Genomic DNA, 919,440 nt, shown 5'->3' with positions numbered 1-919,440 from the left:
GACCGTGACCTGCATCTGTGACGCGGCTTCGTACATGCGCCCGGAGGGAATGTTGATCTCCGCCCAGAGCTTGCCCAGGTCGCCCCAAACCTTCGAGGGCTGGCCGAGGCCATCCTTGCCTTCGATGTAACCGCGCCGCATACAGAGGTGGCGCATTGGGCCGGCTCTCATATATTCACCCAGTGATGAGGCTTCCAAAGCGCGTTGGTCGCCATAGGCAGCTCAGCAGTGATCGCTCCAATCACCACAGTCTCGCGACTGCTGTACCAATGACCGATCAGCAGCAGCGCTCCCTGCTGGATAGACTTGCTCATCCGTAGCGCATTGCCGACCGGATCTGGCAGGGCCGTATCTGGGCTGACAAGCGTGCGATTGGTCCAGGTCTCAAACGCGCTGAGGGCTGCATCCCTGTAGCCCTCAATCAGCGCATCCTCGTCGTCATGGTCGACCCGTAAGTGAGCCTTGACGATGGGAAGATCAATCAACCTTTGGCACCAGCGCCTGAAGTGCCTCTTTGTTGGCGGTGGGATCGAACTCAATCCCTTTGCCGGTGAGCCAGGCCTTCAGATCGGGAACCTTCATCTTCAGCGGATCGGTTTCTTTCTGAGCCTCGATCGCTGCGTCGATTTCTTCCTGAGAGCTGCGCGATGCGTAACCCTCGGGCGGGTAATTCACTGCCAGGTAGCCGGCTGCTAAAAACTCAGCAATGGTGGGGCCATCCAGTTTCAGACCATTGGCGTCCAGTTGGTTGAGGTAGGACGCCACGCCCAAGTGCTCAACCGCCACCAGTGCGCAGCGGTCAGAAACATCCTGCTCGCCTACAGGAACCTCGATCACATGGTTGCCATCCACTGCGAAAGGGAACGGTTTTTTCACTAAAATAATCGGCATAAATACTCCAGAAGGCTGGGCACCCGAAGGCGCCCGCCCAGTCAGGCAGCAGCGCTGAGGGTGAGGATCTTCACGGCCTGGGAGTCAACCAGCATGCCGCCGACGCGCTTGGTGGTGTAGAAGCCAACGAATGGCTTGTTGGTGTAGGGGTCGCGCAGCACGCGGGTGCCGATACGATCGACAACGGTGTAAGCACGCTTGAAGTCGCCAAATGCAATGGCATTGGCACCGGCGGCGACATCTGGCATGTCTTCGTTTTCGGTGATGCCGTAGCCCAGAAGGACCGACGGAGCGCCCGCTTCCAGGCCTGGGCGCCACAAGTAGTTACCTTCGCTGTCCTTCAGCTTGCGGACATAAGCAACGGTCAGGTTGCCCATCATCCAGGTGCCATTGGCGCGGTAGCCTGCCTTGAGGGCGTGAATCAGGTTGATCAGGCTGTCGCCAGTGATCGCGCCAGCGGTGCCGCTCAAGAGCTTTTGCAGCACGCCGAATGCGCGAGCTTCGTCGTCTTTCACGTCCAGGCCGTAAGCCAGCAGACCTTTCGGTTTGTTGACGCCATCACCCTTCAGGAAAGCATTGCCTTCCTTCTCGGCGAAGTCGCGGGCAATCTCACCATTCAACCAACCCTCGGCATCGAAGAAGATGTCGTCAAGGCTGGTCTGAGTGGCTTGCGGGTTGGCGTACAGCTCACCCATAAACGCAGAGATGTTGCCGAGCTTTGGAGTGTTGGTCGCTGGGCGTGGATCGGTCTCACCCACCCAGCCAGCACCGTTGCCACCGAGGTTCACCAGACGCTTGTAGTCTGGGCTGCCCACGGTGATCTGGTTGCAGACCTGGCGCATCGGCGAGGTGTCACGCAACAGCTCGATGATACTGCGGTCCAGCTCCTCGGGAACCGCGAAGCCGCCGTCTGCATCAACACCGACCTGCAAGGCCTTCGCCTGCAGCTCGCCCAGGCCGGTCTCGATACCCTTGCGCACGAACTGCATGAACGCGGTTTTGTGCTCGCTGGCTGCCTTGGTGCCGGTACCGTCGGGGCGCTTCAGGGCGAGCAGCTCTTTTTCAAGATCGCCCTTCAGCGCATCCAGCTCGCTCAGCTTTTCGTTGAGCGTGTCGACCTGGCCGGACAATTTGCCTTTTTCTTCTTCCAAGCCATCAATGCGCTTGTCATTGGTCTTTTTGAATTCGTCGAACTTCTTGCCCAGGGCTTCGGCGACATCTTCGATATCTTTCTTTTCAACAGCCATGAGAGGCTCCTTAAATGCGGGTCAACAGTGATTTGAGTGATTGCATTGCTTCGTCGGCATCCGCCTCTCGCGGTGAAACTGCGCCGTAGCCCTTGGCCATAAAGGCCTTGGCCTGGGAGCCAGAAAACCCAACCTCTCGAAGGGCTCGCTCCACTTTGCTGGGCGGCGGTGATTCGCCGCGGGCCAGCAGAGATTTCACGTCAGTGATCCGGGCCTCATCGTTGGCCGGGAAGGTGACCGGGGAAACTTCCCAGAGGTCGATAGCCTTCAGCAGCCAAATGCCCTTTTCCTTGTCGTATTCGTAACCGCCGTCCTCGAGCATGTAGCCGATGGATAGCCCGGTAAGGCTTCCGGCTTTCATGTGCCCGTGCGCGCGCTTGGCCAGCGGATCAGCTTCAACCAGAAGCCGGCCTTTGACGTACAGGCCCACGTCGTCCTCGCGCATCTCGGTGTAGATGCCGATCGGCTCGCTCATTTGGTGTTGCCAGAGCATCGCCGGCAGGCGGCCTTTCTCTTTCCATCTGGCCAGGCTTGCGGTGAATGCGCCGCGCACAACAACATCGCTGTAGCTATCCTCGACACCAAACACGGAGCCATAGCCTTCGAACTCGCCGCTGTCACTGACCTGTTTAATGGTCAGCGGCACGTCAAGACGCTGTTTTGTCTGCATCGTCAGCAGCCTCTGGTTTGGTAGTCATATTCATTGGGGTGAGGTAAATGTCACCACCCTCGCGGGGGTTTTCGTCTTCAAGTTCACGGCAGTCGTTGGGACTCAAAATCCCCCACTGGATGCCCTTGCCGTAGGATTCGTACCGGCCTTTAAGGTCGCCGCGCATCAACGCACCGGCGTTGAACTTGGCGTAGTGGGTCAGACGGTCTTTCTCGTTGAGCAAGCCGACTTGGATGCGGTGCTCGATGCGAGTCATGATCGGAACCAGCGAGTAGTTCACGAAGCTCATGCCCATGTGCTCGATGTTGTTGAGCGTCATCTTTTCCATGCTGGCCACCAGGTGTGGCGGCACGCGGAACAAGCCGCAGATCTGTGCCTCAGTCAGCTTCTTGGATTCGATGAACTGGGTGTCCTGAGCGCTAAGGCTGATTGGTTTCCAATCCAGCCCCATCTCCAAGATCATTGGTTTATAGGCGTTGGTCACACCCATGTGCTCGCCCTGAAACTCCGTCTTTAGCCGATCAAATGCCTCGGGAGACAGCTTCTGATCGGTGCGCAGGACGCCACTTGTAACGGCGCCATTGGTAAACAGCTTGGCAGCATGGGCGTCCATAGCCTGACCTAGACCAAGCGCCTGGCGGGCATAGGCAATAGGGTTAAGCCCATTCAGGCCATCCAGCGTGAACAGCCGAACATGCCAAATTTCATCCTGCGTCAGAACCTTGGTGCCTGACTTGAAGTTGACGGTGTACTCAGCCGTCCAGTCGTCCTTGAGCTTCGGTGTGACGATGTCTGGGTTTAGTGGTAGCAGCTCGCCCACATTCCCCAGCGCCGATACCTTGTAGGCATAGAAGTTACCGCGCAGACACAGGCAGGCCACCAGCAGCTCCCAGAACTCCTGAGCGGTCATGTAGCTGTTGGGAGCCATGGTAATTAGCGGATAAAGCCGGTGGCCGGTAGCTGGCAACCGGACTCGGTCGGTCTTTTTGAGAAGCTGACAAGGAAGCATCCCCATCGACTCTGCCAAGACTCGGACGCAGTTGAATACGACTAACTGTTGCATGGCGCTATTCGTGGTGACGCGCTGTCCTGAGTTGCTTTCGTATCCTGTGCCAAGGGCTTGCGCGAGCTTCTCCGACGTATCGATGGCCTGCGTGGCGCTCTTTCTTCCAAGGAGTGATCGCAGCATTACCGGTCACCCCGCACTATCGAGACAACAGACAAGGTGATCAGGAGCGCTCCGCAAACAGTAAGGGCCAGAGGTTCGCCCATCCATGCCCACAAGCCCCGGGTCAGCAGGCCAAGGCCAAGTATCCCGATAACGTCAGGCAAGGCTTCCTTCAGCGCAGCAAGCTTTGGCGCCTTAATTTCATCGGTCATAGGGTTCTTAGTCCGTGTTTCATGATGTGGTCAGAAAGGGTGCCTTCCACTTTCGGGTTCGTTGCCATTATCGAAACCGCACAGAACAGAGCCATGAGTGGGTCGATCTTTGCCGAGCCGCTGGCCTGTTTTGTAATCAAAATTGAGTTGCCCTTGGGCTCGACCCTTGCGTTACCGCAGCACCAATTCATCAAGGGCTGGTCGGCATGAATAAGCCCGCCCTCGGCAAGCTTTCGCTCAGTTGTTTTGATCGCGCCACCAAGTCGCCAACCCTGACTGACACCGACCACCTTCTCCTGGCTGACGCCGCGAGCGGTGATCGCTTCGAGAATTGCCCCGATGCCAGCCGGATCTAGCCCCACCTGATGCAGGAGACCGGAGGCGTCAACCTGATCCACAATGTCCGCCACTTCATCCACGTCATCGCCAATGTGCTTAACCAGTACCAGATCACCGCTTCGGGCGTAGTCGTGGAGATTTGCAGCGATATCCTTCCGCCTCTCAAGTACCGATGGATGCGCCCAGGCCCGACACCAGGCCAACCACTCTCGGGTTTCCCGATCACGACCAAGCACGGCCAGGCCAAGCAAGTCGTCAAGACCGCCCCCATCAACGCCAATCGTCACCACCTCGCTGCGTTCGAGGATGTAGTCCAGCGTGACGCACTTGCGGATCTGAGACTCCCAGAACTCCGCGCCGGCCCAGCGACTCGACATCAACGCCAGGCCGATCTCAACGTTGAGGAATTTTGAGAGGAAGCCGCGCAGCGACTCCTCTCCAGACTCTTCGGCCTTCGCCAATTCGCGCTCAAGGTATTCGCGATCTACCGAGTACCCGAGGTTCGGGTTTACGACATGAAAGTTCTCTGGCTTGCGATGCTCGCCGGCCTCGATCATCGAGCGAGGGAACTCGTAGATCACCGCCAAGAAGCGGTGATCCTTAATCTTTCCGTCCCGGACGCCTCGGGCGTACTGCAGCTTTTGCAAGAAAACCCCAGCCGGAGGCTTGTCCGACTGGGTTGTCAGATAAATGATGCAGCCCTCAGGCCGCGAGGCTAGACCGCCGGTTGCCTCGCGCAGCATGTTCTCGGCATTGTGATTGCTGCCGAACAGGTGAATCTCGTCCACCAGGATGAAACTGGCCTTCTTGCCGCCGACCGTGTTCGAGTCAGCCGCTACAACCTTCAGCGTTGCGCCCGTCTCTCTATGGGTGATAGTCCTGATGTGCTCTTGAACATGGAGCAGATCGGCCAACTCCTCATCGTGCTTGACCATGTCTCTGGCCGGGGCAAAGGCGTTTTGCGCTACTTCAATGGTTGGCGCCAGAATGATCAGCTCCGCCGATTGCCGCCAGTTGCGGATCAGCAATGTCAACATGATCGCTGCAGCGATAGTGGACTTGGAGTTCTTCTTCGGGATGACCAGGGCGAACTCTTTGATCTCGCGCCGGCCTGTGTCTGGGTTGTAGGAGCCGAATACAGAGCCGGCGAAGTCTGACACCCAAGGCGCGCATGCTTCGCCAATGGTTGGACTACCAGGAGCGTCCACGATGCGCAGTTGCTGCATGACCTCAAGGCCGGCTGCTGCCTCCTCCGGGAATAGCGGCTTGATAGGCACCAATGACTGACCGGCAACGATCCTTGCTTCCCAGTCAAGGCAAGCAGTTGACCACTCCATTCAAATCACCGTGTGTTATCGACCGCTAGTCTTGGTGGCGCACCCTGGCCGAATCGGCCTGCCGAGGCTTTCTTGGCCGCACTGGCCTTCTGATCTTTCTTGCCTTGCTCCGCTACCTTCCCGTGGGTGTAGGGCAGCAACGCTTTTGCAGCATCGATCCGAAGCTTGGGGTCTGCTACCAAGTCCTTCATGACCCCTTTTAGAAAGTCGATAGGGTCATCCGCTGCCGCTGGAATGTAGGGATCTGGATCAGCTGCAGGCTGATCAGATTTTTTGGCCGAGTTAACAGCCACCGCCCGCCCCATTGCAGCCTGAACCTCAGGATCTTTTTCGAGCCGCGATGCCGCCTGCGATGCAGTCTTTTCGGGGCACCCAGCAGATATTGCCGCCTGCTTTTTGCCTTCACCGGACAGCCGCGCTTCGGCGTACCGGCGCTTTTGTTCGGTTAACGCCATAGTTAACGGATCCTGTTAACGGGGAAAAAATCTACGAATGGGAGAGGGTGAGGTTTCCGAGCAAAAGAGGTCTGAGGTTTTACCCCCTCCCCTCCCCTTGTGGCACGCCAAAGCCCGAATCCGGCACCATTTCGGTGCGTCGAGACCTGGCAAGCTTAGGGCGCTTCAGTCGATGTCTTGGATGCGTGGCAGCCCTTCTTGATGCGCTGGCCCTCGATCATCTCGAAGCGCACACAGAGCACCTGACAGTTCGCTTCGATATCCTCACCACCCATGAACAGTGGAACCTTGTGGTCCAGTTCGAAACCGTCTGGGAAGTTGACCACTCGACCGCAAGCGGCGCAGGTTGGGTCTTGTCGCCACACGGTCAAGCGTCGAGCCTGCAGCCGGCGGCCAGTAATTCGCCTGTCCGCCACAACCTGAACCCTTAGGGTTTGGATCGCAGCCATCTTCAGGGGCGACTTGTGCATCTTTAGCTTGGCCATCACCAACCTCCCGCCATCTTGGCGCCTACCGCTGCACCAGCCACGAACACCAGTACGATCATCAGTGAGCCGAAGCTCGGAGCGCATGAAGCCTCGGGGCGGCGCATACGTGGCGGCTCAACCGTGGGTGGAGGGATCAATGATCTGCGGCAGGCTGCACACATCAGGCCGCTACCAAAGTAAGGAACAGCCTCGGTCTTGATCCGCTTGCAATTAGCGCACTCAAAGGTGTGACCCATGATCACGCCTCCAGCGAAAGCTTGATCGAACCCAGGATCACACCGAGCGCGGCAGCCTGGGAAGACTTGGCCAGTTCAACTACCAGCGCCTCAACGCGTGCAACCTCGGCCTGCTCATCCGCTGGCATGTCACTGACCATCCCTTTGATCTGGTAGTACTCGGCGCTTACTGTGCTCATGGTTTGGTCCTTGTTGCGCGCCACGATCTGGCGCATTCGAAAACGTGGCGCGGATTACTTGCTCTGGCTGCGGACGATCTGAGCGTCCACCTGGTCAGCGCAGGTATCCAGCAACTTGATAGCCTTGTCCTTCAGCTCCCACACATCGCCGTTGAAGCGCAGGTCGGTGTCATCCTGATCGACTCGCTCACAGGGGATCAGCTCAGGGGCTTCAATTCTTACGGCCTGGGTCTTTGTCACCACCACCGGCTTTGCCGCGCAGGCCGTCAGGAAGAGGCTGAGCAGCCCAGTCACGAACAGGCTTGCTGTTGCGCTTGAGTTCTTCAAAGTCTTTCCTCGCCTTCTCGGCTTTCTTTTCGCTGGCCTTGATGCGGTTGGCCAGATCGGCGGTGTAGTCGGCGTTGCGCTTGGCTTCGGCACGCAGCGTGGTGATGGTGGCCTGGCTCTCGGTGTTGGCCTTAATGGCTTCGTCCTTGGCCTGGGCCTCCACGCGCTTCTCTTCGCGCAGATCCTCGACCCGCAATTGCTGGATACCAACCAGCAACAGGCCTACCAGCGCGATGATGATTCCTGCTGCGATCGCCTTCATGCTGAGTCCGCCTTTCTGCCCAGGAACCTGATGATCAGGTCACGGATCGCCGTCACGCCGATGAAGCCAATGGCACCGCCGGCGGCAACGGACAAACTCGGCGGCCAGGCCATCCACTCGATAACGCTGCTGGCCGACAGGCTCAGGGCACCGCAGAGCAACGCCTCGAACAAGGTGCGCCAGTAGTTCGGCTCTTTGGCGTCGTACAGCACGCGCAACAGCGTGATCGTGAAGGCCATGATTGCGCCCTGCCACAGTGGGTTCGAGAGGACCAGCCAGACCTGGGCCCAGAAGTCGGGGTTTTTCTCAGGCATCGGGTTCATCTCGGTATCCTCCCGGTGAGGGAGTGAAGGAATGGATTAGCGGGAGCGGTGAAGAAGGCCGCCCGGCATGAGCTCCTTGCGGATCAAAGCCTTGACCTGGTCGGCGAGATTCGAGACCGGTAGGTCAATCCGCTCTTTCAGGTCCTGGCCAAGCGAGGTCTCGCCGATTTTGCCGGCGATGTCCCGAAGAATGTCAGATGCATCGCGGTCATTGATGGCGAAGCGATCGGCCGACACGAGGATCTGTGATGGCAAGCCGATGCCCGCGACGCAGTACTTGCCATTCTCGCCGAGCTGCATCCGCACGCCCCATGCAGCCAACAATGGCGACTTGATGATGCTGTCCTGAATCGTGGCCTCGCTGAGATAGACCTGATCTCCATCAACCCCGAAAGGATTTGGCTTCTCTGGCTCCGGCTGCTCGAGGTTGCCGAGCTTGATCCGCACAACGCCGTCATGCGTGACGGTCATCAAGCCGTTTTTGATGCTGACCCGCGTGCCGGCCACCTTCGCTTTCTCCAGTCTCTGAGCCAGCTCTTCCTCGGTTTCGAGGCGGGAGTAGCTCAGGAACAGACGTGAATTGAACGGCTCATCACCGTAGCTCGCGTCGAACTCTTCGAGCTCGGCGGCGTGGCGATACTGCTCCGGCACCCGCTCAAGCTCTGCCTGCATGAACTGGAGCAGGTTGGCGGCATTCTTGGGCAAATCGTACTTGCTCCAGCTGGCCACCTCGACTGACACCATCTGGCGCTCCGGCGCATTTGCTGCGCTGCCGAGGGTGCAAGAGTTGAGCTCGAACTCTCCCGTCTTCAGGTCGATCCTCAAGCCGGACATGCCCGGCACGTAGTCATGGGATTGAAACGAACCGGACATTTGCTGTGCTCCAGAAACAGAAAAGGCCCGCCGGATTGGCGAGCCTTGAAATAGGTGCAGGTGGCTGGTGCAACTCTCCAGCTCTGGTGGGGCAGTTCGCCGGGTCACGTACCCTGCCCTCTCATCGCGTAGCCGCCCATTGTCCGCACGGGATTAGACGACGCCTCTACCGACTTAGCCCAGCTGCCTGGGCAATAACCTGCATGATGTGCGTGTCTCTCCACGCCTGTCCGCTTGAACCGGCCCAAATAGCACTATGGTCCGCCCAAGCTGCCGGTGTTCTTCCGTAACGCGTGACTACCGGCTATACCGCGTCCAGGCCCGCCCGAAGGCCCACCCTGGCTATGGCTCCACGCAACAAACTGGTGTTTCGCCAGCGATGACATGGCCCCGTGCTATCGTTCAATTTCCACACCGAACAATCCATGGAGCATCAGCGATGAAGGTAAGCGTTAAGTGCAAGAAGTGCGGCAGTGACAAGTTCGAGATTCCGGCCAGGCCGACAAACTCCTCGAAGATCACCTGCGGCAAGTGCGGTGCCGTCGAAACTTACGGCAACGTCATGAAGGCTGTTGGCGACAAGGTCACGGAAGACCTGAAGCGGCAGCTCGGGAAAATGTTCAAGTGACTGCATAGCTTCAACCAGTGGGCGTACCAGGTCTTCAACACCCTCTACGCTCACTTCCATCTCAAGCTTTGCCATGCAGCCTCCAGAAACGAAAAAGCCCCGCACGGTGGCGGGGCTCTGAATTTTGGTCATAAAAAAGCCCGGCGCGTGGGCTGGGCTTGATCTGCATTCCTGCTTCGACGCCTCATTGGCGGATCGGCTGGCCGAAGTTGAAATGCAGGATTACACAATGGCAAAAAAGAGTGGAATTCGCAACAAAAAGCCCAGCGGGTTAGGCTGGGCTTTTTGTCTGGTGTCGCGCTTGAAAAGCTGAACACGGTGCCATGAAAACAGGTGTTTATCCGCCCGGAAAGAACTTTTTACGCGGCTTCACGTAAATGCTCTAAGGCAGAGTCAACCCAGGCAACGCCCTGCTTGATGATCTCGAATGCCTTGCGCTCAGACATTTTGTTCTTCTCGCCGATCCGTACCGATGTCCATTTGGCTCCGTAGTACAGCCAAACAAAATCCCCCATCTGCTGATTGCGCGTCGTCAACCTGGCCACGGCGCCGTCGATCACCAGGGCCATGTCGTCAGTGAGCGTGTATTCCGCGCCGCCACCGGTTGCGGCTGTGCCGATCGAAGGTGACACGTACCGAGGCACGCCCATCCCATCCATCCGCCAGGAGCCCCACTGCTCCAGCAGCCACTCGGTGTCGCCCAGAGGCTTATTGGTGTAGGTGCGCTTCTTCATGCCACTTTCCTCGGGGTTGGCTCATCCATACCGAACAGCTCACGAAGAAGCTTGTTGGCGATCTTGTTCTTGGCGCCGCCCTGGGCGATCCAGAGTCGGGCGTATTCCTGGAATGGAAGCGTGGCCCTGGACGCACCCCAGTCAGCCACGATATCCATCAGGGCAGCAGACCCAATCCGCCCATCTTTTTTGTCCAGCAGCAGGCGGTTTCCCTGCTTCAGGAACTGAGACTCTCCTGCGGTCAAGCTTTTGCGCGGCAATGCCGCCGTGACGTTACTCATTTTGCCCCCAAGATGCGGCGGTGGACTTCGCTGATATTCACGCCTGGCTCGCCGCTACGGCCCACAGGTCGATCCTTTATAAGCAACTCGGTACCGCTGCGCATGGTCACCAGTAACCGATGCGGTGACACGGTGTTGTCCCGACGCATCCAACTGATATCGGCACTGTTCACGGCGAGGCCGGTGAGTTCATCGAGTAAAATCATCATTTTCAAACCTCGCACTTAACAAATTGTGGTTCTGACCCCCGGCCCATGCAGACCGTGGTTTTCAGGCAATTATGCGAATCTTCATATCTAACACCTGTCTGCTCGGCATCACCACTGCGGGCAATCCTGTCTAACGTTCCACAGCGCGTCATTGCTTGGCACTCCACACGGTCAACACTACGTTCTTGGGGATTTTCTCTCGGTACTGGGCGGATACAGCGGCAAGCCAGGATTGGTAGGCTTCATCGGCGGTATGCCCAAAGCCCCGCCATGGATGTTCCAGCGACTCGCAGAAGTAACGCTCGCGGAAATAGCGGATTCGTGGCTTCACTGGACGCCCGGTAAACCCGATCTTGCGATGCCCAAGCCAATCAGCCACCGCGGGCCAGATAATTGCCTGTTCAGGTTTCGTGAAGTCCGTCTTCCCGTTATTCGGGTGAACCTCGGCCAGGCCATAGTCCTCATTGGCAACCCACATCCTGAACCCGCTGGGGATGTGGATCAGGTCGTAACTCTTGCGTGCCCATGCCCAGTCTTCGGGGAAATCACGGATCGACGCAGCGATTCGTTCGGCTTCGGGATATTTGGGTGCGTCAACGACAACCGATCCCAGTGGCAGAACAACTGGCTTGCCGGCCTCCATAGTGGCTTGCAAAGCGCCCAGTGATTCACCTGCAACGAAAGGGGCGGCGCTACGCCAGCGAAGGATCTTCGCCAATTCTGAAATTTTCATTTGCCCTTCCTCCCCTTGTACTGATCGGCGAAGGGGCGGCCGATCTCCACCTCTTCCTGCGTGGGCTCGCGGCCCGCGAAATTGACGAACCGGGCGAACTTGCCCTGCTGCTGGACGATGCAGGAGCCCACCGGTGCGTGCCTGCACTTGGGCATGAGCAACTCGGTAGCGCCGTTCTGCCCCTCCTCGCTGTCCATATCGCGGTGGACCAGGATGATGCAGTGGGCATCTGCCTCGATCTGTCCGGAGTCGCGCAGGTCGGAAGCGATCGGTTTCTTGCCCGGCCGCTTGGTCGAGTCACGGTTGAGCTGGGCCAGCAGGATCACCGGCACCTCCAGCTCCTTGGCAATGTTGACGATCCCGGTCGATATCTTGCCCAACTCGGCGGTGCGGTTGAACGCCTTGCCATCAGAACCGATCAGGCCGATGTAATCGATCACCACCACGTCGAGACCATGCTTGCGCTTGACCTGTCGGCAAATGCTGCGGATGCGCGGCACGGTCAAGCCCGACTTGTCACTGACGTACAGCGGCTTGCCTGCGATCTTGTTGACGGCGGCGGTAAGGCGCGGCCAGTCATCGTCTTCAAGCTTCCCGCTGTCCAGCACCTGCAGGTCAACAGAACCCAGCGAAGCCAATGCCCTATTCGCCAGTTCTTCCTCGGGCATTTCCAACGAGAACACCATCCCTACGCCGTGACCGCCGCATGCAATGTGCTGGGCAATTTGCAGGCCGAGGGTTGTTTTACCGCTACCCGGCAAGCCGGCGACGATGGTTACCGTTTTCTTGCGCAGACCTCGGATCATCTCGTCCAGCTTGGTGAGTCCAGTCGAAAGGCCGGTCGGCACGTCCCCGTTGTACTTCGAGTCGATAATGTCGATGTTTCGCGTTACCACCTCGTCCATGCGCTTGTAATCCGGCTCCCCGGTATCCAGGTCTCGCAAGTCGGCCATTGCCTGCTGTGCGCTGGCGATGATCTCGGCCACTGGCCGGTTCTCATTGGCCGAATCACGCACAGCGTCGGCAGCTTCGACCAGACGCCGAAGCACTGCCCTCTCTGCCACCGTTCGGGCGTATGCCTTCCAGTTGGCGGTGCTTGGCGTGTTCCTCGCTAGCTCACCGGCATACGCAATGGTTGTGCCGCCACTCGGGAGGACCGGCTTGAAGTCGTGAAGGGTGACAGGATCAACCGGAGCACCAGTGGCATGCAGTTCCAGCATCACCTGGAACAGCGCCGCGTTTTCCGGATCGTGGAAGTCAGCGGTGGTAACCGCGGCGGTGATCGAGTCGAACAACTCGCCATCCAGCATCAGTGACCCGAGCAGCGCGTGTTCCGCTTCGTCGCTGTACAACTCGCGATAGTCGTTCATACGCGCCCCCGTGCCGATTCCCAGGTGAAACCGACCAGAAGCGCCTTGTTCTCGCGCAGCCGGTCAAGTGCACGCTCGCCGATATACTGGCCCAGTCCCTTGGCGTTGAGATTGGACACCACCACCGTCGGGCGGATCAGGTTGTACCGGCGGTCAAGCACCTCATGCAGGGCCGACAGCTCGTAGTGAGTGCCAGCCTGGGCGCCAACCTCATCGATCACCAACAGGTCGAAACTCGCCAGTTCGTCGATCACGTCTCCCTCGGTGTACCCGGCATTGCGATCCATCGAGCGCTTGAAGACGCGGATGATTTCGGAGGCGGTGGTGATCACCGCCACAGCCCGGTGGTGGCGAATGACGTGCTGGACGATGCCACTGGCCAGGTGCGTCTTACCGTTGCCGACGTTGCCGCACAGCAGCAGGTTGCGGCCTGCCTGAAAGTGCTCTCCGAAGTTTTCGGCGTAGGCCTGGCAAGTTTCCAGCGCCAGCTTCATCCCCGGAGTTGTGGGACGGTAGGTTGCGAATGTGCTGTCGGCAAACCGTGGCGTGATGCCAGAGCCTACAAGCGCACTGTTGACGCTTTCGGCTTGCAGGTTGGTCAGCGCCTGCGAATGCTCCTCGCTGCCCTGTGACGCTACACGTAGGCCGTGGTACTGGCATTGCTTGCATGGGCGGACAGCCATGGAGCCGTCGAACTGCTCTACCTCAGAGCGATCCACCGCACCGTGGACCGGGCACTCGCCGGCGAAGGTACGCTGCTCAGGCTGGCGTCGGAAATTAGAACGCTGGACCATTGCCGCCTCCTTGGTACATATCCGGGGTGTGGTTGGGCAGGTTGTTGAACGCCGAAGGTTTGCTGGTGGTCGCGCCAGCAAGTGGTCCAACCTCATCAGTCCACTTCTCGCCATTGAGCCAAGACGAAGCCAGCGGCACGTATTGACCCCCATCCTTGACCCAGTCGTGCTGGAGACGCTGCTTCCCAAGAGCGGCGATTAGGGTCTGGCGTAGTTCTGGATTCGGCTTCAGCTTCGCCCAGGCTTTTTTGGCGTCCTTCAGAGACTTCTTCTTCGGGTACAGTTTCCAGAACTGATCAAAGCCTTCCAGCGGATTGACCAAAGAAGTCTCTGCAGTAGTCTTTGTTGTAATCTCTGTATGAAGAACAGGGCAATCTGACCCGCCCGATGAGGTCAGATTGACCTGATCTGATTGGGTCAAATTGACCTGATCGAATAGAGCATCCGATTGGTAGTTGATGGCATAGTGATTCGTATGGTCATGCTGGGCTTTGGCCAACTTTTCCACCAGCACAAGGCCCTGCTTTTGCAACGATGAAAGCGCCCGCTTCACCGTCTCCTGTGACCAGAACGGGAACTGCTTTTGCCACTGCTCAACGGTGTTGTAGACCCAGCGACGACCTTCATGGTCGACGCCAGACTCTGTCTCGTTGAGCCAGTACTTGAGCTGCTGCAGGACGATCGCCTCATTCAGGCCGATACGCTCGGCAAGCTGGGGGTTGATGACCAGGGGGCGGAACTTGAAAAGTAGGCTCATAGGTTCAACTCCCGCGTTACCCGGGCAACGAAGTCGTAATAAGCCTCAGACATGACGAACCCCTGCGCTTCCAGAGCTTCGCGATAGGCCTTTGCCGATCCGTACAGCACCCAGCGCTCGCGCTCTGGCAGATCCTTGAAGTGGGCATAGGTTGGCCAGGGCCCGACGATTATCGGCGCTGTACGGGCGTCCTGGGGGGGGGCGTGAGGGTTGATGATGGTCATTGCAGAGTCTCCCCTGCCGGACGCACGAACAATTCCTCATCAGGCTCGCCCGGCATCCTGCCTCCGGACAATCGCATGATCAGCACAGTGAGGGCGTTGCACGCGTTGATCATTGAGGCGTGCGCGTTCCAGACGGTGTCGTCGTCCGGATCGGTACAGGCGAGCGACTCATGAGCAAAGTTCGTCCCGTTGCTCGCCATGCAAGCCAGCGTCAAATCATCGAACTGCTCAAAGTGCGGCTCATTGAGAAGCGAAAGGCGCTCAACGGGTTCTGGAGGCAGATTGCCCGGGAACGATAGCGGCACATTGGAGGAGGTTATCCCCTGGACCAATGTTTCTCGCGGGATGCCCTTGGCTTGCAGGACCGTGCTCAGGGAGAGGAAGCAGGCGAGCGCCACCATCTCGGTGGGATGCCCTTCTGACTTAGCGTGACCTACCACCAGCGGCAGCAGGTCACCAAGCACAAACACCTCATGGGTAGCCATATCATTGGAGGCGCCTTTCTGGATTGGCTTTTTCATAGCGAACGCTCCAGGCGCTGGATCAGTGTGCGGAGCTTGCGCTTCGTCTTGTTGGTCAGGTCACGAGCATCAAGCCAGCGCTTGTATGCCGACCTGGTGAAGTGCAGAACACCAGCGTAGGCGTCATCCTCCGGGTCGATACGCTTGCGTGGCTCGCTGGGATATGGTCGCCCGAAGGCCGCAAAGTAAGTCCGGTACAGGGCGTTGAGCTCGTAACGCAGAGACTTGCGGTCGGCCTCAGCCTGATAGTTATCCACCGCTGCCTGGGCGATCTGCGCCATGAGTTGCTCGCGTGTAAGTTTTGTAGTCATGGTCGATCCTCCAGCAGATCTTCGTCGCGTTTTGCCCAAAGCTCCTGGATTTTGGCGAAGCCTTTTCCAGTAACGCGGCAGGTGAATTTGGTCTTGCGCTCGCCCGTCTCTTCGTCCTTGTAGGAGTGAGCAGAGGCTACGAGATATCCGGCCTCGATCTTTGCTTGGTATGGCTGGTTGTACCGGTCAACCCAGCGCTTCTGCTTGAGGAACTCGAACAGGCGGTTCTGACCAGTGCCGATGGACTGGGCCACTTCGCGCACGTAGTGGACGCCGTGAGAGACGACGACCTGATCATGGAACTCAACCTTTGGCGCGTCGGCGGTGACCTTTTGTTCGAGCAGCAGGTTCTCGCTAGACAGTTCCTTGTTGTCAGCCGTGAGCGCCACCACCTTGCCGACGTTCTCCAGCAGCAGACCTTGCAGCACGGCCGGATCATTGAGAGCCGCCATGACGCTGGCCTGTGGGTTGGCCAGCTTCTGCTCCAGTTCGGTCATGTAGTCGAAGACCGCCGCTTGAAGGTCGTAGCTGTAGGACATGGCCATCAGGCACGATTCACGCTTGGGGAAGCGGTAGCAGGGGTAGGTCTGCCCATTTTGAGGATGGACATAGGTGTCGGAAAAATTCCCGACACCCCCTCCAAGTACTTCAGGCACTTTTTTCAGGAGGTCGGCGTGCTCAAGCTTGGCGAAACCTTTCGACGGGAATGGTTCGCCAGCCTGTTCGGCCTGATGTTTGCGGTGCTGGTTGATGAAGTCGACCAGCTCGAGACTGGTCATGGTGACGGCATCGCCGCCTTGGAATTTGGCGATGGTCATGGATTCACCTTTGAGTTGATGGCGGCATGGAAGGCTTCGTCCGTACGCTCCAGGCTTTCATTTGCCTGCAGGACAAGCGAGCGCTCAGGGATGGCGTCGAAACAAGACCCGAGCCGTTCAGCTGCCGATTCCAGCCAGTAAGCGATCTCGCCGATGAAGCCGGCACGCTGACCATCGAGAGACAGCTTTTCCTCATCAGTGGTAGTCACTTTGGCGTCCATGGAAGCGAGCACGCTTCGCAGGCTGCTGCTGCCGAGCCTTGTAGGGTTCTCGCGCTCGTCACGCAGGTATTTCAGGAACATGCGTCCAGCGATGCGCCCGACCTCGATTCCACCGAAGAAGCCACCAGTGAGTGGAACATCCCAATTCGAAGAACTCTTGCTGTGATCCTTTCCAACAAATGGCAGGCGATCCCATGCGCACTTACCATCCGGCTTCGAGCGAAGGCCTACCTGCTTGCGCTTAGGTAATGGACGCTTGGATTTAGGGATGGATGCCTTCACTGGACACCCCCTACATGCACAGCATCATGCGCCGCGCCGGCATGACGGCTCTTCCAGAAGAAGTTGCCGGTTGCGAAAGTGATCGACTCCAGACGGCTTTCGATCTCAGTGGCAATAGGATTGCTCCAGCCGCCGTCGAGCGATGGGACGATCTGAGCCAAAAGGATCGTTCGCAATTCGTTGAAGGTGGCGCGGGCGGCATTCATCCGAGCCATTTGCTCGGCGGTGACAACGGCGTCATCCAACAATTCGCCATATATTTCCAATACGGCCGGAAGGTTATTCATGCTGATCTCCGACTTCCCGCGCCACGTTTTCGGTATCCGCGTTTTGTGGCGCGAGTTCGTCAAGCTGGCGGCTAATGGTTTCGTAGCTGCACGACGCGTTATTGGCGGCATCCGCCACAAGGTTCCAGGCGATCTCGATCAGATTGCTTACGTGCGATGGATGTGCCGAGCCAGTGGTCATGGAAAACAGCAGGCTCTCCAACTGGTTAAGTGCTGTCTTGGCGGTTTCGAGATCGAGTAAAGCGCCGTGGGCGACGACAAGGGCGGTCTGGTGGAGGGCGGTCATTGGGCACCACCTTGGGCAAAAGCCCCGTTGCGGCGGAGAAGATCGCGGCAAGCCTCGCCATTGTCAGATAGCTTGCTGCCAATGATTGAAAGACCTGCCGCGAGACCGTCGGTCACGGATGCTGGCAGTAGCTCTTGCTCGACTTCATGGGCGTAAATGCCGCGAAGCAAGGCCCCCAGCGCCCAAACAAAAGCGCCGGCCTCCTGCATATCCTGCGAGCAATTCGCGAGCTGGCTTTCGTAGTCCGGACGCGGCAGTGCTTGCGCCTTTGGTGGTTTGTTGCTATTTTTTGGGTGTGACATATCGTCTTCTCCGACGAAGATTCAAAAAAGTCCATTGGCGTGGACTGGTTAAGAAGGCTCGCGAATGCGGGCCTTTTTGTTGCCTGCGATTTAGCCGGACAACAAAAACTGGGATGGGCAGACCTTCATGGCAAGGCCTGCAAGCGTGGTTGGTCTGGACGATTCAGTTCGAGCGCCATCTGGATCGAATTGATCTTTCGTCCGATCTCAAGGCTGAGGTTGGGCTCGTCACGCTGCCACTCCCACAGGCCGCGACCGCAAGCACTAGCAAGCGCCTTGCGATCATTGAAGTTTTTGCAGGTGCGATTTAGGTCTTCAAGGGCAGATGGCACGCGGTGCAAAATTTCCTCGATGCGCGTGTCACACCACACCGAAAACTTAGCGCTGAGCCAGCGGGCAAAGTGAATGGCGAGTTTCGGATGCAGCCATGTACCGCCACCCCGATCAGCCCGAGCCTTACTGGTTTTTACATACCCGGAATTCCGGGTATCTAGAATTTTCGACTCGGCGCCGGTCAGATGCTCATCAAGCGCCTGGATGTACTCAAGGGTGTCTGCGTTATCCAGCCAGTGGTCGATACGCTTGCCGAAACGGTCAGCCAGCTTCGTGGCATGAAGCCAACCATCTGCGCTGAAGCGGACCGGCTTGCCCTGATATTCGAAAGGGATGACGTTGTTCATCACGCCACCTCCGCAGTACTGGACAAAACACCAGCACCGTCAGTGGACTGACCATGGATCGGGTTTGGGCGTACATTTGCGTTCAAGGTCGGGCCACAGCCTGACCTGCATTTGCGTTCAATGCGAGCGGGGAAGGCGCGGCGCTCTTCGGCAGAGAACGTGCCATCCAACTCTTGGGTGACGACAATATTTCGGCCGATGCGAATTGCTTTACTGAGCGCGCCCTGAGTAACACCTAACAGCAGCGCGGCTTCAGGTTGCCCTCGCTCTTTTGCAAAATCTTTCAAATGAAGGTTGCTCACGGTTCTTCTCCGAGGAGTCTTGCTCGGATAATACCTATGGCATTATTCAAAGTAAATACTTTTGGCATTTGTCAAGATATTACCAAAAGGAATATTCTCAGCGAATGAGCAAACGACACCTACCCGATGACAGACAAGCTGAGTGCCTTCGATTGAAGAGAATCTTCAACGCGAAGAAGCGTGACCTCGGCCTGACCCAAGAGAAGCTCGCTGAATATCTGGGGATAAATCAGAGTTCGGTTAGCCACTACCTGAATGCTGTAAATCCTCTTAACGCAACCGTTGCAGTTGCATTCGCTAGAATATTGGAGGTCCAGGTCTCAGACTTCAGCCCCCGTCTGGCAACCGAAATTGAGCTTCTGACATCGCCCTCTGTTGAAGCAAATCGAGAATTTATCTCCAACCGAGTAGGGGCCCACAAAGCCAAGGGGGTCGTCCCGCACGAGGAGTACGTACTGATCCCCCAATACATGCCTGAGGACCGCTTCGTCAAAGGAGTTAACGACGAGCACGTGGGCCTGACTGAAGGCCTAGTTTTCAGGCGCGGGTGGCTGCGAAGGATGGGGGCATGGCCTGACAACTTGTTCGTTGTTTATGCAGATGGAAATGATATGGCGCCGCACATATGCGCCATGGACGTGATTCTGTTCGACACCTCAAAAAGGAATCCAGAGGATAGGCAGATATACGTAGTGAAGCGAAGAGATGGCGGGATTACCGTGAAACGCATGATTCAGCAGCTGTCCGGATCGTGGATTATCCGAAGCGAGAACGCCGATAAAAATCTTTTCCCAGACGAAATAGTGCCAGAATCGGAAGCTTCTTCGTTACCAATCATTGGAAAGGTAATCTGGAGAGGTGGTAACGCAAGCTAATTTCTCAATACCAAAAATCCGCCCGTGAGGCGGTTTTTTTTCGCCGACAGAAAATAATAGTGCCAAAGGTATTTACTTATAATATTGCCATAGGTAATGTTTAGCCATCGCAACCCGCCATGGAATCACCCACATGAACGCAGCAACCTCAATAACCAACGGCAACTGGACAGGCCATCTTGGCATGGGCCTGGCCCTGCGTGAGTTGCAGTGCGTGCTGGGGATTGCCATGGGTCAGACCAGCAAAGAGCTGGCACGGGACCTGGGCGTTCAACCTGAAAGCATCAAGAAGCGCGTTCTCGCGGCCAGCACAAAGCTGGGCGTCACCCGCCGTGCACAGCTGGTGGCTGAAGCGATGCGCTTAGGCGTAATCAGCCCGATGGTGATCCTGCTCTGCATGATCCTGACAGCCCAACAAGCCAGCACCGAACAGTTCGGTCGCATCCGCCGCCCAGGCGAGCGCCGCATCGAAACTCGCGTGGCGGTCCGCCGCATCGAGGCCGCTCAAACCGCTTAACCCAACCTGAATTTTGCGAAAGCCAACAACGCGGCGGGCCTTTGCTCGCCCTGGAGAAAGTGAATGAGCGCCACAGATTACGATTCACGCACCGCCGACAAGTTTGTGGTGCGCCTTCCCGACAACCTGCGCGCCGAGATCGAAGCCGCAGCGAACGCGGGTGACCGCAGCATGAACAGCGTGTTTGTCCAGGCGGTGCGCCAGTACCTGGATGGGCAGAACCGCCAGCAGATCCTACTGGATGCGTTGGCCAACACCGTCACCACCCCGGTTAAATCCCGCTCCATGCACATCGACGACCGCGTGAAGATGGTGGGTAGCGAGCCGGCATTCCTGACCGTGGTCTTCGAGTTGCCCAGCCTGAACGACGCCCATCCCCTGATTGCCCAACTCCCTTACGGCCGGAAAGCGCTGGGCACGGAAGCGGCGGTGTTCGGGTTGACCACCGGCAACCTAATGGAGGATGCGCCATGCGCCGACTGATCCTCACCGCCCTGTTACTGATCGCTGGCCAAGCAACCGCCGGCGAGCAGTTTGTCGACGTTCAACACGACACCGCCCGCGGCGTCACCTGCTGGATCTTGAACAACACCGGGATCAGCTGCTTGCCGGATAGCTCGTTCCAGCACCAGCAGCAGGCCACCCCATCAAGCGAGGCGGGACGAGCCTCCCCGGCCAGTTCATCGGCCGAAATCTCCCCATTGCAGGCCGCCCCCGCACCAGGTGACGAGAGGTTCCAGCTATGAGCCGCCGCAACGGGCCGGTGGGCCAGCGCCTGATCGAGCTGTTCAATGCCCTGCAGCGCCGGGAAACCACGTTCGGGCAGATCTACGCAATGTCGGCATCGTGCGGTATCGACGCGCGCCGAGTTCTGGCTGACCACTTTCAGCGAGGAGCAGGCCATGAGTGAAGATATGAGCAGGGCCGTCATAGCAATGCCCTTTGAACTGGCAATGGGCAGCGAGATATCCCGCCGACAGTTCTACGCCAGAGCCCAAACGCTACTCGCTGATCTCGACGAGGCGCGGAATGGCTTGAAGCATTCGTGTGCTATCCGCCTGAAGAAGCGAATCGAAAAACTCGAAACTGAGCGCGCTCAGCTCAACGCTTTCGCTGTTGAGATGATCAACGCCAGCTTCGAGGGTGGCAGTTTTGACGGTGGCGACATCCAGGACATCGCAGTGAAGCACCGCTTGTTGCAGATCGAGCAGCGCGAGGACGAGTGCGGCGAGGCCTGCGCCTGCCGTGAGTATGGATTTCCGGCTGAGTGCTATCGCAAGATGCCGATCCTTGGCACCGTGACTGATGAGGTCTCGACACAATCCACGGATACAGAAAACGTGTCGCGACACCAGGGTGGGCAGACATGAGCGCAGCTAGAGTAATAGAGTTCGAGGAGTTGCAGCGGATCACCGGCTATACGCGGCGTGCTGACGTAGAGAAGGCGTTGCGCGGGGAAGGAATACGGATATTCCTCGGGAGAAAGGGGCCTTGGACAACCGTCGACCTGGTCAACCAGGCGGGCGGCCTCAAGCCAATCGATCAAGAAAAGTATGACGCGGACATTGTATGAAGCGAGGAAGGAAGCGCCAGCACAACCCGAACATCCCTGGCCATATTGACCAGGCTGCCCTGCCACGCTCGGTGTATTTTGACCACCGCGGGGCGGGGTGCTGGTACATCCTGTATTTCAACGAAGCCGGCCGGCGCCAGCGGCAGAACCTGTGCGCGGGCAATGTGACGCTTTCGGAGCTTCACCGACTGATCGAGGAGCGCAACGGCGTAGACCGAGACAGCTTGCAGTACCTCTGTGATGAATTCCACAAGAGCGACCAGTACAAGGTCCTCAGCGAGAAAACCCACGACGACTATGTCTATTCCCGCGACGTCCTTTTGGCGTTCCCCACAAAGCTCGGAAAGCCGCTGGGCGAGTTGGCAGTGCTGAAATTCACCCCAGCGCTAATCCAGCGGATCATCGACAAGATAGCCCAGGATGGTAAACCCTCGAAAGCAGCGCATGCCCTTCGCTATCTGCGCCGCGTGATGCAGTGGGGCCGAAACCGTGGATTCGTGAAGGACAACCCGGCCAAAGGCATCGAGTCTCCGAAAGAGCGTAAGCAGCGTCGGCTACCCGACGACACGGTCATGGTTAACCTGATCAGGTTCGCGCAGCAGCAAGGCCAGCTCAAGAGCGGACAGCCCGGGGCGTGCTCACCTTACCTATGGTATGTGATGGAGATCGGGTACCTCTGCCGCCTGCGCGGTATCGAGACGATCACCCTCACCGACGAGAACGAGCTCGCCGAGGGCGTGCTGACCAACCGCCGCAAGGGAAGTCGGGACAATATCGTTCGGTGGACACCTCGGCTGCGTGCCGCCTGGGATGCCGCCAAAGCCGTCAGGTCTGAGACCTGGGAGCGAAAGCGTGTGCCGGTACCGATCCGCGCGGACCAGCGCTTCTTGATCATCGCCGCCACCGGCAGACAGTTGTCGAAGTCTGGTCTTGATACAGCCTTCCAGCGGCTCATAGTGCAGGCGATCGATAAAGGCGTCCTCACTGAGGAGCAACGCTTCGGCATGCACGACTTCAAGCGAAAGGGCATCACCGACACGGTGGGCACCCGGGCAGACAAGCAACAGGCGTCCGGTCATAAGGACGAATCAATGATGGATGTTTATGACTTGAGCGTGCCGACCGTGAACCCTTCGGCTGATTGAGCAACTGATTAAACCGAAAGCTGCTCACAACTTTATCCACAGTCAAGTGGTAGAGAATGCTGGACAGAACCCCAGTCTTTTTCGCGTACAACAACCACGTCCTTACCTGCAAAATAAGGTCGAAACGCATATAGCTAGCGTACAAAAGAATCGCTGCACGCTATACCGATCCTGACTAAGGTGTCTGACTTGTAATCAGTAGGTCCCGGGTTCGACTCCTGGTGCCGGCACCATACGCAACATCAAAGAAGGCTCACCGCAAGGTGGGCCTTTTTTGTTTCCCCATTCCCATCATTTCGCTCACACCAGCATCCAAGTGCTGCGTGCCGCTCAAACTCCAGCCCTTAGCCGTTCATAGGCGCTCACGAACCGCTAATGGGTGATTTCAAATGGTATGTAAAAGTACCGAGTCCGAGCAAGGCGCTAGGAATGCAGCGCACCAGTGTTCGTCGTTCGGTGCCGCAAGACCAAGACCGCGAACATGTGAAGAGGGTCGTAGAGGTGCTTTGCGCACACCAGCAGCCGCGTGCCGCGGCCATCGCTCAATTAGCGCGAGCCACCGGCATGCGCTTACGTGAGGCCATTTTGGCCGACCTTCCGCGCTTAAAACGTGAGGCCGAACAATACGGCAGGATCAACATCCAGGATGGCACCAAGGGGGGCCGCTCAGGTGCCTCGGCACCTCGCTGGATCAGGGCGGATGATCATATTCGCGAGGCGCTGAGATCCGCCGAACAGGTCTCACCCGACGGTAGCCGCAACCTACTTGCACCGAACGAAACCTACCTCGATTTCCAACGGGGAATCGTCCGTCCTGCACGGGACATCCTCCATCAGTACAACCTCAAAGGCTTCCACGAATTGCGGGCAACCTATGCGTGCGAACGCTATGAGCAAATTACCCACCATCCCGCCCCCATCAATGGTGGCCATTGCTACCAACTCGACCGACGCCTCGATCAGGAGGCCCGAGTGCAAATCAGCTATGAACTCGGACACGGCCGTATCGATGTGGTGTCGGCTTACATTGGGGGTCGAGCTTGAACAAGCCATTCGATATGGAGATTTTTCTGGCGGGCGTTCTTACCGGGTCGCATGCCACTCGCGAACGTCACCTACGCCAAGCAAAGGCCATTCAAGCGGCGATCTCTGATCGCTGGCACCGAGAGAACCCATGGGCCTGGCAGAGAAAGCATCTCGCTTGGTTTCTAAAAAACCACCTCAATCAACACGCCGAATCAACGCGCTATTACTATCTACTGACCATGCAGTTGATCACTGCTCGTCTAGGGAAGCCTTGGCAATTCACAGTGATAGGTGCAGTTCCACCATCCATAAAGGACGTAAAGACCGACCATCGCAAAAAAATAGGAGTCGGCAGAAACGACCCAATAGCGGCCATTCGTCTCGGCAGGCGACGTACATCAGCACTGGGTCAGTTTTAGACTCACAGAATATGACTGTACATATCTCAGAGCTAGAACTCAGGGATGACCTGCCTACCCTTGTTTTTTTTGGGAATGCGGCTTAGGATCTCTTCATGTCAGTGACTAGGAGCATCTCCAGTCTCAAGCTGACCTCTAAAGGCCTGTATCCGAGTTACTTTTGTGTGACTTCCCCAATCTGCTGATTGAGGGAAGCCGCACGAACAGTAAAATTTGCGTTACCCGTAACCCCCTTCCTCCGGCACCTAAAGATCACTTTCAATTGTTCAATTAGCTGTGCACTTATGGTGCATTCTGGCTTAATACCTGCTTATGCGCCTTTTTTTTGTTACAGTGACCCCAGCCTGAATCCATAGTCTGCTGTACATATATAGACTGAGGCAAACACCACAACAGTATTAGTTTTGCTGTCACGAATAAAAAATTCGCATAACACATAGTGAGTCGAAGGTTTGAGGGGCTGTTATGGCAAAGAAAGAATTAAGCTCGATATTTGACGCCATGTATCATGGAAAACATGATTTCCAGGATTTTTTGGCGGGAGATATAACAACACGCTATAAAGTAACCACCCTCAAAGGCATGGAACTATACAAGACAGACGAAAAACTGAAGGCCTACCATAAATTTCTAAATTTATTTGTCTTTGAATTTTTAAAAGCAAATGAAAATGTTGTTTATTCCTACAGAAAAGGAGTGAACGTCGCAAGTGCAGTACAAAAACATGCCGGCAGCCGTCATTTTTTTCAAACAGACCTTAAAAGCTTTTTTAACAGTATTGATAGCGCCTTAGTAAGAGAAACAGTAAAAAGCAATTTCGACTCTATACCTGTCTCCGACATAGACAGATATTTAGATAGAATTATAGAAATGTCAACCGTAAATGACATGCTACCCATTGGGTTTTCAACATCCCCTATCATTAGCAATGCGTGTCTTCAAAAATTTGACAGCAAACTTGAAGATTACTGCATCGCTCAAAATCTAATTTACACTAGATATTCTGACGACATTATCTTGTCTAGCAGTGGGGACACCCGACTATATGGGATCGATACTACAGTTGGAGAAATGCTGAAAGAGTGTTTCGGCGAGAAGCTAAACCTAAACTTCAGCAAAACTAAATTTTCGTCTGTAGGAAATAAAATAAAAATTTTGGGGATGGTTATTTTGCCCAATGGGACCGTCACCATTGATTCAAAACTAAAAAATACAATTGAGGTTCTACTTCATTTCTACGCGAGCGATAAAACCAAATTCAATGATAGACTAGAATCAGAAAGTTCAAAACTAAAAGGAGACAACAGTGTTGGCCTTTTACAGATATCGGGTTATTTAAACTACGTAAACACTACCGACCCACACTACTTAAATAAACTACGGAAAAAATATGGGACTTCCGTTGTTGACGCGTTTATTCGCGGCACGGTGAAGTAGCCATGAAATTGAGAATCCAGATCTCCAACATTCAACACATTCGAAACATGCTTGTAGATTTAGACCTGAGTTCGTGCAAGTTAACCTGTATCGTAGGAAGAAACGGCGCAGGTAAAACCACGTTAGTCAAGGCTATTCAAAACCTCCAGTTTGCTGACACATTTGCACGGACATCCCCGGCTAGTATCTTCAATACAGACAGCGCCGTAACTTATACTGCAGAAGGTGATAAATATAGCTTTTATTATGATCCGGAGATCAGGACACTCAACTCAAAAGATATAATACCAGACGAAATTAAGGCAAGCATTGATGCCGAATTGCCTATGCCTTATGGCCAGAGGTTTAACTTTTTTCAAAATATCATCTCAGCTGACCTAGATATTCGACGATCTATCGTATTGGATAATCATGAGCGTCCGTTAGAGCTTATAAAAATGCTGAATGAGATTTACTCTACTTCAAGATTTGATACCTTAGTAGAGATAAAAATCAAAAAAACAAACTATTATTGCGTTTTGTTAGACGATAGCAAATATATCCGAGAAGACTACTTGAGCTCTGGAGAGTTTTTTCTCATCAGCCTTTATCGAAAAATAAAGGCCGGGGCAAAACTCATTGCTATTGACGAAATAGATATTTCACTGGATGCTGCCGCACAAACAAAACTAGCTGAAAAGCTACGAGAGTTCTGTGAAAAGTATAAGGTTAATATTTTTTTCACCACGCACTCCCTCCCGCTAATGAAGACACTGCTGTACGGCGAGCTATTTCATTTGGAGGAGGTAGACGGAATTGTAAGCCCACTTCCAGTCTCTTACAACTTCATCAAAAGTTTATTATTTGGATTCGAGGGATGGGACAAATACATCTTAACTGAAGACAAAGTACTGCAGCGCTTTTTAGAATTCATTATTAATAAATTTTGCGCAGAAACTTTTTATCGATTCAAAATTATTTACATTGGCGGAGCGCCTAATGTAGTTAATTTAATGCAAAGAAATGCTGACGAAAAATTTCTGTCGACAAAAGATAACGTAATTTCGATACTGGATGGAGACCAAGCAGACCAAAAGCACACTCTTAACTTTAAGAATGTTCATTGCATCCCTCTTAGCAGCGTGGAGAAGAAAATTTACGAGGATTATCTGTCAGGTGCAGAAGAACTAGTACGAGTGTCCGCCGGTCTTACGTTTCATGACGACAAAGACATGTTCAGCAAGTTAACTGGTAGACGGCTAATGTCAGAAGCTCAAATCTTTGAGTACTTGTGCCGTATCTACATTGACGAAATAACGAAATTCTCGGAAATACTAAAATCCTTTTTATACGACCCTGTAGACCCAAAGGTCTGAAACGAACTCTATAACTGATAGGGGACTGCTCGTTCTGGTCCGGAATATCGCCAACAGATAGCCCCATCAAAAAAGGATACATTTAGAGATAGAATAAAAAACACATATAGCAAATATGTTTTTTTACAATGGGTTGTAGCGCTGTTCGACTCCTGGTGGCACCATATCTCAAAGCTTCGCCATTCTGCGCTTTGTGGTGAAATTCAAAACCTTGGCACGCTGTTTTGTGCCGAAATGCCTAAAAAGTGTCCACACTTGAAAATCGTATATCGAAGAAATTAGTGCCCCTCCCTTCCAATTCGCTTGGCTTCCGCGATGAAATAGACGATGTAAAACTGTTCACGTTCGTATTAAAACCCCACATCAAAACTCTCGCCGTCTAATTCATCGAATTTAACATCGCCGATTGCCCTTCCCCTTCCCCCACGCTACCCTCCCACGCATCGCTGCCAATTCAGCGATCGGGCCTGAGAACCCGGCAAGATGCAGGCGCCACAGCGCCCCCAAAACCCGATTTGCAGGCGTTTTTTTTCGCCCACCATTTCGTGCAATGGCGGCTGTGCGTGGGAGACCTTCGGGTCTGCCGGGTTCCTGTATCTCCGGTTTCTCAGCCTGCGCACAGCTGCCACCCTTCGCCTGAGAACGAACGTGGTAGCTCTCACTCGATATGGGAGTTTCACCTATGACCGCCACAAATCCGTCCCCCCTAACCACCCTCGGCGTCACCCCGTTTTCCTTTCACTCCGACCAACCCCTATTCCGCGTAAACAGCGGCGTACCCCTGCACGACGCCTTGCGCCACGTTTCCGACTTGCTCCATGTCGCCAAGCTGCTTGCGGAAGATGCGGCGATGACGAAGGAGACGGACCGGTATGCGTGGGCGTCGCATTATTTGCAGGAGATGAGCAAGGCGGTGATTGATGATGTGGTGAGGGTGTTGGTGTCGCCCTGTCATGCTGGGCAATAAGGAATAGAGGGAGGGGGCCGCTGCGCGGACCAGCGGGAGCAAGCTCCCTCGCCACAGGTGCAGTGCTGGCTCCCCTACAAAAGAACGCCCCGGCCTGGGAAGGCCGGGGCTTTTTTGTGTTCATGTTTCAGGCAAACCGCCCGCCTTTCCTGCGCAGGTAAATCATCTGCGCGGTTAACCCGACGACGAGCGCCACGGCGATGCTGCCCTTTGCGCCGAGCAGGATGGGTGATTGCAGGTCTGTCACGAACGGATGCCCATCCGGCACGCGGCGCAATGTCTCGGACACGGTGGGCACCATCAGAAAGAATGCGGTCAGGCTCAGGAAAATGGTTTCCAGGTAAGCCCGCGCTCGTCCGAGCCAGGCCACGTGCCCCACGCCGTACCCCGCCAATAACAGGGCGAGGGTGATGACGCCAATGGCATTGCTGACCGGTTGCTTCGCCACCAGAAACACGCTGAGCGCGCCGATCAGCATGGAGGCGAGGTAGAACCGGCCCGGTGTTGAGCGCGGGACGATGCGGCCGTGGCGGATGAACATGTAAGCCGCCAGGGGTATCGCGGGCAGGCTGCCGAGGGTGTGGACCCAGCCAAGGGCGGAGATGCCGAACATGTGGGGTGCTCCAGGTGATTGGATGATGCGCATACACGCTCACGTCCCGAGCGGGTTCGTGATGCGTGCTTCAGCGCGTTATGATCCGGGCCCAAGCTTAGTGAACACGCGGGCGGCCCGACATGACGAATCCCCTTGAACATTTGATCATTCATCCGGAAATGAAGCTGGAAGGGCTGGCCAAGGGCGATTTGCTGTCTCAGGTGCTGGCGCAGATTCGCCTGACCGGCGACCGCGTTTACTCAACCACCCTGAACAGCAACCAACCCCTGGACCTCGACCAGCAGAGCGCGCACATCTGCGTGGTCCAGCAGGGCCAGCTGCATCTGGAAGGTGTCGATCAGCCGGCGGTGACGCTGGCGCAGGGCGACATCCTGTTGCTGCCTCACGACCCCACCGGTATCAGCCTCACTGCCGGCGAGGGGCCTGCGGCGGTGGTGATCTGCCGGTTCTGGTTCGACGGCAGCAGTTTTCAGGCGATGCTGTTTGCGCTGCCCCGGTTGATCCATATCCGCAAAGCCGAGGCGGCGGATTGGGCTGAGGGCATCCTGCATTTCATGTTGCTGGAGGCCAACGATTCGCAGCCGGGCGGCGCGCTGATGATCTCGCGGCTGATCGACCTTACGGTGATTCGTATCCTGCGCACCTGGGTGCACTTGAACGCGGCTTCCGGGTGGCTGGGCGGGTTGTCAGACGCGCGGATCGCAAGGGCGTTGAAGGCCATTCACGCAGCGCCGGGGCAGCAGCGCAGCATTGCGGCGCTGGCGGCATTGGCCGGCATGTCGCGCTCCCATTTCTGCGACCGTTTCAGCGCGCTGGTCGGGCGCTCGCCGCTGCGTTACCAGAATGAATGGCGCCTACGGTTGGCGAAAACCATGCTGGCCAGGCAGGACAGCCGCATCGGAGAGGTCGGCTTCGCGATTGGCTATGAGTCCGAGGCGGCCTTCAGTCGAGCGTACAAAGCCTTTTTCGGGCGCTCGCCCCGAGAGGATCACGGCTAACACACAGTCATCGGCATGGCACTTAGCCACTTTTCTGATTGACACCCCCTGCCCGCTCCGTTAAAACCCTGCCTCGCTTGTGCTTATTGTCGAGACATGGACGTTGTCGAAATTCCCTCTTTTCACCCTCCGCCGTTATGGGCTGGCGGTTTTCATTGTGTTGCTGGCGATCCTCGACCCTTTCGGCCTGGCCAGTTCCAGCGATAAGGCGTCGGCGCAGTGGCTCAACCGCATGTTCGCCAGCCATTACGCCAACGACGGTCAGCGGCAGGTCGCCGTGGTGTTGATCGACGACGACTACCTGATGCGCAACGACACGTCGTGGCCGATGCCTTATGGCGAGCAGAGCAAGCTGTTCAAGCGCTTGCTGGCCTACAAACCCAAAGCGGTGTTTGTGGACTTGCTGTACAGCCACGACCACTCCCTGGGCGACCCCGCGCGGGGCAGCCAATTGCTGGCGAATGTGTTTGAGCGTTATCAGCGCCAGGGCATTCCCTTGTGGCTGGCCAACACCGGCCTGGCGCGCGGTGAAGCCGGCCAGGCCAACACGCTGGCGCCGTTTGCCGAAGTCGGCCGCCCGGCGCTGGTAGCCTGGGACGGGGTGGAAGACCAGTACCCGCTCGCGGTGAATACGCCGGTGGGTTTGATGGAAACCCCTGCCCTGGCGATGTACCGCGTGTACTGCGCCACGCAGCCCTGCAAACCGCCACCGGTAGACGCCAAAACCGCCGCCCAGCGACAGCCGATCACCGTGCAATGGGGCCTGAAGCTGGCCCCGGAGCAAGCACAAATCGCCCAGTTGCCGGACGCCGTGCCACCCCGGCATTTTTTGCTGGATGCCGTGATGCAGTTTTTCCAGGCGGTGTTCTGGAAGCTCGATGACTCGGCGTTGTCACCCTACCCCTACACGCTGACGTTGACCCCCACAGACCTTGAGGTCACCGACCCGGCCGCTCAAGCCCTGGTTGCCGAGTTGCTGCGTGACCGCCTGGTGTTGGTCGGCGCGCGTATTGCGTCCACGGGGGACAGCGTGGAGTCGCCCGTCCACGGCCAACTGCCCGGCGTCTACCTGCATGCCATGGCGCTGGACAACCTGATTAACGCGGGCATGGATTACGACCATGAACCCGCCAACTTTCCCCGCATGCCGTTCAATTGGCTGGACCTGCTGGAGCTCGGCTTGCTGGCGTTGATCGCCGTGTTTAAGGCCTTGCACGCGCGGCGCCTGGCGAACCAGCCCGCGTGGAGCCGCTGGCCGCAGTTGGAAGCCAAATTGTTCAGGTCGCCCTACCCGTCGTGGCTGATGGTGATGGTCGTGCTCATCGCCATCAGCGCAGCGTTGAGCCTGGCCCACATCACCCCGGTCAACGTGCTGGGCATTGTGTTGTTGTCGTTGGTGCTGTTCAGCGAACGGATCGAAGCGTTTTTCGACCGGGGCCGCTGAGTGTGCCGCTTAGTCATTTGATTCGAGGAAAACCAAGGATGAACAGAAGTCTGATCGTGTTGCTCGCCGCCCTTTTCACCCCGCTGGCCTGGGCGGAAACCCACAGCATCAAGGCGTTCCTGGCCGACCCGGTCGCCGTGCTGGACGAGCAAGGCAAACAACAGCGCGAGCTGCTGAAAAAGGACGCGCCCCTGCAGCCCGTGCCGGTGTTGCAATACAACAAGGCGCTGGACCTGGTGCAGGTGGAACTGGGTGGCCAGAAAGTCTGGCTGGACACCATGGACCTGCGCATCGAGCCGCCGCTGAATGTGGTGGAGCTGCCGTGCCAGGGCCTGACCAAAAGCCAGGCGAAAGACAGCCGCAATAACTCCACCATCGGTTTTGGTGCGGGCTGCAATCAATAATTAAAGGAGCGTGGCGGTGAAGGGATCTCTATTGGCAACCGGCCTGCTGGCCAGCACGCTGCTCAGTGGCTGCGCGACGTTGAAAGGCGCCGACCAGGCGTTCCTCAACCTGGTGGGGCCTTCGACTCAATCGCGGGTCCAGGGCCACTACGTGGACAACACCGACGTGCGCCAGTATTACAAGCTCGACCCGCAGCGCCAGAGCCGGCAGCGCCTGAGCTACGACGGGCACGCGGTGCCGGCAGCCGAAGCGCGCCAGCAGAACCTGGTGGATATCCCGGTGGTGCAGGTGTACCTGCAGACCATTGTCACGCGCTTGTCCAAAGGCTGGCCGGGCGAGCTGCCGACCTTGCAGGTCAAGATCACCGACAGCTACAGCTTCGGGCCTTCGGCTGACCCGTACGGCAACCTGTTCGTGCCGCTCGGCATGCTGGATAACGTGGGCAGCGAAGACGAAATCGCCGCGATGCTCGGCCATGAAATGAGCCACGTGTTGCTGCATCACCATGACCGCATGGCCGCCTTCCAGCAGCAAAAAGAGATGTTCACCACCGTAGCCTCCACCGTCGCCCTGGCCACCATGGCCGCCGACACCGGTGTGGACCGCAGCTCCGGCACGATGAAGCTGTTCAGCAAAGACCCGGCCGGCACCCAGAAAACCATCGGCAATACCGTGATGTACACCACGTTGGCCAACACGTTTTCCGACCACGTGTGGAGCACAGCCTGGGGCCGTACCCAGGAAGATCAGGCCGACCTGCTGGGCACTGACTTGATGATCCGCGCCGGCTACGCGCCTCGCGCCGCCAGCCATAGCCTGGAACGTCTGAACGACTTCCAGGGCAAGCAAAAGCCTTTGCTCACCGGCTTTCTGACTGCACGCAAAGACGCGATGCAAGACTCGTTGCAGCAGTTCAACCTCAACCGCTTCACCAAGGAGCTGGACGTGTTGGTCAAGGATGGCCTGACCACCAGCCTCACCGCCACCAAAGACTACTTCAACCGCTCGCACATGTCGGCCACCGACCGCGACACCGAGCTGCGCCTATACCTGCAGCGTGAATATCGCCAGGAACGCCGGGCCCGTATCAACACCGCGGGCTGGGAAACCGTGAAGAACACGCCGCAGGTGGCCAAAGCGCTGCAGGGCTATAAGGATGCCTACTTCGCCATCGATGCCCTGGAAAAAAACAAGGTGTCCGACGCGGACGGCTTTATCCGCAAGGCGCTGGCTTCACCGGTCAAGGACCAGCCGGGCATTCGTCGCACCGCGTATACCCTGCGCCTGGCCCAGGGCAACAGCACCCAGGCCCTGAAAGAATTGCAGGCCATCCAGGACTGGAGCCTGGCGGGCCCTTCGACCTACGACCTGATGATCAGCTACCACCTCAAGCGCGGCGACGGGCAATCGGCGCTGGCGATGATCGACAAGGCCGAGCGTAACCTGGGCTCCGAAGAGCTGTTTATCACCGAGAAGTTGCTGGCCAACCAGCAAATGAAAAATGCGCAGCAGGTGCAAACCGTGCTGCGCAAGTGCGAGCAATACCCGGCGCGCAAGGAAAACTGCAAGAAGCTCGCGCCGGTCAAAGCCTGACCTTCAGTGCCCGGCGCTTTGCCCGCCGTCTACGTGGAGAATCTCGCCGGTCACAAACCCGGCGTTCTCCAGGTAGATGATCGCCTGGGCGATATCGCTTACCTCCCCCATGTGCCCGACCGGGTGCAATTGCCCCAGCGCCGCGTGGGTTTCTTCGCCGTGCATGGGCGTCTTGATGATGCCGGGGCTCACGGCGTTCACCCGAATACCGCGCTTGGCGTATTCGATGGCCAGGGATTTGGTCGCCGAGTTGAGCCCGCCTTTGGTGAGGTTGGCGAGCACCGAGGGCACGCCGTCGATGGCGTGGTCAGCAAGGCTGGTGGTGACGTTGACGATGTGGCCTGCCCGGTTCTTTTCCATCTCGGCCAAGGCCAGTTGGGTGATGTAGAAGAAGCCGTTGAGGTTGACCGCCAGCACATTGGCGTAGTCGTCCGGGGTGTAAGCGGTGAAGGGTTTGGCAATGAAGATACCGGCGTTGTTGATCAGGCTGTCGATGCGCCCAAAGGTGGCCAAGGCTTCGCGGACTACACGCTGGGCGGTGGCAGCGTCGGATATGTCGCCGGCCACGGTGTGAATGTTCGGATCGGTGGACGGCTGGATCGAACGCGAGGTGGCGACCACCCGGTAATCCAGCGCGCGATAGGCCTGAACCACGGCGGCACCGATGCCTTGGGACGCGCCGGTGATGATGACGACTTTGCTCATGATGCTTCTCCGGCAGGGGCTTGGGACTTGCGGTATTCGGTGGTGGTGAGGCCGGCGTAGCCCCAGTTATCGGTGTCGACTTCTTCGATCACGATATGGGTCAGGTCCGGGCGTTTGTTGAGTACGCGCTCGAGGGTGTCGGTGAACTCGGCAATGACCCGGGCTTTTTGCTCCGGGGTCACGCCGTCACGGGTGATACGCAGGCTGACAAAGGGCATGGCGATAACTCCAGCGGTCGGCCCTCGGGATGATGGGCCGGCAGTGGGGCCAATTTAGGCGTGCGCCGGGGCGGGATAAATGGGGTTTTGAGTACTTCATTAGTGATGCGGTGTAACAAGTGTTCACGGCACTTCCACAAGATTTCACACCCTGCGGCAGTACTGGCTAAGTAACATCCCCTCGTGTTCCCCACCCCCTTTCAACGCGCATCTTCGTGATGCAAGGAGCTCCTATGTCGTGCGTTCCTCCTTCCTGCGGCGGCGGCAGCCCGCCACCGGCAACCAGCGGTTCCGGCAGCACCAACAATGCCGATTCGGCGATCGCCAAGATGGAAGCCACGTTCAACATGGCGATTGAGAAGTCGGCAAAAATCACCGAAATCAGCACGGCGAAAAAGGCCGAGCTGGACGCCACCAAACAGCGTCCGCAGAACTGAACTGAGAACCCCAGGCATAAAAAACCCCGACCAGGTCGGGGTTTTTTATGACCGGATCAATTAGAAAACGTTGATCGGGTAGTCGGCGAACAGACGGATTTCGTTGCCGCCTACGTTGTAGTTGCTGGCGTTGTTGGAAACGCGCAACCACGACGCACGAGCACGCAGGCTCAGGTCTTTGGCCGGACCGCTCTGGACCACGTACTTGAACTGGTTCCAGATCTCACGCTCGGTGCCATCGCCACGGCCGCTGCCGTCGTCGATGTTGGTACCGCGCACGTAGGCAATGTTGTAGGTCAGGCCCGGTACGCCAAAGGTGGCGAAGTCGATGCCGTAACCCGCTTGCCAGGAGCGCTCGTCCTTGCCGTTGAAGTCGGACCAGTAGGAGTTGGCCAGCAGGATGGTATTGCCGCCGTCACCGATACCGCCAGCGTTGCGATAGCCGCCGTACAGGTAGCCGGTGTCGCCGGTGCTGCGCTGGTGAGCGAGGGTGAAGCTGTGCGCGCCAACAGCCCAGGTCGCGGCCAGGCTCCAGATTTTGTTGTCGCGGGCGTCGGCGTCACCCTGGTTTTCCAGGGCGAAGCTCTTGTCCAGCTTGGTTTTGTAGCCGTTGAAGTCAAAGGTCAACGACTGCTTCTCTGGCAGCGCCAGCACGTAGTTGACGTTGACGTATTGCTTCTTCAGCACGTCCTGCATGTCGGAGGCATACAGCGCGGCCGACAGGCTTTCGGTGAATTTGTAGCTACCGCCAATGTAGTCGATGCTCTTCAGGCGGCCGCTGTCGCTGCCTTCAGCGCTCTTGCGCGCTTCCTTGGTGAAGTGACCGGCGTCCAGTTGCAGGCCGGCGATCTCTTTGGAAACGATCGAGGTGCCCTCGTAGGTTTCCGACAACAGGCGGGAGTTGTCGTACTGCAGCACCGGCACGGCCGGCATCTGCTGACCGTACTTGATCACGGTGTTGGAGATACGCGCCTTGACGGCTGCGCCGCCCTTGGCCAGGTCGCTGGCGGCTTCACCGCTGTCGCCTTGTTTGAAGAAGTCGATACCGCCTGCGCCGCTGCGGCCTTTACCACCGTCCAGGCGAATGGCGTACTGGCCGATCACGTCCACACCCACACCGACGGTGCCTTGGGTGAAGCCGGACTCGAACTTGCCGATGAAGCCCTGGCCCCATTCGGCTTTATCTTGCTTGCCGTTTTTGTAATCGCGGCTGATGTAAGCGTTACGTGCGGCGATGTTCAGGTGGCTGTCGTCAACGAAACCCTTGGATTGCTCCTGGTCGTTGGCCATGACTGTCGATGCGCTCAAAATCCCCAGAGCGATCAGACTCATCCGTTGTTTCAACATTTTTTTATATTCCTTATTACTGGTTGAGTACGCGCTGTGACACCAAGCTCCGTGTCGCTTTTTTGGTGTCGACTTTTTCCGGAAAAAAGAAGGCCCGCGGACGACTGAACTGCCGCGGGCCTTTTTTTATTGGATGAGTCATGGCGGTTAGCCACAGGCGTTGGGCGCAATCCTATGCGCGCGTTGAACTATGTGTCAATTTCGTGAATCGTCTGTATTTAGGCGAAAAACGTCTAAGCCACCGTCTCTGACGCCCGCGTTAAAGCCTGCGAACCCCTCCGAAATCCGCCGTAAACACATTAAGTAACATTTTACTTGAAGGCATGTTTGGGAATAGATAACGCGCGTAAATGCAAAGCATTACCATTCGCGCGCAATTTCCATCCCAACCTTTTTGGATACGCTCCTCCATGACTGCCTCTCGCCTGACGCCCATCACCCTTGGGCTTTCTTTTCTGCTGTCTGCCGGTTTCGCCTGCGCTGCCACGGTCCTGCCCGAAACCTCGGTGAGCGCCGAAGCCGATGAAGATGACCCACGCGTCAGGGACACCAACACCGCCACCCGCACCGCGACTTCAGTGCGATATGTGCCCCAGGCCATCGACGCGGTAAAGACCGAAAGCCTGCGCGCCTACGGCACCAATGACCTGGGCAAGGCGTTGAGCGGCATTCCCAACGTCAGCAGCGGTGCCGACACGCGCTTCGACAGCCTGCGCATCCGCGGTTTCGACGCGAGCAACGACTTCTACCTCGACGGCATCCGCGACGACAGCCAATACGTGCGCGACCTGCACAACATCGAGCGCATCGAGGTGCTCAAAGGCCCGGCCGCCGTGCTTTACGGGCGGGGCGGCCAGGGTGGCATCGTCAACCGCGTCAGCAAACTGCCCCAGGCCGGGCGCAAATCCAGCATTGAGGCACAGGGCGGCAGCGAGGATTTGCGCAGCCTGTACGCCGACCTCAGCACCGACCCGACCGACGACATCAGCCTGCGCCTGAACATGGGTAACCAGGACAACAACAGCTTCCGTGACGGCGTGAGCGGCAACCGCAAGCTGTTCGCGCCGTCCATGAGCTGGCAGCTCAGCCCCGACCTGAACTGGCTGGTGCAGTACGAATACAGCCGCTACGACCGCACGCCCGATCGCGGCATTCCGGGAGTCAACGGGCGCCCGGCCGATGTGAGCCGCGGCACCACCTACTTCGACAACCGCGACTACATCGACGATAAAACCCAGTCCCTGCGCTCCAAACTGGCGTATGAACTCAACGCCAACTGGCAACTGCGCCACACCCTCGGCGTGTTCAAGCTCGACAGCGACTTCGACAACACTTACCAGACCGGCGTTGACACAAAAACCAACAAGGTCACGCGCCAGCGCTGGCAGCAGGACCTGACCACCCGCAATGTTTTCAACAACCTCGAGCTGGAAGGCGGTTTCGACACCTTCGGCCTGGAACACCGCCTGCTCACCGGCCTTGAGCTGGGCAGCCAGCGCCGCGATCCGAAGTTGTACACCGCCACCGCCGTGAACCGTGGCGGCCAGGCCGTGCCGAGCGTGGACCTCAATAATCCTGATCGCCACTTGAGCCACACCGGGCGCATGAGCGCCTCGAGCAACAACCACACCGAAGTCGAGAGCCGCGCGCTGTATGTGCAGGACCAACTGCGCCTCAACGATCAATGGCAACTGCTGGCAGGCCTGCGCTACGACCACTTTGAAGTGGACACCACCAACAAACTGCTCAACACCCGCCAAGCCGTCGAAAGCCACAGCACGAGCCCGCGCGTCGGCCTGGTGTGGACGCCGCTGGAACACCATTCGTTTTATGCGTCGTGGAGCAAAACCTTCTCGCCGGCCGGCGGTGGCTTGATCGGCATCACCCCGAACGCCGCCGGCAGCGTGAATGACCTGAGCCCGGAGCTGACCCGGCAAAAGGAAATCGGCGTGAAAAGCGATTGGCTCGACGAGCGCCTGAGCACCACCCTCGCCGTGTACGAACTGGAACTCTACAACCGCCGCACCAGCGACCCGCTGGACCGCACCGTCACCCTGCTCACCGGCATGCAACGCTCACGCGGCGTGGAGCTGACCGCCACCGGCAAAGTCGTTGGCAACTGGTACGTACGCGGCGGCATCGGCCTGCAGGATGCCAAGGTCGAGAAGGACAATAACGGCTTTGAGGGCAAGCGCGTCAGCGACGTGGCCAAGCGCAATGGCAGCCTGTTCATCACCTGGAAACCGGAAATGGGCTGGTACGCGGAAACCGGTTTGACCCTGGTGGGCGACCGTTATGCCGACAACCTCAACACCGTGATGCTGCCGGGTTATGGCCGTTGGGATGCGTTGGCCGGGTTCCGCCACAAGGAATGGGACGTGCGCGCAGCGCTGAACAATATCGCCGACAAGCACTACTACGAATCGGCCACCAGTGCGGCACAGATCCAGCCGGGCGAACCACGTAACCTGGTCGTCACCGGCACCTACAGTTTCTAAACAAAACACCGACAATGTGGGAGCTGGCTTGCCTGCGATAGCGGAGTGTCAGCCAATGATTTCCAGCTGATACTCCGCTATCGCAGGCAAGCCAGCTCCCACATTTTTGATCCCGTTGTTTTTCAGCTGTGCATCAACTCACACAGCGCTTTCACTTCATCCTCCGTGAACAACCCCGCCGGGTAACGCTCACTCATCACGCTGCGCAGGTCAGCGCTGCGCACCTGTCGCGAGCCGTTTGCCTTCAACCACTGCGCCAGTGCCTGGATCGCATCACCGTTGACCCGCATCGGGTGGAACGTGCGCGTGTAGATCAGGTTGATATCGGCATTCATTTCAGCGCTCTCTCCTGCTGCGTGAGCGGCTAACTTACTCAAGGTTTGTGACAGAACTGCGCGGTTCTTACCGTGAGTCACTGTTGCATCAACGATACAAGAGCTATGCCAAAGTCCCGTGTTTACGGGCATTGGCGCACAAAAAAGCCCGCGACCTTGCTGGGCCGCGGGCTTGCTGTGAGCGCCCGACAAAAGGTGGCTTTACGCCATTACGCAGGCAGCTGTTACAACTGCACTCAGTTTTTGTGCGGGGCGGGTTGCTGTTGTGTCAGGCAATGAATATTGCCGCCACCCAGTAACAGTTCGCGGCCCGGCACCATCACCACTTCGTGCTGCGGGAACAGGTTCTGCAGGATCTTTTTGGCCTCGCCATCCAGTGGGTCGTCGAAGCTCGGCGCGATGATGCCGCCGTTGACGATCAGAAAGTTGACGTAGGAACCGGCCAACCGCACGGTCGGATTACGCTCCTGGGAGCCGTCGACCGGGTCAACGCCTGCGCACTCTTCTTCGGTGGCGTACAGCGGGCCTGGAATCGGCATTTTGTGCACCGTGAACGGGCGGCCTTTGGCGTCAGTGCTGCTTTGCAGCACGTCCAGGGCGGCGTGGCAGCGTGCGTAGTTCGGGTCTTGCGCGTCGTCGGTCCAGGCCAACAACACTTCGCCGGGGCGCACGTAGCAGCAGAAGTTATCCACATGGCCGTCGGTTTCGTCGTTGAACAGGCCGTCCGGCAGCCAGATGACTTTGTCCACCGCCAGGTGGTCGCCGAGGATGGCTTCGATGGCCGCGCGGTCCAGGTGCGGGTTGCGGTTGCGGTTCAGCAGGCATTCTTCAGTGGTGATCACCGTGCCTTCGCCGTCAACGTGGATCGAACCGCCCTCAAGCACAAAGCCTTCGGTGCGGTAACGCGGCGCGCGTTCGATCTCCAAAATCTTGCCGCCCACCTGCGAGTCGCGGTTCCACGGCGCGTACAGGCCGCCGTCAAAGCCGCCCCAGGCGTTGAAGTCCCAATTCACGCCGCGCACTTCGCCGCTGTCATTGATCACGAACGTCGGGCCAGTGTCACGCACCCAAGCGTCGTCGTTGGACATTTCCACCACGCGGATATTCGGCACGTCCAAACGCGCACGGGCGTTTTCGTACTGGCCGGCGGAAACCGCGACCGTCACCGGCTCAAAACGCGCAATGGCCTTGGCCACCGCCACGTGCGCAGCCTGTGCCGGCTTGCCGCCCAGGCGCCAGTTGTCGGGGCGCTCGGGCCAGATCATCCAGGTTTGGGTTTGCGGCGCCCATTCGGCGGGCATGTAAAAGCCATCGGCGCGGGGTGTGCTGTGCAGGGTGGTCATGGCAATCGGGGCTCCGAATGGGGTGAAAGCCGACTTTATAACGGATAAAAATCGGCTTTAAAAGCGAGAAAAGATCATGAATGACGAATGTTACAGACTTTAGTCGATAACAATCGATTAATCATAATTGCTCATCCAGCACCTTCGACAGCATGTCGACAAAGAAATCCACACTGCGTTTAGAGGTGACCATCGGCGGCTTGATCTTGAGGATGTTCAGATAATCACCGGTCGGCTGCATGAAAATACCCAGTTCGCGCAGCCGCTCGCACAGCAGCATGGTTTCTGCAGTGGCCGGTTCCAGAGTGTGCCGGTCGCGCACCAGCTCCAGGCCCAGATAAAAACCGGAGCCGTGAACAGCACCGACCAGCGGGTGGCGGTCAATCAGTGCCTCCAGCCGCGCCTTGAAATGCCCGCCCACGACCTGGGCGTTTTCCCACAGTTTTTCTTCCGCCATGACATCCAGCACGGCCATGCCGATCCGGCAACTGACCGGGCTGCCGCCGGACGACGAGAAGAAATACCCCTCAGCCTCCAGCGCTTCGGCGATTTCGCGCCGGGTAATCACCGCGCCGAGCGGCTGCCCGTTGCCCATGCCCTTGGCCATGGTGATGATGTCCGGAACCACGCCCTGCTCTTCAAACCCCCAGAAGAAATGCCCCATGCGGCCATAGCCCACCTGCACTTCATCGGCGATGCACACGCCGCCCCGAGCGCGCACCAACCCGTACACCTGCTGCAAATAACCCGGCGGCAGGGAAATACCGCCCGCGTTGCCATACACCGGCTCACAAATGAAACCGGCCAATTGGCGCCCGCTGGTGGCGATTTTCGCCAGGTTGTGCTCCACGCTTCTCACGTAATCCGGGGCGCTGTCCTGCCCACGAAATTCACCGCGATAGGTGTTCGGCGCCGTCACCGGGTGCACCCAATCCGGGCGACTGCTCAGCGCTTGCGGGTTGTCGGCAATCGAGGTGGACACCGCGTCCGCCGCCACCGACCAGCCGTGATAAGCCTCCAGCACGCTGAGCATGTCGCGCCCGCCGCTGTAGGCCCAGGCCAGGCGGATCGCCAGGTCATTGGCTTCGGTGCCGCTGTTGACCAGGAACACCCGGTCCATGCCCTCGGGCGCCAACGCCAGCAGGCGCTCGGAAAACTCCGCAATGGCCGCGTAGTGAAAGCGCGAGTTGGTATTGAGCAACGACCATTGCCGCGCCGCTACGGCCGCCATGCGCGGGTGGCCGTGGCCCAGCACCGCCACGTTGTTGAGCATGTCGAGGTAGGAACGGCCTTGCATGTCGATCAGGTGGTTGCGCCAGCCGCGCTCAATGCGCGGCGGGTCGGCGTAATAGTGCTTCTGTGAGCGGGCGAAACTGGCATCACGCCGCGCCAGCAAGGCTTCGGGGTCCAGCTCCGGCTCAGCATCACACGCCAGCCCCAGCAACTGCGCGGGCGACGGGCACAGCGCCTGCCAGGCGAGCGCGCTGGATGGCGTGCAGAACAGCGGCGGCTCAAGGTCGGCGCGGCAAAGCTGCACAGTCAGCGGCGCATGCACGTCGCCCACAACTTGCCCTTTCACCAGCACCGCGTCGGGTTTCAACGTGGTGTTTACGCCCCACAGCCGCACGCTCAAATCCGCGCCCTGCAACCACAAATGGCCATCGGCGCCGTAACGCAAGGTCCCGGCAAACGGGGCTTCCAGCACCGTGCCGTGGGGCAAATGCAATTCTACGTGGAGAGCAAAGGTCTCAGGTTCCACGGCACTGTCAGGGCGGGTGCGCGACAGGCGATATTGGCCGTACCGGCTGGCCGCCAGCCCGTGCACCGTCGCCGCTTCATCCAGCAGGCGCCGGTCGATACCCGGGTGCTCCCAATTGCCGGCGTCGAAATGCGGGCTGAGCACACCCAAATCGATCAGCGCAAACTCACGCCCCACCAGGCCAGGCAACAAAGGGGCGAAGTCCTGATCGGCCACCGGCGCCAGCGTTTCACCGACGCAGCGCAGAATCGCCGCGTCCATCAACTCAAACGGCACCGATGTCGCCACATGGAAAATTTCCCACTCGTGCTCGGCGTTTTTCAACAGGTAGGCGTTGCCCGGGTCCAGGCGTTGCTGCTGTTCACTGCTCAACACCAACACTGCCGCGCGGGCGACGATCAGCGGCCAGAGCGCCTGCAGCTCCTCGCGCAGCAATGGCGTGACCGCATGGCACGCCTGAATCGCCGGCAGGATGGCAAATGGGTCGCCTTCGGCATGGTGCAACAGCGCCGCGCAGGTCACCGAGAGATCAGCAATGCGCCAAGTGTGCACCAGGTCGCCGAAATCAATCACACCCTGCAGTTGCCAGCGGCGCTCGGCATCGCGTTGCCAAACCACGTTGTCGTCGGTGATGTCCATGTGCACCGCCTGCCACGGCAAGTGCTGCGCCAACGGCTGAATGCGCGCCTCGACCTGCCCGGCCACCTGTTCCAGCGCGGCGCGATGGGGCAGGTTTTCCAGGTTGGTCAGCAAGTGCTTGATCAGCGCTTGGGCGTGGCGCGGGTCCCATTGCAGGGTGCGGTCGAGGCCCGGGTGCCGGAAATTCGCCAGCGCACCGCTCATCCGCCCGCAAAGCTCGCCAAAACCTGCGATCACATCGCGGCCCAGATGCGGCACGTGGGTCAGGGGCTGGCCGTCGATATAGTCCAGCAGCCGCAGGTGCAGGGTTTGCCCGTCCACCGTCACGGTCAGCAGTTCTTCACCCGTTTGAGCGGGGATGACCTTGGGCACGCGCACCTTGTCGCGCAGGTCATGCAGCGCGGCGTGCTGAGCCTGCAGTTCAACGGCGGCGTAATCACCCCGGCAGATTTTCAGCACAAACCGGCCATGTTCGGTGTCGATGCGGTAATTGAGGTCCTGCTGGCTGCCCAGCGACTGCAAACTTCCGGTAAGCCCGTAATGTTGCTGCAGCAATTGAGCCGCCTGATCAGGGCCCACTTGCGGGCAAGGCAGACTGGCACGATGGATCAGCGTGGCGAGCAACATTGTGGCGACCTCGGTGTTTTTTTCAGGGGTGTATCTCGCCATTGTTCCGGGCCGTTAATCAACCCCCCACGCTTGCGGCACTTGCACCCGTCCGGTTCACAACTCAAGCTATGCCCCTTTCGCTCAATGTCCGTCTAAGGAAAAGGCTCTCGACATGCGCATTCTCATCACCGGCGGTGCCGGTTTCATCGGCTCCGCCCTGGTTCGCCACCTGATTCAACACACCGAGCACGAGGTGCTCAACCTCGACAAACTCACCTACGCCGGCAACCTGGAATCGCTGACCAGCATCGCATCCAACAGCCGCTACGAGTTCGTCCAGGCCGATATCATCGACCAGGCCACCGTCAGCGCCGTGCTGGCACGCTTTGAGCCTGATGCGATCATGCACCTGGCAGCCGAGTCCCATGTCGACCGCTCCATCGACGGCCCGTCGGATTTTATCCAGACCAACATCGTCGGCACCTACAGCCTGCTGGAAGCCACCCGCGCTTACTGGCAAACGCTGGCGGAACCGGCCAAAAGCGCGTTCCGTTTCCATCACATCTCCACGGATGAGGTGTACGGCGACTTGCACGGCGTGGACGACCTGTTCACCGAAACCACGCCCTACGCGCCAAGCTCGCCATATTCGGCCAGTAAAGCGGCCTCCGACCACTTGGTTCGCGCCTGGCAGCGCACTTACGGCCTGCCGGTGCTGCTGACCAACTGCTCGAACAACTACGGGCCGTTCCACTTCCCGGAAAAACTGATCCCGCTGGTTATCCTCAATGCGCTCGCGGGCAAGCCACTGCCGGTCTACGGTGACGGTTTGCAGGTACGTGACTGGCTGTTCGTCGAAGATCACGCCCGCGCCCTGTTCAAGGTCGTGACCGAAGGCGAGGTCGGCGAGACCTACAACATCGGCGGCCACAACGAACAGAAGAACATCGACGTGGTGCGCGGGATTTGCGCCCTGCTCGAAGAACTGGCGCCGCAACGCCCGGCCGGCGTGGAAAAATTCACCGACCTGATCACCTTCGTCAAAGACCGCCCGGGCCACGACCAGCGCTATGCAATCGATGCCGGCAAAATCGAACGCGAACTGGGCTGGGTGCCGGAAGAAACCTTCGAAACCGGCCTGCGCAAGACCGTGCAGTGGTACCTCGACAACCTGGAGTGGTGCCGCCGCGTGCAGGACGGCAGTTATCAGGGCGAACGCCTGGGCAACACCGAACCCAAAGACCTGCTCGCATAACCAAGGCAACCCGCCCCGCAGCTAGGCATAATGCGCCTGTACCCACAGGCGCATGACTCCCATGACTCCATCCCTCCCGCGCAGACCCCGCTGGCGCAGCCTCGCCCTCCTGGCATTGTGCCTGGCCCCGCTGCTGTGGCCGCTGGAGCATCTGGCCGAGCGCTATTACCGCAGCGAACTGGCCGGGCAGAACCGCCAGACCCTCGACCTGTACGTGGCCAACCTGCTGGGCACCCTGCACCGCTATGAAGTGCTGCCCCAGATCCTCGGCGACCTGCCCGCCCTGCGCACGGCGCTGGACGCGCCGCACGTGAGCACCAACCTGACCAACGCCAACCTGCTGCTCAAGGATGTCGCCGCCCAGGCCGGGGTGGAAGTGATGTACCTGATGGACACCACCGGCAAGACCCTCGCCGCGTCGAACTGGGACAAGCAAGACAGTTTTGTGGACCGCAACTTCTCGTTCCGCCCCTATTTCAGCGAAGCCATGGCCGGGCGCCTCGGGCGGTTTTTCGGCCTGGGGACCACCTCGGCCAAACGCGGCTACTTTTTTGCTGCCGCCGTGCGCGAAGGCAAGAAAATCATTGGTGTGCTGGTGGTCAAGGTCGACCTGGATCACACCGAAAGCCTGTGGGGCAACACCCCCGAGCAACTGCTGGTGACCGATCACAACGGCGTGGTGATCCTGACTTCACGCCCGCAATGGCGCTTCCGCGCGACCCGGCCGCTGACCGCTGAAGAGCGCCAGGCCATCATCGCAATCCAGCCCTACCCAACCCGCGACCCGCAACCGCTGGCCCTGAGTTCCACCGCCTGGTTGCGCCAATCCACCGCCATTGCCGAAACCGGCTGGACGGTGGAGATTCTGGCGCCGCGTTCGCTGATCAGCCGCCCGGTGCGCACGGTGGTCGCCGTCGGCGGCGCCACCTTGCTGGTGTTGATGCTGTTGCTGGGCTTGATGATGCAGCGCCGTCGCCACTACCTGGAACGCATCGCCTTCGAAGCCAAGGCGCGCCGCGAGCTGGAGGCCCGCGTAGTCGAACGGACCAGCGACCTGGAAGGCCTCAACCGGCGCCTGAAACAGGAAGTGCTGGAGCGCGAACACGCCCAGCAGGAACTGGTGCGCGCTCAGGATGACCTGGTGCAGGCGGGCAAGCTGTCGGCGCTGGGCACCATGTCGGCGAGCATCAGCCACGAACTCAACCAGCCGCTGGCGGCGATTCGCAGCTACGCGGAAAACGCCGAAATCCTCCTCGACCACGAGCGCACCAATGATGCACGCGGCAACCTCAAGCTGATCAGCGAGTTGACCGGGCGCATGGCCTCGATCATCGCCCACCTGCGCGCCTTTGCCCGCCGTGACCGCCACGCGCCGGAGAGCGTGGCGCTGCAACCGGCGCTGGACGATGCGCTGGCACTGCTGGCCAAGCGGCGGCGCTCGATGGAAGTCGAGCTGATCCGCGACTTGCCGGAAGCCACACTGTGGGTGCAAGCCGGCGAAACCCGCCTGCGCCAGGTCCTCGGCAACCTGCTGGCCAACGCCCTCGACGCCCTCACCGAAAAAGGCCCGCCGCGCAAACTCTGGCTGAGTGCCCAAACCACCGAACAGGGCGTCAACCTGTACATTCGCGACAACGGCCCGGGCTTTTGCATGGAAGCCCTGGGCCGCGCCAGCGAGCCGTTCTACACCACCAAGACGCGTACTCAGGGGTTGGGGCTGGGCCTGGCCATCTGCGACACGCTCATGCGCGCGTTCGGCGGCGAACTGCTGTTTGCCAACCACAAGGAAGGCGGCGCGCTGTTAACCTTGAAACTGCGTGCCGGCTCGCCGGGCGTCAGTCTGCAACCGTCCGAGGACCGCAGTGTATGAGTATCGATAACGGGATTCAGGTGGTGTTGATCGACGACGATCCACACCTGCGTCAGGCGCTGTGCCAGACCCTGGACCTGGCCGGGCTGAAAGTCCTGACCCTGGGCGAAGCCACCGGCCTCACCGCGCGCCTGTCACGGGACTGGCCGGGCGTGGTGGTCAGCGACATCCGCATGCCCGGCATGGACGGCCTGGAACTGCTCGCCGAACTGCATGGCCAGGACCCGGAACTGCCGGTGCTGCTGATCACCGGCCACGGCGACGTGCCATTGGCCGTGCAGGCCATGCGCGCCGGCGCCTATGACTTCCTCGAAAAACCCTTCGCCAGCGACGCCTTGCTCGACAGCGTGCGCCGCGCCCTGGCCCTGCGCCGCCTGGTGCTGGACAACCGCAGCCTGCGCCTGGCCCTCAGCGACCGTCAGCAATTGAGCACGCGCCTGGTGGGCCATTCGCCGCAAATGCTGCGCCTGCGCGAGCAGATCGGCGCGCTGGCCGCGACCAAGGCTGACGTGCTAATCCTGGGCGAAACCGGCGCCGGTAAAGAAGTGGTTGCCCGCGCGCTGCACGATTTGTCGAGCCGGCGCAGCGGGCCGTTTGTGGCGATCAACGCCGGTGCCCTGGCCGAATCGGTGGTGGAAAGCGAACTGTTCGGCCACGAACCCGGCGCGTTTACCGGCGCGCAGAAACGCCGCATCGGCAAGTTCGAATTCGCCAACGGCGGCACGCTGTTTCTGGATGAAATCGAAAGCATGAGCCTGGACGTGCAGGTGAAATTGCTGCGCCTGTTGCAGGAGCGGGTGGTGGAGCGTCTGGGCGGTAATCAGCTGATCCCGCTGGATATCCGCATCATTGCGGCCACCAAGGAAGACTTGCGCCAGTCCGCCGACCAGGGCCGCTTCCGGGCCGACTTGTACTACCGCCTCAACGTCGCGCCACTGCGCATTCCGCCGCTGCGCGAGCGCGGTGAAGATGCGTTGATGCTGTTCCAGCACTTTGCCGACGAAGCCAGCAGCCGCCACGGCCTGCCGCTGCATGAACTGCAACCGGGCCAGCGCGCACTGTTGCTGCGCCATAGCTGGCCGGGCAACGTGCGTGAGCTGCAAAACGCCGCCGAACGTTTCGCCCTCGGGCTGGAACTGGCACTGGACAACTCGCCGGACAACCCGGCTGCGGGCGTACTGACGTCCACTTCCGGGGGGTTGAGTGATCAGGTCGAGCAGTTCGAAAAAAGCCTGATCGCCGCCGAGCTGACCCGCCCCCACAGCTCGGTGCGCAGCCTTGCCGAAGCCTTGGGCATACCGCGCAAAACCCTGCACGACAAACTGCGCAAGCACGGCCTGAACTTTGCCGACAGCGCCAGCCACAGTGCCGACGACGAATGACCCCGCCCACCCGCCAAGAGGCCCCCATGAACCGCGACAGCCGTTACCTGGAATCCATCCTCCACCACGACATTCCCCTTACCCGGGAAATGGGTCTCAGCGTGCTCGACTGGCAACACGCGCAATTGCAACTGCACCTGCCCCTTCAGGCCAATATCAACCACAAAAGCACCATGTTTGGCGGCAGCCTCTATTGCGGCGCGGTGCTGGCCGGCTGGGGCTGGTTGCATTTGCAGTTACGCGAGGAAGGCATCGAAGACGGTCATATCGTGATTCAGGAGGGGCAGATCAGTTATCCGCTGCCGGTCACCCGGGATGCGACCGCGATCTGCGCGGCCCCGGAAGACAAGGTGTGGAAGCGGTTTGTGGCAACCTACAAGCGCTATGGCCGGGCACGGTTGACGCTGGAAACCTGGGTTGTGAACAAAGACAGTGAAGACCGCGCGGTGACTTTCACCGGCCAATACGTCCTGCACCGCTAAACGCCACACCCCCGAAACAACTGTGGGAGCTGGCTTGCCTGCGATATCGCTAGTGAATTCACCACCGCTACGCAGGCAAGCCAGCTCCCACATTGATCTACGCTCGGCTTATGACCGGGCTAGCGTCAACAACCGCTCACGCCATGCCGCCTTCGCCGGCAGCGCCAAAAAGAACGGGTTCAACAACGAGGCGCGCGCCGGGTAGCTGAACCGCTCGCCGCTCAATTCCAGCACCTCGCCACCGGCGCCTTCCAGCACGCCCTGGGCTGCCGCGGTGTCCCACTGCGACGTCGGTGCCAGGCGCGGGTAGCAATCAGCACTGCCTTCGGCCAGCAGGCAGAATTTCAGCGAGCTGCCGATGTTCGCGAGTTTCAACTCACCCAGGCCTTCACTCAAACCATCGAGCAAACGCTCCTGCTCAGGGCTGGAATGCCGGCGGCTGGCAACCACGGTAAACGCCTCACCCGCGGCCGGCCTCTGGCGCACCTGAATCTGCTTGGGCGCTGACTTCACGTCCGAACGCCACGCGCCCAGGCCTGCGCCGCCAAAGTAGCAACGCCCGCTGGTCGGCATCGACACCACGCCAAACACCACGCGCCCGTTTTCAATCAGGGCAATGTTGACGGTGAACTCCTCACTGCCGGAAATGAATTCCTTGGTGCCATCCAGCGGGTCAACCAGCCACCAGCGCTGCCAGCCGGCGCGTACGCTCTGGTCGATATTGGCGTCTTCTTCGGACAGCACGGGAATGCTCGGGTCGAGTGCAGTGAGCCCGGCCAGGATCAAATGGTGCGCGGCCAGGTCGGCGGCGGTAACAGGTGAATCATCGGATTTGGATGTGACGGCCACATCGGCCCGCCAGTACGGCAGGATCACTTCGCCAGCCTGGCGCGCCAGTTCGATTACGGGGGCAATGAAAGGGTGGCCTAAAAACAATTCGCTCATGCGACAAACGCTCCACGCTGGATCAACAGGTCTCGTACCAGGTACAGCGCGGCCAATGCACGGCCCTCGCTGAACTGCTCATTTTGCGCCAGTTGCGACAGCTCGCGCAGGTTCACCCTGTCTACACGCATCGGCTCGGGTTCATCGCCTTCAAGGCGTTCTTCATACAGATCGGTGGCCAACACCACCTGGATTTTCTGGCTCATATAACCGGGCGACAACGAAAGCTCGGTGATGTGCTCCAGTTGGTGCGCACCATAGCCGGCTTCCTCCTTGAGTTCACGGTCTGCCGCCGCCAGCACATCCTCACCGGGCTCGATCAGCCCCTTGGGTAAGGAAAGCTCATATTCGTCAGTCCCGCCACAGTACTCTTCGACCAGCAATGCGTGGTCGGCGTCGATCATCGCCACGATCATCACCGCACCATAACCGGCACCGCGGCCCACCAGGCGTTCGTAGGTTCGCTCAACGCCGTTGGAAAAGCGCAATTGCACTTCCTCCACGCGGAACAAACGGCTACTGGCGACTATTTCGCGGGCGAGGACGGTGGGTTTCTGGCGCATAAGCGGCTCCTTGGCGTGATCGGGTTACTATACCGTGGCTTTTCCGATTGTCTGTGTCGGATATCTTTACTTACATGAGAACGCCCCATGCCCTCTCTGCCCTGGCACGCCATCGACACCGTCCTGCTGGACATGGACGGCACCCTGCTTGACCTGCACTTCGACAACCACTTCTGGATGGAGCACCTGCCGCAGCGTTATGCCGAACTGCACGGCGTCAGCCGCGCCATGGCCGAGATGGAGTTGCAGCCTCTGTTCGAGCGTAACGCCGGACAGTTGCAATGGTATTGCCTGGATTTCTGGAGCACCGAGTTGAAGATTCCGGTGCGCGAACTCAAGCTGGAAACCGCCCACCTGATCGCCTTGCGCCCGGACGCCGATACCTTTCTCGCGGCAATCAAAAAGGCCGGCAAGCGCGTGATCATGATCACCAACGCTCATCGTGACGCGCTGTCCTTAAAGCTGGAACGCATCGAGCTGGCTCCGTATTTCGAGCGGTTGATCAGTTCCCACGATTACGGTTTCCCCAAGGAAAGCCCGCACTTTTGGGACGCCCTGCAAGCGGACCTGCACTTCGACCCGGCGTGCAGTTTGTTTATCGACGACACCTTGCCGATTCTGCGCAGCGCGAGGGAATTTGGTGTGGGGCATTTGTTGGCAGTGAAGGAACCGGACAGCAAGAAAGGGCCAAAGGACACGGGCGAGTTTGCGGCAGTGGATGACTACCGCGAGCTTATTCTCGGACTCTAAACCGATGTGAACACAAGCCAATGTGGGAGTCGGGCTTGCCCGCGATGCAGGCACCTCGATTCATCAAATAAAACGAGGTGATGCTATCGCAGGCAAGCCAGCTCCCACACAAGCCAACTCACACCTGCTTAAAGGTGAATTACTCGGGAATACGCAACGTCTGCCCTGGGTAAATCTTGTCGGGATGCGACAACAGCGGCTTGTTGGCCTCAAAAATCTTGTTGTACTGGTTGGCGTTGCCATACACCGCCAGGGAAATTGCACTGAGGGTGTCGCCCTTTTTCACCACGACGAATCGGGCAGCGGTCACAGCAGGCCCGGATACGGTGATCTTGTCTTCCACACTGCCGACACCTGCAATGTTACCGGCCGCCAAAATGACTTTTTCCTTCTCTTCCTGAGTCGCCACTTCACCGGTCAGGATAACTTTGTCGCCCTCCACGGTTGCCTGCACATTGGGGTTACCCAGACCGACCTTGGAGATGTGGTCCTTCAACTGCTCACCCGCGTTCGCATTGCCCGGCGTCAGCAAATCGATCAGCTTTTCGCCAGCTTCCTTCACAAAACTAAATAGACTCATAGTGCGCTCTCCTTGGGGTTTGGTTTCCAGATACCCAAGACTAGACCAGTCCTGCCGAACCGGGTTCCAGCCCGACCAAAGACTCAAACGCGCTAGAATCCTGCGCCATTGGAATAAGCCCGGAGCGAAGATGGACATCAAACAGCTGAAATTCCTCATCGCCCTCGACGAAACCCGTCACTTCGGCCAGGCGGCGGCGCGTTGCCACATCACCCAGCCCACGCTGTCGATGCGCCTGCGCAACCTTGAAGAGGAGCTGGATTTGCCGCTGGTCAATCGAGGTCAGCGCTTCGAAGGATTTACCGCGCCGGGCGAACGGGTGTTGGCCTGGGCGCGCACCGTGCTCGCGGCCTATGACGGCTTGCAGGCCGAAGCGGCGGCCTGTCGCGGCAATTTGGTCGGCACCTTGCGACTTGGCGTGGTGCCGCTGTCGAGCTTCGACCCGCTGGCCTTGATGCAGCAACTGCATAAAGAGCACCCAAGCCTGCGCTTTGAGCTGTCGGCACTCAGCTCGGAGCAAATCCTCGAACAACTGGCGAGCAACCGTCTGGATCTGGGTGTGTCCTACCTGGAGCGGCTGGACAACGAAAGGTTTGACTCGCTGGCCCTCGGCGAAACCCGCATGGGCCTGCTGTACGACCAGCGGTATTTCAGCTTCGGTGACAAACCGTTGAGCTGGGAAGCGCTGATCGAACTGCCGCTGGGCATGCTCACCAGCGGCATGCACTTTCGCCAATCCATCGACCACAACTTCCACAGCCGCGGGCTCAACCCGCAACCGTTGCTGCAAACCGACGCGGTGCATCAATTGTTACAAGCCGTGCATGGCGGCCTGTGCTGCGCGGTAATGCCGCTGGACGGCGGCCTGGATGCACTGACCGAGCATTTGCGCCTGCAACCGATCGAAGAAGCCCACACGCTCGCGCGCCTGGGGCTGATCATGCGTCGCAGCGCGCCGCGCTCGGCACTGGCGGAAGCCTGTTTTGCGCTGTTTCAAAAATCGCAGCAAGACGCTTGATCGACGCCATCTATCGGTAGATCAGTACTGGCAATTAGACGCGACCCTTTGTCGCGCCTAGTCTAAACACTGATCAATCCGTCGGTGGTACTGCCCCATGAACGCCAAGCGCCCTGCCTGCGCGGCGCCCGCCCCTGAAGTGCCCGCGCCAGCCGCCAGCCAGACCTATCAGTATTGCAACCTCGAACACACCGAAGTCGCCAGCACAGCCTTGGCGGAAGAAGTGGCGTTGGCGATCGCTTACAACGATATCAGCCAGGCCGTGATGCTGGTCACGCCGACGGATCTTGAAGACTTTATTGTGGGTTTCAGTATCGGCAGCGGCATTATCGCCGACGTTAGCGACATCTATGACCTGAAACTCAGCGGCTCCGGCTCGGCCCAATACGCACAGGTGCAGATATCCAGCCGCGCCTTTTGGAACCTCAAGCAGCAGCGTCGCCAACTGGCCGGCACCAGCGGCTGCGGCTTGTGCGGGGTCGAAGCCGTCGAGCAAGCCTTGCCCGACCTCCAGGTATTGCCCGGCGCGCCATTGCCGCCCGCCGAATGGCTCGATGGCCTGCGCCAGCGGATCAGCGCATTTCAGCCCCTTGGCCAGTACAGCGGCGCCGTGCATGCGGCGGTGTTCATGAACGGGCAGGGCGAATTGCTGCTGGGCCGCGAAGACATCGGACGGCACAACGCGCTGGATAAATTGATTGGCGCCCTGATCCGCCAAGAGATTCCGACCGACGGCGGCCTGGCGATTGTTACCAGCCGCTGCAGCCTCGAACTGATCCAAAAAGTGTTGCGCGCCGGCATCCAGACCCTGGTCAGCCTGTCGTCGCCCACCGGCCTCGCCCTGCAATGGGCCCGCCGGCACAACCTCAATCTCATCCACCTGCCGCAGAAAAATGCGCCGCGGGTTTACAGCCCTGCGATGGAGAACCAGCCATGAGCCAACATCACCAAGCCGACCAAACCCCAACCCCGCGCTACAAGCCTTACAAAGGCCCGGCCGGCGGCTGGGGCGCACTGATCAGCGTGGCGCAGGCCTGGCTGACCAGCGACAACGCGCTGAAAAACCTGCGCATGATGCTCAAGACCAACCAGAACGGCGGCTTCGACTGCCCCGGCTGCGCCTGGGGTGACTCGCCGGAAAGCGGCATGGTCAAGTTCTGCGAAAACGGCGCCAAGGCGGTGAACTGGGAAGCCACCAAGCGCCGTGTGGACGCGGCCTTCTTCGCCAAGCACAGCGTGACTGCCTTGCTGGAACAAAGCGACTATTGGCTGGAATACCAGGGCCGCCTGACCGAGCCGATGCGCTACGACGCCGAAACCGACCGCTACACACCCATCAGCTGGGAAGCGGCGTTCGACCTGGTGGGCAAGCACCTCAACGCGTTGCCCAACCCGGACATGGCCGAGTTCTACACCTCGGGCCGCGCCAGCAACGAGGCGGCGTATCTGTATCAGTTGTTCGTGCGCGCTTACGGCACCAACAACTTCCCGGACTGCTCGAACATGTGTCACGAAGCCAGCGGCGTGGCCCTGGCTCAAAGCGTAGGCGTCGGCAAAGGCACCGTAACCTTTGACGATTTCGAACATGCCGACGCGATTTTCGTCTGGGGCCAAAACCCCGGCACCAACCACCCGCGTATGCTCGAACCGCTGCGCGAGGCGGTGAAACGCGGCGCTCAGGTGGTGTGCATCAACCCGCTGAAAGAGCGCGGCCTGGAACGCTTCCAGCATCCGCAACACCCGCTGGAGATGCTCACCAACGGCGACAAACCGACCAATACGGCCTACTTCCGCCCGGCGCTGGGTGGCGACATGGCCATCTTGCGCGGCATGGCCAAGTTCCTGCTGCTGTGGGAGCGCCAGGCCCAGGCCGAAGGCAAGGAGGCCGTGTTCGACCACGATTTCCTCAACGAGCACACGGCCAACGTGCTGGATTACCTGGGCAAGATCGACGACACCTCGTGGGATGAAATTGTCGAGCAGTCGGGCCTGACGCTGGTCGAGATCGAGCAAGCGGCGCGCATGTACGCCAAAGGCAAGAACGTGATCATGTGCTGGGCGATGGGCATCACCCAGCACCGCCACTCGGTGCCGACCATCCAGGAAATCGCCAACCTGATGCTGCTGCGCGGCAACATCGGCCGCCCGGGCGCGGGCCTGTGCCCAGTGCGTGGCCACAGCAACGTGCAGGGCGACCGCACCATGGGCATCAACGAACGCCCGCCGGTGGCATTCCTGGATGCGCTGGAGCGTCGCTTCCAGTTCCAGGTACCGCGCGACAACGGCCACAACGTGGTCGAAGCGATCCACGCCATGCTCGAAGGCCGCTCCAAAGTATTTATCGGCCTGGGCGGCAACTTCGCCCAAGCCACGCCGGACAGCCCGCGCACCTTCGAGGCACTGCGCAATTGCGACCTGACCGTGCAGATCAGCACCAAGCTCAACCGCAGCCACCTTATGCACGGTAAAGATGCGTTGATCCTGCCGTGCCTGGGCCGTACCGACATCGATATTCAGGCCGATGGCCCGCAAGCGGTGACGGTGGAAGACTCGTTCAGCATGGTGCACGCCTCCAATGGCCAACTGCAGCCGCTGTCGAAATTCATGAAATCCGAGCCTGCGATTCTCGCCGGTATCGCTGCCGCAACCCTGGGCAGCAAGCCGGTGGACTGGAACTGGCTGGTGGCCGACTACGGGCGCATCCGCGACCTGATTGCCGACACGATTCCAGGGTTCAAGGACTTCAACGAGAAGATCAAGAATCCGGGTGGCTTCTACCTGGGCAACGCGGCCGGTGCACGCCGCTGGAACACCCCGTCGGGTCGCGCCAACTTCCGCCCGAACATCCTGCCCAAAGACCTGATCCACGAACGCACCCACGCCACCGGCAAGGTGCCGGACCTGATCATGCAATCGATGCGTTCCCACGATCAGTACAACACCACCATTTATGGCCTCGACGACCGTTACCGCGGCGTGAAAGGCCAGCGAGACGTGCTGTTCGTCAACGAAGCCGACATCATCCGCCTGGGCTTCAAACCGGGGCAGAAGGCCGACATCGTGTCGCTGTGGGAAGACGGCCGCGAGCGCCGTGTGAAGGGCTTTACGCTGTTGGCGTTTGATATTCCGGCGGGTCAGGCTGCCGCTTACTACCCGGAAGTGAACCCACTGGTGCCGCTGGAAAGCACGGGCGATGGCAGCCATACACCGACGTCGAAGTTCGTGGCGATTCGCCTGGAAGCGGCAAGTGACAATGGCTTGATCATGGCGCGCTCAGCCTGAGCAGAACCCATTGTGGCGAGGGAGCTTGCTCCCTCGCCACAAGGTTACGGTGCCCGCACTTTTACTCGGGCACAAAAAAAGCCGCTTTTGCATAAAAGCGGCCGTTCCGAAGTAGTAAGAGACTCACAAAAACCACTTAAGTTCCCCATACAAAACAGCAACTTAGCAAATTGTATACAACTGCTGCCACCGGTCGGATTTCGATTGTCAGCGTCTCGATACAACCTCAGGATCGCGCCGTCATCCTCTTGAGGTCTCTCTATGAAGTTCTCCTCGATTCTCTTGTTGTCCCTTGGCCTGGTCAGTGGCGCAGCCATGGCCGGTGGCACCACCGAAGCCGGTGTGGGCGGCGCATTGGGCGGGGTTCTGGGTTCGGTTGTCGGCCAGCAAATTGGCGGCAACACCGGTTCGGCCATCGGCGCAGCCCTGGGCGGCGCGGGCGGCAGCGCAGTCGGCGCTGACAAACGCAGCCGTGGCGAAGCCGCCATTGGTGGCGCACTGGGCGCAGCCGGCGGCAACGTAGTGGGCCGCAGTGTCGGCGGCAGCACCGGCAGCCTGATTGGCGCAGCTGCCGGCGGCGGCGCAGGTGGCGCGCTGGGCAACTATATGGGCAACAAGAGTGATGACGACGACCGTCGCTATCGCGGGCGTGATAACCGCCGTTATGACCGTGATGACCACCGTGGCCGCGGGCATGCCTATGGGCATCGCAAGAACAAGCATCACCGTCATCACCGGTAAGCCAGCGGTCTAAAGCACAGCACAAATCCCTGTGGGAGCTGGCTTGCCTGCGATGGCAGTGGGTCAGGTTTACAAATGTCGCCTGACACTGCGCAATCGCAGGCAAGCCAGCTCCCACATTTGATCTTAATGGTTCACGAGATCGGGGTCAGACCATCAACCGCTCCAACGCCTCGCGCAACAGCCCCGGAATCATCACTGGCTGGTTCGACGCCCGATCCACAAACACATGCACAAAACGCCCCGCCGCGCAGGCGTCTTGCTCGCCGGCCTTGAACACCGCCAGCTCATACTGCACCGAGCTGTTGCCCAGCTTGCCCACCCGCAAGCCGATTTCGATGCGATCCGGAAAGGCGATCGACGCGAAATAATCACACGCCGAACTCACCACAAACCCCACCACCTCGCCGTCATGAATATCCAGCCCGCCTTCTTCAATCAGGTAGGTATTCACCGCCGTGTCGAAGAAGCTGTAGTAGGTCACGTTATTCACATGGCCATACACATCATTGTCGTGCCAGCGCGTGATGATCGGCTGGAAGTGGAGGTAATCCCCGCGTTGAGGCATTGAATCAGGCATGGGCAGGTCTCGCGAATTCAGGTTCAGAGGTCATTCAAATGGGCGTCGGCCCAGTCGCGCACGTCAGCGTACGGGTAGTCTTCCAGCGCAGCAAAACCCGGAATGCCCCGCGCTTTCAGCCGGGTGAACAGCGGCACGCTGATACCGCCCAGGAACCGCGTCAGGCGCTCCGCACCGGGCAAATCCCCAGTGGTTTCATGATGCCTGTGGATAAAATCACCGCACAGCCCCATGAAGTTTTTATCCACAAGCGGTGGCAAACCCGGCGGCGGTGGAAGGTGAGCGACCTGGCCGTGGCACACCGAGCAATGTCCACAACGCTGCGGGGCATTTTCATCACCAAAGTACTGCGCCAAACGCCGGCCCAGACAATGTTCGGTGGCAAAAAGATCAAGCATCGCATGAATACGCGCCACCTCGCCCACCTCGTGCTGCTTGAAGCCTGTGTATAACTCGGCGCTCAGCGCCTGTGGATCAAAGTTGGTATCGAGCAAGCTATAGACCTCGGTCATCTGCTTGCTTTCCAGCTCGATCAAACCTTGTTCCTGAAAGTAATCCAACGCTTTGACCACGCGGCTGCGTTCGGCATTGTGCTGCTGATACAGCGCGTCAAAATCAACGGTCGCCCAGGTTCTGGCGCGTTTACAAACCTGGATGATGGCTGCGACGAACTGCTGCCGCTCACCGGAAAAACGAGCCAGCAACGCCTCGGGCTCGATCAGGTATTTAAAGCGGTATTCGGCATAAAACGCGTAGCGCGGCGCGATCACGCCCTTGAGTTCCAGTTGCACCAGCAGCGTCTTCAACGGCAGCTCGCGGATGTTGCTGTGATCGGACAGCGACTTGAGCAGGAACTCCCACTGCCCTTCATTTTTCGACGCCTGCAATTCCTCCAGCACACGGAGAATGCCCTCTTGCTCCGGCGTATCGCCATACACGAAGTTTTCCAGCACATTCAGGCTGTCGCGGTTGGCCAACACCAGGCAGTCGGAGGGCTGACCATCACGCCCGGCGCGGCCGATTTCCTGGCTGTAGTTCTCGATGGATTTGGGCAGGTCAAAGTGCACCACATTGCGAATGTCGCTTTTGTCGATCCCCATGCCAAACGCAATGGTGGCCACGATGCAGTTAGACCGCCCACCCATAAACCGCTGCTGAATACCCTCGCGTTTGTCGTGTGGCAAACCGGCGTGGTAGGCCTCGGCCTGAATGCCATTGCGGTTCAGGTGCTCGGCAATCTGCTCGGCGGTTTTTTGCAGGGTGACATAGACGATGCTCGGCTGATTGACGCGCTCGCGCATCCATTCGATCAGACGCCGACGCTTGTCCACGCCGGCCACCGGCTCAACCAGCAGGTTGAGATTGGCGCGGTAGAAGCCCGTGGTGATCACATCGCCCGGCGCAATGGCGAACTTGGCCTGCATGTCGGCGATTACCTTGGGCGTCGCTGTAGCCGTCAACAGCAGCGCTTGTGGGATATTGAACTGACGCTGGTAGTCCGGCAGCTTCAAATAATCGGGCCGGAAGTTGTGGCCCCACTCGGAAATGCAATGTGCTTCATCCACCACCAGCAGCGAGATCTGCACACTTTGCAGGAAGTTACGGAAGCGCTCGTTCTTCAAACGCTCCACGGAAATCATCAGGATTTTCAGCTCACCCGACCGTGCGCGGACCATCACCTCATTGGCGTCTTCACGACTCTGCGCCGAATCGATACTGCCCGCCGAAACGCCGTGGCGCTGCAAGAAACCCAACTGGTCCTGCATCAGCGCCAGCAAGGGCGAGACCACCAGCGTCAGGTGCGGCAGCAACACCGCCGACAGCTGATAACACAGGGACTTGCCCGACCCGGTAGGGAAAATGGCGGCCGCCGAACGACCGGCCAGTACTGCGCTGACCGCCTCTTCCTGGCCCAAACGAAACTGTGGATAACCAAAGACCTGTTGGAGGGTGTTGTGCATAAGCTGTCACTCCATTGACCGCTGAGTTGGCTCAAAAACATAGCCCGGAACACTCAGCGAATCGAGAAAGGTCGTGAGGAAAAAAAGAGACAGGATGATACACAGGCTGAAGGATGGCCCAGGGCCGATGTGGGATTCTTCAGGCAATTTCGTGAGATGAATACAATTCAATTGTGGGAGCTGGCTTGCCTGCGATGACGTCCTTTCCGGCTGTGTTTCTGTACCTGAACGACTGCCATCGCGGGCAAGCCCGCTCTTAATTTTTTTGGTTCTGCGTCACGGCTAAACTACTGGCTCTGCGTTCGATCTTTATCTCGCCTGCAAGCTGAAGCATTACGCTACAATCAAGCCTTGCGACCCAGGAGTACGCTGCAATGAGCGAACCGACGTTTGAGCAAAAGAAAGATCATTACCGCAAGATCCGCCGTTCCAATTACCTGGCCAGCCTGCGCCTGGAAGGGTTCGATACCCAACCGGCTGACGTCGACAAACCGTTGCCGACTCGCGAAGCCGTCCTTGCCAAGTACCGCAAAACCCAACACTGATGCTCGACAAATACGGGGTGGGCCAGGATCCGTACTGCTATCCCGGTAGCGCCGTCCTGCGCAACCGACTCGATTTGCGCGAAGCCAGAAAGGCGACACCCTGTTTTGCACCCCGGAACGCATTCCGCCTGAAGCGCTGAAGATTATTAGGCAAATGGAGCAAGCCCACTGGTTTGTCGGTGCGACCCAGGATGCGCTGGTAGTGCAGATTGCCGAAGCCTACGGCGACCTCAACGTCATCCACCCCTTCCGCGAAGGTAACGGCCGGGCACAGCGGATTTTGTTTGAGCAGATCATCGTAAATGCTGGATTTTCGGTGGACTGGTGGCTGGTGAAAGATGCCGCGTGGATCCCGGCAAATATTGACGCGGTGGCATGTGATTATCGTGGATTGGAGGCGATTTTTGAGCGCTGTATCAGTAAACCAGCGAGCGCTTGATAGCACCGCCACTCGGTAAACCACCTGTTTATCGCTCCCGATTACGCTCACTCCCAAGGTTTGGCCTCGTCGCTGCCCACTCAGCGAACGTGCTAGGCCTTCTACGCCCCCACTTCAACGACACCCACCCTCTCGTCATCGACACCGAAGCCACCGCCGAAGACATCCAGTGCGCCGCACACCAGCCACATAGCTAAAACTGTGGGAGCGGGCTTGCCCGCGATGGCAGTCGTTCAAGTATAGAAACACAGCCTGAAAGAACGCCATCGCAGGCAAACCGGCTCCCACATTTGCCCGGTTTTCTCCAAAAAATCGCGGCCGACCCTGAATTGCGGGAGCACCCTGTAAGAAACCGTCCAAAGCAGCGTCATACCCTTCCCAAACTGCTTAAAACACCTGCTCTACCCACTACATATTTCACCTTCGCCTGGCTGAAACTAGTGTTCTCTCAATGCATGTCTACACGGACGAGACTTAGTCATATGGCCCTGTATCTTCAATCCGCCTTTTTTCTCCTGACGTATTTGATGCTGCATTATCAAATCAAAGCCCCCCTGTTCAGACAACGCATCGCAATCACCTGTCTCGCCACAGGGTTGACGATGACTTGCCTTCTGCCCGACGTGGCAATCATCCTCAGAATGCCTTTGTTGCCTGCCTTCATATTCTTGATAGGCTTGGCACTCTTGATCACCCGCAACACATACCGCCGACAACGCAACCCTCGCCCACTTCTGCGTGCCCCGACCATGAACCTGGCCCCCAATTTCCCCGAAGACCCCGCGATGCAGCAGCTTCTGCAATTACTGCACGAAGAAATCGGCCTGCCGAAACACAAGACCATTCGCCTCGACACGTCGCTCAACTTCGACCTCGGCTGCGACGGCGCCGAGGCCAAGTCGTTTATGGATGCACTGGAGCAGGACTTTGCGCTCGACTTGGGCGATTACGATGCTTATCGCTACTTCAAGCCGCCGGTATTTGATGTGTTTCTCAAGCGTCGCGCCAAAGGCCGTGGCGATAAAGTCCCGCTCACCATCGGCATGTTGTACCTGGCGATTAAAACCCACAGCTGGGATACGCAAACATTGGAAAACCTCAGCTAACCCCAAGGCACACTGAGATCCAAATGTGGGAGCTGGCTTGCCTGCGATAGCATCACCCCAGTTTGGCCTGCCCCACCGAGGCGCCCGCATCGCGGGCAAGCCCGGCTCCCACATTGAAGGCGGGGAGCCGAGCCGTGTTGGTGCAGTTGTTTTGCATATTCCCCACTCACTTTCGCGCACAAAAAAGCCGCCCCTGAGGGCGGCTGTTTTTTACGACAACCGAACCTTACAACTTAGGCCCGGCAGCCTTGATCGCATCGCTCACTTCAAACTTCTTGAAGTTCTCGATGAACAGACCCGCCAGCGCCTTCGCCGCTTCATCGTAAGCAGCCTTGTCAGCCCAGGTGTTGCGTGGGTTCAACAGACCAGTTTCTACGCCCGGCACAGCCAATGGCACGTCGAGGTTGATGGTGTCCAGGTGCTCGGTTTCAGCACCGACCAACGCGCCGCTCTGGATCGCAGCGATAACACCGCGAGTGGTCGGGATGTTGAATCGTTTGCCGACGCCGTAGCCGCCGCCGGTCCAGCCGGTGTTGACCAGGTAAACCTTGGAGCCGAAGCCGCGGATGCGCTTGATCAGCAGCTCAGCGTATTCGCCAGCCGGGCGCGGGAAGAACGGTGCGCCGAAGCAGGTGGAGAAGGTCGACTTGATGCCGCCGCCGGAACCCATTTCGGTCGAGCCCACCAGCGCGGTGTAGCCGGACAGGAAGTGGTAAGCCGCTTGCTCTTCGCTGAGGATCGACACTGGCGGCAATACGCCGGTCAGGTCGCAGGTCAGGAAGATCACAGCGTTTGGCTCGCCGCCCAGGTTCTTCTCGGAACGCTTGGCCACGTGCTCCAGCGGGTAGGCCGCGCGACTGTTCTGGGTCAGGCTGACGTTGGTGTAGTCGGCGTGCTTGGCGTCGTCGATCACCACGTTTTCCAGCACGGCGCCGTGCTTGATGGCTTTCCAGATGACCGGCTCGTTCTTCTCGGACAGGTCGATGCACTTGGCATAGCAACCGCCTTCAATGTTGAACACCACGCCTTCGCCCCAGCCGTGTTCGTCGTCACCGATCAGGTAACGGCTCTCGTCGGCCGACAGGGTGGTTTTACCAGTGCCCGACAGACCGAAGAACAGGGTCACGTCGCCTGCTTCGCCGATGTTGGCGGCGCAGTGCATCGGCAGCACGTCGGACGCCGGCAGCAGGAAGTTCTGCACCGAGAACATGGCTTTTTTCATTTCACCGGCGTAACGCATGCCGGCGATCAGCACTTTTTTCTGTGCGAAGTTGAGGATCACGCAACCGTCGGAGTTGGTGCCGTCACGCTCTGGCACGCACTCGAAGTTGGCCACGTTGAGCACTTGCCATTCTTCACGACCGGCCGGGTTGTACTGGGCCGGGTTGATGAACAGGCAACGACCGAACAGGTTCTGCCAGGCAGTCTGGGTGGTCATTTTCACGGCCAGGTAGTGGTCTTCTGCAGCCCCTACGTGGACATGGGAAACGAAATGCTCTTGCGCGTTGTTGAATGCCTCGACGCGAGCCCACAGGGCGTCGAACTTGTCGGCCGGGAACTTGCGGTTGATCGGGCCCCAGGCGATGGAAGCCTGGGTGGAAGGCTCTTCAACGATGAAACGGTCGACCGGCGAACGGCCAGTACGGTGACCGGTTTCGACGACCAGCGCGCCAGTATCGGCGAGCACGCCTTCACCACGCTGCAGGGCTTCTTTAACCAGATCGTCGACACTCAGATCGGTGTATACGGCGTTGTTGGCTTGCGTCATGAGGTTCCCCGTCGGCCTAAGGCCGAGTGCTCCAAACGTTTTGTAGTAGAAAGTTGCGCACTACTACCGCGAAAAAAGTGGGCCGGATTATGCCAGAAAAGCCCAAAAAGAGTAGGGCCCTCCCGTCAGAACTGCGCTAATCCGGCGTTTGTCAGGTGATTTACCTGTGCTTAAACGTTTTAGTGGCGGGTGTCGGAAGGGGTGTCGATGCCGGCGCCGGCAAATAATTGGGCTACATCGGCTGCATCGAACAGGTAACGCTGGTTGCAGAACTGGCAATCGATCTCGATATGGCCACCATGTTCCACCACCAGGTTCTGTGCATCTTCAAGCCCAAGGCTCACCAGCGCATTGCCGGAACGCTCACGCGAGCAGCTGCAGTGGAAATGCAAACCTTGTGCGTCAAACAGGCGCACAGCCTCTTCGTGGTAAAGGCGGTGCAGGATGGTTTCGTTGTCCAGCCCCAGCAGCTCTTCAGCTTTGACCGTATTGGCCAAGGCGATAATGTGCTGCCAGCTTTCGGCGCGCTCATCGTCGTCCTTGATGCGGTCGGCTGGCAGTTGCTGCACCAGCAGGCCCCGGGCGCGCTTGCCGTCGGCGTTGAGCCAGAACTTGGTACCCACTTGCTGGGACATCACGAAATAGTTGGTGAAGCAGTCCGACAGAGTCTCGCCGTCGAGGTCGACGATGCCCTGATAACGCTGGCCTTCGGTCGGGTCGACAGTCAATGCCAACACGCCGTTGGGCATGAGGTCCGACAGGGTGGCGTCCGGCGCGATCTGGTCGGCCTCGTAACGGGCCAGACCACGGATTTCGCGCTCGCTGGAGCACTCGATCATCAGCAGCGGAATCGGGCCTTCGGAACGGGCCTGCAGAATCAGCAAACCATCGAACTTCATGGTGCCCACCAGCAGCGCCGCCGCCGCCATCAGCTCACCGAGCAGTTGCGCGACCGGCTCCGGATAGGGGTGCTTGGCGAGGACTTCGGCATAGCTGCGCTCCAGCGAGACCAGTTCGCCGCGGGCGTCGCTCTCGTCGAAGATGAAGCGTTGGGTGAAGTCGGTATCCGGTAGATCAGTCATAGGTCTGGGTATCTGAATTGATGACAAATTGATTACAAGGTTTATAGAATTGAACGCTTTAGCACCAATTTGGTGCGGTTTTCTAAAGTCGTGGGGGACAGTTTATGAACAATCCGGGTTTGTTCCAAGCCAAGTGGAACCTCGGGCGATGGGCCTTTTGCAATCTACTCGCAATCGGGCTGCTGTGTTTTTGGCTGTGGCCCACGGGCCAGATGCTGTGTGTGATTTTCGACGAATGGCTGTTTCATCTGCTCAATGACCCGCTGGCGAGTAATTCCACCTGGCTGCATGTGTGGGCTGTGGCCAGCTTGCGGCCTTTTGATGCCGTGGTCGGTGTGATTCTGCTGGCGTTGCTGATTCGCGGCGACTGGGTCTTCAAAGCGGTGCAGGTGCGCCAGGCGTTTTTCGGATTCTTCGGCATTCTGTTGCTGCTGCTGTTTATCCGCATGCTGTTTTCCAAACTCGCGGCACAGATGGGCTGGCAACACAGCAGCCCGTCGATGGTGATCAGCGGGGCGATTCATATGAGTGAGTATTTCCCTCGCCTGGAGAAAACCTGGGAGTTGAAGGACCGTTCCAGCCAGAGTTTCCCGGGTGATCATGCCTCCGTCCTGCTGATCTGGGGGATGTTCATGTCCGTATTTGCCAAGCGCTTCACTCAGGTTTTGGTGATCTGGGGGCTTGCGCTGTTGTTCATGATGCCGCGCCTGGTGGCGGGAGCACATTGGGGGCAGGACGACTATATCGGTGGCGTACTGCTGGCGTTGCTCGCGCTGGGGTGGGGCTATTACACGCCGTTTGCGGCGAAGGTGTCGGGTGGGTTGTTGCGGGTGACGGCGCCAGTCTTCGCGCTGCTCGGCAAGCTGCCAGTCATCGGGCGTTTAAGCGTGATGCGCACAACGGCGTAACACCTCGGTCTTAATGTGGGAGCTGGCTTGCCTGCGATAGCGTCACCTCGGTATTACAACTACACCGAGCCGCCTGCATCGCGGGCAAGCCCGGCTCCCACACAAGCCCGCAAACATTTTGATCTCCTTTTGGGAGAAGATTTGCCTCATTAATCATCATTGCCGCTGCCGCGAAACTTGAACAGGTCGCGGCGTTGCTTCTTGCTCGGTTTGCCGTCAGTGGTCAGGCCCGTAGCACCGGCTTTGCGCATCGCCGCCGCATTTTCGCGTTTGGCGATGCTGGCTTCGGTCTCGGCGTACAGCGTTTGCGCTTCAGGCGCGCCGCGGCGCACGATGGAAAGCGCTTGTACCACGACAGTTTTTTCGTCAAACCCTGTACGAATCTGAAACTCATCGCCGACACGCGGTTCCTTGCCAGGCTTGCAGCGCTCGCCGCGATGGTGCACTTTGCCGCTTTCGATGGCGGCCTTGGCCAGAGCACGGGTTTTATAAAAACGCGCTGCCCACAACCACTTGTCCAAACGGACCTTTTCTTCCTCTTCCTGCTTTTGAGCCACTTGAATTCCTCGCTCTGAAAAATGTCGCAACTTTACCGTTGAAACCCTTCGACGCATAAACCTCAAGGCTCACCTAAGATACGCCAGACACCCCGGATTTTGCGTGATTTTCCATCGCGCTCACTGTTTGACGAAACCCGAGAGATATCTGTCGCCATTTGCCGAATATTCTGCGTGAATACCGCGAAATCGGCGCCGAACCTTCGATGAAGGTTTGGGGATTGTCACAATCCATGCGCAGTTGGACGTTACTGTCCTCGACGACTACGACACATTTCTGAATGGCCGGTTACCCATATTGAAGACATTTGACCATTTGACCGTTGTGGGTCTGCGTGAGTGGGTGGCACTCCCCGATTTGGGAGTGGCAGGCCTGCGCGCAAAGATCGACACCGGCGCCAGCACCTCTAGCCTGCACGCCACCGATATCGAGCCGTTCGAGCGCGACGGTGAGAAGTGGGTGCGCTTTACCGCGCACCTGGGCAGCGTGGTGCAATTGCGTCACCGCCGCTGCGAAGCGCCGCTGGTGACGATGAAAACCATCAAGAGCTCCAACGGCCATGCGCAGGTGCGCTACGTGATCAGCACCACTCTGGCGCTGGGTGATCGGGTGTGGCGCGTTGAGTTCACCCTCGCCTGCCGCAAGGCCATGCGTTACCGCCTGCTGCTGGGCTCCAAGGCGCTGATTGACGGCCAGTTGGTGGTCAATCCGGGCGTCAAGTACGTTCAAGACAAGCCGGTGTTCCCGGTCTCCACTATTTCTGCCCCAGGTGCTGCATGAAGATTGCTGTGCTGTCGCGAAACCCGCGTCTGTATTCCACCCGCCGCCTGGTCGAGGCCGGCACCGAGCGTGGCCATGAAATGGTGGTGATCGACACGTTGCGTGCCTATATGAACATTGCCAGCCACAAGCCGCAGATCCATTACCGGGGCAAACCACTGGAAGGCTTCGATGCGGTGATTCCACGTATCGGCGCTTCAGTAACGTTTTATGGCTGCGCCGTGTTGCGCCAATTCGAAATGATGGGCGTATTTCCCCTGAATGAATCCGTTGCCATTGCACGCTCGCGGGACAAGCTGCGCTCGCTGCAACTGCTGTCACGCCGGGGCATCGGCCTGCCGGTCACCGGGTTTGCTCACTCACCGGATGACATCCCCGACCTGATCGAAATGGTCAATGGCGCGCCGCTGGTCATCAAGGTGCTGGAGGGCACTCAAGGCATTGGTGTGGTGCTGTGTGAAACGGCCACCGCAGCAGAGTCGGTGATTGAAGCCTTTATGGGCCTCAAGCAGAACATCATGGTGCAGGAATACATCAAGGAAGCCGGCGGCGCGGATATCCGCTGCTTCGTGGTAGGCGACAAGGTGATCGCGGCGATGAAGCGCCAGGCCAAGCCGGGTGAGTTCCGCTCCAACCTGCACCGGGGCGGCAGCGCCAGCCTGATCAAGATCACCCCGGAAGAACGCATGACCGCCCTGAGAGCTGCCAAGGTAATGGGGCTGAGCGTGGCCGGTGTGGATATCTTGCGCTCCAATCACGGCCCGCTGGTGATGGAGGTGAACTCGTCGCCGGGCCTGGAGGGTATTGAAACCACCACCGGCAAGGATGTGGCGGGGATCATCATTCAGCACCTGGAGAAGAATGGCGGGCCGAATATGACGCGGACCAAGGGCAAGGGCTGATACACAGCAGCCTTCGGAACAACGCAAAACCCATGTGGGAGCTGGCTTGTCGGGTCGCCGCACCGCTGCGATGGCATTACCTGGGTATCACGGATACACCGAGGTGTCCTCATCGCAGGCAAGCCAGCTCACACAAAAGCCAGCTCCCCAATTTGGTTTTGGGTGCTTGTCAGACCGCATCTCGGGGCAGCATCAGGCCAAGCGGCAGCCGCACCCGTGCTTCCAAACCACCTTCTTCCCGGTTGCGCAGTTCCACATTGCCGCCGTGCATCGAAGCAATCCGCCGCACAATTGCCAGGCCCAGCCCGGTGCCCTTGCCGCCACGGGCACGGTCTCCACGGGTGAAGGGGTTAAAGATGCCCTCAAGCTCCTCAGGGTCGATCCCCGTGCCACGGTCCATCACGCTCAATACCACGTAAGGCGCAGTGCTGTCTCCAGACACATAGGCGGCCACTTCCACATCCGAACCCGCGTGATGCAAGGCGTTGCCGATCAGATTGTTCAGCAGGCGCTTCATCGATACCCGACGCAACGCAAACGGCTGGATAGGCTCCAGGCGCATACGCACCTGCTCGCCATTCTGGTTGTAGGGGGCTACTACCTCGCGCACCAGATCAGTGAGGTCGACCTCTTCCACCACCTCATCGCGGCCATCACGGATAAACGCCAGGAACTGGTCGAGAATCGCGTCCATGTCTTCGATGTCGCGCACCATGTCATCCGTCAGGTCGTTATGGTTGCCCATCAACTCCAGAGACAGCCGCAAGCGCGTCAGGGGCGTGCGCAAATCATGGGAAACCCCCGCCAACATGAGCTCGCGCTCGCGCCCGGCCTGTTCGACGTCTTCCGCCATCTGGTTGAAGGCACCATACACCTCGGTCATTTCACTCGGCGTATCACTGACCGGCAAACGCACACTGCGCCCCTGCCCCAGTTGGCGGGCCGCGAATACCAGCCGTTTAAGCGGTTGATTGAGCTGGCGGACGAAAATCCACGCGGAGGCGGTGGAAAGCAAACCAATGGCCAGGAACCAGCCCAAGACGTTCCAGATTTTCTGGCCCCGCAGCGGATGCGGGTACAGCGGAACCTTCAGCCAGTCCTGCCCCAGGCTCGGTGCGCGCACCCACAAGGCAGGCGATACATGCATCCGCAGCCGCACCTCGGTGTCTTCACCCAGTTCTGCCTGCATCTGACGTTGGTAAATTTCGCTGTAGGGCCAATGTTGCTCGCCCTCCGGCACGCCAGCGCCCGCCACACGAACCAGGGTGGCGGCTTTGGCGATCTTTTCGCGGTTCTCGGGGTCGGCTGCCCAATAGGCACGCAGCGTGAGGGCTACGCCGTGGCTGTATTGCCGGTCCACCAGCACGTCTTCGTTCATCAACAGATAAACCAGCGTGAGTGCCTTTGAGAACAGAACGACGATCAGCACCAGCCAAAGGGTGCGGGAGAAAAAGCTTTGCGGGAACCACAGCGGGGTTTTCATAGGAGACAGCTGGACACCTTGCAGAAACGAGCGGCGCTCGCAGAATTGCAGAAGGCGGGCATCACGTCGACTCGCGTGGAATCAAACGTCAGGATGCCCGCCCCTGCAAATCATCGATCACTTGGTAGCGGTGCCGTCCGGCACAAATACATACCCCACGCCCCATACCGTCTGGATGTACCGTGGCTTGGACGGGTCCGGCTCGATCATCCGGCGCAGACGGGAAATCTGCACGTCGATGGAGCGCTCCAGTGCATCCCACTCACGGCCACGGGCCAGGTTCATCAGTTTGTCGCGGGTCAGCGGCTGACGGGCGTTCATCACCAGCGCCTTGAGCACCGCGAACTCGCCGGTGGTCAGCATGTGCACTTCTTCGCCGCGTTTTAGTTCGCGGGTCGCCAGCGACAATTCGTAGTCGCCAAACGTGACGCTTTCGTCTTCGCTGCCTGGCGCGCCGGGAACTGCCGGTGCCTGGCGACGCAAGACGGCCTTGACCCGAGCCATCAACTCGTCAGGGTTGAACGGCTTGGCGAGATAGTCATCAGCGCCCAGTTCAAGGCCCTTGATGCGGCTCAGCTCATCGCCCTTGGCGGTGAGCATGATGATTGGAATCTGGTTGTTCGCGCCGCGCAGGCGTTTGCAGGCGGTGAGGCCGTCTTCGCCGGGCAGCATCAGGTCGAGCACGACCAGGTTGAATACTTCGCGTCCCAGCAGGCGGTCCATCTGCTCGGTGTTCGGCACCGCGCGGGCACGGTAGCCCTTGGAATTGAAGAAACGCTCCAACAGGCTACTCAGCCCCGGATCGTCATCAACGATGAGAATTTTTTCGCCTTCAGCAGTTTGTGCAGTGCTGCTCATTAGATGCTCCTCTTATCTCGGCGCGCATTATGGCGTAGCTGCCGTTATACGCACCGTGTGCATTGTTAGCAGATTTTTCCTCCAGCGCCACCGAACCCGCGCCCTACAACCACCGGCAAGGTGCCCCCAACCGCAGAACGCTGGTTATAATGCGGCGCCTTTGTGCAGGGCGGCATCAGATATTTCCCGTTCACTGCACGGCTTTTTTTCAATCGTTCTCCGTGACTTTTTCGATTTCGAGGGTCAATAGGCTGCCTCTTGACCCAGGCAGCGGCGCCAGTCGGGCCGCTCAACCAGCCTTGCAAGGCCTTGTTTTCCGGGCCTGTGAGCTGCTTTCAGAATTTCAGGTGGTTTTATGGACAGCATCAACAGCCGCATCGCCGAGGAACTCGGTGTACGCCCGCAACAGGTCGAAGCGGCCGTCGCTCTACTGGATGAAGGCTCCACGGTGCCTTTCATCGCCCGTTACCGTAAAGAAGTGACCGGCAGCCTCGACGACACCCAACTGCGTCACCTGGAAGAGCGCCTGCGCTACCTGCGAGAACTCGACGAACGGCGCATCAGCATCCTCGCCAGCATCGAGGAACAGGGCAAGCTGACCCCGCAACTGGAACGCGACATCAAGCTCGCCGACACCAAAACCCGCCTTGAAGACTTGTACCTGCCGTACAAGCAAAAGCGCCGCACCAAGGGCCAAGTCGCCCTGGAAGCCGGCTTGGGCGAGTTGGCCGACGGCCTGTTCAACGACCCGTCGCTGACCCCGGACGCCGAAGCCGCACGCTTCATCGACGCCGATAAAGGCGTGGCCGACGTCAAGGCCGCTCTCGAAGGCGCCAAATACATCCTCATGGAGCGCTTCGCCGAAGACGCCAGCCTGCTGGAAAAACTGCGCACCTACCTCAAGCAGGAAGCCACCCTCAGCGCCCGCGTCATCGCCGGCAAAGAGGAAGAAGGCGCCAAATTCCGCGACTACTTCGAACACGACGAACCGCTGAAAAGCATGCCGTCCCACCGCGCACTCGCCATTTTCCGTGGCCGCAATGAAGGCATTCTCAGCTCCGCGCTGAAAGTCGGTGACGAGCTGCCGGGCACCATGCACCCGTGCGAAGGCATGATCGGGCAACAATTCGGCATCCAGAATCAGAACCGTCCTGCGGACAAGTGGTTGGGTGAGGTCGTGCGCTGGACCTGGAAGGTCAAGCTCTACACCCACCTGGAAACCGACCTGCTCGGTGAGCTGCGCGACGGCGCCGAAACCGAGGCGATCAACGTATTTGCCCACAACCTGCACGACCTGCTGCTGGCCGCCCCGGCCGGCCCGCGCGCCACACTGGGCCTCGACCCGGGCCTGCGCACCGGCTGCAAGGTGGCGGTGGTCGATTCCACCGGCAAGCTGCTGGACCACACCACCGTGTACCCGCACGTGCCGCACAACAAATGGGACCAGACCCTGGCGATACTGGCCGCCCTGTGCGCCAAGCACGCGGTGGACCTGATCGCCATCGGCAACGGCACCGCCAGCCGTGAAACCGACAAGCTGGCCGCCGAACTGATCAAAAAATACCCGGCCATGAAGATGACCAAGGTCATGGTTTCCGAGGCCGGCGCTTCGGTGTATTCGGCGTCGGAACTTGCCTCCAAGGAATTCCCGGACCTCGACGTGTCGATCCGTGGCGCGGTGTCCATTGCCCGCCGTCTGCAGGACCCGCTCGCCGAACTGGTGAAAATCGACCCGAAATCCATCGGGGTGGGCCAGTACCAGCACGATGTGTCGCAGCTGAAACTGGCGCGCGGCCTGGATGCGGTGGTGGAAGACTGCGTGAACAAGGTCGGCGTGGACGTGAACACTGCCTCGGTCGCGCTACTGGCGCGTATTTCCGGCCTCAACTCAACGTTGGCGCAGAACATCGTCACCCACCGTGACGAGCACGGCGCCTTCAAAACCCGCGCCGCGCTGAAAAAAGTCGCACGCCTGGGCGAAAAAACCTTCGAACAAGCCGCGGGCTTCCTGCGCGTGATGAACGGCGACAACCCGCTGGACGCATCTGCCGTTCACCCGGAAGCCTACCCGCTGGTGCAACGCATTGCCGCCGAGACCGACCGCGACATCCGCTCGCTGATCGGCGACGCCGCATTCCTCAAACGCCTGGACCCGAAGAAGTACACCGATGAAACCTTCGGCGTGCCGACCATCACCGACATCCTGCAAGAGCTGGAAAAGCCGGGCCGCGACCCGCGTCCGGAGTTCAAGACCGCCGAGTTCCAGGACGGCATCGAAGACCTCAAGGACCTGCAACCGGGCATGATCCTTGAAGGCGTGGTCACCAACGTGACCAACTTCGGCGCGTTTGTGGACATCGGCGTGCATCAGGACGGTTTGGTGCATATCTCCGCGCTTTCGGAGAAGTTCATCAAGGATCCGCGCGAAGCGGTCAAGGCCGGCGATGTGGTCAAGGTCAAGGTCATGGAAGTCGACATTCCGCGCAAACGCGTGGGCCTGTCGATGCGCATGAGCGACACCCCCGGCGAGAAAATCGACGGTGCCCGTGGCGCACGCCCGGGTTCGGCGCCGCGTCAGTCGCAAAATCGCTCGGAAGCACCGCGCAAGGAAACCGCCACGGCAGCCCCGAGCAACAACGCCATGGCCTCGCTGTTCGCCAATGCCAAACAGTTGAAGAAACGCTGATGGACATTCCGGCCGGTTTGACCCAGAGCGCCTTCAGCGAACTGATCGGCTGCCGCCTGCAACGCCTTGAAGAAGGCGTTGCCGAGGTGGCCCTGACCCTGGAGCCGCACCTGCGCAACCGCGCGGGCAAGCTCCACGGCGGGGCGATTTTCAGCCTGGTGGACATCACGATGGGGCTGGCGTGTTCCAGCGCCCATGGTTTCGACCAGCAGAGCGCGACCATCGAGTGCAAAATCAACTACATCCGCGCCGTGCAAGACGGTGATGTGCTGTGCACCAGCCGCGTGATTCATGCCGCCCGGCGCACGCTGGTGGTTGAAGCGGATGTGTTCCAGGACGAAAAACTGGTCGCAAAAGCACAAGGCACCTTCGCTGTCCTATAGCTCCCCACCCTCGATTTGAGTTAATTTCGGCGCTGCGAAAGCGGCGTCGGAAGTTTCTTCCTGCGCGATAGCCAGATTCAGGGACTGAAGTCGGCACTTTCAGGGCCAGTTAATTCGGCTCGAAAACCAGGCGATAACGCCAGTTTCAACTTCACCCTTGTAGACCGTCCTGCCCACCCCCATATTGGGGCGACTGACGCGTGAAGGAATCCAACTTGAGCGAACTTCTCAACCGCCGCCTGGCTCTGCTCGGCAAGCGCGAACACCTCTCCCTGCTAGAGCAGTGCTTGCACGGCATCGAGCGCGAATGCCTGCGTGTCACCGGTGAGGGTCGCCTGGCACAAACGCCGCACCCTGAAGCCCTGGGCGCCGCGTTGACCAACGAGCTGATCACCACCGACTACTCGGAATCGTTGCTGGAGTTCATCACTCCTGCCCTGCCAGACCCGGCCGATACCCTGAGCAGCCTGGACAAGATCCATCGTTTTGCCTACACCAAGCTCGGCAGCGAATACCTGTGGAGCCCCTCGATGCCGTGCCCGTTGCCGGCCGAGGAAGACATCCCGATTGCCTACTACGGCACGTCCAATATCGGGCAGCTCAAGTACGTGTATCGCAAAGGCCTGGCCCTGCGTTACGGCAAGACCATGCAGTGCATCGCCGGCATTCACTACAACTTCTCGTTGCCGGAAGCACTGTGGCCATTGCTTAAAGAAGCTGAAGGGTTTGTCGGTACTGACCGCGACTATCAGTCCACCGCCTACATCGCGCTGATCCGCAACTTCCGCCGCTACAGCTGGCTGCTGATGTACCTGTTCGGCGCGTCGCCGGCGCTGGACGCCGGCTTCCTGCGCGGTCGGTCGCACCAGCTCGAAGTGCTGGACGCCGACACCCTGTACCTCCCCTACGCCACCAGCCTGCGCATGAGCGACCTGGGTTACCAGAGCAACGCCCAGGCCGGCCTGACGCCGTGCTACAACGACTTGAACAGCTACACCGACAGCCTGCGTGAAGCGGTGGCAACGCCTTATGCGCCGTACGTCGAAGTCGGCACCCACAAGGACGGTGAGTGGGTTCAGCTCAACACCAACATCCTGCAGATCGAAAACGAGTACTACTCCAACATTCGCCCCAAGCGCGTGACCTACACCGGCGAGCGGCCGATCCAGGCGCTGATGGCCCGTGGCATCCAGTACATCGAAGTGCGCTGCCTGGACATCAACCCGTTCCTGCCGATGGGCATCGACCTGCCGGAGTCGCGCTTCCTCGACGCCTTCCTGCTGTACTGCGCGCTGAACGACAGCCCGCTGTTCGCCGACAACGAGTGTGGCAACGCCACGTCCAACTTCCTCAGCGTGGTCAAGGAAGGCCGCCGTCCGGGCCTGCAATTGCAGCGTCAGGGCCAGGCGGTGGACATGAAGGAATGGGCCACCGAGTTGCTGGAGAATATCGCTCCGCTGGCCGCCCTGCTGGATGAGAGCCAAGGCATCACCGAACACAGCCAGGCGCTGGACGCCCAACTGGCGAAGATCAAGGACTCGTCCCTGACCCCGTCGGCCCAGGTGCTGGCGGCGATGGCCGAGCGCAAGGAGAGTTTTGCGCAGTTCTCGCTGCACCAGAGCCAGCTACACGCCGAGCACTTCCGCAAGGAGCCGCTGGCCGCCGAAGAGCAGGCACGCTTTGAAGAACTGGCGCGCACGTCGCTGGCGCAACAGGCGGAGCTGGAGCAGAACGAAGTGGGCGACTTTGATGTGTTTGTGGGCTCGTATCAGGCGAGCATTCTCGCCATCAGCAACTGAGAGCCTTGCGCCCTCTGTGGGGCTCGGCTTGTGGGAGCTGGCTTGCCTGCGATGCAAGCAACTCGGTGTATCAGTGATACCCAAGTGATGCTATCGCAGGCAAGCCAGCTCCCACATTTTCGCTCTTCGGTCTGAAGATCGGTTTTCACTTTTCTCCTCATAAGCTAATTCGAAAATGTTATTTATTTTCGAATTCTTAGATCATTTAGTCTCCTCACACGCCGACCCTCGGCCGCCTGATTGAGGAGCTTCCCCTTGAAACTGTTAACCCCTCTGCGCCTCTTGGCTGCATTGTCCCTGGCCGGTGCCAGCCTGTTTGCCCAGGCGGCGGATGTGACCATCGCTTACCAGACCACCGTAGACCCGGCCAAAGTCGCCCAGGCCGACGGCGCTTATGAAAAAGCCACCCACGCCAGGATCGACTGGCGCAAATTCGACAATGGCGCCGACATCATCGCCGCCATCGCCTCCGGCGACGTACAGATCGGCTACCTCGGCTCCAGCCCGCTCACCGCTGCGGTGACCCGCAAAGTCCCGGTAGAAACCTTCCTCGTGGCCACCCAGATCGGCGGCGCCGAAGCCCTGGTAGCGCGCAACGGGTCGGGCATCAACAGCCCGCAAGACCTGGTCGGCAAGAAAGTTGCCGTGCCCTTCGTGTCCACCGGCCACTACAGCCTGCTGGCCGCGCTGAAGCACTGGAACATCGACCCCTCGAAAGTCACCATCCTCAACCTCGCGCCACCGGCCATCATTGCGGCCTGGAAGCGTGGCGATATCGACGCCACCTACGTGTGGGACCCGGCCCTGGGCGTCGCCAAAGAGAACGGCAAGGTGCTGATCACCTCCGGCGAATTGGCCAAGTTCGGCGCGCCGACCTTTGATGCCTGGATCGTGCGTAAGGATTTCGCCGAGAAGCATCCGGAAATCGTCACCGCTTTCGCCAAAGTCACCCTGGATGCATACGCCGCCTACCGAAAAGACCCACAAGCCTGGCTCGCCGACCAAGGCAACGTCGACAAACTGGTGAAACTCTCCGGCGCCAAGGCCAGCGACATCCCGTTGCTGCTGCAAGGCAACGTGTACCCGCTGGCGGCTGACCAGGTGACCCTGCTGGGCGCACCGACCACCAAGGCTGTGACCGACACCGCCGCGTTCCTCAAGGAACAAGGCAAGGTCGACGCCGTGCTGCCGGACTACGCCCCTTACGTCAGCGCCAAATTCATTACCAACTGATCGGGAGTCCATTGCGATGGCCTTGCTACAACTGGAGCGCATCAGCGCACAGTACCCAGGCGCCACAGAACCGGTACTGTCAGACATTTCAATCGACCTGGGGCCCCAGCAATTGCTGGTGGCCCTCGGCCCGTCCGGCAGTGGCAAGACTTCGCTGTTGAACCTGATTGCCGGCTTTGTCGAACCGTCCGCCGGGCGCATCACCCTCGACGGCGTGCCGGTCAAGGGCCCCAGCGCCGAACGCGGCGTGGTGTTCCAGGACGACGCCCTGCTGCCCTGGCAGGACGTGTTGGCCAACGTGGGCTTCGGCCTGGAACTGGCTGGCGTGCCCAAGGCGCAACGTGAAGTGCGCGCCCGGGAAATGCTCGCGCTGGTGGACCTCGCCGGTTTCGACAGCCGCCTCATCTGGCAGCTCTCGGGCGGCCAGAAGCAACGTGTCGGCCTGGCGCGCGCGCTGGCGGCTGACCCGCGCGTGTTGCTGATGGACGAACCCTTCGGCGCCCTCGACGCCTTTACCCGCGAACAGATGCAAGAGCTGCTGCTGCAAGTCTGGCGGCGCACGGCCAAGCCGGTGTTCCTGATTACCCACGACATCGAAGAAGCGGTGTTCCTCGCCACCGACTTGATCCTGCTGGCGCCCAACCCAGGGCAAATCGTCGAACGCCTGAGCCTGGACTTCGGCCAGCGCTACGCCGCCGGTGAATCGGCGCGGGCGATCAAATCCGACCCGCGCTTTATCGAAACCCGCGAACACGTGCTGGGCAAAGTGTTCTCGCAACGGCAGGTGTCCGCATGAGCAGCTTTGAGCTTCCCGCCACCGCCGCCAAGCCAGTGACGCACGCGGTGATCCCGGTACGCCGCAGCCTGAGCACACGCTGGATCAGCGTACTGACCTTGATCGCGCTCTTGGTCATCTGGTGGGCCGTGACCGCCACCGGCTTGATTGAACCGCTATTCCTGCCGCCACCGTCCGCCGTGCTGCAAAAAGGCTGGCTGCTGGCGACGACCGGCTACATGGATTCCACGTTATGGCAACACCTGGGCGCGAGCCTCAGCCGCATCGGCCTGGGCCTGGGTTTTGCGGTGCTGACCGCCGTGCCGGTGGGCATCGCCATCGGCGCCAATCGTATCGCGCGCGGCATTCTCGACCCGCTGATCGAGTTTTACCGGCCGATCCCGCCGCTGGCCTACCTGCCGCTGATTGTGATCTGGTGCGGCATCGGCGAGCTGTCCAAGGTACTGCTGATTTACCTGGCGATTTTTGCGCCGATTGCCATCGCCACCGCGACCGGCGTGCGCACCGTCGACCCGGCCAAATTGCGCGCGGCGCAGTCGCTGGGCGCTACCCGCGCACAACTGATCCGTCATGTGATCCTGCCAAGCGCCCTGCCCGACATCCTCACCGGTGTGCGCATCGGCCTGGGCGTAGGCTGGTCCACCCTGGTGGCCGCCGAGTTGATCGCCGCCACCAGCGGCCTGGGTTTCATGGTGCAGTCGGCGGCGCAGTTCCTGGTTACCGACGTGGTGGTGCTGGGAATTCTGGTGATTGCCCTGATCGCCTTCGCCATGGAAATGGGCCTGCGCGCCCTGCAGCGTAAACTGGTGCCCTGGCATGGCCAGGCACACTGAGTGAGAACAACATGAGCAGCCTGACCGTTACGCCAATCAGCACCGCCCTGGGCGCCCTGATCAGTGGCGTCGATATCACCCGACCGTTGCACACCGAAGAACGCGACGCCATTGAACAGGCGTTGCTCAAGCACTCGGTGCTGTTTTTCCGTGACCAGCCGATCAACCCGCAGCAACAAGCTCGGTTCGCGGCGAACTTCGGTGACCTGCACATCCACCCGATCTACCCCAACGTGCCGGAACAGCCTGAAGTGTTGATCCTCGACACCGCCGTGACCGACGTGCGCGACAACGCCGTGTGGCACACCGACGTGACCTTCCTGCCGACGCCCGCGCTTGGAGCGGTGCTGAGTGCCAAGCTGCTGCCGGCGTTTGGCGGCGACACGCTGTGGGCCAGCGGGATTGCCGCGTATGAGGCGCTGTCCGAGCCGCTCAAGCGGTTGCTCGACGGTTTGACCGCCACCCACGACTTCACCAAATCCTTCCCGCTGGAGCGCTTTGGCAACACCGCCGAAGACTTGGCGCGCTGGGAGGAGACTCGCAGGAAGAACCCACCGCTGTCCCACCCGGTGGTGCGCACGCACCCGGTGAGCGGGCGCAAATCGCTGTTTGTCAGCGATGGGTTTACCACCAAAATCAACGAGCTGGAGCCAGCGGAAAGCGAGGCGATCCTGAAACTGTTGTTCGCCCACACGACCCGGCCGGAATTCACCATTCGCTGGCGCTGGCAGGAAAACGACGTGGCGTTCTGGGACAACCGCGTGACCCAGCACTACGCGGTGGATGATTACCGGCCGCAGCGGCGGGTGATGCACCGGGCGACCATCCTGGGTGACGTGCCCTTCTAAGCCACACAGAAATCAACGGCAGGAGCCGGCTTGTGTGGGAGCTGGCTTGCCTGCGATTACGGTGAGTCAGCCACAGACTCATTGACTGATACACCGCTATCGCGGGCAAGCCCGCTCCCACACTTTGAACCAGTGGCTTCAGTTATTCAGCGGAAGATGGCTTTTCCCACAGGTTAATCCCGCCTTCCTGGGCAAACCGGTCGATCTCTGCCAGTTCTTCCGCGCTGAAGCTCAGGTTCTTCAGTGCACCGACGTTTTCGATAATCTGCTCCGGCCGGCTCGCGCCGATGAGAGCACTGGTCACCCGCGGGTCACGCAGGGTCCAGGCCAGGGCCAGTTGCGCCAGGCTTTGGCCGCGACGCTTGGCGATCTCATTGAGCGCACGCGCGTGGGCGATGTTGGTTTCAGACAAGTGCTTGGCCTGCAGCGAGCCACCACCGGGGCGGTTGACCCGTGAGTCGGCCGGCACGCCATTGAGGTATTTGTCGGTCAACACGCCCTGAGCCAGCGGTGTGAACGCTATCACGCCGGTACCGAGTTCTTCGGTGGTGTCCAGCAGGTCTTTTTCCACCCAGCGGTTAAGCAGGTTGTAGGCCGGTTGGTGGATCAGCAGCGGCACTTTCCACTCTTGCAGCAAGGCCGCAATCTCACGGGTTTTCACCCCCGAATAGGACGAGATACCGATGTACAGCGCCTTGCCCTGCTGCACGGCGGTGGCCAGAGCGCCGGCGGTTTCTTCCAGGGGCGTGTCAGGGTCAAAACGGTGGGAATAAAAAATATCCACATAGTCCAGGCCCATGCGCTGCAGGCTCTGATCCAGGCTGGCCAGCACGTATTTACGCGAACCGCCGCCCTGGCCGTAAGGGCCTGGCCACATGTCCCAGCCGGCTTTGCTGGAGATGATCAGTTCGTCGCGGTAGTGCTTGAAGTCTTCGCGCAGCAAGCGACCGAAGTTGGTTTCGGCGCTGCCGTAGGGCGGGCCGTAGTTGTTGGCCAGGTCGAAATGGTTGATCCCCAGGTCGAACGCGGTGCGCAGCAGGGCGCGCTGGGTGTCGATGGGGGTGCTGTCGCCAAAGTTGTGCCACAGGCCCAGGGACAGTGCCGGCAGCACCAGCCCGCTGCGGCCTACGCGGCGGTACGGGATAGATTCATAGCGGTTTTCGGCAGCAATGTAAGTCATCGAATCCTCTCTTGAACTTGGGGCAAATAAGGCCCGGGAATAACGCTATTCCCAGGCCTTTCAAGCAGCTGAATCGCTTAAGTCTGCCGTTCCGTTCTACAGCAATTTCCTACCAGAGGGGAACGACATAGCTGACATAGAAGCGGTTTTCATCCTGCACGGTGGCACCGGTGATATCCGGGCTGGCGTGGGCATTTTTCCAGGTCACGCCCAGGCCTTTGAGGGTGCCGGTCGGTACCTGGTACGCCACGGCAATGTTGCGTTCCCACTCACTGGTGGTGCCTTGCACGGTACGGATGTCATCACCGTGGGCATAGGCCGCCGAGAACGACAGGCCCGTGAGGCCCAGCTTACCGAAGTCATACTTGTACTGTGCAAGCCATGTGCGCTCACCGGCGTGTTGAAATTTATTCAACTGCATGTTGGTCAACGCCGGGGTATCGGCGCCCGAGCCCGGCCCCTGGCGGTTGTCGCCACTGTTCAGGCCAGAGTCCAGGTACGGGAAATCACTGTCGCCGCTGTTTTTCTGGATGCCCAGGCCGACCGTGTGGCCGTCCAGGCTGTAGCTTTCAAGCAGGCTGGCGGTGGTTTGGTTGATTCGGCCCTTGGAGCTGCCGTCGCCGTAGAGGCCGGCACCGGCAAAGTCCTTGTCGCCGTCGGCGTTTTCGCCCACACCCAGGCTGCGGAACACGCGGATGTCGGTGTCGATTGCACCGACCGACAACGCGTCATGGCGCTTGGCACCGAGGAAGAACTGCTGATAGTAGTCCTCAAGGTTCGAATACCACAGGCTGACTGTGGTGTTCTGGATACCGGTGTAATCCGCGCCGCCGAACAGGAAGCGATCGCTTTCTTTGGTGCCGCCGGCGGTGATCATGCCCTGGTCGCCGGTCTCGTTGCGAATTTTGGTCTTGAAGATGTCGCCGCCGGTGAAGGTGAAGTCGGTGAGGTCCTTGGACACCAGTTGCACACCGGTGTTGGTCTGCTGGTACAGGCGCCCGTCGGTGTTGGCCAGTATGGGGTTATTGCCGAACAGCGTACCCACGCGCAGTTCATCCTTGGCAAAACGCATCTTGAATGTCGGGCTCAGCACGCCGAACTGGTCGGCGGATTTGCCGTTGTCCAGCGGGAACATGCTGCCGGGGTAGCGGCCCTGGTGGTCCTTGTCGTTGAGGTCGCCGCCGGAGTCCAGCTTCAGGCCATAAAACGCCTGCAGATCCAGACCGAAACCCACCGGCCCTTCGGTGTAACCGGACTTGAAGTTGAACTCGAAACCCTGGCCCCAATCACGCACGCTGTGAGCCTTGGAATTGCTGTTCACCACATCACGCCCCTGCTGGTTGAGGTAGCGGTTGAGCAGGGTCACATCGGCATGGCTGTCATCAATAAAATCGGCGTGGGCGGACAGCATAAAGCTCGCCATGGCGGCACCCACCATAGGGCTTATCAACGTCTTCATTGTTACCGGTCTCCGTCACTGTTCTGAAATGAAAGCGTCAAACGCTTCACACAATTACGCAGTGGCCAGATGACAGTTCGGAGTCAAAACCGTTAGTTCACGAATGAAATTAAATTTATGCAAGCCTTTAACTACGCGGGTTAGCGGGCATTTTCGAAGATTTCTGCCAGCCAATCGACGAACACACGCACCCTTGGCGACATGTGTCGGTTGTGGGGGTACAGCACCGAAACCGGCATCAACGGCGGCGGCGTTTCGGTGAGAATTTCACGCATCACACCCTGCCCGATCAGCTCGGCCATGCGGTAATGCGGGCACTGGATAATGCCCAAACCCGCCACTGCGCTGGCGGAGTAAATTTCCGCGCCGAACACCGAAAGCGCACCCTCGATTTGCACTTCTTCCAGCTCGCCATCAACCATGAATTCGAATGGGAACAGCTTGGCGGTGGTGCGTGAAACGTAGTTCACCGCGCGGTGCTCTCTCAGGTCCGCCAGGCTCTTCGGCTCACCGTATTTACGCAGGTAGGCGGGGCTCGCGCAGGTCACCTGGCGCAGGTTGGCAACACGTCGGCCAATCAGCGCAGAGTCGCCCAAAGTGCCTGCCCGCAGCACGCAATCCACGCCTTCGGCGATCAGGTCGACAAAACGGTCCGCTTCGCTGATGGACAGCTCGATTTCCGGGTAACGGGCCATGAACTGCGGCAAGGCCGGGATCACAAAATACTTGGCCAGGGTGCCGTGCAAATCCACGCGCAAACGGCCCTTGGGCGCCACGCTGCGAAACGCCAGTTCGGCCTCTTCCAGCTCGGCCAGCAGTTGCACGCAACGTTGGTAATACGCCTCGCCGTCAAGAGTCGGGCGCACGCGGCGGGTGCTGCGTTCCAGCAGGCGCGTGCCGAGCCAGGCTTCGAATTGATTGAGGGTATGGGTGAGCGTGGCGCGCGGCAGGTTCAAGTCCTCGGCGGCCAGCGTGAAGCTCGAGCGCTCGTAAATGCGTACAAAAACCTTCATGGCTTTGACTTGATCCACGCGGCACTCCCCTGAGTTGATTGTTGGCGATTATTGAACAGTCAAGGCAACTCTGGCGCATTTATCGCCCCCGGTAAACATGTGAATCTGCGCTCACACCCACTTCAAGGCATGCACACCATGACGACTCAAGTAGCAATCATCACCGGCGCTTCCCGTGGTATCGGCTCCGTGATCGCCAAACAACTCGCCGCCGACGGTTACGCCGTGGCCATCAACTACGCCAGCAGCGCCACTGAAGCGTCCAAGCTGGTGGTGGAACTGCGTCAGGCCGGCCACCAAGCCATAGCGATTCAAGGCGACGTGTCCAAACCCGCCGACATCAAGCGCCTGTTCGACGAGACCGAAACCCAGCTGGGCAAAGTCGACGTGCTGATCAACAACGCCGGCATTCTCAAGCCGCTGCCCCTGGCCCAGCACAGCGACGAGCTCTACAACCAGAACTTCGAGATTCACACCCGTGGCACCTTCAACGCACTGCGTGAAGCCGCCACCCGCCTGAATGACGGCGGGCGCATCGTCAACTTTTCCAGCAGCACCGTGGGCCTCAACTTCCCCGGCTACGCGGTGTACATCGCCAGCAAGGCGGCGGTGGAATCCCTGACTCAGGTGTTCGCCCGGGAAATGCGCGGCCGCCGCATCACGGTCAATGCCGTGGCCCCGGGCCCGGTGGCCACGGAGCTGTTCCTGCACGGCAAAAGTGAAGAACAGATCCAGACCATGGCCAAGATGCCGCCGCTCGAGCGCCTGGGCCAACCCGAAGATATCGCCCGTGTGGTGTCGTTTCTGGTGAGCCCGGCCGGTGGCTGGATCAACGGGCAAATCCTGCGCGCCAATGGTGGCCTGGTCTGACTTCACTTGAGGAGAACGGCATGAAATCGATCATTCTGATTACCGGCGCCTCCAGCGGTTTTGGCGCCCTCACCGCCCGCGCGCTGGCCGATGCCGGCCACACCGTGTACGCCAGCATGCGTGAAACCCTGGGGCGCAATGCGCCGCAGGTGGCCGAGGTACAGCGTTATGCCAGCGAACACCAGGTGGACTTGCGCAGCGTGGAGCTGGACGTGGCGTCCAGCGATTCCGTGGAGGCCGGCATCGCCAACATCATCGCCGACTGCGGGCGCCTGGATGTGATCATCCACAACGCGGGGCACATGTCGTTCGGCCCCGCCGAAGCCTTCACACCGGAGCAGTTCGCCCAGCTGTACGACATCAACGTGCTGAGCACCCAGCGGGTCAATCGCGCAGCGCTGCCGTACTTGCGCAAGCAGGGCCAGGGCCTGGTGGTGTGGGTGTCGTCCAGCAGTGCACGGGGCGGTACCCCACCGTTTCTGGCGCCGTATTTTGCGGCGAAGGCGGCGATGGATTCCCTGGCCGTGTCTTACGCCAGCGAGCTGACGCGTTGGGGCATTGAAACCTCGATCATCGTGCCGGGCGCGTTTACCAAAGGCACCAATCACTTTGCACACTCGGGCAAACCGGCGGATCAGGCGCGTGTCGCGCTGTACAACGAGGGCCCCTACGCCGGTGTGGCGGATGCCGCGTTGCAAGGCCTGGCGGCGCTGGAGCCTGCGGACGCAGACGTCGGCGAGGTGGCCAAGGCGATTGTCGAGATCGTGGGTCTGCCGTTCGGCACACGCCCGTTCCGTCGGCATATCGACCCGTCGGAGGATGGCTGTGAAATCGTCAACGGCGTGGCGGATCGAGTGCGGGCCGAGCTGTTTTGGAAGGTCGGTTTGCAAGATTTGCTCACGCCGACTATCACTCTCAAATCCGAATGAGGTCCCCTTGTGGGAGCGGGCTTGCCCGCGATGGCGGCGGGTCAGCCAGCAAACCTCTGACTGAAAGACCGCTATCGCGGGCAAGCCCGCTCCCACAGGAGATCACCGTAATGCACACCTTCATCGTCATCAGCGGTGGCCTCACCCTCCTTGTGCTGATGCTGCTCATCGGTCAAAAACTCGGCATCAGCACCGCGGTGCTGGCCTACAGTTTTGTCGGCATCTGGCTGGTGGTGTCAGTGGTCAACGGCGCAATCGGCGTACTAACCGCCGGCCAGCCCCTGGTGTCGGAGCTGGTGATCGGCAGTGTCGTGTTCGGCGCGCCGTTGGTGGCACTGGCCCTGTACCTCAGGGCCTGAGCCTCAGCGCACCAGGTGCAGGAACTGCAGGTGACGCTCGTACTGGTCGAGGATGTCGTTGATGATTTGCTCTTTGGTGTAGCCGACCAAATCGTAGTCCTGGCTGCCCTCGCTCAAATGCACTTCCGCCCGGTAATAGCGACGGTTGTTGAGCTCCTTGGAACCCATCCCACCCCGCGCGAAAGACGGCGTGAAGTAGCCGCGCATCTGCACCTGATACACAAACGGATGTTCCTCGCCGTGGCCGATTTCCAGGCTGACGCTGTCGTTGGCCGGGTCGGGCTGGGTGACAACATTCAGGCCCTTCTCGACAAACACCGCGGTCACTTCTTCGATTGCCGGGCGCACCGTGGTATCCAGGAAACGGTACACCTCGTCCCGCGACGGAAAATGTACGGCCTGGCTCAAGCGTTGTCGCCAACCGCCCCGGCCTTTGCGCGCCGTGGAGATCGGCGCCAGCGAATGCAGTTGGGCGATCTGCTTCTGGGACTCAAGGTAAAACGCCTTGTGCAGCCCCCACATCATCAGCAGCAGGATCATCGAGAACGGCAACGAGGTCAGCACCACCGCTGATTTCAGCGAGTCGATACTGCCGGCGAACAACAGGGCGCTGGTGACCAGCGCGGTCATTGCCCCCCAGAACACCCGCAGCCATTTCGGGCCGTCTTCGTCGGCGTTACCGCCTTTGGACGACAGCGTCGAGAGCACCACAGTGCCGGAGTCGGCCGAGGTCACGAAGAACACGAAGCTGATAAACACCGTGACCGCAATCACGGTTTTGCTCCACGGGTAGGTTTCCAGCAGCAGGTAGAGGCTCATCGACGGGTCATCGATGGCCGACTGGCCGAGGGCGGTCAAACCGTGGTTGAGCACCTGGTCGATGGCGCTGTTGCCGAAGATCGACATCCACGCCAGGGTGAACCCCAGCGGAATCAGCAGCACGCCGAACACGAATTCGCGGATGGTGCGGCCGCGGGAAATCCGCGCGATGAACAGGCCCACGAAGGGCGACCATGCGATCCACCAGGCCCAGTAGAACACGGTCCAGCCGCCCAGCCAGTCGCTCGGCTTGTCGTAGGCGTAAACGTCAAAACTCTTGGTCGGCAACGCGCCCAGGTAGTCGCCGATGTTCTGGATGAGGGTGTTGAGCAAGTGCTGGGTAGGCCCCGCGAACAACACAAACAGCAGCAGCGCACAGGCCAGCAGCATGTTGATGTCGGACATCACCCGCACGCCCTTGTCCACGCCGGAGACCGCCACAACAATCGCAGCGCCCATCATCAGGGTGATCAAACCGACCTGAATCCACTGGGTGTGGGCGATGCCGAACAGGTAATCCAGCCCGGAGTTGAGGTGCAACACGCCAAAGCCCATGTCGGCGCCGAGGCCGAACACCGTGGCGATGATGCCGAAGCCGTCCACCGCGTATCCGATGGGGCCGTTGATGCGCTTGCCGATCAGCGGATACAGCGCGGAGCGCAGCGCCAGCGGCAGGTTATGCCGGTAGGCGAAGTACGCCAGGGCCATGCCCACAAAGGCGAACACGCCCCAGCCATGCAGGCCCCAATGCAGAAACAGGATCTGCATGGCCTGGCGCGCGGCGTCGGCGTTCATCGGCGCGCCCTGGGGCGGTTGCACCAAATGCGTCAGCGGCTCGGACACACAGAAGAAGAACAGCGTGATGCTGATCCCGGCGGCGAACAGCATGCCCGCCCAGGACAGGTAACTGAATTCGGGCTCGTCGTGGTCGGCACCGAGTTTTATCTTGCCGTAGCCCGATAGCGCGGTGACCACCACGAAGACCAGATACAGCGTCATCGCGAGCATGTAGTACCAGCCGACCGTGTTGGCCGCCCAGTTTTGCGCGGCCAGCAGCCAGGCACCGGCCTGTTGCGGAATCGCGATGACAGTAACGCCGAACAGCAGGATGAAGGTGGCGGCGAAGTAGAAAACCGGCGCATTCATGCGCACCAGGCCGCTGGATGGGGTGGACGATGCACTCATGAACGATGCACCCCGAGGGTAGAGGGTATGGCTGTAAATAACGGACTCAGCAAAGGTAAGCCTCCTGTTGTGAGCGGGCAGCGAACCACCGGGTTTAACTTGAACGAGCATTCAAGTTAAACATGGATAGGCGGTCTGGGACTAATTGCAGGGCTGAGTGGTAGGTAATTCCTACACTAGCTCAAGGAAAGGTATGACGGGCGGGGATGACAAATCGTTCAGCGACTTGAAGGTGAAATACAGACAAATGTGGGAGCTGGCTTGCCTGCTCCCACAGGGACAGGGGTGTGGCTTATTTTTGCGCACCATCCTCATGCTGCAAATTCGCCTGGGTGATATTCGCCCCCGCCGGCACGCTGCGGGTCAGCCACACATTGCCGCCGATGGTCGAGCCTTTGCCAATGGTGATGCGCCCCAAAATAGTGGCCCCGGCGTAGATCACCACATCGTCCTCCACGATCGGGTGGCGCGGGTGGCCTTTCTGCAATTGCCCGTCCTCATCCGCCGGGAAGCGTTTGGCGCCCAGGGTCACCGCCTGGTAGATGCGCACGCGCTCGCCGATGATCGCGGTTTCGCCGATGACCACGCCGGTCCCGTGGTCGATAAAGAAACTCGGGCCGATTTGCGCGCCGGGGTGAATGTCGATGCCGGTGGCCGAGTGGGCAATCTCGGCACTGATCCGCGCCAGCAATGGCAAGCCCGCGCGGTACAGGTGGTGGGCCAGCCGATGGTGAATCACCGCCAGGATGCCGGGGTAGCACAACAGCACTTCGTCCACGCTGCGGGCGGCCGGGTCGCCGTGGTAGGCGGCCAGCACGTCGGTGTCGAGCAAACTGCGCAAAGATGGCAAGGCCAGGGCGAAATCCTGGATCAGGCGAATGGCGTGGGCGTCCACCTCGCCGTCATCCTTGCCGCCCTGGCGCGCGGCGTAACGCAGCTCCAGGCGCGCCTGGCCGAGCAGCGCGTTCAGCGCCACATCGAGGGTGTGGCCGACGTAGAAATCTTCACTTTCTTCACGCAGGTCCACAGGCCCCAGGCGCATGGGGAACAACGCGCCGCACAGCGATTCGAGAATCTGCGCCACGGCCTCACGGGACGGCAACTCACGACCGCCGTGCTCGCCGCTCAGGCGGCCATTGCGTGTGCGCCATTGGTCCCGGGCGCTGCGCAGCTGGGTGACGATGGTCTGCAATTGCCAATGACTGGAACGCTCACTCACGGTATTCACTCCTGACGAAATGCCCACCACTTTACGGTATGCACCCTGACCGCCCTTAAGAACCAATGGTGTGAACCTAAGAACTTGCAGGCATAAGCGATTGACGGTTGCCCGATGAAAAGTGCCTGCCTATAGTCGCCCCATCACTTAGCCAATGTGCGTCGTCATGATCAAAAGACAGCTCGACCGTTTTAACCGCCTGGAACTGCTGGGCGGCGCCACCGCCCTGGAAAAACTTGAGCGGCTGTCGGCCTGGCTGGACCGGGACGTCTACGTCAAACGCGACGACACCACGCCGCTGGCCATGGGTGGCAACAAGCTGCGCAAACTTGAATACCTCGCCGCCGATGCCATCGCCCAGGGCGCCGACACGCTGGTGACCGCTGGCGCCATCCAGTCCAACCACGTGCGCCAGACCGCCGCGCTGGCGGCCAAGCTCGGCCTGGGCTGCGTGGCCCTGCTGGAAAACCCTACCGGCACCGAAGACCCGAATTACCTGGGCAACGGCAACCGCCTGCTGCTGGACCTGTTCGACGCCAAAGTGGAACTGGTCGAGAACCTCGACAACGTCGACGATCAGCTCAATGCCCTCGCCGACCGCCTGCGCAGCAACGGCAAGAAGCCCTATCTGGTGCCGATTGGTGGCTCAAACGCGCTCGGCGCCCTGGGTTACGTGCGCGCCGGGTTGGAACTGGCCGGGCAGATCGAAGACAGCGGCATTGAATTTGCTGCCGTGGTATTGGCCTCCGGCAGCGCCGGCACGCACAGCGGCCTGGCGTTGGCCCTCAGTGAAGTGCTGCCGAACTTGCCGGTGATCGGCGTGACCGTGTCGCGCACCGACGAAGCCCAGCGTCCGAAAGTGCAAGGCCTGGCCGAGCGCACCGCCGAGTTGCTGGGTGTGGACATTCCCGAGGCGTTCAAGGTGATTCTGTGGGACGAATACTTCGGGCCGCGCTACGGCGAACCGAACGCCGGCACCCTTTCAGCGGTCAAGTTGCTGGCGAGTCAGGAAGGGTTGCTGCTGGACCCGGTCTACACTGGCAAGGCCATGGCCGGTTTGCTGGATGGCATCGGGCGTCAGCGGTTCGAGGACGGCCCGATCATTTTCCTGCATACCGGCGGGGCTCCGGCGTTGTTTGCCTATGACTCGGTTCTAACAGGCTGAACACCGACCGGATGTGGGAGCTGGCTTGCCTGCGAAAGCGGCGGGCCAGCAAAACATTTGTTGGCTGATACACCGCCATCGCAGGCAAGCCAACTCCCACATGTGATACGCCGTATATTCTGAAAAAGAATATCAATTCAAATTTATATTATTTTCAAGTCTTAAAAACACGCTTTATAGTCGCGCCGCAGGCGAAGACGCGCTACGCGCTTTAAGGCAGGATACGACTACCGCGTCACCTGCTTCGCACAACACAAAAAACACAGGGGCTCTCCATGACTATTTCTGTATTCCGTCGCACATTGCTGGTTGGCACATTGGGGCTGGCGCTCGGCGCAGGTTTGTTAGGCCAGGCCGTTGCCGGCGAGCAGTTGGACAACATCAAGAAAGCCGGCGAAATCAAAATCGGCCTGGAAGGCACCTACCCGCCATTCAGCTTCGTCGATGAAAGCGGCAAGCTCAGCGGTTTTGAGGTGGAGCTGTCCGAAGCTCTGGCCAAAGAGCTGGGCGTGAAGGTCAAACTGCAAGCCACTCCATGGGATGGCATTCTCGCGGCCCTGGAATCCAAGCGTCTGGACGCGGTGGTCAACCAGGTCACTATCTCCGAAGAACGCAAGAAGAAGTATGACTTCTCCACGCCTTACACCGTGTCCGGTATCCAGGCGCTGGTACTGAAGAAGAACGTCGACAGCATCAAGACCGCCAACGACCTGGCCGGCAAGAAAGTCGGTGTAGGCCTGGGTACCAACTACGAGCAGTGGCTCAAAGACAACCAGCCTAAAGCGATCATCAAGACTTACAACGACGACCCGACCAAGTTCCAGGACCTGCGCATCGGCCGTATCGACGCCATCCTGATCGACCGCCTGGCCGCGCTGGAATACGCCAAGAAAGCCCCGGACACCGCAGCTGCCGGTGATGCCTTCTCCCGTCAGGAAGCCGGTATTGCCCTGCGCAAGGGCGAGCCTGAACTGCTTGACGCGGTGAACAAGGCCCTCGACAAACTGCGCGCCGACGGCACCTTGAAGAAGCTGTCCGAGAAGTACTTCAACGCTGACGTTACTGAATAATGGAAGCAGGTTTCCAACTCGCGCTGGACTCCGCGCCCTTTCTGCTCAAGGGCGCGTATTACACGGTGATTCTTAGCCTCGGCGGGATGTTTTTCGGCTTGCTGCTGGGCTTCGGCCTGGCCTTGATGCGCCTCTCGCGCTTCAAGCTGGCGAGCTGGACCGCCCGGGTCTACGTGTCGTTCTTTCGCGGCACGCCCTTGCTGGTGCAGCTGTTTTTGATCTACTACGGCTTGCCGCAAGTGGGCATCGAGCTGGATCCGATCCCGGCGGCCCTGATCGGCTTTTCGCTGAACATGGCCGCCTACGCCTGTGAAATCCTGCGGGCCGCCATCAGCTCCATTGAGCGCGGCCAATGGGAAGCGGCAGCCAGCATCGGCATGACCCGCGCGCAGACCTTGCGCCGGGCCATCCTGCCGCAGGCCATGCGCACGGCCTTGCCGCCGTTGGGCAACAGCTTTATTTCGCTGGTCAAGGACACGGCGCTGGCCGCCACCATCCAGGTGCCCGAGCTGTTCCGCCAGGCGCAACTGGTGTCGGCGCGGACCTTCGAAATCTTCACCATGTATCTCTCCGCCGCCCTGATCTACTGGATTTTGGCGAGCATCCTGGCGCACTTTCAAAACCGCCTGGAAGACCGGGTCAACCGGCATGACCTGGAGTCTTGAAGCATGATCGTGGTTGAAAAACTGACCAAACAATTCAAGGGTCAGGTGGTACTCAACGGCATCGACCTTGAGGTCAAGGAAGGCGAAGTCGTCGCCATCATCGGCCCCAGCGGTTCCGGCAAGACCACCTTGCTGCGCTGCTTGAATTTCCTCGAAGAACCCACCAGTGGTCGCATCAAGGTGGGGGACATCGAGATCGACAGCAGCAAGCCGCTCAACCAGCAACAAAGCCTGGTGCGGCGTTTGCGCCAGCACGTGGGTTTTGTGTTTCAGAACTTCAACCTGTTCCCCCACCGCACCGCGCTGGAAAACGTCATCGAAGGCCCGATCGTGGTCAAGAAGATGCCGCGCGAAGCCGCGACCGAACTCGGCCGCAAGCTGTTGGCTAGGGTAGGCCTGGCAGGCAAGGAAGGCGCCTACCCGCGGCGTTTGTCCGGCGGCCAGCAACAGCGGGTGGCGATTGCCCGTGCGCTGGCGATGGAACCGGAGGTGATTTTGTTCGACGAACCCACCTCGGCACTGGACCCGGAGCTGGTTGGCGAAGTGCTGGCGACCATTCGCAGCCTGGCCGAAGAAAACCGCACCATGGTGATCGTCACCCACGAGATGAGTTTTGCCCGTGATGTGGCCAACCGGGTGATCTTCTTCGACAAGGGCGTGATCGTGGAACAGGGCGAAGCCAAGGCACTGTTCGCCAACCCCAGGGAAGAACGCACCAAGCAGTTCCTGAGCAAGTTTCTGGCCCACTGAAACACCCCTTGGGTCTGTGGGAAATGGCTTTAGGTGGGAGCTGGCTTGCCTGCGATGCAGACACCTCGGTGTATCAGTGGCACCCAGGCGATGCTATCGCAGGCAAGCCAGCTCCCACCTAAAGCGCGGTCCTACAGGAAGTGCTCATACCCGCCTATAAAACATCCCGCCATACCCATCTGAATATCCCCCCGCCAGTCAGCCCCTTCTGAATATCCGCGAACTCGCCGTTTAGCCTTTTGCCGCCATTGACGCTCCCCCGCCAACCCTCTTATCTAGCACCCAGAGGATTGGATCCTATCCCGGCAATTCATCGAATCGTTCCTTTCGGCACCCTGCGCACCCGCGCCACGGGCGCCGGAACGATTGCTGCTGGCTGCATCAAGGAGATTACTTATGACGCGCACGCTCACCGCCCCGACTTTGCCCCAGGCCGTTCGCAACGGCATCAATGCCCTGGCTGCCGCACACTTGCAGGTCGACATCGCTCCGTACATTGGCATGGAAGAGGGCGACCTGATCGAGCTGTTCTGGAACAACTGCTTTGCCGCCTCGCGACGGGTCACCGCCTGCAAGGTCGGCATGCCCACGCACTTGCGAATTCCCGAAAGCTTTGTGCAGGACGGCCTGGCGCGGGTTCACTATCAAGTCATGCAGATCGGCCACGGCCCTGCGCGTTCGCCGATGGCCACCGTGCGGGTCAAGACTGATTTTCCGGGCGGCCAGCCTTCGAATCTGTACACCGATGAAAATCAAAACCTGGCGCCGGTCAGCCTGCCCGACACCATCCGCCGCTACGGCATCAACAGCAGTCAGGTACGGCGTGGCATTCCGCTGACCATCGAGCCCTACCTGAACATGGCGGCCGGTGACGCCATCACCCTGCGCTGGGGTGACGTGCGGCTGGACTTGCCGACAATCAAGGCCAGGGCCGTGGGCCAGGCGGTTCAGGTGTGGGTGCCTTCAGCGGTGATCATTGAGGCGGGTGACGACTGCCGCCTTGAAGTGACCTACTGCATTCTGGATCGCGTGGGCAATAATTCGCGCTGGGCACCCGCCCGCACGCTGGCCATCGCCGCCAGCTTGCCACAGGCGCCAGCCCGCACAGCCTGGCCCGCATCGACCTATCAACCCCGTCAGCCTGGCTCGCCCTGCGAGCCGGGCTGACAGCCCTTCTATGCTTATTCCCATAAGTTAGTTTATTTAAAAATTTAACGCGCTTAGGGTATATGCACCGGACCACCGGACATCTCTGATTTTTCTGTTTTTATTTCATTGAATGCGAGGTCGGTATGGTCAGAATTACCCCGGTGCATAACGCCAGGGCATTGCGTGCAGCCAAGGAGCGGCGCTGATGTCTAACTTGGCTTTAACACCCGTCCAGAGTGATCTGGACATTGCCCCCCTGTTGTTGCCGGCCGCTGTGCTGCGAGACGACGCCGAGGCCCTGAGCGCCGCCCACGAGCTGGCCCAGGCAGCGCGCCTGCAAGCCGCCAGACGCGATCAACAACGCAAGCTGCCGTGGGCACAGATCGAGCAGTTCACCCGCAGCGGGCTGGGCAGTATTTCCATCCCCCGCGAATTCGGCGGCCCGGAGGTGTCCTTCGTGACCCTGGCCGAGGTGTTCGCGATCATCAGCGCGGCAGACCCGGCCCTCGGGCAAATTCCGCAGAACCATTTTGGCATCCTGCACCTGTTGCAGGGTGCGGCCAGCGAGCGCCAGAAAAAGCAGTTGTTCCAGAGCGTCCTCGACGGTTGGCGCATCGGCAACGGCGGCCCGGAACGTGGCACCAAAAACACCCTGGAGCTCAAGGCGCGCATCACCGCCGACGGTGACGGTTATGTGATCAGCGGCCAGAAGTTCTACTCCACCGGCGCGCTGTTTGCGCACTGGGTCGCGGTAAAAGCGCTGAACGATGATGGCAAGCAGGTCATGGCTTTCGTACGCCGTGGCACCGAGGGCCTGCGCATCGTTGATGACTGGTCGGGCTTTGGCCAACGCACCACCGCCAGCGGCACCGTGCTGCTGGATCAGGTGCCGGTGGACGCCGAGCTGGTGGTGGAAAACTGGCGCATCGGTGAAAGCCCGAATATCCAGGGCGCCGTCTCGCAATTGATCCAGGCGGCCATTGACGCCGGTATCGCTCGCGGCGCCCTCGACGACACCATTGCGTTCGTGCGCGAACGCTCGCGCCCGTGGATCGACGCCAAGGTCGAACGCGCCAGCGACGACCTGTATGTGATCGCCGACATCGGCAAGCTGAAGATCGAACTGCACGCCGCCGAAGCCCTGCTGCGCAAGGCCGGCCAGGTGCTGGATCAGGTCAACGCCGCGCCGATCACCGCGCAATCCGCCGCCCGAGCCTCGATTGCCGTGGCCGAAGCAAAAGTTCTGACCACCGAAGTGTCGCTGCTGGTCAGCGAAAAGCTCTTCGAGCTGGCCGGCAGCCGCGCCACCCTCGCCGAATTCAACCTCGACCGCCACTGGCGCAACGCCCGCGTGCACACCCTGCACGACCCGGTGCGCTGGAAGTATCACGCGGTGGGCGCTTATCGCCTGAACGGCACTTTGCCGGCTCGTCACTCCTGGATTTAACCACCCAGAACACTTTTTCCACGAGCTTCTGGAGAAATACGCATGACCCTTTCTCACCACGTCGCGGTTATAACCAGTGACGAACAAGCCCTTATTGTCGCCAGCGACCTGGCCGAAGACTTCCGCCGCGACAGCGCCCAGCGCGACCGCGAACGCCGCCTGCCGCTGCCCGAGCTGGACGTGTTTTCGCGCTCCGGCCTGTGGGGCATCAGCGTGCCGAAGGAACACGGTGGCGCGGGTGTCTCCAACGTCACCCTGGCCAAGGTGATCGCCTTGATCGCCCAGGCAGACGCTTCGCTCGGCCAAATCCCGCAAAACCATTTCTATGCCCTGGAAGTGCTGCGTGTGAACGGCAGCCTGGCCCAGCAAAAACGCCTGTACGCCGAAGTGCTCGCCGGCCGGCGTTTCGGCAATGCCCTGGCGGAACTGGGCACCAAGACCGCCCACGACCGCGTGACCTCCCTCACCCGCGACGGCGACGGTTTTCGCATCAGCGGCCGCAAGTTCTACTCCACTGGCGCGATCTATGCGCAACGCATCCCGACCTCTGTGGTGGATGAACACGGGGTGCAGCAGTTGGCGTTCGTGCCGCGCGACAGCGAAGGCCTGAGCGTGATTGACGATTGGAGCGGCTTCGGCCAGCGCACCACCGGCAGCGGTTCGGTAGTGTTCGACAACGTGTGGGTCGCCGCGCAAGACGTGATCCCGTTCCAGAGCGCCTTCGAACGCCCCACCACCGTCGGCCCGCTGGCGCAGATTCTTCACGCCGCCATCGACACCGGCATCGCCCGCGCGGCCTTTGAAGATGCGCTGCACTTCGTTCGCACCAAAACCCGCCCGTGGATTGATTCGGGCAACGACAAGGCCACCGAAGACCCGCTGACCCTGAAAAGCTTCGGCCACTTGAGCATCCGCCTGCACGCCGCCGAGGCGCTGCTGGAACGCTCGGGTGAATTCCTCGATCGCGCCCAGGCCGACAGCAATGCCGAGACCGTCGCCGCCGCCTCGATTGCCGTGGCCGAAGTGCGCGCGTTGAGTACCGAAATTTCCCTCGCCGCCGGCAGCACCTTGTTCGAACTGGCCGGCAGCCAGGCGACCCTGGCCGAACACGGCCTGGACCGCCACTGGCGCAACGCCCGCGTGCACACCCTGCACGACCCGGTGCGCTGGAAGTACCACGCTGTCGGCAATTACTACCTCAACGATGAAAACCCGCCACTGCGGGGGACTATCTGATGGCGAAGAAAAAGATCCTGCTCAATGCCTTCAACATGAACTGCATCGGGCATATCAACCACGGCCTGTGGACTCACCCGCGCGACACCTCGACCCAATACAAAACCGTCGAATACTGGACCGAACTGGCGCAAGCCCTGGAACGCGGGCTGTTCGACGGGCTGTTCATTGCCGATATCGTCGGCGTGTACGACGTGTATCAACACTCTATCGACGTGCCGCTCAAAGAGTCGATCCAGCTGCCGGTCAATGACCCGTTGCTGCTGGTTTCGGCCATGGCCGCCGTCACCAAAAACCTCGGCTTCGGCGTCACAGCCAACCTCACCTACGAGCCGCCGTATCTGTTCGCCCGGCGCATGTCCACCCTCGATCACCTGAGCCGTGGCCGCGTGGGCTGGAACATCGTCACCGGCTACCTCGACAGCGCCGCCAAGGCCATGGGCCTGACCGAGCAGGTCGAGCACGACCGGCGCTACGACCAGGCCGACGAGTACCTGGAAGTGCTCTACAAACTCTGGGAAGGCAGCTGGGCAGACGACGCGGTGCTCAACGACCCGCAGGCGCGGGTGTACGCGCAGCCGGGAAAGGTGCACAAGGTCGAGCACCACGGCGAGTTTTATCAGGTGGAGGGTTACCACCTGTGTGAGCCGTCGCCACAGCGCACGCCGGTGCTGTTCCAGGCCGGCAGTTCGGACCGCGGTTTGTTGTTCGCCGGGCGGCATGCCGAGTGCGTGTTTATCAGCGGGCAGAACAAGGCCGCGACCAAGGCCCAGGTGGACAAGGTGCGCGCCAGTGCCGTGCAAGCCGGGCGAAATCCGGATGACATCAAGGTGTTTATGGGCCTCAACGTCATCGTGGGCGCCACCGAAGAGCTGGCCTGGGCCAAGCACGCCGAGTACTTGAGCTACGCCAGCCCGGAAGCGGGTGTGGCGCATTTCTCGGCGTCCACGGCCATCGATTTTGCCCAATACGAACTGGACGAACCCATCCAGTACGTGAAAAGCAACGCGATTCAGTCGGCCACCAAGAACCTGCAGAACAACGACTGGACCCGGCGAAAATTGCTCGAACAGCACGCGCTGGGCGGCCGGTACATCACCCTGGTCGGCTCGCCCGGGCAAGTGGCGGACGAGTTGGAGTCGTGGATCAGCGAAACGGGGCTGGATGGCTTCAACCTGACACGCATTGTGACGCCGGAAAGCTATGTGGATTTTATTGATCTGGTGGTGCCGGAGTTGCAGAAGCGGGGGTCGTACAAGACCGCTTATGAGCAGGGAACGCTGCGTGAAAAAGTCTTCCACGCTGGCGCTCGCCTACCCGAACAACACACCGGTGCCACCTACCGCCACTAATGACTGATCGTTCCCACGCTCTGCGTGGGAATGCAGCCCGGGACGCTCCGCGTCCCAAGAGCGGACGCAGAGCGTCCAGAGAGGCATTCCCACGCAGAGCATGGGAACGATCTCGGTCGTGAATACCTACTTTTTATGACTGGAAACCGATTATGAAAAAGACCCTCTTCACCCACCCAGTCAAAGCACTGGCCCTGGCGTTTGGTTTATTCAGCTCGGCGGTCTTCGCCGCCGACGCACCGCTGAAAATCGGCACCACCGCTGCCTTCGCCATTCCGCTGGAGGCCGCCGTGGCCGAGGCCGACAAGCAGGGTCTCAAGGTTCAACTGGTGGAATTCACCGACTGGATCGCCCCCAACGTCAGCCTGGCCGCCGGCGATATCGACGTGAATTACTTCCAGCACATCCCGTTCCTGGAAAACGCCAAGGCCGCCGCCGGGTTTGACCTGGTGCCGTACGCGCCAGGCATCATCAACAACGTTGGCCTGTATTCGAAGAAATACAAAAGCCTCAACGACCTGCCCCAGGGCGCCAGCGTGGCCATTGCCAACGACCCGATCAACAGCGGCCGGGGCCTGCAACTGCTGGCCAAGGCCGGGCTGATCACCCTCAAACCGGGCGTGGGCTACAAGGCCACCGAGGAAGATATTGTCAGCAACCCGAAGAAGATCAAGATCCTGCAAGTCGAGGCCGTGCAACTGGTGCGCGCCTATGACGATGCTGACCTGGTGCAGGGCTACCCGGCGTACATACGCCTGTCCAAGACCTTCGATGCCGAGTCCGCATTGCTGTTTGACGGCCTTGACCACCCGGAATACGTGATTCAGTTCGTGATCCAGCCGAAAAGCAAAACCGACCCGCGCGTGATCAAGTTCGTCGACATCTACCAGCATTCGCCGGTGGTACGCGCGGCGCTGGATAAATCCCTGGGCAAGCTCTACCAGGTCGGCTGGGAAGATAAAAAATGACCGCCGCCCACGCCCAATTGCGTGACCTTGGGGTCAAGCCCAGGGAAGCCGAACAGACCGAGCTGCATCCGGATTTGAACCGGGCCCACGTGCGTTTTATCAACCTGGGCAAGACCTACGGCGGCACTGTGCATGCCTTGCAAGGCATTGACCTGGCGATCCGGCGCGGCGAGGTGTTCGGCATCATCGGCCGCAGCGGCGCAGGTAAATCCTCGCTGATCCGCACCATCAACCGCCTGGAGCAACCGAGCAGCGGCCGCGTGCTGATCGATCAGGTGGACATCGGCGACTTTGACGAAGACCGGCTGGTGGCGCTGCGTCGACGCATCGGCATGATCTTCCAGCACTTCAATCTGATGTCGGCCAAGACCGTGTGGCAGAACGTCGAATTGCCGCTCAAAGTCGCGGGCGTGCCCAAGTTGCAACGCGAGCAAAAGGTGCGCGAGCTGCTGGAACTGGTGGGTTTGCAGGACAAGCACAAGGCCTACCCGGCGCAGCTGTCAGGCGGGCAGAAACAGCGTGTGGGCATTGCCCGTTCACTGGTGCACGACCCCGAAATCCTGCTGTGCGACGAGGCCACCTCGGCCCTCGATCCGGAGACCACCCAATCGATCCTCGGCCTGCTGCGCGAGATCAACAAGCGCCTGGGCCTGACCATTGTGTTGATCACCCATGAAATGGCGGTGATCCGCGAGATCTGCGACCGCGTAGTGGTGCTGGAGCACGGGCGCATTGTCGAGCAAGGCCCGGTGTGGCAAGTGTTTGGCAACCCCCAGCACGAGGTCAGCCAAACCCTGCTGGCGCCGTTGCAACAGGGCTTACCGGAAGAGCTGCAAAGCCGTTTACAGGCGCTGCCGGCATCGGCGGAGGCTGCGACGGTACTGCGTTTGCAATTCACCGGCAGCCACACCGACGAGCCGGACCTGGCCGCGCTGTTCAGCGCCCTGGGTGGCCGCGTGCGCTTGCTGCAAGGCGGCGTGGAGCGGATTCAGGGGCATGCCCTGGGGCAACTGCTGCTGGCGGTGAATGGCTCGCCTCACGATGCCGAAGACCTGTGCAAGCGTGCCGCACGCTGGGCACACACTGTGGAGGTGCTGGGCTATGTGGTTTGATCGTTTATTGCAGGGCGCCATCGACACCTTGCTGATGGTGGGCGTGTCGTCGCTGATCGCATTGCTGGTGGGCATTCCGCTGGCGGTGTTTTTGGTCACCAGCGACAAGGGCGGCATCTACCAGGCTCCGGCGCTGAACCGTGTGCTGGGCGGGTTCGTGAATTTGTTCCGCTCGATCCCGTTCCTGATCCTGATGGTGGCGCTGATCCCGTTCACCCGGCTGATCGTCGGCACCACCTACGGTGTGTGGGCCGCCGTGGTGCCGCTGACCATCGCCGCCACGCCGTTCTTTGCGCGCATCGCCGAAGTGAGCCTGCGCGAGGTCGACCACGGCCTGATCGAAGCCGCCCAGGCCATGGGCTGCCGCCGCTGGCACATCATCTGGCACGTACTGTTGCCGGAAGCGCTGCCGGGGATTGTCGGCGGGTTCACCATCACGCTGGTGACCATGATCAATTCATCGGCCATGGCCGGAGCGATTGGCGCCGGCGGCCTGGGGGATATTGCTTACCGGTATGGGTATCAGCGCTTTGATACGCAGATCATGCTGACGGTGATTGTGCTGCTGGTGGTGCTGGTGGCGGTGATTCAGTTGGGGGGGGACCGCCTGGCGCGGGTGCTGAACAAGAGGTGAGGTATAGTCGGGCCATCGAAAAAAAACGGTAGCCCCCGTCATGCCCCTAAAACCCGACGACCTCACCCAAATCACCTCCACCACCCTCGGCCACTACAACAAAGTGGCCGAGGATTTCCGTGAAGGCACCCGCGATCACGATGTGAGCCAGAATATCGACGCCCTGCTGCGGCATATCCAGGGCCCGGCGCCCTTTACCGTGCTGGATTTTGGCTGCGGGCCGGGGCGGGATTTGCAGACGTTTACGCGCATGGGCCACATCGCGGTGGGGCTCGACGGCTCCGAGCGGTTTGCGCAGATGGCGCGCGAAGACAGTGGCTGCGAGGTATTGCAGCAGGACTTTCTGAAGCTGGATTTGCCTGCCGAACGCTTTGACGGGGTGTTTGCCAATGCGGTGCTGTTTCACATTCCCAAGCAGGAACTGCCGCGCGTGCTCAAGCAACTGCATGGCGCGTTGAAGCCGGGCGGAGTGTTGTTCAGTTCCAACCCACGGGGTGAAAACCAGGAAGGCTGGAATGGGCCGCGGTACGGGTCGTATCACGACCTGGCGGCGTGGCAGGCGTTGCTGGCCAAGGCGGGGTTTGTGGAGTTGGAGCATTATTACCGGCCGGCTGGGTTGCCGAGGGAGCAGCAGCCCTGGTTGGCGAGTGTGTGGCGCAAAACATAGAAGTGTGTTGGCTGATCTGGCCGCATCGCAGGCAAGCCAGCTCCCACAGGGGGAATGCATTCCAAGTGTGGGAGCTGGCTTGCCTGCGATTGCGGCCTGCATGGCGCTATTGATAGACCTGAAGGACCACAGGTTTTTCACCCGCCACCAACGCCGTCACACTGTGCCCCGCGTACCCCTCTTTTTCCCCGGCGGCAAAGTTCGCCACCAACCGCGTGCCGTCGGCAAACGTGGTCTCCTGCACCTGCCGATCCGTCGTCAACCAACGAAACCCGGTCATTGCCTGAGTGGCCAAGCGCTGATGCAGTGGGCGGAAGAAAGCGTCCTGGCGCTGAATCAGCGGCAGCCGCTGTTTAACCGTGGCATCACTCAAGTGATACAGCGGCGGCACGTTGTAGAGCAATTGGGTCAGCTGGTTTTCGACCTGCACATTGCTCAGTTTCAGGCTGTCGAACAGCCAGTGATGGGTGGTGATCACCGAGCCGTGGAACACCGCCTGATACAGCGGCAGGCGCATGCCAGGGTCGAAATATACCGTGCGAAGCGGCTCTTTCAGCGGCACGGGCTTGAAGAACACTGCCGGCTGCTCCGGTGGGTACCAGTTGCCGACGTAATAGGGCGACTGCTTGTCCTTCGTCATCTCTCGATCGCCCCAGCCCATCACCGGTGTCTGCATGCCGTGGGCAAACAGGATGCCTTGGGCGGTGATCGCATTGCCGTCTTCGGAACCGGCCGGCAGCTTGAGCGCGGTGTTCAGCCAGCGGGACGCCTCGATGTTGCCCTCGGCGTTTTGCGCCTGGGTCATGGGTGCGCCGTCGCGGTAGCTGTCAAAGACCATGGCGGTGGCGTAGGCATCGAGGAACCAGGCGTTGAAACCCGCCCTGCCCTGCACCGCTTTCACCCGAGCTTCCAGCAAGGGCCGCACGCAACGTGGGTCGGTGTAATGGCCGGATTGCTGGAAGCCGGTTTTCAGCTTGCCGTCCTTGAGGACGATGGCGCAGTTGCGGTAAGCATTGCTGCCCAGGTGGGCGGTGGTCCAATCCGGGTTTTCGGTGGCCGACAGCGCAGTTTCATAGGAATCGTAGGGTGCCATCAGGTAACCCGCGTCGACACCGGCGCGAATCGCTTCGGGGTGCCAGAGCCCGCCTTCCCAGCCTTCACCCAGTGTTACCAGCAAGCGTTGCAGCCCGGCGTTTTTCAAGGATGAAACGACCTTGTTGCCCCAGTTCTCAGGGGTGTCGCCCAGAGCCCCGGCAAAAGTAACGGCCAGTTCGGCGCGCAACTCACCATAACGGGCGGCCAGCCGCGTCATGTCCGGCTCGTCAACCTGCCACGCCTGCCGCGCCTTCCTGTTGATCGCCGCATTGAGGCCGCGCAGCAGCACGGTCTGTTCATAGCGATTGAGCGCTGAGGTTTGTTTGAGGACCTGTGTGGATTCCTTGTCCAGCAGCCCCTTGAGTTCATTGGCACGCAGCACCGTAACGAGCCTGGACCAGTCCCGCACATCCTCCAGCGCCAGCAAGTCATTGCCCCACACATAGACGTGGCTGGCACCCAGCAACTTTTGCGCCGCAGGCGTTTGCCCAAGCTTGTCCGCCAATGTTTCATAACGCCCCTGCTCCACCAGCCATTGGCGATAGCGCTTGGCGCCGGCCAGAGGATCCGCGCCCCCCAGATGCAAACGCAGCGTCATGGGTGCCGAAGGATCGAGACGGGTAAAGTCATGGGCCACAGACAGCGCCAGGCCTTGGCCTTCGGCCTGCCACTGCAAGCGGTTGTTGTAGGGGTTGGTCAGCAACCAGTTCAGCGTGAAGCTGCCATGATCCACGCCCCACAGCGGCAGGCTGAGGTCCTGCGTGGTGTTGAGCGTGCCCTGGTCCAGCAAAAACGCTTTCCACACACCGTTAGCAGCGGGCACGTAATGCCCCTCGGCCAAGGGCCAGATCACACCTTGGCCCATGGCCTCGGCAGGTTGACGCAACAACGGCAACTCGCCCGCCTCGCGGGCGGTGATGGTCAAGGAAAGGTCGCGCTGCTCAAGACGGGCACTCAGGCGAAAGGCGCCGTCGTCCCATTGCCAGGCGGCTTGTTCGACGCCGGCTTGCAGGTCGCTGACGGCATGCGCGGCAACGCCGCTGGAGGCCTGCACCGAAGTTTCGCCGGTGGGCGTGACGCGCAGGGCCAGCGTGGCGGGGTCGAGTTCGACGCGCCACACAGCGTTTTCCAGCACGGCGGCTGAGGTGATCGGTGAGAGCAGCAAGCCGCAGATCAGCAAAGTGTGACGCAGGAAGTTCATGGGGTTCGACCTGTGTGCAAGGGTGGTCGAGGGTAAAACACTCGATCGCTTGCCGGAGGGGCCCAAGGTATTTCGGGAAGTTTCGTACATACCCTGAAGTGTATGAAGATAAAACCTGTGGGAGCGGGCTTGCCCGCGATTGCAGTGTGTCAGGCAACCTATTCGTGACTGACAGATCGCTATCGCGGGCAAGCCCGCTCCCACAGGTTTGGATTTCAGTCAGCCGGATGCTCCTGCTTCGGCTCGCGAATCTTGTACCAGGCCACATACAGCGCGGGCAGGAACAGCAGCGTCAGCAAGGTCGCGATGATGATCCCGCCAATCATCGCGTACGCCATCGGCCCCCAGAACACTTCCCGCGCAATCGGGATCATGCCCAGGCTGGCCGCCGCTGCCGTCAGCAGGATCGGCCGGCGCCGGTGCTCGGTGGCTTCCACCACCGCGTCCCACGGCGTGTAGCCCGCCACTTCATATTCGTGGATCTGCGTGACCAGAATCACCGAGTTACGGATGATGATGCCGATCAGCGCCAGAATCCCCAGGATCGCCACAAAGCCCATGGGCGTCCCCGTGGGAATCAGCGCCAGCACCACGCCGATCAGCCCCAGCGGTGCGACACTCGCCACCAGGAACATTTTCTGCACGCTGTGCAGCTGGATCATCAGGAAGGTCGCCATCAGGAACAGCATCAGCGGTACCACCTTGGCAATCGGGCCCTGGGCCTTGCCGCTTTCTTCCACGGTACCGCCGGTGGCCACCTTGTAACCCACCGGCAAGCCAGCGCTGAATTTCTCGATGGTCGGCGCCAGTTGCTTCACCAAGTCCGTAGGCTGCATTTCATCGCGTACCGAAGCCTTGATCGTGATGGTCGGCTTGCGATCGCGGCGCCACACCAGCGGCTGTTCCAGTTCATAGCGCACCGTGGCGAAGGCCAGCAGCGGAATCGACGTGCCGTTGGGCGTGACGATCTGCAGGTTCTGCAGGGTTTCCGGGGTGCCGCGTTCGGCATCTTCGGCGCGGCCGACCACGTTGATCAGGTAGATATCGTCGTGTACCTGGGTCACGGAAGCGCCACTGACCACGCTGTTCATCAACTGCGCCACGTCTTCAGACGACAGCCCCAGTTGCCGCGCCTTGTCCTGGGCGATGTCCACGCGCAGCACTTTGCCCGGCTCGTTCCAGTCGTAGATGATCTCGCCCAGGTGGGTGTTCTGGTCCAGCAAGGTCGCCAGTTCAATGGCGTGTTTGCGCACCTGGTCGATGTCTTTGCCCGACACCCGATACTGAATCGGACGCCCCACCGGCGGGCCCATTTCCAGCGGCTGCACATAGCTGCCGATGCCCACGAAGTCGTCGCGCAAGCGTTTTTGCAGGCGCGCAATCAGGGCGCCGCGCTCTTCCAGGCCTTTGCTGACGATCACCAGCTGTGCGTAGTACGGGTTTTCCAGCTGCTGGTCGAGGGGCAGGTAGAAACGGATCGCGCCCTGGCCGATATAGGTGCTCCAGCGCGCAATGTCCGGGTCATCCTTGATGATCGCTTCGAGGCGGTCGACAGCCTTGCGCGTCTCGTTGATCGAGGCGTTTTGCGGCAGGTTCAGGTCAACCAGGATTTCCGGGCGGTCGGATGACGGGAAGAACTGGTTCTGCACGAACTGCATCGAAAACACCGACGCCACAAACAACGCCACGGTGATGCCGATGGCCCACCAGCGGTTGCGCATCGCCCACAACATGCCGCCATTGAACGCACGGCCAATGCGCCCCGGCTCGGCGTTGTGCGGTTTCACGTTGGCGCTGAGGATATGCACGCCGATCACCGGCGCAAACAATACGGCGACCACCCACGACACCAGCATGGCCACGGCAATTACCGCGAACAGGGTGAAGGTGTACTCGCCCGCCGAGCTGGCGTTGAGGCCAATCGGCACAAAACCGGCCACGGTCACCAGAGTACCGGTGAGCATCGGGAATGCCGTGGAGGTGTAGGCGTAAGTGGCCGCCTGCTCTTTGGTTTCGCCTTTTTCCAGGCGCGTGATCATCATCTCCACGGTGATCATCGCGTCGTCCACCAACAAGCCCAGGGCGATGATCAACGCGCCCAGCGACACGCGCTGCATGGTGATGCCGCTGTATTCCATGAACACGAACACCAGCGCCAGCACCAGCGGAATCGAGCACGCCACCACCAGCCCGGCGCGCATGCCGAGGCTGATAAAGCTGACCACCAGCACGATGATCACCGCTTCAAACAGCGCGCTGGTAAAGCCGCCAACGGCCTCCTCCACCACTTCCGCCTGGTCAGACACCTTGTGCACGCCCACGCCCACCGGCAGGTCGGCGGTCAGCTCGTCCATACGCGTGTGCAGGGCCTTGCCGAAGGACTGGATATTGCCGCCCTTTTGCATCGCAATCGCCAAACCGATTGCCGGCTTGCCGTTGAAACGGAACATCGGCCGCGACGGGTCGACGTAGCCACGGCTGATGTCGGCAATGTCCGCCAAGCGATAGAAACGATCGTTGAGCCGCAGGTTGACGTTAGCCAGGTCTTTTTCCGAGGCAAACTGCCCCGAGGTGCGCACCGAAATACGCTCCGGCCCGGCCTCGATCACCCCGGCAGGCGTTACCGCGTTCTGCGATTGCAGGCTCTGCACGACCTGACGTTGATCAATCCCCAGCGCTGCGAGTTTGCGCGTGGAGAAGTTCAGGTAAATCACCTCGTCCTGCTGGCCGATCATCTCGACCTTGCCCAGGCCCGGCACCGAGCGGATTTCGGCGCGCACCTGCTCCACGTAGTCGCGCAACTGGCGCATCGACAAGCCGTCGCCGGTGAAGGCGTACACCGAGCCGAACACGTCACCGAACTCATCGTTGAACGACGGCCCCTGCAACCCCTGAGGGAAGGTGCCGCGAATGTCGTCGATCTTTTTGCGCACCTGGTACCAGATTTCCGGGATGTCCTTGGCGCCGGTGGTGTCCTTGAGGAACACAAACACCGTGGACTCGCCCGGCCGGGTGTAGCTCTTCACGTAGTCGAGGGAATCCAGCTCTTCAAGCTTTTTCTCGATGCGGTCGGTGACCTGCTTGAGGGTTTCTTCCTGGGTCGCGCCTGGCCAGCGGGTCTGAATCACCATGGTTTTGATGGTGAACGAGGGGTCTTCCTCGCGGCCCAGGTTCATGTACGAGAACACGCCCATCAGCAGCGCGACGAACATCAGGTACCAGACGAAGGACTGATGCTTGAGGGCCCAGTCGGATAAGTTGAAACTCCCTTTCATCGCGGGCTGCCCTCGTCGATTTTGACTTTTTGCCCGGGTTTCAGGCTGTTCACGCCGGCGGTGACGATGCGTTCGCCGGGTTTGACACCGCCGTTGAGCAAGGCGCTGTCGGCGTCACGGCTGATCACGTTGACGTCGCGCGGTTGCACGGTCTGGCTTTGGGTGTCGAGGATCCAGATGCGGGTTTTGCCGTCGGCCTCCTGCAACGCGGTCAGCGGCAATTCGATGCGCGGCGCGATGGCGGTGCTGAGCGTCACGCTGATCGCCGTGCCGAGGCGGAATGCCGGAGGTGTTTCGGCCAGGGTCAGGCGGGCGCGACGGGTGCGTGTGGCGCTTTGGGCCTGGGGTTCGATCTCGCGCACGATGGCCGTGGTGTTGACACTCGGGTCGAGTTGCCCGGCCACCAGAAACACCACGTCCGGCGGCAGGCGCTCGGCGAGGCCGGCGGGCAGGTCGATCACCGCTTCCTTGATGTCCGGGCGCGCCAGGGTCACCACTTGCTGGCCGGCGCTGACCACCTGGCCCGCCTCGGCATTCCAGGCGGTGACGATACCGGCGTGGTCAGTGCGCAGTTCGGCATAGTTGAGCTGGTCCTTGGCCTGGTTGACTGAAGCCTTGGCCTGATCGAGGGTGGCCTGGGTGGTTTTCAGGTCGGTCTGGGCCACGTCCAACTGGGCCTGGGCGCCGACGCCACGGTTGAACAGCTCCTGTTGGCGGCGGGCATTGGCCTGGGCATTGATGAATTGCGCTTGCACGCGGGCCAGATCGCCCTGCGCCGAACGCAATTGGTTCTGTTGATCGGTGGGATCAAGGACCGCAAGCAAGGCGCCCTTTTCCACTTCCGCGCCCACATCCACGGCGCGGCGGGCGATACGGCCGGGCACGCGGAAACCCAGGTTGCTTTCATAGCGGGCCTGAATCGTTCCGGCGAAGCGGCCAAGGTTTTCCTGGTCTTCTGACTTCACTTTCATCGACAACACCGGGCGCACAGGCTCCGGCGGCGGTTCTTCCTTGGAGCAGGCGGCCAGCAGCAGGCTGGCGGCGAGTAATACCGTCAGGCGCTTCATGGCTGGGCTCCTTGCGTAGCGATCTCGACGATCATCCCCGGATGCAGCAACTGCCCACCGGCCACCACGACTTTTTCACCGCCCTTGAGGCCGTCGCCGATGATCACTTTGCCGGTGAGGTAACGCGCTACGGTGACCTTGCGCAGTTGCGCCTTGCCGTCGCCGTCCACCAGCCACACGGCGGGCTCGTTCAGGTCTTTGGTCAGTGCCGCCCACGGCAGCTCGATGCTGGCCTTGGCCGGGCCATTGGCGGTGGCGCTGACCACAGAGCCCAGTTCCATGCCTTTGGGCAGGCTTTGCAGGGCGATTTTCACCTGCACGGTGCCGGTATTCGCGGCCACGGCGGGCGTGACCTCACGAACCTTGCCCACGGCCTTGATGCTCGGGTTATCCAGCAAACTCACGGTGATCGGCGCATCCGGCGGCGGCTCCACCAGCAAGGATTCATAGACATTGAACACCGCGTCACGCTCGCCATCGCGAGCCAGGCTGAAAATCGGCACCGTGGCCTGTACCACCTGGCCAACTTCGGCCTGGCGCGCGGTGATAATCCCAGGCGCATCAGAGATCAGCGAGGTGTAGCCAAGTTGCTCGCGGGCATTGGCCAACTGGGCCTGGGCGGCGGCCAGGGCGCTCTGGCTGCTGCGCAGCGCGGCCTGGGCGGAATCGTATTCGCTGCGGCTGGTGTAGCCCTTGGGCAAGAGTTTTTCCTGACGCACAAAGGCGGCGGCGGTCTGTTTGACCCGCGCCTGTTCAGCCACGACCTGGGCCTGGGCCGAATCGACGTTGGTCTGCAGATCCTTGGGATCAAGCTTGGCCAGCACTTGCCTGGCGCTGACGCGATCGCCCACGTCGACCATGCGCTGGATGATCTTGCCGCCTACGCGAAAGGACAGATCAGTTTGCACCCGGGCCTGGATATCACCGGTCAGGGTGACCGCCGCAGCAAAATCCGCCGACTGCACGGTCTGCACGAATACCCGCGAATGCTCTTTGGGCTCGGCCTTTTTCTCGCCACAGCCGCCGAGCAGCGTCAATAGGCCAAATCCCAGGATGAGTGTGTAAGTGCGACCGCCCATGCAGGCTCCTTTTGCGTGATGCCGACTTGCCAGTGTGTATGCGACTGTGAGCTTAGATCAGGGTTCCTTATCTGCATGGAGGATCCCATACTCCAATGGTTCCCACACCGACTCATTGCCCATGCTCAAAACCCTCGCGGTGGCCAATTACCGCTCGATCAACAAATTGGTGGTGCCGCTGGACCGGTTGAACCTGATCACCGGTCCCAATGGCAGCGGCAAATCCAACCTGTACCGCGCCCTGCGCCTGCTGGCGGAAACCGCCCAGGGCGGGGTAATCAATGCGTTGGCGCGTGAAGGCGGGCTGGATTCGACGTTCTGGGCCGGGCCGGAGACCATCACCCGCCGCATGCGTGAGGGCGAGGTGCCGATACAAGCCAGCACGCGCTCTAGCGTAAAGCGACTGCGCCTGGGGTTTGCCGGCGAAGATTTCAGCTACGCCATCTCCATGGGGCTGCCTTCACCGGGCATCAGCTATTTCTCTCTGGACCCGGAGGTGAAAAAGGAATGCATCTGGGCTGGCCACCTGTACCGCCCCGCCAGCTTGCTCGTACAGCGCTCCGGCCCGATGGTACGCGCCCGGGACGGTCGTGGCTGGGATGTGCTGGCCCAGCACACACCGGCCTATCACAGCCTGTTTGACCAGGTCGGCAGCCTGCGCGGATCACCCGAGGTGCTGATGCTGCGCGAAAGCATTCGCGGCTGGCGCTTTTATGATCACTTTCGCAGTGACGTGGACGCGCCCGTGCGCCAGCCACAATTGGGCACGCGCACGCCGGTGCTGCACCACGACGGGCGAGACCTGGCGGCGGCATTACAAACCATCCGTGAAATCGGCGACCCCGAGGCGTTGCAGCGGGCGGTGAGCGATGCATTCCCCGGCGCGCGGCTGAACATCCAGCCCTTGCAGGGAGGGCGTTTCGCGATTGAGTTTTATCAGGAAGGCTTGCTGCGCCCGTTATCGGCCGCGGAATTGTCGGACGGGACTTTGCGTTACCTGCTGCTCATCGCCGCGCTGCTGACGCCAAGGCCACCGACCATGATGGTGCTGAACGAGCCGGAAACCAGTTTGCACCCGGATTTGTTGCCGGCGTTGGCGCGCTTGATTATCCAGGCGTCCCTGCATTGCCAGGTGTGGGTGGTGTCCCATGCGAGCCGGTTGATTGCGGCGTTGCAGCAGGATGAAGGGTGTAATTCGATTGTGTTGGAGAAGGTGTTGGGCGAGACCCAGATCGTCGGTCAGGGGATTCTGGATGCGCCGGCGTGGCATTGGCCGCAATAGCCAACAACTGTACCGGCCTCATCGCGGGCAAGCCCGCTCCCACATTTGGAATGCATTCTCCTGTGGGAGCTGGCTTGCCTGCGATAGCTATCTCAGCCCTGCCACTTCCCGCCTTCAACAATCACACTCTCAGGCTTGGTGTCATCGCTCAGCTCTTTACGCACATATTGGTCATACAGCTTGAGCAGGAATTTCTCCTCACCCAACTTCGCCAACTCGGCATTCACCCAGTCGCGCAGTTCGGTGTTGCCCTTCTTCACCGCCGGTGCGATTGGCGCTTCGTCACCGAGCTTCTCCTCCAGCACGCGGTAGCCCGGGTTTTGCTTGGCCCAGCTGAACAGCACCAGGTTGTCTTGCGCGTAGGCATCCCCACGACCTGCCGACAACGCTTGCAACGACTCGGAGTTTTTCTCGAACTTGAGCAGTTTCCAGTCCGGGTGGTTCTTGGTCAGCCAGATATCGGCCGTGGTGCCGGTGGTCACGATGGTGGTGCGGGTGGCCAGGTCATTCAGGCTTTTGACGGCGCTGTCGTTAGGCACCAGGGCTTGCACGGCGACTTTCAGGTTGGGGTTGGTGAAGTCCACCGCTTCCTTGCGCTCAGGCGTCACGGTCATATTGGCGAGGATGAGGTCGACCTTGTCGCTTTGCAGGAACGGAATACGGCTCGCCGGTTCAACCGCGACGAACTCGACCTTGTTTTCATCGCCCAGCAGGTCCTTGGCGAATTGACGGCCGATGTCGGTATCAAACCCCACGTAACGGCCAGCTTCGTTCACAAAACCGAACGGCGGTTTGTCGGTGAACACGCCGACAATCAGCTTGTCGCGCGCCTTGATCTTGTCGATGTAACTTGCGGCAGCGGCGACAGGCTTGGCAGGCTCTTCGGCCTTTTTATCGCAGCCGGCCAGTACGGCGACGGCCAACAGTGGCAGCAGTAACTTTTTCATAGCAACTCCAGTTCCTTGGTTTTCTTGGGCAGTGTTGACACAAAGGAGAACTTCTCCAGGAACTGCTGCGCGCGTGCGGTTTGCGGGTTCGTAAAGAATGCCTCGGGGGTGTTTTGTTCGAGGATGCGACCCGCCTCCATAAACACCACGCGGTCGGCGACGGCGCGGGCGAAAGCCATTTCATGGGTGACGATCAGCAAGGTCATGCCATCGCGGGCCAGGCCCTGGATCACTTCCAGCACCTCCTTGACCATTTCCGGATCGAGGGCGGCGGTGACCTCATCAAAGAGCATGACCTGGGGGTTCATGCACAACGAACGGACGATGGCGATGCGCTGCTGCTGGCCGCCGGAAAGCTGGCGCGGAAAGGCGTCGCGCTTGTCGGCCAGGCCTACGCGTTCCAGCAATTTTTCGGCTTGCTCACGGGCTTCGCGCGGGTCGCGCTTCTGCACTTTCAGCGGGCCGAGCAGGATGTTGTCGAGCACGCTCATGTGCGGGAACAGGTGGTAGCTCTGGAACACCATGCCGATGTCCTGGCGCACCTGGCGCCAGTCGGTGTTTTTATCCAGCAGCTCGTTGCCGGCAAAGCGCAGGCTGCCGCTGTGGGCGACTTCCAGCCCATTGAGGCAGCGCAGCAAGGTGCTTTTGCCGCAGCCGCTGGGGCCGAGGATCACCACCACTTCGCCGCTTTGCACGCTCAGGTCGATGCTCTTGAGCACCTGTGCTTCGCCGAAGAACTTGTTGAAACCCTGAAACTCGATCAATGCGCTCATGCCTGGGCCCAGCGCCGTTCCAGCACCTTGGAGGCGGCCGACAACGGGTAGCAGATAAAGAAGAAAAACAGGAACAGCACGCCGTAGATCAATACGGACTCGTAGGTGCGTTCGATGATTTGCTGGCCGACCTTGATCACGTCCACCAGGCCGATCAGCACGGCGAGCGAACTGGTCTTGATAATGCGCGTGTAGACGTTGATGGTCGGCGGCGTCATGCGTTTGAGGGCTTGCGGCAGCAGCACGTAGCCGTACAGTTGCGGATCGGACAAGCCTATCGACAACCCCGCCTCGCGCTGGCCACGGGGCAGCGAATGCAACGCGCCACGCACCACTTCGCCGACTTCGCTGGCGCCCCACAACGACAGCACCAGCACCGCGCACCAGAAACTCGGAATGCTCAGGCCAAAGAAAATCGGCAGGCCGAAAAACAGCAGGTACAGCCACACCAGCACCGGGATCGCCCGAAACAGTTCCAGGTATACCCGCAGCACCACGTTGATCAGCCGATTGTTCAGGGTCCGCAGCACGCCATACAACACGCCACCGACGGTGCTGAACGCAATGCTCAACAGCGAAATTGACAGGGTTTGCGCAGCGCCCTTGCCCAGTTGCGGCAACGACACCCACAACAACTCAAGACCCGAACTGGCCATGCTGGAGCCTCCTTTCCAGGCGGCTGAGCAACAGCGACAGCGGCAAGAACAGCAACACGCAGATCAGCGTCAGCACGGCGAGCATTTCGTAAGTCTTGTAGTAGAGGGCGATGTAGCTCTTGGTGGTGTAGAGAATCTCCGGCACCGCCACGGCGGACACCACGGTGGTTTCCTTGAGCAGAAAGATGAAGTTGGCGAACAGTGCGGGCAGGCTGAGGATGCCGGCCTGGGGCAGGATCACATGGCGCAGCAGTTGCCAGTCCGACAGGCCGATGGATTTGCCCGACTCGATCTGCGCCAGCGGCACCGCTTCCACACCGGCGCGCAGCACCTCGGTGAGGTAGGCGCCGCCGAGGAAGGTCATGGTGATGATCGCCGCCCAGAACCCGGAGATGTTGAAGCCGAGCGCCGGCAGCGCGAAGTAGACGAAAAACAGTTGGATCAGCAGTGGCGTGTTGCGCGCCAGCTCCACATACAGTGCCACCAGGCGCGACACATAAGGCGTGCGAAACACCAGCAACGCCGCGTTGATCAACGCCACCAATAAAGAGGTGGCAATGGCAATCAGGCCCACTTGCAGCGTCACCCCCACGGCTGTGAGAAACGCAGGCAAGGTGCTGAGGATAAAAGCGAAATCGAAGGTCATTTACAGTCCATGGCGCCGCATGGGTAATGCAGCGAACGCAATCCGGGCCGACGTGGGTAACGCCGGGTAGCGCGAACTTTAAAGGTATAAAAAATAAAATTTAAATACCTAAATAGCATATTGATATCACCCAAAAAGATAACCCCCGGATTCGCGGGTTCGACAGGTGGGGGCTATGGTCCTGGGGTCGAAAGATTCGAGGGAATGAACCATGAACGATGCGAAACCGATGGATCCGCAGGAGTTGGTGAAGTGGTTGGTGGCGTTGCGCCGGGCGATCGATAGCCGCGTTACCTGACAAGCCGCCGTCCAATGTGGGAGCTGGCTTGCCTGCGATAGCGGTCTGTCAGTAATAGATGTGTGGCTGATGCACCGCTATCGCAGGCAAGCCAGCTCCCACAGTATCGATCGTATTTAAAGGCCATAAAAAAACGCCGACGCTATAAAAGCCGTCGGCGTTCAAACCTTGAAGGGGGTTTGGTCTACATCAGAACGCCGGCACCACCGCGCCGTTGTACTTCTTCTCGATGAAGGCTTTGACTTCCGGGCTGGTCAGCGCCTTGGACAGTTTCTGGATAGCGTCGCTGTCCTTGTTGTCCGGGCGGGCCACCAGGAAGTTCACGTACGGCGACTTGGCATCTTCAATGATCAGTGCGTCCTTGGCCGGGTTGAGGCCGGCTTCCAGCGCGTAGTTGGTGTTGATCAGGTCCAGGTCAACCTGGTCCAGCACGCGTGGCAGCAAGGCCGATTCCAGCTCCTTGAATTTCAGGTGCTTGGGGTTGTCCTTGATGTCCTTCGGCGTAGCCAGCGCGTTGCTCGGGTCTTTCAGGGTGATCACGCCGGCCTTTTGCAGCAGCAACAGGGCGCGGCCGCTGTTGGAGCCTTCGTTCGGGATCGCCACGGTGGCGCCGTCTTTGAGCTCGGAGATGTTCTTGATCTTTTTCGAGTAGCCGCCGAAGGGTTCAACGTGCACGCCCACCACGGTTACAAGGTTGGTGCCCTTGCCCTTGTTGAAGTTTTCCAGGTACGGCAGGGTCTGGAAGTAGTTGGCGTCCAGACGCTTCTCGGCCACCTGCACGTTCGGCTGCACGTAGTCGGTGAAGACTTTGATTTCCAGGTCCACGCCTTCTTTGGCCAGGGTTGGTTTGACCAGCTCAAGGATCTCGGCGTGCGGGATCGGCGTGGCGGCAACCACCAGTTTCTCGTTGGCCTGGGCGAAGCTTGCAGTCAGGGCAGCCGCCAGTGCGGTAAACAACAGAACCTTTTTCATGCAGTGTCCTTATCGAAATTCCGGGGCGTCTCTGACGACCGTTTTTTATGGTGTGCCAGCGAAGTGCTATCGCGGCGTGGAACGGACAATACCTAGATTTTTTATTCCCGAACAATATCTTTTCTTCACGTTGATATTCCATTTTGCTCATACAGGAATTGACGCAACGTTTCCTGCTCGGCAGCCCTGGCCCGTTCGAAGATCTGCCGCACCTGCTCCAGCGGTGAGCCCACCGCCGGCAGATTCAAATGCTCGGGCAGAATCTCGTCGCCACTGCTGACCAGCAATGCAAAGTGAATGACGTTTTCCAGCTCGCGGGTATTGCCCGGCCAGCTGTGATGCTCCAGCACGCGCTGCGCCGCGTCGCTGATGAGCGGCACCGGCAGGTCCAGGCGCTGGCTGTAGATGCCGAGGAAGTATTCGGCCAGAGACAAAATATCGCCGACGCGTTCGCGCAGCGCGGGCAAATCCAGCTGGCCTTCGCTCAGGTAATGGAACAAGCGCTCGTTGAATTTGCCCGCCGCCACGGCCTGGGCCAGGTCGATGCTAGTGGCCGCGACCAGCCGCACGTCCACCGGGCTCGGCTGGTGGGCACCGACGCGGGTCACTTCATGATTTTCCAGCGCGGCCAGCAGCTTGACCTGAATCGGCAACGGCAAGTCGCCGATTTCATCCAGATAGAGCGTGCCGCCATTGGCCGAGCCAAACCACCCGGCCCGGCTGCTGGCCGCGCCGCTATGGGCGCCGGCGGCATACCCGAACAACTCGGCGTCGGCATACGTGGGGCTGATGGCGCCGCAATTGACCGACACGAACAAACCGGTGCGGTCACTGCCGCGGTGAATGTGCCGCGCCAGCAGCTCTTTGCCGCTGCCGGTCTCGCCGCGAATCAACACCGGCAACGTGCGTGGTGCGAGGCTCTCCAACTCTTCGCGCAGTTGGCGTGAACGCGGGTCGACGAACACCAGCGCCTTGGCGCGGATGCTCAGCGGGCTTTTATCGGCGTCAGGGAAGGTCAGCAACGGCTGGCCGTAGGTTTCATGCAGACTCATGGCAGGCTCCCGCCCCAGATCCACTTAAGGGACGGGGCGTTGAAAAATGTTCAGGCACTACGCCGGGCGTGATGCTCAAGGCGGTGTTGCAGGCGATAGAGGTAAGCAAAACCCTGCTCCCAGCGCTGGTGGCCGGATTTCACATTGATATGGCCGGCGCCGGACAAAATCCCGGCTTCGGCGCCCCAGTTGCGCGCCAGCTCCAGGGCCCGCGGGGCACTGACGGCGCTGTCGTTGTCGGAGCTGACCACCTGACTGGGAAACGGCAGCAAGTCGGTCGGTATGGGGGCGAAATTGCGCAAGGCGGGGGCACAGGCCGGGCGTTCCACATCGGCGGGCGCCACCAGCAACGCGCCGCGCACCTGACGCAGGAATTGCACTGGCGCCGTCGCGGCCCAGTGGGCGACGGTGATGCAACCCAGGCTGTGGGCGATCAGGATGACCGGCGTGCTGTCCGCCGCGATGGCCTCGGCCAGCGCCGCCACCCAGTCTTCGCGGCGCGGCGTGAGCCAGTCGGCCTGCTCCACGCGTGCGCTGTTGGGCAGGCTGTTCTGCCAGTGACTTTGCCAATGATCTTCTGGCGATCCTTGCCAGCCCGGCACGATCAGGTAACGAATCGACTCGCTGTGCATGGGTGTGCCCTCCTGCAGCGTTTAACGTTGCTGACCAGTATAGGGACGGGGTTTATATTCGTTAAGGAATAAGAAGCTATTTATTAATAACCAAAATATCAAAATAAATGAGAGTCAAACTGTGGGAGCTGGCTTGCCTGCGATAGCGGTGTGTCAGCCGGCCTATCTGTCTCTGGAGGACTGCTATCGCAGGCAAGCCAGCTCCCACAGGATGCAGTGTTGAACGTTGAATCGCGCGCAAAAAAAAGGCCGCACCCTGCCAAGGAGACGGCCAAAAACTTGTCGAGGCTTTTGCAATTAACGAGCGGTAATCACCGACAGCTTGGTAATGCCCGCGCGTTCGATAGACGCCATGGCTCGCGCCACTTCGCCGTAGTTCACTCCGTCGTCAGCCTGCAGTTGTACCCGCACATCGGGGTCCTTGGCCTTGGCCGACTGCAGGTTGAATTCCAGCAGGTCCGGCTGGATTTCGTCCTTGTTGATAAACAGCTTGCCCGCACCGTCGATGCTCACCACCAGCGGGTCTTTCTGCTCCACCGGGGCCACGGCCTGGGTCTTGGGCAGGTTGATCGGAATCGCATTGGTCAGCAGCGGCGCGGTAACAATAAACACCACCAGCAGCACCAGCATTACGTCCACCAGCGGCGTCACGTTGATCTCGCTCAGCACCTCATCACTGTCTTGCGTGGAGAAGGCCATCTCAGGACGCCTCCTTCACTTTTTGTGGGTTACCGGCGGCTGCTTTGGTCAGCGTCGGGTGCAGCAGCACGCGGAAGGCGTTCTTCTGCGCCAGGCTGTAGAAGTCGTGGGCAAAGTCGTCCAGGTCAGCGGCCGTCAACTTCAAGCGGCGCAGGAAATAGTTGTAAACCAGCACCGCCGGCACCGCGACCGCGATACCGACGCCAGTGGCGACCAGTGCCGCACCAATCGGACCGGCCACGGTTTCAAGGCTGGCGGAACCGGCCGCGCTGATGCCCTTCAACGCTTCCATGATCCCCCACACGGTGCCGAACAGGCCGATAAACGGCGAGGTGCTGCCGATACTGGCGACCACGGCGAGCCCGGTTTCCAGGGAGCGGCGTTCACGCACGATCTGCTGGCGCAGGGCGCGTTCCAGGCGGTCCTGGTGGTTGATGGCCTGGCTCAAATCAGCGGCGTGCGGCGCATCGCCGACCTGGATCGCGGCATAACCGGCCAGGGCCACGCGGGCCGCAGCGCCGGGCTGGGTTTGCGCCAGTTCAGCCGCTGAATCCAGACTGGACGCGGCCCAAAATTGTTTGTGGAACTTGCGGTCCTGCGCCTTCAGGCGCCCGAACTGCACGCCCTTGAGCAGGGCAAAACCCCAAGTGGCGACCGAAAAGGCCACCAGCAGCCAGATCACCGCGCTTTCGATGGATTCAAGTGGAGATGCTAATGCCATGATGTTTTCCCTCTGTGCAGGTCGCGGCGTGTGCAACACACCGCAGCCGAATAGTTAGTGAATCTTGAAATCGATCGGTACGCTGACCCAGCCGTCCTGGGCCACGTCGCCCTGTTTGGCCGGCACAAAGCTCCAACGCTTCACGGCGGCCAGCGCGGCGTCATCGAGTTGCTGGCGACCGCTGCTTTTCTGGATCTGGATCTCGCCCGGCTTGCCGCTGGCCAACACATGCACCCTGAGCAACACCGTGCCTTCCCACCCGCGGCGCTGAGCCAGTGACGGGTATTCCGGCGCCGGGTTCTTCAAGTACGCGGCGTTGGCCGAAGCCGGTGTCACGGGTGCCGGCGACGGCGGTGCGGCCGGCGCAGGTGGAGCCGGTGGCGCGGGCGTCGGTGGCGCAGGCGGCTGCTCAACCGGTTTCGGCGCGGGCTTGGGCTCGGGCTTCGGAACCGGCTTCGGCTTGGGTTTTGGAATCGGTTTTGGCGGCGCCGGTTTGGCGGCCAGTTCATCCACTACCGGCGGCGGTGGCTCAACCACGGGCGGCGGCGGGGGTGGCGGCACGGGCGGTGGCGGCTCAACCACCGGCGGCGCCGGCTGGGAAAATTCGATGGTCATCGGCGGAATTTCCGGCGGCACCACAGGCAGCACCGGCGTTGGCTTCTGGCTCACCCAATAGATCACCGCACCGTGCAGGGCCAGGACCAACAGGCCCAGCAAAAAGCCTTCGCGACGACTCGAAAAGCGTTTCGGGGCTTGCTGCAGACGCTGCTGCCCCAACGGCGCGCGGTGCGGCCGGCCAAGGTCGACCAACTCACCACCCGGTGCCTGGCGCCACTGCGCCTCTGGTGCACTGGCGGCGGTCTGGACATTGCCCATTGATTCACTCCCCTACGGTTTTGAAACAAAAAACCGACGGGCCTGCCTGGGCGGCCGTCGAGGGCTGAATCATCGGCGCTAGACGCTTATCTCTTAAAGTAATCTTTAAAGTTATACATAGACTTAAATTGAATAAGAGAAGCATCCGGAAACGTCAAAGCCACGGCCTGCGCGGGCTAGCGCGATGCGGCTTTTTTTCAATGCTTCCAAGGCATACAAAATATTCCTGAAAGGCATCGATTGTGGCGAGCGGGCTTGCCCCAAGAGCACAGGGGGCAAAAATTTATGCAGGGCTGTTTGCACACAAATCCAGCAATTGACGCTGCAATGTTTGCCCCGCCGCACCCAGGCCACTGCGGCCGTACAAGGCCAGACGCACGCCTTGCACCGAGGGCAAACCGCTGTCCTCCTCAAGAATCATGTGCCCGGCCTGCACCACGCGTCTGGGCAGCAAACTGATGCCCAGCCCCGCCGCCACGGCCGAGCACACGCTGGCCAGGCTCGCGCTGGAATAACCGATGCGCCAGCGCCAACCGCCGACTTCCAGGTGCTGCAGCATTTCATTGCGGTACAAGCCGCCCACTGGAAAAGCCACCAACGGCAGCGGGTCGCGGCCCAGGGACGGCGTGCTGCGGCTGTCGACCCAGCACAGCGGTTCCGGCCAGGAGGCCAGGCAGTCGTCGCTTTCGCCCATCTGCTTGACCAGCAGCACGTCGAACTCGCCAGCCCGGTATTGGCGTTGCAGTTCCGGACCGAGGCCGCTGGTGACCTCCAGCCGCACGCGCGGGTGGGCCACCACAAACGCCGATAACAACGGCATCAGCCGCTCGGCAGCAAAATCTTCCGGCACGCCCAGACGCAGCACGCCATCGCTTTGCTGATTGACCAGCACATCGGCGGCTTCCTCATGCAGCGCGAGGATGCGCCGCGCATAGGCCAGCAAGCGCTCGCCTTCGGCGGTCGGCACCACGCGGCGCTGCTCGCGGTCGAGCAACTGGCACGTCACGGCGTCTTCCAGGCGACGGATTTGCTGGCTCACGGTGGACTGAGTCAGGTGCAGGCGCTCGGCGGCGCGAGTGAAATTGCCGCAGTCCACCACGGCGACAAAACTGCGCAACAACACGGGATCAAACATCAACGTCACCATCACGTTTGCCACTGATTGGCATGGTTATATTTAATTTCAGAATACCCGTGCCGCTGTCCATACTCACCCACTCATTTCTGTCCAACGGGCGTTGCATGACCCTGAATAAATCCTTTGCCGGCTGGGGCCTGCTGGTGGTGCTGGGCCTTAACCTGCGGCCGATCCTCAGTTCCATCAGCCCCTTGCTCGGCGAGATCCGCCAGGCCACCGGGTTGAGCTTCCAGAGCAGCGCCTTGCTCACCAGCCTGCCGGTGGTGTGCATGGGGCTGGTCGCGTTGATCGGCGTGCGCGTGGAAGCACGCCTGGGCGAACGGCGTGGTATTGCTTTGGGCTTGATGATGATTCTGCTGGCGTGCCTGGCACGCTGGCTGATGGGCCAGGCCTCGACGCTGCTGGTGACGGCGTTGCTCGGCGGGGCGGGCGTGGCGCTGATCCAGGCGCTGGTGCCGGCGATGATCAAGCGCGAATTCCACCACCGCGTGCCGGTGGCGATGGGCGTGTACTCGGCGTCGTTGATGGCCGGTGGCGGGCTCGCGGCATTGCTCAGCCCGGTGGTGGCCACGCATTTCCAGCAATGGCAGGCGGGCCTGGGTGTGTGGCTGCTGCCGGCTTTGGCCGCGCTGCTGCTGTGGGCGTTTGTGCCGCTGGGCGCCGCCAGGAGCACCCGATTGATTCCCGCCTTCAAAGGCCTGCGCAACCGCCGCGCCTGGTTGCTGGCGCTGTATTTCGGCTTGGTGAACTGCGGCTACATGAGCATGGTGGCGTGGCTGCCGGCGTACTTTCAGCAATTGGGCTGGAGCGTGCTGCTCAGCGGTTCGTTGCTGGCATTCATGACGATCTTCCAGGTGCTCGCCGCGCTGTTGATGCCGGTGCTGGCGCAACGCGGCATCGACCGCCGCCCGCTGCTCGGCATCAGCCTGCTGGCGCAGACCGTGGGTTACCTCGGCCTGATTTTCGCGCCGCTGCAATTTCCGCATCTGTGGGTGGCGCTGTGCGGCTTTGGCCTGGGCGCGTGCTTCGCCCTGAGCCTGCTGCTGACCCTCGACCACCACCGCGACCCGCGCCAGGCCGGGCAACTGGCGGCGTTCGTGCAAGGCGTGGGCTTTTTGATCAATGCGATTTCGCCGTGGCTGACCGGCTGGCTGCGCGAGCTCACCGGTAACTTCATCAGCGCATGGTGGGTACTGACGGCCACGGCGGTGGCCATGCTGGTGGTGACACGGGTGTTCAGCCCGGCCACCTACCGCACGCCGTCAGAAGTCGTAGCGCCCGGTCACGCCTAAGGTGCGCGGAGTGCCCAACAGCCCTTCGTAGCCGCCATTCCCGCCGGTCCACAGGGTGGTGTAGTAGGTTTTGTCGAAAGCGTTTTTCAGCCACAGCGACACGTCCCACTGCCCTTGTTGATAATTGCCGCGCAGGCCGGTGGACAGGTTGACCACCGCATAGGCCGGGATCTGCCCGTAGTCGGAATCTTCCACCGTGCCCACCGCTTTGGAGCGGAACGCGTAGCTGGCGGTGACGTAAGGTTCGAAGCCGTTGTCCAGGTTCCACTTGTACTCGCCGTTGGCATTGGCGATCCATTTGGACGCGCCGACCACCTGGTGGCCGCTCAGGTCGCAGGAAGCCGGTGCACCCGGGCGCAGGCTGACCTCCGGCGGGCACGGCGCATCCTTGTACGACAGATAACTCACGTCATTAAAGGAGCCGTTGACGTTCAACGTCAGGCCCTTGATCGGCACCAGCGTGCTTTCCACTTCAACGCCGCGCGAGCGCACGGAACCGGCGTTGGTCAGGTATTGCACGCGGTTGCTGTCGTCGTAGGCGTTGGTCTGGTAGCCGTTGACCTGGGTCCAGAACAGGTTGGCATTGAGCTGCAGGCGACGGTCCCACAGCGTGCTTTTAAAGCCCAGCTCGGCGTTGTTGGCGCGTTCGGTTCCGACCAGCAGCGAGTCCGCCCCGGCGGTCGGCGCGGAGCCCACCACCAGGTTGACCCCACCGGACTTCTCGCCGTGGGACAGCGTGGCGTAGCCCAGCAGGTTATCGGTGAAGTGATAGCTGAGGTTCAGCAGGCCCGAAGGGCTGGTGCTGTACTGGCTGAGGTCGCCCGAGTCATAGGCCCCGGCACGCCCGCGCCGCGCCGTGGCGGCCGCGCCCGTGACCGCTGCGCCACCCAACGGCGCGTTGCGCGTGACCCAGGCGCTTTTTTCTTCATAGGTGCCGCGCACGCCGGCGGTGAAATCCAGGCGCTCGGTAAGGTGCCAGGTGCCTTGGGCAAACAGCGCGAAACTGTCGGTGCGAATATGCCCGTTACCCACGCTGCTCACATTGTTCAACGCACCGGTTGGCGTGCCATTCCAGATGTCCGCCTTGGGCCCGTAATAGGCAAAGGATTTGTTATCCAGCGAATTGCCGAAGTAGTACCCGCCAAGCACGTAATCGAAGACGCCATCCTTGGGCGAAGCCAGGCGAAATTCCTGGGACCACTGCTTATCCTCCACCGACACACCCGCGTTGTACGACGCCGGTACGTTGAGACCGTCATCGTTGCGCGGGGTGAAATTCCAGAAGCGATAGGAGCTGACCGACGTCAGGGTGAAGTCGCTCGGCAGGGTCCAGTTGGCCTCCAGCGACGTACCGCCCTGAAACACAGTGACGTGCTGGTCGCTGTCCAGGTTGACCTTACGGTGGGTGCCGTCCACCAGCGTGGCGCCTGCCGCATTGGCGCGCGACTGGTACAGGTTGGTGCCGTTGATGGTCGGCCCGGTGCTGTACAGCACGCGGGTGCCGGCGCTGGAGTCTTCTTCGTTGTAATCGCCGATCCAGCGCGCGTTGAAAGTCTCGCTGGGCTTGTACAGCAACTGCCCGCGAAAGCCCTGGCGTGAGCCGCCGTTGAGGTCATGGCCGTTGTATTCGTTTTTGATGTCGCCGTCGCTGCGGGTGCGATAAGCCGAAAAACGCCCGGCCAGTTCGTCGGTGAGCGGCCCGGAAATCGTGCCCTTGGTCTGGAAATAACCGTCCTCGCCGAGCGAAGTTTCGATGCTGCGCTCCGGGGTGAAGCTCGGCGCGCGAGTGCTGATGTTGATCACCCCGGCGGTGGTGTTCTTGCCGAACAGGGTACCCTGCGGCCCGCGCAAGACTTCGAGCTGCTCAATGTCCATCAGGTCGAACACGGCCATGCCCGGCCGTCCCAGGTACACGTTGTCGATATACAGCCCCACGCTGCCTTCAAGGCCGTCGCTCGCCGGGTTGTTGCCCAGGCCGCGAATCGACACGCTGGACTGGCGCGCATGCATATAGGCCACGTTGACGCTGGGCACCAATTGCTGCAAATCCTGAATCCGGTACACGCGCTGGCTCTCCAGTGCCTGGCCGCCGACCACGCTCATGGGCGTGGGCACTTCCTGGGCACTCTCGGTGCGTCGGCGCGCCGTCACGGTGACCGTCTCAAGCTGGCCGCTGGCGTTTTCGCCCTTGCTGGCAGGTGCTGGCGTTTCGGCGGCCTGGGTCGGCGACCAACTGGTGCTACCGGCCACCAACAGGGCCAGGGGCAAGGACTTCAACAGACTCATAAGCGGCTCCGGAACCCGGAAATATCCACCAACTGATATTCCCTTAGGTTATTTATTTATGTTTTTACGAACATTTACTGCATAAGAGATTGCCTTTATAAGGAGTCGACCTAATGCATAGCCAATGCATTTCCCCGATATTTTTGATGTGAAAAATGCATATCGATTTGCGCCAGTTGCGCCACTTCATTGCCCTTGCCGAACAACGCAGTTTTGTCGCGGCGGCGCTGGCCGTGAACCTGTCGCAGTCGGCGTTCAGCCGCAGCATTCAGGCGCTGGAACACAGCGCCGGTTGCCAGTTGGTCGACCGTGGCCGCAAGGACCTGGCGCCGACCAAACAAGGCCAGGTGTTGCTCGAACATGCGCGGCGGCTGGTCAGCGGCGCGCAACAACTGGCCAACGAGATCAGCCAGTTCAACGGCCTGGAGGCGGGCGAGTTGCGGTTCGGTTGCGGCCCGGCGCCCGCTGCCGGGCTGGTTCCGCGTGCCATCGGCAGTTTCATCGGGCGCTACCCCAAGGCGCGCGTGCAGTTTCAGGTGGATGACTGGCAAAGCCTGAGCAAACGCCTGCTCAGCGAAGAGTTCGAATTCTTCGTCGCCGACACCCGCCACTTCGAAGCCAACCCGGACTACCACACCCATCGCCTGCGCGCGCGGCGCTGGTACTTTTGCTGCCGCGCCGGCCACCCGCTGGCCGCGCGCGACAGCGTGAGCGCCGCCGAATTGATGAGCTACCCATTGGCCGTGACCATCCGCCCGCCGAACCTGCGAAAGGTCATCGTCGACCTCAGCGGCCGGCCGGATTACCAGCCCAATGTGGAATGCGAAAACGGCTACAGCCTGATGGGCGTGGTGCTGCGCTCGGATGCCATCGGCATTGTCAGCGCCAACAGCGACGTGCTGCACATGGCCCGGGGCGAGTTGGTGTGTTTGAAGATTGATGGCCTGGCGGAGGATTTGGAGGAGCGCTATACGCGCTACGGGATTGTCAGCCGTGCGGGGTATCGGTTGTCGCCGCTGGCGGAGGCGATGATCGAGCAGATCAAGGAGATTGATGAGCTGGATGAGGATGTGTGCACGCTGGAGAATCTCGCTGTCTGAGCGGACGTAATCGCAGGCAAGCCAGCTCCCACAGGGGAACGCATTTCAAATGTGGGAGCTGGCTTGCCTGCGATAGCGCCAGTAGCAGCACCCATGCATGCCCTGCATAAAACCCAGTCCTCAAATGCACTTGCCCGCCAACCGGTATAACGGCGAAAACAGAGGCCTGTTCCCCGTTCGGTAAAGCCCTCATGTCCCAACCCAATCCCGTACGCAACGTGCTCTACATCATGTGCGACCAACTGCGCCGCGATTACCTGTCGTGCTATGGCCACGCGCATTTGCACACGCCGAACATCGACCGCCTCGCCGCCGCCGGCGTGCGTTTCAGCCGCGCCTACACCCAGGGCACCATTTGCGGGCCGTCGCGGATGTCGGCGTACACCGGGCGCTATGTCAGCAGCCATCAGGTGGCGTGGAACGCCGTGCCGCTGCCGCTGGAAGAACTGACCATTGGCGACTACCTGCGCCCCCACGGCATCCGCACCGCGCTGGTGGGCAAGACCCACGCCACGCCGAATCTGGACGCCTTGCAGCGCCTGAATATCGACCCGGACAGCGCACAGGCCGAGCCGCTGAACGAGGTCGGTTTTGACGCGTATTTGCGCCACGACGGCATCTACCCCGACAGCCCGCTGTTCGACGATAAACGTGAGTCCGCGCCCTACACCCATTACCTGCGCGAGAAAGGCTACAGCGGCAGCAACCCCTGGCATGAATGGGCCAATTCCGCTGCCGGCGACAACGGCGAAGTGCTCAGCGGCTGGCACATGCGCAACGCCGGGCTGCCCGCGCGGGTGGCCGAAGAACATTCGGAAACCGTCTACACCACCGACCGCGCCATCGCTTTCATTGGCGAGCAGGGCGAGCGGCCGTGGTGCCTGCACCTGTCGTACATCAAGCCGCACTGGCCCTACCTCGCGCCGGCGCCGTATCACGCGCTGTACGGCGCCGAGCACATTCAGGCCCCCGTGCAGCCTGCAAACCCCAGCGATCACCCGGTGTACCAGGCCTTCCGCCGACATGAGGAAAGCCTGAATTTTTCCCGTGACGAGGTGCGGCTCACGGTGATTCCGACCTACATGGGCCTGATCAAACAGATCGACGATCAACTGGGCAGGCTGTTCGATTTCCTGCAAAGCAACGGGCGCTGGAACGACACGCTGATTGTGTTCACCAGCGACCACGGCGATTTCCTCGGTGATCATTTCCTCGGCGAAAAAGAGTTTATGCTGGAGCCTGCAGTGGGGGTTCCGTTGATCGTGCGCGACCCGCGCGCCCATGCCGATATCAGCCGTGGCTCGGTGGACGAGCGTTTGGTGGAAACCATTGATGCGCTGCCGACGTTCCTCGAAGCGCTGGGGTTGCCCGCTGCCGAGCATCGTCTGGAAGGTCGCTCACTGATCCCGTTGCTGCACGGCGAAGACATCCCTTGGCGCCGCTACGCCATCGCCGAATACGACTACGCCTTCCAGGCCCCGGCCCGTGAGCGTCTGGCGCAACCCATCGACCGTTGCCGCATGACCATGGTGCGCAGCGAACGCTGGAAATACCTGGCTTACGACGGCTTTCGCCCACAGCTGTTTGACCTGGAAAACGACCCGCAGGAAGTGCACGACCTGGGGGCCGACCCGGCGTATGCCGAGGTGCGCGAGACTCACTCGGGCTATCTGTTCGAATGGCTGCGCGGGCTGAAGCGGCGCACCACCATCAGCCATTCGGAGATCGCCCTGCGCGGGCAACGGTTTCGCTATGGTGAGCCGGAAGTGGAAAAGGTCGTGCAAATCGGCGTTTGGTAAACACCATAGATCAATGTGGTTAAGGGCTTGTGTGGGAGCGGGCTTGCTCGCTCCCACACAAGCACGTACTCACATTTAAATGTGTGTTGATTTAGAGACCCTTGGTGGTTTTGCTGGCCTGCCCTTGCACCCCCACCGGCACATCGCCCTTGAGCGTCACCCGGCGCACGATGCGTTCCTGGGTGCCGTAGTCGTCCACCGCGTAATGCTGGGTGGCGCGGTTGTCCCAGATCGCCACATCGCCGGTGCTCCAGCGCCAGCGCACGGTGTTTTCCAGGCGAGTGACGTGGCTTTGCAGCAGGTTGAACAGCTGCGTTGAGTCAGCCTGTGAGTAGCCTTTCAGGCGTTTGACGAAGTGCCCCAGCAGCAAGGTTTTTTCGCCGCTGACCGGGTGCACGCGCACTACCGGGTGCTCGGTTTCATACACCGTGGAGGTGAACACCTTGCGGTATTCCTCGAGCTTTTCCACTGACACATCGGGCTTGCGCGCGGCGTAGTCGTATTCGTTGCTGTGCACCGCCCACAGGTTATCCGCCAGCACGCGCAATTCGGCGCTGAGGTCGTTGTAGGCGCTGGCGGTGTTGGCCCACACCGTATCGCCCCCGGACTTGGGCGCCAGCACCGAACGCAGGATCGAGGCTTTTGGGTAGGCGTCGACGAAGGTCACGTCGGTGTGCCACGAATTGGCGCGCTGGCCACGGCCACCATCAAGCTCCATCAGGAAACGCGTACCGTCGCGCACCGGCACGGTCGGGTGGGCAATGGGCTCGCCGAGCAAGTGGGCGAAGGCTTCCTGGCTCTGGTCATCAAGGTGGGTTTGCTCGCGGAAGAAGATCACCTTGTACTGCACCAGCGCCTGCTGGATGGCTTCAACGGTGGTGGCATCCAGGTCGCCGGAAAGTCTGACGCCACGGATCTCGGCGCCGATGCGCCCCGCGACCGGGTGAATGTCCAGCGCCTGGGCGATGGGTTGAACAGCTAATGCGGCATTGCTCATTGTGATGACCCTCATGTGCCTGATGGTGGGGATGCTTTCCGGCAACGCTCTATTCATATGCAATTTGGATCTAGCAAATGAAAGCATGCTTCGTTGACGGAATAAGAGCTTGCATTTAAAACCTCAGCTCCCCTGGTCGCAAATGCCTTCGACCTATTTTTCAGATGCCGGGAAAGCATATGGATCTTCGCCAACTGCGCTACTTCATCGCCCTCAACGAACACCGCAGTTTCGTGCGCGCGGCAGACGCCATGGGCATCACTCAACCCGCGTTCAGCCGCAGCATCCAGGGGCTGGAACAGGAGTTCGGTTGCGTACTGGTAGACCGCGGCAACAAGGACCTGCGCCCCACACCCGAAGGCCAGGTGGTGCTGCAACATGCCCTGAGCCTGGTGCACGGCGCCGCGTTGCTGAGCAGTGAAGTCACGCGCATGACCAAGCTCGATGCCGGCGACCTGCGCTTCGGCACCGGCCCCGCGCCGGCGGTGAAACTGGTGCCCGATGCCGTCGCGCGGTTTATCAACGCCCACCCGCGAATCCGCACCAGTTTCCAGGTGGATAACTGGGAAAAACTCAGCCGTGCGTTGAGCCGAGAAGAGATCGAATTTTTCATCGCCGACATCCGCCAGTTTGAAAACGATCCAAACTTCCAGACCCGCCCGCTCACGCCCAAACGCGGTGTGTTTTTCTGCCGCCCCGGACACCCGTTGCTGGCCAAGGACAGCCTGTCGACCAACGATATGTTCGACTACCCGCTGGCCTCGCCGCTGATCTCCCAGGGCATTCGCAAACTGTTGGCGAACCTGAGCGGGCGCATGGATTTCTCGCCGAGCATTCAGACCGAGCACTTCCCGGCGCTGGTCAAGATTGTGTTGCAGTCGAACGCCATCGGCGTGGGCACTGAGGAGGCGTTTGCCGAAGACATTGCCCAGGGCACGCTGGTGCTGCTGCACTGGCGCAACCTGCCGCAGAACATGGAGACCATGAGCGCGCGGTGCGGAATTGTCAGCCGCACGGGGTCAAGGTTGTCGCCGGCGGCGAAGGCGATGATCGAGACGCTGGTGGAGGTGGACACGCAGGCGGTGAGTGTGGCGGTCTGAGCGGCCAATCGCGAGCACCGATCGCCGATCGTTCCCACGCTCTGCGTGGGAAAGCCGCCCTGGACGCTCCGCGTCCCTGTGCCTACGCATGGTTCAAGCCCTGCGGAGGTTGACGCGGAGCGTCACACGAGGCGTTCCCACGCAGAGCGTGGGAACGATCTGGTTGCCAGCCCCCTTACAACCCCGCCGCCGCCAGATTCGGCGCCACCCAATCACTCACCTGAAACGGCTTGCGAATCAGCTTCTCTTTGGACGCCAGGTCCACCGCATCCTGCAACTTGCCCAGGAATACCGGATCCAGGGTCGAGGGGAAAATCTCGCTGAGTTTCTCGTTTTTCAAATCATTGCCCAGGATCACCGGTGGGTAACTCGCCCGCCCCGACACCAGGTCGATGTAAGCCTGCTTGTTGTTGTCATTGGTGAGCCACTGCACGGCCTGTTGTTGAGCCTTGAGCAACTGGGTGATGACCTCGGGATGTTCGTCGACAAACTTGCCGCTGCCCACCAGCACCGCCTGAACACTGCCAGCGCCCCCCAGGTCCTTGGTGGTCAGCGGCAGTTCGGCCAGGCCCTTGGCTTGCAGCGCCGCCAGGTTCGCCCCGCCCCAGGTCGCGTCAATCTGCCTGGCGGCGAGTGCGGCGCCGGCCGCGTTGAAGTCAAGGTTGATGATTTTCAGGTCTTTCTCGCTCAAGCCCTGGCTGGCCAGAGCGCTGTCGAGCGACAACTGAGTGGCAGTGCCACGGAAGACCGCCACGCGCTTGCCCTTGAGGTCTTGCAAGGTCTTGATGCCGGAACCGGGCACTACGCCGAGGTACTGCTTGATGTCACGCGCGGTGGCACTGAGCAAGCGGGTGTCGAGGCCATTGGAGCGGCCGATGATCGCCGCCAGGTCGCCGAGATAAGCCAGGTCCACCTGGCCATTGGCGAAGGCTTCATTGATCACCGGGCCAGCACCCTTGAAGTAATTCCACTGAACCTTGATGCCCTGGTCGGCGAAGGCCTTTTCAAAGATTTGCTGTTCACGCAGCACGTCGGTAATGCCGCCACCGCTGTGCTGGCTGCCGGCACTGAGGTCGGGCACAGCGATGCGGATTTCCTTGAGGTCGGCGGCGTGCACCAGGCCCGCCAGCGCGGTGCCCGCGAACAGCGTGATCAGACGTTTGAAGGGCAGTTTCATAAGCGCAGCTCCTTGTGGGCGAGGGTCGCCTGGGGAGCCGAAAGTAGGCACAAACTGATCAAAACTTTAAATACTATAAATTCACAATTTAATAACTATTGGATCTATTAGCACTGAAACGCAGGCTGCAGGGGACTATGCATGAACAGCATCGAAAATATTCTCCGAATGCATTGGATGCGCGCAGGGCTGGGGCTTTAAATGATTTTTCTTATCCCTCAATCATCTTGATCAAGTCTTTGTAAGATCAAAATCACATAACGCCCTTGGCGACAACGGAGGTCCTCCATGGCCCGAACTTCATTGTTGAGCCTGCCTCTCGCGGCCCCGTCCAACGGCATCGCACCGCGCTGGCCGGCATTGAGCGAACGTGTATTGCCGTGGCTGTTACCGGTCGCGCTGTTCGGGCTGTGGTGGCTGGCCAGCCGCAATCACTGGATGAGCGAACAGATTCTGCCGCCGCCTTCCCTGGTCTGGAGTAGCGCGGTGGAATTGGCCGGTGGCGAGTTGTGGAGCCACTTGGCGATCAGCGTGCAGCGGTTGTGCTGGGGTTTGCTGGCGGGCATCGGCGCAGGGGCTGTGCTCGGCGCAGTGCTGGGTTTCAGCGCACGGGCCGAGCGCCTGATATTTCTGACGTTCAGCGCGTTGTCTCAGGTGCCGACCCTGGCCTGGATTCCGTTGTTCATGGTGTTTTTCGGCATTGGTGAAACCCTGAAGCTGGTGGTGCTGGTCAAGGCCATCGTGGTGCCCGTCACCCTGCATACGCTGGTGGGCGTGCGCGACGCCCAGCCCAACCTGCGTGAGGCCGCGCGCGTATTGCGCCTGCCCACGCACCTGTTGATCCGCCGTCTGATCCTGCCCGCTGCCCTGCCCGCCTTCATGGCCGGTGTGCGCCTGGCGCTCGCGGCCGGCTGGACCTCATTGCTGGCGGTGGAACTGCTGGCCTCCAGCGAAGGCATCGGCTACCTGATGGTGTGGGCGCGGCAGTTGTTCATGCTCGATATCGTGTTCGTGTGCATCGTGGTCATCGGCGTGCTGGGCGTGGTGATGGATCGCGGCATCGGCTGGCTGGACCGCCAGTGGGTGCACTGGCCACACCCGGCCACGGCGCAGATTCGCCGCGGGCCCCGCTATGAAGGCTGGCAGCGCCTGCAACCGTGGCTTTTGCCGCTGCTGTTACTGGCGCTGTGGCAGCTGGCGACCCATCAGGGTTGGGTGGACCCGAACATTCTCGTCAGCCCGTGGGCGGTGCTGCACACCACCGTCGCAGGCGTAGCCGATGGCAGCCTGTCCGGCGCGCTGGGCAAAAGCCTGGGACGCACGGTAGGCGGCCTGGTATTGGGCGGCAGCCTGGGGTTTGCCATGGGCTTGTGGCTGGGCCTGTCACGGCGTAGTGAACGCGTGCTGGGCCCGACACTCGCCGCGCTGCGCCAGATTGCGATCTTCGCCTGGGTGCCATTGCTCACCGCCTGGTTTGGCCTGGGTGAATTGGCCAAGTGGGTGTTCATCGCCCTGGCGGCGTTTTTTCCGCTGTTTATCGCCACCCAGCGCAGCGTGTTGAACCTGTCGCCGCAGCTGCGTGAAGCGGCGCAAGTGCTGCGCCTGAGCCTGTTCCAGCGCCTGCGTCGCCTGATCCTGCCGGGCGCCGCCGCCGGCATTTTCGCCGGCCTGCGCCTGAGCCTGATCTACGCCTGGCTCGGCACCATCGGCGCGGAATACTTCATGCCGTCCAACGGCGGCATCGGCAGCCTGATGATCGGCGCCCAACAGCTGCTGCGCATGGATTTGATCATGAGCGGCATGCTCCTGGTCGGCCTCACCGGCGCCACCCTCAACCTGATCGGCCAACGCATCGAAACCCGCGCCACCCGCTGGAGACACGCATGAACGCACCTATCGTCAGTTTCAACCATGTGGGCAAGAGCTTCGATGTCGACGGCTTCGAACTGGAAGCCATCCGCGAATTCAACCTGGAGATTGCCGAGGGTGAATTCGTCGCCATTGTCGGCTCCAGCGGGTGCGGCAAATCCACCTTGCTGCGCTTGCTGGTGGGGCTGGACACGCAGTTTCGCGGCGAGATTCAGGTGGACGGCAAGGCCGTCAGCGGCATCGGCGGCGAGCGCGGCATTGTGTTTCAGGAACACCGTTTGTTCCCTTGGCTGACCGTGGCGGAAAACATTGGCCTGGGCCTGGTCAACGAGCCACTGACACAAGCCGAACGCAGCCGGCGCATCAGCGACTTCATCGAGCTGGTGGGCCTCACCGATTTCACCCGCGCCTACCCCCATCAACTCTCCGGCGGCATGGCCCAGCGTGTGGCTATCGCCCGAGGGCTGGTGGCCAGCCCGCGCATCCTGTTACTGGATGAACCCTTCGGCGCCCTCGACGCCCTGACCCGCCAGCAAATGCAGGACGAGCTATTGGCGATTCGCACCCGCGCGAAAATCACCACCGTGCTGGTCACCCACGATGTGGAAGAGGCGATTTTCCTCGCCGACCGCGTGGTGGTGATGGAGCCAAGGCCCGGGCGGATCAAGCAGGTGGTGGACATCGCCCTGCCCCATCCGCGCCAGCGCAGCAGTTTTGAATTCCACCAACTGCGCGAAGAGCTGCTTCACGAATTGATCAGCGACGGCCACTACCAACCGCCCGCGCGCGAACAGATTCGCGACCTGCCCCTGGCGTTTATTGCCTGCTGACTGAGGAACATCTTGATGCCGCAACGTCCCAATTTCCTGGTGATTCTGGCCGATGACATGGGCTTCTCCGACCTCGGTGCGTTTGGTGGGGAAATCTCCACGCCGCACCTCGACGCCCTGGCGCTCAACGGCTTGCGCCTGACTGACTTCCACACCGCGCCCACTTGCTCGCCTACCCGTTCGATGCTGCTGACCGGCACCGACCACCATATCGCCGGTATCGGCACCATGGCTGAAGCGCTCACGCCGGAGTTGATCGGCAAACCCGGTTACGAGGGTTACCTCAACGACAGCGTCGTGGCCCTGCCGGAGTTGCTGCGCGAAGCCGGTTACCAGACCTTGATGAGCGGCAAGTGGCACCTGGGCCTGACCGCCGAGCTGGCGCCCCACGCACGGGGTTTCGAGCGTTCGTTCTCGCTGTTGCCCGGCGCGGCCAACCATTATGGTTTCGAACCAACCTACGACGACACCACGCCTGGCCTGCTCAAGTCCACGCCCGCGCTGTACATCGAAGACGACACATTCGTCGAGCAACTGCCCGAAGGTTTCTATTCCTCCGATGCCTTTGGCGACAAGCTGCTGCAGTACCTCAAGGAGCGCGATCAGGCGCGGCCTTTCTTCGCCTATCTGCCGTTTTCCGCGCCGCACTGGCCGCTGCAGGCGCCCGTCGAAATCGTCGACAAATACCGTGGCCGCTACGACGCCGGCCCCGAAGTGCTGCGCCTGGAGCGTCTGGCAAAACTCAAGGCATTGGGGCTGATCGATGCCGACGTGGAACCTCACCCGCTGATCGAGTTGAACACCCAATGGGCGGCCCTTACCGACGAACAACGCCAGGTCTCGGCGCGGGCCATGGAAGTGTATGCGGCGATGGTCGAGCGCATGGACTGGAACATTGGCCGGGTGGTGGAGTACCTGCGCCAGCAGGGGCAACTGGACAACACCTTTATCGTGTTCATGTCCGATAACGGTGCCGAAGGCGCGTTGCTGGAGGCGTTCCCCAAATTCGGCCCTGAACTGCTGACCTACCTTAACCAGCACTACGACAACCGCCTGGAGAACATCGGCCGCGCCAATTCCTACGTATGGTACGGCCCGTCGTGGGCTCAGGTGGCGACCGCGCCGTCGCGGCTGTTCAAGGCGTTTACCACCGAAGGCGGCATTCGCGTGCCGGCCCTGGTGCACTACCCGCAGCTGCCGCTCAAGGGCCGCGTCAGCCATGGGTTTGGCACGGTGATGGACATCACGCCGACCCTGCTGGACCTGGCCGGTGTGCGCCATCCCGGCAAGCAATGGCGGGGCAAGCCGGTGGCGCCGTTGCGTGGCAAGTCGTGGCTGGGCTTTCTATCCGGGGAAACCGCGCAGGTGCATGACGAACACACCGTTACCGGCTGGGAGCTGTTCGGCCGCCGCGCCATTCGCCAGGGCCAGTGGAAAGCCGTGTACATCCCCGGCCCCGTCGGCCCGGCGACCTGGCAGCTGTATGACCTGGGCCAGGACCCCGGCGAGATCCATGACCTGGCCGTGAGCCACCCGGACAAGCTCGCCACCCTGATCGGCCACTGGCAGCAATATGTGGAGGAAACCGGCGTGATCCTCAGCGCATCGCCGTTTCAGCCGGATTAAGCCCGGCGGTTGCGCGGGCCTGCGGCTCGCGGCGGTTGGCCCGCGCAAACGTCCCGAAATCATTGAAGCGAACACCCATTTCGGCCATCACCTTGTGCGCCACCCTGGCGGTCATCTGGCGGATATAGAACGGCTCTTTCACTACAAAATGATGGATGCCGTGGGTGCTGCCGAAGTTGAAGCAAAACGCCTGCAACGGCCACATCCACCACGGGTTGAGCACCTGGGTTTGCTGGATCACGTTGCCCGGTTCCACATCGCCGTAGTAATGCATGTTGGAGCTGACAAAGTGCAGGCAAAAGGTGCGCAGCACATTGGGGCCGATGATCACCACGGCGGCGATGTCGATGACCTGCATCACTTCCAAGGTGCTGGCCGACCAGGCGATGGGCGCACCCAGCAGGCTGGCGATGCCGTTCGCGGCGTGAAAGCCCAGAAACACATACCACGCGCCCCAGTGCAGTAACGCCAGGGGTGCGTACACCAACAGCGAGCGCTTGAGGATCTTGAGTTTGTGGCTCCAGGTTTTGGCGCGCAGCATGCGGATAAACGCCGACATCACGTTATCCCCCACCATCAGCAGCCGCGCAAAACCCCAGGGCTCGCCATTGGTGATGGCACGCTCTTCCATGTCGGTCTCGGTGCCGGAGACCTTGTGGTGGTTAAGGTGCAGGTGGCGGCGAATCCACGGGTTGATGGTACTGGGCCGCGCCAGCCACACCAGGCCCATCATCAGGTTATGGGGCACGCGCTGCTTGCGAAAATACATGCTGTGAATCAGGTCGTGTTCCAGCTCGTGGGTCAGCGAGGCAAAGAACGCGTTGAGCAGCAGGCACACCCACCAGGCCATGTGGCCGGTGATGTAGAGCGCGGCCGAGCCGAGCATGCCCAGCAGCGCAAACGCCAGGATGCCCGCGCCCAGCGCGTCCTGGTGCAGCAGCCAGGGGTGCCGCTGGCGCAGGCGCACGCCTTCGGCGAGTACCACTTCACGGATTTTTGCCGAACGCTGTTGTGCGTTCATCTGTTGGGGACTTGCAGAAGTACCGTCCATGCTTCCATCCTCTGACTTATCGATGCGCCCATCCTGCCCCATGCGATCGCGCAGGACGCTAGCCCCGGGCGCCAACCTGTTGACCGCAAGCGCCAATCGTCATGACCGAACCCACGTCCCTTGCCAGCTGGACCCGCGCCCTGCGCAAACAGCTCGATGCCCTGGGCCTCGACAGCACCGCGCTGTGCCTGCAAGCCGGGCTCGACCCGCAGCAGATGGACGACCCCAGCGCGCGCTACCCGCTGTCGGCGACCACGCGCCTGTGGCAACTGGCGGTGCAGGCCAGCGGCGACCCGGCCATTGGCTTGCGCGTGTCGCGGTTTGTCAGCCCCACCACCTTCCATGCGCTGGGTTACGCGCTGGTGGCCAGCGGCAGCTTGCGCGAGGTGTTCGAGCGCATCGTGCGTTACCACCGGGTGGTCAGCGACGCCCTGACCCTGGAGCTTAGCTGCGAAGGCGAGCGCTATCGGTTTCGCTTGCTGCAACCGCCTGGCAGCCCGGCCCCGGCATTCGAAGCCATCGATGCGTTTGCGGCGATCTACGTGCGCACCTGCCGCAACCGGCTGGGCCGGGAATACGCGCCGCTGGCGGTGCACCTGCGCAGACCGGAGCCGACAGATCCCAAGCCGTGGCACACGGTATTTCGCGCGCCGGTTTTTTTTGGCGCCGAAGAGGACCGCCTTGAGTTCGCCGCCCAGGATTTCGACAGCCATCTGGACGACGCCAACCCGGAGCTCGCCGAGCACAATGAAACCGTGCTCAAGCGCACCCTCGCCCAGCTGCAACCGCTGACCTGGGAGCGCAAGGTGCGCCGGGTGATCGAAGCGCAATTGCCGGATGGCGAGCCGAGCGCCGAACGGGTTGCCCAGGCGTTGCACCTGAGCCTGCGCAGCTTGCAGCGCCATCTGGCGGATGAAGGCTGCCGGTTTGATGCGCTGCTCAATGAATGCCGGGAAAACCTGGCGCTGCTGCACTTGCGGGACCCGCAATGCTCCCTGGCAGAGATCAGTCATTTATTGGGGTTTGCCGATACCAGCAGTTTCAACCGCGCGTTCAAGCGCTGGACGGGGCTGACGCCGGGGCAGTTTCGGGATGGGTTGCAGTAGGGAGATTTTTGGTGATTTTCAGGGGCTCATCGCATGCAAGCCAGCTCCCACAGTTGGAATGCGTGCCCCTGTGGGAGCGGGCTTGCCCGCGATGAGGCCCACTCAGGTGTGCGCCACCTCCCGAAGGCGCTGCACATCCAGCACTTCAATTTCGCCATAACCCAAACGCACCACGCCCTGCGCCTGCAGGTCTTTGAGCAACGCGTTGGTGGTCTGGCGCGACAGGCTGAGCATCGCCGCCAGGTCTTCCTGGGGCAGTTGCAGCACACGGCGGGCATGTTCGATGTCGCCATAGCCTTCAACGATCATCAACAAGCGGTGGGCCAGGCGCACTGGAGCGGGCATCAGGCTGAGCTGTTCCAGGCCGATAAAACTCAGGCGCAGTTTCTGGCTCATCAACAGCGCCAGGTTGCGCCAGTATTGCGGGGTTTCATCGAGAATCTTCAGCAGCGCCTGCTGCGGCACCTGCAGCAGTGTGCACGGCCCGACGGCGCAGGCGTCGTGGGTACGTGGCAAGCCGTCGAACAGGCAGATTTCGCCGAACCAGTAGGGTAATTCCACCAGGCTCAGAATGGCCTCTTTGCCCTGCTCGTTCACCGCGCTGATGCGCAGGGTACCGTCGAGCACCGCATACAAACCGCAAGGCGGGTCGCCGCGCTTGAACAGGTATTGCCCCGCCGCGAGCTGCCGCAGCCGGGCCTGGGCCAGCAGGCTATGCTGAAAAGGCTCGGGCAGGTGGCTGAACCAGTGACCGGTGGCCAGTCGCGAACGCCATTTCTCTGTGTCCATGAGCACTCCGAAGATTGTCGCCCAGCTGACAGTCAGGCAAAGGCTGACAGGGCATGATCAAACATCCTACAGGAGGAACAACAATGAAAAGCCTCGTCGACCACCTCAGCCAATACGCCGCCTACCACCGCGACCCGCGCAATATCGCCAGCCATTTTATCGGCATCCCGCTGATTGTCGTGGCTGTGGCCGTGCTGCTGTCGCGTCCCGAATGGGCAGTGGGCGGGTTGTGGATCTCTCCGGCGGTGATTGTCGCGCTGTTTGCCGCGTGGTTTTACCTGCGCCTGGAAGTGGCGCTCGGTGTGCTGATGACGGTGCTGATGGGCCTGTCGGTATGGGCCGGGCATGCCTTGGCCGCACAAAGCACACCGGTGTGGCTCGGCAGCGGGGTCGGGATGTTTGTGGTGGGCTGGGTGATTCAGTTTGTCGGGCACTACTACGAAGGCCGCAAGCCCGCCTTTGTGGATGACGTGTCGGGGCTGATCGTCGGGCCGTTGTTCGTGGTGGCGGAACTGGCGTTTCTGCTGGGGTTGCGCGGGGATTTGAAGCAGCAGATCGAGCAGCGGTCGGGGCCTGTAGAACGCCGCGACCTAAAGCCAGGCAACATCTAAATGTGGGAGCTGGCTTGCCTGCGATGCAAACACCTCGGTATGTCAGTCACACCACAGTGATGCCATCGCAGGCAAGCCAGCTCCCACACAAGCCTGGCTCACACAGAGGTATTGCGGTGTGCTCAGGCTTTTTGCCAGACCTTGGGTTTGAAGAACAAGGTTTCGCCACGGGCCAAACCGGTCAGGCTGTCGTGGTCTTTCACCACTTCGGCTTCGATCAGCTCGCTCTGCCCTTCCACTTTCAGCGTCACGCGGGTGGTCGCGCCCAAGGGGCGGATGTCGCGCACTTCAGCGGCGTGGTGGTCTTCCAGCTCGTGGCGCGACAACGACACTTCATGGGGGCGGAACAGCACGTGCTTGTCTTCACCCAAATGCAGGCGGTTGGAGTCGCCGAGGAAGTGGTACACAAAATCGCTGGCAGGGTTTTCGTAGACTTCACCCGGTGAGCCGATCTGCTCGATCACGCCCTTGTTCATCACCACGATACGGTCGGCGACTTCCATGGCCTCTTCCTGGTCGTGGGTCACGAACACGGAAGTCAGGTTGATGTCTTCGTGCAGGCGCGCCAGCCAGCGGCGCAATTCTTTACGTACCTTGGCGTCTAGGGCGCCAAACGGTTCGTCGAGCAACAGCACTTTCGGCTCCACCGCCAGGGCACGGGCCAGGGCGATACGCTGGCGCTGGCCGCCGGAGAGTTGTTCCGGGTAGCGATCCGACAGCCAGTCCAGCTGCACCATGTTCAGCAGCTCGTGCACTTTGCTGGCGATCTGGCTTTCGGTCGGGCGCTGGTTTTTCGGCTTCATGCGCAGGCCGAAGGCGACGTTATCGAACACCGTCATGTGGCGGAACAGCGCGTAGTGCTGGAACACAAACCCGACGTTGCGATCCCGCACGTCGTGGCCGGACACGTCTTCACCGTGGAACACAATGCTGCCGGCATCCGGGGTTTCAAGACCTGCGATGATGCGCAGCAAGGTGGTCTTGCCGCAGCCGGACGGGCCCAGCAACGCCACCAGCTCGCCACTCTGGATGTCCAGATTGATGCTGTTCAGGGCCTTGAAGGCGTTGAAATTCTTGCTGACATTACGGACTTCAATCGACATGACTTATTCCTCACCGGCGCTTTTGCGCAGGCGGTTGATACGGTTCTCGCTCCACTGCTTGAGCAGCAGGATGAAGAGCGCCAGGATCAGCAACAGGCTGGCCACCGCAAACGCGGCAACGTGGTTGTATTCGTTGTAGAGAATCTCGACGTGCAGCGGCAGGGTATTGGTCACGCCGCGAATGTGGCCGGACACCACCGACACCGCGCCGAACTCACCCATGGCCCGCGCGGTACACAGCACCACGCCGTAGATCAGACCCCATTTGATGTTCGGCACGGTCACATGCCAGAACATCTGCCAGCCATTGGCGCCGAGCAGGCGCGCGGCCTCTTCTTCCTGGGTGCCCTGTTCCTGCATCAGCGGGATCAGTTCACGGGCCACGAAGGGCACGGTGACGAAGATGGTCGCCAGCACGATGCCGGGCAAGGCGAACACGATCTGGATGTCATGGTCGGCAAGCCAGGGCCCGAAGAAGCCCTGGGCGCCGAACATCAGCACGTAGACCAAACCCGCGATCACTGGCGACACCGAGAACGGCAGGTCGATCAGCGTGACCAGGATGCTCTTGCCACGGAACGAGTATTTGCTCACGCACCACGCGGCGCTGACGCCGAACACCACGTTGAGGGGCACCGAAATCACCACGGCGATGACCGTGAGTTTCAGCGCCGACAGCGCGTCGGGTTCGAGGATCGCGGTGAAGAACGCGCCGAGGCCGTTCTTCAAGCCCTGGGACACCACGATAAACAGCGGCAGCAGCAGGAACAGGGCGAACACCAGCCAGCCGAGGCTGATCAGGATGCGGCGCGACACCGCGCTGCCACGGCGGGCAGCGTTGGCCGAGGACGCGGCGGAAATAGACGATTGGGACATGCTCCGCGCCTCCTTATGGGTGTTCGATGCGACGCTGCAGCAAGTTGATCAGCAGCAGCAAAACAAAGGAAACCACCAGCATCAGCACGCCGATGGACGTGGCGCCGTGGTAGTCGTATTGGTCGAGCTTGACCATGATCAGCAGCGGCAGGATCTCGGTTTTCATCGGCATGTTGCCGGCGATGAAAATCACCGAACCGTATTCACCCACACCGCGCGCGAAGGCCAGCGCGAAGCCGGTCAGCCAGGCAGGCAGCAAGGCGGGCACGAGGATGTAGCGGAACACCTGCAACGGCTTGGCGCCCAGGCAGGCGGCGGCTTCTTCGATTTCCCGCGGGATGTCGGCGAGTACCGGCTGCACCGTGCGCACCACGAACGGCAGCGTCACGAAGGTCAGCGCCAGCGTGATGCCCAGCGGGGTGTAGGCAATTTTGAAGCCCAGGTCGGTGGCAAACTGGCCCACCAGCCCGGTCGGGGTGTACAGCGCGGTGAGCGCGATACCGGCCACGGCAGTAGGCAGGGCGAACGGCAGGTCAATCATCGCATCGATGATCTTGCGGCCGGGGAAGGTGTAGCGCACCAGCACCCAGGCCAACAGTGTGCCGATCACGCCGTTGATGATGGCGGCGTACAGGGCGGTGCCGAAGCTCAGTTTCAACGCCGCCAGCACGCGAGGTGCAGAGATGATGTTCCAGAACTGATCCCAGGTAAGTTGAGCGGCGTGTACAAACATCGCCGCCAGGGGGATGAGTACGATCAGGCTGAGGTACACCACGGTGTAGCCCAGCGTCAGCCCGAAGCCGGGTATGACGGGGGAGATACGACGCGACATAAGAGTCCTTGGTTAGGGGAAAACCACTGAAGGCACACGCGCGCTGTGGGAGCCGGCCTTATGTGGGAGCTGGCTTGCCTGCGATGCAGACACCTCGGTATGTCAGTCACACCGGGGTGATGCTATCGCAGGCAAGCCAGCTCCCACACAAGCTCAGCTCCCAAAGAGAATCAGGCGCCTACAGGTATTTTGGTTTACTGCGCGGTGTAAATCTGGTCGAACACGCCGCCGTCGTTAAAGAATTTCGGTTGGGCAGTTTTCCAGCCGCCGAAGTCTTTGTCGATAGTCACCAGGTCCAGTTTCGGGAACTGCTGGGCGTATTTGGCGGCGACTTTTTCATCGCGTGGGCGGTAGAAGTTCTTCGCCGCAATCTCCTGGCCAGCCGGGCTGTACAGGTGTTTCAGGTATTCAGTGGCGATTTCGGTGTTGCCCTTTTTCTCGGCATTCTTGTCGACCACGGCAACCGGTGGCTCGGCGAGGATCGACAGGGAAGGCACGACGATGTCGAACTTGTCGGCGCCGCCGTCTTCCTTCAACGCCAGGAACGCTTCGTTTTCCCAAGCCAGCAACACGTCACCCTGACCGTTGTTGACGAAGGTGATGGTCGAACCGCGCGCGCCGGTATCCAGCACCGGTACGTGCTTGAACAGCTCTTTCACGTATTCCTGGGCCTTGGCTTCGCTGCCGCCGGCTTTCAGGCCGTAGGCCCAGGCGGCAAGGAAGTTCCAGCGCGCACCGCCGGAGGTTTTCGGGTTGGGGGTGATCACCGAAACGTCCTTCTTGATCAGGTCGCCCCAGTCCTTGATGCCTTTGGGGTTGCCCTTGCGCACCAGGAACACGATGGTCGAGGTGTACGGGGTGCTGGCGTCCGGCAGACGGGTTTGCCAGTTTTCCGGCAGGGTCTTGCCCAATTTGGCGATTTCGTCGATATCACCGGCCAGGGCCAGGGTGACCACGTCGGCGCGCAGACCGTCGATCACCGCACGGCCTTGCTTGCCCGAGCCGCCGTGGGATTGCTGGATCTTGACGTTGTCACCGGGGTGGGACTGTTTCCAGAAGTTGGTGAATTCAGCGTTGTAATCCTGGTACAGCTCACGGGTAGGGTCATACGAGACGTTGAGCAACTCGTAGTCCTTGGCAACGGCAGAACCGGCAAACACGGCACTGGCCAGTGCGGCCAGGGCGTAACGGCGAATCGACGACATAGAAGGCTCCTGAAATTCTGGGGTGTTGGCTTTTTCTTATAGTTGCGGGTCTAGCATGCGAATCGCCGTGGTTGCTTAAGCCGGTTTGTTGCCCGGGTTCTGCAAACGGAATTTTTCCTTGCGTTCAATCTGTACCACTTGGGCGTTATGCACCGTGATTTCCACCGCGCCAAACCGCAGATCGCGCAACGCGCTCTGGATCTCACGCAAAATGGCTGCTTCGTCCTGGCCGTCGACGCTACGTAGAGATGCGCTCATGGTCTCGCTCCTGAAATGAATAGTGCCTCGCAGTGGCGGCACTGCTTGCGGCGTGAGGGCGATAGTAGATAAGCGCGGATATTCTTAAAAATACTATTTAAGAATGTTTATATAACCAGAAAGAATTTTCTGACGGGGCGTGGGGTTGCGCGCGGATTTTGTGCCCGAGCACCGAAATAACGCCTTGAGAAGATCCAATTGTGGGAGCTGGCTCCCACATTTTTGGCCACATTTCAATTCTGGATTGGGGGGGCTCGGTTCCAATCGATTTCACTCGCCGGCACCGGCCGCCCAAACCAATACCCCTGCCCCATGTCGCACTCCTGCTCCAGCAGAAACCGCGCTTGCTCCATCTGCTCAATCCCCTCGGCGTGCACCTGCATGCCCATGCTTTTCGCCAGGGCGATCACCACGCGCACAATCGCCGCGTCGTCTTCATCCCATGGCAACCCGGCAACAAAGCCCTGGTCGATCTTGAGTTTCTGCACCGGCAAACGCTTAAGGCGCAGCAACGAGGAATAGCCGGTGCCGAAGTCGTCGATGGCCAGGCGCAGGCCCAGTTCGCGCAGGCGGTGCAACTGCTCAAGCGCGACCTCGGGGTCGTCCATCACGGCGCTTTCGGTGACTTCCAGCTCCAGAAACGCCGGATCCAGGCCCGTGACGTGCAACACCTGGGCAACCTGCTCGTACAGCTCACGCCGGGCAAACAGTCGGCTGGACACATTCACCGCGATAAAACTCAACGTCACACCGCCGGCCAGCCACTGGCACATCTGGCGACAGGCCTGGTCCATGACCCAGGCGTCAATCTCCGCGATCAACCCGGTGCGCTCGGCGATGGGGATAAATTCCCCCGGCGGCACCAGCCCACGCTCCGGGTGCTGCCAGCGCACCAGCGCTTCGAAGCCGATCAGGCGGCTGTCTTGCAGGTTGTGCACCGGCTGGTAATAGACGCGCAGCTCGTGCTGATCGAGGGCGCGGCGCAGCTCGCTGGCGATTTCCACGCGATGCTGGGCGTGGGCGGTCAGTTCTTCGGTGTACAGCGCGTAGCCCTCACGGCCAGCGCTTTTGGCCTTGAACAGCGCAGAATCGGCGTTGCGCAGCAATTGCTCGGCGCTCAAGGCATCACTGGGAAACAGGCTGATGCCGATGCTGGCGCTGATAAACAGCTGGTGGCCGTCAAAGATGAACGGCTGCTTCATCGCATCGAGCATGCGCTGGGCCAGGGCGGCGGCCTGCACCACCTGTGGACAACTTTCCGCCAGCACCGCGAACTCGTCGCCGCCCAGGCGCGCCAGGGTGACCCCGGGGCCGAACAGGCTTTTGAGGCGCTCGCCCACGGCCTTGAGCAACTGGTCGCCGACATTGTGGCCAAGGCTGTCGTTGATGATTTTGAAGTGGTCCAGGTCCAGTAACAGCAACGCGCAGCCGCGTTTATGCACCTGGGCCGACGCCAGCGCCTGCTCGGCACGGTCGGTAAACAGCAGGCGGTTGGGCAAATCGGTCAGCGGGTCGTGGTGGGCGAGGTGCGCCAGTTCGTGCTCGGAATCCTTGATGGCGCTGATGTCGGAAAACACCGCCACGTAATGGCTGACAGCGCCCTGGTCATCACGAATGACACGGATGGTTTGCCACTGTGGGTAAATCTCGCCGCTTTTGCGCCGGTTCCAGATTTCACCGCTCCATTCCCCGGTGCGCTCCAGGGTCTGGAACATCTGTTGATAGAAATTCGACGAATGGCGACCGGATTTGAACAGGTTCGGCCGCTCGCCCATGACGTCTTCGCGGCTGTAGCCCGTGATTGCCATGAACGCCCGGTTGACGTGCACGATCAGGCCTCGGGCGTCGGTGACCAGCACACCTTCGCGGGTGCAGTCGAACACGGCGGCAGCCTGTTGCAGGCGCTCGCGATTGGCCTTGAGGGGCTGCAGTTGCCGGTGGGTATGGGCAAAACGCAGGCAAATCAGGTAGATCGCCACGGTGCTGAGGGCGATCCACACGTAGCCGCGCACCTGCAGCCAGCGCTCTAACGCCTTCGGGTCATCGAGAAAGTTGATTAATAGAGGGTTGCTGAGCTGGAACCAGGCGATGGAAACCAGCAGGTATACCAGCCCCACACGCAGGGCACCTCGGTATGAAAACAGCATAGAGTCAGTAATCCTTACCCAAAAAACATAATCGCCCCACAAAGGCTGCGGATTATAGAATAAGAAACATCCAGTCACTCCTATCTGAAAGGGTGGCTGGTTTTATCTGTGAGCTTAGTGATAATGCGTGAGCTGTTTTTTTCTTTATCTGAGGGCCATACAGCCTATGTGGTACAACGGTTTTCTTGACCTGTCAGCCTGGCAACTGGTGGCAGTCACGCTGTTGATGACCCACGTGACCATTGTTGGTGTCACCGTCTATCTGCACCGTTATTCAGCCCATCGCTCCCTGGAGCTCAATGGTGGCTTGAAACACTTCTTCCGCTTCTGGCTGTGGCTGACCACAGCGCAGAACACTCGCGAGTGGACCGCCATCCACCGCAAACACCACGCCAAGTGCGAAACCGTCGACGACCCGCACAGCCCGGTCATCAAAGGCCTGTCTACCGTGATGCGCAAAGGCGCCGAGCTGTACCGCGCCGAGGCCGAAAACCCCGAGACCCTGCGCATCTACGGCAAAAACTGCCCGGACGACTGGATCGAACGCAAAATCTATACGCCCTACCCGCTGCTGGGCGTGGCGATCATGGCGGTCATCGACCTGCTGCTGTTCGGCACTATCGGCATCACCATCTGGGCGATCCAGATGATGTGGATTCCGTTCTGGGCCGCCGGCGTGATCAACGGTCTGGGCCATGCGGTGGGCTATCGCAACTTCGAATGCCGTGATGCGGCGACCAACCTGGTGCCGTGGGGCATCATTGTTGGCGGCGAAGAACTGCACAACAACCACCACACCTATCCCAACTCGGCCAAACTGTCGGTGAAAAAGTGGGAGTTCGACCTCGGTTGGGCGTGGATCAAGGTATTCAGCTTCCTGCGCCTGGCCAAGGTACAGCGCGTGGCGCCTATCGCGCATCGCGTGGAGGGCAAGGGCCATCTGGACATGGACACCGCCATGGCGATCCTCAACAACCGCTTCCAGATCATGGCCCAGTACCGCAAATTGGTGATCGGCCCGCTGGTCAAGCAGGAGCTGGAAAAGGTCGATCATTCGGTGCGTCACCAGTTTCACCGTGCCAAGCGCCTGCTGTCCCGTGAAACCAGCCTGCTGGATGACCGCCACCACGTGCGCATCCAGAGCATGCTGGAACACAGCCATGCCCTGACGGTGATCTACGAGAAGCGCCTGGCCTTGCAGCAGATCTGGCTAAAGACCAGCTCCAACGGCCACGACATGCTCGCCGCGATCAAGGAATGGGTCCATGAAGCCGAGGCCAGCGGCATCCAGTCACTGCGTGATTTTGCCCACCAGTTGAAGACCTACTCGCTGCGTCCTGCGGCAGTCTGACCATCCTACTGTGGCGAGCGAGCTTGCTCGCGCTGGGCTGCGAAGCGGCCCCAAATCGGGACTGCTGCGCAGTCCAGCGCGAGCAAGCTCGCTCGCCACAGTGACAGCGTTCGCCTTTAAGTGAAGAGCGTTGGGCTGAGCACCGGATTTGGCTTGCCACCGGTTTCTGACGTCATTTCTTAGTCAGCCGTATCACGGAACTTCACCGCAATTCCCCTCTCTCAATGAACACTTCGCCATCATGGTGGCCCCCTTGTAGTGATCGCGGCTCCATCCTGCGGCGCGCCCAGAGAGAGTTGTACCGATGGTTCTCGAAAACCCCTTTCCACCCGACACGCCCACGGCCGAGCCTTCCCGCCCGGCCGCAGCGGCGACCCTGCTGGCGCTGGTGCATGCCCAGGGTGAAGTCGAGCGACTGAGTGAACGCGAACAACTGTTGAGTTCCCTGCTGGTCAGCGTGAACGCCGTGCTGTGGGCCATTGATTGGGAGACGCGGCGCGTGCTGTATGTGAGCCCGGCCTATGAGCGGGTGTTCGGCCGTTCGGCGGTTTTACTGCTGGCCGACCACCGGGAATGGCGCAACAGTATTCACCCTGAAGACCTCGACTACGCCGAACACAGCCTGGCCCGCGTGCTGGAAGACGGCGCGGTGGAGGACCGCGAGTACCGCATCATCACCGCCGACGGGCAAATCCGCTGGCTGAGCGACAAGTGCTACATCAACCAGCAAGCTGAACCCGGCGAACCGTTGATCGTGGTCGGTATGGCCGAAGACATCACCGAAAAGAAGCAAATGGAGCTGGAGCTGCACCGCCTGGCCACCACCGACGTGCTGACCCAAAGCAGCAACCGACGGCATTTTTTCGAGTGCGCCAACCAGGCCTTCGACAGCGCCTGCGCCCAGGGCGCGCCGCTGGCGTTTCTGTTGCTGGACATTGATGACTTCAAGGACGTCAACGACTCCTACGGCCATCTGGAAGGCGATCAGGTGTTGCGGCGTATCGCCGAGAGCGGGCGAAGTGTATTGCGCCGTGGCGACCTGTTCGGGCGCATTGGTGGCGAAGAGTTTGCGGCGGTGCTGCCCGGCTGCGCACCGGAAATGGCGCTGCAGGTGGCCGAACGGCTGGGCAAGGAAATCCAGGCGCTGAAATTCAGCTACGAAGGCCGGGATTTTACCGTGACCGTCAGCCAGGGCCTGGCCAGTCTGCGCGAGCAGGATTCGACCCTGGACAGCCTGTTTGCACGGGCCGATGCGGCCATGTACGAGGCCAAGCGCCTGGGCAAAAACCGGGTGATCGCAGACTGAAATCAACCACCCCAACACTGCGGGAGCTGGCTTGTGTGGGAGCCAGCTCCCACAGGGTTTGAGCAGTGGCTGTCAGCTTTTGCGAACGCGCGTCAGCTCCGACAGGCCGACTTTCAGCAACCGCGCGGTCTTGCCCCTGGCCAGCGCTTCCAGCCCCTCATGTTCGGTCAGCCGCGCCATCTGCGCCGCCAGGTTCACCACCAGCGCATCCCGCGAATACACCCCGCCTTCCAGTGAATACGTCGCCGCAATCAACTGGCGCAACTCAAGCGGCAGGCGCCAGCGCGCGCGCAACGCCGAACCGTAGGCCGCGCCAAAGGTAAACAGAGACTCGCCGATGACCTCGTCATCCAGCGCACCGCCGCCCTGGCGCCAGTCTTCCAGGCAGCGCAACAGTGCTAGGTCACCCAGGCGATGCAGAATGCCGGCGCTGTAACAACGCTCGACGTCCAGGTCCAGCATGCGCGCCAGGCGACGGGCGTAGTCGGCGGTGTCCTGGGACAACTGCCAGTGGCGCTCGGCGTAGGCGATCAGCGCCGGGTCGCCCAGTACCACGTTGTGCTTGAGGGCAAGGCCGAGGATCAGGTTCATGCTCTGCCCGGCTGCCAGCTTGTGCAGCGCCGCCGGCAGGGTCTGCACCGGTGTGCCGTGATGGCCGGCGCTGTTGGCTGCGGCGATCAGCACCGCCGTGATTTGTGGGTCCATGCACACCTGTTCTTCCAGGCGTTTGAGGTCCAGCCCGTCGGGGCCGAGGCTGTGTTGCACGGCGGCCTTCACATCCACCCGCAGCGGCGCACCATCGGAGGCTTCGCGACGACGCTCCAAAAACACCGGCAACGTCATGCCCGGCGCCAGCGGCGGAATTTCGCAGTAAACGCTTTCGCCTTCGTTGAGCAGCAAGTCCTGCAGACGCTGGGTCAGGCCTTCCATGTTCAGGGGTTTGGTCAGGTAAGCCGTGGGGGCCAGCGGCAAAGCTTCGCGCACGCTGGCGCTGTCATTGCGACTGCTCAACAGAATGAACGGCAGCGAACGGCGTTTTTGCCGCACGTTGCGCAGCAGGCTCAGGCCATCGACGCCCGGCAGCTCCCAATCCGCCAGAATCAGGTCGTAGGTTTTTTCTCGTAACAGTGTGGCCGCTTGCTGACCATCGGCACACACATCCAGCCGCGCGTCGCAGCGCACATTCAACAGCACTTGCTTGAGCAGGTCCCGCGACCAAGGGTCCGCCTCGGCAATCAGCACACGGGGTACAGCGGGTAAATCAACAGCAGTCATCCAGCACGCTCCATCGGCAATGCTGCAACCTTAGACAATCGAACCCTCTACGTACAATGAACAAGGCCTGAATGTGCCGCCGCGGGCATAAAAAAACCCGCCGAAGCGGGTTTTTTCTGTCGATCAGGTCAGCCTCCGTTTACAGCTCGGAGAAACACTCTTCGATGATCGCCAAACCTTTGTCCAGTTGCTCGTCCGGCGAGGTGAGCGGGACCAGTACGCGCAACACGTTGCCGTAGGTGCCGCAGCTCAGCAGGATCAGGCCCTTGTCACGCGCCTTGGCCACCACGGAGGCAACGGCCGCCGCATTTGGCTTGTGGCTGTCGCCGTCTTCGAACAGCTCAACGGCGATCATCGCGCCCAAGGCACGCACTTCGCCGATGACCGGGTACTTGGCCTGGATGGCCTTCAAACCGGTCACCAGGCGCTCGCCCACGGCTTTGCAGCGGTCCAGCAGGTGCTCTTCTTCAAACACTTCCATCACGGCCAGGGCCGCAGCGCAGGCGATCGGGCTACCGGCGTAGGTGCCGCCCAGGCCGCCGGGTGCGATGGCATCCATGTACTCGGCCTTGCCGCACACACCGGCCAGCGGGAAGCCGCCAGCGATGGATTTGGCGAAGGTGGTCAGGTCGGCAGCAACACCCATCTGCTCCATGGCGAAGAAGGTGCCAGTACGGCCGGCACCGGTTTGCACTTCGTCGGCGATCAGCAGAATGCCGTGCTTGTCGCACAGCTCGCGCAGGCGCTTCATGAAGGCTTTTGGCGCGACGTAGAAACCGCCTTCGCCCTGCACCGGCTCGATGATGATGGCAGCAATGTCACGCGGCTCGGCATCGTTTTTGAAGATGCGTTCGATGCTGGCGATCGAGTCGTCGATGCTCACACCGTGCAGTTCGTTCGGGTACAGCGCGCGGAACACGCCGCCGGGCATCAGGCCCATGCCGGCCGAGTAAGGCACGACTTTACCGGTCAGGCCCAGGGTCATCATGGTGCGGCCGTGGTAGGCGCCGGTGAACGCGATCACGCCGGCGCGGCCAGTGGCGGCGCGGGCAATTTTCACGGCGTTCTCAACGGCTTCGGAACCGGTGGTGACCAGCAGGGTTTTCTTGGCGAAATCACCTGGCACCTTGGCGTTCACTTTTTCGCACAGTTCTACGTAAGGCTCGTAGGCCAGCACCTGGAAGCAGGTGTGAGTCAGCTTGTTCAACTGCTCGGTCACGGCCGCGATGATTTTCGGGTGCACGTGGCCGGTATTCAGCACGGCGATGCCGCCGGCGAAGTCGATGAACTCGCGACCTTCAACGTCGGTCACGGTGGCGTTCTTCGCGGATTCGGCGAAGATCGGGTGAATCTGGCCAACACCGCGTGGTACAGCGGCTTCGCGGCGTTTCATCAGGGATGCGTTGGTCTTGCTCATAAAGTCCTCATTCGCCACTCATCGGGTGGCGTGGTCCAAGGAATACGTGGCGGGGAGGCAACTACGGCAGCATGCGATGATCGACTGCCACAGCTTTCCCGGCCACTACGAATAACGTTTTGAAACACGCAAAGGGTCAGCGCTCTCGTGCCCTCTGCGTTTGCTGCAAGCTCTTGCCGGACCGTTTAGATGCCCAGGCAGAGGTATTTGATTTCCAGGTAGTCCTCAATCCCGTACTTGGAGCCTTCACGGCCCAGGCCCGAGGCCTTGATGCCGCCGAACGGCGCCACTTCGTTGGAGATCAACCCGGTGTTGACGCCAACCATGCCGTATTCCAGGGCTTCAGCCACACGGAACACACGGCCCAGGTCGCGGGCGTAGAAGTAGGACGCCAGGCCGAACTCGGTGTCGTTGGACATCGCGATCACTTCGGCTTCGTCTTTGAAGCGGAACAGCGGCGCCAGTGGGCCAAAGGTTTCTTCCTTGGCGACAGCGGCGTCTTTCGGCACGTTGGTGAGGATGGTCGGCTCGAAGAAGTTGCCCTCCATCACCTTGCCACCGGCCAGCAACGTGGCGCCTTTGTTCAGGGCGTCGGCAATGTGCTCCTGCACCTTGGCCACGGCTTTTTCGTCGATCAGCGGGCCCGTGGTGGTGCCGTCTTCCAGACCGTTGCCGATCTTGAGCTTGGCCACCGCAGCCTTGAGTTTTTCCGCGAAGGCGTCGTACACCGAGTCCTGGATGTACAGGCGGTTGGCGCAGACGCAAGTCTGGCCGTTGTTGCGGTACTTGGAGATGATCGCGCCTTCGACGGCCTTATCCAGGTCAGCGTCGTCAAACACGATGAACGGCGCATTGCCGCCCAGCTCCAGGGAAACTTTCTTGATGTCCTTGGCGCATTCGGCCATCAGCTGGCGGCCGATTTCGGTCGAGCCGGTGAAGGACAATTTACGCACGGTCGGGTTGCTGGTCAGTTCGCCGCCGATGTCGCCGGCGCTGCCGGTGACCACACTCAGCACGCCTTTCGGGATACCGGCGCGGTGCGCCAGCTCAACCAGGGCCAGGGCGGAGAACGGGGTTTGCGAAGCGGGCTTGATGACCATGGTGCAACCGGCGGCCAGGGCCGGGCCGGCTTTACGGGTGATCATCGCGGCCGGGAAGTTCCACGGGGTGATGGCGGCGGTCACGCCGATGGGCTGCTTGATCACGATCAGGCGCTTGTCGGGCTGGTGGCCGGGGATCACGTCGCCGTAGATGCGCTTGGCTTCTTCGGCGAACCACTCAATAAAGGAGGCGGCGTAGGCGATTTCACCCTTGGCTTCAGCCAGCGGCTTGCCTTGTTCGAGGGTCATCAGGCGGCCGAGGTCGTCCTGGTTTTCGATCAGCAGTTCAAACCAGCGGCGCAGCTTGTTGGCGCGCTCTTTGGCGGTCAGTGCGCGCCAGGCTGGTAGCGCCTTGTCGGCGGCTTCGATGGCGCGACGGGTTTCAGCGGCGCCCATCTTCGGCACGGTGCCGAGAATTTCGCCTGTGGCAGGGTTGTTGACCTTGATGGTCTGACCGTTGTCCGCATCGACCCAAGCGCCATCGATAAAGGCTTGCTGGCGGAACAACTGGGCATCTTTAAGCTGCATGTCGGCTTTCCTTAACAGCACCGCGCGCACGCGGAGCGAATTAGAGTTGTTGAAAGGCGCCTTGTGGGCTGCCGTCAGGGAAATCAGCCCCAGCGCGCGAAACAAGGAAATGGCACGCGGGAGACAGAGCGTTTGAAATCTCAAACGAATCCTAGGATCAATGGGGGTACAGGGCAATAGTCTGTTCGAAAAAAAGAACGAAAACGGCGCATTTGCCGAACCTTTCTGATCAGCGTGACCTGGCCGGGTTCCGACGTTTCGATCACTGGTCATCGGCGCAGAGCCTTCGAAGCGCGAATTCCTACCCACAAACGGCCAAAGACCAGCATGGACGCCCAAGGGCGACATGGGTATGATGTCGCCCGCACAAGCATCCGTAGCTCAGCTGGATAGAGTACTGCCCTCCGAAGGCAGGGGTCGTGGGTTCGAATCCCGCCGGGTGCACCAGATACCCACAAAAAAGCCCCAGGTCGAAAGACCCGGGGCTTTTTTGTGGGCGCTGATTCAGGGCTTTTGCAGTGCCTCCAGGCGCGCAGGCAAATCTTCCTGTGGAAAGCGCTTGTACAGCGCCAGCAGCTTCTCATCCGCCAGCCTGGCCTCTCCGGCGGCGCGCAGGTTCACGATTTCCTGCAGGCTCTGTTCCAGTGAAGGCAACGCCAGCGCTGATCGCTTGCTCAGCCTTGCCGTTGGCGCATCCGCCACGGCGCCTGCGATTTCAGCCTGGGCCGGGGTGCTTTCAACTTTGGGCGCCGCGGCCATGCGGGCCATCGGCGCGGGCGCGGAATAGGCTTGTGGCGCCGCAGGCGCAGCTGCTTGATCGCGCGCGGAAAAGGTCGCGGTGGAGGTTTCCGGTTGTGGCACGGGTGAGCGCAGCACCACACCGGCCAACAGCGCCACGCCCGCGACGGTGGCGAATGCCATCTGCCAGCGTGGGCGCATGCAGGCTTGCAGCCAGCGTTGCCACAGGCTCGGCGGTGGCGCCGGGGCTTCGCGGCGGGCGGCGTTGAGAATGAACGCGTCCAGCGACGCAGGCGGCTCGCCGGTGCTGTGTTGACGAAAATGTTGCAGCAACACGTCGTCAGGGTCCGGGGTGTGTCGGGAGTCGGTCATACGGGTATCTCCTCGGCCAGCAGGCGGCGCAGTTTCTGCTGGGCGTAACGCAGGCGGCTTTTCACGGTTTCCAGCGGCGTTTGGGTGAGCGTCGCGATTTGCGGCACGTCGAGGTCCCCGTGCAGGCGCAGCAGGAACACTTCGCGCTGGTCTTCGGGCAAGTCTTGCAGCGCGGCCTCGAGGCGCGCCTGGTCACGGCTCAGGCTCAGCTGCTGCTCGGGCCCGGCGCTGTCGTCGGCCCTGGCATGCAACTGTTCGTCGTAACTGTCGTGCAGGGGGTTGTGGACGCCGTGCTTGCGCCAGTGGTCGATCAGGCGGTTGCGGGCAATCTGGAACAACCATGTACGAAAACTCGCACGCCCCTGTGGCTGAGTGCTGCTGCGGATCAGGCTGAGCCAGGTTTCCTGATACACCTCTTCAGCCAGTTCGGCCTTGTTGCTCAGGGACACCAGAAACCGGTACAAGCCTTGGCGGTGCCGCGCGTATAAAACTTCGAACGCGGCGGCATCCCCGGCCCGGTAGCGGGCCAGCAGCGATTCGTCGCTGGGTGAATCATCTGGAACGGTCATGTCAGGTGGCGAACTCCTTTCAGCAAATTAAAACCGGTCAGTGTGGGAGCTGGCTTGCCTGCGATGGCATGCACTCAGATTCACTGATACACCGAGTTGTCTGCATCGCGGGCAAGCCCGGCTCCCACATCACACAGTGTTGTTCGAGAGATCAGTGCTTGAGACTCTGCGCCACGTCCACCAGTTGCACGAATTCATTGCGCAACCCGAACGGGTCATCGCCACGGGCCGAGCGCGCCAGTGCGGCGATGTCTTGCAAGCTCATGTTGCCAGTGTAGCGGCCATCGCCTTTGAGCTGTTGAGCGAAAGCCGCCACAGCCGCCGAGAAGCGCAGGTCATCGCTGGCCGGGGTTAACTGAGTGGTGATGGGCCGCTCGATCAATTGGCTCGCGCCGCCGGCAGCCGGCTTGTAGCGCACACGCAGCATGGCCAGTTCGCCGGATGGGCTTGCGGCCGCGGGTTCAGGTGCGTAGCGCAACGGCTCGAGCCAGCCTTTCTCACCCTTGGGCACAATTTCGTACAGGGCCGTCACCGTATGCCCTGCACCGATTTCGCCGGCATCGACCTTGTCGTTGTTGAAATCCTCACGCTTCAAGGCGCGGTTTTCATAGCCCAGCAGGCGATATTCGCTGACTTGGGCGGGGTTGAATTCCACTTGCAGCTTCACGTCCCGCGCCACCACCGCCAGGGTCGAGCTGAGTTGGTCGACCAACACCTTGCGGGCTTCGCGCAGGTTATCGATGTAGGCATAGTTGCCGTCGCCCGCGTCGGCCAGTTGCTCCATCAGGTGTTCGTTGTAGTTATCCACACCAAAACCCAGGGTGGTCAGGGAAACCCCGCTTTTGCGCTGCTCGGCGGCCATCTGTTTGAGGCTGTCGAAGTCGCGGATGCCCACGTTGAAGTCACCGTCGGTGGCCAGCAGGATGCGGTTGATGCCGTTGTCGATAAACCCGGCGCGGGCCATCTGGTAGGCCAGCTGAATGCCGGACGCGCCCGCCGTTGAACCACCGGCGGTGAGCTGGTCGATGGCCTGACGGATTTTGGCTTTGTCGCGCCCGGAGGTCGGTTCAAGCACTACGCGGGATTCACCGGCATAGACCACCAGCGACACGCGGTCCTTGTCACGCAACTGATCCACCAGCAATTTCAGGGTGCTTTTGACCAGCGGCAAACCTTCACGACGGTCCATGGAGCCGGACACGTCCACCAGAAACACCAGGTTGGCCGGTGCCAACTCGTCCACGGCGCGGTCGGAAGCCTTGATGCCGATGCGCAGCAATCGGGTGTGCGGGTTCCACGGCGTGGCGGCGACTTCAGTGGTCACGCCAAAGGGCGAGCCATCGGTGGGCAGCGCGTAGTGGTAGGGGAAGTAATTGACCATTTCCTCCAGTCGCACAGCGCCTTCAGGCGGCAGACTGCCCTGATTGAGGAAGCGTCTTACGTTGGCGTAGCTGCCGGTGTCGACGTCCACACTGAAGGTCGAGACGGGCGTTTCAACAACACGATGCACCGGATTTTCCGGCAGGTTTTCGTAGCGTTCCCGAGGCTCACTGCGGTAGGGCATGGCCGCCGATTCCTGCATCACCAGGCGCGCAGCCATCGGCGCCGGCATGGCCATACGCTTGCTCAATGCAGCCTGCACGGGCTCGCTGCTCAGCTCGGCAACAGGCGCGGCCGCGGTGGGTTTGGGCACATCACGGGAAGACGACAACCCACACCCGGCCAGCGTGACCAGCAGGGTAACGGCGAAGCCGTGGGCAGCAAAAAGAGGACGGGACATTGGCTTAACCTCGTGTGTGAATAATCCGCTCACAAGGTCAGACGCAAAGCTGAGTGGGTTCGGGTTAAACCCTGGTCGTCATGGAAAAATCCGCCAGATGACATCGCGCCAATCGTTGCGCGACCTCATCGTCCGTCGTGCCGGGCGAAACGGCGGAAATTAAACATTACGTGAGCCTGAACCCTCCGTTTACACGCCCTGTAAACCTCGCGCCGCAGACTCACCTGGACACACATCGCCCTTTGGAAATCCTTTTTCACGCTGGCAGTTTTGGGCGCTGCGAAAGGGAAATTGCGAACCTGGTCAAGCACGGAGAAAAGCCACTTCAACGAGCATCGCCACCTTGAGAATAGACTTCAGAACGCCCTTCTACGCCCCGCCTGCCCATTCAGCACAGCGCCCGTCTCGGCCGTCGCTTTTGGCGACTGTTTTACGACCGTTTATACAACCCTTCATCCAGCATCGTTTTGTGCGTCCGGCTCACTATCAAAACCCGCCGTCATATCGCCGCTCGGACAGCAACGTCATCCCTGCGTACTACACAACAGCGGGCAACGCTGACGCCACATTGCGCCCCGATGATCCGCATATCAAAAAGGTCAACAAGCAGTCTTTTGACAAGCAACGCGCCATCGAGCAGCTCACACGCGGGACGGGCGCGTGGCAGGACTGGAACCAGGACGGCAAGACGGATATTTCCTATCACTTCAAGGAAATCGGGGGTAACCGCTTCAGCGATACGCAGAAACAGGAAGCCCGGCGTTCCATCCAGTCCTGGGGTGACGTCGCTAACCTGACCTTCACTGAAAACGGCAGCCGCGCGGAAGGGCGATTATCCTTTCAGACATCCAGCACTGAAAAAGCCGCCAGCGGCTTTTTCCCAAGCCCGTTCGCCAACGGTGGCGACACGGTTTACAACCCGGATTTTGTAACCCGTCCCACCATCACCCACGAAATAGGCCACGCCCTCGGCCTCACTCACCCGGGTGACTACAACATCACAGCAGACGACACCAAGCGTCTGTACGCCCAGGACTCCAAAGCCCACACCGTCATGAGCTATTACCTCGCACAAGACAGTGGCAAGACGCTTGTCGACAGACCCAAAGCCCCGATGATGGATGACATCAGCGCCATCCAGCACAAATACGGTGCGAATCACCAAACCCGTCGCGAAAACAACACCTATGGCTTCAACTCAAATAGCGGGCGGGATTATTACTCATTGAGAAACCACCACGACCCGGCTGTTTTTTGCGTCTGGGACGGCGCCGGCAACGACACGCTGGACTTCTCGGGCTACGGCAACGACCAGGTCATCAACCTCAAAGCCGGTTCGTTCTCCGACGTCGGCGGCTATCAGGGCAACGTCTCAATCGCCCGCGATTGCGACATCGAAAATGCCATCGGTGGCTCAGGCCACGACGCATTAATCGGTAACGATGCCGATAACCGGCTCACCGGTGGGGGCGGCGCGGACCGCTTGCGCGGCGGTCGGGGCGCCGACACCTTTGTCTACAACCACGCCCGCGACTCCACACCTGAAGCCCCGGACGAAATCATGGATTTCACCAGCGGCCTCGACAAAATTGACGTGTCAGGTGCATTGAGAAGTGCAGGGCTGGCCTCACTCTCGTTGGTCAGCACCTGGAGCGGCAAAGGCGGCGAAGCCCGCCTGAGCCATGATGAAAAAAGTGGTGAAGGGATGTTGGCAATTGACCTGACAGGCAACGGTAAACCCGACTTGCTGATCAAAACGCACGGGCGCGTCAGGCCTGGAGATATCCTTACTGCCAACAACCGCACGCCCAAGCGCGGCCCTGTGCCCGAGAGCCTTATCCAACCGGTACGGCCAACGGTTAATGCCGTGAATGTCAGGCCACACTTCGTGTTCAAAACGGCGAGCGACTCAACATTCAGCAATGCCCGGCTGTTCACTGACTTCACCAGCGGCACAGATAAACTTGACCTGCGTGGAATCGAGAAAGAAGCGAAGACGCGCCTCACGCCTGTGAACGCGTTCAGCGGGCGCGCCGGCGAGACCATAGTGGGTTACAACCCGCAGACCTATCGCTACTTCGTCGCCATTGACCTGACCGGCAACGGCACCCCGGATTTCCTGGTGAAGAGCACTCAGGAGATCAGACCGAAAGACATCCTCGTCAACTGAATGCACAAGCGCCAGGTAGAGCCGCCCGCGATGAAACGGCGGGCAAGCCACTATCTTCAGCGACTGGTACACCGCTATCGCGGGCAAGCCCGCTCCCACAGGGTCAGGCGGTGCTGCCGAGGTTGTACTGATACACACAACCCAAAATGTGGGAGCGGGCTTGCCCGCGAAGGCGGCGGGCCAGCCATTATCTTCAGCGACTGACACTCCGCTATCGCGGGCAAGCCCGCTCCCACAGGAGTCAGGCGGTGTGGTGTTCGATAAAGGCGGCATCGGCCGGGGCATTCGACCGGCCTTCGGTAACGTCATAGCGCTGCAAGTTTGTTTATCTCCTCGGCCAGAAACCTCGGTGCGGGCGTGTCTGCGTAGCGCTGCGCGACGCTGAAAGGGTCCACGGTGGGCGCCTCCACGCCTTCAAACGCAAAGCCACTCACGACATACCGGGCAAACGCGGGTGACGCCGGGTCTTCGTCGACCAACCAATATCCGTGGTAACCCACCACCAGGCACTCGCCGATGTAGTACCCAATCCGCGTAATGAACCAGGCCCTGTTTTCTTCGCTGATGACCGCGTCCCGGAAACCGCTGTCCAGCCGGGCCAGAAATTTTTTGGGTGTATTCAACACCTCATGAGGCTCCTCGAAACCAAGGGCCTCACAAAACTCATGCAAGACCGGCAGGCGCTCGAACCTGAACCGCTCAAATTCGGCCAGCCTGCGTGCCAGCAAGGCTTGGGGTGTCTCGTCGAATGTTTCCATCTTGCGTCATCCTCTGACCGCTTCAACGGGACTCACGCGGGTGCCGGTGAAACACGATTACTTGAGTTCTTTCACCAAGTACCCGCTGGAGATCTGCGTAATACCCGTGAGCGCACGGCGCAAGGCTTCAGGGTCGGTGCGATAGGTGTCTGGCGTGTAGCCGTAGACGTTCTGACCATTGAACGGCGTGACCGTTTCGACCGTCTGCCAGAGCATCTCGCTGCCACGGTCCATGCGCGCCAGCACGGTGAGGGTCGGATAGACCACGCTGCTGAAGCCCTGGGTCAGGCGAAAGCCCCACTCCGTCACGGTCATCTGGATTTGCGCATCGGCGGGTTCATCGTCGCCCACCACCTTGAGCGACGAGGTCTTGCTCAGCGCCTCGATAAAATGCTGTTTGAGCAGCACCCCCACATCGATCTGCTCGGCGTTGACCAGCGCGACAATCGCCGTAGGCGTCGGCAACGCGGCCAACTCGCCGGCCTTCATGCCCGCCGCAAAACCCGCGCCCGACAGCGCCGCCGTGCCAACCTTCGAAGCCCCGGCCGCCATACCGACGCCCGCGCCCAGCCCGGCACCGACCGCAGCGCCCCAGGCTTGCTCGCGGCCCATGTAGACCATCTGTTGCGACTCCCACTTCACAGGCAACACCTTGACGGTTTTGACCTGCGCGCGGTGCTCGGGGGTGAGGGGCTGGCTGACGCAGCCGCCGAGGATGAGGGTGGAGAGGAGGATCAGGAGGAGGTTTTTCACATCAGTCCTTTAATGTTGGGTTTGGGTAAGCAGGGGCGGCAATTTAAGGCACGAGCCCCTGGCTGCGTTTGGTCATCGACAGTGTGTCGGCAAAGGTGGCGATGACATGAGGCGACATTATTGTGCCACTACTTTGACGCCTTGCGTGGGTTTGGGTGGGGGGCTTATAGTCCCGCCCGTCGTCCCAATGGCGAACAGGTTTGGCGACCTGACAACAGAGTGCAAAAGCAACCCGCTTCTATGCAGGTGTTTTTGCGCCCGCAAAGCTGTGCATGTTATGGCGGCTGTGCGCGGGAGACCTTCGGGTCTGCCGGTTACTCTGTTCCGGTTCGCCAACCTGCGTACAGCTGCCACCCATTCGTTTGGCGACGAATGAGTGGTGGCTTAATCCACCAACAGAGTACTGAGAATGAACCAATACATGCCCCTCACGGGCCACGACTGCACCGTCCCCGCCCTGCTCATCAACACCCAGGCGCCCCTCGACGTTCTCCACGACGCCGCCGTATTCCGCATTCGCGCCGTCACCCAACTGCTGGAAAACCTCGCCTTTCGCGAACAGCTCAGCAGCGATGCCGTAGTGCTTCAAGACTTCGCCCATTTGCTGGCCATTCCGCTGCGCGATGGGTGTGATTTGCTGGACGTCATCAGTCGCAGGCTCAATGCCGATCCATCCTGAGTAAAAACCGGGCGGCCTTGGCGCCGCCCAACTGATACGCGCAACACTAGTGGGCCTTGCTACTCAATTAAATAAATCTGTCCCCTTTCCCTCTTGTAGTCTGACACCTATTTCTCCTTAGCTCCCAACTTCATACTTAGCTTACGCAACACACTCGATCCCCAGCCAGATAATAAAGCCCCTCAAGCCTTCCACGAACCGAAGGAAGGTTAAGGAGCGGCTCTGAAACATAAGAAATCGGCAAATCGGATCTAAGTAAATTGGAGAATTCAGAACTATCCCACGTGGGTTGTACTATACCGTTCCAAAAGCTGATGATTTCCCCCGTTTGCGACAAGATAACTGGCTTTAAGTATTCAACTAAAGAATCAGAACCCCAATATAAATAACCAGAATATACAGAGCCACTTACTCCAAAAAAATTAGCTCTTACAATAATCTGAAAATCTGAGCACGTTTCTTGTTCGGCCAGAGGACGCACTGTCAACTCATCCTCCACGGTATCGTCCATCGGAAAAAACCAAACACCAAAATCAGCAAGATCATCAATGGTTAGCTCGTACACTTGTTTATCCGACATAACAAACACCCCCTATTTTATTAAATGTTGTACCGATTTAAAAAACTCAGAGCGTCCAATATCTCCGTAGGCTTTTTGCAACCCTGTACTGATTTGATCTGGAGTATAGCTAGCCGCTTTACCTCCCACCATTGGAGGCAGATATTTACTTATAGCTTTATGCATGGCATCCGGGTTCAGCTTTCCTGTATGAGAGTATTGAGTGATCAACGTCGCAGGGTGATCCATCATGTCATTTTTTGAGTAACCTAACATCTTTCCTAAGTATTGGGGAAGCGTGTGGTGAGCGTGGAATCCTTTGTTTAACCCCTGAAGCTCACGATATGTAGGGCTAATTTCGGCGGGAATCGCCGCCCCCCCTTGCTTGATGCACCATTGGCCGCCCGACCTGCAAATAAGACCATTGCAGCTGCGGTTCCAAGTTCAGTCAGTATATAAGCTTTTTCTTTGGCCTCTAACTTTCGACCTTCAGCACGATCAACCCATCTCGTGGAGTCATTCCCAAAAAAGGGGACAGATTTATTTAAATTAAACAAAGCACTTCAATTAAATAAATCTGTCCCCTTTTCCGCCCTTTTCCTAGCCCCCTTTTCCTAACAAGTGACACATAAAAGAGGAAAATGTGTCATATGACGCTTCGCGGCTCATATCTGAGGAGTCTATTTTAACTACTACCCAATCGTTGATTATGTCGAATCCAATACACGACCCCTGCATATCGTCTCCAAAGATCAAAATCCCCTTAAGAGAGTCTGCTGTATCCGCATCGAATACATCCTCAGCGCCTAAGATACCGTTGTAAAGCATAAAGCCTGCCGCTTCTAATTCCCCGCATCCTACATGCTTCAAAAACCAAATATAATCTTCGGGCAGTTTTTCCTGGCTTTTCCTTAAGGCTTGCAGAGTAAGATCATCTACAGCAGCCAAGCCACTTAACACCCCTTCCGTTTTTTTGTTTCCAATGAATACTTGGAAGTCTTGCATTATTCCTCCTATTCCTTATTTGAGGAGATATCTCTTGCTACCCCTTTTAAAAAAGGTGACAGATTTATTTAAATCAAACAAAACACTTCAATTAAATAAATCTGTCCCCTTTTCCCTGTCCCCTTTTCCCTTAGGGTGAGTCCGTAGTATCAAAAAGCGGGAGATCAGGAGGGCATGCCTCTATTTTTTACCGCGTTATCGCACCATGAGAAATAGCGGCGTGCTTTATTCCTCACATTGCACAGCTGCTTTATTTCATACCACTAAAGGGGTCCGAAATTGAATGACCCAGCTCGGAAACCGCCGATTTTATTTCGGCAATTACCTCAGGCGACAAGCTGTCATTGCTTCGTGAACAAATAAAGGAAAACAGGTCAACAAGCCCTAGATGGGCAGTGATAACAATCATAGCCTCAACCCACTTCAGATTACGCCCATCCCATATCGACATCAGAAAAGACTCTATTTTTTTCTTCTGCTCATTGCTCAATGATGTATAGGTGTGCCACTGCCGGTCACTTAGCTGTGTAAACAAATCCAACAAGGTGTCGGTGTTCAACGCCGCCACTTCATAGCCCTCGATGGCCTTGAGAAAGCCGGGATAAATTTCATCCGCCGCGATGTTGTCGGGTACGCAAGAAGAGAAAATAGCGTCATTACTTTGCATAACAACCTCTCCAAAATCAAAAAAGGAGGAAAAATTTATTTAAATAAAATACTTGAATTAAACACATCTACCTTCCTTTTCTCCATAAATTATCACCCATTTTCTCACGTTTTCCGCTTGAGATTCTCTCTCCATGGAATAAGCAAGCCCTCATGAAGAACTCGGTCGATGATTCCATTATCAATACAGCCAACGTACGTTGAGCCCAATTGAAACTCGAAAGAAATACTCTTGACTTCGGATAGTACTCTCACAGCTACAATCAATGCCTCCACATCATCCAGGCTCCTTGAATCCAAATCAACAGGAAGCGTACGCGGCCCTAATGCCGAATAAATTTCTAATACTCCGCCTACGATTTCCAAACCACCTTCGTCTATGTTTTCAATATAGTTTGGAGGCGACACACTCCAATTCCTTGCTGTGGAAAGCTCACTAACAAGCTGCTGCACATCAATCTTAATAAGCTGATCCAAATCCTGCGCAATATAAAAAATGAACGTTTGCTTCGCGCACTCTGACTGTAAGAAATGCATTACTCAGTTCCTTTTCTTGGAGGGGTGCCGGAAGGGATGGCCCAAGGCCTCCCGGACTACATCTAAACCAAAAAATGGAGACTAAAAAGGGGACAGATTTATTTAATTTAAACAAAACACCTGAATTGAATAAATCTGTCCCCTTTTCCCCTCACTACTTTTTCTCCTGGCACAAATAATCAGTTCGCTGCACGCCGTTCTATCAGAGAAATCATGTAATGCAGCCGCTCCAAGATAAAATCAGAAAAGTTTGATGCCAAAACATCAACCTCATCCAGCTCAGAACTGATCTCTACGATTTGCCAATCTTTCTTTGCGTCGAAAGCATACAGTACGTCACTCGAGTTCCCTCCGAATACGTACATATCCTCAAAACCTGCTATTTCTCTTCCACATAGAGTCGAATATTTTTCCAGACCATCATCAAGATGAAATGCTGCGTCCAGCTCACCAAAACCAAACTCTGTGAGAAACTCCATATAGTCATTGGGGGCATTCTGCCGATCCGACTCATTAACGTTACATAACGCCGCACTCACGTCAGTCACCCGGTAGCCGTAATTGCCCTCATAATCATCAGAGGACGTTATGGCATCAATCAACGACTTTAAGGCTTTCTTATTTTTCATAACTATTTACTAAGTGCTTTCTCCGCTGGCCCTTGAGCCCTGAAAAAAGGGGGCAGACCCTGAGGGATCCCCGATTTTTCAGGTGCGCCATCAGGCGCAGAGCTTGGAGTAGATTTGTGGGGATCCCTCAGGTTCTGACCCCTATTCTCTCTTTGCCCCGTCTCCGTTTTAATATTTCAACCGCTATAAAGCTTCCAGAAATTCATCCTATCCACGATCCAATATTGATCATCATCAGGGATGAGCAATCCAAAATCGCTACTACAACAAGCATTCCACTGTGTTCTTGGCAACGCCAATTCCTCATGCAATCGACCATAGTCGGTATGTCGGTAGATTCCTCGGTCAAAATTTATGTAAAAGCTTGGTAATTTCATACGCAAAAAATTCCATTTTTGCGAATCCATTTCTCCTCCACAAGACAAAAACCGCTCTACATCCTTATAAAAACTCTTAACACGCTCAAAAGTTAAACCCTTGGAAAAAAAATCTTGCATCATTGCGTAACTTATCAGTTCAGCTTCAGTGCTATCGACGTACTGATGAAAATTACCTGCGCTTAAAACGGAAATCCCACCGCGAAACAGCCCTAGCGCTTTTTCATAATCTTCCTGCTTTAGTCGGCCTGCTTCAACATACGAAGCATAATCCGGCCGGACATCGATACAGAAATTAGATTTATCATCCACAATATAATAATGCTGACCTTTCAAAACAAACAGAGCAATTGATTTATGCCCTTCAAATAACTCACGCTCTAATAGGTCAAACTTAGCGTCCGAACTCATGAAAAAATTCCTCCTGCGTCAACCCTCGTGCATTTGATGAGTGTTTCTCAAGTAAGGAATCCCATACTTTTAGGAGTTCTAGTGAAACACTTGGCTTCCCTTGGTTCGGATCAACAATTTTCGGGGAGTCAGGGTTCCTTGCCTGACCGGGCAAAGGTCGTTGATCAATAGCTTCGGACATAATTTTTTGGTGCAACGATTGATCAACCTCAAAAACGACCACGTTACCGTCAGGCCTTTTATTCGAAAGATAATACGCCGCATGGCTGGGGCCATTTGTACTGACACATAACTGACCACTGCATCCAGAATCAATTGCTACCGTCCCATCAGATTTTACAGAAATACGATTTTGACTAGTCTGAAATCCTGAACCACCTGATTCGACTCTGAAATATGTTTCGGTTTGTTTTGGTCGCGCATCGCCATTTTCTGCAACAGGCTGAGAGTTTGGCTCACTTGACGCAGTTTTGCCTTTTGCGCCTATGTCACAAAACTTTTAGCTGCTTAGCTATTTTTCTGGCCGAGTGACGTATTTTTTGAGTCTCTCCAGCTTTACTCAACGCCTCCAACTCCGCCTCTAAATTATTAGATCTCGGGACGAATAAAGCCCATTTCAATGCCAAGCCAGACCAATACTCACTCTGACTTCTAAGACCTGCCAAAACAATTTGCTCAAATGGAAATAAGTCTATGAACCCCTCGGAAAGCCCATAACCTTTAAGCCCATCGATCATCTTGCAACGAACCACTTCTGGTAGATCCTCTAATACTGGCAGAAAAAATACACACGCAGTTTCGTCGCTGACTGTCTGAACAACAGACTCTGTCGATCTACCCCAAAGCCCCTTGGAAGTAAGCCCCAAAAGAAAACGCCCCCCACACAACTTTGCTACAGGAAGCCAACTCAAATTAGCCCCTTCAGAGTTGTACTCAATTTTTTTTATCCATGGAGCATCTAGCTTACCGAGCTCCATCAATAGCTTTTTTTTCAGCTCATCTATCATCTAGATATCCCGGGAGTATGGGTAACATCCACGCCATGGCTGCTCATAAAGGACTTGAACTGCTCACGAAGCTCGGGAGTCCAGTTCATCCCGTAATGTCCGCTCCATTCATAGGTTCGAAGAACTCCATTTTCCTTCCAGATCCCGCCGCCGACGATAGCGTCAGATGAAGGGATTTTTCCAGCATCCAATATCCCATCGTGCCCAAATTGATTCCGCCCCATGATGAATCGCTGACTAGCCGGATCGTAAATAAAGTCAATAGGTTTTGAATTACTCAACCCTTGTACAGCTTTAGAGGACGAATATGCATCACTGACTTCTAAGAAGCCCTTAGCTGGCCCACTGCCATTTGCCGCAGCTTTTGCACCAATTGCAACCTCACCAGCTAATTTACCACTAAAGTATTTCCCCGCTCCGCCAAACAAAGCCGCCTGAGCGCCAGATTTTACCGTCCCCCACGCTAGATCAGACGTTGCACTCGACTCTCCCGGAAAACTTTCAGGATAAAAAGACGCCGCAACCCTATCGGGCTCGCTGGACTTGAAGTCCGCCGTAATCTGGCTGGCGGAATCCCAAGCTCCGACCATTGAGGTGGTGCCCAGGGCTCCCAACCCAAGTGGTACGGCACATGTCACGATACCAACGCATGCGGGTGACGAAACCAACATTCCCGCGTAGGCCGCAGCCCCTCCCGTAAGGCCAAGGGCGGTATCTTTACTAGCGCCAACAACTTGCACAGCCTTGCCATGCGCATTGAGCGTGTCGTCGCTCCAGTCCTGAAAACTACGCCCGCCAAATTGGCCGGTTGCTTCAAGCAAGGCGATCTCCGCACCAAAAGTGGCGCCTCGATCTTGGAGCTCCTTGAAATTCTTATAAGACGGATCGTTAGTCGGGATCGACTCTGCGCAACTAACCAAAGCGCAAGCCGCTGCGTTCAAACGATCAGCTTTTTCTGGATGGAACCGACGTTGTTCATCCAACGCATCAGCTTGAGACTTGTGAAGTTGATGATTGTATTGCGTGGCGTTCTTCGCCACCCACACGCCCTTCTCTAGCTTACTGGCATCACCGTCCGCTTGAGACGCAGCCGCGAGCAGGCCCACCAGTTGGGAGCTCATGCTTAGAAGGTTCTGATCACCTTTAACCAAATCATTCAGATGTCCCACCAGAGCTTCATTGGCCCCTGCTGCCAAAGCGCCCGTTTTGAAGTCGCCTCCAGTAATCTCGGCAAGAAGCCCACCCACCATCGCGTGAATAGCGATTTTCTGTGGTGTACCGGTGGCGTATACATCCTTCGTATAGTCACCAACTGCATTGAAACTGGCAGCTGCAAGGGTATTGAACAGCGCGTTTTTCAACGCATCTCCTGCGCTGCCGCCTTGACCCAATGCCTTATTGAGTAAGGTCGACGTGCCGCCTTGCAGGACCTGGTTTCCTGCAAACTGTCCCACACCCGACCACGTATTGAGTGCAGGGCCCGTCACTTTGCCGGTCACCGTATCGGTAGTGGTACCGGTCCATCCGTCGAAATATGAGGAAGTCAGGCCAGCTGTAACACTTGATACGGCATAGCTTTTCAGATTGTCTGAAGAGGTCACGTCCTTCAGGGTTGCACCCAGATTGCCCCCGTTGTTGATGAAGCTAACTGCGCTGTTGCTGGCAACCGAAGTCAACGCGGCAGAGGCCATCACATTGCCCCATCCCGCAGCTACGAAGGTGCCCGTCGTGGCCGAAATACCTCCGGCAGCCATGGCCGTTCCGGTACCAGCGGTTCCGGCACCTGCAAATGCGGTTCCCAACGCTCCACTCGCGGCTCCCGCAGTCAGCGCCGTAACTATTATGATGATCGCCAGCATCGCCCCTTGGCCCAGGCTCGAGTGGCTGTACTTGAACGAGTCATGCAGCTCCTGCACATGCCGCCAATCCACATCCCCACGCTTCTCGGCTTCTTTCAACCAAGCCAACTGCGGATCTGCCTTGACCATCACATCAATCGTTTGGCTAACCGTGTTCTGATCAATCTGCTTGATATCGATCTTCAGCCCATCAACAGCCTTGATCGCCAACTCGCCCTGCGCCTTCAGCTCACTCTGGCGCAACGTCTCGTCGGTATTACCCTTACCCTTGGCGCTCGTCCAAGCCAGGTCGCTCTTACTCTTCTCGTGGCTCTCTTGATGCAGGTCTTTAACCGCTTCAAACGTCACTGCGCCGCCGCTGGCTATCGTCAGGTCATTACCGCTGTCGAGTTTGGCGCGCTGATACAACTGATCGCCGCCACTGACAAGCGATATGTCCCCCCCTGTCTTGATCTCAGTGCCAACGTTGGTAACGCGAGTAACCTCATCGCGCTTGGTCTCCTTCGCGCCCCAGCCGCCCTTCTTTTTCATGTCGTAGAGGGTGTAGGTGCTGTCCTGCGCCGCCAACAAACTCAACTTATCCCCGCTATACAGATAAGCCTCATTCCCCGCACTGATCTTGCTCGCCACCAGTGTCGTGTCACGCCCGGCCTGGCTCACAAAATCCCCGCCTGCCGTCAGCACGCTCGCCACTTGGGTGGTCTGGTCATCCGAGGTTTTGATGCGTTTCTTGCCGTGTTTTTCCTTGCCCTCGACGTTGTGCACGTCGCTGACCGACGCCACGTTGAAGTCGCGCCCGGCCTCAACGGTCAGGTCTTTGCCGGCCGTGGCCGTGCTGCCGATGATGTTGACGTCCTGTCCGGCCTTCAGGTTGATATCGCCACCCGCCGTGACGCTGGCGGCAAGGTTTTTGACGTCGGTGGTGACGGTGTATTTTTCGCCGCCGTCGCGGGACTCGTGCTTGACGCGGGTGTCACTGGCGGCGATCAGGTTGAGGTCGCGGCCGGCGGTGAGGTTGGCGTCTTTGCCGGCGGTGAGTGCACCGCGGTTGGTGAGGTCGCGGCCGGCGTCCATGGCGAGGTTTTCGCGGGCGACGATGGTGCCGGCGCTGGCGTCGGTGAGGGTGCGCATGCCGGCGCCGTCACGTACCTGGATGGCGGTGTTGTCGTTGGTGATGTCGCCTTTGAGGGCGGCGAGGCTGACCTGGTTGCCGCGAATTTCGCCGGCCATGGCGTTGCGGATGCTGTCCTGGGCCAGCAGGCTCAGGTTGTTGCCGGCTTCCACCAGGCCGCCGGTGTAGATGCTGCCGCTGCTGACGGCGGAGAGGTTGTTACTGGCGCGCAGGGTGCCGACGTTGATCAGGTCGCCACCAGTGACCAGGTTGAGGTCGCGGCCCTGGATCAGGCTGTTGCCGCGCACGTTGCGTGAGTCCGCCTGGGCGAGGTACAGCACCGGCACGAGCACGGTCTGGCCGTCGACCACGCGGTTTTCCATCCACACGATGTCGTGGGTCAGCGCACTGACTTGCTGGCCGGTGAGCGCCACGCCAAGGCTCAGGCGCAGGGCGTCTTTGCTGGCGAGGCCGTTGTCCATCAGGTAGCGGAACTGGTCGGCGTCACTGTACAGGCCGCCCGCCAGGAAGCGCTGGCCGGTTTGCGCGAGCACGGCGTCGCGAATCAGGCGCGTCTCGTATTGGCCATCGCCGAGGCGGCGCCAAGCGTTGTCGCTGTTGAAGCCGAGTTTGCCGAGCATGTAATCGGAGCTGAAAAAGCCCGACGCGGTGGTGAACTCGGGGTTGGTCTCGATCAGGTAGTGGCTGGTCGGGTCCGGGTTTTTGACGAACAGGCCGTACTCACCCTTGGGCAGCTGGAAGTTGGGCGCGGTGGTCGGGTCGACGGCGGCGAACGGCGTGCCGGTGTAGTCCACGGGCACGAAGCCGCCGCCGGGGGCGACGCTGGCGACCGGCAGCACGCTGCCTGCCGCCTGGGCGCTCGGGTCGTTGGCGTGTTTGCTCAGGTTGATGTTGATGCCGCCGACGGGGATGCCGGTCTGGTCATCGCCGAGGGTGCCGGTGAGTTGCGCCAGGGTGTTTTCGTGCAACGTGCCGTTTTGCAGGGTGCGCGCGACGTTGAGGTTGACGGTGCCACCAGCTTGCAGTGTGGCGGCGTAGCCTGGGCCGCCATTGTCGGTCCAGGTGGTGACGTCGCTCAGTTGGCGGAACGGTTCGCTGTTGGGCGAGAGGCTTTTCAAGGCTTCAAAACGCGCCTTGTCGAAGTTACCGGCAGCCGTGGCGTTGTTGAACGCGGGCACGTCGATGTACTCCATGCGTTCCCACAGGTGCTTGTCGACGTGCCCCGGTGTACCGATCACCACTTGGCGCTGCCCGGTGCGGGTGCCCGCGCCCTGGTTCAGCAGGTCACCGGCGGTGATGCTCAGGTCGCCGTTGGCGGCCAGCAGGCTGTAGCGGTTCTGCACGTTGTCGCCTTGCAGCACCATGTCTTTGCCCGCCACCAGGCGCGCCGCTGCCGAGTCCTTGACCGCCGCTTCAAGGTAGGTTTCGTTTTGGGTGATCGTGCCGCGCCGCCAGCTGTCTTTCTCGCCGCAGTGCTGGCCGCACACCCAGCTCAAGCTGCCGGTGGTGAGGGTTTGGGCCAATTCGAACTGGTCTTTGGCGTTTTCGATAAAGCCCGCATTGATGCCAATGGAGCCTTCGCTTTCGACGGTGCCGGAGCGGTTGCTGAACAACACCGCCTTGCCACCGTCCACACCGGCAAAGCTCAGGTTGCCCTTGCTGTACACGTCGCCATAGGCGTTGCTGAAACCGTTGCCGCGCAGCGTCAGGTCGCCGCCGCTGAACAGCAGCGAATCCGCACCGTTGCTGATGCCGTTGACGGCGGTGAGGTTCACCGCGCCCTGGGCACCGAGGGTGCCGCGGTTGGTGATTTGTGCGGCGGCGATATCCAGTTGCTGGCGCGCGGTGAGGAAGCCGAGGCTGTCGAGGGTGCCGGCCAGTTTGACCCGGGTGTTGGTGGCCGCCAGGCGCCCGCCATTCTGGCTGAGGTTATTGGCCGCCACGGTCAGGGTTTGCAGGGCCGACATGCGGCCGCTGTTGGTGATATCGCCGGTGGTGATGCTCACGTCACCGTCGCTGAGCAACTCGCCGCCGTTGTTCAGGCTGGCCACGTCAAGGATCAAGCCCTTGCCGCTGGCCATGCGGTCGCCCGCCTTGAGGGTCAGGCCCTGGGTGCTTTTGTAGGTGAGCACTTCATTGAGTTGCACGCGGCCCAGGCCGTCGACGTTGCCGAAGGCCCAATCTGCCGTGCCCATGCCATTGATGTTGCCCTGGCTGCCGGTGAGGCTGGCGGTGTTGAGGTGGAACAGGCCTACACCGGCATGCTGCAACTGGCCGGATTGGTTATTCAGGCTGGCAGCGTCGAGGCTGAACGCGGTGGTGCCGAATTCGAGGGTGCCGTTCTGGTTGTTCACCTGGCCGCTGAGGGTGATGCGGCTGCTGGCACCGGTCAGTGCGCGCAGTTGGCCGCCCGCGCTGTTGTCGAGGTTGCCGCCGTTGAGGGTCAGGCCTTCATTGGCTTCGATCAGGCCGCCTTTGTTGGTCAGGGTGTCGCGTGAGGTCAGGGCGAGCTGTTTGCCGCTGATCTGGCCGCCCGCGCTGTTGTCGAGGGTGTTGCCGCTGACGGTCACCTGTTCTTTGCCGAACAGCTTGCCACCACGGTTGGCCAGGGCTTCGACAGTCAGTTGCAGGTTGCCGACCAGGCTGGCCATCAGGCCGCCGTCGCCGTTATCTGCCGAGTTGGCGGTGACGGTCAGGGTGTCGCCTTGCACGGTGCCGCCGGTGTTATCCAGGCGGCCGGTGTCCAGCTGGGTGTGCGCACCGCCGCTGAGGATCAAGCCTTTGCGGTTGGACAGGTCCTGGCCGCTGTAGCTCACGCCCTGGTTGCCGGCGAGCAATTGGCCGCCGTCGTTGTTCAGGTGTTGCGCGGTGATGTCCAGGCGCTTGCCGCGCAGGGTGCCGCCGCTGTTGTCGAGGGTGGTCAGGGCCTTGACCAGAATGCTGCGCTCACCGGCATCGAGGGTGCCGCCGGCGTTGGTCAGCAGGTCGCTGACGTTGAAGGTGATGTCGCCGCCATCGCTGACCAGCGCGCCTTTGTTGCTGTTGGTGAAGGACTGCGCGGTCACTTCCACCGACTGGCCAAGCAGGATGCCCGCGCTGTTATCAAAGCGCTCGCCGTGTAGCTGCAACAGGCCTTCGCTCTGAATGCGGCCTTGAGCATTGAGCAATTGGCCCGGCCCCTGAAGCAACAGGCTCACGCCTTGCGAGCCACCGGCCAGCAGGCCTGCGTCGCGGTTGTCGAGGCTTGACGCGCGCAGGTCGAGTTGGTCGCCGAGTACGCGGCCGGCGCGGTTGTCGATGTCGCCGCCGGTCACGTCCAGCAGCAGTTGTTTGCCGACGATCACGCCGCCCTGGTTGCCCAGGTTGGCGGCGTGCAACTCGATATCGCCCTGCCCGGCCTGCAGGCGGCCTTGGGTGTTGTTGAGCTGCTGGGCAGTGGCGAGGGTCAGCTTGCCGGTGCTGGCGCTCAGCACGCCGTTGGCGTTACTGCTGAGGCGGCCGGCGCTCAAGTAAAGGTCAGTGCCGGCTTGGGCGAAGCCCTGTTCGTTGTTGAAAGCATTGGCGACGGTGAGGCTCAGCGCGCCCTTGTCGGCCTGCATCAAGCCCTTGAGGCTGTTGTCCAGGTTGCTGGCGCTCACCGTAAGGGCACCTGCCACCAACACGCCGTTGCGGTTATTCAGGTCTGCTGCGTTGATCGTCAGAGCATTGCCGACGATTTGCCCGCCTTGGTTATTGAGCGCGGCGCTTGTCACGACCAGGCTGCCGCCGGCCATTTCAATGTGACCCTGGCGGTTGTCCAGGGCAGCGCTGTCGAGCGTGGCAGCCTGGCCTTCACCGAAGCGAATCAAGCCGCCAAGGTTGACGATGGCAGGCGAATTGATCACCAGGCTCCGCTCGCCAAACAGCCGCGCCGTAGCGCCCCCGTTGGTCAGTTTGGCGGTGCTGACGCCAACGGCTTTGGCCTGCAGGATGCCGCCGCTGTTGGTCAGCGCCTGCGCGGCGGTGATCGCCAGCGCCCGGCTGGCCAGCAGGTTGCCCGTGGTGTTGACGGTCTGCGCGTTCACCACCAGGTCGCCGGTGGTGTTGCGGCTGTTGTCCGGGGCCACACCGGCTTCGATGATGCCGGCGTTGTTCACACTTGCCGCGTTGAGCTCAATGCGTTGCCCGGCGGCGATGCTCTTTTGGTTGACCAACGCTTCGGCGCTGGTGACCTGCACATTGCCGGTGGCGTACACCTTGTCAGTCAGGTTGACGCTCTGCGCGTTGACCCTGACGTTACCGGTGGCGGCGGTTTGCGCCATGCTCAGGTGGCCGTTGGCATCCAGCTGGATGTCGCCGCCACTGGCGGCCAGTGTGCCGTCGAGCTTCACACCCACACCGGCTTCGGTGCCCACCAGCTTGATCGCCCCGGCGTACATGCCGCCCAGTGCCGACGAGTCAATCGCCAGTTCCGGCTTGGCGCTGCCGTCGTCGGCGCGCGCGGTGGCAGCGAGGGTTTTGGCATCCACATCGTTGCGCCCGGCGATGATCGCCAGTTCACGCGCGTTGATCTGTGCGTTGATTTTGGCCGAGCGGGTGATGATTTCAAAACGGTCGACGTTGCTGGCATTCAAGCCTTCGCCGTCGATGGTCACGGCGCCGCCATCGACCTGGTAGCGCTGCAACTGGCCGTTGGCGTCGATTACCGGTTTGCCGGTGGTGAGGGTCACGTTGGGCGTGTTGATAAAGCCGCAACCGCTGCACGTCACGCCGTAAGGGTTGGCGACGATGACCTTGGCCGACTGCCCCGCCACTTCGGTGTAGCCGCGCAACTGGCTGGGGCTGCCGCCGTTCACTTCGTTGAGGATGACGCTGGCCGCGCCGCCCTTGAGGTTGGGGTTGCCGACGATAAAACCGCCGAGCTGGGTGTTGGTCACCGCGCCCGTGGCGTTGTTGAGGATCACGCCGTTGGGGCCGACGTTGTAGTCCTTGAACTGGTTATGGGACAAGCCACTGCCATTGGGCGTGGCGATGTTCACCACCGGCACACCATTGCCGGCCTGGCCGACGCTGGTGGCCGGGTTGCTCACCACAATGCCTTCGGCCTGGGCCAGCAGCGGCTGCCAGAACAGCGCGTTGGCCAGGATCAGCACCAGGCCGCGCTTGGGCAGGCCGAAGAACGTGTCTCGCGGCTTCAGCGCAGCAGAAGGTTGGCGGGCCAGAAAGGCAAAGTGGCGAACATCCATTTTCAGGTTCTCGTTGCGGCGGGGCGTTGAATTACAGGAAGAAGTCCATGCGGAAGTAGATCGGCGCTTCGCGCTTGCTCATCACTGCCGGGCGTTCCAGAGAATGCGCAAAGGTCACGCTGCTGCTGACGTATTTGCCACGGGCGAACAGTTCCAGCGAATTGCTGGAAACCCGGCCGTGCACGTCGCCGTTGTAGCGGCCGTTGCTGATCACGCCCTGGTCGTAGCCGACGCTGGCGCCGTATTCGGCGAAGGCCGGGCGCATCCAGGCCCAGGTCACCGGGCGCGCCCAGCGCACGTCGTTGCGCCAGTAGCCGCCGCTGTCGCCGGTGAGCTGCTGGTCTTTGAAACCGCGCACCGAGGCCGAGCCGCCGAGGCTCATGCGCTGGGGGCTGAAGAGAATGTCTTCGCTGTGTTGGCCGGTGGCCAGGCTGGAGAAACTGAACGACTCGCCCCACAAGGTGAAGGGCTGCAGGTAGCTCACGGTGGCGGTGTATTTGCGATAACGCGCACTGGGTTGGCGGTTGCCATTCTTGTCGCGCTCATCGTTGGCCTGGGCATCGAAGGCGCCGATGCCGTTTTGCATGCCCAGGTCGAGGTTGACGAATGAATTGCCGATCCGCCACCCGTGGTTGACGCCCAGTTGCAACTCACTCAGGCGCTGGCTGCTGACGCCGAGGCGCTCATCGTTGATGTAGTTGTTGGTGCGCAAATGCGCGACGCCGGCGTTGATCGAGGTTTTGCTCACGTCGTCGCGGTGCACCACGCGCTCGGCGCGAAACTGGTGGTTTTGGTTGTCGCCCGACTGCTTGAACTTGAAGGTGTCGGCGTAACCCAGCGCGCGGTAATCACTCTCGCTGTAGGTGTAACTGAAGTTCCACCAGCCCCACGGCACGTTGTAATACAGCATGCTGTTTTTCGAGGTTTTCTGGTGGTCGCTGACGCCGTCGTGGCCGCCGCGCAGCATCAGTTGGTCGGCCAGGCCCAGCGGGCTGTCCCACTCAAGGCCCGCGCCCCACTGTTGTTCGCCGGTGCTTTTCTGGCCGTCGTTGTTGCGCGACAGGCTGGCGCGCCAGGGCTTTTGCGGGGTGTTTTTGACCACCACGTCGCTGCCGCCGATCTGGCTGCCGGGGGTGAGTTCCATTTGCGCCTGTTTGGACGGCAGGCGGTTCAACTGGTCCACCAGTTGCTCGACTTCGCGCAGGTTCAACACCTCGCCGACCTTGCCGGGAAAGGCCATGGCCAGCTCGCGGTCGGTCACGCTGCTGCCTTCGGCGCTTTTCAGGGCTTCGAGTTTGCCTTCCACCACCAGCACCTGCAGGTGGCCGGTGGAGAGATCCTGCTGCGGCAAGTAAGCGCGGCTGGTCACGCGGCCTTTGGCGATGTAGTAATCGGTGAGGGTTTTGAGCAGGTCATTGAGCTGTGACACGCCCAGGCATTGGCCCACATAGGGCTTGAGCAGGCGCTCGCGGTCCGGGGCCGGCAGGCTGTCGGCGCCTTGCAGTTGAATGTCTTTGATGGGAAAGCAGCGCGTGTCCGCAGGCGTGGCCGGGGCTTGAGGCTTGGCTTCTTTGCCGGGCAGGTCCTTGAGTTCTTCGAGGCGCCGCTGCTGTTCTTCGAGCAGGCGGTTCTGCCGGTCGCGGATCAGGTCTTGATCCCCTGGCGTGGGGGCGGCGACAGCACTGTTCTGGCTCAGGCAAACGAGCAGGAAAGTGCACAGCAAGTACCGAATCCGTGGCAATAACAAAGACATGTTCGATCCATCGAAAATCAAGGGGCGGCAAACTAACATCGAACTTCCATTGAGCCAAGAAACCGGACTAGTTGGACTTTCGTACTCGTTAATTCTGCAAGCCGTTGATTAATAACAATAAATAATCATCAAAAAGACAGACACCCGATAACCGAAATTAATATTCCGACAGACGGCCACTGTATTGATGGCATTTCGACTATGAGCTGATAAATGCCATTAGTTGGCCATCAAGTTCTTGTCGAGATAGGTTAGTACCGGGGATCCCGGAAAAGTTCGCGGGGGTTTTGTGAATTGGATCCCATTTGTCGGTATTCCAGACGAAGCGGGTCGGTGATCGTTCCCACGCTCCGCGTGGGAATGCAGCCACGGACGCTCCGCGTCCGGAATTTCGCGATTATCTCAAGCCATTGGAGGTGACGCGGAGCGTCACATGATGCATTCCCACGCAGAGCGTGGGAACGATCGGTCTGCTAACCGGCGCCTTTGTCCTTTTCTGCGCCCGGCACCAGCGTCAATCCCGGCCGCTCCACATCACGGGACACATGCGACTTCACATCCTCCACCCCGCCCTCTTCATCGTTGTGGATCACCAGCACACCCGGTTTGCGAAACTGCTCCAGGTGACCGTCACCCAGGTTGAAGCTCTCGCTCAGGCTCTTGTCGCTGAGCGCGTTGGCCTCGGCACGGCGCTGGGCGAACTTGCGCCCCCGGCGTTGTTGGTAACGCGCCCAGGTGATCAGGATCACCGCGTTGAACAGGGCAATCCACAGGTAGGTTTGCAATGTATTGAGCGCGGCAAAAATCGGCGCCTCCAGGCGCGGGCCACCGTGGGTTTCGAGCATGGCGCTCATGCCGCGCGCCAGCAGCCAGACCAGCCCGGCCCACGCGAGCACCGTCAGCAGCACATCGATGATCCACATCACGGTGTTCTGGCGAGTTCTGACCAGTTTCATGATCACGCCTCCTCTTCGCGGGGTTTGATGCCGCGGTCCGGGCTGACCCAGCGCGCGCGTTTTTGATGCTGGTTGAACAACACCTTGGGAAAACTCACCAGCGTGGTGAACAAGCTGACCAGCCAAAACACCATCGGGTACCACACGGTCCAGAACAGGGTTTTCCACAGGTCTTTCTCGTAGCGCCGGTCGATCAGGATGCTCACCGCAAATTGCAGCAGGCAGACCATCGCCAGCACCAGGCCGGTAAACGCCGGTGGCACCAACGAATCCACGGCAATCGCCTGTGGCAGCACCATGAATTTACCCAGGCCCCAGAAGATCACCGAGAGCAGGAAGGTGAAGGCCCAACCGGTGGACAGGCAATATTCGAACAGCAGCGGCCACAGGTAGCGGTGGCGCCATTGCCAGATGCCACGGATATTCTTGAACAGCACTTCGGCGCCGCCCTGGGCCCAGCGCAGGCGCTGTTTCCACAGGCCGCCGACGGTTTCGGGCATCAGGATCCAGCACAGCGCACGGGGCTCGTAGAAGATCGCCCAGTGATCAAGTTGCAGCTTCCAGCTCACGTCGATGTCTTCGGTGATCATGTCGGTGGACCAGTAGTCGATACGGTCCAGCGCCTTCTTGCGAAACGCCACCACCACACCCGACACCGTAAAGATCCGCCCGAACACGCGCTGGGTGCGCTTGATCAAACCGATGATCGAAGAGAACTCGCCCACTTGCACCCGGCCAATCAAGGTCGAGCGTGTGCGGATACGTGGGTTGCCGGTGACGGCGCCCAGGCGCGGGTTGTCGAGCATCGGCGCGACCATATACGCCGCCGCGTTTTTGTCGAGCAAGGCATCGCCGTCGATGCATACCAGGTATTCGCTGCGCGCCGCTACGGCGCCCATGCGCAGGGCCACGGCCTTGCCCTGGTTTTGCGCCAGGTGCAAAACGCGCAAGCGCGGGTTCTACAAGGCCAGGGCGTCGAGCACGGCGGCGGTGTTGTCTTTGGAGCCGTCGTTGACCGCGATCACTTCAACGTTCGGGTACACCTGATCCAGCGCCGCGTGAATGGTGTCGGCAACGTTATCCCCCTCGTTGTAGCAAGGGATGATGATCGAGATCAGCGGGTTGCCGGCCAGGGTCGGCGCCGGGGTGTCTTCCTGCCACGGCCAGTGGCGTTCCCAGTGCAGCCAGAAGTACAGGCCGCCGGCAATCCACAGTGCCGACATGAACAGCGGGTAGAAGAACACGAAGTCCATCAGGAACTGCCCGGTGACCAGGAAGATCAGGCCGAGCGGCACCCCCAACACCAGCGCCAACACGAATAAAGCCAGGATTCTGTCGAACATGGTCAAGGGTTCCATTGGTTGGAAAGGGCCGGACGTACCGTCTTCAGGTCCGGCGAGTTTTCCAGGAAGTTGTCCGGGTAGTAGCCAAAACTCCTGACCCCCTGGCGTTTGAGCACACCCATCCATTCGGCCATCTGCGCGCCGTCGATATTCGGCGCGTCCTTGGTGCGCCAGTCTTTGGCTTGCAGCTCAAAGACGGTGCGGTACAGCGCGTCAGGTCGCGCCTTGACGGTGGCCACCAGTTGTTCCAGCCAGGCGTTGGAGTTTTTCAGGGTCTCGCCTTCCATCAACGGCATGGCCATCGGTGCGGTCCAGTCATAGGTCTGGAGGAAATCATCGAGGTTCTGCGCAAACCAGGCTTCGCTGGCCGGGTTGAGCATCGGTTCGGCGAAGATGTTGCGCGCGGTCTGCACCTGTGGCCCACGGATGGCGCGGACCTTGCCGATCAGTTCCTGGGTGAAGTCGATCAGGTAACGGCTCTTGAAGCGAGTCCAGCGTTGCATCACGGCCGGGTCGTCGCGCAGTGCGGCGATCGTGTTCGGCAGGCCGTTGGCGGCGTAGGCCTTGAGCGCGGCGGGGCTGCCGTCTTCAAAGTCGGAGAACAGCGCGTCGTCGTGGAACAGCACGCCGTCAATCGAGGTGTTGCGCGCAAGGTCTTCGTAGATCTCGCCGATTTGCTGGCGCACCTTCGGATCAAACGGCGACAGGCGTTTGTACTGGTCGGGGTCGATACCGACCTGGCCAGTGCTCGGGTCCCAGCGCGTGACGCGTGGCAACGCCGGGTCCAGCGCAAAGCTGAGCACCGGCATCCACGCGAAAATCGCCACATGGCCACGGGTGCGCAGTTGCCAGGTCACGCGGTTGAACAGGTCCTGACGCACCGGCAGATGGCGGTTGGGGAAGTACAGCGAGTGCACCAGGCCGTCACCCTTGGGGTCGGCGAAGGCTTGCAGGAACACGGTACTGGCGCCCATGTCGACCACGCGCTGAATCAACTGGTCGAGGTTGCGCGCTTCCTGGGCCGGGTCAGGGTCGTAGACGTTATCCAGGTCCACGTGCAGCACGCGCATAGAGGTTCGCGACTGGGTGCCGACAATGGCGTTGGCGTAGTGCTCGCCGTCCGGGTCGGAAGCCACCAGGAAGCGCGGGCTGCTCTTGAGGTTGGCGAGGTCGTCGAGGCCGTCGTCGAGGGTCAGGGCCATCTGGTAGCCGTTTTCGCCCACCACCGCCAGCGAAGTGCCGTCGGCGGCACCGTACGGCCACACCCATACGCGCGGCGCCTTCCCGGTGACGGCCCGCAGTTTGTTGGTAATGGCGGTGACGTCAGCCCGCATACGCGCCTGGAATTGCGCTTCGGTTTCGTATTTGCCGGTGGCGGCGTCATAACGACGGGTCGCAGCGGCGGGCTCCAGGTTGCCCTGAGGGTTGGCCAGGATGCCGGTGTGACTGGCGTCGGTGTGGGCGGCGATTTCCACCAGGTTGGACTTGGAAATTTCGCGCACCTGCTCCCAGGTCAGAAAGTCGGAGCGGGCACGCGGCGTGCCGGCAAAATCCACTGGTTTGTTCAGTGGCGTGTCGATCCAGTAGCCCACCGGCGCAAGAATTGCCGGCCAGTTATAGGCACGCAGAATCGGCAGCACACGGGTGTAGAAGCTCGAATAGCCGTCGTCGAAGCTGAGCATCACGGCCTTTGGCGGCAGCTCACGGCCGCCGCTGCGTGCGGCCAGAATCTGGTCGACGCTGACCGGCTGGTAGCCGTTCTCGCGCAGCCACGCCAACTGCTCGATCAAACGCTCGGTGCGCACCGCCACCACGGCCTGATCGGGGTCGCGGTCTTCAACATCGTGATAGGCAATGCCCAGGAAATGGTTTTTCGGCCACGGCGCTTCGCGCGCAGGTACCGGGCGCTCGGCGGGTGGCGTGTAGGGCGCGGGCTGCTGGGCGCAAGCGCCGGCGAGCACTACACCCAGGACCAGTAAGCAACGGCTGAGAACAGTCATGGTCAGGCTCTTCTAGAAACGGTAAGTGAGGTCGACGAGCAGGCGCAGATCGCGTTCGCGGTCGCCGTCATAAGGGCGGCTGATCAGGCTCAGGTTGGCGCCGACGTCCAGCACGTCGTTCCAGCGAAAACGTTGGCCGTAACCGATCAGGCCGACGCCTCCGGTGGAATAGTCCTTCTGGCTATACGTACCCGCACCGAGCTGGAACTGCTGACTCCACTGGGTTTCGTAGCGGCGATAGAGCACATGGTTGACCGTGACGGTGGGGAGCACGCTGAGGTCGGACTTGGGGTTGAAGTACACCGTGTCGTCTTTGGTGTTGCGGCTGGCGCCGACTTCAAGGCCCAGGTCCACTTGCACATGGGGCGAGCTGTAAATGCCCTGGCGACCGGTGAGCAAGGCTTCGAGCCGGTTGTTGCCGTCGCTGAAATGTGAGGGGCTCAACGACAGCTTCCACTCACGGCTTTCATTCTGGCGCCAGCGGATGAAGCCGCTGCCGCCGTTGGCGGTGACATCGGCATTCAACGCGCGCAGTGGCGTGGTGGTCAGCAGGTAGCCCAGGCTGCCGCCGTACTGCCAGTTGTCATTGATGTCACGGGCAATCGACACCGACGCGCCCTGCTTGGAGCCGTAGCCATAGGAGTGGTTGGAGACTTCAGCCTCCAGAGTCATGTCGCGGGTGCGCCGCTCCACGCCCACACGCTGCCAGCGGTGCTGGCCGGTACCTTCGTTGAAGTCGGCGGTGGCGTAACCGGCACCGGCGAACAGGCGCCAGTCTTCGTCGATAGGCGGGGTATAGAGCACGCTTTCGATGCCCCAGTCGCGGCTGCCGGCCACCGCGCCGGCGTCGTTGTTGTTGCCGCCGCCGTAGCTTTTGCCGGTGTAGGCCTCAACGCGCAGCTCGGCCATGTCGTGGACATCACGCAGGCGGCTGAGGCGCTGCACCTGGCGGTTGTCCGGGTTGCGCGCCAGCACGTCGTCGGTCAGGGCGTCCATCTGGCGCCATTCCTGAAGGTCCATGGCGGTGTAGGCCTGGGACACTTCCAGGCCGATGTCGCGCGGGGCCTGGGCTTCGGTTTCCTTGAGCGTGCCTTCGGCGCGCCGTGGCAGGTCGCGCGCGCGGTACATATCCGCCTGGGCCAGGCGCAAGCCGATATTGCCCGGCGCCTTGGCCACCAGAGCCTCAAGACCGGCTTCGCTGCCTGGCAGGTCGCCGCCGTAGGTGCCGGCCTGGGCGGACAGCTGCTGAGCGTCCATCCAATTGTCGTTGGGGTTGCCGATCGGCAGGCCTTTGAGCTCCACCCGCGGGTTCTGGCTTTTCGCCAAGTCGTTGGCCACGGTGCGAGCCTCCTCGACTTTGTCGCTTTCGAGCAGGGCATAGAACAGCGCGGTGCTGTCATCGACGCGGTAGCTGGCGTCGGCGTCCGGGGCGCTCAATACCTGGCGGTACAGCGGCTCGGCTTGTTCCGGTTGGCGCTGGTCGAGGTAAGACGCCGCCACCCAGCGCAGCGCATAAGTGGGCAGTTGCACGCCTTCGCCGTTGAGGGTCTGGTATTCGCGGATCACCTCGGCCGTGCGCGCGCGGGCCTTGAGCGCGCCCAGGCGGTCGATGCGCCAGCGCACCACGTCGTCATGGGCGCTGGCGTCCGGGGTCCAGCGGGCGAGCAGTTTGTCGTAGTCGGCAAGGGCGCGGTCGGCAACCACGTAGCGTTCTTTCTCGGTGCGCGTGGCGAACTCGGCCATGCGCACGCGCTCGGCGGCAAGGTCTCCTTCGAGGCGGCGCTGGGTTACGGCATCCACTACCCCCGGATGCTTGGCCGACAGGCGCAGCGCCGGTTCCGGCAAACGGGCCTTTTGCAGGGCGACGATGTATTCACGCACCACTTCCGGTTTGTCGCCGGCACGGATAAACGCCTGGTCGAATTCGAAGAGCGCGTCGTAGTTCAGGCCGGCGCGGGTCAGCGCGTAGCCCAGGGCCATGCGGCGGTTCGGGTCGTTGGGGTTGGCCGCCACCAGCGCGCGCGTGCGTTGCACCGCTTCGTTGGTCTGGCCGCCGTCGGCCTGGGTCAGGGCCTGGCCCAATTGCAGGTCGACGTTATTCGGCTCGCGCAGCAGCGCCTGCCGGTAAACCGCCAGCGCCTGGGGCCACTGCTTTTGGTTGCGATAGGTGCGCGCCACCGTGGCGAGCGCCTGGGTGGTCAGGTTGCGATTTTTGCCCTGGGCCTCATACACCTTCAGCACTTCGGCGTCTTGCCCGGCCCAGCCGGCGATCACCAGGTGATCGCTGATCTGCCCCGGCGTCTGGCGTTCGACGGGCAGCTGGCGCAGTTGAGTCAGGGCAGGCGTGAAGTTGCCGTTGCGGGCCTGAATGATCAGGGCGTCATAGGCGGGGTCGGCCACGGCGAAAGCGGGCATCAGCAGTTGGCTGCACAAGGCTGCACCGATGAGCAGTCGCAACCGGCCTGAAGCACTGATTGGTAGGTTTCGCAACATATCGTGAGCTTCCTTACACACGGAAAGCTGTAACGATAAGTGGTCCTGAGCGATTGGCTTCAGGGTGCCGGCGTCTAGTGACCCGGCCTAGCTTTCCTTGTAGGAACTATCCCTTAGGAAAGTAGGGGAATGCTCAAATCGGAACAATTGTTCAGAATTGGCTGATGGGCTGGACACAAACAACTGTGGGAGCTGGCTTGCCTGCGATGGCGGTATATCAGCCAATCAAGTGCTGACTGACAGATCGCTATCGCGGGCAAGCCCGCTCCCACAGGGTTCAGCGGTTGAGCAATTAGTGCGCGCCGCTGACGGCACCGGCCTTGGCCATGATGAAGCTGAGGAACTGCTCGACGGTCATCTTCTGGCCGTTGAACGTCACTTCATTGTTGGCGTAGTGCAGTTTGGACACCACGTCGGTGCCTTCCAGGGTCGCCAGTTGTGTGCCGACCGCCATGCCGCTGACCATTTCGGCCGCCATCTGGGATTGCTGCTCGATGGCTTTAGGGTCGGTCACGCCGCCGATCTGCGCCTGCAGGCCGGCCACATCGCCGATCATCGGCTTGGACAGGGTCAGGTTGGCATCCAGCAGGGCAACCATTTGCTTGCCCAGCTCAACGGGCGGCAGCTCCATGGAGGCAGGCTTGGTGAGGTCGAGGATCAGGTTGAACTTGCTCTCGCCATGGGTGGTTTTCAGCGACAGGTTTTCCACCGCCACTTGCGGCTTGGAAGCCAGCGCCTGGTTGACGTTGGCTTCAGCCAGGGTCTGCTCGGCTTCGGTCAGTTGCACCTCAGGTACCGGCTGGCCGGCGGCAGTGGCCGCCTGGACCGGCTGCATTTTTTCCTGGTAGAGCTGGGTCAGCACCAGTGCCGACGGGATGTCGACATTTTTCATGCTGACCGCCAGGGCCGCAGAGCCCACCGGCTTACCCTGGTAACCAATTTCGTCGATTTTGTAGTCGACTCGGCCGCCCATGTTGTTGTCCTTGACCTCGCTGGTGCCTTTCTGCTCGAAGCCCTTGAACGTGAGCACCGCTTTTTCCGGGCCGAACGTGAACTTGGAGTCGGTCAGTTCAACGGTGTTCTGCCCGGTGTAGAAACCGAAGGTGGATTTTTCCAGGTTGCTGGCGATGGTCAGGCCAGCCAGTTCGGCTTCGAATGGCGCGCCGTTGGCATCGACCGCCGACACTTTGAGGCTGTTCATGAAACCTTCGGCCTTGACCTTCTGGCCTTCGGCGGTGCCGTCGAAGTCCATATTGGCGCCGCTGAAGCTCACCGAGGACTTGTCGTCCTTGAATTCAAGCGGCTCCAATTCAACATTGCCGCTCACCGAGCGGTTGTAGCCGATGTTGGCCACGCCTTTGAGCGGCGACACGTCTTTGCTGGCGGCGAACCATTTTTCAGTGGTGGCGTTCTTTTCCAGCGAGTAGTGACTGGTGGCCATGACCGGCAGCCATTTCAGCGACACCAGGCGCGAGAACGGCAGCGGGCCGTGTTCGATATGGTCGACAAACAACAGCTCGGGGTTCGGGTTGCCTTCACCGAATACATTGCCCTGCCCTTTGAGGCGATAGTGGGCGGTGCTGCTGAACAGGCCACGGTCCAGGGACACCAGTTCCAGGCTGGCGGTGCCGTCGACACCGGCCATGGAGGTCTGCAGTTCTTTGTTGGCATTCTGGATCGCGGTCTGCAGGACCGGTTCCAACTGCTTGCCGGTGTACCAGGCACCGCCCGCACTGACGGCGCCGATGGCAACAACGAAACCCAAGAAAACAACGGCTGGCTTATTCATGAAGTGACCTGATCAAATCCTGTGAGAAGTGGGCTGTCTTCCTTGAACCCCGGGGGGTTGGCTCAAGCCCGCCGAAAACGGGGGAAGATTAGCACTGGCGGCCGCAGACGGCCTAGTTTTCTCAGAGTGATCAAGCCGCACTTCGTTCAGGAGTATTCGGTTTCAATCTCATCAAGCTGATGATCAAAACTCTTCAAACGTGCCGTCCAGGTGTACACCAACACCTCAAACTCGCGGTGTATCACGGCGTTGCCCGGTGTGTCGGCTTTGGGATTGCAGAAGTCCAGCTGATAGCGTTCGCGGGCCATCTGGTTGGCCACGTCGGACAATTCCCGCGCGTTATTCAGCCAATGCCTGCCGTCGGCTACCTGCTTGTCGAGCAGCACGCACTGTTTTTTCAGGGCTTCGAGGCTTTTTTCCAGGGGCGTGCCGGTGAGTTCGCCCATGACTTCCTGAAACGTGCGCCCGGGCTGCCAGTAGCTGCCCCAGAAATAGCGGTCGAACACGGTTTCGACGCGGCGCAGTGCCACCTTGGTGTCCCAGATCGCCAGGCGCGTCTTGCCCTGTTCGAGCAGACGTTTTTTTACCCGTTGGTTTTGGTAGGACGCCCAGGCCACCACGCCGATGGACAAGGTGCCGATCACCAGGCAAGCGCTGTCGAGAAACACCATGGCCTTGTCGATTTGGTGAGCGAGCATGACGCCGTAGAAATAAGCAGCCGATAACAGCACCAGTGCGAAGAACACGCACCAGAAAGCGGGAGCATAAGGGTTTTTCATTATTGGAATCCCCATGAGCAAACGCGAGCAGTGTCAGGCAAGGCGTCACGGCGCCTCACCTGACAAAGCATAGCTATTCGCTCAGGGTTTGCTGGCTGGCAACGCTTGCGTTCGTCCGCTTTCCCAACCGCCGCCCAAGGCCAGGAACAGGTCGATCTGACTCATGGCAACCTGGGTGTTCGCCTGCGCCAGTTGCGCGCGCATGCTGGTGTGGGTGCCGGTGGCTTGCAGGTCGGCCAGGAACGAGGCGCGCCCGGCCTGATAGAAGCGATGCGTCTGGTCAGCGGCTTCTTCCGACGAGGCTTCGGCTTCGGCCAGCGCGTCGCGGCGCTGCAACAGCGCGGCGTATTGCGCCAGGCCCGTTTGGGTCTCACGGATGGCGTTGAGCACCACGCCGTCGAAATGCGCCAAGGCACCCTGGGTCGCGGCTTCGGCTTCGTGCACGCGGGCACGGGCGCCGTTGGTCGGTACCGTCCAACTGATCAGCGGGCCAAAGCCCCAACGGTTGGTTTGCGGCTCGCCCAGATGGTCGAGAATACCCACGGTGCCCACCGTGGCGCCGATGCTGATGTCCGGGTACAGCGCGCCGGTGGCCACGCCGATTCGCGCGGTGGCGGCCGCCAGCTGGCGTTCGGCCTGGCGCACGTCCGGGCGACGCTTGAGCAACGCGGCGCCATCACCCACCGGCAGCAACTGGGCGATGTGCGGCAGCTCGACGCAACTGCCGGTGCCTGCCGGCAGTTGATCCACCGGTTTGGCCAGCAACATCGACAGGCGGAACAGAGCCGCCTGGCGAGCGGCGTCATAGCGCGGCATGTCGGCGCGCAAGGATTTGAATTGGGTTTGGGAGCGCGTCACCTGGGTTTCATCACCCCGGCCGGCGTCACGCAGGCGTTGGGTCAGGCGTGTGCTTTCGGCTTGCAGGTCGAGGGAATGCTGGGCGATGGCTTTTTCTTCATTGGCCGCGCACACCTGGGTGTAGGAACGCACCACATCGGCCACCAGGGTGATGCGCGCGGTATCGGCGGCGGCCTGGGTGGCATCGGCACTGGCCTGGGCGCTTTCGATGCCGCGCTGCAAGGTGCCGAACAAATCGAACTGGTAGGACGTAGTGATGCCCGCACTGCCAATGTTGGCGACCGGCACTTTTTCCGTCAGCAGAAACGCCTCACCGGATTCCTGCAAACGTTGCACTTCTGCCTTGGCCCCGGCACTCCAGCCACCGGCAGATTCGGCTTGCTGCACTTGGTAACGCGCGCGTTGCAGGTTGGCTGCAGCCACGCGCAGGTCGGTGTTGGACGCCATGGCCTGGCGCACCAGCTCATCCAGACGCGGGTCGTTGTAGAGCTTCCACCAGTCGGCGGGCACGGGCGCGGATACGACGTTTTTACCGTCGGTCGCGATCTGCCCCTGCAAGTCGCCACGGTTGACGGCAGACTGCTCCGGCAGCTTGTAATCCGGACCTACCACTTGGCAGGCCGACAGCAACAACCCCAGCGCGGCAGTCGCCAGAAGCTGCTTCATGGCTTGTCTCCGTCTTTAACCTTATCGGCGATGATCGACACCGTTGCCGTGCGCCCGGCGATCATGCGGAAGTCCGCTGGCACTTCATCAAAGGCGATGCGCACCGGAATCCGCTGGGCCAGCCGCACCCAGCTGAACGCCGGATTGACGTTGGGCAGCAGGTTGGAACCGCTGCTGCGGTCACGGTCTTCGATACCCGCGACGATGCTCTGCACATGGCCACGCAGGCGGGCGTTGTCGCCGATCACGCGGATATCCACGCCCATGCCGACGTGAATGCCGTCGAGCTTGGTCTCTTCGAAATAGCCGTCGATGTGGAAGGAATTGCTGTCCACCACCGACAACACCGGCCGCCCGGCCGTGACGAACTCCTGGGCACGCGGCGCGCGGTCGTTGACGTAGCCGTCCACAGGGCTGCGGACCACCGAACGGTCGAGGTTGAGCTGCGCCGAATCCACGGTCACCTGCGCCTCAGCCAGGGCCGATTGGGCACGGGCCACGCGGGACTGGCTTTCTTCCAGCTGCTCGCTCGGCACCAGGTTGCCCAGGCCGCGGTTACGCTTGTATTCACGGCTGGCCTGGGCCAGGGTTTCCTGGCGGTCGGCCACGGCGGCCTGGGCCTGGCGCAGGGCCAGTTTGAAGCGGTCCTGGTCGACGGCGAACAATACCTGGCCTTTGGTCACAAGCTGGTTGTCACGCACGTCCACCTGCTGGATCAGCCCGGAGACGTCCGGGGCGATCTGCACGATGTCGGTACGGATGTGCCCGTCCCGGGTCCACGGCGCAAACATGTAATACATGACCATGCGCCACACAACGACGACCGCAAACGTCACGATCAACAGCGTCAGGACGACACGGCCAATGGTCAAAAAAGGTTTTTTCATGTCATCAGGTATCGACTGAGTGAGTCCACCGCGCCCAGCAACAGCGCGTAGAGCCCCACATTGAACAATGCCCGGTGCCAGACCAGGCGATAGAAGTGAATGCGCGTCAACAGCCCGTGCACCACCAGAAACAACACATACGTAATGCCCATCAGCACCAGCAGCGTGGGCAAAAACACCCCGCTGATATCCAGATCACCGATCATAAAGGCGCTCCATCAGGCAGCGGCGCTTCCGTCTCGGCGCCGCCAATAAACTCCACGCCGGGCAGCAACGACAGGCGCAAGCCAGCCAGTGCGTGCAGCAGATGCAGGCGTGTGTCGTCTTCGTTTTGCAGGCCCTGGCCGTTGAGGGCACGGCGCGTGCGGTCCAGGGTCATCAGCAGACCGCTCGGCGCGGGCAAGCGTTCACCCGCCTTGAGGCAGGCCTTGAAGTAACCGCCCACGCCTTCCACCACCTGGTTGAGCAACACCCGCGGCACGCCGTAGACGCGCGGCGAGTAGGCCAGCAGGTCGAGCAGGTTCAGCGCCACGCGCAAATCCCGCAGGGCGGTGCCGGTGTCCTGGTTGATCAGGGCCAGGCGCGGCAGGTGCTGCATCAGGCGGTCGAGCATTTGCACGGCCATATGCCGGTGCTCGGCCAGCGTCGCAGGCTCGGTGAGACTGACGATGTCGCGCCAGCTGAAACGAGTCAGGCGCTTGGCCGCCAGCTCGGCACCGAAGGGCCGGGCGATCAGCGTCCAGATAAACGCAAACAGCAGGCCCACGGGCCCCGCCAGGTTGACGTTGGCGAAGTTCAGGAAGTCGGCGTCGTAGGCGCCCTGGATGCTGATAAACGACGAGGTGTTCACCAGCGTCAGCAGCATGCCGAGGTAGAAGCGCGGCTGCACGGTGAGCGTGCCGATGCAGATGAAGGGCACGGCAAACGCCAGCACCAGCATCGGGAAATCATGCAGGTTGGGCAGCACCAGAAACAGATAGAGGCTGGCGAGCAGCACCGACATGGCAGTCCAGAAAAAGAACCGGTAAATCTGCGGCGCCGGGTCGTCCATCGAGGCGAAAAAACTGCAGGCCACGGCGGCCAAAATGACGGCGCTGCCACCGTCGGTCCAGCCCAGCAGAATCCACAGCACTGAAGCGACGATGATCGCGCTCACCGTGGAAATCGCCGAGTAGAACATCAGGCCACGGTCAAGAAACGGCGTGAGCCGGCCCAGACGCCAGTGGCGGTAAACGGCGCGCCAGGTGTCCTGGCTTTCGCACTGAATGGCGGCTTGCAGGCTGCGGCAGTCCTGCCACAAGTCGATCCACTCGCCGAGGCGGTACAGCGCGTTGGAGAACAGCAGCGTGTGGCGATCATCCAGCGCATCGCCCTGGGGCTGAAGAGCGTCGACTTGATCACGCAAGGCGCGCCAGCTGTCCATCGGTGCGCTGTCCCGGGTGTTTTCCAGCCACTGGGCGGTGGCCTGTAAAATCGGCTCCATTTGCCCCAGGAATTCCGGCGCGCGGTGCTCGATGGCGTACAGCGCATCGTCGAGCGCATCCACCACCGGCAGCAGGTGAATCATGCGCCCGCGCAGTTCCTTGGTGTTGCGCACCGTCTGTGGCCGCGCGCCTTCGTGGGGCAACTGGCCGATCATCAGCTCAAGGGTGTTGAAAGTCGCGACCATGCCACTGCGCAGCGTGCTGATTTCTTCAGTGTCCACGTTGCGTGTCAAAAACCGCTGACTATAAACCTGGGCGTCGGCAAACCATTTGGTCACCGAACCGTCGAACACCGGCATCAGGCGGCGCGGCCAGAACATGGCGCCCACCACCGCCGCCACGGCGATGCCGAGGAAGATTTCTTCGGTGCGCGCTTCGGCCACGTCCCACACGGCCAGCGGGTTATCCACCACCGGCAGGGCGATCAGCGGCAGGGTGTAACCGGCCAGCATCAGCGCGTAGCTGTTGGCGGTGCGCAGGTGCAGCGACAGAAACAATAACGTGCCGGTCCACAGCGCGATGATCACCACCAGCAGGTAAGGCGTCTGGATAAACATCGGCACAAAAAACACGGCGGCGGCGGCGCCCATAAAGGTACCGATGGCGCGGTACAGCGCCTTGGAACTGGTCGGGCCGACAAACGGGCTGGAGACGATATACACCGTGGCCATCGCCCAATACGGACGCGGCATTTGCATGAGCATGGCGATGTACAAGGCGATCATCGAGGCGGCGAAGGTGCGCACGCCGTAGAACCAGTCTTTTGCAGGCGGCATGCCGGTGAAGAAACCGTTCAAGGGTTCATCACCTCGGCCGCCTCAAAGGCGCGCAGCACACGCAGCGCGGCTTCCAGGTCGCTGTGGGCAATGTCGGCCAGCACCTCCTGGCGCAGGCGCACCAGTTGCACTTCCACCGCCTGCACCAGCTCACGGCCACGCTCGGTAAGGCTCAAGGCCTTGGCACGACGGTCGTGAACGTCTTCGGTGCGGCACACGTACCCGTCGTGGCACAAACGGTCGAGCAGCCGCACCAGTGACGGGCTTTCCATCCCCGACGCCTGGGCGACTTTCACCTGATGCACCCCATCGCCCAAGCGGCCGATCATCAACAACGGCACGGCGCAGGCTTCGGAGATGCCATAGCTCACCAGCGTGGTCTGGCAGATTTTGCGCCAGTTACGGGCGCCCACCACCATGCTGCTGCTGAGGTTCATCTGGAGTTGTTCAAGGGTCTGAGGCACTGGATAGTTCGCATACAGTTAGTTTGCTAACTATCAATATGGTCGATGGATCCAATGCCGTCAAGTTTTGATACAAATTTGTGATGGGCGGTGGGCGCATCTTTTCAGCATCGCAAACCAGTGTGGGAGCTGGCTTGCCTGCGATAACGTTCATTCAGTCAAGGCAGATATCGACTGACACACCGCCATCGCAGGCAAGCCAGCTCCCACATTTTGGATCAGCGTTGGCTTGATATGAAAGGTTCACCCCGCGCGCCCCCTGTGCAACAAAACATTCAACTCATCAACGACTTCAGCCCAGTCCGCATCTTCCCGAATGCCATCGCGCAAAAAAGCTTTCTGACTGGGCGTCCAGAAAAACGCATCGGCCAATTTCAACTCCGGCTTGAGCGGCGAATGCACCGCCACAAACTTCTCAATGCTCACCGGATCATCCCGCAGCCCGAGCTGCTTGAAGAGGGACGGCAAGCTGTGCACAGGCGATTCCATGGCGGGCTCCTGAGAAAGGGTATCCACCGAGTCTAGCCCAGGCGCCAGCAAAGCCGGCAAACCCGGGTTTTCAGTGCGTGCGGCAGCCGATTATTTAGGCGCGACCCGCGGTGCCGGGGCGGCAATGTTGCCCGCCGCCCACGCCGATTCACGGCTGGCGAGCGCCGTGGCAATCGATTGCACGCGGTCCGAATCCAGCTGTTCGGGCAGCGGGTCGAGCCCGGCGCTGGCGAAGATCTGGCCGTAGGCGTTGCGCAGGTCGGCGTAGGCCAGGTCGCGGCGCAGGTCGGCTTGCAGGGTGTTGAGTTCGCCCTGGATCAAGTCCAGCTCGCCCAGGCCTGCAGCCTGGTGACGGTTGCGCAGTTGGGTGAGGATTTGCCCGTCGATGTTGGCCAGTTGTTCATTGGTTTTGAACTGGCGCACGGCGTCCTGATAGTTGGCGTTGGCCACGTAGATCTGCGCCAGCACGGCGATGGACATGGCCTGGCGCCGCGCGGTGGCGACTTCTTCACCCGCCTTGGCGACATCGATGGCGGCGGGCGCGGAGATCACGTTGAACAGGTTCCAGGTGACCTTGGCACCGTAATCGGCCCACCGGTTGTCCACCAGGAACGAGTTGCTGTCGTAATGCCCACCCGCCGAGAACTCCAGCCCCGGCAGCAGGCGCAGCATGGCCTTGCGGGTTTCAGCGGCGCTGATGCGGGTCTGGTAATCCTGCTCGCGCAATTCCGGTCGGTTGGCCAGGGCTTCCTGCTCCAGGCTGGCCAGGTTGACCTTCAACTGCGGCACGCTGTAGTCGTCGGGTGTGGCCAGCTTCACGTCGGTGCCCATGGGCAGGTTGATCAGGGTCGCCAGTTCGGTCTTGGCCAGGGACAGCGCGCGGCGCTGCTCCTGCAATTGCCGGGTGGCTTCGATCAGCGAGCGCTGGTAGCCGAGGGCCTGAACCGGGTCGCCGATGCGCTGCTCGCTCATGCTTTGGCTGTTGGTCTGGGCCTGGTCGACCCGCGCCATCAGGCTGTCGATCTGGGTCAGCAAGCGTTCGGCGGCGACGGCACGCCAGTAGGCCGAGCGCACATCCTGCACGATGGTGTTGATCACCTTGCGCCGCCGTTCCTGAATGATCAGGCGTTGGTCGCCCTGCTGCTTGGCGCTGATGTAGCTCACGCCGAAGTCGAGCACGTTCCACACCATGGTCAGGTCCGCCACACGGCGGTCGCGGTCCTGTGAAGTGGAAGGCTCCAGAGACTGGTTGCCACTGAGCACGCTCTGGCTGCTGGACGCGTTGGTGTTGTTGCGCCCGGCATAACCTGCCGACAGGGCCATGCGTGGCAGCATGTCAAAGCTCGAGAGGTCCGATTGGCGTTTGGCCAGCGCCTCCTCCATCACCTTCAAACGCCCTTCGAGGTTGTATTTCACCGCGCGGGCCATGGCCTGGTGCAGCGTCAACGGGCCGCTCAGCGGCTCCTGGCCTTTGTACATGCCTTGCAGATCGCTGCGGGCTCGCTGCTCACTGACACTGCGTTCAATCGGCTCGCTGGTGACCGCACAACCACTGATCGCCAGCGCCAGCAGGCTGGCGCCGAACAACTTCTGACTTGTTTTCATCCTTGGACCGCCCCTGTACCTGCGCCTTGAGTTATGTGTATTCAGGCCTGCATTTCGCTGATGCCGACCTGTTGCAGTGCGTGCGCCAGGTCCGTGACCTGACGGTGTTCGGTGTCTTTGATCTGCTGCAATTGCTGGCCGAGCGTCGGCGCGCCAAAGACGCCGCGCAGCCCGTGGGCCGGGTCGCCCTGGCCTTTGATCGATCGGTTGTCGAACGCGTTGAGGTCGCCGTCCCCGCCGCCTGTTTCACGGTTGAACAGGCCCGACAGGGTGCTCGAACCAAACACCCCGCCATCGCCACCGCCGAAACCGAGGAAGCCCTTGCCGCTGCCGTCGCCACTGCCATCGGTGCTGAACACCTGGGCGATAAAGCTGGGGGCCGACGCACCGTTGTGAATAAAGATGCTGCCGATGGGCGGCAAATCCGCACCGACCTCACGGGGTGCAAACAACGGCGGGAAGCCGATGGGCGAGCCGAGGTTGCCCGTCGGTTGACCAAAGATGATCGGCTGTAACGGCAGGTTCGTCGAAACCTGCGGCGCCACCGGGTCGGTGACACGGAACAGTGGGTCGCCGGTCAACGAAACCGTGTTGATCGAGAAATTATTGGAGTTGGCGAAACCACTGCCCGCATTGCCCGACAGGTCAGTGACAAGGCTTGTATCGAGGGTGATGAAATTGCTCGGGTCGTTGAGGTTGGCCGCCGGCGTCAAAGTGGCCGTCCAGGTCTTGCCGCCATCCGTTGTTGCCAGGTTGGACAAGCTGCCGTTGGCCACGCTCAGGTCGTCCAGGTCAAACCCGCTGACTTTTTCACTGAAGGTGAAGGTGACCGTGGTGGTTTGGCCGACGGTCAGGTTCGGGTTGGCAATGCTGATGGTCGCCGTCGGGCGTTCGCCATCGATCGCGTAGTTGTTGGAGATCGCAATGCCGCTGCCGGCATTTCCGGCGATGTCATTGACCTGGCCGGCATCCAGCACGATCAGGTTGGTGGCGTCGGTGATGGCCGCAGTCGGGGTCAGGGTGGCGGTCCAGGTTTTGCCGCCATCGGCGCTGGCCAGATTGGACAGTACGCCGTTGGCCACGCTCAGGTCCGACAGGTCAAAACCGCTCACCGCCTCGCTGAAAGCAATGGTCACGGTGGTGGTCTGCCCGATGCCCAGGGTGCCATTGGCCACGGTAATGGTTGCAGTGGGGCGCTGGGTGTCGATGGCGTAATTGTTCGAGTCGGTGGTGCCGCTGCCCGCGTTGCCGGCGGCGTCCTGCACGCCGCTGTTGTCCAGGGTGATCAGGTTGCTGGTGTCTGTGATGTTGGCCGTCGGTGTGAGAGTCGCGGTCCAGGTCACGCCACCGTCGCTGGAGGCCAGGTTGCTCAGGCTGCCATTCGCCACGCTGAGGTCGGCGGTGGTGAAACCGCTGACCGCTTCGGAGAAAGTAATGGTGACCTGGGCGGTTTCGCCGATTTTCAAAGCACTATGATCGACGACCACCGTCGCCGTGGGCCGCAGCGTGTCGATGCTGAAATTGCCCGAGTCGATCACGCCGCTGCCGGCGTTCCCCGCGAGGTCCGTGACACCCGCATTGTTCAGCGTGATCAGGTTGGTGGTGTCGTGAATATTACTTGTCGGGGTAAAGGTCGCCGTCCAGGTCACGCCGCCGTCCGCGCTGCTCACCGCCGACAGCGTGCCGTTGGGCACACTGAGGTCGCTGTTGTCGAAACCGGACACGGCTTCACTGAACGTGATCGTCACCAGCGACGTCTGGCCGATGGCCAGGCTCGGGCTGGCGACGTTGATGGTCGCCGTCGGACGCTGGCCATCAATCGCGTAATTATTCGAGATCGCAAGGCTGCTTCCAGTGTTGCCAGCAGCATCGCTGACCCCGCTGGTGTCCAGCACGATCAGGTTGGTGGCATCGGTAATGCTCGCCGTCGGCGTCAAGGTGGCAGTCCAGGTCTTGCCACCATCCGCGCTGGCCAGGCCGGACAGTAAGCCGTTGGCCACACTCAAGTCCGACAGGTCAAACCCGCTGACGGTCTCGCTGAACGTGATGGTGACCGTGGTGGTTTGCCCGATGGCCAGAACGCTGTCAGCCACGGCAATGGTTGCCGTGGGCAGTTGGGTGTCGATGCTGTAGTTGTTGGAGTCTGTGGTGCCGACGCCAGTGTTACCCGACAGGTTTTGTACGCCGCTGTTGTCGAGGGTGATCAGGTTGGTCGTGTCGGTGATATTGCCGGTCGGCGTGAACGTGGCCGTCCAGGTGATGCCGCCGTCACTGCTGCTGACGTTGCTCAACGTACCATTGGCGACGCTCAGGTCGGCGTTGGTGAAGCCGCTCACTGCTTCGCTGAAAGTGATGGTCACAGCCGAGGTTTCACCGGCTTTCAACGCGGTATCCGCCACCACGACCGTGGCCGTCGGTCGCATCGTATCGATGGTGAAATTGCCTGAATTGGTCACGCCCGCACCGGCATTGCCGGCCAGGTCGGTAACCCCGGTGTTGTTCAGGCTGATCAGATTGGTGGTGTCGCGAACATTGACAGTCGGGGTAAATATCGCCGTCCAGGTGATGCCACCGTCCGCACTGCTCACCGTCGTGAGGGTGCCGTTGGGCACACTCAAATCGCTGTTGTCAAAACCTGAAACCGCCTCGCTGAACGTGATGGTTACCAGGGAGGTTTCACCGGCAGCCAATGTGGGGTCGGCAATCACGATAGTGGCCGCAGGGCGCTGGCTATCGACCGCGTAGTTGTTGGAGTCGGTCGTGCCACTGCCCGCGTTGCCCGCAAGATCCGCAACGCCAGTGTTGTCCAGCGTAATCAGGTTGGTGGTATCGGTGATACCTGCGGCCGGCGTGAAGGTCGCCGTCCAGGTAATCCCGCCGTCGCTGCTGCTCACCGCGCTCAACGTGCCGTTGGCAATCGTCAGGTCGGCATTGGTGAAGCCCGTGACCGCCTCGGAGAACGTCACGGTCACCAGTGATGTCTGCCCGATGGCGAGAGCCGTGTCCGCGACCACGATGCTGGCGGTCGGGCGCACGGTATCGATTGAATAATTGTTCGAGTCGGTGGTACCGCTGCCGGCGTTGCCGCTCTGGTTCTGTACGCCGCTGTTATCCAGCGTGATCAGGTTGGTCGCGTCGGTAATGCTGGTGGTCGGCGTGAAGGTCGCCGTCCAGGTAATGCCGCCGTCACTGCTGCTCACCGCGCTCAACGTGCCATTGGCAATGGTCAGGTCGGCGTTGGTGAAACCGGTGACCGCTTCACTGAAGGTGATGGTCACCAGCGAGGTTTCGCCGATCTTCAGCGCGTTGTCGGAGATGATGATGGTCGCCGTTGGCAGCACGGTGTCGATGGTGTAGTTGGCTGAACTGGTGGTACCCGTGCCAGCGTTGCCAGCCAGATCAGTAACACCCGTGTTGTTCAGCACAATCAGGTTGGTGGCATCGTTGACCCCCACATTAGGGGTGAAGGTCGCCGTCCAGGTGACACCGCCATCGCTGGAGGTGACGCTGCTCAGCGTGCCATTGGCGACGCTCAGGTCGGCATTGTTGAAACCTGTCACCGCTTCGCTGAAGGTGATCGTCACCAGCGAGGTTTCACCGGCACTGAGCTGGCTGTCGGCGAGCACGATGGTCGCCGTCGGGCGCTGGCTGTCGACGGCGTAATTGTTGGAGTCAGTGGTACCGCTTCCGGCGTTGCCCGCCAGGTCGGTGACGCCGGTGTTGTCCAGCGTGATCAGGTTGGTGGTATCGGTGATACCTGCGGCCGGCGTGAAGGTGGCCGTCCAGGTGATCCCGCCGTCGCTGCTGCTCACGGCGCTGAGTGTGCCATTGGCGATGGTCAAATCGGCATTGGTGAAACCGGTCACGGCTTCGCTGAAAGTGATGGTCACCAGGCTGGTCTGGCCGACCCCGAGCGCGGTGTCGGCGACCACGATGGTGGCGGTCGGGCGCACGGTATCGATGGCGTAGTTATTGGAGTTGGTGATGCCGATGCCGGTGTTTCCGCTGAGGTTCTGCACACCGCTGTTGTCCAGCGTGATCAGGTTGGTGGCGTCGGTGATGCTGGTGGTGGGCGTGAAGGTCGCCGTCCAGGTGATGCCGCCGTCGCTGCTGCTCACCGCACTCAACGTGCCGTTGGCAATCGTCAGGTCGGCATTGGTGAAACCGGTCACCGCCTCGCTGAAGGTGATGGTCACCAGTGAGTTTTCGCCGATTTTCAAACTGGTGTCGGCCACGATGATGGTCGCAGTCGGCACCACGGTGTCGATGGTGTAGTTGTTGGAATTGGTGGTGCCGCTGCCGGCATTGCCTGCCAGGTCGGCGATGCCGGTATTGGCCAGCGTGATCAGGTTGGTCGCGTCATTGACCCCCACGTTCGGGGTGAAGGTCGCCGTCCAGGTGATGCCACCGTCGCTGCTGCTCACCGCCGTCAGCGTACCGTTGGCAATTGTCAGGTCGGCGTTGGTGAAACCGCTGATCGCTTCGCTGAAGGTGACGGTCACCAGCGAGGTTTCGCCGGCCGTGAGGTTGCTGTCGGCAACCACGATGGTTGCGGTCGGGCGCTGGGTGTCGATCGCGTAGTTGTTGGAATTGGTGGTGCCGCTGCCGGCGTTGCCCGACAGGTCGACGATGCCGGTGTTGTCCAGGGTAATCAGGTTGATAGTATCGGTGACGCTGGCGCTCGGGGTGAACGTCGCGGTCCAGGTGATGCCGCCATCACTGCTGCTGACCGCGCTCAACGTGCCGTTGGCGACCGTCAGGTCGGCGTTGGTGAAACCGCTGACCGCTTCGCTGAAGGTGATGGTCACCAATGAGGTTTCACCGATCCGCAGGTTGTTGTCGGCCACCACGATGGTGGCGGTCGGGCGCACGGTATCGATGGCGTAGTTGTTGGAGTCGGTGGTGCCGCTGCCAGCGTTGCCGTTCAGATCCGCGATGCCGGTGTTGTTCAGCGTGATCAGGTTGGTCGCGTCGGTGATGCTGGCGGTCGGCGTGAACGTCGCTGTCCAGGTGATGCCGCCGTCGCTGCTGCTCACCGCGCTCAACGTGCCGTTGGCAATCGTCAGGTCGGCATTGGTGAAACCGGTGATCGCTTCGCTGAAGGTGATGGTCACCAGTGAGGTTTCGCCGATTTTCAGCGCGTTGTCCGCCACCACGATGGTCGCGGTCGGCCGCGCAGTGTCGATCGCGTAATTGTTGGAATTGGTGGTGCCACTGCCGGCGTTGCCGGCCAGATCGACGACCCCGGTGTTATCCAGGGTGACCAGGTTGGTGGTGTCGGTAATGTTGCTGGTCGGCGTCAGCGTGGCGGTCCAGGTAATGCCGCCGTCGCTGCTGCTCAGGCCGGTCAGGGTGCCGTTGGCCACTGTCATGTCGGCGGTGGTGAAGCCGCTGACCGCTTCGCTGAAGGTGATGGTCACCAGCGACGTTTCACCCACTGCCAGATTGGTGTCGGCCACAACAATGGTCGCCGTCGGCCGCACGGTATCGATCACGTAATTGGCCGAGTCTGTGGTGCCGCTGCCCGCGTTGCCGGCAAGGTCGGCGATGCCCGTGTTATCCAGGGTGATCAGGTTGGTGGTGTCGGTGATGCTCGCGGTCGGGGTAAACGTCCCGGTCCAGGTAATGCCGCCGTCGCTGCTGCTCACCGCCGTCAGCGTGCCGTTGGCAATGGTCACGTCGGCGTTGGTAAAACCGGTCACCGCCTCGCTGAAAGTAAAGGTCACCAACGACGTATCGCCGATCTTCAACGCCGTATCGGACATCACGATAGTCACAGTCGGCCGTGCGGTGTCGATCGCGTAATTGACCGAGCTGGTCGTGCCGACGCCCGCCACGCCGTCGCTGATGGCGGTCACCCCGGTGTTGTTGAGGGTAATCAGGTTGGTGCTGTCGGTAATGTTGTTGGTCGGCGTGAAAGTCGCAGTCCAGGTCAGGCCGCCGTCGCTGCTGCTGACCGATGTCAGCGTGCCGTTGGCGATGGTCAGGTCGGCGTTGGTAAACCCGGTGACCGCACGGCTGAAGGTGAAGGTCACCAGGGAGGTTTCACCGATTTTCAGGGCCGTGTCCGACATCACAATGGTCGCGGTCGGTGGTTCCACATAGGCGGTGTTGAGCGTGCCGCCGTTGTTGTAGATCGCCGCGAAGGCCAGCGGCACAGAGCCGGTCACGCCGCCGCCCAGTTCTGCGCCGCCGGAACCGCTGCCAGCCGCGTTGCCGCTGATGGCACTGAAATTGGACGACGTAATCAGCACCGTGCCGCCCTGGTTCCAGATTGCGCCGACACCGCGACCGCCGTCGCCACCGTTCAGGTTATTACTGCCCTGGCCGCTGCCGCCACCACCACCGCCGCCCGCGCCGAGGTTGTTGCTGATGACCGACGTGCCGATGACCTTCAGGGTGCCGGTGGAGGCGTTGTAAATGCCGCCGGCCGCATTGCCGCCGACACCGCCAACCTTGTCCCAACCGGACCCGCCACCGCCGCCGCCGATGGAAATAGTGCCGTTGTTGGCCGTGCCCCCATTACCGCCGTTGCTGTAATAGGACACACCCACACCGCCGGCCCCGCCGGTGGTGGAGCCGCCACGCCCGCCCATGTGCGTCGCGTCATAACCGCCACCATAACCGCCAACGCCACCGCTGCCGGCCTGGCCGCCCAGCGTACCGGTGCCCGGCCCGGCGGTCCCGCCGTGGCCGCCGCCCTGACCGCCCAGGCCGCCACCACCGCCACCGCCGCCGCCGTAGTTGGCGCCCGTGACACCGCCGCCACCGCCGCCGCCCGCTGCTGCGTTGCCGGTGACTGAAACGTTATTCAAGGTCAGGATACCGGCGTTGAAAATCCCGCCGCCCATGGCGCCGGTTGCCCCGTAGCCGCCATTGCCGCCGGTGCCGGAAACCAGGCCCCGAGTGATGACCAGGCCATCAAGGGTGACCGTGCTGCCGGAGGTGATTTCGATGACGCGGGTGCGGTATTGACCGTCGAGGGTCACATCCGCCACACCGTCGTTGTTCAGGTCACCGTCCACGGTGATGTTCTTGTTGACCAGCAATTCCGAGGTCAACTGCACCGTCATGCCACTGCTGAAGGTGACGATATCGCCGTTTTGCGCCGACGCAATGGCCGCACGCAGCGAACCCACCCCGGTGTTTGCGTTGTTGGTCGCAGTCCAGGTGGCGAGTCCCCACTGGTAGTCGCTCATGGCTTTGGTCGACAGCACGTTGGCGCTTTCGATGGTGCCGGTGGCGATCTCCAGGTCCCAGTCACCGCCCACGCCGGTGCGGTTGGTCGACGCCGCCACGTCACGGCCGGTCAGTTGCGCCAGGGAGTCAACGAAATTCAGCCCGCGCTCGCCTTCGGCGGTGTAGCAGCCGTAGATCAGGATGTCGCCGCCAACATTCATGTCCTTGCCGATTTGACCCAGCACCGCGCTGCGGGCGGCCACGTTATCCGCCGACAGGTACGTGGTGCCGAGCCACAGATCGCCCGCGTTGCCGTGGGCGATGATTTGCACCGAGCTGACGCCCTGATGCGTATCGAGGTAATCGGCGATTTGCTGCAGGCCGTCCTTGCTGCCGTCCAGCTGCACCACCTGGGTTCCCGGCGCGACACCTTGCAGCAGGCTGGCGGAGTCCTTGACCCGGGCGTCGACAAACACCACGGTTTGCCCCGGCACGGCCACGGGCGCAGCGGCTGGCGCGTCGGCCTGGCCATGGGTGTCTTTGCTCGCGACCGGGTGGTCGCCGGTCGGCGTTTTGGCCGCGTCTGCGGTGGGGTGGCTGTCGGGCTGCGCCACGTCGGCCACGGTGGCAGCAACAGCGCCGTCGAACAGCATGCGCGGTTCAAGAGGCATGATCATGGGCGAAACCCGCGCCCGTGCTACTTCGCTAACCCGCGACTTGCGATTGCTCCACCACATGCTGCTCACCCGGCGTCGAACGTTCTTTGAGAGAAAATGAAAACGCCGCGATCAATTGATCGCGGCGTTGGCCTTCATACGAATCACATTGGCGGCACTGGCTGAACCGTCCTGCCAAAACGACAACTCGGTGTACTGCTGGAACAGGTCCGGCGGCAAGATCGTGCGCCGCGCCTGCAGGCGTACCTTGGGCTGGACCTTGTGCAAGCCGGACACACCCAGCGCCTGGTCGAACTCGGGCGCGTCGTAGACGAGGTTGTCGAAGTCATGCTCGAACCATGGCTCGCCGATAAAGTCGTACACCAGCCGCAGTACCCGCTCCGGTGCCTGGCTGAGCAGGTCGTAATCGACGATCAGCAATGAGTCGGCGTGTTCGCCGTAATAGGCTTCCTTGAGCGCCGCCCACGAAAAGCCCACCAGCCGGTTGCGCTGCGCCAGGGTTTCACAGCGGCTGTACACCGTGTTGCGCTCGACATCATCGCCAAACAGCTTGGTGTTTTCGAAGGGGTTGGCGCGGTAGAGCCGTTCCAGGCTGTCCATGATCCAGGCGACGTTGCGCACACAGGCAATGACTTTGGATTGGGGGAACAGGTCATGCAGCGCGGGCATGCGTGCGCACCACTGGCGGTTGGTGTCGAACACCAGCGGCGTGGAGGTTTTGTCGGCGTAATAAGAGTCGAAGAGGCCGCGCAACAGGCGGCGACGGGTATGGGCATCAATCACCGCGCCAAACTCGCTGCCAGCGCTGCACTGCGCCAATACACCGTTGAACAAGGTCCCTACGGGGCTGCTCATGCCTGCGTGAAAACGCGGGTTCTGCAACAAGATGGCAGAGAGCAGGGTCGAGCCGGAACGCGGCAGACCCGAGATAAAGTGATACTGCAATCCGTTCACCACCTTGTAGGACAAAATCCATTTGTGGCCGAAGCGTAGCTGAGGATTGCAGTGTCGACTAGTGGGCATTTGCCACTATTTTGGCATTCGTTCAATGCCGTTTCGAAATTAGCGGCAGCCCTCTGGCTGCGAGGGCTCTGGCCCGCGACACAGCACAAACAACCGCGCCCGCGCCCCGCCGCCGTCCTGCTGCAAAAGTTGTTTCCAGCCGTCGGGAATCGGTGCGAAATCATCCGGCATTTCATTGCTGCTGATCAGCCAGACACGACGGGTATCGGCCGGTAATGCCGACAGACGGTCGAGATAAATACGCCCGCCATCCTGATCCACCAGCGTGCCGAAGCCATAGGCATTCGGCCGGGTCGGAGTGCCGTCGGGCCTGGGCGGCGTGTAAAGCTGCAACTGGGCGTCGGTCTGGTCGTAATACACGTAGCTGAGGTACCACATCATGTCACTGAGCACGATGCGGTCATCTTCCTGGTAATTACGGTTGACGAACTCCACCGGCGTGTTGAATTGGTCATGCACATCCACCGTTGCATTGTTCTTGAGCCCCAGCAGTTCCACGCCGACGAACAGCACGAACAACGCCGCCCCCAGCCACCCCAGGCGCGCAGGCAACCGGTCGATGGCCAGGGCCACGAGGATCGGCAACCCCAGGGCGTAGACCGTGAGGTAACGCTCGATAAACACCGGCGAAACAAACGACACCGCATACACCAACAGCAGCGGCAGCAGGAAAAACAGCGCCAAAAGGCGGGCGGGATGATGGCGCTCGCGATCCTGCCAGGCCGTGGCAACCGCCACGGCAATCAACAGCAGCGGAAACAGCCAGAACAAAGGCTGCCAGAAGCCGATGCCTTCATCCTGAAGGGTGAACTGCCAGATCATCGAGGGCACGGAGATCAGCGAAACCGGGTCTTCCCAGCCAATATCGCCGCCGACCTTGAGCTGTTCGACGTGCTGCACCAGATCAAGCAGGTTCGGCAGCCACGGCAGGTACAACGCGACAATCAGCGCATTGGCGCCCCACCACGACGGGCGCAGGATCAAACGCTGGCCGGGCGCCTGTGCCGGGCACAACAGGCCCAGGTACGCCCAATGCACCAGCACGCACAACGCGGTGAAGTAATGGGTATAGAAACCGGCCGCCATCAGCAGCACATAACCCGCCAGGTAGCGCGTGCGAGCCGGTTGGCGCACCCAGTACACCAACACCAGCGTGGCGCCGAGCAGCCACACCGCCAGCAGCGAGTACATGCGCACTTCCTGGCTGTAGCGCACCGCCGAAGGGAACAGCGCCAGCAACACGCCCGCCAGCACCGCAGCACGCCGGGTAGACAGCTGCCGCGTCAGCCACACGCCCAGGCCCACCGCCACCACGCCGGGAATGGCACTCATGCCGCGAATCGACCAGATGCCATCACCGAACACTTCGATCCAGCCGCGCAGCATGAAAAAGTACAGCGGCGGGTGCACGTCATGGGCGGCGTGGAACCACAGGTCGTCCATGGCGTATTCACTGAGCAGCAGGCTGGAACCTTCGTCGCCCCAGATCGCCGCCGCCGTCAAACCATAGAAACGCACTGCCATGGCCAGCGCCAGAATCGGCACCCACCACAGGCGGCTGAGCCATCCGGCGCCTTCCCAGGCGTCCGAAAGGCGATTGACTGCGGGAAATGCCGCCACTTTGTCGTCTTGTTCTACCACAGACCGTCGCACCTCAATTCCCCTGACCCTGCCCGTTTTGCCGGGCAAACCCTGCACACACGCCAACCGGCGCCACTGCTACAAACAAGCGCCACTCTAGGACAAAAGCCCCGGTTTCGCTCGCTGTTTCGCAACCGCCAGGCGGCGCGCAAAAGCTGCGACTACGCTCTGCGATGACACCAGATCACTTGGCGTCACACACCGTATTAGCCAACCACAAGGATGAACGATCAATGGAAGTATTCATCGGCACCATTCAACCCTTTGCATTTGATTTCGCCCCCAGGGACTGGGCTCTGTGCGCCGGTCAAACCATGCCCATCTCCCAGTACCAGGCGCTGTTTGCGCTGCTGGGCGTCAATTACGGCGGCAATGGCACGACGACGTTTCTGCTGCCCAACCTGCAAGGCCGCATGCCCATCGGCCAGGGCAGCGGCGCCGGCCTGTCCCCCCGCGTGATCGGGGAGGCCTCCGGAACGGAATCCGTGACCGCCACCCTGCTCAACCTGCCCAACCACACACATGCGATGACACCACTCACCGTCAACACCTCGGTACAACTGACGATCACGGCCAGCAACCCGGTGACAATCCCCACCGCGACCAACTCGTTTATCGGTGCTTCCGGCGGCGGGCCGGGCAGTGCTTCAATCTATTCCGACCAGCAAGGCGCCACGCCCGTGCCGCTCAAAGGGGTCAGTAACGCCGTGACCGGAGGCGCGATCACCCCCACCGGCCAAGGCCAGCCCATGGGCATCATGAACCCGTTCCTGGCGATCAACTTCAGCATTGCCCTCAACGGAATCTTTCCGTCGCGCAGCTAACCTTTGGCCGGGGCTTGCGGGCCCCGGCACTTGTGAAACGGAGCCCAACCATGCTGAACCTGGTCACCCCGGAACATTTCCGGCCTCTGCTGGATCACACCAGCGTGCTGTACCTGCCCGACGGCTCGGCACTGCCGATCCAGATCCAAAGCCTTACGGATGCGCCCAGGGCGACTGTTCCCGGCAGCTCGCGCGGTGCATTCCGTGTACTGCTGGAAAGCCTCACGCCCACGGACTTCGTTGACGGCCTGTGCCGTTTGCCACTGGCCGACGCCTGCCTCGAAGACGTGTTTGTGTCACGCGAGCCGGCCATGGGCCGTGACAGCGGGCGCGGTTACTTCTGCATCGTGTTCAACTGAGCCGGGTACCACGCCAGGCGCTGCGCAGCCTGCGTCTCTTCCTCCACCCGAAACCCCAGCGCCAGGTAATGCTGGCGCGCATGGGGGTTACTGGCCCACACCACGGTGGTCACCGAGCACAGCACCTGTGTGGCGGCCCGTTGCACGCCTTGCAGCACCGCGCGGCCAAAACCCTGACCGCGTGCGGCGGGAATAAACGCCAGGTACAGCACACGGATTTCATGGGGCCCGAAGTCGGCACTCAAGGCGCCAATCGGCGTACCCAGCTTTTCGATGACGTAATGCAAGGCACCGGGAAAATGTTCGTCCATGCCCTTTTCCTGGACCTGGAACTGCTGGGCGATCACCTCTTCCACCAACGCCTGCTCGCCGTCGATCCACTGCAAATCCGCGCGCGCCGAGCGGTAAAGGCCCTGCAAAAACGGCCCGTCGCTGCTGCGTGACGGGCGCACTTGCAGGCCCTGCGCAGAGCCTGCTTCCTTGTTCAACATCGCGTTCAACTCCTGTCAGAACCCGCTTTCCCGTACGCCCAGCGCCGCCGCACGACGCCAGGCCACCCCCAATACCGATTCGCCGCGCCCTTGCAGCACCACCACGCCACGCAACGGTTGATGGGGCGTTTCAATCGTTTGCAGGCTTTTCATGCGCGCGCCGTACTGTGCCTGCACCGGCTCCGGGCGCTGGTTTTCGTCACGGCGCACGGCAATCGGGCCGTGATGGTCGGACGTCAGCGCCTCCTGGTCCAAATAGGCCACGCCGTTGGCGTCGATGTCCGTCAGTTCCACCGGGATCGCGGCGTGCATCGGGTCATCGGCAATAAACCGCCCAGTCGCTCCCGGCGCTACGCGCCACAACTCGGCCTCGGCCAGGTAACCGCGCAGGCGCGCGCCCTCTTCCACCACTTGCGTCAGCGCGTCCTTGGGCGACAACCAGCGGCCCACGCTCAGTTGCGGCAACACGTCACGCACGGTGCCGGCGTGGGGCGCGCGCAACAGCAAGCGTTCGCGCTGGGCAGCCAGGCCACGGTATTCGGCCAGGGCCTGGGACAGGCGTTGATCATTGATGCCGGCGTCCGCCGCCGTTTCACTGCGCCCGGCCTGGCGGCGCATCTGCAGCTGCAAGATGTCGACCTCACGGCGCACGATGCCTTGGCGCGCATCCAGGTCCGGCGACTCCAGCTCGATCAACACCTGGCCCTGGGTCACCACCTGCCCGTCCACCACGCGCAACTGCTTGACCCGCGCCGCCACCGGCGCATGCAAGGCACTGGCGCGCCCGGCTTCGAGCATGGTCGGCAGCTCCACCGCGCTGCGCCACGGCACCACCAGCGCCAGCACGATCAGCACCAGCCCCAGGCTGCTCAGCAGCACCCGTGGCCCATGGGCCTGGCTGCGGCGGCTCCACCATTCGCGCCATTCCTTGAAGATCGGCAGAAAGATGAACCACACCAGTTCCACCAGCATCAGGAAGATCCCGAGCATCTTGAAGAACAGGTGATACACCGCCAGCGCAATCCCCAAAAACAACGCCGCGCGCCACAGCCACGCCAGGTAACCCCACCACAACAAGCGCCGCTGCATGCCCGGCGACCAGGGTTCCGGTGCCGGTTCGCCATAGCCGAACAGCCACTCGCGCAGGCGCCAGCGGCACAGCGCAAAAGCGCGGCCTTGCAGGTTATCCACACCCCACAAGTCACTGATCAAAAAATAACCATCAAAACGCATGAACGGGTTGAGGTTGACCGCCAAGGTGGTCAGCCACGTGGCGCTGGCCAGCATGAACGCCGCCGTGCGCGCCGGGCCGTCCGGCAGCAGCGACCACACCAGCAGGGCGACGCACGCCAGCAACAATTCGGCCATCACCCCGCCGGCGCCGATCATCAGCCGCGCGCGCCGGTCATTGACCCGCCAGGCGTCACTCACGTCGGTGTAGAACATCGGCAACAGCACCATGAACGCCACGCCCATGCTTTGCACCCGGCAGCCGGCGCGCTTGGCCATGAAGGCATGGCCGAACTCATGGCACAGCTTGGCGAAGAACAGCGCCACGCCAAACGCCAGCGCGCCGCCGAGGCTGAACAAGTGCGGGAATGTCGCCAGGAAGCGCTGCCAATCCCGCGCCACCAGAAACACACCGAGCCCCAGAATGATCGGCAAACCGTAGCGCAACAGCCCCGGCCCGAAGCGCGCCAGCCAGGGCCACGCACGGTTGAGAAACGCGTCCGGACGCCACAGCGGAATACGGAAGAACAGGTATTGATGCAACAGCACTTTGCCCAGGCTCTGTTTTTGCGCGGCGGCCTTATAGACGTAGCTGGCGCGCTGCTCCGGGTCGAGGGCGCCGATCAGGTCATGGGCGCGCAGAAAGCCCAGCAACGCTTCGACTTCACTGCCGCCCAGCGGCAAGCCGGGCTCACGGTTGGCGGCTTGCAAAACCTTTTCCGGGTCACCCAACGACCAATGGCGCAGCAGGCGAATGGCAGTGGCGCCGAGTTTGAAATAACGCCCGCGCACCGGGTCGGCGAGGGTCCAGCGTGGCGAGCCATCCAGCGCCGCACCGGCGCTGGACAACTGCAGGTCTTCGCGCAGTGGGGGCAGGTTCATCACAGGCCGACGCTCTGGCGCAGGCCTGCCAGCGGCCGACGCAACAGGTAGAGAGCCAGCGGCGCGCGGTCACCGAAAATTTTTGCGGTGCCGCGCAGGCCGATACGCGGCGGCGCCTCATCGAATTGCGCATCCAGCCGATACGCCAATTGCCCGCCCGGCGTGGGCTGCGCTTCATACGCCGCGCGTTGCAGCGTGGCGAGGTGACGTTGCAGCGGGTCGCTGTCGAGGAACAGCGCCACCTGGGCATCTGGCGCCAGGGCAATCGCATCGCCCACTGCCAGTTCGATACGCAACTCGGCCTGGCCGGGGTCGGCGATCTGCAACAGGCGCTCGCCGGTTTGCACCGGCTTGCCCGTCCAGCGCTCGGCATCGGCGAATACGGCGATGCCGTCGCGCTCGGCACGCACTTCGCTGCGTTTGAGCAACTCGCGGGCGTAGTCGCGTTCGGCGCGTTTTTGCTCGACGCGGGCAGCCAGCAGGTCGATGCGCGAGCTGGATTCGGCATCGGCAAACGCGCGTTGGGCATTGGCCTTCAATTCAGCCTCGGCCACGCCCAGCGCACGCGCCGCCACGTCGGCCTGGGCGGTCAGCGTGGTGCTTTCAAAACGCAGCAGCAGGTCGCCGGTCTTGACCGTCTGGTTGGGCTTGACCAGAAACTCGGCGATCACCCCATCCAGCGGCGCCGCCACCACTTGCCCGGCCAGCGGCACCACTTCGGCGGGCGCCAGCACCGACTGGCGCACCGGAATCAGCAGCAGCAAGAGCAACGCCACCACCACCGCCACCTGACGTTTACGGGTCAGGCGCAACCGCCACGGCTGGCGAGGTTGCAACGCGTGCCAGGCATGGCTGTAGGTGTCGCCCAGTTGCGCCAGCAATATTTGTTCGGCCGGGTTCCACGGCACTTCCCGCGCCAGCCACAAGCCACCGAATACGCGGCCTTGCGGGTCAATCAGCGGCAGCCAGAACACGTGGCCGGCCGACAAACTCTGCCAGTCGGCCTGTACCGCCTCACTCAATTGCCCGGCCGGCACCACGCGGGCGGCCTGGCCCAGCCCCTGCTTGTGCAACTGCGCCACGGCCTGCTCGACGAAGGCCACGAACGGCGCATTCGGATCGACGCTGCTCACCGCGGTCACCGCCTGCACCTTACCGGCGATCAACAGCGCCGCATGCCGATAGCCGAACAACGGCTGGCTGTCATTGACCAGGCTGTAGGCCAGTTGCTCGGTGGTACGCGCGGCGCGGGTCTGGCGCTCAAGGTCCAGGAACTGCGCGAACACCCGCTCGGTGTTGCCCGGCAGGGGCGCGTTCATTGCAGTTGCGCAAAGTGGGCCGTGCCGCTCATGCCGGCCATCAAGCCGCTGGCATTGGGCAAAGTGGCGACCAGCAACAGCGTCTGGCTGCCTTCGTCAATGCGCGCGCCAAGGCGTTTGACCGTGGCGCTGAACGCCTGGCCGGTTTCATCGGGGGTGAAATTGAAGGTCTGGCCGGGCTTGAGTTTGCCCATCCAGCGCGACGGCACCAGCAGGTGGATTTCCAGGCTGTGGTTGTCGACGATTTCCAGCAACGGCGCGCCGGCGGACACGCTTTCGTAGCGCTGCACCTTGCGCTGCACCACTTGGCCGTCAAACGGCGCCAGCACGCTGCAGCGCTTGACCTGCACCTGGTAAACCTGGGACTGGGCCTGGGTTTCGGTGAGTTTGGCTTCCGCGCGCGCCACTTCAAAACGCCCGACGGAATTGAGCGCAGCCAGTTGCTTGTTGTGCGCCAGCTCTTCACCGGCGCCACGGCTGGCGGCCTGGGCGGCATTCAATTGGGCCTGGTAGGCCGAGCAATCAAAACGCGCCAGGGTGTCGCCCTTCTTGAAGGACTCGCCTTCGCTGAACGGCAGTTCGACGATACGCCCCGACAATTCGCTGGCCAGCATCGCCTGGTCACGGGCGCGCAACACGCCGCGCGCCTCATCAGCCCCCGTGGTGGCTGCAGGCGCAGGGGCCAGCAGCGGGTCGTCCGCCACGGCCACCGAGGCCATGCCCATCAGGCAGGTAAAACTCAACGTCCATACGCGCACATGCTTCATACGATCCTCCCTGACGATGAGGGCAGTCTATGTCAGGGAGGTTAAATTGCCACTACCAAAAATCGGACAAATCAGCAATTTGTGTAGGCCTTCACCGATGCCCTTGTCGGATCAAGCTATGATTGGCCCCCTCCAAGGACTCAGGATCAAGGACACGTCATGCGTATCGGTTTTTTGTCACCTTTGGCACTGGCCCTGCTTGCCGGTATTTCCCTCCAGGCCCGGGCGAGTTCGGACGACTCGTGCTACCCCGACTGGCGTGTGTCGCGCGACACCCTGGACACTTGCAGCAACCTGCCCTTCCTGAGCCCCGGCAACGACAGCCGGGTCAACCTGCGCCTGTTGCTGGCCGACAAAAAGAACGCACCGCTGACCCCCGGTACGCTGGGCGAAGATGACCTGTCCCAGGGCTTCGGCCCGGTGCCGTTTCCGGTGTACCGCCTCGCCCCGCGCGCGGAAGGCGAAGCCGAGAGCCCTGCGGTCGATCCCAAAGCGCTCACCCTTGATGCGCTGATCGAACCCTTGGGCATCCAGCGTGCCGACAAAAAAGCCGCTGGCGATGCCTTCCTGAATGGCGAAGGCAGCCGCTGCCGCAGCAACGATGATGCCAGCGCGACTGCGTTTGTCAGCCAGGTGATCAAGGCCGACCTGCCTGCCGCCGAGCGCGACCTGTTGGTCAAGGCGCGCCTGCAAGTGCTCACCGCGTGCGAATGGACCGGGCCAGTGATAGCACCCGCGCAAGCCATCCAGTCGCCGCAAGGCCAACTGTTTGGCACCTACCTGCAAGCGGCTGCCGACTTCTATACCGGGCGCTTTGCCGAGGCCGGCACAGGTTTCGCCGCCCTGCAGAACGCATCTTCGCCGTGGCTCAAAGAGGCGGCGGTGTACATGGTTGCGCGCAATGCGCTGAACCTGGCCCAGGAGAATGTCTACGACGACGAGGGCGTGCCCCGGCTTGATCGTGTGGATAAACCTGCATTGGCGGCCGCCGAAGAGGGCTTCGGTACTTACCTGAAAACGTATCCACAGGGTGAATACAGTGCCTCCGCGCGCGGCTTGCTGCGCCGGGTGTACTGGCTGGCAAATGACAACGACAAGCTCGCCGACGCCTACGCCTGGCAATTGACTCAGGCGACGGACGCGCAGCGCAACCTGAGCCTCGACGAGTTGGTGGAAGAAACCGACCTGAAATTCCTGATGGTCAACAGCGACACCGTCAAGACGCCGATGCTGCAGTTTGTCAGCGACCTGATGGTGATGCGCGGCGGCGGCCAGCCTGCCCTCGCCCGCAGCGACCTGGAAAAACAAAAAGCCGCGTTTGGCGACGCGCCCGAACTTTATGACTACCTGCTCGCCGTGAACGCGCTGTATACCGAGCATGACCCGGACGCGGCCTTGAAGCGGTTGCCGCAGAACGTGCCGTCGAACCTGAACTACTTTGCCTTCAGCCAACAAACCCTGCGCGCCCTCGCCCTGGAAGCCAAAAACGACTGGAAAGGCGCGCAAGACCTGTGGCTGCAACTGCTGCCGCTGGCCAAGCTGGCGCTGCAACGCGACCAGCTGGAATTGGCCCTGGCGATGAACTACGAGCGCAGCGGCCAGTTGGCCAAGGTGTTCGCCGCCGACTCGCCCATCACGGCCAGGCAGGTGCGGTATATCTTGCTGCGCAACGTCGCCGGCCCTGACCTGCTGCGCCAGCAAATCACCCAGGCCAGCGACCCGGTGGAACGCCAGACCGCGCAGTTCGTGCTGCTTTATAAAGACCTGCTGCGCGGCCAGTTCGCGACCTTCGCCGACGACCTCAAACAACTGCCGGCAGCGGCGCCCGAAGACAAACTGGGCACCAGCCTGGGCTATGTCTACAGCGCGGGCCAAAGCCTGAAGTTGTTCCAGTGGAACGGCGACAAAGCCGAGTCCGGCTACGCCTGCCCGAGCATCGCGCAAACCGCCGCGACCTTGCAGAACGACGCGAAGAACCCGCAGGCCTTGAATTGCTTCGGCGAATTTATCCTGCGCAACGGCCTCGACGGCATGCCGCTTGAACAAGCGCGGGCGGCCGGCAGCCTGGGCAGCACCGCCTCGCAGTTCCCGGGGGAAACCTTCTCGCGGCTCGACGGCTACAAGCAGGTGATCGCCAACGCGAAGGCGCCGAAAACTGACAAGGCTTACGCACTGTTTCGCGCCATCAACTGCTACGCGCCGTCCGGCTATAACAGCTGCGGTGGCGCCGACGTGGAACCGAAGGTGCGCAAGGCATGGTTCCGCCAGTTGAAAAGCAGCTTTGCCGACACCGAGTGGGGCAAATCGCTGCAGTACTACTGGTGAAGCACCTGTGGCTCGGCTTGCTGTTACTGGCAAGCCCGGCCTTCGGCGCCGTTGATGCCCGCGACTACGACGCCTTTTGGTTGTGGAGCGGCGTGACACCGCAGCCGGTGCTCAAGCAGGCGAAAACCCTGTACATCCTGCAGGGCCAGATCAACTCCACCCGCCGCGCCCCCGCGCGCGGCGTGCAACTGATCGCCCAGGGCATGAGCGTGCCGCGCTTCACCCGTGGCGAAATCTGGGTGGTCTACCGCGCTCACACGTTGCATTGGCCGGAACACGTCTACCGCCAACTGCTCGGCCAGGTGCAACGCTGGCGTGATGCGGGCAACCCGGTGGTCGGCATCCAGATCGACTTCGACGCCCGCACCCAATACCTGCACGACTACGCCGACTTCCTGCGCGACCTGCGCCAGCGCCTGCCCGCCGACCTGAAACTGAGCATCACCGGCTTGATGGACTGGAGCAGCAACGCCGACCCCGCCGCCATCGCCCAGCTCAAAGGCGTGGTGGATGAAGTGGTGGTGCAAACGTATCAAGGCAGGCACAGCATCCCTGATTACGCGGCGTATCTGCCGCGCGTGAACCGGCTGGGGTTGCCGTTCAAGGTCGGGCTGATTCAAGGCGGGGTGTGGCAGGCGCCGGGGTATCTTGAGGGCAATGAATGGTTTCGGGGGTATGTGGTGTTTTTGCAGAATCGTTGACATTCGTGTCAACTCTATGCAAGAAAGTGTCCACGGTCCATGGACGATGGACACTACTCGCAGGTCGATATGAAAAGTCAGGACATCGTAATTTTATTCAAATTAATTAGCCTGGACCTTCAAGCAAGAGAGGAGCGGGCAAACCAAAGAGATACCGAGGAGGCCAATCTTAGCCAGCCCCAGGACTGGAAAGGCTGGGAAGACACTGTTGATGAAGTCCCCATCATGCACAATAGTGAAAGCTATTCCGTCCGTGCCCTTTCAGCTTCGCTGGCCTTGAGCAAAAGTGAGGTATCGAACTCATTGAATCGATGTCGAGATATCGGCCTCATTCATAACGACCGCATGAGTGGTCAACCCACTGTCAGAAGCGATGCACTTTTGGACTTCGTTCGATACGGCATTCGTTACGTCTTTCCCGCAAAGCCCGGGCCAGTCGTGCGCGGCATACCTACCGCATTTGCAGCGCCTGTCCTCGCGGGCAAAGTGATCAGTGGCGGCGATCTCATTCCGGTCTGGCCTGACGCATACGGAAAAAACAAAGGCCAGGAAATCACACCGTTGTACAAAACAGTTCCTGGCGCCGTAAAAAAAGACGAACGTCTTTACCATTTCCTGGCCCTCGTGGACGCCATCCGCATTGGCGGCCCACGCGAAGCCAAAGTCGCCGACGCGATGCTGCGGGAGTGGATTCTGTGACGTCCAACCGCGCAATGATGCTGCAAATGCTCGAAGCGGTTGCCGAGGCGTTGGGTACGGACTTGCGTGAGCAAGTCGCTTTTGTCGGCGGATGCACCACCGTTTTGCTCATCACCGACGAATACACCCTTGAGTCAATTCGCGGTACGGACGATGTGGATCTTGTCATCCATCTGACGGGTACCGCTGACTGGTATCGGCTGGAAGAAAGCCTGAAGTCCCGAGGTTTCAAGAATACCGGCCAGGATTCGGTTACTTGCCGTTTACGGCTAGGCGCCTTGAAAGTCGATTTCATGCCGACCGATGAGAAAGTATTGGGCTTTACCAATACCTGGTTTATTGGCGGGCTGAAAAATGCCATTGCCTACGTACTCCCCAACGGAATGCCGATCAAGGTATTTGCTGCACCGTGGTTTCTCGCCGCAAAGCTTCAGGCTTACCAAGGGCGTGGACAGGGTGATGTGCTGATGTCCAATGACATTGAAGACATCATTGCCCTATTGGATGGCCGGGAAGAGTTAACCGCGGAAGTGAAAGAAGCACCCGCCGATCTGCGACGCTTCGTGAGCGATCAACTCTCGGGACTGCTAAGGCTGAAGGCCTTTGGGGACGTGATTCAAAGCACTGCTCAAGATGTTGATCGAGAAACACTGATTTACGAGCGCCTCAATGCCTTGGTTGGGTTCGGAGCGCACGCTTGATCATTCGTTTAAGTCTCAGTCGCAAAGGATCCCACTCATCAGAAAATCGCGATGCCAGCGGCTCAGCACACAATGCTGATACAAGCCTTTATGTTATTGCCGACGGGTCCTGCAAGCCCGGGAGTGGTGAGTTGGCGAAGGCCATGACCCAACATGTACTTGGGTCCTTTTCCCAAGCAATCCCCGTCGAAGTAGCTTGCCCCGATACGGCATTAAAGTTGACGCTGAGTTTGCTCGATGAAGTGCATTCAAACTTGTGCCCTGACTTCCCTATCGCCTCCACCAGTTACCTTGTGTTACTGGTTGTTGGCCAAACAGCAATTTCCATTCACGCCGGAGACTGCTGCCTGGGATATATGAAAAAGCGTCAACGCCTGACCTGGCTGACGCCACCTCACTGCGGCCCAAACTGGAAAGGCGATCTGAGCCACGCGCTCATCGCGAACAACCCAACCCGTAAAAAACTGCTCAACTGCATGAGCCGTCGAAGGCACCATGAGCCGTGTGTAGAAACGTTGCTCATAGCCCCGGACACAACATGGATTTTGGCAACAGACGGATTCTGGGCTGAACTCTCGCCTGAAAGCCAACTAGCGGCCATTACCACAGGCAGCCTCGACGCCTACGCGGCGGAAGACGACGTGACCTTTATGTTGTTGCAGAGTTGAGCCCGTTCAGCCGGCGATAGGAGTAGTCAGTAGTCGCCAACAAGGAACCCTATATGGGAGATTTGAGCGCAGAGGTTATTCCAATCACCCAGAAACTAACGCCGATGGCGATCCAGATTCCATTAGCCCAAGTAATACGGCAGTTAGCTTTGCCTTGGGGATCATTTTCCAAGTGATTTACCGCGCACTGAATCTGCGCGCCCATTGAGACCTGGATAATGGCGAAGCAGAAGCCCAGCTTCAATGCGGTAAAAGGCGAAACAAACCAAATATAGGTGAAGGGTAAACACGCGCTGGTTATCCAGCCCAGTGCATAGCAACGCGGCAGCCACCGATAAGGCAACGCTTTCAAATCAAGCGCATTCTTGATTTTCATCACAAGCGCGTAAACGAACAAAAACGAGAAAAATGCCCGAACCAGCGGCAACACTCGGGCGCCGGTTGCGGCACGATAGATGCTCCAGTGTTTGTACAACCAGTAAAACCCGTAGAAGCCCTGGGACAACAACACCATCACCACAAATTTGCGCGGTGCTACGACAAAAAAAGTGGCAGGACTATCTACTGGCAGGCTTAAGTCAGCCTGCGGTGCCGTGTAAGGGTTTTCAGAAACAGTCATAGGGAAGGCTCTTGAGGATTAATCTGAAAGACTAACCCTCAAATTTCCAGCATTTTCACCTATGTCAAAATCAAGAGAGTTCCTACATCAAAACGTTTCAAATCAACGCTGAACAGTCTGCAGCGGATACACCGATTCCCAGCCGCCGCCCAGTGCCTTGTACAACCCGACCATGGCCAGCGACACGCCCGTGGAGCTTTCCACCCACTGCTCCTGCGTCGCCAGCAGGGCGCTTTGTACGGTGAGCACGTTGACAAAATCCACCACCCCTTCCACGTACTGATGTTGCGCCGTGGCCAGGGCGATCTGGTTCTGGCGCACGGCTTCAGCGAGGCTGTCGCGGCGCAGTTGGCTGGCGTTGTAGCGGGTCAGTTGGTCGTCGATTTCATGCCAGGCGCGCAGCACGGTTTGCTGATACGCCAGCGCGGCCTCCTGTTGCTGGGCTTCGCGCAAATTCACCATGCCTTGCAGGCGCCCGCCATTGAACAGCGGCAGGCTCAATTGCGGGCCGAAGGCAAACGCGCGGGAGCCCCAGGAGCCAAAATCCGACAGTTGCAGGGCCTGGGAGCCGAGGCTGCCGGACAGCGTGATACGCGGATAAAAATCCCCCTTGGCCACGCCGATACTGGCGGTCGCGGCATGCAGGCGCGCTTCGGCCTGGCGGATATCCGGGCGACGTTCGGCGAGTTCTGACGGCAGGCCAATGGCGACCTGACGTTGGCTTTGCGGCACGGCGCCGTCCCTGGACAGTTGCGCGTGCAAGGCTTGCGGCGGCTCGCCCATCAACAGGCTCAACGCGTTGATCAACTGGTCCTGGCGTTGCTGCAAATCCGGCAGGCGCGCTTCGATGGCCGCCACTTGGGCGGCGGCTTCAGCCACGTCCAGGTCAGTCGCCACACCGTCGGCCAGGCGCAGTTGCGAGAGCTTGAGGCTGTGGCGCGCGACGTCGAGGTTTTGCTCGGTCACGGCGCGGGTGTTTTGCACGCCGCGCAGTTGAATGTAGTCCTGAGCGGTTTCGGCCAGCACCGAGAGCAACACGGCGCGGCGGTCGTTTTCGGCGACTTGCAGGGTGGCATCCGCCGCTTCGGTTTCGCGCTTCACGCGGCCCCAGAAGTCCAGCTCCCAGGCGGCGGAGAAGCCCATGTCCCATTGGTTATAGGCCGACTGGCCATTGCGGCCCGACGCATCGCTCAAGCCCTTGGCGCTGGCGCGTTGGCGCAGGTAATCACCCGTGGCATTGACGTTGGGATAACGCTCGGCAGTGGTCACCTGGCGCACGGCACGGCTTTGTTGCAGGCGGCTGCTGGCCAGTTTCAGGTCGAGGTTGTCGGTGATGGCGCGGCGCGTGAGGGCCGAAAGCTGTTCATCGTGGAACACGTCCCACCAGCGCTCCTGCAACGGGTCGGTCACCGCGCGGCTGGCAGCCTGGCGGCCCTGGGGCTCGGCCCATTGTGTCACTTGCGGGCGCTCGGGCTTGTGGAAGTCCGGGCCGACGGTGCACGCGCTCAGGCTGATCAGGCTCAAGGTGAGCCAGGCGAAGTGTTTCATTGCTGCGCCACCTCGCGCTGCTGCGCGACCGATTGGGTGTCGACGCTGGCTTCCACCGACATGCCGACCCGCAGGCGCTCGGTCAGCGGCTGGTTGGGCTCCAGCACGATTTTCACCGGAATGCGCTGCACCACCTTGGTGAAGTTGCCAGTGGCGTTGTCGGGTTTGACCGAGGCAAAGGTCACGCCGGTGGCCGGCGCCAGGCTTTCCAGATGGCCCTTGAGCGACTCGCCGTCAAGGCTGTCGACGCGCACTTGCACGGCTTGGCCGGCATGCATATGCCGCAGCTGGGTTTCCTGGAAATTGGCCACCACAAACGCCTCGGTCAATGGCACCACCGCGAGGATTTTGCTGCCCGGCGTCACATAGGCGCCGACCCGCACCGCACGCTCGCCAACCATGCCGTCCACCGGCGCCACGATGCGCGTGTAGGACAGTTGATAACTGGCCAACTCCAGCGCGGCCTGGGCGCGTTTGAGCCCCCCTTCGGCAGCATCGCGCTGGGCCGTCAGAATCTCCACCTGCTTGCGCTCCGCCGCCAGCACCGCCGTGGCATTGGCCAGACGCGCAGTGGCCTGGTCGATGCGGGTTTTGGCTTGCTGGGCATTCTGCACAGTGCCTGCGCCGACACCGGCCAGATGGTTGTAGCGGTTCAGTTCATGTTCGGCGAACGCCATTTCGGCGCGGTCTGCCGCCACGGTGGCCTGGGCCTGGGCGATCACCGAGCTTTGACGCTCCAGGGTCGCGGTGGCGTTTTTCAGTTGGGCCTGGGCGACGAGGGCGTCGGCGTCAGCGGCCTGGGCGGCGGCGCGAAAATCACGGTCGTCAATCAGGGCCAGCAGCTGGCCGGCCTTGACGCGCTGGTTGTCTTCCACCAGCACCTCCTTGATGAAGCCCGCCACACGCGGCGCGACGAGGGTGAAATCGGCGGTGATGAAGGCGTCATTGGTGGTCTGGCGCTTGCTGCCCAGCACGCCCGGCGCGACCAGGTAAACCAGCACGCCGACGGCAAACACGGCGATGACGGAGACGGCAATTTTGTCTTTGCGTTTCATGGGAAGTCCCTTTGGCTAGGTCGGTGCGCGCGGTGGAAAAATCCGCGTCGGCATCCAGAAAATCAGCAGAATCAACGCCACCGCGACCGCGGCCATGACGTAATAAAGGTCCGAAGACGTCAGCACCACGGCCTGCTCGTGCAGGCGGTGAGCCAGGCCCGGCGCGCCGCCGTCGACCAGGGGCGCGTTACCCAGGCCGTCCACCAGCATCGTCGAGTGAAAATGCAGGCGCCGGGTGGTCAGCGTGTCCAGTACGGCGGTGGCGATCACGGCGGCCAGGCCCTTGATGGTGTTGAACCAGGCCGAGGCAAAAGGCCCATCCATGGGCTGGATGCTGCCGGTGGACAGCATCAGCAGCGGCAACACGGCCATGGGCTGACCGAAGATTTGCAGCAGGTACAGGCCGTAGAAATCGTCACGAATCCACTCCGACGTCAGCTGCGAACTGCCCACGCAGCACAGCACCAGCATGCTCAGGCCGATGCCCAAGACCCAGCGGCAATCCACCCAGCGCAGGTTGCACAGCGCCGCCACCAGCGGCAGCGCGATCAATTGCGGCAATGCCATCAGCAGCATCACTGGCGCGGTTTGCAGCGGACGGTAACCCTGCACCTGGGCCAGGAAACTCGACGGAATGAGGATCACCGAGGTCAGCACCATCAGCACGCCCGCCAGCACGATCAGCGCAAAGGACAGGTTGCGCAGGCCGAGCATCTGCAGCTTGAAAAACGGGATCGGTTGCGACCACTCGTTGAGCATGAACAGCACCAGCAACAGCGTGCCGCCACACAGCAGGAAGGTGATCAGGCCGGACTCGAACCAGTCCAGGCGGTTGCCCTGCAACAGGCCGATCACCAGCATGCAGATCGCCGGGAAACCCAGCAGCAGGCCGCGCCAGTTGAACTGCTTGAAGCGCTCCAGACGCAGCGGGTCCTGCGGCAGGCCGTAGGCGACGGCGGCCATGGCCAGCAGGCACGGCGCGACAATCTGCCAGAACGCCCATTGCCAGCCGACGTATTCGGTCCACAAGGCGGCAAGCGGCGTGCCGAGGCTCGGGCCGAAAGTGGCGGTGAGCGCATAACCCGCCAGGCCGTACAACTTGACGTTGGCGGGCAGGAAACGCAGGGCCACGGTCATCAGCATCGGCGGCAACGCGCCACCGGCCAGGCCCTGCACGGTGCGCAGCAGCAGCAGGCTTTCGTAGTTCGGCGCAAACGGGCACAGGATGCCCAGCACGGTGAACACGCCGATGGCCCACAACGTGAAACGGCGCAGGGAGAACGTCACCGAACACCAGGGCGCAAAAGCCATGGCCGCGACGGAAGTGGCGGTGTAGGCGGCGACCAGCCAGGTGCCCTCGTCATAGCCGATATAGAGCGCACCGCGGATATCGGCAAGGGCGACCTTGGTGACCATCTCGTTGAGACCGGACACCAGCACCGCCAGCAATACGCCAACCAGACCGATGATGATGCGCGGGCCGAACACGGGCGGAGTTACGGCAGTGGGTTTGGCTGCAGCCTGGAGGGCGGGGGCAGCGAGGGAAGTCATGAACGGGCAACTCGGAGTAATCAGTACCCGGGCAGTTTAATCAGGCACATCCATGACAAAAAGTTACTTGTCGGAAGCTTATAAGTGCGCCATACGCAATTATCAGCCCCCTGTGGGAGCTGGCTTGCCTGCGATAGCGGTCTGTCAGCCAGCCCAGTGATATCTGGCCCACCGCTATCGCAGGCAAGCCAGCTCCCACATTGACCGAATTCACTTTCAGCTGGGTTGGGCTTCGAGCCAGGTGGCATGGCAACTTTCGCGCATGGTCTCGCGCAGCCATTTGTGGGCCGGGTCTTTGTCGAAACGCGGGTGCCAGGATTGCGCCAACACCAGGGTCGGCAAGGAGATCGGCAGCGTAAAGGCGCGCAGCGGCAGTTTCAGACGGCTGGCGCTCAGCAGCGCTTCCTTGGGCACCGGCAACAGCAGGTCGGAGTCGGGCAGCATGAACATGGCGCCGTGAAAACCGGGGGCGATCATCGCCACGCGGCGCTCCAGGCCCAAGGCGTTCAACGCAGTGTCGATCGGCCCGCGATTTTTGCCGCGGCGCGAGATGCTGATATGGGAGTAACTGGCGAAGCGTTCGGCGGTGATTTCTTCGTCAAACAGAGGATGATCTTCGCGCGCCAGGCCGACAAAGCGGGTGGTGAACAGTGTCTGCACCTTCACTTCAGGGCTGGGCGGCGGGGTGTTGCTCACCCGCAGGTCCAGCCGGCCTTCACGCAGGGCGTCGTCGTCGGTGTCGGCCTCGGGCACAAAACACAGTTCGCACAGCGGGGCCATGCGCTCCATGGTGTCGAACAACCGACCGCCATACACGCCGATAAAAAAATCATTGGCCCGCACGCTGAACCGGCGACGCAAGGTTTTCAGGTCCACCTGATCGCCAGAGCGAAACAGCAATGCCGCCTGCTCCACCACGTTGCGCACCTGGCCCTGCAACTGCAGCGCCTTGGGCGTCGGCACCAGGCCACGGCCGGCGCGCACCAGAATCGGGTCGCCCACTGCCTCGCGAATGCGCGTGAGGGTTCGGCTCATCGCCGCCGGGCTCAGGTTCATCCGCCGCGCGGCGCCCACTACGCTGCCCTCGTCGAGCAACGCGTCGAGGGCGACCAGCAGGTTCATGTCCGGTAGTTGCATGCCAGGCACTCCTGATCAATGGAGAGTGAATGGGGTGCAATCCTAGCAGGGTTAGCCGCGCTGCATGCCCCAGCGCTTCACGGTGAGCCGCTCGATGGTGTCGAACACCAGGTTTTCCACCAGCAGGCCGATGAGGATCACCACGGCCAGACCGGCGAACACTTTGTCGGTGTACAGCTCGTTGCGGTTCTGGAAGATGTACCAGCCCAGCCCGCCCTTGCCGCTGGTGGCACCGAATACCAGTTCGGCGGCGATCAAGGTTCGCCATGCAAAGGCCCAGCCGATTTTCAGCCCGGCGAGTATCGACGGCAGCGCCGCCGGGATCAGGATAAACAGCACAAACCGCATGCCCTTGAGGCCGTAATTGCGACCGGCCATGCGCAAGGTTTCGGACACGCCCAGAAACCCCGAATAGGTGTTCAGCGCCAACGCCCACAACACCGAATGCACCAGCACAAAAATCAGGCTGTTCTGCCCCAGGCCAAACCACAGCAGCGCCAGCGGCAGCAGAGCAATGGCCGGCAACGGGTTGAACATCGAGGTCAGGGTGCTGAGCAGGTCGCGGCCCAATTGGGTCGAGACGGCCAGCGTGGTCAGCGCGAACGCCAGCACAATGCCGATCAGGTAGCCCTTGATCAACACCGCCAGCGAGATGTTCACCTTGCTGATCAGCTCGCCACTGAGCAGGCCGTCGAACAGTGCCTGTGAGGTCTGCAAGAAACTTGGCAGCAGCAAATCATTGTTCTGATAACGCGCGACGGCTTCCCAGAGAATCGCCAGCACGATAAGGATCAGCCCTTTGCGCAGCCAGCCCTGTTGCCATAAGCGTTGGCGCAGCGGCAACTCGCGTTCCACGGGGACGGTGAGCAGCGGTTCGAGGTTGACTTCAAATTCCTGGCGCATACGTCGGCCCCTTAGTAAGCAATGCGGATATCGGCGAAGCCCAGCTCTTGCTCGGCCTCGGGCGCTTCATCGAACAGCAGGCGATGGATCCGCCGCGCCGACGCCTGGAATTCCGCACCGCCGAGGCTGTGCAGGTCGTATTGATGGCTGTGAACTTCCGCGCGAACCCGCCCGGGGTGTGGCGACAACAACAGAATGCGATTGCCCACCACCAGCGCTTCCTCGATGGAGTGGGTGACGAACAGCAGGGTGAAGCGCACCTCTTCCCAGAGCAGCAGCAATTCTTCCTGCATCTTGCGCCGGGTCAGGGCGTCGAGGGCGGCGAAGGGCTCGTCCATCAGCAGGATTTTCGGCTGCATGGCCAGCGCGCGGGCAATCGCCACGCGGGCTTTCATGCCGCCGGACAGGGTGTGTGGGTAGGCGTCGGCGAAGGCGCTGAGGCCGACTTTTTCCAGGTAGTACAGCGCGCGCTCTTCGGCTTCGCGGCGCTTGAGGGTTTTCGACGCCAGCAATGGGAACATCACGTTTTGTTTGACGGTTTTCCACGGCGGCAGTTGGTCGAATTCCTGGAACACCACAATCCGGTCGGGACCCGGTTGCTCGACCTTTTGCCCAAGCAAACGAATCTCGCCTTCGCAGGGCTTGATGAACCCGGCGATGGACTTGAGCAAGGTGGACTTGCCGCAGCCCGACGGGCCGAGCAGCACGTAGCGGTCGGCGGGGTCGATCTCGAAGCTGACCTGGTGCGTGGCCCGCACCACGCGCTCGGGGGTGCGGTATTCAAGGCTGACGTGATCCACCGCCAGCAACGGCTCGGCGGTGATCGGTTTGCTGGCCGCGTGGCCTTGCAGGGGCGCGTTCATTTCATCTCTCTTGCCGGGGAATCAGAAAGGCGCATCGCCCTGGATGGTGGTGCGAAACAGTTTGCGGCGCAGATGGCTCGGGCAACCGGCAGCCAGGTGGATCAGCGAGCGGTTGTCCCAGAACACCATGTCGTGGGGTTGCCACTGGTGGCGGTAGATGTTTTCCGGCAGCACGCTGTGGGCGTAAAGCTGGGCCAGCACGTCGCGGCTCTCGTCTTCCGGCAGGCCGACAATACGGGTGGTGAAACCTTCGCTGACGAACAGCGCCTTGCGGCCGTTTTCCGGGTGGGTACGCACAATCGGGTGCACCACTTCGGCCACTTGGGCCAGCTGTTCGGGGGTGAGGGTCGGGCGCCAGTTACCTTCGAATTTGGTTTCGCTGTAACGCGCGGTGTAGGAATGTGCGGCGCTACGCCCTTCCACGGCTTTGCGCAGGGGCTCGGGCAGTTGGTCCCAGGCTTTGTGCATGTCGGCGAACAGCGTGTCACCGCCTTCGGACGGCAGTTCCTGGGCGTGCAGCATCGAGCCCAGGCTTGGCAGCTCTTTGTACGACAGGTCGGAGTGCCAGAACTTGCCCGCGTCACCCAGGCCGATGGATTGGCCGTTTTCGATGATGTTGGAGACGATCAGGATTTCCGGGTGGTTGGCCAGCAGGAACTGTTTGAGCACGTGGATTTGCAACACACCGAAACGGCGGCTGAAGGCGATCTGTTGCTCAGGGGTGATGCGTTGGTCGCGGAACACCACGACGTGGTGGTCCAGGTGCGCGCGGTGGATGCGCTTAAAGTCGTCGTCGCTGACCGGGCGGGACAGGTCCAGGCCGATGATCTCGGCGCCGACGCTGCCGGGGAGTGGGCGAATTTCGAAACGTTGGGGGTTTGCGGTCGCTGTTGGAACAGTAGAGGTGGCGGACATGAGGGCACTCCCGGTCGGACAGGGGAGTGACTTTATAGATATAAGAAGGGACGCTTAAATACCGTTAGTGAATATCGATATGCTTAAGGGTTGGGATCTGCGGTGGGGCTGAGGGCGCCATCGCAGGTAAGCCAGCTCCCACATTTGATGGGTGTGCACATTCAAATGTGTGAGCCGGGCTTGCCCGCGATGAGGCCCATACCGGCGCTGAAGATCAACGCTCGTGCAACGCCTCGGCCCGCGCCTTGATGATCGGCTTGAGCAGGTAGCTCAGGATGCTTTTCTTGCCGGTGATGATGTCCACCGAGGCGACCATGCCGGGAATGATCAGCAGCGGCTTCTCATCGGTGCCCAAATGGCTGCGATCGGTGCGCAAGGTGATCATGTAGTAGGTGGTTTTCTTGTCTTCATCGGTGATGGTGTCGGCACCGATGCGCTCCAGCTTGGCTTTCAGGCCACCGTAGATGGTGTAGTCATAGGCGGTGAATTTGACGATTGCCTCTTGCCCCGGGTGCAGGAAGGCGATGTCTTGCGGGCGGATCTTGGCTTCCACCAGCAGGGTGTCGTTGAGCGGCACGATTTCGACCATGTCGCTGCCCGGCTGGATCACGCCGCCGACCGTGTTGACCAGCAATTGCTTGACGATACCGCGCACCGGCGAAGTGACGAGGGTACGGCTGACGCGGTCTTCCAGCGCACGGCCGGTGGACTCGGCCTTGTTCAGCTCGGTGCGGGCTTCGTTGAGCTGAGTCAGCGCTTCGCTGCGGAATTTGCCACGGGTTTCATCGATCTTGCGCTGCACTTCCTTGATCGCCGATTCGGCGCGAGGAATCGCCAGGGTGGTGGCGTCCAACTGACCACGGGTTTCCATTTCAGCACGCTTGAGGCGCAGCACTTCCACCGGCGATACCGCGCCCTGGGCCACCAGCGGCTCGGACATGTTGATTTCCTGGCGTTGCAGCGACAGCTGGCTGCGGTACTGGCCCTGCTTGGAGGTGAACTCGCGCAGTTCCTGCTGGCGCTGAACCAGTTGCTCCTGCAGGCCGCCCACTTCGTCCTTCAATTGCTGACGGCGGCTTTCATACAGCGAGCGCTCGCTGGCGGCCTGGTTGGGCGCGGCCTTGAGCACGTCATCGGGGATGTTCAGCGGGCGATCATCCACTTGCGCACTCAGGCGCTCGACGCGCAGCTGCATGGCCAGGCGCAGGGCTTCGGTTTCACCGGCGTTGGACACGAAGCGCGTGTCGTCGAGGCGAATCAGCGGTGCGCCGGCCTCAACGATCTGGCCTTCCTTGACGTACAGCTCGGAGACGATACCGCCTTCCAGGTTCTGGATTTTTTGCAGTTTGGACGACGGAATGGCCTTGCCGTCGCCACGGGTGACTTCGTCAATGCTGGAGAAACCCGCCCACACCACCAGGAATATAAAGAACGCGATAATCGCCCAGATGGTCAGGCGGATAACCCGCGGCGCGTCTTCGATCAACGCTTTGTTGACCTCGGGCAGGGGTTGGCCCTGCAGCGAGTCGGAGCCTTTGAAGTAGCGGCCGACCGCGCTTTTGATGGAGTTAAGCAACACTGATCTGCCCCTTTTTCAACGCTTCCATAACCACGGCTTTCGGGCCGTCCGCGAGAATCTGCCCACGGTCGACCACCAGCAGGCGGTCCACCAGCGAGAGCAGTGAGGCTCGATGCGTCACCAGCACCACGGTCTTGTTTTGCACCACGGCTTGCAGGCGTTGTTTCAGGCGTTCTTCACCGGTGTTGTCCATGGCGCTGGTGGGTTCGTCCAGCAACAGGATCGGCGGGTTGAGCAACAGCGCGCGGGCCAGCGCGACGTTCTGGCGCTGGCCGCCGGACAGGTTCTGCCCGCGCTCGCCGACTTGCAGCTCATAACCTTGCGGGTGCAGGCGGGCGAATTCGTGCACGCCAGCCAGTTCGGCGGCTTGCAGGACCATTTCGTCTTCTACATAGCGCGCGCCTGAGACGAGGTTGTCGCGCAGGGTGCCGGCCAGCAGCTGAATGTCCTGGGCGACGTAACCGATGTTGTGGCGCAGTTCGCTGACGTCGATCTGGCGTACGTCCACGCCGTCCACCAGCAAGGCGCCGGAGTCGGGCTGATAGAGGCCGACGATCAGTTTGGCGAGGGAGCTTTTGCCCGAGCCGCTGCGACCGATGATGCCGATTTTTTCGCCCGGCTTGACCACCAGGTTGACGTTTTTCAACGCGGGATTCTGCTGGTTCGGATAGGTGAAGTTCAGGCCCCGGCACTCGATGGCGCCTTGCAGGGTGCGACGGCTCATGGGGCGCTCTTCGAAATTGCGCTCCTGGGGCAGCTCCATCATCTGGTCGACCGAGGTCATGGTGACCTTGGCCTGCTGGTAGCGCGTCAACAGGCCCGACAGCGAGGCCAGCGGGCTCAACGCGCGGCCACTGAGCATGTAACAGGCAATCAGGCCGCCCATGCTGAGGTTGCCGTCGATGATCTGGTACACGCCGAACACGATCATCACCACGCCGGCCAGTTGCTGGATGAGCAGGGTCATGTTCATCGACAGGCCCGACAGCAACTTCACACGCAGCTCAAGCCGGCTCAAGGTGCCGATGGTTTGTTCCCAGCCGTACTGGCGCTCGCTTTCGGCGTTGTTGACCTTGACCGCGTCCAGCCCGGCGAGGGTTTCGATCAGGCTCGACTGGCGCTCGGCCGCCAGGGCCATGGTTTTTTCCATGGTCGCCACCAGCGGTTTTTGCAGGGCGTAGCCGATGCCCAGGGCAAGCGGGAACGCCAGCACCGGAATCCACACCAGGTGCCCGCCGAGAATGGCGATGACCAGGAAGATCAGCAGGGTGAACGGCAGGTCGATCAGGCTGGTAAGGGTCAGCGACGCGAGAAAATCGCGCAGGCTCTGAAACTCATGAATGTTCTGGGCAAAGCTGCCGACCCGTGCCGGGCGGTACTTCATGGACATGCCCACAATGCGCTCGAACAGCGTGGCCGAGATGATCAGGTCGGTCTTTTTACCGGCCAGGTCCAGGCACAGGCTGCGCAGGCTTTTGAGGATCAGGTCAAACAGGTACGCGCCGCCGATACCCACGGCCAGCACCCACAAGGTGGCGGTGGCCTGGTTCGGCACCACGCGGTCGTACACGTTCATCACGAACAATGGCGCAGCCATGGCGATGATGTTGATCAAAAAGCTGGCGGCGATGGCGTCGGTATAGAGCCATCGCGAGCGCTTGAGGGTGTCGCGAAACCACGAACGCGCCCGCGGGATCAGGCTGCCGTGGTTGACGTCGAATTTGTGCTGCGGCTGGGCGAAAAAAACTTTGCCGATGTAGTCGTCCGCCAGCAGGTCGCGCTTGACCAGCACTTCACCGCCGTCGCTTTCGCCGAGCAGGATGCGGGCTTCGTCTTCGCCCTGCCAGCCCACCAGTACGGTGCTGCGCCCGTCTTTGAGCAACAGCAGCGCCGGCAGTGCAATGGTGGGAATCTGTTCGAGCTTGCGTTGCAGCAAGCGCCCTTGCAGGCCTGCACGGGCGGCTGCGCGCGGCAGCAGGTCGGCGCTCAGCCGCTGTAAAGGCAGCGGCAGGCCGGTGGTGAGCATGGCTGCACTGGCCGGCTTTTGATGCAGGGCGCAGAGTGCGAGCAACCCGTCGAGTAACGGGTCGTCGTGCAGCGTGCGTGGATCATGACTGAGATGAACTCGACTGACTTCGGATTCCACGCGGTGCACTCTCGACTAACAGATGGGGCTATGGGGGTGGCTCAATTCATCCCGGGCAGTTGGACTTTAGGCTTCACGTCGTTCTGTACGACGGAGGCCATCGGTGCGACTACACCCTGGCTTTTGAGCAATTCGCCCATGGTCGCCTTGATTCGATATTGAGTAAATAACTGAATGTTCTTGATCTCTTCCAGACGACGGGAAGCGGTGAACAATTCGTTCTCGCTGTCGAGCAAGTCGAGCAAGGTACGCTGGCCCAGGCTGAATTGTTGCTGGTACGACGTACGCACGCGGGTGCTGTGGTCAACGTACTGCTGGGCCACCGGCAACTGCGCGTTGGCGTTGTTCAAGGCGTTCCAGGCCAGGCCCAGTTCTTCATTGAGTTGGCGCAGCGCGTTGTTGCGGATGTCCAGCGCCTGGCTGGTCTGATACGACTTCGATTGCAGGTCAGCCTTGTTGCTGCCACCGGCGAACAGGTTGAAGCGCATGCGCACCATGGCTTCCCAACCATTGCTGTGACCGGCATCGCCACCGACGTTGTTGTCGGCGTTGGTGCCAAGCTCGGCATCAAAGCGCGGGTAGAAGGTCGACTTGGCCGCTTCGTACTGGCTCTCGGCAGCGGAGATGTCCGATTCGGCCGAACGCAGGATCGGGCTGTTGTCGAGCATCTGGCGGCGCGCTTCATTCAAGTCAGCCGGCAACATGGCCATGAACGGGGCCGGGCGCTCAAGCTGGTCGGGCATCTGGCCGACGGCGCTGAGGTAGTTGACCTGGGCGTCGGCCAGGTTGGTCTGCTCGGTGATCAGGTTGTTGCGGGCCTGGGCCAGACGCGCTTCGGCCTGGTCCTGGTCGGCACCGTTGCCGACGCCACGCTGGGTGCGCAGTTTGATCTGGTCGTAGATGCGTTCGTGGTTGCGCAGGTTTTCTTCGGCCAGGCGCACGAACTCGCGGCGGGTCAGCACGTCCAGGTACACCTGCGCCACGGTCAGACCTGTGCGCTCGGAAGTACCCAGCAGCGAGTAGGCCCGGGAGTTGACGTTGGCTTGCTGGCGCCCGACTTCACTGGACGTGGCGAAACCGTCAAAGATCATCTGTTGCAGGCGCAGGCTGGATTCGCCGCGGTTGTGGGTATCCCACTGGTTGCCATTGGCGCCAGCGGCGGCGCGAGTGTTGGAGTTGTCGGTGCCTTCACGGCCGTAACCGGCGTTCAGGTCAACGCGCGGCAGGTAGCCCCCTTGGGCGGCGCGCAATTGGTAGTCGGCAGCGATACGGCTGTTCACACCGGCTTGAATTTCCGGGTGCACATCCAAGGCCTGCTGCATCGCCTGGGGCAATGTTTGGGCTTGCACAAAACTGGCGGCGAGAACGAACGGTATTGCCTTGAACAGGTGCAGACGCATGTAAAAATTCCCCAGGACTTCTTGTCTCAAATCACAGCATTTAGCGTGGCTGCGTCGGAAAATGGCTACCGTAATGACCGTACGTCGGAAAGTTCAAAAAGCGGAACTGCTTCACACATGTAGGACGGTTCGCCGCATAAATATCAATGTGACATTACGGGGCCAATTGTTTAGGATGGCGACCATAAGGTCAATAGTTTGGCATAAAGTAGATAGCGAATAAATCTAGCCAATTATTTGACGTCATTAAGTTTGTAGACTACGCCCCTCCAGTCTGGCCCTCCCCCCGCGAGCGGCCACATGGAATTCATCAGATACGGATCGCCGGAGAAATCTTTAATGAGCAGTGTTGTTGCCATCGTCAAAAACATTGTTGGTCAAGTTTTCGTAATTTCTCCGGAAGGCGCACGCCGCGTCCTTGTTGAAGGCGACCGCCTGTTCGCGGGCGACCAGATTGACACCGGCATGTCCGGTGCGGTCAGCCTGGAACTGGCCGACGGCCGCACGCTGGACCTGGGCCGCGACACCCAGTGGAGCGCCGACACACCCGATTCCACCCTCGACCTGGCGGCCGCCACTGAGCAAGCCGCGCCGTCGGTTGCCGAATTGCAGCAAGCGATCGCCGCGGGCGCCGACCCGACCACCGACCTGGAAGCCACCGCCGCGGGCCCGGCCGCTGCCGGTAATGGCGCGGCAGGCGGCGGCCACAGTTTTGTGGTGCTGGACGCGACGGCGGGCCGCGTCGACCCGACGATCGGCTTCCCGACGGCCCCTATTGGTCAAGCCGGCTCGACAGCCACCCAACTCACCGGCGCCCAAGCCACCACCGGCAGCGGCAACCTGGTGTTGCAGGCCTCGACCCTGACCCTGAGCGCCACCCCGACCATCACCGAAGCCGGCGGCGTGCTGACCTACACCGCCACCGTGACGCAGGCACCGGTCAATGACCTGACCATCACCCTGTCCAACGGCGCGGTGATCACCATCACCGCGGGCCAGTTGACCGGTACCGTCAACGTACCGCTGGCGCCGAATGACAGCCCGTACATTGACCCGAGCCAGATCAACGTCAACGTGACCGGCACCACCGGCGGCACCAACCTGGTGTTGACCGTGGACCCGAAACCGGCGGTGACCCAGGTCACCGATACCATCGACACCACCACTGTCACGCTGACCGCTGGCCAGACCGTGACGGAAGGCGGGCAGATTACCTACACCGCCACGCTGACCAATCCTGCGCAGACACCGGTGACCATCACCCTGAGCAATGGCTCGGTGATTACCATCAAGGCCGGTGAGTCGACCGGCACTGTTGTTGTGGATACGCCAGCGAATGATGTCTACAACAATGGTTCGACCGTTAGCACGACGATTACAGGGGCCACTGGCGGTAACTTCGAGAACCTGGTGCCGAGCACTACGCCTGCGGTTACCACCCTTGTTGATTCGATCGATACCACGACCGTCACACTGATCGCCGGCCAGACGGTGGTTGAAGGCGGGCAGATTACTTACACCGCGACGCTGACCAACCCGGCGCAGACACCGGTGACCATCACCCTGAGCAATGGCTCGGTGATTACCATCAAGGCCGGTGAGTCGACCGGCACCGTGGTTGTGGATACGCCGGCCAACGATGTTTACAACAATGGGTCGACGGTCAGCACCACTATTACGGGGGCGACGGGCGGTAACTTTGAAAGTCTGGTGCCGAGTACAACGCCTGCTGTCACTACGATTACTGATTCGATCGATACCACTACCGTTACTTTGACTGCTGATAATTCGGTCGTTGAAGGCGGAAATATCACTTACACCGCGACGCTGACCAATCCGGCGCAGACGGCAGTGACCGTGACGTTGAGCAATGGACAGACGATTGTCATCGAAGCGGGCAAGACCTCCGGGACTGTCGTTTTCCAAACCCCAGCTAACGACGTCTACAACAACGGTTCCACCGTTAACACGACGATTACCAAGGCTGAAGGTGGCAATTTCGAGAACCTGGCGACGAATCCAGCGCCAGCGACCACCACGATCACCGACTCGATCGACACCACTACCGTCACTCTGACTGCTGATAACTCGGTCGTTGAAGGTGGAAATATCACCTACACCGCGACGCTGACTAACCCAGCGCAAACCGCTGTGACCGTGACACTTTCGAACGGCCAAACCATCACCATCGAAGCGGGCAAGACCTCCGGAACTGTTGTTTTCGAAACGCCAGCCAACGACGTCTACAACAACGGCTCGACCGTTAATACGACGATCACCAAAGCTGAAGGCGGTAATTTCGAAAACCTGGCCACCAACCCAGCGCCAGCGACTACGACGATCACTGATTCGATCGACACCACTACCGTTACCTTGACCGCCGATAACTCGGTCGTTGAAGGCGGCAATATCACCTACACCGCCACGCTGACTAACCCAGCGCAAACAGCTGTGACCGTGACGCTTTCGAACGGCCAAACCATCACCATCGAAGCGGGCAAGACCTCCGGAACTGTTGTTTTCGAAACGCCAGCCAACGACGTCTACAACAACGGTTCCACCGTTAACACGACGATTACCAAGGCTGAAGGTGGCAATTTCGAGAACCTGGCGACGAATCCAGCGCCAGCGACTACGACGATCACTGATTCGATCGATACCACTACCGTTACTTTGACTGCTGATAACTCGGTCGTTGAAGGCGGAAATATCACCTACACCGCGACGCTGACTAACCCAGCGCAAACCGCTGTGACCGTCACGCTGAGCAACGGCCAAACCATCACGATTGAAGCCGGTAAAACGGCTGGTTCGGTGGTTTTCCAAACTCCGGCTAACGACGTCTACAACAACGGCTCCACCGTTAATACGACGATCACCAAAGCTGAAGGCGGCAACTTCGAGAACCTGGCGACGAATCCAGCGCCAGCGACTACGACGATCACTGATTCGATCGATACCACTACCGTTACTTTGACTGCTGATAACTCGGTCGTTGAAGGCGGCAATATCACTTACACCGCAACGCTGACCAATCCGGCGCAAACCGCGGTGACCGTGACGCTTTCGAATGGACAGACCATCACGATTGAAGCGGGCAAGACCACTGGCACGGTAGTTTTCGAAACCCCAGCCAATGACGTCTACAACAACGGCTCGACCGTCAACACGACGATTACCAGGGCTGAAGGCGGCAATTTCGAGAACCTGGCGACGAATCCAGCGCCAGCGACTACGACGATCACTGATTCGATCGACACCACTACCGTTACCTTGACCGCCGATAACTCGGTCGTTGAAGGCGGCAATATCACCTACACCGCCACGCTGACTAACCCAGCGCAAACAGCTGTGACCGTGACGCTTTCGAACGGCCAAACCATCACCATCGAAGCGGGCAAGACCTCCGGAACTGTTGTTTTCGAAACGCCAGCCAACGACGTCTACAACAACGGTTCCACCGTTAACACGACGATTACCAAGGCTGAAGGTGGCAATTTCGAGAACCTGGCGACGAATCCAGCGCCAGCGACCACCACGATCACCGACTCGATCGACACCACTACCGTTACTTTGACTGCTGATAATTCGGTCGTTGAAGGCGGAAACATCACCTACACCGCGACGTTGACTAACCCAGCGCAAACCGCTGTGACCGTGACGTTGAGCAATGGTCAGACGATTGTTATCGAAGCGGGCAAGACCTCCGGGACTGTCGTTTTCCAAACCCCAGCCAACGACGTCTACAACAACGGCTCCACCGTTAATACGACGATCACCAAAGCTGAAGGCGGCAACTTCGAGAACCTGGCGACGAATCCAGCGCCAGCGACTACCACGATTACCGACTCGATCGACACCACTACCGTTACTCTGACTGCTGATAACTCGGTGGTTGAGGGCGGCAATATCACTTACACCGCAACGCTGACCAATCCGGCTCAGACGGCAGTGACCGTGACTCTATCGAACGGTCAGACCATCACGATTGAAGCCGGTAAAACTACTGGCTCGGTGGTTTTCCAAACTCCGGCTAACGACGTCTATAACAACAGCTCGACCGTTAATACAACGATCACCAAAGCTGAAGGCGGCAATTTCGAGAACCTGGCGACCAACCCGGCGCCAGCGACTACGACGATCACTGATTCGATCGATACCACTACTGTTACTTTGACTGCTGATAACTCGGTCGTTGAAGGCGGAAATATCACCTACACCGCCACGCTGACTAACCCAGCGCAAACTGCTGTAACCGTGACGTTGAGCAATGGTCAGACGATTGTTATCGAAGCGGGCAAGACCTCCGGGACTGTCGTTTTCCAAACCCCAGCCAACGACGTCTACAACAACGGCTCCACCGTTAATACGACGATCACCAAAGCTGAAGGCGGCAACTTCGAGAACCTGGCGACGAATCCAGCGCCAGCGACCACCACGATTACCGACTCGATCGACACCACTACCGTCACTCTGACTGCTGATAACTCGGTCGTTGAAGGTGGAAATATCACCTACACCGCGACGCTGACTAACCCAGCGCAAACCGCTGTAACAGTCACCCTGAGCAACGGCCAGACCATCACAATTGAGGCTGGTAAAACCGCTGGCTCGGTGGTTTTCCAAACTCCGGCTAACGACGTCTACAACAACGGCTCGACCGTTAATACGACGATCACCAAAGCTGAAGGCGGTAACTTCGAGAACCTGGCCACCAACCCAGCGCCAGCGACTACCACGATTACCGACTCGATCGACACCACTACCGTCACTCTGACTGCCGATAACTCGGTCGTTGAAGGCGGAAATATCACCTACACCGCCACGCTGACTAACCCAGCGCAAACTGCTGTAACCGTGACGTTGAGCAATGGTCAGACGATTGTTATCGAAGCGGGCAAGACCTCCGGGACTGTCGTTTTCCAAACCCCAGCTAACGACGTCTACAACAACGGTTCGACCGTTAACACGACGATCACCAAAGCTGAAGGCGGTAATTTCGAGAACCTGGCGACCAACCCAGCGCCAGCCACTACGACGATCACCGATTCGATCGATACCACTACCGTCACTCTGACTGCCGATAACTCGGTCGTTGAAGGTGGAAATATCACCTACACCGCGACGCTGACTAACCCAGCGCAAACTGCTGTAACCGTGACGTTAAGCAATGGTCAGACGATTGTTATCGAAGCGGGCAAGACCTCCGGGACTGTCGTTTTCCAAACCCCAGCCAACGACGTCTACAACAACGGTTCCACCGTTAATACGACGATCACCAAAGCTGAAGGCGGTAACTTCGAAAACCTGGCCACCAACCCTGCGCCAGCGACTACGACGATCACTGATTCGATCGATACCACCACCGTCACCCTGACCGCCGATAACTCGGTCGTTGAAGGCGGCAACATCACCTACACCGCCACTCTGACTAACCCAGCGCAAACCGCTGTGACCGTCACGCTGAGCAACGGCCAGACAATTGTTATCGAAGCGGGCAAGTCTTCCGGGAGTGTCGTTTTCCAAACTCCAGCGAATGACGTCTACAACAACGGTTCGACCGTTAACACGACGATCACCAAAGCTGAAGGCGGCAATTTCGAGAACCTGGCGACGAATCCAGCGCCAGCGACCACCACGATTACCGACTCGATCGACACCACTACCGTCACTCTGACTGCCGATAACTCGGTCGTTGAAGGCGGCAATATCACTTACACCGCAACGCTGACCAATCCGGCGCAAACCGCGGTGACCGTGACGCTTTCGAATGGACAGACCATCACGATTGAAGCGGGCAACACCACCGGCACGGTAGTTTTCGAAACCCCAGCTAACGACGTCTATAACAACGGTTCCACCGTTAATACGACGATTACCAAGGCTGAAGGTGGCAACTTCGAGAACCTGGTAGCGAATCCGGCGACAGCGACTACGACGATCACCGATTCGATCGATACCACTACCGTTACTTTGACTGCTGATAACTCGGTCGTTGAAGGCGGAAACATCACCTACACCGCGACGTTGACCAATCCGGCGCAAACCGCGGTGACCGTGACGCTTTCGAATGGACAGACCATCACGATTGAAGCGGGCAACACCACCGGCACGGTAGTTTTCGAAACCCCAGCTAACGACGTCTATAACAACGGTTCCACCGTTAATACGACGATTACCAAGGCTGAAGGTGGCAACTTCGAGAACCTGGTAGCGAATCCGGCGACAGCGACTACGACGATCACCGATTCGATCGATACCACTACCGTTACTTTGACTGCTGATAACTCGGTCGTTGAAGGCGGAAACATCACCTACACCGCGACGTTGACCAATCCGGCGCAAACCGCGGTGACCGTGACGCTTTCGAATGGACAGACCATCACGATTGAAGCCGGTAAAACCACCGGCTCGGTGGTTTTCCAAACTCCGGCTAACGACGTCTATAACAACGGCTCGACCGTTAATACGACGATCACCAAAGCTGAAGGTGGCAATTTCGAGAACCTGGCGACCAACCCAGCGCCAGCGACTACGACGATCACCGATTCGATCGATACCACTACCGTCACTCTGACTGCCGATAACTCGGTCGTTGAAGGTGGCAATATCACCTACACCGCGACGCTGACTAACCCGGCGCAAACTGCTGTGACCGTGACGTTGAGCAACGGCCAAACCATCAACATCGAAGCTGGCAAGTCCACTGGCAGCGTGGTTTTCCACACGCCGGCGAATGACGTCTACAACAACGGTTCCACCGTTAGTACGACGATTACCAAAGCTGAAGGTGGCAACTTCGAAAACCTGGCGACTAATCCTGCGCCAGCGACCACGACAATCACCGACTCGATCGACACCACTACCGTTACCTTGACCGCCGATAACTCGGTCGTTGAGGGCGGCAATATCACTTACACCGCCACGCTGACCAACCCAGCGCAAACTGCCGTAACCGTCACGCTGAGCAACGGCCAAACCATCACGATTGAAGCCGGTAAAACCGCTGGCTCGGTGGTTTTCCAAACTCCGGCTAACGACGTCTATAACAACGGCTCGACCGTCAACACGACGATCACCAAAGCTGAAGGCGGTAACTTCGAAAACCTGGCCACCAACCCTGCGCCAGCGACTACGACGATCACTGATTCGATCGACACCACCACCGTCACTCTGACTGCTGACAATTCGGTCGTTGAGGGCGGCAATATCACTTACACCGCAACGCTGACCAATCCGGCGCAAACCGCGGTGACCGTGACGCTTTCGAATGGCCAAACCATCACGATTGAAGCGGGCAAGACCACCGGCACGGTAGTTTTCGAAACCCCAGCTAACGACGTCTACAACAACGGCTCGACCGTTAATACAACGATCACCAAGGCTGAAGGCGGCAACTTCGAAAACCTGGCGACGAATCCAGCGCCAGCGACTACGACAATCACCGACTCGATCGACACCACTACCGTCACTCTGACTGCTGATAACTCGGTCGTTGAAGGCGGAAATATCACCTACACCGCGACGCTGACTAACCCAGCGCAAACTGCTGTGACCGTGACGTTGAGCAACGGTCAGACGATTGTTATCGAAGCGGGCAAGTCGTCCGGGACTGTCGTTTTCCAAACTCCAGCCAATGACGTCTACAACAACGGTTCGACCGTTAACACGACGATCACCAAGGCTGAAGGTGGCAACTTCGAGAACCTGGCGACGAATCCAGCGCCAGCGACCACCACGATCACCGACTCGATCGATACCACTACCGTTACTTTGACTGCCGATAACTCGGTCGTCGAAGGCGGCAACATCACCTACACCGCCACGCTGACCAACCCAGCGCAAACTGCCGTAACCGTCACGCTGAGCAACGGTCAGACGATTGTTATCGAAGCGGGCAAGACCTCCGGGACTGTCGTTTTCCAAACCCCAGCCAACGACGTCTACAACAACGGTTCGACCGTCAACACTACGATCACCAAAGCTGAAGGCGGCAATTTCGAAAACCTGGCGACGAATCCAGCGCCAGCGACTACGACGATCACTGATTCGATCGACACCACCACCGTCACCTTGACCGCCGATAACTCGGTCGTTGAGGGCGGCAACATTACTTACACCGCTACGCTGACCAACCCGGCACAAACGGCTGTGACCGTCACGCTGAGCAACGGCCAAACCATCACGATTGAGGCCGGTAAAACCGCTGGCTCGGTGGTTTTCCAAACTCCGGCCAATGACGTCTATAACAACGGTTCGACCGTTAACACGACGATCACCAAAGCTGAAGGCGGTAACTTCGAAAACCTGGCCACCAACCCGGCGCCAGCGACTACGACGATCACTGATTCGATCGATACCACCACCGTCACCTTGACCGCCGATAACTCGGTCGTCGAAGGCGGCAATATCACCTACACCGCTACGCTGACTAACCCGGCGCAGACTGCTGTGACCGTGACACTTTCGAACGGACAGACCATCACGATTGAAGCCGGCAAAACGGCTGGTTCGGTGGTTTTCCAAACCCCAGCAAACGACGTCTACAACAACGGTTCCACCGTCAGCACCACCATTACCAAAGCTGAAGGTGGCAATTTCGAAAACCTGGCCACCAACCCAGCGCCAGCGACTACGACGATCACCGATTCGATCGACACCACCACCGTTACCCTGACGGCGAACGCTTCGGTCGTGGAAGGCGGCGACATCACTTACACCGCCACACTGACCAACCCGGCGCAAACCGCCGTGACCGTCACGCTGAGCAACGGCCAAACCATCAACATCGAAGCTGGCAAGTCCACTGGCAGCGTGGTTTTCCACACTCCAGCAAACGACGTCTACAACAACGGCTCGACCGTCAATACGACGATCACCAAAGCTGAAGGCGGCAACTTCGAAAACCTGGCAGCCAACCCGGCGCCAGCGACTACGACGATTACCGACTCGATCGACACCACAACCGTCACCCTGACGGCGAACGCTTCGGTCGTGGAAGGCGGCGACATCACTTACACCGCCACACTGACCAACCCGGCGCAAACCGCTGTCACCGTCACGCTGAGCAACGGCCAAACCATCAACATCGAAGCTGGCAAGTCCACTGGCAGCGTGGTTTTCCACACTCCAGCAAACGACGTCTACAACAACGGCTCGACCGTCAATACGACGATCACCAAAGCTGAAGGCGGCAACTTCGAAAACCTGGCAGCCAACCCGGCGCCAGCGACTACGACGATTACCGACTCGATCGACACCACAACCGTCACCCTGACGGCGAACGCTTCGGTCGTGGAAGGCGGCGACATCACTTACACCGCCACACTGACCAACCCGGCGCAAACCGCTGTCACCGTCACGCTGAGCAACGGCCAAACCATCAACATCGAAGCCGGCAAGTCCACTGGCACCGTGGTTTTCCACACTCCAGCCAACGACGTTTACAACAACGGTTCGACCGTTAACACGACGATCACCAAAGCTGAAGGCGGTAACTTTGAGAACCTGGCAGCCAACCCGGCGCCAGCGACTACGACGATCACCGACTCGATCGACACCACCACCGTCACCCTGACGGCGAACGCTTCGGTCGTGGAAGGCGGCGACATCACTTACACCGCCACATTGACCAACCCGGCGCAAACCGCCGTGACCGTCACGTTGAGCAATGGCCAGACGATCAACATCGAAGCCGGCAAGTCCACTGGCACCGTGGTTTTCCACACTCCAGCCAACGACGTTTACAACAACGGCTCGACCGTTAACACGACGATCACCAAAGCTGAAGGCGGTAATTTCGAAAACCTGGTAGCGAATCCGGCGCCAGCGACTACGACGATCACTGATTCGATCGATACCACTACCGTTACTTTGACTGCTGATAACTCGGTCGTTGAAGGCGGAAACATCACCTACACCGCGACGCTGACTAACCCAGCGCAAACTGCTGTAACAGTCACCCTGAGCAACGGCCAGACAATCGTCATCGAAGCGGGCAAGTCTTCCGGGAGCGTCGTATTCCAAACTCCAGCGAATGACGTCTACAACAACGGTTCGACCGTCAACACGACGATTACCAAGGCTGAAGGTGGCAATTTCGAAAACCTGGCCACCAACCCGGCGCCAGCGACTACGACGATTACCGACTCGATCGACACCACCACCGTTACCCTGACGGCGAACGCTTCGGTCGTGGAAGGCGGCGACATCACTTACACCGCCACACTGACCAACCCGGCACAAACGGCTGTGACCGTCACGTTGAGCAATGGCCAGACGATCAACATCGAAGCCGGCAAGTCCACTGGCACCGTGGTTTTCCACACTCCAGCCAACGACGTTTACAACAACGGCTCGACCGTTAACACGACGATCACCAAAGCTGAAGGCGGTAATTTCGAAAACCTGGTAGCGAATCCGGCGCCAGCGACTACGACGATCACTGATTCGATCGATACCACTACCGTTACTTTGACTGCTGATAACTCGGTCGTTGAAGGCGGAAACATCACCTACACCGCGACGCTGACTAACCCAGCGCAAACTGCTGTAACAGTCACCCTGAGCAACGGCCAGACAATCGTCATCGAAGCGGGCAAGTCTTCCGGGAGCGTCGTATTCCAAACTCCAGCGAATGACGTCTACAACAACGGTTCGACCGTCAACACGACGATTACCAAGGCTGAAGGTGGCAATTTCGAAAACCTGGCCACCAACCCGGCGCCAGCGACTACGACGATTACCGACTCGATCGACACCACCACCGTTACCCTGACGGCGAACGCTTCGGTCGTGGAAGGCGGCGACATCACTTACACCGCCACACTGACCAACCCGGCACAAACGGCTGTGACCGTCACGCTGAGCAACGGCCAAACCATCACGATTGAGGCCGGTAAAACCGCTGGCTCGGTGGTTTTCCAAACTCCGGCCAATGACGTCTATAACAACGGTTCGACCGTTAACACGACGATCACCAAAGCTGAAGGCGGTAACTTCGAAAACCTGGCCACCAACCCGGCGCCAGCGACTACGACGATTACCGACTCGATCGACACCACCACCGTTACCCTGACGGCGAACGCTTCGGTCGTGGAAGGCGGCGACATCACTTACACCGCCACACTGACCAACCCGGCGCAAACCGCTGTCACCGTCACGCTGAGCAACGGCCAAACCATCAACATCGAAGCCGGCAAGTCCACTGGCAGCGTGGTTTTCCACACGCCAGCAAACGACGTCTACAACAACAGCTCCACCGTCAGCACGACGATCACCAACGCCACTGGCGGTAACTTCGAGAACCTGGCCAAGAACCCGGCGCCAGCGACTACGACGATTACCGACTCGATCGACACCACCACCGTTACCCTGACGGCGAACGCTTCGGTCGTGGAAGGTGGCGACATCACTTACACCGCCACACTGACCAACCCGGCACAAACCGCCGTGACCGTCACGCTGAGCAACGGCCAGACGATCAACATCGAAGCCGGCAAGTCCACTGGCAGCGTGGTTTTCCACACGCCAGCAAACGACGTCTACAACAACAGCTCCACCGTCAGCACGACGATCACCAACGCCACTGGCGGTAACTTCGAGAACCTGGCCAAGAACCCGGCGCCAGCGGTGACCACCATCACCGACTCGATCGACACCACCACTGTCACCCTGACAGCCACCCCATCGGTGGTTGAAGGCGGCACGATCACCTACACCGCCACGCTGACCAATCCGGCGCAAACCGCTGTGACCGTCACGCTGAGCAACGGCCAGACGATCAACATTGAAGCGGGCAAGTCCACCGGCAGTGTGGTGTTCCAAACGCCGCCAAACGATGTGTACAACAATGCCTCGACCGTCAGCACGACGATCACCAAGGCCACCGGCGGTAACTTCGAGAACCTGGCAGCGAACCCGGCGCCGGCGACTACCAGCATCACCGACTCGATCGACACCACCACTGTGACCCTGACCGCGCCAAGCGCGGTCAACGAAGGCGGCACGATCACCTACACCGCCACCTTGAGCAACAAGGCCGGCAGCGACATGGTGATCACCCTGGACAACGGTTCGAGTATCACCATCAAGCAAGGCGCAACCGTGGGCTCGGTGACTGTCAATGCCCCGGGCGATGACGTGTTCATCGACAAGAGCACCCAGACCGTCAAGATCACCGGTACCACCGGCGGTAATTTCGAAAACCTCGCCGTCACGCCGGGCGGCGCCACGACGGTGGTCAACGACACCATCGACACCGTGAGGGTCCTGCTGACCGCCACCGGCAGCGTCGGCGAGAAAGGCAACATCGTCTACACCGCCACCCTGGTCGACAAAGACGGCCATGTGGTGAACAACGTCGGCAAAACCGTGGTGATCGAGCTGGATAACGGCAAGACCATCAGCATTGCCGATGGCCAGAGCGCCAGCACCGTCACCGTGGTTGCACCTAACGATGTGTATGCCGGCACCCAGACTGTCACCGCCGCCATCAAGGGTGTGACCGGTGGCGAGCAGTTCGAAAACCTGGTGCCGGTCAAGGATCCGGTCAGCACCACCGTTTACGACACGCCAGCCACCACTGACCTGACCACCGTGACCCTGACCGCGCCAACCGCAGTCAACGAAGGCGGCACGATCACCTACACCGCCACCTTGAGCAACAAGGCCGGCAGCGACATGGTGGTCACGCTGGATAACGGTTCGACCATCACCATCAAGCAAGGCGCAACCGTGGGCACGGTGACCGTCAATGCGCCTGGCGATGACGTGTTCATCGACAAGAGCACCCAGACCGTCAAGATCACCGGCACCACCGGTGGCAATTTCGAGGGCGTGAGCATCACGCCGGGCGGCGCGACCACCACGATCAACGACACCATCGATGACGTGACCGTGTCGCTCAAAGCCACCGGTTCGGTCAGCGAAGGCGGCCAGATCACCTACACCGCGTCCCTGGTGGACAAGAACGGCAACGCGGTGAAGAACGTCGGTTCCGACCTGGTAGTGAAGCTGGACAATGGCTCGACCATTACCATCGGCAACGGCCAGTCCAGCAGCACCACCACCGCGACTGCACCAAACGATGCGTATGTCGGCGCCAACGATGTCACGGCCAAGATCACCAATGTGGTCAGTGGCGGCGACAAGTATGAGCACCTGATCGTCGACGGCAGCACCGTGACCACCAAGGTCACGGATGTGGTCAACAACACCACCATCAGCATCACCGGCGACGCGTCGGTGACGGAAGGCGGCGTGGCGCACTACACCCTGACCTTGAGCAACCCGGCGCAAACCGATGTGACCGTGACACTCAAGTACAGCGGCACCGCCACCGACGGCTCGGACTTCAATGGCGTGTACACCGTGAAAATCCCGGCGGGCTCCAGCAGCGTGCCGTTCACGATCGGCACGATCGACGACAAGATCACCGAGCCGACGGAAACCATCGTCATCACCATCGATAAAACCACCGGCGGCAATTTCGAGAACCTGGTGGTCGGCAACGGCAGCGTCAGCACCAACATCATCGACAACGATGCGCCACCGGTCATCGACCTGGATGCCAACAACTCCAGCGGCGCTACCGGGGCTGACTACAAAGTGACCTTCACCGAAGGCACCGCCGGCCCGGGCGTGTCGATTGCCGACACCGATATCAAGATCACCGACCCGGACAGCACGATGCTGACCGGTGCGACGATCACCCTGACCAACGCACAGGCCGGTGATGCACTGAACCTGGGCAACAGCGTGAATGGCATTACCGTCAGCACCAACAACCAGACAGGCACCATCACCCTGACGTTGTCGGGCAGCGCGACGCTGGCTGACTACATGCAGCGCATCCAGAACATCACGTTCACCAACAGCAGCCACGACCCGAGCACTACGCCGCGCACCATCACCGTGACCGTGACCGATGGCGGCAACTACTCCAACGTCGCCACCACCACCGTCAACGTGGTGGCCGTCAACGATGCACCGGTCGCCACCGGCAGCGCCGTGACCGGCACCGAAGACACGCCGCTGGCCCTGACCTGGGCCAACTTCGGTGTAACCGACGTGGATTCGCCACAAAGCAGCCTGGGTGTGAAAATCACCGACCTGCCGGTGGCCGGCAAGCTGCAATACCTGGCAGCCGATGGCACCACCTGGGCCAACGTGACCGCGGGCCAGACCTTCACCAAGGCGCAGATCGACGGCGGCCAGTTGCGCTTCATGCCGAACGCCAACGAATCCGGCGCCGACGGTTATGGCGGTACCGGCATCGGCAACAAGCAGGCGGATTACGCACAGTTCAAGTTCCAGCCTACTGACGGCAAGGACTTGGGCACCAGTGCCACGGTGAAAGTCGATATCACTCCGGTAGCCGACGCACCGACCCTGAATGTGGCCGACAACAGCGTCAACTCGGTGGGCTTGATCAAGCAAAGCTGGAACAGCCTGTCCGGTATCGGCACCAACGGTAACGGCGCGGCCCCGGCCGACCTGAAAAACGCCATTGATAACGCCGGCACGCCGAACAGCAGCGCCATCGTCACCAACGTCGAATCCACGGCCAACGTCGCAGCCGGTTCGGGGTCGAAGATCTCCGGCCTGATGTATATGGAAGCCGGCAAGACCTACACCTTCAGCGGCGTCGCCGATGACAGCCTGGTGATCAACATCGGCGGCAAGGACGTGGCCAGCGGCTTGTGGGGCACCAACAGCGGCAAGTTCAGCGGCTCGATCACCCCGACGGTGAGCGGCTACTACAGCATCGAGATCTACCACGCCAACCAGTCCGGCCCAGGCAGCTATGACGTCAACCTGTCGGTCAACGGCGCACCCGCCCAGGACCTGAGCACCAGCGGCGTGCCGCTGTACACCGGCATCACCGACCTGACCAACGCCGGCGTGACCGTGTCCGACCTGCATGGCAGCAACGGTGACGGCTATTACGTGGGCTACAAGCTCAACGAAGGCCAGGAAAACGGCACCGTCAAACTGTCCAAGGTCACCACCGCGCTGACCGACACTGACGGCTCGGAAACCCTGAGCGTGAAGATCAGCGGCATACCGGCAGGTTCGGTGCTGACCGACGCTTCCGGCCACACCTTCACCGCCACCAAAGGCGTAAGCGAAGTCAACGTGAACGGTTGGGACCTGGGCACCCTGAGCATCAAGCCGCCGACCTACTACAGCGGCCAGTTCAACCTGACCGTCACCTCGACCTCCACCGAAAGCCTCGGCGGCTCGGCCGTGACCACTGCGCAACTGCCAGTCACCGTTTACCCGGCGACCTACAACGCGGTGACTGGTACTTCGGGCAGCGACGCGATCAACGGCACCGACGGCAACGACATCGTTGTGGCCGATATTGGCGGCCTGAACGTGGTGCAGGGCAAGAACTACAACATCGCGTTCATGGTGGACAGCTCGGGCAGCATGAGCACCGCCTCGATCAACGCGGCAAAAGCCTCGTTGACCTCGGTGTTCAACGCGCTCAAAGACAGCCTGGGCAGCAATACCTCCGGCACCGTGAACATCTTCCTGGCAGACTTCGATACCCAGGTGAACAAGTCGGTAGCGATCAACCTCAACGATCCAAACGCGCTGAACGTGCTCAAGGGTGTGCTGGATTCGATGGTGTCGGGCGGCGGTACCAACTACGAAGACGTGTTCAAGACCACGGCGAACTTCTTCCAGAGCGGCCTGGCGACCAGCAACACCGGCGCCACCAACCTGACGTACTTCATCACCGACGGCCAGCCTACGTACTACCAGAGCGGCGAGCAGACCAACCCGACGCTGTACGGCAACGTGAAGTTCGATGACGTGGTGACCATGGCCAACTACACGCCAGGCACAGCCGTCGGCAAGTACCTGGACAACACCCATTACTTCAGCATCGACACCTCGGGGGCGGCGGCACTGCAGACCTACAATGGCTCCCGTTGGGTTTACACCAGCCTGGGCACCGTCCACGCTCAAGGCGACGGTACATTTGAGCTCTCCAACCTCTCGGGTACCGGCAACAGCACCGACTCGGCGACCCTGAGCAACGCCAAAAGCGCATTTGCGCTGCTGGGCGGGTTGTCGCAGGTGGAAGCGATCGGCATCAACGGTGACGTCAGCCTCAGCGACCTCAAGCCGTACGACAGCGATGGCAAGCCGCAAACCAACATCGATCCGAAGGACTTGGCCAACGCCATCCTCGGCCACACCGAGGCCACGCTGCCGGGCGCCGACACCATCAACGGTGGCGACGGCAACGACATCATCTTCGGCGACCTGGTGAGCTTCAGCGGCATTACCGGTGAGGGTTACAACGCGCTGCAGGCGTTCGTGGCACAGAAAACCGGCGTGGCGGTTTCGGCGGTAAAGCCTTCGAACGTGCACCAGTACGTCACCGAGCATTACGCTGACTTCGACGTGTCCGGCGCCAAAGACGGCAACGACACGCTGCTGGGTGGCGCAGGTGATGACATCCTGTTCGGCCAGGGCGGCAACGACTACCTGGACGGCGGCAAGGGCAATGACATCCTGCTGGGCGGCACCGGTAACGACACCTTGATCGGTGGGCCGGGCAACGACATTTTGATCGGTGGTTCGGGTGCCGACACCTTCGTCTGGAAATCGGGTGACTTCGGCAACGACGTGATCAAGGACTTCAAGGCGTCGGAAGGTGACCGCATCGACCTGCGGGATTTGTTGAAAGGCGAGACGGACAGCACCATCGACAACTACCTCAAGATCACCACGGTAGACGGCGTGTCGACCCTGCAAGTGAGCAGTGAAGGCAAGCTCAACGCCGCCGGTGGCCTGGCCAACGCCGATGTGACGATCAAGCTGGAAGGCAACGACTGGTCCCACACCAGCATCAACTCGCTGATCACTGGCGCCGACCCGACCATCAAGATTGACCACACCGCCTAAGACGCGATTGACCGGCCGCCCCCAGGGGCGGCCGATTTTTTTGGGCCACAGGTTGCTGGCCCTGGCGCAGGGTTGCATCGCATACTCGCGCCTATAAACACACCGTTGACCTATGCTGGTGACGGCGTGTGGCTTATTTTCGAGGGGTTCTTATGTTTTACGTGCAACGTGATGCACAGGGCGCATTGAGTCGCGTGGAGGCTGCGGCCTTTGCCGAGTCGACCGAGACCCTGCCGGCCGATCACCATGAGATTCAGGCCTGGTACGCCAACGAAGTGGTGGAAACCAGCCTGGCACAACTCAAGCAGAGTGACCTGGAGATGATCCGGGTGCTGGACGACTTGATTCAGGTGCTGACCCGCAAAGGCGTTATCAGCGTGACGGACCTGCCGCCGGCGGCCCAGGCCAAGCTGATGGACCGTACCCACGCACGGGAAGCGCTGGGTGGGTTGAGCCATTTGATCAATGATGAAGAGACCGGGCTGATCTGATCTCACTTTAACTGTGGGAGCGGGCTTGCCCGCGATGCAGACGCCGCGGTGTATCAGTAACACTCAGGTGATGCTATCGCAGGCAAGCCAGCTCCCACAAAAAGCCGGCTCCCACATTTTTTACTGTGTCCGTGAATTATTTCCAGGGCGCCGGCTCGCCCACCAGTTGCCCCTGCACGCCGAAAATCCCCATCTCGCGAATCACCTTCAGTTCGCCCTCGGTCTCTACGCGCTCGGCAATCAGCGGCAAGTCGATGCTGTGCGCCGCGCGCTGGATTGCCTCGATGAACAGGCGCTTGTCGCTTTCCTGGTCGATGGCCCGGATGTAACTGCCGTCTATCTTCAAGTACGCCAGGCCCAGGCGGGCCAGGTTGCCGATCATGCTGAAGCGCCCGCCGAAACGCTGCAGGCTCACGCAGGCGCTGAGTCAGTTGTTCCAGCAACGCCTGTTCCGGCAATTGCTCCTCACCGATTTCCAGGGTCAGGCGCGGGCCCAGGTTGCTGTGCTGGCGTAGCAGCTCGATGATTTTGTTCAACGCTTGAGGATCTTGCAGCGTCGCCGCCGAGAGGTTCAGCGCCAGGCTTTTAGTGTGGCCGGCCATCTGCTTGAGCACTTGCTCCAGGATCAGACGGTCCAGCCGGGCCGACCAGCCGAAGCGCTCCAGCCAGGGCAGGAAACGCCCGGCGGGAATGGTGTGGCCGTCTTCATCCTGTAAGCGCGACAGCACTTTGTAATGCAGTACCGACTGAGGGTCCTGGCTGGCGACCACCGGCTGAAAGTACAGCTGGAAGCGTTGCTGGGTCAGGGCCTGGTCGAGCAGGTTATGCCAGGCATGGTGATCGTCACCAACGCTGGCGGCGACGCTGTGGTCAAGGCACACCCAACTGCTGTCGCCCTGCCCTTCAGCCTGCGCCAGGGCCTGGTCCGCCAGGGTCAACAAGGTTTGCGGGGCGTCGCCATGGTTAAACGGCGCCAGGCCAATGTAAGCGACCGGCGTGACATCACTGGCGCCCGTGGCTTGCAGGCTTTGCAGGGTGCTTTCCAGGTTTTGCGCCAATTGCAACGCCTCTTCCCGCACCAGACCCGGCGCCAGCACAGCAAATTCACCGCCACGAATACGGGTGACGAGGTTGTGGGTTTCCGGGTACGGCTCACACTGGCGCAGCAACTGAGTGCCGACCGCTTGCAGCAATTGGTCGGTGCGCTGCCCGCCCAGGCGCTGATTGAGACCGGCCAGGTCCTTCACGCGTAGCACCAGCAAATAACCGGAGTTGGTTTCCTCGGGGTTGCTGACGCGGGCGTTGAGCTGCATTTCGAAGTAACGGCGGTTGGCCAGGCCGGTGAGGTTGTCCTGATAGGACTCGGTGCGCAATTTCTCACTGCGCTCGGCCTGTTCCTGGAACAGTGCCTTGAGTTTTTCCACCATCTGGTTCATCGCCTGCACCACGCGGCGCAGCTCCGGCGTGCGCGGCAGATCCGGCAGACTGAGGAATTCGCGGCGGGCAATGGCGTGGGACTGTTTGACCATGTAGTCCAGCGGCTTCAATTGCCGACGCAGCAACAGCGCGCCCAGCACCGCGCTCACCGCGCCGCACAGCAGCAGCCAGCCAAGGCTGCCCAACGCGCTTTGCCAGAGTTTGGCCAAGGCGAACATTGGATGGCTGACCACCTCCACGCGCGCCGCCTGCTCCCAGCCGCGGTTGACCAGAGCATCGCCACCGGCCGGCTCCAGGCCGATCAGTTTGACGAACCAGTCGGGCACGCCGTTGTTGTCGGGAATACCGTTGCGCTCGACGATGGTTTTGTCGGTTGCCAGGTCCACCACGCGGATGCTCGCGTAGTAGCCACTGTCGAAGATCGAGCTGACCAACAGCTCCACCATGGCCGGGTCGTCGATATTCGGCGTCAGCGACAGCGCCAGCGCGGTGGCCGCGTCCTGGGCATGGGAGCGCAGTTGATTGACGTACTGCGTGCGCGAGCTTTCAAGGCTGACCATGAAGCTGCCGCTGAAGGCCACGACCAGGAACAGACAGATTGCGATCAATAGTTGTTTGAACAAAGACACCGATCAATTACTCCTAGTTGGCAGGCTCGGCCGGGAAGCCTTCCGCACGCATTTTTCTCAACACATCCTGCCAGCGCGACAAGCGTTTGGTGTCGCCGACTTTCTTGTTGCCCGTGGCGCCTGGCAAGTACAACCCTTCGGCGTTGAATGAGTACACCGGAATCAGGTCGGTACGCCGAGTGGCGGGCAGAATTTCATCCATCAGGCTGTCGAGCACCAACGGAACCGCGTCAGGGGTCGAATAATACGTCAGGACCATATGAGCGCGATTCTGACGCAAGGCCTTGACGTAGGTAATGCGCAATTTGTCGCTGGAGACGCCCAGGTGACGCAAGCTGAAATACTTTGCGATGGCGTAGTCTTCACAGTCGCCGGCACCTTTCCAGAGTGCTTCGATGGGCGTCTCCCAATAGTCGACCACATGCCAGAGGTCGATGTCTTCGACGTAGGTCATTTGCTTGTTGAAAAACAGGTTCACGACCTTGAGCTGTTCCGGCTCGCTGACCTGCTTTTGGGTCGACAGCAGGCGCTGCCAATCGTCGATGCGCCGTAGGCCTTCCCCAAGCGGCCCGTACAAGGCGGTGGCCTTGCGGCTGATCTGTGAAAAATCCCAATCGGCATGCAGCCCGCCAGGCATCAGGCCGGCCAACAGAAGCGCTGAAAATAACCAGCTTAAGCATCGAGAGGGAATAAAACTTGCCGCCAAGGCGTTCAGTCCGTGAAGGGAGACGGAAATTCAAAGGATGGTGCAGCGTCGTCCAACAAAAAACAATGGCACAGTGCAATCATTCATAAATGGGGGGAAGTTTATAACGGCCCCTTGTGAGACGTATAAAGTGCGTCCTGTAAGCCCTTACAAACGGAAACTTTGGTTGTTTGACAAGCGTGTGGACCGTCTCTAGTGTGCATTGGATCCAATAAAACACACTCCACCCAAGACAGGAGGATAGCGTAACCGTGACGCAGAAGCCGAACCCATTAAGCAGCATTAAAATCAGCGGGCCTATTCCCGCCCATCTTGCGCGCGCCGTGATTGAAGAAACGTTGCGTAACGCCATTCTTGATGGCCGCTTGCCCTGTGGCACTGCGATGCGCCAGCAAGAACTTGCCAGCCTGTTTGGCGTCAGCCGCATGCCGGTGCGCGAAGCGTTGCGTCAGCTGGAAGCGCAATCCTTGCTGCAAGTAGTAACCCACAAGGGCGCCGTGGTTGCGCCGCTGATCGAAGACAACTCCGCTGAGACCTACGGCCTGCGCATGTTGCTGGAATCCGAAGCATTGCGGCTGTCGATCCCGTTTCTGACCGAGGCCGACATTGCCGAGGCAGACGCCCTTATCACTGCCCTGGAAAACGAGCGCGACTACGCCGAAATTGGCCGTCTCAACCGTCTGTTTCACATGGCCCTGTACGGCAAGGCGCCCAACCAGCGGCTGCTCAAGCTGGTCGAGCATGGCTTGAATGAGGAAGAACGCTTTCTGCGCTTCAACCTTGAGGCGATGGGGCTTGGCGAGACATCCCAGGAAGATCACCGCGAACTGCTCAACCTGGTGGCGCAGAAAAAGGTCGACGAAAGCATTCTGACGCTGCGCAATCACTTGATGCGCGGGATGGAAGTGATCACCACTTATCTGAACGGGCTGGAAACCACTGGCAAAAAAGCAGCGCACTAAGCCATCGCTCAACCCTCCTGCGGTGCGGGCCTCTTTCCTGACGGACAGGGCCCCACGTTAATGGCTTCGTTTAAAGTGACTCGGTTTAACCCGGCCTGCCTATATAAAAGAAACATCCCACTTTAATACCGATGATTCACACACAATAAAAACCGTGCGTAAAAATATCTAATACATTCATCAGCCCTCCAAAACGTTTAATCAGATTATTATCTGCCGCCCATAAAATCGATACTTCACCCGGCAACGCAAACCTTAAGCGATCACGCCGCGTGCTTGCCTTGGGCGGACGCCATCCCTCACTTACAACTACAAAACTTCCTTACTGTGTTTTGAGCAGTCGCGACAACTTATAGGCATCAACCATGCATCAACCTTTACTTGAACAACAAAAACTGAAATTGTGCAGTCATCCGTTATTTTCAGAAATAACTTCCATCAACAAGTTACAACTTTTTATGGAGCACCACGTATTTGCCGTGTGGGACTTCATGACCCTGACCAAACGCCTGCAACAGGATCTGACCTGCACGCAACTGCCTTGGCTTCCTCCCGCCGACGCGCATGCCGCACGCCTCATCAACGAAATCGTGTTGTGTGAAGAATCGGATGAACACCTGACCAGAGGCTACGGCAGCCACTTCGAGCTGTATCTGGAAGCCATGGCCGAAGTGGGCGCCGATACGAGCGTCATCAAGCATTTCATTCAATTGCAGCGCCAAGGCGTCCCGCCCGTCGAAGCGCTGCGCAGCGTCGAGGTACCGCCGGGCGTTGCGCGCTTTGTCGACAGCACCCTGCAGGTCGCCCTCAACGCGCCCACTCACCGCGTGGCGGCCGCGTTTGTGCACGGCCGCGAAAGCGTCATTGCCCCCATGTTCGAACGCATTTTGCACGGTACTGCCGGCCTCACGGGTGAAGCACCGACCCTGTGCCATTACCTTACCCGCCACATTGAGCTGGACGGCGGGGATCATGGGCCAGGCGCCGAACAAATATTGGGGCGCCTGATTGACGCAGACCCCACCCGGCAGGCCGAGGCCGACGAAACCGCCCTCGCCGTCGTCCTCGGCCGTATCACGTTCTGGGATGACGTGCGCGCCGCGCTGCAGAGGGCGCAACCATGAATGCCGCCGACTACCACGCCTTCGCCGACGATTGGGAGCGCCGCGCCACCATTCGCACACGTCCGCGGCGCGAGCTGGAAGAAGACGACAAATTGATCTTTCCAGTGTGCCGCCAACCCTTGGTGCTGAGTGCCAGCTTTCTAGAACATTGCCCGAAGCAGCGCGACTTTGTACTGACGCAAAGCTTCTACAAATTTCTGCACGACGTGGTCATCTTCGAAACCGAGATCGTCGACAAGACCGCCCGCAGCATTGCCAAAAACCGTTTCTCGCTGCCGTTTCCCCCCGCCTGCCGCTATGACGCGATGACCGTCGTGGTGGATGAGGACTATCACGCGCTGGTCGCCCTGGATTTCCTGCAACAAACGGTGGCATTGACCGGGATAAAGCCACTCGACTTGCCCCACCAAATCGAACTCAGCCGCGCGCTGCCGGCCGCCCTGGCACGGGCCCCGGCACATTTGCACGAGGCCGTAGAGCTGATCGCCGTGGCCATCGCCGAGAACACCGTCACCCATGATGTGGCCGCGTTTTCCAGGGATGACAGCGTCAAGGCATCTGTCCGCGGCCTGATGGCCGATCACCTCTTCGATGAAGGGCGCCATGCGCAATTCTGGACACAGCTGGTGCGCATTTACTGGCAGACGGCGACCCCGGCCGACCGCGATTGCATCGCTGAAGTCCTGCCGGTTTTTTTGCGACATTACCTGACCAACGAACTGCAACAAGGCTTTGATCTTCACTTGATCGACCACCTGGGCGTCAGCACGTGTGTTCGCCAGGCGCTGCAGGCTGAAGTTGCGGCGCTGGCCTTTCCCATCACTTGCCAACATCCACTGCTCGGTAACATCACAGGCTTCCTGCAACAAAGCGGCCTGTTGCAAACACCGAGCGTTGTACAGGCTTTGGACGACTATTTACCCGAACCCCGGAGGTCGGCATGAGACGGCTGGCCATCGGATGGAGTGGCACCAGCCGGGCGCTGGAGGCGATCAAAGAGGCGCTGGGACCCTACGGGCATCTGAACGCCGAAGAGGCATGCGACGTGCTGATCGAGGACGGCAGCTGCACACCATCCGCCCTACACGAACCCAGCCAAAGGTTGAGCCTGCGTCTGGGCGTTGGCCCGATGCCTGAACACGGGTTGCCAGGCCTGCAGTTGCGTTGCTATGGCCAGGACCAGCGCTTGCTGGCCGTGCACGACGTCGCCGAAGAGCCCAGCGGTAACGGCCAGCGTCTGTGCCGGCGGGCAACAAGGGAGCTGGCGGAATGGGTCGCGGTGCTGATCAGTGGTTTCTCAAGAGAGCCGAGTTTTTTCAAAACAACTGTGATCGCCAATACCTGGCCCGAACAGGATCTGCGAGGGCTGGATGCTCTGGCGTATAGGCATCATTTCAACCACACGGCGCAGCCAACACTGCTGCAAACAGCCCGTGTGCCGATGATTGAACAACTGCAGGCCAGCCTTCAGCGTTTTGCTCAACGGCCAGCGCTGAACATCGCGGGCAGCGTGCTGACGTACCGACAATTACAGGCGCGAGCCCTGTCGATTCAGCAATCCCTGTCGCCTTTGCTGGCGGGCATCGACGCGCCGGTGGTCGGCGTATGCCTGGAAAAATCCGTTGATCTGTACGCCAGCATTCTTGCAGTGCTGGGCTTCGGCGCGGTGTATTTGCCGCTCGCGCCGGATCATCCGCCCAAGCGCCAGCACGCCATGCTGGAAAGCGCCGGGGCCAGGGTGTTGCTGGGCAACGGTTACCACCCCTTGCGTGATCAGTTCATTCATCTGGACGTCGCCAACGTCGAGACGACCCCTCTCACATTGCCATTGATGCAAAAACGCCCCCGCCTCGATGCCCCCTGCATGGTGCTATTTACCTCCGGCACCACCGGGCAGCCCAAGGGGGTATTGCTCAGCCAGGGCAATCTTGCGCATTTCACGGCTTGGGCCGGGGACTGTTTGACGCTGGATGAGCAGAGCCGCGTTCTGCAGTTTTCACCCTTGAGTTTCGACTCGTCACTGATCGATATTTTCCCGTCCCTGATCGCCGGTGCCGAGCTGGTCATCCCCAGTGAAGCCCAGCGCCGCGACCCTCAGCAACTGGTCGAGCTGATGCGCCAACAACGTGTGAGCCATGGTTTTCTGCCGCCGGCCTTGTTGAGTATTTTGCCCCTGGACCAACCGTTGGGGCTGTCCCACCTGCTCACCGGTGGCGATGCCTGCGAACCGCATGTGATAGAACAATTGGCAGACCAATGCCGGTTGCACAACCTCTACGGCCCCACCGAGGCCACGGTGCTGGTCACCCACCGACGATTCCTGCGCGGCGACAGCAACCGAAACGTGGGCCGCCCCATCGCCAACAGCCAGGTGCTGATCCTCGATGACGACCTGCAGCCGGTGGATGAGCAGGTAATGGGGAATCTGTATATCGTCGGGCCCGGGGTCAGCCTGGGCTATGTGAATGCGCCGCGGCAGAACGAAAACCCGTTCATCACGCTGACGTTGCCCGACGGTCAGCTTCTCCCGGCATACCGCAGCGGCGATCTGGCGATGTGGACCAACGAAGGGATCGAGTTGGGTGGCCGGCGGGATGATCAGGTGAAGATCCGTGGCTTTCGGGTCGAACCCGGGGAGATCGAGCAATGCCTGCGCAACAGTCGCTTGTTTCGTCAGGTTGCCGTGGTGATCGACCGCGATCACAGGATCTACAGCGTTGTCGCCCAGCCCGAACCGGGCGCCACGCTGGCGAACCTGCAACAGCACGCGCGCGAGTGGTTGCCAGCCTACATGCACCCCCAAGTGTGGCGGGAATTGCCCGCAATGCCCTGCACGCACAACGGCAAGATCGATCGTCAGGCATTGGTGGCCCCGCCCGCACCGAGCGCTACTACCGCCCGCCTTGACACACTGACGCCCATGCAAGCGCACCTGTGCGGGCTATGGGGCGAGTTGCTCGGCGTGCCGGATGCGGGACTTGGCCTTGATGACAGCTTCTTCAGCCTGGGCGGCCACTCCATCCTGCTCTCAAGCTTGCTGTTGCGATTGCGTGAACGGTTTGGCCGCAGTGTCTCTTTGAGCCGTTTTTTCGAAGCACCGACCATTCGTACGCTCGCCGTGTTGATGGAAAATGGAGCACTGCCCGATACACCCTCGGGCCAGATGGAAAAGGACGCGAGTCAGCCGCTGAACATCGACATACTGCCAGCGGGGCAAGCGGGCGACCCGCGCAAGGTGATAGTCACCGGAGCCAACAGCTTTGTCGGAGTGCACATCGTCGAAGCATTGCTGGCAGCCGGCGCGCAACGGGTCACTTGCCTGGTACGAGAGCAGCCCGGTCAGTCGGCGATGGCACGGTTTACCAAAGCCTTGCGCGAGTTCCGCCTGGAGCATCTGGACCTCAGCCGCGTGCAGGTCTACGCCGCCGACATCAGCCAGCCTCGCCTCGGACTGACCGGGGAGGTATACGACCACATCGCCCGCAGCCACGGCGTATTGGTACACAGCGCGGCGCGGGTCAACCATGTGCTGGACTATGCCTCGCTTGCCAGGGAAAACGTCGAGTCAGCACTTGAATGTGTGCGCCTGTGTGAAACCCATTGCAAGAAAGTCCTCAACTTTATTTCGACGCTGTCAGCGTGCAGCCATAGGGACGCGCAGGGCAAAATTCTTGAAGCACCGGCTGTGGCCACACCGCCGCTCTACATCAGGAATGGCTACAACCTTTCCAAGTGGGTTGCCGAACGGTTGTTGGGGCGAGCGACCACGCAAGGCGCGTGGGTGAATATCCATCGCCCAGGAAACATTGCATTGAATAGCCACAGCGGCGTGTGCCAACCGCACAACAACCGGCTGATGCTGATGCTCAAGGGCTCGCTGCAGTTGGGCCTGCTGCCTCGCCTTTCGGTCAGTTTCGATCTGATGCCGGTGGACTTTTTCGCCCGTTTTATCGCCTTCCACAGCAGCCACTTTGCCGCCGGGCGCAACGTGTTCAACCTGCATAACCCGCAACCCTTGAGTTGGGATGACTACCTGGATGCATTTCATCAGGCGGGCCACCGCTTTGAACGCGTCAGCATTGCGCAGTGGCAGCAAGCGTTGCGGGCCGTCGGGCCTGACAACGCGCTGTTTGGCGTGCTGGGGTTTTACCTGGATGAACTCGCGGAAGACTTCAGCGACACCTCAATGATCTGCCACGAAAACGCACGCCAGGGTGTAGCCGCGATGGGTGAGCAATACCCGCAAAAGAGCCCGGCTCTGCTGCGCAAAGGCTGCGACCACCTCAAGGCCATCGACTTTCTCTGACCTGTTTTCAGGACCTCCACATGAAACTGTTGCAACCAGACACATTAATCCGGAACCCGCAGGGCGCACCTTTGGTGGCGTCGATTGAAGTCGACTGTGAAGCCACTTGCCTTTGGCAGTTGGTTGGCAATTTCGCCGGCTTCGATGCCTTCATTCCTGCCCTTTCGCACATCGAAATGACCGGCGCCGGCGTCGGCGCACTGCGCAAGAAGTTTTTCCGCGATGGCCATTGCGTTGTCGAGCAACTCAATAGCCGGGATGACGAGGCCATGTACATGACGTGGACCACGCTCTACAACACCCTGGGGATCGCCCGACTGTGGGCCGCAATGAGTGTGCAGGCGGTTGATGCGAACCGCTCGAGGGCGACCTGGACACTCGTTGGCGAACCCGTCGCAACGTCGCAGGCGGAATTTGAAAGGTTTGCCCAGGGTTTTATCGACGCAGCGCTGGAAAACGCTCGCCAGATGCTCGGCTGATCAGCAGGAGCGAGAGGCCTCGCTCCTGCACACGGCAGGTCAGATTTTGAAGCTGTCGACCAACTGCTTCAAACGGCTGGCTTGCTGGGACAGTGCATCACAGTCCTTGAGCGTTTCGTTGAGGTTGGCCACACCCTGCTGGTTCAGCAGGTTGATCTGGTTGATGTCCACATTGAGGGTTTCCACCACGGCCGTCTGCTCCTCGGTGGCGGCGGCGACCGACTGGTTCATGCCATCGATTTCGACAATTCGCTGCGTCACGCTGACCAGCCGCGCACCGGCCTGGTTGGCGACTTCAACGCTTTCTTCGCTGGAGGTCTGGCTGGCGTTCATGGTGGTCACAGCTTCACGGGAGCCCACTTGAAGCGAGGTGATCATCTTGTGGATCTCTTCGGCGGATTCCTGGGTGCGGTGGGCCAGGTTACGCACTTCATCGGCGACCACAGCGAACCCGCGCCCGGCTTCCCCGGCACGCGCGGCCTCGATGGCGGCGTTGAGTGCGAGCAAATTGGTTTGCTGGGAGATGCCTTTGATCACGTCCAGGATGTGACCAATGTTGTCGGTGCTTGCGTTGAGCGTTTCGATCTGCGTGCAAGACAAACTGATTTTTTGCGAAAGTTCCGACATCGCCAGAATGGTTTGCTCCACCACTTTGCGGCCGCCATCGGCCTGCTCGCTGGCACCACTGGCGTGTTGCGAAGCATCCGCCGCGTTACGCGCAATTTCCTGAGTGGCGGCCCCCAGTTCGTTGATCGCGGCAGCCACACTGTTGGTGCGCGCGCTTTGCTCGTCCGAGCCGATGATTGAGGCGTTGGAGGAGGCCATGACGCGCTGCGACAGGTCGTGAACCTGGCGAGTCGCCGAGGACACCTCAGCAATGGACGCGTGGATACGCTCAACAAACTGGTTAAAGGCGCTGCCCACTTCTCCAAACTCGTCCTTGCTGGTGACATCCAGACGACGAGTCAGATCACCTTCGCCCTGGGCAATGTCCTGCATGGCGACGCCCATGGTGGTAAGCGGGCGCAGCAGCACTTGAATCAACAGACTCAACAGCACCGCAATTGCGACCACCGCGATCAACATCGCAATCAACGCCGAGGTACGGAATTTGCCAAGTGGCGCGTAGGCTTTGTCTTTATCGACTGACAGGCCGATGTACCAATCCGCACCTGGCAAACCGCTGACCGGGGTAAACGAAAGAATACGGTCCTTACCGTTCAAGACGACTTCCTGACTGACCTTTTCGATGCGCACAGGGGTATTCGGGTAGATGTCCTTGAGGTTTTTCATCACCTGATCCTGGTCAGGGCTGACGATGACCTGGCCATCGGCGCTGACCAGAAACGCATGGCCGATACCGCCAAAATCCACCGAATTGATGATCTTCACCAGGGTTTGCAGGCTCAGGTCCCCACCGACGACACCCAACAACTCTCCGTTCTTTTTGACCGGCAGAGCGATCGTCACGATCTGCCCGCCTACGGCCGCCATGTAAGGGGGGGTCAGCATGGTTTTATCGGCGGCGACGGCTTGTTTGTACCAAGGACGCTGCCGTGGATCGTAGCCGTCCGGCATCTTGGCGTCGGGGCGTTGCGTAAACACACCGTTGGTTTGGCCGACATAGGTGAACTGGAAGTTCGAGGTGAAGGCAGGCTGGTCAACCAAACCGGGAAGGTCAGCGTTGCTGCCTTGATGGGCGACGTTCTGCGCCAGGCTTTCGAGCACCAGGATTCGACCGCTGAGCCAGTTCTGCACGCTACTGGCGGTCAGCTCACCGGACTGTTGAATGGACGACTCCAGGTTTTGCGTGATGGTGCTGCGCTGCAGGTAATCGTTATAGAGCGTGAACAACGCGAAGGCCAAAACCACGACGCCTGACGCGGCCAACAGAATTTTATGACTGAACTTAAGATTCATTTCATCGACTTCTTTTGCCAAAGGGGGATGAGCGTGCCGAGTGGAACATTCCATGTAACGGGATAGGCAGGCTCTGTAGGCCGCTCTATTTCGGTGCACGCATGGCTCATCAGGCTTTCGGCCAAGCTTCGACAAATCTTAGAAATTTGTGAGATGCATCTAGTTTTTACGTAGGAAGACGACCAGTGGTAGCAGCAGCGGTTCAGAGTTGCAAAATTTATCAGCCTTCCAGACAATGCGACTAATTATCATTTGTGGCGTTTGGCCGGGCCCGTTTGAATGTCGTCTTCCGAGTACATCCCGTGTAACCGTGTTGTGCAGACGCTTTACTGCACCCATCACAACTGGCTCGACACCTGGCTGCGCAGCCGCTTGGGCAATGCCGCCGATGCCGCAGACCTGGCGCAAGACACCTTCGTACGCCTCCTGCAGAAAACCGAACGCTTTGAACTCAAGGCCCCGCGCGCTTTCCTGCGCACCATCGCCCGAGGCCTGGTAATTGATCACTGGCGCCGCGAGGAAATCGAGCGCGCTTATCTCGAATCAATCGCCCACCTGCCGGAGGCATTGGCGCCCAGTGCCGAAGCGCGTGCGTTGGTGCTTGAGCTTCTGGAGGAAGTCTCCCGTCTGTTGGACGGGCTCAAGCCGAAGGTACGTAAGGCGTTTCTGCTGGCCCAGTGCGATGGGCTGACTTACAGACAGATCGCACAGCAGATGGGGGTGTCGTTGCGGTCGGTAGAAAGGTACGTCGCGGACGCGCTCTATCATTGTTACGTAGTGCGTTATGAGACCTGACGCGTCGGTGGTCAGGCAGGCCATCAGCTGGACCCTGCGCCTGCGAAATAACCGCGCCAACGTTCGCCTGCATGAGCAATGCGAACACTGGCGCGCGACCCACGATGAACATGAGCTGGCGTGGCAACGCGTGCAGGCGCTTCAGCAGGAACTGAGCAGCCAGCTGGCGACCATTCCAGGGGCGCAGGCGACATTGGAGAACGGCGCAAAGGGCTTGGGCCGTCGACAGGCACTGAAGATGTTGTCTGGCGCCGTACTCGTGGGGTCGGCGGCCTGGGTGAGCCGCGACCTGACTGGCTGGCAACGCTGGACGTCCGACCTGGCGACAGCGACAGGCGAGCGGCGAAGTGTGCAACTGCCCGATGGCACTCGCCTGCAACTCAACACCGACACGGCGGTGGATCTGAACTTCAATCCGCAGCAACGCCTTATCACGCTGGTTCGTGGCGAAATCCTGGTGAGCTGCGGCGCGGCTTCGTCGGCGCCGTTGCTGGTCGAAACCTCGCATGGCTTGCTCGAAGGTCTCGATGGGCGCTTTGCGGTACGCCAGGACAGTGACTGCACACGCTTGACGGTGGTCAGCGGCAATGTGGCCATTGACTCGCCCAAAGGGGCAGATGGGCTGCCGACTCACGTTCACGCAGGAGAAAGTTATCGCGTGCAGCAGAACCGGGCCATTCTTGCGCGCTCCCCCACAATGGATATGGCTGCCTGGGCCGATGGCCTGATTGTGACACGGAGCATGCGTCTCGATGATTTCCTTTCAGAAGTGGGACGGTATCGCCATGGCTACCTGGGCTGTGCTGCGGATGTCGCGCACTTGCAGTTATCCGGAGTTTTCCGTCTCGATGACACAGACAAGCTATTGGCGGTGCTTGCCCAGACACTGCCCGTTCGAGTGCGCTACCGAACACGATGGTGGGCGAGCCTGGAGCGCCTGGCCTGATAGTTTTTTGGCGGCTTTTTTCCGTGAGTCCGGCTTAGACAGTAAGCCCTTCAATCTGCCTTCACCGGCCTCAACGGACCCTGATCATGACTGTGCGTTTTTTTCACGACCCTTCCCACCCTCTTTTAGCTAAAGCCATACGAGCGGCGTTACTGTCGACCGTTGTGGGCATGGGCGCTGTGCCGATCATCGGCATGGCTGCACAAGCTGGCGCTGAGCGGGTCAACCAGCGTTACGACATTCCTGCCGGACCGCTGAGTGATGTACTCAATCAGTTTGCTCGCCAGGCGGGCATCACCCTTTCGAGCACGCCTGAGCAAACTCGGGGGCGAGAATCGGCCGGGTTGCAGGGTGAGTATTCGGCTCAGCAGGGCTTGAATCGTGTGCTTGCCGGCTCCGGGTTGCAGGCGGATTCTCAGGACGGTGTGAGCTTTATTCTGCAGACGCAGCAGGAAGGCAGCACATTGACGCTGCCCACTACCGATATCAAAGGCTTCGCATTGGGCAATGCCTTGGGGAGCATGGCGGGCTACAACGCAACACACAGCCAGATCGCCACCAAAACCAGTACGGCGCTGCTGGAAACGTCGCAAACCGTGTCTGTGGTAACACGCGAGCAAATGGACGATCAGGGCTCCCAGACTGTGGCGCAAGCCATGCGGTACACCCCTGGGGTATTGACCAACCCGTATGGTGCTACCCATCGCTATGACTACGTGGCCATGCGCGGTTTCAATGATGGCTCTGTGGATAATATTTACCTGGACGGCTTGAAGTCCATGGGTGACAGCGGCACCTACAGCACGATGCAGGTGGATCCGTATTTTCTTGAACGCGTGGACATCCTGAAAGGACCGTCTTCCGTTTTGTATGGGCGTAGCTCGCCTGGCGGCCTGGTTGCGCTGACCAGCAAGAAGCCGTTGTTCTCGCCCTATCACCAACTACAAGCGACCGTCGGCAATCATGGCCAGCAGGGCATGGGTTTTGACTTCAGCGGGCCGGTGGATGATGACAAACGCGTTGCTTATCGCCTGACGGGGTTGGCAGACAAGTCCGACACACAATTCGACCACGCCAAAGAAAAGCGCTACGCGTTGGCGCCGACGCTGAGCATCGACTTTACCGAGGACACGTCGCTGACGCTTCAGGCATATCTGCAACATGACCCCGATGGTGGCTATCACGGCGGTATGCCGGCGGATGGCGCATTGCATCAGCGCAATGGTGATCGAATTTCCAGCCATTTCTTCGAAGGCGAGCCAGGTGTTGATGGCTATAAGCGTGACCAGCAGTCGTTCGGCTATCAGTTTGAGCATCGCTTCAACGATGTATTTACCGCACGGCAAAACTTCCGCTACCTGGACTCCAAGGTCCGGCTGGATCAGGTGTATGCCTATGGCTGGACCACGTCGACCAGCAATGAGCTGAACCGTTATTACTCGGGAGGCGATGAGAAGCTGCATGCGTTCATTCTCGACAACATGCTACAGGCGGAATTTTTTACCGGGGCGACCCAACACACGGTGCTGATGGGGGCGGACTATCAACGGCGTAAAACCGTGGTGGACTGGAGCAGTGGCTCATTGCAGCCAATCAATGCCTTCAACCCCGCCTACGGCAATTCCACCATCACCTACTACAACCCGACCAGCTACCTGCGACGGCTTGAGCAGACCGGCGTTTATCTGCAAGACCTGATTGAAATGGATAAGTGGCGGTTCTCTCTGGGCTTGCGCCAGGATTGGGTGGAGACCTCTGATGAGAACCGTCTCGCTGAGGCTGGCCGCCCAGTGGGAACAGAGATCAGTGATAAACGCACCAAGCTGACAGGGCGCGCAGGAGCGTTGTACCTATTCGACAACGGGCTGGCACCCTATATCAGCTATTCCGAGTCTTTCAACCCGAACTCCTATTCCGACAGCGCTGGCAATCCTCTGGCCCCTACCAACGGCACGCAGTGGGAGGCCGGCTTGAAGTATCAACCGCCAGGGACGGACAACCTGTTTACAGCCTCCTGGTTTCGGATCGATCAGGAAAACCTGGCGACCAAACTGCCACAGGAAAACTTTTATCGGGCTGTAGGCGCGGTTCGCTCACAGGGCCTGGAGCTGGAAGCGCATATGCAGCTGACTGATAACCTGAAGTTGCTGGGCAGTTACACCTTTACCGACATCAAGTACAGCAAGTCGATGGTGAGCACATTAAGCTCCGCCGATAACTTGATAGAGAACCAGGGCAACTCCCCGACGCAGGCGCCTCGTCATATGGCGTCGGTGTGGGCGGACTACGCATTCAATAGCGGCGCGCTGGATGGTTTTCGGCTTGGGGGCGGGGTCCGGTATGTCGGATACAGTTGGGCAGATGCCGAAAATACGATGAAGGTGCCGGCCTACACGTTGTTTGATGCTTCCGTTGGGTATGACCTGGGCAGAGTGGGATTAAAAGGCGTGGATGTGCGTTTGAATGCGAACAACCTGACCAATGAAACCTACATAGCGTCCTGTGCCAGCCTTAATTTCTGCTATTTAGGTGAAGAGCGTAACGTCAGTGCGACGGTAAGCTATCAGTTCTGATTCCCTTATCGTTCAAAGCAAGCCAGCGCCCGCCTCGCAACGCTGGCTTTTTTGTGCCTGTATCGAAGGCTAGCAGCCCCTAAACGACAAAACCCCTGTCTGCGTTAGCAGACAGGGGTTTCGGAATTTAATCTTGACGATGACCTACTCTCACATGGGGAAACCCCACACTACCATCGGCGATGCATCGTTTCACTGCTGAGTTCGGGATGGGATCAGGTGGTTCCAATGCTCTATGGTCGTCAAGAAATTCTGTATACCCGCCCGTTGCCTCAGCAACGCGCCGGTGAAATTCATGGACTTCTACATAAACAAAACCCCAACTGCTTTCGCAATTGGGGTTTTGGAATTTAATCTTGACGATGACCTACTCTCACATGGGGAAACCCCACACTACCATCGGCGATGCATCGTTTCACTACTGAGTTCGGGATGGGATCAGGTGGTTCCAATGCTCTATGGTCGTCAAGAAATTCGGGTACTGAGTCGTGGCGTATGCCTCGCTTCAGCAAATTGGGTATGTGACAGCTTTCGGTGCTTTGTGAGCGTCGAACTTTCGGTTCATTTCGTCTTCACACACCGCAATCTGATGCTCCTTAGAGTAGTCAAATTGCTTGGGTGTTATATGGTCAAGCCTCACGGGCAATTAGTATTGGTTAGCTCAACGCCTCACAGCGCTTACACACCCAACCTATCAACGTCGTAGTCTTCGACGGCCCTTCAGGGAACTCAAGGTTCCAGTGAGATCTCATCTTGAGGCTAGTTTCCCGCTTAGATGCTTTCAGCGGTTATCTATTCCGAACATAGCTACCCGGCAATGCCACTGGCGTGACAACCGGAACACCAGAGGTTCGTCCACTCCGGTCCTCTCGTACTAGGAGCAGCCCCTCTCAAATCTCAAACGTCCACGGCAGATAGGGACCGAACTGTCTCACGACGTTCTAAACCCAGCTCGCGTACCACTTTAAATGGCGAACAGCCATACCCTTGGGACCGGCTTCAGCCCCAGGATGTGATGAGCCGACATCGAGGTGCCAAACACCGCCGTCGATATGAACTCTTGGGCGGTATCAGCCTGTTATCCCCGGAGTACCTTTTATCCGTTGAGCGATGGCCCTTCCATACAGAACCACCGGATCACTAAGACCTACTTTCGTACCTGCTCGACGTGTCTGTCTCGCAGTCAAGCGCGCTTTTGCCTTTATACTCTACGACCGATTTCCGACCGGTCTGAGCGCACCTTCGTACTCCTCCGTTACTCTTTAGGAGGAGACCGCCCCAGTCAAACTACCCACCATACACTGTCCTCGATCCGGATAACGGACCTGAGTTAGAACCTCAAAGTTGCCAGGGTGGTATTTCAAGGATGGCTCCACGCAGACTGGCGTCCACGCTTCAAAGCCTCCCACCTATCCTACACAAGCAAATTCAAAGTCCAGTGCAAAGCTATAGTAAAGGTTCACGGGGTCTTTCCGTCTAGCCGCGGATACACTGCATCTTCACAGCGATTTCAATTTCACTGAGTCTCGGGTGGAGACAGCGCCGCCATCGTTACGCCATTCGTGCAGGTCGGAACTTACCCGACAAGGAATTTCGCTACCTTAGGACCGTTATAGTTACGGCCGCCGTTTACCGGGGCTTCGATCAAGAGCTTCGCGTTAGCTAACCCCATCAATTAACCTTCCGGCACCGGGCAGGCGTCACACCCTATACGTCCACTTTCGTGTTTGCAGAGTGCTGTGTTTTTAATAAACAGTCGCAGCGGCCTGGTATCTTCGACCGGCATGAGCTTACGGAGCAAGTCCTTCACCCTCACCGGCGCACCTTCTCCCGAAGTTACGGTGCCATTTTGCCTAGTTCCTTCACCCGAGTTCTCTCAAGCGCCTTGGTATTCTCTACCCAACCACCTGTGTCGGTTTGGGGTACGGTTCCTGGTTACCTGAAGCTTAGAAGCTTTTCTTGGAAGCATGGCATCAACCACTTCGCTAACTAAAAGTTAGCTCGTCATCAGCTCTCGGCCTTAAGATCCCGGATTTACCTAAGATCTCAGCCTACCACCTTAAACTTGGACAACCAACGCCAAGCTGGCCTAGCCTTCTCCGTCCCTCCATCGCAATAACCAGAAGTACAGGAATATTAACCTGTTTTCCATCGACTACGCTTTTCAGCCTCGCCTTAGGGACCGACTAACCCTGCGTCGATTAACGTTGCGCAGGAAACCTTGGTCTTTCGGCGTGGGTGTTTTTCACACCCATTGTCGTTACTCATGTCAGCATTCGCACTTCTGATACCTCCAGCAAGCTTCTCAACTCACCTTCACAGGCTTACAGAACGCTCCTCTACCGCATCACTTACGTGATACCCGTAGCTTCGGTGTATGGTTTGAGCCCCGTTACATCTTCCGCGCAGGCCGACTCGACTAGTGAGCTATTACGCTTTCTTTAAAGGGTGGCTGCTTCTAAGCCAACCTCCTAGCTGTCTAAGCCTTCCCACATCGTTTCCCACTTAACCATAACTTTGGGACCTTAGCTGACGGTCTGGGTTGTTTCCCTTTTCACGACGGACGTTAGCACCCGCCGTGTGTCTCCCATGCTCGGCACTTGTAGGTATTCGGAGTTTGCATCGGTTTGGTAAGTCGGGATGACCCCCTAGCCGAAACAGTGCTCTACCCCCTACAGTGATACATGAGGCGCTACCTAAATAGCTTTCGAGGAGAACCAGCTATCTCCGAGCTTGATTAGCCTTTCACTCCGATCCACAGGTCATCCGCTAACTTTTCAACGGTAGTCGGTTCGGTCCTCCAGTTAGTGTTACCCAACCTTCAACCTGCCCATGGATAGATCGCCCGGTTTCGGGTCTATTCCCAGCGACTAGACGCCCTATTAAGACTCGCTTTCGCTACGCCTCCCCTATTCGGTTAAGCTCGCCACTGAAAATAAGTCGCTGACCCATTATACAAAAGGTACGCAGTCACAGAACAAAGTCTGCTCCCACTGCTTGTACGCATACGGTTTCAGGATCTATTTCACTCCCCTCTCCGGGGTTCTTTTCGCCTTTCCCTCACGGTACTAGTTCACTATCGGTCAGTCAGTAGTATTTAGCCTTGGAGGATGGTCCCCCCATATTCAGACAAAGTTTCTCGTGCTCCGTCCTACTCGATTTCATGACTAAGAGATTTTCGCGTACAGGGCTATCACCCACTATGGCCGCACTTTCCAGAGCGTTCCGCTAATCTCAAAGCCACTTAAGGGCTAGTCCCCGTTCGCTCGCCACTACTAAGGGAATCTCGGTTGATTTCTTTTCCTCAGGGTACTTAGATGTTTCAGTTCCCCTGGTTCGCTTCTTGCACCTATGTATTCAGTACAAGATAACCATCTTATGATGGTTGGGTTCCCCCATTCAGACATCTCCGGATCAAAGTCTGTTTGCCGACTCCCCGAAGCTTTTCGCAGGCTACCACGTCTTTCATCGCCTCTGACTGCCAAGGCATCCACCGTATGCGCTTCTTCACTTGACCATATAACCCCAAGCAATCTGGTTATACTGTGAAGACGACATTCGCCGAAAATTCGAATTTCTCAACTAAGAGAACTCACAAATTTTACCTTAGCCTGATCCGTTACCAGTGAAAGTAACGTTCAGTCTATCTTTCTATCACATACCCAAATTTTTAAAGAACGATCTAATCAAAGACTAGAAATCAACATTCACCATCACACTGATGGAATGCTCATTTCTAAGCTTTAAAACTTCAGAAGCAGTAGTGGTGGAGCCAAGCGGGATCGAACCGCTGACCTCCTGCGTGCAAGGCAGGCGCTCTCCCAGCTGAGCTATGGCCCCGTATTTCTACAGGCGTTTCCCACACAAAATTGGTGGGTCTGGGCAGATTCGAACTGCCGACCTCACCCTTATCAGGGGTGCGCTCTAACCAACTGAGCTACAGACCCAATTTCGGGCTGCTTCTTATCGTCTTCTTCAATGAATCAAGCAATTCGTGTGGGAACTTATGGAGCAGCTGATGTCGTCGATTAAGGAGGTGATCCAGCCGCAGGTTCCCCTACGGCTACCTTGTTACGACTTCACCCCAGTCATGAATCACACCGTGGTAACCGTCCTCCCGAAGGTTAGACTAGCTACTTCTGGTGCAACCCACTCCCATGGTGTGACGGGCGGTGTGTACAAGGCCCGGGAACGTATTCACCGCGACATTCTGATTCGCGATTACTAGCGATTCCGACTTCACGCAGTCGAGTTGCAGACTGCGATCCGGACTACGATCGGTTTTATGGGATTAGCTCCACCTCGCGGCTTGGCAACCCTCTGTACCGACCATTGTAGCACGTGTGTAGCCCAGGCCGTAAGGGCCATGATGACTTGACGTCATCCCCACCTTCCTCCGGTTTGTCACCGGCAGTCTCCTTAGAGTGCCCACCATAACGTGCTGGTAACTAAGGACAAGGGTTGCGCTCGTTACGGGACTTAACCCAACATCTCACGACACGAGCTGACGACAGCCATGCAGCACCTGTCTCAATGTTCCCGAAGGCACCAATCCATCTCTGGAAAGTTCATTGGATGTCAAGGCCTGGTAAGGTTCTTCGCGTTGCTTCGAATTAAACCACATGCTCCACCGCTTGTGCGGGCCCCCGTCAATTCATTTGAGTTTTAACCTTGCGGCCGTACTCCCCAGGCGGTCAACTTAATGCGTTAGCTGCGCCACTAAAAGCTCAAGGCTTCCAACGGCTAGTTGACATCGTTTACGGCGTGGACTACCAGGGTATCTAATCCTGTTTGCTCCCCACGCTTTCGCACCTCAGTGTCAGTATTAGTCCAGGTGGTCGCCTTCGCCACTGGTGTTCCTTCCTATATCTACGCATTTCACCGCTACACAGGAAATTCCACCACCCTCTACCATACTCTAGTCAGTCAGTTTTGAATGCAGTTCCCAGGTTGAGCCCGGGGATTTCACATCCAACTTAACAAACCACCTACGCGCGCTTTACGCCCAGTAATTCCGATTAACGCTTGCACCCTCTGTATTACCGCGGCTGCTGGCACAGAGTTAGCCGGTGCTTATTCTGTCGGTAACGTCAAAACAGTTACGTATTAGGCAACTGCCCTTCCTCCCAACTTAAAGTGCTTTACAATCCGAAGACCTTCTTCACACACGCGGCATGGCTGGATCAGGCTTTCGCCCATTGTCCAATATTCCCCACTGCTGCCTCCCGTAGGAGTCTGGACCGTGTCTCAGTTCCAGTGTGACTGATCATCCTCTCAGACCAGTTACGGATCGTCGCCTTGGTGAGCCATTACCTCACCAACTAGCTAATCCGACCTAGGCTCATCTGATAGCGCAAGGCCCGAAGGTCCCCTGCTTTCTCCCGTAGGACGTATGCGGTATTAGCGTCCGTTTCCGGACGTTATCCCCCACTACCAGGCAGATTCCTAGGCATTACTCACCCGTCCGCCGCTCTCAAGAGAAGCAAGCTTCTCTCTACCGCTCGACTTGCATGTGTTAGGCCTGCCGCCAGCGTTCAATCTGAGCCATGATCAAACTCTTCAGTTCAAACATCTTTGGGTTTTTAAGAAACCCTAAACTTGGCTCAGCAATCGTTGGTTACATCTTTGATTTCTCGCGGAGTAACTTGTGATGCTGATAATCTTGTTGACTATCAGTCTGACTCCACAAGCACCCACACGAATTGCTTGATTCAGTTGTTAAAGAGCGGTTGGTTAAGATCTTTCGTCTCAACCGAGGCGCGCATTCTACAGCAGCCTCATTTGCTGTCAAGTGATTATTTTCAGAAGCTTTCGAAGATTTCTTCAACAACTTCAACCACTTGCGCTTCCGATCTCTCGTTAGCGGGAGGCGAATTCTACAGCGTTACACGCTGCTGTCAACACCTCTTTTTCTCCGCTTTCGACCGAGAGGATCGAAACGTTAACAGAGCCAAACAACACCGCTCTATCAACTCCTTCTGGGCTTCGATGGACTGAAGCAACTCGCTATCGAAACCTACTTAACTCATTGAAACTCAAGGAGTTTTCCGTTTCGACTGCGCCGGAAGTGGGGCGAATTATAGACTTCCAGAATCTGCCGTCAACCCTTAATTTTGCTTTTCTATCAATTAGTTAGAGTTGATTAAAAAACAACCAGGAAGATCTCCAAAAACTTCCTCTCTATATAGAAGAGAGCGTTCAGATTACCCCCAACGCTTTCAGCTCAGCCACATTGGCAACCCCCAACCCCAATACATCCTGCAGCACTTGCGCCGTATGCTCCCCTAACAGAGGAGGCGCACTACGGTACTCAACAGGCGTTTTGGACAACCGTATGGGATTGGCCACCTGAGGCACCATACCTGCCAGCGCATGCGGCAACGCCATCGCCAACCCGCGCGCCTTCACTTGAGGATCGGCAAACACCTGCGCCAAGTCATTGATCGGCCCACACGGCACGCCCACTTGCTCAAGCAGCGATACCCACTCACCTGTCGTCTTGAACACAGTCGCCTGGCGAATCAACGGAATAAGCTCGGCGCGGTTTGCCACACGCGCCTTATTAGTAGCGAATCGCGGATCATCCGCCCACTGCGGCTGCCCGGCCACCTCGGCAAACTTGCGAAACTGCCCGTCATTACCCACGGTCAGAATAAAGTCGCCGTCAGCCGTAGGAAAATCCTGATAAGGCACAATATTCGGGTGCGCATTACCCAGCCGCTTCGGAGACACGCCCGTCGTCAGGTAATTCATCGCCTGGTTAGCCAGGCAGGCCACCTGCACATCCAGCAATGCCATGTCGATGTGCTGCCCGCCGCCATCATGATCCCGGTGAGCCAACGCTGCCAGGATTGCCACCGTAGAATAAAGCCCTGTCAGAATGTCGGTCAGCGCCACTCCGACTTTCACCGGCCCCGCACCGTTATCCCCTTCGGGCCTGCCGGTAAGACTCATCAGGCCACCAAGGCCTTGAATCATAAAGTCATAGCCCGCCCGCGCCGCATAGGGCCCGGTCTGACCAAACCCGGTGATCGAGCAGTAGATCAACTCCGGATTGAGCTCCTTCAACGATTCATAGTCCAGCCCGTACGCCGCCAGACTGCCCACCTTGAAGTTCTCGATGAGGATGTCGGACTTGGCCGCGAGGTCACGCACCAGCTTCTGCCCCTCCGGCCGCGTGAAGTCGATGGTCACTGACTCTTTGTTACGGTTGGCCGACAGGTAATACGCCGCCTCACTGGTATTCTCGCCATAAGCGTCCTTAAGGAAGGGCGGGCCCCAGGCACGCGTGTCATCGCCACTACCCGGCCTCTCGACCTTGATGACCTCCGCCCCAAGGTCCGCGAGGATCTGCCCGGACCAGGGTCCCGCCAGCACTCGCGATAAATCCAGTACCCGCAGATGTGAAAGCGCGCCCATGTCGTGCTCCTATTAATAGAAAGCCTGAAGACCGGTTTGCGCGCGCCCGAGAATCAAGGCGTGCACGTCGTGGGTCCCTTCATAGGTATTCACCACTTCCAGGTTGACCAGATGACGCGCCACGCCGAACTCGTCGGAAATACCGTTGCCACCCAACATGTCCCGCGCCATACGCGCGATATCCAGCGACTTGCCGCACGAGTTGCGCTTCATGATCGAGGTGATCTCGACCGCCGCCGTGCCTTCATCCTTCATCCGCCCCAAACGCAGGCAGCCTTGCAGGGCCAAAGTGATCTCGGTCTGCATGTCGGCCAGCTTCTTCTGGATCAACTGAGTCGCCGCCAACGGGCGACCAAACTGCTGACGATCAAGGGTGTACTGGCGAGCGGTATGCCAGCAGAACTCCGCAGCACCCAACGCGCCCCAGGAAATGCCATAACGCGCCGAGTTCAGGCAGGTGAACGGCCCCTTCAAGCCACGCACGTCAGGGAAGATATTTTCTTCCGGCACAAAGACGTTATCCATCACGATCTCACCGGTAATGGACGCACGCAGGCCGACTTTGCCGTGAATCGCCGGCGCACTCAGGCCCTTCCAGCCTTTCTCCAGGACAAACCCGCGGATGTCGCCCGCATCATCCTTGCCCCACACCACAAACACATCGGCGATCGGGCTGTTGGTGATCCACATCTTGGCGCCAGTCAGGCTGTAGCCGCCATCCACCTTGCGTGCACGCGTGATCATTGCGCCCGGATCGGAGCCGTGGTTCGGCTCGGTTAGGCCGAAACAGCCAATCCATTCGCCGGACGCCAGCTTCGGCAAGTACTTCTGCTTTTGCGCCTCGGTACCGAATTCGTTGATCGGCACCATGACCAGTGACGACTGCACACTCATCATCGAGCGATAGCCGGAGTCGACACGCTCGACCTCACGGGCGATCAGCCCATAACTGACGTAATTCAAACCACTGCCACCGTACTGCTCAGGAATCATTGCGCCCAGCAGGCCGGTTTCGCCCATCTCGCGAAAGATCGCAGGGTCAGTCTTTTCATGGCGGAAGGCTTCGAGCACACGCGGCGCCAGCTTGTCCTGGGCGAATTGCTCGGCACTGTCACGCACCATGCGCTCTTCTTCAGTGAGCTGTTGATCCAGCAGCAGTGGATCGATCCAGTTGAAGCTTGCCTTGCCAGCCATGAATAAGTCCTCTCGATGAAAATCAAAATTCGTGGCAGAAGACTAGGTCGGACAGGCCAGGAGGGCAAACGAGGTTTCTGCATAGGGTTGTGCTAATTTCTCACTTCGAAACAGCCAAAAAAGGCGGATTAGCGCTTTATAAGTGAGGACACAGTACATGCGCCGCAAGATTCCCAGCACCACCGCCCTTGTCAGTTTTGAAGCCGCAGCCCGCCACGAGAGCTTTACCAAGGCGGCGCACGAGCTTTCCATCACCCAGGGTGCGATCTGCCGACAAATTGCGAGCCTTGAGGAGTTTTTGAGTGTCGAGCTGTTTCGGCGCTCGCGGCGCGGGGTAAAACTGACCGAAGCAGGGCTGTCCTATAGCCGCCGCGTCGCTACGCAGCTGGACGCCGTGGAGCGCGATACCTTGTCCGTCATGGGGCAGCAGGGCGCCAATGTCATCGAACTGGCCGTGGTCCCGACGTTCGGCACCCAATGGCTAATCCCGCGCCTGAAGGACTTCCAGCACCAACATCCGGAGGTTACGGTCAACCTCACCAACCGGACACGCCCCTTCCTGTTTGCCGATACCGAGTTCGACGCAGCGATCTACTTCGGCAATGCCGACTGGTCGGGTACGCAGTCCCACCGACTGATGGGAGAAAACCCCGTGCCCGTGTGCAGCCCCCGATTACTGGGCGCCCGCACCCAATTCAGCCCCGATGAAATCGCAGAACTGCCACTGCTCCAGCAAACCACTCGGCCTTACGCCTGGCGCCAATGGTTCAGCGCGCGGCAGTTGGGTGTACCCCGCGACATGACAGGCCCACGCTACGAGCTATTCTCGATGTTGTCCCAAGCCGCCATGCATGACATGGGAATCGCGCTGATCCCGCCGTTTCTGATTCAGCGCGAACTGGACGAGAAGCGCCTGGTCATCGCGAACACCGAAGCCTTGACCAGCTCGAAGGCTTATTACCTGATGATTCCCGAAAGAAAGGTCGAATCGGCGTCATTGCATGCCTTCCGGGACTGGCTGATTGACCAATCGCAGCGCTACAGCCCTGTGAACTGAAGGCTCACGATGCTTTGTTGACCCTGTAGTCAATTAAATTGAAAACCTACAGATATACGTATATGTCGCATTTAAGCAGACTGTACCTGCCCGCTAAAAAACCCGTTCAAAGCCATGATTATCATGGCTTCTAGCGACTATTACCTGCCAATGCACGGCTATTCACGCCAGCAATTGAAAAAGCAGCTATAAACACCTGCAGCCCCTTAAACACCTGTATTTAAAGCGGTTATTTCGCGGCATTGCGACAATCAGTCACAGGGTGACTTGTAGTTAATTTTTCGTCACCCGTCATAATCCCTTGAAGGCCGTAAAGTTCGCCTGCAAAATGCCGCGCCCCGCTGTCATTTCAGCGGGATCGTGCTGATCGGCCGCCCCAGATGCGCCACTCACGGTGCACTGGCCTTTTTACAAAAAGATCAAAAGCAAAAAGATCATGCAGGAGATTTGACGTGCACATTGGTGTTCCTCTCGAAACCCAGACCGGTGAAACGCGGGTGGCTGCCACCCCGGAAACCATCAAGAAGCTGATCGGCCAGGGCCATAAGGTCACTGTACAAAGCGGAGCCGGCGTCAAAGCCAGCGTCGTCGACAGTGCCTATGAAACGGCAGGCGCAACCATTGGCAATGCCAGCGATGCGTTTGGCGCCGAGCTGATTCTCAAGGTGGTTGCCCCCAGCGACAGCGAACTGACGCTGATCAAAAGCGGCACCGTGTTGGTGGGCATGCTCAATCCGTTCAGCAACGAAACCATCGCCAGGCTGGCCGAACGCGGCATTACCGCTTTCGCCCTCGAAGCCGCGCCACGCACCTCACGGGCCCAAAGCCTCGACGTGCTGTCTTCCCAAGCCAACATCGCCGGTTACAAAGCCGTGTTGCTGGCCGCCCATCATTACCCGCGCTTCATGCCGATGCTGATGACGGCTGCCGGCACCGTAAAGGCTGCGCGCGTGTTGATCCTGGGTGCAGGCGTTGCTGGCTTGCAGGCCATCGCTACAGCGAAACGCCTGGGCGCCGTGATCGAAGCCTCCGATGTGCGTCCAGCCGTTAAAGAGCAGATCGAATCCCTCGGCGCCAAGTTTGTCGACGTGCCCTATGAGACCGATGAAGAGCGTGAATGCGCCGTCGGCGTCGGCGGCTATGCCCGTCCGATGCCCACCAGCTGGATGCAGCGCCAGGCCCTGGCCGTGCACGAGCGCGCCAAGCAGGCCGACATCGTCATCACCACCGCGCTGATCCCGGGCCGCAAGGCACCGACGCTGTTGAGTGCCGAAACCGTCGCGCAGATGAAGCCCGGCTCGGTAGTCATCGACCTCGCTGCAGCCCAAGGCGGTAACTGTCCGCTAACCGTCGCCGACCAAGTCGTCGTCGAAAACGGCGTGATCATCTGCGGCCCGACCAACCTGGCCGGCGCCGTTGCCGCCGACGCGTCAGCCTTGTACGCGCGCAACCTGCTGGACTTCCTGAAGCTGGTCTTCACCAAGGAAGGGCAGTTTGAAATCAACCTCGAAGACGACATCGTCGCCGCGTGCCTGATGTGCCGCGACGGCCAAGTCATCCGCAAAAACGCCTAAGCAGGGATTCAGACGATGGAAGAGCTTATCTCCCCCGGTATCTACAACCTGATCATCTTTGTGCTGGCGATTTATGTCGGTTACCACGTGGTCTGGAACGTCACGCCCGCGCTGCACACGCCGTTGATGGCGGTGACCAACGCGATTTCCGCGATCGTGATCGTCGGCGCCATGCTCGCCGCCGCCCTTACCGTGACCCCGCTGGGCAAGACCATGGGCACCCTGGCCGTGGCCCTGGCGGCGGTCAACGTGTTCGGCGGCTTCCTGGTGACCCGCAGGATGCTTGAGATGTTCAAGAAGAAAGCCCCGAAAGCAAAAGAAGAGGCGCCCAAGTAATGAGCATGAATCTGGTTACGACGCTCTACCTGATCGCGTCGATCTGCTTCATCCAGGCCCTCAAAGGCCTGTCGCACCCCACCACCTCGCGACGCGGCAACCTGTTCGGCATGCTCGGCATGGCGCTGGCGGTGCTCACCACCGTGGGCCTCATCTATAAGCTGGGCGCTGAACTCGCAACAGCGGGTATCGGTTATGTGATTGTCGGCCTGCTGATCGGCGGCACCGCCGGCTCGATCATGGCCAAGCGCGTGGAAATGACCAAGATGCCGGAGCTGGTGGCGTTCATGCACAGCATGATCGGCCTGGCGGCGGTATTCATCGCGATTGCTGCTGTGGTCGAACCGCAATCCCTGGGTATCGTCAAACATTTGGGTGACTCGATCCCTGCGGGCAACCGTCTGGAGCTGTTCCTGGGTGCAGCCATTGGTGCAATCACCTTCTCCGGCTCGGTAATCGCGTTCGGCAAACTGTCGGGCAAGTACAAGTTCCGCCTGTTCCAGGGCGCACCGGTACAGTTCGGCGGTCAGCATAAATTGAACCTGGTGCTCGGCCTGCTGACACTTGGCCTAGGCCTGGCCTTTATGTTCACCGGCAACCTCGCCGCCTTCGCCCTGATGCTGGCCCTGGCCTTCGTGCTTGGCGTGCTGATCATCATCCCGATCGGCGGCGCCGACATGCCGGTGGTCGTATCGATGCTCAACAGCTACTCCGGCTGGGCAGCGGCGGGTATCGGCTTCTCGCTGAACAACTCGATGCTGATCATCGCCGGCTCCCTGGTGGGCTCCAGCGGCGCGATCCTCTCGTACATCATGTGCAAGGCGATGAACCGTTCCTTCTTTAATGTACTGCTCGGCGGTTTCGGCAATGCACCGGATGTGGGTGCCGCTGCCGGTTCCAAAGAAGCACGCCCGGTCAAATCCGGCTCGGCCGACGACGCGACCTTCCTGCTGACCAACGCCGACACCGTGATCATCGTGCCCGGCTACGGCCTGGCAGTGGCGCGGGCACAGCACGCACTCAAGGAACTGACCGAGAAGCTGACCCACCACGGCGTTACCGTGAAATACGCGATCCACCCGGTGGCGGGCCGCATGCCGGGGCACATGAACGTCCTGCTCGCCGAGGCCGAAGTGCCTTACGATCAGGTGTTCGAGATGGAAGACATCAACTCCGATTTCGGCCAGGCCGACGTGGTGCTGGTGCTGGGCGCGAACGACGTGGTCAACCCGGCCGCCAAGAACGACCCGAACTCGCCGATTGCCGGGATGCCGATTCTCGAAGCCTTCAAGGCCAAGACCATCATCGTCAACAAACGCTCGATGGCCAGCGGCTATGCCGGCCTGGATAACGAGCTGTTCTACCTGGACAAGACCATGATGGTCTTCGGTGATGCCAAGAAGGTTATCGAAGATATGGTCAAAGCCGTCGAATAACACTGCGCCAGCGCAATACAAAAAACCCTGGCCTCCCGTAGGCTGGGGTTTTTTATTGCCGCATGAAACCCGACCAAAGGCTCTAAATCGCTGCCCGGCATTCGACCATGGTAGCGGGCCGAAATTTTTTGAAATCACTAAACTGCGCACCTTGCTTCCGTAGCCTGAGATAACAATCCATGTACCGTGATCGTATCCGCTTGCCTTCGTTGTTGAACAAGGTCATGAGCGCGGCAGATGCCGCCGCACTGATCGAGGACGGCATGACCGTCGGCATGAGCGGCTTCACCCGTGCCGGTGAAGCCAAGGCCGTCCCCCACGCCCTGGCCGAACGCGCCAAGACTTCCCCGCTGAAAATCACCCTGATGACCGGCGCCAGCCTGGGCAATGACCTGGACAAGCAACTGACCGAAGCCGGTGTGCTGTCACGCCGCATGCCATTTCAGGTCGACAGCACCTTGCGCCGCGCCATCAACGCCGGCGAAGTCATGTTCATCGACCAGCACCTGTCGGAAACCGTTGAGCAACTGCGCAACAATCAGCTCAAGTTGCCGGACATCGCAGTGATCGAAGCCGTTGCCATCACCGAGCAAGGCCATATCGTGCCAACCACCTCAGTGGGCAATTCGGCCAGCTTTGCGATCTTCGCCAAACACGTAATCGTCGAGATCAACCTCGCGCACAACTCCAACCTGGAAGGGCTGCACGACATCTATATCCCGACCTACCGGCCAACCCGCACGCCGATTCCATTGGTGAAGGTTGATGACCGCATCGGCAGCACGGCCATTCCCATTCCCCCGGAAAAGATCGTCGCCATCGTGGTCACCAACCAGGCGGACTCCGCCTCCACCGTGACACCGCCCGACAGCGACACCCAAGGCATTGCCAACCACCTGATCAACTTCCTCAAGCAGGAAGTGGACGCCGGGCGCATGACCAACAAGCTCGGCCCGCTGCAGGCCGGTATCGGCAACATCGCTAACGCGGTGATGTGCGGCCTGATTGAGTCGCCGTTCGAAGACCTGACCATGTATTCGGAAGTGTTGCAGGATTCGACATTCGACCTGATCGACGCCGGCAAGCTGAGCTTTGCTTCCGGCAGCTCGATCACCTTGTCTGAGCGCCGCAATGCCGACGTGTTCGGCAACCTGGAGCATTACAAAGACAAGCTGGTGCTGCGCCCGCAGGAAATCTCCAACCACCCGGAAGTGGTTCGGCGCCTGGGCATTATCGGGATCAACACCGCGCTGGAGTTCGACATCTACGGCAACGTCAACTCCACCCACGTTTGCGGCACGCGGATGATGAACGGCATTGGCGGTTCAGGGGATTTCGCGCGCAATGCGCACCTGGCGATCTTCGTCACCAAGTCGATTGCCAAGGGCGGCGCGATTTCCAGCGTAGTGCCGATGGTCAGCCATGTAGACCACACCGAACATGACGTGGACATCCTTGTGACCGAAGTCGGCCTGGCCGACCTGCGCGGCTTGGCGCCTCGGGAGCGCGCGCGGGTGATCATCGACAATTGTGTGCACCCGGCGTATCGCGATGCGCTGAACAGTTACTTCAATGCCGCCTGCGCCGTTGGCGGCCACACGCCGCACATCCTGCGCGAAGCACTGAGCTGGCACATTAACCTGGAAGAAACCGGGCATATGCTCAAGGCTTGATTGGTACAGATCCGGGCTGATGCAAATACAGTTTCATCAGCCCAGAGGGTTCGCCGCCCATTCTGTAAAAAACTGTACTGCTGTACCGGTGTTTTCCTACCGAAATCTCCTACACTTCTCATCGAAAATACCTATTTCGCACTGTTTCAGTGCGAACAGGTACAGTTGCCCCATTTCTGTACAGTACAGCCCCTATAAACAGTTAACTGGGCCCTCACAATACAGGTGAACTGTATCTGGAGAGTCTTGCGCCGGAAGAGGATCATTGGCATCAGTTAAACCACTACCTAATCCCGCCACAAGCGGAAGGATGTCATCATGGAACGTACACTCAGTTCCGAACTGTTCTTCGAAGAAAAAGCTGTAAACACCCAGGCTTCCCTGCCTTTGCGCGTTCTCGCCAACCTGATGTTGTGGCAGCGCCGCATTTCCAGCCGCCACCAGCTGGCTCGTCTGGATTCGCGTCTGCTGGCTGACGCCGGTATCAGCGAAGCTCAACGCTACGAAGAGCTCAGCAAGCCGTTCTGGCGCTGATTTAGCGCTCGCTGGCCCTGACCTGCCGGGTCCACTGCCAGCAACCTGATTTGTCAAAACAAAGCCCGCCCCGGGAAACCGGCGGCGGGCTTTGTTGTTTCTGGTTTTCGGCTTCAAGGTCTCAAACAGGACATTGATACCCGAACAGGTACAGTTTAAAAAACATAACAATTAAGCAGTACAATTTAAATTCGGCACATCTGTATCACTTCCCCAACGGATAAACGGCAGCATAAGATCCGCTCACCACGTGGCGAACCTTGTAGAGCGGGCGTCTGAAGCTCAGAGCAGTGGTGTCCGTCTCGACAGTGGCCGTCCTGCGCCGCTTTAATTGTTCATCTACAGGAGTCATTACCATGTCCCGTCTTCGCCTGCTGAGTGCTGCCGCCCTGTTGGCCGTGGCAGCCAACGCCCATGCGAGCAGCTTCCTTGTGACCACCGATTCGATCGTTGGCGCGCTGAAAGCCACTTCCGACGCCAGCTCCGACGCCACCTCGTCCCTGCGTGACAACAAAGTCGTACAGGCTGCCCGGGACGACGCCGCCAGTTTCGTCGCCAGCGAAGGCGCCATCCGTGGCGTGAAGCTGGAAAGCGCCCTGGCCCAGATCCGCCAACAAGCGCCACAGCTGAACAGCGCGACTGACACGCAACTGGCCCAAGCCATTCTGGCGATTTAACGCCAGATGAAATTTGGAAGCGCCAGCCGCTTCCAAATGTGTCAACGCTGGCCCTCGCCGGGGCATTAGGCTAGCCTTGGCGCTCGCTTTCAGTTGTCGAGTCTCATGGCTTTTTCACACCGCCTGTTGATTGTTCCCATATTGATTTCCGCCTGCTGGTCGCCCTTGGTTTCGGCCTTTGATATGACGACCCAGAACACCGTCATCAGTGTGTATGCCACCAGCAAGGTGACCTCCGCACCGTTTGACAGAAAGTTAGTCATGGCCGCCCAGGATGACGCTGCCGCGTTTATTGCCACAGATGGCCAATGGCGGGGCGCCCGACTGGAATCCGCGCTGGATTACCTGCGCCGCACCCAGCCAAAACTTAACGCCAGCGACCTTGAACTGGCGCAAGCAATTCTCGTCCAATAATCATCTTTGTATTCTGGAGTCATTCCATGCGTAGCCCGCTGATCGCCGCCGCTCTCGGCCTGCTGTTGTTGGCCGATGTTGCCCACGCGCAAACCTTGAAAGCCACCAGCAACATCATCGTGCGTGCATCGGCACGCACCATTGATTTCACCTCGGACACCACCACCTCGATCCGCGACTCCAAAGTCGTGCGCGAAGCCCACGATGACGCCGCCAGTTTCGTCGCCTCCAATGGCGAAATCCGTGGCGCGCAACTCGAAGCGGCTTTCGACACCCTGCGCACCCGCTTGCCGGAAGCGCGTGACGCCAGTGACCAGACTCTCGCTGAAGCTATCCTCGCTCTGTGAGGCGCCTGGCAGCCTGGCTACTGGCCGGGACTGTGCTGCTCTGTGCAGGCGCAGCCCAGGCCAGCCTGCACCTGCGGCTCAAAACCGATGGTTTGAGTCCGGCTGAACAGCAGGCCAGCCAGGCTTTGCTCGATGAAGCGATGCGCGCGTTGCCGCCGCGCTTTATCGAGCAGCTGGACCGCACCATTGATGTCGGCTGGACCGACAAGATGCCCGACAACGCCTACGGCCAGGCCTCACTGGTCTCCGAGCTGGATCTGAACCAAAACCTGCTCGCCAGCCTCACCGATGGCAGTGCCGCCACCCAAAAGACCAACCGCCCCCACGGCACCGTACGCCGCGAAATGCTCGCCACCGTGCTGCATGAACTGACCCACATCTATGACCGCGCGCGCCTGTGGACCAGGGAAGACCGCACGCTGATCAACCGCTGCAGTCGCCAGAACAAACTCACCGGTTTGATCGGCCTGCCCGATCAATGCCGTGGTCAGAATGACCGCCGCTTTACCCTCAGTGACGACCCACGCCTGCTCGACCTGGCCGGCTGGCCGCAATACGTCGGCCGCCGCGGCGAGCGTGAGCAGAACAACCACCAGGTTGCCCGCAGCCCGGACATCTACGAAACCACCAGCCCGCTGGAATTCGTGGCGGTCAACATGGAGTACTTCCTGCTCGACCCCAGCTACGCCTGCCGTCGCCCCTCGCTGTTTCGCTATTACAAGGAACACTTCGGCTGGGCGCCGCCCGAGCAAGACGCTTGCGCCAAGACCTATGCGTTCCTGAACGCGGGCAATGATTTCGCCAAGACCCCGCTGGGCCAGATCGATCCGGAGCGCGTCTACGAAATCGACTACCTTTTGGCCGAAGCCAACGAGAATCTGGTCAGCCGCTGGGGCCACAGCATGTTGCGCCTGGTGATCTGCGCGCCCGGCCGTCCGCGTGGCCCGGATTGCCGGCTGGACCTGGACCAGCACCTGGTGCTGTCCTACCGCGCCTTCGTCGGTGACGTGCAGCTGTCGAGCTGGGACGGCCTGGTCGGCAAGTACCCGTCACGCCTGTTCGTATTGCCGCTGGCCCAAGTAATCGATGAGTACACCAAGACCGAACTGCGCGGCCTCGCTTCTGTGCCGCTCAAACTGTCGCGCCAGGAGATCAACGACACCGTCGAGCATGCCGCCGAGATGCACTGGAGCTACGACGGCAATTACTTCTTCATTTCCAATAACTGTGCAGTAGAAAGCCTGAAGCTGTTGCGCAGCGGCAGCGCCAACCCGCAGCTGACCGGCCTGGACAACATCACCCCCAATGGCCTGCTGGAAGTCCTCGCCGCACGCGGCCTGGCGGATACCAGCGTGTTGAACGACAAGCGCGAAGCGCTGCGCCTGGGTTATCACTTCGACTCGTTCCGCGAGCGCTACCAGGCGATGTTCGATGTACTGCGCAAACGCTTGCCGATCAAGCAAACCCGCGTCGAAGACTGGCTGTCCCTCAGCGCCGCCGAGCGCCGCCAATGGTTCAGCCAGGCCGACCTGCGCACCAGCGCTGCGCTGTTGCTGCTGGAACAGGCCAGCTATCGCAAGCAACTGATGCTGGCCCAGGATGAAGTGAAGCAGCGTTACCTCAATGCCCGCGAGTTGAAAAACGGCGGCATGGAGAGGGCCAACAATACGCTGCAACAAATTCTCGCCAACAGCGGCTTTCTCAGCCGCCCGGCCGAGCTGCTCGGCAGTGGCGGCTACGGGCTGCCCCAGCCGTCGGAATCCAAACGCCTGGAATCGGAAAGTGCCCAGCGCCAGAAACAGCTGCAATCGCTGACCGGCGATCTGGATAAAGAGGTGAGGGCGCTGCTCGACCCTTCCCGCGCCGACGAAATTGCCGCTTGCGAGGCCAACCTCAAGCAGATGGGCGAGCATCTGCGCGCCCTGCACAAAGCCGCCGGCGGCCTCGAACTGCCCTGATCAACTGGCGGCAAACACTAATCCAATGTGGGAGCTGGCTTGCCTGCGATTGCGGTAGGCCAGATACCTCAAATGCTGAATGTGCCGACGCCATCGCAGGCAAGCCAGCTCCCACCTTTGATCTGCGTGTGCCTGAAGGTAGTGCGCACACCCTTCATCACCTGTTTTTCCAGCGAAAGCTGGCTGAAAGCTTCCCCGTCTAGGATCGCCCCCACTGCCGGCAACAGACCGGCTGTTAACAACAACAATGGTGATTCCCGATGTCCGCCCGTACCCGCCTGCTTGCCCCGACTCCACCCGTACGCCTCGTGCCTTTCGTTCTGCGCTGAGCCCCACCCGGTTCGCCATTCCCTAGCCGCGCTACGCCTGGAGTATTCCTATGCTGACTTTCCTTGGCTTTGCCATGGTCATCACGTTCATGTTCCTGATCATGACCAAGCGCCTGTCGGCGCTGATCGCTCTGATCATCGTGCCCATCCTGTTCGCGCTGTTTGGCGGTTTCGCACCGCAGATCGGCCCGATGATGCTTGCCGGCATCACCAAGCTCGCGCCGACCGGCGTGATGCTGATGTTCGCCATCCTCTACTTCGCCCTGATGATCGACTCCGGCCTGTTTGACCCGGCCGTGCGCAAGATCCTCAAAATGGTCAAGGGCGACCCGCTGAAAGTCTCGGTCGGCACTGCCGTGCTGGCGCTGGTGGTTTCCCTCGATGGCGACGGCGCCACCACTTACATGATCTGCGTGGCCGCCATGCTGCCGCTGTATCAGCGCATCGGCATGAGCCCGCGGATCATGGCCGGCCTGATCATCCTCGCCGGCGGCGTGATGAACATGACCCCCTGGGGTGGCCCGACCGCCCGTGCCGCCAGCGCGCTGCATGTAGACCCCTCGGATATTTTCGTACCGATGATTCCGGCCATGGCCGCGGGCGTGCTGGCGATCCTGGTAATTGCCTACCTGTACGGCAAACGCGAACGTGCTCGCCTGGGTGAGCTGCATTTGGCCGGCGATGAGATCGACCACAGCGAAATCAGCGTGTCGCAATTCCCGGATGCTCGCCGTCCAAAACTGATCTGGTTCAACGGCGCACTGACGTTCGCCCTGATGTGCACCCTGATCGCAGGCCTGTTGCCGCTGCCGGTGCTGTTCATGGTGGCGTTCAGTATCGCCATGATCGTCAACTACCCGTGCCTGCAAATGCAGAAAGACCGCGTCGCCGCCCACTCCGGCAGCGTATTGGCGGTGGTGGGGCTGATCTTCGCGGCCGGTATCTTCACCGGCATTCTGTCGGGCACCGGCATGGTCGATGCCATGTCCAAAAGCCTGCTCGCCGTGATCCCGGATGCGCTGGGCCCGTACCTGGCGGTGATCACCGCGCTGGTGAGCATGCCGTTTACCTTCTTCATGTCCAACGATGCGTTCTACTATGGCGTACTGCCTGTACTCGCCGAGGCCGCCAGCCACTACGGCATCACCGCAGCGGAAATGGGTCGCGCGTCCATCGTCGGGCAACCCGTGCACCTGCTGAGCCCGCTGGTACCTTCGACCTATCTGCTGGTGGCTTTGGCGGGTATCGAATTTGGCGATCACCAGCGCTTTACCCTCAAGTGGGCAGTGCTGGTATGCCTGTGCATAATGTTCGCCGCTTTGCTGATGGGGATTATTCCGCTGTTCAGCACTCTATAATCCTACACACCCAACCGCGCGGCGCTGCAGCTTGCGCGGTTTAACATTTGCTCAAAGGAATACACATGGAATGGCTGACCAATCCGGAGATCTGGATTGCCTTCTTCACCCTGACGGCCCTCGAGATCGTCCTGGGCATCGATAACATCATCATGATTTCGATCCTGGTCAGCCGCATGCCCAAGCATATGCAGGCGCGCACCCGGATCTTCGGCCTGGCGCTGGCCATGGTCACGCGAATCCTGTTGCTGCTGTCGATCACCTGGGTGATGCAACTCACCGCCGACCTGTTCGTGGTGTTTGGCCAGGGCATTTCCGGGCGCGACCTGATCCTGTTCTTCGGCGGCCTGTTCCTGCTGTGGAAAAGCTCCCAGGAGATGTACCACGCCCTGGAAGGTGAAGATGAAACCCACGACGAGCCGAAAGGCACGGGCGGCAAGTTCATCTACACCATCATTCAGATCGCCATCATCGACATCGTGTTCTCCCTGGACTCGGTGATCACCGCCGTCGGCATGGTCTCCCATGTGCCGGTCATGGTGGCGGCGATTGTCGTCGCGGTGCTGGTGATGATGCTGGCTGCCGGTACCATCAGCGAGTTCATCGACAAGCACCCGTCGCTGAAAATGCTCGCACTGTCATTCTTGCTGGTGGTGGGTACTGTGCTGATCGCAGAATCCTTCGACGTGCACGTACCAAAAGGCTACGTCTACTTCGCCATGGCGTTCTCGCTGGCGGTGGAAGCGGTGAACATCAAGATGCGCACCGCCATCGCGAAAAAGAAGAAACAGCAGGATCCAGTGAAACTGCGCAAGGACATTCCGGGTCAGTAAAAAAGACCCGCTGCTGAATCAACGCCGCTTTGCCAAGGGCGAACACTGTAACTGTGGCGAGGGAGCTTGCTCCCGCTGGGCCGCGAAGTGGCCCAAAAAAAGGGACCGCTACGCAGTCCAGCGGGAGCAAGCTCCCTCGCCACGTTTAGTTTTGTGCATGCCCATGCAGAGCGCAGGAACGATCTCTGCCAATCTTCATGACAGTTTTGTTTCAATCCCCACTTTAGCTATGCGATGCTGGCGCCGAGCCCATTCGCCAACTACAGCTTAAGTACAAGACGTAGAACGGCACGCGGCAACTTCCTTCGCTCTTTTTGGAGCACACCCACACGGGGGGCCGAGCATGCTGACCTTGCTCAATCTGCTTTCCGCCGTGACCCTGCTTATCTGGGGCACGCACATCGTCCGTACCGGCATCTTGCGGGTCTACGGTTCCAACTTGCGCCAAGTCATCGGGCAGAACATGTCCAAGCGATGGCTGGCGTTTATCGCCGGTATTCTGGTGACGGCCATGGTGCAGAGCAGTAACGCCACGGCCATGCTGGTGACGTCGTTTGTCGGCCAGGGCCTGATGGGCCTGATGCCTGCACTGGCGACCATGCTCGGTGCCGACGTCGGTACCGCGCTGATGGCGCGGGTGCTCACGTTCGACCTGTCGTGGCTGTCGCCACTGCTGATTTTTCTCGGAGTGATTTTCTTCCTGTCGCGCAAACAGACGCGGGCAGGGCAGATGGGCCGCGTGGGCATCGGCCTGGGCCTGATCATTCTGGCGCTGCAATTGATCGTCGAAGCCGCCGGGCCGATCACCCACGCCCAGGGTGTCAAAGTCATCTTCGCCTCGTTGACCGGCGACATCCTGCTTGACGCTCTGGTTGGCGCCCTGTTCGCGATGATTTCCTACTCCAGCCTGGCCGCCGTCCTGCTGACGGCCACCCTGGCCGGCGCCGGCGTGATTGGCCTGCACGTGGCCATCGGCCTGGTGATCGGCGCCAACATCGGCAGCGGTGTGCTGGCCTTTCTCAGTACCAATATGCAGAACGCCGCCGGGCGCCAAGTGGCCCTCGGCAGCCTGCTCTACAAGCTGATCGGCCTGTTGCTGATCATCCCGGTACTCGACCCTCTCGTACGCTGGATGGACGGCCTGGACTACAGCGCCCAGGGCATGGTCATCACCTTCCACGTGCTCTACAACGTCAGCCGCTGCCTGATTTTGCTGCCGACCATCGGCCCGATGGCCCGCCTGTGCGCCTGGCTGCTGCCGGAACAACCGGAGATCAACGGCAAAGCCAAGCTGCGCCACCTGGACCTGGCCTCACTCGCCACCCCAAGCCTGGCGCTGGCCAACGCCGCTCGCGAAACCCTGCGCCTGGGCGACCTGATCGACAACATGCTCACCGCGATGCTCGAAGTGCTGCGCGGCAAGCAAACCGCCATCACCCAGGAAATGCGCAGCCTCAGCGATGACGTCGAAGCGTTGTACAGCGCGATCAAGCTGTACCTCGCGCAGATGCCCCGCGAAGACCTCAGTGAACACGACAGCCGGCGCTGGGCCGAGATCATCGAGCTGTCGATCAACCTCAAACTGGCCGGCGACTTGATCGAGCGCATGCTGCGCAAGGTCCAGCAGCAGAAAACCTCGCAGCGCCGCCAGTTCTCCGAAGTCGGCCTGGAAGAACTCGCCGGCCTGCACAGCCAGCTGATTGCCAACTTGCGCCTGGGCCTGTCGGTGTTTCTCAGCGCCGACCCGGAAAGCGCGCGCCAGTTGCTGCGCGAGAAGCGTCGCTTCCGCGCCCAGGAACGTCGCCTGGCTCACGCCCATGTCAGCCGCTTGCAGCGAAAAATCGTACAGAGCCTGGAAACCAGCTCCCTGCACCTGGAGTTGATTGCCGACATGAAACGCCTAAACTCGCTGTTCTGCAGCAGCGCCTATGTGGTGCTGGAAACTTCCGACACCGGCGCACTCTCCGCTGAAGATATTGCCGACATCACCCATTCGCCCTGAACGTACGATGGCCCGTGAAGTCAGTTAAAACTGACCTCACTCGCCAGGAAGCTTGTTATGCGTCGCCTGTTATTCGCCTGCCTGCTCATGGGCTCAGCTCATTCGTTTGCCTTTGACCGCCTGCAAGTCGAGGGCTACACCTTGCCCAACGGCCTGCAGTTGCTGCTCAAACCGGGCACCGAACGCGGGCATGTGGCCATCCGCCTGGTGGTGGGTGTAGGGCTGGACGACTTCACCTGTGAGGAAAAGGAGGTGCCGCACCTGCTCGAACACTTGCTGTTCAGCGGCATCGACGGCGGCGGCGAAGGCGACCTGGAAGACCGCATGCAAGCCCTGGGCGGCGAGTGGAACGCCTACACCAGCAACGCCGACACCACCTTCGTGATCGAAGCGCCCGCGCAAAACCAGCGCAAGGTGCTCGACCTGTTGCTGGCAATCATCACCCGCACCCAACTGACCGACGCCAATATCAATGCCGCCAAGCAGGTGGTGGAGCGCGAAGACGGCGGCCATTACTCCCACCTGCAACGCCTGCTCGACCGCCAGGACCTGGGCCACACCGCCAGCAACCAATTGGCCGTAGAGTTGGGGCTCAAATGCGCCGAACGTGCCGAAGTCAGCCACATCACCCGCGACCAGTTGGAAGCGCTGCGCAAAAACTGGTACGCGCCGAACAACATGACCCTGATCATCGTCGGCGACCTCGACAAACTGCTGCCGGCCTACTTGGAACGCACCTACGGCCAGCTCGACCCGGTGGAACCGAGCGAACATTTGCCGCTACCCGAAATCCGGCACGCCGCCGCCAGCCATCGCGACCTGATCCGTGGCTGGGTCGGCGACAGCGCCAAGCTGCACTGGCTGTTCCCCGAACCGGTGCTGGACGATGCCCATGATGAAACCTACGACCTGCTCAAGGACTACCTCGACTGGGCGCTGTACCGCCAACTGCGCCTCAAGCACGGCTTGTCCTACGGCCCGTGGAGCGAACGCGAAGTGCTCGGCGGCGTCGGCTTCCTCAGCCTGAATGCCGACCTTGAGCGCGACAACCTGCCCGAGGCCGAAAACGTCCTGCAAGACCTCAAGGCGCAACTGCTCAAGGACGGCCTCGACCCGGCCACATTCGCCCGCCTGCAACACGCCGCCATCGCACGCCAGGCCTGGGCCGTGCAGGGCAACAGCGCGTTGGCCGACTATTACTGGAGCGCTTCGGGCGACTACAGCAACGGGCACTTCAGCGACCCGGTCAAACGCATCAAAGCCGTGACCCTGGAACAAACCGACCAAGCCATGCGTCAAGTGTTTAACCAGCCCGGTTACTGGCGCATCGAAAAACCGCTGCTGAGCTACGACAGCCTGAACTGGATCGGCGCCGCCGCGCTCGCGCTGATCGCCATTGTGTTGGGCAGCGTGCGGCTTTATCGCAAACGGGTCGCGTAATGAGGCCCCGAACACCGGGCTAAGACGTTATTCTGTCTGGGTTTTTTCCTACACCAAGTGTGAACCGCCTATGCCAAACCTGCCGCCCCTTATCCAGCGCATTCTCGTTCTGATCAAGCGCTACCCAGGGGTGATCGCACTCGGCGGTTTCATTTCGGGGGTGTGCAGCTTCATTCTGGTGGACCGCCAGCAGGGCATGGCCAGCTGGATCGCCATCATCATGCTGGTGAGCTGGTTGTGGCTGATGCTGGAAAACAGTTTCACCCAGCTGTTCGCCAGGGTGTTCAAGCGCGAAATTCCCGAACCGTTGCTGCGCTACGCCACGCAGATGATCCATCAGGAAAGCCTGTTCTTCGTGCTGCCGTTCTTTTTTGTCACCACGGCGTGGAACAGCGGCCAGTCGGTGTTCACCGGCTTGCTCGGTGCGGCGGCGCTGGTGTCGATCACTGACCCCTTGTATTACAAATGGCTGGCGCCAAAGCGTTCGCTGTTCCTGGCGCTGCACACCCTGACCCTGTTCGCCGCGCTGCTCACGGCGCTGCCGATTATCCTGCACCTGACCACCGCCGAAAGTTACAAACTGGCCCTCGGCGTGGCCATCGCGCTGTCGATCCCCAGCCTGGCTACCAGCCTGCCACTGCGCAGCATCAAAGGTTGGGCCATGCTGCTGGGGGTCACCGCCGCCATTGGTTGCGCCGGCTGGTTTCTGCGCAGTTGGGTGCCGCCGGCCACGTTGTGGATGACGGAAGTGGCGATCAGCACGCAGTTACAAGACCGCACGCCGGGCGATGACCTCAAGGAAGTGACCGCCGCCCAATTGCGCAGCGGCGGCCTGTACGCCTACACCGCAATCAACGCGCCGCGCGGGCTGGATGAGCGCATCTACCATGTGTGGAAATTCAACGGCCAGGAAGTCGACCGCATCGCGCTGGATATCCACGGTGGGCGCAAGGAAGGCTACCGCGCGTGGACCCACAAGCAGAACTTCCCGGCCGATGCCGTGGGCCGTTGGCAGGTACGCGTGCTGACCGAAGACGGGCAGGTGATCGGCGTGTTGCGCTTCAAAGTGACTGACACAGCACAAACGGACAACCCAAAGTAGGCTGTATCGTGCTATTACGTAGGAATTGTGGATAGCCAAACAAGCTCGGAGCTTATGACCACCAGCACGACGGCCGGCGCAGCCCACCTCGATACCTCGACCACTCCGCCGTTACTCAGGATTACGGGGGACTGGACGCTTGCCCACTACGCCAACCTGAAAAAGCTGTCGGACACCCTCGACGGCAGGTATGACGCCGGCGCGCGCATCGACCTCAATGGCCTCGGCGCCCTCGACACCGCCGGCGCCTCCTTGCTGGTGGAGCTGCTGGGCCCGACCCGCATCGAGCAATCCGCCGAACAAACCGATTGCAGCCTGTCCACCGCCGACCGCGCACTGCTCAAGACCGTCTACCGCTCCCTCAATGACTTTTGCGTGCCCGACAAAGCCCCGGAAGAAGCCGCCGGCATTCAAGTGCTGGCGCGCATCGGGCGGGCGGTGGATACGGTCTGGCAAGACAGCAAGAAACTGCTCGGTTTTATCGGCCTGATCCTCGAAACCTTTGCCCGGGGCATTTTCCGCCCCAGGCGCTGGCGCATCACGCCGATGGTTGCGCACATCGAGCAAACCGGCCTGGACGCGGCGCCCATCGTGGCCTTGCTGACTTTTCTGGTCGGCGCCGTGGTGGCGTTTCTCGGCGCCACGGTGTTGAAGAGTTTTGGCGCGACGATTTTTACCGTCGACCTGGTGGCGTTTTCCTTCCTGCGTGAATTCGGCGTGTTGCTCACCGCGATCCTGATCGCCGGCCGCACCGCCAGTGCCTTCACCGCGCAAATCGGCTCGATGAAGGCTAACGAAGAAATCGACGCGATTCGTACCCTCGGCCTCGACCCCATGGAGCTGCTGGTATTGCCGCGCGTGCTGGCGCTGTTGGTGTCGCTGCCGATGCTGACGTTTCTGGCAATGCTCTCGGGCATCGTCGGCGGCGGGGTGGTGTGCGCCGTGGCACTGGATATTTCACCGGCCATGTTTCTGTCGTTGCTTCAATCGGACATTGGCGTGCAGCATTTTCTGGTGGGCATGGTGAAGGCGCCGGTCTTCGCCTTTCTGATTGCGGCGATCGGCTGCCTGGAAGGCTTCAAGGTCAGCGGCAGTGCCGAATCGGTGGGCGCGCACACCACGTCGAGCGTGGTGCAGTCGATTTTCGTGGTGATCGTGCTGGACGCGGTCGCCGCCATGTTTTTTATGGAGATGGGCTGGTGAGCCGCCTGCACCGAGCGCCCAGCGAGGCGGTGATCGAAGTGCGCGGCCTGTGCAACCGCTTTGGCAGTCAGAGCGTTCACGAGAACCTCGACCTGGATTTGTACAAAGGCGAGATTCTCGCCGTGGTGGGCGGCTCCGGCAGCGGCAAGTCGGTGTTGCTGCGCAGCATCGTCGGCCTGCGCCGCCCGAGCGAAGGGGAAGTGCGAGTGTTCGGCAAGAACCTGCCCAACCTCTCGGAGCACGAGCGCTCGCTGGTGGAACGGCGCTTCGGCGTGCTGTTCCAGAAGGGCGCGCTGTTTTCCTCCCTGACGGTCACTGAAAACGTTGCGCTGCCCTTGATCGAACATGCCGGGCTTAGCCGTCGCGACGCCGAGCATCTGGCGGCGGTCAAGCTGGCACTGGCCGGGCTGCCGCTGTCGGCGGCGGACAAGTACCCGGCGTCGCTGTCCGGCGGCATGATCAAACGCGCCGCGTTGGCACGGGCTTTGGCGCTGGACCCGGACATCCTGTTTCTCGACGAACCCACCGCCGGCCTCGACCCGATTGGCGCGGCGCAATTCGACCAACTGATTTTGACCCTGCGCGATGCGTTGGGCCTGAGTGTGTTTCTGGTCACCCACGACCTCGACACGCTGTACACCATCACCGACCGCGTGGCGGTACTGGCGCAGAAGAAAGTGCTGGTGGCCGATGCCATCGATATCGTCTCGGAAACCGACGACGCCTGGATTCACGAATATTTCCACGGCCCCCGTGGCCGCGCGGCACTGGATGCCGCTCAATCGCTAGACGAGGTATGACATGGAAACCCGCGCCCATCATGTGATGATCGGTCTGTTCAGCGTGATCGTGGTGGTCGGCGCGATGCTGTTCGGCCTGTGGCTGGCCAAGTCCAGCGTCGACAGCGCCTTCCAGGAATATGAGGTGGTGTTCAACGAGGCGGTCAGCGGCCTGTCCCAGGGCAGTTCGGTGCAGTACAGCGGCATCAAGGTGGGCGACGTCACCAGCCTGCGCCTGGACCCGAAAGACCCGCGCCGCGTATTGGCGCGCATCCGCCTGGCCGGGCAGACGCCGATCAAGGAGGACACCCAGGCCAAGCTCGCGCTGACCGGCATTACCGGCACCTCGATCATCCAGCTCAGTGGCGGCACGCCGCAAAGCCCCGAGCTCAAGGGCAAGGACGGCAACCTGCCGGAAATCATCGCCTCGCCATCGCCCATCGCGCGCTTGCTCAACAACAGCAACGACCTGATGACCAGCATCAACCTGCTGCTGCACAACGCCAACCACATGTTCTCCCGCGAGAACGTCGAGCGCCTGAGCAACACCCTGGACAACCTGCAGCAAACCACCGGCGCCATCGCCGACCAGCGCGGCGATATCAAAGTGGCGATGCAACAGCTGCTGCAAGTCAGCAAACAGGCCGGCGCCGCACTCGAGCAAACCACCACGCTGATGCGCAGCGCCAATGGCTTGCTCAACGATCAAGGCAAGCAAGCGTTCGGCAGCGCCGAGCAGGCGATGAAATCCCTCGAACAAAGCACCGCGACCATCAACACCTTGCTGACGAACAACAAGGACTCGGTGAACAGCGGCATGCAAGGCCTCAACGAATTGGCACCCGCCGTGCGCGAACTGCGCGAAACCCTCGCTTCGCTGCGTGCGATTTCCCGCCGCCTTGAAGCCAACCCCAGCGGTTACTTGCTGGGCAGCGACAAGAACAAGGAGTTCACGCCATGAAGCGTGCTTACCAACTGATCGCCCCCGTGGCCCTGGCCCTGATCAGCGCCTGCTCGATTTTGCCCAAGGCCGACCCGTCCGACGTGTACCGCCTCGCGTCAACGCAGGCAGCCAGCCAGGGCACTCCGGTGAGCTGGTCGCTGCGCGTGAGCAAGCCGCAAACCAGCGAATTTCTCGACAGCCCGCGCATTGCCGTGGTGCCCAATGGCGACCTGATCAGCAGTTACGCGAACTCACGCTGGAGCGATCCGTCGCCGGTGCTGCTGCGCAATCGCTTTATGGACGGTTTCCAGCGCGATGGCCGGGTGACGTTGCTGAGTACTGACGAGACTAACCTGCAGGCCGACTACGAGCTGGGCGGGCAGCTGCAGGCGTTTCAGAGTGAGTACCGGGGCAGTGCGGTGGAGGTGGTGATTCGCCTTGACGCGCGGCTGGTGCGCGGGAGTGATCAGCGCATTATTGCGAGCCGGCGGTTTGAAATTCACCAGCCGGTAGCGGACACCAAGGTGCCAGCGGTGGTGGCCGGGTTTGGGGTGGCGGGGGATCAGTTGAATAAACAGGTGGTGGAGTGGGTGGTGCAGCAGGGCAACGTTGCCTCTAAACACTGAGGGTCCTATCGCAGGCAAGCCAGCTCCCACACTTGAACGGTGAACACATTCCAATGTGGGAGCTGGCTTGCCTGCGATAGCTATTTCAGCCTCAGCCAAAAAACCAGTAGCACACCGCAATCGCCGCCACGACACCGGCAAACTCGGCCAGCAACGCACACCCGACCGCATGCCTGGCGCGCTGAATGCCCACCGACCCAAAGTACACCGCCAACACGTAAAAGGTGGTCTCGGTACTGCCCTGGATCGTCGCCGCCACCAACGCCGGGAAGCTGTCCACGCCCTGGGTCTGCATGGTCTCGATCAATAACGCCCGCGCCGCGCTGCCGGAGAATGGCTTGACCATCGCAGTGGGCAACGCATCGACAAAGCGCGTGTCCAGGCCGGTCCAGGCCACCACATGGCGAATGCCTTCAAGGCCGAAATCCAGCGCGCCCGAGGCACGCAACACGCCCACCGCGCAGAGCATCGCCACCAGATACGGCAGCAGGTTCTTGGCCACGTCGAAGCCTTCTTTGGCACCTTCGACAAACGCCTCGTAGACCTTCACCTTGCGCAACGCGCCGATCACCAGAAACAACATGATCAGGCCGAACAGCGTCAGGTTGCCGAGGATCGAAGACAAGCCTGCCAACGCCGTGGCGGACAGTGTCGCCAGAAACGCCATGAAACCACCGAGCACCAGCGCGCCGGGAATCAGGTAAGCCAGCACCACCGGGTCCCACAGGCGCAAGCGCTGCATGATCGCCACCGACAGCAGGCCCACCAGGGTGGAAGCACTGGTAGCCAGCAAAATCGGCAGGAACACCAGCGTCGGGTCTGCGGCGCCTTGTTGCGCGCGGTACATAAAGATGGTCACCGGCAGCAGCGTCAGCGAGGACGCGTTGAGCACCAGGAACAGGATCTGCGCGTTGCTCGCGGTGTTGGGGAGGGGGTTGAGTTCCTGCAGCGCCTTCATGGCTTTCAGGCCGATGGGCGTGGCCGCGTTGTCGAGGCCCAGGCCATTGGCGGCGAAGTTGAGGGTGATCAAACCGATGGCAGGGTGACCGGCGGGCACTTCCGGCATCAGGCGACGGAACAGCGGGCCGAGGGCCTTGGCCAGCCAGTCGACGATCCCGGCTTTTTCAGCGATGCGCAGAAAGCCCAGCCACAAGGTCAGGGTGCCGAACAGCAGCACCATCACTTCCACCGACAATTTGGCCATGGCGAAAATGCTTTCGACCATCGCCGCGAAAATGCCGGCATTACCGCCGACCAGCCATTGCGCCAGCGCTGACACCATTGCCACGACAAAGAAGCCAAGCCACAGGCCATTGAGCATCAGTTAAATCCCCCGAAAGATGGGGCGAATGATAGCGGGGCTGGCAGAAACGACAAACCCCGGAATTTTCCGGGGTTTGTCTTTAAGCCGTCGTGCTGTCAGCCGCGAGTGGCCTGTGCGGTTGGCGCGGCTTCTTTGCTGCGCCAGTGCGGCAGCGAGTTCCAGTAGCGCTCGCCCTTGGCGTCGTCGTACATGCCTTCCCAACGGGAGATAACCAGTACGGCCAGGGCGTTGCCGATCACGTTGAGGGCGGTACGCGCCATGTCCATCACACGGTCGACACCTGCGATGAACGCCAGGCCTTCCAGCGGAATGCCCACGCTGCCCAGAGTGGCCAGCAGCACCACGAACGACACGCCCGGAACGCCGGCGATGCCTTTGGAGGTGACCATCAGGGTCAGTACCAGCATCAATTGCTGGCCGATCGACAGGTCGATGCCGTACAGCTGGGCAATAAAGATTGCCGCAATGCTTTGGTACAGGGTCGAGCCGTCAAGGTTGAACGAGTAACCGGTCGGTACCACGAAGCTGCAGATGGCTTTCGGCGCGCCGTAGGCTTCCATCTTCTCGATCACACGGGGCAACACGGTTTCGGAGCTGGCGGTGGAGTAAGCCAGTACCAGCTCATCCTTGAAGATGCGCATCAGCTTGATCACCGAGAAGCCGAACAGGCGAGCGATCAGGCCCAGCACCACAAAGGCGAAGAACAGGATGGCGACGTAAACCAGGATCACCAGCTTGGCCAGCGGCAGCAAGGAGGCGAAGCCGAAGTTGGCGACGGTCACCGCGATCAGTGCGAATACGCCGATCGGGGCGTACTTCATGATCATGTGGGTGACTTTGAACATGCTCTCGGACACGCCCTGGAACATGGTCACCAGCGGCTCGCGCAGCTCGGGCTTGAGGCTCGACAGGCCGAGACCGAACAGCACCGAGAAGAAGATGATCGGCAGCATCTCGCCACGGGCCACGGCGGCAAAGATGTTCGACGGAATCAGGTTGAGGATGGTCTCGATGAACGCATGCTCATGCTGCACTTCGGCGGCGGTGGCGGTGTACTTGGAGATGTCGACGGTACCCAGGGTACTCATGTCGATGCCCGCGCCAGGGTGGAACAGGTTGGCCAACAGCAGGCCGACCACGATGGCGATGGTGGTGACGATTTCGAAGTAAAGGATGGTTTTGACGCCGATACGCCCGAGCTTTTTCGCGTCGCCGACACCGGCAATGCCGACGATCAGCGAAGAAATCACAATCGGGATCACGATCATCTTGATCAGGCGGATAAAGATATCGCCCGCTGGCTGCAACACATTGCTGATCCACCAGGCCTTTTCAGCACTGAAATGGTTGAGCACTGCACCGATTGCGATCCCCAGCACCAAACCGATGAGGATCTGCCAGGCGAGGCTTAGCTTTGCCTTCTTCATGTCATTACCCTTACTTCAAGTGGACGTATGGCAAATGCGCCAGCTGCAACGCTCGAAAGCGAAAAAGTGTGTGCATCAGCCTCCATGGAAGGTCACCGCAGCGTGGCCGAAATGGCTTACTGGCAGGCGAAAAAAGGCGCAACTATTCCGACGCAAGGGAGCGACGTCTAATGCCGTAAACGCCTACCCTATGCCGAATCGGCATGACTTTTTTTGAAATTAACTGTCCGAACGGTCAGTTCGATTCCGCCAATCAGGCGGGTGAATATGCCGTGAACCTGCCAATACCGGCTCGCTCAGAGATATTGGACGTCCCGTAGGGATTGGCAGAAATGCCTGAGAATTCACGGGATTGGCGTCAGAATTGTCCTATGGCGCGGACAAAAAATTCTCGATAGATGGTCACTTGGACACACCAAGTAATGGTTGGTCACAAGCAAAACAGAAAATATCGTCTATGAGCCCGCATAAGGGGCTTGGAGGAGGAATGGGATCTGCGTCACAAGCCCGCCGCAAGTTCAGCAAGCTTGAGGACTTGTGAACTTGCGTCGCAGCTTTTCACCTGACCCGGCCCTTGCGCAGGCACTCCCTGTACCCGTAGGTCACGCCGATCCCATCGATCAGAGCAACCCGGCCCCCTGGTCATGCACCGCCCTTGGCGAGCGGCGCAGACAGAAAGAAGCGAGGGGCTTCTTTCTATGGACGCCGGTCCCGTTGACGAATGTCAGACGGAACCTAGTACCAATTCGGGTCTTTCTTCAGCTGCTCCATCAGCAGCTTCTGCATGCCTTCATTCGGCTTACCGAGAAAACGGTAATCGGCGTGCCGTGTGGGCGACTTGTCCGCCGGCAAACCGGCCGGGACTTGCACCAACATGGCGTAGGCATCTTTCTTGTCGTAGCTGAAGGCGACGATCAGGCGCTTGTTCAGGCAAGTGTCTGCGGTTTCGCAGAGCGGCCCGACCAAGTACTTGTCGCCATCCTCTTCCACGGCATTCATCTGTTCGGCGGTGCCCGACAGGTTCATCACCCATTCCGGCAGGCGCTCTTCTTTCTTCACCACGCCTTGCCAGGTCTGGCGAAATTGCGGGTCAGAATTGAGCAGTTCGTTGGCTCGGGTCTGGCCGTCGTTGGCGGCCATCACCAGGCCGCTGCCGCCCAGAAGCAGGACGGCAGCAATGGCTTTGAGGGACAGAGTGGTCATTTTCAGCCTCGGCCGCGACGACCAAAGAAGAACGAAGCGATGAACATCACCAGGAAAACGACAAAGAGAATCTTGGCGATACCCGTGGCGGTGCCCGCGATACCACCGAAGCCCAGGACTGCAGCCACAATGGCGATGATCAGAAATGTGATTGCCCAACTCAACATGGTGATTCTCCTTACGCTTTTATAGGGGTAACAGCGGTAGTGCCGTGCGGCCGCTCAACAAGCGACCTTGTATTGCCTAGAACACCCAACGCTCTTGAGCGGGCAGTTCGCCCAGGGTCGAATCCTGGTCAGCCACTCTCAATTGCGGGGCAGTCACATTGGCCGCAGTCGCACTGCCAACGGAACGGAAATGGGTTTGGGTCATGACGGGGCGTTCAAATTGCGGGGTTTGCTGCTGACTCTGCTGCCAATGCTGCATTTGCTGGCCGCCGATCAACGTGACCATCAAAGCCAGGCTGGCAAACAAGCCTTGCTGCAAGCGCAGTGGCGATACACGTAGTTGGCTGAGGCTTTGGCGAGTCATGCTGCTTGTCTCCCGCATTCTGATTATTCGTCTGTTGGGAGGGATATTGCAGAGTGCATGCCAGCTTTTTTACAGAATAAATCTCAATAAAATCAGTGCTTTACGAATCAACACAACATACCTTGTCCAGCATCCTGCACGATGGCCCTATCCTGGCCGTGCGAAATGCACGATGGTCAGTGGTCGGATCGAGGGATCGAAAGCGGAAATCGCGTTGCCGAAGTGGCAAGAAGGCATGAAAACGCCACTAGCTGGCGCCTTTGTAGGATTAGGCGCAGATAGCTGCGCGAAGAAGCCTTTTATCAATCAGAATAAACCATGCAACTTGCCCGATTATTCCGGGACTAATCAGCATCATTCATAGTTAAGGAGCGCGGGACAGATGGAATCAGCCAAGGAACTTCAAGGCCGCATTCTTTTAGTGGATGACGAATCCGCGATCCTCCGCACCTTCCGTTATTGCCTGGAAGATGAAGGCTACACCGTCGCCACCGCCAACAGCGCCGCCCAGGCCGATGCCTTGATGCAGCGCCAGGTGTTCGACCTGTGTTTCCTCGACCTGCGCCTGGGCGAAGACAATGGCCTGGACGTGCTGGCCCAGATGCGCGTGCAAGCGCCTTGGATGCGTGTGGTGATCGTCACCGCGCATTCGGCCGTCGACACCGCCGTCGACGCGATCCAGGCCGGTGCTGCGGATTACCTGGTCAAACCCTGCAGCCCCGACCAGTTGCGCCTGGCCACCGCCAAGCAACTGGAAGTGCGCCAGCTCTCGGCGCGCCTGGAAGCGCTCGAAGGCGAAGTGCGCCAACCCAAGGACGGCCTCGACTCCCACAGCCCGGCCATGATGGTGGTACTGGAAACGGCGCGGCAGGTGGCCGGGACTGACGCCAACATCCTGATCCTTGGCGAATCCGGCACCGGTAAAGGCGAACTGGCACGGGCGATTCACGGCTGGAGCAAGCGCTCGAAGAAGTCCTGCGTGACCATCAACTGCCCGTCGCTGACGGCGGAGCTGATGGAAAGCGAATTGTTCGGCCACAGCCGCGGCGCGTTTACCGGCGCCAGCGAGAGCACGCTGGGCCGGGTCAACCAAGCGGACGGCGGCACACTGTTTCTCGACGAGATCGGCGACTTTCCTCTCACGTTGCAACCCAAATTGCTGCGTTTCATTCAGGACAAGGAATACGAACGCGTCGGCGACCCGGTTACCCGCCGCGCCGATGTGCGCATTCTCGCGGCCACCAACCTGAACCTCGAAGACATGGTGCGCGACGGGCGCTTCCGTGAAGACTTGCTGTACCGCCTCAACGTCATCACCTTGCACCTGCCACCGCTGCGCGAACGCAGCGAAGACATCCTGACGTTGGCCGACCGCTTCCTGGCACGCTTCGTCAAGGAATACGCCCGGCCTGCGCGCGGTTTCAGCGACGAGGCGCGCGAAGCGCTGCTCAACTATCGCTGGCCGGGTAACATCCGCGAGCTGCGTAACGTGGTCGAGCGCGCCAGCATTATCTGCCCACAGGAGAAAGTTGAAATCAGCCACCTCGGCATGGCCGAACAACCGACCAACAATGCGCCGCGTATCGGTGCTGCGCTGAGCCTGGACGAACTGGAGAAAGCCCACATCGGCGCCGTGCTCGCCACCAGCGACACCCTGGACCAGGCGGCCCGCACCCTAGGTATCGACGCTTCGACCCTGTACCGCAAACGCAAACAGTACAACCTGTGAGCTGTACCTTATGAAGCTTGCGATGAAACTGCGCACTCGGTTGTTCCTGAGTATCTCGGCGCTGATCACCGTCGCTCTGCTGGGCCTGATTCTGGGCCTGGTCAGCGTGATGCAGATGGCCAAGACTCAGGAATCGCTGATACGCAGCAACTTCGTCACCCTGGACCTGGGGCTGAAACTGCGCCAGAGCCTGGGCGACCAGTTGATCATGATGCTGGAGAAGCGCCCCGACCCGGAGGCTCTGCTGGCGTCAAAACAGCGCTACTTCGACCTGCTGGACCAAGGCATCGCCCACGAACAGCGCAACGGCAACAGCCATGGCTTCAGCCAGGCCCACACCGATTACCAGAACCTGCTGGAAGCGTTCGACGAATCCCAGCAGCCATCGCCGCCGCCCGGCAGCAAGGAAAAACTCACCGAAACCTTCAATGTGCTGCGCAACGGCCTGATCGCCGAGCACAAGATGGCCCTGGAAAACATCAGTAACAGCGAGCACAAATCCCGTGAACGCGCCCTGCTGATTGCCGGCCTCCTGGGTTTGGTGGGGCTTGCAGTCTTGATCATCGGTTTTGTCACGGCGCACGGCATCGCGCGGCGCTTCGGCGGGCCCATCGAAGCACTGGCGAAAGCGGCGGACAAGATCGGTCAGGGTGATTTCGAAGTGACGCTGCCGATTTCCTCGGCGGCGGAGATGAACCAGTTGACCCGTCGCTTCGGGATTATGGCCGAGGCACTGCGCCAGCATCAGGCAACCAATGTCGACGAACTGCTGGCCGGCCAACAACGCCTGCAAGCCGTACTCGACAGCATCGACGACGGCTTGTTGATGATTGACCGCCAAGGCCGCCTTGAACACCTCAACCCCGTGGCACAGCGCCAGTTGGGTTGGGACGAAGCGCGCTTGGGCCAAGGCCTTGGTGAGGCGTTGGTACGTCCCGAACTGGATGAACAACTGCAACTGGTACTGCGCGGCGGCAACCTGGAACGGGCACCGGAAGATCTGGAAGTGGAAGTGGATGGCGAGCTGCGCCTGCTGACCTACAGCCTCACGCCGGTCAGCCACACCCAGGGGCATATCCTGGGCGCAGTGATGGTTTTGCATGATGTGACGGAACAACGTGCTTTCGAGCGCGTGCGCAGTGAGTTTGTGTTGCGGGCCTCCCACGAGCTGCGCACGCCGGTAACCGGCATGCACATGGCGTTCGGGCTATTTCGCGAGCGTGCAAAATTTCCGGCAGAGTCCCGAGAAGCGGACCTGCTGGATACGGTAAATGAAGAAATGCAGCGCCTGATGCAGTTGATCAACGACCTGCTCAACTTTTCGCGCTACCAGAACGGCCTGCAGAAACTGACCCTGGGGCCGTGCGACGTCCCTGATCTGCTGGAACACGCCCGCGCCCGCTTCGCGGAATTGGCGAATGCGCAGCACATTGAACTGCTGGTGGAGGCGCAAGCGGATTTGCCCAGGCTGTATGCCGATCAGGCGCAGCTGGAGCGCGTGCTGGACAACCTGCTCGCCAACGCCCTGCGACACACCGCCGAAGGCGGGCAGATTCGCCTGCAGGCACGCCGCCATGGCGAGCGGGTGATTATCAGCGTCGAGGATAACGGCGAGGGTATTGCCTACGGCCAGCAAGGGCGAATCTTCGAACCCTTTGTGCAGGTGGGTCGCAAGAAAGGCGGCGCAGGCCTGGGTTTGGCACTGTGCAAAGAGATTGTGCAATTGCATGGCGGCCGGATGGGTGTGTATTCGCGGCCGGGGCAGGGGACGCAGTTCTATATGGCGTTGCCGCTGTAATCTGACAGGTTGCAAAATAATGTGGGAGCGGGCTTGCCCGCGATTGCGGTGGTTCAGCCAAGAATGGATTGGCTGACACTCCGTAATCGCGGGCAAGCCCGCTCCCACATTGAATTGGGTTTATAGAGTCAAGTGCGGTTCAAGGCCCGCAGGATCGCGGCGCTTTCAGCATCCGGCGTGCCATCGAACAGCGATGGGCGGAAATGCATCTGGAACGCAGCGATAACATGACGCGTGGCCACATCCAGCTCGCCCGTCTGTGGCGTCTGGTAACCCAGGCGAGCCAACTCTTCCTGGAACCAGAGAATGCTCGGCAACTCGGTGGCGTACTGCACCTGGAACCGGGCGACCGCTTGAGCATCCGGCCAAACCCCCAAACCTTCAGCAGCCAAACGCTTCCACGGGAACAATGGGCCCGGATCCAGTTTGCGCAGCGGCGCGATGTCGCTGTGGCCAATAATGTTCTTGGGGTCGATGCCATTGCGCTTGCTGATGTCCTTGAGCAGCACGATCAGCGATTGCACCTGGGCCTCGGAGTACGGGAACCACACCCGACCCTTCGGCGTGTCCTGGTAGCCCGGGTTCACGATTTCGATGCCGATGGAGCTGGAGTTGAGCCAGGTACGACCCATCCACTCGCTTTCGCCGGCGTGCCAGGCGCGCTGGCTCTCGTCCACCAGCTTGTAGATGGTGCCCGAACCGTCGTCGCCGATCAGGTAATGGCTGCTGACCTGGCCGTGGGTCAGCAAGGCCAGTGAGCGCTCGAGGTTGGCGGAGGTGTAATGGACGACGACGAACTGCACGCGGTTGTCGTGGTTGACCGAAGGGTGGCTGGTGTTCAGACGCGGGCCACTGGCGCAGCCCGCGAGCAGAAGAAAGACAAAGGCGAAGTACAAGGATTTCATGGCGGAAGACATTACGCTGAAGACGATAATGCAACAGTGTAACGTATGGTTTGCGGCCCGACGGTCAAATTACAAAATGGAACATCTTTTACGCCGGCTGCACCTGATTACGCCCCGCCGCCTTGGCCCGGTAAAGCGCCTCATCGGCGCGCTTGAGCGCCAAATCACTGCGCTCGCCCGGCTGGAACTGCGCCACACCCATCGACACAGTGATGGTCACCGGCTCGCCCTTGAAGTGGAACGGGCACGCTTCAATCGCCGCGCGCAGCACTTCACCCACAGCCAGCCCATCCGCCAGGGATGAGTCAGGCATCAGCAACACAAACTCTTCACCGCCAAACCGCGCAATAAAATCAGTCGGACGCAGACGCTTGCGCAGCACGTTGGCGATGATCTTCAACACCTTGTCACCGGCCAGGTGGCCGTAGCTGTCGTTGATGCGTTTGAAATGGTCCAGGTCGAGCATGGCCAGCGCCAGGCTATTGCCGCGCTGATGCCAGGCGTTGACCTCATGGTCCAGGCGCTCGCTCCAGGCGGCGCGGTTGGGCAGGCCGGTCAGCGGGTCGAGCAAGGCCTTCTGCCGCTGCACTTCAAGGTGCTCGCGATAGCCCTGGGCTTCCTGCTCCATGTTCGCAACCCGCTCGGCCAGGCCTTTGAGTCGCGCCGCCACGTCCTTTTCCCTCTGATCGCGCTGCTGCTGGTGCTCGTCCATGGTGCCGAGCAGGCCTTCGAGGTGGCTTTCGAGCACCTGCTTGAGGCTGTCCAGGTCGGCCGCCTCCTGCACACTGCTTTGCAGACCGTCGACCTGCTCACGAATCTGGGTGTCCAGCTCGCGCGCTGCCGAAGTGCTGTCGGCGTGGCCTTCGCTGGCGACCTGCAGATGGCCCTGGAATGTCTCCAGCCGCTCATTGAGCTGTTTGAGATACGCCTCGAACTCATGCTGGCCACTGTCGGTGATCGCGAGCATCAATACCGCCAGATCATCCAGGATCGGCAGCAGCTCGTACCAGTTCAAGCCGTGAGCCAGCCGCTCGCGCATGGCTTCGGCCTGGGGTCGATAGCGCTCGGGCAGGGACAGGTCTTCCAGCAGGCCGAGCAGGGTATCTTCGATATGTCTGGCGACCGAACTGTAGGACGGCTCGGGCGAGTCGGGCAGGGCGTAGGTACCGTCCGGCTGCAACGCATCCGGGTCCGGCTCGACAGCTTCCAGCACGGGCGGCAACGACAGGCTGCCGATGGTGGTTTCGTCCGGCGTATCGACCTCAGCTTCAGGTACTTCAATAAAGGCGGCGAGAGCGCTCTCGGGCGGCGAGTCTTCCGGTGAAGGCTCGGCCACCTCGGGCTCGCTGACGTCGACGGTTTGAATAATGGCGGCGGGCGCGGGCACCTCGAGCATAACGGTTTCGCTGGCGACCGCTATCACGTTCTCAGGCTCGGCCGATGCGTGCTGCACGGGTGCAAACGCGCGCAGGGCCTGGGTCAGTTCTTCGGATTGCGCGGGCGCCTGAGGCTCGGGTCTGGGCGCGACGGGCTTCGGCACAACGGGCGGCACGACCTCGGCAGCCGGCGCGTCGCTCGACACCTCCTTGCTGCCAAACAGGCGCTGCAGCAGACCCGGCCCAGGTCGCGCGGCTTCACCTTCCGGCTCCAGGTTATTCAGTGCCTGCCCCTGCAAGCTGCTTAGCTCACTGAGCAACAGCGGGATTTCCCGCGCCTGACTGACGCGCCCATCCAGCTGCTTGGCAAAGGTTTTCAGTGGACGCGCCACCTCGCGGGGCAGCGGCAATTTTTGCAGTTGCGCAACAAGCGACGTCAGTGCAGTACTGATCTGATCAACCCGGGTTTCGCGGCGCTGCTCCGAATCGAGCACGGCCTTTTCCAGACGTGGCAACAAGGCGGCGAGGGCGGCGTCCATGTCGTCGGTGCGCACCACATCGCGCATCTCCTTCATGCACTGGTCGACCGCGCGGTCGGTTCCTTCGGCGGCCAGCGTGCTGCGCACAAGCCCTCGGCGCAGCAGGTCGAGGCGTGCGGCCCAGCGGCGCTCAAGTTTGTCCTGGCGCTCGATGCTTTTGAGGTATTTCTCTTTCCAGCGCTGGGCGTCGTCGCTCATGCAAGGGGTCCGCGAGGGCCTGGGCTCAACGCGGGGTATGCATCAGCCGTGAGCGAACCCGGCAGACGAATCTCTACCGCGACCGGCAGGTGATCGGAGATGGGCTGCGCCAGTACCTGCACGCTTTCGAGCGTGAGGGTCGGGCTGAGCAGGATATGGTCAAGGCAGCGCTGCGGGCGCCAGCTGGGAAACGTGGCTTCGACTTGCGGTGCCAGTAACCCGAGGTCGCGCAGCGGGGAATTCTGCAACAGGTCGCTGGCGTGGGTGTTCATGTCACCCATCAGCACCTGATGTTTGTAATTGCCGATAAGCTCGCGGATGTAGGCCAGTTGCATCATGCGGGTACGTGAACCCAGCGACAGATGCATCATGACCACCACCAGCGCTTCCGGGCCTTCGCCAAAGCGCACGAGGATCGCGCCCCGGCCCTTGGGGCCCGGCAACGGGTGATCTTCGATGGCCCACGGCTTCAGGCGGCTAAGCACGCCATTGCTGTGCTGCGCCAGGCGCCCAAGGTTGCGGTTGAGTTGTTGATACCAATAAGGGAAAGCACCCAGCTGAGCCAGATGCTCGACCTGGTTGATGTAGCCGGAGCGCATGCTGCCGCCGTCCGCCTCCTGCAGCGCGACCAGGTCGAAGTCGCTGAGCAGGTTGCCGATCTTTTGCAGGTTCCCGGCGCGCCCGTTGTGCGGCAGCAGGTGCTGCCAACCACGGGTGAGGTAATGCCGGTACTTTTCGGTACTGATGCCCACCTGAATATTGAAGCTCAACAAGCGCAGACGGCTGTCTGCCGGCAGGCCCGTGGATTCCAGATGGTGTTCGTTGACCTGCGGGTCGTGCAGGCCAACAACGCGTTCGGTACCCCAGCGGCGCATGGTGGCTCCCTTACTTGGCTGCGCGCTCTTTGGCGATCAGCTGGTCGGCAACGTTAAGGGTTTGCTCAGGGCCACCAGTGGTGCCCAGGTCAAAGCGGTATTTGCCGTTGACGATCATGGTCGGTACGCCTTGTACGCCGTACTTCTGCGCCAGCTCTTTGGCTTGTTTTATCTGGCCCTGGATCGCGAAGGAGTTGAAGGTGGCCAGGAACTTGTCTTTGTCCACACCTTGGGTGGCAACGAAATCAGCCATGTCTTCCGGCTTGGTCAGGCGCTTGCCTTGTTTCTGGATCGCGTCGAATACCGCGTTGTGGACTTTGTGCTCCACACCCATGGCTTCCAGGGTCAGGAACAGTTGGCCGTGGGCATCCCATGGGCCGCCGAACATGGCTGGAATGCGCTTGAAGTTGACGTCCGAAGGCAGTTTTTCTACCCACGGATTGATGGTCGGTTCAAAAGCGTAGCAATGCGGGCAGCCGTACCAGAACAGCTCCACCACTTCGATCTTGCCTGGCTCCGAAACCGGGACCGGGTTGGCCAATTCAACGTAGGTTTTACCGGCTTCAAGCGGCACGTCGGCAGCTTGCGCGGTCATGCCGAAGAGGCTGGCAGTGACGAGAGCGGCGCTGAGGATCAGATTACGCATGCTTTACTCCTGGACAAATAAAGTCGCCTCACGCGACCCTTGTTGTGACAGGTCTACGCGGGCTTGAGTTCGTTAGTGTAACGGCACCGGCCACAAAAAAGGGCGGCCTGAGCCACCCTTTTTATGCTTGCATCGATGGATTAATCGAGCGTTAACGTACGGTTACGATCAGTGCAGCCCCTGGATGTATTGGGAAACCGCTTCAATATCCTTGTTGCTGAGTTTGTTGGCGATGGTTTGCATGATTTTGGTATCGCCATCGTTGGTGCGATTGCCTTCACGGAAGTCCGTCAGTTGCTTGGCAATATACTGCGCGTGCTGGCCGCTCAAGTGCGGGAAGCCGGCAGCCGCGAGGCCTGCGCCGTTGGGCGAGTGGCAGCCGAGGCACGAAGGCATGCCTTTTTCCAGGTTGCCGCCGCGGAACAGTTCTTCACCGCGAGCCACGGTTTTAGGATCGGCAGCTCCCACAATGCCGTGCTGGCTGGCAAAATACGCCGCGATGTCCGCCAGGTCCTGATCGCTGAGGTTGGTGAGCAAGCCGGTCATTTCCAGCACCGTACGTTTGCCGTCCTTGATGTCGTGCATCTGCTTGATCAGGTAACGTTCACCCTGGCCAGCCAGTTTGGGGAAGTTCGGCGCCGGGCTGTTACCGTCCGGTCCATGGCAAGCACCACACACGGCGGCTTTCGCCTGACCCGCTGTAGCGTCGCCTGCAGCATGGGCAACACCGGTGATGCCCAAGGTCAACAGCAGACTCACGATCAGTTTGTTCATCAGCTAATCCAACTACGGCTAAGGGTTTAAGAGTTATCTACCGGGTTTACTCACCATCATTTCAATGATGGCCTGGTAATCCTCAGTACTGCAGTCCATGCACAAACCACGCGGCGGCATTGCCTTGAAACCCTGGGTAACGTGTTGCACCAACGTGTCCATGCCCTTGGCCAGTCTTGGCTGCCAGGCTGCCTGGTCACCCCGTTTGGGGGCGTTGGGCAGCTGGCCAGCATGGCAAGCCACGCAAACTCGGTTGTACACCGCTTCCGGATCCTGTGTAGCCTGAGCGCCATACAGCGGCATCAGGACACCCAAAGCGAGCAACCATCGGGTCATACATCGACCTTTTCAGGGTTTGAGAGCGTTTTGCGTTCTAATGCGCAATGAAGGTCTTTCGCTCCCGTGAACTTCATCCTTCGCTGGGACAAAGCACACACAAAATCTGCGGCATTATATACTGGCGCTACTGAAACGGAAACGACACCGCTTGCCGCACCCTTTCTCGGCACCGCCCACATCGGAAATCTCATGCAACTCAAGAATCCCATCCTCGGTCTGTGCCAACAGTCCACGTTCATGCTCAGCGCCGCCAAAGTTGACCAATGCCCCGATGACGAGGGCTTTGAAGTCGCCTTCGCCGGCCGTTCCAACGCCGGTAAATCCAGCGCGCTGAACACCCTGACTCACGCCAGCCTGGCGCGCACCTCGAAAACCCCGGGCCGCACGCAACTCCTCAATTTCTTCAAGCTAGACGATGATCGGCGTCTGGTCGACCTGCCGGGCTACGGTTACGCAAAAGTACCTATCCCGTTGAAGCTGCACTGGCAGCGTCACCTCGAGGCTTACCTGGGTGGCCGCGAGAGTTTGAAGGGTTTGATTTTGATGATGGACATCCGTCATCCAATGACCGACTTCGACCTGTTGATGCTTGACTGGGCCGTCGCCAGCGGCATGCCGATGCACATCCTTCTGACCAAAGCCGACAAGCTGACCTACGGTGCAGCCAAAAACACCCTGCTCAAAGTGCAGTCCGAAATCCGTAAGGTTTGGGGCGACGCAATCACCATCCAGCTGTTCTCGGCGCCCAAGCGCATGGGCCTGGAAGAGGCTTACACCGTGCTGGCCGGCTGGATGGAATTGGCGGACAAGGGCGCAGAACTGGCCGAGTAACTTTTCTGCAGGCAAAAAAAACCCCGGACTTCGTATGGGGAGGGGAAGTTCGGGGTTCAAGTTCCGGACCGCTAGGGCGGGGTCCAGATATCTGCCAACACTTAACACAACATAGGAGCATTGAAGGGCTTCACCACCCATTCAGTAACTCTGAGTGGCAGTTCACGGGTTAAGTTCCGGCAGGTTGGAAAAACAATTTGAAATAATCGACGGCGACTTCCGGACTAAAGCACTCTGCCACCACGCAAGGTGATCGCAGAGCAACGCAATCAGTGCGCTTGGTCCCAGTTATCGCCCACACCCACATCCACCACCAGCGGAACATCCAGTTGCGCAGCGGCGCTCATGTGTTCACGAATCCTTTCGCTGACCTCGGCCACCAAATCCTCACGCACTTCAACCACCAATTCATCGTGCACCTGCAGAATGACTTTGGCATCCAGCCCGGACTCGGTCAGCCAGTTGTCCACGCGCACCATGGCTTTCTTGATGATGTCGGCGGCCGTGCCCTGCATCGGCGCATTGATCGCCGTGCGCTCTGCGGCGGCGCGTTCCTGAGGTTTGTTGGAGTTGATGTCCGGCACGTACAACCGGCGGCCGAAGATGGTTTCGACAAAGCCTTGATCAGCGGCCTGGGCGCGGGTGCGCTCCATGTACTCGCGAACGCCGGGGTAGCGGGCGAAATACACATCGATATACGCCTTGGCGGTCTTGGTATCGACGCCAATATCCTTGCCAAGCTTCTGCGCGCCCATGCCGTAGATCAGGCCGAAGTTGATCGCCTTGGCACTGCGACGCTGATTCGAAGTGACTTCGGTCAGCTCTACCTTGAACACTTCTGCCGCCGTGGCCGTGTGCACGTCCAGGTCGTTGCGGAAGGCATTCATCAGCCCTTCGTCCTTGGACAGGTGCGCCATGATCCGCAGCTCGATCTGCGAGTAGTCCGCCGCCAGCAGCTTATAGCCCTTCGGCGCGACAAACGCCTGACGGATGCGACGCCCTTCGGCAGTGCGCACCGGGATGTTCTGCAGGTTCGGGTCGCTGGACGACAAACGCCCGGTCGCCGCCACCGCCTGATGATAGGAAGTGTGAATGCGCCCTGTACGCGGGTTGATCTGCTCCGGCAGGCGGTCGGTGTAGGTGCTTTTCAGCTTGCTCATGCTGCGGTATTCCATCAGCACTTTTGGCAGCAAAAAATCATCTTCGGCCAGCTTGGCCAGCACTTCTTCCGCGGTTGACGCCTGGCCCTTGCCCGTTTTCTTCAACACCGGCAGGCCGAGTTTTTCGTAAAGAATGGCACCCAGTTGCTTCGGCGAGCCCAGGTTGAACTCCTCGCCGGCGATTTCAAACGCCTGGCGCTCCAGCTCGACCATCTTGTCGCCCAGCTCAATGCTCTGCACACCCAACAACGTCGAATCCACCAGGGCGCCCTGGCGTTCAATCCGCGCCAGTACCGGAACCAACGGGATTTCGATGTCGGTCAGCACGCTGGCCAGGGTCGGAATCGCCGCCAATTGCGCGTGCAACGCCTGATGCAGGCGCAGGGTGATGTCGGCATCTTCGGCGGCGTACGGCCCGGCCTGCTCAAGCGCGATCTGATCGAACGTCAGCTGTTTGGCGCCTTTGCCGGCAATGTCCTGGAAGCTGACCGTGTCGTAATCCAGATACTTTTTGGCCAGGCTGTCCATGTCATGCCGGGTCGCGGTGGAATTCAGCACGTAGGATTCGAGCATGGTGTCGAACGCGATGCCGCGCACAGTGATGCCCTGCGCAGGATCACCGCCAATCGCGCAATTGGCGAGGATGTTCATGTCGAACTTGGCGTGTTGGCCGACCTTGAGTTTGGCCGGGTCTTCCAGCAGCGGTTTCAGGGCCAGCAGCACTGTGTCGCGGTCCAGTTGCTCCGGCGCGCCGATGTAGGAATGGGTCAGCGGGATGTAGGCTGCTTCGTGGGGCTGCACGGCGAAGGAGACCCCGACCAACTGCGCCTGTTGAGCGTCGATGCCGGTGGTTTCGGTATCAAAAGCAAACAATTTGGCGTCGTTGAGCTTCTTCAGCCACAGCTCGAAAGTCGCTTGATCGAGGATCGTGGTATAGCTCGCCTCGACCGGCACCGCCGCCACGTCCTCAACAACCACCTCGGCAGCTGGCGCCGCGCTGAGCTCCACGCGCTTGGCATCGCGCTGGATCTCGTCGATCCAGCTCTTGAATTCCAGCAACTGGTACAACTCCAGCAACTTTTCGCGGTCCGGTTCAATCAGGTGCAGGTCGTCCAGGCCCACGTCCAGCGGCACGTCGCATTTGATCGTCGCCAACTGGTAGGACAAAAACGCTGATTCCCTGTGCTCCTCCAGCTTGGCCGGCAGCGTCTTGGCGCCACGGATTGGCAGGGTCGGCACAATGTCCAACTGCTCATACAGCTCTTTGATCCCGCCATTCACGCCCATCAGCAGGCCGGAAGCGGTCTTCGGACCAATACCCGGAACGCCCGGGATGTTGTCGGACGAGTCGCCCATCAACGCCAGATAATCGATGATCTGCTCGGGAGCGACGCCGAATTTCTCCTTAACGCCCTCGATGTCCATCGAACTACCGGTCATGGTGTTGACCAAGGTAATGTGCCCGTCCACCAGCTGCGCCATGTCTTTATCGCCAGTGGAAATCACCACCGGGCGGCTGGCGGCTGCGCTGCTGCGGGCCAGGGTGCCGATTACGTCATCGGCCTCAACGCCGGCCACGCACAGCAACGGGAAGCCCAGCGCGATCACGCTCTGGTGCAGCGGCTCGATCTGCAGGCGCATGTCATCGGGCATGCTCGGGCGGTTGGCCTTGTATTCGGCGTACATGTCATCGCGAAAGGTCCCACCCTTGGCGTCGAATACGACCGCAAACGGGCTGTCGGGATACTGCTTGCGCAGGCTCTTGAGCATGTTCAACACGCCCTTGACCGCGCCGGTGGGCAGGCCTTTGGAGGTGGTCAGCGGTGGCAACGCGTGGAAGGCGCGGTACAGATAGGACGAACCGTCCACCAGGACGAGGGGTGCTTGGCTCATGAGCAGAATCAACCTTTTCGGCGGGTCAGGCGCTAGAATAGCCGGACCAATGACGACAAAGGGACAAGGTTATCATGCGTACAGCGAATCGCTTGTTGTTGACCGGCTTGATTGCATTCTTGCCGCTGGCCGCCACGGCAGCCGACAGCGCGCCCTCAGGTGACCCGGACGTCACGATCCGTACCGAAGGCGACAAGGAAATCAGGGAATACCGCCAAAACGGTTTCCTGTACGCAATCAAGGTAACGCCAAAGGGTGCTCCACCGTATTTCCTGGTACGCGCGGACGGAACCGACGCGAACTTCATCCGCTCTGACCAGCCGGATATGCTGATCCCGTCATGGAAGATCTTCGAATGGAAATGATTTCTTAACTTCAATTGGCGCCGCCGACCGCGGCGCCCGTACTGGCAGTTTTAACCATGTCTGTGTTCACCCCCCTGGCTCGGCCCGAGCTGGAAACCTTTCTCGCCCCTTACGGGCTTGGCCGCCTGCTTGATTTCCAGGGGATTGCCGCCGGTAGTGAAAACACCAATTTCTTCATCAGCCTGGAACAGGGCGAGTTCGTCCTGACCCTGGTTGAGCGCGGCCCCGTCGCCGAAATGCCCTTCTTCATCGAACTGCTCGACGTGCTCCACGACGCCGACCTGCCCGTGCCTTACGCCCTGCGCACCACCGACGGCGTGGCCCTGCGCGAGTTGAAAGGCAAACCGGCACTGCTGCAACCGCGCCTGGCCGGCAAGCACATCAAGGACGCCAACGCGCAACACTGCGCCCAGGTCGGCGACTTGCTCGGCCACCTGCACCTGGCAACCCAGGGCGAGAAAGTGCTGGAGCGCAAGACCGATCGCGGCCTTGACTGGATGCTGAGCGAAGGTGCGCAACTGATTTCGCACCTCAACGATGCGCAGCAGCGACTGCTGCAAGACGCGTTGACCGAAATCGAAGCCCACAAGGCCGACATCCTCGCCCTGCCGCGCGCCAACGTGCACGCCGACCTGTTCCGTGACAATGCGATGTTCGAAGGCACGCACCTCACAGGCCTGATCGACTTCTACAACGCCTGTTCCGGCCCGATGTTGTACGACGTGGCCATCGCCCTGAATGACTGGTGCTCGGACGCCGATGGCGTGCTTGACGGGCAACGCGCCCGCGCGCTGTTGGGGGCTTATGCAGGGCTGCGGCCGTTTACCGCCAAGGAAGCCGAGCTGTGGCCAACCATGCTGCGCGTGGCGTGTGTGCGGTTTTGGCTGTCACGCTTGATCGCGGCCGAGTCGTTTGCCGGGCAGGATGTGTTGATTCATGACCCGGCGGAGTTTGAACACCGGTTGGTCCAGCGCCAGCAGGTCAGCGTTCACCTGCCGTTCGCCCTCTAGAAGCACCACAGTCAATGTGGGAGCTGGCTTGCCTGCGATAACGATGTGTCATTCAACACCGCTATCGCAGGCAAGCCAGCTCCCACAGAGTTTTGGGGTATTTGTCAGAGTGATTCCAGGCACCCGGCCAAGTCATTCCCCAGCTTCTCCAGCACCTGCTCATAGCCTTGAGCCGTCGCCGGTGTGTAACCGCCCAATGCATCCAGCTCCGCCAGTTTCACCGGCAGGCCAGCCACCAGGGTTTCAGCCAGACGCGGACGCAACGGCGGCTCGCTGAATACACAGGTCTTGCCCACTTCCTGCAAACGCGTGCGCATCGCCGCCACGTGCTGGGCGCCGGGCTGTACTTCAGCGGCCACGCTGAACACACCAGTGTGTTTGAGCCCGTATGCGTCTTCAAAGTAATCAAACGCTTCGTGGAACACGAAGTAAGGCTTGTCGCCGACGCTCGCCAAACGCGCCTTCAAACGTGCGTCCAACGCGTCCAGTCGCTCATCAAACGCCTTCACATTGCTCTGATACCGCGCCGCATTGGTCGGGTCCGCCGCACTCAGGTCCGAGGCCATGCGCGCCGCGATCACCCGCGCGTTGACCGTCGACAGCCACAAATGCGCATCCAGGCTGCCCGGGCGGTGATCGTGATCATGTTCATCAGCATCATCGGCATGGGAGTGGCTATCTTCGGCGAAACGCCGCAGTTTCATGCCGGAAAGGTCTTGCACGGCCACTGTCGGCAGGCTACGGCCCTTCAACACGCGCGGCAGGAAGCTTTCCATGTCAGGCCCGATCCAATACAGCAGGTCTACCGACTGCACGCGCCGTACGTCGGATGGTCGCAATGCGTAGTTATGCGGCGAAGCACCCGGCGGCAACAACACCTCGGGAACCGCCACGCCGTCCTGCACAGCAGCGGCAATCAGCTGCAATGGCTTGATGCTGGTCAGCACCTTGACCTCGGCCTGAGCGGCGCCCGCGATAAACAAACTGGTGACAAATACGACAAAAACGGGAAAAAGTCGGGACACGATGACCACTCAATGGCGTAGGAACGGGTAACATAATAACGTCTCTATCAAATGTCTGTCGCCGCTCATGCCTAAAACACCGCTTGCCAGCCGTCCCCACGACCACTCTCACTGCGTGCACTCCGCGCTGTCGGAAGCCGAAGCGCTATGCCTGCGCCAGGGCTTGCGGCTGACCGCCTTGCGTCGGCGCGTGCTGGAACTGGTGTGGCAGAGCCACAAGCCGCTGGGTGCCTACGACATTCTCGGCGTGCTCAGCGAGCAGGACGGCCGCCGCGCCGCGCCACCTACCGTGTACCGCGCGCTGGATTTCCTGCTGGAAAACGGCCTGGTGCACCGTATCGCCTCGTTGAACGCCTTCGTCGGTTGCAGCCACCCGGAACACGCGCACCAGGGCCAGTTCCTGATCTGCCGCGAATGCCACGCTGCCATCGAGCTTGAACAAAAAAGCATCAGTGACGCCATTATCAAAAGCTCGACGGACGTCGGCTTCAAGGTCGAAGGGCAAACGGTCGAAGTCGTCGGCCTGTGCTCGGGCTGCCAGGGGGCTTGATGAGCAACGCGCTAATCCGCCTGGAGCAGGTCGGGGTCACGTTCGCCGGTCAAAATGTGCTGGATAACATCGCGCTGAGTGTGGAACCGGGGCAGATTGTTACGCTTATCGGCCCCAACGGCGCCGGCAAAACGACCCTGGTGCGTGCCGTGCTCGGCCTGCTCAAGCCTGACAGCGGCACCGTGTGGCGCAAGCCCAAGCTGCGCGTCGGTTACATGCCGCAGAAGCTGCATGTCGACCCGACGCTGCCTCTATCTGTACTGCGCTTTCTGCGCCTGGTGCCCGGCGTAGACCGCGCCCGTGCCATGGCTGCGCTCAAGGAAGTCGGCGCCGAACAGGTGATCGACAGCCCGGTGCAAAGCATCTCCGGTGGTGAAATGCAGCGCGTCCTGCTGGCCCGTGCCCTGCTGCGCGAACCGGAACTGCTGGTATTGGATGAGCCCGTGCAAGGCGTCGATGTCGCCGGCCAGGCCGAGCTGTACAGCCTGATCACCCGCCTGCGCGACCGCCATGGCTGCGGCGTGCTGATGGTGTCCCACGATTTACATTTGGTGATGAGCACCACCGACCAGGTTGTGTGCCTCAACCGCCATGTGTGCTGCTCCGGCCACCCGGAACAGGTCAGCGGCGACCCGGCGTTCGTCGAGCTGTTCGGCAAGAACGCGCAAAGCCTGGCGATTTACCACCACCATCACGACCACGCCCACGATTTGCACGGTGCCGTGGTCGACGACCCCGCCACACCTCACGCTCACGTTCATGGAGATAGCTGCAAGCATGGCTGATTTTCTGCTCTACGCCCTGCTGGCAGGCTTGGCTTTGGCGTTGGTAGCGGGCCCATTGGGCTCGTTTGTGGTGTGGCGGCGCATGGCCTATTTCGGCGACACGTTGTCGCACGCCGCGCTGCTGGGCGTGGCCATGGGCTTTTTGCTGGACGTCAGCCCCACCATCGCCGTAACCGTGGGCTGCCTGCTGCTGGCGGTGCTGCTGGTGACCCTGCAACAGCGCCAGCCGCTGGCTTCCGACACGTTGCTGGGGATTCTCGCGCCGAGCACCTTGTCCCTGGGCCTCGTCGTGTTGAGCTTTATGCACGAAGTGCGCATCGACCTGATGGCCTACCTGTTCGGCGACCTGCTGGCGATCAGCACCACGGACCTTGCGTGGATCCTCGGCGGCAGCGCGGCCGTGCTGGTGCTACTGGTGGCGCTGTGGCGGCCCTTGTTGGCCATCACCGTGCACGAAGAGCTGGCCACGGTGGAAGGCCTGCCCGTGCCGACCCTGCGCATGGCCCTGATGCTGTTGATCGCCGTGGTGATTGCTGTCGCGATGAAGATTGTCGGCGTATTGTTGATTACGTCGCTGCTGATCATTCCCGCCGCCGCCGCCCAGCGCCACGCCCGTTCGCCGGAGCAAATGGCGATCGGCGCCAGCCTGTTGGGGATGCTTGCAGTGTGTGGGGGCCTGGCGTTGTCGTGGTTCAAGGACACGCCAGCCGGGCCGTCGATTGTGGTTACGGCGGCTGCCCTGTTTCTGCTGAGTTTTGTTCTGCCCCGTCGAGGGGTGTAGACTTGCTCGCTTTTTGCGCAAATAGAGAGTCGCAGGAATGAAGCTGTTCACCTCCCGTTATCTGCTCCTTGCCGCATTTTCCCTGCTGCTGGGCGCCTGTCAAAGCACACAGCCCGCCGCCCCCGAGGTGCCGGACGCTCGCGCCGCGGCCATCGCGCAGCTGGAGCAAAACCTGGCCAGCAGTGAGTTGGCCACCGCCGAAGACCAGTTGGCGACTCTGCAGGCCCAGACGCCAGACGACCCGGCGCTGGAAACATACCAGCGTCAATTGGCCGAAGCCTACCTGCAGCGCAGCCAGATCGTGCTGCAAAAAGGCGACGTCAACGCAGCAGCCACCGCTCTGAGCCGCGCACGCGCGCTGATGCCCAAGGCCCCTGCGCTGACCGGCGGCGTCAACAGCGCCATCAGCCACGCCCGCAAAGCCGAGCTGGATCAGGCCGAAGCGGCATTAAAAGCGGCCGAAGCCAAACCGGTGGCCAAGGTGATCGACCCGGCTGCCGAAAGCACCACTGTGGCGCTGAACCTCACCAATATTGAAGAACTTCGCCACCAACTGGATGCGATCGCCACCGATGTGGTCAATTACAAGTGTGACGTGACCATTCAGGCACCGCGCACCGAGGATTACCCATGGCTGGCCACGTTGCTGACCAAACGGGTGAAACGAATTGATTCGGCGTATGACCTGAAGATTCACCGGCAGATCTTGAAGAAGATTCCGGCGCAGGTTGTTTTGATTCCGCGCAAGGCGGACTAAAGCCAAAAGCATCGCAGGCAAGCCAGCTCCCACACTCTGAATCGTGAATACATTCAAAATGTGGGAGCTGGCTTGCCTGCGATAGCGATCTAACCAACCACCACTGACTTAAGCCGGAATCGCCTTGGCCTTAGCCTCCCGATCCCAAACCCGATGCTGAGCAATCGCGGCAAAGAACGCCTTGAACGCCTTGGCATCCGCCCCCACGATCAACCCCGCATCCGCCTCAAGCTTCAACAGCTCCAGCAAGGGCTTGGCGTCATTGGCCACCGCAATCGCCTTCAGGTGTTTGTAAGCCTCCAGCACGTAATGCAGCGCTACACCGTCGCCACTCAGGGCTTTCACCGACTCTTTCCCGCCCGGGATAAACACCGCATCAAACGCCACCGACGGCAAGCCTTCCATCGACGCATCCACCGGCAGGCTCTTGCCATCGGCCGTGGTCACCGGCGCCGACGTCGGGCCAAGCAACTTGGCGTGCGCACCTTCAGCCTCCAACGCCTTCTTCAACGCTGCAATCGCCACGCCGTCCACGCCATTTGCCGCGAGGATCGCCACTTTGCGTGTCTTGATGTCGCCGGGAAGCAAATTCGCCTGGCTCAACGCCGGCGAGCGGGCCAACGAAGTCTCACGCTCAGGCACCGTGCCTTTTTTCGGTACGGGCAAGCCGAGGTTCTGCGCGACGCGCTTGGCCAGCTCAAGGTCGATGTTGGCCAGGATCTCATTGACCTGACGCGCACGGATGAATTCACGCTCCACCTTGCCCAGCTCAAAGCTGTACGCCGCGATGATGTGCTCTTGCTCGTGCTTGCTCATACTGCGGAAGAACAAACGCGCCTGGGAGAAGTGGTCGCCGAACGATTCACTGCGTTCACGCACCTTATGCGCGTCGATCCGCTCGTGATAGGACTCAAAACCGCCATCCTGCGCAGCAGGCGGGGTTTCTTTAGGCCAGCCGCCATCTATGGAGTTGGGCTCATACGCCGCGCGCCCTTTATCGATGGTGGTGCGGTGCATGGCGTCGCGCTGGCCGTTATGGAACGGCGCGACCGGCCGGTTGATCGGCAGCTCATGAAAGTTCGGCCCGCCCAGCCGGCTGATCTGCGTATCGGTGTAGGAAAACAGCCGACCTTGCAACAGCGGATCGTTGGAGAAGTCGATGCCGGGCACAATGTGGCCGGGGCAGAACGCAACTTGCTCCACTTCAGCAAAGAAATTGTCCGGGTTGCGGTTGAGCACCATCTTGCCCAGTGGTGTGATCGGCACCAGCTCTTCAGGGATCAGCTTGGTCGGGTCGAGGATATCGAAGTCGAATGCGTGTTCCTTATCCTCAGGAATCACTTGTACGCCCAGCTCCCACTCCGGGTAGTCGCCCATCTCGATGGCTTCCCACAGATCGCGACGATGGAAGTCGGTATCTTTACCCGCAAGCTTTTGTGCTTCGTCCCACACCAATGAGCAAGTGCCGGCGGTAGGACGCCAGTGGAATTTGACGAAGTTGGATTTACCTTCGGCGTTTATCAGGCGGAAAGTGTGCACACCAAAGCCCTGCATGCTGCGCAGGCTCTTGGGAATGGCGCGGTCCGACATCGCCCAGATGACCATGTGCGCAGACTCAGGCTGCAGCGAGACGAAATCCCAAAACGTGTCGTGGGCCGAGCCGCCCGTAGGAATTTCGTTGTGCGGCTCAGGTTTTACCGCGTGCACGAAGTCAGGAAACTTGATCGCGTCCTGAATGAAAAACACCGGCATGTTGTTGCCGACCAGGTCGAAATTGCCTTCTTCGGTGAAGAACTTCACGGCAAAGCCGCGCACGTCACGCACCGTATCGCCCGAACCACGCGGGCCTTGCACGGTGGAAAAACGCGTAAACACCGGGGTTTTATGCCCCGGGTCGCGCAGGAAACCGGCCTTGGTCAGCGCAGAATGGTTTTCATACGTCTGGAAATAGCCATGGGCTCCGGTCCCACGGGCATGCACGATGCGCTCGGGAATGCGCTCATGGTCAAAGTGCGTGATCTTTTCACGCATGATGAAGTCTTCCAGCAGCGAAGGCCCGCGGGCGCCGACTTTCAAGCTGTTCTGGTTGTCGGAAATCTTTACGCCCTGGTTAGTGCGCAGGGCCTGGCCGGTAGCGTCGGAGCGAAATTCTTCCAGGGCCTGCAACTTGGCATTGGTGTTCTTGCGGTCCAGGGTGTCGGTTCCGGCGAGTTCGCTCTTTGGCTTTTTCGTACTCATCAGTCAAAACTCCTTATCAGACCCAGGCACGGCACCCGGGAAATTGAGTGGCTTAAGTAGTGACTGATGAGGTTTTGGGCCGTTCCTTTTTTATGACCTTTGATCGCGTTATTGCCAAATCGCTGGATGAATGCGAAATAAATGCTAAGAAACGCTATACGGACAGGCTAAAATGCGCGCCCGGCTAACCGCTGATCCCTTTTCCATGCGCCCCACAAGGTTCGCTACGTGATCGAGTTTCAAAACGTCCATAAAACCTACCGCGTTGCCGGTAGGGATATCCCCGCCCTGCACCCCACCAGCCTGCGCGTCGAAAACGGCCAGGTGTTTGGCCTGATCGGCCATTCGGGTGCGGGTAAAAGCACCCTGCTGCGCCTGATCAACCGCCTCGAAGAACCGAGCGGCGGCCAGATTACGGTTGATGGTGAAGAAGTCACCGCGCTGGACGCCAACGGCCTGCGCCGGTTCCGCCAGCAGGTGGGCATGATTTTCCAGCACTTCAACCTGCTGGCGTCCAAAACCGTCGCCGACAACGTGGCGCTGCCACTGACCCTGGCCGGCGAACTGTCGCGCAAGGAAATCGAGCTGCGCGTGGCTGAACTGCTCGCCCGTGTCGGCCTGTCGGACCACGCCAAAAAGTACCCGGCGCAGTTGTCCGGCGGCCAGAAGCAGCGCGTCGGCATCGCCCGCGCCCTGGCGACCAAGCCAAAAATCCTGCTGTGTGACGAAGCCACCAGCGCCCTCGACCCGCAGACCACCGCCTCAGTGCTGAAATTGCTGGCCGAGATCAACCGTGAGCTGAAGCTGACCATCGTGCTGATCACCCATGAAATGGACGTGATCCGCCGCGTCTGCGACCAGGTGGCCGTGATGGACGCCGGCGTCATCGTCGAGCAAGGCTCGGTGGCCGACGTGTTCCTGCACCCGCAGCACCCGACCACCAAACGCTTCGTGCAAGAAGCCGAGCAGGTCGATGAAGGCGAGCAACGCGATGTGTTCGCCCATGTGCCGGGCCGCATCGTGCGTCTGACGTTCCAGGGCGAAGCGACCTACGCGCCCTTGCTCGGTACCGTCGCCCGTGAAACGGGTGTGGACTACAGCATCCTCGCCGGTCGCATCGACCACATCAAAGACACGCCCTACGGCCAACTGACCCTCGCCGTGACCGGTGGGGACATGGAAGCCGCCTTCGCCCGCTTCACTGCGGCAGACGTCCACATGGAGGTTCTGCGCTAATGGATATTTTGTTGAGTTTCTTCGCCAATATCGACTGGTCGGAAATCTGGCTCGCCACCGGCGACACCATGACCATGCTGTTCGGTTCGCTGCTGTTCACTGTGGTACTTGGTCTGCCGCTGGGCGTACTGTTGTTCCTCACCAGCCCGCGCCAGCTGTTCGAACAAAAGGGCCTGTACGCGTTTTTGTCGCTGATCGTGAACATCCTGCGCTCGCTGCCGTTCATCATTCTGTTGATCGTGATGATCCCGTTCACCGTCCTGCTCACCGGCACTTCGCTGGGCGTGGCCGGTGCGATTCCGCCGTTGGTCGTGGGCGCCACGCCATTCTTTGCGCGGTTGGTGGAAACCGCCTTGCGTGAAGTGGACCGCGGCATCATCGAAGCCACCCAGTCCATGGGTGCCACCACGCGCCAGATCATCACCAACGCCTTGCTGCCCGAAGCGCGCCCCGGCATTTTTGCAGCGATTACGGTGACGGCGATTACACTGGTTTCCTACACAGCGATGGCCGGTGTCGTCGGTGCCGGTGGCCTGGGTGACCTGGCGATCCGCTTTGGTTACCAGCGCTTCCAAACCGACGTGATGGTGGTCACCGTCGTGATGCTGTTGATCCTGGTGCAAATTCTGCAGACCGTCGGCGACAAGCTGGTGGTGCACTTTTCTCGAAAATAACGGCCATGGCCGGCCCCCGCCGGCCCATGCCCGAACAAGGAGCTTGCTGGATGAAAAAACTACTGGTTGCTTTCGCTGCCGTTGCCGCTTTTTCGGCCCACGCCGCCGAGACCATCACGGTCGCCGCGTCGCCTGTGCCGCACGCGGAAATCCTCGAATTCGTGAAACCTGCGCTGGCCAAAGAAGGCGTGGATTTGCAGGTCAAGGTCTTCACCGACTACGTGCAGCCGAACGTACAGGTGGCTGAAAAGCGCCTGGACGCCAACTTCTTCCAGCACCAGCCGTACCTCGATGAGTTCAACAAGGCCAAGGGCACGCACCTGGTGAGCGTTGGCGCTGTGCACCTGGAGCCTCTGGGCGCCTACTCCAGCAAATACAAGAAACTGGACGAGCTGCCGAGCGGTGCCAACGTCGTGATCCCGAACGACGCCACCAACGGCGGCCGTGCGCTGTTGCTGCTGGCCAAGAACGGTCTGATCACCCTGAAGGACCCGACGAACATCCTGTCGACCATCAAGGACATCACCGGCAATCCGAAAAACCTGAAATTCCGCGAACTGGAAGCCGCCACCCTGCCACGCGTGCTGACCCAGGTCGACCTGGCGCTGATCAACACCAACTACGCGCTGGAAGCCAAACTGGACCCGTCCAAGGACGCCCTGGTGATCGAAGGCAGCGACTCGCCTTACGTGAACATCCTGGTGACCCGCGAAGACAACAAGGATTCGGACGCCGTGAAGAAGCTGGTAGCCGCCCTGCACACGCCTGAAGTGAAGCAATTCATCGAAGAGAAGTACAAAGGCGCGATCAAGCCGGCGTTCTAACGCGATTCGATCTCCCACACACCGGAGATCATGATCGTTCCCACGCTCCGCGTGGGAATGCATCCTGTGACGCTCCGCGTTACGACCCTCAAGAGCGGACGCAGAGCGTCCACGGCGGCATTCCCACGCAGAGCGTGGGAACGATCGTCGAGCCCGCTCCCACATTTGTTTTGTGTTGGTCGTTATTTACGCTGTAGCAGCATCGGCAGTTGCACCACCAGCTTCTGGTTATTCAACGGCGCACGAATAAACCCGCGCTGCGTGCCGTCCGGCCCGATCACCGCCAGGTTGCCGCTGTGGTCCACGGTGTAGTTCGGCTTGCTGGTGTCGGCCGGAATGAACGGGATGCTCACGGCATTCGAGACCTTCTGTACATCGTCCACATTCGCGCCGGTCAAGCCTTCAAATTGCGGGTCGAAGTAGCCCAGGTATTGCTTGAGCTGTGCCGGGGTGTCGCGGTTCGGGTCGACGCTGACCAGAATCACCTGCAGGTTATCCACAGCCTCTTTGGGCAGCTCGCTCTTGATCTGGCGAAGTTGGGCGAGGGTGGTCGGGCAAATGTCCGGGCAGAAGGTGTAGCCAAAGAACAGCAGGCTCCACTTGCCTTTCAGCTCGTTGACCACCACCGGCTGGCCGTCTTGATTGGTCATGGTCACGGGCGGCAACTGACGGCTTTGCGGCAGCAGGATGATGCCGGCATCGATCAGCGCGGTGGGGTCGCCCTGGCCTCTGCCCGAGAGTACTTTGTTGACGGTCAGGCCCATGATCAACGCGACGATGGCCACCAGGATAAAGACGGTTTTTTGAGTTCGGGTCATAGGTTCAACAGTAAGTAGTGGTCTACGAGCAGGGCGATAAACAGCAGCAACAAGTACCAGATAGAGTACTTGAACGTGTTGATCGCCGCGTGCGGCTGGGTGCCACGGTACAGCACACAGGCCCATTGCAGAAAGCGCGCGCCCAATACGAGCGCGCAGGCGAGGTACAACAGGCCGCTCATGTGGATGACGTAGGGCATCAGGCTCACCGCCAGCAGGGCGAAGGTGTAGAGCAGGATATGCACCTTGGTGTAATGCTCGCCGTGGGTGACGGGCAGCATGGGAATGTCGGCCTTGGCGTATTCCTCCTTGCGGTGAATGGCCAGGGCCCAGAAGTGCGGCGGGGTCCAGGCGAAGATGATCAACACCAGCAGCAAGGGCTCGGCGCTGACATGACCCGTCACAGCGACCCAGCCCAACAAGGGCGGCGCGGCACCGGCGAGGCCACCGATGACGATGTTTTGCGGCGTCGCTCGCTTGAGAAAACCGGTGTAGATCACCGCATAGCCGAGCAGAGACGCCAACGTCAGCCAGGCCGCCAACGGGTTGGTAAACGCCAGCAGCAACGCCAAACCGGCAACAGCCAGAAACAATGCAAACGCCAGCGCAGCAACCGGCGATACGCGCCCTTCTGCCATCGGCCGCTTATGGGTTCGCGCCATCACCGCATCGATACGCCGGTCCACCACATGGTTGACCGCCGCCGCGCCACCGGCACACAAGGCGATCCCCAAGTTACCGAAAACAAGTACCGTCCAGGGCACTCCAGCGCGGGTGGCAAGGAACATACCGACCAAAGAGGTGATGAGCATCAACACCACCACCTTCGGCTTGGTCAGCTCCAGATAGTCACGCCAGATCGCCTGACGGTGACGGGTGCCGATCAGGGCCGCCATGGCATCTCTCCTTTAAGGGTGATGAGGCCCGACACCTGTTTGCGCGGGATAAAACGCCAGCCGAAGCGCGACGGGTTGCGCACCCGAACCAGGCTGGTGCGCGCGTGATAATTGACCAGCACCAGGCTGAGCAACAACGCGGCGCCGCCGGCGTTATGCGCCACCGCCACAGGCAGTGGCAGGTGGAAATACACATTGCTCAGCCCCAGGCAGATTTGCGTGGCCAGGGCGATCAGCAGCAAGCCCGCCAGACGGGTCATGCCAACCCCTTTGAGCTGCCACGCCAGCCCCAGCAGCACCAACGTGACAATTACCGCGCCGATGCGATGGGTCAGGTGAATGGCTGTACGCGCATCACTGTCGAGTTGCCCGCCGAGGTAATTCGGGCCGATGTGCTGGGTGAGGTGAAAACCGTTGGCAAAGTCCGCCGCCGGCCACCATTCGCCGTGGCAGGTCGGCAGATCAATGCAGGCCACCGCCGCGTAGTTGGAACTGACCCAACCGCCCAGCGCAATCTGCCCGATCACCAATACCAACCCGGCCGTAGCCCAATATTGCAGGCGTTTGGGCACGATCAGCGCGGGCAGCACGCCGGACAACCGCAGCGTCAGCAAAAACAACAGGCTCAAGGTCGCGAAACCGCCCAATAAATGGCCCGTGACCACTTGCGGCCAGAGCTTCAACGTCACCGTCCACATGCCGAAGGCCGCCTGGGCAAAGACCACCGCCAACACAAACAGTGGCAGTTTCACCGGCTGGCCCGGATCGCGCCGATGGCTCCACGAACGCGCCGCCAGCAGCACGATCAGCAAACCCAAAGTGCCGGCGAAATAGCGATGGGTCATCTCGGCCCAGCCCTTGTCGGCCTCCACGGGCGTGTCGGGAAAATGCAGCTCGGCGTGCGCCAGTTGGGCTTCGGTTTTGGGCACGCTGATAAAGCCGTAGCAGCCCGGCCAGTCCGGGCAGCCGAGCCCGGCGTGGGTCAGGCGCGTATAGGCACCGAGCAGTACGACAATCAGCGCCAGTAAGGTGGCAAACAACGCGAGGCGAAATCCAGGTTTGGCCATGACGGTGCCCTTATCCGATATTGGACAGCTTCAGCAGGTGGCGCAGGTCGTTGAGCAGGTCCTTGCCCTTGACCTTGGCGTCGTAGCGCAGCACCAGGTTGCCGTGGGGATCGACGATCCACAGTTGCGCATTGCCGGGCGCCGCGGCGTTTTTGCTGAACGTCGAGAGGTCCAGCGAACAGCGTTGCAGTTGCGGGTATTCGGCCTTCAGTTTGGTCTCGTATTCAGTGCTGACCGGTTGAGCGCTGGCCAGGGCGTGGGTGGCGCGGGAAGCATCGCGGCCCAGGCTGATCTGCAGTTGGCGCGCCAGATACACCAGTTGCTGGCACTCGGCGACGCAGGCAGCAGGCGCCGTCACCAACAGTTGCCAGCGCCCTTCATCGGCCTGCACGCCAATGTCGGCGCGGGTCTGGCCATTGCCAATCATCTCGCCGTGGTAGCTGCGGCTGTCGGGCACCCAGAACTGCAGCTTGTACATGAAGGTGGCCAGCGCCATGGGGCCGATCACCATCATCAGGATCAGGATCAGTTGCCAGCGGCCTTTGCGGCGGTCCGGCACCTCAGACATGTTGAGTGGATTCGTGGCCGCGCCCATGGTGCGTCTCCTTTTTGTTATGCAGTCCGAGGTAGAGGTAAAGCGCGAGCAGCGCCAGCGACATGGCGAACCACTGCACGGCGTACCCCACGTGTTTTTCCGGCCCCATGGCGACCACCGCCCATGCGGTGTCATACGTGCCGGGGCCGGCTTCGGCACGCAGCTCGTAGGCGAAACCGCTGCGGCCCAGCTCTGCCCACAGTGCGGCGGGGTGCAGGGCGGTGAGCAGGCGCGGCCATTGGGCGCTCGTCGGGTCGGCGTGCAGCTGGAAGGTTTCGCCGGGGGCTACGTAGACCCAGGCGTCGAGGTTCACAGGCTGATCGGGTGTGGTGAAGACCGGTGGCGTGCGCCGGTCAGGCCAGGGCAACCAGCCGCGGTTGAGCAACAGCCACTGGCCGCTGGCCTGATCGTGGAAGGGTTGCAACAGCTCTACGCCGGCTTTGCCGTCACGCATGCGGTTGTCGAGCAATACGCTGTGTTCGCCGTCGAATTGGCCGCGCAGATGAACGCGGCGAAAAGCCGGGTCCGTCATGTCGTTGAGCTGTGCACTGCTGATGGGTTGCGCTACGCGGCGCTCGGCATAGCTGTCCACCAGCCGCTGTTTCTCATGGCCGCGCGACAGTTGCCAGAAGCCCAGACCCACCATCAACGGCAGCAGCAGCATCACCACCAGTGTCGGTGCGATACCTGGGCGAAAGCGTTTCATGGCGCTGGCTATACTTGTTTTCATTGCCCGCCCATCCGAATGGAACCTGACCATGCTCAAAGCAGCCATTGCCCTGATGCTGATCGCGACTGTCGTGAGCCTGTTCAGTGGCTTGTTCTTTCTGGTCAAGGACGAGGGCAACTCCAACCGCCTCGTCACCGCCCTGACCGTGCGTGTGGTGCTGGCCGCAATCACCGTCGGGTTGATCGCCTGGGGCTTTTTCAGCGGCCAACTGGTGTCGCATGCGCCGTGGTAGAGCGCCTCACAACACGTAAACGAAAAAAAACAGACCGATCCACACCACATCCACAAAGTGCCAATACCAACTGGCCGCCTCGAAGCCGAACTGGTGCTCGGCATTGAAATGCCCTTTAAGGATGCGCATCAGCATCACAAACAGAATGATCGTGCCGATGGTCACGTGGGCGCCGTGAAACCCCGTGAGCATGAAGAACGTCGCGCCATACACGCCGGAACCAAGGGTCAGCCCCAGTTCTTTGTAGGCGTGGATGTATTCCTCGGCCTGGAAGCCCAGAAACGCCCAGCCCAGCAGCACGGTAATCGCCAGCCAGATTTTCAGCGCACCGCGATGGCCTTTGCGTAATGCGTGGTGAGCGAAGGTGATGGTCACGCTGGAGCTGACCAGCAAAATCGTGTTGATCAGCGGCAAGCCCCACGGGCTGATGGTGCCTTCCGGCGCGGGATAGAGTTTTGGGTCGGGGTTATTCAGCAACGGCCAGGTAAATTCGAAATTCGGCCACAGCATATGGGCGATGCCTTTATGGCCTTCGCCACCCAGCCACGGGCCGGACATGTGCCGCACATAAAACAGTGCACCGAAGAACGCGATGAAGAACATCACCTCGGAAAAAATGAACCAGGTCATGCCCCAGCGGAACGAGCGGTCCATCTGCGGGCTGTACAAACCCGCGCGACTTTCCTTGATCACCGCGCCGAACCAGCCGAACAGCATGTAGGCCAATAACAGACCGCCGATGAAAAAAATCCACGGCCCGTGGGATTCCGGGCGCGCCGCTTTCAGGTCGTTGAACCACACGGCCAGGCCGTACACCGTGATCAACATGCCAAACGTCGCAATTATTGGCCATTTGCTTTGCGCTGGTACGTAGTACGTATCATGAGACGACATGTATTCGCTCTCCTGATTGAGGGGGCAAACAGTAGCTAGCCCCCGGTTTGGACAGCCACCGGCGGTTGGCGCGAAGTGATATCGAACAGCGTGTACGCCAGGGTCAAATGCTTCACATCCTTGGGCATGTCACGATCGACAATGAAGCGCACGGGCATTTCGATGCGCTGACCTGGCTGCAGCACTTGCTGGGTGAAGCAAAAACACTCGGTCTTGTGGAAATACATCGCCGCTTCGGCCGGCGAAATGCTCGGCACAGCCTGGGCCGTCATGGCTTTGTCGGTGGGGTTGTAAGCCACGAACAGCATCTCGGTGACCGCGCCGGGGTTGACCACCACCTCGTCCGCCTTGGAGTGGAATTCCCAGACCATGTCGATGGCATTGGTGGACAGAAACTGCACGCGCACCTGGCGGGTCGGATCGACGATTTGCTCACCCTCGTACTGCCCGGCGGTCTTGCCGTTGATACCGAACGCTTTGCACATCACGTCGTAGATGGGCACCAGGGCGAAGCCGAAGGCGAACATGGCCACCACCAGGATCAGCAGGCGGGTAACCAGCCGCCTGATCGGCACGGATTCAGCCATGGCGATTACCCCGCTTTTGATCTTCTGTGGGAGCCGGCTTGCCTGCGATAGCGGCCTTGCAGTCGAAAACATTGTCGACTGACACATCGCCATCGCGGGCAAGCCCGCTCCCACAGGGGATTTGTGTAGGTATGGCGGACCAGGTGTTCACTTGACCTCCGGCGGCGTGGTGAACGTGTGGTACGGCGCGGGCGAAGGGATGCTCCACTCCAGGCCTTCGGCCCCATCCCACGGCTTGGCCGGCGCGGGCGGTCCGCCACGGATGCACTTGATCACAATGAACAGGAAGAAGATCTGTGTGGCGCCGAACATGAACGCGCCAATCGAAGAAACCATGTTGAAGTCGGCGAACTGCAGGTTGTAGTCCGGCACCCGGCGCGGCATACCGGCCAGCCCCACAAAATGCATCGGGAAGAACGCCATGTTCATGCCCACGAAGGACAGCCAGAAATGCAGCTTGCCCAGGGTTTCGTCGTACATGTGGCCGGTCCATTTCGGCAGCCAGTAGTAGGCCGAAGCGAAGATGCCGAAGATCGCGCCGGGCACCAGTACGTAATGGAAGTGCGCCACCACGAAGTAGGTGTCGTGGTACTGGAAGTCCGCCGGGGCAATCGCCAGCATCAGCCCGGAAAAGCCGCCGATGGTGAACAGAATCACGAAGGCCACGGCAAACAGCATCGGTGTCTCGAAGGTCAGCGAGCCTTGCCACATGGTGCTGACCCAGTTGAACACCTTCACCCCGGTGGGCACGGCGATCAGCAGCGTGGCGTACATGAAGAACAGCTCGCCCACCAGCGGAATGCCGACCACAAACATGTGGTGCGCCCACACGATGAACGACAGGAACGCGATGCTCGCCGTGGCGTAGACCATCGAGGTGTAGCCGAACAACGGCTTGCGCGAGAAGGTCGGGATGATCGAGCTGACGGCACCGAACGCCGGCAGGATCATGATGTACACCTCGGGGTGCCCGAAGAACCAGAACACGTGCTGGAACAGCACCGGGTCACCGCCGCCTGCGGCGCTGAAGAAGCTGGTGCCGAAGTGGATGTCCATCAGCATCATCGTCACGCAGCCCGCCAGCACTGGCATCACCGCGATCAACAGGAAGGCCGTGATCAGCCAGGTCCAGACGAACAGCGGCATTTTCATCAACGTCATGCCGGGTGCGCGCAGGTTGAGAATGGTGGCGACCACGTTGATCGCACCCATGATGGAGCTGATGCCCATCAGGTGGATGGCGAAGATGAAGAACGTCACGCTTTCCGGCGCGTAGGTGGTGGAGAGCGGGGCGTAGAAGGTCCAGCCGAAATTCGGCCCGCCGCCCGGCGTAAACAGGGTGGAAACCAGCAGCAGAAACGCGGCCGGCAGCAGCCAGAAGCTGAAGTTGTTCATGCGCGGCAGCGCCATGTCCGGCGCGCCGATCATCAGCGGGATCATCCAGTTGGCCAGGCCGACAAACGCCGGCATCACCGCGCCGAACACCATGATCAGGCCGTGCATGGTGGTCATCTGGTTGAAAAACGCCGGCTCAACGATCTGCAGGCCGGGCTGGAACAACTCGGCACGGATCACCATGGCAAACGAGCCGCCGAGCAGGAACATGGTGAAGGCGAACCACAGGTACATCGTGCCGATGTCTTTGTGGTTGGTGGTCAGCACCCAGCGCATCAGGCCTTTGGCGGGGCCGTGGGCATGGTCGGCGTGACCATGGTCATCGATTACAGTGCTCATGGCCGTTCTCCTGCAAGCGAGTGGGCGGGGCGGTTCAGGGCATACGCAGTGAGGGCTGTCATTTGCTTTCCGCCTGTTTCAGGGCCAGCACGTCTTTGGGCGTGACCATGTCGCCTTTGTTGTTGCCCCACGCGTTGCGCTCGTAGGTCACCACGGCGGCGATGTCGACTTCCGACAACTGCTTGCCGAACGCCGCCATGGCGGTGCCTGGCTTGCCGAAGTAAACGCGGTGCAGGTGGTCTTCCTTGGGCCCGGTGGCGATCGGCGAGCCTTTAAGCGCCGGGAACATCGGCGGCAGACCCTGGCCTTCGGCCTGGTGACAGGCCACGCAGGTGGTGTGGTAGACCTTGTCGCCGCGGGCCACCAGTTCTTCCAGCGTCCACTCTTTGGAGGTCAGCTCCTTGAGCTTGGCGGCTTCTTCCTTGCGCTCGCCGAGCCAGGTGTCGTAGTCGGCCTTGGACTTGACCTCGACCACGATGGGCATGAAGCCATGGTCCTTGCCGCACAGCTCGGCGCACTGGCCACGGTAGATGCCGGGCTTCTCGATGCGGGTCCAGGCCTCGTTGACGAAACCGGGGATGGCATCACGCTTGACCGCAAACGCGGGCACCCACCAGGAGTGGATCACGTCGGCAGCCGTCACCAGAAAGCGCACCTTGGCGCCCACCGGCAGTACCAGCGGCTGATCGACTTCCAGCAGGTAGTGCTCGCCTTTGACGGCCTGGTTATGGATCTGCTCGGCGGGCGTGGCCAGGTTGCTGAAGAACTCCACGTCCTGGCCCAGGTATTTGTAATGCCACTTCCACTGATAGCCGGTGACCTGGATATCGATATCCGATTCACTGCTGTCGTAGATGTTGATCAGGGTTTTGGTCGCCGGAATCGCCATGGCCACAAGGATCAGCAAGGGCACCACGGTCCAGAGGATTTCCACGGTCGTGCTCTCGTGGAACTTTGCCGCCACCTGGCCCGTAGACCGGCGGTGCAGGATCATCGACCAGAACATCGCGCCAAACACGACAATGCCGATCACCACACAAATCCAGAAAATGGTCATGTGCAGGTCAAACACGGCGTGACTGACTTCAGTAGCCCCTGGCGCCATATTCGTTGTCCAGGCGGCGTGCGCCTGGCCGAATACCGACCACAACAGTAGGCCCATCCAAACGTGTGGATGTCGCGTCATTGCGGGTTCCCCTTTATGTTTCTTGTTATCCCGCCGGTTTGCACCTGCGGCGAAGGGAGCGGCTTCCATACTGCTTACAACCGCCAAGCCTTGCCTGCTTCATGCAGTTGGGCGTCATCAGCTAATTGCGTACAAATCCGAGTATAGACAGCGCCTGCAACCCCGCAATGTGTAGGGGCAAATGAGTAGAAACAGACGGGCGGACCTAATAAAACCGGGGGCGGAACCGTTTATCCGACGAACGATGGCAATTCGATATAACGACGGCGCATAACCATGAAATAATTATGACAAATGCGTCTTAGGCGCTCGTATAAACGAGCTACCTTATCTTCTCCCTTTTCCTACGCCTGTTTCACTGGAGCCTTCATGAACACCGCCGCATTGCGCGAGCAGATTTCCCGTGCCCATCAACACGAAGCCACCACGGGCCAGCTTGCCCAGCAACTGGAAAACCAATTGCCGCACCTGCATTCGGCCATCTCCCTGGCTGACGGTGATCGCACTCAAGTCATGACTCGATTTGTCACAGCCTACATTGATCAAGTGCCCGACCTGTTGGACGCCGCCAACGACGTCGCCCGCGAAGCCGGGATCGAAAGCCAGATCAAGCCGGTACTGAAAATAGCCGAGCATTTCTTCCTGCAACCGCCCGCCATTCTGGCAGGCCACGAAGGGCTCAACGGCCTGCTGGACGAGGCCTACCTCGCCCATCGTCTGGTGGAAGAGGTCAACGACCTGTACATCAAGCATTTCGGCCAGCCGCTGATTCCGGCGGACACCACCGTGGCCAACCTGATCGCCCATCAACTGATCGGCGAACAATTTGCCAACCAATTGGATGAAGCGGTGCATTTGGCGGTGGATGAGATGCTGAACGAGGACAGCTTTGCGCTGGAGTCGGTCGAAGCCTACCGCGAGACGCTGAAAAGCCCGGACACGGAAGCGGCGTGGAAGCGCTGGCCGTGCCTGTCGCGGCAGTTGGGGGTTGAGTTGTCGCTGGATCAGCCTGCCTGATTTCCTGAGCCGCAAACGTTCAACTGTGGGAGCGGGCAAGCCCGGCTCCCACATTGTTTTGTGGTGTTCCGGGTCAGGCCGCCGCTGACCCCAACCCGGCCGTCGTGCGCTCACGGCCTTCCAGCCGGCGCTTCAACCCGCGGGCCTCGATCACCAGCTTCGAGCCCTTCGCCGCATTCGCCCGGCCCCATTCCTCCAACAACTCCAGGCAGGAATGGTCGATGTAACTCAGGTTATTCAAGGGCACATGCACGGTTGTCGCGGCAGGCACCGTTGACAGCACCTGAGTCAGTGCCGGCACTTTCAGAAAGGTCGCAGCGCCGATCAATCGCAACTCCATCTCGCCGTCCTGAGGCAGGTCGATCAGACTGACTTTCAATCGCGAAGCCTTGAACGCCAACGTGACGAGTGTCAGCCCGAAGCCGATCAGTACCCCGGTCAGGAGGTCGGTAAAGACGATCGCCAACGCGGTTGCCGAATAGGTAAACATCGGCATCCGCCCGTAGCGACCCAAGCCTTTAAACGCCTTGATATCCACCAGCTTGATCCCGGTGTACACCAGCACGCCCGCCAGGCTCGCCACCGGAATGCTTTGCAGCACGCTGGACAGCAACAACACAAATGCCAGCAACCACAGGCCATGGAACATTGCCGACAAGCGCGTGGTGGCACCGGCCTGCACGTTGGCCGAACTGCGCACAATCACGCCGGTCATCGGCAGGGCGCCGACCAGGCCACAGAGCATGTTGCCGACGCCTTGTGCGGACAATTCCTTGTCGAAATCCGAACGCTGACCGCTGTGCATGCGGTCCACTGCAGCAGCAGAAAGCAGCGTTTCGGCACTGGCGATAAACGCCACGGCGAAGGCCGCGATCAGCAACTGAGGGTCAGCCAGGTTCAGCAGGTCGCTGGGGCGCAGCCAGTCGATGGCATCGGCAAGGTTTTCCGGGACCTCCACCCGCTTGACCTGCAACGCCAGCACCAGGCTGGTGACCGTCGCCAGGCCCACGCCGAGCAGGGCGCCGGGCACGAAGCGCAGTGGTTGCGGGCGGAATTTATCCCACAGGTACATCACCAGCATCGTCGACAAACCAAGCAAACCCGCCTGCCAGCCCAGGCCACCGCCGAGGGTCGGAATCGCCTCGGCGAGCGCCGCCGGAAAGCCCGCCAGGTTATCCAGGCCCGAGGGTTTGGGCGTGCCGTCGAGCATCACATGAATCTGCGACAGCACAATCAGCACGCCAATCCCCGCCAACATGCCATACACCACCGCCGGGGCCGTCACCCGAAACCAGCAGCCCAGACGCAAACGCCCGGCCACCAGCTGCAGGAAACCCGCGAGCAATAGAATCGGCCCCAGCATCAGCATGCCGTGCTGGCGCACCAGTTCGAACACCAACACCGCCAGGCCTGCAGCCGGGCCGCTGACTTGCAGCGGCGAACCCGCCAGCCACCCCACCACCAGGCCACCGATGATGCCAGTGATCAGGCCCTTGGCCGGCGGCATGCCGGACGCGATCGCAATGCCCATGCACAAGGGCAGTGCGACCAGAAACACGACCACGGAAGCGAGCAGCTCCCGTGGCAGCACAGCTTTCAATTGAGCAGCACGCATAATGGCTCTCCCGAGGCATTCGCCGGGCGCGGCAAAGCCTGGCTGCATCCATGGCAGCCACCGCTTTACCCGGCAGGGAAGTGTTTTAGAAGCGCGCTTTAGGCGTCGCGCAAGGGATTGGCCCTTCGCCGCTCAGCGATCGGAACGCCGCCTGATCTGCGTCGTAGGCTCGAATTTCGCTGGTCTCGATGTTGTAGATCCAGCCATGGATAAACAATTGACCGTTGGCCATGCGCGAAGCCACCGAAGGGTGGGTGCGCAAATGTTGCAGCTGGGCGATGACGTTTTCTTCAGTCAGCACCTTCATGCTCTCGCCTTCATTGGCGCAGTCGCAGTTGTCTTCAACCATCGACCGGGCCACTTCAGCGTGACGCAACCAGGCCCGCACCGTTGGCATTTTTTCCAGGCTGGCGGGGTTGAGCACTGCACGCATGGCACCGCAATCGGAATGCCCGCACACGATGATGTGCTGCACGCCCAAGGCCAGTACCGCGTACTCGATGGCCGTGGAAACACCACCGTTCATCTGGCCGTAAGGCGGCACTACGTTGCCGACGTTACGGGTCACGAACAAATCGCCCGGGGAACTTTGGGTGATCAACTCGGGCACGATGCGCGAGTCGGCGCAGGTAATAAACATCGCCCGAGGGCTTTGGGCCGTGGCGAGTTTCTTGAACAGTTCTTCCTGCTGCGGGAAGACGTCGTGATGGAAATGCAAAAAGCCGTCAACGATATGCTTTAGCGCTGCATCGGCAGTTTCTGCCACCTGAGGGGCTGAAGCCGACGCAGCCAACGGCTGTTTATCCTTGTCACTCATGATTCATCCTCTTGATTAATGCAGGGGAGTGGTTCAGCTCAGTTCGACGCCGGGCCGGTGCAATAGTTGTAAAACTCCACACAGGCAAGGCGCCGACTCATCAGTCACTCGCTGAACAAGGTAACCGTCGAAACTTAACTCAAACTGAATGAACCGCTCTAGAACGCGGGTTTCAGTGATGTCAAAACGCGACTATTCCGACGGCGGCGTAGGACGATTCCTCAACAGTTTACAACAAAGCCATCTGCCTGCCCGGTGGGCAGAATGCCGTGCAATCGAGATTGAACCCTTCCCGCCGATCAAGCCCCAACCGTTTGATCGCCTTGCTGAAACGCTGCGCCAGCAAATCGGCAAACGGCCCCTCTCCCCGCATGCGCACACCGAACCGGCTGTCGTACACCTCACCACCGCGCACCTGCCTTACCAGACTCATCACATGAGCCGCGCGCTGCGGGTAATGCGCGGCCAGCCATTCTTCGAACAGCGGCGCCACTTCCAGTGGCAGGCGCAGCATCATGTACGCCGCGCTTTGTGCACCGGCGGCGTGGGCTTCGGTCAGCAGGCTTTCCAGCTCGCTGTCGTTGATCATGGGGATCATCGGCGAACACAGCACGCCCACCGGAATTCCTGCCTCACGCATCACCCGAATCGCCCGCAGCCGTGCCTTGGGCGCCGCCGTGCGCGGTTCCAGGATGCGCTTGAGTTCATCGTCCAGGCTGGTGAGGCTGATCATCACCGCCACCAGCCGCTGCCGGGCCAGCTCGGTCAGCAAGTCCAGGTCGCGCAGAATCAGCGAGCCCTTGGTGATGATGGTCACCGGGTGCCGGTAACGCAGCAGCACTTCGAGGGTTTGCCGGGTGATTGTGTATTCGCGCTCGATAGGCTGATACGGATCCGTATTCGAGCCCAGGTTGATCGGCGCGCACACATAGCCGGGTTTCGACAGTTGCTGTTCCAGCACATCGGCGGCGTTGGTCTTGGCGATCAGTTTGGTTTCGAAGTCCAGCCCTGGCGACATGTCCCAATAGGCATGGCTGGGCCGCGCGTAACAGTAGATGCAACCGTGTTCGCAGCCACGATAGGGGTTGATCGAACGGTCGAACGGCAAGTCCGGCGAGTTGTTGCGGGTAATGATGCTCTTGGCCGTTTCAATACGCACTTCGGTGCCCTGGGTCGGCGGTACTTCCTGGAACCAGCCGTCGTCCTCGGCCACGCTGACGGTCGGCGCAAAGCGGTTATGCAGGTTGGTGGCCGTGCCCCGGCCACGGGTCGGCAACGGAGTAGACATGAAAACGCCTCGATACTGTTTTTATATACAGTATCGAGGCGCGAGGTTTCTGACCAGTGCCGTCTGGCGGTCAGGGATGAATCAGTGCTTCTGCGTTACCTGGCCCAGGTCATCACCCGAGGTGGTGCGCAGGTCACTCTTGCGCAGGTCGGCCACATCGCTGGCCTTGATCGGCGCACCTTTGTTGCCCCAGCTACCGCGAACGAAACTGACCACATCCGCCACTTCCTGGTCCGACAACCGCCACGCAAATGCCGGCATGGTGAAGGTCGACGGCGCCGTGTGCGTGGCCGGCAACGTGCCGCCGTTCAACACGATGTTGATCAACGAGGTGGCATCCGCCGTCTGCAACACCGGGTTACCCGCCAGCGCCGGGAACACCCGCGTGTAGCCATGGCCATCGGTGCGGTGGCAGGCCGCGCAGTTGTCGATGTACACCGAAGCACCGGGCTTGCTGTCATCGCCTTTCCACAGGGCGTCGGCCACCTGCTTGTCATACGAGTGCGGTTGGTCCTTGGGATCGACCGCCGGCAGGCTCTTGAGGTAACGGGCGATAGCGGTCAGGTCGACTTCCGACATGTATTGCATGCTGTGGACTACAACGTCACTCATGCCACCAAACACCGCGCTGCGATCACTGCGACCGGTCTTGAGGAATTGCACCAGTTGCGCCTCGCTCCAGCTGCCGAGGCCATCCTTGTGGTCGCCGCGCAGGCTTTTGGCGATCCAGCCTTCCAGCGGCGCACTGCCCGACAGAAACGCGTTGCCGTCTGTGGCACTCAGGGCTTTTTCCTGCATGGTCAGGGCGCGGGGTGTATGGCAAGCGCCGCAGTGGCCGAGGCCCTCTACCAGGTACGCGCCCCGGTTAATCACCGGGTCCGCAGCCGCTTGGGCCTGATGCTCCTCGACAGCTGGCGCAAACATCCAGCGCCAGGCCGCCAACGGCCAACGCATGCTCAACGGCCAGGGAATATCGCTGTCCTTATTTTCCTGAGCGACCGGTTCAACCCCCTTCATGAAATACGCGTACAGCGCCTGCATGTCGCTGTCGCTGACACGCGCGTAGGACGGATAAGGCATCGCCGGGTAAAGCGTACTACCGTTTTTGGCGACGCCATGGCGTACGGCTTTGTCGAAGTCTTCAAAGCTGTAGTCGCCCAAGCCGGTTTTGTCCGGGGTGATGTTGGTGGAATAGATCACGCCGATCGGGGTTTCCATCGGCAGGCCGCCCGCGAACGGCTTACCGCCCTTGGCGGTGTGGCAGGCCACGCAGTCACCCGCGCGGGCGAGGTATTCGCCCTGCTTGACCAAATCGGTCTCTGCCGCGCTGACCGAGCAACTGCTGAACAGGGCAAAACTGGCGATAACGAGTGCTTTCATGGTCATCGCTCCTTATGCCTGAACCAGTGGGCCGGGGTTTTTCAGGTACTGCTCGCGGATCGCCCGCGCCGACCAATAGGTCAGCGCCGCCACCAGGCCGGTAGGGTTGTAGCCCAAACCTTGTGGGAAAGCGGACGCACCGGGAACAAACACGTTGTGTACATCCCAGCACTGCAAATAACGGTTTAACGCACTGGTTTTCGGGTCGGTGCCCATGATCGCGCCACCGTTGAGGTGGGTGGTCTGGTAAGACGCAGTATTGAAATGCTCACCGACTTTTTTGCCGAGCAAGGCAATCGCTTTGGGGTTCATCGCCTCGGCGACCTTGCTCATTTTGTCGACCATGAAGCGGTTCATCTTGATGTCGTTTTCCTGCCAGTCGAACGTCATCCGCAGCAAGGGCAGGCCGTAGGCATCGCGGTAAACCGGGTCCAGATCCAGGTAGTTGCCCCGGTAGGATTGATGCGCGCCGTGGGCGTCCATCGACACCTGGTGGGTGTAGTAATCGGCCGTGGCGCGCTTCCACGCGCTGCCCCAGGCAGGCGTGCCCGGCGGGTTGGACGTGCCGGCAATCGGTCGGCTGCCCGCCTGGTTGACCCACATCGGCGAGCCGCCCACGAAACCGTGGGGCCCGTGGTCGAAGTTGTCGGCGTTGAAGTCATCAATGGCCACGCCGTTGCCGCCGGCGCCGATGAAATTGTTGGTGTGGGTGTCTTTGTCGAAGAAGGCCTTGATGGTGGCCATGTTCTGGTAGGCAAAATTCCGGCCCACCACGCCCTCATTGGTGATTGGGTCGTAGGGTTTGCCGATGCCCGAGAGCAGCATCAAACGCACATTGTTGAACTGGAAAGAGCCGAGGATCACCAGATCCGCAGGCTGCTCGCACTCACGCCCCTGACCGTCGATGTAGGTCACGCCGGTGGCTTTGCTCTTGGTGCTGTCGAGGTTGACCTTGAGCACATGGGAATTGGCGCGCAGCTCGAAGTTCGGCACCTGACGCAGCGCCGGCAGGATGTTCACGTTCGGCGACGCCTTGGAATACATGTAGCACACGTAGCCGCTGCAGAAACCGCAGAAGTTGCACGGGCCCATCTGTGCGCCGTAAGGGTTGGTATAAGGCCCCGAAGTATTGGCTGACGGCAGGTTGTAGGGTTTGTAACCAACCTCTGCAGCCGCCTTCTGAAACAGCTGTGCGGAAACCGTATTTTTCTGCGATTCCAATGGAAACGGGTTGGAGCGATCCGGCGCGTAGGGGTTGCCGCCACGGCCTTCGCCCACCAACTGACCTTTCACCGTCCAGGCCTGGCCGGAGGTGCCGAAGACTTTTTCCGCATAGTCAAAAAACGGCTCCAGCTCTTCATAGCTGACGCCGAAGTCCTGAATGGTCATGTCCTTGGGGATGAAATGTTTGCCGTAGCGTTCTTCGTAGTGGCTGCGCATGCGCAGCTCAATCGGGTCGACGCGAAAGTGCACGCCGGACCAGTGCAAACCCGCGCCTCCCACGCCATTGCCCGGCAGGAAGGCGCCGAGCTGACGGTTGGGCAGGGCGACGTCATTCACGCTGTGGCGGATGGTCACCGTCTCTTTGGAAATGTCCTGGAAGAGCTTTTTACGCACGCTGTAGGTCAATTCGTCGATGACCTGGGGATAGTTGCCGTCCGGGTAGGTGTCCTGCATCGGGCCGCGCTCCAGCGCTACCACGTTGAGGCCTGCTTCCGTCAGCTCCTTGGCCATGATCGCGCCGGTCCAGCCGAAGCCTACGATCACCGCATCCACTTTCTTCATGATGGTCGCCACGTTTATGCCCTCTCGCCGCGGATGGAAACAGCCGGGAAGGGGTATTGCTCGTTGCGTTCAACCCAGTCCATGAAGTCGGCGCGGGCGCCGGGAAAGCCGATCATGGTCCAGCCGACCATGCCTTTGTTGCCGCCGTGGATGGGGTCGCAGAAGAACCCTTCCTTGGTGTTTTGCAGCAGCAAATTGAAAAACATCTTCGGTGGCACCGAAGCGAAATGCGCGCTCACTTCGCTGCCGCCAGCTTCCAGACGGCGCAACATATCGTCTCGGGTAGCGCTGTCTTGAGCAGCAAAAGTCTTGCCGTTGAACGCCTTCGACCAGGCATCCGTCGCGGCAATGCCCAGGCGATAGATCTCTTTGGGCACCAGCTTGCTCTGCCAGCCCATCTCCGGTGCGGCATCGGCGTTGAACGGGCCTTGCATGAACCACAGCGCACCGCTGGCGTAAGGCGTGTTCATCTGGCGGTCGATGTACTCCGGCGCGCCGGCCTCAAGGGCACCAGGGCCTTGGGCATCGGCGGGAATAAGCTGCGCGACGGCGGCATTGATAAACGCCCATTCTTCGGCAGTGAAGTAGGTGGGTTCGTAGGGCTTTTCGTTCGCCGCTGGCTTGGCAGGCGCCGCCTGGGCCGGCTCGGGCGTCGCCATCAGCATCGAGCCGCCAAGGCCGGTGCTGGCAACCGTGACCACCGGGATCAAGGTCAAGGATTTGCGTAGAAAGTCACGCCGCGGGTTGTCTTGATCTTGATCAGACATGGGTGCACCTCATCATGTGGTCACGGGTTTGTCCGCCGCTTCTGGGAGCAGCGTGAAGGCTTGCCAGGGAATGGGATCCAAAGGGATAGAACGCACCGGCAATCAATAGTTACAAATGATAGCAGCCTAAGCATCGAGAGAATCGTTTCAGCGACGAAAACACCGTATCAGTGGCCTCGATTCACGATTCTTTGACGGCACCCTCACGCCCCATTCACCCCTCGAAGACCACGCTGTGAGCCATCAACCTCACCTTATTCGGTCACGTCGCGCATGTTCACCCTTCGATTGCTGCCTGCCTTCGGTCTGGCATTCCTGGCGCTGCTTGCCCCCTTCAACGCCCAGGCAGACGAGGCGCCGTCCATCCGCTCACCCGAATGGGCGCAGCCGGTGGGCGACCAGTTCAACCTGCATCAGATGACACCGACGCTGTATCGCAGCGCGCTGCCGGACAGCAATGCACTGCCAGTGTTGCAGCAACTCAAGATCGGCACGGTGATCAACTTCCTGCCCGAATCTGATGCGCCCTGGTTGAAAACATCTGATATCAAACAGGTGCAGCTGACCTATCGCACCAACCACGTCGACGATTCCGACGTGCTGGCAGCACTGCGTGCGATCAAGGAAGCCGAAGCCAATGGCCCGGTGTTGATGCATTGCAAACACGGCTCCGACCGCACCGGCCTGATGGCAGCGATGTATCGCGTGGTGATCCAGGGTTGGAGCAAGGAAGAGGCGTTGAACGAGATGACCCTTGGCGGCTTTGGCAGCAGCAACGGTTTCAAGGACGGCGTTCGTTACATGATGAAAGCCGATGTCGACAAGTTACGTACAGCCCTGGCGAATGGCGATTGCAGCACCAGCGCGTTTGCGCTGTGCTCGATGCAGGATTGGATTACGACGACAGCCAAGGATGAGAAGGCCCTATAGCAGGCTCTCCTGTGGGAGCAGGATTCTGTGGGAGCTGGCTTGCCTGCGATAGCATCAACGCGGTGTAACAGGCACACCGCGCCGCCTGCATCGCGGGCAAGCCAGGCTCCTACAGGAAGCCAGGCTTTAGTCTTTTTTCAGCTTCGGATTAGGAAAAAACTGCACCGCCTGCACCTTTGGGTCCGCCGGTGCTTTCAACGCCGACGTATTCACCCGCGTGCCCAATTCCTTGGGCACCGACAACCCCTGGTCATTGAGCGTGTCGGTATAACCGCAGGCCACGCACTCGCGGTGCGGCACGTTGTCTTCGGTCCACATTTTCAGTTTGTCCGGCTCGCTGCACGCCGGGCAAACCGCCCCGGCGATAAATTGCTTTTTGGTGATCACAGGCCCTTCACTCATGCTGCCGCGTCCTCACTCAGGCCGCTGTGGCGCAAGAGTGCGTCAATCGACGGCGCGCGTCCGCGGAAGTCGACGAACAGCACCATGGGCTCCTGCGAGCCGCCGCGCGCCAGGATCGCTTCGCGGAATGCGCGGCCGGTTTCGGCATTGAGTACGCCGTCTTCTTCAAACTTGGAGAAGGCATCTGCCGACAGCACTTCCGCCCACTTGTAGCTGTAGTAACCCGCCGCGTAACCGCCGGCGAAGATGTGCGCGAAGCTGTTGGGGAAGCGGTTGTAGGCCGGTGGGCGCATCACCGAGACTTCATCGCGAACGCCTTCCAACACCTGGGCCACGCTGCGGCCATCGCCGTGAGTCGCATGCAATTCGAAGTCGAACAGCGAGAACTCCAGTTGGCGCACCATCATCAGGCCGGACTGGAAGTTTTTCGCCGCAAGCATTTTTTCCAGAAGGTCTTGAGGCAGCGGCTCGCCGCTCTCGTAATGACCGGAGATCAGCGCCAGGCCTTCCGGCTCCCAGCACCAGTTCTCCATGAACTGGCTCGGCAGTTCCACCGCATCCCAGGCCACGCCGTTGATGCCGGACACGCCCGCGTGTTCAACGCGGGTCAACAGGTGGTGCAGGCCGTGGCCGAATTCGTGGAACAGCGTGGTCACTTCATCGTGGGTCAGCAAGGCAGGTTTGCCGCTGTCGGCTGGCGTGAAGTTGCACACCAGGTTGGCCACCGGGCTTTGCAGCACGCCATCCACCGTGCGGCGACGGTCGCGCGCGCCGTCCATCCAGGCACCGCCGCGTTTGTTGGCGCGGGCGTACAAGTCGAAGAAGAAACGGCCGACATGCTGGCCGTTTTCCTTGATTTCAAACAGGCGAACATCCGGGTGCCAGGTATCGAAGCCTTTCTGCTCGGCGATCTCGATGCCATACAGGCGCTGCACAATTGCGAACAGGCCGCCCAGCACTTTGTCGATCGGGAAGTAGGCGCGCAGAGCTTCCTGAGACACGCTGTAACGTTGCTCGCGGAGTTTTTCACCGTAGAAACCGCTGTCCCAGCTTTGCAGGTCCGCGCAGCCCTGTTCGGCGGCGTAGGCCTTGAGCTGTTGCAGGTCCTGGGCGGCAAACGGCTTGCTGCGCTTGGCCAGGTCACGCAGGAAACTCAGCACCTGGTCGCTGGACTCGGCCATCTTGGTGGCCAGGCTCAGTTCGGCGAAGGAGGCGTAACCCAGCAATTGGGCCAGTTCCTGACGCAGGTCGAGGATCTGTTCCATCACCGGGCCGTTGTCGTTCTGACCGGCGTTCGGGCCCTGGTCCGACGCGCGGGTGCAGTAGGCTGCATAAACTTCCTCACGCAAGGCACGGTCCTGGGCGTAGGTCATGACCGCGTAGTAGCTCGGAAATTCGAGGGTGATCAGCCAGCCATCGAGGCCTTTGGCCTGGGCGGCGGCAGCCATTTGTGCCTTGGCGGAGTCGGTCAGGCCGGCAAGGGTGGCTTCGTCGGTGACGTGTTTCGTCCACGCCTGGGTGGCGTCCAGCAGCTGGTTGGAGAATTTGCTGCCCAGCTCGGAGAGTTTGCTCTGCACTTCGGCGTAACGCTTTTGCTGCTCGGGCGGCAAATCGATACCCGACAGGCGGAAGTCACGCAGCGAGTGTTCCAGAATGGTTTTTTGCGCCACGTCGAAACCGGCGGCTTCGGGGCTGTTGGCCAGGGCTTCGAAGGCCTGGAACAGCTCGCGGTTCTGGCCCATCTCGGTGGAGTAGGCACTCAGTGCCGGCAGGCAAGCCTCATAGGCTTCTCGCAGTTCGGCGCTATTGCACACGGCGTTGAGGTGGCTGACCGGGCTCCAGGCGGCGCCCAGGCGGTCGTTCAGCTCGTCCATGGCCAGCACCAGCCCGGCCCACGTAGGATTTTTACCCTGGCTTTGCAGGATGCCTTCGATGGCGACGCGGTTGTCGGCGAGGATCTGTTCGATGGCCGGCTGGACGTGCTCGGCACGGATCGCCGAGAACGGCGGCAGGTCGTAGGACTGCAGAAGAGGGTTGTTCGCGCTCACGGTGGGCACCTTGGCTGAAGAAACATGTAAGAACAAAGATGGGGCCATCTTAATTACAATCAATGCCCACCGCAGCTATCAGCAGAAGAGAGAGAGGCTATCGTGACCCTTCGCACCTATCAGAACCACACGCCAACCCTGGGCGCCGGGGCTTTTGTCGATATTTCGGCGGTGGTGATCGGCGATGTCGAAATCGGCACCGACAGCTCGGTCTGGCCGCTGACCGTGATTCGCGGCGACATGCACCGCATCCGTATCGGCGCGCGCACCAGCGTGCAGGACGGCTGCGTATTGCACATCACCCACGCCGGCCCGTTCAACCCGGACGGCTTCCCGTTGTTGATCGGCGATGACGTGACCATCGCCCACAAGGTCATGTTGCATGGCTGCACGGTGGGCAGCCGCATTCTGATCGGCATGGGCAGCATCGTGATGGACGGCGCCGTGGTGGAAGACGACGTGATCATCGGCGCCGGCAGCCTGGTGCCACCGGGCAAGAAGCTCGAAAGCGGCTACTTGTACGTGGGCAGCCCGGTTAAACAAATCCGCGAACTGACTGACAAGGAACGCGCCTTTTTCACCTACAGCGCGGCGAACTACGTGAAGCTCAAAGACCTGCACCTGGCCGAAGGATTCGCTCAATGACCCTGAAATATTCAACCGTACTGTTCGACCTGGACGGCACCCTGACCGACCCGCGCGAAGGCATCACGCGCTCGATCCAGTACGCCCTCGGCAAGCTGGGCATCGATGAACCGGACCTGACCAGGCTCGAACACTTCATCGGCCCGCCGTTGCTGCAAGCCTTCATGCAGTTCTACGGCTTCGACGAGGCCAAGGCCTGGGAAGCGGTGAATTTTTATCGTGAGCGGTTCAAGGTCACCGGCCTGTATGAAAACCGCGTGTTCGACGGCGTGATGCCGCTGCTCGAAGCCCTGAATGACCAGGGCCGCCAGCTCTACGTGGCCACCTCCAAGCCCTGGGTGTTTGCCCGCGAGATCGCCCGCCATTTCGATTTTGCCAGGCACTTCAACGTGATCTACGGCAGTGAGCTCGATGGCACGCGCACCAACAAGGTCGAGCTGATCGCGCACTTGATGCGTGAAGAAGGACTGGACCCGGCGACCACCTTGATGATTGGCGACCGCAAACACGACCTGATCGGCGCGCGCAGCAATGGGCTGGATTCGGCGGCAGTGGGGTATGGGTTTGGCAGTTTTGAGGAGTTGAATGCCGAGGCGCCGACCTGGCATTTTGAGACGTTGGCCGAGATGCATCAGATGTTTTTGCAGCGCGGCTGATGCCGCCTTCGCAGGCAAGCCAGCTCCCACATTTTGACCGTGCACACCGATCAATTGTGGGAGCTGGCTTGCCTGCGATGAGGCCCTAAAGACTTCCACCCTCCAACTGCCTCAACGCCGCCTTGCGCTGCGCCACCGGCAACCCACCCATCTTCTCCACCGCCGCAAAAAACTTCACCCAATCCCCATCGACCTGCCGAAACAACGCGGCAAACGCCGGCACCCACCGGTCATACAGCCCAAATGGCAACAACCGCGCATTGTTCATCGGTTGGTTGATCCACACGTCATAACGCTTGTCGCCGCCCCATTGGCGGTCGCGCATCTGCCGGTACTCACTGCGCAAGCGTTCAAACTCGGCCGCCTTGGCCTGGCGCATGACATCCGCCGCCAATGGCTGCGCGTACAAGGTTTCCAGACGTTTGCGGGTGTCGAGAATCAGCCGGATGAACTGGTCACGCTGCTGCAACGCCGCGTCACTCATCGGTGGCAAACCCCGCGCCGCTCGCCATTGGCGAGTGCCTTCCTGCTCGACGAAATTGGCGTAGGACTCGTTGAACTCGGTGTCGTCCTTCACATAAAACCGCTGGTGCGCCAGCTCGTGAAAAATCAGCGTGGCCAGGCGCTCATCGCCCCAGTTCATCATCGAGCTCATGATCGGGTCGTTGAACCAGCCCAGCGTGGAATAGGCCTCCACGCCGCCAATCGACACGTCCATGCCGCGTTGCTTTAACAATGCCGCCTCACCCCGGGCCGCGCCCTGGTTGTAGTAGCCGCGATAGGCGACGCAACCGGCGATGGGGAAGCAATGGGTTTCAGGGGAGAGGGAAAATTCCTGCGTGGCGAAGACATTCCAGACGACGTAGGGCCGACCAATGTCGGCGTACAAACGGTAACTCTGGTTGTCGGGCAAGTGCAGGTGTTCGCTGGCAAAGGTGCGCGCCTTCTGCGACTGCACCAAATGATCACGCAACGCCTGAGGGCGGGACGGATCGGCGATGACCTGGGCGACCGGCTCGCGGGCCCGCAGCAACTGCCACTGGCCGCTGGCCAACTGGCTGTAGTAATTGACGCTGGAACAGCCGCTGAGCAGCACCGCCAACAACCCCGGAAGAAAACGCCTGACCATGCCCCGACCACTCCTGGGTAATTTGTTCGCCAGACTAGCCTGCCTGCGCGGAATTTTTCCATGGCACAGCGTGTTTATACTGATAGGGAGTCTGCCGCCGTCGGCGCCGGGCTCAATTCTTTCCTTCCGCCTGAGTGCCTGCCATGCGCCTGCTCTTGCTACCTGTCACCGCCCTGTTTCTCAGTGCTTGTGCGTCCACGCCAATCCCGCCGGCCGACCCACAGCAAGCCTGGGTGGATTTCGCCACCCCAACGCCGGGCGCCAAACTGGTGATGGCCCAGCGCCTGGACGGCAAGAACCTCACCGACGGGCGCTTCTTCCAGGTGCCGCCCGGCAGCCATGACTTGATGGTGCGTTTCGATTTCGAAGTGAATACCGGCACCGGAATCGGCGGCCTGGATCAAACGCGTGACCGCACCTGTTTCATGTCATTGCAGTACAACAACTTCCAGGCGGGCCAGCACTATGTGCTGGAAGGGCGCTCGCTGGCGTTCACGCCCAATATTCGGCTGTATGACTCAGCGCGCAAATTGCTGGCCGAAGAACACAGCGTGAACTGCCTCTGATCAGTCGTTGTTTTTTTGATAGATGATGCGCTTGGTGCCGTTTTCACAGGAGCCTACGATCATGGCACTGTCGTGGTTTTTGGCTTCTTCGGCGGTGATGATTTCCAGGGTATAAGACGGAATCGCCTTGGCCTGAATCTTCACTTCGATTTCTTTCCTGAGCTCTTCACAATCTTTCGGAGCGGCCACGGCCGAAGTGGCCAAAACACCGCAAATGATCGCCAAGGCAAAACGTTTCATGTGTGAAGCTCCCTGAATGCACTGCGCACGGGTGTGCGGCCAAGACTGCATAGCGTATAGGACTACATCAGAGAAACACGAGTTCTGATTTAACGCAGAACAAAAATGTGGGAGCTGGCTTGCCTGCGATGGAATCGCCTCGGTCTAACTGAAAACCGAGGTGACCCCATCGCAGGCAAGCCTGCTCCCACAAAAGCTGCGCATTGGATCTTGCTGTGTCAGTTGACCAGCGTCGCATCCAGGCTGATTTTCGCATTCAGCACCTTGGACACCGGGCACCCTTCCTTGGCCTTTTTGCTCAGTTCATCGAACTGCGCCTGGCTCGCGCCGGGGATTTTGGCCTTGAGGATCAAATGCACGGCGGTAATCGCAAAGCCGCCATCCACCTGGTCCAGAGTGACTTCGGCCTGGGTGTCGATGCTGTCGGCCTTAAGGCCCGCATCGCCCAGAATCATGGAAAACGCCATGGAGAAACAGCCCGCGTGGGCCGCGCCAATCAGTTCTTCAGGGTTGGTACCCTTGCCGCCTTCGAAACGCGCCTTGAAGCCGTAGGGCGCTTCGCGCAGCACGCCGGTTTCCGTGGAAATGGAACCCAGGCCTGTCTTCAGATCACCTTCCCAATGCGCGGATGCTTTTTTAACGATACTCATAGCGGTCTCCTCGAACGGTGGTTTTGCGTCGGTAAGGTTCTGAGGATAGACGCCGGGTCAAAGTTCATCTTGTCGGAGAAACCTAGCAAATCAGTAGGAAATTTCTCGCCCAGCTATTGAATCTCGGGTATATGCCCTCATTGCATAGTCCATGCACATGAAGCGGCAGGTTTTGGTTCGTCTATAAGCCTGCGCACCCAATGGAGAAGCAGGCTTATGAAATCGCTGTCCGACGTGAAGTTCTCGACCCTCGACCTCGTGCCCGTGCGCGCCAACGGGAGCATCGCGCAGTCGTTGCGCAATTCCCTGGACCTGGCCCAACACGTGGAAAAGTTCGGCTACAACCGTTTCTGGGTGGCTGAGCACCACAATATGGACGGCATCGCCAGTTCCGCGACTTCCGTTCTGCTGGGATATCTGGCTGGCGGTACTTCGACCATTCGCGTCGGCTCCGGCGGCGTGATGCTGCCCAACCATGCGCCACTGGTGATTGCCGAGCAGTTCGGCACCCTGGAAAGCCTCTACCCGGGCCGTATCGACCTGGGCCTGGGCCGCGCGCCCGGTTCCGACCAAATGACCGCCCGCGCCCTGCGCCGTGAACGCTCCGGCAGCGCCGATGATTTTCCGGACGATGTGGCTGAACTGATGGCCTACCTCGGCCCGCGCACGCCCGACCAGCGCATCATCGCCGTACCGGGCACCGGCACCCACGTGCCCGTGTGGCTGCTGGGTTCCAGCCTGTTCAGCGCGCAACTGGCCGGCGAGCGCGGTTTGCCCTACGCCTTCGCCTCCCATTTCGCACCGCGTCTGATGCACGAGGCGATTCGCGTCTACCGGAACCACTTCAAACCTTCAGCCGTTTTGGATAAACCCTACGTGATGCTCGGCATTCCGCTGGTGGCCGCCGACACCGATGAGCAGGCCGATTACCTGGCCACCTCCGTATACCAGCGCATCCTCGCGCTGATGCGCGGCCAAAGCCTGGTGCAACGCCCGCCGGTGAAAACCATGGACGGCCTGTGGTTGCCCCATGAAAAAGACGCCGTGGGCAGCTTCCTTGGCCTGGCCATGGTCGGCAGCCCGGCGAAGATTCGCGGCAAACTGGAAGTGTTGATCGAGCAAACCGGCGCCGATGAGCTGATCTTCACCAGTGACCTGTACGAGCACGCCGACCGGATTCATTCCTACGAGCTGCTGGCGCAGGCGATGAAGGGCTAAACCCCCGGTTGAAAAAAACGACGCACCTGTGGTGAGGGAGCTTGCTCCCTCACCACAGGTGCGTCGTCTTTATGCTGTCTGCAACACGGGATCAACCGCGCTTGTAGACGATTTCCTTGGTGTCGCCGTCGCAGGTGCCGACTACCTTGCCGTCAGTCGAAGCGCCTTTATCCACGATGTCCAGGGAGTAGTGCGGTACGCCATTAGCGTCGATTTTGGCGGCGATCTCGCTTTTCAACTCACCGCAGTCTTTCGCCGCCATCGCGGTACCCGCAATGCTCAACAAACCTACCGCTAACAGGAACTTCTTCATCCGTTACTTCCTTACGCTGATCGAAAAGAACGTGCCGACGCTATTGCATCGGCACCCCACCGTTGTAGCGCAGGTTATGGCAATCGGCCAGTCAGCAAAGTTCAACGGCCGTGATCAACTGCTGGCAATTCGGAACCCCACCTTCAGCGTGACCTGAAAGTGCGCGGCCTTGCCGTCCTTGATGTGGCCACGGGTTTCGGTCACTTCAAACCATTCCAGGTGCTTGATGCTCTTGTGAGCTTCGGCGATCGCGTTGTTGATGGCGTCTTCGATGCTGGTGGTCGAGGAGCCTACGAGTTCGACTTTCTTGTACGTGTGATGATCAGACATGGCGTTTCTCCTGAGGGCTTTAGTGAGCGTAGCAGTCAATGTTCTTACTGCTTCTGGCGACCGTTCCTGCTCGAAAGTTCAGATTTACTGCACTTTCTGAAAACGCTGGAGTCGGTATCTACACATGCCACTCAATCACTTCAGGAGAGTCCCAATGGCCAACACTTCTTTACGCAAAGCGTCGCTGGAAAGCATGGAAGCCGAGATTTCGAGCCTGCTCAAATCTCTGGAAAGCCTCAAGGACGATGCATCCGACGAGTCGCGCAAAACCTTGAAGGCCCTGAAAAGCAATGCCGAGAATGCACTCAAGCACTCCCGTCACCTGATCAGCGACGCCTATGAAGAAAGCAAAGTCAAAATTCGCGAAACCGGTGCGGCAACACGGGACTACGCGCAAGAGCACCCGTGGACTACAGCCGGTGTCGCCGTAGGTGCGCTGGGCCTGCTGGCCGCTTACCTGCTGTGCAAACGCGGCGACTGATTCACCGGCTAGTTCGGTTGGCGCAACAGCTCTGCCTTGAGCCACTGCGCCAACTGCCGAGCGCGCCCATCCGCGGCGCGCTTGGGTAGCCACAACGCCAGGTGCGCCGGTGTTTCACTGAAACCCCATGGCGCCACCAGGCGACCCGCGCGCAAGTCCTCTGCCACCAGTGGTTCGGGCGCAATCGCCACGCCCAAGCCTGCTACGGCTGCCTCCAGCAAATAATACAAATGCTCAAACCCCTGGCCGTGCTTCAACGCGCCGGGCTCGATCCCGTATTGCTGTGCCCAACTGGGCCAGGCTTGCGGGCGCGAGGTGGTGTGCAATAGCGCTTCACCACACAACGCTTGAGCGGGAGCCTGGCGAAGCCGCTCATAGCCGGCAAAGCGCGGGCTCATCACCGGGCCGATGCGCTCGCTGGCCAGCTCATACACCTGCATATCGGCAGGCCACGGCGGTTCTGCGAACACCAAAAGCGCGTCGAGGCCGGGACGCCGGGGGTCGAGATCGCCGTCACCCGCCGACAGGTGCAGGCGCAAATCCGGCAGGTCCGCATTCAGGCGACCCAGGCGCGGGATCAACCATCGCGCCAGCAGACTGCCCGAGCACCCCAGCACGAAAGGGGCATCGGCGCTGCTTTGGGTGAGTTCGGTACACACATCGCGCAAACGCTCGAACGCGTCACTGCTTGCGTCCCGCAGGCGCGCACCCGCATCTGTGAGTTTCAGGCCGCGCCCATCCTTGACGAACAGGCTGACGCCCAAATGTTCTTCCAGCACTTTCAACTGACGGCTGACCGCCCCGTGGGTGACGTGCAGGTGTTCGGCAGCCTGGCTCACGCTGTTGAGCCGCGCAGTGGCTTCAAAAGCGCGCAAAGCATTGAGGGGCGGAAGGTCTCGGCTCATCTGTGAGTTTTCCTGACAGGTTGCGGCGATCTTATCGGTTTTCAGCGTAGAACGTCAGGGGTAGAGTGGCCCTCATTGTTTCCTACACCCATTCTTTCCTGGAGCGTCCCATGACTCAGTCCCAGACCGATCTACGCAATGGCCCGGATGCCAACGGCCTCTTCGGCGCGTTCGGCGGCCGTTACGTCGCTGAAACCCTGATGCCGTTGATCCTCGACCTGGCCCGCGAATACGAAGCGGCCAAGGACGATCCTGCCTTCAAGGAAGAATTGGCCTACTTTCAGCGCGACTATGTGGGACGTCCAAGCCCGCTGTATTTCGCTGAACGCCTGACCGAGTTCTGCGGCGGCGCCAAGATCTACCTCAAGCGCGAAGAGCTGAACCACACCGGCGCACACAAGATCAACAACTGCATCGGCCAGATCCTGCTGGCTCGGCGCATGGGCAAAAAACGCATCATCGCCGAGACCGGCGCCGGCATGCACGGTGTGGCCACCGCCACCGTGGCGGCACGCTTCGGCCTGCAGTGCGTGATCTACATGGGCACCACCGACATTGAGCGCCAGCAGGCCAACGTGTTCCGCATGAAGCTGTTGGGCGCGGAAGTGATCCCGGTCGTCGCCGGCACCGGCACCCTGAAAGACGCGATGAACGAAGCCCTGCGTGACTGGGTGACCAACGTCGACAGCACCTTCTACCTGATCGGCACCGTGGCCGGCCCGCATCCGTACCCGGCGATGGTGCGCGACTTCCAGGCCGTGATCGGCAAGGAAACCCGCGACCAGTTGCAAGCCCAGGAAGGCCGTCTGCCGGACAGCCTGGTGGCGTGCATCGGCGGGGGCTCCAACGCGATGGGCCTGTTCCACCCGTTCCTGGATGACAAGAGCGTGGAAATCATCGGCGTTGAAGCTGCTGGCCATGGCATTGAAACCGGCAAGCACGCCGCCAGCCTCAATGGCGGCGTACCCGGCGTACTGCACGGCAACCGCACCTTCCTGCTGCAGGACGACGATGGTCAGATCATCGACGCCCACTCGATTTCCGCAGGCCTCGACTATCCAGGCATCGGCCCCGAGCACGCGTGGTTGCATGACATCGGCCGCGTTCAATACACCTCGGTGACCGACGACGAAGCCCTGGACGCCTTCCACAAATGCTGCCGCCTGGAAGGGATTATTCCGGCTCTGGAAAGCGCCCACGCCTTGGCCGAAGTGTTCAAGCGCGCACCGAACCTGCCGAAGGATCACCTTATGGTGGTTAACCTCTCGGGCCGTGGCGACAAAGACATGCAAACCGTGATGTTCCACATGGAACACTCTCAAAAAGAGCAATCCTCGCAGGAGAACCACTGATGAGCCGCCTGCAAACCCGCTTCGCCGAGCTTAAACAGCAGAACCGCGCCGCGCTCGTAACCTTCATCACCGCCGGTGACCCGGGCTACGACACCTCGCTGGCAATCCTCAAAGGCTTGCCCGCCGCAGGTGCCGACGTGATCGAGTTGGGCATGCCCTTCACCGACCCGATGGCCGACGGCCCGGCCATTCAACTGGCCAACATCCGCGCGTTGACCGCCAAGCAAAACCTGGCGAAAACCCTGCAGATGGTTCGCGAGTTCCGCAAAGACAACAACCACACCCCGCTGGTACTGATGGGTTACTTCAACCCCATCCACAAATACGGCGTGCCGCAGTTCATCAGCGATGCCAAAGAGGCCGGTGTGGATGGGTTGATTGTGGTCGACATGCCGCCTGAGCATAACGGCGAACTGTGCGACCCGGCGCAGGCCGCGGGCATCGACTTTATCCGACTGACCACGCCGACCACCGATGACGTGCGCCTGCCGACTGTGCTCAATGGCAGCTCCGGTTTTGTGTACTACGTGTCGGTGGCCGGTGTGACCGGCGCCGGTGCCGCCACTCTGGAACACGTCGAAGAGGCCGTAACCCGTTTGCGTCGCCATACCGACCTGCCGATCAGCATCGGCTTTGGTATCCGCACGCCGGAGCAGGCCGCCGCTATCGCGCGCCTGGCAGATGGCGTCGTGGTGGGCTCGGCGTTGATCGATCACATCGCCACTGCCAAAAATGATCAGCAAGCGATGGATGGTGTGTTGAGCCTGTGCGCGGCGCTGTCGGAAGGTGTCCGCAACGCCCGTACGTAAAGGCCGTGTAGCGGTAGGTAAAGTTCCTGATACAGAGGAATCAATCCACCGCATCAGTACCTAAAGTGACAAGACCCAGGGATTTCGAACCTCGTTCGAAATCCCTTTTTTGTTCGTGCAGGACTGAGGAAACACCCCATGAAAATGCCTAAACGCTTGATCGCCGGTCTCGGCGTGCTGATGCTGGGTGCGAGCGCCCTGGCGCAGGCCGCGCCTTACGATGAACGCGGCGGCCCCGGCCCTGATCGTGGTGGCCCGCAAGGCCAATTCGAACATCGTGGGCCGCAGGATAATCGCCGGGGCCCGCCGCAGGACTTTGGCCCTGTACGGCAAATCATCCACGATAACCACGCCCAGTTCGCCCGTGGCGCGCCGCCACCGCCCAATGTACGCCTGGTGCGCGGCCAGCCCCTGCCACGCGGCTACTACGGCGAGCGCCTGGACAATCGCGCCCTGTCTCGCCTGCCGGTGTACCCGGGTTATGAATGGCGCCGTTCCGGCCCGGATGTGGTGCTGATTGCTGTGGGCACCGGCATCGTCTACGAAATCCTTGACGGCGTACTCAACTAAATCCTGTGCACTGATTGCCGGACTAGCTTTTGTGGCGAGCGGGCTCGCCACAGAGCGGGCGTCAGTCAGAGTTCAATGCGCTCGACCTTACCCACCAGCAACACGTAGGACAGCGCGCCCAGCAACGCCAGCACCGCGATATACGTGATCGCTGGCGCAAACGAATCGCCGCTGGCCAGAAAGCCAATCACGATGGGCGTGGTGATTGCCGACAAGTTACCGATGAAGTTGAACACGCCTCCCGTCAGCCCCAGCAGCCGAGCAGGCGCGAGGGTTGAGACCAGTGACCAGGTAATCGACGCCAGGCCATTGCCGAAAAACGCCACCGCCAGAAACGCGATGACCCACGCCGTCGAGTCCACATAATTGGCGCCGATGATCGCCGTGGAAATCAACAGGCCGCCAATGATCGGCAGTTTGCGCGCAAAGCCCACCGACGTTCCCCGGCGAATCAGCCAGTCGGAAAACACCCCCGAACACAGCACGCCGATGAACGCCGCCAGGAAGGGCAGTGACGCCAGCAGGCCGGACTTGATGAAGTCCATGCCGCGATATTTCACCAGGTAGGTGGGAAACCACGTCAGAAAAAACCATAGCGTGGAGTTCAGGCAGAACTGCCCGAGGTAAATGCCCCAGAGCTTGCGTTTGCTCAACACGATGCCCAAATCCACCCAACTGAACGGGGCCTTGGCGGTTTTTTCCTGGATATCGACAAGGCCGCCGCCCTCACGGATCAGCTCAATTTCCGCCGAGTTGGCGCCCTTGAAATCCTTGGGCTCGCGGTACACCGCAAACCAGATCAGCGCCCACAGAATGCCCACGCCACCGGTGGCGACAAACACCATGTGCCAGCCAAACGCGTGCTGCAGCCAAGCCAATACCGGCGTGAGAAACGCCAGGCCCACAAACTGCCCGGAGGTGTAGACGCCAATCGCCGTGGCGCGCTCACGCTCGGGAAACCAGGTGGTGACCACACGGCTGTTAATTGGGTAGGCCGGGGCTTCCAGCGCCCCCACGGCCATGCGCAGCACGAACAGCGCGATGAAGCTGGCAGCAAAGCCCAGCATTACCGTGGCGATGGACCACAACAGCAGCGCCACGGTGTAGAGAATGCGCGGCGGCACGCGGTCCACCAGCCAGCCACCGGGGATTTGCATGGCGGCGTAGGTCCAGCCGAAGGCGGAGAAGATCAGCCCGACATGCACCGGGTCGATGCCCAGCTCGCTGGTAAGTGCCGGGGCGGCAATCGACAGGTTGCTGCGGTCCAGGTAGTTGATCACCACGGTGATGAACAGCAGCACTATGATGAAGAAACGCTTTCTGCTGGGCGTGACGAGAGAAGCCTGCCCGGTGAAGGATTCAGGGTGCATGGGGTTGCCTCTTCTTATGTTTATTGAGGACTAATCTTTACTTGATCGTTCCCACGCTCCGCGTGGGAATGCAGCCCTGGACGCTCCGCGTCCGCCCTTAACTCGCGACGCGGAGCGTCACAGGAGGCATTCCCACGCGGAGCATGGGAACGATCAGTAATGCGGTGCTTACCACTCGGCAAAGCTGCCGTCGGCATGCCGCCAGACCGGGTTGCGCCAGCGGTGGCCGATGGCGGCGCGTTCGATCACGTATTCTTCGTTGATCTCGATACCCAGGCCCGGCCCATTGGGGATCTTCACAAAGCCTTGATCATAGTCGAACACGCCCGGGTCACGCACGTAGTCGAGCAGGTCATTGCTCTCGTTGTAGTGAATGCCCAGGCTTTGTTCCTGGATAAACGCGTTGTAACAGACCGCATCCAGTTGCAGACACGCCGCCAGGGCGATCGGGCCCAGCGGGCAGTGCAAGGCCAGGGCCACGTCGTAGGCTTCGGCCATGTTGGCAATCTTGCGGGTTTCGGTGATGCCGCCGGCGTGGGAAGCATCCGGCTGGATGATGTCGACATAGCCCTCGCTGAGCACACGCTTGAAGTCCCAGCGCGAGAACAGCCGCTCGCCCAGGGCAATCGGTGTGCTGGTCAGCGGCGCCAGCTCTTTGAGCGCTTCGTAGTTTTCGCTGAGCACCGGCTCTTCGATAAACATCAGTTTGTACGGGTCGAGTTCCTTCATCAGCACCTTGGCCATGGGCTTGTGTACACGGCCATGGAAGTCGACGCCGATGCCGACGTTCGGGCCCACCGCGTCACGTACGGCGGCCACGTTGGCCAGGGCCAGGTCGACTTTTTCGAAGCTGTCGACGAACTGCAACTCTTCGGTGCCGTTCATTTTCACCGCGGTAAAACCACGGGCCACGGCCTCTTTGGCGGCGCGGGCGGTGTCGGCGGGGCGGTCGCCGCCGATCCAGGAATACACGCGGATCTTGTCACGCACCTGACCGCCGAGCAGGTCGCTGACGGACACGCCGAGGGCCTTGCCCTTGATGTCCCACAAGGCCTGGTCGATGCCGGCGAGGGCGCTCATGTGCACGGCGCCGCCACGGTAGAAGCCGCCGCGATAGAGCACGGTCCAGATGTCTTCGATATTGCGTGGGTCTTTGCCGATCAGGTAGTCGGATAATTCTTCGACAGCAGCGGCAACCGTGTGGGCGCGGCCCTCGACCACGGGTTCACCCCAGCCATTGACGCCCTGATCGGTTTCGACCTTGAGGAAGCACCAGCGCGGCGGGACGATGAAGGTCGTCAGTTTGGTGATTTTCATCTGTTATCTCTCTTATAGATGCGGCGCCCGTGGGCGCGGAACTTGGAATCAGCTCAGGGCTTTCCAGGCGGCTACGTACGCCTGGGCGCGGCTCGCCACCTGATCCACGGTCATGCCCGGCTTGAACAACCCGGAACCCAGCCCGAAGCCTTTGGCGCCGGCGTCGATAAACACCTGCATGTTGTCCGGCGTGATGCCGCCCACCGGCAGCAGCAAAGTGCCCGTCGGCAACACCGCCAGCCATGCCTTGATTACCGCCGGGCCCATTTGCTCGGCCGGGAACAGCTTCAACACATCGGCACCTTCGGCCAGCGCAGCGAAGGCTTCGGTCGGCGTGGCCACCCCTGGCGACAGGAACAAGCCCGCCGCCTTGGCCGCGCGCAGCACCTTGGCATCGCTGTGGGGCATGACGATCACCTGGCCGCCCGCCGCTTTCACTTGCCCGACCTGCTCCGGCGTCAGCACCGTGCCCGCGCCGATCAGGCAATCGGCGGGCAGGCTGTCGCGCAAGGTGCGGATGCTGGCGTAAGGGTCGGGCGAATTGAGCGGTACTTCGATGACGCGAAAACCGGCCTCGTACAGCACGTGGCCGACGGCCTGGGCTTCGTCCGGCCGTACGCCGCGCAGGATCGCGATCAAACCGTTTTGCGAGAGTGCTTCTTTAAGCATGTCTGGCCTCCGTTGCAGGTTGGGTGAGCCCGGCCGCCACGGCCAATTGCCACAGGCCGCGCTCGGTGGCTTCCTGTGCCTGGCTCACGTGAGCAAAACCGCACAGGGCGAGGGCGCGTTGATAACGGGCGCACAGGGCAGCGGCGCCGACGAGCATGATGGGAGTATGCTTGGCGCCCTCAGGCAAACCCGCGAGTTCATGGCCGATGAGCAAACCGGAGAGGTAATCGGGCTGCTGCTCGGCGGTCAGCTCGCCCGTAAGGCCGAGGGTGCGTGCGCTGAACAAGGTGGACAGTACGCCGCGCTCGCCATCATTTGAGAGCGCCACCTGCACCCCCCGGTCAAACGCCTCGGCCTGGAAGTGTTCGCAAACCTGTTGGGTGCGGCCAAGGATGCTGTGCTTGCTCAGCACCGCGAAGACTTCGCCCGTCATGAACGTGTCGAAGTGGGTGATGCAGCCGTTCACCACCTCGACCCATTTGGAATGGCTGCCGGGCAGGCCGATCAACATGTCGCGACCGAGCCCTTGCAGCACACCAAGCACCTGGGTTTCTTCGCCGCGCATGACATTGGGCAGGCCAACCCGTTCGATCACGCCAGGCACGATATGCACATCCACGCCGCGCAGGCTGCGCACGCGGTGTAACGCCTTGCCCAGGCTGGCGACATCGACGGGCGTGTTGCGGTAGGCCGCTTCGCTCCAGCCCTGGGCACTGCCGACCATGCCGCAGGCAATCACCGGCAGGCCGGGTTGGGCGTCGAGCCAGTCGCCACAGGCCGCATCGAATGCCAACTCGAAACCCTCTGTGCAGTGCACGCCGCGGATAGTCCGGGGCTCGCTGGGCAAATGCATGATCCCGAACGCCAGCGCGCGCTGTTCGAGCACCACGCCCGCCGGGCCGAGTTTGTAAGCACGAAGGGAGCTGGTCCCCCAGTCGAGCGCGATCAATTGCGCCTGCATCGCTTCACCTGAAATGAGTGGGTGCTGAAAAAAGCAGATGGGCGAATATAAACCTATGGCTGGCGATATCTCAATATATAAATAACAGTCCCATATATTGGGTTTATCTATAAAAAATCCCATCGCCCTTGTTCAGAGGGGGATGGGACTGAAATCAGTACTGGTTAAAAAATAGACAGGTCCAGCTCGCGCATGGCGCCCATCCAAATCGCGTAGTCGGTGTGGTCTTTCAAGTCATCGCCGGTATCCGGGTGCAGAAACACCACCAGCCCCTCGCGATGCAGCGCCAGCCAGGGCAGCACCACGCCGATGTATTCAGGCTCGAACGCCAGTTGGCAGCTCCAGTCCGGGTGCGGGCCCACCGGCCGTTCGTGCATGCGGCCCATGCGCAGCGGAAACAGCTTGGCGGCGTCTTCACACAGCCTGCGCGCCTGGTCGAGGGTGCTGGCGTCGTAATAGATGTGGGCGTGATAGCCCTTGATACGTTGCATGGCGAAATCCGGAACCGATAGGGGCCAAATCCTAGACCGCAATGGACGGCAGGGCCAGCCCGGTCAGCGACTGCGCGCTGCTGGCTTGCTCGGCCACCAGCCAGTCGACAAAGCGCTCCACCAATTGCCCGCGGCGTTTGCGCTGGGGTTGCACCACGTAATAGCCGAAGCGTGAGATCACCGTGTCGCTGACCGGGCGGCACAGCCAGTTCTGTTCCAGCAGGTTATCCACCAGGTGGCGCCAGCCGATGGCCACGCCCTGGCCCGCAATCGCCGCCTGAATCAGCAGGGTGTAATTGTCGAACCGCAATTGGCCGGGCGTGGCGGCGGCAGTGATACCCAGCTCGCGAAACACGCCGCTCCAGTCGAACCACTGGCTGTTGTTTTCCTGGCGCAGGTGCAGCAAGGGAAAATCGTGCAAATTTTGTACAGTCAGTGGCGTGGCTTGCTCCTTGAGCCACTGCGGGCTGCACACCGGAAACACCTCCTCGTTGAACAGCCACAGGCTGTCGCCCTGCTTGAAACGGCCGTCGCCAAACAGCACCGCCACGTCGATATCACTGCGCAAAGTGGCGTGGTTGCGTTCGCTGGTCACCAGGCTCACGTCCACCTGCGGGTTGGCCGCGTGGAAGCGGTGCAGACGCGGCATCAGCCAATAAGCGGCGAAGGCGAAGTCGGTGGCCACTTGCAGCACTTCATGCTGGTCTTGCCGGGTGATGGCACTCAGGCCTTGGTTGATCGTCTGCAAGCCACCCTGCACGTGTTCGAACAGCAGCGCGCCGGCGTCGGTCAGCTCGATGCCACGGTAGATGCGGTCAAACAGGCGGATCGCCAACTGTTCTTCCAGGCGTTTGATCTGCTGGCTGATGGCCGGCTGGGTGGTACCCAGCTCCATCGCGGCGGCGGTAAAGCTGCGGTGACGCGCCGCGGCCTCGAAGGCGCGCAACAAATCGAGGGAGACATCACCGAGGGCTTCATACATAAGCTGTGCTTATCCTAGACATTGCTTTTCATGGGCTTTACCCCAAATTTCATGGGCTGCATGCTCATTCGCATAAACACCGCCTATGGAATGCCGAGAAACCATGAAGCGCAAGAACATTCTTTTCATCATGGCCGATCAAATGGCCGCCCCGTTGCTTCCGTTCTACGGTGCTTCGCCCATCAAGCTGCCCAATTTAAGCCGACTCGCCGATCAGGGCGTGGTGTTCGATGCCGCCTACTGCAACAGCCCGTTGTGCGCACCGTCGCGCTTCACGCTGGTGAGCGGCCAGTTGCCGAGCAAGATCGGCGCCTACGACAACGCCGCCGATTTCCCCGCCGATGTGCCGACCTACGCTCACTACCTGCGCCGCCTCGGCTACCGCACCGCGCTGTCGGGCAAGATGCACTTCTGCGGCCCCGACCAACTGCACGGCTATGAAGAACGCCTGACCAGCGACATCTACCCCGCCGACTACGGCTGGGCGGTGAACTGGGACGAGCCGGACGTGCGCCCCACCTGGTATCACAACATGTCGTCGGTGCTGCAAGCCGGGCCATGCGTGCGTACCAATCAGCTGGATTTCGACGAGGAAGTGGTGTTCAAGGCGCAGCAGTACCTGTTCGACCATATCCGCGAAGACGGCGACCAGCCTTTCTGCCTGACCGTATCCATGACCCATCCCCACGACCCGTACACCATTCCCAAGGCGTTCTGGGACCTGTACGACGATGGCGATATCCCTTTGCCCACCACGCCTGCGCAAGCTGATCTCGACCCGCATTCCCAGCGCCTGCTCAAAGTCTACGACCTGTGGGACAAACCACTGCCGGTGGACAAGATCCGTGACGCACGCCGCGCCTACTTTGGCGCGTGTAGCTACATCGACAGCAATGTCGGCAAGCTGCTGCAAACCCTGGAAGACACCGGCCTGGCGGACGATACGATCATCATCTTCTCCGGCGACCACGGCGACATGCTCGGTGAACGCGGCCTCTGGTACAAAATGCACTGGTTTGAAATGGCCGCCCGCGTGCCGCTGTTGGTCAGTGCACCGGGGCAATTTGCGGCAGGACGCGTGAGCCAGGCCGTGTCCACCGCCGACTTGTTGCCGACCCTCGTGGAACTGGCCGGCGGGGAGTTGGACCCGCGTCTGCCGCTGGACGGCCGCTCACTGCTCCCGCATTTGCAAGGGCAGGGCGGGCACGACGAAGTGTTTGGCGAATACATGGCCGAAGGCACCATCAGCCCGCTGATGATGATTCGCCGTGGTGCTTACAAATTCATCTACAGCGAAGACGACCCTTGTCTACTGTTCGATGTGCACAACGACCCGCACGAGCGGGAAAACCTTGCCCGGTCACCGGAACATCGGCCACTGTTCGAAGCGTTTTTGCGTGAGGCGCGGGCCAAATGGGACATCCCGGCGATCCACCAGCAGGTGCTCGCCAGCCAACGCCGCCGCCGTCTGGTGTTTGAGGCATTGACCGAAGGAAAGCTGAAGAGCTGGGACCACCAGCCCCTGGTGGACGCCAGTCAGCAATACATGCGCAACCATATCGACCTCGACGACCTGGAGCGCAAGGCACGTTATCCACAACCCTGCCAAAACCAATAAATAGACAGAGGGAAGGCCATGCGAAAGTTAACGGTAGTGCTGGGCATACTGGCGTTGAGCAGCGCCAATGTGTACGCGGACGCCAGTTGTGACACGGTGAAAATGGCCGATCCGGGCTGGAGCGATATTGCCGCCACCAACGCCATCACCGGCTTTCTGCTGACGGGCATGGGCTACAAGCCGAAAGTCGACACCCTGGCGGTGCCGATCACCTTCGGCGGGCTCAAGGACGGCCAGGTGGATGTGTTCCTGGGCAACTGGATGCCGGCGCAGCAGGGCTTCTACGACAAGTTCGTGGCCAATGGCGACGTGGTGCAACTGGCGAAAAACCTCGACGGCACCGAGTTCACCCTCGCCGTGCCCGACTATGTGTGGGACGCCGGGGTGCATGACTTTGCCGACCTGAACAAGTTTGCGGCCAAGTTCGACAAGAAGATCTACGGTATCGGCTCCGGCGCTCCGGCGAATATCTCGTTGCAGGAAATCATCAAGAAAAACGACTTTGAGCTGGGCCAGTGGAAGCTGGTGGAGTCCAGTGAACAGGCGATGCTCGCCGAAGTGTCACGGGCCGTGAAGAAGCAGAAGTTCGTCACCTTTCTCGGCTGGACGCCTCACCCGATGAACGTGCAGTTGAAAATGCACTACCTCAAAGGCGGCGAGAAATATTTTGGTGACACCGGCAGCGTGTATACCTTGACCCGCAAGGGGTACGCACAGTCCTGCCCGAACGTAGGAAAACTGCTGACCAACCTGAGCTTCACCCAGGACATGGAGAACAGCATCATGGCCGATGTGGCCAACAACAAAGTCAGCAATGCCGATGCGGCAAAGGCGTGGATCAAGGCCAACCCGGCGGTGCTGGACAAGTGGCTGGACGGCGTGAAAACCGTGGATGGCAAGGATGCGCTGGCAGCTGTAAAAGCCAGGCTCTGACACGCTGATCGTTCCCACGCTCCGCGTGGGAATGCATCCTGTGATGCTCCGCGTCACGACCTTGAGAGCGGACGCGGAGCGTCCTGGGCGGCATTCCCACGCGGAGCGTGGGAACGATCATGTGTACTGATATTCTGGCTCAAACCTTCCAACCCGAGTTAACGATGCCCCGGCCCAACCGCCACACTCTTTTTCCCTTCCTCGCCTGGCTGCCGCGCCAGACCCGCGCCAGCGTCGGGCGGGATGCGATTGTCGGCCTCAGCGGTGCCGTGCTCGCCTTGCCGCAGTCGATTGCCTACGCGCTGATCGCCGGTCTCCCACCGGAATACGGTTTGTATGCCGCCATCATTCCGGTGTTGATCGCCTGCCTGTGGGGCTCGTCCTGGCACCTGATCTGTGGCCCAACGGCGGCAATTTCCATCGTGCTCTACGCCAGCGTCAGCCCGCTGGCCGTGCCGGGGTCACAGGACTACATCACGCTGATCCTGCTGCTAACGTTCCTCGCCGGAGTTTTCCAGTGGTTGCTCGGCATGCTGCGTTTCGGCGCGCTGGTGAATTTCGTTTCCCATTCGGTGGTGCTCGGTTTCACCCTGGGTGCGGCCGTGGTGATTGCGCTCGGACAATTACCCAATCTGCTGGGGCTGGATTTGCCGAGCCAGGCCACAGCAATCAATAGCCTGCTGACATTGATCCATCACAGCGGCGAATGGGACCACGCTTCACTCATCCTCGGACTCGGCACGCTGCTGGTGGGTGCACTGCTCAAATACCTCGTACCGCGCTGGCCGACCCTGTTGATCGCCTTGGCGCTGGGTAGCCTGGTGGCGTGGTTGTGGCCGGCGATGTTCGGGCATGTGGCGCTGGTCAGTTCGTTTATCGGCAAGCTGCCGCCGTTCAGCCCGCTGGCCATGGACCTGGACATGATCCTGCGCCTGCTGCCGAGTGCCGTGGCGGTGGGCATGCTGGGGCTGGTGACCAGCCTGTCGATTGCCCGCTCACTGTCGGCGCGTTCGCAGCAATTGCTCGACGCCAACCAGGAAGTGCGGGCGCAGGGTTTATCCAACATTGTTGGCGGATTTTTCTCCGGGTATTTGTCAGCCGGTTCGTTCACACGCTCCGGCCTCAGCTACGAGGCGGGCGCCTGTTCGCCGCTGGCGGGCGTGTTTTCCGCGTTGTGGGTGGCACTGTTTGCGCTGTTTGGCGCGGCATTGATCGCCCATATTCCGATCCCGAGCATGGCCGCGAGCATCTTGCTGATCAGTTGGGGGCTGGTGGACCGTCGCGGTATTCGCGCCTTATTCCGCGTCAGTCGCGCCGAATTCGTGGTGATGAGCCTGACCTGCGTCGCCACCTTGCTGCTGGAGCTGCAAACGGCAATTTACGCCGGGGTGCTGGCGTCGCTGTTTTTCTACCTCAAGCGCACCTCGCAGCCACGGGTACAGCAATGGCGCGATGGCGATGAAGATGTGCTGCGAGTGGGCGGTTCGATCTTTTTCGGCGCCAGCCACTACCTGCAAGTGCGCCTGCAAAGCCTGCAGGGCGAGCGGGTGGTGATCGAGGCGCAGCAGATCAACTTCATCGATTATTCGGGGGTGGAAATGCTGCACCAAGAGGCGCGCAGGTTGCGTGGGTTGGGGCGTAGTTTGACGTTGCGGCGGGCAAGGCCGCAGGTGGTGGAAGAGCTGAAAAAGCTGGAAGGGGCCGACCTGTGCCCCATCCATTTCGAAGACTAAACACGGTTAAAACTGTCGGAGCTGGCTTGCCTGCGATAGCAGTCTGTCAAATACAGGTTTGTTGACTGACCCACCGCCATCGCAGGCAAGCCAGCTCCCAGGGGGTCTTCACACGGCTTGAATCAACTGGCGGCGCAACTCGGCCAGCACCGGCGCCGAATCCGGGCGCACACCACGCCACAGGAAGAAGGCTTCCGCCGCCTGTTCCACCAGCATGCCCAGGCCATCCATCGCCACCGCGGCACCGTGTTCAGAGGCCCAGCGGCAGAACGCGGTGGGCTCCTTGGCGTACATCATGTCGTAGCAAAAGGTCTTGCCCGGTTCGATCAAACTTCCGGCAATCGGCGGTACATCGCCTGACAGGCTGGCAGAGGTCGCGTTGATGATCAGATCCACCGGCTCCCGCAGCCAATCGAAGCCGCTGGCAGACACCGGGCCCAAATCATCAAACAGCTCGGCCAACAATTCAGCCTTTTCCACAGTACGGTTGGCGATGATCAGCGAAGCAGGCTGTTCGGCCAGCAACGGCTCCAGCGCCCCACGTACCGCGCCGCCTGCGCCCAGCAACAAGATGCGCTTGCCTTGCAGGCTCAGGCCGGCATTGACCGTCAGGTCTCGCACCAGTCCGGCGCCGTCGGTGTTGTCACCCAGCAGGCTGCCATCGGCGAGTTTGCTCAGGGTGTTTACCGCACCCGCGCGCTCGGCGCGTCGGGTGAGGGAGTTTGCCAACCGATACGCTTCTTCCTTGAACGGCACGGTGACGTTGGCGCCACGACCTTGCTGAAAAAACTCACGGGCACAACCGGTGAAATCCTCCAATGGCGCGAGCAAGGTGCTGTAGTCCAGATGCTCGCCGGTCTGCTCGGCAAACATGCGATGAATCAGCGGCGACTTGCTGTGGCCGATGGGGTTACCGAACACGACATAACGGTCCATCACACCACCGCCTTTGGCGCAGCCACGCCCAGCCAGTCACGGTCTTGCAGGAAGTAGTCGGTGAGACGCGCTTCTTCGCTGCCGGCCTCGGCTTTCCAGTCGTAGCTCCAGCGCACTTGGGGCGGCAGCGACATCAGGATCGACTCTGTACGCCCGCCCGATTGCAGGCCAAAGAGCGTGCCACGGTCGTAGACCAGGTTGAATTCAACGTAGCGGCCACGACGGAATTCCTGGAACTGGCGCTGTTGCTCGGTGTAGGCGGCAGCCTTGCGGCGCTGCACGATAGGCAGGTAGGCGTCGATGTAGGCATCGCCGATGGCGCGGATGAAAGCGAAGCAGGTGTCGAAACCCCACTCGTTCAAATCGTCGAAAAACAGCCCGCCGATACCACGCGGTTCGTTGCGGTGCTTGATGTGAAAGTAGGTGTCGCACCAGGCCTTGTAGCGTGCGTACACGTCCGGGCCGAACGCTGCGCAGGCCTGCTCGGCCACGCGGTGCCAGTGGATGCAGTCTTCTTCGTTGCCGTAGTAAGGCGTGAGGTCGAAGCCGCCGCCGAACCACCACACCGGCTCTTCACCTTCTTTTTCTGCGATGAAAAATCGCACATTGGCGTGGGACGTCGGTACATGGGGGTTGTGCGGGTGGATCACCAGCGACACGCCGAGGGCCTCAAAGCCGCGACCGGCCAGCTCGGGGCGGTGCGCGCTGGCGGACGGTGGGAGACCGCTGCCAAACACGTGGGAAAAGTTAACGCCGCCTTTTTCGATCACCGCACCGTTTTCGATCACACGGGTGCGACCGCCACCGCCGGCAGGCCGGGTCCAGGCGTCTTCGATAAAGCGAGTGTCCGTCTCGAAGGTTTCCAGGGCGCTGCAAATGCGGTCTTGCAGGTCAAGCAGGTAGGCCTTTACAGCCTCGGTGCGGGTAGTCATGGCATCACCTTGAATCGGGCAAAGCTACGCGAGGCCATTGGGCGTCGGCGGCAAATGGGCGCACAGGATACCACCGCACCCCGTTTCACCGCAGTTGGCGAAGATCAAGCTTAGGAGTGGGATAGTGGGCTACGCAAAATCGACCAAAGGAGAAGGCAGATGGCAAAACGCATTCAGTTCAGTACCCATGGCGGCCCCGACGTGCTTGAGTATGTGGACTACACGCCAGCGGAACCTGGCCCACAACAGGTTCGCGTGCGTAACGAGGCCATCGGCCTGAACTTCATCGACACCTACTTCCGCAGCGGCCTGTATGCGCCGCCTGCCTTGCCATCCGGGTTGGGCGCCGAAGGTGCCGGCGTGGTCGATGCGGTGGGCAGCGAGGTCACTCAATTCAAGGTTGGCGACCGCGTGGCCTACGGCAGCGGCCCGCTGGGCGCCTACAGCGAGTTACACGTGCTGCCCGCCGCCAACCTGGTGCACCTGCCGGACGGCATCAGCTTCGAACAGGCCGCTGGCGCAATGCTCAAGGGCCTGACCGTGCAGTACCTGTTGCGCCAGACCTATGAGCTAAAAGGTGGCGAAACCGTTCTGTTCCACGCAGCGGCGGGCGGCGTAGGCTCTTTGGCCTGCCAGTGGGCCAAGGCGTTGGGCGTCAAGCTGATCGGTACGGTGAGTTCGCCGGAAAAGGCAGCCTTGGCCAAATCCCTCGGTGCGTGGGAAACCATCGACTACAGCAAGGAAAACGTCGCACAGCGCGTGCTGGAATTGACCGACGGCAAGAAAGTGCCGGTGGTGTATGACGGCGTCGGCAAAGACACCTGGCTGACGTCGCTGGACAGCGTGGCACCGCGTGGGTTGGTGGTGAGTTTCGGCAACGCGTCCGGCGCAGTGGACGGCGTGAACCTGGGGATTCTGGCAGCCAAGGGCTCGCTGTACGTGACCCGGCCAACCTTGGCGACTTACGCCAACAACCCGGAAAACCTGCAGGCCATGGCCGATGACCTGTTCTCGATGATCAACAGCGGCCAGGTGCGCATTGATATCAACCAGCGGTACTCGCTGGCTGAGGCAGCTAAGGCGCAGACGGAGTTGTCGGGGCGGCGGACGACCGGGTCGACCATTTTGCTGCCGTAAGGCTATGGATTTCTGGTGCCTGTGAGGGCCTCATCGCGGGCAAGCCCGGCTCCCACAGTTGGAATGCATTTCCCTGTGGGAGCCGGGCTTGCCCGCGATGGGTGCACCTCGGTCTCAAGACGGGCGCACCACCTCACCCGTCGCCAAATCACGAATCAGGCTCGGGTTCTTGCGCCCACCCAGGGCACCGCCCAGCACCAGATCGACCTGACCACGGAAATACTGCTCCACACGAATCCGCGTACGCGCCGAAGGGCGGCCTTGCGGGTTGGCAGAGGTGGAAATCAGCGGCCCGACCAGCGAGCACAAATCCCGCACCAACGGATGATCGCTGACCCGCAGCGCCACCGTGTCGTGCACACCGGTCACCCATTCGGGCAGCAAATCCTGATGCGGCACCAGCCAGGTGTTCGGCCCCGGCCAAGTGCTGGCCATGCGTTCGATCCAGGTGTCCGGGAAGTCTTCGAACAGAAAGTCAAACTGACGGATATTGTCCGCCACCAGAATCAGGCCCTTATCCACCGACCGGTTCTTGATCGCCAGCAGCCGGTCCACCGCTTCTTCATTCCACGGGTCGCAGCCCAGGCCCCAGACCGCCTCGGTCGGATAGGCAATCACCGCGCCTGCGCGAATTTCTCGTGCGGCTTCCAGCACACGCCACCTGTTGACCATTGCTTACCCTCCGGACTAAAGCTCTGCGCAGTTTACCGATCTTCGTTACAAAACCTAGAGGCGTGCAACCCAGCGTCCGCTTTCGCAGATCACCTGGCCTTCAAGCTCCAGCTCGGTGAGCGTTGCCAACACCTGCGACAACGGACGCCCGCTGGAAATCGCCAGTGCTTCGCTGGTATGGGGCGCCGCATGCAGCAACGCCACCAAGGGGTGGACGACCGGCATCGGCGCTGGCCGTGACAAGGCCTGCCAACCCCGCAAACCTTCGAGAATGTGCTCGATGGTTTCCACCAGCGTCGCGCCATCGCGAATCAACTGGTGACAGCCCTTGGCGCCGGGGTGGTGGATGGAGCCCGGGATCGCATACACCTCACGGCCATGCTCCGCCGCCAGGCGCGCGGTGATCAGCGAACCGCTGGCCACCCCGGCCTCCACCACCAGCACACCGAGGGAAAGCCCGCTGATGATCCGGTTGCGCCTTGGAAAATTGGCGGGTTGGGGCGGGGCGTCCAGCGGAAACTCGGAAACCACGGCGCTGCCCTGGGCAATCATCGCGGTGGCCAACGCTCGGTGGCGCTGTGGATAAAAATTTTCCAGTCCGGTGCCGAGCACGCCGATTGTTTGCCCACCCACATCCAATGCCGCTTGGTGCGCTGCGCCGTCGATGCCCAGTGCGAGACCGCTGGTGATGACAAAACCGGCGCTCGCCAGGCTGCGGGAAAAGGCGGCGGCGGTGTCGATGCCGGGGCGGGAAGCGCGCCGGCTGCCGACCATGGCCACCTGCGGTTTTTCCAGAATTTTTGGGTCGCCGGCCACGAATAATAGGGGCGGTGCGTCCTCTATCTCAGAGAGCAATGCCGGGTAATCAGGGCTGTCCCACATCAGCAAATGCTGGGCCGGACACTCCAGCCACGCCAATGCAGCACTGGCGCCATCACGAATTTCAGCGCTGCGTCGGGCGTCGGCACTGACGGCCGGCAACCCCAGGGAGCGCCACGCACTGGCGGGTGCGCTGAGGGCCTTGGAGGCGCAACCGAAGGCTTCCATTAACACACGAAAACGCTTGGGACCCAGTTCCGGCAGCCTGTGCAAGCGTAGTCGAGCTTCCAGTTCAGACGGGGAAATTTCATTGCAGTTTGTCGGATACATCTGATCATCCTTGACCGGAACAAGCTGTGGATAACTCTGTTGGTAACTTATTTAGCAGGCTATTTATTGCGTCTGCCGAGCGATCTCGAAACGGTCCATGACAGCCAGGGAACGCGAGGCGCTGAGCACCAGGCCGTAACTGAGCTTTTCATAGGTACGAAACACCAGGAGGGTGCCGGCGTGTTCGTCGGGGAGTCGGGTTGAAACGCCGGTGATGGGGTCGCGCACGCTGGCGCCGGTCTTGATCACCCTCAGCAACTGGCCTTCGACCAGGCCATCGCGACGGCCTTTATTGAGGGTTACGGCGTCCAGCACGCCAATTTGGGTCACGCCCTTGGGGATATCGATGATGTGCCCCTTGATCAAGGGACCAGGCGGGGGAGGCTCAAGATTGCCCGGCTGGATGGGCGCTTCAGCACGCAATAAACGATCGCCGGGGCGTATTTCCTGGGTGATTCGCTGTACCGCCAGTGTGGTGAGGTCGCCGGCCAGGACAAAGCGCGCGGTACCGATGTCATCGGCATTGATGCCCAGTAATTCCTGGGTTTGCGGATCGGTATAAGCCTTGCCGCGCCGGAAGATGCCATAGCTGGGCTGGGCCGGGTCCAGATTGCCCCGGGCATGCAGGCGGTCGCCATTGGCACCCAGCACACGCCCGGTTTCAGCCGAGACAATGTAGGGCGCGCGGTCCAGCTCCTGCGGGTTATCCAGAATGCGGTTGTGCAGCAGAAAGCGCTGGATGGCCTGTTGTGTCGGTTGATCCAGACGCTGCGCGGGCTGCGGCAGCAGGGCCATGGCGAACGGGGCCCACAGCAGCAAGACGAGTAGCGATTTCCTCATGGGGTGAATCTCCTTTATTATGTGCGTTCGCGTGAAATGCCAGAGCCTTCGCGGCTTTTGGGCGTTTCACACCGGCGGTCTGGGTCCATCCCAACGCCGATTTGCCTCTACCTCACATGTGCAGCAATTACGCTTATGGCTATTTTGAACATCCTCGAATTTCCCGACTCGCGCCTGCGCACGATCGCCAAACCGGTGGCCGTAGTGGACGACAAGGTTCGTCAGTTGGTCGATGACATGTTTGAAACAATGTATGAAGCCCCGGGCATCGGCCTCGCCGCCACCCAGGTCAACGTGCATCAACGCGTCGTGGTCATGGACCTGTCGGAAGATCGCAGCGAGCCACGGGTTTTTATCAACCCCGAGTTCGAACCGCTGACCGAAGAGATGGGCGAATACCAGGAAGGCTGCCTGTCGGTGCCGGAGTTCTACGAGAACGTCGAACGCCCGCTGCGCGTGAAGATCAAGGCACTTGACCGTGATGGCAAACCCTACGAGCTTATCGCCGATGGCCTGCTGGCCGTGTGCATCCAGCACGAATGCGACCACCTCAACGGCAAACTGTTTGTTGATTACCTGTCCACGCTCAAACGCGACCGGATCAAGAAGAAGCTGGAAAAAAAGCATCGCCAGCAAGCTTGATGCCCTCCTTCCAAAGGCTTGCTGCGGCAAGCCTTTTTCTTTTGTGACTGTTTTTAACCGAGACTTCCCATGACCGAGCCACTGCGCATTGTTTTTGCCGGCACTCCCGAATTCGCTGCCGAACACCTCAAGGCGCTGCTCGCCAGCCCTTACGACATCGTGGCGGTGTACACCCAGCCGGATCGTCCGGCCGGTCGCGGGCAAAAACTGATGCCGAGCCCGGTCAAGCAGTTGGCGCTGGAACACAACCTCCCTGTGCTGCAACCGCCGACCCTGCGCAATGCCGACGCCCAGGCTGAATTGGCGGCGCTGAAACCCGACCTGTTGGTGGTGGTTGCGTATGGCTTGATCCTGCCGCAAGCGGTGCTGGATATCCCGCGCCTGGGTTGCATCAACAGCCACGCCTCGCTGCTGCCTCGCTGGCGCGGTGCGGCGCCGATCCAGCGCGCCGTGGAAGCGGGCGACAGCGAAAGCGGTGTGACCGTAATGCGCATGGAAGCGGGTTTGGACACCGGCCCGATGCTGCTCAAGGTCACTACCCCGATCACTGGCGCAGACACCGGCGGCAGCCTGCACGACCGCCTTGCCGAGCTGGGCCCGCCCGCCGTGGTGCAAGCCATCGCTGGCCTGGCTGCCGGAACGCTGGAAGGCGAAGTGCAGGACGACAGCCTCGCCACCTACGCCCACAAACTGAACAAAGACGAAGCGCGCATCGACTGGAGCCGCCCGGCCGTTGAACTGGAACGCCTGGTGCGTGCGTTCAACCCGTGGCCGATCTGCCACAGCACGCTCGATGGCGAAGCCTTGAAAGTGCTGGCGGCCACCCTGGCCGATGGCAAAGGCGCCCCCGGTGAAATCATCGGCGCCAGCAAGGACGGCCTGCTGGTCGCCTGTGGTGAACAGGCGCTGTGTCTGACCCGTCTGCAATTGCCCGGCGGCAAAGCGCTTAATTTCAGCGATTTGTTCAACAGCCGCCGTGAGAAATTTGCCTTGGGCACGGTTCTCGGGGCGGTTGCTCAATGAACCCGCGTCTGGCCGCCGCCAAGGCTCTCGCCGCCGTTCTAAACGGCAAGGCTTCGCTGAACAGCTCGCTCCCCACGCAGCTGGACAAGGTTGAAGACCGCGACCGTGGTTTCACCCAGGACCTGGCATTCGGCACCGCCCGCTGGCAGCCGCGTTTGTCGGCGCTGGCGGCCAAGCTGCTGCAAAAGCCGTTCAAGGCGGCCGATGCCGACGTGGAAGCGCTGCTGCTGGTCGGCCTCTATCAGTTGCTCTATACCCGCGTACCGGCCCACGCGGCCATCGGCGAAACCGTGGGTTGCGCCGACAAACTGAAAAAGCCCTGGGCCAAGGCCCTGCTCAACGCCGTGCTGCGCCGCGCCCAGCGCGAAAGCGAAGCGCTGCTGGCCGAGCTGGAACACGACCCGGTGGTGCGTACCGCCCACCCGCGCTGGTTGCAGAAATCCCTGAAAGCCTTCTGGCCCGAGCAGTGGGAAGCCATCTGCGCCGCCAACAATGCGCACCCGCCGATGATTCTGCGGGTCAACCGCCGCCATCACAGCCGTGACGCCTATCTGCAATTGCTCACCGATGCCGGTATCAATGCAACGCCGTGCGTGTACAGCGTCGACGGCATCGTGCTCGAAGCCGCCACCGACGTGCGCAGCCTGCCGGGCTTTGCCGACGGCTGGATCAGCGTGCAGGACGAGGCCGCGCAACTGGCTGCCGACCTGCTCGACCTGGCGCCCGGCCAACGCGTACTCGACGCCTGCTGCGCGCCGGGCGGTAAGACCTGTCACATTCTGGAAGTGGAAAAAGACCTGGCCGGCGTCGTCGCCGTCGACCTGGAGGCCAAGCGCCTGGTGCGTGTACGCGAAAACCTCGCGCGCCTGGGCCTGAGCGCCGACTTGATCGCTGCCGACGGTCGCGACACCGCCACCTGGTGGGACGGCAAACCGTTCCAGCGCATCCTGCTCGACGCGCCGTGTTCCGCCACCGGGGTGATCCGCCGTCATCCGGACATCAAGCTGACCCGCCAGCCGGACGACATCGCCGCCCTCGCCGTGCTGCAGGGCGAACTGCTCGATGCGCTGTGGCCGACCCTGGAAGTCGGCGGCATCCTGCTCTACGCCACCTGCTCCACGCTGCCGACCGAGAACACCGAAGTCATCGAAGCCTTCCTGGCCCGCACCAGCGGCGCACGGGAGTTGGACCTCGCCACCGGCGCCGGCATCAAGCAGCCCCACGGTCGCCAATTGCTCGCACAGGAAGGCGGCCATGACGGTTTCTATTACGCCAAGCTGATCAAGATCGCCGCCGCGCGCGGCTAATTGGTTTTAAGGGAGTGACCGGATGAAAATCATCATCCTTGGGGCAGGGCAGGTCGGCGGCACGCTGGCCGAACATTTGGCCAGCGAAGCCAATGACATCACGGTGGTCGACACCGACAGCGAGCGCCTGCGCAACCTTGGCGACCGCCTGGACATCCGCACCGTGCATGGCCGCGCGTCGTTTCCGACGGTGTTGCGCCAGGCCGGTGCCGACGATGCCGACATGCTGGTGGCGGTGACCAACAGCGACGAGACCAATATGGTCGCGTGTCAGGTCGCACACACCCTGTTCCACACCCCCACCAAAATCGCCCGGGTGCGTGAGGCGGCCTACCTGACCCGTGCAGGGCTTTTCGACAACGACGCGATTCCCGTCGATGTGCTGATCAGCCCGGAGCAAGTGGTCACTCACTACATCAAGCGCCTGATCGAAATTCCCGGCGCCTTGCAGGTCATCGACTTTGCCGAAGGCAAAGCCCAACTGGTAGCCGTGAAGGCGTATTACGGCGGTCCGTTGGTGGGCCAGCAACTGCGCCAGTTGCGTGAACACATGCCGAATGTGGAGACCCGCGTAGCGGCGATTTTCCGACGTGACCGACCGATTTTGCCGCAGGGCGATACGGTGATTGAGGCAGACGACGAAGTATTTTTCATCGCCGCCAAGGCGAATATTCGTGCAGTCATGAGCGAAATGCGCCGGCTCGATGAAACCTACAAACGCATCGTCATCGCGGGCGGCGGGCAGATCGGCGAGCGTTTGGCCGAAGCCATCGAAAGCCGTTACCAGGTGAAGATCATCGAGATGAGCCCGGCACGCTGCCGGCATTTGTCCGACACGCTCGACAGCACCGTGGTACTGCAAGGCAGTGCCTCGGACCGTGACCTGCTGCTGGAAGAAAACATCGCCGATGCGGATATCTTCCTGGCGCTGACCAACGACGACGAGGCCAACATCATGTCGTCGTTGCTGGCCAAGCGGTTGGGGGCGAAGAAGGTAATGACCATCATCAACAACCCGGCGTATGTGGATTTGATTCAGGGCGGCGATATCGACATCGCCATCAGCCCGCAACTGGCGACCATCGGCACGTTGCTGGCTCACGTGCGCCGTGGCGATATTGTCAGCGTGCACTCGCTGCGGCGCGGCGCGGCGGAAGCCATCGAGGCGATTGCCCATGGTGATTCGAAGTCGAGCAAAGTGATCGGCAAGGCCATCCGCGACATCGGCTTGCCGCCGGGCACCACCATTGGCGCCATCATTCGCGACGAAGAAGTGATCATCGCCCACGACGATACGATGATCGCCACCGGTGACCATGTGATCCTGTTTCTGGTGGATAAAAAACATATCCGCGATGTGGAGAAGCTGTTCCACGTGGGCTTGAGCTTCTTTTAATTCCAGTGTGCTGAGGGAGCTTGCTCCCTTGCCACAACAGCCTTCTTTCGCTCAAGGAGCCAATAAATGCTCGAATCCCTGGAAAAAATGCTCGCCAAGGGTGTGGATAACTCATTGCTGCGCTTTGGTTTGGGCAAGGGGTATCTGGACTTGAAGGACAATGCCAAGGCGGCGGAGCATTTGCAGAAATGCGTCGAGTTCGACCCGAAGTATTCGGCGGCGTGGAAGCTTTTAGGCAAGGCGCAGCAAGGGCTGGGCGATAAAGCCGCCGCACGGCAGGCATGGGAGAAGGGGGTTGAAGCAGCCCAGGCTCATGGCGATAAGCAGGCCGAAAAAGAAATGACGGTGTTCCTGAAAAAGCTCGACCGCCAGCCTTGAGCTGATCCCCGGTGGGAGCTGGCTTGCCTGCGATAGCATCACCTCGGTATCACTGAAAGACCGAGTTGCCTGCATCGCAGGCAAGCCAGCTCCCACAGTTGATCTCCATTGGCAGGGAGGCCAGGGGTGTATCAGTACCACCGCGCCTCACCCGGCGGGCGTTTCTTGAAGCGTTTCATGCTCCACATGTACTGGCTCGGGTAGGCGCCGACATAACGCTCCACCACCTTGCTCATCGCCGCGCAGGAGGTGGCGGTGTCGGTGCTGTACATGTCTTCCGGCGCCGCTTCCAAAATCACTTTGTAACCCGAACCGTCCGGCAGCCGCAGGGCGTGCAGGAACACGCCGACCGCCTTGTGGCCCGCGAGCATGTTCGGCACGAACTTGCTGGTCAGCGCCTGGGTGGCGAAGAACGGCACAAAAATCCCCGCCGATTCCGCCGGCTCAGGGTCAGCCGGAATGCCCACCTGGCCGCCTTTGCGCACTTCCTTGATCACGCTGAGAATGCCTTCCTTGGTCGACGCCGCCACGCGGTTGCCCAATTGCACGCGCTGTTTTTGCAGCAACTCGTCCACCGCCTTGAGCTTGGGCGGGCGGTAGAAAATGATCGGTTTGCATTGGTTGCAATAGAAGTGGTTCAACACTTCCCAGTTGCCCAGGTGGCTGGTGATGCCGACCACGCCTTTGCCCGAGGCCAGGGCTTCGTGCAGCACTTCCAGGCCTTCGACTTCACGCACCAGGTCGATGGAACGCTGGGCGGGCCAGATCCACGCACAGGCGCTTTCGGTCAGGGACTTGCCGATGTCCATCAGACTCTGGCCGACGAGACGCTCGCGCGCGGCCGGGTCCATGTCCGGAAAGCACTTGGAGAGGTTGATCCGCACCGTGTCACGGGAACGGTTGGGGGTTTTCCACATGATCCAGCCAATCGCCGTGCCCACGGCCTGGACAGCGCGCCAGGGCAGCAGGGCGAACAACCGGAGAGCGCCTACCAGCAAGGCGCCTTTAAACTTTTCCACAGGTCACTCCTGATCGTGTGTGGTGCGCAAAGCCGGCATTCTAACCGGCGTTGGCCAGGTCCGCGTAACGGTCGCAGTCCTGAGTGTGGTCCATGACCATGCCCGAGGCCTGCATGAACGCGTAGCAAATGGTCGGGCCGACGAAGGTGAAACCGGCTTTTTTCAGGGCTTTGCTCATGGCTTCAGCCTCGGGCGTGATCGCCGGGACTTCGCTGCGGTCCTTGAAGTGATTGACCTTGGGTTTGCCGCCGACGAAGGACCAGAGCAGGCCCACCGGATCTTCCAGCGCCAGCCAGGCCGCGGCATTGCGGCGGGTGGCGTTGAGTTTGAGGCGGTTGCGTACGATGCCCGGATCGAGCATCAGCGCTTCGATTTCATCGTCGGTCAACCGCGCCAGACGCTGCGCATCAAAGCCGAACAGGACCTTTCGATAATGCTCGCGTTTGCGTAAAACGGTGATCCAGGAAAGGCCCGCCTGGAACCCTTCGAGCAAAAGCAACTCGAACAAGCCCTGCGCATCGCGCAGCGGCGTTCCCCACTCCTGATCGTGATAAGCCATGTACAGCGGATCTTCAGAACACCAAAAGCAGCGTGGCATAAGGCTCCAGGGGATGGTGGCGCGGCCGAATCGGGTATACTCCCGCTCTTTAAATCGCAGCCCAAGTAACAGGTGAATTTCGTGAGCCAGCCTACGCCAGCCGTGCGTACCTTCCAAGACTTGATCCTCGCCCTCCAGCAATACTGGGCCGAGCAAGGTTGTGTGGTACTTCAGCCCTACGATATGGAAGTAGGCGCCGGCACTTTCCACACCGCAACATTCCTGCGGGCCATCGGCCCGGAAACCTGGAACGCCGCTTATGTGCAGCCCAGTCGTCGCCCGACTGACGGCCGCTACGGCGAAAACCCGAACCGCCTGCAGCACTACTACCAGTTCCAGGTGGTATTGAAGCCCAACCCGGACAACTTCCAGGAGCTGTACCTGGGCTCGCTCAAGCATGTAGGCCTGGACCCGTTGGTCCACGACATCCGTTTTGTCGAAGACAACTGGGAATCGCCGACCCTGGGCGCCTGGGGCCTGGGCTGGGAAGTCTGGCTCAATGGCATGGAAGTGACGCAATTCACTTACTTCCAGCAGGCCGGTGGCATCGAGTGCTACCCGGTGACCGGCGAAATCACCTACGGCCTCGAGCGTCTGGCCATGTACCTGCAAGGCGTGGACTCGGTCTACGACCTGGTGTGGGCTGACGGCCCGTTCGGCAAAGTCACCTACGGCGACGTGTTCCACCAGAACGAAGTGGAGCAGTCCACTTACAACTTCGAACACGCCAACGTCGACAAACTGTTCGAACTGTTCGACTTCTATGAAAGCGAAGCCAAGCGCCTGATCGAGCTCGACCAGCCGCTGCCGTTGCCGAGCTATGAAATGGTGTTGAAGGCGTCCCATACCTTCAACCTGCTGGACGCCCGCCGTGCCATCTCGGTGACTGCGCGTCAGCAATACATCCTGCGTGTGCGCACCCTGGCGCGTTCCGTCGCGCAAGCCTACCTGCTGGCGCGTGCCAAGCTGGGCTTCCCGATGGCAACCCCGGACCTGCGTGACGAAGTACTGGCCAAGCTGGAGGCTGCACAATGAGTGCTCAAGATTTCCTGGTTGAACTGGGCACCGAAGAGCTGCCACCCAAGGCACTGAACACCCTGGCCGATGCGTTCCTGGCCGGTATCGAAAAAGGCCTGCAAAGCGCCGGCCTGAAATTCGCCGCGAAAAAAGTCTACGCCGCGCCACGTCGTTTGGCCGTGTTGCTCACCGCGCTGGAAACCCAGCAGCCGGACCGCAGCATCAACCTTGACGGTCCGCCGCGCCAGGCTGCTTTCGACGCCGAAGGCAATCCGACTCAAGCTGCCCTTGGTTTTGCCAAGAAGTGCGGCGTTGAACTGAGCGAGATCGACCAGAGCGGCCCGAAACTGCGTTTCAGCCAAGTCATCACCGGCAAGCCGACCGCCAGCCTGTTGCCGACCATCGTTGAAGACTCGTTGAACGACCTGCCGATTCCCAAGCGCATGCGCTGGGGTGCGCGCAAAGAAGAATTCGTCCGTCCGACCCAGTGGTTGGTGATGCTGCTCGGTGACCAGGTCATCGACTGCACCATCCTCGCTCAAAAGGCCGGCCGTGATTCCCGTGGGCACCGCTTCCATCACCCGCAAGCGGTACGCATCACCTCGCCGGCCAACTACGCCGCCGACCTGCGTGCGGCTTACGTGCTGGCGGATGCCAACGAACGTCGCGAGCTGATCAGCAAGCGCACCGAAGAGCTGGCCCGCCTGCAGGAAGGCACCGCCATCGTGCCGCCGAACCTGCTCGATGAAGTGACCGCCCTGGTTGAATGGCCGGTGCCGCTGGTGTGCTCGTTTGAAGAACGTTTCCTCGACGTGCCGCAAGAAGCGCTGATCACCACCATGCAGGACAACCAGAAGTACTTCTGCCTGCTGGATGTGGACGGCAAGTTGCTGCCGCGCTTCATCACTGTGGCCAACATCGAGAGCAAGGACCCGCAGCAGATCATCGCCGGTAACGAGAAAGTCGTTCGCCCGCGCCTGACCGACGCCGAGTTCTTCTTCAAGCAAGACAAGAAACAAAAGCTGGAAGACTTCAACCTGCGCCTGCAAAACGTGGTGTTCCAGGAAAAACTCGGCAGCGTCTACGACAAGGCCGTGCGCGTTTCCAAGCTGGCGGCCTACATTGCGCCACGCATTGGCGGTGACGCTGCGTGGGCTGCCCGTGCAGGCCTGCTGTCCAAGTGCGACCTGGCCACCGAAATGGTCGGCGAATTCCCGGAGATGCAAGGTGTTGCCGGCTACTACTACGCCCTCAACGACGGCGAACCGGACGATGTGGCGCTGGCGCTGAACGAGCAGTACATGCCGCGCGGTGCCGGTGCTGAACTGCCAGGCACCCTGACCGGTGCTGCGGTGGCGATCGCCGACAAGCTGGACACCCTCGTGGGCATCTTCGGTATCGGCATGTTGCCAACCGGCAGCAAAGACCCGTATGCCCTGCGCCGTGCGGCCCTGGGCGTGCTGCGCATCTTGATCGACAAGAAGCTGGACCTCGACCTGACCCAGGCCGTGGTATTCGCGGTCGGCCAGTTCGGCGGCAAGGTCAAGCAAGCCGGTTTGGCCGAGCAAGTGCTGGAGTTCGTGTTCGACCGCCTGCGTGCGCGTTATGAAGACGAAGGTGTGGATGTGGCGACCTACCTGTCGGTACGTGCCCTGCAGCCGGGTTCGGCGCTGGACTTCGACCAACGCGTACAAGCTGTTCAGGCCTTCCGCAAACTGCCGGAAGCCGATGCCCTGGCCGCTGTGAACAAGCGTGTGTCGAACCTGCTGAGCAAGGCCGACAACCTCGGCAATGCCGAAGTCGACCCGGGCCTGTTTGCCGATGCCAAGGAGTTCTCGTTGAACTCGGCCATCGCCAAGGCAGAAAACGCGGTGAAGCCACTGATCGTCGAGCGCAACTACGCCGAAGCACTGGCGCGTCTGGCCAGCTTGCGTGAGCCGGTGGATGCGTTCTTCGAAGCCGTGATGATCAATGCCGAAGATGCCGGCGTGCGGAAAAACCGCTACGCCATGCTGGCGCGTCTGCGCGGTCTGTTCATCAACATCGCTGACATTTCCGTACTGGGCTGATCATGTTGAAACTGCTGATTCTCGATCGGGACGGGGTGATCAATTACGACTCCGACGCTTACATCAAGTCGGTGGCGGAATGGATTCCACTGCCTGGCTCGATCGAGGCCATCGCGCAGTTGAGCAAAGCCGGCTGGACGGTGGCCATCGCCACTAACCAGTCCGGCATCGCCCGCGGTTATTACGACATCGCCACGCTGGACGCCATGCACGCGCGTTTGCGCACGTTGGTGGCCGAGCAGGGCGGCGAGGTGGGGCTGGTGGTGTACTGCCCCCACGGGCCGGATGAGGGCTGCGATTGCCGCAAACCCAAGCCTGGCATGTTGAAAACCATTGCAGAACATTACAAGGTGCCCCTGGCTGGGCTATGGTTCGTCGGGGACAGCCTCGGTGACCTGGAGGCGGCCAAAGCCGTCGACTCTCAGCCAGTTTTGGTGAAGACCGGGAAAGGCGAAAAGACCCAGGCGAAAAACCTGCCGGTAGGCACACTGATTTTTGACGATCTGGCGGCGGTTGCCGCAGAACTTATTAACAACTAGCCACCCTCGGCTTCCTGAACAAGGATTGCTCGGGAGTGCGCTTTTAGCAGGCGGGCCGTGTCCCGCAACGGTAAATGCCGCCATGTCGATCTTGCAGGCCATCAGAACCTTTTTCTTTTACCTGCTGCTGGGCACCAGTTCATTCCTGTGGTGCACCCTGAGCTTTTTTATCGCGCCCTTCCTGCCGTTCAAGGCGCGCTATCGCTTTATCAACGTCTATTGGTGCCGCTGCGCGTTGTGGCTGACCAAGGTGTTTCTCAATATCCGTTTCGAGGTCAAGGGCGCTGAGAACGTGCCGGACCGGCCTTGCGTGATTCTGTCGAACCACCAGAGCACCTGGGAGACGTTCTTCCTGTCTGCGTACTTCTCGCCATTGAGCCAGGTGCTCAAGCGTGAACTGCTGTACGTGCCGTTTTTCGGCTGGGCCATGGCCATGCTGCGTCCGATCGCGATTGACCGCGACAACCCCAAGGCAGCACTCAAGCACGTGGCCAAGAAGGGCGATGAGCTGCTCAAGGATAACGTTTGGGTGTTGATCTTCCCGGAAGGTACTCGCGTTCCCTACGGCACCGTGGGTAAGTTCTCACGCGGTGGTACGGCGCTCGCGGTAAATGCCAATTTGCCGGTACTGCCGATTGCCCACAACGCCGGCAAGTTCTGGCCAAAGACCGGTTGGTCTAAACGTCAGGGCACCATCACCGTGGTGATCGGCGAGCCAATGTATGCAGAAGGCGAGGGACCACGTGCCATTGCCGCGTTGAATGACCGCGCTGCGGCGTGGAACGAGGCTCAGCAACGTGCCATGGGTTCGCTGCCGCCGGAGCCGGTTGTGGTGGAGACGCCCGCGATTTGAGCATCTGTGGATAACCTGTGTACGGTTTGTTGGCGAATCGCCCTTTTTGATTCATAACAAGCTGATTTACTTACATATTTCCTGATCTCATAAAATCCCGAAAAACGTGCATAAGTTTTTTCGGCATTAAAAAACCGGTCCTTGTGACCGGTTTTTTATGCACAACAGAAAAGTGCGTTTTCAGTCGTCGAGCAAGGGCAGCAGCAAAGTGAATGTCGAGCCTTTGCCCAGCTCGCTTTCACACACGATGCGTCCACCATGACGCTCGATGACGGCCTTGACCATGGTCAGCCCCAGCCCCAAGCCCTCGCTGCCTTGCGCCGAGTCGAAGCGCCGGTATTGGTTGAACAGCTCCGGAAGATCCTCCGGCGCAATGCCTGGCCCTTGATCGCTGATACGGCATTCCAGCACCCCTTGCGTACTGCCATGGCTCAAGGTAACGGTGGTGCCGGACGGTGAATACTTGATCGCGTTTTCCAGCACGTTGAACAACGCACGGGTGAGCAGCGACTGGTCGGCCGAAACCATACCCTCATCCGCCTCATCCAGATCGTGCACCAGGTGAATACCCTTGAGTTGGGCAACCACCGCGACCTGATCAAAGGCGTCCATCACCAGCATGGCAAACAGGGTGGGCTGGAAGTGGTAGCCGTCGGCTTCCGCCTTTGCCAGTTGCACGAAGGATTCGGTGAGGCTCAAGGCACGTCGCACCTGTTGCTCGATCTGGGCGAATACCAGTGACTCGCCGTTATGCACATCCAGTAACGCCAGGATCGCCGAATGGGGCGCACGCAAGTCGTGGGACAAAAAGCGCAGCATGGTTTCACGGTGCTGCTGGGCTTCACGCTCTTTGCTCAGGTCGGTCAGGCTGAGTAACCAGCCAAGGGCAACGTCCCCTTCTGCCGGCAACAGGGGTGCGAGCTCCATGCGCAGGCTGCGTTGGTGGATGTCACGAAATTCAACCAGCTCCATCGCCGACAGGGCAGGGCGAACACCATTGTGCAGCGGTGGATAACCCAGGTCGGCGAGTTGTTCGAGCAAGTTGCCATTGACCAGATCGCTGCCGAATACGTCACGCGCCACGCGGTTTGCCAGCAGGATGGTGCCCTGCGGGTCGGTAATCAGGGTCGCCACCGGCAAGCATTCCAGGCCATCGGCCATGAAGCGTCGAGTGTCGCGTGTACGGCTCACAGCCTGCTCCAGGGCGAAGATCCGGCCCTGGAGCACATCACCCTGGCGGGCAGGAGCGCGACGGCGTTCAGGCAGCACTTTGGGTTCGTTATCCAGGCGCGCCAATTCCCAGCCGAAGTAGGCGAGGATGACGCTGAGGCGGCGCCAATTCCAGATCAGGTAGCTGAGCAACAAGCCGATCAAGCACGCGGCAGGCGACCACCAATGCCCCAAACGCAATAACGCCCACGAGGCGAGCAGGGCACCGGCCATGCAACCTATCGTCATCCACAGCGCATAGCGCGGGCGGTACAGCAAAAGCCCCAGCAGCAAAGCCACCACAGACGTGGCCATCAGCGCCGAGAGCCAGCCGGGCAGGTCGACGATACTGCGCCCCAGCAGCAGGCCATTGAGAATGTTGGCCTCTATCTCTACCCCGGCGGTGGCGCCGAAGGACGATGAAAGGGGTGTGATGAAACGATCGCCCATGCCATAGGCGGTGGCGCCCACCAGGATCAGCCGACCACGCAACAGCTCTGGCGAGACATCACCGCGCAAAACGCTGACATAGGAGACGCTGGGGAAATGACTGTGCGCCGTGAACGGAACACGAATCGCATGCTCACGTTGCCAGTGCGCGTCGATCGATTCCTGGGGATGCCCGGGCATGGGCCCGGTTTCACCCATCAGGGCATACGCCAGCCACGCCAGCTGAGGGAGAGTATTGCCGGGCGGACCTTCGCGCAGGTACAGGCTGCGCACGACGCCGTCATTGTCCGCTTCGATGTTGATATGCCCCACGCCCTTGGCACACTTGAGCATTGGCATTAACGGCTCATCCGGCGGGTGGGCACTCACGGAACCCTCGGTTACCAGCGGCAAGAGTACGTTGCCGGCATCGCACACCGCATCGGCCAGTTGTCTGTCCTGGGCCGCTTCGCCCGGTTCGCTGAAGATGACGTCGAACAAAATGCCAGCAGGTTGAGCAGCACTGAGACGGTTAATCAGATCGGCGTGCAGGCTGCGGGGCCATGGCCATCGGCCCAACTGCTGCAGGCTCTGATCATCGATAGTGACCAGCAAAATACGCGGGTCGACCGGAAGGGGAGTGAGACGCCGAAGGCTGTCATACAGTGGGTTGTTGAGTGCCAGACCGGCACTCAGCGACAGGTATACGGTGAACGGTAAAAGCACCAGGCCAATCCACAACCACTCGCGCACAAGGCCGTGGAACAGCAATTGGGCCTGAGTGGGTTGGCGTTTTTCGGTCCTTCGCCACCACATCACGACATTGCCGTGGCATGTGGACAGTGGGTAGTTGATGCTGTCATGGCCCCGGCTTCTCCTTCCAGGCGATGTTGTTGAAACGTGGTGCTCTGGAACCCATTGAAGCTCATTCCTGTCTGAGGGAAAGACTTTCCTGAATGTTTCGCTCGGGAGCCTGGCGACTTCCCCTTAAGGGCGGCCTGCCACGATCCTTTTCCTCGGAAGCGGGAGTCGGTATCTTCCCTCTAGGTCTCAGGGTCTTTTAATGGGTTAAGGCGCTTTGATATCAGCGTACCCAGAGATCCGAGGGTCTTTGAATCTGACCACAATTCTTCAGATTCATGGACCGGCATCTGCGCGGTATGTGCCCGCTTTTACTTCGGCCATCGGCTGCCGTATTTTTTGTAGAAAGGACCCACCCCATGCGTGTCGCAATACTGGATGACGAGCCCGCTGAGTTGCGCCGGGTTGAACAGACACTGCGACAAATCCCCGGCACCACGGAACAACCCTGGTCTTTGCATTGCTTCGAGCGCGGTGAAGACCTGTTGCGCCAACTGCGACGGGAAACCTTCGACCTGCTCATACTCGATTGGCAGTTACCCGATATCACCGGTATCGCATTGCTGCGCTGGACCCGTGAACACATGGAGTCACCGCCCGCCGTCATCATGCTGACCAGCCGCGACGCTGAAAGCGATATCGTCACCGCATTGAACAGCGGGGCGGATGATTATGTCAGCAAACCCTTTCGGCCCAACGAACTGAAAGCCCGGGTCAGTGCAGTCTTGCGTCGCCACGGCCTGCAGAAATCAACCACCCATGAAGTCCAGAGCTTCAACGACCTGATCTTCGATGACGCAGAACTGACCGTTACCCGCGCGGGAAAACCGATCAATCTGACCGAGCGTGAATACCGCCTGGCCAGTTGCTTGTTCGCCAATCTGGCGCGACCGCTGTCTCGTGAGTATCTGTATGAGCGATTCTGGACCCATGAGGAAATGGTCTCCTCGCGGCCTTTGGACACGCACATTTATCGACTGCGCAACAAGCTGGGGCTGACTGCAGACCGCGGCTGGCAACTGCTGACTATCTACGGCTACGGCTACCGGCTGGAAAGCGTAGCGGCAGCCACTCAGGGCTAGATCCTGAATGTTCCACGTGGAGCATTTGCAAAATGCTTGTTCATCAAGCAATAAAAAAGGCCAGCGCTGAGCACTGGCCTTTTTGGTTTAGCGAGTTTGCCTGATCAGAAATCCAGGTTGGACACCGCCAAGGCGTTACTTTCGATGAAGTCACGACGTGGCTCAACCGCATCACCCATCAGGGTGTTGAAGATCTGATCCGCGCCAATGGCGTCTTCGATGGTCACGCGCAGCATACGACGCTGGCTTGGGTCCATGGTGGTTTCCCACAGTTGATCCGGGTTCATTTCGCCCAGACCTTTGTATCGCTGGATGGTGTGGCGCTTGGTACTTTCGGCCATCAGCCAGTCGAGGGCTTCCTTGAATTCCTTGACCTGCTTCTTGCGCTCACCACGCTGGATGTAAGCGCCATCGTCCAGCAGGGTGCTCAACTGCGCGCCCAGGGTGACGACGGTTTTGTAGTCGTTGCTGCCGAAGAAGTCGCGGTTGAAGGTGACGTAATTCGACAGGCCGTGAGAGATCAACTCGACCTCTGGCAACCAGACGTTACGTTCACGGTCTTCACGCAGGCTGGCTTTGTACACCAGGCCAGACTTTTCGACAGTGCGCAGGCGTACTTCGTACTGAGCCAGCCAATCCTCCATAGCTGCGTGGTCGCCCAACTGCTCGAGGCTGACGGCCGGCAGGTAGATGAAGTGCTCGGTGAGCTCCTGAGGGTACAGACGCGACAGACGCTTGAGCGTCTTCATGACCATGCGGAAGTCGTTAACCAGACGCTCCAGCGACTCACCGGAGATGCCCGGCGCTTCGTCGTTCAGGTGCAGGCTCGCATCTTCCAGGGCCGACTGCGTCATGTACTCTTCCATGGCATCGTCATCTTTGATGTATTGCTCTTGCTTGCCTTTTTTGACCTTGTACAACGGCGGCTGCGCGATGTAGATGTAGCCACGCTCGATCAGCTCCGGCAACTGACGGAAGAAGAAGGTCAGCAGCAGGGTACGGATGTGCGAACCGTCGACGTCAGCATCGGTCATGATGATGATGTTGTGATAACGCAGCTTGTCGATGTTGTATTCGTCACGGCCGATGCCGCAACCCAATGCCGTGATCAAGGTGCCGACTTCCTGAGAGGAAATCATCTTGTCAAAGCGCGCTTTCTCGACGTTGAGAATCTTGCCCTTCAACGGCAGGATGGCTTGGGTACGACGGTTACGACCCTGCTTGGCGGAACCGCCAGCAGAGTCACCTTCCACCAGGTACAGTTCGGAAAGGGCAGGGTCCTTCTCCTGGCAGTCCGCCAGTTTGCCCGGGAGGCCGGCGATGTCCAGCGCACCTTTACGGCGGGTCATCTCACGCGCCTTGCGCGCAGCTTCACGGGCACGCGCAGCGTCGATCATCTTGCCGACGACCAATTTGGCTTCGTTCGGGTTCTCCAGCAGGAAGTCGGAGAAGTACTTGCCCATCTCCTGCTCGACCGCTGTCTTCACTTCGGAAGACACCAGCTTGTCTTTGGTCTGAGAGCTGAACTTAGGATCCGGTACTTTCACCGAAATAATCGCAGTCAGGCCTTCGCGAGCATCGTCACCGGTGGTGGCGACTTTGTGCTTCTTCGCCAGGCCTTCCTGTTCGATGTAGTTGTTCAGGTTACGCGTCAGTGCGGAACGGAAACCCACCAGGTGAGTACCGCCATCGCGCTGCGGAATGTTGTTGGTGAAGCACAACAGGTTCTCGTTGAAGCTGTCGTTCCACTGCAGGGCGATTTCCACGCCGATGCCGTCTTCACGCTGAATGTTGAAATGGAACACCTGGTTGACCGCAGTCTTGTTGGTGTTCAGGTATTCAACGAATGCACGCAAGCCACCTTCGTACTTGAACAGCTCTTCCTTGCCGCTGCGCTCGTCCTTGAGGACGATACCCACACCGGAGTTGAGGAAGGACAGCTCACGGATACGTTTGGCCAGGATGTCCCAGCTGAAGTGGATATTCTTGAACGTTTCGCTGGAAGCCTTGAAGTGAATCTGGGTACCGGTAGTTTCACTGTCACCGACGATTTTCATCGGTTCTTGTGGAACACCGTGAACGTAAGTCTGTTCCCAGATCTTGCCGCTGCGGCGAACAGTCAGGATCAGCTCTTCGGAAAGGGCGTTTACCACCGATACACCTACACCGTGCAAACCGCCGGATACTTTGTAGGAGTTGTCGTCGAACTTACCGCCGGCGTGAAGCACGGTCATGATGACCTCTGCCGCCGAAACGCCTTCTTCTTTGTGCACATCTACCGGAATGCCGCGACCGTTGTCGCGCACGGTGATGGATTCATCCGGGTGGATGATGATGCTGATGTCGTCGCAGTGACCGGCCAAAGCTTCGTCGATGGAGTTGTCGACCACCTCGAACACCATGTGGTGCAGACCGCTACCATCATCGGTGTCGCCGATGTACATACCAGGACGTTTGCGTACGGCATCCAAACCTTTCAGCACTTTAATGCTGGTCGAGTCGTACGTGTTTTCTTCGCTCATGCCTTCACTCCCGATGGTCGTGGGTCTGGGTGATACGGCCCTGTTCCACGTGGAACAAAGCGACTGGCGTTTCCGTCTGCCAGCCTTCCCTCAATAATTCGTGGTCTACACAGGTGATAAACACCTGGCAGCGTAAGTCTTCCAACAAGCGGCATAACGCACGACGGTGTTGCTCGTCGAGTTCGGACGGCAAATCATCCACCAGATAAATACACTGACCGCGCCGAGCGGTGCCCACCAAATGGCCCTGAGCGATACGCAACGCACAGACCACCAACTTCTGCTGACCACGGGACAAAATATCCGCGGCATTATGAGCACCTAGTCTAAGGCGCAGGTCAGCCCGTTGAGGTCCGGCTTGGGTATGTCCAATTTGCTGATCCCGTTGCAAGGACGTGGCGAGCACTGCACTCAGTTCTCGCTCTTTATCCCAACCACGGTAGTAACTCAGCGTCAGCCCATCGAGATCCAGCAACTCACTCAGGGTCTGTTCAAAGACTGGTTTCAAGGCTTTGATATAGGCGCGGCGGTACTCATCTATTTCATCGCTGGCCAGGCACAGTTCCCGGTCCCAGGCCGCTTGCGAAGCGGCGTCAAGTGTACCATGCCGCAGCCATGAGTTCCGCTGCCGGAGGGCCTTCTGCAGGCGCTGCCAAGTGGCCATGAAACGCGGTTCCACGTGGAACACTCCCCAGTCGAGGAATTGCCTGCGAATTTTTGGAGCTCCCTCCAACAGCCGGAAGCTGTCGGGGTTGATCAATTGCAACGGCAGGATTTCCGCCAATTGGGCAGCACTGCGCGCGTTTTGCCCGTCGATGCGAATTTGAAACTCGCCGCCGCGATCACGAGATATCCCCAGGCTACTGTGGCCACCTTCCGCCAGCTCAACCTGGCCAAACACGGTGCAAGCCAACTGTTCGTATTGAATCACCGGCAATAAACGAGCACTGCGAAAGGAACGGGCAAGCCCCAGCAAGTGGATGGCTTCCAGCACGCTGGTTTTGCCACTGCCGTTGGCGCCATGGAGGATATTGATGCGGGGAGAGGGGGAGAAGGTCACCGGGTGCAGATTGCGCACCGCGGTGACCGAGACGCGACTGAGGGACATCTAGCTTCTGCTGGGCATGATTACAGGCGCATCGGCATGACAACGTAAGCCGAGTCGTCGTTGTCGGATTCCTGCACCAGCGCACTGCTGTTGGAGTCCGACAGAATCAGGCGAACTTGTTCGGTAGTCATCACACCCAGCACGTCCAGCAGGTAGCTCACGTTGAAGCCGATTTCCAGGGAGCCGCCGTTGTAGTCAACGCCCACTTCTTCTTCCGCTTCTTCCTGCTCCGGGTTGTTGGCCTGGATCTTCAACTGACCATTGGCCAGTTGCAGACGGATACCACGGTACTTTTCGTTCGACAGAATCGCGGTACGACTGAACGCTTCACGCAGCGCCTGGCGATCACCCAACACCAGCTTGTCACCGCCTTTAGGCAGCACGCGCTCGTAATCCGGGAACTTGCCATCGACCAGCTTCGAGGTGAACGTGAACTCGCCGGTGGTCGCACGAATGTGGTGTTGACCCAACACAATGCTGACATTGCCTTCCGGCTCGGTCAGCAAGCGCGCCAGTTCAAGGATACCTTTGCGCGGCACGATGACCTGGTGGCGGTCTGGCTGGCCGATGTCAGCGCGCATCGAGCACATGGCCAAACGGTGACCGTCGGTGGCCACGGCGCGAATGATGCCTTCCGACACTTCCAGCAACATACCGTTGAGGTAGTAACGCACGTCCTGCTGAGCCATGGCGAAGCTGGTGCGCTCGATCAGACGGCGCAGTTTGCTTTGCTCCAGGCTGCAGGTCAGCGAACCCGGGCCTTCTTCCACGGTAGGGAAGTCATTGGCCGGCAACGTCGACAGGGTGAAACGACTGCGACCAGCCTTGACCACGAGCTTGGCGTCATCAACCTTGATGTCGATGAGCGCATCGTTTGGCAGGCTTTTGCAGATATCCATCAGCTTGCGCGCGGGTACCGTGATTTCGCCCGGCTCGGCGGGTTCTTCCAGCTGTACGCGGCCGACCAGCTCGACTTCCAGGTCAGTACCGGTCAAGGACAATTGCTGGCCTTCGACTACCAGCAATACGTTGGAAAGCACCGGCAAGGTCTGTCGGCGCTCGACGACGCCTGCGACCAGTTGCAGGGGTTTCAACAGGGCTTCGCGTTGAATGGTGAAATGCATGGTCTAGTCCCTTGCCTTAATAAGCTGCGCTGGTGTCATCACGTTGTCAGTGTACGCAGCAGGTTCTTGTAGTCCTCGCGAATATCCGCGTCGGATTCCTTAAGTTCATTGATCTTGCGGCACGCGTGCAAGACCGTGGTGTGGTCACGACCACCAAATACATCACCGATTTCCGGCAGGCTGTGGTTGGTCAACTCTTTGGAGAGGGCCATCGCCACCTGACGTGGACGTGCCACCGAGCGCGAACGGCGCTTGGACAGCAGGTCGGAAATCTTGATCTTGTAGTACTCGGCCACGGTACGCTGGATGTTATCCACACTCACCAGCTTGTCTTGCAGTGCCAACAAATCCTTCAGGGATTCGCGAATCAACTCGATGGTGATGTCGCGCCCCATGAAGTGCGAGTGAGCGATGACACGCTTGAGCGCGCCTTCGAGCTCGCGCACGTTGGAGCGAATGCGTTGGGCAATAAAGAAAGCGGCGTCGTGAGGCAGATCGACTTTGGCCTGGTCGGCCTTTTTCATCAGGATCGCCACGCGGGTTTCCAGCTCCGGCGGCTCTACCGCTACGGTCAAACCCCAGCCGAAGCGCGACTTCAGGCGCTCTTCAAGACCTTCGATTTCCTTCGGATAACGGTCACTGGTCAGAATGACCTGCTGGCCGCCTTCGAGCAGGGCATTGAAAGTGTGGAAAAACTCTTCCTGAGAGCGCTCTTTGCGCGCAAAGAATTGAATGTCATCGATCAGCAGCGCATCCACCGAGCGGTAAAAGCGCTTGAATTCGTTGATGGCATTAAGCTGCAAGGCCTTGACCATGTCAGCCACGAAGCGCTCCGAGTGCAGGTACACGACCTTGGCATTCGGGTTCTTCTTTAATAGATGGTTACCTACAGCGTGCATCAAGTGGGTTTTACCCAAACCTACACCGCCATAAAGGAAAAGCGGGTTGTAACCATGCTTGGGGTTATCGGCAACTTGCCAGGCGGCCGCGCGGGCCAGCTGGTTGGATTTACCTTCGACGAAGTTCTCAAAGGTAAAGGTGCGATTCAGGTAGCTGGTGTGCTTGAGCGCACCTTCGACCTGCACGGTGCGCTGTTCGGCGCGGACCGGCGCTTGCTGGGAGCTGGCGCCTGCCATCGGGTCAAAGCTGTCGCGGGACGGTTCTTCGTTCTCCGGCGCGTTTTTTTGTGCCGACGACTTGGAGGGCGTCGTTGCCGCTGGCGCGGGAGCACTGGCGACCGGCGCCGCCTGGGCCTGTGACGCGGCCGCCGCCAACGGTGCATTCGGTGCGGCACGCGGTGCAGAACTGCGCTTGCTGCCTATTAATAAGGAAAGCGCAGGGGCGAGGCCGTTGCCGTGTTCATCGAGCAACTCGAGTACGCGGCTCAGGTACTTCTCGTTGACCCAGTCGAGAACAAAACGGTTGGGTGCATAGACACGCAACTCGTCGCCTTCGGCTTCGACCTGTAGCGGACGGATCCAGGTGTTGAATTGCTGGGCAGGCAGCTCATCGCGCAAAAGCTCCACGCACTGCTGCCAAAGTTCCACTGACACGGATATCCCCTAAGTTGAAAGCCGGTGAGGCAAAAACAGCCGCCATTGTAGCGGCCAGCCGTCCACTTATCCACATGTAGGTTGCTCACAGGGCACCCAACATCAATGTGTTAAGGGCTAAAAAGCCGACCAGTGGTCTGTGCATAAGCTCTGTGGATAAGCGTACCTGAGGTCGTTGTACAAGTGGGGGCGAAAGTCTGTGGGTAACCAGCCTGTGGATAACACACCCTTTCACACACAGCTTATCCGACAGCGCAGCACAGGGAGAGCACCGCTTTCCCCCGTAGTTGTCATTCTCTGTACAGTAGGTAGAATCTAGGCCCAAAGCAGTTATCCACAGATGACTGACTGCCTAGCTTTTATAAGCTTTACAGAAAAGCTTTAAATAACTTCCTTCTTTATTTTTATATCTATGCCCTGGTTCGTGAAAGGCATGCATATAGAAAAGAGCCCGCTGGGCCGTAGAGATCTAATTAAAGGAAAAGCTGGTTGGAAATTGACCTAGAGGCTTGCTTTCTCTAGAATCGCCGGTCTCTTAAAACGGGGGCCATTCCGGCCCGTTGTGGACGAACCAGGTAACAACGCCATGAAACGTACTTTCCAACCAAGCACCATCAAACGCGCCCGTACTCACGGCTTCCGTGCTCGCATGGCCACCAAGAACGGCCGTGCTGTCCTGTCGCGTCGCCGCGCCAAAGGTCGTGCGCGTCTGGCAGTTTGATAATCCGGTACTGGTGGTGAGTCAGGACTTCAGTCGGGAAAAGCGTCTGCTAACCCCCCGGCATTTCAAGGCAGTCTTTGACTCCCCCACCGGCAAGGTTCCGGGGAAAAATCTCCTGCTCCTTGCGCGTAACAACGATCTTGATCACCCCCGTCTCGGGTTGGTGATCGGCAAGAAGAGCGTAAAGCTCTCCGTTGAGCGCAATCGCCTCAAGCGTCTGATGCGCGAATCGTTTCGCCTCCACCAGGACACTCTGGTCGGATGGGATATTGTTATCGTCGCGCGCAAAGGCTTGGGGGATGTAGAAAACCCCGAATTGATTCAGCATTTCGGCAAGCTCTGGAAACGTTTGGCGCGTACCCACAAGCCGGCACCAGAAGTCAGCACCGAAACTGTAGGGGTAGACAGCCTTGATGCGTAAACTGGCTATCGTTCCGATCCAGTTTTACCGCTATGCCATTAGTCCTCTGATGGCTGACCACTGTCGTTTCTACCCCAGTTGTTCTTGCTACGCGTTAGAGGCCATAGAAAATCATGGCTTTTTGCGCGGTGGCTGGCTGGCCTTTCGTCGTTTAGGCCGCTGTCATCCGTGGAATCCCGGTGGTTATGACCCGGTTCCACCTATCCCTACCTCCCGTTCTTCTTCGATGGCCGAGTAATCATGGATATTAAACGCACGATCCTGATCGTCGCCCTGGCAATCGTGTCCTACACCATGGTTCTTAAATGGAACCAGGATTATGGACAGGCTGCCCTGCCGACTCAGAATGTTGCTACCAATCAGGCTGCGCCGGCTATTCCGGACACCCCGCTGGGTAACAATGCTTCCGCCAGTGCCGATGTACCCAGCGCGAATGCCGATACCAGCACCCCTGTAGAAACGCCGGTCATTACCAATAAAGACCTCATCCACGTAAAAACGGATGTGCTCGACCTGGCAATCGACCCACAGGGTGGTGATATCGCCCAGCTGAAGCTGCCGCTTTATCCACGTCGCCAGGACCATCCGGATGTACCGTTCCAACTGTTCGATAACGGTGGCGAACGTATTTATCTGGCGCAAAGTGGCCTGACCGGTGCCAACGGTCCGGATGCACGTGCTACCGGTCGTCCGGTTTATTCGACCGAACAGAAGACTTATCAACTGGCCGATGGCCAGAACCAGTTGAACGTCGACCTGAAATTCAGCCTCGACGGCGTCAACTACATCAAGCGGTTCAGCTTCACCCGCGGTCTGTACGACTTGAAGGTCACTTACCTGATCGACAACGAAAGCGACAAACCGTGGAGCGGCAACCTGTTTGCCCAGCTCAAGCGTGACAACAGCGCCGACCCATCCTCCAGCACTGCCACCGGCACCGCGACTTACCTAGGCGCCGCCCTGTGGACAAGTAGCGAGCCGTACAAAAAAGTGTCGATGAAAGATATCGACAAGGGCCCGCTGAAAGAAACCGTCCAGGGCGGCTGGGTTGCCTGGTTGCAACACTACTTCGTGACCGCCTGGATCCCGAACAAGGGTGAAGCCAACCTGGTTCAAACCCGCAAAGACAGCCAAGGCAACTACATCATTGGCTTTACTGGCCCGGCGTTGACCGTGGCTCCAGGCGCCAAGGCTGAAACCAGCACCACGCTGTACGCCGGCCCGAAAAGCCAGGCTGTGCTCAAAGAGTTGTCCCCAGGTCTGGAACTGACTGTGGATTACGGCATTCTGTGGTTCATTGCCCAGCCGATCTTCTGGCTGCTGCAACATATCCACAGCATCGTCGGTAACTGGGGTTTCTCGATCATCTTCCTGACCATGCTGATCAAGGGGCTTTTCTTCCCTCTGTCGGCAGCCAGCTACAAGTCGATGGCCCGCATGCGCGCCGTAGCGCCGAAACTGGCGGCTCTGAAAGAGCAACATGGCGATGACCGGCAGAAAATGTCGCAAGCCATGATGGAGCTGTACAAGAAAGAGAAGATCAACCCGCTGGGTGGATGCTTGCCGATTCTGGTGCAGATGCCGGTATTCCTGTCGCTGTACTGGGTACTCCTGGAAAGCGTGGAAATGCGTCAGGCTCCGTTCATCTTGTGGATAACTGACCTGTCGATTAAAGACCCGTTCTTCATTCTGCCGATCATCATGGGCGCGACCATGTTTATCCAGCAGCGTCTGAACCCGACTCCGCCGGATCCGATGCAGGCCAAGGTCATGAAAATGATGCCAATCATTTTCACCTTCTTCTTCCTGTGGTTCCCTGCTGGTCTGGTGCTGTACTGGGTGGTCAACAACGTGTTGTCGATCTCTCAACAGTGGTACATCACACGTAAAATCGAAGCGGCTACCAAAAAAGCTGCGGCGTAATTTACTCTGTGGATAACCACTCAAGACGCCCCCTAGTGGGGCGTTTTGCTTTCCGTCACTTTTGTTCTGGAACCTGCTGATGAGCGCTCCTCGTGAAACCATCGCTGCTGTCGCTACCGCTCAAGGTCGCGGCGGTGTCGGTATCGTTCGAATTTCCGGGCCGCTCGCCGGGGTGGCCGCCAAGGCCATCAGCGGTCGCGAGTTGAAGCCGCGTTATGCCCATTACGGCGCGTTTCTGGATGCCGACCAAAGCGTACTGGATGAAGGCTTGGCGCTGTATTTCCCTGGGCCGAATTCCTTTACGGGCGAAGATGTGCTGGAACTGCAGGGGCACGGCGGCCCAGTCGTGCTGGATATGTTGTTGCAGCGGTGCCTGCAATTGGGCTGCCGGCTGGCGCGGCCGGGAGAGTTCAGCGAGCGCGCGTTCCTCAACGACAAACTCGATCTGGCTCAGGCCGAAGCCATTGCGGATTTGATCGAGGCAAGTTCTGCACAGGCTGCGCGCAACGCCTTGCGCTCGCTGCAGGGGGCATTTTCACTGCGTGTGCATAACCTCACGGAGCAATTGATCAGTCTGCGTATCTATGTGGAAGCGGCGATTGATTTTCCGGAAGAGGAAATCGACTTTCTCGCCGATGGCCATGTTCTGGCAATGCTGGACAAGGTCCGTGATGAGTTATCCACAGTACTGCGCGAAGCCGGGCAGGGTGCTTTGCTGCGTGACGGGATGACCGTGGTGATTGCCGGCCGCCCCAACGCCGGCAAATCCAGTCTGCTCAATGCCCTGGCGGGGCGCGAAGCCGCTATCGTCACCGAAATTGCCGGCACCACGCGGGATATCTTGCGCGAACATATCCACATCGACGGTATGCCGCTGCACGTGGTGGATACCGCCGGTTTGCGCAACACCGACGACCAGGTCGAAAAGATTGGGGTGGAGCGTGCGCTCAAGGCCATCGGCGAAGCTGATCGGGTGCTGCTGGTAGTGGATGCGACCGCCCCCGAAGCTGTGGATCCTTTTGCCCTGTGGCCGGAATTCCTTGAACAACGACCAGACCCGGCCAAAGTCACCTTGATCCGCAACAAGGCCGACCTCACCGGCGAAGCGATTGCGATGCAAACCAGTGAGGATGGCCACGTCACCCTCAGCTTGAGTGCGAAGTCAGCAGGAGAGGGGCTGGAACTGCTGCGTGATCACCTCAAGGCCTGCATGGGCTACGAGCAGACATCTGAAAGCAGTTTCAGCGCACGTCGCAGGCACCTGGAGGCGTTGCGTCACGCCAGCGCGGCGCTGGAACACGGCCGAGCCCAGTTGACCCTGGCCGGGGCTGGAGAGCTGCTGGCTGAAGATTTGCGCCAGGCACAGCAGCTGTTGGGTGAGATCACCGGCGCATTCAGTTCCGACGACCTGCTGGGGCGGATCTTTTCCAGCTTCTGTATCGGTAAATAACCTCTCATTGCTCACAGACAGGCCATTCGCGCCTGTCTGTTTCGCCCGTTTCAGGGCAATTCATCTCATTTTTTGATTTACCTACCAGGCGGTGGCGGCTTTTGTGTGGCCGCTATTTGAGTGTGTGGGCCTTTTTTTGTGGATTAAGCCCTGTGAATAACCGCTCCTGTGCCCAGTTGATAACAGGGCCTGAAAGCTGAGCAAAACCACCCTTGTGGATAACAACCGCTTTAATCCACAGGCTTAACGCACTTATCCAAGGGCCTCATTGGCACATGACCACAGACTTTTGAATCTCTGTACATATTGAAAATAAAGGCTTGTAGAGATCTATCCACAGAAAGATAGCTGCATAGAAATAAACATAAAAACAAAGATCTTATAAATTTCTTCTTTTTTAATTTCTATTGTCTGTGATTCATCCACAGCTGGTTAAATTTTGTGCAAAGGGTTCTTTAGGAAGGCCTAAGTCCCTATACTTGCCGCCATAGCTCCAAAACCCTTTCAACAAACAATTCCTGATTACCTACATAAGCAGGCACGAGGTGCGTGGTGGATTTCCCTTCCCGTTTTGAAGTGATCGTTATCGGCGGCGGTCATGCCGGTACCGAGGCAGCACTGGCGTCAGCACGCATGGGTGTAAAAACCCTGTTGCTGACGCATAACGTGGAAACCCTCGGTGCCATGAGTTGCAACCCCGCCATTGGCGGGATCGGCAAAAGCCATCTGGTCAAAGAAATCGACGCCCTTGGCGGCGTGATGGCCATGGCTACCGATAAAGGCGGTATTCAATTTCGCGTACTCAACAGCCGCAAGGGCCCCGCCGTGCGTGCCACTCGGGCACAGGCCGACCGCATCCTCTACAAGGCTGCGGTACGTGAAACCCTGGAAAACCAGCCGAACCTGTGGATATTTCAACAAGCCGCCGATGACCTGATCGTCGAGCAGGACCAGGTCCGTGGTGTTGTCACGCAAATGGGCCTGCGTTTCTTCGCAGAATCCGTGGTGTTGACCACTGGTACGTTCCTCGGCGGACTTATCCACATCGGCATGCAGAACTATTCCGGCGGTCGCGCCGGTGATCCGCCGTCGATTGCTTTGGCAAAACGCCTGCGTGAATTGCCGCTGCGGGTCGGCCGTCTGAAAACCGGTACCCCGCCGCGCATCGACGGGCGTTCTGTGGATTTCTCGGTAATGACCGAGCAGGCCGGCGACACGCCGATCCCGGTGATGTCGTTCATGGGCTCCAAAGAACAACACCCGAAACAGGTCAGTTGCTGGATTACCCATACCAACGCGCGCACCCACGAAATCATTGCCGCGAACCTCGACCGTTCGCCGATGTATTCCGGTGTGATCGAAGGTATCGGCCCGCGTTATTGCCCATCGATCGAAGACAAGATCCACCGCTTTGCCGACAAGGAAAGCCACCAGGTCTTTATCGAACCCGAAGGCTTGACCACCCACGAGCTGTACCCGAACGGGATTTCCACTTCCCTGCCGTTCGACGTGCAAATTCAGATCGTGCAGTCGATTCGCGGTATGGAAAACGCGCACATCGTGCGACCGGGCTATGCCATCGAGTACGACTACTTCGACCCGCGTGACCTGAAGTACAGCCTGGAAACCAAACTGATCGGCGGTCTGTTCTTTGCCGGACAAATCAATGGCACCACCGGTTACGAAGAAGCTGGCGCCCAGGGTTTGCTGGCCGGAACCAACGCTGCGCTGCGCGCGCAGGGCAAAGACAGCTGGTGCCCGCGTCGCGACGAAGCGTATATCGGCGTATTGGTCGACGACCTGATTACCCTGGGCACCCAGGAACCGTACCGGATGTTCACCTCCCGGGCGGAATACCGTTTGATCCTGCGCGAAGACAACGCCGACCTGCGTTTGACGGAAAAAGGCCGTGAGTTGGGCCTGGTCGATGACGTGCGTTGGGCGGCTTTCTGCAAAAAACGCGAAAGTATCGTGTTGGAAGAGCAGCGCCTGAAAAGCACCTGGGTTCGCCCGGGCACCGAGCAGGGCGACGCAATTGCCGTAAAATTCGGCACGCCGCTGACCCACGAATACAACCTGCTGAACCTGCTGTCCCGTCCGGAAATCGACTACGCTGGTTTGGTCGAAGTGACCGGTCAGGGCGCAGAAGATCCACAGGTTGCCGAGCAGGTCGAAATCAAGACCAAGTACGCCGGTTACATCGACCGTCAACAGGACGAGATCGCTCGCCTGCGTGCCAGTGAAGACACCAAGCTGCCTGTGGATATCGACTACACCAGCATTTCCGGGCTGTCGAAAGAGATTCAAAGCAAGTTGGGGATAACTCGGCCGGAGACTTTGGGCCAGGCATCACGTATCCCCGGTGTTACTCCGGCAGCCATTTCGCTGTTGATGATTCATTTGAAAAAACGCGGCGCGGGCCGTCAGTTGGAGCAAAGCGCTTGAGTTCGTCTGTTACCTCGCAACATGCCGAAGAGTTATCCACAGGTGCACGCCAGTTGGGTGTTGACCTGACTGCAGCCCAGCACGAATTGCTGCTGGGCTACCTGGCCCTGTTGATCAAGTGGAACAAGGCTTACAACCTGACCGCCGTGCGTGATCCGGATGAAATGGTTTCCCGGCATTTGCTCGACAGTCTGAGCGTGATGCCGTTTATCGAAAACGGTCGCTGGCTCGATGTGGGCAGTGGCGGCGGAATGCCTGGCATTCCGTTGGCCATCCTGTTTCCCGAGTCCCAGGTCACCTGCCTGGACAGCAACGGCAAGAAAACCCGCTTCCTGACTCAGGTCAAACTCGAACTCAAACTGGATAACCTGCAAGTTATCCACAGCCGCGTCGAAGAATTCACGCCTGAACTGCCTTTCAACGGAATTGTTTCCCGGGCGTTCAGCAGCATGGAGAACTTCAGCAACTGGACCCGCCACCTGGGCGACCGCGACACCCGCTGGCTGGCAATGAAGGGCGTCCATCCAAGCGATGAGCTGTTAGCATTGCCGGCAGACTTCCACCTCGATAGCGAACACGCCTTGGCCGTACCCGGTTGCCAAGGCCAACGCCATCTGCTGATACTGCGCCGCACGGCATGATTGGGAACACAAGCAAGAATGGCTAAGGTATTCGCGATAGCGAACCAGAAAGGTGGCGTGGGCAAAACCACCACCTGCATCAACCTCGCAGCATCCCTGGTGGCTACCAAGCGCCGGGTGCTGTTGATCGATCTCGATCCACAGGGCAACGCCACCATGGGTAGCGGTGTGGATAAACACGGCCTGGAAAACTCGGTTTATGACTTGCTGATTGGCGAGTGCGACCTGGCTCAGGCCATGCACTTTTCCGAACACGGTGGTTATCAACTGCTGCCGGCCAACCGCGATCTGACCGCGGCGGAAGTGGTGCTGCTGGAAATGCAGATGAAAGAAAGCCGTCTGCGCAGCGCCTTGGCGCCGATCCGCGAGAACTACGATTACATTTTGATCGATTGCCCACCGTCTCTGTCGATGCTGACATTGAACGCGCTGGTGGCGGCCGATGGCGTGATTATTCCCATGCAGTGCGAGTACTACGCACTGGAAGGGTTGAGCGACCTTGTGGATAACATCAAGCGTATCGCCGAATTGTTGAACCCGAACCTGCAAATCGAAGGTTTGCTGCGCACCATGTTCGATCCGCGCCTGAGTTTGATGAACGATGTGTCGGCGCAGCTCAAGGAACACTTTGGTGATCAGCTCTACGACACCGTGATCCCGCGCAACATCCGTTTGGCCGAAGCCCCGAGCTACGGCATGCCGGCCCTGGCCTACGACAAACAATCCCGTGGTGCCATTGCCTACCTGGCGTTGGCCGGCGAGATGGTTCGTCGCCAGCGCCGCAATTCACGCACCGCTGCAGCCCAGCCAACTTAAGGAAACCCCATGGCCGTCAAGAAACGAGGTCTCGGACGTGGACTGGATGCACTGCTGAGTGGTCCGACCGTCACATCGCTTGAAGAACAAGCGGTGCAGGCCGACGAGCGCGAGCTGCAGCACCTGCCGCTGGACCTGATCCAGCGCGGCAAATATCAGCCACGCCGGGACATGGACCCCCAGGCGCTGGAAGAACTGGCCAACTCGATCAAGGCTCAAGGCGTGATGCAGCCGATTGTGGTCCGCCCCATCGGTGGTGGGCGCTTTGAGATCATCGCCGGCGAACGTCGCTGGCGCGCGAGCCAGCAGGCGGGCAAGGAAACCATCCCGGCGATGGTGCGCGATGTGCCGGATGAAACGGCCATTGCCATGGCGCTGATCGAAAACATCCAGCGTGAAGACCTCAACCCGATCGAAGAAGCGATTGCGTTGCAGCGTTTGCAGCAGGAATTCCAGCTCACCCAGCAACAAGTGGCCGAGGCTGTGGGTAAATCCCGCGTGACCGTGTCCAACTTGCTGCGCCTGATCGCGTTGCCGGAAGTCATCAAGACCATGTTGTCCCATGGCGACCTGGAAATGGGCCACGCCCGTGCATTGCTCGGTTTGCCGGAAAATCAACAGGTTGAGGGGGCGCGACACGTTGTCGCACGCGGCCTCACCGTTCGTCAGACCGAGGCTCTGGTTCGCCAGTGGCTCAGCGGCAAACCTGCACCGGTCGAAACAGCCAAACCTGATCCTGATATTGCGCGGCTCGAGCAGCGCCTGGCCGAGCGGCTGGGCTCTGCGGTGCAAATTCGCCACGGGAAGAAAGGCAAAGGGCAATTGGTCATCGGATATAACTCGCTCGATGAGCTTCAGGGCGTCCTTGCCCACATCCGCTGAAACATTTGCTTATGTAGCGCGCGATCGGAAAACACTACCCGACAGTTGAATAGGGGCTTAACCGCCCCTATACTCTGCGCGCATTTTGTCGGCACAAATTATGCCAAGTTATTGATTTCCGGCAGCCGACCATTGAGGAGCAAGAGTGATGGAAACCCGCACGCCAAACACGTTGCCGTTCCATCGCTTGGCCGTTTTTCCGGTTTTATTGGCTCAATTTGTCATTTTGCTGATCGCCGCATTGGCGCTTTGGTATTGGCATGGAGTCGTTGCCGGATATTCAGGACTTTGCGGAGGCCTGATAGCCTTGCTGCCCAATATGTATTTTGCTCACAGGGCCTTTCGGTTTTCCGGCGCCCGAGCAGCCCAGGCTATCGTCCGGTCATTTTATGCCGGCGAGGCGGGGAAACTGATTTTGACGGCAGTGCTGTTTGCACTGACCTTTGCAGGTGTGAAGCCATTGGCGCCGCTGGCTGTATTCGGCGTCTTCGTGTTGACCCAACTGGTCAGCTGGTTCGCTCCCCTGCTAATGAAAACAAGACTTTCGAAACCTTAGGGCGTTTGAGGCAACCATGGCAGAAACAACCGCTTCGGGCTATATCCAGCACCACTTGCAGAACCTGACCTTCGGTCAGCTTCCCAACGGCGGCTGGGGCTTCGCCCACTCCGCAGCAGAAGCAAAGGAAATGGGCTTTTGGGCTTTCCACCTGGATACTCTGGGCTGGTCGGTCGCACTGGGCCTGATCTTTGTCCTGATCTTCCGCATGGCGGCAAAGAAGGCAACTTCCGGTCAGCCAGGTGCTTTGCAGAACTTCGTTGAAGTATTGGTCGAATTCGTCGATGGCAGCGTGAAAGACAGCTTCCATGGCCGTAGCCCGGTGATTGCACCGCTGGCACTGACCATCTTCGTCTGGGTGTTCCTGATGAACGCCGTCGACCTGATCCCGGTCGACTGGATTCCTCAACTGGCCATCCTGATCTCCGGCGATCACCACATTCCATTCCGTGCGGTTTCCACCACGGACCCTAACGCCACCCTGGGCATGGCCCTGTCGGTGTTCGCGTTGATCATTTTCTACAGCATCAAGGTCAAGGGCATCGGCGGCTTCATCGGCGAACTGACCCTGCACCCGTTCGGCAGCAAGAACATCTTCGTTCAAGCCCTGCTGATTCCGGTGAACTTCCTGCTGGAGTTCGTGACCCTGGTCGCCAAGCCGATCTCCCTGGCCCTGCGACTGTTCGGCAACATGTATGCCGGCGAGCTGGTGTTCATCCTGATCGCTGTGATGTTCGGCAGCGGCCTGCTCTGGCTTAGCGGCCTGGGCGTAGTTCTGCAGTGGGCGTGGGCTGTGTTCCACATCCTGATCATCACCCTGCAGGCCTTCATCTTCATGATGCTGACCATCGTCTACCTGTCGATGGCGCACGAAGAGAACCATTAAGACCAGTCTCGACTAGTCTGATGTCCTTCCCGGTGAAACGGGAAGGTGGCCCAACAGGGCTATGAAACGATTTGTTTTACCGCTTTAAAATCTAAAAAACCTAAACCATACGACGTAAAAGTCGGGAGGAAAGATGGAAACTGTAGTTGGTCTAACCGCTATCGCTGTTGCACTGTTGATCGGCCTGGGCGCCCTGGGTACTGCCATTGGTTTCGGCCTGCTGGGCGGCAAATTCCTGGAAGGCGCAGCGCGTCAGCCAGAAATGGTTCCAATGCTGCAAGTTAAAATGTTCATCGTCGCCGGCCTGCTCGACGCCGTGACCATGATCGGCGTTGGTATCGCTCTGTTCTTCACCTTCGCGAACCCTTTCGTTGGTCAACTCGCTGGCTAATCACTCGAATTTTTCGAGTTGATTGGGGTGATGGACAACGAATGAGCGAGGTGTTGGCGTGAACATTAATGCAACCCTGATTGGCCAATCCGTTGCGTTCTTCATTTTTGTAGTGTTTTGCATGAAGTTCGTGTGGCCTCCGGTCATCGCGGCTTTGCACGAACGTCAGAAGAAGATCGCGGACGGTTTGGACGCTGCCACCCGTGCAGCTCGCGACCTGGAGTTGGCCCAAGAGAAAGCGGGTCATCAACTGCGCGAAGCTAAGGCACAGGCAGCTGAAATCATTGAGCAAGCCAAGAAACGCGGTAACCAGATCGTCGAAGAGGCTGTTGATAAAGCCCGCGTCGAAGCTGACCGTGTGAAGGCTTCGGCTCATGCCGAGATCGAACAGGAACTGAACGGCGTCAAAGACGCGCTGCGTGCCCAACTGGGTGCTCTGGCGGTCGGCGGTGCCGAGAAGATCCTCGGTGCCACAATCGATCAAAACGCGCACGCGGAGCTGGTTAACAAACTGGCTGCTGAAATTTAAGCGAGGGCGATCATGGCAGAACTGACCACGTTGGCCCGACCTTACGCCAAGGCAGCCTTCGAGCACGCCCAGGCCCACCAGCAGCTGGCCTCTTGGTCAGCCATGCTCGGCCTGGCAGCAGCGGTGTCGCAAGACGACACCATGCAGCGCGTGCTCAAGGCCCCGCGCCTGACGAGCGCAGACAAGGCCGCCACTTTTATTGAAGTGTGCGGCGACAAGTTTGATGTGAAGGCACAGAACTTCATCAATGTCGTTGCCGAAAACGACCGTCTCCCGCTGTTGCCGGAGATCGCCGCTCTGTTCGACCTGTACAAGGCCGAAGAAGAGAAGTCGGTAGACGTTGAAGTGACCAGTGCTTTTGCATTGAACCAAGAACAGCAAGACAAACTCGCCAAGGTTCTCAGTGCACGACTCAATCGGGAAGTGCGCCTGCAAGCTTCGGAGGACGCATCCCTGATTGGTGGTGTTGTTATCCGTGCCGGCGACCTGGTTATCGATGGCTCGATTCGCGGAAAAATCGCGAAACTTGCCGAAGCATTGAAATCTTGAGTTTGAAGGGGCAGCAGAGCAATGCAGCAACTCAATCCTTCCGAAATAAGTGAAATTATCAAGGGCCGCATCGACAAGCTCGATGTGACCTCCCAAGCCCGTAACGAAGGCACTGTCGTCAGCGTATCTGACGGCATCGTGCGGATTCACGGTCTGGCCGACGTCATGTACGGCGAGATGATCGAGTTTCCGGGCGGCGTCTACGGTATGGCCCTCAACCTGGAGCAAGACTCCGTAGGTGCCGTTGTATTGGGCGCGTACACCAGTCTGGCTGAAGGCATGAGCGCCAAGTGCACAGGCCGCATTCTGGAAGTTCCGGTTGGTAAGGAACTGCTGGGTCGCGTTGTCGACGCACTGGGTAACCCTGTTGACGGTAAAGGTCCACTGGGCAACACCGAGACCGACGCGGTCGAGAAAGTTGCTCCAGGCGTGATCTGGCGTAAGTCGGTAGACCAGCCTGTACAGACTGGCTACAAAGCTGTCGATGCCATGATCCCGGTCGGCCGTGGCCAGCGTGAGCTGATCATCGGTGACCGTCAGATCGGTAAAACCGCTCTGGCGATCGACGCGATCATCAACCAGAAAGACAGCGGCATTTTCTGCGTCTACGTAGCCATCGGTCAGAAGCAATCGACCATCGCCAACGTGGTTCGCAAGCTGGAAGAAAACGGCGCCCTGGCCAACACGATCATCGTGGCTGCCAGTGCTTCGGAGTCTCCTGCGCTGCAATTCCTGGCACCGTACTCCGGTTGCACCATGGGCGAATACTTCCGCGACCGCGGTGAAGATGCGCTGATCGTTTATGACGATCTGTCCAAGCAAGCAGTGGCTTACCGCCAGATTTCCCTGCTGCTGCGCCGTCCACCAGGCCGTGAAGCTTACCCGGGCGACGTGTTCTATCTCCACTCCCGTCTGCTGGAGCGCGCATCCCGCGTATCCGAAGAGTACGTAGAGAAGTTCACCAACGGCGCAGTGACCGGCAAAACCGGTTCCCTGACCGCACTGCCGATCATCGAAACCCAGGCTGGCGACGTTTCCGCGTTCGTTCCGACCAACGTGATTTCCATCACCGACGGTCAGATCTTCCTGGAATCGGCCATGTTCAACTCGGGCATCCGCCCTGCAGTGAACGCCGGTGTTTCGGTATCCCGTGTGGGTGGTGCCGCTCAGACCAAGATCATCAAGAAGCTCTCCGGTGGTATCCGTACCGCTCTGGCTCAGTACCGTGAACTGGCGGCATTCGCCCAGTTCGCTTCTGACCTGGACGAAGCCACCCGTAAGCAACTTGAGCATGGTCAGCGCGTTACCGAGCTGATGAAGCAGAAGCAATACGCCCCTATGTCGATCGCTGACATGGCGTTGTCGCTGTATGCCGCTGAGCGTGGGTTCCTGACTGACGTCGAAATCACCAAGGTCGGCAGCTTCGAACAAGCGCTGATTGCTTACTTCAACCGCGATCACGCCGACTTGTTGGCCAAGATCAACGTGAAGGGTGACTTCAATGACGAAATCGACGCTGGCATGAAAGCCGGTATCGAGAAGTTCAAGGCCACCCAAACCTGGTAAGCCGCAGCGGGAGCCGCAAGGCTCCCGCTTGCTAACCTGATAGGTGTTACATGGCAGGCGCAAAAGAGATTCGCAGTAAGATTGCGAGCATCAAAAGCACGCAAAAAATTACCAGCGCCATGGAAAAAGTGGCGGTCAGCAAAATGCGCAAGGCACAAATGCGCATGGCTGCTAGCCGTCCTTATGCGGAGCGTATCCGCCAGGTAATTGGGCATTTGGCCAACGCCAACCCGGAATACCGCCACCCGTTCATGATCGACCGCGAAGTTAAGCGTGTGGGTTATGTGGTAGTGAGCAGTGACCGTGGTTTGTGCGGTGGTTTGAATACCAACCTGTTCAAGGCCCTGGTCAAGGACATGGCGGTAAACCGCGAAAAGGGCGTCGAGATCGATCTGTGTGTTGTTGGTAGCAAGGGTGCGGCCTTTTTCCGCAACTTCGGCGGTAACGTCGTTGCAGCTATCAGCCACCTGGGTGAAGAGCCGTCGATCAATGATTTGATCGGCAGTGTGAAGGTGATGCTGGATGCGTACCTGGAAGGCCGGATTGACCGCCTCTCCGTGGTATCCAACAAGTTCATCAACACCATGACCCAGCAGCCAACCGTGGAGCAATTGATTCCACTGGTGGCGACTCCGGATCAGGAACTCAAGCACCACTGGGACTACCTCTACGAACCAGACGCCAAAGAGCTGCTTGACGGCTTGATGGTGCGCTACGTGGAGTCGCAGGTGTACCAGGCGGTGGTCGAGAACAACGCAGCTGAACAAGCGGCGCGGATGATCGCGATGAAAAACGCTACCGATAACGCCGGTGATCTGATCAGCGATTTGCAGCTGATCTACAACAAGGCGCGTCAGGCTGCGATCACCCAAGAGATCTCGGAAATCGTCGGCGGCGCTGCCGCGGTTTAACGGTTCAAATATTCAGAGGATCCAGCTATGAGTAGCGGACGTATCGTTCAAATCATCGGCGCCGTTATCGACGTGGAATTTCCACGCGACAGCGTACCGAGCATCTACAACGCGCTGAAAGTACAAGGCGCGGAAACTACTCTGGAAGTTCAGCAGCAGCTGGGCGACGGCGTAGTTCGTACCATTGCGATGGGTTCCACCGAAGGCTTGAAGCGCGGTCTGGACGTTGTCGACTCTGGCGCAGCCATCTCCGTACCGGTCGGTAAAGCGACCCTGGGCCGGATCATGGACGTACTGGGCAACCCGATCGACGAAGCTGGCCCGATTGCCACCGAAGAGCGCTGGGGTATTCACCGCGCAGCACCTTCGTTCGCCGAGCAAGCGGGCGGCAACGACCTGCTGGAAACCGGCATCAAGGTTATCGACCTGGTTTGCCCGTTTGCCAAGGGCGGTAAAGTCGGTCTGTTCGGTGGTGCCGGTGTAGGCAAGACCGTAAACATGATGGAACTGATCCGTAACATCGCCATCGAGCACAGCGGTTATTCCGTGTTCGCCGGTGTGGGCGAGCGTACCCGTGAGGGTAACGACTTCTACCACGAGATGAAGGACTCCAACGTTCTGGACAAAGTGGCACTGGTTTACGGTCAGATGAACGAGCCGCCGGGAAACCGTCTGCGCGTAGCACTGACTGGCCTGACCATGGCCGAGAAGTTCCGTGACGAAGGTAACGACGTTCTGCTGTTCGTCGACAACATCTACCGTTACACCCTGGCCGGTACTGAAGTATCTGCACTGCTGGGCCGTATGCCTTCGGCAGTAGGTTACCAGCCGACCCTGGCCGAAGAGATGGGCGTTCTGCAAGAACGTATCACTTCGACCAAAGAAGGTTCGATCACTTCGATCCAAGCGGTATACGTACCTGCGGATGACTTGACTGACCCGTCGCCTGCGACCACCTTCGCCCACTTGGACGCCACCGTCGTACTGTCCCGTGACATCGCTTCCCTGGGTATCTACCCGGCGGTCGATCCACTGGACTCGACTTCGCGCCAGCTGGACCCGAACGTGATCGGCCAGGAGCACTACGACACCGCTCGCGGCGTTCAGTACGTGCTGCAGCGTTACAAGGAACTGAAGGACATCATTGCGATCCTGGGTATGGACGAGCTGTCGGAAGCCGACAAGCAGTTGGTAAACCGTGCTCGTAAGATCCAGCGTTTCTTGTCGCAGCCGTTCTTCGTGGCTGAAGTCTTCACCGGTGCCTCGGGTAAATACGTTTCCCTGAAAGACACCATTGCTGGCTTCAAAGGCATCCTCAACGGTGACTACGACCACCTGCCAGAACAAGCGTTCTACATGGTCGGCGGCATCGAAGAAGCGATCGAGAAAGCCAAGAAACTGTAATCCAGGCGCCCGGAAACGGGCGCTCATCAGGTTGAGGCAATCAGATGGCTATGACAGTCCATTGCGATATCGTCAGCGCGGAAGGAGAAATCTTCTCCGGTCTGGTCGAGTTCGTGACAGCGCACGGTGACTTGGGTGATCTTGGTATTGCCATGGGTCACGCACCGCTGATCACCAGCTTGAAGCCAGGTCCGATCACTCTGACCAAGCAAGGCGGGGAGCGTGAGGTGTTTTACATCTCCGGTGGTTTCCTCGAGGTTCAGCCGAACATGGTCAAGGTACTTGCCGACACCGTGCAACGTGCTGGCGACCTGGATGAAGCCTCCGCTCAGGAAGCCGTCAAGGCTGCCGAGAAGGCCCTGAACGAAAAGGGTGCGGACTTCGACTACAGCGCTGCTGCTGTACGTCTGGCCGAGGCTGCAGCGCAGCTGCGCACGCTCCAGCAGATCCGCAAGAAGTAAGCGGCCATGCCGTCACGCTTCATGCGCGATTGATTAAAAAGGGTAGCCTCGGCTACCCTTTTTCTTTTTTTGCAAAACACTTCTTTGGTCTGAAGCCGGACCGCCCAGCATTGGTAGCCAGTCATGTCTCTCGAAATCGTCATTCTCGCCGCAGGTCAAGGCACTCGCATGCGTTCAGCCCTGCCCAAGGTGCTGCACCCGGTCGCGGGCAACTCCATGCTTGGTCATGTTATCCACAGCGCCCGCCAACTGGACCCGCAACGCATCCACGTAGTGATCGGCCACGGGGCCGATGCCGTTCGTGAACGACTGGCGGCTGATGACTTGAATTTCGTATTGCAGGACAAACAACTGGGCACCGGCCACGCCACCGCGCAGGCCGTGCCATTTATCAGCGCCGACACCGTGCTGATTCTCTACGGCGATGTGCCGCTGATTGAAGTGGAAACCCTGCAGCGCCTGCTCAAGCATGTGGTACCTGGCCAGATGTGCCTGCTTACCGTTGAGCTGGACGACCCCACCGGCTATGGGCGCATCGTGCGCGACGCCGATGGCAAGGTTGCAGCCATCGTCGAGCACAAGGACGCCAGTGAAGCCCAGCGCGCCATCACCGAAGGCAACACCGGTATCCTCGCCGTGCCTGCCAGCAAGCTCGCCGACTGGATGGGCCGCTTGTCCAACAACAACGCCCAGGGCGAGTACTACCTCACCGACGTCATCGAGATGGCCGTGAGTGATGGCCTGCTGGTCGCCACCGAGCAACCTCACGACCCGATGGAAGTGCAGGGCGCCAACGACCGCAAGCAACTCGCTGAACTGGAGCGTCATTACCAGCTGCGCGAAGGCCGCCGCCTGATGGCACAAGGCGTGACCCTGCGCGATCCGGCGCGTTTTGACGTGCGCGGTGAAGTCACCGTAGGCCGCGACGTGCTGATCGACATCAACGTGATCCTCGAAGGCCGCGTGATCATCGAAGACGACGTGGTGATCGGCCCGAACTGCGTGATCAAGGACAGCACCCTGCGCAAAGGCGTTGTGGTCAAGGCCAACAGCCACCTCGAAGGCGCCGTGATGGGCGAGGGCAGCGATGCGGGTCCGTTTGCACGCCTGCGCCCCGGCAGCGTGCTGGGCGCCCGCGCCCATGTGGGTAATTTCGTCGAACTGAAAAATGCAAACCTGGGTGAGGGCGCCAAGGCAGGTCACCTGACCTACCTGGGCGATGCGGTTATCGGCGCGCGCACCAACATCGGCGCCGGCACCATCACCTGCAACTACGATGGTGCCAACAAGCACGTTACCGTGCTGGGCGAGGATGTGTTCATCGGCTCCAACAACTCGTTGGTCGCTCCGGTCAAGGTTGGCGATGGCGCAACCACGGCGGCAGGTTCCACCATCAATCAGGATGTGGATAACTTGCAACTCGGCGTGGCCCGTGCCCGCCAGCGCAACATCGACGGCTGGAAACGCCCGGTGAAAATCAAAAAGAGCTGAGTTATCCACAGCTCTAGGGTCTAGTGCGGTTCCCTGTGGGAGCTGGCTTGCCTGCGAAAGCGGAGTGTCAGACGACATCAATGTTGGATGTCAGACCGCCATCGCAGGCAAGCCAGCTCCCACATTGGGTTTGTGATGCCGCAAAAAATTTGCTCACCCCGCTTGACGATCTTTCGCCAATAGGTTTTGATTGCCTTCGTTATCTTTCGAAACGAAACTTATCATCACCATGTCGAAACGAAATACCCCCCAACGGCGCCACAACATTCTGACCTTGCTCACCGAACAGGGCGAAGTCAGCGTGGACGAATTGGCCAAACGTTTCGAAACCTCGGAAGTGACGATCCGCAAGGATCTGGCTGCTTTAGAGAGTAATGGCCTGTTGCTGCGTCGTTACGGCGGTGCAATCACCATGCCCCAGGAACTGGTCGGCGATGCCGCCCAACCCATCTCGGCCTACAAGCGCGCTATTGCCCGTGCGGCCGTGATGCGTTTGCGCGAACACGCACGCATCATCATCGACAGTGGCAGCACCACCGCCGCGATGATCCCCGAGCTGGGCCACCAGCCCGGCCTGGTGGTGATGACCAACTCCCTGCACGTTGCCCGTGCCTTGAGCGAACTGGAACACGAGCCGGTGCTGTTGATGACCGGCGGCACCTGGGACCCGCATTCCGATTCATTTCAGGGCCAGGTCGCCGAGCAGGTGCTGCGTTCCTACGACTTCGACCAACTGTTTATCGGTGCCGATGGCATCGACCTGGAACGCGGTACTACCACCTTCAACGAATTGCTCGGCCTCAGCCGGGTAATGGCCGAGGTCGCCCGCGAAGTCGTGGTGATGGTCGAGTCCGACAAGATCGGCCGCAAGATTCCCAACCTGGAACTGCCCTGGAGCAGCGTCCATACCCTTATCACCGATGATCGCCTGCCGCTTGAGGCCCGCGACCAGATCCAAGCCCGCGGCATTACGCTGATATGCGCGGCAGTCATCTAGGAGAAACACCATGTGTGGAATTGTTGGCGCAGTCGCTGAACGTAACGTCACCGCCATTTTGCTCGAAGGCCTCAAACGCCTGGAATACCGTGGCTACGACAGCGCCGGTGTGGCGGTCTTCACCAACGCCGGCAAGCTGGAGCGCATGCGCCGCCCGGGCAAGGTCAGTGAGCTGGAACAAGCCCTGAACGGCGAGCCCCTGGTCGGCCGTCTGGGCATTGCCCACACCCGCTGGGCCACCCACGGCGCGCCGTGCGAGCGCAACGCCCACCCGCATTTCTCCGGCGACCTGGCCGTGGTGCACAACGGCATCATCGAAAACCACGAAGTGCTGCGCGAACAACTCAAGGGCCAAGGTTACGTGTTCACCTCGGACACCGACACCGAAGTCATCGCGCACCTGCTGAACCACAAGCTCAAGGACCTGGGCGATCTGACCGTCGCACTCAAAGCCACCGTCAAGGAATTGCACGGCGCCTACGGCCTGGCCGTGGTCAGCGCCAGCCAGCCTGACCGTGTGGTGGCTGCGCGCAGTGGCAGCCCACTCGTGATTGGCCTGGGCCTGGGCGAAAACTTCCTCGCCTCCGACCAACTGGCCCTGCGCCAGGTCACTGACCGCTTCATGTACCTGGAAGAAGGCGATATCGCCGACATCCGCCGTGAAAGCGTGCAAATCTGGGACGTCAACGGCAACACCGTAGAACGTGAAGCCGTGCAATACCGCGACGGTGCCGAAGCGGCTGACAAGGGTGAATTCCGCCACTTCATGCTCAAGGAAATCCACGAGCAGCCGTCCGTGGTGCAGCGCACCCTGGAAGGCCGCCTGAGCCAGAACCAGGTGCTGGTCAACGCCTTCGGCCCGCAAGCCGCCGAGCTGTTCGCCAACGTGCGCAACGTGCAGATCGTCGCCTGCGGCACCAGCTACCACGCCGGTATGGTTGCCCGTTACTGGCTGGAAGAACTGGCCGGCATCCCGTGCCAGGTCGAAGTCGCCAGCGAGTTCCGCTATCGCAAAGTGGTGGTGCAGCCGGACACCCTGTTCGTGACCATCTCCCAGTCGGGCGAAACCGCCGACACCCTGGCAGCCCTGCGCAATGCCAAGGAGTTGGGCTACCTCGGCAGCCTGGCCATCTGCAACGTGAGCATCAGCTCGCTGGTGCGCGAATCCGACCTGACCCTGCTGACCCAGGCCGGTCGTGAAATCGGCGTGGCTTCCACCAAAGCCTTCACTACCCAGCTCGTCAGCCTGCTGTTGCTGACCCTCTCCCTGGGCCAGGTGCGCGGCACCCTCGCCGAAGGCGTCGAAGCCACTCTGGTCGAAGAACTGCGTCGTCTGCCCACCCGTTTGGGCGAAGCCCTGGCCATGGACGGCACCGTGGAAAAAGTCGCCGAACTGTTTGCCGACAAGAACCACACCCTGTTCCTCGGCCGTGGCGCGCAATACCCGGTGGCGATGGAAGGCTCGCTCAAACTCAAGGAAATCTCCTATATCCACGCCGAAGCCTACCCGGCGGGTGAGCTGAAGCACGGCCCATTGGCGCTGGTAGATGACGACATGCCAGTGGTTACCGTGGCGCCGAACAACGAACTGCTGGAGAAGCTCAAGTCCAACCTGCAGGAAGTGCGCGCCCGTGGCGGCCAACTGATCGTGTTCGCCGACGAAAAGGCCGGCATGACCAACGGTGAAGGCACTCACGTTATCAACATGCCGCACATCCACGACACCCTGTCGCCGATCCTCTACACCATCCCGCTGCAACTGCTGTCGTACTACGTTGCCGTGCTCAAGGGCACTGACGTCGACCAGCCGCGCAACCTGGCGAAATCGGTGACGGTGGAGTAAATCGCCATGAATCGGTTGGCTACCATGGAAGCTTTGGTGCGCGTCATCGAAACCGGTTCGTTTTCCGGCGCGGCACGCCAGCTTCACGTGGGCCAGCCGGCGATTTCCAAATCCATCGCCCAGCTGGAAGAGCGGCTGGGCGTGCGCCTATTTCAAAGCGGCCGGTGAACCGCTGCTCCCCGCCGACCTCACTTCCCATCAAGCCGTGGTCTACGACCAACAGGGCGGTGGTGCGGTGTGGGCATTCCAACAGGGATCGGGAAAAACCAACGTCACCCTGCGCGGGCGGCTGCGCATCAGTGCTGCCGAAGGTATTCGCGAGGCCGTGCTGGATGACTGGCACTTGCCGTCCATCGCCCTGTGGGCCGTATTCCCCACTGGCCGCCAGGCCAGCGCCAAAGCGCGCGCGTTTGTTGCGTTCGTCGAGTCGCGGATGGCGCAGGCTCGATTAAGCCGTTGCCTGATTGATGTCATTAGCCTGATCAGGCTCGCCACAATTTTGCATAAACGAAGCTTCACGAAATAAATCGGCCCTTCCAGGTGTTCCCTTGGGACAGCGCGCAACCGCGCGGGTAGTTCTAGCCCCCTGGAAGACGATCATGCTGACCTGTTTCGAACCTGCTCAAGCCCCAGCCCCTTCGCAAACCCCGCTGCACGCGCTGTTTCAGCACGCTGCCGAACGGCCCAATGCCATCGCCCTGATTGCCGACGGTGACGTCTGGTCCTATCACCGCCTGGCCAATGAAGTGGTGCGGCTGAGCAACGGGTTCAAACACGCAGGCGTCGAGCCTGGCGATCGCATTGTCATGCTGGTGCGCACTTCGCCGCTGTACGCGGTGTTCCTGTTCGCTGCGATGATGAGCGGGGCGATCATGGTGCCGCTCAAGACCGAATTCACTGCCCGTGAACTCGACGAGTTCCTCGGCTGGCTGCGGCCGAAGCTGTTTATTCACGAAGCGGACCTGCAACCGGTCATCTCCCAAATGGACGCCGAGGTGCTTGGCCGTACCCGCACATTCTCGAGCACAAATTGGGAATCGCTGTTGGGCGAAGGCACGCGTCAAACCGGGCACGTGCCCGCCGACATCGATTCAACCTGCCTGCTGCTGGCGACGTCCGGCACCACGGGCATGCCCAAGCTGGTGGCCTATAACCAACGCGCGATTTCCCACGTGGCCGGTGCCCTTGAGGCATGGAAGCTCGACGCCGGCTCCTGCACCATCGGCAGTACGCCCGTCGCCCATGTCTCCGGCTCGTTCGTTTTGATGGCGACGATTATCAAAGGCTGCCGCGAGGTGATGTTCAGCCGGTTTGACGCCGACAAGCTCCTCGACGCCATTGAGCAAGAGGGCGGCAGCATGCTGTTTGTCGCGCCTTTCATCTGCCAGCCGTTGGTGGACGCGCAACGTAAACGCCCGCGCGACCTCAGTTCGCTGCAAGTCTGCGGCATCGGCGGCGACGCCTGCCGGCCGCCGGTGGCCGAAACCTTCCAAAGCACCTTTGACTTCGGTCTGAACAACACCTATGGCTTGACCGAGTGCCTGGGCAGCATGGCCTTCGGTTCGGCCTGGGACACCCTCACCGCCGTGCCCGGGCGCGCACGCCTGGTGGATGCCGACGGCGCCGTGGTTGCGCAAGGCCAGGTGGGCGAACTGCAGATGTGCGGCCCGAACCTTAGCCTCGGCTACTGGACCGGACCCGGCGACATCATCAGCCACAGCCGGGATGGCTGGTTTTCCTCCGGCGACCTGATGTTTCAAGAGCCCAATGGTGAGTACCGCTTTGTTGGCCGCTGCAAGGACCAGATCGTCAGCTTCACCGACAAAATTTCCCCGGTGGAAGTGGAAAACCAGCTGATCCTGCACCCGGCTGTCGCCGATGCCGCCGTCGCAGGCGCACCGGATAGCGCAGGTGGGCAGCGCGTGGTGGTGCTGGTCAAGCGAGTGCCGGATGCAACCGCGACGGCGGATGAAATTCTCGCCTGGCTACGCGAACGTCTGGCGCCGTTCAAGCTGCCGCAGCGAATCGTGCTGAGCGATGTCATCCCGCGCAACGCACTGGGAAAAGTAGACCGCAATGAGGTGGTGCGAATCGTATCGTTGAATTAACGACCTCTTGTCGAAACTGTGGGCCACTGCCGGACGCGGAGCCCGGCTTTACCCCTAGAATGCCTCCCTGTGGATAACTTCAGCCAGGGACGCCCTCACCATGAACATAGAACTGCTTATCGCCGGCATCGTCGTGCTGATCATTGTTGTCGGCCTGGTCGGCTGGATGGTCGGCGTGTACAACGGGCTGGTAATGCGGCGCAACGATGTGGATAAAGCCTTCGCCAACATTGATGTGCTGCTCAAGCAACGCGCGGATCAGATCCCCGACTTGATGCGCGTGGTGCAAACCGCCATGAACCATGAGCACGCGTTGTTCACGCGCCTGAGTGATGCGCGCACGCAATACCTCAACGCCAGCAGCCTTAACGACAAGGTCGAGGCGTCCAACCAGCTGAATGCGGCGCTCAAATCGGTAATTGCGGTGGCGGAGGGTTACCCCACGCTGATCTCCGGGCCAAACATGGTTGAGTTGCAGCAAGCCATCTCGGCTGTCGAGGAACGCATCGCCGACCGGCGGGAGTTCTTCAACGAATCGGTGAACCTCTACAACATCGCCATCGCCGTGTTCCCCGACCTGTTTTTCGCGCGGATGCTCGGTTATCAGCGCATTCCGTTGCTGGCGATGAGCGCCGAAGAAACCCGCTACGACGGTGTAAAGCTTGAGGTGCCGGGCGCATGAAAACCACCCAGGCGGGCGTTGTGGTGAAAAAGCCGAAGTGGAAGATCCTGCTGGGGCTGGTGTTTCTGGCAGGTTTTATCGGCGCGATGATCTACGCACCGATGACGGTGGTGGCGCTGTTTTTCCCGGTGTTCGTTCTTGTGTGCCTGCTGACCCGCTTCGGCCCCAGCTTCTACAAGACCGAACAACGCCTCGCCACCAGCCAGATACGCTCGCTGGCCATGGGCCTGGTGGAAGTGCGGGGCAACGTGATCGTGGACCAGCCGCTGCGCTCGCCGGTGCACGGCAAGCCTTGCGCCGGTTATGTATGGATCACCGAAGAAGGTGAGAAGGACGACGACGGGCGCTGGAGCTGGAGCCGGGTCAAGGGCGAAGCGCGCTGCAATGATTTCCGCTTGCAGGACGCCACAGGCGAAATCAGCGTGCTCGCCGAGGGCATTGACCTGTTTGGCAATAAATCACCCGACGACTATGAGCTCATTGGCAGCTCACGGCGCCACGGCGAAATTCTGCTGGTTCAGGGTCTGGACGTGATGCTGATCGGCGAAGCCTGCGAGCGCGACGGCCACACCGTGATCGCTCAAGGCAAGCACCCAAAAGCCGTGTTTGGCGTGGCACTCACCGAGGATGTGGAAAACCGCCGCGTGTTGGCGCCGCTGTGGCGCGCCGGTGGCTTTTATGGCGCGATTGTGGGGCTGCTCGGAGTCGGCGTGATGGCCATGACCCCGGCACATTTTGCGCAACTGCATTTACCGGGCCCCGACACTTATCCACAGATGGCCGAACAGGGCCCGGTGTATCAACTGCTCGCCTGGCTGTACCGCGAAGGTGGTTTTCCGATTCCGTTCATGGCGGCTTTCGGCTTCATGCTGACGATTTTCATGGTGCTGATCTGGACCCGGTTGTTGCTGCCCAAGGGGATGCGCCTGGCCGTGGGGCGGGTATTGGGCGCGTGGGCAGGGTTGGGGGCGGTCATCGGCGGGGTCGTGACCTTGCTGCTGTTTGTTGCCCATGTGGACGCGTTGAAGCAATTTTTGATCTGGATGCTGATTCTGCTCGGCACCCTGGTGTTTTCGCTGTTTGAGCAACGCAAGATGGGCGTGGCCTATCAACATTTTGCCAAGCGCGTGAGCAATAGGGCAGACACTCGGTAAGCCCGCGATAGAACAGCAAAACCCTTGTGGCGAGCGGGCTTGTCCCGCGTTGGACTGCGCAGCAGTCCCCTTGTTGGGGTCGCTGCGCAACCCAACGCGGGACAAGCCCGCTCGCCACAATGAGGGTGCTCGTCTAGGGCACAAATTCCACTTTCAACCCGCGGCTGGCGCTGCGCCCCTGATCATCGCTGACCCGCAGCCGGTATTCTCCCGACTTGCCCGGCCGCCAGTTCAGGGTGGTTTGTGGCGGGCCCTGGCCGATCAGGGTCTGGTCGGCAAACCAGTACAGCGTGGCGGCATCGCTGGCGGCGTTGGCACTCAATGGAATGCTTTCCTGAGGTTGGGACAGGCGCAGCTGATAGCTCACTTGCGTCAATGGTGAGCGGATTTGCGGTGCCTCGCTGCGGTCGCTGATGCGGTTGGGCTGGCAATTTTTCATCACGTTGGGCGGCGTGCGGCGCGGCAGGCCGGCGGCGCGGTACAGGCGCTGCACATCGCTGGGCCAGAATTCGAAGACCTCTTCACGGGTGTATTGCGCCTCAAACGGTGGGCACGCCGCCTTGCCGGTGCGGGTGTCGATCAGCACCGGGCGGTGCAGGTTGGACACGCGAATCGGCGACACGCCGGGGATGTACCAGGTTTTGCGGGTTTGCGGGCACCAGCGGTTGGGCAATTCGCCGGAGGCGGCGCACACGTCAATGCGCACCAGCCCGGCGGGCGGTTTGTCGGGCTTGAGCAGCACATTCGGCAAAGCCAGGGGCAGGGCGTCGGCAATCCGGAAAAACAGCGGCGCGGCGGTTTTGGCGCCGATAAACGCCGGGTTCGGCCGACCATCGAAATTGCCCACCCACACCACCAGCACATACGGCCCGACCAGGCCTGCACTCCACGCATCGTGGAACCCCCACGAGGTGCCGGTTTTCCACGCCGTGCGCCAGTGGCGGCCAGGCAAACCGTCGGGGCGCGGGTTGCGTCGCAGCATGTCGCGCACCATAAACGCGGCTTGCGGCGTAAGCAGTTGCGCGCCGGTGGACGGCGGCTGTTCCTGCACATAGCGCAAGGGCCGCAAATGCCCATCACCGGCCAGCATCAGGTACAGTCGCGCCAGTTCCTCCGGCGTCATCTCACCACCGCCGAGGGCCAGGGCCAGGCCGTAATGGCTTTCGTCGCGCAGGCCCTTGATGCCGGCGCGCTGCAACAGGCCATATAAAGACGGTGATTTCACCTGGCTGGCCAGCCACACCGCCGGGATATTGCGGCTACGGATCAACGCGTCCCGCGCCGTCAGCGGCCCGACAAAACTGCCGTCGAAATTTTCCGGCTGGAAGTAGCCGAAGTTACTGGGCAGATCCTTGAGGATGCTCATGGGGTGGATCACGCCTTGATCCAGCGCCAGCCCATACAAAAACGGCTTGAGGGTGGAGCCCGGCGAGCGCCGCGACAACACGCCATTGACTTGGCCGTGAAGGTTTGTGGATAAGTAATCCGCCGAGCCCACCAGTGCTTTCACGCTCTGGTCGCGGCTGTCTATCAGGATCGCCGTGGCGTTTTCCACGCCGGTGCTGCGCCGCTCGGCGATAAAACCGGTGATCAGGCGCTCCAGCAGTTGCTGCAACGGCACATTCAACGTGCTGTTGATTTCATTGCCGGGCTGAGAGGCCAACAGTTGCTCGCTCAGGTGCGGGGCCAGAAACGGAATTTGTTGGCGGTTACGCGCTTCAAGGGGCAAATCCAGCAAACTGTCGTTGCGCGGGTCTTGTGGATAAGTCTCGCGCCAGTCCGCCATCAAGCGCAGCCGCGCGTTTTGCAGCGACGGCCCGAAACGCGCGCGACGCCCCGGCTGCTGCGGAATCACCGCCAGCGCCAAAGCCTCGGACAACGACAGTTGCGCCGCCGACTTGCCGAAATAAATGCGGCTGGCCGCCTCGGCGCCTTCGATATTGCCGCCCATGGGCGCCAGGTTCAGGTAGGCCTGAAGAATGTCGTGCTTGCTGTAACGCGCCTCCAGCCACAGCGCCAACCCTATCTGCTGCAGCTTGCCCGGCACTTGGCGGGTGTTCAGGTCCCACAGGCGCCGCGCCAGTTGCATGCTCAAGGTCGAGCCACCCTGGCGCTGGCCACCGCTGTAAGTGGCCATGGCCGCGCGCAGCAACGCCGGAGGATTGATCCCCGGGTGCCAGTAGAAATTGCGGTCTTCCTTGAGCAACAAGGCTTCAACCAGTGAAGGTGAGATCCGTTCAAGCGGTAGCCAGAGGCGGTATTGGCCGTCATCCGCGAGGGTCATGCGCAGCAACGAACCGTCGTCGGCCAGTACCACCCGCGAGGAGGTCACCGCTTGCTCCAGCGGGGCATGCGGCCACAGCCGCAGCCCCGCCAGCCCTCCCACAAAGAGCCCCGCCGCAACCAGCAGCGGCGTCAGGCGTTTAAGGCTTGGTAATTTCAAGCTGGCCTACTTTGCCGCGCCCTTGCAGGGTGGTTTCGTACATGCCCTCGGCGTAGGCCGGTGGCGTGTTGAAGGTGCCTGCGTTGGTGGCGCGCACGCGGTAAACGAAAGTGCCTGCGTCGCGCAGCGCAGTGCCGTACAACACCACCCGATCATCGCGCACGTCCACGTAGTCCGGCTGCCAGTTGCTCAGCTCGGTCTCGCCGATGGGGGCCTGCCAGGCGTCGGCCTCTTCCCCGTCAGCGGTTTCCACGTACTCGGAATCCTCGCCTTCACTGTCCTCGGTGCTCGCGGCTTCCGGCTCTGGCGGCAAGTTATACACAGGCTCGACGCCGCCCGGCAGCAGGTCGACCACCGCCACTTGCTGCACTTGATCACGGTCGGTGGCGCGCAGGCGCAGACGCACCAGGAACTCATCGCCCACCGCGACTTTGCTCACAGGCTCGCCCTTGAGGTCGAGGTATTCGTGGATGATCTCCAGGCCATTGTTGATCGCCTTGAGCTTGGCGCCCTTGTCGAACCCGGCTTCGCTGAGCATGTAGAACGCGGCGGGGCCGTCGGTTTTTTCCATCACCAGCTTCTGCGTGGCGCCCGGCACGGCGGCGCGCGGCGGTTGACCGGCCATTTCGAGCAATTGCTGCTGTTTGTCACCCAGCCAGGCGGTGGCTTTGAGGGTCATGTCGCTTTGGGCGCGCTGGCCGTAGTTGTCCAGAGCGCGCAACAGCAGGGCCGCCGACAGCGAGTTGTAGCGCTGCTCGTTGAGGCGCTTGCCGAGTTTATCCAGCAGGGCGCTCGGTACGTCGTCCAGCAGCTCGGGGAAGTGCCGCGCGAGCAGGTGCAGGTGCTCGGCGTCGTGCACCAGCGGGTCGTAATACAGGCCGTCGCTGTCCCACTTATCCACAAGGGCGCGCCATGGGATTTTGCGGAACAGCGCGTCCGCCTGGCGATCCTGCTTGAGCAGCTTGTAGCTGGCCGCCAGGTACGCGGCGCCCAGGTCGTTCTGCCAGCTGTCTTTAAAGTAGCTCTCGTAGCGCTCGCGGATATCGCTCAAGGCACCGCTCACCAGAATCCCCTGACGGCTCAGCAGGTAGCTGGCGTACGCGCGGTTGCGCAATTCCGACAAACCTTCGCTCGGGCCATTGGCCAAGTCGGTCAGGTACGCGTTGGAACGCGTCAACAGGTCTTCCGGCACCGGCAGCCCGCGCTCCTTGGCTTCGATCAGGAAATCCGTGGCATACAGGCTGGCGTAAGGCGCCACATCCGGGTTGGCCGCCCACAAGCCAAAGCCACCGGCCCCGTTCTGGCGCTGGCGCAACATGCGCACGGCACTGCTGAAGGCCTGCTCGGCTTCGGGCGCGTTGCCGCCCCAGATCAACGCCGGCATGGCCTTGGACACCAACTGCTCGGTGCAGGCATAGCCGTAGTCGTCCAGGTAATGCTTGAGGCCGTTGGCCCACACCAGCGGCGAGGCCGCGACGCCCAATTGCACGTCGCGCAGTTGGCTGAACAGTTCGCGGGTTGGTTTCAGCTCTTTGCTGGCGCTGTCGAAACGGCCCAGGCTCAAGGCCACGCGGTGCTCGCTCAGTGGGCGGATCGAGGTGGTTTCGGCCACCTGAATGCGCTTGCCGTCGGGCAATACGGCGACAAACCGCAGGTCGGCCGAGCCGAGGGTGTTGCCGACCTTGACCTTGAACTCGGCCGTGCCTTCCTTGCGCGGTTGGAGCGACAAAGTGCTGCCCTTGTCGCCCTGCACGATCAGCCCGGCGCTGGTCTGCACTTCAAACTTCACGTCGGCGGCGGCGTCGAGGTTGCTGAACACCCCGGCGCTGACGCTGAACACATCCCCCGGCGCCACGAAGGCCGGCACGTTTGGCGTGATCACAATCGGCCCGCGCACTTCAGTGTTGGCTTCGCTCACGCCCACGCTGTCGGCATCCACCGCCACCGCAAACAGGTGCAGCTTGCCGTTGAAGCTGTCCGGCACCTGGTAATGCAGCACGGTTTCACCCGCGGGCAAGTCGACCAACCCGGACCACCAGGCCACCGGCGGCTGGTGTTTACGCTTGAACGGGTTGAGGTGGTTGGCCAGGGCGCCTTCCGTATCGCCACCGGGCGCCGCCCCACTGAGCAAGCGGCTGAATTCCGGCAGGATCAGGTCAAGAATCTGACTGGTGCCAACTTCCAGCGCACGCTTTTGGAAGAAGAAACCCAACGGGTCCGGCGTCTGGTAACGCGCTACTTGCAGGATGCCTTCGTCCACCGCGTACACCACGGCGCGGCCCGGGCGGTCGGCGGTGACCTTGATGTCCAGTGTCTGGCCCGGCTCGATCTTCGCCGGGCCTTCAACTTTCAACGCCATGCGCCGCGCATCGAGGTTGATGCTGAACGGCACCACGCCATAAGACAGCGGGCTCATGTATACCTCGGCCGAGCCCATATCGCGCACAAACTGCACGTTGACGTAGGCATTGCCTTCAAGCCCCGCCGGCACGCGGATGTGCTGCACGCTGTTGGTGCTGTCGGCCTTGAACCATTGCTGGGTGTAGACCTTGTCACGCTCGATGGTGATCAAACCGGCGCCGGTGTAAGGCGCGCGAATGCTGATCGCAATGTCGTCGCCCGTGGCGTAGCTGCGTTTATCCAGGCGCAATTGCAACTCGGCGTTACGTTCCAGCGAGCGCGAGGTGTTGCCACGCCCGGCCACGCTGTAGTCGATCTGGTTGAGCAGGTTGCCGTTGGCGTCTTTCAGTTGCAGGGTGAAGTCCCCCGGCGCGCCGGTGTTCAGCGCCTGTTTGGCGCCCTCTTTGGTCATGACCAGCGGCGAAGCCGGTTGGCTGATGTTTTTGATGCGCGACTCATATTTGTAGGTGCCGTTGGACTGTTTCACCAGCACCGACACATAACGATGCTCAACCACCTCCGTGGTCAGGCCGTCCACCGCCACAGGCGAAAGGTCCGGCGCGACGGCCAGCCATTGCACCTGACGCGGGGCATCCTTGGCGACGTACGACAGCGAATCCTGACTTTTCACACCGACCAGGTAAGGCGCGGACGACACCAGCAAGGCACTTTGCGCCGCCACATTGCGCCCGCCGTCGGCTTCGAACACCTGGGTCATCACCTGCAGGCGATAGGTGCTGTTGGCGAAACGTTGCAGGTTAAGGTCGAGCGTGGCCTGGCCGTTGTCATCCACAGTGGTTTCGGCCAGGTCTTCGGTGGTGGCGTCTTCCAGGGAGTCGTTGAGGCGGAAACGGTAATCCGGGTAGCGCTCGAATGCTGCGAGCGTTGGGCTCAGGGACATTTTTGCGGTCACGCGGCGGCCGGACGCCGGGGCGCCAAACAAGTGCATGGCGGTGACTTTGGCCACCACCTGGTCCGGTGGAATCCAGCCTTGAACGGGCGTGTCGTGCAGGCTGAGGCTGACTTTCATGCGGTCCGGCTCAAAGTCGCGGACCTTGAAGCTGACACTACCCAGGTCGGTACGGGTTTGTTTCTCGCCGATCAGTTGCAGCGTTGCGGTGTAGTCCCCGGCCGGGGCGACCTCGCTGCTGGGGAAATCAAAGGTTTCAAAACCGCTGGCCGACAGCTTGAGCGGTTGGCGGATCACTTCCAGGCCACGCGGGTCGGTGATTTGCAGCTCCACCGGCACGCCTTGCAGGGCGCCTTTCCAGTTGCCGCTGCGCACAATCATGCCCAGGTGCGCGGTTTCGCCGGGGCGATACAGGCCGCGGTCGGTAAACAGGTACGCGCTGAGGCGATCAATCGCGCCGTCTTCTTCCAGACCGCCTACATCAAAGCGCGAAAAATCCAGCTGTTGGGAGCGACGGGCAATCGGCAGGAACGACTGGTCATTGCCGCGTGTGACCACGTACATCAGCGGGGTTTTCTCACGGCGCAGTTCATCCAGCTTGGCGAAGTGCGCGTGGCCTTCGGCGTCGGTACGCCCGCTGCTGACCGGTAAACCATTGCGGCCAATGATGTCGACCTGGGCGTCGGCCACCGGCGAGCCGTTGCCGATGGACTGCACATACACATCATGGCTGCCATCGCTGGAACGCTTGGCGATGATGCCCAGGTCCGTCACCACGATGAAACGCAGGTCGCTGGTGCTGCTGCGGTCGTACTCGAAAGTGCGCTCGGCCGGGTCATCCTGCGGGCTGAGCTTGAGCACGAAAATGCCGCGCCGGCCGCCGTTGGCGGTGAGGTAGTGGCTCAAGTCCACGTTGTCGTAGACGGTTTTCGCCGGGTCATTGGACGACAGCGGAACATCCAGGGACTGGCGCTCGACCATGCGATCGAAATATTCATTGCCGAAGTTGGGCCGTGCGAAGCTGCCGCTGCTTTGGTCTACCAAATGTTGCAACTGGTTGGGCAGCAGGCGCGCAATTTCCACATGGGCACCGGGCACGCCACGAGCCATGAAGCCCAGACGTTTTTCGCCATTGAGGCTGAGCAACGCGCCGTCAGACAGGAACTGCAAGGTGCGCGGATACGCCGGCATGCTGATCAGCGACGCCGTAGGGTTTTTCGCCAAATAGCCGCCGATGGCTTCCAGGTTCGCCGGCACACGCACGTACAACGCGCGACCAGCCGGCGCCTTGAACTTGAAGGCGTGCTGGGTGTTCAGCGGTTCGACGCTGGGCACGTGGGTCAGGCTAACCTTGGTGCTGCGGGCGAGCAGGGCGTCGTCGATGTCGTTGCTGGTGTAAGGGCGCGTGTCATCCGGGGCTTTTTCCGGCAGCAGCCAGGCCTGCACCTTACCGGCGATGGTCTCATCGGCGACAGCGCTGGAGCTGCTGAACAACAGCACCGGCTCCGGCTCGCCGCGCTCGTTGTCGGCAAAGCTCACTTCGGCTGCGGTGAAGGTCAGGCGATAACGGCCGGGCACGGTGACTTCCGCCACCAGCGGCGCGGTGCTGGCGTTGCCGCCGTCACGGGCCTTGATGCCCTCGTCGAGTTTGGCGCTGACCGGCGTGCTTTCCAGCGGCGTGGCCAGGGCGGCGGAGCGCACGTAGGCGTTGAGCTTTTTCTCGTCGAAGGTGATTTCGGGGTGGTTTGGCAGTTGCGCATCGCGGTAAGCCAGGCCTTTGCCGAGGGTTACGGTGACGCGTTTGCGCAGGTTGTCTTCATCCACCGGGTGGGAAAAATGGAAGGTCGCCACCAGCTGTTTCAGCGTCGGGTTGGACGGGTCTTGATACAGCTCGTTTTGCGCCAGGGTGGCGCGGAACGGCTGGGTGGAAAACTGGCTGCTGTACTGGCCGAGCAATACGCCGTCGGCGAGCAGGTTTTTCTTCGCGAGGTCCAGGGTGTAATGGGCGTCGATGGGCCAGTCTTTTTCCGGCACGAACTGCAAGGTGCGGTCATCGGACCAGCGCCAAGCCCCGGCCACGCCTGGTTTGAGGGTGATGCCCTCGGTCACCGGCTTGCCAATCGCGGCCAGCGGGGCCACCGATTCGGCGAAACGTACCTGTAAGTTATCCACAACCGGCGGTTGTTGGGTGTAGTCGGTCAGGTTCGGTTTGTGCAGCGAGTAGCCCACGGTGTGGGGCTGCGGCAGGTGGGAATACCATTGCCAGCCGTAGAAGGCAGCGGCGGCCAGCAGTATCAGGCCCAGCACGCCGGCACCCGCCTGGCGCGGATAAGCGCGCGCCTTGCGCCCCGTGTTTGTGAGGCCACGGCCGATGGCGCGCAGCCAGGACGGCGGTTGCCATTGGCCGAAGACGGCCCTCACCACAGTCAATAACGCACCGACAATACGGCGGCTGATCGCCTTCAACGAATCGAACATGGTGAGCATCCCTGGCTAAGTGCGGCGTATCTTACACGCGTCTTTGATACAAAAGATGACGTGGATACGCCGACCCGATCAGGCGTGTTGCACAAAGGTGAGGCGTACCGCAAAACCGATCAAAAGGCTGCCGAACAACCACTGTTGCAGGCGCTGCGCCGAACGATTGCGCGCCAGCCACTGGCCGATGCGCGCGCCGGCCAGGGCGTAGCAGCAATCGAACATAAACCCGAACGCTACCAGCACCGCGCCCAGCAATGCGAACTGCGCTGCTACCGGCCCGGTTTGCGGGTTGATGAACTGCGGCAACAACACCGAACAGAACAGCAGTGCCTTGGGGTTGAGCAGGTTTGTGAGCAAACCACGCTGGAACGCTGCGCGCCAGGCATGGGCGGTCGTGGGGTTATTGGTCGAGTCGAGGGCGGGCAGCATGTTGGCGCGCAGGCACTGCACCCCCAGCCATAGCAAATAGGCCGCGCCGCCCAAGCGCACCACGTCAAAGGTCCACGGTGCCACTTTGAACAACGTCGCCAAGCCCATGCCCGCCAGTGCCACATGGCAGGCTCGCGCCAGCCCCAGGCCTATCGCCGTGGTCAATGCCAAGGCCTTGCCCTGACGCGCGCCGGTTTGCAGCAGCAGGATCATGTCCGGCCCCGGCAGCAGGTACACCACTGAAAGCGCCATCAGAAATAACCAGAGTTCCGCCATGTTTCACCCCCTTTAAGTGTTGGCTAATTCTAGGGTTGAAGGGCGGGGCAGGTGCTTGCGTAGTCAGCCATAAAATCGTCTAGTCTTGGTACTATCTACCAGTAACTACCATAACGGCCATTCATTTATGCCAAATCTGAAACTTGATGCGTTTGACCGGAAAATTCTTGAAGCCTTGCAACGGGATGGGCGCCTGACCAACGTGCAGTTGGCCGACGAGATCGGACTGTCTGCTTCACCTTGCCTGCGCCGCGTGCGCCTGCTCGAAGAAGCCGGGGTGATTCGCGGCTATCAAGCCACACTGGATCGCGATGAAGTGGGCCTGGGGATGATGGTGTTTGTGGGCGTGAAGGTGGAGCGGCACAACGACACTGAGGCCAACGCCTTTCGCGAGGCGGTGACGGCGTTGCCCGAGGTGATCTCGGCGTTTTTGGTGTCGGGGGAATCTGACTTTCTGTTGCAGGTGGTGGTGCCGGATTTGCGCGGGTATGAGCGGTTTGTCACCGGCAGTTTGTTGAAGTTGCCGGGTGTGCGGGACATTCGCAGCAACTTCGCGATCCAGACCGTGAAAACGCCAGGGGCCTTGCCGCTCGGGCATTTGCCGGGTTGAAGACTTTAAAACACTGCAAAACCCATGTGGGAGCAACTGTCTTAATGGCTTAGTTGATCGTTCCCACGCTCTGCGTGGGAATGCCGCCCTGGACGCTCCGCGTCCGCTCTTGAGGTCGTGACGCCGAGCGTCACGGGATGCATTCCCACGCAGAGCGTGGGAACGATCGGTAAATGTCCTGCGAAAGAAAGGTACGGAGCAGGTAGGAGCGGCAGTTTCAGACCTTGCGCACTCTCGACATTGCCCCGAATCACTGTGGGAGCTGGCTTGCCTGCGATAGCGTCAACCTAGCCAGCATTCATGTCAGCTGACACTCCGCCATCGCAGGCAAGCCAGCTCCCACATTTGATGTTCATCAGCCTTTGGATCGTTCCCACGCGGAGCGTGGGAACGATCGGCGTGAGGATTCAGGTCCACCAGTAGCGCACGAGGTGGAAGAAAATCGGTGCGGCAAAACACACCGAGTCCAGCCGGTCCAGCATGCCGCCGTGGCCTTCGATCATGTGCCCCCAATCCTTCACGCCCCGGTCGCGCTTGATCGCCGACATCACGATGCCGCCGGCAAAGCCCAGCAGGTTGATCAGCAACGCAATCAGAAACGATTGCCATGGGTTGAACGGCGTGGTCCACCACAGCGCCGCGCCGATCAGGGATGAGAGCAAAATCCCGCCGACAAAGCCTTCGACAGTTTTGGACGGCGAGAGGTTGGGCGCGATCTTGTGTTTGCCGAACAGCTTGCCGCACACGTACTGCAACACGTCGGACAGTTGCACCACGATCACCAGATAAGCGATCAGCAGCAGGTTGCGGCCTTCGTAGCCAGGAATGTCGAGGGTCAGCAGCGCGGGTACGAAGGACACGCAGAACACCGCAATCATCAGGCCCCATTGCACTTTCGACGCGCGTTCCAGGAAGTGCGTGCTGTCGCCGCCCAGCGAGGCGAGGATCGGCAGCAGCAGGAATACGTACACCGGGATGAAGATCGAGAACAGCCCATACCAGTCCGAATAAATCAGCAGGTATTGCAGCGGCAACGCCAGGTAGAACGCGGCCACCAGCGCCGGGTAGTCGCTGCGGCGGGTGGGAGTGAGGGTTAGAAATTCGCGCAGGGCGTAGAACGACACGGCGTAGAACAGCAGGATCACCGCGCCGGTGCCGAGCCAGAAGGCGATGCCGATCACCACCACCATCACCCACCAGGCGTTGATGCGCGCGTTGAGGTTGTCGATCACCGCGTTGGGCGTGCCGCGGGTGCGCCATTTGAGGATCAGGCCGATCAGCGAGGCGAGTACCAGAATCGCGCCGATGCCGCCGAACAACATCAGGGTTTGGCTATCCATGTCAGACGTGCTCCGGAGCAAGGGCGAGCAGGGCATCGCGAGTACGGGCGAGAAACGCGGCTTTGTCTTCGCCTTCTTCCAATTGCAACGGCGCGCCGAAGCTGGTGGTGCACAGTAACGGCAGCGGCAGCACGCGGCCTTTGGGCATGACGCGATTCAGGTTGGCGATCCACACTGGGATCAGTTCGGCCTGTGGGTAACTTTTTGCCAGGTGGTACAGGCCGCTTTTGAACGGCAGCAGGCCGTCTTCCAGGTTGCGCGTGCCTTCGGGGAAAATGATCAGCGAGTCGCCGCTTTCCAGCGCGGCAAGCATGGGCTGCAAGGGGTTATCCATAGGGTCTTTGCGCTCACGGTCGATCAACACGCCATTGAACACGCGGTTGATGATGTAGCGGCGCAGCGCACTGGTGTTCCAGTAATCGCTGCCGGCCACCGGGCGCGTGAATTTGCGCAGGTTTTGTGGCAATGAGGCCCACACCAGCACGAAGTCGCCATGACTGCTGTGGTTGGCGAAGTAGATGCGCTGCACAGGTACGGGCGCGCAACCGAGCCACAGGCTGCGGGCGCCGGTGACCGTGCGGGCCATCGAAGTGATAAGCGTGGCGACCACGGGTTCGAACATGGGAATTCCTTATCCGGCGAAAGGCAGCCAAGGGCTGGCGAGGATCACGGCCAGGGTCAGCACTGCTTGCGCGCCCAGCAGCCAGGCCTGTTTGCGCAGTAGTTTGAGAGCACCGCGACGCCGTTCGGTCCACGGGCGGCCAACGCGCTTGGCCGATTGCAGGCCGAGGGTTTGCAGGGCCTGGTCGAGGTCCGGCGTGCGCCCGGTGTCGCGGGCCAGCAGGGCGAACAGGTCGGCGTCGAAGGCTACGCGCAACGCCCAATACTTTTGCAGCAGCCCGAGAATGATCATCCACAGGGCGAGCAGCAGGCAGATGGTTGAAATGCTGGCCATCAACAGTTGCGCCAGACCGAACAAAAACCCGAGCAGAGTCAGGCCTGTGGATAACTGATCCAGCGAGCGGCCACGACGCAGGAGGCTGGCGACGACCTGCAGTTCCATATCAGCGGGCATGGGGCAAACCCTCCAGAGCTTCACGGTGAGCGGGGTGCAGGACCACACGGGCCCGCGCTGTACGAATAATAGCCAGTGCCTCGTCGACCGTTGCCGCACGCCCGCTGTGCAGCAGCCAGGCGGCAACCGCGGTGGCGCTGCGTGAGTAACCAAGAGCGCAGCACACCAGCAGCGGGCCGTTGGCGCGCAGGCATTCGATTGCTTGGGCGGCTCGCAGGCATTCGTCCGGCGTTGGGGCGATCAGATCCAGCACGGGAATGGATTGATAAGCGCGGCCCTGTGGATTAATCGGCAGTTCGGCGCAGAGATCGACGATGGCCTTGAAAGGGGCTTGCTCAGAAGTTGCAGGAACCCGCCCGAGCCAAACGTTATCCACAATCAGGTCGGGTTGTGGATGGCCGCGTGTCCACAGCCGCGAATTTATCCACGCACCCGCCAGATAGGGGGCGTACAACCAACGGGCGGCGGGTGTCAGTCGGCCATCGGCGCGCTTCTGGAAGCCGCTGGCGCCGAGCACGAAATAATTGGCCTTGATCAACGCCAGGGACACGGCAGGCCATAGCAGCCACAACCACCCGCCGCGCAGTACGAAAGCCAGAACCACCAAGGCCACTGCGCCCAGCCCGTAACGCACACCCAATCGCCAGCGTTGGGGATCGCGCGTCAGCCGTATATTCAGCAAGGGGCTTGGATGCTCCACCGGCCATAACCATACGCAAAGCCAGCCGGCGAGGGCGCCTGTGGGTAAGTCAATAAAGTGATGTTGATAAGTGGTCAACACTGAAATGCCGATCAATGCGAACCAGCCGTGCACCAGCAGACGCCAGAAGCCCTGGGTGTGGCGCTGGTACATCACCCACAGGATCACCAGCAGCGCGATATGCAGCGAAGGCGCCTGATTGAACGGTTTGTCGAACCCGGCCAGCACGGCGAACAGCCAGCCGAACACGCCATCCAGTTCAGGCCGCTCGAAGGTGAAGCGCAGCGGCCAGATCAGGAAGCAGCTCACCGCAATCACTTGCGCACTCAGCAGGCGCATTGCGTGCTGCTTCAACTCATGCCGAGTGTTGGGCAGCAGCAGGGAAAACCCGTAGAGCAGGTCGATGGACCAGTACGGCACGATGGTCCACGCCAGAAAGGGCATATGGGTTTCCCAACCGAATACCAGCGTGCCGACGTCGCTGCGCTGGCTGGTGACCCAGGTGGCAAAGCCGTAGGTGCTGAAAAACAGCGGCGCCAACAGCAGCAGCCAGAGGACTGCCGGTTTCAAGAGGCCGGGTTCGCGCATGTTCAGATCTTCTGTGCCAGGGACACCGTGAAAATGCCCCACTCGTCCACACGCTGGGTGATCTTGCGAAAGCCCGCCGCCTCCACCAGTTGATCCATTTCCGCCTGGCTGCGACGGCGCATCACCCAGGCCTGGCCCTGGCGGTGGCTGGTCAACGCACGGGCGATCAACTCCAGTTGCGGGTGCCACGGTTGGCCGGTGTAGACCAGATAGCCGCCAGGTTCTACGGCTTTGGCAAGGCCTGCCAGCGAACCGCCGACCATGGCGTTATCGGCAAACAACTCATACAAACCGGACACCACCGCCAGCGTAGGCTTGGGGTCCAGTGCCGCCAGATCCAAACGATCAAACGCATCGCCTTTGACGAACTGCGCGATATCCCCCAGGCCCTTTTCGCGAATCAGCGCGCCACCGTCGCGCACGTTGATGTCGCTGTAATCGCGCAACAGGATCGACTCCGGCAACGGCGACACACCCTGCAAGGCTTCGAGAATGTAACGCCCGTGGCCCGCGGCGATATCCACAATGCGCACTTCGCGATCATCCGCGCGCAATTTGGCCATGGCCAGGCGCAGCAACTCCTCCACGTTCAGTTTGCGCTGGCGAATGCCGCGCCAGCCGATGGAATTGAGGTAATTGGTGTCAATCATCCGCCCCAGCCCGCCCTTGCCGGTCGGTTTGTTGCGGTACACGTAGTCCAGGGTGCTGCCCGAGTCGAAACCGGTATCGAAACCCAGCTTCACGCCATCGGACAGGCTTTTGCCCAGGCCCATGCTGGCGCGTGTCATGCGCCAGTACAGGTCGCGCAAGGAGTTGCGCGGCAGTGGCGCGGCGAGGGCTTCGGACTCGGCGCAGGTGGCGCCCAGTTTGTCGGCGTCCAGTAACGAGGCGCGGTCCAGCGGCTGCGTGAAGTTCTGCAGGATAAAGCGCCTGGCACTGCTCACGGCCACCGCGCGGTCGCGCTCGCCGAGGGTGTCGTGGAAGAAACCGGGGAGAATATGCAGCTCTTTTTTCAGGCTGCCGAGGCGGTCGAAAAACTGTTGCTGGGGTTTGCGGTGCACCACGAAGTCGGAGCCTGAGATCAACAACTGGGTCGGCACCTGGATCGCCTGGGCATCGGCGACCACTCGGTCGGCGGCTTCGTACAGGCCGAGCAGCACATTCACCGAGATGGCCTTGGTGATCAGCGGGTCGCTGTCGTAGGACGCTACGCGCTCGGGGTCGTGGCTGAGAAACCTGGCCTTGACGTAACTGTTGACGAAAAAATTGCCGCGAAACCGCCGCATCAATGCCAGGCCCGGCCGCGCGAAAGGCACGTAGAGCTTGACCTTGAAGGCCGGGGAAGCGAGTACCAGCGCGCGGATCTTCGGCGCGTAGTCGTGCACCCAAGTGGCTGCGATCACCGCGCCGACGCTTTGGGCGATGACGGCGATGTTTTCTTCTTCAATGTTGCAGGTGGCGCCAATGTGGTCGCAGAAGGTTTGCACGTCGCGGGCGCTGGTGGCAAAGCTGGGGCTGTCGCCGCGTTCGCCGGGGGATTGGCCGTGGCCACGGGCGTCCCAGGCGAAGATGTCGAACTGCGGTAGGTCGAGTTCATCCACCAGGTGTGCGATGCGCCCCGAATGCTCGTGGCCGCGGTGGAACAGCAGGATCGCCTTGCGCGGCTCATCACCCTGCGGGGCGGTGGCCGGCCAGTGCCGGTAGAAAAGCTCGACGCCATCATGGGTACTGAAGGTGTGCTCTTGCTGTTCGCGCATCGCAAAAATCCTTATGCAATCGGAGGGGTGTTGTCTTCTTTGAGGCCCTGGCGCACGCGGTTGACCAGGGTGTAGGCGAGCAGGGCGGCGACCAGCCACATCACCGTGTCGACCCACCCCGCGCCGAGCCAGCCCAGCGCCACGCCGGTGGCCAGTACGCCGAGTACGAAGGCGCGATCACTTTTACCCATCGGCCCGTCGTAGCGCCGCGACGCACCGACCATGGGCCCGAGTACCCCGGCGTATTCACTGAACACCGCCAGCAGCGCCACCAGCACCACCGGCGCCAGGCTCACGCCGGGGATCAGCGCAAAGGGCAGGATCAGCGCGCTGTCGGCGATCACGTCGCACAGTTCATTGAGGTAGGCGCCCAGGCGTGACTGTTGGCCGAATTCCCGGGCGAGCATGCCGTCGATGGCGTTGAGGGCCATGCGCAGGATCATCCACAGCGGGATCAGCGCAAACAGCCAAAGATGTTGAGCGAAGCTGGCGATCAACAGGCCGACCAGCAGGGAAACCACGCCGGCGAGCACGGTGATCTGGTTGGCGGTGGTGCCGTTGTCGTAGAGGCGCTGCACAAGGGGGCGCAGCAGGTTTTGAAAACGCGGTTTGAGCTGATAGATCGAAATCATGGGGGGTGGCGCTTCCTTGTCCGTGAACCCGCGAAAAACTGTGTTGGAGTGTGCCCGATTAATCGTGGCCTGCACCAGTGATGGCTCGTGTTTCTGGGGGGTTAATCACGGTCTGCTGCACACCGCAGTACACATGTGGGAGCGGGCTTGCCCGCGATGGCGGTGGGTCAGTGATAAAGGGTTTGCCTGATGGGCCGCCATCGCGGGCAAGCCCGCTCCCACAGGGGTTTTGTGTTGTTTTCGAACAAAAATTTCACGCTCCGTGTTATATCGTAACGAATTGTGTACATGTGGGCGTTGAGCGGATGCAAGTGGATCTAGAAGCGGAAGGCGCCTCGGTCGAGGGCCTTGCGCGCTTTCAGCAGGGACAGTTTCACGCCCGCAGGCTCCGGCAAGCCGGTATCGGCCTGACTGCCGTGACTGTGTGCGGCTGGGTGTTGGCGCTGTTTGTGGCGTTGTTTGCGCCGTTGTCGATCTGGCCGGTGGTGCTGATCAACTGCGCGTCCGCCTTACTGGTGCTGGTGGCCGGGTTGCAGTCGGCGTGGTGGGTGGCCGACTGGCGCGCCCAGGCGTTGGAAGAGCCGACGAGTGATGTCGTCGAATTACCGGAGCAAGAGTCAGGCCTCTACGCGCGCCTTGTAGGGCGTTTCGGCAGCGGCTTGATCGCGCAGATCGGCGCGCCCGTGCTGTGGCTGGCGGGCTGGTCGTTGCTGGCGCTGGTCAGCCTCCTCGAATTCTGGAACCTGGCATTGCCCGCCGCGCCCGTCGGGCAGTCCGCGAGCATCGGCGCTGCGCTGGCGCTGGCCTTGGGGTTTGGTTTGCTGGTGTTCGAACGCCGCCTGGCCCAGGAAACCGCCGCGCAATGGCCGGAAGCCGCGCAACTGGCGCAATTAAGCCGAGTGGCGATTGTGAGCCTGGTGGTCAGCGCGATTTGCTTGCTGTTCGCCAGTGCGGACGCGGTTTGGCCGTTGCGTGTGGCAGTGCTGATCGGCTTGTTGCCGGGTCTGGTCGCCGTGGAGTTTTTGCTGCGGGCCTTGCTGTCATTGTTCAGCCCGCGCCAGCCGCACGTTGAACCGCGCCTGATGGCGCAGAGTTTTATCGCCGGGCTGCTGCGCTGGCCGCCGCAACCCTTGCAAGCGCTGCAGCACGAATTGCACAACCGCTTCGGTATCGACCTGCGCCAGATCTGGGCATTCACCTACATGCGCCGCGCTTTTTTGCCGGTGCTGCTGGTGGTATTGGCCGTAGGTTGGGCGCTCACGGGTGTGCACGAAGTGCCTCTGCAGGGCCGTGGGATTTACGAGCGCTTTGGCAAACCGGTCCAAGTGTTCGGCCCCGGCCTGCATGCCGGGCTACCATGGCCGTTGGGCCGCGTGCTGGCGGTGGAAAACGGTGTGGTGCATGAACTGGCCACCAGTGTCAGCGAAGCTGCGGCGCCTGAATTGGCGCCCGCCGAGGGCCCGGCGCCAACCATCGCCAACCGCTTGTGGGACGCCAGCCATGTGAATGACAAATCCCAGGTGATCGCCAGCAGCAGCGGCGACAAGCAGAGCTTCCAGATCGTGAATATGGACGTACGTTTCGTCTACCGCATCGGCCTGACCGATCAGGCCGCGCTCGCCGCCACTTATAACAGTGCCGACGTGCCGACGCTGATCCGCAGCACGGCCAGCCGCATCCTGGTTCACGATTTTGCCTCGCGTACCCTCGACGAATTGCTGGGTGAACAGCGCACGAGCCTTGCCGACGAAATTGGCCGCGCGGCGCAAGCCGACCTGCAAAAACTCGACAGCGGTGTGGAAATTCTCGCCACGGTGGTGGAAGCCATTCACCCGCCAGCCGGCGCGGCCAATGCCTACCATGGCGTGCAAGCTGCGCAAATTGGTGCTCAAGCGCTGATTTCCCGGGAACGTGGCGCGGCCAGTGAACAGACCAACCAGGCCTTGCTGCAAGCCAGCACTGCTCGCGACCAGGCCATGGCCACCGCGCGCGAAGTGAATGCCGGTGCCCAGGCGGCGGACCTGCGCTTTGCCGCCGAACAAAAGGCCTACGCCAGCGCGGGCCAGGCGTTCGTGCTGGAACAGTACCTTGGTCAACTCAGCCTGGGCCTGGCCCACGCCAAGCTGCTTATTCTGGATCATCGCCTGGGTGCCGACGGCGCGCCGACGATCGATCTGCGTTCTTTTACGTTGCCGGCCGATCCTTCGGCGCCGCGCAAAGCCGTTCAATAAGGAGTCTGTCTGTTGAGCGCTCATTCTCACGATCACGGTCACCATCATCATGGTCATCACCACCACCATCATCACGGTGATGAGCAAGCGGGCGGCCCGTTCCCCTGGCGGCGTATGGCCTGGGCGGTATTGCTGGTGCTGTTTGCGGTGGCGGCGGCGAGCCTGGTGCAAGTGCGTTCCGGCGAAGCCACGGTGATTACCCGCTTCGGCAACCCGTCGCGGGTGTTGCTGGAGCCGGGCCTGGGCTGGCGCTGGCCGGCGCCGTTCGAGGCGGCGATCCCGGTGGACCTGCGCCTGCGCACCACGTCCAGCGGGTTGCAGGATGTGGGCACCCGAGATGGCCTGCGCATCATCGTGCAGGCCTACGTGGCGTGGCAGGTGCAAGGCGACGCCGACAATGTGCAGCGCTTCATGCGCGCGGTGCAGAACCAGCCGGATGAGGCGGCGCGGCAGATTCGCACGTTTGTCGGCTCGGCGCTGGAAACCACGGCGGCCAGCTTTGACCTGTCCAGCCTGATCAATACCGACGCCAGCCAGGTGCGCATCGCCGATTTCGAAGCGCAGTTGCGCCAGCAGATTGATCAACAATTGCTCACTACCTATGGCGTACGCGTGGCGCAAGTAGGGGTTGAGCGGCTGACGTTGCCGTCGGTGACGCTGACCGCCACCGTCGACCGCATGCGCGCCGAACGCGAAACCATTGCCACCGAACGCACCGCCGTGGGCAAACGCGAGGCGGCGCAGATTCGTTCCGCCGCCGAGCGGGATGCACGCATCGTGCAGGCCGACGCCACCGTCAAGGCGGCTGATATCGAAGCGCAATCTCGCGTGGAAGCCGCACAGATTTACGGCCGCGCCTACGCGGGCAATCCGCAGCTATATAACCTGCTGCGCTCCCTCGACACCTTGGGCACGGTCGTCACGCCGGGCACCAAAATCATCCTGCGTACCGACGCGGCGCCGTTCCGCGCGTTGGTCGAAGGGCCGAAGGACGTCCAGCCATGATCGAGCGTGACGGCCCGGACAGCCCGTGGATCCAGGCCGGGCGCCTGACCTTTCTGGCGCTGTACGCGGTAACGGTGTTGGCGGCGTTGGCGTGGGCGTTTTCCAATGTGCGCCAGATCGACCCGCAGAACCGCGCGGTGGTGTTGCACTTCGGCGCACTGGATCGCATTCAGAATGCCGGCCTGCTGTTGGCCTGGCCGCAGCCGTTCGAGCAGGTGGTGTTGCTGCCGGCGGCTGACCGCGTGATCGAGCGCCGAGTGGAAAACCTGCTGCGTTCTGACGCCGCGATCCAGGCCGACCGTGTGGCGAGTTTTGCCACGCCGCTGAGCGATGCACTGGCCGGGTCCGGTTACCTGCTGACGGGCGATGCCGGCGTGGTACAGCTGGATGTGCGGGTGTTTTACAAAGTCACCGAGCCTTATGCGTTTGTGTTGCAGGGCGATCATGTGTTGCCCGCGCTGGACCGCCTGGTGACGCGCAGCGCGGTGGCGCTGACGGCGGCGCGTGATCTGGACACCATTTTGGTCGCGCGCCCCGAGCTGATCGGCACCGACAATGGCGCCGCCGAGCGTCGTGAACGGCTGCGCGGCGATCTGGTGCAAGGTATCAACAAACGCCTGGCTGAACTGGCGTCCACCGGTTTGGGCCTCGGCATTGAAGTGACTCGCGTGGATGTGCAGTCGAGCCTGCCGGGCCCGGCGGTGAATGCGTTCAATGCTGTGCTCACGGCCAGCCAGCAGGCCGATAAAGCCGTGGCCAATGCCCGCACCGAAGCGGAAAAGCTCACGCAGACCGCTACTCAGGAAGCCGACCGTGTGGTGCAGGTTGCCCACGCCCAGGCCAGCGAGCGGCTGGCCAATGCCCAAGCGCAAACCGCCACGGTCGCTAGTCTCGCTCAGGTCAAAGACCCGGGCTTGCTGCTGCGCCTGTATCGCGAGCGCTTGCCGAAGATACTCGGCCAGGCGGGTTCTGTCACCACGGTCGATCCTAAAGACGACTCCCGTTTGATCATTCAGGGAGCCGAACAATGAGCGCACCCATGCTGACCTCCGCCGAGCAGCGCAGTGCTGCACGGCAATTGACCCTGGCCATGCTCGCCCTGGGTTTGCTGATACTGGGCCTGGTGTGGCGCTGGCTGGCGCCGGACCAGAGCGGCGTCAGTCAATTGCTGTTGGGTGTCGCTTCCTTGTTAGTGGCCGTGCCGGTGATGCGTTCGGCCTGGTACAGCCTGCGCTTCCCGAGCCTGCATGGCATCACCGACCAACTGATCGCCCTTGCGATGATTGGCGCGTGGGCCACGGGTGACCTGCTGACCGCCGCCTTGCTGCCGATCATCATGATTTTCGGCCACGTGCTGGAAGAGCGCAGCGTGATCGGCTCCCAGGAGGCGATCCATGCTTTGGGCAAACTGACCCGCAGCCATGCGCGCCGGGTTCAGGCTGACGGCAGCATCGTGGAGGTGGATAACGGCACGCTGAACACGGGCGATATCGTCGAAGTGCGCGCCGGTGACCGCGTGCCGGCCGATGGCGTGGTGCTGTCGGGCCAGGCGAGCCTGGACACGGCGCCGATTACCGGCGAGTCGGTGCCGCTGGAAGCCAGCGTGGGCGTGCAGGTGTTTGGTGGCGCGATCAACCTGGATGGCTTGCTGCGCTTGAAGGTGACGCGGACCGGCGACGAATCGACCCTGGGCAAGGTCATCGCGCTGATGCAGAACGCCGAGCGCTCCAAGCCGCCCATCACGCGGCTGCTGGAGCGTTATGCCGGCAGCTATATGGTGCTGGTGTTGTTGCTGGCGGCGGTGACCTGGTTTGTGACCAATGACGCCCAGGCCATGTTGGCCGTGCTGGTGGCGGCATGCCCGTGTGCGCTGGTGCTGTCGGCGCCGGCCACGGCGATTGCCGGGATTGCCGTGGCGGCGCGGCACGGGATCTTGATTCGCAGTTCGGCGTTTCTGGAAGAACTGGCAGACCTGACCTCGCTGGTGGTCGACAAGACCGGCACGCTGACGTTTGGCACTTTGCGCCTGCAATCGATTGAAACGACTGCGCCGGACCGGCAAGTGCTGTTGACCCTCGCCGCCAGCCTCGGTTCGGCCAGCAGCCACCCGGTCAGCCGCGCGCTGGCGGCGCTGGCGACCCAGGAGCAATTGCTGGTGCTGACGGACATCCGCGAGCGTCAGGGGCTTGGCGTGGTGGCGCAGACCGAGCAGGGTGAGGCGGCGTTGGGTCGGCCGGAGTTGTTTGAGCAACTGGGCATCGTCACCACGACCGTTCCCACCCACGATGGCCCGATTGCCGGGCTGGCGCTGAACGGGCAGTTCCTCGCGTGGCTGTTGCTGGCCGACAGCGTCAAGCCGGAAGCCCGTCAGGCGCTGCAAGAGCTGCGCGACCTGGGCCTGGGCCGCCAATTGCTGCTGACCGGTGACCGCCAGAGTGTCGCCGACAGCCTGGCGCTGGACGTGGGCATCAGCGATGTCGAAGCCCAGGCGCTGCCGGAAGACAAACTCAACCGCGTGCTGGGGGAGATCAACAGTGGTTTCCGGCCAATGGTGGTCGGCGACGGGATAAACGACTCGCTGGCACTCAAGGCGGGTGTGGTCGGCGTGGCGATGGGGGCGGGCGGGGCGGACATCGCCCTGGCGTCGGCGGATGTGGTGTTGATCGGCAGCGATTTGCGCAGGTTGGGCACTTGCGTGCGCTTGAGTCGCCAGTGCCGGCAGACGCTGCAAGTCAACGTGGTTATCGGGTTGGGTTGGACGCTGGCTATCGTGGTATTCGCGGCTTTTGGCTGGCTGGGCGCAGCGGGCGCGATGATTGCGGCGGTGTTGCACAACCTCAGCACCTTGCTGGTACTGGGTAATGCGGGGCGTTTGCTACGCTTTCAGGAGCCGCTGCTGAAGCTCGATGAATAATTTTCAGAAATATTTGCACACGGCTGTAACGCCAATGAGGGACCTCACTCTAGTGGTATGTCGAGACTGAACAATCCGTTCAGACCGACTCCACTACCGATCATGAGGAATACAAAAATGAACTTCAAATCCGCTGCTGCTGGTGCCGCCCTCGCAATGGCCGCCGCTACCATGTTTGCTGGTGTTGTCACTCAGGCTCAAGCCGCTGACACCTCCGTGCACTGCTATGGCATCAACGCTTGCAAAGGCCAGAACGACTGCAAAACCAAGGACCATGCTTGCAAAGGTCAGGGTTCTTGCAAAGGCCAGGGCTTCAAGGTCCAAGCCAGTGCCGATGCCTGCACCAAGGCTGGCGGCAAAGTCGGCGAATAACCGGCAACCGAGTGCTCCCGCAGCGGATGCCCCCCACCGCTGCGGACACTTTGCCCAGGAGTGAGTGATGTCCGCTTCCCTTTCAAGTCTGGGTTACGGCCTGGGTTTACGCAGTGAGTACTACCAGCAGATCCTCGAACAATCGCCCGCCGTGGATTGGTTCGAAGTGATCTCCGAGAATTATCTGGTTCAGGGCGGTAAAGCCTTGTATTACCTGGATGCGATAGCCGAGCGCTATCCCCTGGTGATGCATGGCGTGTCCCTGTCCATCGGTGGGCCCCATGCCCTCGATACCGATTACCTGAACAACATCAAACAGCTCGCCGAGCGCATTCAGCCCGCGTGGATTTCCGACCACCTGTGCTGGAGCCGTGGCAGCGCACACCAGTTGCACGATCTGCTGCCGCTGCCTTACACCGAAGAGAGCCTTTACCACGTGGCCGCCCGCGTTCGCCAAGTGCAGGATGTGTTGCAGCGCCCGCTGGTGCTGGAAAATGTCTCCAGTTATGTGCGCTCCAGGGCGGATGAATTCACCGAGTGGGAATTTCTCAACGCGCTGGCCCATCTCACCGGCTGCCAACTGCTGCTGGACGTGAACAACGTGTACGTCAGTTCGCGTAACCACGGGTTCGACGCGTGGACGTTCATTCGCAGCCTGGCGCCCCATAGCATCCGCCAACTGCATTTGGCCGGGCATATGGATTATGGCGATTACGTGGTCGATACCCACGACCACCCCGTGTGTGACCCGGTGTGGGCGCTCTATCAACAGACGCTTGAGCACTTGGGGCCCGTGTCGACGCTGCTTGAGCGCGATGATCATTTCCCGCCATTCGAAGAATTGCTCACCGAATTGAGCAAGGCCCGTGAATTGGGCGCGACTGCCCTGGCGAGGAGGTCGCTATGCGCCTGACCGATTGGCAATTGGCCTTTGAACAGCATTTGTTATCTGAAACCTCCACCGCCAATAGCCATTTTGCCGCCACCTTGCTCGGCGGGCCGACGCTGGATGTGGACACCGGCCTGGCGATTTATCACAACGCTTATGTCTCGCGGTTGCAGGAAGTGTTGCGCCATGACTTCGGCGCGATCTGGTATTGGCTGGGCGATGATGAATTCGCGTTACTGACAGAAGCCTACGTGCGCCGTTATCCGTCGGCCCATTACAGCCTGCGCTGGCTGGGTGAGCGTTTCCCCGCGTTCATCGTCGAGCATCTGGTCCCTGAACAGAGCCCGCCGCTGGCCGAGCTGGCGCGGCTGGAATGGGCGTTCACGCTGGCGTTCGACGCCCTTGAAGGCGAGCCGTTGAGCCTGAACGACATGGCCACACTGCCGCCCGAAGACTGGCCGGGTTTGCAGGTGACGCTGGCGCCTTCGGTGCAGCAGCAACTCTGCCATTTCAACACGGTGGCGATTTGGCGGGCGAGCAAGGATGAGTCGGATTTTCCCGACAGCCATGCACTCGAGCTGGCGCAGATTTGCCTGGTGTGGCGCCACCAGAATGTATGCCACTACCGCAGCCTGGAGCCCGCAGAAGCCTGCGCCCTGGCGGGCATGGTGACTACCGGCTGGAATTTTTCAGAACTGTGCGCAGAGCTTGCAGTCACTTATGGAGAGGGTGCCCCGTTGCAGGCCGTTACGTGGCTTAAACAATGGATCCAGGACGGTTTGCTCGAGCGTCGAGCCCCATAGAAAGGCGCTATTAAATCGATAGCCTCCTACTTTGTCTCCGGATGGTCTACCCTCACTCCAGACGTCTGAAACAAGGGGGGACTACTCATGCTCGCGCAACTTCCACCGGCCTTACAGAATCTTCAGCTACCGCTGCGTCTTCGACTCTGGGACGGCCATGAATTCAACTTGGGCCCCGAGCCCAGTGTGACCATCGTGGTGAAGGACCCCACGGTCGTGACCAAGCTGACCCATCCAACGCTCGATTCACTGGGCGAAGCTTTCGTCGAGGGCAAACTGGAGCTGGAAGGCTCCATCTCCGAGGTCATCCGGGTGTGTGACGAGTTGAGTCACGCCCTGATCGAGGACGACGAGGGGAGTCGTCCGGTGCGCTCGATCCACGACAAGGCTACCGACGCGGCGGCCATTTCCTATCATTACGACTTGTCCAACGAGTTCTACCAGCTCTGGCTGGACCAGGACATGGCGTACTCCTGCGGTTATTTTGAAACCGGCAGCGAATCCATCGACCAGGCCCAACAAGACAAATTTCGCCACCTGTGCCGCAAATTGCGGCTGCAGCCGGGCGAGTATTTGCTCGATGTCGGCTGCGGTTGGGGCGGGCTGGCGCGGTTTGCCGCACGGGAGTTCGGGGTCAAGGTGTTTGGCATCACCTTGAGCAAAGAGCAATTGGCGCTGGCCCGTGAGCGGGTCAAAGCCGAAGGCCTGGAAGATCAGGTGGACCTGCAGCTGCTCGACTATCGCGACCTGCCGCAGGACGGCCGTTTCGACAAGGTGGTCAGCGTGGGCATGTTCGAACACGTCGGCCACGCCAACCTGGCGGAATATTGCAAAGTCCTGTTTGGCGCGGTGCGTGAAGGCGGTCTGGTGATGAACCATGGCATCACCGCCAAGCACACTGACGGTCGCCCTGTGGGCCGTGGCGCCGGGGACTTTATCGAGCGTTACGTGTTTCCCAATGGCGAGTTGCCGCATTTGGCGATGATGACGGCCGAGATCAGCGAAGTCGGGCTGGAAGTGGTCGACGTCGAAAGCCTGCGTCTGCACTACGCGCGCACGCTGGACCATTGGAGCGAGCGTCTGGAAGACAATCTGGAGGCTGCTGCGAAGATGGTGCCGGAGCAGGCGCTGCGGATCTGGCGCCTGTACCTGGCCGGTTGCGCGTACGCGTTTGCGCGGGGCTGGATCAACCTGCATCAGATTCTGGCGGTAAAACCCCATGCCGATGGCAGCCATGAACTGCCGTGGACGCGGGAGGATATCTACCGCTGATCTTCCAGGTTCTGGAGGTCAAAAAACTGTGGGAGCTGGCTTGCCTGCGATAGCGGTGTATCAGGACTGGATAAGTCGACGGGTAGACCGCCATCGCAGGCAAGCCAGCTCCCACATTGGTTTGGTGTTACCCGTTAGAGAATCGGTGAGATAAGCCGCGCGATCCGCATGCCCAGTTGTTGCAGGCGGCGGGTTTCGCGGCTTTCTTCCTGGCTGACTTCATGGGCCAGGGTAAAGTCATCCAGCAGCATCTGCTCCACTTCGCTGGTGAAGGCCTCGTCTACCGTCAGCAACATCACTTCGAAATTCAGCCGGAACGAACGGTTGTCCATGTTCGCACTGCCGATGGCGCTGATTTCGCTGTCTACCAGCACCACCTTCTGATGCAGAAAACCTGGTTTGTAGCGAAATACCCGCACACCGGCGCGTAGCGCTTCGATTGCGTACAGGCTGGACGCCGCGTAGACGATGCGATGGTCCGGACGCGAGGGCAGCAGCAGGCGTACGTCCACACCGCGCAATACCGCCAGGCGCAGGGCTGCGAACACGGCTTCGTCAGGGACGAAGTACGGGCTGGTGATCCACACGCGCTCGGTGGCGGCGTGAATGGCTTCGACAAAAAACAGCGAGCAGGTTTCATACGGGTCTGCCGGGCCGCTGGCGAGCAGTTGGCAGAGCACGCCGTCTTCGGGGTAGGCGTCCGGCAGAATCAGTGGCGGCAGTTCGCGCGCGGCCCAGAACCAGTCTTCGGCGAACGATTCCTGCAGGCACGCCACTACCGGGCCGGTGACTTGTACGTGGGTGTCGCGCCACGGCGCCAGCGGCGGTTTCTTGCCCAGGTACTCATCGCCGACGTTATGCCCGCCGACAAACCCGGTAATGCCATCCACCACCACGATTTTGCGGTGGTTGCGGAAGTTGACCTGAAAACGATTGAGCCAGCCGCTGCGGGTGGCGAATGCTTTGACTTTGACTCCGGCATCGCGCAGCGATTGCACATAACGATGGGGCAGGGCGTGGCTGCCGATGCGGTCGTAGAGCACGTGAATGTCTACACCTTGCGCAGCTTTTTCCTTCAGCAAGGCATGTAATTGCCTGCCAAGCTCGTCGTCATGAATGATGAAAAACTGGAACAGCACGGCAGTTTTGGCGCTGCGGATCGCCTCGAAGATCGCGCTGAAGGTGGCGTCGCCATTGATCAGCAAGCGCACTTCATTGTTGGCCAGGCACGGCATGCGCCCCAGCTTGGGCATGGCCCGCAACGAGGCGTAAGCGCTGGAGTTGCGCGCGGCCAGGGCTTCTTCGACCCACGGGCGCCAGTTCAGCGCGGTGATCGCGGTGTGCATTTCCTGGTTGGCCTGGCGACGCGCCTGGATGTACGCATCAAAGGTGCTGCGGCCAAAAATCAGGTAGGGAATCAGCGTGAGGTAAGGCATGAACATCAGCGATAAGGCCCAGGCGATCGAGCCTTGGGCGGTCCTGACGGTCAGCACCGCGTGGATGGCGGCGAGGGTCCCGAGAAAATGCAGCGTAGCGATGAAATAGGCGAGCAGGTGCGGGCCAAAAAAATCCATGAACGACATCTCTCCAGGCGATCCGAGTGCCTAACAGACCATGAACAGCGGCGAATGTCGCTATTTTATTTGCCGTGCAACACTGGCGGCTTTGCGGCGTCTAACGCCCACAATTACCCAGGAGTTACTCGATGAATGCTCGTCTGCCAGTTTTGGCCATGGTCATTGGTTTGTCGCTGCCCGTGGCGGCTCAGGCGCAGATGCTGGCGCCGGGGTTGTGGGAATTGACCACCAGCAATATGAAAGTCGATAACCAGGACTTGCCGGACCTGTCGCTGATCCTCGGCCAGCTCAAGCAACAGATGACCCCCGAACAGCGCGCCATGCTGGAAAAGCAGGGCATTACCATGGCCGGCAAAGGCGTGCAGGTGTGCCTCACCCCGGCGCAGGTGGCCTCTGACTCGATCCCCCTGACCGACCCGCAATCGGGTTGCAAACAGGAAGTGACCGACAAGACCGGCAACCAGTGGAAATTCCGCTTCAGCTGCCCGAAAGCCCAAGGCACCGGCGTCGCCACTTTCCAGAGCCAGAAAGAATTCACCACCACGGTCAACGGCACCTTCAATGCCACCGGCATTCAGCAGAAGGGCAGCCTCGACAGCCACGCCCAATGGCTGAGCAACGATTGCGGTACCGTCAAACCCCGCGCTTAACGCAGAAAATGCAGGGGCAAACCCTGGCAACTGTCGACCACCTGGCCGTTGTGCCACGCCAGGTGGCCGGACACCAGCGTGGTGCTGACGCTGTGGCGAAAACTGCGCTCGGCGAACGGCGTCCAGCCGCAACGCGCCAGGATCGGCTGGCTGCTCACCGGCTTGCCTTCGGCCTCGGGCTGGATTAATACCAGGTCGGCCCAATAACCCTCACGTAAATAACCACGATCCGGAATGGCGAACAGGTCGGCCACGCGGTGGCTGGTTTTCGCCACCAGCGTAGTCAGCGGCAGGTGCCCGTCAGCCACCAGTTCCAGCAAGGCCGGCAGCGCGTGCTGCACCAGCGGCAGCCCGGACGGCGCTTCACGATAACCCAACTGTTTTTGCGCCCAGGTGTGCGGTGCGTGGTCAGTGCCGATCACATCCAGACGATCACTGAGCAAGGCAATGCGCAGCGCGTCGCGGTCGGCGCGGGACTTGATTGCCGGGTTGCATTTGATCTGGTGGCCAAGGCGGTGATAGTCGCGGTCATCGAACAGCAAATGGTGCACGCAGACCTCGGCGGTGATGCGTTTTTCCGCCAGGGGTTTGTTTTCGAACAGGTCCAGTTCGCGAGCGCTGGTCAGGTGCAGTACGTGCAGACGCGTGTTATGGCGCTTGGCCAATTCCACCGCAAACGAGGATGAGCGATAGCAGGCCTCGGCGTCACGAATCAGCGGGTGGGCGACGGCGGGAATCTGGTCGCCAAAGCGCTCGCGCAGACGCTGCTCGTTGGCGAGGATGCTCGGCGTGTGTTCGCAGTGGGCCAGCAAAATAGTCGGCACTTCGGCGAACAGGCGCTCCAGAATCCGTGGGTCGTCCACCAGCATATTGCCGGTGGAAGCCCCCATGAACACTTTGACTCCGGCCACTTCACGCGGGTCGAGGGCGGCCACGGTGTCGAGGTTGTCGTTGCTCACGCCGAAGTGAAAGCCGTAGTTGGCCACTGAGTGCAGCGCAGCTCGGCGTTTTTTGTCAGCCAGGGCTTCCAGGTTCAGGGTGGCAGGGTTGGTGTTGGGCATGTCCATGAAGCTGGTGATGCCACCGGCCACCGCCGCGCGGGACTCGCTGTAGAAACTGCCTTTGTCCGGTGCGCCGGGTTCGCGAAAGTGCACCTGGTCGTCGATCATGCCGGGCAGTAGCCACTGGCCCTTGGCGTCGATTTCCACCGGCTCGTTGTAGCCTTCCAGGCTGGTGGCGATCTTTTCGATGCGGCCATTGGCGACCAGCACGTCGGCGTCGAATTCCTGGCCTTCATTCACCAGACGGGCGTTGCGAATCAGCAGGCGGCTCATGGTTCAGAACTCGTTTTGCAGGGCTTTGTAGCCGCGTACCAGGTCGACGTTGGTGCGCGCCACGTCTTCGGAAAACTCCGAGGCGCTGACGCTCACCGGCGGGAATTGCGACAGGTCGGTGTTGGGCCCGATGCGGGTGGTGGAGGGCACGTAGAACGCGGCGGGCAGGTCGCGGCCGTCGACCACCGAGTTGTGGCGCACCACGCAACCGTCGCCCACGGCGCAGTTGAACAGCACGCTGTTGAAGCCGATAAACACGCGGTCGCCGACGACGCAGGGGCCGTGGACGATGGAGCGGTGCGCGATGGAGGTGAATTCGCCGATGGTCACCGCTGCGCCGGATTTGGAATGGATGACCACGCCGTCCTGGATGTTCGAGTTGGCGCCGATGGTGATCGGGTCCATGGCGCCGCTGGCGTCGACTTCGTCGGCGCGAATGACGGCGTAGGGGCCGACGAACACGTTTTCGCCGATGATGACTTTGCCGCAGATGATCGCGGTTTTGTCGACGTAGGCCGACTCGGCAATCACCGGCAGGTCGCCGGAAGGGTTCTTGCGGATCATGCAACAGGCTCCGTGATGGTGTGAACGTAGTCGCCGTCGATGGCGTTGTAGAAGCAGGTCGGGCGGCCGGTGTGACAGGCCGGGCCGAGTTGGTTGACGATCAGCAACACCGCGTCGCCGTCGCAATCCAGCCGGGCTTCGACCAACTGTTGCCAGTGGCCGGAGCTCTCGCCTTTGCGCCACAGCTGCCGGCGCGAACGTGACCAGTAGCAGACTTGCCCGGTGGCCAGGGTTTCGTTGAGGGCCTGGCGGTTCATCCAGGCCAGCATCAACACCTCGCCGCTGCCGTGTTGCTGGGCGATGGCGGCAATCAGGCCATCGCTGTTCCACGGCAGGGCGTCGAGCACCGGTTCGAGCGGAAAGCGGCTGCCCAGGGCAGCCTCTTCCAGGTCGAGCATGCTCAGTTTCATGGCTTGCTCAGGGCGGCGCACAGGGTGTTGAGGTTGTATTCGAACAGCCCGGTGAAGGTGCTGGCCGGGCCTTCGGCGGCGAGGGCATCGGAGTACAGCGTGCCGCCGATTTGCGCGCCGCTTTCGTCAGCAATCTGCTTGAGCAGGCGCGCGTCCTTGATGTTTTCCATGAACACGGCCTTGACCTTGTCTTTGCGAATCTGGGTGATCAGCGCGGCCACTTCGGCGGCAGACGGCTCACGCTCGGTGGACAAGCCCTGTGGCGCGAGGAACTGAATGCCGTAGGCCTGGCCCAGGTAGCCGAACGCGTCATGGGACGTGACGATGCGACGGTTGCCCGGTGGCAGTGCGCCGAACTTGGTCTTGGCTTCGGCCAGCAGGCGGTAGATTTCTTTCAGGTAGGCCTGGCTGTTGCGCAGGTAGTCAGCCTTGTTGGCCGGGTCGGCGGCCACCAGTGCCTTGGTGATGTTGTTAACGTAGATTTCAGCGTTGGCCAGGTTGTGCCAGGCGTGCGGGTCCGGAATGGTCTCGCCGTCTTCTTCCATGGTGTGGGAGATCACGCCCTTGCTGGCGGTGACGACCGTGGCCTTGGTCTCGGTGCTGGTTACCAGGCGATCGAGCCAGGGTTCGAAGCCCAGGCCGTTCTTGATGATTACTTTGGCCTTGAGCAGTGCCTTGGCGTCATCGGGGGTGGGCTCGTAGGTGTGGGCATCGGAATCAGGCCCGACCATGTTGCTGATCTGGATGTGATCGCCACCGATCTGGTGGGTGATGTCATCCAGAATACTGAAGCTGGTCACCACTTCCAGTTTGTCGGCGGCCTGTGCCATCGACAGCGGCAGCAGAAGACTGAACAACACGAGTAAAGCGCGCATCGGGAAACACCTCATTGGGATGTAAGAGAGGGCGGGCGGCGCAGCAAGCCGTGCACCGGGCCGAAAACCACGGACAGCAAATACCCGACGCCAGCCACCAGCACGATGGCCGGGCCGCTGGGCAGTGAGTAGTAGAACGACAGCAACAAACCGAACCACACCGACAGGCATCCCAGCACTGCCGACACCGCGATCAACACCGGCAGGCGCCGGCTCCAGAAACGTGAGGCAATGGCGGGCAACATCATCAAACCCACCACCATCAAGGCGCCGATGGCCTGGAAACCAATCACCAGGTTCAGCACCACCAGGGTCAGGAACAGCCCGTGGGCCAGCGGGCCGAGGCGGCTGACGGTTTGCAGGAATAACGGGTCGAGGGTGTCGAGCAGCAGCGGTTTGTAGATCACCGCCATGGCGATCAGGCTGAAGCTGGACACCCACAGCATGCCGGTGAGCGTGGTTTCATCCACGGCCAGGGCGGAGCCGAACAGCAGGTGCAGCAGGTCCAGACGCTTGCCGGCGATGCCAAGGATCAGCACGCCGGCGGCGAGGGAAATGGGGTAGATGGCAGCGAGGCTGGCGTCTTCGCGCAGGCCGGTGCGGCGGGTGATCCACGCCGACAGGCCCGCCATGCCCAGCCCGGCGCCGAGGCCGCCGATGGTCAGAGCGGGCAGGCTGATGCCGGCGAACCAGAAGCCCAAGGCTGCGCCGGGCAGGATGCCATGGGCCACGGCGTCACCGATCAGGCTCATGCGCCGCAGGATCAGGAACACGCCCAGCGGCGCGGTGCTGCACGCCAGCACCAGCCCGCCGATGAGGGCGCGGCGCATGAAAACGAAGTCGTGAAAGGGCATCCACACATGAGCGGCGAAGTGCATCAGGCCACCTGCATCTGGGGTTGCGGGCGGATCAGTTCTTTACTGGGGCCAAACACGCAGCCGCTGCTTTTGATTTGCACGACTTGCTGAGTGTGATGGCGCACGGAGGCGAGGTCGTGGCAAACGATGACCACCGTGCGGCCTTCGTCGTGCCAGGCGTGCACGTGTTTCCAGCACAGCGCCTGGCCTTCTTCATCGAGGGCGGCGTGGGGCTCGTCGAGCAACAGCACCGGCGCTTCGGCCAGGCTCATGCGGGCGAGCAGGGCGCGCTGTAACTCGCCGCCGGACAAAGCCATCAGCGGGCGATGCTCCAGGCCCGTCAGGCACCAGTCTTCCAGCACCGCTTGCAGGCGCTGGCTACGCTGTTCCGGTGTTAGCGTGGTGCCCCAGAAACCGGCGGCAACCAGTTCCTGCAGGCTGATCGGAAACTGACGGTCCAGGTGTTGTTGCTGGGGCAGGAACGACAGCCCGCCACGGCGTGGAACCGCCACGCTGACTTTTCCCGCCAGCGGCTTTTGCAAGCCGGCGATGACTTTAAGCAGGCTGCTTTTACCGGTGCCGTTGGCGCCGATGATGCCGGTGAGGCTGCCTTTTTCCAGGTTCAGGTCCAGCGCGGGTGTCAGGGGTTGGCCGGGGGCGCCCCAGCGCAAAGCGGTGCAGGTGATCATTCAGCGTTTCTCGTCCAGCGGCTTTCAGCCACGGCATCGTGCGCGTGCAGGCTTTCGGCGTGGATCACTTTCAGGTGGAAGGCTTTGACGGCATCCGAGCGTTTCAAGGCGAGGTTCAGGCGGCGGGCAGCGTCTTCGCAGAACATCAGGTTCTGCCCGTTGGCCAGGGCGAAGGCTTGTTCGTCCGCACGTTTCACAGCGGTTTGCACGGCCGTGCCGAGGGCGAGTTCGACGTTGTCGATGAGATCGGTCAGGGGCAGCGACGGCAGCGTTTCGTCCAGTTGCACGGAGATCTGCGCGCTGCTGCGCTGGCTGTGGGGCGTGGCGACGATGCCGTTGGCACTGCCGAGCCAGGTCAGCACATCTTCATGCTGCAACGGCGTGTTGGCGAAATCATCGATAAATTGCTGTTGAATCAACTGCCTGGCGAGGGCAGCGGAGCACGGGCAGGTGGAAGAGTAAGTAACGTCAATTTTTAGTTCCACGTGGAACATTCGGTTTTCCAGACGCGCTTCGATGCACACCGGGTAGCCTTTCCAGCCGGCCAGCGGGCTGACCAGTGCGGCGCGTTTGAGCAGCAAATCGGTATGAATGCGCAGGTAGGCGTTCTTAGATAAACCTTCATGACTCTCCAGAAAGCGCTCAAGTAGAGTACGCAGAAGCGCAGGCGTCAGCGGTTGTTGGTCGAGCATTTCCAGGGCCAGGTACAGGCGTGACATATGAATGCCACGGGCTGCACCGTCGTCCAGGCTCACACCGGCGTCGGCGGTGGCGGTCAGGCGCTGGCCGTCGATGAGGATGGGGAGGGCGATACCGCACATGCCCACCCAATCGAGTGGCATGGCTTGGCGGGAAGCCTGCGCGGCGATATCCGGCAGAGTCAGCGCATTCATGGGCAGGTCCATCGTTGGAATAAAAAAGACATGTTATATTATAACTATTGAGTCGACGATGATTTTTCTGTTCACGCCTTTCTTCAGTCATGTCGAGCAGGGACGCTCCTTTATTTGCGGTATATGTCATGCATAGACGTCAGCTTCTCAACCTGCTGCTGGTCAGCCCCCTGTTCACCTTGCCTTTGGGGGCTTACGCCACACAGATTCGCAATGCACGCCTGTGGCGTTCGGACGACAAACTGCGGCTGGTGCTCGACCTCAGCGGCCCGGTGCAATACAAAACCTTTTCACTGACCTCGCCGGAGCGCTTGATCATCGACCTGAGCGGTGCCGGGCTCAGCGGTGATTTCTCGCAACTTGCGCTGAAAAACAGCGGCATTACCTCAATTCGCTCGGGGCATTTCGGCAAGGGCGACACCCGCATCGTGCTTGACCTGGCCGCGCCAATGCAGCTCAACAGCTTCTTGCTGCCGCCGCAGGACGGCCAGGGCCATCGCCTGGTACTCGACCTGACCAGCGCCACCCGCGCGCCGCGCCAAATCGCGGCGGAACCTGCGCCATTGGTGGCGCCCGTGGACAAGGCGCACCCCAAGCGCGACATCATTGTGGTGGTCGACCCCGGCCACGGCGGCAAAGACCCGGGCGCCGTCGGCTCCAAGGGCCAGCGTGAAAAAGACGTGGTGTTGTCGATCGCCCAACTGCTGGCCAAACGCTTGAAGCGTGAGAAGGGCTTTGACGTGAAGCTGGTGCGCAACGACGACTTCTTTGTGCCGCTGCGCAAGCGCGTGGACATCGCCCGTCAACACAAGGCCGACATGTTTATCTCGGTGCACGCCGACGCCGCGCCACGGCTCACGGCATCGGGGGCTTCGGTGTATGCCTTGTCGGAAGGCGGCGCGACATCCGCCACCGCACGCTTCATGGCGCAACGCGAGAACGGCGCCGACCTGCTGGGCGCCACCACGCTGCTCAATCTCAAGGACAAGGACCCGATGCTGGCCGGTGTGATTCTCGACATGTCGATGAACGCCACCATCGCCTCCAGCCTGCAACTGGGCAGCTCGGTGCTGGGCAGCCTGCAAAGCATCACCACGCTGCACCAGAAACGTGTGGAGCAGGCCGGTTTTGCGGTGCTCAAATCACCCGACGTGCCGTCGATCCTGGTGGAGACCGGGTTCATCTCAAATACTCGGGACGCCCAGCGGCTGGTGACCGCGCGTCATCAACAGGCAGTCGCCGATGGCTTGTTTGAAGGCTTGAAAAGTTACTTCCAGAAGAACCCGCCGATGAACAGCTACATGGCCTGGGTTCAGGAACAGAAGAACGGCCAGGTCTAACAGCCGGTTATGCGGCTGCACGTGAATTTGGCGCTGGCTCCACCGGAACTGGAAAACCGGTTGAGGGTGGTCCAGCCCACGCGGCGCGTGTAGCCAACCCACGCCTCACCGTCGGACGCCAACCCGGTAAAGAACGTCAGTTGCCCATAGCGGCTGCTGGTCTGTGCCCAATAGCGTTTGCCGATCACCTCATATCCGCGCAGATACGTCGTGCTGCCCACCGTCGCCACGCTGTAGGCATTGCCCAGCGGGTCCACACACGCCAGCAGGTTGGCGCTGCGCGTGCAGTGGGCCAGCAGGCTCGGTGCTTGCGCGCAGGCCGGTCCTGCGGCTGCCAGAAACAGGGCGCACACCAGGTATTTCATAAGGGTTCTCGCAGCCAGGAAGTGTTCAAGCATTGCGCCCTTCGTCGTGACGAGCAAGGGGGGATTGGCTTATTTGTATTGTTATACTATAACATAAAAGCACAGCCTGACCCGTGAACTGCTTTCCATGACTGAACATGACCTCCTGGCCCAACCACCCGCCGACTACATGAACGAAGCCCAGCAAGGCTTCTTCCGTGAGTTGCTGCTGACCCAGCGCTACGAACTGCAAGCGCGCATCGAGGCCGAGTTTCTGCTGCTGCGCGAGCAGGAAATCAACAGCGACCCCGCCGACGTAGGCAGCGCCGAAGAACAGCGCCAATGGCAACTGCGCCTGCTGGAGCGCGAAAAGAAGCTACTCGACAAGATCGACGATGCCCTGGAATTGCTGGCTCGCGGCGAATACGGCTGGTGCCGCGAAACCGGCGACCCCATTGGCCTGAAACGCCTGCTGCTGCGCCCCACCGCGACTTTAAGTATCGAAGCCAAAGAACGTGAAGAGCTGCGCGAACGCCATAAACGGGCGATTTGACCGGCCACCCTGATGAGGAATACCTGATGACCAATCGCCTTCCCGTTACCGTGTTGTCCGGCTTCCTCGGCGCCGGTAAAAGCACACTGCTCAATTACGTCCTGCGCAACCGCGAAAACCTGCGCGTGGCAGTGATCGTCAACGACATGAGCGAAATCAATATCGATGGCAGTGAGGTCCAACGTGACGTCACCCTCAATCGCGCCGAAGAAAAACTGGTGGAGATGAGCAACGGCTGCATCTGCTGCACTTTGCGTGAAGACTTGCTCGAAGAAGTCGGAAAACTCGCCAAGGAAGGTCGGTTCGATTACCTGCTGATCGAATCCACCGGCATCTCGGAGCCTTTGCCCGTGGCCGAAACGTTCACCTTCCGCGATGAAAACGAGCAAAGCCTGGCGGACATCGCGCGGCTGGACACCATGGTCACCGTGGTCGACGGCATGAATTTCCTGCTCGATTACCAGGCCGCCGAAAGCCTTGCCTCGCGGGGCGAAACCCTGGGTGAGGAAGACGAGCGCTCCATCACCGACCTGCTGATCGAGCAGATCGAATTCGCCGATGTGATCCTGATCAGCAAGATCGACCTGATCAGCAGCCGCGAGCGCGAAGAACTGATCGCAATCCTCGAACGCCTGAATGCCCAAGCCGAAATCATCCCGATGGTCATGGGCGAAGTGCCGCTGAACAAAATCCTCAACACCGGCCGCTTCGACTTCGAACGTGCTGCCCAGGCACCCGGCTGGTTGCAGGAATTACGCGGTGAGCACATCCCGGAAACCGAGGAATACGGCATCGCCTCCACGGCTTACCGTGCGCGGCGCCCGTTTCATCCGCAGCGTTTCTTCGACTTTATCGACCGCCCTTGGGTGAATGGCAAGCTGCTGCGCTCCAAGGGTTTTTTCTGGCTGGCGAGCAAACACCAGGACGCGGGCAGTTGGTCCCAGGCCGGTGGCCTGATGCGCCATGGTTTTGCCGGACGCTGGTGGCGTTTTGTGCCGAAAAGCCAATGGCCACAGGACGAAGAAAGCATTGCCGCGATCATGGGCAACTGGCAGCTCAGCACCGGCGATTGCCGCCAGGAGCTGGTATTCATCGGGCAAAACATTGACTTCGACCAGATGCGCACCGAGCTGAACGCGTGCCTGCTTAACGATGAAGAAATGGCGCTTGGCGTGGAAGGCTGGCGCCAGTTGGCCGACCCCTTTGGCCCTTGGTACGAGGAGGCAGCCGCCTGATGCTGGCCCCGGTGATTCCCCTGCGCCCCGTGATTCGCCAGACGCGCGGTGAAACGCCGCTGGCGCTGTCTGACATCCTTGACGATGGCGTCAACCTGTCGCTGTGGCAGCGCCAGTTGCCACTGCACATCGCCGAATTTGGCGCCTTGCTGGTGGCGCTCAACGAACCGCTCGCGGACGCCTTGGTGATTGAGCTGAAAGACGATGACTCGGTGCCGAACCTGCAGGGTTTGGCATCCAGTTGCAGCGATCTTGAAGGTTACGAAGGCTTTATCGCCGATGTGTCGTGGCTGGTCAGCGCATTCGCCTGTCTGCTCGGTGCCAAGCGCATCGGCGTGCGCCTGCGCCTGTTGGACAAGGCCATGTGCCCGCGCTTTCATGTCGACCACGTGCCCGTACGGCTGATCACCACTTATGCCGGTATCGGCAGCCAATGGTTGCGCGAGGGCGTGATGGACCGGCGCAAGCTGGGCCAGCCGGAGGCGGAGCCTGCGGACCGCATTGAGCAAATCCAGTGCGGCGAAGTCGCGCTGCTCAAGGGCACCAAATGGCATGGCAATGAGGGCCATGGCCTGATCCATCGCTCGCCGGCGCTCAAGGCCGATGAACGACGGTTGATCCTGACGCTGGATTGGCTCGCATAACCGCGTAGGATCAAACCCTCTACACGGTCCGAATGAAGCCTTCCATGCTGCAGAACATTCCCACCCACGTGATTGCCGGGCCTTTGGGTGCCGGCAAGACCAGCCTGATCAAACAGCTGCTCGCCCAACGCCCCGCGGACGAGCGCTGGGCGGTGCTGATCAATGAGTTCGGCCAGATCGGCCTGGATGCGGCTCTACTGACTCAGGATGATGACGGAATTGCCTTGGGCGAGGTGGCGGGTGGCTGCTTGTGCTGTGTGAATGGTGCCCCGTTCCAGGTAGGACTGGGCCGTTTGCTGCGTAAGGCCAAGCCTGATCGATTGTTTATAGAGCCGTCAGGCCTGGGCCACCCGGCGCAGTTGCTCAAACAGTTGCGGGAAGCGCCCTGGCAGGGTGTGCTGGCGGTTCAGCCCTGCGTGCTGGTGCTGGACGCCCAGGCGCTGGCGGCGGGCAAACCCTTGCCTGACGCACAGCGCGAGGCGCTGGCCAGTGCGGGGTTGCTGGTGTTGAACAAGGATGAGGCGCTGGATGCGGCGCAGCGTCAGGCCCTTGAACAGCAATTGCCCGAGTGCCCGACCTACTGGACTCGGCAGGCGTATCTACCCTTGGCGCATTTGCCCGGCCTGAATTCAAAAGCCGTTGCAGGTGTGGATAACTTCGAGGTGCCCAAAGGCCTCGCGCAAATGCCGGCAGTCTGGAGCGATCCGACGCAGCCTATTTGCCTTAGCCAGGCGCAGGACGGCGGTTGGAGCATCGGCTGGCGCTGGCATCCGAGCCAGCAGTTTGACCTTCAGCGCCTGCATCAATGGCTGGCAAGCCTTGAGTGGCGCCGTGCCAAGCTGGTTATCCACAGCGCGCAGGCGTGGGTCAGCGCCAACGCTGTGGATAACAACCCGCTCACCTGGCAACCCAGCGAATGGCGCCGTGACTCACGTATCGAATTGATCTTCAGCGCGCCACAGGACGTGGCGGCGCTGCACGCTGCGCTGGAAGCCTGTCGTCAGTGACGGGTTTTACTGGCATGGTCCTGGCGCCACTGGCTTAGCTCAATCACCTCGGCGCTGGGCAGCGGCGTTTTAATCTCGAACGGGTAGGGCGCCAGTTCGATTTGCGCGCTGTGGGCACCAAATTGGGTAATCGTCCCCGGATGGCGGGTTTCGCCGGTCACGGTGAACTCGAAGTTGTAGATGCGCGCCAGGCGTCGCCGACCATTGGCATCCTTCACAAAACCAATGCGTTTAAGCGCGACCGCGCCGTCCAGCAACTCGATATCGAGCTTGGCGCAATGCTGCTTGACCCGTTCCAGCGCCCGTTCGCGCAGGCCGTGGTTGTGCCACACCCAAGCCGCGCCTGTCGCCAGCAGCATCAGTACGAAGATGTTTCCCAGGGTGAGCATGCGATGAACTCCAACAAAGTAAGAGCAGCTTAACTGTGTCGCCGGTCTGTCGTACAGGCTGCGTTTAGTCGCATACTGCGCGGCCAGAATTTCAACGGCTTTACGGAAATCTCCCGCATGAAACGCACACCTCATCTGCTTGCGATCCAGTCTCATGTGGTCTTTGGCCACGCCGGAAACAGCGCCGCCGTGTTCCCCATGCAGCGGGTCGGGGTGAATGTCTGGCCGCTCAACACGGTGCAGTTCTCCAACCACACCCAGTATGGCCAGTGGGCCGGCGAAGTGTTGGCGCCGCAGCAAATTCCGGCATTGGTAGAAGGCATTGCGGCGATTGGTGAACTGGGTAATTGCGACGCGGTGCTGTCCGGCTACCTCGGCAGCGCCGACCAGGGCCGTGCCATCCTGACGGGCGTGGCGCGGATCAAGGCGATCAACCCCAAGGCGTTGTACCTGTGCGACCCGGTGATGGGCCATCCGGAAAAGGGTTGCATCGTGCCCCAGGACGTCAGCGATTTCCTGCTGGAGGAAGCCGCCGCCATGGCCGACTTCCTGTGCCCGAACCAGCTGGAACTGGACAGCTTCGCCGGGCGCAAGCCGCAGTCGTTGTTCGACTGCCTGAGCATGGCCAAGGCGTTGCTGGCACGTGGACCGAAGGCCGTATTGGTCAAGCACCTGGATTACCCCGGCAAGTTGCCGGAAGGTTTCGAAATGCTGCTGGTGACTGCCGAGGGTAGCTGGCACCTGCGTCGGCCACTGCTGGCATTCCCGCGCCAGCCGGTGGGCGTGGGCGATCTGACCTCGGGGCTGTTCCTGGCGCGCGTACTGTTGGGCGATAGCCTGCTGGCCGCCTTCGAATTCACCGCCGCTGCCGTGCACGAGGTGTTGCTGGAAACCCAGGCCTGCGCCAGTTATGAATTGGAACTGGTGCGGGCGCAGGACCGTATTGCCCATCCGCGTGTGCGCTTCGAGGCCACGCCGATCGGCCTGTAGTCACGCAAAACCCATGTGGGAGCTGGTTTACAGACCGGGGCTTACGGCCCGTCCGCCTTGATTTCCTGGTAGCGCTTTTCCAGCTCCTGACGAATCTGCCGGCGCTGCTGAGCCTGCACGAATCGGCGCTTGTCTTCGCTGTTCTGCGGCTGCAGCGGCGGCACGGCGGCAGGCTTGCGTTGGTCGTCCACGGCCACCATGGTGAAGAAGCAGCTGTTGGTGTGACGCACCGAGCGCTCGCGGATGTTCTCGGTGACGACCTTGATACCCACTTCCATCGAGGTATTGCCGGTGTAGTTGACCGACGCGAGGAAGGTCACCAGCTCGCCCACATGGATCGGCTCCCGAAATATCACCTGATCGACCGACAAAGTAACCACGTAACGGCCGGCATAACGGCTCGCGCAGGCGTAGGCCACTTCGTCGAGGTACTTGAGCAGGGTGCCGCCGTGGACATTGCCTGAGAAGTTGGCCATGTCTGGGGTCATCAATACCGTCATCGACAGCTGGGCGTTTCCGGGTTCCATAGCACACTCACGGGTTGTAGGCATCGGTAGGGGAGGCACCTCTGCGGGTGCTGGAATCTTTGCTGCTATCCCTAACGGGACGCCGGTGGGCGGCTTGCCGTCACGCCTGCACCGATCTGTTTCCATATATTGCACCGGCTTTCTGTCGGAAGTCGCGGTGTTAACCTTCAAAAGCCCGTGTCAGGGCATTTCTTACGATTTGGGCCGACTTTTCCTTCCGCGCGTTGCGACTGTTCAACGGCGCGCGCGGAAGTGGGAAAAGCGCCAGTACCCTCAAGGAGCCCCTCGCCATGCACGCCATCAGCTTTATCCAGGACCTGGCCGTGATCATGCTGGTGGCAGGGGTGGTCACCATCCTGTTTCACCGCCTCAAGCAACCGGTGGTGCTGGGTTACATCGTCGCGGGCTTCATCATCGGCCCCCACACCCCGCCGTTCGGCCTGATCCACGACGAAGACACCATCAAAACCCTCGCCGAGCTGGGCGTGATCTTCCTGATGTTCTGCCTGGGTCTCGAATTCAGCCTGCGCAAGTTGTTCAAGGTCGGCGCCACCGCGTTCATTGCGGCCTTTCTCGAAATCATTCTGATGATCTGGATCGGCTACGAAATCGGCCGCTGGTTCGACTGGAACACCATGGACTCGCTGTTCCTCGGCGCGATCCTGGCGATCTCCTCAACCACCATCATCGTCAAGGCGCTCAACGACCTGAAGATGAAAAACCAGCGTTTCGCTCAGCTGATTTTCGGCGTGCTGATCGTCGAGGACATCCTCGGCATCGGCATCATCGCCTTGCTGTCGAGCATCGCCGTCAGCGGCACGGTCAGCTCCGGCGAAGTGTTCTCCACGGTCGGCAAGCTGTCGCTGTTCATGATTGTCGCGCTGGTTATCGGCATTTTGCTGGTGCCACGCCTGCTGGCCTATGTGGCCAGGTTCGAAAGCAACGAGATGCTGCTGATCACCGTACTGGGCCTGTGTTTCGGCTTCTGCCTGCTGGTGGTGAAGCTGGAATACAGCATGGTGCTGGGCGCCTTCCTGATCGGTGCGATCATGGCTGAATCCCGTCAGTTGATTAAGATCGAACGCCTGATCGAACCCGTTCGCGACATGTTCAGCGCCATCTTCTTCGTGGCGATTGGTTTGATGATCGACCCGCAGATCCTGCTGCAATACGCCTGGCCCATCGCGGTGATCACCGTGGCAGTGGTGCTGGGCAAGATGTTGTCCTGCGGGTTGGGGGCGTTTATCGCTGGCAACGACGGTCGTACCTCCCTTCGCGTAGGCATGGGGCTGTCACAGATTGGCGAGTTTTCCTTCATCATCGCGGCGCTGGGGATGACGTTGCAGGTCACCAGCGACTTCCTCTATCCGGTGGCGGTGGCTGTGTCGGCCATCACCACCTTGCTCACGCCTTATTTGATTCGCGGCGCCGACCCCTTGTCGTTGAAGATTGCCGCCGTAATGCCCAAGCGCATGAGCCGGGTATTCGGTATGTACGGCGAATGGCTGCGCAGCATCCAGCCGCAAGGCGAGGGCGCGATGCTGGCATCGATGATCCGCAAGATCATCCTGCAAGTGGGGGTGAACCTGGCGCTGGTGGTGGCGATCTTCTTTGCCGGCAGCTTTTTTGCTGCGCGCATCGGCGGGTATCTGGAAGGCTGGGTCAGCGACCCAAGCTGGCAGAAGGCGTTGATCTGGGGCGGGGCGTTGTTGCTGTCGCTGCCGTTTTTGATTGCGGCGTACCGCAAGCTCAAGGCGCTTTCGATGTTGCTGGCGGAGATGAGCGTAAAACCGGAGATGGCCGGGCGTCACACCCAGCGGGTGCGACGGGTGATTGCGGAGTTGATTCCGATCCTGTCGCTGCTGGTGATTTTCCTGCTATTGGCAGCCTTGTCGGCCAGTATCCTGCCGACCAACAAGTTGCTGGTGCTGATCGCCGTGGTCACGGCGGCGGTGGCCGCAGTGCTCTGGCGTTGGTTCATCCGCGTGCATACGCGGATGCAGGTCGCCTTGCTGGAGACGCTGGATAACCACAAGGATACGCCCGAGCACTAAGTATGAGGTTTGGCGCATTCACTGTGGCGAGCGAGCTTGCTTGCGCTGGGGTGCACAGCAGCCCTGAAACAGTCAAAACGCGTTGCCCTGGTTGGGGCTGCTTCGCAGCCCAGCGGGAGCAAGCTCCCTCGCCACACAAGCGGGTTCACCAGCGGTTTCGGGACTCAGCTTTCCAGCCAGACGTCCCGCGCCCAGTGCCACACCGATTCCCATGACTCTTCGGTAACGATCTCTTCTTCGCCGGACCACAGCACCACGGTGCCGTCTTCTTCGACGCAGTAGTAGTCGTCGCCGTCCTGGCAGATCGGAATCAGCTCGCGCGGTACACCCATGTCCCAGGCGTTTGCAGCCACCTCCGGCAAGTAGGTGTGCGAACCGGGATCAGTGATGGTGACTGGCTCCAGGCTGCCATACACCACGTCGCTGACGGTCAACAGGAATTCCTTGAAGACAAACGGGATGTTGATGAACAGCTGTTCCTCGACTTCCACCAGTTGATCTTCGTCAGGCAGCTCCAGAGGAACCGGGACCGGTTCGTTGGCTTCACGCAATTGTTCGATGATTTCTTCCACGGCCGGGATCCTCTTGCTGTTGGCGCGGTTAATAGGGGCGTTTTATACAGTAGCTCGCTATAAGTGCAACCGCGAAATAGAAAACCCCGGAACAAGTCCGGGGTTTTTATTACCAGTGGCTCAAGCGCGCGGGTATCAGCCGTTCTGACGGATACCGGCGACCAGCCATGGCTGGTTCTCGCCTTGCGGACGTTCCATGTTCCAGCTTTCGCTGAACACTTCGCCCTGGTCGAAACGCGAGGTCTTCGACACACCGCTGAAGGTCAGGGTGGCGATGGTCTTGTCGGCGCGGTCATCCACACCGTCCAGCTGTACGCGCAGGTCGTCGATGTAAGTCGACTGGAATGCATCACCGATCTCGGCGCGTTCGCGCTTGAGGAACTCCAGCAGCTGCGGGGTCACGAACTCGGCGATCTTGTCCATTTCGTTGGCGTCCCAGTGCTGTTGCAGGGCCTGGAAGTGGCCGCGAGCGGCTTCGACGAAACGCTCTTCGTTGAACCACGCCGGTGCGTTGATCACCGGACGGGCGGCAGCAGGCGCTGCAGAACCACCGAAGATCGAGCCCATGGCAGGCTTTTGCTCGAACACTTCACGCTGCATCGGCGCGCCGGCCGGAGCCAGGTGCTCCTGCTGCTTGCGGCGACGGGCGGCGATAAAGCGGAAGATCACAAACGCGATGACCGCCAGGATCAGCATGTCGAAGATTTGCATGCCCTGGAAGCCGCCGCCCATGAACATGGAGGCGAGCAGGCCACCGGCGGCGATGCCGGCCAGAGGGCCCAGCCAGCGCGAAGCACCGCCGGCCTTGGCAGCAGCGCCCGCAGCACCGGCTGCACCGGCGGTTGCGGCTGCGCCGCCCATGCCACCGGCGGATGGAGCCATTTGGCTGGTCTGGTGAGTCGGCGCCGAACCCATGCTTTTGCCGCCACCGAAGCGTTTGGCGTTGGCGTCGAGGCTCATCGTCAGGCCGATGCACAACGCCATGGCGATGCTAAGAAAACGTTTCATAAAGGGAATTCCCATTTGTGGATTGCACGCGCGCCATGTTGCACAGGTGTCGTGACACTGGCTAGCGGCATAATGTTTCGGGCTTTTGCGTAAGATCAAACCCGAAGGGTCTGTAGGACTAATTACAGATATTGGCCCGTGCGGCCAAAAAACAAGGGCAAACCACCGATCGTTCCCACGCTCCGCGTGGGAACACACCCTGTGACGCTCTGCGTCACGTCTTTAAGCGGGACGCGGAGCGTCCCAGGCGGCATTCCCACGCAGAGCGTGGGAACGATCAGTGTCAGATCGCTTCGAGCTTCGCGTAGCCCATCATCAGCCATTTGCTGCCTTCAGCGAAGTTCACCTGCACCCGGGCCTGGGCGCCGGCGCCTTCGAAGTTGAGGATCACGCCTTCGCCGAACACCGAATGCCTGACCTGCTGGCCAAGGCTGAATTGGGTTTGGGGAATTTCGGAACCGGCAAACAGGTGGCTGGCGTTCTGCTGCTGGCCACCGCCGAACGGCCGGCTGACGCTGTTGGACAAGCGCACTTCCTGAATCAGCCCCTTCGGCACTTCACGTACGAAACGCGACACCTTGTTGTAGGTCTCGCTGCCGTACAAGCGTCGGGTCTCGGCGTAGGTCATCACCAGGTTCTGCATGGCGCGGGTGATGCCCACGTAAGCGAGGCGGCGTTCCTCTTCAAGGCGGCCGGGTTCTTCCAGGCTCATCTTGTGCGGGAACAAGCCTTCTTCCATACCCACCAGGAACACGTACGGGAACTCCAGGCCCTTGGCACTGTGCAAGGTCATCAGCTGGATGCTGTCTTCATGCTCGTCGGCCTGGGTATCGCCGGCTTCCAGCGACGCATGGCCAAGGAAGGCGGCCAGTGGCGTGAGGTCTTCTTCATTCTCGGCGTTTTCGAATGCGCGGGCGGCGCTGACCAGTTCCTCAAGGTTTTCTACCCGCGCCTGGCCTTTCTCGCCTTTTTCCGCTTCGTGGTAGGCAATCAGCCCTGACTGCTCGATCACCGTCTGGGTCATCAAGTGCAAAGGCATTTCCGCGCATTTGGCGGCGAGGTTCTCAATCAGCTCCACAAACACGCCCAACGCCCCGGCCGCGCGACCGGCCAGGCCTTTATTGGCGATGAGCAGGCGCATGGCTTCCCACATCGACACATCGGCGTGGCGCGCGTGGTCGCGAATGGCTTCGACGGTTTTCTCGCCAATGCCACGCGCGGGGATGTTGATCACCCGCTCCAGCGCCGCATCGTTGCCACGGCCTTCCAGCAAGCGCAGGTAAGCCATGGCGTTCTTGATTTCGGCGCGTTCGAAGAAGCGCTGGCCGCCATAGATGCGGTACGGGATACGCTCGCGCAGCAAGGCTTCTTCCAGCACCCGCGATTGGGCGTTGGAGCGGTAAAGAATCGCGATGTCGCTGCGCGCCAAGCCGGTCTTCAGTGCGCTTTCGATGGTTTCCACCACGTAGCGTGCTTCATCGTGTTCGTTGAACGCGGCGTACAGGTTGATCGCTTCGCCTTCGCCGCCGTCGGTCCACAGCTCTTTGCCCAGGCGCCCGGTGTTGTTGGCGATCAAGGCGTTGGCAGCCTTGAGAATCCCGGCGGTGGAGCGGTAATTCTGCTCCAGGCGGATGGTCTCCGCGTCCGGGAAGTCTTCGGAATACTGGTAGATGTTCTCGATCTTCGCGCCGCGCCAGCCATAGATCGACTGGTCGTCGTCGCCCACCACCATCAGGCTGTCGCCGCCCTTGGCCAGCAGGCGCAACCAGGCGTACTGCACGGCGTTGGTGTCCTGGAACTCGTCCACCAGAATGTGGCGGAAGCGTTTCTGGTAGTGCGCCAGCAGGCCCGGGTTGTCGCGCCACAGGTCAAGGGCGCGCAGCAGCAGCTCGGAGAAGTCGATCACCCCGGCGCGCACACAGGCTGCCTCGTAGGCTTCATAAATGCTGCGCATGGTGGCCAGGAACAAGTCAACGCTGGCCTGAATATGCTGCGGGCGCAGGCCTTCGTCTTTCTGGCCATTGATGAACCATTGCGCCTGGCGTGCCGGCCAGCGCTGTTCGTCCAGGCCCAGCTCGCGGATCACGCGCTTGACCAGGCGCTGCTGGTCGTCGCTGTCCAGAATCTGGAAGGTCTGGCTCAGGCCCGCTTCCTGCCAATGCGCCCGCAGCAAGCGGTGCGCGAGGCCGTGGAACGTACCGACCCACATGCCCGCCGGGCTGATGCCCATCAACTGCTCGATGCGGTGGCGCATCTCGGCAGCGGCCTTGTTGGTGAAGGTCACGGACAGGATGGAATGCGGGGACGCGTTCTCGACCTGGATCAACCAGGCGATACGGTGCACCAGCACTCGGGTTTTACCGGAGCCAGCACCGGCCAGGACCAACTGACGGCCAACGGGGGCGGCTACGGCCTGGCGTTGGGCATCGTTGAGGGAGTTCAGCAAAAGGGAGAGATCATCGCGCATCGGCGCATTCTAGGGTGCCCGGGGGAGTGGGGCAAATGCCAATGCCGGATGGTCAACGGAAAACGTCAAGGGCTGCGGCGGCGGGTCAAGGATTCTGCCGCGCGGGATGACCGGTCGGTCATGGGCCGCAGCCCGCGCAACGTCTCGCTCAAGCTGTCTGGCCCAACCGTTTGCGGTTAAACGTCCTACGGAATTTATGACCTGGGGCAGTTTGGCCCAGGCGCTTGCTTGTGTATGCTCCGTGCACGTTTCGGGCTCACCATTATAAGAACACTGCCTATGACCCTCAGTACCGACCTGCTCGGCCCCTCGGCGGCGCCTGCGCAAGTCATCCGCAAACATTACGCAACCGAGATGGCGGTCGAACGCACTCGCCTGCTGTATCAAGGTTCACTGCTGCCGACGCTATTGATGTTGGTCAACGGCCTGGTCTGCGCCTGGTTGCTGTGGAACCCAAAGCAATATTTGTTGGACAGCATCTGGCTGGTCTGGCTGCTGGCCCTGGTGGCGCTGCGCGTGATCCAGGTGGCTGCCTTTGATTCGGCGATGCCCAGCCGCCAGGCTCAGCCGGTGTGGGGGCGCATGTTCATGCTCGGTTCGGCGATCAGCGGCCTGACCCTGGCCACCGCCGCCATCGCGCTGGTACCGGCAAACAGCTTTATGCAGCAGGCCTGGGTATTTGGCCTGATCGGCGCTGCGACGCTGTCGGCGAGCGTGGCCTACGCCGTGAGCCTGCCCGCGTTTCTGTCCTTTGCGGTGCCGTGCCTGGTGCCGGCCATTATTTATCTGTTCTGGGACGGCACCTCGCAGCAGCAAGGCTGGGGCGTGTTGGGGCTGATCCTGCTCGCCTCCTTGAGCCTGGTGGCGTGGCAGGTCAACCGCCTGATCCAGCGAGGGCTATTGCGCCGTTTTCAAAACCAGGCCTTGATCGAGCATCTGCAGCAGGCGCAACAGCGCAGCGAGCAACTGAATCAGGAGCTGGTGCGCGAAGTCGAGCAGCGCCGTCAGGTCGAACAGGAACTGCGTGACGCGCAAACCGGCCTGCAAGACCGCGTGGCGCAGCGCAGCCAGGAGCTGGACGCCGCCAGCCTGGCCCTGAATAAAAGCGAAGCACGCCTGGCCATGGCCCTGCAAGCCAGTGAGCTGGGGCTGTGGGACTGGAACCTGCAAACCGACGAAGTCCATCACACTCAGCTTAAAGAGCTGTTCGGCCTGGAACCCGAGTACGTCACGGCGATGCTCAGCCACCTCAAGCCGCGCCTGCACCCCGAAGACTTGCCGTTGCTCAAGCGCGCGCTGGTGGAACACCTTAAAGGCCGCAGCGACGACTATCAGGTGGAATACCGCGTGCGCCATGGCGACGGCCATTGGGTGTGGATCGAGGACCGGGGCCGCGCCGTGGAGCGCGCGCCGAACGGCCGGGTCACACGCATGCTCGGCACCCGCCGTGATATCAGCGCCGACAAGGCTCTGGAAGAACAACAGCGACTGGCCTCGACCGTGTTCGAGGCCGCCAGCGAAGGCATCGTGATCCTCGACCCCAATTACGTGCTCATCGCCGTAAACCAGGCGTTCAGCCGCGTCACCGGCTTTGAAATCGACGACATGATTGGCCGCAACGTCGTCGAGCTGCCCAGCAGCCGCGACGCGCGCCGCCATTTTCCGGTGATCCGCCAAGCGTTGCTCAGCCACGGCACCTGGCAAGGCGAGCTGGTGGAAACGCGCAAGAACGGCGAGCTGTACCCGCAATGGCTGCAGTTGAATGTCGTGCGCGATGTGCGGGGAAAAGTCAGCCATATCGTGGGCTTCTTCGCCGATCTGTCTGCTCGGCGTGAATCTGAAGAACGCATGCGCTACCTCACGCACTACGACGAGCTGACCGGGTTGGCCAACCGCTCGCTGTTCCGCGAACGCCTGCGCGAGGCCCATGCGCGCGTGCGCCAGGGCGGGCGCAGCCTGGCGTTGCTGCACATCAACCTCGACCGTTTCAAGCTGCTTAACGACAGCCTGGGCCATGAAGTGGCTGACCAATTGCTGCAAAAAATGGCGCGCCGGTTGATCAACGCTTTGCCCGAAGCCGACACCATTGCGCGGCTGTCCGGCGACGAGTTCGCGGTGCTGTTCGACGCCTACGGCAGCCTTTCCAGCCTTGCGCGGGTGGCCACGCGGCTGCTCGCCAAGCTGCGCGTGCCGGTGACGGTGGAAGGGCATGAGCTGGTGGTCAGCGCCTCGATGGGGGTCAGCCTGCTGCCAGATAATGCGCGGGAAATTTCCGCGCTGGTCAGCCAATCGAACATGGCCATGCAACATGCCAAACACCTGGGCGGCAATAATTTCCAGTTCTTCACCGACAGCCTTCAAGCCAGCACCCTTGAGCGGTTGCAACTGGAAAACCACCTGCGCAAAGCCATTGACGAGCGCCAGCTCACGGTGTTCTACCAACCCAAACTGTGTCTGGCCACCGGCAAGCTGAACGCTGCCGAAGCGTTGGTGCGCTGGGACCACCCGCAATGGGGCATGGTGCCGCCGGGGGACTTTATCGGCCTGGCCGAAGAGACCGGCCTGATCGTGCCGCTGGGCGAGTTCGTGTTGCGTCAGGCCTGCCGGCAGGCGTGCGAGTGGCAACGTGAGGGGCTGGCGCCGATTCGGGTGTCGGTGAACCTCTCGGTGCATCAGTTGCGCCAGGGCAAGTTGGTCAGCCTGGTACGCCAGGTGCTCGAAGAAACCGGCCTCGACCCGCAATACCTGGAGCTTGAGCTGACCGAAAGCCAACTGCTCGACAGCGTGGAGCACATCATTGCCACGTTCCAGCAGTTGCGCGACCTGGGCGTGAAGCTGGCCATTGACGATTTCGGCACCGGCTATTCATCGCTCAGCTACCTCAAGCGCATCCCTGTGGATTACGTGAAGATCGACCAGACGTTTATTCGCGGGCTCGGCCAGGGCCGGGAAGACGCCGCCATCACCCGCGCTATCATCGCCATGGCCCACGGGCTGGCGCTCAAGGTGGTGGCCGAAGGTGTGGAAGACCAGCAGCAACTGGATTTCCTGCGCGGCGAGCGCTGCGACGAGGTGCAGGGCTACCTGATCAGTCGGCCGATGCAGGCCGAAGGGTTGGCGGAATTGTTACGGAAAAATCCGGATTTTCCCTGAGGCCGGCCGGGGCGCCTTTGTGGCTACATGGCGCCTGCCCGCTGAATCAGAGGGCATCCGGGCGATTTAGTGATGCATCGGACGGGCAAAACGGCAATTCTTGTAGTATAACTACAAGCTTGCTACATCCCTGGCGTCTGCCAATAACAAGAGTCCTGCCCTTTGAACCTGTTGCAACATATCGCCCAGTCGCGCCACCTGTTACGCAAATCGGAACTCAAGGTTGCCGACCACGTGCTGCTTGACCCTGCGGCCGTGATGCACAGTTCCATGGCCGACCTGGCCCACAGCGTGGGCATCAGTGAGCCGACCATCGTGCGCTTCTGCCGCGCCATCGGCTGCTCGGGTTTCCAGGACTTGAAACTCAAGCTGGCCCAGAGCCTGGCCGCCGGTGCGAGCTTCGGGCAGTTTGCGATCCATGAAGACGACTCGGTCGCCGACTACAGCCTGAAAATCTTCGACACCACCCTGCACACGCTGATGGAAGTGCGCGAAAAGCTCGACCCGGTTGAGCTGCAAAAGGCCGTCACGGCGATGTCCCAGGCCCAGCGCGTCGAGTTTTATGGCTTTGGTGCGTCCGGCGCCGTGGCTGCGGATGCCCAGCACAAATTCTTCCGCCTGCTGCTCACCGCAGCGGCCTACAGCGACCCGCACATGCAGGCGATGTCGGCGGTGACCTTGAAGCCCACCGACGTGGCCATTTGCATTTCCCAGTCCGGGCGCTCCAAGGACTTGCTCATCACCGCCAACCTGGTGCGTGAGAGCGGCGCGTCGTTGATCACGCTGTGCCCGAGCCAGACGCCGTTGGCGGAGCTGTCCACGGTCAACCTGGCGATCGATGTGCATGAAGACACCGAAATCTATACGCCGTTGACCTCGCGCATCGCCCACTTGGTGGTGATCGACGTGCTGGCCATGGGCGTAGCCATGGCGCGCGGGCCCAGCCTGGTCAACCACCTCAAGAGCGTGAAGCGCAGCTTGCGCAGCCTGCGGTTGTCACCCAAGTCCGTCAAAGCCCTCGACGACTGATTTGAATTGGATCGCTCCCACGCTCCGCGTGGGAGTGTCTATTGCGACGCTCTGCGTCGCGGGACGCGGAGCGTCCAGGGCTGCATCCCCACGCGGAGCGTGGGAACGATCACAACTTCGCAACATTCATCGTCCTGTCATCCCCGCGCCGCCAAACCGTCATCCCCCGCGCCCATCCTGTACTCCCCGTACTCGCATTGGGAGACTCGACATGACCCGTCCCTACGAAGACAGCAACAGCGCCGTAAAAACCCGCCGTCAGCAGGAAGACCAGCGCCGCATGGCGTTCCGTCGCGCCATCGAAGACCGTTATGAAGAGCGCCAATTGCTCCAGAGCATCAGTGACTACCCGGAACTCCATTGGCAGGCACCCGTGGCTGCCCAGCGAAGCGCTCAGCCAGCGCGCTGATCTGCACCCGTTCGCTGCGGATAAAGCCCAGGAACGCATGGGCCACCGGTGACAAGCGCTTGGCCTTGGCTTGCACCAGGCACCAACTGCGGTACAGCGGCAGTTCTTCCACCGGCAGCTCCTTGAGCCCGCCGGTGGCCAGCTCCAGGTTGACCGCGTGGCGCGTCAGCAACGCCACGCCCAACCCTGCGTTCACACACTCACGCTGCGCCTCGGCCGAGGCCACTTCCACCGTCTGCGTGAAGTGCACGCGTTTTTCCTTGAAATACTCCTCGCACGCCAGCCGCGTACCGGAACCTGGTTCGCGCAGCAGCAGCGTGTAGGGTTCAAGATCCTGCAGGCGCAGCGGGCCTTGCAGGCTCAAGGGGTGGTCCGGTGGCGCCACGGCGACAATCGGGTTGTTGAGGAACGGCAGGAATTCCAGGCCCATGTCCTGGGGCACCATGGACATGATCACCAGGTCATCGCGGTTGTCTGAAAGCCTGCGAATCACCTGCGCACGGTTGACTACGGTCAGGTGCAATTGCACCTCCGGGTGCTGGCGCTTGAAGGCGGCAAACAGGTGCGGCACGAAGTATTTGGCGCTGGATTCAACCGCCAGTTTCAGCTGGCCTTGCAGCGAACCCTGCATGTCCGAGAGCTGCATATCGAGGTTTTCCAGGCGCCCGAAGATATCGCGGCTGGCCCGTTGCAAGGCTTCGGCGGCTTCGGTCATGTAGAGCTTTTTGCCGACGTAATCGAACAGCGGTTGCCCGATCAGCTCTTCCAGCTGACGAATCTGTAGGCTGACGGCCGGTTGTGTGAGGGACATTTCCTCGGCGGCGCGGCTGTAGGAGCGCAAATCACACACTTCATTGAAAATCTGCAATTGACGCAATGTCATACGCATCAATGACTTACGCATTATTTAAACCCTTCTGCCGACAACCGTTGCGCCAACTATAAGGCTTTGCTTATACACGACCCAATAATTATTGATTTTTGTTAATCCTGCGGTGCGCATAGTGTGTGTCTCGCGACTGTCATGAAACATTTAGTCACGCGCCGACCCGGATCCAGAAGGTCGTAGAACGCAGCAATCGGCTCAAGGGAATTTCCAAGTGATAAAAAAGATCCTGATCGCCAACCGTGGTGAAATTGCCGTACGAATCGTGCGTGCCTGCGCCGAGATGGGCATTCGCTCGGTCGCGGTCTTTTCCGACGCCGACCGCCATGCGCTGCACGTCAAACGTGCCGACGAAGCCCACAGCATTGGCGCCGAGCCACTGGCCGGCTATCTGAACCCGCGCAAGCTGGTGAACCTGGCCGTGGAAACCGGTTGTGACGCGTTGCACCCGGGGTACGGTTTCCTGTCGGAAAACGCCGAACTGGCAGATATCTGCGCCGAACGTGGAATCAAGTTCATTGGTCCGTCCGCTGAAGTCATCCGCCGCATGGGCGACAAGACCGAAGCGCGCCGCAGCATGATCAAGGCTGGCGTGCCGGTCACCCCCGGCACCGAAGGCAACGTCGCCGATATCCATGAAGCCCTGACTGAAGGCGACCGCATTGGTTATCCGGTGATGCTCAAGGCCACCTCGGGTGGCGGCGGGCGTGGCATTCGCCGTTGCAACAGCCGCGAAGAACTCGAACAAGCCTTCCCCCGCGTGATTTCCGAGGCCACCAAGGCGTTCGGTTCGGCGGAAGTGTTCCTGGAAAAATGCATCGTCAACCCCAAGCACATCGAGGCGCAGATCCTCGGCGACAGCTTCGGCAACGTGGTGCACCTGTTCGAGCGCGATTGCTCGATTCAGCGTCGTAACCAGAAGCTCATCGAAATCGCCCCAAGCCCGCAGCTGACCCCGGAACAGCGCGCCTACATCGGCGACCTGTCGGTGCGCGCGGCCAAGGCTGTGGGCTACGAGAACGCCGGTACCGTGGAGTTCCTGCTCGCCGAGGGCGAGGTTTACTTCATGGAGATGAATACCCGCGTGCAGGTGGAACACACCATCACCGAAGAAATTACCGGCATCGACATCGTGCGCGAGCAGATTCGCATCGCCTCGGGCCTGCCGCTGTCGGTGAAACAGGAAGACATTCAGCACCGGGGTTTCGCGTTGCAGTTCCGCATCAACGCCGAAGACCCGAAGAACAACTTCCTGCCGAGCTTCGGCAAGATCACCCGTTATTACGCGCCCGGCGGCCCCGGCGTGCGCACCGACACGGCGATCTACACCGGTTACACCATCCCGCCGTTCTACGACTCCATGTGCCTGAAACTGGTGGTGTGGGCGTTGACCTGGGAAGAAGCCATGGACCGCGGCCTGCGTGCCCTGGACGACATGCGCCTGCAAGGCGTGAAGACCACCGCCGCCTATTACCAGGAAATCCTGCGCAACCCGGAATTCCGCAGCGGCCAGTTCAATACAAGCTTTGTGGAAAGCCATCCTGAGCTGACCAATTACTCGATCAAGCGCAAACCCGAAGAGCTGGCCCTGGCCATCGCCGCCGCCATCGCCGCCCACGCAGGCCTGTGAGGAATACAACAATGTCCAAGAAAATCTTTGTCACCGACACCATCCTGCGCGATGCCCACCAATCGTTGCTCGCGACCCGCATGCGCACCGACGACATGCTGCCGATCTGCGACAAGCTCGACAAAGTCGGCTACTGGTCCCTGGAAGTCTGGGGCGGCGCGACCTTCGATGCCTGCGTGCGCTTTTTGAAAGAAGACCCGTGGGAGCGCCTGCGCAAACTGCGCGCCGCGTTGCCCAACACGCGCCTGCAAATGCTGCTGCGCGGCCAGAACCTGCTGGGCTACCGCCACTACAGCGACGACGTGGTCAAGGCCTTCGTCGCCAAGGCTGCCGTGAATGGCATCGACGTGTTCCGCATCTTCGACGCCATGAACGACGTGCGTAACCTGCGCGTGGCCATCGAGGCGGTGAAAGCCGCCGGCAAACATGCACAGGGCACCATCGCCTACACCACCAGCCCGGTGCACACCGTCGAAGCGTTCGTGGCCCAGGCCAAGCAACTGGAATCCATGGGCTGCGACTCCATCGCGATCAAGGACATGGCCGGCCTGCTGACCCCGTACGCCACCGGCGAGCTGGTCAAGGCGCTGAAAGCCGAGCAGACCCTGCCGATTTTCATCCACTCCCATGACACCGCCGGCTTGGCCGCGATGTGCCAGCTCAAGGCCATTGAAAACGGTGCCGACCACATCGACACAGCCATCTCCAGCTTCGCCTGGGGCACCAGCCACCCGGGCACCGAGTCGATGGTCGCCGCTCTCAAAGGCAGCGAATTCGACACCGGCCTCGACCTGGAGCTGCTGCAAGAGATCGGCCTGTACTTCTACGCCGTGCGCAAGAAGTACCACCAGTTCGAAAGCGAATTCACCGCCGTCGACACCCGCGTGCAAGTCAACCAGGTGCCGGGCGGCATGATCTCCAACCTGGCCAACCAGCTCAAAGAGCAGGGCGCGTTGAACCGCATGAGCGAAGTGCTGGCCGAAATCCCGCGTGTGCGTGAAGACCTCGGCTTCCCGCCGCTGGTCACCCCGACCTCGCAGATCGTCGGCACCCAGGCGTTCTTCAACGTGCTGGCCGGTGAGCGCTACAAGACCATCACCAACGAAGTGAAGCTCTACCTGCAAGGCGGCTACGGCAAGGCGCCGGGTACCGTAAACGAGAAACTGCGCCGCCAGGCCATCGGCAGCGAAGAAGTGATCGATGTGCGCCCGGCTGACCTGCTCAAGCCGGAAATGACCAAGCTGCGCGGCGAAATCGGCGCGTTGGCCAAGTCCGAAGAAGACGTGCTGACCTATGCCATGTTCCCGGACATCGGCCGCAAGTTCCTCGAGGAACGCGACGCCGGCACCCTGGCGCCGGAAGTGCTGTTGCCGATTCCTGAAGCTGGCGGCGTGGCTCGCCCAGGTGGCGAAGGCGTACCGACCGAGTTCGTCATCGACGTGCACGGTGAAAGCTACCGCGTGGACATCACCGGTGTCGGCGTGAAGGCCGAAGGCAAGCGCCACTTCTACCTGTCCATCGACGGCATGCCCGAAGAAGTGGTGTTCGAACCGCTCAACGAATTCGTCAGCAGCGGCGGCAGCAAGCGCAAGCACGCCACCGCGCCGGGCCATGTCAGCACGGCGATGCCGGGCAACATCGTCGACGTGCTGGTCAAGGAAGGCGACGTGGTCAAGGCCGGCCAGGCCGTGCTGATTACCGAAGCCATGAAGATGGAAACCGAAGTGCAGGCAGCGATTGCCGGCAAGGTGACCGCCGTTCATGTGGCCAAGGGCGACCGGGTCAACCCGGGTGAAATCCTGATTGAAATCGAAGGCTGATCCAGCCTTCGACACTACCGCTTAATCCTCGGGGGGGCAGGTGCCCCCCTTTTTTTTGCCCGCGATTTGGCCAGATTAGAAGCGCATCTGCCATTGCCCCATCAGGCCATGGCTGCTGCTGTGGCTGCCTTTTTCCGCGTTGTACGCCAGGCCCAGGCTGTGCTCGGTGGACAGCGCCAGGTCCAGCCCGGCCTGCAGATTCAAGCTGTTGCGGTCGAGTGCAGTGCCGTTGATGGTGAACTCGTCCGAGCGCAGCGCGGCGTGGTTGAAGGACTGGCGCACCTGGCTGTCGACGTTGCCGTACAGGTGTTTCCAGCTCGTGCTGATATGGGGGGTGAGGCTCATCCGGTGGTCAAAGCGGTACACCGTGGCCAGGCGCAGGCCGAGGGTGCTGCTCAGGTTTTGCTGGGTTTGCGGGCCGACATTCAGTGCCGTCATGCCGCCGTTTTCCTTGAAGCGGTCGCGGTGATAGCGCTGGTAACCGAGGCCGGCGAAAGGTTCGATGCTCAGGTCGGCATCGCCCAGGTGGTAACCCAGTTCCGAAAACAGGGTTTGGCTGGACGCGTCATAGGTGCTCTTGAGCGTGTCCTTATGGCCGGGCAGCTCGACGTTGCGCGTGTTTTGCCCGCCATGGTTACTGTAGAGCGCGCCCAGGCGCAGGGCCAGCGGGCCGTCACGACGCACCGCGTAACCGCCCAGGTGCCAGCTGTCCAGTTCGGCGGCGAAGCGTTGCGCATCCAGTTTGCTGGTGGACTTTGCACCGATCACGCCCGCCCGCCAGGCGTGGTCCAGCGCCCAGTCGGCGCCTAGTATCAGGCCTTGGGTGCCGTATTTCGGGCCGGCCTTGAGGCTGCCATCGTTGCTCAAGCCTTGCACCCAGAAATGGCCGTCGTCGTCATCGGGCAGTGTGCGCAGGGTTGAGAGCAAGTGCTGGGCGATTTGCCGGGTGGTGTTTTGTGTCGCGGCGGCCAGGTTGGCGTGTTGGCTGCCCGCCAGCTGTTCGAGGGCGGCGCCCATTCCGCCGGGTTGTTGATTGAGTTGAGCAGCCATTTTTTCCAGGCGTTTGATTTGCTCTGAACTCAATTGGCCCGATTGCAGCAGCCGGCTCAGCGCCGGTTCAAGCACTCGCGCGGCTTGCAGACCATTGTGGGTGGTGGCTTTGGGGGTGAGCGAACCGTCGATGGGAGCGGCCTGGGTGGTCGGCGTGTACAGCCAATCCTCATCGAACAAATCGTAGCTTTCAGGCGGGCTGTACGGTGCGCGCGCTTGTGCCTGTTGGAGGCAAGCGGTGGCTGCCAGGCTGATCACGAGTGCGATTGTGTGTCGTGTAAAGGGCATGAATTCCCGACCTCTGATGGATGAGGCCGGGAATTTAGCGAGGTGGCGGGCTGATAACTGTCAGGCCAGTGCCCCCCGGTTTGCGGGAGTTGTCTTTAGTGCGGCGCGATTAAAAACTCATCTGCCATTGGCCCACCAACGCGTGGTTACGGCTGTTGCTGCCGATCTCGCCGGTGTAGCCCAGGCCCAGGCTGTGGCGTGCCGACAAGCCCACATCCAGCCCGGCCTCGAGCAACAGGCTGTCGCGGTCCAGGGCGCTGCCTTCGACGTTGAACGCCGTGCCGCCCGCGAGGAAAGCCTGGCGGGTGTTGCTGTCGACGTCGCCGTAGGTGTGTTTCCAGCCGGCGCTGACTCGCGGCGTGAGGCTTACGCCATTGCCCAGCTGGCTCAGGTGCGCCAGGCGCAGGCCGAAGGTGCTGCTGAAATTGTCCTGGGTCTGGCCGTCCACATGCAGTGCGGCGGCGCCGCCTTTTTCGGTGTAGCCGTCGCGCTGATAGCGCTGGTAGCCGAGGCTGGCGAATGGCTCGGCGCTCAGGCGACCGCTGCCCAGCGCGTAGCCGAGTTCGGCAAAGGCTTGCTGGCTGTTGGCGTCGTAGTCGCCTTTGGGGCGGTCGTTGAACCCGTTGAAGGTGACCGTGCGTTTGCTGTCGCCCTGGTGCCCGCTGTAAGCCGCGCCGAGGCGCAAGGCCAATGGGCCGCTTTGGCGCAGCGCGTAAATGCCTGCGTGCCAGCTGTCGACGTTGCCGTCGACGCCGGTGGTATCCAGATCGGTCTTCGAGTAACCGCCCAGCACGCCGAGGCGCCATTCGTTATCCAGCGCCCAGTCGGCGCCCAGCACCGTACCTTTGGTGCGTTGAGTCAGGCCATTGCTGCCGTGGTCGCCGTCGAGCTTGCCGTAGCTCCCGATACCTTGCAGCCACAGACGGCCACGCGCATTGGGGTCGTTGAGGTTGCGGGCATCGCTTGGCACGCCGGTGGCGGCGAGTACGGGCGTATCTTTTTGATCCAGCCCCACCAGCAAGCCCGCGCCGCCGCCCAGTTGATGCATGGCTGCGAGCATGCTGTTGCCCACTTGGGCGCTGGCGCCGAGGGCCGCGGCTGTGAGGTTGGCGGTGCTGCTGCCGGCCAGTTGTTCGATGGCCGCGCCGGCGGTGGCGTTGGTGGTGTTGAGCAGGGCGTTATACAGCGTGTTGTTTTTGCCCAGGCTCGCCAGGCTATTGGCGGCATTGCTGCCGTTGGCGGTGCTGGCGAACTGGCTGAAGTTGACGTCGTTACGCGTGTAGCTCAGGCCCACCTGCGTCGGGCTATAGTCCAGCGTTGGCGTGAGGAAGGCATAGTCGCTGGTGACGTTGCCGAACTTGCCATTGATGCTGCCGGCTTGCAGCACCGTGTAATGGCTCTGCCACGGGTAAGTGCCAGGGCCGGGGTTGACGGCCAGCGTGGCGCCATTGAGGTAAGCGGTGCCGCCGACCTGAACCGGCGCGCTGCTGCCGTCGGCGTTCACGCCATAGGCCAGGGTCGAGCCGCTGCCCATCGTCAGGTCGCGGGTAACGGTTGCGGTGCCCAAGGCCGTGTTGGTCTGCAAGGTACCGTTGACCACCAGACTGCCCACCGAGCCGCCGCCGGCATAAGTACCGCCGGCATCGACGCTCAGGTTACCGGTGATGCTGCCTTGGTTGATCAGCTTGGCGCCGCTGAAAATCTCGCCGCCATCACTGAAATCGCCCTGGCTGGTCAGCGTCCAGGTGCCCTGTTTCACGTCCAGCCATTCGAAGTTGCGGCTGTTGCCGAAACTGCCGCCGGCCCGGTCGTCCATGGTCACGCGGTCATAACCGGCACCGCCGTCCACCAGGCCGACGAAGCGGCTGCCGCCGAGCAACACCAGTTTGTCGTCGCCGCCGCCCAAATCCAGGGCCAGGCCGTTGCTGCCGCTGATGGTGCCGCCGTTGATCACGGTGTCGGCAAAGTTGCCGACGAACTTCACGCCAAAGCCATTCAGGCCTTGAATGGTGCCGTGGTTTTCCAGGGTGGTTGCCGCAACGCCGGGGCCGTCGCTGCCGTCGTCCACCAGCACTGCGTTGTTGGCGCCGCTGACCAGCGCGCCGCTGGCGTTGTACACGTAGCCGCCACCCAGCGCGATGCCTTCGCTGCCGTTGGCGAAGCCGTTCTTGTCCACGCCGCCTGCACCGACGCCTTGAATGACGCCGTAGTTTTCGATGTGGGCGATTTTGTCGATGTCCACGCCGTCGCCGTCGCCATCCGGTTGCAGCCCGGAGAAGGCGCCGGTGATGGTGCCATGGTTGATCACCGTGCCGTCGCCGTCGGAGCCGAAGCCCGAGCCGTTACGGCCGATCACCGTGCCGTAGTTGGTCAGCGTGGCGCCCAGGTCGGTGGTAATGCCGTGGCGGCCGCCGGAAATCAGGCCGTAGTTGGTCACCGTCACGCCGGTGGCGGAGTCGATGTCCACGCCGTCGAATTTGTCGTCGCGGGAGAAGGTGTCGCCCGTGGAAATTTCGCCGTAGTTGGTGATGCTGGCGTTGCCGCCGGTCTTCATGCCGTCGCTGGCATCGCCGCGAATCAGGCCGCCTGCGCGGTTGATGATCGTCGTGGTGACGTTGCTGCTGCGGATCGCATCCAGGTCCAGCCCCTGGCCGGTGGCCGAGCGTATGGTGCCGCTGTTGTCGATCAACAAGCTGCCGCTGGCAAAGTTACTGTTGATGCGCAACGCGTCATTGGCGCCCTGGATCACGCCGCCGGCGAGGTTATAAATGCTGTAGTTGCGCGCCCCGGTCAGAGACCCGGAGCTGTCGATGCCACGCCCGCCGCTGGAAACCAGCTTGCCCGCGTTGGTGATCACCACGCCCGCGCCGCTGGTGCCATCCTTCAAGGTCACCGCCACGCCCGACGTGGTGATGCTGCCCGCCGCCGAAGTGGTCAACGCATCACTGCCACCCAGGGTCTGCCCGGTGGTGGTGGGGGTGTTGATCTGCAGGTTTTTTGGCGGAGCAACGGCCGCTTCGACGAAGCCGCTGCCGGCCAATAAAGTGATGGCGAGCGCGAGGCGATGGGGAGACGGGGGCATGGCAGGCGACCTTGTTATAAGAAACGAGGCGACCTGTATAGCGGAGGTGGGTTGCAGGAATGTGTCGGGTAGATGACAGGGCGGCCATACCCAAAGCCCGAACTCAGTGAAGATCCAAGGTGGGAGCCGGGCTTGCCCGCGAGGGCGGTGTGTCAGCAATACAGATGTTGGCTGAAGAATCGCTATCGCGGGCAAGCCCGGCTCCCACAATGATTGATGGTGTTTGGGGAACTCAGGCTCGGCACTGGGCCAGGCTTTTCACCTGGCCGCCGCTCTGGTTTGCCTCAGACAACCACTCTTCAAACCCCGCGCCAACCTTCGGCCATTCCGAGTCGAGGATCGAATACCACGCGGTGTCGCGGTTCTGGCCCTTGACCACCATGTGTTGGCGAAACACGCCTTCAAAACTGAAACCCAGGCGTTCGGCCGCGTATTTGGAGCGGGCGTTGCCGTTGTTGCATTTCCACTCCAGGCGGCGGTAGCCCTGGTCGAAGGCGTGCCTGGCGAGCAAATAAACGGCCTCGGTACTTTTCGGCGAGCGCTGCATGGGGGCGCCGAAGGTGACGTGGCCGATTTCAATGCGGCCCTGGGCCGGGACGATGGACATCAGGCTGAGGATGCCTTGCACCTGGCCGGTGGCACGGTCGATCACGCTGAAAAAGTACGGGTCGTTATGAATCGCATGGTTGTTCAGCCATGCGTCAAAAGCGGCGCGCTCGGGGAACGGGCCATAGGGCAAATAATCCCAGAGTTTGGGGTCGGCGCCGGGGCCTTGCAGGGCCTGGAACAGGTCGTCGCCGTGGCGCGCAGGGTCGAGTTTTTCCAGGCGGATAAAGCGCCCTTCGAGCAGTTGCACGGTGGGCGCCGAGACGCCTTTCCAGTCAGCGAGGGAAGTGGACATGCTGCGCTCCTTAAAGGCCTTTGCGAAATTGGATGAAACCCGGGCGTTCGGCGATGCGCTCGTACAGCTGGATCGCCGTGGCATTGGTTTCGTGGGTCAGCCAGTGCACCTTGGCGCAGCCATCGGCCTTGGCGGTGGCGTAGACGAATTCGATCAACTTGCGCCCCACACCGGTGCCGCGCTGGGCCGGGTCCACCAGCAAATCCTGCAGGTAGCAAGAGTTCTCGATGCTCCAGTTGGAGCGGTGGTAGATGAAGTTGACCATGCCCACCGCTGTGCCGTCCTGCCAGGCCAACGCCGAATGGGTCGGTTCGCCGGCGTCGATCAGGCGCTGCCAGGTGCTTTGGCTGACGGCGTCCGGCAGTTCGGTTTGGTAGAACTTCAAATACGCCTGCCACAGCGGCAACCAGGCGGCGTGGTCGGCGGCGGTAACGGGGCGGATGTCGATCTGGCTCATTCTGAAACTCCTTGTGGAATAAAGCGCGCGAGGGTCTGGTCACGCACGTCCGGGCTGGCGGCCAGGCCTTCGCGTACGCCGGCGATGTCGGCCGGGCTGCGGTTCTGGCTGAGTTTGCGTTTGCCGATCAGACGCTCGATCGGCAGGGCGAAGCCGACGATGGCTTTGAGCATGCCCTCGATGTAATCGGCGGGGGCGTCGCTGACTGCCCAGGGCTGGGCGCGGCCGCGCTCATGGCGGTCAGTCAGCGCGGTGACCACGCCGAGTAGCCGCTCGGCGTCGCTGAACACTTCGGCCTGGCCATAAGCGTGCACGGCGATGTAGTTCCAGGTGGGCACGACTTTGCCGTGCTCGGCCTTGGCCGGGTAGAACGCCGGGCTGACGTAGGCCTCGGCGCCGGCGAAAATCACCAGTGCGTCGCCGCCGTTCTGCAGGTCTTTCCACTGCGGGTTGGCTTTGGCCAGGTGCCCGTACAGCGTGCCGTTCGGGCCCTCGTCGGGGTTCAGCAACAGCGGCAAATGGCTGGCCAGCAGGCCTTGCTCACCGAAGGTCACCAACTGCGCCAGGCGGGTGTGCTGGATCAGTTGGTGCAATTCGGGCAAATCGTCGAGGGCAAAGGCGCGAGGTGTGTACATGGAAATATTCCTTGGCGAATGCCTGCATCCTAGGCAGGCTAATGGTTCGTTGAAAGAGCCATCTGGCACCCATTTCTTAGGTCCAATATGTCGCCGATTACGCCGCCACTGTCCTTTAACCCTGCCGGGATTGAGCTGGATCGCCGCCAGGGCCTGGCGCGCCAGCTGTATGAGGCGCTGCGCCAGCGCGTGCTGGACGGGCGGCTGGTGAGTGGCACGCGTCTACCCGCCACCCGCGATCTGGCGGCGGCGTTGTCGATCTCGCGCAACAGCGTGGTACGCGCCTACGACCAGCTGTACGCGGAAGGGTTTATCGAAAGCCGGGTCGGTGATGGCACTTACGTGGCCCAGTTGCCCACTGCAAAAAAACTATCCACAAAACTGTCCACAGGGTTATCGACAGGCTTATCCCCAGCCTTATCCACAAAATGGGCGCATTTGCCGGAAGATCTCGACAACGAAGTTATCCACAGCGGCGGTCTGGCGCGGATAAAAACCCATCACCTGGCCCTGCCGCCCGCGGGGCCGCCTCGCGCATTTCGCGTGGGCGTGCCGGCGTTCGATCTGTTCCCGTTTGAGGTGTGGGCCAAGCTGAACGGGGCATTCTGGCGCAATCCGGACCTGGAGCTGCTCTGCTATGGCGACCCGGCGGGTGACGCGCGGTTGCGGGGTTTGATCGCGGCTTATTTGCGCAGCTCGCGGGGCATGCAGTGCTCGGCTGAGCAAATAGTGATCACCAGTGGTGCGCAGCAGGCAATCAGCCTTTGTGCACAGTTGCTGGTGGAACCTGGCGATGGGGTGGCGGTGGAAAACCCCGGCTATCGCGCGGCCGGGCATGCGTTTGCCCTGGCCGGCGCGAAATTGCATGGCGTGCCGGTCGACAGCGATGGCATTGAGTGCCAGGTGCTCAATACCCTGGAGGACTGCCGCGTGGCGTACGTCACACCCTCTCATCAATATCCGCTGGGCGTAGTGATGAGCCTGGCGCGGCGTCTGGAGTTGCTGGCCTGGGCCGAGCGTACGGGCGGCTGGATCATTGAGGACGACTACGACGGCGAGTACCGCTACAGCGGCGCGCCGTTGTCGCCGTTGGCGGCTTTGGACCGCAGCGGGCGCGTGCTCTACGTCGGCACGTTTGGCAAAGTGGCGTTTCCTGCGCTGCGCCTGGGGTACCTGGTGTTGCCGGCAGGGCTGGTGGACGCGTTCTCGCGGCGCCGTGCGGTGGACATGCGCCACTCCGAAGTCAGCACCCAGGCGGTGATGGCCGAGTTCATGGCGGCCGGGCATTTTCAGCGGCATATCCGCCGCATGCGTCGCGCCGCGTTGAGTCGTCGCAATGCCTTGATCGCCGGCTGGCCCGCCGGGTTGCCGGGCATGGGCGAATTGCCCAGCGTGGCGGCGGGCCTGCACATGACCGTGCGCGTGGACAGCCTGGCCCGTGAACAACAATTGCTTGAGCAGGCCCATGCGGTGGACGTCGAAGTCAATGGTTTGAGCAGCTACTGGCTGGCAGAGTCGACCACCCCCGCAGATCAGCGCGCCGGGCTGGTGCTCGGGTTTGCCGCGGTGCCGGAAGCGGGCATTGCCCAGGCTCTGGCGCGTTTGCGCCAGGCCTGGCAGCGCTGAATCAGGTGCCGGACTTGATCTTGGTCCAGGCCCGTGTGCGAGCCCGTTCCGCATCACGCCCCAACGGTTTGAGCGTGTAGAGCGTCGCCATTGCCGCCTCGGTCGGGTACAGGTTGGGGTTGTTGCGGATCGACGGGTCGACCAGCCCGGTGGCGTCCTTGTTCGGGTTGGGGTAGCCGACAAAATCGCTGATCGGCGCGATCACCTGAGGTTGCAGCAGATAGTTGATGAAGGTGTACGCGTCCTGCGGGTTCTGCGCGCCCTTGGGAATGGCGAGCATGTCGAACCAGATCGGCGCGCCTTCTTTGGGCAGGCGCATGTCTACGGTCACGCCATTTTTGGCCTCCCTGGCGCGGTTGGCCGCCTGGGAAAAACTGCCCGAATAACCGACGGCCACGCAGATGTCGCCATTGGCGATGTCGGCCATGTATTTGGACGAGTGGAAGTAGGTGATGTACGGGCGGATTTTCATCAACAGCGCTTCAGCCTTGACGTAATCCTTGGGGTTGCTGCTGTTGGGGTCCAGGCCCAGGTGCTGCAGCGCCAGCGGCAGGATTTCCGACGGCGAATCAAGCAAGGCCACGCCGCATTGCTTGAGCTTGCTGATGTTCTCTTCCTTGAAGATCAGGTCCCAACTGTCCACCGGTGCGTTGGGGCCCAGCACGGCCTTGACCTTGTCCGGGTTGAAGCCGATCAGGATGGTGCCGTACATGTAGGGCACTGCGAATTTGTTGCCGGGGTCGTTGGCCTCGATCAGCTTCATCAGCTTGGGGTCGAGGTGGTTCCAGTTGGGCAACTGGCTGCGGTCCAGGGGCTGGAACACGCCGGCTTCGATCTGCTTGGCCAGGAACACGTTGGACGGCACCACCACGTCATAGCCGGAGTTGCCGGTGAGCAATTTGGCTTCCAGCGCTTCGTTGGTGTCGAAGATGTCGTACACCAGTTTGATCGCGGGGTTCTGCGCCTTGAAATCGTCCAGCGCCTTGGGCGTGATGTAGTCGAACCAGTTGTAGACCTTGAGGGTTTTTTCTTCGGCCTGCACCGCACCGCTCAACACGGCGGCGCACAGCGCGAGGGAGGCGAGCATTTTCATCGGGTAGCTCCTGATTGTTCGAAACCTTCAAGGACGTTGACGGCATTGATGCCGATTTCTTCGACGGCGTAGCCGCCTTCCATCACAAACAGGGTGGGCTTGCCCAGGCGGGCGAGGCGTGCACCCATGGCCAGGTAATCCGGGCTGTCTAGCTTGAACTGGGAGATGGGGTCATCCTTGAACGTGTCCACGCCCAGGGAGATCACGAGGATGTCGGCGTCGTAGCGCTCGGTCTGTTGGCAGGCCTGTTCGAGGGCGGCGCTCCACTGGTCCCAGCCTGAGCCTGCCGGCAGTGGGTAGTTGAAGTTGAAACCTGTGCCTGCGCCTTCGCCCAACTCATCGGCGTAGCCCAGGAAGAAGGGGAACTCCGCTTCCGGGTGGCCGTGGATCGAGGTGAACAACACGTCGCTGCGTTCATAGAAAATCGACTGGGTGCCGTTGCCGTGGTGGTAGTCCACATCGATGATCGCGACCTTCTTGTGGCCCTGGTCGAGAAAAGCCTGGGCAGCGATGGCGGCATTGTTGAGGTAGCAATAACCCCCCATCAAGTCGCTGGCGGCGTGATGCCCGGGCGGGCGACAGAGGGCAAATGCGCTGCGTGCGCCTTGCGCGATGGCTTGCTGAGCGGTGAGCGCCACTTGCGCCGCGCTGTACGCCGCCTGCCAGGTGCCGGCGGTGATCGGCGCGCCGCCGTCAAAACTGTAGTAGCCGAGCTGGCCATGCAGGCTGGTGGGCAATACCCGGCGCAGGGTGCGGGCGGGCCAGGTGTAGGGCAGCAGGTCGCCGTCGGTGTTGAACGCGGTCCAGCGCTCCCAGGCGCCTTTGAAGAAGTCGAGGTAGTCACGGCTGTGAATGCGTTGCAGGGGCGCCAGGCCGAAGTCCTGCGGGGCCTGCACCGGGCCCAGTTCGCGGTCTTTGACCCGTTGCAGTACATGGTCGGCGCGCGAGGGCATTTCGAAGCAGGGCATCAGTTGCCCGTCCATCAGTTCGCAGCGGCCGTGGTGCAGGTGGTGGTCGTCGGAGTAGATCGTCAGCATGGGTGCTCCCCGCAGGCTCATTGTTGTGCTTTGCAGTGTTGCGTTCAGCGGGCGTCATGAAAACGGCAGGAGCGGCCAGAAGGGGATAAATGTGGCCAAAGAACGTGACCGTAATTCGCCCTTCAATGGCGCATCAGGCTGGGCGCTACACCACTCCAGCGCACAAACGCGTGGCGAAAGCTGGCGGTTTCGCTGAAGCCCAGCTGTTCGGCGATCTTGTGGATCGGCATCTGGTCTTGAGCCAGCCACTGCTTGGCCTTTTCAAAGCGCAGTTCGTCGAGCAGTTGCTGGTAGCTGCAACCCAGGGCCTGCAGGTGCCGGCGCAGTGTGCGGGCGGAACAATTCATCTGCGCAGCCAAGCCATCAAGACCGGGGGCTGCGTGCAACTGGTCGGCCAGCAATTGGCGCACCCGGTTGAGCCAGGCCTGGCGCCCGGTGAACTCCGAGTTTTGCTTGCGGCAGCGTTCGGCCATGGCCCGGTGGGTGATGGCGTCCGCCAGGGGCAGGGGGTGTTCAAGCACGCTTTGGTCGAAGGCAAAACCGTTGACCAAAGCGTCGAACCGCAGCGGGCACTCGAAGCGCTCGGCATAGCGTGCGTGATAAACCGGCGCCGTGTAGTTGAAACGTGCTTCGCGCAAGGGCAACGGGCGGCCGAGCAGGTCATCGCAGATGACTTTCATCGACACCAGGCAAAATTCCACATTGAATGCCGCCAGCGCCGGATCCTCCCGATAGTCGCCGGCAGTCAGCCAGATTTGCTCGCCGTCTTCCACCAGGCTCAGCTCGAAAAGTGTTCCCAGCAGTGCCGGGTAGCGCAGCGCCAGGCGCAAGGCGTCACCTAAGGTGGCACTGGTGAGGAGCGCATAGCCGAGCAAACCGTAGCAGGACACGTGCATGCGCTGGCCCAGCTCCAGGCCGATGTCTTGTCGCAGGGCCACAGCATTGGCGCACACGCGCATTTCCTGGCAGGTGGTGATGCGCGTGTCGGCACGGCGCAAATCCGCCGTGCCAATGCCGCTGCCCGCCAGTAACACGTCGCTCGCCAGGCCTTGGTCCTTGAAGGTGGTCAACACCAGCGACACGGCGTTGAGGGTGGTCAGGTGTGAATGCAGCATGGCGAAACCGGCGTCAGGGTAGGGTGCTGACGCAGCAAGTTACATGCCGTCATCAATGGCCAGACTCGGATTTGGGGCGTTCGAAAAACAGCTCGCGCGCTTGTTCCAGGCTGATCTCGCTGCGATAGAACGCAATTGTTTGTGCGTGGTTCAGGCCCTTGGGGGAATCGGCGGTGGCGCCCAGGCGGTGCTCTTCCGGGGTTTTCAGACGGGCGCAGAGGTAAGCCTTGTCCGGCGTCCAACTGGTGCTGTAGTGAAAGTGCGCGTACCACAGCACTTGCCCCGTGACGCGGTCGCTGATGACGTATTCGTCCAGGTAGTCCGGCTTCGCGGATTTGATGCGACGGCGGGTCAGGGTTTTTTTGATGGCCACCACATTGTGCCGCTTGAGCCATTCAATGCCGGAGACGGTGGGTGGGCGCAACCTGAGCGTGCGTTGCACCAACTGATTGCTCTGCTGATAAAGGTCGGCCAGGGCGCTATCGAGGGCTTTGGTCATGGCACTGGCGGGGGCCGAGCCAGCATCGTTCTCGGCGAGATTGCGTTGCGTCAAGGCGTTTTCAATCGCATGGCGGGCCAGCTCCAGGCGGCGTGCATGCTGGTGGTACATGTGTTCGATGCCGAAAGGTGCGCGATCAACGCGGTTGGCATGGATGCGGGCCCGTGTGAGAAACGCGGGTAACCCATTGAGCAATGCCTGGCCCTGAGCCGCGCTCTGCTGGACATCCATTGCCACGGGGTCGGCGGAGGGCGGTGGCGTGCGGTCGCGCACAACCCAGACGCCCTTGGCCTTCTCATGATAAGTAGCCAGCACTTGCTGGGTCAGGGGAGAGCGAATATCCACCAGGCCGGTTTCAAGGCCCAGGCTGCTCAGGCGCGGCTCACCGATCAGCACACCGTTGTAGCGGGTATGGATAAATTGTTTCTTCGGCCGCGGCGGCGTCGACGGCGGGGTGGGGCGCCCTCTGACCTGGGTTCTTTCCAGGCTCAGCAGGCCGAGATTGCTGGTGGCGCGACGCTGAAACTCCGTCAGTTCACCGCGCAGTTCATGCAGTTGGTCGGTAATGGCCTGCTCGGGAAATTCCACCGGGAAATCCTGCAAGCGTTCATCCAGCAATTGAAACTGTTCGATCAGGCTGCTCAGGCTGTCAATGCGTTCATCCAGACGCCGGTCACTGCGCTCCTCCAGGGTGTCGCGCAGGCACTGAATCGCGATATCGGCGGTGTCGACAATCTGGTCGATCGCCACCCAGGCTTGCGGCGTGTGCTTGATGCTCGCCTCGGGCAGGCACAAGTTGCGGGTCAGTGATACGCGTATCGCCTTGAGGTCGTCGGGGGTGTAGACCGGCATCGAGCCCTTGAGCGTATTGAGCAGCAGCGCTCCATCCCTGGCCAGCCCCTTGAGTTCGGTGAAGCGGCCATGCATGTATTCCAATTGCACGAGCAGCTTGCCGGCCAGTTCGCGCATTTCGCGGAAATCCTCGATGTGGCGTTCTTGCGGCACTTCGACCTGGCGCTGCATCTGATCGTGCACGGTGCGCCACTTGGGGGTGAAGCGCGCGAGGATATCGCTGAGCACGGCCTGAGTCAGCCTGGTCTGGGCCTTGATGTAATTGAGGGCTTTGGGCGCGTACTCGGCGCTGGGTTCGTGGACGTTCATTTCCTTGAGCATTTGCAGGGCCGATTCGTACTCCGTGCGTTGGGTCTCCAGGGTCTGGATGTAGGTGTTCCTGAGCGCGTCGGCCGACGTGGAGGGCCCTGCGTCCAACGCCTGGCGGGCTTGTTGCAGCTCGTTCTGGGCGGTTTTTTTGCCGCGCTCGAAGGCTTCCAGGCGCTCGCGCAATTGCTGGGCCTTTTGTTTGGCTTCCACGCGCGCCTTGGCGGTCAGGAGCCTGGGCCCGCCACCGCGCAGGCGCAGGCGGGTGTCGATAAACCATTGGCCGCTGCTGTTATGAATTAATAGAGGGCCGATACGATTGGGGAGCATGGCGTCGACAATCTGCACATCGTCATTTTCGTCGACCCGCACTTTGAACCAGCGATGTGCCACCGGGGCGTACCAGTCTTGCCCGTCGCGGTGCAGAAAATGATAGGCCCCAGGTTCGCTGTTGGCGTCTCCCAGCGCATCGGGTTTGGCCACCATGAAGCTGTCCAGTACGGTGGCCAGTCGCGCGGGCGTTCGGTTGATTGCGCCGCTGACGTGCAGCGGTTGGTCATGGGTGATCAGTGCATCCGAGGCAATCGGCGTGAGCCGGGTGATGCTGACGGGCGTTGGAGGAGAGGGTTGCTTTGGCATAACCACAGGCTCGCCTGGCGTCGGCAGGCGCGGCGCGACGCGGGTTACGCTGTGCAAGGTAAGGGCCGTACCGAGGTTAAGCAGCAGTTCTACGAATGCGGCCCACGTGGATTGCTGCTCAGGATGCTCATGGGCGTCGACCACGTTTTGCAGTTGATCCATGATCTGCCAGATCCAGGCCGCCACCCCGACAGTGCGCCCCAGAAACGGCAATGCACTGTTGAAGATCAGCCAGCCGGCGCGCTTGAACGTGGCCCAGCGCGCTTCGGCGTTGGACACCGATTGCCGGTCGGCGAGGGTGATCAGGGCGTTGGCGTTGGCGTCGTACAGTGCGCTGAACAGGTCATCCTCGATCGTATCCTGGCCGAGCGTCAGCGGCCCGCCCATGATCCACAACTTGAAGGGGTCTGCCAGGAATTCGACCACCGCCCAGGGTGACGGCAGGTCGCCCGGGAACACATATTGGGCATAATCATCGCGCACTTTATCCGGCAGCCATGCCAGTACTGACTCGCGCAGGCTTCTGGACTGCTGCAAGGCGTAAAGCAGATTGCTTTGCGATGGAAACTGGGAAAGAGGTTTGTCCAGCAGCGGCCGGTAGAGGAGGCAGGGGCCGGTGTTCGGGTCTTCCGGTCCGATCACGAACATATTGGTGACCTGATCCGCAGCGCTGTCCTGGCGGCGGGTCGGCACGAACGCCAGAGGACGCATCACAATGCGCTGGCCCTTGACCTGGCGTTCGGCAAGTTCGGTCTGCATCACGGCTTTTACATACGCATAGCCTTGCTCATCAATGCCGCCTTCGTCGCGCAATTTGCACTGCAATGCCAGCAACGGCAGTTGAATGCGCAAGTGCTGGGCGTAAAGAGAGCGCCGGCGGGAGGAGTCCTGCGGATTATCCAGCAGCGTTCGCTGGATCAGTGCCGGGTAGGTGCTGCCGATGTCCACGCGCCTGACGAGACTTTCCAGGTAGTCGACGGTCAGCCAGTCCGGTAACGCAAGCGGATTGCGCAGGCGCAAGGATTTGATACCCAATGGCAAGGCAATGAGGTTTTGCAGCGCCAGTTCGGTCAGGCTGAACACCGTCGTCTCGATTTGCCCCGGCACGGCGAAAGTGCCCCAGACCACGGGGCTGCGTACTACGATGTCGAGCTCGCCCAGCCACTGAGGGAGCACGTCCGGGTGGTCCTTGCGCATTTCGGTGCTGAGCCGATCGAGGGTAAATGGCTGGAGAGGGCTGATGCCTTCGTCGTAGGTGCGGCCCTCGTTGGCGCTGTGCAAGGTTGCCAGGTCCTTGAGGTGGCGCGAGTAGGCGTCCTGGTCCGAAGCGGACGCGCGGGTGAGCCATTCGGGCAGGGCCTGAACATAGTGGTTCAAGGCTGGCGTGTCTCGTTTGGCGCGGGGCGTGGGGGGTTGTGCCAGGCTGTGTTGCGAGGCATCCGCCTCACGCAGGTAGGAAAAGTCGATGGCCCCAATCGCCCTGATCTGGATGGCGATGAACGTACTGGCCAGGTAGTCGAAAAAATCACCCTCAGGCTCGACCAGGCGCCACTCCAGTTTTTTATGCGCCGCCAGCAGCGGCAGGTCCTTGCCCAACTCGTCGAGGGACCGGTACTTCTTGAAGCTCGACATCAACGAATGGGTGAGTACCACCTCGCGGCCCTCGGATTTGCCGATAAGCACGCTGATCAGGTTTTCATCAAGGTGGGTGGTGTTGCCCGCTTCATCGATCTGGTCGACATCCACCACATAGGCTCTAACGGCCTCTGGTTCATCTCGCTTGCGCGTGGCCGCGTCCGGGGTTTGAAAAAGCTCGCGCGCCATTCGGCAATCTGCAGCGGTCCAGCCAGGCATCTGTTCCACGTTCCAGAGGTCGCGCAACACGCCCGATAGAGCATGCCAACGCGGGCCGCTATCACCTTCGGCAGCGTTCCAGTACTCCAGCTGGGCTTGTTGGTAACCGCGCAATATTACGGGGGCCAGGGTATTGAGGATGCTGGCGATATCGAGGATGCGCACCGGCAGGTGGACCGCCGGTTCGATGATCGGCAGTTGGGTCAGAAAATGCTGGCCTTCGATGTAAAGCGTGGGCACCGCCAAAACTGACTGTACGGCAAGAACATCAGTGAGCACCTGATAATGGCAGCCGGCGGGTACGACCTGGTCTTCCTCGATGTCCCACAGCGGAGTGCCGACCACAGCGGTATTCGGGTCGATGTCCAGCGTGGGGTACAGGGCCTGAAATTGTTCACGCAGCAAGATGGCTGCCACTTCGCGAAACGCGGGACCGGTGGACATCTGCGCGATCAGCGTGTCCGTGAGGCTGTGTTGGGGTTCGGTTGAAGCAGATGAAGTCATGGCGCTTCCTGGCATGAAAGAGTGGCAACGAACCCAGGGAAAACCTGGGGCGTCGCCATGCTAGGAAGCGTCGAGCCGGACGCGGTGGTGCTTATGTAAGGCGAGTATTCAACGCAGTTCGCCGCACAGGTCCAGTTCTACCAGGCGGCGCACTGCCTGGGTGTCGAGCCCGGCGCCGAGCAGCGCATTGAGCTTGCCGAATGCCGCTTCGCGGGTCATGCCGCCGCCGGACAACACGCCGACACCGCGCAGGCGGCTACCGGCTTCGTAGACGTCCAGTTCCACACCGCCTTCATGGCATTGGGTGATCGCTACCACCACAATCCCGAGATCCCGCGCGCGCTGCAGGCTGGCGAGGAACGCGGGGTTGTCGCTCGGCCCGGTGCCGCTGCCGAAGCATTCGAGGATCAACGCCTGAATGCCGCTGTCGATCAGCGCGTCCAGCTGCGCCGCATGGATACCCGGCACCAGCGGCAAGACGCCGACATTGGCCAGGGCTTTGGGTTGGCGATAGTCCAGGGCCTGGGGGATGGACTCGGCTCGGGCAACGCCACCCTGACGGTTCAGCGCCGCAAACGGGTTGCGGCCGAAGCTGCGGATTTTCGCGCAGCGAGTCGGAGCGATCATCGCGCCGTGGAAATGCAGGTGCACACCCGGCACCAGGCCCGCGCCCAAAGCCTGCAAGGCACCGCTGACGTTTTCCCAGGCATCGCTGTCGGGCACGCCGGCGGGCAACATGGAGCCGGTGAATACCACCGGCGCCGGAAGGCCCAGCAGCTGGAAGCTCATGGCCGCCGCGCTGTAGGCCAGGGTGTCGGTGCCGTGCAGGATCAGCACGCCATCGCAGCCCTGGTCCACGGCGTCGATCACGGCAATGCGCAGGCGCTGCCAATAGGCGGGGGTCATGTTGGCGCTGTCGATCAGCGGGGCCATTTCCTGGAAACGCCAGGCGGGCAGTGGCTGGTCGGCAAGCTGCTCGCGCATGCGCGCTTCGAAACCGGATGCGGGTGCCAGGCCGTTGGCGCTGGCCTGCATGCCGATGGTGCCGCCGGTGTAGAGCACCATGACGTTGTGGGATGCTGACATTGAAATTCTCCTGAACGAAAAACGCCGCCGGGCCCAGAGCATGCCCAAGGCCGGGCGGCGTGTCATCTATCGACGCTTAGCGTTGCGCTTGAGCGTTCAGTTCAGCCGACGGAGCTGCGTCCGGTTTCACCGGGTTGGCCGGCCAGGCCTTGAGGTCCAGGTCCAGGTCAGCGAACTGGCTGGAGTCGAACACCGGCGTCTTGATGCCTGCCGCGCGCTGGTTGTCGTAGTCGTTCAGGATGCGCATGGCGATCTTGAACAGGAACGCCAGGGCGAACAGGTTGACGAACGCGAGCATGGTCATGGTGATATCGGCGAAGGCAAACACGGTGCTCAGGTTTTCGATCGAGCCCCAGAAAATCAGCGCCAGTACCACGGCGCGATAGGCCATCAGCATCTTGCGGTTGTTGCCGACCAAAAAGCGCAGGTTGCTCTCGCCCAGGTAGTAGTTGTACATGATCGACGTGAACACGAACAACGCCAGGGCCACGGAGATGAACATGCGGCCCCAGTCGCCGACCACGGCTGCCAGTGAGTTCTGGGTCAGGGCAATGCCGTCGCCTTCAAAGCCCGGGGTGTAGAAGCCCGAGAGCAGGATCAGCAGCGCGGTGCAGGTGCAGATCACGAACGTGTCGAGGAACACGCTGAACGCCTGAACCACGCCTTGGGCGATCGGGTGTTCCACGGAAGCCACCGCCGCCACGTTAGGCGCACTGCCCAAACCGGCTTCGTTGGCGAACACGCCGCGCTTCACACCCATGATGATCGCGCTGCCCACCAGGCCACCGAAGGCCTGATCGAGGCCGAAAGCGCTCTTGACGATGGTCGCGAGCATGGCCGGTACGTGGTCGAATTGCAGCACGATCACGTAGAGGGTCACGGCGATGTAGATCAGGGTTTTGACCGGCACCAGCAGGTCGGCAATCGAAGCGATGCGCTTGATTCCGCCGATGAACACCATGCCCAGCAATACCGCCAGGACCAGGCCGGTGTAGGTGGTGTCCAGGCCAAAGGCGCTGTTGAGCGAGTGGGTCACGGCGTGGGCTTGCAGGCCGTTGAAGGCGAAACCGAAGGTCACCAGCAACAGGAACGCGATGACCATACCCAGCCAGCGTTTCTGCAGACCGTGCTGGATGTAGTAGGCCGGGCCGCCACGGAAGGTGCCTTCAGCGTCAGTGCGCTTGTACAGCTGGCCGAGGGAGCACTCGATGAAGCTCGACGACATGCCCACCAACGCGGTGACCCACATCCAGAACACGGCGCCCGGGCCACCCAGGGTCACGGCGATGCCGACACCGGCGATGTTGCCGGCACCCACACGGCCGGCCAGGCTGAGCATCAGCGCCTGGAACGAGCTGAGCTGGTCGGAGCTGTTTTTCAGGCTGTCGCGAAACACCGAAAACATGTGGAAAAAGTGACGCAGTTGAACGAAACGCGAACGGATCGTGAAATAACCGCCGAGCCCGACAATGAGCACGATCAGGACTTTCCCTGATAGGAAGTCGTTGATGACTTCGAGCATGGAGTGTTCCTCGCTGATTTTTTTAATGGCAAACGCAGGACGGTCCGACGCACCGTTTAGCACCAGGCAGTGCACGACGCTTCGACCCCAATCCTTTTGCGGGTGTTGTTATTCATGCGGTTTCGCGCTGTATCAGGGCCTCGTTACCGACGGCCGCACACGCGAAGAGGGGCGGCACTATACCTAGGCAAGCGTGATCCGTCTGCCCGGGCTGATTAAAGGTTTCACCAAAATCTTTCTGGTTGCACCCGTTTACTGTGGGAGCCGGGCTTGCCCGCGATGGCGGTGTGTCAGGCGACAGTGCTGCCAACTGACCCGGCGACATCGCGGGCAAGCCCGGCTCCCACAGGGTTTGCGGTGTTCGGTCGAGCGTGTTTCAGGCAAAAAAAAGGGCCTGAAGAACGAGCCTTCAGGCCCTCAAAAGGTGAGAGGTGTCTAGTCCCTCAACCTGGTGAGCGGTGCAGCAAACATCAGGCCTTCAGCGGGACCAGACGTGGGGCAATCATGTTTTCGGGGCGCAGGATGTCGTCGAGCATGGCGTCGTCGAGCAAGCCTTCTTCGCGCACCAGTTCCAGCACGCCGCGGCCGCTTTCAAGGGCGATACGCGCAATGCGGGTGGCGTTTTCATAGCCGATGTACGGGTTCAGCGCGGTGACCAGGCCGATGGAGTGCTCCACCAACTCGCGGCAGCGGGCTTCGTTGGCGGTGATGCCGACGATGCAGTGCTCGCGCAGCATGTCCATGGCGCGTTGCAGCAGGCGGATCGAGTCGAAGATCTTGAAGGCGATCAGCGGCTCCATCACGTTCAGTTGCAGTTGGCCGCCTTCGGCTGCCATGGTCAGGGCCAAATCGTTGCCGATGACCTGGAACGCAACCTGGTTCACGGCTTCCGGGATCACCGGGTTGACCTTGCCGGGCATGATCGAACTGCCGGGCTGGCGTGCCGGCAGGTTGATCTCGTTGATGCCGGTACGCGGGCCGCTGGACAGCAGGCGCAGGTCGTTGCAGATCTTCGACAGCTTCACCGCGGTGCGCTTGAGCATGCCGGAGAACAGCACGAAGGCGCCCATGTCGGAGGTGGCTTCGATCAGGTCGGCAGCCGGAACCAGCGGCTGGCCGCTGATCAGGGCCAGGCGCTGCACGGCCAGGGCCTGGTAGCGCGGGTCGGCGTTGATGCCGGTACCGATGGCGGTGCCGCCCAGGTTCACTTCGGTCAGCAGTTCCGGCGCCAGGGTTTTCAGGCGGGCCAGGTCTTCACCGAGGGTGGTGGCGAAGGCGCGGAATTCCTGGCCGAGGGTCATCGGCACAGCGTCTTGCAGTTGGGTGCGGCCCATTTTCAGGACGTGGGCGAACTCTTCACCCTTGGCGGCGAACGCCTGAATCAGGCTGTCGAGGCTGGCCAGCAGCGCGTCATGGCCCAGCAGCAGACCCAGGCGGATCGCGGTCGGGTAGGCGTCGTTGGTCGACTGCGCCATGTTCACGTCGTTGTTGGGGTGCAGGTACTGGTATTCGCCCTTGTTGTGGCCCATGGCCTCCAACGCGATGTTGGCGATGACTTCGTTGGCATTCATGTTGGTTGAAGTGCCGGCGCCGCCTTGAATCATGTCCACCACGAACTCTTCGTGGAAGTCGCCGCGGATCAGACGGGCACAAGCTTCGCTGATGGCAGCGTGCTTGGCTTCGCTGAGCTGACCCAGCTCGCGGTTGGCGTCAGCCGCCGCTTGCTTGACCATCGCCAGACCGACCACCAATTTCGGGTAATGCGAAATCGGAACGCCCGAGAGGCGGAAGTTGTTCACCGCTCGCAGGGTCTGGATGCCGTAATACGCTTGGGCAGGTACGTCGAGTACGCCAAGCAGGTCTTTTTCGGTACGGAATGATGCAGCGGAGGACATGACGGAAATCATCTCGATAGGGACCCGGAACAGGCCGGAACGCTGCGAATGCTAGGCTTGTAGAAGTTTTTGGGCCAATGCTGTTAAGCGCTGACCTATGCACAAACGGCATAATGTGGCTGTGACCCGGTTATCATGACGGGCGTGTGTGCCAAAATGGTGCGTACCCGTGGGAGGAAGTGATGAACCTTGAGAGCAAATGGCTGGAAGACTTCAGCGCCCTGGCGGCAACCCGCAGTTTTTCCCAGGCGGCAGAACGGCGGTTTGTGACCCAGCCGGCTTTCAGCCGCCGTATCCGCAGCCTGGAGGCAGCGTTGGGGCTGACGCTGGTCAACCGCTCGCGCACGCCGGTCGAGCTGACGGCGGCGGGGCAGTTGTTTCTGGTCACGGCGCGTACTGTGGTCGAACAGCTCGGTGAAGTGCTGCGCCATTTGCATCATCTGGAAGGCGGGCAGGGCGAGGTCATGCAGGTGGCGGCGGCTCACTCGCTGGCGCTGGGCTTTTTCCCGCGCTGGATCGCGCAATTGCGCAACGAAGGTCTGAACATTGCCACGCGGCTGGTCGCCACCAACGTCGGCGACGCCGTGCACGCCCTGCGCGAAGGCGGTTGCGACCTGATGCTGGCGTTCTACGACCCGGACGCAGCGATGCAGATGGATGCCGAGATTTTCCCCTCGCTGCACCTGGGCAACACCGAAATGCTTCCGGTGTGTGCGGCCGATGCCGAGGGCAAGCCGTTGTTCGACCTGGAGGGCGAGGGCAGTGTGCCGTTGCTGGCCTACAGTGCCGGTGCGTTTCTTGGGCGTTCGGTGCATTTGCTGCTGCGTCAGCGTGCGTTGCGCTTTACCACGGTGTACGAAACCGCCATGGCCGACAGCCTCAAGAGCATGGCTTTGGAGGGGTTGGGCATCGCCTGGGTGCCGCAACTGAGCGTGCGTGCCGAATTGGCGCGCGGCGAATTGGTGGTGTGCGGCGGCCCGCAGTGGCATGTGCCGCTGGAGATTCGCCTGTACCGCTGCGCATTGGTGCGCAAGGCGAATGTGCGGTTGTTGTGGCGCAAGCTGGAAGGTGGGGCTGCACAAAGCGCCTGAAAGCGATGAAGATCAAATGTGGGAGCTGGCTTGCCTGCGATGCAGACACCTCGGTACATCAAGCCGTTTGAGGTGATGCTATCGCAGGCAAGCCAGCTCCCACGGTGACCCAGTTCCCATCGTGAATTCGCAGTGGTTTGGCTGACTCCGAAGTCAATAAAACCGCCACTTTGGCCGGCAAGACAGATGGTCATCCAAGGGGCTGTTTATCTCGATTATTGCGGTATACTGCGCGGCCTTCGGCCGGTCCAACCGGCCATATTTCGTACAACAAGCCACGCTGGATTTCCCGCGTGGCTTGTTGTTTTTTGACGCGCCTGCGGGCGCCCAGAGAGAAGAGGCACGACGATGAGTGCATTGGTTGGCGTGATCATGGGCTCCAAGTCCGATTGGTCCACCCTTAGCCACACCGCCGATATGCTGGAAAAACTCGGCATTCCGTATGAAGTGAAAGTGGTCTCCGCCCACCGCACCCCGGATTTGCTGTTCCAGTATGCCGATGAAGCAGAATCCCGTGGCATCGAGGTGATCATCGCCGGTGCCGGCGGTGCGGCGCACCTGCCAGGCATGTGTGCGGCCAAGACCCACCTGCCGGTGCTCGGCGTGCCGGTGCAGTCGTCAATGCTCTCGGGCGTGGATTCGCTGTTGTCCATCGTGCAGATGCCGGCCGGTATTCCGGTGGCCACCCTGGCAATCGGCAAGGCCGGTGCGATCAACGCAGCGTTGCTGTCCGCCAGCATCCTGGGCGCCAGGCACCCGCAGTTCCACGCGGCGCTGAAAAAATTCCGTGCCGAGCAGACTGACAGCGTGCTGGACAATCCAGACCCACGTATCGCCTGAGGTTGTTGATTGATGAAAATCGGTGTAATCGGTGGCGGCCAACTGGGTCGCATGCTGGCCCTGGCGGGTACGCCGCTGGGCATGAACTTCGCTTTCCTGGACCCCGCGCCGGATGCCTGTGCGGCCGCATTGGGTGAACACCTGCGTGCTGACTACAGCGACCCGGACCACCTGCGCCAACTGGCCGACGAAGTTGACCTGGTGACCTTCGAGTTCGAAAGCGTCCCCGCAGAAACCGTGGCCTTCCTGTCGCAGTTCGTGCCGGTGTACCCAAGCGCTGAAGCGCTGCGCATCGCCCGCGACCGCTGGTTCGAGAAAAGCATGTTCAAGGACCTGGGCATTCCGACCCCGGCCTTCGCCGATATCCAGTCCCAGGCAGACCTGGACGCGGCAGTCGCCAGTATCGGCCTGCCGGCCGTGTTGAAAACCCGCACTCTGGGTTACGACGGCAAGGGCCAGAAAGTCCTGCGCACCGCCGCCGACGTGGTTGGCACGTTCGCCGAACTGGGCAGCGTGGCCTGCCTGCTGGAAGGCTTCGTGCCGTTCACCGGTGAAGTCTCGCTGATCGCCGTGCGTGCCCGTGATGGCGAAACCCGCTTCTACCCGTTGGTGCACAACACCCACGACAGCGGCATCCTCAAGCTGTCGGTGGCCAGCACCGACCACCCGTTGCAAGCGCTGGCCGAAGACTATTCCAGCCGTGTGCTCAAGCAGCTGGATTACGTGGGCGTGATGGCGTTCGAGTTCTTTGAAGTCGACGGCGGCCTCAAGGCCAACGAAATCGCCCCGCGCGTGCACAACTCCGGGCACTGGACCACCGAAGGCGCCGAGTGCAGCCAGTTCGAAAACCACCTGCGGGCGGTAGCGGGCTTGCCGCTGGGCTCCACGGCCAAGGTGGGCGAGAGCGCCATGCTCAACTTCATCGGCACCGTGCCTGCGGTGGAGAAAGTCATCGCCATCGACGACTGCCACCTGCATCACTACGGCAAGGCCTTCAAGGCCGGGCGGAAGGTCGGCCACGCTAACCTGCGCTGCAAGGACCGCGAGACGCTGCAGGCGCAGATCCTCAAGGTTGAAGCGCTGATCGCCGAGCAATAAGCCAAGTCCGACGGGAACCATTCGGTCACCGTCGTCCTCTGATTGCAGGATGCCAAAGCCTGACTAGGCTTTGGCATAGTTCACTTCATTCAGAGGGAAATGCCATGGGTATCATCGGAACCATCTTTATCGGCCTGATCGTCGGTCTGCTCGCGCGTTTCCTCAAGCCAGGCGACGACAGCATGGGCTGGATCATGACCATCCTGCTGGGTATCGCCGGTTCCCTGGTCGCCACTTACGGTGGTCAGGCGCTGGGCATCTACCAGGCGGGCCAGGGCGCAGGCTTTATCGGCGCGCTGATCGGTGCCATCGTGCTGCTGGTGATCTACGGCCTGATCAAAAAGAAATGATCTAAGCGACAAAGCCCTCTGCGCTGCGCAGGCGCAGAGGGCTAGAATGCTCGCCACCTGTACTTGCCGAGCTTCTTCATGCGCCGTCTTCTGTTGACTCTTCTTTTGCTGGGCTCAGGCCTTGCACACGCTGGCGAATTGCCGGAAACCGACTGGCTCGACCTGATGCCGCTTTCCGACCAGAAAGCTCTCGAAGCCATGCCCGAGATCGACCACAACTCCCCTGAAGCCCAAGGCACGTTTACCGCCAAAGGTGGCCTCAAGCAAAGCAAAGGCTTGCCGGCGGTGATGTATTCCACCAAGACCGTAGCCGCCATGAACGGCAAGAACATCCGCATCGGCGGCTACCCCGTGCCGCTGGAAACCGACGCCAAGGGCCGCAGCACATTGTTCTTCCTGGTGCCGTACCCGGGGGCCTGCATCCACGTGCCGCCACCGCCGCCGAACCAATTGGTGCTGGTGCGTTATCCGAAAGGGTTGAAGCTGGATGATATCTACACACCGCTATGGGTAACGGGCACGTTGAAAGTGGAGAAGGTCAACAATGACCTGGCGGACGCAGCGTATGCGCTGGATGCGGGGAAAGTGCGGGTAGTGAAGGAGTCCGATCTCTAACGCCGAGCGCTAATCAATGTGGGAGCTGGCTTGCCTGCGATAGCTGTAGTGAATTCACCATTGCTATCGCAGGCAAGCCAGCTCCCACAGTTTTGATTGGGTTTACAAGGCAGTACCGGTGATGCTCACGCCCAAGGTGTGGCTTTGGCCGGGTGCCAACTCAACAACATCATCCAGCACATTCGCCGTCTCGATGCACAGCATGCCCGTCCAGCCGTCGTCAGCCATGTCGTCAAAGGCCTTGGCGCGTTCGGTCCACGGGTTCCAGATCACGGTGGTCTTCGAACCCTCGGCAGTGAGCTGGATGCGGCGCTGCCAGTCTTTATCGACGATGTTCAGTTGCGCGGGTGTATCGAGGTAAATGCGGTCGGTTTCGGCGGTGAAGTGCAGCGGGCCGGATTGCTGTTTCTCGGCCCAGCCATCGGCGGTATCGATATACGCCAGGCCGTCCAGCCCTTCGACCTGCACGTTGCGCACATCGCTAACGGCGAAATAGGTGTGCAGCGCCTGGCTCAAGGTCACGGTGTCGGCGCCGTGGTTGTGGCTGGTCAAGCGGATGTGCAGTTGGTCGTCCAGCAACAGGCTCAGCTTCAAATCGACTTGATGAGGCCAGTTCGGGAAGCCGCCAGCGGGCACCGGCAACGCCAGATCGATGCGCAGTGCTTCGCCTTCAAGCTCGGTTCCGGTGAATTCCCAGCGTGCGGTACGCACAAAACCATGGGCGCCGGCAGGCTGGTCGCTGTGACGCATCGCCTTGACGCTCTGCGGGTTGCGGTCGAATACGCCAAACCACGGCCAGCACACCGGCACGCCGGTGCGGATGCCTTTGCCTTTTTTGAACACCGCCTCGGGGTTCGGCCAGATCAGCGGCTGCTCGCCGTCGCGCACGTAACTGAAGATATGCGCACCTTGTTGGGCGACCATCAGTTCGGCGCCGTTGTGGCGGATGCGCCAGCAGTCCAGCTCGTCGATTTTCACGGTTTCAACGTGGTGCACAGGCATACAAAGCACTCTTTATGGCAGGCAATGGGGCAATTGACCGTCAAACACCGGCGAGGTTTAACGCGCGCGCGACGGTACCGAACGCGTGCGACCGCTGCCGTCGATGGCGACGAACACAAACACCGCCTCGGTGACCTTGCGCCATTCGCTGGACAGCGGGTCGTCGCTCCACACCTCGACCATCATCTGGATCGAGCTGCGGCCGATTTCCAGGGCCTGGGTATAAAAGGACAGCTGCGCGCCGACGGCCACCGGCACCAGGAACGCCATGCGATCAATCGCCACCGTGGCCACGCGTCCGCCCGCAACCTTGCTGGCCATGGCGGTGCCGGCGAGGTCCATCTGCGCGACCAGCCAGCCGCCGAAGATGTCGCCAAAACCATTGGTTTCACGCGGAAGCGCGGTGATTTGCAGGGCGAGGTCGCCTTGCGGGATAGGATCTTCTTGTTCGAGTTCGATCATGCCGAGGGTGCCTCTGACCCGTAACGCTTCATGGGTATTACAAGTGGATAGCCGTCTTCTGGAAAAACGTTTCAGCACCAACATACACCGCGTGATGCGTTTCTCGTAAGGCGTACTAAAGGGAAACTCTGCCAAACCGGCTGGGCGGCACCCAACGGCGTTTTGGCACAGCAGCCCCTCAAGACAGCGGGTTTGGCGCTTGCAAGGGCCGAGTATATCGGGACGCTGGCGCCGCGACGACCTCCTGCGGCTCATTTGGTCGGCAAATCGCGGCTGTATCGCGGCTTTTTCCGCTAACTGTGCTCATGGCGTGGAATATTTTCCCGCCCACGGGTGTTGTACCCGTCAGTACCGGCCTTAATGAGTAGCCTGCCCATGACCACCGCGCCCCTGACGCGCTCGCTGACCCGCAGCGACTACAAAACCTTGTCGCTGTCCGCCCTGGGCAGTGCCCTGGAGTTCTACGACTTCATCATTTTCGTGTTTTTCGCCGCGGTGGTGGGCAAGCTGTTTTTCCCGCCCGACATGCCCGAATGGATGCGCCTGGTGCAAACCTTCGGCATTTTTGCCGCCGGCTACCTGATTCGCCCATTGGGTGGAATCGTGATGGCGCACTTTGGCGACCTGCTGGGGCGCAAGAAGATGTTCAGCCTGAGCATTTTCCTGATGGCGCTGCCGACCCTGGCCATCGGTTTGCTGCCGACTTATGCACAGGTCGGCCTGCTGGCGCCGGTGTTGCTGCTATTGATGCGCATCATCCAGGGCGCGGCGATTGGTGGTGAAGTGCCGGGCGCGTGGATTTTTGTGGCCGAGCACGTACCGGCCAAACGCATCGGTTATGCCGTGGGCGTGTTGACCGTAGGCCTGAACCTGGGGATTTTGCTCGGTTCATTGGTTGCCACGGGCCTCAACAGCGCCTACACCCCGGAGCAGATCGCCGATTACGCCTGGCGCATTCCGTTTCTGCTGGGCGGCGTGTTCGGGTTGTTGTCGGTGTACCTGCGCCGCTGGCTGCACGAAACGCCGGTGTTTGCCGAGCTGCAACAGCGCAAGGCGCTGGCGGCTGAAGTGCCATTGCGTGCAGTGCTGCGTGAACATCGCGAGTCGATCGTACTGTCGATGTTGCTGACCTGGCTGCTCTCGGCCGGCGTGGTGGTGGTCATCCTGATGACACCGGCCTTGTTGCAGGGCGTGTATCACTTCCCGCCGAAAGTTTCGCTGCAAGCCAACAGCCTGGCCATTCTGGCGCTGAGCGTGGGCGTGGTGGCGGCGGGCTGGTTGTCGGACCGCATCGGCGCCGGGCGCGTGCTGGTGTTTGGCTGCGCGGGCATGGCGCTTTCGTGCTGGGCGCTGTACGCCAGCCTGGCCGGCCATCCTGAATGGTTATTCCCGCTGTATATCCTCACCGGTTTGTTTGTCGGCACCGTGGCCGCGGCGCCCTTTGTGATGGTCAAGGGTTTCCCGGCGGCGGTGCGTTTCAGCGGCTTGTCGTTTTCCTACAACCTGGCCTACGCCGTGCTCGGCGGCCTGAGCCCGGTGTTCGTGTCTTTACTGCTCAAAGAGAGCCCGATGGGCCCGGCTTACTATGTGGCGCTGGTGTGTGTGGTGGGCATGGCCGTTGGCGCGTATCTCTGGAAACGCGGGCGTTAAGCAACGCTGTGCTTTTGCGGGCGATTTGTTATCGTGCCGAACCGACCCCGGCGCTTGCCGGGGTCTCGCGTTCGCCGTCCTGACAATAAGAGAAGCCTTGCCATGTCCTCCGTGCCCGCAAGCAGTGCGCAACCGTCGCGCCCGCTGACCCGCAACGACTACAAAACCCTGTCGCTGTCTGCCTTGGGCGGGGCGCTGGAATTCTACGACTTCATCATTTTCGTGTTTTTCGCCACCGTGGTCGGAAAACTGTTCTTTCCCGTGGACATGCCTGAATGGCTGCGCATGATGCAGACCTTCGGCATCTTCGCCGCCGGCTACCTGGCGCGCCCGCTGGGCGGCATTATCATGGCGCACTTCGGCGACCTGCTGGGCCGCAAGAAAATGTTCACCCTGAGCATCTTCATGATGGCCGTGCCGACCTTGATCATGGGCCTGCTGCCAACTTACGCACAGATCGGCCTGTGGGCGCCGGTCTTGCTGCTGTTGATGCGCATCATCCAGGGCGCGGCGATCGGCGGTGAAGTGCCGGGCGCGTGGGTGTTTGTGTCCGAACACGTACCGCCGCGCCATATCGGTTACGCCTGCGGCACCCTGACCAGCGGCCTCACCGCCGGCATTCTGCTGGGTTCGCTGGTGGCCACCGCCATCAACACCCTTTATAGCCCGGAGCAGGTTTCCGATTACGCTTGGCGCATCCCGTTCCTGCTGGGCGGGGTGTTCGGTTTACTGTCGGTGTACTTGCGTCGCTGGCTGCATGAAACGCCGATCTTCGCCGAGATGCAGCAACGCAAAGCGCTGGCGGCCGAGTTGCCGTTGCGCGCCGTGTTGCGCGACCATCGCGGCGCCATTGTGCTGTCGATGCTGCTGACCTGGCTGCTGTCGGCCGGCGTGGTGGTGGTCATCCTGATGACGCCGACCGTCCTGCAGACCATCTACCACTTCAGCCCGACCGTTTCGCTGCAGGCCAACAGCCTGGCGATCGTCACCCTGAGCCTGGGCTGCATCGCCTCCGGCGCACTGGCTGACCGTTTTGGCGCCGGCCGCGTGCTGGTCATCGGTTGCCTGTTGCTGCTGGCGACGTCGTGGACGCTCTACCACAGCCTGCTTGACCACCCGAGCTGGCTGTTCCCGCTGTACACCCTCACCGGCCTGTTTGTGGGCGTGATCGGCGTGGTGCCTTACGTGATGGTCAAAGCCTTCCCGCCGGTGGTGCGCTTCAGCGGGTTGTCGTTCTCCTACAACGTTGCCTACGCGGTGTTTGGCGGTTTGACGCCGTTGGCGGTGTCGCTGCTGATGAAGGAAAGCCCGATGGGGCCTGCTTATTATGTCGCCGTGCTGTGTGTGATGGGGACGCTGGTGGGCGCCTACCTGTGGAAACGCGCACGCTAAGTGATCGTTCCCACGCTCTGCGTGGGAACGCCGCCTGGGACGCTCCGCGTCCATGAGTAAGAGTGACGCAGAGCGTCACGGGATGCATTCCCACGCAGGAGCGTGGGAACGATCGTTCCTACACAGCGATGTAGGAATGGGCATAGATTACAGAGTATTTCTGAAACACCGCTTCAAGCGCCTCAACCCCCTCGCAAGCCCCGGTTTTATTGACTTTCCCCCTTCCTGTCAGGTTTTTCACAAATACTGGCCTTTCATCTAATTGTCACATTCCAGACATAGAGTGTTCACACGGCCTACCGATACTTGGCCCCGATCCAACTATCCCTATCTGCTAGGAGCAAGGCATGAAACTGAAGCGTTTGATGGCGGCAATGACGTTTGTCGCTGCTGGCGTTGCGACCGCCCACGCGGTGGCCGCTGGTGTTGACCCGGCTATTCCGGCTTACGCCAAGACCACCGGTGTATCGGGCAACCTGTCCAGCGTTGGTTCCGACACCCTGGCTAACCTGATGACCCTGTGGGCTGAGTCCTACAAAAAGGAATACCCGAACGTCAACATCCAGATTCAGGCTGCCGGCTCCGCCACTGCACCTCCTGCGCTGACTGAAGGCACCTCCAACCTGGGCCCGATGAGCCGCAAGATGAAGGACACCGAACTGGCTGCCTTCGAGCAGAAGTACGGCTACAAGCCAACCGCAATCCCGGTTGCCGTGGACGCCCTGGCTGTCTTCGTACACAAAGACAACCCGATCCAGCACCTGACCATGGAACAAGTCGACGCGATTTTCTCCTCGACGCGTCTGTGCGGCGCCAAAGCCGACGTGAAAACCTGGGGTGATCTGGGCGTGACCGGCGACCTGGCCAACAAGCCGGTTCAGCTGTTCGGTCGTAACTCGGTATCCGGCACCTACGGCTACTTCAAAGAAGAAGCCCTGTGCAAAGGCGACTACAAAGCCAACGTGAACGAACAACCCGGCTCGGCTTCGGTTGTGCAGTCGATCAGCTCCTCGCTGAACGGCATCGGTTACTCGGGCATCGGCTACAAAACGGCCAGCGTGAAGACCGTTGCTCTGGCTAAAAAGGGCAGCACTGACTTCATCGAAGACAGCGAAGAGAACGCCCTGAACGGCAAGTACCCACTGTCGCGCTTCCTGTACGTGTACGTGAACAAAGCCCCGAACAAGCCTCTGGCCCCGCTGGAAGCCGAGTTCGTGAAACTGGTTCTGTCCAAACAGGGCCAGGAAGTTGTCGTCAAGGACGGCTACATCCCGCTGCCAGCCAAAGTTGCCGCCAAGGCACTGGCTGACCTGGGTCTGAAAGAAGGCAACTAAGCCTGCGATACCTGGTGTAGATGCATGCTTTTCGGTGGGAGCGGGCTTGCCCGCGATGCTGGCGACACGGTGTAGAACTGAAACCGTATTGATGCCATCGCGGGCAAGCCCGCTCCCACACTAGCCGTCTACACCTCCTAATTTTTAGTCCGCTGCCAGCTCTGCTACGCGGCGGCTTTGTTGCGTCACTGCATTGTCATCTTTCTGTCATACAGGATCGCTAGGGTGTGCGCATGAATGATCTGGCCAATTCCACCATGACGACGTCTTCTCCTCCCAAGCGCATTGATTTCAATACGCCTGAGCTGCAACGCAAGCGCCGAATCCGCGCGCTCAAAGATCGCCTGACCCGTTGGTACGTGCTGGTCGGCGGCCTCGCCGTCCTCGGCGCCATCACGTTGATCTTCTTCTTCCTGGCTTATGTTGTTGCGCCACTGTTTCAGGGTGCATCCCTGACCAGGCAAGAGGCCCTGAGCCCCGCGTGGATCCAGGACGCCGGCAAGCCGTTGATGATCTCCCTCGAAGAACAGAACCAGGTCGCCATGCGGGTTTCCGACAAGGGCCAGGCACTGTTCTTTAATGTGGATACCGGCGCCGAGCTCAAGCGTGTCGACCTGCCGCTTCCGGCCGGTGCAAGCGTTGCTTCCATTGGTGAAGACCAGCCGGGCAGCCCGCTGGTGATTCTTGGGTTGTCGAATGGCCAGTCCCTGGTGTTCCGCCACACCTATAAGGTGTCGTACCCGGACGGCAAGAAAACCATTACCCCTGCCGTGGAATACCCTTACGGCGAAACCCCGATCGTGCTGGATGACGCCGGTCGCCCGCTGGAACACGTCGCCCTCAACGCCACCGACTCCTCGCTGGTGGTAGCGGGTTCTGCCGGTTCGCACTTGAACGTGCTGAGCCTGAGCCGCGAAGAAAACATGATGACCGGCGAAGTCACCAGCGAGCAGAAGCGTATCGAGCTGCCGCAAATGACCGAGCCGGTGAAGGCGATCTTCATCGACCCGCGCCAACAGTGGCTCTACGTGATCAACGGCCGCGCTCTTGCGGACGTGTTCAGCCTGCGTGACAAGAGCCTCAACGGTCGCTACAAACTGCTTGAAGACGGCGCTTCCGAAATCACCGCCAGCACCCAACTGGTGGGCGGTATCTCGCTGATCGTCGGTAACTCCAAAGGTGGTTTGGCCCAGTGGTTCATGGCTCGCGACCCGGATGGCGAGCAGCGTCTGAAGCAAATCCGCACCTTTCAGATGGGCACCACGCCAATCGTTGAGATCACCGCTGAAGAACGTCGCAAAGGCTTCACCGCCCTCGACGCCTCCGGCAAGTTCGGCGTGTTCCACAGCACCGCGCACCGTACTTTGCTGGTTGACCCGGTGGTCGATGGCCAGGGCATTTTCGGCATGTCGCCACGGGCCAACCGCGTGATCGTGGAAGCCGGCGGCAAGCTGCAACCGCTGGAGCTGGACAACCCGCACCCGGAAGTGTCGTGGAGCGCGTTGTGGAGCAAGGTCTGGTACGAAAACTACGACGAGCCTAAATACGTCTGGCAGTCGACTGCGGCCAACACCGACTTCGAACCCAAAATGAGCCTGGCCCCGCTGACCTTCGGCACCTTGAAGGCCGCGTTCTACGCCATGCTGCTGGCTGCACCGCTGGCGGTTGCCGCTGCGATCTACACCGCTTACTTCATGGCCCCAAGCCTGCGCCGCAAGGTCAAGCCGGTGATCGAATTGATGGAAGCAATGCCGACGGTGATCCTCGGCTTCTTCGCCGGCCTGTTCCTCGCGCCGTATGTGGAAGGGCATCTGCCGGGGATTTTCAGCCTGTTGATGTTGTTGCCGATTGGCATCCTGGTGGCCGGTTTCATCTTCAGCCGCTTGCCTGAGTCCCTGCGCCTGCGGGTTCCCGATGGCTGGGAAAGCGCGATCCTGATCCCGGTGATCCTGTTTGTGGGCTGGCTCTCGCTGTACATGAGCCCGTACCTGGAAACCTGGTTCTTCGGCGGCGACATGCGCATGTGGATCTCCCACGACCTGGGCATCACCTACGACCAGCGCAACGCACTGGTGGTCGGCCTGGCCATGGGTTTTGCGGTGATCCCGAACATCTACTCCATCGCTGAAGACGCCGTGTTCAGCGTGCCACGCGGCCTGACCCTGGGCTCGCTGGCCCTGGGCGCCACCCCATGGCAGACCATGACGCGTGTGGTGATCCTGACCGCCAGCCCGGGCATTTTCTCGGCGCTGATGATCGGCATGGGCCGCGCCGTCGGCGAGACCATGATCGTGCTGATGGCCACCGGTAACACCCCGGTGATGGAGATGAACCTGTTCGAAGGCCTGCGCACCCTGGCGGCCAACGTGGCGGTCGAGATGCCGGAGTCGGAAGTGGGCGGCAGTCACTACCGCGTGCTGTTCCTCTCGGCGCTGGTGCTGCTGTTGTTCACCTTCATCATGAACACCCTCGCCGAGCTGATCCGTCAGCGTCTGCGCAAGAAATACTCGTCGCTTTAAGAAAGGTAGAAGTCTGTGAAACAGAACTCCCTGAATGGATGGTTCAAGAGCGGCGCCCCCGGCGTCTGGATCAGTGGTGGCGCGGTGTCCATCGCGGTCATCATGACCATTGGTTTGCTGGCGGTGATTGCCGTGCGTGGCCTGGGCCACTTCTGGCCGGCCGACCTGATCCAGGCCAACTACAGCGTGCCTGGCCAGGAAAACCATATCGTCATCGGCGAAGTGGTGCAGAAGGAAGAAGTGCCGCGCGAGCGCCTGAAAAGCGCTGGCCTGCCCGTACCGGACCAAGGCCCGGAATTCATGACCCGCGAGCTGATCAAGGTCGGCAACCGTGACTTGAATGGCAACGACTTCACCTGGATCGTCGGCGAATGGTTGAAGGACCAGACCAAACCGGTCGAGCTGATGGCGATCGAGCGTCGTGAGTGGGGCAATTTCTACGGCACCCTGGTCAACGTCAAGCAGGATGGCAAGGTCATCGCCGAAGGCGAAGCCGCGTGGCCGGAGCTGCAGGCGCGTGTCGACCGCGTGAACAAACTGGCGGCCCAGCTCAAGAGCCTGGAAAAAACCGACATCGGTGCGATCAACGCCGGGTTGGAGCGCATTCGTTTGCACGGCCGCAAGCTGGAGCTCGAAGGCAAGCTTGATGCCGCCGCCCAGGCTGACATGGATGCCGACCGCGCCGAGCTGAATGCCCGCTACCAGGACATCGAAGCGCGCCTGGCGGACCTGCACACCCAGTTCAACCGCGATGCGCTGACAGCCCGCGACGGCAACGGCAAGGAAGTGGAAATCGGCATCGGCAAAGTGGTGCACGCTTACCAGCCGAACGCCATGGGCACGATGACCAAGATCGGTTTCTACTTCAGCAAGGTCTGGGAATTCCTCAGCGATGACCCGCGGGAAGCCAACACCGAAGGCGGGATTTTCCCGGCCATCTTCGGCACCGTGATGATGACCCTGATCATGGCGATGATCGTGACCCCGTTCGGCGTGCTGGCGGCGGTGTACCTGCGTGAATACGCCAAGCAGAACACCCTGACCCGTGTGATCCGTATTGCCGTGAACAACCTGGCGGGCGTGCCGGCCATCGTTTATGGCGTGTTTGGCCTGGGCTTCTTCGTGTATGTATTGGGTGGCTCGGTTGACCGTCTGTTCTTCGCCGAAGCCCTGCCGGCTCCGACCTTCGGTACGCCGGGCCTGCTGTGGGCCTCGTTGACCCTGGCGCTGCTGGCGGTGCCGGTGGTGATCGTGGCGACCGAAGAAGGCCTGGCGCGGATTCCTCGCACCGTGCGTGAAGGTTCCCTGGCACTCGGCGCGACCAAGGCGGAAACGCTGTGGAAGATCGTGCTGCCGATGGCCAGCCCGGCGATGATGACCGGCATGATCCTCGCCGTGGCCCGCGCCGCCGGCGAAGTGGCACCGCTGATGCTGGTGGGTGTGGTGAAACTGGCGCCGTCGCTGCCGCTGGATGGTAACTACCCGTACCTGCACCTGGACCAGAAGATCATGCACCTGGGCTTCCATATTTATGACGTCGGCTTCCAGAGCCCGAACGTTGAAGCCGCACGGCCACTGGTGTACGCCACCGCCTTGCTGCTGGTGCTGGTGATTGCCACGCTCAACCTGTCGGCGGTGTGGATTCGTAACCACCTGCGCGAGAAATACAAAGCGTTGGACAGTTAATGCGATTCCCTGTGGGAGCTGGCTTCTGTGGGAGCTGGCTTGCCTGCGATAGCTTCACCTCGGTGCGACTGAAAAACCGAGGCGCCTGTATCGCGGGCAAGCCCGGCTCCCACAGAAGCCAGCTCCCACAAGGGCCGGCACAAGGCACAGATTTTTGAGTAGACCGCCCCGGCGGTTCAACGAAACGAATTGGTAGCACAGGGAGCATCCCATGCAACACGAAACCCATTCCCACGGCATCAACATGTCGGCCCTGGGTCGCGACAAGCAGAGCCTGAGCCTGGCCCAGGAAACCGTGGCCATCGAAGTGCCGGGCCTGAGCCTGTACTACGGTGAAAAGCAGGCGCTGTTCGACGTCAGCATGAACATTCCCAAGCAGCGCGTGACCGCCTTTATCGGCCCGTCCGGCTGCGGCAAGTCCACGCTGCTGCGTACCTTCAACCGCATGAACGACCTGGTGGACGGCTGCCGCGTCGAAGGCGCGATCAACCTCTACGGCAGCAACATCTACCGCAAGGGCGAAGACGTGGCCGAGCTGCGTCGCCGTGTGGGCATGGTGTTCCAGAAGCCAAACCCGTTCCCCAAGACCATCTACGAAAACGTGGTCTACGGCCTGCGCATCCAGGGCATCAACAAAAAGCGCATCCTCGACGAAGCCGTTGAGTGGGCGTTGAAAGGCGCAGCGCTGTGGGACGAGGTCAAGGACCGCCTGCACGATTCGGCGCTCGGCCTGTCCGGCGGCCAGCAGCAGCGTCTGGTGATCGCGCGGACCATCGCCGTGGAGCCGGAAGTGTTGCTGCTCGACGAACCGTGCTCGGCACTCGACCCGATCTCGACGCTGAAGGTCGAAGAGCTGATCTACGAGCTCAAATCCAAGTTCACCATCGTTATCGTGACCCACAACATGCAACAGGCGGCGCGGGTTTCCGACTACACCGCGTTCATGTACATGGGCAAACTGGTTGAGTTCGGGGACACCGACACCCTGTTCACCAACCCGGCCAAAAAACAGACCGAAGACTACATTACCGGTCGTTACGGCTAGTCCTCGGTGGTTCTGATTGCACTGAATGCTGCGCGTTGCGCACCTTACCGGACGCTCCAAGGACACCCACATGATCAGCAAAGAAGGCCTTACCCATCATATCTCCGCGCAGTTCAACGCCGAGCTTGAGGAAGTGCGCAGCCACCTCCTGGCGATGGGCGGGCTGGTGGAGAAGCAAGTCAACGACGCCGTCACCGCGCTGATCGAGGCCGACTCGGGCCTGGCCCAGCAAGTGCGCGAGATCGATGACCAGATCAATCAGATGGAACGCAACATCGACGAAGAATGCCTGCGCATTCTGGCCCGTCGCCAGCCGGCGGCGTCCGACCTGCGTTTGATCATCAGCATCTCCAAGTCGGTGATCGACCTGGAGCGCATCGGCGACGAAGCCACCAAGATCGCCCGCCGCGCCATCCAGCTGTGCGAAGAAGGCGAAGCGCCGCGCGGTTACGTGGAAGTGCGCCACATCGGCGACCAGGTGCGCAACATGGTGCGCGACGCGCTGGACGCCTTTGCCCGCTTCGACGCGGAACTGGCGCTCTCCGTGGCCCAGTACGACAAGACCATCGACCGCGAATACAAAACTGCGCTGCGCGAGTTGGCCACCTACATGATGGAAGACCCGCGCTCTATCTCGCGGGTCTTGAACATCATCTGGGTGCTGCGTTCGCTGGAGCGTATTGGCGACCACGCGCGCAATATCTCCGAGCTGGTCATCTACCTGGTGCGCGGCACCGATGTGCGGCACATGGGCCTCAAGCGCATGAAGGCCGAAGTTGAAGGCACCGCCGACCAAATCCCTAATGTTCCGGGCGAAACTGACGATAAGTAAGGTTGCCCGAGAACTTAACGCCCGGCCTTTGGCCGGGCGTTTTCGTTTGTGGCTTCCGAATTTTTTTGCACAGCAGGCGATATAAAGTCCTTCTGTGATCCGCGAGTTTTGGCAAACTGCCATCAGTCAGGCGTTTGCGTGCCGAAGTTTTTATAGGATGAAGGGTCGATGAGTAAAGTCAGTGTATTGGTGGTGGATGACGCCTCGTTTATCCGCGACCTGGTGAAGAAGTGCCTGCGCAATTACTTCCCGGGGATCAAGATTGAAGACGCGGTGAACGGCAAAAAGGCGCAATCCATCCTCATGCGCGAGACCTTCGACCTGGTGCTGTGTGACTGGGAAATGCCCGAAATGTCCGGGCTTGAACTGCTGACCTGGTGCCGCGAGCAATCGCACCTCAAGGCCATGCCCTTCATCATGGTGACCAGCCGTGGCGACAAGGAAAACGTGGTGCAGGCCATCCAGGCCGGCGTTTCCGGCTACGTCAGCAAGCCATTCACCAACGAGCAGTTGCTGAACAAGGTCAAGCAGGCCTTGCACAAGATCGGCCGCCTCGATGCCTTGATCGCCAGCGCGCCGACCAAGATGAACTCGGCCTTCGGCAACGATTCCCTGAACGCCCTGACCGGCGGCAAACCGGAGGCTACCCGCCCGGCGCCGGTAGCGGCCCCCAGCAAAGGCCTGCTCAGCAGCCCGCCGGTACAAGCGCCTGCCGCCGCCTCGCCGGCAAGTGGCCGTGGCCAGGGCCAACTGCGCCTGTCCAGCGGCAACCAGCAATGCGTGATCAAGGCGCTGAGCATCAAGGAAGCGCTGCTGGTGGTGCGTCGCGGTGAAGTGCTGCCTCAGGTCCTGGAAAGCGCCGTGCTTGACTTGGAGCAAGGCGACAACGCCGAAGTGGCGCGCCTCAATGGCTACCTGCACGCCATCGTCGCCTATGAGCCCAAGCCCGACAGCGACTGGCTGCAACTGACCTTCCGGTTTATTGACCAGGACGCGCAGAAACTCGACTACATCTCCCGCCTGATCGCACGCGGCACGGCGCAGAAGCACTTCGTGCCGGGGGCGTAACTTTCAGGATGGCAGTGACCCATGTGGGAGCGGGCTTGCCCGCGATCGCGGTGTATCAGTCACCGAGGATGTTGGCTGACACATTGCAATCGCGGGCAAGCCCGCTCCCACAGTTTGATCTTCATTGACTGGCTGAGATCAGTCCAGCAACAGCACCTTGGCCAGCACGATTTTCGGCCCTTTCATCTTTTTGATGATGATGCGCAGGCCTTCGACTTCCAGCACTTCTTCCTCTTCCGGCACCCGCTTGAGGGTGTCGTAGATCAGGCCGGCCAGGGTTTCGGCTTCGATGTGGTCCAGGTCCACACCCAGCAGGCGCTCGACCTTGAACAGCGGCGTGTCACCGCGTACCAGCAACTTGCCCGGCTGGTAGGCGAGAATGCCGCGCTCGGCCTTGCGGTGTTCGTCCTGGATGTCGCCCACCAGCACTTCCAGCACGTCTTCCATGGTCAGGTAGCCGATGACCTTGCCGTCGGCTTCCTCCACCAGGGCGAAGTGCGCGCCGCCTTTGCGGAACTGCTCCAGCAGCTGCGACAACGGCATGTGCCGCGACACACGCTCCAGCGGGCGTGTCAGCTCGGCCAGGTTGAACGACTCGGGAATGTGGTCCAGCGCCGCCAGTTCCAGCAGCAGGTCCTTGATGTGCAGCAGACCCACGAATTCATTGCGGTCGGCGTCATACACCGGGTAGCGGCTGAATTTGTGGCGACGGAACAGCGCGAGGATTTCCTTGAGCGGCGCGTTGAAGTCCAGGGTGACCAGGTCTTCCCGGGAATTGGCCCAGTCCACCACTTCCAGCTCGCCCATTTCCACGGCGGAAGCCAATACGCGCATGCCTTGATCGCTCGGGTCCTGGCCACGGCTGGAGTGCAGGATCAGCTTGAGTTCTTCGCGGCTGTAATGATGTTCGTGGTGCGGGCCGGGCTCGCCTTGCCCGGCGATGCGCAGGATGGTGTTGGCGCTGGCGTTGAGCAGGTAAATCGCCGGGTACATGGCCCAGTAGAACAGGTACAGCGGCACGGCGGTCCACAGCGAAAGCAGCTCGGGCTTGCGAATCGCCCAGGACTTGGGTGCCAGTTCGCCGACCACAATGTGCAGGTAGGAAATCACGAAGAAAGCGGCGAAAAACGACACGCCCTTGATCACTTCCGGCGATTGCACGCCTACGGCGCCGAGCAGCGGCTCAAGAATGTGTGCAAACGCCGGTTCACCGACCCAGCCCAGGCCGAGGGAGGCGAGGGTGATACCCAGCTGGCAGGCCGACAGGTAGGCGTCGAGCTGGCTGTGTACGGTGCGCAGGATCTGCCCGCGCCAGCCGTTCTTGTGGGCGATGGCCTCAACCCGGGTGGCGCGCAGTTTGACCATGGCGAATTCGGCCGCAACGAAGAAACCGTTGAGCAATACCAGGATCAGTGCAAAAAGAATCATGCCGAAGTCGGCGAAGAGTGTAGCGAGGGTGATACCAGGGGAAGGGTCCATGATGGGGTTTTGCAGGTTCCGTGTGTTCAATAAGGGGTGACATAAGGGCCTGAAAGGCAGGCGCAAGTCGGCCAATGTAGCGGCTGGCGGGGCGCTTGCCTAGTGCCCGCTGCCGGGTGGGGCCTGGAAACGCATTCCTCCAACCAAGCCAGCTCCCACACTGAGTTCAACGCTGATGCAGGTTATTCATCATTCCCGAGCATCCGCGAACGGGTCACCTGAGCCGGCGGGAAATGACAGGTAAACGTACTGCCATGCCCCAGCACGCTGCTGATCTCCAGGCGCGCGCGATGGCGCAGCAATACATGTTTGACGATTGCCAAACCCAGCCCGGTGCCGCCGGTGTTGGAGTTGCGGCTGGAATCGACACGGTAGAAACGCTCGGTCAGGCGCGGCAGGTGCTTGGCGTCGATACCGATACCGGAGTCCTGCACGCTCAGGTGTGCGCCATGTTCGTCGGCCCACCAGCGAATACGGATATTGCCCTTGTCCTGGGTGTACTTCACGGCGTTGAACACCAGGTTGGAAAACGCACTGCGCAACTCGCCCTCGCTGCCTTTGAGCAGTATTTGCGGGTCGGCTTCCAGTGTGATCTGCTGCCCGCGCTGCCCGGAGAGGGCCTGGGCGTCGTTCTTGATGGTCTGCAGCAGGCTCTGCACGGCCACCGGGTGGTTGTCCGACGGGTAATCCGTGGCTTCCAGCTTGGCCAGCAACAGCAGGTCGTTGAGCAGGGTCTGCATGCGCGAGCCTTGCTGCTGCATCTGCTGCAGGGCACGGCTCCAGCGCGGGTTGATCTCGTCGACGTTGTCCAGCAGCGTTTCCAGGTAACCGCAGATCACCGTCAACGGCGTGCGCAGTTCGTGGGAGACGTTGGCGACGAAGTCTTTGCGCATCTGTTCCAACTGGTGGATGCGGGTGACATCGCGCACCAGCATGAGGTGTTCGTTGTTGCCGTAGCGCGTCAGGTACAGCTGGATGCGCACGCGGTCGTTGGTGGGCGAGGGGATTTCCAGGGCTTCTTCGTAGTTCTCCTGTTCGAAGTACTCCTTGAAGCGCGGATGGCGCACCAGGTTGGTCACTGGTTGGCCGCTGTCCTGGGGTGTCTTGAGGCCCAGCAGGGTCTCGGCGGCGCGGTTCCACCATTCCAGGTTGCCGTCGCTGTCGAGCATGATCACCGCGTCCTTGAGCGCGGCAGTGGACTCCTGCACCCGGTCGATCACCGCTTGCAGGCGCCCGCGCACGCGTTGGTCGCGGCGTTGCAGGTGGTAGATGCTGTCGAACACCTCACCCCACAGGCCGTAGCCGTCGGGTGGCGCTTCGTCGGGTTTGTGCTGGCGCAGCCATTCATGCAGGCGCAGCAGCTGTTTGAGGGTCCAGCCCAGGTACAGGCCGATGCCCACGGCCAGGGCCCAGCCATATTGGCCACTGACCAGGCCCACCAACAGGCAGCCGGTGATCAACAGAAGCATGTGGCGGATCAGGGTGCCATGCCAGTTTTGATTCACTTGAACATGCGTCCTTGTCAGCTTTTAAGTCAGGGTCTTGAGTCGGGCGCTTGAGTCAGAACCGCTCTGGCTCAGCCCTTTGTGGAAAATCGGTAACCGGTACCGCGCACGGTTTGTACCAGATTCTCGTAGGCATCGCCCAAGGCTTTTCGCAGACGGCGGATATGCACGTCCACCGTACGCTCTTCCACATACACGTTGCCGCCCCAGACCTGGTCGAGCAGCTGGCCGCGGGTGTAGGCGCGTTCCTGGTGGGTCATGAAAAACTGCAGCAGGCGGTATTCGGTCGGGCCCATCTCGGCCGGTTTACCATCGATGGTCACGCGGTGGCTGATCGGGTCCAGGATCAGGCCGTCGACTTCGATCGGCGCTTCGCCATCGGTCGGGCCGGCGCGGCGCAGCACGGCCTTCAGGCGCGCGACCAGCTCGCGTGGGGAAAATGGTTTGGTGATGTAGTCGTCGGCGCCCACTTCCAGGCCCTGGATCTTGTTGTCCTCTTCGCCCTTGGCGGTGAGCATGATGATCGGGATGTCCCCGGTCAGCTCGTCGCGCTTGAGGCGGCGGGCCAGCTCGATGCCGGAGGTGCCGGGCAGCATCCAGTCCAGCAGGATCAGGTCCGGCTTGCGGTCGACGATAATGGCATGGGCCTGCTGGGAGTTCTCCGCCTCCAGGCAGTCATAGCCGGCCATTTCCAACGCAACGGCGATCATTTCGCGAATGGGCGCTTCGTCGTCAACGATCAGAATGCTCCTGCCAACCATGCCTGAATCCTCTTGTCATTTAACTGTCTTGCGCCGCATTAGATAACGGAATTATTGCAGTCGTGTGACAGTAATTTAGCCGCTCAGGCAAATAACGGCACTCTGGACTACCCTTTGGGTCCGAATCCTGACAACCACAAAAGGAAGGTTCTGATGACTTACCGCACGATTTCCTGGAAAGCCCTGCTGGTCACGGCCGCGTTGACGCTGCCGACGCTGGCGTTTGCTGCAGAACCGGCGATGACCAAAGACGGGTTGTTGGTGGACCACAAAGGGTTGACCCTCTACACCTTCGACAAAGACGCCGACGGCAAGTCCGTGTGCAAGGACCAGTGCGCGACCAACTGGCCGCCGCTTAAAGCTGAATCTACCGATACGAAGGTGGGCGACTGGACGGTGATCACCCGCGATGACAACACCAGCCAGTGGGCCTACAAAGGCAAGCCGGTGTACACCTACAAGGATGACCACAAGGCCGGTGACAAGACCGGTGATGGCAAGGGCGGGGCGTGGCACGTCATCAAGCCCTGAACCTGTGGTGCTGCTGAAATCATCGCGGGCAAGCCCGCTCCCACAGGAGTACGCGTTCCAACTGTGGGAGCGGGCTTGCCCGCGATGGCGTCGGAGAAATCACCGTAAGGCGTAATCCGCCACAATCCCCACAAAAATCGCCAACCCGGCCCAATGGTTATGCAGGAACGCCTTGAAGCACTTCATGCGGTCCTTGTCGCGGGTGTACCAGAACTCCCAGGCAAAACAGCCTGCCGCCGCCAGCAAGCCCAGGTGAAACCAGCCGCCCAGCTCGAACCGCAGGCCTGCCAGCAGCAGGCATACCAGCGCCAGGCTTTGCAGGGTGAGGATGATCACGCGGTCGGCATCGCCGAACAGGATCGCGGTGGATTTCACGCCGATCTTCAAGTCGTCGTCCCGGTCCGTCATCGCGTAATAGGTGTCGTAACCCACCGTCCACAACAGATTGGCGATGTAGAGCAGCCATGCGGTGGCGGGCAGGTGGCCGGTTTCGGCAGTGAACGCCATCGGCATCCCCCAGGAAAACGCCGCGCCCAGCACCACCTGCGGGTAATAGGTGTAGCGCTTCATGAACGGGTAGCTCGCCGCCAGCGCGAGGCCGCCGAGAGACAGCAGGATGGTGCTGGCGTTGGTCAGCAGCACCAGCAGGAAGCTGATCCCCATCAGCACCGCAAAAAACACCAGCGCTTCCCTGGAGCTGATTTTGCCGCTCACCAGCGGGCGTTGTTCGGTGCGTTTTACGTGGCCGTCGACCTTGCGGTCGGCCCAGTCGTTGATCACGCAACCACCGGCGCGGGTCAGCACCACGCCCAGCACGAAAATCACGATATTGGTAAACGACGGCGAGCCCTTGCCGGCAATCCACAGTGCCCACAGGGTCGGCCACAACAGCAGGTAAATGCCGATGGGCTTGTCCATGCGGGTCAACTGAATGAAATCCCAGGCCCTGGGGTTCAGACGGTTCAGGGATTTGAGCAGACGTTGATACATCAGCAATTCTCCGGGTGGTCGTGCAGCGCGTGCCAGAAGCCGGGCAGGAATATTTCTGCCACCAGCACGCTCAGCGGGCCGCGGTCGAAACGCGAGCGACGGCCCCAGAGGCCGTCAACCTGGTCAGCTGTGGGCAGCCATTGGCGTGGGTAATGGCACACTTCGATTGCCTGGCGGGTGAAGGCCTCATCGCAGAACAACAATTCGCCGAGGGACCGGCTGCCGAGTTCGTCCATGTGCAAACCGTCGCCTTGAAGCGCGCTGCGCGCCGCCACACTGCGCGCAAATACCCATGGCTGGCCGTGCCCGCGCAAATACACCTCACGCACCCAGCCGACCGTGGCCGGGGCCAGGTTCAGCGCGGCGCATTCGTCATCGCGCAACGGTTGCCAGCCTTCGAACAGCGGCGTCACGCTGAAGCCGTCGTGGGACAGCCACGTCAGCCGGCGCGTCAGCGAGTCTTCATTGAACAGCCAATTGACGGTCAAAGGCGCAGGCAATGGGCTTAGAAGGCTCTGGGTCAGCCATTGGCAAGCATCGGGAAGGGCGTTTGAGTGCGGCACAGTGAGTCAATATTGGCAGCAAAAGAGGCGGCGAGCTTACCATGGTGCCCTGCACTTTTGCCGGGGCGAACCGGCCCCATGCGTCGATCTTGCTTGCATCTGGCGGCCCCGATCAGTACAAAACGCCCTGAGCCGCGCGGCAACGTTGGTCTATCGACCGTCGGCCAAGATGCCTGGACCCTGAGGAAGCAAGTAATGAAGAAGTGGCAATGTGTAGTCTGCGGCCTGATCTATGACGAAAAAGACGGCTGGCCGGATGACGGAATTCTGCCTGGCACCCGTTGGGAAGACGTCCCGGAAGACTGGCTGTGCCCGGATTGCGGCGTGGGCAAAATGGATTTCGAAATGATCGAAATCGGCTGATCCGAATTTTAAGAAATGGTTAACAAGGAGAAAGGAATGAACGCACCTGTCGTGATCATCGGCACAGGGCTGGCCGGTTACAACGTGGCCCGGGAGTTTCGCAAGCTCGACAGCGAGACCCCACTGCTGCTGATCACCACGGATGACGGGCGCTCCTACTCCAAACCCGTGCTCTCCACCGGCTTTGGCAAGAACAAGGAAGCCGATGGCCTGAGCATGGCCGAACCTGGTGCCATGGCCGAGCAACTCAAGGCCGAAGTACGCACCCACACCCGCGTCAGCGGTATTGACCCGGGCCACAAGCGGCTGTGGATCGGCGAGGAAGCGGTGGTTTATCGCGACCTGATCCTGGCCTGGGGTGCAGAAACCGTGCGTGTGCCGGTTGAAGGGGACGGGGCTGACCTGATTTTCCCGATCAATGACCTCGAAGACTACGCCCGCTTTCGGGCCGCCGCCGTCGGCAAACGCCGCGTGCTGCTGCTCGGTGCCGGCCTGATTGGCTGTGAATTTGCCAACGACCTGATCCTCGGCGGCTATGAAATCGACTTGGTGGCGCCGTGCGAGCAAGTCATGCCGACCCTGCTGCATCCGGCGGCGGCCGCTGCCGTGAAAACCGGGCTGGAAGGCCTTGGTGCACGTTTCCATCTGGGGCCGGTGCTCAACCGTCTGCAGCGCACGGCTGACGGCCTGGAAGCGCATTTGTCTGATGGCGAAGTGATCCGCTGCGATCTGGTGGTCTCGGCCATCGGCCTGCGCCCGCGGGTGGACCTGGCCGCCGCAGCCGGTCTGCAAATCAACCGTGGAATCATGGTGGACCGCCACCTCAAGACTTCCCACGCCAATATCTACGCCCTCGGCGACTGCGCCGAGGTCGACGGCCTGAACCTTTTGTACGTGATGCCGTTGATGAGCTGCGCCCGCGCATTGGCGCAGACCCTGGCCGGCAACGCCACGGCCGTCAGCTACGGCCCGATGCCGATCACCGTGAAAACCCCGGTGTGCCCGCTGGTGGTGTCACCGCCGCCGCGCGGCACCGAAGGCGTGTGGAGCATCGAAGGGCAGGGCGCCGACATCAAGGCCTTGTGCCGCGACGCCAGCGGCCGCCTGCTGGGCTATGCACTGACCGGCAGCGCTGTCATGGAAAAACTGGCCCTGAACAAAGAACTTCCGCCTTTGCTGGCGTAAATACCGGTCGTTCTGTCGGAATCAGCACGTTCTTACCCCCAGAAAGGTCGCCGCGAGACTGGCGCGGCGCACTGGGGCATGCCATCCTCACTCCCGTCTGCCGCAGAGTAGAGCCTGCGGCGCCTTGGGCGCTGCTCCACCAGAGAGCAGCACGGACATAACAACAAAAAACCGTCAAAGAGGCTTCACATATGCGTAAACCAGAACTCGCAGCCGCCATCGCTGAAAAAGCGGATCTCACCAAAGAACAGGCCAATCGCGTACTCAACGCCGTTCTCGAAGAAATCACCGGCGCCCTGCACCGCAAGGACAGCGTCACCCTGGTTGGCTTCGGCACCTTCCTGCAGCGCCACCGCGGCGCCCGCACCGGCAAAAACCCGCAAACCGGCGAGCCGGTGAAAATCAAGGCCAGCAACACCGTTGCGTTCAAGCCGGGCAAGTCGCTCAAAGACAGCGTCAACCCGTAAGAGCAGGACCGTCTGAAGGGAGGCGGAATAGTAAGGGAAATGGGCACGCCGACTGGGTTGGGTGCCCATTTTTTGTTGATGCGAAAAGGCGAGAACCTTCCTGTTACACCAGTGTGATGGGGTGAAACTCCAGAAAAGAGTGATCAAAATCCAGGGCGAGCAATTTCTCTTTATATGCTTCACAAATGACGATGTTGAACGCCCCGCCCCAACCCTCTAAGCGAAAGACTTCGGCCGTTTCAGGGATCTTTTCTGCGATCAGGACGGGCTCGAAAAAAAAGCGGCCTTTCGGATTCTGCCACTCCTTGATCACATGGTCTTCGGGCCAGACTTCATAGTCGGAAGCGGCCCAATCGATGCAATCCACGTGGTGGTAGGCATGAAGGAGCCGATAACGCACTTTTTGGCTTTCGTGGGTGATAGGCAGGTATTGCACGTGTTCAGCCTTGAGGCTATCCAGCCCTCAAGAGACTCATCGAAAACAAAAAAATCCGCTCCGATGGTGTTGACCGGAGCAGTTTTCCCATCGACAAGAATGTCATAGCGCAGAGGCCTCAGCGTGCAAGGCTTTCGGCTGTTGGATAGCTCTACGTCATCAACTTCCTCCCCCCTGTAAATAAGCTCTCCGAGGTTGACGTAACCCTCCCACTGCTTACTGGCGACATTCGGATTGAGTTTGAAGTAATTCATCAGTCGACCTTCCTCAAAATCTTATTTAGGGCGGAGGCGGGGTCCAGCGCTTCCTTCCTGAGTTCCGAGCGAAGGTAAAGTTGACAGATTTATTTTATATTTTTGAGGACCATCAATCTACATAACGCTGCTCCATTTTACTCTGCTGCGTACATATAAAACGCGTCTTCTGTACAGTAAAACACTTTGCTATTGGGATACGCTTTAACGGGAGAGATTAATAGTTCTCTCAAGTCGTTAGATTTTATAGAGTCGCCAAGAAATTCGAGAAGATCACTTAGTGTTGCTTTATAGAGCTCCCCTTTAAAGATAATTTTTCCCCCTTTGCGTGCAACAAGGTTGTGTGCAACGTAGTAGAGGTCTGAGTTCAGATGAATTCTCAGATCTGCAAGTGAATCGAAGGTTTCGATTATCTCTCCCGATAACGTAGTTTTTAGCAAAAATGAGGATATGTATTCCTTATTTTCATTCAGGCTCAATTCGACCTTTTGGAGTTTATTTAAGTGATAACTATTTTTCATGTTGGTTTTTTGCTTTTACTTGACTTCTCAAAAGCGAGATACGAGTACAGGACCTGATCCATTCAAAAAGCACAGAAAGATTCTGCTCGACACTTATCGGATGGGCGCTGATCTTCAGAGAAATACGTTCTTGTTCTAAAAACAGGCGTACATAGTAGCTCCAATCACTTGGGCTTCTGGGCTCAATGCATGCCAACCGAAACTTTCGGTCTTGAAAACGTTCGGAAAAGGTCTCGAGGCGGGTGATCTTCTGTTTTATCTGGTCGAGATGAGCCGCGTACCTATTGGTGTCCTCAAAGGACAGTATGAATTCTGCTGGCATCAGCATTACCATCTAATAGCTCTTTAAAACGGTAATGTGGTTTTCATTGCTGAGAATTTCTCTATTACTGCACCTTTGTTTATAAGATAAGTCAGTGCGGCGTTTAAATTCCCAAATGTTTTAAGTTCTTCGTTCTCGTTATCCTCAATCATATCAATTTTAGACTCTTCGATTGAGAAAAAATAAGTGTGATAAATATCATTCTGTTTTTTTAAGGCGTATTGAAATATAAATGGATCCCCATCTATATTGCGTATTTCCTCGTATCCACGGCGCTTTCCAGCGTCGAGTGCTTCTATTAGTTTATTCATATTTTACCCCGTGATATCAATGCGAACCATTGTTCCGTCGGCTCGTTTAATGTTGACGTGTGGCAACTCGCCATGTCCTGTGCCTTTAGGGTCATCGTGCCCATAAACTCGACCTGTTTCCTTGTTGATAGGATAATCTTTTCTGTATCGAACTTTCCCGTCTCTCTTTTTGAATTGATCCATTTTATTTTTCTTTCTTATGCCTTGGGCGTCCTGCGACCCAATGCCTCTAACTTTTTGGCTATTAGGAAATGCTTCGGCCAAAAGCTCGTTTGCTTCTTTCTTGGTTTTCACTTTCACGACAGTTTTTTGAGGTCCATTGCGCAAGGCCTCCACCTTCTTGGCGCAGGGCGCCAAGCCCAGTGGGTCTGACCACATAAGCGGGTTGGGTGAGTAAGCGTAAGTGTTCAATCCGCCTTCGAGTCCAATCGGATCCGGCGTAGTAAACCGCCCTACATCCGGATCATAGAACCTCAGCGTATTGAAATGCAGCCCCGTCTCCCGGTCCAGATACTGCCCCTGGAACCGCAGGTTCTGCTCTTCAAGAAAATACGCTTCGCGCACTTCCTCTCGCGTATTACCCCACACCTGATAAGTCGCGTGCCAAACATCATGGCCATCGGCCTCGGTGAGCTGCTCCGGCAAGCCGTTGAGGTCGTTATGGTAGTAGCGGATTTTCTGCAACGGCCCAGTCCCGTCAACGCGGGCAAGGGGTTCGTAGCCATAGTCTTGGTAAATGTAGAGGCTGGTCTGGCTATGTTTATGTTCCTGCAACAGGCGTAAGCCATCCCAGGTGAATCGCGTCACGCCGAGTGGGCGGCCATCGGCGGCATGCTCGGTTTTTTCGATGCGTCGCCCCAGTGGGTCATAGGTCATCCTGACCACACTGCCGTTTCCATTGCGCACTTCAACCAGCCGACTTTCGGCGTCGTAAACAAAACGCTGCAAACCGCGAACGGCACTGCGCTTTTCAATCATCCGCCCAAGGGCGTCGTACTTGTAACGTTTGTCCTGATACGTGAGCAGCCGGTTATGCCTTACCAGACCCCCTTGGACCGGGTTGTCGAGCAAATTGGCTGCGGCATCGTAAGCATAGGTTTCGCTGTGCCCCACCTGATGGCTCGCAAGAATACGGCCCGTACTGTCGTAGCCCAGATGCTCTTGACGGTCAGTACGACGACGCCCGATCAGATTGTCGCTGGGGTCGTAGCTGTAATCGGTCTCGACCAAGGGTGGTAACTGCCACGGTTGGTCGATGCTGCGGCGCTGACGCGAGCGGACCCTTCCACTTCGATCGTAGGCGGTACTCGTCTTGAGTTGACCTTGAGTGCGCTGCACTTCGCGATGCAGGCGGTCGCGGTCGAAGTCACTGATGACGCTTCCATCAAGATTCAACTGATGCAGGTGGCCGCTGCCGTAATACAGACGGTTCAGCCATCGACCGTCGGGCAAGCCGGTTTGAATCAGGTTTCCCAGTTCGTCGTAACGATGCTGCACGGCTCCCGCCGCGCTTTTCTCTTCAAGCAACTGTCCCAGGGCGTCATAGCTGAAACCAAGTGACTGCTCGCTACCATCAGGCGCCGTGAGCGTGACACCGATCAGTTGGTCGTTCAGATCGTGCTCGTAGGCAGTGGTGCCGTCCTCGGTGACTTTGCTGACCAGGCGGCCAACGGGATCCCGCTGAAACTGGTGTGACAGCGGTGCTACCGGTTCGCCTTCCGTCCCGGGCTGGTAGTCCACGGCTACGACATCATCCAGCGGGTCATAGATGTAGCAGCGCCGGCTCTGGTCAAGGTCTTGCTGCTGCACCATGCGGTCGGCCGCATCCCACTCAAAACGATAGCTTTCACCGTTCTCATTGGTCAGCTTGCGCAGTCGTCCGTAGGCGTCGTGATCAAACATGACTGTGCGGTTATGCGCATCCCAGCGCTGCCTGACCTGACCGCGTACGTCATAGGCATAGCGCGTGGTGCTACCTGCGGGGTCGACATAGGCTGTCAGATAACCACTGGCGCTACGTTGAAATTGCTCTACGCGGCCATCCGGGAGCTGGCACTCCAGCAACAGACCCCGAGGCCCGTACCGGTAGCGCACTGACTCGCCCTCGGCATTGGTTTGCACCACCCGATTGCCAAACGCATCGTATTGATAACGCGTGGGATACCCCGAGCAATCCACTTCCTCGACCAATTGGCTCCATTCGTTCCAGTGCAGTGTTCTGGTTTTTTCCGTGGCATCGATGATACGAACCGGCTGGCCGAATCCGTCGTAGACATAGCGTGTGCTGTTGCCCAGAGGGTCGATTTCTTCAATGCAGTTGCCACGCGAGTCGTAGCGGTAATACCAACTGTTGCCTGCCGGGTCGGTTTCCACCTCGGGCAATGCCCAATGGGCCAGCCACTGTGTGCCGCTGCTTCTGGCCAGTGGGTCGGTCACGCTACTCAAGTTGCCGGATGCGTCATAACTGAAGCGCCACTGGCCGTTTTGCGGGTCGATTGCGCCCACCCATTGGCGGTCTTCGTTCCAGTCGAATTGCCACGTGTGGCCCAGGTTATCGACGTAGCGAGTGATCTGGTACTGCGGGTTCCAATGCCGCGTGCTGACCCGCATCAGGCCGTCGGTCACGCGGGTAATGCCGGCCTCCAGGTCGTAGTCGAAGGCGTATTCATCACCTGCATCTGTCCAGTGCCGGCTGACGCGCCATTGCGGGCCATCTGGCCCAGGTATTTCGTCCCAGTGGTAGAAACAGCGCAAACCACTCGGTAATTGATGCTCGGCCATGCGCCTGCCGGAGTCGTAGGCAAAGCGTCGAAGGGTCGTCCCTTGCACGTCCAACACTTCGGCCAGGTCGCCGTTGCTGTCATAGCGGTAACTGACGAGCACATCACTGCGCGCATCGAAATGTGCCTGGCGCAGGTAACGCCGTTCGATATGGCTCACACGCCTTGGGTGTTCGGCCGAATAGCTCAGTTCTACATGCATCAAATCATGGGTGTCGCGCAGGCGAGACAGCCGCCCTTGAGGGTCGTAATCGAGGAAAATCCGCCCTTCATTGCGATCGCCCAGTAGCTGCAAGCGCATCCGCGAGCGGTTCAGCGGGTCCGGCTCGAACAGCCGATACAGGCCGTCGATGCTTTCGATCAGTACCGCGCCGTCGCCACTGCGCCTGACCGCAAGGCCTTCGCCCGGGTCGAACGCGCCGCCGGACAGGGGGATGTAACCGATCTCCAGGCGACGTCCCTGTTCATCGATGTAGAACAGGTTTTCGTCAGCGTCTATCTCGACCGATACCTCATACGAAACGCTCCAGCCCGCGCCGAACAGGCCATCCTGACGTGTGTCGAGGCTGCTGTAGAAGCGTTGCCAATCTATTGGAAGCAATCCCGGCAGTACGAAGTCCAGCTCCTCTTCCCCGCCCAGGATCTTGGCCCCGGTCGCGCTGTGCACCGGGTTGGGCGAGCCGTTGATGGCACTCTTGAGCGCAGAGGTGACCTTGCTGGTCGCGTAAGAGACGGCGCCACCCACCAGCAAGCCGCCAATCAAGCACGGCAGCTTGGTCCAAAAACATTTCACGTTGCCCCGCAACGCCATCACCACGGCAATCGCCAAGCCCACGCCGGGGGTTTTCCCGCTGCGAATCTCCTGCACCACAAGGGTCTCGCCGCCGATGCGCACATCCGGCGAGATCAGCCCCTTGGCTGTCCCAATCTTCGCGTCACAGGTACTGCGATCACCGCTGCGCGCCGCCGGCTGCCCATTGATGAACACGGAGCTTGAGCCCTCCGCAATAAATTGCAGAGGCATGGGTGGGTGTTTGGTGCATGCAACCGTGTCAAGCAGGCAAGGCACGGTGCCCGCGGCAGGGGAGGCGACTGTCGGGCGCCACATCTGCGAAAAAAACTCCCCGGCCATGTCCAGGAAACCGGGCTCTGGCGGCTCGCTGGGCGCGACCGGAACAGCCAGCATCTTGCCGGCGGCCCGGGCGGCCTTTTTACCGTTGATGAAAACGTCGTCCGAGCCGCTGGTGATAAAGGCATCGATCACCGGCGGAAACACCCAGTTGGCGGCGGACTCGCACCAACTGGATATCTTCAGATCAGCCCCCGTGAGCCCGGCGGTGATGCCGACGACTGCGCCTACGACCAGAACCAATGCAACGCCGCCTGTGGCGATGGTCGCACCGGTCGCGAGGAACACCGCCCCTGCTACGGCCAGGCAGCCTACGGTCGTGATCGCCGCATAGGCCGCCACTTCCAGCACACCGCCGAGAATATCGGCCATCACCGAGGTATGCAGCAGTGCGTCGCCTTCGCGGGCAGCCCAGAGGTCTTCACTCATGGCTCAGGCTCGGCTCAAGGTGCGGCGAGGAAGTTGAGGGTGCTTTTAAGCGTTGCCCAGTGCGCCGCTTCGGCGGGCCCCAGGGGCAGGGTCTTGACGTAACTCAGCGCAATCAGGCGGCGGGTGCCGGGTATCTGCATCGCCAACTGATACTGATAAATGTTGTCGCTGCCTTTGTTGAAGCGGTTCTGCACCTCAAAGGCGTCGATATCCTGCGCGGGGCCGACTTTGACGGCTTGCGCTGGTGAATAGCGAAGGTCTTTGACCTGCTGTTCGAGCTTCTTCAATTGGCCTTCGAAATTGCTTTGCAGGTCCTCACCGTCCGCCAAAGGGCTGCGGCTGACCACCAGTGTGGTGCCCAGCTTGGCGAACTTGAGAATGTTGATCGAGGTGTCCTGTACTTCGGCATCGGGCAGGGTGAATTGGGCTTCGTTAATCAGGTAATTCATGGCGGAAAAATCTCGTTATTGACCGGCGCCGGGCTTGCCGGGGAATTTTGACTCGACGGCGTTGTGGATCGTGGCTTGCTTGCCCTGATTACCGGGCGAGGTGCCCTTGTCGCTGCCCAGGTTGATATCCAGTTTGCCCTTTGTCTGGATCTTGCTGCTGCCCGAGGAAAACAGGTTGAACGAAGCACAGGTCAGGTTGATGTCTCCGCCTGCCTTCAGCTCAATCACACTGTCGCCGCATACCAGGCGAATGCTGTCGCCCGCCTCGACGGTATAGGTGGTGGCAGCGCTGTCGGACTTGGCCCCGCCCACTAAAACGGTGTCGTTATTGCGCACTACCCGCACGCGGTTATTGCCAATCGTCACCGTCTCGTTATGGCCAATACTCTTGTTACGGTCATGCCCCACCGAGTGGCTTTCATCCACCTCCACCACGATGTCCTGATTGCGCTCGGCATGGATGTACAGCTGCTCCAGGCCCTTCTTGTCCTCCATGCGGATTTCATTGAAGTTGGCCGGCGAGCCGCCTTTGCTCGAACGGCTTTTCATGCCGCTCTGGGTGGCGTTTTCCGGCAGGTCGTAGGGCACGGTCTGCTCGGCGTTATAGACGCGCCCGGTGATGATCGGCCGGTCGGGGTCGCCTTCCAGGAAGCTCACAATCACTTCCTGGCCGATGCGCGGAATCTGCATCGAGCCCCAGTTCTTGCCGGCCCAGGATTGCGACACACGAATCCAGCACGAGCTGTTTTCGTTGGACTGATCGTGGCGGTCCCAATAGAAGTGCACCTTCACGCGGCCGTACTGGTCGGTCCAGATTTCCTCGCCTTTGGGGCCCACCACCAGCGCGGTCTGCGGGCCTTTGACGATGGGGCGATGGGTGCTGGCCAACGGGCGGAAGCTTTGCTGGGCGTCCATGCAGGTCAGGCTGCTCTCGAACTGCGCCGAACCCGAGCCGCCGCCGCTTTCCAGGCTTTCCTGCACGATGTAATAACGGCAACCGACGATCAGGTATTCGCGGTTCTGGTCCTGGCGGCTGAAGCCGGTGAGGCTGAACAGATGCCCCGAGCCCAGGCCACGCGCGTTGCCGGCAAATTCGATCTGCTCATGCAGGGTTTGCAGGGCTTCGATGCGGGTGCGCGCGTAGTGTTCGCCGTCGGCGCTTTGCACATACGTGCCGGGGTAGTCGTACAGCGGATAGTCACCGGCGGCGTGCGGGCGCGGCATGGCCGAGCGCACGTCGATGCTGGCGCTCGGGCGCTGGAAGTCGTAGTCGTTGAGTTCCAGCGAGCCCGGCTGTACTTCCTGCGCCAGGTGCCAGTTGTGCATATGGTCGCGTTCGCGTTGCTGCTCGTCCTTGGGGTAGTACGGAATCGACGCGTAGCCCGGCACCGTGGTGTGGGCGCCGTAGGCATCGGCCAGCACCAGCACATGGCGGTCCTGTTCGTGGCGGAAGAAGTAGTAAATGCCTTCCTGCTCCATCAGGCGGCTGACGAAATCGAAGCTGGTTTCGCGGTACTGCACGCAGTATTCCCACTCGCGATAGGGCCGACTCAGGGCGTCTTCGAAGTCGGAAAAACCCAGGTCGCGAAACACCTGCTTGATGATCTGCGGGATGCTCAGGTTCTGGAAAATCCGGCAGTCCGAGGTACGGCTCAGCAGCCACAACCATGGGCGCAACGTGACCTGATAACTGGCGAACTGGCCCTGATCAATGTTCTGGCTGCACCGCGCGACGATGCCGTGGAAGTGCCGCTCACCGCCATCTGCCAATTGCAGGCCCACGCTCATGGGTTTACCGAGCAACTGATTGAGGTCGATATTGGCGTCCAGAGACGTCAGTTGCAGCTCATAGTTGAACAGCCTGCCCAGCTCTTCACCGCCGCCCATTTCGTTGAGCAACAGCACATCCGGCCCGAGGGGGCTGGTGATTTTGGCGAGGCGTGAGGCTTGGTTAAAAAGCATCGGTTGTCCCGTAAATACTTTTGTCACTGACGGAACCGAATCCACATGTGGGAGCTGGCTTGTGTGGGAGGCGGGCTTGCCCGCGATGCAGGCACCTCGGTGTGTCAGTCACACTGAGGTGATGCTATCGCAGGCAAGCCAGCTCCCACACAAGCCAGCTCCCACACTGACCGCATTCCACCAATAGTTATTCGGCGTCGCTGAAGTCGTAGTGCAATTCGTTATCCCGGCTGCTAATGCGCACACCTGCCAGCGCCTTGCCTTCGAGCATGCGGGTGAGGAATTCACGGCTCATGTCCGGCAACAGGCTGTTGGTCAGGATGGTGTCGATCATGCGCCCGCCGCTTTCGGTCTCGGTGCAGCGCGAGACAATCAGGTCGACCACCGCGTCGTCGTAGTCGAAGGCCACTTTGTGCGTACTCTCCACGCGCTTCTTGATGCGGCCCAGTTGCAGGCGAGTGATCGCCTTGAGCATCTCGTCACTCAGCGGGTAGTAAGGAATCGTCACCAGGCGGCCGAGCAGGGCGGGCGGGAAAATCTCCAGCAACGGCTGACGCAGGGCCTTGGCGATTGCTTCCGGCTCCGGCACGTTCGCCGGGTCTTTGCACACACGGGCAATCAACTCGGTACCGGCGTTGGTGGTCAGCAGGATCAGGGTGTTTTTGAAGTCGATCACGCGACCTTCGCCGTCTTCCATCACGCCCTTGTCGAACACCTGGAAGAAGATCTCATGCACGTCCGGGTGCGCTTTCTCCACCTCGTCCAGCAGCACCACGCTGTAGGGTTTGCGCCGCACCGCTTCGGTCAGCACGCCGCCTTCGCCGTAGCCGATGTAGCCCGGTGGCGCGCCCTTGAGGGTCGATACGGTGTGGGCTTCCTGGAACTCGCTCATGTTGATGGTGATCACGTTCTGCTCGCCGCCGTACATGGCTTCGGCCAGGGCCAGCGCGGTTTCGGTCTTGCCCACGCCGGAGGTGCCGGCGAGCATGAACACGCCAATCGGCTTGCTCGGGTTGTCGAGGCCGGCGCGGGAGGTCTGGATGCGTTTGGCGATCATCTGCAGGGCATGGTCCTGGCCAATGATGCGTTTTTTCAGGTGCTGGTCGAGGTTGAGCACGGTCTCCAACTCATTGCGCGCCATGCGGCCCACCGGGATACCGGTCCAGTCGGCGACCACCGAGCTCACGGCCTGGTAATCCACGGTCGGCAGGATCAGCGGGGTTTCGCCCTGCAGTTCGGTCAGGCGCTGTTGCAAGTCGACCAATTGCGCGCGCAACTCATCGTTGCCACTGTCCACAACGCCAGTTTTTTCACGCAATGTTGCGCGGGTGGCGAGCAATTCATCCACCAGCGTTTTTTCTTCGGACCAGCGGTTTTCCAGTGTGGCGAGACGCTCGCGTTCAGCGTTCAACAGCGCTTCGGTGTTGCTCTGGCGCGCACCAATGGCAATGCCGATGGCATGTTCGCGGGCGATGATCTGCAACTCGGTTTCCAGCGCCTCGATGCGGCGCCGGCTGTCGTCCACTTCGGCCGGTACTGCGTGCAGGCTGATGGCGACGCGGGCGCAGGCGGTGTCGAGCAAACTCACGGACTTGTCCGGCAATTGGCGCGCCGGGATGTAGCGGTGTGACAGTTTCACCGACGCTTCCAGCGCTTCATCGAGGATCTGCACCTGGTGGTGTTTTTCCATGGTCGACGCCACGCCGCGCATCATCAGCAGCGCCTTGTCTTCCGACGGCTCGGCGACTTGCACCACCTGGAAGCGACGAGTCAGCGCCGGGTCTTTTTCGATGTGTTTTTTGTACTCGGCCCAGGTGGTCGCGGCCACGGTGCGCAAGGTGCCGCGGGCCAAAGCGGGCTTCAACAGGTTCGCGGCATCACCGGTTCCGGCAGCGCCACCGGCACCCACCAGCGTATGGGCTTCGTCGATGAACAGAATGATTGGCTTGGGCGACGCCTGCACATCTTCGATGACCTGGCGCAAGCGCTGTTCGAACTCGCCTTTCATGCTGGCGCCCGCCTGCAGCAGGCCCACGTCGAGGCTGCGCAGCTCCACGTCTTTGAGTGCCGGCGGTACGTCACCGGCGACGATGCGCAGGGCGAAACCTTCAACGACGGCCGTTTTACCCACGCCGGCTTCACCGGTGAGGATCGGGTTGTTCTGGCGGCGACGCATGAGGATGTCGACCAGTTGGCGGATCTCTTCGTCACGCCCCACAATCGGGTCCAGCTTGCCGCTGCGCGCCTGTTCGGTCAGGTCCACGGTGAAGCGCTTGAGGGCTTCCTGCTTGCCCATCGCACTCGGCGCCATGGCGCCGCTGGCTTCGCCCGGCACGGCGCCGGCGTTGAAACCATCGCTGGCGCTCAGGGCGTTCTCCGGCGAGTCGCCGACGTACTCGTCAAAGCGTTCGCTCAGGGCTTCGGCCTTGATCTTGTCGAACTCCGAAGACAACCCCAGCAGCGCGTGGCGCAGGCTTGGCGTCTTAAGGATGCCGAGCACCAGGTAGCCGGTGCGCACTTGGCTTTCGCCAAACATCAGGCTGCCGTACACCCAGCCGCGTTCCACGGCTTCTTCCACATGGGAGGACAGGTCGGTGATCGAGGTCGAGCCGCGCGGCAAACGGTCCAGCGCTTCGGTCAGGTCACGGGCCAGGCGCGCCGGCTCCACGTTGAATTGGCGGATGAGGCGGTGCAGGTCCGAGTCCTGCAGTTGCAGCAACTGGTGAAACCAGTGAGCCAGTTCCACGTACGGGTTGCCCCGCAGTTTGCAGAACACGGTGGCGGCTTCGATGGCCTTGTAGGCCACGCTGTTGAGTTTGCCGAACAAGGCGGCGCGACTGATTTCACCCATGCTCTGGATTCCTTGAGGTAGTGGCGTGGTCGGCGTAATGCCGGGCCAGGATTAGGTCGTTGGCGTCATGCGCAGGCTGGCCAAGCCAGGTGTTGAAGCCCAGGCGGAATTGGCCGTTGAGTTGCAGCGCCGGCACTTCGGGTTGTTGCAAAACCAGGTTCAGGTCCCAGTCCAGTTCATGGCCCAGGTACTCGGCCACCCATGCCACCAGCTCGTTGAACGGCTGGCTGCCGGGCAGCATGCCCATGTAGTCATTCAGTTTGAGTGGGCCGAGGCGAATGCGGAATTTGTGCTGGCGGTCCCACACGAAGCTGCCCAGGCAAAAGTCCACACCCAGCCGGTTGGCGCTCACGCTGACGCGGCTGCGCTCGGGTAATTCCAGCCATTGGCCGACGTACTCTTCAATCTCCACCGGCAAGCCGAAGTACTCGCTGAGGATGGCCTTCAAGCCGTCCGGATAACGGGTTTGCGCCGACAAGTGGCCGCTGTAATGCAGTTTTGCCGTGTCGGGAATCAGCCCCTGATTGAACAGGCTCGGCATGCCCCGGCCGCTGAGTGCGGCGAGGCGTGCGGACCAGTAGTCATCATCCGGCCGGTCGTGGCTGACCGTCGGCCGCGCCTCGGCCCAGGCCCGGTAGAACAGGCTGAGCAGCCGATGGTGGAACACATCCAGAAACTGCTTGCTGGCGCTGTCGGCATTGTTGCGCTGGCGCTCGCGCACATACTCGGTGATGTGCAGCGGCAAGGGGCCGTTGGGGCCGCCAAGGCCGAAAAAGAACTGCTCCAGCCGCGCGGGCTTGCCATCGCCCCCGGGGTCAACCGAGGCCAGGGTGGCGGGTGCGAACGTGCAATCGGCCTGCTGCCCGAGGCGCAGCGGGTCATCGGCCAGCCGCAGGGAATGGCCCAGGCGTGGCAGGCCGGGCGATTCGCACTCGATACGGCGCAGCGCCTGGAAGAAATCGTATTCCCAGGGCTCCCGATGCATCGCATCGAGGGTACTCACAGGGTCGGACGACGTCCGGGCTTGGCTTTCCATCGCATGATCTCGCCGCGTTCAGTGGTACGGACCACCGTCTCGGTAAAACTGTTGATCGACACGTAACGTGCCAGGAAGCGCTCCAGCACCGCACCGAGCAGGAACACGCCGGTGCCGCGAAACGCGTTTTCATCGAATTCCAGGGTGATTTCCAGGCCACGGCCAAACACAATCGGGCCGGGCATCGGCAGCCGTCGGGTCACGGCTTTACTGCTGACCTCGCGCAGACCTTCGATTTGCAATTGCAGGGCGGCGTCGTTGCTGTCGCCATACAGGCGCAGCAGTTCGCGCAAGGCCGCAGCGCCCTGGCCCTGTTCGCTCAAAGACAGGTAATTGAGCGACAACTGGCTGATCAGGCGCCAGGCCTTGGCGTCATGGGCATGGCTGGCGCGTGGACGGCTCGGGCCAGCCACGCAACGTACAGACAGCACCGGGGCGCTGTCGGCGAGGGTGAAGTCGGTCTTGCCATTGCCCACGCTCATGAACAGGGGCAAATCGCGGTTGGTGCACAGCGCCGTCACGCCGAGTTGGCGCAGGTCGTGGCGGTAGGGCGCTTGCCCGCTGTCGACCAGACTGACAAAGGTTTCGCTGCCCACGTAGGTAGAGCGTGGCCCGTTGCGGCGCTGGTCGCTGGACAACACCCGTGGCTCACGCCGCACCGTGTAATAGGCTTGGTCGCGGCCATAACGCGAAGGGTCACGCACCGCGTAAAACGGCAGGAACGGCTGCTCCGGCCCGGTGCCGTGGCCGGTGATGCCACTTAACGAATGAATCTCGAAATCCATCGGCCGCGTGCGGTCGGCGATCACATGGTGTTCGTTGACCCGGTCGGACAAGTGGATACGGTCCACCCGTTTGGGGAACAGGTTGATCGCCGGCGTGCAGAACGGCAGGAACTGCGCCGCGCCGACGCTGCCTTCCAGGCTTGGCTCGTGGCGGTCGAACAGCACGATCAGTTCCAGTTCCTGGCCATCGCAGCGTTTGACCGCACGGCTCAGTTCAGCGAACTCGACGAACAGGAAACGATGGGGCAGGGCGAAGTATTCCTGCAACAACCGATAACCCTGAAAGGCGCGTGCCACCACCGGCATGGCCGCGTCGGCGTCGTCGAGACCACGGGAACGCAAGGCATCTTGCGGCAGGCGCTCCACCCAATCGCCACCCGGCTTGCGCGCGAACACCGCGCAGGCGTTGCCCAGTAGTTGTTCGTAGAGGCGGAAGGGTTGTTCGTCAGCGCCGCTGAGGTAAAGCGGCAGGTTATCCAGATCCAGGCTGTTGAAGGGCAGCTCGGCGCCGGTGCGCAAGGTCAGGCGCAAGCCCGCCTTGGCTTTCGGCTCGCTGGCGGCCAGGCGGCCCAACACGGCGGCAGGGTTGCCGAAGTACTCGGCATTGGCGACTTGCAACGGCCACAACGTCACCGGGTGCGCGGTGCGGTACTCGCAGCAGGTCTGGGTTTCACGGCCCAGCGCGGCACGCAAAACCGTGTCGCGGGGCAGCGGGAAACCACTGGCCAGCGAGCCTTCATCGGGGTCGGTCTGCAATTGCACCACGGTCATCGACGGTGTGGGCGCCAGGTAGTGCGGGTAGGCGATTTCCAGCAGGTTATGGGTAAAGGTCGGGTACTCGGCGTCAAGCTTGAGCTGCACGCGGGCCGTGAGGTAGGCAAAGCCTTCGAGCAAACGTTCGACGTACGGGTCGGCGCAGTCCATGCCGGACAGGGTCAGCCGACTGGCGATCTTCGGGTATTCCTTGGCGAACTCGGCGGCGCTTTCGCGCACGTGGTGCAGTTCCCTGTTGTACAGCTCCAGCAGGCGCGGATTCATGGGCGCCTCCGCTGGTCGGCATTGACCACACGCACATGGCCGGATTCCAAATCGAGGTCGGTTTGCAGCAACAGGCGCAACGGCACCGGCTGCGCCCACAGGTCGCCTTCGATCTCGAAACTCAGGGCGTTGTGGTTCATCTCGCCATGGCCGACACGGGCCTTCACTCGCAGGGTGTGGCGCAGAATCCGTGGTTCAAAGGTGGCGATGGCCTGGTAAATCAAAGCTTCAAGGGCCTTGATATCGACGCTGGAAACACTGTTGCCCGCCAGCGCCGGCAGGCCGTAATTGACCACTGAGGTCCCGGCCGGTGTGTGCAGCGTGGCATCGGCATCGAGCAATGACGTGGTGTTGAGCAGCCACGCCAGGTCGCGCAGCACCGAGGCTTTCAATTGGGTCAGGGACAGCACGCGTTTGTCGGCGCTTTCCTTGGGGTTGGTCGGGTCGTCGTCGGTCAACCGGTCCAGCAGGGACGGTTGCAGACGGTCGCGGGAAGCGATTTCAGTTACCACCAAAGCAGCTCCACGGACGGGTTGCGAGAGGGACAAAAGGTCTGGGGCCGTGGCGGGGCGCCACGGCCACCGGCGCTATCAGCGTTTGGTGTTGGAGCGGATGTTCCAGCCAAACTTGATCGCGCCGCCGTCTTTGGTGCCGTCGGCTTTCTGCGGCTGGTAGTCGACCATGACCTGGGCAAAGTTCAGGGTGACGTTTTCGGTCAGGCGATCATCGGTGCCCGAACCGCCCGTGCTCAGCGAGGTGACCAGCACTTCTTCCAGGTTGATCACCATGTACTCGACCTGGCTTTCGCCACCGGCCTTGCGCACGGTCAGCTTGACCTTGTCGATGTGCTTGCCGCTGGCGCAATGCATCATCAGGTTCGGCGAGGCCTTGTCGACGTACTTGGTCAGCGACAGGTCCTGGATATTCACCTTGCCCGCGCCACCGCCACCGCCCACGTGCATGTTGCCGGACTGGGCCATGCCCCAGCTCCAGTTCAGCACGTCGATTTCGTCCTTGTGGGCCTTGTCCATGGACTCGCCCTTGATGTCGCCGATCTTGATGAAAATATCAACAGCCATGTTTTCTCCCTGTGTGGCCGGGGCCACTCGATTTGTTTGATCGTTCCCACGCTCTGCGTGGGAATGCCGCCCGGGACGCTCTGCGTCCCAGTGACGCAGAGCGTCACAAGATGCATCCCCACGCGGAGCGTGGGAACGAGCGTTGCTGGCTTACGCGGATTTCGCCGAAGGCAGTTTCGATACCAGACGCAACGACACCGTCAGCCCTTCAAGTTGGTAGTGCGGGCGCAGATAGAACTTGGAGTTGTAGTACCCCGGGTTGCCTTCGACTTCTTCCACGATCACTTCGGCCGCCGCCAGCGGGTGCTGGGCCTTGGTAGTCTCGGTGGAGTGCGCCGGGTCACCGTCCACGTAGTTGAGGATCCAGTCCTGCAACCAGCGCTGCATTTCGTCCTTCTCTTTGAAGGAACCGATCTTGTCGCGCACGATGCACTTCAAGTAGTGAGCGAAACGGCAGGTGGCGAACAGGTACGGCAAGCGCGCGGCCAGGTTGGCGTTGGCGGTGGCGTCCGGGTCGTCGTATTCGGCCGGCTTCTGCAGCGACTGGGCGCCGATGAACGCGGCGAAGTCGGTGTTCTTCTTGTGCAGCAGCGGCATGAAACCGTTCTTCGCCAGTTCCGCTTCTCGGCGGTCGCTGATGGCGATCTCGGTCGGGCACTTCATGTCCACGCCACCGTCATCGGTCGGGAACGTGTGGGCCGGCAGGTTTTCCACTTCGCCGCCGGACTCGATGCCACGGATGCGCGAGCACCAGCCGTAGTGCTTGAACGAACGGTTGATGTTCACCGCCATGGCGTACGCGGCGTTGGCCCAGGTGTATTTGGAGCTGTCGGCGCCGTCGGTGTTTTCTTCGAAGGCGAAGGCTTCCACCGGGTCGGTTTTGGCGCCGTACGGCAGGCGCGCCAGGAAGCGCGGCATGGTCAGGCCGATGTAGCGCGAGTCTTCCGATTCACGCAGCGAACGCCAGCCGGCGTATTCCGGGGTGGTGAAGATCTTGGTCAGGTCGCGCGGGTTCGACAGCTCCTGCCACGAGCCCATGCCCATCACGGTCGGCGAGGCCGCAGCGATGAATGGGGAGTGCATGGCGGCGCAGACTTTCGACAGCTCGCCCAGCAGTTCCACGTCGGGTGGCGACTGGTCGAAGTAGTAATCGCCCACCAGGCAGCCATATGGCTCGCCGCCGAACTGGCCGTATTCCTCTTCGTACATCTTCTTGAAGATCGGGCTCTGGTCCCACGCCGTGCCCTTGAACTTCTTCAGGGTCTTGTGCAGTTCCGGCTTGGAGATGTTGAGCACGCGAATCTTCAGTTGCTCATCGCTCTCGGTGTTGTTGACCAGGTAATGCAGGCCACGCCAGGCGCTTTCCAGTTGCTGGAAATCCTGGTGATGGATGATCTGGTTGACCTGGGCGGTCAGCTTGGCGTCGATGGCGGCGATGATCGATTCGATCGACTTGATCGCGTCATTGGACACCAGGTCGGTTTGCGCCAGAGCCTGTTCGGCCAGGGTGCGCACGGCGGTTTCCACGGCTTCGCGGGCACGCTCGGTCTTGGGTTTGAATTCTTGCAGCAGCAGGTTGGCGAACTCGCTGGCTTCTTCGGTGGTACCGAGGATCTGGCTGCTTTCGCGGGCGGTATTGTCGGTCATGATTACTGCTCCCCGGCAGGCTTGGGCGCGCTTGCAAGGGCCTGCAGCAGTGCCGGGTCCTTGATCGCTTTCATGATGATTTCTTCAGCGCCGGTCTTGCCGTCCATGTAGGTCAGCAGGTTGGCCAACTGGGTGCGGGCTTCGAGCAACTGGTTCAGCGAATCGACTTTGCGCGCCACGGCGGCGGGGCTGAAGTCGTCCATGCTTTCGAAGGTGATGTCCAGGCTCAGGTTGCCTTCGCCGGTCAGTTCGTTCGGTACGTGGAACGCCACGCGTGGCTGCATGGCCTTGAGGCGCGAGTCGAAGTTGTCGACGTCCACTTCAAGAAACTTGCGGTCGGCCACAGCGGCGAGGGGCTCGGCGGGCTTGCCGGCGAGGTCGGCCATCACGCCCATCACGAAGGGCAGCTGGACCTTTTTCTCGGCGCCGTAAAGCTCGACGTCGTACTCGATCTGCACTCGAGGCGCGCGGTTGCGCGCAATGAATTTCTGAGAACTTTGCTTCGCCACGATGCTGCTCCTGGTCGCTTGAGCGACAGTGTTGTTACTGCACGGTCCGGCGGCTTACTCGCTGTCCGGGCCGCGCAGGTTTTCAAATTGGGACATGCCGTCGGGAATCAGATTGCGCACGATGGCCGCGAAGTCGGCGTGCACCAGATTTTTTGCCCGGTTCAACAACACCGGCAGCGGGCTCGAAGGCTCGTGCCGGGTGTAGTACGCAAGGATTTTGTCGAGGCTGCGCAGCACGTCGTCGCGGGTGGCGATGTCGCCAGCGGGGCGAGGGGCTGCGGGGGCGGCGGCGTAATCGGCCGAGGGGGCATTGTCGTCACTGACAACCTCGGGTTCGCCGCTGCTTTCGGTGCCGGGCACCGCTTGATTGAGTATGTGCAGAGCTTGCTTGAGCGGTTGCTTCAAGCCGCTGAGGTCCACGCCCCGGGCGGAGCCGACCTGGTCGTTGACCTGTTGTTCGATGGCTTCGCAGGCAGCCCGTGCGGCACTCAAGGCGTCACGGGTGGCTTGCAGGTGTTCGGGGTCGCTGTCGAGAAATGCCGCGTTGAGCTGCTGGGCGCCGAGTTGTTCATCGGCAAACATCTGCAGGCCGCTGGCGTTGAGCGCCGCGCGCAGGCTGACGGGCCCGAAGGTGCGCGAGCGCGTGAGGATGCTTTCGCGCAGCAGACGAATGGTGGTGTCGCTCGTCAGGCCGGACAGCGCGTTGACGCGCACGGTGGGGTCGTTATCGTCGTCGGCGTCCAGGCGCGGGTGCAAATCGGCCCAGTATTCGCGCAGCAATGCGTTGATCAGTGCGAGGGTTTCGGCAAGCCCGGCCACACCCTGGAGGGCGAGGGTGCTTTGCAGCAGGAAATGGGTGATGCGCAGGTCTTTGCTGCGTTGCAGCAAGTCGAGGCTTTGCTGCTGGATGCTGCGCCATTCCGGCGGTTCGGCGGGCAGAATGGAGTCGCCCATGCTGCGCTCGGGCTGGCCCTTGGCGTCACGTTCCAACTGCAGAAATTGCGCGTCATATTCCATGTCTTCACCACATGGCGAAGTCGCGGAAACGGCGGCGAGCAGCAACGGCACATCCACTTGATTCGATCTCCCTATCAGCCCGTTAGATGGCGGGCAGTTCATGCCTTAGTTGCGTAATGAACTTTGCATGTTTTCTTGGTCATATAGTCAAAGTGCCACTAATGTGCCATCAATGATGTTCAAGAAGTTGTGCATTTTTGGTGTAGTAGTTGGGCCTTGTCAAGGTAAGCTATTCGCCCTCTGTGACAGATGTGCGGTGCTTAACAACCTGCACGACTGGTGGGTCGGGTGACGCACCGGAAGAGGATTTCTGTCATGGAGCCCGGTTAAGATCAGCGATCATGCTGGTAAAAACCGGTTTTAAGGGTCGTTTGCACGATCTGGTAGGGATTGCCCGGTAAGCGTTGTGCCAGGCGTCGACTGCGCGCGAAGTATCAGCAAGGAGGCAAGATGTCGCTGTGTTTGACTATCACTAGTTATCACAAGATTACCCCTGGGCAGTGTGCCGAAAAGTCCTTGAACCAGGGCTCGATGGCGATCGGCCGCAGTTCGGATAATGACTGGGTATTGCCTGACCCAGAGCGCCTCGTGTCTTCGCAACACTGTGTTATTCAATACAAAGATGGCCGTTATTATTTAACCGACAACAGTACGAACGGGGTGGAGTTGGTTAACGCCGGTATTCGTTTGCGTCGGGGTAACAGCGAGCTTTTGCAAGACGGCGAACTGATCCGCATCGGCGACTATGAAATCCAGGCACGCATCGATTTCAACGTGCAAGCCATTGATAGCCAACCCTTTGCCAATGAATCGCCGAACAGCTTTGAAGCGCTGATGGGTGCCGTCGCGAACACGCCTGCACCGCTGCCGGTGATCGCGCCGCAGTTTCAGGGCGCTTCGTCGATGGACACGCTGCCGGACCTGTTTGACTTCCTCAGCCCCACAGCCGTACCGCCGCCGACCGTGGCGGATCACGTACCGTCCGAGCAGCACGATTTCCGCCCGCCGACACCCATTGCCGTCGAGAAACCTGTGGTGTCGGGTTCGGTGATTCCCGATGACTGGGACCTGTTTGCCGACACGCCGCCAACCCCCGTCGCACCGCCGCCCGCCGCCGTCATCCCGCCGCCACCCGTGGTCGAGCCCGCGCTCGCCGTGGCGGACAGCAGCCTGCAACCCGATCTGCTGCAAGCCTTCCTGCGTGGCGCCGGCCTCGATCAATTGCGCCTCGACACAGACCAGGCAGAAGCCCAGATGGAAAGCATCGGGCGCAGCTATCGCCTGATGGTCGAAGGCCTGATCGACGTGTTGCGTGCCCGCGCCAGCCTCAAGGGCGAGTTCCGCATGCAGCAAACCATGATCCGGCCCGCCGAAAACAACCCGTTGAAATTCGCTCCGAATGCCGACGAAGCCTTGTTGCTGCTGCTTCGCCAAAGCAACCAGGCGTTCTTGGCGCCGGATGTCGCCGTGCGTGAGAGTTTCGACGACCTGCGCGCCCACCAACTGGCGGTGATGGCCGGCGTGGAAGCGGCGATCAAACACTTGCTGGCGCGGTTCGAACCCGACCGGCTGGAGGAGCGCATGGGCAAGCCCGGCGGGCTGTCGAGCATTTTCAATGGCTCGCGTCAGGCCCAGTACTGGCAACAGTTCACCGAGCTTTACAGCAATATTTCCCGCGAGGCCCAGGAAGATTTTCAGGACCTGTTCGGCCGCGAATTCAGCCGGGCATACGAAGAACACAGCGCACGACAGCGGCGCTGACACGCAACACATGGATTTAACGGATAGCTAAATACGTCATTGAGGACGCAGGATGATTCCCAGGTTTTTACTCGCAGTTGCCACCGCGTTGCTGTTGACGGCGTGTGCCAAGGAGGCCGCCAAGCCCGAAGCCGCCGCCGAAGCGGATGTCGACACGGCCGCCGTCGAATTGCATTTCCACGCCATTGCCGGTCTTAACCCCGGGACCAACGGCCAGGCCGCCCCGGTGCGGGTGCGCATTTACGAACTGAAAAACGCCGCCACCTTTGGCCGTTCCGATTACTTCACCCTGGCGGATCGCGCGCAATCCACCCTTGGCCTCGACCTGCTCGACCAGGACGAAGTGATGGTGCAGCCCGGCCAGCAGTTGAGCATCAAACGCGACCTCGACCCCTCCACCCGCCAGATCGGCTTGCTGGTGGGCTATCGCGAACTCGACCGCGCGCAATGGCGCACGGTGATCAATGTGCCGCCGCGCCAATACACCGAATACCAGATCAGCCTCGATGTGCACGCCGTGCGTGCCGACGTCGTGGTTCCCCCCGCAAGCACTGCCCAATAACAAGAGATCGGAGCCCCCATGTCCTGGAACAATCGCGTGGTCTGGTCGGAAGGCATGTTCATCGGAACGCAGCACTTCCAGCAGCATGACCGTTACCTGGAAAACCTGATCGACGCGCGCAGCCGCCCGTTGTCCGCAGGGGCCTGGGGTTTTTCCGAGTTGCTGATCGACCAGGGCCTGCTGGCCCAGGGCAAGTTGGCGATCGTCTCGGCGCGAGGCCTGCTGCCGGATGGCACGCCGTTCAACATTCCCCAGGATGATGTGGCGCCGAGCCCGCTGAACATTGACGACAACCTGCGCGACGGGCTGGTTTACCTGGCGCTGCCGCTCAAGCGCGCGGGTGCGCGCGACACCGTGGATGAAGGCGAGGCGCTGGAAGCGGCGCGTTATGTCAGCCAGGTGCGCGAAGTGCGCGACGACAACGCACCCTTCGAAAACCGTGCGCCGGTGGCCGTCGGCTCGCGTGCCCTGCGCCTGCTGACCGACCAGGATGGCATCAGCGATTACGCCGCCATCGGCCTGGTGCGCATCAAGGAAAAACGCGCCGACCGCGCGCTGGTGCTCGACGACACCTACATCCCGCCGGTGCTGGATGTGGTGGCGAGCAAGCCGTTGACGGCGTTTCGCAGTGAGTTGCTCGGCCTGCTGCACCAGCGCGGCGAAGCGTTGGCGGGCCGCGTGGTGGCCTCGGGCGCCGGTGGCGCGTCGGAAATCGCCGACTTCATGTTGCTGCAACTGGTCAACCGCGCGCAGCCGTTGATCCAGCATTTGAGCCAGCTGACTCCGCTGCACCCGGAGCGTTTTTTCAGCGAGCTGGTGAGCCTGGCGGGTGAATTTTCGACCTTCTCCACCTCGGGCCGCCGCCCGCAGGAATACCCGCACTACCAGCACGACGACCTGGCCCTGAGCTTCGCCCCGGTCATGCAGGCCTTGCGTGAAGCGCTGTCGATGCTGATCGACAGCAAGGCCACGCCGATTCCGATTGTGGAAAAAGCCTACGGCATTCACGTGGCGATGCTGGCCGACAAAACCCTGATCGACAACGCCAGTTTCATCCTCGTGGTCCGCGCCGATGTGCCCGGTGAAACCCTGCGCGCGCGCTTCGGCCAGCAAAGCAAGGTCGGCTCGGTGGAACACATTCGCGACCTGGTCAACCTGCAGCTGCCGGGCATCGGCTTGCTGCCGCTGCCGGTGGCGCCGCGCCAGTTGCCGTACCACGCGGGCTCCACCTACTACGAACTGGATCGTGGCAGTGAGCACTGGCAGCAACTGAGCAATTCCGGCGGCTTTGCCTTCCATATCGCCGGGCAGTTTCCGGGCTTGAACCTGGCCTTCTGGGCGATCCGAGGATAAACCGCGATGCATCCCAATGATGATGAACGCACCCAGTTCATGCCGCGCCCCGGTGGCCGCTCGCCGGAACCCGCAAACGGTCAGCCTGCGCGCGCGCAACCGGCACCCTTGGCCATGCCCGCCGCGCCGATGCTCACCGGCAAGAGCCAGGGCCTGAACCCGCTGGAAAGCGCCGCTGGTCCGCTTCTGGCCTTGCTGACGCGCCTGCGCAACACCATCGCCCACCCGGCGCCGGCCAGTTTGCGTGCGCAGTTGCTGGCCTATCTGCGCCAGTTTGAAGAACGCGCTGAAGCCGCCGGTGTGGCGCGCAACGAAGTGCTGCTGGCGCGTTACGCGCTGTGCACGGCACTCGACGAAGCCGTGTTGAGCACGCCGTGGGGCAGCACCAGCGATTGGGGCAAGCAGAGCCTGCTGATCACCGTGCACAACGAAGCCTGGGGCGGCGAAAAGGTCTTCCAGTTGCTCGACCACTGCCTGCAAAGCCCACGCGAACGTTTGTACCTGCTGGAGCTGCTATATCTGTGCATGTGCCTGGGTTTCGAGGGCCGCTACCGTGTGATGAACGACGGCCGCAGCCAATTGGACGCTTTGCGTGAACGCACTGCTGCCGCGATTCGCAGCGCACGCGGCGAACACGAGCGCGAGCTTTCACCGCACTGGCGCGGCGTGACGGTGGCGCGGGACCGCCTGGCGCAATTCATGCCGCCGTGGATCGCCGTGGCCATCGGTTTGGCGCTGTTGTTGGCGTTGCTGTTCGGGTTGCGTATGAAGCTGGCGTCGGATGCCGAACCGGTGTTCAAAAATATCCATGCCCTGGGCGAGATTCCGGTGCAGGCCATCGACCGTCCGGTGGCGCAGCCGAAAGTGGTTGAACGGCCGCGTTTGGCGGGCTTTCTGGTGGAAGACATCAAGGCTGGTCGCGTGGCGGTGGAGGATGCCGTGGACCGTTCCGTGGTGACCATTCGCGGCGACGAATTGTTCGCCTCCGCCAGCTCCAGCATCGTCGACAACTACCAGCCGCTGATGCTGCGCATCGCCGACGCCATCCGCAAGGTCAAGGGCCAGGTGCGCGTCACCGGGCACAGCGACAACCGTCCGATTGCCACGCTGCGCTTCCCGTCCAACTGGGCTTTGTCCGAAGCGCGGGCCAAGTCCGTGCTGGAGATTCTTGCCGCCAAAACCGGCCAGGCCGACCGCTTCAGCGCCGAAGGCCGCAGCGACACCGAGCCGGTGGCTACCAACAGCACAGCCGAGGGCCGCGCCCGCAATCGTCGGGTTGAAATTACCGTATTGGCGGAGGGCGTCGAGTGAAGGCGTTTTTCAGTTTCATGATTCGCTGGGTGATCCCCGTGCTGGGCCTGATCGCGCTGAGCCTGATCATCTGGTTTGTCGGGCCGTTGCTCGATGTGTTGATGCCGGAAGGGCGCCGCTGGGCGTTGATCATTCTGGTGTTTGCCGTGTGGATCGCCTACCGCGTGTTCCGCATCATCCAGGCGCGCCGTCAGGCCGCCGAAGTGATGCGCAGCCTGGCGGCGGAGACCCCGGCGGACCCCAACAGTGTGGCTACGGCCGAAGAACTCACCACCCTGCGCCAGCGCATGGACGAAGCCCTGGCGCTGCTGAAAAAGGCCAAGCTGGGCGGCGATGAGCGCCGTAACCTCTACGAGCTGCCGTGGTACGTGATCATCGGCCCGCCGGGTTCGGGCAAGACCACGGCGCTGGTCAATTCCGGCCTGCATTTTCCATTGGCTGCGCAGCTGGGCGCCGGTGCCGTGCGCGGCGTGGGCGGCACGCGCAATTGCGATTGGTGGTTTACCGATCAGGCGGTTTTGCTCGACACCGCAGGCCGCTACACCACACAAGACAGCAACTCCACAGTGGATAAAGCCGCGTGGCTGGGCTTTCTCGACCTGTTGAAAAAACAGCGTTCGCGCCGGCCCATCGATGGTGCGTTCATTGCCATCAGCCTGTCGGACCTGCTGCTCGGCACCGATGTCGAACGCGCCGCCCATGCCGCTGCGATCCGCCTGCGTATCCAGGAGCTGTACACCCAACTGGGCGTGCGTTTCCCGATCTACCTGATGCTCACCAAGCTCGATCTGGTGCCGGGCTTCATGGAGTTCTTCGACAACCTGAGCAAGGAAGACCGCGCCCAAGTGTGGGGCATGACCTTTGCTCTGGACGACGGCAAGAACAGCGACAGCCCGTTGGCCCATCTGCAAAGCGAATTCGCCGGGCTGGAGCAGCGCCTCAACGAGCGCCTGGTCGAGCGTCTGCAACAGGAACGCGACCCGGCGCGGCGCGACCTGATCTACGGCTTCCCGCAGCAGTTCGGCGCGTTGAAAGATTGCCTGCAAGGCTTCCTCGAAGGTGTGTTCAAGCCCAATGCCTTTGAAGAGCGCGTGTTGCTGCGTGGTGTGTATTTCACCAGCGGCACCCAGGAAGGCAGCCCGATTGATCGCCTGATCGGCGCCATGGCCCAGAGCATGAACCTGGACCGCCAGCACCTGGCGCGCCAGAGCGGCACCGGGCGCAGTTACTTCATTGAAAAACTGTTCACCGCCGTGGCGTTTGCCGAGCGCGGGCTGGTCGGTGTCAATCCGAAAGTCGAGCGTCGGCGCAAGTGGATTGCACGCGGCGTGCTGGCGGCTACCGTGGCGTTGGTGGTCGTCGTCAGCGGCCTGTGGTGGGTCAGTTATCGCGCCAACCAGGCGTACATCGCGCAGGTCGATCAGAAGGTGGCGCCACTCGGCCAGGCCGTGCAAACCCTGAGCCCGGCGCAGCGCGACGTACTGGCCGTGTTGCCGTTGCTCAATGCGGTGAAAGGCCTGGCAGGCGACTCGCCGAGCTGGGCCGAAGGCCTGGGCCTGTATCAGGGCGATATGCTCGAAGCCGAGTCCGGCAGTGTGTACCGCAAGCTGTTGATCGCCGTGTTCGCACCACGCCTGGTGACGCGCATCGAAGAGCAACTGCACGGCGGCGGCAATTCCGACTTCCTCTACGAGGGCCTCAAGGCCTACCTGATGCTGGCGGACAACGAGCATTACGACCCGGACTTCATCAAGGCGTGGATTGCCCTGGACTGGGACCGTAGCTTGCCGCGCGACCTGCCCGCCGACCAGCGCCAGGCCCTGAACGCACACCTGCAAGCCTTGTTCGACCGCCACCCGCCGAACGCGCGCCTCGACCCGCGGTTGATCGACGACCTGCGCCGCCAATTGCAGCAATTGCCGGTGGCCCAGCGCGTCTACGATCGGGTCAAGCGTCAGAAACTGCCTGAAGGTATCCCGGATTTTCGCATCAACGAAGCCGCCGGCCGTGATGCCGCGCTGGTGTTCAGCCGCAAAAGCGGCAAACCGTTGGGCGAGCCGTTGAGTGGTTTTTTCACCGCCAAGGGTTATCGCCAGGCGTTTCTGCTGAGCAGCCTGAACCAGACCGGTACCCTCGCCGAAGAGCAATGGGTGCTCGGCCATGAACAGGCCGACCAGCAAAATGTGGTGAGCCTGGCCGGTGATGTACGTCGCCTGTATTTCCAGGATTACCAACGGCAGTGGGACGCCTTGCTCGCCGACATCGACTTCGTGCCGATCACCAGCGTGGCCCAGGCCGCCGACGTGTTGCGGGTGATTTCCGGCCCGACCTCGCCGCTGAAAAAACTGCTGGTGGCTGTGGCCAAAGAAACCGACCTGCAAGCCGAAGAGCGCCAGCTGGCCGCCAAAGGCGTGCCGGTGGAAGGCGGTGTCGACAAGCTCAAGGAACGCCTCGGCAGCCTGCTCGGCCAGGAGCAGCAGGCGGCGAGCAAGCCCGAGGTGGCGGATGATCCGGTGACCGCGCACTTTGCCGAACTCAACAGCATCGTCAGCAAAAACGAAGGCGAGCCCGCGGCCATCGACGGCCTGCTGGCCGACATGAACGCGCTGTATGTGCAGGTCAGCGCCATGGTCGGCGCCAGTGGCGATGCCTTGCTCGGCGAGGCGAAGAACCAGGCGGCGGCTGCGGCCACGCGGGTCAGCCTGAATGCCGAGCGTCAGCCGCCGTTGGTGCAGGGCATGGTCAAGTCGGTGGTCAACTCCACCACCAACAGCATGATGGGCGGGGTGCGTAACCAACTGAACGCGGCCTGGGTCAGCGAAGTGGTAAACGTGTATCGCCAGTCCCTCGCCGGGCGTTACCCGATGGCGCCGGGCAGTGCCCGCGATGCCACGCTGGATGACTTCGGCCAGTTCTTCGGGGTGGGCGGGGTGATGGACAACTACTTCCGCAAATACCTGCAGCCCTATGTGGACACCTCCGCGCAGACCTGGCGCTGGCAGCCGGGCGCGGCGCAGAAGCTCGGGATTGCGCCGGGCGTGCTGCAAACCTTCCAGCGGGCCGCGACGATTCGTGATGCATTCTTCCGCGCCGGCGGCACGCAGCCGATCGTGCGGTTCGAACTCAAACCGGTGTCGATGGACCCGACCATCACCCAGTTCCTGCTTGACCTCGACGGCCAGCAATTGAGCTACGACCACGGCCCGAGCCGCCCGGTGGCCATGCAATGGCCAAACCCCGGCAGCATTGGCGTGGTGCGCATTTCCATCATGCCGCCGTCGGCCAGCGGGCGGTCGGGCGTAACCCTCGACGGGCCATGGGCGTGGTTCCGCCTGCTGGAACAATCGGACCTCACGGCGGGCAACTCGCCGGACCGTTTCAACCTGCGCCTGCGGGTTGATGGCGCCAGCATCGCCTACGAGCTGCGCGCCAACAGCGCCTTTAACCCGTTCAAAAGCCGCGTGCTCAGCGGCTTCAGCCTGCCGGAGCGGCTATGACGACGGTGGGTTTCTACGGCAAGTTGGCCAGCCGCGGGGACTTTGTCAGCCGCGCCTTGCCGCAGAGTTTTATCGGCCCGTGGGACAGCTGGCTGGCGGCGGGCTTGCTCGCCAGCCAGAACAGCCTCGGCGGCGACTGGCTCAAGGTGTACCTGGTCAGCCCGTTTTGGCGTTTTGTGCTGGCGCCGGGCGTGTGCGGGCCTGACGCGGCGGCGGGTGTGGTGATGCCGAGCATTGACCGGGTGGGGCGTTATTTCCCGCTGGCGGTGGTGGCGATGCTGGATCACGACACCAATCCCGCGTCCCTCGCCGGTGGGCCGGACACTTGGTTCGAGCAGGCCGAAGCGCTGTTGCTCAGCACCCTGGATGCCGGTGCCACCTTTGAGAGCTTCAACGATGGCATCGACAACCTGGGCCTCCCTGCCAGCGAGTTGCGCACGGTCGACAGCCGTTTCGCCAGCCTGCAGCGGGTGGCCGCCACGGTGCCTCACACGCGCATGACCGCCCTCGCCGAACAGGCCTGTGAAGGCGCGAGCCTGTGGTGGGGCCGAGGTTCAGAACGTATTTCCCCCGGTTTATTGCGGTGCCAGGGCTTGCCTGCCGCCGGCGATTTTGCGCAGTTTTTGCTTGGCCAAGAAGGTGTGGTGTAGATGGGCTCGACGTTCAAATCCGCAAGCAAAAGCCATGTGGGCATGGTCCGCCAGGTCAACGAAGACGCGTGCCTGGACCTGCCGGAAAACCGCCTGTGGGTGGTGGCCGACGGCATGGGCGGGCACGCGGCGGGCGACTACGTCAGCAGCCTGATCGTCGACAGCCTGCGCCATGTGCCGGTGGGCCGCTCCCTCGACGAGTACTCGGCGGCGCTGCGCAATGACCTGATCCGCATCAACGCCAGCGTGCGCGAAGAAACTGCCAACCGTGGCGTGACCATGATGGGCAGTACCGTGGTGCTGCTGGCTGCGCGCGGTTTGCGCGGCGTATGTTTGTGGGCCGGTGACAGCCGCCTGTACCGCCTGCGCGAGGGCGTGCTGGAGAGCATCTCCCGCGACCACAGCTACGTGCAGGACCTGCAAGACAGCGGCCTGCTCAGCGAAGCCGATGCCCGCGTACACCCGCGTGCCAATATCGTCACTCGCGCGGTGGGGGTGGAAGCCCAGCTGGAACTGGCGATCGTCGATCTGTTGATCGCCCCCGGCGACAGCTACCTGCTGTGCAGCGACGGCCTGAACAAGACCGTGGAAGACCATGAGATTCGTGAAGTGCTCGGCCACGACACGCCGGATGAAATCGTGCGCAGCCTGGTGCATCTGGGCCTGAGCCGGGGGGCGCCGGACAACATCACCGCCATTGTTGTGAAGGTGTCGCCATGACCCTCGCGATTCCCGGTTATGACATCGAAGGCGAGATCGGCGAAGGCGCCATGGCCAGCGTGTACCTGGCGACCCAGCGTTCTCTCGAGCGCAAGGTGGCGCTGAAGGTGATGGCGGCGGCGCTGGCGGCCGACCCGAGTTTCTGCGAGCGCTTTCTGCGTGAGGGCAAGACCCTGGCGCGGCTGTCGCACCCGCACACGGTGACTATTCATGACATCGGCAATGTCGGTGAGCTGTATTACATGGCCATGGAATACCTGCCCAACGGCACGCTCAAGGAGCGCATCGCCGCCGGTTTGACGCCGGAGCAGGGCCTTGCGTACATCCGCCAGATCGCCTCGGCGCTCGGCTATGCCCACGCGCAGGGGCTGGTGCACCGTGACGTCAAACCCGCCAACATTCTGTTCCGCGCCGACGGCACCGCGGTGCTGTCCGACTTCGGTATCGCCAAGTCGCTGGACGACCGCACCCAGTTCACCCAGGCCGGTTTTGCCGTGGGCACACCGAGCTACATGAGCCCGGAGCAGGCGCGAGGCCAGGAGATCGATGGCCGCGCCGACCTGTATGCGCTGGGCGTGGTGCTCTATGAAATCCTGGTCGGCAAGCTGCCGTATAACGGCACCGACGCGCTGTCGACGGCGCTGGCGCACCTGACCGAACCCTTGCCGGAACTGCCGGTGCACCATGGCCGGTATCAGGATGTGCTGCGCAAGTTATTGGCCAAGGACCCGGCCGAACGTTTCCCGGATGCGGCGGCGCTGCTGCGTGCGCTGGACCAACTGCCGGCGGATTCGCCGGAAGCCACGCTGGTGCGCCCGCTGCCGATTCCGCCGAGTGTTGACTTGGGCGGTATCACGCCGGAGTCCATCGAAATTCCGACGGCCAAGCCTGAGCCTCAATCCGCGCGTCAGCCGGTGGTGGCGCCGACGCAACAGCGCGCCGTGTCCGAACAACGCCGTGGCCCGGTGGTGGCGTTGGCTGCCGTGGCCGTTGCGGTGGCGCTGGCCATCGGCGGTGCCAGCTATTGGTGGTTGAGCGGCAGCGATGCGCCTGCCAAGCCGCCCGCCGCCGTGATTCCAAAAGCACCGCCGCCGGAGTTGAAACCCGTGGTGGCAGAGGTGGACGGCGGCCAGCGGCCGTTGCTGATGGCCGGTAAAAAGACCCTGTTCCAGCGCGTGCTCAGCAAGCCGGGTGCCAAGCTGTCCCATGATGCCGGTGGCGCCCCTGGCGAAGGGCTGGCGGCGTTTTCCGTGCTGTACGTTTACCAGCGCAAGGACGTCGATGGCAGCCCTTGGTTACGTGTGGGCACGGCCACTGACGGGCGCAGCGACGGCTGGCTGCCTGCCTCGCAAGTCAGCGACTGGAAGCAAAGCCTGGTGCTCAAGTTCACCGAGCGTTCGGGCCGGGCGCCGGTGATGTTCCTGCGCCAGTCCGCCGAGGTCGAGAGGCTGCTGGCGGACCCGGCTGCCGCCAAAAACGTGCTGGCCAAGGCGCAGAACAACAGCGAAGACAATCAGCAAGTGTTGGCGCTGGAACCGACCGCCAGCGCCGTACCGCAGAGCCAGTTCTACCTGCTGCCGATCTTCGATTCCAAAGAGAGCTTCGACGAAAACGGCCAGCCGGTGCAGTTGCTCAATATCGCCTCCATCGACCCCGGAAAGGCGGGTGTCGCAAAACCTGCGGCGCCGGTGAACACTGCCAACGCCGATGCCTTCCGCACCGCCGTGGTGCTGGTGGTGGACACCACCGTGTCGATGCAGCCCTACATTGACCAGGTGCGCGACGTGGTGCACGAGTTGCAAACTCGCATTGGCGAACGGGGCGAGCTGGACAGCGTGAGCTTCGGGCTGGTGGGCTTTCGCAACAGCATCAAGAAAACCCCTGGCCTGGAATACGTGGCCAAAACCCTGATCACGCTGGACCAGGGCCGCGACCCGCAACGCTTTCTCGACATGGCGCGCCAGGTCAAGGCTTCCACGGTGTCCAGCCATTCGTTCAACGAAGACGCGTTTGCCGGGGTGATGCAGGCGGTAGACGGCATGGATTGGTCCGGCTACGGCGGGCGCATCATTTTGCTGGTCACCGACGCCGGCGCCCTGCGCAAAAACGACCCGTTCGCCGCCACCCAGATGAACGAAGCCGAAGTGCGCCAGGCTGCGCTGGGCAAGCAGATCAAGATCTACGCGCTGCACCTGCGCACCGACGCCGGCAAGAAAACCCACGCAGGTGCCGAGAGCCAATACCGCATCCTCACCGCTGACGCCAACCCGCAGATCGGCGACCTCTACACCCCGGTGCCGGGCGGTGATGTGCGCAAGCTGGGTGAACGCGTGGATGAGATCGGTACGGTGTTCGCCAACCTCGTGCACCAAGTGCGCAGTAATACCCCGCAGCCAGTGCCGCTGTTGAATTCGGCGCCGACCCTGGCCGACAAGTCGGCAGCCGTCGGCTATGCGATGCACATGGACTTCCTCGGGCGCAAAACCGCGAGCCAGGCGCCGCAACTGGTCAGCGCCTGGACCGCCGACCGCGACCTCACCAACCCGGCGCTGCCGGCGTTCCAGGTCTGCGTGATGCTGACCAAGTTGCAGCTCAACGACCTGCAGCAGTCGCTGAAACTGATCGTGGACGCGGCGCGCAAGACCCAGACCTCACCCAAGGATTTTTTCCAGGAAATCGCCAGTGCCTCGGCCTATATGAGCCGCGACCCGCAAGCCCTGCGCAAGGGCGGCAACCTCGCCGACGGCGGCATCCTCGGCGAATACCTGGAGGGCCTGCCGTACCGCAGCAAGTCGCTGAACATGACGCAGGACCTGTGGTTGTCGTTGAGCGTGGCCGAGCAGGAAGACTTCATCGACGAGCTGGACTCGAAGATCCGCCTCTACGAAACCTTCCACAATGACGTGGCCAACTGGGTCCGGTTTGGCGATGCCGAACCGGGCGATGCGTTGTACCGCGTGCCGTTGTCGACGCTGCCGTGATGCTGAACCTGAGCGCGGTGCACAAGAGCCGGGGCGTCGGCAGCCAGCGCTACAGCCTGGTGATTCCGGCGCTGAGCCTGCGCGCGGGCGAGCAGTTGGCGATTGTCGGGCCGAGCGGCTGCGGCAAAAGCACCTTGCTCGATCTGCTGGCGCTGGTGCTCGCGCCGGATCAGGTGGGGCAGTTCGAGTTCCATCGACAGGACATCGCCGGGTTGTGGCGAGCGGATCAGCAGTCCACCCTGGCCGCGCTGCGCAGCCAGCACTTGGGCTACGTGCTGCAAACCGGTGGGTTGCTGGGGTTTCTCGATGTGCGCGGCAATATTGCGTTGTCCCGGCAACTGTTGGGGTTGAAGGATGACGGCAGCGTGACGCGGCTGGCCGAGCAACTGGAAATCGGCGACCAGTTGGCCAAAAAACCGGCCGCGCTCTCAGTCGGCCAGCGCCAGCGCGTCAGTTGCGCCCGCGCCCTGGCCCATGCGCCGCAGCTGGTGCTGGCGGACGAGCCCACCGCATCCCTCGACCCGCTGAACGCCGAGCGCGTGATGCAGGCACTGCTGGCCCAGGCCCGCGAGCACCGCGCCGCGTGCGTGATCGCCACCCATGACGAAGCCCTGGCCCGCGCCAGTGGCTTGCAGGTGCGCCGTATCGGTTGCCGTCGCGACAGCGATGGCGGCGTCACCGCCACCCTCGGGGAGGTGGGCTGATGCGCATCGGTCTGGTGGCGTCGCTGGCCTGGCAGGACTACCGCAACGACGCGTGGCTGTCGGCCTGTGCGGTGCTGGCACTGGTCGCGGTGGTTGCGCCGTTGCTGGTGTTATTCGGCCTGAAATTTGGACTGGTTAGCAGTTTGACCGAACGCTTGGAGACCGACCCGGCCACCCGTGAAATTATCCCGTTGGGCGGCGGTCGATTCAGCCATGCCTTCGTCGACCAGTTGGGCGAGCGCGCTGATGTGGCGTTCGCCATCCCGCGCACGCGGCAGATTGCGGCGACGGCGCAGGTCGGCACGCTGACCCTGGAAATGCTGCCGACCGCGTCGGGTGATCCGCTCTTGAGTGGTTTGCCGGTGCCCAAGGGGCTGGACCAGATTGTGTTGAGCCACACCGCCGCCGAAAAGCTCGCGGCGCGACCGGGCGACTGGCTGGAAACTGTGTTTTCGCGGCAAGTGGCGGGGCGCGTCGAGGCCCGACGCACGCGGCTGCAGGTGCTGGCAGTAATGCCGCTGGAAGCCTTCGCCCGGGACGGCTTGTTTGCGGATTTGAATTTGCTGGAGGCGGCGGAAGATTACCGCGACGGCCGTGCGGTGCCGGCGTTGGGCTGGGACGGTGAGGCGGTGGGTGTGAATGAGCCGCGCGTGTACCCGGCTTTTCGCCTGTACGCGCGCAACCTCGCGGATGTGGAAGCGCTGCGGGTGTATTTCGCCGCGCAGAACCTGCTGGTGTCGACCCAGGCGAACACCATCGCGCAGGTGCAGTCGTTGAGCCGCAACCTGTCGATCGTGTTCTGGATCATCGCCGGGCTGGCGCTGGCGGGTGCGTTTGCGGCGATCTTTGCCGGGGCGTTGGCGGCGGTGGCGCGCAAGCATCGGGATTTGTCCGTGTTGCGCCTGTTGGGGTTTTCCACCGGTGGATTGTTGCTGTTTGTGGTGCTGCAAGCGCTGTACAGCGCAGGCTTTGCAGCCGTTCTCAGTGCCGGGCTGTATGGCCTGGCCGAGGCGGCGTTGAACAAGTTGTTTGTGCAGGTGCCGGGCGAACACGCCAGCCACCTGTTGGCGCGTCACTATGGTCTGGCTCTGGTTGCCATCCTCGGCGTCAGCGCCGTGGCGGCGGGCTTTGGTGGTTGGCGGGTGGCGCGTATCCAGGCTTCTGAAGGAATCAGAGATGTATAAGTTACTGGGCGCCGCCGTGGCGCTGAGCCTGGCCTCGATGGCCTGGGCCGATGAGGCAAGCGACAAACTCGACAACCCCAAACCGCTGGCGGACGACGTGAGCTTGCCGTTGCCCTGCGAAGGCAACATGGTGTTCCGCTACGCCTACGTGCTGGCCCAGGGCACGCTGGATGACCGCGAAATCAGCCTCGGCTACCCCTTTGCCGAGGGCGAGGCGGGTTATCAGCAATCGTTTATTTCCGGCTACCGCCGCGACTTCATCAACGGCCAGTTCACCCTCAAGGACTTGCCCAAAGACTGGAACAAGGTCATCGCGCCATTGATGCCGAAGACCGACGCCAAAACCCCGCTCAAACCGATGCTGTATTTCATCGGCAAGTACGAAGTGACCGCGCGCCAGTACGCCGCCGTGATGGCGCAGGCGCAGTCCCTGGCCAGTGGCGAGCCGGCGCCCGCCTGCAACCTTCCCTCCGGCATGGCGGCACGCTTGCCCAAGGTAAAGCTGTCGCGCTTTGAGGCCGAGCGCTTCTCGGCGGTGTACAGCGCGTGGCTGATGAAATACCACCGCGACCTGCTGCCGGTGAGTGGGCGTGGTTCTTCTGCCGAAGACGGTGGCTTTGGCTTTGTGCGCCTGCCGACTGAAGTGGAGTGGGAATTCGCCGCGCGTGGCGGCCAGGCGGTGAGCCGCCAGGACCTGGAAGGGCGCCTGTTTCCACGGCGTGTCGAAGGCAGTGAAAGCGACGGCCCGCTGGGCGATTACGCCGTGTTCAACCAGGTGGCCGGCGGAACCGGTCAGGCCGCGCGCCTGATGCCGATCGGCACCAGGCTGCCCAACCCGATCGGCCTGTTCGACGTGATTGGCAACGCCGCAGAAATGGTCCAGGAATCCTTCCAGCTGGTGCACGCCGGGCGCCGCCAGGGCACCTACGGCGGCTTTGTGGTCAAGGGCGGCAACTACCTCGAAGGCGAGGGCACGCTGTTTACCGGCATGCGCCGCGAGTACCCGTTGTTTGCCGCCGACGGCACTGAACAGAGCAACGAAACCACCGGCTTTCGCGTGGCAATTGGCGCGCTGTCGGCGCCACGTTCGCGCTACAAGGAATTGTTCGAGCAGTGGCAGAAAGAGGGCCGCCTGGCCTCGCTGACCGATGCCATCGACGACGCCCAGGACCCGACCAAACGCCTGGACAGCATCATCGCCACCAGCGTTGACCCCAAGCTGCAAGCCGAGCTGGGGCTGGTCAACGAAGAGCTCAAGCGCAACGTTTCGCTGATCGCCCAGCAACGCGAAGAGGCGGCGGGCAACCTGATCCAGTCCGCCGCGTTGGTGGCCGAGACCATCAGCAACTACAACATCCGCCTGGCGAACCTGCAGAAGAGCCGCCAGCAAGCCAAAGACAACAAGGATGAGGCCAGCGCGCAGCTGTTCGACATGGCCATCACCAATGGCCGCAGCGCGCTCGACGGCGCGGTGGCGATTTATATCGACAACCTGGCCACCGGCACGCGCTACACCGATGCGGTGATTCAGGCCCAGTTTCAACGGATCAAGGAAGAGTTGGATCGCAAGCCAGTGCTCGGCAAAAGCCTGGTGACGCGCGCGACACTGTTCGTTCGCCATGTCGGCAACTACCGCAAGCAACAGCGGGCCGACCCGGCAACGATCTTGAAGGAATTGCTCGCAGCGAGCGGTCAGCGGTCTTGACCGGTGGCTGTATAGCGAGCTTGGAAGGGACTCAGGCGGCGGTGGGCCGTGCTGGGCAAGTCAAACTTAAAAGAGAACACACCTATGCTTTTTTCCCGTAAGGCGGTTTCCAAGCGTCACCTGCTGCTGATCGCGGCCGGTTTCAGCACCGTGTTGACCGGTTGCGCCACGTCGCCAGCCTCCAAGGTCGCCTCGACCACCAAGGTCGAGTACTACCCGAACTGCTACGAGCCGGTGCAGCACTTGCGTGCGACCGATTCGAACATGACCAAGTCGGTGGTGACCGGCGCGGCCATCGGTGCAGCGGGCGGTGCGCTGCTGGGCGCGCTGACCGGCGACTCCGACAAGCGCGGCCGTAACGCCGCCATTGGTGCGGCGGGCGGCGCCCTGGCCGGCGGCGCGGCGGGTTACTACACCGAGCGTCAGAAGCAGATCACCGACGACAACCAGCGCATCGCGTCGTACTCCACCGACTTCAACAAAAGTGCGTCGGATATCGACCGCAGCACCGCCTACGCCAAGGCGTCGCAGCAGTGCTATCAGAGCGCATTCACCAAGCTGGTGAATGATCGCAAGGCCAAGACCGTCAACGACACCGAAGGCCGCAAGCGCCTGGCGGAAATCGTGGCAGGCCTGAAAGAGTCGAATGACCTGATCGTTGCAGTCAACGGCAAGGCCAGTGAAGACCTGAACAATTACACCCAGGCTTACGAGCAAGACCTGCAACAAGTGGGTGTGCAGCGTGCCGACGTGGTCACCGTAGCGACCGCCGACACCACGCCGCCTGTGGCGCCGGCCAAGGGCAAAAAAGCCGTGAAACCAGCGAAAAAAGCGGTACTGCCGGTTGTGCCGAAAGAAGCGGTGACCACCGAGAAGAGCATCCAGACCGTGCAGGCCAAGCAGGCGGAAAGCAAGCAAGTGGCCAGCGCCGGTAAGGCGCAGATCGAAGGCACTTGCCGCGATCCAAACCTCGCCGACTGGGCGCCGGTTCCGTGCCCTAACGTTTAAGTAACATGCTGCTATAAGCGTCAAACGCCAGCCGATCTTCCGCTAATGCGCAAGATCGGTGGCGTTCTCTTTGCAAATCGTTAAACTGCTGCGGCCACTCAATAATTACACCGAGGCCGTGTGCATGAAATTTCGTCTTTTGTTGTGGGTGCTGGGCCTGATGATGGGCAAAGCCAGCCGCACCAATCCTGCCTTCCAGCAACAGTTGGGTGACAAAGACCTGGCGTTCCAGTTGCAGACCCTCGACGGCAAGGTTGCCCGTCACTTCATCGTCAAAAACCAGCGCATCACCAGCCGCTCGGGTGTTCACCCGGCGCCGGCCTTCGCCATCGCGTTCAAGGATGCCGCCTTCGGCTTTGCCACGATGCAGGCGAAGAACAAGCAACTGGCGTTCATGACGGGGATTCAGGACAAGACGATTCAGATCAAGGGCAACCCGGCGCTGGTGATCTGGTTCCAGGGGTTGACCAAGTATTTGAAGCCGAAGAAAAAGAAGTAAGCCCTGATCGTTCCCACGCTCTGCGTGGGAATGCCGCTTTGGACGCTCTGCGTCCGCTCTTGAAGTCGTGACGCAGAGCGTCACCGCATGCATTCCCACGCGGAGCGTGGGAACGATCATGTTCAGCCCTGGCTGAACTGCGAGGCCAACTCGCGCAGCAACACTTCGGCATCCAGCACCTTGCCCACCACTTCCTCGGCCTTCTCCCGGCTCAAGCCCAGACGCTCAAGCAGCGCGTCCGGAATCGCCTCATCCGGCCCGGAGCCAATGCCGCGGCTGCGCAGCAGACTCACGGCCAGGCACACCAGGTTTGCGTATTCGGCATATTCCCCGTCGTAGCTTGGGTCGTGCTGGAAGCGCAGGGCCGTGGACAGTTCGTCCGGCATGTCCCAGTAGCGCATCAGCCAGGCGCCGATCTGCTCGCGGCTGATACCCAGCAGGTGCTGCTCCACATAGCTGTGGCACAGGTGCGGGTTAACCTCCAGGTGCCGGCAGATCAGTGAGAAATGCGGCGGGAACACGTGGGCCAGCAGCAGGTAACCAAAGTTGTGCAGCAGACCGGCGAGGTACGTCAGGCCGGCTTCCGGGCGCTGGGCACGCGGCATGGCGCGGGTCAGGCCTTCGATGACCGCGGCGGTGTAAATCGACTGATGCCAGTACGGCGTGGACTGGTGCGGGTGGTCTTTGGGCAGGCTCAGGGTTTTGCCCAATGCCAGGCCCAGCGCCAGGTTGATCACCAGATCAAAGCCCAGCACGCGCACGATGGCATCCTCCACCGAACGAATCTTGCCCGGCGAGGCGTAGTACGGCGACGCCGCCCAGCTCACCACTTGGGCGGCCAGGGCCGGGTCGGTTTCCACCACACCAGTGATGTCATCGATGGTGGCATTGGGGTCGACGCGCAGTTTGATGATCTTCTGCGCCGTGTCAGCCAATGGCGGAATCTCGAGGGTCGCTTCCAGACGCTGCTGGATGCGGCGGGCGGTGAACGCCTGCATGGCCTGGGTGATTTCCTCGCGGTCATCATTCGGGCGGTCGAGGTTGGGGCGGATGTTGCTCAGCGGCTCGCCGAAGTGCCCGGCGGTGGCTTTGGTGAGCATGGTCTTGAAGTCGGTGCTGGCGATTTCCAGCAGCAAACCGGCTTCGCCCGAGTGCACCAGCAGGCTCGGTTCGTCGAGCAAGCTGCCTTCGTACAGGCAAGGCGAGGTGGTCAGCGCCGGCAGGCCCGGCAACAGGCTCAGGCTGTGTTTGCTCAGCATGCGCTCGACACGGTCCGGCGACACGGCCGTGAGGCGGCGCCCGGTCAGCTCGGCGAGGCGGTTGAGGTCAAGCAACTGATTCTGCGGAAACAGCACCATCAGCGCGCCGACGGCATCTTCCAGCAAGACCGTCTGGACCTTTCGCGCGGGGTTCAGGCCAGGTTGCTCGGCAACCTCGGTGAAGGGAATGGCGAGCTTTGCGAGCAGAGCCCGAATGACCGGCGGGGCGGTCAGTGGGGCTGTGGCGAGGGCAACTTCTGACATGGCCTGATCCAATTTCTTACAGTCCACGAAGTATAACCAGCTTGATACAACTGTTGGTCGACTAAGTGAGTCAGGCGTCACACTTGGCCATATTGCTGCCCGTGTCGCAGCCAGCGGTCCAGCAACGGGCTGACATGTTCCGGCCAGCGCTGGAGCAGCGCTTGCGCGGCGTCACGCACGGCGGGGAGCAGGTCGGCATCGCGCATCAGGTCGGCGACCTTGAATTGCAAAAGGCCGGTCTGGCGGGTGCCGAGCATTTCGCCAGGGCCGCGCAGTTCGAGGTCTTTTTCGGCGATGACAAACCCGTCGTTGGTTTCACGCATGATGCCCAGGCGCTGCCGCCCGATCTGCGACAACGGGGGGTGATAAAGCAGCACGCAATGGCTCGCGGCGCTGCCCCGGCCGACGCGCCCGCGCAATTGGTGCAGTTGCGCGAGGCCCAGGCGCTCGGGGTTTTCGATGATCATCAGGCTGGCATTCGGCACGTCCACACCGACTTCGATCACCGTAGTGGCCACCAGCAGTTGCAGATTGCCGGCCTTGAACTCGGCCATCACTGCAGCTTTTTCCGCAGGCTTCATACGGCCATGGATCAGCCCGACCTTGAGCTCGCCCAAGGCGCTGGTGAGGTCTTCAAAGGTGGTTTCGGCAGCCTGGCAGGTCAGCTCCTCGGACTCTTCGATCAACGTGCACACCCAGTAAGCCTGACGCCCTTCGGCGCAGGCGCCGCGCACGCGTTCGATCACCTCGACACGGCGGGTGTCGGTCACCAGCACGGTGTTGACCGGAGTACGGCCGGGCGGCAGTTCGTCGAGGATCGAGGTGTCGAGGTCGGCGTAGGCGCTCATGGCCAGCGTGCGCGGAATCGGGGTGGCCGTCATGATCAACTGATGCGGGTTCATGCGGCCGCCCACGCCTTTCTGACGCAGGGCCAGGCGCTGCTGTACGCCGAAGCGGTGCTGTTCGTCGATGATCACCAGCGCGAGATTCTTGAACTGCACTTCGTCCTGGAACAGCGCGTGGGTGCCCACTACCATCGGCGCGCCATTGGCGATTTGCTCCAGCGCGGCCGCACGGACTTTGCCCTTGAGTTTGCCGGCCAGCCACGCGACTTCCAGGCCCAGGGGTTCCAGCCAACGCTTGAAGGTGATGAAGTGCTGTTCGGCGAGAATCTCGGTGGGCGCCATCAAGGCCACTTGGTAACCGGCTTCCAGCGCTTGCAGGGCAGCGAGGGCGGCGACCACGGTTTTGCCCGCGCCGACGTCGCCCTGGATCAGGCGCAGCATGGGTTCGTGCTGGCTGAGGTCGTAGGCGATTTCATTGCCCACGCGCTGCTGGGCACCGGTCGGCGCGAAGCCGAGGTTGGCCAGGTATTGCGCAGGCAGGCGTGTGGCTTTTGGCATCGCGGGCGCGCGCAGGGAGCGCATGCTCTCGCGCAGGCGTTGCTGGGACAATTGGTGGGTCAGCAACTCTTCGAAGGCCAAGCGGTGCTGGGCCCAGTGATGACCCAGGGCCAGTTCGTCGACATCGGCGTCGGCGGGCGGGTGATGCAGGTAGCGGATCGCATCGTCCAGCGGCGCCAGTTGGTAGTCGCGCGCCAGTTCGAGCGGCAGCCAGTCGGGCAGGCTTTTCGGGCCGAGCATCGTCAGGGTCTGCATGCACAGTTGGCGCAGGCGCTGTTGGGTCAGGCCTTCGGTGAGCGGGTAGATCGGTGTGAGGGTGGTGTCCACCGGTGGCGGCTCGTCACCCGTGATGGCGCGGTACTCCGGGTGGTAGATCTCCAGGCCAGACGCACCGGGGCGCGCTTCGCCGTAGCAGCGCACGCGGGTGCCACGTTTGAGGCCTTCTTTCTGTGCATTGCTGAAATGGTAGAAGCGCAGGCTCAGGCCGCCGGTGCCGTCCTGCAGGCGCACCACCAGGCTGCGGCGCTTGCCCATCACCACGTCGGCGCCGCTCACGGTGCCTTCGACCACCGCGTCCTGCCCGGGGCGCAATTGGCCGATGGGCACCACGCGGGTGCGGTCCTGGTAGCGCAGGGGCAGGTGGAACAGCACGTCCTGGAGATTCTCCAGGCCGACCTTGGCCAATTTCTCGGCCATGGCTTCACCGACACCCTTGAGTGCCGTCACCGACACCTGTGACAGCTCAGTCATACGTTTACTTAGCTCGCAGCAGGCGGCTTGGCCACCGAACACAGGCGAATCGAGTCGGCGAGGATCTCAATGGCTTTCGGGCGCGGGAAGCTGGCGCGCCAGGCAATCGCCACGGTGCGGAACGGCACCGGTGGCGTGAGTGGGCGCACTTCGATCACGCCGGGGGCGTAGTGATGGCTGTCCACCGCTGACAGCGGCAGGATCGAAATGCCCAGGCCGGAAGCAACCATGTGCCGGATGGTTTCCAGGGAACTGGATTCCACGGTGGTGTGCTTGGCGCCGTCGTTGCCCTTGGTCAGGGTCGGGCAGGCTTCCAGTACCTGGTCGCGGAAGCAGTGGCCTTCGCCGAGCAGCAGCAGGCTCTTGTCGTTGAGCAGGCCGGCGTCGATGGTGTCTTTCTGCGTCCACGGGTGGGAAGCCGGCATCAGCACGTAAAACGGCTCGTCATAGAGCGGCAACGTCAGCACGTCGGCCTCGTTGAAGGGCAGGGCGATGATGATCGCGTCCAGCTCGCCGTTGCGCAGTTTGTCGCGCAGCACGTGGGTGAAGTTTTCTTCGATATACAGCGGCATCTGCGGCGCGACGCGGTGCAGTTGCGGAATCAGGTGCGGGAACAGGTACGGGCCGACGGTGTAGATGGCGCCGACTTTCAGCGGGGCGGTCAGCTGGTTTTTGCCGGCCTGGGCCAGTTCCCGAATGCTTTGGGCTTGTTCCAGTACCTTCTGGGCCTGGGCAACGATGCCTTCGCCGACCGGAGTCAGGCGCACGGCGCTCTTGCTGCGCTCGAAAATCAGCACACCGAGTTCGTCTTCAAGCTTTTTCACACCCACCGACAGCGTCGGCTGGCTGACATGGCAACGCTCGGCCGCGTGGCCGAAGTGCTGCTCTTGGGCGAGGGTCACGATGTAGCGTAATTCTGTAAGAGTCATAGCGGGCGTCCATGAGGTTGCGGGCCAAGCATACCGGCTGCAATCGATAGACGCACGTTATCAGAAGTTTGGTGGGGATTGAGCGGGGAGTGTGGGAGATTTTGCTGATGCGATATGAACCATGTGGGAGCTGGCTTGCCTGCATCGCAGGCAAGCCAGCTCCCACACAAGCCAGCCCCTACAGTTTTTAGCGGCGGCGCTTCTCGATGTTGTAAACGAACGGCGCGACGATTTCGACGCTGCCGCCTTTCAACATGTCGGCCGGTGGCTTGGGCAGTGGCTGGGCGCGACGGATCATGTCCAGGGTCGCGCGGTCCAGGTCGGCGTTGCCGGAGCGGCCTACCAACTCATACGACAGCACGTTGCCTTCGGCATCGACGACAAAGCGCAGGCGGTTCAAGCCTTCCTTGCCACGCTGTTGCGCGCCCGGCGGGTACTTCTTGTACTTCTGCAGGTGTGCCAGCAGCGTGCCTTCCCAGGATGCTTTGGCAGCGACCTGTTGCGGCGACGGGCCCGGTGTCGGCTGTGCCGATTTTTCAGTCGGCGCGTTGTTCTGCGGGGTCTCGCTTGGCGGCTCTTCGGAAGGTTTTTCCTTGGGCGGCTCGGGCTTTTTCTCCACAGGCTTGGGCGGCTGAGGCTTGGGCTTGGGTTTGACCGGCTTGGGCACCTGGATCGTTGGTTTGGGCGCCTCGGCCAGTTTCGGCAGGGGCAGCTCTTCTACCGGTGCAGGCGGTTGCGGCGGCGTGATCACCTTGGGCGGTGCAGGCGGCGGCGGGGCAGGCATCGGTGCCAGGTCAATGACCATGGCGGCCGGAGGCAACTGCACCGGGTGCGGCGCGGACCATTGGAGCGCGATGATGATCGCGACGGCATGCACGCCCAGCACGACGGCGAGGCTGGTGCCATACCGCGTCAGTTTGTGGCGCGTCGTGATCATTTCTTGGCTGCCGTCTCAAGTCCGACCAGGCCTACCTTGAGGTAGCCGGCTGCCCGCAGGGCATCCATCACGCTCATCAGGTCGCCGTAGTCCACGCCCTTGTCGGCCTGGAAGAAGATCGTCGTGTCCTTCTTGCCCTGGGTCTTGGCGTCGAGCACCGGCCCCAGGGTTTCAGCTTTGACTTCTTCTTCGCCCAGGAACAGGCGTTGGTCCGCCTTCACGCTGAGGAAAATCGGTTTCTCCGGCCGCGGCGCAGGCTTGGCGCTGGATGCGGGCAGGTCAACCTTGATGTCCACGGTCGCCAACGGTGCGGCCACCATGAAGATGATCAGCAGCACGAGCATCACGTCGATAAACGGTGTGACGTTGATTTCGTGGTTCTCGACGAGTTCGTCGTCGCCTTGATTCAAATGCAGGCCCATGGCCGATTACCCCACTTTCACCATGTGCGGTTGCGAGCTGCGCTCGGTAGGCAGGTGATCGAGGTCGCGGCTGACCAGCAGCAGGACTTCTGCCGACGCGTCCGATACCTGAGCCTTGTAGCCGGCGATCGAACGGGCGAAGACGTTGTAGATCACCACCGCAGGAATCGCGGCAACCAGGCCCAGGGCAGTCGCCAGCAGGGCTTCGGCGATGCCGGGGGCAACGACGGCGAGGTTGGTGGTCTGGGTTTTGGCGATGCCGATGAAGCTGTTCATGATGCCCCATACGGTGCCGAACAGGCCCACGAATGGCGCGGTGGAGCCGATAGTCGCCAGCACGCCGGTGCCGCTGCTCATATTGCGGCCGCAGGCTGCGACCAGGCGCTCCAGACGGAAGCTGACGCGCTCCTTGATGCCTTCCTTTTCGCGGGTGTTGGCCGACAGGCGCATTTCTTCCAGCGCGTCGTGCACCAGCAGGTTCGCCAGGGTGCCCTTTTTGGTCGCAGTGTCGCTGGCTTCCTTGAGGGTGGTGGCTTTTTTCAGGTGGACGATTTCAGCGCGCAGGCGACGCTTGGCGCCCAGCAGCTCGAAGCCCTTGGCGATCCAGATGGTCCAGGTGATGATCGAGGCGATGGCCAGGCCGATCATCACGGCTTTCACCACGACGTCTGCGTTCTGGTACATGCCCCATGGCGACAGGTCGTGGGCCATGCCCAGGGAGTTGTCTTCTTCCAGCACGACACCGCCATCATCGGCAGGCGCGGGAGTCGCAGCCTGGGCCGGGTCGGTGGCCGCAGGTGCAGCGGCAGGTGCCGCCGGGGTTGCTGTGTTGTGTTCGGCAGCGGCCGGGGCTGCGGGTGCGGTGGCATCAGCGAATGCGGCGGTCGGCGCCAGCAGTACGCTGAACAGCATCGCAGCAATCGCGCGCCAGGCGCGGGATGGGCTGTGAGGCTTGGTTGGCGAAGCGGGGTTTGTATTACGTGTCATGCTGGCCGGACCTGAGAGAAAAAAATGAGTGATCATCCTGCCAGACCCGAAAGGGCCGAGGACAAATGGGTGGTCATTATTGCAAGTAATTCTTGTTAACAGAAGTAATACAGTTACTTTATTTGTCCTTTTGCTGGCCGCTGGTCATCTCCGGCGGCTAATCTGCGCCTTTAAGAATGGGGTTTTGTGATGTCTGCGCCTTCTGTTGTGATTGCCGGTTGCGGCGATGTGGGTAGTCGGCTGGCTAGCCAATTGCTGGCCTCGGAATGGGAGGTTCACGGCCTGCGCCGTGATGTGTCGAAGCTTCCTGACGGGGTGACAGGCATTGCCGGCGACCTGTTCAAGAAAGACTGCCCCGACACCTGGCCGATCGGCGGGGTGGATTACCTGGTGTACTGCGCCGCTGCGACCGACCACGACGAGGCCGGGTATCGCGCTGCTTACGTACAAGGGTTGCAGCATGTGCTGGAGTGGCTGAATGACTATGGCCAGGAACCCAAGCACCTGTTGTTTGTGTCCAGCAGCAGTGTGTATGGCCAGCAAAAGGGTGAGTGGGTCGATGAAACGTCCGACACTCAGGCGCAGGGTTATTCCGGAAAAGTGATGCTGGAGGCCGAGCAGGTCGCCCTCGACAGCGGCATTCCGGCGAGCATCGTGCGCCTGACCGGCATCTACGGCCCGGGCCGGGAGTGGCTGTTGACCCAAGTGCGCCAGGGATATCGCGTGGCGATCGACCCGCCTTTATATGGCAACCGGATCCACGCGGACGACGCGGCAGGGCTGTTGGCCTTTTTGCTGCGTCATGTGGAACAGGGCGGGACTTTGGACAAGGTCTACATCGGTGTGGACGACGCGCCGGCGCCGCTGGCCGAGGTGGTGGGCTGGTTGCGCGAGTACCTGGGGGTCACCGAGTGGGCGGATGATGCCAGTGTGCGCCGGGCGGGGAGCAAGCAGTGCAGTAATGCGCGGGCCAGGGCGTTGGGCTGGAAGCCGATGTATCCGAGTTATCGCGAAGGTTACGCGGCGATTCTCAAAGGCTGAAACACGGTTATGAATGTGGGAGCAGGCAAGCCAGCTCCCACATTTGGATTCGGGTGGTGCTGGTTATTGCTTTTCCAGCAGCCACTGGCGTGGGCCGGGGGTGAACTGAGGCACTTCATCCGCCAGCGCGGTATTCACTGCCTGGAAGATTTCCAGCTTCTTGCCCTTGCGCATGAAGATCCAGGGGTTGCCCTGGCCGTTCAGTTGCAGCCAGATGCTGTCGTAGCCGCCGCTCATGGAGGCACAGTCGCCCGCCAGGCACAGCGAATACTGGTCAACCCCAGGCAGGCCGGCGACTTTGCCGTTGGCCTGGAACTGCACGATGGCGCCGTCGCCATTGCCGTCCTTGATCTTCCAGTCGCCGCCCAGGTAAGCCGCATACAGCGCGCGCTCGAAGTTTGCGCCCAGTGGTGCGCCCTCCGGGGCCGGGTCCTTGGCGCGGGCAAACAGCTGCTCGGGCTCGTTATCGTTGGCCACTTGCAGCAGTTGCTTGCCTTTGCGCTTGAGTTCGGTGGCGGTGCTGCCGTAGAAATCGACGCTCCAGGCGCCGGATTTTTCACCGAGCAGCTTGCCTTCCGCTACTTCAAAACCGTTGTAGTAGCGGGCCTGCGCCGCCTTGGTGTTGACCTCCCATTCGAGGTTCGGGCCATAGGACTGCAGGGCTTCACGCAAAGGGCCGCCCTTGGCTGCCGCGTCGATGGCGGCCTGGTTGATCCAGGTGCCGCTCACATCCAGGTCGGCGGGGTTGCTGGCACAGCCGCCAAGCAACAGGGCAAGCAACGAAGAGGCTACAAGCGCTTTGCGCATTACGAAATCCTTCTGAAACGAAATCGGCGCAGCCCGTAAAGGCTGCGCCGGATGTTTTTACTCGATGACCAGAATCGCGTCCATCTCAACCTGCGCGCCCTTTGGCAGGGCGGCAACGCCGATGGCGGCGCGGGCCGGGTACGGTTGTTCGAAGTATTTGCCCATGATCTCGTTGACCTTGGCGAAGTGGCTCAGGTCGGTGAGGAAAATGTTCAGTTTGACGATGTCTTTGAACGAACCACCGGCCGCCTCGGCAACTGACTTCAGGTTTTCGAAAACCTGTACGGTCTGTGCTTCAAACCCTTCCACCAGTTCCATGGTTTTTGGGTCCAGCGGGATCTGGCCGGACATGTAGACGGTGTTGCCCGCCTTGATGGCCTGGGAGTAGGTCCCGATGGCGGCCGGGGCCTTGTCGCTGGTGATAACGGTCTTGGTCATGTGTGACTCCTTGTAAGGGTTCGGTTAGGCACGCATGCGGGTGATGCGGATGACCCCGGTCAAGGCGCGCAGTTTCTTGATCACGCGGGCCAGGTGCACGCGGTCGTGCACGCTGACCACCAGTTGGACCACGCTGATGCGACCATCGCGCTCGTCCATGCTGATTTTCTCGATATTGCCGTCGGCTGCGTTGACGCTGCTGGCGAGCAGGGCGATCAGGCCGCGCTGGTGTTCCAGCTCGACGCGCAGTTCGACGTTGAATTCGCCGGTGACATCCTTGGCCCACGAGAGCTGGATGCATTTTTCCGGGTTGTGGCGGATTTCGGTGATGTTTCGGCAATTGTCCAGGTGCACGACCATGCCTTTGCCCGCCGACAAGTGGCCGACAATCGGGTCGCCCGGAATCGGCGTGCAGCACTTGGCGTAGCTGAGCACCAGGCCCTCGGTGCCGCGGATCGCCAGCGGGCCTTCGGGGCTCGGCAATTGCTCGCCTTCACCGAGCAGGCGGCGGGCGACCACATAGGCCATGCGGTTGCCCAGGCCGATGTCTTCCAGCAAATCTTCGATGGTTTCCTGGCGGTACTCGTGGAGCATCGCTTGAACGCGCTCGGTCGGGATCTTGTCGAGGGCGCTGTCAAAGCCGTTGAGCACCTTGTTCAACAGTCGCTCGCCCAGGCTGATGGATTCGGAGCGGCGTTGCAGTTTGAGGGCGTGGCGAATGTGGGTGCGCGCCTTGCCGGTGACCACGAAATTGAGCCACGCCGGGTTCGGGCGTGCGCCGGGTGCGCTGACGATCTCGACCGTGGAGCCGCTTTGCAGCGGTTCGGACAGCGGTGCGAGACGACGATTGATCCGACAGGCAATGCAGCTGTTGCCCACGTCGGTGTGCACCGCATACGCGAAGTCGACCGCCGTGGAGCCCTTGGGCAGCTCCATGATCCGGCCTTTGGGCGTGAACACGTAGACCTCGTCCGGGAACAGGTCGATCTTCACGCTTTCGATAAATTCGAGGGAGTTGCCGGCACGTTGCTGCATTTCCAGCACGCCTTTGACCCACTGGCGGGCGCGGGCATGGGTGCCTTTTGGCTGCTCGTCGCCGCTGGATTTGTACAGCCAGTGAGCGGCGATGCCGTTGTTGGCCATCTCTTCCATTTCGCGAGTGCGAATCTGGATCTCGATCGGCACGCCATGCATGCCAAACAGCGTGGTGTGCAGCGACTGATAGCCGTTGGCCTTGGGGATCGCGATGTAATCCTTGAAGCGTCCCGGCAGGGGTTTGTACAAATTATGTACAGCACCCAGCACCCGGTAGCAGGTGTCGACCTTGTCGACGATGATCCGGAACGCATATACGTCCATGATCTCGTTGAAGGCCCGGCGCTTGCCGCGCATCTTTTTGTAGATGCCGTAGAGGTGCTTCTGCCGGCCGCTGACTTCGCCTTCAATCTCGTCGATCGCCAGGCAGTGGCTCAGCGACTCTTCGATCTTGTTGACGATTTCCTTGCGGTTGCCCCGGGCGCGCTTGACCGCCTGGTAGATGCGCGCCGAACGCATCGGGTGCATGGCCTTGAAGCCCAGGTCTTCGAATTCGATGCGAATGGCGTGCATACCCAGCCGGTTGGCGATGGGCGCGTAGATTTCCAGGGTTTCCTTGGCGATGCGCCGGCGTTTTTCGCCGGACAGCACTTCCAGCGTGCGCATGTTGTGCAGCCGGTCGGCGAGCTTGACCAGAATCACCCGGATGTCACGGGCCATGGCCATGGCCATCTTCTGGAAGTTTTCCGCCTGGGCTTCGGCCTTGGTCTCGAAATTCATCTGGGTCAGTTTGCTGACCCCGTCGACCAGTTCGGCCACGGTTTCGCCAAATTGCGCACTGAGCGCTTCCTTGGCGATGCCGGTGTCCTCGATCACGTCATGCAGCATCGCGGCCATCAGGCTCTGATGGTCCATGTGCATGTCGGCCAGAATGTTTGCCACCGCAAGAGGATGGGTGACGTACGCCTCGCCGCTACGGCGGCGTTGGCCGTCGTGGGCTTGTTCGGCGTAGAAATACGCTCGGCGGACCAGGTTGACCTGGTCTGGGCCGAGGTAGGCCGATAAGCGATCGGCGAGGGCGTCTATGCTCGGCAAAGTGTGAACTCCTGCCGTTGGCTGTGACCCCGCGCCGTGCTACGTCGACCAGGCATAGGCTTAGACGGCCTCGTTGGACTCGTCCTCGAACGCTGCAAACAGCGGTTCGTCTTCAACGATTTCGGCGTTGGCGATGAACTCGTAGCTCATCAGGCCTTCAGCAATTTCACGCAGGGCAACTACGGTAGGCTTGTCGTTTTCCCACTGGACCAGGGGCTCTTTGCCGCCAGTGGCCAGTTGACGGGCACGCTTGGTAGAGAGCATGACCAGCTCAAAGCGGTTATCCACGTGTTCTAGGCAGTCTTCAACGGTTACGCGGGCCATGGTATTCCTCGGAGCGAATGCAAGATGCGCGCTGCCCGGTTGGGCGAGCGGACTAAACAGTTTAAAAAATCACCAGCGTTTAGGGAAGCGCTGATTTTTCGCAAACCTTCGTAAAACCGCTGCAAGTGCCAATGTAAAGCCCTTGCAGCCGTTTTGGGAAGTGCCAATCAACCGAGCAGTTCGGCCAGCAATTTGCCGAAACGCTGTTGTTGACGCTTTTGCTGGAGCTGATTGGTGCGGAAAATCGCCTTCAAGTCGTCCAGTGCGTGGGCAAAGTCGTCGTTGATGATCAGGTAGTCGTAGTCGACGTAGTGGCTCATTTCGCTGACGGCTTCACGCATGCGGCCTTCGATGATTTCGTCGCTGTCCTGGCCACGGTTGGTCAGGCGCTGGTGCAACGCTTTCAGCGACGGCGGCAGAATAAAGATGGAGCGCGCCTTTGGCATCAACTGGCGCACTTGCTCGGCGCCCTGCCAGTCGATTTCCAGGATCAGGTCGTGGCCTTCGTCCAGAGTCTGCTGCAGATGACTTTGTGAAGTGCCGTAGAGGTTGCCGAACACTTCGGCACGCTCCAGGAAGTCGCCGTGTTCGATCATCTTGACGAACTCGGTGCGCTCGACGAAGTGATAGTGCACGCCGTTCACCTCGCCCGGGCGCATGGCGCGGGTGGTGTGGGACACCGAGATGCGGATCTGCTCGTCAGCGTCGGTCAGGGCTTTGACCAGGCTGCTTTTGCCCGCGCCCGAAGGGGCGGAAATGATGTAAAGGGTGCCGGTGCTGTGGGTCATGGAGGTTGCCTTACTCAATATTCTGTACTTGTTCGCGCATCTGCTCGATCAACACTTTGAGGTTGACCGCAGCCTGTGTGCTGCGCGGGTCAAACGCCTTGGAACCCAGTGTATTGGCTTCGCGGTTGAGTTCCTGCATCAGGAAGTCCAGGCGCCGACCGGCGGCACCGGCAGACTTGAGTACGCGGCGCACTTCGAGGATGTGGGTGCTCAGGCGGTCGAGTTCTTCGGCCACGTCGCTTTTTTGTGCGAGCAGCACCATTTCCTGTTCCAGGCGCGTGGGGTCGAGGTCGGCCTTCATGTCGGTGAAGCGGTCGAGGACCTTCTGACGCTGGGTGGCGAGCATCTGCGGCACCAGCTCGCGCAGCGTGACCACGTCTTCTTCGATGGCGGTCAGGCGCTCGTTGATCAGGCGGGCCAGTTCGGCCCCTTCGCGTTCGCGGCCGGCCTTGAGCTCCTTCAAACCCTGATTGAACAGGGCGAGGGCTTCAGCGTTGAGGGCCTGCGGGTCTGTGGCGTCCGCCACCAGTACGCCAGGCCAGGCCAGCACCTCCAACGGGTTCAGCGCGGCAGGTTGCTTGATCAGGCCTGCGATGGTTTCGGCAGCGGCGACCAACTGCGCGGCGCGGTCGCGATCAACCTGCAAGGGTTTGCCGGTGGTTTCCTCGGTAAAACGCAGGGTGCACTCCAGCTTGCCCCGGGATATGCCCTGGCGCAGCGCTTCACGCACGGCGCCTTCGAGGTCGCGGAACGATTCCGGCAGGCGCAGGTGCGGCTCCAGGTAGCGGCTGTTGACCGAGCGCAGTTCCCAGCTCAGGGTCCCTTGGACGCCGGCTTTTTCGACGCGGGCGAAGGCGGTCATGCTGTGCACCATGGAGGTACCTCGCGTTGCAGTCCCGCAAATACGGGCTGGTGGTTGAGAAGGCGCAGGATTGTAGCGCAGTGGGACGGGCACGCCCAAACAATGGGCGATGGGCAGGCCTTTGGTAACCGAATTTTTAGAAGTGCCCCGAAACGGTTCGCGGCTCTATAATGTCGGCAGTTTTTCGTCCTCCGTACAGGTACCCCCTATGAAACGTCCAAGTGGTCGCGCTGCCGATCAGCTCCGCTCGATCCGCATCACCCGCAACTACACCAAACACGCCGAGGGTTCTGTACTGGTCGAGTTTGGCGATACCAAGGTGATCTGCACCGTCAGCGTCGAAAACGGCGTGCCGCGTTTCCTCAAAGGCCAGGGCCAGGGCTGGCTGACCGCCGAATACGGCATGCTTCCGCGTGCCACCGGCGAGCGTAACCAGCGTGAGGCCAGCCGCGGCAAGCAGGGCGGTCGTACCCTGGAAATCCAGCGTCTGATCGGTCGTTCCCTGCGCGCAGCCCTGGATATGTCCAAGCTGGGCGACGTCACCCTGTATGTCGATTGCGACGTGATCCAGGCCGACGGTGGCACCCGCACCGCGTCCATCACCGGCGCCATGGTCGCCCTGGTTGACGCACTGAAAGTGATCAAGAAGCGCGGCGGCCTGAAAGGTGGCGACCCGCTCAAGCAAATGATCGCCGCCGTGTCGGTGGGCATGTACCAGGGCGAGCCTGTGCTGGACCTGGATTACCTGGAAGACTCGGCCGCCGAGACCGACCTGAACGTGGTGATGACTAGCACCGGTGGTTTCATCGAAGTGCAGGGCACCGCCGAAGGCGCGCCATTCCAGCCGGCCGACCTGAATGCCATGCTCGCACTGGCCCAGAAAGGCATGACCGAGATCTTCGAGCTGCAAAACGCCGCGCTCGCCGACTGAGCCGGTCTACCTCAAGGAGAAACGCCATGAATGACAGCCAACTGCCCGAACCCACGCTTTCCTACGAAGTGCGTCAAAGTGCAATGTTGTGTCACCTCGCGGCGTTTCTGGGGTTTGTGTTCCCCTTTGGCAGTGTCGTGGGGCCACTGATCCTGTGGCAGATGAAGAAGGAAGTCAGCCCGTTCATTGATGATCAGGGCAAGGAAGCGCTGAATTTCCAGATCACCGTGGCTATCGCCTGGATCGTGTGCATCGTGCTGGCCTTTGCGGTGATCGGGTTTTTCCTGATGACGGCCCTGGCCATCGCCAGCGTGGTGCTGACGATCATCGGCTCGATCAAGGCCAACAAGGGCATTGCCTATCGCTACCCCTTGACCTGGCGACTGGTCAAATAATGAACACCCACAAAAAAACCGACAGCGATGTCGGTTTTTTTTGTACCTGGAAAAAGACCTCAAATGGTCAGTGTCCAGTCGTAGTCCACGATCAGCGGCGCGTGTTGCGAGAAGCGCGGCTGGCGTGGCAGGCGTGCACTGCGAACGAAGCGGCGCAGGCCCGGGGTCAGCAGTTGGTAATCGAAACGCCAACCCAGGTTGAGCATCTCGGCCTGTTCGTTATCCGGCCACCAGCTGTACTGGTCACCTTCGCGGCTGACTTCACGCAGGGCATCCACGTAGCCCATGTTGCCGACAATCTCGTCCATCCAGGCCCGTTCCGGCGCCAGGAAGCCCGGGGATTGCTGGCTGTCGCGCCAGTTCTTGATATCCAGCTTTTGTTGCGCCACGTACAGCGAGCCACAGTAAATGTACTCGCGACGTTTACGCCGCTGTTTATCCAGGTAACGGGCGAAGTCGTCCATTAGCTTGAACTTCTGGTTCAAGTCTTCATCGCCGTTCTGCCCCGAAGGAAGCAGCAAGGTCGCGATGCTGACCTTGTCGAAATCGGCTTGCAGGTAGCGCCCGTAGCGGTCGGCTGTCTCGAAGCCGAGGCCGCTGATGACCGCCTTGGGTTGCAACCGCGAGTACAAAGCCACGCCACCTTGGGTGGGCACTTCGGCATCGCAGGCATAAAGGAAGTAGCCATCCAGTTGGAAGGCTGGGTCGTCCAGTTCAAAGGCGGAGGCGCGAGTGTCCTGCAGGCAGATGACGTCGGCATTCTGTGCTTGCAGCCAACTGAGCAAACCACGCTCGACTGCAGCCTGAATACCATTGACGTTCACACTGATGATCCGCATAAATGGCCCCAAAAATCGCGTGCGTGTATGATACACGCCGTCTACCTAATTAGCTAAATCCGTGGTATCTGAGGCTTTTTTCATGCAGGCGTATCAACGCGATTTCATTCGTTTTGCCATCGATCGCGGGGTTTTGCGCTTCGGTGAGTTCACTCTTAAGTCCGGGCGCACCAGCCCGTATTTCTTCAACGCAGGCCTGTTCAACTCGGGTTCGGCCCTGGCCCAGTTGGGTCGTTTCTACGCGGCGGCCATTGTGGAAAGCGGTATTCCTTTCGACGTGCTGTTCGGCCCAGCCTACAAGGGTATCCCCCTGGCGGCGGCGACTGCCGTGGCGTTGGCTGAACACCATGGGCAGGATCTGCCGTGGTGCTTCAACCGCAAGGAAGCCAAGGCCCACGGCGAAGGCGGCAGCCTGGTCGGGGCTCCGCTCAAGGGCGACGTGCTGATCATCGACGACGTGATCACCGCTGGCACTGCCATCCGTGAAGTGATGCAGATCATCGCGTCCCAGGAAGGCGCCAAGGCCGCCGGCGTGCTGATCGCGCTGAACCGCCAGGAGCGTGGCAACGGTGAATTGTCGGCGATCCAGGAAGTGGAGCGTGATTTCGGTATTCCGGTGGTGAGCATTGTGTCGTTGAACCAGGTGCTGCAGTTCCTGGAAGATGACCCGCAGCTCAAGCAACACTTGCCGGCGGTTCGCGCGTACCGCGAGCAATTTGGCGTCTGACACCGATCCCCTGTGGGAGCGGGCTTGCCCGCGATAGCGGTATATCGGGCGATAGAGTTGTTGAATGCGCCGCCCTCATCGCAGGCAAGCCAGCTCCCACATTTGGACCGAGTACAAACAAAAAGCCCCCGTTCAATTCAGTTGAGCGGGGGCTTTTTGGTTTTCAGCGATTAGGAACGCTTGCGGTTGCTGATCAGCGTGCCCATGCCGGTATCGGTGAAGATCTCCAGCAGCACGGCGTTCGGCACCCGGCCGTCGATGATCAACGAACTGCCCACGCCGCCTTGCACTGCTTCCAGCGCGCAGCGGATCTTCGGCAGCATGCCGCCGTAGATGGTGCCATCGGCGATCAATTCGTCGACTTGCTGAGTGGTCAGGCCGGTCAACACCTTGCCTTCCTTGTCCATCAGACCGGCGATGTTGGTCAGCAGCATCAACTTTTCAGCCTTCAGTGCTTCGGCCACCTTGCCGGCCACCAGGTCGGCGTTGATGTTGTAGGACTCACCGTTGGCGCCCACGCCGATCGGCGCGATCACCGGAATGAAGTCGCCCTTGACCAGCAGGTTCAGCAGGTCGGTGTTCACGCCGACCACTTCGCCCACCTGGCCGATGTCGATGATTTCCGGCTGGGTCATCTCTGGCGTCTGACGGGTGACTGTCAGCTTTTTCGCGCGGATCAGCTCTGCGTCCTTGCCGGTCAGGCCGATGGCGCTGCCGCCATGACGGTTGATCAGGTTGACGATGTCTTTGTTCACCTGGCCGCCGAGGACCATCTCCACCACGTCCATGGTCTGCGCGTCAGTGACGCGCATGCCATCGATGAAGTGACTCTCGATCGACAAGCGCTTGAGCAGGTCACCGATTTGCGGGCCGCCACCGTGCACCACCACCGGGTTGATCCCCACGGCTTTCATCAACACGATGTCGCGGGCAAAACCGGTTTTCAGCTCGTCGCTTTCCATGGCATTGCCGCCGTACTTGATCACCAGCGTCTTGCCGACGTAGCGTCGGATGTAAGGCAACGCTTCGGACAGGACCTTGGCAGTGTTGGCAGCGGCTTCGCGTTCGAGGGTCATTCAGGGCTCCGGTAAAAAATCAGAACGGTAATTGGAGATCAGGGGCAACACGTTTCAACTGGGCGTGGAACACGTCCTTGATGCGCTGCAACTCAGCCTCGGTATCCGCCTCGAAACGCAGGACCAGCACCGGTGTGGTGTTGGACGCGCGAACCAGGCCCCAGCCTTTGGCGTAATCGACTCGCACACCATCAATGGAGGTCAGGTTGGCGCCTTCGCCCCATTGCGCATCGTGCAGTGCGTCAATGATGCTGAATTTGCTCTCTTCGGTCACATGGATATTGATCTCAGGCGTAGAAATATCATTCGGGAACGTCTGAAACAGCTCCTGTGCGGTCGATTTTTCCTTGCTGAGGATCTCCAGCAGACGAGCGGCGCTGTAAATACCGTCGTCAAAGCCGAACCAGCGCTCCTTGAAGAACACATGGCCGCTCATTTCACCGGCCAACAGCGCGCCGGTTTCCTTCATTTTCTTTTTGATCAACGAATGACCGGTCTTCCACATTAGCGGGCGACCGCCGTACTCCTTGATCAGCGGCGTGAGGCGGCGGGTGCACTTCACGTCGAAGATGATTTCGGCGTTGGGGTTGCGCGCCACCACGTCGCGGGCGAACAGCATCAGCAGGCGGTCGGCGAACACGTTTTCGCCGGTTTCTGTCACCACGCCGACACGGTCGCCATCGCCATCAAAGGCCAGGCCGACGTCGGCTCCGGTTTCCTTGACCTTGGCGATCAGGTCTACCAGGTTTTCAGGCTTGCCCGGGTCCGGATGATGGTTGGGGAAGTTGCCGTCGACGTCGCAGAACAGCGGGATCACTTCGCAGTTCAGTGCTTTGAGCAATTGCGGGGCAATCACGCCGGCCGCGCCGTTGCCGCAGTCCACCACCACTTTGAGGCGGCGGGCGAGTTTGACGTCACCGGTGATTTCGTCCGAGTAGCGCTGAAGGATGTCGACCTTGGTGATGCTGCCTTTGCCGCTGGTGAGGTCGTTGGTTTTCAGGCGTGTGTGCAGGGCCTGAATCTGTTCGTTGGCGAGGGTGTCGCCGGCGATGACGATCTTGAAGCCGTTGTAGTCCGACGGGTTATGGCTGCCGGTCAGCATCACCCCGGATTTGCCCGCCAGCACATTCGCGGCGTAGTACAGCGCGGGGGTGGGCACCAGGCCGACGTCGCTGACATGGCAGCCGCTGTCGGCCAGGCCCTGGATCAGTTGCGCCACCAGCTCCGGGCCGGACAGCCGGCCGTCACGGCCTACCGATACGTTCGGCTCGCCCTGGGCCAGGCTTTGGGAGCCGATGGCGCGGCCGATCCAATAGGCGGTTTCGGCGGTCAGGGTCTTGGGTACCACACCACGGATGTCGTAGGCGCGGAAGATGCTGTCGGGGAATGTCGGGGCTACTCGGGCTGCGGTACTCATCGCGGGGGGAAACTCCATCTGAAAGGGGCAAAGCTGGCCTGAATGTGGCTGACCGGCGGGCTCAAACTGAAGGGTATGACGGCGTTTTCGGCAGAGAGTTCGTGGTGTAAAAATGCCATCGGCATGCGTGATTTGCCTTGGCGATTACGTAATGCATTGATTTCAAAAGGGAAATCTCGCTGATTAAGTCCGCGCATTCTTCATCCTGAAAAGCCATGCGGTGGCATCTGGCCGGACAAGGGCGCCCGGCCAGATATCAGCTTAGTCAGTGGCTGCCGGAATGGCCAAAACCGCCTGCGCCGCGTTGCGTTTCGTCGAACTTCTGCACCAGTTCGAAGTGCGCTTGCACCACTGGCACCAGCACCAGTTGGGCGATGCGCTCGCCGACGGCGATGTTGAACGCGGTCTGGCCACGGTTCCAACACGACACCATCAGTTCGCCCTGGTAGTCGGAGTCGATCAGGCCGACGAGGTTGCCCAGCACGATGCCGTGTTTATGGCCCAGGCCGGAACGCGGCAGGATCAGCGCCGCCAGGCCGGGGTCGCCCACGTAGATCGACAGGCCGGTCGGAATCAGGAGGGTCTGGCCCGGCTCAAGGACGGTGTCTTCCTTGAGCATGGCGCGCAGGTCCAGGCCGGCGGAGCCCGGTGTGGCGTAGGCCGGTAGCGGGAATTCGTTGCCGAGGCGGGGGTCGAGGATCTTGGCTTGCAAAGCGTGCATGGAGATTAAACCTGGTTCAGCCGTTGGGCGATAAAAGAGATCAGTTGGCGGGCGATCTTGCCCTTGCTGGTCTGGGCGAAAAGGGTGGCGTGCAGGTCGCGATCGATCACGCTGCAGGCGTTTTCCTCGCTGTTGAAGCCGATGCTCGGGTTGGCGACATCATTGGCAACGATCAGGTCGAGGTTTTTGTCTTTCAATTTACGTGCGGCGTAGTCCAGCAAATGCTCGGTTTCGGCAGCGAAACCGACACTGAACGGGCGGTCCGGACGGGTGGCGATGGTGGCCAGAATGTCCGGGTTGCGCACCATTTGCAGGAGCAGGCCGTCACCGCTTGTAGGGTCTTTCTTCAGTTTTTGCGGGGCGACGACTTCCGGGCGGTAATCCGCAACCGCTGCCGAGGCGATAAACAAGTCGCAGGGAATGGCCGCCTCACAGGCCGCCAGCATGTCCCGGGCGCTGACTACGTCGATTCTTGTGACGCGGTCAGGGGTCGGCAAATGCACCGGGCCGGTGATCAGGGTGACACGTGCGCCTGCCTCGACCGCCGCTTCCGCCAAGGCAAAGCCCATTTTTCCTGAGCTATGGTTGGTGATGTAGCGCACCGGGTCGATGTTTTCCTGGGTCGGGCCGGCGGTGATCAGCACGTGCTTGCCGGTCAGGGCCAGGTGCTGGAAGCACTCGGCAGCGCACAGCGCGAGGTCGGTGGCTTCAAGCATGCGGCCCATGCCCACGTCGCCGCAGGCCTGGCTGCCGGACGCGGGGCCGAACACCTTGAGGCCACGGCTTTGCAGGAGTTGAGTGTTGGCCTGGGTGGCCGGGTCGCGCCACATGGCCTGGTTCATGGCCGGGGCGATGGCGACGGTGGCGTCGGTGGCCAGTACCAAAGTGGTCAGCAGGTCATCGGCAATGCCCTGGGCCAGGCGGGCGATCAGGTCGGCAGTCGCCGGGGCGATCAGTACCAGGTCAGCCCATTTGGCCAGTTCGATGTGGCCCATGGCGGCTTCGGCCGCAGGGTCCAGCAGGTCGAGGTGAACCGGGTGGCCGGACAAGGCCTGCATGGTCAACGGGGTGATGAACTCACTGCCACCGCGGGTCATGACCACGCGCACTTCGGCGCCCTGGTCCAGGAGCCTGCGAACCAGCTCTGCACTCTTGTAGGCGGCAATGCCGCCGCCGACGCCGAGAACGATGCGTTTCCGATACAGACGCTGCATTGGTTTGCCTTTCCAGTTCAGTGATGCCAGTTCAGTGACGCCTGCGACGCCCCCTCCCCAGGGGAAATCGCGGGCAAAAAAGAGGGCTTACGATAACACAGCGTCCGCGAGGCAACAGCGGCGTACGTTTACAGGGAGATGGAATGAGCATTCGCGATTGGCCCGTGGCGGAACGCCCACGGGAGAAACTGTTGGAGTGGGGCGCGGCGAGTCTGTCCGACGCCGAGTTGTTGGCGATCTTCCTGCGCACCGGCGTTTCCGGTCGCAGCGCGGTTGATTTGGCGCGCCACCTCCTGGCGCAATTTGGTGGCCTTCGCCCGTTGCTGGAGGCCAGCCAGACGTTGTTCAGCCAGCACTTGGGCCTGGGCCCGGCAAAATTTGCCCAGTTGCAGGCGGTGCTGGAAATGTCGCGACGGCACATGGCCGAACGCTTGCGTGCGGACTCGGTGCTGGAGAGCCCATTGGCGGTGCGCGAGTACCTCAAGGCGCTGCTGCGTCACGAGCCCCACGAGATCTTTGGCTGCCTTTTTCTCGACTCAAAGCATCGGGTGCTGGGCTTTGAAGCGTTGTTCGAAGGCACCATCGACACGGCCATCGTCTATCCCCGGCAAGTGGTCAAGCGTGCTCTCGCTTACAACGCGGCTGCGCTGATCTTGTGTCACAACCACCCTTCAGGAAATGCCGAGCCGAGTGCGGCTGATCGAAAACTGACCAAAATGCTGCAAAAGGCGTTGGAATCGGTGGACGTGCGGGTGCTGGATCACATCATCGTGGGAGATGGCGACCCGCTGTCCATGGCGGAATTTGGCTGGATATAACCCCGCCCGGCAAGGGCGGGGTCAAGGTTCAGGGTTTGACGCTGACTTTCGAGAAATCCTGGCGCCCGAATGGACTGACCTGGTAGCCCTCGACATTTTTGCGGGCCAGCGCAAACGCAGTCGGATGCGCCAACGGCAGCCACAGGGCCTGCTGCTGGATCTGCGCCTGAGCCTGTTGATACAGCTTGCTGCGCACGCCTTGTTCGCTGGTGGTTTTGCCGGCGCTGATCAGCTTGTCCAGCGCAGGGTCGCAGTAACGGGCGAAGTTGGTGCCGGATTTGACGGCCGCACAGGAGAACTGTGGGGTCAGGAAGTTATCCGGGTCGCCGTTGTCACCGGCCCAGCCCATGAACAGCAAGTCGTGCTCGCCCGCTTTGGCACGGCGGATCAACTCGCCCCACTCGATCACGCGGATCTCGGCCTGGATGCCGACCTTGGCCAGGTCCGCCTGCAACAATTGGGCGCCGAGGTTCGGGTTGGGGTTCAGCAGGCTGCCGGTCGGGCGCGTCCAGATCGTGGTTTTGAAGCCGTCCTTGAGCCCGGCGCGGTCGAGCAGGGCCTTGGCCTTGGCGCGGTCCTGTGGATAACCCGGCAAATCCTTGGCGTAGCTCCAGGTGTTGGGCGGGTAAATGCCGTTGGCGGCTTCGGCGGTGCCTTCAAACACGGCCTTCAGGTAGCTGTTCTTGTCGAATGCGAGGTTGATGGCCTGGCGCACTTCCGGCTTGTCCAGCGGCGGGTGCTGGCTGTTGATGGCCACAAACGCGGTCATGAAGGCGGCGGTTTTTTCGACCTTGAGCGCCGGGTCTTTCTCGGCTTCGCCCACATCCAGGGGCTTGGGCGACAGAGCGATCTGGCATTCATCCCGGTGCAGTTTCTGCAGGCGCACATTGGCGTCCGGAGTAATGGCGAAGATCAAGTTATCCACAACCGGTTTGCCGGCGAAGTAGTCCGGGTTGGCCTTGTAGCGCACCACAGCGTCTTTCTGGAAACGCACGAAAACGAACGGGCCGGTGCCGATTGGCTGGCTGTTGAGCTTCTCCGGGGTGCCGGCCTTGAGCAGTTTGTCGGCGTATTCGGCTGGGTAAATCGAGGCGAAACCCATGCTCAGGGCGGCGAGGAAGGTCGAGTCGGCGTGGTCCAGCGTGAAGCGCACGGTCAGCGGGTCAAGGGCGTCGATCTTTTTGACCAGCGCCGGCAATTGCAGGGACTGCGCGTGGGGGAAGCCGCTCTGGGCGATTTTGTGCCACGGGTTGGCCGGGTCGAGCATGCGCTCGAAGCTGAAACGTACGTCTTCGGCGGTCAAGGTGCGGCTTGGGGTGAAATACTCGGTGCGGTGGAATTTCACGTCCGGGTGCAGCTTGAAGGTGTAGGTCAGGCCGTCCGGCGAGACTTCCCAGCTGTCCGCCAGGCTCGGCACCAGTTTCCCGCTGTTGGCGTCGTAGTCCACCAGGCGGTTCATCAGCACGTCGGCCGAGGCGTTGGTGGTGGTCAGCGAGTTGTATTGCACCACATCGAACCCTTCGGGGCTGGCCTCGGTGCAGACGCTCAGGTTGGTGGCGGCAAAGGCCGCTGGAGCGATAAATAGAGGGGCGAGCAACAGCGGTAGGGCAGCGAGGCGCATATTCGGTTTCCTTTGCAGATCGAAGGCCCATCTGCGAGTGCAGTCTGGAAAAGTCCTACCGTAGTGGTCTGATTGATAAATGACTAGCCCATTTTTGCCTGTGCTTTTGCGGTAAATGCTGTTTTGATGGCGCCTCAGCGCATTTCGCCACGCACGTCACCGTGCTCACCGGCGCTATGAATGATTCTGTGCGACGAGTGGTCGGCTGTGGCAGCGGCCCCTGACAGCAACGCTTCAGGCGCCTCATGCCAGGATTTACTTCGGTAAAAACTCACGGGTTGTTGTTGCACCGGGGTCTTTCTGGTATAAAGCAGCGCTCTTTTCTAGGGGCCCGGTTCCTTCGCTTGTAGGTGTAGCCGGTAAGACCCTAAAGAAACGCGGCGCCTGGCGCCAAATGACTGAGAGATTAAGCGGCCAACCCATGCCGGGTTGGGCATGTGGTTTTAGAGGGCTGAGGCATGTCGAGAGTATGTCAAGTTACCGGTAAGGGTCCGGTGACTGGGAATAACATTTCCCACGCAAATAACAAAACCCGTCGTCGTTTCCTGCCAAACCTGCAGCATCACCGCTTCTGGGTTGAAGAAGAGAAACGTTTTGTTCGTCTGCGCGTATCTGCCAAAGGCATGCGCATCATCGACAAGCGTGGCATCACTGTCGTGCTGGCCGAAATCCGTGCCGCTGGCAAGATCTAAGGAGCTCTATCATGCGTGAATTGATTCGAATGATCTCTAGCGCCGGTACTGGTCACTTCTACACTACCGACAAGAACAAGCGTACTACCCCGGACAAGCTCGAAAAGAAAATGTTCGACCCGCGCGTTCGTAAGCACGTGATCTACAAAGAAGGCAAAATCAAGTAATTGATTTTCCTCCTTGTGAAAAAAAGCCCGTCTCTCGCGAGTCGGGCTTTTTTTTGCCTGGCATTTGCTGATCAGGCTTTTTGTTCGAACACCACGTAGATCTTGCGGCACGGCTCCAGCACTTCCCAGGTGCCGCTGAAACCGGCCGGAATCACAAAACGGTCGCCGGCGCGCAAGGTCTTGGCGTTGCCGTCGGCGTCACGCAGCACAGAAACGCCCTGCACAATCTCGCAATACTCGTGTTCGGTGTAATTGACCTTCCACTGTCCAACGTCACCTTCCCACACGCCGGCGCTCATCTGGCCGCACGGGCTGTTGTAGTGGTTGTAGATCGTTTGCTCCGGGTCGCCCTTGAGGATTTTTTCCGCAGCGGGGCGGTAGCGATCGGGGGCGGTGTTGGCTTGGCTGAAGTCGACGATGTCCTGGATGCTCATGTGCGTGTCCCGTCTGGCCTGCGGTTGGAGAGCCCAAAGTCTATGTTTATTAAAATGAACATCGCAAGGGCGTTTGCCGGGGTTATGTCAAATATATTGAAACACCCCCAGCCGCTGGTTTAGGGTGGCAGCTGCCTTGAGCCGAACAGCAGGCTGGCCGGGCAAGAATTCTTTGAGGCTGCCGGGGGACATCACCTGGCCCTTGTATTCAATAAGAGGAGGACACTCGCATGACCACCCTGACCCGTGCCGACTGGGAACAACGCGCCAAGGATCTGAAGATCGAAGGTCGCGCCTACATCAATGGCGAATACACCGCATCTGCTTCCGGCGACACCTTCGAATGCATCAGCCCGGTCGACGGCCGCCTGCTGGCCACGGTTGCCAGCTGTGACGCCGCCGACGCCCAGCGCGCCGTGGAAAACGCCCGCGCCACATTCAATTCCGGTGTCTGGTCGCGCCTGGCCCCGGCCAAACGCAAATCCGCCATGCTGCGTTTCGCCGCGCTGCTCAAGGCCAATGCCGAAGAGCTGGCACTGCTCGAAACCCTGGACATGGGCAAGCCGATCACCGACTCCCTGGAAATTGACGTGCCTGGCGCCGCGCAAGCCCTGAGCTGGAGCGGTGAAGCCATCGACAAGATTTACGATGAAGTGGCCGCCACCCCCCATGATCAGTTGGGCCTGGTGACCCGCGAGCCCGTCGGGGTTGTCGGCGCCATCGTGCCGTGGAACTTCCCGTTGATGATGGCGTGCTGGAAGCTGGGCCCGGCGTTGTCCACCGGTAACTCGGTGATCCTGAAACCGTCGGAAAAATCTCCGCTCACGGCCATCCGCATCGCGGCTCTGGCGGTTGAAGCCGGTATTCCAAAAGGTGTGTTCAACGTGCTGCCTGGCTATGGCCACACCGTGGGCAACGCGCTGGCGGTGCACATGGACGTCGACACACTGGTGTTCACAGGCTCCACCAAAATCGCCAAGCAACTGCTGATTCGCTCCGGCGAGTCGAACATGAAGCGTGTGTGGCTGGAAGCTGGCGGCAAGAGCCCGAACATTGTGTTCGCCGATGCGCCGGACTTGAAAGCCGCCGCTGAGTCCGCCGCTGGTGCCATCGCCTTCAACCAGGGCGAAGTCTGCACCGCCGGTTCGCGCCTGCTGGTCGAGCGCTCAATCAAAGACAAATTCCTGCCGCTGGTGATTGAGGCCCTCAAAGGCTGGAAGCCAGGTAACCCGCTGGACCCCGCTACCAACGTCGGCGCGCTGGTGGACACTCAGCAAATGAACACCGTGCTGTCATACATCGAAGCCGGCCACGCCGACGGCGCCAAGCTGGTGGCGGGCGGCAAGCGCACCCTGGAAGAAACCGGCGGCACGTATGTTGAACCGACGATTTTCGACGGCGTGACCAACGCCATGAAGATCGCCAAGGAAGAGATCTTCGGTCCAGTCCTCTCGGTAATCACCTTCGACACTGCGGAAGAAGCCATCGCCATCGCCAACGACACGATCTACGGCCTGGCCGCCGCCGTGTGGACCGCGGATATCTCCAAGGCGCACCTGACTGCCAGGGCCCTGCGTGCCGGCAGTGTGTGGGTCAACCAGTATGACGGCGGCGACATGACCGCACCGTTTGGCGGCTTCAAGCAGTCGGGTAACGGCCGCGACAAATCGCTGCACGCGTTCGACAAGTACACCGAACTGAAGGCGACCTGGATCAAGCTGTAAGCAACACGGCTGATCCCGTATAGGAGCAAGCCTGTGTGGGAGCTGGCTTGCCTGCGATAGCATCACCGAGGTGTGGCTGACACACCGAGGTGCCTGCATCGCGGGCAAGCCCGCTCCCACACTTCTTTGTGTGTTCTCAAAATTGTCCACAGGAGCGTGGAAATGCGTTGGGCGACTTATTTCGCCGTGCTGGCCTCGGTACTCAGTGTCGGTTTGGCCCTGGGTGTCAGCATGCCGCTGGTGTCCCTGCGCCTCGAAGGCTGGGGCTATGGCAGCTTTGCCATCGGCGTGATGGCGGCGATGCCGGCCTTCGGCGTATTGCTGGGCGCCAAGGTGTCCAGCCGCCTGGCGTCGTCGCTGGGTACGGCCAACCTGATGCGTTTATGCCTGTGGGCCGGCGCGGTCTCCATCGGCTTGCTGGCGATCCTGCCCAGCTACCCGGTGTGGCTGGTGTTGCGGCTGATGATCGGTGTGATCCTGACCATCGTGTTTATCCTTGGCGAAAGCTGGATCAACCAGTTGGTGGTGGAGCAGTGGCGAGGCCGTCTGGTGGCGTTGTATGGCTGCAGTTATGCCTTGAGCCAGTTGTCTGGGCCACTGTTGCTGGGCGTGTTGGGCACAGACCATGATTACGGCTTCTGGGTCGGCGTGGGCCTGTTGATGGTTGCGCCACTGCTGTTGCTGGGCCGTTCCGGTGCGCCGACTGCCGAGTCCTTCAGCGTCACTCTCGGCGATTTGTGGCGGTTCTGCCTCAGCCTGCCGGCGATTGCCTGGGCCGTGGCGCTGTTCGCCGCGTTTGAAGCAATGATTCTGACGCTGCTGCCGGTGTACTGCCTGCAGCAGGGTTTCACCGCCGAGATTGCCTTGGCAATGGTCAGCACTGTGGTGGTCGGCGATGCGTTGTTGCAATTGCCGATTGGTGCGCTGGCCGACTACCTGCCGCGGCGCGCACTGTTCATGGGCTGCGCGGTATTGCTGCTGGCGTCGAGCCTGGCCATTCCGATGTTGATGCACACGCTGTTGATCTGGCCGGTGTGGGTGCTGTTCGGCGCCAGCGCCGGCGGGTTGTTTACCTTGTCGTTGATCCTGATTGGCGAGCGCTACCGCGACGATGCGTTGGTGCGCGCCAATGCCCATGTGGCGCAACTGTGGGGCATTGGCTGCCTGATCGGGCCATTGGTCGCGGGCGCGGGCAGCCAGTGGATCAGCGGGCACGCGTTGCCGTTGTTGATGGCAGCCGGTGCGCTGGGCCTGGTGGTGTTGTTATTGCGCCAAGGCGCATTCGGCGTTGCACAACCCGCCTGACCTTGAAACGTAATCAACTGTGGCCTTAGAGCATGGGTTCCAGGCCAACGGATGTCGCGAACCAGGCATTGAACCGCCGCCACCAGCTGCCCGGCTCGCGGGTCAGTGTATGTATTTGGCCGTTATCTTCAGTCACCCACACCACTTGGCCATCCTGCAATTTCGCCTCATAACTCAACGCGGGCGCCATGCCCTGCAGCGCAAGGTTGCGCACGTGTTCGGCCAGCTCCGGGCTGTCCACCAGCACGCCGACCTCGGTGTTCCACAGCACCGAGCGCGGGTCGAAATTGAACGAACCGATAAACGACTTCTCGCGATCAAAAATCATCGCCTTGCTGTGCAGGCTGGAGTCCGAGCCATGAAAGCTGCCCCGGCGAAACAGGTGGGGGCCGCTGCCGCCGCTCGGGTCGCCCGGTTGGCGGCGCAGCTCGTAGAGTTTCACGCCGTGCTCCAGCAGCGCCTTGCGATAGGGCGCGTAGCCGCCGTGGACCGCCGGTACATCAGTGGCTTCCAGTGAGTTGGTCAGCAGGCTCACCGCCACGCCCGCGTCGGCGCGGCCCGTCAGGTACACCAGCCCCGGCTGGCCCGGTACAAAGTACGCGGAGATCATCATCAGCTCGTGGTTCACGCCTTCCAGCTCGGGCGCCAGTTGCGTGGTCAGCAGCAGGCGAGGGTCTGGCTCGGCCGTGGCCAGCACCTTGCTCGGTGCATCCCACAGCGCCTGGTTCCAGGCCCAGATCAGCTCGCGACGCCAAATGTTCATGCGCGGCTGGGTTTGATAGGTGCGCAAGCGGTTGTACAGCGCGTGGTTTTGCTGGCGCGATTCGGCCAGCGACGCTTCCAGGCGCACGCGGGCGGCGGCGAGGTCGCCTTTGGACGGGGCGCTGGACACGAAATCATCAATGGGTTTGCTCAGCGCGCTGTTCCAGTACTGGTCGAAACTGTGGCCCAACTGCTCGGCCACCGGCCCGACACTGAGCATGTCGATGTCGGTGAAGTTCAGGTTGGGCTCGGCATCGAAGTACTCATCGCCCAAATTGCGCCCGCCGACGATGGCCACGCTGTTGTCCGCCAGCCACAGCTTGTTGTGCATGCGCCGGTGCTGCAGCGATAGGTTGAACAGCCGGCCCATGGCCCGCGTCACGCCCGTGCTGCGCCCCAGGTGCAGTGGGTTGAACAGGCGGATCTCGATTTTCGGGTGGGCGGCGAGGGTGGCAATGACTTGATCGAGGCCATCGCTGGTGGTGTCGTCCAGCAGGATGCGGATGCGCACGCCACGGTCGGCAGCCTTGAGCAATTCATCCACAAGCATGCGCGTGCTGATGCCGTCGTGAACGATGTAGTACTGCAAATCGAGGCTGGTCTGGGCGTTGCGGATCAGCTCGGCGCGGGCCATGAACGCTTCGCTGCTGTTGGGCAGCAGGCGGAAGCCCGAGCGGCCTTGATACGGTGCCGCCTGGGCCTGGATCGAGCGGCCAAAGGAAGATTGCGCAGCGGGCAGGGCGTCGCTGGGAATGCGCGGCGTATCGACGGTCGCGCAGCCACCCAGGGCGAGGGCGCCCAGCAGGAAAAACGGTAAAAGCCGTCGAATCATCAAGGGCGCTGCATCCAGGTCAGGGCGGTTGTGGGCATATGACGGCTATTTCCGCTGAAAGGTCAGTCCTGCGTGTCGGCCAGCATTTTGATTGCAGCGGCGCCGACTTTGCGCACAGCCTCTTCAATCTGCGGGGTTGGCTTGGCAGCGTAGTTCATGCGCAGGCAGTTCCGGTACTTGCCCGAAGCGGAAAAGATGCTTCCTACGGCGACTTGTACGCTTTGTTCCACCAGCAGGCGGTTGAGCTTGAGGGTGTCGAAGCCTTCGGGCAGCTCCACCCACAGCATGAAGCTGCCCTGTGGGCGGCTGGCGCGGGTTCCGGCGGGGAAGTAGCGGCTGACCCAATCCATCATCAAGTCGCGATTGCGCTGATATTGCGCGCGCATCCGCCGCAAATGCGGTTCGAAGTGGCCGCCTTTGAGGAATTCTGCAATGGCAATCTGCGGTTGGGTCGCGGTGGAGCCGGTGCTGATGTATTTCATGTGCAGCACGCGCTCCAAGTAGCGGCCTGGTGCCACCCAACCAATGCGCAGGCCTGGCGCCAGGGTTTTCGAGAACGAGCTGCACAGCAGGACACGGCCATCTTCATCGAAGGATTTGATCGTACGCGGGCGCGGGTAGCTGTAGGCCAGTTCGCCATACACATCGTCTTCAATGATCGCCACATCAAAGCGCTGGGCCAGGGTCAGCAGCGCCTTTTTGCGCGACTCCGGCATGATGTAGCCCAGCGGATTGTTGCAGTTGGGCGTCAGCTGAATGACCTTGATCGGCCACTGTTCCAGGGCCAGTTCCAGCGCTTCCAGGCTGATGCCGGTGATTGGGTCCGTAGGGATTTCCAGGGCTTTCATCCCCAGGCCCTTTAGCGTTTGCATGGCGCCGTGGAAGCTCGGTGAATCCACCGCGACGATATCCCCAGGCTCGCAAATGGCATGGATGCTGGCCGACAGCGCCTCGTGACAGCCGGTGGTGATCACGATGTCTTCGGCGGTCAGCTGGCAGCCGGAGTCCAGAGACAGTCGGGCAATTTGCTCACGCAACTCCATACAGCCAAGGATGTTGTCGTAGTACAGCCCCGGCAGGTCCTGGCGGCGACTCACCCGTGCAAGGCTGCGCAGCAGAGGTTTCATGGTCGGTGACAATACATCCGGCATGCCGCGGCCCATCTGTATGACGTCTTTACGTGGCACCGCGCGAATCAGCTCCAGCACCTGGTCCCATTGGGAGATTTCCACGGGGCGCTGGGCCGGGCGGCCCACTTCCGGCAGTGCGGGTAATTCACGGCCCACCGGCACGAAATAGCCGGATTTTGGCTTGGGCATTGCCAGGCCGTTGTCTTCGAGCAAGCGATAAGCCTGCTGCACGGTACTCAGGCTCACCCCGTGTTCCACGCTCAACGCCCGCACGGAAGGCAAGCGATCGCCGGGGCGGTAGAAGCCCTGTTCGATGCGCGTGCCGAGCAATTCGGCGAGGTTGACGTAAAGAGTCATGGCGTTCGCTCCTGCAGGACCAATACAGATAGGCGGAAAATACAGGATTCAGCCGCCAATGGGCAGTGTCTGTATGGTTTTAATAAATATGGGTTGAATCTGTAATGGTTTTGCCCACCCGCTCACTCTAGTCACTCATGGCAACAAGCAAATGAGGGGCAACAAAATGAGCTGCATGAGCGATGTGCGGTTAGCGTTACACGGTCAGGAATTGGAGGCAGAGCAGGAGCGTGCGACAGCGCCACGCACTATCGGCCGCTGGCGTCTTTTCTGGCAGCGTCGCCACACCCGCAAGGCCTTGCTGAATTTGACCGGCGAGCAGTTGCGCGATGTCGGGATAAGCGCTGAACAGGCGCGCCAGGAAGGCCTGAAACCCTTCTGGCGCAGCTGAATCATACCCACTCTTTAAGCCGGTGCCACAGCATGCCCAAGGCCAACAGCGGCGAGCGCAGGTGCTTGCCGCCGGGGAAGGTGATGTGCGGCACCCGGGCGAACAGGTCGAAGCGTCCCTGTTGCTGGCCGCTGATGGCTTCGCCCAGCAGTTTGCCGGCCAGGTGCGTGGCGTTGAGGCCGTGGCCGGCGTAGGCCTGGGCGTAATACACGTTGGGTTGATCCGCCAGCCGGCCAATCTGCGGCAAGCGGTTGGCGCCGATGCCGATCATGCCGCCCCATTGGTAGTCGATTTTCACGTCGGCCAGCTGTGGGAACACATTGAGCATTTTCGGGCGCATGTAAGCGCCGATGTCCTTGGGATCGCGTCCGGAATAATGGCAAGCCCCGCCGAACAGCAAGCGGCGGTCGGCAGACAGCCGGAAGTAATCCACCGTCACACGCTGATCGCACACGGCCATATTCTGCGGCAGCAAGTTGGCAGCCTGGGCTTCGCTCAGCGGCTCGGTGGCGATGATGTAGCTGCCGGCCGGCAGCACTTTGCCGCTGAGATGGGCGTTCAGGCCATTGAGGTAGGCATTGCAGGCCAGAACGAGCGTCTTGGCGCGCACGTTGCCCTTAGCGGTGTGCACATTGATCTCGGGGCCGTAGTCGATGCGCGTGACTTCGGATTGCTCGAACAGCTTCACACCCAATTGCTGGGCGACTGCAGCTTCGCCGAGCGCCAGGTTCAGCGGGTGCAGGTGGCCGGAGCCCATGTCGATCATGCCGCCCACGTAACGTTCGGAGCCGATTACGCTGCCCATCTCACTGGCTTGCAGCAGGCGTATTTCATGGCGATAGCCGAGGCTGCGCAGTTCGTCGGCGTCTTCGGCCAGGCCTTCAAGGTCGCGGGGTTTGTTGGCGAGGTCGCAGTAGCCCCAGGTCAGGTCGCAGGGAATTTGGTAGCGCTCGATGCGCTCGCGCACGATTTCCACGGCTTCCAGGCCCATCAACTTCATCTCGCGTACGCCGTCGGCGCCGATCACGTTGGTGAACTGGTCGAGGCCGTGGCCGACCCCGCGAATCAACTGGCCGCCGTTACGCCCGCTGGCGCCCCAGCCGATCTTGCGCGCTTCCAGCAACACCACGCTGAAGCCACGCTCGGCCAGTTCCAGCGCCGTGTTCAGGCCGGAATAACCGCCGCCAATCACGCACACGTCGGCGCGCACTTCGCCGGTCAGAGCCGGGTACGCGGGCTGTGGGACGCTGCTGGCGGCGTAGTAGGAAGCAGTGTGCCGGGCGCTGGCGGTCATGGGGAGCATCCCTGTTTGGAAAATTTGACGCAGGATACAGCGGTCGGGCGAAGCTGTCTGCGCGGGGCTTTTTGCGGCAGAATCCACGCCTATTCGCCGTTCGGTATGTGTTTCGATGAGTTGCAACAGTCAGAAAATCAGCGCGCTGCGCCGTCAGATTCCTTCGTTCGAGTGCGTCCCCGGTTGCCACGATTGTTGTGGGCCGGTGACGACTTCGCCCGAGGAAATGTCGCGCCTGCCCCGCAAGACTGCTGCCGAGCAAGACGCGGCCATGGACGAACTGAACTGCGTGCACCTGGGCCCCAACGGCTGCACCGTGTACGACGAACGTCCGCTGATCTGCAGGTTGTTCGGTACCACCAAGACGTTGCCTTGCCCCAATGGGCGCAGGCCTGTGGAGCTGATTCACCCGCGGCTGGAGAAACAGATCCACGATTACATGGCGAGCACTCGGCAAGTGCTGGTCTAACATTGGTCAATGTGGGAGCAGGCAAGCCAGCTCCCACATTTGATTGAGTTGTGTCAGTCGGGAATCGGCAGGTTCAGGCTCTCCTTCACCTCTTCCATCACGATATAGCTCTTGGACTCGCGCACGTGCGGCAGCTTGAGCAGGATGTCGCCCAGCAATTTGCGGTAAGACGCCATCTCCGAAATCCGCGCTTTCACCAGGTAGTCGAAGTCGCCCGACACCAGGTGGCATTCCAGTACATGGGGCAGTTTCAGCACGGCGCGGCGGAATTCTTCAAAGGTGTCGCCAGACTTGTAATCCAGGCTGATCTCGACAAATACCAGCAAACTCCCCTTCAAATGCTGCGGGTTGAGCCGCGCGTTGTAGCCCATGATGATGCCTTCGCGCTCCAGGCGGCGGACGCGCTCGGTACACGGCGTGGTCGACAGCCCGACTTTTTCCCCCAGCTCCGTGAACGAAATGCGCCCGTCGGTTTGCAGGATGCGCAGGATGTTGCGGTCGATCTTGTCCAGCTCCCGCTTGGTCTGGGTGTTGGTACGCATAGGGGATACGCCTCTGTGAAAAGGGTTTTTGCCGAGAATTGTCGCCAAATATAGGTGCTTATATAGTGAAATGCACTGGCAATAGTTTTTTACACTGCGCTCATCATTGCTCGAATAACACACGTCAGCGGCTAAGCCCGTGATGAGGATATAAAAATGCGCGTTCTGGTCTTGGGTAGCGGCGTCATTGGGGTGACCAGTGCCTACTATTTGGCTCGGGCCGGCTTTGAAGTCGTGGTGGTCGACCGTCAGCCCGCCGCTGCCATGGAAACCAGTTTCGCCAACGCCGGCCAGGTGTCTCCAGGTTATGCCTCGCCCTGGGCCGCGCCGGGTGTACCGCTCAAGGCCATCAAATGGCTGCTGCAACGTCACGCGCCGTTGGCGATCAAGGCCACCGCCGATATCGACCAATACCTGTGGATGGCACAGATGCTGCGCAACTGCACCGCCAGCCGGTATGCGGTGAACAAGGAGCGCATGGTGCGTCTGTCCGAGTACAGCCGCGACTGCCTCGACGAATTGCGCGCCGAAACCGGCATTTCCTACGAAGGCCGCAGCCTCGGGACTACTCAACTGTTCCGCACGCAAGCGCAGCTCGACGGCGCCGCCAAGGACATCGCCGTGCTGAAAGAGTCGGGCGTGCCGTTTGAGCTGCTGGACCGCGCCGGCATTGCCCGTGTTGAGCCGGCGCTGGCCAGCGTCACCGACATCCTCGCCGGTGCCCTGCGCCTGCCCAACGACCAGACCGGCGACTGCCAGATGTTCACCACGCGCCTGGTGGAAATGTGCAAGCAACTGGGCGTGGAGTTCCGCTTCGAACAGGACATCCAGCGCCTCGACTACGCCGGTGACCGCATCAACGGCGTCTTGATCGACGGCAAGCTGGAAACCGCCGACCGCTACGTGCTGGCCCTCGGCAGCTACTCGCCAAAACTGCTCAAGCCGCTGGGCATCAAGGCGCCGGTGTATCCGCTGAAGGGTTACTCGCTGACCGTGCCGATCACGAACCCGGCGATGGCGCCGACTTCGACCATTCTCGACGAGACCTACAAGGTCGCGATCACCCGTTTCGATAACCGCATCCGCGTCGGCGGCATGGCTGAAATCGCCGGTTTTGACCTGTCGCTGAACCCGCGTCGACGTGAAACCCTGGAGATGATCGTCAACGACCTTTATCCTCAGGGCGGCGATTTGTCCGAAGCCAGTTTCTGGACCGGCCTGCGCCCGACCACACCCGACGGCACGCCGATTGTCGGTGCCACCCCGTTCAAGAACCTGTTCCTGAATACCGGCCACGGCACACTCGGCTGGACCATGGCCTGTGGTTCCGGCCGCTTGCTGGCCGACCTGATGGCGAAGAAAACCCCGCAGATCAGCGCCGCAGGCCTCGATATTTCCCGTTACGGTAACCACCAGGAGTCCGCACAACATGTCAATCCAGCGCCAGCTCACCAATGAGCGCATGAGCCAGATCGTCGTCCACAGCGGCACCGTGTATCTGGCAGGGCAAGTCGGCGACGACATGAGTGCCGGGATTGAAAAGCAGACCCGTGAAACCCTGGCCAATATCGAGCGTTTGCTCGACCTGGCCGGCACCGACAAATCGAAACTGCTGTCGGTGACGATCTACCTGAAAGATATCGACGCGGATTTCGCCGGCATGAACGCGGTGTGGGACAAGTGGCTGCCCAAAGGCGTCGCCCCGGCCCGCGCCACGGTTGAAGCCAAGCTGTGCGAACCGGAAATCCTGGTAGAGCTGTCCGTGGTGGCTGCGCTGCCTTAAACAACGATCCCTCTCCCGGTGCCGATGTTGTCGGTCGGTGCCGGTTTTTCTTCACCTTGCCGCCTAGAAGCCTGCCGCCATGCGTCCTGCCCGTGCCCTGATCGATCTCCAAGCCCTGCGCCATAACTACCAATTGGCCCGTGAAGTCACGGGGGCCAAGGCCCTTGCCGTGGTCAAGGCCGATGCCTACGGCCATGGTGCCGTGCGTGTGGCCCAGGCGCTGGAAACCGAGGCGGACGGGTTTGCGGTGGCGTGCATCGAGGAAGCGCTGGAGCTGCGCGCCGCGGGCATTCGTGCGCCGGTGTTGCTGTTGGAAGGTTTTTTCGAGGCCGACGAGCTGCCGCTGATCATCGAGCATGAGTTGTGGTGCGTGGTGCACTCGCTGTGGCAACTGGACGCGATTGAGCAAGCCAAACTCGGCAAGCCGCTGACGGTCTGGCTCAAGCTGGATTCGGGCATGCACCGCGTCGGCCTGCACCCCAAGGATTACCACGAGGCCTATCAGCGCCTGCTGGCCAGCGGCAAGGTCGCCAAAATCGTGTTGATGAGCCACTTCGCGCGCGCCGACGAGCTTGATTGCGTACGCAGCAATGAGCAAGTGGCCGTTTTCGAGGCGGCGCGCCAGGGGTTGTCGGCTGAAGTGAGCCTGCGCAATTCGCCGTCCGTGATGGGCTGGCCGGGGGTGAGCAGCGACTGGGTGCGCCCCGGCATCATGCTCTACGGCGCCACGCCGTTTGGCGAAGACCAGGCCGTGGCCGCGCGTTTGCAGCCGGTGATGACCCTGGAATCCAAGGTTATTTGTGTGCGCGAACTGCCGGCCGGGGAGCCGGTGGGCTACGGCGCCAAGTTCATCACGCCCAGGCCGATGCGTATCGGTGTGGTGGCCATGGGTTACGCCGACGGCTACCCGCGCCATGCGCCCACCGGAACGCCGGTGCTGGTGGCGGGGCAGCGCAGCCAATTGTTGGGGCGCGTGTCGATGGACATGCTGTGCATCGACCTCACCGATGTGCCACAGGCCGGCCTCGGCTCCCCGGTGGAACTGTGGGGCAAAAACATCCTCGCCAGCGACGTCGCGGCGGCCGCCGAGACCATTCCGTACCAGATCTTCTGCAACCTGCGTCGCGTGCCAAGGCTCTATTCCGGCGCTTGAGGCGGGACGACGAGCCAGGCCGTCCGGGATTTAGGCCCAAGTGTTGTAAATACTGAACGCTGTCGCCATGATAACGCTCAATTACAACAACGCCTGAATCCTAGGAGGCTCCTGCATTGGACGTCGGCGAACGACTGCAATCCATCCGTAAACTCAAAGGTCTTTCCCAGCGTGAGCTCGCCAAGCGTGCGGGTGTCACCAACAGCACCATTTCGATGATCGAAAAAAACAGCGTCAGCCCCTCGATCAGCTCCTTGCGCAAGGTATTGGGCGGTATCCCCATGTCCATGGTCGAGTTCTTTTCCGAGGAGATCCTCCAGGAAATACCGACGCAGATCGTCTATAAAGCCAATGAGCTGATCGACATCTCTGACGGCGCCGTCACCATGAAACTGGTAGGCCGGGCGCACCCCAGCCGGGCGATTGCGTTTCTTAATGAGATCTACCCGCCGGGCGCCGACACGGGCGAAGAAATGCTCACCCACGAAGGCGAGGAAACCGGGATTCTGGTGGAAGGACGTCTGGAATTGGTGGTCGGTCTTGAAACTTTTGTGCTCGAAGCCGGCGATAGCTACTACTTTGAAAGCACCAAGCCCCATCGTTTTCGTAACCCGTTCGATGTGCCGGCGCGACTAATCAGCGCAGCCACACCTGCGAACTTTTGACAGAAGAGGCGTGCTGCCAGCGTTGCAGACACACCCGTCGCTGTAACCGCTCGGCCGAATCTCCCTTTATTTAATAGGGTTGTTTCGGCCTTGCGGGCTAACCGTTATACTTTCGCCGCCTGCGAAACCGTGGCCGCAGGCGTGAATAGCCACCATTGAGGGTGAACGCGTGAACCTAATTATGAAAATGCTGGCTGCACCAGCAACCGTACTGGCCCTATGGGCTGTCAGCGCTCAAGCTGCGACCAATGATGAAATTGCCAAGCGCCTGGAGCCTGTGGGCCAGGTCTGTGTCCAGGGCCAGGAATGCAAAGGGATGGAAGTCGCGGTGGCAGCTGGTGGCGGCGGCGGTGCAAAAACGCCGGATGAGGTGATCGCCAAGCATTGCAACGCGTGTCACGGCACGGGCCTGTTGGGTGCGCCGAAAATCGGCGACGCCGCCGACTGGGGCAAGCGTGCCAAGGAGCAAGGCGGAGTAGACGGCCTGCTCGCCAAGGCTATTACGGGCATCAACGCCATGCCGCCCAAAGGCACCTGCAGTGATTGCTCGGATGACGAGCTTAAAGGTGCAATCGAGAAGATGTCGGGCCTGAAATAAACCGATCTTCGCCAAAAAGCCGCTTGTGAGCGGCTTTTTTGTGCCCGCTATTTGTGTTTCGACGCTGTTCATTGCAGCAAAGACCCGGCAAGCTCGGTCCAACCCCTAATCATGGAATGTTCAGGAGGGTCGGATGGTGCAGTTGTGTTCAATCGAGCAAGCAGTTGACGACGTACTGGCGCGCTTGCCGGCGCATATCCACATGGGCATGCCCCTGGGTCTGGGCAAACCCAACCTGTTCGTCAACGCGCTGTACCGGCGCATCGCCAAGCTGCCCGAGCGGCAACTGACGATCTACACCGCGCTGAGCCTTGGCCGCCCGCCCTTCGGCGATGGATTGCAGAAGCGCTTTCTCGAACCCTTCATCGAGCGTGTGTTTGGCGATTACCCCGAACTGGATTTCCTCGCTGACCTGCACAAGGACACGTTGCCGGCCAACATCCGCATACAACAATTCTTCATGCAGCCCGGCAGCCTGCTGCACAGCACGTCGGCCCAACAGGACTACGTCAGCAGCAACTACAGTCATGCCGCCCGCGACATCAATGCCGCCGGCCTGAACCTGGTGGCGCAATTGGTGGCCAGCAGCACCGAACACCCCGACCGCCTGAGCTTGAGCTGCAACCCGGACATCACCCTCGACCTGCTGCCGATGATCGAAAAGCGCCGCGACGCCGGCGAAACCATTCTGGTGGTCGGCCAGGTTCACAGCGATTTGCCCTACATGCCCGGCGACTCCGAGCTGGGCATGGACGCCTTCGACTACCTGATCGACGCCAAGGACAGCACCACGCTGTTCTCCACGCCGAACATGCCGGTGGGGTTTCAAGACCATTTTATCGGCCTGCATGCCAGCACCCTGGTCCGCGACGGCGGCACCCTGCAGATCGGCATCGGCTCCATGGGCGATGCCTTGACCGCCGCCTTGCTGGCGCGCCAGGCTGACAACGAAGCCTATCGTCTGCTGCTGACCGACCTCGACGTGTACCAGTGGGCGCCGCTGATCAGTCATGAAGGCGGCGTCGACCCTTTCGCCCGTGGCCTCTACGGCTGCAGTGAAATGTTCGTCAATGGCCTGCTGGTGCTGGCGGATGCCGGGATTATCCGGCGCAAGGTCTACCCGGATGTAGCGACTCAGGAACAAGCCAACGCGGGCACACTGGATGACGCCGCCCAGCCGGACGGCGTGTCGATCCACGGCGGTTTCTTCCTCGGGCCGCGCAGTTTTTACCAGCGCCTGCAGGAAATGACCCACGCCAAGCGCCTTGAATTCAACATGACCCGCATCAGCTATATCAACGAGCTGTACGGCGAGGAACAACTCAAACGCCTGCAGCGCCTGGACGCGCGGTTTATCAACAGCGCGATCATGGTGACCTTGCTCGGTGCGGGCGTGGCCGACCAGTTGGAAGATGGCCGCGTGCTCAGCGGCGTGGGCGGGCAGTACAACTTTGTTGCGCAAGGGCATGCGCTCGAAGGCGCACGGTCGATCCTGATTTTGCGCAGTTGGCGCGAGTCGGCGGGGGAGGTCAGTTCCAATATCGTGTGGGAATACGGCCACTGCACGATTCCCCGGCATTTGCGGGATATCGTGATTACCGAGTACGGAATTGCCGACTTGCGGGGTCAGACGGATGCCAAGGTGATTGAAGCGCTGCTCAATGTGACCGACTCACGCTTCCAGGGCGACTTGATCAAGCAAGCGCAAAAAGCCGACAAGTTGCCGGAGGATTTCCGCCTTGACCCACGCTTTGCCGATAACACGCCGGAGCGGCTCAAGGCGATTCAGGCCAGGCATCGTCGCTTGTTCCCCGAATACCCGCTGGGCAGTGATTTCACCGATGAAGAGCGGGACTTGTTGCGGGCGTTGAACTGGCTCAAAAGCAAATTCAAGCTGACGGAGATTCTGGAACTGGGCAAGGCCGCGCTGGACGCCCCGGAGCCGGAGGCGTTTCCCAAGCATCTGGAGCGGATGCGGCTGGATAAGCCGGAGGGGCTGAAAGAAGACCTCTATCAGCGGTTGCTGCTCGCCGGCCTACAGGCCACCGCGCACTAAGGCCCCCACAAAACCAACTGTGGGAGCTGGCTTGCCTGCGATATCGGTGTGTCAGGCGACAGATATGTCGACTGTCAGGCTCTTATCGCAGGCAAGCCAGCTCCCACATTTTTTACCCTACCCACTCAGGGGCAGCGGTTACTCGATGAAGGTGACCACGCCACCGGCCAGCGACTTGACCCGCGCCAGCGACTCAACCCGGTAACCCTGCGCATCCAGTTCCGCACGGCCGCCCTGGAACGATTTCTCGATCACAATCCCCAGGCCCGCCACGGTAGCGCCCGCCTGCTTGATGATCGAAATCAGCGCCTGGGACGCTTTGCCATTGGCCAAAAAGTCATCGATCACCAGCACACGGTCGCTGCTGGTCAGGTGGCGCGGGGAAATCGCCACGGTGCTTTCGACTTTCTTGGTGAAGGAGTACACCGTCGCCGACAGCAGGTTTTCGGTCAGGGTCAGGGACTGTTGCTTGCGGGCGAAGATCACCGGCACGCCGAGGTTCAGCCCGGTCATGATCGCCGGTGCAATGCCGGAGGCTTCGATGGTGACGATCTTGGTGATGCCCGAGTCCTTGAACAGCGCGGCGAATTCGTCGCCGATCAGTTTCATCAGCGCCGGGTCGATCTGGTGGTTCAGAAAGGCGTCGACCTTGAGTACCTGATCGGAAAGCACGATGCCTTCTTCGCGAATTTTCTTGTGCAGTGCTTCCACGGAAAGCTTCCTCTAATGGCGCGATGTGCGCCGAAAGTAGATTAAAAAGTAGTCGATTCTAGCGCTTTAACATCGCGCGTATATCCGCCAGGGCGGTGTTGCCGCGAACGGCCTTCACCTCGGTCGGGGTGTCGTCATTGCCTTCCCAGGCCAGGTCGTCCGGCGGCAGCTCATCCAGGAACCGGCTGGGGGCACAATCGATGATTTCGCCGTATTGCTTGCGCTTGGCGGCAAAGGTGAACGCCAGGGTCTGGCGCGCGCGGGTGATGCCCACGTAGGCCAGTCGGCGCTCTTCCTCGATGGTGTCAGCTTCAATGCTGGAACGGTGTGGGAGAATTTCCTCTTCCATGCCCATGATGAACACGTAGGGAAATTCCAGGCCCTTGGACGCATGCAAGGTCATCATCTGCACGCCTTCGGCGCCGTCTTCCTCTTCCTGCTGACGCTCGAGCATGTCGCGCAGTACCAGCTTGCCGATGGCGTCTTCGACGGTCATCTCGCCGTCTTCGTCTTTTTCCAGGGTGTTCTTCAGCGCCTCGATCAGGAACCACACGTTGCTCATGCGGTAGTCGGCGGCCTTGTCGCTGGAACTGTTGGTGCGCAGCCAGTTCTCGTAGTCGATGTCCATGACCATGCTGCGCAGCGCGCTGATCGGGTCTTCGCCGGCGCACTGCTCGCGCACCTTGTCCATGAAACGCTTGAAGCGTGACAGGCGATCGGTGAAACGCGTGTCCAGGTGTTCGCCCAGGCCGATTTCGTCGGTGGCGGCGTACATCGAGATTTTGCGTTCGGTGGCGTAGTTGCCGAGCTTTTCCAGCGTGGTGGAGCCGATTTCGCGGCGCGGCACGTTGATCACGCGCAGGAAGGCGTTGTCGTCGTCCGGGTTTACGATCAGGCGGAAGTAGGCCATCAGGTCTTTCACTTCCTGGCGTCCGAAAAAGCTGTTGCCGCCTGACAGGCGATACGGCACCTGGTGGTGCTGCAATTTCAGCTCGATCAGCTTGGCCTGGTAGTTGCCGCGATAGAGGATCGCAAAGTCGCTGTACGGCCGGTCGGTGCGCAGGTGCAGGCTGAGGATTTCCATGGCCACGCGCTCGGCTTCGGCGTCTTCGTTGCGGCAGCGGATCACGCGGATCTCGTCACCGTGGCCCATCTCACTCCACAGTTGTTTTTCAAACTCGTGGGGGTTGTTGGAGATCAACACGTTGGCGCAGCGCAGGATGCGGCTGGTGGAGCGGTAGTTCTGCTCCAGCATCACCACTTTCAGGGACGGGTAATCGTCCTTGAGCAGCATCAGGTTTTCCGGGCGCGCGCCGCGCCAGGCGTAGATCGACTGGTCGTCGTCGCCTACCACGGTGAACTGGTTGCGTTTGCCGATCAGCATTTTCACCAGCAGGTATTGGCTGGCGTTGGTGTCCTGGTATTCGTCCACCAGCAGGTAGCGCACCTTGTTCTGCCATTTTTCGAGGATATCGGCGTGTTCCTCGAACAGCTTCACCGGCAGCAGGATCAGGTCGTCGAAGTCCACCGCGTTGAACGCCTTGAGCGTGCGCTGGTAGTGGGTGTAGACGATGGCGGCGGTCTGTTCCTTGGGGTTGCGCGCGTTTTCCACGGCCTGGGCGGGCAGGATCAGGTCGTTTTTCCAGGCGCCGATCATGTTCTTGATCTCGTCCACGCCGTCGTCGCCTGCGTATTCCTTCTGCATGATGTCGGTCATCAGCGACTTCACATCCGTCTCGTCAAAGATCGAGAAGCCCGGCTTGTAGCCCAGCCGCGCGTGCTCCTTGCGGATGATGTTCAGGCCCAGGTTGTGGAACGTGCACACGGTGAGGCCGCGACCTTCGCCGCTTTTGAGCAGCGTGCCGACACGCTCCTTCATTTCCCGCGCGGCCTTGTTGGTGAAGGTCATGGCGACGATGTACTGGGCGCGGATGCCGCAGTTCTGGATCAGGTGCGCGATCTTGCGGGTGATCACGCTGGTCTTGCCGGAGCCTGCACCGGCGAGCACCAATAGAGGGCCGCCGACGTAGTTCACGGCTTCTTGCTGCCGGGGATTGAGTCGGGACATACAGAGTTCAGGGAGTCGTTGATCAAAAGGGCGGGCATTTTAACAGGCTCGCAGGATTCTGCTCTCACAGAACGACAGTGTGACGTACCACTCGATCTAAATTTGCCGGTTTTGATACTTTGCCGCAGGATGTGGGGGGCTTTTTCCGGCTAAGGTTGCGACCAAGGCAGGAAGCCTGCGTATTTGATAATTACTATCATTGGTGATTGTCAGGCCGCACGTCATAATGCCCGCCGCCAACGAAATCTTGCCGAGTCTAGGGAGCTAGCTTGTCTACGCCTGTCGAACCCTTGCGTTTGCTGCTACTGGCCGATGAGCCAGCGTGGGCAGCGTTATTGCGCGAGTGCCTGGTGCCGATGGGCGATGGGGTTGTGCTGATCAGCGCCCCCAACTGGGACTCGGTGAGTCGTCTGTTCGATGACGACCACGGTGCCGTGTTATTGACCACCCCAAGCCTGCAGCCCGGCCCCGGCCGTTGCAGCTTGCCGTGTGTGTTGCTTTTGGAGCAGGAGCCGCTGGTGTCGCCGCTGGGCGTCAGTGACTGGCTGATTCTTGATGTATTGGACGCCGATACATTGCGACGCTGCCTGCGCCATGTTCGCGAGCGCGGTGTGCTGGAAAACACCCTGCAACGCCTTGCCGAACAGGACCCGCTCACCGGCATCGCCAATCGGCAGGGGTTCCAGACCTTGCTGGCGGCGCGTCTGGCGGAAAACGAAGGGCGCGGCCTGGCCCTCGGCCATCTGGACCTCGACAACTTCCGGCATGCCAACGATGCCCTCGGCCACCAGGCCGGTGATCGCCTGATCCTGCAGGTGGTGTCGCGCCTCAAAAGCCAGCTGGAAGCCGGCGACCAACTGGCGCGCCTGGGCAGCGATGAATTCGCGCTGCTGATCGACACCCGCCGCGCCCCCCAGCGCGCCGAGTGGATGGCCGAACGCATCACCGAAGTCATGGCCGAGCCCTACTGGGTGGATGGCGAAAGCCTGCTGATCGGCTGCAGCCTCGGCGTGGCCCACGCCCGCGCCCGTGCCGGCGCCGACCCCCTGATGTGGCACGCGCACATCGCCATGCAGCAAGCCAAAAGCACACAGGGTTGCACCTTTCATATCTTCAACGAACGCATCAACCGCAACGCGCGCAGCCTGGCCGACCTCGAAAGCGAACTGCGCCGCGCCTTGCGCCGTGACGAACTGGAACTGCATTACCAGCCGCGCCTGGACCTGGACGACGGGCACATCGTTGGCCTCGAAGCCTTGGTGCGCTGGCGCCATGGCGAGCGCGGGCTGTTGCCGCCGAGCGAATTCGTGCCCTTGGCCGAGCAAAGCGGGCTGATCGTGCCGTTGGGCTACTGGGTGATTTCCCGTGCCCTGCGTGACATGCAAGACCTGCGCGAGCGCGGCCTGCCGCCGTTGCACATGGCGGTGAACCTGTCGTTCCGCCAGTTCCAGGACAGCCAGTTGCTTTCTACGCTGAGCCGGCTGATTGCCGAACGAGGCGTGGAAGCGCAGTGGCTGGAATTCGAACTGACCGAAACTGCCGTGATGCGCCGCAGCGATCTGGTCAAGCAAACCATGGACGCCCTCGGCCGCCTTGGTGTGCGTTTTTCTCTGGATGACTTCGGCACCGGCTTCTCGTCATTCGTGCACCTCAACAGCCTTCCGATTGCGTTGTTGAAGATCGACAAGAGCTTCGTCGGCGGCATGGAAGAACGCGAAGAAAATCGCAAGCTGGTGCACGCCATGATCAACCTGGCCCACAACCTGAATCTGGAAGTGGTGGCCGAGGGGGTGGAAACGCCAGAGCAGTTGGCGTTGTTGCGTTTATTTGGGTGTGATCAGGCGCAGGGTTACTTGATCAGCAAGCCGCTGCCGTTGCCGGAGCTGGTGGAATACCTGACGTTCGGCAAGAGCCAGCAGGTTTTGTTGGGCTGAGAGTGGCAAACCCGATCAACTGTGGAAGCTGGCTTGCCTGCGATAGCGGTGCATCAGTAACAGATGTTTTGCCTGACACACTGTCATCGCAGGCAAGCCAGCTCCCACATGGACTGAGTACATTCAATCAGTCGGGTTGCATGGCCTGGAATTCAGCGCGAACTTCAGGCTCCCGCCGAATCATGCGTTTCATCTTCACCTCAAACGCCCAGGTCAAGCTCACAGCCGCGCACGCCAGGCCCAGCGCCAGACCCCACCACACGCCGGTCGGCCCCCAGCCCAGGGTGAACGCCATCAACCAGGCGGACGGCGCGCCGATCAGCCAGTAACAACCCAAACCCACCAGAAACGTCGTCTTGGCGTCCTTCAGCCCGCGAATGCAGCCCATGGCAATGGTCTGCACGCCGTCGAACAGTTCAAACCAGGCCGCGACAGCCAGCAAGCTGACGGCCAATACGATGACGTCATGGAAGGCGGGGTCGTTATGGTCCAGGAACAGTCCTATTAACGGGTCGGAAAACAGCCACAGCACAGCGGCGAACCCCAACATCACCGCCGCACCAAAGCCGATGCCGACTCGCCCGGCCAAACGCGCATGCACCAGTTGCCCGGCGCCGTAATGCTGGCCGATGCGCATGGTGATCGCGTAGGACATCCCCGCCGGCACCATGAAGGCCACCGAGACGATTTGCAGGGCAATCTGATGCGCCGCCAACTGCGTGCTGCCCATGGTGCCCATGCACAGCGCCGCAAAGGCAAACAGCCCGACTTCCACCGCGTACGTGCCGCCAATGGGCAGGCCCAGGCGCCATAGTTCGCGCAGATATTGGGTGTTGAGGCGCAGCAAACCGTTGCCCAGCGGATAGGCCGAGTAAGTCCGGTTACTGCGGATGTAAAACCACAATGCCAACGCCATGCTGTTGGCGACAATCGCAGTCACCAGGCCGATGCCCACCAAGCCCAGTTTCGGCAGGCCGAACAGGCCCTCGATCAGTGCGTGGTTGAGCAGGTAGTTGAGCACTGTGCCGCACAGGCTGATCACCATCACCGGCGTTGCCTTGCCGATGGCGCTGGTGAAACCGCGCAGGGCCATGAAACTCAGGTAGCCGGGCAGGGCGAAGGGCAGGATCGTCAGAAATTGCCCCGCCGACTGCACGTTGGTTGGGGTCTGGCCGAACATCAGCAGCACGGGTTTGAGGTTCCAAAGCAGCAACGCGGCAACCAGTGCCATCAGCCACGCCAGCCAAAGCCCGGCCTGAGTGAGGCGAGTCGCGCCTTCGATGTCGCCGGCGCCGTGCCGAATGGCCACGAGGGTGCCCACGGCGGCAATCACGCCGATGCAGAAAATCGCCACGAACGAGTAGCTCGCCGCGCCCAGGCCGCCGCCGGCCAACGCCTCGGGGCTCAGGCGGGCCATCATCAGGGTGTCGGTCAGCACCATCAGCATGTGTGCCAACTGTGAAGCAATCAACGGCCCTGACAGCCGCAGAATGGCCCAGAGTTCGGTACGCGCCGGATGTTGCATGATCATCACGCTCGAAAAGTCAGAGGGTTGGGGGAGGGTTGATTCTCGGCGCTTCGGGCGCCTTCCACAAAAGGATAAAAGCGATCATCCGCATGACTAAAACTCATGTATGGCGATTCTGGTAGGGTGAGGCATTGCGCTGTAGGATCTTTCCTTATGACCCGTCGTCTTCCCCCGCTTTATGCCCTGCGCGCCTTTGAGGCAGCCTCCCGCCACAACTCATTCACTCGGGCGGCGGACGAGTTGTCGATCACTCAAAGTGCCGTCAGCCGGCATATCCGCACCCTTGAAGAACATTTTGCCTGCCGCCTGTTCCAGCGCAGCGGGCGCAGCCTGCAACTCACTGAAGCGGCGCGCCTGTTATTGCCTGGCGTGCGCGAAGGTTTCGCGGCGCTGGAGCGCGCCTGCCATACCCTGAATGCCGAAGACGACATCTTGCGCATGAAGGCGCCGTCCACCCTGACCATGCGCTGGCTGCTGGCGCGGATCAGCCGCTTCCGCGCCTTGCAGTCGGGTAATGAAGTGCAATTGACCAGCGCGTGGATGAGCGTGGATGAAGTCGACTTCAACCAGGAACCCTTCGACTGCGCGGTGCTGTTGAGCTACGGGCATTTCCCGGCAGATTGGGAGGCGTGCTACCTGTTCCCCGAGCTGTTGATTCCGGTCGGTGCGCCGAACCTGCTCGATGACGGCCCGTGGGATGTGAACCGCCTGGCCGCCGCCGAACTGCTGCACCCCACACCCGACCGCCGCGACTGGCGCAACTGGCTGGAGCGCATGGGGCTGTCGTCCCAGGTTTCCCTCAAGGGCGGGCAGGTGTTCGACACGCTGGAGCTGGGCATGATCGCCGCCGCGCGGGGTTATGGCGTTTCCATGGGCGACTTGCTGATGGTGGCCGAAGACGTGGCCCAGGGGCGCCTCAGCCTGCCCTGGCCAACCGCAGTGGCGAGCCGGGAAAATTACTATCTGGTGTGGCCGAAAACCCGCCCCGGCGGCGAGCGTTTGCGCCGGCTGGCGGAGTTTCTTCAGGGCGAAGTCAAGGCCATGGAACTGCCTCAGGTTGAGCGTCTGGATTGACCGTTCGTGCAATCGTTTGCGCGATACCCCTGCGAATCGCTCAAGTATTGGCCGTGCCCGCCGAAGAAGGTGTGTTGGAACCCCCGCGTTTCAACGTTTCCCACCAGATAATTTGCCGAGCAACGCTAAGAGATCAGGATGATCCTGGCCTCGGCCAGGAGCTTCTATGTCTCAACCTCGCGCTCGGATCGCGTCCCAGTTAGGCCTCGCCTTGGCCGTGATTCTGGCTGTCGTCATCAGCGGCAGCACTGTTTTTGCCCTGCGTTCCCTCGACTCCGCCAACCTCGACACCCGCGAGGAGCACCTGGCCAGCGAGGCGCGCCTGCTGGCCGACCAACTCAATACCTTCCACAGCACCTTGCGCGAAAGTACCCAGCGTTTGAGCGGGCTGTTTGAAAAGCGCTTCGGCGCAGGGTTGAGCGTGCACGCGGACCAGCCGGTGACCGTGGCCGGTGTACAGACCCCAAGCCTTTACCTGGGCGATCAGGTGCTGAACAACAACTTCGAAGAAGTGGATGAGTTCAAGCAGATGTCCGGCGGCGTGGCCACCGTGTTCGTGCGCAGCGGCGAAGACTTCATCCGCATCAGTACCTCCCTGACCAAGCAGGACGGCAACCGTGCCATCGGCACCGTGCTCGACCACCAGCATCCGGCCTACCAGCGCTTGCTGGCGGGTCAGAATTATGTAGGCCGCGCGGTACTGTTCGACCGTTCCTACATGACCCAATACAGCCCGGTGCGCGACGCCAGCGGCAAAGTCATTGCCGTGTTGTTCATCGGCTTCGATTACACCGATGAGCAGAAAGCCCAGTTCGAAAACCTCAAGCGCTTCCGGATCGGCCAGACCGGCTCACTGGCGTTGCTGGATGAGCAGAAACACTGGCTGGTGCCACCGGCGGGCGTGCAGGCGCTGGACCAGGCCGTGCCGGTGATGGTCGACCTGGCGAAGAAGCCGGGCGAAGGCCGCTTCTGGAGCGACAAGAACGAAGATTTCTACAGCGTCTCGGTGCCGTTTGAAGGCGGCCCGTGGTCGGTGGTGGCGAGCATGCCGAAATCGGAAATCCGCGCGGTGACCTGGGCCGTGGGTATTCGCCTGGTGATCGGCAGCGTGCTGGCGATGTTGTTGGCTGTCGGCGCGGCAGTCTGGTTACTGCGCAGCAAATTGCAGCCTCTGAGTGACTTGGTGCGTCAGGCCGAAGCCTTGGGCGCAGGGGATTTGAGCGCGCGCCTGAACGTGTCCAGCCATGACGAAATCGGCCAGCTGGCGCGCAGTTTCAACCAGATGGGCGAGGCGCTGTCGACCATGGTGTCGCACATTCGCAAGGCGGCCGAAGAGGTCAACAGCCGTGCGCAGGCGCTGTCCGGGTTGTCGGGCGGCGCGTATGAGGGCATGGAGCAGCAGTCCGGCGAGATCACCAGCATGGCGGGCGCGGTGGAAGAATTCAGCGCCACGTCGCTGAACATCGCCGACAACATGGGCAACACCGAGCGGCTTGCGCAGGAAAATGCGCAACAGACCCGCATTGGCCGTACCTCGATGCAAGAGGCGTCGTCGTCCCTGGAACATATCGCCACCGCGCTGAACAGCACGGCCACGGTGATCAACACCTTGGGCCAGCGTTCCCAGGAAATCGGCGGGATCGTAGGGGTGATCACCTCGATTGCCGAGCAAACCAACCTGTTGGCGCTCAACGCCGCCATTGAGGCTGCTCGCGCCGGTGAACAAGGCCGAGGTTTTGCCGTGGTGGCGGACGAAGTGCGCAACCTGGCGTCGCGCACCCGCCAGGCCACGGATGAAATTTCGGTGATGATCCAGAGTATCCAGCAGGAAACCGGCAACGCCATCAGCACCATGGAACACGGCAACGTGCTGATGCAGGAAGGCCTGTCGCGCAATGCCGATGTGGCCTCAGCGTTAGCGCGCATCGACGAGCAAAGCCGCTCGGCCGGCCAGCAATTTGCCGCGATTACCACCGCCACCCAGGAGCAGAGCAGCACTGCGAACGTGCTCAGCAGCAACCTGCAAAGCATTGCGCTGGCCAATAGCGAACAGCGCGAAGTGGTTTCAAACCTGGCGATCACCGCCAAGGAACTGGAAACCCTGGCGGCCGGCTTGCGCCAGGAAGTGGACCGCTTCCGCTAGGGCTGTGGCGAGGGAGCTTGCTCCCTCGCCACAACAAGCCCGCTCGCCACAGCAGTTCGTTTGCCTCAAAAAGTTAGCTGACCGCCGCAGGCCGATATTGCAGGGCCTCGGCCAAATGATGCCGGGCAATGTTCTCCACCTGTTCAAGGTCAGCCAGGGTGCGCGCGACCTTGAGCAGCCTGTGAGCCGCGCGCAGCGATAACGTCAGCCGCTCGCAGGCGCTCTCCAGCCAGTTTTCATCGGCCTTGGCCAGTTGGCAGTGCGCGCGCAAGCCCGGCAGGTCGAGGAAGGCATTGGCACAACCCTGGCGTTTTTGTTGGCGTTCGCGGGCTTCGGCGACTTGTGCTGAAGCCTTTGCCGTCGTGTCGCCAGGCTGTTGGCTGGGGTTGAGCGCAGTAGTTTCCCGGGCGACGGTCAGGTGCAGGTCGATCCGGTCCAGCAACGGCCCCGAGAGCTTGTTGCGGTAACGCTGGATTTGCTCCGGCGTGCAACGGCAGCGCCCGCTGGGTTCGCCCATGTAGCCGCAGGGGCAGGGGTTCATTGCCGCGACGAGCTGGAAGCGGGCGGGGAAGCTCACGCGGTCGCGGGCGCGGGAAATTACGATATGGCCTGACTCCAGGGGTTCGCGCAGTACTTCCAGCACCTTGCGATCAAATTCCGGCAGTTCATCCAGAAACAATACGCCGTGATGGGCCAGCGTGATTTCACCCGGTTGCGGCTTTGATCCACCGCCCACCAGCGCGGGGCCGGAGGCCGAATGGTGTGGCTGGCGAAAGGGGCGATGTGGCCAGTGGCTCAACGGCGCCAGGCTGACCACGGACTGAATCGCGGCCACTTCCAGGGCTTCCTGCTCACTCAAAGGTGGCAGCAAGCCGGGAAGGCGGCTGGCGAGCAGTGTTTTGCCGGTGCCCGGCGGCCCGCTGAACAACAGGTTATGCGCGCCTGCTGCGGCAATGAGCAACGCGCGTTTGGCTGCCAGCTGGCCCTGCACCTCGCTCAAATCCGGATAAGGCTTGTTCAAATACAGCAGGCCATCTGACCTGTAAGGCTCAATCGGCACCTGCCCATTGAGGTGCGCCACCACTTGCAGCAGGTGATCCACGGCAATCACCTTCAACCCCGACGCCAGGCACGCTTCCTCGGCATTTGCCCGCGGCACTATCACGGTGCGCCCGGCCTTGCGCGCCGCCAACGCGGCCGGCAGCACGCCTTTCACGGCCCGCACCTCGCCGGACAGCGCCAATTCCCCGAGGCATTCCACGTCATCGAGCATCAACGACGGCACCTGCACACTGGCCGCCAGGATTCCCAGGGCAATCGCCAAATCAAAGCGCCCGCCGTCCTTGGGCAGGTCGGCGGGCGCGAGATTGAGGGTGATGCGCCGGGCCGGATATTGCAGCGCGCAGTTGAGGATGGCGCTGCGCACGCGGTCCTTGCTTTCCTTCACGGCGGTTTCCGGCAGGCCAACCAGCGTCAGGGATGGCAGGCCGTTGGCCATGTGCACTTCGACGGTGACGGCGGGAGCTTCAACGCCAATTTGGGCGCGACTGTGGACAATGGCGAGGGACATGCTCGTTCCTTGAAAGGGAGGCCGCTTCCTGCGGGTTTTTCAAGGGTAGACGAGGTGGGGAAGGGGGCTGCGGGGGACGTTTTACAGAACGTATCCAAAGCAGCCCGTAGAGCTTTATGTGGGAGCTGGCTTGCCTGCGATGGCGGTGGGCCAGACATCACCGGGCTTACTGACAAACCGCTATCGCAGGCAAGCCAGGTCCCACATTGACCGCGGTTATTCCGCAGAGGGCGGCGTCAATCGCGCTTCCAGTTCCGCCACTTTGGCCTCCAGGCTCTCCAGCCGCGCGCGGGTACGGGCGATCACCACCATCTGGCTGTCAAACTCTTCCCGGCTGACCAGGTCGAGCTTGCTGAAGCCGCTTTGCAGCAGGGCCTTGAACTGGCTTTCGATTTCGTTGCGGGGCAGCGAGGTGTCGCCGCTGAATAGGCGAGAGGCGTGGCCGCTCAGGGCGTCGAGGAGGTCTTTGGGCGCGAGCATGGGAAATATTCCGGAAAACTGTTGGCCGGCAGTGTATCACGCAGCGTCTATAGTCTTTTTTCGCAGCTCAGTGCGCACGCTTTTCGCGCAGCGGGCCGGGCGGTCGCGCACCGTTTGAGTGCGCAATGGCGCCGCCAAAAAGCCCCGCAGGTGGGCACAAGCGGGCAAAGGATTGATTTCAGTGATTTTTACGGAGCTGGCAAGGTTTCTGCTTAGACGATCATGACCCATGCACTGATGCAGTCGCTGTGACGAATGCAGTGCGCCGACGGATCAGGGGTACAGGTTTCGTCACCAGTGGTTCGCTGGCGTCGCGACGGTAAATGCCGAGGCGACGACGCGTTACAAAGCCAGGCACTGCGCTTAGACTTGAGACGGGTTTGTTTTCCTGGGGCAAGTCCACCAATTCGGGAGAGAGTTTTCATGAAGCTAGTCACTGCCATCATCAAGCCGTTCAAGTTGGACGATGTACGCGAGTCGTTGTCCGAGATCGGCGTGCAGGGCATTACCGTTACTGAGGTCAAAGGCTTCGGTCGGCAGAAGGGTCACACCGAGCTGTATCGCGGCGCGGAATACGTGGTCGATTTCCTGCCAAAGGTGAAGATTGATGTCGCCATTGACGACAAGGATCTTGACCGGGTTATCGAGGCGATAACCAAGGCGGCCAACACCGGCAAGATCGGTGACGGCAAGATCTTCGTGGTCAATCTGGAACAGGCTATTCGCATCCGTACCGGCGAAACCGATACCGACGCAATCTAAGCCGCCAAACCCCCAACGCCCCAGGAGAAAACAATATGACTCTGCGTAAATTCGCAGGGCTAGGAGCCCTGTTGTCCCTCGTAATGCCGGCCCTGGCATTGGCGGCGGATCCAGCCCCTGCTCCAGTCCTCAATTCCGGCGACACGGCGTGGATGCTCACATCCACCGCGCTGGTGCTGTTCATGACCATTCCGGGCCTGGCGCTGTTCTACGGCGGCATGGTTCGCTCCAAAAACATTCTTTCCGTGATGATGCAGTGCTTCGCCATCACCGGCCTGATCACCATCCTGTGGTTCGTTTACGGCTACAGCATGGCGTTCGACACCACCGGTATGGAAGCAGGCGTCGTCAACCTCAACTCGTTCGTCGGCGGCCTGTCGAAACTGTTCCTGTCGGGCGTGACCCCGGCGAGCATCACCGGCCCTGCGGCGCTGTTCCCTGAGGCGGTGTTCGTCACCTTCCAGATGACGTTTGCCATCATTACGCCTGCGCTGATCGTCGGTGCTTTCGCCGAGCGTATGAAGTTCTCCGCGATGCTGATTTTCATGGGCGTCTGGTTCACCCTGGTTTACGCGCCGATTGCCCACATGGTGTGGGGCGGTCCGGGCTCGTTGCTGGGCGACTGGGGCGTGCTGGACTTCGCAGGCGGCACCGTGGTGCACATCAACGCCGGTGTGGCCGGCCTGGTGGCGTGCCTGGTTTTGGGCAAGCGCAAGGGCTTCCCGACCACTCCGATGGCACCGCACAACCTGGGTTACACCCTGATCGGCGCAGCCATGCTGTGGATCGGCTGGTTCGGCTTCAACGCCGGCTCCGCGGCAGCGGCCAACGGCACTGCCGGCATGGCGATGCTGGTGACCCAGATCGCTACCGCTGCTGCGGCGCTGGGCTGGATGTTCGCCGAGTGGGTCACCCACGGTAAGCCAAGTGCGCTGGGCATCGCCTCGGGTGTGGTGGCGGGCCTTGTGGCAATCACCCCGGCTGCCGGCACCGTGGGCCCGATGGGCGCTCTGGTGATTGGTTTGGCAGCGGGCGTGGTGTGCTTCTTCTGCGCCACCACCCTGAAACGCAAGCTGGGCTACGACGACTCCCTGGACGCCTTCGGCGTACACGGTATCGGCGGTATCCTCGGCGCGATCCTGACCGGCGTGTTCGCTGCACCTTCCCTGGGCGGCTTCAACGCGGCCACCACTGACATCGCGGCGCAAGTCTGGATCCAGTGCAAAGGCGTCGGCTTCACCGTGATCTACACGGCCATCGTGACGTTCATCATCCTCAAGGTGCTGGATGCGGTGATGGGCCTGCGGGTCACCGACGAAGAAGAGGCGGTCGGCCTCGACCTGGCACAACACAACGAGCGCGGCTACAACTTGTAAGTACGCGTAAAAAAGATGCCCGGCTTGCCGGGCATTTTTTTGTCTGGGGTTTGTCAGTCATAGGGCGTTGTACCGCTTTTTGCGTCAAGTTTGTGATGGGGCGCACAGGGCACTTTTCAGCGTGTGAAAGTCTTACAGGTATGTAGGCGTATTCGACACTTTGTTTTTTCCCAGAGCGCGCTAGAATGCGCGCCGATGGGCGGAGAACTGTATGTGGCAACAGACCCTGATTACCCTGCGGGCCAAGCCCCGGGGCTTTCATCTGGTGACGGACGAGTTGCTCGCCGGCCTGCCTGAATTGAAGGCGTGTCGCGTGGGCTTGTTGCATCTGTGGCTGCAGCACACCTCGGCGTCGTTGACGGTCAACGAGAACGCCGACCCGGCGGTTCGCCGTGATTTCGAGCGTTTTTTTAAACTTGCTGGTGCCGCAAGGCCAGGCAGGGTTTGAACACAACGACGAAGGTCCGGATGATCTGCCGGCGCACTTCAAGGCCAGTCTCCTGGGCTGCCAGCTGAGTTTGCCGGTCAAGGCCGGCCGCTTGGCGATGGGGACCTGGCAAGGTGTTTATCTGGGCGAGCACCGTGATCATGGCGGTGCTCGTAAAGTCCTCGCCACGTTGCATGGTGATGAGGCATAAGCCACTGGAAACCCGGTGGATGTTGATTTTTTTCCAGCGACCTCGACAGAGGGTGAAGCTGGGCTATAACTAATCTGCTTTTCGCAAGTCATGAGGTAGAACATGAGCGACGATGATCTGGAAAACGACGAACTCGAAGTAGGTGACGACGACGAGACTGAAGAAGGTCTTGAGGCGGCGGCTGAAGACGTTGCTGACGACGACGGTGGCGATGATGCACCGGTCCCGGCGGCCAAAGGCAAAGCCAAGGCTGCGGTGTCGGTAGACGAACTGCCGAGCGTCGAAGCAAAGAACAAAGAGCGCGATGCGCTGGCCCGTGCGATGGAAGAGTTCCTCGCTAAAGGCGGCAAAGTGCAGGAAGTCGAGGCTAACGTGGTGGCAGATCCACCGAAGAAGCCGGATAACAAGTACGGCAGCCGACCTATCTGAGGTCAGCCACCGCTTGCAGGAAAAAGCCCGCCGTCGCTGCGGGCTTTTTCATGGCTGGAAGAAAGCAATACCCTGTGGGAGCTGGCTTGCCTGCTCCCACAGGGTTTAGTGTTGATTCCAGCTGCGCAGCAACGGCGGCAATTCGTCCAGGCTTCGAATCTCCGCATCCGGCTTCTTGTCCGCCTCCCAGGCCTTGCCCGTCGGGTTGAACCACACCGCCCGCAACCCCGCCTGCTGAGCGCCGGCAATGTCATCACCCGGATGATCACCAATATGCACGGCCTGACCGGCATCCACACCGCCCCGCTGCAACGCTTCCTGAAACAGTCGCGCATCCGGTTTGGCGATGCCGATATCTTCGGCGCGCAACGCAAAGTGAAAGTAGTCGGCTAGGCCCACGCGCTGCACGTCAGCGTTGCCGTTGGTGATCACGCCCAGCAGGAAATGCTGGCGCAAGGCTTGAAGCATGGGCTCGGCCTCCGGAAACGGTGTGAGCTGGTGGCGCGCGTGAATGAACGCCTCGTAGCACACATCCGCCATTTCCGTGGCCTGCGGCTGTGGATAACCGGCCTCTTCGAAAGCGTGCATCAGCACGCGGTGGCGCAGAATGCTGATGCGGTATTTCAGCTCCGGGTGGCGCTCCAGCACGGTTTGGCGAAGCTTGGCGAAATGCTCCAGTGGCAAGTCACCCACGTTGGCGGCGTTCACCGCCAGCCATTCACGCATCGACGCTTCGGCGTTGATGATGACGGGTACGTTGTCCCAGAGTGTGTCGTCCAGGTCGAAGGTGATCAGCTTGATACTCATGAGTCGCCGCCCTTGATGCGTTTGGCCCGTGGATGGGCGCTGTCGTACACCGTTGCCAGGTGTTGGAAATCCAGATGGGTGTAGATCTGCGTGGTCTTGATGTCGGAGTGGCCGAGCAGCTCTTGCACCGCGCGCAGGTCCTGGGAAGATTCGAGCATATGGCTGGCAAACGAGTGACGCAGCATGTGCGGGTGCAGGTTCTGCCCCAACTCGCGTTCACCGGCGGCCTTGACCCGCAGTTGAATGGCCCGAGGCCCCAGGCGCCGGCCTTGCTGGCTGACAAACACCGCGTCGTCTGCCGGGTTGGCCAGTTGTCGCAACGGCAGCCACAGATGCAGGGCTTCTCGCGCCTTGCGGCCCACCGGCAGCACACGCGTCTTGCTGCCTTTGCCGAGCACTTGCACCAGGCCGTCCGCGAGGTCGAGCTGGTCGAGGTTCAGGCCGGTCAGTTCCGACAGGCGCAGGCCCGAGGAATAAAACAGTTCAAGAATGGCCTGGTCACGGTGGGCCAGAAAGTCGTCTTCGACCGCACCGTCCAGCAGTTGCAGGGCGCGGTCGGTGTCCAGGGTCTTGGGCAGGCGCCGTTCGCCCTTGGGCGGTGACAGGCCATTGGCCGGGTCGTGGTCGCACAGGCCTTCACGATTGAGGTAGTGATACAGCCCGCGGACTGCCGACAACAGGCGCGACAGGCTGCGCGACGACTGGCCTGCCTGGTGCAGGCGTGCGATCAGGCTGCGCAGGCTCTGGATATCCAGGGCCTTCCAACTGCTGATGTGCTGTTTTTCGCAATACGCCAGGACCTTGTTCAGGTCCCGTCGATACGCTTCCAGCGTATGGGGCGACACCTGGCGCTCGTTGCGCAGGTGAGCGCAATAAGCGTCCAGTTGCCGTTCCATGGCTAGCGCACCGCGCGCAGGGCGGTGGTGAAACGTGGCAAAACGCGGCCCAACACTTCGGCGATGTAGGTCAAAAACAGCGTGCCCACCGAGCTTTTATAGTGCTGTGGATCGCGGCTGGCGATGGCCAGCACGCCGTGCAAGCCTTGATGGCTGAGGGCGACGACGGCGGTGGAGCCGATCTGTTTGCGCTGCTCGGCGCCAAACAGGAAGTCCAGCTCGTGCTCGCGCAAGGTGCCGCTGATGGTCTTGCCTTCAGACAGCAGCCCGCCAATTGCGGTTTGCGCTTCGCCGCCACTGACCCATCGACCCACCGGCATCGGGTTGTCGCTGAACAGGATCAGGCTGACAAACGGCACCTGGAAGTCCTGGCGCAGGCTGTCTTCGACGGCGATCACTGTTTCTTCCAGGCTGGTGGCGTCCATCAGTGTCAGAATCAGGCGGCGGGTCTTGTCGAAAAGTCGGTCGTTGTCGCGAGCAACGTCCATCAAGTGCGAGAGCTTGTGGCGCATCTCGATATTGCGCTCGCGCAGGATCTTCATCTGCCGCTCCACCAGCGACACGGTGTCGCCGCGCTGGTGAGGAATGCGCAGGGCCGGCAGCAGTTCTTCGTGTTCGACGAAGAAGTCCGGATTAGCCTCAAGGTACGCCGCGACTGCAGCGGCCTCCAGGCTGTCGCTCGGGGTTGCGTGTGCGGGTACTTGAGGCTTATCGGTCATTGGCTTGGCTCACTCATAGACGGACCTGTCCTTCGTATACACGCGAGGCCGGCCCGGTCATCAACACCGGGTGGCCAGGGCCTGCCCATTCGATGGACAAGCGTCCACCAGGCAGGTCGATCAGCAGGGGCGAATCCATCCACCCCTGGCTGATCGCGGCCACGGCAGCGGCGCATGCGCCGGTACCGCAGGCCTGGGTTTCGCCGGCGCCGCGTTCCCATACGCGCAGTTGCGCGCGGGAACGGTCGATCACCTGCAGGAAGCCCACATTGACCCGTGCCGGAAAGCGCGGGTGGTGTTCGATCTTCGGCCCCAGTTCATGCACGGGGGCGTTGTTGATGTCATTGACCCGCAGCACCGCATGGGGGTTGCCCATGGAGACCGCTGCCAGGTCGACGATCTGGCCGTCGACGTCGACCGCGTAGCTGGACGCCTGCTCGGTGGCCTGGAACGGGATGTCCGCCGGCACCAGGCGTGGCGCGCCCATGTTGACGCTGATCTGGCCGTCGCTGCGGATATCCAGCTCGATCACACCGCTCTTGGTCTCGACGCGGATCTGCCGCTTGGCGGTCAGGCGCTTGTCCAGCACAAAGCGGGCGAAACAGCGGGCACCGTTGCCGCACTGCTCCACTTCGGAGCCGTCGGAGTTGAAGATCCGGTAGCGGAAATCCACCTCCGGGTTGCTCGGCGCCTCGACGATCAGCAATTGGTCGAAACCAATGCCGGTATGGCGGTCGCCCCACTGTTTGGCGTGTTTGGGCTGAATGTGCGCGTGCTGACTGACCAGGTCCAGGACCATGAAATCATTCCCCAGCCCGTGCATTTTGGTAAAACGCAGCAGCATGGCTTACTCCGGCAGCAGGCTTTCGCCAGCATACAACTCGGCTACCGTCTCGCGGCGACGCACTTCAAATGCTTGATCACCGTCCACCAGCACCTCGGCGGTACGGCCGCGGGTGTTGTAGTTGGAACTCATGACAAACCCATAGGCACCGGCCGAATGCACGGCCAGCAGGTCACCTTCTTCCAGGGCCAGCTGACGATCCTTGGCCAGGAAGTCGCCGGTTTCGCAGATCGGGCCGACGATGTCATAGGCGCGTGCTTCGCTTGCGCGAGGCGTCACGGCGGTGACATTCATCCAGGCCTGGTACAGCGCCGGGCGGATCAGGTCGTTCATCGCCGCGTCGACGATGGCGAAATCCTTGTGCTCGGTGTGCTTGAGGTACTCGACCTGGGTCAGCAGCACGCCGGCGTTGGCGACGATGTAACGGCCCGGCTCGAACATCAGGGTCAGGTCGCGGCCTTCGATGCGCTCGCGCACCGCATGAATGTAGTCGGCAATCAGCGGCGGCTCTTCGTCGCGATAACGCACGCCCACGCCGCCACCGAGGTCGATGTGGTGCAGGTAGATGCCGCATTCGCCAAGACGGTCGATCAACGCCAGCAGGCGGTCGAGGGCGTCCAGGAAGGGCGGCAGCGTCGTCAGTTGCGAGCCGATGTGGCAGTCCACACCCAGCACTTCCAGGTTTGGCAACTGGGCGGCGCGGATGTACACGTCCTCGGCGTCGGCGATGGCGATGCCGAACTTGTTCTCTTTGAGACCGGTGGAGATGTAAGGGTGGGTACCGGCGTCGACGTCCGGGTTGACGCGCAGGGAGATCGGCGCGCGAACGCCCATCTCGGCGGCCACGACCTGCAGGCGCTCCAGCTCGTCGGTGGATTCGATGTTGAAGCAATGCACGCCAACTTCCAGGGCGCGGCGCATGTCTTCGCGGGTCTTGCCGACGCCGGAGAACACGATCTTGTCAGCCTTGCCGCCAGCGGCCAGTACACGTTCCAGCTCGCCACGGGAGACGATGTCAAAACCGGCGCCCAGACGCGCCAGGACATTCAGTACACCCAGGTTGGAGTTGGCCTTGACCGCGTAGCACACCAGGTGCGGGACGCCGTCGAGTGCGTCGGTGAACGAACGGTATTGAGCTTCGATATGCGCACGGGAGTACACATAGGTCGGGGTGCCAAAGCGCTCGGCAATCGCGGACAACGCCACGCCTTCCGCGAACAGCTCGCCGTCCCGGTAGTTAAAAGCGTCCATGGAGTTCCCTTATTCGTAGGTATCGTGCTTATGCGCTTTGGATGGCTTTTGCGACGATTGCGCCTGTTCATTCGGGTCTTTGCTGTCATCGGGCAGGTACAGCGGGCCTTTTTGACCACAGGCACTAACGAGGCAAGCGACCGCGACGAGCGCAGCAAGGGAAGAGATCAGGCGCTTCATGGCGAAATCCTTGAATATGCATTAATTGCGCCCGAGTATACCGACCACCTGCCAGCTTGCCTATGCGCTGGAATACCCGTCCGGCGGGGGTTTGCCGAGATAGTTGGGAAGCGGGCTACGCTGGTTGTGGAATTTTCATGCAGCTCGCGCGGATGAAATCGGTATCCTTTGCAATCGGCGGAGCGCGTCCGTATCGTGCGGCGCTTGAGCAAAACCAGACACTTTTGAGGTTGCCACAATGAGTTTGACCGAAGCCCGTTTTCACGACCTGGTGGATGCGACCCAGCAGGCGCTGGAAGATATTTTCGACGACAGCGGCCTGGACGTGGACCTGGAAAACTCGGCCGGCGTGCTGACCATCAAGTTCGACAATGGCACCCAACTGATTTTCAGTCGTCAGGAACCGTTGCGTCAGCTGTGGCTGGCGGCACGTTCCGGTGGCATTCACTTCGATTTCGACGAAGAAAGCGGCAAATGGCAATGCGACAAGAGCGAAGAACTGTTGGGTGAAATCCTCGCGCGCCTCGTCAAGGAACAGGCCGGCGCCGAGCTGGACTTCGACGAGATCTGACCGTGACCCAGCCTGCGCCCGTACGCCCGCCCAAGCCGCTGTTCAGCAATGTCAGCCCGGCGGTGCCGTCACCTTGTATCAGTTTGTGTCGCCTCGATGAGCAAAAAGTCTGCCTCGGTTGCTTCCGCCATGTGGAAGACATCCGTGAATGGCGCTCCGCCGACGATGCCCGCCGCCGCGTGATCTGCGCCGAGGCCGAGCAGCGCAGGGCGCACGCCTGAGGTCGTCTTGTTTATTTGTGACGCTGTGGTAGTGTCCGGTTACGCCTCAATGCATCGAGGCCCGTGAGAACCCCGCCTTTTTCTGGCGGGGTTTTGCTTTTTTGTGCAGAAAAAAGGAGTCTGCCTGAATCATGAGCACCGCACCTTCCATCATCCTCACCCGGCTTGACGTGCAGCGTCTGGAGCAATTGATCGACCGTTTGGGCGACGAGTCGCCAGGCGTCGAAGCATTGCAGGCCGAACTCGACCGCGCCGAAGACGTGGTCGGCCACGATGAAGTGCCTGCGGGTGTCGTGACCATGAATTCCAGCGTGCATTGTCGTGAACAAGGCAGCGGCAAGGACTACCACCTGACCCTGGTCTATCCGAAAGACGCGAATGCCGACGAAGGCAAGATTTCGATTCTGGCGCCGGTGGGCAGCGCCTTGCTCGGCCTGCAAGTGGGCCAGCACATCGACTGGCCGGCCCCCGGCGGCAAGACCCTCAAGCTGGAGTTACTCAATGTCGAAGGCCAGCCCAAAGACGGCGGTGCCTTCCCGCTTTAAATCTGGCTCAGCGCTTCGTTGAGCGACAGCTCCAGCTCGGCCTTGTAGCGCAGGTACAGGTTGCTCGGGCTTTGCACGTCACCGAGCAGGCCGGACAGGTCCAGGTCGGTGATGTAGCAGCGGTAACGTTCGGTTTCCCGGCGTTGCCCGACGATCTCCCGGGCGACCACGGCAAACAGTTGGTCGCCAAACTCCAGTTCGGAAAACTCCCTTTGATTGCAGTACAGGGTAATGCCCACCTGACCCGGCGCGGCTTTGCCGATGATCGCTTGCACGTCGTAAAACGCCTTGTTGGCCGGGTTTTGCGGCGCGGGCCGTGGTTCGATACCCCGCGCGCGCAAACTGCCCGACGGCAACAGTTGGTAATACAAGATATGCACTTCGCCCAACGGCTGCTGTGAATCCAGCGGCGATAACGCTTCGCGGCGATAAAGGATTGATTGCAGGAAGCGCTGCAGCGGCGCGAGCAGGCTTTGCTCGTCATGAAACGGCAGGCGTTGCTGCCAGAGCGCGTTGAACTCATCCAGCACGTACAGCTCGGCAAAGCCTTCGTTGACCCGGTAGAACACCTGCACACAATCGGCCAAACCCATGGGCAGCAAGAGTGCCAGGTCGTGGTCTTCCAGCGCCATCGCGTCCAGGTGCAGCGGGCTGTAGGCCGCCAGTTCTTCGCTGAGGTAGGCGATCAGCGCATCCTGAGTCGGCAGCGACACGTGGTGCGCCTGGCCCGGCATCAATTCCATCACATGGTAGTGCTGCTGAACCTGAAGCAAGTAGCGGTGATTACCCTGGCCGAGCAGCAGGTTTTGCGCGGTGTCGAAAACCTCCTCCACGCGCTGTGCAATGAACTGCGCACGGTTGTGACAGAAACAGCGCACCCGCAGGCGCGGCAGATGGTCTGGTGGCAGCTGGTTGAGGTAATCGCGCAGGCAGTCGAGCAATGCGTGGGGGCCGTCGTAGCGGCTGACCGTCACCTCGTTCCAGCTGTTGAGCGTAACTTGATCCAGAGTGAGCACCAGGTTGTCGCGCACCCCGGCGTAACTCAGGGAGTCGGTGCGCTCGGTGGTCATCAGGATATTCAGGTCGCGGTGATGCTTGAGCGGGTCGACGCCGACGTTGATCAACAGCAGTACATCTTCCGGTACCGCCGAGCGCAGCAGGCGGTCTTCATCAACACTGGCCAGCGGCAGGCTGATGGTCTGTTGCAGGCTGCCCAGCAGGTTGAACAGCTCGAATTCGGTCATGTCGCTGACACCGGGGTGCAGCGCCAGGCGCGTGCTGCTGTCGATCACGCCGTTGCGGTGGCACCAGGTGAGCATTTCCACAAGATCGCGGCTGCGTTTGATCGGCGCAAAGTGCTCCCATTCCAGCGCCGTGAGGTTGCCGTTGTACAAGCCCCAATGGTGCTGGCCCGGCTCCTTGCGGTTGGGTGATTGCACAAGAGTCAGGGTGTCTTCGGCCAAATCAGGGGCAATGCCGGGGTTGATGAATTCGACCTTGCCGGCCTTGCGTTCAAAGGCGGCATACAGGCGGCGGCCCAACACATTCAGGTCGCGCTTGTTGATCAGGCTGGCGGTCTGCTCGGTGCGGGCGAACTGGGTCAGGAACCGGTAGCTGTAGTTCAGCTCATTGACCAACGCGCGGCGCTCGGAGGCGACCTGGCGTACTTTCCATTGGCTGCGACTGTCCAGCAAGGCCAGTTGGCGCGGGTCCCAGCCCCATTCGTGGGCCAGGCGTTCCAGCAACATTCGCTGCCAACTGGTGGTGCGCTGGCCGGCGCTGAGCTTGCGGTTGACCTTCAGGTACAGGCTGCGGCGCACCAGTTCCAGGCGTTCAGGCTCGTTGCGCGCCTTGAGGTATTCCTCGATACGGCGATAGACCACGATGTACGGGTCCAGCTCATCCAGGTCCATCTGGTTGGCAAACACTGCGCGCTTGAAGCGCAGGCTCAGGCAATGCACGTTCGGGTGTTCGCTGGCGTAGACCTCGGTCAGCAACAGCTTGAGCACGGACTTGTAAGGCGATTCGATGCCCTTGAACAGCTGCCACAGCCCGGCGCCAATGAATTCGCCTGGGGGAATATGCGCCAGGTGGCCGAGGTCGAGGGTTTCGTCGGCGCGGATGAAACGCTTGGAAATCAACGCATGGGTGAATTCGGCGTAGCGGGATTCTTCGTACACCGGCACCAGCCACCAGATCGGTGTGCGCCCGGCCAGCCAGATGGCCGTGCGATAGAACTCGTCCAGCAGCAGGTAATGCTGGGTGGTGCCGCAGTCGTCGGAGCTGAGCTGTGTGTCGCGCTCGCCCAATACAAACCGCGTGGGTTCGATCAGGAAGAAATGCGCTTCGGCGCCCATGGTCAGCGCCCAGGCTTCAAGCGACTGGCATTTCTTGCGCAGTTCGGCCAGTTCGGTGTCGTTCAAGTCCGACGCGTGACACACCCACACGTCCATGTCGCTTTGGTCCGCCTGGGCCAACGTGCCGAGGCTGCCCATCAGGAACAAACCGTGAATCGGCCGGGGCGGGTTGCCATGGCGCGGTTTGTAGGAGAACGAGCGGGTTAGGCGCTGGGCTTCGGTCAGGGCCTGGGCATCGGGCTCGAAGTTCGACAGCCCCGCGGGCGTGCTGCCCGACACGTAGCCCGGCAGCAGCGGGTGGTTAACGTGGAAAAACAGCGGCAGCAGCGTCAAGACGCTTTGCTGGCGCGGCGTGAGCCCCTCGACGGCACGGGCCATGCGGGCCTCATTGAGGGCCATGAATCGCGCGCGCAATTGGGCGAGCACCTTGCGGTCGATGCCTTCGTCCAGGTCGGGGCGGATTTCATGGGTGCGGGTCATGTCGAACTCGGTGGCTCGCAGGGCCCGACGTGGGCGGCCGTGTAGGAGTTTACAGACAGAAGCGTAGGAGGTTTAGAGGGAAATGGTTTTTGACGTCAGAATTTTGTGTGCGCCACAGCAACGCCCTCGGAATCCGCAGGCAGCGGATTCCATGGGCGGTATCAGGTGTTACGCAGCTTCTTTGGTGGTGGCAGTGGTCAAGATGGTCAGCAGGGTTTGGGCCTGCTCTGCAGCGTCACGACCAAGGCTGGTCAGATAGCCTCCGTCCGGCTGGTCGATAAGTCCTTTCGCGTGGAGGCGTTTGGCGGCGGCGATGGCAGTCGGGGCGGCGGTCTGGTGGACTTTCAGACCTTCTTTGGTGCTGTCCAATGGGAAGAGTACAAGGATTTCCAGTTCGGCAACCAACTCAGGGGTATACGACATAAGGACTCCAGACTTTCTAAGAATTTATTAGAGGCTAGCAGGGCATAAGGTGAACGCACTTTGCCGAACTGTCCAGCCGGTTGTGGGCGGCTTGCCTGTGATGTTGGCGACTCGGTTTGACGGTTGCACAGCGGTGATGCCATCGCAGGCAAGCCAGCTCCCACAGTGTCATTGATTCTCTGGTGGCAATTCGGGCAGTGCCCGCAGCGCGGTTTCGTACCATTGGGTATCGAATGGGCGGTCTTCTTCGAGCATCTTGTCGATTTCGACGGCCAATACATGGGCCATCAGGTTCAGGATGTCTTCGCGCTCGTAGCCCACCAGGGTCAGCTTGTTGAACGTGGCTTTGGCGGCCGGCGGGTTGTCGCTTTCGATCTGGTTTTCTATAGCCTGGGTCAGCGTGCTTTCGGTGAATTCTTCTTCGTCGTTGTCGATATCGGTTGGTTCGCTCATGGCAGGCTCCTCAAGGAAAGGCCGCCAGTCTACGCCCATTCAGGCGGGTGATGCTGCTGGTCAGGCGGCACCCCGGCATCTATAACTCTTGCAGCCAACCCCACACCCGGCCTGGAGGCATTCGCAATGCTCAAGCTCTACGGATTTTCGGTCAGCAACTACTACAACATGGTCAAACTGGCACTGCTGGAGAAAGGCTTGCCGTTTGAAGAGGTGCCGTTTTATGCGGGCCAGACGCCCGAAGCGTTGGCTGTGAGCCCGCGGGGCAAAGTGCCGGTGCTGGGCGTCAAACAGGGTTTCATCAATGAAACCAGCGTGATCCTCGAATACCTCGAACACACCCAGGAAGGCCCGGCGCTGCTGCCGGGTGAGCCGTTTCAGCGTGCTCAGGTGCTGGCGCTGTGCCGGGAAATCGAGCTGTACATCGAACTGCCTGCCCGCGCGTGTTTCGCCGAGGCGTTTTTTGGCATGCCGGTGCCGGAGGCGATCAAGGAGAAGTCCAGGGCCGAGCTGCTGCTGGGGGTTGGGTCTTTAGGCCGGCACGGCAAGTTCGCGCCGTATGTGGCGGGGGAAAGCTTCACGATTGCGGATGTTTACTTCATGTACAGCGTGAACCTGGCCTGTGCCGTGGGCGAGAAGTTGTTCGGGCTGGATTTGCTGGCTGAACTGCCTGCGGCGAAGGCGCTGCTGGAAAAGCTGCATGCCATGCCCAATGCGCAGAAAGTGACGGCGGACAGGGAGGCGGCGATGCCGGCGTTTATGGCGATGATAGCGGCGAAGAAGTAGGTGCTCGGCGCCTGTGAGATAGCTATCGCGGGCAAGCCCGGCTCCCACACTTGAGCGCGTTCCAGGTTTGGAATGCACTCAAAATGTGGGAGCTGGCTTGCCTGCGATGCTTTTAGCGGCTGGCGAGCAATGCCTGCCCGCGTGCAACGGCCGCCTTCACCTGCGCCGGCGCAGTGCCGCCGATGTGGTTACGGGCATTCACCGAACCTTCCAGGGTGAGCACGGCAAACACGTCTTGCTCGATCTGGTCGCTGAACTGGCGCAGTTCTTCCAGGCTCATTTCTGCCAGGTCTTTGCCGGTGTCCACGCCGTATTTCACCGCGTGGCCAACGATTTCGTGGCAGTCACGGAAGGGCAGACCACGGCGTACCAGATAGTCGGCCAGGTCGGTGGCGGTGGAGAAGCCGCGCAGCGCCGCTTCGCGCATGATTGCGTGCTTGGGCTTGATCGCCGGGATCATGTCGGCAAACGCGCGCAGCGAGTCGCGCAGGGTGTCCGCGGCGTCGAACAGCGGCTCCTTGTCTTCCTGGTTGTCCTTGTTGTAAGCCAGAGGCTGGCCTTTCATCAGGGTCAGCAGGCCCATGAGCGCGCCGAATACACGGCCGCTTTTGCCACGTACCAGTTCCGGAACGTCCGGGTTTTTCTTTTGTGGCATGATCGAGCTGCCGGTGCAGAAGCGGTCCGGCAGGTCGATGAACTGGAATTGCGCGCTGGTCCACAACACCAGTTCTTCGGAGAAGCGCGACAGGTGCATCATCGCAATGCTGGCGGCAGCGCAGAATTCGATAGCGAAGTCGCGGTCCGACACGCCGTCCAGCGAGTTGCCGCCCACGGCGTCAAAACCCAGCAGCTGCGCGGTGTATTCGCGGTCGATCGGGTAGGTTGTGCCAGCCAGAGCGGCGCTGCCCAGCGGCATGCGGTTGGCGCGCTTGCGGCAGTCCACCAGGCGCTCGTAGTCGCGGCTGAGCATTTCGAACCAGGCCAACAGGTGGTGGCCGAAGGTTACTGGCTGCGCGGTTTGCAGGTGGGTGAAGCCGGGCATGATGGTGCCGGACTCACGCTCTGCCTGTTCCAGCAGGCCTTTTTGCAGACGGGTGATTTCGCCCAGGATCAGGTCGATTTCGTCACGCAGCCACAGGCGGATATCGGTAGCCACCTGGTCGTTACGGCTGCGGCCGGTGTGCAGTTTCTTGCCGGTCACACCGATACGGTCGGTGAGGCGAGCCTCGATGTTCATGTGCACGTCTTCCAGGTCGACGCGCCATTCGAACGTGCCGGCTTCGATCTCGCCACGGATGGTGGTCAGGCCGTCGATGATGCTGTCGCGTTCGGCGTCGGTCAGCACGCCGACCTTGGCCAGCATCGTCGCGTGGGCGATGGAGCCCATGATGTCGTGGCGGTACAGGCGCTGGTCGAAGGTGACGGAGGCGGTGAAGCGGGCGACGAAGGCGTCGACGGGTTCACTGAAGCGGCCGCCCCAGGACTGGTTGGTCTTGTCGGTGCTCATGGATTCGCTCGTGATCTGCTTAAAAGAGGCATGGAGGTGTGCCGGCGATAATAACAGGGTTGCCCGGGGAGGCGGTGCTGCGGGTGGTCGGCATTTTTATTTGCACGAAGGATGGCTAAGTGCCTTGCCGCCGACCGCGTCCGGGACGAGACTGCAAGAAGGTGCTTATTGATGCGATATTTTACGAATGAGCAATATCGTCTCAGCGAGCGTCTACAGTTGGACTGATAGTGTGTGAATGCACCAAAGTCGGGTGATGCGGTCATAGCCCAGACTATCCATTAAAAAAGGGGGGTATTCGGATTGTGTATCAGCAAACCCTACGACGATGCGCGAAGGCTGCAGGTCTTGGGCGTTATTGAACAGGTCCGGGTAAATTTGGGTGCCGCTCTCGGGGCACTTTTTGCCGCTCGCGCTAGTCTTAGCGTGGATCGCTGTGACGTAAGTCACCGCACCTGTCTACGCTATCCTTGTGCGAGACTCACGCAGGAATCCAGCGCAATATGAATGTCCTGATCGTTGATGACGAACCCCAAGCCCGCGAGCGACTGAGCCGTTTGGTCAGTGAGCTTGAGGGCTATACAGTCCTTGAACCGAGCGCCACCACGGGTGAAGAGGCGTTGACGCTGATCGACAGCCTCAAGCCGGATGTGGTGTTGCTTGATATCCGTCTGCCGGGCCTGGACGGCCTGCAAGTCGCGGCCCGCCTGAGCGAGCGCGAATCGCCACCTGCCGTGGTGTTATGCGCGGCAGCGGACGACTTCCCCGAGCAAACCCTGGAAGACAGCGGGGTTGCCTTCCTGCTCAAGCCGGTGACAGGCGATGCGTTGCTCAAGGCCCTGAAAAAGGCCGAGCGCCCCAGCCGTGTCCAGCTCGCCGCCCTCACCCAGCCGGCCGCCCAAAGCGGTAACGGGCCGCGCAGCCACATCAGCGCGCGCACCCGTAAGGGCATCGAGCTGATTCCCCTCGACCAGGTGGTCTATTTCATTGCCGACCATAAATACGTGACCCTGCGTCACGAGGCCGGTGAAGTGCTGCTCGATGAGCCGCTCAAGGCCCTTGAAGATGAGTTTGGCGACCGGTTTGTGCGCATCCATCGCAACGCCCTGGTGGCCCGTGAGCGAATAGAACGCCTGCAGCGCACGCCTCTGGGGCACTTTCAGCTGTTTTTGAAAGGGCTTAACGGCGACGCTCTGATCGTCAGCCGGCGCCATGTCGCCGGCGTACGCAAGATGATGCAGCAGCTTTAGCCCGAGGCTTGTCGCGAGGCTGCATTCCTTATCCCGGTGCGACGTGGCCAGGGAGGCCCCGCACTTGCTGATTCAAATCAAAGCGTGTTTGCCTGAGCTGTTATTATCTGCCGTATCTATTTAGTACGGATTGATCCATGTCCTCTCGCGAAATCCGCATCGCCACCCGTAAAAGTGCCCTGGCCTTGTGGCAGGCCGAATACGTCAAAGCCCGCCTTGAGCTGGCCCACCCGGGCCTCAGGGTTTCCCTGGTGCCCATGGTCAGTCGCGGCGACAAGCTGCTCGACTCGCCACTGTCGAAAATCGGCGGCAAGGGCCTGTTCGTCAAGGAGCTGGAAACCGCGCTGCTGGAAAACGAAGCCGACATCGCCGTGCACTCCATGAAGGACGTGCCGATGGACTTCCCCGAAGGCCTGGGCCTGTATTGCATCTGCGAACGCGAAGACCCGCGTGATGCTTTCGTTTCAAATACTTACGCATCCCTGGACGAACTGCCTCTGGGCAGCATCGTCGGCACCTCCAGCCTGCGCCGCCAGGCCCAGTTGCTGACCCGCCGCCCGGACCTGCAGATTCGCTTCCTGCGCGGCAACGTCAACACCCGCCTGGCCAAACTCGACGCCGGTGAATATGACGCGATCATCCTCGCGGCAGCCGGCCTGATTCGCCTGGGCTTCGAAGACCGCATCACCTCGGCGATCAGCGTTGAAGACAGTCTGCCTGCAGGCGGCCAGGGCGCAGTGGGCATTGAATGCCGCACTGCCGACAGCGAAATCCACGCCTTGCTCAAACCGCTGGACCACGCCGACACCGACGTCAGGGTGACGGCCGAGCGCGCGCTGAACAAACATCTCAATGGCGGCTGCCAGGTGCCAATTGCCTGCTACGCCGTGCTTGAAGGCGAAAACCTTTGGCTGCGTGGCCTGGTGGGCGATCCGGAGGGTGGCACCTTGCTCACTGCCGAGGTACGCGGGCCGCAACGTGATGCCGCTGCACTGGGCATTCAGGTGGCGGAAGAACTGCTGGAAAAAGGCGCTGGTGCCATCCTGCAGAAAGTCTATGGCGAGGCGGGCCCGCAGTGACCCCATGGCGTGTGCTGCTGACGCGGCCTGCCGAGGAGTCCATGGCCCTGGCGGCGGCGCTGGCCGAAGCCGGTGTCTCCAGCAGCAGCTTGCCCTTGCTGGAGATTGAGGCGCTGCCGGTCACGCCTGAGCAGCAGGCTGTGCTGGCCGACCTGAGCCGCTATTGCGCGGTGGTCGTGGTGAGCAAGCCGGCCGCACGCCTGGTTTTGCAACATTTTCATCAGGCTTGGCGGCAGTTGCCGTGGTTCAGTGTCGGCGCGGCCACCGCACGCGTCTTGGCCGACCACGGTCTCAACATTCACTACCCCGAAACCGGCGACGACAGCGAGGCCTTGCTTGAGGTACCCGCGTTGCGCGAGGCTGTCGCTCGCCCGAATGCCCGTGTGCTGATCGTGCGCGGTGAGGATGGCCGTGAGTTGCTGGCTGAGCGCTTGCGCGAGAGAGGTGCTAGTGTCGATTATCTTGAGTTGTATCGGCGTTTCCTTCCGGCGTACCCCGCCGGGGAGCTGATGGAGCGCATCCAGTTGGAACGCTTGAACGGCGTGGTGGTCAGCAGTGGGCAGGGTTTTTTACACCTGCAGGCCCTGGCCGGCGCCGATTGGCCGCAGGTGGCGCAGCTGCCGTTGTTCGTGCCCAGCCCGCGCGTGTATGAAATGGCGCGAGCCGCTGGCGCAGAAAAAGTTGTGGATTGTCGCGGCGCGAGTGCCGCGGCGTTGTTAGTGGCATTGCGCAGTTCTGCCGTTTAAGGCAGGCCGCCCCCCACTCTCTGATACGCAAAGGACGGATACGTGAGCGAAACAGCCTTGCCTAAAGAAGAAACCCAACCCGCACTCGATGCGCCGGTTGAGTCACAGGTAGCCGCGCCACGCCGTGGCAATGGCCTGGCAGTCGTTGCCCTGCTGCTCGGTGCCGCCGGCGTTGCCGCCGGTGGTTGGGGGTTGTGGCAAGTCCGCGCCCTGCAAGCCAGCAGCCAGCAGCAACTGGGCCAGGTGCAGACTCTCGATGATCAATCCCAGTCGCTCAAACAGAGCCAGCAACAATTGGCGGCACGCTTGGCGCAATTGCCCGCAGCCGATGAGCTGGAGGAGCGGCGCCGACTGGTTGCGCAGTTGCAGGGTGATCAGCAGCGCTTGAGCCAGCGCCTGGAAACCGTGCTGGGCGCCAGCCGCCAGGATTGGCGCCTGGCCGAAGCGGAGCACTTGATCCGCCTCGCCAGCTTGCGACTGTCTGCCCTTCAGGACATCAACAGTGCCCAGTCTCTGGTGCAAGGCGCCGATGAAATTCTTCGCGAGCAAAGCGACCCGGGCTCCTACGCTGCCCGCGAGCAACTGGCCAAGAGCCTCGCCGCGTTGCGCAGCACCGAACAACCGGACCGCACCGGGCTGTATCTGCAATTGGCCGCCTTGCGTGATCAGGTCGTGCAACTGGCAGCCATTGCTCCGGAATATCAGCTCACCGAACCCGGCGCCCAAGGGCGCCCGACCACCGACACGGAAAGCCGCTGGAGCCAATGGTGGGAACAGATTTCCCGCTACTTCCGCATCGACTTCAACCCTGACGACAACATTCGTCCATTGCTCGCCGGCCAGGGCTTGAATCAGGTGCGCCTGGCCCTCAGCCTGGCACTGGAGCAGGCCCAGTGGGCGGCGCTCAACGGCGAAACAGCGGTATACAGCCGCTCCCTCGGTGAAGCGCGCAGTGTGCTGCAAGACAACTTCAATCAGGACAACCCGCAAAGCAAGGCCATGCTGGCGCGTATCGCCGAACTTGAGCCCAAGGCGGTCTCCGTGGTGACGCCCGACCTCGCCGCCAGCCTGGCGGCCGTGCAGGCCTACCTTGAACGTCGCCATTTGTCTGCCGATGAAGCCAAGGCGTCGGCCAGCAAGCCGGCAGCCCAGGAGTAGAGCTGATGAAGCGTTTCTATGTGATCCTGGTGCTGGCGATTGCGATCGCCCTGGCCCTGGGCGTGGGCATTTCCAAGCACACCGGCTACGTGCTGATTACTTACCCTCATTTGCTGCATTACGAGTCTAGCGTGTGGGCCACATTGGTGGCGATATTCGCCGTCGGCCTGGCGATTTACCTGATTCGTGTGTTGCTGAGCCTGATCACCACCTCCGGTGGCGTGGTCAACCCGTGGTCGCGCCGCAACCGCAGCCGTCGCGTGCAGATTGCAATTGAGCAGGGCCAGATGGACCTCGCGGAAGGCCGCTGGGCCAGTGCTGAGCGGCACTTGCACCGCGCTGCCGAGGCAGAGCGTCAGCCCTTGTTGTACTACCTGGGGGCAGCGCGCGCGGCGAACGAGCAGGGCCGTTATGAAGAGTCTGACAGTTTGCTGGAGCGTGCTCTGGAGCGCCAACCGCAGGCAGAGCTGGCTGTTGCCCTGAGTCACGCGCAATTGCAGATGGACCGTGGCGACACCGAAGGGGCGCTGGTCACTTTGCAGGCTATGCATGAGCGTCATCCGCATAACCCGCAAGTGCTGCGTCAATTACAGCGACTGCACCAGCAACGCGGCGACTGGTCGTCAGTGATTCGCTTGTTGCCCGAATTGCGCAAAGACAAAGTGCTGCCTGCGTCCGAACTGGCCGAGCTTGAGCGTCGCGCCTGGGGTGAAAACCTGGGCCTGGCGGTACAGCGCGAAGAGCAGGGCGAGGTAGGGCTGCAATCCCTTGAGCGGGCGTGGGAGCAACTGACTTCCGCGCAGCGCCAGGAGCCTCAACTGGTGCTCGCCTATGCGGAGCAACTGCGGCGCCTGGGCGCGGATGCCAAGGCCGAGGAAGCGCTGCGCGGCGCTATCAAACGCGGTTACGACAGCCATCTGATCCGGCTTTATGGCCTGCTGCGCGGCAGCGACTCGGCCCGCCAACTGAAATTCGCCGAAGGCTGGCTCAAGGACCACGCGGGAGATGCGAGCCTGCTGCTGACACTGGGTCGCCTGTGCCTGCAAAACAGCTTGTGGGGCAAGGCCCGCGATTACCTCGAAAGCAGCCTGCAAGTGCAACGCAACCCTGAAGCGTGTGCCGAGTTGGCGCGTTTGTTGGCTCAATTGGGCGATACCGAGCGCAGCAACCAACTGTTTCAGGAAGGCTTGGGCCTGCTGGACAGCCGTTTGCTGGCCTCGCCGCTTCCCGTGCCTGCGCGGGTTTGATGTAGGAAATGGAAGGTCGTTGGCCCGGATATGTCTGAGGGCCAACCGTTCATTACGCTGCAAAAGCTGGGGTCCAAAGCGCCGCGTAGCAAATTCCTACCTTGAGTTGCTCGAAGTCATCCAGCTTCTGACGGCATATCCCTATACTCTCGAGGAATTGTCCGTGTCAGCGCGTATTGAAAGGGGTCGGGCCTTTCCTCTACCGTAACGGCCTATCTCTTGCGGTACGGATAAAAATGTCTTTGGCCCCTTCACGCTCTCTGTTCTTCCTGGCCTTCATGGCTGGTGCGCTGACGTTGGGCGCGTCTTTTTATCTTGAATATGGCGCGCTGCTCCGCCCTTGTTTTCTGTGCCAAGTGCAACGTGCCTACCTGGCGGCCTTTACTCTGATCAACCTGGTTGCAGCGCTTCATGGCGCGAAGCGCTCCGCTGCCTATTGCTACGGTCTGGCGAGCATGGGGTGTGCGTTACTCGGCGCCGTCACGGCGATACGTCAGGTGCTGCTACAAAATGCCACGCCGGAACAGGCTACGGATTGCTGGCCCAGCCTCCAGTACATGCTTGAAAACCTGTCGTTTTGGCAGGCAATGCAATCGACGGTCAAAGGCACCGTGGATTGCGTTGAAATCAATTGGACGCTGTTCGACCTCAGCCTGCCCGAATGGAGCCTGCTGTTCTTTCTGGGGATGCTGGTATTGGGCATCCTGCAGTTTTCACAGTCGTTGTGGGGCCGCCGTCTCCAGCTTGCGCAACACTAAAAGCCCGTCGCAATTTGTAGGCGGGGATTAAACACTTGTATGAACTTTCTCTCCTGCGTACCTTGAAGCCATAGTCATGCGGGCATAATCTGGCCCGCACGCGTTATTGAAACCGTTTGCCAGATGCGGCCTTGTCCGCCTGCTGCTTTATCCGTGAAGTACCGGCGGGCAGAGGCGGCGGCGCCCCTATAGGGAAGAGAGATCATCATGCTGGAAAGTTGTCAGAATGCTCAGGAACGCTGGGGTGGGGTGCACAAGCTGATCGACAGCTGGTTGAAGGCACGTCACGAACTGGTTCGGGCCTTTGATGCTCTCGGCGCAAAGCCCGAGGCATTGGCTGAGAATCGCGAACCGTTGCAGGACTTCTGCGGTGTATTGGTGGACTACGTGTCCGCCGGTCATTTCGGCGTCTATGAACAACTGACCAAAGAGGCGGAAGCCTTCGATGATCAGCGTGGTCTGGATTTGGCCGAGACGATTTACCCGCGCATCGATGTCATCACCGAAAAGCTATTGGCGTTCACCGATCTGTGTGACGCCGGTAAATGTGTGGCAGCGAAATTCAAGGAATTGGGGGCCCTGCTTCACGAGCGTTTCGAGCTCGAAGACTGCTTGATCGAAGTGCTGCACAACGCCCACAAGGAAGAGTCCGCCACCCAGGCGTGACCTTGACCTGCGAGATAAAAGAACGGTGCGCATGGCGCACCGTTTTTTATTGGGTCAGTGTCGGGTGCCGAGCAATTCAATCTCGAAAACCAACGGTGTATAGGGCGGTATCAACTCACCGGCACCGTCGGCGCCATAAGCCTGGTCTGAGGGGATCACCAAGCGCCATTTCGCACCCACCGACATCTGTTGCAAGGCACTGCTCCAGCCACTGATCACGCTGTCGAGGCGAAACCATTGTGGTTGTGTGCTTTGATCGAAGACGGTTCCATCAGGCAGGCGCCCTACGTACTTCACTTGTACCTCATCGCTCGCCAGCGGCTTGCTGCCAGTGCCAGGCGCCAACTCGGTCAGCAATATTCCATCTGCCAGTTCACGCACACCGCTGGTGGCTTTTTCCCTGTCTAAAAATTGCCGTTCGGCCGCGAGAGCTTTTTCACTTTGCGGGAGCTGCGCATCGGCGGCGCTCTGTGCTTCGTGCTGCGCAAGTATCTGCTCGATACGCGCGTTATCCAGGGCCAATGGCTTGCCTTGATAGGCTTGCTTGAGGCCATCAAGCAGCGCCTGGATCTGCAAGTCAGGGACTTCCTGGCGCAGGCGTTCGCCCAGGCTTGCACCCAGGCTGTAGGCGAGGTCGTGCGGGTCTTGGGCCGCAGTTTTGGGTGGCGCTTGTTCGCCCGCATTGGCCACCGAAATCGCCAGGCCGAGCACAAGAAAAAGGTAACGCGACATGGGCAATCTCCCGCCGAAAGTGCGACGGATTATGCCAGTGTGAGTGCTTAAAAAAAGCCGTGGTTTTTCGTTATATCGATAAGAATTTTCTCACGGTGCAACGCAAGGCAAACGATACTGTCAACATGCCCTAGCGGCGGTAAGAGCAGAGGGCTAGTATGAGCCGCACCCACGTCAGCCAGGAGGTAAACCATGTCGGCCAAACAGAAGCCTGTTAATACCCCGTTGCATTTACTCCAACAACTCTCGGGCAGCTTGCTCGAACATCTGGAAAGCGCTTGCACCCAAGCCTTGGCCGACGCAGAAAAGCTGCTCGCCAAGCTGGAAAAGCAACGCGGTAAAGCGCAAGAAAAGCTGCACAAATCCCGCACCAAACTGCAAGACGCCGCTACTGCCGGCAAGGCCAAGGCACAAGCCAAAGCCAAAGACGCCGTCAAAGAACTTGAGGACCTGCTCGACGCCCTCAAGGATCGCCAAGCTGAAACCCGCACCTACATCTCCCAACTCAAAAAAGATGCTCAAGAAAGCCTGAAACTGGCCCAGGGCGTTGGTCGTGTGAAGGAAGCTGTAGCTAAGGCATTGGGTGCCCGTACACCGGCAAAAGCTGTCGCGTCGAAACCCGCCGCGAAGCCAGTTGCCAAAACCGCTGCTGCGAAACCGGCCGCCAAGCCAACTGCCAAGACCGCTGCTGCAAAACCAGCTGCCAAGCCAGCTGCCAAAACCGCTGCTGCGAAACCAGCGGCCAAGCCAACTGCCAAAACCGCTGCTGCCAAACCGGCCGCCAAGCCAGCCGCTAAAACTGCTGCTGCCAAACCGGCCGCCAAGCCAGCTGCTAAAACTGCTGCTGCAAAACCGGCCGCCAAGCCAGCTGCTAAAACCGCTGCTGCCAAACCAGCCGCCAAGCCAGCTGCTAAAACCGCTGCTGCCAAACCGGCCGCCAAGCCAGTTGCTAAAACCGCTGCTGCCAAACCGGCCGCCAAGCCAGCTGCTAAAACCGCTGCTGCGAAACCAGCCGCCAAGCCAGCGGCCAAACCTGCTGCTGCAAAACCGGCCGCCAAGCCAGCTGCCAAACCTGCTGCTGCAAAACCAGCGGCCAAGCCAGCGGCCAAACCTGCTGCTGCGAAACCAGCCGCCAAGCCAGCGGCCAAACCTGCTGCTGCGAAACCAGCCGCCAAGCCAGCGGCCAAACCTGCTGCTGCAAAGCCAGCCGTCAAGCCAGCCGCCAAACCTGCTGCAGCCAAACCAGCAGCCGCCAAGCCGGCGACGCCAGCAGCTCCCGCGGCACCGGCAGCGTCCACCGCGCCAACCGCATCGGCCAGCAGCACGCCTGCTCCGGTAGCGCCAAGCACCACCCCAACCAGCGCTTCCTAAGTGCCGGTGGCCGCGGCGCGCAGCAACTGCAGCGCGTCGCGGTCGAGGTTGGCGGCTTCGGTCGCCAAGCCTTCAAGCCATTTCTGTTGACCCTGCTGTGTCGGCCATGCCTGCGCCACTGCTTGCAGGCGCGCCAGCAATTGCCGTTCGGCATCCAACTCCAGGGCTTTGACCCGCTCCCGTAACCCCGCCAAAGGCTCATCCTGCTGCGCCATGGCACGCCATTGCACACGCATCTGCCGCAACGGTTCGATCACTTGCGACTGCCAGGGCCCGGCGATGTGCCTGAGAGCCTGCACGCGCTCATCGGTCAGCACTACGCCGCGTTGCTCCAGCCACGCCGCGCACAGCAGCAGGCACACGTCCGCGCCTTGTTCCTGCAAGCGCAGGCAAACGGCTTCGACGCCCGATCGGGCGTAAGTCGAGAGGGCAAAGCTCCACAGGTCAGCGCACATATTCACACCCAAGCCAGCAGTCAACGAAGCTGGTAGACTCCGCCGCCATTATGATCCGACTTCAAAGCCTAACATTACAGCGTGGCCCGCAACGTCTTCTCGAAGACGCCGAGCTGACCCTGCACGCCGGTCACAAAGCCGGCCTGATCGGTGCCAACGGCGCCGGCAAATCCACGTTGTTCGCCTTGTTGCTGGGTGAGTTGACTCCGGATTCCGGGGACTGCCTGCTGCCGGCCGACTGGCGCATCGCCCATATGCGCCAGGAGATCGACACCCTGGAACGCATCGCGATCGACTACGTGCTCGATGGCGACCTGCACTTGCGCCAGGTGCAACACGACCTCGCCGAGGCCGAGAAAGCCCAGGACGGCGCCGCCCAGGCCCGCTTGCACGCGGAACTCGACAGCGCCGACGGCTACACCGCCGACGCCCGCGCGCGCAAAATGCTCGCCGGTCTTGGCTTCACCAACGAACAGATGGACCGCCCGGTCGCCGACTTCTCCGGCGGCTGGCGTATGCGCCTGAACCTGGCGCAGGCGCTGATGTGCCCGTCGGACCTGTTGCTGCTCGATGAACCGACCAACCACCTGGACCTCGATGCAATCCTGTGGCTGGAAGACTTCCTCAAAAGCTACCCCGGTACCTTGCTGCTGATTTCCCACGACCGGGATTTCCTCGACGCGGTGGTCGACAACATCGCCCACGTCGAACAGAAAAAAATCACCCTTTACCGCGGCGGCTACACCGCGTTCGAGCGCGCGCGTGCCGAGCGCCTAGCCCAGCAACAACAGGCCTACGAGAAGCAGCAGGCGCAACGTGCGCACATGGAAAGCTACATCGCCCGCTTCAAGGCCCAGGCCACCAAGGCCCGTCAGGCCCAGAGCCGGATCAAGGCGCTTGAGCGCATGGAAGAGCTGTCGGCGGCCCACGTCGATTCTCCGTTCGACTTCGTGTTCCGCGAATCGGTAAAAATCTCCAGCCCGTTGCTGGACCTTTCGGATGCACGCCTGGGTTATGGCGACAAAACCATCCTGGAGAAGGTCAAGCTGCAGCTCACGCCGGGTGCGCGTATCGGTTTGCTCGGGCCTAACGGCGCGGGCAAGTCGACGCTGATCAAGAACCTCTCGGGCGAGCTTTCGCCGTTGGCCGGGCGGTTGACCCGTGGCGAGAACACGGTCGTGGGCTACTTCGCCCAGCATCAGCTTGACTCTCTGGACTCCAAGGCCAGCCCGTTGCTGCACCTGCAGCGCCTGGCGCCGACCGAGCGCGAGCAGACCCTGCGCGACTTCCTCGGCGGTTTCGACTTCCGTGGCGCGCGTATCGACGAGCCGGTGCTGAATTTCTCCGGCGGCGAAAAAGCCCGTCTGGCCCTGGCCTTGATCGCCTGGGACCGCCCGAACCTGCTGCTGCTCGATGAACCGACCAACCACCTGGACCTGGAAATGCGCCTGGCCCTGACCATGGCGCTGCAGGAGTTCAGCGGTGCGGTATTGGTGGTGTCACACGATCGCCACTTGCTCAAGAGCACCACCGACAACTTCCTGCTGGTGGCCGACGGCAAAGTCGAAGAGTTCGATGGCGACCTCGACGACTACGCGCGCTGGTTGACGGACTATCGCCTGCGTAACGCGCCGGTCAGCAACACGCCGGTCAACCCGGACAAGACCGACAAGAAGGCCCAGCGCCAGGCGGCGGCTGCGCTGCGTCAGCAATTGGCGCCCCACAAGCGTGAAGCCGACAAGCTGGAAGCCGAGCTGGGCAAGGTGCACGAACGCCTGGCCAAAATCGAAGCCAGCCTGGGCGACAGTGCCGTGTACGAAGCCGCCCGCAAGGACGAGCTGCGTGACTTGTTGGCCGAGCAGGCCAAGCTCAAGGTGCGCGAAGGGCAGTTGGAGGAAACCTGGATGGAAGCCCTCGAGCTGCTCGAAACCCTGCAAGCGGAGCTGGAGGCGCTGTCCTGATGGAAGCGCTGCAACTGCCGCTGCCGGCGCAATGGGTGGAGCCGGTGTGGATCGGCATACAGATTCTGCTGATTCTGCTGGCGGGCTATCTGGCCCAGCGCTTCGTCGCCAAGGGCCTCACCCGTCTGGGCGAGCGCTACCCATTCCCGCCGCAACTGCTGATGCCCCTGCGTGGCGGCTTGCGTTGGCTGATCATGGGCAGTGCGCTGATTTTCGTGCTCGGCCGCCTGGGCGTTTCCGCCACGGTGTTGTGGACGGCCTTGTCGGGGTTTGTCGCAGTGGCGGCGGTGGCGTTCTTTGCCATGTGGTCGGTGTTGTCGAACCTGCTGTGCGCGATTTTGATCTTCACTGTCGGGCCGTTTCGCCTCGGCGATATCGTTGAGTTAGTGGACACCGTCGACAAACCGGGTGTGAAAGGGCGGGTGGTCGCGATCAACCTGCTCTACACCACGTTGATCGAAGTGGAAGACGCCGGTACCGGCAGCGCGATGGTGCAGGTGCCCAACAGCCTGTTTTTCCAGCGATCGGTGCGGCGTTGGCCGGGCAACCATGTGTTCCCGGGCGACCGTTAGCATTCACATCTTGTAAAAATCTATAGCCAGCCTTTGGTCAGCGGAGTTAGCTTTAGCCAACAAACGCTAACTCTTTCCCGAGGTGGGTAATGGCACTCGACACATGGCTGGCCTTTTTCGTGGCCAGTTGGATCATCTCCCTTTCCCCTGGCGCCGGCGCCATCGCTTCGATGTCCAGCGGCCTGCAATACGGTTTCCTGCGCGGCTACTGGAATGCCATTGGCCTGCAACTGGGCCTGGCGATGCAGATTGCCGTGGTGGCAGGCGGGCTGGGTGCCATTCTGGCGGCGTCGTCGACCGCGTTTTATGCGATCAAATGGTTTGGCGTGGCGTACCTGGTGTACCTGGCCATCAAGCAATGGCGCGCGCTGCCCATGGATATGAGTGAAGACGCAGCGATTCGCCCGATCGGCAAGCCGATGGCGATGATGTTCCGTGGCTTCCTCGTAAATGCCAGCAACCCCAAGGCGCTGGTGTTCATGCTGGCGGTATTGCCGCAGTTCGTGGACCCGCATGCACCGTTGCTGATTCAGTATCTGATCCTCGGCGCGACGATGATTTGCGTCGATATGATCGTAATGGCCGGTTATACGGGGCTGGCGTCGAAAGTATTGCGCCTGCTGCGCACGCCTAAACAGCAGAAACGCATGAACCGCACGTTTGCCGGGTTGTTTGTCGGCGCGGCGGGCTTCCTGGCCAGCTTGCATCGCGCCACGGCCTGACTGAAAAACGGCATCAAGCCGCTGGGAGAGGGGCCTTTCCTCTCCCGCATTGCTGTGTCGCAATGCCAATAACACCTTGAGTGAAAGTCGTTAACGCTGAACAATAGTGTTACTTCGTATTTTCCCTTGAGATTCATTCATGACTGCCCCCTTCCGTTTTCTCGCCTGGCTGGTCTTGCCGGCGTTGATGTCGTGCAGCTTCAATCTATTGGCCGCGACCGCTGAAGGCGCTCCCCAGGCCCTGCATTTGCTGGACTACATTGGTGCCGACTACCCGCCGACCGTCGAGGCGGGTAACGTCGTTGACGAGTCGGAATACCGTGAGCAGGTGGAGTTTCTTGGTGTTCTGCAGGGGCTGGTCGCGCAGTTGCCGGAGAAACCCGAGCGCGCTGAGCTGGTCAAGGGTGTCGATGAGTTACTGGCGGCGGTCACCGCTCGTCAGGATGGCAGCGCAGTTGCGCGTCAAGCCCGCCAGTTGGGTGCAAAGCTGGCGGTGGCGTATGAAGTCAGCCAGGCCCCAGCGATCACGCCTGACCCTGCCCGCGGCGCGCCGCTTTACGTGCAGCAGTGTTCGGTCTGCCATGGCACCACCGGCGCCGGTGATGGCCCCGCAAGCGTCGGCATGACACCACCGCCCGCCAACCTGCGCGATGCCGCGCGGCTGGACCGCCTGAGCCTCTACGCGATCTACAACACCCTCGGCCTGGGCGTTGAAGGCACCGACATGCCGTCCTTTGCCGACCAGTTGGACGACCGCCAACGCTGGGATTTGGCGACCTACATCGCCGGTTTCACCGCCGACCCGGCTGCCGCCAAGAGCGAGCAACCTTTCAACCTGGCCGACCTGGCGCGCCAAACCCCGAACGAGGTACTGGCTGCCAGCGGCCCTGCCGTCGCCGCCACATTCCGTGCCCAGCGCGCACAGCCGCCACAGGTCAAGCGTGGCCCCGCGCAGTTGCTGAACTACACCGCCACCACGCTGGACAAAAGCCTCGCCGCCTTCCGCAACGGTGACCACGAGCAGGCCTACGACCTGTCGGTGGCCGCCTACCTTGAAGGTTTCGAGCTGGTGGAAAGCTCTCTCGATAACGTCGACGCCAACGTGCGCAAAGACACCGAAAAGGCCCTGATGGCCTATCGGCAGTCGTTGCAGGACGGTTTGCCGATCGAGCAGGTGCAGCAGCGCCTGGATGTCGCCAAGGGCAAGCTCACTGAGTCCGCCGGTTTGCTGGGCAGTGATGGTTTGAGCTGGTCGCTGAGTTATCTCTCCGGGTTGCTGATTCTGCTGCGTGAAGGGCTGGAAGCCATTTTGGTGCTGGCGGCGATCCTTGCATTTCTGCGCAATACCGGCCAGCAGTCGGCGGTGCGCAGCGTCAACGCGGGTTGGGGCCTGGCACTGTTGGCCGGCCTCGGCACGTGGGCGTTGGCGGCCTATGTGATTGACGTCAGCGGCGCCCAGCGTGAACTGCTGGAAGGCTGCACGGCGCTGTTCGCCAGCGTGATGGTGCTGTGGTTGGGCGTGTGGATGCATGACCGCCGCCACGCAGCCGCCTGGCAGGACTACATCAAGAGCAGCCTGGTGGGCGGCGGCGGGCGCTTCGGCTTTGCAATGCTGGCGTTCTTCTCGGTGTACCGCGAACTGTTCGAGGTGATCCTGTTCTACGAAACCCTGTGGCTGCAAGCCGGCCCCGCCGGGCACAACGCCGTGCTGGCCGGTGGCGCCACGGCGCTGGTGCTGCTGGTGGGCCTGGCGTGGGTGATCCTGCGCGGTTCGGCGAAGCTGCCGCTGGCGTTGTTCTTTGGCATCAACGCGGCGCTGCTGTGTGCGTTGTCGGTGGTGTTCGCCGGGCATGGCGTGAAAGCGTTGCAGGAAGCCGGAATTTTCGGCACGCGGCCGGTGGCGTTCTTTGATTTTGACTGGCTGGGTATTCACGCCGATGCGTACTCGCTGGGTGCGCAGGCGGTGGCGATTGTGGCGATCGTGGTGCTGTACGGCCGCAGCCGGCTGGCCGAGAAACGCCGGGTTTCACCATCGACCTGAAGCGAACGCAGTAAAAATGTGGGAGCGGGCTTGCCCGCGATAGCGGTGGATCAGCCAATGTCTATGTGACTGAAACTCCGTCATCGCGGGCAAGCCCGCTCCCACATTTTGATCCAGGTGTGTCAGGTGTCGTTCTCGTGGGTCAGCTCCAGCACGCGGTCCACCAGTTTGTTGATGCCGGACGCCACTTCACTGATGCGCTTGCCGACCATGTAAGCGGGGGTGCTTACCAGTTTGCGCGCCTTGTCCTCGACGATCTCTTCCACCGTGCATTCATGGTGGGTGGCGCCCATCTTGTCCAGGGCGGCCGCTGTGTCGGGGCAGTTACCGATGGTGCAGGTCACGCCGGGGCCGTAGATCTTCGCCGCCAGCGCCGGCGAGATGCAAATCAGCCCCACCGGCTTGCCCGCTTCGGCGAAGGCTTCGGCGAGCTCCAGCACTTGCGGGTTGACGCTGCAACCGGCGCCTTCGGTGGCAAAGTTCGACAGGTTCTTCGCCGCGCCAAACCCGCCGGGCACGATCAGCGCGTCGAACGCGTCGGCATTGGCGTCACGAATGTCTTTGACTTCACCCCGCGCGATACGCGCCGATTCCACCAGCACATTGCGTGATTCGGGCATTTCTTCGCCCGTGAGGTGGTTGATGACGTGCAATTGGGCTATGTCGGGGGCAAAACATTGAACCTGAGCGCCGCGCTGGTCCAGGCGCAGCAAGGTGATCACGCTTTCGTGGATCTCTGCGCCGTCGTACACGCCACAGCCGGAAAGGATCACTGCAATTTTTTTGCTCATGGGCGTTTCTCCTGGGGTCTTGGCGTTAAATGTCTACTAATTTGTCACCTGTTGCCAATGGGATCCACGGCCGCTGCACCTAATCTTGATGTAACAAAAACAAACCGGACTAGCCCATGGACTTCGTGCCTTACGCGGTACCGTTTTTCATCGCCTTGATCGTGGTGGAGTTGCTCGCCGACCGTTGGCGCGGCGCCAGCAACTACCGGGTGGCGGATGCCATCAACAGCCTCAGCACCGGCGTGCTGTCGACCACCACCGGCTTGCTGACCAAAGGCGTGGGGCTGTTGACCTACGCGTTCGCCCTCAAACACCTGGCGCTGATCGAGCTGCCCGCCCAAAGCGTGTGGACCTGGGTGTTCGCCTTTGTGTTCTACGACTTCTGTTACTACTGGCTGCACCGCATGGGCCACGAGCGCAATATCCTGTGGGCCGCCCATTCGGTGCATCACCAGAGCGAGGACTATAACCTCACCACCGCCCTGCGCCAGACCAGTACCGGCTTTCTGCTCAGCTGGATTTTCTACCTGCCCCTGGCCGTGCTCGGCGTGCCGCTGGTGGTGTTTATCAGTGTGGCGTCGCTGAACCTGCTGTATCAATTCTGGGTACACACGCGGCATGTGCCCAAGCTCGGCTGGTTCGAGTGGTTTTTCGTCACGCCGTCCAATCATCGGGCCCACCATGCACAGAACGCTCTCTACATGGATCGCAACTACGGCGGCGTGTTCATTATTTGGGACCGGCTGTTCGGCTCCTTCCAGGAAGAAGACGAAAACGAGCCGGTGATCTTTGGCGTGACCACGCCGTTGGCCAGCTGGAATCCGTTGTGGGCCAACCTGCAGTTTTATGCGCAATTGTGGAATGACGCGCGCCGCACGGAGCACTGGCGGGACAAGCTGCGCATCTGGTTCATGCGCACCGGCTAGCGCCCGGCGGATGTGAAAGCGAAATACCCGATGGCCAAGCCCGACTTGAGCCAATTCCGCAAATTCGAAGTGCCCCTGGACCCGCGGCAACAACTCTACATCGCCCTGCAATTTGCGGCGTACGTGGGGTTTGGCAGTTATTTGATGAATTTCGGTGAAGGGCTGCCCACCGCGGCGCTGGTGGTGGGCTGGGGCGCGATGGCGGTCGGGTTGTTTACCTTGGGCGTGGCTCTGGAGAACCGCCCATGGGCGCTGAAGGCCGAGCTGGTGCGCCTGGGGCTGAATGTGCCGCTGGTGTGGCTCGCGCCGCTGGTCGGGCTGTGGCCGGCCGGCAACCTGGGCTGGCTGGGCCTGGTGAGTTACAGCCTGCTCAGCGTGATCGGCCTCTACTGCTGCAGGGGCCGGCTTACTCGATTGGCGTCTTAGGCGCTTCTGCCGGGGCCGGCTCGGCGGCGAGCCGGGCCTTGGCGTCTTCACAGGCCTGGCGAGCGATGCGCGCATTCTTGAAGCGACGGCGCAACCACAAGCCAAAACCCAGCAGCAGCAACGCGCCCAATACCCATAGCTCGTATTTCTTGATGCTCCCGAGCATGCCTTCCAGCACCGCACCGAAGTGGTAAGCCGCTGCTCCCAGCGCCGCTGCCCAGATCGCCGCGCCAATTCCGTTGAGAATCAGGTAGCGCACCGGCGGATAGCCCGACAGGCCAATCGCCACCGGCATGACCGTGCGCAAGCCATACACGAAGCGAAAGCTCAGCACCCAGATGTCCGGGTGTTTGCGGATATGCTCCAGCGCCTTGTCACCCATCAACTGCCAGCGCGGCTTGCGTGCCAGCAATTTGCGGCCGTGCTTGCGCCCCAGGAAATACCACAACTGGTCGCCGGCGTAGCTGCCACAGAAGGCAACGATGACCACCAGGTTGATATCCATGTAGCCACGGAACGCCAGGAAGCCTGCGAGCACCAGGATGGTCTCGCCTTCGAAGAAGGTGCCGAGGAAGAGGGCAAAGTAGCCGAAGTCATGCAGAAATTGTTGAAGCATGGTCTAGGGTGCTGGCGAAATGAACGCGCAGCCTACGCCTTCGTGAAGATTCATGAAAGTATCGAGATGTGTCATGAAGTGAACAATTCCTACGTAAATGACGAATGCGACTACAGGTCGCATCGGTAAGCACAACTGTCATTCCTTCGTCATAATGGCCGCTTATAACTGCAACGCTCGCCCGTAAACGCGGGCTCAGGAGTCTGTCGTGAGCTTTACCCCTGCCAATCGCCTGTTCCCCGCCACCCGCCTGCGCCGTAACCGTCGTGATGATTTTTCTCGCCGTCTGGTGCGTGAAAACGTGCTGACGACGAATGATCTGATCCTGCCGGTATTTGTGCTCGACGGCGAAAACCGCCGGGAAACCGTGGCCTCGATGCCGGGTGTGGAGCGCTTGACCATTGATCAGTTGCTGATCGAGGCGGCGAATTGGGTGGAGCTGGGGATTCCGGCACTGGCGTTGTTTCCCGTCACGCCGCCTGAACTCAAATCCCTGGATGCCGCCGAGGCCTGGAACCCCGACGGTATCGCCCAGCGCGCCACCCGCGCCCTGCGCGAGCGTTTCCCGGAGCTGGGCGTGATCACCGACGTGGCGCTGGACCCGTTCACCACCCACGGTCAGGATGGCATTCTCGACGAAGAAGGCTATGTTCAGAACGACATCACCGTCGATGCGCTGGTCAAGCAAGCCTTGTCCCACGCGGCTGCAGGGGCCCAGGTGGTTGCCCCGTCGGACATGATGGACGGCCGCATCCAGGCGATTCGTGAAGCCCTGGAGCTGGCCGGCCACGTCAATGTGCGGATCATGGCCTACTCGGCCAAGTACGCGAGCGCCTATTACGGCCCGTTCCGCGATGCGGTGGGCTCGGCGTTGAACCTGGGCAAGGCCAACAAGGCTTCGTACCAGATGGACCCGGCCAACAGCCACGAAGCCCTTCACGAAGTCGCGGCCGACCTGGCCGAAGGTGCCGACATGGTGATGGTCAAGCCCGGGATGCCGTACCTGGACATCCTTTACCGGGTCAAAGAGGAATTCAAGGTGCCGACCTTTGTCTATCAGGTCAGCGGTGAATACGCCATGCACATGGCCGCAATCCAGAATGGATGGTTGAGTGAAGGGGTGATCCTCGAATCCCTGACTGCCTTTAAACGTGCGGGCGCTGATGGCATTCTGACCTACTTCGCCGCCCGCGCTGCCCAATTGCTTAGAGAGCAACAATAGCCCTCACAGGAACACTCGATGAATACCGAAGGACTCTCCGAAGTTGCCGTAAAAGACGCTCACCCGGTGGTGGAACAAGTCACCGAGACCCCGCCGGAGCTTGAGCCCGCGCCGCCTGCCGTGGTGGCCGAGGCGCCTGTGCCGGCCCCGGTGGTGGCGGTGACCAACCTGGATGACAGCAGCCTGTACATCCACCGCGAGCTGTCACAACTGCAATTCAACATTCGCGTGCTGGAGCAGGCGCTGGATGAGTCCTACCCGTTGCTGGAGCGGCTGAAATTCCTGCTGATCTTCTCCAGCAACCTGGACGAGTTCTTCGAGATCCGCGTCGCCGGCCTCAAGAAACAAATCACCTTCGCCCGCGAACAGGCCGGCGCCGATGGCCTGCAGCCGCATCAGGCCCTGGCGCGCATCAGCGAGCTGGTGCACGGCCATGTGGACCGCCAATACGCGATCCTCAACGATATTTTGCTGCCGGAACTGGAAAAACATCAGGTTCGCTTCATCCGTCGCCGTCACTGGACCACCAAGATCAAAACCTGGGTGCGCCGTTACTTCCGTGACGAGATCTCGCCGATCATCACGCCCATTGGCCTGGACCCGACGCACCCGTTCCCGTTGCTGGTGAACAAGAGCCTCAACTTCATCGTTGAGCTGGAAGGCATCGATGCCTTTGGCCGCGACTCGGGCCTGGCGATCATCCCGGCGCCGCGCCTGTTGCCGCGCATCATCAAGGTACCGGAAGAGGTAGGGGGCGCTGGCGACAACTATGTATTCCTGTCGTCGATGATCCACGCCCACGCCGATGACCTGTTCCAGGGCATGAAGGTCAAGGGCTGCTACCAGTTCCGCCTGACCCGTAACGCCGACTTGGCGCTGGACTCCGAAGACGTCGAAGACTTGGCCCGCGCCCTGCGCGGCGAGCTGTTCTCGCGCCGTTACGGCGATGCGGTGCGTCTGGAAGTGGCCGACACCTGCCCCAAACACCTCTCGGATTACTTGCTCAAGCAGTTCAACCTGAGCGAGAGCGAGCTGTACCAGGTCAATGGCCCAGTGAACCTCACGCGCCTGTTCAGCATCACCGGCCTGGACAGCCATCCGGAGTTGCAATACACGCCGTTCACGCCGCAGATCCCGAAGCTGCTGCAAAACAGCGAGAACATTTTCAGCGTGGTGAGCAAGCAGGACATTCTGCTGTTGCACCCGTTCGAGTCGTTCACCCCGGTGGTCGACTTGCTGCGCCAGGCCGCCAAGGACCCGCACGTACTGGCCGTACGCCAGACGCTGTACCGTTCCGGCGCCAACTCGGAAATCGTCGATGCCCTGGTCGACGCCGCGCGTAACGGCAAGGAAGTCACCGCCGTGATCGAGTTGCGTGCGCGGTTTGACGAAGAGTCCAACCTGCAACTGGCCAGCCGCCTGCAAGCGGCGGGGGCGGTGGTGATCTACGGCGTGGTCGGCTTCAAGACCCACGCCAAGATGATGCTGATTCTGCGCCGCGAAGCCGGCGAGATCGTGCGCTACGCCCACTTGGGCACCGGCAACTACCATGCCGGCAACGCCAAGCTCTACACCGACTACAGCCTGCTGACCTCCGACGACGCCTTGTGTGAAGACGTCGGCAAGCTGTTCAGCCAGCTGATCGGCATGGGCAAGACCTTGCGCATGAAGAAGCTGCTGCACGCGCCGTTCACGCTCAAGAAGGGCATGCTCGATATGATTGCCCGCGAGACCCAGTTCGCGCTGGACGGCAAACCGGCGCACATCATCGCCAAGTTCAACTCGCTGACCGATCCGAAGATCATCCGCGCGCTGTACAAGGCCAGCCAGTCCGGCGTGCGTATCGACCTGGTGGTGCGCGGCATGTGCTGCCTGCGTCCAGGCATTGCGGGTGTTTCGCACAACATCCACGTGCGTTCGATCATCGGCCGCTTCCTGGAACACACCCGCGTGTTCTACTTCCTCAACGGCGGTGAAGAGCAGATGTTCCTTTCCAGCGCCGACTGGATGGAGCGCAACCTCGACAAGCGTGTGGAGACCTGCTTCCCGGTGGAAGGCAAGAAGCTGATCATGCGCGTCAAGAAGGAGCTGGAAAGCTACCTGACCGACAACACCCACAGCTGGAGCCTGCAGCCTGACGGGCGCTACGTGCGCAACACACCGACCGGCAACCAGAACCCGCGCAGTGCCCAGGCAACCTTGCTGGAGAAGTTGGGCAGCCCGATTCTGTCGGTGAACTAACAGCCAACACAAACCTAATGTGGGAGCGGGCTTGCCCGCGATGGCGGCAGGTCAGTCAAAGATGCATAGACTGACACTCCGTCATCGCGGGCAAGCCCGCTCCCACATTTTTTTGCAGTGTTCTTGGGACCGCGTTACCGCAGGTTCAGCGTGAACCCCACCCGCGTCAGCCACTCCGCCTCTTGGGCAAAGTCCGCCTGGGTCAGCTGGTTCTCATCCAGCCAGCCTTTGGGGAACACCACATCGAGGCTGTCGCCATTGGCGCGCAGGGTCACCTGGGGCATTTCCTGGGTGCCACGGATGTGGTGGAACAGGATCGCAAAGCGCAGCAGTACGCACAGGCGAATCAGCTTGATGCCTTCGTCGCCGAATTCGGCGAATTTGTCTTTTGGAATGTTACGGCGGTGGCCGCGCACCAGCAGGGCGAGCATCTGTTGATCTTCGCGGGAGAAACCGGCGAGGTCGGAGTGCTCGATCAGGTAGGCGCCGTGCTTGTGGTAATGGTAGTGGGCGATATCCAGGCCCACTTCATGCACCTTGGCGGCCCAGCCCAGCAGCTCGCGCCAGACGCCGTCTTCCAGGTCCCAGTCCTCGGCCACCTGGTCGAAGGCGTGCAAGGCTTTGCGCTCAACACGCACGGCTTGTTCCAGATCAACGTGGTAACGCTCCATCAGCGAGGTGAGCGTACGTTCGCGAACGTCTTCGTGGTGATGGCGGCCCAGCAGGTCATACAGCACGCCTTCGCGCAGGGCGCCGTCGCAGTGGTCCATGCGTTGCAGTTCGAGGGCATCGAAGATGGCTTCGAGAATCGCCAGCCCGGCCGGGAAAATGGCGCGGCGGTCGGGCTTGATGCCGTCAAAGTCGATTTTCTCCGCATCGCCGAGCTTGAACAGCTTGCGCTTGAGCCACGCCAAGCCTTCGGCGTTGACCTCGCCCGTGCCATGGCCGCCGGCCTTGAGGGCCAGGCCGATGGCGCGGATGGTGCCGGACGAGCCGATGGCCTCATCCCAGGTCAGGCGGTGCAGGGCGTGCTCGATGCTCATGATCTCCAGCCGCGCCGCCGTGTAGGCCTGGGCATAGCGTGCCGGGGTGATCTTGCCGTCCTTGAAATAACGCTGGGTAAAACTCACGCAGCCCATCTGCAGGCTTTCGCGCAGCAACGGCTCAAACCGTTGCCCAATGATGAATTCGGTACTGCCGCCGCCGATGTCGGCGACCAGGCGTTTGCCGGGGGTATCGGCCAGCGTGTGGGACACGCCGAGGTAGATCAGGCGCGCTTCTTCACGACCGGAAATGACTTCCACCGGGTGGCCAAGGATCTCCTCGGCACGGCGGATGAATTCGCCACGGTTGCGGGCTTCGCGCAGCGCGTTGGTGCCGACGATTCGTACGGCGCCCAGCGGCATGCCGTTGATCAATTGGGCGAAGCGCTTGAGGCAGTCGAGCCCGCGCTGCATGGATTCTTCGTTGAGTTGGCGCTCGTCGTCGATTCCGGCGGCCAGTTGTACTTTTTCGCCGAGCCGCTCAAGGATGCGGATTTCGCCGTTCTGGGCCTTGGCCACGACCATGTGGAAGCTGTTGGAGCCCAGGTCGATGGCGGCGATCAGGGACAGATTCTTGGCTTGGGATTGCGGCATGGTTTGGGGGTCTCGGTCGATAACCCAGCCATCGTGCCACGATCGACCGCTGACGCCAACGCGTTGTGCCTTAGTAATTTTTCTGAGGCTGTCTGCGCAGAGTTCCTGGCGTAAATGTAGGGCGTTTTATGGGCTTGAGGTAAATGTGTCCGCAGTGGTTGTAAGAAGTTTTAACTATGCATTGTCGTGAACTTCCTAAAGAAACTTCTTACAGATAGGTACTCAAAACGCTGTTCGTTATTTTGGTTCGGACTACCCGGTCAGTGGTCTAAAGCGACCAATTATTTTTACCCCTCCCACACGCACTGATGTGTTGTCTGATTCTTTAGTGAAGGGCCAAAGCGACAGACTGGCACCCGGCAATTGTGCCTGGGTGTTATTTATTTATGGCTGTATATATCCGGGAAGATAAAACGTTGGGCGATGGAGTCGCCAGGACACAAATAAACAGCGCCTGATAACTTTTCAGTGACAGGACAAGCATGAAAAAGATTGTTGGTTTGACTCTCGGTATCGTCTGCCTGGCTTCGGCCCTGAGCGCCCAGGCAACCACCAGTGCGCAACTGGTCGTCCGGGGTACGATTACCCCCGCGGCGTGCAACCTGAGCCTGGCGGGCAGTGGCATTATCGATTACGGCACCATTCGTTCAGGTGAGCTGTCCCAGGCGGCATTCACTCCGCGCGAGGAGCGCAGCACGTCCCTGGTGGTTAATTGCGGGAGCACGCCGGCGAAGTTCGGCATCACGTTCACCGACCTGCAGGCAGGCAGCAAGGTGCCGGGCATCCTGGGAGCAGGCTTCACCGAAGCGCAGAACTTTGGTCTTGGCGCGGTCGGCGCCCGTCGAACCGGTGGTTACTCGGTCACGCTCAGGGACCTGCGCACATCCGGCGTGGCGCTGTATCCCATCATGCGCACCGGCGCAGGCGCGTGGCAGGTCAGCGATGGCAAGGTCGCCCAATCGCCACATCAGTACTCGTGGCGCAACAGCACCACGCTTGCCCCGGTTTCCATCAACCAGTTGACCGGCACGCTTGCAGTCAGGGCGGTCATCAACAGGGCTCAGGACCTGGACCTGAGTCGCGATATATCCATTGATGGTCGCGCCACGCTGGTACTGAGTTACATCTAAACGACTGAAAACAGCCAATCGGGAAATTCATACTTTCTGGTTGGCTGTTTTTTTGTGGGTGCCTGGATGTCAATCACCAACTTGAACGGTTGCGGGGAATAGTAAGTGCGTGGTTTATCAATAATAAGTAACGCGTTGTCAGGTTATCTCGGCACTTGCGTTTTGTTGGCTGCTGTTGCCGTTGCGGATGGCATGTTGCCGGAAACCACCGTTGTCGTGCTGTATGAGGAGGACGGTGAAGCCACATTGAATATCAAGAACACCGATGCGGGGCCTGCGTTATTGCATTCGGTGGTGGAAAACATTCCTGAAGACCCGGAGCCGCTGTTGATTGTCACGCCGCCCATTACACGGGTGGAGGCGGGTGACACGCAATTGGTGCGCTTTATCAGCACCTTGAAGACACCGCTCAAGACCCAGCGGCTCAAGCGCGTGTCCTTCGAGGGCATCCCCCAGGCGCGCGCTGCGGGTGGGGCGACCATCGGTATCACCCTGCGTCAGAACTTGCCGTTGATCCTGCATCCGCAGGGCCTGCCCCGGCATCACACGCCCTGGGAGTTGCTGAAGTGGAAGCGGGCGGGTGAACGCCTGACGGTTCATAACGACAGCGCCTACGTGGTACGCCTCGCGCCGGACGTACAACTATTGCCACAGCGCGCGCTGGCCATGCTGCCGCGCACTTATATCCTGCCGGGGGAAACGCTGGCGGCGAAGGCTGACAGCCCGCTGGGCAGCGTCACGGAGGTCGAGATCCAGCCGGCCACGGTTTATGGGTTCTCGGTAGATCATTACCGGGCGCCGATCAACGCCGATGAGGGGTGATCGCCTCATGAAAGGTCCGTCGATGGCCACCTCGTCCCTGTTTGTCGGGTTTGCCACGCTGTGGGGCCTGCCCGGTCTGGTCACCGCGCTGGAGCTGGGAGAGGGCTTCGACCTTGCGGCGCTCACGGCCCACGGCATTGACCCAAAGGTGTCTGATTACTTTCGCAGCGCGGCGCGGTTTCGCGAAGGCGTGCAGGTGGTGGGGTTGCGGGTCAATGGCAACCCGCTTGGGCTGGTGGACGCGCGCTTCGACCGGCAGGGCCAGTTGTGCTTCACGCCGGGTTTGCTTCAGAAAGCCGGGTTGGTAAAGCCTGAAAGGGTCCTCGTCAAAGCCGCCTCGCCAGACCAGGCTTGCCATGACTTTCTCGGGGCATTCCCGACGACGATGGTGCGTTTGCGCCCCGGTACGGATGAAGTGGCGCTGGTGGTACCGACGCAATCCCAGCGTGGTCCCGAATGGGAGGCCGGGCATTTTTCCAGGGGCGGCGCGGCGGCGTTGTTCAACTATGACGTGCAGGGCTTCGACAGCCGCTCGCGCAGCGGGCCGAGCCGGTTTGTGTCGGCGTATACCGAGGCGGGGTTCAATTGGGAGGACTGGATTGTCCGCAGCCGCCAGTTCTATGTGTCCGATAACGGCAAGGCGCGTACCGAACACCTGTACGCCTTCGCACAACGCGACATCGCCGCGCTGCAATCGACTTTCCAGGTGGGGCAACTGTCCAGTAACAACCCGCTGTTCGGCGGGATACAGCTGTCGGGCCTGCAGTTTTCCCCGGACGGCCAATCCCGGGCGTCGTCCGGCAGCAACAACGCGGTGGTCGAGGGCCTGGCCCAGAGCCAGTCGCGGGTTGAGGTGCGGCAGTCCGGCGTGTTGATCCATACCACGCTGGTGCCCGAAGGCCCGTTCCGGCTGACGGGGCTGCCGTTGCTCAATGGCACCAGCGACCTTGAGGTCAGCGTGATTGATGTGCGGGGCGCCAGGCGCAGCTTTGTAGTGCCCGCAGCGTCTTTCGCCGGTGCGGTGCCGACCGCGCCCGGCTATTACTTTTCGCTGGGCAGGCTGCGTCGCAGCACTGCAGAGGAAGGCCCGTCACCTGTGGTTGCCATGGGCAGTGGCACTTGGGGGCTGGGGCGCGATTCTTCCGCGGGTTTCGGCTTATTGAGTACCGATGACTACTGGTCGGCAGGCGGCACCTTGAGCAGCGTTTTTTTCCAGCGGGTTTCCATGGGGGTTCGTCAGAACCTGTCCCGGGACAGTAAAAATGCGGTGTCCGGTGCGCGCAGCAGCGTGTCTGTCAGTAGCCCGTTGTTCGCCCATCTCGACGTGAACTTCAGTGCGACCAGTCAAAGCCAGGGTTATCGCGAGGTGCTTGAAGCAGGCCGATCGCTCAAGGCCGATGAGCTGGGTTCGCGGTTCAAACATCAATACACGGCGGGCATGAGCTGGGCCGATCCCTCGCTGGGGGTGTTTGCCCTGGGGTATACCCGCAGTGCGCAATTTGACCGGCAAACCTCTGAACATGTGTTTGCCTCGTGGAACAAATCCATGCGCTACGCCGATGTTGCGTTGATTGCCGATTCACAGGTCGGCGGCACACGCGCTCGCCGGGACGCAGCATCGTCGAGCAACCGGCAGGACGAGGACCTGTCGATACGGCTGCAGGTCAGCGTGCCGCTGGGCGGCGATCGCCGAGTGAACAGCTACACCAGCCGTCGTGGGGAGCGGTTCACTGCGGGCACGGCGTTCAGCGACCGGGTCAAAGAGTCCGTGAATTACGAAGTGGGTGTGGAGCGAGATCTCAGGTCCAGGGAGCAATCCTTTCGCGGGCAAGTGGACATGCTGCCGCGCTACACACGGGTTGGCCTCGGGGTCAGCCGCGACCCGCTGGGCACCAGCTACACCGGGCAGTTGCAGGGCGGCCTGGTGGCTCATGAAGGCGGTGTGACGTTCTCGCCCTACACCGTGCAGGACACCTTCGGCGTGGTGAAAGTCGGCGACATCGGCTCCGCCGAAATCGAGACGCCCCAAGGCCCGGTATGGACCGATTTCAGCGGGCAAGCGGTGATCGCAGGCTTGCCGGCGTACACCAACAGCCGGGTCGAGGTGCAGACCCGGTCCTTGCCCAGGCGCGTCGATCTGAAGAATGGCACCCAGGTGCTCGCGGCGGGGCGAGGGTCCTTCAATGCCGTGGGGTTCGATGTGGTGAACGTGCGTCGCATCCTGCTCACGGCGAGCGATCAGCAAGGCCGGCCGTTGCCACAGGGCGCGGCGGTGTTCGGCAAAGGTGATCGTTTTCTGACCAGTGTGGTGGGCGACGGCATGATTTTCCTGAATGACGTCAGTGAGTCGCAAAGCCTGCGGGTTGCGCTGCCGGATGCTTCCTCGTGCCTACTGCGTTTAGCGCCTGGAAATAAACCTGAACAGGACAAGTTTTATGAATCGACCTCGGCGGTGTGCCATGCCCGTTAACCTCGCAGGCCTGCCGTGGCTGGCGCTGTTTACCCTGCTGGTGGCCTTTGACGCGCGGGCGGAAAACTGCCGGCTGTCCTTGAGCCAGCCACGTATCGACTATGGTGCCATTCGCCGGGAAGCGCGGGTGGGGGGTGCAAGCTTCGCGCTTGGCCCACGCAGAGTGAGCCTGAATGTTGTGTGCGTAGAACCTGTGCCAATGGGCTTGAGATTTATCGGGGCTGCCGACGGGCGGGGCTTTCAGTTTGGCCGCCAAGGGCGTTTTCACCTCAGCCTCCAGCACGCCCAGGTGGATGGGCATGCTATCGGCTGGGCGGCTGCCCACTTGCCCGGCGAGCCGGCCAGTGGGCAACTGCTGCCCGGCCAGACCTTGTTGGCTCGGCTGGGCGGGATACCGATGGTCGGCCGACGCCTGACAGCCCAGCTCGAGATCGACGCAGAACTGCCCGCCCATGCACTGGACGTGCGCGATGAAACACCGCTGGAGGGGCAGGGCAGTTTCGAGCTGATCAGCCCGGCTGTTCCACCGAGCCAATGAAGTTGGCGAATTCCGGCGTCCTGGGGTTGGCAAACAGGGTTTTGGGATCGCCCACTTCATGCACCTTGCCCTGGTGCATGAACACCAGCTTGTCGCCGACTTCCCGGGCGAAGCGCATTTCGTGGGTCACCATGATCAGCGTCATGCCGTCTTTGGCCAGTTGGCGCACCACGCTGAGCACTTCGTTGACCAGTTCCGGGTCCAGGGCCGAGGTGATTTCATCGCACAACAACACTTTGGGCGACATGGCCAGCGCACGGGCAATGGCAACACGTTGTTGCTGGCCGCCGGACAGGCGGTCGGGGAAGGCATCGAATTTCTCGCCCAGCCCGACGCGCTCCAGCATCTGTTTTGCGAGTTGCACGGCCTTGGCCTTGGGCACTTTTTGCACCACTTGCGGTGCGAGCATCACGTTCTCGCCCACCGTCAGGTGCGGGAACAGGTTGAATTGCTGGAACACCATGCCGACTTTCTGCCGCAGGGTGCGCAGGTCGGCGCGGGCGGCATCCAGGTATTCGCCGTCGACTTCGATCACACCGTCGTTGATCGATTCAAGGCCATTGAGGGTACGCAGCAAGGTGGACTTGCCCGAGCCGCTGCGGCCGATGATCGCCACCACCTGGCCTTCTTCAACCGTCAGGTCGATGCCCTTGAGTACGTGGTGATCGCCGTAATACTTATGCAGGGCGGAAATTCTAAGCAGAGGCATGCAGTCTCCTTTCCAGGTAGCGCGCACTGAGGGACAAGGGGTAGCAGAGCAAAAAGTAACCAAGCGCCACCAGCCCGTAGACCATAAAGGGCTCGAACGTGGCGTTGGCGAGCATGCCGCCGGTTTTGGTGAGTTCGGTAAAGCCGATAATCGAGGTCACTGCGGTGCCTTTAACCACTTGCACCGAGAAACCCACGGTGGGCGCCACGGCAATTCGCAGGGCCTGGGGAAGAATGACGTAGCGCAGCTGCTCAAACGGGTTAAGCGCCAGGCTGGCTGAGGCTTCCCATTGCCCGTGGGCGATGGACTCGACGCAACCGCGCCAGATTTCGGCGAGGTAGGCGCTGGTAAACAGGGTCAAGGCAATAGCGGCTGCCAGCCATGGCGAGATATCCACACCGAGCAGGGCGATGCCGAAAAACACCAGGAATAGCTGCATCAGCAACGGCGTGCCCTGGAACAGTTCGATATAGGTGCGGGCAACGTTGCGCGGGAAGGCATTGCGGCTGATGCGCATCGTCATCACCAGCAAGCCGATCACGCCGCCGCCGACAAACGCCACCAGCGACAGCAACAGCGTCCACTGCAGGCCGGTGGCCAGGTTGCGCACGATGTCCCAGAAGGAGAAATCACTCATCGGCTGTTCCTCATCACGTAGCGGCGGCCGATCCAGTTGAGCAACTGGCGAATCATCAACGCCATGCACAGGTACACCAACGTGGTCAGTGCATAGGTTTCAAAGGCGCGGAAGTTGCGCGACTGGATAAAGTTGGCGGCAAAGCTCAGCTCTTCCGTGGCAATTTGCGAGCACACCGCCGAGCCGAGCATCACGATGATGATCTGGCTGCTCAGGGCCGGCCACACCTTGCCCAGCGCCGGCAGCAGCACCACGTGGCGGAACGCTTCGAAACGCGTCATCGCCAATGCGGCGGCGGCTTCGAGCTGGCCACGCGGTATGGCCTGGATGCCGGCGCGGATGATCTCGGTCGAGTAAGCCCCGAGGTTGATCACCATCGCCAGCACGGCAGCTTGCCACTCGGTGATCTTCAGCCCCAGGGACGGCAGGCCGAAGAAGATGAAGAACAACTGCACCAGAAACGGCGTGTTGCGGATCAACTCGACATACACCCCGAAGAACCAGGCGAACGGCTGGATCTTCCACGCCCTTACCACCGCGCCGACGGTGCCCAGGGCCACGCCGAGAAGGGCGCCGATGGCCGTCAGCTCCAGCGTGAACAGGGCGCCGCGCAACAGCAGGTCGGTGTTGGCCAGCACCGGCACAAAGTCAAATTGATACGCCATGAATCAGCTCCGTCGCTTCAGAGGTCAGCCGGCAGCGGCTCTTTGAGCCATTGCATCGCGTTCTTTTCCAGGCTGCCGTCGGCCTTGGCCGCCACGAGGATCTGGTTGACCTTCTCCAACAGGGCCGGCTCGTTCTTGTTCACGCCCACGTACACCGGCGAATCCTTGAGCTTCACTTTCAGCGCCGGTACGCGTTTCGGGTTGCGCTCGCTGATGGCGACCATCACCACGTTGCCGCTGGCAATCAGGTCAACCTGGCCGGCCAGGTAGGCGGCGATGGTGGAGTTGTTGTCTTCGAAGCGCTTGATCGTGGCTTCCTTGGGCGCCACGGCGGTCAGCTCGATGTCTTCGATGGCGCCACGGGTGACGCTGATGGTTTTGCCTTTGAGGTCGTCGGTGGTGCTGATCGGCGCGTCAGGCGGGCCGAACACAGCCAGGTAGAAGGGGGCATAGGCCTTGGAGAAGTCGATGACCTTCTCGCGCTCGGCGTTTTTGCCCAGGCTGGAAATCACCAGGTCAACCTTGCCGGTGGTCAGGAACGGGATGCGGTTGGTGCTGTTGACCGGGGTCAGCTCCAGCTTGACCTTGAGCTGGTCGGCCAGCAGCTTGGCGGTGTCGATGTCCAGGCCGCGGGGTTTCATGTCCGGGCCGACCGAGCCGAACGGCGGGAAGTCCTGAGGCACGGCGACCTTGAGGGTGCCACGGGCAACGATATCGTCCAGACCGTTGGCCTGGGCGGGTGCGTGGCTCAGCATCAGGCTGGCGAACACGGCAGTGAGCAGGGCGCTGTAGCGCTTGGTCATGGCAACTCTCCGGAAATGGCGAAGGAATTTTCTGTTGGGGTGCAGTGCACAGCCCATGCCATCACGCTGTAGATCGCCTGTAACGCTGGGATTTGTTGAGGCGCGGTGGTCTTACTGGTCTGAACAGTGCCCGCGCTTTTCGCACCTTTTTCGAGCGCCGCGAAAACCCCGCGAGCCCCTTTGGGGCGTGGCTTGCCGCCGGCTGCGAATAGCTTTACAACTAGCCGCTCAGTTGACTGGAACCTTGAGTTTTTTATGAATTCCATTGCCCAAGCCGTACCGGAAGCGGCCCTGCAGGCCATCCGCAAACTGATCAAGGAGCAGGGCTTCTCGGCGGGTGATGCGTTGCCGTCCCAGCGTGACCTGGCGGTGCAGTTGGGGGTCAGCCGGGCGTCGTTGCGCGAGGCGTTGTCGTCCCTCAGCGCCCTGGGCGTGGTCAGCGTGCAACCAGGTAAAGGTGTGTTTGTGCAGGCCGTGGACGAAGCACCAGGGTTTGCCTGGCCGTTTGCGGCGCAGGCCACGCCGCTGGATATTTTCCAGTTGCGCTACGCCCTCGAGGGGTTTGCAGCCGGTTTGGCGGCGATAACCTTGACCCTCGATGAGCTGGACGGCCTGGAAGACAACGTCGAGGCGATGCGCAAAGTGCTCAAGGCTGGCGACTTTGAAGCTGCCGCCCGGCTGGATTTCGAATTTCACCAGCGCATCTTGCTGGCCAGCGGCAATCAGGCGATGGTGAGTATCCTGAGTGCCAGTGCCGACGTGTTTCTGGAGAGTCAGAAGCTACCGTTCATCCGACCGGAGCGGGCCATGGAAACCTGGCAGGAGCACCGCAAAATCCTGCGCGCCCTGGCCCGTCGCGCCAGCGCGGCGGCGCAGAAAACCATGCAGGAACACGTACGCAACGCGGCATTGCGCACCGGCATCGCCTTCGCCACCCCCGTGGTGCCTTGAGCCGGGCGATACCCAAACTCATGCACCACCATAGCAAGACTCAATCAGAGGCGGCTTCCTGAACGGGGGAAGGGCGGCTATGATGGGCCACGTTTTTTTTGCTTACATTCCGGAGACATCCATGAGCAACGATCTTATCAAGCACGTCACCGACGCGACCTTTGAGGCCGAAGTACTCAAGGCTCAAGGCCCGGTGCTGGTTGACTACTGGGCTGAATGGTGCGGCCCTTGCAAAATGATCGCCCCTGTTCTGGACGACATTGCGACCACCTACGAAGGCAAACTGACCATTGCCAAGCTGAACATCGACGACAACCAGGAAACCCCGGCCAAGCATGGCGTGCGTGGTATCCCGACGCTGATGCTGTTCAAGAACGGCAACGTCGAAGCCACTAAAGTGGGCGCGCTGTCGAAGTCTCAGCTGCAAGCTTTCCTCGACGCGAACATCTAAGCGTCGTCAAAAAAGCCCCGCCAATCAGCGGGGCTTTTTCGTGAAACAGGGCTAGACGCTCCGAAATTCAGGTGTTACATTCGGCCCCGCACTGGTTTCTCCACTGCCCCCTGCAAGCCGTCGCCGACGCATTCCTTTTCGATTAGTACGCGATCCTGTCGCCTTCTCTGCGGCGCGGCCTCATTAAGCCAAAAGCTTAATTTCCCCCCCTCCATAAATGATTACGTCATTCCTATATGAATCTGACTGAACTCAAGCAAAAGCCGATTACCGACCTGCTTCAATTGGCCGAAGAAATGGGCATAGAAAATATGGCCCGTTCGCGCAAGCAGGACGTGATTTTCTCCCTGCTCAAGAAGCACGCGAAAAGCGGCGAGGAAATCTCCGGTGATGGCGTGCTGGAGATTCTCCAGGACGGCTTCGGCTTCCTCCGCTCTGCAGACGCGTCCTATCTCGCCGGCCCGGACGATATCTACGTCTCGCCGAGCCAGATCCGTCGCTTCAACTTGCGCACCGGTGACACCATCGTTGGCAAGATCCGCCCTCCTAAGGAAGGCGAGCGTTATTTCGCGCTGCTCAAGGTCGACACCATCAACTTCGACCGCCCGGAGAACGCGAAAAACAAGATTCTCTTCGAGAACCTGACCCCGCTGTTCCCGACCGTGCGCATGAAGATGGAAGCCGGCAACGGTTCCACCGAAGACTTGACCGGCCGTGTGATCGACCTGTGCGCGCCGATCGGCAAGGGCCAGCGTGGTCTGATCGTCGCACCGCCGAAAGCCGGTAAGACCATCATGCTGCAGAACATTGCAGCGAACATCGCGCGCAACAACCCTGAAGTTCACTTGATCGTACTGTTGATCGATGAGCGTCCGGAAGAAGTGACCGAAATGCAGCGCACCGTGCGCGGCGAAGTGGTTGCCTCCACGTTCGACGAGCCGCCAACCCGCCACGTGCAGGTTGCCGAAATGGTGATCGAGAAGGCCAAACGCCTGGTCGAACACAAAAAGGACGTGGTGATCCTGCTCGACTCCATCACGCGTCTGGCTCGCGCCTACAACACCGTGATCCCGAGCTCCGGCAAGGTATTGACCGGTGGTGTCGATGCCCACGCCCTGGAGAAACCAAAGCGTTTCTTCGGTGCTGCGCGGAACATCGAAGAAGGCGGCTCGCTGACCATTATCGCCACCGCGCTGGTTGAAACCGGCTCGAAGATGGACGAAGTGATCTACGAAGAGTTCAAGGGTACCGGCAACATGGAGCTCCCTCTGGACCGTCGTATCGCTGAAAAGCGTGTGTTCCCGGCCATCAACATCAACCGCTCCGGCACTCGCCGTGAAGAGTTGCTGACTGCCGACGACGAACTGCAGCGTATGTGGATTCTGCGCAAGCTGCTGCACCCGATGGATGAAGTTGCAGCGATCGAGTTCCTGGTGGACAAGCTGAAAACCACCAAAACCAACGACGAGTTCTTCCTGTCGATGAAGCGTAAGTAACAAGGCGTTTAACGCCGGAGAAAATGGTGCCCTTTGGGGTGCCATTTTTTTTGCGCCAAACAGGGAGGTTTGTGTGCCGAGAGTGTCAGTAAAGAAACAAAAAAGGCCAGCACGCTTACGCTCTTCTCCATTTGTATCAGGCTGATTGAGATTTATGACCGCACTTGCATACCGAAGAGACATTGATGGCCTGCGTGCCATTGCTGTCCTCGCTGTGGTTTTGTTCCATTTTGGCGTTCCCGGGCTTTCGGGGGGCTTTGTTGGCGTAGACGTATTCTTCGTGATCTCGGGCTTCCTGATCACCTCGATCATTTTGCGTGAGCGTGAAACAGGCAACTTCAGCTTTTTGAATTTCTGGGCGCGTCGTGCCAGGCGGATCCTGCCGGCGTTGCTGGTGATGATGTTTGTGTCTTTGGTGGCCGGCTGGTTTTTGATGGCACCCAAGGATTATTCCGAACTGGGCCGCTCAATTCATAACCAGGTGATTTTCATCTCCAACCTGTTCTTCATGCGTCAGGACGGTTACTTCGAAACCGCCTCCGACATGAAGCCGATGTTGCACACCTGGTCACTGTCGGTTGAAGAACAGTTCTATATCGCGTTTCCGCTGGTATTGGCGGTGCTGTCGAGCCGCTTGAAACAGTGGCGTGCCGCTTTGTTCGTATTGCTGCTGGTGTCGTTTGCGGCAAGTGTGTGGGCTGTGTCCGTGGCCCCCGAAAAAGCCTTTTTCCTGTTACCCATGCGCGCCTGGGAGCTGTTGGCAGGCTCCATGCTGGCCGTTATGCCGGCACGGGCCCAGCGTATCAGCCCGACGCTGGCGCAACTCGTCAGTGCCGCCAGCCTGGGACTGATCCTGGTGGCGGTATTGGGCTATGACGCCAATACCGCCTTCCCGGGGGCCGCGGCGCTGTTGCCGGTCATGGGCGTGGTGGGGCTGATCTGGGCCAACGGCCAGCAACGCACCCTGATCGGGCAGTTGCTCGGCAGCCGACTGCTGGTGGGGATCGGGCTGATTTCCTACTCGTGGTACCTGTGGCACTGGCCGGTCCTGGTGTTTGGCAAGTACGCGAGTATTTTTGGCCTGACGCAATGGGAGGTCGCGGCGCTGTTCGTATTGAGCCTGCTGTTGGGCTATGTGTCCTGGCGGTTTGTCGAGGGGCCCTTCCGGGAGCGGCGCCTGCTGGCGGGCAATCGTGCGGTTCTGGCGGCAGGTTTTGTTGGGCTCGCCGGTTTGGGGTTGATCGGCAAAGGTCTGGTCTGGTCGGATGGTTTCACCTGGCGGTTGTCGCCGCAGGCGCTGCAATTTGCCGACGCTTATACCTGGGCGCCTGACCTGATGAGCTGCCTGTCGGATGACAAAAAGAACAATCACCGTGAACTCTGCCATTTTGGCCCGCAAACCGGAGCCTCGCGTGCACTGGTCTGGGGTGACAGCCACGCTGCGGCGTTGGTGCCGGCACTTGAAGAAGCGGCGGGCAAGTTTGGCTTGAGCATTACACAAGCCGGTTATTCCGGCTGCGTGCCCTTTGCCCGCAAAGAAAACACCCCAGGGTGCAGGGCCTATAACCAGCGTGTCACCCAGCTGTTAAGCAAAGACTCATTCAGTGATGTGGTGCTGGTCGCCCGCTGGAGTCTGTACGTCTATGGTGAGCGCAATGGCGATACCGGCGCTTCCATTCATGATCCGGTAACCGGCAAGTATGACCGGGGTGTCGCCGAGCACCTGTTCTTCGAAGGCGTGAGTGGGCTGGTGCAGCAACTGCGAGCCAACGGGCATCGGGTCTGGCTGGTCAAGGAGGTGCCGTTGCAGGAATTCAACGTACCTTATCGGCTTAGCCGTTTGGCAATGCTGGGGCGTCCTACCGACAGGGAAGGTTTGCCTTTGGCTGAACACCTTGAGCGTCAAGCTTATATAAGCGCTGTATTTGCTCAAATCGCGGGGGCTGATCCGGAGGTTCAAGTGCTGGATCCAACGCCAAAGCTGTGCGATGCAAAGGGTTGGTGCCGTGTCGAGCGGGGTGGCCAGTCGCTGTATACCGATGACAACCATCTGTCGAGGGTAGGCACACAGTATGTGGAAAGCTTCCTTGACCCCTTCTTCAACACCTTGCGCGAGGTCTCCGTTGAGTCGGGCGTGAGTCGTATTGACGCGCAATAAGCTGCCAGCGTGCGTAAGAGCAGGTAGGATGTACGCCTATTTTACGGGTGGCATGGTTAATGAAATTCAAGGATCTTCGGGATTTCGTGCAGCAACTTGAGCAGCGCGGAGAGTTGAAACGTATCCAGATGCCGATTTCCCCGGTGCTGGAGATGACTGAGATTTGCGACCGCACCCTGCGTAACAAGGGCCCGGCGCTGCTGTTCGAAAACCCGACCGGCTTTGATATCCCGGTGCTGGGCAACCTGTTCGGTACCCCCGAACGCGTGGCCTTTGGCATGGGCGCCGAGTCCGTCAGCGAGCTGCGCGAGATCGGCAAGCTGCTGGCCTTCCTCAAAGAGCCCGAGCCGCCCAAGGGCCTGAAGGACGCTTGGTCGAAGCTGCCGATCTTCCGCAAGATCATTGCCATGGCCCCCAAAGTGGTCAAGGACGCGGTGTGCCAGGAGGTGGTTATTGAAGGCGATGACGTCGACCTGGCCATGCTGCCGGTGCAGACCTGCTGGCCCGGCGACGTCGGCCCGCTGATCACCTGGGGCCTGACCGTCACCAAGGGCCCGAACAAGGACCGCCAGAACCTCGGTATCTACCGCCAGCAGGTGATCGGCCGCAACAAGGTCATCATGCGTTGGCTGAGCCACCGTGGCGGCGCGCTGGACTTTCGCGAGTGGTGCGAAAAGCACCCTGGCAAGCCGTTTCCGGTTTCCGTGGCCCTGGGCGCTGATCCTGCGACCATCCTCGGCGCCGTGACGCCGGTGCCCGACAGCCTGTCTGAATACGCTTTCGCCGGCCTGCTGCGTGGCAACCGCACGGAGCTGGTGAAGTGCCGTGGCAACGACCTGCAAGTGCCGGCCACCGCTGAAATCATCCTCGAAGGCGTGATCCATCCGGGCGAAATGGCCGATGAAGGCCCCTACGGCGACCACACCGGTTACTACAACGAAGTCGACAGCTTCCCGGTGTTCACCGTCGAGCGCATCACCCACCGGATCAAACCGATTTACCACAGCACGTACACCGGCCGTCCGCCGGATGAGCCGGCCATTCTCGGCGTGGCGTTGAACGAAGTGTTCGTGCCGATCCTGCAGAAGCAGTTCCCGGAAATCACCGACTTCTATTTGCCGCCCGAAGGGTGCTCGTACCGCATGGCCGTTGTGACCATGAAGAAGTCGTACCCCGGCCACGCCAAGCGCGTAATGCTCGGTGTGTGGTCGTTTTTGCGACAATTCATGTACACCAAGTTCGTTATCGTCACCGACGACGACATCAATGCCCGCGACTGGAATGACGTGATCTGGGCCATCACCACGCGCATGGACCCCAAGCGCGACACGGTGATGATCGACAACACGCCGATCGACTACCTCGACTTCGCCTCCCCGGTATCGGGCCTGGGCTCGAAAATGGGTCTGGATGCCACCCATAAATGGCCGGGTGAAACCACCCGCGAGTGGGGCCGGGTGATCGTCAAGGATGAAGCCGTGACCGCGCGTGTCGATGCAATCTGGAAAGAACTGGGAATAGATTGATGCGTGTAACCCTGCAACCTTCCGGCGCCATTCTGCAGCTGGTACCTGGCGAGCGAATCCTTGAAGGCGCGCGCCGCCTGGGCTACGAATGCCCGCAGGCCTGTCGCAATGGCGTGTGCCATGTGTGCGCGGCACTGCTGGTGGAAGGCCGGGTGCAGCAGGCTGGCGAGGTGCGTGACCATGGTGAGTTCTACACCTGTATCGCCGAGCCGCTGGAAGATTGCGTTGTGTTGTGGGATGGCGTGCTGGCGCCGGGAGAGTTGCCGTTGCGCAAGTTGTCGTGCCAATTGAGTGAGTGCGTGGAAGTCGGTGGCGATGTATGGCGCGTGCGCCTGCGTGCCCCGGCCGGCAAGGCCGTGCGTTACCACGCCGGGCAATACCTGATGATTGAGCGGGAAAGCGGCGAGAAATCCGCGTTTTCCCTGGCTTCGGCGCCCCACGCCGGGCGTGATCTGGAGCTGCATGTGCTGGCCCGTGAGGACAGCGCGCGCAACCTGCTTGAACAGTTGCAGCGCAACCAGATGGCGCGCATCGAGCTGCCATTTGGCGACACGCACCTGGCGGAGCTGCCGGACGGGCCACTGGTGTTGATCGCTGCCGGCACCGGCATGGCGCAAATGCACAGCCTGATCGAGCATTGCCGCGCCTCCGGCTTCAAACACCCGGTGCACCTGTACTGGGGTGTGCGGCGCCCGGAAGATTTCTATGAGATCGAACACTGGGACCAGTGGCAGCAACTGCCCAACCTGTACTTGCACAAAGTCGTCAGCGACTTGTGCGGTTGGGAAGGGCGCTGCGGGCTGTTGCACGAAGCGGTGTGCGAAGACATCAGCGACCTCAAGGCCGTGCACGTCTATGCCAGCGGCTCACCGGCAATGATCTACGGCACGCTGGATGCGCTGGTCGAAGCCGGCATGGATGCGCACCAGATGCGCGCGGATGTGTTTGCCTATGCCCCTCGGCCCTGAAGCCGACCACAGAAACACTGATTAACCTGTGGGAGCTGGCTTGCCTGCGATAGCGGTGTGTCAGCTTGCACACATTGCACTGACCCGCCGCAATCGCAGGCAAGCCAGCTCTCACAAGGATTGGTGTGTGCTTTTAGAACCGCACGCCGGTCGTGATCATCGCCGCATTGAACCCCAGCAACACCACCTCCGCCGCCACCGGTCCGTAATGCGTGCCCACGGAAGGAATAATCACCGGCGCAACGCCGAATCGGTTCAATGGAATTTTGTCGCGGTATTTGCCGCGATATCCCTGAATCGCCCCGCCTGTCAGCTTCAGATACACCGGATAGTCAGCCATGTCATAGCGCTTGCCCGCGTAGGCGTAGTACGAGCGCTGGCTGAACGAGTTGCGAAATGTCGCGCCGCCATACACAAAGCCTGACGCTTCGTTGCGCTCCAGATTGATCAAATCCTGATGATTGTTGTGCTTGGGGTCCGGCGAAAAGTGCCGGGTGTACACGTTGGTTTGCGCGTACCAGAAGCCCTTGTCGTCATTGGCGGGCGGTACTTCGGCAGCCAGTGCGGTGGTGGCCTGGGCCAGCAACAACAGGCCGGGCAATCGAAACTTTTTCATGGGTGCGACCTCGGTAGTCGGTTTGAAGGGCGGCTAATGGGGTCGTGATGTGCGCGCTATTTTGACGGATCGGCGCGCGCCCAAGCTGAACCGGCGCTGAAAGTACCGGGATTGCAGGGTGCAATCCTGATGGGCGGGCCGCCGGGCTTATGCATTCGCATATTCCTTAAAGGTATTTAATTTGTTACATAAATATCTTTAAGCTATATCTCAACGGACTACCGAATTCTTCCAATCACCAATAACTGACCGCTACCGCCCGCCAGCCGGATCGATCGTATGAACTCAGAGCACTGACGTTCTGATTTTTGATTCACAGGGGAGCGGTATGGGGAGCTACAAGAAACACGCGCTGTACTCGGCGATTTTGTCGGCGAATTTGCTGACCGCCGCGGGCTTCAACCAGGCATCGGCTGCCGAAGCGGCCACCGCCGATGCACCAAAACTCGACACCGTGATCGTCACCGGCACCCGCGCCCAGGAGCGCACCGCCAGTGCTTCGCTGTCGCCCATCGATGTGATTTCCGGCGACACCTTGCGCAGCACGGGCTCCGATGAGCTGGGGGCCGTGTTGGCACGCCTGATTCCGTCGATCAACTTCCCGCGCCCAAGCCTGGTGGACGGCGCCGAGCTGGTGCGGCCTGCGCAGCTGCGCGGCTTGTCGCCGGATCAGGTGCTGGTGCTGGTTAACGGCAAGCGCCGCCACACCAGTGCATTCGTCAACCTGGGCGGCGCCGTGGGCCGGGGTTCGGCTCCGGCGGATTTGAACGCGATCCCGCTGTCGGCGGTGGACCATATCGAAGTGCTGCGTGATGGCGCGTCCGCCCGTTACGGCTCCGACGCGATTGCCGGGGTGATCAACGTAATCCTCAAGCACGACGACCACGGCGGCTCGGTCTCCAGCAAGTTCGGCGAGTACAAAAAGGGCGACGGCATTCAGCGTAATGTCAGCGGCAACACCGGCTTTGCGTTGGGCGACAACGGCTTTATCAACGTTTCCGGCGAAGGCGCCGACAACGATTACACCAACCGCGCCGGGGACGATTTCCGACCGGCCAGCGTAGGTTCCACTACGTACGGCCAGCGTGTGTTCCGTCAGGGCGAGCCGGCGACGAATGAAGGAAAATTCCAGTTCAACTCCGAATATTCCTTCAACGATGCGGCCGAGTTCTACTCCTTCGGCGGCTACAGCAAACGGCGTGGCGAAACCGCAGCGTTTTACCGCGCGAGCAATGCGTCCAACAACATCCCGGCGCTCAACCCCAACGGTTACCTGCCGCTGATCAAGGGCAACCTTGAAGACACCTCGCTGGTGGTGGGCTTGCGCGGCTTGCTGGCCTACGACTGGCACTACGACCTGTCGGCCAACTACGGCAAGAACCAGTACGAGTTGAGCACCGAAACCATCAACACATCCCTGGGCCTGGCGACACCGCGCAAATTCAACAACGGTACGCTGAGCAATGACCAGAAACAGGTCAGCCTGGATCTGTCCCGCGAATTCGATGTGGGCTTCCTGCCGTATCCGGTGTCGGTGGCCTTCGGTGGCGAATACCTGCATCAGGGCTATGAAATCGAGGCGGGTGACCCGGCGTCCTACTACCAGACCGGCAGCTCGGGCCTTGGCGGCTTCCGGGATGCCGACGCCGGCAGCAGCTCGCGGCACAACTGGGCCCAGTACCTGGACCTGGAAACCAATTTCACCGAAAAGCTCAGCGCCTCGGCTGCTGTGCGTCATGAGGACTACAGTGATTTCGGCTCCAACGTCAGCGGCTCGCTCTCGGCCCGCTACGACTTCACCCCGCAAGTGGCCTTGCGCGGCAGCATTTCCAACGGTTTCCGCGCGCCGTCCCTGGCCCAACAGAACTTTGCCTACACCTCGTCGCAGTTGATCGGCAGCACCATTCAGGAAGCCGGTACCTTCCCGGCCAACAGCCAGGTGGCGCGCCTGCTGGGTGCCGAAGACCTGAAAGCCGAGAAGTCGCGCAACTACAGCCTCGGCCTGGTGCTGGAGCCGGCGGATGACCTGACCTTGACGCTCGATGTGTACCGCATCGACATTCGCGACCGCATCAGCCTGTCGTCCAACCTCAACCTCAACCCGGCGACCATCGCTTACCTGCAGGCCAACGGCGTCGGCAACATCAATTACACCAGCGCCCGCTACTTCACCAACGCCACCGACACCAGCACCGACGGCGTCGACCTGGTGGCCAACTATCGCTACCAGTTCGATAACGGTATCCGCTGGAACAGCACCGTGGGCTACAACTACAACCACACCAAAGTGACGGACGTGAAGCCCAACCCGGCCATTCTCGGCAGCCTGGGCGCCAACCTGTTGCGGGTGGACCGCCGCGAGCAGATCGGTTTGCTGGGCGACACCACACCTCAGCACAAGCTGACGCTGGGTAACGATTTCACCTACGGCAACTGGGCGCTGCACAGCAACCTGGTGCGCTACGGTGAGTTCACCAGTTACCAGACGGACAAGGCCAACGATCAGACCTTCAACGCGACCTGGATCCTTGATCTGTCGGCGGACTATAAGTTGAAGAACTGGACCTTCACCTTGGGCGGCGACAACATCACTGACAAGTACCCGGAGAAGGTCAACGCGTTCGCCAGCAGCGGCGGCAACCTCGCCTATAGCACTTTTTCGCCGTACGGTTACAGCGGCGCGTTCTATTACGGTAAAGTTGCCTATAACTGGTAGTACGCAGGAGACCTAAGCGATTCGCCATGGCCGTTATTGAATCTGATCTTATGCAATTGGCTTACCCTCCGCGGCTCGATCTTGGGCCGCAACTCACTCACGAACAGTTGATGAGCTCAATGCAGGCCACCATGGCCCGGCATAAGGGTGGGCCGGTCTGGCTTTTCGCTTATGGTTCGCTGATCTGGCGCCCTGAATGTTCCTCGACCGAGCGCGTACGGGCACGGGTCCACGGTTATCACCGGGGGCTGTATTTGTGGTCGCAGGAGCATCGCGGTACGCCGGAGTCGCCGGGGTTGGTGTTCGGGCTGGATCGGGGCGGCTCGTGCAGCGGGTTTGCCTACCGCCTGCCGGACGATCAGCTCGAAGCTTCGCTCTACGCCTTATGGCAGCGCGAGATGCCATACCCTTCCTACCGGCCGCACTGGCTCAACTGCCGTCTTGAAGATGGCAGCCAGGTGCAGGCGCTGGGGTTTGTACTGGAGCGGCATCTACCGACGTATGCAGGCAACTTGCCCGACATCGTGCTCAATCATGTCCTGGAAAGTGCTTGCGGGCGTTACGGCACGACTCGCGATTATGTCGAGCAGACCGTCAACGCCCTGCGTAGCCACGCCATGCCGGATAAAAACCTGGAGGCGCGGCTCAAGCGTTGTGCCAAGGGCTGTTCAGGCGGCGATTAACGCGCCGCGCTGATGCTGTTGGTGTGTCGCAGTGTCGGCAGCAGGAAGGCAATCGCCAACAGGCACGCACCGACCAGCAGTACGAAACCACCATCCCAGCCAAAATGGTCCACGGTGTAGCCCATCGCCGCACTGGCCGCGACCGAACCACCCAGGTAGCCGAACAAACCGGTGAAACCCGCAGCAGTGCCGGCGGCTTTCTTCGGCGCCAGTTCCAACGCCTGCAGGCCGATCAGCATCACCGGGCCGTAGATCAGGAAGCCGATGGAGAACAGCGCGATCATGTCGATCATCGGGTTGCCCGGCGGGTTGAGCCAGTAAACCAGGGTCGCCACGGTTACCAGTGCCATGAACACCACGCCGGTCAGGCCACGGTTGCCACGGAAGATCTTGTCCGACATCCAGCCGCACAGCAGCGTGCCCGGAATGCCCGCCCACTCATAGAAGAAGTACGCCCACGAGGTTTTATCCACGTTGAAGTGCTTGGCTTCTTTCAGGTAGGTCGGCGCCCAGTCCAGCACGCCATAGCGCAGCAGATAGACAAATACGTTGGCGAAGGCGATGTACCACAGCATTTTGTTGCGCAGCACGTACTTGACGAAGATTTCCTTGGCGCTGAATTCTTCTTCGTGGCTGGCGTTGTAGCCTTCCGGGTAATCGTTTTTGTATTCCTCGATCGGCGGCAGGCCCACCGATTGCGGGGTGTCGCGCATGGTGATGAAGGCAAACGCCGCCACCAGCAAGGCCACGGTCGCCGGCACGTAGAATGCCGCGTGCCAGTCGTTGAACCAGGCCATGCCCAGCAGGAACAGCGGGCCGATCAGGCCGCCGCCGACGTTGTGCGCCACGTTCCACACCGACACCACGCCGCCGCGTTCTTTCTGCGACCACCAGTGCACCATGGTCCGCCCGCTTGGCGGCCAGCCCATGCCCTGGGCCCAGCCGTTGATGAACAGCAAAATGAACATCATGGTCACGCTGGACGTGGCCCAAGGTGCGAAACCGAAAATGAACATCACCCCGGCCGATACCAGCAGGCCGAAGGTCAGGAAGTAGCGTGGGTTGGAGCGGTCGGACACCAGGCCCATCAAAAACTTGGACAGGCCGTAGGCAATCGCAATCGCCGACATCGCCAGGCCCAGTTCGCCACGGGTGTAACCCTCGTCGATCAGGTAGGGCATGGCCAGGGAGAAGTTTTTGCGCAGCAGGTAATACCCGGCATAACCGAAGAAAATACCGGCGAAGATCTGCCAGCGCAGTCGTCGGTAGGTACTGTCTATTTTTTCTTCAGGCAGGCGTGCCTGGTGTGCGGCAGGTCGAAAGAAAGCAAACATTCAAGAGCTCCAAATTTCTTGTTTTGACTGCGGATGCGAATGTTACAGTTTCGTTACCGAAAATAGCATCGCCTCTTATCTGCAAACACAGGAAATGAGAGCAATTGCATGTTCTTTTATGAACATGTCGCGAATAGACACGTGCTGGTCGTAGCTGGATCTTGAGACCACTGGAGACAAATGTGGGAGCTGGCTTGCCTGCGATGACTGTCTGTCAGCTAACACTTCTGTAACTGAAAGACTGCTATCGCAGGCAAGCCAGCTCCCACATGGGGTGCCTTTCAAGTCAATTACCGGGTCTGGACCACGACCTTGCCCACAGCCTTGCGCTGCCCCAGGTCATTGATCGCCTGAGCGGCCTGCTCCAGCGCATACACCTGCGACACCAGCGGCTTTAACTTGCCCTCGGCATACCAGGTAAACAGTTGCTGGAAGTTCGCCGCATTATCCTGCGGCTGGCGCTGGGCAAACGAGCCCCAGAACACACCGACCACGGACGCGCCCTTGAGCAGCGCCAGGTTGACCGGCAACTCGGGGATGCGCCCGCTGGCGAACCCCACCACCAACAGGCGGCCGTTCCAGGCGATGGAGCGCACGGCCTGGTCAAACAGGTCGCCGCCCACCGGGTCGTAGATCACATCCACGCCGTTGCCGTCGGTCAGGCGCTTGATTTCATCCTTGAGGTTGGCCTCGCTGTAATTGATCAGCTCGTCGGCCCCGGCCGCCTTGGCTACGGCGAGTTTGTCGGCGCTACTGGCGGCGGCAATCACCCTGGCGCCCATGGCTTTGCCGATTTCCACGGCGGCCAGGCCCACGCCACCGGAGGCGCCGAGTACCAGCAGGGTTTCGCCGGGTTGCAGGTGGGCGCGTTGTTTCAGCGCGTGCATCGACGTGCCGTAGGTCATGCTGAAGGCGGCGGCGGTGTTGAAGTCCATGCTCGGCGGAATCGGCAGCACGTTGTAGCCCGGCACCGCGACCTGCTCGGCAAAGCTGCCCCAGCCGGTCAGCGCCATCACGCGGTCGCCCACCTTCAAGTGGCTGACCTTTTCACCGACCTCACTGACCACACCCGCCGCTTCGCCACCCGGCGAAAACGGGAAGGGCGGCTTGAACTGGTATTTGCCCTCGATGATCAGGGTGTCCGGGAAATTGACCCCGGCGGCGTGCACGTCCAGCAGGATTTCGTTCTTCTTGATCGCAGGGCTTTCGATCTCTTCCAGCACCAGGGTTTCGGCGGGGCCGAAGGCTTTGCACAGCACAGCTTTCATCGGACTATTCCTTTTGGCATCGTGGCCGATAAGTGTAGGAGGGCAGGCCCGTGGGTCAACGAGCATGCCCGGGCCTGATAAGCCGCCATAAGCTTGTGCTCAGCCTTGCTAGCGTTATGCTACCCGGCAACCGAATTCGAGGAATGAACTGTGAAAGCGTGGATCCTGTTGATGCTGGCCCTGACCTTGCCGATGGCAGCCCAGGCCGAGGAAGCCAAAGAAGGCGAGGCGCCGAAGGTCAGCTATATCAGCCTGACCCCGCCGTTCGTGGGCAACTACGGCCTGGACGGTACGGCCAAGCTGAAGGTGTTCAAGGCCGACATCGCCCTGCGTGTGACCGGGCCTGAAGCCGCCGCCGCCGTCAAAGCCAACGACCCGCTGATCCGCAACCAGCTGGTGGCGCTGTTCACCCAGCAGACCAACGAAGCGATGAGCACGGTCGAGGGCAAGGAGAAGCTGCGTCAGGAAGCGCTCAAACAAACCCAGCAAGTAATGAACGACGAGACCGGCAAGCCGGTGGTCGAAGACCTGCTGTTCAACAACCTGATCATCCAGTAACGCTTCAGCGCAATGCGATGATGGCCGCCCATTGTTCGGCGGTCACCGGCATTACGGAAAGCCGGCTGCCTTTTTGCACCAGCGGCAGTTCGGCGAGGGCGGTTTGCTGTTTCAGGTAGCCAAGGCCCAGCACCTTGGGGAAGGTTTTAACGTGGGCCACATTGATGGCGCTCCACGGGTTTTTTTCGGCAGTGGCTTTGGCGTCGAAGTAGTGGCTTTCCGGCTCCAGCGCCGTCGGGTCCGGGTAAGCCGCCTCGACGATTTTGCCGATGCCGGCGATGCCGGGCACCGGGCAACTGGAGTGGTAAAAGAAAAACTCGTCGCCCACCGCCATGGCCCGCAGAAAGTTGCGCGCCTGGTAGTTGCGCACCCCGTCCCAGCGGGCTTCGCCGAGCTTTTCCAGGCCGTTGATCGAGAGTTCATCGGGCTCGGATTTCATCAACCAATAGGCCATGTTGGGGCTCCTGAAAAAGCGTTTGGGCAAGTTGTCGGGCAATTCCATGACAAACCGACAGTCGGTTGGCGCCAAGGTTTGCGTGTTGGTTCACGTTACCGCAGAATGCCCGCTTTTAAGCTTGACGCAGCTGCAACGGACTACTTTGGAACGTTGTTGTCATCGTGTACGAGGTGCCTGAAGGGGGGCAATCGATGCAACGTAAACCGGATTTACTATGGATTTTGGTTATTTTGTTTGGTCTGGGCGTTGTGACCACCGGGTATGCGCAGAGCTTGTGGTCGAACAAGACCGATGCTCCCGTTGAACTGACTCACCAGCAGTCGCAACCGTTCAAGCGTTAATTCTCTTCTTTATCAAGGCGCCGCTGATTCCAGCGGCGTTTTTGCAACATACCAGCGCTTATCGGAGACCGTGCCCGCCAACGGCACGTCCCAGCTTGCCTGATCCAGTCGCTCAACTTTCTGGCATTCGTGCGCCAGCCCCAGCAGGGTCGGTTTGCGCCAGCTTTTGCGCCGCGCCAGATACGCGAGGCTGCGGTCATAAAAGCCGCCGCCCATGCCCAGCCGCCCGCCCGCATCATCAAACCCCACCAGTGGCAGCAGCACCAGGTCCAGCGCCCAGAGCTGGCGTTGGCGATTGGCATTCACCTGTGGCTCAAGAATGCGAAAGCGGTTGGGCAGCAACTTATCCCCAGGTCGCACGCGTTGAAACACCATCCTGGTTCGCGGCCAGGCACTGAGCACCGGCAGGTAGGTGGCTTTGCCCCGGCGCTGGGCTGCACGCAGCAGCAGGCGCGGATCGATTTCACCGTCCGTCGGTAGGTATAAAGAGATATGTTTGGCCCGGCGAAACAGCGGGTGCTGTGCCAGTTGCCGATACAGGCCGTGGGCGGCCTTGCGCTGCTCGCTCGGCGAGAGTTCGCGGCGGGCTTTGCGCAACATGCGTCGAAGTTGCGGACGGGAAAGCGGCGCAGGTTCGGTCATGGTGTTCGGCTCATAAAACAATGCCAGTCCGAGGACTGGCATTGAGTTTGGGAATTCAGGCTCCCCGACAGAGCCGCTGTCGACTTAGCCCTTGAACCCGAAAGTTCAAGGTGGAAGAAGCAGTAGGCTTTAAGGCTTTCCGTCTAGCGGACATGCACACCAGCCCAACGTGCAACTTCCAGGGTAGTGCGAATCGGCTCAGGGACATCGCCGACTGGCAAACACGCCAGGGAGTGGGGCGAGTATACCTTAAACAGACTCGGCAATCAGCCCTTGGGTGGCTCTGGATCGGTAGAAAGTACCAGATCCACGCGCTCCAGCAGGTCGCGCACTTGCTCGCGCGTCGAGCCGCTGGCCTGCACGTCAGGCCGTTCCTGCTTGTGCAGCAAATCGTGGGTGATGTTCAGTGCGGCCATCACGGCGATACGGTCGGCGCCGATGACTTTGCCGCTGCTGCGGATTTCACGCATCTTGCCGTCCAGGTAACGGGCGGCGCTCACCAGGTTGTTGCGCTCTTCCTGGGGGCAGATGATCGAATACTCTTTGTCGAGGATCTGCACGGTTACGCTATTGCTTGAACTCATGAGTCTTGCTCCAGGGCCTTCAGGCGCGAAATCATCGATTCGACCTTACGCCGGGCGATTTCGTTTTTTTCAATGAGGTGAGCGCGTTCCTCGCGCCAGGTTTTTTCCTGAGCTAGTAGGAGTCCGTTTTGACTCTTAAGTTGCTCGACCCGATCAATTAGCAGTTCGAGTCTGGCCATCAGCGCTTGCAGGTCGGTGTCTTCCATTGGGTTCCACTGGATTTGTCTGATGAATGGCAACTGCAGGATAAACGATCTGACGCCCTCGATAGTCTTGGTACGTCTGCCGGTGCTAGGATACAGCGCTCCATTCTAGACATTGCGCCGTCTGGCGCCTAGCTCACCATGCCTATTCAGAACTCCCCGTACGATGCTTTTTCCAAACTGCTGAGCGCCAGCGGTCACCCATGCTCGCCTGCCGAGCTGCACGGCGTGTTGCTGGGCCGCAGCTGCACCGGCGTCGGCTTTGATGCCGACAACTGGCTGGCCGATGTGGCCGAGCTGCTGGAAACCGAACCGACCGAAAACGTGCGTAACGCGCTGATCGGCCTGCAGGAAATGGTCAAGGGCGAGCTCACCGGTGATGACGTCACCGTGGTGCTGCTGCTGCCGACCGACGACGCGCCGCTGACCGAACGCGCCGCCGCGCTGGGCCAATGGTGCCAGGGTTTCCTCCACGGTTTCGGCGTGAACGCCGGCGGCCTGGAACTGAGCACCGACGCCAAGGAAGTGTTGCAGGATTTGGCAGCCATCTCCCAGGTGCAAGATGCGCTGGAAGAGTCCGAGGACGGCGAAGGCGACTACATGGAAGTCATGGAATACCTGCGCGTCGCGCCGCTGCTGCTGTTTACCGAGACCCGCAAGTCTTCGGAACCTGCTGCAACCAAGCCGTCGCTGCACTGAGAAAGGAAGCCCATCTGCCCATGATCCATATCCCCAAAGCGGAATACACCCGGCGCCGCAAGGCGCTCATGGCGCAGATGGAACCCAACAGCATCGCGATTTTGCCGGCCGCCGCCGTGGCCATCCGCAACCGTGATGTCGAACACGTCTACCGCCAGGACAGCGATTTCCAGTACCTCAGTGGCTTCCCCGAACCGGAAGCGGTGATCGTGCTGATGCCCGGTCGCCAGCATGGCGAGTACGTGTTGTTCTGCCGCGAACGCAACGCCGAACGCGAACTGTGGGACGGCTTGCGCGCCGGCACCGAAGGCGCGATCCGCGACTTTGGCGCTGACGATGCATTTCCCATTACCGATATCGACGACATCCTGCCCGGCCTGATCGAAGGCCGCGACCGGGTGTATTCGGCCATGGGCAGCAACGCCGAGTTCGACCGCCACGTGATGGAGTGGATCAACGTGATCCGCTCCAAAGCGCACCTCGGCGCCCAGCCGCCGAACGAATTCGTTGCCCTGGATCATCTGCTTCACGACATGCGCCTGTATAAATCGGCGGCAGAAGTGAAGGTGATGCGCGAGGCCGCGCGAATTTCCTGTGCCGCCCACGTCAAGGCGATGCAGGCCAGCCGCGCCGGTTTGCATGAATTCAGCCTCGAAGCCGAGCTGGACTACGAATTCCGCAAGGGCGGCGCGAAGATGCCGGCCTACGGTTCCATTGTCGCCGCCGGGCGTAACAGCTGCATCCTGCATTATCAGCAAAATGACGCGGTGCTGAAGGACGGGGATTTGGTGCTGATCGACGCCGGTTGCGAGATCGACTGCTACGCCAGCGACATCACTCGCACCTGGCCGGTCAATGGCAAGTTTTCGCCGGAACAGAAGGCGATCTACGAGATTGTGCTGGCCTCCCAGGAAGCCGCGTTTGCCGAGATCGCCCCGGACAAACACTGGAACCAGGCCCATGAAGCGACGGTGAGGGTCATCACCGCCGGGCTGGTCAAGCTGGGATTGTTGCAAGGTGACGTGGACGAGCTGATCGCCAGTGAGGCCTACCGCGCCTTCTATATGCACCGCGCCGGTCACTGGCTGGGCATGGATGTGCATGATGTGGGCGAATATAAAGTGGGCGGTGAGTGGCGCGTGCTGGAAGTCGGCATGGCGTTGACCGTGGAACCCGGCATTTACATCTCGCCGGACAACCAGAACGTGGCAAAGAAATGGCGTGGCATTGGCATACGCATCGAGGACGACGTGGTGGTGACCAAGCAAGGCTGTGAAATCCTGACAGGTGGCGTGCCCAAGACGGTCGCCGAGATTGAAGCGCTGATGGCGGCTGCCCGATGAGCCGGGTCAACCTGGCGATTATCGGCGGTGGCCTGGTCGGCGCCAGCCTGGCGCTGGCGTTGCAGGCCGGGGCCAAGGCCCGTGGCTGGAAAATCGTGCTGATCGAGCCGTTCGCACCAGGTGACACCTACCAGCCGAGTTATGACGCGCGCTCTTCTGCACTGTCGTTTGGTGCCCGTCAGATTTACCAGCGGTTGGGCCTGTGGCAGGAAATCTCCCGCCGCGCCGAACCGATCAAACAGATTCACGTGTCCGACCGTGGGCGCTTCTCCACTGCGCGGTTGTCCGCGATGGAAGAGGGTGTGCCCGCGCTGGGTTACGTGGTGGAAAACGCCTGGCTCGGCCAATGCCTTTGGAAAGGTCTGGACAAAGACGTGGTCAGCTGGCGCTGCCCGGCGGAAGTGACACGCATGGAGCCGCTGCCCGACGGCTATCGCCTGACCCTCAACGACGAAACCGTGCTGGAGTGCGACCTGGCGGTGCTGGCCGACGGCGGCCGCTCCGGCCTGCGCGAGCAACTGGGCATCGGCGTGAAAACCCGACCGTATAACCAGAGCGCGCTGATCGCCAACATCACCCCAAGTGAAGCCCACAACGGCGAAGCTTTCGAGCGCTTCACCGACGAAGGCCCGATGGCCCTGCTGCCGCTGCCGGACAACCGCTGCGCGCTGGTGTGGACGCGCCTTGGCATGGACGCCCAGCGCCTGGCCAATCTGGATGAGCGCAGTTTCCTGAGTGAACTGCAGGGAGTGTTTGGCTATCGCCTGGGCACCTTGAAGCAAGTCGGCGTGCGGCATCTGTATCCGCTGACGCTGGTGGAAGCCGAAGAACAAGTGCGCTCGCACCTGGCCGTGCTCGGCAATGCCGCCCACAGCCTGCACCCGATTGCCGGGCAGGGCTTCAACCTGTCCCTTCGCGACGCGAACGCGTTGGCCGAAGCCTTGCTGGCCGGGCCGCAAGTACCGGGCGACTTGGCCACCTTGCAGCGCTACCACGAGCGTCAGCGCCTGGACCAGAAACTCACCGTGGGCTTTTCCGATCAGGTCACGCGCCTGTTTGGCAGCGCTCAACCGTTGGTCGCGCTGGGCCGCAACATGGGCCTGCTGGGCCTGGACTTGCTGCCGCCGGCCAAACGCTGGTTCGCCCGTCAGGCCATGGGCCTGGGCACGCGCCCCGATGCGTAACTGGCTGACCCGGCGCTTGGGCAAGGCGCGATTGTTGCGCTGGTTCCTGAGCCTGTACCCGCCGTATCTGGGCGCGGGTGTGCGCGTGCAGGCGCTGAGTGCGGATTTTCGCCACGTCAAAGTGCGTATGGGCCTGGGCTGGTACAACCGCAATTACGTCGGCACCCAGTTCGGCGGCAGCCTGTATTCGATGGTCGACCCGTTCTACATGCTGCTGTTGATGGAGAACCTGGGCCGCGACTACATCGTGTGGGATAAAGCCGCGAGCATCGATTTTGTCTCGCCGGGCAAAGGTCCTGTGTACGCCGAGTTTTCCATTGACGAGGCTTTGCTGGACGAGGTCCGCAGGCAAACCGCAGGTGGCGAGAAGTACTTGCCGCACCTCCAGGTCGAGATTCGTGACGGCGCCGGCACGCTGGTGGCGCGCGTCGACAAAACCCTTTACGTGCGGCGCAAGCCGCCAGCAAAACAGGCTTAAAGCATGGACATGCGCGCAGATGTGCTGATTGTCGGGGCCGGAATGGTCGGAAGCGCCCTGGCGCTGGCGTTGCAGGGCAGTGGCCTGCAAGTGCTGCTGCTCGATGGCAGCCCGTTGAGCGTCAAACCGTTCGACCGCGCCGCGGCGTTCGAGCCCCGCGTGAGCGCCTTGTCGGCCGCCAGTCAGCGCATCCTGGAGCGCCTTGGCGTGTGGGACGGCATCGTCGAGCGGCGCGCCAGCCCTTATGGCGAAATGCAGGTGTGGGACGGCAGCGGCACCGGGCAGATCCACTTCTCGGCGGCCAGCGTACATGCCGAAGTGCTTGGGCATATCGTCGAGAACCGCGTGGTGCAGGATGCTCTGCTCGACCGCCTGCATGACTGCGACCTGGGCCTTTTGGCCAATGCGCGCCTGGAACAGATGCGCCGCTCCGGCGACGACTGGCTGCTGACGCTCGCCGATGGCCGCACATTGCGCGCGCCACTGGTGGTGGCCGCCGATGGCGCCAACTCCGCCGTACGCCGCCTGACCGGCACCGCAACCCGTGAATGGGATTACCTGCACAACGCCATCGTCACCAGCGTGCACAGCAGTCAGCCGCACCAGCGCACGGCCTGGCAGCGTTTTACCGACACCGGCCCGCTGGCGTTTTTGCCGCTGGCGCGGGACGGGCAAGAAGACTGGTGTTCGATCGTGTGGTCGACCACACCGGCAGAATCCGAGCGTTTGATGGCACTGGACGATGAAAGCTTCTGCCGTGAACTGGAACGTGCCTTTGAGGGGCGCCTGGGCACCGTGATCAGCGCCGACCCGCGCGTTTGCGTGCCGTTGCGTCAACGTCACGCCAAACGCTACGTGGCCGAAGGCCTGGCACTGATCGGCGACGCGGCGCATGTGATTCACCCGCTGGCGGGGCAGGGCGTGAACCTGGGCTTCCTCGACGCGGCGACATTGGCCGACGTGCTGCTGGCGGCCACTGAGCGCGGAGAACGCCTGGCCGATGTGAAAGTGCTGAGCCGTTACGAACGCCGACGCATGCCGCACAACCTTGCCTTGATGGCCGCGATGGAAGGGTTTGAGCGCTTGTTCCAGGCCGATCAACTGCCGCTGCGCTGGCTACGCAACGCCGGCTTGAAGATGGTCGACCAAATGCCCGAAGCCAAGGCCGTGTTCGTGCGCCAGGCCCTCGGCCTGAGCGGCGACCTCCCGGACCTGGCCAAACCCTGACTCCGACGCGATCCCCTGTGGGAGCGGGCTTGCCCGCGAAGGCGGAGTGTCAGTCAGCACATTAGTGACTGATAGACCGCTTTCGCGAGCAAGCTCGCTCCCACAGGGAAAATTGTTCGCCTGAAAAACTGGTGTGCAACATCTCGTAACGCCTCCACCAAGCACCACCAAATGTGAGTCCTTATCATTTGCGCTCTTCTTGCAAATGAGAGACCGCACCCATGTCGGCACCCAAGCGCCTCCTGACTGCCCTGGCACTCACCCTTATCGGCAGCACCTGCGTACAGGCGGCCGACGAAGTGGTGGTCTACTCCTCGCGGATCGACGAACTGATCAAGCCGGTGTTCGACGCCTACACCCAAAAGACCGGCGTGCAGGTCAAGTTCATCACCGACAAGGAAGCCCCGCTGATGCAGCGCATCAAGGCCGAGGGCGAAAACGCCACCGCCGACCTGCTGCTCACGGTGGATGCCGGCAACCTCTGGCAGGCCGAGCAAATGGGCATCCTGCAGCCGTTCACCTCGGCGGTGATCGACAAGAACATTCCCCTGCAATACCGCTCCTCCAACCATGCCTGGACCGGCTTGAGCCTGCGCGCACGGACCATCGCCTATTCCACTGCGCGCGTGAAAGAGGCTGACCTCACCACCTACGAGGCCCTGGCCGACAAACAATGGGAAGGCCGCCTGTGCCTGCGCACGGCGAAAAAGGTCTACAACCAGTCGCTGACCGCCACCCTGATCGAAACCCATGGCGCGGCCAGGACCGAGGAAATCGTCAAGGGCTGGGTCAACAATCTGTCCACCGACGTGTTCTCCGATGACATCGCCGTGCTTGAAGCTATTAATGCCGGGCAGTGCGACGTGGGCATCGTCAACACTTACTACTACGGCCGCCTGCACAAGCAGAAACCGGACCTGGCGGTGAAGCTGTTCTGGCCGAACCAGGGCGACCGCGGCGTGCACGTGAACCTGTCGGGCATTGGCCTGACCAAACACGCGCCACACCCGGAAGCCGCCAAGGCACTGGTGGAATGGATGACCACGCCTGAGGCACAGAAGATCTTTGCCGACGTGAACCAGGAATTCCCGGCCAACCCTGCCGTACCGCCGTCGGCGGAAGTGGCGACCTGGGGCAAGTTCGTGGCCGATACCCTGCCGGTGGAAGTGGCGGGCAAGCGCCAGGCCGAAGCGATCCGGTTGATGGATCGCGCTGGCTGGAACTGACAGCACACCCGTTCAAGTGTGGAAGCAGTGTGTGGGAGCTGGCTTGCCTGCGATAGCATCACCTCGGTATGACTGATGTCCCGAGGTGTCTGCATCGCAGGCAAGCCAGCTCTCACATTGGTTAGCGGCGACTTCAAATTTTTCATAATTCTGAGAGCTTTTCCTTGGCCCACCCCGCCCAACGCCGCTGGTACCTGCCGGTCTTCACCGTCGCTGCCCTGGTGCTGCTGCCGCTGAGCGTGCTGTTGCTGTCGTGGCAAAGTATCGACGCGCAAATCTGGTCGCACCTCTGGGACACGCAGATGCCGCGTCTGCTCGGCAATACGTTGACCCTGGTGCTGGGCGTGGGCGTGGGCGTGACCTTGCTCGGCGTCAGCCTGGCCTGGCTCACCAGCCTCTGCGAATTCCCCGGCCGGCGCTGGCTCGACTGGGCATTGATGCTGCCTTTCGCCATTCCGGCTTATGTGCTGGCGTTTGTATTCGTCGGCCTGCTGGACTTCTCCGGCCCCGTGCAAACCCTGTTGCGTGAATGGTTTGGCACGGGGCTGCGGTTGCCACGGGTGCGTTCCACCAGTGGCGTGATTATCGTGCTGGTGCTGGTGTTCTACCCCTATGTGTATCTGCTGGCGCGCACGGCGTTTCTGGCCCAGGGCAGAGGCTTGATGGAAGCGGCGCGGGTGCTGGGACAGTCGCCGTGGCGAGCGTTCTCGCATGTGGCACTGCCCATGGCACGGCCGGCGATTGGTGCGGGAGTGGCGCTGGCCTTGATGGAAACCCTGGCAGATTTCGGTGCCGTCTCGGTGTTCAACTTCGACACCTTCACCACCGCCATCTACAAGACCTGGTACGGCTTTTTCAGCCTGTCGAGTGCGGCGCAACTGGCCAGCCTGTTGCTGCTGGTGGTGATGCTGGTGCTCTACGGCGAGCGACGTGCCCGAGGCGCGAGCCGACCGGCCAATGAGCGGCCACGGGGCCAGGCGCTGTATCACCTGCGCGGGTTCAAGGCTGCGATGGCCAGTGGCTGGTGTGGCTTGGTGTTCGCTTGTGCTTTTGTGATCCCGATGCTGCAGCTGATCGCCTGGTTCTGGCAGCGCGGCCGTTTCGACTGGGATGAGCGTTACTCGGGGCTGATCGTCCACACGCTGTACCTGGGCGGCATCGCAGCGCTGATTACCGTCAGCGTGGCGCTGGTATTGGCGTTCGCCAACCGCTTGGCGCCGACCCGGGCGATTCGGTCCGGCATCAGCCTGGCGAATGTCGGCTATGCCTTGCCGGGCTCGGTGCTGGCGGTGTCGATCATGCTGGCCTTCAGCTACCTGGACCGTGAACTGGTGGTGCCGCTGTCGGGTTGGCTGGGCGGGGCGGGCAAGCCGTTGCTGCTGGGTAGCCTGTCGGCGCTGGTGCTGGCCTATCTGGTGCGGTTTCTGGCGGTGGCGTACGGGCCTTTGGAAAACAGCCTGGCGCGGATCCGTCCATCCTTGCCGGAGGCGGCACGCAGCCTTGGCGTGAGCGGGCCGCGACTGTTTTGCAAAGTGTATCTGCCGTTGTTGCTGCCCGGCACGTTGAGCGCGGCGCTGCTGGTGTTCGTCGACGTGCTCAAGGAAATGCCCGCGACGCTGCTGATGCGCCCGTTTGGTTGGGACACCCTGGCGGTACGCATCTTTGAAATGACCAGCGAAGGCGAATGGGCGCGGGCCTCACTGCCGGCACTGACGCTGGTACTGGTGGGCCTGTTGCCGGTCATCGGACTGATCCGACGCTCCGCGCGGCAAATCGGTTAGGTGCCAGTCCTACGGCTTGCGGCTACAATGCGCGGCATTCGGTGCGCTTCGTCTTTCGGAGCGGGTCGCTGAACGTGCCGCAAGCCTTGTAGTTCAACGCTTGAGCGCGAACAGCAGCTCCGCGCACCTTCGCCAAGCCCGGAAGGAGAAACCCATGGGACAGCGTACGCCTCTGTATGACCTGCATCTCGCCCTCGGCGCGAAAATGGTCGATTTTGGCGGTTGGGATATGCCTCTGCATTACGGCTCGCAAGTTGAAGAGCACCACCAGGTGCGACGCGACTGCGGGGTGTTCGATGTATCCCATATGACCGTGATTGATGTCACAGGCCTTCAGGCCAGGGAATGGCTCCAGCACCTGCTGGCCAATGATGTTGATCGTTTGCATGGCTGCGGCCATGCGCTCTATAGCGCCATGCTCAACGAGCGCGGCGGTGTGGTGGATGACATGATCGTCTACCGCACCGAAAGCGGGTATCGCTTGGTAGTCAACGCCGCCACGCGTGATCAGGACATGGCCTGGATGCAGGCGCAACTGGGCAATTACTCGGCGCAACTGCACGAGCGGCCCGAGTTGGCCATGCTCGCCATCCAGGGCCCCCACGCCCGGCAGAAAATCGCCGAATTGGTTACCCAAACCCGCAGCACCCTGATCCACCAGCTCAAGCCTTTCGAAGGCCAGGCCGACGGCGACTGGTTTATCGCCCGCACGGGATACACCGGCGAAGACGGCCTGGAAATTGTCTTGCCCGCCGATCAGGCGCCAGGGTTTTTCAACGATCTGGTCGGCGCCGGTATTTCACCCATCGGCCTCGGCGCCCGCGATACCTTGCGTCTGGAGGCCGGCATGAACCTGTATGGCCAGGATATCCATCAGGATGTTACGCCGCTGGCAGCCAACATGGCCTGGAGCATTGCCTGGGAGCCAGCAGGGCGCAACTTCATCGGCCGCGCCGCGCTGGAAGCGGAAAAAGCGGCGGGTGTGCAGTTCAAACTGGTCGGGCTGGTACTGGAGGAGCGTGGGGTTTTACGCGCTCATCAAGTGGTTCGTATCGCCAATGTTGGCGAAGGGGAGATCACCAGTGGTAGTTTCTCTCCTACGCTGAGCAAATCCATTGCCCTGGCGCGAGTACCGACGGCCACCGCCGACCGGGCCGAAGTGGAAATCCGCGGCAAGTGGTATCCGGTTCGAGTGGTCAAACCGACCTTCGTGCGCCATGGCAAAACCTTGATCTAACCTATTTCCGGCAGGCCGAAGGCCGCTGACATTTCTACTTGAGGACACAGATTATGAGCGATATCCCTGCCGACCTGCGTTTTGCCGAAAGCCACGAGTGGGCCCGTCTGGAAGCGGATGGCACCGTGACCGTCGGTATCTCCGACCATGCTCAGGAAGCGTTGGGTGACGTGGTGTTCGTTGAGCTGACCGAAGTCGGCAACGAGTTTGCCGCTGCTGACCAGGCGGGTGTGGTTGAGTCGGTGAAAGCTGCGTCGGATATCTACTCGCCAATCGCTGGCGAAGTGATTGCAGTGAACGAAGCCCTGAGCGGTGAGCCAGAGCTGTTGAACTCCGACCCGTACGGCGCTTGGATCTTCAAGCTCAAGCCAAGCAACCCGGCTGACCTGGAAAAACTGCTGGATGCCGCCGGCTACAAAGCCGCCATCGGCGAGTAAACGCAGATAGCTGAAACGGCACAAGCCAATGTGGGAGCTGGCTTGCCTGCGATAACATCACCCCGGTGTAACTGATACAACGAGGTGTTTGCATCGCTGGCAAGCCAGCTCCCACATTTGATTGGGGGTTACTCCGGTTTCAGCACTGCTTTTACTGCTGCTACAGACCGCTCGACATCCGCCTCCGTCATCGCCGTAAACATCGGCAAAGACACGATCAAACGCCCAACTTTCTCTGCCACCGGGAACATACCTTCCTTGAACCCCTGCGCCTTATAAAGGCTCAGCAGGTGGATCGGCGGGTAGTGATAGCCAATGCCCACGCCGTGGGCTTGCATCTGCTCCATGAACGTGGCGCGAGCCGGCAGGCCGTCCTGACGCTCCGGGAGCACCAGTTGGAACAGGTGCCAGTTGCTGTTTTCGAAGTCCGCCGGTGGCAATTGCGCGCCGTATTTCTCTTCAAAGTCACTGCCGAAGCATTTGAAGTAGTGGCGTGCCAGGTTCTGGCGGTGCGCCGTGATCTTTTCAATATGGGCAAACTGGCCCAGGCCGATGGTTGCGGCGATATCGGTCATGTTGAACTTGCCGCCCAGCACATCCACGTCCAGGCCGTCGAAACCGGTGCGGGTAACGCCCTGCAGGCGATACTTTTCCGCCAGGCGGGCTTCTTCGGCGTTGTTCAATACCAGGCAACCGCCTTCGGACGACGTAATGTTCTTGTTTGCCTGGAAGCTGAACGACACAAAATCACCGGTAGCACCAATGCGCTCGCCGTCCCAGCTGGAGCCCAGCGCTTGCGCGGCGTCTTCGACGATACGCAGGTTGTACTTGTTGGCCAGTGCGTAAAGCATCGGCATATCCAGCGGCAACCCCGCCAGGTAAACCGGGATGATCGCCTTGGTACGCGGAGTGATGGCGGCTTCCACCTTGGCCAGGTCGATATTGCGTGTGACCGGGTCGATATCGGCAAACACCGGCGTAGCGCCTACTTCCAGGATCACGTTGGCCGTCGCGACCCACGAAATCGGCGTGGTGATGACTTCATCTCCGGGCCCGATACCGGCGATACGCAACGCGATTTCCATGGTGCAAGTGCCGGAGTTGAAGGTGCGCACGGGGCGGCCGCCAAAGTATTCCGACAGTTGTGCTTCAAACGCCTGCACTTTCGGCCCGCTGGTGATCCAGCCCGAGCGCAGTACATCGCCGACCGCCGAGATGGTGGCCTCATCAATGGTAGGTTTGGAAAACGGCAGAAAGGGCTGTTGGCTCATGACGACGAAGGCATCCGTTTCAGATAGGCGATGAGTATCAAATGTATCAGTACCGCATGGTTACACGGCTCGACTGAATATAGCCTGTCGTGCGTGAACGAATTGTCATGTTTCGGGCAAAAAAATGCCGCTTTATCAGCGGCATTTTTATGGGGCGGCTGTCACTCGGTAACAGCGTTTTTCGCGAGGATGGCGTTGGCCAGTTCCATGTCCGTGGCCTGCAGGCCAGGGTTGTCGGCGCGGACTTTCTGCATGGCAGCTTCCAGGTACGGGCCGCGGATACCGCCGTCGCTGGCGACAAAGCTGCCGGCGTCGTCCTGAGCGGCGACTACGAGCTTGTGGTCCTTGAAGGTCAGGTATGTCGAGCCAGTAGTGGCGCCCGACGAGATGACATTGCGCCAGAAGCTGTCGGCCATGGCTGAACCGACAGGTAGGGAAAGCACAGCGAGGGTTGCGACAGCATATTTGAGACGCATGATGGGTGACTCCGGGTGGGTTATCTGTACTTTATGATTGTAGTTACCCTGATCGAGTTCAATCCTGACTAAACAGTTTCAACCTGCAATATCACTCCGTTCTGGCCAATGACCCGTACTTGAGCGCCTACGGGGCTGTCCGGCCCGGTCACCATCCATACGCCATCACCGACCTTTATTTTCCCGCGGCCCTCAACAATTGCCTGATGCACCATAAAGGTGCGACCGATCAATTCCGAGCCGCGCATGTTCAATCCCGGCTGATCACTGACCTTGGCACTGCTGCGTTGACGCTTCCACCAGTACACTGCTGTCAGGATCGAAAGCACTGCAAACAGCAGCAGTTGCCATTCCAGCCCAAGCGGAGGTACCAGAAACTTGATTACACCCACGGCCGCTGCGGCGATGCCCATCCATAACAGGTAACCACCGGCGCCGAATACCTCCAAAATCAGCAGTACCGTGCCCAACGCCAGCCAATCCCAGAACGACAGATGCTGCAGGAATTCCCACATGGCGACTGCCTCAGGCTTTCTTGTTGTCGAAGGTTGCTTTGACTATCTCGCCGATACCCCCAATGGAGCCAATCATCTGGCTGGCTTCCAGCGGCATCAGGATGACCTTGCTGTTATTGGCCGAAGCCAGCTTGCCCAGAGCGTCGATGTATTTTTGTGCGACGAAATAATTGACTGCCTGCACGTTGCCTGCCGCGATGGCATCCGACACCACCTGTGTGGCGCGAGCTTCGGCCTCAGCCTGACGCTCCCGGGCTTCGGATTCGAGAATGGCTGCCTGGCGACTGCCTTCGGCTTCCAGAATCTGCGCCTGCTTCTTGCCTTCGGCCGTCAGGATCGCTGACGCTCGCAGGCCTTCAGCCTCCAGGATCTGCGCACGTTTAATCCGCTCGGCCTTCATTTGGCCGGACATGGCGGCCATGAGGTCTGCGGGTGGGCTGATGTCCTTGATTTCAATCCGGGTGATCTTGATTCCCCACGGCGCCGTGGCTTCATCCACGGTTTTCAGCAGTTTTTCGTTGATGCCGTCGCGCTGGCTCAGCATGGCGTCCAGCTCCATTGAGCCCAGCACGGTCCGGATATTGGTTTGCAGCAGGTTGCGGATGGCGTGTTCGAGGTTATTGACCTCGTAGGCCGCCTGAGCGGTATTGACCACCTGGAAGAAGCACACGGCATCGATCTGCACGGTGGCGTTGTCGGCGGTGATGACTTCCTGGGGCGGAATATCCAGCACGCTTTCCATCACGTTGATCTTGCGACCGATGCGGTCCATGACCGGAATGATGATGTTGAGGCCGGGTTTGAGGGTGTTGGTATAGCGGCCGAACCGCTCAACGGTCCACTGGTAACCCTGGGGCACCACCTTGAAGCCCATGAACAGGATGGCGATGGCCAAACCCACGAAAAGAAGCAGTACGGTTCCGATCTGCATAACGATTCCCTATCTGATGGTGTCGTTGAAACAACGTTGGTCGATTGTAACGGCCTGGTTCCCGATAAGAACGGTTTCATGGCCCAACAATCAACGGATTTGTTTCTGAATCCCCGGGAGTCATCCGAAACACTTCTGCCAGGGTTGTCAGCCCGGCATTTACTTTTTGCAGGCCCGCCATTCTCAAGCTGCACATGCCTTGCGCCATCGCTGCCTGGCGTAACGGCTGGAGATCGGCGCCGGGCGTAATCAGCGTCTTGAGTGCCTCGTCCATCACCATGATTTCGTAAAGCCCGGCACGGCCCCGGTAGCCGCTGTCGCGGCACTCAATGCAACCGACGGCCTCATGCACGGCACCTTGTTCATCCACTACGCGTTTGCAGTGAGGGCATAGCAGGCGCACCAAACGCTGGGCCATCACGCCGACCAGGGTGGCTTTGATCAAATAATGAGCAATACCAAGTTCCTGCAGGCGGCTGATGGCGCCTGGCGCATCATTGGTGTGCAGCGTCGACAGCACCAAGTGCCCGGTCAGCGCGGCCTGGATCGCCATTTCAGCGGTTTCCTGATCGCGTATTTCGCCGATCATGATGATGTCCGGGTCCTGCCGCAGCAGGGCGCGAATACCGCTGGCGAAGGTCAGGTCAATGTTGTGCTGGACCTGCATCTGGTTGAACGCCGGTTCCACCATCTCGATGGGATCTTCGACGGTGCACAGGTTGACCTCGCGGGTCGCCAGTTGCTTGAGGGTGGTGTAGAGCGTGCTGGTTTTGCCGGAGCCGGTGGGGCCGGTGACAAGGATGATGCCGTTGGCCCGGGAGGTCATGGCGTGCCAGCGCTGCTGGTCTTCGGGCGATAACCCAAGCTGGTCAAAATCCTTGAGCAGCACCTGCGGGTCGAAAATCCGCATGACCAGTTTCTCGCCGAATGCGGTGGGCAAGGTTGAAAGGCGCAACTCCACTTCAACGCCAGTGGGGCTTTTGGTTTTGACCCGGCCGTCCTGAGGTTTGCGTTTTTCCGCCACGTTCATGCGGCCCAGGCTTTTCAGGCGGCTGACCACCGCCAAGGTCACTTGCGGCGGAAACTGATACACATCGTGCAACAACCCATCAATGCGAAACCGCACGCGGCCCTGGTCGCGACACGGTTCGATATGGATATCGCTGGCCCGTTGTTCGAAGGCGTACTGCAGCAGCCAATCGACAATAGTGATGATGTGAGCGTCATCGGCATCCGGCGCGTGGTCGGCGGTTCCGAGGTTGAGCAGGTCGGGATTGAGGGGCGTGGCGCCCATCTGCTCGGCGCCGCTGACCGACTTGGCCAAGCGGTAGAACTCATCGATACAGCGCCGGATGTCCTGCGGGTTGGCAACCACCCGCCTGATCGAGCGCTTGAGCACCTGCGCCAGGCCTGCTTCCCAGGCGGTGACATAGGGCTGCGCACTGGCGACGGTGACGGTTTTTGTGTCCACTGCCACCGCCAGAATCGCGTGGCGTTGCGCGAATGCGTGGGACATCAGGGGCACCACCGTCGCCACGTCGATTTTCAACGGGTCGATCCGCAGATAAGGCTGCCCGGCGTGCCGGGCGAGCCATTGAGTCAGGGCTTCCAGGCAGTGGCCTTCCGCGGCGATGCATTCCAGGGGATGCCGGGTAGAGCAATCGCTTGATAACCGTTGCGCAGTATCCGCCGGGATCAGCCCCTGCCTGACCAGCACGGGCAGCAATTGCTGCAGATTCAACGGGTGGTCTTTCAAGGCAGCGGGCATGACGGGTTTCCGAAGCAGTTGGGCATTCCTCCAACCTAGCCAGCTTCCGACATTCCGCCTCCCGGTGTGTATTGCAGGCTTTTACCCGGCGACGGCCACTGCCGCCTCAGGCTGCGCAGCGTCAGCCGGCCAGACATCCAGCGAGCACACACTGATCAGGTTTCTAATCTTTTCACCGATCACCTGGGCACGGTGCCAGCTCAAGCCGTCCAGCACGATATCGATATTCAGCACGTCATCCTCGCGGTTCACCTTGACCTGCTGCGGCGTCAAAAACTGCAGCGCGAAATAGTTGAGCACCCGGCACAGCACGTCCGGTTCAGCTTCGGCGACGACGCGGTAATGCGCCTGGCAATGGGCGCTGGTCACGGCCCACACATCGGCGCGGGTGAAGGGCAGGGTGGTTTCGACGGCGTGCATGCTGACTCTCCAGATTCGACTGGAGAAATTTTTACATTCGGCACGGGAGATTTCTTATCTAAAATCGGCTGTATTGATCAATAATCGAATCAATCAATTCAAGGTCAGTATTTTTCAGGGTAAATATATGCACAGCGAGTTGGACGCCTATGACCGCCGTATTCTTGCCTTGTTGCAGGAAGACGCGTCGCTCTCCAGTGCACAGATCGCCGAGCAGGTCGGCCTGTCGCAATCGCCTTGCTGGCGCCGCATTCAGCGGCTCAAGGAGGAGGGCGTCATCCGTGGGCAGGTCACCCTGCTGGACCGCAAGAAGATTGGCCTCAACACGCAGATTTTCGCCGAGGTCAAACTCAACGCCCACGGGCGATCCAACTTCACCGAATTCACCGACGCGATTCGCGGGTTTCCGGAAGTGCTGGAGTGTTATGTGCTGATGGGGGCGGTGGATTTTCTGCTGCGGATTGTTACCTCGGATATCGAGGCGTATGAGCGGTTCTTTTTCGAGAAGCTGTCGATGGTGCCGGGGATTCAGGAAGTGAACTCGATTGTGGCCTTGTCGGAGATCAAATCCACCACCAGCCTGCCGGTGTTGCGCTGACTGAGCTGGCCTCATCGCGGGCAAGCCCGCTCCCACACTGGAACGCATTCCACTGTGGGAGCGGGCTTGCCCGCGAAGGCGATCTTACAGTCGCAGCAAGGTTTTCCAGGCACGGTTCTGGTAAACCGCAATTGCCTGATGCATCCGCGCATCCAGCGACTCATCGGTAATCAACTGGTTGGCCAGTTGCGCCAATTTGTTCAGCTCACCGTACAAGCGGTCCAGCTCCGGAATATCGACCACGTGGCGTGCATGGTGCAGCCAGGCCTGGATGCGTTCGATGCGCGGCAGTTGCTCGGCCAGGTCTTCGGGTTGCTGCTGGTAGCGTGGCAGTTGCAGGGCGACGGCGTCGTCGGCCAGCAGGCGTGGCAACCAGTTGGTGATCTGCGCGGCGCCCTGGCGATTGCCACGCACGTTGCGGTCGGCGGTCCAGGTACGGGCCAGCAGCCAACGTGACAAGTTCAGTGAGAACAGGCCCCAGCGCACGTCGTCCAATTCTTCGGCGAACTGTTCCGGCGCGGCTTTGCGGATGTCTTCATCGTCATCACCGGCTTGTACCAGCGGGCGCCAGTCTTCCAGCAGGGCATCGAGTGCGCTGCGCAGTTCACTGGTGGACTGGCGCGGTGCGGCCTGGCCGAGGCTGCCGATCAGGGCGCGCAGTTCGCCGAGGTGGTCGACCCAGTCTTTCAGCAGGCGCCAGTGGCCGTTGAAGCGGTATTGCTCGGCCAGGCGCTGACTGCTGCCCAGCAGGTGCCACATGATGGCGACGAAGGCGTCGTCCAGGGGCATTTCGGCGTGCAGTACCGGGGCCGGCAGGCTCAGGGAGTAGCTGCTGGCGTCGTACAGGCGGTAGCCGCGCTCGGCCTTGCTGATATCGCACGGCATCAGGGCCAGGGTTTCGGCCAGTTCGGCGGCCAGTTCCAGCAGCGCAGCCGGTTCGCCTTCGCGCAGCTCCAACTCCAGCTCGCAGATTTCTTCTTTCTGCTTGCCGACCACGACGTGGCCCAGGTCCAGCGCGGCTTCGATGACCACTTTGGCCTTGCCGCGGCCCCAGGCGATTTCGGCGCGTTCACGCACGAAGTCGGTGGTGAAGATCGGCTTGAGGGTCTTTTTGTCCAGATCGGCCAGTTGCTCGGGCCAGCATTCGCCGTCGAGTTTCTTCACATCGAGCTTGGCTTTGGGCAGGTCCCAGTTGTACTCGTTGCGTTCCGACAAGCCGGCGACGCTCTGGCCACGGGTCTTGAGGGTCTGGATGATTTCATCACCGTCCTTGCGCAGGCGCAGGGCGACTTTGGCCTGGGCCAGGTCGCGCTCGGGGGTGTCGAAATACTGGTTCATCAACTCACGGCGTTCCCAGCCACTTTTGTTGCGTTTTTTCAGGAGCGGGTGCTCACGCAGCGCGGCGAGGGTCTCGCGGCTGACGCGGAGCTTGATTTCGGTTTCTTTTTGCATGGCCGGAACATCCAGGATCGGGAGCGCAGCCGGGGAAAAGAGTGGCTGCCAAGGTCGTGCAGTGTACAGGACTGAGCCCGGCAACGTGCCGCAACGGTTTATTGTGTCGTGCAGATGGCTCTATAGTGGGGCTCATCCGGGAAGTTGAGAGACCGCGCATGCCGTTACCGTCCATGAAAGAGCAGTTTGCCGCCTTGATTGCTGCGCCGTCGGTCAGTTGCACCCAGGCGTCTCTCGACCAGACCAACCGCCCGGTAATCGATTTGCTTGCCGGCTGGCTGGGCGATTTGGGTTTTGCCATCGACATCCAGCAAGTCAGCCCCGGCAAGTTCAACCTGCTCGCCAGTTTTGGCAGCGGCCCCGGCGGCCTGGTGTTGGCTGGTCATAGCGATACCGTTCCGTATGACGCGGCGCTGTGGAAGACCGACCCGCTGAAGCTGACGGAAGTTGATGGCCGTTGGGTAGGACTGGGCAGTTGTGACATGAAGGGCTTTTTCGCGTTGGCGATTGAAGCGGTGTTGCCGCTGCTGGATCAACCCTTCAAGCAACCCTTGTTGATTCTTGCCACCTGCGATGAAGAAAGCTCAATGTCCGGCGCCCGTGCACTCGCCGAGGCAGGTCGCCCACTGGGGCGCGCCGCAGTGATTGGCGAGCCGACCGGCCTCAAGCCGATCCGCCTGCACAAAGGCGTAATGATGGAGCGCATCGACATTCTCGGTAGAAGCGGTCATTCGTCGGATCCGAGCCTGGGCCACAGCGCGCTTGAGGCCATGCACGACGCCATCGGCGAGCTGCGAGGCCTGCGCCTGGCCTGGCAGCGCGAGTACCGCAACCCGCAATTCAGTGTGCCGCAACCGACCATGAACTTCGGCTGCATCCACGGCGGCGACAACCCCAACCGTATTTGCGGGCAATGTTCCCTGGAATTCGACCTGCGGCCGCTGCCGGGCATGGACCCTCAGGTGCTGCGCGATGCCATCCGGCAGAAGCTTGAGCCGTTGGCCGAACGCCACAAGGTGAAGATCGACTACGCGCCGCTGTTCCCTGAAGTGCCGCCATTCGAACAGCCTGAAGACGCAGAGCTGGTACGTGTGGCGGAACGTTTGACCGGTCATCGTGCCGAAGCAGTAGCGTTCGGCACCGAAGCGCCTTATCTTCAGCGCCTTGGCTGCGAAACCCTGGTATTGGGCCCTGGCGACATCGCCTGCGCCCATCAGCCGGGCGAGTACCTTGAAATGTCACGCTTGACGCCTACAGTGCGTCTATTGCGTGAACTGATCGGGCACTACTGTCTCAAGCCCGCATAAATTAACCCCTGCCCATTCGTACATAGAAGGAGAGCGAGCGTGTCGCCAAGCCTGTTCCGACGATAACCATCAGCCCGTTGTGCGCTTTCACGATTGATCTTTTTTTGGCTGCTTTTTATTACAGGCCCAGGTTTTATGCCCGAATACGTAAATTGGCTTCGTCACGCTTCGCCCTACATCAATGCTCACCGGGACTGCACCTTTGTGGTCATGCTGCCCGGCGACGGTGTGGAACATCCGAACTTCGGCAATATCGTTCACGACCTGGTGCTGCTGCACAGCCTCGGCGTGCGGCTGGTGCTGGTCCACGGTTCGCGTCCTCAGATCGAAACCCGCCTTCAAGCGCGCGGCCTTACCCCGGCTTACCACGAAGGCTTGCGCATCACCGATGCCGCGACGCTGGAATGTGTGATCGACGCGGTGGGCCACCTGCGTATCGCCATTGAGGCGCGCCTGTCGATGGACATGGCCTCTTCGCCGATGCAGGGCTCGCGTCTGCGCGTGGCCAGCGGCAACCTGGTGACCGCGCGGCCGATCGGCGTGCTCGAAGGCGTCGACTATCACCACACCGGCGAAGTGCGCCGCGTTGACCGCAAGGGCATCAACCGCTTGCTCGACGAGCGCTCGATCGTGTTGCTGTCGCCGCTGGGTTATTCACCGACCGGTGAAATTTTCAACCTGGCGTGCGAAGACGTGGCCACCCGCGCGGCCATCGACCTGGGCGCCGACAAGTTGCTGCTGTTTGGCGCTGACCTCGGCCTGATCGATGAACACGGCCGCCTGGTGCGCGAATTGCGCCCGCAACAAGTGCCGGCGCACTTGCAGCGCCTGGGCAGCAACTATCAGGCGGAATTGCTCGATGCCGCCGCCGAGGCTTGCCGTGGCGGAGTAGGGCGCAGCCATATCGTGAGTTACGCCGAAGACGGCGCCTTGCTCACCGAGCTGTTCACCCGGGACGGCGGCGGTACGCTGGTGGCCCAGGAGCAATTCGAGCTGGTGCGCGAAGCGGCAATTGAAGACGTCGGCGGTTTGCTTGACCTGATCAGCCCGCTGGAAGAGCAGGGCATTCTGGTGCGCCGTTCGCGGGAAGTGCTGGAGCGTGAAATCGAGCAGTTCAGCGTGGTCGAGCGCGAAGGCATGATCATCGCGTGTGCAGCGCTGTATCAGATTGCGGATTCGGATGCGGGTGAGCTGGCCTGCCTGGCCGTGAACCCGGAGTACCGCCACGGCGGGCGCGGTGATGAATTGCTGGAGCGCATCGAAACCCGCGCTCGCGCGCAGGGGTTGAAGACGTTGTTTGTGCTGACGACCCGCACGGCTCACTGGTTCCGCGAGCGCGGTTTTGAACCGAGCAGCGTGGACCGCCTGCCGTCGGCGCGGGCGTCGCTGTACAACTACCAGCGTAATTCGAAGATTTTCGAGAAGGCGCTATAAGCCTTCCAAATGTGGGAGCGGGCTTGCTCGCGAAAGCGGTGGTTCAGTTAAAGATGCATTGACTGGCACTCCGCTTTCGCGAGCAAGCCCGCTCCCACATTAGACGGTGTTCAATCTTTAATGAATCTGTCGGTCACGAATGCCGAATAATCCGGCAGCACGGTTTCAACCTTTCCCTGTTCCTTCAAGAACCTCGCCGTTTCCCCAATCGCCTTCGCCGTGCCGCCTTTGAGCAGTGCGTCGGTTTGCTGTGCCTTGGCGTCTGGAAAGGTCGTGCCGGCCAACAGCTCAGGAATGTCGGCCGCATTGGAGCCTGTCAATTTGGCGATTTTCTGCACCGGCTCAGAGTCCACCGTCCAGCTGTCTTTATGGGCTGCGTAGTCGGCGAACGCGTCGAGGGTGACCTTGGCAAACCTGGCCACTACGTCAGGATGTTTTTCCGCGAAATCCTTGCGGGCCACCCAGACTTCAAATGTCGGCGCGCCCCACAGGCCCACCTGGGCCGCGTCTGTCAGGGTTTTTCCGGTTTTACGGATCTCGCCCAGGGCGGGCGACCACACAAATGCGCCGTCAATGTCGCCCCGTTTCCACGCGGCGGCGATTTCAGCCGGTTGCAGGTTCACGACTTTGACTTGCCGGGTGTCCAGCCCCCAATGTTTCAGCGCGCCGAGCAGGCTGTAATGAGAGGTTGAGACGAAAGGCGTGGCAATGGTTTTGCCCACCAGGTCCTGGGGTTTGTCGATACCGCTGCCGTTGCGCACTACCAGGGCTTCAGAAGCATTGATCTGCGCCGATACGATAAACGCCACGATGGGAAGGTTGCGTGAAGCCGCCGCTGCGAGGGGGCTGGAGCCCAGATTGCCGATTTGCACGTCACCGGACGCGATGGCCGTGACTACCTCCGGCCCACTGTTGAAGCGGCGCCAGGCAATCTTCTCGCCAATGGTTTTCTCGTAGAGGCCGTCGGCCTGGGGGACTTTGCTGGGGTCGATACCGGTTTGGTAGCCGACCGTCAGGTCGGCCGCTTTGACACCAAACGAAAGTATTAGTGACACAAAAACTGTAACAAATTGACGGGAGGATGTGCGTTTGGCCATGATGGCGTCGCCTTTTTGATCGTGGGTGACGTATGCAACAGTACGGCCACACTAATCGATCTAAAAAAGCGCTGGTAAATACCATTTTGGCATTAGCTTATGGAGCGGCTGGTCTACGCTGACGGGCTCGTTTTATAACAACCCTTATGCCGGAATCGTATGAAAAAGAATGAAAACATTCTTTTTGGGTGTATGAAAAACTCATTACCCTGCAGGGACCAAATCAACTGCGGTTAGACGAAGGTAGTAGACACACAAAGTTACGATTGACTTGGTAGTCACTATCCGGCGCTAATCGCGCATCTGTGGATCGAGGGCGTCAGACCCGAGACCTTAGAAATACAAAAATTAGAAATGAGAGGAGCGGTACATGAAGAAGTCAACATTGGCGTTGGCCGTGGCTTTGGCTGCGGTTGCCCAACAGGCGAACTCCGCCGGTTTCATCGAAGACAGCAAGGCTACACTGGGGCTGCGTAACTTCTACATCAACACTGACAATCGTGATGGCGCTGCAGGCCCTACCACTCGCAGCAAGAACGCCGAATGGGGTCAAGGCTTCGATCTGCGTTTCATCTCCGGCTTCACCCAAGGTACTGTTCAGTTCGGTGTTGACGCTATTGGCCTGTACGGCGTGCGTCTGGACTCCAGCCGTGCGAACCACGGTAACTACAGCGGCACCGCAGCGGGCGGCACTGTGTTCCCAAGCGATGGCAACACGGCTGTCAATGACTTTTCCAGCCTGGGGCTGACCGGTAAGGTCAAGGTTTCCCAGACTGTGCTGAAAGTTGGCACCCTGCTGCCAAACAACCCGGTGATCAAGTCCAACGACGGTCGTCTGCTGCCTCAAACCTTCCAGGGTGGCGAGATCGTTTCGAACGAAATCAAGGATCTGACCCTGACTGCCGGTCAAATCGAGCACGCCAAAGGCCGTAACTCCAGCAACAACGAAGGTCTGTCGTTGGCGGGTGCAAACGGTTCTTACGCAACCGGTTTCGTGAACAAGTTCTACTACGCCGGTGCTGACTACAAAATCACCAAAGACCTGACCGCTTCGTACTACTACGGCGAGTTGAAGGATTTCTACTCTCAGAACTTCCTGGGTCTCGTCCATAACTGGGCCATCGGTCCTGGCGTCCTGAAAAGCGACCTGCGTTACTACCGTAGCCGTGACAATGGTGCCAACAGCGACACCAGCACTTACTACACCACTGGTTACTACGGTAACAACATCACCAAGGGCAAAGTCGACAACGACCTGTACAGCTACCTGGCTTTGTACTCGGTTAACGGTCACACCTTCGGTGGCGGTTATCAGTACACCAAGGGCGACAGTGACTTCCCTTGGCTGAACCAGGGTGACGGTTCGTCGAACAGCACCACTACCGACATGCAGATCCAGAAGTTCGCCCGTGCCGGCGAGCGTACCTGGCAAGCGCGTTACGCTTACGACTTCGCTAAAGTCGGCGTGCCTGGCCTGACCGCCGGTATCGTTTACCTGCGTGGCAGCAACATCGACACCGTGACAACCAAACCTACCGTTTCCCACACCGGCCAAACCGAGTGGGAACGTGACATCACTCTGGCTTACGTCGTGCCGGAAGGTCCGCTGAAAAACCTGGGTGTTGCCTGGAAAAACGCAATGTGGCGTACCGATATGGCCGCTACTCGCTCGCAAGACGAAAACCGCTTGATCGTCAGCTACTCGATCCCGCTGTTGTAAGTCTTTAAAGCCTTGCCCGGCGCAATGCCGGGCAAGGTTTTTTGCTTTCAAGTCGGGCTCAACCCCCGCAAGCCCTTCCTGAATCCCCTCTTTGTACAGCGTCTCAAGGCCTTCTCGAACCTTGGAATCAATGGTGCGCCTCGCCCGTTGCCGCGTCCAATGAACACATTTTTAATATTCGTTTATCTTCTAAATAAATCGATATTTATTCTTTTTAAATAATCTGCAACCCATGCACAGTGGGCTCCATAAGCACCCATCAGGAGCCACACCCATGAGCCTAAGACTGGGCGACATCGCCCCCGACTTCGAACAGGATTCCAGCGCCGGCAAGATTCGTTTCCACGAATGGCTGGGCGATAGCTGGGGCGTGCTGTTTTCCCACCCGGCGGACTTCACCCCGGTGTGCACCACCGAGTTGGGCTTTACCGCCAAGCTCAAGGATGAATTTGCCAAGCGCGGCGTCAAGGCCATCGCGCTGTCGGTGGACCCGGTGGACTCGCACCACAAGTGGATTGAAGACATCAACGAAACCCAGAACACCGTCGTCAACTTTCCGATCCTGGCCGATGCCGATCGCAAAGTATCGGACCTGTACGACCTCATCCATCCGAACGCCAGTGACACGCTCACCGTGCGCTCCTTGTTCGTGATCGACCCGAACAAGAAGATCCGCCTGACCATCACTTACCCGGCCAGCACCGGTCGCAACTTCCACGAAATCCTGCGGGTTATCGACTCGCTGCAGCTGACCGACAACCACAAGGTCGCCACCCCCGCGAACTGGCAAGACGGTGATGAAGTGGTGATCGTGCCGTCGCTCAAAGACGAGGAAGAAATCAAGAAGCGCTTTCCGAAGGGCTATCGCGCGGTGAAGCCGTACCTGCGACTCACCCCACAACCTAACCGCTGATGCTGAAATCTCTATCGCGGGCACAGGCAACACAAGTTCTGTATTGAAACCGAATCACATAGCAGGGGTTTTCAGGCCGTTTCGACGGCCTTTTTTTTCGGCTGGAGATTCTTGAAATTCATATGCGTTTTAAGAATAAACAAATGAAAAAATAAGATTTATAGATATATAAATGTGCTGATAAGGTCTGTTCCATCTTGGCGACATCGCCACACAGCGAACCGCCGACACTTGCTCAAGGAATACCTGCATGCTGGTCGTAACACTTGGAGGCAGCCCCAGCCAGCGTTCCCGCTCCGGGGTCTTGCTGGATAAATCCCGTCAGTGGCTGCAGCAAAAAGGCGTGGAAGTGGTGAGTTATCAGATACGGGACTTCCCGGCCGAAGACTTGCTGCACGCGCGCTTCGACAGCCCCAAGGTCATCGACCTGCTGCAACAAGTGGCCAACGCCGACGGCCTGGTGATCGCCACGCCGGTGTACAAGGCCTCGTTCTCCGGCGCGCTGAAAACCGTGCTCGACCTGCTGCCCGAACGCGCCCTGGCCCACAAGATCGTCTTGCCGATGGCCACCGGCGGCAGCATCGCCCATATGCTGGCCGTGGACTACGCCCTGAAGCCCGTGCTGTCGGCCTTGAAAGCCCAGGAATTGCTCCACGGCATTTTTGCCGAAGACAGCCAGATCGCATACGGCGAAGGCAGTGCCCAGGCGCAACTGGTGCCGGTGCTTGAACAGCGCTTGCACGAAGCCCTGGAAACCTTCTACAGCGCCATGGCCCGTCGCCCGAAACCGCTGGACCCCCATGTGTTGAATGAGCGTTTGTTGAGTGCTCGCTGGAGCATTTAAGCCTTACCGGTTTTTGTAGTACTCACCTTACTCAGCCGCCAACGGCCAAGCAGGTGCAGCCAACCCCCTCATCGCATTATTTGGAGAGAGCGCCATGCGCACTGTCATCTTGCGTCGTGGTCTGGTCGCACTGTTTGCTGCGGCTGTGTCCTTCGGCGCCATTGTTCAAGCCCAGGCTGCCGAGACCCTGCGGATCGGCTATCAGAAATACGGCACGCTGGTGCTGCTCAAAGCCAAGGGCTCGCTGGAAAAGCGCCTGGCCGCCCAAGGCGTGAACGTGCAGTGGACTGAATTCCCTGGCGGCCCGCAGTTGCTCGAAGGCCTGAACGTCGGCTCCATCGACTTCGGCGTCACCGGCGAAACCCCGCCGGTCTTCGCCCAGGCGGCGGGTGCCGACCTGCTTTACGTGGCCTACGAGCCGCCGGCGCCGACCAGCGAAGCGATCCTGGTGCCGAAAGATTCCGCGATCAAATCCGTGGCCGAGCTCAAGGGCAAGAAAATCGTCCTGAACAAAGGCTCCAACGTGCATTACCTGCTGGTGCGCGCTTTGGAAGACGCCGGCCTCAAATACACCGACGTGCAGACCGTGTTCCTGCCGCCCGCCGACGCCCGTGCCGCCTTCGAGCGCGGCAGCGTGGACGCCTGGGTGATCTGGGACCCGTACCAGGCCGCCGCCGAGAAACAGCTGCAAGCCCGCACCCTGCGTGACGGTACCGGCATCGCCGACAACCACCAGTTCTACCTGGCCACCAAACCCTACGCCACGCAGCACCCCGAAGTGATCAAGGCGCTGGTGGAAGAAGTGCGCGCGGTGGGCGAATGGTCCAAGGCCAACCCTACGGACGTCACCGAACAAGTTGCGCCGCTGCTCGGCCTGCCGGCTGACATCACCCTGACCTCGGTGAAACGCCAGGGCTACGGCGCGCTGTTCCTGACCCCGGAAGTGGTTGCCGCCCAGCAAAAAATCGCCGACAGCTTCTACCAACTCAAACTGATCCCCAAACCCTTGAGCATCAAGGACGTGATCTGGACGCCACCCGCCGCCGTTGCCACAGCGCCGTAATCCGACTTCTTCAGGAGACAACTCCATGAGCCTCAATATTTTCTGGTTTCTGCCTACCCACGGCGACGGCCATTACCTTGGCACTGCCGAAGGCGCTCGCGCCGTCGACCACGGTTATTTGCAGCAAGTGGCCCAGGCCGCTGACCGTCTGGGTTTCGGTGGCGTGCTGATTCCGACCGGCCGCTCCTGCGAAGACTCGTGGCTGGTGGCCGCCTCGCTGATCCCGGTGACCCAGCGTCTGAAATTTCTCGTTGCCCTGCGCCCGGGGATCATTTCCCCGACGGTGGCGGCGCGCCAGGCTGCGACGCTGGATCGTCTGTCCGGTGGCCGTGCGTTGTTCAACCTCGTCACCGGCGGTGACCCTGAGGAATTGGCCGGCGACGGTTTGTTCCTCAGCCATGAAGAGCGTTATCAGGCCTCGGTGGAATTCACCCGCATCTGGCGCCGTGTGCTGGAAGGCGAAACCGTGGATTACGACGGCCAGCACATCAGCGTCAAGGGCGCCAAATTGCTCTACCCACCGATCCAGCAACCGCGTCCGTCGCTGTATTTCGGCGGCTCCTCCGAAGCCGCCCAGGACCTGGCAGCCGAACAGGTGGAAATGGTGCTGACCTGGGGCGAGCCACCGGCCGCCGTCGCGGAAAAAATCGAACAGGTGCGTGCCAAGGCCGCCAAGCTGGGGCGTACCGTGCGCTTCGGCATTCGCCTGCATGTGATCGTGCGTGAAACCAACGAAGAGGCGTGGAAAGCCGCCGACAAACTGATTTCCCATCTGGATGACGACACCATCGCCCGTGCCCAGGCTTCCCTGGCGCGTTTCGATTCCGTCGGCCAGCAACGCATGGCCGCTCTGCATGGCGGCAACCGCGACAACCTCGAAGTCAGCCCCAACCTGTGGGCGGGCGTGGGCCTGGTGCGCGGTGGTGCCGGCACCGCATTGGTGGGCGATGGCCCGACCGTGGCCGAGCGCGTGAAAGAATACGCAGCGCTGGGCATCGACACGTTTATTTTCTCCGGTTACCCACACCTGGAGGAGTCGTATCGCGTCGCGGAACTGCTGTTCCCGCACCTGGATATCGAACGTCCCGAGCTGCCGAAAAGCGCCGGTTACGTGAGCCCGTTCGGCGAAATGGTCGCCAACGATATTCTTCCCAAAGCTGCGTCACAGAGCTGAGGCGCCGCCATGAACCTTGAAAAGTTAAGCCACCGCGTGGCGCCCTGGGTGCTGCCGATTTTATTGCTGGCGATATGGCAGCTATCAGTGTCGGCGGGCTGGTTGTCGACGCGCATTCTGCCGGCGCCGAGCGCGGTGATCGAAGCCGGGATCAACCTGGTACGCAGCGGTGAAATCTGGACGCACCTGGCCATCAGTGGCTGGCGTGCGGGCCTGGGCTTTGTGATCGGTGGCAGCATCGGCCTGGCCCTGGGCTTTATCACCGGTTTGTCGAAGTGGGGCGAGCGCCTGCTGGACAGCTCGGTGCAGATGATCCGCAACGTGCCGCACCTGGCGCTGATTCCGCTGGTGATCCTGTGGTTCGGCATTGACGAGACCGCGAAGATTTTCCTGGTCGCCCTCGGCACGCTGTTCCCGATCTACCTGAACACCTACCACGGCATCCGCAACGTCGACCCGGCGTTGGTGGAAATGTCGCGCAGCTACGGTTTGTCCGGTTTCAGCCTGTTTCGCCAGGTGATTTTGCCGGGCGCGTTGCCGTCGATTCTGGTGGGCGTGCGGTTCGCGCTGGGCTTCATGTGGCTGACGCTGATCGTGGCGGAAACCATCTCGGCCAGCTCCGGCATCGGCTACCTGGCGATGAACGCCCGTGAATTCCTGCAAACCGACGTGGTGGTGCTGGCCATCGTCATGTACGCGATCCTCGGCAAGCTCGCCGACCTCGCCGCCCGTGGCCTTGAGCGTGTATGGCTGCGCTGGCACCCGGCTTACCAAGTGAATAAAGGAGGTGCGGCATGACCGCTCAACAACCTCCGCGCCTGCTCAAAGGCATTCCGCTGGCGGTGCGCAAACTGCGCAAGGCCTTTGGTGCGCGGGAAGTGCTCAAAGAGATTGATCTGCATATTCCGGCGGGCCAGTTCGTGGCCGTGGTCGGCCGCAGTGGCTGCGGTAAAAGTACCTTGCTGCGCCTGCTCGCGGGCTTGGACAAAGCCAGCGGCGGCGAGCTGCTGGCTGGGTCTGCACCGTTGAGCGAGTCGATCGAAGACACGCGATTGATGTTCCAGGAAGCGCGCTTGCTGCCGTGGAAAAAGATCATCGACAACGTGGGCCTGGGCCTTAAAGGCGACTGGCGCCCCAAAGCCCTGGAAGCCCTGGAAGCGGTCGGCCTGGCCGAGCGCGCCAATGAGTGGCCGGCGGCTCTGTCCGGCGGGCAGAAGCAACGTGTGGCCCTGGCGCGCGCACTGATTCACCAGCCGCGCCTTTTGCTGCTCGACGAGCCGCTGGGCGCACTGGATGCCCTGACCCGCATCGAGATGCAGCAACTGATCGAGAACCTCTGGCAGAAGCACGGTTTCACCGTGTTGCTGGTGACCCACGACGTCAGCGAAGCCGTGGCCATTGCCGACCGGGTGATCCTGATCGAAGACGGCGAAATCGGCCTGGACCTGATCGTCGACCTGCCGCGCCCCCGCGCCCGTGGCTCACATCGCCTGGCTGCGCTGGAAGCCGAAGTGCTCAACCGTGTGCTGTCGCTGCCCGGCTCACCGCCGGAACCCGAACCTGTTTCACCGCTGCCTACGCAATTGCGTTGGGCTCAATAACTCACTTGTCCCCTGAAGGAAGAAGACCATGACTATTAAAGCCATCAACGTGCGTAACCAGTTCAAAGGCACCATCAAGGAAATCGTCGAAGGCGACGTGCTGTCGGAAATCGACGTGCAGACCGCGTCCGGCATCGTGACTTCGGTGATTACCACCCGCTCGGTCAAAGAGCTGGAACTGGTGATTGGCAGCGAAGTGATTGCATTCGTGAAGTCCACCGAGGTGTCGATCGCCAAGTTGTGACCTCAGGCCCGCCATCACGGGCAAGCCCGCTCCCACCTTTTGATATGTGAACACAGTCAATGTGGGAGCTGGCTTGCCTGCGATGAGGCCCGTTTGGGCAAATACGCTGGCAAATACAGCCCCACATACGCATCAAACACCCGCATGCCTTCCTCGGCCATGCGCGACGTGATCTGCCCGTGCTGGTGGATCGAACGTGCATACACGCGGTCACTCAGCTCCAGTGCCAGGGCGAATACGTCCACGTCATTTGGCAGCGTCGGCACTTCGAAGTGGCGGCTGAACACGGCCAGCATCAAATCCCCCAACTCCAGATCATGCTGACGATCCGCCTGGGTCACTTCGGTCAGGCCGTGCTGCGCCAAAATCAGCTGGCGCGCGGCGGCGTCGTGCTCGTAGATGGTGAGCATGCGCTGTTCCACGATGTACGACAGGTCACGCCAGTGCTTGAGCGAGGCATGATCGATGGGCGCCTGGATCGCCGCGCGAAAGGCCGCGTGCACATCTGCCGTCAGCGCCTCCAGCAACGCCGGTACGCTGGCAAAAAAGTGATACACCGACGACGGCGGAATGTGCGCACGCTCGGCCACGCTGTAGATCGACAAACTCGCCACGCCTTCGGCGGCCAGCAAGGTGCGGGCGGCGTCGAGAATCGCGTCGATCCGGCCCTGGCTGCGGGCGCGGGGTTTGCGAGGGGCGGCGGGGCGGGTGGTCATGGAAGTCTCCTACAAGGCTGCGGGCATTGTACGCGACCTGATGATCGTTCCCACGCTCAGCGTGGGAATGCCTTACTGGACGCTCCGCGTCCGCTCTTGGGACGCAGAGCGTCCCTGGCTGCATTCCCACGCGGAGCGTGGGAACGAGATTGCAGTGCAAAAAAATGCCGCAGGCCATAAGCCTGCGGCATTCTTTTAACGCAGCAACCGCTTACACGGTATGCAGGTACCAGTTGTACTCAAGGTCGGAGATGGAGTGTTCGAACTCTTCCAGCTCACTTTCCTTACAGGCGACGAAGATATCGATGTACTTCGGATCGATGTACTTGGCCATCACCTCGCTGTCGTCCAGCTCGCGCAGGGCATCGCGCAGGTTGTTCGGCAGGCTTTGTTCGTTCTGCTCGTAGCTGTTGCCTTCCACCGGTGCGTTCGGCTCGATTTTGTTGGTCAGGCCGTGGTGCACGCCTGCCAGCACCGAGGCCATCAGCAGGTAAGGGTTGGCGTCGGCACCGGCCACGCGGTGTTCGATACGTACCGCGTCGGACGAGCCGGTCGGTACGCGGATCGCCACGGTGCGGTTGTCCAGGCCCCAGCACGGCGAGTTCGGCACGTAGAACTGTGCGCCGAAACGACGGTAGGAGTTGACGTTGGGGCACAGGAACGCCATCTGGGCGGGCAGGGTCTCGAGCACACCGCCGATCGCGTGACGCAATGCGGCGTTCTGCTCGGGATCCTCGCTGGCAAAAATATTTTTGCCGTCCTTGTCCAGTACGGAAATGTGCACGTGCAAACCGTTGCCTGCCTGGCCCGGGTAAGGCTTGGCCATGAAGGTGGTGTCCATTTCATGGTCGTAGGCGATGTTCTTGATCAGGCGCTTGAGCAATACGGCGTAGTCGCAGGCCTTGATCGGGTCGGCGACGTGGTGCAGGTTCACTTCGAACTGCGCCGGGGCACTTTCCTTGACGATGGCGTCGGCCGGGATGCCTTGCTCTTTGGCACCTTCCAGAATGTCCTGGAGGCAGTCGACGTATTCGTCGAGGTCGTCGATCAGGTAGACCTGTGTCGAGTGCGGGCGTTTGCCGGAGATCGGCGAGCGGGGCGGTTGTGGGCGGCCGTTCACGTTCTCCTGGTCGATCAGGTAGAACTCGAGCTCGAAAGCGGCGCAGATGGTCAGACCGAGGTCGTCAAATTTGCTTACAACTTGGCGGAGCACTTCACGCGGATCGGCGAAGAAAGGTTCACCTTCAAGTTCGTGCATGGTCATCAGCAGTTGCGCGGTAGGGCGCTTTTGCCAGGGTTCATTGCACAGGGTGTCGGGGATTGGATAACAGATTCGGTCAGCATCACCGATATCCAGACCCAGGCCGGTGCTTTCCACCGTCGAGCCGTTGATATCCAGAGCAAATAGAGAGGCAGGCAGGTTAATGCCCTTCTCGTAAACCTTGTGGAGGCTGGTGCGTTCGATGCGCTTGCCGCGCACCACACCATTCATATCCGCAATTAGAAGGTCTACGTACAGAACCTCAGGATGATCCTTAAGGAACGCGTTCGCTTCGTTAAGCTGAACGGCACGCGGGGGTACCGACATGATGCAACACCTTTGTTGTTAAAAATATCAATCATTGATCTTTTCTGGTTTCAGTCAACCCGAACGGCATGCCGAAGTCAAGCGAGGCCTTTTTTGCCCTAAAAAAGCGCCTTGAAGCCTTTTTTGGGGCTTTTTGGGGCGGTTTTTTGGGTTTGAAGGGCTTGGGACTCGCAGGCTTGAGCGGGCCGTGTTGTATTTTTTACGGGGGTGTTGTGTAAAAAAATGAACAAGGCTAAGCTCGATTCAAACCCATAACAGCAATAATACCGGGGTGCTTCATGTCTCGCCTGCCGTTAATCGGCGTCACCGCCTGCTCCAAACAGGTCGGTCTGCATGCTTATCACATCAGTGGCGACAAATATGTCCGTGCAGTGGCCACCGCTGCCAAGGGCTTGCCATTGATCATTCCGTCCCTCGGTGATCTGCTCGACCCGGCCAATATTCTTGACGGTCTGGACGGCATCCTGTTTACCGGCTCTCCTTCCAATATCGAACCCTTTCACTACGACGGCCCGGCCAGCGCGCCCGGGACTGCTCATGATTCTGCACGGGACCAGACCACCCTGCCGTTGCTGCGTGCCGCGATTGCGGCAGGCGTCCCCGTGCTGGGCATCTGCCGGGGCTTCCAGGAAATGAACGTGGCGTTTGGCGGCAGCCTGCACCAGAAGGTTCATGAAGTGCCGGGCATGATGGATCACCGCGAAGACGACACCCAGCCGCTGGACGTCCAGTACGGCCCGGCGCACGCCGTGGCGATCTCCCCGAATGGGGTATTGGCAAGCCTGGGGTTGCCGCAGACGATTCAGGTCAACTCGATCCACGGGCAGGGCGTTGACCGCCTCGCGCCAGGTTTGCAGGTCGAGGCCACGGCGCCCGATGGCTTGATCGAAGCTTTTTCTTACACGTCGGGCAAGGCTTTTGCTTTAGGAGTGCAATGGCACCCCGAATGGCAGGTAAGCTCTAACCCGCACTACCTCGCGATCTTCCAGGCCTTTGGCACGGCTTGTCGAAAGCGGGCGATGCAACGCGACGCGGATGCTGCGTCAACTTACGCCTGACCTTTAATGGATGTCAGGAAACCCAGCCCAGAGGCATTTATGAGTAACAACCTCGACCAGCTCACCGATTGGTTGAAAGACCACAAGATCACAGAAGTCGAATGCATGATTGGCGACCTCACGGGCATCACCCGGGGCAAGATCTCGCCGACCAACAAGTTCATCGCCGAAAAAGGCATGCGCCTGCCCGAGAGCGTTCTGTTGCAGACCGTGACCGGCGACTATGTCGAAGACGACATCTATTACGAATTGCTCGACCCGGCCGACATCGACATGATCTGCCGCCCCGACCAGAACGCCGTGTTCCTGGTGCCGTGGGCCATCGAGCCGACCGCTCAGGTGATCCACGACACCTACGACAAGCAAGGTAACCCCATCGAGCTGTCGCCGCGCAACGTGCTCAAGAAAGTCCTCAAGCTCTATGCCGACAAAGGCTGGCAGCCCATCGTGGCGCCGGAGATGGAGTTCTACCTGACCAAACGCTGCGAAGACCCGGACTTCCCGCTGCAACCGCCGATCGGCCGCTCCGGTCGCCCGGAAACCGGTCGCCAGTCCTTCTCTATAGAAGCCGCCAACGAATTCGACCCGCTGTTCGAAGACGTCTACGACTGGTGCGAGCTGCAGGAGCTTGACCTCGACACGCTGATCCACGAAGACGGCACGGCGCAGATGGAAATCAACTTCCGTCACGGCGACGCGCTGTCCCTGGCCGACCAGATCCTGGTGTTCAAGCGCACCATGCGTGAAGCCGCGCTCAAGCACGACGTGGCCGCCACCTTCATGGCCAAGCCGATGACCGGTGAGCCCGGCAGCGCGATGCACCTGCACCAGAGCATCATCGACATCGCCACCGGCAAGAACGTCTTCTCCAATGAAGACGGGACCATGAGCCAGCTGTTCCTCAACCACATTGGCGGCCTGCAGAAATTCATCCCTGAATTGCTGCCGCTGTTCGCGCCCAACGTGAACTCGTTCCGCCGCTTCCTGCCGGACACCTCGGCGCCGGTGAACGTGGAGTGGGGCGAAGAAAACCGCACCGTGGGCCTGCGCGTACCGGATGCCGGCCCGCAGAACCGTCGTGTGGAAAACCGCCTGCCGGGCGCCGACGCCAACCCGTATCTGGCGATTGCCGCCAGCCTGCTGTGCGGCTACATCGGCATGGTTGAAGGCCACAACCCGAGTGCGCCTGTGGTGGGCCGTGGTTACGAGCGCCGCAACCTGCGCCTGCCGTTGACCATCGAAGACGCGCTGGAACGCATGGAAAACAGCAAGACCATCGAGAAATATCTGGGTCAGAAATTCATCACCGGCTATGTCGCGGTCAAGCGGGCCGAGCATGAAAACTTCAAGCGCGTGATCAGTTCGTGGGAGCGGGAATTCCTGCTCTTCGCCGTCTGATGCGCCGGGCGCGCTGTGGGAACAGCGCGCCCTCACCTGAAACATCTAGGAGATTGGTATGTCCAGCAACAACCCGCAAACCCGTGAATGGCAAGCCTTGAGCAGCGATCATCACCTGGCGCCGTTCAGCGATTTCAAGCAATTGAAAGAGAAGGGCCCACGGATCATCACCAAGGCCCACGGCGTTTACCTGTGGGACAGCGAAGGCAACAAGATCCTCGATGGCATGGCCGGCCTGTGGTGCGTAGCGATCGGATACGGTCGCGATGAACTGGCTGACGCCGCTGCCAGGCAGATGAAAGAACTGCCGTACTACAACCTGTTCTTCCAGACCGCTCACCCGCCGGTGCTGGAGTTGGCCAAAGTCATTGCCGACGTGGCGCCAGCGGGCATGAACCACGTGTTCTTCACCGGTTCGGGCTCCGAAGGCAACGACACCATGTTGCGCATGGTCCGCCACTACTGGGCGATCAAGGGCCAGCCCAACAAGAAAACCATCATCAGCCGCAAGAATGGCTACCACGGCTCCACCGTGGCCGGCGCCAGCCTGGGCGGCATGACCTATATGCATGAACAGGGCGACTTGCCGATTCCGGGCATCACCCACATCGCCCAGCCGTACTGGTATGGCGAAGGCGGCGACATGAGCCCGGAAGAGTTCGGGGTGTGGGCCGCCAACCAGCTGGAAGAGAAGATTCTGGAAGTCGGCGTGGACAATGTCGGTGCCTTCATTGCCGAGCCGATCCAGGGCGCCGGTGGCGTGATCGTGCCGCCAGACACCTACTGGCCGCGCATCAAGGAGATCCTCGCCAAGTACGACATTCTGTTTGTCGCCGACGAAGTGATCTGCGGCTTCGGCCGTACCGGCGAGTGGTTCGGCAGTGACTTCTACGGCCTCAAGCCGCACATGATGACCATCGCCAAGGGTCTGACCTCGGGCTACATCCCCATGGGCGGCCTGATCGTGCACGACGACGTGGTGGCCGTGCTCAATGAGGGCGGTGATTTCAACCACGGCTTTACCTATTCCGGTCACCCGGTGGCCGCCGCGGTGGCGCTGGAAAACATCCGCATCATGCGCGATGAAAAAATCGTCAGCCGGGTCCACGAAGAAACGGCACCGTATTTGCAGAAACGTCTGAGGGAACTGGCTGATCACCCGCTGGTGGGTGAAGTGCGCGGTGTGGGCATGCTCGGGGCGATTGAGCTGGTGCAGGACAAAGCCACGCGCAAACGCTATGAAGGCAAAGGTGTGGGCATGATTTGCCGCACGTTCTGCTTCGAAAATGGCCTGATCATGCGCGCCGTGGGCGACACCATGATCATTTCGCCGTCGCTGGTGATCAGCAAGGTGGAAATCGACGAGCTGGTGACCAAGGCTCGCCACTGCCTGGACCTGACTTTGGCGGCATTGCAGGGCTAAGTGCTAGGCTCAGCACGCAGGCTTTCGGGCGCTGCGTGCCGGGCAGTTATAAATGAGGCTTTGGTTGAAAGCCGGCCTCTTAACTTGCCAGACTGTCGCCCTGTTTTGTTGCCCTTGGACGGGCCGCTTAACGATGAAGAATGTGGCCCAAAAAGAAAAAATCGGAGCATCACCAAATGAAGGCATTAGGTTTGAAGAACGCTGGCAAGACCCTCCTCGCCTTGTCCCTGATGGGCGCAATGGCGGGCGCGGCCCAGGCAGACGATAAAGTGCTGCACGTCTACAACTGGTCCGACTACATTGCACCGGACACCATCGCCAACTTTGAAAAAGAGTCGGGCATCAAAGTGGTGTACGACGTTTTCGACAGCAACGAAACCCTGGAAGCCAAGTTGCTGGCAGGCAAGTCCGGTTACGACATCGTCGTACCGTCGAACAACTTCCTCGCCAAGCAGATCAAGGCCGGCGTTTACCAGGAGCTGGACAAGTCCAAGCTGTCCAACTACGACAACCTGAACAAATCCCTGCTCAAAGCCGTGTCGGTCAGCGACCCGGACAACAAGCACGCTTTCCCGTACATGTGGGGCTCGATCGGCATCGGTTACAACCCGGAGAAGGTCAAGGCTGCGCTGGGCGTGGACAAGATCGATTCGTGGGATGTGCTGCTCAAGCCGGAAAACATTGCCAAGCTGAAAAGCTGCGGCGTGAGCTTCCTGGACTCGCCGACCGAAATGCTGCCAGTGGCGTTGCATTACCTGGGCCTGCCCACCGACACCCAGAAAAAAGCCGACCTGAAACAGGCCGAAGACCTGTTCCTCAAACTGCGCCCTTCGATCGGTTACTTCCACTCGTCCAAGTACATCTCGGACCTGGCCAACGGCAACATCTGCGTAGCCGTGGGTTATTCGGGTGACATCCAGCAGGCCAAGTCCCGTGCGGCTGAGGCCGGCGGCAAGGTGAAAGTGGCCTACGACATTCCGAAAGAAGGCGCCGGCAGCTTCTTCGACATGGTCGCCATCCCTAAAGATGCCGAAAACGTCGACGCGGCCTACAAGTTCATGAACTACCTGCTCAAGCCGGAAGTCATGGCTTCGATCACCAACAGCGTGCGTTTCCCGAACGGTAACGAGAAAGCCACCGCACTGGTCGACAAGGACATCACCAGCGACCCGGGCATCTACCCGCCAGCGGACGTGCAGGCCAAGCTCTACGCCATTGCCGACTTGCCGGCTGCAACCCAGCGTGAAATGACACGCAGCTGGACCAAGATCAAATCGGGCAAATAAGCCCTGAAACCTGTGGAGGGGCAGTCGGACTGCTCCTCTCACACATTAAATGACAGAAAGTTTTGCCGGATCGGTTTATCGAGGGTAAGTTGCGCGCCGGTTTTGTTGCCGGGCAACAACTTTAAGGCCCAACTATTTAAGAGGACCTCCACTTGCCAATTTCTTTATTTCGCAAAGCCATGCTGGCGGGTGCAGGTATCACGCTGGCAATCAGCGTGCAGGCTGCGCCTACCGTGCATATTTATAACTGGTCGGACTATATCGGCACCGACACCCTGGCCAATTTCGAAAAGGCCACCGGCATCAAGCCCGTGTATGACGTGTTTGATTCCAACGAAACCCTGGAGGGCAAGTTGCTGGCCGGGCGCACCGGTTACGACGTGGTGGTGCCGTCCAACCATTTCCTCGGCAAGCAGATCAAGGCCGGGGCGTTTCAAAAGCTCGACAAGTCATTGCTGACTCATTATTCCAACCTTGACCCGGTGCTGCTCAAGCGCCTGGAAAAGAACGACCCGGGCAATCAATACGCGGTGCCATACCTGTGGGGCACCAACGGCATTGGTTACAACGTCGATAAGGTGAAGGAAGTGCTGGGCGTCGACCATATCGACTCCTGGGCGGTGCTGTTCGAACCGGAAAACATGAAGAAGCTCGCCACCTGCGGCGTGTCGTTCATGGACTCGGCGGATGAAATGCTGCCGGCGGTGCTCAACTACATGGGCCTGAACCCCAACAGCACCAACCCTGAGGACTACAAGAAGGCCGAAGAAAAGCTGCTCAAAGTGCGGCCTTACGCGACCTACTTCCACTCATCCAAGTACATCTCGGACCTGGCCAACGGCAACATCTGCGTGGCGGCGGGTTTCTCCGGCGACGTGTTCCAGGCCAAGGCCCGCGCGAAAGAAGCCGGCAAAGGCATCAACATCGCCTACGCGATTCCGAAAGAAGGCGGCAACCTGTGGTTTGACGTGCTGGCGATCCCGGCGGATGCCGCCAACGTCAAAGAGGCCCACGCCTACATCAACTATTTACTGCAACCTGAAGTGATCGCTCAGGTCAGTGATTACGTCGGTTACGCCAACCCTAACCCAGGGGCGGACAAACTGATGGAGCAATCGATACGCACTGACGCAGCGGTTTACCCACCGCAGGCGGTGCTCGACCGGACATTCGTCAACTTCGAGCTACCCCCGAAAGTGCAACGTTTGATGACCCGTAGCTGGACCAAGGTCAAGACGGGCAAGTAAAACTCAACTTATCCAGGGTTCGTCCGCATTGGGCGAACTGCACTCTTTTTTTCTGGGAGTTTCGTAAATGGCAGTTGCCTCCGGCGCCTATAAGAAAGCCCTCGAGGGCGACCAGACACCGAAAAAGGTGTTGGTCAAAATCGACCGGGTCACGAAGAAGTTCGACGAGACGATTGCCGTGGACGATGTGTCCCTGGAAATCAAAAAAGGCGAGATCTTCGCCTTGCTCGGCGGTTCGGGTTCGGGCAAATCCACCTTGCTGCGCATGCTCGCAGGTTTCGAACGCCCGACTGAGGGGCGCATTTATCTCGACGGTGAAGACATCACCGACATGCCGCCCTACGAGCGGCCGATCAACATGATGTTCCAGTCCTACGCCTTGTTCCCGCACATGACCGTGGCGCAAAACATCGCCTTCGGCCTGCAACAGGACAAGATCCCCAAGGCCGAGATCGATGCCCGCGTGGCCGAAATGCTCAAGCTGGTGCAGATGAGCCAGTACGCCAAGCGCAAGCCGCACCAGCTGTCCGGTGGCCAGCGTCAGCGTGTGGCTCTGGCTCGTTCCCTGGCCAAACGCCCGAAATTGCTGCTGCTCGATGAGCCGATGGGCGCACTCGACAAGAAGCTGCGTTCGCAGATGCAGCTTGAGCTGGTAGAGATCATCGAGCGCGTGGGCGTGACCTGCGTGATGGTGACCCACGACCAGGAAGAGGCCATGACGATGGCCGAGCGCATCGCGATCATGCACCTGGGCTGGATCGCCCAGATCGGCAGCCCGATCGACATCTACGAAACCCCGACCAGCCGCCTGGTGTGCGAGTTCATCGGCAACGTGAACATCTTCGACACCCAGGTGGTGGATGACGCCGAAGGCCATGCAGTGCTCAAGTGCGCTGACCTGGACCGCGACATCTACGTGGGCTACGGCATTGCCACCTCGGTGGAAGACAAGTCGGTGACCTACGCCATCCGCCCGGAAAAACTGCTGGTCACCACCGAAATGCCGACCTGCGAGCACAACTGGTCCAGCGGCAAGGTGCACGACATCGCCTACCTGGGCGGCCACTCGGTGTTCTACGTAGAGCTGCCGAGCGGCAAACTGGTGCAGTCCTTCGTCGCCAACGCCGAGCGCCGTGGCCAGCGGCCGACCTGGGGTGACCAGGTGTACGTGTGGTGGGAAGACGACAGCGGCGTGGTACTTCGCTCATGAATATGAAGAAGCTCAAACGCCGCCTGCAACGAATAACACCCGGTGGCAAACATGTTGTCATCGGGATCCCGTTTCTCTGGCTGTTCCTGTTCTTCATGCTGCCGTTCTTCATCGTATTGAAGATCAGTTTTGCCGAAGCCGACGTGGCCATTCCGCCGTACACCGAGATCTACACCTTCGTTGAGCAAAAGCTGCAACTGGTGCTGAACCTGGGCAACTACGCGATGCTCGGCGATGACGAGCTCTACATCGCCGCGTACCTGGGCTCGCTGAAAATGGCGTTCTTCAGCACGCTGCTGTGCCTGCTGATCGGCTACCCGATGGCCTACGCCATTGCCAGTGCGCGCAAGGAAATGCAGACCGTGCTGGTGCTGCTGATCATGATGCCGACCTGGACCGCGATCCTGATCCGCGTGTATGCGTGGATGGGCATTCTCAGCAACAACGGGTTGCTCAACGGCTTCCTGATGTCGATGGGGCTGATCAACGAACCGCTGCAGATCCTCAACACCAACATTGCGGTGTACATCGGCGTGGTCTATTCGTACCTGCCGTTCATGATCCTGCCGCTGTACGCCAACCTGGTCAAACACGACCAGAGCCTGCTGGAAGCCGCCTCCGACCTGGGTTCGAGCACCTTCAACAGCTTCTGGAAAATCACCGTGCCGCTGTCCAAGAACGGCATCATCGCCGGCTGCATGCTGGTGTTTATCCCGGTGGTGGGCGAGTTCGTGATCCCGGAACTGCTCGGCGGCCCGGAAACCCTGATGATCGGTAAAGTGTTGTGGCAAGAATTCTTCAACAACCGTGACTGGCCTGTGGCGTCTGCCCTGGCAGTGGTGATGCTGGCGATCCTGATCGTGCCGATCATCCTGTTCAACCGCAGCCAAGCCAAAGAGATGGAGGGCAAGATATGAAGCGTTTCAGTTTCTCAAGCTTCATGCTGGTAGCGGGCTTGTTGTTCATTTACCTGCCGATGCTGATCCTGGTGATCTACTCGTTCAACGAATCCAAGCTGGTGACGGTGTGGGGCGGTTGGTCGGTGAAGTGGTACGTGGGCCTGCTGGACAATACCCAGTTGATGGGCTCGGTGGCACGCTCGCTGGAAATCGCCTGCTACACCGCCGTTGCGGCGGTGGCGTTGGGTACGCTGGCGGCCTTTGTGCTGACCCGCATCAGCCACTTCAAGGGTCGCACGCTGTTCGGCGGCCTGGTGACGGCGCCGCTGGTCATGCCCGAAGTGATCACCGGTCTGTCGCTGTTGCTGCTGTTCGTGGCCATGGCGCAGATGATCGGCTGGCCCCAGGAGCGTGGCATCGTGACCATCTGGATCGCCCACACCACGTTCTGTGCGGCGTATGTGGCGGTGGTGGTGTCGGCGCGCCTGCGCGAGCTGGACCTGTCGATTGAAGAGGCGGCGATGGATCTGGGCGCACGGCCGTGGAAGGTGTTCTTCCTGATCACCATCCCGATGATCGCGCCGTCGCTGGCGGCGGGCGGCATGATGTCGTTCGCGCTGTCGCTGGATGACCTGGTACTGGCCAGCTTCGTGTCGGGCCCGGGCTCGACCACCTTGCCGATGGAAGTGTTCTCGGCCGTGCGCCTTGGGGTTAAACCCGAGATCAACGCCGTGGCCAGCCTGATTCTGTTGGCGGTGTCGCTGGTGACTTTCCTGGTGTGGTTCTTCAGCCGGCGTGCCGAAGAGATGCGCAAGAAGGCCATTCAGCAAGCCATCGAAGAAGCGGCGGCGGACGGCTGGCAACAGCCCGACAAGCGCCGCGCGCCGGCTCCGGTCTAGCGGTACATGATCGTTCCCACGCTCCGCGTGGGAACGCCTCCTGTGACGCTCTGCGTCACGCTTTGGACGCAGAGCGTCCCTGACTGCATTCCCACGCAGAGCGTGGGAACGATCAAGTCAGGCAGTCCACGGCGATTTACGAATGACTTCCACAAAATTCATCGGCTTGAACCCCGGCTCCTGATCCACCAGCACATCCGTCTTCACGTTGCCAAACGTAGTTTGCGGGCGATGGCGCAAGCCGTCGGCGAACGCGCAGATGATGCACTCCTTGAAGCCCTCACCACGCGGGTGCGCATGCACCACGGCTTCGCGCTGCACGGTGGAAAACGCCGCGTAATCCATGCCCAGCACGTCCATCTCCACACCTGCAGTGACCAGCGCCACGGTCGGGCGCAGATGCTGCGGCACCCCCGGCGTGGTGTGCAGGGCGATGGACAACCACACTTGTTCGATATCGTCATCGCTCAGGCCATAAGGCTTGAGGAAGGCCGCCGCTGCGTTGGCGCCGTCCACTTCAAAGCGCTGGTCGTCACTGCGATGGCCTTCCACCAGGCCGAGGTCGTGGAACATCGCGCCGACGTAAAGCAGTTCCGGGTTGTAGGCCAGTTGCTTGCGCTCGCCGCTCAACGCGCCGAACAGGAACACGCGGCGGGAGTGGTGGTACAGCAGGTCGGATTCGACGTCACGGATGTATTCGGTGGTGGCTTTGGCCAAGGCGCTGTCCGGGATCCGGATGCCGGCGATGGTGGTGCTCATGGTCGTTCTCCTCAACAAAGCGCCGGGGGTGGCGCCGATGAGTCCAGTCTGGTCGCGTGCCCGCGAAGGGGCTATCGCCGGAAGGGTGCGATCCCGGCCAATGTGCCGTCACATCGTGCCATGGGCGTACGCAATCAAATGTGGGAGCTGGCTTGCCTGCGATAGCATCAACTCGGTATACCTGATACACCAAGGTGTCTGCATCGCAGGCAAGCCAGCTCCCACAGGGTTTCATGTCCGCCAGTCATAAGGTTTCGCCATGCAGAGAACCGTCGCCATCCTGATCTTCCCCGGTGTCCAGTCACTGGACGTGACCGGGCCCATGGATGTGTTCTGCGAGGCCAACCGTTTCTTGCCACCCGAAGACCATTACCAGCTGGAAGTGCTTGGCCTGGGCCACGGCAGCATGGCCGCCTCCAATGGTTTGTCGTTGCAGGCCCACCGGCATTACCGCGAAGCGCTGCAAGCCTACGACCTGCTGCTGGTTGCCGGTGGCCCGCAATTGCCTTTCGAGGATTTCGGCGCCGAATTTGATGACTGGCTGCGTGGCGCCTCCCAACGTGCACAACGCTTCGGGTCGATCTGCAACGGCGCCTTCATGCTCGCGCGCGCCGGGTTGCTGGACGACAAAACCGTCACCACCCACTGGAACGACGCCGCAGGCCTGGCGCGGTTGTGCCCGACGGCGCAGGTCGAGGCCGACCGCCTTTATGTGCAGGACGGCAACCTCTACACCTCGGCCGGGGTCACGGCGGGTATTGATCTGTCGCTGTATTTGCTGGCCCAGGACCACGGGCCGGAAGTGGCGCTGAGTGTGGCCAAACGCCTGGTGGTATTCACCCAGCGTTCGGGCGGGCAGTCGCAGTTCAGCCCGTTTCTCACACCCCACGCCGAAACCACCTCGGCGGTGGCGCTGGTGCAGCTCTATGTGCTGGCGAACCTGACGGGGGATTTGACCATTGCCGACCTGGCGCGGGCAGCCAACATGAGTGCGCGCAATTTCTCCCGGGTGTTCGCCCGTGAAGCGCGGATTACGCCCGCCGAGTTTGTCGAGCGCGCGCGCGTGGACGCGGCGCGGGTGATGCTCGAAAGCAGCCCCGCGCCGCTGAAAACCGTGGCCTACCAATGCGGTTTTCGCGACGCCCAGCACATGCGCAGTGTGTTCAACCGCCGGCTGGGCGTCACGCCGCAACAGTTCCGGCTCAACTTTGCGGCGCCGGTTTGAGCGTGTCGTAGGCTTCCAGCGCGCGCAGCGAGTAGATGTACGCAGCGCCCGCGTTCAGCGAGATGGCGGTGGCCAGGGTGGCCGCCACTTCTTCACGGGTGGCACCGGCCTTGATCGCCGCGTCGGCGTGCACGCCGATGCAACCGTCGCAGCGGGTGGTGATGGCCACGGCGATGGAAATCAGTTCGCGGGTCTTGGCGTCGAGGACATTGTTTTCCTCGGCAGCTTCGCCCAGCGCCATGTAGGCTTTGACCATCTTCGGGTTGCTCTTGCCCAGCGCGCCAAAGGCTTTCTTCACGGTGGGCAGCAAGTCGGACCAGTTATTGAACATTGCGGTAACTCCTGAACAGGTTGGGTGTGAAGCCAGTCTCTTCCGTTCGGGGTACGGGATATTGTTCAATCCGCTCATCTTTTTGACCGATGCTCGCAAATGAATTCGATCGACACGCTTATCGCGCTGGCCAACCTGCGCGGCAGTCTGGATTTACGTTGCCAGTTCCAGGGCGATTGGGCGCTGGAACATGCCCCCGAGAACCTCGGCGTGGCGCCTTATCACATCGTGCTCAGCGGTACGTGCCGTGCGGAGCTCACCGGCGGGCAGCACGTGACGCTGGAAGAGGGTGACATTCTGCTGATGCCCGGCGGCGCCACCCATTTGCTGCGCAGCCAGGGCGCGCGCATCCGGCCCATGCAGCCGAAAGTGATCGAGGGCGGCTTGCTCCCTGTGCATCGCCTGGGCGGTGACAGGCCCGAGCTGGACATGCTCTGCGGCAGTTTTCACTACAACCGCCAGTCGTTGCTGTTCGGTGCGTTGCCGGAATTCGTGGTGGTGTCCAGCCGCCAATGGCAGGCCGATGGGCAATTGGCGGCGCTGATCGCGTTGCTGCGCAGCGAAGCGGACGGCCAACAACTGGGCGCCCGTACCTTTATCGACGCGCTGTCGTCGGCGCTGTTCACCCTGATTCTGCGCACTTGGCTGACCCGTCAGGCGCCGGTTGCAGGCACTTTCGCGTTGCTGGCCGACAAGCGCCTGAGCAAAGCCTGGCAGGCGATGCTGGCCGAGCCGGGCCATGAGTGGACCATCGACACGCTGGCCGCCGCCGCGAGCATGTCGCGGGCAACCTTTATGCGGGCGTTTGTGAAGGTGGCCGGCGTGTCGCCGTGGGTATTGCTGACCCAGCTGCGTATGGAGCTGGCATTCAACCTGCTGCGCCAGTCACGCCTGAGCCTGCTGGATATCGCCGCGCAGGCGGGCTACCAGTCCCAGGCGGCGTTCAGCAAGAAATTCAAGGAGACCTACGGCGAGGCTCCCGGGCGATTCCGCGCACAGTAGCCGCTACACCACGCATCAAATGTGGCTGGCTCGCCACAGCAAGCCAGCTCCCACATTGATCGGGTTTACAGTCGGTTATCGAGCTGGCAGTAATTTCAGTGTCCCACGCGTATTCGCCGTCACTTCCTCATCGCTGAAATGCGCCTGCTCATACCCGCCCTCAATGTAGGTTTCCGACTGATCCCCATAGTGCGAATCAAACGGCACGCCGCTTTGCCCCACCGGGTTGATGGTCAGCGCATGGGCCGGGTCGGCGAAGTCGATCAGGCGGCGGGTTGATGGGCCGTAAGTCACCGGCCACGGCGCCGGGCCAATCGCTGCGGTTTGGTTGTTCGGGACTTCGTGGCTGCCGGGAGCTGCGAATGGGCCGACGTTGAAAATCACGTCCAGCGGCTTTTGCATCCCCAGCGGGTGGCCGTGGGTCAGGGTGTGGGCCTTGCCCCACTGCCATTGGCCCGGGTCGTCACCGAAAGTGGCCTTGAGGTGGGCCAGGCTGTTGTCCCAGGCGAGCTTCACGGTGTCGGCGCGCTTGCCGTCCCACCATGGCGAATCCGCCGAGGCGGCCAGGCGCGGCAGCGCAGCGTCGATCACGCGGGTGCCGAGCAGGGTTTTGAACATCGTGTCGCCGAGCTTGGGGTGGAAGGCCGCGTCGGTGAGGTTGAACAGGAACTGGTTGAACAGCGTGGCGCTGGTGGAATCCAGCGGGTAGTCGCCTTTCCACGTCGCCAGTTGATCGACCAGCTTCAACTGCGCCGGGTCTTTGACCACTTCACGCAGCACGGGCAACAGCGGTGCGAGCACGCGTGGGCCATAGGCGGTGGTGGTGCCCAGCTGCAAGGCCTGGCTGTTGTTCACGTCCCACTTCACGCTTTTGTCGCTCAACTGCGCATTCAACTGCTGGCCACGGTCGGCGAGGTTGTAATAGCCGGGAATCTCCATGCCGGTGGGTGAAACCGGCTGGGCGTTGGCGGACACCACATAACCCCGCGCCGGGTTTTCTTCCTGGGGGTTGGCGCTGAAGGGGTAGAAGCCCAGCTTGTCGGCCTGGGCGGTGCTGCCGTCGAGGATAAAGCCAGGGTTGACCCCGGCCGGGCGGATCGGCAACTGCGCCGCCGCCCACCAGCCGATATCGCCCTTGGCATTCGCCCATACGATGTTCAGCCCCGGCGCCGACACCTTGGCCGCTGCCGCGCGGGCCTTGGCCAGGGTGTCGGCGCGGTTGAGCTGGTAAAAACCTTCGAGAATCGGGTTTTGCGTGTCGAGGAATGCCCACCACATGGCAATCGGTGTCTTGCCGGCATTTTCGCCGAGCACGTCATTGATGATCGGGCCGTGGGGCGACTGACGCAGGGTGAGGGTCACCGGCGGCTGGCCCTTCACGGCAATCTGTTGCTCGCTGCTGCTCATGTCGACCCACTGGTCGTGGTACCAGACCTGGTTGGGGTTGGCCGGGTTGACCTTTTCGGCGATCAGGTCGAGGTCGTCGTTCTGGAACATGGTCAGGCTCCAGCCGAAATCCAGGTTGTGCCCCAGGAACGCCACCGGCACCAGCGCATTGTGGTAGCCATACAGCTCAAAGCCCGGCGCCGAGAGTTGCGCCTCGTACCACACCGACGGCACCGAGAAACGGATGTGCGGGTCACCCGCCAGCAACGGCTTGCCGCTCTTGGTGCGACTGCCGCTGATAGCCCAGGCGTTGCTGCCTTCGAACTGCGGCAAGCCGTTGTCGGCCAGGGCCTTGTCGCTCAGGGTGGCGAGGGCGTCGAGGCTGTTCCAGTCGCCGGCGGCCAGGTTCAGCGCGCCTTTGGGCTGCCAGTCGAGGTCGAAGACTTTCAGGTAATCGCCGCCCAACTGGTCGCGGATGTAAGTCAGCAAGGGTTCTGTACGAAACGCGGCGGCAAAGCTGTAGGCCAGGTAGCCGGCGACACTGATGGTGTCTTCGGCGGTAAAGCGGCGTTTGGGGATGCCCAGCACGTCGAACTCCATCGGGCTGGCGTGGCTGTCCTGGTATTGGTTGATCCCGTCCAGGTACGCCTGCAGCGCCTTCCACGCGGCCGAGTCGTGGTCCATGTGCTCCACGTAACTCAAGGCGCGCTCGCGAATACGCAGGCTGCGAAACAGCTTGTCGGTCTCCAGCACCTTCGGGCCCAGCACTTCGGCCAGTTCGCCACGGGCCAGGCGGCGCATGATTTCCATCTGGAACAGCCGGTCCTGGGCGTGCACATAGCCGAGGGCGCGATACAGGTCGGCCTCGTTCTCGGCGCGAATATGCGGTACGCCGCGGTCGTCATAGCGCACCGTCACCGCACCTTGCAGGTTGGCCAGGGTTTCGGTGCCCTGGCGGGTCGGTTGCTTGCTGTACACATACCAGCCGGCACCGGCCATGAGGGCGGCAATCAGCAGAGCGAACACGGTCAGGCTGCGTTTCATGGACGGTCCTTGAGTCAGTCACCTTGAAGGTCAACGGAGTCTAATGGGTTTGGCGCGGGCTCGGGGAATTGCTGCTGTGACAGCCGAGGTTCAAGTGGAGAACACCCCTGAGCGGCTATTATTCCACCTGTCATCTTTGAGCTTTTTGCCATGACCTGCGCTCAGCAACCCCCTTCAGATCCCGGCCGCCCCGAGGTGGACTATGCGTGCTGCCTGGAAGCGCCGTCGCTGATCGGCCGTTTTTTGCAGCACCCGCCTGTGGGCTTTGACGCGCGCTTGTCCGAGCAGGGCCTGCCGTATTTCTTTACGCCCTTCGACCTGCTGACCACTGCCGACGATGAATTCGTGGCGCGTGTGCGCGGCTGGCCGGGGTATGCGCTGTGGAGTGCATGGCTGCGCATCGACAGCTGCTTCGTGGGCACCACGGTCAGCGAATACGCGCCGCTGCCCCAGGCTGTTGCGCCCCGGCAACTTGCACAGTGGCTGCAGGAAACATGCGCGCCGCAGCGCAAACTCACTGTGATCAAGGACGTGCCGTGCGACTCGCCGCTGCTCAGTGCCGAGGAAAATGCCTACGCCAAAGCCCTGATCGACGACTGCACCCGGCGCGGGTTTATTAGCCTGGAAGGCCAGGCGCTGGCCTATGTGCCGATCAACTTCGACACGGTTGATGAGTACCTGGCGCGCTTGTCCCACAGCCGTCGTCGAAACATCCGACGCAAACTGCGCAGCCGCGAGGCGATGCGCGTGGAAATTCTCGAAACCGGTGACCCGCGCTTCAATGATGAGGCCTGGCTGGCGCAGTTGTACGCGCTGTACCGGGCGGTGTACGACCAGAGCGAAATCCATTTCGACCTGTTGACCCCGGAATTCTTCAGCGGCGTGCTCAAAGACGCCGCCAGCAACGGGCGCGTGTTCTGCTACTGGCATTGCGACGAATTGCTCGGCTACAACCTTTGCTATGTGCAGGGCGACAAGCTGCTCGACAAGTACATCGGCCTCAATTACCCGCTGGCGCTGGAGTTCAACCTGTACTTCGTCAGCTGGTTTGTAAACCTGGAATACGCCTTGAGCCACGGCCTGAAATTCTACGTGGCAGGCTGGACCGACCCGCAGGTCAAGGCCAGCCTCGGCGCCGACTTCACCTTTACGCGGCATCTGGTGTGGATTCGCAACCCGTTGCTGCGCAAGCTGGGCAACCGGTTCCGCCATCATTTTGAAAGCGACAACCAATGGCATCAGGAGCAAACCTCATGAGCCCGGCCCGCCCGCCGCTGATTCTGGATTTCGACGGCGCCGTCAGCGATATCCCCGGCGCCATCACCTTGCCGCTGCACGCCTGGCAGGAAAAAATCCGCTTCGGCTGCCGCTGGGCGCAGTTCAAGGAACTGGAAAACGCCCTGCACTCGCAAATGCCCCGCGACTACGGCTGCGTGTTCACCGGCAGCGGCGACTACCACCACCTCAGCCAACTGTTGCTGAACCGCCTGCCGGCGCAACAGCGATTCCAGCTGATCATTTGCGACAACCACCCCGACAACATGCGCTACCCCTTCGGCATTCACTGCGGTTCGTGGGTGTACTGGGCCAGCCGCTTGCCCCAGGTCGAGCATGTGCATGTGCTGGGCATTGGTTCCCAGGACATCGGCCTGGGTCATGCCTGGGAGAACCACTGGTCGCCGCTGCTCAAGGGCAAGCTGACTTACTGGAGCGTCAATGTTGATACGCGCTGGATGAACTGGGTTGGAGCCGGGCGTGGCAATCGAGCGTTCGGCAATCCTGATGAGTTGATGCAGGCGTTTCTCGCGCAGTTCGACCGTTCATTGCCGGTCTACTTGTCCATCGACAAAGACGTGTTGAGCCCCGAAGTGGTCAACACCAACTGGGATCAGGGCGAGTTCCTGGAGCGCCATTTGAATGATTTGATCAGCGCCTGCGAGGGCCGGATTATCGGCGCGGACATCACCGGGGATGTGTCGGCCTACAGCTATGAAAGCAAGTTCAAGCGCTGGTTGAGTGCGTCCGATGGCCAGGAGGAATTGCCGGCGGCGCAAGTGCAGATCTGGCAAGCGCAGCAGAACGCACTGAACAGCCGCTTGGTGGCGCGCATCAATCAGGGCTGGCGACAATCGCCTTGAGCCGACTCAGGATCTGTTCGAAGTGATCGTCGGTGAGCCAATGGCTGTTGCTGATCGACAGCGTGCGGCGGGCGAAGGCTTCGGCCTGGTTGATCTCGCTGCCGGGTTGCAACAGCGCGGCCACGGCGGGGTAGCCGGGCAAGGTGTGGATAAACAGGCGCGTCACGCCCAACCCTGAGGTCCACAGTTGCGCCATCGCCGCATCGCGGGTTTGCGCACTCGGCATCACCACCATCAGGAAGGGCCAGGTGCCTTGCTGCCCCGGCCGGTCCATGATCACCGAGACGCCGGGCAGGGCATTCAGGCGTGCGGCGCGGCGCAATGCGCGGCTGCGGCCTTGCTGCAAGTGGTCGGGCAAGCGTGCCAGCGCGGCGGCGCCGACCTTGCGGCGATAACCGCCGAGCCGGTGCAGCGGGATATCGTCGACCGAGAAATCATCGCCCACGGCGGCCACTTCATCACCCTGCGCCAGCGCAGTGCGCAAGCCTTTGCCGTACGCGTAATACAGCCCGCGTGGTTGATACAGCAGTGCATAACCCCACAGCTCGGCACTGCGTTGCAGCTCCCAGCGCAGGCTCAAAGGCAGGCTGTTTCGGCATTGGCGATGCAATGCCTGATGCAGTACCGGGTCGCGGCTGAACAGTACGCCGCCTTCTGCCGTCGTCAGGCCTTTGCCCAAGGCCATGCTGAAAAAACCGACGTCGCCCTTGAGCCCCACGCTGCGGCCGTCGTCGAGTGCGCCCATGGCCTGGGCGGCGTCCTCGATGATTGCAGCACCGACGCGGCTGGCAATGCGCTGGGCCGCGTCCACATCCGCCACACGCCCGGCGAGGTGCGTGACCACCACCGCGAGGGTGTTTTCATCGCACAGTTGCGCCAGTTGGCGCTCGTCCAGGTCGATACTGCCGGGCTGCAGATCACAGGGCACCACTTGCAGCGGCGGGCAGTGGTGCGCAGCCAACGCGACCAGCGGGCAGGTGTAGGCGGGCACGATCAGGCGGGTGCGGCCCGGCATGCGTTGCTGCAGCACGCGCAGGGCGATGATCAGCGCGGCGGTGCCGGAGCAGGGCAGTGCGGGCATTGGAATCGAGAATTGCCGGGCCAATGCCGGGGCCAGTTCGCCCGAGAGGCCGAGCAAATCCCGCCAGCGCAGAGGCAGCCCTGCGGTGGGCGGAATTTCCCGTGGAATCATTACGCGAGTGCGTCCGAACGGTCGGCTTCGACGACCTTTTCAGCTTCGTCTTCACTGCGCGCCAGGCACAGAATGCCCGCGATAATCAGCGCGCCGCCGATGATTTTCGGCCAGGTCAGGCTGTCATCGAACAGCCAGACGGAAATCAGCGTCACGCTGATCAGTTCCAGGTGCGAGGCCGCAAAGGCCGGGCCCACGGGCGCGTATTTAAGCAGGGTCATCCAGGTGAAGAACGCGCCGATGTAGCCCACAAAAGCGCCGTAGATCCACGGCGCGCCAAACACGCGGATCAGCCACGCGGTGTCCATCGCCAGTGGTTCGGCGTGTACCGAGGCGAACTTGAAGCTGACCTGCGCCAGGGTGTCGAAAAGGATCAGCGCGAGAAAACCCAGGATATAGAAACGTTTCATCATTCAAACCCTACGACGGTCACGCCACAGGCGATCAGCAGGATGCCGATCAACCGCCACTTGCTCAGGCTTTCTTTGAACAGAAAACGCCCGGCAATCATGATCACCACAATATTGATCGAACCCAGCATCACGCCGACCGACAGCGGCACCAGCGACAGAAACGCCAGCCACAGCACGAATTCGAAGACATAGCAGATCACGCCGACCCAGATCCAGGGGCGCTTGAGCATGTGCTTCCAGTGGGCGATGCCGTCATGTTCGGCGCTGTTTGAGGCGGCGGCCTTGAATGCCAGCTGGCCGGATGTATCAACGATGACGTTGAGTAACCAGAGGATGATGGTTAACTGGCTCATGTGTCCCTGTCGTCTGCCTGAAATCGAGCTGAAATCCTAAGATACAGCAGGCTGTCGGCCGGGTGACCGGAGTTTGCCGCTTGAACAGCTTGTGTTCAGTTTGATGCATTGCCCCATTGGCAATAGCAGCCCACCGCCAGGGTGTGAGTGGCGTTGACTTCGCGCCCGGCCTCCAGAGCCTTGAGGATCGGCTCGATAAAGCTGTTGCTCGAATTGCACGTCAGCCCTTCGCTGTAGGGGCCGAAATACGCCAGCTTTCCACTGCGGTCCCAGATGCCGACGGCGGGCGTGGCCGGGATCTGCTCGGCACCTTTGAGGGCAGTGAGGGTTTTCATCTTATGCAGGCTTTCCGGGAGATTGCCGTGGCTGCCGGCCTTTTGCAGGGCATAGAACTCAACGCCACCAGGTGCGTAGTGCTCGATCAGCTCGCCCAGGTGCTGCTGGTTGCCGACGTTGCACGGGCAGGCCGGGTCCCAGAAGTGCACGAGGCGGATCGGGCCGGGGCCGGACAGCTCGGCAGGCAGGCGCAAGGCGTCGCCGGAAAAAACCGCCGTGTGTTCGCTGAATGCACGCAGGTAGCGGCCCTGAAACCAGTCATACGCCGCCCACAGCACGCCGGCGCAGATAACCAACAGCAGGCTGGCGAACAAGGCGGAACGGTAGGGCTGTCGCATTCAGATCAATCCTCGAAGGTCGCGTAGCTTGCCATGCTTGCCCTGACAGATGAATATCGCAGCTCGATATTCATCTTCACCGCGAGTCTGGAAGCCTTTATGCCTGTGAGTTTTGACCCCGATCATCTGCGCGACAGCTTGCGACCGTTAGTGGATGCGCAGCCGCTCAGTGCCGAGGCGCGGGTCTACCAGCGCTTCTACGGGCTGGACCTGCCGGCGCGCAAAGTGCCGACGGTCAGCCGCCTGGGACGCTTCGCGGTGGATGGGTTTGAAGTGGTGGCGCAGGTGTGGTGGCCGCCGGTGCCGATGGCGACGATGTTCATGTTTCACGGCTTCTACGACCACATGGGGCTTTACCGCAATGTGGTGGACTGGGCGCTGGACCAGGGGTTTGTGGTGATTGCCTGCGACTTGCCCGGCCATGGCCTGTCCAGCGGTGCGCGTGCCAGCATTGATGACTTTTCGGTGTATCAGGACGTGGTGCAGGCGCTGTTTGCACAAGGCGCGGCGCTGCAACTGCCGAAGCCCTGGCACCTGTTCGGGCAAAGCACCGGCGGCGCGGTGGTGGTGGACCATTTGCTCAATCACGGCGCGAATAGCCCGGCCCAGGGCAAGACGTTTCTGTTATCGCCGCTGGTCCGGCCGCGTGCCTGGGGCTGGTCGCAGGTTAGCTATTACGTGCTGCGGCCTTTCGTCAAAGGCATCGCCCGGCGGTTCAGCGAGAACACCAACGACCCGAAATTCAAACCCTTTCTCGAAGCAGACCCCTTGCAGCCACGCCAACTGCCGACCGCCTGGGTCGGGGCGCTGGCGCGCTGGATCAAACGCATCGAAGCCGCACCGCGCAGCCCGCGGCGGCCGGTGATTGTGCAGGGGGAGGAAGACATGACGGTGGACTGGCAGCATAACTTGCAGGTGCTGCGCAGCAAGTTTGACCGGCCCGAGGTGTTGATGATTGCCCGTGGCCGGCATCACCTGGCCAATGAGATTCCGCTGATTCGCCAGGAATACTTCAAGTACCTCACCGACCACCTGAAGTAACGCAATCAAAACTGTGGGAGCTGGCTTGTCGAATCGTCGCACCGCTGCGATAGCGGTGGTTCAGTCACACCGCTATCGCAGGCAAGCCAGCTCCCACATTTCTTACTGCGTGAGGCTTGAGGTGCTCTGGCCTACCGCAAGCCCCGCACGAATGGCCGCCAGTGCCGCCTGGTAATACGCCTTCCCCTCCGGCGACTCCGCAAACGTCGCGAATTCTTCCAGTTCCGGGTCAGACAAATCCCGATAGACGTACAACAGCGTGTTATTCAAATCATTCCCGATTTGCTGCATCAAGCGCTCGCGCTGGCCATTCAACATGCCTTGGGCCTGACCGCCGCCCAACAGGCCGGGGATCATCTGGCTCAAGCTGTCGGCGGCCACGCCGGCGATCGCCAGGCTGACTTCCGCCCCGGCTTCACGCGCCGGCAGTGCCTGGGCGAGGTGACCGATGATCAGGCTGCGCGTGGCGTCGGCTTGCATATGCGGCAAGCCCTCGGCGTTTTTGGCCAGTTGGTCGCGGCGGGTGGCGAGCAGCTCGGCGGCGACGATCTTGCGGCCCAATGGCGACTGGAAAAACGCGAGGGCGGGTTTCGGGTCTGCCAGATTCTTGCGCAGTTGCGCCTCGGCACGCTTGTCCACGGCCTGAGCGGCAAAGCGTTTATTGCTGTTGTCGACCAGCGCCTGGTACACCGCCGGTGGCAGGCTGTTGCGGTAGCGTTGCTGCGCCGCACTGAGGGCGTCGTTGAAATGCGCACGTTGTTCGGCCCAGCCGGCGACCTTGTACAACTGGTCATGGCCGTCTGCCCAGGCGGGCAAAACGCAGAACATCAGAAGGGAAAAAAACAAACGACGCATAGGGACTCCTGTCAGTCGGCCACTATTGTCCGTGTCGGGCGTAGGATTTGTCGAGAAATCCCGTCGGCTAGGTAACTAAAGTGTGTTCAGACGCTCGGCGGCTCTGTCGGATTCACAGGCGTATGGATACTATGCGCGCCATGCAAATTCCCCTTGATCACCCACTGCTGCAGCGCATCGTCGACGATCTGGCCGAAAAAGGCTGGTCGCAGCAGAACGGCTTCCTGCCCCAGGCTCTGACCCTGGAGCTGGCGGCTGAGTGCCATAAACGTGCGGCCGAAGGCGAACTGGCTCCGGCGGCGGTGGGGCGCGGGCCTGCCCAGGAGATACGCGAGGGGATTCGCGGTGATCATATCCAGTGGCTGGAAGAGGGCGACGCAGCCGTCTGCGAGACCTACATGGGCTTGATGGACAGCCTGCGCCAGGCGATGAACCGCGGCCTGTTCCTGGGCCTGGAAGATTTCGAAAGCCACTTCGCGATGTACCCGCCCGGCGCGTTTTACCTCAAGCACCTGGACCGTTTTCGCGATGACGACCGGCGCATGGTTTCGGCGGTGGTCTACCTGAATGAGGAATGGCTGCCCGAGCACGGCGGGCAGTTGCGCATGTACCTCAAAGGCGGCCAGGCCTATGACGTGGACCCCGTCGGCGGTTGCCTGGTGGTGTTTCTGTCGGGCGAGGTGCCCCACGAAGTCCTGCCCGCCACACGCGAGCGCCTGTCCCTCACCGGCTGGTTTCGCCGGCGCGGCAACGAGCCGTTTTAGTCATGCAAAAGATTCTGGTCAGCCGCTGCCTGCTTGGGCACAAGGTGCGCTACGACGGCGCGGGCAGCGGGCCGTTCGATCAGTTGGCGGCGTGGCAGGCCGAGGGGCGGGTGGTGGCGATCTGCCCGGAAGTGTCGGGCGGCCTGCCGACGCCCAGGCCGCCTGCCGAAATTCCCGGCGGGCAAGGCATCGATGTGTGGGAAGGCCGCGCCCAAGTGCTGACAGCCGAGGGCGAAGATTTCAGCGAGGCCTTCCTTGACGGCGCCCGTCAGGCCCTGGCGCTGGTGCGGCTGCACAACATCCGTATCGCTGTGCTTAAGGCCAATAGTCCGTCGTGCGGCAACCTGCTGACTTATGACGGCACGTTCTCAGGAGTGAAAGTGAGCGGGGAAGGGGTGACGGCGGCGCTGCTCAAGCGTCATGGGGTGCTGGTGTTCAGTGAGCTCCAGTTGCCCGAAGCAGTTGCCGCTTTGGCCCAAATCTCAAGTCTCACCTAGATCAAACTGTGGGAGCTGGCCGCATTCATTCAGGCTCGAACCACTTCTTCGTCATCGCCTTCAAACGCCCATCTGCCTTGATGTGCTGCAGCGCCTTGTCCAGGCTGCTTTTGAACGCCGGGTTGCCCTTTTGGAATGGAATGGCCAGCTCAGGTGTTTGCTTATAGCTCTCGCTGAAATCGAACCGATCCTGCAGCTCGGCAGTCATAGCGATATGGTTGATGGCCACGTCGTATTTGCCGGTTTCAACGCCTGGCAGCAGGTCGGCGTCATCGGTGGTGATGAAAGAGGGGCGTACGTCCATTTCCTTGGCTAATTGTTCACCCAGCTCCACTTCAAAACCGGTTAGCTTGTCGCCGTCCTTGAAGTTGAAAGGCGGGGTGTTGGCCTCCAGGGCAATGCGCAGTTCGCCACGGTCAAACACATCATCGATCAGTTCGGCGTGAGCCAAGGGGCTCAGAAGGGGCAGCAACAGTACAAGGCCAGGCGAAAAGCGCATGGTCGCTCCTAAAGAATTCAGCTGTGCGAGGCTCCAGTCAGCATCGCTTTGCTATGGTGATGAGTGCCTTGGACAGCAATTTGCCGCGAAGTTGTCATAACCCAACAGATTTCATGCAGAAACTGGAGAAGCGAATGAAAGCTCTACTTGCCCGTGCAACGATTGCCAGCCTGCTGCTGGGCGCCTCGATGTTGGCCACCGCCGCCGACGGCATCCCGCGCAGCGCGCCACCTGAAGGCGCCAAAGTGTTTATTGTGTCGCCCAAGGATGGCGCCACCGTCGACAAGACCTTCACCGTCAAATTCGGCATGGAAGGCTTGAAGCTGGCCCCGGCCACCGACCAGACCCCAGGCACCGGCCATCACCACCTGCTGGTCGACCAGAAAGAACTGCCGGACGCCAGCGTGCCGATCCCGGCCACCGACACCGTGATCCACTACGGCAAGGCGCAAACCGAAACCGAGCTGACCCTCACCCCGGGCAAGCACACCTTGCAACTGGTGGCCGGCGACAAGCTGCACATGCAGTTCAACCCCACGGTAGCTTCGAAAGTCATCACGGTTAACGTGAAATAAGCGTTAGCCAGACGCAAAAAAGGGAGCCCCTCGGGGCTCCCTTTTTTGTGCTGCGTTGAAACCTTAGAACAACACGCGGCTACGAATCGTGCCGTTGATGTGCTGCAGCTTCTCTTGCGCCAGGTCCGAGTACTCGGCGTCGACGTCGATCACCACGTAGCCGACCTTCTCGTTGGTCTGCAGGAACTGACCGGAGATGTTGATGCCGTTTTCCGCGAAAACCTTGTTGATCTCCATCATCACGCCAGGAATGTTCTGGTGGATGTGCAGCAGACGGTGCTTGCCAGGGTGAGCCGGCAGGGCCACTTCCGGGAAGTTCACGGACGATACTGAGGTACCGTTGTCGCTGTACTTGACCAGCTTCTCCGACACTTCCAGGCCGATGTTGGCCTGGGCTTCAGCGGTGGAACCGCCGATGTGCGGGGTCAGGATCACGTTGTCCAGGCCACGCAGCGGGCTTTCGAAGATGTCGTCGTTGGAGCGTGGCTCCACCGGGAACACGTCGATGGCGGCGCCGATCAGGTGCTTGTCCTTGATCGCGTCGGCCAGGGCGTCCAATTCGACGACGGTGCCACGGGCTGCGTTGATCAGGATGCCGCCTTTCTTGATGGCACGGATTTCCTTCTCGCCGATCATCCACTGGGTTTCAGCGGTTTCCGGAACGTGCAGGGTCACGATGTCGGACATGCCCAGCAGTTCGGTCAGGCTCGACACCTGAGTGGCGTTGCCCAGTGGCAGTTTGGTCAGGGTGTCGTAGAAGAACACCTGCATGCCCAGGCCTTCAGCGAGTACCGACAGCTGAGTGCCGATCGAGCCGTAACCGACGATACCCAGCTTTTTGCCGCGGATTTCGAAGGAGTTGGCCGCGCTTTTGATCCAGCCGCCACGGTGGCACGACGCGTTCTTCTCAGGGATGCCGCGCAGCAACAGGATGGCCTCGGCCAGCACCAGCTCCGCAACGGAACGGGTGTTGGAGTACGGTGCGTTGAACACCGCGATGCCGCGCTCGCGCGCTGCGTTGAGGTCGACCTGGTTGGTGCCGATGCAGAAACAGCCGACCGCCACGAGTTTCTTGGCGTGATCGAAGATCTCTTCGGTCAGCTGAGTGCGGGAGCGAATGCCGATAAAGTGCGCGTCGGCGATCTTTTCCTTGAGTTGGGCTTCCGGCAGAGAACTGGTGATGTACTCAATGCTGGTGTACCCGGCGGCTTTCAGAACGTCGACAGCCGATGGGTGGACGCCTTCCAGAAGAAGGAACTTGATCTTGCTCTTATCGAGAGAAGTCTTGCTCATCTGCGTAAACCTGTATCCCGGAGAAAAATGGCAGGGAATCGAGCAGCACAAGCTGACCCGGACGGCAGGAAAGCCGTCACCGCAGAAACGCCCTTGGGCTCTGTCCTGCGGGGGCGGTATGCTAGCATACGCGCCCCGCTAAACACTCATTCCTGCGACGTGAAGCGTTCTCAGGATGACCATGAATTGTTCGAGAGTTCTGTCGATGACCCATCCTGCCCTGATTGATGAGCTAAAGACCCTGGTTGAGCCCGGTAAAGTGCTGACCGATGCAGACTCCCTGGAGGCTTACGGCAAGGATTGGACCAAGCATTTCGCACCCGCGCCGGTCGCCATCGTGTTCCCCAAGACCACCGAGCAGGTGCAGGCCATTGTCCGTTGGGCCAATGAACACAAGGTGGCGCTGGTGCCCTCGGGCGGGCGTACCGGGCTGTCGGCGGCGGCTGTCGCGGCGAATGGCGAAGTGGTGGTGTCGTTCGACTATATGAACCAGATTCTCGACGTGAACCTCACCGACCGCACCGCCGTGTGCCAGCCGGGCGTGGTCACCAAGCAATTGCAAAACGTCGCCGAAGAAAAAGGCCTGTACTACCCGGTGGACTTCGCGTCGTCCGGTTCGAGCCAAATTGGCGGCAATATCGGCACCAATGCCGGCGGGATCAAGGTGATTCGCTACGGCATGACCCGCAACTGGGTTGCCGGCATGAAAGTCGTCACCGGCAAAGGTGACGTGCTGGAACTGAACCGCGACCTGATCAAGAACGCCACCGGCTACGACATGCGCCAGCTGTTCATCGGCGCCGAAGGCACCCTGGGCTTTGTGGTGGAAGCCACCATGCGCCTGGACCGTGCGCCGAAGAACCTCACCGCCATGGTGCTCGGCACCACGGATTTCGACTCGATCATGCCGGTGCTGCACGCGTTCCAGAGCAAGCTGGACCTGACCGCGTTCGAATTCTTCTCCGATAAAGCCCTGGCCAAGGTCCTCGGCCGTGGTGACGTACCCGCGCCGTTCGAAACCGAGTGCCCGTTCTACGCGCTGCTGGAATTCGAAGCCACCACCGAAGAAGTCGCCAACCACGCGCTGGAGACCTTCGAACACTGCGTGGAGCAGGGCTGGGTGCTGGACGGCGTGATGAGCCAGAGCGAAACCCAGCTGCACAACCTGTGGAAGCTGCGCGAATACATCTCCGAGACCATTTCCCACTGGACGCCATACAAGAACGATATTTCGGTCACTGTCTCCAAAGTGCCGGCGTTCCTGCAGGAAATTGACGCTATCGTCGGCGAACATTATCCGGACTTCGAAATTGTGTGGTTCGGCCACATCGGTGACGGCAACCTGCACCTGAACATCCTCAAGCCGGAAAACCTGAGCAAGGACGAGTTCTTCGCCAAGTGCGCCACCGTGAACAAGTGGGTGTTCGAAACCGTCGAGAAATACAACGGTTCGATCTCCGCCGAACACGGCGTGGGCATGACCAAGCGCGATTACCTGACCTACAGCCGTTCCCCGGTTGAGATCGAGTACATGAAAGCCGTGAAAGCCGTGTTCGACCCGAACGGGATCATGAACCCTGGCAAGATCTTCGCTGTTTAACCGCCCCTGAAGGAGTCGTTCCATGAGCTACCAGCACAAGTATGTCGACGGCACCAACATCCATTTCCCTCTGGGCAAAGTGGTGTGCATCGGGCGTAACTACGCCGAACACGCCAAGGAACTGGACAACCCGGTACCGACCGAGCCGCTGCTGTTCATCAAACCGGGCAGCTGCGTGGTGGCGCTGGAAGGCGGTTTCGCCATTCCGACCGAGCGCGGCTCGGTGCACTACGAAGCGGAAATCGCGGTGCTGATCGGCAAGCCGTTGTCGACCAAGCCCAGCCGCGAAGAGGTGCTGGACGCCATCTCCGGCTTCGCCCCGGCGCTGGACCTGACCTTGCGTGACAAGCAGGCCGAGCTGAAAGCCAAGGGCCTGCCGTGGGAAATCGCCAAGTCCTTCGACGGCGCGGCCGTGATTGCACCGTTCGTGGTCGGCAGCACCTTCCCGGACGTGACCGACATCGGCATTCGCCTGACCATCAATGGCCAGGTGCGCCAGGACGGCAACAGCTCGCAGATGCTCAACCCGATCATCCCGATGATCCAGCACATGGCCGGCTGCTTCTCGCTGCAGGCCGGTGATGTGATTCTCACCGGCACCCCGGTCGGTGTTGGCCCGCTGAACGTGGGCGATGAGCTGGTGTTGGAGCTGGTGGGCGCAAGCCGCTTCGAAAGCAGCGTTCGCTAGCGCCTGCAGGCAACTCCAATGTGGGAGCTGGCTTGCCTGCGATGACGGTGGTGAATTTACTGATGCCATCGCAGGCAAGCCAGCTCCCACACTGTTTTTGTGTGCATCCCGGGCTTGGGCTTTTGCATTTTTTTCACACCGCATCCGGATAATCCCCAGCTTCTTGCGCGCGGGCCGTTTGATCCTGTGCTATCACCTAAAGCTGACTCCCCGGAAAAGCGCCCCATGGCCGTGCCCCTGCCTTCGATCACCTCCAAGCCCCGTTCCCGCTTTGCCCTGCGCTGGTATTCCTGGCTGTTCCTGGTCGGGGTGATTGTGTATGGCGTTTCCTGGGCCATGCATTGGGATGATCGCGGCGTGTTGTGGGTGATGGAGCGTTTCGAGACGCCGGCTGAACAGCAAGCCAGCGTCTGGCTGCCGGACTACCACGCGGTCATCGACGGCAAGTTACTGCCCGGCATGGAAAAGGATGAGGCCTCCGACGTTTCCTACAACCCGCAGACCAAAACCCTGTTTTCCGTCATGGGCAAGAACCCATTCCTCGTGGAACTGAGCCTGCAAGGCGACGTGCTGCGCAAAATGCCGCTCAACGGTTGGAACAACCCGGAGGGCGTGACGGTGATGGAAAACGGCCTGATGGCCATTGTCGACGAGCGCATGCACACCCTGACTGTGGTCAAGGTCGACGCCGGCACCCAGCAACTGAACATCGCCGATTTCAAAACCTACGACCTCGGCCCGTCCAAAGACCAGAACAAAGCCTTTGAAGGCATCACCTGGGACAAGCGCACCGGGCAGATCGTACTCGGTGAGGAACGCCCGCCTGCGTTGTTCACCTGGAAGAGCGACGGCGCCACACTGACTGGCGACAAGCAAAAACTCGCCAGCACCGAGCTGGACATGCGCAACCTCTCGGCCCTGGCCGTCGACCCGCGCACCGGGCATTTGCTGGTGCTGTCCGCCGACTCCCACTTGCTGCTGGAGCTGGATGAGAAGGGCGAACAAGTCAGTTTCATGACCCTGCTCGGCGGCTTCAACGGCCTCAAACACACCATCCCGCGCGCCGAAGGCGTGACCATGGACGAGAGCGGCACGCTGTACATGGTGAGTGAGCCAAACCTGTTCTATCGTTTTGAAAAGCAAAAATAACCCACGATTACGTCGGATATTTCTCCAGTAACGGCATTCGCCAGACATCGGGCAGCGTTTAAGTTTAAATTCAGACAGGCGTGATATTCATTCGCCACTTTTAATCTTGAGCCCTGCCGATGCGCCGATTTGCCCGCCCCAAACCTGCGTTTTTCATTCTGTTATTGATCGCCCTGGCTACCGCCGGGGTGGTTGCGCAGCAATTCCGTTTATTCGAACGCGCGTGGTTCAACTGGCAAACCTGGCGTCACCCTGCGGATGAGCGCTCCATCGGCCTGGCCGATTACCGGGTGGTGCTGGAAGGCCGGGTGATTGAAGGCCTCAACGACAATGTCTCGGCGTTGACCTACGACCCGGTGCGCAAAAGCCTGTTTACCGTCACCAATAAAAACGCCGAGCTGATCGAGCTGTCCCTGGAGGGCAAGGTGCTGCGGCGCATTGCGCTGGTGGGCTTTGGTGATGCCGAGGCGGTGGAGTTCATCAGCGACAACATTTATGTGATCAGTGACGAGGCCCAGCAGCGGCTGATCAAGGTGCATGTCAACGACGACACCCAATTCCTCGACGCTGCCGACGCGGAGCAGATGACCCTGGGCGTGCACATCGGCGGCAACAAAGGCTTCGAGGGCCTGGCTTACGACTCGGTGGGCAAGCGCCTGTTCGTGGCCAAGGAGCGCGACCCGATGCTGATTTACGAAGTCCACGGGTTTCCCCACTTCAAACCGGAAAAAACCTACTCGGTGCACGTGATCAACAACCCCAAGCGCGATGCCGGGCTGTTTGTGCGTGACCTGTCGAGCCTGCAATACGACGAGCGCAGCGGCCATTTGCTGGCGCTGTCGGATGAGTCATTTCTGGTGTTGGAGCTGGATATCGACGGTCGGCCGTTAAGCAGTCTTTCATTGCTGAACGGGCGCCATGGTCTGAAAAAACGGGTGCCTCAAGCCGAGGGTATCGCCATGGATGACGAAGGTTCGTTGTATGTGGTCAGCGAGCCGAACCTGTTCTACGTGTTCAAAAAACCAACTCTCTGAAACACCACAGGATCCATGTGGGAGCTGGCTTGCCTGCGATGGCATCAGTGAATTCACCACCGTCATCGCAGGCAAGCCAGCTCCCACATAAAGCAAAAGCAGTCGTGCTTAGGCCTTGAGGGTTTTTACACCTTCGGAAGTGCCTAACAGCAACACATCCGCCGGGCGCGCGGCGAACAAGCCGTTGGTCACCACGCCCACGATCGCATTGATTTGCGTCTCAAGCTCCACCGGGTTGGTGATCTGCATGTTGAACACATCCAGGATGATGTTGCCGTTGTCGGTCAACACGCCTTCGCGGTACACCGGATCGCCGCCCAGTTTCACCAGTTCGCGGGCCACGTGGCTGCGGGCCATTGGGATCACTTCCACCGGCAGCGGGAACGCACCGAGCACCGGCACCAGTTTGCTGGCATCGGCGATGCAGATGAAGGTCTTGGCCACGGCCGCCACGATCTTCTCGCGGGTCAGGGCTGCGCCGCCGCCCTTGATCAGGTTCAGTCGCGCGTCGCTTTCATCGGCGCCGTCGACATAGAACTCCAAATCGCTCACGGTGTTGAGTTCGTACACCGGAATGCCGTGGCCTTTGAGGCGTGCGGCGGTGGCTTCGGAGCTGGCCACGGCGCCGTCGAACGCGCCCTTGTGCTGGGCCAGCGCATCGATAAAGCAGTTGGCGGTGGAGCCGGTGCCGACACCGACGATGCTCTTGTCGTCGAGTTTGGGAAGGATTAAATCGACGGCGGCCTGGGCCACTGCCTGTTTGAGTTGATCCTGGGTCATGCGGGCTCCGGAACGGGCGGGGAGTTATCGAGGGCGGCGAGTATACCCCAACAAAACCTCGGGATTCGTGTGGTCGCCCGGCCAAAAGCCGGGTTAGACTCCTTGGCCCTGCCAAACCGTGAAAGTAGAAGCCCGCCGATGCTTGAACAGTACGTCAAAAAGATCCTCACCTCGCGCGTTTACGACGTTGCCGTAGAAACCCCGCTGCAGACCGCGCGCCAGCTCTCCGAGCGCCTGGGCAACACGGTCTGGCTCAAGCGTGAAGACTTGCAGCCGGTGTTCTCGTTCAAGATTCGCGGCGCCTATAACAAGCTGACTCAGCTGACCGCCGAAGAGCGTGCGCGCGGCGTGGTCACGGCGTCTGCCGGCAACCACGCCCAGGGCCTGGCCCTGGCGGCGAAGGTGCTGGGGGTCAAGGCCACTATCGTGATGCCCAAGACCACCCCGGAAATCAAGGTCGAAGGCGTGCGCTCCCGTGGTGGCAAAGTGGTGCTGCACGGCGATTCCTTTCCGGAAGCGCTGGCGTATTCGCTGAAACTGGTCGACGAAAAAGGCTACGTCTACATCCATCCCTACGATGATCCGCACACCATTGCCGGGCAGGGCACCGTGGCGATGGAAATTCTGCGCCAGCACCCGGGGCCGCTGGACGCGATTTTCGTACCGGTGGGCGGCGGCGGGCTGATCGCCGGTATTGCGGCCTACGTGAAATACCTGCGCCCGGACATCAAGATCATCGGCGTCGAGCCGGACGACTCCAACTGCCTGCAAGCCGCCATGGCTGCGGGTGAGCGCGTGGTGCTGCCGACCGTCGGGATCTTTGCCGACGGCGTGGCGGTGGCGCAGATCGGCCAGCACACCTTCGACATCTGCAAAGATTATGTGGACGAAGTGATCACCGTCAGCACCGATGAAATCTGTGCGGCCATCAAGGATATCTATGACGACACTCGCTCCATCACCGAGCCCGCGGGCGCGCTGGGTGTAGCGGGCATCAAGAAATACGTGGAAACCCGTGGCGTCACCGGGCAGACCCTTGTGGCCATCGATTCGGGCGCCAACGTCAACTTCGACCGCCTGCGCCACGTGGCCGAGCGTGCGGAGCTGGGTGAGGGGCGCGAAGCCATCATCGCCGTGACCATCCCCGAGAAGCCGGGCAGCTTCAAAGCGTTCTGCGAAGCCGTGGGCAAGCGCCAGATCACCGAATTCAACTACCGCTACCACACCGGCCGCGAGGCGCACATCTTCGTTGGCGTGCAGACCCATCCGGAAAACGACCCGCGCAGCGCGCTGATCGCCAGCCTGACAAGTCAGGGTTTCCCGGTGCTGGACCTGACCGAGAACGAGCTGGCCAAGTTGCACATCCGCCATATGGTGGGCGGGCACGCGGCTAAAGTCAGTGACGAACTGGTGTTCCGCTTCGAATTTCCGGAGCGGCCGGGCGCGCTGTTCAACTTCCTCAACAAGCTCGGCGGGCGCTGGAACATCTCGATGTTCCACTACCGCAACCATGGCGCGGCGGATGGTCGTGTGGTGGCCGGCCTGCAAGTGCCGGCGGACGAGCGCCACCTGGTGCCGGCGGCGTTGGCGGAAATCGGCTACCCGTATTGGGATGAAAGCGAAAACCCGGCCTACCAGCTGTTCCTCGGTTGAGCGACTACGCTGACTGAGCGGCCCTTAAGGAATAGAGACCATGGAAACGCTGACCACCCTCAAGGTTATCCACATCACGGCCACCGTGTTGCTGCTGTTTAGCGGCCTCGGCCTGGCGGTACTGGCCTGGCGCAAGCGCAGCGTCGGCCCGGCAGCGATTGTGCAGCGCCCGTGGGCGTTCGTGTGGCTGTTGATGGGCGTGTGCCTGGTGAGCATGCCGTTTACCGGCTGGTGGCTGGTGCATTTGATCGGCTGGCCGCTGGGGCAAGCCTGGATTCTGGGCTCCAGTATTCTCTACACCGTGGCGGCGCTGGCGTGGTTCTGGCTGGTGGCGCGGCTTAACCGGCTGCGCAGGGGGGAGGGCGGCAGCCTGAATTTGACGCTGGTGCTGGCGGTGGTCAGCCTGGTGGGGTTTGTGGCGATTGCCGGGCTGATGGGGGCCAAGCCGGTTTAAGGTTCAAGACCGAGTCGCCTTCATCGCAGGCAAGCCAGCTCCCACATTTGACCTCATTCTCATGTTGGAACTCGGTCAAGTGTGGGAGCGGGCTTGCCCGCGAAGGGGCCATCAGCCGCGCAATGTAATCACCGGCCAGCCACGCTTCTCGGCCTCAGCCCGCAGATTCGGGTCCGGGTCCACCGCCACTGCATGGGTCACTTGCTCCAGCAACGGCAGGTCGTTCATCGAATCGCTATAGAAGTAGCTGTCTTCCAGGCTGTACCCGGTCTCTTCCAGCCAACGGTTCAGGCGCGTCACCTTGCCTTCACGGAAGCACGGCACGTCGGTGCTGCGCCCGGTGTAGCGGCCGTTTTCCATTTCGCACTCGGTGGCAATCAGGGTTTCCACGCCCAGGCGCGCGGCGATCGGCGCGGTGACAAAGCGGTTGGTGGCGGTGATGATCACCAGTTTGTCGCCGGCGGCGCGGTGTTTGGCCAGCAGTTCGGCGGCCTTGGGCAGCATCAGCGCATCGATGCAGTCGCGCATGAAGTCGTTGTGCCACTCGTCCAGCTGGGCCATCTCGGTGCGGCCGAGGATTTCCAGGCTGAAGTTCAGGTAGGCGGCGTTGTCGAGCTTGCCGGCCAGGTAATCCTGGTAAAACTCGTCATTGCGGGCCTTATAGGCCACCGGGTCGAGAATCCTGCGTTCACAGAGGTAATCGCCCCAAGCGTGATCGCTATCACCGCCGAGAAGGGTGTTGTCCAAGTCGAATAAAGCCAGGCGCATTGCAGTTACTCGCTGAAAAGTCTGTAAAAAGGCGTCCAGAATACGGTCTTTTCACAAGAGTGCACATAAGGTAAGAAGCCTCGTTGCCGCTTGATCAACCTTTGTGGAACAATGCGGCGACATGCGTTTGCGAGGTTGTTGCCGTGATCGACCCCGATGGTTTCCGTCCTAATGTCGGGATTATTCTTACGAATGATGCCGGACAGGTGCTATGGGCTCGCCGAATCAACCAAGATGCCTGGCAGTTTCCTCAAGGCGGAATCAACCCCGACGAAACCCCTGAAGACGCCTTGTACCGTGAGTTGAATGAAGAAGTCGGCCTTGAGCGCGAAGATGTGCAAATTCTGGCCTGTACCCGTGGCTGGTTGCGCTATCGTTTGCCGCAACGCCTGGTGCGTACCCACAGCCAACCGCTGTGCATCGGCCAGAAGCAGAAATGGTTTCTCCTGCGCCTGATCTCCAACGAGCAGCGGGTGCGGATGGATTTGACCGGTAAACCGGAGTTCGATGGCTGGCGCTGGGTCAGCTATTGGTACCCGCTGGGCCAGGTGGTGACATTCAAGCGCGAAGTTTATCGTCGCGCTCTCAAAGAGCTTGCCCCGCGCCTTTTAGCGCGCGACTGACGACGGAGTTCGACCCCGAGCCATGCTCAATACGCTGCGCAAGATCGTCCAGGAAGTTAACTCCGCCAAGGATCTCAAGGCGGCGTTGGGGATTATTGTGTTGCGCGTCAAGGAAGCCATGGGCAGCCAGGTCTGCTCGGTTTACCTGCTGGACCCCGAAACCAACCGTTTTGTGCTGATGGCCACCGAGGGCCTGAACAAGCGCTCCATCGGCAAGGTCAGCATGGCGCCCAATGAAGGTCTGGTGGGCCTGGTGGGGACGCGTGAAGAACCCCTGAACCTCGAAAACGCGGCCGATCACCCGCGTTACCGCTACTTCGCCGAAACCGGCGAAGAGCGCTACGCCTCATTCCTCGGGGCGCCGATCATTCACCACCGCCGCGTCGTCGGCGTGTTGGTCATCCAGCAAAAAGAGCGCCGCCAGTTTGACGAAGGTGAAGAAGCCTTCCTCGTGACCATGAGCGCGCAGCTCGCAGGCGTAATTGCCCACGCCGAAGCCACCGGTTCGATTCGCGGCCTGGGCCGTGAAGGCAAGGGCATCCAGGAAGCCAAGTTCGTCGGTGTGCCGGGTTCACCGGGCGCTGCAGTCGGTACGGCGGTGGTCATGCTGCCGCCGGCGGATCTGGACGTGGTGCCGGACAAAACCGTCAACGACATCGACGCCGAAATCAAACTGTTCAAGACCGCCCTGGAAGGCGTGCGCGCCGACATGCGCAACCTGTCGAACAAGCTGGCCACCCAGCTGCGCCCCGAAGAACGCGCGTTGTTCGACGTGTACCAGATGATGCTCGACGACGCGTCCCTCGGGAACGAAGTCAAAACCGTGATCAAGACCGGCCAATGGGCCCAGGGCGCGCTGCGCCAGGTCGTCACCGATCACGTCAACCGCTTTGAAATGATGGACGACGCCTACCTGCGCGAGCGGGCCTCGGATGTGCGCGACCTCGGTCGCCGCCTGCTGGCTTATCTGCAGGAAGACCGTACCACCAACATGGTTTTCCCCGACAACACCATCCTGGTCAGTGAAGAGTTGACCGCCACCCAGCTCGGCGAAGTGCCGGAAGGCAAGCTGGTCGGGTTGGTGTCGGTACTCGGTTCGGGTAACTCCCACGTCGCGATCCTGGCCCGGGCCATGGGCATTCCGACGGTGATGGGCCTGGTGGATCTGCCGTATTCCAAAGTCGATGGCATCGACATGATCGTCGATGGCCATCGTGGTGAAGTCTTCACCAACCCCAGCGAAGTACTGCGCAAGCAATACGCCGAGGTGGTGGAAGAAGAGAAACAACTGGCCCTGGGTCTCGATTCGCTACGCGAACTGCCGTGCGTGACCACCGATGGCCACCGCGTGCCGTTGCTGGTGAACACCGGATTGCTCGCCGACGTAGCCCGTGCGCAACAGCGCGGCGCCGAAGGGGTGGGGCTGTACCGCACTGAAGTGCCGTTCATGATCAACCAGCGTTTCCCGAGCGAGAAGGAGCAGCTGGCGATTTATCGCGAGCAACTGCAGGCCTTCCACCCGTTGCCGGTGACCATGCGCAGCCTGGACATCGGCGGCGACAAGTCACTGTCGTATTTCCCGATCAAGGAAGACAACCCCTTCCTCGGCTGGCGCGGTATTCGGGTCACGCTCGACCATCCTGAAATTTTCCTGGTGCAGACCCGCGCCATGCTCAAGGCCAGCGAAGGCCTGAACAACCTGCGCATCCTGTTGCCGATGATCTCCGGCACCCATGAGCTGGAAGAGGCGCTGCACCTGATCCACCGCGCCTGGGGCGAAGTGCGCGACGAGGGCGCCGACGTACCGATGCCGCCGATTGGCGTGATGATCGAAATCCCGGCGGCGGTGTACCAGGCCAAGGAGCTGGCGCGGCAGGTGGACTTCCTCTCGGTAGGCTCCAACGACCTGACCCAGTACCTGCTGGCCGTGGACCGCAACAACCCGCGGGTGGCCGACCTTTACGATTACCTGCATCCGGCGGTGCTGCAAGCCCTGCAGCATGTGGTGCGCGACGCCCATGCCGAAGGCAAGCCGGTGAGCATCTGCGGTGAAATGGCCGGCGACCCGGCGGCGGCGGTGCTGTTGATGGCGATGGGCTTTGACAGTCTGTCGATGAACGCCACCAACTTGCCGAAGGTGAAGTGGATGCTGCGCCAGGTGGAATTGAGCATGGCCAAGGAGCTGCTGGCCGAGCTGATGACCATCGACAACCCGCAAGTTATCCACAGCTCGCTGCAACTGGCGCTGAAGAACCTGGGGCTGACGCGGATGATCAACCCGGCTTCGGCGAAAACCCTCTAAACCGGGGTATGGCCATCGCAGGCAAGCCAGCTCCCACAATTTGAACTGCATACACCGTCACATGCCAGCTCTCACAATTTGAACTGTACACAGTCCAGAGTGGGAGCTGGCTTGCCTGCGATGGCGCCAGTCCAGACACCCCTAAATCATCAGCTCTACTTCCCCCAGCCGCCCCCCATGGGGCCCAAAACTGCGTTCCACCATCCGCCGCGTGCCATCGGCATTCACAATCAACACGGTGCTCGCCCGCGTCCCGTAACTCGGGCTGGCAATAAACACGCTGGACAGCAGGCTCTCCGTCGCCAACCCCACGCCGGTATCCGGCAAATCCGCAAACGGTGCGGTCTGCGGGTCGCTCAGAATGCCCAGCAGCGCCTCCGGCTGCGGGTTTTCCAGCAACCCGCCCAACGCCGTCCTGGCCTTGAGCAGCTTTGGCCACGGCGTATTCAGGCCCGCGTTGGATAATCCATAAACACCAGCGTTCAACCGCGTCGGCTCGGTGTCATTGGCGTTGTAATGCCACAGCTCATCCCGCGTGCCCACCAGCAGGTTAAACCCGGAATATTCAATCGAACGGCCGTTAACGTCGGCCAAATACTCTTCAATCGGCTGAGAACCCGCAAGAAATCGCGCCACCAATTCCCCTCGGGACTTGCGTGCCGGCGGCTGGTGCGGGTTGCGGATATTGGTGAGGGCGGCAAAGCGCCCGTCGGCGTTCACGCCAAGCCAGGTGCCACCGGCTTCCTGATCGCGGCCAGCGTAGATGTGGGGCGCATCGGGCCACTGAGCCAGCGCCAGGCTGGGGCGCGCGTAAAACTCATCACGGTTGGCCGCGACGATCAGCGGTTGGGCGTGGCCCGGCCGCCAGGCGAAAACAATCAGGCACATCAGGTGATCCCTTTTGTGTTTTTCCCCACTCTACCGATACAGCGGCAGGCGTTCCATCGTATCGAAGTTGGGCCGCACGCCTTCCATCCGTTAACATGCCAGCCTATTTGGCGTGTGCGAACTTCTTAATTTGATATAGCGGCTGTAACGCAGGCTTAATCGCACACCGGCATGGTCCGGTGCGCCATGACTAATGATTTAACGAGGAGTCGCAATGCTGCCTTACCCGCAGATCAACCCGGTGGCCGTGGCCATCGGTCCGCTGCAAATCCACTGGTACGGGTTGATGTACCTGATCGGCATCGGCGGTGCCTGGCTGCTGGCCTCCCGGCGCCTGAACCGCTTCGACCCGACCTGGACCAAGGAGAAGCTCTCCGACATGGTGTTCTGGATGTCGATGGGCGTCATCGTCGGCGGACGTCTGGGGTATGTGCTGTTTTACGATCTGCCGGCTTATATCGCCAACCCGACACTGATCTTTGAGGTGTGGAAGGGCGGCATGGCGTTCCACGGCGGCTTTGTCGGCGTGATGATCGCGGCGTGGTGGTTCGGTCGTCGCAACGGCAAATCGTTTTTCCAACTGATGGACTTCGTCGCACCCTTCGTGCCGATCGGCCTGGGCGCCGGGCGTATCGGCAACTTCATCAACGCCGAATTGTGGGGCAAGCCGAGCGACGTGCCGTGGGCCATGGTGTTCCCGCCGTTCAGCGACCCGGCGCAACTGCCGCGCCACCCGTCGCAGCTCTACCAGTTCGCGCTGGAAGGCGTAGCGCTGTTCCTGATCCTCTACATCTTCTCGCGCAAGCCGCGCCCGACCATGGCCGTGTCCGGCATGTTCGCGCTGTTCTACGGGATCTTCCGTTTTATCGTTGAGTTCGTCCGCGTGCCGGATGCACAGCTGGGCTACCTCGCGTGGGGCTGGGTGACCATGGGTCAGATTCTCAGCCTGCCGATGATCATCGCTGGCCTGGGCTTGCTGTGGTGGGCTTACAATCGTCCGCAGCCGATCAAGAACGCCGCGCTTTAAACTCGAATGCCGGGGCTTGCGAGCCCCGGCTTCTTTGATACAGGTACACACATGAAGCAATATCTCGAACTACTGAACGACGTCGTGACCAATGGATTGACCAAGGGCGATCGCACCGGCACCGGCACCAAGGCCGTGTTTGCCCGTCAGTATCGGCATAACCTGGCCGACGGCTTCCCGCTGCTGACCACGAAAAAGCTTCATTTCAAAAGCATCGCCAATGAATTGATCTGGATGTTGAGCGGCAATACCAACATCAAGTGGCTGAACGAAAACGGCGTGCGTATCTGGGACGAATGGGCCACCGAAGACGGCGACCTCGGCCCGGTGTACGGCGAGCAGTGGACCGCCTGGCCCACCAAGGACGGCGGCACGATCAACCAGATCGACTACATGGTCGACACGCTGAAGAACAACCCCAACAGCCGTCGCATCCTGTTCCACGGCTGGAACGTCGAATACCTGCCGGACGAAACCAAAAGCCCGCAGGAAAACGCGCGTAACGGCAAGCAAGCCCTGCCGCCGTGCCACCTGCTGTACCAGGCGTTCGTGCATGAAGGCCACCTGTCGATGCAGTTGTATATCCGCAGCTCCGACGTGTTCCTCGGCCTGCCGTACAACACCGCCGCCCTGGCGCTGCTGACCCATATGCTGGCCCAGCAATGCGACCTGATCCCCCACGAGATCATCGTCACCACCGGCGACACCCACGCCTACAGCAACCACATGGAACAGATCCGCACCCAACTGGCGCGCACACCGAAGAAGCTGCCGGAACTGGTGATCAAGCGCAAACCGGCGTCGATCTACGACTACAAGTTCGAAGACTTCGAAATTGTCGGCTACGACGCCGACCCCAGCATCAAGGCCGACGTCGCCATCTGACGCCTAGATGCAGGTGTAGCCCGCATCCGCATTGATGATCGAGCCTGTCAGCAGGCTCGACGCATCGGAGGCGAGAAATTGCACCAGCGACGCCACTTCATGGGGCTGGCCCATGCGCCCGGCGGGGGTCAAGTCCAGCCAGCGCTGGATCAACCCCGGCTGGCTTTCCAGCCCATGCAGCAACGGCGTTTCGATATAGGTTGGCGCCACCGCATTCACCCGCACCCCGCGTTTCGCCCATTCCACCGCCAAGGATTTGGTCAGTTGATGCACGCCCGCCTTTGAGGCGTTGTAGTGACATTGCGGCTGCGGCACGTTGACCACCTGCCCCGACATCGACCCGATATTGATCACCGACCCGCGCCCGGCTTCCAGCATGCGCCGGCCAAACCCCCGGCAGGTACGGAACACGCCGGTGAGGTTGACGGTAATGACCTTGTCCCATTCCTCGTCGGTCATTTCCTCGGCGGGCGTGTTGGTGACGATGCCTGCGTTGCACACCAGAATATCCAGCGGCGGCAGCGACGTCGCCAGGGCGTTGATGGCGGCGCTGTTCGTCACATCCAAGGCTTCGGCGCGGGCGGCATAGCCTTTCTCGGTCAACTGCTGCGAAGTCGCCAAGGCCCGGGCGTGCAGAATATCGGTGCAGATCACCTCAGCCCCGGTCGCCGCCAGCGCTTCAGCAATCGCCGCCCCAATGCCCTGACCGGCGCCGGTCACCAGCGCCAGCTTGCCGTTCAGCGCCTGTTTTTCCGAATAATTCATTGATCTTCCCTCAACACACAAATGGAAAAGCAGTTGCGCGCACTGCCCTTGTAGCGAGCGGGCTTGCCACAGAGGCCTATGTTCAGGTCAGCGCACAGCGCAAGGCTTCGCCGCGCAAGCCGCGCAAGGCTTCCTCGCTGGCCAACCGCTGTAACGCATCCACCGATGCATCGGAAAAAAACGCCGCATGAGGCGACACCAACAAATGCGGCGCACTGCGCAACGGCGAATCCGCCGGCAACGGTTCCTTCTCGAACACATCCAGCCCCGCCCCCGACAACTGCCCGCTGACCAGCGCCTGGGCCAGCGCCGTCTCGTCGATCAAACCACCCCGGGAACAGTTGATCAGAATAGCCCCCCTGGGCATCCGCGCGATGGCATCGGCATCGATCACATGGCGCGTCTCGGGCGTCAGCGGCACATGCAGCGACAACACATGGGCGCAAGCAATCACCTCGGCCCGCGACATCGGCTCGATCCCGGCCTCTCGCGCCTGCTGGTTGGTGACGTAAGGGTCATAACCCACAATCGTGCAACCAAATGCCGCCATGCGTGACGCAAACGCACGGGCAATGCGGCCCAGCCCGATCAGGCCGACGGTGGTGTCGCGCAGGGAGCGCACGCCATCGACCATCTGCGCGATTTTCCATTCGCCGTTGCGAATGCCTGTGCCGTAATGATCAAGCTTGCGCGCCAGGGCCAGGGTCATCGCGGCGGCATGGTCGGCCACCTCTTCAACCCCGTAATCCGGCACGTTGCACACCCGAATCCCCAGTTCCCTGGCCGCCGCGAGGTCGACGTTATCCACGCCGACGCCATAGCGCACCACCACCGCACCGGGCGCCATGGCCGCCATCACGCGATGGGTCATCGGCGCGAAGTTATTGATCACCGCATGGGCGCCGCGCACGGCTTCCAGGGTTTCGTCTTCGCTGCGGCACTGGTGCTCGGAAAACTGCGCGCCGACCAAGGCGGCGGCGGCCTGTTCATGGCGTGTGTTGCCGAACGCCTGGTCGGTCACGACCAACTTCTGGCTCATAGCAGCCCCCGTTTTGCCAGGTTGCGCATCAACGCGCGGGTGCCGTAGGTCCAGGGGGCGGCCTCGTCGGAATACACGACGGTGTTGCGCAGGGTGCCCAGCAGCGGCGTGGAAATTTCCACCAGGTCACCGGCCTTGTGGGTAAAGCCCGAACCCTTTTTCTCGCGGTCCTGGGTCGGCGCAAACATGGTGCCCAGAAACAGCATGAAGCCGTCCGGGTACTGATGGGATTTGTTGCGCGTTTGCTCGACCAGATTCGCCGGCTTGCGGCTGATCTCGGCCATGTTCGAGCCACCGGACATTTCAAAGCCGTCGAGGCCGCTGACCGACAGGGTCAGGGTCGCATTTTCGATGTCGGTCAGGGTGAAGTGCTCATCGAACAGGCGGATAAACGGCCCGATCGAGCATGAAGCGTTGTTGTCCTTGGCTTTGCCCAGCAGCAGCGCCGAGCGGCCTTCCACATCCCGCAGGTTCACGTCGTTGCCCAGGGTGGCGCCACGGATATTGCCCTGGCTGTCCACCGCCAGCACCACTTCGGGCTCGGGGTTGTTCCACTCGGAAATACGGTTGATGCCCACCTGCGCGCCATAACCGACTGCCGCCATGGGCTGGGATTTGGTAAATACCTCGGCGTCCGGGCCGATGCCCACTTCCAGGTACTGCGACCACAGGCCTTCGGCAATCAGCGCGGCCTTGATCTCGGCGGCCTTGGCGGAGCCGGCCTGCACATTCGACAGGCTGTCACCGATCAACGAACCGATCAGCGCGCGCAGCTCATTGGCGCGGCCGGGATCGCCCGCGGTGCGTTCATCAATCACGCGTTCGACCATACTTCTGGCAAAGGTCACGCCGCAGGCCTTGAGCGCCTGGAAGTCGCACGGCGCGAGCAGGCAAGGGCGGTCCGAGTGATAGCCCATCTCGGAGGGTTCAAGGATCAGGTCCGCGAGGTCGCCTACCGGTTCACCGGCCAGGGTGTCGAAGCGTTCGGCAGGGTTGTTGTCGAGGAAATCGGCCATGGAGACCACGGACGGCGTGACGTCGATCAGCACGTTTTCGCGCAGGATCACCACGCAGGGGCCCTTGCCGGGAAGCCAGACCCGACCGACCAATTTGGCGTGCTTGAGTGAGATGGGCAGCATGAGGATGATCCTTTATTGTTTGATATCTAGTAATGCTACGTTTCGATTTTAAGCACGGTCAAGCGCTCTCACATGAAAGAAACCGCATTTTTCGCGATAAAAACCGCGTTTTAAGACTAATTTGCTGAAAAATAAGGCGAATATTAAGTGTTTCAGGCACGTGCGCACATTTGTGGTGCAAAAGTCGTGTGGATGAATTTTCACCGGACTATTGCAAAAAGCTAGCAATACTATATTTTCGAATTAAGCGAGTGGTTCAACCGCCAAGACAGGTGACGGAGCAGTTCGATGCATAACAATAAGATTCACGGCGACACAATTGCCGCGCTGCAAGGCGCCTTGTTTATCGATGGTCAGCTGCGCAAAGGCGCCGGCGCCCAGTTGCCGGTCGAGAACCCCGCAACGGGTGAAGTGCTGGGGCATATCGCTGCTGCCACGCCGCAGGAAATCAACGAAACCGTGGCCGCTGCACGCCGGGCCTTTCTACTCTGGTCCCGCGAATTGCCGAAAACCCGCGCTGCAGCCTTGCACCGCCTGGGCGACCTGATCGCCGCCGATGCGCAGACCCTGGCACAGGTGATGACTGCCGAGCAGGGCAAGCCCGTCAATGAAGCCCGTGGCGAAGTGCTCAAGCTCGCCGAGGCCTGCCATTTCTATGCAGAAGAAGCCACCCGCGTACACGGCGAGATCGTGCCCAACGATCAACCGGGTTTCCAGAGCCTGGTGGTGCGCGAGCCGATTGGCGTCGTCGCTGCGATTACGCCGTGGAACTACCCGGCAGAGTTGGTCGGCTGGAAGCTCTGCGCGAGCCTGGCCGCCGGTTGCACCATCGTTATCAAGCCTGCTGAATTGACCCCGTTCACCGCGCTGGCGATTGCGCAAAAATGCATCGACGCCGGGATTCCCGCAGGCGTGGTCAATGTGCTGACCGGCAAGGGTTCGGTGGTCGGCCAAGCGCTGGTTGAGCACCCGGATGTCAGCAAGGTCGCGTTCACCGGCTCCAGCGCCGTGGGCCTGCACATCCAGCGCAGCTGCCCGCAGGTCAAGCGCCTGTCCCTGGAACTGGGCGGCAACTGCCCGATGGTGGTCACCGCCAGCGCCGATGTCGCCGCCGCCGTCAAAGGCGCCACGCGCCGCAGTTTCCGTAACTGCGGGCAGATCTGCATCGCGATCAACCGCATTTATGTGCACCGTTCGATTTACGAAGAATTCGTCACCCAACTGGGCGCCGCCGCCGAGGCGCTGACCGTGCGCAACGGCCTGGAAAACCCCGGCGCCGATTTGGGCGCCATGGCCTCCGCTGAACCCCTGAACAAAACCCGCGCCCACCTTGAAGATGCGCTGGCCAAGGGTGCGCGCCTGGTCGCTGGCGGCAAGGCACCCGAGGGCGAGGAATTCGCCCACGGGTATTTCTTCCGCCCTACAGTCGTCGCCGATTGCACTCACGAGATGCTGGTGATGACTGAAGAAACCTTCGGCCCGCTGGTGGGCGTGGCGCCGTTCGATGACCTCGCCGAAGCCGTGCAACTGGCCAACGACACGCCTTACGGCTTGGCCTCCTATGTGTACGCCCGCGACCTGGTGGACATCCACACCCTGTCGGCGCAGCTCGACTACGGCAACGTGGCCATCAATAACGTTGACGCCGGGATCATGAACGCGCCTTACGGTGGCCGCAAACAGAGTGGCGTAGGTTACGAGCACGGGCGCGAAGGGCTGCTGGAGTACTTCAACTTCAAGCATGTTCGCCTGCACCACGGCGTCGGGAATTGAGCCATGCAGGCCCTTATTGGTATCGACATCGGCACCTCCGGGTGCAAGGCGTTGCTGCTGGACGCCCGGGGCGCGGTGATTGCCGCCGACACGGCGACGTATCCGCTGTCCCAACCGCGGCCCGGCTGGACCGAACAAGACCCTGAACTGTGGATCGATGGCGCCCGCCGTGCGATTGCCGGGGTACTGGCCAAGGCGCCCGGCGTGGAATTGCTGGCGGTGGGCTTGTCCGGCCAGATGCACGGGCTGGTGCCATTGGACGCCGCGCAAAAAGTCCTGCGCCCGGCGATCCTGTGGAACGACCAGCGCAACGCCGCCGAATGCGAGTGGATCACCCAGGCAGCCGGTGGCCTTGAAGGCCTGCTGGCGGCCACCGACAACCGCATGCTGGTGGGTTACACCGGCGGCAAGATTGTGTGGATGCAACGCCATGAGCCCGAGCTGTTCGCACGCCTGGCCACGGTGCTCAACCCCAAGGACTACTTGCGTCTGCGCCTGACCGGCGAAGTCGCCAGCGAAGTGTCGGATGCGTCGGGCACCGGTCTGTTCAACGTGCGCTCGCGGCAGTGGGCGACGGGGCTGGTGGAGACGCTGGGGATTGACCCCGCGTTGCTGCCACCGGTGTTTGAATCCCAAGTGATTTCCGGCCGGGTCAGTGCCCAGGGTGCCCAGCTGTTTGGCCTGCCGGTGGGCACGCCTGTGGCCGGTGGCGGCGGTGACTCGGTGATCCAGACCCTCGGCTCCGGCGTGATTGCGCCGGGCGAATTGCAAACCACCATCGGCACCGCCGGCATTCTCGCGGCGGCGCTGGACACCCCCCAGGACAACCCCGACGGTCGCCTGCAGATCTTCTGCAACGTCGCCGCCGACAAGTGGCATTGCATGGGCGTGTCGCTGAACGCCGGTGGCTCGATGAACTGGTTTCGCGACACCTTCTGCGCCGGCGTGCCCTTCGAGCAGATCGCCGCCGAAGCCGCCGACAGCCCGCCCGGCGCCCATGGCCTGCTGTTTTTGCCCTACCTCAACGGCGAACGCTGTCCTTATCCGGACCCGGTTCTGCGGGCCGCCTTTATCGGCCTCACTGGCCGCCATCAACGCGGTGATATGGCCCGCGCCGTGATGGAAGGCTCGGTCTATGCCCTCGCCGATATGTACGCGCTGATGCGCCCGCTGGGCATTGCCGGGCAGGTGATCAAGGCGTCCGGTGGCGGTGCGCGCTCGGTGCTGTGGCGCCAGTTGCAGGCGGACATTTTCGGCTGCGACGTGGTGACCACCGAAGGCGCGGCCGAGGGGGCAGCATTCGGTGCGGCGCTGGTGGCCGGGTTGGCGGTCAACGTATGGCCCGACGCGGCCAGTGCCGCCGCCAGCTGCCGTGGGATGACCCGCCAGGCGCCAGACGGCGCCACGGCCGAGCTCCACGCCCACGCCCATCGCATCTATCGCCATTTGTACCCGACGCTCAGGGAAACCTTTGTTGAGCTCGGCGCCCCTCTTTTCGATTAGGAGTCATTTTCATGGCCGTCTATAACGCGCTGATTTTTGATCTCGACGGAACGCTGATCGACAGCGCCTGCGATATCGCGAAGGCCCTGAATGTCGGCTTCATGCTGAACGGCTGGCCTGAACTGGACCCGGATCACGTGGAAACCTTCCTCGGCAACGGCCCTCGGCGCTTGATCGTCGACATCCTCGAAGACCTGGGTATTTCCTACACCGAAACCCAGGTGCAGCGCGCGTTTGAAGGCTATTTGCAAGCCTATATGGACGACCCGGCCGGGCGCACGCGGTTCTATCCCCACGTGCGTGAAGACCTGGTGGCGCTGCGCGAAGCCGGGATTCGCCTGGGGATTTGCACCAACAAAAACCACGCCGTCACCGGCAAAGTGCTGCAGCAACTGGGCCTGGCGGATCTGTTCGACGCCGCGATTGGCGCCGACGCTGTGCCGGCCTGCAAACCCGACCCCGGCCACTTGCTCGCCGTCGCCGACGCCATGGCGCTGGCCGAGCACACCTGGGCCTACGTGGGCGACACCCGGGTTGACCAGCAAACCGCACGCGCCGCCGGTGTCGCGTTTTTTGTGGTGCCGTGGGGCGGTGGCCCGCAGGTGGAGATTTCTGCGGCGCAGCGCTTGAACCGTTTGGCTGATCTGTTACAACGCAGCCCACCCATCGCCCAGGAGCGGATATGAGCGACAGTTTGCTGCAACGTATTATTGATGAAAGCAAGAACATGCACCGCGCCGAGCGCCGGGTGGCCAATTTCGTCTCCACCTCGCCGTCCAAAGTGCTGCAGATGAGCATGGCCAAGTTGTCGGAAACCTGCTCGGTCAGCGACCCGACGGTGATGCGTTTCTGCCGGCGTTTCGGGTTCGAGAGCTATCAGGAATTGAAGCTGCACCTGGTGCAGAGCCTGGTGCCGTCGGCGCCGTTTGCCTACGAGCAGATCATCCCGGATGACAGCATCGACAACATTGTGCGCAAGACCTGCCGCAATTCGCTGAACGCGATCCAGCGTTTGGAAGAAGACCTGGAGCCGGAAAAAGTCGCCGAAGCCGCACAGTTGCTGCAGGCCGCGAGTTGGGTAGGCATCTATGCCACGGGCATTTCGGTGGTCAACGCGCTGGATGCCGAGCACAAGTTCCAGCGCCTCGGCATGCGTTGTCAGGCCCTGCTCGGCGGCAAGCGCCAGGAGATGCACGCCGAGGGCGCACGCAGCGGGGAAGTGGCGCTGATTTTTTCGCAGTCGGGGCACACCCGGCAGATGGTCGACATGGCCGTTGCCGCGCGCAAGGCCGGGGCCAAAGTGGTGTCGATTGCTGCCGATGACAGCCCGCTGGCGAAGGTCAGCGACGTGCTGATCGCCGTGAAGCCTTACGAACACACCGAGCTGATGACGCCCTTGGCATCACGGCTTAACCACCATTTGGTCACCAACATGCTGGTGGCGGCCATTGCCATCGCCAGCGGTAGTCAGTTCCCCGATCAACTGACCGCCCTCGATTCCTGGCGTACCGACAAAATTTAAACCCCGATCCGTGGAGCAGGTAATGAGTAATCAACAGAACGAAGCCAAAAAAGTCGCCGCCCGCCGGGTGATCGAGGAATTTGTGCGCGATGGCATGAAGCTGGGCCTGGGCTCCGGGACCACCTCGCATTTCTTCGTTCGCGAGCTGGGCAAGCACGTGGCCAATGGCTTGAAACTCACCTGCACCACCACTTCGCGCTCCACCAATGATGTGGCGCGGGAAGTCGGTATCGAGATCACCGACCCCAACGACATCGGCGAACTGGACCTGACGGTCGACGGCCCCGACGAAATCGACGGCCAGTTCAACATGATCAAGGGCGGCGGCGCCTGCCTGCTGTGGGAAAAGATCATCGCCCATGCCTCCAAACGCATGATCTGCGTGACCGACGAAACCAAGATTGTCGACCACCTGGGCGCCTTCCCGCTGCCGGTGGAAGTGGTGCAGTTCGGCTGGAAGCAGACCGAGCGGCTAGTTCAGCGTGTGCTCGCCGAACACGGCATCCGCGACGTGCAGATCATCCGCCGCGAACGCAACGGCGAGACCGTGGTGACCGACAGCGGCAACTTCATCCTCGACTGCCATTGCGGCCCGGTGATCACCGAACCGGCGCCCCTGGAAATCGAGTTGAACCGAATCCCTGGCGTGGTGGAAAACGGCCTGTTCACCCGCGAGGCGGCGGGCATGGTGGTGGGGTGTTTTGACGGCACGTCCTACGTACGGATGCGCTGATTTCCCGGTTTGTCTGGAGCTATACCGCACGACGCGTGAAGAAAGGAAAGACGTACTCAACCAACAATAATAAGTCGGAGTCACTTCCATGAAAAAAGTCGATTTTTCGAGCGTGAGCCGCCGCAGCGTCCTGGCTGGCGGTGTGGTACTGGGGTTGGGTTCGCTGCTGGGGCGCACGGCCATGGCGCAGACCCCGCTGTCGGTGGCCTATTCCAACAAAAGCCTGGATTACTACTTCTTCGTGATCCAGGAAGAGTCGGTCAAGCGTGCGGTGCTGGCCCAGTCCGGCAAGTTTCAGGCGACCAACGCCAGCTTCGACACCACCACCCAGCTCGGCCAATGGCAGAGCCTGATGCTGTCCCAGCCGTCGGCGATCATCTCCGACCCCATCGACAGCCAGGCCATCGTCTCGGCGATCAAGCGCTACAACCAGCGCAAGATCCCGGTGGGCATCATCGACACCCCGGCTGACGGCGGCGACGTGGCGATCACCGTGAGCTTCGACAACTTCAAGGGTGGCGTGATGGCCGCTGAAGAAATCGTCAAACGCCTGGTGGCCAAGTACGGCAGCCCCAAAGGCACCGTGCTCAACTGCTTCGGCGCCCTGGCCTCGGTGGCGTGGCGCCTGCGCAAAGAGGGCATGGACTCGGTATTCGCCAAATACCCCGAGATCAAATACCTCGCGCGACCCACCGAAGGCCAATTGGACAAGATGCAGTCGGTCACGCTTTCCACCCTCTCGGAATTCCCTGACCTGGACGCCGTGCACGCGCCGTCGGATTCGCCGTCACGCGGCATCGCCGCCGCACTGAAACAGAAAGACCGCTGGAAGAAAGTCGGCGAAAAAGGCCACGTCATCTTCATCAATATCGACGGCGAACCGGTAGCGCTGGACTGGATCAAGGACGGCTACATGGACGGCTGCGTGTCCCAGGACCCGGTTGCCTACGGCCAGATCGCCGTGGAAATGATCACCAAGTACGCCCTCAACGGCCAGGCCGTGCCGCTGGGCACTTACCAGAACAAGGATTACTTCTGGGAAACCGGCGAGATCGTGCAAGGCAAGACCGGCCCGGCGCTGGTGATCCCGGCGTTCATGATCACGCCTGAAAACGCCGACGATAAACGCCACTGGGGCTATGTCGCGGAAAAGGTGTGGGGCGTGGCCTCCAAGTGATGGGCCGTCGCGCGGCGTGAGCAACGACTGGCGCGATGTTTATCCGACAAGGTGATGGTGAGAACAACAAAATGACCTTACACCCAACGCCCGACGACACGATCCTGAGCATCGAGAATGTCGCCAAAAGCTACGGCCCGGTCCGCGCCTTGCGCGGGGTGAGCACGCAAATCCGTCGCGGCTCGATCCATGGGCTGCTGGGGGAAAACGGCGCGGGCAAATCCACGCTGGTGGGGATTATTTCCGGGCAGGTCATCCCCACTTCCGGGCAGATCCTCATGAACGGCCAGCCGCTCAAGCAGGTGGACGTCAAGGTGATGGAGCAGGCCGGGGTGTTTCTGGTGACCCAGGAGCCGATGATCATCGGCAACCTCACCGCCGCCGAAAACCTGATGCTCGGTATCTGGCCGACGCGCAATGGCCTGGTCGACTGGAAACAGTTGAACGCGGACGCGGCGCGCATGCTCGACGGTTCCGGCATCGACCCCAAGGCGCTTGCCGGGCAACTCGACGCCGTGGCGCGGCGCAAGCTGAACATCCTGCGGGCGATGTTTTCCGGGGGCAAGGTCATCATCCTCGATGAGCCGACCGCGTCATTGACCGTGGTCGACCGGCGCCAGTTGTTCGACTTCATGCTGCGCCTGAAAGGCGAGGGCGTGACCTTCATCTTTATCTCTCACTACAACGACGAGATCCTCGAAATCTGCGACGCGGTCACCGTGCTGCGCGACGGCGCCCTGGCGGGTACGCGTTCGGACATCAGCGGGCTGACCTCCGAGCAGCTCACCGAGCTGGTGATCGGCCACGGCGTGCAGCTGTTTCAGCGCAAGCGCCGTGACCACAGCGGCAAGGCGCCGGCGATTTCCCTGCGCGGTGTGCGCGGCAAGTGGCTGGCGCTCGACAGCCTGGACATCGCACCGGGCGAGGTGGTCGGCTTTACCGGCCTGCCCGGTGCCGGCGCGAAGGAAATGGCCCGGGCGATCTTCGGCCTGCACCCGGCCATCGGCACCCTGGCGATGAACGGCGAAGACGTGCGCCCACTGCCACGTTCCCCCAACGCGGCGTTCGAGGCGGGCATTGCTTACCTCTCCGACGACCGCCGCAAGGACGGCGCCGTGGGGCAGATGTCGATTGGCAGCAACATCGCCATGTCGTCCCTCGCCACGCGCAGCAAATTGGGTTTTATCGACGCCGATGCCGAAGCCTCGGTGATCAACCACTACTTCGCGGCGATGGGCGTGAAATCGCCCAACCCGGATTACTCGGTGAACACCCTCAGTGGCGGCAACCAGCAAAAGGTCTGCCTGGGCCGGGTGCTGGCGACCCAGCCACGGTTGTTGATGGTGGACGAGCCGACCCGGGGCATCGACATGGGTGTGAAGCAGGATGTGTTGCGCATCATCGACGAACTCAGCGATGCCGGCGTAGCGGTGATCATCGTGTCCAGCGACACCGATGAACTGGTGCGCGCGGTGGACCGGGTGTGCATCTTCGATCAGGGCACGATCAAGGAAACATTGACGGGAGAGGACATCTGCGTCGAGCGCATCCGCGCATCCGTACAAGGATCCAGCAGTTGAATAAGAAAAAGAGTGGAGACACGGGTATGAGTACTTTAGTGAAACCCGGCAACGGGGTAGCGCCTGCCGCAACCAAAATCAACGGTCCGGCCATGCTGGGCTGGGTGCTGCACAACGTGGTGTGGATCTGGCTGATCGCACTGGTGGCGGGCTTCGGTCTGTTCAACGAATTCTTCTTCACCCTGTTCAACCTGCAGAACGTGATGGTGCAAGCCACCGTGCTCGGCATGTTGGGGCTGGCGGTGGCGCTGCCGTTGCTGGTGGCGGAGATTGATTTGTCGATCCCGGCCAATGCCGGGTTCTCGTCGGCGGTCGGTGCGTTGGCTTATTCGAGCTGGGGTTTGCCGTGGTACCTGGCGGTGATCATCGGCTTGCTGGTGGGCACCGCGATTGGCTTCTTCAACGGGCTGTGCATCACCCGGCTGAAAATGGTCTCGCTGATCGAAACCCTGGCGATGATGATCATCCTGCAAGGCGCACTGCTGGCACTGACCCAGGGCACCACGCTGACCAACATGGCCGACGGCTACATCTGGATCGGCCAGGTCACCCTCGGTGGTTGGCCGCTGATGCCGGTGGTGTTCCTGGTCGCGCTGGTGGTGATGGGCGTGGTGCTGCGTCGCACGGTACTGGGCCGCTCAATCTACGCGGTGGGCGGCAACCCGATTGCGTCGAATTCGGCGGGCATCCGCGTGGACCGCGTGAAGATCATCACCTACACCATTTCCGGTTTTCTCGCGGCGGCGGCGGGCTTTTTGCTGGCGTCCTGGCAGATGGCGATCACCTCCAGCCAGGGTTCTAGCTACCTGTTGTATGCGATTGCCGCGCCGATCATCGGGGGCGTCAGTGTGTTCGGCGGGCGCGGTAACGTGAAAGGTGTACTCGGCGGCGTATTGTTGCTGACGGTGATCCAGGTCGGCCTGGCGATTGTGAATGTGCCGTCGTTTTATGTCGGCATGATCGGCGGCGTGATGATCTTTATCGCCGTGGCCATCGACGCCATTCGCGTGCGCTATTTCGGTTAATCCATTTCAACTTCGGGAAACGCCCATGTCTTTTACACCCCACGGCAAGCACCTGATCGCAGGCGTTTGGGTCGCCGGCGACAGCACCTTTTCCAACGCGCCGACCGAGGGCCCGGCCCAGTGGTTTTCGGCGGGCAGCATCGAGCTGGTAAACCGCGCCTGTGAGGCGGCGGAAGCGGCGTTCTGGAGCTTCGGTTATTCGAGCCGGGAGGCGCGTGCCGAATTGTTGAACGCCATCGCTGATGAAATCGAGGCGCGTGCCGCGATCATCACCACCGTGGGCGCGCTGGAAACCGGCCTGCCGGAAGGGCGCTTGCAAGGCGAGCGCGGGCGTACCGTGGGGCAGTTGCGTTTGTTTGCGTCGCATATTCTGGCGGGGGATTACCTCGACCGTCGTCACGATGTGCCATTGCCCGATCGCCAGCCGCTGCCGCGCCCGGACATTCGCTTGATCCAGCGCCCGATCGGGCCGGTGGCGGTGTTTGGTGCGTCGAACTTTCCGCTGGCGTTTTCCACGGCCGGCGGTGACGTGGCGTCGGCGCTGGCTGCCGGTTGCCCGGTGGTGGTGAAGGGGCACGAGGCGCACCCCGGCACCAGCGAAATCGTGGCCGAGGCGATTCACGCGGCAATCCAGAAGTGCGACGTGCACCCTGGCGTCTTCAGCCTCGTGCACGGCGGTTCGCGGGCGGTGGGGCAACGGTTGGTGCAGCATCCGCTGATCAAGGCGGTGGGCTTTACCGGTTCGCTGGGCGCGGGTCGGGCGTTGTTTGATCTGTGTGCCAAGCGGTTTGAGCCGATCCCGTTTTTTGGCGAGTTGGGCTCGGTGAACCCGATGTTCCTGATGCCTCACGCGGTGGCCGCGCGCGGTTTAGACATTGCCAAAGGCTGGGCGGGCTCATTGACGCTGGGCGCGGGCCAGTTCTGCACCAACCCCGGCGTGGCCGTGCTGGTTGAAGGCGAAGCGGCGAATGCATTTATCGACGCGGCGGCCGGCGCGTTGGCGCCGGTTGGCGCGCAGGTGATGCTGACCGAAGGCATTGCCGCCGCGTATCGCGATGGCCGTGAGCGCGTGGCGAATGCCGTGGGCGTGCGCGAAGTGCTGTCCAACACCTGCGCACCGCGCCAGGCCATGCCGTATCTGTTCGCGACCACGGGCCGCGAATGGCTGGCCAATGCTTCGTTGGGCCATGAAGTGTTCGGGCCTTTGGGGCTGGTGGTGACGGTGAAGGATGGCGACGAATTGCTGGAGATCGCGCGGTCGCTGGAAGGGCAACTGACGTGCACGGTTCATCTGGAGGCAGAGGACAGCGCCGAGGTTAGCCGCTTGCTGCCGATTCTGGAGCGCAAGGCCGGGCGCATCCTCGCCAATGGCTTCCCGACGGGTGTGGAAGTGAGCGAGGCGATGGTGCATGGCGGGCCGTATCCGGCGTCCACCAACTTTGGCGCTACATCGGTGGGCACCATGGCCATCCGCCGTTTTCTGCGGCCGGTGAGCTACCAGAACATCCCCGAAGCGCTATTGCCCGAGGATCTGCAGCAACAGTAAATCAATGTAGGAGCTGGCTTGCCGGCGATGGCGATGGGTGCCGATCGTTCCCACGCTCTGCGTGGGAATGCATCCTGTGACGCTCTGCGTCACCTAGCGCAGGACCTTAATTACCCGCCGACTTCGGGACGCGGAGCGTCCAGGGCGGCATTCCCACGCAGAGCGTGGGAACGATCAAACACAGCAAGTCTCCTGTGGGAGCTGGCTTGCCTGCGATGGCGGCCTGTCAGGCGCCATCCATCTGGCTTAGTGCCCATGACTGCGCCCCACATGGGAGTGCTCGGCCTCGCTGGCCTGCACGCCGCCGCTGACTTCCAGGCGCTGCAAAATCCCGCATTGATCCCCACCGCCGCAACGCTGGCGCAAATCCAGCAACTGTTCCTGCAAGGCCAACAGCCCGTCGATGCGCGCCTTGACGTGGTGGATATGCTCGTCAATCAACGCATTCACGCTTTCACACTGGTCCTGCGGGCTATCACGCAGCCCCAGCAGGCTGCGGATTTCTTCGAGGGTCATGTCGAGGCTGCGGCAGTTGCGGATAAAGATCAGCCGCTCGGTGTGCGCCTGGGTGTACACGCGGTAGTTGGCGTCCGTGCGGGCCGGCGGTGGCAGAAGGCCTTCTTTCTCGTAATACCGGATGGTTTCCACCTGACAGTCGGTCAGTTTGGCCAATTCGCCGATCTTCATCGCAGCAATCTCCAAATGGGTGCTTGACCCTATAGTGGCTACAGGGTCTTTACTTGGCAACAGGCACCTTTACGGACGCGACAGAATGAGCGATTCCCTCCATACCCCGCATAAACACGAGCACGGTCATGACCACGATCACGACCATGCCCCAAAGAAACTCACGCCTGTGCATAACCACGGCCACGGCGGTTCCTGCTGTTCCGGCACGCCAGCCCCTGCGGTGGTGCAACTGAGCGAGGCACCCACCGCCGGTTCGCGCCTGAGCACCTTCCGCATCGAAGCCATGGACTGCCCCACCGAGCAGACGCTGATCCAGAACAAACTGGGCAAGCTCGCCGGCGTGCAGCAGCTGGAATTCAACCTGATCAACCGCATCCTCGGCGTCACCCATGACCTGCCGAGCACCGCGCCGATCATCGACGCGATCAAATCCCTCGGCATGCAAGCCGACCCCATCGAAGAAGGCACGCCCGCCGCTGAACCACCGGCCAAGAAACACTGGTGGCCGCTGGCGGTGTCCGGCGTGGGCGCATTGGGTGCTGAAGTGCTGCACTTCACCAACGCCGCGCCGACATGGGTAATTGCTCTGGTGGCGCTGGTGTCGATCCTCAGCGGCGGCCTTACCACCTACAAAAAGGGCTGGATTGCCCTGAAAAACCTCAACCTGAACATCAATGCGCTGATGAGCATCGCCGTGACCGGCGCCGTGTTGATCGGCCAGTGGCCGGAAGCAGCCATGGTGATGTTCCTGTTTACCGTGGCCGAGCTGATCGAAGCCAAGTCCCTGGACCGTGCGCGCAATGCCATCAGCGGTTTGATGCAAATGACCCCGGAACAGGCCACGGTGCAGCAAGCCGACGGTTCGTGGGCTGAGCAGGAAGTCAAAAGCATCGAGTTGGACGCCATCGTGCGGGTAAAACCCGGCGAGCGTATCGGCCTCGACGGTGAAGTCACCGCCGGCCAATCCACCATCGACCAGGCGCCGATCACCGGTGAAAGCCTGCCGATCGAAAAGACCGTGGGCGATAAAGTCTTCGCCGGCACCATCAACCAGGCGGGTTCGCTGGAATATAAAGTGACCGCAGCGGCCAACAACTCGACACTGGCGCGGATCATCCACGCCGTTGAACAGGCCCAGGGCGCGCGGGCACCGACCCAGCGTTTTGTCGACAGTTTCTCGAAGGTCTACACCCCAGCCGTGTTCCTGTTTGCCCTCGGCGTCGCGGTGATTCCGCCACTGTTCATGGCAGGCGCCTGGTTTGACTGGATCTACCGCGCGCTGGTGCTGCTGGTGGTCGCTTGCCCCTGTGCACTGGTGATTTCCACCCCGGTGACCATCGTCAGCGGTCTGGCGGCCGCTGCGCGCAAAGGCATCCTGATCAAGGGCGGCGTGTACCTGGAGGGCGGTTACAAGCTCGACTACCTGGCCCTCGACAAAACCGGCACCATCACCCACGGCAAGCCGGTGCAGACCGATTACCTGGCGCTGTTCCCGAATATCGAAGACAGCGCACCTGCCTTGGCGGCGAGTTTGGCCGGGCGTTCCGATCACCCGGTGTCCCTGGCCATCGCCAACGCGGCTGCGGATAAAAACCTGCCGACGCATGTTGTGGATAACTTCCAGGCGCTGGCCGGTCGTGGCGTGCGCGGCGACATCAACGGCGAAACCTACCACTTGGGCAACCACCGCCTGGTGGAAGACCTCGGCCTGTGCTCGCCCGCGCTGGAAGCAAAACTCTTCGCCCTGGAAAAACAAGGCAAGTCCGTGGTCTTGCTGCTCGACAAGTCCGGCCCGCTGGCGCTGTTCGCCGTGGCCGACACCGTCAAAGACAGCAGCCGCGAAGCTATCCAGCAACTGCACGAACTGGGCATCAAAACCCTGATGCTCACCGGCGACAACACCCACACCGCTCAGGCGATTGGCGCTCAGGTCGGCATCGATCAGGCCCAGGGCGACCTGTTGCCCACCGACAAACTGCAAGCCATCGAAACCCTCTACGCCCAAGGCCACCGCGTGGGCATGGTTGGCGATGGCATCAACGACGCCCCGGCCCTGGCCCGCGCCGAGATTGGTTTTGCCATGGCCGCAGCGGGCACCGACACCGCCATCGAGACCGCCGACGTGGCGCTGATGGACGATGATTTGCGCAAGATTCCGGCTTTCATTCGGCTCTCGCGGCAAACGTCGAGTATCCTCAAGCAGAACATCGCCCTGGCGCTGGTGATCAAGGCGATCTTCCTCGCGGTCACCTTCCTGGGCATGGCGACCATGTGGATGGCGGTGTTCGCCGACATGGGCGTGAGCCTGCTGGTGGTGTTCAATGGCCTGCGCCTGTTGCGCAAATAAACGATGAGAGGGTGGTGTGCTGAGTGCCGAACTGAAGGCTTTTTTCATGGTCGCCCGCCTGGGCAGCATCACCCAGGCGGCGAAAAAACTCGGCCTGAGCCAGCCCACGGTCACCACCCAGATTCGCAACCTGGAAAGTCACTACGGCGTTGAGCTGTTCTACCGTGGCGGGCGCCGCCTCACCGTCAGTGACGACGGCGCGCGGCTGCTGCCGATGGTCAAGACGCTGTTGCAGCAGGAAGCCGACATCGAGTTTTTCCTGCGTAACACCGGCCAGGTCCAGGGCGCATTGCGGATCGCCGCAACAGCGCCGTATTACATCCTCGACCTGGTCAAAGCCTTTCGCGAACGCTTGCCTCAGGTGGACGTGTCGGTGGAAATCGGCAACTCCCAGCAGGTACTCGAAGCGCTGGACGATTACCGCGTCGACGTTGCCGCCTCGTCACAATTACTCGAAGACCCGCGTTTGATCCGTCGCGTGCTCGGCACCGACCCGCTGGTGCTGGCGGTGCACCGCAACCACCCGCTGGCCAAGCTCGATCATGTGCCGCTCAGTGCGTTGGCCGGGCACACGTTGTTGATGCGCGAGGCCGGCTCCACCACGCGACGACTGACTGAAGAAATGTTGCAGGGCGCCGGTGTGAGTTATGGGCCGCTGCTGGAGATCGGCAGCCGCGAGTCGATCCGCGAGGCGGTGTTGCGCAACATCGGCATCAGCATCATTGCGCGCCAGGAAGTGCCCCATGACCCGCAATTGCGCGTGCTGACCATCGAGAATGCGCCGCAGATTCCGGAGTACCTGTACTGCCTCAAGGAGCGCAAAGGCGCGCGGTTGCCGGCGGCGTTTCTGGGGCTGGCGCAGGAAATGTCGCCGATCTGAGATTCAGTGCTGTCGGAATGGGCCTCATCGCAGGCAAGCCAGCTCCCACATTCTGATTTGTGAACACATTCAAGTGTGGGAGCTGGCTTGCCTGCGATGAGGCCCGCCCCGACCAATCACCTGCCGAAGTCCTACACAAATCCACCAATACCACTATCACTCGCTTTTGCCTTCCTGCCACATCAGGGACGCATTGGCCCCCTAGCATGGCCTTCATCAGTTTGATGAGGTGCCTAGCATGAACACAGCCCTGACCCACCCCGGCGCGCCGATGACGGTGCGCGGTATCCAGAAGCGCTTCGGCGCCTTCACCGCGCTGGACAATGTGTCTCTGGACGTCGCCGCCGGCGAGCTGGTGTGCCTGCTCGGTCCGTCCGGCTGTGGCAAAACCACCTTGCTGCGCTGCATCGCAGGCCTTGAACGCCAAGACAGCGGTGAACTGCGCCTGGGTAACCGCGACGTTTCATTTCTGCCGCCGCAGGCACGGGACTATGGCATTTTGTTCCAGTCCTACGCGCTGTTTCCGAATCTGACTGTCGAAGCGAACATCGGCTACGGCCTCACCGGCAGCGGCCGTGACGAAGTACGCAAGCGTGTCGGGCAAATGCTGGAACTGGTGGGTCTGGTGGGCAGCGAAAAGAAATACCCCGGCCAGCTCTCGGGCGGTCAGCAACAGCGTGTCGCCCTGGCCCGAGCGTTGGCACCGGCGCCTTCGTTATTGCTGCTGGACGAACCGATGTCGGCCCTCGACGCTCGCGTCCGTGAGCATCTGTGCACCGAGCTGCGCCAACTGCAGCGGCGCCTGGGCATCACCACGCTGATGGTCACCCACAACCAGGACGAAGCCATGCTGATGGCCGACCGCATCGCCGTGATGAATAACGGCAAGGTCGAGCAGTACGCCACGCCCCAGGAAATCTACGACCGCCCGGCCACGCCGTTTGTGGCGGAGTTTGTTGGCCAGGGCAACTGGCTGCCGTTCAGCCGCAACAGTGCGAGCCACGCTCAAGTGGGTGGGATGAACATGCGCTTGGCCGACGACGCCGGCGTGGCCAAGTCCGGCCGTCTTTTCTGTCGCCCGGAAGCGATCAGCGTCAACCCGCCGGTGCATGAAGAGAACCTGTTCCCGGCCAAGGTTCGCGAGATCACCTTCCTCGGCAACCGCTGCCGCATGAGCTTTGAGCTGGAACAACTGCCGGGCCATCCACTGCTGGCTGAACTGGCCCCGGAAGCCATGCCGCGCCTGGGTGCCCAGAATATCTGGGTGGCCTTGCCGCCGCGCAGCCTGCAGGTGTTTGCCTGAGATGGCCACTGTCATGACGCAGCCACGACAGGTGTCCCGTGCAGAAACCGGTGACCGTATTTTCGTAGTCGGCGGCAAACTGCTGTGGCTGTTGTTGCTGGGCGTCGCCGTGTTGATGCCGCTGCTGGCGATCTTCTGGCGCGGCTTCAGCAGCGAAGCCGGGCAGGGCGGTGGGCTGGTCGCCGCGCGGGAATTGGTGACCAGCGCCAACTTCCACTGGTTGCTGGGCAATAGCCTGAAAGTTTCCCTCAGCGTGGCGGCCATTGTCGTACCGCTGGCCTACCTGTTTGCCTACGCCTTGCAACGCACGTTGATTCCCGGCAAAGCGATCTGGCGTGGTCTTTCGCTGCTGCCCTTGATGGCGCCGTCGATGCTGCCGGGGATTGCGCTGGTCTACCTGTTCGGCAACCAGGGCCTGTTGCGCGGCTTGCTCTCGGACAATATCTACGGCTTCTGGGGCATTGTGCTGGGTGAGGTGATCTACACCTTCCCACATGCCTTGATGATTTTGCTGTCGGCGCTGTCCCTGGCGGATGCGCGTCTGTTTGATGCGGCCTCGAGCATGGGCGCCAGCCCGGCGCGGGCGTTTCGCAGCATCACTTGGCCAGCCACCCGTCAGGCGGTGTTTGCGGCGTTCTGCCTGGTGTTCACCCTGACCATCACCGACTTCGGCGTGCCCGTGGTCGTCGGCGGCGATTATCAGGTGCTGGCGCTGGAAGCCTACAAGGCAGTGGTCGGTCAGCAACAGTTCGGTCGCGGCGCGCTGATCGGCATGGTGTTGCTGCTACCGGCACTGTTCAGCTTTGCGGTGGACGCCTGGCTGCGTCGTCGTCATGGCGACTCCATGAGTGGCCGTGCCCAAGTGTTCCAGCCCGCACCGTCGCGGCTGCGAGACGGTTTCTACCTGGCGATCGTGCTGCTGATCTGCGCCGCGTTGCTGCTGGTGTTCGGCATGGCGGTGTATTCGTCGCTGGTCAAATTCTGGCCGTACAACCTCTCGTTGTCCTTGAGCCACTATCAGTTCGAAGACACCGCGGGCGGCGGTTGGCTGGCCTACCGCAACAGCCTGACCATGGCGCTGTGCACGGCGCTGGTCGGCAGCTTGCTGATCTTCACCGGCGCGTACCTGATGGAAAAAACCAGCGGCCAGAAAGGCCTCAACCTGGCGCTGCGCATGCTCAGCTTTGTGCCGATGGCCGTTCCCGGCCTGGTGCTGGGCCTGGGTTACGTGTTCTTTTTCAACCTCAACGGCAACCCGCTGCATGTGTTTTACGGGACCATGACCTTGTTGGTGGTGTGCACCATTGCGCATTACCTGACCACCGCACAGATGACCGCCACCACCGCGTTGCGCCAACTGGACGCCGAATTCGAAGCCGCCGCGCTGTCCCTCAAGGCGCCGCTGTACCGCCATTACCTGCGCGTGACCGTGCCGATCTGCCTGCCGGCGTTGCTGGACATCGTGCGCTACCTGTTTGTGTCGGCGATGACCACCGTGTCCGCCGCGATCTTCCTCTACAGCCCCGACACCATCCTCGCCGCCGTCGCCGTGTTGAACATGGACGACGCCGGAAACGTGGGCGGCGCGGCGGCCATGTCCACCCTGATTCTGTTCACCTCGGCCGGCGTTTCGCTGCTGCTGGCGTGGGCCTCACGTGGCGCGTTGCGCCGCTCCCAAGCCTGGCGCCAGACCGCGCCCGGCCAATAATCGTCCCTGTAGGAGGTGTTTCATGTTCAAGCCCCAGGCGCTGGTCGCTGCGGTACTCACTGCATTCAGCCTGAATGCCTTCGCCAAGACCGAGCTGACCGTGTACACGGCCCTCGAAGCCGAGCAGTTGAAAACCTACAAACAGGCTTTCGAAAAGGCCAACCCGGACGTTGAGATCAAGTGGGTGCGCGATTCCACCGGCATCATCACCGCCAAGCTGCTGGCCGAAAAAGACCGCCCGCAAGCCGACGTGGTCTGGGGCCTGGCCGCCTCTAGCCTGGCGATCCTCGACCAGCAAGGCATGCTCGACAACTACGCACCGAAGGACCTGGACAAGATCGGCAAGAACTACCGCGACGCCGCCAACCCACCGGCCTGGGTCGGCATGGACGTGTGGGCCGCGACCATTTGCTTTAACACCGTCGAAGCCGAGAAGCAGGGCCTGACCAAGCCGGTGAGCTGGCAGGACCTGACCAAGCCTGAGTACAAGGGCAAGATCGTAATGCCGAACCCAGCCTCGTCCGGCACCGGTTTCCTTGATGTGAGCGCCTGGCTGCAAACCTTCGGCGAGAAGCAGGGCTGGCAGTACATGGACGACCTGCACCAGAACATCGGCCAGTACGTTCACTCCGGCTCCAAGCCGTGCAAGCTGGCGGCGTCGGGTGAATTCCCGATTGGTATTTCCTTCGAATACCCGGCCGTGCAGTTGAAGCGTCAGGGCGCGCCGCTGGACATCATCCTGCCGAAAGAAGGCCTGGGCTGGGACATCGAAGCCACCGCCGTGATCAAGGGCACTGCCCACGCCGACGCGGCGAAAAAACTCGCTGACTTCTCCGCCAGCCCCGCTGCGATGGAGCTGTACAAGGACAACTTCGCCGTCCTCGCCCAGCCGGGCATTGCCAAGCCGCAGACCGAATTGCCGGCTGACTACGAGCAACGGTTGATCAAGAACGACTTTGCCTGGGCGTCGAAGAACCGCGACAGCATCCTGACCGAGTGGCGCAAGCGCTATGACGGCAAGTCAGAAAAAGCGGCCGGTCAATAAGGTACCGATCGTTCCCACGCTCTGCGTGGGAATGCCGCCTCGGACGCTCTGCGTCCGCTCTTGAAATCGTGACGCGGAGCGTCACCCGATGCATTCCCACGCGGAGCGTGGGAACGAGAGGACTGCATGAGTAGTGATCTGTTAATTGTGGGCGCAGGCATTCTTGGCCTGTCCCACGCCTTTGCGGCCGCCAAACGCGGCCTCAAGGTCAAGGTTTTCGAACGCAGCGCCACGCCACTCGGCGCTTCTGTGCGCAACTTCGGCCAGGCGCTGGTCACTGGCCAACCGCCGGGACCGATGCTTGACCTGGCGCGGGAAAGCCGCGACATCTGGGGCCATTGGGCGCACGCCGCCGGGTTGCAACTCAAGCGCAACGGCTCTTACCTGTTCGCACGCACCGAAGCTGAAGAACACTTGCTGGAAGCCTTCTGCGCCGGTCGCGCGCAGGAACACGGCTACAACGTCGAGCTGCTCCAAGGCGCGGCCATGAAGGATCTGTATGGCGGCCAATTCCGTCATCACCGCGCGGCGCTGCACGGCAAGGACGATCAGCAATTGTATTCGCGCGAGGCGATCCCGGCGTTGATCAACTACCTGGCGCAAACACTGAACGTGGAGTTTTACTTCTCCACCCTGGTGCGCGACGTCGAGCCCGGCCAGCTGCACAGCACGGCGGGGAGCTTTCGCGGCGAGCAAATCATTGTCTGCTCCGGCCACGACTACCAAACCTTGCTGGCGGGCGCGATGGCCGAACTCAACCCGAGTATTTGCCGCCTGCAAATGCTGCGTGCGCGGCCGACCGTCAACCTGAACCTGCAACACGCTTTGCTTACCGGCCTCAGTTGCGTGCATTACGGCGCCTTTGCCGACCTGCCGGAAGCTGCGCCGGTGCAGGCGCAGATCCTGCGTGAAGCACCGCACCTGCATGAACACGGCATTCACCTGCTCATCAGCCCGACGCCCCATGGCGAGCTGATCATCGGCGATTCCCACGACTACGGCAGCGATGCCTCGCCGTTCAACGCCGAGCAGGTCGATGACTGGATGATTGAACTGGCCGAACAGACTCTGGGCTGCAAGATCCAGGTGGTGGAGCGCTGGCAGGGCATTTACGGCTCGCGCGGGCCGGGGCCGTTTTCCTTTCTGCGCGCCGCGCCTGGTGTGAGCGCTGCCTTGATGCACACCGGCGTCGGCATGAGCGTCGGCCCGGCGCTGGCCGAACGAAATATCACAACCTTGTGGGGAGACGCGCGATGAACCCGGAACAGGCGATTGCCGAGGTTTTCGGCTTGTATGAACAGCACGGCAAGGCCGATTACATCGGCGAACCGGTGTCGCAGATCGAGCACATGTCCCAGGCGGCGCAGTTGGCGATGGCCGAAGGCTTTGATGATGAAGTGGTGCTGGCGGCGTTCTTCCACGATATCGGGCACATCTGCGGGGAAGGCGGCGAGAACATGGGCGGCTATGGCGTGGTCAGCCACGAGCGGCTGGGCGCCGATTACCTGCGTCGTGCAGGTTTCAGCGAGCGCATGGCCAAGCTGGTGGAATATCACGTTCAAGCCAAGCGCTATCTGACGTTCAGCCAACCCGACTACTACGCACGCTTGAGCGAAGCCAGCCGTCGTACCCTGGCGTATCAGGGCGGCGTGATGAGTGCCGAGGAAGCTCGCGCGTTTGAACAGGACCCGCTGTGCGCCGTGAGCTTGCGCATGCGCCATTGGGACGAACAGGCCAAGGAAATGCATGTGCCGGTGCTGGATTTGGAAGTGCTCAAGGCCAAAGCCTGCGCGCTGTTGCGGCTGTCAATCAGGTCGCTGGATTCTTACTGAAAGCAAGGACGTGTCGGCTAGTGAAGAGCCGATACGCTCCCTAGAGTGGTTGTTTCGTTGGTAAAAGGAACAACATTGATGCGTTATTTGAAAGTGGCAGCTCAAGACCGTGGCAGGAACGGTAAAGCCGATACCGTCGTACTTAATTTTTTCCGCCAACTGCCAGGCGGGCCTGAAGAGCTTTCCCATGAGGCGATTGCTGTAGATATCAGCGCAGACAGGGTGGTGGATGTGCTGTGTTCAGGGGACATCAATCGAGACGGCGAAAATGACGTGTTGGATAAGCGGCTGCTCGATGTTTTTGCTGATGCCTTCCTCCAGCTCAATTGGTTCAACACCGGCAATCGCTGGCAGCGCACGATGGTGATTCGCGTTGAGCACTTCGCTAAAAGTGGAGCGCCCAATGCTGTCCGGATGGAGTTTCATGAACACGCGCGCGTGCCCTGCCAAGACTCGCTGGTTTATCAGGCGGCTGCGTATGACGCCGATGGCAATGGTGTACTGGAGTCGTTTACTAACAGTGATGTGGACTTCGACGGAGTTGCCGGCAAAGCCGACAAAGCGTTGATCCGGCGGTTATGCACGACTTTCCTGGACTTCAACTGGTATTGAGGTGGGTCATGAATCATCAAGTTGACGTGCCAATGCCTCGACCTGCTCCTGGCGCTCGCCCTGGCTCAACCGAGCGTGAGAGTTGAGGGACGACCATTGCGGATGGGCGCGGGCTTTGTGCAGCGCGTCGGGCAACTTGCCTTCGCGCCAGGTTTTGTCCTGGGGCGTGTCGACCTTGATGCTGTGCAGCGCCGCGTGGCCACGCAAATTCAGGGCCTTGAGCAGCTGGCGCTGGCGCAGGGCGAGCAGGCGCAACACGCTGTCGTCGACGGTCAGTTCGCGCTGGCCCTTGATCTTGCCCAGCAGGCGGCTGCCGTAACTGCGGGCGGTTTGCAGTGCGCCGCCGGCGATTGCACCGGCAATGGCGGCGGCGCCGAGGGTCAGGCCGCCGACCAATAAATCCACGCCCGCGCCGGCCGCTGCACCTGCGGCGATCCCGCCACCGACGCGCACGCCAAGTTGTTTGAGGGTTTCAGGGTTGAACAGGTCGTCGCCCCAACGGCCGTCAAGCAAAGGTAAATCACTGGCGGCGGCGTCCTGTGGGCGGAAGCCGAACAGCTTGAGCAAGGCTTCCACGCATTTTTGTTCACGCTGGCGCACGGCTTTGCGCAGGTCACCGATGGCGTGTTGCTCGTCTTCGGTGACGACGCTGCGGCGACAGGCGGCGCAGTCGAGCAGCAGTTCGGCAATCAACCGCGCGGCGCTTTGCTGGCGGGCCTGGCGCTGGGCTTCCTGATCGAGGATCAGCCGCTCTAGCTGTGGCCGCGCGTTTTCCAGCAGCAGGGCGAGGCTTTCATACAGGCGCCGTTCGCCGTCTTCCGGTGGGGCGACGCTGTCGAAACGCACCAGCGCATGCAGGCCGAGGCGGGCGAGGGCTTCGCGCCAGTCCGGCTCGCGGTGGTCGTTGCTGCTGACGAAGTTGAGTACCGGCAACAGCGGCTTGCCGCAACTGGCGAGGACTTGCAGTTCGTCGCGGTACTTGGCCAGCACCGGCTCGCGGGCGTCGATCACATACAGGCCGGCGTCGGAGGCCAGCAATTGACGCAGCACCTTGGCTTCCTGCTCGAAACGCTGGCGGGCTTCGCTGCCTTCGAGGAAGCGTGCCAGGCGAGCCGGGCCGTCGAGGCGTTCGCCGGGGCGATCCAGACGCTCAAGGTAGTCGAGCAGGGCGATGGCATCCTCCAGGCCGGGCGTGTCGTACAGCTCCAGCAACGCTTCGCCGTCCACCGACAACCGCGCGCCTTCCACATGCCGTGTGGTGCTGGGGCGATGGGAGACTTCGCCGAAGCCCACGTCACGGGTCAGCGTGCGCAGCAGCGAGGTTTTGCCGACGTTGGTGTGGCCGACCACGGCGAGTTTCAGCGGTTTAGTCATGACCGGTCTCCAGCCAGTTCAGCGGCGCGCAGTCGGCGAAAGGCAATTCCAGCTGTTGCAGCGCGGTGTGCCAGTCGCCGAGGCGTTCGGCGTCGAGCGCCTGACCGGGCGGGGCTTGCAGCAGCCATACGCGGGTGGCGGAGGCGCTGCGCGCGAGTTCGGCGATCAGCGCCAGGCTGCCGCGGTCCGGCGAGCGGCGCGGGTCGCAGGCGATGGCCAGGCGCGCGGGTGGGAAGCGGGTAAGTTGTTCCAGCAGTTTGTTGCGCGATTCGCGGCTGTCGAGGACGCCAGCGTTTTTTACGCTGGCGGGCAGTTTGGGCGGCCATGGGTGCTGGTCGTCCAGCTCGATGGCCACCAGCAGCGCGCCGTCGCTTTCCAGTTCGCTGACGCCGCCGGTCACGGGGTGCAGCTGTTCGGGGGCTGCATCGTTGACCCCAAGGCGCTCGCTGCTGGGCATCAAACGTTCGCGCAGTTGGCTATAGCCGGGCAGGTTCAGGTCCAGACGCAAGGCCGCACGCCCGCGTTTCCAGCGCCACAGGCACAGCAGGGCGAGGATCAACCTCGGCAGGATGCCGTAGACCAGCAGCACCCCCACCAGCCACGCGGCCCAGGCCTGACGGGCGCTTTCGATATTCAGGGCGGAATCACCGCTGGCGCGGATCATCTCGACGGTCGGCACATTAAAGCCCAGCAAGGCGGGCAGGCTGCCGAAGGCTTGGGTGACGGCGACAAAGGTATCGGCGCCGAGGATGGTGGTTTCCCACACAAAGCCGTAGCGGCGGGTGGCGAGCAGCGTAAGAAGAATCACCATGGCGCTGAGCAAGGCCAGCAACCACAGGCTGTTGACCAGCACGCCGACGGCCCAGCGGTTGAGTCTCTGGCGCTGCAACAGCAGCAACAACGCCGGCGCCAGCTGCGCGGCCTTGGCGTCGCGGGCGAATTTTTCGCTGAGCCACAGCCACAGACGCCCCAGGCTGGCGCCGTGTTCCCCGGCAAACAGCAGGCCCAGCGCCCAACTGATCAGCAGGATCAGGTTCAAGCCGAGCAGGCTGCCGAGCGCCCAGAACACGTTTACCGGCGTCACGCCGTTGCCCAAGGCGGCAAAGGCCAGCCCGGCGCCGCTGACCACCGCGACGATTGCCAGCAGCACCAGCGCCAGGCGCGCGCCTTGCAGCCAGCGGGTGAGGGCGGCGGTCAGGCCGTCGCGCTCGGCCAGGTGCAGGGCGCGGTGCTGAATGCGCGCTGGCAAGTCGCCACCGGCCGTGCGGGCCAGGCGGTTGGCTTCCAGGTCTTCCAAGGGGCCTGCGTGTTCTTCACGCAGACGCACGGTTTCGGTCAGCCAAAGTGTTTGCAGCGGGTTCAGTGCAGTCACGCGCCATCCTGTTGAGCAAGTGAGCCTGGAGCATAACCGCTGACTCGCGGCTCTGGTATTCTCGTCGCCATGAAAAAAACTCTCCCTTTAAGCCTGATCGCAGCCCTCGGTGAAAACCGTGTGATCGGCGTCGACAACAGCATGCCCTGGCATTTGCCGGGGGATTTCAAATATTTCAAGGCCACCACGCTCGGCAAGCCGATCATCATGGGGCGCAAGACCTGGGATTCCCTGGGCCGACCGCTGCCGGGGCGCCTGAACCTTGTGGTCAGCCGTCAGACCGATTTGGCGCTGGAAGGTGCGGAAGTTTTTCCGTCACTGGAGGCCGCCGTGGAACGCGCTGAAGAGTGGGCATTGGCTCAGGGCGCGGATGAGCTGATGCTGATCGGCGGTGCGCAGTTGTATGCCCAGGGGCTGGAGCAGGCGGATCGCCTGTATTTGACGCGGGTGGCGTTGAGTCCGGAAGGGGATGCGTGGTTTCCGGAGTTTGATTTGGGCCAGTGGAAGCTGGTGTCGAACCTGGAGAATCCAGCAGAAGGCGACAAGCCTGCGTACAACTTCGAAGTGTGGGAAAAGGCTTAAGTGCATCGCAGGCAAGCCAGCTCCCACACTTGAATGTATTCACACATCAAAATGTGAGAGCGGGCTTGCCCGCGATAGCGGTCTATCAGACTTGCGCCAACTCGGCATGCTCATCGGCATTCAGCAGCGCTTTATCCGTCTGCCCCATGACCTGGCTGGTAATCGCCCCCGCCGTCATCGAACCATTTACGTTCAGCGCCGTGCGGCCCATGTCGATCAGCGGCTCCACGGAAATCAACAACGCCACCAGTGACACCGGCAAGCCCATCGCCGGCAGCACGATCAGCGCGGCAAAGGTTGCACCGCCGCCCACCCCCGCCACGCCTGCCGAACTCAAGGTCACAATCGCTACCAGGGTCGCAATCCAGATTGGATCCAGCGGGTTGATACCCACGGTCGGCGCGACCATCACCGCCAGCATCGCCGGGTAAAGCCCGGCACAACCGTTCTGGCCGATGGTGGCGCCGAACGAGGCGGCGAAACCGGCGATGGATTGCGGGATGCCGAGGCGGCGGGTCTGCGCTTCAATACTCAGCGGGATCGCCGCCGCGCTGGAGCGACTGGTAAAGGCAAAGGTCAGCACCGGCCACACCTTGCGGAAGAACCGCAGCGGGTTGATCCCGGCCAGCGACAGCAGCAAGCCGTGCACCACAAACATCAGGCCCAGGGCGAGGTAGGACACCACCACAAAACTGCCGAGCTTGATGATGTCTTGCAGGTTGGAGCCGGCGACCACTTTGGTCATCAGCGCCAGGACACCGTAGGGCGTGAGCTTCATCACCAGGCGCACCAGGCGCATCACCCAGGCTTGCAGGGTGTCGATGGCGTTGAGCACTTTCTGGCCCTTTTCCACGTCATCCTTGAGCAATTGCAGCGCGGCAACCCCCAGGAAGGCGGCGAAAATCACCACGCTGATGATCGACGTCGGCTTGGCGCGCGCCAGGTCGGCGAACGGGTTGGCCGGAACGAACGACAGCAGCAATTGCGGGATATTCAGGTCGGCGACCTTGCCCGCGTAATCACTCTGGATCACCTGCAGGCGCGCCATTTCCTGGGTACCGGCCACCAGCCCTTCGGCGGTGAGGCCGAACAGGTTGGTCAGGCCGATGCCGATCAGTGCCGCAATCGCGGTGGTGAACAGCAGCGTGCCGATGGTCAGGAAGCTGATTTTGCCCAGGGACGATGCATTGTGCAGACGTGCCACGGCGCTGAGGATCGAGGCAAATACCAGCGGGATCACGATCATTTGCAGCAACTGCACGTAACCGTTGCCCACCAGATCGAACCAGCCGATGGAAGCCTTGAGCACGGGGTTGCCGTCGCCGTAGATCGTGTGCAGCACCGTACCGAACACCACGCCGAGGACGAGGGCGAACAAAACCTTCTTGGCGAGGCTCCAGTTTGTGTGACGGGTTTGTGCCAGGCCCAGCAACAGGGCCACGAACACCAATACGTTGAGAATCAGAGGCAGATTCATTGAAGCTCCATTGAGAGTGCAGCCAACCGCGTGAGCCTGCGATTGCGAACCGGAAAGCCTAACAGCTTGAAATATATTGATTTAATACCGATATGGAATGGTGACTGTCGTTTTTGGAATAAGCCTTTGACGCTTACGCGCATGGCCTTGGCGTAATCACGACACAAGCGGTCGCGCTCGGGTGATAACTGTCATGGAGATTTGTTAGCGTCGATGTCTTTCACTCAGGGAGAAACCGCTTATGAAGCTCGCGCCGAAAATGCTTGCCGCCGCCTTCTGCCTTGGCCTCGCCAGCCAGGCCTTTGCTGCCACCGAGTTGAAGCACTGGCCGGCGCCTGCCGCCGAGCAACTGAACAAGATGATTGCCGCGAATGCCAACAAAGGTAACTTCGCGGTGTTCGACATGGACAACACCAGCTATCGCTACGACCTCGAAGAGTCGCTGCTGCCCTACCTGGAAAACAAGGGCCTGATCACCCGCGACACCATGGACCCGTCCCTCAAGCTGATCCCGTTCAAAGACACCGCCGACCACAAGGAAAGCCTGTTCAGCTACTACTACCGCTTGTGCGAAGTCGACGACATGGTCTGCTATCCGTGGGTGGCGCAGATTTTCTCCGGCTTCACCCTCAAGGAACTCAAGGGTTATGTTGACGAGATGATGGCCTCCGGCAAGCCCGTGCCCGTGACCTATTACGAAGGTGATGTGGTGAAAACCTCCGAGGTGCAGCCGCCGAAAGTCTTCACCGGCCAGGCCGAGCTGTTCAACAAGCTGATGGAAAACGGCATTGAGGTGTACGTGATGACCGCCGCCTCGGAAGAGCTGGTGCGCATGGTCGCGGCCGATCCGAAGTACGGCTACAACGTCAAACCGCAGAACGTCATCGGCGTGAGCACCTTGCTCAAGGACCGCAAGACCGGCGAGCTGACCACCGCGCGCAAGCAAATCGCCGCCGGCAAGTATGACGAGAAGGCCAACCTTGGCCTGGAACTGACCCCTTACCTGTGGACCCCGGCGACCTGGATGGCCGGTAAGCACGCGGCGATCCTGACCTATATCGACGAATGGAAAAAACCGGTGATCGTGGGGGGGGACACCCCAAGCAGCGACGGCTACATGCTGTTCCACGATGTGGACGTGGCCAAGGGCGGCATTCACTTGTGGATCAACCGCAAGGACAAGTACATGACACAGTTGAACGGCATGATGGCCAAACACGCAGCTGCGCAGGCCAAAGAGGGGCTGCCGGTGACCGCGGACAAGAACTGGGTGATCGTGAAGCCGGACGAAATCCAGTAACCCATTGATCGTTCCCACACTCTGCGTGGGAACGCCGCCCCAGACGCTCTGCGTCTGTTTTTTTAAAGGTGGTGACGCGGAGCGTCACCGGATGCATTCCCACGCGGAGCGTGGGAACGATCGTTCACAGGCAAAAAAATGCCCCGCACCTGGCGGGGCATTTTTTATGGACGAGGCTTACAGGCCGTCGAGCATCGCCTTGTTACGCACCGCACCCTTGTCGGCGCTGGTGGCCAGCAGGGCGTAGGCTTTCAGTGCGGTGGTGACTTTGCGCGGACGCTTCTCCACCGGCTTCCAACCCTTTTTGTCCTGCTCGACCCGGCGCGCGGCCAGTTCTTCGTCGCTGATCAACAGGTTGATCGAGCGGTTCGGAATGTCGATCAACACCTTGTCGCCATCCTGCACCAGGCCGATAGCACCACCGGCAGCGGCTTCCGGCGAAGCATGGCCGATGGACAGACCCGATGTACCGCCAGAGAAACGGCCGTCGGTCAGCAAGGCGCAGGCTTTACCCAGGCCTTTGGATTTCAGGTAAGACGTGGGGTAAAGCATCTCCTGCATACCCGGGCCGCCTTTCGGGCCTTCGTAGCGGATGATCACGATGTCGCCTTCCTTCACTTCGTCGGCGAGGATGCCGCGCACGGCGCTGTCCTGGCTTTCGAAGATCTTGGCATTGCCTTCAAAGACGTGGATGGATTCGTCCACACCGGCGGTTTTCACCACGCAGCCGTCCAGGGCGATGTTGCCGTACAGCACGGCCAGGCCGCCTTCTTTCGAATAGGCGTGCTCGACACTGCGGATGCAGCCGTTTTCACGGTCGTCATCCAGGGTGTCCCAACGGGTCGACTGGCTGAACGCGGTTTGCGTCGGGATGCCGGCCGGGCCTGCCTTGAAGAAGGTGTGCACCGCTTCGTCGTCCGTCTGGGTGATGTCCCACTTGGCGATGCCTTCGGCAATGGACTTGCTGTGCACGGTCGGCAGGTCGGTGTGCAGCAGGCCGCCACGGGCCAGGGAGCCGAGGATCGAGAAGATCCCGCCGGCGCGGTGCACATCTTCCATGTGGTACTTCTGGATGTTCGGCGCGACTTTGCACAGTTGCGGCACGTGGCGGGACAGGCGGTCGATGTCGCGCAGGTCGAAATCGATCTCGGCTTCCTGGGCCGCGGCCAGCAAGTGCAGGATGGTGTTGGTGGAACCGCCCATGGCGATGTCCAGGGTCATGGCGTTTTCGAACGCCTTGAAGTTGGCAATGTTGCGCGGCAACACCGACTCATCATTGTCGTGGTAGTAACGTTTGCACAGCTCGACGATGGTGCGGCCGGCCTGCAGGAACAGCTGCTCGCGGTCGCTGTGGGTGGCCAGGGTGGAACCGTTGCCCGGCAACGCCAGGCCCAGGGCTTCCACCAGGCAGTTCATTGAGTTGGCGGTGAACATGCCGGAGCACGAACCGCAGGTCGGGCAGGCGCTGCGCTCGTATTCCGCGACCTTCTCGTCAGAAGCGCTGGAGTCGGCGGCGATGACCATGGCGTCCACCAGGTCGAGGCCGTGGGAGGCGAGCTTGGTTTTGCCGGCTTCCATCGGGCCGCCGGAGACGAAGATCACCGGGATGTTCAGGCGCAGGGACGCCATCAGCATGCCAGGGGTGATCTTGTCGCAGTTGGAGATGCACACGATGGCGTCGGCGCAGTGTGCGTTGACCATGTATTCCACGGAGTCGGCGATGATCTCGCGGCTCGGCAGGGAATACAGCATGCCGTCATGACCCATGGCGATGCCGTCGTCCACGGCGATGGTGTTGAATTCCTTGGCTACACCGCCGGCGCGTTCGATCTCGCGGGCGACCAACTGGCCCAGGTCCTTGAGGTGGACGTGGCCCGGCACGAATTGGGTGAACGAGTTGGCAATCGCGATGATCGGCTTTTTGAAGTCGTCATCTTTCATCCCCGTGGCACGCCACAGTGCGCGCGCGCCGGCCATGTTGCGGCCGTGGGTGGATGTTTTCGAGCGGTAATCTGGCATGGAGCACTCCGGGCGGCTAATCAGGTAACTACTAATCAGGTACTACTGGGGAGTGAGCTTCTATTGACGTCTGGAACACTCAGAAAATGGCCGTGTGTCCAAAAGTTGCCACTCGCGTCGCGGGATCGCCGCTTGCTTGGGCCTCGAGCTCATAAACCCGCCGGGGGATGACTGGCGATGAATAGGCCGATTCTACACCGTCTTCCTGTAGGCGCGAGCCTGCTCGCGAAGATCGTCAACGATAACGCGGTGCCGTCAGGTAGCCCGCGTTGTCTGTGAGGTTTTCGCGAGCAAAGCTCGCTCCTACAGGTGTTGGTTAGCTATTCGGCAACAACCGGCACGTAATGCTCTTGATGTACCGCGTCTCGGCAATCGCCGGGTGCACCGGGTGGTCCGGGCCCTGGCCGCCGCGTTCAAGCATCTGGATGTTGCGGTCCAGGTGGCGGGCGCTGGTCAGCAGGATGTTTTGCAGGTCGTCTTCCGGCAGGTGCATCGAGCAGGATGCGCTGACCAGGATGCCGTCCTTGCTGAGCAGGCGCATGGCTTGCTCGTTCAGGCGGCGGTAGGCGCCTTCGCCGTTTTTCATGTCTTTTTTGCGTTTGATGAAGGCCGGTGGGTCGGCGACGATCACGTCGAAGCGCTCTTCGCTGGCTTTCAGCTCTTTCAGGGCTTCGAACACGTCGCCTTCGATGCAGGTCATCTTCTCGGCAAAGCCGTTCAGCGCCGCGTTGCGTTCCACACCGTCGAGGGCGAAGGCGGAGGCGTCGACGCAGAACACTTCGCTGGCGCCGAAGGCCGCGGCTTGCACGCCCCAGCCGCCGATGTAGCTGTACAGGTCGAGCACGCGCTTGCCTTTGGCATACGGGGCCAGGCGCGCACGGTTCATGCGGTGGTCGTAGAACCAGCCGGTCTTCTGGCCCTGGATCACCGGGGCTTCGAATTTCACGCCGTTTTCTTCCAGGGCAACCCACTCCGGCACCAGGCCGAACACGGTTTCGACGTAGCGGTTGAGGCCTTCGGCGTCGCGTGCGGCGGAGTCGTTCTTGAACAGGATGCCGCTCGGCTTGAGCACTTGGGTCAGGGCGGCGATCACGTCTTCTTTATGGGCTTCCATGGTCGCCGAGGCGATCTGCACCACGAGGATGTCGCCGAAACGGTCGACCACCAGGCCCGGCAGCAGGTCGGAGTCGCCATAGACCAGGCGGTAGAACGGCTTGTCGAACAGGCGGTCGCGCAGGGACAGGGCGACGTTCAGGCGGTGCACCAGCAGCGACTTGTCCAGCGGCAACTTGATGTCACGCGACAGCAGGCGAGCGCAGATCAGGTTGTTCGGGCTCATGGCCACGATGCCCAGGGTCTTGCCGCCGGCTGCTTCCAGAATGGCCTGGTCGCCTGCCTGAAAGCCGTGAAGTGGGGTGGCGGCCACGTCGATTTCGTTGCTGTAGACCCACAGGTGGCCGTTGCGCAAACGACGATCGGCGTTGGCTTTGAGACGCAGGCTTGGCAGGGACATGACGTCGCTCCGGAAAAAAGAGCGGGAGTATACCTGTTGCGCACCGATTCATGTGGGAGCTGGCTCGCCTGCGATGCAGACGGCTCGGTGTATCTGACGTACGGTGGTGATGCCATCGCAGCCAAGCCAGCTCCCACATTTGATCGGGTTTGCATTCCGGTGTTTGAGGTGTCGGTCAGCTTCCCATAGAGGTTAGAATCGCCGCCTAGCCCAGAGTGTGTACTTATGTCCCAAGAGCTTTCTCCCGAACAGATCCAGCAGGCCCTGCAAGGCATCAGCGTGCCGCCCCAACCGCAAATCATGGTGGATTTGCAGATGGAGCAATACATGCCCGACCCGGACCTTGAAGTGATCGCGCGGTTGATCGCCCAAGACCCGGGCTTGTCCGGCGCCTTGCTGAAAATCGTCAACTCGCCGTATTACGGCCTGAGCAACAAAATCGCCTCGATCCAGCGCGCCGTGAACCTGCTGGGCAGCCGTTCGATCATCAACCTGATCAACGCGCAGTCGATCAAGGGCGAGATGAGCGACGACACCATCGTCACCCTCAACCGTTTCTGGGACACCGCCCAGGACGTGGCCATGACCTGCCTGACCCTGGCCAAGCGCACGGGCTCGCAAGCCGTGGACGAAGCCTACGCCCTGGGGCTGTTCCACGATTGCGGCGTGCCGCTGATGCTCAAGCGCTTCCCCAATTACATGGCCGTGCTGGAAGAGGCTTACGCCAACGCCGGCCCGGATTGCCGCGTGGTCGATACCGAGAACAACGCGTTCAACACCAACCACGCCGTGGTCGGTTATTACACTGCCAAATCCTGGCGCCTGCCGGAGCACGTGACTGACGCCATCGCCAACCACCACAATGCCCTGGCGATTTTCAGCGATGAATCGTCACGCAACCCGCAGCTTAAAAACCTGCTGGCGATCCTGAAAATGGCCGAACACATTTGCTCGTCGTACCGTGTGCTGGGCAGCCAGTCGGTGGACCACGAGTGGAACGCCATCGGCCACCTGGTGCTGGATTACGTGGGCCTGTCGGACTACGACTTTGAAAGCATGAAGCTGTCGATCCGCGAGCTGGGCGCCCACTAAACCTTTCTTCACGAGGTATGCATGCCCGAGTTACCAGAAGTCGAGACGACAAGGCGCGGAATCGCGCCGCACCTTGAGGGCCAGCGGGTCAGCCGCGTGGTGGTGCGTGAGCGGCGCCTGCGCTGGCCGATTCCGGACGATCTGGATGTGCGCTTGTCCGGGCAGCGCATCGTGCTGGTGGAGCGGCGGGCCAAATACCTGCTGATCAACGCCGAAGTGGGCACCTTGATCAGCCATTTGGGCATGTCGGGCAACTTGCGCCTGGTGGAAGCCGGCCTGCCGGCGCTCAAGCATGAGCATGTGGATATCGAGCTGGAGTCCGGCCTGGCGCTGCGCTATACCGACCCGCGACGGTTTGGCGCGATGCTCTGGAGCCAGGACCCGCACAACCACGAACTGTTGATTCGCCTTGGGCCGGAGCCGTTGACCGATCTGTTTGATGGCGAGCGGTTGTTCCAGCTGTCCCGTGGCAAGTCGATGGCGGTTAAGCCGTTCATCATGGACAACGCGGTGGTGGTGGGTGTGGGCAATATCTATGCGACGGAGGCGCTGTTTGCGGCGGGCATTGATCCACGTCGTGAGGCGGGCGGTATTTCGCGGGCGCGCTATTGGAAGCTGGCGATCGAGATCAAGCGCGTGCTGGCGGCGGCGATTGAGCGTGGCGGCACGACCTTGCGCGATTTTATCGGCGGCGACGGGCAGCCGGGGTATTTCCAGCAGGAGCTGTTCGTCTACGGCCGGGGCGGCGAGGCGTGCAAGGTCTGCGGGACTGAACTGCGCAATGTGGTGTTGGGACAGCGGGCGAGTGTGTTTTGCCCCAGGTGCCAGCGCTGATTGTTGTGTGAGGGCTGAGGCCGCCATCGCGGGCAAGCCCGCTCCCACACTCACGGTCAAAATGTGGGAGCTGGCTTGCCTGCGATGAGGCCCTCAAGCCTTACCGGTAATCTTCCGATACTTCTCCATCAACTGCTCTTCCGTCTCTGGATGGGCTTCATCCAGTGGGATGCAATCCACCGGGCACACCTGCTGGCACTGAGGTTCGTCGTAGTGGCCGACGCACTGCGTGCACAGGTTGGGGTCGATCACGTAGATCTCTTCGCCTTGGGAAATCGCAGCGTTCGGGCACTCGGGTTCGCAGACGTCGCAATTGATGCAATCGTCGGTGATGATCAGGGACATGGAAACTCCTGCCAGGGCAGTCAGCCAAGGCATCTGAAAACTAATGCGCGCAATTGTGCCGCATTGGCGCCCGCAGTGCGAGTGCACATGACCTGTGGCAAATTAACCTGTGGCGAGCGGGCTTGTTGTGGCGAGCGGGCTTGCCCCGCGTTGGGCTGCGAAGCGGCCCCTATTCAAAGCACCGCGCAGTGTCAGTCAGAAACGAATCGTCTGATTTTAGGGCTGCTGCGCAGCCCAACGCAGGGCAAGCCTGCTCGCCACAACAAGCCACAGCTCGTCCTTACGGCAAATTACTTCTTGAAGCGAAGCGTCAACGCATCGGCCACGGCCGGGTGCACGAACTTGGTGATATCCCCGCCCAAAGCGGCAATTTCACGGACCAACGTCGAAGAAATGAACGAATAACGTTCCGACGGCGTGAGGAACAGGCTTTCCACGTCCGGCGCCAGTTGGCGGTTCATGTTGGCCAGCTGGAATTCGTATTCGAAGTCCGACACCGCACGCAGGCCACGCAGGAACACATTGGCGTTCTGCTCTTTGGCAAAGTGCGCAAGCAAGGTCGAAAAGCCGACCACTTCCACATTGGGCAGGTGCTTGGTGACCTCTCGCGCCAGCTCCACGCGTTGTTCCAGGGGGAACAACGGGTTTTTCTTGGGGCTGGCGGCGACCGCGATGATCACATGGTCGAACAGGCGAGAGGCGCGTTCGACCAGATCGCCATGGCCTTTGGTAATCGGGTCGAAGGTACCTGGGTACAACACTCGGTTCATCGCGTCGTCCTGGCGGAGTCCGTTGGGGAACCGGATGGTATCGCAGCCTTCCCGGTCGGCCAAGTCAACTTATGCATAAGAAAGCCGTATAGACACCGCGAATACCGTGTTTTTTCATGCTGTTTTCAGACGTTCGGCCAACGCTGTGGCGAGTTGGGCGGTTAGCCCGTACACCGACAATTGCGGGTTGGCGCCAATGCTGGTGGGGAACAGCGAGCCATCGTGGATCGACAAATTGCGCAATTGGTGATGACGGCCAAGGCTGTCGGCGACCGCGTTCTTCGGGTCTTCACCCATGGCGCAACCGCCCATCACATGGGCGCTGCCCAGCGTCGTGCGGTGGAGTTCCAGGCTCAGGCCGTCAATCATGCTTTTGGCCTCAGCCAGGCTGGTGACGTAACGCGCATCGTGGTGCAGCGGCTTGACCGACTTGGCGCCCGCCGCGAACTGAATCTCGGCCATGGTATGAAAAGCCCGGCGCAGGCCGTCCCAGGCGTAATCGGACACTTGGTAATCCAGCACCGGCGTGCCGTCGCCGCGCAACTCCACGGTGCCGCCAGGGCTGTCGGGGTGAAACCCGTCACGTAGCAAGGCCAGCATGGCGTGCGTGTGGGGCAGCTGGCTCATCTCCAGGGCGTTTTGCGTGCCATAGCCGCCGAACAGGGTGCTTGCCAAACCCGGGTGCAAGGGCGGCGCTTCCAGCTTGTAGGACATTTTTCCGGTGGTGCCATCCTGCCACTGAAAATGGTCGGAGTAGATAGACTGCGGCGCGCCGTAGAAGGGGTTGATCACCTCGTCGAACAGCCCGGCGGAGAAATTCACCAAATGCAAAAAGGTGCGCTTGCCCAGCCGCGAATGCGGGTCGGGCGCGTCGGAGCGCATCAGCAGCGCCGGGCTGTTGATGCCGCCGCCCGACAGCACGTAATGCCGGGCCTTCACCGTAATCTTGCGCCCGGTGGGCGCTACGCAGCGCTCGTCCATCGCCACGCATTCGAGGCTGCTGATCGTATCGCCGCTGTATTTAAGGTGGTCGGCGCGTGCCAGATAGAGCAGTTCGCCGCCTTTTTCCAGGGTGGACGGGATGGTGGTCACCAGCATCGACTGCTTGGCGTTGACCGGGCACCCCATGCCGCAATAGCCCAGGTTGAAGCAGCCGCGCACATTGCGCGGGATCACGTGCCAGCTATAGCCGAGCTTTTCGCAGCCTTTGCGGATCACATCGTTGTTGGCATTGGGCGGTATGGCCCACGGCGCGATACTCAGGCGTTGTTCCATTTTTTCGAACCACGGCGCCATCTCCGTGCTGCTGTGGCCCTTCACCGCGTATTCGCTGGCCCAATGGGCGAGGGTGGCGTCGGGTGTGCGGAAGCTCGACGTCCAGTTGATCAGCGTGGTGCCGCCCACGGCCCGGCCCTGCAGGATGGTGATGGCGCCGTCCTTGCTCATGCGGCCGATGCCTTCCTGATACAGGCTGGCGTAGGCCTCGTCTTCGAGCAGCTTGAAGTCGCTGCTGGTCTTGAGCGGGCCTTCTTCGATCAACAAGACCTTGTAGCCTGCAGCGCTGAGGATTTCCGCCGTGGTGCCGCCGCCCGCGCCGCTGCCGATGATTGCCACGTCGGCTTCCAGGGTCAGGTCGCTGCTCAGGGCCGCGCCGTTGTGGGTTTTCCAGCCGCGGGCCAGGCCGTCGCGGAATAGATCGGGTACGGGCATAGACGTGCACTCTTATTGTTGTACGAAGTTGCAGTCAATGTGGGAGCTGGCTTGCCTGCGATAGCGATGTTGGATTCACCACCGCTATCGCAGGCAAGTCGAATCGTCGCACCGCAGCTCCCACAGTTAATCGGGTTGTCAGGGTCAGATTTTGGGTGGGCCGGGATAGCCGCAATGCACCCACGATGCGGGCCGGAAGTACCAGGCCATGATCACCAGCTTGAGCAGCGAACCCTGGCCCATGCGCAGCAGGTTGAGGTAGCTGTTTTCCCAGCGGTGCAGGAAGTTGCGGATTTGCTCGGCGCTGGCGTTTTCCCAACTGCCCCAGATGCCGGTCAATGGCCCTCGGGTAATGCCCATGCTCAGCACGTCGAACAGTTGCTGGGTGAGCTTGAACATTTCCGGCGACAGGTGCTGCAGGCTGTAGTCGAGTTTTTTCAAGGTGTCTTCAATACCGGCGACCACCTCCTGGGCACTCGCCGCGCCTTCGAGCAGCACCGGAATGGTTGCGCGCAGGAACGGCAAATCGCTGCTGCGCAACATCGCAAAACCGCTGGCCGGCGTGCTGCTGGAACAACCGCTGAGGCTGGCGCCCAGGCCTGCGGTGGCCAGGAAGGCACTGGCGCACAGGCCGATTTTCAAGACGCCGCGCCGCGAGAGCGCAGGAGAGTCAGTCAGGCTGGGGTTCATTGTTTTTAGTATCCCGTGAATGGCTTTTATCAGCGGATAAACAGCTTCTGGATCAACTTCTGGATGGATTTACCGTAGGGCGGGTAAATCAGCCTGGCCGCATTCAGACGTTGCTTGACCAGCACGCCCTTGGCCTTGCTGAACGTGAGGAAGCCTTCATGGCCGTGGTAATGGCCCATGCCCGAGGGGCCGATGCCGCCGAAGGGCATGTCGTCCTGGGCCACGTGCAGCAGTGTGTCGTTGAGGCACACGCCGCCGGAATGGGTTTCGTGAAGTACGCGGTTCTGCTCGCCCTTGTTGTAGCCGAAGTAATACAGGGCCAGTGGGCGCGGGCGCTCGTTGATGTAGGCAAACGCCTGATCGAGGCCGCGATACGGCACGATCGGCAGCAGCGGGCCGAAGATTTCGTCCTGCATCAGGGTCATGTCATCACTGACGTTCAGCACCAGAGTGTGGGCGATGCGTCGGGCCTGGCCTTGTTCGTACAGGGGAATCAACTGGGCACCCTTGTCGGCGGCGTCCTTGGCGTAGGCATTGAGCCGCGCCAGCTGTCGCTCGTTGATGATGGCGGTGTAGTCCGGGTTGTCCGTCAGGGTCGGATAAAACCCGCGAACGGCCTGGGTGTAGGCCTCGACGAAACCTTCCACGCGGTCTTCCGGCACCAGCACGTAGTCCGGTGCGACGCAGGTTTGCCCGGCGTTCAGGGTTTTGCCGAAGGCTATGCGCTCGGCAGCGTCTTTGAGCGGTACATCGGCGGATACGATGGCCGGCGACTTGCCGCCCAGTTCCAGCGTCACTGGCGTGAGGTGTTCGGCGGCGGCGCGCATCACGTGCTTGCCGATGCTGGTGGCGCCGGTGAACAGCAGGTGATCGAAGCGCAACTTCGAAAACGCCATGCCCACTTCGGCCTCGCCCAGCACCACGCATACCAGGTCTTCCGGGAAGATTTTCGCCAGCAATGCCTTGAGTAATTCCCCCGTGGCAGGCGTGGATTCGCTGAGTTTGAGCATCACCCGGTTGCCGGCCGCCAGGGCCCCAACCAGCGGGCCGATGGCCAGATAGAGTGGGTAATTCCAGGGCACGATCACACCGACCACGCCCAAAGGTTGATAAATGACCTTGGCCGACGCGGGTTGGAAGGCAATGCCGACGGCCCGGCGGGAAGGTTTCATCCAGCGTTTGAGGTGTTTGCTGGCATAGTGAATGCCATGCAGGCTGGGCATAAGTTCGGCGAACAGGGTTTCATCTGCGCTGCGCTGGCTGAAGTCCTGGCTGATGGCGTCGATCAGCGCCTGACGTTCGTCGCTCAGTAAGTCGCGTAATGCTTTGAGCCACTGCTGGCGCTGCGCGGCCGGTGGCATCGGGTTGGCGGCATAGGCGCGACGTTGGGCGTCGAACAGGTCCTGGAGTTGATCCAGCGCCTGGGAATCTTGCAGGTAAGCGACGTTGGCAGACATGGCGCGGTTCCCGATTGTTATAGGTCTGCCTGGATTTTTAGAGTCATTACTCTAGATTGTCAAATGTCATTGCAATAACACACGGATTTATCCCGTTGCGGATAGACCGTAAGATGCCCCATCACGTGTATAGAAGCTGATCCCCTATGGCACCACGAGTAAAGACCAGCGAGCGCATTGTGCAAACCAGCCTGGAGCTGTTTAACCAGCAAGGCGAGCGCAGTGTCAGCACCAACCATATCGCCGCCCACATGGAAATTTCCCCGGGCAACCTGTACTACCACTTCCCCAACAAGCAGGCGATCATCGCCGTGTTGTTTCGCGAGTACGAAGCTCTGGTCGACAGTTTCCTGCGTCCGCCACCGGGCCGCGCCGTGACTGTCGAAGACAAGCGCTTCTACCTGCAGGCCGTGCTGGCGGGCATGTGGCGCTACCGCTTCCTGCACCGCGACCTCGAGCATTTGCTGGAAAGTGACCCGGAGCTGGCCACCGGTTACCGGCGTTTTTCCCAGCGTTGCCTGACCCAGGGCGGCGCGATTTACCAGGGGTTTGTCGATGCCGGCATCCTCAACATGGACCCGGTGCAAACCGAGGCCCTGACGCTCAATGCCTGGATTATTCTCACTTCGTGGGTGCGTTTCCTGTGCACCACCAATGAAAACTCGGCCCACCTGAGCGCCGAAGCCATTAAACGCGGGGTGTATCAGGTGCTCGTGCTGGAGGCAGGATTTGTCACACCCCAGGCGAAAGAGGCGGTGGATGCCCTGTTCAAAGAGTTTTATGTGCCGTTGAACCAGGCACTGGAAGAAGTGAAGTAGGACCTTTCCCGAATCTGTTCACAGGAGTCCGTCATGCCGCTTGCCCAACTGATCAGCCCCCAGCAACTGGCCGAGCGCCAGAAGGCCGGAGGGCTGGTAATCCTGGATTGCCGCTTTGCCCTGGAAGACCCGGATTACGGGCGTTGCAGCTACGAAGAGGGTCACATCGAAGGCGCCCAATACGCTGACCTGGAGCGTCACCTCAGTGGCCCGGTGACCAAAGGTGTAACCGGCCGCCATCCTCTGCCGACGGCAGACGCGTTGGTGCGGCAGCTGCGTGTGTGGGGCGTCAGCGCCGACACCGATATCGTGCTGTATGACGACGGCCCTGGCGCCTATGCCGCTCGGGCGTGGTGGTTGCTGGCCTGGCTGGGCAAACGTGATGGCGTGTTTATCCTCGATGGTGGCCTCAAGGCCTGGCACGCTGCCGGTTTCCCGCTGAGCCTGGATGCGCCGGTGATCGAGCCGGGTACATTTGCCGGCACGCCGGATAATCACCTGCTGCTGGATGCCGAGCATTTGCAAAAGCGCCTGGGCCAACCGGGGCTCACGCTGATTGACGCCCGTGCCCAAGCGCGGTTTCGCGGCGAAGTGGAGCCTATCGACCCGGTCGCCGGGCATATTCCCGGCGCACAGTGCGCAGCCTTCAACGAAAACCTGGGCAGTGACGGGCGCTTTCTGCCGGCCGAGCAACTCAAGCAGCGTTTTGCCGCGCAGTTGCAGGGGCGTTCGCCGGATGAGCTGGTGGCGTATTGCGGCTCGGGCGTGACGGCGTGCCACAACCTGTTCGCCTTGAGTTTGGCGGGTTACCCGTTGGGCAAGTTGTATGCGGGGTCGTGGAGTGAGTGGATTACGGATCCGGCGCGAGCGGTTGCGACTGGCGACTAGCGTTCGAAGGTGAAAACCCGATCAAAAATGTGCTGTGTCAGCAACCATTGGGGGATGCGCCGCTCAAGGTAGTAACCCGGACGTTTCACCGAACCCTCGACAAACCCCACATGCCCACCCTTGGCCAGCAACTCAAACTCGGTGCAAGCCGACAGCTCGCTGGCCTCGGGCAAGCTGTGTGCGAACACAAACGGGTCATCGGCTGCCTGGATAATCAGGGTCGGCGTGCGAATGTCGCCCAGGTAATAGCGGCTCGATGCGCGGCGGTAATAGTCTTCGGCGCTGAGAAAACCGTGCAGTGGCGCAGTCACCCGGCCGTCGAAGTCCCAGAAGGTGCGCATCTTCTCCAGTGAGCCCAGGCCTTCCAGGGTTTTCAATCCGTCAGCCTGGCCATCCTGTAGAAAACGGCGCTGTTTGACGCGGATATAGGCAAGCATTTCGCGCATGAAGTGCTTCTGATACACCCGCGAAAAGCCCAGCCCGATGCGGTCTGCGCATTGGTCCAGCCGAAATGGCACCGACACCGCCGCGGCGCCCTGCAGGCCCGAGGCCGCGCCGGTTTCCCCCAGGTGTTTGAGCAGCACATTGCCGCCCAGTGAATAACCCACCGCGTACAAAGGCGCCAAGGGGCGTTTGGCCCGCAGGTGTGCAATGGCCGCTGCGAGGTCCTCGCTCGCGCCGGAGTGATAACTGCGCGCCAGCAGGTTGGGCTCGCCTGAGCAACCGCGCCAATTCAGCGCGGCGCTGGCCCAGCCCTGCGTGGCGAGGGCTTTTTGCAGGCCGGCCACGTAAGGCGAGTTGGAGGAGCCGGTCAGCCCGTGCAGCACCAGCACCAACGGCGCTTTAGCGTCGTGAGGGCCGTGCCAATCGAGGTCGAGGAAGTCGCCGTCATCCAGCCACAGGCGTTCGCGTTGGCGTTCGAGGTGGGTCGTCGGTCGCCACAGCGGGCCCCACAGGGTTTGCAGGTGGGGGTTGCCGAGGCCGAAGGCGGGGGTGAACAGCTCGGTGGAAGGCTTCATGGACATCTCTGTAACGAGCAAGGCTTCATGTGGCAAGCCTGCTCGCCACAATAAGCCTGCTTGCCTGGAAGTCAGGCGATGCTACGCTGCCACAGCGCGTAATACACCCGCCCGGATTTCTGCTCACGGTGCAGGCGCCAGGTGGCCGGCAGGCCCAGGGTCGAAGGCGCGGTCTCGCTTTCAGTGTAGATCCAAGAATCCGGCGCCAGCCATTCGCGCTCTTCCAGCAATGCGCACACGGTTGGCAGCAGGTTCTGATTGAACGGCGGGTCGAGGAACACCACGTCGAACGCGCTGGCCGGCTGGGTTTCCAGGTAGCGCAGCGCGTCGGCGGTTTGTACCTGGCCGGTAGTGCAGCGCAGGGTGCCCAGGTGTTCCTTCAGGCTGGAAACGGCCACATTACTGGCGTCCAGCGCCTGGCCCAGGGCGGCGCCACGGGACAACGCCTCCAGAAACAGCGCGCCGCTGCCCGCGAACGGGTCCAGTACCTTGGCACCCGCAATGTACGGCGCGAGCCAGTTGAACAGGGTTTCACGCACGCGGTCGGGCGTGGGGCGCAGGCCTACAACGTCGGGGAAGCTCAGTTTGCGGCTGCGCCATTCGCCGCCAATGATGCGCAATTGGCCCACACCGTTATGCACGTTGTGGACGGGTTTTTTCGGGCGAGATGAACTGGCCATTAATGCTCCGGAACCCCGAGCGGCTGCTCGGCGGGTTTATCAGTGGGGGGCGGTAGTGGCTTTTGCGCAGTCGTCGGGCCGGCGGTCACGATGACCATCTTGTCGGCGCTCAAGTGTTTATTCATGGCAGCCTTGACCTGCTCTACGGTCAGGGCCTGGGATTGTTTCATGAAATCCTCAAGATAGCTCAGCGGCAGGTTGTAGAAACCCATGGCGCCCAGTTGCCCGACGATATCGGCGTTGCTGGCGGTGGACAGCGGGAAGCTGCCGGCCAGCTCGCGCTTGGCGTCATCCAGCTCCTTCTGTGTCGGGCCGTTCTTGAGGTAATCGGCCAGCACGTCTTCGACCAGGCGCAGCGTACCGCCGCTCATTTCGGCGCGGGTCTGAAGCTGGATCATGAACGGGCCGCGAACCTGCATCGGCGAGAAGCCGGAGTACACGCCATAAGTCAGGCCACGTTTCTCGCGCACTTCGCTCATCAAGCGCGTGCCGAAACCGCCGCCGCCCAGGATCTGGTTGCCGAGGGACAAGGCCGCGTAGTCCGGGTCGGCACGGTCGATGCCCAATTGCGCGAACAGCAAGTGCGTCTGCTTGGACGGAAACTCGATATGGCTCAGACCAGCCTTGGGCTCGCTCGGCTGGGCGATCTTCGCCAGGGCCGGGCCTTTGGGCAGCGATGCCGATACCTTGGCGCTCATGGCCTCGGCCTCGGCGCGCGTCAGGTCGCCCACCACGGCAATCACCGCATTGCCTGCTGCATAAGCCTTGGCGTGGAATGCCTGCAACTGCGCCAGGGTAATCGCCGGAACGCTTTGCGGTGTGCCTTCGCTCGGGTGCGCGTAAGGGTGGTCACCGTACAGGCGCTTGAACAGCTCAAGGCTGGCCAGCTTGCCCGGGTTTTGTTTCTGGTATTCAAAACCGGCGAGGATCTGGTTCTTGATGCGCGCCAGGGAATCGGCAGGGAAGGTCGGCTTGCCGATCACCTCGTCAAACAGCGCCAGGGCGGCATCGCGCTTGTCGCTGTCGCTCAGGCTGCGCAGGGAGACCAGCGCCATATCGCGGAAAGCGCCATTGCCGAAGTCTGCGCCCAAGCCTTCAAAGCCGCTGGCAATCTGGCTCACATTCTTGCCCGGCACGCCTTCGTTGAGCATGGCGTTGGTCAGCAGCGCCACGCCCGGCGTGTTGCCGTCCTGGCTGCTGCCGGCGGCGAAAAGGATGCGCATGTCGAACATCGGCAATTCGTGTGCTTCGACAAACAGCACCTTGGCGCCTTCGGCGGTGGTCCAGGTTTGCACGTCGAGCTTGCGGTTGGTCGGCGCCTTGCCGTCCAGTTCCGCCAGGGATTGCAGTTTGTTGGCCGATTGGGCCTTGTCCAGCGCCTGGCTGGCGACGGACTCGTTCGGGCGCAGGAAATACACGGCGCTGGCGGCGATCAGGGTGACGACTATCAGGCCCGGGAAGATCAGGCGGCTGTTTTTACGATCACTCATGAGCGGTCTCCTCAGGCAAAACATGGGCGACGCTCAGACGTTCGCGGGTGAAATAGGTACGCGCGGCTTTCTGGATATCTTCCGGGGTCACGCTTTGCAGGTCGGCAAGTTCAGTGTCCATCAACTTCCACGACAGGCCGACGGTTTCCAGCGAGCCAATGGCCGTGGCCTGGCTGGTGATGGAATCACGCTGGTAAACCAGGCCGGCAATCACCTGGGCGCGGATACGCTCCAGTTCTTCGGCGGACGGTGGCTTGGCTTTCAGTTCGTCCAGCAGGCGCCACAGGCCGGCTTCGGCTTGGGCAATGGTCTTTTTCTTCTGCTGGTTCGGCGTGGCGCTGAGGGTGAACAGGCTGTCGCCACGGGTGTAGGCGTCGTAGCTGGTGGAGGCGGCGGAAACCAGCTCTTCACCGCGTTCCAGCTGTTCGGAGATGCGCGCGCTATAGCCGCCGTCCAGCAGCGCAGAAATCAGGCGCAGGGCCTGCACCGAGCGCTTGTCTTCGGCGGTGGCCAGGCCCGGCACGTTGAAACCGAGGATCACGCTCGGCAGTTGGGTTTGCACATGCATCGTCAGCAAGCGCTCGCCGGGTTCGGCCAGTTCCAGCGGGATTTTGGCCGGTGGCACGTCACGCTTGGGGATTGGGCCGAAGTAGCGCTGGGCGAGGTTTTTCACCTCATCCGGGGTTACGTCGCCGACCACCACCAGCGTGGCGTTGTTCGGCACGTACCAGGATTGGTACCAGTGGCGCAGTTCTTCAACCTTCATGCGTTCCAGGTCAGCCATCCAGCCGATGGTCGGCGTGTGGTAGCCGCTGGCCGGGTAGGCCATGGCCTTGAAGCGCTCGAAAGCCTTGGACATCGGATTGTCGTCGGTGCGCAGGCGACGCTCTTCCTTGATCACCTCGATTTCGCGGCTGAACTCGTCGGCCGGCAGGCGCAGGCTGGCCATGCGGTCGGCTTCCAGCTCGAAGGCGACGCCCAGGCGGTCGCGGGCCAGCACCTGGTAATAAGCGGTGTAATCGTCGCTGGTAAAGGCGTTTTCTTCGGCGCCCAGGTCGCGCAGGATCAGCGAGGCTTCGCCGGGGCCGACTTTGGCGCTGCCCTTGAACATCATGTGCTCAAGGGCGTGGGACAAGCCGGTCTGGCCCGGGGTTTCGTAGCTCGAACCGACCTTGTACCAGACCTGGGAAACCACCACCGGCGCGCGATGATCCTCACGCACGACCACTTTCAGGCCGTTATCGAGGGTAAATTCATGGGTGGGTTGTGGGTCGGCAGCCAAAGCTGAAAGGGGCAGACAAACTGTGCTGAGCAGCAGGCCTGCGGCGCGGCGGGCTAGAGCATTCATTCGTTTTTTAACCTGTTGGGCTGCCCGCGTGGTCTTAGCGTCGGCGGGCGAGAGGGTGCTAGGATACTGATCGGATTTGGACACGGCCACTGCGGCTGTCATCTTGTCTCGGATCCAATCGTAGGAATGTAGGATTTGGCGTTGGTTTTCCCCGACGATCTTCCGCTTTTCGACGATCTTATCGCTTCAGTCCTTTATTGAAACGATTTGCTAAGGCCTTTATTTACGCCTTACAAAATGTTGCGCATGAACAAGCGAGCGTTAAAGCAGTCTGTTCTGCATCGAATTTATTTACCGAGGCGCCCTGGCGCATCGCTACTTTGAGATAGCCGTCCTCCATGTTTGGTTCCAACGACGACAAGAAGAACCCAGCCGCGGCTGGCGAGAAAAAAGGCCTGTTCGGATGGCTGCGCAAAAAGCCGCAGGAAACCGTCGTCGAACAGCCGCAAGTCCAGCCTGAGCCAGCTCCCGAGCCGGTATTGGACGCTGAGCCGGTTGCTGAAACGCCGGCACCGATCGTGTTGCCGATAGCCGAACCGGTATTGCAGCCGGTGGCAGAGGTTGAGCCTGAACCGGAGCACAAACCGTGGCTGGAGCTGCCGGTGGCCGAAGAGCCTGTTGCGCTGGTTGAAGATGTACAGGCCGAGCACGTGGTGCCGCCGATTCCGCCGGTGGTCGAGCCGGTTGAAGTGGCTGTCGAAGCCGCACCGGTTGTAGAAGCTCCAGCGCCGGTCGAGCCTGCCCCTGCTCCCGTAATGGTTGCAGTGCCTGCCGTAATTGAGCCGGAGCCTGCCCCTGCTCCCGTAATGGTTGCAGTGCCTGCCGTAATTGAGCCGGAGCCTGTCGCGGCCCCTGTCGAAACCAGCAAAACCGGTTTCTTCGCCCGCCTCAAGCAAGGCCTGAGCAAAACCAGCGCCAGCATCGGCGAGGGCATGGCCAGCCTGTTCCTCGGCAAGAAAGTCATCGATGACGAGTTGCTGGAAGACATCGAAACGCGCTTGCTCACTGCTGACGTAGGCGTCGAAGCCACCGCCGTGATCATCCGCAGCCTCACCCAGAAGGTCGCGCGCAAGCAGCTGACCGACGCCGACGCTCTGTACAAATCCCTGCAGGCCGAACTGGCCGCCCTGCTCAAGCCCGTGGAAGCCCCGCTGGTGATCACGCCGAAGAAACCGTTCGTGATCCTGGTCGTCGGCGTGAACGGCGCGGGCAAGACCACCACCATCGGCAAGCTGGCCAAGAAGCTGCAGTCCGAAGGCAAGAAAGTCATGCTGGCGGCGGGCGACACCTTCCGCGCCGCTGCGGTTGAGCAGTTGCAGGTCTGGGGTGAGCGCAACAAGATCCCGGTGATCGCCCAGCACACCGGTGCAGATTCGGCTTCGGTGATCTTCGACGCCGTTCAAGCTGCCAAGGCCCGTAATATCGACGTGTTGATCGCCGATACCGCCGGCCGCCTGCACACCAAAGACAATTTGATGGAAGAGCTGAAGAAAGTCCGCCGCGTAATCGGCAAGCTCGACGCCGACGCCCCGCACGAAGTGCTGCTGGTGCTTGACGCCGGTACTGGGCAGAACGCCATCAGCCAGGCCAAGCAATTCAACCAGACGGTGCAACTGACCGGCCTGGCATTGACTAAGCTCGACGGCACGGCCAAAGGCGGCGTGATTTTCGCGCTGGCCAAACAGTTCGGGTTGCCGATTCGTTACATCGGCGTCGGTGAAGGCATCGATGACCTGCGCACCTTTGAAGCCGAACCCTTTGTACAGGCACTTTTCGCCGAGCGGGAGCGTTCATGATTCGATTCGAACAGGTCGGTAAACGCTATGCCAACGGGCATGTGGGCTTGCATGAGCTGAGCTTTCGAGTGCGTCGCGGCGAATTTTTGTTTGTGACCGGCCATTCGGGCGCCGGCAAAAGCACGCTGCTGCGTCTGTTGCTGGCCATGGAGCGCCCGACCACGGGCAAACTGCTGCTGGCCGGGCAGGACCTGGCCACTATCAGCAATGCGCAGATTCCGTTTCTGCGCCGCCAGATTGGCGTGGTGTTCCAGAATCACCAGTTGCTGTTTGATCGCACGGTGTTCAACAACGTCGCCTTGCCGCTGCAGATTCTCGGGTTGTCCAAAGCCGAAATCGTCAAGCGCGTGGATTCGGCCCTGGAGCGCGTGGCGCTGTCGGACAAGACCGACCTGTACCCCGGCGACCTGTCCACCGGCCAGCAGCAACGCGTCGGTATTGCCCGTGCCATCGTCCACCGCCCGGCCCTTCTGCTGGCGGACGAACCCACCGGTAACCTCGACCCGCGCCTGGCGGCCGAGATCATGGGGGTGTTCGAAGATATAAACCGCCTGGGCACCAGCGTGCTGATCGCCAGCCACGACCTGGCGCTGATTGCGCGCATGCGCCACCGCATGCTGACCCTGCAACGCGGCCGCCTGATCGGTGACGGGGAGGCTGGCGTATGAGTGCTACCCGCAGCCCCAAGGTCTCCGAGCGCGTGGCGCCGAAAGCCGCCGATCCGCAACCGCAGAAAAAGAAAAAACATGATGATGACGATGGCCCGGATTTCGGCACGCTGCTGCGCGCCTGGATCGAAAGCCATCGCGCCAGTTTGCTCGACAGCCTGCGCCGTCTGGGCAAGCAGCCGATCGGCAGCTTCTTCACCTGCCTGGTCATGGCCGTGGCCTTGAGCCTGCCGATGGGCTTGTCGCTGCTGCTTAATAATGTGGAGCGCCTCGGCGGTTCCTGGCAGCGCGCGGCGCAGATTTCGCTATATTTGAATATCGACGCCAGCGCCAAAGACGGCGAGGGCTTGCGCGATGACATCAAGAACCTGCCGGGCGTAGCGGATGCCGAGTACATCAGCCGCGATCAGGCCCTGGAAGAGTTCCAGCAACAATCCGGCCTGGGCGAAGCCCTTAAAGAGCTGCCGCAAAACCCGCTGCCGGGCGTGGTGCTGGTGACGCCGAATGAAGTCGACAAGCCCGCGCTGGAAGCCCTGCGGCAAAAACTCGCAGAGATGCCCAAGGTGCAACAGGCGCAACTTGATCTAGTCTGGGTAGAGCGCCTGGCGGCGATCCTCAAGCTGGGTGACCGCTTTGTGTTTGGCCTGACGGTGCTGTTGGTGTCCGCATTACTTTTGGTGATAGGTAATACCATTCGTCTTCATATTGAAAACCGTCGCACCGAGATAGAAGTGATTAAACTGGTCGGCGGCACGGACAGCTATGTGCGTCGTCCTTTTCTCTATATGGGCGCGCTTTATGGCTTTGGTGCCGGGATTTTGTCCTGGGGCGTACTGGCTTTTGGCCTGGACTGGTTGAACGATGCGGTTGTAGGGCTTGCCGGCTTGTACGGCAGTGATTTCGCCCTGGCGGGCGTGCCGGTCGCCGATGGTCTGAGTCTCTTGCTTGGCGCGGTGTTGTTGGGGTATATCGGTGCCTGGATTGCGGTGGCCCGTCACCTGCGTGAGCTGGCGCCGAAGTAGTTAATGTCAGGGTAATGTGGTTTCGTTTGTATTGACCGTAATGGTGGTTTAGGGAACTTGTCCTACGGTTCCCGGTCAATTTTCGCAGTGCTTCACTGCACGAGTTATGTGAGTCGGAGGTTTTTTCGTATGACCACTTCTTTGCAACCTGCTTATGCTCTGGTCCCGGGTGCGAACCTGGAGGCCTATGTGCACACGGTCAACAGCATTCCATTGCTGACGCCCGAGCAGGAGCGTGAACTGGCCGAGAGTCTCTACTATGAGCAGGATTTGGGGGCGGCTCGGCAGATGGTGCTCGCCCACCTGCGTTTTGTCGTACATATCGCCCGTAGCTACAGCGGCTACGGCCTGGCTCAGGCTGACCTGATCCAGGAAGGCAACGTCGGCCTGATGAAGGCTGTGAAACGCTTCAACCCGGAAATGGGTGTGCGTCTGGTGTCGTTCGCCGTGCACTGGATCAAGGCGGAAATCCACGAATTCATCCTGCGCAACTGGCGCATCGTGAAAGTCGCGACCACCAAGGCCCAGCGCAAGCTGTTCTTCAACCTGCGCAGCCAAAAGAAACGCTTGGCGTGGCTGAACAACGAGGAAGTCCACCGCGTGGCCGAAAGCCTCGGTGTGGAACCCCGTGAAGTGCGCGAGATGGAAAGCCGCCTGACCGGCCATGACATGGCCTTCGACCCCGCTGCTGAAGCGGACGACGACAGCGCCTTCCAATCGCCGGCCAACTACCTGGAAGACCACCGGTACGACCCGGCGCGTCAACTGGAAGACGCCGACTGGAGCGACAACTCCAACCACAACCTGCACGAAGCGCTGGAAGTGCTGGACGACCGCAGCCGTGACATCCTCTACCAGCGCTGGCTGGCGGAAGACAAAGCCACGCTGCACGACCTGGCGCAGAAGTACAACGTGTCGGCGGAGCGGATTCGTCAGCTTGAGAAAAGCGCGATGAACAAGTTGAAATTGTCGATCGCGGCTTAAAACGCAGCAATAAAAAATGCCCCGGTCGAAAGATCGGGGCATTTTTGTACGTGCCTAACGCGCTCCACTGTGGGAGCTGGCTTGCCTGCGATAGCGGTGGGTCAGCCTGCAAATGAGCTGACTGACAGGGCCTCATCGCAGGCAAGCCAGCTCCCACAGTGGTTCTGTGTTGTGTCAGTCGGACCAGGGGGCTTTGCGGGTGTTGTTCAGTTCCACCAAGTAGCCATCGCCACCCAGTTGGCTCATCTGTTGGCGAATCCACGCCGCGCGCCGTGCCACATAGGCAGTTGGATGACTGGCGCTCCAAACCCTGGGATTAGGCAACACCGCCGCCAGATAGCTGGCCTGTTGGCGGGAAAGCCCTTTGGCACTCACCCCGAAGTGATGCCGCGCCGCCGCTTCGGCGCCAAACACGCCTTCATCCCATTCCACGCTGTTGAGGTACACCTCAAGAATCCGTTGCTTGGGCCACAACACCTCGATCAGCCCGGTAATCCACGCCTCCAGGCCCTTGCGCAAATAGCTGCGGCCGGTCCACAGAAACAGGTTTTTCGACACCTGCTGGCTCAAGGTGCTGGCGCCGCGAATCGAACCGCCGCGCTCGTTGTGCAGGATCGCCGCCTGGATCGCGCCGAAATCAAAGCCCCAGTGCTGCGGGAAACGCTGGTCTTCCCCGGCCATCACCGCCACTTTAAGGTCATCGGAGATCTCATCCCACGGCACCCAGGTACGCTGCACGTCAATCGGCTCGCCGTCGACCCACGACTCGATCTTGCGTTCGACCATCAAGGCCGTGAACGGCGGCGGCACGACGCGAAACAGCAGCACCAGCAACACACTGCCGATGGCAAACCATTTCACGACTTTGAGAAAACGCTTGAAGAGGAGACGCAGCATAGAGATGGCTTGGCCGAACCCGTTGAGCGGGCCATTATACAGACCCTGCCCCTTGCGTCTGACTGGAGTTCCTCATGCTGCGTAGCTTTCTGATGCTGGCTGCCTTTTTCGGTTTCACCGGCGTCGCGCTCGGCGCCTTCGCCGCCCATGGCCTGAAAAACCGGTTGAGCGCCGAGTACCTGGCGATCTTCCACACCGGCGTCACCTACCAATTGGTACACGCCCTGGCATTATTCGGCGTCGCGCTGTTGGCCGCGCATATTCCTGGCCGGCTGGTCAGCTGGGCGGGAATCTCGTTTACCGTCGGCATCCTGCTGTTCTCCGGCAGCCTGTATGTATTGATGCTGACCGGTTTCAGCAAGCTCGGCATCATCACACCCTTTGGCGGTCTGGCCTTCCTGCTGGGCTGGTTTTTCCTCGGTTTGGCGGCGTGGCGGTTGCAGGCCATCTGACCGAGGGGCTTGGGCCTGCTGCGGCAATCGGGCTAGAATGCGGGCCCCTAAAAACGATGGCGGCCCGCGGCATGCGCATTCTGTTGAACGGCGAATCCTTTGAACTGCCCGACGGTGAAACCGTTGCGGCCCTGCTGACCCGCCTCGACCTGACCGGGCGTCGCGTCGCAGTGGAACTCAACCTGGATATCGTCCCGCGTAGCCAGCACGCCGAGACTGCGCTCACCGAAGGTGACCAGGTCGAAGTGGTCCACGCCATCGGCGGCGGCTAGTCGCCCGCCTGAATTCTGCAGAACCTCACCCCAATTCGAGGATTTCCCATGAGCATCGTTCGTAGCGACAAGCCCTTCGTCCTGGCCGGTCGTACCTACCAGTCCCGTTTGCTGGTCGGCACCGGCAAGTATCGCGACATGGAAGAAACCCGCCTGGCCATCGAAGCCTCGGGCGCCGAAATCGTCACCTTTGCCGTACGCCGCACCAACCTGGGCCAGATCGAAGGCGAGCCGAACCTGCTCGAAGTGCTGTCGCCGGATCGCTACACCTTCCTGCCGAACACTGCCGGCTGCTACGACGCCATCGAGGCCGTGCGCACCTGCCGTCTGGCCCGTGAGCTGCTCGACGGCCACAACCTGGTGAAGCTGGAAGTGTTGGCCGACCAGAAAACCCTGTTCCCCAACGTGATCGAAACCCTCAAGGCCGCCGAAACACTGGTCAAGGAAGGTTTTGACGTGATGGTCTACACCAGCGATGACCCGATCATCGCGCGCCAACTGGCGGAAATCGGCTGCATCGCGGTGATGCCGCTGGCGGGCCTGATCGGTTCCGGCCTGGGTATCTGCAACCCGTACAACCTGCAGATCATCCTTGAAGAAGCCAAAATTCCGGTGTTGGTGGATGCGGGCGTGGGCACTGCCTCCGACGCGACCATCTCCATGGAACTGGGTTGCGAAGCGGTGCTGATGAACTCGGCGATTGCCCACGCTCAGCAGCCGATCATGATGGCCGAAGCCATGAAACACGCCATCGTCGCGGGCCGCCTGGCCTACCTCGCCGGCCGTATGCCGAAAAAACTCTACGCCAGCGCCTCCTCGCCGCTGGATGGTCTGATCAAGTAAGAGCCATTGATGACTGAATCAAACGAAACGCCGAACACCGTGGAAGAAGGCGATGAGTCCAAGCACCGCCGCATCAAGAGTTTTGTGATGCGCGCCGGTCGCATGACCGAAGGCCAGCAAAAGGGCCTGGAGCAAGGTGCGCCGCTGTTCGTGCTGCCATTGGCCGATGCGCCGGTGGACTACGACCAGGTGTTCGGCCGTTCGGCCCCGCGTTCCCTGGAAATCGGCTTCGGCATGGGCCATTCCCTGCTGGAAATGGCCGCTGCCTCGCCGGAACAGGACTTTATCGGTGTTGAAGTGCACCGCCCGGGTGTCGGCGCGCTGCTCAACGGCGTGCTGACCCAGGGCTTGACCAACCTGCGGGTCTACGACTGCGATGCGATTGAAGTGCTCAACCGCTGCATCGCCGACAACAGCCTCGACCGGTTGATGCTGTTCTTCCCCGACCCATGGCACAAATCCCGTCACCACAAGCGCCGCATCGTCCAGGCGTCCTTCGCGGAGCTGGTGCGCAGCAAGCTGAAAGTGGGCGGCATCCTGCACATGGCCACTGACTGGGAACCGTATGCGGAATACATGCTGGAAGTGATGAACGTCGCCCCCGGCTACCGCAACATCGCCGAAGACGGCAAATGCGTGCCGCGCCCGGCGGAGCGCCCGATCACCAAATTTGAGCGCCGCGGCGAGCGACTGGGGCATGGGGTTTGGGATTTGAAGTTCGAGAAAGTCGACTGACAGTACGCGGTCAAAACTGTGGGAGCTGGCTTGCCTGCGATAGCATCACCTCGGTATCACTGATACACCGAGGTGTCTGCATCGCAGGCAAGCCAGCTCCCACATTTGTTTTGTGTTGGCTTTGGGATCAGCGGCGGTCTGCGACTACGCCAATCAACACCAGCACAACCACCAGCACCGGCGCCAGGCTGTAGTTATTGAACTGGCTCAAGCCCCGCACAATCCACGGTGTGGCATAGATCAACGCGGCGCCGCTGCCGATCATGCACACCAACGCCATCAGCGGTACGCGCAATGCGCCAGCAATGCTGCCCAGGCGGGCTTCGACCCAGCCCTTGATGTCGGCGCCAAACAACACCAGCAAACAGCCTACGAGGGCCAGGGAGATTTCCGACAGGTTGCTACGGCTCCAGCGGGATACGGTGGCGAGCAGGTCGAGTACCAAATCCATGTGATTTCCTTAAGAGCGTCAGCTCAAAAACTTCTGCAACAGGTCATTGAGAAAGAGTTGCCCGCGGTCGGTGGCCGCCAGGTGTGACGGTTCGACCTGCATTAAGCCACTTTGTTCGGCCTCACGGCGGCCTTCGTCGAGGCTGGCCAGATCAAGGCCGGTACGCTCGGCGTAGAGCCTGGCGTCGACGCCTTCAGTGAGGCGCAACGCGTTCATCAGGAACTCGAATGGCAGCTCTTCGTTGGTCAGTTCCTTCGCGCCGGCCTGGAAGCTTTTGGCCGGGTTGAGGTAATCCTTTGGTGCGCGAGTCTTCCAGGTGCGCACGATGCGTCCGTCCGGGTGGCTCAGCTTGCCGTGGGCACCGGCGCCGATGCCGATGAAATCGCCGAAACTCCAGTAGTTCAGGTTATGCCGTGCCGGGCGACCGGGCTGGGCATAGGCCGAGACTTCATATTGCGCGTAGCCGTGTTCGGCCAGCAGCGCCTGGCCGGCCTCCTGGATATCCCACAGCGTGTCGTCTTCCGGCAGCGCGGGCGGCTGGTTCCAGAACACGGTGTTGGGTTCGAGGGTCAGTTGGTACCACGACAGGTGTGTCGGCTTCAGCGCGATGGCCTGGCGCAGGTCGCTTAAAGCGTCTTCCAGGGACTGGTCCGGCAAGCCATGCATCAAGTCCAGGTTGAAATTATCGAACCCGGCCTGGCGGGCCATGCCGGCAGCACGCACGGCTTCGTCACCGTTGTGGATGCGGCCCAGGGCTTCAAGCTTTTCCTGCTGAAAGCTCTGGATCCCGATAGACAGGCGGTTGATGCCCAGCTTGCGGTACGCCACGAACTTCTCTTGCTCGAAGGTGCCGGGGTTGGCTTCCAGGGTGATTTCGATATCGCGGGCAAACGGGATGCGTGCTTCCACACCCTTGAGCAAACGGCCCAGCGCCGCAGCGCTGAACAGACTCGGGGTGCCGCCGCCGAAGAAGATCGAGCTCAATTCGCGGCCATACACCGCGTGCAGGTCCTGGTCGAGGTCGGCCAGCAGCGCGTCCACATACTCTTCTTCCGGCAGCACCTTGCTGGCGGTGTGGGAGTTGAAGTCGCAATAAGGGCATTTACGCACGCACCACGGAATGTGGATGTACAGCGCCAGGGGCGGCAGCACCGGCAGGGCCGCCCGAGGTGTTTGCGCGCCGCCGTGGATCAGCGGCTGCGCAGAGGTGTTCTGGGTCATTTCAGGCCCAGACGCTGGCGCAGCAGAACCATGGCGCGGGCGCGATGGCTGATCTGGTTTTTGTCGGCCGGGGCCAGCTCGGCACTCGAGACATTGCGCTCCGGCACCCAGAACAGCGGGTCATAGCCAAAGCCGTGCTCGCCGCTGGCTGCGTGCAAAATGCGCCCGTGCCACAGGCCTTCGCAGAGGATCGGCAACGGGTCGTCAGCATGGCGAACCAGTGCCAGCACGCAGACGAATTGCGCGCCGCGCTCGGCATCCGGCACATCCTTGAGGGCGTCCAGCAGCTTGGCGTTGTTGGCCGCGTCGCCTTTGCCATCGGCATAGCGCGCCGAGTAGATGCCTGGGGCGCCGCCGAGGAAATCCACCGCCAGGCCCGAATCGTCGGCCAGTGCCGGCAGGCCGGAGATGCGTGCGGCATTGCGTGCCTTGAGGATGGCGTTCTCGACGAACGACAGGCCGGTTTCTTCCGGTTCCACCTGGCTGAACTCGCCAATCGAGCGCAATTGCACGGACTCGCCGAGCATGGCCTGCAGTTCTTTGAGTTTGCCGGCGTTATGGCTGGCCAGTACGAGTTGGGAAAGATTCATCATTCGGCCGGGAAAAGTTCTTGGACAAAACTGAAACCGTGGGCCTTGCCGGCGGTTTCAACATTGATGGTGAAGGTTTTGAATTCCTGCTGCGGCACGGAGTAGGGCGCGAGGTAATTGGTCACGCCTTTTTCGGTGATCTGCTTGAAGGTCAGCACTTCGCTTTTGCCCAGCGAATCCTTGATGGTACCGGTGACTTGCGCCACCACCGGCGTCACGCCCTTGAATACGGAAACGTTGATCAAACCCTTGTTCTTGCTGCGTACCACACCTGCGGCCTGTGCGGTTTCCGGCTGCAGGAAGCTGGAGGTGAAGGTGTTGTAGCGCACGGTGATGTCGCCGAATTCTTTCGTGCGGTTAGGGTCGATAACGTCGGCGGCCATGGCGTTGGCGCCAAGCAGTGCGGTCAATAAAAAAACAGCCAAACGACTCATGAACGTCCCTCTTGAAAATGATTAGACGGCAATCTTGTGGTCGGTCAGGCCAGGGCTGCTGACCCGGTAAATCCCGATTTCGCCCAACAGGTTGGGCCATAGCTTACTCGCCCAGCCGTGGCGGTGCTGTTGATCGACGGCAAGGCGGTTGATGACTTTGGCTTCGCGCTCGCCGCACAGGGCCTCAAAGTCTTCGAAGGTGCAAAAGTGAATGTTGGGCGTGTTGTACCAGGTGTACGGCAGGAAATCCGACACCGGCATGCGGCCCTTGGTGGCCAGGTACCAGCGGCAGCGCCAGTGGCCGAAGTTGGGGAACGTAATGATGCACTGGCGGCCCACGCGCAACATTTCGTCGAGGATTCGATCCGGGTAGTGCACGGCTTGCAGGGCTTGAGTCATGACCACGATGTCGAAGCTGTTGCTGGCAAAGTTGCCCAGGCCCTTGTCCAGGTCCTGCTCGATCACGTTGATGCCCTTGGCCACGCATTGGGCGATGTTGTCCGGGTCGTTTTCCAGGCCGTAGCCGGTGACTTGCTTGTTGTCGCGCAGCCAGCTCAGCAGTTCGCCATCGCCGCAGCCCAGGTCGAGCACGCGGCTGCCGGCGGGGATCCAGTCTTGGATGATTTCCAGGTCGGCTCTCATGGCGTTCTCACACAGTAATCCGGTTCATGTAATTGCCGAACGCCTGCAAGTAGCGCGGGATCGGGATCAGGAAAGCGTCGTGGCCCTGCGGCGCGTCGATCTCCAGGTAGCAGACGTCTTTGCGCGCGGCCATCAGGGCGTCCACCAGCTCACGGGAGCGCGCCGGAGAGAAACGCCAGTCAGTGGTGAACGACATCACGCAGAACTTGGCCCTGGCGTGCTCGAAGGTTTTCGCCAGGTCATCGTCGTGGTTGGCGGCCGGGTCGAAGTAGTCCAGCGCCTTGGTCATCAGCAGGTAGGTGTTGGCGTCGAAACGCCCGGAGAACTCCTCGCCCTGATAACGCAGGTAGCTTTCCACCTGGAACTCGACGCTGTGGAAGTCGTAGTTGAGCTTTTCGCTCTTGAGGCCACGGCCGAATTTCTCGCCCATGGAGTCATCGGACAGGTAGGTGATATGCCCCACCATCCGCGCCAGCATCAGGCCGCGCTTGGGAATCACGCCGGCTTCCTGGAACGAACCGCCGTGGAACTCGGGGTCGGTGAGGATGGCCTGGCGCGCCACTTCGTTGAAAGCGATGTTCTGCGCCGACAATTTAGGCGCCGAGGCGATGGCCAGGCAATGGCGCACGCGGTCCGGATAAGTGATGGTCCATTGCAGCGCCTGCATGCCGCCGAGGCTGCCGCCGATCACGGCTGCCCACTGATTGATGCCCAGCAGGTCGGCCAGGCGCGCCTGGCTGTGCACCCAGTCTTCCACGGTGAGCACCGGGAAGTCGGCGCCGAACGGCTTGCCGGTTTCCGGGTTGAGGCTGCTCGGGCCGGTGGAACCGTTGCAGCCGCCGAGGTTGTTCAGGCTGACCACAAAGAATTTGGTGGTGTCGATGGGCTTGCCGGGACCGATGCAGCTGTCCCACCAGCCGGGCTTGCGCTCGTCGGCCGAGTGAAAACCGGCGGCGTGATGATGGCCGGACAAGGCATGGCAGATCAGCACGGCATTGCTCGCCGTGGCGTTCAGTTGGCCGTAGGTTTCATAGATCAGGTCGTAGGCGGGCAGCGACCGGCCGCAGGCCAGGGCCAGCGGTTCGCTGAAGTGCGCCACTTGGGGCGCGACCAGTCCAACAGAATCGGGGGGAAAGGCAGCTGGCATCGACCCTGCTCTCGTTTAAATGAGGCGTAAGTCTAAAGAGCGGGGGGCCCAGCGGCAAGCAAAGGCCTGCACGGATTCAATTCAATAAACAGTACAAAATGTGGGGGCCGGGCTGTGTGGGAGCTGGCTTGCCTGCGATACAGGCACCGCGGTGTGTCAGTCACACCGCAGCGATGCAATCGCAGGCAAGCCAGCTCCCACACAAGCCAGTTCCTACAAGTGGCCGTGTCAGATCAGCCCGAACAGCTCTTTAGGCATGTACGCAAAGTACGCCAAACGCGGAATCACCCAGCTTTGCAGCAACTGGATCGCGATAAACGCGAAGATCGGCGAGATATCCAGACCACCCAGGTTCGGGATCAACCGGCGGAACGGCGCCAGCACCGGCTCGGTGATCTGGTACACCAGCTCGGCACCAGGGCTGCGGCTGCCGGGCGCGACCCACGAGAGGATCACGCTGATGATCATCGACCAGAAGATGATCTTCAAAAACAGCGAGAAAATGCCGATAAGGCCCCATGGCAACAGCAGCACGGTGTTGGCCTGGTAGCCGTTGAGCAGCAGGATCACCGCAAACAGCATGATCTGCAGCAGCAGTGCGAGCACCAGCGACGACATGTCCAGGCCGAACAGGCTCGGGATCACCCGACGCAGTGGCTTGAGCAGCGGTTGCGTAGCCTTGACCACAAACTGGCACAGCGGGTTGTAAAAGTTCGCCCGCACCAGTTGCAGGATAAAACGCATCAGCACGATCAGCAGGTACAGGCTGCCCAGGGTCTGGATGATGAAAATGGCAGCGTCATTGATTCCGAGCATGTTGGTTTCCTTGTAGGGGTACGACTATTTGCCCAGCTGTTCGGCCATTTCTGCCGAACGATGCGCCGCGGCACCCAGTGCTTTTTCCACCAGGGCTTCGAAGCCCCCGGCCTGGAACGATTCGATTGCCGCTTGGGTCGTGCCGCCCGGGGACGTCACACGGCGGCGCAACTCGGCAGCGTCCACGTCGCTGGTTACCGCCATCTTCGCGGCGCCCAGGGCGGTTTGTTCGGCCAATTGCTTGGCGACTTCCTGCGGCAGGCCCAGCTTCACGCCGGCGGCGGTCATGGCTTCGATCAGCAGGAAGAAATAGGCCGGGCCGCTGCCGGAGACGGCGGTGACGGCGTCCAGTTGCTGCTCCTGCTCCAGCCACAGGGCGATGCCCACGGCGGACAGCAGCGCCTGCGCCTGATCGCGCTGTGCAGCCGTCACGTCGGACGTTGCGTACAACCCGCTCACGCCCTGGCGCAGCAGCGACGGCGTGTTGGGCATGCAGCGCACGATGGGCTGGGCACCGAGCCACTGGGTCATGCTCGCACAGGTGATACCGGCGGCAATCGACACCACCAGTTGGTGTGGCTGCAGGCTTGAGCGCAGGCTTTCGCACACGGTTTTCATGGCTTGCGGCTTGACCGCCAGCACGATCACGTCAACGCCCTGGATGGCTTCGGCGTTGTCGGCAAAGGTTTCGATTCCGTGCTCGGCTTTAACGCGGGCGCGGGTGTCGGCGCCCGGGTCGCTGGCGCGGATCTGTTGGGCTTGCAACCCCTTGGCCCGCAGGCCGCCGATCAAACTGGCCGCCATGTTACCGGCGCCGATAAAGGCAATACGCGTGTCGCTCATGACAGGTCCTTACTCAGATGGAAGTCAGCCATTTCACGGCTGGCCGTAGTCGCGGGCGCCAAACAGGGCGGTACCGATCCGCACCCAGGTGGCGCCTTGGGCAATGGCCGACTCAAGGTCGTGGCTCATGCCCATGGAAAGTGTGTCCAGCGGCAGATTCAAACGGGCTTGCAGCTCGCGCACGGTGGCGAAGGCTGCGTCTTGTTCGGTGCGATCTTCGGTCGGCTCGGGAATGGCCATCAAACCGCGCAGTTTCAAGCGCGGCAGGGCGCTGATCGCGTGGGCCAGCGCTGGCAGATCGGCGGGCGTACAGCCGGACTTGCTGGCTTCGCCACTGACGTTTACCTGAATGCAGATGTTCAGCGGCGGCAGGTCGGCCGGGCGTTGTTCGGACAGGCGTTGTGCAATTTTCAGACGGTCCACGGAATGCACCCAAGCGAAGTTCTCGGCGATCGCGCGAGTCTTGTTCGATTGAATGGGGCCGATGAAGTGCCAACTCAAGGGCAGGTCAGTTAATTCGGCCTGTTTGCCCAGGGCCTCCTGCAGGTAGTTCTCGCCAAAATCGTGCATCCCGGCGGCATAGGCTTCGCGCACGGCCTGGGCAGGTTTGGTCTTGCTCACGGCCAGCAGGTGGATGCTGTTTTCGTCGCGCTGCACGGCGAGGGCCGCGGCGCGGATGCGCTGGCTAACCCGGCCAATGTTGTCTGCTATCGTCGACATTCAAGTTGCACCCGTGGATATGGAGTCCGCGGCATTCTACTGGAAATGGAAAGCCCTTTGGATATCACTGAACTGCTGACGGCCAGCGTGCGCCGCGGCGCTTCCGACCTGCATTTATCGGCTGGCCTGGTGCCAATGGTGCGCGTCGATGGCGAGGTCTGGCCGCTGGAGGGGCCGACACTTTCACCTACGCAAGTTGCGGATCTGTTGAGTCCTTTGCTGAACACACACCAGCAAAAGGATTTCGAAACATCTCTTGAAACGGATTTTGCCTTCGAATTGCCCGGTGTAGGGCGTTTTCGCGCCAACGTGTTTCAACAGGATCGCGGCATGGGCGCGGTGTTTCGCACGATTCCTGCACAGGTGCAGAGCCTGGAGAGCCTCGGGCTCGGCGAGGTGTTTCAGCGGATCGCCCAGTTGCCGCGCGGGCTGGTGTTGGTTACCGGGCCTACCGGTTCCGGCAAATCCACGACGCTGGCGGCGATGATCGATTTTCTCAATCAGCATCGGCGCCAGCACATCCTCACGCTGGAAGACCCCATCGAATTTATCCACAGGCCTCAAACGGCATTGATCAACCAGCGTCAGGTGCACCGCGATACCCACAGTTTCTCGACGGCGCTGCGTTCGGCCTTGCGCGAAGACCCGGATGTGATTCTGGTGGGCGAGCTGCGTGACCTGGAAACCATCCGACTGGCGCTGACGGCCGCCGAGACCGGGCATTTGGTGTTTGGTACCTTGCATACCACGTCGGCGGCAAAGACCGTGGACCGGCTGGTGGACGTGTTTCCGGCCGGAGAAAAAGCCATGGTGCGTTCAATGCTGTCGGAGTCGTTGCAGGCCGTGGTTTCCCAGGTGCTGGTGAAGAAGGTTGGCGGCGGGCGTGTGGCGGCCCACGAAATCATGTTGGGCACGCCGGCGATCCGGAATTTGATCCGTGAGGACAAGGTGGCGCAGATGGTCTCGGCGATTCAAACCGGTGGGGCGTTGGGGATGAAGACGCTGGATATGAGTTTGAAGGCGCTGGTCGGGGAAGGGCTGGTCAGCCGGGAAGATGCGCGGGAGAAGGCGAGGGTGCCCGCAGATATCTAAAGACTAATGAAATCAGTGTGGGAGCTGGCTTGCCTGCGATAGCTGACTGCCAGGCAACATCTTTGTCGGCTGGCACACCGTCATCGCAGGCAAGCCAGCTCCCACATTTGATTGCATTTCAAAGGGGGAGCCTGGCGCCTTCAGGATCAGCGCTGAACAACCCGCAGGTTGTTGTTCTGCTCTTTGGGCAGAACCCGCTTGGCGATCACGTAGTTCTTGTCCCAGAACGGCTTTTTCAGCGTGTCGATGCTGACGGCCTTGCCGCGACGCGGTGCGTGGATAAAGCGATCGTTGCCCAGGTAGATGGCAACGTGGTTGACCTGGCGGCTCTTCAATTTGAAGAACAGCAGGTCGCCCGGCTTCAGGTCCTTGCGGTCGACCTTCAAACCGTGGCCGGCGGCCATGGCGTTGGAGGTACGCGGCAAATCTACTGCTTTTACGTCGTTAAACGCATATTTCACCAAGCCGCTGCAGTCGAACCCTTTACTTGGGCTGCTGCCGCCCCAACGATAAGGAGTACCGAGCACGTTAACGGCGCGGCTGAGGACGTTGCTGCTTTGTTTGGTATTGACGGCCAGTTGGGTGTGAAGTGCTTTACCGTGGGCCTTGCTCACTTGAGTCGGGCGATTGACGGTCAGCTTTACCGACTTGGCAGTGCTGGGTGTGCTGTGAACTTTAGGGGTGAAACCGTTAACGTTGGGAAGACGTTGCTCACGATTGGTGGCGTGGGCGGCCAGTGGCATTAATAGGCAGATGGTTAGCCATGTCTTGAAAAATGGTCGCATTAGGCGTGGCTCTTTTAGGTTTGCGCGCAACTTTATAACAGCTTTTTGTGGCGTAATCAGGCCGTTTGTCGACTGAACCCTGGGGTCAAATTCAGGAAAAACGCGACTAATTGCCGCCATTGTCCTACAGAAGTCAGGTGGCATAAGGCTTTGCGGGAAGGAAGATACCATTGGCCGTACGTCGGGCGCCCGTAAAAAAGTCACAAAGAAAATGAAAAAATTTATCTATCGAGGCAAAAGAGGTCCTTCATGAACACCTATCAACAGGGTTATTCCGGGCAAGACACCCACAGCAAGGTGATCGGCTACCTGCTCTGGATTTTCGGTTTTACCGGAGCGCATCGCTTCTATTACGGCAAACCCGTCACGGGGACGATCTGGTTTTTCACCTTCGGCCTGCTGGGTATTGGCTGGCTGATTGACTTGTTCCTGATCCCGGCCATGGACCGTGAAGCGGACCTGCGTTTCACCGCAGGGCCGATTGAGTACAACGTGGCCTGGATTCTGTTGGCGTTTCTCGGGGTGTTCGGCGTGCACCGCATGTACCAGGGCAAATGGATCACCGGCCTGATCTACCTGCTGACCGGCGGGTTGTTCCTGGTGGGGGTGCTGTATGACTTCTGGACGCTGAATACGCAGATTTCGATCCGCAATGCCGAGCGCAATGCCGGGCGGTAGGGCAACACAAATCAAATGTGGGAGCTGGCTTTTGTGGGAGCTGGCTTGCCTGCGATAGCATCACCTCGGTTTGCCAGAACCACCGAGGTGCCTGTATCGCAGGCAAGCCAGCTCCCACATTGTTTATTGTGCCCGCTTTATGCCTGGTAGCTGATCCGCCCATCTACCAATGTGTACCGCACCGTCGCCGGCAGGCTATGCCCGATAAACGGGCAGTTCTCGCCTTTTGACAGCCATTGCTCACCGGCAACCGTGGAGCTGCCCAGGTCAAACAGCACCAGATCCGCCGCCGAACCCACGGCCAGCTTGCCTGCGGGCAGGCGCAAGGCTTGAGCCGGGCCGGCGCTCAGCCGCGCGAGCAGCGTCGGCAGATCCAGCAAACCGTCTTCCACCAGCGTCATTGCCAGCGGCAGCAACAGCTCGACGCTGCTGATGCCTGGCTCCGTCGCGCCGAACGGCGCCAGCTTGGCATCGCGCTCGTGAGGCTGGTGGTGGCTGGAAATCGCCGAGACCACGCCCGACTTCACCGCCTCACGCAAACCGTCACGGTCGGCGCGGGTACGCAGTGGCGGTTGCACGTGGTACAGGCTGGAGAAGTCGATCAGCGCTTCATCCGTCAGAATCAGCTGATACAACGCCACATCCGCCGTCACCGGCAGGCCGCGAGCCTGAGCCTGGGCGATCAGGGCCACGCCGCGCGCGCTGGTCAGTTGGCTGAAGTGTGCCCTCACGCCGCTTTGCTCGACCAGCAACAGGTCACGGGCCAACGCCACGGTTTCAGCGGTTTCCGGAATGCCCGGCAAACCCAGGAAACTGGCGACCGCACCTTCATGAGCCAGGCCGCCTTCGGCCAGGTCGCGGTCCTGGGAGTGGAAGATCACCGTCAAATCGAAAGTGGCCGCGTATTCCAGGGCGCGCAACAGGGTGCGGGTGCTGCGAAAGCTCTCCAGGCCGTTGCCGAAAGCCACGCAACCGGCGTCGCGCAGGGCGATCAGTTCGGCGAGTTGTTCGCCTTCCAGGCCTTTGCTCAGCGCGCCGATAGGAAACACTTTGCAATTGCCGGCTTCACGGGCGCGGTCGAGGATCAGCTCGGTCACGGCTGAGGTGTCGAGGATCGGCTTGGTGTGTGGCGGGCAGCACAGGCTGGTCACGCCACCGGCAGCGGCGGCGCGGGTTTCGCTGGTGATGGTGCCTTTGCGGCTGTAACCCGGTTCGCGCAGGGCGACGTTCAGGTCCACCAGGCCAGGCGAGGCCACCAGGCCCTTGGCGTCGATGGTCTCGCTGGCGCTGAAGCCCGTGGGCGCGGCGCCGATGGCGATGATCTTGCCGGCTTCCAGGTGCAGATCGGTAACTTGATCCAGGCCGCTGGCCGGATCGATGACGCGGGCGCCGAGGATGCTGAGCTTCACTGGGCGTTCTCCTGCTCGAATTGACGTTGCGCGGTTTGCCCGCTCATGGCCATGGACATCACCGCCATGCGAATCGCGATGCCGTAGGTGACCTGGTTCAGAATCACCGACTGCGAGCCGTCGGCCACTGCCGACTCAATTTCAACGCCGCGGTTGATCGGGCCCGGGTGCATCACGATGGCGTCCGGCTTGGCGCCGGCCAGGCGTGCGGTGGTCAGGCCGAACAAGCGGTAGAACTCGCCTTCGCTCGGCAGCAGGCCACCGGCCATGCGCTCGCGTTGCAGGCGCAGCATGATCACCACGTCCACATCCTTGAGGCCTTCGGCCATGTCGGTGTAGACCTTGACGCCGTACTGCTCGATACCGATCGGCAGCAGGGTTTTTGGGGCGATCACGCGGATGTCCGGGCAACCCAGGGCTTTGAGGGCCAACATGTTCGAACGGGCGACCCGCGAGTGCAGGATGTCGCCGACAATGGCCACCGAGAGGTTTTCAAAGCTGCCCTTGTGCCGACGGATGGTGAGCATGTCGAGCATGCCCTGGGTCGGGTGGGCGTGGCGGCCGTCGCCGCCGTTGATGATCGCCACCTGCGGGCACACGTGCTCGGCGATGAAATGCGCGGCGCCGGAGTCGCCGTGGCGCACCACGAACATGTCTGCAGCCATGGCTTCCAGGTTGCGCAGGGTGTCGAGCAGGGTTTCGCCCTTGCTCGCCGACGAGGTAGACACGTTCAGCGTGATCACGTCAGCCGACAGCCGTTGGGCCGCCAGTTCAAAGGTGGTGCGGGTGCGGGTCGAGTTCTCGAAGAACACGTTGCAGATGGTCTTGCCGCGCAACAGCGGGACCTTCTTCACCGCGCGGCCACCGACTTCGAGGAACGAGTCGGCGGTGTCGAGGATTTCGGTGAGCAGTTCGCGGGGCAAACCGTCGAGGGACAAGAAGTGTTGCAATTGACCCTGAGCATTGAGCTGCAGCGGGCGCTTGGCATCTAGAGGCGTCATCGCGGGGACTCTGTACAAGGCGGTTTAAAGGGCTAGGTCTTGCAGTTCGAGTTCGAGCGGCGTGGGACCGGACAATTTTACCCGCTGATGGGCTGAAAGCGACAGTGTGGCGCCGACCACATCCGGGCTGATCGGCAATTCGCCGGCGTCCAGGTCCAGCAGGCACACCAGGGTCACGCTGGCGGGGCGGCCATAGTCGAACAGTTCGTTCAGGGCGGCGCGGATGGTGCGGCCGCTCATCAGCACGTCATCGATCAGCACCAGGTGCTGGCCTTCGATCTCGAACGGCAGGGCCGACGGGCGCACCTGCGGGTGCAGGCCGTTCTGGCTGAAGTCGTCGCGGTAGAAGGACACGTCCAGCGTGCCCAGCGGCGAGTCGCTGCCCAGTTCGTCCAGCAGCGCCTGGGCCACCCACACGCCGCCGGTGCGAATGCCGATGAAGCGCGGCTCGCTGATGTTGCGGTGTTGCAGATGGGCCGTGAGGCTTGTGGCCATTTGGCTGATCAGTTCGGCGGGGTTGGGCAAGCTCATGCAGGCTCCTTCAGGACCTTGGCGTGGCAAGGTCCGGGCTCAAACGTAAAAAGACGCGGCAAGCCGCGTCAGTCAGGATTCAAATAAAGCCGTGTTTTCATCCAGCCAGCCCTGCAACAGCAAGGCGGCGGCGATGGCGTCCACGGGGTTGTCGCGGTAGCTGCCTTTCTGCCCGCCACGGTCACGGCGCTCGCCTTTGGCTTCAAAGGTGGTGAGGCGTTCATCGTGGGTATAGAAGGGCAGGTTGTAGCGGCCATTGAGGCGGCGGGCGAACTTTTCGGCGCGCAGGCACATGTCGCTGGGGGTGCCGTCCATGTTCAGGGGCAGGCCGACCACCACCGCGTCGGGTTTCCACTCTTTAATGAGGGCTTCGACCTGGTTCCAGTCCGGCACGCCGTTCTGGGCTTTCAGGGTGCATAGCTCACGGGCCTGGCCGGTGATCACCTGGCCGACGGCCACGCCGATTTGTTTGGTGCCGTAGTCAAAACCGAGGATCAAGCGCAAGGTCATCAGGCGTGCCCCGCCTGACTGGTCAGCAGGCTGAGGTTGACGCGCAGCTTGGCGGCGGCCGCTTCCAGGCGCAGTTCGCTGGGGGTGTTGAACAGAATGTCGGCGTCGAACGGGCAGGTCAGCCAGGCATTGCTGGCCAGCTCGGCTTCCAGTTGCCCGGCTTCCCAACCGGCGTAGCCGAGGGTGATCACGCTTTGCTCGGGGCCAATGCCGTCGGCGATGGCGAACAGCACGTCCTGGGACGTGGACAGTGACACGCCTTCCAGCTCGACCGTGGCCTGGAACGTCGGCCCGGTGGGGTGCAGTACAAAGCCGCGATCGGTCTGCACCGGCCCGCCGATGTAGATCGGCACGCCCTGGCAGCGGGCCGGCGGGTCGATTTCGGGGCGCAGTTGCTCAAGAATATCCGCCAGGTTCAGCTCTTGCGGGCGGTTCACCACCAACCCCATGGCACCATTGGCCGTGTGCTCGACAATGTAGGTCAAGGTTTGCGCAAAGTTCGGGTCGGCCATATGGGGCATGGCGATCAGGAATTGGTGCTTGAGGTAGGTCGGACTGACATTTTTCATGTCCGCTAGTGTGGCGGTGGAGGGGCGAACTGACAAGCTGCGAAGGTGAAGATCGTTCCCACGCTCTGCGTGGGAATGCCGCCCTGGACGCTCTGCGTCCGCTTTTACAGGCGTGACGCAGAGCGTCACAGGATTCATTCCCACGCGGAGCGTGGGAACGATCATCAGCTCCCTCGCCACAGAGTCAGTTGCTGGACAGCCGGTCCCCCTTGGCAAACTTCCAGGTGCGGATGATTTCCAGGCGGTCCACGTCGTTCAAGTCCCCGGTAAACGGGGCAAAGGGCGCAGCCAGGCGCACGATGCGCTGGGCAGCCTGGTCCAGCAACGGCTGGCCGGACGACTCCAGTACCTGCACTTCATAGAGCGAGCCATCGCGGTTGATCGACACCAATAGGCGCAAATTGCCGTAAATCTGCTGGCGACGTGCCTCATCCGGGTAGTTGAGGTTGCCGATGCGTTCGACCTTCTTGCGCCATTCGTCCTTATACCAGGCGCCCTTGTCGCGCATGGTCGACGCCGCGTTCAGGCGGTAGATGCGCGGGCGCTTGGCGTACAGTTGCTGCTCATTGGCCAGTTCGGCTTCGAGGCTGGAGATTTGGTCGGAGAGTTGCGAGCTGTCGAACGTCGGCGCCGGCTTGACGGGTTCAGGCTGCGGTTCGGTCTTGGTTTTTTCGCGCTGGGTCGGGGCTTTTTGCGGCTTGGGCGCAACGGTGGTCACGGCTGCCTTGGGCGCGGCCTGCTTGACCTCGGGCTTGGGCGTCGGTGGTGGCGTGACTTTATTGACCTTGTTGTCCTGAAATGGCGCCACCTCGGTGGTCTTGGGCACGGCTTTCTTGTCCAGCGTGCCGCTGCCCTGCTGATTGTCCTGGGCGAGAAAGTCAGCCTTTTCGGGCTTCTTTTCGCTCTTGAACGTGGCGAGGGTGATTTCCAGGGTTTTGGTGATTTGCTTGGGCTCGACCATGGTGAAACCCACGCCGAGGATCAGGGCCAGGTGAATCAAGGCAGCCAGAAACAGGGTAAATCCAAGCCGATCAGCCGGGCGCACGCCGCTGTGGGAGAGTTCGGGAGGCAGCTCGGACGGGAGTGTCATGACAAAAAAACCAACATCGCGCGTTTCACAGGTGGCGCATGATAACGCAATGTTGGTTCGTGTCCGGCTGTTCTATGTCACTTGGCTTGTAGCTTGCGTTCGATGGCGGCCATCAGCATTTCGCCGATGTTCGTGCCAAATGCGTTGTCGATCTCGCGAATGCAGGTCGGGCTGGTGACGTTGATTTCAGTGAGGTTCTCGCCAATGACGTCCAGCCCTACGAACAGCAGGCCTTTTTCACGCAGGGTCGGGCCGACCTGGGCTGCAATCCAGCGGTCCTTGTCTGTCAGCGGGCGGGCTTCACCGCGGCCACCAGCCGCCAGGTTGCCACGGGTTTCGCCGGCCGCCGGAATACGTGCCAGGCAGTAATCCACCGGCTCGCCGTCGATCATCAGGATGCGCTTGTCGCCGTCCTTGATCGCCGGAATGTAAGCCTGGCCCATGATCTGCTGGGTGCCCAGCACGGTCAGGGTTTCCAGGATCACCGACAGGTTCGGGTCGCCGGCGCGGTGACGGAAGATCGAAGTGCCGCCCATGCCGTCCAGGGGTTTGAGGATCACGTCGCCATGTTTGGCGGCAAATTCACGCAGTACATCGGCGCGACGGCTTACTACGGTCGGCGGCGTGCACTGCGGGAACAGCGTGGCGAACAGCTTTTCATTGCAGTCGCGCAGGCTCTGCGGTTTGTTGACGATCAGCACGCCCGCGCGCTCGGCCTGCTCCAGCAGGTAGGTGGAATAAACGAACTCCATGTCGAACGGCGGATCCTTGCGCATCAGGATCACATCGAGGTCGGCCAGCGGGCTGTCGATCTCATCTGCAAGTTCGAACCACTTTTCAGGGTTGGCGAACACCTGCAGCGGGCGCATGCGGGCACGGGCTTCGCCGTCGCCCTGGTACAGGTCGCGCTGCTCCATATAGAACAGGGTCCAGCCGCGGGCCTGGGCGGCCAGGAGCATGGACAGCGAGCTGTCCTTTTTATAGGAAATGCTGGCGATAGGGTCCATGACAATGCCGACGCGAACGCTCATGGGGGATTTCCTCTAGCAAATAAGGGCGCATAAAAGTGGCGTCAGAGTGGCGCTGCGGCTGTTGTGGGTCAAGGAAAAACCACCGCGCCGGTTGCTCGATAGATTGCGCCCGGAGACTGTGCTAAAAAGACTGCCACGAAGCAGCAGCCCTTGAATTCCGAGGCTTGCGGCGTTCAACCTGTGAGACATCAGGCAGTACACACCGAAAACCGATTCGCTGTGGCGATGGTAGAGCAGATATGGAACAGCATTCCAACGCCTTGAGAGTGATGGTGATCGACGATTCGAAAACGATCCGCCGCACCGCCGAAACCCTGTTGAAGAACGCCGGCTGCGATGTCATCACGGCCATCGACGGTTTCGATGCGCTGGCCCGGATTGTCGATCACCACCCGCACATTATCTTTGTCGACATCATGATGCCGCGCCTGGATGGCTATCAGACCTGCGCGCTGGTGAAGAACAACCCGGCGTTCAAGTCGATTCCGGTGATCATGTTGTCGTCCAAGGACGGCCTGTTCGACAAGGCCAAGGGGCGCATCGTGGGTGTCGATCAGTTTTTGACCAAGCCTTTCAGCAAGGAAGAACTGCTGGGCGCGATCAAGGCCTACGTGCCTGCCTTCGCCGCAGTAGAACAAGCACACTGACACCGCCTCACAAGGGCCGGCGTCCACCAATGTAGTGGGGAAAACCATGGCACGTGTTCTGATCGTCGACGATTCGCCGACCGAAATGTACAAACTGACCGGCATGCTGGAAAAGCACGGCCACCAGGTTCTGAAAGCCGAAAACGGCGCGGACGGCGTGGCCCTGGCCCGCCAGGAACTGCCCGACGCCGTACTGATGGACATCGTGATGCCGGGCCTCAATGGCTTCCAGGCCACCCGCCAGCTGTCCAAGGAGCCGGAAACCAACGGCATTCCGATCATCATCATCACCACCAAAGACCAGGAAACCGACAAGATCTGGGGCGCGCGCCAGGGCGCCAAGGATTACCTGACCAAGCCGGTGGACGAAGACACCCTGATCGCCACCCTGAACAAGGTGCTGGCCGGCTGACGGCACGCCATCATGACCGAGTCGCAAACTGCCTTCGAGCTGCTGCTGGACATCGACCGCCGCTGCCGCCTGCTGGCCGCCGACCTGCCGTCCCAGGAAGCCCGCCTGCAACGCTGGAGCGGCATCGGCTTTCGCCTGGGGCCGCATCTGTATGTGGCGCCCATGGGCGAAGTCGCCGAGGTGTTGCACGAGCCGCGTTGCACCGTGATGCCGGGCGTCAAACCCTGGGTCAAGGGCGTGGCCAACCTGCGCGGGCGCTTGCTGCCGGTGATGGACCTGGGCGGTTTTCTCGGCCTTGAACTGTCACGCGTGCGCAAGCAACGGCGGGTGCTGGTGGTGGAATTCGACGACCTGTTTGTCGGGCTGCTGGTGGATGAGGTGGTAGGCATGCAGCATTTTGCACAAGACGCATTGTTGACGAGCAACACCCCCGGCGTGCCGTTTATCCAGGGCCGGTTCGACGGCGACCCGCTGTGGCAGGTCTTCAGCCCCTTCGCTCTGGCCCAGGCCCCGGGCTTCATGGACGTTGCCGCATGACCACCGCTACCACGACCAAACCCCAGGCCGCGTCGCGCAGCCGTTCGCAGATCATCGTGCTGTTTATTGCGCTGATCGTGTTCATCATGTTGCTGTTCGCCAACTTCGCCTACCTCAATACCCAGTCAACCTACGACAAGCAGTACATCGGCCATGCCGGCGAGTTGCGCGTGCTGTCCCAGCGCATTGCCAAGAACGCCACCGAAGCCGCCGCCGGCAAGGCCGCCGCGTTCAAGCTGTTGTCTGACGCGCGCAACGACTTTGCCCAGCGTTGGGGCTACCTGAAAAAAGGTGACATAGAAACCGGGCTGCCCGCCGCGCCCAATGCGGTGCGTGCCGAAATGCGCGCGGTGCAGACCGACTGGGAAGCGCTGCTGAAGAACACCGACGCGATCCTCGCCAGCGAGCAGACCGTGCTGTCGTTGCACCAAGTGGCCGCGACGCTCGCCGAAACCGTGCCGCAATTGCAGATGGAGTCCGAAAAGGTCGTCGACATCCTGCTGCAACGCGGCGCCCCCGCCAGCCAGGTGGCGTTGGCCCAGCGCCAGTCGCTGTTGGCCGAGCGCATTCTCGGTGCGGTGAACACCGTGTTGGCCGGCGACGAAACCGCCGTGCAGGCCGCCGACGCCTTTGGTCGCGACGCCAACCGCTTCGGTCAGGTGCTCAACGGCATGCTGCAGGGCAACCCGGGCCTGCGTATCAGCCAGGTGGAAGACCACGACGCCCGCGCACGGCTGGCGGAAATCGCCGAGCTGTTCGAATTTGTTTCAGGCTCCGTGGATGAAATCCTCGAGACCTCGCCGCAGCTGTTCCAGGTGCGCGCCTCGGCGAGCAATATTTTCAACTTGTCGCAAACCCTGCTCGATGAAGCCTCGCACCTGGCCACCGGCTTTGAAAACCTCGCCAGCGGGCGCAGCTTCGACACCATCGGCGGTTATGTGCTGGGCCTGTTGGCGCTGACCTCGATCATCCTGATCGGCCTGGTGATGGTGCGCGAGACCAACCGCCAACTGCATGAAACGGCCGAGAAGAATGAGCGCAACCAGAATGCGATCATGCGCCTGCTCGATGAAATCGAAGACCTGGCCGACGGCGACCTCACGGTGACCGCCTCGGTGACCGAAGACTTCACCGGCACCATCGCCGATTCCATCAACTACTCCGTGGACCAACTGCGTGATCTGGTCGCCACCATCAACCTCACTGCCGGGCAGGTGGCCGGTGCGGTACAGGACACCCAGGCCACCGCCATGCACCTGGCTCAGGCCTCGGAGCATCAGGCTCAGCAGATTGCCGAGGCGTCCACCGCGATCAACCAGATGGCCCAGTCCATCGACCAGGTATCGGCCAATGCCGCGGAATCTTCGGCGGTGGCGGAGCGCTCGGTGGAAATTGCCAACAAGGGCAACGAGGTGGTGCACAACACCATCCACGGCATGGACAACATTCGCGAACAGATCCAGGACACCGCCAAGCGCATCAAGCGTCTGGGCGAATCGTCCCAGGAGATTGGCGATATCGTCAGCCTGATCGACGACATTGCCGACCAAACCAACATTCTCGCCCTTAACGCCGCGATCCAGGCGAGCATGGCCGGGGATGCCGGGCGCGGTTTTGCCGTGGTAGCGGATGAAGTGCAGCGGCTGGCCGAGCGTTCGTCGGCGGCCACGCGGCAGATTGAAACGCTGGTGCGGGCGATCCAGGCCGACACCAACGAAGCGGTGATTTCCATGGAGCAAACCACCACCGAAGTGGTGCGTGGCGCGCGGCTGGCCCAGGATGCGGGCGTGGCGCTGGAAGAGATTGAGGGCGTCTCGAAAACCCTGGCGGCATTGATTCAAAGCATTTCGAATGCGGCGCAGCAGCAAACATCATCGGCGGGGCAGATTTCCCTGACCATGAATGTGATTCAGCAGATCACCACGCAGACGTCTTCTGGCTCGACTGCCACGGCGGAGAGCATCGGCAATCTGGCGAAAATGGCCAGCCAGTTGCGCCGATCGGTTTCAGGCTTCACCTTGCCGCCGCCCAAGCAGGTCGATGATTGAAATACAACCCAACTGTGGGAGCTGGCTTGCCTGCGATAGCGGTCTACCAGCTGGCACATGCATAGCTGACCCACCGCTATCGCAGGCAAGCCAGCTCCCACAGTGGATCTCCATTCAATTCGAGATCCATGCAACACCAGCAACCCACGAATTCTAAGCGGAGCAGTTATGGTTGATCGGCACGACTACGTGGCCCTCGAATGGGTCAAGGGCGACATTGCCGAAACCCTGAAACAGGCCCGTTCGGCGCTCGATGCTTATGTCGAAACAAGCGACCCCGACGCCATCAGCGAGTGTCTGGCCGGCGTGCACCAGGTGCATGGCGCGCTGTTGATGGTCGAGTTCTACGGCGCGGCTTTGTTGGCCGAAGAAATCGAAGCACTCGCCCTAGCCCTGCAAGCCGGGCGCGTCAGCCAGCGCGATGAAAGCATCCGCCTGTTGCAACAAGCCCTCAACCAACTGCCGCTGTACCTCGACCGCGTGCACAGCGCCCGCCGTGACCTGCCGCTGGTGGTATTGCCGCTGCTCAACGACCTGCGCAGCGCGCGCGGTGAAAGCCTGCTGTCGGAAACCAGCCTGTTCAGCCCGCAACTGCTGTCGATTGAGCCGTTGCCCGAAGCCGTGCTGGCGCAACGCACAACGCCTGAGCTGCACGAACAATTGCGCCAATGGCATAGCCTGCTGCAACAAGCCTTGGCCGGTTTGCTGCGCGAGGACCACGGGCCGAGCAACCTGGAGGACATGGCGCGGGTGTTCGCGCGCCTCGAGGCGTTGTGCCAGGGTGCGCCGTTGCTGCCGTTGTGGCAGGTCACCTCGGCGCTGGTCGAAGGCATGCTCACCGGCGTGATCGCCAACAGCCCGGCCCTGCGCAGCCTGCTCAAGGCCAGCGCCAAGCAACTCAAGCGTTTGCTCGCTCAGGGCCTCGGCGGCATCAACCAGTCCGCGCCGGATGAACTGCTCAAAAGCCTGTTGTTCTACGTCGCCAAAGTCACCCGGCCGACGCCGCGCATGCAAAGCCTCAAGGAGCGTTACGGCCTGGACGAGGCGTTGCCGGACAGTGCCGTGGTAGACGCCGAACGCGCGCGCCTGGCCGGGCCGGACCGCAATGCCATGGGCTCGGTGCTGGGAGCGTTGTGTGAAGAACTGGTGCGGGTCAAAGAGCGTCTGGACCTGTTCGTGCGCAGCGACCGCCAGCACACGGATGGCCTCGACGCCTTGCTGGCGCCGCTGCGCCAGATCGCCGATACCCTGGCAGTGCTGGGTTTCGGCCAGCCGCGCAAGGTCATCATCGACCAGTTGGCCGTGGTGTTGAGCCTGGTGCAGGGCCAGCGCGAACCCAATGACGCGGTGCTGATGGACGTTGCCGGTGCCTTGCTGTACGTCGAAGCCACGCTGGCCGGTATGGCCGGCACCGTCGAACCGGAAAGCCGCGAAGAAAGCCGCCTGCCCACCACCGACCTGACCCAGATTCACCAGTTGGTGATCCGCGAATCCTGCCAATGCCTGCGACAAGCCAAGGAACTGGTGATCGACTGTGTTGAAGCCGATTGGGACCGCCAGCGCCTGGAATCCCTGCCGGAGCTGCTGAGCCAGGTACGCGGCGCCCTGGCGATGATCCCGCTGCCACGGGCGGCGAGCCTGATGCGCGGTTGCACCGATTACGTCGACGAACAGCTGATGGCTGGCGACGCCGTGCCGTCCCAGGCGCAACTCGGCCACTTTGCCGATGTGATCAGCAGCCTTGAGTACTACCTGGAGCGCATGCTTCAGGACTCCGACGCTGCGGGTGAAAAAGTCCTGGAACTTGCCACCCAAGGTCTCGCCGCGCTGGGTTATCTGCCCGCCGAGAAACCCTGGCGCCAGGCGCTGGTGGCGCCGGAAGGTGCGTTGTCCACTGACCTTGCGCCCAGCCAATCCCAGTTCGATGCATTGGCCAGCCCGACCTCGCGCCTGAACCCGCCGGCGCTGGTGCGTCCCGGCAGCCTGCTGCCGCCACCGGCGGGCGAAGAGCCCATCGACGACGAACTGCGCGAAGTTTTCCTCGAAGAAACCGACGAAGTCCTCGACGTGCTGCACCGCAACCTGCCCAACAGCAGCGACAAAACCGCCCAGGGCGAAATGCGCCGCGCCTTCCACACCTTGAAAGGCAGCGGCCGCATGGTGCGTGCGCTGGTGCTGGCCGAGCTGGCCTGGGCGGTGGAAAACCTGCTGAACCGTGTGCTGGAGCGCAGCGTGGCCCTCGGCCCTGACGTGCAACAGGTGCTCGATGAGGCCGTGGCCTTGTTGCCGGAATTGATTGCCGACTTCGCCATCGACGACCAACGCCAGCGCGATGAAGTCGACGCCTTGGCGGCCCGCGCCCACGCCTTGGCCAGCGGCACTCAAGTCGCGGACGGCGAGCCCCATGACCCGATGCTGCTGGAGATCTTCCGCAACGAAGCCCAGAGCCATCTGGAGAGCCTCAACCACTTTCTGCAGCAGGCCGCCGAACAGGTGCCGCTGCAAGTCAGCGATGAGCTGCAACGCGCCCTGCATACCCTCAAGGGCAGCGCCTACATGGCGGGCGTGCTGCCGATTGCCGAGCTGGCACGGCCGCTGGACCACCTGACCCGTGAGTACAAGGCGCACCGCCTGCCGCTGGACCTGGATGAGGTAGAATTGCTGCTGGAAGCCGAAGACCTGTTCCAGCGTGGCCTGCGTGACTTGAATGGCGACCCGTTGGCGCCGATCAAGGGCGCCGCCGACCTGATCAGCCGCACCCAGAGCCTGCTGGATGCCCAGCTTCAGGCCCTGCTTGACGCACCGAGCACCGGCCTGCGCATCAAGCGCGACCCACAGTTGATCGCCAACTTCCTGGCCCAGGGCATGGACATTCTGCTCGACGCCGAAAACCTGCTGCGCCGCTGGCAACAACACCCCGGCGAGCGTCAGGAGCTCAGCGCGTTACTGGATGAGCTGACCACGCTGGGGGAGGGCGCGCACGTCGCCGACCTGCACACCATTGATGAGTTGTGCGAAGCCTTGCTCGACCTGTATGGCGCTGTGGAAGAAAGCAGCCTGGCGGTCAGCGAGCGGTTTTTCCATGAGGCCGAGCAGGCCCATGACGCGCTGATCAACATGCTTGATCAGTTGGCGGCCGGGCAGGAAATCAGCCCGGCCCCGGCGCGTGTCGAAGCCTTGCGCGAACTGCTGGACGAAGCGCTGGACCCGTCCGCCACCGGCCTGATCAAAAGCGACGGCAGCCGCGCCTTGAGCATCTCCGAACTGGGTGCCGCCACGGCCAGGCTGGACCATGAAACGGCGATGGATGACGAGATCGTTGAGATCTTTCTCGAAGAAGCCGTGGATATCCTCGACAGCGCCGGGCAGTCGCTCAAGCGCTGGTTGCTCGACCCGGAAAGCCCGGCGCCGCTGTCGTCGTTGCAGCGCGACTTGCACACCCTCAAGGGCGGCGCGCGCATGGCTGAAATCGGCCCGGTGGCCGAGCTTGCCCATGAGTTGGAGTGCCTTTACGAAGGGCTGGTGGATCGCCGTTACAGCTACTCCGCCGAGTTGTCCCAGGTGCTGATGGCCAGCCACGAAAGGCTGGCCCTGCAACTGGATGAACTGCAAGACCACCAGCCTCTGAGCGACAGTGCCGAGCTGGTCGCCAGCGTACGCGCCTTGCGCCAAAACGGTACGCCAACGGTGCCGACACTGGCCCCTGAAACCCAGGGCGCCGACCCCGAATTGCTGGATATCTTCCTCGAAGAAGCCGCCGACATTCTCGACAGCTCCAGCAGCGCCCTGCAGCGCTGGCAGGCCGAGCCGAGCAACCGCCAGGAAGTCGAAACCCTGCTGCGCGACCTGCACACCCTCAAGGGCGGCGCGCGCATGGTCGAAATCGGGCCGATCGGCGACCTGGCCCATGAGCTTGAATTTCTCTACGAAGGGCTGTCTGCCGGTTTGCTCGCGCCGTCGCCCGAACTGTTTGCGCTGCTGCAAGGCTGCCACGACCGCCTGGCGCAGATGATCGATGCGGTGGCGGATGGCTTGCCGGTGGGCTCGGTGGAAAAACTCATCGAGCGCATCAAAAGCCTGGTGCACCCCAGCGATGAAGCGGTAGCGCCCGTGGCATTGCCGGCGGGCAAGGCTGAAGCGGCGGTTGATCCCGGCGCCGACATGGTGAAAATCTCGGCCGATCTGCTGGATGATCTGGTCAACCTGGCCGGTGAAACCTCGATCTTCCGCGGCCGCATCGAGCAGCAGGTCAACGATGCGCGCATCGCCCTCAACGAGGTGGAAACCACCATTGAGCGCATGCGCGACCAGCTGCGTCGCCTCGATACCGAAACCCAGGGCCGCATTCTCAGTCGTCAACAGGCTGAGGCCGAGCGGCTGGGGTATGAAGAGTTCGACCCGCTGGAAATGGACCGCCACTCGCAGTTGCAACAACTGTCGCGCGCGCTGTCCGAATCGGCTTCCGACCTGCTCGACCTCAAGGAAACCCTCGACCGCCGCAATGACGACGCACACAACCTGTTGCAGCAGCAGGCGCGCGTCAATACCGAGCTGCAGGAAGGCCTGATGCGCACGCGTATGGTGCCGTTCGAGCGCATGTTGCCGCGCCTCAAACGCATCGTGCGCCAAGTGGCGGAGGAGTTGGGCAAGGACGTGGAATTCATTGTCGGCAACGCCGAAGGCGAGATGGACCGCAACGTGCTCGAGCGCATGGTCGCGCCGCTGGAACACATGCTGCGCAACGCCGTCGACCATGGCCTTGAGTCGCGCCAGGCACGCTTGCAGGCCGGTAAGCCGGAGAAGGGGCGCATCACGCTGGACCTGACCCACGAAGGTGGCGACATCATTTTCGACATGCGCGACGACGGTGCCGGGGTGCCCTTGGCAGCCGTGCGGCGCAAGGCGATCAAGCGTGGTTTGCTCGACCCGAATCAGGAGATCAGCGACCGCGACGTGCTGCAGTTCATCCTGCAGCCGGGCTTCTCGACTGCAGAGAAAATCACCCAGATTTCCGGGCGCGGCGTGGGCATGGACGTGGTGCACGAAGAAGTGCGCCAGCTCGGCGGCTCGATGGTGATCGACTCGACGCCGGGGGCGGGGGTGCATTTTCGCATTCGCCTGCCGTTTACCGTGTCGGTCAACCGCGCGCTGATGGTGCAGTGCGCCGACGACCAATACGCGATCCCGCTCAACACCATCGAAGGCCTGGTGCGGGTGCTGCCCCACGAGCTGGCGGGGCACTATCAGCAAGACCCGCCGCGCTATGAATATGCCGGCCAGCGCTATGAATTGTTCTATCTCGGCGACCTGCTGCACACCGTCAGCCGCCCGCGATTGCTCGGCCAGTATCAGCCCGTGCCGGTGCTGCTGGTGCAGTACAACGAGCGGCGCGTGGCGGTGCATGTGGACGCCATGGCCGGCACGCGGGAGATTGTGGTCAAGGGCCTGGGGCCGCAATTTGCGGCGGTTCAGGGCTTGTCCGGCGCAACCATTCTGGGCGACGGCCGCGTGGTGCTGATCATCGACTTGCTGGCGCATATTCGCGCCCGTCAGCCGGCGCTGCCTGCGCAAACGGCCGACGCGCCGCTGATCCTCAACGATCCCCTGAAAAAGCGCCCGCTGCTGGTGCTGGTGGTGGACGATTCGGTCACCGTGCGCAAAGTCACCAGCCGCCTGCTCGAGCGCAACGGCATGAACGTGCTCACCGCCAAAGACGGCATCGACGCCATCGCTCTGCTCGAAGAACACACCCCGGACCTGATGCTGCTCGACATCGAAATGCCGCGCATGGACGGCTTCGAAGTGGCGATTCAGGTGCGCAACGACCCACGGCTGATGCGCCTGCCGATCATCATGATCACCTCACGCACGGGCCAGAAACACCGCGACCGCGCCATGGCCATCGGCGTCAACGACTACCTCGGCAAGCCGTATCAAGAGTCGGTGCTGCTGGAAAGCATCGCCTACTGGAGCAAGTCCCATGCTTGACCACCGCACCCGGCAACTCACCGGCCTGCTGCTGCCATTGGCCGACCGCCACCTGGTGCTGCCCAACGTCGCCGTCGCCGAGCTGATCGACTACCAGCGCGGCGAACCGGCCAGCGATGCGCCGCCGTGGTATTTGCGGCAAGTGACGTGGCGGGACCGGCAGTTGCCGTTGATCAGTTTTGAAGCGGTGTGCGGCGAGTCGATTGTCACGGGGGAACGTTCGCGGATCGTAGTGCTGAACGCACTGGGGGGGCGGCCGACGTTGAAGTTCATTGCGCTGGTGATTCAGGGAATTCCGCGGTCGTACAAGCTCGACAGCCAACTGAGTTATGTAGACGTGCCGCTGTGCCCGCTGGAGCTGGCGGCGGTGCAGGTGGGCGAGCATGTGGCGAAGGTGCCCGACCTCATGGGGCTCGAAGCCCTGCTGGTCGAATCCGGCCTGGCCTGACGCTAAGCCTTGTGGAGATCTCATGTGGGAGCTGGCTTGCCTGCGATAGCGATCTGTCAGTTGAAGCTTCCCTGGCTGACCCACCGCCATCGCAGGCAAGCCAGCTCCCACATTTGGTCCTGTGCGCCTGTCAGGTTAAGCGATCGAATGTCTGAATGTGGTGGAGTTGCTGTAGGTGAATTCTTAACCCGGATTCGGTGGGATGTTCAGTCCCAGGTGAGGTGCTAGGTTCTGCGCTCCTCACCGCCAGCAAGGACTCGCAGATGGCCATCTTCTTAATGCCACGCCTCAAGCACATTTTGCAAAATAGCTTACTCGTGGTTTGCCTTATCTATATTGGCAGCAGTTGGATCCTGTCATCCGGCAAACCGGATCTGGACGAAATTGTGTTGAAACACTCCCTGGGTAACGGCACTTCTATCTATGGGGCGCGAGATAGCCAAGGGGGTGCGACGGTGGGCTTTTCCTACCGGTATTACGTCCATAAAGACTTGGCAAGTGATCAGGAAATACTCGCTGCATTGGTGTCGGCATATCCCTTTCTCAAAACCAAGGAGCCGGATGTGCAAGTGACTGATGAGGAGGGTGGCCTGCATCTTGTTATCAGGGGAGAGGTGTATGAGTACCACAGCTATGCGCTGGAGGGGTTAGGTAAGGTCAAGGTGATAATGGCGTTGTGAAGGCGCCGCCTTCGGATTTTTCCCGCAAGATTTCGCGCTGTGCATGAACTTGTTGTGGGTAGGCAGGGCGACTAGTTTTAATCCCGTCATCGAAAAACGGCTGATCGTGTCCACACGCAGCGAAGGAATGCATCCAGTGGCCCGCATTCAGGACTGAGCCTTGCGCTGGCTGGCGGGACGCGGAGCGTCCCAGGCGGCATTCCCACGCAAAGCGTGGGAACGATCAAACTACAGGGACCACCACCGAACCAATGTGGGAGCTGGCTTGCCTGCGATAGCGGAATATCTGTCGACAATTTCATGGCTGACCCACCGCCATCGCGGGCAAGCCAGCTCCCACATTTTTAATCTTCGTTCGGCAAAAGTCCGTTTTTGCTGATAGTCCGTTACTGCAACCGTAACGATCCGCCGCCGCGCTTGATTGATGCCCCGCTGATTCACTCCTAAGGTAGCCCCACGACACCAACCCCCGTGGAGCCACCATGACAACACCCATCACCCCCGATTCGCGCTGGACGCGGCGGCGCGACGAGAAGCAGCGGCGGCTCGGGCGGGTCAAACAGTATGCAGACGGGGCCGTGTTGCCCAGCGACAAGATCGTCGAGGCCCTGGAAGCCCTGATCCTCCCCGGCGACCGCGTGGTGCTCGAAGGCAACAACCAGAAACAAGCCGACTTCCTGTCGCGCTCCCTGGCCAAAACCGACCCGGCCAAGCTCCACGATTTGCACATGATCATGCCCAGCGTCGGCCGTTCCGAACACCTGGACCTGTTTGAAAAAGGCATCGCCCGCAAGCTGGATTTCTCTTTCGCCGGCACCCAGTCCCTGCGCATCAGCCAGTTGCTCGAAGACGGCCTGCTGGAAATCGGCGCGATTCACACCTACATCGAACTCTACGCGCGGCTGGTGGTGGACCTGATTCCCAACGTGGTGCTCTCCGCCGGTTTCATGGCCGACCGCGCCGGAAACATCTACACCGGTGCCAGCACCGAAGACACCCCGGCGCTGATCGAACCCGCCGCGTTCAGCGATGGCATTGTCATCGTGCAGGTCAACCAGTTGGTGGACGACGTGTCCGACTTGCCCCGCGTCGACATCCCGGCAAGTTGGGTGGATTTTGTGGTGGTGGCCGACAGGCCGTTCTACATCGAGCCGCTATTCACCCGCGACCCGCGGCATATCAAGCCGGTGCATGTGCTGATGGCGATGATGGCGATCCGTGGCATCTACGAAAAACACAATGTGCAGTCGCTCAACCATGGCATCGGCTTCAACACCTCCGCCATTGAATTGATCCTGCCGACCTACGGCGAATCCCTTGGCCTGAAGGGCAAGATCTGCCGCAACTGGACCCTCAACCCCCACCCGACCCTGATCCCCGCCATCGAAAGCGGCTGGGTGGAAAGCGTGCATTGCTTCGGCACCGAACTGGGCATGGAAAACTACATCGCCGCGCGGCCGGACGTGTTTTTCACCGGCCGCGACGGCTCGATGCGTTCCAACCGGATGTTCTGCCAACTCGCTGGCCAATATGCGGTGGACCTGTTTATCGGCGCCACCCTGCAAGTGGACGGCGACGGGCATTCCTCCACAGTCACTCGTGGCCGCCTTGCCGGTTTTGGTGGTGCGCCGAACATGGGCCATGACCCGCGCGGCCGTCGCCATGGCACCCCGGCGTGGCTGGACATGCGCCACGACGACGCCCCGGAAGCCCTGCTCGAACGCGGCAAAAAGCTCGTGGTGCAAATGGTCGAAACCTTCCAGGAAGGCGGCAAGCCCACCTTTGTCGACACCCTCGATGCCGTGGAAGTGGCGCGAAAAAGCGGCATGCCCCTGGCGCCGATCATGATCTACGGCGACGACGTGACTCACCTGCTCACGGAAGAAGGCATCGCCTACCTCTACAAGGCGCGCTCGCTGGAAGAGCGCCAGGCCATGATCGCCGCCGTCGCCGGCGTGACCGCCATCGGCCTGCGTCACAACCCAAAAGACACCGCGCGCATGCGCCGTGAAGGCTTGATCGCCTTGCCCGAAGACTTGGGCATCCGCCGCACCGACGCCACCCGCGAGCTGCTGGCCGCCAAGAGCGTGGCCGACCTGGTGGACTGGTCCGGCGGCCTGTACAACCCGCCCGCCAAGTTCAGGAGCTGGTAAATGCGCGCCCTCAAACTGCATGAACTCAGCCTCGCGGATCGCCTGGCCGACCTGGCCGTCGAAGCGTTGATCGACGAGGCGGACTTGTCGCCCAAACCTGCCCTGGTGGACCGTCGCGGCAACGGCGCCCACAGCGATTTGCACCTGGGCCTGATGCACGCCTCGGCGCTGTCGCTGTGGCCGATGTTCAAGGAAATGGCCGAAGCGGCCATTGAATTCGGTGAAGTCGGATTGCCCCTGCGCGAAGCCCTTGGGCGAATCGGCCGCGAAGGTGAAGAGGCGATGCTCGCCACCACCCAAGGCGTGAATACCCATCGCGGCGCCATCTGGGCGCTAGGCTTGCTCACCGCAGCGGCTGCCCTGGCACCTCGCGCGGTCACGCTGACTGCGGCAAAACTGGCCTTGCTCAACGACCGCTATGCGCCACAACCCATGAGCCACGGCGCGCAAGTTGCCCAACGTTACGGCGCACGCGGTGCCCGTGAGGAAGCCCAGCTCGGTTTCCCGTCGGTGGTGCAGCGCGGCCTGCCGCAACTGCGTAAAAGCCGTCTGCAAAACAGCGGCGAACAGAACGCCCGGCTGGATGCACTGCTCGCCATCATGACCGAGCTGGCCGACACCTGCGTGCTCTACCGCGCAGGCCCTGAAGGCATCAGCGCGATGCAACTCGGCGCGCAAGCCGTACTCGACGCGGGCGGCAGCGCCACCCTCGCCGGGCGCCGCCAATTGCACGAACTCGACCAGCAATTACTGGCCCTGAATGCCTCCCCCGGCGGCGCCGCCGACCTGTTGGCCGCCTGCCTGTTTATCGACCGCCTCGACGGAGCGTTTTGATGGAAACCTTATCCTTTGAATTCCCCGCCGGGCAGCCGCCCAAAGGCCGCGCACTGGTGGGTTGCGTCGGCTCGGGCGACCTTGAAGTGCTGCTGGAACCGGGCACGCCGGGCACGCTGACCATCCAGGTGCAGACCTCGGTCAATGGCGCCGAACAACGCTGGCAACATCTGTTCGAGCGCATGTTCCTGGAGCAGACACCGCCGGCGTTGAACATTGATATTCACGATTTCGGCGCCACCCCCGGCGTGGTGCGTTTGCGCCTGGAGCAGGGTTTCGAGGAGATCGGCCATGACTGATTTGCGGGCTAAACACAGCTTCGTCGAACTCGGCGCGCGGCAACGGGCCAAGGCTTTGCTGGACGCCGGTACCTGCCGCGAACTGATCGACCCGTTTCAACGCGTCATGTCGCCGTGGCTGAGTCGCCAGGGCGTGGTGCCACAGGCGGATGACGGCGTGGTGATCGCCAAGGGCAGCATCGACGGAAAACCCGTGGTCATCGCCGCCATTGAAGGCAATTTTCAGGGCGGCAGCCTCGGCGAAGTGGGCGGCGCAAAAATCGCGGGCGCACTGGAGCTGGCGGCTGAGGACAACCGCAAAGGCGTGCCGACTCGCGCAGTCTTGCTGCTGGAAACCGGCGGCGTACGCCTGCAGGAAGCCAACCTCGGCCTGGCGGCGATTGCCGATATCCACGCGGCGATTGTCGACCTGCGCCAGTACCAGCCGGTGATCGGCGTGGTGGCGGGCAGTGTCGGTTGTTTTGGTGGCATGTCCATCGCGGCGGGCCTGTGCAGCTATCTGGTCGTGACTCGCGAAGCACGTTTGGGCCTCAATGGCCCGCAAGTGATCGAGCAGGAAGCCGGGCTGGACGAGTACGACTCCCGCGACCGGCCTTTCATCTGGAGCCTTACCGGCGGCGAGCAACGCTTCAACAGTGGCCTGGCCGACCGCTATGTGGCGGACGATGTGGCGCAAATCCAACAGACCGTCACCGAACTGCTGGAGCAAGGTTTGCCGACTCAACAACGCAGCCGCCAGGCCGATTTCTACCTCGCGCGTTTGGCCGAACTCGACGCCACGCCGCAGATCGACCCGGCGACGGTGCGCGCGCTGTATCAGGGAGAACGCTCATGAGAGGCTTGCAGTGGTTCAACGCATTGAGCGCTGGCGCAACGCCGGTTGAGGGTTTGCCGGACTCGCTGAAAGTCGCCGATGGCGTATTGGGCGAACAGGCGGTGCGTTTTATTGCCGTGGTCACCGACCCGCAAAACCGCTTTCCCCGCGCCCGCAATGGCGAGGTCGGCTTGCTCGAAGGGTGGGGCCTGGCCAAAGCCGTGGATGAAGCCATCGCCCGTGGCGACAAGCGCCCGATCATCGCCATCGTCGACGTGCCGAGCCAGGCTTATGGTCGTCGCGAAGAGGCCCTCGGCATCCATCAGGCCCTGGCCGCCGCTGCCGACAGCTACGCCCGTGCTCGGCTCGCCGGGCACCCGGTGATTGCGCTGCTGGTGGGCAAGGCCATGTCCGGCGCGTTCCTCGCCCACGGTTACCAGGCCAACCGCCTGATCGCCCTGCGCGACCCCGGCGTGATGGTGCACGCCATGGGCAAGGCGTCGGCCGCGCGGGTGACCTTGCGCAGTGTCGAAGAGCTGGAAGCCCTGGCCGCCAGCGTGCCGCCCATGGCCTATGACATCGACAGCTACGCCAGCCTCGGTTTGCTGTGGGAAACCTTGTCGGTCAGCCAGATTGAACAGCCCACGTCGGACGACGTGGCGCGGGTGAGTGATTGCCTGCTGAATGCGATCAAGGATATCGATGGCCGCGACTTGAGCGGCCGCCTCGGCGCCGCCAACCGCGCGGCTTCCAGCCATGTACGCCAACTGTTGCGGGAGCAATGGTGAACGCCCACGACTTGCTCTGGGGCATGACCCCGGCGCACCTGCCTGCCGAGGCGCCGGCCTGGGCGGTGCAGGCGGTCGGCGCCGGTCAGCCGGTGGTGGTGCGGCGCGCCGTCGCTGAACCTGGCTGTGTGGCGGTCGGCGTGCGCGGGCGTTCGCGTGATCAACGCTTCGCCGCCGTGATGCCGCTGGCGAGTGTGCTGCGCTGCGTCACGCCGGAAGCGTTGCGTGACGTCCTGTCACCACGGGATTTACCGGCGGTGCGCGCGCTTGCCGTGTTGCGGCCTGTGCTGGCGAACAGAAGCTGGGGCGTGACGGGCAGCGCAGGGTTTGAACTGGCCACGGGCATCGAGGCCTTGCACCCACAGAGCGATCTGGATTTGATCCTGCGCACCCCCGAACCGCTGACGCGTGCCGATGCTCGGGATTTGCTGGCCATGCTCGACACAGCGCCTTGCGCCGTGGACCTGCAAGTGCAAACGCCTTTCGGCGCCGTCGCCTTGCGTGAATGGGCCGGTGGTTCGCGGCGGGTGCTGCTGAAAACCGCCAGTGGCGCGCATTTGGTACTCGACCCGTGGCAGGCCGCGGCATGAGCAGCCTTTTGGTGTTTCCGGGGCAGGGCGCGCAACGGCCGGGCATGCTCCAGCAGTTGCGCGCTGATGTGCTGGAGGAAGCCAGTGATGCCTTGGGCGAGAACGTTCGCGCACTGGATTCTGCACAGGCGCTGACGAATACCCGTGCGGTTCAGTTGTGCCTGTTGATTGCCGGCGTGGCCCATGCCCGCCTGCTGCACCACACGCCGGATTATGTCGCGGGCCTGTCCATCGGGGCTTATCCGGCGGCAGTAATCGCGGGCGCGCTGGACTTTGCCGAGGCGGTGAAGCTGGTCAGCCTGCGTGGCGAGCTGATGCAAAGCGCTTATCCACAGGGCTATGGCATGACAGCGTTGATAGGCCCTGATTTATCCACAGTCGAAAGACTGCTGGTGGAAATCCACAGCCCCGAAACCCCGGTGTATCTGGCCAATATCAACGCCGACAACCAGACCGTTATCGCCGGCAGCGACGAGGCCATGCGGCGCGTCGCCGACCGCGTCAAAGGCAACGGCGTCGCCAGGCGCCTGGCCGTGAGTGTGCCGTCCCATTGCGCGCTGCTGGAGCAACCGGCCCAGGTATTGGCGCACGCCTTTGTCACGCTCAAGCCGCCGCGTATCACCTACCTGAGCAGCACCCGCGCACGGCCCATCCACAACCCTGAGCAGTTGCGCGACGACCTGGCCTTCAATATGTGCCGCGTCGTCGACTGGCGCGGCACCGTGCAAAGCGCCTATGAGCGCGGCGTGCGCCTGCAAATCGAACTGCCGCCGGGCGCGGTGCTCACCGGCCTGTCACGCCGGGTGTTTGAACAAGGCACGGTGATCGCCTGCGAAGGCGCGCGCCTGGACACTTTGCAGGCCCTGCTGCAAGAGGAGGAGCGCCGCCACCGATAAAGCACCACCCAAGGCTTTCGAAGCACAAAAACAACAATTTCGAACGAGCACTTTGAGGACAACGATCATGATTATTTACGGTGTGGCATTGCTGGCGATCTGCATGTTGGCGGGCGTGATCCTGGGCGACATGCTCGGCGTTTTGCTCGGCGTCAAATCCAATGTGGGCGGGGTGGGCATCGCCATGATCCTGCTGATCTGCGCGCGCTTGTGGATGCAAAAGCGCGGCGGCATGACCAAGGATTGCGAAATGGGCGTGGGCTTTTGGGGCGCCATGTACATCCCCGTGGTGGTGGCGATGGCCGCGCAACAAAACGTGGTGACTGCGCTGCATGGCGGCCCGGTCGCGGTGCTGGCGGCGATCGGCTCGGTGGTGGTGTGCGGTTGCACGATTGCCCTGATCAGCCGAACGCACAAGGGCGAGCCGTTACCCGCCGAAGAACCACTGATTGCTGTAGCGGGAGGGCGCTGATATGTGGGCGCTCATTGATAAGGGTCTGGAAAATAACAGCCTGGTTACCGCCTTTGCTTTTGTCGGCGTGGTGATGTGGATTTCTGTGGTGCTGTCCAAGCGCCTGACGTTCGGGCGCATTCATGGTTCGGCGATTGCCATCGTCATCGGGCTGGTACTGGCCTGGGTGGGCGGCACCGTGACCGGCGGGCAAAAAGGCCTGGCGGACATGGCACTGTTCTCCGGTATTGGCTTGATGGGCGGCGCGATGCTGCGTGACTTTGCGATTGTCGCCACGGCGTTTGAAGTGCAGGCCACCGAGGCGCGCAAGGCCGGATTGATTGGTGTGGTGGCGCTGCTGCTGGGTACGGTGCTGCCGTTTATCGTCGGCGCGAGCATGGCCTGGGCCTTTGGTTACCGCGATGCGATCAGCATGACCACCATTGGCGCCGGTGCCGTGACCTACATCGTCGGCCCGGTCACCGGTGCGGCGATTGGCGCGACCTCGGATGTGATGGCGCTGTCGATTGCCACGGGGTTGATCAAGGCGATTCTGGTGATGGTCGGCACGCCGGTGGCGGCGCGCTGGATGGGGCTGGACAACCCGCGTTCGGCGATGGTGTTTGGCGGGTTGGCCGGAACGGTCAGCGGTGTGACGGCCGGGCTGGCCGCGACGGATCGGCGGTTGGTGCCGTATGGCGCGTTGACCGCGACGTTTCATACCGGGCTTGGGTGTTTGTTGGGGCCTTCGGTGCTCTACTTCATTGTGCGTGGCTTGGTCGGCTGATTGTCGCTGGCTTTGATGGCCTCATCGCGGGCAAGCCCGCTCCCACCTTTTGATTTGTGAATGCATTCAAGTGTGGGAGCTGGCTTGCCTGCGATGGCGGTCTCAAGCCTGGCGGTTGGCGTACATCCGGCATTCCGCCAGCAACGCGAGCAAATTCGGGTCGCGCTCCTTGGCCTTCAAAAACACCACGCCAATCTGCTGCTGCAACCGGTAACGGGGTTGCAGCGGTATCAGCTTCACGCGGTTCTCGTACACCGCCGCAATTCGCCCTGGCAGCAAGGCATAGCCCACACCCGAGCTGACCATACTCAGCAACGTGAAAATGTCATTGACCTGCATCGCCACCTTTGGCTCGAACCCCGCCTGCTTGAATACGCGGTTGCCATCCTGATGGGTGGCAAAGCCCTGGGTGAGGGTGATGAAGGTGGCGTCGCGCACGTCGGCGAGGTCGATTTGCTGTTCGCGGTCGAAGGGTGAATCCGCCGGCGTGGCCAGGAAAATATCGTCGGAAAACAGCGCGATCTGCTCGCAGTCGGGGTCGTTGGCGTGGTCGTCGAGGGAGATGAGGATCGCGTCCACTTCCATGTTCTTGAGCTTGTAGAGCAGGTCGAAGTTGGAGCCCAGGATCAGGTCGATATTGAGTTCGCTGCGGCGAATTTTCAGGCCCATGATCAGCTGCGGCACGGTTTTTACCGTGAGCGAGTACAGCGAGCCCAGCTTGAAACGCTCGGCGGAGAAGCCAGCGGCTTCGCGGGTCAGGCGCACGCTGTCGACCACGTCGGCCACCAGTTTCTGCGCGCGTTCTTCCAGCACGTAGGCGCTTTCCAGCGGCGTGAGGTTGCGGCCCTCGTGCTTGAACAACGGGCAGCGCAGGGCGTTTTCCAGCGAGTGGATGGCGCGGTGCACACTGACGTTGCTGGTTTGCAGCTCGGCGGCGGCACGCGCCAGGTTGCCGGTGCGCATGAACGCCAGGAAGATTTCCAGCTTCTTGAGGGTGAATTCTTCGTCGATCAGCATGGCCGTGACTCTGGTTCGAATGCCGTCGATTGTGCCCCTAAAACCAGTTCACTCCCAGCCATGCACTGCCCAGGCCCAGCAGCACGCCGAAGATGATCAGCCAGATCGCGTTCAGCCGCGTGTAATACACCACGGCGGCGCTGGCCAGGGTCAGCACCAGGCTGGTGGTGTTGTTTTCCAGGCTGTTCATCAGGATGTAGGTGGAGGCGAGAATCAGGCCGATGGAAATCGGCAGCAGGCTGCGTTTGACGCGCTGCACCCAAGGCGTTTGCGTGTGCTTCTCCAGCCAGCCCGCGCCGAGGTACGCCAGCACCGAGCAGGGCACCAGCTTGGCCAGCAAGGCCACCAGCGCTCCCGGCAGGCCCGCCGCCTGCTGGCCGATAAACACCAGGAACATGCCGTTGGGCCCCGGCAATGCCTGGGAAAGGGCGAAGAAGGCAACGAATTGCGCGTCGGTGATCCAGTGCATATCCACCACGGTGTAGCGGTGAATGTCGCCGATGGCCACGGTGTTGCCGCCAATCGCCATCAGCGACCACAGCGCGCATTGGATCATCAGGTGCAGCAAAACGGTTTGCATCAGCCGGCCACCCGCTTCGTGTCGATAAAGCTCAGGGCCAGGGAGCTGGGGATGCTGATCAGCAAGACCATCCACAGCGGCAGCACCAACACCGCCATCAGCACGAAGGTCAGGACGAACGCGCTGTAGTTGGCGAGCGTTCCGGGCATGGCCTTGAGCAAACGCAGGGTGGTGCCGAGCATCAAGCCGGTGGCGATCGGCATCACCGCGCCGAAAATCTGCTGCACCACCTCGTGGCTCCACCATTTGGCATAGGCGAACCCGGCCAGTACGGTGATGATCGAGGGGAACAGGTACAGCCCGCACACGGTCACAACCGCACCTGGCAAGCCATGCAGGCGCCGGCCGAAGATGATGCCGACGTTGCCGATATTCGGGCCGGGGAAGAACTGGCCGGTGGTCAGCAGTTCATTGAAGCCTTGCTCGGTGACCCACTGCCTGCGGTCAACCATCATCTGCCGCGCCCAGGGCATCACGCCGCCGAAGCCGAAAAGGCCGACCAGGGCGAAGTTGTAAAACAACTGCCACAGAGTGGGTTGAGGCTGGTCAGGTTCGAGTTCGGGCATGGAGAGTACCGATGAGGTGCTTTTATGTGGGAGCGAATGATCTACGGGCCCGTGTATTTGGGCAAATGAAGAAAGGGTGTTACCTGATGGTGAGTGAGTCGCGTCAGAATGCTTGGGTGATAACGGTTATTCGAGGTGAGTGACACATGTATCACGGGGAACGATTCAACGCCTGGAGCCATTTGCTCGGGGCGGTTGCGGCCTGCATCGGGGCTGTGTGGATGTTGGTGGTGGCGAGCCTGGACGGCAGCCCCTGGAAGATTGTCAGCGTGGCGATTTATGGCTTTACGTTGATGGTGCTGTACAGCGCATCCACCGTGTACCACAGCGTGCGCGGGCGGCGGAAAGAGATCATGCAAAAGGTTGATCACTTTTCAATCTACCTATTGATTGCCGGCAGCTACACGCCGTTTTGCCTGGTAACGCTGCGCGGCCCCTGGGGCTGGACGCTGTTCGGCATCGTCTGGGGGCTGGCGGTGATCGGCATTTTGCAGGAGATCAAGCCGCGCTCAGAGGCGCGGATTCTGTCCATTGTGATTTATGCGGTGATGGGCTGGATCGTGCTGGTGGCGGTCAAGCCGCTGCTCGCCGCGCTGGGCACGGCGGGGTTTGTGTGGCTGGCGTCGGGCGGGGTGTTGTACACCGTCGGCATTATCTTCTTCGCCCTGGAAGATCGGCTGCGGCATTCCCACGGGATCTGGCACTTGTTCGTGATCGGCGGCAGCCTGCTGCACTTTGTGGCGATCATGCATTACGTGCTGTGACCTGTGGGAGCTGGCTTGCCTGCGATAACGGTGGGCCAGCCGACCTCTTTGGTGGCTGATCTGTCCTCATCGCAGGCAAGCCAGCTCCCACAGTTTTGATTGGGTTTGCACAGCAGGTCAGAAGTCGCCCCAAAGTTGCTGGGCGACGGACAGCGCCACCACCGGCGCCGTTTCAGTGCGCAGTACGCGCGGGCCGAGGCGGGCGGCGTGAAAGCCTGCACCTTGAGCGGTTTCGACTTCGCCGTCAGTCAACCCGCCTTCGGGGCCGATCAGGAAAGCCAGGCGGGATGGCTTGGCGTGGCTCACCATCGGCTCGGCGACCGGGTGCAGCACCAGCTTCAAATCCGCGTCGGTTTGCTTGAGCCAGTCGGCCAACAGCAACGGCGGGTGTATCACCGGCACCGTTGACCGCCCGCATTGCTCGCAGGCGCTGATCGCCACCTGGCGCCAATGCAGCAGGCGTTTGTCGGCGCGTTCGTCCTTGAGGCGCACTTCGCAACGCTCGCTGAAGATCGGGGTGATTTCGTTGACCCCAAGCTCGGTAGCTTTCTGAATCGCCCAGTCCATGCGCTCGCCCCGGGACAGGCCCTGGCCGAGGTGAATATGCAACGGTGATTCGGTTTGCCCGGCAAAGCGTTCGGTCAGTTGCACGGTGACACGCTTCTTGCCGACTTCCAGCAAGCTGCCCAGAAACTCCTGGCCGGAGCCGTCGAACAGTTGCACGGCGTCGCCTTCGGTCATGCGCAGTACACGGCTGATGTAGTGCGCCTGGGCTTCGGGCAACTCATGGTCGCCGATGCTCAGCGGGGTGTCGGTGAAGAAGCGGGACAGTCTCATTTCTGTTCTCTGGAAATTGGTGTGCACAGTGGACGCGGAGCGTCTTGGGCTGCATTCCCACGCAGAGCGTGGGAACGATCATGTGTTTAGCCCGGATCGCGGAAGTCGGGGTGGAAGTTTTTCGGGACTGCCACGCTGACTTTGCTGTTGGTGGCGATGTCGATGCCTTCACTGGCCACTTCAGCCAGGAAGTCGATCTGCTCCGGCGTGATCACATAGGGCGGCAGGAAGTACACCACGCTGCCCAGCGGGCGCAACAGCGCGCCTCGTTCGAGGGCATGCTCGAACACCTTCAAGCCGCGGCGCTCCTGCCACGGGTAGGCGGTTTTGGTGGCTTTGTCCTGCACCATTTCGATGGCCAGCACCATGCCGGTCTGGCGCACCTCGGACACATGGGGGTGGTCCACCAGGTGTGCGGTGGCACTGGCCATGCGCCGGGCCAGGGCCTTGTTGTTCTCGATGACGTTGTCTTCTTCGAAAATATCCAGCGTCGCCAGCGCCGCCGCACATGCCAGCGGGTTGCCGGTGTAGCTGTGGGAATGCAGGAAGGCGCGCAGGGTCGGGTAGTCGTCGTAGAAGGCGTCGTAGACGTCGTCGGTGGTGACCACGGCAGCCAGTGGCAGGTAGCCGCCAGTCAGGGCCTTGGACAGGCAGAGGAAGTCCGGGCGGATGCCGGCCTGTTCACAGGCGAACATGCTGCCGGTGCGGCCGAAGCCTACGGCGATTTCGTCGTGGATCAGGTGCACGCCATAGCGGTCGCAGGCTTCGCGCAGCAGCTTGAGGTACACCGGGTGGTACATGCGCATGCCGCCAGCGCCCTGAATCAACGGCTCGATGATCACGGCGGCGACGGTGTCATGGTTCTCTGCCAGGGTCTGTTCCATGGCCAGAAACATGTTTCTCGAATGTTCTTCCCAGCTCATGCCGTCGGGACGCAGGTAGCAGTCCGGGCTAGGCACTTTAATGGTGTCGAGCAGCAGCGCCTTGTAAGTCTCGGTAAACAGCGGCACATCGCCCACCGACATCGCGGCGATAGTTTCGCCGTGGTAGCTGTTGGTCAGGGTAACAAAGCGCTTTTTGTTCGGCAGGCCGCGGTTGAGCCAGTAATGAAAGCTCATTTTCAGCGCGACTTCGATGCACGACGAGCCATTATCGGCGTAGAAGCAGCGAGTCAGGCCTTCGGGCGTCATCTTGACCAGGCGCTCGGACAGCTCGATCACCGGCTGGTGGCTGAAACCGGCGAGGATCACGTGTTCCAACTGGTCGACCTGGTCCTTGATGCGCTGGTTGATGCGCGGGTTGGCGTGGCCGAACACGTTGACCCACCAGGAACTGACGGCGTCGAGGTAGCGCTTGCCTTCGAAATCTTCCAGCCAGATGCCTTCACCGCGTTTGATCGGGATCAACGGCAGTTGCTGGTGGTCTTTCATCTGGGTGCAGGGATGCCAGAGCACCGCGAGGTCGCGTTGCATCCACTGGTTATTCAAGCCCATCGTCTTATCTCCTCGAAGCGATCCTGCGTGCGGCGTAGGCGAAACAATCGCGCAAGCCTATGCAATGCCAGGCCGTGCCACAACCCATTGCGGCCTTGCAGGATGAATTGGCAGTAAATGCAGGACGATCTGTCACGTTTCCTGGGAATAGTCCTTAATCGATTGTTAACGTACTGTGCCTACTCTCAAGATCGTATTTCTCGATATTTCAAAGCGAAATTTTCGCTTTAATTCGATAGGTAAATCGCTAGTCTTGGGCACGGCTCTTACGGGATTTTGGACATGCAGCTACGTAATTCAAAGGCCCGCTATGGTTGGGTCAGCATGGTTTTGCACTGGGGCGTTGCCCTGGTGGTGTTTGGTTTGTTCGCGCTGGGCCTGTGGATGGTCGGTCTCGACTACTACGACGCCTGGCGCAAAGACGCGCCCGACCTGCACAGGAGCATCGGCATCACGCTGTTCGCCGTCATGCTGGTGCGCATTGTCTGGCGCCTGGTCAGCCCGCCACCTCCACCGCTGGCCAGCTACAGTCGTTTGACCCGTATTGGCGCTGCATTTGGCCACGCTTTCCTTTATCTGGCGCTGTTTGCCGTGATGATTGCCGGGTACCTGATTTCCACCGCAGACGGTGTCGGTATTTCGGTGTTTGGCCTGTTTGAGATTCCTGCTGTGATTTCCGGTCTACCGGATCAGGCAGACAACGCCGGCCTGGTGCATTTGTACCTCGCCTGGGTACTGGTGGTCTTCGCCGGCTTGCACGGCGTGGCTGCGTTGAAACACCACTTTATCGATCGTGACGCGACCCTGACGCGAATGCTGGGGCGCAAAGCCTGATGTTCAACCTCGACTCACAAGGAATAGAAAGCATGTTGAAAAAGACTCTCGCCGCTCTGGCTATCGGTTCCGCCCTGCTGTCCGCAGGCACCGCGATGGCCGCTGACTACAAGATCGACAAGGAAGGCCAGCACGCCTTCATCGACTGGAAAATCAGCCACCTGGGCTACAGCTACGTTCACGGTACCTTCAAGGACTGGGACGGTACTTTCAGCTGGGATTCGGCCAAGCCTGAAGACAGCAAGATTTCCGTCGACGTGAAAACCGCCAGCCTGTGGTCCAACCACGCAGAACGTGACAAGCACGTGGCCAGCAAAGACTTCCTGGACGTGGCCAAGTTTGCCGACGCCAAGTTCGTCTCCACCTCGGTTAAATCCACCGGCGCCAAAACGGCTGACGTGACCGGCGACCTGACCTTCCACGGTGTGACCAAGCCTGTGACCTTCAAGGCCACCTTCAACGGCGAAGGCAAAGACCCGTGGGGCGGCGAGCGTGCCGGCTTCAACGCTACCACCACCCTGCAGCTGAACGACTTCGGCATCAAAGGCCCGGGCCCGACGTCCCAGACGGTTGACCTGGACATCTCGCTGGAAGGCGTCAAAGCGAAGTAATTTTCGCCGCTGTAATGAAGCGCCGACCCCCGGGTCGGCGTTTTGCTGTCTGGCGTACGGTCACTGTGCTACAGGCTGGCTTGAAACGCTTCGGCCTCGTCTTTGAGCCATTGCTGCAGGGCGTTCAGTTGTGCCGAACGTTGACTGCCGGCGGGCCAGACCAGGTAGTAACGGGAGGAGTGCGCCGGTTCGATATCGGTCAGTTTGACCAAGTCGCCGCGGTGAATCAGCGAGTGGGCGATGGATCGGCGAGTCAGCGCGATACCGTATCCCAGCCTCACAGCTTCGAGCAGCTGCGTCGAGTCGGTGAATTCCAGCGAGGCCTGCGGGCGCTGGCCTTCCACGCCGGCTGCGCTGAGCCAGACGGGCCAGCTTTCACTGGCGTGCAGCAGTGGCTGATGGAGGATGTCATGCGCCGTATCCGGCAGCACGCCTGCGTTGAAGTGGGGAGCTGCAACCACGATGAGGGTGTCCGCCATCAGCGGTTCGCACTGTACGTCAGCCCACTGGCCATGGCCGAAACGAATCGCGCAATCAATCAGGCCTTGCTCGAAGCTGGCGAACTCCATGCTCGATTCCAGTTTCAACCGAAACCCGGGGTGGGCACTCATGAAACCTTGCAGGCGCGGGAGTAACCAATACATGGCGTAGGAGGGCAGCACCGAAAGCGTCAACTGCGGGTGCCTTGCTTTGGCCACCAGTTTCTCCGTAACCCCTGCAATTTCGCCCAGTGCCTGCCGGATTTGATAGGCATAAACCCGGCCTTCCTCCGTCAGCAGCAACGTGCGCTTGTGACGCGTCACCAGCGCAATGTCCAAATACTCTTCAAGAGAGCGAATCTGATGGCTGACGGCACTGTGAGTGACATGCAGTTCAAGCGCCGCCAGGTTCACCTTGCCCAGCCGCGCCAGGGCTTCGAAGGCGCGGAGTGCCGCAAGCGGAGGAAGTTTCAATAGGTGAATTCCTTTCACGGAAAAGCCTAATAATAGCCGCTATACGCCAATTAAACGGGCTACCGATAATGAGCGACGAGTTATTTACTCAAATAACGTTGAGTTGAACATTGTGGAGCGGCGAACCGTGATTGATGAAATCCAGGCGTTTTTGAAAGATTACTTCAGTGTTTTGCAAACTCAGGATTTAAAGGCGTTTGACCAGGTGTTTCACCGTGGCTGCATGCTTTACAGCGCACAGAATGCCGATGTGGTGGTTCGACCGTTTGACGAGTACCGAACCATGGTCGAAGGGCGTCAGTCGCCGCAGGAAAGCGGGTTTCCACAACTGGACGAAGTGCTGCTGATTGATGTGATGTCGCCGCAAATGGCCATCGCCAAAGTGCGTCTACGTTTATTCAATAACGTCATGGTCGATTATTTAAACCTGATGAAAGTTGAAGGCCGCTGGATGATCTTTGCCAAACTCTTTCACAAGGCCGGTGAAATTTCCGAACGATGATTCAACTACGGATACAAAAACGCCCCGAATAATCGGGGCGTTTTTTTACAGCATCAACACTCAGCGGTTGCGGGTCAGCAGCGCCGGTTTCTCACCACGAGGACGGCCTGGCAGTTGGTCCAACTGCTCGGGTGTCGGGAAGCGGTCGGCTTTCGACTCCTTGTGGATGATCTTCGGCGCCGGGCCGCCACGCGGGTTCTGTACGGCCGGTTCGGACGAGCGTTGCTGGTCGTCACGGTTCGGGCGGCGGTTGCGCGAGTCTTCGCGACGCGCCTGACCGTCACGCGGGGCGCCATTGCGCGGGCCATTGCGCTTGGCAGGTGGCGTACCGGTGGTGCCGCCGCTGCTGTTACGCGGGCCGTTCTGACGACCGCCCTGGGGTTGGCCGCCGCTTGGAGCACCTGCGCCAGCGCCCTGTGCCGGAGCACCTGGGCGGCGACCACGGCCCTGGGCCGGTTTGGCTTGGGGCACGTAGTCGACACGGTTGCCGAAGTTGTCGATATCGTCGTCCAGGAACTCGTCCGGCGCACGGTCGGCGGCCGCGCGCGGCGGCTGGCTCGGTTGGCGCTGTTCGCGGGCCGGCGTGCCTTCACGAGGTTTTTGCTCGCGGGCCGGGCGTTCGCCACGGCCGTTGGTTGGCGCCTTTTCCTTGCCGCCCTTGTCTTTGCCCTTGTCGCGACGACCACCGCCACCACCGCCGCCGTTCGGGCCATCGCCCTTCGGACCGCGTGGGTTGCGTGGGTTGCGAACGTCCGGGCGTTCACGCGCTTCCGGCTTTTCAGCCTCCACGGCGCTGGCATCGAAGCCCATCAGGTCGCCGTCGGCGATTTTCTGCTTGGTCATGCGCTCGATGCTTTTCAGCAGTTTTTCTTCGTCCGGCGCCACCAGGGAGATGGCTTCACCCGAACGACCGGCGCGGCCGGTACGGCCGATACGGTGCACGTAGTCTTCATCGACGTTCGGCAGCTCGAAGTTGACCACGTGGGGCAACTGGTCGATATCCAGACCGCGCGCGGCGATATCGGTGGCGACCAGAATGCGCACGGTGCCGGCCTTGAAGTCGGCCAGGGCTTTGGTGCGCGCGTTCTGGCTCTTGTTGCCGTGGATGGCGACGGCGGTGAGGCCGTGCTTGTCCAGGTACTCGGCCAGGCGGTTGGCGCCGTGCTTGGTGCGGGTGAACACCAGCACCTGTTCCCACGCGCCAGCGGTGATCAGGTGGGCCAGCAGCGCACGCTTGTGGCTGGCGGCCAGGCGGAAGACGCGTTGCTCGATGCGCTCGACCGTGGTGTTCGGCGGCGTGACTTCGATGCGTTCCGGGTTATGCAGCAGTTTGCCGGCCAGGGCCGTGATGTCCTGGGAGAACGTGGCCGAGAACAGCAGGTTCTGACGTTTGGCCGGCAGGCGGGCGAGGACCTTTTTCACGTCATGGACAAAGCCCATGTCGAGCATGCGGTCGGCTTCGTCCAGCACGAGGATTTCCACGTGGGACAGGTCGACGCTGCCTTGGCCGCACAGGTCGAGCAAACGCCCCGGGCACGCTACCAGCACGTCCACACCACGGGACATGGCCTGAACCTGCGGGTTCATGCCGACGCCGCCGAAGATGCAGGCGCTGACGAACTTCAGGTCGCGGGCATACAGCTTGAAGCTGTCATGCACTTGCGCGGCGAGTTCGCGGGTAGGGGTCAGGACCAGTACGCGCGGTTGGCGCGGGCCGTGACGCTGGGATTTGTCCGGGTGACCGTTGGGGAACAACCGCTCCAGGATCGGGAGGGCGAAGCCGCCGGTTTTACCAGTACCTGTCTGAGCCGCAACCATCAGGTCGCGACCTTGCAACACGGCGGGAATGGCCCGCTGTTGCACCGGAGTAGGCTCGGTATAGCCCGCTGCCTCGATGGCGCGGACTAAAGCCTCGGAGAGACCGAGGGAAGCAAAGGACATGAGTAATCCTGTTTTAGTTAGGGCTTGGCCCAGAGGGATAATCTTGCCGGGCGTGAATGGCGCTTAGGGGAGCGAAATCCCGTCCGGTCCTGCTGCGTCTGGCGGGCACTCCACCGGCTCGCGCGGGCTGAAAGCTGCGCAGTAGCTGGGTTGGGTGCCTTTTTCAAGACCTCAGCGGCCGGGCGTAAGCCTGGCGGAAAGGCCGGAGTATAACAGAGCAATCACGGCGCGCTGCTTTCCTGCTGCTCAACGGTGTGTTCTGGAGGCGTAATGGCCGCAATTCCAGCGTATTTGGCACTCAGGGCGGCGTAGGCCGGTTCCTGTTTGAAGCGTTTGAGTTCGGCGGCAAAGCGCCGCACCAGCAGGTCCATGCCGGCGCCACGGCGTACCGCGAGAAATTGCTGCTGGCGGCTGACCACCAGCGGCGCCTGGCTGATCTTGCCTTCCAGCCCCAGGGCCTTGATCACATGCTGGCCGACGCGACGGTCGGTGATCACCAAGTCGATGCGTCCCAGCGCCAATTTGCCGAAGTTGGCCTCGTGGCTGGGCGCCGGCTCGCGTTTGAACAGCGTGGACTCGCTGAAGCCATCGCCGTACAGGTAGCCCGGCGAAGTACCGACAGTCAGGCCGCGCAGGTCGGCCAGCGTTTCAACCGGGTGCGGGCGTTCGTTGGCATAGAACAGCGCAAACTCGACTTCCGACAAGGGTTCACTGGGGTACAGCAGTTGGGCGTCGCGGTCATGGCTGTGGAAAATATCCAGCGCGCCATCGGCGTGGCCCTGGTCAAGCATCGCCAGGCAGCGTTTCCAGGGCAGGAATTGCCAGTCCACGTCAACGCCCAGGCGCTGGAATACGATCACGGTGGTTTCATAGTCGAGCCCGCGCATGGTGCCTTTGTCTTCGTAGACATAAGGCGTCCAAGGTTCGGTGACAATGCGCAGTTTCTCGCCGAAAGCGCTGAGGCTCAGGAGAGTAAAAAGCACGGCGGTCAACAACTTGAGAATGACGGGCATGCCCTGAGATTACGATGCTGTTGCCTTAAAGAGAAGCTCTGGCATGCGCATTGGCGGGTAGTGTGGCGGAACAAAAAAGGCCCTCGTGATGACGAGGGCCCTGGGTGCTGCGGGCAAACCCTCAGCGTGGCAGCTTGAGGTTGTTCCAGATGGCGAGGCTCGGCTCGGCCTGGTTCAGGGTGTAGAAGTGCAAGCCCGGGGCGCCGCCTTGCAGCAGCCGCTCGCACATTTCGCTGATGACCTGCTCGCCGAACGCCTGGATGCTCTTGACGTCATCGCCGTAAGCTTCCAGTTGCTTGCGCACCCAGCGTGGGATTTCAGCGCCGCACGCGTCAGAAAAACGCGCCAGTTTGCTGTAGTTGGTGATCGGCATGATGCCCGGCACGATCGGGATGTTCACACCCATGGCCCGTACGCGCTCGACGAAGTAGAAATAGCTGTCGGCGTTGAAGAAGTACTGAGTGATCGCGCTGTCGGCACCGGCGTTGGCCTTGCGCACGAAGTTGTGCAGATCGTCTTCGAAGTTGCGTGCCTGAGGGTGCATCTCCGGGTAAGCCGCCACTTCGATGTGGAAGTGGTCACCGCTTTCTTCGCGGATGAAACTCACCAGGTCATTGGCGTAGCGCAGCTCACCGCTGGCCATGCCCATGCCGGACGGCAAGTCGCCACGCAGGGCGACGATGCGCTTGATGCCGGCTTGCTTGTATTGGGTCAGCAGGCCGCGCAGGTCGGCCTTGCTGTCGCCCACGCACGACAAGTGCGGAGCGGCGGGAACTTTGACCTGGCTCTCCAGCTGCAGCACGGTGTTGATCGTGCGGTCACGGGTCGAGCCGCCGGCGCCGTAGGTGCAGGAAAAGAAGTCGGGGTTGTAACTGGCCAACTGAGTGGCAGTAGCCATCAGTTTTTCATGCCCAGCATCGGTCTTGGTCGGGAAGAACTCGAAGCTGTAGCGACGGTCTTGGGACATGGTAATACCCTTGGGAACTCGAAAGCCTGTGAGGCATGTGGGAGCCTGGCTTTTGTGGGAGCCGGGCTTGCCCGCGATGCAGGCACCTCGGTATTTCAGGTATACCGAGGTGATGCTATCGCAGGCAAGCCAGCTCCCACCTTAAAGCTGGCGCCTACAGGGCTGCTTAGTAGCGGTAAGCGTGCGGCTTGAACGGACCTTCAACGGTCACGCCGATGTAATCGGCCTGGGTCTTGGTCAGTTGAGTCACCACGCCGCCGAAGCCACGGACCATTTCCAGGGCCACTTCTTCGTCGAGTTTCTTCGGCAGTACTTCCACGGTCAGGCGCTCGGCTTTCTGGGCGGGCGACAGGTCGGCGTACTTCTGTTCGAACAGGAAGATCTGCGCCAGTACCTGGTTGGCAAACGAGCCGTCCATGATGCGGCTTGGGTGGCCAGTAGCGTTGCCCAGGTTAACCAGGCGGCCTTCAGCCAGCAGGATCAGGTAGTCGTCGTTCTGCGGGTCGAAATCACCGGCGCCGGTACGGTGAACTTTGTGTACCTGCGGCTTCACTTCTTCCCATGCCCAGTTCTTGCGCATGAAAGCGGTGTCGATTTCGTTGTCGAAGTGGCCGATGTTGCAGACAACAGCGCGCTTCTTCAGGGCCTTGAGCATGTTTGCATCGCACACATTCACGTTGCCGGTGGTGGTCACGATCAGGTCGATCTTGCCCAACAGGGCCTTGTCGATGCTCGCTTCGGTGCCGTCGTTCTGGCCGTTGATGAACGGCGAAACCACTTCGAAACCGTCCATGCAGGCTTGCATGGCGCAGATCGGGTCAACTTCGGAGACTTTAACGATCATGCCTTCCTGACGCAGGGACTGGGAGGAACCCTTGCCCACGTCACCGTAGCCGATCACCAGGGCTTGCTTGCCCGACAGCAGGTGGTCGGTACCGCGCTTGATGGCATCGTTCAGGCTGTGACGGCAGCCGTACTTGTTGTCGTTCTTGCTCTTGGTGACCGAGTCGTTGACGTTGATGGCCGGGATTTTCAGCTCGCCCTTGGCCAGCATGTCCAGCAGGCGGTGTACGCCGGTGGTGGTTTCTTCGGTCACGCCGTGGACGCGGTCGAGAATCTGCGGGTACTTCTTGTGCAGCAGCTCGGTCAGGTCACCGCCATCGTCGAGGATCATGTTGGCGTCCCATGGCTTGCCATCCTTGAGGATGGTTTGCTCCAGGCACCACTCGTACTCTTCTTCGGTCTCGCCTTTCCAGGCGAACACAGCGATACCGGCAGCGGCGATGGCGGCAGCGGCCTGGTCTTGAGTCGAGAAAATGTTGCAGGACGACCAGCGTACTTCGGCACCCAGGGCAACCAGGGTTTCGATCAGCACGGCAGTCTGGATGGTCATGTGGATGCAGCCGAGGATCTTCGCGCCCTTGAGCGGTTGCTCAGCGGCGTACTTGCGACGCAGACCCATCAGGGCCGGCATTTCGGATTCGGCGATAAAGGTTTCGCGACGGCCCCAGGCAGCGAGGGACATGTCGGCGACTTTGTAGTCGTTGAATTCTGCAGGCGTGTTGACAGCGCTCATGAAGAGCCTCCATTCGTAGTGTGCGAATGGGCGCCGTTGTGCGTTTAGTATCCAGCTGGCTAACCAGGCTGGACAACGCCCCATCCGAGCCTGACAGGTTGAACCTGCTGCAGCGCCCCTCGGACAGGTGGCGGGAGAACGGTATCAACTGAAGATGACCGTTTTGAAGCGGGGGCGATTATAGCCGTGTGCGCGGCACTTCCCAAGCCTTTCTGTCGGCCAAATCAAGATCGCGCATAGGGCTGATAGGCAATGGCGCGTAGAGGTCGGGCGCGGGCTCTGCCATGATGTCTTCCATCATTTCGCAAGACGCTTTGGAGTGACCATGAACTTCCACACCCGCAAATGGGTTAAACCCGAAGACCTCAACCCCAACGGCACCCTGTTCGGCGGCAGCCTGCTGCGCTGGATCGACGAAGAAGCGGCCATCTATGCGATTGTCCAGTTGGGCAACCAGCGCGTGGTGACCAAGTACATCTCAGAAATCAATTTTGTGAGTGCCTCGCGCCAGGGCGACATCATCGAGCTGGGCATCACCGCCACCGAATTCGGCCGCACCTCCATCACCCTCACCTGTGAAGTGCGCAACAAAATCACCCGCAAAAGCATCCTGACCGTGGAAAAAATGGTCTTCGTCAACCTGGGCGAAGACGGCTTGCCCGCGCCCCATGGCCGCACCGAAATCAAATACGTGAAAGACCAGTTTCAGGATGAGTAACGCTGGCGCGGTTTGATTTGCGTAACCAAATCATTCCGCGCGGATCCTTCCCAGGCCCTCTCGTCACTCAGGACTACATCCTGATGAGAGTGCCTCCGTATGAAAATTTCCACCCCGGCAGGTTCCCGGCCTGCGATTGCTGGCACGCCGACGCCGCCACCCGTTCAGCAAGATGCTGCGAACAAAGTTCTGCTGAACGAGGCCGGCGACCGCAAGGTAACCCTCAGCCGTGACGCTGCCGGCCGCATCACCCTGATGTTGGCACCGCCTGCGGTTACCCAACTGGTACTCAGTGGCGGTGGGGCCAAGGGGGTGGCCTTCCCGGGAGCCATCAAGGCGCTGGAGGAAAACAATGCGTTGCAGGGGGTTCAAAGTGTTTCGGGGTCGTCGGCGGGGGCTATTTCGGCCGCGTTGTTGGCCAGCGGCATGACCGCGCAAGCATTCACCGAACTGTCCAATAACCTTGATCTGTCTTCGCTGATGGACAGTTCGAACGCGTTGACCCGTTGGTTCCAGAAGGCGGGATCAAAGATTGGAAACTGGCTGGGTAAATTCAGCCGTCACTTGCAAACAGCCACTACTGTGCTTCCGCGCCTGGGAACCGAAGCCGAGAAACTGGAAGAGCTGGTGCGTAGCCAAACACGCGCCACGGTGCTGGCGCGTATTGCCGAGTCGCCTTCGAAGGCGGACCTGCCGGCAGTGAAGGCCATTGCGGACAAACTCCGCGCCGGTGGGGCAGTAACTTTTTCCGATTTGCACACACTCAGCCCGCACATTCCCGCCATCAAGACCCTCAATATCACCGGAACCGGCACGTTCGAGGGGCGTTCGCAGTTGGTGGTCTTCAACACCAGCCTGACCCCGGATATGGATGTGGCGCGCGCCGCGCATATCTCCGCCGCCCTGCCGGTGGTGTTCAAAGCGCCGGTGGAACAAGGGCACGGCTTTCAGGTCGACGGCGAAAGAAATGCCTTTCAGGACGGCGGCCTGATGCTCAACACGCCGGTTGATGGCCTGTACCAGCGCCAGTTCCCGGACAGCCCGCTGAGTCGCCCAGAGCAATTGATTCTGACATTCGAAACCATCCCGCTTCAGTCCCGTGGCGGCTATGGCAGTGCCACGGCGGATTCGGCGCTGGGCGTGAACTTCGCCGCGAATGAACAGCTGAACCAGGCAAGGCTGAAGAAAGGCTACGCCGATCAGACGGTGCAGATGCCCCTGAAAACGGAGCAGGGTGACTACAGCAGTTTTTTCAGCGGAACCGTCAATTTCGCCCTGCCGGATGAGGCCAAGAAAGGCTTGCAAGATAACGCGCTGAAAGCCGTGAACGGGCATTTGCAGCAACGAGCGCTGGTACGCCAGGAGCATAAGTTTGCGTCGACCGAGCATGCCGTGCTGGCCATGGACGATGAGTTGCTCGCCAGTGTCGAAAGCTCATTGGCTCAGGATGATGCCTCGCGTGATGTGCTGCGCTTCAGGCGAGAAGCCAAAGCGATGCTGGCGCACGTCCATCAGGCGATAACCGAGGCGAACCAGGCCGGTGACCGCCTGGAAATCACACCGCGCCTGGCGTCTGCATTGCGCAACCTGGAGGCCCTTGCCACTCATCCGGCCTATTCGCAGTGGCTCGCCAAGCAGCTGAATGTGCCTGACAACGCCAACTTCCAGCAACTGCTGCAGGTCACGGCCAAGCTGGAGCGTGGTGCGGTGTCGCGGGTAATGCTCGGCGCGGTGGACGAAATGAAACGGCGTGATGTTGCCGTCGTTGCCGGTCATTTCATTCGCGACGTGATTTATCCCGCCATGTTCCGGCCAGGCCAGCCTGACGCCAATGTCGAGTTGCTGCGCCGTGCAGAGCGTGACCTGGGCAAGGCGCGCACGCCGCAGGACTTCAATGCCGTGCTCGACAGCATCACCGAGCGCTACAGCGCGCCTGACAAACTATGGGACAAACCCTTCAGCGACAACACGCTGAACAGGGCCAAGGCCTGGCGCATGCGGGTTTAGCGAGCGTGCCATTGAACAGCCACTGTCGCGGCGTGTCGTAGCTACAGGCACCCTTCGGACTCCGGTACATCATGGCCACTCAAACAGACGGAAAAACCCCCAACCTGTCGCAGGAAGAGCAACAGGACGTGGACAAAAACCAGCCGCCCCGCGCGGCTGTGCTCCATGAAATCATCCGTACACAGGGCGACCAGGAGCTGGAACGCAATGTGGCGGCGCTGTGGTGGTCGGCGCTGGCCGCCGGGCTGACCATGGGTCTGTCGTTGATGGGCATGGGGCTGCTCAACTCGCGCCTGCCGGATGGCGAAGGGTTCAAGGTGATCGCCAGCTTTGGTTACTGCGCGGGTTTCCTCGCGGTGATTCTTGCGCGTCAGCAGTTGTTCACCGAAAACACCCTGACCGCCGTGCTGCCGGTGATGAGCAAACCGACGCTGGCCAATGCCGGCCGCCTGTTGCGGCTGTGGACGGTGGTGCTGGTGGGCAACCTGTGCGGCACCTTGCTGGTGGCCTACGTGATGTTGCACTTGCCGATCTTCGATACCAAGACGGATATGGCCTTCCTCGAAATCGGGCGCAAGGTCATGGAAAACGACCCGGGCCAGATGTTCGCCAAGGGCATAATTTCCGGCTGGATGATCGCCACCATGGTGTGGATGATCCCCTCCATGGAAAGCGCCAAAATGTTCATCATCATTCTGATCACCTACCTGATGGCGCTGGGGGACTTCACCCACATCGTCGTCGGCTCGGCGGAGGTGTCTTACCTGGTGTTTGCGGGCGAGCTGCCGTGGAAGGATTTCTGGCAGGTATTCGCCGGACCAACCCTGGCGGGCAATATCATTGGCGGCAGTTTTATCTTTGCGCTGATCAGCCACGCGCAGATTCGCAGCGAAAGCAGCCTGCCGGGCAAAAAGGCTGCGGACCCGAGGCATCCGCAGCAGATCGATAAGGGTCAGTGAGCGTCAGGTGTGGCCTGGGGCTCGTCCCGGGTCACGCGCTTGACCAGTTTGCCGATGCTCAAACCCTGCAACAGGATCGACGACAGCACCACGATGTAGGTGATGCTCAGCAGCAAATCGCGCTCCGGGCCCAATGGCAGGGCCAGTGCCAAGGCCACCGAGACGCCGCCGCGCAAGCCGCCCCACGTGAGAATGCGGATAGTGCCGCGCGGCACCGTACGCCAGCGGCGCAGCAGCAGGATCGCCGGGGCCACGGTCAGCAGGCGTGACAGCAGGATTGCCACGGCCAGTAAACTGGCTGCGAACACGTGCAGCCAGTTGAACGGCAACAGCAGCAATTCCATGCCGATCAGCGCGAACAGCAGGGCGTTGAGCATGTCGTCGAGCAATTCCCAGAAACCGTCCAGGTAACGCCGCGTCATGTCGTTCATCGCCAGCTTGCGGCCCAGGTTGCCGATGATCAAACCCGCAACCACCATCGCAATCGGTGCCGAAACGTGCAGTTCGGTGGCCATCGCAGAACCGCCGATCACCAGTGCCAGGGTCAGCATCACTTCGATCTGATGCTGCTCGATGCTCTTGATCATCAGGTATACGAGGTAGCCGATGAGGCCGCCGAACACCACCCCGCCAATGGCTTCATGGGCGAACAGCATGGCGGTGGCGCCGACGGTTGGCGTTTCACCCAGCTGTGCGATGCCCAGCAACACGGTAAATACCACCACTGCTGTGCCGTCGTTGAACAGCGACTCACCGACAATCGTGGTTTTCAGGGGTTTGGAAGCATTCGCGGTTCGCAGCACGCCGAGCACCGCAATCGGGTCGGTGGGCGAGATCAGTGCACCAAACAACAGGCAGTACAGGAAGCTCACGTGCCAGCCGAACAGGGCAAAGATGTAGTACGCCAAGCTGCCGATCACCACGGTGGCGATCAATACGCCGAAGGTCGCCAGCAAGCCGATGGGCCAGCGGTAGCTGCGCAGGTCGTTCAGATTGACGTGCAAGGCGCCGGCGAACAGCAGGAACGAGAGCATCCAGTTCATCAGCAAGTCGCCGAAGTCGATCTGGCCGATCAGTTGCTGGATGCGTTCTTCCAGGCCCGGGTAGCCGATAAAACTCAGGCCTTGCAGAATCAGGGAGAACATCAAGGCGGTGACCATCACGCCGATGGTCGGCGGCAGGCCGATGAAACGGAAGTTCACATAGGTGAGCAGAGTGGTGAGGCAAATAAAGGCGGCCACGAGTTCAAGCATCCGGGGTCCTTGGAAGTTGGGGTGGAACGGGCATGATGGGGGATGGACCGCATTGGCAGCCTGATGTTGCACGGTTTGCGCAAAAGCCTGATAGAACCTTTCGGCGCGGGGCGGCTCATAGCGGTTGGGTGCGGCCTGGCGGTATTAGTGCTAAAACTCTAACTCCTGACTAAAACGACAAAAGGAATCAGTGATGACGGTCGCTTTCTGGTGTGTGTTGATCGCAATTTTCCTGCCTTATCTGTGCACGGGGGTGGCCAAATTCAGCGGCGGCAAGTTCGGGCCGCGGCAGAACCATGACCCGCGTGCGTTTCTCGATACCCTCGAGGGGGTGGCCAAGCGTGCCCACAATGCGCAACTCAACAGCTTTGAGGTGACCCCGGCGTTTGCGGCGGCGGTGATCATTGCGCACCTGGCCGGCACGGCATCGCTGGTGACCATCAATGTGCTGGCGGTGCTGTTTATCACCAGCCGCCTGCTGTACATCATTTGCTACCTGGCCGACTGGGCGATGTTTCGCTCGCTGGTGTGGGCGGTGGGGATGGCATTGATTGCGAGCTTCTTTTTTGTCTCGATCTGACGGTTGACGCAGAACCTCTGTGGGAGCTGGCTCGAGATCATTCCCACGCTCTGCGTGGGAATGCCGCTCTGGACGCTCTGCGTCCGTTTGTGACGCGGAGCGTCACGGGATGCGTTCCCACGCGGAGCGTGGGAACGATCAGGCTGTCAGGTTCCGGCGGGGGCATCGGGCACGTGCGGTAATGCTGCGCCCTTTGGCCACAACATCCAGATCTGGCCCTGCTGCTTCATATTTCCCGCCAAATCGCCTGCAGCCTGGCCGGTACCCCAGAACAGGTCTGCGCGCACCTCGCCAGTGATGGCGCCGCCGGTGTCCTGCGCGGCGACGGGCCGTGCGAGGGGCGAACCATCCGGTTTGGTCGTCGACAGCCATAACAGGCTGCCCAGCGGAATGACTTTGCGGTCCACCGCCACGCTGTAGCCGGCGGTCAGCGGCACGTTCAGCGAACCGCGCGGGCCTTCGTTGCTGTCCGGGCGAGCGCTGAAGAACACATAGCTGGGGTTGCTGGCCAACAGTTCAGGAATACGTTGCGGGTTGGCCTTGGCCCAGGCGCTGATGGCGCCCATGCTCACTTCTTCCTTCTTCAACTGGCCTTGCTCCACCAGCCAGCGGCCGATGGGGCGGTACGGGTAGCCATTCTGGTCGCCATACCCCACGCGCAACTGACGCCCGCCTGCCAGTTGAATGCGGCCCGAGCCCTGGATCTGCAGGAATTGCAGGTCCATCGGGTCGGTCAGCCATGCAATTGGCTTGGCGCTGGAGCCCTGGCCATTGATGGTGCTCGCGTCGTCATAGGGTTTAAGCACGCGGCCCTCCAGGCGACCGCGCAGGCGTTTGCCCTTGAGTTCGGGGTAGATGCTTTCCAGGTTGACGATGATCAAGTCGTCCGGCACGCCGTACACCGGCACATGAGCGGTGGCCGTTTCGGTCAGGCTGCCGGGGTAGACCGGTTCGTAGTAACCGGTGATCAGGCCGTTTGGCGTGTTGTCGGCAGAGCGCAGGCCGAATACATCCAGGCGCTCCTTGAGAAAGGCGCGTACCGCCACGGCATTGCCCGGCACAGTGGCCGCCGCTGCACAGGTTGCGCCCCAGACCGGGTCGGCCTTGAGGCGCTGGCAGGCGCTGCGCCAGGATTCAAAGCCTGCCAGCAAATCGCCGTCGGATACTGCCGGCAGAGCTTCCCAAGGCGCGTTCACATAGGTGGCGACGGCGTGGGGTTTCGCCGCTTCATCTGTTTTGCCGGCGTCCTTGCCGCCATCGCAACCGGCCAGCAGCGCGATCATCGGCAGAGCCCACACCAGGCGGCGGCTCCAGCGTTTCAACATGACACTCATACACACCTTTCCTGAAGCGATTGCCTGTATCTCAATGTGCTCAGGCAACCCTTATTATTAATAGGGCTATTGGTCTTTGCGGGCGGGGCGAGGATACTGGCCGCCGTTTCCCGTGACCTTGAAGCCAACATGACTTTTAAAAGACTGACCGTTGTATTGCTGGCCTGCCTGACACTGTCCGCCTGCGGCGGCGTCGACCCTAATTCGCCTTTGGGTCAGCGCAAGGCGATCTTCAAGCAGATGCTCAAGACCGGCGAAGACCTGGGCGGCATGTTGCGTGGACGTATTCCGTTCGACGGCGCCCGGTTTGCCGAAGGCGCGGTCAAACTCGATGCGTTGTCCCATGAGCCGTGGAAGCATTTCCCGAGCGTGCGTGAAGAAGACCACACCAGCGCCAAAGACAACGTCTGGCAGCAGCAGGCACGCTTTCAGGAGCTGGCGCGCAACCTTGAAACGGCCACCGGTGAATTGGTGATCGCAAGCCGGGTCCAGCCTTACAAGGCCAGCAACCTGGGGCCAGCCGTGCAGAAAGTCGAAGATGCCTGCACCGCCTGCCACAAACAGTTTCGCGACCACTGACCGGTTTTACTGGTCGAGTTCTTCGACGGCGTCCTGCAGTTCCTTGCGGGACTGCGCGAGTTTGTCTTTACGCTTGTTGATCTTGTCCGCGTCGCCTTTTTTCATTGCCTTGTCGAGGTCGGCCTGACGGCGGCTGACTTCATGCTTGGCGTCGAGCACCTTGTTTTCACGCTCTTTGCGCAAGGAAGCGTCGGTGCAGTTGGCGGTGACTTCACTCAGGGCTTTTTCCAGGCCTGCCTGTTGCTCGCTGTTGCCGTGGGCCTTGGCTTGTTCGATCTGGGTGCTGATGGCCTGGCGCTTGGCGGCGCAACCGGTGAGTGGTTGGGCTTGTTCGGCCGCCAGCAAGGGTGTGGCCATGAGGCTTGCGACGGTCAACAAGGCAAGCGGGGCGAGAAATTTCATATAGGGCTCCAAAGTCGAAAGCGAAAAGCAGGGTGAATTCTGCCAAGGGTTTACTGTTGATCAGGCCGGGCTTGAAAACCGTCTATACCGGCCACGCGTAAAGTTTCAGCCAGGGCCTGAACGTGCGGGTCGCGAAAAAAAGCACTCAGTTGTGCCGCGCGACCCGGGCCGATGCCATCAATGGCCAGCCAGGCCTGGGTGTCTTTGGCGACCAGCGTCTGCCAGTCACCCTCCAGATTGTTACGGGCCGCAGGCGGTACACCCAGGGCTTTGAGCCATTGTGCAAAAGGGCGCTGCCGGGCGCTTTGAATGCCTTCGAGCACCCGCGCACGGCTGCGTTCGCCGAAGCCATCAATGTTAGCAAGCTCTGCCGCATCCAGGGTTAACCAATCGAGAAAGCCTGCGATTAGACCGGCCTGGATCAATACGTTCCAGGTCTCGCGCCCGATATGTGGCAGCGCCAGGCCCTGGTTCCCGCTGAGCCAGGTCAGGCGCGACAGCATTTGTTCTTCGCAGCCCGGGTCCAGTTGCCAGCAGCTCAAGGCGTGATAGGCGCGCGCGTCGGGCTCGTGCACCTCAACCCGGTTGGGGTTGCGCAGGATGACCTGATCCAGCCTTGGAATCACCTGCCCGGCAAGGCTGATGGACACCTGGTCGCCGGGGCGGATATCCAGCGCCTGCCAGCGTTTGAGCGAGCCGACGCTGACGCGGCTGATCTGCCGGTCATCCAGCTGCACCGGCTCCAGTTCCAGAATGGGGGTGATGCGCCCGGTGCGGCCGATAGTGAAATTTACCTTGCTTACCAGCGCCAACGCCTTGGCCGCCGGGTACTTCCAGGCCACGGCCCAATAAGGCGTGCTGACCTGCCAGCGCTTGGCGGGCGCACGTCTGGCCTGATGCAGGACCACGCCATCACTGGCAAAAGGCAACGGGTGGTTGTACCAGTAGGTTCGCCAGCGTGCGGCTTCGGTGATGTTCTGGATGGCGTGGCTGTAGCGTTGGCTGTCGGTGAAGCCCAGGCGGGCGAGGGTGGCGAGGCGTTCGCTGAAGTCAGCCGGGCCGTCGGGCCAGGCCCAGATGAACAGGCCAATGCCTGCGGCCTCTGTGTCGCTCAACTGCAGGCGGTTCATCAGCCCGGCGACCTTGCTGCGGGCATTCAGCCCAACGTTGGCCGATTGCACATGTTCGTCGAGGCGCCAGTAGAGTTCGCCTTGCAGCACCAGGTCGATGGCTTCGGGCAACTGCTGGACGATGCCGGGAATCTTGCGCGCTGCGGTTGACCAGTCCTGGCCAAGCAGGCCGTCGCCCCGGCTGATGACCTGGCTCAAGCGACCCCGGCGATACCTCAGGGTCACCGCCACCCCGTCGACTTTGGGCTGAACCCAGACATCTTGCCGGCTGCCAAGCCAGTCGGCTACGGCGGCTTCATCCAGCAGTTTTTGCAGGCCCGTGTGTGCGACCGGGTGCGGTAGCGTGCCTCGTGAGCTCGCCAGTGGCTGGTCGGCCCTGTTCACCGCCTGAGGAAAGCATTCGCGCCAGCCCGCAAGACGTTGGCGGGCCTGGTCGTAGAGTTCGTCGCCGACGGGGGAGTGGCCGAGCCGATGGTAGCTGTCATCCCACTGCCTGATCTGTTCGGCGAGGTGGGCCACTTGGGAGCGCGCCTCTTCGGGACAATTGCCGGCCCACGCCAGGCATGGCAGGGCGCTGAGTAAAAGAGCTGTCAGTACACGCATCATGAGCATCCTTGCTCGAAAGGGGGCGTTCAGCCTAAGTGATCCAGGTCCTCACAAAACAGCCTGATGGCGCGGTGAATTTGTTAGCGAGTTTCTGTAACTGGCCATGAAAAAAGCCCCGCCAGGCAAACCTGGCGGGGCTTTGTGTACCGTGAGCGTTTACAGGCCGGCGGCGGTACGCAGGTCGTTGGCGCGGTCGGTTTTTTCCCAGGTGAACGTGGTGAAGGTGTCGTCGCCGACAGTCTTCTGCGCAGGGGTACGGCCGAAGTGGCCGTAGGCTGCGGTTTCCTGGTACATCGGGTGCAGCAGGTCGAGCATGGTAGTGATGGCGTACGGGCGCAGGTCGAAGATCTCACGCACCAGCTTGATGATCTTGTCATCGCTGATCTTGCCGGTGCCGAAGGTATTCAGCGAAATCGATGTAGGCTGGGCTACACCAATCGCGTAGGAAACCTGAATCTCGCAACGCTCAGCCAAGCCGGCCGCCACGATGTTCTTGGCCACGTAACGGCCGGCATAAGCCGCCGAACGGTCAACCTTGGACGGGTCTTTACCCGAGAAGGCGCCACCGCCGTGACGGGCCATGCCGCCGTAGCTGTCGACGATGATCTTGCGGCCGGTCAGGCCGCAGTCGCCCACCGGGCCGCCGATGATGAACTGGCCGGTCGGGTTGATGTGGAACTGGGTGTCTTTGGTCAGCAGTTCGGCAGGCAGCACGTGCTTGACGATCAACTCCATCACGCCTTCACGCAGATCGGCGTAGGAAACGTCCGGGTTGTGCTGGGTCGACAGCACGACCGCGTCGATGCCCACCACCTTGCCGCCATCGTAACGGCAGGTGACCTGGGACTTGGCGTCCGGACGCAACCACGGCAGCAGGCCGTTTTTACGGGCTTCGGCCTGGCGCTGCACCAACTGGTGGGAGAAGGTGATGGGGGCCGGCATCAGTACGTCGGTTTCGTTGCTGGCGTAGCCGAACATCAGGCCCTGGTCGCCGGCGCCCTGATCTTCAGGTTTGGCGCGGTCCACACCCTGGTTGATGTCGGGGGACTGCTTGCCGATGATGTTCATCACGCCGCAGGTCGCGCCGTCGAAGCCCACGTCGGAACTGTTGTAGCCGATGTCGGTGATCACATCACGGACGATCTGTTCCAGATCGACCCAGGCCGAAGTGGTCACTTCGCCAGCGATGATCGCTACACCGGTTTTCACCAGGGTCTCGCACGCCACGCGGGCGAACTTGTCTTGAGCAATGATGGCGTCCAGCACCGCATCAGAAATCTGGTCGGCGATTTTGTCCGGATGCCCTTCAGACACGGACTCGGAGGTGAAAAGGGAGTATTCGCTCATCTCGATGTTTTCCTGATATTTACCGATGGTGAGTGTCGCCAGCCGGTCGCTGAAAATGGCGGACCTGGATCTGGAAACCATTACGTAAACCTACATAGAGGCTTTCCCCGGGAACGAGTCCCGCAGCGGTGGCCCAACGGGCCAGATCGTCCTGTTCAAAACCCAACCAGAGATCACCGCAGGCCTCCCTGGCCCAATTCTGGTTGTGGCTGCATAAATCCGTAACCAGCAGGCTACCGCCGGGGTGCAGCAACCCGGCCATTTGCTTGAGGGCGTCGGCGGGGGCGGCGAAATGGTGCAAAACCATGTTCAGCACCACGCAGTCGGCCCGCAGGCTGGTGTCATTCAGGGCATCGGCCAACTGCAGGTTGACGTTGCCCAGTGCTTCACGCTCGCACAGCTGGCGCGCCAGTTCGAGCATCGCCGGGCTGTTGTCGAGCGCGGTGACCTGCTGAAAGCGGCGTGCCAGTTCCGGCAGAAAACCACCGTCGCCGGGGCCGACTTCCAGTGCGGTCGCCTCATCACTGAAGCTCAGCTTGTCGAGCAGCGCCAGTACGCTTTCGCGGTATTGGGGCAGCCCGGCGATCAGGTCCTGCTGGGCGCGAAACTTCTCGGCGACCCGTGAGAAAAAATCCTGGCTGGCGGCGGCGCGTTGCCCGTGGACCTGGCTGATGCGCGACTGCACGTCGCCCGGCAGGCTCAAGCCATCCACTTCTTCAAGCAGCGCAGCGTGCAATTTGCCGCCCAGCAGCTCGGTGTGGGGCAGGGCGCGACGGTAAAAGATCGCATTGCCTTCGCGGCGGGTGGCGACCAGGTCGGCCTGGGCCAAGACCTTTAAATGGTGGCTCATGCCGGACTGGCCGATGGCGAAAATTTGCGCCAGCTCCAGTACGCCGAAGGAGTCGTTGGCCAGTGCGCGCAATACGTTCAGGCGCAACGGATCGCCGGCGGCCTTGCACAAGGCTGCCAGGTCATCGCCGTCGTCGGGACGCAGGGAGGGCACGGGTAGGTTCATAAGGCCAGCAGTCTAGTGACGGGGGGAAAGCACCGCAAGGTCAATATCAAAAAGTTTTGATATTGGTCGATAATCGGTAGTTATAAGCAGCCGCTATAACTTTTAGACGAATGCGGGCAGGGTTTCTGCAGGCGATTGCGTTGCAATGCACAGGAAATCACCCTCAAGTGACTATCTGTCATTGCCCGCAGGCGGTGGCTGAGGGAAAATGCCGGTCCTTTTTTCCGTTTCTTTTATTCAACTCCAGGAGATCAGCGATGCCCAGCCGTCGTGAGCGTGCCAACGCTATTCGTGCCCTCAGCATGGATGCCGTGCAAAAAGCCAACAGCGGCCATCCCGGTGCCCCGATGGGCATGGCGGATATCGCCGAGGTGCTTTGGCGTGACTACCTGAAACACAACCCGAGCAACCCGTCGTTCGCCGACCGTGACCGCTTCGTGCTGTCCAACGGCCACGGCTCGATGCTGATCTATTCGCTGCTGCACCTGACCGGCTACGACGTCACCATCGACGACCTGAAAAGCTTCCGTCAGCTGCACAGCCGTACCCCGGGCCACCCGGAATTCGGCTACACCCCAGGCGTCGAGACCACCACCGGTCCCCTGGGCCAGGGCCTGGCCAACGCCGTTGGCTTCGCGCTGGCGGAGAAAGTCCTGGGCGCACAGTTCAACCGCCCCGGCCACGACATCGTCGACCACCACACCTACGTGTTCCTGGGTGATGGCTGCATGATGGAAGGCATTTCCCACGAAGTCGCCTCCCTGGCCGGTACCCTGGGCCTGGGCAAGCTGATTGCTTTCTACGATGACAACGGCATCTCCATCGACGGTGAAGTCGAAGGCTGGTTCACCGATGACACCCCCAAACGTTTCGAAGCCTACAACTGGCAGGTGATCCGCAACGTCGACGGTCACGACCCGGAAGAAATCAAGACCGCCATCGACACCGCCCGCAAGAGCGCGCAGCCGACCCTGATCTGCTGCAAGACCACCATCGGTTTCGGTTCGCCGAACAAGCAGGGCAAAGAAGACTGCCACGGCGCCCCGTTGGGTGACGCGGAAATCGCCCTGACCCGCGAAGCGTTGAAGTGGAACTACGGCCCGTTCGAAATTCCGGCTGATATTGCAGCCGAATGGGATGCCAAGGAAAAAGGCCTGGCGACCGAAGCCGAGTGGGACCAGCGTTTTGCTGCCTACTCCGCCGAATTCCCTGAGTTGGCCAATGAGTTGGTACGCCGCCTCGCCGGTGACCTGCCGGCCGACTTCTCGGAAAAAGCCTCGGCCTACATCGCCGAAGTCGCGGCCAAGGGCGAGACCATCGCCAGCCGTAAAGCCAGCCAGAACACCCTGAACGCTTTTGGCCCGCTGTTGCCGGAAATCCTCGGCGGTTCGGCCGACCTGGCCGGTTCCAACCTGACCCTGTGGAAAGGCTGCAAAGGCGTGTCGGCTGAAGACGCCAGCGGCAACTACATGTACTACGGCGTACGTGAGTTCGGCATGAGCGCCATCATGAACGGCGTATCCCTGCACGGCGGCCTGGTGCCTTACGGCGCGACCTTCCTGATGTTCATGGAATATGCGCGCAACGCCGTGCGCATGGCTGCGCTGATGAAGAAGCGTGTGATCCATGTGTACACCCACGACTCCATCGGCCTGGGCGAAGACGGCCCGACGCACCAGCCGGTCGAGCAATTGACCAGCCTGCGTACCACGCCGAACCTGGACACCTGGCGCCCGGCCGACGCGGTGGAATCCGCGGTGGCCTGGAAGCACGCCATCGAGCGCAAGGACGGCCCTTCGGCGCTGATCTTTTCGCGTCAGAACCTGCAGCACCAGGCGCGTACCGACGCGCAGATCGCCGACATCAGCCGTGGTGGTTATGTGCTGAAAGACTGCATCGGCGAGCCGGAGCTGATCCTGATCTCCACCGGTTCCGAAGTGGGCCTGACCGTTCAGGCGTACGACAAGCTGACCGCCCAGGGCCGCAACGTTCGCGTGGTGTCCATGCCTTGCACCAGCGTGTTCGAAGCCCAGGATGCCGGCTACAAGCAGTCGGTATTGCCATTGCAGGTCAGCGCGCGTATCGCCATCGAAGCGGCCCACGCCGACTACTGGTACAAGTACGTGGGCCTGGAAGGTCGCGTGATCGGCATGACCACCTACGGTGAGTCGGCGCCGGCGCCAGCCTTGTTTGAAGAATTCGGTTTCACCCTGGAAAACATCCTGGGTCAGGCTGAAGAGCTGCTGGAAGACTAAGTCAGTCTGCGTTGTGTGTACTGGCGCTATCGCGGGCAAGCCCGCTCCCACATTTGGATCGCGGTCTAATGTGGGAGCGGGCTTGCCCGCGATGGCGTCAGCACCTTCAACACTGAACGAACATTGATCGAGAACCCCATGCCTCAACCGCGTCCCTACAAAGTTGCACTCAACGGCTACGGCCGCATTGGTCGTTGCGTCTTGCGTGCTCTGTTCGAGCGAGGGGCGGCGGCCGGGTTTGAAATTGTCGCGATCAATGATCTGGCCGACATGGCCAGCATCGAATACCTGACACGCTTCGACTCCACCCACGGCCGCTTCCCCGGCGAAGTGCGGGTTGAGGGCGATTGTCTGCACATTAATGGCAACTGCGTGCAGGTCTTGCGCAGTGCCACCCCCGAAGGCATCGACTGGAAAGCGCTGGGCGTCGACCTGGTGCTGGAATGTTCCGGTGTCTACCACACCCGTGCCGATGGCCAGCGTTTTCTCGACGCCGGCGCGCCGCGTGTGCTGTTTTCCCAGCCGATGGCCAGCGAGGCGGATGTCGACGCCACCATCGTCTACGGCATCAACCAGGATTGCCTGACCGGCGATGAGCTGCTGGTGTCCAACGCCTCCTGCACCACCAACTGCAGCGTGCCGCTCTTGCGCCTGCTGGATCAGGCGATTGGCCTGGATTATGTGTCGATCACCACGATCCACTCGGCGATGAACGATCAGCCGGTGATCGACGCCTATCACCACGAAGACCTGCGCCGCACGCGTTCGGCGTTTCAGTCAGTGATTCCGGTGTCCACCGGCCTGGCGCGCGGCATTGAACGGCTTTTGCCGGAACTTGCCGGGCGAATCCAGGCCAAAGCCGTAAGGGTGCCGACGGTGAACGTGTCTTGCCTGGACATCACTATGCAGACCGTCAGCGACACCGACGCGACGGAGGTCAACCGGATTCTGCGCGACGCCGCCACCCGCGGCCCGCTCAAGGGGCTTTTGGCCTACACCGAGTTGCCCCACGCCAGTTGTGATTTCAACCACGACCCGCATTCGGCGATTGTCGATGCCAGCCAGACCCGCGTTTCCGGCCCCAGGCTGGTGAACATCCTGGCCTGGTTCGACAACGAATGGGGTTTTGCCAACCGCATGCTGGATGTTGCGGAACATTATCTGCACATCGCCTCTAAACAACCTCAACAGTAATTCAGGAACTGCGACCCATGACCGTGTTGAAGATGACCGACCTCGATCTGCAAGGTAAGCGCGTACTGATCCGCGAAGACCTCAACGTCCCAGTCAAGGACGGTGTTGTCACCAGCGATGCGCGAATCCTGGCCTCGCTGCCGACCATCAAGCTGGCCCTGGAAAAAGGCGCGGCCGTGATGGTCTGCTCCCACCTGGGTCGCCCGACCGAAGGTGAGTTCTCCGCCGAAAACAGCCTCAAGCCCGTAGCCGACTACCTCAGCAAAGCCCTGGGCCGTGACGTGCCGCTGGTGGCTGACTATCTGGGCGGCGTTGACGTGAAAGCCGGCGACGTCGTGCTGTTCGAAAACGTGCGCTTCAACAAGGGCGAGAAAAAGAACAGCGACGAACTGGCCCAGCAATACGCTGCGCTGTGCGACGTGTTCGTGATGGACGCCTTCGGCACCGCCCACCGCGCTGAAGGCTCGACCCACGGCGTGGCCAAATTCGCCAAGGTTGCTGCGGCTGGCCCGTTGCTGGCGGCTGAGCTGGATGCACTGGGCAAGGCGCTGGGCGCTCCAGCCCAACCGATGGCAGCCATCGTGGCCGGCTCCAAGGTATCCACCAAGCTGGACGTGCTCAACAGCCTGAGCCAGATCTGCAATCAGTTGATCGTCGGCGGCGGCATCGCCAACACCTTCCTGGCTGCAGCCGGTCACCCGGTGGGCAAGTCCCTGTACGAGCCGGACCTGCTCGACACCGCCCGCGCCATCGCCGCCAAAGTCAGCGTGCCGCTGCCGGTAGACGTGGTGGTTGCCAAGGAATTTGCCGAAAGCGCCGAAGCCACCGTCAAGCTGATCGCCGATGTGGCGGCCGACGACATGATTCTGGACATCGGCCCGCAAACCGCAGCCAACTTCGCCGAACTGCTGAAAGCCTCCCGGACCATCCTGTGGAACGGCCCGGTGGGCGTGTTTGAGTTCGACCAGTTCGGCAACGGCACCAAAGTACTGGCCAAAGCGATCGCAGAAAGCTCGGCGTTCTCCATTGCCGGCGGTGGCGACACCCTGGCCGCCATCGATAAATATGGCGTTGCCGAGCAAATCTCCTACATTTCTACCGGTGGCGGCGCATTCCTGGAGTTCGTCGAAGGCAAAGTCCTGCCAGCCGTTGAAGTGTTGGAAACCCGAGCCAAAGGCTAAGGCTCGTGATCCGGAAAAGGAGCATTCCCATGATCAAGTCGTTGGCACTGGTGATCGCGGCGGGCCTGTTGGCCGGTTGCGGCAGCACGTCAAGCGCGGTGCCCGAGGCCGAAAAGCCCGGGCCTGCGCAGAAAAAAGGTTGCTACCAGGCCGACTGGCAAGCCGAGACCATGCCGGTGATCAACAAGCGCATCGGTAACGAGCGCCTGGAGAAATACGACGCCGCGCCCAACGGTCAGGAACAGGGTTGCCCTTGACGGGTCTGATCAACTGGCGGCTTTGGGCCGCCCTGCGAGGTTTGGCAATGAAAGGCGTTTTCGCCCTGGCAGCCGCGGCCCTGTTGGCCGGCTGCAGCAGCATGAACATGTTCAACAAGGCAGAGCCTGCCGACAAGTGGACCACCTGGACCTGCGACAGCAAGGCTGAGGTCAACTGGCGCTTTGCTAATCAGGCCAAATCCGAGGTGGATGTACGCCTCGGCGGTTCCGACCAGGTTTATCGCCTGAAGCAGGAAGTTGCCGCTTCGGGCGTGCTGTATAGCGACGGCCAATTGGCGTTTCACACAAAAGGTGAGGAAGGCCTGGTTTACTGGGTGGCCACAGACGATTTGATTGGGCGGGGCTGTAAAGCTCAATAGTGAGGTCTCTGAAGATCAAGTGTGGGAGCTGGCTTGCCTGCGATGGCGGTGGGTCAGCAAAACACATTTCGACTGGTTCGCCGCCATCGCAGGCAAGCCATCTCCCACATTGATCTGCTTCACCGTGGCATTTGCACTTCGCCACACCAGCAATAACGATTCAGCAGCGCAAGCCTTAACCCCTTGATCTGCAATAACTTGAATAGCAGCCGCCGCTACGGCAGGCTTGCACGATTAACGACCCTCGACCGGGAGAGACAACACAATGGCACTTATCAGCATGCGTCAAATGCTGGACCACGCAGCCGAGTTCGGCTACGGCGTCCCAGCCTTTAACGTCAACAACCTTGAGCAGATGCGCGCCATCATGGAAGCCGCTGACAAGACCGACTCCCCCGTGATCGTCCAGGCTTCGGCCGGTGCCCGCAAATATGCCGGCGCGCCGTTCCTGCGTCACCTGATCCTCGCCGCCATCGAAGAATTCCCGCACATCCCGGTGTGCATGCACCAGGACCACGGCACCAGCCCTGACGTGTGCCAGCGTTCCATCCAACTGGGCTTCAGCTCGGTGATGATGGACGGCTCCCTTGGCGAAGACGGCAAGACTCCGACCGACTACGAGTACAACGTACGCGTGACCCAACAAACCGTGGCCATGGCTCACGCCTGCGGCGTGTCGGTTGAAGGCGAGCTGGGCTGCCTGGGTTCCCTGGAAACCGGCATGGCCGGCGAAGAAGACGGTATCGGCGCTGAAGGCGTGCTGGATCACAGCCAAATGCTGACCGACCCGGAAGAAGCCGCTGACTTCGTGAAAAAAACCCAAGTTGACGCCCTGGCTATCGCCATCGGCACCAGCCACGGCGCCTACAAGTTCACCAAGCCACCGACCGGCGACGTGCTGGCCATCGACCGCATCAAGGAAATCCACAAACGCATCCCGAACACCCACCTGGTGATGCACGGTTCTTCCTCGGTCCCGCAAGAGTGGCTGGCGATCATCAACCAGTACGGCGGCGACATCAAAGAAACCTACGGCGTACCGGTTGAAGAAATCGTCGAAGGCATCAAGTACGGCGTGCGCAAGGTCAACATCGACACTGACCTGCGTCTGGCGTCCACCGGCGCCATGCGTCGCCTGATGGCCACCAACCCGAGCGAATTCGACCCGCGTAAATTCTTCGGCGCCACCGTGACCGCCATGCGTGATGTGTGTATCGCTCGCTACGAAGCTTTCGGCACTGCCGGCAACGCTTCGAAGATCAAGCCGATCTCGCTGGAAGCGATGTACCAGCGTTACCTGAAAGGTGAGTTGAACGCCAAGGTGAACTAAGCCTCAGCGTTTTAAAAAGAAGCCCGCAGCGATGCGGGCTTTTTTGTGGGCGATGCCTCGAACACGCCAAACCCCTGTGGGAGCCGGGCTTGCCCGCGATGACGGGGTATCAGTCACCGAATGTATCGACTGAGAGTCGGCCATCGCGGGCAAGTCCGGCTCCCACAGGTTACGAGTCGCTTACTCATGATCAATATCGAGCTTGGCAAACGTCACCCGCGCGCCTTCCTTGCTGTTGCCGCTGTTGTCCTGCACGTACACCCCCGCCTTGAAATACAGCTGCCGGGCGCCCCACGCCGCGCCGATGCGTTCGTTCCATTCGCCATCGGCGGCATACACGCTGAGCAGCCCGGCCTTGTTGAGGTTGATCACGTAGGTGAAGCTCTTTTCCAGCGGCACATTGGACGCCACGGTGATCACGCGGCCTTCGCCGTCATCCGGGTGCATGCGGACTTTGACGACGATGTTGCCGGTCTGGGTCTTCTCCTTGAATTGGTATTCGAGTTTGATCAGGGGTTTTTGGCTGTCGTAGGCGTGAATCTGTCCGATCACGACCTTGCCCGTGGAGGGCACCTGGTTGACGGTCAGGGTGGCGCGCAGAAAGTTGTCGGCGTCGGGGTAAGCCCAGTTGCGCAGGCGCCCGTCGGCGTAGGTTTCGCGCAGTTCGCTGCGCGGGTAGATGGCGTTTTCGGTGCGGGTGCCGGTCACCGGGGTCCAGAATTGCACGTTGCTGCCTTCGGCCTGGAAATACTGGTCCTTGAAGCCGCTCATCAATTTTGGCGTGTTGATGGTCGCGGGCGGCGAGCCGACGGGAATGCTCAGGTTCCAGGTGGAAAGGTCGATCATGGCGTTGGCCTTTTACAGAGGGTGAAAGCTTTGGCCCGGGGGCCTTACAGGTTCTTTATAGGCGGTGCTCGTCCGGTTGTTAAACAATTGCTGGCAATTTATTGGCGTCAGAGGAATGCCAAAAAGCCATGTTTCGCGCACGGCGGGGCTTGTGGGGCTTGACCGTTAGTCGGCTGCCTCGGCTTTGGCGCAATGATGGCACCCACTTCACTTCTGCTTTTTTGGAACCGGGGCTAGAGTGAGGCCTCAGTGTTTGTCCGGTCTTTTTATCAGAAGTGACCGGTGCAGTTTCTTAAGGAAGAGACGTAGCATGGATGGCGCCCCACACCACGGCGATGGCAGTTCGGTTCTTTTGGTGGTTGATGACTACCCGGAAAACCTGATTAGCATGCGCGCGCTTCTGCAGCGGGAAGACTGGCGGGTGATCACCGCCGCTTCCGGGCTGGAAGCCCTGGAATTACTGCTGGCCCACGAAGTCGACCTGGTGCTGCTGGATGTACGCATGCCCGGCATGGACGGTTTTGAAGTGGCGCGCCTGATGCGCGGCAGCCAGCGCACACGCATGACCCCGATTATCTTTCTCACGGCCAATGCCCAATCGCCCGCCGCCGTGCAGGAAGGCTACGCCAGCGGCGCCGTCGATTACCTGTTCAAGCCGTTTGACCCCAATATCCTCAAGCCCAAGGTCCAGGCGTTGCTGGAGCACCAGCGCAATCGCCGGGCTTTGCAGCGCCTGAGCCATGACCTGGAATCCGCCCGCGCCTTCAATGCGTCGGTGCTGGACAACGCCGCCGAAGGGATTTTGGTGGTGGGCGAGGGCAGTGTGATCGAGTACGCCAACCCGGCTATTTCGCGGCTGCTCAATGCCACCATGGCCGAGTTGCAGGGCGAGAGTTTCCTGAGCTTCCTGCAAAAACCCCATGTGCCGGCCTGGCTGAGCTTTCCGATGTACGAGGCCTACCGCAAAGGGGAAACATGGCGCCAGCACGACGCCATTTTGCGCACCGGGCGTGGCCAGCAGGTGCCGGTGGCCTTGTCCAGCGCGCCCTTGCCCGCCGAGCAGAAGGCCATGGTGGTGACGGTGCTGGATATGTCCGAGGTGCGTCATCTGCATCAGCAACTGGAATTCCAGGCCGTGACGGACCCGCTAACCGGGCTGTTGAACCGGCGGGGTTTCCATCAGGCCGTGGAAAACACCTTGTTGCGCAGTGAGCGCAACGAGCAATCACTGGTGTTGCTGTACCTGGACCTCGATGGTTTCAAACGGGTCAACGACTCACTGGGCCATGACGCCGGCGACCGGGTGTTGCGCTGGGTCTCGGAGCAGATGCAGGCGTGTTTGCGCTCCTACGACATTCTCGGGCGCATGGGCGGCGACGAATTTACCGCACTGTTGGAGCTGGAATTTCCCGAGCAGGCGGCGAAGATTTCGGAAAAACTGATCGAACGGGTGTCGGTGTGCCAGCAGGTCGACGGCCTGGAAGTGATGCTCGGCGTGAGCATCGGCATCGCCACGTTCCCGGATTGCGGCTCCGATTTGAACGGCTTGCTGCGTGCAGCCGACATCGCCATGTACGAAGCCAAGCGCGCGGGGCGCCAGCAATATCGCTATTACGATCAGGAAATGAATGGCCGCGCGCGTTCGCGGCTGATGCTCGAAGACAGCGTGCGCACGGCAATCCAGAACAAGGATTTCACCCTGGTCTATCAGCCACAGGTCTCGCTGGAGGATGGGCGCTTGCGCGGCGTAGAGGCGCTGTTGCGCTGGCAGCACCCCAGTGTTGGCGATGTGCCGCCAGGGCTGTTTTTACCCTTGCTGGAAGAGGCACGGTTGATCAGCCAGTTGAGCACCTGGATCTACCAGCAGGCCGCCGCTCAGCGTCAGGCGTGGAAAGCCAATTTTGAAGAAGAACTGGTGTTGAGCGTGAGCCTGAGCAGCAGCCAGTTCAATATGCCCAACCTGGCCACTCAACTGCAGCAGGTGCTTGAGCGACATGGGTTGCACGGTCGGCAACTGGAGGTGGAAATCGGCGAAGACTGCCTGATGAGCAACCTTGAGGAGTCGGCCAAGCAGCTCAAGTTGCTGCGCCAGATCGGCATCCGCATTGCGCTGGATGACTTCGGTTGCGGCCAGTGTTCCCTGGCCCACCTGCGAGACCTGGCGTTCGACACACTCAAACTGGACCCGCAACTGGTCGCGCGTCTGCCTGGCTCGGCAAAGGATGCCGCAATGGCGCGCAGCATCATTCAACTGTGCGGGCATTTCGATGTGCTGGTGATTGCTGAAGGTGTGGAAACCCAGGAGCAGACACGCTGGCTCAAGGCCAATGGCTGTTCGTTTGTTCAGGGGCCGTGGGCGGCGCAGCCGTTGATGGCAGACGAGATGCTCGCGTGGTCGCACCCCCGTCTGCTTTGAATTCGCTACACTGGCGGCCACCCGAATCTGTTGCAGACCCCATGACCACGCTGAAATACCTCCAGGCCTATCCCGCCGCGCTTCAGGAGCAAGTGCGCCAATTGATCGCCAAAGACCAGTTGGGCGCTTACCTGGAACAACGTTACCCCGAGCGCCACGGGGTGCAGAGCGACAAGGCCTTGTACAGCTACGCCCTGGCCTTGAAGCAGGAACACCTGCGCAACGCGCCGGCCATCGACAAGGTACTGTTCGACAACCGCCTGGACCTGACCCATCGCGCCCTGGGCCTGCACACCACGATTTCGCGGGTGCAGGGCGGCAACCTCAAAGCCAAGAAAGAGATTCGCATCGCCTCATTGTTCAAGGAGGCGGCGCCGGAGTTTTTGCGCATGATCGTGGTGCACGAGCTGGCGCACTTCAAGGAATCGGACCACAACAAGGCCTTCTACAAACTCTGCGAATACATGATGCCGGGCTACCACCAGGTGGAATTCGACCTGCGGGTGTACCTCACGTACCGCGATTTGCAGTGCAAGCCCTAACCACAACAGGCGACCCACCATGGAAGTGAGCAAGACCAAAAGCAGTTTTTACCGCCGTCTGTATGTGGCGTATTTGATCGACAGCCAGCAGGCCAGCAGCGTCCCGGCGCTGACCGACGTCACCGGCATGCCACGACGCACGGCGCAGGACACGATTGCGGCGCTGGCGGATCTGGATATCGTGTGTGAGTTTGAGCAGGAAGACGGTGCCCGCAACCACGCGGGGCATTATCGGATTCGCAGTTGGGGGGCGATTGATCGGCGGTGGATCGAGGCGAATCTGCTGGTGATCAAGCAGGTGTTGGGCTATCCCTGAATAAGAGGGGTGACGGGTATGGCCCCATCGCAGGCAAGCCAGCTCCCACACTTGAAGTATTCGCAAATCAAACTGTGGGAGCTGGCTTGCCTGCGATGGCGTATTCAGGCCCGACGCATACCAATATGTGGAATGTCATCCTCCAGGTATTCCTCACCCGCCACCCCAAACCCGTACTGCCCGTAATAGCCCTGCAAGTGCGCCTGGGCTGACAGAAAAATCGGAGTCTGCGGCCAGATATCCTCGATGCGCTTGAGCGCTTCTTCCATCATCTGATGCCCCAGCCCGGTACCACGCGCCACCGGCGCCACGATCACCCGGCCAATCACTACGTCGCCGCCCTGGGTTTCCGGGTCCAGCAGGCGCAGGTAGGCCACCAGTTCGTCGTTGTGCCAGGCCATCAGGTGATGGGTGTCGCTCGACAGGTCCTGCCCGTCGAGGTCCTGGTACACGCATTTCTGCTCGACGACGAAAACCTCGTTGCGTAGGCGCAAAATCGCGTACAGCTGCTCTTTGCCCAAGTCATTGTGATGTTTGCAGACCCAGTCGACCGTCATGGTGTGTTCTCTTGTTTAAGTGGCTGAACCGGATAGTAAGCGCGACGGGCGGTGCTGTCTAAAAAGTGCATTTTTTGTGAATGGCGTCAATTTGCCATCATTCAGTGCGGGCACCGCCGGCGTGTTTGTGTAATCTGCAATGCAGGCTCATTGATGAGCTACTGTTATCAGGCCATCGCCTGCCCGCCAAGGACTTTGAGCATGCCGCGATTTTCTCGTGCCGTTGCTTTGATCGTAGCGTTATTGCTGGCCCAGCCTGCCTTTGCACAACGCCTGCGGCTGGTCGCGGATGCATGGCCGCCCTTTACCGACTCCACACTGGTCAATGGCGGGCTGGCCACCGATATCGTGACTACGGCGCTGGCCCGCGCGGGCTATGCCAGCGATTTCGAGCAGGTGCCCTGGGCGCGCGCGTTGATGGGCGTGGGCGATGGTCGCTACGATGTGCTGGTCAACGCGTGGTACGACGAATCACGCACGCAGTTGGGGCAATTTTCCGGCGAGTACTTGCTCAACCGCGTGCGTTTTATCAAGCGCCGTGACGACCCCATCGACTACACAAACCTTGAACAGCTGCACGACGAATCCATTGCCGTGGTGCGCGGCTATGCCTATTCGGCGCCTTTTGACCAGGACACGCTGCTGAATAAAGTACCGGTGCATAACTTCGCCATGGCCGTGCGCATGCTCGCGGCGCAGCGTGTGCGGCTGACCCTTGAAGATGAGTATGTCGCCCGCTATTACCTGGCGCGTGAGTCGCCCAGGGTGCGCAACTCGGTGGAGTTTCTGGGCAAGCCGTTGAGCGAGAACAGCCTGCATATTCTGGTCAGTCTGAAGAACCCCGAGCATGAGCGAATTGTCGCCAGCTTCGATCGGGAAATTGCCAGGATGAAGGCGGATGGCAGTTATGCGCGGTTGATGAAGGCGCATGGGATGTAGGGTTCTTCAGGCCTCCATCGCGGGCAAGCCAGCTCCCACACGTTTGATTTGTGAACACTTTCAAGTGTGGGAGCTGGCTTGCCTGCGATGACGGCCTAAGCCTCGCTGGTATCCTTGATCAAATGCGCCGCCAGTGTGCGCAACGGCCCCAACTGCCGGCAAATCAACGCCAACTGGGTCTGCACCAGCCGCTGCCCTTCATCGATCTCGTCCGGCATCTGCTCAAGGTCCGCCGCCAGGGCTTCTTCGGCATCACTCTGAATCGCAATCGGCTGCTTGTTTGCCAACCCCGTGGCGATTTCATCAATGCTCGCCGCCAGTGAGTTCCCGGCGCCGTCGATCAAATGCTTACGCACCTCGGCCGGCAATTGCGTCTCGCGGTGCGCACCCAGCCCTGACAAATAACTGAGCAGGGTGTGCGACAGCACCAGAAAGCGGAAGCCCACGTCGGCTTCCTTACGGAAATGCCCCGGCTCCATCAGCATGTTGGCCAGCGTGGTGGACAGCGCCGCGTCGGCGTTGTGAGCGTTGCGCCGTGCCAGGCGATAGGCCAGGTCGTCGCTCTTGCCGGCGGCGTACTGCTGCATGATCTGGCGCAGGTAAATGCTGTTGCACGTCAGGGTGTTGGCCAGCACTTTGTTCAGGCGCCGGCCTTGCCAGTCCGGCAGGAACAGGAACACCGCCAGGCCCGCAATCAGGCTGCCGAGCAAGGTATCGAGCAGGCGCGGCACAAACAGCCCGTAGCCGTCGCCCACCTGGTTGAAGCAGAACAGCACCATCAAGGTGATCGCCGCCGTGGCCAGGGTGTAGCGCGTGGTGCGGTTGATAAAGAACACCAGGCCGGCGGCGATGGCGAACATCGATTGCACCAGCGGGCTGGGGAACAGGTCGAACAGCGCCCAGGCCACGGTCAGGCCGATGGCGGTGCCGATAATCCGCTGGCCCAGCTTACGCCGCGTGGCGCCGTAGTTCGGCTGGCACACGAACAGGGTGGTGAGGATGATCCAGTAGCCTTGGGACGGGTGGATCAGGTGCACCATCCAATAGCCGATCATCAGCGCCAGCGGCAAGCGCAGGGCGTGGCGGAACAGCAAGGACGTCGGCGTCAGTTGGGTGCGCAGGCGCGTCCACATTTCGCCGAGGTTGCGGGGTGCACGGTCGAGCAGGCTGCTGTCGGTGGCATCGGCCAGGGCGTCAGGGTTGCTCGCGTCGCCCAGCAGGCGGTCGAGGGTCGACAGGTTGGCCGCCAGCGCCCGCAAGGAGCGCAGCAGGCCGCGCCACGCCGGGTTGCTCTGGATGCGCAGGTGTTCCAGCGACGCGTTCAGGTCGCCGAGCGCTTCGGCGAAACTGTCGTCATAGATGAAGGGCTGGCGCAGCTGGATCGACTCGGCCAGCGCCTGGCAGGCCTTGCCTTGCTGGCGCAACAGGCGCTGGCAGCGGAACAGCACGTCGCTGTGGAAGAAGGCTTCGGCCAGCGCGTTGTAAGGGTAGTGGGAGGAACTGGCGCGCTCGTGGATGTCCTGCGCGAGGAAATACAGCTTCAGGTAACGACTGACCTTCGAACCCGGCCGACCATTGCCGACGCGGTGCAGGATGATTTCCTTCGCCGCATTCAGTGCCGCAACGACACGGCCATTTTGCTGGGCCAATTCCAGGCGCCGGGCTTCCACATCCAGCTGGCGGATCGGCTCGAACAATGAAGACTTGAGCTTGAGGTAGCGCCCCAACTCGCGAAACAGGCGCGCCAGGCTCTGCTGCACCGGCTGATTGGAAAACAGCGCCTGCCACAGCACCGACAGCACGCCATACCAGGCGGCGCCGGCCACCAGCAGCAGCGGCTCATGCCAGAAATCGGTGACGGCGCCACCGCGCTGGTCCACACCGATCATGGTGTACACCGACAGAATCAGCGTCGCCGAGGCAATCGCACCATAACGTTCGCCCAGGGCGCCGAGCATGGTCAGGCAAAAACTCGCCAGGGCCAGGGCGATCGCGAAGATCCAGGGGTAGGGGAACAACAATTCGACCGACAGCGCGGCAACGCTGAAACACACCAGCGTTACCGCCAAGGCATTCAGGCGGCCTTGCCAGCTGTCATCGGTCTCGGCCAGGGCGCTGGCGATAATCCCCAGAAACAATGGGATCAGCAGCGTCATTTCATCTTGATACCAGCACAGCGCCATGCTGCCGGTGAGGGCGATGAATACCCGTACGCTGTAACTGAATTTATCCAGCGCCCACAGGCGCCGCATGGACTGCTTGAACGAGGTCGATGACATGAAGTCTGGAGTCTTCCGGGACGATGCCGCTAAATTGAGCCAGTAATGACGTCACGGCAAGCGTGGCGATCACATCTGGCAGCAAAATTTTGGATGATCGTTCCCACGCTCTGCGTGGGAATGCCGCCATGGACGCTCTGCGTCCGCTCTTGGGACGCGGAGCGTCCCGGGATGCATGCCCACGCAGAGCGTGGGAACGATCAACGAGTGCATCCATCAGATGTATTGCGCAGCGGCGTAGCCCGAAGCCCAGGCCCACTGGAAGTTGAACCCACCCAGGTGACCGGTCACATCCAGCACTTCGCCGATAAAGTACAAGCCCGGGCTTTTCAGCGATTCCATGGTCTTGGACGACACTTCCCGCGTGTCCACGCCACCCAGCGTTACTTCGGCGGTGCGATAGCCTTCAGTGCCCGCCGGCACCAGTTGCCAACTGCCCAGTTTCTGCGCGATATCAGCGATTTCGGCGTGGGTGTATTGCTTCATCGGCTTGGACACAAACCAGGTTTCGGCCAGCAGGTTGGCCATTTTCTTGGTGAATATCTCGCCCAGCAGGGTTTTCAGCTCGCTGTTCGGGCGCTCGGCCTGCTGCTGTTGCAGCCAGGTGTGGGCGTCGTGGTCGGGCAGCAGGTTGATTTCCACCGTGTCGCCGGTTTCCCAGTAAGAGGAAATCTGCAGGATCGCCGGGCCGCTGAGGCCGCGGTGGGTAAACAGGATGTTTTCGCGAAAACTCTGACCGTTGCAGCTGACCAGGCAGTCCACCGAGGTGCCGGACAGCTCGCCGCACAGGTCTTTGAGCTGATCGGTGATGGTGAACGGCACCAGCCCGGCGCGGGTCGGCAGCAGCTCGTGGCCGAATTGCCTGGCCACCTGATAACCGAAGCCGGTGGCGCCCAGGGTCGGAATCGACAGGCCGCCGGTGGCGATCACCAGGGATTCGCAGCGCAGCTCACCCAGGGTGGTCTGCAACTGATAGCCAGCGTCGATCTTGGCGATTTCCTGGATTGAAGTGTCCAGGTGCAGGCTGACGCCGGTCTGGATGCATTCGTCGAGCAGCATGCCGAGGATGTCGCTGGACTTGTTGTCGCAGAACAGCTGGCCGAGTTTCTTCTCGTGGTACGGCACGCCGTGTTTGGCCACCAGCCCGATGAAGTCCCACTGGGTGTAGCGCGCCAGCGCGGATTTGCAGAAGTGCGCATTGTGCGAGAGGAAGTTGGCGGGCTCGGTGTACATGTTGGTGAAATTGCAGCGGCCACCGCCCGACATCAGGATCTTCTTGCCGGCCTTGTTGGCGTGGTCGATCAACATCACCTTGCGCCCACGCCCGGCGGCGGTCAGTGCGCACATCAAGCCTGCGGCGCCGGCGCCAATGATCACAACTTCGGTCGAGCGCAAAGCAATGTCCTCACAAAAACTTAATATGAAATGCAATCAAATGTGGGAGCTGGCTTGCCTGCGATAGCGGCGGTGAATTCACCATCGCTATCGCAGGCAAGCCAGCTCCCACATTGATTCGGTTCCCACAGTAAATATGTGGGGTTCTTACAGGATGCGAACGCGCAACGAACGGCCCTTGATCTTGCCGTCGTTCAAACGCTGCAACGCCTGCTTGGCGATTCCGCGTTCCACGGCCACGAAGGCCTGGAAGTCAAAGATCGCGATCTTGCCCACTTGGGCCCCCGGAATCCCGGCTTCGCCAGTCAGCGCGCCGAGGATGTCGCCCGGACGCACCTTGTCTTTACGGCCGGCGGCGATGCACAGCGTGCTCATCTGCGGCAGCAACGGGCCACCGCTCTGCGGCTTGAGGTTGTCCAGTTGGTCCCAGTTCAGCGGGGTTTTCTGCAGTTGTTCGATGGCCTGGGCGCGGTGCGCTTCGGACGGCGCCACCAGGCTGATGGCGAGGCCGGTCTCACCGGCGCGGCCAGTACGGCCCACGCGGTGAATGTGGATTTCCGAATCGCGGGCCAGTTCGACGTTGATCACCATGTCCAGCGAGTCAATGTCCAGGCCACGGGCGGCCACGTCGGTGGCTACCAGCACCGAGGTGCTGCGGTTGGCGAACATCGCCAACACCTGGTCGCGGTCGCGCTGTTCCAGGTCGCCATGCAGGCCGACGGCGGAAATGCCTTTGGCCGTCAGGTGATCCACGGTTTCCTGCACTTGCTGCTTGGTAAAGCAGAACGCTACGCAGGAGGCCGGGCGGAAGTGCGCCAAGACCTTGGTCACTGCGTCCATGCGCTCTTCCGGCGAGATCTCGTAGAAACGCTGCTCGATCTGGTCATCGGAGTGGAACGCTTCGGCCTTCACCTGTTGCGGCGCGCGCATGAACTTGGACGCCAACTGCTTGATGCTCACCGGGTAGGTGGCCGAGAACAGCAGGGTCTGGCGGCGCGGCGGGGTCTTGCTGATGATGTCTTCGATGGCATCGTAGAAGCCCATGTCGAGCATGCGGTCGGCTTCGTCGAGGATCAGCGTGTTCAAACCGTCGAGTACCAGCGAGCCCTTGCGCAGGTGCTGCTGGATGCGGCCCGGGGTGCCGACGATCACGTGGGCGCCATGTTCCAGCGAGGCGATCTGCGGGCCGAGGGACACGCCGCCGCACAGGGTCAGTACCTTGATGTTGTCTTCGGCACGGGCCAGGCGGCGGATTTCCTTGGCGACCTGGTCGGCCAGCTCACGGGTCGGGCACATCACCAGGGCCTGGCAGCCGAAGTAGCGCGGGTTGATCGGGTTCAACAGGCCGATGCCGAAGGCGGCAGTCTTGCCGCTGCCGGTCTTGGCCTGGGCAATCAGGTCCAGCCCCTTGAGGATCACCGGCAAGCTTTGCGCCTGGATCTGCGTCATCTCGACGTAACCCAGCGAGTCGAGGTTAGCCAGCATGGCGGCGGACAGGGGCAAAGTATTAAAAGCGGTGGCGATGGTAGTCACGGGACTGGCTCTGCAAAACAAAATGTTGCGCAGTGTACCAGCCCCGCAGGGTTTTCCCCGCAAGTTCTAGACGGGAAGCCGGTTAATGCTCCAGATCGTGCTCGCGGTTGATCACCCGTTTGCCGTCGGTAGGCGACAGTTGCAGGAAGATCGCCGCCGCCAGCATCGCCATGATGCCCACCGTAAGGAAGGTCAGCTGGAAGGCACCCAGCACCGTGCTTACGCCGTCGTTGCCGGCTTCAGCGGTAAACCCGCCGAGCAGCGCACCGGCGCAAGCCACGCCCAGGCTCAGGGACAATTGCGCCACCACCGAGAGCAAACTGTTGCCGCTGCTGGCCTGGGCGTCGTCAAGATCGATCAGGGTGACGGTGTTCATGGCGGTAAATTGCAGGGAGTTGATCGCGCCCAATATCGCCAGCATGCACAACAGCAGCGGGTAGGGCGTGTGTTCGCTGACCAGGCCCATGCTGGCGAGCATGATGCCCAGGAACAGCGTGTTGCCGGTCAGCACGATGCGGTAGCCCAAGCGCTCGATCAGGGTGCGGGCGATGGACTTGGCGAACATCGCCGCCGCCGCCAGCGGCAACATGCTCATGCCGGCTTCCGACGGCGAATAGCCCAGCGCCACCTGCAACAGCAAGGGCACCAGAAACGGCAGGGCGCCGCTGCCCAGTCGCGCGAACAGGTTGCCGAGGATACCCACGGCAAAGGTGCGGGTCTTGAACAGCACCGGCGAAAACAGCGGGTTGTCGATATGCCCGGCGCGCAGCCAGTACGCCGCCAGGCACGCCAGCCCGCCGAACAGCAACAACATCACCCGCAGGTGCGGCAGGTGCAGTTCGCCCAGGCCTTCCATGGCGATGGTGATCAACACCATCGCCGCGCCAAACAGCACAAAGCCCATGCTGTCGAACCGCGTGCGCTCGCTGCCGCGCAGGTCGGGGATGAGTTTCCACACGGCGTAGCAGCCGACCATGCCCACCGGCAGGTTGATCAGGAAGATCCAGTGCCAAGTCAGGTATTGCACCATCCAGCCGCCCATGGTCGGGCCGAGCAGGGGGCCGAGCAGGCCGGGAATGGTGATGAAACCCATGATGCGCACCAGTTCGGAGCGCGGGTAAGCCCGTAGCACGACAAGCCGCCCGACCGGCAGCATCAACGCGCCGCCCAAACCCTGGATGACCCGCGCACCCACCAACATCGTCAAGCTGCTGGACAGCGCGCACAGCAGCGAGCCAATGCTGAACAGCATGATTGCGCCGAAAAAGATCTTCTTGGTGCCGAAGCGGTCGGCCACCCAGCCCGAGGCCGGGATCAGCAAGGCGACGGTGAGCATGTAGGCGATCACCACCCCTTGCATGCGCAGCGGGTTTTCCGCGAGGTCCCGGGCCATGGCCGGCAGTGCCGTGTTCAGAATCGTCCCGTCCAGCGACTGCATGAAGAAGGCAATCGCCACCACCCAGGGCAGCCAGCGGGCGGTCTTGGCGTCGAGCGGGGCGCGATTCGGCATGTGAACCCTTTTGTTAGCAGGCTATGTGTCGCGATTATGCGCCATCCGTCGCTCCTTTTCCCACAGGCGGTTCGTCTAAATCTGACAACTTTGCGTGCTTGCCCACCAGGAAATCCAGCAAGGCGCGGTGCACCGACAGCGCGGCTTCGCGAGACTCCAGGTCCAGCAAATGGCCAGTGTGCTCGGCCACAGAAAAACTGCTGCGGCCCACGTACTGTTTGAACAGCAGCGCATCGGCGGCAGGGGTGTATTCGTCGAGCGTGCCATTGAGGAAATGCACCGGGGTTTCAATTTGCCTGAGCGCCGGCAGGTAGTTGCCATCGCCCAGGCCCAGCACCTGGTGAATATGAAAGCGCGCCTGGCGGTACTCGGTGGTGGCCATGTTCGACAGGTGGCGGTGGTTATTGCGCTTGAGGCGTGGCGACAGGTATTTGCCCACTGTTTCGTTGAGCAGGTGGCCGACGGCGGATTTGTCATCGGCCTCGATCAGCACGCGCACCCGTTCCACGTAGTCGAGCATGGCCTGGTTGAGGTTGGGCGCGAGGGCCATCACTACCGAGCTTTCGATGGAGGGCGGGTTGTGGGCCAGGGTCAGCAGCGTTGAGATGCCGCCCCAGGAGGCCGACACCAGGTGGTTAACCTCGAAGCGCTCCACCAGCGCGCGAAGGATTTGGACTTCGTCGTCCTTGGTCACCAGGTCGAGGTCGGTATTGTGCTCGCGCGAGTAGCCGGAGAACGGCAGGTCGAACAGCAACACATTGAAATGCTCGGCCAGGCACTTGCTGGTACGGGCAAATGAGCGAGTGGTAGACAGCGCCCCGTTGACCAACAGGACGGTCTTTTTAGTCGGGTCGTTGCCCAGTCTCTCGATGTGAACGTTGTAGTGCTTGAACAGCTTTTCAATGACAAAACTTCCATGGTTCATGTCAACGCTCCAACTTGCCCACTCCGAGGCAAGGTCGTGCACACGTGCGCGCACGTGGGTGATATGGCGGGATGCCACTAACCCTTATAACGAGGTTTTTTACAGGCGACAACCGGCCGCTTGCGCGGGCAGAGAAGAAGAGAAAGGGCGGTAGGACTGGGAGGGACAACGATGTATGAATGCGGCGAGAACCCCTGTGGGAGCGGGCTTGTGTGGGAGCTGGCTTGCCTGCGATGGCATCACCCCAGCGTGACTGATACACCTCGGTGCCTGCATCGCGGGCAAGCCCGGCTCCCTCACAAGCCGGTTGCCACATTGTCGGGTGTGTTTACAACGTGAGGGTGAGGCGTTTTACCAATGCGCCCGGCAACAGGTTTGAGGCGGTATTGCGCTGGCTATACGTACTCGCCGACAGCAGCAACTCCCGTTCAGCCGTCAGCGCCTCCAGTTGTGAACCGAGCAGGCTGTACACACTGTCATCAAACCGCATGGTGCTGACCGGTGCTTTGATCTCGCCGTTTTCCACCCAAAACGTGGCAAAGCGGGTCATGCCGGTCAACCGGGCCGCTGGCAGGTCGGAGTAGTTCAGGTACCACAGGTTGCTGATGTACAGCCCGGTGCCCAGTTGCTTGAGGATATCGGCCTGGGCGAGGCTGCCCGGCGCCACTTGCAGGGCACTCGGGGATTCATCGCTGCTGGCGCCGTTGGTGCTCAGGCCGTATTCGGCGGCACTGCGCGAGTTGATCAACTGCCCCTCGGCCTTGCCCTCCTTGATCAGCGTCACATCCCCGCGCGGGTAACCCTCGGTGGAAAACGCCTGGCTGAGGGAGCCGCTGATCTGCTCGCTGACGGTGACCAGCGGACTCAACGATTGCTCATCCGCATACAGCTTTTGCAGCGAGCTGCCTTTGCTGGCGATGGCCTGGGCAGAAAAACCGCCCCAAGTGATGATGCTGATGATTTCTTCCAGCGCCGCCGGGGCCAGGTAGGCGCGGTATTGCCCCGGCGCCAGCGTGTGCAGCGGGCGGCCGAGGAATTCCAGCTGTTCGCGGGCTTGCTGGAAGCGTGCGGCGAACTCGGCGCTGTTCCAGGTGTGCCCGGCGTAGCTGGCTTTCACCGCCTCGCCGTTGGCGTGGAACAGACTGAAATCAAAGTTGAAACTGTTGGCGCGGTGCCAGCCGAAGGCGCCGTCCGAGCTGGCAAAACCACGGGTGATCGGGCCGGCAGCGTAGAAGCCGACCAGGTCCACGCCGTCGGCGGCGCGGCTGATGTCTTCCAGTACCTGAGCCAGTTCCGGCAAGGGGCGGGTCTGTTCGTTATTGCTCTGCCAGGCGTTGTGGTTCAGTAGCAGGTACGGGTCCTGCGGCAGCAACGGCAGGGTTTCGCGCAGTTGCTGCAGGCCATCGGCCAGGCGTTGGCGATCCAGTTCCGGCTCGCCGGACAAGGTAATGCCCAGGTCGGCGTGGCGGCCGTCGTCGATCAGTTTCAGATTCAGGCTGGCCTGTTGCACCTGCCCGGCCTGGCGCACCTGGCCATGGTTGAAACGCACGAATTCGGACGCCTCATCGGCGTAGCCCAGGTGAAATTTTTCCTTGTCGGTGACAGCCTCTTTGAGCCAGTCCACCAGTGCCTTGAAGTTATTCATCAGGCCTCTCCCCCAAATACGTCGACATGGCTGAACACACAGGCGGGCGAGGCATGGCCCACGCGGATCACCTGGTTCGGCTCACCCTTGCCGCAGTTCGGCGTGCCCAGCACCTTGAAGGTGCTGGCGTCACCGACCGCGCTGAGGTTGCGCCAGAACTGCGCGGAAATCGCCCGGTAGTTGGGGTTTTTCACCACGCCCTTGAGCTCGCCGTTTTCGATCAACTGACCCCATTCGCAGCCGAACTGGAATTTGTTGCGCGCATCGTCGATGGACCACGACCGGTTGGTGGACATCAGAATGCCGTTTTCGATGCCGCCAATCAGTTGCGGCAGGCTCTTGTCGCCGGCTTCGATATTCAGGTTGGCCATGCGGTCGATCGGCGGGCGGTTCCAGCTGCAGGCGCGGCTGTTGGCCACGCCGCTCATGCCCGAACGGAATTGCGACAGCGCACCGCCCAGCGGCTTGAGCAGCAGCCCTTCGCGGATCAGGAATTGCTTGCTCGCCGGGGTGCCTTCGTCGTCATGGCCATAGCTGGCGAGTTGTTCCGGAATGTCCGGGTCGAAGGTCACGTTGAGCAAAGGCGAGCCGTATTGCAGGTGGCCGAAGTCGCTGGCTTTCACAAAGCTGGTACCGGCGTAATTGCGCTCGTCACCGAGAATGCGGTCCAGCTCCAGCGGGTGACCGATGGATTCGTGGATCTGCAGGATCATCTGGTCAGGCATCAGCAGCAGGTCGCGCGGGCCGTTGGGGGTGTTCGGCGCGAGCAGCAGTTGCAGGGCTTCATCGGCGATGCGCGGCGCGGCACCGATCAGGCCGAAGCGGTTGATCACGTCAAAGCCGCCTTGCTGGCCGAAGTTGCTGCCGCCCAGGGTGCGGGTCTGGCTGTCATTGCCGTCGTACGCGGTGACGTTGACGCCGGGGAACACGAAACGCTGGGCCTGACGCAATTCGGCGCCGGCGTTGTTGAGGTAGATCTGTTCGACGTGGGTCAGGCCCAGGCTGACTTCCCAGCTCACCAGGCGCTCGTCCTTGGGCACGGCGGCGGACTCGCTGCCGAGCAATTGGTAGCAGTCGCTCAGGGACGGGAAGGGTTGGTCGAGGTCGGGCGACAGGTAGTCGGCGACGTCGCCGGATACGTGCTGCGTTTGCAGGTCGAGCAGCGCGTGAGGCTTGATCAGCCGGGCCTGCGCTTCGGCACGTTCGAGAGCGGCTTGCAGGCCGGCCAGGGAAATGTCGTTGGTGGCGGCATAGGCTTCCACGCCATTGAGGCGCACGGTGAGCATGGCGCCTTCATCGTGGTTCAGGTGCGGTGGTTCGGCGACGTTTTTGCGCACCGACAGGTACTGGCCGGATTCGCGCACATAACGCAGGGAAAAGAATTCGGCACGGGTGCGCAGGGCGCTGAAGTGCTGTTTGAGTGTGGCGTGTTTGTCGAACATGGGGCCTTCCTTGTGGGCGGCTCGGTGCGGGCAGGCAGACAGAGTAGCTGAACAAGGAGGGGTTTTGCATTGGCGGGTCGGGCCTCATCGCGGGCAAGCCCGCTCCCACATGTTGAAGGTGTTCACACATCAACTGTGGGAGCTGGCTTGCCTGCGATCCAGGCACCGCGGTGTTTCAGTTACTGCGCGATTTCACGCAACGGCTTGCCACGCACCGGCGCGTCGCCGGCTACGTAGTAGTCGGCAGTACTGCGTGGCAGCGGCTGGCGGCCACGGATCTTGTCGGCGATTTTCTCGGCGATCATGATCGTCGGTGCGTTCAGGTTGCCGGTGGTGATGATCGGCATGATCGACGCATCCACCACACGCAAGCCCTGCATGCCATGCACGCGGCCTTCGCCGTCCACCACCGCCATGTCGTCGGTGCCCATCTTGCACGAGCACGAAGGGTGGAACGCGGTTTCGGCGTGCTCGCGGATGAACTTGTCCAACTGTTCATCGGTTTGCACGTCGATGCCCGGGCTGATTTCGCGGCCACGGTACTGGTCCAGCGCCGGCTGCTGCATGATTTCACGGGTCAGGCGGATGCCGTCGCGGAATTCCTGCCAGTCCTGCTCGGTGGCCATGTAGTTGAAAAGAATGCTCGGGTAGTCCCGCGGGTTCTTCGACTTCAACTGCACGCGACCACGGCTCGGCGAACGCATGGAACCCATGTGCGCCTGGAAACCGTGCTCTTTCACACCGTTGCTGCCGTTGTAGTTAATCGCCACCGGCAGGAAGTGGTACTGGATGTTCGGCCAATCGAATTCTTCACGGGTGCGGATAAAACCGCCCGCTTCGAACTGGTTGCTGGCGCCGATGCCGGTGCCGTTGAACAGCCATTCGGCACCGATGGCCGGCTGGTTGTACCAGAGCAGCGACGGGTACAGCGACACGGGCTGGGTGCAGGCGTATTGCAGGTACAGCTCAAGGTGGTCCTGCAGGTTTTCGCCGACGCCGGGCAGGTCGTGGACCACCGGGATGTCGAGGCTTTCCAGCAGTTTGGCCGGGCCCACGCCGGAGCGTTGCAGCAGTTGCGGGGACGCGATTGCGCCGCTGCACACCAGCACTTCTTTGCGCGCACGGGCTTCAACGCGCTCTTCGGCAGCGCCGATCAAGTAACGCACGCCCACGGCACGTTTGCCTTCGAACAGTACCTTGTCGGTCAGGGCGTGGGTGACGATGGTCAGCGTGGAGCGTTTTTTAGCCGTGTCCAGATAGCCACGCGCGGTGCTGGCGCGGCGGCCTTTGGGCGTGACGGTACGGTCCATCGGGCCGAAGCCCTCTTGCTGGTAGCCGTTCAGGTCGTCGGTGCGCGGGTAGCCGGCCTGTACGCCGGCTTCAACCATGGCGTGGAACAGCGGGTTGTTGCCAGGCTTGGGCGTGGTCACGCTGACCGGGCCTTCGCCACCGTGGTAGTCGTTCGGGCCGATGTCCCGCGTTTCGGCCTTGCGGAAATACGGCAGGCAGTCCAGGTAGGTCCAGTTTTCCAGGCCTGGCAGTTTGGCCCAGTTGTCGTAGTCCATGGCGTTGCCACGGATGTAGCACATACCGTTGATCAGCGAAGAACCGCCCAGGCCTTTGCCGCGACCGCATTCCATCCGGCGGCCGTCCATGTGTGGCTCGGGGTCGGTTTCGTAGGCCCAGTTGTAGCGGCGGCCTTGCAGCGGGAAGGCCAGGGCGGCTGGCATTTGCGTGCGGAAGTCGAAACGGTAGTCCGGGCCGCCGGCTTCCAGCAGCAGGACGGTAACGCCTTCGTCTTCGGTCAGACGGGTCGCCAGGGTGTTACCGGCGGAGCCGGCACCCACAATGATGTAATCGTATTCTTGGGACATGAGATGCACCCTCTTTTGAGATAGTCAGGTCGGGCCTCATCGTGGGCAAGCCCGGCTCCCACAGGGAAATGCATTCCAAATGTGGGAGCTGGCTTGCCTGCGATAGGGCACTCACAGGCAACACAAGGCTCGGGTTTTAGAACACCGAGGCGTAGTCGCCCAGCTCAACCTGTACCGATTTGATGCGGGTGAAGTTGTTCAGCGAGCTGATGCCGTTTTCGCGGCCCACACCGGATTGCTTGTAGCCGCCGACCGGCATTTTCGCGTCGGACTCGCCCCAGGCGTTGATCCAGCAGATACCCGCTTCCAGCTGATGAATCACGCGGTGGGCGCGGTTCAGGTCGCGGGTGACCAGGCCGGCAGCCAGGCCGAAGTCGGTGTCGTTGGCGCGGCGGATCACTTCTTCTTCGGTTTCGTAGGTGAGGATGCTCATCACCGGGCCGAAGATTTCTTCACGCACGATAGTCATGTCGTCGGTGCAGTCGGTGAACACGGTCGGGGCCACAAAGGCGCCTTTGGCGAATTCACCATCAGTCAGGCGGTCGCCGCCGCATAGCACGCGGGCGCCTTCTGCCTTGCCTTTGGCGATGTAGCCCAGCACGCTCTCCATGTGGGCAAAGCTGACCAGCGGGCCGAAGTTGGTGTTGTCGTCTTGCGGGCTGCCCACGCGAATGCGCGCAACGCGCTCAACGATCTTGGCTTCAAAGGCCGCTTGCAGGTGCTTGGGTACGAACACGCGCGTGCCGTTGGTGCAGACCTGACCGGAGCTGTAGAAGTTGGCCATCATCGCGATGTCGGCGGCGCGATCCAGGTCGGCGTCTTCGAACACGATCAGCGGCGACTTGCCGCCCAGCTCCATGGTCACTTCCTTGAGCGAGGAGCTCGACGCGCTGGCCATGACTTTCTTGCCGGTGTCGGTACCGCCGGTGAACGAGACTTTCTCGATGCGCGGGTGCTCGGTCAGCCAGGTGCCGACTTCACGGCCGCTGCCGGTCAGTACGTTGAACACGCCCGCCGGTACGCCGGCTTCGGTGTAGATCTCGGCCAGTTTCAGGGTGGTCAGCGAGGTGACTTCGCTTGGCTTGAAGATCATCGCGTTGCCGGCGGCCAGGGCCGGTGCGGATTTCCACAGGGCGATCTGGATCGGGTAGTTCCACGCGCCGATACCGGCGACCACGCCCAGCGGCTCGCGACGGGTGTAGACGAAAGAGGTGTCGCGCAGCGGGATCTGCTCGCCTTCGATGGCGGGCACCAGGCCTGCGTAGTATTCCAGCACGTCGGCGCCGGTGACGATGTCGACGTATTTGGTTTCGGAGAAGGCTTTACCGGTGTCCAGGGTTTCCAGTGCGGCCAGTTCATCGTTGCGCTCGCGCAGGATGTCGACGGCACGGCGCAGGATGCGCGAACGCTCCATGGCGGTCATGGCAGCCCAGATTTTCTGGCCTTTTTCGGCGCTGACCACAGCACGCTCAACGTCTTCTTTCGTTGCGCGTTGCACTTGGGCGAGAACTTCACCGTTAGCCGGGTTGATGGCTTCGAAGGTGGCATCGCTGCCAGCGTCGCTGTAGCCGCCGTCAATGTAGAGTTTTTGCAGTTCGAAACGGGCCATAAAGTCCTCGCAAGTGCATAAGTGGTTGGCGTTAACCGCCGAAAAATGGAGCCATAAGGGTCTGGCAACACTCAGCGACAGCAGTTCAGGGGTTGAGCGGTTATGTGTGCTCTAACTCACCTGCTTGGCCAATTGGAAATCCATGTATTCGTAAGCGATGCGTTGCGCCTGCTCCGTGTCGAAAGCGTCTCCCGACAGGGCGCCGCGCAACCACAAACCGTCGATCAAAGCCGCCAGGCCCCGGGCTGCGCTGCGTGCATCTTCCAGCGGCAGCACACGGCGGAACTGGCAGCACAGGTTGGAATACAGACGGTGATCGTTGATCCGCTGCAACCTGTGCAAAGACGGGTGGTGCATGCTGGTGGCCCAGAAGGCCAGCCAGGTTTTCATTGCCGGGCCGTTGACCTGGCTCGCGTCAAAGTTGCCGCCGATGATCACCTGCAGGTGAGCACGGGGGCTGTCATCCGTAAGCGCAAGCCTGCGTTCGTGGACGTTCTCGATCAGCACATTCATCAGGTACCGCATCGTCGCGGCAATCAGGCCGTTCTTGTCCTGAAAGTAGTGACTGATGATGCCGTTCGAAACGCCGGCCAAACGGGCGATCAGCGCAATGCTGGCATCCCCCATTCCGACCTGATCGATGGCCGTCAAGGTGGCTTCGATCAACTGCTGGCGGCGTATGGGTTGCATACCGACCTTGGGCATGTAGCACCTCTCCTTAGGCCTGCCGATGGGCGATAAACGTCCGTCGGCTTGATGGCCAGTCTATTTTGTTTTGATTGAACGTTCAATCAACAAAGAATAAGATCTGCGACAAATGGTCGCTGCCTACAGATATTTCCTACCTGAGAGCAGCGTCCTGTGACACCTGCAAAAACCCTTGAAACAGGCCGTATCAGGGCCTGGCCACCGCCTCGGCGGGGTTCGAGAATTTTCGGGGTGTCTTTATAACACCCGTCCGTCGACTGCCGAAAAATCGATGTCCCGGGATAACCGTTGCCTTGTGTTTCTCTCTCGCACTGCCCGGAGCATCTGCGCCATGAGTTCTGCCTCTCTTATAAAGACCCCGCCGGAAAAGGTTCGGGTCAACGGTTGGGTGTTCTACACCTCCACCGCGCTCATTCTGTTGTTGACCGCCATTCTGATCATCGCCCCGCAGGAGGCCGGGCGCATGCTTGGCGTAGCACAGGCCTGGCTGTCGAAAAGCTTTGGCTGGTACTACATGGTGGTCATCGCCGCTTATCTGGTGTTTGTGGTCGGCCTGGCGTTTTCGTCCTACGGCAAGTTGAAACTGGGCAGCAAGGACGACACCCCGGACTTCAGCTACGGCGCCTGGGCCGGCATGCTGTTCTCGTCCGGCATCGGCATCTCTTTGCTGTACTTCGGTGCCTCCGAGCCTCTGGACCACTACTTCAACCCGCCCGAAGGCGTAGCCGCCAGCAATGGCGCCGCACGCCAGGCGTTGCAACTGACGTTCCTGCACTGGGGTCTGCATGGCTGGGCGATTTACGCGCTGGTCGGCCTGGCCGTGGCGTACTTTGCCTACCGTCACAACCAGCCGCTGGCCTTGCGTTCGGCACTGTACCCGTTGGTGGGCGAGCGTTGGGTGAAAGGTGCGGCCGGCCATGCGGTGGACGGTTTCGGCATGTTCGTGACGCTGCTGGGCCTGGTGACGAACCTGGGGATCGGTTCGATGCAGGTGTCGTCGGGCCTTGAAAACCTGTTCGGCATGCAGCACAGCAACACCAACCTGCTGATCGTGATCATCGTGATGAGCACCGTGGCGACCATCGCCGCCGTGTCGGGTGTGGAGAACGGCATTCGTCGCCTGTCCAACCTCAATATCGTGCTGTTCAGCGGTTTGCTGATCTTTGTGCTGCTGTTCGGCCCGACCCTGCACTTGCTTAACGGCTTCGTGCAGAACATCGGCGACTACATGAACGGCATCGTGCTGAAAACCTTCGACCTGTATGTGTACGAAGGCGACGCCGACAAGACCGAGCGCTGGATGGGCCTGTGGACCCTGTTCTACTGGGCGTGGTGGATTTCCTGGGCACCATTCGTGGGCATGTTCATCGCGCGTATTTCCCGTGGCCGCACGGTGCGTGAACTGGTGGCCGGCGTATTGCTGATTCCGCTGGGCTTTACCCTGGCGTGGCTGTCGATCTTCGGCAACTCGGCGCTGGACCTGGTGCTGAACCACGGCGCCGTGGAGCTGGGCAAGACCGCACTGGAACAGCCGTCCATGGCCATCTACCAGTTGCTTGAGCATTACCCGGCGTCGAAAGTCGTGATTGGTGTGTCGATCTTCGTGGGCTTCGTGCTGTTCCTGACCCCGGCGGATTCCGGCGCGGTGATGATGGCCAACCTGTCCTGCAAAGGCGGTAACGTGGATGAAGACGCGCCGCACTGGCTGCGGATCTTCTGGTCGGTGGTGATCACGCTGGTGACCATCGGCCTGCTGTTTGCCGGCAACTTCGAAGCCATGCAAACCATGGTGGTGTTGGCGGGGCTGCCGTTCTCGGTGGTGCTGGTGTTCTTTATGTTCGGTTTGCACAAGGCGATGCGCCAGGACGTGGCCATCGAACAAGAGCAAGCGCAATTGGCCGAGCGTGGCCGTCGGGGTTTCAGCGAGCGTTTGACTGCCCTGGACCTGCAACCGAGCCAGGGCACGGTACAACGCTTTATGGACAAACACGTGACGCCGGCGCTGGAGGAGGCGGCGACCGCGTTGCGTGATCAGGGGCTGGAAGTGCAGACCTTGCTCGGTAAGTCCAAGCGCTGCATTGGCGTGCGGATCGAGATGTCCGAGGGCAACCCGTTTGTCTATGAAGTGAGTCTGGATGCTTACTCGTCGGCGCCGAGCGACGTGCCTGAAGAAGAGCGCACCCGTTATTACCGTGCCGAGGTGTACCTGCACAACGGGCCTCAGGAATATGACCTGATGGGCTTTACCCAGGAGCAAATCACCCGGGACGTGCTCGATCAGTTTGAAAGCCATCGGCAGCTCCTTGGCCGTGTCTATAGCTGATGGTTGAGCCTGGCGGTGCCCTCACTGGCGCCGCTGTTTCCTGATTGGAGTGCGGTCAACTGTGGGAGCTGGCTTGCCTGCGATAGCTTTTGTGAATTCACTAAAGCTATCGCAGGCAAGCCAGCTCCCACATTGATCCAGTTCCTTCAGTTGATTAGCCGAGGTTCTTGCCTAAAAGGGCATGGTACAGCTCGCTATCCCCCAGAATCCCCACCACCTGGTTGTTGTCATGCAACACCAGCTTGTTCCCCGTGTGATACCGAATCTGCAACGCATCGCGCATGCCGATATTCGAATCCACCAGCGTCGGCACTCGGCCCAAGCCTTCCACCGCTTGCCCCGGCGCCCAGTTCTGCAGGTTCAGCACCGCGCCATTCTGGCGGGCACCCTTGATGGTGTTGCCTTCGGCCAGGTCCAGCCACGAGTCGCCGCCCGGGTCCAGGCACACCGAACCGTTGATGCGCTTGCAGTTGTCCAGGGTACGCATCAGGCTGCGGCCGCACAGTACGTTCAGCGGGTTGGTGTGGGCGACGAAGGTGCGCACATAGTCATCGGCCGGGTTCAGCACGATTTCTTCCGGCACGCTGTACTGGATGATCTTGCCGTCTTTCATGATTGCGATGCGGCTGCCGAGTTTCAGCGCCTCATCCAGGTCGTGGCTCACGAACACGATGGTTTTGCTCAGCTTGCGTTGCAGCTCCAGCAGTTCATCCTGCAGGCCCTGGCGAATCAACGGGTCGAGGGCGGAGAAGGGTTCGTCCATCAGCAAAATATCGGCGTCCATGGCCAGGGCGCGTGCCAGGCCGACGCGCTGCTGCATGCCGCCGGACAGCTCGTCCGGCTTCTTGTTGCGCCATTGGGCCAGGCCCACCAGCTCGAGTTTTTCATCCACCAGCGCGCGCCGTTCCTTCTCCGGGCGGCCCTGCATTTCCAGACCGAAGCTGATGTTCTCGCGCACCGTCAGCCAGGGCATCAGGGCGAACTTCTGGAACACCATGGCGATGCGTTTGGTGCGCATCATTTTCAGCTCGGCGGGGGTGCACGAGGCGATGTCGATCTGGCGGCCTTCATGCTCCACAAACAGCTGGCCGCGGCTCACGGTGTTGAGGCCGTTGATGCAGCGCAACAAGCTGGATTTGCCGGAGCCCGACAGGCCCATCAGCACGCAGATTTCGCCTTTCTCGATGTCCAGGCTGGCTTTTTCCACGCCGACAATCTGCCCGGTTTTTTTCAGGATCTCGTTGCGGTGCATCCCCTGGTCCAGCAGCCTCAAGGCTTCGCGCGGGTCTTTGGAGAAGATCACATCGACATTGTCGAATCGGATAATGCTCATGCATCACCCCCTACTTTGGCGTCGGGTTGTTTGCAGATGCGGTCGAGCATGATGGCCAGCAGCACAATCGCCAGGCCGGCTTCAAAGCCCAGGGCGATGTCGGCGGTGTTGAGCGCGTTGACCACCGGCTTGCCGAGGCCGTCGGCGCCCACCAGAGCCGCGATCACCACCATCGACAACGACAGCATGATGCATTGGGTAATGCCGGCGGCGATGCTCGGCATGGCGTGGGGCAGTTCAATACGCGAGAGCAACTGACGGCGCGAGCAGCCAAAGGCCTTGCCGGCGTCCATCAACTCTTGCGGTACATCGCGGATACCCAGGTAGGTCAGGCGGATCGGTGCGGCAATCGCGAACACCACCGTGGAGATCAGGCCGGGCACCACACCCAGCCCGAAGAGGGTCAGGGTAGGGATGAGGTAGACGAAGGTCGGTACGGTCTGCATCAGATCGAGCACCGGCCGCATCATGGTGTAGAACAGCGGTTTGTGCGCGGCAACAATGCCCAGCGGCACACCGATGACCACGCAGACCAGGGTGGCGAACAACACCTGCGCGAGGGTTTCCATGGTTTCCTGCCAGTACCCCAGGTTCAGGATCAGCAGGAAGGAGGCGATGACAAAAACCGTTAGGCCCCATTTGCGTTGAATGAAATGAGCCAGCAGCGCAATCAGACCGATCAATGCCAGCGGATTGAACCAGGTCAGCGCAAACGTCACGCCGTGGATCATCGTTTCCAGGGTCGATGCGATTGCGTCGAAGTAGTTGGCGCCGTGTTGGGTCAACCATTCAACGAAGGCAGCGATGTACTGGCCCAGTGGGATTTTCTGTTCAGTCAGCATGGTAGTGAATGTCCACATGCGAAGGGGAAAACATCCCGGGGCAGCGCACCGCCCCGGGGTCAGCGGGTTACTTGGCGAGGTAAGCTTTTACGGCGTCGATCCCTGGTTTGCCGTCATAGGTGGTGACACCGGCGAGCCAGGTGTCGAGCACTTGCGGGTTGGCCTTGAGCCAGGCCTTGGCGGCCACGTCGGGTTTTTGTTTGTCGTCCAGGACTTTACCCATCAGGGTGCTTTCCATGTTCAGCGTGAACACCAGGTTTTTCAGCAACTGGCCAACGTTGCTGCATTCCTGGGTGTAGCCCTTGCGGGTGTTGGTGTAGATGGTGGCCTGGCCGTAGTTGGGGCCGAACGAGTCGTCACCGCCGGTCAGGTACTTCATCTTGAAGCGGGTGTTCATCGGGTGCGGTTCCCAGCCGAGGAACACGATGGCCTGGCCGCGTTTGGTGGCGCGTTCCACCTGCGAGAGCATCCCGGCTTCGCTGGATTCCACGACTTTGAAGCCCGCGTCTTTCAAACCAAACTGGTTCTTGTCGATCACGGTCTGGATGGTGCGGTTGCCGTCGTTACCCGGCTCGATACCGTAGATTTTGCCGCCCAGCTCTTCCTTGAATTTGACGATGTCGGCGAAGTCTTTCAGGCCCTTGTTGTACAGCTCCTCGGGCACGGCCAGGGTGTACTTGGCGTTCTCAAGGTTGGCGCGAACGGTTTCTACGGTGCCGGCATCACGGTACTGCTTGATGTCGTTTTCCATGGTCGGCATCCAGTTGCCGAGGAAGATGTCCATGTTCTTGCCGTCCGCCAGAGACTTGTAGGTCACCGGCACGGAAATCATCGTGGTGCGCGGCTTGTAGCCCAGGCCTTTGAGGATTTCGCTGGTGGTGGCGGTGGTGACGGTGATGTCGGTCCAGCCGACGTCGGAGAAATTGACGGTCTGACATTGTGCCGGTTCTGCAGCGTGCGCCAGGACTGGCAGACTCAGCATGGCGGCCAACAACAACGAGGGTGAACCTTTCATGGGGCTAGACTCCTGTGTTTTTTCTGGCGGCCTGCGCCGCGCTTTATAGGTGTTGCGGTTGGTGCGCGCGATGACGCGACGGCACGGTGCCTTGCAAACGAGTCGAGACTGATCATGTACCAGTGAAAATCTGACGCCTACAGGGGGCGTCGTATCCAGTACAGGGATGGTCGTATCCAGTGTCGGTGACGTCGCTTACAGATTTTTCCAGCGGCAAAACTGCTGTTTTTGCCGATCTGCACCGCTAAAAACGGCCAAAACGCCTTATCGCCTGCCAGCGACGTTAGTGAGCATGGTCACGTCGGTGTGAGACGCCGTGAGGGGCAGCAAAAGCTTGATGATGCCGCCATTCGGGCGAATTCAGCGTAGCAGGTAGCCCGTGCTTATCGAGGAGTTCCACGGCAATGGCTATCAGCGTTTTCGACCTGTTCAAGATCGGCATCGGGCCTTCGAGTTCTCACACCGTCGGCCCCATGCGCGCCGCGGCGTTGTTCGTTCAAGCCTTGCGTGAACGTGATGTGTTGGAACAAGTGCGGCGCGTCGAAGTTCAGCTGTATGGCTCGCTGTCCGCCACCGGCATCGGCCACGGCAGCGACACCGCCACCATCATGGGCCTGATGGGCGAATGGCCGGACGCAATCGATCCGTCGCAAATCGGCCTGCGCATTCATACCCTGCGTGAAACCGACACCCTGCTGCTCGACGGCTACCTGCCGGTGCCTTTCATTTGGGCGCGCGACATGCGCCTGCTCGACGAAAACCTGCCGTTCCATCCCAACGCCATGACCCTGGTGGTGTTCGGCGACAACGGTGAGTTGCACCGTGACACCTACTATTCGGTCGGCGGCGGTTTTGTGGTGGATGAAGCCCAGGCGCAAAGCGGTGTGGCGGATATGGACCGCACCGAGTTGCCTTACGATTTTTCCAGCGCGGTGGAGCTGCTGCAGCTGTGCAAGACCCACAACCTGCGCGTGGCCGAATTGATGCTCGCCAATGAGAAAACCTGGCGCTCCGAAGAAGAAATCCGCAGCGGCCTGATGAAGCTTTGGCGCGCCATGCAGGATTGCGTGGAGCAGGGCCTCAAGCACGAAGGCATCCTGCCCGGCGGCCTCAATGTGCGGCGACGCGCCGCCAGGTTGCACCGCAGCTTGCAGGAACTGAACAAGCCCAATGTGATCGGTTCAACCTTGAGCGCCATGGAGTGGGTCAACCTGTTCGCTCTCGCGGTGAATGAGGAAAACGCCGCCGGTGGGCGCATGGTCACGGCGCCGACCAATGGTGCGGCGGGGATCATCCCGGCGGTGCTGCACTACTTTATGAAGTTCAGTGAGGATGTCACCGAGGCCAATGTGGTCGACTACCTGCTCGGCGCGGCGGCGGTGGGCATCTTGTGTAAAAAGAACGCCTCGATCTCCGGCGCCGAAGTGGGTTGCCAGGGTGAAGTCGGCTCGGCGTGTGCGATGGCGGCGGCCGGGCTGGCGGAGATCCTCGGCGCCACCCCGGAGCAACTGTGCAACGCGGCTGAAATCGGCCTTGAGCATAACCTCGGCCTGACCTGCGACCCGGTGGGCGGCCTGGTGCAGGTGCCGTGTATCGAGCGCAATGCGATTGCGGCAGTGAAGGCGATCAACGCGGCGCAAATGGCCCTGCGGGGTGACGGCCAGCACTTTATTTCCCTGGACCGGGTGATCCGCACCATGCGCGATACCGGGGCGGATATGCATGACAAGTACAAAGAGACATCGCGGGGCGGGTTGGCGGTCAGCGCCGTTGAGTGCTGAGACCGAGTCGACTGCATCGCAGGCAAGCCAGCTCCCACAGGGGAACGCATTCCAAATGTGGGAGCTGGCTTGCCTGCGATAGCAATACTCCAGACACCACTGCTCATAAAGTGAACACCCGGATCCAAAAGCGCCACCTTTTAGCGCGTCGCAAACAGATAAGTAGCTCCCAAACGATTCTGCGCCTGACCACCCGTCATCCGTGCCAGCGGTGACAGACTTTTCCCACGCCCGCAAAGCGCCTTCCCACAAGTGCTACCGATCTGCTCACACCCCGTAGGCGGGCTCGGTCTGACGCCCGATTCGGGTCATATCCCGCACTCCCGGCACGGGCTTATATAGACGCGTCATCAGGTCGTTTTTAGGAGTTATTGGACGGCCATTCAACTTTAGGCATGGCATTTGCTCTATCAATTCAAAGCCTCGCTCTCGCCGCAGACGAGCGCAATAACAAGAGCCTCGCCTGAGGCCATCACCCGCTTTGTGTGAGGAGATACCGCGATGACGTCGTTCAACTCCGGGGCCCAACCCCAGAACCGTGCGCCTCAATCCATCGGCTTTTTGCTGCTGGACAATTTCACGCTGATTTCCCTGGCGTCGGCCGTGGAACCGCTGCGCATGGCCAACCAGCTGTCCGGCCGCGAGCTGTACCGCTGGACGACCCTGAGTGTCGACGGTAACCAGGTGTGGGCCAGCGACGGCCTGCAAATCACCCCCGATGCCTCCATGCACAAAGCCCCGGCCCTGGACACTGTGATTGTGTGCGGCGGCGTGGGTATCCAACGTACTGTGACCCGTGAGCATGTGTCGTGGCTGCAAAGCCAGGCGCGCCAGTCCCGTCGCCTTGGTGCCGTGTGCACCGGCAGCTGGGCCCTGGCCTGCGCCGGTTTGCTCGACGGTTTTGATTGCAGCGTGCACTGGGAATGCCTGGCGTCGATGCAGGAAGCCTTCCCGCGCGTGGCCATGAGCACACGCCTGTTCACGCTGGACCGTAACCGCTTCACCAGTTCGGGCGGCACCGCGCCGCTGGACATGATGCTGCACCTGATCAGCCGCGACCACGGCCGTGAATTGTCGGCAGCCATCTCGGAAATGTTTGTGTACGAACGCATCCGCAACGAACAGGATCACCAGCGTGTGCCGCTCAAGCACATGCTTGGCACCAACCAGCCGAAGCTGCAGGAAATCGTCGCGTTGATGGAAGCCAACCTGGAAGAACCGATCGACCTGGACGAACTGGCGGTGTATGTCGCCGTGTCCCGTCGTCAGCTGGAGCGGCTGTTCCAGAAATACCTGCACTGCTCGCCGTCTCGCTACTACCTCAAGTTGCGCTTGATCCGTGCGCGGCAGTTGCTCAAGCAAACGCCGATGTCGATTATCGAAGTGGCATCGGTGTGCGGGTTTGTGTCTACGCCGCACTTCTCCAAGTGCTACCGCGAATACTTCGGCATTCCGCCGCGGGATGAGCGCGTGGGTTCCAACACCACCCAGCAAGTGGCGATGATGCCGATTCCGCAGGCGCTGGTGCTGTCACCGTTGTCGGGGCCGATGTCGGCGTTGAGCCAGGCGCGTAATGAGTCGACGTTTGCCAGTGTAAGGCTCTAGACCGAGTCGCCTTCATCGCAGGCAAGCCAGCTCCCACATGTTGATTTGTGAATACATTCAAATGTGGGAGCTGGCTTGCCTGCGATAGCGGTGTATCAGGCACCAGAGCTCTGTTTGAACTGCACCAAAGCCGGCAACAACTGCTTGTCGATCGCCTGCCTCACCGCCGGCAGAATCGTCGCACTGCCGGTGTACATCTGCTCCACCATACCCTTGAGTGCCTTGGCCCGTGCCGCACTCAAACCGCGCACTGCGCACTCGCAGGCCTGCTCTGCGGTGGCGCCGCTGGACACTTCAAAACCCAGCGAGCGCAGTTGGCCCAGCAGGTCATCCTGGTCAATCAAATCCGCGTGCATCATGACGTTTTATCCTGGTGTAGGGAGCGGGGTCTGAGCTTGATTCTGGTAGGCCATCTGCCAGTGGGCAAGGGCAGAATCCGTGAATGGCTCGGATGGCTATGAGCAGGTCGTTTTCGGGGCATTTACCGACAGAAGTAACAGGCACACTGAATGCCAGCAAACAGCTTGAAGGTTTGGTCACCCTCGAGATGTCACGCTCACACCAAGCGCTCTGCCCCGGTCTCGTCACGGCTTGATCGGGGCTTTTTTTGGCTGGGTTTTGTGGTGTTGTTATCGGCCTCATCGCAGGCAAGCCAGCTCCCACCTTTAACTGTGTTCACAAGTCAAACTGTGGGAGCTGGCTTGCCTGCGATAGCGATCTAACGCTGCAACACCAATATCCTGGACAACAACTCATCCCGGTCGATGTAGCAACCCTGAAAATGCCGCGCCCCCGACGCCGGGTCAAACGCATTGCGCGCATGCAAAGTGCGCCGGTTATCAAAGCACCACAACTCCCCCGGGTTCAGACGTTTGACCACACGGAAACGATCCTCCCGCGTCATCGCAATAAACCGCCGGTATGCCCGATACAGCAACGGCATCTGTTCCACGCTGGCGTCGAACGGCCCGCGCAGGAAGTTCGCCATGCGAATCTCCGCCACGTCGCCCAAGGCATCCAGCGCGATGATCGGTGCGAGCCGGCGGTAGTCGCTGTGACGGTCCTTATTGCGAAACTCCACCGGAATCTCACACAGCGCACGAAACGCCTCGGGGTCTTCCGCGCGCAAGGCCTGGGCGATGGCAAACCCGTCGACGAAAATGCTTTCGCCACCGTTGGCATCGTTCACCAGACAATGCAGAAATTGCAGGCCCGGTTGCAGCTCGCGGGTGGGCAAATCAGTGTGCAGTGGCAGGTTGAAAGCGGTGTAGGCATTGCTGTCGGCATCGGCTTTGGACTGCACGTTGAACAGCACGCCGAAGTTACTTTCGCGGATAAACGAAATGCGTTTGGCGATCAGCGCCAAAGAGCCCGGCTCGGTGGGCACGCCACGGATTTGTGTGAGGCCGCTGTCACGCAGGGCCAGCAGCCATTGCAGCAACGTCTCGGGGTCTTGCATCACGGCGGCGTAGTCGAAAACCGGCAGCGAGAAGGTATGGTTCCACAGCACGGATTTGGGCTTCGCCGCGCGGCGTTCAGCGCGTGACTCATCATCGTAGGCGTGGGCGCGCAGCCAGCCCGGATCAAACCGGCTGTTGTGGCCGCCGCGCCATTGCACTTGGAGGAAACCGCCGTCGATGTGCGCACTGAGGGCGCCGAGGTGTTCCTCTACATCGACGATTTCCAGCACCTGTTCGCGGGTCACGCTGTACACGCACTCCGCACAGGGGCAGTTGTCGCGCAGCCACTGGTGATGAAACGGACTGGCCCGCCCGTCGGCCCAATGCACAAGGATCTGATCCTCCAGCACTCGCGCATCCGCGAGGTCGCTGATTTTTGGGTAAGTACGAAAATCGGCAACAGCGGCGGCGTTTTGCATGGTGGCTCCTTGTTTTTATTTTTTGGGTGGCAATCCGATTACTCGGCCAAGCAGGGCAGGACGCGGCAGGTTGGCCTGTTCGGCGCTGATGGCCGTGAGTTTTTCCAGCGTCGCCTCGGTGAACGGCGCCGAGTGCGGGCCGGCGAGGTCGACGTGCAGCAGCATCTGTTCGTTGCCCGCCAGTTCCTTCTCGTCGCCCACGAGGTGCAGGCTGTGATAGAGGTGCAGGCGCTTGGCGTCATGGGCGATGAGTTGGGTGTGCACCTCCACCTCGGCGCCGAGTTTCACTTCGTGCAGGTAGTTCAAGTGCAGTTCCAGGGTGAACAGCGAGTGGCCGCTGGCTTCGCGGTTTTCACTGGTAAGCCCCAGGGTGTCCATCAGCGCGTCGGTGGCGTAGCTGAAGATCAGCAGGTAGAACGCGTCGCGCAGGTGGCCGTTGTAGTCCACCCAGTCGGGGAGAATTTTTGTGGTGTAAGTCGTCAATGCAGGCATGACATAAATCTCGGACAAGTACTCGGTCAAATGTGGGAGCTGGCTTGCCTGCGATAGCGGTGCTGAATTCAACACCGCTATCGCAGGCAAGCCAGCTCCCACAGGGTTATTCGGCGAAGCTCATACCGTGTTTTTCCTTGGTGGTTTTCACCGCCTCCAACACCGCCAGCAGGCAATCATCACGATAGCGCTCCAGCGCCGAAATGCTGTGTTTGCCCAGCTGGTCGCTGGTGCCCTCCACCACATCGTCAATCAATTTGTCGGTCAGCTCCGGCGCCGGCAAATACGTCCATGGCAATTGCAGTGCCGGGCCGAATTGCGCCATGAAGTGCCGCATGCCGGCATCGCCACCGGCCAGGGTATAGGTCAGGAAAGTGCCCATGAACGACCAACGCAAACCGGCACCAAAACGAATGGCGTCATCGATTTCGCCGGTGGTTGCCACGCCGTCATTCACCAGATGCAGCGCCTCGCGCCACAGTGCTTCCAGCAGGCGGTCGGCGATAAAACCCGGGACTTCCTTGCGCACGTGCAGCGGGCGCATGCCGAGGGATTCATACACCTTGATCGCCGCCTGGATCGCTTCCGGTGCAGTGTTTTTGCCACCCACCACTTCCACCAGCGGCAGCAAGTAAACCGGGTTGAACGGGTGGCCGACCACGCAGCGTTCCGGGTGGGTCGAGCCTTCGTAGAATTCGCTCGGCAACAGGCCCGAGGTGCTCGAACCAATCAACGCATTCGGCTTGGCCGCCGCGCTGATTTTGCTGTGCAAGTCCAATTTGAGTTCCAGGCGCTCCGGGGCGCTTTCCTGGATGAAATCGGCATCTTTCACGCATTCTTCGATGGTGGCGACAAAACGCAGGCGGTCCTGGGACGCGCCAGGCGCCAAGCCTTGTTTCTCCAGGGCACCCCAGGCATTGGCGACGCGTTTGCGCAGGGCGGCTTCAGCGCCGGGCGCAGGGTCCCAGGCCACTACATCCAGGCCATGGGCGAGTGCGCGCGACACCCAGCCGCTGCCGATGACACCGCTGCCGAGGGCGGCGAAGGTTTTGATTTCGGTGATAAAGCTCATGGGCGACAGTCCTGAAAAGTTCGGTGATTCAATGTGGGACCTGGCTTGCTGTGGCGAGGGAGCTTGCTCCCTCGCCACAGAGCCCGCTTCCACGGGGGTGTGGTGTCTGGTTCAGCCGCGCTTGGTCAGGCCCATCTTCACGCGGCCTTCGGCCGGGGTCATGACCCGCGCCCCCAAGCGGCTGAGGATTTCACTGGCGCGTTCCACCAACTGGCCGTTGGTGGCAAGCACGCCCTTGTCCAGCCACAGGTTGTCTTCCAGGCCGACCCGCACGTTGCCGCCCAGCAGCACCGCTTGCGCGGCCATCGGCATTTGCATGCGGCCGATGCCGAAGCCCGCCCACACCGCGTCGGCCGGCAGGTTGTCGACCATGGCCTTCATGGTGGTGGTGTCGGCCGGGGCGCCCCACGGGATGCCCAGGCACAGCTGGAACAGCGGGTTGTCGAGCAGGCCTTCCTTGATCATCTGCTTGGCGAACCACAGGTGACCGGTATCGAAGATTTCCAGCTCGGCCTTCACGCCCAGCTCTTGAATGCGCTTGGCGCCCGCACGCAGTTGCGCCGGGGTGGACACGTAAATGGTGTCGCCGTCGCCGAAGTTCAGGGTGCCGCAGTCCAGGGTGCAGATTTCAGGCAGCAGCTCTTCCACGTGGGCCAGGCGGGTCAGCGGGCCCACCAGGTCGGTATTGGGGCCGAACTCCATCGGGTTCTCGCCGCCGCCGATCTCCAGGTCTCCGCCCATGCCGGCGGTGAGGTTGACGATGATGTCGATGTCGGCCTCGCGGATGCGCTCCATCACTTCGCGGTACAGGGCCACGTCGCGGCTGAATTTGCCGGTTTGCGGATCACGCACATGGCAATGCACGACGGTGGCGCCAGCCTTGGCGGCCTCCACGGCGGCGGCGGCGATTTGTTTGGGAGTGACCGGCACGTGGGGGCTTTTGCTGGTCGTGTCGCCAGCACCGGTGAGTGCGCAGGTGATGATGACGTCGTGATTCATGAGGCAGGTTCCTTACAGGCGGGCGTAGTGGTGCCGTGCGCAGCCAAAAGGCGGCTGCGACACGGTGATTCGAATCAGGTTATTTGCTGGTCAATTGCAGGTTGGCCGCAGCCGGTTTGCCGTCAAAGGTGGTCACGCCTTCCAGCCAGCGGGCCTGGTCTTGGGGGTGATCCTTGAGCCACTGTTTGGCGGACTCGATGGCGTCCTTGTGGTCCAGCAACGGCTGCATCATCCGGCTCTCGTCGGCGGCGGTGAAGGTCAGGTTGGTCAGCAGTTTGTTCACGTTGGGGCACTGTTCGGCGTAGGTCGGCGACGTCACGCTCCACACCGTGGCCATGCCTTCGTTCGGGCCCAGGGCGTCGTCGCTGCCGGTGAGGTAGGTCATGGCGACGTTGACGTTCATCGGGTGCGGCGCCCAGCCGAAGAACACCACAGCCTCTTTGCGACGCACGGCGCGGTCGACCGCGGCGAGCATGCCGGCTTCACTGGATTCAACCAGCTGGAACTTGCCCAGGCCGAACTGGTTCTTGGCGATCATCGCCTTGATCTGGGTGTTGGCGCCCGAGCCCGGTTCGATGCCGTAGATCTTGCCGCCCAACTCTTTTTCAAACTTGGCGATGTCAGCAAAGGTCTTCAGCCCCTTGTCCGCCAGGTAAGTCGGCACGGCGAGGGTGGCGCGCGCGTCTTCCAGGCTCGGTTTGTCGAGGACTTTGACCTGCTTGGCGTCGACGAACGGCGTGATGGTCTGGGTCATCAGCGGGTTCCAGTAGCCCAGGAACAGGTCCAGGCGTTGGTCGCGGATGCCGGCGAAGATGATTTGCTGGGAGGCGCTGGTTTGTTTGGTCTTGTAGCCGAGGCCGTCGAGCAACACTTGGGTCATGGCGCTGGTGGCGATTACGTCGGTCCAGTTCACCACGCCCATGCGCACGTTCCGGCAGGATTCTGCGTCGGCCGCGAATACGCTGGTGCTCAAGATGGCGCTGGCGCTGAGTGCAAGCACGCAGCGGCTGATCAGTCGGTTCATGGTGGATCCCTCGGCAGGTCGTTATTGTGGGGTCCGGCGTCTTTGTGCGCCGTGGCATCAAGTTACGCAGCTTGAGGGCCCATAAAACGCACGGCGGCGACCGACTCTTGCACTGCAGCGACCTGCCCCCTTGAATCCACTCCAGAACGGGAGTATCACAGTGCCACGCTGCCCGCACGACGAGAGCGCCACCATGTCCCAGGATTTCTACTTTTTGCTGATGCCGGGGTTTTCGGCCATCGGTTTTATCTCCGCGCTGGAACCCTTGCGGGTGGCCAACCGCTTTCGCGGCGAGCTGTACCGCTGGCATGTGTTGAGCGCCGACGGCGGCGCGGTACTGGCGAGCAATGGCATGTCGGTCAACGCCGATGCTGCGCTGGAACCGCTGAAAAAGGGCGCGACGCTGATGGTGGTCGCAGGCTTCGAGCCCTTGAAGTTCGCCACGCCCGCCTTGGAACACTGGCTGCGCCGCCTCGACCACGACGGTGTGACCCTCGGCGCCATCGACACCGGGGCCTGCGTGCTGGCCGAAGCCGGCTTGCTCGATGGGCACCGCCTTACGCTGCACTGGGAAGCCATTGATGCCTTCAAGGAATCCTATCCGCAGCTCACCGTGACCCAGGAACTGTTCGAGATCGACCGCCGCCGCATCACCTGCGCCGGTGGCACGGCGTCCATCGACCTGATGCTCGACCTGATCGCCCAGTCCCACGGCCCGGAGCTGGCGATCCAGGTGTCCGAACAATTCGTGCTCGGCCGCATCCGCCCGCGCAAAGACCACCAGCGCATGCAGATCGCCACGCGCTACGGCATCAATAACAAGAAGCTGGTGCAGGTGATTGGCGAGATGGAGCAGCACACCGAGCCGCCGCTGAGCACCCTGGCGCTCGCCGAGGCGATCAAGGTGACGCGCCGCCAACTGGAGCGGCTGTTTCGCCTGCATCTGAATGACACCCCGAGCAACTTCTACCTCGGCCTGCGCCTGGAAAAAGCCCGGCAGCTTTTGCGTCAAAGCGGCATGAGTGTGCTGGAAGTGAGTATTGCGTGCGGGTTTGAGTCGCCGTCTTACTTCACCCGCAGCTATAGGGCGCGGTTTGCCAAGTGCCCGCGGGAGGATCGGCGACGGGAGGTGGTGTGACGGACAATTATAGTTAATTATACTCGAGGCTATAAATTATAGTTCTCTCAATAATTGAGTATAAAACCATGTCCAAGCACAGCGGCTTTGTGTTCCGCCGCCCCACTCTGGCCAGCAGCATTGCCGACGGTCTGGTGGGGGGCGGTCTTCAGGATTTCACCTCTGGCCTGTTTCTCGCGGCGCCGCGTCGCACGGGCAAAAGTACTTTTTTGCGTGAAGACCTTATTCCGGAATGTCAGCTTCGAGGCTGGCTGACGGTGTATGTCGACCTGTGGGCCGACAAAGACAAAGATCCGGCAGAGTTGATTGCCAGTGCCATTGCCGCCGCACTGGCGCCCTATGAAAAGGGCATTCGCAAGCTGGCCAAAAACCTTGGGGTGGAGAAACTGAGCTTTTTGCGGACCCTGTCCTGGGACTTCAGCAAACCGCAATTGCCTGTTGGCGCAACCTTGACCCAGGCGCTGGAGTTGCTGCACCACGCGGCGGAAAAACCCGTGGTGCTGGTGATTGATGAGGCGCAACACGCGCTGACCAGCGACTCCGGCATCAATGCCATGTTCGCGCTGAAGGCCGCGCGGGATCAGCTCAACCAAGGGCGTGACGAAGAGGGCAGCGGTTTGCATCTGGTGTTTACCGGTTCCAACCGCGACAAACTGGCCCACTTGGTACTGGGCAAGAGCCAGCCGTTCTTTGGCTCCAGCATCACGCCGTTTCCGCTGTTGGGCAAAGCGTTCACCCAGGCCTACACCGTCCACCTCAACGCGCACCTGGCCCAGACCAACCAGTTCAATGCGGCCGACATCGACGAAGCCTTTGAACTGGTGGGGCACCGCCCGGAAATGCTGCGCACCATTATTGGGGAAGTGGCGTTGGAGCTGGGCGAGGCGAGCAACCTGGGCCAACTGCTGCACAGCCGCGCCGAGTTACTGCGCGCTGGCGTGTGGACTGAATTCGAAAGCGCCTGGAACAACCTCACCGTCCCCCAGCGCGCCGTGCTGGAAGTGATGGTGGAGCGTTCGCAAAACAACGAGCCGTTCGCGCCATTTACCGATAGCACCCTGGCGGCGGTCAGCAAGGCGCTGGAAGAGATGGGCAGCGACGTGGTGCCGGGCACCCAGACGATTCAGGCCTGCATTGATGCACTGCGTGACAAGGAGCTGGTGTGGAAGTCGAGCAGAGGTGGTTATGCGCTGGAGGACAAGACGTTTGGTGATTGGCTGCAGCACAAGCGCCAAAACACCTGACCAAGGGACAACTCAAATCAAATGTGGGAGCTGGCTTGCCTGCGATGGCGGTGGGTCGGCGCGATAGATGTCAACTGACGTACCGCTATCGCAGGCAAGCTAGCTCCCACAGTGGATAGGTGGCGTGGTTTATTTTTTCAGCAGGGCCGAACACGCCGCTTTATAAGCTTCGTGCTGGTACTTGTTCAGCGTCGCCGGCAGCTCAAGGTTGTGCTTCTTGTTCTGCGCATTGATGGTCTGCGGCGACAGCAGCGTCACCTCCACACCTTCCAGCAACTGAAACACCCCTTCAATCTTGAACGTGGTCGGGCCGCCGGCAAATTCGCCTTTTTTGCTGCGCTTCTTGATGGCGATACGGGTAATGGCATTTGCCTGCACAAAAGCCTTCACCTGGGCGGCGAAGGCTTTGACGTTGGCCGCCTCATCGTCGTTTTCCAGGGCGATTTTTCTGGTGGCCAGGGCGACGTGGGCCAGCGCCCCGTTGTTCAGCGAGGCCACGGCGATGATGGCTTCGCTGCCTTTGATTTCGATGCCACAAATGGTCATGGGTAGCCTTGGTTCAGAGAAAAAGTGGCGGAGATTGTCGCTTATTCCTGGCCGATCGACTCCAAAAACTCCGACCGCTCATCACTCATCCGCGCCAGGCAGTCGTTCTGCTGGATCGCGTACTGCTTGCTGCCGTTTACCGCCGGGAAGGTGTCCACGGCGCAATCGGCGTCGCGCAGTTTTTCCCACTTTTGCTGGGCATCCTTCAGACGAGCGGTAATGTCGGCCAGTTGCGACTTGTTGCTGGCATAGGTTGAACCCATGCGTTCGAGCAGGCCTTGGTAGTTATCCTTGAGCAATTGCTCGGCGGTGGTTTTGTTGTAGGTGGCGCATTCCAGGGTTTGCTTGTCGTTTTCGATGCCATCGCAGGGCGTGCTGTCGGTGTCTTCAGCCGCGTGTGCGGTGGTTGCGATGAGTGCCAAAGCCAGGAAAATCGATTTCATTGCGCCGTCTCATATCAGGTGATGGCGCAAATTCTGGCTCAAGCGTGGGACAAAGAACAGCCGCGAGTGGGAGATGTCATGTAGGCCTTTGTCGCGGATTGACGCTTTCGGCAATTCCCCTGTCGTTTTTGCACCCGGCTCTGTCGGCCCCTGGGCATATGCTGGCCCCAAAGCGCCGGCAGACGATTCGGCGCATGAATCGCCAATAAGGGGACGCCTGATGAGCCCAGCCGAACTGCACGCCGACAGCATCGTTATCGACGGGCTGATTATTGCCAAGTGGAACCGCGACCTGTTCGAAGACATGCGCAAAGGCGGCCTCACTGCCGCCAACTGCACTGTGTCGGTGTGGGAAGGCTTCCAGGCCACCATCAATAACATCGTGGCCAGCCAGACCCTGATCCGTGAAAACAGCGACCTGGTGATCCCGGTGAAAACCACCGCCGACATCCGCAAGGCCAAGGAGCAGGGCAAAACCGGGATCATCTTCGGCTTCCAGAACGCCCACGCGTTTGAAGACCAACTGGGCTACGTGGAGATCTTCAAGCAGCTCGGCGTCGGTGTGGTGCAGATGTGCTACAACACCCAGAACCTGGTCGGCACCGGCTGCTACGAGCGCGATGGCGGCCTGTCGGGCTTTGGCCGTGAGGTGGTGGGCGAAATGAACCGTGTCGGCATCATGTGCGACCTGTCCCACGTGGGCTCCAAAACGTCCGAAGAAGTCATCCTCGAATCGAAAAAGCCAGTGTGCTACTCCCACTGCCTGCCGTCCGGCCTTAAAGAGCACCCGCGCAACAAGTCCGATGAAGAACTCAAGTTCATCGCCGACCACGGCGGCTTTGTCGGCGTGACCATGTTTGCGCCGTTCCTGGCCAAGGGCATCGATTCGACCATCGACGACTACGCCGAAGCCATCGAATACACCATGAACATCGTCGGCGAAGACGCCATCGGCATCGGCACCGACTTCACCCAGGGCCATGGCCAGGATTTCTTCGAAATGCTGACCCATGACAAAGGCTACGCCCGCCGCCTGACCAGCTTCGGCAAGATCATCAACCCGCTGGGCATCCGCACCGTGGGCGAGTTCCCCAACCTCACCGAGACCCTGCTCAAGCGCGGCCACAGCGAGCGCGTGGTGCGCAAGATCATGGGCGAGAACTGGGTCAACGTCCTGAAGGACGTCTGGGGCGAGTAAGCCGCCACTTCTTTTCCCCCGACAGTCCTCGTCGGGGGCACTACTTAGAATTTTCTGGAGTTAAGTTTCCATGGCCAAGATCGCCCCGCAATTGCCTATCGAAGTCGACAGCGAAACCGGTGTCTGGACCTCCGACGCCCTGCCGATGCTGTACGTGCCGCGCCATTTCTTCGTCAATAACCACATCGGTATCGAAGAAGTGCTGGGCGCCGATGCCTACGCCGAAATCCTCTACAAGGCCGGCTACAAATCCGCCTGGCACTGGTGTGAAAAAGAAGCCGAATGCCACGGCCTGGAAGGCGTTGCGGTGTTCGAGCACTACATGAAGCGCCTGTCGCAACGCGGCTGGGGCCTGTTCAAGATCCAGGACATCGACCTGGACAAAGGCACCGCCAGCGTCAAGCTGGAACACTCGGCGTTCGTCTATGTATACGGCAAGGTCGGGCGCAAAGTGGACTACATGTTCACCGGCTGGTTTGCCGGCGCCATGGACCAGATCCTGCAAGCGCGCGGCAGCAAAATCCGCACTGTGGCCGAACAAGTCTACGGAGGCTCCGAAGAGGGCCACGATGACGGCCTGTTCACCGTCAAGCCGTTGTAAGCCGAGGACCGTGCCATGGCTTTCGAAGCAATGTTCCAGCCGATCCAGATCGGCAAACTGACCATCCGCAACCGCGTGCTCAGCACGGCCCACGCCGAGGTGTATGCCACCGACGGCGGCATGACCACTGACCGCTATGTGAAGTACTACGAAGAGAAAGCCAAGGGCGGTATCGGCCTGGCGATTTGCGGCGGCTCCTCGGTGGTGGCCATCGACAGCCCGCAGGAATGGTGGAGTTCGGTGAACCTGTCCACCGACCGCATCATCCCGCACTTCCAGAACCTGGCTGACGCCATGCACAAGCATGGTGCCAAGATCATGATCCAGATTACCCACATGGGCCGCCGCTCGCGTTGGGACGGCTTCAACTGGCCGACCCTGATGTCGCCGTCCGGCGTGCGTGAGCCGGTCCACCGTGCCACCTGCAAAACCATCGAGCCGGAGGAAATCTGGCGCGTGATCGGCAACTACGCCCAGGCTGCACGCCGTGCCAAGGCCGGTGGCCTGGATGGCGTGGAACTGTCGGCCGTGCACCAGCACATGATCGACCAGTTCTGGAGCCCGCGGGTCAACAAGCGTACTGATGAATGGGGCGGCACCTTTGAAGGCCGTATGAAGTTCGGCCTGGAAGTGCTCAAGGCCGTGCGCGCCGAAGTGGGTGATGACTTCTGCGTGGGCATGCGCCTGTGCGGTGACGAATTCCACCCGGACGGCCTGTCCCACGAGGACATGAAGCAGATCGCCAAGTACTACGACGACACCGGCATGCTCGATTTCATCGGCGTGGTCGGCTCGGGGTGTGACACGCACAACACCCTGGCCAACGTTATCCCCAACATGAGTTATCCACCGGAACCATTCCTGCACTTGGCCGCCGGTATCAAGGAAGTGGTCAAGGTGCCGGTGCTGCACGCGCAGAACATCAAGGACCCGAACCAGGCCACGCGGATTCTGGAAGGCGGTTATGTGGACATGGTCGGCATGACCCGTGCCCACATCGCCGACCCGCACCTGATCGCCAAGATCAAGATGGGCCAGATCGACCAGATCAAACAATGCGTCGGCGCCAACTACTGCATCGACCGCCAGTACCAGGGGCTGGATGTGCTGTGCATCCAGAACGCCGCGACCTCCCGTGAATACATGGGCGTGCCGCACATCATCGAAAAATCCACCGGGCCAAAACGCAAAGTCGTGGTGGTGGGGGCCGGCCCGGCCGGGATGGAAGCGGCGCGCGTCGCTGCCGAGCGCGGCCACGACGTGACCCTGTTCGAGAAAAAAGAATTTATTGGCGGGCAGATCACCACAGCGTCCAAGGCGCCGCAGCGTGACCAGATCGCGGGGATCACGCGCTGGTTCCAGCTGGAACTGGCGCGCCTGAAAGTCGACCTGCGCCTGGGCGTGGCGGCTGATGCCGACACTATTTTGGACTTGCGCCCGGACGTGGTGGTACTGGCGGTCGGTGGCACCCCGAATGTGGAGCAGAACGAACACTGGGGCGCAGCCGAAGGTTTGGTCGTCAGCAGTTGGGATGTGCTCGACGGCAAAGTGGCGCCGGGCAAGAACGTGCTGGTCTACGACACCATCTGCGAGTTCACCGGCATGTCGGTGGCCGATTTCCTCGCGGACAAAGGCAGCCAGGTCGAGATTGTCACTGACGACATCAAGCCAGGCGTGGCCATCGGCGGTACGTCGTTCCCCACCTACTACCGCAGCATGTATCCCAAAGAAGTGATCATGACCGGCGACATGATGCTGGAAAAGGTCTACCGCGAAGGCGACAAGCTGGTGGCGGTGCTGGAGAACGAATACACCGGCGCGAAAGAGGAACGGGTGGTGGACCAGGTGGTCGTCGAGAACGGCGTGCGCCCGGACGAAGCCATTTACTACGCCCTCAAGGAAGGCTCGCGCAACAAGGGCCAGATCGACGTCGAAGCCCTGTTCGCGATCAAGCCGCAACCGTGCCTGAGCGAGGCGGGTGACGGGTATTTGCTGTTCCGCATCGGTGACTGTGTGGCGCAGCGCAATACTCACGCTGCGATCTATGACGCCCTGCGCCTGTGCAAGGATTTCTGACGGCTTGTGGAGAACCCTGTGGGAGCGGGCTTGCCCGCGATAGCGGTGGTTCAGTAGACATCTTTGTTGACTGACACACTGCAATCGCGGGCAAGCCCGCTCCCACAGGAATTGAGCAAGGCATCTCGACCTGCAAGACCTCGAGGTCTTTGGGAGCTTCACCATGCTGAACACCCTTCTTCCGATTCTCTTGTTCGCCGCCCTGGGCCTTGCCGTCCTCGGCGCCCTGCGCCGGGTGAACATGTGGCGCCGTGGCCGCGCGTCTGAGGTCGACTTGCTGGGCGGCCTTTTGGCCATGCCCAAGCGCTACATGGTTGACCTGCACCATGTGGTCGCCCGCGACAAATACATTGCCAACACCCACGTCGCCACGGCACTCGGCTTTGTGCTGTCGGCGCTGCTCGCGATTCTGGTGCACGGTTTCGGCCTGCATAACCGCATTCTCGGCTACGCGCTGCTGCTGGCGTCGGTGCTGATGTTTGTCGGCGCTACCTTCGTGTACCTGCGCCGTCGCAACCCGCCGTCACGCCTGTCCAAAGGCCCGTGGATGCGCCTGCCGAAAAGCCTGATGGCGTTCTCGGTGAGCTTCTTCCTGGTCACTTTGCCGGTGGCCGGGATTCTGCCGGCGGACTTCGGCGGCTGGTTGCTCGCCGCATTGCTGAGCGTGGGCGTGTTGTGGGGCGTGTCCGAAATGTTCTTCGGCATGACCTGGGGCGGCCCGATGAAACACGCCTTCGCCGGCGCCCTGCACCTGGCCTGGCACCGCCGTGCCGAGCGCTTCGGCGGTGGCCGTTCCACCGGTTTGAAGCCGCTGGACCTCAGCGATAAAACCGCGCCGCTGGGCGTGGAAAAACCCAAGGATTTCACCTGGAACCAACTGCTCGGTTTTGACGCCTGCGTGCAGTGCGGCAAATGCGAAGCCGCGTGCCCAGCGTTCGCCGCCGGCCAGCCGCTGAACCCGAAAAAACTCATCCAGGACATGGTCGTGGGCCTGGCCGGTGGCACCGACGCCAGGTTCGCCGGCAGCCCCTATCCCGGCAAACCGGTGGGCGAACACGGCGGCAACCCGCACCAGCCGATCGTCAACGGCCTGGTGGATGCCGAAACCCTCTGGTCGTGCACCACCTGCCGCGCCTGCGTGGAAGAGTGCCCGATGATGATTGAGCACGTGGACGCCATCGTCGACATGCGCCGCCACCTCACCCTGGAAAAAGGCGCTACGCCGAACAAGGGCGCCGAAGTCCTGGAAAACCTGATCGCCACCGACAACCCCGGCGGCTTTGCACCGGGTGGCCGGTTGAACTGGGCGGCGGATCTGAACCTGCCGTTGCTCAGCGAAAAAGGCAGCACCGACGTGCTGTTCTGGGTCGGCGACGGCGCCTTCGACATGCGCAACCAGCGCACCCTGCGCGCATTCGTCAAAGTGCTGAAGGCGGCCAAGGTTGATTTCGCAGTACTCGGCCTGGAAGAACGCGACAGCGGCGACGTCGCCCGCCGTCTTGGCGATGAGGCGACGTTCCAGCTGCTGGCCACGCGCAATATCCAGACCCTGGAAAAGTACTGCTTCAAACGCATCGTCACCTGCGACCCGCACAGCTTCCATGTGCTGAAAAACGAGTACGGCGCCTTCAACGGCAACTACCTTGTGCAGCACCACAGCACTTTCATGGCCGAACTGATCGGCGAAGGCGCGTTGAACCTCGGCCAGCACAAGGGCAACAGCGTGACCTATCACGACCCGTGCTACCTGGGCCGCTACAACGGCGAGTACGAGGCGCCGCGTCAGGTACTGCGTGCGCTGGGTATCGAGGTCAAGGAGATGCAACGCTCGGGCTTCCGTTCACGCTGCTGCGGCGGCGGTGGCGGCGCGCCGATCACTGACATTCCCGGCAAGCAACGGATCCCGGACATGCGCATGGAAGACATCCGCGAAACCGGCGCCGAGCTGGTGGCCGTAGGTTGTCCACAGTGCACGGCGATGCTCGAAGGTGTGGTTGAGCCGCGCCCGCTGATCAAGGACATCGCCGAATTGGTCGCCGACGCGTTGCTGGAAGACGCCGCACCGGTCAAAGCCCCGTTAAAACGTCAACCTGCGCAGGTGCACTGATGAGCGACATTATCCGCCGCGACCCCCGGGCCGAATGGATCGCCCGTAACCGCCTGCACCCGCTGCACGCGGCGATGCAGCCGGTACAACACAGCTGGATGGGGCCCAACGGTGTCATCCGCAAAAATGTGCATGGCGTGGGTTTTATCGGCCCCAACGGCATCAAGCGTATCGATCGCAGCGGTGCCCAGCAGGGCGGTGCGGCCAAGCGCACGGCGGCGGTGGAAGTGCAGTTGCCGTTGCACCAGGTGCCAGCGCCTGCGTTCTACATCAACGTGGTGCCGGACATGGTCGGCGGCCGCCTGAGCAGCCACGACCGCGACTTGCTCGGCCTGGCGCGGCAGTTGGCCGGCAGCGACGGCGCCGTGCTGGCGGTGGTGTTTGGCGAACACAAGGAAAGCGCGTTTGCCACAGCCGGTGTTGATCGCCTGCTGGTGTTGGAAGGCCACGCATTCGACGGTTATTCACCGGAGCAACGTGTCCAGGGCCTGCGGGCTGTGGATAACCAGTTCAATCCGCGTCACTGGCTGCTGCCCGACAGCCGCAGCGGTGGCGGAGAACTGGGGAGGCGTTTTGCTGCGAGCCTCAAGGAACGCCCGGCCACGCGGGTGTGGCAGATCAAGGGTAACGAGTGCATTGGCCGCGCCGGTGCGGGCCAGGAAGACCTGGCCCGGCCGCTGCCTCGCCTGATTCTCGCGGCCGCCGAATGTGCCGATCCCGTCAGTGACACTCGCCATGAAGTGCTGCCGGTGGAGTTATCCACACCCCTGGCGCGCAGCCTGCCACGCATCGAAGACCTCGGCGCGGTGGCCGTGGACCCGGCCGCCATTCCGATGGCCGAAGCCGAATTCATTTTCTCTGGCGGCAACGGCGTGAAGGACTGGGCACTGTTTCACCAGACCGCCGCTGCACTGGGCGCCACCGAAGGCGCTTCGCGGGTGGCGGTGGACGACGGCTTTATGGCGCGTGATCGCCAGGTCGGCGCCAGCGGCACCTGGGTCACGGCGCGGGTGTATGTGGCCGTGGGGATTTCCGGCGCTATCCAGCACCTGCAAGGCATTGGTGCCTGCGACAAGGTGGTGGCGATCAACCTGGACCCGGGTTGCGACATGATCAAGCGTGCCGACCTGTCGGTGATCGGCGAAAGCGCCGCAATCCTGCACGCCTTGATCGCGGCGGTAGAGGCTTACCGCAACGGCGCCAATCGCGATGCAGCTTAAGGATATGGCCATGACCACGAATGTAATCAGCCTGGTGTCCATCGGCGCCCACCCCACCTCAGGGCGCCCGCGCCGTGCCGAGCAGGACGCGCGCGCTGTGGAACTGGGCCTGCAGATGGCTGGGGATAAGTTGCAAGTGCTGCACGCGGGCAACGTCCATGAGCCGACCCTGCGCAGTTATCTGGGCATGGGTTTGCCGCAATTGCAGGTGCTGGAACAGCCTGCAGGCAGCGACGCCTTGCCGGTGCTCAGTGACTATTTACGCGATGCCGACGCCCAGGTGGTGCTCACCGGCAGCCAGGCGGAAACCGGCGAAGGCTCGGGCATGCTGCCGTTTTTGCTGGCCGAACAATTGGGCTGGCCTCTGATCGTAGGGCTGGCGCACGTGGAGTCCATCGACGGCGGCGTGGCCCATGTGCTGCAAGCCTTGCCCCGTGGCCAGCGGCGGCGCCTTAAAGTGCGGCTGCCGTTTCTGGCCACGGTGGATAACGCCGCACCCAAACCTCGGCAAAGCGCCTACGGCCCTGCGCAACGTGGCGAGCTGGCAGCCCATGAGGTCGAGGTGGAGGAGGACGAGTTATTCACAGGCGCGGTGTTGCAACCGGCCAAGCCTCGTCCCAAGCGCCTCAAGGTGATCAAGGCCAAGAGCGGTGCGGACCGGATGAAGGCCGCAACCGCCAAGGCCAGTGGCGGCGGTGGGCAGGTGCTGAAGGGGCTCACTCCTGAAGCTGGCGCCGAGGCCATTCTCAAATTATTGATAGAGGAAGGCGTCGTCCGCTAATTCGCTGTGGGAGCTGGCTTGCCTGCGATAGCATCACCTCGACTTCCCCCAAGACCGAGTTGCCTGCATCGCGGGCAAGCCCGGCTCCCACAAATATGCCAGCTCTCATGTTGAATCGTGCAAGCCTCTGAGGGATTACCCACAATCCCTGTTGATCCGCCTGTGGATAACCTGTTCGCGCTTGTCCATACCCCCTGTGAATCAAGCCCTCCAGCCCTCTGTACGAAAAACGACCAGGCTAACTGACGGTTTTTCCTGGGTTTTCTCACTGAATAACTTTGAGCGCTTGTACAGACTTGCCCCCAAAGTCTGTTGGCGCTTCTGTGGATAAGATGTTCGCTATCGGCTGCAGGCCACGTAGACAAAGGCTTTCAGTGGGTTGGTTGAAATATGATCAATTCAAGACTTTATTCGATGAAAACCGCCGAATCTCCCCGGTTTATGAAGCTTTGAGGCGGTTTTCCACAGCACCGTGAAAGTTGCCCCCAAAGTCTGTTGGTGCTTCTGTGGATAAGGTGTTCGCGTACCGCTACAGGCCACGTTTTATATGGCTTTAAAAGGTTTGATCAATAAATGATCAAGCATGATCGAGAGCATGAACTTTGAATAAGTCATGGATTTTCTTCAACTAATTTGAAGAGCAAAGCGCACTTGCCCACAATTGCTGTGGGTGGCTTTGTGGATAAGTTGTTGGGTAAAGGCTGGAGTGCTTGCTGCTTCAGGGCTGCAGGAGGGTTGATCAGATTATGAGCAATGTGGAGAAAAAAATGTGGGAGCTGGCTTGTCGAATCGTCGCACCGCTGCGATGTCGGCAGTGAATTCACCGCCGCTATCGCAGGCAAGCCAGCTCCCACAGTTTGGTCTGTGGTGTGTCAGTTACTCGTGCACCGCCACACCCTTGAGGTATGGCGCAGGCGCAGCGCCCAGGTTGCTCAGCATGCGTTCGCTGTACCAGTCCACAAAGTTCACCACGCCGAACTCATAGGTCTTGGAGTACGGACCCGGTTGGTAGGCAGTGGAGTTGATCCCGCGCTGGTTCTCTTCGGCCAGGCGACGGTCCTGGTCGTTGGTGGCGTCCCACACTTCACGCATGCGCGCCGGGTCGTAATCCACGCCTTCCACGGCGTCCTTGTGCACGATCCACTTGGTGGTGACCATGGTTTCCTGGGCGCTGATCGGCCACACGGTGAACACGATGATGTGGTCGCCCATGCAGTGGTTCCAGGAGTGCGGCAGGTGCAGGATGCGCATCGAGCCCAGGTCCGGGTTCTTGATGCGGCCCATCAGCTTGGCGCAGCCTTGTTTGCCGTCCATGGTCATCGACACGGTGCCCTTGAGCAGCGGCATGCGCACGATGCGGTTGCGCAGGCCGAAGCTGGCGTGGGCGTAAGGGATCTTCTCGGCATCCCAGGCAGCGGCAGAGGCGGCTACATGGTCCTTGAAGGCCTGGTCGGCGCGCGGATCGGTGACGTCGTCCCATTCCAGCAGGGTTTTCAGCAGTTCCGGGTGCGACGCGTTGCAGTGGTAGCACTCGCGGTTGTTTTCCAGCACCAGCTTCCAGTTGGCTTTTTCCATCAAGGTGGTTTGCACCGCCACCTTGGTGTTTTCCATGTCGTACGGTTCCATGTAGTGGGTGAGCGTCGACAGGAAGTCGTCAATGGCCGGCGGGTTCTCCGACAGGCTGATGAAGATGTAGCCGCCGGCGGTCTTCACATTCACCGGTTTCAGGCCGTATTGCTTCATGTCGAAGTCGGCGCCCATCTCGGTGCCGGCGAACAGCAGGCGACCGTCCAGCTCGTAGGTCCACTGGTGGTAGTGACACACGAGTTTGGCGACCTTGCCCTTGTCGCTGGTGCACAGGCGCGAACCACGGTGGCGGCAGACGTTGTGGAACGCGTGCACCACGCCTTCGGCGCCACGGATCACAATGATCGGGTTCTTGCCCACCTGCAGGGTCAGGTAGTTGCCCTTGGTGGGAATCTCGCAAGTCATGCCGGCGATCAACCACTCTTTCTGGAAGATCTCCTGCATGTCGATATCAAACAGCCGCTCATCAGAGTAAAACGGCTGCGGCAGCGAAAAGGTGCGCTCGCGTTCTTGCAGCATTTGCGCGGTGGCCTTGCGTGCGGGTTCCAGCGGATCGCCCAAGCTTAAGGTTGCGGTGACGTCCATCGTGTGTGTCCTCATGGCCATTCTGTGTGGCCGGCGAATAGTGGCTACGGTTGGTGCTTTGCAAGGCGTAAAGAAAACGTCGTTGTCTGAGGCGAGTGTGGGGCCGCCGACTGCCAGAACCTTGTCCATTAGCGACATGGCCCACTCTGATCCCGACGCGCAACCCTAGGTCGTTGGGGGCTGGTCGCGGTAAGTATGTGAATGTCGCAGATAGGTAAATGGGTGGTTCTGCCGTTACGCAGAATCGCCACCATCAGGCCGACGCACGGCTACGGAGAACAACATGTCCAATAATTTCCTGAATCCGGTAACCACCCAGACCTGGGCCAATGGCCGGCACATTGTCCGTTGCGTCAAAGTCATCCAGGAAACCTGGGATGTGCGCACCTTCTGCTTTATGGCCGACCAGCCGATCCTGTTCTTTTTCAAGCCGGGGCAATTCGTCACCCTTGAGCTGGAGATCGAAGGCCAGCCGATCATGCGCTCGTACACCATTTCCAGCTCGCCATCGGTGCCTTACAGCTTCTCGGTGACCATCAAGCGCGTACCTGGCGGGCGTGTGTCCAACTGGCTGCACGACACGCTTCATGAAGGGCAAGAGTTGGCGGTGCACGGGCCGGTGGGGTTGTTTAACGCCATCGATTTCCCGAGCCCGAAAGTGCTGTACCTCAGCGGCGGTGTGGGGATCACACCCGTCATGTCCATGGCGCGCTGGTTCTACGACACCAACGCCAATGTGGACATGACATTTATCCACAGCGCCCGCTCGCCCAAAGACATCATTTATCACCGCGAGCTGGAACACATGGCGTCGCGGATCGATAACTTCAGCCTGCACCTGATCTGTGAAAAGCACGGCCTGGGCGAACCCTGGGCAGGGTATCGCGGTTACCTGAACCACAAGATGCTCGAACTGATGGTGCCGGACTTCCTCGAGCGCGAAGTGTTCTGCTGCGGGCCTACGCCCTACATGAACGCGGTGAAGCGCCTGCTGGAAGTGGCGGGTTTCGACATGTCGCGGTACCACGAAGAGTCCTTCGGCGCCACGCCGCCGGAAGCCCGGGCGGACGCGGTGGAGCAAGCCGAACAGGCGGCCGAAGCGCCGGAGATCGACCTGGCGGATCTGCATCAGGTGGAATTCATTGCTTCGGGTAAAAGCATCCGCGTGGCGCCGGGAGAAACCGTGCACGCCGCGGCCGCCAAACTGGGCTTGCTGATCCCGAAAGCCTGCGGCATGGGCATTTGCGGTACGTGCAAAGTGATGAAGCTGGGTGGCGAAGTCGAGATGGACCATAACGGCGGGATCACCGAGGAAGACGAGGCCGAGGGTTACATCCTGTCATGCTGCAGCGTGCCGAAAGGCGACGTGCGCATCGAATTCTAGCCCAGGCTTGATCGTTCCCACGCTCTGCGTGGGAATGCCTCCCGGGACGCTCCGCGTTCCGCTTTCACGCAGGACCTATGCCTTGCGCGCGTTGTGACGCAGAGCGTCACGGGCTGCATGCCCACGCAGAGTGTGGGAACGATCGGTTCGGCATTGCTCGTTCCCAAGCTCCGCGTGGGAATGCCTCCCGGGACGCTCCGCGTTCCGCTTTCACGCAGGACCGGTGCCTTGCGCGCGTTGTGACGCAGAGCGTCACGGGCTGCATGCCCACGCAGAGTGTGGGAACGATCGGGTCAGTGCGTTGCTCGTTCCCACGCTCCGCGTGGGAATGTCCCCGGGACGCTCCGCGTTCCGCTTTCACGCAGGACCTATGCCTTGCGTGCGTTGTGACGCAGAGCGCGGGAACGATCGGGTCGGCACTGCTCGTTCCGCCTTCACGCAGGAGTGAAGCCTTGCGCTTTAGTGCCAGCGCTGGATGTCGATCAGTCCTTCCATTCCGGCATAGTTGCGAGCGCTGGAGTAGCGCCAGTGTTCGGCCAGGTCCACGTAACCCCGTTTTACCGGGTTGTTGTGGATGTATTCGAGTTTTTGGCGCATCACTGTCTCGCTGTATACCAACTCGGCATGTGAACCCTCCTGCCACAGTTGGTAAATCCGATCCGACTTGTGCGCGCGTTTGCTGAAACGCAGGCGTTGCAACACGCGTTCCGCACCCTTGCTTTGCAAGTCATTGATGATCGTGCGCGCGGTGAAGGATTTGAATTGGCTGACGCACTTGCACAGGTCAGGCGCTTGGGCGACAAAGTGCAGGTGGTTTTCAAGAACGACATAACCGTAGAGGCTCAGCGCTTCGTGACGTTGCTGATAGCGCCAACACTCCAAAAGATGAGCAACGATGTAGTCGCGGGTAAATAGAGAAAGCCATTCCATGACGGTGCACGTCAGGAAATGCGGTTTCTCGGGTTCGGTGATGGTGTAGCGGCTTCTGCCCATAATTCATCCTTGAAATCGGGTGTGGGCGGGACGCGGAGCGTCCGGGGAGGCGTTCCCACGCAGAGCGTGGGAACGATCGGTCAGTTGAGGGGTTATTGGGCGTAGATGTGGACGACGAAATTCTGGCCTGATGCTGTCATTTCGTAGACTTTATCGTAGATCCTCAGCGTCCTTGAGGGCTCGCGGATGGTGTCGCCGACTTGTGCGTTCTGGCGAAACTCATCCCAATCAATGACCGTGGTGTTGATAGCGTCGTCGTTTTGCAGGTTGTTGCCGCTGATGACATATTCCATGGTTTGGCTCTCTATTGGATGTCCATTTCCGGCCGGTTGTTCGGCAGGCTGTCGTACCCGAAAGGGCGCCGCTGCAGCAGCGTTTTCCTTTCGGGTTCCAGGAGGCTAGACAATGAAAATGCAGCGCGCTGCTGTCAGAAATATCAAATAACAGACTCGGCGATACGCCAGTATCAGGCGCCCATCACTTCGCGAATATCCGCGGCCAATTCTCTTACGCGCTCTTCCTCGGTATCCCACGCACACATGAACCGTGCGCCACCTTTGCCGATGAAGGTGTAGAAGCGCCAGCCCTTGGCCGTCAGCGCGGCAATCGCCGGTTCCGACAGCTGTAGGAACACGCCGTTGGCTTGCACCGGGAACATCAATTCCACGCCAGGGATATCCGCCACCAGGCTGCTCAGCAATTGCGCGCAATGGTTGGCGTGGCGTGCGTGCTTGAGCCAGGCGTCGTTTTCCAGCAAGCCCACCCACGGGGCTGAAAGGAAGCGCATTTTCGACGCCAGTTGGCCCGCCTGTTTGCAGCGGTAGTCGAAGTCTTCGGCCAGCTTGTGGTTGAAGAACAGGATCGCCTCACCCACCGCCATGCCGTTTTTGGTGCCGCCAAAGCACAGCACGTCCACGCCGGCTTTCCAGGTCAGGTCGGCGGGCGAGCAGCCGAGGAATGCGCAGGCGTTGGAAAAGCGCGCGCCGTCCATGTGCAGGTTCAGGCCCAGCTCTTTGCAGGTGACGCTGATCGCGCGGATTTCATCCGGGGTGTACACGCTGCCGACTTCCGTGGCCTGGGTCAGGGTGACCACGCGCGGTTTCGGGTAGTGGATGTCCTGGCGCTTGAGGGCGATCTCGCGGATTGATTCCGGCGTCAGCTTGCCGTTCTCGGTGCGGGCGGTAAGCAGTTTGGAGCCGTTGGAGAAAAACTCCGGGGCGCCGCATTCGTCGGTCTCGACGTGGGCGGTTTCCGAGCAAATCACGCTATGGTAGCTCTGGCACAACGAAGACAGCGCCAGGGAGTTGGCGGCGGTGCCGTTGAAGGCGAAGAACACTTCGCAGTCGGTTTCGAACAGGTTGCGGAAACCGTCGGCGGCGCGGTGGGTCCACTCATCATCGCCATAGGCGCGTTGATGACCCTGGTTGGCTTGTTCCATGGCGGCCCAGGCTTCCGGGCAAATGCCGGAATAGTTGTCGCTGGCGAATTGTTGGCTCTTGTCGGTCATGGCCCATTCCTGTGGTCGATGTTGGTGCGCACTGTAACCAAGATTGTCGCGGGTGCGCACGCACTGTAAATGCAAAGTCACTGGGGAATTATGCACGGTACTGAAACGATGCCTGCGGGACGCGTCCGGGATGGCGCTCTGGATTTGCTCAAGTGGCTGGCGCTGCTGTGCATGGTGCTGGACCACCTGCGCTATGTCGGGTTGAGCCTGGATGGGCTGTATGTGCCGGGGCGTCTGGCGTTCCCGTGGTTTTGCCTGGCGATTGCAGCGAATTTGCACCGCACACGAAATGCACCCGTGACCGGTCAGTGGCGCTACCTGGGGTGGCTGTTGCTGTTCAGCGTGATCAGCGAAGTGCCGTACCGCCTGTTTATCGACGATGCCGATACGTTGAACGTGCTGCCGACCCTGGCGCTGGGCCTGCTGGTTGCCCGAGGATGGCAGCAGAAGGCGCTTTTTGATCGAGGATTGGCGCTGATTGCCGTCACGATTGCCGGCGTGTTTTCCGCGCATCTGATGTTCGGGTTTTTTGGTGTGTTGTTACCGCTGGCGATGCTGCTGGTGTTTTGTCGGGGGTGGTATTTCAGCGTATTGCCGGGGGTGGTCTGCCTCGCCGCCAACCAATGGCAGATTCTGCTCAATAGCGGCACGCCAGTTGCGTTTATGGGGTTGGCCGCATGCCTGATCGCGCCTTTGGGCGGATTGGTCTTGTTGCGACATGCCAAAAACGCCTCGCCACCGGCCATGCGTCGCTGGGCCTATACCCTCTATCCCCTGCATTTCCTGCTGCTGCTACTCGTCCGCCAATTCATCGCCTGACCCCTGTGGGAGCTGGCTCGTGTGGGAGCTGGCTTGCCTGCGATGCAGGCACCTCGGTCTCTCAGCCAAACGGTGGTGATGCCATCGCAGGCAAGCCAGCTCCCACATTTGATCTACGTCGCTCAATGAATGTCGTAAACGCACCTTTGCGTGGCGTGCGCAGGCATTTGACCTGTCTGCACCAGCCCTACCATCGCATCAAAGGGCCCTGCGAGGGCCTCAACAATACGAAAGGCTGGGAGAGACGCGATGTTCAGCAAACAAGACCAGATTCAGGGATATGACGACGCACTGCTGGCGGCCATGAATGCCGAAGAGCAGCGTCAGGAAGATCATATCGAGCTGATCGCGTCAGAGAACTACACCAGCAAACGTGTGATGGAAGCCCAGGGCAGCGGCCTCACCAACAAATATGCCGAAGGCTATCCAGGTAAGCGCTACTACGGTGGCTGCGAGCATGTGGACAAAGTGGAAGCCCTGGCCATCGAACGCGCCAAGCAACTGTTCGGTGCCGATTACGCCAACGTGCAGCCGCACTCCGGTTCGTCCGCCAACAGCGCCGTGTACCTGGCTCTGATCAATGCGGGCGACACCATCTTGGGCATGAGCCTGGCCCACGGTGGTCACCTGACCCACGGCGCCAAAGTGTCGTCCTCGGGCAAGCTGTACAACGCGGTGCAGTACGGCATCAACACCGACACTGGCCTGATCGACTACGACGACGTCGAGCGCCTGGCGGTGGAGCACAAGCCGAAAATGATCGTGGCCGGTTTTTCCGCCTACTCCAAGACCCTGGATTTCCCGCGTTTTCGCGCGATCGCCGACAAAGTGGGCGCGCTGCTGTTCGTCGACATGGCCCATGTCGCCGGCCTGGTAGCCGCTGGCCTGTACCCGAACCCGCTGCCGTATGCCGATGTGGTCACCACCACCACCCACAAGACCCTGCGCGGTCCACGGGGCGGCTTGATCCTGGCCAAGTCCAACGAAGAGATTGAAAAGAAACTCAACGCTGCCGTGTTCCCGGGCGCCCAGGGCGGCCCGCTGATGCACGTCATCGCCGGCAAGGCCGTGTGCTTCAAGGAAGCGCTGGAGCCTGGCTTCAAGGCTTATCAGCAACAAGTGATCGACAACGCCCAGGCCATGGCGGAAGTCTTCATCAAGCGCGGCTATGACGTGGTGTCTGGCGGCACCGACAACCACCTGTTCCTGGTCAGCCTGATCCGTCAGGGCCTCACCGGCAAAGAGGCGGACGCCGCCCTCGGTCGTGCCCATATCACCGTGAACAAGAACGCCGTGCCGAATGACCCGCAGTCGCCGTTCGTGACCTCGGGCCTGCGCATCGGCACCCCGGCGGTGACCACGCGTGGTTTCAAAGTGCCGCAATGCGTCGAACTGGCCGGCTGGATCTGCGACATCCTCGACAACCTCGGCGACGCCGATGTCGAGGCCAACGTGGCCAAGCACGTGTCTGCCCTGTGCGCTGATTTCCCGGTTTATCGCTGAGCGCGGTTTTGGAGTAATGACTATGCAACGCTACTCGGGCTTCGGCCTCTTCAAGCACTCACTCAGCCACCACGAAAACTGGCAGAAAATGTGGCGCACGCCGACCCCCAAGAAGGTCTACGACGTGGTCATTGTCGGCGGCGGCGGGCATGGTCTGGCGACCGCTTACTACCTGGCCAAGGAACACGGCATCACCAACGTGGCCGTGGTCGAGAAAGGCTGGCTGGGCGGCGGTAACACCGCGCGCAACACCACCATCGTGCGGTCCAACTACCTGTGGGACGAGTCGGCGCACCTGTACGAACATGCGATGAAACTGTGGGAAGGCCTGTCCCAGGACCTGAACTACAACGTGATGTTCTCCCAGCGTGGCGTGTACAACCTGTGCCACACCCTGCAGGACATCCGTGATTCCGAGCGCCGCGTGAGCGCCAACCGCCTCAATGGCGTGGACGGCGAACTGCTCAACGCCAAACAAGTGGCCGACGAGATCCCGTACCTCGACTGCTCGAAAAACACGCGCTACCCGGTACTCGGCGCCACCGTGCAACGGCGCGGCGGCGTGGCCCGTCACGATGCCGTGGCCTGGGGCTTTGCCCGTGCGGCTGACGCCCTCGGCGTGGACCTGATCCAGCAGACCGAAGTGATCGGCTTCCGCAAGGAAAACGGTGTGTGCATCGGCGTGGAAACCAACAAGGGCTTTATCGGCGCCAAGCGCGTCGGTGTGGTCACGGCCGGTAACTCCGGGCATATGGCCTCGCTGGCGGGCTTCCGCCTGCCGATCGAATCACACCCGCTGCAAGCGCTGGTGTCGGAGCCGATCAAGCCGATTATCGACAGCGTGATCATGTCCAACGCTGTACACGGTTACATCAGCCAGTCCGACAAGGGCGACCTGGTGATCGGCGCCGGTATCGACGGCTATAACGGCTATGGCCAGCGCGGCTCGTACCCAGTGATCGAACACACCATTCAAGCCATCGTCGAGATGTTCCCGGTGCTGTCCCGTGTTCGCATGAACCGTCAGTGGGGCGGCATCGTCGACACCACGCCGGATGCGTGCCCGATCATCTCCAAGACGCCGGTACCCAACATGTTCTTCAACTGCGGTTGGGGCACCGGTGGCTTCAAGGCCACCCCAGGCTCAGGCAACGTGTTTGCCGCCAGCCTGGCCAAGGGTGAAATGCACCCGTTGGCGGCACCTTTCTCCATCGACCGTTTCCACAACGGTGCGTTGATCGACGAACACGGCGCTGCGGCCGTCGCCCACTAACAGGAGAAATTCCCTATGTTGCATATCTTCTGTCCTCACTGTGGCGAACTGCGCTCCGAAGAGGAATTCCACGCGTCCGGCCAAGCGCACATCCCGCGCCCGCTGGACCCGAATGCCTGCACCGATGAAGAGTGGGGCGACTACATGTTCTTCCGCGACAACCCCCGTGGCCTGCACCAGGAGCTGTGGATTCACGCTGCCGGTTGCCGCCAGTACTTCAACGCGACCCGCGACACCCTGACCTACGAAATTCTTGAAACCTACAAGATCGGTGAGAAGCCACAATTCACCGCCAAGGCCTCTGGAGAGAAGGTATGAGCCAGACCAATCGCCTGTCCAACGGTGGCCGGATCGACCGTAACAAAGTCCTGACGTTTACCTTCAACGGCCAGACCTACAAGGGCTTTGAAGGTGACACGCTCGCCGCAGCCCTGCTGGCCAATGGCGTCGACATTATCGGCCGCAGCTTCAAGTACTCGCGCCCTCGCGGCATCTTCGCCGCCGGCGCCGAAGAGCCGAACGCGGTGCTGCAGATCGGCGCCACCGAAGCCACCCAGATTCCCAACGTGCGCGCCACGCAACAGGCGTTGTACCAAGGCCTTGTCGCCACCAGTACCAACGGCTGGCCGAACGTCAACAATGACGTGATGGGCATTCTCGGCAAGGTCGGCGGCAAGCTGATGCCGCCGGGTTTCTACTACAAAACCTTCATGTACCCGCAATCGTTCTGGATGACGTACGAGAAGTACATCCGTAAGGCGGCTGGCCTTGGCCGCTCGCCGACCGAGAACGACCCGGACACCTACGACAACATGAACCGTCACTGCGACGTGCTGATTGTGGGCGCAGGCCCGGCCGGTTTGTCGGCGGCCCTGGCGGCTGCGCGCAGCGGTGCCCGCGTGATCCTCGCCGATGAGCAGGAAGAATTCGGCGGCTCGCTGCTCGATTCCCGCGAAAGCCTTGACGGCAAGCCAGCCGCTGAATGGGTTGCCAGCGTGGTTGCTGAATTGAAAGCCCTGCCGGACGTGGTGCTGCTGCCCCGCGCCACCGTCAACGGCTACCACGACCATAACTTCCTGACCATTCACGAGCGCCTCACCGATCACCTCGGTGACCGTGCGCCGATTGGCGTGGTTCGCCAGCGTATCCACCGTGTGCGCGCCAAGCGTGTGGTGCTGGCGACCGGCGCGTGCGAGCGCCCGCTGGTGTACGGCAACAACGACGTACCGGGCAACATGCTGGCCGGTGCCGTCTCGACTTACGTGCGCCGTTACGGCGTGGCGCCGGGCAAGAAACTGGTGCTGTCGACCAACAACGATCATGCCTACCGCGTTGCGCTGGACTGGCTCGATGCCGGCCTGCAAGTGGTCGCCGTGGCCGATGTGCGCCACAACCCACGCGGCGCGCTGGTGGAAGAAGCCCGCGCCAAAGGCATTCGCATCCTCACCGGCAGCGCCGTGATCGAAGCCCGTGGCAGCAAGCACGTCACTGCCGCCCGCGTCGCTGCGATTGACGTCAAAGCCCACAAGGTCACCAGCCCCGGCGAGTGGCTGGAGTGCGACCTGGTGGCCAGCTCCGGCGGTTACAGCCCGGTGGTGCACCTGGCCTCACACTTGGGCGGCAAGCCGACCTGGCGTGAAGACATCCTTGGTTTTGTACCGGGCGAAGCCCCGCAAAAACGCGTGTGCGTGGGTGGCATCAACGGCGTCTACGGCCTCGGTGATTCCCTGGCAGACGGTTTTGAAGGCGGCGTGCGCGCGGCCAGTGAAGCCGGTTTTGCGCCAGTGGAAGGTACTCTGCCAAAGGCCCTGAGCCGTCTGGAAGAGCCGACTTTGGCCGTGTACCAAGTTCCGCATGACAAGCCGACTGCACGGGCGCCGAAGCAATTCGTCGACCTGCAAAACGACGTGACCGCCGCCGCCATTGAACTGGCGACCCGCGAAGGTTTCGAGTCGGTCGAGCACGTCAAACGCTATACCGCGCTGGGCTTCGGCACCGACCAGGGCAAGTTGGGCAACGTCAACGGCCTGGCCATCGCGGCCCGTTCGTTGAACGTGACCATCCCGCAGATGGGCACCACCATGTTCCGTCCGAACTACACGCCGGTGACGTTTGGCGCGGTAGCGGGCCGTCACTGCGGGCACATCTTCGAGCCGGTGCGCTACACCGCACTGCAAGCCTGGCACGTGAAAAACGGCGCCGAGTTTGAAGACGTCGGCCAGTGGAAACGCCCGTGGTACTTCCCGCGCAATGGTGAAGACCTGCACGCCGCGGTGAAACGCGAATGCCTGGCCGTGCGCGACAGCGTCGGCCTGCTGGATGCGTCCACCCTCGGCAAGATCGACATTCAGGGCCCGGATGCGCGTGAGTTCCTCAACCGCATCTACTCCAACGCCTGGACCAAGCTCGATGTGGGCAAGGCGCGCTACGGCCTGATGTGCAAGGAAGACGGCATGGTCTTCGATGACGGCGTGACCGCCTGTCTCGCCGACAACCACTTCCTGATGACCACCACCACTGGCGGCGCGGCTCGCGTGTTGCAGTGGCTGGAAATCTACCAGCAGACCGAATGGCCGGACCTCAAGGTGTACTTCACCTCGGTCACCGACCACTGGGCGACCATGACCCTGTCCGGCCCCAACAGCCGCAAGCTGCTGAGCGAAGTGACCGATATCGACCTGGACAAGGACGGCTTCCCGTTCATGACCTGGAAGGAAGGTCTGGTCGGCGGCGTACCGGCTCGCGTGTTCCGGATTTCGTTTACCGGTGAGCTGTCGTACGAAGTCAACGTGCAGGCCGACTACGCCATGGGCGTGCTGGAAAAAATCGTCGAGGCGGGCAAGAAATACAACCTGACCCCGTACGGCACCGAAACCATGCACGTACTGCGGGCCGAGAAGGGCTTCATCATCGTCGGCCAGGACACCGACGGCTCGATGACCCCGGACGACCTGAACATGGGCTGGTGTGTCGGCCGTACCAAACCGTTCTCGTGGATCGGCTGGCGCGGCATGAACCGTGAAGACTGCGTGCGTGAAGAGCGCAAGCAACTGGTGGGCCTCAAGCCGATCGATCCGAATGTGTGGCTGCCGGAAGGCGCGCAGCTGGTGTTCGATCCGAAGCAGACGATCCCGATGAAGATGGTCGGCCACGTCACCTCAAGTTATGCCCACAACTCCCTCGGCTATTCGTTCGCGATGGCGGTGGTGAAGGGCGGCTTGAAGCGCATGGGCGAGCGGGTGTTTTCGCCGCAGGCCGATGGCAGCGTGATCGAGGCGGAGATTGTGTCTTCGGTGTTCTTCGACCCGAAAGGCGATCGCCAGAACATCTGACACCTGATCGTTCCCACGCTCCGCGTGGGAATGCATCCCGGGACGCTCCGCGTCCCAAGAGCGGACGCAGAGCGTCCATGGCGGCATTCCCACGCAGAGCTTGGGAACGATCCACAGTATTCAGGAAAGGTGCTTTATGACAGCAGCCAATGTTTACCAACAACGCCCTACCTCCGGCGCCAAGGCCGAGTCGTCGCTGCACCATGCCGACCTCGCCAGCCTGGTCGGCAAGGGCCGCAAAAACGCCGGCGTGACCGTACGCGAAAAGAAACTCCTCGGCCACCTGACGATTCGTGGCGACGGCCACGACGCCGCCTTCGCGGCCGGTGTGCACAAGGCCCTGGGTATCGAACTGCCCGGCGCCCTGCAAGTCGTCGTCAAGGGCGAAACCAGCCTGCAATGGCTCGGCCCGGATGAGTGGTTGCTGATCGTGCCAAGCGGTGAAGAATTCGCCGCCGAGCAAAACCTGCGTGCGGCCCTGGGTGAGTTGCATATCCAGGTCGTCAATGTCAGCGGCGGCCAGCAGATCCTCGAACTCAGCGGCCCGAACGTGCGCGATGTGCTGATGAAGTCCACCAGCTACGACGTGCACCCCAACAACTTCCCGGTGGGCAAGGCGGTGGGTACGGTGTTTGCCAAATCGCAATTGGTGATTCGCCACACGGCCGAAGACACCTGGGAACTGCTGATTCGTCGCAGCTTCTCGGATTACTGGTGGTTGTGGCTGCAGGATGCGTCTGCCGAATTCGGCCTGAGCGTAGCAGCCTGATACTGATCGTTCCCACGCTCTGCGTGGGAATGCATCCCGGGACGCTCTGCGTCCCAAGAGCGGACGCAGAGCGTCCATGGTGGCATTCCCACGCAGAGCGTGGGAACGATCAAGGAGTCACGCACAATGAGCCGCGCACCTGATACATGGATTTTGACCGCCGACTGCCCCAGCGTGCTCGGCACGGTGGACGCGGTGACCCGCTACCTGTTTGAGCAGGGTTGCTATGTGACCGAGCACCACTCGTTCGATGACCGCCTTTCGGGTCGGTTCTTCATTCGCGTGGAATTCCGCCAGCCCGACGGGTTTGACGAGCAGGCCTTCCGCGATGGCCTGGCCACCCGTGGCGAAGCCTTCGGCATGATCTTCGAGCTGACGGCGCCGAACTATCGGCCAAAAGTGGTGATCATGGTCTCCAAGGCCGATCACTGCCTGAACGACTTGCTGTATCGCCAGCGCATCGGCCAACTGTCGATGGACGTGGTCGCAGTGGTCTCTAATCACCCCGATTTGAAGCCATTGGCCGACTGGCACCAGATTCCCTACTACCATTTCCCCCTCGACCCCAACGACAAACCGTCCCAGGAGCGTCAGGTGTGGCAAGTGGTGGAAGACACCGGCGCCGAGCTGGTGATCCTTGCGCGCTACATGCAAGTGCTGTCGCCGGAGCTGTGCCGCAAGCTCGATGGCAAGGCCATCAATATTCACCACTCGTTGCTGCCGGGCTTCAAGGGCGCCAAGCCGTATCACCAGGCGTACAACAAGGGCGTGAAGCTGGTGGGCGCCACGGCGCATTACATCAACAACGACCTGGACGAAGGCCCGATCATTGCCCAGGGCGTGGAGGTGGTGGACCACAGCCACTATCCCGAGGATTTGATTGCCAAGGGGCGCGATATTGAAGGACTGACGTTGGCCCGGGCCGTTGGGTATCACATTGAGCGGCGGGTGTTTTTGAACGCCAATCGCACGGTCGTTCTTTAGATCGCTATCGCGGGCAAGCCCGCTCCCACATTTTTGACCGTGTGAACCCGATCAAATGTGGGAGCTGGCTCGCCTGCGATGAGGCCCTGACAAACAACACAAGAAACAGCATCTGTACCCGAGCACTTAACGCGCCGCCTGCCTGGGCGACGCAGTTCCATAAAAACAACAGCGAGGTGAAAGCATGTCTGGTAATCGTGGTGTCGTGTATCTCGGCAACGGCAAGGTCGAAGTACAGAAAATCGACTATCCCAAAATGCAGGACCCCCGTGGCAGGAAGATTGAGCACGGCGTCATCCTGCGCGTGGTCTCCACCAACATCTGCGGCTCCGACCAACACATGGTACGCGGCCGTACCACCGCCCAGACCGGCCTGGTGCTCGGTCACGAGATCACCGGCGAAGTGATCGAGAAGGGCAGCGACGTCGAGAACCTGAAAATCGGCGACCTGGTGTCCGTACCGTTCAACGTGGCCTGCGGCCGTTGCCGCTCCTGCAAGGAACAACACACCGGCGTGTGCCTGACCGTCAACCCGGCCCGCGCCGGTGGCGCTTACGGCTACGTCGACATGGGCGACTGGACGGGCGGCCAGGCCGAGTACGTGCTGGTGCCCTACGCTGACTTCAACCTGCTGAAACTGCCGGACCGCGACAAGGCCATGGAGAAAATCCGCGACCTGACCTGCCTCTCCGACATCCTGCCGACCGGCTACCACGGCGCCGTGACGGCAGGCGTTGGCCCTGGCAGCACCGTGTACATCGCGGGTGCCGGTCCGGTCGGCCTGGCCGCTGCCGCTTCGGCCCGCCTGCTGGGTGCGGCGGTGGTGATCATCGGCGACGTCAACCCGGTGCGCCTGGCCCACGCCAAGGCCCAGGGCTTTGAAATTGCCGACCTGTCCAAGGACACTCCGCTGCACGAACAAATCGCCGCCCTGCTGGGCGAGCCGGAAGTGGACTGCGCCGTCGACGCTGTGGGCTTCGAAGCCCGCGGCCACGGCCATGAAGGCGTGAAAGCCGAAGCCCCGGCCACTGTGCTCAACTCGCTGATGGGCGTGGTGCGCGTGGCCGGCAAGATCGGTATTCCGGGCCTGTACGTGACCGAAGACCCGGGTGCCGTGGACGCCGCCGCAAAAATGGGCAGCCTGAGCATTCGCTTCGGCCTGGGCTGGGCCAAGTCCCACAGTTTCCACACCGGCCAAACCCCGGTGATGAAGTACAACCGCCAACTGATGCAGGCGATCATGTGGGACCGCATCAACATTGCTGAAATCGTGGGCGTGCAAGTGATCAGCCTGGATGATGCACCGCGCGGTTACGGCGAGTTCGATGCGGGCGTGCCGAAGAAGTTTGTGATCGATCCGCATAAGTTGTTCAGTGCGGCGTAAGGCAAGAGGCTAAAAAAATGGCGACCCTGAAGGTCGCCATTTTTTATGGGTTATTTAAGTGTCGTCAGCCGCAGATAGGGATCCGCCACCTCGCCGTTTTTAACCAGGCGCTTGCCGCCGTAATCGCAATGGACCTTGCCGTTTTGCTCGTTGATTTCCTCTGGTTTGAGCTCGTACTCCGGTGCCAGGTAGTCGTCGCTGGTCGCAGCAGTTTGCCCGGTCCAGGTCTTGCCGTTGGCAGTGGCGGTGTATTGATAACCTTCACCGTAAGGTGGTGGAAGGTCGGGGTCTGTGTAGGGTGTGGAGTGGATGTCTCGCGGGGCCGGGCATTGGCCGATGTCGATGGCTTGCGCGCGCGGTTGCTGACTGCTGATGGCACTGAATACGGCAAAAACGTTAGGGATCAATCCGATCATGAGGGTTACAGCTCCTGAGTAGGTAGGCCTGATAGAGGCTGTCTTGGGTGGGCTGTAACGACGCTTGGGTTCCGGGGAGTCGGGAGTGGCAGGAGTGGGAAAGGGCGACACACAGCCGCCCTCTTTGCCGGGAGCAAACCGCCCTGATGATGAAGATCAAATGTGGGAGCAGGCAAGCCAGCTCCCACATGGGGTTGAGTGGTGTCAGCGAGTAGCCAGCGCGCCTTGGTACAGCACAGGGCCGGTCGGCTGGCCGGTTGGCGAACCGCCTTGTGGCTCCAGGCTGACGGCGAGGGTCAGTGGTGCCGTCAGCAACGCCTGTTGCTCCTTGCTCAGCTGAATCCGGCCTTTGCCGGCATCAGGCACCAAACCCAGGGAAATCGGCTTGCCGCCGGCCGGAATGGCCCACAGTTCCAGCACTCGCGCAGGTTCCAGCGCCGCCAGCGTCAACGGCTCGACTTGCAGGTAATCGGCAAACGCCTGAATGCGCAGCGCCGGTTGCTGGCTGGCGTTGACCAGGGTGGCGTTGTACTGCGCGGTGTTCTCGCGCTGGTAGAGCACGCCGACAAACAGCGCCAGCACCACGGCGCACGCCGCCGCGAGCAAGCGGAAATTCATCCAGAACGGCTTCTTCGCCGGTACATGCAGCACCTGCGGCTCAATCCGCGCCTTGATGCCGGCCCACACGTGATCGGGCACCGGCCGTTCGGGCAATGTACCGGTCAGGCTGGCGAGGGCATCCTGCCAGTGGCCAAGTTCGATGCGTAGCGCGGCGTCGTCCAGCAGCAGGTGTTCAAAACGTTTGCGCGCGGTCGCGGGCATCAACCCGATGGCGTAGTCGGCGGCGAGGGCACGGCGCAGGGCAGTGGTTTGGTAGTTCATGATTCAAGGCACCTGCGCAGGCGCTCCATGCCGCGACGAATCCAGGATTTGACCGAGCCCAGAGGCGCCGCCAGATGGTCGGCCAGTTCCGAGCACGACAGGCCCTGAAAGTAAGCCACGGTGATCGACTGGCGTTGCATGCCGTCGAGGGTGTCGAGGCAACGGTTGAGGGCGCGGGCGTCGCGCTCGCTGTCGAGTTGCTCGTGGGCGCTGGGGCTGTCGTCAAGCATTGCGTCCTGCTGGCCGTCTGCCAGGGGTTGCTCACGGTGTTTGCGCAGCTGGTCGATGGCCAGGTTGCGGGTGATGTTGACCATCCACGTCATCGGCGCCGCCAGGTGAGCTTCGTAGCGCGAGGCGTTGTACCAGATGCGCACAAAGGCTTCCTGCAGCACCTCTTCGGCCAGGTCCGTGCGGCCCATGAAACGCAACGCCACGCCATGCAGGCGCGGCGACACGCTGCGGTACAGGGTTTCGAACGCCTGGCGGTTGCCCAGGGCGCATTGGGCCAGCAACGGCCGCAACGGGTCAGCATCGTTCATCGAAATAGGGCTTCTCCAGGCTCTCGTACGAGGGCGACGGGACGGCGCACGGTAGGCAGAGGGTAGTTCAGCTCTTGCATTCATTCCATCCGGCTCCGGGCGAGGCATGCCAGATATACGCAAGGCTTGGCCATTTGGATGCGGAATTTTCTGAACTATTCTTGATAGGGGTCTTGAAGTGGGAACATTCCTCCAGGACTGTCAGTCAAACGCCTGCTTTTAGCTCCTACATTCAGAGGTTGTCTTGATGAAGATTTCTCGCGGTATTGCCCTGTCCTGCCTGTTGACCGTGGCCGCCAGCCCGGTGTTTGCCGCAGGTTTCAGCCTCGGTGACGTGGCCAACGCCGTTTCCGGCGCCCAAGGCAGCAACAACAAGGCGGCTGCCGCAGCGCCGAGCTCCCAGACCGCCGGCCTGCTGAGCGCCCTGACCTCGCAACTGAACGTCACCCCCGAGCAAGCCGTCGGCGGTACCGGCGCCATGCTGGGCCTGGCCAAGAACCAGTTGAGCAGCACGGATTATTCGCAACTGGGCAAGAGCGTGCCCGGGCTGGACCAACTGTCGGGGAGCAACTCCTTGGGCAGCCTCGGTGCCTTGAGCGGTTTGCTCGGCCAGACCGGCGGCAGCAAGACCAGCGGCTTGGACAGCGTGCTGGGTAACGTGAAAAACACCAACGACCTGAACACCGCCTTCAGCGCCTTGGGCATGGACAGCGGCATGGTCGGCCAGTTTGCGCCGGTGATTCTGCAATACCTGGGCGGCCAGGGCGCCAGCCAGTCGGTGCTGGGCAAACTCGCCTCGGCCTGGGGCACTGGCAGCTAAGTCTTTTCCGCGCGCAGCTGCTCGATGCGCGCGTCCTTCTCCATCCAGAGCTGGTTCACCCAGTTCTGGACAGTCTGGCGAAACGCCGGATCATTCTCGTAATCCCCCTGCCACAACGCCGGGTCCAGCTCACGGGTGCGGATATCAATGATCACCTTCGGCACCGCGCCGCTGATCAAGTCCCAGAACCCCGGAATCTTTTGCTGCGGATAGACCACGGTCACGTCGAGGATGGCATCCAGCTGTTCGCCCATCGCTGCCAGCACAAATGCCACGCCGCCCGCCTTGGGCTTGAGCAGCCGCGCAAAGGGTGAGGCCTGCTGCGCGCGCTTGGCTTCGCTGAACCGCGTGCCTTCCAGGTAATTGACCACCGTCACCGGCTGGCGCTTGAACAGCTCGCAGGCTTCTTTGGTGATTTTCAGATCCTGCCCCGCCAGTTCCGGGTGCTTTGCCAGAAAGGCTTTGGTGTAGCGCTTCATGAACGGGTAATCCAGCGCCCACCAGGCCAGACCGAGGAAGGGCACCCAGATCAGCTCTTTTTTCAGGAAGAACTTGAAGAACGGCGTGCGCCGGTTGAGGGCTTGAATCAGCGCCGGAATATCGACCCAGGATTGGTGGTTGCTGATCACCAGGTAGGACGTGTCGCCACGCAGTTCGTCGCCGCCGCGAATGTCCCATTGAGTGGGAATGCACAGCGAGAAAATCAGCTTGTCGATCTCGGCCCAGGTCTCGGCGATCCACATCACCGCCCAGGACATGTAGTCGCGAAAGCGGCCGGGGGCGACCAGCTTGAGCAGGGCAAACACCATCAATGGCCCGAACAGCACCAGGGTGTTGAGTAACAGCAGCAGTGTGACCAAACAGCCGGTGAGCAGGCGGCGCATAAGCAACTCTTGGAATTATGTGGGCGGGCCATGATAAGAGAGGTGAGTCTAGAGGCCAAATCGCAAATTGCCCGACGAATGTTTCACAATGTGGCATGTAGTGTTTGATCGTTCCCACGCTCTGCGTGGGAATACAGCCCTGGACGCTCCGCGTCTGCTTAAAGGCGTGACGCAGAGCGTCACAAGAGGCATTCCCACGCTGAGCGTGGGAACGAGCTAACTAAGCTGCGCTTTTGCGGTCTAGAATCCGCCTACTTCTTTCCGGGGAAATTACTTCGTGAAACTGCTATTTGCCTCGCTCGCCCTGTTTGCCCTGCCGGCCATGGCCGCCGACCCGACCCTCTACGGTCGCTACGAATACATCCAGTTGCCCGAGATCGGCCAGACCTTCAAAGCCAAGATGGACACCGGCGCCCTGACCGCTTCGCTGTCGGCCCGTGACATCGAAACCTTCAAGCGTGATGGCGACGACTGGGTGCGCTTCCGCATTGGCGGCAAGGATGCGAGCGACAAGGTCTTCGAACACAAGGTCTCGCGCATCAGCAAAATCAAAAGCCGCGCCGATGAAGACGACGACAAGGACGAAGCCACCGTGGCCAAGCGCCCGGTCATCGACCTGGAAATGTGCCTGGGCGACGTCAAGCGCACGGTCGAGGTCAACCTCACCGACCGCAGCAGTTTCAACTACCCGCTGCTGATCGGCGCCAAGGCCCTGCGTGAATTCGGCGCGGCGGTCAACCCGGCCCGCCGTTACACGGCTGACAAACCGGACTGCTGACAGACGCCCATGCCGCATATCCTGATTGTCGAAGACGAAGCCGCGATTGCCGACACGCTGATCTTTGCGTTGCAAGGTGAAGGCTTCACCACCACCTGGCTGAGCCTGGGCCAGGAGGCGCTGGCGCATCAACGGCAGACGCCCGCCGACCTGATCATCCTCGACATCGGCTTGCCGGACATCAGCGGCTTTGAAACCTGCAAGCAACTCAGGCGCTTCACCGAAGTGCCGGTGATGTTCCTCAGTGCCCGCGATGGCGAAATCGACCGGGTGGTGGGGCTGGAAATCGGCGCCGACGATTATGTGGTCAAGCCGTTCAGCCCGCGCGAAGTGGCGGCGCGGGTCAAGGCGATCCTCAAACGAGTCGGCCCCGGCGCAGCGCCTGCCGTGTTTCAGGTGGACCTGGAGCGCATGCAGATCAGTTATCGCGGCCAGCCCCTGAGCCTGACGCGCCACGAATTCCGCCTGCTGCAAAGCCTGCTGGAACAGCCCGAACGGGTGTTCAGCCGCGAACAATTGCTCGACGCCGTGGGCGTGCCCGCCGATGCCGGTTACGAGCGCAACATCGACACCCATATCAAAAGCCTGCGCAGCAAGTTGCGCAATGTGGCCGCTGATGCCGAACCGATCCAGACCCACCGCGGCCTGGGCTACAGCTACAGCCCGGGCAACAGCTGATGCGCCTGGGGCTGCGGATTTTCCTGGTGTATGCGCTGTTTATCGGCTTGACCGGTTATTTCGTGCTCAACACCGTGATGAAGGAAATCCGCCCCGGCGTGCGCCAGTCCACCGAAGAAACCCTGGTGGACACGGCCAACCTGTTGGCCGAGATCCTGCGCGAGGACGTGAAAAACGGCACCCTCGGCCAGAGCCACTGGCCCGAATACCTCAAGGCATACGGCACGCGTCAGCCGGGCGCGACCATCTGGGGCTTGCCGAAGAACCAGGTCAACCATCGCATCTACGTGACCGACGCCAACGGCATCGTGTTACTCGACTCCACCGGCGAAGCGGTGGGCCAGGATTACTCCCAGTGGAACGATGTGTACCTGACCCTGCGCGGCGAATACGGCGCGCGTTCCACCCGCAGTGAACTGGATGATCCGGCCTCCTCGGTGATGCATGTGGGCGCGCCGATCCGTGACAACGGCCGGATTATCGGCGTGGTCACCGTGGCCAAGCCCAACAGTTCGTTGCAGCCCTATGTGGACCGCACCGAGAACCGCCTGCTGTGGTACGGCGCCGGCCTGATGGTGCTGGGGCTGTTGCTCGGTGCGCTGTTGTCGTGGTGGCTGAGTGTGGCGTTAAGGCGCCTGACGGCGTATGCCGAGGCGGTCAGCGAAGGGCGGCGCGCGGAGCTGCCGCATTACCGCGGCGGCGAGCTCAAGCAACTTTCCACCGCCGTGGAGCACATGCGCACCCAGCTGGAAGGCAAGGCTTACGTCGAGCATTACGTGCACACCCTAACCCACGAATTGAAGAGCCCGCTGGCGGCGATTCGCGGCGCGGCGGAGCTGTTGCAGGGGGACATGACCCGCGAGCAGCAACAGCGCTTCGTGGGCAATATCGACAGTGAAAGCGCGCGCTTGCAGCAGTTGATCGAACGCCTGCTGAACCTGGCGCAAGTGGAGCAACGACAGGGCCTGGAGGAACAGACGAGCATTGCGCTGGCGACGATGGTCGAGGATGTGCTCAAGGCGCAGTGCGCGCGCATTGAAGGCGCGGGTTTGCAGGTCGAGCAGGCGATTGCAGCGGATGTGAAGGTGTTCGGCGAACCGTTTTTGCTGCGCCAGGCGCTGGGCAATCTGCTGGATAACGCCCTGGATTTCACTCCACCCGGTGGCACGTTGAGGTTCAGCGCCCATACGCGCCACCATGAAGTGCAGATCACGCTGTTCAACGCGGCGGCGCCGATTCCCGACTATGCCCTGCCGCGCTTGAGCGAGCGGTTCTACTCGCTGCCGCGCCCCGCCAGCGGGCGTAAAAGCACGGGGTTGGGCCTCAACTTTGTCGAGGAAGTGATGAAGCTTCACGGTGGCACCCTGCAGATCGGCAATGTGCCGGGCGGCGTGCAAGTGGTGCTGCAACTCCACACAGTCTCCACATCCCCCACATAAACCGCCCATACGGGCTGCCCAGACTCTCCCCATTCAAACAGGGAGAGCCCCATGAACCGCAGCCTGCTTTTCAAACTTGGCGCGATTGCGCTGCTGATGTTGCTGTTGCTGATTCCGTTGCTGATGATCAACGGCATCATTACCGAGCGCCAATACACGCGTGATGCCGTGTTGGCCGACATCGCCCGCAGTTCCAGCTACGCCCAGCGCCTCACCGGGCCGGTGATGGTGGTGCCGTACCGCAAGATCGTCCGCGAGTGGAAACTCAATGAAAAGCTCAACCAACGCTACGAGGAAACCCGTGAAGTGCGCGGCCGTCTGTATTTCCTGCCTGAGCGTTTTGAGCTCGACGGCCAGGTGCAAACCGAACTGCGTGCGCGAGGCATCTACCAGGCGCGGCTGTTCCACGCCGACAACCGCATCAGCGGGCGTTTTGTTTTGCCTGAGCAGTTGGGCATCAAGGAAAACTTCGCTGATTACACCTTTGAGCCGGCGTTTCTGGCGGTGGGCATCAGCGATATTCGCGGCATTGAAAATGCGTTGATGCTGGAGCTGGGCGGTCAGCGCCTGGAGTTTTCGCCGGGCACCCAAGTGGGCTGGCTGGGCGAGGGCGTGCATGTGGCGTTACCGGAACAGGACAGCAAAAAACCGGCCGCCCTGGATTTTGCTTTCGACCTGCGCCTGCAAGGCACCGAACAGTTGCAGGTGGTACCGGTGGGCAAGACCAGCCAGGTGTCGCTGGCTTCGAATTGGCCGCACCCGAGCTTTATCGGAAACTTCCTGCCGTCACAACGGGAAGTGACCGACAAGGGATTCACCGCCAACTGGCAGACCACGTTCTTCTCTACCAACCTCGAAGAAAGCCTGCGCGGCTGTTCGTACGATCAGGTCTGTGACGACTTCAACAGCCGCAGCTTCGGCGTGAACTTCATCGACCCGGTGGACCAGTACCTCAAGAGCGACCGCGCGATCAAATACGCGCTGTTGTTTATCGCCCTGACCTTTGCCGGTTTCTTCCTGTTCGAAGTGCTCAAGGGCCTGGCGGTGCACCCGATCCAGTACGCCTTGGTGGGGGTTGCCCTGGCGTTTTTCTACCTGTTGTTGCTGTCGTTGTCCGAACACATCGGCTTCGCGTTGGCTTACCTCGTCTCGGCGAGTGCCTGTGTGTTGCTGGTCGGCTTTTACGTGTGCCACGTGCTGCGCAGCGTCCGCCACGGCCTGGGGTTTTCGGCGGGGCTGGCGGCGCTGTATGGCTTGTTGTACGGGTTGTTGAGCGCCGAGGATTACGCGCTGTTGATGGGCTCGCTGTTGCTGTTCGGCCTGTTGGGCACGGTGATGGTGCTGACGCGCAAACTGGACTGGTACGGCGTGGGCAAGCGCAAGGGGTTTGAGATGGAGGCGGTGCAATGATCGGGTTGCGTGAGGATCGGCAGATGAGGGCGCGGATGGTCGACTATCTCAACTTTGCCACCAGCCTCTGTGGGAGCGGGCTTGCCTGCGATAGCGGTGTGTCATTCAACATCTCTGTTTCTGATCCACTGCTATCGCGGGCAAGCCCGCCCCCACATGGGGTGGAGGCGGAGGTTAAAGCGGGGGTTGAGTCTGCTGCATCGAAGGTCGCTGGCTGACCTCGGCATACCAGGCGGCAAGCTTCGGGTTGGCGTCACGCCATTGCAGGTCCGGGTGACGGAAATCCAGGTAACCCAAGGCGCAGGCCACGCTGATCGCGGCGATGTCGAAGTGGCTGGCCAGCTCGGCAATGGCGTCCTGTTCCAGCTCGGCGACGCTGCGACGGATTTTGTTGCGTTGCTCGTCCAGCCATGGCGCCCAGTGCTTTTCTGCGGGGCGCATCGCGGTCTCGTAACGCACCAGTACCGCGGCGTCCATGATGCCGTCGGCCATTGAGGCGAGGGTCAGGCGGCGCCAGCGCGCCGAGCCGTCGCGGGGAATCAGCGGGTTGCCGACGTGCTGGTGGTCGAGGTAATCGAGGATCACCCGGCTGTCGTGCAATACGCTGCCGTCGGCCAGGCGCAGGGCGGGGATTTTGCCGACAGGGTTGCCTTGCACCACCTGGGCATCCGGGTTGACTGGCGTTGGCAGACAGCTTTGCAGGGCTACGCGCTCCTGTTGGCCGGTTTCAGCCAGCAACACGCGGACTTTGCGCACGAAGGGCGATGCGGGGTTGTGAAACAAGGTCATGCTGGGAGCGGACATTGGGCAAACCTCGGAAATGGGCTGCGGCTAGCCTAGAGATATTGAGGGTGTTTTTGAAGGCCTCATCGCAGGCAAGCCAGCTCCCACATGTTGATCTGTGAGCACCGTTAAATGTGGGAGCTGGCTTGCCTGCGATAGCGCCTTCAGCCGCACCGCTTAAACAACCCCCAAACACCAATGGCTGCCGGACCCCCCAACCCCACCCAACTGAGCGAATCCCACAGCCCGTCCCCCAACAACGCCGCAAACAACCCGGCGGCGCTGAGCAGGCCAATCCCCAGTGGAATGCCGAACACCTTCCAGAAACTAGACTGACGCGGCTTCATGGTTTGGCGGCCTTGCGCCGCACGACCCACAGGTAAATCCCGCTGCCGAGCACGATGATGGTCAGCACATCCAGCACCGCCCACAGAACCTTCATCGGCATGCCGCCGTAATCGCCAAAATGCAGCGGCTGTGACATGCCCATGGCGTCCATGTACCACGGCCGTTCGGCGATGGCGGTGACGGCCAGGGTGCTGGCATCAATCAGTACAGGCGTGAGCAGATGTGAGGTCAGGTGCGTGCTGCCCTTCATGAACACCGCGTAATGGTGCTCGCTGGAAAAGCGCGTGCCGGGGAAGGCGATAAAGTCCGGCTCCATGCCTGGCGCGGCCTTGGCGGCGATGCTCAGCAGTTCGGTGGCGGGTGCGCGCTGGGTCAACGGCGGGGCGTTTTTGTAGGGTTCGATCATGGCGCTGAGGCTGTCCTGGCGCCAGGCGGCGATGATCAGATCGGCGCAGGCACTGATTACGCCGGTCACGCCCACCACCAACGCCCAGGTCAGGGTGACTATGCCGATCAGGTTATGCAGGTCGAGCCAGCGCAGGCGCGTGGATTTGTCCTGACGCACGGTGGCGAACTTCAGCCGGCGCATGAATGGCAGGTACAGCACCGTGCCGGAAACAATCGCCACCACAAACAAAATGCCCATGAACGCCAGCAGCAACTTGCCCGGCAGCCCGACGAACATGTCGGTGTGCAGGCGCAGCAGGAACAGGGTCAGCCCGCCATTGGCCGCCGGCGTTTCCAGGGCGTCGCCGGTGCGTGCATCGAGCATGAAGGTATGGGACGAGTTGGGTTCGGTGCCGGCCGTGGCGGCCATGATCGCGATCACACCGTTCTTGTCGTCTTCGTCCCAGGCCAGGTATTGCATGGCCTCGCCGGGGCGATGGGCCTGGGCTTTGGCGACCAGTTGCTCAAGGTTGAGCTGCGGTGTGTCGGCAGGCATCTGCGCCAGTTGCGGCTCGTTGCCCAGCAGATGGTCGATCTCATGGTGGAACACCAGCGGCAAGCCGGTGAGGGCGAGCAGCAGCAGGAACACCGTGCAGATCAGGCTGGTCCAGGTGTGGATGAAGGACCAGCGGCGGATGGTTTTGCTTTTCATTTTTTCAACCTTCAGACACACCAAAGCCGCCCCGTGGGACGGCCCGGTGACTAACTCAGGCGATTACCACTGGTAGGTGGCGCTGGCGACAACGCTGCGCTGGTCGCCGAAGTAGCAGTAGGAACCGTCACAGGTGGAAATGTAATCCTTGTTGAACAGGTTGGTGGCATTGAGTTTCAACGAGGCCCCTTTGAGGCTGTTGTCCAGACGGCCCAAGTCGTAATGCACCGCGCCGTCGAACACCGTGTAGGCGTTGGCCTTGCCCAACCAGGTGTTGGCCTGGTCGCCATAGGTGTTGCCCGTGTAGCGCGCGCCGAAGCCGATACCGAAGCCGTCAAGCACACCGTTGTGCCAGGTATAGTCGGTCCACAACGATGCCTGCTGGTTCGGCATCAGTTGCAGGCGGTTGCCTTTGAACTCGCCTTTCTGCACTTCGGATTTGGCGAGGGTATAAGCCGCGATTACTTTGAGGTTCTCGGTGACGTCAGACACGGCCTCCAGTTCCAACCCCTTGACCTTCACTTCGCCGGTCTGGTCGGTGACCGCCTGGCCGCCCGCGCCTGTGCTGGCGACCAGTACGTTTTTCTGGGTCAGGTCATAGATCGCTGCACTCAGCAATGTGTTGGTGCCTGGTGGCTGATACTTGACCCCCAGTTCCCATT

At 61.0% G+C, this 919,440-nt stretch carries 817 protein-coding genes, 3 tRNA genes, 4 rRNA genes, 1 other RNA gene, 10 pseudogenes and 1 riboswitch (2 of these 836 cut by a window edge); of the genes and pseudogenes, 420 read left to right on the top strand and 415 right to left on the bottom strand.

What is annotated here, in order from left to right; translation table 11 throughout:
- The 15 genes from ATI14_RS08520 to ATI14_RS08445 form a co-directional block, all read right to left on the bottom strand.
- Positions 1–156, bottom strand: partial view of a phage head closure protein gene (locus ATI14_RS08520; protein ID WP_231124358.1) — the 5' portion only. The gene continues 150 nt to the left of window position 1, outside the view; the window shows 156 of its 306 coding nt (coding positions 1–156); its start codon is at positions 154–156; its stop codon lies off the left edge, out of view.
- 11 nt (positions 157–167) lie between these two features.
- Positions 168–485 carry a head-tail connector protein gene (locus ATI14_RS08515; protein ID WP_080520364.1) on the bottom strand — a complete coding sequence of 106 codons (318 nt, stop codon included), beginning with the start codon at positions 483–485 and terminating at the stop codon, positions 168–170.
- Positions 478–891: a HeH/LEM domain-containing protein gene (locus ATI14_RS08510; protein ID WP_080520365.1), complete on the bottom strand. Its 414-nt coding sequence runs from the start codon at positions 889–891 to the stop codon at positions 478–480. The genes ATI14_RS08515 and ATI14_RS08510 overlap by 8 nt, the downstream gene beginning before the upstream one ends.
- Before the next feature lie 41 nt (positions 892–932).
- The gene (locus ATI14_RS08505) at positions 933–2,138 is read right to left on the bottom strand and encodes a phage major capsid protein (protein ID WP_100831480.1); all 1,206 of its coding nucleotides are present in this window, start codon (positions 2,136–2,138) and stop codon (positions 933–935) included.
- A gap of 10 nt (positions 2,139–2,148) precedes the next feature.
- Positions 2,149–2,808, bottom strand: a complete 660-nt coding sequence (locus tag ATI14_RS08500; protein WP_080520367.1) for an HK97 family phage prohead protease — start codon at positions 2,806–2,808, stop codon at positions 2,149–2,151.
- Positions 2,786–3,997, bottom strand: coding sequence for a phage portal protein (locus ATI14_RS08495; protein ID WP_080520368.1), 1,212 nt, complete (start codon positions 3,995–3,997; stop codon positions 2,786–2,788). The genes ATI14_RS08500 and ATI14_RS08495 overlap by 23 nt, the downstream gene beginning before the upstream one ends.
- A complete protein-coding gene (locus ATI14_RS08490) occupies positions 3,997–4,188 on the bottom strand; it encodes a hypothetical protein (RefSeq protein ID WP_080520369.1) in 192 nt (63 codons plus the stop codon). The genes ATI14_RS08495 and ATI14_RS08490 overlap by 1 nt, the downstream gene beginning before the upstream one ends.
- Positions 4,185–5,864, bottom strand: a complete 1,680-nt coding sequence (locus ATI14_RS08485) for a terminase large subunit (protein ID WP_080520370.1) — start codon at positions 5,862–5,864, stop codon at positions 4,185–4,187. Before ATI14_RS08485 ends, ATI14_RS08490 begins: the two co-directional genes overlap by 4 nt.
- A gap of 5 nt (positions 5,865–5,869) precedes the next feature.
- Positions 5,870–6,319: a terminase small subunit gene (locus ATI14_RS08480; protein WP_080520371.1), complete on the bottom strand. Its 450-nt coding sequence runs from the start codon at positions 6,317–6,319 to the stop codon at positions 5,870–5,872.
- A gap of 155 nt (positions 6,320–6,474) precedes the next feature.
- Positions 6,475–6,804, bottom strand: a complete 330-nt coding sequence (locus ATI14_RS08475; RefSeq protein WP_080520372.1) for an HNH endonuclease — start codon at positions 6,802–6,804, stop codon at positions 6,475–6,477.
- A gap of 241 nt (positions 6,805–7,045) precedes the next feature.
- On the bottom strand, positions 7,046–7,222 hold the full coding sequence (locus ATI14_RS31385) for a hypothetical protein (protein ID WP_165448267.1): 177 nt from the start codon (positions 7,220–7,222) through the stop codon (positions 7,046–7,048).
- Between the two features lie 54 nt (positions 7,223–7,276).
- On the bottom strand, positions 7,277–7,462 hold the full coding sequence (locus ATI14_RS08460; RefSeq protein WP_080520375.1) for a hypothetical protein: 186 nt from the start codon (positions 7,460–7,462) through the stop codon (positions 7,277–7,279).
- Positions 7,434–7,811, bottom strand: coding sequence for a hypothetical protein (locus tag ATI14_RS08455; protein ID WP_080520376.1), 378 nt, complete (start codon positions 7,809–7,811; stop codon positions 7,434–7,436). The genes ATI14_RS08460 and ATI14_RS08455 overlap by 29 nt, the downstream gene beginning before the upstream one ends.
- On the bottom strand, positions 7,808–8,134 hold the full coding sequence (locus tag ATI14_RS08450) for a phage holin, lambda family (protein ID WP_080520377.1): 327 nt from the start codon (positions 8,132–8,134) through the stop codon (positions 7,808–7,810). The genes ATI14_RS08455 and ATI14_RS08450 overlap by 4 nt, the downstream gene beginning before the upstream one ends.
- A gap of 36 nt (positions 8,135–8,170) precedes the next feature.
- On the bottom strand, positions 8,171–9,007 hold the full coding sequence (locus ATI14_RS08445) for a phage tail tip fiber protein (protein ID WP_080520378.1): 837 nt from the start codon (positions 9,005–9,007) through the stop codon (positions 8,171–8,173).
- A gap of 256 nt (positions 9,008–9,263) precedes the next feature.
- Here ATI14_RS08445 and ATI14_RS31950 point away from each other — a divergent pair, with 256 nt between their 5' ends.
- Positions 9,264–9,635 carry an ECs_2282 family putative zinc-binding protein gene (locus tag ATI14_RS31950; RefSeq protein ID WP_423213731.1) on the top strand — a complete coding sequence of 124 codons (372 nt, stop codon included), beginning with the start codon at positions 9,264–9,266 and terminating at the stop codon, positions 9,633–9,635.
- A 359-nt stretch (positions 9,636–9,994) separates the two neighbouring features.
- On the opposite strand, the gene ATI14_RS08435 is transcribed toward ATI14_RS31950, so the two are convergent.
- From ATI14_RS08435 to ATI14_RS31915, 17 genes are all read right to left on the bottom strand, one after another.
- The gene (locus tag ATI14_RS08435) at positions 9,995–10,369 is read right to left on the bottom strand and encodes an antiterminator Q family protein (protein WP_080520379.1); all 375 of its coding nucleotides are present in this window, start codon (positions 10,367–10,369) and stop codon (positions 9,995–9,997) included.
- Entirely contained in the window at positions 10,366–10,650 is a 285-nt protein-coding gene (locus ATI14_RS08430; protein WP_080520380.1) for a hypothetical protein, read from the bottom strand. The genes ATI14_RS08435 and ATI14_RS08430 overlap by 4 nt, the downstream gene beginning before the upstream one ends.
- On the bottom strand, positions 10,647–10,859 hold the full coding sequence (locus ATI14_RS08425; protein WP_080520381.1) for a hypothetical protein: 213 nt from the start codon (positions 10,857–10,859) through the stop codon (positions 10,647–10,649). Before ATI14_RS08425 ends, ATI14_RS08430 begins: the two co-directional genes overlap by 4 nt.
- 148 nt (positions 10,860–11,007) lie before the next feature.
- Positions 11,008–11,592, bottom strand: coding sequence for a hypothetical protein (locus tag ATI14_RS08420; RefSeq protein WP_080520382.1), 585 nt, complete (start codon positions 11,590–11,592; stop codon positions 11,008–11,010).
- Complete coding sequence (locus tag ATI14_RS08415; protein WP_080520383.1) at positions 11,589–12,962, bottom strand: replicative DNA helicase; 1,374 nt, start codon at positions 12,960–12,962, stop codon at positions 11,589–11,591. Before ATI14_RS08415 ends, ATI14_RS08420 begins: the two co-directional genes overlap by 4 nt.
- Positions 12,959–13,756 carry an ATP-binding protein gene (locus tag ATI14_RS08410; RefSeq protein ID WP_080520384.1) on the bottom strand — a complete coding sequence of 266 codons (798 nt, stop codon included), beginning with the start codon at positions 13,754–13,756 and terminating at the stop codon, positions 12,959–12,961. The genes ATI14_RS08415 and ATI14_RS08410 overlap by 4 nt, the downstream gene beginning before the upstream one ends.
- Positions 13,740–14,513 carry a hypothetical protein gene (locus ATI14_RS31510; protein WP_080520385.1) on the bottom strand — a complete coding sequence of 258 codons (774 nt, stop codon included), beginning with the start codon at positions 14,511–14,513 and terminating at the stop codon, positions 13,740–13,742. Before ATI14_RS31510 ends, ATI14_RS08410 begins: the two co-directional genes overlap by 17 nt.
- Positions 14,510–14,737, bottom strand: coding sequence for a hypothetical protein (locus ATI14_RS08400; protein ID WP_080520386.1), 228 nt, complete (start codon positions 14,735–14,737; stop codon positions 14,510–14,512). Before ATI14_RS08400 ends, ATI14_RS31510 begins: the two co-directional genes overlap by 4 nt.
- Positions 14,734–15,258 carry a hypothetical protein gene (locus ATI14_RS08395; RefSeq protein ID WP_080520387.1) on the bottom strand — a complete coding sequence of 175 codons (525 nt, stop codon included), beginning with the start codon at positions 15,256–15,258 and terminating at the stop codon, positions 14,734–14,736. The genes ATI14_RS08400 and ATI14_RS08395 overlap by 4 nt, the downstream gene beginning before the upstream one ends.
- Positions 15,255–15,569, bottom strand: coding sequence for a hypothetical protein (locus ATI14_RS08390; RefSeq protein ID WP_080520388.1), 315 nt, complete (start codon positions 15,567–15,569; stop codon positions 15,255–15,257). The genes ATI14_RS08395 and ATI14_RS08390 overlap by 4 nt, the downstream gene beginning before the upstream one ends.
- Positions 15,566–16,387 carry a phage antirepressor KilAC domain-containing protein gene (locus tag ATI14_RS08385; RefSeq protein ID WP_231124359.1) on the bottom strand — a complete coding sequence of 274 codons (822 nt, stop codon included), beginning with the start codon at positions 16,385–16,387 and terminating at the stop codon, positions 15,566–15,568. Before ATI14_RS08385 ends, ATI14_RS08390 begins: the two co-directional genes overlap by 4 nt.
- A complete protein-coding gene (locus ATI14_RS31140; RefSeq protein WP_130886738.1) occupies positions 16,384–16,890 on the bottom strand; it encodes a hypothetical protein in 507 nt (168 codons plus the stop codon). The genes ATI14_RS08385 and ATI14_RS31140 overlap by 4 nt, the downstream gene beginning before the upstream one ends.
- Positions 16,887–17,177 (bottom strand): hypothetical protein, encoded by a 291-nt coding sequence (locus tag ATI14_RS08375; protein WP_080520389.1) that lies wholly within the window; start codon positions 17,175–17,177, stop codon positions 16,887–16,889. Before ATI14_RS08375 ends, ATI14_RS31140 begins: the two co-directional genes overlap by 4 nt.
- Positions 17,170–17,463, bottom strand: a complete 294-nt coding sequence (locus ATI14_RS08370; protein ID WP_010564168.1) for a hypothetical protein — start codon at positions 17,461–17,463, stop codon at positions 17,170–17,172. The genes ATI14_RS08375 and ATI14_RS08370 overlap by 8 nt, the downstream gene beginning before the upstream one ends.
- Positions 17,460–17,765: a hypothetical protein gene (locus ATI14_RS08365; protein WP_100831478.1), complete on the bottom strand. Its 306-nt coding sequence runs from the start codon at positions 17,763–17,765 to the stop codon at positions 17,460–17,462. The genes ATI14_RS08370 and ATI14_RS08365 overlap by 4 nt, the downstream gene beginning before the upstream one ends.
- Before the next feature lie 125 nt (positions 17,766–17,890).
- Positions 17,891–18,445 (bottom strand): KilA-N domain-containing protein, encoded by a 555-nt coding sequence (locus ATI14_RS08360; protein WP_080520391.1) that lies wholly within the window; start codon positions 18,443–18,445, stop codon positions 17,891–17,893.
- Complete coding sequence (locus ATI14_RS31915; protein ID WP_080520392.1) at positions 18,445–18,747, bottom strand: Cro/CI family transcriptional regulator; 303 nt, start codon at positions 18,745–18,747, stop codon at positions 18,445–18,447. Before ATI14_RS31915 ends, ATI14_RS08360 begins: the two co-directional genes overlap by 1 nt.
- Positions 18,748–18,851: 104 nt before the next feature.
- Between ATI14_RS31915 and ATI14_RS08350 the strand changes: the two genes are divergently transcribed.
- From ATI14_RS08350 to ATI14_RS08295, 13 genes and pseudogenes are all read left to right on the top strand, one after another.
- A complete protein-coding gene (locus ATI14_RS08350) occupies positions 18,852–19,622 on the top strand; it encodes a LexA family transcriptional regulator (protein WP_080520393.1) in 771 nt (256 codons plus the stop codon).
- Between the two features lie 133 nt (positions 19,623–19,755).
- The gene (locus ATI14_RS08345; protein WP_080520394.1) at positions 19,756–20,139 is read left to right on the top strand and encodes a response regulator transcription factor; all 384 of its coding nucleotides are present in this window, start codon (positions 19,756–19,758) and stop codon (positions 20,137–20,139) included.
- Between the two features lie 63 nt (positions 20,140–20,202).
- Positions 20,203–20,622 (top strand): CopG family ribbon-helix-helix protein, encoded by a 420-nt coding sequence (locus ATI14_RS31910; protein WP_256346501.1) that lies wholly within the window; start codon positions 20,203–20,205, stop codon positions 20,620–20,622.
- Positions 20,610–20,885 carry a hypothetical protein gene (locus tag ATI14_RS08335; RefSeq protein WP_080520395.1) on the top strand — a complete coding sequence of 92 codons (276 nt, stop codon included), beginning with the start codon at positions 20,610–20,612 and terminating at the stop codon, positions 20,883–20,885. Before ATI14_RS31910 ends, ATI14_RS08335 begins: the two co-directional genes overlap by 13 nt.
- Positions 20,882–21,049, top strand: a complete 168-nt coding sequence (locus ATI14_RS31375; RefSeq protein WP_165448265.1) for a hypothetical protein — start codon at positions 20,882–20,884, stop codon at positions 21,047–21,049. Before ATI14_RS08335 ends, ATI14_RS31375 begins: the two co-directional genes overlap by 4 nt.
- Complete coding sequence (locus ATI14_RS08330; RefSeq protein WP_080520396.1) at positions 21,042–21,509, top strand: hypothetical protein; 468 nt, start codon at positions 21,042–21,044, stop codon at positions 21,507–21,509. The genes ATI14_RS31375 and ATI14_RS08330 overlap by 8 nt, the downstream gene beginning before the upstream one ends.
- Complete coding sequence (locus tag ATI14_RS08325) at positions 21,506–21,712, top strand: DUF4224 domain-containing protein (RefSeq protein ID WP_025858917.1); 207 nt, start codon at positions 21,506–21,508, stop codon at positions 21,710–21,712. Before ATI14_RS08330 ends, ATI14_RS08325 begins: the two co-directional genes overlap by 4 nt.
- On the top strand, positions 21,709–22,857 hold the full coding sequence (locus tag ATI14_RS08320; protein WP_080520397.1) for a site-specific integrase: 1,149 nt from the start codon (positions 21,709–21,711) through the stop codon (positions 22,855–22,857). The genes ATI14_RS08325 and ATI14_RS08320 overlap by 4 nt, the downstream gene beginning before the upstream one ends.
- Before the next feature lie 393 nt (positions 22,858–23,250).
- Positions 23,251–23,901: pseudogene (locus ATI14_RS08315) on the top strand (integrase domain-containing protein); the annotation flags it as partial.
- Positions 23,898–24,164, top strand: a pseudogene (locus ATI14_RS31615) (hypothetical protein); the annotation flags it as partial. The pseudogenes ATI14_RS08315 and ATI14_RS31615, both read left to right, overlap by 4 nt.
- 603 nt (positions 24,165–24,767) lie before the next feature.
- Positions 24,768–25,739, top strand: a complete 972-nt coding sequence (locus ATI14_RS08305) for a reverse transcriptase domain-containing protein (protein WP_016972227.1) — start codon at positions 24,768–24,770, stop codon at positions 25,737–25,739.
- A gap of 2 nt (positions 25,740–25,741) precedes the next feature.
- The gene (locus ATI14_RS08300; protein ID WP_016972226.1) at positions 25,742–27,094 is read left to right on the top strand and encodes an AAA family ATPase; all 1,353 of its coding nucleotides are present in this window, start codon (positions 25,742–25,744) and stop codon (positions 27,092–27,094) included.
- 682 nt (positions 27,095–27,776) lie between these two features.
- Positions 27,777–28,061, top strand: a complete 285-nt coding sequence (locus ATI14_RS08295) for a DUF3077 domain-containing protein (RefSeq protein WP_016972225.1) — start codon at positions 27,777–27,779, stop codon at positions 28,059–28,061.
- Positions 28,062–28,188: 127 nt separating this feature from the next.
- Here the strand turns inward: ATI14_RS08295 and ATI14_RS08290 are convergent, their stop codons facing one another.
- Entirely contained in the window at positions 28,189–28,674 is a 486-nt protein-coding gene (locus ATI14_RS08290) for a hypothetical protein (RefSeq protein ID WP_016972224.1), read from the bottom strand.
- Between the two features lie 122 nt (positions 28,675–28,796).
- On the opposite strand from ATI14_RS08290, the gene ATI14_RS08285 reads away from it, so the two are divergent.
- From ATI14_RS08285 to ATI14_RS08270, 4 genes are all read left to right on the top strand, one after another.
- Positions 28,797–29,675, top strand: coding sequence for an AraC family transcriptional regulator (locus tag ATI14_RS08285; RefSeq protein WP_020372597.1), 879 nt, complete (start codon positions 28,797–28,799; stop codon positions 29,673–29,675).
- Positions 29,676–29,778: 103 nt separating this feature from the next.
- Positions 29,779–31,119, top strand: a complete 1,341-nt coding sequence (locus ATI14_RS08280) for a CHASE2 domain-containing protein (RefSeq protein WP_016972222.1) — start codon at positions 29,779–29,781, stop codon at positions 31,117–31,119.
- A gap of 38 nt (positions 31,120–31,157) precedes the next feature.
- Complete coding sequence (locus ATI14_RS08275) at positions 31,158–31,523, top strand: hypothetical protein (protein ID WP_016972221.1); 366 nt, start codon at positions 31,158–31,160, stop codon at positions 31,521–31,523.
- 16 nt (positions 31,524–31,539) lie between these two features.
- Positions 31,540–33,117 carry a M48 family metallopeptidase gene (locus ATI14_RS08270; RefSeq protein WP_031320045.1) on the top strand — a complete coding sequence of 526 codons (1,578 nt, stop codon included), beginning with the start codon at positions 31,540–31,542 and terminating at the stop codon, positions 33,115–33,117.
- Positions 33,118–33,120: 3 nt separating this feature from the next.
- Here the strand turns inward: ATI14_RS08270 and ATI14_RS08265 are convergent, their stop codons facing one another.
- Both ATI14_RS08265 and ATI14_RS08260 read right to left on the bottom strand, forming a co-directional pair.
- Positions 33,121–33,822 carry an SDR family NAD(P)-dependent oxidoreductase gene (locus tag ATI14_RS08265; RefSeq protein WP_016972219.1) on the bottom strand — a complete coding sequence of 234 codons (702 nt, stop codon included), beginning with the start codon at positions 33,820–33,822 and terminating at the stop codon, positions 33,121–33,123.
- Positions 33,819–34,040, bottom strand: coding sequence for a tautomerase family protein (locus ATI14_RS08260; RefSeq protein ID WP_016972218.1), 222 nt, complete (start codon positions 34,038–34,040; stop codon positions 33,819–33,821). Before ATI14_RS08260 ends, ATI14_RS08265 begins: the two co-directional genes overlap by 4 nt.
- Before the next feature lie 233 nt (positions 34,041–34,273).
- Here ATI14_RS08260 and ATI14_RS08255 point away from each other — a divergent pair, with 233 nt between their 5' ends.
- Positions 34,274–34,477 (top strand): hypothetical protein, encoded by a 204-nt coding sequence (locus ATI14_RS08255; RefSeq protein ID WP_016972217.1) that lies wholly within the window; start codon positions 34,274–34,276, stop codon positions 34,475–34,477.
- 60 nt (positions 34,478–34,537) lie between these two features.
- Here ATI14_RS08255 and ATI14_RS08250 read toward each other — a convergent pair whose 3' ends face one another.
- Positions 34,538–35,824, bottom strand: a complete 1,287-nt coding sequence (locus ATI14_RS08250; RefSeq protein WP_016972216.1) for an OprD family porin — start codon at positions 35,822–35,824, stop codon at positions 34,538–34,540.
- A 410-nt stretch (positions 35,825–36,234) separates the two neighbouring features.
- Here ATI14_RS08250 and ATI14_RS08245 point away from each other — a divergent pair, with 410 nt between their 5' ends.
- Positions 36,235–38,322, top strand: a complete 2,088-nt coding sequence (locus ATI14_RS08245; RefSeq protein WP_016972215.1) for a TonB-dependent receptor — start codon at positions 36,235–36,237, stop codon at positions 38,320–38,322.
- A gap of 122 nt (positions 38,323–38,444) precedes the next feature.
- Here ATI14_RS08245 and ATI14_RS08240 read toward each other — a convergent pair whose 3' ends face one another.
- The 3 genes from ATI14_RS08240 to ATI14_RS08230 all read right to left on the bottom strand — a co-directional run bounded on the left by ATI14_RS08240 (position 38,445) and on the right by ATI14_RS08230 (position 43,025).
- Positions 38,445–38,657: a hypothetical protein gene (locus ATI14_RS08240; protein ID WP_026083212.1), complete on the bottom strand. Its 213-nt coding sequence runs from the start codon at positions 38,655–38,657 to the stop codon at positions 38,445–38,447.
- 236 nt (positions 38,658–38,893) lie between these two features.
- Positions 38,894–40,000 (bottom strand): agmatine deiminase, encoded by a 1,107-nt coding sequence (aguA, locus tag ATI14_RS08235; RefSeq protein WP_016972213.1) that lies wholly within the window; start codon positions 39,998–40,000, stop codon positions 38,894–38,896.
- 121 nt (positions 40,001–40,121) lie between these two features.
- The gene (locus ATI14_RS08230; protein WP_016972212.1) at positions 40,122–43,025 is read right to left on the bottom strand and encodes an aminotransferase; all 2,904 of its coding nucleotides are present in this window, start codon (positions 43,023–43,025) and stop codon (positions 40,122–40,124) included.
- A gap of 154 nt (positions 43,026–43,179) precedes the next feature.
- On the opposite strand from ATI14_RS08230, the gene rfbB reads away from it, so the two are divergent.
- The 4 genes from rfbB to ATI14_RS08210 all read left to right on the top strand — a co-directional run bounded on the left by rfbB (position 43,180) and on the right by ATI14_RS08210 (position 47,996).
- On the top strand, positions 43,180–44,262 hold the full coding sequence (rfbB, locus tag ATI14_RS08225; RefSeq protein ID WP_016972211.1) for a dTDP-glucose 4,6-dehydratase: 1,083 nt from the start codon (positions 43,180–43,182) through the stop codon (positions 44,260–44,262).
- Positions 44,263–44,323: 61 nt separating this feature from the next.
- A complete protein-coding gene (locus ATI14_RS08220) occupies positions 44,324–46,132 on the top strand; it encodes a sensor histidine kinase (RefSeq protein ID WP_016972210.1) in 1,809 nt (602 codons plus the stop codon).
- Positions 46,129–47,514 carry a sigma-54-dependent transcriptional regulator gene (locus tag ATI14_RS08215; RefSeq protein WP_016972209.1) on the top strand — a complete coding sequence of 462 codons (1,386 nt, stop codon included), beginning with the start codon at positions 46,129–46,131 and terminating at the stop codon, positions 47,512–47,514. The genes ATI14_RS08220 and ATI14_RS08215 overlap by 4 nt, the downstream gene beginning before the upstream one ends.
- Before the next feature lie 26 nt (positions 47,515–47,540).
- Positions 47,541–47,996 (top strand): thioesterase domain-containing protein, encoded by a 456-nt coding sequence (locus ATI14_RS08210; RefSeq protein WP_016972208.1) that lies wholly within the window; start codon positions 47,541–47,543, stop codon positions 47,994–47,996.
- Between the two features lie 108 nt (positions 47,997–48,104).
- Here ATI14_RS08210 and cysQ read toward each other — a convergent pair whose 3' ends face one another.
- Together cysQ and nudE are read right to left on the bottom strand one after the other, a co-directional pair.
- Complete coding sequence (gene cysQ, locus ATI14_RS08205; RefSeq protein WP_016972207.1) at positions 48,105–48,941, bottom strand: 3'(2'),5'-bisphosphate nucleotidase CysQ; 837 nt, start codon at positions 48,939–48,941, stop codon at positions 48,105–48,107.
- Positions 48,938–49,504, bottom strand: coding sequence for an ADP compounds hydrolase NudE (gene nudE, locus ATI14_RS08200; protein ID WP_016972206.1), 567 nt, complete (start codon positions 49,502–49,504; stop codon positions 48,938–48,940). The genes cysQ and nudE overlap by 4 nt, the downstream gene beginning before the upstream one ends.
- An 87-nt stretch (positions 49,505–49,591) precedes the next feature.
- On the opposite strand from nudE, the gene yrfG reads away from it, so the two are divergent.
- Positions 49,592–50,254, top strand: a complete 663-nt coding sequence (yrfG, locus tag ATI14_RS08195; RefSeq protein ID WP_080520398.1) for a GMP/IMP nucleotidase — start codon at positions 49,592–49,594, stop codon at positions 50,252–50,254.
- A 139-nt stretch (positions 50,255–50,393) separates the two neighbouring features.
- On the opposite strand, the gene lysM is transcribed toward yrfG, so the two are convergent.
- Positions 50,394–50,834: a peptidoglycan-binding protein LysM gene (gene lysM, locus ATI14_RS08190; protein ID WP_016972204.1), complete on the bottom strand. Its 441-nt coding sequence runs from the start codon at positions 50,832–50,834 to the stop codon at positions 50,394–50,396.
- A gap of 130 nt (positions 50,835–50,964) precedes the next feature.
- Between lysM and ATI14_RS08185 the strand changes: the two genes are divergently transcribed.
- The 4 genes from ATI14_RS08185 to ATI14_RS08170 all read left to right on the top strand — a co-directional run bounded on the left by ATI14_RS08185 (position 50,965) and on the right by ATI14_RS08170 (position 55,875).
- Positions 50,965–51,852 (top strand): LysR family transcriptional regulator, encoded by an 888-nt coding sequence (locus ATI14_RS08185; RefSeq protein ID WP_016972203.1) that lies wholly within the window; start codon positions 50,965–50,967, stop codon positions 51,850–51,852.
- Positions 51,853–51,949: 97 nt separating this feature from the next.
- Positions 51,950–52,789: a formate dehydrogenase accessory sulfurtransferase FdhD gene (fdhD, locus tag ATI14_RS08180; protein WP_016972202.1), complete on the top strand. Its 840-nt coding sequence runs from the start codon at positions 51,950–51,952 to the stop codon at positions 52,787–52,789.
- Positions 52,786–55,134, top strand: coding sequence for an FdhF/YdeP family oxidoreductase (locus tag ATI14_RS08175; protein ID WP_016972201.1), 2,349 nt, complete (start codon positions 52,786–52,788; stop codon positions 55,132–55,134). Before fdhD ends, ATI14_RS08175 begins: the two co-directional genes overlap by 4 nt.
- Before the next feature lie 261 nt (positions 55,135–55,395).
- Positions 55,396–55,875: a glycine zipper domain-containing protein gene (locus ATI14_RS08170; protein ID WP_016972200.1), complete on the top strand. Its 480-nt coding sequence runs from the start codon at positions 55,396–55,398 to the stop codon at positions 55,873–55,875.
- Positions 55,876–56,023: 148 nt separating this feature from the next.
- Here ATI14_RS08170 and ATI14_RS08165 read toward each other — a convergent pair whose 3' ends face one another.
- Both ATI14_RS08165 and ATI14_RS08160 read right to left on the bottom strand, forming a co-directional pair.
- Positions 56,024–56,455: an acyl-CoA thioesterase gene (locus ATI14_RS08165; protein WP_016972199.1), complete on the bottom strand. Its 432-nt coding sequence runs from the start codon at positions 56,453–56,455 to the stop codon at positions 56,024–56,026.
- Positions 56,456–56,478: 23 nt separating this feature from the next.
- Positions 56,479–58,416: a RecQ family ATP-dependent DNA helicase gene (locus ATI14_RS08160; RefSeq protein ID WP_016972198.1), complete on the bottom strand. Its 1,938-nt coding sequence runs from the start codon at positions 58,414–58,416 to the stop codon at positions 56,479–56,481.
- 374 nt (positions 58,417–58,790) lie between these two features.
- Between ATI14_RS08160 and ATI14_RS08155 the strand changes: the two genes are divergently transcribed.
- From ATI14_RS08155 to ATI14_RS31905, 3 genes and pseudogenes are all read left to right on the top strand, one after another.
- Positions 58,791–58,961 carry a YhfG family protein gene (locus ATI14_RS08155; protein ID WP_016972197.1) on the top strand — a complete coding sequence of 57 codons (171 nt, stop codon included), beginning with the start codon at positions 58,791–58,793 and terminating at the stop codon, positions 58,959–58,961.
- Positions 58,961–59,400 (top strand): annotated as a pseudogene (locus ATI14_RS08150) (Fic/DOC family protein). The gene ATI14_RS08155 and the pseudogene ATI14_RS08150 overlap by 1 nt, the downstream one beginning before the upstream one ends.
- 749 nt (positions 59,401–60,149) lie before the next feature.
- Entirely contained in the window at positions 60,150–60,506 is a 357-nt protein-coding gene (locus ATI14_RS31905) for a DUF1493 family protein (protein WP_026083053.1), read from the top strand.
- A 226-nt stretch (positions 60,507–60,732) separates the two neighbouring features.
- On the opposite strand, the gene ATI14_RS08140 is transcribed toward ATI14_RS31905, so the two are convergent.
- Together ATI14_RS08140 and hslO are read right to left on the bottom strand one after the other, a co-directional pair.
- Positions 60,733–62,274, bottom strand: a complete 1,542-nt coding sequence (locus tag ATI14_RS08140) for a phosphoenolpyruvate carboxykinase (protein WP_016972195.1) — start codon at positions 62,272–62,274, stop codon at positions 60,733–60,735.
- Between the two features lie 179 nt (positions 62,275–62,453).
- Positions 62,454–63,356, bottom strand: coding sequence for an Hsp33 family molecular chaperone HslO (hslO, locus tag ATI14_RS08135; protein WP_016972194.1), 903 nt, complete (start codon positions 63,354–63,356; stop codon positions 62,454–62,456).
- Positions 63,357–63,460: 104 nt separating this feature from the next.
- Between hslO and ATI14_RS08130 the strand changes: the two genes are divergently transcribed.
- On the top strand, positions 63,461–64,264 hold the full coding sequence (locus tag ATI14_RS08130) for a phosphatase PAP2 family protein (protein ID WP_016972193.1): 804 nt from the start codon (positions 63,461–63,463) through the stop codon (positions 64,262–64,264).
- A gap of 149 nt (positions 64,265–64,413) precedes the next feature.
- On the opposite strand, the gene ATI14_RS08125 is transcribed toward ATI14_RS08130, so the two are convergent.
- Entirely contained in the window at positions 64,414–64,821 is a 408-nt protein-coding gene (locus ATI14_RS08125) for an RNA-binding S4 domain-containing protein (RefSeq protein ID WP_016972192.1), read from the bottom strand.
- Between the two features lie 298 nt (positions 64,822–65,119).
- On the opposite strand from ATI14_RS08125, the gene rimB reads away from it, so the two are divergent.
- On the top strand, positions 65,120–65,602 hold the full coding sequence (rimB, locus tag ATI14_RS08120) for a retropepsin-like aspartic endopeptidase RimB (protein WP_005783815.1): 483 nt from the start codon (positions 65,120–65,122) through the stop codon (positions 65,600–65,602).
- On the top strand, positions 65,599–66,504 hold the full coding sequence (gene rimK / locus ATI14_RS08115; RefSeq protein WP_003187674.1) for a 30S ribosomal protein S6--L-glutamate ligase: 906 nt from the start codon (positions 65,599–65,601) through the stop codon (positions 66,502–66,504). The genes rimB and rimK overlap by 4 nt, the downstream gene beginning before the upstream one ends.
- Before the next feature lie 169 nt (positions 66,505–66,673).
- On the opposite strand, the gene ATI14_RS08110 is transcribed toward rimK, so the two are convergent.
- Both ATI14_RS08110 and ompR read right to left on the bottom strand, forming a co-directional pair.
- Entirely contained in the window at positions 66,674–67,987 is a 1,314-nt protein-coding gene (locus ATI14_RS08110; RefSeq protein WP_016972191.1) for an ATP-binding protein, read from the bottom strand.
- Positions 67,988–68,104: 117 nt separating this feature from the next.
- The gene (gene ompR / locus ATI14_RS08105; protein WP_003187669.1) at positions 68,105–68,845 is read right to left on the bottom strand and encodes an osmolarity response regulator transcription factor OmpR; all 741 of its coding nucleotides are present in this window, start codon (positions 68,843–68,845) and stop codon (positions 68,105–68,107) included.
- 355 nt (positions 68,846–69,200) lie between these two features.
- Between ompR and ATI14_RS08100 the strand changes: the two genes are divergently transcribed.
- The 7 genes from ATI14_RS08100 to tauD all read left to right on the top strand — a co-directional run bounded on the left by ATI14_RS08100 (position 69,201) and on the right by tauD (position 77,423).
- Positions 69,201–71,531, top strand: coding sequence for a Tex family protein (locus ATI14_RS08100; protein WP_080520350.1), 2,331 nt, complete (start codon positions 69,201–69,203; stop codon positions 71,529–71,531).
- Positions 71,531–71,914 (top strand): PaaI family thioesterase, encoded by a 384-nt coding sequence (locus tag ATI14_RS08095; protein ID WP_080520351.1) that lies wholly within the window; start codon positions 71,531–71,533, stop codon positions 71,912–71,914. The genes ATI14_RS08100 and ATI14_RS08095 overlap by 1 nt, the downstream gene beginning before the upstream one ends.
- A gap of 215 nt (positions 71,915–72,129) precedes the next feature.
- Entirely contained in the window at positions 72,130–73,713 is a 1,584-nt protein-coding gene (gene gshA, locus ATI14_RS08090) for a glutamate--cysteine ligase (protein WP_016972188.1), read from the top strand.
- Between the two features lie 255 nt (positions 73,714–73,968).
- The gene (gene tauA / locus ATI14_RS08085) at positions 73,969–74,946 is read left to right on the top strand and encodes a taurine ABC transporter substrate-binding protein (protein WP_016972187.1); all 978 of its coding nucleotides are present in this window, start codon (positions 73,969–73,971) and stop codon (positions 74,944–74,946) included.
- Between the two features lie 16 nt (positions 74,947–74,962).
- The gene (gene tauB, locus ATI14_RS08080) at positions 74,963–75,742 is read left to right on the top strand and encodes a taurine ABC transporter ATP-binding subunit (protein ID WP_016972186.1); all 780 of its coding nucleotides are present in this window, start codon (positions 74,963–74,965) and stop codon (positions 75,740–75,742) included.
- The gene (gene tauC, locus ATI14_RS08075; RefSeq protein WP_016972185.1) at positions 75,739–76,575 is read left to right on the top strand and encodes a taurine ABC transporter permease TauC; all 837 of its coding nucleotides are present in this window, start codon (positions 75,739–75,741) and stop codon (positions 76,573–76,575) included. Before tauB ends, tauC begins: the two co-directional genes overlap by 4 nt.
- An 11-nt stretch (positions 76,576–76,586) precedes the next feature.
- The gene (gene tauD / locus ATI14_RS08070; protein ID WP_016972184.1) at positions 76,587–77,423 is read left to right on the top strand and encodes a taurine dioxygenase; all 837 of its coding nucleotides are present in this window, start codon (positions 76,587–76,589) and stop codon (positions 77,421–77,423) included.
- A gap of 142 nt (positions 77,424–77,565) precedes the next feature.
- Here the strand turns inward: tauD and mgrA are convergent, their stop codons facing one another.
- The 3 genes from mgrA to ATI14_RS08055 form a co-directional block, all read right to left on the bottom strand.
- A complete protein-coding gene (gene mgrA, locus ATI14_RS08065; protein ID WP_016972183.1) occupies positions 77,566–78,603 on the bottom strand; it encodes an L-glyceraldehyde 3-phosphate reductase in 1,038 nt (345 codons plus the stop codon).
- A 109-nt stretch (positions 78,604–78,712) separates the two neighbouring features.
- The gene (locus ATI14_RS08060; protein WP_080520352.1) at positions 78,713–80,041 is read right to left on the bottom strand and encodes an OprD family outer membrane porin; all 1,329 of its coding nucleotides are present in this window, start codon (positions 80,039–80,041) and stop codon (positions 78,713–78,715) included.
- 161 nt (positions 80,042–80,202) lie between these two features.
- Entirely contained in the window at positions 80,203–81,093 is an 891-nt protein-coding gene (locus ATI14_RS08055) for a LysR family transcriptional regulator (RefSeq protein WP_016972181.1), read from the bottom strand.
- A 111-nt stretch (positions 81,094–81,204) separates the two neighbouring features.
- Here ATI14_RS08055 and ATI14_RS08050 point away from each other — a divergent pair, with 111 nt between their 5' ends.
- The 3 genes from ATI14_RS08050 (at position 81,205) to ATI14_RS08040 (ending at position 83,233) form a co-directional block, all read left to right on the top strand.
- The gene (locus tag ATI14_RS08050; protein WP_031320040.1) at positions 81,205–81,945 is read left to right on the top strand and encodes an SDR family oxidoreductase; all 741 of its coding nucleotides are present in this window, start codon (positions 81,205–81,207) and stop codon (positions 81,943–81,945) included.
- Positions 81,946–81,965: 20 nt separating this feature from the next.
- Positions 81,966–82,874 (top strand): SDR family oxidoreductase, encoded by a 909-nt coding sequence (locus ATI14_RS08045; protein WP_016972179.1) that lies wholly within the window; start codon positions 81,966–81,968, stop codon positions 82,872–82,874.
- A 110-nt stretch (positions 82,875–82,984) separates the two neighbouring features.
- Positions 82,985–83,233, top strand: coding sequence for a hypothetical protein (locus tag ATI14_RS08040; RefSeq protein ID WP_016972178.1), 249 nt, complete (start codon positions 82,985–82,987; stop codon positions 83,231–83,233).
- A gap of 3 nt (positions 83,234–83,236) precedes the next feature.
- Here ATI14_RS08040 and betT read toward each other — a convergent pair whose 3' ends face one another.
- Both betT and epsC read right to left on the bottom strand, forming a co-directional pair.
- Positions 83,237–85,198 (bottom strand): choline transporter BetT, encoded by a 1,962-nt coding sequence (gene betT, locus ATI14_RS08035; RefSeq protein WP_016972177.1) that lies wholly within the window; start codon positions 85,196–85,198, stop codon positions 83,237–83,239.
- Positions 85,199–85,529: 331 nt separating this feature from the next.
- A complete protein-coding gene (gene epsC / locus ATI14_RS08030; protein WP_016972176.1) occupies positions 85,530–86,456 on the bottom strand; it encodes a serine O-acetyltransferase EpsC in 927 nt (308 codons plus the stop codon).
- A gap of 166 nt (positions 86,457–86,622) precedes the next feature.
- Here epsC and ATI14_RS08025 point away from each other — a divergent pair, with 166 nt between their 5' ends.
- The 12 genes from ATI14_RS08025 to ATI14_RS07965 all read left to right on the top strand — a co-directional run bounded on the left by ATI14_RS08025 (position 86,623) and on the right by ATI14_RS07965 (position 98,671).
- The gene (locus ATI14_RS08025) at positions 86,623–87,621 is read left to right on the top strand and encodes a D-cysteine desulfhydrase (protein WP_016972175.1); all 999 of its coding nucleotides are present in this window, start codon (positions 86,623–86,625) and stop codon (positions 87,619–87,621) included.
- A 275-nt stretch (positions 87,622–87,896) separates the two neighbouring features.
- On the top strand, positions 87,897–88,691 hold the full coding sequence (tcyJ, locus tag ATI14_RS08020) for a cystine ABC transporter substrate-binding protein (protein ID WP_016972174.1): 795 nt from the start codon (positions 87,897–87,899) through the stop codon (positions 88,689–88,691).
- Positions 88,691–89,356 carry a cystine ABC transporter permease gene (tcyL, locus tag ATI14_RS08015; protein ID WP_016972173.1) on the top strand — a complete coding sequence of 222 codons (666 nt, stop codon included), beginning with the start codon at positions 88,691–88,693 and terminating at the stop codon, positions 89,354–89,356. The genes tcyJ and tcyL overlap by 1 nt, the downstream gene beginning before the upstream one ends.
- A gap of 3 nt (positions 89,357–89,359) precedes the next feature.
- Positions 89,360–90,106 (top strand): L-cystine ABC transporter ATP-binding protein TcyN, encoded by a 747-nt coding sequence (gene tcyN, locus ATI14_RS08010; protein WP_016972172.1) that lies wholly within the window; start codon positions 89,360–89,362, stop codon positions 90,104–90,106.
- 396 nt (positions 90,107–90,502) lie between these two features.
- Positions 90,503–91,273, top strand: a complete 771-nt coding sequence (locus tag ATI14_RS08005) for a hypothetical protein (protein ID WP_026083398.1) — start codon at positions 90,503–90,505, stop codon at positions 91,271–91,273.
- A 187-nt stretch (positions 91,274–91,460) separates the two neighbouring features.
- The gene (locus tag ATI14_RS08000; protein ID WP_016972170.1) at positions 91,461–92,702 is read left to right on the top strand and encodes an SfnB family sulfur acquisition oxidoreductase; all 1,242 of its coding nucleotides are present in this window, start codon (positions 91,461–91,463) and stop codon (positions 92,700–92,702) included.
- A gap of 42 nt (positions 92,703–92,744) precedes the next feature.
- Complete coding sequence (locus ATI14_RS07995; RefSeq protein ID WP_016972169.1) at positions 92,745–93,938, top strand: SfnB family sulfur acquisition oxidoreductase; 1,194 nt, start codon at positions 92,745–92,747, stop codon at positions 93,936–93,938.
- Complete coding sequence (locus tag ATI14_RS07990) at positions 93,938–95,290, top strand: LLM class flavin-dependent oxidoreductase (RefSeq protein WP_016972168.1); 1,353 nt, start codon at positions 93,938–93,940, stop codon at positions 95,288–95,290. The genes ATI14_RS07995 and ATI14_RS07990 overlap by 1 nt, the downstream gene beginning before the upstream one ends.
- A gap of 152 nt (positions 95,291–95,442) precedes the next feature.
- Positions 95,443–96,258: a MetQ/NlpA family ABC transporter substrate-binding protein gene (locus ATI14_RS07980; RefSeq protein WP_016972167.1), complete on the top strand. Its 816-nt coding sequence runs from the start codon at positions 95,443–95,445 to the stop codon at positions 96,256–96,258.
- Complete coding sequence (locus ATI14_RS07975) at positions 96,255–97,370, top strand: methionine ABC transporter ATP-binding protein (protein WP_080520399.1); 1,116 nt, start codon at positions 96,255–96,257, stop codon at positions 97,368–97,370. Before ATI14_RS07980 ends, ATI14_RS07975 begins: the two co-directional genes overlap by 4 nt.
- The gene (locus ATI14_RS07970) at positions 97,360–98,004 is read left to right on the top strand and encodes a methionine ABC transporter permease (protein WP_016972165.1); all 645 of its coding nucleotides are present in this window, start codon (positions 97,360–97,362) and stop codon (positions 98,002–98,004) included. Before ATI14_RS07975 ends, ATI14_RS07970 begins: the two co-directional genes overlap by 11 nt.
- A 40-nt stretch (positions 98,005–98,044) precedes the next feature.
- Positions 98,045–98,671 (top strand): class I SAM-dependent methyltransferase, encoded by a 627-nt coding sequence (locus tag ATI14_RS07965; protein WP_016972164.1) that lies wholly within the window; start codon positions 98,045–98,047, stop codon positions 98,669–98,671.
- Positions 98,672–98,777: 106 nt separating this feature from the next.
- On the opposite strand, the gene ATI14_RS07960 is transcribed toward ATI14_RS07965, so the two are convergent.
- The 4 genes from ATI14_RS07960 to ATI14_RS07945 form a co-directional block, all read right to left on the bottom strand.
- Entirely contained in the window at positions 98,778–100,967 is a 2,190-nt protein-coding gene (locus tag ATI14_RS07960) for a glycoside hydrolase (RefSeq protein ID WP_016972163.1), read from the bottom strand.
- 215 nt (positions 100,968–101,182) lie between these two features.
- Positions 101,183–104,242 (bottom strand): efflux RND transporter permease subunit, encoded by a 3,060-nt coding sequence (locus ATI14_RS07955; RefSeq protein WP_016972162.1) that lies wholly within the window; start codon positions 104,240–104,242, stop codon positions 101,183–101,185.
- Positions 104,239–105,309 (bottom strand): efflux RND transporter periplasmic adaptor subunit, encoded by a 1,071-nt coding sequence (locus ATI14_RS07950; RefSeq protein ID WP_016972161.1) that lies wholly within the window; start codon positions 105,307–105,309, stop codon positions 104,239–104,241. The genes ATI14_RS07955 and ATI14_RS07950 overlap by 4 nt, the downstream gene beginning before the upstream one ends.
- Entirely contained in the window at positions 105,306–106,388 is a 1,083-nt protein-coding gene (locus tag ATI14_RS07945) for an efflux RND transporter periplasmic adaptor subunit (protein ID WP_016972160.1), read from the bottom strand. The genes ATI14_RS07950 and ATI14_RS07945 overlap by 4 nt, the downstream gene beginning before the upstream one ends.
- 121 nt (positions 106,389–106,509) lie before the next feature.
- Here ATI14_RS07945 and ATI14_RS07940 point away from each other — a divergent pair, with 121 nt between their 5' ends.
- Positions 106,510–107,670, top strand: coding sequence for an AAA family ATPase (locus ATI14_RS07940; protein WP_020372595.1), 1,161 nt, complete (start codon positions 106,510–106,512; stop codon positions 107,668–107,670).
- A 92-nt stretch (positions 107,671–107,762) separates the two neighbouring features.
- On the opposite strand, the gene ATI14_RS07935 is transcribed toward ATI14_RS07940, so the two are convergent.
- From ATI14_RS07935 to ATI14_RS07885, 11 genes are all read right to left on the bottom strand, one after another.
- Positions 107,763–108,617: a transporter substrate-binding domain-containing protein gene (locus ATI14_RS07935; protein ID WP_016972158.1), complete on the bottom strand. Its 855-nt coding sequence runs from the start codon at positions 108,615–108,617 to the stop codon at positions 107,763–107,765.
- Positions 108,614–109,390, bottom strand: coding sequence for an amino acid ABC transporter ATP-binding protein (locus ATI14_RS07930; RefSeq protein ID WP_016972157.1), 777 nt, complete (start codon positions 109,388–109,390; stop codon positions 108,614–108,616). Before ATI14_RS07930 ends, ATI14_RS07935 begins: the two co-directional genes overlap by 4 nt.
- Positions 109,387–110,046 (bottom strand): amino acid ABC transporter permease, encoded by a 660-nt coding sequence (locus ATI14_RS07925; RefSeq protein WP_080520400.1) that lies wholly within the window; start codon positions 110,044–110,046, stop codon positions 109,387–109,389. Before ATI14_RS07925 ends, ATI14_RS07930 begins: the two co-directional genes overlap by 4 nt.
- Positions 110,027–110,692, bottom strand: a complete 666-nt coding sequence (locus ATI14_RS07920; RefSeq protein ID WP_016972155.1) for an amino acid ABC transporter permease — start codon at positions 110,690–110,692, stop codon at positions 110,027–110,029. The genes ATI14_RS07925 and ATI14_RS07920 overlap by 20 nt, the downstream gene beginning before the upstream one ends.
- 487 nt (positions 110,693–111,179) lie before the next feature.
- Entirely contained in the window at positions 111,180–111,962 is a 783-nt protein-coding gene (locus ATI14_RS07915) for a MetQ/NlpA family ABC transporter substrate-binding protein (RefSeq protein ID WP_016970653.1), read from the bottom strand.
- Positions 111,963–112,087: 125 nt separating this feature from the next.
- Positions 112,088–113,014, bottom strand: coding sequence for a sigma 54-interacting transcriptional regulator (locus tag ATI14_RS07910; RefSeq protein ID WP_080520570.1), 927 nt, complete (start codon positions 113,012–113,014; stop codon positions 112,088–112,090).
- A 50-nt stretch (positions 113,015–113,064) separates the two neighbouring features.
- A complete protein-coding gene (locus tag ATI14_RS07905; RefSeq protein ID WP_016970651.1) occupies positions 113,065–113,646 on the bottom strand; it encodes an alpha/beta hydrolase in 582 nt (193 codons plus the stop codon).
- A 297-nt stretch (positions 113,647–113,943) separates the two neighbouring features.
- Positions 113,944–114,345, bottom strand: a complete 402-nt coding sequence (locus tag ATI14_RS07900) for an ExbD/TolR family protein (RefSeq protein ID WP_016970650.1) — start codon at positions 114,343–114,345, stop codon at positions 113,944–113,946.
- Between the two features lies 1 nt (position 114,346).
- Complete coding sequence (locus ATI14_RS07895; protein WP_086003279.1) at positions 114,347–115,069, bottom strand: MotA/TolQ/ExbB proton channel family protein; 723 nt, start codon at positions 115,067–115,069, stop codon at positions 114,347–114,349.
- Positions 115,070–115,120: 51 nt separating this feature from the next.
- The gene (locus ATI14_RS07890) at positions 115,121–115,942 is read right to left on the bottom strand and encodes an energy transducer TonB (RefSeq protein WP_080520571.1); all 822 of its coding nucleotides are present in this window, start codon (positions 115,940–115,942) and stop codon (positions 115,121–115,123) included.
- A gap of 283 nt (positions 115,943–116,225) precedes the next feature.
- The gene (locus ATI14_RS07885) at positions 116,226–117,077 is read right to left on the bottom strand and encodes a LysR family transcriptional regulator (RefSeq protein ID WP_031319635.1); all 852 of its coding nucleotides are present in this window, start codon (positions 117,075–117,077) and stop codon (positions 116,226–116,228) included.
- Between the two features lie 107 nt (positions 117,078–117,184).
- On the opposite strand from ATI14_RS07885, the gene ATI14_RS07880 reads away from it, so the two are divergent.
- Positions 117,185–118,372: a CynX/NimT family MFS transporter gene (locus tag ATI14_RS07880; RefSeq protein WP_016970211.1), complete on the top strand. Its 1,188-nt coding sequence runs from the start codon at positions 117,185–117,187 to the stop codon at positions 118,370–118,372.
- Here the strand turns inward: ATI14_RS07880 and ATI14_RS07875 are convergent.
- Complete coding sequence (locus ATI14_RS07875) at positions 118,343–120,658, bottom strand: TonB-dependent receptor (RefSeq protein WP_080520572.1); 2,316 nt, start codon at positions 120,656–120,658, stop codon at positions 118,343–118,345. The genes ATI14_RS07880 and ATI14_RS07875 overlap by 30 nt on opposite strands.
- A 155-nt stretch (positions 120,659–120,813) precedes the next feature.
- Between ATI14_RS07875 and ATI14_RS07870 the strand changes: the two genes are divergently transcribed.
- Both ATI14_RS07870 and ATI14_RS07865 read left to right on the top strand, forming a co-directional pair.
- The gene (locus tag ATI14_RS07870) at positions 120,814–121,758 is read left to right on the top strand and encodes a LysR family transcriptional regulator (RefSeq protein ID WP_017254825.1); all 945 of its coding nucleotides are present in this window, start codon (positions 120,814–120,816) and stop codon (positions 121,756–121,758) included.
- Between the two features lie 191 nt (positions 121,759–121,949).
- On the top strand, positions 121,950–123,557 hold the full coding sequence (locus ATI14_RS07865; RefSeq protein WP_016970208.1) for an alkaline phosphatase family protein: 1,608 nt from the start codon (positions 121,950–121,952) through the stop codon (positions 123,555–123,557).
- Positions 123,558–123,648: 91 nt separating this feature from the next.
- Here ATI14_RS07865 and ATI14_RS07860 read toward each other — a convergent pair whose 3' ends face one another.
- On the bottom strand, positions 123,649–124,554 hold the full coding sequence (locus ATI14_RS07860; protein ID WP_016970207.1) for a TauD/TfdA dioxygenase family protein: 906 nt from the start codon (positions 124,552–124,554) through the stop codon (positions 123,649–123,651).
- A gap of 179 nt (positions 124,555–124,733) precedes the next feature.
- Here ATI14_RS07860 and ATI14_RS07855 point away from each other — a divergent pair, with 179 nt between their 5' ends.
- Positions 124,734–125,654: a LysR family transcriptional regulator gene (locus ATI14_RS07855; protein ID WP_016970206.1), complete on the top strand. Its 921-nt coding sequence runs from the start codon at positions 124,734–124,736 to the stop codon at positions 125,652–125,654.
- Positions 125,655–125,829: 175 nt separating this feature from the next.
- Here ATI14_RS07855 and ATI14_RS07850 read toward each other — a convergent pair whose 3' ends face one another.
- Positions 125,830–126,831 carry an ABC transporter substrate-binding protein gene (locus ATI14_RS07850; protein ID WP_016970205.1) on the bottom strand — a complete coding sequence of 334 codons (1,002 nt, stop codon included), beginning with the start codon at positions 126,829–126,831 and terminating at the stop codon, positions 125,830–125,832.
- A 288-nt stretch (positions 126,832–127,119) separates the two neighbouring features.
- Between ATI14_RS07850 and ATI14_RS07845 the strand changes: the two genes are divergently transcribed.
- The 3 genes from ATI14_RS07845 to ATI14_RS07835 are packed head-to-tail and all read left to right on the top strand — an operon-like array spanning position 127,120 to position 131,156.
- The gene (locus ATI14_RS07845; protein WP_080520573.1) at positions 127,120–128,718 is read left to right on the top strand and encodes an ABC transporter permease; all 1,599 of its coding nucleotides are present in this window, start codon (positions 127,120–127,122) and stop codon (positions 128,716–128,718) included.
- On the top strand, positions 128,715–129,530 hold the full coding sequence (locus tag ATI14_RS07840; protein ID WP_016969029.1) for an ABC transporter ATP-binding protein: 816 nt from the start codon (positions 128,715–128,717) through the stop codon (positions 129,528–129,530). The genes ATI14_RS07845 and ATI14_RS07840 overlap by 4 nt, the downstream gene beginning before the upstream one ends.
- 15 nt (positions 129,531–129,545) lie before the next feature.
- Positions 129,546–131,156, top strand: a complete 1,611-nt coding sequence (locus ATI14_RS07835) for an arylsulfatase (protein WP_016969030.1) — start codon at positions 129,546–129,548, stop codon at positions 131,154–131,156.
- Here ATI14_RS07835 and ATI14_RS07830 read toward each other — a convergent pair.
- Complete coding sequence (locus tag ATI14_RS07830) at positions 131,128–132,207, bottom strand: fatty acid desaturase (RefSeq protein WP_016969031.1); 1,080 nt, start codon at positions 132,205–132,207, stop codon at positions 131,128–131,130. The two genes, ATI14_RS07835 and ATI14_RS07830, sit on opposite strands and share 29 nt — an antisense overlap.
- A gap of 101 nt (positions 132,208–132,308) precedes the next feature.
- Between ATI14_RS07830 and ATI14_RS07825 the strand changes: the two genes are divergently transcribed.
- Entirely contained in the window at positions 132,309–133,313 is a 1,005-nt protein-coding gene (locus ATI14_RS07825; RefSeq protein ID WP_080520574.1) for an AraC family transcriptional regulator, read from the top strand.
- A gap of 102 nt (positions 133,314–133,415) precedes the next feature.
- On the opposite strand, the gene ATI14_RS07820 is transcribed toward ATI14_RS07825, so the two are convergent.
- On the bottom strand, positions 133,416–134,102 hold the full coding sequence (locus ATI14_RS07820) for a Crp/Fnr family transcriptional regulator (RefSeq protein WP_016969033.1): 687 nt from the start codon (positions 134,100–134,102) through the stop codon (positions 133,416–133,418).
- Positions 134,103–134,185: 83 nt separating this feature from the next.
- Between ATI14_RS07820 and ATI14_RS07815 the strand changes: the two genes are divergently transcribed.
- Entirely contained in the window at positions 134,186–134,713 is a 528-nt protein-coding gene (locus ATI14_RS07815; protein ID WP_016969034.1) for an Mpo1 family 2-hydroxy fatty acid dioxygenase, read from the top strand.
- 122 nt (positions 134,714–134,835) lie between these two features.
- Here the strand turns inward: ATI14_RS07815 and ATI14_RS07805 are convergent, their stop codons facing one another.
- The 6 genes from ATI14_RS07805 to dibA all read right to left on the bottom strand — a co-directional run bounded on the left by ATI14_RS07805 (position 134,836) and on the right by dibA (position 141,134).
- Positions 134,836–135,816 carry a sulfate/molybdate ABC transporter ATP-binding protein gene (locus ATI14_RS07805; RefSeq protein ID WP_016969035.1) on the bottom strand — a complete coding sequence of 327 codons (981 nt, stop codon included), beginning with the start codon at positions 135,814–135,816 and terminating at the stop codon, positions 134,836–134,838.
- 3 nt (positions 135,817–135,819) lie between these two features.
- Complete coding sequence (gene cysW, locus ATI14_RS07800) at positions 135,820–136,692, bottom strand: sulfate ABC transporter permease subunit CysW (RefSeq protein WP_016969036.1); 873 nt, start codon at positions 136,690–136,692, stop codon at positions 135,820–135,822.
- A 13-nt stretch (positions 136,693–136,705) separates the two neighbouring features.
- On the bottom strand, positions 136,706–137,524 hold the full coding sequence (cysT, locus tag ATI14_RS07795) for a sulfate ABC transporter permease subunit CysT (protein ID WP_016969037.1): 819 nt from the start codon (positions 137,522–137,524) through the stop codon (positions 136,706–136,708).
- A gap of 194 nt (positions 137,525–137,718) precedes the next feature.
- Positions 137,719–138,729, bottom strand: coding sequence for a sulfate ABC transporter substrate-binding protein (locus ATI14_RS07790; RefSeq protein ID WP_016969038.1), 1,011 nt, complete (start codon positions 138,727–138,729; stop codon positions 137,719–137,721).
- 75 nt (positions 138,730–138,804) lie between these two features.
- Positions 138,805–138,987, bottom strand: a complete 183-nt coding sequence (gene oscA, locus ATI14_RS07785; RefSeq protein WP_010565387.1) for a sulfur starvation response protein OscA — start codon at positions 138,985–138,987, stop codon at positions 138,805–138,807.
- A gap of 233 nt (positions 138,988–139,220) precedes the next feature.
- Positions 139,221–141,134 carry a phosphodiesterase DibA gene (dibA, locus tag ATI14_RS07780; RefSeq protein ID WP_080520575.1) on the bottom strand — a complete coding sequence of 638 codons (1,914 nt, stop codon included), beginning with the start codon at positions 141,132–141,134 and terminating at the stop codon, positions 139,221–139,223.
- Between the two features lie 166 nt (positions 141,135–141,300).
- On the opposite strand from dibA, the gene desA reads away from it, so the two are divergent.
- Together desA and ATI14_RS07770 are read left to right on the top strand one after the other, a co-directional pair.
- Positions 141,301–142,485, top strand: a complete 1,185-nt coding sequence (desA, locus tag ATI14_RS07775) for a delta-9 fatty acid desaturase DesA (protein WP_016969042.1) — start codon at positions 141,301–141,303, stop codon at positions 142,483–142,485.
- 304 nt (positions 142,486–142,789) lie between these two features.
- Positions 142,790–143,791 carry a sensor domain-containing diguanylate cyclase gene (locus tag ATI14_RS07770; RefSeq protein WP_016971752.1) on the top strand — a complete coding sequence of 334 codons (1,002 nt, stop codon included), beginning with the start codon at positions 142,790–142,792 and terminating at the stop codon, positions 143,789–143,791.
- Between the two features lie 72 nt (positions 143,792–143,863).
- Here ATI14_RS07770 and ATI14_RS07765 read toward each other — a convergent pair whose 3' ends face one another.
- The 3 genes from ATI14_RS07765 to gabD form a co-directional block, all read right to left on the bottom strand.
- Positions 143,864–145,066: an HDOD domain-containing protein gene (locus ATI14_RS07765; RefSeq protein WP_016971753.1), complete on the bottom strand. Its 1,203-nt coding sequence runs from the start codon at positions 145,064–145,066 to the stop codon at positions 143,864–143,866.
- A 139-nt stretch (positions 145,067–145,205) separates the two neighbouring features.
- The gene (gene gabT / locus ATI14_RS07760; protein ID WP_016971754.1) at positions 145,206–146,483 is read right to left on the bottom strand and encodes a 4-aminobutyrate--2-oxoglutarate transaminase; all 1,278 of its coding nucleotides are present in this window, start codon (positions 146,481–146,483) and stop codon (positions 145,206–145,208) included.
- Between the two features lie 185 nt (positions 146,484–146,668).
- A complete protein-coding gene (gene gabD, locus ATI14_RS07755; protein WP_016971755.1) occupies positions 146,669–148,111 on the bottom strand; it encodes an NADP-dependent succinate-semialdehyde dehydrogenase in 1,443 nt (480 codons plus the stop codon).
- Between the two features lie 370 nt (positions 148,112–148,481).
- Here gabD and ATI14_RS07750 point away from each other — a divergent pair.
- Positions 148,482–148,558, top strand: a tRNA-Arg gene (locus tag ATI14_RS07750).
- 57 nt (positions 148,559–148,615) lie between these two features.
- Here ATI14_RS07750 and ATI14_RS07745 read toward each other — a convergent pair.
- The 3 genes from ATI14_RS07745 to ATI14_RS07735 all read right to left on the bottom strand — a co-directional run bounded on the left by ATI14_RS07745 (position 148,616) and on the right by ATI14_RS07735 (position 151,570).
- On the bottom strand, positions 148,616–149,221 hold the full coding sequence (locus ATI14_RS07745; protein ID WP_080520576.1) for a hypothetical protein: 606 nt from the start codon (positions 149,219–149,221) through the stop codon (positions 148,616–148,618).
- A complete protein-coding gene (locus tag ATI14_RS07740) occupies positions 149,218–149,790 on the bottom strand; it encodes an RNA polymerase sigma factor (RefSeq protein ID WP_016974473.1) in 573 nt (190 codons plus the stop codon). Before ATI14_RS07740 ends, ATI14_RS07745 begins: the two co-directional genes overlap by 4 nt.
- Positions 149,791–149,941: 151 nt before the next feature.
- On the bottom strand, positions 149,942–151,570 hold the full coding sequence (locus ATI14_RS07735) for a vWA domain-containing protein (RefSeq protein WP_016974472.1): 1,629 nt from the start codon (positions 151,568–151,570) through the stop codon (positions 149,942–149,944).
- Positions 151,571–152,039: 469 nt separating this feature from the next.
- Between ATI14_RS07735 and ATI14_RS07730 the strand changes: the two genes are divergently transcribed.
- Positions 152,040–153,740: a M10 family metallopeptidase C-terminal domain-containing protein gene (locus ATI14_RS07730; RefSeq protein WP_231124347.1), complete on the top strand. Its 1,701-nt coding sequence runs from the start codon at positions 152,040–152,042 to the stop codon at positions 153,738–153,740.
- 305 nt (positions 153,741–154,045) lie between these two features.
- Here the strand turns inward: ATI14_RS07730 and ATI14_RS07720 are convergent, their stop codons facing one another.
- Both ATI14_RS07720 and ATI14_RS07715 read right to left on the bottom strand, forming a co-directional pair.
- The gene (locus tag ATI14_RS07720) at positions 154,046–154,498 is read right to left on the bottom strand and encodes a hypothetical protein (RefSeq protein WP_016974470.1); all 453 of its coding nucleotides are present in this window, start codon (positions 154,496–154,498) and stop codon (positions 154,046–154,048) included.
- A gap of 57 nt (positions 154,499–154,555) precedes the next feature.
- Complete coding sequence (locus ATI14_RS07715) at positions 154,556–155,251, bottom strand: hypothetical protein (RefSeq protein ID WP_016974469.1); 696 nt, start codon at positions 155,249–155,251, stop codon at positions 154,556–154,558.
- A 421-nt stretch (positions 155,252–155,672) separates the two neighbouring features.
- Here ATI14_RS07715 and ATI14_RS07710 point away from each other — a divergent pair, with 421 nt between their 5' ends.
- Positions 155,673–155,930, top strand: coding sequence for a hypothetical protein (locus ATI14_RS07710; RefSeq protein WP_031320462.1), 258 nt, complete (start codon positions 155,673–155,675; stop codon positions 155,928–155,930).
- A gap of 136 nt (positions 155,931–156,066) precedes the next feature.
- Here ATI14_RS07710 and ATI14_RS07705 read toward each other — a convergent pair whose 3' ends face one another.
- The 25 genes and pseudogenes from ATI14_RS07705 to ATI14_RS07585 all read right to left on the bottom strand — a co-directional run bounded on the left by ATI14_RS07705 (position 156,067) and on the right by ATI14_RS07585 (position 198,211).
- The gene (locus tag ATI14_RS07705; RefSeq protein ID WP_080520213.1) at positions 156,067–156,510 is read right to left on the bottom strand and encodes a hypothetical protein; all 444 of its coding nucleotides are present in this window, start codon (positions 156,508–156,510) and stop codon (positions 156,067–156,069) included.
- 579 nt (positions 156,511–157,089) lie between these two features.
- A complete protein-coding gene (locus ATI14_RS07700) occupies positions 157,090–157,494 on the bottom strand; it encodes an SMI1/KNR4 family protein (protein ID WP_016974467.1) in 405 nt (134 codons plus the stop codon).
- Positions 157,495–157,744: 250 nt separating this feature from the next.
- Positions 157,745–158,161, bottom strand: coding sequence for a hypothetical protein (locus ATI14_RS07695; protein WP_016974466.1), 417 nt, complete (start codon positions 158,159–158,161; stop codon positions 157,745–157,747).
- Positions 158,162–158,265: 104 nt separating this feature from the next.
- The gene (locus ATI14_RS07690; RefSeq protein WP_016974465.1) at positions 158,266–158,697 is read right to left on the bottom strand and encodes a hypothetical protein; all 432 of its coding nucleotides are present in this window, start codon (positions 158,695–158,697) and stop codon (positions 158,266–158,268) included.
- A gap of 179 nt (positions 158,698–158,876) precedes the next feature.
- Positions 158,877–159,326 (bottom strand): SMI1/KNR4 family protein, encoded by a 450-nt coding sequence (locus ATI14_RS07685; RefSeq protein WP_016974464.1) that lies wholly within the window; start codon positions 159,324–159,326, stop codon positions 158,877–158,879.
- 176 nt (positions 159,327–159,502) lie between these two features.
- Entirely contained in the window at positions 159,503–160,114 is a 612-nt protein-coding gene (locus ATI14_RS07680) for a hypothetical protein (RefSeq protein ID WP_080520212.1), read from the bottom strand.
- 488 nt (positions 160,115–160,602) lie between these two features.
- Positions 160,603–161,121 (bottom strand): hypothetical protein, encoded by a 519-nt coding sequence (locus tag ATI14_RS07675; RefSeq protein ID WP_016969145.1) that lies wholly within the window; start codon positions 161,119–161,121, stop codon positions 160,603–160,605.
- Positions 161,118–169,337 (bottom strand): two-partner secretion domain-containing protein, encoded by an 8,220-nt coding sequence (locus ATI14_RS07670; RefSeq protein ID WP_080520211.1) that lies wholly within the window; start codon positions 169,335–169,337, stop codon positions 161,118–161,120. Before ATI14_RS07670 ends, ATI14_RS07675 begins: the two co-directional genes overlap by 4 nt.
- 31 nt (positions 169,338–169,368) lie before the next feature.
- Positions 169,369–171,090: a ShlB/FhaC/HecB family hemolysin secretion/activation protein gene (locus ATI14_RS07665; RefSeq protein ID WP_080520210.1), complete on the bottom strand. Its 1,722-nt coding sequence runs from the start codon at positions 171,088–171,090 to the stop codon at positions 169,369–169,371.
- A gap of 473 nt (positions 171,091–171,563) precedes the next feature.
- The gene (gene pgaD, locus ATI14_RS07660) at positions 171,564–172,046 is read right to left on the bottom strand and encodes a poly-beta-1,6-N-acetyl-D-glucosamine biosynthesis protein PgaD (RefSeq protein WP_026083011.1); all 483 of its coding nucleotides are present in this window, start codon (positions 172,044–172,046) and stop codon (positions 171,564–171,566) included.
- A gap of 2 nt (positions 172,047–172,048) precedes the next feature.
- Positions 172,049–173,389: pseudogene (pgaC, locus tag ATI14_RS07655) on the bottom strand (poly-beta-1,6-N-acetyl-D-glucosamine synthase).
- 2 nt (positions 173,390–173,391) lie between these two features.
- Positions 173,392–175,389: a poly-beta-1,6-N-acetyl-D-glucosamine N-deacetylase PgaB gene (gene pgaB, locus ATI14_RS07650; RefSeq protein WP_016969149.1), complete on the bottom strand. Its 1,998-nt coding sequence runs from the start codon at positions 175,387–175,389 to the stop codon at positions 173,392–173,394.
- Between the two features lie 12 nt (positions 175,390–175,401).
- Positions 175,402–177,882, bottom strand: coding sequence for a poly-beta-1,6 N-acetyl-D-glucosamine export porin PgaA (gene pgaA, locus ATI14_RS07645; RefSeq protein ID WP_016969150.1), 2,481 nt, complete (start codon positions 177,880–177,882; stop codon positions 175,402–175,404).
- 292 nt (positions 177,883–178,174) lie between these two features.
- Positions 178,175–179,671, bottom strand: a complete 1,497-nt coding sequence (locus ATI14_RS07640; protein WP_016969151.1) for a YdgA family protein — start codon at positions 179,669–179,671, stop codon at positions 178,175–178,177.
- 146 nt (positions 179,672–179,817) lie between these two features.
- Positions 179,818–180,450 (bottom strand): hypothetical protein, encoded by a 633-nt coding sequence (locus ATI14_RS07635; RefSeq protein ID WP_026083010.1) that lies wholly within the window; start codon positions 180,448–180,450, stop codon positions 179,818–179,820.
- 81 nt (positions 180,451–180,531) lie between these two features.
- Positions 180,532–181,974: an efflux transporter outer membrane subunit gene (locus tag ATI14_RS07630; RefSeq protein WP_016969153.1), complete on the bottom strand. Its 1,443-nt coding sequence runs from the start codon at positions 181,972–181,974 to the stop codon at positions 180,532–180,534.
- Entirely contained in the window at positions 181,971–182,861 is an 891-nt protein-coding gene (locus ATI14_RS07625) for an efflux RND transporter periplasmic adaptor subunit (protein ID WP_016969154.1), read from the bottom strand. The genes ATI14_RS07630 and ATI14_RS07625 overlap by 4 nt, the downstream gene beginning before the upstream one ends.
- Entirely contained in the window at positions 182,858–183,067 is a 210-nt protein-coding gene (locus tag ATI14_RS07620; RefSeq protein WP_016969155.1) for a DUF1656 domain-containing protein, read from the bottom strand. The genes ATI14_RS07625 and ATI14_RS07620 overlap by 4 nt, the downstream gene beginning before the upstream one ends.
- Positions 183,064–185,142, bottom strand: a complete 2,079-nt coding sequence (locus tag ATI14_RS07615; RefSeq protein WP_016969156.1) for an FUSC family protein — start codon at positions 185,140–185,142, stop codon at positions 183,064–183,066. Before ATI14_RS07615 ends, ATI14_RS07620 begins: the two co-directional genes overlap by 4 nt.
- Positions 185,139–185,558 (bottom strand): MarR family winged helix-turn-helix transcriptional regulator, encoded by a 420-nt coding sequence (locus ATI14_RS07610; RefSeq protein WP_016969157.1) that lies wholly within the window; start codon positions 185,556–185,558, stop codon positions 185,139–185,141. Before ATI14_RS07610 ends, ATI14_RS07615 begins: the two co-directional genes overlap by 4 nt.
- Before the next feature lie 270 nt (positions 185,559–185,828).
- Positions 185,829–186,074 carry a DUF2789 domain-containing protein gene (locus ATI14_RS07605; protein WP_080520209.1) on the bottom strand — a complete coding sequence of 82 codons (246 nt, stop codon included), beginning with the start codon at positions 186,072–186,074 and terminating at the stop codon, positions 185,829–185,831.
- 90 nt (positions 186,075–186,164) lie between these two features.
- Complete coding sequence (locus ATI14_RS07600; protein ID WP_080520208.1) at positions 186,165–187,679, bottom strand: TolC family protein; 1,515 nt, start codon at positions 187,677–187,679, stop codon at positions 186,165–186,167.
- A gap of 41 nt (positions 187,680–187,720) precedes the next feature.
- On the bottom strand, positions 187,721–195,535 hold the full coding sequence (locus ATI14_RS07595) for an Ig-like domain-containing protein (RefSeq protein WP_242627781.1): 7,815 nt from the start codon (positions 195,533–195,535) through the stop codon (positions 187,721–187,723).
- Between the two features lie 111 nt (positions 195,536–195,646).
- On the bottom strand, positions 195,647–196,489 hold the full coding sequence (locus ATI14_RS07590) for a sulfotransferase family protein (protein ID WP_026082974.1): 843 nt from the start codon (positions 196,487–196,489) through the stop codon (positions 195,647–195,649).
- A 108-nt stretch (positions 196,490–196,597) separates the two neighbouring features.
- On the bottom strand, positions 196,598–198,211 hold the full coding sequence (locus ATI14_RS07585) for a glycosyltransferase family 39 protein (RefSeq protein ID WP_016969483.1): 1,614 nt from the start codon (positions 198,209–198,211) through the stop codon (positions 196,598–196,600).
- 221 nt (positions 198,212–198,432) lie between these two features.
- Between ATI14_RS07585 and ATI14_RS07580 the strand changes: the two genes are divergently transcribed.
- Both ATI14_RS07580 and ATI14_RS07575 read left to right on the top strand, forming a co-directional pair.
- Positions 198,433–199,023, top strand: a complete 591-nt coding sequence (locus ATI14_RS07580; RefSeq protein WP_080520095.1) for a phage tail protein — start codon at positions 198,433–198,435, stop codon at positions 199,021–199,023.
- Between the two features lie 50 nt (positions 199,024–199,073).
- On the top strand, positions 199,074–199,382 hold the full coding sequence (locus ATI14_RS07575; RefSeq protein WP_016969485.1) for a hypothetical protein: 309 nt from the start codon (positions 199,074–199,076) through the stop codon (positions 199,380–199,382).
- Here the strand turns inward: ATI14_RS07575 and ATI14_RS07570 are convergent.
- From ATI14_RS07570 to ATI14_RS07555, 4 genes are read right to left on the bottom strand one after another with little or no spacing between them, the layout of a single operon-like run.
- The gene (locus ATI14_RS07570; RefSeq protein WP_016969486.1) at positions 199,358–199,873 is read right to left on the bottom strand and encodes a GNAT family N-acetyltransferase; all 516 of its coding nucleotides are present in this window, start codon (positions 199,871–199,873) and stop codon (positions 199,358–199,360) included. The two genes, ATI14_RS07575 and ATI14_RS07570, sit on opposite strands and share 25 nt — an antisense overlap.
- A gap of 15 nt (positions 199,874–199,888) precedes the next feature.
- A complete protein-coding gene (locus ATI14_RS07565; RefSeq protein ID WP_016969487.1) occupies positions 199,889–201,985 on the bottom strand; it encodes a site-2 protease family protein in 2,097 nt (698 codons plus the stop codon).
- A complete protein-coding gene (locus ATI14_RS07560) occupies positions 201,985–203,304 on the bottom strand; it encodes an efflux RND transporter periplasmic adaptor subunit (RefSeq protein ID WP_016969488.1) in 1,320 nt (439 codons plus the stop codon). The genes ATI14_RS07565 and ATI14_RS07560 overlap by 1 nt, the downstream gene beginning before the upstream one ends.
- Positions 203,301–204,071 (bottom strand): efflux RND transporter periplasmic adaptor subunit, encoded by a 771-nt coding sequence (locus ATI14_RS07555; protein ID WP_016969489.1) that lies wholly within the window; start codon positions 204,069–204,071, stop codon positions 203,301–203,303. Before ATI14_RS07555 ends, ATI14_RS07560 begins: the two co-directional genes overlap by 4 nt.
- 159 nt (positions 204,072–204,230) lie before the next feature.
- On the opposite strand from ATI14_RS07555, the gene ATI14_RS07550 reads away from it, so the two are divergent.
- The 5 genes from ATI14_RS07550 (at position 204,231) to ATI14_RS07530 (ending at position 209,165) form a co-directional block, all read left to right on the top strand.
- Positions 204,231–206,396: a PA5441 family protein gene (locus ATI14_RS07550; protein ID WP_016969490.1), complete on the top strand. Its 2,166-nt coding sequence runs from the start codon at positions 204,231–204,233 to the stop codon at positions 206,394–206,396.
- The gene (locus tag ATI14_RS07545) at positions 206,393–207,097 is read left to right on the top strand and encodes a DUF3142 domain-containing protein (protein WP_016969491.1); all 705 of its coding nucleotides are present in this window, start codon (positions 206,393–206,395) and stop codon (positions 207,095–207,097) included. The genes ATI14_RS07550 and ATI14_RS07545 overlap by 4 nt, the downstream gene beginning before the upstream one ends.
- 69 nt (positions 207,098–207,166) lie before the next feature.
- Positions 207,167–207,796: a hypothetical protein gene (locus ATI14_RS07540; protein ID WP_165448268.1), complete on the top strand. Its 630-nt coding sequence runs from the start codon at positions 207,167–207,169 to the stop codon at positions 207,794–207,796.
- Positions 207,797–207,822: 26 nt separating this feature from the next.
- Complete coding sequence (locus tag ATI14_RS07535) at positions 207,823–208,497, top strand: hypothetical protein (RefSeq protein WP_016969493.1); 675 nt, start codon at positions 207,823–207,825, stop codon at positions 208,495–208,497.
- The gene (locus ATI14_RS07530; protein WP_031319527.1) at positions 208,494–209,165 is read left to right on the top strand and encodes a serine/threonine protein phosphatase; all 672 of its coding nucleotides are present in this window, start codon (positions 208,494–208,496) and stop codon (positions 209,163–209,165) included. The genes ATI14_RS07535 and ATI14_RS07530 overlap by 4 nt, the downstream gene beginning before the upstream one ends.
- A 49-nt stretch (positions 209,166–209,214) precedes the next feature.
- On the opposite strand, the gene ATI14_RS07525 is transcribed toward ATI14_RS07530, so the two are convergent.
- From ATI14_RS07525 to ATI14_RS07475, 11 genes are all read right to left on the bottom strand, one after another.
- Positions 209,215–209,784: a hypothetical protein gene (locus ATI14_RS07525; protein WP_016969495.1), complete on the bottom strand. Its 570-nt coding sequence runs from the start codon at positions 209,782–209,784 to the stop codon at positions 209,215–209,217.
- A 102-nt stretch (positions 209,785–209,886) separates the two neighbouring features.
- Positions 209,887–211,332, bottom strand: a complete 1,446-nt coding sequence (locus ATI14_RS07520) for an efflux transporter outer membrane subunit (protein WP_016969496.1) — start codon at positions 211,330–211,332, stop codon at positions 209,887–209,889.
- Positions 211,329–212,387, bottom strand: a complete 1,059-nt coding sequence (locus tag ATI14_RS07515; protein ID WP_016969497.1) for an HlyD family secretion protein — start codon at positions 212,385–212,387, stop codon at positions 211,329–211,331. The genes ATI14_RS07520 and ATI14_RS07515 overlap by 4 nt, the downstream gene beginning before the upstream one ends.
- A gap of 15 nt (positions 212,388–212,402) precedes the next feature.
- The gene (locus ATI14_RS07510; RefSeq protein ID WP_016969498.1) at positions 212,403–213,938 is read right to left on the bottom strand and encodes an MFS transporter; all 1,536 of its coding nucleotides are present in this window, start codon (positions 213,936–213,938) and stop codon (positions 212,403–212,405) included.
- Positions 213,939–214,154: 216 nt separating this feature from the next.
- Positions 214,155–215,075: a LysR family transcriptional regulator gene (locus ATI14_RS07505; protein ID WP_016969499.1), complete on the bottom strand. Its 921-nt coding sequence runs from the start codon at positions 215,073–215,075 to the stop codon at positions 214,155–214,157.
- A gap of 51 nt (positions 215,076–215,126) precedes the next feature.
- Positions 215,127–215,978 carry an ABC transporter permease gene (locus ATI14_RS07500; RefSeq protein ID WP_016969500.1) on the bottom strand — a complete coding sequence of 284 codons (852 nt, stop codon included), beginning with the start codon at positions 215,976–215,978 and terminating at the stop codon, positions 215,127–215,129.
- Between the two features lie 11 nt (positions 215,979–215,989).
- Positions 215,990–216,841, bottom strand: a complete 852-nt coding sequence (locus ATI14_RS07495; protein WP_016969501.1) for an ABC transporter ATP-binding protein — start codon at positions 216,839–216,841, stop codon at positions 215,990–215,992.
- A 21-nt stretch (positions 216,842–216,862) separates the two neighbouring features.
- A complete protein-coding gene (locus tag ATI14_RS07490) occupies positions 216,863–217,756 on the bottom strand; it encodes a TauD/TfdA dioxygenase family protein (RefSeq protein WP_016969502.1) in 894 nt (297 codons plus the stop codon).
- A gap of 214 nt (positions 217,757–217,970) precedes the next feature.
- Positions 217,971–219,335, bottom strand: coding sequence for an HlyD family type I secretion periplasmic adaptor subunit (locus ATI14_RS07485; protein ID WP_016969503.1), 1,365 nt, complete (start codon positions 219,333–219,335; stop codon positions 217,971–217,973).
- Positions 219,325–221,481, bottom strand: a complete 2,157-nt coding sequence (locus tag ATI14_RS07480; RefSeq protein WP_026082973.1) for a type I secretion system permease/ATPase — start codon at positions 221,479–221,481, stop codon at positions 219,325–219,327. The genes ATI14_RS07485 and ATI14_RS07480 overlap by 11 nt, the downstream gene beginning before the upstream one ends.
- A 41-nt stretch (positions 221,482–221,522) precedes the next feature.
- Positions 221,523–222,881: a TolC family outer membrane protein gene (locus tag ATI14_RS07475; RefSeq protein ID WP_016969505.1), complete on the bottom strand. Its 1,359-nt coding sequence runs from the start codon at positions 222,879–222,881 to the stop codon at positions 221,523–221,525.
- Between the two features lie 339 nt (positions 222,882–223,220).
- On the opposite strand from ATI14_RS07475, the gene ATI14_RS07470 reads away from it, so the two are divergent.
- Together ATI14_RS07470 and ATI14_RS07465 are read left to right on the top strand one after the other, a co-directional pair.
- Positions 223,221–239,807, top strand: a complete 16,587-nt coding sequence (locus ATI14_RS07470) for a LapA family giant adhesin (RefSeq protein WP_100831476.1) — start codon at positions 223,221–223,223, stop codon at positions 239,805–239,807.
- 152 nt (positions 239,808–239,959) lie between these two features.
- Positions 239,960–240,298: a hypothetical protein gene (locus ATI14_RS07465; protein ID WP_016968775.1), complete on the top strand. Its 339-nt coding sequence runs from the start codon at positions 239,960–239,962 to the stop codon at positions 240,296–240,298.
- 136 nt (positions 240,299–240,434) lie between these two features.
- On the opposite strand, the pseudogene lapD reads toward ATI14_RS07465, so the two are convergent.
- Both lapD and lapG read right to left on the bottom strand, forming a co-directional pair.
- Positions 240,435–242,364: pseudogene (gene lapD, locus ATI14_RS07460) on the bottom strand (cyclic di-GMP receptor LapD).
- Positions 242,365–242,377: 13 nt separating this feature from the next.
- Complete coding sequence (gene lapG, locus ATI14_RS07455; RefSeq protein WP_031319345.1) at positions 242,378–243,070, bottom strand: cysteine protease LapG; 693 nt, start codon at positions 243,068–243,070, stop codon at positions 242,378–242,380.
- A gap of 251 nt (positions 243,071–243,321) precedes the next feature.
- On the opposite strand from lapG, the gene ATI14_RS07450 reads away from it, so the two are divergent.
- From ATI14_RS07450 to ATI14_RS07430, 5 genes are all read left to right on the top strand, one after another.
- A complete protein-coding gene (locus ATI14_RS07450; RefSeq protein WP_016968772.1) occupies positions 243,322–244,032 on the top strand; it encodes a GntR family transcriptional regulator in 711 nt (236 codons plus the stop codon).
- Positions 244,033–244,397: 365 nt separating this feature from the next.
- On the top strand, positions 244,398–245,156 hold the full coding sequence (locus ATI14_RS07445; RefSeq protein WP_016968771.1) for a DUF3050 domain-containing protein: 759 nt from the start codon (positions 244,398–244,400) through the stop codon (positions 245,154–245,156).
- Entirely contained in the window at positions 245,153–246,100 is a 948-nt protein-coding gene (locus ATI14_RS07440) for a diiron oxygenase (RefSeq protein ID WP_016968770.1), read from the top strand. Before ATI14_RS07445 ends, ATI14_RS07440 begins: the two co-directional genes overlap by 4 nt.
- A complete protein-coding gene (locus ATI14_RS07435; RefSeq protein WP_016968769.1) occupies positions 246,097–249,462 on the top strand; it encodes an amino acid adenylation domain-containing protein in 3,366 nt (1,121 codons plus the stop codon). The genes ATI14_RS07440 and ATI14_RS07435 overlap by 4 nt, the downstream gene beginning before the upstream one ends.
- A 20-nt stretch (positions 249,463–249,482) precedes the next feature.
- Positions 249,483–249,941 carry an SRPBCC family protein gene (locus tag ATI14_RS07430; protein WP_016968768.1) on the top strand — a complete coding sequence of 153 codons (459 nt, stop codon included), beginning with the start codon at positions 249,483–249,485 and terminating at the stop codon, positions 249,939–249,941.
- Between the two features lie 39 nt (positions 249,942–249,980).
- Here ATI14_RS07430 and ATI14_RS07425 read toward each other — a convergent pair whose 3' ends face one another.
- On the bottom strand, positions 249,981–251,861 hold the full coding sequence (locus ATI14_RS07425; RefSeq protein WP_016968767.1) for a methyl-accepting chemotaxis protein: 1,881 nt from the start codon (positions 251,859–251,861) through the stop codon (positions 249,981–249,983).
- A 279-nt stretch (positions 251,862–252,140) separates the two neighbouring features.
- Between ATI14_RS07425 and ATI14_RS07420 the strand changes: the two genes are divergently transcribed.
- The 3 genes from ATI14_RS07420 (at position 252,141) to ATI14_RS07410 (ending at position 256,175) form a co-directional block, all read left to right on the top strand.
- A complete protein-coding gene (locus ATI14_RS07420; protein WP_031319344.1) occupies positions 252,141–252,656 on the top strand; it encodes a sigma-70 family RNA polymerase sigma factor in 516 nt (171 codons plus the stop codon).
- Positions 252,646–253,602, top strand: coding sequence for a FecR domain-containing protein (locus ATI14_RS07415; protein ID WP_026083262.1), 957 nt, complete (start codon positions 252,646–252,648; stop codon positions 253,600–253,602). The genes ATI14_RS07420 and ATI14_RS07415 overlap by 11 nt, the downstream gene beginning before the upstream one ends.
- 86 nt (positions 253,603–253,688) lie before the next feature.
- Positions 253,689–256,175, top strand: coding sequence for a TonB-dependent siderophore receptor (locus ATI14_RS07410; RefSeq protein ID WP_080520585.1), 2,487 nt, complete (start codon positions 253,689–253,691; stop codon positions 256,173–256,175).
- Positions 256,176–256,306: 131 nt separating this feature from the next.
- Here ATI14_RS07410 and rrf (ATI14_RS07405) read toward each other — a convergent pair.
- The 8 genes from rrf (ATI14_RS07405) to ATI14_RS07365 all read right to left on the bottom strand — a co-directional run bounded on the left by rrf (ATI14_RS07405) (position 256,307) and on the right by ATI14_RS07365 (position 264,788).
- Positions 256,307–256,422: ribosomal RNA gene (rrf, locus tag ATI14_RS07405) — 5S ribosomal RNA — on the bottom strand.
- A gap of 107 nt (positions 256,423–256,529) precedes the next feature.
- Positions 256,530–256,645 (bottom strand): 5S ribosomal RNA (rrf, locus tag ATI14_RS07400).
- 155 nt (positions 256,646–256,800) lie between these two features.
- A 23S ribosomal RNA gene (locus tag ATI14_RS07395) occupies positions 256,801–259,692 on the bottom strand.
- 247 nt (positions 259,693–259,939) lie between these two features.
- Positions 259,940–260,015, bottom strand: a tRNA-Ala gene (locus ATI14_RS07390).
- Between the two features lie 30 nt (positions 260,016–260,045).
- Positions 260,046–260,122: transfer RNA gene (locus ATI14_RS07385), tRNA-Ile, on the bottom strand.
- An 82-nt stretch (positions 260,123–260,204) separates the two neighbouring features.
- Positions 260,205–261,741 (bottom strand): 16S ribosomal RNA (locus ATI14_RS07380).
- The 16S, 23S and 5S rRNA genes sit together here with 2 tRNA genes alongside, the layout of an rRNA operon.
- A 632-nt stretch (positions 261,742–262,373) precedes the next feature.
- Positions 262,374–263,594, bottom strand: coding sequence for a CaiB/BaiF CoA transferase family protein (locus ATI14_RS07370; RefSeq protein ID WP_016969574.1), 1,221 nt, complete (start codon positions 263,592–263,594; stop codon positions 262,374–262,376).
- A gap of 12 nt (positions 263,595–263,606) precedes the next feature.
- Entirely contained in the window at positions 263,607–264,788 is a 1,182-nt protein-coding gene (locus tag ATI14_RS07365) for an acyl-CoA dehydrogenase (protein WP_003187423.1), read from the bottom strand.
- Positions 264,789–264,945: 157 nt separating this feature from the next.
- Here ATI14_RS07365 and ATI14_RS07360 point away from each other — a divergent pair, with 157 nt between their 5' ends.
- The 19 genes from ATI14_RS07360 to ATI14_RS07265 all read left to right on the top strand — a co-directional run bounded on the left by ATI14_RS07360 (position 264,946) and on the right by ATI14_RS07265 (position 285,409).
- Positions 264,946–265,845, top strand: coding sequence for a LysR family transcriptional regulator (locus ATI14_RS07360; protein WP_016969573.1), 900 nt, complete (start codon positions 264,946–264,948; stop codon positions 265,843–265,845).
- 452 nt (positions 265,846–266,297) lie between these two features.
- Positions 266,298–267,419 (top strand): Re/Si-specific NAD(P)(+) transhydrogenase subunit alpha, encoded by a 1,122-nt coding sequence (locus ATI14_RS07355; RefSeq protein ID WP_016969572.1) that lies wholly within the window; start codon positions 266,298–266,300, stop codon positions 267,417–267,419.
- Positions 267,420–267,434: 15 nt separating this feature from the next.
- Entirely contained in the window at positions 267,435–267,755 is a 321-nt protein-coding gene (locus tag ATI14_RS07350) for an NAD(P) transhydrogenase subunit alpha part 2 (RefSeq protein WP_003220416.1), read from the top strand.
- Positions 267,755–269,191 (top strand): NAD(P)(+) transhydrogenase (Re/Si-specific) subunit beta, encoded by a 1,437-nt coding sequence (locus tag ATI14_RS07345; protein ID WP_016969571.1) that lies wholly within the window; start codon positions 267,755–267,757, stop codon positions 269,189–269,191. The genes ATI14_RS07350 and ATI14_RS07345 overlap by 1 nt, the downstream gene beginning before the upstream one ends.
- Positions 269,192–269,370: 179 nt before the next feature.
- Positions 269,371–270,864 (top strand): acetyl-CoA hydrolase/transferase family protein, encoded by a 1,494-nt coding sequence (locus tag ATI14_RS07340; protein WP_016969570.1) that lies wholly within the window; start codon positions 269,371–269,373, stop codon positions 270,862–270,864.
- Positions 270,865–271,182: 318 nt separating this feature from the next.
- Positions 271,183–271,398, top strand: a complete 216-nt coding sequence (locus ATI14_RS07335; protein ID WP_003187413.1) for a DUF1127 domain-containing protein — start codon at positions 271,183–271,185, stop codon at positions 271,396–271,398.
- Between the two features lie 356 nt (positions 271,399–271,754).
- Positions 271,755–272,075 carry a DUF2388 domain-containing protein gene (locus tag ATI14_RS07330; RefSeq protein WP_016969569.1) on the top strand — a complete coding sequence of 107 codons (321 nt, stop codon included), beginning with the start codon at positions 271,755–271,757 and terminating at the stop codon, positions 272,073–272,075.
- Between the two features lie 105 nt (positions 272,076–272,180).
- Positions 272,181–272,489 (top strand): DUF2388 domain-containing protein, encoded by a 309-nt coding sequence (locus ATI14_RS07325; protein ID WP_016969568.1) that lies wholly within the window; start codon positions 272,181–272,183, stop codon positions 272,487–272,489.
- A gap of 26 nt (positions 272,490–272,515) precedes the next feature.
- A complete protein-coding gene (locus ATI14_RS07320; RefSeq protein WP_016969567.1) occupies positions 272,516–272,836 on the top strand; it encodes a DUF2388 domain-containing protein in 321 nt (106 codons plus the stop codon).
- Positions 272,833–274,794 (top strand): DUF7844 domain-containing protein, encoded by a 1,962-nt coding sequence (locus tag ATI14_RS07315; RefSeq protein ID WP_016969566.1) that lies wholly within the window; start codon positions 272,833–272,835, stop codon positions 274,792–274,794. The genes ATI14_RS07320 and ATI14_RS07315 overlap by 4 nt, the downstream gene beginning before the upstream one ends.
- 379 nt (positions 274,795–275,173) lie before the next feature.
- The gene (locus ATI14_RS07305) at positions 275,174–276,481 is read left to right on the top strand and encodes a CitMHS family transporter (RefSeq protein WP_016969564.1); all 1,308 of its coding nucleotides are present in this window, start codon (positions 275,174–275,176) and stop codon (positions 276,479–276,481) included.
- Positions 276,482–276,546: 65 nt separating this feature from the next.
- Positions 276,547–277,314 (top strand): TerC family protein, encoded by a 768-nt coding sequence (locus ATI14_RS07300; RefSeq protein ID WP_016969563.1) that lies wholly within the window; start codon positions 276,547–276,549, stop codon positions 277,312–277,314.
- Between the two features lie 343 nt (positions 277,315–277,657).
- Entirely contained in the window at positions 277,658–279,316 is a 1,659-nt protein-coding gene (locus tag ATI14_RS07295) for a Na/Pi cotransporter family protein (RefSeq protein ID WP_080519803.1), read from the top strand.
- Positions 279,317–279,373: 57 nt separating this feature from the next.
- Positions 279,374–280,756, top strand: a complete 1,383-nt coding sequence (locus tag ATI14_RS07290) for a M16 family metallopeptidase (protein ID WP_080519802.1) — start codon at positions 279,374–279,376, stop codon at positions 280,754–280,756.
- 70 nt (positions 280,757–280,826) lie between these two features.
- Entirely contained in the window at positions 280,827–281,858 is a 1,032-nt protein-coding gene (locus ATI14_RS07285; protein WP_016969560.1) for a DUF5924 family protein, read from the top strand.
- A 54-nt stretch (positions 281,859–281,912) separates the two neighbouring features.
- Positions 281,913–283,061 (top strand): MlaE family ABC transporter permease, encoded by a 1,149-nt coding sequence (locus tag ATI14_RS07280; RefSeq protein ID WP_016969559.1) that lies wholly within the window; start codon positions 281,913–281,915, stop codon positions 283,059–283,061.
- Positions 283,058–283,861: an ABC transporter ATP-binding protein gene (locus ATI14_RS07275; RefSeq protein WP_016969558.1), complete on the top strand. Its 804-nt coding sequence runs from the start codon at positions 283,058–283,060 to the stop codon at positions 283,859–283,861. Before ATI14_RS07280 ends, ATI14_RS07275 begins: the two co-directional genes overlap by 4 nt.
- Position 283,862: 1 nt before the next feature.
- Positions 283,863–284,801 (top strand): MlaD family protein, encoded by a 939-nt coding sequence (locus ATI14_RS07270; protein WP_080519801.1) that lies wholly within the window; start codon positions 283,863–283,865, stop codon positions 284,799–284,801.
- Positions 284,798–285,409, top strand: coding sequence for an ABC-type transport auxiliary lipoprotein family protein (locus ATI14_RS07265; RefSeq protein ID WP_016969556.1), 612 nt, complete (start codon positions 284,798–284,800; stop codon positions 285,407–285,409). Before ATI14_RS07270 ends, ATI14_RS07265 begins: the two co-directional genes overlap by 4 nt.
- A gap of 91 nt (positions 285,410–285,500) precedes the next feature.
- Here the strand turns inward: ATI14_RS07265 and ATI14_RS07260 are convergent, their stop codons facing one another.
- The 5 genes from ATI14_RS07260 to ATI14_RS07240 all read right to left on the bottom strand — a co-directional run bounded on the left by ATI14_RS07260 (position 285,501) and on the right by ATI14_RS07240 (position 289,894).
- Positions 285,501–286,730: a nucleoside recognition domain-containing protein gene (locus ATI14_RS07260; protein ID WP_016969555.1), complete on the bottom strand. Its 1,230-nt coding sequence runs from the start codon at positions 286,728–286,730 to the stop codon at positions 285,501–285,503.
- A gap of 98 nt (positions 286,731–286,828) precedes the next feature.
- Positions 286,829–288,160, bottom strand: coding sequence for a glutamate/aspartate:proton symporter GltP (gene gltP, locus ATI14_RS07255; protein ID WP_016969554.1), 1,332 nt, complete (start codon positions 288,158–288,160; stop codon positions 286,829–286,831).
- Positions 288,161–288,895: 735 nt separating this feature from the next.
- Positions 288,896–289,363 carry an inhibitor of vertebrate lysozyme family protein gene (locus ATI14_RS07250; RefSeq protein WP_016969553.1) on the bottom strand — a complete coding sequence of 156 codons (468 nt, stop codon included), beginning with the start codon at positions 289,361–289,363 and terminating at the stop codon, positions 288,896–288,898.
- 2 nt (positions 289,364–289,365) lie between these two features.
- Positions 289,366–289,530, bottom strand: a complete 165-nt coding sequence (locus ATI14_RS07245; RefSeq protein WP_003170804.1) for a DUF1328 domain-containing protein — start codon at positions 289,528–289,530, stop codon at positions 289,366–289,368.
- A gap of 76 nt (positions 289,531–289,606) precedes the next feature.
- Entirely contained in the window at positions 289,607–289,894 is a 288-nt protein-coding gene (locus ATI14_RS07240) for a hypothetical protein (protein WP_017253897.1), read from the bottom strand.
- 382 nt (positions 289,895–290,276) lie between these two features.
- On the opposite strand from ATI14_RS07240, the gene algB reads away from it, so the two are divergent.
- Together algB and ATI14_RS07230 are read left to right on the top strand one after the other, a co-directional pair.
- Complete coding sequence (algB, locus tag ATI14_RS07235; RefSeq protein WP_016969551.1) at positions 290,277–291,623, top strand: sigma-54-dependent response regulator transcription factor AlgB; 1,347 nt, start codon at positions 290,277–290,279, stop codon at positions 291,621–291,623.
- A gap of 10 nt (positions 291,624–291,633) precedes the next feature.
- The gene (locus tag ATI14_RS07230) at positions 291,634–293,421 is read left to right on the top strand and encodes an ATP-binding protein (protein ID WP_016969550.1); all 1,788 of its coding nucleotides are present in this window, start codon (positions 291,634–291,636) and stop codon (positions 293,419–293,421) included.
- 128 nt (positions 293,422–293,549) lie between these two features.
- On the opposite strand, the gene ATI14_RS07225 is transcribed toward ATI14_RS07230, so the two are convergent.
- The 6 genes from ATI14_RS07225 to ATI14_RS07200 all read right to left on the bottom strand — a co-directional run bounded on the left by ATI14_RS07225 (position 293,550) and on the right by ATI14_RS07200 (position 299,070).
- Positions 293,550–294,326 (bottom strand): N-acetylmuramoyl-L-alanine amidase, encoded by a 777-nt coding sequence (locus ATI14_RS07225; protein WP_016969549.1) that lies wholly within the window; start codon positions 294,324–294,326, stop codon positions 293,550–293,552.
- A gap of 88 nt (positions 294,327–294,414) precedes the next feature.
- On the bottom strand, positions 294,415–296,439 hold the full coding sequence (locus ATI14_RS07220; RefSeq protein ID WP_016969548.1) for a GGDEF domain-containing protein: 2,025 nt from the start codon (positions 296,437–296,439) through the stop codon (positions 294,415–294,417).
- Positions 296,436–297,314, bottom strand: a complete 879-nt coding sequence (locus tag ATI14_RS07215; protein WP_016969547.1) for an endonuclease/exonuclease/phosphatase family protein — start codon at positions 297,312–297,314, stop codon at positions 296,436–296,438. The genes ATI14_RS07220 and ATI14_RS07215 overlap by 4 nt, the downstream gene beginning before the upstream one ends.
- Positions 297,315–297,324: 10 nt before the next feature.
- Complete coding sequence (gene dsbA, locus ATI14_RS07210) at positions 297,325–297,960, bottom strand: thiol:disulfide interchange protein DsbA (RefSeq protein ID WP_016969546.1); 636 nt, start codon at positions 297,958–297,960, stop codon at positions 297,325–297,327.
- 168 nt (positions 297,961–298,128) lie between these two features.
- A complete protein-coding gene (locus tag ATI14_RS07205) occupies positions 298,129–298,734 on the bottom strand; it encodes a c-type cytochrome (protein ID WP_016969545.1) in 606 nt (201 codons plus the stop codon).
- A 33-nt stretch (positions 298,735–298,767) separates the two neighbouring features.
- Entirely contained in the window at positions 298,768–299,070 is a 303-nt protein-coding gene (locus ATI14_RS07200) for a c-type cytochrome (RefSeq protein ID WP_016969544.1), read from the bottom strand.
- Positions 299,071–299,262: 192 nt separating this feature from the next.
- Between ATI14_RS07200 and yihA the strand changes: the two genes are divergently transcribed.
- Positions 299,263–299,904: a ribosome biogenesis GTP-binding protein YihA/YsxC gene (yihA, locus tag ATI14_RS07195; RefSeq protein ID WP_016969543.1), complete on the top strand. Its 642-nt coding sequence runs from the start codon at positions 299,263–299,265 to the stop codon at positions 299,902–299,904.
- Positions 299,905–300,173: 269 nt separating this feature from the next.
- Here yihA and polA read toward each other — a convergent pair whose 3' ends face one another.
- A complete protein-coding gene (polA, locus tag ATI14_RS07190) occupies positions 300,174–302,957 on the bottom strand; it encodes a DNA polymerase I (protein ID WP_016969542.1) in 2,784 nt (927 codons plus the stop codon).
- Between the two features lie 74 nt (positions 302,958–303,031).
- Here polA and ATI14_RS07185 point away from each other — a divergent pair, with 74 nt between their 5' ends.
- Entirely contained in the window at positions 303,032–303,322 is a 291-nt protein-coding gene (locus ATI14_RS07185) for a DUF2782 domain-containing protein (protein WP_016969541.1), read from the top strand.
- Between the two features lie 56 nt (positions 303,323–303,378).
- Positions 303,379–304,332, top strand: a complete 954-nt coding sequence (locus tag ATI14_RS07180) for a homoserine kinase (RefSeq protein WP_016969540.1) — start codon at positions 303,379–303,381, stop codon at positions 304,330–304,332.
- A 104-nt stretch (positions 304,333–304,436) separates the two neighbouring features.
- Here ATI14_RS07180 and ATI14_RS07175 read toward each other — a convergent pair whose 3' ends face one another.
- Positions 304,437–305,366 carry a zinc ABC transporter substrate-binding protein ZnuA gene (locus ATI14_RS07175; protein WP_016969539.1) on the bottom strand — a complete coding sequence of 310 codons (930 nt, stop codon included), beginning with the start codon at positions 305,364–305,366 and terminating at the stop codon, positions 304,437–304,439.
- Positions 305,367–305,424: 58 nt separating this feature from the next.
- Between ATI14_RS07175 and ATI14_RS07170 the strand changes: the two genes are divergently transcribed.
- The 4 genes from ATI14_RS07170 to ATI14_RS07155 are packed head-to-tail and all read left to right on the top strand — an operon-like array spanning position 305,425 to position 308,230.
- On the top strand, positions 305,425–305,907 hold the full coding sequence (locus tag ATI14_RS07170; protein WP_016969538.1) for a Fur family transcriptional regulator: 483 nt from the start codon (positions 305,425–305,427) through the stop codon (positions 305,905–305,907).
- Entirely contained in the window at positions 305,907–306,692 is a 786-nt protein-coding gene (gene znuC / locus ATI14_RS07165; RefSeq protein WP_016969537.1) for a zinc ABC transporter ATP-binding protein ZnuC, read from the top strand. The genes ATI14_RS07170 and znuC overlap by 1 nt, the downstream gene beginning before the upstream one ends.
- Entirely contained in the window at positions 306,685–307,473 is a 789-nt protein-coding gene (gene znuB / locus ATI14_RS07160) for a zinc ABC transporter permease subunit ZnuB (RefSeq protein WP_016969536.1), read from the top strand. Before znuC ends, znuB begins: the two co-directional genes overlap by 8 nt.
- A 37-nt stretch (positions 307,474–307,510) precedes the next feature.
- Positions 307,511–308,230 (top strand): PA5502 family lipoprotein, encoded by a 720-nt coding sequence (locus ATI14_RS07155; RefSeq protein ID WP_016969535.1) that lies wholly within the window; start codon positions 307,511–307,513, stop codon positions 308,228–308,230.
- A gap of 108 nt (positions 308,231–308,338) precedes the next feature.
- Here the strand turns inward: ATI14_RS07155 and katE are convergent, their stop codons facing one another.
- Positions 308,339–310,468 (bottom strand): catalase HPII, encoded by a 2,130-nt coding sequence (gene katE / locus ATI14_RS07150; RefSeq protein ID WP_016969534.1) that lies wholly within the window; start codon positions 310,466–310,468, stop codon positions 308,339–308,341.
- Between the two features lie 228 nt (positions 310,469–310,696).
- Between katE and ATI14_RS07145 the strand changes: the two genes are divergently transcribed.
- Genes ATI14_RS07145 through ATI14_RS07135 form a run of 3 tightly spaced genes read left to right on the top strand, consistent with a single transcriptional unit; the run spans position 310,697 to position 313,202 of the window.
- A complete protein-coding gene (locus ATI14_RS07145) occupies positions 310,697–311,704 on the top strand; it encodes a methionine ABC transporter ATP-binding protein (RefSeq protein WP_016969533.1) in 1,008 nt (335 codons plus the stop codon).
- The gene (locus tag ATI14_RS07140; protein WP_016969532.1) at positions 311,704–312,378 is read left to right on the top strand and encodes a methionine ABC transporter permease; all 675 of its coding nucleotides are present in this window, start codon (positions 311,704–311,706) and stop codon (positions 312,376–312,378) included. Before ATI14_RS07145 ends, ATI14_RS07140 begins: the two co-directional genes overlap by 1 nt.
- Before the next feature lie 50 nt (positions 312,379–312,428).
- Positions 312,429–313,202, top strand: coding sequence for a MetQ/NlpA family ABC transporter substrate-binding protein (locus ATI14_RS07135; RefSeq protein ID WP_016969531.1), 774 nt, complete (start codon positions 312,429–312,431; stop codon positions 313,200–313,202).
- A 182-nt stretch (positions 313,203–313,384) separates the two neighbouring features.
- On the opposite strand, the gene ATI14_RS07130 is transcribed toward ATI14_RS07135, so the two are convergent.
- Genes ATI14_RS07130 through ATI14_RS07110 form a run of 5 tightly spaced genes read right to left on the bottom strand, consistent with a single transcriptional unit; the run spans position 313,385 to position 317,308 of the window.
- Positions 313,385–314,020: an SCO family protein gene (locus ATI14_RS07130; RefSeq protein ID WP_016969530.1), complete on the bottom strand. Its 636-nt coding sequence runs from the start codon at positions 314,018–314,020 to the stop codon at positions 313,385–313,387.
- Positions 314,017–314,916 carry a heme o synthase gene (gene cyoE, locus ATI14_RS07125; protein ID WP_016969529.1) on the bottom strand — a complete coding sequence of 300 codons (900 nt, stop codon included), beginning with the start codon at positions 314,914–314,916 and terminating at the stop codon, positions 314,017–314,019. The genes ATI14_RS07130 and cyoE overlap by 4 nt, the downstream gene beginning before the upstream one ends.
- A complete protein-coding gene (locus tag ATI14_RS07120) occupies positions 314,904–315,983 on the bottom strand; it encodes a COX15/CtaA family protein (protein WP_016969528.1) in 1,080 nt (359 codons plus the stop codon). The genes cyoE and ATI14_RS07120 overlap by 13 nt, the downstream gene beginning before the upstream one ends.
- A gap of 10 nt (positions 315,984–315,993) precedes the next feature.
- Complete coding sequence (locus ATI14_RS07115; protein WP_016969527.1) at positions 315,994–316,578, bottom strand: hypothetical protein; 585 nt, start codon at positions 316,576–316,578, stop codon at positions 315,994–315,996.
- Positions 316,544–317,308: an SURF1 family protein gene (locus tag ATI14_RS07110; protein WP_016969526.1), complete on the bottom strand. Its 765-nt coding sequence runs from the start codon at positions 317,306–317,308 to the stop codon at positions 316,544–316,546. Before ATI14_RS07110 ends, ATI14_RS07115 begins: the two co-directional genes overlap by 35 nt.
- A 28-nt stretch (positions 317,309–317,336) precedes the next feature.
- On the opposite strand from ATI14_RS07110, the gene ATI14_RS07105 reads away from it, so the two are divergent.
- On the top strand, positions 317,337–317,540 hold the full coding sequence (locus tag ATI14_RS07105) for a twin transmembrane helix small protein (RefSeq protein WP_016969525.1): 204 nt from the start codon (positions 317,337–317,339) through the stop codon (positions 317,538–317,540).
- 6 nt (positions 317,541–317,546) lie between these two features.
- Here the strand turns inward: ATI14_RS07105 and ATI14_RS07100 are convergent, their stop codons facing one another.
- The 4 genes from ATI14_RS07100 to coxB all read right to left on the bottom strand — a co-directional run bounded on the left by ATI14_RS07100 (position 317,547) and on the right by coxB (position 321,941).
- Positions 317,547–318,434 (bottom strand): cytochrome c oxidase subunit 3, encoded by an 888-nt coding sequence (locus tag ATI14_RS07100; RefSeq protein ID WP_016969524.1) that lies wholly within the window; start codon positions 318,432–318,434, stop codon positions 317,547–317,549.
- 35 nt (positions 318,435–318,469) lie between these two features.
- The gene (locus ATI14_RS07095) at positions 318,470–319,021 is read right to left on the bottom strand and encodes a cytochrome c oxidase assembly protein (protein WP_080520531.1); all 552 of its coding nucleotides are present in this window, start codon (positions 319,019–319,021) and stop codon (positions 318,470–318,472) included.
- 147 nt (positions 319,022–319,168) lie between these two features.
- Positions 319,169–320,755, bottom strand: a complete 1,587-nt coding sequence (gene ctaD, locus ATI14_RS07090; protein ID WP_016969522.1) for a cytochrome c oxidase subunit I — start codon at positions 320,753–320,755, stop codon at positions 319,169–319,171.
- 58 nt (positions 320,756–320,813) lie between these two features.
- A complete protein-coding gene (coxB, locus tag ATI14_RS07085) occupies positions 320,814–321,941 on the bottom strand; it encodes a cytochrome c oxidase subunit II (RefSeq protein ID WP_016969521.1) in 1,128 nt (375 codons plus the stop codon).
- Between the two features lie 369 nt (positions 321,942–322,310).
- On the opposite strand from coxB, the gene ATI14_RS07080 reads away from it, so the two are divergent.
- On the top strand, positions 322,311–322,958 hold the full coding sequence (locus ATI14_RS07080; protein ID WP_016969520.1) for a hypothetical protein: 648 nt from the start codon (positions 322,311–322,313) through the stop codon (positions 322,956–322,958).
- A 73-nt stretch (positions 322,959–323,031) separates the two neighbouring features.
- On the opposite strand, the gene ATI14_RS07075 is transcribed toward ATI14_RS07080, so the two are convergent.
- The 6 genes and pseudogenes from ATI14_RS07075 to ATI14_RS07050 all read right to left on the bottom strand — a co-directional run bounded on the left by ATI14_RS07075 (position 323,032) and on the right by ATI14_RS07050 (position 330,610).
- Positions 323,032–324,573 carry a SulP family inorganic anion transporter gene (locus tag ATI14_RS07075; protein ID WP_016969519.1) on the bottom strand — a complete coding sequence of 514 codons (1,542 nt, stop codon included), beginning with the start codon at positions 324,571–324,573 and terminating at the stop codon, positions 323,032–323,034.
- An 85-nt stretch (positions 324,574–324,658) separates the two neighbouring features.
- Positions 324,659–325,390, bottom strand: coding sequence for a carbonic anhydrase (locus ATI14_RS07070; protein ID WP_016969518.1), 732 nt, complete (start codon positions 325,388–325,390; stop codon positions 324,659–324,661).
- 229 nt (positions 325,391–325,619) lie between these two features.
- Complete coding sequence (locus ATI14_RS07065) at positions 325,620–326,678, bottom strand: PA0069 family radical SAM protein (protein ID WP_080520530.1); 1,059 nt, start codon at positions 326,676–326,678, stop codon at positions 325,620–325,622.
- Between the two features lie 70 nt (positions 326,679–326,748).
- Positions 326,749–328,064, bottom strand: a pseudogene (locus ATI14_RS07060) (c-type cytochrome).
- 6 nt (positions 328,065–328,070) lie between these two features.
- Complete coding sequence (locus ATI14_RS07055; RefSeq protein WP_016969668.1) at positions 328,071–329,855, bottom strand: GMC family oxidoreductase; 1,785 nt, start codon at positions 329,853–329,855, stop codon at positions 328,071–328,073.
- A 2-nt stretch (positions 329,856–329,857) separates the two neighbouring features.
- Positions 329,858–330,610, bottom strand: a complete 753-nt coding sequence (locus tag ATI14_RS07050) for a gluconate 2-dehydrogenase subunit 3 family protein (RefSeq protein WP_016969667.1) — start codon at positions 330,608–330,610, stop codon at positions 329,858–329,860.
- A gap of 273 nt (positions 330,611–330,883) precedes the next feature.
- On the opposite strand from ATI14_RS07050, the gene ATI14_RS07045 reads away from it, so the two are divergent.
- The gene (locus tag ATI14_RS07045) at positions 330,884–331,540 is read left to right on the top strand and encodes a dual specificity protein phosphatase family protein (RefSeq protein ID WP_016969666.1); all 657 of its coding nucleotides are present in this window, start codon (positions 330,884–330,886) and stop codon (positions 331,538–331,540) included.
- Between the two features lie 126 nt (positions 331,541–331,666).
- On the opposite strand, the gene ATI14_RS07040 is transcribed toward ATI14_RS07045, so the two are convergent.
- On the bottom strand, positions 331,667–331,942 hold the full coding sequence (locus ATI14_RS07040) for a YheV family putative zinc ribbon protein (protein WP_010207776.1): 276 nt from the start codon (positions 331,940–331,942) through the stop codon (positions 331,667–331,669).
- Positions 331,939–334,038: an oligopeptidase A gene (gene prlC / locus ATI14_RS07035; RefSeq protein ID WP_177007929.1), complete on the bottom strand. Its 2,100-nt coding sequence runs from the start codon at positions 334,036–334,038 to the stop codon at positions 331,939–331,941. The genes ATI14_RS07040 and prlC overlap by 4 nt, the downstream gene beginning before the upstream one ends.
- Positions 334,039–334,092: 54 nt before the next feature.
- Here prlC and ATI14_RS07030 point away from each other — a divergent pair, with 54 nt between their 5' ends.
- A complete protein-coding gene (locus tag ATI14_RS07030) occupies positions 334,093–334,635 on the top strand; it encodes a gamma carbonic anhydrase family protein (protein ID WP_016969664.1) in 543 nt (180 codons plus the stop codon).
- Positions 334,632–335,291, top strand: a complete 660-nt coding sequence (locus ATI14_RS07025; protein WP_016969663.1) for an HAD family hydrolase — start codon at positions 334,632–334,634, stop codon at positions 335,289–335,291. The genes ATI14_RS07030 and ATI14_RS07025 overlap by 4 nt, the downstream gene beginning before the upstream one ends.
- 85 nt (positions 335,292–335,376) lie before the next feature.
- On the opposite strand, the gene ATI14_RS07020 is transcribed toward ATI14_RS07025, so the two are convergent.
- Positions 335,377–336,420, bottom strand: a complete 1,044-nt coding sequence (locus ATI14_RS07020; protein ID WP_016969662.1) for an aminopeptidase — start codon at positions 336,418–336,420, stop codon at positions 335,377–335,379.
- Positions 336,421–336,563: 143 nt separating this feature from the next.
- Here ATI14_RS07020 and ATI14_RS07015 point away from each other — a divergent pair, with 143 nt between their 5' ends.
- Positions 336,564–336,986, top strand: coding sequence for a PA0061/PA0062 family lipoprotein (locus ATI14_RS07015; RefSeq protein WP_016969661.1), 423 nt, complete (start codon positions 336,564–336,566; stop codon positions 336,984–336,986).
- Here ATI14_RS07015 and ATI14_RS07010 read toward each other — a convergent pair whose 3' ends face one another.
- Positions 336,987–337,226, bottom strand: coding sequence for a DUF1161 domain-containing protein (locus ATI14_RS07010; protein WP_016969660.1), 240 nt, complete (start codon positions 337,224–337,226; stop codon positions 336,987–336,989).
- Positions 337,227–337,444: 218 nt separating this feature from the next.
- Positions 337,445–337,876 (bottom strand): OsmC family protein, encoded by a 432-nt coding sequence (locus ATI14_RS07005; protein ID WP_010207768.1) that lies wholly within the window; start codon positions 337,874–337,876, stop codon positions 337,445–337,447.
- A gap of 216 nt (positions 337,877–338,092) precedes the next feature.
- Between ATI14_RS07005 and ATI14_RS07000 the strand changes: the two genes are divergently transcribed.
- Positions 338,093–339,094 carry an LLM class flavin-dependent oxidoreductase gene (locus tag ATI14_RS07000; protein ID WP_016969659.1) on the top strand — a complete coding sequence of 334 codons (1,002 nt, stop codon included), beginning with the start codon at positions 338,093–338,095 and terminating at the stop codon, positions 339,092–339,094.
- Between the two features lie 91 nt (positions 339,095–339,185).
- On the opposite strand, the gene ATI14_RS06995 is transcribed toward ATI14_RS07000, so the two are convergent.
- Positions 339,186–339,407: a DUF1161 domain-containing protein gene (locus tag ATI14_RS06995; RefSeq protein WP_016969658.1), complete on the bottom strand. Its 222-nt coding sequence runs from the start codon at positions 339,405–339,407 to the stop codon at positions 339,186–339,188.
- A gap of 114 nt (positions 339,408–339,521) precedes the next feature.
- Positions 339,522–339,737: a dodecin gene (locus tag ATI14_RS06990; RefSeq protein WP_016969657.1), complete on the bottom strand. Its 216-nt coding sequence runs from the start codon at positions 339,735–339,737 to the stop codon at positions 339,522–339,524.
- 154 nt (positions 339,738–339,891) lie between these two features.
- On the opposite strand from ATI14_RS06990, the gene ATI14_RS06985 reads away from it, so the two are divergent.
- Complete coding sequence (locus tag ATI14_RS06985) at positions 339,892–340,218, top strand: ElaB/YgaM/YqjD family protein (RefSeq protein WP_016969656.1); 327 nt, start codon at positions 339,892–339,894, stop codon at positions 340,216–340,218.
- Between the two features lie 8 nt (positions 340,219–340,226).
- Here ATI14_RS06985 and ATI14_RS06980 read toward each other — a convergent pair whose 3' ends face one another.
- Complete coding sequence (locus tag ATI14_RS06980) at positions 340,227–341,123, bottom strand: LysR family transcriptional regulator (RefSeq protein ID WP_016969655.1); 897 nt, start codon at positions 341,121–341,123, stop codon at positions 340,227–340,229.
- 110 nt (positions 341,124–341,233) lie between these two features.
- On the opposite strand from ATI14_RS06980, the gene trpB reads away from it, so the two are divergent.
- From trpB to ATI14_RS06965, 3 genes are all read left to right on the top strand, one after another.
- The gene (trpB, locus tag ATI14_RS06975; RefSeq protein WP_016969654.1) at positions 341,234–342,475 is read left to right on the top strand and encodes a tryptophan synthase subunit beta; all 1,242 of its coding nucleotides are present in this window, start codon (positions 341,234–341,236) and stop codon (positions 342,473–342,475) included.
- Positions 342,475–343,284, top strand: a complete 810-nt coding sequence (trpA, locus tag ATI14_RS06970) for a tryptophan synthase subunit alpha (RefSeq protein ID WP_016969653.1) — start codon at positions 342,475–342,477, stop codon at positions 343,282–343,284. Before trpB ends, trpA begins: the two co-directional genes overlap by 1 nt.
- A gap of 138 nt (positions 343,285–343,422) precedes the next feature.
- Entirely contained in the window at positions 343,423–343,854 is a 432-nt protein-coding gene (locus ATI14_RS06965) for an anti-virulence regulator CigR family protein (protein ID WP_016969652.1), read from the top strand.
- Positions 343,855–343,919: 65 nt separating this feature from the next.
- Here ATI14_RS06965 and ATI14_RS06960 read toward each other — a convergent pair whose 3' ends face one another.
- The 6 genes from ATI14_RS06960 to ATI14_RS06935 all read right to left on the bottom strand — a co-directional run bounded on the left by ATI14_RS06960 (position 343,920) and on the right by ATI14_RS06935 (position 349,644).
- A complete protein-coding gene (locus ATI14_RS06960) occupies positions 343,920–345,224 on the bottom strand; it encodes an MFS transporter (protein ID WP_016969651.1) in 1,305 nt (434 codons plus the stop codon).
- Positions 345,225–345,392: 168 nt separating this feature from the next.
- Positions 345,393–346,541, bottom strand: coding sequence for a galactonate dehydratase (dgoD, locus tag ATI14_RS06955; RefSeq protein ID WP_080520528.1), 1,149 nt, complete (start codon positions 346,539–346,541; stop codon positions 345,393–345,395).
- Positions 346,542–346,589: 48 nt separating this feature from the next.
- Positions 346,590–347,210 carry a 2-dehydro-3-deoxy-6-phosphogalactonate aldolase gene (locus ATI14_RS06950; protein WP_016970655.1) on the bottom strand — a complete coding sequence of 207 codons (621 nt, stop codon included), beginning with the start codon at positions 347,208–347,210 and terminating at the stop codon, positions 346,590–346,592.
- On the bottom strand, positions 347,203–348,171 hold the full coding sequence (locus ATI14_RS06945) for a 2-dehydro-3-deoxygalactonokinase (RefSeq protein ID WP_016970656.1): 969 nt from the start codon (positions 348,169–348,171) through the stop codon (positions 347,203–347,205). The genes ATI14_RS06950 and ATI14_RS06945 overlap by 8 nt, the downstream gene beginning before the upstream one ends.
- Before the next feature lie 164 nt (positions 348,172–348,335).
- A complete protein-coding gene (locus ATI14_RS06940; RefSeq protein WP_016970657.1) occupies positions 348,336–348,662 on the bottom strand; it encodes a DOPA 4,5-dioxygenase family protein in 327 nt (108 codons plus the stop codon).
- Between the two features lie 31 nt (positions 348,663–348,693).
- Entirely contained in the window at positions 348,694–349,644 is a 951-nt protein-coding gene (locus tag ATI14_RS06935) for a choline sulfate utilization transcriptional regulator (protein ID WP_016970658.1), read from the bottom strand.
- Between the two features lie 103 nt (positions 349,645–349,747).
- Here ATI14_RS06935 and betC point away from each other — a divergent pair, with 103 nt between their 5' ends.
- The 3 genes from betC (at position 349,748) to ATI14_RS06920 (ending at position 353,928) form a co-directional block, all read left to right on the top strand.
- On the top strand, positions 349,748–351,262 hold the full coding sequence (betC, locus tag ATI14_RS06930; protein WP_016970659.1) for a choline-sulfatase: 1,515 nt from the start codon (positions 349,748–349,750) through the stop codon (positions 351,260–351,262).
- A gap of 18 nt (positions 351,263–351,280) precedes the next feature.
- Complete coding sequence (gene choX / locus ATI14_RS06925; RefSeq protein ID WP_016970660.1) at positions 351,281–352,195, top strand: choline ABC transporter substrate-binding protein; 915 nt, start codon at positions 351,281–351,283, stop codon at positions 352,193–352,195.
- A gap of 164 nt (positions 352,196–352,359) precedes the next feature.
- Entirely contained in the window at positions 352,360–353,928 is a 1,569-nt protein-coding gene (locus tag ATI14_RS06920; RefSeq protein WP_016970661.1) for a SulP family inorganic anion transporter, read from the top strand.
- A gap of 108 nt (positions 353,929–354,036) precedes the next feature.
- Here the strand turns inward: ATI14_RS06920 and aroE are convergent, their stop codons facing one another.
- On the bottom strand, positions 354,037–354,864 hold the full coding sequence (aroE, locus tag ATI14_RS06915) for a shikimate dehydrogenase (RefSeq protein ID WP_016970662.1): 828 nt from the start codon (positions 354,862–354,864) through the stop codon (positions 354,037–354,039).
- Complete coding sequence (gene hemF / locus ATI14_RS06910; RefSeq protein ID WP_016970663.1) at positions 354,864–355,796, bottom strand: oxygen-dependent coproporphyrinogen oxidase; 933 nt, start codon at positions 355,794–355,796, stop codon at positions 354,864–354,866. The genes aroE and hemF overlap by 1 nt, the downstream gene beginning before the upstream one ends.
- A gap of 159 nt (positions 355,797–355,955) precedes the next feature.
- On the opposite strand from hemF, the gene ATI14_RS06905 reads away from it, so the two are divergent.
- Positions 355,956–356,933 (top strand): quinone oxidoreductase family protein, encoded by a 978-nt coding sequence (locus ATI14_RS06905; RefSeq protein WP_016970664.1) that lies wholly within the window; start codon positions 355,956–355,958, stop codon positions 356,931–356,933.
- 114 nt (positions 356,934–357,047) lie between these two features.
- On the opposite strand, the gene tsaC is transcribed toward ATI14_RS06905, so the two are convergent.
- From tsaC to ATI14_RS06890, 3 genes are all read right to left on the bottom strand, one after another.
- Positions 357,048–357,605 carry an L-threonylcarbamoyladenylate synthase type 1 TsaC gene (tsaC, locus tag ATI14_RS06900; protein ID WP_016970665.1) on the bottom strand — a complete coding sequence of 186 codons (558 nt, stop codon included), beginning with the start codon at positions 357,603–357,605 and terminating at the stop codon, positions 357,048–357,050.
- A 54-nt stretch (positions 357,606–357,659) separates the two neighbouring features.
- The gene (gene dprA, locus ATI14_RS06895) at positions 357,660–358,754 is read right to left on the bottom strand and encodes a DNA-processing protein DprA (RefSeq protein ID WP_016970666.1); all 1,095 of its coding nucleotides are present in this window, start codon (positions 358,752–358,754) and stop codon (positions 357,660–357,662) included.
- A gap of 63 nt (positions 358,755–358,817) precedes the next feature.
- Positions 358,818–359,594: a hypothetical protein gene (locus tag ATI14_RS06890; RefSeq protein ID WP_016970667.1), complete on the bottom strand. Its 777-nt coding sequence runs from the start codon at positions 359,592–359,594 to the stop codon at positions 358,818–358,820.
- A gap of 135 nt (positions 359,595–359,729) precedes the next feature.
- Between ATI14_RS06890 and def the strand changes: the two genes are divergently transcribed.
- From def to ATI14_RS06865, 5 genes are all read left to right on the top strand, one after another.
- Positions 359,730–360,236 carry a peptide deformylase gene (gene def, locus ATI14_RS06885; protein WP_016970668.1) on the top strand — a complete coding sequence of 169 codons (507 nt, stop codon included), beginning with the start codon at positions 359,730–359,732 and terminating at the stop codon, positions 360,234–360,236.
- A gap of 69 nt (positions 360,237–360,305) precedes the next feature.
- Positions 360,306–361,259 (top strand): methionyl-tRNA formyltransferase, encoded by a 954-nt coding sequence (gene fmt / locus ATI14_RS06880; protein ID WP_016970669.1) that lies wholly within the window; start codon positions 360,306–360,308, stop codon positions 361,257–361,259.
- The gene (rsmB, locus tag ATI14_RS06875; protein WP_016970670.1) at positions 361,256–362,566 is read left to right on the top strand and encodes a 16S rRNA (cytosine(967)-C(5))-methyltransferase RsmB; all 1,311 of its coding nucleotides are present in this window, start codon (positions 361,256–361,258) and stop codon (positions 362,564–362,566) included. Before fmt ends, rsmB begins: the two co-directional genes overlap by 4 nt.
- Before the next feature lie 22 nt (positions 362,567–362,588).
- Positions 362,589–363,962, top strand: coding sequence for a Trk system potassium transporter TrkA (gene trkA / locus ATI14_RS06870; RefSeq protein ID WP_016970671.1), 1,374 nt, complete (start codon positions 362,589–362,591; stop codon positions 363,960–363,962).
- A 66-nt stretch (positions 363,963–364,028) separates the two neighbouring features.
- Complete coding sequence (locus tag ATI14_RS06865; protein ID WP_016970672.1) at positions 364,029–364,340, top strand: hypothetical protein; 312 nt, start codon at positions 364,029–364,031, stop codon at positions 364,338–364,340.
- A 131-nt stretch (positions 364,341–364,471) separates the two neighbouring features.
- On the opposite strand, the gene ATI14_RS06860 is transcribed toward ATI14_RS06865, so the two are convergent.
- A complete protein-coding gene (locus ATI14_RS06860; RefSeq protein ID WP_016970673.1) occupies positions 364,472–365,359 on the bottom strand; it encodes a lysophospholipid acyltransferase in 888 nt (295 codons plus the stop codon).
- Positions 365,360–365,399: 40 nt separating this feature from the next.
- Complete coding sequence (locus tag ATI14_RS06855; protein WP_016970674.1) at positions 365,400–365,957, bottom strand: DNA-3-methyladenine glycosylase I; 558 nt, start codon at positions 365,955–365,957, stop codon at positions 365,400–365,402.
- Between the two features lie 81 nt (positions 365,958–366,038).
- Here ATI14_RS06855 and glyQ point away from each other — a divergent pair, with 81 nt between their 5' ends.
- The 4 genes from glyQ (at position 366,039) to ATI14_RS06835 (ending at position 370,435) form a co-directional block, all read left to right on the top strand.
- Positions 366,039–366,992, top strand: coding sequence for a glycine--tRNA ligase subunit alpha (glyQ, locus tag ATI14_RS06850; protein WP_003187265.1), 954 nt, complete (start codon positions 366,039–366,041; stop codon positions 366,990–366,992).
- Positions 366,989–369,043 carry a glycine--tRNA ligase subunit beta gene (gene glyS / locus ATI14_RS06845; RefSeq protein ID WP_016970675.1) on the top strand — a complete coding sequence of 685 codons (2,055 nt, stop codon included), beginning with the start codon at positions 366,989–366,991 and terminating at the stop codon, positions 369,041–369,043. Before glyQ ends, glyS begins: the two co-directional genes overlap by 4 nt.
- A complete protein-coding gene (gene gmhB / locus ATI14_RS06840; protein WP_174245652.1) occupies positions 369,043–369,582 on the top strand; it encodes a D-glycero-beta-D-manno-heptose 1,7-bisphosphate 7-phosphatase in 540 nt (179 codons plus the stop codon). Before glyS ends, gmhB begins: the two co-directional genes overlap by 1 nt.
- Positions 369,583–369,664: 82 nt before the next feature.
- Positions 369,665–370,435: a lysophospholipid acyltransferase family protein gene (locus tag ATI14_RS06835; protein WP_016970677.1), complete on the top strand. Its 771-nt coding sequence runs from the start codon at positions 369,665–369,667 to the stop codon at positions 370,433–370,435.
- 180 nt (positions 370,436–370,615) lie between these two features.
- Here ATI14_RS06835 and ATI14_RS06830 read toward each other — a convergent pair whose 3' ends face one another.
- The gene (locus ATI14_RS06830) at positions 370,616–372,889 is read right to left on the bottom strand and encodes a CHASE2 domain-containing protein (RefSeq protein ID WP_218166681.1); all 2,274 of its coding nucleotides are present in this window, start codon (positions 372,887–372,889) and stop codon (positions 370,616–370,618) included.
- 404 nt (positions 372,890–373,293) lie between these two features.
- Between ATI14_RS06830 and ATI14_RS06825 the strand changes: the two genes are divergently transcribed.
- Positions 373,294–374,016 (top strand): response regulator transcription factor, encoded by a 723-nt coding sequence (locus tag ATI14_RS06825; protein WP_016970679.1) that lies wholly within the window; start codon positions 373,294–373,296, stop codon positions 374,014–374,016.
- A 104-nt stretch (positions 374,017–374,120) separates the two neighbouring features.
- Here the strand turns inward: ATI14_RS06825 and gyrB are convergent, their stop codons facing one another.
- The 4 genes from gyrB to dnaA are packed head-to-tail and all read right to left on the bottom strand — an operon-like array spanning position 374,121 to position 380,323.
- On the bottom strand, positions 374,121–376,538 hold the full coding sequence (gene gyrB, locus ATI14_RS06820) for a DNA topoisomerase (ATP-hydrolyzing) subunit B (protein ID WP_016970680.1): 2,418 nt from the start codon (positions 376,536–376,538) through the stop codon (positions 374,121–374,123).
- 4 nt (positions 376,539–376,542) lie between these two features.
- On the bottom strand, positions 376,543–377,646 hold the full coding sequence (recF, locus tag ATI14_RS06815) for a DNA replication/repair protein RecF (RefSeq protein ID WP_016970681.1): 1,104 nt from the start codon (positions 377,644–377,646) through the stop codon (positions 376,543–376,545).
- Between the two features lie 20 nt (positions 377,647–377,666).
- Positions 377,667–378,770, bottom strand: a complete 1,104-nt coding sequence (gene dnaN, locus ATI14_RS06810) for a DNA polymerase III subunit beta (protein WP_016970682.1) — start codon at positions 378,768–378,770, stop codon at positions 377,667–377,669.
- Positions 378,771–378,808: 38 nt separating this feature from the next.
- Positions 378,809–380,323 (bottom strand): chromosomal replication initiator protein DnaA, encoded by a 1,515-nt coding sequence (dnaA, locus tag ATI14_RS06805; RefSeq protein ID WP_026083142.1) that lies wholly within the window; start codon positions 380,321–380,323, stop codon positions 378,809–378,811.
- Between the two features lie 586 nt (positions 380,324–380,909).
- Here dnaA and rpmH point away from each other — a divergent pair.
- The 25 genes and pseudogenes from rpmH to ATI14_RS06665 all read left to right on the top strand — a co-directional run bounded on the left by rpmH (position 380,910) and on the right by ATI14_RS06665 (position 405,150).
- Positions 380,910–381,044, top strand: a complete 135-nt coding sequence (gene rpmH, locus ATI14_RS06800) for a 50S ribosomal protein L34 (RefSeq protein ID WP_003213577.1) — start codon at positions 380,910–380,912, stop codon at positions 381,042–381,044.
- A gap of 16 nt (positions 381,045–381,060) precedes the next feature.
- Positions 381,061–381,465, top strand: coding sequence for a ribonuclease P protein component (gene rnpA, locus ATI14_RS06795; RefSeq protein WP_026083143.1), 405 nt, complete (start codon positions 381,061–381,063; stop codon positions 381,463–381,465).
- Positions 381,458–381,703, top strand: a complete 246-nt coding sequence (yidD, locus tag ATI14_RS06790; protein WP_080520206.1) for a membrane protein insertion efficiency factor YidD — start codon at positions 381,458–381,460, stop codon at positions 381,701–381,703. The genes rnpA and yidD overlap by 8 nt, the downstream gene beginning before the upstream one ends.
- A 2-nt stretch (positions 381,704–381,705) precedes the next feature.
- Positions 381,706–383,388, top strand: coding sequence for a membrane protein insertase YidC (gene yidC / locus ATI14_RS06785; protein WP_016970685.1), 1,683 nt, complete (start codon positions 381,706–381,708; stop codon positions 383,386–383,388).
- A gap of 79 nt (positions 383,389–383,467) precedes the next feature.
- A complete protein-coding gene (gene mnmE, locus ATI14_RS06780; RefSeq protein ID WP_016970686.1) occupies positions 383,468–384,838 on the top strand; it encodes a tRNA uridine-5-carboxymethylaminomethyl(34) synthesis GTPase MnmE in 1,371 nt (456 codons plus the stop codon).
- 552 nt (positions 384,839–385,390) lie between these two features.
- Positions 385,391–387,283, top strand: coding sequence for a tRNA uridine-5-carboxymethylaminomethyl(34) synthesis enzyme MnmG (gene mnmG / locus ATI14_RS06770; protein ID WP_031319708.1), 1,893 nt, complete (start codon positions 385,391–385,393; stop codon positions 387,281–387,283).
- Positions 387,280–387,924: a 16S rRNA (guanine(527)-N(7))-methyltransferase RsmG gene (gene rsmG / locus ATI14_RS06765; RefSeq protein WP_016970688.1), complete on the top strand. Its 645-nt coding sequence runs from the start codon at positions 387,280–387,282 to the stop codon at positions 387,922–387,924. The genes mnmG and rsmG overlap by 4 nt, the downstream gene beginning before the upstream one ends.
- An 18-nt stretch (positions 387,925–387,942) precedes the next feature.
- Positions 387,943–388,740 carry a ParA family protein gene (locus ATI14_RS06760; protein WP_016970689.1) on the top strand — a complete coding sequence of 266 codons (798 nt, stop codon included), beginning with the start codon at positions 387,943–387,945 and terminating at the stop codon, positions 388,738–388,740.
- A 9-nt stretch (positions 388,741–388,749) separates the two neighbouring features.
- Positions 388,750–389,622, top strand: coding sequence for a ParB/RepB/Spo0J family partition protein (locus ATI14_RS06755; protein ID WP_016970690.1), 873 nt, complete (start codon positions 388,750–388,752; stop codon positions 389,620–389,622).
- A gap of 148 nt (positions 389,623–389,770) precedes the next feature.
- Entirely contained in the window at positions 389,771–390,178 is a 408-nt protein-coding gene (locus ATI14_RS06750; RefSeq protein ID WP_010565865.1) for a F0F1 ATP synthase subunit I, read from the top strand.
- 16 nt (positions 390,179–390,194) lie between these two features.
- Positions 390,195–391,064 (top strand): F0F1 ATP synthase subunit A, encoded by an 870-nt coding sequence (atpB, locus tag ATI14_RS06745; protein WP_016970691.1) that lies wholly within the window; start codon positions 390,195–390,197, stop codon positions 391,062–391,064.
- A gap of 133 nt (positions 391,065–391,197) precedes the next feature.
- Entirely contained in the window at positions 391,198–391,455 is a 258-nt protein-coding gene (atpE, locus tag ATI14_RS06740) for a F0F1 ATP synthase subunit C (RefSeq protein ID WP_002555987.1), read from the top strand.
- Between the two features lie 58 nt (positions 391,456–391,513).
- On the top strand, positions 391,514–391,984 hold the full coding sequence (locus tag ATI14_RS06735) for a F0F1 ATP synthase subunit B (RefSeq protein ID WP_016970692.1): 471 nt from the start codon (positions 391,514–391,516) through the stop codon (positions 391,982–391,984).
- 12 nt (positions 391,985–391,996) lie between these two features.
- On the top strand, positions 391,997–392,533 hold the full coding sequence (locus ATI14_RS06730; RefSeq protein WP_016970693.1) for a F0F1 ATP synthase subunit delta: 537 nt from the start codon (positions 391,997–391,999) through the stop codon (positions 392,531–392,533).
- 21 nt (positions 392,534–392,554) lie between these two features.
- A complete protein-coding gene (gene atpA, locus ATI14_RS06725) occupies positions 392,555–394,099 on the top strand; it encodes a F0F1 ATP synthase subunit alpha (protein ID WP_016970694.1) in 1,545 nt (514 codons plus the stop codon).
- Between the two features lie 50 nt (positions 394,100–394,149).
- Positions 394,150–395,010: a F0F1 ATP synthase subunit gamma gene (gene atpG / locus ATI14_RS06720; protein WP_010207685.1), complete on the top strand. Its 861-nt coding sequence runs from the start codon at positions 394,150–394,152 to the stop codon at positions 395,008–395,010.
- 27 nt (positions 395,011–395,037) lie between these two features.
- Positions 395,038–396,414: a F0F1 ATP synthase subunit beta gene (atpD, locus tag ATI14_RS06715; protein WP_016970695.1), complete on the top strand. Its 1,377-nt coding sequence runs from the start codon at positions 395,038–395,040 to the stop codon at positions 396,412–396,414.
- A gap of 44 nt (positions 396,415–396,458) precedes the next feature.
- Entirely contained in the window at positions 396,459–396,875 is a 417-nt protein-coding gene (locus tag ATI14_RS06710) for a F0F1 ATP synthase subunit epsilon (RefSeq protein ID WP_003195825.1), read from the top strand.
- A 123-nt stretch (positions 396,876–396,998) separates the two neighbouring features.
- Positions 396,999–398,366 carry a bifunctional UDP-N-acetylglucosamine diphosphorylase/glucosamine-1-phosphate N-acetyltransferase GlmU gene (gene glmU / locus ATI14_RS06700; protein WP_016970696.1) on the top strand — a complete coding sequence of 456 codons (1,368 nt, stop codon included), beginning with the start codon at positions 396,999–397,001 and terminating at the stop codon, positions 398,364–398,366.
- 229 nt (positions 398,367–398,595) lie between these two features.
- Positions 398,596–399,363: a DeoR/GlpR family DNA-binding transcription regulator gene (locus ATI14_RS06690; RefSeq protein ID WP_016970697.1), complete on the top strand. Its 768-nt coding sequence runs from the start codon at positions 398,596–398,598 to the stop codon at positions 399,361–399,363.
- 10 nt (positions 399,364–399,373) lie between these two features.
- The gene (glmS, locus tag ATI14_RS06685; RefSeq protein WP_016970698.1) at positions 399,374–401,206 is read left to right on the top strand and encodes a glutamine--fructose-6-phosphate transaminase (isomerizing); all 1,833 of its coding nucleotides are present in this window, start codon (positions 399,374–399,376) and stop codon (positions 401,204–401,206) included.
- 6 nt (positions 401,207–401,212) lie between these two features.
- Positions 401,213–401,732: pseudogene (locus ATI14_RS06680) on the top strand (LysR family transcriptional regulator).
- 73 nt (positions 401,733–401,805) lie between these two features.
- Positions 401,806–403,314 (top strand): class I adenylate-forming enzyme family protein, encoded by a 1,509-nt coding sequence (locus ATI14_RS06675; RefSeq protein ID WP_016970699.1) that lies wholly within the window; start codon positions 401,806–401,808, stop codon positions 403,312–403,314.
- A 100-nt stretch (positions 403,315–403,414) separates the two neighbouring features.
- Positions 403,415–403,996, top strand: a complete 582-nt coding sequence (locus ATI14_RS06670) for a LemA family protein (RefSeq protein ID WP_016970700.1) — start codon at positions 403,415–403,417, stop codon at positions 403,994–403,996.
- Entirely contained in the window at positions 403,993–405,150 is a 1,158-nt protein-coding gene (locus ATI14_RS06665; RefSeq protein WP_016970701.1) for a hypothetical protein, read from the top strand. The genes ATI14_RS06670 and ATI14_RS06665 overlap by 4 nt, the downstream gene beginning before the upstream one ends.
- 133 nt (positions 405,151–405,283) lie before the next feature.
- Here the strand turns inward: ATI14_RS06665 and pbpC are convergent, their stop codons facing one another.
- From pbpC to ATI14_RS06650, 3 genes are all read right to left on the bottom strand, one after another.
- Positions 405,284–407,593, bottom strand: coding sequence for a penicillin-binding protein 1C (pbpC, locus tag ATI14_RS06660; RefSeq protein WP_016970702.1), 2,310 nt, complete (start codon positions 407,591–407,593; stop codon positions 405,284–405,286).
- Positions 407,574–413,381, bottom strand: coding sequence for an alpha-2-macroglobulin (locus ATI14_RS06655; RefSeq protein WP_016970703.1), 5,808 nt, complete (start codon positions 413,379–413,381; stop codon positions 407,574–407,576). Before ATI14_RS06655 ends, pbpC begins: the two co-directional genes overlap by 20 nt.
- A 78-nt stretch (positions 413,382–413,459) precedes the next feature.
- Positions 413,460–414,089, bottom strand: a complete 630-nt coding sequence (locus tag ATI14_RS06650) for a LysE family translocator (RefSeq protein WP_016970704.1) — start codon at positions 414,087–414,089, stop codon at positions 413,460–413,462.
- 136 nt (positions 414,090–414,225) lie between these two features.
- Between ATI14_RS06650 and ATI14_RS06645 the strand changes: the two genes are divergently transcribed.
- Entirely contained in the window at positions 414,226–414,699 is a 474-nt protein-coding gene (locus ATI14_RS06645; protein WP_017255648.1) for an Lrp/AsnC family transcriptional regulator, read from the top strand.
- Positions 414,700–415,106: 407 nt separating this feature from the next.
- Here ATI14_RS06645 and ATI14_RS06640 read toward each other — a convergent pair whose 3' ends face one another.
- Genes ATI14_RS06640 through ATI14_RS06615 form a run of 6 tightly spaced genes read right to left on the bottom strand, consistent with a single transcriptional unit; the run spans position 415,107 to position 420,791 of the window.
- Positions 415,107–416,039, bottom strand: coding sequence for a phosphatidate cytidylyltransferase (locus ATI14_RS06640; RefSeq protein WP_016970706.1), 933 nt, complete (start codon positions 416,037–416,039; stop codon positions 415,107–415,109).
- A 1-nt stretch (position 416,040) separates the two neighbouring features.
- A complete protein-coding gene (locus tag ATI14_RS06635; RefSeq protein WP_080520289.1) occupies positions 416,041–416,661 on the bottom strand; it encodes a lysophospholipid acyltransferase family protein in 621 nt (206 codons plus the stop codon).
- 9 nt (positions 416,662–416,670) lie between these two features.
- Positions 416,671–417,114, bottom strand: coding sequence for a hypothetical protein (locus tag ATI14_RS06630; RefSeq protein ID WP_016970708.1), 444 nt, complete (start codon positions 417,112–417,114; stop codon positions 416,671–416,673).
- Positions 417,104–418,402, bottom strand: a complete 1,299-nt coding sequence (locus ATI14_RS06625; protein WP_016970709.1) for a phosphatase PAP2/dual specificity phosphatase family protein — start codon at positions 418,400–418,402, stop codon at positions 417,104–417,106. The genes ATI14_RS06630 and ATI14_RS06625 overlap by 11 nt, the downstream gene beginning before the upstream one ends.
- 2 nt (positions 418,403–418,404) lie before the next feature.
- Positions 418,405–420,159 (bottom strand): bifunctional alpha/beta hydrolase/class I SAM-dependent methyltransferase, encoded by a 1,755-nt coding sequence (locus ATI14_RS06620; RefSeq protein WP_016970710.1) that lies wholly within the window; start codon positions 420,157–420,159, stop codon positions 418,405–418,407.
- An 11-nt stretch (positions 420,160–420,170) separates the two neighbouring features.
- Positions 420,171–420,791, bottom strand: coding sequence for a CDP-alcohol phosphatidyltransferase family protein (locus ATI14_RS06615; RefSeq protein ID WP_016970711.1), 621 nt, complete (start codon positions 420,789–420,791; stop codon positions 420,171–420,173).
- Between the two features lie 305 nt (positions 420,792–421,096).
- Here ATI14_RS06615 and hflK (ATI14_RS06610) point away from each other — a divergent pair, with 305 nt between their 5' ends.
- The 8 genes from hflK (ATI14_RS06610) to cfaB all read left to right on the top strand — a co-directional run bounded on the left by hflK (ATI14_RS06610) (position 421,097) and on the right by cfaB (position 430,277).
- A complete protein-coding gene (hflK, locus tag ATI14_RS06610) occupies positions 421,097–423,022 on the top strand; it encodes a protease modulator HflK (RefSeq protein ID WP_080520290.1) in 1,926 nt (641 codons plus the stop codon).
- A 12-nt stretch (positions 423,023–423,034) separates the two neighbouring features.
- A complete protein-coding gene (gene hflC / locus ATI14_RS06605) occupies positions 423,035–424,027 on the top strand; it encodes a protease modulator HflC (protein ID WP_026083115.1) in 993 nt (330 codons plus the stop codon).
- Positions 424,024–425,058, top strand: coding sequence for a protease modulator HflK (hflK, locus tag ATI14_RS06600; RefSeq protein WP_016971730.1), 1,035 nt, complete (start codon positions 424,024–424,026; stop codon positions 425,056–425,058). The genes hflC and hflK (ATI14_RS06600) overlap by 4 nt, the downstream gene beginning before the upstream one ends.
- On the top strand, positions 425,055–426,941 hold the full coding sequence (locus tag ATI14_RS06595) for a cation-translocating P-type ATPase (protein WP_016971729.1): 1,887 nt from the start codon (positions 425,055–425,057) through the stop codon (positions 426,939–426,941). The genes hflK (ATI14_RS06600) and ATI14_RS06595 overlap by 4 nt, the downstream gene beginning before the upstream one ends.
- Before the next feature lie 117 nt (positions 426,942–427,058).
- The gene (gene bufA2, locus ATI14_RS06590; RefSeq protein ID WP_016971728.1) at positions 427,059–427,313 is read left to right on the top strand and encodes a BufA2 family periplasmic bufferin-type metallophore; all 255 of its coding nucleotides are present in this window, start codon (positions 427,059–427,061) and stop codon (positions 427,311–427,313) included.
- Between the two features lie 67 nt (positions 427,314–427,380).
- Complete coding sequence (bufB, locus tag ATI14_RS06585; RefSeq protein ID WP_016971727.1) at positions 427,381–428,226, top strand: MNIO family bufferin maturase; 846 nt, start codon at positions 427,381–427,383, stop codon at positions 428,224–428,226.
- Positions 428,217–429,005 carry an HvfC/BufC N-terminal domain-containing protein gene (locus tag ATI14_RS06580; RefSeq protein ID WP_016971726.1) on the top strand — a complete coding sequence of 263 codons (789 nt, stop codon included), beginning with the start codon at positions 428,217–428,219 and terminating at the stop codon, positions 429,003–429,005. Before bufB ends, ATI14_RS06580 begins: the two co-directional genes overlap by 10 nt.
- 87 nt (positions 429,006–429,092) lie before the next feature.
- Positions 429,093–430,277 carry a C17 cyclopropane fatty acid synthase CfaB gene (gene cfaB / locus ATI14_RS06575; RefSeq protein WP_080520291.1) on the top strand — a complete coding sequence of 395 codons (1,185 nt, stop codon included), beginning with the start codon at positions 429,093–429,095 and terminating at the stop codon, positions 430,275–430,277.
- Positions 430,278–430,411: 134 nt separating this feature from the next.
- Here the strand turns inward: cfaB and cls are convergent, their stop codons facing one another.
- Positions 430,412–431,851: a cardiolipin synthase gene (gene cls, locus ATI14_RS06570; RefSeq protein WP_031319843.1), complete on the bottom strand. Its 1,440-nt coding sequence runs from the start codon at positions 431,849–431,851 to the stop codon at positions 430,412–430,414.
- Positions 431,852–431,982: 131 nt separating this feature from the next.
- On the opposite strand from cls, the gene ATI14_RS06565 reads away from it, so the two are divergent.
- Positions 431,983–432,504 carry a DUF3617 domain-containing protein gene (locus ATI14_RS06565; protein ID WP_016971723.1) on the top strand — a complete coding sequence of 174 codons (522 nt, stop codon included), beginning with the start codon at positions 431,983–431,985 and terminating at the stop codon, positions 432,502–432,504.
- Here ATI14_RS06565 and ATI14_RS06560 read toward each other — a convergent pair.
- From ATI14_RS06560 to folE2, 7 genes are read right to left on the bottom strand one after another with little or no spacing between them, the layout of a single operon-like run.
- Positions 432,501–433,838 carry a dihydroorotase gene (locus ATI14_RS06560; protein ID WP_016971722.1) on the bottom strand — a complete coding sequence of 446 codons (1,338 nt, stop codon included), beginning with the start codon at positions 433,836–433,838 and terminating at the stop codon, positions 432,501–432,503. The genes ATI14_RS06565 and ATI14_RS06560 overlap by 4 nt on opposite strands.
- Positions 433,839–433,841: 3 nt before the next feature.
- Positions 433,842–434,402 carry a gamma carbonic anhydrase family protein gene (locus ATI14_RS06555; RefSeq protein ID WP_016971721.1) on the bottom strand — a complete coding sequence of 187 codons (561 nt, stop codon included), beginning with the start codon at positions 434,400–434,402 and terminating at the stop codon, positions 433,842–433,844.
- Positions 434,399–434,812: a phosphoribosyl-AMP cyclohydrolase gene (gene hisI / locus ATI14_RS06550; RefSeq protein ID WP_016971720.1), complete on the bottom strand. Its 414-nt coding sequence runs from the start codon at positions 434,810–434,812 to the stop codon at positions 434,399–434,401. The genes ATI14_RS06555 and hisI overlap by 4 nt, the downstream gene beginning before the upstream one ends.
- Complete coding sequence (locus ATI14_RS06545; RefSeq protein WP_016971719.1) at positions 434,809–435,687, bottom strand: metal ABC transporter substrate-binding protein; 879 nt, start codon at positions 435,685–435,687, stop codon at positions 434,809–434,811. The genes hisI and ATI14_RS06545 overlap by 4 nt, the downstream gene beginning before the upstream one ends.
- Before the next feature lie 11 nt (positions 435,688–435,698).
- Positions 435,699–436,565, bottom strand: a complete 867-nt coding sequence (locus ATI14_RS06540; RefSeq protein WP_016971718.1) for a metal ABC transporter permease — start codon at positions 436,563–436,565, stop codon at positions 435,699–435,701.
- Positions 436,565–437,233, bottom strand: a complete 669-nt coding sequence (locus ATI14_RS06535; protein WP_016971717.1) for a metal ABC transporter ATP-binding protein — start codon at positions 437,231–437,233, stop codon at positions 436,565–436,567. The genes ATI14_RS06540 and ATI14_RS06535 overlap by 1 nt, the downstream gene beginning before the upstream one ends.
- Positions 437,230–438,126 carry a GTP cyclohydrolase FolE2 gene (gene folE2 / locus ATI14_RS06530; protein WP_016971716.1) on the bottom strand — a complete coding sequence of 299 codons (897 nt, stop codon included), beginning with the start codon at positions 438,124–438,126 and terminating at the stop codon, positions 437,230–437,232. Before folE2 ends, ATI14_RS06535 begins: the two co-directional genes overlap by 4 nt.
- A 128-nt stretch (positions 438,127–438,254) precedes the next feature.
- Between folE2 and ATI14_RS06525 the strand changes: the two genes are divergently transcribed.
- Positions 438,255–439,466 carry an N-acetylmuramoyl-L-alanine amidase gene (locus ATI14_RS06525; protein WP_016971715.1) on the top strand — a complete coding sequence of 404 codons (1,212 nt, stop codon included), beginning with the start codon at positions 438,255–438,257 and terminating at the stop codon, positions 439,464–439,466.
- Here the strand turns inward: ATI14_RS06525 and ATI14_RS06520 are convergent.
- Positions 439,463–439,831, bottom strand: coding sequence for a hypothetical protein (locus ATI14_RS06520; RefSeq protein WP_016971714.1), 369 nt, complete (start codon positions 439,829–439,831; stop codon positions 439,463–439,465). The genes ATI14_RS06525 and ATI14_RS06520 overlap by 4 nt on opposite strands.
- A 127-nt stretch (positions 439,832–439,958) precedes the next feature.
- Between ATI14_RS06520 and dksA the strand changes: the two genes are divergently transcribed.
- The 4 genes from dksA to ATI14_RS06500 are packed head-to-tail and all read left to right on the top strand — an operon-like array spanning position 439,959 to position 443,249.
- Positions 439,959–440,363: an RNA polymerase-binding protein DksA gene (dksA, locus tag ATI14_RS06515; RefSeq protein ID WP_016971713.1), complete on the top strand. Its 405-nt coding sequence runs from the start codon at positions 439,959–439,961 to the stop codon at positions 440,361–440,363.
- 26 nt (positions 440,364–440,389) lie between these two features.
- The gene (gene zigA, locus ATI14_RS06510) at positions 440,390–441,598 is read left to right on the top strand and encodes a zinc metallochaperone GTPase ZigA (protein WP_016971712.1); all 1,209 of its coding nucleotides are present in this window, start codon (positions 440,390–440,392) and stop codon (positions 441,596–441,598) included.
- Positions 441,598–442,242 (top strand): DUF1826 domain-containing protein, encoded by a 645-nt coding sequence (locus tag ATI14_RS06505; RefSeq protein WP_080520292.1) that lies wholly within the window; start codon positions 441,598–441,600, stop codon positions 442,240–442,242. Before zigA ends, ATI14_RS06505 begins: the two co-directional genes overlap by 1 nt.
- Positions 442,243–442,286: 44 nt before the next feature.
- Complete coding sequence (locus ATI14_RS06500; protein WP_016971710.1) at positions 442,287–443,249, top strand: CobW family GTP-binding protein; 963 nt, start codon at positions 442,287–442,289, stop codon at positions 443,247–443,249.
- Here ATI14_RS06500 and ATI14_RS06495 read toward each other — a convergent pair.
- Positions 443,243–443,638: a DUF3301 domain-containing protein gene (locus tag ATI14_RS06495; protein ID WP_016971709.1), complete on the bottom strand. Its 396-nt coding sequence runs from the start codon at positions 443,636–443,638 to the stop codon at positions 443,243–443,245. The two genes, ATI14_RS06500 and ATI14_RS06495, sit on opposite strands and share 7 nt — an antisense overlap.
- Positions 443,639–443,755: 117 nt before the next feature.
- Between ATI14_RS06495 and pdxY the strand changes: the two genes are divergently transcribed.
- Positions 443,756–444,628: a pyridoxal kinase PdxY gene (gene pdxY, locus ATI14_RS06490; protein ID WP_016971708.1), complete on the top strand. Its 873-nt coding sequence runs from the start codon at positions 443,756–443,758 to the stop codon at positions 444,626–444,628.
- Between the two features lie 41 nt (positions 444,629–444,669).
- Here the strand turns inward: pdxY and ATI14_RS06485 are convergent, their stop codons facing one another.
- Complete coding sequence (locus tag ATI14_RS06485; protein WP_003213461.1) at positions 444,670–445,155, bottom strand: acyl-CoA thioesterase; 486 nt, start codon at positions 445,153–445,155, stop codon at positions 444,670–444,672.
- Between the two features lie 290 nt (positions 445,156–445,445).
- On the opposite strand from ATI14_RS06485, the gene ATI14_RS06480 reads away from it, so the two are divergent.
- The gene (locus ATI14_RS06480) at positions 445,446–447,209 is read left to right on the top strand and encodes a cation:proton antiporter (RefSeq protein WP_016971707.1); all 1,764 of its coding nucleotides are present in this window, start codon (positions 445,446–445,448) and stop codon (positions 447,207–447,209) included.
- 164 nt (positions 447,210–447,373) lie between these two features.
- On the opposite strand, the gene ATI14_RS06475 is transcribed toward ATI14_RS06480, so the two are convergent.
- The 3 genes from ATI14_RS06475 to uvrD form a co-directional block, all read right to left on the bottom strand.
- Positions 447,374–447,781 (bottom strand): SMI1/KNR4 family protein, encoded by a 408-nt coding sequence (locus tag ATI14_RS06475; RefSeq protein ID WP_016971706.1) that lies wholly within the window; start codon positions 447,779–447,781, stop codon positions 447,374–447,376.
- A 135-nt stretch (positions 447,782–447,916) separates the two neighbouring features.
- The gene (locus ATI14_RS06470; RefSeq protein ID WP_016971705.1) at positions 447,917–448,789 is read right to left on the bottom strand and encodes a Tim44 domain-containing protein; all 873 of its coding nucleotides are present in this window, start codon (positions 448,787–448,789) and stop codon (positions 447,917–447,919) included.
- A 283-nt stretch (positions 448,790–449,072) separates the two neighbouring features.
- Positions 449,073–451,256, bottom strand: coding sequence for a DNA helicase II (uvrD, locus tag ATI14_RS06465; protein ID WP_080520293.1), 2,184 nt, complete (start codon positions 451,254–451,256; stop codon positions 449,073–449,075).
- A 279-nt stretch (positions 451,257–451,535) separates the two neighbouring features.
- Between uvrD and ATI14_RS06460 the strand changes: the two genes are divergently transcribed.
- The 3 genes from ATI14_RS06460 to ATI14_RS06450 all read left to right on the top strand — a co-directional run bounded on the left by ATI14_RS06460 (position 451,536) and on the right by ATI14_RS06450 (position 455,847).
- The gene (locus ATI14_RS06460; protein ID WP_016971703.1) at positions 451,536–454,409 is read left to right on the top strand and encodes an EAL domain-containing protein; all 2,874 of its coding nucleotides are present in this window, start codon (positions 451,536–451,538) and stop codon (positions 454,407–454,409) included.
- Positions 454,410–454,571: 162 nt separating this feature from the next.
- On the top strand, positions 454,572–455,438 hold the full coding sequence (gene hexR, locus ATI14_RS06455) for a transcriptional regulator HexR (RefSeq protein WP_003177007.1): 867 nt from the start codon (positions 454,572–454,574) through the stop codon (positions 455,436–455,438).
- A gap of 211 nt (positions 455,439–455,649) precedes the next feature.
- On the top strand, positions 455,650–455,847 hold the full coding sequence (locus ATI14_RS06450; protein WP_080520294.1) for a PA3496 family putative envelope integrity protein: 198 nt from the start codon (positions 455,650–455,652) through the stop codon (positions 455,845–455,847).
- Here the strand turns inward: ATI14_RS06450 and ATI14_RS06445 are convergent.
- Positions 455,777–456,751, bottom strand: coding sequence for a LysR family transcriptional regulator (locus ATI14_RS06445; RefSeq protein WP_016971701.1), 975 nt, complete (start codon positions 456,749–456,751; stop codon positions 455,777–455,779). The genes ATI14_RS06450 and ATI14_RS06445 overlap by 71 nt on opposite strands.
- 196 nt (positions 456,752–456,947) lie before the next feature.
- On the opposite strand from ATI14_RS06445, the gene ATI14_RS06440 reads away from it, so the two are divergent.
- Positions 456,948–458,363 (top strand): acetyl-CoA carboxylase biotin carboxylase subunit, encoded by a 1,416-nt coding sequence (locus tag ATI14_RS06440; RefSeq protein WP_016971700.1) that lies wholly within the window; start codon positions 456,948–456,950, stop codon positions 458,361–458,363.
- An 11-nt stretch (positions 458,364–458,374) separates the two neighbouring features.
- Positions 458,375–460,183 carry a sodium-extruding oxaloacetate decarboxylase subunit alpha gene (gene oadA, locus ATI14_RS06435; RefSeq protein ID WP_016971699.1) on the top strand — a complete coding sequence of 603 codons (1,809 nt, stop codon included), beginning with the start codon at positions 458,375–458,377 and terminating at the stop codon, positions 460,181–460,183.
- 75 nt (positions 460,184–460,258) lie between these two features.
- On the opposite strand, the gene ATI14_RS06430 is transcribed toward oadA, so the two are convergent.
- The 5 genes from ATI14_RS06430 to ATI14_RS06410 form a co-directional block, all read right to left on the bottom strand.
- Positions 460,259–461,521 carry an autotransporter outer membrane beta-barrel domain-containing protein gene (locus ATI14_RS06430; RefSeq protein ID WP_031319842.1) on the bottom strand — a complete coding sequence of 421 codons (1,263 nt, stop codon included), beginning with the start codon at positions 461,519–461,521 and terminating at the stop codon, positions 460,259–460,261.
- A gap of 109 nt (positions 461,522–461,630) precedes the next feature.
- Positions 461,631–464,603, bottom strand: coding sequence for an autotransporter outer membrane beta-barrel domain-containing protein (locus ATI14_RS06425; RefSeq protein WP_016971697.1), 2,973 nt, complete (start codon positions 464,601–464,603; stop codon positions 461,631–461,633).
- A 232-nt stretch (positions 464,604–464,835) separates the two neighbouring features.
- Positions 464,836–465,504 carry a GNAT family N-acetyltransferase gene (locus tag ATI14_RS06420; protein WP_016971696.1) on the bottom strand — a complete coding sequence of 223 codons (669 nt, stop codon included), beginning with the start codon at positions 465,502–465,504 and terminating at the stop codon, positions 464,836–464,838.
- Positions 465,505–465,514: 10 nt separating this feature from the next.
- Positions 465,515–465,961 (bottom strand): GNAT family N-acetyltransferase, encoded by a 447-nt coding sequence (locus ATI14_RS06415; protein ID WP_016971695.1) that lies wholly within the window; start codon positions 465,959–465,961, stop codon positions 465,515–465,517.
- Positions 465,958–466,596 (bottom strand): FMN-binding negative transcriptional regulator, encoded by a 639-nt coding sequence (locus tag ATI14_RS06410; protein WP_016971694.1) that lies wholly within the window; start codon positions 466,594–466,596, stop codon positions 465,958–465,960. The genes ATI14_RS06415 and ATI14_RS06410 overlap by 4 nt, the downstream gene beginning before the upstream one ends.
- Before the next feature lie 87 nt (positions 466,597–466,683).
- Here ATI14_RS06410 and pdxR point away from each other — a divergent pair, with 87 nt between their 5' ends.
- Positions 466,684–468,222, top strand: a complete 1,539-nt coding sequence (pdxR, locus tag ATI14_RS06405; protein ID WP_016971693.1) for a MocR-like pyridoxine biosynthesis transcription factor PdxR — start codon at positions 466,684–466,686, stop codon at positions 468,220–468,222.
- A gap of 1 nt (position 468,223) precedes the next feature.
- Here the strand turns inward: pdxR and ATI14_RS06400 are convergent, their stop codons facing one another.
- From ATI14_RS06400 to aspA, 7 genes are all read right to left on the bottom strand, one after another.
- On the bottom strand, positions 468,224–469,315 hold the full coding sequence (locus tag ATI14_RS06400; protein ID WP_017253514.1) for a polyamine ABC transporter substrate-binding protein: 1,092 nt from the start codon (positions 469,313–469,315) through the stop codon (positions 468,224–468,226).
- Positions 469,312–470,352 (bottom strand): histone deacetylase family protein, encoded by a 1,041-nt coding sequence (locus ATI14_RS06395; protein WP_016971692.1) that lies wholly within the window; start codon positions 470,350–470,352, stop codon positions 469,312–469,314. Before ATI14_RS06395 ends, ATI14_RS06400 begins: the two co-directional genes overlap by 4 nt.
- Positions 470,353–470,474: 122 nt before the next feature.
- Positions 470,475–471,467 carry an AraC family transcriptional regulator gene (locus ATI14_RS06390; protein ID WP_016971691.1) on the bottom strand — a complete coding sequence of 331 codons (993 nt, stop codon included), beginning with the start codon at positions 471,465–471,467 and terminating at the stop codon, positions 470,475–470,477.
- Positions 471,468–471,519: 52 nt separating this feature from the next.
- Positions 471,520–476,121, bottom strand: coding sequence for a dermonecrotic toxin domain-containing protein (locus ATI14_RS06385; RefSeq protein WP_016971690.1), 4,602 nt, complete (start codon positions 476,119–476,121; stop codon positions 471,520–471,522).
- Positions 476,122–476,229: 108 nt separating this feature from the next.
- On the bottom strand, positions 476,230–477,207 hold the full coding sequence (locus ATI14_RS06380; RefSeq protein WP_031319840.1) for an asparaginase: 978 nt from the start codon (positions 477,205–477,207) through the stop codon (positions 476,230–476,232).
- Between the two features lie 76 nt (positions 477,208–477,283).
- The gene (locus tag ATI14_RS06375) at positions 477,284–478,729 is read right to left on the bottom strand and encodes an alanine/glycine:cation symporter family protein (RefSeq protein WP_016971688.1); all 1,446 of its coding nucleotides are present in this window, start codon (positions 478,727–478,729) and stop codon (positions 477,284–477,286) included.
- A 470-nt stretch (positions 478,730–479,199) separates the two neighbouring features.
- Positions 479,200–480,624 carry an aspartate ammonia-lyase gene (gene aspA / locus ATI14_RS06370; protein WP_016971687.1) on the bottom strand — a complete coding sequence of 475 codons (1,425 nt, stop codon included), beginning with the start codon at positions 480,622–480,624 and terminating at the stop codon, positions 479,200–479,202.
- A 182-nt stretch (positions 480,625–480,806) separates the two neighbouring features.
- On the opposite strand from aspA, the gene ATI14_RS06365 reads away from it, so the two are divergent.
- The 5 genes from ATI14_RS06365 to ATI14_RS06345 all read left to right on the top strand — a co-directional run bounded on the left by ATI14_RS06365 (position 480,807) and on the right by ATI14_RS06345 (position 484,618).
- A complete protein-coding gene (locus tag ATI14_RS06365) occupies positions 480,807–481,715 on the top strand; it encodes a LysR substrate-binding domain-containing protein (protein WP_016971686.1) in 909 nt (302 codons plus the stop codon).
- Between the two features lie 348 nt (positions 481,716–482,063).
- Positions 482,064–482,555, top strand: a complete 492-nt coding sequence (gene purE / locus ATI14_RS06360) for a 5-(carboxyamino)imidazole ribonucleotide mutase (RefSeq protein ID WP_016971685.1) — start codon at positions 482,064–482,066, stop codon at positions 482,553–482,555.
- Between the two features lie 12 nt (positions 482,556–482,567).
- Positions 482,568–483,653 carry a 5-(carboxyamino)imidazole ribonucleotide synthase gene (locus ATI14_RS06355; RefSeq protein ID WP_016971684.1) on the top strand — a complete coding sequence of 362 codons (1,086 nt, stop codon included), beginning with the start codon at positions 482,568–482,570 and terminating at the stop codon, positions 483,651–483,653.
- A gap of 104 nt (positions 483,654–483,757) precedes the next feature.
- Entirely contained in the window at positions 483,758–484,003 is a 246-nt protein-coding gene (locus ATI14_RS06350; protein ID WP_017253508.1) for a GlsB/YeaQ/YmgE family stress response membrane protein, read from the top strand.
- 78 nt (positions 484,004–484,081) lie between these two features.
- Positions 484,082–484,618, top strand: a complete 537-nt coding sequence (locus tag ATI14_RS06345; RefSeq protein ID WP_016971682.1) for a DUF3299 domain-containing protein — start codon at positions 484,082–484,084, stop codon at positions 484,616–484,618.
- A 102-nt stretch (positions 484,619–484,720) separates the two neighbouring features.
- Here ATI14_RS06345 and ATI14_RS06340 read toward each other — a convergent pair whose 3' ends face one another.
- The gene (locus ATI14_RS06340) at positions 484,721–485,620 is read right to left on the bottom strand and encodes a D-hexose-6-phosphate mutarotase (RefSeq protein WP_016971681.1); all 900 of its coding nucleotides are present in this window, start codon (positions 485,618–485,620) and stop codon (positions 484,721–484,723) included.
- Between the two features lie 57 nt (positions 485,621–485,677).
- Positions 485,678–486,082: an acyl-CoA thioesterase gene (locus ATI14_RS06335; protein WP_003176975.1), complete on the bottom strand. Its 405-nt coding sequence runs from the start codon at positions 486,080–486,082 to the stop codon at positions 485,678–485,680.
- Positions 486,083–486,457: 375 nt separating this feature from the next.
- Here ATI14_RS06335 and ATI14_RS06330 point away from each other — a divergent pair, with 375 nt between their 5' ends.
- The 8 genes from ATI14_RS06330 to ATI14_RS06295 all read left to right on the top strand — a co-directional run bounded on the left by ATI14_RS06330 (position 486,458) and on the right by ATI14_RS06295 (position 497,608).
- Positions 486,458–487,732: an MFS transporter gene (locus ATI14_RS06330; protein WP_016971680.1), complete on the top strand. Its 1,275-nt coding sequence runs from the start codon at positions 486,458–486,460 to the stop codon at positions 487,730–487,732.
- A 102-nt stretch (positions 487,733–487,834) separates the two neighbouring features.
- Positions 487,835–489,124 carry an MFS transporter gene (locus ATI14_RS06325; RefSeq protein ID WP_016971679.1) on the top strand — a complete coding sequence of 430 codons (1,290 nt, stop codon included), beginning with the start codon at positions 487,835–487,837 and terminating at the stop codon, positions 489,122–489,124.
- Between the two features lie 347 nt (positions 489,125–489,471).
- The gene (locus tag ATI14_RS06320) at positions 489,472–490,458 is read left to right on the top strand and encodes a phosphate ABC transporter substrate-binding protein PstS (protein ID WP_016971678.1); all 987 of its coding nucleotides are present in this window, start codon (positions 489,472–489,474) and stop codon (positions 490,456–490,458) included.
- A gap of 485 nt (positions 490,459–490,943) precedes the next feature.
- Positions 490,944–492,977 (top strand): ABC transporter permease subunit, encoded by a 2,034-nt coding sequence (locus tag ATI14_RS06315; protein WP_177005750.1) that lies wholly within the window; start codon positions 490,944–490,946, stop codon positions 492,975–492,977.
- 15 nt (positions 492,978–492,992) lie between these two features.
- On the top strand, positions 492,993–494,663 hold the full coding sequence (gene pstA, locus ATI14_RS06310) for a phosphate ABC transporter permease PstA (protein ID WP_016971676.1): 1,671 nt from the start codon (positions 492,993–492,995) through the stop codon (positions 494,661–494,663).
- Positions 494,664–494,874: 211 nt separating this feature from the next.
- Positions 494,875–495,708: a phosphate ABC transporter ATP-binding protein PstB gene (gene pstB / locus ATI14_RS06305; protein ID WP_016971675.1), complete on the top strand. Its 834-nt coding sequence runs from the start codon at positions 494,875–494,877 to the stop codon at positions 495,706–495,708.
- Positions 495,709–495,778: 70 nt separating this feature from the next.
- Complete coding sequence (phoU, locus tag ATI14_RS06300) at positions 495,779–496,540, top strand: phosphate signaling complex protein PhoU (RefSeq protein WP_016971674.1); 762 nt, start codon at positions 495,779–495,781, stop codon at positions 496,538–496,540.
- A gap of 168 nt (positions 496,541–496,708) precedes the next feature.
- Positions 496,709–497,608: a response regulator gene (locus tag ATI14_RS06295; RefSeq protein WP_016971673.1), complete on the top strand. Its 900-nt coding sequence runs from the start codon at positions 496,709–496,711 to the stop codon at positions 497,606–497,608.
- A 138-nt stretch (positions 497,609–497,746) separates the two neighbouring features.
- On the opposite strand, the gene ATI14_RS06290 is transcribed toward ATI14_RS06295, so the two are convergent.
- The 3 genes from ATI14_RS06290 to phoB all read right to left on the bottom strand — a co-directional run bounded on the left by ATI14_RS06290 (position 497,747) and on the right by phoB (position 501,353).
- Positions 497,747–499,087: a hemolysin family protein gene (locus ATI14_RS06290; protein ID WP_016971672.1), complete on the bottom strand. Its 1,341-nt coding sequence runs from the start codon at positions 499,085–499,087 to the stop codon at positions 497,747–497,749.
- Positions 499,088–499,269: 182 nt separating this feature from the next.
- A complete protein-coding gene (gene phoR, locus ATI14_RS06285; protein WP_218166693.1) occupies positions 499,270–500,556 on the bottom strand; it encodes a phosphate regulon sensor histidine kinase PhoR in 1,287 nt (428 codons plus the stop codon).
- Between the two features lie 107 nt (positions 500,557–500,663).
- Positions 500,664–501,353, bottom strand: coding sequence for a phosphate regulon transcriptional regulator PhoB (phoB, locus tag ATI14_RS06280; protein ID WP_003195617.1), 690 nt, complete (start codon positions 501,351–501,353; stop codon positions 500,664–500,666).
- Positions 501,354–501,506: 153 nt separating this feature from the next.
- Here phoB and ATI14_RS06275 point away from each other — a divergent pair, with 153 nt between their 5' ends.
- A complete protein-coding gene (locus ATI14_RS06275; protein WP_016971670.1) occupies positions 501,507–501,884 on the top strand; it encodes a COG4315 family predicted lipoprotein in 378 nt (125 codons plus the stop codon).
- Positions 501,885–501,983: 99 nt separating this feature from the next.
- On the opposite strand, the gene ubiA is transcribed toward ATI14_RS06275, so the two are convergent.
- Positions 501,984–502,874, bottom strand: a complete 891-nt coding sequence (ubiA, locus tag ATI14_RS06265) for a 4-hydroxybenzoate octaprenyltransferase (RefSeq protein WP_016971669.1) — start codon at positions 502,872–502,874, stop codon at positions 501,984–501,986.
- Positions 502,874–503,437 (bottom strand): chorismate--pyruvate lyase family protein, encoded by a 564-nt coding sequence (locus ATI14_RS06260; protein ID WP_016971668.1) that lies wholly within the window; start codon positions 503,435–503,437, stop codon positions 502,874–502,876. The genes ubiA and ATI14_RS06260 overlap by 1 nt, the downstream gene beginning before the upstream one ends.
- 195 nt (positions 503,438–503,632) lie before the next feature.
- Here ATI14_RS06260 and ATI14_RS06255 point away from each other — a divergent pair, with 195 nt between their 5' ends.
- The 3 genes from ATI14_RS06255 (at position 503,633) to ATI14_RS06245 (ending at position 505,452) form a co-directional block, all read left to right on the top strand.
- A complete protein-coding gene (locus tag ATI14_RS06255) occupies positions 503,633–503,800 on the top strand; it encodes a rubredoxin (protein ID WP_015886569.1) in 168 nt (55 codons plus the stop codon).
- A gap of 36 nt (positions 503,801–503,836) precedes the next feature.
- Entirely contained in the window at positions 503,837–504,985 is a 1,149-nt protein-coding gene (locus ATI14_RS06250; RefSeq protein WP_080520170.1) for an NAD(P)/FAD-dependent oxidoreductase, read from the top strand.
- Positions 504,986–505,176: 191 nt separating this feature from the next.
- Positions 505,177–505,452, top strand: coding sequence for an HU family DNA-binding protein (locus ATI14_RS06245; protein WP_003213368.1), 276 nt, complete (start codon positions 505,177–505,179; stop codon positions 505,450–505,452).
- Between the two features lie 103 nt (positions 505,453–505,555).
- On the opposite strand, the gene ATI14_RS06240 is transcribed toward ATI14_RS06245, so the two are convergent.
- The 13 genes from ATI14_RS06240 to tssA all read right to left on the bottom strand — a co-directional run bounded on the left by ATI14_RS06240 (position 505,556) and on the right by tssA (position 524,064).
- Positions 505,556–505,888, bottom strand: a complete 333-nt coding sequence (locus ATI14_RS06240; protein ID WP_016971666.1) for a hypothetical protein — start codon at positions 505,886–505,888, stop codon at positions 505,556–505,558.
- A 1,120-nt stretch (positions 505,889–507,008) separates the two neighbouring features.
- Entirely contained in the window at positions 507,009–507,296 is a 288-nt protein-coding gene (locus tag ATI14_RS06225) for a hypothetical protein (RefSeq protein ID WP_016971663.1), read from the bottom strand.
- A 3-nt stretch (positions 507,297–507,299) separates the two neighbouring features.
- On the bottom strand, positions 507,300–511,634 hold the full coding sequence (locus ATI14_RS06220) for an RHS repeat-associated core domain-containing protein (RefSeq protein WP_016971662.1): 4,335 nt from the start codon (positions 511,632–511,634) through the stop codon (positions 507,300–507,302).
- A gap of 14 nt (positions 511,635–511,648) precedes the next feature.
- Positions 511,649–512,083 (bottom strand): DcrB-related protein, encoded by a 435-nt coding sequence (locus tag ATI14_RS06215; RefSeq protein WP_016971661.1) that lies wholly within the window; start codon positions 512,081–512,083, stop codon positions 511,649–511,651.
- Positions 512,084–512,098: 15 nt separating this feature from the next.
- Positions 512,099–514,045: a type VI secretion system Vgr family protein gene (locus ATI14_RS06210; RefSeq protein ID WP_016971660.1), complete on the bottom strand. Its 1,947-nt coding sequence runs from the start codon at positions 514,043–514,045 to the stop codon at positions 512,099–512,101.
- Between the two features lie 187 nt (positions 514,046–514,232).
- A complete protein-coding gene (gene tssH, locus ATI14_RS06205) occupies positions 514,233–516,896 on the bottom strand; it encodes a type VI secretion system ATPase TssH (RefSeq protein ID WP_080520168.1) in 2,664 nt (887 codons plus the stop codon).
- Positions 516,889–517,932 carry a type VI secretion system baseplate subunit TssG gene (tssG, locus tag ATI14_RS06200; RefSeq protein ID WP_016969970.1) on the bottom strand — a complete coding sequence of 348 codons (1,044 nt, stop codon included), beginning with the start codon at positions 517,930–517,932 and terminating at the stop codon, positions 516,889–516,891. Before tssG ends, tssH begins: the two co-directional genes overlap by 8 nt.
- Positions 517,896–519,755: a type VI secretion system baseplate subunit TssF gene (tssF, locus tag ATI14_RS06195; protein WP_016969969.1), complete on the bottom strand. Its 1,860-nt coding sequence runs from the start codon at positions 519,753–519,755 to the stop codon at positions 517,896–517,898. Before tssF ends, tssG begins: the two co-directional genes overlap by 37 nt.
- Positions 519,752–520,267: a type VI secretion system baseplate subunit TssE gene (gene tssE / locus ATI14_RS06190; RefSeq protein ID WP_005792513.1), complete on the bottom strand. Its 516-nt coding sequence runs from the start codon at positions 520,265–520,267 to the stop codon at positions 519,752–519,754. The genes tssF and tssE overlap by 4 nt, the downstream gene beginning before the upstream one ends.
- A gap of 78 nt (positions 520,268–520,345) precedes the next feature.
- Positions 520,346–520,834, bottom strand: a complete 489-nt coding sequence (locus ATI14_RS06185; RefSeq protein ID WP_005792512.1) for an Hcp family type VI secretion system effector — start codon at positions 520,832–520,834, stop codon at positions 520,346–520,348.
- A 150-nt stretch (positions 520,835–520,984) separates the two neighbouring features.
- Positions 520,985–522,481: a type VI secretion system contractile sheath large subunit gene (gene tssC / locus ATI14_RS06180; protein WP_016969967.1), complete on the bottom strand. Its 1,497-nt coding sequence runs from the start codon at positions 522,479–522,481 to the stop codon at positions 520,985–520,987.
- Between the two features lie 2 nt (positions 522,482–522,483).
- A complete protein-coding gene (gene tssB, locus ATI14_RS06175) occupies positions 522,484–522,990 on the bottom strand; it encodes a type VI secretion system contractile sheath small subunit (RefSeq protein WP_016969965.1) in 507 nt (168 codons plus the stop codon).
- Between the two features lie 54 nt (positions 522,991–523,044).
- Entirely contained in the window at positions 523,045–524,064 is a 1,020-nt protein-coding gene (gene tssA, locus ATI14_RS06170) for a type VI secretion system protein TssA (protein WP_016969964.1), read from the bottom strand.
- 393 nt (positions 524,065–524,457) lie between these two features.
- Here tssA and tagH point away from each other — a divergent pair, with 393 nt between their 5' ends.
- The 13 genes from tagH (at position 524,458) to ATI14_RS06105 (ending at position 541,942) form a co-directional block, all read left to right on the top strand.
- Positions 524,458–525,768, top strand: coding sequence for a type VI secretion system-associated FHA domain protein TagH (tagH, locus tag ATI14_RS06165; protein ID WP_016969963.1), 1,311 nt, complete (start codon positions 524,458–524,460; stop codon positions 525,766–525,768).
- Positions 525,769–525,820: 52 nt separating this feature from the next.
- Positions 525,821–526,330 (top strand): type VI secretion system lipoprotein TssJ, encoded by a 510-nt coding sequence (tssJ, locus tag ATI14_RS06160; protein WP_016969962.1) that lies wholly within the window; start codon positions 525,821–525,823, stop codon positions 526,328–526,330.
- 18 nt (positions 526,331–526,348) lie between these two features.
- Positions 526,349–527,683 (top strand): type VI secretion system baseplate subunit TssK, encoded by a 1,335-nt coding sequence (gene tssK, locus ATI14_RS06155; RefSeq protein ID WP_016969960.1) that lies wholly within the window; start codon positions 526,349–526,351, stop codon positions 527,681–527,683.
- A gap of 6 nt (positions 527,684–527,689) precedes the next feature.
- Complete coding sequence (locus tag ATI14_RS06150) at positions 527,690–528,994, top strand: DotU family type VI secretion system protein (RefSeq protein WP_016969959.1); 1,305 nt, start codon at positions 527,690–527,692, stop codon at positions 528,992–528,994.
- Positions 528,991–532,491, top strand: a complete 3,501-nt coding sequence (gene tssM / locus ATI14_RS06145; RefSeq protein ID WP_016969958.1) for a type VI secretion system membrane subunit TssM — start codon at positions 528,991–528,993, stop codon at positions 532,489–532,491. The genes ATI14_RS06150 and tssM overlap by 4 nt, the downstream gene beginning before the upstream one ends.
- Entirely contained in the window at positions 532,488–533,141 is a 654-nt protein-coding gene (gene tagF / locus ATI14_RS06140; protein ID WP_016969956.1) for a type VI secretion system-associated protein TagF, read from the top strand. Before tssM ends, tagF begins: the two co-directional genes overlap by 4 nt.
- Positions 533,142–533,861, top strand: a complete 720-nt coding sequence (locus ATI14_RS06135) for a PP2C family protein-serine/threonine phosphatase (protein WP_016969954.1) — start codon at positions 533,142–533,144, stop codon at positions 533,859–533,861. It abuts the gene before it with no gap.
- A complete protein-coding gene (locus tag ATI14_RS06130; protein ID WP_016969953.1) occupies positions 533,858–536,842 on the top strand; it encodes a serine/threonine-protein kinase in 2,985 nt (994 codons plus the stop codon). The genes ATI14_RS06135 and ATI14_RS06130 overlap by 4 nt, the downstream gene beginning before the upstream one ends.
- A complete protein-coding gene (locus tag ATI14_RS06125; RefSeq protein ID WP_016969951.1) occupies positions 536,842–537,546 on the top strand; it encodes an ABC transporter ATP-binding protein in 705 nt (234 codons plus the stop codon). Before ATI14_RS06130 ends, ATI14_RS06125 begins: the two co-directional genes overlap by 1 nt.
- Entirely contained in the window at positions 537,546–538,730 is a 1,185-nt protein-coding gene (locus ATI14_RS06120; RefSeq protein WP_016969949.1) for an ABC transporter permease, read from the top strand. The genes ATI14_RS06125 and ATI14_RS06120 overlap by 1 nt, the downstream gene beginning before the upstream one ends.
- Complete coding sequence (locus ATI14_RS06115) at positions 538,723–540,435, top strand: formylglycine-generating enzyme family protein (protein ID WP_080520167.1); 1,713 nt, start codon at positions 538,723–538,725, stop codon at positions 540,433–540,435. The genes ATI14_RS06120 and ATI14_RS06115 overlap by 8 nt, the downstream gene beginning before the upstream one ends.
- 84 nt (positions 540,436–540,519) lie before the next feature.
- Positions 540,520–541,443: a type VI secretion system-associated lipoprotein TagQ gene (gene tagQ, locus ATI14_RS06110; RefSeq protein WP_016969946.1), complete on the top strand. Its 924-nt coding sequence runs from the start codon at positions 540,520–540,522 to the stop codon at positions 541,441–541,443.
- Positions 541,444–541,567: 124 nt separating this feature from the next.
- Positions 541,568–541,942, top strand: coding sequence for a hypothetical protein (locus ATI14_RS06105; protein WP_026082927.1), 375 nt, complete (start codon positions 541,568–541,570; stop codon positions 541,940–541,942).
- Positions 541,943–542,064: 122 nt separating this feature from the next.
- Here the strand turns inward: ATI14_RS06105 and ATI14_RS06100 are convergent, their stop codons facing one another.
- From ATI14_RS06100 to exbB, 6 genes are all read right to left on the bottom strand, one after another.
- Positions 542,065–543,465 (bottom strand): aminoacyl-tRNA deacylase and HDOD domain-containing protein, encoded by a 1,401-nt coding sequence (locus tag ATI14_RS06100; protein WP_016969942.1) that lies wholly within the window; start codon positions 543,463–543,465, stop codon positions 542,065–542,067.
- A 77-nt stretch (positions 543,466–543,542) separates the two neighbouring features.
- Positions 543,543–545,618: an ATP-dependent DNA helicase RecG gene (recG, locus tag ATI14_RS06095; RefSeq protein WP_016969941.1), complete on the bottom strand. Its 2,076-nt coding sequence runs from the start codon at positions 545,616–545,618 to the stop codon at positions 543,543–543,545.
- Between the two features lie 8 nt (positions 545,619–545,626).
- On the bottom strand, positions 545,627–546,547 hold the full coding sequence (locus ATI14_RS06090) for a hydrogen peroxide-inducible genes activator (protein ID WP_015886540.1): 921 nt from the start codon (positions 546,545–546,547) through the stop codon (positions 545,627–545,629).
- 187 nt (positions 546,548–546,734) lie between these two features.
- Entirely contained in the window at positions 546,735–547,484 is a 750-nt protein-coding gene (locus ATI14_RS06085; protein WP_016969940.1) for an energy transducer TonB family protein, read from the bottom strand.
- The gene (gene exbD / locus ATI14_RS06080) at positions 547,481–547,906 is read right to left on the bottom strand and encodes a TonB system transport protein ExbD (protein ID WP_003195519.1); all 426 of its coding nucleotides are present in this window, start codon (positions 547,904–547,906) and stop codon (positions 547,481–547,483) included. Before exbD ends, ATI14_RS06085 begins: the two co-directional genes overlap by 4 nt.
- Before the next feature lie 6 nt (positions 547,907–547,912).
- A complete protein-coding gene (gene exbB, locus ATI14_RS06075; protein ID WP_016969937.1) occupies positions 547,913–548,893 on the bottom strand; it encodes a tonB-system energizer ExbB in 981 nt (326 codons plus the stop codon).
- Positions 548,894–549,082: 189 nt separating this feature from the next.
- Between exbB and ATI14_RS06070 the strand changes: the two genes are divergently transcribed.
- Positions 549,083–549,934 carry an SDR family oxidoreductase gene (locus ATI14_RS06070; RefSeq protein ID WP_016969935.1) on the top strand — a complete coding sequence of 284 codons (852 nt, stop codon included), beginning with the start codon at positions 549,083–549,085 and terminating at the stop codon, positions 549,932–549,934.
- Positions 549,935–549,997: 63 nt separating this feature from the next.
- Here ATI14_RS06070 and ATI14_RS06065 read toward each other — a convergent pair whose 3' ends face one another.
- From ATI14_RS06065 to ATI14_RS06040, 6 genes are all read right to left on the bottom strand, one after another.
- Positions 549,998–550,741 (bottom strand): hypothetical protein, encoded by a 744-nt coding sequence (locus tag ATI14_RS06065; protein WP_016969934.1) that lies wholly within the window; start codon positions 550,739–550,741, stop codon positions 549,998–550,000.
- Positions 550,742–550,798: 57 nt separating this feature from the next.
- Positions 550,799–551,179 carry a RidA family protein gene (locus ATI14_RS06060; RefSeq protein ID WP_003176922.1) on the bottom strand — a complete coding sequence of 127 codons (381 nt, stop codon included), beginning with the start codon at positions 551,177–551,179 and terminating at the stop codon, positions 550,799–550,801.
- A gap of 24 nt (positions 551,180–551,203) precedes the next feature.
- Positions 551,204–553,309 carry a bifunctional GTP diphosphokinase/guanosine-3',5'-bis pyrophosphate 3'-pyrophosphohydrolase gene (gene spoT / locus ATI14_RS06055; RefSeq protein ID WP_016969933.1) on the bottom strand — a complete coding sequence of 702 codons (2,106 nt, stop codon included), beginning with the start codon at positions 553,307–553,309 and terminating at the stop codon, positions 551,204–551,206.
- A 60-nt stretch (positions 553,310–553,369) separates the two neighbouring features.
- Positions 553,370–553,633 carry a DNA-directed RNA polymerase subunit omega gene (rpoZ, locus tag ATI14_RS06050; RefSeq protein WP_003176920.1) on the bottom strand — a complete coding sequence of 88 codons (264 nt, stop codon included), beginning with the start codon at positions 553,631–553,633 and terminating at the stop codon, positions 553,370–553,372.
- Positions 553,634–553,800: 167 nt separating this feature from the next.
- Complete coding sequence (gmk, locus tag ATI14_RS06045) at positions 553,801–554,421, bottom strand: guanylate kinase (protein ID WP_016969932.1); 621 nt, start codon at positions 554,419–554,421, stop codon at positions 553,801–553,803.
- A 10-nt stretch (positions 554,422–554,431) separates the two neighbouring features.
- Entirely contained in the window at positions 554,432–555,295 is an 864-nt protein-coding gene (locus ATI14_RS06040) for a YicC/YloC family endoribonuclease (protein WP_016969930.1), read from the bottom strand.
- 196 nt (positions 555,296–555,491) lie between these two features.
- Between ATI14_RS06040 and rph the strand changes: the two genes are divergently transcribed.
- The gene (gene rph, locus ATI14_RS06035) at positions 555,492–556,214 is read left to right on the top strand and encodes a ribonuclease PH (RefSeq protein WP_003213280.1); all 723 of its coding nucleotides are present in this window, start codon (positions 555,492–555,494) and stop codon (positions 556,212–556,214) included.
- Positions 556,215–556,240: 26 nt separating this feature from the next.
- Complete coding sequence (locus ATI14_RS06030) at positions 556,241–556,609, top strand: DUF4870 domain-containing protein (RefSeq protein ID WP_016969929.1); 369 nt, start codon at positions 556,241–556,243, stop codon at positions 556,607–556,609.
- 59 nt (positions 556,610–556,668) lie between these two features.
- Here ATI14_RS06030 and ATI14_RS06025 read toward each other — a convergent pair whose 3' ends face one another.
- Positions 556,669–557,448, bottom strand: coding sequence for an exodeoxyribonuclease III (locus tag ATI14_RS06025; protein ID WP_003195493.1), 780 nt, complete (start codon positions 557,446–557,448; stop codon positions 556,669–556,671).
- A gap of 82 nt (positions 557,449–557,530) precedes the next feature.
- Between ATI14_RS06025 and pyrE the strand changes: the two genes are divergently transcribed.
- Positions 557,531–558,175: an orotate phosphoribosyltransferase gene (gene pyrE, locus ATI14_RS06020; protein WP_016969926.1), complete on the top strand. Its 645-nt coding sequence runs from the start codon at positions 557,531–557,533 to the stop codon at positions 558,173–558,175.
- Between the two features lie 170 nt (positions 558,176–558,345).
- On the opposite strand, the gene argB is transcribed toward pyrE, so the two are convergent.
- The 4 genes and pseudogenes from argB to coaBC form a co-directional block, all read right to left on the bottom strand.
- On the bottom strand, positions 558,346–559,251 hold the full coding sequence (gene argB, locus ATI14_RS06015) for an acetylglutamate kinase (RefSeq protein ID WP_016970588.1): 906 nt from the start codon (positions 559,249–559,251) through the stop codon (positions 558,346–558,348).
- Between the two features lie 19 nt (positions 559,252–559,270).
- A pseudogene (locus ATI14_RS06010) lies at positions 559,271–560,686 on the bottom strand (phosphomannomutase/phosphoglucomutase); the annotation flags it as partial.
- 247 nt (positions 560,687–560,933) lie between these two features.
- Positions 560,934–561,389, bottom strand: coding sequence for a dUTP diphosphatase (dut, locus tag ATI14_RS06000; protein ID WP_080520165.1), 456 nt, complete (start codon positions 561,387–561,389; stop codon positions 560,934–560,936).
- 5 nt (positions 561,390–561,394) lie between these two features.
- Positions 561,395–562,603, bottom strand: a complete 1,209-nt coding sequence (gene coaBC, locus ATI14_RS05995) for a bifunctional phosphopantothenoylcysteine decarboxylase/phosphopantothenate--cysteine ligase CoaBC (protein WP_016970585.1) — start codon at positions 562,601–562,603, stop codon at positions 561,395–561,397.
- A 143-nt stretch (positions 562,604–562,746) separates the two neighbouring features.
- Between coaBC and radC the strand changes: the two genes are divergently transcribed.
- Positions 562,747–563,421 (top strand): RadC family protein, encoded by a 675-nt coding sequence (gene radC / locus ATI14_RS05990; protein WP_016970584.1) that lies wholly within the window; start codon positions 562,747–562,749, stop codon positions 563,419–563,421.
- Between the two features lie 28 nt (positions 563,422–563,449).
- Here the strand turns inward: radC and ATI14_RS05985 are convergent, their stop codons facing one another.
- Positions 563,450–565,042, bottom strand: coding sequence for an ABC transporter substrate-binding protein (locus tag ATI14_RS05985; protein ID WP_016970583.1), 1,593 nt, complete (start codon positions 565,040–565,042; stop codon positions 563,450–563,452).
- A gap of 458 nt (positions 565,043–565,500) precedes the next feature.
- Between ATI14_RS05985 and rpmB the strand changes: the two genes are divergently transcribed.
- Together rpmB and rpmG are read left to right on the top strand one after the other, a co-directional pair.
- A complete protein-coding gene (gene rpmB / locus ATI14_RS05980; RefSeq protein WP_003176907.1) occupies positions 565,501–565,734 on the top strand; it encodes a 50S ribosomal protein L28 in 234 nt (77 codons plus the stop codon).
- An 11-nt stretch (positions 565,735–565,745) separates the two neighbouring features.
- A complete protein-coding gene (gene rpmG / locus ATI14_RS05975) occupies positions 565,746–565,901 on the top strand; it encodes a 50S ribosomal protein L33 (RefSeq protein ID WP_003176906.1) in 156 nt (51 codons plus the stop codon).
- Positions 565,902–565,972: 71 nt separating this feature from the next.
- Here the strand turns inward: rpmG and ATI14_RS05970 are convergent, their stop codons facing one another.
- Positions 565,973–566,335 (bottom strand): cupin domain-containing protein, encoded by a 363-nt coding sequence (locus tag ATI14_RS05970; protein WP_016970582.1) that lies wholly within the window; start codon positions 566,333–566,335, stop codon positions 565,973–565,975.
- Between the two features lie 230 nt (positions 566,336–566,565).
- Here ATI14_RS05970 and ATI14_RS05965 point away from each other — a divergent pair, with 230 nt between their 5' ends.
- Positions 566,566–568,059 carry an aldehyde dehydrogenase gene (locus tag ATI14_RS05965; protein ID WP_016970581.1) on the top strand — a complete coding sequence of 498 codons (1,494 nt, stop codon included), beginning with the start codon at positions 566,566–566,568 and terminating at the stop codon, positions 568,057–568,059.
- A 162-nt stretch (positions 568,060–568,221) separates the two neighbouring features.
- Positions 568,222–569,364 (top strand): MFS transporter, encoded by a 1,143-nt coding sequence (locus ATI14_RS05960; protein ID WP_016970580.1) that lies wholly within the window; start codon positions 568,222–568,224, stop codon positions 569,362–569,364.
- A 25-nt stretch (positions 569,365–569,389) separates the two neighbouring features.
- Here ATI14_RS05960 and ATI14_RS05955 read toward each other — a convergent pair whose 3' ends face one another.
- A complete protein-coding gene (locus ATI14_RS05955; RefSeq protein ID WP_080520164.1) occupies positions 569,390–570,958 on the bottom strand; it encodes a phospholipase D family protein in 1,569 nt (522 codons plus the stop codon).
- A gap of 62 nt (positions 570,959–571,020) precedes the next feature.
- Positions 571,021–572,445, bottom strand: a complete 1,425-nt coding sequence (locus tag ATI14_RS05950; protein WP_016970578.1) for an aminotransferase-like domain-containing protein — start codon at positions 572,443–572,445, stop codon at positions 571,021–571,023.
- A gap of 166 nt (positions 572,446–572,611) precedes the next feature.
- Between ATI14_RS05950 and ATI14_RS05945 the strand changes: the two genes are divergently transcribed.
- Positions 572,612–572,836 carry a DUF1127 domain-containing protein gene (locus ATI14_RS05945; RefSeq protein WP_031319692.1) on the top strand — a complete coding sequence of 75 codons (225 nt, stop codon included), beginning with the start codon at positions 572,612–572,614 and terminating at the stop codon, positions 572,834–572,836.
- Between the two features lies 1 nt (position 572,837).
- On the opposite strand, the gene ATI14_RS05940 is transcribed toward ATI14_RS05945, so the two are convergent.
- The gene (locus ATI14_RS05940; protein WP_016970576.1) at positions 572,838–574,130 is read right to left on the bottom strand and encodes an NAD(P)/FAD-dependent oxidoreductase; all 1,293 of its coding nucleotides are present in this window, start codon (positions 574,128–574,130) and stop codon (positions 572,838–572,840) included.
- A gap of 115 nt (positions 574,131–574,245) precedes the next feature.
- On the opposite strand from ATI14_RS05940, the gene ATI14_RS05935 reads away from it, so the two are divergent.
- Entirely contained in the window at positions 574,246–574,599 is a 354-nt protein-coding gene (locus ATI14_RS05935; RefSeq protein WP_016970575.1) for a YkgJ family cysteine cluster protein, read from the top strand.
- A 53-nt stretch (positions 574,600–574,652) separates the two neighbouring features.
- Here ATI14_RS05935 and ATI14_RS05930 read toward each other — a convergent pair whose 3' ends face one another.
- Positions 574,653–575,141, bottom strand: coding sequence for an Lrp/AsnC ligand binding domain-containing protein (locus ATI14_RS05930; protein ID WP_003176896.1), 489 nt, complete (start codon positions 575,139–575,141; stop codon positions 574,653–574,655).
- Between the two features lie 156 nt (positions 575,142–575,297).
- Between ATI14_RS05930 and dadA the strand changes: the two genes are divergently transcribed.
- From dadA to ATI14_RS05900, 6 genes are all read left to right on the top strand, one after another.
- On the top strand, positions 575,298–576,599 hold the full coding sequence (gene dadA, locus ATI14_RS05925) for a D-amino acid dehydrogenase (protein WP_016970574.1): 1,302 nt from the start codon (positions 575,298–575,300) through the stop codon (positions 576,597–576,599).
- A complete protein-coding gene (locus ATI14_RS05920) occupies positions 576,571–576,924 on the top strand; it encodes a RidA family protein (protein ID WP_016970573.1) in 354 nt (117 codons plus the stop codon). The genes dadA and ATI14_RS05920 overlap by 29 nt, the downstream gene beginning before the upstream one ends.
- 79 nt (positions 576,925–577,003) lie before the next feature.
- Positions 577,004–578,077 (top strand): alanine racemase, encoded by a 1,074-nt coding sequence (gene alr / locus ATI14_RS05915; protein ID WP_016970572.1) that lies wholly within the window; start codon positions 577,004–577,006, stop codon positions 578,075–578,077.
- A 116-nt stretch (positions 578,078–578,193) separates the two neighbouring features.
- Positions 578,194–578,742, top strand: a complete 549-nt coding sequence (locus ATI14_RS05910; RefSeq protein WP_003176893.1) for a cupin domain-containing protein — start codon at positions 578,194–578,196, stop codon at positions 578,740–578,742.
- 181 nt (positions 578,743–578,923) lie between these two features.
- Entirely contained in the window at positions 578,924–579,340 is a 417-nt protein-coding gene (locus tag ATI14_RS05905; RefSeq protein ID WP_016970571.1) for a c-type cytochrome, read from the top strand.
- 133 nt (positions 579,341–579,473) lie between these two features.
- Positions 579,474–581,396 (top strand): acetyl-CoA hydrolase/transferase C-terminal domain-containing protein, encoded by a 1,923-nt coding sequence (locus ATI14_RS05900; protein ID WP_016970570.1) that lies wholly within the window; start codon positions 579,474–579,476, stop codon positions 581,394–581,396.
- Between the two features lie 138 nt (positions 581,397–581,534).
- On the opposite strand, the gene ATI14_RS05895 is transcribed toward ATI14_RS05900, so the two are convergent.
- Both ATI14_RS05895 and rep read right to left on the bottom strand, forming a co-directional pair.
- Positions 581,535–582,107, bottom strand: a complete 573-nt coding sequence (locus ATI14_RS05895; protein WP_010207474.1) for a xanthine phosphoribosyltransferase — start codon at positions 582,105–582,107, stop codon at positions 581,535–581,537.
- A gap of 58 nt (positions 582,108–582,165) precedes the next feature.
- Complete coding sequence (gene rep / locus ATI14_RS05890) at positions 582,166–584,175, bottom strand: DNA helicase Rep (protein ID WP_016970569.1); 2,010 nt, start codon at positions 584,173–584,175, stop codon at positions 582,166–582,168.
- A 269-nt stretch (positions 584,176–584,444) separates the two neighbouring features.
- Between rep and ATI14_RS05885 the strand changes: the two genes are divergently transcribed.
- Positions 584,445–586,109, top strand: a complete 1,665-nt coding sequence (locus ATI14_RS05885; protein WP_016970568.1) for a putative bifunctional diguanylate cyclase/phosphodiesterase — start codon at positions 584,445–584,447, stop codon at positions 586,107–586,109.
- 127 nt (positions 586,110–586,236) lie between these two features.
- On the opposite strand, the gene ATI14_RS05880 is transcribed toward ATI14_RS05885, so the two are convergent.
- Positions 586,237–587,640 carry a NorM family multidrug efflux MATE transporter gene (locus ATI14_RS05880; RefSeq protein WP_016970567.1) on the bottom strand — a complete coding sequence of 468 codons (1,404 nt, stop codon included), beginning with the start codon at positions 587,638–587,640 and terminating at the stop codon, positions 586,237–586,239.
- A 150-nt stretch (positions 587,641–587,790) separates the two neighbouring features.
- Between ATI14_RS05880 and ATI14_RS05875 the strand changes: the two genes are divergently transcribed.
- The gene (locus ATI14_RS05875; protein WP_017255583.1) at positions 587,791–588,711 is read left to right on the top strand and encodes a LysR substrate-binding domain-containing protein; all 921 of its coding nucleotides are present in this window, start codon (positions 587,791–587,793) and stop codon (positions 588,709–588,711) included.
- A 166-nt stretch (positions 588,712–588,877) separates the two neighbouring features.
- The gene (locus ATI14_RS05870) at positions 588,878–590,854 is read left to right on the top strand and encodes a methyl-accepting chemotaxis protein (RefSeq protein ID WP_016970566.1); all 1,977 of its coding nucleotides are present in this window, start codon (positions 588,878–588,880) and stop codon (positions 590,852–590,854) included.
- 73 nt (positions 590,855–590,927) lie between these two features.
- On the opposite strand, the gene ATI14_RS05865 is transcribed toward ATI14_RS05870, so the two are convergent.
- Entirely contained in the window at positions 590,928–592,424 is a 1,497-nt protein-coding gene (locus ATI14_RS05865) for a YifB family Mg chelatase-like AAA ATPase (RefSeq protein ID WP_080520163.1), read from the bottom strand.
- Positions 592,425–592,640: 216 nt separating this feature from the next.
- Positions 592,641–592,904 carry an accessory factor UbiK family protein gene (locus tag ATI14_RS05860; protein WP_080520162.1) on the bottom strand — a complete coding sequence of 88 codons (264 nt, stop codon included), beginning with the start codon at positions 592,902–592,904 and terminating at the stop codon, positions 592,641–592,643.
- Positions 592,905–593,327: 423 nt separating this feature from the next.
- On the opposite strand from ATI14_RS05860, the gene glnK reads away from it, so the two are divergent.
- The 4 genes and pseudogenes from glnK to sutA all read left to right on the top strand — a co-directional run bounded on the left by glnK (position 593,328) and on the right by sutA (position 596,109).
- Positions 593,328–593,666, top strand: coding sequence for a P-II family nitrogen regulator (glnK, locus tag ATI14_RS05855; protein ID WP_002555808.1), 339 nt, complete (start codon positions 593,328–593,330; stop codon positions 593,664–593,666).
- Positions 593,667–593,701: 35 nt separating this feature from the next.
- Complete coding sequence (locus tag ATI14_RS05850) at positions 593,702–595,042, top strand: ammonium transporter (protein WP_016970541.1); 1,341 nt, start codon at positions 593,702–593,704, stop codon at positions 595,040–595,042.
- Between the two features lie 211 nt (positions 595,043–595,253).
- Positions 595,254–595,680 (top strand): annotated as a pseudogene (locus ATI14_RS05845) (secondary thiamine-phosphate synthase enzyme YjbQ).
- A gap of 102 nt (positions 595,681–595,782) precedes the next feature.
- Positions 595,783–596,109: a transcriptional regulator SutA gene (gene sutA / locus ATI14_RS05840; RefSeq protein WP_016970540.1), complete on the top strand. Its 327-nt coding sequence runs from the start codon at positions 595,783–595,785 to the stop codon at positions 596,107–596,109.
- Positions 596,110–596,214: 105 nt separating this feature from the next.
- Here the strand turns inward: sutA and ATI14_RS05835 are convergent, their stop codons facing one another.
- From ATI14_RS05835 to lptM, 6 genes are read right to left on the bottom strand one after another with little or no spacing between them, the layout of a single operon-like run.
- A complete protein-coding gene (locus tag ATI14_RS05835; protein ID WP_016970539.1) occupies positions 596,215–596,916 on the bottom strand; it encodes an HAD family hydrolase in 702 nt (233 codons plus the stop codon).
- Positions 596,913–597,812, bottom strand: a complete 900-nt coding sequence (gene xerC / locus ATI14_RS05830; protein WP_016970538.1) for a tyrosine recombinase XerC — start codon at positions 597,810–597,812, stop codon at positions 596,913–596,915. Before xerC ends, ATI14_RS05835 begins: the two co-directional genes overlap by 4 nt.
- A gap of 2 nt (positions 597,813–597,814) precedes the next feature.
- Positions 597,815–598,531 carry a DUF484 family protein gene (locus ATI14_RS05825; protein ID WP_016970537.1) on the bottom strand — a complete coding sequence of 239 codons (717 nt, stop codon included), beginning with the start codon at positions 598,529–598,531 and terminating at the stop codon, positions 597,815–597,817.
- A gap of 13 nt (positions 598,532–598,544) precedes the next feature.
- On the bottom strand, positions 598,545–599,375 hold the full coding sequence (gene dapF / locus ATI14_RS05820; RefSeq protein ID WP_016970536.1) for a diaminopimelate epimerase: 831 nt from the start codon (positions 599,373–599,375) through the stop codon (positions 598,545–598,547).
- A gap of 3 nt (positions 599,376–599,378) precedes the next feature.
- Entirely contained in the window at positions 599,379–600,626 is a 1,248-nt protein-coding gene (gene lysA, locus ATI14_RS05815; protein WP_016970535.1) for a diaminopimelate decarboxylase, read from the bottom strand.
- A gap of 9 nt (positions 600,627–600,635) precedes the next feature.
- Positions 600,636–600,806 carry an LPS translocon maturation chaperone LptM gene (gene lptM, locus ATI14_RS05810; protein ID WP_010207449.1) on the bottom strand — a complete coding sequence of 57 codons (171 nt, stop codon included), beginning with the start codon at positions 600,804–600,806 and terminating at the stop codon, positions 600,636–600,638.
- Positions 600,807–601,044: 238 nt separating this feature from the next.
- Between lptM and cyaY the strand changes: the two genes are divergently transcribed.
- The 3 genes from cyaY (at position 601,045) to rnk (ending at position 602,143) form a co-directional block, all read left to right on the top strand.
- Entirely contained in the window at positions 601,045–601,377 is a 333-nt protein-coding gene (gene cyaY, locus ATI14_RS05805; RefSeq protein ID WP_016970534.1) for an iron donor protein CyaY, read from the top strand.
- Positions 601,378–601,379: 2 nt separating this feature from the next.
- A complete protein-coding gene (locus ATI14_RS05800) occupies positions 601,380–601,598 on the top strand; it encodes a DUF1289 domain-containing protein (protein WP_015886498.1) in 219 nt (72 codons plus the stop codon).
- 131 nt (positions 601,599–601,729) lie between these two features.
- Positions 601,730–602,143, top strand: a complete 414-nt coding sequence (rnk, locus tag ATI14_RS05795; protein WP_016970533.1) for a nucleoside diphosphate kinase regulator — start codon at positions 601,730–601,732, stop codon at positions 602,141–602,143.
- Here the strand turns inward: rnk and ATI14_RS05790 are convergent.
- From ATI14_RS05790 to ATI14_RS05780, 3 genes are all read right to left on the bottom strand, one after another.
- Positions 602,140–604,980 carry a class I adenylate cyclase gene (locus ATI14_RS05790; protein ID WP_016970532.1) on the bottom strand — a complete coding sequence of 947 codons (2,841 nt, stop codon included), beginning with the start codon at positions 604,978–604,980 and terminating at the stop codon, positions 602,140–602,142. The genes rnk and ATI14_RS05790 overlap by 4 nt on opposite strands.
- 168 nt (positions 604,981–605,148) lie before the next feature.
- Positions 605,149–605,403: a TIGR02647 family protein gene (locus ATI14_RS05785; protein ID WP_010207442.1), complete on the bottom strand. Its 255-nt coding sequence runs from the start codon at positions 605,401–605,403 to the stop codon at positions 605,149–605,151.
- Between the two features lie 168 nt (positions 605,404–605,571).
- Positions 605,572–605,856 (bottom strand): hypothetical protein, encoded by a 285-nt coding sequence (locus ATI14_RS05780; protein ID WP_016970531.1) that lies wholly within the window; start codon positions 605,854–605,856, stop codon positions 605,572–605,574.
- A 126-nt stretch (positions 605,857–605,982) separates the two neighbouring features.
- Between ATI14_RS05780 and ATI14_RS05775 the strand changes: the two genes are divergently transcribed.
- On the top strand, positions 605,983–606,642 hold the full coding sequence (locus ATI14_RS05775) for a glutathione S-transferase family protein (protein ID WP_080520161.1): 660 nt from the start codon (positions 605,983–605,985) through the stop codon (positions 606,640–606,642).
- 112 nt (positions 606,643–606,754) lie between these two features.
- Here the strand turns inward: ATI14_RS05775 and argH are convergent, their stop codons facing one another.
- Positions 606,755–608,149 carry an argininosuccinate lyase gene (gene argH, locus ATI14_RS05770; protein ID WP_080520160.1) on the bottom strand — a complete coding sequence of 465 codons (1,395 nt, stop codon included), beginning with the start codon at positions 608,147–608,149 and terminating at the stop codon, positions 606,755–606,757.
- A 503-nt stretch (positions 608,150–608,652) separates the two neighbouring features.
- On the opposite strand from argH, the gene ATI14_RS05765 reads away from it, so the two are divergent.
- The 7 genes from ATI14_RS05765 (at position 608,653) to ATI14_RS05740 (ending at position 615,053) form a co-directional block, all read left to right on the top strand.
- Complete coding sequence (locus ATI14_RS05765) at positions 608,653–609,399, top strand: LytR/AlgR family response regulator transcription factor (RefSeq protein ID WP_016970529.1); 747 nt, start codon at positions 608,653–608,655, stop codon at positions 609,397–609,399.
- Between the two features lie 137 nt (positions 609,400–609,536).
- Positions 609,537–610,478: a hydroxymethylbilane synthase gene (hemC, locus tag ATI14_RS05760; protein WP_016970528.1), complete on the top strand. Its 942-nt coding sequence runs from the start codon at positions 609,537–609,539 to the stop codon at positions 610,476–610,478.
- Positions 610,475–611,224 (top strand): uroporphyrinogen-III synthase, encoded by a 750-nt coding sequence (locus ATI14_RS31605; RefSeq protein ID WP_020372918.1) that lies wholly within the window; start codon positions 610,475–610,477, stop codon positions 611,222–611,224. The genes hemC and ATI14_RS31605 overlap by 4 nt, the downstream gene beginning before the upstream one ends.
- A gap of 42 nt (positions 611,225–611,266) precedes the next feature.
- Positions 611,267–612,382, top strand: a complete 1,116-nt coding sequence (locus ATI14_RS31600; protein WP_016970527.1) for a uroporphyrinogen-III C-methyltransferase — start codon at positions 611,267–611,269, stop codon at positions 612,380–612,382.
- Positions 612,383–612,387: 5 nt separating this feature from the next.
- Positions 612,388–613,629: a heme biosynthesis protein HemY gene (locus tag ATI14_RS05750; RefSeq protein ID WP_016970526.1), complete on the top strand. Its 1,242-nt coding sequence runs from the start codon at positions 612,388–612,390 to the stop codon at positions 613,627–613,629.
- Positions 613,630–613,865: 236 nt separating this feature from the next.
- The gene (locus tag ATI14_RS05745) at positions 613,866–614,387 is read left to right on the top strand and encodes a disulfide bond formation protein B (RefSeq protein WP_016970525.1); all 522 of its coding nucleotides are present in this window, start codon (positions 613,866–613,868) and stop codon (positions 614,385–614,387) included.
- 207 nt (positions 614,388–614,594) lie between these two features.
- Positions 614,595–615,053, top strand: coding sequence for an Rsd/AlgQ family anti-sigma factor (locus tag ATI14_RS05740; protein WP_016970524.1), 459 nt, complete (start codon positions 614,595–614,597; stop codon positions 615,051–615,053).
- Between the two features lie 54 nt (positions 615,054–615,107).
- Here ATI14_RS05740 and ATI14_RS05735 read toward each other — a convergent pair whose 3' ends face one another.
- Complete coding sequence (locus ATI14_RS05735; RefSeq protein ID WP_016970523.1) at positions 615,108–615,785, bottom strand: FKBP-type peptidyl-prolyl cis-trans isomerase; 678 nt, start codon at positions 615,783–615,785, stop codon at positions 615,108–615,110.
- 192 nt (positions 615,786–615,977) lie between these two features.
- Between ATI14_RS05735 and ATI14_RS05730 the strand changes: the two genes are divergently transcribed.
- Positions 615,978–617,156 (top strand): AlgP family protein, encoded by a 1,179-nt coding sequence (locus ATI14_RS05730; RefSeq protein ID WP_100831475.1) that lies wholly within the window; start codon positions 615,978–615,980, stop codon positions 617,154–617,156.
- On the opposite strand, the gene ATI14_RS05725 is transcribed toward ATI14_RS05730, so the two are convergent.
- Positions 617,153–617,611 (bottom strand): TIGR02444 family protein, encoded by a 459-nt coding sequence (locus tag ATI14_RS05725; protein ID WP_016973102.1) that lies wholly within the window; start codon positions 617,609–617,611, stop codon positions 617,153–617,155. The genes ATI14_RS05730 and ATI14_RS05725 overlap by 4 nt on opposite strands.
- A gap of 50 nt (positions 617,612–617,661) precedes the next feature.
- Here ATI14_RS05725 and ATI14_RS05720 point away from each other — a divergent pair, with 50 nt between their 5' ends.
- From ATI14_RS05720 to ATI14_RS05705, 4 genes are all read left to right on the top strand, one after another.
- Complete coding sequence (locus ATI14_RS05720; protein ID WP_016973101.1) at positions 617,662–619,572, top strand: ATP-binding cassette domain-containing protein; 1,911 nt, start codon at positions 617,662–617,664, stop codon at positions 619,570–619,572.
- Positions 619,572–620,144 (top strand): mechanosensitive ion channel family protein, encoded by a 573-nt coding sequence (locus tag ATI14_RS05715; protein WP_016973100.1) that lies wholly within the window; start codon positions 619,572–619,574, stop codon positions 620,142–620,144. The genes ATI14_RS05720 and ATI14_RS05715 overlap by 1 nt, the downstream gene beginning before the upstream one ends.
- A gap of 89 nt (positions 620,145–620,233) precedes the next feature.
- On the top strand, positions 620,234–620,866 hold the full coding sequence (locus ATI14_RS05710) for a LysE family transporter (protein ID WP_016973099.1): 633 nt from the start codon (positions 620,234–620,236) through the stop codon (positions 620,864–620,866).
- A gap of 139 nt (positions 620,867–621,005) precedes the next feature.
- Positions 621,006–622,907, top strand: coding sequence for an FTR1 family protein (locus tag ATI14_RS05705; protein ID WP_016973098.1), 1,902 nt, complete (start codon positions 621,006–621,008; stop codon positions 622,905–622,907).
- 122 nt (positions 622,908–623,029) lie between these two features.
- On the opposite strand, the gene elbB is transcribed toward ATI14_RS05705, so the two are convergent.
- Positions 623,030–623,698: an isoprenoid biosynthesis glyoxalase ElbB gene (elbB, locus tag ATI14_RS05700; RefSeq protein WP_016973097.1), complete on the bottom strand. Its 669-nt coding sequence runs from the start codon at positions 623,696–623,698 to the stop codon at positions 623,030–623,032.
- 116 nt (positions 623,699–623,814) lie between these two features.
- Between elbB and ATI14_RS05695 the strand changes: the two are divergent.
- Positions 623,815–625,050 (top strand): annotated as a pseudogene (locus tag ATI14_RS05695) (sterol desaturase family protein).
- On the opposite strand, the gene ATI14_RS05690 reads toward ATI14_RS05695, so the two are convergent.
- Complete coding sequence (locus ATI14_RS05690) at positions 625,031–625,666, bottom strand: DedA family protein (protein ID WP_016973095.1); 636 nt, start codon at positions 625,664–625,666, stop codon at positions 625,031–625,033. The pseudogene ATI14_RS05695 and the gene ATI14_RS05690 sit on opposite strands and share 20 nt — an antisense overlap.
- 208 nt (positions 625,667–625,874) lie before the next feature.
- On the opposite strand from ATI14_RS05690, the gene hemB reads away from it, so the two are divergent.
- Positions 625,875–626,888, top strand: a complete 1,014-nt coding sequence (hemB, locus tag ATI14_RS05685; protein ID WP_080520158.1) for a porphobilinogen synthase — start codon at positions 625,875–625,877, stop codon at positions 626,886–626,888.
- A gap of 18 nt (positions 626,889–626,906) precedes the next feature.
- The gene (gene ppk1 / locus ATI14_RS05680; protein WP_016973093.1) at positions 626,907–629,129 is read left to right on the top strand and encodes a polyphosphate kinase 1; all 2,223 of its coding nucleotides are present in this window, start codon (positions 626,907–626,909) and stop codon (positions 629,127–629,129) included.
- 134 nt (positions 629,130–629,263) lie between these two features.
- Here ppk1 and ppx read toward each other — a convergent pair whose 3' ends face one another.
- Positions 629,264–630,766, bottom strand: a complete 1,503-nt coding sequence (gene ppx, locus ATI14_RS05675; RefSeq protein WP_016973092.1) for an exopolyphosphatase — start codon at positions 630,764–630,766, stop codon at positions 629,264–629,266.
- A 482-nt stretch (positions 630,767–631,248) separates the two neighbouring features.
- Between ppx and ATI14_RS05670 the strand changes: the two genes are divergently transcribed.
- The 4 genes from ATI14_RS05670 (at position 631,249) to ATI14_RS05655 (ending at position 635,726) form a co-directional block, all read left to right on the top strand.
- Positions 631,249–631,896 carry a DUF1120 domain-containing protein gene (locus ATI14_RS05670; protein WP_016973091.1) on the top strand — a complete coding sequence of 216 codons (648 nt, stop codon included), beginning with the start codon at positions 631,249–631,251 and terminating at the stop codon, positions 631,894–631,896.
- A 105-nt stretch (positions 631,897–632,001) separates the two neighbouring features.
- Positions 632,002–632,718 (top strand): fimbria/pilus chaperone family protein, encoded by a 717-nt coding sequence (locus ATI14_RS05665; RefSeq protein ID WP_416055374.1) that lies wholly within the window; start codon positions 632,002–632,004, stop codon positions 632,716–632,718.
- A gap of 22 nt (positions 632,719–632,740) precedes the next feature.
- Positions 632,741–635,188, top strand: coding sequence for a fimbria/pilus outer membrane usher protein (locus tag ATI14_RS05660; protein ID WP_080520157.1), 2,448 nt, complete (start codon positions 632,741–632,743; stop codon positions 635,186–635,188).
- The gene (locus ATI14_RS05655) at positions 635,178–635,726 is read left to right on the top strand and encodes a DUF1120 domain-containing protein (RefSeq protein ID WP_016973088.1); all 549 of its coding nucleotides are present in this window, start codon (positions 635,178–635,180) and stop codon (positions 635,724–635,726) included. The genes ATI14_RS05660 and ATI14_RS05655 overlap by 11 nt, the downstream gene beginning before the upstream one ends.
- On the opposite strand, the gene ATI14_RS05650 is transcribed toward ATI14_RS05655, so the two are convergent.
- The 4 genes from ATI14_RS05650 to ATI14_RS05635 are packed head-to-tail and all read right to left on the bottom strand — an operon-like array spanning position 635,698 to position 638,540.
- Positions 635,698–636,435: an amino acid ABC transporter ATP-binding protein gene (locus ATI14_RS05650; RefSeq protein WP_016973087.1), complete on the bottom strand. Its 738-nt coding sequence runs from the start codon at positions 636,433–636,435 to the stop codon at positions 635,698–635,700. The two genes, ATI14_RS05655 and ATI14_RS05650, sit on opposite strands and share 29 nt — an antisense overlap.
- Positions 636,422–637,072: an amino acid ABC transporter permease gene (locus tag ATI14_RS05645; protein WP_016973086.1), complete on the bottom strand. Its 651-nt coding sequence runs from the start codon at positions 637,070–637,072 to the stop codon at positions 636,422–636,424. Before ATI14_RS05645 ends, ATI14_RS05650 begins: the two co-directional genes overlap by 14 nt.
- A complete protein-coding gene (locus ATI14_RS05640; protein WP_016973085.1) occupies positions 637,069–637,737 on the bottom strand; it encodes an amino acid ABC transporter permease in 669 nt (222 codons plus the stop codon). Before ATI14_RS05640 ends, ATI14_RS05645 begins: the two co-directional genes overlap by 4 nt.
- 17 nt (positions 637,738–637,754) lie before the next feature.
- Entirely contained in the window at positions 637,755–638,540 is a 786-nt protein-coding gene (locus ATI14_RS05635) for a transporter substrate-binding domain-containing protein (RefSeq protein ID WP_016973084.1), read from the bottom strand.
- 255 nt (positions 638,541–638,795) lie between these two features.
- Between ATI14_RS05635 and ATI14_RS05630 the strand changes: the two genes are divergently transcribed.
- From ATI14_RS05630 to ATI14_RS05605, 6 genes are all read left to right on the top strand, one after another.
- Positions 638,796–639,491 (top strand): FadR/GntR family transcriptional regulator, encoded by a 696-nt coding sequence (locus ATI14_RS05630; protein WP_016973083.1) that lies wholly within the window; start codon positions 638,796–638,798, stop codon positions 639,489–639,491.
- A 121-nt stretch (positions 639,492–639,612) separates the two neighbouring features.
- On the top strand, positions 639,613–639,942 hold the full coding sequence (gene trxA, locus ATI14_RS05625; RefSeq protein ID WP_003213989.1) for a thioredoxin TrxA: 330 nt from the start codon (positions 639,613–639,615) through the stop codon (positions 639,940–639,942).
- Positions 639,943–640,178: 236 nt separating this feature from the next.
- The gene (gene rho / locus ATI14_RS05620) at positions 640,179–641,438 is read left to right on the top strand and encodes a transcription termination factor Rho (RefSeq protein ID WP_016973082.1); all 1,260 of its coding nucleotides are present in this window, start codon (positions 640,179–640,181) and stop codon (positions 641,436–641,438) included.
- Positions 641,439–641,592: 154 nt separating this feature from the next.
- Positions 641,593–643,596 carry an acyltransferase family protein gene (locus tag ATI14_RS05615; protein ID WP_016973081.1) on the top strand — a complete coding sequence of 668 codons (2,004 nt, stop codon included), beginning with the start codon at positions 641,593–641,595 and terminating at the stop codon, positions 643,594–643,596.
- Between the two features lie 59 nt (positions 643,597–643,655).
- Positions 643,656–645,122, top strand: a complete 1,467-nt coding sequence (ubiD, locus tag ATI14_RS05610) for a 4-hydroxy-3-polyprenylbenzoate decarboxylase (RefSeq protein ID WP_016973080.1) — start codon at positions 643,656–643,658, stop codon at positions 645,120–645,122.
- Positions 645,122–646,090 carry a CDP-6-deoxy-delta-3,4-glucoseen reductase gene (locus tag ATI14_RS05605; RefSeq protein ID WP_016973079.1) on the top strand — a complete coding sequence of 323 codons (969 nt, stop codon included), beginning with the start codon at positions 645,122–645,124 and terminating at the stop codon, positions 646,088–646,090. Before ubiD ends, ATI14_RS05605 begins: the two co-directional genes overlap by 1 nt.
- A 133-nt stretch (positions 646,091–646,223) precedes the next feature.
- Here ATI14_RS05605 and ATI14_RS05600 read toward each other — a convergent pair whose 3' ends face one another.
- Positions 646,224–646,706, bottom strand: a complete 483-nt coding sequence (locus tag ATI14_RS05600; RefSeq protein WP_016973078.1) for a hypothetical protein — start codon at positions 646,704–646,706, stop codon at positions 646,224–646,226.
- 328 nt (positions 646,707–647,034) lie between these two features.
- On the opposite strand from ATI14_RS05600, the gene ATI14_RS05595 reads away from it, so the two are divergent.
- Both ATI14_RS05595 and ATI14_RS05590 read left to right on the top strand, forming a co-directional pair.
- On the top strand, positions 647,035–649,422 hold the full coding sequence (locus ATI14_RS05595) for a TonB-dependent receptor plug domain-containing protein (RefSeq protein WP_016973077.1): 2,388 nt from the start codon (positions 647,035–647,037) through the stop codon (positions 649,420–649,422).
- A gap of 26 nt (positions 649,423–649,448) precedes the next feature.
- Positions 649,449–650,105, top strand: coding sequence for a gamma-glutamylcyclotransferase (locus ATI14_RS05590; protein ID WP_016973076.1), 657 nt, complete (start codon positions 649,449–649,451; stop codon positions 650,103–650,105).
- Here the strand turns inward: ATI14_RS05590 and glpT are convergent.
- Together glpT and ATI14_RS05580 are read right to left on the bottom strand one after the other, a co-directional pair.
- Positions 650,102–651,439 carry a glycerol-3-phosphate transporter gene (gene glpT / locus ATI14_RS05585; RefSeq protein WP_016973075.1) on the bottom strand — a complete coding sequence of 446 codons (1,338 nt, stop codon included), beginning with the start codon at positions 651,437–651,439 and terminating at the stop codon, positions 650,102–650,104. The genes ATI14_RS05590 and glpT overlap by 4 nt on opposite strands.
- Positions 651,440–651,729: 290 nt before the next feature.
- Positions 651,730–652,707: an NADPH:quinone oxidoreductase family protein gene (locus ATI14_RS05580; protein WP_016973074.1), complete on the bottom strand. Its 978-nt coding sequence runs from the start codon at positions 652,705–652,707 to the stop codon at positions 651,730–651,732.
- 150 nt (positions 652,708–652,857) lie between these two features.
- Between ATI14_RS05580 and ATI14_RS05575 the strand changes: the two genes are divergently transcribed.
- Positions 652,858–653,265, top strand: coding sequence for a flagellar basal body-associated protein FliL (locus tag ATI14_RS05575; protein WP_016973073.1), 408 nt, complete (start codon positions 652,858–652,860; stop codon positions 653,263–653,265).
- A gap of 4 nt (positions 653,266–653,269) precedes the next feature.
- On the opposite strand, the gene ATI14_RS05570 is transcribed toward ATI14_RS05575, so the two are convergent.
- Positions 653,270–653,719, bottom strand: coding sequence for an EVE domain-containing protein (locus ATI14_RS05570; RefSeq protein WP_016973072.1), 450 nt, complete (start codon positions 653,717–653,719; stop codon positions 653,270–653,272).
- A 194-nt stretch (positions 653,720–653,913) separates the two neighbouring features.
- Here ATI14_RS05570 and ATI14_RS31370 point away from each other — a divergent pair, with 194 nt between their 5' ends.
- Positions 653,914–654,063, top strand: coding sequence for a hypothetical protein (locus ATI14_RS31370; protein ID WP_016973071.1), 150 nt, complete (start codon positions 653,914–653,916; stop codon positions 654,061–654,063).
- Positions 654,064–654,075: 12 nt separating this feature from the next.
- Here ATI14_RS31370 and ATI14_RS05565 read toward each other — a convergent pair whose 3' ends face one another.
- The 4 genes from ATI14_RS05565 to ATI14_RS05550 all read right to left on the bottom strand — a co-directional run bounded on the left by ATI14_RS05565 (position 654,076) and on the right by ATI14_RS05550 (position 655,495).
- A complete protein-coding gene (locus ATI14_RS05565; protein ID WP_016973070.1) occupies positions 654,076–654,705 on the bottom strand; it encodes a 5-formyltetrahydrofolate cyclo-ligase in 630 nt (209 codons plus the stop codon).
- Positions 654,706–654,762: 57 nt separating this feature from the next.
- A non-coding RNA gene (gene ssrS / locus ATI14_RS05560) (6S RNA) lies at positions 654,763–654,941 on the bottom strand.
- 30 nt (positions 654,942–654,971) lie between these two features.
- Complete coding sequence (locus ATI14_RS05555; protein WP_016973069.1) at positions 654,972–655,289, bottom strand: cell division protein ZapA; 318 nt, start codon at positions 655,287–655,289, stop codon at positions 654,972–654,974.
- Complete coding sequence (locus ATI14_RS05550) at positions 655,286–655,495, bottom strand: TIGR02449 family protein (RefSeq protein WP_003177365.1); 210 nt, start codon at positions 655,493–655,495, stop codon at positions 655,286–655,288. The genes ATI14_RS05555 and ATI14_RS05550 overlap by 4 nt, the downstream gene beginning before the upstream one ends.
- A gap of 138 nt (positions 655,496–655,633) precedes the next feature.
- Between ATI14_RS05550 and ATI14_RS05545 the strand changes: the two genes are divergently transcribed.
- The 9 genes from ATI14_RS05545 (at position 655,634) to gcvH (ending at position 665,104) form a co-directional block, all read left to right on the top strand.
- Positions 655,634–656,191, top strand: coding sequence for a YecA/YgfB family protein (locus ATI14_RS05545; RefSeq protein ID WP_016973068.1), 558 nt, complete (start codon positions 655,634–655,636; stop codon positions 656,189–656,191).
- 20 nt (positions 656,192–656,211) lie between these two features.
- A complete protein-coding gene (gene pepP, locus ATI14_RS05540; RefSeq protein ID WP_016973067.1) occupies positions 656,212–657,534 on the top strand; it encodes a Xaa-Pro aminopeptidase in 1,323 nt (440 codons plus the stop codon).
- Entirely contained in the window at positions 657,531–658,718 is a 1,188-nt protein-coding gene (gene ubiH, locus ATI14_RS05535; protein WP_016973066.1) for a 2-octaprenyl-6-methoxyphenyl hydroxylase, read from the top strand. Before pepP ends, ubiH begins: the two co-directional genes overlap by 4 nt.
- On the top strand, positions 658,711–659,196 hold the full coding sequence (locus ATI14_RS05530; protein ID WP_016973065.1) for a DUF4442 domain-containing protein: 486 nt from the start codon (positions 658,711–658,713) through the stop codon (positions 659,194–659,196). The genes ubiH and ATI14_RS05530 overlap by 8 nt, the downstream gene beginning before the upstream one ends.
- A 9-nt stretch (positions 659,197–659,205) precedes the next feature.
- Positions 659,206–660,423, top strand: a complete 1,218-nt coding sequence (locus ATI14_RS05525) for a 2-octaprenyl-3-methyl-6-methoxy-1,4-benzoquinol hydroxylase (protein WP_165448232.1) — start codon at positions 659,206–659,208, stop codon at positions 660,421–660,423.
- A gap of 221 nt (positions 660,424–660,644) precedes the next feature.
- The gene (locus ATI14_RS05515) at positions 660,645–661,649 is read left to right on the top strand and encodes an extracellular solute-binding protein (RefSeq protein WP_016973063.1); all 1,005 of its coding nucleotides are present in this window, start codon (positions 660,645–660,647) and stop codon (positions 661,647–661,649) included.
- A 164-nt stretch (positions 661,650–661,813) separates the two neighbouring features.
- Positions 661,814–663,430, top strand: a complete 1,617-nt coding sequence (locus tag ATI14_RS05510; protein ID WP_016973062.1) for an ABC transporter permease — start codon at positions 661,814–661,816, stop codon at positions 663,428–663,430.
- 154 nt (positions 663,431–663,584) lie between these two features.
- On the top strand, positions 663,585–664,667 hold the full coding sequence (gcvT, locus tag ATI14_RS05505; protein ID WP_016973061.1) for a glycine cleavage system aminomethyltransferase GcvT: 1,083 nt from the start codon (positions 663,585–663,587) through the stop codon (positions 664,665–664,667).
- A gap of 53 nt (positions 664,668–664,720) precedes the next feature.
- Positions 664,721–665,104 (top strand): glycine cleavage system protein GcvH, encoded by a 384-nt coding sequence (gene gcvH, locus ATI14_RS05500; protein ID WP_016973060.1) that lies wholly within the window; start codon positions 664,721–664,723, stop codon positions 665,102–665,104.
- A gap of 128 nt (positions 665,105–665,232) precedes the next feature.
- Here the strand turns inward: gcvH and ATI14_RS05490 are convergent, their stop codons facing one another.
- The 6 genes from ATI14_RS05490 to ATI14_RS05465 form a co-directional block, all read right to left on the bottom strand.
- Complete coding sequence (locus ATI14_RS05490) at positions 665,233–666,375, bottom strand: DegT/DnrJ/EryC1/StrS family aminotransferase (RefSeq protein ID WP_016973059.1); 1,143 nt, start codon at positions 666,373–666,375, stop codon at positions 665,233–665,235.
- A gap of 161 nt (positions 666,376–666,536) precedes the next feature.
- Complete coding sequence (locus ATI14_RS05485; protein ID WP_003176799.1) at positions 666,537–666,851, bottom strand: DUF2388 domain-containing protein; 315 nt, start codon at positions 666,849–666,851, stop codon at positions 666,537–666,539.
- A 68-nt stretch (positions 666,852–666,919) separates the two neighbouring features.
- Positions 666,920–667,366, bottom strand: a complete 447-nt coding sequence (locus ATI14_RS05480) for an NfeD family protein (RefSeq protein WP_016973058.1) — start codon at positions 667,364–667,366, stop codon at positions 666,920–666,922.
- Positions 667,367–667,376: 10 nt separating this feature from the next.
- Positions 667,377–668,297, bottom strand: coding sequence for an SPFH domain-containing protein (locus tag ATI14_RS05475; protein WP_016973057.1), 921 nt, complete (start codon positions 668,295–668,297; stop codon positions 667,377–667,379).
- Positions 668,298–668,373: 76 nt separating this feature from the next.
- Positions 668,374–670,065, bottom strand: coding sequence for a GspE/PulE family protein (locus tag ATI14_RS05470; RefSeq protein WP_016973056.1), 1,692 nt, complete (start codon positions 670,063–670,065; stop codon positions 668,374–668,376).
- A gap of 81 nt (positions 670,066–670,146) precedes the next feature.
- On the bottom strand, positions 670,147–670,485 hold the full coding sequence (locus tag ATI14_RS05465) for a hypothetical protein (RefSeq protein ID WP_016973055.1): 339 nt from the start codon (positions 670,483–670,485) through the stop codon (positions 670,147–670,149).
- Between the two features lie 127 nt (positions 670,486–670,612).
- Here ATI14_RS05465 and ATI14_RS05460 point away from each other — a divergent pair, with 127 nt between their 5' ends.
- The gene (locus tag ATI14_RS05460) at positions 670,613–671,083 is read left to right on the top strand and encodes an Lrp/AsnC family transcriptional regulator (RefSeq protein ID WP_010207358.1); all 471 of its coding nucleotides are present in this window, start codon (positions 670,613–670,615) and stop codon (positions 671,081–671,083) included.
- An 84-nt stretch (positions 671,084–671,167) separates the two neighbouring features.
- On the opposite strand, the gene ATI14_RS05455 is transcribed toward ATI14_RS05460, so the two are convergent.
- Entirely contained in the window at positions 671,168–672,535 is a 1,368-nt protein-coding gene (locus ATI14_RS05455) for a CYTH domain-containing protein (RefSeq protein ID WP_016973054.1), read from the bottom strand.
- A 158-nt stretch (positions 672,536–672,693) separates the two neighbouring features.
- On the opposite strand from ATI14_RS05455, the gene argE reads away from it, so the two are divergent.
- Positions 672,694–673,842 (top strand): acetylornithine deacetylase, encoded by a 1,149-nt coding sequence (gene argE, locus ATI14_RS05450; protein ID WP_016973053.1) that lies wholly within the window; start codon positions 672,694–672,696, stop codon positions 673,840–673,842.
- A gap of 135 nt (positions 673,843–673,977) precedes the next feature.
- Positions 673,978–675,276, top strand: coding sequence for an amino-acid N-acetyltransferase (argA, locus tag ATI14_RS05445; RefSeq protein ID WP_016973052.1), 1,299 nt, complete (start codon positions 673,978–673,980; stop codon positions 675,274–675,276).
- A 110-nt stretch (positions 675,277–675,386) separates the two neighbouring features.
- On the opposite strand, the gene tauA (ATI14_RS05440) is transcribed toward argA, so the two are convergent.
- Positions 675,387–676,373 (bottom strand): taurine ABC transporter substrate-binding protein, encoded by a 987-nt coding sequence (gene tauA, locus ATI14_RS05440; RefSeq protein ID WP_016973051.1) that lies wholly within the window; start codon positions 676,371–676,373, stop codon positions 675,387–675,389.
- Positions 676,374–676,743: 370 nt separating this feature from the next.
- On the opposite strand from tauA (ATI14_RS05440), the gene ATI14_RS05435 reads away from it, so the two are divergent.
- The 8 genes from ATI14_RS05435 to ATI14_RS05400 all read left to right on the top strand — a co-directional run bounded on the left by ATI14_RS05435 (position 676,744) and on the right by ATI14_RS05400 (position 683,932).
- Positions 676,744–678,093 (top strand): OprD family porin, encoded by a 1,350-nt coding sequence (locus ATI14_RS05435; RefSeq protein WP_016973050.1) that lies wholly within the window; start codon positions 676,744–676,746, stop codon positions 678,091–678,093.
- Between the two features lie 274 nt (positions 678,094–678,367).
- A complete protein-coding gene (locus ATI14_RS05430) occupies positions 678,368–679,006 on the top strand; it encodes a peroxiredoxin (protein WP_003195267.1) in 639 nt (212 codons plus the stop codon).
- 250 nt (positions 679,007–679,256) lie between these two features.
- Positions 679,257–679,850 carry an NADPH-dependent FMN reductase gene (ssuE, locus tag ATI14_RS05425; protein ID WP_016973049.1) on the top strand — a complete coding sequence of 198 codons (594 nt, stop codon included), beginning with the start codon at positions 679,257–679,259 and terminating at the stop codon, positions 679,848–679,850.
- A gap of 94 nt (positions 679,851–679,944) precedes the next feature.
- On the top strand, positions 679,945–680,913 hold the full coding sequence (locus tag ATI14_RS05420; protein ID WP_016973048.1) for a sulfonate ABC transporter substrate-binding protein: 969 nt from the start codon (positions 679,945–679,947) through the stop codon (positions 680,911–680,913).
- Between the two features lie 25 nt (positions 680,914–680,938).
- Positions 680,939–682,087, top strand: a complete 1,149-nt coding sequence (ssuD, locus tag ATI14_RS05415) for an FMNH2-dependent alkanesulfonate monooxygenase (protein ID WP_080520156.1) — start codon at positions 680,939–680,941, stop codon at positions 682,085–682,087.
- A gap of 9 nt (positions 682,088–682,096) precedes the next feature.
- Complete coding sequence (gene ssuC / locus ATI14_RS05410; RefSeq protein ID WP_016973046.1) at positions 682,097–682,885, top strand: aliphatic sulfonate ABC transporter permease SsuC; 789 nt, start codon at positions 682,097–682,099, stop codon at positions 682,883–682,885.
- Positions 682,882–683,688: an aliphatic sulfonates ABC transporter ATP-binding protein gene (ssuB, locus tag ATI14_RS05405; RefSeq protein WP_016973045.1), complete on the top strand. Its 807-nt coding sequence runs from the start codon at positions 682,882–682,884 to the stop codon at positions 683,686–683,688. Before ssuC ends, ssuB begins: the two co-directional genes overlap by 4 nt.
- 28 nt (positions 683,689–683,716) lie before the next feature.
- Entirely contained in the window at positions 683,717–683,932 is a 216-nt protein-coding gene (locus ATI14_RS05400; protein ID WP_003213899.1) for a TOBE domain-containing protein, read from the top strand.
- Between the two features lie 56 nt (positions 683,933–683,988).
- Here the strand turns inward: ATI14_RS05400 and ATI14_RS05395 are convergent, their stop codons facing one another.
- Complete coding sequence (locus tag ATI14_RS05395) at positions 683,989–684,648, bottom strand: TetR/AcrR family transcriptional regulator (protein WP_016973044.1); 660 nt, start codon at positions 684,646–684,648, stop codon at positions 683,989–683,991.
- Here ATI14_RS05395 and ATI14_RS05390 point away from each other — a divergent pair.
- Positions 684,647–684,847: a hypothetical protein gene (locus ATI14_RS05390; protein WP_016973043.1), complete on the top strand. Its 201-nt coding sequence runs from the start codon at positions 684,647–684,649 to the stop codon at positions 684,845–684,847. The two genes, ATI14_RS05395 and ATI14_RS05390, sit on opposite strands and share 2 nt — an antisense overlap.
- Positions 684,848–684,859: 12 nt before the next feature.
- On the opposite strand, the gene ATI14_RS05385 is transcribed toward ATI14_RS05390, so the two are convergent.
- Positions 684,860–686,236, bottom strand: a complete 1,377-nt coding sequence (locus ATI14_RS05385) for a glutamine synthetase family protein (RefSeq protein WP_016973042.1) — start codon at positions 686,234–686,236, stop codon at positions 684,860–684,862.
- Between the two features lie 278 nt (positions 686,237–686,514).
- Here ATI14_RS05385 and ATI14_RS05380 point away from each other — a divergent pair, with 278 nt between their 5' ends.
- The 8 genes from ATI14_RS05380 (at position 686,515) to ATI14_RS05345 (ending at position 695,656) form a co-directional block, all read left to right on the top strand.
- Positions 686,515–687,294 carry a gamma-glutamyl-gamma-aminobutyrate hydrolase family protein gene (locus ATI14_RS05380; protein WP_016973041.1) on the top strand — a complete coding sequence of 260 codons (780 nt, stop codon included), beginning with the start codon at positions 686,515–686,517 and terminating at the stop codon, positions 687,292–687,294.
- Positions 687,295–687,333: 39 nt separating this feature from the next.
- Positions 687,334–688,692 carry a glutamine synthetase family protein gene (locus tag ATI14_RS05375; protein WP_003176780.1) on the top strand — a complete coding sequence of 453 codons (1,359 nt, stop codon included), beginning with the start codon at positions 687,334–687,336 and terminating at the stop codon, positions 688,690–688,692.
- A 58-nt stretch (positions 688,693–688,750) separates the two neighbouring features.
- The gene (locus ATI14_RS05370; RefSeq protein ID WP_016973040.1) at positions 688,751–690,115 is read left to right on the top strand and encodes an aspartate aminotransferase family protein; all 1,365 of its coding nucleotides are present in this window, start codon (positions 688,751–688,753) and stop codon (positions 690,113–690,115) included.
- Positions 690,116–690,306: 191 nt separating this feature from the next.
- Entirely contained in the window at positions 690,307–691,401 is a 1,095-nt protein-coding gene (locus tag ATI14_RS05365; protein ID WP_026083135.1) for a polyamine ABC transporter substrate-binding protein, read from the top strand.
- 152 nt (positions 691,402–691,553) lie between these two features.
- Entirely contained in the window at positions 691,554–692,648 is a 1,095-nt protein-coding gene (locus ATI14_RS05360; protein ID WP_080520155.1) for a polyamine ABC transporter substrate-binding protein, read from the top strand.
- Positions 692,649–692,715: 67 nt separating this feature from the next.
- On the top strand, positions 692,716–693,858 hold the full coding sequence (locus ATI14_RS05355) for an ABC transporter ATP-binding protein (RefSeq protein ID WP_016973037.1): 1,143 nt from the start codon (positions 692,716–692,718) through the stop codon (positions 693,856–693,858).
- Positions 693,855–694,775, top strand: coding sequence for an ABC transporter permease subunit (locus tag ATI14_RS05350; protein ID WP_016973036.1), 921 nt, complete (start codon positions 693,855–693,857; stop codon positions 694,773–694,775). The genes ATI14_RS05355 and ATI14_RS05350 overlap by 4 nt, the downstream gene beginning before the upstream one ends.
- Positions 694,772–695,656: an ABC transporter permease subunit gene (locus ATI14_RS05345; RefSeq protein ID WP_016973035.1), complete on the top strand. Its 885-nt coding sequence runs from the start codon at positions 694,772–694,774 to the stop codon at positions 695,654–695,656. Before ATI14_RS05350 ends, ATI14_RS05345 begins: the two co-directional genes overlap by 4 nt.
- A 117-nt stretch (positions 695,657–695,773) precedes the next feature.
- On the opposite strand, the gene ATI14_RS05340 is transcribed toward ATI14_RS05345, so the two are convergent.
- Positions 695,774–696,415 (bottom strand): HD domain-containing protein, encoded by a 642-nt coding sequence (locus tag ATI14_RS05340; RefSeq protein WP_016973034.1) that lies wholly within the window; start codon positions 696,413–696,415, stop codon positions 695,774–695,776.
- 259 nt (positions 696,416–696,674) lie between these two features.
- Here ATI14_RS05340 and ATI14_RS05330 point away from each other — a divergent pair, with 259 nt between their 5' ends.
- A complete protein-coding gene (locus ATI14_RS05330; RefSeq protein WP_016973033.1) occupies positions 696,675–697,640 on the top strand; it encodes a GlxA family transcriptional regulator in 966 nt (321 codons plus the stop codon).
- Here the strand turns inward: ATI14_RS05330 and ATI14_RS05325 are convergent.
- Positions 697,618–697,971, bottom strand: coding sequence for a carboxymuconolactone decarboxylase family protein (locus ATI14_RS05325; protein ID WP_016973032.1), 354 nt, complete (start codon positions 697,969–697,971; stop codon positions 697,618–697,620). The genes ATI14_RS05330 and ATI14_RS05325 overlap by 23 nt on opposite strands.
- A 99-nt stretch (positions 697,972–698,070) precedes the next feature.
- Between ATI14_RS05325 and ATI14_RS05320 the strand changes: the two genes are divergently transcribed.
- Positions 698,071–698,973 (top strand): AraC family transcriptional regulator, encoded by a 903-nt coding sequence (locus tag ATI14_RS05320; RefSeq protein ID WP_016973031.1) that lies wholly within the window; start codon positions 698,071–698,073, stop codon positions 698,971–698,973.
- Positions 698,974–699,048: 75 nt separating this feature from the next.
- Here the strand turns inward: ATI14_RS05320 and ATI14_RS05315 are convergent, their stop codons facing one another.
- Positions 699,049–701,403 carry a penicillin acylase family protein gene (locus tag ATI14_RS05315; protein ID WP_016973030.1) on the bottom strand — a complete coding sequence of 785 codons (2,355 nt, stop codon included), beginning with the start codon at positions 701,401–701,403 and terminating at the stop codon, positions 699,049–699,051.
- A gap of 150 nt (positions 701,404–701,553) precedes the next feature.
- On the opposite strand from ATI14_RS05315, the gene ATI14_RS05310 reads away from it, so the two are divergent.
- Both ATI14_RS05310 and ATI14_RS05305 read left to right on the top strand, forming a co-directional pair.
- Positions 701,554–702,660 (top strand): GNAT family N-acetyltransferase, encoded by a 1,107-nt coding sequence (locus ATI14_RS05310; RefSeq protein WP_080520154.1) that lies wholly within the window; start codon positions 701,554–701,556, stop codon positions 702,658–702,660.
- Positions 702,657–703,541 (top strand): arginase family protein, encoded by an 885-nt coding sequence (locus ATI14_RS05305; protein ID WP_016973028.1) that lies wholly within the window; start codon positions 702,657–702,659, stop codon positions 703,539–703,541. The genes ATI14_RS05310 and ATI14_RS05305 overlap by 4 nt, the downstream gene beginning before the upstream one ends.
- Here the strand turns inward: ATI14_RS05305 and ATI14_RS05300 are convergent.
- The 4 genes from ATI14_RS05300 to ATI14_RS05285 form a co-directional block, all read right to left on the bottom strand.
- Positions 703,513–704,733, bottom strand: coding sequence for a DegT/DnrJ/EryC1/StrS family aminotransferase (locus tag ATI14_RS05300; protein WP_016973027.1), 1,221 nt, complete (start codon positions 704,731–704,733; stop codon positions 703,513–703,515). The genes ATI14_RS05305 and ATI14_RS05300 overlap by 29 nt on opposite strands.
- A complete protein-coding gene (locus ATI14_RS05295) occupies positions 704,733–705,143 on the bottom strand; it encodes a DMT family transporter (RefSeq protein WP_016973026.1) in 411 nt (136 codons plus the stop codon). The genes ATI14_RS05300 and ATI14_RS05295 overlap by 1 nt, the downstream gene beginning before the upstream one ends.
- The gene (locus ATI14_RS05290) at positions 705,143–705,499 is read right to left on the bottom strand and encodes an EamA family transporter (RefSeq protein WP_016973025.1); all 357 of its coding nucleotides are present in this window, start codon (positions 705,497–705,499) and stop codon (positions 705,143–705,145) included. The genes ATI14_RS05295 and ATI14_RS05290 overlap by 1 nt, the downstream gene beginning before the upstream one ends.
- Positions 705,500–705,594: 95 nt before the next feature.
- Positions 705,595–706,173 (bottom strand): DUF6436 domain-containing protein, encoded by a 579-nt coding sequence (locus ATI14_RS05285; protein ID WP_016973024.1) that lies wholly within the window; start codon positions 706,171–706,173, stop codon positions 705,595–705,597.
- 99 nt (positions 706,174–706,272) lie between these two features.
- Between ATI14_RS05285 and bipL the strand changes: the two genes are divergently transcribed.
- Positions 706,273–707,214, top strand: coding sequence for a phospholipase BipL (bipL, locus tag ATI14_RS05280; protein WP_016973023.1), 942 nt, complete (start codon positions 706,273–706,275; stop codon positions 707,212–707,214).
- Between the two features lie 102 nt (positions 707,215–707,316).
- Here the strand turns inward: bipL and ATI14_RS05275 are convergent, their stop codons facing one another.
- The gene (locus ATI14_RS05275; RefSeq protein WP_016973022.1) at positions 707,317–708,069 is read right to left on the bottom strand and encodes a DUF2059 domain-containing protein; all 753 of its coding nucleotides are present in this window, start codon (positions 708,067–708,069) and stop codon (positions 707,317–707,319) included.
- Positions 708,070–708,200: 131 nt separating this feature from the next.
- On the opposite strand from ATI14_RS05275, the gene ATI14_RS05270 reads away from it, so the two are divergent.
- Complete coding sequence (locus ATI14_RS05270; protein ID WP_031320194.1) at positions 708,201–708,833, top strand: 2OG-Fe(II) oxygenase; 633 nt, start codon at positions 708,201–708,203, stop codon at positions 708,831–708,833.
- A 2-nt stretch (positions 708,834–708,835) separates the two neighbouring features.
- A complete protein-coding gene (locus tag ATI14_RS05265; protein ID WP_016973020.1) occupies positions 708,836–709,330 on the top strand; it encodes a 2-thiouracil desulfurase family protein in 495 nt (164 codons plus the stop codon).
- 25 nt (positions 709,331–709,355) lie between these two features.
- Here ATI14_RS05265 and ATI14_RS05260 read toward each other — a convergent pair whose 3' ends face one another.
- Positions 709,356–709,829, bottom strand: a complete 474-nt coding sequence (locus ATI14_RS05260; RefSeq protein ID WP_016973019.1) for a transporter substrate-binding domain-containing protein — start codon at positions 709,827–709,829, stop codon at positions 709,356–709,358.
- A gap of 134 nt (positions 709,830–709,963) precedes the next feature.
- On the opposite strand from ATI14_RS05260, the gene ATI14_RS05255 reads away from it, so the two are divergent.
- Positions 709,964–710,404 (top strand): DUF4399 domain-containing protein, encoded by a 441-nt coding sequence (locus tag ATI14_RS05255; RefSeq protein WP_016973018.1) that lies wholly within the window; start codon positions 709,964–709,966, stop codon positions 710,402–710,404.
- A gap of 63 nt (positions 710,405–710,467) precedes the next feature.
- Here ATI14_RS05255 and serA read toward each other — a convergent pair whose 3' ends face one another.
- Positions 710,468–711,697: a phosphoglycerate dehydrogenase gene (gene serA / locus ATI14_RS05250; RefSeq protein WP_003176761.1), complete on the bottom strand. Its 1,230-nt coding sequence runs from the start codon at positions 711,695–711,697 to the stop codon at positions 710,468–710,470.
- 205 nt (positions 711,698–711,902) lie between these two features.
- On the opposite strand from serA, the gene ATI14_RS05240 reads away from it, so the two are divergent.
- From ATI14_RS05240 to ATI14_RS05220, 4 genes are all read left to right on the top strand, one after another.
- Positions 711,903–713,297: an FAD-binding oxidoreductase gene (locus ATI14_RS05240; RefSeq protein WP_017253877.1), complete on the top strand. Its 1,395-nt coding sequence runs from the start codon at positions 711,903–711,905 to the stop codon at positions 713,295–713,297.
- Positions 713,298–713,319: 22 nt separating this feature from the next.
- On the top strand, positions 713,320–713,985 hold the full coding sequence (locus ATI14_RS05235) for a fumarylacetoacetate hydrolase family protein (RefSeq protein ID WP_016973016.1): 666 nt from the start codon (positions 713,320–713,322) through the stop codon (positions 713,983–713,985).
- A 225-nt stretch (positions 713,986–714,210) separates the two neighbouring features.
- The gene (locus ATI14_RS05225) at positions 714,211–715,134 is read left to right on the top strand and encodes an SdiA-regulated domain-containing protein (RefSeq protein ID WP_016973015.1); all 924 of its coding nucleotides are present in this window, start codon (positions 714,211–714,213) and stop codon (positions 715,132–715,134) included.
- A 119-nt stretch (positions 715,135–715,253) separates the two neighbouring features.
- Entirely contained in the window at positions 715,254–716,168 is a 915-nt protein-coding gene (locus tag ATI14_RS05220; RefSeq protein ID WP_016973014.1) for an SdiA-regulated domain-containing protein, read from the top strand.
- Between the two features lie 108 nt (positions 716,169–716,276).
- Here ATI14_RS05220 and rpiA (ATI14_RS05215) read toward each other — a convergent pair whose 3' ends face one another.
- The gene (gene rpiA / locus ATI14_RS05215; protein ID WP_016973013.1) at positions 716,277–716,948 is read right to left on the bottom strand and encodes a ribose-5-phosphate isomerase RpiA; all 672 of its coding nucleotides are present in this window, start codon (positions 716,946–716,948) and stop codon (positions 716,277–716,279) included.
- Between the two features lie 108 nt (positions 716,949–717,056).
- On the opposite strand from rpiA (ATI14_RS05215), the gene ilvA reads away from it, so the two are divergent.
- Positions 717,057–718,601, top strand: coding sequence for a threonine ammonia-lyase, biosynthetic (ilvA, locus tag ATI14_RS05210; RefSeq protein ID WP_256345990.1), 1,545 nt, complete (start codon positions 717,057–717,059; stop codon positions 718,599–718,601).
- Between the two features lie 40 nt (positions 718,602–718,641).
- A complete protein-coding gene (locus ATI14_RS05205) occupies positions 718,642–719,055 on the top strand; it encodes a DUF2269 family protein (RefSeq protein ID WP_016973011.1) in 414 nt (137 codons plus the stop codon).
- A gap of 111 nt (positions 719,056–719,166) precedes the next feature.
- Here the strand turns inward: ATI14_RS05205 and ATI14_RS05200 are convergent, their stop codons facing one another.
- The gene (locus ATI14_RS05200) at positions 719,167–719,823 is read right to left on the bottom strand and encodes a histidinol-phosphatase (RefSeq protein WP_016973010.1); all 657 of its coding nucleotides are present in this window, start codon (positions 719,821–719,823) and stop codon (positions 719,167–719,169) included.
- A gap of 143 nt (positions 719,824–719,966) precedes the next feature.
- Here ATI14_RS05200 and ATI14_RS05195 point away from each other — a divergent pair, with 143 nt between their 5' ends.
- Both ATI14_RS05195 and ptsP read left to right on the top strand, forming a co-directional pair.
- A complete protein-coding gene (locus ATI14_RS05195) occupies positions 719,967–720,446 on the top strand; it encodes an RNA pyrophosphohydrolase (protein ID WP_003176750.1) in 480 nt (159 codons plus the stop codon).
- Positions 720,447–720,468: 22 nt separating this feature from the next.
- The gene (ptsP, locus tag ATI14_RS05190) at positions 720,469–722,748 is read left to right on the top strand and encodes a phosphoenolpyruvate--protein phosphotransferase (protein WP_016973009.1); all 2,280 of its coding nucleotides are present in this window, start codon (positions 720,469–720,471) and stop codon (positions 722,746–722,748) included.
- 141 nt (positions 722,749–722,889) lie between these two features.
- Here ptsP and ATI14_RS05185 read toward each other — a convergent pair whose 3' ends face one another.
- Complete coding sequence (locus ATI14_RS05185; protein WP_016973008.1) at positions 722,890–723,636, bottom strand: NRDE family protein; 747 nt, start codon at positions 723,634–723,636, stop codon at positions 722,890–722,892.
- A gap of 214 nt (positions 723,637–723,850) precedes the next feature.
- On the opposite strand from ATI14_RS05185, the gene lgt reads away from it, so the two are divergent.
- On the top strand, positions 723,851–724,663 hold the full coding sequence (lgt, locus tag ATI14_RS05180) for a prolipoprotein diacylglyceryl transferase (RefSeq protein ID WP_016973007.1): 813 nt from the start codon (positions 723,851–723,853) through the stop codon (positions 724,661–724,663).
- A 51-nt stretch (positions 724,664–724,714) separates the two neighbouring features.
- Positions 724,715–725,548 (top strand): thymidylate synthase, encoded by an 834-nt coding sequence (locus ATI14_RS05175; protein ID WP_016973006.1) that lies wholly within the window; start codon positions 724,715–724,717, stop codon positions 725,546–725,548.
- 3 nt (positions 725,549–725,551) lie between these two features.
- On the opposite strand, the gene ATI14_RS05170 is transcribed toward ATI14_RS05175, so the two are convergent.
- The 3 genes from ATI14_RS05170 to ATI14_RS05160 all read right to left on the bottom strand — a co-directional run bounded on the left by ATI14_RS05170 (position 725,552) and on the right by ATI14_RS05160 (position 728,491).
- Complete coding sequence (locus tag ATI14_RS05170; RefSeq protein ID WP_016973005.1) at positions 725,552–726,313, bottom strand: SDR family NAD(P)-dependent oxidoreductase; 762 nt, start codon at positions 726,311–726,313, stop codon at positions 725,552–725,554.
- Between the two features lie 82 nt (positions 726,314–726,395).
- Entirely contained in the window at positions 726,396–727,352 is a 957-nt protein-coding gene (locus tag ATI14_RS05165; protein WP_016973004.1) for a C-terminal binding protein, read from the bottom strand.
- Positions 727,349–728,491 (bottom strand): fumarylacetoacetate hydrolase family protein, encoded by a 1,143-nt coding sequence (locus ATI14_RS05160; protein ID WP_016973003.1) that lies wholly within the window; start codon positions 728,489–728,491, stop codon positions 727,349–727,351. The genes ATI14_RS05165 and ATI14_RS05160 overlap by 4 nt, the downstream gene beginning before the upstream one ends.
- Positions 728,492–728,779: 288 nt before the next feature.
- On the opposite strand from ATI14_RS05160, the gene ATI14_RS05155 reads away from it, so the two are divergent.
- From ATI14_RS05155 to ATI14_RS05115, 9 genes are all read left to right on the top strand, one after another.
- Positions 728,780–730,264 (top strand): aldehyde dehydrogenase family protein, encoded by a 1,485-nt coding sequence (locus ATI14_RS05155; protein WP_016973002.1) that lies wholly within the window; start codon positions 728,780–728,782, stop codon positions 730,262–730,264.
- Between the two features lie 3 nt (positions 730,265–730,267).
- A complete protein-coding gene (xylB, locus tag ATI14_RS05150) occupies positions 730,268–731,767 on the top strand; it encodes a xylulokinase (protein ID WP_016973001.1) in 1,500 nt (499 codons plus the stop codon).
- Positions 731,768–731,778: 11 nt separating this feature from the next.
- Positions 731,779–732,453 carry an HAD family hydrolase gene (locus ATI14_RS05145; RefSeq protein ID WP_016973000.1) on the top strand — a complete coding sequence of 225 codons (675 nt, stop codon included), beginning with the start codon at positions 731,779–731,781 and terminating at the stop codon, positions 732,451–732,453.
- Positions 732,450–733,289: a MurR/RpiR family transcriptional regulator gene (locus ATI14_RS05140; protein ID WP_016972999.1), complete on the top strand. Its 840-nt coding sequence runs from the start codon at positions 732,450–732,452 to the stop codon at positions 733,287–733,289. The genes ATI14_RS05145 and ATI14_RS05140 overlap by 4 nt, the downstream gene beginning before the upstream one ends.
- 22 nt (positions 733,290–733,311) lie before the next feature.
- On the top strand, positions 733,312–734,022 hold the full coding sequence (gene rpiA, locus ATI14_RS05135) for a ribose 5-phosphate isomerase A (protein ID WP_016972998.1): 711 nt from the start codon (positions 733,312–733,314) through the stop codon (positions 734,020–734,022).
- An 88-nt stretch (positions 734,023–734,110) separates the two neighbouring features.
- Positions 734,111–735,199 carry a sugar ABC transporter substrate-binding protein gene (locus ATI14_RS05130; protein ID WP_016972997.1) on the top strand — a complete coding sequence of 363 codons (1,089 nt, stop codon included), beginning with the start codon at positions 734,111–734,113 and terminating at the stop codon, positions 735,197–735,199.
- A gap of 71 nt (positions 735,200–735,270) precedes the next feature.
- Positions 735,271–736,779 carry a sugar ABC transporter ATP-binding protein gene (locus ATI14_RS05125; protein WP_031320189.1) on the top strand — a complete coding sequence of 503 codons (1,509 nt, stop codon included), beginning with the start codon at positions 735,271–735,273 and terminating at the stop codon, positions 736,777–736,779.
- A 26-nt stretch (positions 736,780–736,805) separates the two neighbouring features.
- Positions 736,806–737,804 carry an ABC transporter permease gene (locus ATI14_RS05120; RefSeq protein WP_031320188.1) on the top strand — a complete coding sequence of 333 codons (999 nt, stop codon included), beginning with the start codon at positions 736,806–736,808 and terminating at the stop codon, positions 737,802–737,804.
- A gap of 25 nt (positions 737,805–737,829) precedes the next feature.
- Positions 737,830–739,350, top strand: a complete 1,521-nt coding sequence (locus ATI14_RS05115; RefSeq protein ID WP_016972994.1) for an aldehyde dehydrogenase (NADP(+)) — start codon at positions 737,830–737,832, stop codon at positions 739,348–739,350.
- Between the two features lie 246 nt (positions 739,351–739,596).
- Here ATI14_RS05115 and cadR read toward each other — a convergent pair whose 3' ends face one another.
- Positions 739,597–740,037, bottom strand: coding sequence for a Cd(II)/Pb(II)-responsive transcriptional regulator (gene cadR / locus ATI14_RS05110; RefSeq protein ID WP_016972993.1), 441 nt, complete (start codon positions 740,035–740,037; stop codon positions 739,597–739,599).
- A gap of 85 nt (positions 740,038–740,122) precedes the next feature.
- Here cadR and ATI14_RS05105 point away from each other — a divergent pair, with 85 nt between their 5' ends.
- The 8 genes from ATI14_RS05105 (at position 740,123) to ATI14_RS05070 (ending at position 749,767) form a co-directional block, all read left to right on the top strand.
- A complete protein-coding gene (locus tag ATI14_RS05105; protein ID WP_080520152.1) occupies positions 740,123–742,387 on the top strand; it encodes a heavy metal translocating P-type ATPase in 2,265 nt (754 codons plus the stop codon).
- Between the two features lie 16 nt (positions 742,388–742,403).
- Positions 742,404–743,267 (top strand): LysR family transcriptional regulator, encoded by an 864-nt coding sequence (locus ATI14_RS05100; protein ID WP_016972991.1) that lies wholly within the window; start codon positions 742,404–742,406, stop codon positions 743,265–743,267.
- 238 nt (positions 743,268–743,505) lie between these two features.
- Entirely contained in the window at positions 743,506–744,570 is a 1,065-nt protein-coding gene (locus ATI14_RS05095) for a putative 2-aminoethylphosphonate ABC transporter ATP-binding protein (RefSeq protein ID WP_016972990.1), read from the top strand.
- Position 744,571: 1 nt separating this feature from the next.
- Complete coding sequence (locus ATI14_RS05090; protein WP_031320184.1) at positions 744,572–746,278, top strand: putative 2-aminoethylphosphonate ABC transporter permease subunit; 1,707 nt, start codon at positions 744,572–744,574, stop codon at positions 746,276–746,278.
- 22 nt (positions 746,279–746,300) lie between these two features.
- Positions 746,301–747,323 carry a putative 2-aminoethylphosphonate ABC transporter substrate-binding protein gene (locus ATI14_RS05085; RefSeq protein ID WP_016972988.1) on the top strand — a complete coding sequence of 341 codons (1,023 nt, stop codon included), beginning with the start codon at positions 746,301–746,303 and terminating at the stop codon, positions 747,321–747,323.
- Between the two features lie 126 nt (positions 747,324–747,449).
- Complete coding sequence (locus ATI14_RS05080) at positions 747,450–748,580, top strand: TIGR03364 family FAD-dependent oxidoreductase (protein ID WP_017255098.1); 1,131 nt, start codon at positions 747,450–747,452, stop codon at positions 748,578–748,580.
- Complete coding sequence (locus ATI14_RS05075; protein WP_016972986.1) at positions 748,577–749,155, top strand: phosphonate degradation HD-domain oxygenase; 579 nt, start codon at positions 748,577–748,579, stop codon at positions 749,153–749,155. The genes ATI14_RS05080 and ATI14_RS05075 overlap by 4 nt, the downstream gene beginning before the upstream one ends.
- A gap of 78 nt (positions 749,156–749,233) precedes the next feature.
- Positions 749,234–749,767, top strand: a complete 534-nt coding sequence (locus ATI14_RS05070; protein ID WP_016972985.1) for a hypothetical protein — start codon at positions 749,234–749,236, stop codon at positions 749,765–749,767.
- 6 nt (positions 749,768–749,773) lie between these two features.
- On the opposite strand, the gene ATI14_RS05065 is transcribed toward ATI14_RS05070, so the two are convergent.
- Positions 749,774–751,141: a DUF3482 domain-containing protein gene (locus ATI14_RS05065; RefSeq protein WP_016972984.1), complete on the bottom strand. Its 1,368-nt coding sequence runs from the start codon at positions 751,139–751,141 to the stop codon at positions 749,774–749,776.
- Entirely contained in the window at positions 751,134–752,513 is a 1,380-nt protein-coding gene (locus ATI14_RS05060; protein ID WP_016972983.1) for a DUF2868 domain-containing protein, read from the bottom strand. The genes ATI14_RS05065 and ATI14_RS05060 overlap by 8 nt, the downstream gene beginning before the upstream one ends.
- A 69-nt stretch (positions 752,514–752,582) precedes the next feature.
- On the opposite strand from ATI14_RS05060, the gene ATI14_RS05055 reads away from it, so the two are divergent.
- On the top strand, positions 752,583–753,095 hold the full coding sequence (locus ATI14_RS05055; RefSeq protein ID WP_031320181.1) for a dihydrofolate reductase: 513 nt from the start codon (positions 752,583–752,585) through the stop codon (positions 753,093–753,095).
- A gap of 85 nt (positions 753,096–753,180) precedes the next feature.
- Here the strand turns inward: ATI14_RS05055 and ATI14_RS05050 are convergent, their stop codons facing one another.
- A complete protein-coding gene (locus tag ATI14_RS05050; RefSeq protein WP_016972982.1) occupies positions 753,181–754,572 on the bottom strand; it encodes an L-cystine transporter in 1,392 nt (463 codons plus the stop codon).
- Positions 754,573–754,831: 259 nt separating this feature from the next.
- On the opposite strand from ATI14_RS05050, the gene ATI14_RS05045 reads away from it, so the two are divergent.
- The gene (locus ATI14_RS05045) at positions 754,832–755,872 is read left to right on the top strand and encodes an HAD family hydrolase (RefSeq protein ID WP_370590088.1); all 1,041 of its coding nucleotides are present in this window, start codon (positions 754,832–754,834) and stop codon (positions 755,870–755,872) included.
- 177 nt (positions 755,873–756,049) lie between these two features.
- Here ATI14_RS05045 and ilvD read toward each other — a convergent pair whose 3' ends face one another.
- On the bottom strand, positions 756,050–757,891 hold the full coding sequence (ilvD, locus tag ATI14_RS05040) for a dihydroxy-acid dehydratase (RefSeq protein ID WP_016972980.1): 1,842 nt from the start codon (positions 757,889–757,891) through the stop codon (positions 756,050–756,052).
- 316 nt (positions 757,892–758,207) lie between these two features.
- Complete coding sequence (locus ATI14_RS05035; protein ID WP_003195152.1) at positions 758,208–759,404, bottom strand: class I SAM-dependent rRNA methyltransferase; 1,197 nt, start codon at positions 759,402–759,404, stop codon at positions 758,208–758,210.
- Positions 759,405–759,683: 279 nt separating this feature from the next.
- Here ATI14_RS05035 and ATI14_RS05030 point away from each other — a divergent pair, with 279 nt between their 5' ends.
- Together ATI14_RS05030 and mutM are read left to right on the top strand one after the other, a co-directional pair.
- Entirely contained in the window at positions 759,684–760,496 is an 813-nt protein-coding gene (locus ATI14_RS05030; RefSeq protein ID WP_177005756.1) for an HDOD domain-containing protein, read from the top strand.
- Between the two features lie 21 nt (positions 760,497–760,517).
- Positions 760,518–761,330 carry a bifunctional DNA-formamidopyrimidine glycosylase/DNA-(apurinic or apyrimidinic site) lyase gene (mutM, locus tag ATI14_RS05025; RefSeq protein ID WP_016972978.1) on the top strand — a complete coding sequence of 271 codons (813 nt, stop codon included), beginning with the start codon at positions 760,518–760,520 and terminating at the stop codon, positions 761,328–761,330.
- Positions 761,331–761,423: 93 nt separating this feature from the next.
- Here mutM and ATI14_RS05020 read toward each other — a convergent pair whose 3' ends face one another.
- The 5 genes from ATI14_RS05020 to ATI14_RS05000 all read right to left on the bottom strand — a co-directional run bounded on the left by ATI14_RS05020 (position 761,424) and on the right by ATI14_RS05000 (position 766,317).
- The gene (locus ATI14_RS05020; RefSeq protein ID WP_003195146.1) at positions 761,424–761,675 is read right to left on the bottom strand and encodes a YfhL family 4Fe-4S dicluster ferredoxin; all 252 of its coding nucleotides are present in this window, start codon (positions 761,673–761,675) and stop codon (positions 761,424–761,426) included.
- Between the two features lie 290 nt (positions 761,676–761,965).
- On the bottom strand, positions 761,966–762,445 hold the full coding sequence (coaD, locus tag ATI14_RS05015) for a pantetheine-phosphate adenylyltransferase (protein WP_003176711.1): 480 nt from the start codon (positions 762,443–762,445) through the stop codon (positions 761,966–761,968).
- 114 nt (positions 762,446–762,559) lie between these two features.
- Positions 762,560–764,155 (bottom strand): GMC family oxidoreductase, encoded by a 1,596-nt coding sequence (locus tag ATI14_RS05010; RefSeq protein WP_016972977.1) that lies wholly within the window; start codon positions 764,153–764,155, stop codon positions 762,560–762,562.
- 144 nt (positions 764,156–764,299) lie between these two features.
- Positions 764,300–764,845 (bottom strand): hypothetical protein, encoded by a 546-nt coding sequence (locus tag ATI14_RS05005; protein ID WP_016972976.1) that lies wholly within the window; start codon positions 764,843–764,845, stop codon positions 764,300–764,302.
- A 29-nt stretch (positions 764,846–764,874) separates the two neighbouring features.
- Positions 764,875–766,317, bottom strand: coding sequence for a coniferyl aldehyde dehydrogenase (locus ATI14_RS05000; RefSeq protein WP_472515518.1), 1,443 nt, complete (start codon positions 766,315–766,317; stop codon positions 764,875–764,877).
- 131 nt (positions 766,318–766,448) lie between these two features.
- On the opposite strand from ATI14_RS05000, the gene ATI14_RS04995 reads away from it, so the two are divergent.
- Positions 766,449–767,120: a TetR/AcrR family transcriptional regulator gene (locus ATI14_RS04995; protein WP_016972974.1), complete on the top strand. Its 672-nt coding sequence runs from the start codon at positions 766,449–766,451 to the stop codon at positions 767,118–767,120.
- A 33-nt stretch (positions 767,121–767,153) separates the two neighbouring features.
- Complete coding sequence (locus tag ATI14_RS04990; protein ID WP_016972973.1) at positions 767,154–768,008, top strand: sulfurtransferase; 855 nt, start codon at positions 767,154–767,156, stop codon at positions 768,006–768,008.
- Here ATI14_RS04990 and ATI14_RS04985 read toward each other — a convergent pair.
- The 4 genes from ATI14_RS04985 to ATI14_RS04970 all read right to left on the bottom strand — a co-directional run bounded on the left by ATI14_RS04985 (position 768,005) and on the right by ATI14_RS04970 (position 772,545).
- On the bottom strand, positions 768,005–769,027 hold the full coding sequence (locus ATI14_RS04985; protein WP_020372606.1) for a hydrolase: 1,023 nt from the start codon (positions 769,025–769,027) through the stop codon (positions 768,005–768,007). The two genes, ATI14_RS04990 and ATI14_RS04985, sit on opposite strands and share 4 nt — an antisense overlap.
- A gap of 71 nt (positions 769,028–769,098) precedes the next feature.
- Complete coding sequence (gene rsmD / locus ATI14_RS04980) at positions 769,099–769,707, bottom strand: 16S rRNA (guanine(966)-N(2))-methyltransferase RsmD (protein WP_016972971.1); 609 nt, start codon at positions 769,705–769,707, stop codon at positions 769,099–769,101.
- Positions 769,707–771,197 carry a M16 family metallopeptidase gene (locus ATI14_RS04975; protein ID WP_016972970.1) on the bottom strand — a complete coding sequence of 497 codons (1,491 nt, stop codon included), beginning with the start codon at positions 771,195–771,197 and terminating at the stop codon, positions 769,707–769,709. The genes rsmD and ATI14_RS04975 overlap by 1 nt, the downstream gene beginning before the upstream one ends.
- The gene (locus ATI14_RS04970; RefSeq protein ID WP_016972969.1) at positions 771,190–772,545 is read right to left on the bottom strand and encodes a M16 family metallopeptidase; all 1,356 of its coding nucleotides are present in this window, start codon (positions 772,543–772,545) and stop codon (positions 771,190–771,192) included. The genes ATI14_RS04975 and ATI14_RS04970 overlap by 8 nt, the downstream gene beginning before the upstream one ends.
- Positions 772,546–772,883: 338 nt before the next feature.
- Here ATI14_RS04970 and ftsY point away from each other — a divergent pair, with 338 nt between their 5' ends.
- The 4 genes from ftsY (at position 772,884) to rpoH (ending at position 777,015) form a co-directional block, all read left to right on the top strand.
- Positions 772,884–774,341: a signal recognition particle-docking protein FtsY gene (gene ftsY / locus ATI14_RS04965; protein ID WP_100831474.1), complete on the top strand. Its 1,458-nt coding sequence runs from the start codon at positions 772,884–772,886 to the stop codon at positions 774,339–774,341.
- Positions 774,338–775,009 (top strand): cell division ATP-binding protein FtsE, encoded by a 672-nt coding sequence (ftsE, locus tag ATI14_RS04960; RefSeq protein WP_003234627.1) that lies wholly within the window; start codon positions 774,338–774,340, stop codon positions 775,007–775,009. The genes ftsY and ftsE overlap by 4 nt, the downstream gene beginning before the upstream one ends.
- The gene (ftsX, locus tag ATI14_RS04955) at positions 775,006–776,031 is read left to right on the top strand and encodes a permease-like cell division protein FtsX (protein WP_080520151.1); all 1,026 of its coding nucleotides are present in this window, start codon (positions 775,006–775,008) and stop codon (positions 776,029–776,031) included. Before ftsE ends, ftsX begins: the two co-directional genes overlap by 4 nt.
- A 129-nt stretch (positions 776,032–776,160) precedes the next feature.
- Positions 776,161–777,015, top strand: a complete 855-nt coding sequence (gene rpoH, locus ATI14_RS04950) for an RNA polymerase sigma factor RpoH (protein ID WP_016972967.1) — start codon at positions 776,161–776,163, stop codon at positions 777,013–777,015.
- A 174-nt stretch (positions 777,016–777,189) separates the two neighbouring features.
- Here rpoH and mtgA read toward each other — a convergent pair whose 3' ends face one another.
- Entirely contained in the window at positions 777,190–777,912 is a 723-nt protein-coding gene (gene mtgA, locus ATI14_RS04945; protein WP_016972966.1) for a monofunctional biosynthetic peptidoglycan transglycosylase, read from the bottom strand.
- A gap of 74 nt (positions 777,913–777,986) precedes the next feature.
- Between mtgA and ATI14_RS04940 the strand changes: the two genes are divergently transcribed.
- The 4 genes from ATI14_RS04940 to trmB all read left to right on the top strand — a co-directional run bounded on the left by ATI14_RS04940 (position 777,987) and on the right by trmB (position 780,214).
- Positions 777,987–778,364, top strand: coding sequence for a DUF423 domain-containing protein (locus tag ATI14_RS04940; protein ID WP_080520150.1), 378 nt, complete (start codon positions 777,987–777,989; stop codon positions 778,362–778,364).
- A gap of 71 nt (positions 778,365–778,435) precedes the next feature.
- Entirely contained in the window at positions 778,436–778,636 is a 201-nt protein-coding gene (gene thiS / locus ATI14_RS04935; RefSeq protein ID WP_031320180.1) for a sulfur carrier protein ThiS, read from the top strand.
- A 48-nt stretch (positions 778,637–778,684) separates the two neighbouring features.
- Positions 778,685–779,479 (top strand): thiazole synthase, encoded by a 795-nt coding sequence (locus ATI14_RS04930; RefSeq protein WP_016972963.1) that lies wholly within the window; start codon positions 778,685–778,687, stop codon positions 779,477–779,479.
- Between the two features lie 9 nt (positions 779,480–779,488).
- Positions 779,489–780,214, top strand: coding sequence for a tRNA (guanosine(46)-N7)-methyltransferase TrmB (gene trmB, locus ATI14_RS04925; RefSeq protein ID WP_016972962.1), 726 nt, complete (start codon positions 779,489–779,491; stop codon positions 780,212–780,214).
- A 127-nt stretch (positions 780,215–780,341) separates the two neighbouring features.
- On the opposite strand, the gene ATI14_RS04920 is transcribed toward trmB, so the two are convergent.
- The 9 genes from ATI14_RS04920 to ATI14_RS04880 all read right to left on the bottom strand — a co-directional run bounded on the left by ATI14_RS04920 (position 780,342) and on the right by ATI14_RS04880 (position 787,078).
- Positions 780,342–780,665: a DUF3392 domain-containing protein gene (locus ATI14_RS04920; RefSeq protein ID WP_016972961.1), complete on the bottom strand. Its 324-nt coding sequence runs from the start codon at positions 780,663–780,665 to the stop codon at positions 780,342–780,344.
- Between the two features lie 18 nt (positions 780,666–780,683).
- Entirely contained in the window at positions 780,684–781,886 is a 1,203-nt protein-coding gene (hemW, locus tag ATI14_RS04915) for a radical SAM family heme chaperone HemW (protein WP_016972960.1), read from the bottom strand.
- Positions 781,883–782,479, bottom strand: coding sequence for an RdgB/HAM1 family non-canonical purine NTP pyrophosphatase (gene rdgB, locus ATI14_RS04910; RefSeq protein WP_031320178.1), 597 nt, complete (start codon positions 782,477–782,479; stop codon positions 781,883–781,885). Before rdgB ends, hemW begins: the two co-directional genes overlap by 4 nt.
- Positions 782,476–782,910, bottom strand: a complete 435-nt coding sequence (locus ATI14_RS04905; protein ID WP_016972958.1) for a DUF4426 domain-containing protein — start codon at positions 782,908–782,910, stop codon at positions 782,476–782,478. Before ATI14_RS04905 ends, rdgB begins: the two co-directional genes overlap by 4 nt.
- Positions 782,911–782,931: 21 nt before the next feature.
- Positions 782,932–783,552, bottom strand: a complete 621-nt coding sequence (gene metW, locus ATI14_RS04900; RefSeq protein WP_016972957.1) for a methionine biosynthesis protein MetW — start codon at positions 783,550–783,552, stop codon at positions 782,932–782,934.
- A gap of 7 nt (positions 783,553–783,559) precedes the next feature.
- Entirely contained in the window at positions 783,560–784,699 is a 1,140-nt protein-coding gene (gene metX, locus ATI14_RS04895) for a homoserine O-succinyltransferase MetX (protein ID WP_016972956.1), read from the bottom strand.
- A 228-nt stretch (positions 784,700–784,927) separates the two neighbouring features.
- The gene (locus tag ATI14_RS04890; protein WP_016972955.1) at positions 784,928–785,515 is read right to left on the bottom strand and encodes a YggT family protein; all 588 of its coding nucleotides are present in this window, start codon (positions 785,513–785,515) and stop codon (positions 784,928–784,930) included.
- A 24-nt stretch (positions 785,516–785,539) separates the two neighbouring features.
- A complete protein-coding gene (gene proC, locus ATI14_RS04885) occupies positions 785,540–786,358 on the bottom strand; it encodes a pyrroline-5-carboxylate reductase (RefSeq protein WP_016972954.1) in 819 nt (272 codons plus the stop codon).
- 33 nt (positions 786,359–786,391) lie between these two features.
- Entirely contained in the window at positions 786,392–787,078 is a 687-nt protein-coding gene (locus ATI14_RS04880; protein ID WP_016972953.1) for a YggS family pyridoxal phosphate-dependent enzyme, read from the bottom strand.
- A gap of 57 nt (positions 787,079–787,135) precedes the next feature.
- Here ATI14_RS04880 and ATI14_RS04875 point away from each other — a divergent pair, with 57 nt between their 5' ends.
- Positions 787,136–788,170 carry a type IV pilus twitching motility protein PilT gene (locus ATI14_RS04875; protein WP_016972952.1) on the top strand — a complete coding sequence of 345 codons (1,035 nt, stop codon included), beginning with the start codon at positions 787,136–787,138 and terminating at the stop codon, positions 788,168–788,170.
- A 146-nt stretch (positions 788,171–788,316) separates the two neighbouring features.
- On the opposite strand, the gene ATI14_RS04870 is transcribed toward ATI14_RS04875, so the two are convergent.
- Entirely contained in the window at positions 788,317–788,955 is a 639-nt protein-coding gene (locus ATI14_RS04870; RefSeq protein ID WP_016972951.1) for a C40 family peptidase, read from the bottom strand.
- Between the two features lie 249 nt (positions 788,956–789,204).
- Between ATI14_RS04870 and ATI14_RS04865 the strand changes: the two genes are divergently transcribed.
- A complete protein-coding gene (locus tag ATI14_RS04865; protein ID WP_016972950.1) occupies positions 789,205–789,633 on the top strand; it encodes an NINE protein in 429 nt (142 codons plus the stop codon).
- A gap of 137 nt (positions 789,634–789,770) precedes the next feature.
- On the opposite strand, the gene ATI14_RS04860 is transcribed toward ATI14_RS04865, so the two are convergent.
- The 7 genes from ATI14_RS04860 to gshB all read right to left on the bottom strand — a co-directional run bounded on the left by ATI14_RS04860 (position 789,771) and on the right by gshB (position 795,774).
- Positions 789,771–791,042, bottom strand: a complete 1,272-nt coding sequence (locus tag ATI14_RS04860; RefSeq protein ID WP_016972949.1) for a dihydroorotase — start codon at positions 791,040–791,042, stop codon at positions 789,771–789,773.
- Positions 791,039–792,043, bottom strand: coding sequence for an aspartate carbamoyltransferase catalytic subunit (locus ATI14_RS04855; RefSeq protein WP_016972948.1), 1,005 nt, complete (start codon positions 792,041–792,043; stop codon positions 791,039–791,041). Before ATI14_RS04855 ends, ATI14_RS04860 begins: the two co-directional genes overlap by 4 nt.
- A gap of 24 nt (positions 792,044–792,067) precedes the next feature.
- Positions 792,068–792,574: a bifunctional pyr operon transcriptional regulator/uracil phosphoribosyltransferase PyrR gene (pyrR, locus tag ATI14_RS04850; RefSeq protein WP_016972947.1), complete on the bottom strand. Its 507-nt coding sequence runs from the start codon at positions 792,572–792,574 to the stop codon at positions 792,068–792,070.
- Positions 792,575–792,646: 72 nt separating this feature from the next.
- Complete coding sequence (gene ruvX / locus ATI14_RS04845; protein WP_016972946.1) at positions 792,647–793,084, bottom strand: Holliday junction resolvase RuvX; 438 nt, start codon at positions 793,082–793,084, stop codon at positions 792,647–792,649.
- Positions 793,084–793,653, bottom strand: coding sequence for a YqgE/AlgH family protein (locus ATI14_RS04840; RefSeq protein WP_016972945.1), 570 nt, complete (start codon positions 793,651–793,653; stop codon positions 793,084–793,086). The genes ruvX and ATI14_RS04840 overlap by 1 nt, the downstream gene beginning before the upstream one ends.
- Positions 793,654–793,837: 184 nt before the next feature.
- Positions 793,838–794,743 (bottom strand): energy transducer TonB, encoded by a 906-nt coding sequence (locus tag ATI14_RS04830; protein WP_016972944.1) that lies wholly within the window; start codon positions 794,741–794,743, stop codon positions 793,838–793,840.
- Between the two features lie 77 nt (positions 794,744–794,820).
- On the bottom strand, positions 794,821–795,774 hold the full coding sequence (gene gshB / locus ATI14_RS04825; protein ID WP_016972943.1) for a glutathione synthase: 954 nt from the start codon (positions 795,772–795,774) through the stop codon (positions 794,821–794,823).
- A gap of 239 nt (positions 795,775–796,013) precedes the next feature.
- Between gshB and pilG the strand changes: the two genes are divergently transcribed.
- From pilG to madM, 16 genes are all read left to right on the top strand, one after another.
- Positions 796,014–796,421, top strand: coding sequence for a twitching motility response regulator PilG (gene pilG / locus ATI14_RS04820; RefSeq protein ID WP_016972942.1), 408 nt, complete (start codon positions 796,014–796,016; stop codon positions 796,419–796,421).
- Between the two features lie 46 nt (positions 796,422–796,467).
- Positions 796,468–796,833 (top strand): twitching motility response regulator PilH, encoded by a 366-nt coding sequence (pilH, locus tag ATI14_RS04815; RefSeq protein WP_016972941.1) that lies wholly within the window; start codon positions 796,468–796,470, stop codon positions 796,831–796,833.
- 12 nt (positions 796,834–796,845) lie between these two features.
- On the top strand, positions 796,846–797,370 hold the full coding sequence (locus ATI14_RS04810) for a chemotaxis protein CheW (protein ID WP_016972940.1): 525 nt from the start codon (positions 796,846–796,848) through the stop codon (positions 797,368–797,370).
- Entirely contained in the window at positions 797,367–799,418 is a 2,052-nt protein-coding gene (locus ATI14_RS04805; protein ID WP_016972939.1) for a methyl-accepting chemotaxis protein, read from the top strand. The genes ATI14_RS04810 and ATI14_RS04805 overlap by 4 nt, the downstream gene beginning before the upstream one ends.
- Before the next feature lie 168 nt (positions 799,419–799,586).
- Entirely contained in the window at positions 799,587–805,406 is a 5,820-nt protein-coding gene (locus tag ATI14_RS04800) for an Hpt domain-containing protein (protein ID WP_080520149.1), read from the top strand.
- Positions 805,399–805,854 carry a chemotaxis protein CheW gene (locus ATI14_RS04795; protein ID WP_016972938.1) on the top strand — a complete coding sequence of 152 codons (456 nt, stop codon included), beginning with the start codon at positions 805,399–805,401 and terminating at the stop codon, positions 805,852–805,854. The genes ATI14_RS04800 and ATI14_RS04795 overlap by 8 nt, the downstream gene beginning before the upstream one ends.
- 263 nt (positions 805,855–806,117) lie before the next feature.
- Positions 806,118–806,534 carry a hypothetical protein gene (locus ATI14_RS04790; RefSeq protein ID WP_016972937.1) on the top strand — a complete coding sequence of 139 codons (417 nt, stop codon included), beginning with the start codon at positions 806,118–806,120 and terminating at the stop codon, positions 806,532–806,534.
- A 482-nt stretch (positions 806,535–807,016) separates the two neighbouring features.
- Positions 807,017–808,687 carry a malonate decarboxylase subunit alpha gene (gene mdcA / locus ATI14_RS04785; RefSeq protein ID WP_016972936.1) on the top strand — a complete coding sequence of 557 codons (1,671 nt, stop codon included), beginning with the start codon at positions 807,017–807,019 and terminating at the stop codon, positions 808,685–808,687.
- On the top strand, positions 808,688–809,521 hold the full coding sequence (locus tag ATI14_RS04780) for a triphosphoribosyl-dephospho-CoA synthase (RefSeq protein ID WP_017254809.1): 834 nt from the start codon (positions 808,688–808,690) through the stop codon (positions 809,519–809,521).
- On the top strand, positions 809,521–809,820 hold the full coding sequence (locus tag ATI14_RS04775; protein ID WP_016972934.1) for a malonate decarboxylase subunit delta: 300 nt from the start codon (positions 809,521–809,523) through the stop codon (positions 809,818–809,820). The genes ATI14_RS04780 and ATI14_RS04775 overlap by 1 nt, the downstream gene beginning before the upstream one ends.
- On the top strand, positions 809,813–810,655 hold the full coding sequence (locus ATI14_RS04770) for a biotin-independent malonate decarboxylase subunit beta (protein ID WP_017254808.1): 843 nt from the start codon (positions 809,813–809,815) through the stop codon (positions 810,653–810,655). The genes ATI14_RS04775 and ATI14_RS04770 overlap by 8 nt, the downstream gene beginning before the upstream one ends.
- Complete coding sequence (gene mdcE / locus ATI14_RS04765; RefSeq protein ID WP_016972932.1) at positions 810,652–811,422, top strand: biotin-independent malonate decarboxylase subunit gamma; 771 nt, start codon at positions 810,652–810,654, stop codon at positions 811,420–811,422. Before ATI14_RS04770 ends, mdcE begins: the two co-directional genes overlap by 4 nt.
- The gene (locus tag ATI14_RS04760; RefSeq protein WP_016972931.1) at positions 811,416–812,012 is read left to right on the top strand and encodes a malonate decarboxylase holo-ACP synthase; all 597 of its coding nucleotides are present in this window, start codon (positions 811,416–811,418) and stop codon (positions 812,010–812,012) included. The genes mdcE and ATI14_RS04760 overlap by 7 nt, the downstream gene beginning before the upstream one ends.
- The gene (mdcH, locus tag ATI14_RS04755; RefSeq protein WP_016972930.1) at positions 812,009–812,908 is read left to right on the top strand and encodes a malonate decarboxylase subunit epsilon; all 900 of its coding nucleotides are present in this window, start codon (positions 812,009–812,011) and stop codon (positions 812,906–812,908) included. The genes ATI14_RS04760 and mdcH overlap by 4 nt, the downstream gene beginning before the upstream one ends.
- A 67-nt stretch (positions 812,909–812,975) precedes the next feature.
- The gene (gene madL, locus ATI14_RS04750; protein ID WP_016972929.1) at positions 812,976–813,380 is read left to right on the top strand and encodes a malonate transporter subunit MadL; all 405 of its coding nucleotides are present in this window, start codon (positions 812,976–812,978) and stop codon (positions 813,378–813,380) included.
- 1 nt (position 813,381) lies between these two features.
- Positions 813,382–814,146: a malonate transporter subunit MadM gene (gene madM / locus ATI14_RS04745; protein WP_016972928.1), complete on the top strand. Its 765-nt coding sequence runs from the start codon at positions 813,382–813,384 to the stop codon at positions 814,144–814,146.
- 102 nt (positions 814,147–814,248) lie between these two features.
- Here madM and ATI14_RS04740 read toward each other — a convergent pair whose 3' ends face one another.
- From ATI14_RS04740 to ATI14_RS04730, 3 genes are read right to left on the bottom strand one after another with little or no spacing between them, the layout of a single operon-like run.
- A complete protein-coding gene (locus ATI14_RS04740; RefSeq protein ID WP_016972927.1) occupies positions 814,249–815,163 on the bottom strand; it encodes a LysR family transcriptional regulator in 915 nt (304 codons plus the stop codon).
- Between the two features lie 37 nt (positions 815,164–815,200).
- The gene (locus tag ATI14_RS04735) at positions 815,201–815,743 is read right to left on the bottom strand and encodes a chromate transporter (RefSeq protein ID WP_016972926.1); all 543 of its coding nucleotides are present in this window, start codon (positions 815,741–815,743) and stop codon (positions 815,201–815,203) included.
- Complete coding sequence (locus ATI14_RS04730) at positions 815,743–816,309, bottom strand: chromate transporter (RefSeq protein WP_016972925.1); 567 nt, start codon at positions 816,307–816,309, stop codon at positions 815,743–815,745. Before ATI14_RS04730 ends, ATI14_RS04735 begins: the two co-directional genes overlap by 1 nt.
- Positions 816,310–816,455: 146 nt before the next feature.
- On the opposite strand from ATI14_RS04730, the gene trhA reads away from it, so the two are divergent.
- Complete coding sequence (gene trhA, locus ATI14_RS04725; protein WP_016972924.1) at positions 816,456–817,073, top strand: PAQR family membrane homeostasis protein TrhA; 618 nt, start codon at positions 816,456–816,458, stop codon at positions 817,071–817,073.
- Between the two features lie 117 nt (positions 817,074–817,190).
- Here trhA and ATI14_RS04715 read toward each other — a convergent pair whose 3' ends face one another.
- Together ATI14_RS04715 and ATI14_RS04710 are read right to left on the bottom strand one after the other, a co-directional pair.
- Entirely contained in the window at positions 817,191–817,910 is a 720-nt protein-coding gene (locus ATI14_RS04715; protein WP_016972923.1) for a 16S rRNA (uracil(1498)-N(3))-methyltransferase, read from the bottom strand.
- Positions 817,911–817,996: 86 nt separating this feature from the next.
- Complete coding sequence (locus ATI14_RS04710) at positions 817,997–819,403, bottom strand: adenosylmethionine--8-amino-7-oxononanoate transaminase (RefSeq protein WP_080520148.1); 1,407 nt, start codon at positions 819,401–819,403, stop codon at positions 817,997–817,999.
- A gap of 282 nt (positions 819,404–819,685) precedes the next feature.
- On the opposite strand from ATI14_RS04710, the gene ATI14_RS04705 reads away from it, so the two are divergent.
- Together ATI14_RS04705 and ATI14_RS04700 are read left to right on the top strand one after the other, a co-directional pair.
- Positions 819,686–820,237, top strand: a complete 552-nt coding sequence (locus ATI14_RS04705) for a cytochrome b (RefSeq protein ID WP_016972921.1) — start codon at positions 819,686–819,688, stop codon at positions 820,235–820,237.
- A gap of 32 nt (positions 820,238–820,269) precedes the next feature.
- Positions 820,270–820,848 (top strand): YceI family protein, encoded by a 579-nt coding sequence (locus tag ATI14_RS04700; protein ID WP_016972920.1) that lies wholly within the window; start codon positions 820,270–820,272, stop codon positions 820,846–820,848.
- Between the two features lie 68 nt (positions 820,849–820,916).
- Here ATI14_RS04700 and ATI14_RS04695 read toward each other — a convergent pair whose 3' ends face one another.
- On the bottom strand, positions 820,917–821,801 hold the full coding sequence (locus tag ATI14_RS04695; RefSeq protein WP_080520147.1) for a LysR substrate-binding domain-containing protein: 885 nt from the start codon (positions 821,799–821,801) through the stop codon (positions 820,917–820,919).
- Positions 821,802–821,928: 127 nt separating this feature from the next.
- Between ATI14_RS04695 and ATI14_RS04690 the strand changes: the two genes are divergently transcribed.
- Positions 821,929–822,303: a nuclear transport factor 2 family protein gene (locus ATI14_RS04690; protein WP_031320177.1), complete on the top strand. Its 375-nt coding sequence runs from the start codon at positions 821,929–821,931 to the stop codon at positions 822,301–822,303.
- A 60-nt stretch (positions 822,304–822,363) separates the two neighbouring features.
- Here ATI14_RS04690 and rhlE2 read toward each other — a convergent pair whose 3' ends face one another.
- The 4 genes from rhlE2 to ahcY form a co-directional block, all read right to left on the bottom strand.
- Positions 822,364–824,244, bottom strand: coding sequence for an RNA helicase RhlE2 (gene rhlE2 / locus ATI14_RS04685; protein WP_080520146.1), 1,881 nt, complete (start codon positions 824,242–824,244; stop codon positions 822,364–822,366).
- 221 nt (positions 824,245–824,465) lie between these two features.
- Positions 824,466–825,257 (bottom strand): substrate-binding periplasmic protein, encoded by a 792-nt coding sequence (locus ATI14_RS04680; protein ID WP_016972916.1) that lies wholly within the window; start codon positions 825,255–825,257, stop codon positions 824,466–824,468.
- Between the two features lie 121 nt (positions 825,258–825,378).
- Positions 825,379–826,224, bottom strand: coding sequence for a methylenetetrahydrofolate reductase [NAD(P)H] (gene metF, locus ATI14_RS04675; protein WP_016972915.1), 846 nt, complete (start codon positions 826,222–826,224; stop codon positions 825,379–825,381).
- 166 nt (positions 826,225–826,390) lie between these two features.
- Positions 826,391–827,800, bottom strand: coding sequence for an adenosylhomocysteinase (gene ahcY / locus ATI14_RS04670; RefSeq protein ID WP_016972914.1), 1,410 nt, complete (start codon positions 827,798–827,800; stop codon positions 826,391–826,393).
- Positions 827,801–827,821: 21 nt separating this feature from the next.
- Positions 827,822–827,927, bottom strand: a riboswitch (S-adenosyl-L-homocysteine riboswitch).
- A 198-nt stretch (positions 827,928–828,125) separates the two neighbouring features.
- Here ahcY and ATI14_RS04665 point away from each other — a divergent pair.
- The 3 genes from ATI14_RS04665 (at position 828,126) to ATI14_RS04655 (ending at position 831,484) form a co-directional block, all read left to right on the top strand.
- The gene (locus tag ATI14_RS04665) at positions 828,126–828,518 is read left to right on the top strand and encodes an acyl-CoA thioesterase (protein ID WP_016977737.1); all 393 of its coding nucleotides are present in this window, start codon (positions 828,126–828,128) and stop codon (positions 828,516–828,518) included.
- Between the two features lie 99 nt (positions 828,519–828,617).
- Positions 828,618–830,525, top strand: a complete 1,908-nt coding sequence (locus ATI14_RS04660; RefSeq protein ID WP_016972911.1) for a patatin-like phospholipase family protein — start codon at positions 828,618–828,620, stop codon at positions 830,523–830,525.
- A gap of 71 nt (positions 830,526–830,596) precedes the next feature.
- Complete coding sequence (locus tag ATI14_RS04655) at positions 830,597–831,484, top strand: formate/nitrite transporter family protein (protein ID WP_016972910.1); 888 nt, start codon at positions 830,597–830,599, stop codon at positions 831,482–831,484.
- On the opposite strand, the gene ATI14_RS04650 is transcribed toward ATI14_RS04655, so the two are convergent.
- Positions 831,478–832,737: a cation:proton antiporter gene (locus ATI14_RS04650; RefSeq protein WP_016972909.1), complete on the bottom strand. Its 1,260-nt coding sequence runs from the start codon at positions 832,735–832,737 to the stop codon at positions 831,478–831,480. The genes ATI14_RS04655 and ATI14_RS04650 overlap by 7 nt on opposite strands.
- A 193-nt stretch (positions 832,738–832,930) precedes the next feature.
- Here ATI14_RS04650 and ATI14_RS04645 point away from each other — a divergent pair, with 193 nt between their 5' ends.
- Positions 832,931–833,317, top strand: coding sequence for an MAPEG family protein (locus ATI14_RS04645; protein WP_016972907.1), 387 nt, complete (start codon positions 832,931–832,933; stop codon positions 833,315–833,317).
- A gap of 146 nt (positions 833,318–833,463) precedes the next feature.
- Here the strand turns inward: ATI14_RS04645 and mltA are convergent, their stop codons facing one another.
- Positions 833,464–834,651: a murein transglycosylase A gene (gene mltA / locus ATI14_RS04640; protein ID WP_016972906.1), complete on the bottom strand. Its 1,188-nt coding sequence runs from the start codon at positions 834,649–834,651 to the stop codon at positions 833,464–833,466.
- A 129-nt stretch (positions 834,652–834,780) separates the two neighbouring features.
- Between mltA and ATI14_RS04635 the strand changes: the two genes are divergently transcribed.
- On the top strand, positions 834,781–835,230 hold the full coding sequence (locus ATI14_RS04635; protein WP_016972905.1) for a c-type cytochrome: 450 nt from the start codon (positions 834,781–834,783) through the stop codon (positions 835,228–835,230).
- A 6-nt stretch (positions 835,231–835,236) separates the two neighbouring features.
- Here the strand turns inward: ATI14_RS04635 and ATI14_RS04630 are convergent, their stop codons facing one another.
- From ATI14_RS04630 to ATI14_RS04615, 4 genes are all read right to left on the bottom strand, one after another.
- A complete protein-coding gene (locus ATI14_RS04630; RefSeq protein ID WP_016972904.1) occupies positions 835,237–835,632 on the bottom strand; it encodes a DUF1090 domain-containing protein in 396 nt (131 codons plus the stop codon).
- Between the two features lie 50 nt (positions 835,633–835,682).
- A complete protein-coding gene (gene ligB / locus ATI14_RS04625) occupies positions 835,683–837,368 on the bottom strand; it encodes an NAD-dependent DNA ligase LigB (protein ID WP_016972903.1) in 1,686 nt (561 codons plus the stop codon).
- A gap of 156 nt (positions 837,369–837,524) precedes the next feature.
- Positions 837,525–838,715, bottom strand: coding sequence for a methionine adenosyltransferase (metK, locus tag ATI14_RS04620; RefSeq protein ID WP_016972902.1), 1,191 nt, complete (start codon positions 838,713–838,715; stop codon positions 837,525–837,527).
- Between the two features lie 19 nt (positions 838,716–838,734).
- Positions 838,735–839,730 (bottom strand): ArsR/SmtB family transcription factor, encoded by a 996-nt coding sequence (locus tag ATI14_RS04615; protein WP_016972901.1) that lies wholly within the window; start codon positions 839,728–839,730, stop codon positions 838,735–838,737.
- 257 nt (positions 839,731–839,987) lie between these two features.
- Between ATI14_RS04615 and tkt the strand changes: the two genes are divergently transcribed.
- The 6 genes from tkt to fba all read left to right on the top strand — a co-directional run bounded on the left by tkt (position 839,988) and on the right by fba (position 846,327).
- On the top strand, positions 839,988–841,985 hold the full coding sequence (gene tkt / locus ATI14_RS04610; protein ID WP_016972900.1) for a transketolase: 1,998 nt from the start codon (positions 839,988–839,990) through the stop codon (positions 841,983–841,985).
- Positions 841,986–842,123: 138 nt separating this feature from the next.
- Positions 842,124–843,179 (top strand): erythrose-4-phosphate dehydrogenase, encoded by a 1,056-nt coding sequence (gene epd, locus ATI14_RS04605; protein ID WP_016972899.1) that lies wholly within the window; start codon positions 842,124–842,126, stop codon positions 843,177–843,179.
- A 17-nt stretch (positions 843,180–843,196) separates the two neighbouring features.
- Positions 843,197–844,360 (top strand): phosphoglycerate kinase, encoded by a 1,164-nt coding sequence (locus ATI14_RS04600; RefSeq protein ID WP_016972898.1) that lies wholly within the window; start codon positions 843,197–843,199, stop codon positions 844,358–844,360.
- A 29-nt stretch (positions 844,361–844,389) separates the two neighbouring features.
- Positions 844,390–844,617 carry a hypothetical protein gene (locus ATI14_RS04595; protein ID WP_016972897.1) on the top strand — a complete coding sequence of 76 codons (228 nt, stop codon included), beginning with the start codon at positions 844,390–844,392 and terminating at the stop codon, positions 844,615–844,617.
- 47 nt (positions 844,618–844,664) lie between these two features.
- The gene (locus tag ATI14_RS04590; protein ID WP_031320176.1) at positions 844,665–844,997 is read left to right on the top strand and encodes an MliC family protein; all 333 of its coding nucleotides are present in this window, start codon (positions 844,665–844,667) and stop codon (positions 844,995–844,997) included.
- 265 nt (positions 844,998–845,262) lie between these two features.
- Positions 845,263–846,327, top strand: a complete 1,065-nt coding sequence (gene fba, locus ATI14_RS04585; protein ID WP_003177554.1) for a class II fructose-bisphosphate aldolase — start codon at positions 845,263–845,265, stop codon at positions 846,325–846,327.
- A gap of 180 nt (positions 846,328–846,507) precedes the next feature.
- Here the strand turns inward: fba and ATI14_RS04580 are convergent, their stop codons facing one another.
- Positions 846,508–847,173, bottom strand: a complete 666-nt coding sequence (locus ATI14_RS04580) for a polysaccharide lyase family 7 protein (protein WP_016972895.1) — start codon at positions 847,171–847,173, stop codon at positions 846,508–846,510.
- Positions 847,174–847,483: 310 nt separating this feature from the next.
- Between ATI14_RS04580 and ATI14_RS04575 the strand changes: the two genes are divergently transcribed.
- Genes ATI14_RS04575 through ATI14_RS04565 form a run of 3 tightly spaced genes read left to right on the top strand, consistent with a single transcriptional unit; the run spans position 847,484 to position 850,447 of the window.
- Positions 847,484–849,589, top strand: coding sequence for a putative bifunctional diguanylate cyclase/phosphodiesterase (locus ATI14_RS04575; RefSeq protein ID WP_016972894.1), 2,106 nt, complete (start codon positions 847,484–847,486; stop codon positions 849,587–849,589).
- Positions 849,590–849,630: 41 nt separating this feature from the next.
- Complete coding sequence (locus ATI14_RS04570; RefSeq protein WP_016972893.1) at positions 849,631–850,131, top strand: M48 metallopeptidase family protein; 501 nt, start codon at positions 849,631–849,633, stop codon at positions 850,129–850,131.
- Positions 850,132–850,150: 19 nt separating this feature from the next.
- A complete protein-coding gene (locus ATI14_RS04565) occupies positions 850,151–850,447 on the top strand; it encodes a winged helix-turn-helix domain-containing protein (RefSeq protein ID WP_016972892.1) in 297 nt (98 codons plus the stop codon).
- A gap of 104 nt (positions 850,448–850,551) precedes the next feature.
- Here the strand turns inward: ATI14_RS04565 and ATI14_RS04560 are convergent, their stop codons facing one another.
- Positions 850,552–851,004, bottom strand: a complete 453-nt coding sequence (locus tag ATI14_RS04560; protein WP_016972891.1) for a GNAT family N-acetyltransferase — start codon at positions 851,002–851,004, stop codon at positions 850,552–850,554.
- Positions 851,005–851,205: 201 nt separating this feature from the next.
- Here ATI14_RS04560 and ATI14_RS04555 point away from each other — a divergent pair, with 201 nt between their 5' ends.
- Positions 851,206–851,943: a substrate-binding periplasmic protein gene (locus tag ATI14_RS04555; protein WP_016972890.1), complete on the top strand. Its 738-nt coding sequence runs from the start codon at positions 851,206–851,208 to the stop codon at positions 851,941–851,943.
- Positions 851,944–852,038: 95 nt separating this feature from the next.
- Here the strand turns inward: ATI14_RS04555 and yccS are convergent, their stop codons facing one another.
- The 10 genes from yccS to betI form a co-directional block, all read right to left on the bottom strand.
- On the bottom strand, positions 852,039–854,222 hold the full coding sequence (gene yccS / locus ATI14_RS04550) for a YccS family putative transporter (protein WP_080520145.1): 2,184 nt from the start codon (positions 854,220–854,222) through the stop codon (positions 852,039–852,041).
- Between the two features lie 216 nt (positions 854,223–854,438).
- Positions 854,439–855,617 carry a BaiN/RdsA family NAD(P)/FAD-dependent oxidoreductase gene (locus ATI14_RS04545; RefSeq protein WP_016972888.1) on the bottom strand — a complete coding sequence of 393 codons (1,179 nt, stop codon included), beginning with the start codon at positions 855,615–855,617 and terminating at the stop codon, positions 854,439–854,441.
- 147 nt (positions 855,618–855,764) lie between these two features.
- Entirely contained in the window at positions 855,765–857,102 is a 1,338-nt protein-coding gene (dbpA, locus tag ATI14_RS04540; protein ID WP_231124433.1) for an ATP-dependent RNA helicase DbpA, read from the bottom strand.
- Between the two features lie 130 nt (positions 857,103–857,232).
- On the bottom strand, positions 857,233–858,660 hold the full coding sequence (gene mdtD / locus ATI14_RS04535) for a multidrug transporter subunit MdtD (RefSeq protein WP_016972886.1): 1,428 nt from the start codon (positions 858,658–858,660) through the stop codon (positions 857,233–857,235).
- Positions 858,661–858,694: 34 nt separating this feature from the next.
- On the bottom strand, positions 858,695–859,585 hold the full coding sequence (locus ATI14_RS04530) for an alpha/beta fold hydrolase (protein ID WP_016972885.1): 891 nt from the start codon (positions 859,583–859,585) through the stop codon (positions 858,695–858,697).
- A 328-nt stretch (positions 859,586–859,913) separates the two neighbouring features.
- Positions 859,914–861,230, bottom strand: coding sequence for a TldD/PmbA family protein (locus ATI14_RS04525; protein WP_016972884.1), 1,317 nt, complete (start codon positions 861,228–861,230; stop codon positions 859,914–859,916).
- Positions 861,230–862,672: a TldD/PmbA family protein gene (locus tag ATI14_RS04520; RefSeq protein WP_016972883.1), complete on the bottom strand. Its 1,443-nt coding sequence runs from the start codon at positions 862,670–862,672 to the stop codon at positions 861,230–861,232. The genes ATI14_RS04525 and ATI14_RS04520 overlap by 1 nt, the downstream gene beginning before the upstream one ends.
- Positions 862,673–862,851: 179 nt before the next feature.
- Entirely contained in the window at positions 862,852–864,546 is a 1,695-nt protein-coding gene (betA, locus tag ATI14_RS04515; protein WP_016972882.1) for a choline dehydrogenase, read from the bottom strand.
- 136 nt (positions 864,547–864,682) lie between these two features.
- Positions 864,683–866,155 carry a betaine-aldehyde dehydrogenase gene (gene betB, locus ATI14_RS04510; protein ID WP_016972881.1) on the bottom strand — a complete coding sequence of 491 codons (1,473 nt, stop codon included), beginning with the start codon at positions 866,153–866,155 and terminating at the stop codon, positions 864,683–864,685.
- A gap of 111 nt (positions 866,156–866,266) precedes the next feature.
- Positions 866,267–866,860, bottom strand: coding sequence for a transcriptional regulator BetI (gene betI, locus ATI14_RS04505; RefSeq protein WP_016972880.1), 594 nt, complete (start codon positions 866,858–866,860; stop codon positions 866,267–866,269).
- Positions 866,861–867,251: 391 nt separating this feature from the next.
- Here betI and ATI14_RS04500 point away from each other — a divergent pair, with 391 nt between their 5' ends.
- A complete protein-coding gene (locus tag ATI14_RS04500) occupies positions 867,252–869,186 on the top strand; it encodes a BCCT family transporter (protein WP_231124432.1) in 1,935 nt (644 codons plus the stop codon).
- A gap of 154 nt (positions 869,187–869,340) precedes the next feature.
- On the opposite strand, the gene choV is transcribed toward ATI14_RS04500, so the two are convergent.
- From choV to ATI14_RS04485, 3 genes are all read right to left on the bottom strand, one after another.
- On the bottom strand, positions 869,341–870,519 hold the full coding sequence (choV, locus tag ATI14_RS04495; RefSeq protein ID WP_016972878.1) for a choline ABC transporter ATP-binding protein: 1,179 nt from the start codon (positions 870,517–870,519) through the stop codon (positions 869,341–869,343).
- Positions 870,516–871,361, bottom strand: a complete 846-nt coding sequence (gene choW, locus ATI14_RS04490) for a choline ABC transporter permease subunit (RefSeq protein WP_016972877.1) — start codon at positions 871,359–871,361, stop codon at positions 870,516–870,518. Before choW ends, choV begins: the two co-directional genes overlap by 4 nt.
- Before the next feature lie 67 nt (positions 871,362–871,428).
- On the bottom strand, positions 871,429–872,376 hold the full coding sequence (locus ATI14_RS04485) for a choline ABC transporter substrate-binding protein (protein WP_016972876.1): 948 nt from the start codon (positions 872,374–872,376) through the stop codon (positions 871,429–871,431).
- Positions 872,377–872,780: 404 nt separating this feature from the next.
- Between ATI14_RS04485 and ATI14_RS04480 the strand changes: the two genes are divergently transcribed.
- Together ATI14_RS04480 and gbdR are read left to right on the top strand one after the other, a co-directional pair.
- Positions 872,781–874,157: an L-serine ammonia-lyase gene (locus ATI14_RS04480; RefSeq protein WP_016972875.1), complete on the top strand. Its 1,377-nt coding sequence runs from the start codon at positions 872,781–872,783 to the stop codon at positions 874,155–874,157.
- A gap of 501 nt (positions 874,158–874,658) precedes the next feature.
- Complete coding sequence (gene gbdR, locus ATI14_RS04475; RefSeq protein ID WP_005792167.1) at positions 874,659–875,762, top strand: choline metabolism transcriptional regulator GbdR; 1,104 nt, start codon at positions 874,659–874,661, stop codon at positions 875,760–875,762.
- A gap of 95 nt (positions 875,763–875,857) precedes the next feature.
- On the opposite strand, the gene ATI14_RS04470 is transcribed toward gbdR, so the two are convergent.
- The 6 genes from ATI14_RS04470 to ATI14_RS04445 all read right to left on the bottom strand — a co-directional run bounded on the left by ATI14_RS04470 (position 875,858) and on the right by ATI14_RS04445 (position 881,228).
- Positions 875,858–876,121, bottom strand: coding sequence for a hypothetical protein (locus ATI14_RS04470; protein ID WP_016972874.1), 264 nt, complete (start codon positions 876,119–876,121; stop codon positions 875,858–875,860).
- Between the two features lie 359 nt (positions 876,122–876,480).
- Positions 876,481–877,641: a gamma-butyrobetaine dioxygenase gene (locus ATI14_RS04465; protein WP_031320174.1), complete on the bottom strand. Its 1,161-nt coding sequence runs from the start codon at positions 877,639–877,641 to the stop codon at positions 876,481–876,483.
- 15 nt (positions 877,642–877,656) lie between these two features.
- Positions 877,657–878,133, bottom strand: a complete 477-nt coding sequence (locus tag ATI14_RS04460) for a thioesterase family protein (RefSeq protein WP_031320172.1) — start codon at positions 878,131–878,133, stop codon at positions 877,657–877,659.
- 106 nt (positions 878,134–878,239) lie between these two features.
- Positions 878,240–879,205 carry an L-carnitine dehydrogenase gene (locus ATI14_RS04455; RefSeq protein WP_016972873.1) on the bottom strand — a complete coding sequence of 322 codons (966 nt, stop codon included), beginning with the start codon at positions 879,203–879,205 and terminating at the stop codon, positions 878,240–878,242.
- A 111-nt stretch (positions 879,206–879,316) separates the two neighbouring features.
- Positions 879,317–880,204: a 3-dehydrocarnitine:acetyl-CoA trimethylamine transferase CdhC gene (cdhC, locus tag ATI14_RS04450; protein ID WP_016972872.1), complete on the bottom strand. Its 888-nt coding sequence runs from the start codon at positions 880,202–880,204 to the stop codon at positions 879,317–879,319.
- Positions 880,205–880,283: 79 nt separating this feature from the next.
- The gene (locus ATI14_RS04445) at positions 880,284–881,228 is read right to left on the bottom strand and encodes a choline ABC transporter substrate-binding protein (RefSeq protein ID WP_016972871.1); all 945 of its coding nucleotides are present in this window, start codon (positions 881,226–881,228) and stop codon (positions 880,284–880,286) included.
- Positions 881,229–881,421: 193 nt separating this feature from the next.
- On the opposite strand from ATI14_RS04445, the gene ATI14_RS04440 reads away from it, so the two are divergent.
- Together ATI14_RS04440 and ATI14_RS04435 are read left to right on the top strand one after the other, a co-directional pair.
- The gene (locus ATI14_RS04440; protein WP_017253917.1) at positions 881,422–882,366 is read left to right on the top strand and encodes a GlxA family transcriptional regulator; all 945 of its coding nucleotides are present in this window, start codon (positions 881,422–881,424) and stop codon (positions 882,364–882,366) included.
- A gap of 68 nt (positions 882,367–882,434) precedes the next feature.
- Positions 882,435–883,610 carry an AAA family ATPase gene (locus ATI14_RS04435; protein WP_016972869.1) on the top strand — a complete coding sequence of 392 codons (1,176 nt, stop codon included), beginning with the start codon at positions 882,435–882,437 and terminating at the stop codon, positions 883,608–883,610.
- A 129-nt stretch (positions 883,611–883,739) separates the two neighbouring features.
- On the opposite strand, the gene ATI14_RS04430 is transcribed toward ATI14_RS04435, so the two are convergent.
- Together ATI14_RS04430 and ATI14_RS04425 are read right to left on the bottom strand one after the other, a co-directional pair.
- Complete coding sequence (locus ATI14_RS04430; RefSeq protein WP_016972868.1) at positions 883,740–884,156, bottom strand: DUF3010 family protein; 417 nt, start codon at positions 884,154–884,156, stop codon at positions 883,740–883,742.
- Between the two features lie 41 nt (positions 884,157–884,197).
- Complete coding sequence (locus ATI14_RS04425) at positions 884,198–884,599, bottom strand: lysozyme inhibitor LprI family protein (protein WP_016972867.1); 402 nt, start codon at positions 884,597–884,599, stop codon at positions 884,198–884,200.
- Between the two features lie 220 nt (positions 884,600–884,819).
- Here ATI14_RS04425 and ATI14_RS04420 point away from each other — a divergent pair, with 220 nt between their 5' ends.
- The 6 genes from ATI14_RS04420 (at position 884,820) to etfB (ending at position 892,582) form a co-directional block, all read left to right on the top strand.
- Entirely contained in the window at positions 884,820–885,797 is a 978-nt protein-coding gene (locus ATI14_RS04420) for a dipeptidase (protein WP_016972866.1), read from the top strand.
- A 70-nt stretch (positions 885,798–885,867) separates the two neighbouring features.
- Positions 885,868–886,398, top strand: coding sequence for a DUF5943 domain-containing protein (locus ATI14_RS04415; protein ID WP_016972865.1), 531 nt, complete (start codon positions 885,868–885,870; stop codon positions 886,396–886,398).
- 15 nt (positions 886,399–886,413) lie between these two features.
- The gene (gene dgcA, locus ATI14_RS04410) at positions 886,414–888,474 is read left to right on the top strand and encodes a dimethylglycine demethylation protein DgcA (protein ID WP_017256151.1); all 2,061 of its coding nucleotides are present in this window, start codon (positions 886,414–886,416) and stop codon (positions 888,472–888,474) included.
- A 163-nt stretch (positions 888,475–888,637) separates the two neighbouring features.
- On the top strand, positions 888,638–890,581 hold the full coding sequence (gene dgcB / locus ATI14_RS04400; protein ID WP_016972864.1) for a dimethylglycine demethylation protein DgcB: 1,944 nt from the start codon (positions 888,638–888,640) through the stop codon (positions 890,579–890,581).
- Positions 890,581–891,801, top strand: a complete 1,221-nt coding sequence (gene etfA, locus ATI14_RS04395) for an electron transfer flavoprotein subunit alpha (protein ID WP_016972863.1) — start codon at positions 890,581–890,583, stop codon at positions 891,799–891,801. The genes dgcB and etfA overlap by 1 nt, the downstream gene beginning before the upstream one ends.
- A 10-nt stretch (positions 891,802–891,811) precedes the next feature.
- Positions 891,812–892,582 carry an electron transfer flavoprotein subunit beta gene (gene etfB, locus ATI14_RS04390; protein WP_016972862.1) on the top strand — a complete coding sequence of 257 codons (771 nt, stop codon included), beginning with the start codon at positions 891,812–891,814 and terminating at the stop codon, positions 892,580–892,582.
- Positions 892,583–893,458: 876 nt separating this feature from the next.
- On the opposite strand, the gene gbcA is transcribed toward etfB, so the two are convergent.
- Entirely contained in the window at positions 893,459–894,754 is a 1,296-nt protein-coding gene (gbcA, locus tag ATI14_RS04385; RefSeq protein WP_016972861.1) for a glycine-betaine demethylase subunit GbcA, read from the bottom strand.
- A 283-nt stretch (positions 894,755–895,037) separates the two neighbouring features.
- Here gbcA and gbcB point away from each other — a divergent pair, with 283 nt between their 5' ends.
- Entirely contained in the window at positions 895,038–896,138 is a 1,101-nt protein-coding gene (gbcB, locus tag ATI14_RS04375) for a glycine-betaine demethylase subunit GbcB (protein WP_016972860.1), read from the top strand.
- Between the two features lie 459 nt (positions 896,139–896,597).
- Here gbcB and ATI14_RS04370 read toward each other — a convergent pair whose 3' ends face one another.
- From ATI14_RS04370 to ATI14_RS04360, 3 genes are all read right to left on the bottom strand, one after another.
- Positions 896,598–897,131, bottom strand: coding sequence for an REP-associated tyrosine transposase (locus ATI14_RS04370; RefSeq protein WP_080520144.1), 534 nt, complete (start codon positions 897,129–897,131; stop codon positions 896,598–896,600).
- 92 nt (positions 897,132–897,223) lie between these two features.
- Positions 897,224–897,424, bottom strand: coding sequence for a hypothetical protein (locus ATI14_RS04365; protein WP_016972858.1), 201 nt, complete (start codon positions 897,422–897,424; stop codon positions 897,224–897,226).
- Positions 897,425–897,597: 173 nt separating this feature from the next.
- Complete coding sequence (locus ATI14_RS04360) at positions 897,598–898,638, bottom strand: threonine aldolase family protein (RefSeq protein WP_016972857.1); 1,041 nt, start codon at positions 898,636–898,638, stop codon at positions 897,598–897,600.
- A 90-nt stretch (positions 898,639–898,728) separates the two neighbouring features.
- On the opposite strand from ATI14_RS04360, the gene ATI14_RS04355 reads away from it, so the two are divergent.
- The 8 genes from ATI14_RS04355 to fdhA all read left to right on the top strand — a co-directional run bounded on the left by ATI14_RS04355 (position 898,729) and on the right by fdhA (position 908,702).
- Entirely contained in the window at positions 898,729–899,457 is a 729-nt protein-coding gene (locus ATI14_RS04355) for a TraX family protein (RefSeq protein WP_031320170.1), read from the top strand.
- 249 nt (positions 899,458–899,706) lie between these two features.
- A complete protein-coding gene (gene glyA, locus ATI14_RS04350; protein WP_016972855.1) occupies positions 899,707–900,960 on the top strand; it encodes a serine hydroxymethyltransferase in 1,254 nt (417 codons plus the stop codon).
- 22 nt (positions 900,961–900,982) lie between these two features.
- Positions 900,983–902,233, top strand: coding sequence for a sarcosine oxidase subunit beta (locus ATI14_RS04345; RefSeq protein ID WP_010207084.1), 1,251 nt, complete (start codon positions 900,983–900,985; stop codon positions 902,231–902,233).
- A 15-nt stretch (positions 902,234–902,248) separates the two neighbouring features.
- Complete coding sequence (locus ATI14_RS04340; RefSeq protein WP_080520143.1) at positions 902,249–902,551, top strand: sarcosine oxidase subunit delta; 303 nt, start codon at positions 902,249–902,251, stop codon at positions 902,549–902,551.
- Positions 902,548–905,565, top strand: coding sequence for a sarcosine oxidase subunit alpha (locus ATI14_RS04335; protein WP_016972854.1), 3,018 nt, complete (start codon positions 902,548–902,550; stop codon positions 905,563–905,565). The genes ATI14_RS04340 and ATI14_RS04335 overlap by 4 nt, the downstream gene beginning before the upstream one ends.
- A gap of 136 nt (positions 905,566–905,701) precedes the next feature.
- The gene (locus ATI14_RS04330; protein ID WP_016972853.1) at positions 905,702–906,334 is read left to right on the top strand and encodes a sarcosine oxidase subunit gamma; all 633 of its coding nucleotides are present in this window, start codon (positions 905,702–905,704) and stop codon (positions 906,332–906,334) included.
- Between the two features lie 126 nt (positions 906,335–906,460).
- Positions 906,461–907,318 carry a formyltetrahydrofolate deformylase gene (purU, locus tag ATI14_RS04325; RefSeq protein ID WP_005792124.1) on the top strand — a complete coding sequence of 286 codons (858 nt, stop codon included), beginning with the start codon at positions 906,461–906,463 and terminating at the stop codon, positions 907,316–907,318.
- A 184-nt stretch (positions 907,319–907,502) separates the two neighbouring features.
- Positions 907,503–908,702 (top strand): formaldehyde dehydrogenase, glutathione-independent, encoded by a 1,200-nt coding sequence (fdhA, locus tag ATI14_RS04320; RefSeq protein WP_016972852.1) that lies wholly within the window; start codon positions 907,503–907,505, stop codon positions 908,700–908,702.
- A 50-nt stretch (positions 908,703–908,752) separates the two neighbouring features.
- Here fdhA and ATI14_RS04315 read toward each other — a convergent pair whose 3' ends face one another.
- The 3 genes from ATI14_RS04315 to ATI14_RS04305 form a co-directional block, all read right to left on the bottom strand.
- Entirely contained in the window at positions 908,753–909,118 is a 366-nt protein-coding gene (locus tag ATI14_RS04315) for a hypothetical protein (RefSeq protein ID WP_080519810.1), read from the bottom strand.
- A 204-nt stretch (positions 909,119–909,322) separates the two neighbouring features.
- Entirely contained in the window at positions 909,323–910,000 is a 678-nt protein-coding gene (locus ATI14_RS04310) for an anti-sigma factor (protein ID WP_016974183.1), read from the bottom strand.
- Entirely contained in the window at positions 909,997–910,623 is a 627-nt protein-coding gene (locus ATI14_RS04305; protein WP_031320404.1) for a sigma-70 family RNA polymerase sigma factor, read from the bottom strand. Before ATI14_RS04305 ends, ATI14_RS04310 begins: the two co-directional genes overlap by 4 nt.
- Positions 910,624–910,786: 163 nt before the next feature.
- Between ATI14_RS04305 and ATI14_RS04300 the strand changes: the two genes are divergently transcribed.
- Positions 910,787–911,359 (top strand): DUF2780 domain-containing protein, encoded by a 573-nt coding sequence (locus ATI14_RS04300; RefSeq protein WP_016974181.1) that lies wholly within the window; start codon positions 910,787–910,789, stop codon positions 911,357–911,359.
- Here the strand turns inward: ATI14_RS04300 and ATI14_RS04295 are convergent.
- The gene (locus ATI14_RS04295) at positions 911,356–912,243 is read right to left on the bottom strand and encodes an acyltransferase (RefSeq protein ID WP_016974180.1); all 888 of its coding nucleotides are present in this window, start codon (positions 912,241–912,243) and stop codon (positions 911,356–911,358) included. The genes ATI14_RS04300 and ATI14_RS04295 overlap by 4 nt on opposite strands.
- Before the next feature lie 277 nt (positions 912,244–912,520).
- Here ATI14_RS04295 and rloA2 point away from each other — a divergent pair, with 277 nt between their 5' ends.
- From rloA2 to creD, 4 genes are read left to right on the top strand one after another with little or no spacing between them, the layout of a single operon-like run.
- The gene (rloA2, locus tag ATI14_RS04290) at positions 912,521–913,021 is read left to right on the top strand and encodes a retropepsin-like aspartic peptidase RloA2 (RefSeq protein WP_016974179.1); all 501 of its coding nucleotides are present in this window, start codon (positions 912,521–912,523) and stop codon (positions 913,019–913,021) included.
- A gap of 9 nt (positions 913,022–913,030) precedes the next feature.
- Entirely contained in the window at positions 913,031–913,699 is a 669-nt protein-coding gene (gene creB, locus ATI14_RS04285) for a two-component system response regulator CreB (protein WP_016974178.1), read from the top strand.
- Positions 913,699–915,138, top strand: a complete 1,440-nt coding sequence (gene creC, locus ATI14_RS04280; RefSeq protein WP_016974177.1) for a two-component system sensor histidine kinase CreC — start codon at positions 913,699–913,701, stop codon at positions 915,136–915,138. The genes creB and creC overlap by 1 nt, the downstream gene beginning before the upstream one ends.
- Positions 915,139–915,189: 51 nt before the next feature.
- Positions 915,190–916,548, top strand: coding sequence for a cell envelope integrity protein CreD (gene creD / locus ATI14_RS04275; protein ID WP_016974176.1), 1,359 nt, complete (start codon positions 915,190–915,192; stop codon positions 916,546–916,548).
- Positions 916,549–916,722: 174 nt separating this feature from the next.
- Here the strand turns inward: creD and ATI14_RS04270 are convergent, their stop codons facing one another.
- The 4 genes from ATI14_RS04270 to ATI14_RS04255 form a co-directional block, all read right to left on the bottom strand.
- Positions 916,723–917,352: a glutathione S-transferase gene (locus ATI14_RS04270; protein WP_016974175.1), complete on the bottom strand. Its 630-nt coding sequence runs from the start codon at positions 917,350–917,352 to the stop codon at positions 916,723–916,725.
- A gap of 143 nt (positions 917,353–917,495) precedes the next feature.
- Positions 917,496–917,678 (bottom strand): hypothetical protein, encoded by a 183-nt coding sequence (locus ATI14_RS04265; RefSeq protein WP_016974174.1) that lies wholly within the window; start codon positions 917,676–917,678, stop codon positions 917,496–917,498.
- Entirely contained in the window at positions 917,675–918,778 is a 1,104-nt protein-coding gene (locus tag ATI14_RS04260) for a PepSY-associated TM helix domain-containing protein (protein WP_016974173.1), read from the bottom strand. Before ATI14_RS04260 ends, ATI14_RS04265 begins: the two co-directional genes overlap by 4 nt.
- Positions 918,779–918,841: 63 nt before the next feature.
- Positions 918,842–919,440, bottom strand: the end of a protein-coding gene (locus tag ATI14_RS04255) for a TonB-dependent siderophore receptor (RefSeq protein ID WP_016974172.1). Its footprint extends 1,834 nt past the window's final position; the window shows 599 of its 2,433 coding nt (coding positions 1,835–2,433); the start codon falls outside the window, past its right edge; it ends in the stop codon at positions 918,842–918,844.

The organism is Pseudomonas tolaasii NCPPB 2192, from assembly GCF_002813445.1.
GTDB lineage: Bacteria > Pseudomonadota > Gammaproteobacteria > Pseudomonadales > Pseudomonadaceae > Aquipseudomonas > Aquipseudomonas tolaasii.
The sequence above is the reverse complement of the archived record's forward strand: the minus strand, read 5'-3'. Positions and strand labels throughout refer to the sequence as shown.

Bases quoted from the DNA above. Each gene is read 5' to 3' on its own strand.
- glnK (WP_002555808.1), top strand. From the start codon at position 593,328: ATGAAGCTAGTCACTGCCATCATCAAGCCGTTCAAGTTGGACGATGTA.
- ATI14_RS05710 (WP_016973099.1), top strand. From the start codon at position 620,234: ATGGCACTCGACACATGGCTGGCCTTTTTCGTGGCCAGTTGGATCATC.
- ATI14_RS08325 (WP_025858917.1), top strand. From the start codon at position 21,506: ATGAGCGCAGCTAGAGTAATAGAGTTCGAGGAGTTGCAGCGGATCACC.
- alr (WP_016970572.1), top strand. From the start codon at position 577,004: ATGCGTCCTGCCCGTGCCCTGATCGATCTCCAAGCCCTGCGCCATAAC.
- gcvH (WP_016973060.1), top strand. From the start codon at position 664,721: ATGAGCGATATCCCTGCCGACCTGCGTTTTGCCGAAAGCCACGAGTGG.
- ATI14_RS04300 (WP_016974181.1), top strand. From the start codon at position 910,787: ATGAAGATTTCTCGCGGTATTGCCCTGTCCTGCCTGTTGACCGTGGCC.
- ATI14_RS06560 (WP_016971722.1), bottom strand. From the start codon at position 433,838: ATGAGCCGCCTGCTGATTCGCAACGCCCGTCTGGTGAATGAAGGCCAG.
- ATI14_RS05400 (WP_003213899.1), top strand. From the start codon at position 683,717: ATGACTATTAAAGCCATCAACGTGCGTAACCAGTTCAAAGGCACCATC.
- ATI14_RS07945 (WP_016972160.1), bottom strand. From the start codon at position 106,388: ATGGGCGGTCGCACTTACACACTCATCCTGGGATTTGGCCTATTGACG.
- atpG (WP_010207685.1), top strand. From the start codon at position 394,150: ATGGCAGGCGCAAAAGAGATTCGCAGTAAGATTGCGAGCATCAAAAGC.
- mdcE (WP_016972932.1), top strand. From the start codon at position 810,652: ATGAGAGGCTTGCAGTGGTTCAACGCATTGAGCGCTGGCGCAACGCCG.
- metX (WP_016972956.1), bottom strand. From the start codon at position 784,699: ATGCCAGCTGCCTTTCCCCCCGATTCTGTTGGACTGGTCGCGCCCCAA.
- cysT (WP_016969037.1), bottom strand. From the start codon at position 137,524: ATGTCGCGTCGTATCTCCCCCGTCATACCCGGCTTCGGGCTGACGCTG.
- ATI14_RS05765 (WP_016970529.1), top strand. From the start codon at position 608,653: ATGAATGTCCTGATCGTTGATGACGAACCCCAAGCCCGCGAGCGACTG.
- ATI14_RS07930 (WP_016972157.1), bottom strand. From the start codon at position 109,390: ATGAGCGCATTGATCGAGTTTCAGGGTTTCAACAAGTTCTTCGGCGAA.
- rpoZ (WP_003176920.1), bottom strand. From the start codon at position 553,633: ATGGCCCGCGTAACCGTTGAAGACTGCCTAGAACACGTGGATAACCGC.
- algB (WP_016969551.1), top strand. From the start codon at position 290,277: ATGGAATCAGCCAAGGAACTTCAAGGCCGCATTCTTTTAGTGGATGAC.
- ATI14_RS05395 (WP_016973044.1), bottom strand. From the start codon at position 684,648: ATGACCACCCGCCCCGCCGCCCCTCGCAAACCCCGCGCCCGCAGCCAG.
- ATI14_RS06640 (WP_016970706.1), bottom strand. From the start codon at position 416,039: ATGGATAGCCAAACCCTGATGTTGTTCGGCGGCATCGGCGCGATTCTG.
- ATI14_RS05160 (WP_016973003.1), bottom strand. From the start codon at position 728,491: ATGCTGCCCATCTCACTCAAGCACGCCAAATTGGTCGGTCGGGTCTGG.
- hflK (WP_016971730.1), top strand. From the start codon at position 424,024: ATGATCGAGCGTGACGGCCCGGACAGCCCGTGGATCCAGGCCGGGCGC.
- ATI14_RS05435 (WP_016973050.1), top strand. From the start codon at position 676,744: ATGAAGAAGTCAACATTGGCGTTGGCCGTGGCTTTGGCTGCGGTTGCC.
- trpB (WP_016969654.1), top strand. From the start codon at position 341,234: ATGACTCAGTCCCAGACCGATCTACGCAATGGCCCGGATGCCAACGGC.
- ATI14_RS06960 (WP_016969651.1), bottom strand. From the start codon at position 345,224: ATGCACCCTGAATCCTTCACCGGGCAGGCTTCTCTCGTCACGCCCAGC.
- mdtD (WP_016972886.1), bottom strand. From the start codon at position 858,660: ATGCCGAATCGCGCCCCGCTCGACGCCAAGACCGCCCGCTGGCTGCCC.
- dsbA (WP_016969546.1), bottom strand. From the start codon at position 297,960: ATGCGTAATCTGATCCTCAGCGCCGCTCTCGTCACTGCCAGCCTCTTC.
- recG (WP_016969941.1), bottom strand. From the start codon at position 545,618: ATGACTGAGCTGTCACAGGTGTCGGTGACGGCACTCAAGGGTGTCGGT.
- ATI14_RS05955 (WP_080520164.1), bottom strand. From the start codon at position 570,958: ATGATTCGACGGCTTTTACCGTTTTTCCTGCTGGGCGCCCTCGCCCTG.
- xerC (WP_016970538.1), bottom strand. From the start codon at position 597,812: ATGGAACGGCAACTGGACGCTTATTGCGCTCACCTGCGCAACGAGCGC.
- ATI14_RS04455 (WP_016972873.1), bottom strand. From the start codon at position 879,205: ATGAGCTTTATCACCGAAATCAAAACCTTCGCCGCCCTCGGCAGCGGT.
- ATI14_RS07965 (WP_016972164.1), top strand. From the start codon at position 98,045: ATGCCCCTAAAACCCGACGACCTCACCCAAATCACCTCCACCACCCTC.
- ATI14_RS08175 (WP_016972201.1), top strand. From the start codon at position 52,786: ATGAGCCAACATCACCAAGCCGACCAAACCCCAACCCCGCGCTACAAG.
- gltP (WP_016969554.1), bottom strand. From the start codon at position 288,160: ATGAAGAAGGCAAAGCTAAGCCTCGCCTGGCAGATCCTCATCGGTTTG.
- ATI14_RS05690 (WP_016973095.1), bottom strand. From the start codon at position 625,666: ATGCTTCAACAATTTCTGCATGACTTCGGCTACTTTGCCCTCTTCCTC.
- ATI14_RS07605 (WP_080520209.1), bottom strand. From the start codon at position 186,074: ATGGAATCGCCTGTGCACAGCTTGCCGTCCCTCTTCAAGCAGCTCGGG.
- ATI14_RS06535 (WP_016971717.1), bottom strand. From the start codon at position 437,233: ATGATCACCTGCACCGCTTTGCGCTGGGGCGCCCCCGGCCAACCCCTG.
- rpmG (WP_003176906.1), top strand. From the start codon at position 565,746: ATGCGTGAATTGATTCGAATGATCTCTAGCGCCGGTACTGGTCACTTC.
- ATI14_RS07100 (WP_016969524.1), bottom strand. From the start codon at position 318,434: ATGTCGTCTCATGATACGTACTACGTACCAGCGCAAAGCAAATGGCCA.
- ATI14_RS07835 (WP_016969030.1), top strand. From the start codon at position 129,546: ATGCCGCAACGTCCCAATTTCCTGGTGATTCTGGCCGATGACATGGGC.
- ATI14_RS04830 (WP_016972944.1), bottom strand. From the start codon at position 794,743: ATGACACTCCCGTCCGAGCTGCCTCCCGAACTCTCCCACAGCGGCGTG.
- ATI14_RS07960 (WP_016972163.1), bottom strand. From the start codon at position 100,967: ATGAACTTCCTGCGTCACACTTTGCTGATCTGCGGCTTGCTGCTCTCA.
- ATI14_RS08290 (WP_016972224.1), bottom strand. From the start codon at position 28,674: ATGTTCGGCATCTCCGCCCTTGGCTGGGTCCACACCCTCGGCAGCCTG.
- ATI14_RS07700 (WP_016974467.1), bottom strand. From the start codon at position 157,494: ATGCAAGACTTCCAAGTATTCATTGGAAACAAAAAAACGGAAGGGGTG.
- ATI14_RS31370 (WP_016973071.1), top strand. From the start codon at position 653,914: ATGCAACGTAAACCGGATTTACTATGGATTTTGGTTATTTTGTTTGGT.
- ATI14_RS04840 (WP_016972945.1), bottom strand. From the start codon at position 793,653: ATGAAAAATGTCAGTCCGACCTACCTCAAGCACCAATTCCTGATCGCC.
- ATI14_RS04575 (WP_016972894.1), top strand. From the start codon at position 847,484: ATGGATGGCGCCCCACACCACGGCGATGGCAGTTCGGTTCTTTTGGTG.
- ATI14_RS05045 (WP_370590088.1), top strand. From the start codon at position 754,832: ATGCTTGCCGCCGCCTTCTGCCTTGGCCTCGCCAGCCAGGCCTTTGCT.
- ATI14_RS04630 (WP_016972904.1), bottom strand. From the start codon at position 835,632: ATGAAATTTCTCGCCCCGCTTGCCTTGTTGACCGTCGCAAGCCTCATG.
- coaBC (WP_016970585.1), bottom strand. From the start codon at position 562,603: ATGCAGCGTCTGTATCGGAAACGCATCGTTCTCGGCGTCGGCGGCGGC.
- ATI14_RS08295 (WP_016972225.1), top strand. From the start codon at position 27,777: ATGACCGCCACAAATCCGTCCCCCCTAACCACCCTCGGCGTCACCCCG.
- mtgA (WP_016972966.1), bottom strand. From the start codon at position 777,912: ATGCTGCGTCTCCTCTTCAAGCGTTTTCTCAAAGTCGTGAAATGGTTT.
- ATI14_RS04430 (WP_016972868.1), bottom strand. From the start codon at position 884,156: ATGACCATTTGTGGCATCGAAATCAAAGGCAGCGAAGCCATCATCGCC.
- ATI14_RS07955 (WP_016972162.1), bottom strand. From the start codon at position 104,242: ATGAAAGGGAGTTTCAACTTATCCGACTGGGCCCTCAAGCATCAGTCC.
- ATI14_RS07670 (WP_080520211.1), bottom strand. From the start codon at position 169,337: ATGGATGTTCGCCACTTTGCCTTTCTGGCCCGCCAACCTTCTGCTGCG.
- ATI14_RS04560 (WP_016972891.1), bottom strand. From the start codon at position 851,004: ATGACGGTCGACTGGGTCTGCAAACATCACAATGACTTGGGCAAAGAG.
- ATI14_RS05945 (WP_031319692.1), top strand. From the start codon at position 572,612: ATGAGCTGCATGAGCGATGTGCGGTTAGCGTTACACGGTCAGGAATTG.
- ATI14_RS08510 (WP_080520365.1), bottom strand. From the start codon at position 891: ATGCCGATTATTTTAGTGAAAAAACCGTTCCCTTTCGCAGTGGATGGC.
- ATI14_RS07415 (WP_026083262.1), top strand. From the start codon at position 252,646: ATGAGACCTGACGCGTCGGTGGTCAGGCAGGCCATCAGCTGGACCCTG.
- ssuB (WP_016973045.1), top strand. From the start codon at position 682,882: ATGACCGCTCAACAACCTCCGCGCCTGCTCAAAGGCATTCCGCTGGCG.
- ppx (WP_016973092.1), bottom strand. From the start codon at position 630,766: ATGCCGCAATCCCAAGCCAAGAATCTGTCCCTGATCGCCGCCATCGAC.
- ATI14_RS06835 (WP_016970677.1), top strand. From the start codon at position 369,665: ATGTCGATCTTGCAGGCCATCAGAACCTTTTTCTTTTACCTGCTGCTG.
- ATI14_RS06540 (WP_016971718.1), bottom strand. From the start codon at position 436,565: ATGCACTTCGCCGCTCATGTGTGGATGCCCTTTCACGACTTCGTTTTC.
- oscA (WP_010565387.1), bottom strand. From the start codon at position 138,987: ATGAGCGCATCTCTACGTAGCGTCGACGGCCAGGACGAAGCAGCCATT.
- ATI14_RS05200 (WP_016973010.1), bottom strand. From the start codon at position 719,823: ATGCGCCTGGCTTTATTCGACTTGGACAACACCCTTCTCGGCGGTGAT.
- lysM (WP_016972204.1), bottom strand. From the start codon at position 50,834: ATGAGTCTATTTAGTTTTGTGAAGGAAGCTGGCGAAAAGCTGATCGAT.
- ATI14_RS06415 (WP_016971695.1), bottom strand. From the start codon at position 465,961: ATGAGCCAGATCGACATCCGCCCCGTTACCGCCGCCGACCACGCCGCC.
- ATI14_RS07840 (WP_016969029.1), top strand. From the start codon at position 128,715: ATGAACGCACCTATCGTCAGTTTCAACCATGTGGGCAAGAGCTTCGAT.
- ATI14_RS04660 (WP_016972911.1), top strand. From the start codon at position 828,618: ATGAAAATTTCCACCCCGGCAGGTTCCCGGCCTGCGATTGCTGGCACG.
- ATI14_RS08130 (WP_016972193.1), top strand. From the start codon at position 63,461: ATGAACAATCCGGGTTTGTTCCAAGCCAAGTGGAACCTCGGGCGATGG.
- tssJ (WP_016969962.1), top strand. From the start codon at position 525,821: ATGATTCCCAGGTTTTTACTCGCAGTTGCCACCGCGTTGCTGTTGACG.
- ATI14_RS07360 (WP_016969573.1), top strand. From the start codon at position 264,946: ATGCGCCGCAAGATTCCCAGCACCACCGCCCTTGTCAGTTTTGAAGCC.
- coxB (WP_016969521.1), bottom strand. From the start codon at position 321,941: ATGACGCGACATCCACACGTTTGGATGGGCCTACTGTTGTGGTCGGTA.
- tauA (WP_016973051.1), bottom strand. From the start codon at position 676,373: ATGGCCAAACGCACATCCTCCCGTCAATTTGTTACAGTTTTTGTGTCA.
- ATI14_RS04790 (WP_016972937.1), top strand. From the start codon at position 806,118: ATGGCCATCTTCTTAATGCCACGCCTCAAGCACATTTTGCAAAATAGC.
- metF (WP_016972915.1), bottom strand. From the start codon at position 826,224: ATGTCCCAAGACCGTCGCTACAGCTTCGAGTTCTTCCCGACCAAGACC.
- ubiH (WP_016973066.1), top strand. From the start codon at position 657,531: ATGAGCCGGGTCAACCTGGCGATTATCGGCGGTGGCCTGGTCGGCGCC.
- ATI14_RS04295 (WP_016974180.1), bottom strand. From the start codon at position 912,243: ATGCGCCGCCTGCTCACCGGCTGTTTGGTCACACTGCTGCTGTTACTC.
- ATI14_RS07410 (WP_080520585.1), top strand. From the start codon at position 253,689: ATGACTGTGCGTTTTTTTCACGACCCTTCCCACCCTCTTTTAGCTAAA.
- dksA (WP_016971713.1), top strand. From the start codon at position 439,959: ATGACTGAACATGACCTCCTGGCCCAACCACCCGCCGACTACATGAAC.
- ATI14_RS05020 (WP_003195146.1), bottom strand. From the start codon at position 761,675: ATGTCCCTGATCATCACCGACGATTGCATCAATTGCGACGTCTGCGAA.
- ATI14_RS07340 (WP_016969570.1), top strand. From the start codon at position 269,371: ATGTACCGTGATCGTATCCGCTTGCCTTCGTTGTTGAACAAGGTCATG.
- ATI14_RS07285 (WP_016969560.1), top strand. From the start codon at position 280,827: ATGCCAAACCTGCCGCCCCTTATCCAGCGCATTCTCGTTCTGATCAAG.
- ATI14_RS07880 (WP_016970211.1), top strand. From the start codon at position 117,185: ATGACCCTGAATAAATCCTTTGCCGGCTGGGGCCTGCTGGTGGTGCTG.
- ATI14_RS07875 (WP_080520572.1), bottom strand. From the start codon at position 120,658: ATGAGTCTGTTGAAGTCCTTGCCCCTGGCCCTGTTGGTGGCCGGTAGC.
- ATI14_RS07640 (WP_016969151.1), bottom strand. From the start codon at position 179,671: ATGAATAAGCCAGCCGTTGTTTTCTTGGGTTTCGTTGTTGCCATCGGC.
- mltA (WP_016972906.1), bottom strand. From the start codon at position 834,651: ATGAGTGTCATGTTGAAACGCTGGAGCCGCCGCCTGGTGTGGGCTCTG.
- ATI14_RS05715 (WP_016973100.1), top strand. From the start codon at position 619,572: ATGGAAGCGCTGCAACTGCCGCTGCCGGCGCAATGGGTGGAGCCGGTG.
- cls (WP_031319843.1), bottom strand. From the start codon at position 431,851: ATGGATTTTTTTGGCCCGCACCTGCTCGCCTATTTCATCGCTACGCTG.
- ATI14_RS07045 (WP_016969666.1), top strand. From the start codon at position 330,884: ATGTTCACCCTTCGATTGCTGCCTGCCTTCGGTCTGGCATTCCTGGCG.
- ATI14_RS05010 (WP_016972977.1), bottom strand. From the start codon at position 764,155: ATGCCCGTACCCGATCTATTCCGCGACGGCCTGGCCCGCGGCTGGAAA.
- ATI14_RS07845 (WP_080520573.1), top strand. From the start codon at position 127,120: ATGGCCCGAACTTCATTGTTGAGCCTGCCTCTCGCGGCCCCGTCCAAC.
- rep (WP_016970569.1), bottom strand. From the start codon at position 584,175: ATGTCCCGACTCAATCCCCGGCAGCAAGAAGCCGTGAACTACGTCGGC.
- bufA2 (WP_016971728.1), top strand. From the start codon at position 427,059: ATGAACTTCAAATCCGCTGCTGCTGGTGCCGCCCTCGCAATGGCCGCC.
- ATI14_RS07830 (WP_016969031.1), bottom strand. From the start codon at position 132,207: ATGGACGGTACTTCTGCAAGTCCCCAACAGATGAACGCACAACAGCGT.
- pilG (WP_016972942.1), top strand. From the start codon at position 796,014: ATGGAACAGCATTCCAACGCCTTGAGAGTGATGGTGATCGACGATTCG.
- creC (WP_016974177.1), top strand. From the start codon at position 913,699: ATGCGCCTGGGGCTGCGGATTTTCCTGGTGTATGCGCTGTTTATCGGC.
- ATI14_RS06430 (WP_031319842.1), bottom strand. From the start codon at position 461,521: ATGCCCTTTACACGACACACAATCGCACTCGTGATCAGCCTGGCAGCC.
- cysW (WP_016969036.1), bottom strand. From the start codon at position 136,692: ATGTCCCAATCGTCTATTTCCGCCGCGTCCTCGGCCAACGCTGCCCGC.
- ATI14_RS04570 (WP_016972893.1), top strand. From the start codon at position 849,631: ATGACCACGCTGAAATACCTCCAGGCCTATCCCGCCGCGCTTCAGGAG.
- ATI14_RS05095 (WP_016972990.1), top strand. From the start codon at position 743,506: ATGAACACAGCCCTGACCCACCCCGGCGCGCCGATGACGGTGCGCGGT.
- ATI14_RS08375 (WP_080520389.1), bottom strand. From the start codon at position 17,177: ATGAATAACCTTCCGGCCGTATTGGAAATATATGGCGAATTGTTGGAT.
- ATI14_RS07500 (WP_016969500.1), bottom strand. From the start codon at position 215,978: ATGCGCCAGGAATTTGAAGTCAACCTCGAACCGCTGCTCACCGTCCCC.
- trxA (WP_003213989.1), top strand. From the start codon at position 639,613: ATGAGCAACGATCTTATCAAGCACGTCACCGACGCGACCTTTGAGGCC.
- rnk (WP_016970533.1), top strand. From the start codon at position 601,730: ATGAGCACCGCACCTTCCATCATCCTCACCCGGCTTGACGTGCAGCGT.
- ATI14_RS05930 (WP_003176896.1), bottom strand. From the start codon at position 575,141: ATGCGTACCAACACCCAGACCAAGCGGGAGCTGGACAAGATCGACCGC.
- lysA (WP_016970535.1), bottom strand. From the start codon at position 600,626: ATGGACGCTTTTAACTACCGGGACGGCGAGCTGTTCGCGGAAGGCGTG.
- ATI14_RS06215 (WP_016971661.1), bottom strand. From the start codon at position 512,083: ATGAATTACCTGATTAACGAAGCCCAATTCACCCTGCCCGATGCCGAA.
- glmS (WP_016970698.1), top strand. From the start codon at position 399,374: ATGTGTGGAATTGTTGGCGCAGTCGCTGAACGTAACGTCACCGCCATT.
- ATI14_RS04800 (WP_080520149.1), top strand. From the start codon at position 799,587: ATGGTTGATCGGCACGACTACGTGGCCCTCGAATGGGTCAAGGGCGAC.
- tcyL (WP_016972173.1), top strand. From the start codon at position 88,691: ATGGAAGCAGGTTTCCAACTCGCGCTGGACTCCGCGCCCTTTCTGCTC.
- lptM (WP_010207449.1), bottom strand. From the start codon at position 600,806: ATGAAGCGCCTGATCTCTTCCCTTGCTGCGCTCGTCGCGGTCGCTTGC.
- glyS (WP_016970675.1), top strand. From the start codon at position 366,989: ATGAGTGCTCAAGATTTCCTGGTTGAACTGGGCACCGAAGAGCTGCCA.
- ATI14_RS07260 (WP_016969555.1), bottom strand. From the start codon at position 286,730: ATGCTCAATGGCCTGTGGCTTGGCTTCTTTGTCGTGGCAATGGTGTCA.
- ATI14_RS05880 (WP_016970567.1), bottom strand. From the start codon at position 587,640: ATGATCATGCAACATCCGGCGCGTACCGAACTCTGGGCCATTCTGCGG.
- ATI14_RS06250 (WP_080520170.1), top strand. From the start codon at position 503,837: ATGAACGCACCTGTCGTGATCATCGGCACAGGGCTGGCCGGTTACAAC.
- glmU (WP_016970696.1), top strand. From the start codon at position 396,999: ATGTCTCTCGAAATCGTCATTCTCGCCGCAGGTCAAGGCACTCGCATG.
- ATI14_RS06855 (WP_016970674.1), bottom strand. From the start codon at position 365,957: ATGCCACGCTGCTTTTGGTGTTCTGAAGATCCGCTGTACATGGCTTAT.
- ATI14_RS05905 (WP_016970571.1), top strand. From the start codon at position 578,924: ATGAAAATGCTGGCTGCACCAGCAACCGTACTGGCCCTATGGGCTGTC.
- ATI14_RS06655 (WP_016970703.1), bottom strand. From the start codon at position 413,381: ATGTTCGATTCGTTGAAGGCGATCAGCCGCCGTATTGTCGGTGCGTTA.
- ATI14_RS05320 (WP_016973031.1), top strand. From the start codon at position 698,071: ATGAATTCGATCGACACGCTTATCGCGCTGGCCAACCTGCGCGGCAGT.
- ATI14_RS07470 (WP_100831476.1), top strand. From the start codon at position 223,221: ATGAGCAGTGTTGTTGCCATCGTCAAAAACATTGTTGGTCAAGTTTTC.
- ATI14_RS06990 (WP_016969657.1), bottom strand. From the start codon at position 339,737: ATGTCTGATCATCACACGTACAAGAAAGTCGAACTCGTAGGCTCCTCG.
- ATI14_RS31905 (WP_026083053.1), top strand. From the start codon at position 60,150: ATGAACCTGGCCCCCAATTTCCCCGAAGACCCCGCGATGCAGCAGCTT.
- ATI14_RS05310 (WP_080520154.1), top strand. From the start codon at position 701,554: ATGACCTGCGCTCAGCAACCCCCTTCAGATCCCGGCCGCCCCGAGGTG.
- ATI14_RS04530 (WP_016972885.1), bottom strand. From the start codon at position 859,585: ATGAACCATGGAAGTTTTGTCATTGAAAAGCTGTTCAAGCACTACAAC.
- ATI14_RS07720 (WP_016974470.1), bottom strand. From the start codon at position 154,498: ATGGAAACATTCGACGAGACACCCCAAGCCTTGCTGGCACGCAGGCTG.
- ATI14_RS06675 (WP_016970699.1), top strand. From the start codon at position 401,806: ATGCTGACCTGTTTCGAACCTGCTCAAGCCCCAGCCCCTTCGCAAACC.
- ATI14_RS05985 (WP_016970583.1), bottom strand. From the start codon at position 565,042: ATGCGCCTCGCTGCCCTACCGCTGTTGCTCGCCCCTCTATTTATCGCT.
- ATI14_RS07320 (WP_016969567.1), top strand. From the start codon at position 272,516: ATGCGTAGCCCGCTGATCGCCGCCGCTCTCGGCCTGCTGTTGTTGGCC.
- ATI14_RS05270 (WP_031320194.1), top strand. From the start codon at position 708,201: ATGCGCGCCATGCAAATTCCCCTTGATCACCCACTGCTGCAGCGCATC.
- ATI14_RS08395 (WP_080520387.1), bottom strand. From the start codon at position 15,258: ATGAAAAAGCCAATCCAGAAAGGCGCCTCCAATGATATGGCTACCCAT.
- ATI14_RS07365 (WP_003187423.1), bottom strand. From the start codon at position 264,788: ATGGCTGGCAAGGCAAGCTTCAACTGGATCGATCCACTGCTGCTGGAT.
- ATI14_RS08410 (WP_080520384.1), bottom strand. From the start codon at position 13,756: ATGGTCCAGCGTTCTAATTTCCGACGCCAGCCTGAGCAGCGTACCTTC.
- ATI14_RS05090 (WP_031320184.1), top strand. From the start codon at position 744,572: ATGGCCACTGTCATGACGCAGCCACGACAGGTGTCCCGTGCAGAAACC.
- ATI14_RS07110 (WP_016969526.1), bottom strand. From the start codon at position 317,308: ATGAAAACAAGTATAGCCAGCGCCATGAAACGCTTTCGCCCAGGTATC.
- ATI14_RS04305 (WP_031320404.1), bottom strand. From the start codon at position 910,623: ATGAATGCAAGAGCTGAACTACCCTCTGCCTACCGTGCGCCGTCCCGT.
- ATI14_RS05485 (WP_003176799.1), bottom strand. From the start codon at position 666,851: ATGCGTCTCAAATATGCTGTCGCAACCCTCGCTGTGCTTTCCCTACCT.
- ATI14_RS04715 (WP_016972923.1), bottom strand. From the start codon at position 817,910: ATGAGACTGTCCCGCTTCTTCACCGACACCCCGCTGAGCATCGGCGAC.
- ATI14_RS07940 (WP_020372595.1), top strand. From the start codon at position 106,510: ATGCTCAAAACCCTCGCGGTGGCCAATTACCGCTCGATCAACAAATTG.
- ATI14_RS07535 (WP_016969493.1), top strand. From the start codon at position 207,823: ATGCTCGAAGCGGTTGCCGAGGCGTTGGGTACGGACTTGCGTGAGCAA.
- ATI14_RS06865 (WP_016970672.1), top strand. From the start codon at position 364,029: ATGCTCGAATCCCTGGAAAAAATGCTCGCCAAGGGTGTGGATAACTCA.
- ATI14_RS07345 (WP_016969571.1), top strand. From the start codon at position 267,755: ATGAGCATGAATCTGGTTACGACGCTCTACCTGATCGCGTCGATCTGC.
- ATI14_RS06480 (WP_016971707.1), top strand. From the start codon at position 445,446: ATGCACGCCATCAGCTTTATCCAGGACCTGGCCGTGATCATGCTGGTG.
- ATI14_RS07900 (WP_016970650.1), bottom strand. From the start codon at position 114,345: ATGGCCTTCTCCACGCAAGACAGTGATGAGGTGCTGAGCGAGATCAAC.
- ATI14_RS05725 (WP_016973102.1), bottom strand. From the start codon at position 617,611: ATGTGCGCTGACCTGTGGAGCTTTGCCCTCTCGACTTACGCCCGATCG.
- ATI14_RS05340 (WP_016973034.1), bottom strand. From the start codon at position 696,415: ATGAGCACCACCATCGCCGGCATCCGGATCCCGGACAGCGCCTTGGCC.
- ATI14_RS06980 (WP_016969655.1), bottom strand. From the start codon at position 341,123: ATGAGCCGAGACCTTCCGCCCCTCAATGCTTTGCGCGCTTTTGAAGCC.
- ATI14_RS04920 (WP_016972961.1), bottom strand. From the start codon at position 780,665: ATGGATTTGGTACTCGACCTGCTCGCCACCGTATCCCGCTGGAGCCGT.
- ATI14_RS07620 (WP_016969155.1), bottom strand. From the start codon at position 183,067: ATGATCGGTGATCTGGATATCAGCGGGGTGTTTTTGCCCACGCTGCTG.
- ATI14_RS05480 (WP_016973058.1), bottom strand. From the start codon at position 667,366: ATGTGGGAATTCCTGCAGCATCTGTCGTTCTGGGATTGGCTGGCGTTG.
- ATI14_RS05960 (WP_016970580.1), top strand. From the start codon at position 568,222: ATGCGTTGGGCGACTTATTTCGCCGTGCTGGCCTCGGTACTCAGTGTC.
- ATI14_RS06500 (WP_016971710.1), top strand. From the start codon at position 442,287: ATGCTGCAGAACATTCCCACCCACGTGATTGCCGGGCCTTTGGGTGCC.
- ATI14_RS07705 (WP_080520213.1), bottom strand. From the start codon at position 156,510: ATGTCGGATAAACAAGTGTACGAGCTAACCATTGATGATCTTGCTGAT.
- desA (WP_016969042.1), top strand. From the start codon at position 141,301: ATGTGGTACAACGGTTTTCTTGACCTGTCAGCCTGGCAACTGGTGGCA.
- ATI14_RS06090 (WP_015886540.1), bottom strand. From the start codon at position 546,547: ATGACTCTTACAGAATTACGCTACATCGTGACCCTCGCCCAAGAGCAG.
- ATI14_RS06060 (WP_003176922.1), bottom strand. From the start codon at position 551,179: ATGACCAAGACCGTTATCACCAGCGACAAGGCCCCGGCCGCCATCGGG.
- ATI14_RS05155 (WP_016973002.1), top strand. From the start codon at position 728,780: ATGCATAACAATAAGATTCACGGCGACACAATTGCCGCGCTGCAAGGC.
- ATI14_RS05745 (WP_016970525.1), top strand. From the start codon at position 613,866: ATGTCTTTGGCCCCTTCACGCTCTCTGTTCTTCCTGGCCTTCATGGCT.
- ATI14_RS08165 (WP_016972199.1), bottom strand. From the start codon at position 56,455: ATGCCTGATTCAATGCCTCAACGCGGGGATTACCTCCACTTCCAGCCG.
- ATI14_RS06385 (WP_016971690.1), bottom strand. From the start codon at position 476,121: ATGACTTCATCTGCTTCAACCGAACCCCAACACAGCCTCACGGACACG.
- prlC (WP_177007929.1), bottom strand. From the start codon at position 334,038: ATGGCCCCATCTTTGTTCTTACATGTTTCTTCAGCCAAGGTGCCCACC.
- ATI14_RS07520 (WP_016969496.1), bottom strand. From the start codon at position 211,332: ATGAAACACTTCGCCTGGCTCACCTTGAGCCTGATCAGCCTGAGCGCG.
- ssuD (WP_080520156.1), top strand. From the start codon at position 680,939: ATGAGCCTCAATATTTTCTGGTTTCTGCCTACCCACGGCGACGGCCAT.
- ATI14_RS05240 (WP_017253877.1), top strand. From the start codon at position 711,903: ATGACCCATCCTGCCCTGATTGATGAGCTAAAGACCCTGGTTGAGCCC.
- phoU (WP_016971674.1), top strand. From the start codon at position 495,779: ATGATCAGCAAAGAAGGCCTTACCCATCATATCTCCGCGCAGTTCAAC.
- madM (WP_016972928.1), top strand. From the start codon at position 813,382: ATGTGGGCGCTCATTGATAAGGGTCTGGAAAATAACAGCCTGGTTACC.
- argB (WP_016970588.1), bottom strand. From the start codon at position 559,251: ATGACCCTCGAACGCGAAGCCGCTGCCAACACTGCCAAGGTCCTGTCC.
- ATI14_RS07580 (WP_080520095.1), top strand. From the start codon at position 198,433: ATGGAAGTATTCATCGGCACCATTCAACCCTTTGCATTTGATTTCGCC.
- ATI14_RS06340 (WP_016971681.1), bottom strand. From the start codon at position 485,620: ATGCCTGTGCACCACGTTGAAACCGTGAAAATCGACGAGCTGGACTGC.
- epd (WP_016972899.1), top strand. From the start codon at position 842,124: ATGCCTCAACCGCGTCCCTACAAAGTTGCACTCAACGGCTACGGCCGC.
- ATI14_RS06330 (WP_016971680.1), top strand. From the start codon at position 486,458: ATGACCACCGCGCCCCTGACGCGCTCGCTGACCCGCAGCGACTACAAA.
- ATI14_RS05590 (WP_016973076.1), top strand. From the start codon at position 649,449: ATGGCCGTTATTGAATCTGATCTTATGCAATTGGCTTACCCTCCGCGG.
- glyA (WP_016972855.1), top strand. From the start codon at position 899,707: ATGTTCAGCAAACAAGACCAGATTCAGGGATATGACGACGCACTGCTG.
- ATI14_RS05185 (WP_016973008.1), bottom strand. From the start codon at position 723,636: ATGTGCCTGATTGTTTTCGCCTGGCGGCCGGGCCACGCCCAACCGCTG.
- yrfG (WP_080520398.1), top strand. From the start codon at position 49,592: ATGCCCTCTCTGCCCTGGCACGCCATCGACACCGTCCTGCTGGACATG.
- ATI14_RS08160 (WP_016972198.1), bottom strand. From the start codon at position 58,416: ATGCACAACACCCTCCAACAGGTCTTTGGTTATCCACAGTTTCGTTTG.
- ATI14_RS08370 (WP_010564168.1), bottom strand. From the start codon at position 17,463: ATGACCGCCCTCCACCAGACCGCCCTTGTCGTCGCCCACGGCGCTTTA.
- ATI14_RS06290 (WP_016971672.1), bottom strand. From the start codon at position 499,087: ATGGACCCTTCCCCTGGTATCACCCTCGCTACACTCTTCGCCGACTTC.
- ATI14_RS07770 (WP_016971752.1), top strand. From the start codon at position 142,790: ATGGTTCTCGAAAACCCCTTTCCACCCGACACGCCCACGGCCGAGCCT.
- ATI14_RS06460 (WP_016971703.1), top strand. From the start codon at position 451,536: ATGACCCTCAGTACCGACCTGCTCGGCCCCTCGGCGGCGCCTGCGCAA.
- ATI14_RS07515 (WP_016969497.1), bottom strand. From the start codon at position 212,387: ATGAAACGCAAAGACAAAATTGCCGTCTCCGTCATCGCCGTGTTTGCC.
- ATI14_RS04760 (WP_016972931.1), top strand. From the start codon at position 811,416: ATGGTGAACGCCCACGACTTGCTCTGGGGCATGACCCCGGCGCACCTG.
- ATI14_RS05850 (WP_016970541.1), top strand. From the start codon at position 593,702: ATGACTCTGCGTAAATTCGCAGGGCTAGGAGCCCTGTTGTCCCTCGTA.
- ATI14_RS05940 (WP_016970576.1), bottom strand. From the start codon at position 574,130: ATGACCGCCAGCGCCCGGCACACTGCTTCCTACTACGCCGCCAGCAGC.
- ATI14_RS06920 (WP_016970661.1), top strand. From the start codon at position 352,360: ATGCCCCGGCCCAACCGCCACACTCTTTTTCCCTTCCTCGCCTGGCTG.
- ATI14_RS07020 (WP_016969662.1), bottom strand. From the start codon at position 336,420: ATGGTCAGGCGTTTTCTTCCGGGGTTGTTGGCGGTGCTGCTCAGCGGC.
- cyaY (WP_016970534.1), top strand. From the start codon at position 601,045: ATGAGTTTGACCGAAGCCCGTTTTCACGACCTGGTGGATGCGACCCAG.
- ATI14_RS05035 (WP_003195152.1), bottom strand. From the start codon at position 759,404: ATGTCCCTGCCAAGCCTGCGTCTCAAAGCCAACGCCGATCGTCGTTTG.
- mdcA (WP_016972936.1), top strand. From the start codon at position 807,017: ATGACAACACCCATCACCCCCGATTCGCGCTGGACGCGGCGGCGCGAC.
- ATI14_RS08490 (WP_080520369.1), bottom strand. From the start codon at position 4,188: ATGACCGATGAAATTAAGGCGCCAAAGCTTGCTGCGCTGAAGGAAGCC.
- ATI14_RS06665 (WP_016970701.1), top strand. From the start codon at position 403,993: ATGAAAACCACCCAGGCGGGCGTTGTGGTGAAAAAGCCGAAGTGGAAG.
- ATI14_RS07115 (WP_016969527.1), bottom strand. From the start codon at position 316,578: ATGGGCGCGGCCACGAATCCACTCAACATGTCTGAGGTGCCGGACCGC.
- trpA (WP_016969653.1), top strand. From the start codon at position 342,475: ATGAGCCGCCTGCAAACCCGCTTCGCCGAGCTTAAACAGCAGAACCGC.
- ATI14_RS04355 (WP_031320170.1), top strand. From the start codon at position 898,729: ATGCACGGTACTGAAACGATGCCTGCGGGACGCGTCCGGGATGGCGCT.
- ATI14_RS06135 (WP_016969954.1), top strand. From the start codon at position 533,142: ATGGGCTCGACGTTCAAATCCGCAAGCAAAAGCCATGTGGGCATGGTC.
- ATI14_RS06485 (WP_003213461.1), bottom strand. From the start codon at position 445,155: ATGGAACCCGGAAACGCCCAGCTGTCGATGACGGTATTGATGACCCCA.
- ATI14_RS06185 (WP_005792512.1), bottom strand. From the start codon at position 520,834: ATGGCTGTTGATATTTTCATCAAGATCGGCGACATCAAGGGCGAGTCC.
- ATI14_RS05900 (WP_016970570.1), top strand. From the start codon at position 579,474: ATGGTGCAGTTGTGTTCAATCGAGCAAGCAGTTGACGACGTACTGGCG.
- tcyN (WP_016972172.1), top strand. From the start codon at position 89,360: ATGATCGTGGTTGAAAAACTGACCAAACAATTCAAGGGTCAGGTGGTA.
- yccS (WP_080520145.1), bottom strand. From the start codon at position 854,222: ATGTCATCGACCTCGTTCAAGCAGTCCATGCGGCGCCTGTGGGCGCTG.
- ATI14_RS04580 (WP_016972895.1), bottom strand. From the start codon at position 847,173: ATGATCGACCTTTCCACCTGGAACCTGAGCATTCCCGTCGGCTCGCCG.
- ATI14_RS07665 (WP_080520210.1), bottom strand. From the start codon at position 171,090: ATGTCTTTGTTATTGCCACGGATTCGGTACTTGCTGTGCACTTTCCTG.
- ATI14_RS06320 (WP_016971678.1), top strand. From the start codon at position 489,472: ATGAAACTGAAGCGTTTGATGGCGGCAATGACGTTTGTCGCTGCTGGC.
- ATI14_RS06760 (WP_016970689.1), top strand. From the start codon at position 387,943: ATGGCTAAGGTATTCGCGATAGCGAACCAGAAAGGTGGCGTGGGCAAA.
- ATI14_RS07430 (WP_016968768.1), top strand. From the start codon at position 249,483: ATGAAACTGTTGCAACCAGACACATTAATCCGGAACCCGCAGGGCGCA.
- znuB (WP_016969536.1), top strand. From the start codon at position 306,685: ATGGCTGATTTTCTGCTCTACGCCCTGCTGGCAGGCTTGGCTTTGGCG.
- ATI14_RS04645 (WP_016972907.1), top strand. From the start codon at position 832,931: ATGACGGTCGCTTTCTGGTGTGTGTTGATCGCAATTTTCCTGCCTTAT.
- ATI14_RS06565 (WP_016971723.1), top strand. From the start codon at position 431,983: ATGAATGCTCGTCTGCCAGTTTTGGCCATGGTCATTGGTTTGTCGCTG.
- ATI14_RS31950 (WP_423213731.1), top strand. From the start codon at position 9,264: ATGGTCCGCCCAAGCTGCCGGTGTTCTTCCGTAACGCGTGACTACCGG.
- ATI14_RS05935 (WP_016970575.1), top strand. From the start codon at position 574,246: ATGAGTTGCAACAGTCAGAAAATCAGCGCGCTGCGCCGTCAGATTCCT.
- ATI14_RS06520 (WP_016971714.1), bottom strand. From the start codon at position 439,831: ATGAAATACCTGGTGTGCGCCCTGTTTCTGGCAGCCGCAGGACCGGCC.
- nudE (WP_016972206.1), bottom strand. From the start codon at position 49,504: ATGCGCCAGAAACCCACCGTCCTCGCCCGCGAAATAGTCGCCAGTAGC.
- ATI14_RS08240 (WP_026083212.1), bottom strand. From the start codon at position 38,657: ATGAATGCCGATATCAACCTGATCTACACGCGCACGTTCCACCCGATG.
- ATI14_RS08480 (WP_080520371.1), bottom strand. From the start codon at position 6,319: ATGGCGTTAACCGAACAAAAGCGCCGGTACGCCGAAGCGCGGCTGTCC.
- ATI14_RS07630 (WP_016969153.1), bottom strand. From the start codon at position 181,974: ATGAAGCAGCTTCTGGCGACTGCCGCGCTGGGGTTGTTGCTGTCGGCC.
- ATI14_RS08475 (WP_080520372.1), bottom strand. From the start codon at position 6,804: ATGGCCAAGCTAAAGATGCACAAGTCGCCCCTGAAGATGGCTGCGATC.
- ATI14_RS05740 (WP_016970524.1), top strand. From the start codon at position 614,595: ATGCTGGAAAGTTGTCAGAATGCTCAGGAACGCTGGGGTGGGGTGCAC.
- creD (WP_016974176.1), top strand. From the start codon at position 915,190: ATGAACCGCAGCCTGCTTTTCAAACTTGGCGCGATTGCGCTGCTGATG.
- rph (WP_003213280.1), top strand. From the start codon at position 555,492: ATGAAACGTCCAAGTGGTCGCGCTGCCGATCAGCTCCGCTCGATCCGC.
- hslO (WP_016972194.1), bottom strand. From the start codon at position 63,356: ATGACTGATCTACCGGATACCGACTTCACCCAACGCTTCATCTTCGAC.
- ATI14_RS05490 (WP_016973059.1), bottom strand. From the start codon at position 666,375: ATGAGCCAACAGCCCTTTCTGCCGTTTTCCAAACCTACCATTGATGAG.
- sutA (WP_016970540.1), top strand. From the start codon at position 595,783: ATGAGCGACGATGATCTGGAAAACGACGAACTCGAAGTAGGTGACGAC.
- ATI14_RS04595 (WP_016972897.1), top strand. From the start codon at position 844,390: ATGATCAAGTCGTTGGCACTGGTGATCGCGGCGGGCCTGTTGGCCGGT.
- ATI14_RS06225 (WP_016971663.1), bottom strand. From the start codon at position 507,296: ATGAATAAACTAATAGAAGCACTCGACGCTGGAAAGCGCCGTGGATAC.
- ATI14_RS07740 (WP_016974473.1), bottom strand. From the start codon at position 149,790: ATGACCGTTCCAGATGATTCACCCAGCGACGAATCGCTGCTGGCCCGC.
- ATI14_RS06120 (WP_016969949.1), top strand. From the start codon at position 537,546: ATGCGCATCGGTCTGGTGGCGTCGCTGGCCTGGCAGGACTACCGCAAC.
- ATI14_RS05615 (WP_016973081.1), top strand. From the start codon at position 641,593: ATGACCGCACTTGCATACCGAAGAGACATTGATGGCCTGCGTGCCATT.
- ATI14_RS06130 (WP_016969953.1), top strand. From the start codon at position 533,858: ATGACCCTCGCGATTCCCGGTTATGACATCGAAGGCGAGATCGGCGAA.
- atpD (WP_016970695.1), top strand. From the start codon at position 395,038: ATGAGTAGCGGACGTATCGTTCAAATCATCGGCGCCGTTATCGACGTG.
- etfA (WP_016972863.1), top strand. From the start codon at position 890,581: ATGAGCGACATTATCCGCCGCGACCCCCGGGCCGAATGGATCGCCCGT.
- ATI14_RS07140 (WP_016969532.1), top strand. From the start codon at position 311,704: ATGGATATTTTGTTGAGTTTCTTCGCCAATATCGACTGGTCGGAAATC.
- ATI14_RS07010 (WP_016969660.1), bottom strand. From the start codon at position 337,226: ATGAAACGTTTTGCCTTGGCGATCATTTGCGGTGTTTTGGCCACTTCG.
- ATI14_RS04805 (WP_016972939.1), top strand. From the start codon at position 797,367: ATGACCACCGCTACCACGACCAAACCCCAGGCCGCGTCGCGCAGCCGT.
- ATI14_RS08300 (WP_016972226.1), top strand. From the start codon at position 25,742: ATGAAATTGAGAATCCAGATCTCCAACATTCAACACATTCGAAACATG.
- ATI14_RS05070 (WP_016972985.1), top strand. From the start codon at position 749,234: ATGCGTTATTTGAAAGTGGCAGCTCAAGACCGTGGCAGGAACGGTAAA.
- ATI14_RS04995 (WP_016972974.1), top strand. From the start codon at position 766,449: ATGGCACCACGAGTAAAGACCAGCGAGCGCATTGTGCAAACCAGCCTG.
- tsaC (WP_016970665.1), bottom strand. From the start codon at position 357,605: ATGGTCAACAGGTGGCGTGTGCTGGAAGCCGCACGAGAAATTCGCGCA.
- mutM (WP_016972978.1), top strand. From the start codon at position 760,518: ATGCCCGAGTTACCAGAAGTCGAGACGACAAGGCGCGGAATCGCGCCG.
- ATI14_RS07745 (WP_080520576.1), bottom strand. From the start codon at position 149,221: ATGACCGACTCCCGACACACCCCGGACCCTGACGACGTGTTGCTGCAA.
- polA (WP_016969542.1), bottom strand. From the start codon at position 302,957: ATGAGCCAAGCACCCCTCGTCCTGGTGGACGGTTCGTCCTATCTGTAC.
- bufB (WP_016971727.1), top strand. From the start codon at position 427,381: ATGTCCGCTTCCCTTTCAAGTCTGGGTTACGGCCTGGGTTTACGCAGT.
- ATI14_RS06245 (WP_003213368.1), top strand. From the start codon at position 505,177: ATGCGTAAACCAGAACTCGCAGCCGCCATCGCTGAAAAAGCGGATCTC.
- uvrD (WP_080520293.1), bottom strand. From the start codon at position 451,256: ATGCGCGATGATCTCTCCCTTTTGCTGAACTCCCTCAACGATGCCCAA.
- def (WP_016970668.1), top strand. From the start codon at position 359,730: ATGGCTATTTTGAACATCCTCGAATTTCCCGACTCGCGCCTGCGCACG.
- ATI14_RS08230 (WP_016972212.1), bottom strand. From the start codon at position 43,025: ATGTTGCTCGCCACGCTGATCCATCGTGCCAGTCTGCCTTGCCCGCAA.
- xylB (WP_016973001.1), top strand. From the start codon at position 730,268: ATGCAGGCCCTTATTGGTATCGACATCGGCACCTCCGGGTGCAAGGCG.
- ATI14_RS06630 (WP_016970708.1), bottom strand. From the start codon at position 417,114: ATGCCCGCTGATATGGAACTGCAGGTCGTCGCCAGCCTCCTGCGTCGT.
- dgcB (WP_016972864.1), top strand. From the start codon at position 888,638: ATGCTGAACACCCTTCTTCCGATTCTCTTGTTCGCCGCCCTGGGCCTT.
- ATI14_RS04705 (WP_016972921.1), top strand. From the start codon at position 819,686: ATGCAGCTACGTAATTCAAAGGCCCGCTATGGTTGGGTCAGCATGGTT.
- ATI14_RS08185 (WP_016972203.1), top strand. From the start codon at position 50,965: ATGGACATCAAACAGCTGAAATTCCTCATCGCCCTCGACGAAACCCGT.
- ATI14_RS06615 (WP_016970711.1), bottom strand. From the start codon at position 420,791: ATGATTTCGATCTATCAGCTCAAACCGCGTTTTCAAAACCTGCTGCGC.
- ATI14_RS04460 (WP_031320172.1), bottom strand. From the start codon at position 878,133: ATGCCTGCATTGACGACTTACACCACAAAAATTCTCCCCGACTGGGTG.
- ATI14_RS07250 (WP_016969553.1), bottom strand. From the start codon at position 289,363: ATGACCACTCTGTCCCTCAAAGCCATTGCTGCCGTCCTGCTTCTGGGC.
- pgaD (WP_026083011.1), bottom strand. From the start codon at position 172,046: ATGAAACTGGTCAGAACTCGCCAGAACACCGTGATGTGGATCATCGAT.
- ATI14_RS06450 (WP_080520294.1), top strand. From the start codon at position 455,650: ATGACCCGTCCCTACGAAGACAGCAACAGCGCCGTAAAAACCCGCCGT.
- ATI14_RS05300 (WP_016973027.1), bottom strand. From the start codon at position 704,733: ATGATTCCACGGGAAATTCCGCCCACCGCAGGGCTGCCTCTGCGCTGG.
- ATI14_RS05455 (WP_016973054.1), bottom strand. From the start codon at position 672,535: ATGCAAAAAGAAACCGAAATCAAGCTCCGCGTCAGCCGCGAGACCCTC.
- ATI14_RS07855 (WP_016970206.1), top strand. From the start codon at position 124,734: ATGGATCTTCGCCAACTGCGCTACTTCATCGCCCTCAACGAACACCGC.
- ATI14_RS05785 (WP_010207442.1), bottom strand. From the start codon at position 605,403: ATGTCGTATACCCCTGAGTTGGTTGCCGAACTGGAAATCCTTGTACTC.
- ATI14_RS06985 (WP_016969656.1), top strand. From the start codon at position 339,892: ATGGCCAACACTTCTTTACGCAAAGCGTCGCTGGAAAGCATGGAAGCC.
- ATI14_RS05350 (WP_016973036.1), top strand. From the start codon at position 693,855: ATGAATATGAAGAAGCTCAAACGCCGCCTGCAACGAATAACACCCGGT.
- ATI14_RS05565 (WP_016973070.1), bottom strand. From the start codon at position 654,705: ATGACCGAACCTGCGCCGCTTTCCCGTCCGCAACTTCGACGCATGTTG.
- ATI14_RS06210 (WP_016971660.1), bottom strand. From the start codon at position 514,045: ATGCTTTTTAACCAAGCCTCACGCCTCGCCAAAATCACCAGCCCCCTC.
- ATI14_RS07850 (WP_016970205.1), bottom strand. From the start codon at position 126,831: ATGAAACTGCCCTTCAAACGTCTGATCACGCTGTTCGCGGGCACCGCG.
- ATI14_RS04770 (WP_017254808.1), top strand. From the start codon at position 809,813: ATGACTGATTTGCGGGCTAAACACAGCTTCGTCGAACTCGGCGCGCGG.
- betC (WP_016970659.1), top strand. From the start codon at position 349,748: ATGAAGCGCAAGAACATTCTTTTCATCATGGCCGATCAAATGGCCGCC.
- ATI14_RS07505 (WP_016969499.1), bottom strand. From the start codon at position 215,075: ATGCAACTACCGGACATGAACCTGCTGGTCGCCCTCGACGCGTTGCTC.
- ATI14_RS06965 (WP_016969652.1), top strand. From the start codon at position 343,423: ATGAAAATGCCTAAACGCTTGATCGCCGGTCTCGGCGTGCTGATGCTG.
- ATI14_RS04735 (WP_016972926.1), bottom strand. From the start codon at position 815,743: ATGCAAACCGTTTTGCTGCACCTGATGATCCAATGCGCGCTGTGGTCG.
- ATI14_RS06390 (WP_016971691.1), bottom strand. From the start codon at position 471,467: ATGCTGCATTCACACCTGACCACCCTCAACGCCGTGTCGCTGGTGTTG.
- ATI14_RS06890 (WP_016970667.1), bottom strand. From the start codon at position 359,594: ATGAGGAAATCGCTACTCGTCTTGCTGCTGTGGGCCCCGTTCGCCATG.
- rpmB (WP_003176907.1), top strand. From the start codon at position 565,501: ATGTCGAGAGTATGTCAAGTTACCGGTAAGGGTCCGGTGACTGGGAAT.
- ATI14_RS07180 (WP_016969540.1), top strand. From the start codon at position 303,379: ATGTCTGTGTTCACCCCCCTGGCTCGGCCCGAGCTGGAAACCTTTCTC.
- ATI14_RS05860 (WP_080520162.1), bottom strand. From the start codon at position 592,904: ATGCTCGCGCCCAAAGACCTCCTCGACGCCCTGAGCGGCCACGCCTCT.
- cysQ (WP_016972207.1), bottom strand. From the start codon at position 48,941: ATGAGCGAATTGTTTTTAGGCCACCCTTTCATTGCCCCCGTAATCGAA.
- ATI14_RS04775 (WP_016972934.1), top strand. From the start codon at position 809,521: ATGGAAACCTTATCCTTTGAATTCCCCGCCGGGCAGCCGCCCAAAGGC.
- tagF (WP_016969956.1), top strand. From the start codon at position 532,488: ATGACGACGGTGGGTTTCTACGGCAAGTTGGCCAGCCGCGGGGACTTT.
- ahcY (WP_016972914.1), bottom strand. From the start codon at position 827,800: ATGAGCGCTGTCAACACGCCTGCAGAATTCAACGACTACAAAGTCGCC.
- ATI14_RS04890 (WP_016972955.1), bottom strand. From the start codon at position 785,515: ATGCTCGGAATCAATGACGCTGCCATTTTCATCATCCAGACCCTGGGC.
- ATI14_RS31910 (WP_256346501.1), top strand. From the start codon at position 20,203: ATGAGCGCCACAGATTACGATTCACGCACCGCCGACAAGTTTGTGGTG.
- ATI14_RS06065 (WP_016969934.1), bottom strand. From the start codon at position 550,741: ATGCGCAAAGCGCTTGTAGCCTCTTCGTTGCTTGCCCTGTTGCTTGGC.
- ATI14_RS05550 (WP_003177365.1), bottom strand. From the start codon at position 655,495: ATGGAAGACACCGACCTGCAAGCGCTGATGGCCAGACTCGAACTGCTA.
- ATI14_RS07185 (WP_016969541.1), top strand. From the start codon at position 303,032: ATGCGTACAGCGAATCGCTTGTTGTTGACCGGCTTGATTGCATTCTTG.
- ATI14_RS06365 (WP_016971686.1), top strand. From the start codon at position 480,807: ATGAACCTTGAGAGCAAATGGCTGGAAGACTTCAGCGCCCTGGCGGCA.
- ATI14_RS08450 (WP_080520377.1), bottom strand. From the start codon at position 8,134: ATGAACCCGATGCCTGAGAAAAACCCCGACTTCTGGGCCCAGGTCTGG.
- tssC (WP_016969967.1), bottom strand. From the start codon at position 522,481: ATGACCGACAATACCGCCCGCGAAAGCAGCCAGATCCTCGGTACCACC.
- ATI14_RS05580 (WP_016973074.1), bottom strand. From the start codon at position 652,707: ATGAAAGCTGTGCTGTGCAAAGCCTTCGGCCCCGCCGAAACCCTGGTG.
- thiS (WP_031320180.1), top strand. From the start codon at position 778,436: ATGCGCATTCTGTTGAACGGCGAATCCTTTGAACTGCCCGACGGTGAA.
- zigA (WP_016971712.1), top strand. From the start codon at position 440,390: ATGACCAATCGCCTTCCCGTTACCGTGTTGTCCGGCTTCCTCGGCGCC.
- ATI14_RS05570 (WP_016973072.1), bottom strand. From the start codon at position 653,719: ATGGCCTATTGGTTGATGAAATCCGAGCCCGATGAACTCTCGATCAAC.
- ATI14_RS07595 (WP_242627781.1), bottom strand. From the start codon at position 195,535: ATGATCATGCCTCTTGAACCGCGCATGCTGTTCGACGGCGCTGTTGCT.
- ATI14_RS08000 (WP_016972170.1), top strand. From the start codon at position 91,461: ATGTCTAACTTGGCTTTAACACCCGTCCAGAGTGATCTGGACATTGCC.
- ATI14_RS05235 (WP_016973016.1), top strand. From the start codon at position 713,320: ATGAGCTACCAGCACAAGTATGTCGACGGCACCAACATCCATTTCCCT.
- ATI14_RS05920 (WP_016970573.1), top strand. From the start codon at position 576,571: ATGTCAATCCAGCGCCAGCTCACCAATGAGCGCATGAGCCAGATCGTC.
- ATI14_RS06350 (WP_017253508.1), top strand. From the start codon at position 483,758: ATGGGTATCATCGGAACCATCTTTATCGGCCTGATCGTCGGTCTGCTC.
- ATI14_RS05775 (WP_080520161.1), top strand. From the start codon at position 605,983: ATGCTCAAGCTCTACGGATTTTCGGTCAGCAACTACTACAACATGGTC.
- tauD (WP_016972184.1), top strand. From the start codon at position 76,587: ATGAGCAGCCTGACCGTTACGCCAATCAGCACCGCCCTGGGCGCCCTG.
- ATI14_RS05385 (WP_016973042.1), bottom strand. From the start codon at position 686,236: ATGTCGGTACCCCCGCGTGCCGTTCAGCTTAACGAAGCGAACGCGTTC.
- ATI14_RS06085 (WP_016969940.1), bottom strand. From the start codon at position 547,484: ATGATCACGACGCGCCACAAACTGACGCGGTATGGCACCAGCCTCGCC.
- ATI14_RS05870 (WP_016970566.1), top strand. From the start codon at position 588,878: ATGTCTCAACCTCGCGCTCGGATCGCGTCCCAGTTAGGCCTCGCCTTG.
- ATI14_RS08350 (WP_080520393.1), top strand. From the start codon at position 18,852: ATGAGCAAACGACACCTACCCGATGACAGACAAGCTGAGTGCCTTCGA.
- ATI14_RS07200 (WP_016969544.1), bottom strand. From the start codon at position 299,070: ATGACCCGATGGTTGCTCGCTTTGGGTGTCCTGATGCCGCTGTATGGC.
- ATI14_RS05645 (WP_016973086.1), bottom strand. From the start codon at position 637,072: ATGAGTGATTTCTCCTTCTGGGACATCGTGCGCAACCTGGCCACCGGC.
- ATI14_RS04650 (WP_016972909.1), bottom strand. From the start codon at position 832,737: ATGCTTGAACTCGTGGCCGCCTTTATTTGCCTCACCACTCTGCTCACC.
- ATI14_RS05670 (WP_016973091.1), top strand. From the start codon at position 631,249: ATGAAAAAGATTGTTGGTTTGACTCTCGGTATCGTCTGCCTGGCTTCG.
- ATI14_RS04345 (WP_010207084.1), top strand. From the start codon at position 900,983: ATGCAACGCTACTCGGGCTTCGGCCTCTTCAAGCACTCACTCAGCCAC.
- ATI14_RS06275 (WP_016971670.1), top strand. From the start codon at position 501,507: ATGACTTACCGCACGATTTCCTGGAAAGCCCTGCTGGTCACGGCCGCG.
- ATI14_RS05080 (WP_017255098.1), top strand. From the start codon at position 747,450: ATGAGTAGTGATCTGTTAATTGTGGGCGCAGGCATTCTTGGCCTGTCC.
- ATI14_RS05545 (WP_016973068.1), top strand. From the start codon at position 655,634: ATGCCTATTCAGAACTCCCCGTACGATGCTTTTTCCAAACTGCTGAGC.
- ATI14_RS08140 (WP_016972195.1), bottom strand. From the start codon at position 62,274: ATGACGCAAGCCAACAACGCCGTATACACCGATCTGAGTGTCGACGAT.
- gshB (WP_016972943.1), bottom strand. From the start codon at position 795,774: ATGAGCGTTCGCGTCGGCATTGTCATGGACCCTATCGCCAGCATTTCC.
- ATI14_RS06355 (WP_016971684.1), top strand. From the start codon at position 482,568: ATGAAAATCGGTGTAATCGGTGGCGGCCAACTGGGTCGCATGCTGGCC.
- ATI14_RS06025 (WP_003195493.1), bottom strand. From the start codon at position 557,448: ATGCGGATCATCAGTGTGAACGTCAATGGTATTCAGGCTGCAGTCGAG.
- ATI14_RS07105 (WP_016969525.1), top strand. From the start codon at position 317,337: ATGCTCAAAGCAGCCATTGCCCTGATGCTGATCGCGACTGTCGTGAGC.
- ATI14_RS06905 (WP_016970664.1), top strand. From the start codon at position 355,956: ATGGCAAAACGCATTCAGTTCAGTACCCATGGCGGCCCCGACGTGCTT.
- ATI14_RS04680 (WP_016972916.1), bottom strand. From the start codon at position 825,257: ATGCCCGTCATTCTCAAGTTGTTGACCGCCGTGCTTTTTACTCTCCTG.
- ATI14_RS08390 (WP_080520388.1), bottom strand. From the start codon at position 15,569: ATGACTACAAAACTTACACGCGAGCAACTCATGGCGCAGATCGCCCAG.
- ATI14_RS08435 (WP_080520379.1), bottom strand. From the start codon at position 10,369: ATGAAGAAGCGCACCTACACCAATAAGCCTCTGGGCGACACCGAGTGG.
- rpiA (WP_016973013.1), bottom strand. From the start codon at position 716,948: ATGACCCAGGATCAACTCAAACAGGCAGTGGCCCAGGCCGCCGTCGAT.
- ATI14_RS07370 (WP_016969574.1), bottom strand. From the start codon at position 263,594: ATGGGCGCGCTTTCACATCTGCGGGTACTGGATTTATCGCGAGTGCTG.
- ATI14_RS04335 (WP_016972854.1), top strand. From the start codon at position 902,548: ATGAGCCAGACCAATCGCCTGTCCAACGGTGGCCGGATCGACCGTAAC.
- ATI14_RS05255 (WP_016973018.1), top strand. From the start codon at position 709,964: ATGAAAGCTCTACTTGCCCGTGCAACGATTGCCAGCCTGCTGCTGGGC.
- ATI14_RS04975 (WP_016972970.1), bottom strand. From the start codon at position 771,197: ATGAGTGATCGTAAAAACAGCCGCCTGATCTTCCCGGGCCTGATAGTC.
- ATI14_RS08215 (WP_016972209.1), top strand. From the start codon at position 46,129: ATGAGTATCGATAACGGGATTCAGGTGGTGTTGATCGACGACGATCCA.
- atpA (WP_016970694.1), top strand. From the start codon at position 392,555: ATGCAGCAACTCAATCCTTCCGAAATAAGTGAAATTATCAAGGGCCGC.
- ATI14_RS08385 (WP_231124359.1), bottom strand. From the start codon at position 16,387: ATGACCATCGCCAAATTCCAAGGCGGCGATGCCGTCACCATGACCAGT.
- ATI14_RS06380 (WP_031319840.1), bottom strand. From the start codon at position 477,207: ATGTCAGCATCCCACAACGTCATGGTGCTCTACACCGGCGGCACCATC.
- ATI14_RS07915 (WP_016970653.1), bottom strand. From the start codon at position 111,962: ATGAAAAAGGTTCTGTTGTTTACCGCACTGGCGGCTGCCCTGACTGCA.
- katE (WP_016969534.1), bottom strand. From the start codon at position 310,468: ATGAGTACGAAAAAGCCAAAGAGCGAACTCGCCGGAACCGACACCCTG.
- ATI14_RS05730 (WP_100831475.1), top strand. From the start codon at position 615,978: ATGTCGGCCAAACAGAAGCCTGTTAATACCCCGTTGCATTTACTCCAA.
- ATI14_RS05055 (WP_031320181.1), top strand. From the start codon at position 752,583: ATGAAAAAAACTCTCCCTTTAAGCCTGATCGCAGCCCTCGGTGAAAAC.
- ATI14_RS04340 (WP_080520143.1), top strand. From the start codon at position 902,249: ATGTTGCATATCTTCTGTCCTCACTGTGGCGAACTGCGCTCCGAAGAG.
- ATI14_RS06825 (WP_016970679.1), top strand. From the start codon at position 373,294: ATGCGTGTCGCAATACTGGATGACGAGCCCGCTGAGTTGCGCCGGGTT.
- ATI14_RS07270 (WP_080519801.1), top strand. From the start codon at position 283,863: ATGGAAACCCGCGCCCATCATGTGATGATCGGTCTGTTCAGCGTGATC.
- ATI14_RS06670 (WP_016970700.1), top strand. From the start codon at position 403,415: ATGAACATAGAACTGCTTATCGCCGGCATCGTCGTGCTGATCATTGTT.
- ATI14_RS05430 (WP_003195267.1), top strand. From the start codon at position 678,368: ATGAGCCTAAGACTGGGCGACATCGCCCCCGACTTCGAACAGGATTCC.
- hemW (WP_016972960.1), bottom strand. From the start codon at position 781,886: ATGACCCAGAACACCTCTGCGCAGCCGCTGATCCACGGCGGCGCGCAA.
- yihA (WP_016969543.1), top strand. From the start codon at position 299,263: ATGCAACTCAAGAATCCCATCCTCGGTCTGTGCCAACAGTCCACGTTC.
- ATI14_RS07475 (WP_016969505.1), bottom strand. From the start codon at position 222,881: ATGCGTCTGCACCTGTTCAAGGCAATACCGTTCGTTCTCGCCGCCAGT.
- pepP (WP_016973067.1), top strand. From the start codon at position 656,212: ATGATCCATATCCCCAAAGCGGAATACACCCGGCGCCGCAAGGCGCTC.
- ATI14_RS08250 (WP_016972216.1), bottom strand. From the start codon at position 35,824: ATGTTGAAACAACGGATGAGTCTGATCGCTCTGGGGATTTTGAGCGCA.
- ATI14_RS07155 (WP_016969535.1), top strand. From the start codon at position 307,511: ATGAAGCTGTTCACCTCCCGTTATCTGCTCCTTGCCGCATTTTCCCTG.
- tauC (WP_016972185.1), top strand. From the start codon at position 75,739: ATGAGCAGCTTTGAGCTTCCCGCCACCGCCGCCAAGCCAGTGACGCAC.
- ATI14_RS08170 (WP_016972200.1), top strand. From the start codon at position 55,396: ATGAAGTTCTCCTCGATTCTCTTGTTGTCCCTTGGCCTGGTCAGTGGC.
- ptsP (WP_016973009.1), top strand. From the start codon at position 720,469: ATGCTCAATACGCTGCGCAAGATCGTCCAGGAAGTTAACTCCGCCAAG.
- ATI14_RS08110 (WP_016972191.1), bottom strand. From the start codon at position 67,987: ATGAAAACCCCGCTGTGGTTCCCGCAAAGCTTTTTCTCCCGCACCCTT.
- hisI (WP_016971720.1), bottom strand. From the start codon at position 434,812: ATGAAACTGAGCATGCTCGACCTGGAAGAGGCTGCCCTGGGCAGCCGC.
- etfB (WP_016972862.1), top strand. From the start codon at position 891,812: ATGACCACGAATGTAATCAGCCTGGTGTCCATCGGCGCCCACCCCACC.
- ATI14_RS08330 (WP_080520396.1), top strand. From the start codon at position 21,042: ATGAGTGAAGATATGAGCAGGGCCGTCATAGCAATGCCCTTTGAACTG.
- ATI14_RS07120 (WP_016969528.1), bottom strand. From the start codon at position 315,983: ATGGCCAAACCTGGATTTCGCCTCGCGTTGTTTGCCACCTTACTGGCG.
- ATI14_RS07245 (WP_003170804.1), bottom strand. From the start codon at position 289,530: ATGTTGAGTTGGGCAATCACATTTCTGATCATCGCCATTGTGGCTGCA.
- ATI14_RS07075 (WP_016969519.1), bottom strand. From the start codon at position 324,573: ATGCGTGCTGCTCAATTGAAAGCTGTGCTGCCACGGGAGCTGCTCGCT.
- ATI14_RS08420 (WP_080520382.1), bottom strand. From the start codon at position 11,592: ATGAAAATTTCAGAATTGGCGAAGATCCTTCGCTGGCGTAGCGCCGCC.
- cadR (WP_016972993.1), bottom strand. From the start codon at position 740,037: ATGAAGATCGGCGAATTGGCCAAACTGACCGACTGTCAGGTGGAAACC.
- ATI14_RS05260 (WP_016973019.1), bottom strand. From the start codon at position 709,829: ATGCGCTTTTCGCCTGGCCTTGTACTGTTGCTGCCCCTTCTGAGCCCC.
- ATI14_RS05085 (WP_016972988.1), top strand. From the start codon at position 746,301: ATGTTCAAGCCCCAGGCGCTGGTCGCTGCGGTACTCACTGCATTCAGC.
- ATI14_RS04565 (WP_016972892.1), top strand. From the start codon at position 850,151: ATGGAAGTGAGCAAGACCAAAAGCAGTTTTTACCGCCGTCTGTATGTG.
- ATI14_RS05660 (WP_080520157.1), top strand. From the start codon at position 632,741: ATGGCCACCTCGTCCCTGTTTGTCGGGTTTGCCACGCTGTGGGGCCTG.
- gmk (WP_016969932.1), bottom strand. From the start codon at position 554,421: ATGACCCACAGCACCGGCACCCTTTACATCATTTCCGCCCCTTCGGGC.
- ATI14_RS08095 (WP_080520351.1), top strand. From the start codon at position 71,531: ATGGACATTCCGGCCGGTTTGACCCAGAGCGCCTTCAGCGAACTGATC.
- ATI14_RS07065 (WP_080520530.1), bottom strand. From the start codon at position 326,678: ATGTCTACTCCGTTGCCGACCCGTGGCCGGGGCACGGCCACCAACCTG.
- znuC (WP_016969537.1), top strand. From the start codon at position 305,907: ATGAGCAACGCGCTAATCCGCCTGGAGCAGGTCGGGGTCACGTTCGCC.
- ATI14_RS07465 (WP_016968775.1), top strand. From the start codon at position 239,960: ATGTTTTACGTGCAACGTGATGCACAGGGCGCATTGAGTCGCGTGGAG.
- dgoD (WP_080520528.1), bottom strand. From the start codon at position 346,541: ATGAAAATCACCAAACTGACGACCTTCATCGTCCCGCCGCGCTGGTGC.
- ATI14_RS07135 (WP_016969531.1), top strand. From the start codon at position 312,429: ATGAAAAAACTACTGGTTGCTTTCGCTGCCGTTGCCGCTTTTTCGGCC.
- hemC (WP_016970528.1), top strand. From the start codon at position 609,537: ATGTCCTCTCGCGAAATCCGCATCGCCACCCGTAAAAGTGCCCTGGCC.
- ATI14_RS05605 (WP_016973079.1), top strand. From the start codon at position 645,122: ATGCGTGTAACCCTGCAACCTTCCGGCGCCATTCTGCAGCTGGTACCT.
- fba (WP_003177554.1), top strand. From the start codon at position 845,263: ATGGCACTTATCAGCATGCGTCAAATGCTGGACCACGCAGCCGAGTTC.
- ATI14_RS06335 (WP_003176975.1), bottom strand. From the start codon at position 486,082: ATGATCGAACTCGAACAAGAAGATCCTATCCCGCAAGGCGACCTCGCC.
- ftsE (WP_003234627.1), top strand. From the start codon at position 774,338: ATGATTCGATTCGAACAGGTCGGTAAACGCTATGCCAACGGGCATGTG.
- ATI14_RS05370 (WP_016973040.1), top strand. From the start codon at position 688,751: ATGTCCAGCAACAACCCGCAAACCCGTGAATGGCAAGCCTTGAGCAGC.
- ATI14_RS05325 (WP_016973032.1), bottom strand. From the start codon at position 697,971: ATGTTCAATAACTGGTCCGACTTGCTGCCCACCGTGAAGAAAGCCTTT.
- ATI14_RS06105 (WP_026082927.1), top strand. From the start codon at position 541,568: ATGAAATTTCGTCTTTTGTTGTGGGTGCTGGGCCTGATGATGGGCAAA.
- ATI14_RS05130 (WP_016972997.1), top strand. From the start codon at position 734,111: ATGAAAAAAGTCGATTTTTCGAGCGTGAGCCGCCGCAGCGTCCTGGCT.
- ATI14_RS08345 (WP_080520394.1), top strand. From the start codon at position 19,756: ATGAACGCAGCAACCTCAATAACCAACGGCAACTGGACAGGCCATCTT.
- purE (WP_016971685.1), top strand. From the start codon at position 482,064: ATGAGTGCATTGGTTGGCGTGATCATGGGCTCCAAGTCCGATTGGTCC.
- ATI14_RS07205 (WP_016969545.1), bottom strand. From the start codon at position 298,734: ATGAACAAACTGATCGTGAGTCTGCTGTTGACCTTGGGCATCACCGGT.
- ATI14_RS05460 (WP_010207358.1), top strand. From the start codon at position 670,613: ATGCACAGCGAGTTGGACGCCTATGACCGCCGTATTCTTGCCTTGTTG.
- atpB (WP_016970691.1), top strand. From the start codon at position 390,195: ATGGCAGAAACAACCGCTTCGGGCTATATCCAGCACCACTTGCAGAAC.
- ATI14_RS07050 (WP_016969667.1), bottom strand. From the start codon at position 330,610: ATGTCTGATCAAGATCAAGACAACCCGCGGCGTGACTTTCTACGCAAA.
- argE (WP_016973053.1), top strand. From the start codon at position 672,694: ATGCCGTTACCGTCCATGAAAGAGCAGTTTGCCGCCTTGATTGCTGCG.
- ATI14_RS07435 (WP_016968769.1), top strand. From the start codon at position 246,097: ATGAGACGGCTGGCCATCGGATGGAGTGGCACCAGCCGGGCGCTGGAG.
- ATI14_RS05170 (WP_016973005.1), bottom strand. From the start codon at position 726,313: ATGAATTATTCGGAAAAACAGGCGCTGAACGGCAAGCTGGCGCTGGTG.
- ATI14_RS07870 (WP_017254825.1), top strand. From the start codon at position 120,814: ATGCATATCGATTTGCGCCAGTTGCGCCACTTCATTGCCCTTGCCGAA.
- ATI14_RS08495 (WP_080520368.1), bottom strand. From the start codon at position 3,997: ATGCTGCGATCACTCCTTGGAAGAAAGAGCGCCACGCAGGCCATCGAT.
- dgcA (WP_017256151.1), top strand. From the start codon at position 886,414: ATGGCTTTCGAAGCAATGTTCCAGCCGATCCAGATCGGCAAACTGACC.
- trkA (WP_016970671.1), top strand. From the start codon at position 362,589: ATGAAAATCATCATCCTTGGGGCAGGGCAGGTCGGCGGCACGCTGGCC.
- ATI14_RS05875 (WP_017255583.1), top strand. From the start codon at position 587,791: ATGACCCGTCGTCTTCCCCCGCTTTATGCCCTGCGCGCCTTTGAGGCA.
- ATI14_RS08505 (WP_100831480.1), bottom strand. From the start codon at position 2,138: ATGGCTGTTGAAAAGAAAGATATCGAAGATGTCGCCGAAGCCCTGGGC.
- ATI14_RS05530 (WP_016973065.1), top strand. From the start codon at position 658,711: ATGCGTAACTGGCTGACCCGGCGCTTGGGCAAGGCGCGATTGTTGCGC.
- recF (WP_016970681.1), bottom strand. From the start codon at position 377,646: ATGTCCCTCAGTCGCGTCTCGGTCACCGCGGTGCGCAATCTGCACCCG.
- rdgB (WP_031320178.1), bottom strand. From the start codon at position 782,479: ATGATGAATCTTTCCCAACTCGTACTGGCCAGCCATAACGCCGGCAAA.
- ATI14_RS05275 (WP_016973022.1), bottom strand. From the start codon at position 708,069: ATGCGTCGTTTGTTTTTTTCCCTTCTGATGTTCTGCGTTTTGCCCGCC.
- ATI14_RS07635 (WP_026083010.1), bottom strand. From the start codon at position 180,450: ATGAAAAACCCTTATGCTCCCGCTTTCTGGTGCGTGTTCTTCGCACTG.
- ATI14_RS05115 (WP_016972994.1), top strand. From the start codon at position 737,830: ATGTCTTTTACACCCCACGGCAAGCACCTGATCGCAGGCGTTTGGGTC.
- ATI14_RS08455 (WP_080520376.1), bottom strand. From the start codon at position 7,811: ATGAAGGCGATCGCAGCAGGAATCATCATCGCGCTGGTAGGCCTGTTG.
- pstB (WP_016971675.1), top strand. From the start codon at position 494,875: ATGCAACACGAAACCCATTCCCACGGCATCAACATGTCGGCCCTGGGT.
- ATI14_RS04795 (WP_016972938.1), top strand. From the start codon at position 805,399: ATGCTTGACCACCGCACCCGGCAACTCACCGGCCTGCTGCTGCCATTG.
- ATI14_RS06545 (WP_016971719.1), bottom strand. From the start codon at position 435,687: ATGCGCGCTTTACTCGTGTTGTTCAGTCTTCTGCTGCCGCTGTCGATG.
- ATI14_RS07555 (WP_016969489.1), bottom strand. From the start codon at position 204,071: ATGAAGCATGTGCGCGTATGGACGTTGAGTTTTACCTGCCTGATGGGC.
- ATI14_RS06150 (WP_016969959.1), top strand. From the start codon at position 527,690: ATGCATCCCAATGATGATGAACGCACCCAGTTCATGCCGCGCCCCGGT.
- tssK (WP_016969960.1), top strand. From the start codon at position 526,349: ATGTCCTGGAACAATCGCGTGGTCTGGTCGGAAGGCATGTTCATCGGA.
- ATI14_RS31375 (WP_165448265.1), top strand. From the start codon at position 20,882: ATGAGCCGCCGCAACGGGCCGGTGGGCCAGCGCCTGATCGAGCTGTTC.
- rsmD (WP_016972971.1), bottom strand. From the start codon at position 769,707: ATGGCCAGTTCATCTCGCCCGAAAAAACCCGTCCACAACGTGCATAAC.
- ATI14_RS06995 (WP_016969658.1), bottom strand. From the start codon at position 339,407: ATGAAGAAGTTCCTGTTAGCGGTAGGTTTGTTGAGCATTGCGGGTACC.
- ATI14_RS04520 (WP_016972883.1), bottom strand. From the start codon at position 862,672: ATGTTCGACAAACACGCCACACTCAAACAGCACTTCAGCGCCCTGCGC.
- madL (WP_016972929.1), top strand. From the start codon at position 812,976: ATGATTATTTACGGTGTGGCATTGCTGGCGATCTGCATGTTGGCGGGC.
- ATI14_RS05635 (WP_016973084.1), bottom strand. From the start codon at position 638,540: ATGACCAAGCGCTACAGCGCCCTGCTCACTGCCGTGTTCGCCAGCCTG.
- ATI14_RS07525 (WP_016969495.1), bottom strand. From the start codon at position 209,784: ATGACTGTTTCTGAAAACCCTTACACGGCACCGCAGGCTGACTTAAGC.
- ATI14_RS05640 (WP_016973085.1), bottom strand. From the start codon at position 637,737: ATGGCGTATCAATTTGACTTTGTGCCGGTGCTGGCCAACACCGACCTG.
- ATI14_RS05525 (WP_165448232.1), top strand. From the start codon at position 659,206: ATGCGCGCAGATGTGCTGATTGTCGGGGCCGGAATGGTCGGAAGCGCC.
- ATI14_RS07040 (WP_010207776.1), bottom strand. From the start codon at position 331,942: ATGAGTGAAGGGCCTGTGATCACCAAAAAGCAATTTATCGCCGGGGCG.
- ATI14_RS05220 (WP_016973014.1), top strand. From the start codon at position 715,254: ATGCGCCGATTTGCCCGCCCCAAACCTGCGTTTTTCATTCTGTTATTG.
- ATI14_RS07540 (WP_165448268.1), top strand. From the start codon at position 207,167: ATGAAAAGTCAGGACATCGTAATTTTATTCAAATTAATTAGCCTGGAC.
- ATI14_RS07550 (WP_016969490.1), top strand. From the start codon at position 204,231: ATGCGTATCGGTTTTTTGTCACCTTTGGCACTGGCCCTGCTTGCCGGT.
- ATI14_RS06505 (WP_080520292.1), top strand. From the start codon at position 441,598: ATGCTGGCCCCGGTGATTCCCCTGCGCCCCGTGATTCGCCAGACGCGC.
- ATI14_RS06220 (WP_016971662.1), bottom strand. From the start codon at position 511,634: ATGAGTGAAGACCTCTGGGCTGCCCGCGAAGGCGACGCACTGCTGCAT.
- ATI14_RS06445 (WP_016971701.1), bottom strand. From the start codon at position 456,751: ATGCGTAAGTCATTGATGCGTATGACATTGCGTCAATTGCAGATTTTC.
- ATI14_RS05175 (WP_016973006.1), top strand. From the start codon at position 724,715: ATGAAGCAATATCTCGAACTACTGAACGACGTCGTGACCAATGGATTG.
- ATI14_RS08365 (WP_100831478.1), bottom strand. From the start codon at position 17,765: ATGTCACACCCAAAAAATAGCAACAAACCACCAAAGGCGCAAGCACTG.
- ATI14_RS05390 (WP_016973043.1), top strand. From the start codon at position 684,647: ATGGAAGTCTCCTACAAGGCTGCGGGCATTGTACGCGACCTGATGATC.
- ubiD (WP_016973080.1), top strand. From the start codon at position 643,656: ATGAAATTCAAGGATCTTCGGGATTTCGTGCAGCAACTTGAGCAGCGC.
- ATI14_RS04420 (WP_016972866.1), top strand. From the start codon at position 884,820: ATGAGCCCAGCCGAACTGCACGCCGACAGCATCGTTATCGACGGGCTG.
- ATI14_RS05600 (WP_016973078.1), bottom strand. From the start codon at position 646,706: ATGAAAAAGTTTCGATTGCCCGGCCTGTTGTTGCTGGCCCAGGCCACC.
- ubiA (WP_016971669.1), bottom strand. From the start codon at position 502,874: ATGTATCAACGTCTGCTCAAATCCCTGAACCGTCTGAACCCCAGGGCC.
- ATI14_RS05650 (WP_016973087.1), bottom strand. From the start codon at position 636,435: ATGCCTCTGCTTAGAATTTCCGCCCTGCATAAGTATTACGGCGATCAC.
- ATI14_RS06255 (WP_015886569.1), top strand. From the start codon at position 503,633: ATGAAGAAGTGGCAATGTGTAGTCTGCGGCCTGATCTATGACGAAAAA.
- tssH (WP_080520168.1), bottom strand. From the start codon at position 516,896: ATGGGTGAAATCAGTCGCGCCGCCTTGTTCGGCAAACTCAACAGCGTG.
- ATI14_RS06830 (WP_218166681.1), bottom strand. From the start codon at position 372,889: ATGTGGTGGCGAAGGACCGAAAAACGCCAACCCACTCAGGCCCAATTG.
- folE2 (WP_016971716.1), bottom strand. From the start codon at position 438,126: ATGAATGCGCTGACTCTGCCGGATATCGCCGCGCAGGCTTCCCGCCAA.
- ATI14_RS05970 (WP_016970582.1), bottom strand. From the start codon at position 566,335: ATGAGCATCCAGGACATCGTCGACTTCAGCCAAGCCAACACCGCCCCC.
- ATI14_RS08050 (WP_031320040.1), top strand. From the start codon at position 81,205: ATGCACACCATGACGACTCAAGTAGCAATCATCACCGGCGCTTCCCGT.
- ATI14_RS05330 (WP_016973033.1), top strand. From the start codon at position 696,675: ATGCAGAGAACCGTCGCCATCCTGATCTTCCCCGGTGTCCAGTCACTG.
- ATI14_RS06400 (WP_017253514.1), bottom strand. From the start codon at position 469,315: ATGAAAATGCTCGCCTCCCTCGCGCTGTGCGCCGCCGTGTTGAGCGGT.
- ATI14_RS04810 (WP_016972940.1), top strand. From the start codon at position 796,846: ATGACCGAGTCGCAAACTGCCTTCGAGCTGCTGCTGGACATCGACCGC.
- ATI14_RS07295 (WP_080519803.1), top strand. From the start codon at position 277,658: ATGCTGACCTTGCTCAATCTGCTTTCCGCCGTGACCCTGCTTATCTGG.
- ATI14_RS07005 (WP_010207768.1), bottom strand. From the start codon at position 337,876: ATGAGTATCGTTAAAAAAGCATCCGCGCATTGGGAAGGTGATCTGAAG.
- ATI14_RS07625 (WP_016969154.1), bottom strand. From the start codon at position 182,861: ATGAAAAAACCTTTTTTGACCATTGGCCGTGTCGTCCTGACGCTGTTG.
- ATI14_RS08445 (WP_080520378.1), bottom strand. From the start codon at position 9,007: ATGTCCGGTTCGTTTCAATCCCATGACTACGTGCCGGGCATGTCCGGC.
- pgaA (WP_016969150.1), bottom strand. From the start codon at position 177,882: ATGTTGCGAAACCTACCAATCAGTGCTTCAGGCCGGTTGCGACTGCTC.
- ATI14_RS08335 (WP_080520395.1), top strand. From the start codon at position 20,610: ATGCGCCGACTGATCCTCACCGCCCTGTTACTGATCGCTGGCCAAGCA.
- ATI14_RS07425 (WP_016968767.1), bottom strand. From the start codon at position 251,861: ATGAATCTTAAGTTCAGTCATAAAATTCTGTTGGCCGCGTCAGGCGTC.
- ATI14_RS07265 (WP_016969556.1), top strand. From the start codon at position 284,798: ATGAAGCGTGCTTACCAACTGATCGCCCCCGTGGCCCTGGCCCTGATC.
- gbcA (WP_016972861.1), bottom strand. From the start codon at position 894,754: ATGGACGTCACCGCAACCTTAAGCTTGGGCGATCCGCTGGAACCCGCA.
- ATI14_RS06115 (WP_080520167.1), top strand. From the start codon at position 538,723: ATGTATAAGTTACTGGGCGCCGCCGTGGCGCTGAGCCTGGCCTCGATG.
- ATI14_RS07440 (WP_016968770.1), top strand. From the start codon at position 245,153: ATGAATGCCGCCGACTACCACGCCTTCGCCGACGATTGGGAGCGCCGC.
- cdhC (WP_016972872.1), bottom strand. From the start codon at position 880,204: ATGAATCACGACGTCATCATCACCTGCGCACTCACCGGTGCTGGCGAC.
- atpE (WP_002555987.1), top strand. From the start codon at position 391,198: ATGGAAACTGTAGTTGGTCTAACCGCTATCGCTGTTGCACTGTTGATC.
- ATI14_RS08100 (WP_080520350.1), top strand. From the start codon at position 69,201: ATGGACAGCATCAACAGCCGCATCGCCGAGGAACTCGGTGTACGCCCG.
- ATI14_RS06750 (WP_010565865.1), top strand. From the start codon at position 389,771: ATGGAAACCCGCACGCCAAACACGTTGCCGTTCCATCGCTTGGCCGTT.
- ATI14_RS08025 (WP_016972175.1), top strand. From the start codon at position 86,623: ATGATCAAAAGACAGCTCGACCGTTTTAACCGCCTGGAACTGCTGGGC.
- ATI14_RS07080 (WP_016969520.1), top strand. From the start codon at position 322,311: ATGAACACCGCCGCATTGCGCGAGCAGATTTCCCGTGCCCATCAACAC.
- ATI14_RS04310 (WP_016974183.1), bottom strand. From the start codon at position 910,000: ATGAACTACCAAACCACTGCCCTGCGCCGTGCCCTCGCCGCCGACTAC.
- ATI14_RS04740 (WP_016972927.1), bottom strand. From the start codon at position 815,163: ATGCTGATCGACGAAGAATTCACCCTCAAGAAGCTGGAAATCTTCCTG.
- ATI14_RS05065 (WP_016972984.1), bottom strand. From the start codon at position 751,141: ATGACTAAACCGCTGAAACTCGCCGTGGTCGGCCACACCAACGTCGGC.
- ATI14_RS08500 (WP_080520367.1), bottom strand. From the start codon at position 2,808: ATGCAGACAAAACAGCGTCTTGACGTGCCGCTGACCATTAAACAGGTC.
- gbdR (WP_005792167.1), top strand. From the start codon at position 874,659: ATGACGTCGTTCAACTCCGGGGCCCAACCCCAGAACCGTGCGCCTCAA.
- mdcH (WP_016972930.1), top strand. From the start codon at position 812,009: ATGAGCAGCCTTTTGGTGTTTCCGGGGCAGGGCGCGCAACGGCCGGGC.
- ATI14_RS07690 (WP_016974465.1), bottom strand. From the start codon at position 158,697: ATGCATTTCTTACAGTCAGAGTGCGCGAAGCAAACGTTCATTTTTTAT.
- phoB (WP_003195617.1), bottom strand. From the start codon at position 501,353: ATGGTTGGCAGGAGCATTCTGATCGTTGACGACGAAGCGCCCATTCGC.
- ATI14_RS05950 (WP_016970578.1), bottom strand. From the start codon at position 572,445: ATGACTCTTTACGTCAACCTCGCCGAATTGCTCGGCACGCGCATCGAA.
- ATI14_RS07890 (WP_080520571.1), bottom strand. From the start codon at position 115,942: ATGGGCAATGTCCAGACCGCCGCCAGTGCACCAGAGGCGCAGTGGCGC.
- ATI14_RS04870 (WP_016972951.1), bottom strand. From the start codon at position 788,955: ATGCGACCATTTTTCAAGACATGGCTAACCATCTGCCTATTAATGCCA.
- ATI14_RS05075 (WP_016972986.1), top strand. From the start codon at position 748,577: ATGAACCCGGAACAGGCGATTGCCGAGGTTTTCGGCTTGTATGAACAG.
- ATI14_RS08260 (WP_016972218.1), bottom strand. From the start codon at position 34,040: ATGCCCTTTGTCAGCCTGCGTATCACCCGTGACGGCGTGACCCCGGAG.
- ATI14_RS04940 (WP_080520150.1), top strand. From the start codon at position 777,987: ATGCTGCGTAGCTTTCTGATGCTGGCTGCCTTTTTCGGTTTCACCGGC.
- mnmE (WP_016970686.1), top strand. From the start codon at position 383,468: ATGAGCGCTCCTCGTGAAACCATCGCTGCTGTCGCTACCGCTCAAGGT.
- aguA (WP_016972213.1), bottom strand. From the start codon at position 40,000: ATGACCACCCTGCACAGCACACCCCGCGCCGATGGCTTTTACATGCCC.
- tauB (WP_016972186.1), top strand. From the start codon at position 74,963: ATGGCCTTGCTACAACTGGAGCGCATCAGCGCACAGTACCCAGGCGCC.
- tkt (WP_016972900.1), top strand. From the start codon at position 839,988: ATGCCCAGCCGTCGTGAGCGTGCCAACGCTATTCGTGCCCTCAGCATG.
- ATI14_RS05295 (WP_016973026.1), bottom strand. From the start codon at position 705,143: ATGAAACGTTTCTATATCCTGGGTTTTCTCGCGCTGATCCTTTTCGAC.
- pdxR (WP_016971693.1), top strand. From the start codon at position 466,684: ATGTCGCCGATTACGCCGCCACTGTCCTTTAACCCTGCCGGGATTGAG.
- ATI14_RS07600 (WP_080520208.1), bottom strand. From the start codon at position 187,679: ATGAAAACAAGTCAGAAGTTGTTCGGCGCCAGCCTGCTGGCGCTGGCG.
- aspA (WP_016971687.1), bottom strand. From the start codon at position 480,624: ATGTCCTCCGCTGCATCATTCCGTACCGAAAAAGACCTGCTTGGCGTA.
- ATI14_RS06940 (WP_016970657.1), bottom strand. From the start codon at position 348,662: ATGCAACGTATCAAGGGCTATCACGCCCACATCTATTACGACGCCAGC.
- ATI14_RS04480 (WP_016972875.1), top strand. From the start codon at position 872,781: ATGGCTATCAGCGTTTTCGACCTGTTCAAGATCGGCATCGGGCCTTCG.
- ATI14_RS04855 (WP_016972948.1), bottom strand. From the start codon at position 792,043: ATGACGCCTCTAGATGCCAAGCGCCCGCTGCAGCTCAATGCTCAGGGT.
- ATI14_RS05475 (WP_016973057.1), bottom strand. From the start codon at position 668,297: ATGCAGATCGGAACCGTACTGCTTCTTTTCGTGGGTTTGGCCATCGCC.
- ATI14_RS08210 (WP_016972208.1), top strand. From the start codon at position 47,541: ATGAACCGCGACAGCCGTTACCTGGAATCCATCCTCCACCACGACATT.
- ATI14_RS06420 (WP_016971696.1), bottom strand. From the start codon at position 465,504: ATGTCCACTTCCCTCGCTGACTGGAAAGGCGTCTCGGCGCCCACCGTG.
- proC (WP_016972954.1), bottom strand. From the start codon at position 786,358: ATGAGCGACACGCGTATTGCCTTTATCGGCGCCGGTAACATGGCGGCC.
- ATI14_RS07445 (WP_016968771.1), top strand. From the start codon at position 244,398: ATGCATCAACCTTTACTTGAACAACAAAAACTGAAATTGTGCAGTCAT.
- ATI14_RS07805 (WP_016969035.1), bottom strand. From the start codon at position 135,816: ATGTCGATTGAAGTCCGTAATGTCAGCAAGAATTTCAACGCCTTCAAG.
- betI (WP_016972880.1), bottom strand. From the start codon at position 866,860: ATGCCCAAGGTCGGTATGCAACCCATACGCCGCCAGCAGTTGATCGAA.
- ATI14_RS08320 (WP_080520397.1), top strand. From the start codon at position 21,709: ATGAAGCGAGGAAGGAAGCGCCAGCACAACCCGAACATCCCTGGCCAT.
- ATI14_RS05825 (WP_016970537.1), bottom strand. From the start codon at position 598,531: ATGACCGATAAGCCTCAAGTACCCGCACACGCAACCCCGAGCGACAGC.
- ATI14_RS08430 (WP_080520380.1), bottom strand. From the start codon at position 10,650: ATGAGTAACGTCACGGCGGCATTGCCGCGCAAAAGCTTGACCGCAGGA.
- rpiA (WP_016972998.1), top strand. From the start codon at position 733,312: ATGAGTAATCAACAGAACGAAGCCAAAAAAGTCGCCGCCCGCCGGGTG.
- ATI14_RS07995 (WP_016972169.1), top strand. From the start codon at position 92,745: ATGACCCTTTCTCACCACGTCGCGGTTATAACCAGTGACGAACAAGCC.
- ATI14_RS04780 (WP_017254809.1), top strand. From the start codon at position 808,688: ATGCGCGCCCTCAAACTGCATGAACTCAGCCTCGCGGATCGCCTGGCC.
- hflK (WP_080520290.1), top strand. From the start codon at position 421,097: ATGCAAGTGGATCTAGAAGCGGAAGGCGCCTCGGTCGAGGGCCTTGCG.
- pyrR (WP_016972947.1), bottom strand. From the start codon at position 792,574: ATGAGCTTGCCCAACCCCGCCGAACTGATCAGCCAAATGGCCACAAGC.
- ATI14_RS07820 (WP_016969033.1), bottom strand. From the start codon at position 134,102: ATGGACACAGAGAAATGGCGTTCGCGACTGGCCACCGGTCACTGGTTC.
- ATI14_RS04315 (WP_080519810.1), bottom strand. From the start codon at position 909,118: ATGATCGGATTGATCCCTAACGTTTTTGCCGTATTCAGTGCCATCAGC.
- ATI14_RS06325 (WP_016971679.1), top strand. From the start codon at position 487,835: ATGTCCTCCGTGCCCGCAAGCAGTGCGCAACCGTCGCGCCCGCTGACC.
- ATI14_RS06650 (WP_016970704.1), bottom strand. From the start codon at position 414,089: ATGGCGGAACTCTGGTTATTTCTGATGGCGCTTTCAGTGGTGTACCTG.
- gabT (WP_016971754.1), bottom strand. From the start codon at position 146,483: ATGAGCAAGACCAACGCATCCCTGATGAAACGCCGCGAAGCCGCTGTA.
- ATI14_RS05050 (WP_016972982.1), bottom strand. From the start codon at position 754,572: ATGAATCTGCCTCTGATTCTCAACGTATTGGTGTTCGTGGCCCTGTTG.
- ATI14_RS07865 (WP_016970208.1), top strand. From the start codon at position 121,950: ATGTCCCAACCCAATCCCGTACGCAACGTGCTCTACATCATGTGCGAC.
- ATI14_RS07015 (WP_016969661.1), top strand. From the start codon at position 336,564: ATGCGCCTGCTCTTGCTACCTGTCACCGCCCTGTTTCTCAGTGCTTGT.
- pgaB (WP_016969149.1), bottom strand. From the start codon at position 175,389: ATGACTGTTCTCAGCCGTTGCTTACTGGTCCTGGGTGTAGTGCTCGCC.
- ATI14_RS06410 (WP_016971694.1), bottom strand. From the start codon at position 466,596: ATGTACACACCTCGCGCCTTTGCCCTCGACGATTTGCCCGAATTGCAC.
- ATI14_RS05205 (WP_016973011.1), top strand. From the start codon at position 718,642: ATGGAAACGCTGACCACCCTCAAGGTTATCCACATCACGGCCACCGTG.
- ATI14_RS04700 (WP_016972920.1), top strand. From the start codon at position 820,270: ATGTTGAAAAAGACTCTCGCCGCTCTGGCTATCGGTTCCGCCCTGCTG.
- ATI14_RS04930 (WP_016972963.1), top strand. From the start codon at position 778,685: ATGAGCATCGTTCGTAGCGACAAGCCCTTCGTCCTGGCCGGTCGTACC.
- ATI14_RS07675 (WP_016969145.1), bottom strand. From the start codon at position 161,121: ATGATAGATGAGCTGAAAAAAAAGCTATTGATGGAGCTCGGTAAGCTA.
- ATI14_RS08040 (WP_016972178.1), top strand. From the start codon at position 82,985: ATGCACACCTTCATCGTCATCAGCGGTGGCCTCACCCTCCTTGTGCTG.
- ATI14_RS07610 (WP_016969157.1), bottom strand. From the start codon at position 185,558: ATGAACCTCAGCAGCAGCATGGTGGTGGGCGCCCGTAACTGGCGCAAA.
- gyrB (WP_016970680.1), bottom strand. From the start codon at position 376,538: ATGAGCGAAGAAAACACGTACGACTCGACCAGCATTAAAGTGCTGAAA.
- ATI14_RS04905 (WP_016972958.1), bottom strand. From the start codon at position 782,910: ATGAGTCGTTTGGCTGTTTTTTTATTGACCGCACTGCTTGGCGCCAAC.
- ATI14_RS07560 (WP_016969488.1), bottom strand. From the start codon at position 203,304: ATGAACGCGCCCCTGCCGGGCAACACCGAGCGGGTGTTCGCGCAGTTC.
- ATI14_RS07570 (WP_016969486.1), bottom strand. From the start codon at position 199,873: ATGTTGAACAAGGAAGCAGGCTCTGCGCAGGGCCTGCAAGTGCGCCCG.
- ATI14_RS05145 (WP_016973000.1), top strand. From the start codon at position 731,779: ATGGCCGTCTATAACGCGCTGATTTTTGATCTCGACGGAACGCTGATC.
- ATI14_RS07305 (WP_016969564.1), top strand. From the start codon at position 275,174: ATGCTGACTTTCCTTGGCTTTGCCATGGTCATCACGTTCATGTTCCTG.
- gabD (WP_016971755.1), bottom strand. From the start codon at position 148,111: ATGCAGCTTAAAGATGCCCAGTTGTTCCGCCAGCAAGCCTTTATCGAT.
- mgrA (WP_016972183.1), bottom strand. From the start codon at position 78,603: ATGACTTACATTGCTGCCGAAAACCGCTATGAATCTATCCCGTACCGC.
- ATI14_RS07325 (WP_016969568.1), top strand. From the start codon at position 272,181: ATGGCTTTTTCACACCGCCTGTTGATTGTTCCCATATTGATTTCCGCC.
- ATI14_RS05380 (WP_016973041.1), top strand. From the start codon at position 686,515: ATGTCTCGCCTGCCGTTAATCGGCGTCACCGCCTGCTCCAAACAGGTC.
- ATI14_RS06935 (WP_016970658.1), bottom strand. From the start codon at position 349,644: ATGTATGAAGCCCTCGGTGATGTCTCCCTCGATTTGTTGCGCGCCTTC.
- ompR (WP_003187669.1), bottom strand. From the start codon at position 68,845: ATGAGCAGCACTGCACAAACTGCTGAAGGCGAAAAAATTCTCATCGTT.
- fdhA (WP_016972852.1), top strand. From the start codon at position 907,503: ATGTCTGGTAATCGTGGTGTCGTGTATCTCGGCAACGGCAAGGTCGAA.
- ATI14_RS06635 (WP_080520289.1), bottom strand. From the start codon at position 416,661: ATGTTCGAACCCGTGGTCGCCACGCTTATCACTTCGATGGCCCGCACG.
- ATI14_RS07815 (WP_016969034.1), top strand. From the start codon at position 134,186: ATGAAAAGCCTCGTCGACCACCTCAGCCAATACGCCGCCTACCACCGC.
- betA (WP_016972882.1), bottom strand. From the start codon at position 864,546: ATGTCCCAAGAATACGATTACATCATTGTGGGTGCCGGCTCCGCCGGT.
- ATI14_RS07765 (WP_016971753.1), bottom strand. From the start codon at position 145,066: ATGACTGCTGTTGATTTACCCGCTGTACCCCGTGTGCTGATTGCCGAG.
- phoR (WP_218166693.1), bottom strand. From the start codon at position 500,556: ATGCTTCTGTTGATCACCGGCTGCCTGTTGGTGGGCCTGGTCAGTGGC.
- ATI14_RS07565 (WP_016969487.1), bottom strand. From the start codon at position 201,985: ATGAACCTGCCCCCACTGCGCGAAGACCTGCAGTTGTCCAGCGCCGGT.
- ATI14_RS04865 (WP_016972950.1), top strand. From the start codon at position 789,205: ATGAACACCTATCAACAGGGTTATTCCGGGCAAGACACCCACAGCAAG.
- ATI14_RS07000 (WP_016969659.1), top strand. From the start codon at position 338,093: ATGAAATCGCTGTCCGACGTGAAGTTCTCGACCCTCGACCTCGTGCCC.
- ATI14_RS07330 (WP_016969569.1), top strand. From the start codon at position 271,755: ATGTCCCGTCTTCGCCTGCTGAGTGCTGCCGCCCTGTTGGCCGTGGCA.
- ATI14_RS07735 (WP_016974472.1), bottom strand. From the start codon at position 151,570: ATGTCCCGTCCTCTTTTTGCTGCCCACGGCTTCGCCGTTACCCTGCTG.
- exbB (WP_016969937.1), bottom strand. From the start codon at position 548,893: ATGACACGTAATACAAACCCCGCTTCGCCAACCAAGCCTCACAGCCCA.
- ATI14_RS04485 (WP_016972876.1), bottom strand. From the start codon at position 872,376: ATGAAAGGTTCACCCTCGTTGTTGTTGGCCGCCATGCTGAGTCTGCCA.
- ATI14_RS07350 (WP_003220416.1), top strand. From the start codon at position 267,435: ATGGAAGAGCTTATCTCCCCCGGTATCTACAACCTGATCATCTTTGTG.
- ATI14_RS04360 (WP_016972857.1), bottom strand. From the start codon at position 898,638: ATGACCGACAAGAGCCAACAATTCGCCAGCGACAACTATTCCGGCATT.
- metK (WP_016972902.1), bottom strand. From the start codon at position 838,715: ATGAGCGAATACTCCCTTTTCACCTCCGAGTCCGTGTCTGAAGGGCAT.
- ATI14_RS07490 (WP_016969502.1), bottom strand. From the start codon at position 217,756: ATGTCCGCCACCTCTACTGTTCCAACAGCGACCGCAAACCCCCAACGT.
- ATI14_RS04435 (WP_016972869.1), top strand. From the start codon at position 882,435: ATGTCCAAGCACAGCGGCTTTGTGTTCCGCCGCCCCACTCTGGCCAGC.
- ilvD (WP_016972980.1), bottom strand. From the start codon at position 757,891: ATGCCAGATTACCGCTCGAAAACATCCACCCACGGCCGCAACATGGCC.
- ATI14_RS05265 (WP_016973020.1), top strand. From the start codon at position 708,836: ATGCAAAAGATTCTGGTCAGCCGCTGCCTGCTTGGGCACAAGGTGCGC.
- ATI14_RS06375 (WP_016971688.1), bottom strand. From the start codon at position 478,729: ATGCTCGAAGTCATCAACGACTTCCTATCAGGGAAAGTCCTGATCGTG.
- ATI14_RS07685 (WP_016974464.1), bottom strand. From the start codon at position 159,326: ATGAAAAATAAGAAAGCCTTAAAGTCGTTGATTGATGCCATAACGTCC.
- gcvT (WP_016973061.1), top strand. From the start codon at position 663,585: ATGGGACAGCGTACGCCTCTGTATGACCTGCATCTCGCCCTCGGCGCG.
- ctaD (WP_016969522.1), bottom strand. From the start codon at position 320,755: ATGAGCACTGTAATCGATGACCATGGTCACGCCGACCATGCCCACGGC.
- ATI14_RS07230 (WP_016969550.1), top strand. From the start codon at position 291,634: ATGAAGCTTGCGATGAAACTGCGCACTCGGTTGTTCCTGAGTATCTCG.
- ATI14_RS07990 (WP_016972168.1), top strand. From the start codon at position 93,938: ATGGCGAAGAAAAAGATCCTGCTCAATGCCTTCAACATGAACTGCATC.
- ATI14_RS05705 (WP_016973098.1), top strand. From the start codon at position 621,006: ATGACTGCCCCCTTCCGTTTTCTCGCCTGGCTGGTCTTGCCGGCGTTG.
- ATI14_RS08220 (WP_016972210.1), top strand. From the start codon at position 44,324: ATGACTCCATCCCTCCCGCGCAGACCCCGCTGGCGCAGCCTCGCCCTC.
- ATI14_RS07790 (WP_016969038.1), bottom strand. From the start codon at position 138,729: ATGTCGTCGATTCGCCGTTACGCCCTGGCCGCACTGGCCAGTGCCGTG.
- ATI14_RS06730 (WP_016970693.1), top strand. From the start codon at position 391,997: ATGGCAGAACTGACCACGTTGGCCCGACCTTACGCCAAGGCAGCCTTC.
- ssuC (WP_016973046.1), top strand. From the start codon at position 682,097: ATGAACCTTGAAAAGTTAAGCCACCGCGTGGCGCCCTGGGTGCTGCCG.
- pyrE (WP_016969926.1), top strand. From the start codon at position 557,531: ATGCAGGCGTATCAACGCGATTTCATTCGTTTTGCCATCGATCGCGGG.
- ATI14_RS08360 (WP_080520391.1), bottom strand. From the start codon at position 18,445: ATGAACAACGTCATCCCTTTCGAATATCAGGGCAAGCCGGTCCGCTTC.
- ATI14_RS04525 (WP_016972884.1), bottom strand. From the start codon at position 861,230: ATGAATAACTTCAAGGCACTGGTGGACTGGCTCAAAGAGGCTGTCACC.
- ATI14_RS04710 (WP_080520148.1), bottom strand. From the start codon at position 819,403: ATGGGCTTGAATAACCAGTGGATGCAACGCGACCTCGCGGTGCTCTGG.
- creB (WP_016974178.1), top strand. From the start codon at position 913,031: ATGCCGCATATCCTGATTGTCGAAGACGAAGCCGCGATTGCCGACACG.
- ATI14_RS05865 (WP_080520163.1), bottom strand. From the start codon at position 592,424: ATGTCCCTCGCCATTGTCCACAGTCGCGCCCAAATTGGCGTTGAAGCT.
- yidD (WP_080520206.1), top strand. From the start codon at position 381,458: ATGCGTAAACTGGCTATCGTTCCGATCCAGTTTTACCGCTATGCCATT.
- ATI14_RS05225 (WP_016973015.1), top strand. From the start codon at position 714,211: ATGGCCGTGCCCCTGCCTTCGATCACCTCCAAGCCCCGTTCCCGCTTT.
- hemF (WP_016970663.1), bottom strand. From the start codon at position 355,796: ATGACTACCCGCACCGAGGCTGTAAAGGCCTACCTGCTTGACCTGCAA.
- ATI14_RS06030 (WP_016969929.1), top strand. From the start codon at position 556,241: ATGAATGACAGCCAACTGCCCGAACCCACGCTTTCCTACGAAGTGCGT.
- ATI14_RS04990 (WP_016972973.1), top strand. From the start codon at position 767,154: ATGCCGCTTGCCCAACTGATCAGCCCCCAGCAACTGGCCGAGCGCCAG.
- tagQ (WP_016969946.1), top strand. From the start codon at position 540,520: ATGCTTTTTTCCCGTAAGGCGGTTTCCAAGCGTCACCTGCTGCTGATC.
- ATI14_RS06595 (WP_016971729.1), top strand. From the start codon at position 425,055: ATGAGCGCACCCATGCTGACCTCCGCCGAGCAGCGCAGTGCTGCACGG.
- ATI14_RS04365 (WP_016972858.1), bottom strand. From the start codon at position 897,424: ATGGAATATGTCATCAGCGGCAACAACCTGCAAAACGACGACGCTATC.
- ATI14_RS06100 (WP_016969942.1), bottom strand. From the start codon at position 543,465: ATGTCAGAAGTTGCCCTCGCCACAGCCCCACTGACCGCCCCGCCGGTC.
- ATI14_RS31385 (WP_165448267.1), bottom strand. From the start codon at position 7,222: ATGAGCACAGTAAGCGCCGAGTACTACCAGATCAAAGGGATGGTCAGT.
- ATI14_RS07510 (WP_016969498.1), bottom strand. From the start codon at position 213,938: ATGACTTCCCTCGCTGCCCCCGCCCTCCAGGCTGCAGCCAAACCCACT.
- tssG (WP_016969970.1), bottom strand. From the start codon at position 517,932: ATGGAAAGCCAAGCCCGGACGTCGTCCGACCCTGTGAGTACCCTCGAT.
- dnaN (WP_016970682.1), bottom strand. From the start codon at position 378,770: ATGCATTTCACCATTCAACGCGAAGCCCTGTTGAAACCCCTGCAACTG.
- elbB (WP_016973097.1), bottom strand. From the start codon at position 623,698: ATGAGCAAAAAAATTGCAGTGATCCTTTCCGGCTGTGGCGTGTACGAC.
- bipL (WP_016973023.1), top strand. From the start codon at position 706,273: ATGCCTGTGAGTTTTGACCCCGATCATCTGCGCGACAGCTTGCGACCG.
- dbpA (WP_231124433.1), bottom strand. From the start codon at position 857,102: ATGCTGGCTAACCTCGACTCGCTGGGTTACGTCGAGATGACGCAGATC.
- rfbB (WP_016972211.1), top strand. From the start codon at position 43,180: ATGCGCATTCTCATCACCGGCGGTGCCGGTTTCATCGGCTCCGCCCTG.
- trmB (WP_016972962.1), top strand. From the start codon at position 779,489: ATGACTGAATCAAACGAAACGCCGAACACCGTGGAAGAAGGCGATGAG.
- ATI14_RS06525 (WP_016971715.1), top strand. From the start codon at position 438,255: ATGCATAGACGTCAGCTTCTCAACCTGCTGCTGGTCAGCCCCCTGTTC.
- argA (WP_016973052.1), top strand. From the start codon at position 673,978: ATGCCCGAATACGTAAATTGGCTTCGTCACGCTTCGCCCTACATCAAT.
- ATI14_RS07680 (WP_080520212.1), bottom strand. From the start codon at position 160,114: ATGAGTTCGGACGCTAAGTTTGACCTATTAGAGCGTGAGTTATTTGAA.
- ATI14_RS07280 (WP_016969559.1), top strand. From the start codon at position 281,913: ATGACCACCAGCACGACGGCCGGCGCAGCCCACCTCGATACCTCGACC.
- ATI14_RS04415 (WP_016972865.1), top strand. From the start codon at position 885,868: ATGGCCAAGATCGCCCCGCAATTGCCTATCGAAGTCGACAGCGAAACC.
- ATI14_RS04635 (WP_016972905.1), top strand. From the start codon at position 834,781: ATGACTTTTAAAAGACTGACCGTTGTATTGCTGGCCTGCCTGACACTG.
- ATI14_RS05165 (WP_016973004.1), bottom strand. From the start codon at position 727,352: ATGAGCCAGAAGTTGGTCGTGACCGACCAGGCGTTCGGCAACACACGC.
- rsmB (WP_016970670.1), top strand. From the start codon at position 361,256: ATGAACCCGCGTCTGGCCGCCGCCAAGGCTCTCGCCGCCGTTCTAAAC.
- cyoE (WP_016969529.1), bottom strand. From the start codon at position 314,916: ATGGCGGCCCTGATCGGCACCCGTCACCGTCAGGCGATCTGGCGTGAC.
- ATI14_RS04370 (WP_080520144.1), bottom strand. From the start codon at position 897,131: ATGGGCAGAAGCCGCTACACCATCACCGAACCCGAGAAACCGCATTTC.
- rho (WP_016973082.1), top strand. From the start codon at position 640,179: ATGAATCTGACTGAACTCAAGCAAAAGCCGATTACCGACCTGCTTCAA.
- ATI14_RS04425 (WP_016972867.1), bottom strand. From the start codon at position 884,599: ATGAAATCGATTTTCCTGGCTTTGGCACTCATCGCAACCACCGCACAC.
- ATI14_RS05375 (WP_003176780.1), top strand. From the start codon at position 687,334: ATGAGTAACAACCTCGACCAGCTCACCGATTGGTTGAAAGACCACAAG.
- purU (WP_005792124.1), top strand. From the start codon at position 906,461: ATGAGCCGCGCACCTGATACATGGATTTTGACCGCCGACTGCCCCAGC.
- ATI14_RS04600 (WP_016972898.1), top strand. From the start codon at position 843,197: ATGACCGTGTTGAAGATGACCGACCTCGATCTGCAAGGTAAGCGCGTA.
- rhlE2 (WP_080520146.1), bottom strand. From the start codon at position 824,244: ATGTCCTTTGCTTCCCTCGGTCTCTCCGAGGCTTTAGTCCGCGCCATC.
- ATI14_RS05290 (WP_016973025.1), bottom strand. From the start codon at position 705,499: ATGAGCCAGTTAACCATCATCCTCTGGTTACTCAACGTCATCGTTGAT.
- metW (WP_016972957.1), bottom strand. From the start codon at position 783,552: ATGAGAGCCGACCTGGAAATCATCCAAGACTGGATCCCCGCCGGCAGC.
- ATI14_RS07215 (WP_016969547.1), bottom strand. From the start codon at position 297,314: ATGCGCCGCTGGGGTACCGAACGCGTTGTTGGCCTGCACGACCCGCAG.
- ATI14_RS07240 (WP_017253897.1), bottom strand. From the start codon at position 289,894: ATGACTCGCCAAAGCCTCAGCCAACTACGTGTATCGCCACTGCGCTTG.
- ATI14_RS05790 (WP_016970532.1), bottom strand. From the start codon at position 604,980: ATGACCCGCACCCATGAAATCCGCCCCGACCTGGACGAAGGCATCGAC.
- ATI14_RS04265 (WP_016974174.1), bottom strand. From the start codon at position 917,678: ATGAAGCCGCGTCAGTCTAGTTTCTGGAAGGTGTTCGGCATTCCACTG.
- fmt (WP_016970669.1), top strand. From the start codon at position 360,306: ATGACCGAGCCACTGCGCATTGTTTTTGCCGGCACTCCCGAATTCGCT.
- ATI14_RS06625 (WP_016970709.1), bottom strand. From the start codon at position 418,402: ATGCGCGAACCCGGCCTCTTGAAACCGGCAGTCCTCTGGCTGCTGCTG.
- ATI14_RS04260 (WP_016974173.1), bottom strand. From the start codon at position 918,778: ATGAAAAGCAAAACCATCCGCCGCTGGTCCTTCATCCACACCTGGACC.
- ATI14_RS06345 (WP_016971682.1), top strand. From the start codon at position 484,082: ATGCGCCGTCTTCTGTTGACTCTTCTTTTGCTGGGCTCAGGCCTTGCA.
- trhA (WP_016972924.1), top strand. From the start codon at position 816,456: ATGTATCACGGGGAACGATTCAACGCCTGGAGCCATTTGCTCGGGGCG.
- ATI14_RS06395 (WP_016971692.1), bottom strand. From the start codon at position 470,352: ATGCTGACGATCTACTCCGACGACCACCACCTGCACCACGGCCGCTGC.
- ATI14_RS07225 (WP_016969549.1), bottom strand. From the start codon at position 294,326: ATGAAATCCTTGTACTTCGCCTTTGTCTTTCTTCTGCTCGCGGGCTGC.
- ATI14_RS07980 (WP_016972167.1), top strand. From the start codon at position 95,443: ATGAAAAAGACCCTCTTCACCCACCCAGTCAAAGCACTGGCCCTGGCG.
- ATI14_RS08425 (WP_080520381.1), bottom strand. From the start codon at position 10,859: ATGATGATTTTACTCGATGAACTCACCGGCCTCGCCGTGAACAGTGCC.
- ATI14_RS05420 (WP_016973048.1), top strand. From the start codon at position 679,945: ATGCGCACTGTCATCTTGCGTCGTGGTCTGGTCGCACTGTTTGCTGCG.
- ATI14_RS06125 (WP_016969951.1), top strand. From the start codon at position 536,842: ATGCTGAACCTGAGCGCGGTGCACAAGAGCCGGGGCGTCGGCAGCCAG.
- aroE (WP_016970662.1), bottom strand. From the start codon at position 354,864: ATGGACCGTTATGTCGTGTTCGGTAACCCCATCGGCCACAGCAAGTCG.
- ATI14_RS08245 (WP_016972215.1), top strand. From the start codon at position 36,235: ATGACTGCCTCTCGCCTGACGCCCATCACCCTTGGGCTTTCTTTTCTG.
- ATI14_RS07860 (WP_016970207.1), bottom strand. From the start codon at position 124,554: ATGAGCAATGCCGCATTAGCTGTTCAACCCATCGCCCAGGCGCTGGAC.
- ATI14_RS04730 (WP_016972925.1), bottom strand. From the start codon at position 816,309: ATGCCCGAACTCGAACCTGACCAGCCTCAACCCACTCTGTGGCAGTTG.
- ATI14_RS06620 (WP_016970710.1), bottom strand. From the start codon at position 420,159: ATGCGCGAACAGCAAGAGCACACCTTCAGTACCCATGATGGCGTCGAG.
- ATI14_RS06945 (WP_016970656.1), bottom strand. From the start codon at position 348,171: ATGCAGGCGCAATTGATCGCGCTCGACTGGGGGACCAGCTCCCTTCGT.
- ATI14_RS05965 (WP_016970581.1), top strand. From the start codon at position 566,566: ATGACCACCCTGACCCGTGCCGACTGGGAACAACGCGCCAAGGATCTG.
- ATI14_RS04590 (WP_031320176.1), top strand. From the start codon at position 844,665: ATGAAAGGCGTTTTCGCCCTGGCAGCCGCGGCCCTGTTGGCCGGCTGC.
- ATI14_RS04470 (WP_016972874.1), bottom strand. From the start codon at position 876,121: ATGATGCACGCGGATTTGATTGACCAGGATGACCTGCTGGGCCAACTG.
- ATI14_RS04880 (WP_016972953.1), bottom strand. From the start codon at position 787,078: ATGTCGACGATAGCAGACAACATTGGCCGGGTTAGCCAGCGCATCCGC.
- tagH (WP_016969963.1), top strand. From the start codon at position 524,458: ATGTCGCTGTGTTTGACTATCACTAGTTATCACAAGATTACCCCTGGG.
- ATI14_RS05125 (WP_031320189.1), top strand. From the start codon at position 735,271: ATGACCTTACACCCAACGCCCGACGACACGATCCTGAGCATCGAGAAT.
- ATI14_RS06295 (WP_016971673.1), top strand. From the start codon at position 496,709: ATGAGTAAAGTCAGTGTATTGGTGGTGGATGACGCCTCGTTTATCCGC.
- ATI14_RS04445 (WP_016972871.1), bottom strand. From the start codon at position 881,228: ATGAACCGACTGATCAGCCGCTGCGTGCTTGCACTCAGCGCCAGCGCC.
- ATI14_RS07495 (WP_016969501.1), bottom strand. From the start codon at position 216,841: ATGAACGCGCCCCTGCAAGGCCACGCGGCCAGCAAACCGATCACCGCC.
- ftsX (WP_080520151.1), top strand. From the start codon at position 775,006: ATGAGTGCTACCCGCAGCCCCAAGGTCTCCGAGCGCGTGGCGCCGAAA.
- argH (WP_080520160.1), bottom strand. From the start codon at position 608,149: ATGAGCACCGACAAGACCAACCAGTCCTGGGGCGGCCGCTTCAGTGAA.
- ATI14_RS06070 (WP_016969935.1), top strand. From the start codon at position 549,083: ATGTCTGCGCCTTCTGTTGTGATTGCCGGTTGCGGCGATGTGGGTAGT.
- tssF (WP_016969969.1), bottom strand. From the start codon at position 519,755: ATGAATCCGCGCCTGCTGGAGCTGTACAACAGGGAACTGCACCACGTG.
- dprA (WP_016970666.1), bottom strand. From the start codon at position 358,754: ATGTATCCGACAAACTGCAATGAAATTTCCCCGTCTGAACTGGAAGCT.
- ATI14_RS04970 (WP_016972969.1), bottom strand. From the start codon at position 772,545: ATGAATGCTCTAGCCCGCCGCGCCGCAGGCCTGCTGCTCAGCACAGTT.
- ATI14_RS04270 (WP_016974175.1), bottom strand. From the start codon at position 917,352: ATGTCCGCTCCCAGCATGACCTTGTTTCACAACCCCGCATCGCCCTTC.
- ATI14_RS07935 (WP_016972158.1), bottom strand. From the start codon at position 108,617: ATGAAAAAGTTACTGCTGCCACTGTTGGCCGTCGCCGTACTGGCCGGC.
- ATI14_RS05780 (WP_016970531.1), bottom strand. From the start codon at position 605,856: ATGAGCGAACCAACCGATATCGACAACGACGAAGAAGAATTCACCGAA.
- radC (WP_016970584.1), top strand. From the start codon at position 562,747: ATGAGCATTCGCGATTGGCCCGTGGCGGAACGCCCACGGGAGAAACTG.
- ATI14_RS07950 (WP_016972161.1), bottom strand. From the start codon at position 105,309: ATGAAGCGCCTGACGGTATTACTCGCCGCCAGCCTGCTGCTGGCCGCC.
- ATI14_RS07975 (WP_080520399.1), top strand. From the start codon at position 96,255: ATGACCGCCGCCCACGCCCAATTGCGTGACCTTGGGGTCAAGCCCAGG.
- ATI14_RS05355 (WP_016973037.1), top strand. From the start codon at position 692,716: ATGGCAGTTGCCTCCGGCGCCTATAAGAAAGCCCTCGAGGGCGACCAG.
- ATI14_RS05315 (WP_016973030.1), bottom strand. From the start codon at position 701,403: ATGAAACGCAGCCTGACCGTGTTCGCTCTGCTGATTGCCGCCCTCATG.
- dapF (WP_016970536.1), bottom strand. From the start codon at position 599,375: ATGCTGCTGCGTTTTACCAAAATGCACGGGCTGGGGAATGATTTCATG.
- ATI14_RS08275 (WP_016972221.1), top strand. From the start codon at position 31,158: ATGAACAGAAGTCTGATCGTGTTGCTCGCCGCCCTTTTCACCCCGCTG.
- ATI14_RS07910 (WP_080520570.1), bottom strand. From the start codon at position 113,014: ATGAGTCTGCATGAAACCTACGGCCAGCCGTTGCTGACCTTCCCTGAC.
- ssuE (WP_016973049.1), top strand. From the start codon at position 679,257: ATGCTGGTCGTAACACTTGGAGGCAGCCCCAGCCAGCGTTCCCGCTCC.
- ATI14_RS06950 (WP_016970655.1), bottom strand. From the start codon at position 347,210: ATGCTTAAAGAAGCACTCTCGCAAAACGGTTTGATCGCGATCCTGCGC.
- fdhD (WP_016972202.1), top strand. From the start codon at position 51,950: ATGAACGCCAAGCGCCCTGCCTGCGCGGCGCCCGCCCCTGAAGTGCCC.
- ATI14_RS05120 (WP_031320188.1), top strand. From the start codon at position 736,806: ATGAGTACTTTAGTGAAACCCGGCAACGGGGTAGCGCCTGCCGCAACC.
- oadA (WP_016971699.1), top strand. From the start codon at position 458,375: ATGTCCAAGAAAATCTTTGTCACCGACACCATCCTGCGCGATGCCCAC.
- dadA (WP_016970574.1), top strand. From the start codon at position 575,298: ATGCGCGTTCTGGTCTTGGGTAGCGGCGTCATTGGGGTGACCAGTGCC.
- betB (WP_016972881.1), bottom strand. From the start codon at position 866,155: ATGGCCCGTTTCGAACTGCAAAAACTCTACATTGACGGCGGCTACAGC.
- ATI14_RS05720 (WP_016973101.1), top strand. From the start codon at position 617,662: ATGATCCGACTTCAAAGCCTAACATTACAGCGTGGCCCGCAACGTCTT.
- ATI14_RS07575 (WP_016969485.1), top strand. From the start codon at position 199,074: ATGCTGAACCTGGTCACCCCGGAACATTTCCGGCCTCTGCTGGATCAC.
- ATI14_RS08305 (WP_016972227.1), top strand. From the start codon at position 24,768: ATGGCAAAGAAAGAATTAAGCTCGATATTTGACGCCATGTATCATGGA.
- cfaB (WP_080520291.1), top strand. From the start codon at position 429,093: ATGCTCGCGCAACTTCCACCGGCCTTACAGAATCTTCAGCTACCGCTG.
- ATI14_RS07920 (WP_016972155.1), bottom strand. From the start codon at position 110,692: ATGACCTTCGATTTCGCTTTTATCCTCAGCACCTTGCCTGCGTTTCTC.
- ATI14_RS04555 (WP_016972890.1), top strand. From the start codon at position 851,206: ATGCCGCGATTTTCTCGTGCCGTTGCTTTGATCGTAGCGTTATTGCTG.
- ATI14_RS08045 (WP_016972179.1), top strand. From the start codon at position 81,966: ATGAAATCGATCATTCTGATTACCGGCGCCTCCAGCGGTTTTGGCGCC.
- ATI14_RS07070 (WP_016969518.1), bottom strand. From the start codon at position 325,390: ATGAGTGACAAGGATAAACAGCCGTTGGCTGCGTCGGCTTCAGCCCCT.
- serA (WP_003176761.1), bottom strand. From the start codon at position 711,697: ATGAGCAAGACTTCTCTCGATAAGAGCAAGATCAAGTTCCTTCTTCTG.
- rimK (WP_003187674.1), top strand. From the start codon at position 65,599: ATGAAGATTGCTGTGCTGTCGCGAAACCCGCGTCTGTATTCCACCCGC.
- coaD (WP_003176711.1), bottom strand. From the start codon at position 762,445: ATGAACCGAGTGTTGTACCCAGGTACCTTCGACCCGATTACCAAAGGC.
- ATI14_RS05105 (WP_080520152.1), top strand. From the start codon at position 740,123: ATGAGCGATTCCCTCCATACCCCGCATAAACACGAGCACGGTCATGAC.
- ATI14_RS07970 (WP_016972165.1), top strand. From the start codon at position 97,360: ATGTGGTTTGATCGTTTATTGCAGGGCGCCATCGACACCTTGCTGATG.
- ATI14_RS06555 (WP_016971721.1), bottom strand. From the start codon at position 434,402: ATGATCCGCAAGAACCCTTCCGGCGACCTGCCGGTGATTGCCGAGTCG.
- ATI14_RS04465 (WP_031320174.1), bottom strand. From the start codon at position 877,641: ATGCAAAACGCCGCCGCTGTTGCCGATTTTCGTACTTACCCAAAAATC.
- ATI14_RS06580 (WP_016971726.1), top strand. From the start codon at position 428,217: ATGCGCCTGACCGATTGGCAATTGGCCTTTGAACAGCATTTGTTATCT.
- ATI14_RS05750 (WP_016970526.1), top strand. From the start codon at position 612,388: ATGAAGCGTTTCTATGTGATCCTGGTGCTGGCGATTGCGATCGCCCTG.
- ATI14_RS04985 (WP_020372606.1), bottom strand. From the start codon at position 769,027: ATGAAGCCTTCCACCGAGCTGTTCACCCCCGCCTTCGGCCTCGGCAAC.
- ATI14_RS06470 (WP_016971705.1), bottom strand. From the start codon at position 448,789: ATGAAACGTTTTCTTAGCATCGCCATGGCGTTGTGCATCGGCCTGACG.
- ATI14_RS06690 (WP_016970697.1), top strand. From the start codon at position 398,596: ATGTCGAAACGAAATACCCCCCAACGGCGCCACAACATTCTGACCTTG.
- ftsY (WP_100831474.1), top strand. From the start codon at position 772,884: ATGTTTGGTTCCAACGACGACAAGAAGAACCCAGCCGCGGCTGGCGAG.
- ATI14_RS05630 (WP_016973083.1), top strand. From the start codon at position 638,796: ATGAATTCCATTGCCCAAGCCGTACCGGAAGCGGCCCTGCAGGCCATC.
- ATI14_RS07925 (WP_080520400.1), bottom strand. From the start codon at position 110,046: ATGGCCAGTTCGGGTCTTGAGTTGTTGTGGGTGTCGTTGCCGCAACTG.
- ATI14_RS06040 (WP_016969930.1), bottom strand. From the start codon at position 555,295: ATGGTGCACAGCATGACCGCCTTCGCCCGCGTCGAAAAAGCCGGCGTC.
- ATI14_RS07170 (WP_016969538.1), top strand. From the start codon at position 305,425: ATGCCTAAAACACCGCTTGCCAGCCGTCCCCACGACCACTCTCACTGC.
- ATI14_RS07885 (WP_031319635.1), bottom strand. From the start codon at position 117,077: ATGTTTGATCCCGTGTTGTTGCGCAGTTTTGTCGCCGTGGTGGACTGC.
- ATI14_RS08005 (WP_026083398.1), top strand. From the start codon at position 90,503: ATGACGCGCACGCTCACCGCCCCGACTTTGCCCCAGGCCGTTCGCAAC.
- pilH (WP_016972941.1), top strand. From the start codon at position 796,468: ATGGCACGTGTTCTGATCGTCGACGATTCGCCGACCGAAATGTACAAA.
- ATI14_RS05345 (WP_016973035.1), top strand. From the start codon at position 694,772: ATGAAGCGTTTCAGTTTCTCAAGCTTCATGCTGGTAGCGGGCTTGTTG.
- lgt (WP_016973007.1), top strand. From the start codon at position 723,851: ATGCTGCCTTACCCGCAGATCAACCCGGTGGCCGTGGCCATCGGTCCG.
- ATI14_RS08415 (WP_080520383.1), bottom strand. From the start codon at position 12,962: ATGAACGACTATCGCGAGTTGTACAGCGACGAAGCGGAACACGCGCTG.
- choX (WP_016970660.1), top strand. From the start codon at position 351,281: ATGCGAAAGTTAACGGTAGTGCTGGGCATACTGGCGTTGAGCAGCGCC.
- ATI14_RS08155 (WP_016972197.1), top strand. From the start codon at position 58,791: ATGAGCGAACCGACGTTTGAGCAAAAGAAAGATCATTACCGCAAGATC.
- yidC (WP_016970685.1), top strand. From the start codon at position 381,706: ATGGATATTAAACGCACGATCCTGATCGTCGCCCTGGCAATCGTGTCC.
- choV (WP_016972878.1), bottom strand. From the start codon at position 870,519: ATGAGCATTATCCGATTCGACAATGTCGATGTGATCTTCTCCAAAGAC.
- ATI14_RS07300 (WP_016969563.1), top strand. From the start codon at position 276,547: ATGGAATGGCTGACCAATCCGGAGATCTGGATTGCCTTCTTCACCCTG.
- ATI14_RS05285 (WP_016973024.1), bottom strand. From the start codon at position 706,173: ATGCGACAGCCCTACCGTTCCGCCTTGTTCGCCAGCCTGCTGTTGGTT.
- ATI14_RS05470 (WP_016973056.1), bottom strand. From the start codon at position 670,065: ATGCCCGCTGCCTTGAAAGACCACCCGTTGAATCTGCAGCAATTGCTG.
- rpmH (WP_003213577.1), top strand. From the start codon at position 380,910: ATGAAACGTACTTTCCAACCAAGCACCATCAAACGCGCCCGTACTCAC.
- ATI14_RS04665 (WP_016977737.1), top strand. From the start codon at position 828,126: ATGAACTTCCACACCCGCAAATGGGTTAAACCCGAAGACCTCAACCCC.
- ligB (WP_016972903.1), bottom strand. From the start codon at position 837,368: ATGATGCGTGTACTGACAGCTCTTTTACTCAGCGCCCTGCCATGCCTG.
- betT (WP_016972177.1), bottom strand. From the start codon at position 85,198: ATGAATGCGCCGGTTTTCTACTTCGCCGCCACCTTCATCCTGCTGTTC.
- ATI14_RS05595 (WP_016973077.1), top strand. From the start codon at position 647,035: ATGGGGAGCTACAAGAAACACGCGCTGTACTCGGCGATTTTGTCGGCG.
- ATI14_RS08265 (WP_016972219.1), bottom strand. From the start codon at position 33,822: ATGAGCAAAGTCGTCATCATCACCGGCGCGTCCCAAGGCATCGGTGCC.
- ATI14_RS08285 (WP_020372597.1), top strand. From the start codon at position 28,797: ATGACGAATCCCCTTGAACATTTGATCATTCATCCGGAAATGAAGCTG.
- ATI14_RS08255 (WP_016972217.1), top strand. From the start codon at position 34,274: ATGTCGTGCGTTCCTCCTTCCTGCGGCGGCGGCAGCCCGCCACCGGCA.
- ATI14_RS07025 (WP_016969663.1), top strand. From the start codon at position 334,632: ATGACCCTGAAATATTCAACCGTACTGTTCGACCTGGACGGCACCCTG.
- ATI14_RS31510 (WP_080520385.1), bottom strand. From the start codon at position 14,513: ATGAGCCTACTTTTCAAGTTCCGCCCCCTGGTCATCAACCCCCAGCTT.
- ATI14_RS06495 (WP_016971709.1), bottom strand. From the start codon at position 443,638: ATGCTCACCCTGGGAAACATCTTCGTACTGATGCTGCTGGCGACAGGC.
- ATI14_RS07710 (WP_031320462.1), top strand. From the start codon at position 155,673: ATGCCCCTCACGGGCCACGACTGCACCGTCCCCGCCCTGCTCATCAAC.
- ATI14_RS05005 (WP_016972976.1), bottom strand. From the start codon at position 764,845: ATGAACCCCAGCCTGACTGACTCTCCTGCGCTCTCGCGGCGCGGCGTC.
- ATI14_RS04330 (WP_016972853.1), top strand. From the start codon at position 905,702: ATGACAGCAGCCAATGTTTACCAACAACGCCCTACCTCCGGCGCCAAG.
- choW (WP_016972877.1), bottom strand. From the start codon at position 871,361: ATGCTGACTGAACAGAAAATCCCACTGGGCCAGTACATCGCTGCCTTC.
- dut (WP_080520165.1), bottom strand. From the start codon at position 561,389: ATGCACGCTTTGCAAGCCAAGATCCTCGACCCCCGCCTCGGCAACGAA.
- ATI14_RS08485 (WP_080520370.1), bottom strand. From the start codon at position 5,864: ATGGAGTGGTCAACTGCTTGCCTTGACTGGGAAGCAAGGATCGTTGCC.
- ATI14_RS05465 (WP_016973055.1), bottom strand. From the start codon at position 670,485: ATGCACGCCGTCGAAACCACCCTGCCCTTCACCCGCGCCGATGTGTGG.
- ATI14_RS05305 (WP_016973028.1), top strand. From the start codon at position 702,657: ATGAGCCCGGCCCGCCCGCCGCTGATTCTGGATTTCGACGGCGCCGTC.
- ATI14_RS07095 (WP_080520531.1), bottom strand. From the start codon at position 319,021: ATGGCTGAATCCGTGCCGATCAGGCGGCTGGTTACCCGCCTGCTGATC.
- tcyJ (WP_016972174.1), top strand. From the start codon at position 87,897: ATGACTATTTCTGTATTCCGTCGCACATTGCTGGTTGGCACATTGGGG.
- ruvX (WP_016972946.1), bottom strand. From the start codon at position 793,084: ATGACCTTGCGCTTGATCCTCGGTTTTGACTACGGCACCAAACAAATC.
- ATI14_RS07290 (WP_080519802.1), top strand. From the start codon at position 279,374: ATGCGTCGCCTGTTATTCGCCTGCCTGCTCATGGGCTCAGCTCATTCG.
- ATI14_RS06425 (WP_016971697.1), bottom strand. From the start codon at position 464,603: ATGCCCCCGTCTCCCCATCGCCTCGCGCTCGCCATCACTTTATTGGCC.
- pdxY (WP_016971708.1), top strand. From the start codon at position 443,756: ATGAAACGCACACCTCATCTGCTTGCGATCCAGTCTCATGTGGTCTTT.
- glpT (WP_016973075.1), bottom strand. From the start codon at position 651,439: ATGTTTGCTTTCTTTCGACCTGCCGCACACCAGGCACGCCTGCCTGAA.
- ATI14_RS07420 (WP_031319344.1), top strand. From the start codon at position 252,141: ATGTCGTCTTCCGAGTACATCCCGTGTAACCGTGTTGTGCAGACGCTT.
- ATI14_RS05555 (WP_016973069.1), bottom strand. From the start codon at position 655,289: ATGAGTTCAAGCAATAGCGTAACCGTGCAGATCCTCGACAAAGAGTAT.
- ATI14_RS07695 (WP_016974466.1), bottom strand. From the start codon at position 158,161: ATGCAAAGTAATGACGCTATTTTCTCTTCTTGCGTACCCGACAACATC.
- ATI14_RS06710 (WP_003195825.1), top strand. From the start codon at position 396,459: ATGGCTATGACAGTCCATTGCGATATCGTCAGCGCGGAAGGAGAAATC.
- ATI14_RS05735 (WP_016970523.1), bottom strand. From the start codon at position 615,785: ATGTCGCGTTACCTTTTTCTTGTGCTCGGCCTGGCGATTTCGGTGGCC.
- gbcB (WP_016972860.1), top strand. From the start codon at position 895,038: ATGTCCAATAATTTCCTGAATCCGGTAACCACCCAGACCTGGGCCAAT.
- exbD (WP_003195519.1), bottom strand. From the start codon at position 547,906: ATGGGCCTGCATTTGAATCAAGGCGACGACGAACTCGTCGAGAACCAC.
- ATI14_RS05515 (WP_016973063.1), top strand. From the start codon at position 660,645: ATGTCGGCACCCAAGCGCCTCCTGACTGCCCTGGCACTCACCCTTATC.
- ATI14_RS05140 (WP_016972999.1), top strand. From the start codon at position 732,450: ATGAGCGACAGTTTGCTGCAACGTATTATTGATGAAAGCAAGAACATG.
- dibA (WP_080520575.1), bottom strand. From the start codon at position 141,134: ATGCTGTTTTCATACCGAGGTGCCCTGCGTGTGGGGCTGGTATACCTG.
- ATI14_RS04655 (WP_016972910.1), top strand. From the start codon at position 830,597: ATGGCCACTCAAACAGACGGAAAAACCCCCAACCTGTCGCAGGAAGAG.
- ATI14_RS04440 (WP_017253917.1), top strand. From the start codon at position 881,422: ATGTCCCAGGATTTCTACTTTTTGCTGATGCCGGGGTTTTCGGCCATC.
- ATI14_RS07220 (WP_016969548.1), bottom strand. From the start codon at position 296,439: ATGAGCGACGACGCCCAGCGCTGGAAAGAGAAATACCTCAAAAGCATC.
- ATI14_RS05655 (WP_016973088.1), top strand. From the start codon at position 635,178: ATGCCCGTTAACCTCGCAGGCCTGCCGTGGCTGGCGCTGTTTACCCTG.
- ATI14_RS07130 (WP_016969530.1), bottom strand. From the start codon at position 314,020: ATGACCCGAACTCAAAAAACCGTCTTTATCCTGGTGGCCATCGTCGCG.
- ATI14_RS07825 (WP_080520574.1), top strand. From the start codon at position 132,309: ATGACCGAACCCACGTCCCTTGCCAGCTGGACCCGCGCCCTGCGCAAA.
- ATI14_RS05835 (WP_016970539.1), bottom strand. From the start codon at position 596,916: ATGAGTATCAAGCTGATCACCTTCGACCTGGACGACACACTCTGGGAC.
- ATI14_RS08400 (WP_080520386.1), bottom strand. From the start codon at position 14,737: ATGACCATCATCAACCCTCACGCCCCCCCCCAGGACGCCCGTACAGCG.
- ATI14_RS07335 (WP_003187413.1), top strand. From the start codon at position 271,183: ATGGAACGTACACTCAGTTCCGAACTGTTCTTCGAAGAAAAAGCTGTA.
- ATI14_RS08060 (WP_080520352.1), bottom strand. From the start codon at position 80,041: ATGGTGGGTGCCGCCATGGCGAGCTTTATGCTGTCCGCCCACGCCGAT.
- ATI14_RS04615 (WP_016972901.1), bottom strand. From the start codon at position 839,730: ATGAACCTACCCGTGCCCTCCCTGCGTCCCGACGACGGCGATGACCTG.
- ATI14_RS07905 (WP_016970651.1), bottom strand. From the start codon at position 113,646: ATGCACAGCGAGTCGATTCGTTACCTGATCGTGCCGGGCTGGCAAGGA.
- ATI14_RS06755 (WP_016970690.1), top strand. From the start codon at position 388,750: ATGGCCGTCAAGAAACGAGGTCTCGGACGTGGACTGGATGCACTGCTG.
- ppk1 (WP_016973093.1), top strand. From the start codon at position 626,907: ATGAATACCGAAGGACTCTCCGAAGTTGCCGTAAAAGACGCTCACCCG.
- rpoH (WP_016972967.1), top strand. From the start codon at position 776,161: ATGACCACTTCTTTGCAACCTGCTTATGCTCTGGTCCCGGGTGCGAAC.